Origin of the sequence: Ruania alkalisoli, from assembly GCF_014960965.1 — a bacterium.
GTDB lineage: Bacteria > Actinomycetota > Actinomycetes > Actinomycetales > Beutenbergiaceae > Ruania > Ruania alkalisoli.
Genome location: NZ_CP063169.1, coordinates 1608450 through 2531195 on the forward strand (window position 1 = coordinate 1608450; position 922746 = coordinate 2531195).

At 68.2% G+C, this 922746-nt stretch carries 838 protein-coding genes, 12 tRNA genes, 3 rRNA genes, 1 other RNA gene, 5 pseudogenes, 1 riboswitch and 1 other annotated feature (2 of these 861 running past the window's edge); of the genes and pseudogenes, 481 read left to right on the forward strand and 378 right to left on the reverse strand.

Translation table 11 applies throughout. The features are described 5' to 3' along the window. Nucleotides 1-256, reverse strand: a pseudogene (gene pepN / locus IM660_RS06955) (aminopeptidase N); it reaches 2325 nt to the left of the window's first position. 116 nt (nucleotides 257-372) lie between these two features. Between pepN and IM660_RS06960 the strand changes: the two are divergent. Continuing rightward, on the forward strand, nucleotides 373-705 hold the full coding sequence (locus tag IM660_RS06960; RefSeq protein ID WP_193498627.1) for a cupin domain-containing protein: 333 nt from the start codon (nucleotides 373-375) through the stop codon (nucleotides 703-705). A gap of 19 nt (nucleotides 706-724) precedes the next feature. Here the strand turns inward: IM660_RS06960 and IM660_RS06965 are convergent, their stop codons facing one another. Then, nucleotides 725-1267, reverse strand: a complete 543-nt coding sequence (locus IM660_RS06965; protein ID WP_193498628.1) for a GNAT family N-acetyltransferase — start codon at nucleotides 1265-1267, stop codon at nucleotides 725-727. Between the two features lie 97 nt (nucleotides 1268-1364). Between IM660_RS06965 and IM660_RS06970 the strand changes: the two genes are divergently transcribed. The 3 genes from IM660_RS06970 (at nucleotide 1365) to IM660_RS06980 (ending at nucleotide 3360) form a co-directional block, all read left to right on the forward strand. Next, on the forward strand, nucleotides 1365-2018 hold the full coding sequence (locus IM660_RS06970) for a mycothiol-dependent nitroreductase Rv2466c family protein (RefSeq protein WP_281389306.1): 654 nt from the start codon (nucleotides 1365-1367) through the stop codon (nucleotides 2016-2018). A gap of 99 nt (nucleotides 2019-2117) precedes the next feature. Further along, nucleotides 2118-2708, forward strand: a complete 591-nt coding sequence (locus IM660_RS06975) for a hypothetical protein (protein WP_193498629.1) — start codon at nucleotides 2118-2120, stop codon at nucleotides 2706-2708. 271 nt (nucleotides 2709-2979) lie between these two features. Further along, entirely contained in the window at nucleotides 2980-3360 is a 381-nt protein-coding gene (locus tag IM660_RS06980; RefSeq protein WP_193498630.1) for a hypothetical protein, read from the forward strand. Here the strand turns inward: IM660_RS06980 and IM660_RS06985 are convergent, their stop codons facing one another. After that, complete coding sequence (locus IM660_RS06985) at nucleotides 3361-5334, reverse strand: M13 family metallopeptidase (RefSeq protein WP_193498631.1); 1974 nt, start codon at nucleotides 5332-5334, stop codon at nucleotides 3361-3363. It abuts the gene before it with no gap. Between the two features lie 50 nt (nucleotides 5335-5384). Between IM660_RS06985 and IM660_RS06990 the strand changes: the two genes are divergently transcribed. Then, nucleotides 5385-5831, forward strand: a complete 447-nt coding sequence (locus IM660_RS06990; RefSeq protein WP_193498632.1) for a ribose-5-phosphate isomerase — start codon at nucleotides 5385-5387, stop codon at nucleotides 5829-5831. Between the two features lie 14 nt (nucleotides 5832-5845). Here the strand turns inward: IM660_RS06990 and IM660_RS06995 are convergent, their stop codons facing one another. Together IM660_RS06995 and IM660_RS07000 are read right to left on the reverse strand one after the other, a co-directional pair. Then, nucleotides 5846-6490, reverse strand: coding sequence for a DUF6226 family protein (locus IM660_RS06995; RefSeq protein ID WP_193498633.1), 645 nt, complete (start codon nucleotides 6488-6490; stop codon nucleotides 5846-5848). Nucleotides 6491-6518: 28 nt separating this feature from the next. Then, nucleotides 6519-7271 carry a hypothetical protein gene (locus IM660_RS07000; RefSeq protein WP_193498634.1) on the reverse strand — a complete coding sequence of 251 codons (753 nt, stop codon included), beginning with the start codon at nucleotides 7269-7271 and terminating at the stop codon, nucleotides 6519-6521. Nucleotides 7272-7293: 22 nt separating this feature from the next. Between IM660_RS07000 and IM660_RS07005 the strand changes: the two genes are divergently transcribed. Then, nucleotides 7294-7647, forward strand: a complete 354-nt coding sequence (locus tag IM660_RS07005; protein ID WP_246465192.1) for an MGMT family protein — start codon at nucleotides 7294-7296, stop codon at nucleotides 7645-7647. On the opposite strand, the gene cysE is transcribed toward IM660_RS07005, so the two are convergent. Further along, the gene (cysE, locus tag IM660_RS07010) at nucleotides 7638-8243 is read right to left on the reverse strand and encodes a serine O-acetyltransferase (RefSeq protein ID WP_193498636.1); all 606 of its coding nucleotides are present in this window, start codon (nucleotides 8241-8243) and stop codon (nucleotides 7638-7640) included. The genes IM660_RS07005 and cysE overlap by 10 nt on opposite strands. Nucleotides 8244-8262: 19 nt before the next feature. Next, nucleotides 8263-9198, reverse strand: a complete 936-nt coding sequence (gene cysK / locus IM660_RS07015; RefSeq protein ID WP_193498637.1) for a cysteine synthase A — start codon at nucleotides 9196-9198, stop codon at nucleotides 8263-8265. Between the two features lie 486 nt (nucleotides 9199-9684). Between cysK and IM660_RS07020 the strand changes: the two genes are divergently transcribed. From IM660_RS07020 to IM660_RS07030, 3 genes are all read left to right on the forward strand, one after another. Beyond that, nucleotides 9685-9942, forward strand: coding sequence for a type B 50S ribosomal protein L31 (locus IM660_RS07020; protein ID WP_159622220.1), 258 nt, complete (start codon nucleotides 9685-9687; stop codon nucleotides 9940-9942). A gap of 87 nt (nucleotides 9943-10029) precedes the next feature. After that, nucleotides 10030-10200 (forward strand): 50S ribosomal protein L32, encoded by a 171-nt coding sequence (gene rpmF, locus IM660_RS07025; RefSeq protein WP_159622221.1) that lies wholly within the window; start codon nucleotides 10030-10032, stop codon nucleotides 10198-10200. 205 nt (nucleotides 10201-10405) lie between these two features. Beyond that, nucleotides 10406-12913: an Ig domain-containing protein gene (locus tag IM660_RS07030; protein WP_193498638.1), complete on the forward strand. Its 2508-nt coding sequence runs from the start codon at nucleotides 10406-10408 to the stop codon at nucleotides 12911-12913. Nucleotides 12914-13204: 291 nt separating this feature from the next. Here IM660_RS07030 and IM660_RS07035 read toward each other — a convergent pair. Beyond that, nucleotides 13205-13281, reverse strand: a tRNA-Pro gene (locus IM660_RS07035). A gap of 95 nt (nucleotides 13282-13376) precedes the next feature. Between IM660_RS07035 and IM660_RS07040 the strand changes: the two genes are divergently transcribed. The 14 genes from IM660_RS07040 to IM660_RS07105 all read left to right on the forward strand — a co-directional run bounded on the left by IM660_RS07040 (nucleotide 13377) and on the right by IM660_RS07105 (nucleotide 30532). Continuing rightward, nucleotides 13377-13450, forward strand: a tRNA-Gly gene (locus tag IM660_RS07040). Between the two features lie 171 nt (nucleotides 13451-13621). After that, on the forward strand, nucleotides 13622-15052 hold the full coding sequence (gene tig, locus IM660_RS07045) for a trigger factor (RefSeq protein WP_193498639.1): 1431 nt from the start codon (nucleotides 13622-13624) through the stop codon (nucleotides 15050-15052). A 170-nt stretch (nucleotides 15053-15222) separates the two neighbouring features. Further along, nucleotides 15223-15837, forward strand: coding sequence for an ATP-dependent Clp protease proteolytic subunit (locus IM660_RS07050; RefSeq protein ID WP_193498640.1), 615 nt, complete (start codon nucleotides 15223-15225; stop codon nucleotides 15835-15837). 31 nt (nucleotides 15838-15868) lie between these two features. Then, nucleotides 15869-16540, forward strand: a complete 672-nt coding sequence (locus tag IM660_RS07055) for an ATP-dependent Clp protease proteolytic subunit (RefSeq protein ID WP_193498641.1) — start codon at nucleotides 15869-15871, stop codon at nucleotides 16538-16540. Nucleotides 16541-16734: 194 nt separating this feature from the next. Beyond that, on the forward strand, nucleotides 16735-18018 hold the full coding sequence (gene clpX / locus IM660_RS07060; RefSeq protein WP_193498642.1) for an ATP-dependent Clp protease ATP-binding subunit ClpX: 1284 nt from the start codon (nucleotides 16735-16737) through the stop codon (nucleotides 18016-18018). A gap of 88 nt (nucleotides 18019-18106) precedes the next feature. After that, nucleotides 18107-19336, forward strand: a complete 1230-nt coding sequence (locus tag IM660_RS07065; RefSeq protein WP_193498643.1) for a baeRF2 domain-containing protein — start codon at nucleotides 18107-18109, stop codon at nucleotides 19334-19336. Between the two features lie 11 nt (nucleotides 19337-19347). Next, nucleotides 19348-19686 carry a chorismate mutase gene (locus tag IM660_RS07070; RefSeq protein ID WP_193498644.1) on the forward strand — a complete coding sequence of 113 codons (339 nt, stop codon included), beginning with the start codon at nucleotides 19348-19350 and terminating at the stop codon, nucleotides 19684-19686. Between the two features lie 132 nt (nucleotides 19687-19818). Then, nucleotides 19819-21183 (forward strand): MFS transporter, encoded by a 1365-nt coding sequence (locus tag IM660_RS07075; RefSeq protein ID WP_193498645.1) that lies wholly within the window; start codon nucleotides 19819-19821, stop codon nucleotides 21181-21183. Continuing rightward, nucleotides 21183-23375, forward strand: a complete 2193-nt coding sequence (locus IM660_RS07080; protein WP_193498646.1) for a molybdopterin oxidoreductase family protein — start codon at nucleotides 21183-21185, stop codon at nucleotides 23373-23375. Before IM660_RS07075 ends, IM660_RS07080 begins: the two co-directional genes overlap by 1 nt. After that, on the forward strand, nucleotides 23372-25063 hold the full coding sequence (locus IM660_RS07085) for an FAD-dependent oxidoreductase (RefSeq protein ID WP_193498647.1): 1692 nt from the start codon (nucleotides 23372-23374) through the stop codon (nucleotides 25061-25063). The genes IM660_RS07080 and IM660_RS07085 overlap by 4 nt, the downstream gene beginning before the upstream one ends. A 48-nt stretch (nucleotides 25064-25111) precedes the next feature. Continuing rightward, entirely contained in the window at nucleotides 25112-27763 is a 2652-nt protein-coding gene (gene nirB, locus IM660_RS07090) for a nitrite reductase large subunit NirB (RefSeq protein ID WP_193498648.1), read from the forward strand. Next, nucleotides 27760-28179, forward strand: coding sequence for a nitrite reductase small subunit NirD (gene nirD, locus IM660_RS07095; RefSeq protein ID WP_193498649.1), 420 nt, complete (start codon nucleotides 27760-27762; stop codon nucleotides 28177-28179). Before nirB ends, nirD begins: the two co-directional genes overlap by 4 nt. After that, the gene (gene cobA, locus IM660_RS07100) at nucleotides 28176-29399 is read left to right on the forward strand and encodes a uroporphyrinogen-III C-methyltransferase (protein ID WP_193498650.1); all 1224 of its coding nucleotides are present in this window, start codon (nucleotides 28176-28178) and stop codon (nucleotides 29397-29399) included. The genes nirD and cobA overlap by 4 nt, the downstream gene beginning before the upstream one ends. After that, on the forward strand, nucleotides 29396-30532 hold the full coding sequence (locus tag IM660_RS07105) for a uroporphyrinogen-III synthase (protein WP_246465194.1): 1137 nt from the start codon (nucleotides 29396-29398) through the stop codon (nucleotides 30530-30532). The genes cobA and IM660_RS07105 overlap by 4 nt, the downstream gene beginning before the upstream one ends. Before the next feature lie 38 nt (nucleotides 30533-30570). On the opposite strand, the gene IM660_RS07110 is transcribed toward IM660_RS07105, so the two are convergent. Then, nucleotides 30571-30972 (reverse strand): hypothetical protein, encoded by a 402-nt coding sequence (locus tag IM660_RS07110; RefSeq protein ID WP_193498651.1) that lies wholly within the window; start codon nucleotides 30970-30972, stop codon nucleotides 30571-30573. A 69-nt stretch (nucleotides 30973-31041) separates the two neighbouring features. Further along, nucleotides 31042-32754, reverse strand: coding sequence for an HNH endonuclease signature motif containing protein (locus IM660_RS07115; protein WP_193498652.1), 1713 nt, complete (start codon nucleotides 32752-32754; stop codon nucleotides 31042-31044). 231 nt (nucleotides 32755-32985) lie between these two features. On the opposite strand from IM660_RS07115, the gene fgd reads away from it, so the two are divergent. Both fgd and IM660_RS07125 read left to right on the forward strand, forming a co-directional pair. Next, on the forward strand, nucleotides 32986-34008 hold the full coding sequence (fgd, locus tag IM660_RS07120) for a glucose-6-phosphate dehydrogenase (coenzyme-F420) (protein WP_193498653.1): 1023 nt from the start codon (nucleotides 32986-32988) through the stop codon (nucleotides 34006-34008). 87 nt (nucleotides 34009-34095) lie between these two features. Then, the gene (locus IM660_RS07125) at nucleotides 34096-34848 is read left to right on the forward strand and encodes a sirohydrochlorin chelatase (protein ID WP_343072080.1); all 753 of its coding nucleotides are present in this window, start codon (nucleotides 34096-34098) and stop codon (nucleotides 34846-34848) included. Between the two features lie 6 nt (nucleotides 34849-34854). Here the strand turns inward: IM660_RS07125 and IM660_RS07130 are convergent, their stop codons facing one another. Genes IM660_RS07130 through IM660_RS07140 form a run of 3 tightly spaced genes read right to left on the reverse strand, consistent with a single transcriptional unit; the run spans nucleotide 34855 to nucleotide 39648 of the window. Continuing rightward, a complete protein-coding gene (locus IM660_RS07130; RefSeq protein WP_193498654.1) occupies nucleotides 34855-35790 on the reverse strand; it encodes an NADP-dependent oxidoreductase in 936 nt (311 codons plus the stop codon). 17 nt (nucleotides 35791-35807) lie between these two features. Next, entirely contained in the window at nucleotides 35808-38471 is a 2664-nt protein-coding gene (gene valS / locus IM660_RS07135; RefSeq protein ID WP_193498655.1) for a valine--tRNA ligase, read from the reverse strand. Between the two features lie 52 nt (nucleotides 38472-38523). Then, complete coding sequence (locus IM660_RS07140; RefSeq protein ID WP_193498656.1) at nucleotides 38524-39648, reverse strand: PfkB family carbohydrate kinase; 1125 nt, start codon at nucleotides 39646-39648, stop codon at nucleotides 38524-38526. 64 nt (nucleotides 39649-39712) lie between these two features. Between IM660_RS07140 and IM660_RS07145 the strand changes: the two genes are divergently transcribed. The 3 genes from IM660_RS07145 to cofE all read left to right on the forward strand — a co-directional run bounded on the left by IM660_RS07145 (nucleotide 39713) and on the right by cofE (nucleotide 42920). Then, nucleotides 39713-41116, forward strand: a complete 1404-nt coding sequence (locus tag IM660_RS07145) for a family 4 glycosyl hydrolase (RefSeq protein ID WP_193498657.1) — start codon at nucleotides 39713-39715, stop codon at nucleotides 41114-41116. A 74-nt stretch (nucleotides 41117-41190) separates the two neighbouring features. Then, entirely contained in the window at nucleotides 41191-42186 is a 996-nt protein-coding gene (locus IM660_RS07150) for a TIGR03557 family F420-dependent LLM class oxidoreductase (protein WP_193498658.1), read from the forward strand. After that, nucleotides 42186-42920 (forward strand): coenzyme F420-0:L-glutamate ligase, encoded by a 735-nt coding sequence (cofE, locus tag IM660_RS07155; protein ID WP_193498659.1) that lies wholly within the window; start codon nucleotides 42186-42188, stop codon nucleotides 42918-42920. The genes IM660_RS07150 and cofE overlap by 1 nt, the downstream gene beginning before the upstream one ends. Nucleotides 42921-43005: 85 nt before the next feature. Here cofE and IM660_RS07160 read toward each other — a convergent pair whose 3' ends face one another. Beyond that, the gene (locus IM660_RS07160; RefSeq protein WP_193498660.1) at nucleotides 43006-45369 is read right to left on the reverse strand and encodes an MMPL family transporter; all 2364 of its coding nucleotides are present in this window, start codon (nucleotides 45367-45369) and stop codon (nucleotides 43006-43008) included. Between the two features lie 53 nt (nucleotides 45370-45422). Then, on the reverse strand, nucleotides 45423-46133 hold the full coding sequence (locus tag IM660_RS07165) for a TetR/AcrR family transcriptional regulator (RefSeq protein WP_193498661.1): 711 nt from the start codon (nucleotides 46131-46133) through the stop codon (nucleotides 45423-45425). Nucleotides 46134-46229: 96 nt separating this feature from the next. On the opposite strand from IM660_RS07165, the gene IM660_RS07170 reads away from it, so the two are divergent. Beyond that, nucleotides 46230-47060, forward strand: coding sequence for a hypothetical protein (locus IM660_RS07170; protein ID WP_193498662.1), 831 nt, complete (start codon nucleotides 46230-46232; stop codon nucleotides 47058-47060). On the opposite strand, the gene IM660_RS07175 is transcribed toward IM660_RS07170, so the two are convergent. The 5 genes from IM660_RS07175 to IM660_RS07195 form a co-directional block, all read right to left on the reverse strand. Beyond that, nucleotides 47061-48320, reverse strand: coding sequence for a phospholipase D-like domain-containing protein (locus tag IM660_RS07175; protein ID WP_210769091.1), 1260 nt, complete (start codon nucleotides 48318-48320; stop codon nucleotides 47061-47063). It lies immediately after the preceding gene. Nucleotides 48321-48369: 49 nt separating this feature from the next. Beyond that, a complete protein-coding gene (locus tag IM660_RS07180; protein WP_193498663.1) occupies nucleotides 48370-49164 on the reverse strand; it encodes an ABC transporter ATP-binding protein in 795 nt (264 codons plus the stop codon). Further along, nucleotides 49161-50261: a putative F420-0 ABC transporter permease subunit gene (locus IM660_RS07185; protein WP_425503881.1), complete on the reverse strand. Its 1101-nt coding sequence runs from the start codon at nucleotides 50259-50261 to the stop codon at nucleotides 49161-49163. Before IM660_RS07185 ends, IM660_RS07180 begins: the two co-directional genes overlap by 4 nt. 74 nt (nucleotides 50262-50335) lie before the next feature. Beyond that, nucleotides 50336-51361, reverse strand: coding sequence for a putative F420-0 ABC transporter substrate-binding protein (locus IM660_RS07190; RefSeq protein WP_193498664.1), 1026 nt, complete (start codon nucleotides 51359-51361; stop codon nucleotides 50336-50338). A 177-nt stretch (nucleotides 51362-51538) separates the two neighbouring features. Next, complete coding sequence (locus tag IM660_RS07195; RefSeq protein WP_193498665.1) at nucleotides 51539-52219, reverse strand: hypothetical protein; 681 nt, start codon at nucleotides 52217-52219, stop codon at nucleotides 51539-51541. A gap of 192 nt (nucleotides 52220-52411) precedes the next feature. Here IM660_RS07195 and IM660_RS07200 point away from each other — a divergent pair, with 192 nt between their 5' ends. From IM660_RS07200 to IM660_RS07210, 3 genes are all read left to right on the forward strand, one after another. Further along, nucleotides 52412-52918 (forward strand): RNA polymerase sigma factor, encoded by a 507-nt coding sequence (locus IM660_RS07200; protein ID WP_193498666.1) that lies wholly within the window; start codon nucleotides 52412-52414, stop codon nucleotides 52916-52918. Further along, nucleotides 52915-53727 (forward strand): hypothetical protein, encoded by an 813-nt coding sequence (locus IM660_RS07205; protein WP_193498667.1) that lies wholly within the window; start codon nucleotides 52915-52917, stop codon nucleotides 53725-53727. The genes IM660_RS07200 and IM660_RS07205 overlap by 4 nt, the downstream gene beginning before the upstream one ends. A gap of 154 nt (nucleotides 53728-53881) precedes the next feature. Beyond that, nucleotides 53882-54637 (forward strand): SDR family oxidoreductase, encoded by a 756-nt coding sequence (locus IM660_RS07210; RefSeq protein WP_193498668.1) that lies wholly within the window; start codon nucleotides 53882-53884, stop codon nucleotides 54635-54637. A 65-nt stretch (nucleotides 54638-54702) separates the two neighbouring features. Here the strand turns inward: IM660_RS07210 and IM660_RS07215 are convergent, their stop codons facing one another. Further along, complete coding sequence (locus tag IM660_RS07215; RefSeq protein WP_193498669.1) at nucleotides 54703-55479, reverse strand: glycerophosphodiester phosphodiesterase; 777 nt, start codon at nucleotides 55477-55479, stop codon at nucleotides 54703-54705. A gap of 168 nt (nucleotides 55480-55647) precedes the next feature. On the opposite strand from IM660_RS07215, the gene IM660_RS07220 reads away from it, so the two are divergent. From IM660_RS07220 to IM660_RS07280, 13 genes are all read left to right on the forward strand, one after another. Further along, nucleotides 55648-56337: a GNAT family N-acetyltransferase gene (locus tag IM660_RS07220; protein ID WP_193498670.1), complete on the forward strand. Its 690-nt coding sequence runs from the start codon at nucleotides 55648-55650 to the stop codon at nucleotides 56335-56337. An 82-nt stretch (nucleotides 56338-56419) separates the two neighbouring features. After that, the gene (locus tag IM660_RS07225) at nucleotides 56420-58036 is read left to right on the forward strand and encodes a carboxyl transferase domain-containing protein (protein WP_193498671.1); all 1617 of its coding nucleotides are present in this window, start codon (nucleotides 56420-56422) and stop codon (nucleotides 58034-58036) included. A gap of 11 nt (nucleotides 58037-58047) precedes the next feature. Next, nucleotides 58048-60042, forward strand: a complete 1995-nt coding sequence (locus tag IM660_RS07230) for an acetyl/propionyl/methylcrotonyl-CoA carboxylase subunit alpha (RefSeq protein WP_193498672.1) — start codon at nucleotides 58048-58050, stop codon at nucleotides 60040-60042. A gap of 16 nt (nucleotides 60043-60058) precedes the next feature. Beyond that, the gene (locus IM660_RS07235; protein ID WP_193498673.1) at nucleotides 60059-61243 is read left to right on the forward strand and encodes an acyl-CoA dehydrogenase family protein; all 1185 of its coding nucleotides are present in this window, start codon (nucleotides 60059-60061) and stop codon (nucleotides 61241-61243) included. Between the two features lie 37 nt (nucleotides 61244-61280). After that, nucleotides 61281-61817: a MaoC family dehydratase gene (locus IM660_RS07240; protein ID WP_193498674.1), complete on the forward strand. Its 537-nt coding sequence runs from the start codon at nucleotides 61281-61283 to the stop codon at nucleotides 61815-61817. Beyond that, nucleotides 61814-62674 carry an HpcH/HpaI aldolase/citrate lyase family protein gene (locus IM660_RS07245; RefSeq protein WP_193498675.1) on the forward strand — a complete coding sequence of 287 codons (861 nt, stop codon included), beginning with the start codon at nucleotides 61814-61816 and terminating at the stop codon, nucleotides 62672-62674. Before IM660_RS07240 ends, IM660_RS07245 begins: the two co-directional genes overlap by 4 nt. Before the next feature lie 128 nt (nucleotides 62675-62802). Beyond that, a complete protein-coding gene (locus IM660_RS07250) occupies nucleotides 62803-63939 on the forward strand; it encodes a PIN domain-containing protein (RefSeq protein ID WP_193498676.1) in 1137 nt (378 codons plus the stop codon). Nucleotides 63940-64039: 100 nt separating this feature from the next. Next, nucleotides 64040-64930 carry a polyphosphate kinase 2 gene (gene ppk2, locus IM660_RS07255; RefSeq protein ID WP_193498677.1) on the forward strand — a complete coding sequence of 297 codons (891 nt, stop codon included), beginning with the start codon at nucleotides 64040-64042 and terminating at the stop codon, nucleotides 64928-64930. Nucleotides 64931-65044: 114 nt separating this feature from the next. Next, nucleotides 65045-65992, forward strand: a complete 948-nt coding sequence (locus IM660_RS07260; RefSeq protein ID WP_193498678.1) for a hypothetical protein — start codon at nucleotides 65045-65047, stop codon at nucleotides 65990-65992. Between the two features lie 265 nt (nucleotides 65993-66257). Continuing rightward, a complete protein-coding gene (gene ileS / locus IM660_RS07265; RefSeq protein ID WP_193498679.1) occupies nucleotides 66258-69539 on the forward strand; it encodes an isoleucine--tRNA ligase in 3282 nt (1093 codons plus the stop codon). After that, nucleotides 69536-70948: a bifunctional folylpolyglutamate synthase/dihydrofolate synthase gene (locus IM660_RS07270; protein WP_193498680.1), complete on the forward strand. Its 1413-nt coding sequence runs from the start codon at nucleotides 69536-69538 to the stop codon at nucleotides 70946-70948. The genes ileS and IM660_RS07270 overlap by 4 nt, the downstream gene beginning before the upstream one ends. Before the next feature lie 85 nt (nucleotides 70949-71033). Next, nucleotides 71034-72053 carry a UDP-glucose 4-epimerase GalE gene (gene galE, locus IM660_RS07275; protein ID WP_193498681.1) on the forward strand — a complete coding sequence of 340 codons (1020 nt, stop codon included), beginning with the start codon at nucleotides 71034-71036 and terminating at the stop codon, nucleotides 72051-72053. Next, nucleotides 72050-72508 (forward strand): SRPBCC family protein, encoded by a 459-nt coding sequence (locus IM660_RS07280; RefSeq protein ID WP_193498682.1) that lies wholly within the window; start codon nucleotides 72050-72052, stop codon nucleotides 72506-72508. Before galE ends, IM660_RS07280 begins: the two co-directional genes overlap by 4 nt. 100 nt (nucleotides 72509-72608) lie before the next feature. Here the strand turns inward: IM660_RS07280 and IM660_RS07285 are convergent, their stop codons facing one another. Genes IM660_RS07285 through IM660_RS07300 form a run of 4 tightly spaced genes read right to left on the reverse strand, consistent with a single transcriptional unit; the run spans nucleotide 72609 to nucleotide 75797 of the window. Beyond that, nucleotides 72609-73562, reverse strand: coding sequence for an ABC transporter substrate-binding protein (locus IM660_RS07285; RefSeq protein WP_193498683.1), 954 nt, complete (start codon nucleotides 73560-73562; stop codon nucleotides 72609-72611). Next, nucleotides 73559-74287, reverse strand: coding sequence for an ABC transporter permease (locus IM660_RS07290; RefSeq protein WP_193498684.1), 729 nt, complete (start codon nucleotides 74285-74287; stop codon nucleotides 73559-73561). Before IM660_RS07290 ends, IM660_RS07285 begins: the two co-directional genes overlap by 4 nt. Further along, nucleotides 74284-74973: an ABC transporter permease gene (locus IM660_RS07295; protein ID WP_193498685.1), complete on the reverse strand. Its 690-nt coding sequence runs from the start codon at nucleotides 74971-74973 to the stop codon at nucleotides 74284-74286. The genes IM660_RS07290 and IM660_RS07295 overlap by 4 nt, the downstream gene beginning before the upstream one ends. After that, nucleotides 74970-75797, reverse strand: coding sequence for an ABC transporter ATP-binding protein (locus IM660_RS07300; RefSeq protein WP_193498686.1), 828 nt, complete (start codon nucleotides 75795-75797; stop codon nucleotides 74970-74972). The genes IM660_RS07295 and IM660_RS07300 overlap by 4 nt, the downstream gene beginning before the upstream one ends. A gap of 138 nt (nucleotides 75798-75935) precedes the next feature. Between IM660_RS07300 and IM660_RS07305 the strand changes: the two genes are divergently transcribed. Beyond that, nucleotides 75936-77363 carry a dihydrolipoyl dehydrogenase family protein gene (locus IM660_RS07305; protein ID WP_193498687.1) on the forward strand — a complete coding sequence of 476 codons (1428 nt, stop codon included), beginning with the start codon at nucleotides 75936-75938 and terminating at the stop codon, nucleotides 77361-77363. 33 nt (nucleotides 77364-77396) lie between these two features. Here the strand turns inward: IM660_RS07305 and IM660_RS07310 are convergent, their stop codons facing one another. Then, entirely contained in the window at nucleotides 77397-77945 is a 549-nt protein-coding gene (locus tag IM660_RS07310; RefSeq protein WP_193498688.1) for an LURP-one-related/scramblase family protein, read from the reverse strand. A gap of 211 nt (nucleotides 77946-78156) precedes the next feature. On the opposite strand from IM660_RS07310, the gene dhaK reads away from it, so the two are divergent. The 10 genes from dhaK to IM660_RS07360 all read left to right on the forward strand — a co-directional run bounded on the left by dhaK (nucleotide 78157) and on the right by IM660_RS07360 (nucleotide 87746). Then, nucleotides 78157-79164: a dihydroxyacetone kinase subunit DhaK gene (gene dhaK / locus IM660_RS07315; RefSeq protein WP_193498689.1), complete on the forward strand. Its 1008-nt coding sequence runs from the start codon at nucleotides 78157-78159 to the stop codon at nucleotides 79162-79164. 80 nt (nucleotides 79165-79244) lie between these two features. Next, nucleotides 79245-79829 (forward strand): dihydroxyacetone kinase subunit DhaL, encoded by a 585-nt coding sequence (gene dhaL / locus IM660_RS07320; RefSeq protein ID WP_246465276.1) that lies wholly within the window; start codon nucleotides 79245-79247, stop codon nucleotides 79827-79829. After that, a complete protein-coding gene (gene dhaM, locus IM660_RS07325; RefSeq protein WP_193498691.1) occupies nucleotides 79826-80545 on the forward strand; it encodes a dihydroxyacetone kinase phosphoryl donor subunit DhaM in 720 nt (239 codons plus the stop codon). The genes dhaL and dhaM overlap by 4 nt, the downstream gene beginning before the upstream one ends. A gap of 140 nt (nucleotides 80546-80685) precedes the next feature. Beyond that, entirely contained in the window at nucleotides 80686-81288 is a 603-nt protein-coding gene (locus IM660_RS07330; protein ID WP_193498692.1) for a TetR/AcrR family transcriptional regulator, read from the forward strand. 104 nt (nucleotides 81289-81392) lie between these two features. Continuing rightward, a complete protein-coding gene (locus tag IM660_RS07335; protein ID WP_193498693.1) occupies nucleotides 81393-83120 on the forward strand; it encodes an MDR family MFS transporter in 1728 nt (575 codons plus the stop codon). Then, a complete protein-coding gene (locus tag IM660_RS07340) occupies nucleotides 83117-83536 on the forward strand; it encodes a DUF4233 domain-containing protein (protein WP_193498694.1) in 420 nt (139 codons plus the stop codon). Before IM660_RS07335 ends, IM660_RS07340 begins: the two co-directional genes overlap by 4 nt. A 19-nt stretch (nucleotides 83537-83555) precedes the next feature. Next, nucleotides 83556-83984, forward strand: a complete 429-nt coding sequence (gene ndk, locus IM660_RS07345; RefSeq protein ID WP_193498695.1) for a nucleoside-diphosphate kinase — start codon at nucleotides 83556-83558, stop codon at nucleotides 83982-83984. Nucleotides 83985-84178: 194 nt separating this feature from the next. Then, the gene (locus IM660_RS07350) at nucleotides 84179-85690 is read left to right on the forward strand and encodes a CoA-acylating methylmalonate-semialdehyde dehydrogenase (protein ID WP_193498696.1); all 1512 of its coding nucleotides are present in this window, start codon (nucleotides 84179-84181) and stop codon (nucleotides 85688-85690) included. Beyond that, the gene (locus IM660_RS07355; RefSeq protein ID WP_193498697.1) at nucleotides 85687-86607 is read left to right on the forward strand and encodes a TIM barrel protein; all 921 of its coding nucleotides are present in this window, start codon (nucleotides 85687-85689) and stop codon (nucleotides 86605-86607) included. The genes IM660_RS07350 and IM660_RS07355 overlap by 4 nt, the downstream gene beginning before the upstream one ends. Further along, nucleotides 86604-87746, forward strand: a complete 1143-nt coding sequence (locus IM660_RS07360) for a Gfo/Idh/MocA family protein (RefSeq protein ID WP_193498698.1) — start codon at nucleotides 86604-86606, stop codon at nucleotides 87744-87746. The genes IM660_RS07355 and IM660_RS07360 overlap by 4 nt, the downstream gene beginning before the upstream one ends. Before the next feature lie 97 nt (nucleotides 87747-87843). Here IM660_RS07360 and IM660_RS07365 read toward each other — a convergent pair whose 3' ends face one another. After that, nucleotides 87844-88695, reverse strand: coding sequence for a formate/nitrite transporter family protein (locus IM660_RS07365; RefSeq protein ID WP_193498699.1), 852 nt, complete (start codon nucleotides 88693-88695; stop codon nucleotides 87844-87846). Nucleotides 88696-88893: 198 nt separating this feature from the next. Here IM660_RS07365 and IM660_RS07370 point away from each other — a divergent pair, with 198 nt between their 5' ends. The 27 genes from IM660_RS07370 to IM660_RS07500 all read left to right on the forward strand — a co-directional run bounded on the left by IM660_RS07370 (nucleotide 88894) and on the right by IM660_RS07500 (nucleotide 115163). Then, a complete protein-coding gene (locus tag IM660_RS07370; RefSeq protein ID WP_193498700.1) occupies nucleotides 88894-89757 on the forward strand; it encodes a prephenate dehydratase in 864 nt (287 codons plus the stop codon). Between the two features lie 113 nt (nucleotides 89758-89870). Beyond that, on the forward strand, nucleotides 89871-90128 hold the full coding sequence (locus IM660_RS07375; RefSeq protein ID WP_193498701.1) for a hypothetical protein: 258 nt from the start codon (nucleotides 89871-89873) through the stop codon (nucleotides 90126-90128). Nucleotides 90129-90164: 36 nt separating this feature from the next. Next, nucleotides 90165-93767, forward strand: a complete 3603-nt coding sequence (gene smc, locus IM660_RS07380; RefSeq protein ID WP_193498702.1) for a chromosome segregation protein SMC — start codon at nucleotides 90165-90167, stop codon at nucleotides 93765-93767. An 86-nt stretch (nucleotides 93768-93853) separates the two neighbouring features. Further along, complete coding sequence (locus IM660_RS07385) at nucleotides 93854-94129, forward strand: hypothetical protein (protein WP_193498703.1); 276 nt, start codon at nucleotides 93854-93856, stop codon at nucleotides 94127-94129. A 72-nt stretch (nucleotides 94130-94201) separates the two neighbouring features. Then, nucleotides 94202-95431 carry a signal recognition particle-docking protein FtsY gene (gene ftsY / locus IM660_RS07390; protein WP_193499280.1) on the forward strand — a complete coding sequence of 410 codons (1230 nt, stop codon included), beginning with the start codon at nucleotides 94202-94204 and terminating at the stop codon, nucleotides 95429-95431. A gap of 192 nt (nucleotides 95432-95623) precedes the next feature. Continuing rightward, nucleotides 95624-96877, forward strand: coding sequence for an ammonium transporter (locus IM660_RS07395; RefSeq protein WP_193498704.1), 1254 nt, complete (start codon nucleotides 95624-95626; stop codon nucleotides 96875-96877). Further along, a complete protein-coding gene (locus IM660_RS07400; RefSeq protein ID WP_159621781.1) occupies nucleotides 96874-97212 on the forward strand; it encodes a P-II family nitrogen regulator in 339 nt (112 codons plus the stop codon). The genes IM660_RS07395 and IM660_RS07400 overlap by 4 nt, the downstream gene beginning before the upstream one ends. 4 nt (nucleotides 97213-97216) lie before the next feature. After that, nucleotides 97217-98974: a [protein-PII] uridylyltransferase gene (locus tag IM660_RS07405; RefSeq protein ID WP_193498705.1), complete on the forward strand. Its 1758-nt coding sequence runs from the start codon at nucleotides 97217-97219 to the stop codon at nucleotides 98972-98974. 61 nt (nucleotides 98975-99035) lie between these two features. Continuing rightward, entirely contained in the window at nucleotides 99036-100628 is a 1593-nt protein-coding gene (ffh, locus tag IM660_RS07410; RefSeq protein WP_193498706.1) for a signal recognition particle protein, read from the forward strand. Nucleotides 100629-100631: 3 nt separating this feature from the next. Then, nucleotides 100632-101780, forward strand: a complete 1149-nt coding sequence (locus IM660_RS07415; protein ID WP_193498707.1) for an amidohydrolase family protein — start codon at nucleotides 100632-100634, stop codon at nucleotides 101778-101780. Nucleotides 101781-101846: 66 nt separating this feature from the next. Continuing rightward, nucleotides 101847-102227: a GntR family transcriptional regulator gene (locus IM660_RS07420; RefSeq protein ID WP_343072081.1), complete on the forward strand. Its 381-nt coding sequence runs from the start codon at nucleotides 101847-101849 to the stop codon at nucleotides 102225-102227. Beyond that, on the forward strand, nucleotides 102224-103138 hold the full coding sequence (locus IM660_RS07425; RefSeq protein WP_193498708.1) for an ATP-binding cassette domain-containing protein: 915 nt from the start codon (nucleotides 102224-102226) through the stop codon (nucleotides 103136-103138). Before IM660_RS07420 ends, IM660_RS07425 begins: the two co-directional genes overlap by 4 nt. Further along, nucleotides 103135-103929, forward strand: coding sequence for a hypothetical protein (locus IM660_RS07430; RefSeq protein ID WP_193498709.1), 795 nt, complete (start codon nucleotides 103135-103137; stop codon nucleotides 103927-103929). Before IM660_RS07425 ends, IM660_RS07430 begins: the two co-directional genes overlap by 4 nt. A gap of 1 nt (nucleotide 103930) precedes the next feature. Then, nucleotides 103931-104866: an ABC transporter ATP-binding protein gene (locus IM660_RS07435; RefSeq protein ID WP_193498710.1), complete on the forward strand. Its 936-nt coding sequence runs from the start codon at nucleotides 103931-103933 to the stop codon at nucleotides 104864-104866. After that, complete coding sequence (locus IM660_RS07440; protein WP_193498711.1) at nucleotides 104863-105648, forward strand: ABC transporter permease; 786 nt, start codon at nucleotides 104863-104865, stop codon at nucleotides 105646-105648. Before IM660_RS07435 ends, IM660_RS07440 begins: the two co-directional genes overlap by 4 nt. A 227-nt stretch (nucleotides 105649-105875) precedes the next feature. Further along, nucleotides 105876-106355 carry a 30S ribosomal protein S16 gene (gene rpsP, locus IM660_RS07445; protein ID WP_193499282.1) on the forward strand — a complete coding sequence of 160 codons (480 nt, stop codon included), beginning with the start codon at nucleotides 105876-105878 and terminating at the stop codon, nucleotides 106353-106355. Nucleotides 106356-106357: 2 nt separating this feature from the next. Further along, the gene (locus IM660_RS07450) at nucleotides 106358-106597 is read left to right on the forward strand and encodes an RNA-binding protein (protein ID WP_193498712.1); all 240 of its coding nucleotides are present in this window, start codon (nucleotides 106358-106360) and stop codon (nucleotides 106595-106597) included. Nucleotides 106598-106709: 112 nt separating this feature from the next. Then, the gene (gene rimM, locus IM660_RS07455) at nucleotides 106710-107246 is read left to right on the forward strand and encodes a ribosome maturation factor RimM (RefSeq protein ID WP_246465195.1); all 537 of its coding nucleotides are present in this window, start codon (nucleotides 106710-106712) and stop codon (nucleotides 107244-107246) included. Beyond that, complete coding sequence (gene trmD / locus IM660_RS19920) at nucleotides 107243-108496, forward strand: tRNA (guanosine(37)-N1)-methyltransferase TrmD (RefSeq protein ID WP_193498714.1); 1254 nt, start codon at nucleotides 107243-107245, stop codon at nucleotides 108494-108496. The genes rimM and trmD overlap by 4 nt, the downstream gene beginning before the upstream one ends. Before the next feature lie 193 nt (nucleotides 108497-108689). Beyond that, on the forward strand, nucleotides 108690-109046 hold the full coding sequence (rplS, locus tag IM660_RS07465; RefSeq protein ID WP_193498715.1) for a 50S ribosomal protein L19: 357 nt from the start codon (nucleotides 108690-108692) through the stop codon (nucleotides 109044-109046). Between the two features lie 73 nt (nucleotides 109047-109119). Continuing rightward, a complete protein-coding gene (gene lepB, locus IM660_RS07470) occupies nucleotides 109120-109893 on the forward strand; it encodes a signal peptidase I (protein WP_193498716.1) in 774 nt (257 codons plus the stop codon). Then, complete coding sequence (locus IM660_RS07475; RefSeq protein ID WP_343072085.1) at nucleotides 109890-110654, forward strand: ribonuclease HII; 765 nt, start codon at nucleotides 109890-109892, stop codon at nucleotides 110652-110654. Before lepB ends, IM660_RS07475 begins: the two co-directional genes overlap by 4 nt. Nucleotides 110655-110661: 7 nt before the next feature. Next, nucleotides 110662-110967 carry a DUF2469 domain-containing protein gene (locus tag IM660_RS07480; RefSeq protein ID WP_159621795.1) on the forward strand — a complete coding sequence of 102 codons (306 nt, stop codon included), beginning with the start codon at nucleotides 110662-110664 and terminating at the stop codon, nucleotides 110965-110967. Nucleotides 110968-111058: 91 nt separating this feature from the next. After that, the gene (locus IM660_RS07485; RefSeq protein ID WP_193498718.1) at nucleotides 111059-111415 is read left to right on the forward strand and encodes a YraN family protein; all 357 of its coding nucleotides are present in this window, start codon (nucleotides 111059-111061) and stop codon (nucleotides 111413-111415) included. Continuing rightward, nucleotides 111415-112953: a YifB family Mg chelatase-like AAA ATPase gene (locus IM660_RS07490; RefSeq protein WP_193498719.1), complete on the forward strand. Its 1539-nt coding sequence runs from the start codon at nucleotides 111415-111417 to the stop codon at nucleotides 112951-112953. The genes IM660_RS07485 and IM660_RS07490 overlap by 1 nt, the downstream gene beginning before the upstream one ends. Continuing rightward, nucleotides 112946-114124, forward strand: a complete 1179-nt coding sequence (dprA, locus tag IM660_RS07495) for a DNA-processing protein DprA (RefSeq protein ID WP_193498720.1) — start codon at nucleotides 112946-112948, stop codon at nucleotides 114122-114124. Before IM660_RS07490 ends, dprA begins: the two co-directional genes overlap by 8 nt. 70 nt (nucleotides 114125-114194) lie before the next feature. Next, nucleotides 114195-115163 carry a tyrosine-type recombinase/integrase gene (locus IM660_RS07500; protein WP_193498721.1) on the forward strand — a complete coding sequence of 323 codons (969 nt, stop codon included), beginning with the start codon at nucleotides 114195-114197 and terminating at the stop codon, nucleotides 115161-115163. A 6-nt stretch (nucleotides 115164-115169) separates the two neighbouring features. Here IM660_RS07500 and IM660_RS07505 read toward each other — a convergent pair whose 3' ends face one another. Then, on the reverse strand, nucleotides 115170-115664 hold the full coding sequence (locus IM660_RS07505; RefSeq protein ID WP_210769092.1) for a M23 family metallopeptidase: 495 nt from the start codon (nucleotides 115662-115664) through the stop codon (nucleotides 115170-115172). 525 nt (nucleotides 115665-116189) lie between these two features. On the opposite strand from IM660_RS07505, the gene rpsB reads away from it, so the two are divergent. The 11 genes from rpsB (at nucleotide 116190) to IM660_RS07560 (ending at nucleotide 127176) form a co-directional block, all read left to right on the forward strand. Continuing rightward, nucleotides 116190-117218, forward strand: a complete 1029-nt coding sequence (gene rpsB / locus IM660_RS07510) for a 30S ribosomal protein S2 (protein WP_193498722.1) — start codon at nucleotides 116190-116192, stop codon at nucleotides 117216-117218. Nucleotides 117219-117250: 32 nt separating this feature from the next. Beyond that, the gene (gene tsf / locus IM660_RS07515; protein ID WP_193498723.1) at nucleotides 117251-118090 is read left to right on the forward strand and encodes a translation elongation factor Ts; all 840 of its coding nucleotides are present in this window, start codon (nucleotides 117251-117253) and stop codon (nucleotides 118088-118090) included. A gap of 144 nt (nucleotides 118091-118234) precedes the next feature. Further along, complete coding sequence (pyrH, locus tag IM660_RS07520; protein ID WP_193498724.1) at nucleotides 118235-119005, forward strand: UMP kinase; 771 nt, start codon at nucleotides 118235-118237, stop codon at nucleotides 119003-119005. Next, the gene (frr, locus tag IM660_RS07525) at nucleotides 119002-119559 is read left to right on the forward strand and encodes a ribosome recycling factor (RefSeq protein WP_193498725.1); all 558 of its coding nucleotides are present in this window, start codon (nucleotides 119002-119004) and stop codon (nucleotides 119557-119559) included. The genes pyrH and frr overlap by 4 nt, the downstream gene beginning before the upstream one ends. Nucleotides 119560-119562: 3 nt before the next feature. Next, nucleotides 119563-120624 carry a phosphatidate cytidylyltransferase gene (locus tag IM660_RS07530; protein WP_343072088.1) on the forward strand — a complete coding sequence of 354 codons (1062 nt, stop codon included), beginning with the start codon at nucleotides 119563-119565 and terminating at the stop codon, nucleotides 120622-120624. Nucleotides 120625-120672: 48 nt separating this feature from the next. Further along, on the forward strand, nucleotides 120673-121842 hold the full coding sequence (rlmN, locus tag IM660_RS07535) for a dual-specificity RNA methyltransferase RlmN (RefSeq protein WP_193498726.1): 1170 nt from the start codon (nucleotides 120673-120675) through the stop codon (nucleotides 121840-121842). Nucleotides 121843-121867: 25 nt separating this feature from the next. After that, nucleotides 121868-122416, forward strand: coding sequence for a DivIVA domain-containing protein (locus IM660_RS07540; protein ID WP_193498727.1), 549 nt, complete (start codon nucleotides 121868-121870; stop codon nucleotides 122414-122416). Continuing rightward, nucleotides 122413-123591 carry a 1-deoxy-D-xylulose-5-phosphate reductoisomerase gene (gene dxr, locus IM660_RS07545; protein ID WP_193498728.1) on the forward strand — a complete coding sequence of 393 codons (1179 nt, stop codon included), beginning with the start codon at nucleotides 122413-122415 and terminating at the stop codon, nucleotides 123589-123591. Before IM660_RS07540 ends, dxr begins: the two co-directional genes overlap by 4 nt. Before the next feature lie 40 nt (nucleotides 123592-123631). Then, nucleotides 123632-124978, forward strand: a complete 1347-nt coding sequence (locus IM660_RS07550; RefSeq protein WP_193498729.1) for a M50 family metallopeptidase — start codon at nucleotides 123632-123634, stop codon at nucleotides 124976-124978. 144 nt (nucleotides 124979-125122) lie between these two features. Continuing rightward, nucleotides 125123-126262: a flavodoxin-dependent (E)-4-hydroxy-3-methylbut-2-enyl-diphosphate synthase gene (gene ispG / locus IM660_RS07555; RefSeq protein ID WP_193499285.1), complete on the forward strand. Its 1140-nt coding sequence runs from the start codon at nucleotides 125123-125125 to the stop codon at nucleotides 126260-126262. Nucleotides 126263-126267: 5 nt separating this feature from the next. Further along, a complete protein-coding gene (locus IM660_RS07560) occupies nucleotides 126268-127176 on the forward strand; it encodes a GNAT family N-acetyltransferase (RefSeq protein ID WP_246465197.1) in 909 nt (302 codons plus the stop codon). Between the two features lie 56 nt (nucleotides 127177-127232). Here the strand turns inward: IM660_RS07560 and IM660_RS07565 are convergent, their stop codons facing one another. Then, on the reverse strand, nucleotides 127233-128123 hold the full coding sequence (locus IM660_RS07565) for an Fpg/Nei family DNA glycosylase (protein ID WP_193498730.1): 891 nt from the start codon (nucleotides 128121-128123) through the stop codon (nucleotides 127233-127235). A gap of 88 nt (nucleotides 128124-128211) precedes the next feature. On the opposite strand from IM660_RS07565, the gene IM660_RS07570 reads away from it, so the two are divergent. Then, the gene (locus tag IM660_RS07570) at nucleotides 128212-130011 is read left to right on the forward strand and encodes a proline--tRNA ligase (RefSeq protein ID WP_193498731.1); all 1800 of its coding nucleotides are present in this window, start codon (nucleotides 128212-128214) and stop codon (nucleotides 130009-130011) included. A 12-nt stretch (nucleotides 130012-130023) separates the two neighbouring features. On the opposite strand, the gene IM660_RS07575 is transcribed toward IM660_RS07570, so the two are convergent. Continuing rightward, nucleotides 130024-130965, reverse strand: coding sequence for a hypothetical protein (locus tag IM660_RS07575; RefSeq protein WP_193498732.1), 942 nt, complete (start codon nucleotides 130963-130965; stop codon nucleotides 130024-130026). 79 nt (nucleotides 130966-131044) lie between these two features. On the opposite strand from IM660_RS07575, the gene IM660_RS07580 reads away from it, so the two are divergent. The 12 genes from IM660_RS07580 (at nucleotide 131045) to dapB (ending at nucleotide 144666) form a co-directional block, all read left to right on the forward strand. Continuing rightward, complete coding sequence (locus IM660_RS07580) at nucleotides 131045-131539, forward strand: ribosome maturation factor RimP (RefSeq protein ID WP_193498733.1); 495 nt, start codon at nucleotides 131045-131047, stop codon at nucleotides 131537-131539. A gap of 12 nt (nucleotides 131540-131551) precedes the next feature. After that, nucleotides 131552-132628, forward strand: coding sequence for a transcription termination factor NusA (gene nusA / locus IM660_RS07585; RefSeq protein ID WP_193498734.1), 1077 nt, complete (start codon nucleotides 131552-131554; stop codon nucleotides 132626-132628). 90 nt (nucleotides 132629-132718) lie between these two features. Then, nucleotides 132719-133066, forward strand: a complete 348-nt coding sequence (locus tag IM660_RS07590; RefSeq protein WP_193498735.1) for a YlxR family protein — start codon at nucleotides 132719-132721, stop codon at nucleotides 133064-133066. 59 nt (nucleotides 133067-133125) lie between these two features. Next, nucleotides 133126-136032 (forward strand): translation initiation factor IF-2, encoded by a 2907-nt coding sequence (infB, locus tag IM660_RS07595; protein WP_193498736.1) that lies wholly within the window; start codon nucleotides 133126-133128, stop codon nucleotides 136030-136032. Between the two features lie 108 nt (nucleotides 136033-136140). Continuing rightward, on the forward strand, nucleotides 136141-136638 hold the full coding sequence (gene rbfA, locus IM660_RS07600; RefSeq protein ID WP_193498737.1) for a 30S ribosome-binding factor RbfA: 498 nt from the start codon (nucleotides 136141-136143) through the stop codon (nucleotides 136636-136638). Next, entirely contained in the window at nucleotides 136635-137531 is an 897-nt protein-coding gene (truB, locus tag IM660_RS07605; protein WP_193498738.1) for a tRNA pseudouridine(55) synthase TruB, read from the forward strand. The genes rbfA and truB overlap by 4 nt, the downstream gene beginning before the upstream one ends. Nucleotides 137532-137567: 36 nt before the next feature. After that, nucleotides 137568-138521, forward strand: a complete 954-nt coding sequence (locus IM660_RS07610) for an aldo/keto reductase (protein WP_193498739.1) — start codon at nucleotides 137568-137570, stop codon at nucleotides 138519-138521. Nucleotides 138522-138653: 132 nt separating this feature from the next. Continuing rightward, entirely contained in the window at nucleotides 138654-139643 is a 990-nt protein-coding gene (locus tag IM660_RS07615; RefSeq protein WP_193498740.1) for a bifunctional riboflavin kinase/FAD synthetase, read from the forward strand. 96 nt (nucleotides 139644-139739) lie between these two features. Then, nucleotides 139740-140009, forward strand: a complete 270-nt coding sequence (gene rpsO, locus IM660_RS07620; RefSeq protein WP_193498741.1) for a 30S ribosomal protein S15 — start codon at nucleotides 139740-139742, stop codon at nucleotides 140007-140009. Nucleotides 140010-140196: 187 nt separating this feature from the next. After that, nucleotides 140197-142455, forward strand: coding sequence for a polyribonucleotide nucleotidyltransferase (locus IM660_RS07625; protein WP_193498742.1), 2259 nt, complete (start codon nucleotides 140197-140199; stop codon nucleotides 142453-142455). Between the two features lie 16 nt (nucleotides 142456-142471). Further along, a complete protein-coding gene (locus IM660_RS07630; RefSeq protein ID WP_193498743.1) occupies nucleotides 142472-143857 on the forward strand; it encodes a M16 family metallopeptidase in 1386 nt (461 codons plus the stop codon). Next, a complete protein-coding gene (dapB, locus tag IM660_RS07635; RefSeq protein ID WP_193498744.1) occupies nucleotides 143854-144666 on the forward strand; it encodes a 4-hydroxy-tetrahydrodipicolinate reductase in 813 nt (270 codons plus the stop codon). The genes IM660_RS07630 and dapB overlap by 4 nt, the downstream gene beginning before the upstream one ends. A 64-nt stretch (nucleotides 144667-144730) precedes the next feature. Here dapB and IM660_RS07640 read toward each other — a convergent pair whose 3' ends face one another. After that, nucleotides 144731-145294, reverse strand: coding sequence for a GNAT family N-acetyltransferase (locus tag IM660_RS07640; RefSeq protein WP_193498745.1), 564 nt, complete (start codon nucleotides 145292-145294; stop codon nucleotides 144731-144733). Nucleotides 145295-145414: 120 nt separating this feature from the next. Between IM660_RS07640 and dapA the strand changes: the two genes are divergently transcribed. From dapA to IM660_RS07655, 3 genes are all read left to right on the forward strand, one after another. Next, complete coding sequence (gene dapA / locus IM660_RS07645; protein ID WP_193498746.1) at nucleotides 145415-146332, forward strand: 4-hydroxy-tetrahydrodipicolinate synthase; 918 nt, start codon at nucleotides 145415-145417, stop codon at nucleotides 146330-146332. Next, complete coding sequence (locus tag IM660_RS07650) at nucleotides 146329-148014, forward strand: ribonuclease J (RefSeq protein WP_193498747.1); 1686 nt, start codon at nucleotides 146329-146331, stop codon at nucleotides 148012-148014. Before dapA ends, IM660_RS07650 begins: the two co-directional genes overlap by 4 nt. 104 nt (nucleotides 148015-148118) lie before the next feature. Continuing rightward, the gene (locus IM660_RS07655; RefSeq protein WP_193498748.1) at nucleotides 148119-148733 is read left to right on the forward strand and encodes a hypothetical protein; all 615 of its coding nucleotides are present in this window, start codon (nucleotides 148119-148121) and stop codon (nucleotides 148731-148733) included. Between the two features lie 19 nt (nucleotides 148734-148752). On the opposite strand, the gene IM660_RS07660 is transcribed toward IM660_RS07655, so the two are convergent. Beyond that, the gene (locus IM660_RS07660) at nucleotides 148753-149331 is read right to left on the reverse strand and encodes a TetR/AcrR family transcriptional regulator (RefSeq protein ID WP_193498749.1); all 579 of its coding nucleotides are present in this window, start codon (nucleotides 149329-149331) and stop codon (nucleotides 148753-148755) included. An 84-nt stretch (nucleotides 149332-149415) separates the two neighbouring features. Between IM660_RS07660 and IM660_RS07665 the strand changes: the two genes are divergently transcribed. After that, a complete protein-coding gene (locus IM660_RS07665; RefSeq protein WP_193498750.1) occupies nucleotides 149416-149820 on the forward strand; it encodes a hypothetical protein in 405 nt (134 codons plus the stop codon). Nucleotides 149821-149977: 157 nt separating this feature from the next. Then, the gene (locus IM660_RS07670; RefSeq protein WP_193498751.1) at nucleotides 149978-152650 is read left to right on the forward strand and encodes an FtsK/SpoIIIE family DNA translocase; all 2673 of its coding nucleotides are present in this window, start codon (nucleotides 149978-149980) and stop codon (nucleotides 152648-152650) included. A gap of 3 nt (nucleotides 152651-152653) precedes the next feature. On the opposite strand, the gene IM660_RS07675 is transcribed toward IM660_RS07670, so the two are convergent. Then, complete coding sequence (locus IM660_RS07675) at nucleotides 152654-153946, reverse strand: CapA family protein (RefSeq protein ID WP_193498752.1); 1293 nt, start codon at nucleotides 153944-153946, stop codon at nucleotides 152654-152656. 72 nt (nucleotides 153947-154018) lie between these two features. Between IM660_RS07675 and pgsA (IM660_RS07680) the strand changes: the two genes are divergently transcribed. The 3 genes from pgsA (IM660_RS07680) to IM660_RS07690 all read left to right on the forward strand — a co-directional run bounded on the left by pgsA (IM660_RS07680) (nucleotide 154019) and on the right by IM660_RS07690 (nucleotide 155675). Then, nucleotides 154019-154621 (forward strand): CDP-diacylglycerol--glycerol-3-phosphate 3-phosphatidyltransferase, encoded by a 603-nt coding sequence (pgsA, locus tag IM660_RS07680; RefSeq protein ID WP_210769093.1) that lies wholly within the window; start codon nucleotides 154019-154021, stop codon nucleotides 154619-154621. Beyond that, a complete protein-coding gene (locus IM660_RS07685) occupies nucleotides 154618-155187 on the forward strand; it encodes a CinA family protein (RefSeq protein WP_193498753.1) in 570 nt (189 codons plus the stop codon). Before pgsA (IM660_RS07680) ends, IM660_RS07685 begins: the two co-directional genes overlap by 4 nt. Before the next feature lie 170 nt (nucleotides 155188-155357). Continuing rightward, entirely contained in the window at nucleotides 155358-155675 is a 318-nt protein-coding gene (locus IM660_RS07690) for a helix-turn-helix domain-containing protein (protein WP_159621831.1), read from the forward strand. Between the two features lie 91 nt (nucleotides 155676-155766). Here the strand turns inward: IM660_RS07690 and IM660_RS07695 are convergent, their stop codons facing one another. The 3 genes from IM660_RS07695 to IM660_RS07705 form a co-directional block, all read right to left on the reverse strand. Beyond that, nucleotides 155767-156546: an Fpg/Nei family DNA glycosylase gene (locus tag IM660_RS07695; protein ID WP_193498754.1), complete on the reverse strand. Its 780-nt coding sequence runs from the start codon at nucleotides 156544-156546 to the stop codon at nucleotides 155767-155769. Nucleotides 156547-156549: 3 nt separating this feature from the next. Continuing rightward, the gene (locus IM660_RS07700) at nucleotides 156550-161406 is read right to left on the reverse strand and encodes an Lhr family ATP-dependent helicase (protein WP_193498755.1); all 4857 of its coding nucleotides are present in this window, start codon (nucleotides 161404-161406) and stop codon (nucleotides 156550-156552) included. A gap of 314 nt (nucleotides 161407-161720) precedes the next feature. After that, nucleotides 161721-163436, reverse strand: a complete 1716-nt coding sequence (locus IM660_RS07705; RefSeq protein WP_193498756.1) for an HNH endonuclease signature motif containing protein — start codon at nucleotides 163434-163436, stop codon at nucleotides 161721-161723. Between the two features lie 252 nt (nucleotides 163437-163688). Between IM660_RS07705 and IM660_RS07710 the strand changes: the two genes are divergently transcribed. Both IM660_RS07710 and IM660_RS07715 read left to right on the forward strand, forming a co-directional pair. After that, on the forward strand, nucleotides 163689-163910 hold the full coding sequence (locus IM660_RS07710) for a DUF3046 domain-containing protein (RefSeq protein WP_193498757.1): 222 nt from the start codon (nucleotides 163689-163691) through the stop codon (nucleotides 163908-163910). Between the two features lie 197 nt (nucleotides 163911-164107). Then, nucleotides 164108-164515, forward strand: a complete 408-nt coding sequence (locus IM660_RS07715; protein ID WP_425503882.1) for a GNAT family N-acetyltransferase — start codon at nucleotides 164108-164110, stop codon at nucleotides 164513-164515. A 192-nt stretch (nucleotides 164516-164707) separates the two neighbouring features. Here IM660_RS07715 and IM660_RS07720 read toward each other — a convergent pair whose 3' ends face one another. Together IM660_RS07720 and IM660_RS07725 are read right to left on the reverse strand one after the other, a co-directional pair. Beyond that, nucleotides 164708-165946: a hypothetical protein gene (locus IM660_RS07720; protein ID WP_193498758.1), complete on the reverse strand. Its 1239-nt coding sequence runs from the start codon at nucleotides 165944-165946 to the stop codon at nucleotides 164708-164710. After that, nucleotides 165946-166275, reverse strand: a complete 330-nt coding sequence (locus IM660_RS07725; RefSeq protein WP_193498759.1) for a PadR family transcriptional regulator — start codon at nucleotides 166273-166275, stop codon at nucleotides 165946-165948. Before IM660_RS07725 ends, IM660_RS07720 begins: the two co-directional genes overlap by 1 nt. A gap of 363 nt (nucleotides 166276-166638) precedes the next feature. Between IM660_RS07725 and recA the strand changes: the two genes are divergently transcribed. Continuing rightward, nucleotides 166639-167691, forward strand: coding sequence for a recombinase RecA (gene recA, locus IM660_RS07730; protein WP_193498760.1), 1053 nt, complete (start codon nucleotides 166639-166641; stop codon nucleotides 167689-167691). A gap of 164 nt (nucleotides 167692-167855) precedes the next feature. Beyond that, nucleotides 167856-168434 carry a regulatory protein RecX gene (locus IM660_RS07735; RefSeq protein WP_246465203.1) on the forward strand — a complete coding sequence of 193 codons (579 nt, stop codon included), beginning with the start codon at nucleotides 167856-167858 and terminating at the stop codon, nucleotides 168432-168434. Between the two features lie 108 nt (nucleotides 168435-168542). On the opposite strand, the gene IM660_RS07740 is transcribed toward IM660_RS07735, so the two are convergent. From IM660_RS07740 to IM660_RS07755, 4 genes are all read right to left on the reverse strand, one after another. After that, nucleotides 168543-169448, reverse strand: coding sequence for an amino acid ABC transporter permease (locus IM660_RS07740; RefSeq protein WP_193498761.1), 906 nt, complete (start codon nucleotides 169446-169448; stop codon nucleotides 168543-168545). Beyond that, entirely contained in the window at nucleotides 169445-170119 is a 675-nt protein-coding gene (locus IM660_RS07745) for an amino acid ABC transporter permease (protein WP_193498762.1), read from the reverse strand. The genes IM660_RS07740 and IM660_RS07745 overlap by 4 nt, the downstream gene beginning before the upstream one ends. Before the next feature lie 98 nt (nucleotides 170120-170217). Further along, on the reverse strand, nucleotides 170218-171123 hold the full coding sequence (locus IM660_RS07750) for a glutamate ABC transporter substrate-binding protein (RefSeq protein ID WP_193498763.1): 906 nt from the start codon (nucleotides 171121-171123) through the stop codon (nucleotides 170218-170220). Nucleotides 171124-171179: 56 nt separating this feature from the next. Beyond that, nucleotides 171180-171977, reverse strand: a complete 798-nt coding sequence (locus tag IM660_RS07755; protein WP_193498764.1) for an amino acid ABC transporter ATP-binding protein — start codon at nucleotides 171975-171977, stop codon at nucleotides 171180-171182. A 164-nt stretch (nucleotides 171978-172141) separates the two neighbouring features. Between IM660_RS07755 and miaB the strand changes: the two genes are divergently transcribed. The 5 genes from miaB to IM660_RS07780 are packed head-to-tail and all read left to right on the forward strand — an operon-like array spanning nucleotide 172142 to nucleotide 177010. Beyond that, nucleotides 172142-173698, forward strand: coding sequence for a tRNA (N6-isopentenyl adenosine(37)-C2)-methylthiotransferase MiaB (gene miaB, locus IM660_RS07760; protein WP_281389318.1), 1557 nt, complete (start codon nucleotides 172142-172144; stop codon nucleotides 173696-173698). A 30-nt stretch (nucleotides 173699-173728) separates the two neighbouring features. Then, the gene (locus tag IM660_RS07765; RefSeq protein WP_193498765.1) at nucleotides 173729-174586 is read left to right on the forward strand and encodes a helix-turn-helix domain-containing protein; all 858 of its coding nucleotides are present in this window, start codon (nucleotides 173729-173731) and stop codon (nucleotides 174584-174586) included. A 28-nt stretch (nucleotides 174587-174614) separates the two neighbouring features. Further along, nucleotides 174615-175112: a VOC family protein gene (locus IM660_RS07770; RefSeq protein ID WP_193498766.1), complete on the forward strand. Its 498-nt coding sequence runs from the start codon at nucleotides 174615-174617 to the stop codon at nucleotides 175110-175112. Nucleotides 175113-175157: 45 nt separating this feature from the next. Beyond that, nucleotides 175158-176078, forward strand: a complete 921-nt coding sequence (gene miaA / locus IM660_RS07775) for a tRNA (adenosine(37)-N6)-dimethylallyltransferase MiaA (RefSeq protein WP_193498767.1) — start codon at nucleotides 175158-175160, stop codon at nucleotides 176076-176078. Further along, nucleotides 176075-177010 carry a diaminopimelate epimerase gene (locus tag IM660_RS07780; protein ID WP_193498768.1) on the forward strand — a complete coding sequence of 312 codons (936 nt, stop codon included), beginning with the start codon at nucleotides 176075-176077 and terminating at the stop codon, nucleotides 177008-177010. The genes miaA and IM660_RS07780 overlap by 4 nt, the downstream gene beginning before the upstream one ends. A 48-nt stretch (nucleotides 177011-177058) precedes the next feature. Here IM660_RS07780 and IM660_RS07785 read toward each other — a convergent pair whose 3' ends face one another. Further along, nucleotides 177059-177655: a class I SAM-dependent methyltransferase gene (locus IM660_RS07785; RefSeq protein WP_246465204.1), complete on the reverse strand. Its 597-nt coding sequence runs from the start codon at nucleotides 177653-177655 to the stop codon at nucleotides 177059-177061. 123 nt (nucleotides 177656-177778) lie between these two features. Here IM660_RS07785 and hflX point away from each other — a divergent pair, with 123 nt between their 5' ends. From hflX to IM660_RS07800, 3 genes are all read left to right on the forward strand, one after another. After that, on the forward strand, nucleotides 177779-179287 hold the full coding sequence (gene hflX, locus IM660_RS07790; protein ID WP_193498769.1) for a GTPase HflX: 1509 nt from the start codon (nucleotides 177779-177781) through the stop codon (nucleotides 179285-179287). A gap of 163 nt (nucleotides 179288-179450) precedes the next feature. After that, nucleotides 179451-181379, forward strand: coding sequence for an ATP-dependent DNA helicase (locus IM660_RS07795; RefSeq protein ID WP_210769135.1), 1929 nt, complete (start codon nucleotides 179451-179453; stop codon nucleotides 181377-181379). A gap of 84 nt (nucleotides 181380-181463) precedes the next feature. Beyond that, the gene (locus IM660_RS07800) at nucleotides 181464-182420 is read left to right on the forward strand and encodes an L-lactate dehydrogenase (RefSeq protein WP_193498771.1); all 957 of its coding nucleotides are present in this window, start codon (nucleotides 181464-181466) and stop codon (nucleotides 182418-182420) included. 88 nt (nucleotides 182421-182508) lie between these two features. Here the strand turns inward: IM660_RS07800 and lexA are convergent, their stop codons facing one another. Further along, the gene (lexA, locus tag IM660_RS07805; protein ID WP_193498772.1) at nucleotides 182509-183276 is read right to left on the reverse strand and encodes a transcriptional repressor LexA; all 768 of its coding nucleotides are present in this window, start codon (nucleotides 183274-183276) and stop codon (nucleotides 182509-182511) included. Nucleotides 183277-183616: 340 nt separating this feature from the next. Between lexA and IM660_RS07810 the strand changes: the two genes are divergently transcribed. Beyond that, on the forward strand, nucleotides 183617-183940 hold the full coding sequence (locus IM660_RS07810; RefSeq protein ID WP_246465205.1) for a LysM peptidoglycan-binding domain-containing protein: 324 nt from the start codon (nucleotides 183617-183619) through the stop codon (nucleotides 183938-183940). Between the two features lie 170 nt (nucleotides 183941-184110). Beyond that, nucleotides 184111-184569, forward strand: coding sequence for a transcriptional regulator NrdR (gene nrdR / locus IM660_RS07815; protein ID WP_193498774.1), 459 nt, complete (start codon nucleotides 184111-184113; stop codon nucleotides 184567-184569). Nucleotides 184570-184646: 77 nt separating this feature from the next. Here nrdR and IM660_RS07820 read toward each other — a convergent pair whose 3' ends face one another. Beyond that, on the reverse strand, nucleotides 184647-185699 hold the full coding sequence (locus IM660_RS07820) for an aldo/keto reductase (RefSeq protein ID WP_193498775.1): 1053 nt from the start codon (nucleotides 185697-185699) through the stop codon (nucleotides 184647-184649). Between the two features lie 119 nt (nucleotides 185700-185818). Here IM660_RS07820 and IM660_RS07825 point away from each other — a divergent pair, with 119 nt between their 5' ends. Then, nucleotides 185819-186046: a DUF5302 domain-containing protein gene (locus tag IM660_RS07825; protein WP_246465206.1), complete on the forward strand. Its 228-nt coding sequence runs from the start codon at nucleotides 185819-185821 to the stop codon at nucleotides 186044-186046. Nucleotides 186047-186073: 27 nt separating this feature from the next. Here the strand turns inward: IM660_RS07825 and serA are convergent, their stop codons facing one another. Further along, complete coding sequence (serA, locus tag IM660_RS07830; RefSeq protein ID WP_246465207.1) at nucleotides 186074-187291, reverse strand: phosphoglycerate dehydrogenase; 1218 nt, start codon at nucleotides 187289-187291, stop codon at nucleotides 186074-186076. A gap of 4 nt (nucleotides 187292-187295) precedes the next feature. Continuing rightward, a complete protein-coding gene (locus IM660_RS07835; protein WP_193499292.1) occupies nucleotides 187296-189554 on the reverse strand; it encodes a HelD family protein in 2259 nt (752 codons plus the stop codon). 212 nt (nucleotides 189555-189766) lie between these two features. Here IM660_RS07835 and IM660_RS07840 point away from each other — a divergent pair, with 212 nt between their 5' ends. Further along, entirely contained in the window at nucleotides 189767-190696 is a 930-nt protein-coding gene (locus IM660_RS07840) for a proteasome assembly chaperone family protein (RefSeq protein ID WP_193498777.1), read from the forward strand. Nucleotides 190697-190975: 279 nt separating this feature from the next. Continuing rightward, nucleotides 190976-191179 (forward strand): cold-shock protein, encoded by a 204-nt coding sequence (locus tag IM660_RS07845; protein WP_089772977.1) that lies wholly within the window; start codon nucleotides 190976-190978, stop codon nucleotides 191177-191179. Nucleotides 191180-191288: 109 nt separating this feature from the next. On the opposite strand, the gene IM660_RS07850 is transcribed toward IM660_RS07845, so the two are convergent. After that, entirely contained in the window at nucleotides 191289-192140 is an 852-nt protein-coding gene (locus IM660_RS07850) for a spermidine synthase (protein WP_193498778.1), read from the reverse strand. A gap of 126 nt (nucleotides 192141-192266) precedes the next feature. On the opposite strand from IM660_RS07850, the gene IM660_RS07855 reads away from it, so the two are divergent. Genes IM660_RS07855 through IM660_RS07865 form a run of 3 tightly spaced genes read left to right on the forward strand, consistent with a single transcriptional unit; the run spans nucleotide 192267 to nucleotide 194370 of the window. Beyond that, entirely contained in the window at nucleotides 192267-192683 is a 417-nt protein-coding gene (locus IM660_RS07855; RefSeq protein ID WP_193498779.1) for an SAV_6107 family HEPN domain-containing protein, read from the forward strand. A gap of 13 nt (nucleotides 192684-192696) precedes the next feature. Continuing rightward, nucleotides 192697-193947, forward strand: a complete 1251-nt coding sequence (locus IM660_RS07860) for a DNA polymerase IV (RefSeq protein ID WP_193498780.1) — start codon at nucleotides 192697-192699, stop codon at nucleotides 193945-193947. 48 nt (nucleotides 193948-193995) lie between these two features. Continuing rightward, on the forward strand, nucleotides 193996-194370 hold the full coding sequence (locus tag IM660_RS07865) for a DUF3040 domain-containing protein (protein ID WP_193498781.1): 375 nt from the start codon (nucleotides 193996-193998) through the stop codon (nucleotides 194368-194370). A 199-nt stretch (nucleotides 194371-194569) separates the two neighbouring features. Here IM660_RS07865 and IM660_RS07870 read toward each other — a convergent pair whose 3' ends face one another. The 3 genes from IM660_RS07870 to IM660_RS07880 are packed head-to-tail and all read right to left on the reverse strand — an operon-like array spanning nucleotide 194570 to nucleotide 198798. Continuing rightward, complete coding sequence (locus IM660_RS07870) at nucleotides 194570-196714, reverse strand: transglutaminaseTgpA domain-containing protein (RefSeq protein WP_193498782.1); 2145 nt, start codon at nucleotides 196712-196714, stop codon at nucleotides 194570-194572. Beyond that, nucleotides 196711-197838, reverse strand: a complete 1128-nt coding sequence (locus IM660_RS07875) for a DUF58 domain-containing protein (RefSeq protein ID WP_193498783.1) — start codon at nucleotides 197836-197838, stop codon at nucleotides 196711-196713. Before IM660_RS07875 ends, IM660_RS07870 begins: the two co-directional genes overlap by 4 nt. A 6-nt stretch (nucleotides 197839-197844) precedes the next feature. Continuing rightward, nucleotides 197845-198798, reverse strand: coding sequence for an AAA family ATPase (locus IM660_RS07880; RefSeq protein WP_193498784.1), 954 nt, complete (start codon nucleotides 198796-198798; stop codon nucleotides 197845-197847). 241 nt (nucleotides 198799-199039) lie between these two features. On the opposite strand from IM660_RS07880, the gene mraZ reads away from it, so the two are divergent. From mraZ to IM660_RS07985, 21 genes are all read left to right on the forward strand, one after another. Then, the gene (gene mraZ / locus IM660_RS07885; protein WP_159621862.1) at nucleotides 199040-199468 is read left to right on the forward strand and encodes a division/cell wall cluster transcriptional repressor MraZ; all 429 of its coding nucleotides are present in this window, start codon (nucleotides 199040-199042) and stop codon (nucleotides 199466-199468) included. Nucleotides 199469-199709: 241 nt separating this feature from the next. Continuing rightward, nucleotides 199710-200678, forward strand: coding sequence for a 16S rRNA (cytosine(1402)-N(4))-methyltransferase RsmH (gene rsmH, locus IM660_RS07890; protein ID WP_246465209.1), 969 nt, complete (start codon nucleotides 199710-199712; stop codon nucleotides 200676-200678). Next, nucleotides 200675-201082 (forward strand): cell division protein FtsL, encoded by a 408-nt coding sequence (ftsL, locus tag IM660_RS07895; protein ID WP_193498785.1) that lies wholly within the window; start codon nucleotides 200675-200677, stop codon nucleotides 201080-201082. The genes rsmH and ftsL overlap by 4 nt, the downstream gene beginning before the upstream one ends. A gap of 33 nt (nucleotides 201083-201115) precedes the next feature. Further along, entirely contained in the window at nucleotides 201116-202900 is a 1785-nt protein-coding gene (locus IM660_RS07900) for a peptidoglycan D,D-transpeptidase FtsI family protein (RefSeq protein WP_193498786.1), read from the forward strand. Nucleotides 202901-202935: 35 nt separating this feature from the next. Continuing rightward, nucleotides 202936-204531, forward strand: coding sequence for a UDP-N-acetylmuramoyl-L-alanyl-D-glutamate--2,6-diaminopimelate ligase (locus IM660_RS07905; RefSeq protein WP_193498787.1), 1596 nt, complete (start codon nucleotides 202936-202938; stop codon nucleotides 204529-204531). Then, the gene (locus tag IM660_RS07910) at nucleotides 204528-205976 is read left to right on the forward strand and encodes a UDP-N-acetylmuramoyl-tripeptide--D-alanyl-D-alanine ligase (RefSeq protein WP_193498788.1); all 1449 of its coding nucleotides are present in this window, start codon (nucleotides 204528-204530) and stop codon (nucleotides 205974-205976) included. Before IM660_RS07905 ends, IM660_RS07910 begins: the two co-directional genes overlap by 4 nt. Further along, nucleotides 205973-207055, forward strand: coding sequence for a phospho-N-acetylmuramoyl-pentapeptide-transferase (gene mraY, locus IM660_RS07915; RefSeq protein ID WP_193498789.1), 1083 nt, complete (start codon nucleotides 205973-205975; stop codon nucleotides 207053-207055). The genes IM660_RS07910 and mraY overlap by 4 nt, the downstream gene beginning before the upstream one ends. Nucleotides 207056-207225: 170 nt before the next feature. After that, nucleotides 207226-208725 (forward strand): Mur ligase family protein, encoded by a 1500-nt coding sequence (locus IM660_RS07920; protein ID WP_193498790.1) that lies wholly within the window; start codon nucleotides 207226-207228, stop codon nucleotides 208723-208725. 215 nt (nucleotides 208726-208940) lie between these two features. Beyond that, nucleotides 208941-210113, forward strand: coding sequence for an FtsW/RodA/SpoVE family cell cycle protein (locus IM660_RS07925; RefSeq protein ID WP_246465210.1), 1173 nt, complete (start codon nucleotides 208941-208943; stop codon nucleotides 210111-210113). After that, nucleotides 210106-211233 carry an undecaprenyldiphospho-muramoylpentapeptide beta-N-acetylglucosaminyltransferase gene (gene murG, locus IM660_RS07930; RefSeq protein ID WP_246465211.1) on the forward strand — a complete coding sequence of 376 codons (1128 nt, stop codon included), beginning with the start codon at nucleotides 210106-210108 and terminating at the stop codon, nucleotides 211231-211233. Before IM660_RS07925 ends, murG begins: the two co-directional genes overlap by 8 nt. Beyond that, the gene (gene murC, locus IM660_RS07935) at nucleotides 211230-212585 is read left to right on the forward strand and encodes a UDP-N-acetylmuramate--L-alanine ligase (RefSeq protein ID WP_193498792.1); all 1356 of its coding nucleotides are present in this window, start codon (nucleotides 211230-211232) and stop codon (nucleotides 212583-212585) included. Before murG ends, murC begins: the two co-directional genes overlap by 4 nt. Before the next feature lie 284 nt (nucleotides 212586-212869). Continuing rightward, nucleotides 212870-213598, forward strand: a complete 729-nt coding sequence (locus IM660_RS07940; protein ID WP_193498793.1) for a cell division protein FtsQ/DivIB — start codon at nucleotides 212870-212872, stop codon at nucleotides 213596-213598. A gap of 182 nt (nucleotides 213599-213780) precedes the next feature. Further along, complete coding sequence (ftsZ, locus tag IM660_RS07945) at nucleotides 213781-214998, forward strand: cell division protein FtsZ (protein WP_193498794.1); 1218 nt, start codon at nucleotides 213781-213783, stop codon at nucleotides 214996-214998. Continuing rightward, nucleotides 214964-215758, forward strand: a complete 795-nt coding sequence (locus IM660_RS07950; RefSeq protein WP_193498795.1) for a purine nucleoside phosphorylase YfiH/LACC1 family protein — start codon at nucleotides 214964-214966, stop codon at nucleotides 215756-215758. The genes ftsZ and IM660_RS07950 overlap by 35 nt, the downstream gene beginning before the upstream one ends. Nucleotides 215759-215821: 63 nt before the next feature. Further along, nucleotides 215822-216301: a cell division protein SepF gene (locus IM660_RS07955; RefSeq protein WP_193498796.1), complete on the forward strand. Its 480-nt coding sequence runs from the start codon at nucleotides 215822-215824 to the stop codon at nucleotides 216299-216301. Nucleotide 216302: 1 nt separating this feature from the next. Beyond that, complete coding sequence (locus IM660_RS07960) at nucleotides 216303-216596, forward strand: YggT family protein (RefSeq protein ID WP_193498797.1); 294 nt, start codon at nucleotides 216303-216305, stop codon at nucleotides 216594-216596. 102 nt (nucleotides 216597-216698) lie between these two features. Then, a complete protein-coding gene (locus IM660_RS07965) occupies nucleotides 216699-217409 on the forward strand; it encodes a DivIVA domain-containing protein (protein ID WP_193498798.1) in 711 nt (236 codons plus the stop codon). Nucleotides 217410-217489: 80 nt separating this feature from the next. Beyond that, complete coding sequence (gene lspA, locus IM660_RS07970) at nucleotides 217490-218191, forward strand: signal peptidase II (protein ID WP_193498799.1); 702 nt, start codon at nucleotides 217490-217492, stop codon at nucleotides 218189-218191. Next, nucleotides 218184-219110 (forward strand): RluA family pseudouridine synthase, encoded by a 927-nt coding sequence (locus tag IM660_RS07975; protein WP_193498800.1) that lies wholly within the window; start codon nucleotides 218184-218186, stop codon nucleotides 219108-219110. The genes lspA and IM660_RS07975 overlap by 8 nt, the downstream gene beginning before the upstream one ends. After that, nucleotides 219103-219606, forward strand: a complete 504-nt coding sequence (locus IM660_RS07980) for a GNAT family N-acetyltransferase (RefSeq protein ID WP_193498801.1) — start codon at nucleotides 219103-219105, stop codon at nucleotides 219604-219606. The genes IM660_RS07975 and IM660_RS07980 overlap by 8 nt, the downstream gene beginning before the upstream one ends. Before the next feature lie 3 nt (nucleotides 219607-219609). Beyond that, a complete protein-coding gene (locus IM660_RS07985; RefSeq protein ID WP_193498802.1) occupies nucleotides 219610-220089 on the forward strand; it encodes a YqaA family protein in 480 nt (159 codons plus the stop codon). Here IM660_RS07985 and IM660_RS07990 read toward each other — a convergent pair whose 3' ends face one another. Then, nucleotides 220090-221355 (reverse strand): aminotransferase class I/II-fold pyridoxal phosphate-dependent enzyme, encoded by a 1266-nt coding sequence (locus IM660_RS07990; RefSeq protein ID WP_193498803.1) that lies wholly within the window; start codon nucleotides 221353-221355, stop codon nucleotides 220090-220092. A 111-nt stretch (nucleotides 221356-221466) separates the two neighbouring features. Between IM660_RS07990 and dnaE the strand changes: the two genes are divergently transcribed. Continuing rightward, the gene (dnaE, locus tag IM660_RS07995) at nucleotides 221467-225024 is read left to right on the forward strand and encodes a DNA polymerase III subunit alpha (protein ID WP_193498804.1); all 3558 of its coding nucleotides are present in this window, start codon (nucleotides 221467-221469) and stop codon (nucleotides 225022-225024) included. 3 nt (nucleotides 225025-225027) lie between these two features. On the opposite strand, the gene IM660_RS08000 is transcribed toward dnaE, so the two are convergent. Next, nucleotides 225028-225264: an RNA-binding S4 domain-containing protein gene (locus IM660_RS08000; protein WP_193498805.1), complete on the reverse strand. Its 237-nt coding sequence runs from the start codon at nucleotides 225262-225264 to the stop codon at nucleotides 225028-225030. Between the two features lie 34 nt (nucleotides 225265-225298). On the opposite strand from IM660_RS08000, the gene hisD reads away from it, so the two are divergent. The 11 genes from hisD to rplT all read left to right on the forward strand — a co-directional run bounded on the left by hisD (nucleotide 225299) and on the right by rplT (nucleotide 233454). Beyond that, on the forward strand, nucleotides 225299-226687 hold the full coding sequence (hisD, locus tag IM660_RS08005; protein ID WP_193498806.1) for a histidinol dehydrogenase: 1389 nt from the start codon (nucleotides 225299-225301) through the stop codon (nucleotides 226685-226687). A gap of 159 nt (nucleotides 226688-226846) precedes the next feature. Further along, nucleotides 226847-227107 (forward strand): PspC domain-containing protein, encoded by a 261-nt coding sequence (locus IM660_RS08010; protein ID WP_193498807.1) that lies wholly within the window; start codon nucleotides 226847-226849, stop codon nucleotides 227105-227107. Between the two features lie 190 nt (nucleotides 227108-227297). Continuing rightward, entirely contained in the window at nucleotides 227298-228422 is a 1125-nt protein-coding gene (locus IM660_RS08015; protein WP_193498808.1) for a histidinol-phosphate transaminase, read from the forward strand. Beyond that, nucleotides 228419-229039, forward strand: a complete 621-nt coding sequence (gene hisB / locus IM660_RS08020) for an imidazoleglycerol-phosphate dehydratase HisB (protein WP_193498809.1) — start codon at nucleotides 228419-228421, stop codon at nucleotides 229037-229039. Before IM660_RS08015 ends, hisB begins: the two co-directional genes overlap by 4 nt. After that, nucleotides 229036-229761: a hypothetical protein gene (locus IM660_RS08025; protein ID WP_193498810.1), complete on the forward strand. Its 726-nt coding sequence runs from the start codon at nucleotides 229036-229038 to the stop codon at nucleotides 229759-229761. Before hisB ends, IM660_RS08025 begins: the two co-directional genes overlap by 4 nt. Then, nucleotides 229758-230372: an imidazole glycerol phosphate synthase subunit HisH gene (gene hisH, locus IM660_RS08030; RefSeq protein ID WP_193498811.1), complete on the forward strand. Its 615-nt coding sequence runs from the start codon at nucleotides 229758-229760 to the stop codon at nucleotides 230370-230372. Before IM660_RS08025 ends, hisH begins: the two co-directional genes overlap by 4 nt. Nucleotides 230373-230436: 64 nt before the next feature. Further along, nucleotides 230437-231168 (forward strand): bifunctional 1-(5-phosphoribosyl)-5-((5-phosphoribosylamino)methylideneamino)imidazole-4-carboxamide isomerase/phosphoribosylanthranilate isomerase PriA, encoded by a 732-nt coding sequence (priA, locus tag IM660_RS08035; protein ID WP_193498812.1) that lies wholly within the window; start codon nucleotides 230437-230439, stop codon nucleotides 231166-231168. Nucleotides 231169-231260: 92 nt separating this feature from the next. After that, nucleotides 231261-231914 carry an SseB family protein gene (locus IM660_RS08040; RefSeq protein WP_246465213.1) on the forward strand — a complete coding sequence of 218 codons (654 nt, stop codon included), beginning with the start codon at nucleotides 231261-231263 and terminating at the stop codon, nucleotides 231912-231914. Nucleotides 231915-232273: 359 nt separating this feature from the next. Beyond that, nucleotides 232274-232810 (forward strand): translation initiation factor IF-3, encoded by a 537-nt coding sequence (infC, locus tag IM660_RS08045; RefSeq protein WP_246465214.1) that lies wholly within the window; start codon nucleotides 232274-232276, stop codon nucleotides 232808-232810. A 31-nt stretch (nucleotides 232811-232841) separates the two neighbouring features. Next, nucleotides 232842-233036 carry a 50S ribosomal protein L35 gene (gene rpmI, locus IM660_RS08050; RefSeq protein WP_193498813.1) on the forward strand — a complete coding sequence of 65 codons (195 nt, stop codon included), beginning with the start codon at nucleotides 232842-232844 and terminating at the stop codon, nucleotides 233034-233036. Nucleotides 233037-233064: 28 nt separating this feature from the next. Beyond that, nucleotides 233065-233454, forward strand: coding sequence for a 50S ribosomal protein L20 (rplT, locus tag IM660_RS08055; RefSeq protein ID WP_193498814.1), 390 nt, complete (start codon nucleotides 233065-233067; stop codon nucleotides 233452-233454). Nucleotides 233455-233549: 95 nt separating this feature from the next. Here the strand turns inward: rplT and IM660_RS08060 are convergent, their stop codons facing one another. Beyond that, the gene (locus tag IM660_RS08060) at nucleotides 233550-234209 is read right to left on the reverse strand and encodes a hypothetical protein (protein WP_193498815.1); all 660 of its coding nucleotides are present in this window, start codon (nucleotides 234207-234209) and stop codon (nucleotides 233550-233552) included. A gap of 248 nt (nucleotides 234210-234457) precedes the next feature. Continuing rightward, nucleotides 234458-234610, reverse strand: coding sequence for a hypothetical protein (locus tag IM660_RS08065; protein WP_193498816.1), 153 nt, complete (start codon nucleotides 234608-234610; stop codon nucleotides 234458-234460). A 208-nt stretch (nucleotides 234611-234818) separates the two neighbouring features. On the opposite strand from IM660_RS08065, the gene katG reads away from it, so the two are divergent. From katG to IM660_RS08085, 4 genes are all read left to right on the forward strand, one after another. Continuing rightward, nucleotides 234819-237014 (forward strand): catalase/peroxidase HPI, encoded by a 2196-nt coding sequence (gene katG / locus IM660_RS08070; RefSeq protein ID WP_193498817.1) that lies wholly within the window; start codon nucleotides 234819-234821, stop codon nucleotides 237012-237014. Between the two features lie 198 nt (nucleotides 237015-237212). Beyond that, on the forward strand, nucleotides 237213-238751 hold the full coding sequence (locus tag IM660_RS08075; protein WP_193498818.1) for an HNH endonuclease signature motif containing protein: 1539 nt from the start codon (nucleotides 237213-237215) through the stop codon (nucleotides 238749-238751). A gap of 58 nt (nucleotides 238752-238809) precedes the next feature. Continuing rightward, nucleotides 238810-239697 carry a TrmH family RNA methyltransferase gene (locus IM660_RS08080; RefSeq protein ID WP_425503870.1) on the forward strand — a complete coding sequence of 296 codons (888 nt, stop codon included), beginning with the start codon at nucleotides 238810-238812 and terminating at the stop codon, nucleotides 239695-239697. Between the two features lie 21 nt (nucleotides 239698-239718). After that, complete coding sequence (locus IM660_RS08085; protein WP_246465215.1) at nucleotides 239719-240387, forward strand: nucleoside/nucleotide kinase family protein; 669 nt, start codon at nucleotides 239719-239721, stop codon at nucleotides 240385-240387. 224 nt (nucleotides 240388-240611) lie between these two features. Here the strand turns inward: IM660_RS08085 and IM660_RS08090 are convergent, their stop codons facing one another. Next, on the reverse strand, nucleotides 240612-241118 hold the full coding sequence (locus tag IM660_RS08090; RefSeq protein WP_193498819.1) for a hypothetical protein: 507 nt from the start codon (nucleotides 241116-241118) through the stop codon (nucleotides 240612-240614). 36 nt (nucleotides 241119-241154) lie between these two features. Here IM660_RS08090 and IM660_RS08095 point away from each other — a divergent pair, with 36 nt between their 5' ends. The 6 genes from IM660_RS08095 (at nucleotide 241155) to IM660_RS08120 (ending at nucleotide 245263) form a co-directional block, all read left to right on the forward strand. Then, nucleotides 241155-242159, forward strand: coding sequence for a hypothetical protein (locus tag IM660_RS08095; protein WP_193498820.1), 1005 nt, complete (start codon nucleotides 241155-241157; stop codon nucleotides 242157-242159). Continuing rightward, nucleotides 242156-242776, forward strand: a complete 621-nt coding sequence (thpR, locus tag IM660_RS08100; RefSeq protein WP_193498821.1) for an RNA 2',3'-cyclic phosphodiesterase — start codon at nucleotides 242156-242158, stop codon at nucleotides 242774-242776. Before IM660_RS08095 ends, thpR begins: the two co-directional genes overlap by 4 nt. A 120-nt stretch (nucleotides 242777-242896) precedes the next feature. Further along, a complete protein-coding gene (locus tag IM660_RS08105) occupies nucleotides 242897-243232 on the forward strand; it encodes an ArsR/SmtB family transcription factor (protein WP_193498822.1) in 336 nt (111 codons plus the stop codon). Then, the gene (locus tag IM660_RS08110) at nucleotides 243225-243674 is read left to right on the forward strand and encodes an SRPBCC family protein (RefSeq protein WP_193498823.1); all 450 of its coding nucleotides are present in this window, start codon (nucleotides 243225-243227) and stop codon (nucleotides 243672-243674) included. Before IM660_RS08105 ends, IM660_RS08110 begins: the two co-directional genes overlap by 8 nt. A gap of 61 nt (nucleotides 243675-243735) precedes the next feature. After that, complete coding sequence (locus IM660_RS08115) at nucleotides 243736-244098, forward strand: nuclear transport factor 2 family protein (RefSeq protein ID WP_193498824.1); 363 nt, start codon at nucleotides 243736-243738, stop codon at nucleotides 244096-244098. Nucleotides 244099-244201: 103 nt separating this feature from the next. Then, nucleotides 244202-245263 carry an ATP-dependent DNA ligase gene (locus IM660_RS08120; protein ID WP_193499299.1) on the forward strand — a complete coding sequence of 354 codons (1062 nt, stop codon included), beginning with the start codon at nucleotides 244202-244204 and terminating at the stop codon, nucleotides 245261-245263. A gap of 6 nt (nucleotides 245264-245269) precedes the next feature. On the opposite strand, the gene ligD is transcribed toward IM660_RS08120, so the two are convergent. Together ligD and IM660_RS08130 are read right to left on the reverse strand one after the other, a co-directional pair. Further along, entirely contained in the window at nucleotides 245270-246316 is a 1047-nt protein-coding gene (gene ligD, locus IM660_RS08125; protein ID WP_193498825.1) for a non-homologous end-joining DNA ligase, read from the reverse strand. A gap of 102 nt (nucleotides 246317-246418) precedes the next feature. Next, complete coding sequence (locus tag IM660_RS08130) at nucleotides 246419-247507, reverse strand: aminotransferase-like domain-containing protein (protein ID WP_193498826.1); 1089 nt, start codon at nucleotides 247505-247507, stop codon at nucleotides 246419-246421. Nucleotides 247508-247634: 127 nt separating this feature from the next. Between IM660_RS08130 and IM660_RS08135 the strand changes: the two genes are divergently transcribed. After that, on the forward strand, nucleotides 247635-249656 hold the full coding sequence (locus IM660_RS08135) for a DUF5107 domain-containing protein (protein ID WP_193498827.1): 2022 nt from the start codon (nucleotides 247635-247637) through the stop codon (nucleotides 249654-249656). 9 nt (nucleotides 249657-249665) lie between these two features. Here the strand turns inward: IM660_RS08135 and IM660_RS08140 are convergent, their stop codons facing one another. Continuing rightward, a complete protein-coding gene (locus tag IM660_RS08140) occupies nucleotides 249666-250568 on the reverse strand; it encodes a PfkB family carbohydrate kinase (RefSeq protein WP_193498828.1) in 903 nt (300 codons plus the stop codon). 329 nt (nucleotides 250569-250897) lie between these two features. Here IM660_RS08140 and pheS point away from each other — a divergent pair, with 329 nt between their 5' ends. Together pheS and pheT are read left to right on the forward strand one after the other, a co-directional pair. Next, a complete protein-coding gene (gene pheS, locus IM660_RS08145; RefSeq protein ID WP_193498829.1) occupies nucleotides 250898-251980 on the forward strand; it encodes a phenylalanine--tRNA ligase subunit alpha in 1083 nt (360 codons plus the stop codon). After that, complete coding sequence (pheT, locus tag IM660_RS08150; protein WP_193498830.1) at nucleotides 251980-254643, forward strand: phenylalanine--tRNA ligase subunit beta; 2664 nt, start codon at nucleotides 251980-251982, stop codon at nucleotides 254641-254643. The genes pheS and pheT overlap by 1 nt, the downstream gene beginning before the upstream one ends. A 148-nt stretch (nucleotides 254644-254791) precedes the next feature. On the opposite strand, the gene IM660_RS08155 is transcribed toward pheT, so the two are convergent. Genes IM660_RS08155 through IM660_RS08175 form a run of 5 tightly spaced genes read right to left on the reverse strand, consistent with a single transcriptional unit; the run spans nucleotide 254792 to nucleotide 258467 of the window. Next, nucleotides 254792-255412, reverse strand: coding sequence for a dihydrofolate reductase family protein (locus tag IM660_RS08155; RefSeq protein ID WP_193498831.1), 621 nt, complete (start codon nucleotides 255410-255412; stop codon nucleotides 254792-254794). Next, nucleotides 255412-255915: an SRPBCC family protein gene (locus IM660_RS08160; protein ID WP_193498832.1), complete on the reverse strand. Its 504-nt coding sequence runs from the start codon at nucleotides 255913-255915 to the stop codon at nucleotides 255412-255414. The genes IM660_RS08155 and IM660_RS08160 overlap by 1 nt, the downstream gene beginning before the upstream one ends. A gap of 3 nt (nucleotides 255916-255918) precedes the next feature. After that, nucleotides 255919-256257, reverse strand: coding sequence for an ArsR/SmtB family transcription factor (locus tag IM660_RS08165; protein ID WP_193498833.1), 339 nt, complete (start codon nucleotides 256255-256257; stop codon nucleotides 255919-255921). Between the two features lie 31 nt (nucleotides 256258-256288). After that, nucleotides 256289-257473, reverse strand: coding sequence for an MFS transporter (locus tag IM660_RS08170; protein ID WP_193498834.1), 1185 nt, complete (start codon nucleotides 257471-257473; stop codon nucleotides 256289-256291). Nucleotides 257474-257480: 7 nt separating this feature from the next. Then, the gene (locus IM660_RS08175) at nucleotides 257481-258467 is read right to left on the reverse strand and encodes a quinone oxidoreductase family protein (protein ID WP_193498835.1); all 987 of its coding nucleotides are present in this window, start codon (nucleotides 258465-258467) and stop codon (nucleotides 257481-257483) included. Between the two features lie 100 nt (nucleotides 258468-258567). On the opposite strand from IM660_RS08175, the gene IM660_RS08180 reads away from it, so the two are divergent. The 3 genes from IM660_RS08180 to IM660_RS08190 all read left to right on the forward strand — a co-directional run bounded on the left by IM660_RS08180 (nucleotide 258568) and on the right by IM660_RS08190 (nucleotide 261975). Continuing rightward, nucleotides 258568-259896, forward strand: coding sequence for an acyltransferase family protein (locus IM660_RS08180; protein ID WP_193498836.1), 1329 nt, complete (start codon nucleotides 258568-258570; stop codon nucleotides 259894-259896). After that, entirely contained in the window at nucleotides 259893-261194 is a 1302-nt protein-coding gene (locus IM660_RS08185) for a sensor histidine kinase (protein ID WP_193498837.1), read from the forward strand. The genes IM660_RS08180 and IM660_RS08185 overlap by 4 nt, the downstream gene beginning before the upstream one ends. A 109-nt stretch (nucleotides 261195-261303) precedes the next feature. Further along, entirely contained in the window at nucleotides 261304-261975 is a 672-nt protein-coding gene (locus IM660_RS08190; RefSeq protein WP_193498838.1) for a response regulator transcription factor, read from the forward strand. On the opposite strand, the gene IM660_RS08195 is transcribed toward IM660_RS08190, so the two are convergent. Beyond that, a complete protein-coding gene (locus tag IM660_RS08195; RefSeq protein ID WP_193498839.1) occupies nucleotides 261962-262621 on the reverse strand; it encodes a DedA family protein in 660 nt (219 codons plus the stop codon). The two genes, IM660_RS08190 and IM660_RS08195, sit on opposite strands and share 14 nt — an antisense overlap. Nucleotides 262622-262729: 108 nt before the next feature. Further along, entirely contained in the window at nucleotides 262730-263503 is a 774-nt protein-coding gene (locus tag IM660_RS08200; protein ID WP_193498840.1) for an alpha/beta hydrolase, read from the reverse strand. Between the two features lie 87 nt (nucleotides 263504-263590). On the opposite strand from IM660_RS08200, the gene IM660_RS08205 reads away from it, so the two are divergent. The 5 genes from IM660_RS08205 (at nucleotide 263591) to IM660_RS08225 (ending at nucleotide 271708) form a co-directional block, all read left to right on the forward strand. Next, entirely contained in the window at nucleotides 263591-264883 is a 1293-nt protein-coding gene (locus IM660_RS08205; RefSeq protein WP_193498841.1) for a neutral/alkaline non-lysosomal ceramidase N-terminal domain-containing protein, read from the forward strand. A gap of 172 nt (nucleotides 264884-265055) precedes the next feature. Next, nucleotides 265056-268805 carry a lamin tail domain-containing metallophosphoesterase family protein gene (locus IM660_RS08210; protein ID WP_193498842.1) on the forward strand — a complete coding sequence of 1250 codons (3750 nt, stop codon included), beginning with the start codon at nucleotides 265056-265058 and terminating at the stop codon, nucleotides 268803-268805. 394 nt (nucleotides 268806-269199) lie between these two features. Next, complete coding sequence (locus tag IM660_RS08215) at nucleotides 269200-269850, forward strand: DUF2306 domain-containing protein (protein WP_246465216.1); 651 nt, start codon at nucleotides 269200-269202, stop codon at nucleotides 269848-269850. Nucleotides 269851-269870: 20 nt separating this feature from the next. Continuing rightward, the gene (locus IM660_RS08220) at nucleotides 269871-271013 is read left to right on the forward strand and encodes a sensor histidine kinase (RefSeq protein ID WP_193498843.1); all 1143 of its coding nucleotides are present in this window, start codon (nucleotides 269871-269873) and stop codon (nucleotides 271011-271013) included. Next, nucleotides 271010-271708, forward strand: coding sequence for a response regulator (locus IM660_RS08225; protein ID WP_193498844.1), 699 nt, complete (start codon nucleotides 271010-271012; stop codon nucleotides 271706-271708). The genes IM660_RS08220 and IM660_RS08225 overlap by 4 nt, the downstream gene beginning before the upstream one ends. A 51-nt stretch (nucleotides 271709-271759) precedes the next feature. Here IM660_RS08225 and def (IM660_RS08230) read toward each other — a convergent pair whose 3' ends face one another. Further along, nucleotides 271760-272404 carry a peptide deformylase gene (gene def, locus IM660_RS08230; protein WP_210769097.1) on the reverse strand — a complete coding sequence of 215 codons (645 nt, stop codon included), beginning with the start codon at nucleotides 272402-272404 and terminating at the stop codon, nucleotides 271760-271762. A 158-nt stretch (nucleotides 272405-272562) separates the two neighbouring features. Between def (IM660_RS08230) and argC the strand changes: the two genes are divergently transcribed. From argC to IM660_RS08365, 27 genes are all read left to right on the forward strand, one after another. Next, nucleotides 272563-273639, forward strand: coding sequence for an N-acetyl-gamma-glutamyl-phosphate reductase (argC, locus tag IM660_RS08235; protein ID WP_246465217.1), 1077 nt, complete (start codon nucleotides 272563-272565; stop codon nucleotides 273637-273639). Then, complete coding sequence (argJ, locus tag IM660_RS08240; RefSeq protein ID WP_193498847.1) at nucleotides 273636-274799, forward strand: bifunctional glutamate N-acetyltransferase/amino-acid acetyltransferase ArgJ; 1164 nt, start codon at nucleotides 273636-273638, stop codon at nucleotides 274797-274799. The genes argC and argJ overlap by 4 nt, the downstream gene beginning before the upstream one ends. After that, a complete protein-coding gene (gene argB / locus IM660_RS08245) occupies nucleotides 274796-275731 on the forward strand; it encodes an acetylglutamate kinase (protein WP_193498848.1) in 936 nt (311 codons plus the stop codon). The genes argJ and argB overlap by 4 nt, the downstream gene beginning before the upstream one ends. After that, nucleotides 275728-277002 carry an acetylornithine transaminase gene (locus IM660_RS08250; RefSeq protein ID WP_193498849.1) on the forward strand — a complete coding sequence of 425 codons (1275 nt, stop codon included), beginning with the start codon at nucleotides 275728-275730 and terminating at the stop codon, nucleotides 277000-277002. Before argB ends, IM660_RS08250 begins: the two co-directional genes overlap by 4 nt. Further along, nucleotides 276999-277976 (forward strand): ornithine carbamoyltransferase, encoded by a 978-nt coding sequence (gene argF / locus IM660_RS08255; RefSeq protein ID WP_193498850.1) that lies wholly within the window; start codon nucleotides 276999-277001, stop codon nucleotides 277974-277976. The genes IM660_RS08250 and argF overlap by 4 nt, the downstream gene beginning before the upstream one ends. Nucleotides 277977-277989: 13 nt before the next feature. Next, nucleotides 277990-278517, forward strand: coding sequence for an arginine repressor (locus tag IM660_RS08260; protein WP_193498851.1), 528 nt, complete (start codon nucleotides 277990-277992; stop codon nucleotides 278515-278517). Further along, a complete protein-coding gene (gene argG / locus IM660_RS08265; RefSeq protein ID WP_193498852.1) occupies nucleotides 278514-279944 on the forward strand; it encodes an argininosuccinate synthase in 1431 nt (476 codons plus the stop codon). Before IM660_RS08260 ends, argG begins: the two co-directional genes overlap by 4 nt. Beyond that, entirely contained in the window at nucleotides 279944-281395 is a 1452-nt protein-coding gene (argH, locus tag IM660_RS08270) for an argininosuccinate lyase (protein WP_193498853.1), read from the forward strand. Before argG ends, argH begins: the two co-directional genes overlap by 1 nt. 25 nt (nucleotides 281396-281420) lie before the next feature. Beyond that, a complete protein-coding gene (locus tag IM660_RS08275) occupies nucleotides 281421-282029 on the forward strand; it encodes a uridine kinase family protein (protein WP_193498854.1) in 609 nt (202 codons plus the stop codon). Further along, complete coding sequence (locus IM660_RS08280; RefSeq protein ID WP_193498855.1) at nucleotides 282026-282688, forward strand: DNA-3-methyladenine glycosylase; 663 nt, start codon at nucleotides 282026-282028, stop codon at nucleotides 282686-282688. Before IM660_RS08275 ends, IM660_RS08280 begins: the two co-directional genes overlap by 4 nt. A gap of 108 nt (nucleotides 282689-282796) precedes the next feature. Next, a complete protein-coding gene (tyrS, locus tag IM660_RS08285; protein ID WP_193498856.1) occupies nucleotides 282797-284065 on the forward strand; it encodes a tyrosine--tRNA ligase in 1269 nt (422 codons plus the stop codon). A 785-nt stretch (nucleotides 284066-284850) separates the two neighbouring features. Continuing rightward, nucleotides 284851-286375 (forward strand): 16S ribosomal RNA (locus tag IM660_RS08290). A 336-nt stretch (nucleotides 286376-286711) separates the two neighbouring features. Further along, nucleotides 286712-289826: ribosomal RNA gene (locus IM660_RS08295) — 23S ribosomal RNA — on the forward strand. A gap of 135 nt (nucleotides 289827-289961) precedes the next feature. Next, a 5S ribosomal RNA gene (gene rrf, locus IM660_RS08300) occupies nucleotides 289962-290079 on the forward strand. The 16S, 23S and 5S rRNA genes sit together here, the layout of an rRNA operon. A 93-nt stretch (nucleotides 290080-290172) precedes the next feature. Beyond that, the gene (locus tag IM660_RS08305) at nucleotides 290173-291114 is read left to right on the forward strand and encodes a hypothetical protein (RefSeq protein ID WP_193498857.1); all 942 of its coding nucleotides are present in this window, start codon (nucleotides 290173-290175) and stop codon (nucleotides 291112-291114) included. Further along, entirely contained in the window at nucleotides 291111-292160 is a 1050-nt protein-coding gene (locus IM660_RS08310; protein ID WP_193498858.1) for an HAD-IIA family hydrolase, read from the forward strand. The genes IM660_RS08305 and IM660_RS08310 overlap by 4 nt, the downstream gene beginning before the upstream one ends. A gap of 39 nt (nucleotides 292161-292199) precedes the next feature. Further along, a complete protein-coding gene (locus IM660_RS08315) occupies nucleotides 292200-292349 on the forward strand; it encodes a hypothetical protein (protein WP_193498859.1) in 150 nt (49 codons plus the stop codon). Further along, nucleotides 292349-293188: a TlyA family RNA methyltransferase gene (locus tag IM660_RS08320; RefSeq protein ID WP_193498860.1), complete on the forward strand. Its 840-nt coding sequence runs from the start codon at nucleotides 292349-292351 to the stop codon at nucleotides 293186-293188. Before IM660_RS08315 ends, IM660_RS08320 begins: the two co-directional genes overlap by 1 nt. Beyond that, nucleotides 293185-294030, forward strand: coding sequence for an NAD kinase (locus IM660_RS08325; RefSeq protein WP_193498861.1), 846 nt, complete (start codon nucleotides 293185-293187; stop codon nucleotides 294028-294030). Before IM660_RS08320 ends, IM660_RS08325 begins: the two co-directional genes overlap by 4 nt. Continuing rightward, a complete protein-coding gene (gene recN / locus IM660_RS08330) occupies nucleotides 294027-295751 on the forward strand; it encodes a DNA repair protein RecN (RefSeq protein WP_193498862.1) in 1725 nt (574 codons plus the stop codon). The genes IM660_RS08325 and recN overlap by 4 nt, the downstream gene beginning before the upstream one ends. Before the next feature lie 5 nt (nucleotides 295752-295756). After that, nucleotides 295757-296950, forward strand: coding sequence for a putative cytokinetic ring protein SteA (gene steA / locus IM660_RS08335; RefSeq protein WP_193498863.1), 1194 nt, complete (start codon nucleotides 295757-295759; stop codon nucleotides 296948-296950). 55 nt (nucleotides 296951-297005) lie between these two features. Further along, a complete protein-coding gene (locus IM660_RS08340) occupies nucleotides 297006-298121 on the forward strand; it encodes a copper transporter (RefSeq protein ID WP_193498864.1) in 1116 nt (371 codons plus the stop codon). A 65-nt stretch (nucleotides 298122-298186) separates the two neighbouring features. Continuing rightward, nucleotides 298187-298978 carry a hypothetical protein gene (locus IM660_RS08345; protein ID WP_246465218.1) on the forward strand — a complete coding sequence of 264 codons (792 nt, stop codon included), beginning with the start codon at nucleotides 298187-298189 and terminating at the stop codon, nucleotides 298976-298978. Then, the gene (murJ, locus tag IM660_RS08350) at nucleotides 298975-300603 is read left to right on the forward strand and encodes a murein biosynthesis integral membrane protein MurJ (RefSeq protein ID WP_193498866.1); all 1629 of its coding nucleotides are present in this window, start codon (nucleotides 298975-298977) and stop codon (nucleotides 300601-300603) included. The genes IM660_RS08345 and murJ overlap by 4 nt, the downstream gene beginning before the upstream one ends. Next, nucleotides 300596-301696 carry a glycosyltransferase family 4 protein gene (locus IM660_RS08355; RefSeq protein ID WP_210769098.1) on the forward strand — a complete coding sequence of 367 codons (1101 nt, stop codon included), beginning with the start codon at nucleotides 300596-300598 and terminating at the stop codon, nucleotides 301694-301696. The genes murJ and IM660_RS08355 overlap by 8 nt, the downstream gene beginning before the upstream one ends. 6 nt (nucleotides 301697-301702) lie before the next feature. Next, a complete protein-coding gene (gene pyrG, locus IM660_RS08360) occupies nucleotides 301703-303418 on the forward strand; it encodes a CTP synthase (protein ID WP_246465219.1) in 1716 nt (571 codons plus the stop codon). Next, complete coding sequence (locus IM660_RS08365; RefSeq protein ID WP_193498867.1) at nucleotides 303411-304061, forward strand: NUDIX domain-containing protein; 651 nt, start codon at nucleotides 303411-303413, stop codon at nucleotides 304059-304061. The genes pyrG and IM660_RS08365 overlap by 8 nt, the downstream gene beginning before the upstream one ends. A 96-nt stretch (nucleotides 304062-304157) precedes the next feature. Here IM660_RS08365 and IM660_RS08370 read toward each other — a convergent pair whose 3' ends face one another. The 3 genes from IM660_RS08370 to IM660_RS08380 all read right to left on the reverse strand — a co-directional run bounded on the left by IM660_RS08370 (nucleotide 304158) and on the right by IM660_RS08380 (nucleotide 306871). Continuing rightward, on the reverse strand, nucleotides 304158-305090 hold the full coding sequence (locus tag IM660_RS08370; protein WP_193498868.1) for a COX15/CtaA family protein: 933 nt from the start codon (nucleotides 305088-305090) through the stop codon (nucleotides 304158-304160). 90 nt (nucleotides 305091-305180) lie between these two features. Then, nucleotides 305181-305957, reverse strand: coding sequence for an ABC transporter permease (locus tag IM660_RS08375; protein ID WP_193498869.1), 777 nt, complete (start codon nucleotides 305955-305957; stop codon nucleotides 305181-305183). Then, nucleotides 305954-306871 (reverse strand): ABC transporter ATP-binding protein, encoded by a 918-nt coding sequence (locus tag IM660_RS08380; RefSeq protein ID WP_193498870.1) that lies wholly within the window; start codon nucleotides 306869-306871, stop codon nucleotides 305954-305956. Before IM660_RS08380 ends, IM660_RS08375 begins: the two co-directional genes overlap by 4 nt. 182 nt (nucleotides 306872-307053) lie before the next feature. Here IM660_RS08380 and IM660_RS08385 point away from each other — a divergent pair, with 182 nt between their 5' ends. The 8 genes from IM660_RS08385 to IM660_RS08420 are packed head-to-tail and all read left to right on the forward strand — an operon-like array spanning nucleotide 307054 to nucleotide 313838. Then, nucleotides 307054-307743 carry a helix-turn-helix transcriptional regulator gene (locus IM660_RS08385; RefSeq protein WP_193498871.1) on the forward strand — a complete coding sequence of 230 codons (690 nt, stop codon included), beginning with the start codon at nucleotides 307054-307056 and terminating at the stop codon, nucleotides 307741-307743. A gap of 11 nt (nucleotides 307744-307754) precedes the next feature. Next, complete coding sequence (gene sufB / locus IM660_RS08390) at nucleotides 307755-309206, forward strand: Fe-S cluster assembly protein SufB (RefSeq protein WP_193498872.1); 1452 nt, start codon at nucleotides 307755-307757, stop codon at nucleotides 309204-309206. Continuing rightward, on the forward strand, nucleotides 309206-310480 hold the full coding sequence (gene sufD / locus IM660_RS08395; protein ID WP_193498873.1) for a Fe-S cluster assembly protein SufD: 1275 nt from the start codon (nucleotides 309206-309208) through the stop codon (nucleotides 310478-310480). The genes sufB and sufD overlap by 1 nt, the downstream gene beginning before the upstream one ends. Further along, nucleotides 310477-310830, forward strand: a complete 354-nt coding sequence (locus tag IM660_RS08400) for a non-heme iron oxygenase ferredoxin subunit (RefSeq protein WP_159622407.1) — start codon at nucleotides 310477-310479, stop codon at nucleotides 310828-310830. Before sufD ends, IM660_RS08400 begins: the two co-directional genes overlap by 4 nt. Before the next feature lie 23 nt (nucleotides 310831-310853). Further along, complete coding sequence (sufC, locus tag IM660_RS08405; protein WP_193498874.1) at nucleotides 310854-311609, forward strand: Fe-S cluster assembly ATPase SufC; 756 nt, start codon at nucleotides 310854-310856, stop codon at nucleotides 311607-311609. A 5-nt stretch (nucleotides 311610-311614) separates the two neighbouring features. After that, on the forward strand, nucleotides 311615-312940 hold the full coding sequence (locus IM660_RS08410; RefSeq protein WP_193498875.1) for a cysteine desulfurase: 1326 nt from the start codon (nucleotides 311615-311617) through the stop codon (nucleotides 312938-312940). Between the two features lie 6 nt (nucleotides 312941-312946). Next, on the forward strand, nucleotides 312947-313441 hold the full coding sequence (sufU, locus tag IM660_RS08415) for a Fe-S cluster assembly sulfur transfer protein SufU (RefSeq protein WP_193498876.1): 495 nt from the start codon (nucleotides 312947-312949) through the stop codon (nucleotides 313439-313441). A 10-nt stretch (nucleotides 313442-313451) separates the two neighbouring features. Continuing rightward, nucleotides 313452-313838 (forward strand): metal-sulfur cluster assembly factor, encoded by a 387-nt coding sequence (locus IM660_RS08420; RefSeq protein WP_193498877.1) that lies wholly within the window; start codon nucleotides 313452-313454, stop codon nucleotides 313836-313838. Between the two features lie 33 nt (nucleotides 313839-313871). Here the strand turns inward: IM660_RS08420 and IM660_RS08425 are convergent, their stop codons facing one another. Then, nucleotides 313872-314822, reverse strand: a complete 951-nt coding sequence (locus IM660_RS08425) for a GNAT family N-acetyltransferase (protein ID WP_193498878.1) — start codon at nucleotides 314820-314822, stop codon at nucleotides 313872-313874. A 66-nt stretch (nucleotides 314823-314888) separates the two neighbouring features. Here IM660_RS08425 and IM660_RS08430 point away from each other — a divergent pair, with 66 nt between their 5' ends. Both IM660_RS08430 and IM660_RS08435 read left to right on the forward strand, forming a co-directional pair. Further along, nucleotides 314889-315839, forward strand: coding sequence for a DUF368 domain-containing protein (locus IM660_RS08430; protein WP_193498879.1), 951 nt, complete (start codon nucleotides 314889-314891; stop codon nucleotides 315837-315839). Then, entirely contained in the window at nucleotides 315836-317434 is a 1599-nt protein-coding gene (locus tag IM660_RS08435; RefSeq protein WP_193498880.1) for an ABC-F family ATP-binding cassette domain-containing protein, read from the forward strand. Before IM660_RS08430 ends, IM660_RS08435 begins: the two co-directional genes overlap by 4 nt. Here the strand turns inward: IM660_RS08435 and IM660_RS08440 are convergent. The 3 genes from IM660_RS08440 to IM660_RS08450 are packed head-to-tail and all read right to left on the reverse strand — an operon-like array spanning nucleotide 317407 to nucleotide 318879. Next, nucleotides 317407-318381 (reverse strand): SURF1 family protein, encoded by a 975-nt coding sequence (locus IM660_RS08440; protein WP_193498881.1) that lies wholly within the window; start codon nucleotides 318379-318381, stop codon nucleotides 317407-317409. The genes IM660_RS08435 and IM660_RS08440 overlap by 28 nt on opposite strands. Further along, nucleotides 318374-318580, reverse strand: coding sequence for a hypothetical protein (locus tag IM660_RS08445; RefSeq protein ID WP_193498882.1), 207 nt, complete (start codon nucleotides 318578-318580; stop codon nucleotides 318374-318376). Before IM660_RS08445 ends, IM660_RS08440 begins: the two co-directional genes overlap by 8 nt. Then, complete coding sequence (locus IM660_RS08450; protein WP_246465220.1) at nucleotides 318577-318879, reverse strand: DUF3099 domain-containing protein; 303 nt, start codon at nucleotides 318877-318879, stop codon at nucleotides 318577-318579. Before IM660_RS08450 ends, IM660_RS08445 begins: the two co-directional genes overlap by 4 nt. A 128-nt stretch (nucleotides 318880-319007) precedes the next feature. Between IM660_RS08450 and fabG the strand changes: the two genes are divergently transcribed. Both fabG and fabI read left to right on the forward strand, forming a co-directional pair. Next, nucleotides 319008-319724 carry a 3-oxoacyl-ACP reductase FabG gene (fabG, locus tag IM660_RS08455; protein ID WP_193498884.1) on the forward strand — a complete coding sequence of 239 codons (717 nt, stop codon included), beginning with the start codon at nucleotides 319008-319010 and terminating at the stop codon, nucleotides 319722-319724. A gap of 72 nt (nucleotides 319725-319796) precedes the next feature. Then, nucleotides 319797-320564 carry an enoyl-ACP reductase FabI gene (fabI, locus tag IM660_RS08460; protein ID WP_193498885.1) on the forward strand — a complete coding sequence of 256 codons (768 nt, stop codon included), beginning with the start codon at nucleotides 319797-319799 and terminating at the stop codon, nucleotides 320562-320564. A gap of 55 nt (nucleotides 320565-320619) precedes the next feature. Here the strand turns inward: fabI and IM660_RS08465 are convergent, their stop codons facing one another. Then, nucleotides 320620-321240: a GyrI-like domain-containing protein gene (locus IM660_RS08465; RefSeq protein ID WP_193498886.1), complete on the reverse strand. Its 621-nt coding sequence runs from the start codon at nucleotides 321238-321240 to the stop codon at nucleotides 320620-320622. A gap of 113 nt (nucleotides 321241-321353) precedes the next feature. Here IM660_RS08465 and IM660_RS08470 point away from each other — a divergent pair, with 113 nt between their 5' ends. Next, nucleotides 321354-321884, forward strand: a complete 531-nt coding sequence (locus tag IM660_RS08470; protein ID WP_193498887.1) for a SixA phosphatase family protein — start codon at nucleotides 321354-321356, stop codon at nucleotides 321882-321884. A 12-nt stretch (nucleotides 321885-321896) separates the two neighbouring features. Here the strand turns inward: IM660_RS08470 and serB are convergent, their stop codons facing one another. Then, complete coding sequence (gene serB / locus IM660_RS08475; RefSeq protein WP_193498888.1) at nucleotides 321897-322544, reverse strand: phosphoserine phosphatase SerB; 648 nt, start codon at nucleotides 322542-322544, stop codon at nucleotides 321897-321899. A gap of 24 nt (nucleotides 322545-322568) precedes the next feature. Continuing rightward, nucleotides 322569-323813, reverse strand: a complete 1245-nt coding sequence (glgC, locus tag IM660_RS08480; RefSeq protein ID WP_193498889.1) for a glucose-1-phosphate adenylyltransferase — start codon at nucleotides 323811-323813, stop codon at nucleotides 322569-322571. A 94-nt stretch (nucleotides 323814-323907) separates the two neighbouring features. On the opposite strand from glgC, the gene glgA reads away from it, so the two are divergent. Beyond that, a complete protein-coding gene (gene glgA, locus IM660_RS08485) occupies nucleotides 323908-325104 on the forward strand; it encodes a glycogen synthase (protein WP_193498890.1) in 1197 nt (398 codons plus the stop codon). On the opposite strand, the gene IM660_RS08490 is transcribed toward glgA, so the two are convergent. Continuing rightward, nucleotides 325080-325886 carry a hypothetical protein gene (locus IM660_RS08490; protein WP_193498891.1) on the reverse strand — a complete coding sequence of 269 codons (807 nt, stop codon included), beginning with the start codon at nucleotides 325884-325886 and terminating at the stop codon, nucleotides 325080-325082. The two genes, glgA and IM660_RS08490, sit on opposite strands and share 25 nt — an antisense overlap. A 103-nt stretch (nucleotides 325887-325989) precedes the next feature. Between IM660_RS08490 and IM660_RS08495 the strand changes: the two genes are divergently transcribed. From IM660_RS08495 to IM660_RS08530, 8 genes are all read left to right on the forward strand, one after another. Further along, nucleotides 325990-326811, forward strand: coding sequence for an ABC transporter ATP-binding protein (locus tag IM660_RS08495; protein WP_193498892.1), 822 nt, complete (start codon nucleotides 325990-325992; stop codon nucleotides 326809-326811). Nucleotides 326812-326919: 108 nt separating this feature from the next. Further along, entirely contained in the window at nucleotides 326920-327405 is a 486-nt protein-coding gene (locus IM660_RS08500; RefSeq protein ID WP_193498893.1) for an NfeD family protein, read from the forward strand. Between the two features lie 125 nt (nucleotides 327406-327530). Next, the gene (locus IM660_RS08505) at nucleotides 327531-328745 is read left to right on the forward strand and encodes an SPFH domain-containing protein (protein ID WP_193498894.1); all 1215 of its coding nucleotides are present in this window, start codon (nucleotides 327531-327533) and stop codon (nucleotides 328743-328745) included. A 171-nt stretch (nucleotides 328746-328916) separates the two neighbouring features. Further along, nucleotides 328917-330647 (forward strand): ABC transporter ATP-binding protein, encoded by a 1731-nt coding sequence (locus IM660_RS08510; protein WP_193498895.1) that lies wholly within the window; start codon nucleotides 328917-328919, stop codon nucleotides 330645-330647. Next, nucleotides 330644-332716 (forward strand): ABC transporter ATP-binding protein, encoded by a 2073-nt coding sequence (locus tag IM660_RS08515; RefSeq protein ID WP_425503873.1) that lies wholly within the window; start codon nucleotides 330644-330646, stop codon nucleotides 332714-332716. Before IM660_RS08510 ends, IM660_RS08515 begins: the two co-directional genes overlap by 4 nt. A 102-nt stretch (nucleotides 332717-332818) precedes the next feature. After that, the gene (locus IM660_RS08520) at nucleotides 332819-333991 is read left to right on the forward strand and encodes a glycosyltransferase family 4 protein (protein ID WP_193498896.1); all 1173 of its coding nucleotides are present in this window, start codon (nucleotides 332819-332821) and stop codon (nucleotides 333989-333991) included. 50 nt (nucleotides 333992-334041) lie between these two features. Next, entirely contained in the window at nucleotides 334042-334893 is an 852-nt protein-coding gene (locus tag IM660_RS08525) for a TrmH family RNA methyltransferase (protein WP_193499304.1), read from the forward strand. Nucleotides 334894-334954: 61 nt separating this feature from the next. Then, nucleotides 334955-336007, forward strand: coding sequence for a LacI family DNA-binding transcriptional regulator (locus tag IM660_RS08530; RefSeq protein WP_210769099.1), 1053 nt, complete (start codon nucleotides 334955-334957; stop codon nucleotides 336005-336007). On the opposite strand, the gene IM660_RS08535 is transcribed toward IM660_RS08530, so the two are convergent. Both IM660_RS08535 and IM660_RS08540 read right to left on the reverse strand, forming a co-directional pair. Beyond that, nucleotides 335973-337274: a glycoside hydrolase family 32 protein gene (locus tag IM660_RS08535; RefSeq protein ID WP_193498898.1), complete on the reverse strand. Its 1302-nt coding sequence runs from the start codon at nucleotides 337272-337274 to the stop codon at nucleotides 335973-335975. The genes IM660_RS08530 and IM660_RS08535 overlap by 35 nt on opposite strands. Before the next feature lie 91 nt (nucleotides 337275-337365). Further along, nucleotides 337366-338076, reverse strand: a complete 711-nt coding sequence (locus tag IM660_RS08540) for a TetR/AcrR family transcriptional regulator (RefSeq protein ID WP_193498899.1) — start codon at nucleotides 338074-338076, stop codon at nucleotides 337366-337368. Between the two features lie 128 nt (nucleotides 338077-338204). Between IM660_RS08540 and IM660_RS08545 the strand changes: the two genes are divergently transcribed. Together IM660_RS08545 and IM660_RS08550 are read left to right on the forward strand one after the other, a co-directional pair. Continuing rightward, the gene (locus tag IM660_RS08545; RefSeq protein WP_193498900.1) at nucleotides 338205-339125 is read left to right on the forward strand and encodes an NAD-dependent epimerase/dehydratase family protein; all 921 of its coding nucleotides are present in this window, start codon (nucleotides 338205-338207) and stop codon (nucleotides 339123-339125) included. A 45-nt stretch (nucleotides 339126-339170) separates the two neighbouring features. Beyond that, entirely contained in the window at nucleotides 339171-340151 is a 981-nt protein-coding gene (locus tag IM660_RS08550) for a 5'-3' exonuclease (RefSeq protein WP_193498901.1), read from the forward strand. Between the two features lie 62 nt (nucleotides 340152-340213). Here IM660_RS08550 and IM660_RS08555 read toward each other — a convergent pair whose 3' ends face one another. Next, complete coding sequence (locus IM660_RS08555) at nucleotides 340214-340993, reverse strand: DeoR/GlpR family DNA-binding transcription regulator (protein WP_193498902.1); 780 nt, start codon at nucleotides 340991-340993, stop codon at nucleotides 340214-340216. A 75-nt stretch (nucleotides 340994-341068) separates the two neighbouring features. Between IM660_RS08555 and IM660_RS08560 the strand changes: the two genes are divergently transcribed. From IM660_RS08560 to metH, 5 genes are all read left to right on the forward strand, one after another. Beyond that, a complete protein-coding gene (locus IM660_RS08560; protein WP_246465221.1) occupies nucleotides 341069-341956 on the forward strand; it encodes an SIS domain-containing protein in 888 nt (295 codons plus the stop codon). 4 nt (nucleotides 341957-341960) lie between these two features. Next, nucleotides 341961-342854: an ROK family protein gene (locus tag IM660_RS08565; RefSeq protein ID WP_193498904.1), complete on the forward strand. Its 894-nt coding sequence runs from the start codon at nucleotides 341961-341963 to the stop codon at nucleotides 342852-342854. Further along, on the forward strand, nucleotides 342851-343780 hold the full coding sequence (locus tag IM660_RS08570; RefSeq protein ID WP_193498905.1) for a 1-phosphofructokinase family hexose kinase: 930 nt from the start codon (nucleotides 342851-342853) through the stop codon (nucleotides 343778-343780). The genes IM660_RS08565 and IM660_RS08570 overlap by 4 nt, the downstream gene beginning before the upstream one ends. Continuing rightward, nucleotides 343767-344603 carry a class II fructose-bisphosphate aldolase gene (locus tag IM660_RS08575; protein WP_193498906.1) on the forward strand — a complete coding sequence of 279 codons (837 nt, stop codon included), beginning with the start codon at nucleotides 343767-343769 and terminating at the stop codon, nucleotides 344601-344603. Before IM660_RS08570 ends, IM660_RS08575 begins: the two co-directional genes overlap by 14 nt. A gap of 192 nt (nucleotides 344604-344795) precedes the next feature. Beyond that, nucleotides 344796-348326 (forward strand): methionine synthase, encoded by a 3531-nt coding sequence (metH, locus tag IM660_RS08580; protein ID WP_193498907.1) that lies wholly within the window; start codon nucleotides 344796-344798, stop codon nucleotides 348324-348326. A gap of 62 nt (nucleotides 348327-348388) precedes the next feature. On the opposite strand, the gene IM660_RS08585 is transcribed toward metH, so the two are convergent. Both IM660_RS08585 and IM660_RS08590 read right to left on the reverse strand, forming a co-directional pair. Next, a complete protein-coding gene (locus IM660_RS08585) occupies nucleotides 348389-348937 on the reverse strand; it encodes a YbaK/EbsC family protein (protein ID WP_193498908.1) in 549 nt (182 codons plus the stop codon). Next, nucleotides 348937-349464: a YbhB/YbcL family Raf kinase inhibitor-like protein gene (locus IM660_RS08590; protein ID WP_193498909.1), complete on the reverse strand. Its 528-nt coding sequence runs from the start codon at nucleotides 349462-349464 to the stop codon at nucleotides 348937-348939. Before IM660_RS08590 ends, IM660_RS08585 begins: the two co-directional genes overlap by 1 nt. Nucleotides 349465-349680: 216 nt before the next feature. Between IM660_RS08590 and IM660_RS08595 the strand changes: the two genes are divergently transcribed. From IM660_RS08595 to IM660_RS08610, 4 genes are all read left to right on the forward strand, one after another. After that, nucleotides 349681-350532 (forward strand): hypothetical protein, encoded by an 852-nt coding sequence (locus tag IM660_RS08595; protein ID WP_193498910.1) that lies wholly within the window; start codon nucleotides 349681-349683, stop codon nucleotides 350530-350532. A 5-nt stretch (nucleotides 350533-350537) separates the two neighbouring features. Beyond that, nucleotides 350538-352196: a DNA polymerase Y family protein gene (locus IM660_RS08600; protein ID WP_246465222.1), complete on the forward strand. Its 1659-nt coding sequence runs from the start codon at nucleotides 350538-350540 to the stop codon at nucleotides 352194-352196. 158 nt (nucleotides 352197-352354) lie between these two features. Further along, complete coding sequence (locus tag IM660_RS08605; protein WP_193498912.1) at nucleotides 352355-352957, forward strand: ClpP family protease; 603 nt, start codon at nucleotides 352355-352357, stop codon at nucleotides 352955-352957. Then, a complete protein-coding gene (locus IM660_RS08610) occupies nucleotides 352954-353562 on the forward strand; it encodes a ClpP family protease (protein ID WP_193498913.1) in 609 nt (202 codons plus the stop codon). The genes IM660_RS08605 and IM660_RS08610 overlap by 4 nt, the downstream gene beginning before the upstream one ends. Before the next feature lie 48 nt (nucleotides 353563-353610). Here IM660_RS08610 and IM660_RS08615 read toward each other — a convergent pair whose 3' ends face one another. Both IM660_RS08615 and IM660_RS08620 read right to left on the reverse strand, forming a co-directional pair. Further along, entirely contained in the window at nucleotides 353611-353979 is a 369-nt protein-coding gene (locus IM660_RS08615; RefSeq protein WP_193498914.1) for a helix-turn-helix domain-containing protein, read from the reverse strand. Nucleotides 353980-354060: 81 nt separating this feature from the next. After that, nucleotides 354061-354738 carry an HAD family hydrolase gene (locus IM660_RS08620; protein WP_193498915.1) on the reverse strand — a complete coding sequence of 226 codons (678 nt, stop codon included), beginning with the start codon at nucleotides 354736-354738 and terminating at the stop codon, nucleotides 354061-354063. A gap of 345 nt (nucleotides 354739-355083) precedes the next feature. On the opposite strand from IM660_RS08620, the gene IM660_RS08625 reads away from it, so the two are divergent. From IM660_RS08625 to IM660_RS08635, 3 genes are all read left to right on the forward strand, one after another. After that, nucleotides 355084-355545, forward strand: a complete 462-nt coding sequence (locus IM660_RS08625; protein WP_193498916.1) for a DUF6318 family protein — start codon at nucleotides 355084-355086, stop codon at nucleotides 355543-355545. A gap of 143 nt (nucleotides 355546-355688) precedes the next feature. Next, nucleotides 355689-356408: a hypothetical protein gene (locus IM660_RS08630; protein ID WP_193498917.1), complete on the forward strand. Its 720-nt coding sequence runs from the start codon at nucleotides 355689-355691 to the stop codon at nucleotides 356406-356408. A gap of 159 nt (nucleotides 356409-356567) precedes the next feature. Next, complete coding sequence (locus IM660_RS08635) at nucleotides 356568-359747, forward strand: error-prone DNA polymerase (protein WP_193498918.1); 3180 nt, start codon at nucleotides 356568-356570, stop codon at nucleotides 359745-359747. On the opposite strand, the gene IM660_RS08640 is transcribed toward IM660_RS08635, so the two are convergent. The 4 genes from IM660_RS08640 to IM660_RS08655 form a co-directional block, all read right to left on the reverse strand. Further along, nucleotides 359730-360401, reverse strand: coding sequence for a spermidine synthase (locus IM660_RS08640; protein ID WP_210769101.1), 672 nt, complete (start codon nucleotides 360399-360401; stop codon nucleotides 359730-359732). The two genes, IM660_RS08635 and IM660_RS08640, sit on opposite strands and share 18 nt — an antisense overlap. After that, nucleotides 360398-361615 carry an AI-2E family transporter gene (locus tag IM660_RS08645; protein WP_343072093.1) on the reverse strand — a complete coding sequence of 406 codons (1218 nt, stop codon included), beginning with the start codon at nucleotides 361613-361615 and terminating at the stop codon, nucleotides 360398-360400. Before IM660_RS08645 ends, IM660_RS08640 begins: the two co-directional genes overlap by 4 nt. 78 nt (nucleotides 361616-361693) lie before the next feature. After that, on the reverse strand, nucleotides 361694-362665 hold the full coding sequence (locus tag IM660_RS08650) for an aminoglycoside phosphotransferase family protein (RefSeq protein ID WP_193498919.1): 972 nt from the start codon (nucleotides 362663-362665) through the stop codon (nucleotides 361694-361696). Beyond that, nucleotides 362662-363327, reverse strand: a complete 666-nt coding sequence (locus tag IM660_RS08655) for an HAD hydrolase-like protein (protein WP_193498920.1) — start codon at nucleotides 363325-363327, stop codon at nucleotides 362662-362664. Before IM660_RS08655 ends, IM660_RS08650 begins: the two co-directional genes overlap by 4 nt. A 50-nt stretch (nucleotides 363328-363377) precedes the next feature. Between IM660_RS08655 and IM660_RS08660 the strand changes: the two genes are divergently transcribed. Further along, the gene (locus IM660_RS08660; protein ID WP_193498921.1) at nucleotides 363378-364205 is read left to right on the forward strand and encodes a pentapeptide repeat-containing protein; all 828 of its coding nucleotides are present in this window, start codon (nucleotides 363378-363380) and stop codon (nucleotides 364203-364205) included. An 87-nt stretch (nucleotides 364206-364292) separates the two neighbouring features. Here IM660_RS08660 and IM660_RS08665 read toward each other — a convergent pair whose 3' ends face one another. From IM660_RS08665 to IM660_RS08685, 5 genes are all read right to left on the reverse strand, one after another. Next, nucleotides 364293-364766, reverse strand: a complete 474-nt coding sequence (locus IM660_RS08665) for a tRNA (cytidine(34)-2'-O)-methyltransferase (RefSeq protein WP_193498922.1) — start codon at nucleotides 364764-364766, stop codon at nucleotides 364293-364295. A gap of 38 nt (nucleotides 364767-364804) precedes the next feature. Then, nucleotides 364805-365965 (reverse strand): AAA family ATPase, encoded by a 1161-nt coding sequence (locus IM660_RS08670; protein WP_193498923.1) that lies wholly within the window; start codon nucleotides 365963-365965, stop codon nucleotides 364805-364807. A gap of 29 nt (nucleotides 365966-365994) precedes the next feature. Beyond that, on the reverse strand, nucleotides 365995-367515 hold the full coding sequence (locus IM660_RS08675) for an ATP-dependent DNA ligase (RefSeq protein WP_193498924.1): 1521 nt from the start codon (nucleotides 367513-367515) through the stop codon (nucleotides 365995-365997). A 52-nt stretch (nucleotides 367516-367567) separates the two neighbouring features. Then, nucleotides 367568-370618, reverse strand: coding sequence for an alpha-mannosidase (locus tag IM660_RS08680; RefSeq protein WP_193498925.1), 3051 nt, complete (start codon nucleotides 370616-370618; stop codon nucleotides 367568-367570). Nucleotides 370619-370766: 148 nt separating this feature from the next. Next, nucleotides 370767-372032: an ROK family transcriptional regulator gene (locus IM660_RS08685; protein ID WP_193498926.1), complete on the reverse strand. Its 1266-nt coding sequence runs from the start codon at nucleotides 372030-372032 to the stop codon at nucleotides 370767-370769. Nucleotides 372033-372123: 91 nt separating this feature from the next. Here IM660_RS08685 and IM660_RS08690 point away from each other — a divergent pair, with 91 nt between their 5' ends. From IM660_RS08690 to IM660_RS08705, 4 genes are read left to right on the forward strand one after another with little or no spacing between them, the layout of a single operon-like run. Continuing rightward, a complete protein-coding gene (locus tag IM660_RS08690; RefSeq protein WP_193498927.1) occupies nucleotides 372124-373398 on the forward strand; it encodes an ABC transporter substrate-binding protein in 1275 nt (424 codons plus the stop codon). 10 nt (nucleotides 373399-373408) lie between these two features. Further along, nucleotides 373409-374305, forward strand: coding sequence for a carbohydrate ABC transporter permease (locus tag IM660_RS08695; RefSeq protein WP_246465290.1), 897 nt, complete (start codon nucleotides 373409-373411; stop codon nucleotides 374303-374305). After that, complete coding sequence (locus tag IM660_RS08700) at nucleotides 374305-375204, forward strand: carbohydrate ABC transporter permease (protein WP_193498929.1); 900 nt, start codon at nucleotides 374305-374307, stop codon at nucleotides 375202-375204. Before IM660_RS08695 ends, IM660_RS08700 begins: the two co-directional genes overlap by 1 nt. A gap of 3 nt (nucleotides 375205-375207) precedes the next feature. Beyond that, entirely contained in the window at nucleotides 375208-376593 is a 1386-nt protein-coding gene (locus IM660_RS08705; RefSeq protein ID WP_193498930.1) for a sulfatase-like hydrolase/transferase, read from the forward strand. A 17-nt stretch (nucleotides 376594-376610) separates the two neighbouring features. Here IM660_RS08705 and IM660_RS08710 read toward each other — a convergent pair whose 3' ends face one another. Beyond that, complete coding sequence (locus tag IM660_RS08710; protein WP_193498931.1) at nucleotides 376611-377573, reverse strand: DUF4862 family protein; 963 nt, start codon at nucleotides 377571-377573, stop codon at nucleotides 376611-376613. 80 nt (nucleotides 377574-377653) lie between these two features. On the opposite strand from IM660_RS08710, the gene IM660_RS08715 reads away from it, so the two are divergent. Next, on the forward strand, nucleotides 377654-378646 hold the full coding sequence (locus tag IM660_RS08715) for a Gfo/Idh/MocA family protein (RefSeq protein WP_210769102.1): 993 nt from the start codon (nucleotides 377654-377656) through the stop codon (nucleotides 378644-378646). Between the two features lie 3 nt (nucleotides 378647-378649). Here IM660_RS08715 and IM660_RS08720 read toward each other — a convergent pair whose 3' ends face one another. After that, a complete protein-coding gene (locus IM660_RS08720; protein WP_193498933.1) occupies nucleotides 378650-379531 on the reverse strand; it encodes a phosphotransferase family protein in 882 nt (293 codons plus the stop codon). 80 nt (nucleotides 379532-379611) lie between these two features. Between IM660_RS08720 and IM660_RS08725 the strand changes: the two genes are divergently transcribed. Next, entirely contained in the window at nucleotides 379612-380097 is a 486-nt protein-coding gene (locus tag IM660_RS08725) for a DUF6328 family protein (RefSeq protein ID WP_193498934.1), read from the forward strand. Between the two features lie 81 nt (nucleotides 380098-380178). On the opposite strand, the gene IM660_RS08730 is transcribed toward IM660_RS08725, so the two are convergent. From IM660_RS08730 to IM660_RS08745, 4 genes are all read right to left on the reverse strand, one after another. Beyond that, nucleotides 380179-380940 carry an ATP-binding cassette domain-containing protein gene (locus tag IM660_RS08730; RefSeq protein ID WP_425503883.1) on the reverse strand — a complete coding sequence of 254 codons (762 nt, stop codon included), beginning with the start codon at nucleotides 380938-380940 and terminating at the stop codon, nucleotides 380179-380181. Between the two features lie 53 nt (nucleotides 380941-380993). After that, entirely contained in the window at nucleotides 380994-382034 is a 1041-nt protein-coding gene (locus tag IM660_RS08735) for an ABC transporter permease (RefSeq protein WP_193498936.1), read from the reverse strand. Then, entirely contained in the window at nucleotides 382035-383027 is a 993-nt protein-coding gene (locus tag IM660_RS08740) for a substrate-binding domain-containing protein (protein ID WP_193498937.1), read from the reverse strand. Nucleotides 383028-383136: 109 nt separating this feature from the next. Further along, the gene (locus IM660_RS08745) at nucleotides 383137-384135 is read right to left on the reverse strand and encodes a Gfo/Idh/MocA family protein (RefSeq protein ID WP_193498938.1); all 999 of its coding nucleotides are present in this window, start codon (nucleotides 384133-384135) and stop codon (nucleotides 383137-383139) included. Nucleotides 384136-384529: 394 nt separating this feature from the next. On the opposite strand from IM660_RS08745, the pseudogene IM660_RS20050 reads away from it, so the two are divergent. The 3 genes and pseudogenes from IM660_RS20050 to IM660_RS20055 all read left to right on the forward strand — a co-directional run. Beyond that, nucleotides 384530-384685: pseudogene (locus IM660_RS20050) on the forward strand (variant leucine-rich repeat-containing protein); the annotation flags it as partial. 342 nt (nucleotides 384686-385027) lie between these two features. Next, complete coding sequence (locus IM660_RS08750) at nucleotides 385028-385687, forward strand: hypothetical protein (RefSeq protein WP_193498939.1); 660 nt, start codon at nucleotides 385028-385030, stop codon at nucleotides 385685-385687. 124 nt (nucleotides 385688-385811) lie between these two features. Further along, complete coding sequence (locus IM660_RS20055) at nucleotides 385812-386210, forward strand: variant leucine-rich repeat-containing protein (protein ID WP_484593314.1); 399 nt, start codon at nucleotides 385812-385814, stop codon at nucleotides 386208-386210. Here the strand turns inward: IM660_RS20055 and IM660_RS08755 are convergent. Together IM660_RS08755 and IM660_RS19925 are read right to left on the reverse strand one after the other, a co-directional pair. After that, nucleotides 386189-386276: transfer RNA gene (locus IM660_RS08755), tRNA-Leu, on the reverse strand. The genes IM660_RS20055 and IM660_RS08755 overlap by 22 nt on opposite strands. Before the next feature lie 219 nt (nucleotides 386277-386495). Next, nucleotides 386496-389309, reverse strand: coding sequence for a S8 family serine peptidase (locus IM660_RS19925; protein ID WP_193498940.1), 2814 nt, complete (start codon nucleotides 389307-389309; stop codon nucleotides 386496-386498). A 474-nt stretch (nucleotides 389310-389783) separates the two neighbouring features. Between IM660_RS19925 and IM660_RS08765 the strand changes: the two genes are divergently transcribed. Beyond that, nucleotides 389784-391856, forward strand: a complete 2073-nt coding sequence (locus tag IM660_RS08765; RefSeq protein ID WP_193498941.1) for a M3 family metallopeptidase — start codon at nucleotides 389784-389786, stop codon at nucleotides 391854-391856. Continuing rightward, complete coding sequence (locus tag IM660_RS08770; RefSeq protein ID WP_193498942.1) at nucleotides 391853-393181, forward strand: M20/M25/M40 family metallo-hydrolase; 1329 nt, start codon at nucleotides 391853-391855, stop codon at nucleotides 393179-393181. Before IM660_RS08765 ends, IM660_RS08770 begins: the two co-directional genes overlap by 4 nt. 18 nt (nucleotides 393182-393199) lie before the next feature. On the opposite strand, the gene IM660_RS08775 is transcribed toward IM660_RS08770, so the two are convergent. Then, a complete protein-coding gene (locus tag IM660_RS08775; RefSeq protein ID WP_193498943.1) occupies nucleotides 393200-393430 on the reverse strand; it encodes a DUF5703 family protein in 231 nt (76 codons plus the stop codon). Between the two features lie 124 nt (nucleotides 393431-393554). On the opposite strand from IM660_RS08775, the gene IM660_RS08780 reads away from it, so the two are divergent. Beyond that, nucleotides 393555-393866 (forward strand): DNA primase, encoded by a 312-nt coding sequence (locus IM660_RS08780; RefSeq protein ID WP_193498944.1) that lies wholly within the window; start codon nucleotides 393555-393557, stop codon nucleotides 393864-393866. Nucleotides 393867-393914: 48 nt separating this feature from the next. Here the strand turns inward: IM660_RS08780 and IM660_RS08785 are convergent, their stop codons facing one another. Then, on the reverse strand, nucleotides 393915-394889 hold the full coding sequence (locus IM660_RS08785; protein WP_193498945.1) for an aldo/keto reductase: 975 nt from the start codon (nucleotides 394887-394889) through the stop codon (nucleotides 393915-393917). A 51-nt stretch (nucleotides 394890-394940) separates the two neighbouring features. Here IM660_RS08785 and IM660_RS08790 point away from each other — a divergent pair, with 51 nt between their 5' ends. Then, on the forward strand, nucleotides 394941-395786 hold the full coding sequence (locus IM660_RS08790; RefSeq protein ID WP_193498946.1) for an undecaprenyl-diphosphate phosphatase: 846 nt from the start codon (nucleotides 394941-394943) through the stop codon (nucleotides 395784-395786). A 52-nt stretch (nucleotides 395787-395838) separates the two neighbouring features. Further along, on the forward strand, nucleotides 395839-397098 hold the full coding sequence (gene mshC, locus IM660_RS08795) for a cysteine--1-D-myo-inosityl 2-amino-2-deoxy-alpha-D-glucopyranoside ligase (RefSeq protein WP_193498947.1): 1260 nt from the start codon (nucleotides 395839-395841) through the stop codon (nucleotides 397096-397098). A 45-nt stretch (nucleotides 397099-397143) separates the two neighbouring features. Here the strand turns inward: mshC and IM660_RS08800 are convergent, their stop codons facing one another. Continuing rightward, entirely contained in the window at nucleotides 397144-397962 is an 819-nt protein-coding gene (locus tag IM660_RS08800) for a PAC2 family protein (RefSeq protein ID WP_193499307.1), read from the reverse strand. A 153-nt stretch (nucleotides 397963-398115) separates the two neighbouring features. Between IM660_RS08800 and IM660_RS08805 the strand changes: the two genes are divergently transcribed. The 11 genes from IM660_RS08805 to hisF all read left to right on the forward strand — a co-directional run bounded on the left by IM660_RS08805 (nucleotide 398116) and on the right by hisF (nucleotide 409302). Continuing rightward, entirely contained in the window at nucleotides 398116-398817 is a 702-nt protein-coding gene (locus tag IM660_RS08805; protein WP_246465224.1) for an HAD family hydrolase, read from the forward strand. Next, a complete protein-coding gene (locus tag IM660_RS08810; protein ID WP_193498948.1) occupies nucleotides 398795-399997 on the forward strand; it encodes a site-2 protease family protein in 1203 nt (400 codons plus the stop codon). Before IM660_RS08805 ends, IM660_RS08810 begins: the two co-directional genes overlap by 23 nt. A gap of 53 nt (nucleotides 399998-400050) precedes the next feature. Further along, nucleotides 400051-401085 carry a tRNA (adenine-N1)-methyltransferase gene (locus IM660_RS08815; RefSeq protein ID WP_193499309.1) on the forward strand — a complete coding sequence of 345 codons (1035 nt, stop codon included), beginning with the start codon at nucleotides 400051-400053 and terminating at the stop codon, nucleotides 401083-401085. Between the two features lie 26 nt (nucleotides 401086-401111). Further along, nucleotides 401112-402746 (forward strand): proteasome ATPase, encoded by a 1635-nt coding sequence (arc, locus tag IM660_RS08820; protein WP_193498949.1) that lies wholly within the window; start codon nucleotides 401112-401114, stop codon nucleotides 402744-402746. 18 nt (nucleotides 402747-402764) lie between these two features. Then, nucleotides 402765-404396, forward strand: a complete 1632-nt coding sequence (gene dop, locus IM660_RS08825; protein ID WP_281389321.1) for a depupylase/deamidase Dop — start codon at nucleotides 402765-402767, stop codon at nucleotides 404394-404396. A 48-nt stretch (nucleotides 404397-404444) separates the two neighbouring features. Beyond that, nucleotides 404445-404636 (forward strand): ubiquitin-like protein Pup, encoded by a 192-nt coding sequence (locus IM660_RS08830; RefSeq protein ID WP_193498950.1) that lies wholly within the window; start codon nucleotides 404445-404447, stop codon nucleotides 404634-404636. Then, nucleotides 404633-405469 (forward strand): proteasome subunit beta, encoded by an 837-nt coding sequence (prcB, locus tag IM660_RS08835; RefSeq protein WP_193498951.1) that lies wholly within the window; start codon nucleotides 404633-404635, stop codon nucleotides 405467-405469. The genes IM660_RS08830 and prcB overlap by 4 nt, the downstream gene beginning before the upstream one ends. Continuing rightward, nucleotides 405466-406194 (forward strand): proteasome subunit alpha, encoded by a 729-nt coding sequence (prcA, locus tag IM660_RS08840; RefSeq protein WP_193498952.1) that lies wholly within the window; start codon nucleotides 405466-405468, stop codon nucleotides 406192-406194. Before prcB ends, prcA begins: the two co-directional genes overlap by 4 nt. After that, on the forward strand, nucleotides 406191-407582 hold the full coding sequence (pafA, locus tag IM660_RS08845) for a Pup--protein ligase (protein WP_193498953.1): 1392 nt from the start codon (nucleotides 406191-406193) through the stop codon (nucleotides 407580-407582). Before prcA ends, pafA begins: the two co-directional genes overlap by 4 nt. Before the next feature lie 74 nt (nucleotides 407583-407656). Next, a complete protein-coding gene (locus IM660_RS08850) occupies nucleotides 407657-408535 on the forward strand; it encodes an FKBP-type peptidyl-prolyl cis-trans isomerase (protein WP_193498954.1) in 879 nt (292 codons plus the stop codon). Beyond that, complete coding sequence (hisF, locus tag IM660_RS08855; protein ID WP_193498955.1) at nucleotides 408532-409302, forward strand: imidazole glycerol phosphate synthase subunit HisF; 771 nt, start codon at nucleotides 408532-408534, stop codon at nucleotides 409300-409302. Before IM660_RS08850 ends, hisF begins: the two co-directional genes overlap by 4 nt. Nucleotides 409303-409317: 15 nt before the next feature. Here the strand turns inward: hisF and IM660_RS08860 are convergent, their stop codons facing one another. After that, on the reverse strand, nucleotides 409318-409947 hold the full coding sequence (locus IM660_RS08860) for a TIGR03085 family metal-binding protein (protein WP_193498956.1): 630 nt from the start codon (nucleotides 409945-409947) through the stop codon (nucleotides 409318-409320). A gap of 165 nt (nucleotides 409948-410112) precedes the next feature. On the opposite strand from IM660_RS08860, the gene IM660_RS08865 reads away from it, so the two are divergent. From IM660_RS08865 to IM660_RS08970, 22 genes are all read left to right on the forward strand, one after another. Next, on the forward strand, nucleotides 410113-411972 hold the full coding sequence (locus tag IM660_RS08865) for an ABC transporter ATP-binding protein (protein ID WP_193498957.1): 1860 nt from the start codon (nucleotides 410113-410115) through the stop codon (nucleotides 411970-411972). Then, nucleotides 411969-413759: an ABC transporter ATP-binding protein gene (locus IM660_RS08870; RefSeq protein ID WP_193498958.1), complete on the forward strand. Its 1791-nt coding sequence runs from the start codon at nucleotides 411969-411971 to the stop codon at nucleotides 413757-413759. The genes IM660_RS08865 and IM660_RS08870 overlap by 4 nt, the downstream gene beginning before the upstream one ends. A gap of 41 nt (nucleotides 413760-413800) precedes the next feature. Further along, nucleotides 413801-414160 carry a phosphoribosyl-AMP cyclohydrolase gene (hisI, locus tag IM660_RS08875; RefSeq protein WP_193499311.1) on the forward strand — a complete coding sequence of 120 codons (360 nt, stop codon included), beginning with the start codon at nucleotides 413801-413803 and terminating at the stop codon, nucleotides 414158-414160. Continuing rightward, complete coding sequence (locus IM660_RS08880) at nucleotides 414160-415755, forward strand: anthranilate synthase component I (protein ID WP_193498959.1); 1596 nt, start codon at nucleotides 414160-414162, stop codon at nucleotides 415753-415755. Before hisI ends, IM660_RS08880 begins: the two co-directional genes overlap by 1 nt. 3 nt (nucleotides 415756-415758) lie before the next feature. Continuing rightward, nucleotides 415759-416373, forward strand: coding sequence for a Trp biosynthesis-associated membrane protein (locus tag IM660_RS08885; protein WP_193498960.1), 615 nt, complete (start codon nucleotides 415759-415761; stop codon nucleotides 416371-416373). Between the two features lie 42 nt (nucleotides 416374-416415). Further along, nucleotides 416416-416700, forward strand: a complete 285-nt coding sequence (locus tag IM660_RS08890; protein WP_193498961.1) for an HGxxPAAW family protein — start codon at nucleotides 416416-416418, stop codon at nucleotides 416698-416700. Nucleotides 416701-416705: 5 nt separating this feature from the next. Beyond that, complete coding sequence (locus IM660_RS08895) at nucleotides 416706-417140, forward strand: DUF2752 domain-containing protein (protein ID WP_193498962.1); 435 nt, start codon at nucleotides 416706-416708, stop codon at nucleotides 417138-417140. Between the two features lie 20 nt (nucleotides 417141-417160). Further along, nucleotides 417161-417799 (forward strand): hypothetical protein, encoded by a 639-nt coding sequence (locus IM660_RS08900; protein WP_193498963.1) that lies wholly within the window; start codon nucleotides 417161-417163, stop codon nucleotides 417797-417799. A 125-nt stretch (nucleotides 417800-417924) separates the two neighbouring features. After that, a complete protein-coding gene (gene trpC, locus IM660_RS08905; protein WP_193498964.1) occupies nucleotides 417925-418740 on the forward strand; it encodes an indole-3-glycerol phosphate synthase TrpC in 816 nt (271 codons plus the stop codon). After that, nucleotides 418737-420098, forward strand: coding sequence for a tryptophan synthase subunit beta (gene trpB, locus IM660_RS08910; protein ID WP_193498965.1), 1362 nt, complete (start codon nucleotides 418737-418739; stop codon nucleotides 420096-420098). Before trpC ends, trpB begins: the two co-directional genes overlap by 4 nt. After that, nucleotides 420095-420964 carry a tryptophan synthase subunit alpha gene (gene trpA / locus IM660_RS08915; protein WP_193498966.1) on the forward strand — a complete coding sequence of 290 codons (870 nt, stop codon included), beginning with the start codon at nucleotides 420095-420097 and terminating at the stop codon, nucleotides 420962-420964. The genes trpB and trpA overlap by 4 nt, the downstream gene beginning before the upstream one ends. Continuing rightward, nucleotides 420961-422031 carry a prolipoprotein diacylglyceryl transferase gene (gene lgt, locus IM660_RS08920; protein WP_193498967.1) on the forward strand — a complete coding sequence of 357 codons (1071 nt, stop codon included), beginning with the start codon at nucleotides 420961-420963 and terminating at the stop codon, nucleotides 422029-422031. The genes trpA and lgt overlap by 4 nt, the downstream gene beginning before the upstream one ends. A 260-nt stretch (nucleotides 422032-422291) precedes the next feature. Beyond that, nucleotides 422292-426875: a glutamate synthase large subunit gene (gene gltB, locus IM660_RS08925; protein ID WP_193498968.1), complete on the forward strand. Its 4584-nt coding sequence runs from the start codon at nucleotides 422292-422294 to the stop codon at nucleotides 426873-426875. Continuing rightward, nucleotides 426868-428337 (forward strand): glutamate synthase subunit beta, encoded by a 1470-nt coding sequence (locus tag IM660_RS08930; protein WP_193498969.1) that lies wholly within the window; start codon nucleotides 426868-426870, stop codon nucleotides 428335-428337. Before gltB ends, IM660_RS08930 begins: the two co-directional genes overlap by 8 nt. Before the next feature lie 166 nt (nucleotides 428338-428503). Continuing rightward, nucleotides 428504-429925: a pyruvate kinase gene (pyk, locus tag IM660_RS08935; RefSeq protein WP_193498970.1), complete on the forward strand. Its 1422-nt coding sequence runs from the start codon at nucleotides 428504-428506 to the stop codon at nucleotides 429923-429925. Between the two features lie 222 nt (nucleotides 429926-430147). Further along, entirely contained in the window at nucleotides 430148-430876 is a 729-nt protein-coding gene (locus IM660_RS08940; RefSeq protein WP_193498971.1) for a hypothetical protein, read from the forward strand. A 2-nt stretch (nucleotides 430877-430878) separates the two neighbouring features. After that, nucleotides 430879-431586 (forward strand): hypothetical protein, encoded by a 708-nt coding sequence (locus IM660_RS08945; RefSeq protein WP_193498972.1) that lies wholly within the window; start codon nucleotides 430879-430881, stop codon nucleotides 431584-431586. 63 nt (nucleotides 431587-431649) lie between these two features. Then, nucleotides 431650-432219 carry a 5' nucleotidase, NT5C type gene (locus tag IM660_RS08950; protein ID WP_193498973.1) on the forward strand — a complete coding sequence of 190 codons (570 nt, stop codon included), beginning with the start codon at nucleotides 431650-431652 and terminating at the stop codon, nucleotides 432217-432219. Next, nucleotides 432216-433454 carry an arginine deiminase gene (locus IM660_RS08955; RefSeq protein ID WP_193498974.1) on the forward strand — a complete coding sequence of 413 codons (1239 nt, stop codon included), beginning with the start codon at nucleotides 432216-432218 and terminating at the stop codon, nucleotides 433452-433454. Before IM660_RS08950 ends, IM660_RS08955 begins: the two co-directional genes overlap by 4 nt. An 83-nt stretch (nucleotides 433455-433537) precedes the next feature. Further along, nucleotides 433538-433621: transfer RNA gene (locus tag IM660_RS08960), tRNA-Leu, on the forward strand. 104 nt (nucleotides 433622-433725) lie between these two features. Further along, a complete protein-coding gene (locus IM660_RS08965) occupies nucleotides 433726-434355 on the forward strand; it encodes an ANTAR domain-containing response regulator (protein ID WP_193499312.1) in 630 nt (209 codons plus the stop codon). A gap of 93 nt (nucleotides 434356-434448) precedes the next feature. Beyond that, the gene (locus tag IM660_RS08970) at nucleotides 434449-435153 is read left to right on the forward strand and encodes a GNAT family N-acetyltransferase (protein WP_193498975.1); all 705 of its coding nucleotides are present in this window, start codon (nucleotides 434449-434451) and stop codon (nucleotides 435151-435153) included. Here IM660_RS08970 and IM660_RS08975 read toward each other — a convergent pair. Continuing rightward, complete coding sequence (locus tag IM660_RS08975; protein ID WP_193498976.1) at nucleotides 435069-435500, reverse strand: hotdog fold thioesterase; 432 nt, start codon at nucleotides 435498-435500, stop codon at nucleotides 435069-435071. The genes IM660_RS08970 and IM660_RS08975 overlap by 85 nt on opposite strands. Here IM660_RS08975 and polA point away from each other — a divergent pair. Then, nucleotides 435499-438207, forward strand: coding sequence for a DNA polymerase I (gene polA, locus IM660_RS08980; protein ID WP_193498977.1), 2709 nt, complete (start codon nucleotides 435499-435501; stop codon nucleotides 438205-438207). The two genes, IM660_RS08975 and polA, sit on opposite strands and share 2 nt — an antisense overlap. Here polA and IM660_RS08985 read toward each other — a convergent pair. Beyond that, a complete protein-coding gene (locus tag IM660_RS08985) occupies nucleotides 438201-439034 on the reverse strand; it encodes a class I SAM-dependent methyltransferase (protein WP_193498978.1) in 834 nt (277 codons plus the stop codon). The two genes, polA and IM660_RS08985, sit on opposite strands and share 7 nt — an antisense overlap. A 254-nt stretch (nucleotides 439035-439288) precedes the next feature. Here IM660_RS08985 and rpsA point away from each other — a divergent pair, with 254 nt between their 5' ends. The 3 genes from rpsA (at nucleotide 439289) to coaE (ending at nucleotide 442776) form a co-directional block, all read left to right on the forward strand. After that, nucleotides 439289-440785, forward strand: coding sequence for a 30S ribosomal protein S1 (rpsA, locus tag IM660_RS08990; RefSeq protein ID WP_193498979.1), 1497 nt, complete (start codon nucleotides 439289-439291; stop codon nucleotides 440783-440785). A gap of 117 nt (nucleotides 440786-440902) precedes the next feature. Then, nucleotides 440903-441550, forward strand: coding sequence for a pyroglutamyl-peptidase I (locus IM660_RS08995; protein ID WP_246465226.1), 648 nt, complete (start codon nucleotides 440903-440905; stop codon nucleotides 441548-441550). Further along, on the forward strand, nucleotides 441547-442776 hold the full coding sequence (gene coaE, locus IM660_RS09000; protein WP_193498980.1) for a dephospho-CoA kinase: 1230 nt from the start codon (nucleotides 441547-441549) through the stop codon (nucleotides 442774-442776). The genes IM660_RS08995 and coaE overlap by 4 nt, the downstream gene beginning before the upstream one ends. 4 nt (nucleotides 442777-442780) lie before the next feature. Here coaE and IM660_RS09005 read toward each other — a convergent pair whose 3' ends face one another. After that, nucleotides 442781-443209, reverse strand: a complete 429-nt coding sequence (locus tag IM660_RS09005; RefSeq protein WP_193499314.1) for an OsmC family peroxiredoxin — start codon at nucleotides 443207-443209, stop codon at nucleotides 442781-442783. 105 nt (nucleotides 443210-443314) lie between these two features. Further along, on the reverse strand, nucleotides 443315-444061 hold the full coding sequence (locus tag IM660_RS09010; RefSeq protein WP_246465228.1) for an alpha/beta hydrolase: 747 nt from the start codon (nucleotides 444059-444061) through the stop codon (nucleotides 443315-443317). 38 nt (nucleotides 444062-444099) lie between these two features. Here IM660_RS09010 and uvrB point away from each other — a divergent pair, with 38 nt between their 5' ends. Beyond that, nucleotides 444100-446187: an excinuclease ABC subunit UvrB gene (gene uvrB, locus IM660_RS09015; protein ID WP_193498981.1), complete on the forward strand. Its 2088-nt coding sequence runs from the start codon at nucleotides 444100-444102 to the stop codon at nucleotides 446185-446187. 17 nt (nucleotides 446188-446204) lie between these two features. Here the strand turns inward: uvrB and IM660_RS09020 are convergent, their stop codons facing one another. Next, complete coding sequence (locus tag IM660_RS09020) at nucleotides 446205-447221, reverse strand: N-acetylglucosamine kinase (protein WP_193498982.1); 1017 nt, start codon at nucleotides 447219-447221, stop codon at nucleotides 446205-446207. A gap of 87 nt (nucleotides 447222-447308) precedes the next feature. Here IM660_RS09020 and IM660_RS09025 point away from each other — a divergent pair, with 87 nt between their 5' ends. The 6 genes from IM660_RS09025 (at nucleotide 447309) to IM660_RS09050 (ending at nucleotide 453705) form a co-directional block, all read left to right on the forward strand. Further along, nucleotides 447309-448172, forward strand: coding sequence for a MurR/RpiR family transcriptional regulator (locus tag IM660_RS09025; protein ID WP_246465229.1), 864 nt, complete (start codon nucleotides 447309-447311; stop codon nucleotides 448170-448172). A gap of 48 nt (nucleotides 448173-448220) precedes the next feature. After that, the gene (locus tag IM660_RS09030) at nucleotides 448221-448976 is read left to right on the forward strand and encodes a sugar isomerase domain-containing protein (RefSeq protein WP_193498983.1); all 756 of its coding nucleotides are present in this window, start codon (nucleotides 448221-448223) and stop codon (nucleotides 448974-448976) included. Nucleotides 448977-449063: 87 nt separating this feature from the next. After that, nucleotides 449064-450491 carry an N-acetylglucosamine/diacetylchitobiose ABC transporter substrate-binding protein gene (gene ngcE, locus IM660_RS09035; protein ID WP_193498984.1) on the forward strand — a complete coding sequence of 476 codons (1428 nt, stop codon included), beginning with the start codon at nucleotides 449064-449066 and terminating at the stop codon, nucleotides 450489-450491. Beyond that, nucleotides 450488-451510 carry a carbohydrate ABC transporter permease gene (locus IM660_RS09040; protein WP_193498985.1) on the forward strand — a complete coding sequence of 341 codons (1023 nt, stop codon included), beginning with the start codon at nucleotides 450488-450490 and terminating at the stop codon, nucleotides 451508-451510. The genes ngcE and IM660_RS09040 overlap by 4 nt, the downstream gene beginning before the upstream one ends. After that, on the forward strand, nucleotides 451507-452382 hold the full coding sequence (locus tag IM660_RS09045) for a carbohydrate ABC transporter permease (RefSeq protein ID WP_193498986.1): 876 nt from the start codon (nucleotides 451507-451509) through the stop codon (nucleotides 452380-452382). Before IM660_RS09040 ends, IM660_RS09045 begins: the two co-directional genes overlap by 4 nt. Before the next feature lie 258 nt (nucleotides 452383-452640). Next, nucleotides 452641-453705, forward strand: coding sequence for a TerC family protein (locus IM660_RS09050; RefSeq protein ID WP_193498987.1), 1065 nt, complete (start codon nucleotides 452641-452643; stop codon nucleotides 453703-453705). Nucleotides 453706-453822: 117 nt separating this feature from the next. On the opposite strand, the gene IM660_RS09055 is transcribed toward IM660_RS09050, so the two are convergent. From IM660_RS09055 to IM660_RS09065, 3 genes are read right to left on the reverse strand one after another with little or no spacing between them, the layout of a single operon-like run. Continuing rightward, nucleotides 453823-454119 carry a YciI family protein gene (locus IM660_RS09055; RefSeq protein ID WP_193498988.1) on the reverse strand — a complete coding sequence of 99 codons (297 nt, stop codon included), beginning with the start codon at nucleotides 454117-454119 and terminating at the stop codon, nucleotides 453823-453825. A 26-nt stretch (nucleotides 454120-454145) separates the two neighbouring features. After that, nucleotides 454146-454841 (reverse strand): MBL fold metallo-hydrolase, encoded by a 696-nt coding sequence (locus tag IM660_RS09060; RefSeq protein WP_193498989.1) that lies wholly within the window; start codon nucleotides 454839-454841, stop codon nucleotides 454146-454148. After that, nucleotides 454838-455248, reverse strand: a complete 411-nt coding sequence (locus IM660_RS09065) for a VOC family protein (RefSeq protein ID WP_193498990.1) — start codon at nucleotides 455246-455248, stop codon at nucleotides 454838-454840. The genes IM660_RS09060 and IM660_RS09065 overlap by 4 nt, the downstream gene beginning before the upstream one ends. Nucleotides 455249-455338: 90 nt before the next feature. On the opposite strand from IM660_RS09065, the gene uvrA reads away from it, so the two are divergent. Next, nucleotides 455339-458299 (forward strand): excinuclease ABC subunit UvrA, encoded by a 2961-nt coding sequence (gene uvrA / locus IM660_RS09070; RefSeq protein WP_193499317.1) that lies wholly within the window; start codon nucleotides 455339-455341, stop codon nucleotides 458297-458299. A gap of 98 nt (nucleotides 458300-458397) precedes the next feature. On the opposite strand, the gene IM660_RS09075 is transcribed toward uvrA, so the two are convergent. Next, nucleotides 458398-458880: an OsmC family protein gene (locus tag IM660_RS09075; protein WP_193498991.1), complete on the reverse strand. Its 483-nt coding sequence runs from the start codon at nucleotides 458878-458880 to the stop codon at nucleotides 458398-458400. A gap of 33 nt (nucleotides 458881-458913) precedes the next feature. Between IM660_RS09075 and uvrC the strand changes: the two genes are divergently transcribed. From uvrC to IM660_RS09120, 9 genes are all read left to right on the forward strand, one after another. Next, nucleotides 458914-460896 (forward strand): excinuclease ABC subunit UvrC, encoded by a 1983-nt coding sequence (gene uvrC / locus IM660_RS09080; RefSeq protein WP_193498992.1) that lies wholly within the window; start codon nucleotides 458914-458916, stop codon nucleotides 460894-460896. 101 nt (nucleotides 460897-460997) lie between these two features. After that, nucleotides 460998-461936, forward strand: coding sequence for an RNase adapter RapZ (gene rapZ, locus IM660_RS09085; RefSeq protein ID WP_193498993.1), 939 nt, complete (start codon nucleotides 460998-461000; stop codon nucleotides 461934-461936). Continuing rightward, entirely contained in the window at nucleotides 461933-462958 is a 1026-nt protein-coding gene (locus tag IM660_RS09090) for a gluconeogenesis factor YvcK family protein (protein ID WP_193498994.1), read from the forward strand. The genes rapZ and IM660_RS09090 overlap by 4 nt, the downstream gene beginning before the upstream one ends. Before the next feature lie 17 nt (nucleotides 462959-462975). Beyond that, on the forward strand, nucleotides 462976-463956 hold the full coding sequence (gene whiA, locus IM660_RS09095; RefSeq protein WP_193498995.1) for a DNA-binding protein WhiA: 981 nt from the start codon (nucleotides 462976-462978) through the stop codon (nucleotides 463954-463956). A gap of 191 nt (nucleotides 463957-464147) precedes the next feature. Further along, entirely contained in the window at nucleotides 464148-465155 is a 1008-nt protein-coding gene (gene gap / locus IM660_RS09100) for a type I glyceraldehyde-3-phosphate dehydrogenase (RefSeq protein WP_193498996.1), read from the forward strand. An 88-nt stretch (nucleotides 465156-465243) separates the two neighbouring features. After that, nucleotides 465244-466443, forward strand: a complete 1200-nt coding sequence (locus IM660_RS09105; protein ID WP_193498997.1) for a phosphoglycerate kinase — start codon at nucleotides 465244-465246, stop codon at nucleotides 466441-466443. Between the two features lie 34 nt (nucleotides 466444-466477). Beyond that, nucleotides 466478-467272, forward strand: coding sequence for a triose-phosphate isomerase (gene tpiA, locus IM660_RS09110; RefSeq protein ID WP_193498998.1), 795 nt, complete (start codon nucleotides 466478-466480; stop codon nucleotides 467270-467272). A 145-nt stretch (nucleotides 467273-467417) separates the two neighbouring features. Then, a complete protein-coding gene (gene secG, locus IM660_RS09115; protein WP_159622552.1) occupies nucleotides 467418-467663 on the forward strand; it encodes a preprotein translocase subunit SecG in 246 nt (81 codons plus the stop codon). Nucleotides 467664-467681: 18 nt separating this feature from the next. Then, complete coding sequence (locus IM660_RS09120) at nucleotides 467682-468032, forward strand: RNA polymerase-binding protein RbpA (RefSeq protein WP_159622551.1); 351 nt, start codon at nucleotides 467682-467684, stop codon at nucleotides 468030-468032. 84 nt (nucleotides 468033-468116) lie between these two features. On the opposite strand, the gene IM660_RS09125 is transcribed toward IM660_RS09120, so the two are convergent. From IM660_RS09125 to tkt, 6 genes are all read right to left on the reverse strand, one after another. Further along, nucleotides 468117-468548: an SRPBCC family protein gene (locus tag IM660_RS09125; RefSeq protein ID WP_210769103.1), complete on the reverse strand. Its 432-nt coding sequence runs from the start codon at nucleotides 468546-468548 to the stop codon at nucleotides 468117-468119. Nucleotides 468549-468556: 8 nt separating this feature from the next. Continuing rightward, on the reverse strand, nucleotides 468557-469324 hold the full coding sequence (gene pgl, locus IM660_RS09130) for a 6-phosphogluconolactonase (RefSeq protein ID WP_193499000.1): 768 nt from the start codon (nucleotides 469322-469324) through the stop codon (nucleotides 468557-468559). Further along, nucleotides 469321-470238, reverse strand: a complete 918-nt coding sequence (locus IM660_RS09135; RefSeq protein WP_246465232.1) for a glucose-6-phosphate dehydrogenase assembly protein OpcA — start codon at nucleotides 470236-470238, stop codon at nucleotides 469321-469323. The genes pgl and IM660_RS09135 overlap by 4 nt, the downstream gene beginning before the upstream one ends. Before the next feature lie 8 nt (nucleotides 470239-470246). Beyond that, entirely contained in the window at nucleotides 470247-471773 is a 1527-nt protein-coding gene (zwf, locus tag IM660_RS09140; RefSeq protein ID WP_193499002.1) for a glucose-6-phosphate dehydrogenase, read from the reverse strand. Between the two features lie 10 nt (nucleotides 471774-471783). Further along, a complete protein-coding gene (gene tal, locus IM660_RS09145; RefSeq protein WP_193499003.1) occupies nucleotides 471784-472926 on the reverse strand; it encodes a transaldolase in 1143 nt (380 codons plus the stop codon). Between the two features lie 87 nt (nucleotides 472927-473013). Beyond that, nucleotides 473014-475179, reverse strand: a complete 2166-nt coding sequence (gene tkt / locus IM660_RS09150; protein ID WP_193499004.1) for a transketolase — start codon at nucleotides 475177-475179, stop codon at nucleotides 473014-473016. A 222-nt stretch (nucleotides 475180-475401) separates the two neighbouring features. Here tkt and IM660_RS09155 point away from each other — a divergent pair, with 222 nt between their 5' ends. Both IM660_RS09155 and xerD read left to right on the forward strand, forming a co-directional pair. After that, entirely contained in the window at nucleotides 475402-476334 is a 933-nt protein-coding gene (locus IM660_RS09155) for a heme o synthase (RefSeq protein ID WP_281389334.1), read from the forward strand. Nucleotides 476335-476338: 4 nt separating this feature from the next. Then, nucleotides 476339-477298, forward strand: a complete 960-nt coding sequence (gene xerD, locus IM660_RS09160; protein ID WP_193499006.1) for a site-specific tyrosine recombinase XerD — start codon at nucleotides 476339-476341, stop codon at nucleotides 477296-477298. 92 nt (nucleotides 477299-477390) lie between these two features. On the opposite strand, the gene IM660_RS09165 is transcribed toward xerD, so the two are convergent. Continuing rightward, nucleotides 477391-478854, reverse strand: coding sequence for a flotillin family protein (locus IM660_RS09165; RefSeq protein ID WP_193499007.1), 1464 nt, complete (start codon nucleotides 478852-478854; stop codon nucleotides 477391-477393). Between the two features lie 79 nt (nucleotides 478855-478933). On the opposite strand from IM660_RS09165, the gene IM660_RS09170 reads away from it, so the two are divergent. The 11 genes from IM660_RS09170 to der all read left to right on the forward strand — a co-directional run bounded on the left by IM660_RS09170 (nucleotide 478934) and on the right by der (nucleotide 488765). After that, on the forward strand, nucleotides 478934-479218 hold the full coding sequence (locus tag IM660_RS09170; protein WP_193499008.1) for an Rdx family protein: 285 nt from the start codon (nucleotides 478934-478936) through the stop codon (nucleotides 479216-479218). Between the two features lie 47 nt (nucleotides 479219-479265). Then, a complete protein-coding gene (locus IM660_RS09175) occupies nucleotides 479266-480111 on the forward strand; it encodes a ParA family protein (RefSeq protein ID WP_246465234.1) in 846 nt (281 codons plus the stop codon). Then, nucleotides 480095-480997, forward strand: coding sequence for a segregation and condensation protein A (locus tag IM660_RS09180; protein ID WP_193499009.1), 903 nt, complete (start codon nucleotides 480095-480097; stop codon nucleotides 480995-480997). The genes IM660_RS09175 and IM660_RS09180 overlap by 17 nt, the downstream gene beginning before the upstream one ends. Then, nucleotides 480994-481614, forward strand: a complete 621-nt coding sequence (gene scpB, locus IM660_RS19840; protein ID WP_246465235.1) for an SMC-Scp complex subunit ScpB — start codon at nucleotides 480994-480996, stop codon at nucleotides 481612-481614. The genes IM660_RS09180 and scpB overlap by 4 nt, the downstream gene beginning before the upstream one ends. Beyond that, nucleotides 481611-482387, forward strand: coding sequence for a pseudouridine synthase (locus IM660_RS09185; RefSeq protein WP_246465236.1), 777 nt, complete (start codon nucleotides 481611-481613; stop codon nucleotides 482385-482387). The genes scpB and IM660_RS09185 overlap by 4 nt, the downstream gene beginning before the upstream one ends. 2 nt (nucleotides 482388-482389) lie before the next feature. Continuing rightward, complete coding sequence (locus tag IM660_RS09190) at nucleotides 482390-483409, forward strand: DUF2332 domain-containing protein (RefSeq protein ID WP_193499011.1); 1020 nt, start codon at nucleotides 482390-482392, stop codon at nucleotides 483407-483409. Nucleotides 483410-483553: 144 nt separating this feature from the next. Beyond that, complete coding sequence (locus IM660_RS09195; RefSeq protein ID WP_210769104.1) at nucleotides 483554-484465, forward strand: endonuclease/exonuclease/phosphatase family protein; 912 nt, start codon at nucleotides 483554-483556, stop codon at nucleotides 484463-484465. 135 nt (nucleotides 484466-484600) lie between these two features. Further along, nucleotides 484601-485725 (forward strand): prephenate dehydrogenase, encoded by a 1125-nt coding sequence (locus IM660_RS09200; protein WP_193499012.1) that lies wholly within the window; start codon nucleotides 484601-484603, stop codon nucleotides 485723-485725. After that, the gene (cmk, locus tag IM660_RS09205; protein WP_193499013.1) at nucleotides 485722-486456 is read left to right on the forward strand and encodes a (d)CMP kinase; all 735 of its coding nucleotides are present in this window, start codon (nucleotides 485722-485724) and stop codon (nucleotides 486454-486456) included. Before IM660_RS09200 ends, cmk begins: the two co-directional genes overlap by 4 nt. After that, nucleotides 486453-487157 carry a lysophospholipid acyltransferase family protein gene (locus IM660_RS09210; RefSeq protein WP_193499014.1) on the forward strand — a complete coding sequence of 235 codons (705 nt, stop codon included), beginning with the start codon at nucleotides 486453-486455 and terminating at the stop codon, nucleotides 487155-487157. The genes cmk and IM660_RS09210 overlap by 4 nt, the downstream gene beginning before the upstream one ends. 57 nt (nucleotides 487158-487214) lie before the next feature. Beyond that, nucleotides 487215-488765: a ribosome biogenesis GTPase Der gene (gene der, locus IM660_RS09215; protein ID WP_193499015.1), complete on the forward strand. Its 1551-nt coding sequence runs from the start codon at nucleotides 487215-487217 to the stop codon at nucleotides 488763-488765. 24 nt (nucleotides 488766-488789) lie between these two features. Here the strand turns inward: der and IM660_RS09220 are convergent, their stop codons facing one another. The 3 genes from IM660_RS09220 to IM660_RS09230 are packed head-to-tail and all read right to left on the reverse strand — an operon-like array spanning nucleotide 488790 to nucleotide 490830. Then, entirely contained in the window at nucleotides 488790-489173 is a 384-nt protein-coding gene (locus tag IM660_RS09220; RefSeq protein ID WP_193499016.1) for a hypothetical protein, read from the reverse strand. 35 nt (nucleotides 489174-489208) lie between these two features. Further along, a complete protein-coding gene (locus tag IM660_RS09225) occupies nucleotides 489209-489943 on the reverse strand; it encodes a PIG-L deacetylase family protein (RefSeq protein WP_193499017.1) in 735 nt (244 codons plus the stop codon). Then, nucleotides 489940-490830 (reverse strand): oxygenase MpaB family protein, encoded by an 891-nt coding sequence (locus IM660_RS09230; protein ID WP_246465237.1) that lies wholly within the window; start codon nucleotides 490828-490830, stop codon nucleotides 489940-489942. Before IM660_RS09230 ends, IM660_RS09225 begins: the two co-directional genes overlap by 4 nt. A gap of 99 nt (nucleotides 490831-490929) precedes the next feature. Here IM660_RS09230 and IM660_RS09235 point away from each other — a divergent pair. The 4 genes from IM660_RS09235 (at nucleotide 490930) to IM660_RS09250 (ending at nucleotide 494102) form a co-directional block, all read left to right on the forward strand. Next, a tRNA-Pro gene (locus IM660_RS09235) sits at nucleotides 490930-491003 on the forward strand. A gap of 251 nt (nucleotides 491004-491254) precedes the next feature. Further along, entirely contained in the window at nucleotides 491255-491458 is a 204-nt protein-coding gene (locus IM660_RS09240) for a thioredoxin domain-containing protein (protein WP_193499018.1), read from the forward strand. Further along, on the forward strand, nucleotides 491455-493143 hold the full coding sequence (locus IM660_RS09245; protein ID WP_193499019.1) for an FAD-dependent oxidoreductase: 1689 nt from the start codon (nucleotides 491455-491457) through the stop codon (nucleotides 493141-493143). The genes IM660_RS09240 and IM660_RS09245 overlap by 4 nt, the downstream gene beginning before the upstream one ends. A gap of 119 nt (nucleotides 493144-493262) precedes the next feature. Beyond that, entirely contained in the window at nucleotides 493263-494102 is an 840-nt protein-coding gene (locus IM660_RS09250; protein WP_193499020.1) for a universal stress protein, read from the forward strand. Here the strand turns inward: IM660_RS09250 and IM660_RS09255 are convergent. Further along, the gene (locus tag IM660_RS09255) at nucleotides 494083-496008 is read right to left on the reverse strand and encodes a heavy metal translocating P-type ATPase (protein ID WP_246465238.1); all 1926 of its coding nucleotides are present in this window, start codon (nucleotides 496006-496008) and stop codon (nucleotides 494083-494085) included. The genes IM660_RS09250 and IM660_RS09255 overlap by 20 nt on opposite strands. Nucleotides 496009-496170: 162 nt before the next feature. On the opposite strand from IM660_RS09255, the gene IM660_RS09260 reads away from it, so the two are divergent. Further along, the gene (locus IM660_RS09260; protein ID WP_193499021.1) at nucleotides 496171-496659 is read left to right on the forward strand and encodes a GyrI-like domain-containing protein; all 489 of its coding nucleotides are present in this window, start codon (nucleotides 496171-496173) and stop codon (nucleotides 496657-496659) included. Further along, complete coding sequence (locus IM660_RS09265) at nucleotides 496656-497159, forward strand: universal stress protein (protein WP_193499022.1); 504 nt, start codon at nucleotides 496656-496658, stop codon at nucleotides 497157-497159. The genes IM660_RS09260 and IM660_RS09265 overlap by 4 nt, the downstream gene beginning before the upstream one ends. A 52-nt stretch (nucleotides 497160-497211) precedes the next feature. Here the strand turns inward: IM660_RS09265 and IM660_RS09270 are convergent, their stop codons facing one another. Next, nucleotides 497212-498021 (reverse strand): universal stress protein, encoded by an 810-nt coding sequence (locus IM660_RS09270; protein ID WP_193499023.1) that lies wholly within the window; start codon nucleotides 498019-498021, stop codon nucleotides 497212-497214. A gap of 125 nt (nucleotides 498022-498146) precedes the next feature. Between IM660_RS09270 and IM660_RS09275 the strand changes: the two genes are divergently transcribed. Both IM660_RS09275 and IM660_RS09280 read left to right on the forward strand, forming a co-directional pair. Then, nucleotides 498147-499805 carry a GAF domain-containing sensor histidine kinase gene (locus IM660_RS09275; protein ID WP_193499024.1) on the forward strand — a complete coding sequence of 553 codons (1659 nt, stop codon included), beginning with the start codon at nucleotides 498147-498149 and terminating at the stop codon, nucleotides 499803-499805. Then, nucleotides 499802-500461, forward strand: a complete 660-nt coding sequence (locus tag IM660_RS09280) for a response regulator transcription factor (RefSeq protein ID WP_193499025.1) — start codon at nucleotides 499802-499804, stop codon at nucleotides 500459-500461. Before IM660_RS09275 ends, IM660_RS09280 begins: the two co-directional genes overlap by 4 nt. A 14-nt stretch (nucleotides 500462-500475) precedes the next feature. On the opposite strand, the gene IM660_RS09285 is transcribed toward IM660_RS09280, so the two are convergent. Next, the gene (locus IM660_RS09285) at nucleotides 500476-501645 is read right to left on the reverse strand and encodes an AI-2E family transporter (RefSeq protein WP_193499026.1); all 1170 of its coding nucleotides are present in this window, start codon (nucleotides 501643-501645) and stop codon (nucleotides 500476-500478) included. Between the two features lie 300 nt (nucleotides 501646-501945). On the opposite strand from IM660_RS09285, the gene IM660_RS09290 reads away from it, so the two are divergent. The 10 genes from IM660_RS09290 to IM660_RS09335 all read left to right on the forward strand — a co-directional run bounded on the left by IM660_RS09290 (nucleotide 501946) and on the right by IM660_RS09335 (nucleotide 510394). Next, the gene (locus IM660_RS09290) at nucleotides 501946-503019 is read left to right on the forward strand and encodes an extracellular solute-binding protein (protein ID WP_193499027.1); all 1074 of its coding nucleotides are present in this window, start codon (nucleotides 501946-501948) and stop codon (nucleotides 503017-503019) included. Beyond that, nucleotides 503016-504836, forward strand: a complete 1821-nt coding sequence (locus tag IM660_RS09295) for an ABC transporter permease (RefSeq protein ID WP_193499028.1) — start codon at nucleotides 503016-503018, stop codon at nucleotides 504834-504836. The genes IM660_RS09290 and IM660_RS09295 overlap by 4 nt, the downstream gene beginning before the upstream one ends. After that, on the forward strand, nucleotides 504833-506086 hold the full coding sequence (locus IM660_RS09300; protein WP_193499029.1) for an ABC transporter ATP-binding protein: 1254 nt from the start codon (nucleotides 504833-504835) through the stop codon (nucleotides 506084-506086). Before IM660_RS09295 ends, IM660_RS09300 begins: the two co-directional genes overlap by 4 nt. After that, nucleotides 506070-506546 carry a cob(I)yrinic acid a,c-diamide adenosyltransferase gene (locus IM660_RS09305; RefSeq protein ID WP_246465294.1) on the forward strand — a complete coding sequence of 159 codons (477 nt, stop codon included), beginning with the start codon at nucleotides 506070-506072 and terminating at the stop codon, nucleotides 506544-506546. Before IM660_RS09300 ends, IM660_RS09305 begins: the two co-directional genes overlap by 17 nt. Next, entirely contained in the window at nucleotides 506543-506956 is a 414-nt protein-coding gene (locus tag IM660_RS09310; protein ID WP_193499031.1) for an NUDIX hydrolase, read from the forward strand. Before IM660_RS09305 ends, IM660_RS09310 begins: the two co-directional genes overlap by 4 nt. Nucleotides 506957-507062: 106 nt before the next feature. Beyond that, nucleotides 507063-507395 (forward strand): PadR family transcriptional regulator, encoded by a 333-nt coding sequence (locus tag IM660_RS09315; protein WP_281389324.1) that lies wholly within the window; start codon nucleotides 507063-507065, stop codon nucleotides 507393-507395. Then, nucleotides 507392-507754, forward strand: a complete 363-nt coding sequence (locus IM660_RS09320) for a DUF1048 domain-containing protein (protein ID WP_193499032.1) — start codon at nucleotides 507392-507394, stop codon at nucleotides 507752-507754. Before IM660_RS09315 ends, IM660_RS09320 begins: the two co-directional genes overlap by 4 nt. Further along, complete coding sequence (locus IM660_RS09325) at nucleotides 507751-508569, forward strand: ABC transporter ATP-binding protein (RefSeq protein ID WP_193499033.1); 819 nt, start codon at nucleotides 507751-507753, stop codon at nucleotides 508567-508569. Before IM660_RS09320 ends, IM660_RS09325 begins: the two co-directional genes overlap by 4 nt. Beyond that, complete coding sequence (locus tag IM660_RS09330) at nucleotides 508566-509339, forward strand: ABC transporter permease (protein ID WP_193499034.1); 774 nt, start codon at nucleotides 508566-508568, stop codon at nucleotides 509337-509339. The genes IM660_RS09325 and IM660_RS09330 overlap by 4 nt, the downstream gene beginning before the upstream one ends. Nucleotides 509340-509401: 62 nt before the next feature. Further along, nucleotides 509402-510394, forward strand: a complete 993-nt coding sequence (locus IM660_RS09335) for an aldo/keto reductase (protein WP_193499035.1) — start codon at nucleotides 509402-509404, stop codon at nucleotides 510392-510394. A 6-nt stretch (nucleotides 510395-510400) separates the two neighbouring features. Here the strand turns inward: IM660_RS09335 and IM660_RS09340 are convergent, their stop codons facing one another. Beyond that, complete coding sequence (locus IM660_RS09340; protein ID WP_193499036.1) at nucleotides 510401-511333, reverse strand: Rossmann-fold NAD(P)-binding domain-containing protein; 933 nt, start codon at nucleotides 511331-511333, stop codon at nucleotides 510401-510403. Nucleotides 511334-511467: 134 nt separating this feature from the next. Here IM660_RS09340 and IM660_RS09345 point away from each other — a divergent pair, with 134 nt between their 5' ends. Next, on the forward strand, nucleotides 511468-512052 hold the full coding sequence (locus IM660_RS09345) for a TetR/AcrR family transcriptional regulator (RefSeq protein WP_193499037.1): 585 nt from the start codon (nucleotides 511468-511470) through the stop codon (nucleotides 512050-512052). 117 nt (nucleotides 512053-512169) lie between these two features. Then, nucleotides 512170-512991: a DUF427 domain-containing protein gene (locus IM660_RS09350; protein WP_193499038.1), complete on the forward strand. Its 822-nt coding sequence runs from the start codon at nucleotides 512170-512172 to the stop codon at nucleotides 512989-512991. Between the two features lie 37 nt (nucleotides 512992-513028). Here the strand turns inward: IM660_RS09350 and IM660_RS09355 are convergent, their stop codons facing one another. After that, on the reverse strand, nucleotides 513029-514471 hold the full coding sequence (locus IM660_RS09355) for a lipase maturation factor family protein (RefSeq protein WP_193499039.1): 1443 nt from the start codon (nucleotides 514469-514471) through the stop codon (nucleotides 513029-513031). 176 nt (nucleotides 514472-514647) lie between these two features. Here IM660_RS09355 and IM660_RS09360 point away from each other — a divergent pair, with 176 nt between their 5' ends. From IM660_RS09360 to IM660_RS09370, 3 genes are read left to right on the forward strand one after another with little or no spacing between them, the layout of a single operon-like run. Continuing rightward, a complete protein-coding gene (locus IM660_RS09360; protein ID WP_193499040.1) occupies nucleotides 514648-515307 on the forward strand; it encodes a hypothetical protein in 660 nt (219 codons plus the stop codon). Continuing rightward, nucleotides 515304-515780: a hypothetical protein gene (locus IM660_RS09365; protein WP_193499041.1), complete on the forward strand. Its 477-nt coding sequence runs from the start codon at nucleotides 515304-515306 to the stop codon at nucleotides 515778-515780. The genes IM660_RS09360 and IM660_RS09365 overlap by 4 nt, the downstream gene beginning before the upstream one ends. Beyond that, nucleotides 515777-516496, forward strand: a complete 720-nt coding sequence (locus IM660_RS09370) for a hypothetical protein (RefSeq protein WP_193499042.1) — start codon at nucleotides 515777-515779, stop codon at nucleotides 516494-516496. The genes IM660_RS09365 and IM660_RS09370 overlap by 4 nt, the downstream gene beginning before the upstream one ends. A gap of 11 nt (nucleotides 516497-516507) precedes the next feature. Here the strand turns inward: IM660_RS09370 and IM660_RS09375 are convergent, their stop codons facing one another. From IM660_RS09375 to gdhA, 7 genes are all read right to left on the reverse strand, one after another. Then, the gene (locus tag IM660_RS09375; RefSeq protein WP_193499043.1) at nucleotides 516508-517818 is read right to left on the reverse strand and encodes an alkaline phosphatase family protein; all 1311 of its coding nucleotides are present in this window, start codon (nucleotides 517816-517818) and stop codon (nucleotides 516508-516510) included. 30 nt (nucleotides 517819-517848) lie between these two features. Next, nucleotides 517849-518559 (reverse strand): glycerophosphodiester phosphodiesterase, encoded by a 711-nt coding sequence (locus tag IM660_RS09380; RefSeq protein ID WP_193499044.1) that lies wholly within the window; start codon nucleotides 518557-518559, stop codon nucleotides 517849-517851. Nucleotides 518560-518573: 14 nt separating this feature from the next. Then, on the reverse strand, nucleotides 518574-519956 hold the full coding sequence (locus tag IM660_RS09385) for an extracellular solute-binding protein (protein ID WP_193499045.1): 1383 nt from the start codon (nucleotides 519954-519956) through the stop codon (nucleotides 518574-518576). A gap of 121 nt (nucleotides 519957-520077) precedes the next feature. Continuing rightward, nucleotides 520078-521031 (reverse strand): carbohydrate ABC transporter permease, encoded by a 954-nt coding sequence (locus tag IM660_RS09390; RefSeq protein ID WP_193499046.1) that lies wholly within the window; start codon nucleotides 521029-521031, stop codon nucleotides 520078-520080. Beyond that, nucleotides 521028-521990 carry a carbohydrate ABC transporter permease gene (locus IM660_RS09395; protein ID WP_193499047.1) on the reverse strand — a complete coding sequence of 321 codons (963 nt, stop codon included), beginning with the start codon at nucleotides 521988-521990 and terminating at the stop codon, nucleotides 521028-521030. Before IM660_RS09395 ends, IM660_RS09390 begins: the two co-directional genes overlap by 4 nt. Before the next feature lie 233 nt (nucleotides 521991-522223). Further along, the gene (locus IM660_RS09400; protein WP_193499048.1) at nucleotides 522224-522844 is read right to left on the reverse strand and encodes an ASCH domain-containing protein; all 621 of its coding nucleotides are present in this window, start codon (nucleotides 522842-522844) and stop codon (nucleotides 522224-522226) included. Between the two features lies 1 nt (nucleotide 522845). After that, nucleotides 522846-524189 carry an NADP-specific glutamate dehydrogenase gene (gdhA, locus tag IM660_RS09405; RefSeq protein ID WP_193499049.1) on the reverse strand — a complete coding sequence of 448 codons (1344 nt, stop codon included), beginning with the start codon at nucleotides 524187-524189 and terminating at the stop codon, nucleotides 522846-522848. 159 nt (nucleotides 524190-524348) lie between these two features. On the opposite strand from gdhA, the pseudogene IM660_RS19930 reads away from it, so the two are divergent. Further along, nucleotides 524349-524444: pseudogene (locus IM660_RS19930) on the forward strand (DUF2510 domain-containing protein); the annotation flags it as partial. Between the two features lie 315 nt (nucleotides 524445-524759). Further along, nucleotides 524760-525554, forward strand: a complete 795-nt coding sequence (locus tag IM660_RS09410; protein WP_246465363.1) for a PT domain-containing protein — start codon at nucleotides 524760-524762, stop codon at nucleotides 525552-525554. A gap of 56 nt (nucleotides 525555-525610) precedes the next feature. Here IM660_RS09410 and IM660_RS09415 read toward each other — a convergent pair whose 3' ends face one another. The 4 genes from IM660_RS09415 to IM660_RS09430 form a co-directional block, all read right to left on the reverse strand. Continuing rightward, the gene (locus IM660_RS09415) at nucleotides 525611-526807 is read right to left on the reverse strand and encodes an ABC transporter permease (protein WP_193499051.1); all 1197 of its coding nucleotides are present in this window, start codon (nucleotides 526805-526807) and stop codon (nucleotides 525611-525613) included. Continuing rightward, the gene (locus IM660_RS09420) at nucleotides 526804-527688 is read right to left on the reverse strand and encodes an ABC transporter ATP-binding protein (RefSeq protein ID WP_193499052.1); all 885 of its coding nucleotides are present in this window, start codon (nucleotides 527686-527688) and stop codon (nucleotides 526804-526806) included. The genes IM660_RS09415 and IM660_RS09420 overlap by 4 nt, the downstream gene beginning before the upstream one ends. 123 nt (nucleotides 527689-527811) lie before the next feature. Then, nucleotides 527812-528441, reverse strand: coding sequence for a response regulator (locus IM660_RS09425; protein ID WP_193499323.1), 630 nt, complete (start codon nucleotides 528439-528441; stop codon nucleotides 527812-527814). 53 nt (nucleotides 528442-528494) lie between these two features. Further along, nucleotides 528495-529889, reverse strand: a complete 1395-nt coding sequence (locus IM660_RS09430) for a sensor histidine kinase (protein WP_193499053.1) — start codon at nucleotides 529887-529889, stop codon at nucleotides 528495-528497. Between the two features lie 145 nt (nucleotides 529890-530034). Between IM660_RS09430 and IM660_RS09435 the strand changes: the two genes are divergently transcribed. The 5 genes from IM660_RS09435 (at nucleotide 530035) to IM660_RS09455 (ending at nucleotide 533840) form a co-directional block, all read left to right on the forward strand. Then, nucleotides 530035-531021 carry a siderophore-interacting protein gene (locus IM660_RS09435; RefSeq protein WP_193499054.1) on the forward strand — a complete coding sequence of 329 codons (987 nt, stop codon included), beginning with the start codon at nucleotides 530035-530037 and terminating at the stop codon, nucleotides 531019-531021. A 194-nt stretch (nucleotides 531022-531215) separates the two neighbouring features. Then, nucleotides 531216-532037 (forward strand): hypothetical protein, encoded by an 822-nt coding sequence (locus IM660_RS09440; protein WP_193499055.1) that lies wholly within the window; start codon nucleotides 531216-531218, stop codon nucleotides 532035-532037. Further along, the gene (locus IM660_RS09445; protein WP_193499056.1) at nucleotides 532034-532918 is read left to right on the forward strand and encodes a hypothetical protein; all 885 of its coding nucleotides are present in this window, start codon (nucleotides 532034-532036) and stop codon (nucleotides 532916-532918) included. The genes IM660_RS09440 and IM660_RS09445 overlap by 4 nt, the downstream gene beginning before the upstream one ends. Before the next feature lie 56 nt (nucleotides 532919-532974). Beyond that, the gene (locus tag IM660_RS09450; RefSeq protein WP_193499057.1) at nucleotides 532975-533397 is read left to right on the forward strand and encodes a thioredoxin family protein; all 423 of its coding nucleotides are present in this window, start codon (nucleotides 532975-532977) and stop codon (nucleotides 533395-533397) included. Then, entirely contained in the window at nucleotides 533394-533840 is a 447-nt protein-coding gene (locus IM660_RS09455; protein WP_193499058.1) for a DUF4395 domain-containing protein, read from the forward strand. Before IM660_RS09450 ends, IM660_RS09455 begins: the two co-directional genes overlap by 4 nt. Nucleotides 533841-533843: 3 nt before the next feature. Here the strand turns inward: IM660_RS09455 and IM660_RS09460 are convergent, their stop codons facing one another. The 4 genes from IM660_RS09460 to IM660_RS09475 are packed head-to-tail and all read right to left on the reverse strand — an operon-like array spanning nucleotide 533844 to nucleotide 535937. Further along, nucleotides 533844-534056 (reverse strand): hypothetical protein, encoded by a 213-nt coding sequence (locus tag IM660_RS09460; RefSeq protein WP_193499059.1) that lies wholly within the window; start codon nucleotides 534054-534056, stop codon nucleotides 533844-533846. Next, nucleotides 534053-535042 (reverse strand): LLM class F420-dependent oxidoreductase, encoded by a 990-nt coding sequence (locus IM660_RS09465; protein ID WP_193499060.1) that lies wholly within the window; start codon nucleotides 535040-535042, stop codon nucleotides 534053-534055. The genes IM660_RS09460 and IM660_RS09465 overlap by 4 nt, the downstream gene beginning before the upstream one ends. Before the next feature lie 10 nt (nucleotides 535043-535052). Continuing rightward, nucleotides 535053-535628: a DUF4126 domain-containing protein gene (locus tag IM660_RS09470; protein WP_193499061.1), complete on the reverse strand. Its 576-nt coding sequence runs from the start codon at nucleotides 535626-535628 to the stop codon at nucleotides 535053-535055. Nucleotides 535629-535631: 3 nt separating this feature from the next. Then, nucleotides 535632-535937, reverse strand: coding sequence for an MTH1187 family thiamine-binding protein (locus tag IM660_RS09475; protein WP_193499062.1), 306 nt, complete (start codon nucleotides 535935-535937; stop codon nucleotides 535632-535634). A gap of 65 nt (nucleotides 535938-536002) precedes the next feature. Between IM660_RS09475 and IM660_RS09480 the strand changes: the two genes are divergently transcribed. The 8 genes from IM660_RS09480 (at nucleotide 536003) to IM660_RS09515 (ending at nucleotide 541403) form a co-directional block, all read left to right on the forward strand. Further along, complete coding sequence (locus IM660_RS09480; protein ID WP_246465239.1) at nucleotides 536003-536626, forward strand: CDP-alcohol phosphatidyltransferase family protein; 624 nt, start codon at nucleotides 536003-536005, stop codon at nucleotides 536624-536626. A 71-nt stretch (nucleotides 536627-536697) separates the two neighbouring features. Next, the gene (locus IM660_RS09485) at nucleotides 536698-537492 is read left to right on the forward strand and encodes a DUF881 domain-containing protein (protein WP_193499063.1); all 795 of its coding nucleotides are present in this window, start codon (nucleotides 536698-536700) and stop codon (nucleotides 537490-537492) included. Between the two features lie 64 nt (nucleotides 537493-537556). Next, nucleotides 537557-537889: a small basic family protein gene (locus tag IM660_RS09490; protein ID WP_159622486.1), complete on the forward strand. Its 333-nt coding sequence runs from the start codon at nucleotides 537557-537559 to the stop codon at nucleotides 537887-537889. Continuing rightward, on the forward strand, nucleotides 537886-538665 hold the full coding sequence (locus IM660_RS09495) for a DUF881 domain-containing protein (protein WP_193499064.1): 780 nt from the start codon (nucleotides 537886-537888) through the stop codon (nucleotides 538663-538665). The genes IM660_RS09490 and IM660_RS09495 overlap by 4 nt, the downstream gene beginning before the upstream one ends. 110 nt (nucleotides 538666-538775) lie before the next feature. After that, nucleotides 538776-539279 (forward strand): FHA domain-containing protein, encoded by a 504-nt coding sequence (locus IM660_RS09500; protein ID WP_193499065.1) that lies wholly within the window; start codon nucleotides 538776-538778, stop codon nucleotides 539277-539279. A gap of 47 nt (nucleotides 539280-539326) precedes the next feature. Then, nucleotides 539327-540028, forward strand: coding sequence for a transcriptional regulator FtsR (gene ftsR, locus IM660_RS09505; RefSeq protein ID WP_246465240.1), 702 nt, complete (start codon nucleotides 539327-539329; stop codon nucleotides 540026-540028). Between the two features lie 70 nt (nucleotides 540029-540098). Beyond that, entirely contained in the window at nucleotides 540099-540629 is a 531-nt protein-coding gene (locus tag IM660_RS09510; protein WP_218958798.1) for a bifunctional nuclease family protein, read from the forward strand. Nucleotides 540630-540881: 252 nt separating this feature from the next. After that, nucleotides 540882-541403, forward strand: a complete 522-nt coding sequence (locus tag IM660_RS09515; protein WP_246465295.1) for a MerR family transcriptional regulator — start codon at nucleotides 540882-540884, stop codon at nucleotides 541401-541403. Nucleotides 541404-541415: 12 nt separating this feature from the next. Here the strand turns inward: IM660_RS09515 and IM660_RS09520 are convergent, their stop codons facing one another. Further along, complete coding sequence (locus IM660_RS09520) at nucleotides 541416-542171, reverse strand: class I SAM-dependent methyltransferase (protein WP_193499068.1); 756 nt, start codon at nucleotides 542169-542171, stop codon at nucleotides 541416-541418. Nucleotides 542172-542239: 68 nt separating this feature from the next. Here IM660_RS09520 and IM660_RS09525 point away from each other — a divergent pair, with 68 nt between their 5' ends. Then, nucleotides 542240-542860: an L-threonylcarbamoyladenylate synthase gene (locus tag IM660_RS09525; RefSeq protein WP_193499069.1), complete on the forward strand. Its 621-nt coding sequence runs from the start codon at nucleotides 542240-542242 to the stop codon at nucleotides 542858-542860. Here the strand turns inward: IM660_RS09525 and IM660_RS09530 are convergent. From IM660_RS09530 to IM660_RS09580, 11 genes are all read right to left on the reverse strand, one after another. Beyond that, complete coding sequence (locus IM660_RS09530; RefSeq protein ID WP_193499070.1) at nucleotides 542827-543441, reverse strand: DinB family protein; 615 nt, start codon at nucleotides 543439-543441, stop codon at nucleotides 542827-542829. The two genes, IM660_RS09525 and IM660_RS09530, sit on opposite strands and share 34 nt — an antisense overlap. Nucleotides 543442-543450: 9 nt before the next feature. Next, nucleotides 543451-544629, reverse strand: a complete 1179-nt coding sequence (locus IM660_RS09535; RefSeq protein WP_193499071.1) for a sensor histidine kinase — start codon at nucleotides 544627-544629, stop codon at nucleotides 543451-543453. Beyond that, nucleotides 544626-545345, reverse strand: a complete 720-nt coding sequence (locus IM660_RS09540) for a response regulator transcription factor (protein ID WP_193499072.1) — start codon at nucleotides 545343-545345, stop codon at nucleotides 544626-544628. Before IM660_RS09540 ends, IM660_RS09535 begins: the two co-directional genes overlap by 4 nt. A gap of 132 nt (nucleotides 545346-545477) precedes the next feature. Then, nucleotides 545478-546110, reverse strand: coding sequence for a response regulator transcription factor (locus IM660_RS09545; RefSeq protein ID WP_193499073.1), 633 nt, complete (start codon nucleotides 546108-546110; stop codon nucleotides 545478-545480). Then, on the reverse strand, nucleotides 546107-547366 hold the full coding sequence (locus IM660_RS09550) for a sensor histidine kinase (RefSeq protein WP_193499074.1): 1260 nt from the start codon (nucleotides 547364-547366) through the stop codon (nucleotides 546107-546109). Before IM660_RS09550 ends, IM660_RS09545 begins: the two co-directional genes overlap by 4 nt. Continuing rightward, nucleotides 547363-548460: a hypothetical protein gene (locus IM660_RS09555; protein ID WP_193499075.1), complete on the reverse strand. Its 1098-nt coding sequence runs from the start codon at nucleotides 548458-548460 to the stop codon at nucleotides 547363-547365. Before IM660_RS09555 ends, IM660_RS09550 begins: the two co-directional genes overlap by 4 nt. Nucleotides 548461-548576: 116 nt before the next feature. Next, on the reverse strand, nucleotides 548577-549500 hold the full coding sequence (locus IM660_RS09560) for a LysR family transcriptional regulator (protein WP_193499076.1): 924 nt from the start codon (nucleotides 549498-549500) through the stop codon (nucleotides 548577-548579). Nucleotides 549501-549504: 4 nt separating this feature from the next. Further along, complete coding sequence (locus IM660_RS09565; RefSeq protein WP_193499077.1) at nucleotides 549505-550803, reverse strand: sulfatase family protein; 1299 nt, start codon at nucleotides 550801-550803, stop codon at nucleotides 549505-549507. A gap of 119 nt (nucleotides 550804-550922) precedes the next feature. Further along, a complete protein-coding gene (locus IM660_RS09570) occupies nucleotides 550923-552245 on the reverse strand; it encodes an ABC transporter substrate-binding protein (protein ID WP_193499078.1) in 1323 nt (440 codons plus the stop codon). 28 nt (nucleotides 552246-552273) lie between these two features. Continuing rightward, nucleotides 552274-553101, reverse strand: a complete 828-nt coding sequence (locus IM660_RS09575) for a carbohydrate ABC transporter permease (protein WP_193499079.1) — start codon at nucleotides 553099-553101, stop codon at nucleotides 552274-552276. Further along, on the reverse strand, nucleotides 553098-554036 hold the full coding sequence (locus tag IM660_RS09580; RefSeq protein ID WP_193499080.1) for a carbohydrate ABC transporter permease: 939 nt from the start codon (nucleotides 554034-554036) through the stop codon (nucleotides 553098-553100). Before IM660_RS09580 ends, IM660_RS09575 begins: the two co-directional genes overlap by 4 nt. A gap of 191 nt (nucleotides 554037-554227) precedes the next feature. On the opposite strand from IM660_RS09580, the gene IM660_RS09585 reads away from it, so the two are divergent. The 4 genes from IM660_RS09585 (at nucleotide 554228) to IM660_RS09600 (ending at nucleotide 558081) form a co-directional block, all read left to right on the forward strand. Further along, complete coding sequence (locus tag IM660_RS09585) at nucleotides 554228-555667, forward strand: HNH endonuclease signature motif containing protein (RefSeq protein WP_193499081.1); 1440 nt, start codon at nucleotides 554228-554230, stop codon at nucleotides 555665-555667. 187 nt (nucleotides 555668-555854) lie between these two features. Beyond that, nucleotides 555855-556835: a phosphotransferase enzyme family protein gene (locus tag IM660_RS09590; RefSeq protein ID WP_193499082.1), complete on the forward strand. Its 981-nt coding sequence runs from the start codon at nucleotides 555855-555857 to the stop codon at nucleotides 556833-556835. Between the two features lie 229 nt (nucleotides 556836-557064). Beyond that, a complete protein-coding gene (locus IM660_RS09595) occupies nucleotides 557065-557430 on the forward strand; it encodes a hypothetical protein (RefSeq protein ID WP_193499083.1) in 366 nt (121 codons plus the stop codon). Nucleotides 557431-557532: 102 nt separating this feature from the next. Beyond that, nucleotides 557533-558081 carry a hypothetical protein gene (locus IM660_RS09600; RefSeq protein ID WP_193499084.1) on the forward strand — a complete coding sequence of 183 codons (549 nt, stop codon included), beginning with the start codon at nucleotides 557533-557535 and terminating at the stop codon, nucleotides 558079-558081. Nucleotides 558082-558100: 19 nt separating this feature from the next. On the opposite strand, the gene IM660_RS09605 is transcribed toward IM660_RS09600, so the two are convergent. After that, nucleotides 558101-558502, reverse strand: coding sequence for a VOC family protein (locus IM660_RS09605; protein WP_193499085.1), 402 nt, complete (start codon nucleotides 558500-558502; stop codon nucleotides 558101-558103). Beyond that, nucleotides 558499-558780, reverse strand: coding sequence for an ArsR/SmtB family transcription factor (locus IM660_RS09610; protein ID WP_193499086.1), 282 nt, complete (start codon nucleotides 558778-558780; stop codon nucleotides 558499-558501). The genes IM660_RS09605 and IM660_RS09610 overlap by 4 nt, the downstream gene beginning before the upstream one ends. Before the next feature lie 105 nt (nucleotides 558781-558885). Here IM660_RS09610 and IM660_RS09615 point away from each other — a divergent pair, with 105 nt between their 5' ends. After that, nucleotides 558886-559377 (forward strand): DUF2087 domain-containing protein, encoded by a 492-nt coding sequence (locus IM660_RS09615; protein ID WP_193499087.1) that lies wholly within the window; start codon nucleotides 558886-558888, stop codon nucleotides 559375-559377. A 109-nt stretch (nucleotides 559378-559486) separates the two neighbouring features. On the opposite strand, the gene IM660_RS09620 is transcribed toward IM660_RS09615, so the two are convergent. Then, complete coding sequence (locus IM660_RS09620) at nucleotides 559487-560482, reverse strand: helix-turn-helix transcriptional regulator (RefSeq protein WP_193499088.1); 996 nt, start codon at nucleotides 560480-560482, stop codon at nucleotides 559487-559489. A gap of 61 nt (nucleotides 560483-560543) precedes the next feature. Here IM660_RS09620 and IM660_RS09625 point away from each other — a divergent pair, with 61 nt between their 5' ends. Both IM660_RS09625 and IM660_RS09630 read left to right on the forward strand, forming a co-directional pair. Then, nucleotides 560544-561119 (forward strand): DinB family protein, encoded by a 576-nt coding sequence (locus IM660_RS09625; RefSeq protein WP_193499089.1) that lies wholly within the window; start codon nucleotides 560544-560546, stop codon nucleotides 561117-561119. Beyond that, nucleotides 561116-561580 carry a VOC family protein gene (locus IM660_RS09630; RefSeq protein WP_193499090.1) on the forward strand — a complete coding sequence of 155 codons (465 nt, stop codon included), beginning with the start codon at nucleotides 561116-561118 and terminating at the stop codon, nucleotides 561578-561580. The genes IM660_RS09625 and IM660_RS09630 overlap by 4 nt, the downstream gene beginning before the upstream one ends. Nucleotides 561581-561589: 9 nt before the next feature. On the opposite strand, the gene IM660_RS09635 is transcribed toward IM660_RS09630, so the two are convergent. The 7 genes from IM660_RS09635 to IM660_RS09665 all read right to left on the reverse strand — a co-directional run bounded on the left by IM660_RS09635 (nucleotide 561590) and on the right by IM660_RS09665 (nucleotide 567647). After that, nucleotides 561590-562045, reverse strand: a complete 456-nt coding sequence (locus IM660_RS09635) for a hypothetical protein (protein WP_193499091.1) — start codon at nucleotides 562043-562045, stop codon at nucleotides 561590-561592. Nucleotides 562046-562095: 50 nt separating this feature from the next. Continuing rightward, a complete protein-coding gene (locus tag IM660_RS09640; RefSeq protein WP_193499092.1) occupies nucleotides 562096-564483 on the reverse strand; it encodes an ATP-binding cassette domain-containing protein in 2388 nt (795 codons plus the stop codon). Nucleotides 564484-564564: 81 nt separating this feature from the next. Further along, nucleotides 564565-565044, reverse strand: coding sequence for a pyridoxamine 5'-phosphate oxidase family protein (locus IM660_RS09645; protein ID WP_193499093.1), 480 nt, complete (start codon nucleotides 565042-565044; stop codon nucleotides 564565-564567). A 7-nt stretch (nucleotides 565045-565051) separates the two neighbouring features. Then, the gene (locus IM660_RS09650; RefSeq protein WP_193499094.1) at nucleotides 565052-565462 is read right to left on the reverse strand and encodes a VOC family protein; all 411 of its coding nucleotides are present in this window, start codon (nucleotides 565460-565462) and stop codon (nucleotides 565052-565054) included. A gap of 23 nt (nucleotides 565463-565485) precedes the next feature. Beyond that, on the reverse strand, nucleotides 565486-565929 hold the full coding sequence (locus tag IM660_RS09655) for a helix-turn-helix transcriptional regulator (RefSeq protein ID WP_193499095.1): 444 nt from the start codon (nucleotides 565927-565929) through the stop codon (nucleotides 565486-565488). A gap of 18 nt (nucleotides 565930-565947) precedes the next feature. Beyond that, nucleotides 565948-566715 carry a putative protein N(5)-glutamine methyltransferase gene (locus IM660_RS09660; protein WP_193499096.1) on the reverse strand — a complete coding sequence of 256 codons (768 nt, stop codon included), beginning with the start codon at nucleotides 566713-566715 and terminating at the stop codon, nucleotides 565948-565950. Further along, nucleotides 566712-567647, reverse strand: a complete 936-nt coding sequence (locus IM660_RS09665; protein WP_193499326.1) for an aldo/keto reductase — start codon at nucleotides 567645-567647, stop codon at nucleotides 566712-566714. Before IM660_RS09665 ends, IM660_RS09660 begins: the two co-directional genes overlap by 4 nt. A gap of 144 nt (nucleotides 567648-567791) precedes the next feature. Between IM660_RS09665 and IM660_RS09670 the strand changes: the two genes are divergently transcribed. Further along, nucleotides 567792-568139 (forward strand): RNA polymerase-binding protein RbpA, encoded by a 348-nt coding sequence (locus IM660_RS09670; protein WP_159622462.1) that lies wholly within the window; start codon nucleotides 567792-567794, stop codon nucleotides 568137-568139. Here the strand turns inward: IM660_RS09670 and IM660_RS09675 are convergent. Both IM660_RS09675 and lnt read right to left on the reverse strand, forming a co-directional pair. After that, a complete protein-coding gene (locus tag IM660_RS09675) occupies nucleotides 568115-568882 on the reverse strand; it encodes a polyprenol monophosphomannose synthase (RefSeq protein WP_193499097.1) in 768 nt (255 codons plus the stop codon). The two genes, IM660_RS09670 and IM660_RS09675, sit on opposite strands and share 25 nt — an antisense overlap. Next, nucleotides 568879-570507 (reverse strand): apolipoprotein N-acyltransferase, encoded by a 1629-nt coding sequence (gene lnt / locus IM660_RS09680; protein ID WP_246465242.1) that lies wholly within the window; start codon nucleotides 570505-570507, stop codon nucleotides 568879-568881. Before lnt ends, IM660_RS09675 begins: the two co-directional genes overlap by 4 nt. A gap of 382 nt (nucleotides 570508-570889) precedes the next feature. On the opposite strand from lnt, the gene IM660_RS09685 reads away from it, so the two are divergent. Next, entirely contained in the window at nucleotides 570890-571672 is a 783-nt protein-coding gene (locus IM660_RS09685; RefSeq protein WP_193499099.1) for a DeoR/GlpR family DNA-binding transcription regulator, read from the forward strand. A gap of 3 nt (nucleotides 571673-571675) precedes the next feature. Here the strand turns inward: IM660_RS09685 and IM660_RS09690 are convergent, their stop codons facing one another. Genes IM660_RS09690 through IM660_RS09720 form a run of 7 tightly spaced genes read right to left on the reverse strand, consistent with a single transcriptional unit; the run spans nucleotide 571676 to nucleotide 578861 of the window. After that, nucleotides 571676-574465, reverse strand: a complete 2790-nt coding sequence (locus IM660_RS09690) for a DEAD/DEAH box helicase (RefSeq protein WP_193499100.1) — start codon at nucleotides 574463-574465, stop codon at nucleotides 571676-571678. A 13-nt stretch (nucleotides 574466-574478) separates the two neighbouring features. After that, on the reverse strand, nucleotides 574479-575414 hold the full coding sequence (locus IM660_RS09695; protein WP_193499101.1) for a diacylglycerol/lipid kinase family protein: 936 nt from the start codon (nucleotides 575412-575414) through the stop codon (nucleotides 574479-574481). Between the two features lie 7 nt (nucleotides 575415-575421). Next, nucleotides 575422-576258: a twin-arginine translocase subunit TatC gene (tatC, locus tag IM660_RS09700; protein ID WP_246465244.1), complete on the reverse strand. Its 837-nt coding sequence runs from the start codon at nucleotides 576256-576258 to the stop codon at nucleotides 575422-575424. Between the two features lie 2 nt (nucleotides 576259-576260). Then, the gene (locus IM660_RS09705; protein ID WP_159622456.1) at nucleotides 576261-576521 is read right to left on the reverse strand and encodes a twin-arginine translocase TatA/TatE family subunit; all 261 of its coding nucleotides are present in this window, start codon (nucleotides 576519-576521) and stop codon (nucleotides 576261-576263) included. Nucleotides 576522-576567: 46 nt separating this feature from the next. Beyond that, nucleotides 576568-576897, reverse strand: a complete 330-nt coding sequence (locus IM660_RS09710) for a hypothetical protein (RefSeq protein ID WP_193499102.1) — start codon at nucleotides 576895-576897, stop codon at nucleotides 576568-576570. A gap of 9 nt (nucleotides 576898-576906) precedes the next feature. Continuing rightward, complete coding sequence (locus IM660_RS09715; protein WP_193499103.1) at nucleotides 576907-577911, reverse strand: helix-turn-helix transcriptional regulator; 1005 nt, start codon at nucleotides 577909-577911, stop codon at nucleotides 576907-576909. Continuing rightward, a complete protein-coding gene (locus IM660_RS09720) occupies nucleotides 577911-578861 on the reverse strand; it encodes a helix-turn-helix transcriptional regulator (protein WP_193499104.1) in 951 nt (316 codons plus the stop codon). Before IM660_RS09720 ends, IM660_RS09715 begins: the two co-directional genes overlap by 1 nt. Before the next feature lie 32 nt (nucleotides 578862-578893). Between IM660_RS09720 and IM660_RS09725 the strand changes: the two genes are divergently transcribed. After that, nucleotides 578894-580024 carry a DUF3866 family protein gene (locus IM660_RS09725; RefSeq protein WP_193499105.1) on the forward strand — a complete coding sequence of 377 codons (1131 nt, stop codon included), beginning with the start codon at nucleotides 578894-578896 and terminating at the stop codon, nucleotides 580022-580024. On the opposite strand, the gene IM660_RS09730 is transcribed toward IM660_RS09725, so the two are convergent. The 34 genes from IM660_RS09730 to IM660_RS09895 all read right to left on the reverse strand — a co-directional run bounded on the left by IM660_RS09730 (nucleotide 579953) and on the right by IM660_RS09895 (nucleotide 613765). Beyond that, nucleotides 579953-580426 (reverse strand): PH domain-containing protein, encoded by a 474-nt coding sequence (locus IM660_RS09730; RefSeq protein WP_193499106.1) that lies wholly within the window; start codon nucleotides 580424-580426, stop codon nucleotides 579953-579955. The genes IM660_RS09725 and IM660_RS09730 overlap by 72 nt on opposite strands. Before the next feature lie 5 nt (nucleotides 580427-580431). Further along, entirely contained in the window at nucleotides 580432-581280 is an 849-nt protein-coding gene (gene hisG, locus IM660_RS09735) for an ATP phosphoribosyltransferase (protein WP_193499107.1), read from the reverse strand. Nucleotides 581281-581333: 53 nt separating this feature from the next. After that, nucleotides 581334-581597 carry a phosphoribosyl-ATP diphosphatase gene (locus IM660_RS09740; protein ID WP_193499108.1) on the reverse strand — a complete coding sequence of 88 codons (264 nt, stop codon included), beginning with the start codon at nucleotides 581595-581597 and terminating at the stop codon, nucleotides 581334-581336. Between the two features lie 10 nt (nucleotides 581598-581607). Then, on the reverse strand, nucleotides 581608-582633 hold the full coding sequence (locus IM660_RS09745) for an ABC transporter substrate-binding protein (RefSeq protein WP_210769106.1): 1026 nt from the start codon (nucleotides 582631-582633) through the stop codon (nucleotides 581608-581610). Beyond that, nucleotides 582630-583409 (reverse strand): ABC transporter permease, encoded by a 780-nt coding sequence (locus tag IM660_RS09750; RefSeq protein WP_193499110.1) that lies wholly within the window; start codon nucleotides 583407-583409, stop codon nucleotides 582630-582632. Before IM660_RS09750 ends, IM660_RS09745 begins: the two co-directional genes overlap by 4 nt. Nucleotides 583410-583488: 79 nt before the next feature. Then, nucleotides 583489-583612, reverse strand: a riboswitch (FMN riboswitch). Between the two features lie 37 nt (nucleotides 583613-583649). Further along, nucleotides 583650-584321 (reverse strand): ribulose-phosphate 3-epimerase, encoded by a 672-nt coding sequence (rpe, locus tag IM660_RS09755; protein WP_193499111.1) that lies wholly within the window; start codon nucleotides 584319-584321, stop codon nucleotides 583650-583652. Between the two features lie 20 nt (nucleotides 584322-584341). Then, entirely contained in the window at nucleotides 584342-585928 is a 1587-nt protein-coding gene (locus tag IM660_RS09760; protein WP_193499112.1) for an RsmB/NOP family class I SAM-dependent RNA methyltransferase, read from the reverse strand. Next, nucleotides 585925-586899, reverse strand: a complete 975-nt coding sequence (gene fmt / locus IM660_RS09765) for a methionyl-tRNA formyltransferase (RefSeq protein WP_193499113.1) — start codon at nucleotides 586897-586899, stop codon at nucleotides 585925-585927. The genes IM660_RS09760 and fmt overlap by 4 nt, the downstream gene beginning before the upstream one ends. Before the next feature lie 27 nt (nucleotides 586900-586926). Further along, a complete protein-coding gene (locus IM660_RS09770; protein WP_193499328.1) occupies nucleotides 586927-587577 on the reverse strand; it encodes an HAD family hydrolase in 651 nt (216 codons plus the stop codon). A gap of 79 nt (nucleotides 587578-587656) precedes the next feature. After that, a complete protein-coding gene (locus IM660_RS09775; protein WP_210769107.1) occupies nucleotides 587657-589474 on the reverse strand; it encodes an HNH endonuclease in 1818 nt (605 codons plus the stop codon). A gap of 161 nt (nucleotides 589475-589635) precedes the next feature. Further along, nucleotides 589636-590244, reverse strand: coding sequence for an HAD family hydrolase (locus IM660_RS09780; RefSeq protein ID WP_193499114.1), 609 nt, complete (start codon nucleotides 590242-590244; stop codon nucleotides 589636-589638). Nucleotides 590245-590335: 91 nt separating this feature from the next. Continuing rightward, nucleotides 590336-592462, reverse strand: coding sequence for a primosomal protein N' (locus tag IM660_RS09785; RefSeq protein ID WP_193499115.1), 2127 nt, complete (start codon nucleotides 592460-592462; stop codon nucleotides 590336-590338). Nucleotides 592463-592483: 21 nt separating this feature from the next. Further along, nucleotides 592484-593704, reverse strand: a complete 1221-nt coding sequence (metK, locus tag IM660_RS09790) for a methionine adenosyltransferase (RefSeq protein ID WP_193499116.1) — start codon at nucleotides 593702-593704, stop codon at nucleotides 592484-592486. Further along, nucleotides 593701-594981 carry a bifunctional phosphopantothenoylcysteine decarboxylase/phosphopantothenate--cysteine ligase CoaBC gene (gene coaBC, locus IM660_RS09795; RefSeq protein WP_193499117.1) on the reverse strand — a complete coding sequence of 427 codons (1281 nt, stop codon included), beginning with the start codon at nucleotides 594979-594981 and terminating at the stop codon, nucleotides 593701-593703. The genes metK and coaBC overlap by 4 nt, the downstream gene beginning before the upstream one ends. Before the next feature lie 8 nt (nucleotides 594982-594989). Further along, a complete protein-coding gene (gene rpoZ, locus IM660_RS09800) occupies nucleotides 594990-595253 on the reverse strand; it encodes a DNA-directed RNA polymerase subunit omega (protein ID WP_159620853.1) in 264 nt (87 codons plus the stop codon). Between the two features lie 114 nt (nucleotides 595254-595367). Beyond that, entirely contained in the window at nucleotides 595368-595958 is a 591-nt protein-coding gene (gene gmk, locus IM660_RS09805; protein WP_193499118.1) for a guanylate kinase, read from the reverse strand. Next, on the reverse strand, nucleotides 595951-596262 hold the full coding sequence (gene mihF / locus IM660_RS09810) for an integration host factor, actinobacterial type (protein WP_193499119.1): 312 nt from the start codon (nucleotides 596260-596262) through the stop codon (nucleotides 595951-595953). The genes gmk and mihF overlap by 8 nt, the downstream gene beginning before the upstream one ends. A 71-nt stretch (nucleotides 596263-596333) precedes the next feature. After that, nucleotides 596334-597212, reverse strand: coding sequence for an orotidine-5'-phosphate decarboxylase (gene pyrF, locus IM660_RS09815; protein WP_193499330.1), 879 nt, complete (start codon nucleotides 597210-597212; stop codon nucleotides 596334-596336). A gap of 17 nt (nucleotides 597213-597229) precedes the next feature. After that, a complete protein-coding gene (gene carB / locus IM660_RS09820; RefSeq protein ID WP_193499120.1) occupies nucleotides 597230-600571 on the reverse strand; it encodes a carbamoyl-phosphate synthase large subunit in 3342 nt (1113 codons plus the stop codon). Further along, complete coding sequence (carA, locus tag IM660_RS09825) at nucleotides 600571-601791, reverse strand: glutamine-hydrolyzing carbamoyl-phosphate synthase small subunit (RefSeq protein WP_246465245.1); 1221 nt, start codon at nucleotides 601789-601791, stop codon at nucleotides 600571-600573. The genes carB and carA overlap by 1 nt, the downstream gene beginning before the upstream one ends. After that, on the reverse strand, nucleotides 601788-603116 hold the full coding sequence (locus IM660_RS09830; RefSeq protein ID WP_193499121.1) for a dihydroorotase: 1329 nt from the start codon (nucleotides 603114-603116) through the stop codon (nucleotides 601788-601790). The genes carA and IM660_RS09830 overlap by 4 nt, the downstream gene beginning before the upstream one ends. Then, nucleotides 603113-604078, reverse strand: coding sequence for an aspartate carbamoyltransferase catalytic subunit (locus tag IM660_RS09835; RefSeq protein WP_193499122.1), 966 nt, complete (start codon nucleotides 604076-604078; stop codon nucleotides 603113-603115). The genes IM660_RS09830 and IM660_RS09835 overlap by 4 nt, the downstream gene beginning before the upstream one ends. Next, nucleotides 604075-604626, reverse strand: a complete 552-nt coding sequence (gene pyrR / locus IM660_RS09840; protein WP_246465247.1) for a bifunctional pyr operon transcriptional regulator/uracil phosphoribosyltransferase PyrR — start codon at nucleotides 604624-604626, stop codon at nucleotides 604075-604077. The genes IM660_RS09835 and pyrR overlap by 4 nt, the downstream gene beginning before the upstream one ends. 85 nt (nucleotides 604627-604711) lie before the next feature. Continuing rightward, nucleotides 604712-606160, reverse strand: coding sequence for a pyridoxal phosphate-dependent decarboxylase family protein (locus IM660_RS09845; protein WP_193499124.1), 1449 nt, complete (start codon nucleotides 606158-606160; stop codon nucleotides 604712-604714). Continuing rightward, the gene (locus tag IM660_RS09850) at nucleotides 606157-607533 is read right to left on the reverse strand and encodes an MFS transporter (protein ID WP_246465248.1); all 1377 of its coding nucleotides are present in this window, start codon (nucleotides 607531-607533) and stop codon (nucleotides 606157-606159) included. Before IM660_RS09850 ends, IM660_RS09845 begins: the two co-directional genes overlap by 4 nt. Nucleotide 607534: 1 nt before the next feature. After that, nucleotides 607535-607993 carry a transcription antitermination factor NusB gene (nusB, locus tag IM660_RS09855; protein WP_193499125.1) on the reverse strand — a complete coding sequence of 153 codons (459 nt, stop codon included), beginning with the start codon at nucleotides 607991-607993 and terminating at the stop codon, nucleotides 607535-607537. A 3-nt stretch (nucleotides 607994-607996) separates the two neighbouring features. Beyond that, entirely contained in the window at nucleotides 607997-608560 is a 564-nt protein-coding gene (gene efp, locus IM660_RS09860; RefSeq protein WP_193499126.1) for an elongation factor P, read from the reverse strand. Between the two features lie 100 nt (nucleotides 608561-608660). After that, entirely contained in the window at nucleotides 608661-609089 is a 429-nt protein-coding gene (locus IM660_RS09865; RefSeq protein WP_193499127.1) for a hypothetical protein, read from the reverse strand. After that, the gene (locus tag IM660_RS09870; protein WP_193499128.1) at nucleotides 609086-609706 is read right to left on the reverse strand and encodes a SatD family protein; all 621 of its coding nucleotides are present in this window, start codon (nucleotides 609704-609706) and stop codon (nucleotides 609086-609088) included. The genes IM660_RS09865 and IM660_RS09870 overlap by 4 nt, the downstream gene beginning before the upstream one ends. A 67-nt stretch (nucleotides 609707-609773) precedes the next feature. After that, nucleotides 609774-610214, reverse strand: coding sequence for a type II 3-dehydroquinate dehydratase (locus tag IM660_RS09875; RefSeq protein ID WP_193499129.1), 441 nt, complete (start codon nucleotides 610212-610214; stop codon nucleotides 609774-609776). A gap of 3 nt (nucleotides 610215-610217) precedes the next feature. Continuing rightward, nucleotides 610218-611300, reverse strand: coding sequence for a 3-dehydroquinate synthase (gene aroB, locus IM660_RS09880; protein WP_193499130.1), 1083 nt, complete (start codon nucleotides 611298-611300; stop codon nucleotides 610218-610220). Next, nucleotides 611297-611809, reverse strand: a complete 513-nt coding sequence (locus tag IM660_RS09885) for a shikimate kinase (RefSeq protein WP_193499131.1) — start codon at nucleotides 611807-611809, stop codon at nucleotides 611297-611299. Before IM660_RS09885 ends, aroB begins: the two co-directional genes overlap by 4 nt. After that, a complete protein-coding gene (gene aroC / locus IM660_RS09890; protein ID WP_193499132.1) occupies nucleotides 611806-613023 on the reverse strand; it encodes a chorismate synthase in 1218 nt (405 codons plus the stop codon). The genes IM660_RS09885 and aroC overlap by 4 nt, the downstream gene beginning before the upstream one ends. Nucleotides 613024-613084: 61 nt before the next feature. Beyond that, nucleotides 613085-613765: a prepilin peptidase gene (locus IM660_RS09895; protein WP_193499133.1), complete on the reverse strand. Its 681-nt coding sequence runs from the start codon at nucleotides 613763-613765 to the stop codon at nucleotides 613085-613087. A gap of 126 nt (nucleotides 613766-613891) precedes the next feature. On the opposite strand from IM660_RS09895, the gene IM660_RS09900 reads away from it, so the two are divergent. Further along, nucleotides 613892-615673, forward strand: coding sequence for an HNH endonuclease signature motif containing protein (locus IM660_RS09900; protein ID WP_193499134.1), 1782 nt, complete (start codon nucleotides 613892-613894; stop codon nucleotides 615671-615673). On the opposite strand, the gene IM660_RS09905 is transcribed toward IM660_RS09900, so the two are convergent. From IM660_RS09905 to IM660_RS09940, 8 genes are all read right to left on the reverse strand, one after another. Beyond that, on the reverse strand, nucleotides 615648-616529 hold the full coding sequence (locus tag IM660_RS09905; protein WP_193499135.1) for a shikimate dehydrogenase: 882 nt from the start codon (nucleotides 616527-616529) through the stop codon (nucleotides 615648-615650). The genes IM660_RS09900 and IM660_RS09905 overlap by 26 nt on opposite strands. Next, nucleotides 616522-617667, reverse strand: coding sequence for an endolytic transglycosylase MltG (gene mltG, locus IM660_RS09910; protein ID WP_193495120.1), 1146 nt, complete (start codon nucleotides 617665-617667; stop codon nucleotides 616522-616524). Before mltG ends, IM660_RS09905 begins: the two co-directional genes overlap by 8 nt. Continuing rightward, nucleotides 617664-618197: a Holliday junction resolvase RuvX gene (gene ruvX, locus IM660_RS09915; protein ID WP_246464883.1), complete on the reverse strand. Its 534-nt coding sequence runs from the start codon at nucleotides 618195-618197 to the stop codon at nucleotides 617664-617666. The genes mltG and ruvX overlap by 4 nt, the downstream gene beginning before the upstream one ends. Beyond that, nucleotides 618194-620893 carry an alanine--tRNA ligase gene (gene alaS / locus IM660_RS09920; RefSeq protein WP_193495121.1) on the reverse strand — a complete coding sequence of 900 codons (2700 nt, stop codon included), beginning with the start codon at nucleotides 620891-620893 and terminating at the stop codon, nucleotides 618194-618196. Before alaS ends, ruvX begins: the two co-directional genes overlap by 4 nt. A gap of 79 nt (nucleotides 620894-620972) precedes the next feature. Continuing rightward, nucleotides 620973-621296 (reverse strand): hypothetical protein, encoded by a 324-nt coding sequence (locus IM660_RS09925; protein WP_193495123.1) that lies wholly within the window; start codon nucleotides 621294-621296, stop codon nucleotides 620973-620975. Continuing rightward, on the reverse strand, nucleotides 621293-621649 hold the full coding sequence (locus tag IM660_RS09930) for a DUF948 domain-containing protein (RefSeq protein ID WP_159620830.1): 357 nt from the start codon (nucleotides 621647-621649) through the stop codon (nucleotides 621293-621295). Before IM660_RS09930 ends, IM660_RS09925 begins: the two co-directional genes overlap by 4 nt. A gap of 134 nt (nucleotides 621650-621783) precedes the next feature. Further along, a complete protein-coding gene (gene rpsD / locus IM660_RS09935) occupies nucleotides 621784-622410 on the reverse strand; it encodes a 30S ribosomal protein S4 (protein WP_193495131.1) in 627 nt (208 codons plus the stop codon). A 210-nt stretch (nucleotides 622411-622620) separates the two neighbouring features. Beyond that, on the reverse strand, nucleotides 622621-623967 hold the full coding sequence (locus tag IM660_RS09940) for a replication-associated recombination protein A (RefSeq protein ID WP_193495133.1): 1347 nt from the start codon (nucleotides 623965-623967) through the stop codon (nucleotides 622621-622623). 53 nt (nucleotides 623968-624020) lie between these two features. On the opposite strand from IM660_RS09940, the gene IM660_RS09945 reads away from it, so the two are divergent. Beyond that, nucleotides 624021-626312 carry an MMPL family transporter gene (locus IM660_RS09945; RefSeq protein ID WP_246464884.1) on the forward strand — a complete coding sequence of 764 codons (2292 nt, stop codon included), beginning with the start codon at nucleotides 624021-624023 and terminating at the stop codon, nucleotides 626310-626312. An 11-nt stretch (nucleotides 626313-626323) separates the two neighbouring features. On the opposite strand, the gene IM660_RS09950 is transcribed toward IM660_RS09945, so the two are convergent. The 4 genes from IM660_RS09950 to IM660_RS09965 all read right to left on the reverse strand — a co-directional run bounded on the left by IM660_RS09950 (nucleotide 626324) and on the right by IM660_RS09965 (nucleotide 632385). Further along, entirely contained in the window at nucleotides 626324-627106 is a 783-nt protein-coding gene (locus tag IM660_RS09950) for a GNAT family N-acetyltransferase (RefSeq protein ID WP_193495137.1), read from the reverse strand. Nucleotides 627107-627110: 4 nt separating this feature from the next. Continuing rightward, nucleotides 627111-628907 (reverse strand): aspartate--tRNA ligase, encoded by a 1797-nt coding sequence (gene aspS, locus IM660_RS09955; protein WP_193495139.1) that lies wholly within the window; start codon nucleotides 628905-628907, stop codon nucleotides 627111-627113. 104 nt (nucleotides 628908-629011) lie between these two features. Further along, the gene (locus tag IM660_RS09960; protein WP_193495146.1) at nucleotides 629012-630694 is read right to left on the reverse strand and encodes a GTPase; all 1683 of its coding nucleotides are present in this window, start codon (nucleotides 630692-630694) and stop codon (nucleotides 629012-629014) included. Then, complete coding sequence (locus tag IM660_RS09965; protein WP_193495147.1) at nucleotides 630691-632385, reverse strand: dynamin family protein; 1695 nt, start codon at nucleotides 632383-632385, stop codon at nucleotides 630691-630693. Before IM660_RS09965 ends, IM660_RS09960 begins: the two co-directional genes overlap by 4 nt. A gap of 244 nt (nucleotides 632386-632629) precedes the next feature. On the opposite strand from IM660_RS09965, the gene IM660_RS09970 reads away from it, so the two are divergent. Beyond that, nucleotides 632630-634417 (forward strand): DEAD/DEAH box helicase, encoded by a 1788-nt coding sequence (locus IM660_RS09970; RefSeq protein ID WP_246464885.1) that lies wholly within the window; start codon nucleotides 632630-632632, stop codon nucleotides 634415-634417. A 3-nt stretch (nucleotides 634418-634420) separates the two neighbouring features. On the opposite strand, the gene hisS is transcribed toward IM660_RS09970, so the two are convergent. After that, the gene (hisS, locus tag IM660_RS09975; protein ID WP_193495149.1) at nucleotides 634421-635776 is read right to left on the reverse strand and encodes a histidine--tRNA ligase; all 1356 of its coding nucleotides are present in this window, start codon (nucleotides 635774-635776) and stop codon (nucleotides 634421-634423) included. A 182-nt stretch (nucleotides 635777-635958) separates the two neighbouring features. Here hisS and IM660_RS09980 point away from each other — a divergent pair, with 182 nt between their 5' ends. Both IM660_RS09980 and IM660_RS09985 read left to right on the forward strand, forming a co-directional pair. Continuing rightward, nucleotides 635959-636756, forward strand: a complete 798-nt coding sequence (locus tag IM660_RS09980) for a peptidylprolyl isomerase (RefSeq protein ID WP_193495151.1) — start codon at nucleotides 635959-635961, stop codon at nucleotides 636754-636756. Next, nucleotides 636753-638324, forward strand: coding sequence for a DUF349 domain-containing protein (locus IM660_RS09985; RefSeq protein WP_193495153.1), 1572 nt, complete (start codon nucleotides 636753-636755; stop codon nucleotides 638322-638324). Before IM660_RS09980 ends, IM660_RS09985 begins: the two co-directional genes overlap by 4 nt. On the opposite strand, the gene IM660_RS09990 is transcribed toward IM660_RS09985, so the two are convergent. The 22 genes from IM660_RS09990 to IM660_RS10095 all read right to left on the reverse strand — a co-directional run bounded on the left by IM660_RS09990 (nucleotide 638321) and on the right by IM660_RS10095 (nucleotide 657952). Next, nucleotides 638321-640636 carry a RelA/SpoT family protein gene (locus IM660_RS09990; RefSeq protein ID WP_193495155.1) on the reverse strand — a complete coding sequence of 772 codons (2316 nt, stop codon included), beginning with the start codon at nucleotides 640634-640636 and terminating at the stop codon, nucleotides 638321-638323. The genes IM660_RS09985 and IM660_RS09990 overlap by 4 nt on opposite strands. Before the next feature lie 77 nt (nucleotides 640637-640713). Continuing rightward, on the reverse strand, nucleotides 640714-641256 hold the full coding sequence (locus IM660_RS09995) for an adenine phosphoribosyltransferase (protein ID WP_193495157.1): 543 nt from the start codon (nucleotides 641254-641256) through the stop codon (nucleotides 640714-640716). Beyond that, on the reverse strand, nucleotides 641253-642353 hold the full coding sequence (secF, locus tag IM660_RS10000) for a protein translocase subunit SecF (protein ID WP_193495158.1): 1101 nt from the start codon (nucleotides 642351-642353) through the stop codon (nucleotides 641253-641255). Before secF ends, IM660_RS09995 begins: the two co-directional genes overlap by 4 nt. After that, nucleotides 642353-644233 carry a protein translocase subunit SecD gene (gene secD / locus IM660_RS10005; protein WP_193495160.1) on the reverse strand — a complete coding sequence of 627 codons (1881 nt, stop codon included), beginning with the start codon at nucleotides 644231-644233 and terminating at the stop codon, nucleotides 642353-642355. The genes secF and secD overlap by 1 nt, the downstream gene beginning before the upstream one ends. Nucleotides 644234-644286: 53 nt before the next feature. Next, nucleotides 644287-644718, reverse strand: coding sequence for a preprotein translocase subunit YajC (yajC, locus tag IM660_RS10010; protein WP_193495162.1), 432 nt, complete (start codon nucleotides 644716-644718; stop codon nucleotides 644287-644289). 116 nt (nucleotides 644719-644834) lie between these two features. After that, nucleotides 644835-645863, reverse strand: coding sequence for a Holliday junction branch migration DNA helicase RuvB (ruvB, locus tag IM660_RS10015; protein ID WP_193495164.1), 1029 nt, complete (start codon nucleotides 645861-645863; stop codon nucleotides 644835-644837). After that, nucleotides 645856-646467: a Holliday junction branch migration protein RuvA gene (ruvA, locus tag IM660_RS10020; protein ID WP_193499335.1), complete on the reverse strand. Its 612-nt coding sequence runs from the start codon at nucleotides 646465-646467 to the stop codon at nucleotides 645856-645858. The genes ruvB and ruvA overlap by 8 nt, the downstream gene beginning before the upstream one ends. A 69-nt stretch (nucleotides 646468-646536) precedes the next feature. Beyond that, the gene (gene ruvC / locus IM660_RS10025; protein ID WP_193495166.1) at nucleotides 646537-647136 is read right to left on the reverse strand and encodes a crossover junction endodeoxyribonuclease RuvC; all 600 of its coding nucleotides are present in this window, start codon (nucleotides 647134-647136) and stop codon (nucleotides 646537-646539) included. A gap of 58 nt (nucleotides 647137-647194) precedes the next feature. Further along, nucleotides 647195-647953: a YebC/PmpR family DNA-binding transcriptional regulator gene (locus IM660_RS10030; RefSeq protein ID WP_193495168.1), complete on the reverse strand. Its 759-nt coding sequence runs from the start codon at nucleotides 647951-647953 to the stop codon at nucleotides 647195-647197. A gap of 62 nt (nucleotides 647954-648015) precedes the next feature. Next, nucleotides 648016-648633, reverse strand: coding sequence for a pyridoxal 5'-phosphate synthase glutaminase subunit PdxT (gene pdxT / locus IM660_RS10035; protein WP_193495169.1), 618 nt, complete (start codon nucleotides 648631-648633; stop codon nucleotides 648016-648018). Next, nucleotides 648630-649235 carry an NUDIX hydrolase gene (locus tag IM660_RS10040; protein ID WP_193495171.1) on the reverse strand — a complete coding sequence of 202 codons (606 nt, stop codon included), beginning with the start codon at nucleotides 649233-649235 and terminating at the stop codon, nucleotides 648630-648632. The genes pdxT and IM660_RS10040 overlap by 4 nt, the downstream gene beginning before the upstream one ends. A gap of 12 nt (nucleotides 649236-649247) precedes the next feature. Then, nucleotides 649248-650174 (reverse strand): pyridoxal 5'-phosphate synthase lyase subunit PdxS, encoded by a 927-nt coding sequence (gene pdxS / locus IM660_RS10045; RefSeq protein WP_193495173.1) that lies wholly within the window; start codon nucleotides 650172-650174, stop codon nucleotides 649248-649250. A gap of 134 nt (nucleotides 650175-650308) precedes the next feature. Further along, a complete protein-coding gene (locus tag IM660_RS10050; RefSeq protein ID WP_193495174.1) occupies nucleotides 650309-651556 on the reverse strand; it encodes a PrsW family intramembrane metalloprotease in 1248 nt (415 codons plus the stop codon). 10 nt (nucleotides 651557-651566) lie between these two features. After that, complete coding sequence (locus IM660_RS10055) at nucleotides 651567-652175, reverse strand: hypothetical protein (RefSeq protein ID WP_193495176.1); 609 nt, start codon at nucleotides 652173-652175, stop codon at nucleotides 651567-651569. Next, nucleotides 652172-653338, reverse strand: a complete 1167-nt coding sequence (locus tag IM660_RS10060; protein WP_193495178.1) for a glycosyltransferase family 4 protein — start codon at nucleotides 653336-653338, stop codon at nucleotides 652172-652174. Before IM660_RS10060 ends, IM660_RS10055 begins: the two co-directional genes overlap by 4 nt. Next, nucleotides 653335-654300 carry a phosphatidylinositol mannoside acyltransferase gene (locus IM660_RS10065; RefSeq protein WP_193495180.1) on the reverse strand — a complete coding sequence of 322 codons (966 nt, stop codon included), beginning with the start codon at nucleotides 654298-654300 and terminating at the stop codon, nucleotides 653335-653337. Before IM660_RS10065 ends, IM660_RS10060 begins: the two co-directional genes overlap by 4 nt. Beyond that, complete coding sequence (gene pgsA, locus IM660_RS10070) at nucleotides 654287-654934, reverse strand: phosphatidylinositol phosphate synthase (protein WP_246464886.1); 648 nt, start codon at nucleotides 654932-654934, stop codon at nucleotides 654287-654289. The genes IM660_RS10065 and pgsA (IM660_RS10070) overlap by 14 nt, the downstream gene beginning before the upstream one ends. Then, on the reverse strand, nucleotides 654915-655448 hold the full coding sequence (locus tag IM660_RS10075) for an HIT family protein (RefSeq protein ID WP_193495183.1): 534 nt from the start codon (nucleotides 655446-655448) through the stop codon (nucleotides 654915-654917). Before IM660_RS10075 ends, pgsA (IM660_RS10070) begins: the two co-directional genes overlap by 20 nt. A 19-nt stretch (nucleotides 655449-655467) precedes the next feature. Then, a complete protein-coding gene (thrS, locus tag IM660_RS10080; protein WP_193495185.1) occupies nucleotides 655468-657477 on the reverse strand; it encodes a threonine--tRNA ligase in 2010 nt (669 codons plus the stop codon). A gap of 197 nt (nucleotides 657478-657674) precedes the next feature. Further along, a tRNA-Val gene (locus tag IM660_RS10085) sits at nucleotides 657675-657749 on the reverse strand. A gap of 11 nt (nucleotides 657750-657760) precedes the next feature. After that, nucleotides 657761-657831, reverse strand: a tRNA-Cys gene (locus tag IM660_RS10090). A 48-nt stretch (nucleotides 657832-657879) separates the two neighbouring features. Further along, a tRNA-Gly gene (locus IM660_RS10095) sits at nucleotides 657880-657952 on the reverse strand. 100 nt (nucleotides 657953-658052) lie between these two features. Between IM660_RS10095 and IM660_RS10100 the strand changes: the two genes are divergently transcribed. The 7 genes from IM660_RS10100 to treZ all read left to right on the forward strand — a co-directional run bounded on the left by IM660_RS10100 (nucleotide 658053) and on the right by treZ (nucleotide 669732). Beyond that, entirely contained in the window at nucleotides 658053-659150 is a 1098-nt protein-coding gene (locus tag IM660_RS10100) for a chorismate-binding protein (RefSeq protein ID WP_246464887.1), read from the forward strand. Between the two features lie 115 nt (nucleotides 659151-659265). Beyond that, nucleotides 659266-659337: transfer RNA gene (locus tag IM660_RS10105), tRNA-Val, on the forward strand. A 246-nt stretch (nucleotides 659338-659583) separates the two neighbouring features. After that, nucleotides 659584-661722 (forward strand): DEAD/DEAH box helicase, encoded by a 2139-nt coding sequence (locus IM660_RS10110; RefSeq protein ID WP_193495187.1) that lies wholly within the window; start codon nucleotides 659584-659586, stop codon nucleotides 661720-661722. A gap of 46 nt (nucleotides 661723-661768) precedes the next feature. Then, entirely contained in the window at nucleotides 661769-663310 is a 1542-nt protein-coding gene (locus IM660_RS10115; RefSeq protein WP_193495189.1) for a molybdopterin-dependent oxidoreductase, read from the forward strand. 64 nt (nucleotides 663311-663374) lie between these two features. Then, a complete protein-coding gene (glgX, locus tag IM660_RS10120; RefSeq protein ID WP_193495190.1) occupies nucleotides 663375-665510 on the forward strand; it encodes a glycogen debranching protein GlgX in 2136 nt (711 codons plus the stop codon). Then, a complete protein-coding gene (treY, locus tag IM660_RS10125) occupies nucleotides 665507-667996 on the forward strand; it encodes a malto-oligosyltrehalose synthase (protein ID WP_193495192.1) in 2490 nt (829 codons plus the stop codon). Before glgX ends, treY begins: the two co-directional genes overlap by 4 nt. Beyond that, nucleotides 667993-669732, forward strand: a complete 1740-nt coding sequence (gene treZ, locus IM660_RS10130) for a malto-oligosyltrehalose trehalohydrolase (protein WP_193499543.1) — start codon at nucleotides 667993-667995, stop codon at nucleotides 669730-669732. The genes treY and treZ overlap by 4 nt, the downstream gene beginning before the upstream one ends. A 16-nt stretch (nucleotides 669733-669748) precedes the next feature. Here treZ and IM660_RS10135 read toward each other — a convergent pair whose 3' ends face one another. Beyond that, nucleotides 669749-670624 (reverse strand): aminodeoxychorismate lyase, encoded by an 876-nt coding sequence (locus IM660_RS10135; protein WP_246464888.1) that lies wholly within the window; start codon nucleotides 670622-670624, stop codon nucleotides 669749-669751. Between the two features lie 103 nt (nucleotides 670625-670727). On the opposite strand from IM660_RS10135, the gene IM660_RS10140 reads away from it, so the two are divergent. Both IM660_RS10140 and IM660_RS10145 read left to right on the forward strand, forming a co-directional pair. Next, on the forward strand, nucleotides 670728-671153 hold the full coding sequence (locus IM660_RS10140) for an HIT family protein (protein WP_193495195.1): 426 nt from the start codon (nucleotides 670728-670730) through the stop codon (nucleotides 671151-671153). A 25-nt stretch (nucleotides 671154-671178) separates the two neighbouring features. Continuing rightward, nucleotides 671179-671658 carry a hypothetical protein gene (locus IM660_RS10145; RefSeq protein WP_193495197.1) on the forward strand — a complete coding sequence of 160 codons (480 nt, stop codon included), beginning with the start codon at nucleotides 671179-671181 and terminating at the stop codon, nucleotides 671656-671658. A gap of 24 nt (nucleotides 671659-671682) precedes the next feature. Here IM660_RS10145 and IM660_RS10150 read toward each other — a convergent pair whose 3' ends face one another. Then, a complete protein-coding gene (locus tag IM660_RS10150; RefSeq protein ID WP_193495198.1) occupies nucleotides 671683-672924 on the reverse strand; it encodes a carboxylate--amine ligase in 1242 nt (413 codons plus the stop codon). 139 nt (nucleotides 672925-673063) lie between these two features. Here IM660_RS10150 and IM660_RS10155 point away from each other — a divergent pair, with 139 nt between their 5' ends. The 4 genes from IM660_RS10155 to IM660_RS10170 all read left to right on the forward strand — a co-directional run bounded on the left by IM660_RS10155 (nucleotide 673064) and on the right by IM660_RS10170 (nucleotide 678245). After that, nucleotides 673064-673642, forward strand: coding sequence for a DUF3000 domain-containing protein (locus IM660_RS10155; RefSeq protein ID WP_246464889.1), 579 nt, complete (start codon nucleotides 673064-673066; stop codon nucleotides 673640-673642). Beyond that, a complete protein-coding gene (locus IM660_RS10160) occupies nucleotides 673639-674898 on the forward strand; it encodes an HRDC domain-containing protein (protein ID WP_193495200.1) in 1260 nt (419 codons plus the stop codon). Before IM660_RS10155 ends, IM660_RS10160 begins: the two co-directional genes overlap by 4 nt. Before the next feature lie 85 nt (nucleotides 674899-674983). Next, nucleotides 674984-676213, forward strand: a complete 1230-nt coding sequence (locus IM660_RS10165) for a thiolase family protein (protein WP_193495202.1) — start codon at nucleotides 674984-674986, stop codon at nucleotides 676211-676213. Then, on the forward strand, nucleotides 676206-678245 hold the full coding sequence (locus IM660_RS10170) for a 3-hydroxyacyl-CoA dehydrogenase NAD-binding domain-containing protein (RefSeq protein WP_193495204.1): 2040 nt from the start codon (nucleotides 676206-676208) through the stop codon (nucleotides 678243-678245). Before IM660_RS10165 ends, IM660_RS10170 begins: the two co-directional genes overlap by 8 nt. 10 nt (nucleotides 678246-678255) lie before the next feature. On the opposite strand, the gene IM660_RS10175 is transcribed toward IM660_RS10170, so the two are convergent. The 3 genes from IM660_RS10175 to IM660_RS10185 are packed head-to-tail and all read right to left on the reverse strand — an operon-like array spanning nucleotide 678256 to nucleotide 681921. Further along, a complete protein-coding gene (locus IM660_RS10175; RefSeq protein WP_193495206.1) occupies nucleotides 678256-679269 on the reverse strand; it encodes a ribose-phosphate diphosphokinase in 1014 nt (337 codons plus the stop codon). Nucleotides 679270-679305: 36 nt separating this feature from the next. Further along, entirely contained in the window at nucleotides 679306-681216 is a 1911-nt protein-coding gene (gene dxs, locus IM660_RS10180) for a 1-deoxy-D-xylulose-5-phosphate synthase (protein WP_193495208.1), read from the reverse strand. Nucleotides 681217-681231: 15 nt separating this feature from the next. Then, nucleotides 681232-681921, reverse strand: coding sequence for a YqaJ viral recombinase family protein (locus IM660_RS10185; protein WP_193495210.1), 690 nt, complete (start codon nucleotides 681919-681921; stop codon nucleotides 681232-681234). A 126-nt stretch (nucleotides 681922-682047) separates the two neighbouring features. Between IM660_RS10185 and IM660_RS10190 the strand changes: the two genes are divergently transcribed. After that, entirely contained in the window at nucleotides 682048-683502 is a 1455-nt protein-coding gene (locus tag IM660_RS10190) for a GuaB1 family IMP dehydrogenase-related protein (RefSeq protein ID WP_193495212.1), read from the forward strand. Nucleotides 683503-683504: 2 nt separating this feature from the next. Continuing rightward, on the forward strand, nucleotides 683505-685487 hold the full coding sequence (locus IM660_RS10195) for a S9 family peptidase (protein ID WP_210768958.1): 1983 nt from the start codon (nucleotides 683505-683507) through the stop codon (nucleotides 685485-685487). 101 nt (nucleotides 685488-685588) lie between these two features. Here IM660_RS10195 and acnA read toward each other — a convergent pair whose 3' ends face one another. The 3 genes from acnA to IM660_RS10210 form a co-directional block, all read right to left on the reverse strand. Next, nucleotides 685589-688345 (reverse strand): aconitate hydratase AcnA, encoded by a 2757-nt coding sequence (acnA, locus tag IM660_RS10200; RefSeq protein ID WP_193495213.1) that lies wholly within the window; start codon nucleotides 688343-688345, stop codon nucleotides 685589-685591. 136 nt (nucleotides 688346-688481) lie between these two features. Further along, nucleotides 688482-689711 (reverse strand): class I SAM-dependent RNA methyltransferase, encoded by a 1230-nt coding sequence (locus IM660_RS10205; protein WP_246464890.1) that lies wholly within the window; start codon nucleotides 689709-689711, stop codon nucleotides 688482-688484. Continuing rightward, nucleotides 689701-691716, reverse strand: coding sequence for an APC family permease (locus tag IM660_RS10210; protein ID WP_193495217.1), 2016 nt, complete (start codon nucleotides 691714-691716; stop codon nucleotides 689701-689703). Before IM660_RS10210 ends, IM660_RS10205 begins: the two co-directional genes overlap by 11 nt. 115 nt (nucleotides 691717-691831) lie before the next feature. On the opposite strand from IM660_RS10210, the gene IM660_RS10215 reads away from it, so the two are divergent. Both IM660_RS10215 and IM660_RS10220 read left to right on the forward strand, forming a co-directional pair. Next, complete coding sequence (locus IM660_RS10215) at nucleotides 691832-692485, forward strand: potassium channel family protein (protein WP_193499339.1); 654 nt, start codon at nucleotides 691832-691834, stop codon at nucleotides 692483-692485. Continuing rightward, on the forward strand, nucleotides 692485-693165 hold the full coding sequence (locus IM660_RS10220) for a potassium channel family protein (RefSeq protein WP_193495219.1): 681 nt from the start codon (nucleotides 692485-692487) through the stop codon (nucleotides 693163-693165). Before IM660_RS10215 ends, IM660_RS10220 begins: the two co-directional genes overlap by 1 nt. Here IM660_RS10220 and IM660_RS10225 read toward each other — a convergent pair. Genes IM660_RS10225 through dut form a run of 4 tightly spaced genes read right to left on the reverse strand, consistent with a single transcriptional unit; the run spans nucleotide 693119 to nucleotide 695476 of the window. Then, on the reverse strand, nucleotides 693119-693898 hold the full coding sequence (locus IM660_RS10225) for a DUF3159 domain-containing protein (protein WP_246464891.1): 780 nt from the start codon (nucleotides 693896-693898) through the stop codon (nucleotides 693119-693121). The genes IM660_RS10220 and IM660_RS10225 overlap by 47 nt on opposite strands. Continuing rightward, entirely contained in the window at nucleotides 693895-694272 is a 378-nt protein-coding gene (locus IM660_RS10230) for an OB-fold nucleic acid binding domain-containing protein (protein ID WP_193495221.1), read from the reverse strand. The genes IM660_RS10225 and IM660_RS10230 overlap by 4 nt, the downstream gene beginning before the upstream one ends. Beyond that, nucleotides 694269-695003: a DUF3710 domain-containing protein gene (locus tag IM660_RS10235; protein WP_193495223.1), complete on the reverse strand. Its 735-nt coding sequence runs from the start codon at nucleotides 695001-695003 to the stop codon at nucleotides 694269-694271. The genes IM660_RS10230 and IM660_RS10235 overlap by 4 nt, the downstream gene beginning before the upstream one ends. Then, entirely contained in the window at nucleotides 695003-695476 is a 474-nt protein-coding gene (gene dut, locus IM660_RS10240; RefSeq protein WP_193499341.1) for a dUTP diphosphatase, read from the reverse strand. Before dut ends, IM660_RS10235 begins: the two co-directional genes overlap by 1 nt. Nucleotides 695477-695536: 60 nt before the next feature. Here dut and IM660_RS10245 point away from each other — a divergent pair, with 60 nt between their 5' ends. Then, entirely contained in the window at nucleotides 695537-695983 is a 447-nt protein-coding gene (locus IM660_RS10245) for a DUF3093 domain-containing protein (RefSeq protein WP_193495224.1), read from the forward strand. Between the two features lie 112 nt (nucleotides 695984-696095). Here IM660_RS10245 and IM660_RS10250 read toward each other — a convergent pair whose 3' ends face one another. Beyond that, nucleotides 696096-696395: a DUF4193 domain-containing protein gene (locus tag IM660_RS10250; RefSeq protein ID WP_159620778.1), complete on the reverse strand. Its 300-nt coding sequence runs from the start codon at nucleotides 696393-696395 to the stop codon at nucleotides 696096-696098. 293 nt (nucleotides 696396-696688) lie between these two features. Between IM660_RS10250 and sepH the strand changes: the two genes are divergently transcribed. Then, nucleotides 696689-697771 carry a septation protein SepH gene (sepH, locus tag IM660_RS10255; RefSeq protein ID WP_193495226.1) on the forward strand — a complete coding sequence of 361 codons (1083 nt, stop codon included), beginning with the start codon at nucleotides 696689-696691 and terminating at the stop codon, nucleotides 697769-697771. Between the two features lie 26 nt (nucleotides 697772-697797). On the opposite strand, the gene IM660_RS10260 is transcribed toward sepH, so the two are convergent. Genes IM660_RS10260 through IM660_RS10270 form a run of 3 tightly spaced genes read right to left on the reverse strand, consistent with a single transcriptional unit; the run spans nucleotide 697798 to nucleotide 702231 of the window. Then, entirely contained in the window at nucleotides 697798-698931 is a 1134-nt protein-coding gene (locus IM660_RS10260) for an alkaline phosphatase family protein (protein WP_193495228.1), read from the reverse strand. After that, nucleotides 698928-699515, reverse strand: a complete 588-nt coding sequence (locus IM660_RS10265) for a DUF5998 family protein (protein WP_193495229.1) — start codon at nucleotides 699513-699515, stop codon at nucleotides 698928-698930. The genes IM660_RS10260 and IM660_RS10265 overlap by 4 nt, the downstream gene beginning before the upstream one ends. Nucleotides 699516-699540: 25 nt before the next feature. Further along, nucleotides 699541-702231 (reverse strand): GNAT family N-acetyltransferase, encoded by a 2691-nt coding sequence (locus IM660_RS10270; RefSeq protein ID WP_193495231.1) that lies wholly within the window; start codon nucleotides 702229-702231, stop codon nucleotides 699541-699543. A gap of 90 nt (nucleotides 702232-702321) precedes the next feature. Between IM660_RS10270 and IM660_RS10275 the strand changes: the two genes are divergently transcribed. Next, a complete protein-coding gene (locus IM660_RS10275; protein ID WP_193495233.1) occupies nucleotides 702322-704796 on the forward strand; it encodes a DNA gyrase/topoisomerase IV subunit A in 2475 nt (824 codons plus the stop codon). Here the strand turns inward: IM660_RS10275 and IM660_RS10280 are convergent. From IM660_RS10280 to IM660_RS10295, 4 genes are read right to left on the reverse strand one after another with little or no spacing between them, the layout of a single operon-like run. Next, on the reverse strand, nucleotides 704712-705458 hold the full coding sequence (locus IM660_RS10280) for a lysoplasmalogenase (protein ID WP_193495235.1): 747 nt from the start codon (nucleotides 705456-705458) through the stop codon (nucleotides 704712-704714). The genes IM660_RS10275 and IM660_RS10280 overlap by 85 nt on opposite strands. Nucleotides 705459-705462: 4 nt before the next feature. Next, on the reverse strand, nucleotides 705463-706440 hold the full coding sequence (locus tag IM660_RS10285) for a GNAT family N-acetyltransferase (protein ID WP_193495237.1): 978 nt from the start codon (nucleotides 706438-706440) through the stop codon (nucleotides 705463-705465). Beyond that, a complete protein-coding gene (locus tag IM660_RS10290; protein WP_193495238.1) occupies nucleotides 706440-707279 on the reverse strand; it encodes a GNAT family N-acetyltransferase in 840 nt (279 codons plus the stop codon). Before IM660_RS10290 ends, IM660_RS10285 begins: the two co-directional genes overlap by 1 nt. Beyond that, nucleotides 707276-709402, reverse strand: a complete 2127-nt coding sequence (locus IM660_RS10295; RefSeq protein WP_193495240.1) for a DNA gyrase/topoisomerase IV subunit B — start codon at nucleotides 709400-709402, stop codon at nucleotides 707276-707278. Before IM660_RS10295 ends, IM660_RS10290 begins: the two co-directional genes overlap by 4 nt. Nucleotides 709403-709568: 166 nt before the next feature. Between IM660_RS10295 and IM660_RS10300 the strand changes: the two genes are divergently transcribed. The 4 genes from IM660_RS10300 to IM660_RS10315 all read left to right on the forward strand — a co-directional run bounded on the left by IM660_RS10300 (nucleotide 709569) and on the right by IM660_RS10315 (nucleotide 711752). Beyond that, on the forward strand, nucleotides 709569-709793 hold the full coding sequence (locus IM660_RS10300) for a DUF7455 domain-containing protein (RefSeq protein ID WP_193495242.1): 225 nt from the start codon (nucleotides 709569-709571) through the stop codon (nucleotides 709791-709793). 146 nt (nucleotides 709794-709939) lie between these two features. After that, on the forward strand, nucleotides 709940-710488 hold the full coding sequence (locus IM660_RS10305) for a ferritin (protein WP_193495244.1): 549 nt from the start codon (nucleotides 709940-709942) through the stop codon (nucleotides 710486-710488). 263 nt (nucleotides 710489-710751) lie between these two features. Further along, on the forward strand, nucleotides 710752-711264 hold the full coding sequence (locus tag IM660_RS10310; RefSeq protein WP_193495246.1) for a helix-turn-helix domain-containing protein: 513 nt from the start codon (nucleotides 710752-710754) through the stop codon (nucleotides 711262-711264). After that, nucleotides 711261-711752, forward strand: coding sequence for a hypothetical protein (locus tag IM660_RS10315; protein ID WP_193495247.1), 492 nt, complete (start codon nucleotides 711261-711263; stop codon nucleotides 711750-711752). Before IM660_RS10310 ends, IM660_RS10315 begins: the two co-directional genes overlap by 4 nt. 68 nt (nucleotides 711753-711820) lie before the next feature. On the opposite strand, the gene IM660_RS10320 is transcribed toward IM660_RS10315, so the two are convergent. After that, entirely contained in the window at nucleotides 711821-712432 is a 612-nt protein-coding gene (locus tag IM660_RS10320; RefSeq protein ID WP_193495249.1) for an HIRAN domain-containing protein, read from the reverse strand. Nucleotides 712433-712515: 83 nt separating this feature from the next. On the opposite strand from IM660_RS10320, the gene IM660_RS10325 reads away from it, so the two are divergent. Continuing rightward, nucleotides 712516-712971: a hypothetical protein gene (locus tag IM660_RS10325; protein ID WP_193495251.1), complete on the forward strand. Its 456-nt coding sequence runs from the start codon at nucleotides 712516-712518 to the stop codon at nucleotides 712969-712971. Nucleotides 712972-713224: 253 nt separating this feature from the next. Here IM660_RS10325 and IM660_RS10330 read toward each other — a convergent pair whose 3' ends face one another. The 15 genes from IM660_RS10330 to IM660_RS10400 form a co-directional block, all read right to left on the reverse strand. Then, nucleotides 713225-713992 (reverse strand): hypothetical protein, encoded by a 768-nt coding sequence (locus tag IM660_RS10330; RefSeq protein WP_193495253.1) that lies wholly within the window; start codon nucleotides 713990-713992, stop codon nucleotides 713225-713227. After that, complete coding sequence (locus IM660_RS10335; RefSeq protein WP_193495255.1) at nucleotides 713992-714189, reverse strand: hypothetical protein; 198 nt, start codon at nucleotides 714187-714189, stop codon at nucleotides 713992-713994. Before IM660_RS10335 ends, IM660_RS10330 begins: the two co-directional genes overlap by 1 nt. Further along, nucleotides 714189-714404 carry a hypothetical protein gene (locus tag IM660_RS10340; RefSeq protein ID WP_193495257.1) on the reverse strand — a complete coding sequence of 72 codons (216 nt, stop codon included), beginning with the start codon at nucleotides 714402-714404 and terminating at the stop codon, nucleotides 714189-714191. Before IM660_RS10340 ends, IM660_RS10335 begins: the two co-directional genes overlap by 1 nt. Further along, nucleotides 714401-714580: a hypothetical protein gene (locus IM660_RS10345; RefSeq protein WP_193495259.1), complete on the reverse strand. Its 180-nt coding sequence runs from the start codon at nucleotides 714578-714580 to the stop codon at nucleotides 714401-714403. The genes IM660_RS10340 and IM660_RS10345 overlap by 4 nt, the downstream gene beginning before the upstream one ends. Continuing rightward, entirely contained in the window at nucleotides 714577-714918 is a 342-nt protein-coding gene (locus IM660_RS10350; protein WP_193495261.1) for a hypothetical protein, read from the reverse strand. Before IM660_RS10350 ends, IM660_RS10345 begins: the two co-directional genes overlap by 4 nt. Next, the gene (locus tag IM660_RS10355) at nucleotides 714908-715210 is read right to left on the reverse strand and encodes a WhiB family transcriptional regulator (protein WP_193495262.1); all 303 of its coding nucleotides are present in this window, start codon (nucleotides 715208-715210) and stop codon (nucleotides 714908-714910) included. The genes IM660_RS10350 and IM660_RS10355 overlap by 11 nt, the downstream gene beginning before the upstream one ends. Continuing rightward, nucleotides 715207-716562, reverse strand: coding sequence for an AAA family ATPase (locus IM660_RS10360; protein ID WP_193495264.1), 1356 nt, complete (start codon nucleotides 716560-716562; stop codon nucleotides 715207-715209). The genes IM660_RS10355 and IM660_RS10360 overlap by 4 nt, the downstream gene beginning before the upstream one ends. Next, on the reverse strand, nucleotides 716559-716831 hold the full coding sequence (locus tag IM660_RS10365) for a hypothetical protein (protein ID WP_193495266.1): 273 nt from the start codon (nucleotides 716829-716831) through the stop codon (nucleotides 716559-716561). The genes IM660_RS10360 and IM660_RS10365 overlap by 4 nt, the downstream gene beginning before the upstream one ends. Then, complete coding sequence (locus tag IM660_RS10370) at nucleotides 716824-717066, reverse strand: hypothetical protein (protein ID WP_193495267.1); 243 nt, start codon at nucleotides 717064-717066, stop codon at nucleotides 716824-716826. Before IM660_RS10370 ends, IM660_RS10365 begins: the two co-directional genes overlap by 8 nt. 55 nt (nucleotides 717067-717121) lie before the next feature. Continuing rightward, a complete protein-coding gene (locus IM660_RS10375) occupies nucleotides 717122-717409 on the reverse strand; it encodes a hypothetical protein (protein WP_210768959.1) in 288 nt (95 codons plus the stop codon). Nucleotides 717410-717497: 88 nt separating this feature from the next. Beyond that, nucleotides 717498-717803 (reverse strand): hypothetical protein, encoded by a 306-nt coding sequence (locus IM660_RS10380; protein ID WP_193495269.1) that lies wholly within the window; start codon nucleotides 717801-717803, stop codon nucleotides 717498-717500. Nucleotides 717804-717922: 119 nt separating this feature from the next. Next, complete coding sequence (locus tag IM660_RS10385) at nucleotides 717923-718825, reverse strand: tyrosine-type recombinase/integrase (RefSeq protein ID WP_193495270.1); 903 nt, start codon at nucleotides 718823-718825, stop codon at nucleotides 717923-717925. Between the two features lie 117 nt (nucleotides 718826-718942). Further along, nucleotides 718943-720487, reverse strand: coding sequence for an RNA polymerase sigma factor (locus IM660_RS10390; RefSeq protein ID WP_246464892.1), 1545 nt, complete (start codon nucleotides 720485-720487; stop codon nucleotides 718943-718945). 302 nt (nucleotides 720488-720789) lie between these two features. Continuing rightward, nucleotides 720790-721182, reverse strand: a complete 393-nt coding sequence (locus tag IM660_RS10395) for a universal stress protein (protein WP_193495272.1) — start codon at nucleotides 721180-721182, stop codon at nucleotides 720790-720792. Nucleotides 721183-721277: 95 nt separating this feature from the next. Beyond that, on the reverse strand, nucleotides 721278-722429 hold the full coding sequence (locus IM660_RS10400) for a DUF4192 domain-containing protein (protein ID WP_193495273.1): 1152 nt from the start codon (nucleotides 722427-722429) through the stop codon (nucleotides 721278-721280). Nucleotides 722430-722575: 146 nt separating this feature from the next. On the opposite strand from IM660_RS10400, the gene IM660_RS10405 reads away from it, so the two are divergent. Beyond that, nucleotides 722576-723688, forward strand: a complete 1113-nt coding sequence (locus IM660_RS10405) for a polyprenyl synthetase family protein (RefSeq protein WP_193495281.1) — start codon at nucleotides 722576-722578, stop codon at nucleotides 723686-723688. A gap of 22 nt (nucleotides 723689-723710) precedes the next feature. Here the strand turns inward: IM660_RS10405 and IM660_RS10410 are convergent, their stop codons facing one another. Continuing rightward, the gene (locus tag IM660_RS10410; protein ID WP_246464893.1) at nucleotides 723711-724079 is read right to left on the reverse strand and encodes an Rv2175c family DNA-binding protein; all 369 of its coding nucleotides are present in this window, start codon (nucleotides 724077-724079) and stop codon (nucleotides 723711-723713) included. Nucleotides 724080-724291: 212 nt separating this feature from the next. On the opposite strand from IM660_RS10410, the gene IM660_RS10415 reads away from it, so the two are divergent. Further along, a complete protein-coding gene (locus tag IM660_RS10415; protein ID WP_193495283.1) occupies nucleotides 724292-726100 on the forward strand; it encodes a lytic transglycosylase in 1809 nt (602 codons plus the stop codon). Between the two features lie 38 nt (nucleotides 726101-726138). Continuing rightward, entirely contained in the window at nucleotides 726139-728091 is a 1953-nt protein-coding gene (gene pknB / locus IM660_RS10420) for a Stk1 family PASTA domain-containing Ser/Thr kinase (RefSeq protein WP_193495285.1), read from the forward strand. Between the two features lie 25 nt (nucleotides 728092-728116). Here the strand turns inward: pknB and IM660_RS10425 are convergent, their stop codons facing one another. The 3 genes from IM660_RS10425 to IM660_RS10435 all read right to left on the reverse strand — a co-directional run bounded on the left by IM660_RS10425 (nucleotide 728117) and on the right by IM660_RS10435 (nucleotide 731485). Continuing rightward, entirely contained in the window at nucleotides 728117-728758 is a 642-nt protein-coding gene (locus IM660_RS10425) for a molybdopterin-dependent oxidoreductase (protein ID WP_246464894.1), read from the reverse strand. A 1-nt stretch (nucleotide 728759) separates the two neighbouring features. Continuing rightward, nucleotides 728760-730112 (reverse strand): class II 3-deoxy-7-phosphoheptulonate synthase, encoded by a 1353-nt coding sequence (locus tag IM660_RS10430; RefSeq protein WP_193495286.1) that lies wholly within the window; start codon nucleotides 730110-730112, stop codon nucleotides 728760-728762. 134 nt (nucleotides 730113-730246) lie between these two features. Beyond that, complete coding sequence (locus tag IM660_RS10435; RefSeq protein ID WP_193495288.1) at nucleotides 730247-731485, reverse strand: pyrophosphate--fructose-6-phosphate 1-phosphotransferase; 1239 nt, start codon at nucleotides 731483-731485, stop codon at nucleotides 730247-730249. A gap of 172 nt (nucleotides 731486-731657) precedes the next feature. Between IM660_RS10435 and IM660_RS10440 the strand changes: the two genes are divergently transcribed. From IM660_RS10440 to IM660_RS10455, 4 genes are all read left to right on the forward strand, one after another. Beyond that, nucleotides 731658-732116: a hypothetical protein gene (locus IM660_RS10440; RefSeq protein ID WP_193495290.1), complete on the forward strand. Its 459-nt coding sequence runs from the start codon at nucleotides 731658-731660 to the stop codon at nucleotides 732114-732116. A 67-nt stretch (nucleotides 732117-732183) separates the two neighbouring features. Beyond that, nucleotides 732184-733992 carry an AMP-dependent synthetase/ligase gene (locus tag IM660_RS10445; RefSeq protein WP_193495291.1) on the forward strand — a complete coding sequence of 603 codons (1809 nt, stop codon included), beginning with the start codon at nucleotides 732184-732186 and terminating at the stop codon, nucleotides 733990-733992. Nucleotides 733993-734056: 64 nt separating this feature from the next. Further along, a complete protein-coding gene (locus IM660_RS10450) occupies nucleotides 734057-735970 on the forward strand; it encodes a DEDD exonuclease domain-containing protein (protein WP_246464895.1) in 1914 nt (637 codons plus the stop codon). 39 nt (nucleotides 735971-736009) lie between these two features. Further along, nucleotides 736010-736291 (forward strand): Lrp/AsnC family transcriptional regulator, encoded by a 282-nt coding sequence (locus IM660_RS10455; RefSeq protein ID WP_193499346.1) that lies wholly within the window; start codon nucleotides 736010-736012, stop codon nucleotides 736289-736291. A 36-nt stretch (nucleotides 736292-736327) separates the two neighbouring features. Here IM660_RS10455 and trpD read toward each other — a convergent pair whose 3' ends face one another. Together trpD and IM660_RS10465 are read right to left on the reverse strand one after the other, a co-directional pair. Next, on the reverse strand, nucleotides 736328-737407 hold the full coding sequence (trpD, locus tag IM660_RS10460) for an anthranilate phosphoribosyltransferase (RefSeq protein WP_246464896.1): 1080 nt from the start codon (nucleotides 737405-737407) through the stop codon (nucleotides 736328-736330). After that, nucleotides 737404-737826: a response regulator gene (locus IM660_RS10465; RefSeq protein WP_193495294.1), complete on the reverse strand. Its 423-nt coding sequence runs from the start codon at nucleotides 737824-737826 to the stop codon at nucleotides 737404-737406. The genes trpD and IM660_RS10465 overlap by 4 nt, the downstream gene beginning before the upstream one ends. 275 nt (nucleotides 737827-738101) lie before the next feature. Between IM660_RS10465 and ctaE the strand changes: the two genes are divergently transcribed. The 6 genes and pseudogenes from ctaE to IM660_RS19850 all read left to right on the forward strand — a co-directional run. Next, nucleotides 738102-738737, forward strand: a complete 636-nt coding sequence (gene ctaE, locus IM660_RS10470; RefSeq protein ID WP_193495296.1) for an aa3-type cytochrome oxidase subunit III — start codon at nucleotides 738102-738104, stop codon at nucleotides 738735-738737. 52 nt (nucleotides 738738-738789) lie between these two features. Beyond that, nucleotides 738790-739569, forward strand: a complete 780-nt coding sequence (gene qcrC / locus IM660_RS10475; protein WP_193495298.1) for a cytochrome bc1 complex diheme cytochrome c subunit — start codon at nucleotides 738790-738792, stop codon at nucleotides 739567-739569. After that, nucleotides 739566-740594: a cytochrome bc1 complex Rieske iron-sulfur subunit gene (qcrA, locus tag IM660_RS10480; RefSeq protein ID WP_193495300.1), complete on the forward strand. Its 1029-nt coding sequence runs from the start codon at nucleotides 739566-739568 to the stop codon at nucleotides 740592-740594. Before qcrC ends, qcrA begins: the two co-directional genes overlap by 4 nt. Continuing rightward, complete coding sequence (gene qcrB / locus IM660_RS10485) at nucleotides 740591-742279, forward strand: cytochrome bc1 complex cytochrome b subunit (RefSeq protein ID WP_193495303.1); 1689 nt, start codon at nucleotides 740591-740593, stop codon at nucleotides 742277-742279. Before qcrA ends, qcrB begins: the two co-directional genes overlap by 4 nt. Nucleotides 742280-742411: 132 nt before the next feature. Further along, nucleotides 742412-743023 (forward strand): superoxide dismutase, encoded by a 612-nt coding sequence (locus IM660_RS10490; RefSeq protein WP_193495305.1) that lies wholly within the window; start codon nucleotides 742412-742414, stop codon nucleotides 743021-743023. Nucleotides 743024-743175: 152 nt separating this feature from the next. Then, nucleotides 743176-743604: pseudogene (locus IM660_RS19850) on the forward strand (transposase); the annotation flags it as partial. Between the two features lie 107 nt (nucleotides 743605-743711). On the opposite strand, the gene IM660_RS10495 reads toward IM660_RS19850, so the two are convergent. The 6 genes from IM660_RS10495 to IM660_RS10520 all read right to left on the reverse strand — a co-directional run bounded on the left by IM660_RS10495 (nucleotide 743712) and on the right by IM660_RS10520 (nucleotide 749684). Further along, on the reverse strand, nucleotides 743712-744155 hold the full coding sequence (locus tag IM660_RS10495; RefSeq protein WP_246464897.1) for a cytochrome c oxidase subunit 4: 444 nt from the start codon (nucleotides 744153-744155) through the stop codon (nucleotides 743712-743714). Then, complete coding sequence (ctaD, locus tag IM660_RS10500; protein WP_193495308.1) at nucleotides 744152-745942, reverse strand: aa3-type cytochrome oxidase subunit I; 1791 nt, start codon at nucleotides 745940-745942, stop codon at nucleotides 744152-744154. Before ctaD ends, IM660_RS10495 begins: the two co-directional genes overlap by 4 nt. Next, nucleotides 745942-746835, reverse strand: a complete 894-nt coding sequence (gene ctaC / locus IM660_RS10505; RefSeq protein ID WP_246464898.1) for an aa3-type cytochrome oxidase subunit II — start codon at nucleotides 746833-746835, stop codon at nucleotides 745942-745944. The genes ctaD and ctaC overlap by 1 nt, the downstream gene beginning before the upstream one ends. A gap of 172 nt (nucleotides 746836-747007) precedes the next feature. Continuing rightward, nucleotides 747008-747946: an FKBP-type peptidyl-prolyl cis-trans isomerase gene (locus tag IM660_RS10510; protein ID WP_193495311.1), complete on the reverse strand. Its 939-nt coding sequence runs from the start codon at nucleotides 747944-747946 to the stop codon at nucleotides 747008-747010. 132 nt (nucleotides 747947-748078) lie between these two features. Beyond that, a complete protein-coding gene (gene erpA, locus IM660_RS10515; RefSeq protein WP_193495314.1) occupies nucleotides 748079-748438 on the reverse strand; it encodes an iron-sulfur cluster insertion protein ErpA in 360 nt (119 codons plus the stop codon). A 115-nt stretch (nucleotides 748439-748553) separates the two neighbouring features. Then, nucleotides 748554-749684: a glycerate kinase gene (locus tag IM660_RS10520; RefSeq protein ID WP_193495316.1), complete on the reverse strand. Its 1131-nt coding sequence runs from the start codon at nucleotides 749682-749684 to the stop codon at nucleotides 748554-748556. Nucleotides 749685-749795: 111 nt separating this feature from the next. Between IM660_RS10520 and IM660_RS10525 the strand changes: the two genes are divergently transcribed. Both IM660_RS10525 and IM660_RS10530 read left to right on the forward strand, forming a co-directional pair. Further along, nucleotides 749796-750383, forward strand: coding sequence for a DUF3043 domain-containing protein (locus IM660_RS10525; protein ID WP_193495319.1), 588 nt, complete (start codon nucleotides 749796-749798; stop codon nucleotides 750381-750383). A 46-nt stretch (nucleotides 750384-750429) separates the two neighbouring features. After that, nucleotides 750430-751443 carry an aldo/keto reductase family protein gene (locus IM660_RS10530; RefSeq protein ID WP_193495322.1) on the forward strand — a complete coding sequence of 338 codons (1014 nt, stop codon included), beginning with the start codon at nucleotides 750430-750432 and terminating at the stop codon, nucleotides 751441-751443. Nucleotides 751444-751560: 117 nt separating this feature from the next. Here the strand turns inward: IM660_RS10530 and IM660_RS10535 are convergent, their stop codons facing one another. From IM660_RS10535 to IM660_RS10545, 3 genes are read right to left on the reverse strand one after another with little or no spacing between them, the layout of a single operon-like run. After that, the gene (locus IM660_RS10535) at nucleotides 751561-752583 is read right to left on the reverse strand and encodes a quinone-dependent dihydroorotate dehydrogenase (RefSeq protein ID WP_193495325.1); all 1023 of its coding nucleotides are present in this window, start codon (nucleotides 752581-752583) and stop codon (nucleotides 751561-751563) included. A 16-nt stretch (nucleotides 752584-752599) separates the two neighbouring features. Beyond that, nucleotides 752600-753040, reverse strand: a complete 441-nt coding sequence (locus IM660_RS10540; RefSeq protein WP_193495327.1) for a hypothetical protein — start codon at nucleotides 753038-753040, stop codon at nucleotides 752600-752602. Continuing rightward, nucleotides 753037-753399: a hypothetical protein gene (locus IM660_RS10545; protein ID WP_193495329.1), complete on the reverse strand. Its 363-nt coding sequence runs from the start codon at nucleotides 753397-753399 to the stop codon at nucleotides 753037-753039. The genes IM660_RS10540 and IM660_RS10545 overlap by 4 nt, the downstream gene beginning before the upstream one ends. Nucleotides 753400-753500: 101 nt before the next feature. Between IM660_RS10545 and IM660_RS10550 the strand changes: the two genes are divergently transcribed. The 4 genes from IM660_RS10550 (at nucleotide 753501) to IM660_RS10565 (ending at nucleotide 759320) form a co-directional block, all read left to right on the forward strand. After that, entirely contained in the window at nucleotides 753501-754973 is a 1473-nt protein-coding gene (locus IM660_RS10550) for a leucyl aminopeptidase (RefSeq protein ID WP_425503827.1), read from the forward strand. A 58-nt stretch (nucleotides 754974-755031) separates the two neighbouring features. Continuing rightward, nucleotides 755032-756486 (forward strand): dihydrolipoyl dehydrogenase, encoded by a 1455-nt coding sequence (gene lpdA, locus IM660_RS10555; RefSeq protein ID WP_193495334.1) that lies wholly within the window; start codon nucleotides 755032-755034, stop codon nucleotides 756484-756486. Nucleotides 756487-756518: 32 nt separating this feature from the next. After that, a complete protein-coding gene (gene sucB, locus IM660_RS10560; RefSeq protein ID WP_193495336.1) occupies nucleotides 756519-758312 on the forward strand; it encodes a 2-oxoglutarate dehydrogenase, E2 component, dihydrolipoamide succinyltransferase in 1794 nt (597 codons plus the stop codon). Nucleotides 758313-758405: 93 nt separating this feature from the next. Continuing rightward, complete coding sequence (locus IM660_RS10565) at nucleotides 758406-759320, forward strand: TIGR01777 family oxidoreductase (protein ID WP_193495338.1); 915 nt, start codon at nucleotides 758406-758408, stop codon at nucleotides 759318-759320. 68 nt (nucleotides 759321-759388) lie between these two features. Here the strand turns inward: IM660_RS10565 and IM660_RS10570 are convergent, their stop codons facing one another. Then, complete coding sequence (locus IM660_RS10570) at nucleotides 759389-760765, reverse strand: protein kinase domain-containing protein (protein ID WP_193495341.1); 1377 nt, start codon at nucleotides 760763-760765, stop codon at nucleotides 759389-759391. A gap of 116 nt (nucleotides 760766-760881) precedes the next feature. Between IM660_RS10570 and lipB the strand changes: the two genes are divergently transcribed. The 3 genes from lipB (at nucleotide 760882) to IM660_RS10585 (ending at nucleotide 763462) form a co-directional block, all read left to right on the forward strand. Beyond that, complete coding sequence (lipB, locus tag IM660_RS10575; protein WP_193495344.1) at nucleotides 760882-761586, forward strand: lipoyl(octanoyl) transferase LipB; 705 nt, start codon at nucleotides 760882-760884, stop codon at nucleotides 761584-761586. A gap of 33 nt (nucleotides 761587-761619) precedes the next feature. Continuing rightward, complete coding sequence (gene lipA, locus IM660_RS10580; protein WP_193495346.1) at nucleotides 761620-762621, forward strand: lipoyl synthase; 1002 nt, start codon at nucleotides 761620-761622, stop codon at nucleotides 762619-762621. Nucleotides 762622-762751: 130 nt separating this feature from the next. After that, the gene (locus IM660_RS10585; RefSeq protein WP_193495348.1) at nucleotides 762752-763462 is read left to right on the forward strand and encodes a DUF4191 domain-containing protein; all 711 of its coding nucleotides are present in this window, start codon (nucleotides 762752-762754) and stop codon (nucleotides 763460-763462) included. Nucleotides 763463-763529: 67 nt separating this feature from the next. Here the strand turns inward: IM660_RS10585 and IM660_RS10590 are convergent, their stop codons facing one another. Continuing rightward, nucleotides 763530-763883: an RDD family protein gene (locus IM660_RS10590; RefSeq protein WP_193495351.1), complete on the reverse strand. Its 354-nt coding sequence runs from the start codon at nucleotides 763881-763883 to the stop codon at nucleotides 763530-763532. Between the two features lie 176 nt (nucleotides 763884-764059). Between IM660_RS10590 and glnA (IM660_RS10595) the strand changes: the two genes are divergently transcribed. Continuing rightward, a complete protein-coding gene (gene glnA, locus IM660_RS10595) occupies nucleotides 764060-765484 on the forward strand; it encodes a type I glutamate--ammonia ligase (protein WP_193495354.1) in 1425 nt (474 codons plus the stop codon). Between the two features lie 166 nt (nucleotides 765485-765650). Continuing rightward, nucleotides 765651-766547, forward strand: a complete 897-nt coding sequence (locus IM660_RS10600) for a DUF4192 domain-containing protein (RefSeq protein ID WP_193495356.1) — start codon at nucleotides 765651-765653, stop codon at nucleotides 766545-766547. Nucleotides 766548-766854: 307 nt separating this feature from the next. Here IM660_RS10600 and IM660_RS10605 read toward each other — a convergent pair whose 3' ends face one another. Continuing rightward, nucleotides 766855-767202, reverse strand: coding sequence for a sulfate permease (locus tag IM660_RS10605; RefSeq protein ID WP_193495359.1), 348 nt, complete (start codon nucleotides 767200-767202; stop codon nucleotides 766855-766857). 213 nt (nucleotides 767203-767415) lie between these two features. Here IM660_RS10605 and IM660_RS10610 point away from each other — a divergent pair, with 213 nt between their 5' ends. Beyond that, the gene (locus tag IM660_RS10610; protein ID WP_193495361.1) at nucleotides 767416-768411 is read left to right on the forward strand and encodes a DNA-processing protein DprA; all 996 of its coding nucleotides are present in this window, start codon (nucleotides 767416-767418) and stop codon (nucleotides 768409-768411) included. 62 nt (nucleotides 768412-768473) lie between these two features. Here the strand turns inward: IM660_RS10610 and IM660_RS10615 are convergent. Next, nucleotides 768474-769745: pseudogene (locus IM660_RS10615) on the reverse strand (IS3 family transposase). Further along, nucleotides 769312-769446, reverse strand: a sequence feature (AL1L pseudoknot). It overlaps the preceding pseudogene by 135 nt. A 302-nt stretch (nucleotides 769746-770047) precedes the next feature. Here IM660_RS10615 and IM660_RS10620 point away from each other — a divergent pair. Further along, nucleotides 770048-771109, forward strand: a complete 1062-nt coding sequence (locus IM660_RS10620; protein WP_193495363.1) for an IS110 family RNA-guided transposase — start codon at nucleotides 770048-770050, stop codon at nucleotides 771107-771109. A 200-nt stretch (nucleotides 771110-771309) separates the two neighbouring features. Continuing rightward, on the forward strand, nucleotides 771310-772416 hold the full coding sequence (locus IM660_RS10625) for a hypothetical protein (protein ID WP_193495366.1): 1107 nt from the start codon (nucleotides 771310-771312) through the stop codon (nucleotides 772414-772416). Between the two features lie 234 nt (nucleotides 772417-772650). Here the strand turns inward: IM660_RS10625 and IM660_RS10630 are convergent, their stop codons facing one another. Genes IM660_RS10630 through IM660_RS10640 form a run of 3 tightly spaced genes read right to left on the reverse strand, consistent with a single transcriptional unit; the run spans nucleotide 772651 to nucleotide 777871 of the window. Then, entirely contained in the window at nucleotides 772651-775626 is a 2976-nt protein-coding gene (locus IM660_RS10630; RefSeq protein ID WP_343071972.1) for a TrlF family AAA-like ATPase, read from the reverse strand. Then, nucleotides 775623-775913: a hypothetical protein gene (locus IM660_RS10635; protein WP_193495370.1), complete on the reverse strand. Its 291-nt coding sequence runs from the start codon at nucleotides 775911-775913 to the stop codon at nucleotides 775623-775625. The genes IM660_RS10630 and IM660_RS10635 overlap by 4 nt, the downstream gene beginning before the upstream one ends. 17 nt (nucleotides 775914-775930) lie before the next feature. Further along, entirely contained in the window at nucleotides 775931-777871 is a 1941-nt protein-coding gene (locus IM660_RS10640; RefSeq protein WP_193495373.1) for an AAA family ATPase, read from the reverse strand. A 685-nt stretch (nucleotides 777872-778556) separates the two neighbouring features. Here IM660_RS10640 and IM660_RS10645 point away from each other — a divergent pair. From IM660_RS10645 to IM660_RS10670, 6 genes are all read left to right on the forward strand, one after another. Continuing rightward, complete coding sequence (locus IM660_RS10645; RefSeq protein ID WP_193495376.1) at nucleotides 778557-780008, forward strand: DUF3375 domain-containing protein; 1452 nt, start codon at nucleotides 778557-778559, stop codon at nucleotides 780006-780008. Then, entirely contained in the window at nucleotides 780005-780640 is a 636-nt protein-coding gene (locus tag IM660_RS10650) for a DUF4194 domain-containing protein (RefSeq protein WP_193495379.1), read from the forward strand. The genes IM660_RS10645 and IM660_RS10650 overlap by 4 nt, the downstream gene beginning before the upstream one ends. Further along, nucleotides 780637-783978 carry an ATP-binding protein gene (locus IM660_RS10655; protein WP_246464899.1) on the forward strand — a complete coding sequence of 1114 codons (3342 nt, stop codon included), beginning with the start codon at nucleotides 780637-780639 and terminating at the stop codon, nucleotides 783976-783978. The genes IM660_RS10650 and IM660_RS10655 overlap by 4 nt, the downstream gene beginning before the upstream one ends. After that, nucleotides 783975-785129, forward strand: coding sequence for a Wadjet anti-phage system protein JetD domain-containing protein (locus IM660_RS10660; RefSeq protein WP_246464900.1), 1155 nt, complete (start codon nucleotides 783975-783977; stop codon nucleotides 785127-785129). Before IM660_RS10655 ends, IM660_RS10660 begins: the two co-directional genes overlap by 4 nt. Nucleotides 785130-785851: 722 nt before the next feature. Beyond that, the gene (locus tag IM660_RS10665) at nucleotides 785852-787714 is read left to right on the forward strand and encodes a glycoside hydrolase family 3 protein (RefSeq protein ID WP_246464901.1); all 1863 of its coding nucleotides are present in this window, start codon (nucleotides 785852-785854) and stop codon (nucleotides 787712-787714) included. A 31-nt stretch (nucleotides 787715-787745) separates the two neighbouring features. Continuing rightward, nucleotides 787746-789077 (forward strand): exo-beta-N-acetylmuramidase NamZ family protein, encoded by a 1332-nt coding sequence (locus IM660_RS10670; protein ID WP_193495382.1) that lies wholly within the window; start codon nucleotides 787746-787748, stop codon nucleotides 789075-789077. A gap of 54 nt (nucleotides 789078-789131) precedes the next feature. On the opposite strand, the gene IM660_RS10675 is transcribed toward IM660_RS10670, so the two are convergent. The 4 genes from IM660_RS10675 to IM660_RS10690 all read right to left on the reverse strand — a co-directional run bounded on the left by IM660_RS10675 (nucleotide 789132) and on the right by IM660_RS10690 (nucleotide 798399). Next, the gene (locus IM660_RS10675) at nucleotides 789132-791654 is read right to left on the reverse strand and encodes a polysaccharide lyase family 8 super-sandwich domain-containing protein (RefSeq protein WP_193495385.1); all 2523 of its coding nucleotides are present in this window, start codon (nucleotides 791652-791654) and stop codon (nucleotides 789132-789134) included. Between the two features lie 86 nt (nucleotides 791655-791740). After that, nucleotides 791741-794785 (reverse strand): bifunctional [glutamine synthetase] adenylyltransferase/[glutamine synthetase]-adenylyl-L-tyrosine phosphorylase, encoded by a 3045-nt coding sequence (locus tag IM660_RS10680; RefSeq protein ID WP_193495388.1) that lies wholly within the window; start codon nucleotides 794783-794785, stop codon nucleotides 791741-791743. 52 nt (nucleotides 794786-794837) lie between these two features. After that, the gene (gene glnA, locus IM660_RS10685; RefSeq protein ID WP_193495391.1) at nucleotides 794838-796172 is read right to left on the reverse strand and encodes a type I glutamate--ammonia ligase; all 1335 of its coding nucleotides are present in this window, start codon (nucleotides 796170-796172) and stop codon (nucleotides 794838-794840) included. 145 nt (nucleotides 796173-796317) lie between these two features. Then, the gene (locus IM660_RS10690; RefSeq protein WP_193495394.1) at nucleotides 796318-798399 is read right to left on the reverse strand and encodes an NAD(+) synthase; all 2082 of its coding nucleotides are present in this window, start codon (nucleotides 798397-798399) and stop codon (nucleotides 796318-796320) included. Nucleotides 798400-798451: 52 nt separating this feature from the next. Between IM660_RS10690 and panB the strand changes: the two genes are divergently transcribed. Next, nucleotides 798452-799306, forward strand: coding sequence for a 3-methyl-2-oxobutanoate hydroxymethyltransferase (gene panB / locus IM660_RS10695; protein ID WP_193495397.1), 855 nt, complete (start codon nucleotides 798452-798454; stop codon nucleotides 799304-799306). An 8-nt stretch (nucleotides 799307-799314) separates the two neighbouring features. Here the strand turns inward: panB and IM660_RS10700 are convergent, their stop codons facing one another. Next, on the reverse strand, nucleotides 799315-800067 hold the full coding sequence (locus IM660_RS10700; RefSeq protein ID WP_193495400.1) for an N-acetylmuramoyl-L-alanine amidase family protein: 753 nt from the start codon (nucleotides 800065-800067) through the stop codon (nucleotides 799315-799317). A gap of 108 nt (nucleotides 800068-800175) precedes the next feature. Then, nucleotides 800176-800391, reverse strand: a complete 216-nt coding sequence (locus IM660_RS10705; RefSeq protein ID WP_193495403.1) for a hypothetical protein — start codon at nucleotides 800389-800391, stop codon at nucleotides 800176-800178. A gap of 123 nt (nucleotides 800392-800514) precedes the next feature. On the opposite strand from IM660_RS10705, the gene ppgK reads away from it, so the two are divergent. Further along, nucleotides 800515-801303: a polyphosphate--glucose phosphotransferase gene (ppgK, locus tag IM660_RS10710; protein ID WP_193495406.1), complete on the forward strand. Its 789-nt coding sequence runs from the start codon at nucleotides 800515-800517 to the stop codon at nucleotides 801301-801303. Nucleotides 801304-801455: 152 nt separating this feature from the next. Here ppgK and rnpB read toward each other — a convergent pair. After that, an RNA gene (gene rnpB / locus IM660_RS10715) (RNase P RNA component class A) lies at nucleotides 801456-801823 on the reverse strand. Nucleotides 801824-801992: 169 nt separating this feature from the next. Between rnpB and IM660_RS10720 the strand changes: the two genes are divergently transcribed. Next, the gene (locus IM660_RS10720) at nucleotides 801993-802775 is read left to right on the forward strand and encodes a YaaA family protein (RefSeq protein ID WP_193495407.1); all 783 of its coding nucleotides are present in this window, start codon (nucleotides 801993-801995) and stop codon (nucleotides 802773-802775) included. Between the two features lie 16 nt (nucleotides 802776-802791). Here IM660_RS10720 and IM660_RS10725 read toward each other — a convergent pair whose 3' ends face one another. Genes IM660_RS10725 through IM660_RS10740 form a run of 4 tightly spaced genes read right to left on the reverse strand, consistent with a single transcriptional unit; the run spans nucleotide 802792 to nucleotide 806085 of the window. Then, the gene (locus IM660_RS10725) at nucleotides 802792-803535 is read right to left on the reverse strand and encodes a DUF1353 domain-containing protein (protein WP_193495409.1); all 744 of its coding nucleotides are present in this window, start codon (nucleotides 803533-803535) and stop codon (nucleotides 802792-802794) included. A gap of 2 nt (nucleotides 803536-803537) precedes the next feature. Beyond that, a complete protein-coding gene (locus tag IM660_RS10730) occupies nucleotides 803538-804203 on the reverse strand; it encodes a histidine phosphatase family protein (protein WP_193495411.1) in 666 nt (221 codons plus the stop codon). Next, on the reverse strand, nucleotides 804200-804931 hold the full coding sequence (locus tag IM660_RS10735; RefSeq protein WP_193495412.1) for a zinc ribbon domain-containing protein: 732 nt from the start codon (nucleotides 804929-804931) through the stop codon (nucleotides 804200-804202). The genes IM660_RS10730 and IM660_RS10735 overlap by 4 nt, the downstream gene beginning before the upstream one ends. Continuing rightward, nucleotides 804928-806085 (reverse strand): Nif3-like dinuclear metal center hexameric protein, encoded by a 1158-nt coding sequence (locus IM660_RS10740; protein ID WP_193495419.1) that lies wholly within the window; start codon nucleotides 806083-806085, stop codon nucleotides 804928-804930. The genes IM660_RS10735 and IM660_RS10740 overlap by 4 nt, the downstream gene beginning before the upstream one ends. A 166-nt stretch (nucleotides 806086-806251) precedes the next feature. Between IM660_RS10740 and IM660_RS10745 the strand changes: the two genes are divergently transcribed. Then, a complete protein-coding gene (locus tag IM660_RS10745) occupies nucleotides 806252-807979 on the forward strand; it encodes a hypothetical protein (protein ID WP_193495421.1) in 1728 nt (575 codons plus the stop codon). Nucleotides 807980-808052: 73 nt separating this feature from the next. Here the strand turns inward: IM660_RS10745 and IM660_RS10750 are convergent. The 4 genes from IM660_RS10750 to IM660_RS10765 all read right to left on the reverse strand — a co-directional run bounded on the left by IM660_RS10750 (nucleotide 808053) and on the right by IM660_RS10765 (nucleotide 809867). Then, nucleotides 808053-808126 (reverse strand) — tRNA-Val (locus IM660_RS10750). Between the two features lie 48 nt (nucleotides 808127-808174). Further along, nucleotides 808175-808960 (reverse strand): glycerophosphodiester phosphodiesterase family protein, encoded by a 786-nt coding sequence (locus tag IM660_RS10755; RefSeq protein WP_193495423.1) that lies wholly within the window; start codon nucleotides 808958-808960, stop codon nucleotides 808175-808177. Further along, on the reverse strand, nucleotides 808957-809442 hold the full coding sequence (locus tag IM660_RS10760) for a redoxin domain-containing protein (protein WP_246464902.1): 486 nt from the start codon (nucleotides 809440-809442) through the stop codon (nucleotides 808957-808959). The genes IM660_RS10755 and IM660_RS10760 overlap by 4 nt, the downstream gene beginning before the upstream one ends. Continuing rightward, complete coding sequence (locus IM660_RS10765; RefSeq protein ID WP_246464903.1) at nucleotides 809439-809867, reverse strand: DUF3052 domain-containing protein; 429 nt, start codon at nucleotides 809865-809867, stop codon at nucleotides 809439-809441. Before IM660_RS10765 ends, IM660_RS10760 begins: the two co-directional genes overlap by 4 nt. 280 nt (nucleotides 809868-810147) lie before the next feature. Between IM660_RS10765 and aceE the strand changes: the two genes are divergently transcribed. Continuing rightward, nucleotides 810148-812895 (forward strand): pyruvate dehydrogenase (acetyl-transferring), homodimeric type, encoded by a 2748-nt coding sequence (aceE, locus tag IM660_RS10770; RefSeq protein ID WP_193495426.1) that lies wholly within the window; start codon nucleotides 810148-810150, stop codon nucleotides 812893-812895. Nucleotides 812896-812995: 100 nt separating this feature from the next. Here aceE and IM660_RS10775 read toward each other — a convergent pair whose 3' ends face one another. After that, nucleotides 812996-813679 carry a hypothetical protein gene (locus tag IM660_RS10775; protein WP_193495428.1) on the reverse strand — a complete coding sequence of 228 codons (684 nt, stop codon included), beginning with the start codon at nucleotides 813677-813679 and terminating at the stop codon, nucleotides 812996-812998. A 119-nt stretch (nucleotides 813680-813798) separates the two neighbouring features. Here IM660_RS10775 and IM660_RS10780 point away from each other — a divergent pair, with 119 nt between their 5' ends. The 5 genes from IM660_RS10780 to IM660_RS10800 all read left to right on the forward strand — a co-directional run bounded on the left by IM660_RS10780 (nucleotide 813799) and on the right by IM660_RS10800 (nucleotide 818801). After that, nucleotides 813799-814974, forward strand: a complete 1176-nt coding sequence (locus tag IM660_RS10780) for a PucR family transcriptional regulator (RefSeq protein ID WP_193495430.1) — start codon at nucleotides 813799-813801, stop codon at nucleotides 814972-814974. A gap of 97 nt (nucleotides 814975-815071) precedes the next feature. Further along, complete coding sequence (locus IM660_RS10785; RefSeq protein ID WP_193495432.1) at nucleotides 815072-816034, forward strand: ACP S-malonyltransferase; 963 nt, start codon at nucleotides 815072-815074, stop codon at nucleotides 816032-816034. Continuing rightward, entirely contained in the window at nucleotides 816034-817092 is a 1059-nt protein-coding gene (locus IM660_RS10790; RefSeq protein WP_193495434.1) for a beta-ketoacyl-ACP synthase III, read from the forward strand. The genes IM660_RS10785 and IM660_RS10790 overlap by 1 nt, the downstream gene beginning before the upstream one ends. 117 nt (nucleotides 817093-817209) lie before the next feature. After that, nucleotides 817210-817458: an acyl carrier protein gene (locus tag IM660_RS10795; RefSeq protein ID WP_159620681.1), complete on the forward strand. Its 249-nt coding sequence runs from the start codon at nucleotides 817210-817212 to the stop codon at nucleotides 817456-817458. 98 nt (nucleotides 817459-817556) lie between these two features. Then, nucleotides 817557-818801 (forward strand): beta-ketoacyl-[acyl-carrier-protein] synthase family protein, encoded by a 1245-nt coding sequence (locus IM660_RS10800; RefSeq protein ID WP_193495435.1) that lies wholly within the window; start codon nucleotides 817557-817559, stop codon nucleotides 818799-818801. A gap of 125 nt (nucleotides 818802-818926) precedes the next feature. On the opposite strand, the gene IM660_RS10805 is transcribed toward IM660_RS10800, so the two are convergent. The 5 genes from IM660_RS10805 to IM660_RS10825 form a co-directional block, all read right to left on the reverse strand. Then, the gene (locus IM660_RS10805; RefSeq protein WP_193495437.1) at nucleotides 818927-819427 is read right to left on the reverse strand and encodes a DUF3145 domain-containing protein; all 501 of its coding nucleotides are present in this window, start codon (nucleotides 819425-819427) and stop codon (nucleotides 818927-818929) included. Between the two features lie 140 nt (nucleotides 819428-819567). After that, complete coding sequence (gene def, locus IM660_RS10810) at nucleotides 819568-820053, reverse strand: peptide deformylase (protein WP_193495438.1); 486 nt, start codon at nucleotides 820051-820053, stop codon at nucleotides 819568-819570. Nucleotides 820054-820152: 99 nt separating this feature from the next. Then, nucleotides 820153-821730 carry a hypothetical protein gene (locus IM660_RS10815; protein ID WP_193495439.1) on the reverse strand — a complete coding sequence of 526 codons (1578 nt, stop codon included), beginning with the start codon at nucleotides 821728-821730 and terminating at the stop codon, nucleotides 820153-820155. Between the two features lie 138 nt (nucleotides 821731-821868). Then, nucleotides 821869-823407, reverse strand: a complete 1539-nt coding sequence (locus tag IM660_RS10820; RefSeq protein WP_193495441.1) for an alpha-N-arabinofuranosidase — start codon at nucleotides 823405-823407, stop codon at nucleotides 821869-821871. A 94-nt stretch (nucleotides 823408-823501) separates the two neighbouring features. Next, complete coding sequence (locus IM660_RS10825) at nucleotides 823502-827014, reverse strand: methylmalonyl-CoA mutase family protein (protein ID WP_210768960.1); 3513 nt, start codon at nucleotides 827012-827014, stop codon at nucleotides 823502-823504. Nucleotides 827015-827157: 143 nt separating this feature from the next. Between IM660_RS10825 and IM660_RS10830 the strand changes: the two genes are divergently transcribed. Next, nucleotides 827158-828189 (forward strand): 6-phosphofructokinase, encoded by a 1032-nt coding sequence (locus IM660_RS10830; protein WP_193495443.1) that lies wholly within the window; start codon nucleotides 827158-827160, stop codon nucleotides 828187-828189. A 300-nt stretch (nucleotides 828190-828489) separates the two neighbouring features. On the opposite strand, the gene IM660_RS10835 is transcribed toward IM660_RS10830, so the two are convergent. Together IM660_RS10835 and IM660_RS10840 are read right to left on the reverse strand one after the other, a co-directional pair. Beyond that, a tRNA-Asn gene (locus IM660_RS10835) sits at nucleotides 828490-828562 on the reverse strand. Between the two features lie 125 nt (nucleotides 828563-828687). Continuing rightward, the gene (locus tag IM660_RS10840) at nucleotides 828688-829185 is read right to left on the reverse strand and encodes a hypothetical protein (protein ID WP_193495445.1); all 498 of its coding nucleotides are present in this window, start codon (nucleotides 829183-829185) and stop codon (nucleotides 828688-828690) included. Nucleotides 829186-829230: 45 nt separating this feature from the next. Here IM660_RS10840 and IM660_RS10845 point away from each other — a divergent pair. Then, nucleotides 829231-829304, forward strand: a tRNA-Ile gene (locus tag IM660_RS10845). Here IM660_RS10845 and IM660_RS10850 read toward each other — a convergent pair. From IM660_RS10850 to IM660_RS10880, 7 genes are all read right to left on the reverse strand, one after another. After that, nucleotides 829286-830503: a glycosyltransferase gene (locus IM660_RS10850; protein WP_246464904.1), complete on the reverse strand. Its 1218-nt coding sequence runs from the start codon at nucleotides 830501-830503 to the stop codon at nucleotides 829286-829288. The two genes, IM660_RS10845 and IM660_RS10850, sit on opposite strands and share 19 nt — an antisense overlap. Before the next feature lie 85 nt (nucleotides 830504-830588). Continuing rightward, nucleotides 830589-831569 (reverse strand): DUF4352 domain-containing protein, encoded by a 981-nt coding sequence (locus tag IM660_RS10855; protein WP_193495446.1) that lies wholly within the window; start codon nucleotides 831567-831569, stop codon nucleotides 830589-830591. 108 nt (nucleotides 831570-831677) lie between these two features. Further along, a complete protein-coding gene (gene dnaG, locus IM660_RS10860; protein WP_193495448.1) occupies nucleotides 831678-833651 on the reverse strand; it encodes a DNA primase in 1974 nt (657 codons plus the stop codon). 139 nt (nucleotides 833652-833790) lie between these two features. Then, the gene (locus IM660_RS10865; RefSeq protein ID WP_193495450.1) at nucleotides 833791-835080 is read right to left on the reverse strand and encodes a deoxyguanosinetriphosphate triphosphohydrolase; all 1290 of its coding nucleotides are present in this window, start codon (nucleotides 835078-835080) and stop codon (nucleotides 833791-833793) included. Nucleotides 835081-835117: 37 nt separating this feature from the next. Then, a complete protein-coding gene (dusB, locus tag IM660_RS10870) occupies nucleotides 835118-836311 on the reverse strand; it encodes a tRNA dihydrouridine synthase DusB (protein WP_281389234.1) in 1194 nt (397 codons plus the stop codon). An 89-nt stretch (nucleotides 836312-836400) separates the two neighbouring features. Then, a complete protein-coding gene (locus tag IM660_RS10875) occupies nucleotides 836401-837624 on the reverse strand; it encodes a YibE/F family protein (RefSeq protein WP_193495451.1) in 1224 nt (407 codons plus the stop codon). A gap of 6 nt (nucleotides 837625-837630) precedes the next feature. Further along, nucleotides 837631-839019 carry a glycine--tRNA ligase gene (locus tag IM660_RS10880; protein WP_246464905.1) on the reverse strand — a complete coding sequence of 463 codons (1389 nt, stop codon included), beginning with the start codon at nucleotides 839017-839019 and terminating at the stop codon, nucleotides 837631-837633. Nucleotides 839020-839197: 178 nt separating this feature from the next. Here IM660_RS10880 and IM660_RS10885 point away from each other — a divergent pair, with 178 nt between their 5' ends. Genes IM660_RS10885 through IM660_RS10905 form a run of 5 tightly spaced genes read left to right on the forward strand, consistent with a single transcriptional unit; the run spans nucleotide 839198 to nucleotide 842935 of the window. Next, nucleotides 839198-840166 (forward strand): metal ABC transporter substrate-binding protein, encoded by a 969-nt coding sequence (locus IM660_RS10885; protein ID WP_193495453.1) that lies wholly within the window; start codon nucleotides 839198-839200, stop codon nucleotides 840164-840166. Further along, nucleotides 840163-840972 (forward strand): metal ABC transporter ATP-binding protein, encoded by an 810-nt coding sequence (locus IM660_RS10890; RefSeq protein ID WP_193495455.1) that lies wholly within the window; start codon nucleotides 840163-840165, stop codon nucleotides 840970-840972. The genes IM660_RS10885 and IM660_RS10890 overlap by 4 nt, the downstream gene beginning before the upstream one ends. After that, nucleotides 840969-841877 carry a metal ABC transporter permease gene (locus IM660_RS10895; RefSeq protein ID WP_193495456.1) on the forward strand — a complete coding sequence of 303 codons (909 nt, stop codon included), beginning with the start codon at nucleotides 840969-840971 and terminating at the stop codon, nucleotides 841875-841877. The genes IM660_RS10890 and IM660_RS10895 overlap by 4 nt, the downstream gene beginning before the upstream one ends. Nucleotides 841878-841892: 15 nt before the next feature. Further along, on the forward strand, nucleotides 841893-842297 hold the full coding sequence (locus IM660_RS10900) for a Fur family transcriptional regulator (RefSeq protein WP_193495458.1): 405 nt from the start codon (nucleotides 841893-841895) through the stop codon (nucleotides 842295-842297). A gap of 38 nt (nucleotides 842298-842335) precedes the next feature. After that, a complete protein-coding gene (locus IM660_RS10905; protein ID WP_193495460.1) occupies nucleotides 842336-842935 on the forward strand; it encodes a DedA family protein in 600 nt (199 codons plus the stop codon). Between the two features lie 34 nt (nucleotides 842936-842969). On the opposite strand, the gene IM660_RS10910 is transcribed toward IM660_RS10905, so the two are convergent. Then, entirely contained in the window at nucleotides 842970-843761 is a 792-nt protein-coding gene (locus IM660_RS10910) for an isoprenyl transferase (RefSeq protein WP_193495462.1), read from the reverse strand. Continuing rightward, the gene (recO, locus tag IM660_RS10915; RefSeq protein WP_193495463.1) at nucleotides 843761-844492 is read right to left on the reverse strand and encodes a DNA repair protein RecO; all 732 of its coding nucleotides are present in this window, start codon (nucleotides 844490-844492) and stop codon (nucleotides 843761-843763) included. Before recO ends, IM660_RS10910 begins: the two co-directional genes overlap by 1 nt. A gap of 208 nt (nucleotides 844493-844700) precedes the next feature. Here recO and IM660_RS10920 point away from each other — a divergent pair, with 208 nt between their 5' ends. After that, the gene (locus IM660_RS10920; RefSeq protein WP_193495465.1) at nucleotides 844701-846089 is read left to right on the forward strand and encodes an HNH endonuclease signature motif containing protein; all 1389 of its coding nucleotides are present in this window, start codon (nucleotides 844701-844703) and stop codon (nucleotides 846087-846089) included. Nucleotides 846090-846248: 159 nt separating this feature from the next. Here the strand turns inward: IM660_RS10920 and leuA are convergent, their stop codons facing one another. The 18 genes from leuA to hrcA all read right to left on the reverse strand — a co-directional run bounded on the left by leuA (nucleotide 846249) and on the right by hrcA (nucleotide 873782). Beyond that, nucleotides 846249-847976 carry a 2-isopropylmalate synthase gene (leuA, locus tag IM660_RS10925; protein WP_246464906.1) on the reverse strand — a complete coding sequence of 576 codons (1728 nt, stop codon included), beginning with the start codon at nucleotides 847974-847976 and terminating at the stop codon, nucleotides 846249-846251. Between the two features lie 175 nt (nucleotides 847977-848151). Further along, nucleotides 848152-849861, reverse strand: coding sequence for an FHA domain-containing protein (locus IM660_RS10930; RefSeq protein ID WP_193495467.1), 1710 nt, complete (start codon nucleotides 849859-849861; stop codon nucleotides 848152-848154). Between the two features lie 15 nt (nucleotides 849862-849876). Next, nucleotides 849877-851193: a nickel-dependent putative hexonate epimerase gene (locus IM660_RS10935; protein ID WP_193495468.1), complete on the reverse strand. Its 1317-nt coding sequence runs from the start codon at nucleotides 851191-851193 to the stop codon at nucleotides 849877-849879. A gap of 67 nt (nucleotides 851194-851260) precedes the next feature. Next, complete coding sequence (locus tag IM660_RS10940) at nucleotides 851261-853582, reverse strand: transglutaminase-like domain-containing protein (protein WP_193495470.1); 2322 nt, start codon at nucleotides 853580-853582, stop codon at nucleotides 851261-851263. Then, on the reverse strand, nucleotides 853579-854850 hold the full coding sequence (locus IM660_RS10945) for a DUF58 domain-containing protein (protein WP_246464907.1): 1272 nt from the start codon (nucleotides 854848-854850) through the stop codon (nucleotides 853579-853581). The genes IM660_RS10940 and IM660_RS10945 overlap by 4 nt, the downstream gene beginning before the upstream one ends. Continuing rightward, the gene (locus tag IM660_RS10950; protein WP_193495472.1) at nucleotides 854847-855848 is read right to left on the reverse strand and encodes an AAA family ATPase; all 1002 of its coding nucleotides are present in this window, start codon (nucleotides 855846-855848) and stop codon (nucleotides 854847-854849) included. Before IM660_RS10950 ends, IM660_RS10945 begins: the two co-directional genes overlap by 4 nt. Nucleotides 855849-855873: 25 nt before the next feature. Next, the gene (locus tag IM660_RS10955) at nucleotides 855874-862002 is read right to left on the reverse strand and encodes an Ig-like domain-containing protein (RefSeq protein ID WP_193495474.1); all 6129 of its coding nucleotides are present in this window, start codon (nucleotides 862000-862002) and stop codon (nucleotides 855874-855876) included. Nucleotides 862003-862111: 109 nt separating this feature from the next. Next, on the reverse strand, nucleotides 862112-862834 hold the full coding sequence (locus IM660_RS10960) for an FHA domain-containing protein (RefSeq protein WP_193495475.1): 723 nt from the start codon (nucleotides 862832-862834) through the stop codon (nucleotides 862112-862114). An 18-nt stretch (nucleotides 862835-862852) separates the two neighbouring features. Continuing rightward, nucleotides 862853-864355, reverse strand: a complete 1503-nt coding sequence (locus tag IM660_RS10965; protein WP_193495477.1) for a serine/threonine-protein kinase — start codon at nucleotides 864353-864355, stop codon at nucleotides 862853-862855. After that, nucleotides 864352-865773, reverse strand: coding sequence for an FHA domain-containing protein (locus IM660_RS10970; protein WP_193495479.1), 1422 nt, complete (start codon nucleotides 865771-865773; stop codon nucleotides 864352-864354). Before IM660_RS10970 ends, IM660_RS10965 begins: the two co-directional genes overlap by 4 nt. Then, nucleotides 865764-866570 carry a protein phosphatase 2C domain-containing protein gene (locus IM660_RS10975; protein WP_246464908.1) on the reverse strand — a complete coding sequence of 269 codons (807 nt, stop codon included), beginning with the start codon at nucleotides 866568-866570 and terminating at the stop codon, nucleotides 865764-865766. The genes IM660_RS10970 and IM660_RS10975 overlap by 10 nt, the downstream gene beginning before the upstream one ends. A gap of 165 nt (nucleotides 866571-866735) precedes the next feature. Continuing rightward, nucleotides 866736-868235 (reverse strand): alpha/beta hydrolase family protein, encoded by a 1500-nt coding sequence (locus IM660_RS10980; RefSeq protein WP_246464909.1) that lies wholly within the window; start codon nucleotides 868233-868235, stop codon nucleotides 866736-866738. A 23-nt stretch (nucleotides 868236-868258) separates the two neighbouring features. Then, nucleotides 868259-869203 (reverse strand): GTPase Era, encoded by a 945-nt coding sequence (era, locus tag IM660_RS10985; protein ID WP_246464910.1) that lies wholly within the window; start codon nucleotides 869201-869203, stop codon nucleotides 868259-868261. Further along, nucleotides 869196-869666 carry an rRNA maturation RNase YbeY gene (gene ybeY / locus IM660_RS10990; protein WP_193495482.1) on the reverse strand — a complete coding sequence of 157 codons (471 nt, stop codon included), beginning with the start codon at nucleotides 869664-869666 and terminating at the stop codon, nucleotides 869196-869198. The genes era and ybeY overlap by 8 nt, the downstream gene beginning before the upstream one ends. After that, nucleotides 869663-870718, reverse strand: coding sequence for a PhoH family protein (locus IM660_RS10995; protein WP_193495484.1), 1056 nt, complete (start codon nucleotides 870716-870718; stop codon nucleotides 869663-869665). The genes ybeY and IM660_RS10995 overlap by 4 nt, the downstream gene beginning before the upstream one ends. 91 nt (nucleotides 870719-870809) lie before the next feature. Then, complete coding sequence (locus IM660_RS11000) at nucleotides 870810-871580, reverse strand: 16S rRNA (uracil(1498)-N(3))-methyltransferase (RefSeq protein ID WP_193495486.1); 771 nt, start codon at nucleotides 871578-871580, stop codon at nucleotides 870810-870812. After that, nucleotides 871577-872701: a molecular chaperone DnaJ gene (dnaJ, locus tag IM660_RS11005; protein WP_193495487.1), complete on the reverse strand. Its 1125-nt coding sequence runs from the start codon at nucleotides 872699-872701 to the stop codon at nucleotides 871577-871579. The genes IM660_RS11000 and dnaJ overlap by 4 nt, the downstream gene beginning before the upstream one ends. A gap of 31 nt (nucleotides 872702-872732) precedes the next feature. Beyond that, nucleotides 872733-873782: a heat-inducible transcriptional repressor HrcA gene (gene hrcA, locus IM660_RS11010; protein ID WP_193495489.1), complete on the reverse strand. Its 1050-nt coding sequence runs from the start codon at nucleotides 873780-873782 to the stop codon at nucleotides 872733-872735. A 116-nt stretch (nucleotides 873783-873898) separates the two neighbouring features. Here hrcA and IM660_RS11015 point away from each other — a divergent pair, with 116 nt between their 5' ends. The 3 genes from IM660_RS11015 to IM660_RS11025 all read left to right on the forward strand — a co-directional run bounded on the left by IM660_RS11015 (nucleotide 873899) and on the right by IM660_RS11025 (nucleotide 875846). Next, on the forward strand, nucleotides 873899-874747 hold the full coding sequence (locus tag IM660_RS11015) for a DUF3097 domain-containing protein (protein ID WP_193499361.1): 849 nt from the start codon (nucleotides 873899-873901) through the stop codon (nucleotides 874745-874747). 124 nt (nucleotides 874748-874871) lie between these two features. After that, complete coding sequence (locus tag IM660_RS19745) at nucleotides 874872-875381, forward strand: DUF4190 domain-containing protein (protein ID WP_210768961.1); 510 nt, start codon at nucleotides 874872-874874, stop codon at nucleotides 875379-875381. A 141-nt stretch (nucleotides 875382-875522) separates the two neighbouring features. Then, complete coding sequence (locus tag IM660_RS11025) at nucleotides 875523-875846, forward strand: DUF4190 domain-containing protein (protein WP_193495491.1); 324 nt, start codon at nucleotides 875523-875525, stop codon at nucleotides 875844-875846. Between the two features lie 112 nt (nucleotides 875847-875958). Here the strand turns inward: IM660_RS11025 and IM660_RS11030 are convergent, their stop codons facing one another. The 4 genes from IM660_RS11030 to lepA form a co-directional block, all read right to left on the reverse strand. Continuing rightward, nucleotides 875959-876915, reverse strand: coding sequence for a hypothetical protein (locus tag IM660_RS11030; RefSeq protein ID WP_193495492.1), 957 nt, complete (start codon nucleotides 876913-876915; stop codon nucleotides 875959-875961). Nucleotides 876916-877014: 99 nt separating this feature from the next. Continuing rightward, nucleotides 877015-877989 (reverse strand): hypothetical protein, encoded by a 975-nt coding sequence (locus IM660_RS11035; RefSeq protein WP_193495494.1) that lies wholly within the window; start codon nucleotides 877987-877989, stop codon nucleotides 877015-877017. 193 nt (nucleotides 877990-878182) lie between these two features. Further along, nucleotides 878183-879469 (reverse strand): radical SAM family heme chaperone HemW, encoded by a 1287-nt coding sequence (gene hemW, locus IM660_RS11040; RefSeq protein WP_193495496.1) that lies wholly within the window; start codon nucleotides 879467-879469, stop codon nucleotides 878183-878185. A gap of 4 nt (nucleotides 879470-879473) precedes the next feature. Beyond that, complete coding sequence (gene lepA, locus IM660_RS11045) at nucleotides 879474-881339, reverse strand: translation elongation factor 4 (RefSeq protein ID WP_193495498.1); 1866 nt, start codon at nucleotides 881337-881339, stop codon at nucleotides 879474-879476. A gap of 82 nt (nucleotides 881340-881421) precedes the next feature. On the opposite strand from lepA, the gene IM660_RS11050 reads away from it, so the two are divergent. Continuing rightward, nucleotides 881422-882078, forward strand: coding sequence for a hypothetical protein (locus tag IM660_RS11050; protein WP_193495500.1), 657 nt, complete (start codon nucleotides 881422-881424; stop codon nucleotides 882076-882078). A 34-nt stretch (nucleotides 882079-882112) separates the two neighbouring features. Here the strand turns inward: IM660_RS11050 and IM660_RS11055 are convergent, their stop codons facing one another. From IM660_RS11055 to IM660_RS11065, 3 genes are read right to left on the reverse strand one after another with little or no spacing between them, the layout of a single operon-like run. Beyond that, entirely contained in the window at nucleotides 882113-882955 is an 843-nt protein-coding gene (locus IM660_RS11055; protein WP_193495502.1) for a transglutaminase family protein, read from the reverse strand. Continuing rightward, nucleotides 882952-883884 (reverse strand): alpha-E domain-containing protein, encoded by a 933-nt coding sequence (locus IM660_RS11060; protein WP_193495503.1) that lies wholly within the window; start codon nucleotides 883882-883884, stop codon nucleotides 882952-882954. The genes IM660_RS11055 and IM660_RS11060 overlap by 4 nt, the downstream gene beginning before the upstream one ends. After that, entirely contained in the window at nucleotides 883878-885521 is a 1644-nt protein-coding gene (locus IM660_RS11065) for a circularly permuted type 2 ATP-grasp protein (protein ID WP_193495505.1), read from the reverse strand. The genes IM660_RS11060 and IM660_RS11065 overlap by 7 nt, the downstream gene beginning before the upstream one ends. Nucleotides 885522-885611: 90 nt before the next feature. On the opposite strand from IM660_RS11065, the gene IM660_RS11070 reads away from it, so the two are divergent. Continuing rightward, nucleotides 885612-886181, forward strand: coding sequence for a type II toxin-antitoxin system PemK/MazF family toxin (locus IM660_RS11070; RefSeq protein WP_193495507.1), 570 nt, complete (start codon nucleotides 885612-885614; stop codon nucleotides 886179-886181). A 180-nt stretch (nucleotides 886182-886361) separates the two neighbouring features. Beyond that, nucleotides 886362-886622 carry a 30S ribosomal protein S20 gene (rpsT, locus tag IM660_RS11075; protein WP_193495508.1) on the forward strand — a complete coding sequence of 87 codons (261 nt, stop codon included), beginning with the start codon at nucleotides 886362-886364 and terminating at the stop codon, nucleotides 886620-886622. A gap of 170 nt (nucleotides 886623-886792) precedes the next feature. On the opposite strand, the gene IM660_RS11080 is transcribed toward rpsT, so the two are convergent. The 4 genes from IM660_RS11080 to IM660_RS11095 all read right to left on the reverse strand — a co-directional run bounded on the left by IM660_RS11080 (nucleotide 886793) and on the right by IM660_RS11095 (nucleotide 891461). Continuing rightward, nucleotides 886793-887911, reverse strand: a complete 1119-nt coding sequence (locus IM660_RS11080; protein ID WP_193495510.1) for a glycosyltransferase family 4 protein — start codon at nucleotides 887909-887911, stop codon at nucleotides 886793-886795. 224 nt (nucleotides 887912-888135) lie between these two features. Further along, nucleotides 888136-889140: a DNA polymerase III subunit delta gene (holA, locus tag IM660_RS11085; RefSeq protein WP_193495512.1), complete on the reverse strand. Its 1005-nt coding sequence runs from the start codon at nucleotides 889138-889140 to the stop codon at nucleotides 888136-888138. A 69-nt stretch (nucleotides 889141-889209) separates the two neighbouring features. Further along, nucleotides 889210-890637, reverse strand: coding sequence for a ComEC/Rec2 family competence protein (locus IM660_RS11090; RefSeq protein ID WP_193495513.1), 1428 nt, complete (start codon nucleotides 890635-890637; stop codon nucleotides 889210-889212). Beyond that, entirely contained in the window at nucleotides 890634-891461 is an 828-nt protein-coding gene (locus IM660_RS11095) for a ComEA family DNA-binding protein (protein WP_193495515.1), read from the reverse strand. The genes IM660_RS11090 and IM660_RS11095 overlap by 4 nt, the downstream gene beginning before the upstream one ends. Before the next feature lie 147 nt (nucleotides 891462-891608). Here IM660_RS11095 and IM660_RS11100 point away from each other — a divergent pair, with 147 nt between their 5' ends. Further along, nucleotides 891609-893387, forward strand: a complete 1779-nt coding sequence (locus IM660_RS11100) for a helicase HerA-like domain-containing protein (protein ID WP_193495517.1) — start codon at nucleotides 891609-891611, stop codon at nucleotides 893385-893387. A gap of 110 nt (nucleotides 893388-893497) precedes the next feature. Here IM660_RS11100 and leuS read toward each other — a convergent pair whose 3' ends face one another. Then, nucleotides 893498-895990, reverse strand: coding sequence for a leucine--tRNA ligase (gene leuS / locus IM660_RS11105; protein WP_193495519.1), 2493 nt, complete (start codon nucleotides 895988-895990; stop codon nucleotides 893498-893500). A gap of 327 nt (nucleotides 895991-896317) precedes the next feature. Between leuS and IM660_RS11110 the strand changes: the two genes are divergently transcribed. Continuing rightward, nucleotides 896318-896779, forward strand: a complete 462-nt coding sequence (locus IM660_RS11110; RefSeq protein ID WP_246464911.1) for a Dps family protein — start codon at nucleotides 896318-896320, stop codon at nucleotides 896777-896779. A 77-nt stretch (nucleotides 896780-896856) separates the two neighbouring features. On the opposite strand, the gene IM660_RS11115 is transcribed toward IM660_RS11110, so the two are convergent. The 5 genes from IM660_RS11115 to uxaC form a co-directional block, all read right to left on the reverse strand. Continuing rightward, nucleotides 896857-897420: a CE1759 family FMN reductase gene (locus IM660_RS11115; RefSeq protein WP_193495522.1), complete on the reverse strand. Its 564-nt coding sequence runs from the start codon at nucleotides 897418-897420 to the stop codon at nucleotides 896857-896859. After that, nucleotides 897417-897917 (reverse strand): MarR family winged helix-turn-helix transcriptional regulator, encoded by a 501-nt coding sequence (locus IM660_RS11120; protein ID WP_193495524.1) that lies wholly within the window; start codon nucleotides 897915-897917, stop codon nucleotides 897417-897419. The genes IM660_RS11115 and IM660_RS11120 overlap by 4 nt, the downstream gene beginning before the upstream one ends. 82 nt (nucleotides 897918-897999) lie before the next feature. Continuing rightward, entirely contained in the window at nucleotides 898000-899136 is a 1137-nt protein-coding gene (locus IM660_RS11125; protein WP_193499363.1) for an LLM class flavin-dependent oxidoreductase, read from the reverse strand. Between the two features lie 185 nt (nucleotides 899137-899321). Further along, entirely contained in the window at nucleotides 899322-900713 is a 1392-nt protein-coding gene (locus IM660_RS11130; RefSeq protein ID WP_193495525.1) for a mannitol dehydrogenase family protein, read from the reverse strand. Next, nucleotides 900710-902155 (reverse strand): glucuronate isomerase, encoded by a 1446-nt coding sequence (gene uxaC / locus IM660_RS11135; RefSeq protein WP_193495527.1) that lies wholly within the window; start codon nucleotides 902153-902155, stop codon nucleotides 900710-900712. The genes IM660_RS11130 and uxaC overlap by 4 nt, the downstream gene beginning before the upstream one ends. 80 nt (nucleotides 902156-902235) lie before the next feature. On the opposite strand from uxaC, the gene IM660_RS11140 reads away from it, so the two are divergent. After that, the gene (locus tag IM660_RS11140; protein WP_193495529.1) at nucleotides 902236-903063 is read left to right on the forward strand and encodes a helix-turn-helix domain-containing protein; all 828 of its coding nucleotides are present in this window, start codon (nucleotides 902236-902238) and stop codon (nucleotides 903061-903063) included. Nucleotides 903064-903068: 5 nt separating this feature from the next. Further along, nucleotides 903069-903464, forward strand: coding sequence for a VOC family protein (locus IM660_RS11145; protein WP_193495531.1), 396 nt, complete (start codon nucleotides 903069-903071; stop codon nucleotides 903462-903464). A gap of 187 nt (nucleotides 903465-903651) precedes the next feature. Here the strand turns inward: IM660_RS11145 and IM660_RS11150 are convergent, their stop codons facing one another. Then, nucleotides 903652-904656: a LacI family DNA-binding transcriptional regulator gene (locus tag IM660_RS11150; RefSeq protein WP_246464912.1), complete on the reverse strand. Its 1005-nt coding sequence runs from the start codon at nucleotides 904654-904656 to the stop codon at nucleotides 903652-903654. Nucleotides 904657-904736: 80 nt separating this feature from the next. On the opposite strand from IM660_RS11150, the gene IM660_RS11155 reads away from it, so the two are divergent. The 7 genes from IM660_RS11155 (at nucleotide 904737) to IM660_RS11185 (ending at nucleotide 912623) form a co-directional block, all read left to right on the forward strand. After that, nucleotides 904737-905561, forward strand: coding sequence for a sugar phosphate isomerase/epimerase family protein (locus tag IM660_RS11155; RefSeq protein WP_193495534.1), 825 nt, complete (start codon nucleotides 904737-904739; stop codon nucleotides 905559-905561). Nucleotides 905562-905590: 29 nt separating this feature from the next. Then, nucleotides 905591-906628, forward strand: coding sequence for a Gfo/Idh/MocA family protein (locus tag IM660_RS11160; protein WP_210768962.1), 1038 nt, complete (start codon nucleotides 905591-905593; stop codon nucleotides 906626-906628). Between the two features lie 76 nt (nucleotides 906629-906704). Continuing rightward, the gene (gene gndA / locus IM660_RS11165) at nucleotides 906705-908138 is read left to right on the forward strand and encodes an NADP-dependent phosphogluconate dehydrogenase (protein ID WP_193495535.1); all 1434 of its coding nucleotides are present in this window, start codon (nucleotides 906705-906707) and stop codon (nucleotides 908136-908138) included. Between the two features lie 3 nt (nucleotides 908139-908141). After that, complete coding sequence (gene larE / locus IM660_RS11170; RefSeq protein WP_193495537.1) at nucleotides 908142-909077, forward strand: ATP-dependent sacrificial sulfur transferase LarE; 936 nt, start codon at nucleotides 908142-908144, stop codon at nucleotides 909075-909077. Further along, nucleotides 909074-909847, forward strand: a complete 774-nt coding sequence (gene larB / locus IM660_RS11175) for a nickel pincer cofactor biosynthesis protein LarB (protein WP_425503828.1) — start codon at nucleotides 909074-909076, stop codon at nucleotides 909845-909847. Before larE ends, larB begins: the two co-directional genes overlap by 4 nt. A 242-nt stretch (nucleotides 909848-910089) precedes the next feature. After that, nucleotides 910090-911538 (forward strand): hemolysin family protein, encoded by a 1449-nt coding sequence (locus IM660_RS11180; RefSeq protein ID WP_246464913.1) that lies wholly within the window; start codon nucleotides 910090-910092, stop codon nucleotides 911536-911538. Then, nucleotides 911535-912623 carry a hemolysin family protein gene (locus tag IM660_RS11185; protein WP_193495539.1) on the forward strand — a complete coding sequence of 363 codons (1089 nt, stop codon included), beginning with the start codon at nucleotides 911535-911537 and terminating at the stop codon, nucleotides 912621-912623. The genes IM660_RS11180 and IM660_RS11185 overlap by 4 nt, the downstream gene beginning before the upstream one ends. A gap of 2 nt (nucleotides 912624-912625) precedes the next feature. Here the strand turns inward: IM660_RS11185 and IM660_RS11190 are convergent, their stop codons facing one another. From IM660_RS11190 to IM660_RS11220, 7 genes are all read right to left on the reverse strand, one after another. Next, nucleotides 912626-913333: a vitamin K epoxide reductase family protein gene (locus IM660_RS11190; RefSeq protein ID WP_193495540.1), complete on the reverse strand. Its 708-nt coding sequence runs from the start codon at nucleotides 913331-913333 to the stop codon at nucleotides 912626-912628. A gap of 23 nt (nucleotides 913334-913356) precedes the next feature. Next, a complete protein-coding gene (locus tag IM660_RS11195; protein WP_193495542.1) occupies nucleotides 913357-915102 on the reverse strand; it encodes a metallophosphoesterase family protein in 1746 nt (581 codons plus the stop codon). 44 nt (nucleotides 915103-915146) lie between these two features. Then, nucleotides 915147-916754, reverse strand: coding sequence for a hypothetical protein (locus tag IM660_RS11200; protein ID WP_193495544.1), 1608 nt, complete (start codon nucleotides 916752-916754; stop codon nucleotides 915147-915149). A gap of 233 nt (nucleotides 916755-916987) precedes the next feature. After that, nucleotides 916988-919591 (reverse strand): GH116 family glycosyl-hydrolase, encoded by a 2604-nt coding sequence (locus IM660_RS11205; protein ID WP_193495545.1) that lies wholly within the window; start codon nucleotides 919589-919591, stop codon nucleotides 916988-916990. Continuing rightward, complete coding sequence (locus IM660_RS11210) at nucleotides 919592-920515, reverse strand: carbohydrate ABC transporter permease (RefSeq protein ID WP_193495547.1); 924 nt, start codon at nucleotides 920513-920515, stop codon at nucleotides 919592-919594. Then, complete coding sequence (locus IM660_RS11215) at nucleotides 920515-921453, reverse strand: carbohydrate ABC transporter permease (RefSeq protein WP_193495549.1); 939 nt, start codon at nucleotides 921451-921453, stop codon at nucleotides 920515-920517. Before IM660_RS11215 ends, IM660_RS11210 begins: the two co-directional genes overlap by 1 nt. 58 nt (nucleotides 921454-921511) lie before the next feature. Further along, nucleotides 921512-922746, reverse strand: partial view of an ABC transporter substrate-binding protein gene (locus tag IM660_RS11220; protein WP_193495550.1) — the 3' portion only. It continues 109 nt past the right edge of the window; the window shows 1235 of its 1344 coding nt (coding positions 110-1344); the start codon falls outside the window, past its right edge — the gene reads right to left on this strand; its stop codon occupies nucleotides 921512-921514.

A 922746-nucleotide genomic window follows, 5' to 3' on the forward strand; every position in this document is an offset into this window, starting at 1 on the left:
CGTCCAGCTGGATCCGTGAATCGGCGAACACCAGCTCTGGGTCCAGCGAGACACCGTTGAGGACGATCTCGTGCACAGTCGGCGCGATCAGGTCGATGAACGTGCTCGCTCCGGGGGTGGCAGTGAACCGCACCCGCGTCCTCGAGCGGAAAGTTGGTTCGGATCCGGTGAGATCGAGCGCTACCTCGTAGGCGGTGGGTTGGACCGTCGCGGCCCGTTCAGCAGCTTCGATACGGGTGAGGTTCTCTCCAGGCACGAACGTTGCTCCTCATCGATGCGGGTAGACCGGGGTGTGCTACGGCCGGTAGCGCGGTGACACGATCCTGCCATCACGACCGCCACGGGAGCGGCGTCCGGCCATAGGGTGGGTCCATGATCGATCAGCGGTGGGTATTTCGCGACGACGTCGAGGCGACGGAGGCAGCCGACGGGGTCACGCGCCGGGTGCTCGCCTATGACCAGAAGATGATGTGCGTGGAGAACACGTTCGAGACCAGAGCAGTCGGCCCGCTCCACCACCATCCACACACCCAGATCACCTATGTCGTCAGCGGGGTGTTCGACTTCGAGATCGACGGAGTCGTCAGGACCGTCAGAGCTGGCGATTCGATGCTCAAGTCGAGCAACGTCGAGCACGGGTGTCTGTGCCGCGAGGCGGGAGTGCTGCTCGACCTGTTCACACCGATGCGAGAGGACTTCGTCTGAGCGCGCCCCGGCCGGTTGACTACCCGGGTCGGAGCGCGGCATAGAGCGTCATGTCGCGTCGCACACCGTCGATCTCCTGGTGCGAGCGGAGCACGCCTTCCCGCAGGTAGCCGGCCCGCTCGGCGGTGCGAAGGGAGGCGACGTTCCACGGTTCGATGTACAGCTCGATCCTGTGCAGAGCCTGGATGCTCCAGCCGAAGCCCGTCAGCGCGATCAGCGCGTCCTTGGCGTACCCACGTCCACGACATTGCGGTGAGATCGCGTAGCCGCCTACAGCCCGGCCGCTGTCGGATCGCAGGGAGAGGCCAGCGTGGCCGACAGCACGATCGGTTTGCTTGTCGGCCACGGCGAACGAATAGCCCGTCCCTTGCTCGGCCCGGGCGAGCTGGCGCGAGATCCACGCTGCGGCCCCGTCGTCGTCGACCCGCTCAGGCACGGACCCGATGGTGGGGATGTAGGAATCGGCGGCGAACTCCGCCACCAGGTGGGCATCGCTCGCTCTCCAGGGGCGCAGCAGGACCGATCCTGCTGAGGGTGCCTCGGACGGCCACGCAAGACGCATCCGGCCATCATCCCAGACAGCTCCTCCTCGCGGAATGTCGGACGGTCGTTCTCGGTTGGCGACAATGGACATGTCTTGACCTGACGAAGGAGATGTAGTGAGCACTGTCACCCAGACCGCCGCCGACACGATCGAGGCCACGCACACAGACGTCGCCGACTTCTGGTTCGACCCCGCCTGTCCGTGGGCGTGGATGACCTCCCGCTGGATCACCGAGGTGGAGAAGGTCCGTGATATCTCGGTCCGCTGGCACATCATGAGCCTGTCGGTCCTGAACGAGGGGCGGGACGAACTGCCCGAGGGGTACAAGGCGATGCTCGCGCAGGCCTGGGGTCCGGTGCGGGTGATCAATGCTGCCCGGGTGCTGCACGGCGAAGAGTGGGTCAAGCCGCTCTACGATGCGATCGGCACACGCTTCCACCCCGGAGGTCGTGGCGAGGACCGGCATGAGGTCCTGGTCGAGGCGCTTGCTGAGGTAGGTCTTCCCGCCGACCTGATCCGGTTCGAGGACTCCGACGAGCACGATGAGTCCCTGCGTGCCTCGCACGCCGCAGCCATCTCGCGCGTCGGTGAGGACGTCGGTACGCCGGTCGTCGCCTTCAACGGCACGGCGTTCTTCGGACCGGTCATCACCCCCGCACCCAAGGGTGAGGAAGCCGGCAAGCTGTGGGACGGCGTGGTGGCTGTGGCTGCCTATCCCGGCTTCTATGAGATCAAGCGCACCCGCTCCCAGGGGCCGATTTTCGACTGACACCCCTCTCCGCCTCCGGCGGGCGTTCCGGTCAGGTCGTCTGCATGGGCTCCGGCCGCTACCGTAGGTGAGCATTCGGAACCGGACGACGGAGGATCGATGGCCCAGCGCGGCGGCCTTGGACCATGGGGTGTCGCACTCGTGTGCGTGGACGCGCTGCTGATCGTGGCTCTGGTGATCATTCTGGTCACCTGGCCCGACAGCAGCGCTGCGCGGGAGGACCCCACCGGCGATGCCGGCACTGCGACGGGCGGGACTGCGGCGACCGACGGAGCGGGAGCCGGTGGCGATGGGACCGACAGTGGTGAGACCACCGACGCCCCGCAGGTCGACGTGCCCGAGGACGTGCTCGACCTGACTGGCTTCATGCTGCCCAGCGGCAACATCTGGTGCGAGCTCGGCAATGACGCAGCGACCTGCGTGATCGAGTCCTTCTCGTACTCGCCGCCGAGCATCGAGGACTGTGCCGCGGACGACTCCGGGTACCGGTGGGAAGTCTCCGCCGACGGTGCCACGCCTGTCTGCGGTGCGGCACCCGAGCAACCTGGTGGCCTCACCGAGCTCGACTACGGTCAGGCGACGCTGGTCGGCGACATTCTGTGTGAGAGCACCACGGATGGGCCGGTCTGCCGGTCCGTCACCACCGGGCACGGGTTCCAGATCGCGCGCGGAGGCACCCGAACCTTCTGACCCCGGCCCCGCCACTCAGCGAAGCTCGTCATCTCATATGGTGGGATCCATGCGGGGGTGGCTCGCCGCCGTCCGCGGATATGGTGGAGTACTTCTCATGTTCCTCGACCTCGCGGCCACCGGTGCCCGGGTCGAGCACGCCCTGATGGGGGCACCGGCGCGAATGCCGGGGCGAATGCGCTGTCGCTCGATGAGCAGCGCCGCGATGTGCGACTCCTGTCGCCGTCGCTGACTCGCCCCGCACCCGCCTACCCGTCAGGAGCACATGCACATGGCCGTCACCACCGGCACCACCTGGGATGCCGTCCTCTCCGCCCGCCCCGCCCCGCCTGAGCCGGGCAGCGCTGCGATTTCGGTCCGCGCCGCCTACCAGGCAGCCCTGTACGAGCGTGCGCTGCTGGTCGATCTGCGGGACCAGCACGCCAACGGTGAAGTGCCCCCAGACCTCGCGGCTGCCGTCCTCGCGCCGCAAGAGTTGCTCGGACACCTGCTCAACTCCACCGATCCGCGGCCGGTGATCCTTCTCAGCGACGACGGACAGCTGGCACAGGAGACAGCCGAGGCGCTTGCCGAACTCGAGCTCGCCCGGGTGAGCTACGCCGTCGGGGGATTCCTGGGGTGGTTGCGGGCCGGCTTGCCGGCCCGCAACTGATCACCAGATCCGGACGCGCTCGTCCGGATCGAGCCACAGCCCGTCGCCCGGCTGCACGTCGAACGCGTCGACGAACTCGTCGAGGTTGCGCACCGGGGCGTTGCAGCGGATCTCATCGGGGGAGTGGGGGTCGATCGAGAGCAGCCGCAGAGCCTCCTGCTCGCGGGCTTTCGTGCGCCAGCATCGGGCCCACGCGAGGAACAGGCGCTGCATCTCCTCCTGCGTTGTCTCCTCACCGCGACGTTCCTTGGCGATCCGGAAGGCCTTGATGCCGATACCGAGTCCGCCGAGGTCGCCGATGTTCTCGCCGACCGTCAGGGCGCCATTCACGGTATGGGAATCGTCCAGCCCGCTGGGGGAGAGGACGTCGTACTGCGCGATCAGGGCCTGGGTGCGGGCGTCGAACTCGGCCCGGTCCTCCTCAGTCCACCAGTCGTGCAGCCGACCGGAACCGTCGTACCGGCTGCCCTGATCGTCGAATCCGTGCCCGATCTCATGCCCGATCACCGCGCCGATTGCGCCGTAGTTCGTGGCGTCGTCGGCGTCGGCATCAAAGAACGGCGGCTGCAGGATCGCAACTGGGAAGACGATCTCGTTCATCGACGGGTTGTAGTAGGCGTTCACCGTCTGTGGGGACATGAACCACTCGTCGGTGTCGATCGGACCGCCGAGCTTGTTCAGCTCGTAGTCAGTCTCGAAGGCGTGCGCGGCACGGACATTGCCGAGCAGATCGTCGCCGGTGACCTGGAGGCCGGAGTAGTCGCGCCACTTATCCGGGTAGCCGACCTTCGGGGTGAACGCCTCAAGCTTGTCGAGGGCCTTCTCACGTGTGGCCGGGCTCATCCAGTCCAAGTCTGAGATGGAGCGACGATAGGCCTCCACCAGGTCGGCCACCAGCACCCGCATGGCTTCCTTGTGCTCCGGGGGGAAGTGCCGCGCCACGTACAGCTTGCCCACGGCTTCCCCGAGCACGCCCTGCACCAGGCTCACCCCCCGCTTCCACCGCTCCCGGATCTCCGGGGCGCCGGTGAGGGTGCGGCCCACGAAGTCGAAGTTCTCCTCCACGAGCTCGCTGTGCAGGTACGGGGCGCGCGAACGCACCACCCGCCAGGTCAGCCACAGCCGCCACAGGTCGGTCGGCTCGTCCGCCCATGCCGCCGAGAGGTCGGCGAGGAACTCCGGCTGCCGGACGACGACCTCCGCCAGTGCGGACTCCTCGCCTCCTAGGGCACTCACCCAGGTGGCCCAGTCGAACTCCGGGGCGAGTTCGCTCAGCTGGGCCAGCGTCATCCGGTTGTAGGTGGCCTGGGCGTCGCGGCACCGTACCCGGTCCCAGTGCGCGCCGGCCAGCCGGGTCTCCAGGGCCATCACCCGCTCGGCAGCGCCGTGTGCTTCAGCCTCGGTCACCACGCCCGCAGTGGCGAGCATCGCAGCCACGTGTGGGATGTAGGCGGCCCGGACCGCCGCATGCTCCTCCGCCCGGTAATACGCTTCGTCGGGCATCCCGAGACCCGATTGCTCGAGATAGACGATGTACCGGGTGGGGTCGTCGGAGTCGACGTCGATGAACGGTTCAACCGCGCCGCCGACGCCCGTGCGCTGCAGCGTCCCGAGTGCGCGGGTGAGCTGATCCTTCGTGTGCGCCGCCGTCACCAGTTCCAGGTCGGCCGCGAGGGGGAGGGTGCCGAGGGCGTCCACCCGTTCGGTCGCCATGAACGAGGCGTAGACGGCGGCGATCTTCGCTGCCTCTTCCCCGGCCGGATCATCGGCCGGGACGTCGGCAGCCTCAGTGATCAGGGTTCGCACCTGTTCCTCGGCCTGATCGTGCAACTGGTGGAATGTGCCGTCCCGTCCGCGGTCGGCCGGGATCTCGTGCGAGTCCAGCCACGCGCCGTTGACGTGGCGGAACAGGTCGTCCTGCGGCCGTGCGGAGTGGTCCATGGCAGCGGCGTCAGCTTCGGAGATGATGCTCATCCTCCGAACATACCCGTGAGGAGCGACCTCCTGTGCGGCACAATGACCGCATGCGCATTCACCTCGCCGCCGACCACGCCGGGTTCGAGCTCAAAGCCGTGCTCGCCGATCACTTACGGACCAGCGGGCACGACGTGACCGACCACGGGGCTCATGCCTACGACGCCCAGGACGACTACCCTGCCTTCTGTTTCGCAGCCGGTGAAGCCGTGGTCGCGGAGCCGGGTTCGCTCGGAGTGGTGATCGGCGGGAGCGGCAACGGGGAGCAGATTGCCGCCAACAAGGTCGCGGGAGTGCGAGCCGCCCTCGCATGGAACGTGGAGACTGCTCGCCTGGGGCGCCAGCACAACAACGCCAATGTCGTCGCGGTCGGGGCCCGCCAGCACAGCACCGCGGATGCCCTGGCGATCGTCGACGCCTTCGTTGCTGAGGCGTTCTCCGGCGACGAACGCCACCAGCGGCGTATTGACCAGTTGGCCGAGTACGAGGCGCGCTGAGCACTTCGTTGGGACTAGGCGGTAGTTTGCCGGGGCCAAGCAGCCCACCCGTCGGAGACAGTCCGCAGGAGTGGTTGAGCGGCTCGGAGACGCGCTACGGGGATGTCCTGCGCATTCGACCACCCTGAACTCGCGCCGCCAGGGTAGGTGACCGCGATATCGACCCAGGAGCTGTCCTGCCCTAGGCCCTCCCGGTACTGCCCGGCGGCGACTGCCAGCACGAGATGCTCAAGGGCGTCCGCTTCCTCGGACCACGTGGAATCGCACGCATCGCATCCGCAGACCGGGAGATGGAAGTCGTGCAGAAGGCCGGCGTGCAGGAAGATGCCGGGGAAGGCAGTGAACACGAACGTCAACGATGCGCAGGCCGGATCGTTCGGCCGGATCCGCACCGCACGCACCACCTCGGCTCGGGCTGACGTCAGCAGATCCAGCGCCGTCTGCTCACCCTCGTCGGTTTCGACGTCATAGTTCTCCTGGAGGTGGGCGATCAGTGCGTCGCCGATCGCGTGGAGCGGTGCGAATCGATCCGGGTGCGTGACCACGGAGTAGGTCTCCTCCGGGGGATGATCGAACCACCGGTTCCCGTAGTCGATGACCTGACCGTCGGTGTCGCGGAAGACCGGCGCGTCGATCGGCGGGCGTCGGTAGGTGCTCACGCACCTAGCCTCTCGTACTTGATCGGCTCTAGGGGAGTGGGAGCGGGCGGCGCTGCTGCGCCCGGCCGACCAGCGCCGCCACTGCCACGTGCAGGGGTATTAGCACGATCACCAGGATCGGCAGCCACAGGCAGACCAGGAGCTCGATCCCGACGACGATGGCAGTCGCGACCGCGGTACCCAGGCCGCGCCACTCATGGGTGTGTTCGCGCAGCCGCACTGCCGCTTCCCGGGCCACCTCCGCGGCACGAGTGTCCGCGACTAGCAGAGCGCGCAGTCTGAGGTTGCTGATCGTCTCGGCGGTCGCTGAACCGGCGAACCAGCCGGCCGCGGCAGCGCCTGCCACCGCGAGCGGATGCGCGTCGACGATTGCGCCGGCTGTGAGCGCGAGGCCGAGTGCGGCGAGCGGCGTGAGTGCGGCGCCGGTGAGTACCGAGACCAGCACGAACCTGCGCTCGTCGCGCTGCGCCGTTCCCATCCGCGTTCCAGAGTGTGGGCGGCGAGCGAGGTCGAGGACGGCCGCGCCCCATCCGGCGCCGGTGACGACTGCCCAGCTGAGGAGCCCGAGCCCCGCCAGTCCCAGCAGGCCGAGAGAGCCGAGCAACACGGCGGCGAGGGTGACCAGTATCACCGCCGTCCGGGCAGCGCTGACCCGGGCCAGAGTGCGGCGGTAGCCGTCGACCACCGCTCGCTCGTCGACGTGCTCGTGCTCGTGGGTGGCCTCGCAGTGCGGGCAGACGTAGGTCTCGCCCGGCGCGGTGGCGCTGTCGCTGTCCGTCATGTCATGGGAGATCATAGGGCGGGTGAACACTGCCGCTGAGCAAGGGCCTGGGGACTATGTGGAGACGGTGCTCGATCTGGTCGAGCAGATCCCGCCGGGCCGCGCCACCACCTACGGGGTGATCGCTGAAGCGGCGAGGGTGGCGACGGGCAAGGGCAGCGCGCGGACGGTCGGCACCGTCATGGCTCAGTACGGTGGCGGCGTGCCCTGGTGGCGCGTCGTCACGGCCAGCGGCGCCGTGGCCGAACGGGTGGCCGGGCGCGGATTGGAGCTGTTGCGGAACGAGGGGGTTCCACTGACGGCGCACGACCCACCCCGAGTCGACCTCGCCGAGGCAGGGTGGGAGCCGGGCGAGTCCAAACCTGATCAGATGTAGATCGCGGGATCCAGGTAGAGGGCCGGGTCGGCGGTGTCGTCCTTGCTGGACGGGGGAGCCTGGCGGGTCTGCCCCGGGACGCCGACGACCACCGATGCGGCCGGGACGTCCTTCACGACGACGGCGTTTGCCCCGATCTTGACGTCGTCCCCGACATCGATCGGGCCGAGGACCTTGGCTCCCGCACCGATCACCACCCGGTCACCGATGGTCGGGTGACGCTTGCCGGCACTCATCGACCGTCCGCCGAGTGTGGAGCCGTGGAACATCAGGACGTCGTCGCCGACCTCAGCGGTCTCGCCGATCACCACCCCCATGCCGTGATCGATGAAGAACCGACGCCCGAGTACCGCACCGGGGTGGATTTCCACCCCGGTGACGGCGCGCGCCACCTGCGAGATCAGCCGGGCAGGCAGCTTGAGCAGGGGATTGGTCACCCACAGTCGGTTCGCCAGCCGGTGCAACCACAGCGCGTGCACGCCGGGGTACAGGAGGGCGACCTCGAGACCGCTCCGGGCCGCAGGGTCGCGGCGCCGGGCGGTCTCGAGATCCTCTGCGACCAGCTCACGCAGTCGCAGGTGACGCGTGGGACTCATGAAAGCGACCTTGTCTCGATCACTCGGCGAGGTCGGCGTACAGGATGGTCGACAGGTAGCGCTCACCGAAGGAGGGGATGATCACCACGATGTTCTTGCCGGCGTTCTCCGGGCGCTGCGCCACCTGGATGGCGGCGTGCAGGGCGGCACCGGAGGAGATTCCCACGAGCAGTCCTTCCTCGCGTGCGGCGCGGCGGGCCACCTCGACGGCGGTCTCGGCGTTGACGTCGATGACCTCGTCGTAGATCGAGGTGTCGAGGATCTCCGGCACGAAGTTCGCGCCGATGCCCTGGATTTTGTGCGGACCGGGCTGCCCGCCGTTGAGGATCGGGGACTCCTCCGGCTCGACGGCGATGATCTTGACGTCGGGCTTGCGCTCCTTCAGTACCTGGCCCACACCGGTGATCGTGCCGCCGGTGCCGATACCCGCCACCACGATATCGACTTCACCGTCGGTGTCTGCCCAGATCTCCTCGGCCGTGGTCTTGCGGTGGATGGCAGGGTTTGCCTCGTTGGCGAACTGGCGTGCCAGGATCGCACCGGGGCGCTCTGAGGCGATCTGCTCGGCGCGGGTGACCGCACCCTTCATACCTTCCGCGCCCGGCGTGAGGACGAGCTCGGCACCGAAGGCGCGCAGCAGCATCTTGCGCTCGTTCGACATCGTCTCCGGCATGGTCAGCACGACCTTGTACCCGCGGGCCGCGCCGACGAACGCCAGCGCGATACCGGTGTTGCCGCTGGTGGCCTCCACGATGGTGCCGCCGGCGGGCAGCTCGCCCGCGGCCTCTGCGGCGTCGACGATGGCGACGCCGATCCGGTCCTTGACGCTGTTGGCCGGGTTGTAGAACTCGAGCTTCGCGAGCACGTTCGCGCCCGCGCCCTCGGTGAGCTTGTTGATGCGGACCAGCGGCGTGTTGCCGATCAGCGCAGTAGCGTTGTCGTAGATGCGGGCCATGGGGGTCTCGTCCTTCGTTGGCTGGTTGTTCGGTATGGACGCCGGCTGGACCCTCGGGAACGGCGGGGCCGGCGCAGCCGGCGTGCCGCTCAGGCTCGCGGGGAGCTGTGGGCGTCGCTCGTCCTCATCTTCGCAGTGCCTCAGCGCAGGGGAAGAGAGGTTGCCGACTGTCCCACGATACGGGCACGCAGGGCTGAGTTGTTCGTCACAGTCGCTGACCTACGGTCCTGACCTGCGTCGTCGTGGGCGTGCCTGCGCAGGGGTGAAGTAGGCGTGCAGCGCCAGATGTGGGTATCATTCCGTGGGCGCGCCGTGACCGATGCTCGCGTGGAACCAGCACTTCCGCGACGGGTGACCACTCGGTCGGCCGATCCGCCCGCCGTCATGAGGTGCCGTGACGAGGCGCGTGAACGGTGCTGCTCGCAGCGCAGACCACAGAGCACAGACCACTGAAGCAACCGCGTGAGAAGTAGGTAGGAAGTAGACATGAAGAAGGACATCCACCCGGAGTACGGGCCGGTCGTGTTCCGTGACATCTCCGCGAACTTCGCGATCCTGACGAAGTCGACGATCTCCTCCGAGACCACGGTCGAGTGGGAGGACGGCAACACCTACCCGGTGGTCGACGTCGACATCTCCTCTGCTTCGCACCCCTTCTACACGGGTAAGCAGAAGATCATGGACACCGCCGGTCGTGTCGAGAAGTTCCGCCAGCGGTACGCCAAGGCTGGCAACAAGGCCTGATTTCTCCGGCGCCCGTAGGCGCTGGCGGTACATACTGCGGCGGACCAGCCGCAGGAAGACAACGACGACGGAAGGGGAGGTAGAGCCATGGCAGTTCCCAAGCGCAAGATGTCGCGCAGCAACACCCGCGCGCGCCGTTCGCAGTGGAAGACCAAGGCGGCGGACCTCGTCCCGGTCCGCTCCGGTGGTCGTGAGGTCCGGGTGCCGCGGCGCCTGGCCCGCGCCGTCGAGCGCGGTCTGGTCGACGTCGAGAGCTGAGCCTCGCGCTCGCGACACGCGAACCGTGAAGCGGTCGCTCCCTGCCGGGGGCGGCCGCTTCCTTGTGTTCGGGGAAACCCGGCGATGTCTTATACGAGCGGCCAGGCCTGCGCTACGATCCGCTTGGTGCCGCGTGCTGAGCCGGGCCGTCGACGGGTATGTGGAGTACTGGTCGACTCACTCACTGCAGAGAGCAGACGTTCCGATGGTGTCTCGAGCTCGTTCCCTCGCCGGTGTGCGGCGGCTGATTGCAGCGATTGCCGCTGCGATCCTGGTCTGCCTCGGCGGCGTCGTCACCGCGCCGAGCGCATCGGCGGTCGGCACGGTCGTCATCGACGACTTCGCCGGGAACTCGCTCGGCATGAGGACGGTGACACTCTCGCCTGCGATGGGTGGTACTCAGGCCTCGACGTTCACGGAGTCCGGCGGCGTGGGCGTGTTCTCGATCGGCGGGCAGGGAAACACCCAGGGCAGTGTGCGATTCGACTACACGCTTCCCGGCCCGACCGACCTCACTGAGGGGTGGACGAACACCCGAATCAGTTTCGCCTTCGACTCGATTCAGCGGACGCCAGACGACGGCGGCACTGCGCTCAGCTACTCGCTGACACTGGTCGATTCAGAGGGCGGTACGGACAGCATCTCCTCCGGTATCGCATCCACGGACGACTTCGACGCGAGCTTCCCGCTGCTGTGCGAAGGCACATTGTGCTACGAGGACGTCGATGTGACCCGGGTTGTCAGCGCGACGCTGGAGTTGCGGGCACCCGGCACCTACGACGAGGGGCACTCGGTCACTGTCAGGATGGAGGGGGTGGAGGCGGCTCCACCCGTGGGAACGCCCACCGAGCCGCTTACCCCGACGGTCACAACTCCGACGACGACGATCGCCGCGAGTGCGCCGACCTCCGTGCAGTTCACTGTCTCGTTCGCCTCCGACGGGTTCCTCGAGGGGACGACCGCACTCGAAGCGTCCGATCTGACCGTCTCCGGCACCGCGGCCGGACGGGACAACGTCCAGGTCAGCGGTGGGCCATCGGTCTATCAGGTGCTGGTCGGCCCACTGACGTCTGATGGCACGGTCTCGGTGGGAGTGCCCGCCGACGTGGTGACCGGACTCGCGAGTCGCCCCAACATCGCCAGCAGCGATGAACCGGTCGTCACCTTTGACCTCGGTGCCGTACCGGCGATCACGAGTGGAGACACTGCGACCTTCATTGCCGGTGAGGCGGGCTCGTTCGAGGTCGTCGCGACCGGGGACCCCGTACCGGATGTCACGATCACGGGCGGGCTTCCGGCCGGTCTCACGCTCTCGGACCTTGGCAGCGGCACGGTGGCGATCACCGGAACACCGGAGGCCGCCACCGGCGGAACGTACCCCGTCACCGTGACGGCATCGAACGGCTACACACCGAACGCCGTGCAAGAGCTGTCGGTGACGGTGAACGAGGCGCCGGCTTTCACGAGTGCGGATGCGGTGACGTTTACTGCTGGTGAGGTGGGCGGTTTCACGGTGGAGGTCTCGGCCGGGTTCCCGGGGCCGGTGACGGTGGGGGCTGAGTCTGTGTTGCCGGAGGGTTTGTCGTTGGTGGATCACGGTGATGGTTCGGCGACGTTGTCGGGGACTCCGGTTGCTGGTGGGGTGAGTGTGCTGGAGTTGGTGGCGAGCAATGGTGCGGGTTTGTCGGCGCAGCAGTCGCTGTCGGTGACGGTGAACGAGGCGCCGGCTTTCACGAGTGCGGATGCGGTGACGTTTACTGCTGGTGAGGTGGGCGGTTTCACGGTGGAGGTCTCGGCCGGGTTCCCGGGGCCGGTGACGGTGGGGGCTGAGTCTGTGTTGCCGGAGGGTTTGTCGTTGGTGGATCACGGTGATGGTTCGGCGACGTTGTCGGGGACTCCGGTTGCTGGTGGGGTGAGTGTGCTGGAGTTGGTGGCGAGCAATGGTGCAGGTCTGTCGGCGCAGCAGCAACTCACCCTCACGATCCAGCAGTCGCCGGAACTCCTTACAGAACCTTCCCTCGTGCTGGTGGCCGGCGTGCAGGGCGCGCTCGTGCTCGAGTCAGTTCCCGGCTTCCCGCCCGAAACCACACTGACCCTGACCGGAGATCTCCCATTGGGGGTGACGTTCACCGATCACGGTGACGGTACGGCGACGCTAGCGGGGGTAGCCGGACCGGACGCCGTCGGGCAGTACCCGATCACGGTGACTGCCAGCAACGGCGCAGCGCCGGATGCCGTTCGCGTGGGCACGGTCACGGTCGAACTGGCCGCCGCTGTGACCCTTCCGGAGGACGAGCCCGTCGCAACCGGTCAGCTCAGCGGACTGCCGGCTCAGACCACGGTCGGCCAGGAGGTCACCGTCACCGGTACCGGGTTCGCTGCCGGTGCCCCAGTGAGCCTCGGCATGTACTCCGAGCCCACGGTGCTTGGCAGCGCGGCCGCGGATGCGGCTGGTGAGTTCACGGCCACCTTCGTGATCCCCGATCAGCTCGGTGACCACACGATCGTGGCGGCCGGGGTCAGTGCAGCCGGCGAGGTGCAGTACCTCACCGCACCCACCGAGATCGTCCTGGAGCCAGTGGAGGAACCCACCGACGACGGGCCCTCCTTGCCCAGCACCGGCGCCGCCGTGGGTGGAGTCCTGATCCTTGCGATCGCGGTGGTCGGACTGGGCGCCTTCCTGAGCCGGCAAGCACGCCACAGGCAGGTCTAGCCCCGCTTCTGGCGCCCACCGGCTCGGCCGGCCACCCCCGTTGCGGGTGGCCGGCCAGTGCTCGACGTCGACGCCGGACCGTCGCTCGCCAGGGTGAGCTCTTTGGCAGGAATCCTGCGAGCCAAGTACGAGTGTGGCCAGCCGCCCTCGTTGCTCGGGCGACCGGCCACACTCATTGGTCGGGATGACAGGAGCCGTCGCTCGCCAGGGCGAGCTCCTCGGCAAATCCTGCAAGCTAGATAATGAGTGTGGCCAGCCGCCCTCGTTCCTCGGGCGACCGGCCACACTCATTGGTCGGGATGACAGGATTTGAACCTGCGACCTTCCGCTCCCAAAGCGGACGCGCTACCAACCTGCGCCACATCCCGGTGCGACCCGCAGGTCGCCGGGACGAGTCTACGGCGTCTGAGGCAGTGTCTTGGACCGCGCACTACTGGAGAGCAGGTACGCTAGGACACGCCTTGCGGGTGTAGCTCAATGGTAGAGCCTCTGCCTTCCAAGCAGATGGTGCGGGTTCGATTCCCGTCACCCGCTCCAGATTTCCGTGGCGGCTGGTCCTCGGCCGTGCTGCAGGTGCCGTACGATAGGTGGCTGCGTCCGATTTAGCATGCCCGCTCCGGGTATTCGCGGACGCGACTGATCGTCGCCCGCGGATCTCTTCGTGCGGGCGTGTCCCTCATATGCCGACCCACGAGTGGAGAGCACGTAGTGAAGAGCGCCGTCGAGAACCTCGAGCCCACACGGGCGAAGCTGACCGTGGAGGTGCCTCTGGCCGAGCTGCAGCCGAGCGTGGACCACGCGTACTCCCACATCGCCTCTCAGGTGAACATCCCCGGTTTCCGCCGCGGGAAGGTCCCGCCGCGAATCATCGACCAGCGCGTCGGTAAGGGTGCGGTCATGGAGCATGCCATCAACGAGGCATTGCCGGGCCTGTACCGTCAGGCGGTAACCGAATCCGAGCTCAAGCCCCTCGGCCAGCCGGAGATCGAGGTGACGGCCGTCCCCGGCCTCACCGACGAAGCCGACGATCTGATCTTCACCGCAGAGTTGGACGTGCGGCCCGAGATCGAGCTGCCGGACCTGGAGAGCCTGACCATCACCGTCGAGTCCACTGAGGTCACCGATGAGGACATCGAGGAGCGCCTGACGTCCCTGCGCGAGCAGCACGCCACCCTTGCCGGTGTCGATCGCGCAGCCCAGGACGGCGACTTCGTCACCATCGACCTCAAGGCGACGATCGGCGACGACGAGATCGACTCGGTCTCCGGCGTCTCCTACCAGATCGGCTCGGGCAACATGCTCGACGGCATGGATGAGGCGTTGACTGGCCTCTCCGCGGACGAGACAACCACCTTCACCGCCCCGCTCGCCGGTGGAGACCGCGCCGGCCAGGATGCGCAGATCACGGTCACGCCCACCGCGATCAAGGTGCAGGAACTGCCGGAGGTTGATGACGAGTTCGCTCAGACTGCCTCCGAGTTCGACACCGTGGAGGAGCTGCGCGAGAACCTGCGTACGCAGGTGGCCGAGGCCAAGGAGAACAACCGCGCTGTCACCGCCCGGGACCAGCTGCTCGAGCAGCTCGTCGAGGCAACCGACTTCCCACTGCCGGCCAAGGTGATCGAGGCCGAGGTCCACCAGCACCTCGAGAACGAAAATCGCCTCGAGGACGATGAGCACCGTGCAGAGGTCACCGAGGAGACCACGTCGGTGCTCAAGCGCCAACTGCTGCTCGACACGCTCGCTGAGAAGGTGTCGGTCTCTGTCGGACAGAACGAGCTCCTGGAGTTCCTGCTCCGTACGGCTCAGCAGTACCAGCAGGACCCGAGCGAGTTCATCCGCCAAGCGGACGAGAACGGTCAGATTCCGCTCTTCGTCGCCGAGCTCACCCGCAATAAGTCCCTCGCCGTCGCACTGCGGCAGGTGAAGGTCGTCGACTCTGCCGGTGACGAGGTCGACCTGTCGGCCTACATCGGATCGGATGAGGAAGACGCGGCTGCTGCGGCCGCCGCGCAAGACGAGGCGCCCGAAACTGAGACTGTCGACGTGACGGACGCGGCGGAGAGCGAGGACACACCCGCCGAGGCCGCCTCCGACGAGGAGAACGAGTCTGAGAGCGACGAGACCGCTAAGGCCTGATCGTCGCTTGAACTGCCCCCGTTTGCTTCCAGGATTGCCCTGGCAGGAACGGGGGCAGTTCTCGTTCTACCGAGCAGGCGTGCGCCGACAGCGAAACAGGCGTGGCTGCGGGCAGGTCTGACCTCCCGACGGCGTTAGTGTCATCGCAGACATCACCACGATCGAGGAGCATGCACGTGAGCGACTTCCCGCAGGCCGCCGGTAGCGACACCCAGGGTCTGGCACTGGGCGACCACATCTACAACCGCCTCCTGAAGGAGCGGATCATCTGGCTCGGCTCCGAAGTCCGAGACGAGAACGCGAACCAGATCTGCGCTCAGATGCTGCTGCTGGCAGCGGAGGATCCGGAGAAGGACATCGCCCTCTACATCAACTCCCCGGGTGGTTCCGTCACCGCCGGGATGGCGATCTACGACACCATGCAGTACGTCAAGCCCGACGTGGCCACCGTCGCGATGGGCATGGCAGCCTCCATGGGGCAGTTCCTGCTTTCCTCAGGCGCGAAGGGTAAGCGCTATGCGACACCCCATGCCCGGGTGATGATGCATCAGCCCTCCGGTGGGATCGGCGGTACGGCCTCCGACATCAAGATCAATGCCGAGCTGATCTTGCACATGAAGAAGGTGATGGCGGAGCTGACCGCCGAGCAGACCGGCCGTACGGCCGAGGAGATCAACCGCGACGCCGACCGTGACCGCTGGTTCACCGCAGAGCAGGCGTTGGAGTACGGATTCATCGACCACGTGGTCTCCGACTCCGATGCCGTGACCGCGGCCCAGTCCTGACGCCGGCCCACCCATTCAAGGAGCGAGAACTGTGAACCTTTCCCCCCAGGCATTCGGTGGCCGGGCCCCGCAGCCGGCGACGGCGCGTTACGTGCTCCCGCAGTTCGAGGAGCGCACGGCCTACGGCTTCAAGCGCCAGGATCCGTACACGAAACTGTTCGAGGACCGCATCATCTTCCTCGGCGTGCAGGTGGACGACGCCTCGGCGGACGACATCATGGCCCAGCTGCTGGTGCTCGAGAGTCAGGACCCGGACCAGGACATCACGATCTATATCAACTCCCCGGGCGGCTCGTTCACGGCCATGACAGCCATCTACGACACCATGCAGTACATCCGCCCGCAGATCCAGACCGTGTGCCTGGGCCAGGCTGCCTCGGCCGCGGCCGTGCTGCTGGCCGCGGGGACCCCGGGCAAGCGTCTGGCGCTGCCGAACGCCCGCGTCCTCATCCACCAGCCCTCCCTCGAGGGTGGCTTCGGACAGGCTTCCGACATCGAGATCCACGCCAACGAGGTGATGCGGATGCGCGAGTGGCTCGAGACCACGCTCGCCCAGCACACCGGCACGGATCTGGAGAAGGTGCGCCACGATATCGAGCGCGACAAGATCCTCTCGGCCCAGCAGTCACTCGAGTACGGACTGGTCGACCAGGTGCTCGACAGCCGCAAGGCACCAGCACTGACGGCCGGCAAGGACTCCTGAGCCTCGTGCTCACGGGTCGGACGGGCCAGCGCACCCACGACACGCGGTGGCCCGTCCGACCTTCATGTGTCAGGCCACGTATCGTGGATGCAGGTTCGCCTGACGACAGGATTTCGGCTGGTCGCCCAGCCGTGCTTGGCGCACAATGATCACGACGAGTGCCTCGGCCCCCGACGGCAGGAAAGTGAGGAGACATGGCGCGAGTAGGTGAAGGCGCCGATCTGCTCAAGTGCTCCTTCTGCGGGAAGAGCCAGAAGCAGGTCGTCAAACTCATCGCCGGTCCCGGCGTATACATCTGCGACGAGTGCATCGACCTGTGCAACGAGATCATCGAGGAGGAACTCGCCGAGGCGAACGAGTTGGGTCTGGTCGACCTGCCGAAGCCGCGCGAGATCTTCGATTTTCTCGAGGAGTACATCATCGGCCAGGAGGATGCGAAGAAGTCCCTGGCCGTTGCGGTCTACAACCACTACAAGCGGGTACAGACCGGCGCCACGGGCGCCTCGACCACTGGCGAGAAGGACGACGTCGAACTGGCGAAGTCCAACATCCTCCTCATCGGCCCCACCGGCTGCGGGAAGACCTACCTCGCGCAGACCCTCGCCCGGATGCTCAACGTCCCGTTCGCGATCGCCGACGCCACTGCCCTCACTGAGGCCGGCTACGTCGGAGAGGACGTCGAGAATATCCTCCTCAAACTCATCCAGGCTGCGGACTTCGACGTCAAGAAGGCCGAGACCGGGATCATCTACATCGACGAGATCGACAAGATCGCACGCAAGAGCGAGAACCCGTCGATCACCCGGGACGTCTCCGGCGAGGGCGTCCAGCAGGCGCTGCTGAAGATCCTGGAAGGTACGCAAGCCTCCGTCCCCCCGCAGGGAGGTCGCAAGCACCCGCACCAGGAATTCATCACGATCGACACCTCGAACGTGCTTTTCATCGTGGCGGGGGCCTTCGCTGGGCTGGACGAGATCATCACCAGCCGCGCCGGTCGGCGCGGGATCGGGTTCGGAGCACCGCTGCGCGAGGCAGACCAGGCCGATGTCATCGGTGATGTCATGCCAGAAGACCTTCTGAAGTTCGGCCTCATTCCGGAGTTCATCGGCCGCCTTCCTGTGCTGACCACGGTCACGCCGCTGGACGCCCCTGCCCTGACTCGCATCCTCACCGAGCCGAAGAATGCGCTCATCAGGCAGTACGAGCGCATGTTCGAGATCGACGGCGTGGAGCTGGAATTCACCGACGACGCGATCGCGGCGGTGGCCGACCAGGCGATCTTGCGTGGAACCGGCGCCCGCGGGCTCCGCGCGATCATGGAGGAAGTGCTGCAGCCGGTCATGTTTGACGTACCGAGCCGTGAGGACATCGCTCGGGTAGTCATCACCCGCGAGGTGGTGCTGGAGAACGTCAACCCCACTCTCGTTCCTCGTGAAGCCCCTCGGTCGAAGCGAACCCCGCGGGAGAAGAGCGCCTGAGGCGCAGTACTTGCCGCTGAGGTCGCGAGCAACGCCGCGAGGAGGCACCCTAGAGGGGACCAGCATCCGATCAGGAAGCGAGGTCTTCATGGTGAACCTTCCTCAACTGACCCTCCCCGACCATGCGCCCGTCTTGAGCGTGGTCATCGATGCCACGCCCTCTGCTGACGGCCGCAACGCAGTGGTTCTCGACCGGTGGGCCGACCTGCAACGTTCGGTCATGCTCGATGGTGCCGAGGCTGTGCCGCGGGTCGATGCCGACGCGATCGCCGCCGCACTCGAGCGCCCCACCTGGGTCCACGGTCCGCACGGCCGGGTGCTGATCGCCGCGGACGGTGAGGTGCTGCTCGACCGGGTCATCCCGGATCCTCCGACCGCTGGCGAGGCCGTCCTCTCCGACCACCCTCACGCCCTTGCGCTCGCCTATGCGGCCGATGCCGCTGCGCGGTACCTCGTGGTCGAGTCGGATCGTGCGGGGGCGCACCTATCACTCCATGAGGCCTCGGCTGTCATGGGCAGTCAACTGCTGCACGACCGGGAGATCGACGGTGACCATGATGTGCTCACCAAGGTCCGGCCCAGCCGCGATCTTCCCCGGGACCGGGCCAACAATCGTGCCGAGGACTCCTGGGAGCGCAACGCTGAGACCGTCGCCGCGGAGGTCGACCGGGTGATGGCGCAGGAGGATCCTGATCTGGTACTCCTCACCGGCGACGTGCGCTCCACCGCCTATGTCGAAGAAGCCCTCGGCACTCATGCCCGTCAGGTGCTGGTGGACGTCCCCGGCGGCGCCCGGACCGAGGGCGTCAACTCGCGCGCCTTCGTCGCCGCGGTGGACGAGGCTGTCACCGGGTTCCGGATGCGCCGGAGGCAGGCGGTGCTCGACCACGTCGAGCAGGAGATCGGTCGCGCCGGTGCCGCGGTGAGCGGACTGGAGGACGTGGTCGACGTACTGCGACGCGGTCAGGTGGCTGAGCTGGTGTTGGACGCCGGTGCCGTCAGTTCCCCGCGTCAGCGGATCGCTGCGCACAGGCTCTGGATCGGTGAGGCCCCGCTCCAGCTGGGTATGTCGGCTCAACAACTCGCGGACCTGGGGGTCGGGGAGCCGAGGCAGGTTCGCGCTGACCTTGCACTCGGCCGGGCGGCCATGGACCAAGCGGCGGGCATCACGATCGCCGAGCAGCTCGACGTTGCGGACGGCATCGCCGCCGTGCTGCGTTGGACCGATGCCGCGACTCCCGCAGAGACCGCGTTCACCCAGAGCGGTGACAGCCAGCGTGCGCATGCCTCAGCCCACGCAGAGGAGCCGAGCCTCTAGGATGGGGGACCATGAGCGAGGCACCCCGCAGCCAGGGACCAGTGGTCGGAGTAGCGGTACCGGAGCGGCTGCGCGGACTGCGCGGGAGCATCGACAACATCGACGCCGCGCTCGTGCACCTGCTGGCGGAGCGCTTCAAGTGCACGCAGGCCGTCGGACGGCTGAAGGCCGAGCACGGCCTCCCGCCGTCGGATCCTGCACGGGAAGAGGAGCAGATCGCCCGCCTGCGCTCTCTCGCAGAGGCCGCAGGACTGGACCCGGTCTTCGCGGAGAAGTTCCTCGCGTTCATCATCGCCGAGGTGATCCGCCACCACGCCGACATCGCGGCTGAGCGCCCGCCCGCGTCCTGACTCTCATCTCACATCAGCGCCACGGTGCGGTGTGCGATCTTCCTTACGGCAGCGAAACTGCTCGCGACGTGCGCTGAAACACGGCCTCCCTAGCGTCGTACCCATTCGCCGGTACGACACCAGGAGCCAGATATGTCTGCACCGTCATCGCCGCAGGTTGCTGAACCCACGCCCGCTGAGTCCGATCTAGAACTCGTCCCTCGTCGTCGGACCGGCCGGTGGATCGAGCACTGGGATCCGGAAGACGCCACGTTCTGGGAGGGCGGTGGTCGCCTGGTCGCACGCCGGAATCTCTGGATCTCGATCTTTGCGGAGTTCCTCGGCTTCGGGGTGTGGGCGCTGTGGTCGATCGTGGTCCCGCAACTGCCGGCCGCAGGGTTCGCCCTCACCGTCGACCAGCAGTTCTGGCTGATCGCAGTGCCGAGTCTGGTCGGCGCCACCTTGCGGATTCCGTACACCTTCGCCGTGCCCCTGTTCGGTGGGCGGAACTGGACGATCATCTCGGCACTGTTGCTGCTGCTGCCGACCACCGCACTCGTCTTCGCGGTGCAGCGGCCCGAGCTCTCCTTCGGAGTGCTGCTGGCCGTGGCCGCCCTCGCTGGCGTCGGCGGCGGGAACTTCGCCTCCTCGATGGCCAACATCTCCTTCTTCTACCCGGAGCGGGAAAAGGGTCGAGCCCTCGGGATGAACGCCGCCGGCGGCAACGTGGGCACCGCTGCCGTGCAGCTCGCCGTCCCGCTGGTGATCGTGGCCGGGGCCGGGCTGGCCCTGGAACGTGCGGGACTGATGTTCATCCCGCTCGCGATCCTGGCCGCCTTCCTCGCGTGGCGATTCATGGACAACCTCGGTACTGCCAAGGCAGACCCGCGCTCGTTCGCCGTGGCCACCCGCCAGAAGCACACCTGGATCATCTCCTTCCTCTACATCGGCACCTTCGGGTCGTTCATCGGCTACTCCGGTGCCTTCCCGACGCTCATGCGCAATGAGTTCAGTGAGGTCACGCTCTCGATCGCCTTTCTCGGCGCCCTCGTCGGGTCGGTCTCACGCCCCCTGGGCGGCATCATCGCCGACAAGATCGGCGGAGCCTGGGTGACGATCGTCTCCTACGCCGTGATGGCAGCAGGAGCCGTCGGTGTGATCGTGGCGCTCGGCCAGCACCACTTCGTGCTCTTCTTCGCCTCCTTCATGATTCTGTTCATCGCCAGTGGTGTCGGCAACGGCTCCCTCTACCGGATGATCCCGGCGGTGTTCCGCAACGGTGCCCACAGCCCTGAGCAGGCGTCGGCCGCGCGCCGAGCCGCCGCCGGGTGCATCGGCATCGCCGGGGCGACCGGCGCCTTCGGCGGATTCCTCATCCCGCGAGGATTCGCCATCTCCACCGACCTGGCAGGCTCACTGGTTCCCGCGCTCTGGCTGTTCATCGGGTGCTACGCCGTGATGGCCATCGTGACGTGGGCGGTGTACGCACGCCGGAGCAGCGGTATGGCCGGCATCTGATGTCCACCACGACGGCGCAGGTCGCCCCGGTGGCCGACGTCACCTCGGCTGCCACGCACTGCCCGTACTGCGCCCTGCAGTGCGCGATGGTGCTGAATCCGGCCGATCCGGCAGCGACCGGCCCCGTCTCGGTCCAGCCTCGCCAGTTCCCGACGAATGCTGGTGGGCTGTGCCAGAAGGGCTGGACGAGCAGTGAGCTCCTGCGCACCCCGGACCGCATCACCACCCCGTTGCTCCGCGGCGCTGACGGGCAGCTGCACCCCGCGAGCTGGGACCAGGCGCTGGACACGATCGTCGTCCGACTGGCCCGTCTACAGGCCGAGAGCGGCCCGGAGACGGTGGCGGTCTTCGGGGGAGGTGGCCTGACGAATGAAAAGGCGTACACCCTCGGCAAGTTCGCCCGGACCGTGCTGCGCACCCCGAACATCGACTACAACGGCCGGTTCTGCATGTCGAGTGCTGCGGCAGCCACGAACCGCGCCCTCGGCCTGGACCGGGGCCTGCCGTTCCCGCTCACCGACCTCGCTGGGGCGGACGCCGTGATGCTGCTCGGCTCCAACCTGGCCGAGACGATGCCACCGTCGGTGCAGCATCTCGCCCCCGTCCGCGCCCGTGGCGGGCTGGTCGTGATGGACCCCCGCCGCAGTCGCACGGCAGCCCTCACCGAGGACAGACAGGGCATGCACCTGCAGCCGGTGCCGGGCACCGACCTGGCGGTGCTGCTTGCCCTGACGCACATCGTCATCGCCGAGAACCTCATCGACTCGGTCTACCTGGACGAGCGCACGTCTGGTTTCGAGACTGTTCGCCGGTCGGTGGCGGCCTGGTGGCCCGAGCGTGCCGAGACTGTCTGCGGGGTGCCCGCCGCCCAGTTGCGCCGGGTGGCTCGCCAGCTCGCGGCCGCATCTCCGGCCGGTGGTGGCCGCGGTGCCTATCTCCTGACCGGGCGCGGGGTGGAGCAGTCCAGTCAGGGCACCGCCACCGTCACCGCGACGATCAACCTCGCCCTCGTGCTCGGCCTGCCGGGACGAATCGGCAGCGGGTACGGCGCCATCACCGGGCAGGGCAACGGGCAAGGAGGACGTGAGCACGGCCAGAAGGCCGACCAACTGCCGGGCTACCGGTCGATCACCGACCCCGCAGCACGTGCGCATGTCGCGGCCGTGTGGGGCGTTGCGCCCGAGACGATCCCGGGGCCCGGGCGTCCCGCGGTCGAACTGCTCTCCTCGCTCGGCCGCCCGGCCACCGCGGACCAGCCGGCTGGTCCGCGTGCCCTGTTCGTCCACGGTGCGAATGTGCTCGTCAGCGCTCCCAACTCCGGTCGCGTCGCCGGCGCCCTCGACCGGCTGGATCTGCTCGTCGTGTGTGACTTCGTCCCCTCCGAGACCGCCTCTCGCGCCGATGTGGTGCTCCCGGTCACGCAGTGGGCCGAGGAGGAGGGCACCATGACCTCCCTCGAGGGGAGAGTGATCCGCCGCCGCCAGGCGCTCCCGGCGCCCGGCCAGGCACGCTCAGAACTGTGGATCCTTGCTGAGCTCGGCCGCCGCCTGGGCGCCCAGGTCGCTTTCGCCACCGAGCCCGCGGACGTCTTCGATGAGCTGGCCCGCGCCTCAGCCGGTGGGGTGGCCGACTACACCGGGCTGAGTCACGCTCGCCTGGACGACGATGAGGCCGCCAGCGGTCCAGGCTTCTACTGGCCGGTCCCCGCCGCTGACCACCCGGGCACTCCTCGCCCGTTCCAGGACCGGTTCGCCACCCCGGACGGCCGGGCGCGGATGGTGGCCGTCAACCACCACGCACCCGTCGACGACGTCCGCCCGGGTGCGCCGATCTACCTCGTCACCGGCCGGGTGCTGCAGCACTATCAGTCCGGTGCGCAGACCCGGCGAGTCGCAGACCTGAACAGGATCGTCCCCGAACCCGTGGTCGAGCTGCACCCACTGTTGGCCAGTCGGCTCGGTATCGAGAACGGCGCAGAAGTGCGGTTGCGCTCCGCGCGCGGCGAGGCGGTCGCCCGGGCCCGGTGGTCCGACGACATCCGACCCGACACTGTCTTCATGCCGTTCCACTTCGCGGGGACCGGCAGCGTCAATCTGCTCACCAGCGACGCTACCGACCCGATCTCCGGGATGCCGGAGTTCAAGGTGTGCGCTGTCGACTTGAGCCCAGTCACCGATGGAGGCCAGCCATGACCGCCCCGACCCGGATCGTCGTTGTCGGCCACGGGATGGTCGGCGCCCGGTTCGTCGACGACCTGCTCGCCCGGGCCGAACCCGGCACGCTGGAGATCGAGGTGCTCGGCGGGGAGGAGTACGAGCCCTACAACCGGGTGCTGCTCAGTGACGTGGTGGCCGGGCGCACGGATCTGAACTCGCTCACGCTGCCGGTCACCGCGTCTGAGCACGTCACCGTCACGCGGGGAGCCGTCGCGACCGCCATCGACCGTGCCGGACAGTGTGTGCACACCCCGCTCGGGCATTACTACTACGACCACCTCGTGCTGGCGACCGGAGCTCGGGCCCGCATCCCCGCCGTCGAGGGCCTGGATTGCGGCCTCCCGGCCGGGGTGCATGCCCTTCGCACCCTGGACGACGCCCGCGAGATCATCGCGGCCACGACCAACGCCCGCCATGCCACCGTCGTCGGGGCGGGAGTCCTCGGGCTGGAGGCAGCCTGTGGTTTGGTGCGGCGCGGACTGGACGTCACCGTGCTGCACACCGGCCATGGCCCGATGGACCGCCAGCTCGATCAGGGGGCCTCCGCCGTCGTGACCGCCGAGCTGGAACGTCTCGGTGCCCAGGTGCGCACCCAGGCCCGCACGACGGCGGTGCGGACCCGGGGCGGACGACTCACCGGAGTCGTCGCCACGGTGGGCGAGACGGAGCACGTCCTCGCGACGGACCTGCTCGTCCTGGCATGCGGTACGCAGCCGGAGGCCAGGCTCGCCCAGGAGGCGGGCTTGCCCGTCGGGCGGGGGATCCGTGTGGGAGGGGACCTGGCCAGCCCGGCGGACTCCCGCGTCCACGCCATCGGCGACTGTGCCGAGCCCACGGAGGGCGCCACAGGTCTCATCGCTCAGGGATGGGACCAGGCGCGTCGCCTGGCCGACCGGCTTGCAGGTGTGGTGGCCGCCAGGGCTAATCGGGCCACCAGAGTTGATCGGGCTTCCCCGCTGCTCGAGTCACGGCGACCGAGTATGGCGCTCCGCCTGGCGCTCGCGGCAGGTACCCGGCCGATCGCCTCGCACGAGGTCGATGCCGACAGTTCCAGCGGTGCTGCCGATCTCGCCGATCCAGCTGCAGGTCTCGCCGGGACGGATGTGGTGCGGCTGAAGGCGGCCGGTCTGGACGTGGTCACCATGGGTCGCACTGCCACAGGCGGGTGGGCGCGGACCGTCACGCTTTCCGATCCCTCGGCGGGCCGGCATCTGACGGCGACCGTGTCCGACGGACTGATCGTCGCCGCCACTTGTGTCGGGGCGCCGGACGTGGGTGCCGACCTGGTGGCCGCCTACACGCGGCGCCTGCCCGTTCCCAGCGATCCGGCGCACCTGCTGCTTCGCCCACTCACGCAGACGCCGGCTCCCGCGGCCGATCCGTCCCGGATGCCGGCCGGCACCACGGTATGCACCTGCAACGGCGTCACCAAAGCCGACATCACCGACTCCTGGGAGCGCGGCGCTCGAAGCACTGGGGAGATCGCTCGCGCTACCCGCGCCACCACCGGGTGCGGGGGCTGTACCGACGCTGTGTGCGGCCTGGCGCAGTGGCTGTCACAGACCGAGCGCCCCGCGGCCTCTCACGCGGGAGGCGTTGGCGGTGAGGAAACCGTGACGGAGGCGCAACGCGGGCAGCACACGTGCGAAATCGCCGCCTCCTAACGTCGGTGATCAGAACGAGAAGTCCCCTCTCGCCGCAAGGAGCACACCATGACCGCAGCCGACCAGCAGCGCCGGCACCTCGTTGTCATCGGCGGTGGGATGGCCGCTCAACGACTCGTCGAGGCACTCGTGGCCCGCGACAGCGACACTGATGGACAGTGGCGGGTCTCGGTCTTCGCCGAGGAGCCCCTCAAGCCCTACGACCGGGTAGCACTGACCTCCTACTTCTCCGCGCGTGACGCCGACGAGCTGACCCTCGGTGATCCGGGACTGTGGGACCAGCCGCACGTGCGCCTGTACCGCGACCGCAAGATCGAGAGCATCGACCGTCAGGCGCAGCAGATCACTGACCGGCTGGGGGAGACGTGGAGTTACGACGAGCTGGTGCTGGCCACCGGCTCCAGTGCAGCGATGCCGCCGATCCCCGGCAACGACCTGCCCGGTGTGTTCGTCTACCGCACGATCGACGACGTCGCTGCGCTGCGTGGGTGGGTCGAGGCCAAGCGTGAGGAGGGGAGAGGCTCGCGTTTCGACCGTCCGGTGAGGGGCGCCGTCATCGGTGGTGGTCTGCTGGGACTGGAGGCTGCCGGGGCGCTGAAGGCGCTCGATGCCCAGGCCACCGTGATCCAGTTCGGCACCCACCTGATGGACGCTCAGATCGACCTCGGCGGAGGTCAGGCGCTCAAGCGCCTCATCAACGACAAGTTCATCGCTGTTCGTACCGACACCGTCACCCAGGAGATGCGGCCCTCCCGGCGCACCGGCCACGTGGGCCGGCTCGACTTCGGCGATGGCGGCCGCCTGGACGTGGACGTGGTCGTGGTCGCGACCGGCGTGCGTCCACGGGATGAGCTCGCCCGGGATGCCGGTCTGGCAATCGGGGAGCGCGGCGGTGCGGTGGTCGATCTGAGCTGCCACACCGAGGACCCGCACATCTGGGCCATCGGCGAGGTCGCCTGTATCGAGGGCCGCTGCATCGGGCTGGTCGCCCCCGGCTACGCGATGGCCGAGGTGGTCGCCGATCGGCTCTTGGGCGGCCAGGCCACCTTCCCGGGAGCCGACACTGCGACGAAACTCAAGTTGCAGGGCGTGGATGTCGCGAGTTTCGGTGACGCCTTCGCCCGCACCGAGGATTCGATGGAGATCGTCTACGCCGACCCGGTGGCGGGGATCTACAAGAAACTCGTGATGTCGGACGACGGCAAGACTCTGCTCGGCGGTGTGTTCGTCGGCGATGTGGCTGCCTATGCAAGTCTGCGCCCGCTGCAGGGGTCCGAGTTGCCGGGGGATCCGTCGTCCTACATCACGCCTGCCGGCTCCGGTGACGGACTGGCCGGGTTGGAGCTGCCCGACGACGCCGGCGTCTGCTCGTGCAACAACGTCTCGGCCGGCACCATCCGATCGGCGGTGACCGAGCAGGGATGCACCGATCTGGCCGGCGTGAAGGCATGCACGAGGGCGGGCACCAGCTGTGGGTCGTGCCTGCCGCTGGTCAAGAAGATCACCACCACCGAGCTCGAGAAAGCCGGGGTTGAGGTCTCCAACGCGCTGTGCGAGCACTTCGAGCTCTCCCGCGCCCAGCTCTTCGACGCCGTCCGAGTGGCCGAGCTGCACACGTTCACCGAGATCATCGACCGCTTCGGGTACGTGCCTGAGGGCGCCGCCGATGCCGGACGTGGGTGCGACATCTGCAAGCCGGTCATCGCCTCGATCCTGGCCTCGCTCGGCAACGGGCACATCCTCGACGGTGAGCAGGAGACCCTGCAGGACACCAACGACCACGTGATGGCCAACATGCAGAAGGACGGCACCTACTCGGTGGTGCCGCGGGTCCCAGGCGGGGAGATCACCCCGGATGGGTTGCTGGTGATCGGGCAGGTGGCCAAGGACTTCGGCCTCTACACCAAGATCACCGGCGGCCAGCGCATCGATATGTTCGGGGCGCGGATCGAACAGCTGCCGCAGATCTGGCGGCGCCTGGTCGAGCACGGGTTCGAGTCCGGGCACGCCTACGGCAAGTCGCTGCGGACGGTGAAGTCGTGCGTCGGGTCCACCTGGTGCCGGTATGGCGTGCAGGACTCGGTGGCGATGGCCGTCGAGCTGGAGCTGCGCTACCGGGGGCTGCGTTCACCGCACAAACTCAAGCTCGGCGTCTCCGGCTGTGCACGGGAGTGCGCCGAGGCACGCGGTAAGGACGTCGGCGTCATCGCGACCGACAAGGGCTGGAACGTCTACGTCGGCGGCAATGGAGGATTCACGCCGCGCCACGCGCAGCTGCTCGCCGAGGACCTCACCTCGGAGGAGCTGCTGCGCACGATCGACCGATTCCTCATGTACTACATCCGCACCGCAGACCGCTTGCAGCGCACCGCCGCGTGGATCGAGGACGTCGAGGGCGGTCTGGAGGGGGTACGTGAGGTGATCATGGACGACAGCCTCGGCATCGCCGCCGACCTCGACGAGGCGATGAGCCGGCACGTGGGTGCCTACCGGGACGAGTGGCGCGCCGTGCTGGAGGACCCGGAGAAGCTGAGCCGGTTCTCCTCATTCGTGAACGCCCCCACGACACCTGACCCCGACCTCGCCTACGCCTCTGAGCGTGGGCAGATCCGGCCGGCCACGCCGCAGGAGCGGGACGCAGACGAGGACCTGATCCGGCCGGTGCTGATCGCCGGGACCACGCTGGAGGTACGCGCATGACCCGGAGTAGCACGAGCGAGCAGACGTCCGGACCGACGCCGTCGACGTGGGTGGCGGTGTGCCAGCGTGCCGAGCTAGGTGTGGAACGTGGGATCGCCGCCCTCGTCGACGGGCAGCAGATGGCTCTGTTCCGCCTCCGGGACGACTCGGTGCACGCGGTGCAACAGCGAGATCCCTTCAGTGGGGCGAATGTGATGTCCCGGGGCATCGTCGGCACCCGGCAGGGTGAGCCGACGGTCGCCGGCCCGATGTACAAGCAGGTGTTCTCGTTGCGAACCGGCGCATGCCTGGAGCGGGGGAGCTACGAACCGGTCGACGACAGTGCCGATCTGCGGACCTGGGACGTCCAGGTGCTGGACGGTGTCGTCCATGTCCGTGCACCTCACAACCGTTCGGTGGAGGATGTGAAGTCATGACGAGCTTGTTCGGCCTCGATCTGGCCGACCGCACCGTGCTGATCGCCGGTGGCGGTCCGGTCGCGGCTCGTCGCGCCCAGACGCTCGCGGACGAGGGGGCACTGCTGCGAGTCGTCGCACCGTACGTGTGCGAGGACTTGTCGGACCTGCTGCGTCTGATGCCCGACCGGGCGGAGTGGCTCGAGCGAGATGTCCAGGCATCCGACCTGGATGGGGTGTGGCTCGCGCTCGCCGCGACCGATTCGAAGGTCGCCAATGCCGATGTGGCGGTATGGGCCGAGCAGCACCGGGTGTTCTGCGTCAACGCCGGGGCCGCGCACGAGGGCACCGCCCGGACCCCGGCGACGACGCGCTCGGGAGACCTGCTGGTGGGGGTGGTCACCGACGTCTCACGCACCCCGGTGGGCGTTGGCGCGGATCCGCGCCGGGTGGCGTCGGTCCGGGATCAGATCGGGGACCTGCTGCGGGCGGGCGTCGATCAGCGCCGGCAGCGTCCTGCCACGGGGCAGGTGACGCTCGTGGGAGGGGGACCGGGCGCCGTCGACCTGCTGACCATCCGGGGCCGGCAGGCCCTCGCACAAGCGGATGTGGTGGTCACTGACCGGCTCGGACCTGTGGACGTGCTCGCCGATCTCGCGCCCGGTGTCGAGGTCATCAACGTCGGAAAGACCCCCGGGCATCACCCGGTGCCGCAGCACGAGATCAACACCATCCTGGTGGAGCAAGCCCAGCGCGGGCGCCAGGTGGTCCGGCTCAAGGGCGGAGACCCGTTCGTCTTCGGGCGTGGTGGCGAAGAGGCCATCGCGTGCCGTGAGGCGGGTGTTCCGGTGCACGTGGTGCCGGGGATCAGCAGTGCACTGTCGGTGCCCGCGCTGGCGGGGATCCCGCTGACACATCGGGGGACATCGGCCTCCTTCCACGTGACGACTGGTCACGCGGGCCTCGACCGCGCCGCGGCAGTCGCTGTCGCCGAGGGGGCGACGCTGGTGGTGCTGATGGGTGTCTCGAAGCTGGCGACGATCGCGGCGCAGGCGGTGGAGGCGGGCGCGCGGGCGGACTGCCCGGTCGCAGTGGTCGAGCGTGGGTCCACGCCGCACGAGCGGATCACTCGTAGCACTCTGGAGCGCGTGGCCGACGAGGCCGGGCGAGTGGGGGTACGGGCGCCGGCGATCATCGTGATCGGGGACGTGGCCGACGAGGACAGGCTTGGGCCTACATGAGCGAGGGTGAGTCCGTCCGCCCCAACCTGCACCAGGTGATGGCCGGGTGTACCGTGCTGCTCACCGCCGACCGGCGCAAAGGCGAGCTGGCGGCGGCCCTGGAACGCCGTGGAGCGAATGTGCGGCACGCGCCGGCGCTGAGCATCACCTCGCATGTCGATGACGAGTTGCTGGTCGCGGACACGCGGCGGTTGATCGACGAACCACCGGATGTGGTGGTGGTGACCACCGGTATCGGCTTTCGCGGGTGGGTGGAGGCGGCGGATGCGCACGGCATCGCCGAGCCTTTCCTGGCGGTGTTGGAGAAGTCGCGGATCGTCGCTCGCGGGCCGAAGGCGCGTGGTGCCATTCAGGCGGCGGGCCTGACCGCGGACTGGGTGGCCGAGTCGGAGACGTCGGCAGAGATCGCGGATGTGCTGCTGGGGGAGGGTGTCGCCGGTTTACGGGTGGCTGTGCAGCACCACGGTGCCGGTGCCGACGGGCTCGATGTGGTGTTCGCCGAGGCCGGGGCCGAGGTATGCAGCCTGGTCGTCTACCGTTGGGGACCGCCGCCAGACCCGGTCGCCTTGCGGGACTCGGTGCATGCGGCGGCCGACGGCGAGATCGATGCGGTGGTCTTCACCTCGGCTCCCGGGGCGGAGGCGTGGCTGAGCGCTGCCGAGGCCGAAAGCGTGGACGCCGGTGTGCTGGCACGCTTCAAGGACTGGTCGATGCTGCCGGCCGCGGTCGGGCCGGTGACGGCTAAGCCGTTGGAGCACCGCGGTGTCACGCCGCTGCAGCCGGAGCGGGGTCGCCTGGGTGCCCTGGTGCGTGCGTTGGTGGCGCACTACGAGCATGCGGAGACCGTGGCCCTGTGCACCCCTGTCGGCGCGTTGCAGATCCGCTCCCGGGTCGCAGTGCTGGACGGGCAGGTGCTGCCGCTCTCGCCGAGCGGTATCGCGGTGCTGCGGCTTCTCGCCGCGTCCGCGGGCGGAGTGGTCTCCCGAGCGGACGTGCTCGCTGCCCTTCCTGGCGAGTCGACAGATCCGCATGCGGCTGAGGTCGCGATCGCCCGGCTGCGGGAGGCGGCAGGCAAGGAACTCATCAAGACCGTGGTCAAGCGTGGCTACCGGCTGGAGCTGACGTCCGCGTGACCGTGTGGCACGACCGTGTGGCCCCGGTGATGGTCGCGTCAGCGGGGCGCTGGGGCTTTCGCGCGCGCCCGTGCTGTGAATGCGGCTGACCCGATGATGGCACCGACTCCGAACACCAGCAGTGCCCCGTTCACCAGGTCACCCCGCGGCGCGATGTAGGCATCCGTGAGCACCGGATCACCGTCGACCGACCACGTGCACGTCAGGCGGGTAGGCATCGCTGCGAGGCGGGCATCGGCGAGGGAGAGCGAGGGCTTGCCCTCGATCGCTACCGGGATGGCGTCGGCACGGTTCGCGCAGATCAGTTCGGGTCCGGTCTTCAGCCCGGACAGGTAGGTGAGCGTGCCACCGAGGATTCCCAGGATGATCAGCACGGCTCCCACGGTACGAACCAGGCGTGCCACAGGATGCGGCTGCTGGTTGGCGATCAGGTCTCCCATGGCGCCCAGGTTCACATACATGCCAGCGGCCCCGCAGAGCGTGGCTCGGCAGGGTCCGGGGCGGCACAGTCAGAATGGGGGAGGGTCGAGCCACTCATCGACCGCTGGCCGATTTGCTCTGGGCGCAGGGTCGACCTGCGTGTCGTAGATCTGCGTGCCGGAGGGCTGTGTGTTCGCTGCAGGTACCAAGCGTGCCGGATCCGAGATCGGTCGATCGGGTGGTTCCGCCCGGTCCCGGTGGGCGGCGTGTCCGCATGGGGTATCGGGTGCCGCATGGCTCGGGACACGGGTGGGGACCGCGAAGGTTCCGCGCCCGTCCACAAGCCACAACTCACCGCCGGGCGAGGTCCATAGGTACGTCCCGGGGGTGACCATCACGTAGGACCACGAGCCATGCGTCTTTGCTCGATGATGGCGACGACATAACGGCGCCAGATTGCACCCGCAGGTAGGCCCACCCTGCTCGAACGGGACGATGTGGTCGAGGTCGCAGGCCCGGGCGCGCCGAGTGCATGAAGGAAAGACACAGTGCGGGTCGCGCATGGCCACCTGGCGGCGCAGCCGGCCCGGAATCTCGTAGCACTCGGCCGGGTAGTGGCCGGCGAGATCGACCACGGGGCGTACCAACACCTTCGTTCCGGGTGAGCCGCACCAGGCCCTGATCTGCTCGGCCGAGACCGGCGAGCGCGTGTTCTCGCACCTGCCGACCGCACCTGAGCCGGGACCGGATTCGAGGGCGGGGTCGAGCGCCGGGTTGAGGGCGTCGACGCCCAGATGCAGGACGAGTTCGATCCTGCGCCCTGGGTCGCCCGGGACCGGGGCCCTCACGTCCAGGCTCCCGCCATTCGTGTCCGGTCGTTGGCCGTCAATGCCGGAGAGCTGCTCAACCACACCCTCGGGGCGGCTGACCGGTGGCGGACCGGCGGATTCCAGATCGCTCTCGGTGCGCTCGGCCGACGGCAGCGGCAGCATCAGATCCCTGCGCGCGATCTCACCCACAGCACGGGCACGGCGGGCGTCGAGGCTCTCAGTGCACCCGAGCGCCTGCAGCTGGGCGGCGCTCGCGGACACCGCGGCATCGAGGTCGAGCGCATCGGCCAGGTCGATCATGCCCTCGACGGCCGCGGTTCCTGCCGCGCCGATCAGGTCCGGTCCACCGGGTTCATCAAGGTGGATGTCGAAGTGCCGATGCTCGTCCGCCTCGCGCCGCCGTGCCTCGGCAGCCTCGGCGTCGAATCGGTCCAGTGCGGCAGCGACCGCGCGCTGCACCTGGGCTCCGGAGCAGGAACCGATGACCGGGGCGAGCTGGGCGTCGACCCAGGCTGCGCCGTCGGGAGGGAGGATCCGCGTGCTACGGGCGACTTCCCGTGCCCGCCACAGGCGCACCTGCCCGGACGAGACCCGGTCCCACAGGTGTGGCAACCGGAATGCGAGCTCGGTCACCTCCCCGACGTAGCCACGTGCCGCATCCGGCGACATGCACAACGTGGCCGCGACCTCGCAGAACTCCAGATCCGGGACCAACGGAGCGCCCGGGCCCGCTAGCTGCATCGGTGCCTCCAGCCCGGCCAGCGCTGGTCGCTCGATCGGCTCGTCCGGCCCGATCACGCGCTCGGTCGACTCCGGACCGGCGTCGGGGATGGCGTGCTCGGCGACCCAGGCCACCACCAGCCGTGCCGTCTCCACCTCCCACGCCGACGCCGCAGTCCGGGCGTACCGCAACGACGACAGCACGCTCCGCGGCGCGTCTACCGCGGGTGCCAAGGGAGGTGTCGTCGTCATGGTTCGACTCAACCATCGACCACTGACATTGAGCGTGGGTGGTGAGTCCGCGGGTGGGCCGAACTGCTACCCGGCGCTTTCGGGTGCCTGGTCCGCGCAGTCCAGAGGTGGTCCGACGACGAACCGTGGCCTCTAGCAATGCCGGGGGAGGCAATCCTCCAGCCGTCCTCGGGAAGGTGAGGGCCGCCGTCGGGGTTAGATTCGACATACCCCATCGAAAGGACGCACCCGATGCTGCCCCTCACCCTCGGCTACAAGGCCTCCGCCGAACAGTTCGGCCCCCGTGAACTCGTCGAACTGGGCGTTGCTGCCGAGGCGCATGGCATGGATTCTGTCGCGATCAGTGACCACTTCCAGCCGTGGCGGCATGAGGGAGGTCACGCCCCGTTCTCGCTCGCATGGATGGCGGCGGTCGGGGAGCGCACCGAGCGAATCACGATCGGCACCTCCGTCATGACGCCCACGTTCCGGTACAACCCGGCCGTACTCGCTCAGGCGTTCGCCACGATGGGCATGCTCTACCCCGGCCGGATCATGCTCGGCGTCGGCTCCGGGGAGGCCCTGAACGAGATTGCCACCGGCTTCCAGGGCCCAGGGGACCAGCAGTGGCCGGAGTTCAAGGAGCGCTTCGCCCGCCTGCGCGAGGCGGTCCGGCTGATGCGGGCGCTCTGGTCGGGGGAGCGGGTGGACTTCGACGGCGAGTACTACTCCACCCACGGCGCCAGCATCTACGACACCCCCGATGGCGGCATCCCGGTCTACATCGCCGCCGGTGGCCCGATGGTCGCCCGCTACGCCGGGCGAGCCGGGGATGGGTTCATCTGCACCTCCGGCAAGGGGATGGACCTCTACACCGAGAAGCTCCTGCCCGCGGTGGCCGAAGGTGCCGCAAAGGCCGAGCGCGACGCCGAGCAGATCGACAGGATGATCGAGATCAAGATCTCCTATGACACCGACCCCGAGCTCGCGCTGGAGAACACCCGGTTCTGGTCCCCGCTCTCCCTCAGCGCCGAGCAGAAGCACTCCATCAACGACCCGATCGAGATGGAGCGCGCCGCCGATGCCCTGCCGATCGAGCAGATCGCAAAGCGGTGGATCGTCGCCTCCGACCCCGACGACGCCGTGGAGCAGGCGCTCGCCTACCGTCGCATCGGGTTCAACCATCTCGTCTTCCACGCCCCGGGCCACGACCAGCGGCGCTTCCTCGAGCTGTTCGAGCGCGACCTGGCGCCGCGGTTGCACGCCGCTGAGTGAGCGCGCCGCCACACCGCGAGACGGATGTAACACGGCCGTCACTGCCTCGCCCGGATGTGGAAACCTGAGGGTCCTATCGTCACGTTCGTGACGACCACCGATGTGGCTCCACCCGAGGACCCGATGATCACCGACCAGCCGCTAGCGACCCCACCGGTGCTGCTCGCGTGCTCGCACGGGACGTCCTCTCCGGCCGGGCAGCGGGCGATCGAAGCGTTGGTGGAGGTCGTCGCCACCCGTGCGCCGGAGCTTCCCGTCTCCGCTGCATTCGTGGACGTGCAGGATCCGGACGTTCCCTCCACGCTCGACGCGCTCGGAGAGTCTCAGGTGCAGGTGGTGCCGCTGCTGCTCTCGGCCGGCTATCACGTGCACGTCGACCTCGCCGAGGCCGTGGAGGGCCGTGACCACGCTCGCGTCACCGGTGCGTTAGGCCCCGATTCCCGGCTGGTGCGTCTGCTCGCACGCCGCCTGCACGAGGCGGGGCTGCGCGAGGAGGATGCCGTGGTGCTCGCTGCTGCCGGATCGTCCAACACCAGCGCTGTGGCGGACTGCCGGCATGTGGGGGAGGAACTGGCCGCCACGCTGGGCCGCCGGGTCACCACGGCGTTTCTCTCCGCGGCACAGCCGCGCCTTCCCGACGCCGTAACCCAGGCCCGTAGCCGCCTCACCTCACCCAGTGCCCGGGTGGTGGTGGCCACCTACCTCCTCGCGCCGGGATACTTCGCCGATCTCGCAGCCGCCTCGGGAGCCGATGTGGTCACCCCGCCGCTGCTTACCGACGACGAACCCCCTGCCACCGAGCTGGTCGAGATCGTGCTTGACCGGTACCGGGGTCGCTGAGCAGTCTCACTCGACCCGCAGCACGACCTTTCCGGTCGTGGATCCGGATTCGACCGCCTCATGCGCGGCGGCCGCCTGATTCCACGGCAGCACCCGGTCGATGATCACCTCGAACCGGCCCTCGGTGAGGAGCCGGGCCACCTCCTCGAGCGCATACCAGGCACGCCCCTCCGACCCGTCGGAGACGATCGCATCCGTCTCGCCGGAGAAGTCGGCGATGGTCACCACCCGGCGCGCATCGCCGGTCAGCTCGATCAGCTCCGCAGCCGCGCCCTTCCCTGCCAGGTCTGCGCCCAGCAGCTGGTCCGCCGCGAGCCGAGCGTCGTCGAGTCCAGCCTCCTCGAGCACCGCCCGCACCCGGCCGGCCAGCCCCGGACCGTAGGTTGTCGGCAGCCCACCCAGGCGACGCACCAGCTCGTGTTTCCGCTCCGAGGCGGTGCCCACTACGTGCAGGCCACGGGCAGCGGCCAGCTGTACCAGCGCCGTCCCGACGCCGCCGGAGGCACCGTCGACCACCAGCACCTGGCCCTCCTGCGCGCTCAGTGCCTGCAGAATGCGCGCCGCTGTCTCGGCCACGGTCACCACAGCGGCCCCCTGCTCACTGGAGACGCCCTCCGGAGTGCGCCAGAACGCCGTCAGGGTGGCGTGCTCGGCCGTGACGGAGGTCCCGGCGCCGAACACGCGCTGGCCGATCTCATACCCCTGCACGCCCTCACCGATCTCGTCCACCACTCCGGCGGCGTCGAAGCCCGGGATGCGCGGGGCACGCAGCAGCCGCCCGGGCTTGGCCATCGCTCCCGAGCGCAGGGTGGCGTCGATGGGGTTCACTGCCGCCGCCTCGACGGCGATACGCACCTCACCGGGACCGGCGTGCGGCTCGTCCGCCTCACCCAGGGTCAAGACGTCAGGTCCACCGAAAGTGTCGTACTGAAGTGCGCGCACGAGAAGCTCCGATCTCGCTACTTGGGCTGCTTCGGTTCGGGAGGCAGCAGTTCACCGGTCACGCCGATCGCACCGGCGTCAGCCTCGGTCGACGTGGTGACTGTCAACGCCCCGGCCACACGCCCGGCTGACTTCAGGTCACCGGCCACCGCCGCGACCAGCGCCTGCTGGCCAGAAGGAACGGTCAGTTCGGCCGACACGAACGAGGTGCGCTGGGAGACCTTGGCTTCCGACTTCACCTTCCGCATCGCGGCCAGGGCGGCACCGGCGGCCGGCAGCAACGCCGGATCCCCGTCTGCGGCAGCCTGCCGGAGTGTGTCGGCCGTGGGCCAGGCGGCGCGGTGCACCGACCCCTCCCGCCACCAGGACCAGACCTCTTCGGTGGCGAACGGCAGGAACGGGGCGAACAGGCGCAACAGCGTGTCGAGGGACAACCACAGCGCCGCCCTGGCACTCGCGATCGCCTCCGGGCTCACCGCGGCGGCCTCACCACCGTAGGCACGATCCTTGACCAGCTCCAGGTAGTCGTCGGTGAAGGTCCAGAAGAACGACTCCGACAGCTCCAGCGCCCGCGCGTGGTCGAACGCTTCGAATGCTGCGCTCGCCTTATCCACCACGCCCGCCAGCTCGGCCAGCACAGCGCGGTCGATCGGCTCGGTCACCGCCGCCGGGTCCAGTGTCACCTGCGAATCACCGGCGAAGGACAGTGCGAACTTGCTGGCGTTCAGCAGCTTGATCGCCAGCCGGCGCCCGATCTTCATCTGGCCCTCGTCGAAGGCCGTATCCGCGCCCAGGCGCGCCGAGGCCGACCAGTAGCGGACAGCGTCGGAGCCGTGCTGCTCGAGTAGCCCGAGCGGTGTGACCACGTTCCCCTTCGACTTCGACATCTTCTTGCGGTCCGGGTCCAGGATCCAGCCCGAGATGGCGGCGCGACGCCAGGGCAGGCAGTCGTGCTCAGCGTTGGCGCGCACCACGGTGGAGAACAGCCAGGTGCGGATGATGTCGTGCCCCTGCGGGCGCACGTCGTAGGGGAAGACGGTCTCGAAGAACTCCGGGTCGCGCTCCCAGCGCCCCGCCAGCTGCGGTGTCAGTGACGAGGTGGCCCAGGTGTCGAGCACGTCCGGATCGCCCGCGAAGCCGCCCGGCTTCCCGCGCTGTTCGGCCGTGTAGCCCTCGGGCACATCGGTGGCCGGGTCGATCGGCAGCTGGTCCTCCGTGGGCACCAGCGGATCGTTGTAGAGCACCTCGCCCGCATCGTTCAAGCGGTACCAGACCGGGAACGGCACGCCGAAGAACCGCTGCCGGGAGAGCAGCCAGTCGCCGGTGAGACCGTCCACCCAGTTCTCATAGCGGGACTCCATGTGCCCCGGGTACCAGGTGATCTCCTTGCCGCGCTTGACCAGCGACTCGCGCAGATCGGCATCGCGGCCCCCGTTGCGCACGTACCACTGCCGGGAGGAGACGATCTCTAGCGGCTTGTCGCCCTTCTCGAAGAACTTCACCGGGTGGGAGATCTTCCGCGGCTCGCCGTGCAGATCCCCGGACTCGGTGAGCAGCTCCACCATCGTCTTCTGCGCGGAGAACACCGTCAGCCCCACCAGGCGCTCGTAGGCAGCCAGCCCCCCGGCGGAGGTGATCTCGGCGGGCGGCTCGGCCAGGATCCGGCCGTCGCGGCCGATGATGGTACGCGTAGGCAGGTTCAACTCCCGCCACCACGTGACGTCGGTCGTGTCACCGAAGGTGCAGATCATCGCGATCCCGGCGCCCTTCTCCGGGTCAGCCAGCTGGTGGGCGAGCACCGGCACCTCCACCCCAAACACCGGGGAGGTGGCCGTGGAGCCGAACAACGGCTGGTAGCGCTCGTCGTCGGGATGGGCCACTAGCGCCACACACGCGGCGAGAAGTTCCGGACGGGTGGTCTCGATGAACACGGGACCGTCAGCGCTGTGGAAGGAGATCCGGTGATACGCGCCCTCGCGCTCTCGGTCCTCCAACTCGGCCTGCGCCACCGCCGTCTGGAAGGTGACATCCCACAGGGTCGGCGCCTCGATCTGGTACGCCTCACCCCGCGCGAGCTGACGCAGGAAGGCGCGCTGCGACGTCTGCTGCGCCACGGGTGAGATGGTCTGGTACGTCTGCGCCCAGTCCACGCTCAGCCCCAGGTAGCGGAAGACCCGCTCGAAGCTCTTCTCGTCCTCGGCCGCCAGCGTCAGGCACAGCTCGACGAAGTTCTGCCGCGAGACGGGAGTGGGGCGGTGCTTCTTCGGCACGTCGCCTTCGTACGGCGGGGTGAAGTCCGGGTCGTAGGGCAGGGAGGTGTCCACCTGCACCCCGTAGTAGTTCTGCACCCGCCGTTCGGTGGGCAGGCCGTTGTCGTCCCAGCCCATCGGGTAGAACACCTCGCGGCCGCGCATCCGCTGGTAGCGGGCCATGCAGTCGGTGTGGGTGTAGGAGAACACGTGCCCGATGTGCAGCGAGCCTGACGCCGTCGGGGGCGGGGTGTCGATCGAGAACACCTGCTCGCGCGGGCGCGTGCGGTCGAAGGCGTAGGTGCCGTTCTCGCCCCACGCCTGCGACCAGCGGTCCTCAAGGCCGTCGAGCGAAGGCTTCTCCGGTACCTGAGCGACCGGGCGGAGGGGCTCGGTCACGGCGGTGGCAGGGTTCGGGATGTTCTCGCTCATGGTGCCTGATCATCCCAGATCCTCCCGGCGCCGTGGTAATCGCGGCGCCGTCTTATAGCCCTGAGGAGGGCGCCGTCGGAGGTTCCGCATCCGGTGAGGCGAGATCCGCGTCGGAGAAGCGGGCAATGGTGGCTTCCGCGCGCCGCACCCGCCGAGTGGTCATCCCCGCGAGGCAGTCGGTGAGGAAGGAGTACGCTCCGGCGGTCTCGCGGGCGCTGCTCTCGCCGGCGTCGGCCCGGGTGCGCACGTCCCGCCACCAGTCGGCGATGTCACCCCACCCGGGAGCGGCCAGCGATCCTCCGAACTGCTGGACCGCGAGGGAGGAGCACAACGTGGCGAACCGGAGCCGCTTGGTCAGCGGCCACCCGCGCACGGTGCCGAGCACCAGGGCGGCGGCGAACACATCGCCGGCGCCGGTCGGGTCGATCGCGGCCACATCCAGGGCCGGCACCTCGGCCTCCTCGCCGGTGGCCGAGTCGATCGCGATCACCCCCTCGTGGCCGCGGGTCACCACGGCCAGCGGCACATGATCGGCGAGCGCGCGTAGCGCAGCCTGGGGGGAGTCGGTGCGCGTGTAACCCATCGCCTCCTGTGCGTTGGGAGTGAACGCGTAGCAGTCGGCGAGGTCAGTCAGGATCCGCCGGTCCCACACCTGTTCGGGATCCCAGCCGGCGTCGGCGAACACCAGCGCGCCCTGCGCGGCGGCGGTGCGCCACCAGTCGGCTGACCTGACTTCAGGGTCCCCCAGGTCGGCGAGCACCGCCCGGGTCGGTGGCGGCGGATCGAGCAGGGCGGCCACCGACTCCGGCGGCGGGTGACCGTGGGTGACCATCGACCTGTCGTCGTCCATGGCCAAGGAGACGGTCACCGGCGTGTGCCAGGCGTGGAAGCGGCGCGACCGGCTCAGATCCACGTGCTCCTGGTCCCGCAGCACCTGCCACATCCAGTCCCCGTACAGGTCGTCACCGAACCCTGCCGCCAGGCCGGTGCACAGTCCCAGCCGCGAGGTGGCCACCGCAAGATTGGCGATTCCGCCAGGGGAGGAGCCCATCCCGGTGGTCCACACCTCGGTTCCTGGCGCCGGGGGATGCGGGAAGCCGGTGAAGACGATGTCGAAGAAGACGGTGCCGGCGAGCAGCACGTCGAAGGCCGGGGCGTCCTCGGAGCTGGTGGACATGATGGTCTGAGTCTGCCACGGCTATGCCCTCTGGGTGCCACGATCTGTGGGATACGTTGAGGCCATGAAGCTGGTGATTCTCGGTGGTGGCGGGTTCCGCGTGCCGTTGGTCTTCTCGGCGGTGCTGGCTGCACGCCACCGTGTAGCGATCACCGAGGTGGTGCTGCACGACGCCGATGCCGCCCGGTTGAGTGTGATGCACCGCGTGCTCACCGCGCAGGCGGAGCGGCCGGCTACCGACGGCGGGGCTCGCCCCGATGGTGCACGGGGATCTGGGCAGGCCCCCGGCCCGGGCTTGCGTGTCCACGCCACGACCGACCTGGACGAGGCGGTCGCCGGCGCCGACGTGATCTTCGCCGCGATCCGGGTGGGTGGCACCCACGGCCGAGTCCTGGATGAGCAGGTGGCACTCAAGCACGGGCTGCTAGGCCAGGAGACGATCGGGCCCGGTGGCCTGGCCTACGCCCTGCGGACGCTGCCCATGATGGACCACGTTGCGGCCCGGATCGCCGAGTTGGCACCGCGGGCGTGGACGATCAACTTCACCAACCCGGCCGGGCTGATCACCGAGGCCATGCGTACCCACCTGGGCGACCGGGTGGTCGGCATCTGCGACACCCCGATCGGCCTGGTGCGGCGCGTGGCCCGTGTGCTCGGTGTGGACCCGGCCGCCGAGTCCGTGCAGGTGGACTACCTGGGGCTGAACCACCTGGGGTTCCTGCACGGGCTGCACGTCGAGGGTGTGGACCGGCTGCCCGAGCTCCTCGCCGACGACGCCCTGCTGGGTCAGATCGAGGAGGCGCGCACGCTCGGTCTGGACTGGGTCCGTGCCCGCGGTGCGATTCCCAATGAGTACCTCTACTACTACGACTACGCGCGGGAGGCGACTGCCACGATCCGTGGCGCCGATCAGACCCGTGGTGAGTTTCTCGACGCCCAGCAGGCCGCGTTCTATCTCGAGGCGGCCCGCGCCGAGGATCCGCGAGCGCTGTGGGCCCACACGCTGGCTGAACGCGAGGCCACCTACATGGCCGAGGCACGCGATGCCGACGCGTCGAGGGACGACGACGACCTTCAGGGTGGCGGGTACCACGAGGTGGCGGTGGATCTGATGGCCGCGTTGCTGGCGGGGGAGCGGCACCGGATGATCCTGGACGTCGCCAATGACGGGATCGTGCCCACGCTCGTCGATGATGCGGTGATCGAGGTGCCATGCGTGGTGAGTGAGGGGACGATCCGTGCCGAGGTTCCTCCCACGCCGCTCGCACTCGACGAGCTGGCACTGGTCACGGCGGTCAAGTCAGCCGATCGCGGCATCATTTGCGCTGCGCGGTCCGGTTCCCGGCAGCGGGCTTGGCACGCCTTCGCCGTGCACCCGCTGGTCGACTCAGCCGCCGTGGCGCGTGATCTCGTGGATGCCTACATCCGCGCCCACCCGACCATCGCGGCGGTTCTCGTCGAACCGTGAGGACCTGATCTCCCGACAATCCCGGATACTGGATACAATCGTGGGGTGAGTCGAGGACGTCTAGGCTGACTGGCATGGCGACCATCGGCTACGCGGCGGCACTGGAGCAGCTGCACCCGAGAGACGCCGTCGGCCTCGCGCAGACGGCGGAACGCCACGGTCTCACCGGCGTCATGGCCACCGACGTGATGCAGCCGTGGGTGCCTGCACAAGGGCAGGCGAGTTTCGTGTGGAACGTGCTGACCGCCGTCGCGGAGCGAACGCAGGGTGATATCGGACCGGGCGTGGCCGTGCCGACGTTCCGTTGGCACCCGGCCGTGCTTGCGCAGGCAAGCGCCACCCTGGCTGCCATGTATCCGGGACGGCACTGGCTCGGTGTCGGCTCAGGTGAGGCGATCAACGAGCACGCGGTGGGCCGGTACTGGCCGGAGGCACCGGAGCGGATCAACCGGATGTTCGAGGCGATCGATATCATCACCAAGTTGCTTAGCAACTCCCTGGCGGGGAAGGACTACAAGCACTCGGGGGAATTCTTCCGGATGGAGTCCACGCGGCTGTGGACTATGCCCGAGACGGCGCCGGAGATCCTCGTGGCCACCGCGGGGCCCGTGACCGCACGACGCGCCGGACGCCTCGCCGACGGGCTGATCACCATGGGTGGACCGAGCGAGAAGGTGGCCAGGCTGTTCGACCGGTTCGCTGCCGGTGCCAGGGATGCGGGGAAGGACCCAGCCATGATGCCGAAGGTGATTCGGCTGCACCTGAGCTGGGCACGCACCCAGGGCGAGGCGATGCGCAATGCGGTGACCGAATGGCCCAATGGGGCGATGAAGTTCTCGAAGGCGGATCTGCGCTCACCGTTCGAGGTGGCTCAGATTGCCAAGCTGATCCGGCCCGAGGACTTCTCCGGGGCCATGGTCGTCTCGGCGGACCCGGCCGATCACCTGCGCGAGATCCAACGTTACGTCGATCTCGGTGCCAGCCGGATCTACCTGCACAATGTGGGTCGCAACCAGGACGAGTTCCTGCGTGTGTTCGGCTCCGACGTACTCCCCAAGGTGGTTCATTGATGTTGCTCGCCCAAGCCCCCGACGGCCTCCCCGAGGTGACGTCCTCGACCGATCTCGCCGCTGCACTGACCCCGGTGCTGGGCGGACTCACGTGGCCGGACGGGTCCACGGGGCTGGCCGAAGGCGACATCGTGGTGGTTGCCTCGAAGGTGATCGCGAAGGCGGAAGGACGGCTGCGCAAGGCCGCAGACCGGGAGGCCGCGATCGATGACGAGACGGTGCGCGTGGTGGCCACCCGCGACTACCCGGACGGGTCCACGCTCAAGATCGTCGAGAACCGGCAGGGGCTGGTGATGGCGGCCGCTGGGGTGGACACCTCCAACGTGCTTCCCGGGACGGTGCTGCTGCTGCCCGAGGATCCCGACGAATCCGCACGGGTGTTGCGTCGTGGCCTGAACGCACGCCTCGGGGTGCGACCGGGGGTGTTGGTGACCGACTCGGTGGGCCGGCCCTGGCGGCGTGGCATCGCCGACATCAGTATCGGGGCAGCGGGTATCGACGTCCTGCAGGATCTGCGCGGGCGGAAGGATGCTCAAGGGCGCGAACTGCGGGCCACCGTGATAGCGGTGGCCGACGAGATCGCGGCCGCCGCCGACCTGGTGCGCGGCAAGACCGGCGGGCAACCGGTAGCGGTGGTGCGCGGTCTGTCTCACCTAGTCACCCTCAAGGACGGCGAGGGCGCCCACGTGGCCATCCGCCCGCCCGAAGAGGACATGTTCCGCACGGGGACCTGAAACGCCGCGTCACGAACTGACGGCGCTCAGCGCACCTGTGCCAGATGAGGCACGGTATCGCCGAGGGCCGTCAGTTCGTGACCCGTCAGGCGCGGTGCCGGCCGCCCGTGGCGCTGATCTCCTTCTCCGCACCGGCCGACGTCTCGCGCGAGGCAGTCGCTGCCAGGGACTGCACGAGCTTGTCGCCCTCGACGTCCAGGTTCGGCAGGATCTTCTCGAGCCAGCGTGGCAGCCACCACGCCTTCTCCCCGGCGATGGCCATCACCGCAGGGATGAGCGTCATCCGCACCACGAAGGCGTCGAAGAGGATGCCGATGGCGAGGGCGAAGCCGATCTGCTTGATCATCGCGTCGTGGGCGAAGATGAAGCCCGCGAACACCGAGACCATGATCACCGCAGCGGCGAGCACCACTCGGGCGGCGAGCTGGTAGCCGTGCACCACCCCACGCACTCCCGGGTGGCCGTGCACGTGCGACTCGCGTATGGATGACACCAAGAACACCTGGTAGTCCATCGCCAGCCCGTAGAGGATCCCGGTGATGATGATCGGTAGGAAGCTCAGCAGCGGTCCGGGAGTGTCGAAGCCGAACAGCTCCTTCGCCCAGCCCCACTGAAACACCGCGGTGGTGGCCCCCAGGGTGGCGAGAATGCTGAGCACGAAGCCGAGCGTCGCCGTCACGGGCACAAAGATCGACCGGAACACCAGCAGCAGGATGATCAGCGAGAGCGCCACGATCACCGCGAGATAGGGGATCAGCGCGTCGGAGAGCACCTGTGACATGTCGATGTTGATGGCGGTCACGCCGGTCACGCCCAGCTCGGAGCTGCCCAGGTTGCTCATGCCGTCCAGATCGAGGTCGCGGATCTCGGTCACCAGGTCCGCGGTGGTCTCGTCGTTCGGGCCCGCGTCGGGCACGACCGTCAGCGTCAGCAGCGTGCCGTCCTCGGACTGCCCGGAGGGCATGACGGCGCTCGCACCGGCCAGATCGAGCAACTCCGCCTTGAGCGTCGCGACATCGTCCGGGGTGTAGGCCTCCCCGGACTCGGCAACGACGAGCAGCGGGGCGTTGAACCCCTCCCCGAAGCCTTCGGTGAGGGCGTCGTAGCTTTGCCGCTCCACCGTGTCCTGGTTCGCAGTTCCGGCCGAGGGGAGGTTGAGCTGCATACTGGCGAACGGCGCGGCGATCACGCCCAGGCCGAGTACGACGGCGACCGTCACCCATGCCTTGTGGCGCACCAGTCCGGTGGCCCAGCGGGTGGCCGGGCCGGGCCGGTCGATCTCGTCGGTGTCCGCCTCGGCGGCCCGACGTCGCTGCTTGGCGGTGACCAGGCGCTCTCCGACCAGTCCGAGGATGGCTGGCAGCAGCGTCAGGGCGACGGTCACCGCGATGGCCACGGTTCCGGCGGCGATGAGGGCCATGATGGTCAGGAACTCCACACCCACCACGGACAGGCCGCTCAGGGCGATGATCACCGTGAGGCCGGCGAAGAACACAGCACTCCCGGCCGTCCCGACCGCGCGCGCAGTCGCCTCCCGGGCGCTCAGGCCCTGATCGAGAACGAAGCGCCGGGCGCGGTTGACGAGGAAGAGCGCGTAGTCGATGCCGACGGCCAGCCCGATCATGAGTGCCAGTACCGGCGTGATCGAGGTCATCGGGATGAGGGTTGAGAGAGCGTAGGCGCTCCCAACTCCCACCCCGACGCCGATGATCGCGGTGATGAGCGGCAGCCCGGCGACGACGAGGGAACCGAGAGTCAGGATCAGCACGATCGCCGCGACCACGAGCCCGACGATCTCGTTGGACCCGATCGGAGACTCGAACGTCTGCGTCAGACTCTCCGAAGGCAGCACGGTCAGTCCGGCTGACTCGGCGGTCTCGGCGGCCGCGACGATCTCGTCCGCAGCACCCTCGGGCAGGTCGAGCACCTGGTCGGTCAGCTGCACCGTCAGCATGGCGATCGAGCCGTCCGCGGAGGTGATCACCCCGGCCACCGGTGCCTCGCCGTCCATCAGGGGCAGCAGCTCGAGGTCACCGGCGGGTGCGAAGGCGTCCGCTGCGGCCTGCGCTGCGGCGGCCTCGTCTTCGGTCATGGTGCTCGGGTCGGCCTGCTGTGACCCGGTCTCCGGCTGGACGACGATATCGCTGTCGTTGATCTCGGTCACGGCGCCGGCGATCGCGGCGACGGCCCCGGGATCATCGACGCGTTCTCCCTCGGGTGCGGTGAACACGATCGTCGCCTGGGCGCCGGCGGCGCTGGGCATCTCCTCGTCCAGCTGGTCGAGGACTTCCTGGGCCGGGGTCCCGTCGATGCGGAACTCGGTCGACATCTGGGGCGGGTTGAGAGCTAGGGCGCCGCCGACGATCGCGAGCAGCACGACCCAGACGGCGATCACCCGCCAGCGTGCGCGGTAGGCGAAGGCGCCGAGACGGTACAGGAGAGTGGACAACGCAGGTTCCCTTTCGGTGTGCGGGATGGACCGTGAGTGTGGTGCCAGGGATGTCAGCGCGAAGGTGCGGCGGGGCCCGTGTGCCGTGGCTCGCCAGGGCCGATCCCGGTAGTGATGAAGCGCAGCAGCTGGGCGACGAACTCGTCGGTACTGACCGCATGTGGGGCGGGCCCGTCGATCTCGGTGACGTGGCTCTCGCGCAGGATCACGGTGGACAGCGCGGAGATCACGACTCCCGGCACCAGCCGGGCGACGAACGGATCGAGGGCCCCGAAGGACGGATCTCCGAGCAGCTCGGCCGCCCGCTCCCGTGCCTGCGCCTCGACCTGGTGGACGTGCGGGAGCACGGAGGGATGAGACTCGGCGAGGGCGGCGAACTGCCGGAAGGTGGTCACCACATCGGGGCTGAGCAGGGCGCGGGTGACCCGGCCGATGGTCTCGAGCAGGTCCGAACGACCGAACGCCTCGATCACGGCGCAGTCGTCGACACCCGGGGTCGCGCCCGGATGCACGAGCTCGGCGAGTGACTCGTGCACGGCCATCGCCACCACGTGGCTGATGGCTTCTTCCTTCGAGGAGAAGTGGTTGAAGAACGTCCTCCGCGCCACCCCCGTCGCCTCAGCCACCTCGTCGATGGTGAAACCGTCGACACCGCGCTCGCGGGCCAGAGCGAAGGCGTCGCGTGCAAGCTGGGCGCGGGTCTGTACTCGCTTGCGTTCACGCAGACCAGGGGAGGAGTGCGCAGAGGTGGGGGCCGTCGTCACTCCTCGACTCTCACATGAAAGTGCACAGAGTGCAATCATGCACTGTGTGCACCTCGTCACAGGTGCGCTGCTCCGTGGACGCGGGACAATAGGCGCATGAGCATGATTCCTCCCGTCGCCGTGGGCGGCATGGCCGATCCGGACGAGCCCAGCAGATTGAGCTATGCGGGCCTGTACGTGGCGGCGGATCGTGAGCGCGTGCTGACCGCGCTCGGTGAGCTCGGGTTCACCGGCTGGGTAGGGCCGCAGGAAGACCGATGGGTCCTGGTGATCGCCGCCAACGCACGCGGCGCCGTCGCCTCGAGGAAGCGCACGATCGATGCCCTGGCGCGAGATGCGGCAGGGCAGTTGCAGGCAGTAGTGCTCGCTGCCGAGGTGGACCGGGAGAGGCGGCTGCGCCTGTTCGGCTACGACAGTGACGGTGAGCGCGTGCGCTACGACAGCAACCCGCCCGAGGGGGAGGTGCCGGAGGCCGAGATCACCCTGGACGAGTTCGGTGAACCCGTGATGTCCGGCGACGCCTTCGCCGAGCTCGACGGTGAGGAGATTGCAGCAGGGCTGCTGGCGCTGTGCCAGGTGGAAGGTCCCGCTGACGCTGACGCTGACGCTGACGCTGACGCTGACGCTGACGCTGACGCTGACGCTGACGCTGGCAAGGGCACGTCCGAGGCACTCGCCGAGCTGCTCGAGGAAGAGCTGGGCGAGTCCACGAACGAGTCCGAGCGGATCAAGGCCGTGGCGCGGGCGCTGCAGCTGCCCACCTGGATCGTCGCCTCCGCCTCGCTCCCCAAGCGTGTCCCCGGCGGACCGGAGAAGGACGAGGTCACCTATCTCGGGCGTGGAAAGCAGGGCGCCTCAGGCCGGTTGGCGGCAGCCTGGACCAACCGGGTCCGCAAGAAGGCGAAGGATCCCGAGGACCGTCGCTGACTACAGTAGCGGTCCGAAGGGTTTGATCAGCTGTTCCAGCGCGCGGGTGATCGTCCGCCGCTGGTTCCACTGCTCGAGCGTGAGGCGCTGGGCGTTCGTCAGATCCGTGGCGAAGACTTCCTCCATGTGCTCGGCGGTGCCGTCGTCGAAGATCTCGAGGTTGACCTCGAAGTTGCCCGTCATCGACATCCGGTCGATGTTGGCCGTGCCGATCGTGGACCAGCGCCCGTCCACCGTCATCGTCTTGGCGTGGACCATCGCGCCGCGGAAGAGCCACAGCTCCACACCCGCTTCCAGCAGCGTGGCGTAGTAGGTGCGGGCAGCCCAGTCGGCGATCACGTGGTTGGAGACCTTCGGAACGAGTACCCGCACCGTGACGCCGCGCTGGGCAGCGTTGACGAGGGCGTTGAGGATCTCCCGGTCCGGGATGAAGTAGGCCTGGGTGATGTAGATGTGGTGCTGGGCGCGGTCCATGGCCTGCAGGTAGAGCGCCCGGATGGGGAACAGCATCCGGCTCGGAGCGTTCTCCGCGCCGCGGATGCGAGCCTCCCAGGCGCGGGCGCCGCGATCGGGCAGCTTCGGGTGGCGCTTCTTGCGGTTCTCGTTCCAGAAGTCGACGAAGGAGTCCTCGAGTTCCCATACCGACGGACCCGCGAGGCGTGCATGGGTGTCGCGCCACTGCGTGGCGTACAGGGAGCCGATGTTGTAGCCGCCGACGTACCCGACGGAGCTGTCGACGATGAGCAGCTTGCGGTGATCGCGGCCCGTCTTGCGAATGTTCATCGTCAGCAGCCCTGGGCGGAAGAACGGGAACCAGAGCACGTGCAGTGTGGGCAGGTCCGGGAGTCTCTTGAACCGCGGGTCGACCACGAGGTTGCCCCAGGAGTCCACGACGACGTACACGTCGACTCCGCGGCGCGCGGCGGCGATGAGTTCGTCCTTGAACTCCTGACCGACCTCGTCCGCCTTCCAGATGAAGGTCTCGAAGTACACCGTCTGCTCAGCACCGCGGATCGACTCCAGCATCGCGTCATAGACATGCTGGCCGAAGGTGTAGACCGTGACTTCGTCATCGTTGGAGACCGGCATGGTCTTCGGTGGGGTGCGCGGGAACTCCCCGCCCGGGGGGTCCCTTCGCTTGCGCAACCGGTCCACCGTCATCACGACCGCGACGGCCGTCCCGTGCAGAATCGCTGCCGCTGCGAGCCACCAGGCCAGCATGCGCCGACCCCGACGGATCGTCTCACCCACCCTCGACATGGCCTCACCGTACCTGCCTGGGCGCGCCCGGTGTCAGGCGGGCTCGCGCTCAGAGCGCAGTGAAGAGCAACGTTCGGCCGGTGCGCCCGGTGACCCACTCTGCCCGCACCCCGTACACCTGGGCGATGAGGTCGGGGGTGAGCACGTCCGCCGGGGCGCCTGCTGCGGCGACCTCCCCCTGGTGCAGCACGAGCACCTGGTCGCAGGCGTGGGCCGCGTGGGCGAGATCGTGCAGGGCCATCAGCACCCCGGTGCCGGCGTCGGCCACCTCACGGACGAGCGCGAGCATCGCCAGCTGCGCGGCGACGTCGAGGTGGTTGGTCGGTTCGTCCAGCAGCAGCAGTCGCGGCTGCTGGGCGAGCGCCCGGGCGAGCTGGACGCGTTGGCGCTCACCCCCGGAGAGAGTGGCGAAGTCCCGATCGGCGAGCTGGGCTGCCCCCGCCCGGGTCAGACACTCCTGCGCCAGGTCGAGGTCCGCCGGGGAGTCGCCGCCGAACGGCCCGCGGTGGGGGATCCGGCCCAGCAGCACCACCTCGCGTGCGCTGAGGGTGATCTCGGCGTGGGCCTCCTGCTCCACGAATGCCATCGCCTGTGCCCGGGTGCGGCGGTTGAGCTCGCGGGCGTCGGTGCCGTCCAGGCGCAGCAGCCCGGCGCTCGGGGGGAGGGCACCGATCAGCACCCGCAGCAGCGTGGACTTCCCGGACCCGTTCGGACCGAGGATCCCGGTCACCTCGCCGGCGCGCAGGCTCAGCGAGACCTCCCGCAGCAGTTCGGCGGACTCGACCCGGTAGCCCAGACCCTCGGCCGTCAGGTCCGCGACCTCGATCTGTGGTGGGGCGCTCATGAGTTTCCCCGGTTGCGTAGCAGCAGCCAGGCGAACACCGGCGCCCCGATCGCGGCCGTGAGGATGCCCACGGGGACTTCAGACGGTTCGAAGATCGTTCGCGCCCCGGTATCGGCCCACACGAGGAAGACGGCTCCGCCCAGCGCGGCCAGCGGCAGCAACCGCACGTGCCGTGCGCCCACCAGCAGGCGCACCACGTGCGGCAGCACCAGGCCCACGAAGCCGATCGATCCGCTGACGCTCACCAGGGCACCGGTGAGCAACGCCGTCAGAGTCAGCAGCAGCCACCGGGTGCGCGGTACGTGCACGCCGAGGGAGGTGGCTGCCGTGTCGCCGAAGGCGAAGGCGTCCAGGCTGCGCCCGTGCGCGAGCACCAGCGCCCCGATGATCACGACGGCGGCCCCTGAGATGGCCACGGACGTCCAGGTGGCCGCTGCGAGGGAGCCCATCAGCCAGTTGATGATCTCCCGGTAGGAGTCACCCTGGGCGGTGGAGAAGATCACGAAGGAGACCAGCGCCGAGCAGGCCTGGGCCACGGCGATCCCGGCCAGGATGGTGCGTGCCGGTGTGAGCCGGCCACCGATCCCGGCCAGGGCGAGTGTGGCGCCGAGGGCGAGGAGGGCGCCGGCGAAGGCAGCGATGGGCAGGGCGATGGCGACGCCCAGCAGCAGTACCGCCACAGCACCGAGTGCGGCTCCGGAGGAGACCCCGAGCAGATACGGATCGGCCAGCGGGTTGCGGGTGATCGCCTGCATCACCGCACCGCACAGCGCCAGGCCCGCGCCGACGCAGGTCGCGGTGAGCAGCCGGGGGGCGCGCCCCTGCCACACGATCGCGTCGCGGATGGTGGTGAGCGGGTTCTCGGCCGGGGTGATCGGGACACCGCGCTCGGCGAGCCAGGTGAGGCTGTGGTGCCAGGCGCTGCCGAGCACGTCGGCCGGGGTGATCGCCGCCGGGCCGATGGTCAGCGCGATCAGCACCGACCCCAGCAACAGGCCGAGCCCGAGCAGGATCCATAGGCCTAGGCTTCCGCGTCCCGGGGTGGGCGTAGGCGGTCGGGGATCCGTGGGCGCCGGGGCAGCGATGGCCGGAGCCACCCCCTCCTCGCGCACCGGGGCGGACCGGCGATCCTCGGAGGTTCGCCGGTCCGTCCTGGTGGTGCCGGGGCTGGTCACGCGCCCGCCATCGCCTGTTCCAGCTCGGCCAGTTGAGCGGCGAGGTCTGCCGCGGCACCGACGCTGCGCATCCCGGCCTCACTGGCCGGGAACGGCACGATCAGGTAGCGCTCCTCCTGGACTGCTGGCAGCACGGCAGTGGTGGGGGTGGACTCGAGCACCTCGATCTTGTGGTCGGCGGTGTTCCAGGCGGAGTCCACGAGCACGATCACGTCGGGGTTCGCATCGGCGATCGCCTCCCACGAGGCGGAGGTCCAGGTCTCCTCGGTTCCGGCCATGATGTTGGTGAGCCCGGCGGTCTCCATCAGCAGCTGCGGGGCACCGATCCCGGCGCCGACGAAGGGAGTGTCCGAGCCGGAGGAGTACCACAGTGCCGTGAGCCCGGCGTCGGAGGCCTCGATCTGGTCGAGCTGGGTTTGCTGGCCGGCCACCAGATCGGCGGCCGCCTCGGGAGCGCCGAGCAGATCGCCGGCCTCCGTGATCGAGGCGAAGACGTCCTCGAAGGTGAGCGGGTTGGGCTGATACTCGGGCTCCTGGCAGGCGGCGGGGGAGACATAGGTGGCGATGCCGAGCTGCTGCAGGTCGGCTCGCTCACCGGCGCCGTCGGCGGAGAAGTTTGACTCCCAGCCGGCGAACACGAAGTCCGGCTCGGTCTCCAGCACCACCTCTTCGGACGGCGCCCGTTCGGCCAGGACCGGAACGTCGGCGCCCGCTTCAGACAGGTTCTCGGGGAGGGGGCCGTCGGAGAATGCGGTGCCGACGAGGCGGTCTCCCAGACCGAGGGCGATGACCATCTCCGTGGAGGTCGACTTGATCGTCACGATCCGCTCCGGCGCCTCAGTCACGGTGACTTCGGTGCCGCAGTTGTCGACCGTGACGGGGTAGGTGCTTACGTCAGCGGTGGTGGCGCTGGAACCGGTGGACTCGTCAGGCTCAGGGCCGTCGGCGGAGGCGTCCGGTGAGCAGGCGGCAAGGGCAAGGATGAGGGGGACGCACGCGAGTGCGGATCGGGTCGACGGCACGGCAGGGACTCCTGGGCAGGCAGAGGTCAGATGGTGCGCGGGACCCTCCGGCCAGATCGGGCCGGTCGACCCGGGACAAGTCAGTCCCGGGGTGTCCGTACCGGACAGTCTAGCGCTACTGATCTTCCGCGGGAGGTGGCGCCGTCGCGGGCGCACCCTCTCACGTGGGGTGCCTTGCTACAGCGTGTCGCAGACCGTGCCCCAGTTCGTGTGACCGAAGGTGGTCTTGCGCCAGAACGAGGCGGCATAGTGGTCATAGCCGGTGGGGGTCGACCAGGACCTGGTCTGCCCGGATCCGAATGTCCACGACACCGACGTGTCGACGGTGGTGCCCGTGCCACAACCGCTCGACGACGAACGCTCGTACAGCCGCAGGAATCCGGTCGGGCTGGAGGAGCCGTGGTAAGTGAACGAGTAGTTCACGTAGCTTCCGGATCGGCTCAGGCAGATCGTTCCCGGCCCGGAGGTGCCTGCACAGGCCGAGGCCATCGCCGAGTAGGTGGCGGTCGTGCGGTTCTGTGTCGACGGGGACTGAGAAATGCTTGTCGTCTCCGTACAGTCCTCGGTGCGTTCGACCACCGGAACGGTCAATCCGGCAGGACCCCCCCGCTCCTCTGGCACAGTGGTGTGCCTGATGTCCATCGAAACGAGCTCACACCCGCGTGCGGCCGAGTCGGCCGCCCAGTCCGTGGTGCGAACCTCCTCCTCGAGTGCGTCTGCCCATTCGTTCCACTCGGCATCCGTGGACTCTGCATCCGGAGCCTCGTGCACTTCCGTGTCGGGTGCGAGTTCCTCGGCACCGGCCGAGGAACTGCTGATGATGACCGAACTGGCGATCAGCGCGACGCCGGCGGCCATGACGGTGAGCGCACGCGTTCGGTGGGTGGTCGATGACTGCACGGGGATGCCTCCGGGTGATGGGTCGGGCGGAGGCGATCAGGTCACCAGTGCGGCCGCCTCCCAGCGTGATCTGATCGTGACACAAAACTCATGTGTAATCACCCCCTGGGTGCCGGACATGTATAGGTGTAAGGGACGGGGAGGAGGCGGATGAAGGCCGGCCCGGAGGGGCGGTTCGAGGCTCTCTACTGGGAGAATCACCGTGAGTTGCTGGCCTTCATCCGCCGCCGCACAGAGGCGGAGGCCGAGGACATCGTGGCCGAGACGTTTGTGGTGGCATGGCGCCGTATCGACGACGTGCCGGAGAACGCACGGCCATGGTTGTTCGGCGTGGCCCGCAACGTGCTGCGTAATCACCTACGAGCGCAGAACCGCCAGACGCTGCTGAAAGTACGGATCGATCGACAACCGGAGGACCCGCAGACCGACCTGGCTACAGCCATCGCCGCGCGACACGACCTGGCTGCGGCCTGGAACAGGCTCACCAGTGCCGAGCAGGAAGTCATCTCGCTCGTCGCGTGGGACGAGTTCAGCAACGACGAAGCCGCGACCGTGCTCGGATGCGCGAAGTCGACGTTCGCGGTGCGGCTGTTCCGCGCCAGGCGTCGGCTGCTGCACCTGCTCAACCGCACCACCGTCGAAGGGGGATCGACATGAGCGAGAAGTCGACGCTACTGCGCGCAGTCGGCGCCCTGAAGCCGTCAGAACGGGACGTGAGCGAGTCCGAGTCCCGCGCTCTGCTGGAACAGGTGAATCTCCGCATCTCCGAGGGGGCGACCTCTGCTGAGGAGGCGCGCCGACTGACGCCGTACCAGCCGCCGGTCGCGACTCGCCGTCTCCTTGCCGGTGCGGCGGCCACGGCTCTCGTCGCCGTGGGGGCGATCACTGTCAGCAACTACGACACCGCCCCCGCCTATGCCGGCTGGACTTCCACGCCAACTGAGATCGCCTCGTCGGATGTCGATGTCATGGCTCAGATCTGCCCGCCGGAGATTCCTGGGCCGGGTCCGGATGCGGAGATGATCCCGGTCAGTCCATTGCTTGCTGAGGAGCGAGGGCCGTACCGGATGATGCTCTCGCTCGGTGACGGCGATTCCTACCAGGTCTGCCTGACCTTGCCGGATGAGGACTCGAGCCAGGGGTACTACCCGGTGGCCATGGGATCCGTTCCCGGCCCAGGAAACGTGACGTGGCCGGCAGAGGACGATGGCGCGCTGCTGCTCGATGCGGGCACGTACACGCCGCCGATCAACAGTGATCCGGTCACCCTGGCTGTGGGCACTGCTGGATCTGATGTGGAAGCCCTGACGCTGCACACCTCCGAGGGGAGCTTCGTCGAGGCGACGGTGATGGATGGATGGTGGATCGTCTGGATCCCGGGCGAGGTATCGATCGGAGACTCGGCCTCGGTCGTCACGAGCGAGGGCACAGCGATGGACGTGATCCTCGAAAGTCCGCACACGTAAGAGGTCGTGCCCGAGAATGGGCTCCAGCATCTCCGGCCTGTCCGCCTCCTTCCGGTCGCATGCTCGGTAGTGAGGCGGCGCGGTATCGGGGGACTCGTCTCAGGGCGGTGCTCGGCCGCTACGCGAATGTCGGGCAACGTGTGAAGATCGGAGCATGAGCACACAGCCACGCGCCGTGGTGACCGGCGCCTCCACCGGGATCGGGGCCGCCACGGTGGCCGAGTTACGCAGTCGGGGCTACGCCGTCGTGGCGACTGCCCGGCGTGAGGATCGCCTGCGGGCGCTGGCCGCGGAGACCGGCTGCGAGTATGTGGCTGCCGATCTCACCGAGGCTGACGACGTTGCCCGCCTGGTCGCGACGGTGGCCGCAGGTGGTCCGCTGACAGCTTTGGTGAACAACGCCGGCGGAGCGAGGGGCGCCGACCCGGTCGAACGCGGCGACGTGGCCGACTGGGAGGAGATGTACCGGATCAACGTGCTCGCCACGTTGCGGGTGACGCAAGCGCTGCTGCCTGCGTTGCGGGCCGACGGCGGGGGAGACGTGCTCGTCCTGACCTCGACCGCTGCGCACGACACCTACCCGGGTGGTGGCGGGTACGTGGCCGCCAAGCACGCCGAACGGATCATCGCCAACACCCTCCGGCTCGAGCTTAACGGCGAACCGATCCGGGTGATCGAGATCGCGCCCGGCATGGTCAGGACCGAGGAGTTCTCCCTCAACCGCCTCGGTGACGCCGGTGCAGCCGACGCCGTCTACGAGGGTGTGGAGAACCCGCTCACCGCCGACGACATCGCCGATGCCATCGCCTGGACCCTCACCCGGCCGCGGCACGTGAACATCGACTCCATGACGATCCGCCCGGTGGCACAGGCCTCCAGCACGCAGGTCGCCCGGCACACCGGGCTCTGAGAACGCCCGCTCTGAACACGCCTGCTCTGAACACGCCTGCTCTGCGGTGTCAGTGCTCGGCCACCTCAGTGATCCCTGGCCAGCACCCGCAGTGCGGTCGCCGGGTCGTCGGTGCACAGCGAATCCGCCCCCAGGTCAGCGATCTCGCCCATCCGGTCCGGGTCGTTCACGGTCCATACCCACGCCTCGAGCCCGCGGGACCGGATCGCCTGCACATCGCTCGCCGTCAGGTTGCGCTCCCACACCGACACCCCACCTGAGCCTGCACGCAGCGCAAAGGCGACGGCGTCCTCCAACGTCCCGACCCGTTCCAGCATCTCGGCCACGGTGGCCTCCGCCTCCGGTCGGTGAGCACGGACCTGAGCGAGCAGTTCGGACTCGTTCCCCTCATGCCCAAGGCTCAGCGGGTACGCCGCCAGACCGGGCACCAGGTCGGTCAGGCGGGCGAGCGCCTGCCAGTGCCCTCCGGAGGCGAACCAGTGCACGTGCGGGTGGTGCGCCGTCACGGTGGCTACTGCATCGATCGCGGTCGGATCCTTGATCTCGACATTGACCACGGCCGCCGACCCGACGAGGTCCAGTACCTCGTCCAAGGTCGGCACATGCTCCCCGCCACCGGCGTCCACCCGTGCCAGCTCTGCCTCACTGCGAGCCCCCACGGGTCCGGTGGCTGAGGTGGTCCGGTCCAGCGTGTCGTCGTGAATCACCACCGGCACCCCGTCCGCGCTCAGGTGCACGTCCAGCTCGACGCCCTCCACCCCGAGCTCCAGCGCCCGGGAGAACGCGGCGAGGGTGTTCTCCGGCAGTTCTGCACTGGCACCCCGGTGGGCGTAGATCTTCACGCTGGATACCCTCCTCGTCGGCGACCGCGAGAGCGCGGCCCACCTCGACAGGGTAGATCGGCCGGGTGCCGACCGGGTGAACGTGGCGCGAACACTCGCGGACCGAAGTGACCAGGCCCGAACCGGAAATCCGGTGACCGGACGTGGTGAGGCCGATACGGTCTGCGGATGGACGCCGTCCCTCCACGCCCTGCGCAGAGTGTGCTCTGGCCACCCGCCGGTCTGCGGGTGCGTGCCGCCGACCTGGAGCTGCGCTACCTCGACGACGAGCTGCTGCACCAGTTGGCTGCGCTGGCGTCGCGCGGCGTCCATGCACCCGAGGCGATGCCGTTCATGGTGCCCTGGACCCGGGGCACGCCGGAGGAGGTCGCGCGCAGTGTGCTGCGTTACCAGTGGCAGGCACGGGCGCAGATGAGTCCGGATGCCTGGGGTCTGGAGCTGGCGGTCCTGCATCGAGGCACCCCGGTCGGGATCCAGGCGGTCGGGGGGAAGGATGTGCCGACGACCCGTGTGCTCGGCACCGGCTCCTGGCTGGGCCGAGAACTTCACGGGCAGGGGATCGGCACCCGGATGCGCGCGCTGGTGCTGCACCTGGCCTTCGACGGGTTCGGGGCGGACGTCGCGCGCACCGAGGCGTGGGTGGACAACGCCGCCTCGAACGGCGTCTCCCGGCGGCTCGGGTACCGCGAGAACGGGTGCAGCCGCGAGGTTCGGGAAGGAGCCGCCGTCGAGCACCGTGCCTACCGCCTCGACCGGGCGGACTGGGAAGCGCACCGGGTCGCCCACCCCGAACTCCACCCGGGTGAGGTGACGTACGAGGGACTGGACGCCGTCCGGGACTTCCTGCACCTCACCTGAGCTGCCGTTCTCACGCGGTGAACCCAAGGCGGCCGTGGCATCCTGAGGCTGCGGGTGACCCCCGCCGCACAAAGGAGAGTCGATGACGATTCTGACCAGCGCCGCAGACCCGGCGAGCTCGGAGTTCACCACCAACGACGCGACCCAGCGCGCCCTGGCAGCCGAGCTGACCGAACGGCTCGCCAGGGTAGCCCGCGGGGGGCCGGAGCGGTCTCGGCAGCGGCACACCGACCGGGGCAAGCTGCTGCCGCGGGATCGGATCACCACCCTGCTCGACCCCGGCAGCCCGTTCCTGGAGATCGCGCCACTGGCGGCCTGGGATCTCTACGACGGTGAATGCCCGGCTGCCGGAGTGGTCGCCGGCATCGGCATGGTCCACGGCAGGCAGGTGCTCGTGATCGCCAACGACGCCACCGTCAAGGGCGGCACGTACTACCCACTCACGGTCAAGAAGCACCTGCGCGCCCAGCAGATCGCCCTGGAGAACCAGCTCCCGTGCCTGTACCTCGTCGACTCAGGCGGCGCCTACCTGCCGATGCAGGACGAGGTCTTTCCCGATGAGCAGCACTTCGGGCGCATCTTCGCCAACCAGGCCCGCATGTCCGCCGCCGGGATCCCGCAGCTGGCCGCCGTGCTCGGGTCCTGTACTGCAGGCGGCGCCTATGTGCCCGCCATGAGCGACGAGACCGTGATCGTGGGCGGCCAGGGCACGATCTTCCTGGGCGGTCCGCCGCTGGTGAAGGCAGCCATCGGAGAAGAGGTCAGCGCCGAGGATCTCGGCGGCGGGGAACTGCATGCCCGTACGTCCGGGGTGGTGGACCACCTGGCTGACGACGACGCCCACGCCCTGCGGATCCTGCGCGACATCGTCGCCACCCTGCCGCCACCGCCGCCGCGGGTGTGGGACGTCGCTCCACCGCGAGAACCCGCAGTGCGGGCCGACGAGATCTACGGGGTGGCGCCCACCGACCTGCAGGCGGCCAGCGACCCGCGCGAGGTCATCGCCCGTCTCGTGGACAGTTCCGAACTGCAGGAGTTCAAGGCCGCCTACGGCACCACCCTCGTGACCGGATTCGCCCGCATCCACGGTCATCGGGTGGGCATCGTGGCCAATGACGGCGTGCTGCTGAGCGAGTCGGCACTCAAGGGCACCCACTTCATCGAGCTGTGCGACCAGCGCGGCATCCCGCTGCTGTTCCTGCAGAACATCTCCGGCTTCCTCGTGGGCCGCGAGGCCGAAGCGGGCGGTATCGCCAAACACGGCGCGAAGATGGTCACCGCCGTGGCCACCACCCGGGTCCCGAAACTGACCGTGATCACCGGCGGATCCTTCGGTGCCGGCAACTACTCTATGTGCGGACGTGCCTACGGGCCCCGGTTCCTGTGGATGTGGCCCGGAGCGCGGATCTCGGTGATGGGCGGACGTCAGGCCGCCGCCGTGCTCGGCACCGTCCGCGCCGACCAGGCCGCTTCCCGCGGCGAGGACTGGCCCGCCCACGAGCGGGAGGCGTTCGAGGCACCGATCCGTGAGCAGTACGAGCGCCAGGGCAACCCGTACTACGCCACCGCGCGGCTGTGGGACGACGGCATCATCGACCCCGCCCAGACTCGCACCGTGCTCGGGCTCGCGCTGGACGTGTGCTCTCGCGTGCCGCTGCCCGATCTGTCCGAATCTCGCTTCGGCATGTTCCGGATGTGAAGGGAGCCTCCGTGTTCACGTCCGTCCTCATCGCCAACCGCGGCGAGATCGCCATCCGCATCGCCCGCACGCTCCGGCGGATGGGAATCCGTTCCGTCGCCGTGTACTCCGACCCCGACGACGGCGCAGCGCACGTCCGGGCCGCCGACCTCGCCGTCCGGATCGGACCCGCTCCGGCGGCACAGTCGTACCTGGATGTGGCCGCGATCATCGAGGCTGCGCGCCGGACCGGAGCCCAGGCCGTGCACCCTGGGTACGGCTTCCTCAGCGAGAGCCCGGAGCTTGCGCGCGCCTGCGCCGACGCCGGGCTGGTGTTCATCGGGCCGGGCCCGGCGGCACTGGAACTGATGGGCAGCAAGATTCGGGCGAAGGCGCACGTCGCCGAGGCGGGTGTGCCGGTGATCGAGGGGGTCAGCGAACTGGACGAGGACCTCCTCACCGCAGCGGCGCACCTGGGCCCGCCCTTGCTCGTCAAACCCTCCGCTGGCGGCGGTGGGAAAGGGATGCAGGTTGTCCGCGACCTCACCGATCTACCGGAGGCGCTCGCGACTGCCCGTCGCATCGCCCGCGCGGCCTTCGGGGATGAGGCGCTGCTGGTGGAACGGTTCGTCGACGCCCCCCGCCACATCGAGATCCAGGTGCTGGCCGACGCCCACGGCCACGTCCTGAGCCTGGGCGAGCGGGAGTGCTCGCTGCAACGCCGCCATCAGAAGGTCATCGAGGAGGCTCCCTCACCGTTGCTGACCGAGACCACCCGGCAGCGGATGAGCGATGCCGCGGTCGCCGTGGCCGAGAGCGTGGGGTACCAAGGCGCCGGAACGGTGGAGTTCCTCGTGCCCGCCGCGAACCCGGACGCCTTCGCCTTCATGGAGATGAACACCCGCCTCCAGGTGGAGCACCCCGTCACCGAAGCGGTCACGGGTCTGGACCTGGTGGAGTGGCAGGTGCGCATCGCCGCCGGCGAACCGTTCGAGCCGGACCTGGACCGGGCGGTGGAGGGACATGCGATCGAGGCGCGGATCTACGCCGAACGTCCGGACTCCGGCTTCCTCCCGGCGACCGGAACCGCCGCAGTGGTGCGCTGGCCGGACGAGGTGCGCGTCGATCACGCACTGACGGAGGGCACGGTGGTCGCAACCGAGTACGACCCGATGCTGGCGAAGGTGATCGCCCACGCTGACACGCGTGCCGACGCCCTGGCGCGGCTGGACCGGGCGCTCGCGGACACCGTGATCTTCGGGGTCGAGACGAACGTGGACTACCTGCGGCGGCTGCTGGCCCACCGGGACGTACGCGCCGGCACCGCCGACACGACGTTGCTGGACGGGCTCACCATCACCCAGCAGCACACGCCGGACGAGGCACTGATCGCTGCAGCCCTGGCGCGGCATGCACACGCCTGGACGGACGAGCTCTGGCGCCGGCCGTCAGGATGGCGGCTCGGTGCCGACCAGCCCGTCATCTATGCCTTCGCTGCGGGCACCGTCTCAATATCCGGCCCTCCGGAGCGCGCGCTGGTCGCGGTCGGGGACACAACCGACGGCCTGCAGCGACTCTGTGCCATATCTGGCACGGTGTCGCTGCAGGCCGTCAGTTCGTGTGCGCTGGTCCTCGACGGCATGAGCACTGGTGTGGACGTGTTGCTCGCGCCGGCCGCCACCTGGGTGCGGTGGGATGGCCGGACGTGGGGTCTCGATCACCACGATCCGGACGCGAGCACCGCGATGTCGGCAGGGGTGAGCGACCCCCAGCTGCGCACCCCGATGCCGGGGACCGTGGTTGCCGTGCACGCCGCTGCTGGCGACTGGGTCGAGGCAGGAGACCGCATCGTCACGGTCGAGGCGATGAAGATGGAATTCCCGCTGCGCGCCGGCCGCGCCGGTACGATCACCATCGACGTCGTCGTCGGTGACCAGGTCACATCCGGCCAGGTGCTCGCCGCCGTCACCGGCCCTGAGGGTTCACAAGACCCGCGAGGGCCGAGCGCAACGATCCACAAGATCTGACGAAGGAGTCACGCTCATGCCGTACGGCTTCACCCCCGAGCACCTCGCGCTCGCCGAGAAGGTCCGCACGTTCGCCGACACCGTGGTGCGCCCCGCCGCCTACGACTGGGACACCCGGCGGGAACTGCCGCTGGATGTCATTGCCGAGATGGGCCGGATGGGCCTCTTCGGACTTCCCCTGCCGCCGGAGTACGGGGGCACCGGCGCCGACTACACCGCGTTCTGCCTCGCCGTGGAGCAGATCGCCCGTGTCGACCAGTCGCTCGCCGTCACCCTCGAGGCCGGGATCGGACTCGGTGCCATGCCGGTGCTGCGGTTCGGCACCGAGGAGCAGAAACGGCAGTGGTTGCCCAGTCTCGCCACCGGGCAGGCGCTCGCCGCTTTCGGACTCACCGAAGCCGGCTCCGGTTCGGACGCGAGCGGCACGCGCACCACGGCTGATCTCGCCAGTGGTGAGTGGGTGCTCAATGGCTCCAAGCAGTTCATCACCAACTCCGGCACGCCGATCACCACGCTCGTCACCATCACGGCTGTCACCGGTGAGCGCACTCGCGACGACGGCACCCGGGTACCGGAACTCTCAGCCTTCCTCGTGCCAGTCCCCAGTGAGGGACTGGTCGTCGGTCCCGCCTACGACAAGGTCGGCTGGCACACCTCCGACACTCATCCCCTCACGCTCACCGATGTCCACATTCCTGAGGAGAGTCTGCTCGGCGAACGCGGCCGCGGGTACGCCTATGCCGTCACCTGCCTCGACGAGGGCCGCATCGCTTTCGCCGCACTCTGTACCGGCGCTGCCCAAGGATGCCTGGAAGAGGCGATCCGGCACAGCCACGAACGGCAGGTGTTCGGACGAGCGCTGGAGGACAACCAGCACGTGGCTTTCATGATCGCCAGGATGCAGGCACGCGTGCACACCGCCCGGCTCGCGTGGGTGGAGGCGGCCCGGCTGATGGACGCGGGGGAGCGGTTCAAGATGGCCGCCTCGCTCGCCAAGCTCGTCGGTGCCGAGGCTGCCGTGGCCAATGCTCACGATGCCTCGCAGATCTTCGGCGGCTACGGTTTCCTCAACGAGAACCTCGTGGCCCGGCACTACCGGGACGCGAAGGTGCTGGAGGTCGGTGAAGGCACCACCGAGGTCCAGCTTGGAGTGATCGCCCGTGAGCTGGGCCTGACCGGCGCGGGCCTGACCCGCCGATAGCACCGGCCCGCTGGGCGACAGGGAGAGAGGGAGAACGATGGACACCCAGCCTGCGGAGCCGCTGCGCGAGGAGGTCCAGCGTGGCAAATACCTCGACGAGCTCGAGCTCGGGGTGCGCTACCGGCACGCCCCGGGCCGGACCATCACCGAGGCCGACGACGTGCTGTTCACCACCGCCACGATGAACCCACAGGCCCTGCACCTGGACGCCGCCTGGTGCGCGACGCAGCCGTTCGGCCGCCCGGTGGTGAACTCGATGTTCACCCTTGCCACAGTGGTGGGCCTCTCGGTCGGGCATCTCACCCAGGGCACGACCGTCGCCAATCTCGGCTTCGAGAACGTACGGTTCCCGGCCCCGATGTTCCACGGTGACACCCTCTATGCGCAGACGGTGGTGCTCGAGACCCGTGCTTCGGCGAGTAGGCCGGGGCAGGGCATCGCCCGGCTCGAGCACACCGGTCGCAATCAGGACGGCGTCATCACTGTCGTCGCGGTGCGGTCGGCGCTCATGTGGTACCGCCAGGCGCATGAGGCACGATCAGGCGGCGGGAATACCGGGGGTGAGCGCTCATGACGGCGCCAGGGCCCGCGAGGTCCGCAGCGGATCTGCCCGGACCTGCCCTGCTGTTCTGCCCCGCCGACCGACCCGACCGGTTCACCAAGGCGGCCGAGCGCGCGGACGGGGTGATCCTCGACTTAGAGGATGCTGTGGCTGCCGACGCTCGGGCGGCTGCGCGGCGTGCGCTCGAGGCGCACCCACTCGATCCCGACCGCACCATCGTCCGGGTGAACGCGGCGGACTCACCGGAGCATGTGGCCGACGTGGACGCGGTCCGCAGTGCCGGATACCAGCGGGTGATGCTCGCCAAGGCCTGCAGCCCTGCCGACCTCACCGGGCTCGAGGGCCTGCAGGTGATCGCACTGTGCGAGACGGCGCGCGGCGTGCTCGCGGCCCCCGAGATCGCCGCCGAGGACTCGGTGGTCGGCCTGATGTGGGGCGCCGAGGACCTGATGGCCTCCCTTGGGGGCACCTCCAGCCGATTCTCCGTCTCCACCTCCGGTGTGGCGGCCCCCTATCGGCCGGTCGCGCGTCACGCCCGGTCCCGGGTGCTGCTCGCCGCGGGCGCCTACGGCAAGGCTGCCATCGACGCCGTCCATCTCGACCTCGACGATCTCGTGGGACTGCGCGGCGAGGCGGAGGACGCCGCCGCCTCCGGATTCGCCGCCACCGCTTGCCTGCACCCGCAGCAGGTGCCCATCGTCCGCGAGGCGTACCGTCCCGATGCCGCACGGGTGAGGTGGGCACGGGAGGTGATGGCTGCCGTCGGGGAGCGTGGGGGCGTGCAACGCCATGGCAGTCAGATGGTGGACGAACCCCTGCTCGCCCAGGCGCGCGCAGTGCTGCGCCGCGCCGGAGAGCAACTCACGTGACCAGCCCATCCCTGACCGCCGTCACCATCTCCTCTCCGCCGCCCGGCCGGCACCCACGGGCGGAGGTGTGCGTGTGCCTTGATCTGCACGGACACCCGTTCGGCCTGTGGACCTGAGAGAGTGGGGTCATGGAATCCGAAGAACGCCTCGCCGTCTTCCTCGACTACGAGAACCTCGCGCTCGGCGCCCGCGAGCACCTGGGCGGGATGGCGTTCGACTTCGGGCCGATCGCCGACGCGCTCGCGATCCGGGGTCGCGTGGTCGTGCGCCGCGCCTATGCGGACTGGTCCTACTTCGACGAGGACCGGCGCTCACTCACCCGCCACCAGGTGGAGCTGATCGAGATGCCGCAACGGATGGGCGCCTCCCGCAAGAACGCCGCCGACATCAAGATGGTCGTCGACGCGATCGAGATGGCCTTCGAGCGCGACTACATCTCCACCTTCGTCATGTGCACCGGCGACAGCGACTTCTCCCCGCTCGTGCACAAGCTGCGTGAGTTGAACAAGCGCGTGATCGGCGTGGGCGTGGAACAGTCCACCTCGCGGCTGCTCCCGCCTGCGTGTGATGAGTTCCTCTTCTATGACCGCCTCGAGGGGGTCGAGGTACCGGAGGAGAGCGAGCCCACCGAACGGCGTGGTCGGGGGCGCCGCGCGGCCCAAGGGGCCACCAAGGGGTCTGTCGGGCCCGACCGGACCGCTGCCGCCCCGCCGGCAGCCACTGCCCCGGAGCAGCCCGCACCGCCCGCGCCCGCCGAGACGACTGGCGACGATGAGCCCGCCCCGGCGGAGGACGCCAGTTCGCTCGAGGTACTCGTGGCGCAAACCCTCGCCGGGTTGGAGTCCTCGACCGGGGGCAGCGTGACGGCCTCCGTACTGAAACGCACATTGCTGCGTAAGGACCCGACCTTCAGCGAGTCCGATCACGGGTTCCGCACGTTCTCAGACGTGCTGCGCCACCTTGCCGAACGTGGTCTGGTCGAGCTGGCCAGCGGCCCCTCCGCCGGTGATCCCGAAGTTTCCGTTCCCGCGCACGGCGAACGGGAAGACGCGTTCGCGCTACTGCGTACCGTCGTGACCGAGTCCGACGGACCGGTGGCCCTGTCCAGCCTGAAGAACCGTTTGCGCAAGCGGCGGCCCGACTTCTCCGAGAAGGCCCTCGGTTACCGCAACTTTCTGCAGTTCTGCAAGGACGCCGCCGAAGGCGCGGTGGACCTGCGCTGGGACGAGGAGTCCGAGGACTATCTGCTCAGCGCAGGAGCCTGACTGGCCTCGAGGAGTTGTACTCAACCCACTGTGGTGACCGTCGTCTTCTAGACATGTGACAGTCACGGCGTGTTCGCCGGGCCCCGGTACGGTCGCCGCCATGATCCAGGACGTGCGGGAGTACATCGACCGGCTCCAGACCGATGGTCACAGCCTCGGCGAGGACCACGACGACGACCCGGTGCTGATCGACCCCGCGGGCCGCGCGGTCGACACCTGGCGCGAGAACTATCCCTACGACGAGCGGATGGACCGCAGCGAGTACGACCAGACGAAGTACCTGCTGCAGGTGGAGCTGCTGAAGTTCCAGCGCTGGACCTCTGCTACCGGCGGCAGGCACGTGATCCTGTTCGAAGGGCGCGATGCCGCCGGCAAAGGGGGCACGATCAAACGGTTCATGGAGCACATGAACCCGCGATACGCCCGCACGGTGGCGCTGTCCAAGCCCAGTGACCGTGAGCTCGGCCAGTGGTACTTCCAGCGCTACGTGCAGCACCTGCCCACCTCCGGTGAGGTGGTCCTGTTCGACCGCTCCTGGTACAACCGCGCCGGAGTGGAACGGGTGATGGGCTTTTGTGATGACGACCAGTACCAGCAGTTCATGGGTGAGGCCCCGCTGCTGGAGAAGATGCTCGTGGAGTCCGGGATATCGGTGACCAAGTACTGGTTCTCGGTCACTCGGGCCGAGCAGCGGACCCGCTTCATCATCCGTCAGGTGGATCCGGTGCGGCAGTGGAAGCTCTCGCCGATGGACCTGGAGTCCCTGGACAAATGGGGCGCCTACACCGCGGCCAAAGAAGAGATGTTCCGCCGCACCGACACCGACTGGGCGCCGTGGACCACGATCAAGAGCAACGACAAGAAGCGGGCCCGGATCAACGCGATGCGGCACTTCCTCTCCCAGTTCGAGTACGACGGGAAGGATCACGAGGTCGTCGGACAGCCGGACCCGGCGATCGTGAATCGAGGGATCGACACCGTCGGCGACTGAGGACGCTAGGGTCCGGGGCATGGTGCAGGAGGATGTCGAGCCGAACCCGGGCGCACGTGGTCCCGTCCGCATGTGCTGCCCGAGCCTGCCGCAAGGGCGGAGGGTGCGGTGAGGATGGCGTTTCCCGACCTGGTGGACCGGCTGGTACGCGAGAAGCGCCCGAGCTGGCAGGTCTATGACGGGCGCCACGACCCGTATCGGCAGCGACTTGAGGCCACCTTTCCCCAGGTCGATCCCGAGGCGAGCTGCAACGACGCATGGCACCTGAACGCCGTCGGCGGATCCTGGGTGGTGGCCTACGGGGGCGCGCCCGCTCGCCAGCGCGAGTTCTACGACTCCGAGGCAGCGGCTTGCCAGGCCATGTACGAGCGCGTCGTCGCGGCGGGGGAGGCGCCCGTGACGGCCGTCGGGCCGGATGCTCTGCCGGAACCGGTGCGGGCGTTCATCGCCCAGCTCGGTGCCACCCCACGCGAGGTCCGCCTCGGGGACGTCCATGTGGCCGTCGAGTCAGATATGGCCCACCGGATCGTGCTCACCGGCGCCGGCTACGGACTGGACTATCCGTCGGTGCGACCACCCGCGGCCGGCCGGGTACGCCTGCGGGGCGCCGGGCTGGACGATGTGTGCCGGCTGCTGGTGGCCGACCTCGCGGCCCGCCTGCTGCCGTGGGAGCCCGGGGAGTCCAGGTGGGGCTTGCCACGGGGGCTCTCCGATGTGGAACGGATGGAGCGCCTGGCCGCCCACCCGGTGGAACGGGTCATCGCCGCCTACTGCGGCGAGCGCCCGGAGGAGGTGCTGGACGAGATTGGCCCACCCGCCGCTATCGACCTGCTGGATGAGACGCTGCTTGTCCTGGGGCGCGGGCCGCGCTGGATCCTCCTTCCGACCGATGGTCCGGACGGCGTCAGGTTCACGGACCGGGACGTGGACTACGTGCTCGCCCGGGACGGCGACGAGTACGTGATCTCCCATCGCCGTGAGCGCACGAACGCGGACCACGAGGTACTGCGCATCGCAGACCTCGACGAGGCGCGCACGCGGCTGGCCGAGTTGCTCACGTAGGCAGGTGGGAATCGACTGGTTCGGTACCGGGCACGTCAGGCTAGACTGGCGCCACAGGCTTCGACCCGGCCATCACCGGTGAGCCTCCGGAAGAACAGCCCCACCGCGGTGGAGCTCAGTAGAACCGGACGGGTAGGCCCGTCACAGCCGCAGATGAAGGGGTTCCGTCGTCCGCGGCGGGGCAACCGAGGTGGTACCGCGGGTCGCGCCCGGACGGGAGCGGATCGTCCTCGACACGGATCGAATCAGTCGAAGGACAGCGCAGATGACCAGCGAGCCCACCAGCACCGGCAGCGACCTGCACTTCCCGCGCCACACCCAGGCCGACGGCGTGCAGCCCTCCCCGAGGTTCCCGGACGTCGAGACCGACGTGCTGGCGTTCTGGAAGAGTGACGACACCTTCCGCGCCTCGATCGAGAACCGGTCGGCAGGGGAGAAGGGTGAGAACGAGTTCGTCTTCTACGACGGCCCCCCGTTCGCCAACGGCCTGCCGCACTACGGGCACCTGCTCACCGGGTACGTCAAGGACGTCGTGCCGCGGTTCCAGACCATGCTCGGCAAGCGGGTGGAGCGCCGGTTCGGCTGGGACACCCACGGTCTGCCCGCCGAGCTGGAGGCTGAGCGGATCCTCGGGATCACCGACAAGACCCAGATCGAGGAGATGGGGCTCGAGGCGTTCAACAAAGAATGCCGGGACTCGGTGCTGCGCTACACGAAGGAGTGGGAGGAGTACGTCACCCGGCAGGCCCGGTGGGTCGATTTCGAGAACGACTACAAGACGCTCGACCTGACCTACATGGAATCGGTGATCTGGGCATTCAAGCAGCTCTACGACAAGGGCCTCGCCTACGAGGGCTACCGCGTGCTGCCGTACTGCTGGCGGGACGAGACCCCGCTGTCCAACCACGAGCTGCGGATGGACGACGACACCTACCGGATGCGGCAGGACCCGGCCATCACGGTCGGGTTCCGGCTGGAGGCGATCGGTCCGGAGGTCCCCTCCGAGGCTGCCGAGGCACTCACCGGCGCCCACCTGCTCATCTGGACCACCACTCCCTGGACAGTGCCCTCCAACCTGGCCACCGCCGTCCACCCCGAGGTGACCTACGCCGTCGTGGCCGGCAGTGACGGCGGGCGGTACGTGCTCGCTGAGGCCCGCCTGGCTGCCTACGAACGTGAGCTGGGGACCGAGCCCGAGGTACTGGCCACGCTCACCGGTGCCCAGCTGGCAGGCAGCCGCTACACCCCGCCCTTCGGGTACTTCGCCGGCCGGGAGAACGCCCACCAGGTGCTCCTCGCCGACTACGTCACCACCGACGACGGCACGGGCATCGTGCACATCGCTCCCGCCTACGGTGAGGAGGACAAGGTCGTCACCGACGCCGCCGGCATCGAGCCGGCGACCCCGGTGGATGCCGCCGGCAAGTTCGATGCCACCGTGCCCGACTACGCCGGGATGAACGTCTTCGACGCCAACGCCGCCATCATCAAGGACCTGAAGGCCGGATCCGGCGGGGCGCAGGGGCAGAGTGCCGTACTGCTGCGCCACGAGACCTATGACCACTCCTACCCGCATTGCTGGCGCTGCAAGAACCCGCTCATCTACCGGGCGGTCTCCTCCTGGTTCGTCAAGGTCACCGAGTTCCGGGACCGGATGGTCGAACTGAACGACCAGATCACGTGGGTGCCCGAGCACATCAAGGACGGCCAGTTCGGCAAATGGCTCGCGAACGCGCGCGACTGGTCGATCTCCCGTAACCGGTACTGGGGCACGCCCATCCCGGTGTGGGTGAGCGACGATCCCGCCTACCCCAGGATCGACGTGTACGGCTCCCTAGCCGACCTCGAGGCCGACTTCGGCGTGCAGGTCACGGACTTGCACCGCCCATTCATCGACGAGCTCACCCGTGCGAACCCTGACGACCCCACCGGGAAGGCGACCATGCGCCGTATCCCGGACGTCTTCGACGTGTGGTTCGACTCCGGCTCGATGCCGTTCGCGCAGGTGCACTACCCGTTCGCGAACGCGGACTGGTTCGAGAACCACTATCCGGGTGACTTCATCGTGGAGTACATCGGGCAGACCCGCGGCTGGTTCTACACCCTGCACGTGCTCGCGACGGCACTGTTCGACCGGCCTGCGTTCCGCACCTGCGTCTCGCACGGCATCATCCTGGGCGACGACGGCCGCAAGGCCAGCAAGTCGCTGCGCAACTTCCCCGACCCGATGGAGATGTTCCACTCCTACGGCTCGGACGCGGTGCGCCTGTCACTCATGGGCTCGCCGGTGTTGCGCGGCGGCAACCTGGTGGTCGCGGAGGAGTCGATCCGCGACCAGGTGCGCCAGGTGCTGCTGCCGCTGTGGAACACCTGGTACTTCTTCGGCCTCTACGCCAACACCTGCAACGACGGCGCCGGGATCGACGTACGAGCCCCGCGGCCGGAGGAATTGGCCGAGCTGGAAGACATGGACCGCTATGTCCTCGCCCGCACCCGATCGCTGGTCGAGACCGTGCGAACGGAGATGGAGCGCTACGAGATCGCCGAGGCGGTGGCCAGGGTACGTGAGCACCTGGATCTGCTGACCAACTGGTACGTGCGCACCTCGCGGCAGCGGTTCTGGGATGAGGATGCCGGTGCCTACCAGACGCTGTACACGGCACTGGAGGTGCTGCTGCGGGTGATGGCCCCGCTGGCGCCGATGGTCACCGAGGAGGTGTGGCGCGGGCTGACGGGTGGGCGCAGTGTGCACCTGACCGACTGGCCGGTGCCCGGCAACCTGGACGACCCGACGGCGGCTGCCCTCGTGGCGGACGAGGACCTGGTGACGGCGATGGATGCCGTCCGGGACGTCGTCTCCGTCACGCATGGGTTGCGCAAGGCGAACCAGCTGCGTGTGCGCCAGCCGCTGCGCAGCGTCAAGGTCGTCGTGGATCGGCCGGATGCGCTCGCGCCGTTCACCGGCCTCGTGGCCGACGAGGTGAACGTCAAGGATGTCGAGATCCGTGACCTCGCCGACGGTGCCGCCAGCGAGTACGGCGTCTACACCAAGCTCACCGTGAACGCCCGCGCCGCCGGGCCGCGGCTCGGCAAGGACGTGCAGCGTGCGATCGCCGATGCGCGCAGCGGTGCCTGGCAAGCCCAGGGTGAGCGCGTGAGCGTGGACGGGATCCTCCTCGAGGAGGGCGAGTTCACACTCACTACCGAGATCGAGGACCGCTTCGGCGACACCGTGGCCGCAGGAGTGCTGCCCGGTGGTGGGTTCGTCGTGCTCGACCTGGAGCTGGACGATGAGCTGATCGGCGACGGATATGCTCGCGACGTCGTGCGCCAGGTGCAGGACGCGCGCAAGGCTGCCGACCTGCACGTCTCGGACCGCATCCGGCTCTCCCTGGCCGTACCCCGGCAATGGGCCCAGGCGGTGACTGACCGGAAGGACTTCATCGCCGGGGAAACCCTCGCGGTGAGCGTGCACGTCGATGTCGCTCCCGTTGTCGGTGACGATGAGCCACCCGTCGGTATCGACCTGGCGAAGGTCTCCTCATGAACGGGGCGGCTGACGTCGAGGCCGAGCAGCAGGCGAAGGAGATCTACGCCGAGATCCTCTCCCGCGCCCCCGAGCACAAGATCTCCCCGACGATCGACCGGGTGGCCGAGTTGGTGGACCTGCTCGGCCACCCGCAGCGTGCCTACCGGGCCATCCACCTGACCGGCACCAACGGCAAGACCTCGACCGCACGCATGGTGGAGCGGTTGCTGCGGGAGATGGGGCTGCGGACCGGGCGCTTCACCTCCCCGCACCTGCACACGGTGCGCGAACGGATCGCGATCGACGGCGAACCGATCTCAGCCGCGGCCTTCGTGGAGGTCTGGCGCGATATCGAGCCGTACGTGCAGATGGTGGACGCGAGCCTCGAAGGGCGTGGGCACCCGCAGCTGAATTTCTTCGAGGTGCTTGCTGCGTTTGCTTTCGCGGCCTTTGCGGATGCGCCGGTGGACGTGGCGATCATCGAGGTTGGGCTCGGTGGCGAGTGGGACTCGACCAACGTCATCGACGGCGAGGTGGCGGTGATGACGCCGATCGCCCGCGATCACGAGAAGTGGCTCGGGCACTCCCTGGAGGAGATTGCGCAGGTCAAGTCGGGCATCATCAAGCAGCTTGACCCGCCGGCGGTCGTGGTGACCGCCGAGCAGGACGACGAGGTGGCTGCCGTCATTGCCCGGCGCGCCGTCGAACGCGGTGCGCGGGTGGTGGCCCAGGGGTATGACATCGAGGTCGCTGAGCGGATGGTGGCCGTTGGAGGACAGCTGGTGAACCTGCGTGGTACCGGCGGGCTCTACACCGACATCTTCCTTCCGCTGCACGGCGCCCACCAGGCGCAGAACGCCCTGCTTGCCCTGACGGCGGTCGAACAGTTCCTGGGGGGAGGTGCCCTGGGTGCGGAGATCGTCGAGGCCGCCTTCGGCGACGCCACCTCACCCGGACGGATGGAGCTCGTGCGCTCCAGTCCGGCCGTGGTGGTGGACGCGGCCCACAACCCGGCTGGTGCGGGAGTCCTGGTGCAGGCACTGGAGGAGGCGTTCTCCTTCACCCGGCTGGTCGGCGTGATCGGGGTGATGGCCGACAAGGACGCCGAGGGGATCCTCTCAGTGCTCGAACCCGTCCTGGACGAGGTGGTCATCACCCAGTCCAGGTCGATGCGTTCGATGGACGTGGACGATCTGGCAGAGATCGCCCGCGATGTCTTCGACCCTGACCAGGTGCACGTGCAGGCGAGTCTTCCGAACGCCATCTCCCTCGCGGCCGACTTGGCCGAACAGGGTCAGCAGGACCAGATCGCCTCCGGCACGGGCGTGCTCGTCGCCGGTTCGGTGATTCTGGCAGCCGAGGCGCGCGCTGTGTTCGGCAAGGACAAGCCGCCTCGGCAGCCGAGGCGACCAGCCGACGCTCCCTGATCGCCGACACCCATGGTCACCGGATCCTCTCGCGCGAGGGCCGCGCAGCGGTCACAGGGTTTCTACGCACCAGTAGGGTGGCGCTGTGAAGGTTCTCGTCACCGGCGGCGCCGGGTACCTCGGGTCGGTGACGGCGACCGCCCTGGAACAGGCCGGGCATGAGCCCGTCATCCTCGACTCGCTGCTGACTGGCCCACGGGCGTTCACCACCAACCGGATCTTCTACGAGGGCGACATCGCCGACCGCCGCCTGGTGCGGCAGATTCTGGCCGAGCATCCAGAGATCGCCGTCACTGTGCACATGGCGGCCAGGGCGAGCGTGCCCGAATCGGTGGCACACCCGGCGGCGTACTACCGCGACAACGTGGCCAAGTCGCTCGATCTGTTCGAGGAGCTCAGCGACGCCGGGCACCCGCGGGTGCTGTTCTCCTCCTCGGCGGCCGTCTACGCTCACTCGCCCAGCTTCGAGGTTGACGAGGGTTCGCCGGTGGCACCAGGTTCGCCCTATGCGCGCACCAAGCTCATGGTGGAGCAGATCCTGACAGACCTGGCAGGTGCCGGGTTGCTGCGCGGGGTGATCCTGCGCTACTTCAACCCGATCGGCTCTGATCCGCAGTTGCGCAGCGGCATCCACGCCGCGGAGCCTCTGCATGTGCTCGGGCAGCTCATCCGGACCGCACGAGGGGAGCAGGACGAGTTCGTGCTGACGGGCACGGATCTGCCCACGCGCGACGGCACCGGCCTACGCGACTACGTGCACGCGTGGGATCTGGCCCGTGCGCACGTACGGGCGGTCGAACGTTTCGATGCGCTGCTCGCCTCCGTCGGGAACGAGGGCGCCGTGGTCAACATCGGCACCGGGACCGGCGTCACGGTGCGCGAGCTGCATGCCGCCGTCGAACGCGTCACCGGACGCCGAGTGCCGGTGCGTGAGGCTCCGGCCAGACCCGGGGACGCCATCGGCGCCTACGCCAACGTCGACCGGGCCCGGGCGCTGCTCGGCTGGCAGGCTGAGCTCAGCCTGGACGAGGCGATCGCCTCGGCTCTCGCCTGGGCGCAGCGTCGTATGGAACTGCTCGGCGGCGCCCCGGATGCTCGCCGGTGATCCGCTTCGTCACCGAAACCGACATCGGCGCCCCACCTTCGGTCGTCTGCGACGCCTCCCTCGACATCGGCGCGCACCTGGCCTCGATGGCTTCCTCACACGAGCAGGCCGTCGACGGAGTGAGGACGGGAACGATCGGGCTCGGTGAGACGGTGACGTGGCGGGCCCGTCACTTCGGCCTGTGGTGGACCATGACGAGCCGCATCACTGCCTACGAGGCACCTCACAGCTTCACCGACGAGCAGGTGCGTGGTCCGTTCGCCCAGTTTCGTCACGTGCACCGGTTTCAGCCTCGGCCCGACGGCGGCACCCAGATGAGCGACGAGGTCACCTTCGTCGCTCCGCTCGGCCCGCTCGGAAGGCTGGCCGAGCACCTCGTGCTGGCACGCTACGTCCGCCACCTGATCGACTCCCGCAACGACTGGCTGCGACGGCACCTGGAGTCGTGTGGATGAACACCGACGTGCCCGGTCCGCTACCCGCACTGGCGACCCTGCACGTCGGCTCCATCCCGTCCAGGCGCGCTGGAACTCGCTGACGGCCCGAAGCCGTCGATCAGTTCAGCCCGTTCTCGGCCAGCCACTCCGAGGCGATGGTGGCCGAGTCGAGCTGTTCGGAGACGCTGCGGGCATTCATCGCGATGAGGTCCTCGGTGGTCAGCACCGCACTGATGGGGTCCAGCACCGCGGCGACGTCCTCGGCGATCTCGGCATCTGCGAGCGGGACGACATTCTGCGCCAAGATCATGCTCTCCGGGTCCTCCAGGGTCACGAAGTCACCGGACGCGAGATCTGGGTCCGCGGTGTAGATGTCACCCATCGTGATGTCGCCGCTGCGGATCGCATCCTTGGTGAGCGGGCCACCGCTGTCACCGATGGCGACGAACTCCACGTCCACGCCGTAGAACTCGGAGAGTCCATCGGGTCCGTAGGGGCGTGACTCCAGCTCGATGTTGCCGCCGACAGTGATCTGACCGTCGTAGGAGGCCAGATCCGCGAGGCTGGTGATGCCGTTCTCCTGCGAGAACGCCGAGGTCACGTTGTAGGAGTCGGCGTCCTGCGCCTCGGCGCGGTTGAGTACTGTCAACCCCTCCGGGAGGGCTTCGGGCAGCGCGGCGGCGACATCCTCGGGGCTGCGCGCTTCAGTCTCGGCGTCATAGAACTGGAGCAGGTTGCCGGAGTACTCTGGGATCAGGTCGACCTCGCCGCCTTCCATGGCGGCGAGGTAGCTGTCCCGTTGCCCGATCTGGAACTGACGCTCCACCTCGAAGCCCTCGACCTCGAGCGCCTGAGCGTAGATCTCGGCGATGATCTCGTTCGAGTAGTAGGCCTGCGAACCGACGACGACGGTGGAGGCATCCGCGGGCTCCTCGCCCCCGCCCGTATCGAGCGGGTCGGACGAACCGCCGCATGCGGTGAGCAGCATCAGCGCGGTGGCAGTCGTAGCGACGCCGAGCGTGCGCACGCTGCCACGGTCGAGCGCCCGACGGTGCTGAGGAGGCAAGGTCATGAGGTTCCTTCCTGAGGGTGGGTCTGAGAAACACTGGCCGGCTTGGCCGCATTCCCCGGTCTGTGCCGTGTGGTGCTCTCCGCCAGCCACACCGTGAGCGAGAACGCTGCGTCCAGCACGAGCGCGAGCGCGACGATGACGAGCGCACCTCCGAGCATCTGGGTGTAGTCGTTGAGATTGATCCCGCGCAGGATGTAGGTGCCGAGCCCGCCCAGGCCGACGTAGGCGGCGAGCACAGCGGTGGACACGATCTGCAGGGTCGCGCTGCGGAGGCCGCCGATGAGCAACGGCAGCCCGATCGGGGCCTCGACGCGCCACAGGATCTGCCACTCGGTCATCCCCATCGCCCGGGCAGCATCCACCACGTGCTCGTCGACAGCCTCGATTCCGGCGTAGGCGCCTGCCAGCACGGAGGGAACGCCGAGTACGACGAACACGATCGTGGCAGCCATCGGGGCCTGGCCGATACCGACGAACAGAGTCAGCAGCGTCAATAGTCCGAGCGAGGGGAGTGCCCGAGCCGCCCCGGAGAACGCGACGGCGATCTGCTTGCCACGTCTCGTGTGGCCGATGAAATACCCGATCGGCACGGCGATCGCGGCGGAGATCAGTACCGCGATGGCCGAGTACAGCAGATGCTCTCCTAGCCGCACCGCGATGGCGTCGCTGCCGGTGTGGTGCTCCGGTGAGGCGAGCCAGGCGAAGGCGTCGGCGAACAGATTCATCGCGCCACCTCCGTTCTGCCGGGCCGGCGCCGACGCGCCGGCGCGCGACCGCGGCCGCTCCTCGACCAGGGCATCAGCCACCGGCCGAGCAGCACCAGCAGTGCGTCGAGTGCCAGGGCCGTCACCACAGTCATCACGATCCCTGTCAGGATCTCCACCGGGATGTTGCGCTGCAGGCCGTCCGTGAACAGGAAGCCCAGCGAACGGATCCCCACCAGGACTCCGACGGTCACAAGGCTGACCGTGCTCACCGCTACCACGCGCAGACCCGCCAGTAGTACGGGCCCTGCCAGCGGCAGATCGACTGCCCAGAACCGGCGCCAGCCGTCGTAGCCCATCGCCACGGCGGCCTGCCGCACGTGTGAATCCACGGAGGCGAAGGCGTCCGAGGCGAATCGCGTCATCAGGGCCACTGCGTAGATCGTCAGCGCCACGATGAGGTTCGCGCGGCTGAGATAGCCGATACCGAGGATCGGGGGCAAGAGCACGAACAGCGCCAGCGACGGGATCGTGTAGAGCAGGCCGACGAGCGAGAGCATCGGACCGCGTAGCCACTGCTGGCGCCACGCGAGCTGGCCGAGCGGTACGGCGATGATCAGGCCCGCCACGATCGGCAGCAGGCTCAACCACAGATGCTCGAGCGTCAGTTCCAGCACCAGATCGAGATTCCTCGCTAGCCAGGTCATGACGGAGCGGCGTCCTCGGTCAGGACACCGGCGGGTCGGCCGTTGCTGTCGACGACCACGGCGACGCCGTCCCGATGCTCCACCCGCAGTGCCCGTCGTCCGCGGTCTGCGCCGATGAAGTCGGCGACGAACTCGCTCGCAGGAGCGGCCAGGATGTCGGCGGGAGCACCACGCTGGGCGATCACGCCGCCGTCCGCCAGGATCACCACCTGGTCGCCGAGCAGAAATGCTTCTTCGATGTCATGGGTGACGAAGACGACCGTCTTGCCGAGTTCTCCCTGCAGTCGCAGCAGTTCGGCCTGCAGGTCCGCCCGTACGATCGGGTCCACCGCACCGAACGGCTCGTCCATCAGCAAGATGTTGGGGTCGACCGCCAACCCGCGGGCCACGCCCACCCGCTGCTGCTGACCACCTGAGAGCTGGTTCGGATAGCGCCCGGCCAGATCCCGGTCCAGGCCGACGGTGTCCATGAGTGTGAGCCCCAGCTCGGTCGCCTCGGATCGCCCCATCCCGTTTAGCCGCGGCACGGTCACGATGTTCTCCAGCACCCTGCGGTGCGGCAGCAGACCGGCGCTCTGCATCACATAGCCGATCCGCCGCCGCAGCGCGACCGGGTCGAGTGCGGCGACGTCCTCGCCATCGATGCTCACGACCCCCGAGGTCGGCTCGACCATCCGGTTGATCATCCGCAGCAGCGTCGTCTTACCCGAACCCGAGGAGCCGACGAACACCGTCACCTGGTGGGACGGGATGACCAGATCGACACCTCGCACCGCCAGCGTGCCGTCGTCGAACCGCTTGGTGACCCCCTCGAACTCGATCATGCCGACGTGGGACGGTCCGACGGCAGGTGCATTCCGATTGTCCGTGTTCCACTGAGTACAGCCATGGGTGCGAGCGTAATCTGCACCTGTGACATCGGCCTGACGAGACCGGGCGGTACCGCCCACGAGGAGGCACAGATGCAGACCTGGGACGTGATTGTGATCGGAGCGGGCCCCGTAGGCGAGAACGTCGCTGAGCGGGTCGTCGCCAGCGGCCTGAGTGCCGTGATCATCGAGGCCGAGCTCGTTGGTGGCGAGTGCTCCTACTGGGCGTGTATGCCGTCGAAGGCCCTGCTGCGTTCCGGGCACGCCCGCCGGGCAGCTGCGCATGTCCGCGGTACCGGAGTCCATGAGCCGACCGGACCCGGAGCCGGCCCCGACGTCGCCGAGGTCCTCGCCCGGCGGACGTCATTCACCAGCGGATGGGACGACTCCGGGCAGGTGGAGTGGTTGCAGGGCGTCGGTGTCGATTTGATACGCGGGCACGGCCGGCTCGCCGGAGATCGGGTGGTCGAGGTGAGCACAGCGAACGGCACCGACCGGTTGCAGGCGAGGTGCGCCGTCGTGGTCTGCACGGGGAGTGATGCTCACGTTCCGGACGCCCTCGCTGCGGTCAGCCCGTGGACCTCCCGCGAGGCCACCAGTGTCGAGGAGGTGCCCGGGCGCCTCGCCATCGTCGGGGGAGGAGTGGTGGGCACGGAGATGGCGACGGCGTACCGGGACCTGGGAGCCGACGTCACCATGCTCGTGCGCGGTCAGGTGCTGGCCGGGCAGGAGCCGTTCGCCGGCGAACTGGTCACCGCGAGCCTCACCGAGCGAGGGGTGGACGTGCGCGCCGGCGTCACCGTGGTCTCAGCCACCCGTGACGGCGGCCCTTCCACGCCCGTGCGCCTCACCTGTGATGACGGTCAGGTGGTGGAGGCCGACGAGGTGCTCGTGGCCACCGGCCGCCGCCCCCGGACCGACGATCTGGGCTTGAGTATCGTGGGACTGACCGACGGTCAGTGGCTGGACGTCGACGACACGCTGCGAGTGCAGGGCGCACAGTGGCTCTATGCCGTCGGAGACGTCAACCACCGGGCGCTGCTGACCCATCAGGGCAAGTACCAGGCGCGGGCTGCGGGTGACGTGATTGTGGCGCGCGCGCGTGGGACCGAGGTCCTCGCCGGTCAGTGGCAGCGGCACGCGGCCACCGCGGATCACCGCAGCGTGCCGCAAGTCGTGTTCACCGACCCTGAGGTCGCCAGTGTCGGGCTGACGGCCGCTGTGGCCAGGGAGGCGGGGCATGCGGTGCGGGTGGTCGACTACGACCTCGGCGCCGTGGCTGGTGCCGCGTTACACGCCGACGGGTACGGCGGTAGGGCCCGGATGGTGGTCGACACCGATCGCCAGGTGCTGCTCGGGGTCACCTTCGTAGGGCCCGACGTGGCCGAGTTGCTGCACGCGGCCACCGTGGCCGTGGTCGGGGAGGTCCCGATCGAACGTCTCTGGCACGCCGTGCCGGCGTATCCGACCATCAGCGAGGTGTGGCTGCGGCTGCTGGAGACCTTTGGTCGCGAGGGGTAGGCCCGCCGTGCGGATGCGGAGACGACGCCGGTCTCAGCCGTTGTCCTGCTTCTTGCGGATGAGGTCGAGCGCGATCACGGCACCGAGTACCGCCTGACGTTCGCGGGGTGCCAGGTCCGGGGAGAGGTCGACGATGTAGCGACTATGCCCCAGCAGCGCCCGGCCCATCCCGGCCCAATTGCGGGCCACGGTGGCCATGAGGCCCCTGGGGCCGGAGAGGGTGAAGTCGAAGCCCCACAGATTGCCAGTCAGTTCCAACGGTGCACCGTCGAGTTCGATCGTCACCCGGGTCCGGAAGAACGCGATCCGCTTGACCATGTGTGCCAGCGGCTGGCCGTGCCCGTCGAGGATCTCCATCCGGTCCCGGCCGAAGGTGACCGTATCCTTAAGGTGTAGCAGCGGCTTGCCCGGGCCGTCGAAGACGGTGAGTTCGCGGCTGCCCATGAAGAAGCGGCTGAGTGCACTGCCCCCGGTCTCGATGTGGCCGATCTGCTGTCCCTGGGCATCGGCGATCGCGAAGTCGTTGCTCATGAAGTTCGTGACCTGGTCGACGACCAGTCTCTGGTGTGCCAACAACGTCATGCCCCGATCCTCCCATGTGGGCTGACTGTGGCCGGATCCTGTGCGTTCACGAACTGCTTGTCACGATCACCCTGTGCACGGGGCCGTCGAAGGAGCAAGATGGACCCAGGGCTAGGCAACCGGACCCGGCACGGTCCACAGTGGACTCGTGGGATCCGAACCCGCCCGCACTGGTCACTCGCCGCCCCGGCGTCCATGCGAAGGAGCAGACATGAAAAAGCTGATCAACGATCCTCAGGCGGTCGTGGCCGAATCGGTCGAAGGATTCGTCGCGGCCCACGCCGACCTGGTCGTCTCCAGCGGTGACGAGGAGAAGCTGTTCGTCTCCCGCGCCGGCGGAGCGGTGTCCGGCAAGGTCGGTCTCGTCAGTGGCGGGGGTAGCGGGCACGAACCGCTCCATGCCGGGTTCGTCGGTCTCGGCATGCTCGATGCGGCCGTACCGGGTGCGGTGTTCACGTCTCCGACGCCCGACCCGATCGTCGCTGCGACGGTGGCGGCCGATGGCGGTGCCGGCGTCCTGCACATCGTGAAGAACTACACCGGTGACGTGCTGAACTTCGAGACCGCCGCCGAGCTCGCCGAGCTGGAGGACGTGACCGTGACGTCGGTGATCGTCGACGATGATGTGGCGGTCCAGGACTCGCTCTACACCGCAGGGCGCCGCGGCGTGGCCGGCACCGTGCTGGTGGAGAAGATCGCCGGTGCTGCCGCTGAGCGAGGGGACGATCTCGAGGCCGTCGCCGCCATCGCCACCCGGGTGAACGAGAACGTACGGTCGATGGGAGTGGCCCTGACCGCGTGCACGGTGCCCCATGCCGGCAAGCCGTCCTTCGACCTGGCCGAGGATGAGATCGAGATCGGGATCGGGATCCACGGTGAACCCGGCCGGGAGCGGATCCCCGCCGCTTCCGCGGACGAGATCACCGAACGGCTCCTGACGGCGGTCGCCGACGACCTGCAGGTGGCCTCCGGTGACCGGCTGGTGCTGCTGGTAAACGGGATGGGTGGCACACCCGCCTCCGAGTTGTACATCGTCTACCGGCAGGCGCGTGCGCTGCTCGAGCAGCGAGGCGCGAGCGTGGAGCGGTCACTGGTCGGCAACTACGTGACGTCGCTGGAGATGCAGGGCGCCTCGGTCACCGTGCTCCGCCTCGACGATGAGCTGCTCAGCCTCTATGACGCTCCGGTGCACACGGCCGCACTGCGATGGGGGGCGTGACGGTGGAGGACGGCGTGAGCACTCCCGGCTCACTCGGCGTCGCGTGGGCACGCGCCTGGGTGGAGGCCAGTGCCGATGTCATGCGGCAGAACCGCATGGCACTGATCGACCTCGATCGCGCGATCGGCGACGGCGATCACGGCGAGAACATGGACCGTGGATTCACCGCCGTGCTCGGTAAACTCCAGAGTACCGAGACCGAGACGATCGGCGATGTGCTCGCACTCGTCGCCAAGACGCTCATGTCAACAGTCGGCGGGGCGGCGGGACCGCTGTACGGCACTGCCTACCTGCGCGCCTCGAAGGCTGCGGGAACGACGCTCGACGCCGCCGGGGTGGCGGATGTGCTGGAGGCCGCCCTGGGTGGGATCGTCGCCCGTGGGAAAGCCGATCGCGAGGACAAGACGATGGTCGACGCCTGGGGGCCCGCGTCCGAGGCCGCCCGGGATGTCGCCCGGGCCGGCGGGAGTGGTGTCGAGGCTGTGCAGGCGGCGGCCGAGGCCGCCCAGGCCGGTGCGGTGGCCACCGAACCGCTGACCGCCCGCAAGGGGCGAGCGAGTTATCTCGGCGCACGATCGGTGGGGCACCGAGATCCAGGTGCGCAGTCCACCGCGCTGCTCCTCGACGCCGCAGCGGCCGCCGCGCGCGAGGGGGAGCGGGGATGAGTGAGCCCACGACCGCTCTCGTCCTCATCTCCCACTCCGCAGCGCTTGCGGCCGGTGCTGCCGAGGTTGCGGCCCAGATGGCGCCCGATGTGGCGATCCGTCCCGCCGGTGGCACCGAGGACGGGCGCATCGGGACCAGTTACGACCTGGTGGAACAGGCCGTGACGGCGTGCTTGGAGGATGACGCCGGTGCCGTGGTGATGGTGACCGACCTCGGGTCTGCGGCTCTCACAGCCGAGTCCGTTCTCGAGATGCTCGACGACGAGCGAGTGCTCCTGGCCGATGCTCCGTTCGTCGAGGGTGCCGTGGCCGCCGCTGTGGCCGCACAGGGAGGTGCGGCGGGGCCCGCGGTCCGCGCGGCGGCGGAAGAAGCCGCATCCTCATTCGGTCCAGTGGATCGTGACGACGCCGAGTCGTCGGCTGGTGCAGCTGCGCCAGGTACGGCTGAACCGACGACCGAGACGCTCACCCGCACGCTCGTGCTGCGCAACCGGCTCGGTCTGCATGCCCGCCCTGCTGCGATGCTCGCCCGCAAGGTGACCGAGTTCGATGCCGATGTTCGACTCAACGGCATCGATGCCGCGAGCATCCTGTCCATCATGGGTCTCGGGCTCACCGCTGGGGCCGAGCTTCAGATGGAGGCGACCGGCCCGCAGGCGGCCGAAGCACTCGATGCCATCGAGGCAGACGTCGAGGCGGGCTTCGGCGAGGAGTAGCTCGTCGCCACCACGACGGTGACTCAGTGTCGTCGTCGAGGCAGATCGCGACACTTGAGGCCACCCTCGTGTCTCCGTGACGCAGATCACCGATCATGAGATCGCTTTCCCCTGGATCAAAGATTGCACATCATGCAAAAATGCATGACATGCAGAACGAGCTCGGCCTCCGTGAACGCAAGAAGATCGCGCGCCGCGACGCGCTGATCGACGCCACCCATGAGCTCGTCCGTGAAGAGGGACTCGAGAACGTCACTGTTGAGGCGATCTGCGAGCGGGTGGGCGTCTCCGTGCGCACGTTCTTCAACTACTTCGAGTCCAAGCTCCATGCGGCCGTCGGCGCCACACCGCTCGCACTGGACGATGACGTCGCCGCGACCTATGCACAGGGCGGCCCCAACGGCGACTTTGCCGCCGATACTCGCACACTGCTGGAGCAGATCCTCGAGCTTCCCGCGCTCTCGAAGGATCGGATGGCAGCCGTGATCGAGATCGTGAAGGCTGAGCCGACGCTCCTGACGCGGCACATGTCGATCTTCGAGTCTGCGTTGCATCAGGTGCAGGACCTCATCCGGCAACGGCTCGGCGCCGACGAGGCCGACTCGCGGCCGGAACTGTACGCGATGACACTGTTCCACCTCGCCCGGTGGGCCACGTCGCGGTGGCACGAGGCCGGGGGATCGGGGCACCCGCGCGACCACGTGGACGCAGCCTACGGCGAACTCCGCGAGCTCATCACCTGAGCCCTGCCGACCTGGCCATGGCTGGGCCGACCATCGACACCACTCCACCGCCTCGCGGGTCGCGAACCCGTGTACTCGACCGACTCACGCAAAGGAATCCACTCATGGCAGCGACCGCACCCGTGGCCGACCAGCCCAAGGTCGTGCTCAACAAGCGAACAGTCTGGCTGATCTTCGCCGCACTCATGGCCGGGATGTTCATGGCATCGCTCGACCAGTCCATCCTCGGCACGGCGATGCCGACGATCGTCGGCGAGCTCAATGGCGTCGAGCACCAAGGCTGGCTCATCACCTCCTACATCCTCGCCGTCGCGATCGCGATGCCGTTGTACGGCAAGTTCGGTGACGTGTGGGGTCGCCGATGGCCCTTCCTGATCTCGATCGGGCTGTTCACCGTGGCTTCAATCGGTGCCGGCTTCTCTCCGAGCTTCGGTTGGCTCGTGTTCTGGCGCGGCGTCCAGGGCCTTGGCGGGGGCGGGCTGATGATCTTGTCCCAGGCGATCATCGCCGACATCGTCCCGGCCCGGGAGCGCGGCAAGTACATGGGCCCGATGGGTGCGTTGTTCGGTATCTCCGCTGTTCTCGGACCGCTCCTGGGTGGCCTGTTCACCGACCACGCCGACTGGCGCTGGTGCTTCTGGCTCAACATCCCGATCGGCATCGCTGCCTTGATCATCGGCTGGTTCACCATGCGCCTGCCCAGCCACCGCGCCACCAAGCGCATCGACGTTGCCGGGATCGTGCTGCTCAGCCTGGGAACATCCGGCATCGTGCTGGCCACCAGCTGGGACTCCTGGAGCGGCAGTGATGGTTACGACTGGTCCGACCCGGGCCTGCTCGCCCTCGTGCTCGGCACGTTGCTGGCCATTGGCCTGTTCATTGTCGCCGAGCAGCGCGCGCAGGACCCGCTACTCCCGTTGCACCTGTTCAAGAACCGCACCTTCGCGATCGCCAGTGGCGTCGGCCTGGTCATTGGGATGAGCATGTTCGCCGCCCTCGGCTTCCTGCCGACGTTCCTCCAGATGGCCACCGGCTCCGGGGTGACGCAGTCCGGTATGCAGATGCTTCCGATGATGGTGGGTGTGATGCTGACTTCCATCGCGTCCGGTCTGGCGATCGTTCGGCTCGGTAAGTACCGCATCTTCCCGATCGTCGGGATGGCGGTGGTCACACTCGGCGTGATGTGGCTGACACGCCTCACCGGGGACATCTCCATCGCCTTGTTCTCGCTGATGATCTTCGTGCTTGGCGCCGGTCTCGGCCTGGTGATGCAGACGATCGTGCTCGCCGTGCAGAACTCGGTGGACCCGCGCGAGATCGGCACCGCCACGAGTGCGAACAATTTCATCCGGGAGATCGGCGCCGCTGTCGGTACCGCACTGTTCAGCACGATCTTTACCTCCCGGTTGGTGGACAACCTGACCGAAGGTTTCGCCGGCGCTGGAATCGACCCGGCGGCCGAGGGGGCGGGCGTGGATTCGCTGACGCCCCAGGCCGTGGATGCGATGCCCGCCGGGATGAAGCAGATCGTCGTCGACTCCTACGCCGATGCCCTCGCCCCCTCCTTCTGGTATCTGGTGCCGCTGCTGGCGGTGGGATTCCTGCTCACGCTGCTGCTGCGGGAGGTCCGCCTCTCCGACACTGCCGGGATGGTCGCCCGTGGCGAGGCCGTGGTTGAGAGTCCCGACGGCGTCGCTTCGGTCGCGCACGAGGGCGCCGCCGGCCCGCGTGGAGAACAGGCCGCCGACGCGGCTTCCCAGTCGGCGGCCCCGGAGGCCGGGACCGCCACGGAGGTGGAGCCCGTTCAGGCGGGGACTACCCTGGAGCGGTGACTTCGACCTCGGCGACTGCGGGTGCGGCGGCTGCTAAGCCGCCGCGCCCGGCGCGTCCCTTGTTCTGCACCAGCGTCCTCTGGCTGGAGGTGCTGCTGGTCTTCTTCGCGGTACTCGCGGCGTATGGGCTGCGGGTGGCCGAGCCGTGGGCGATCGGTCTCGTCGGTGGGGTGCTCATCGTCTGGTGCGCCGTGGCCGCGCGAGTGCAGCGCACGCGATGGCTCGGACTGGTGCTCGGCTCGATCGTGCAGGTACTGATCCTCCTCGGCGGGTTGGTGATACCGGCGCTGTGGTTCATGGGCGGGGTGTTCGTGCTGGTGTGGATCACGGCGATCTGGCTCGGTGCGAAGATCGATCGTGAGCGTGCTGAGCGCCGGTCGACCGGGAGTGCGCAGACGTCCTCACCGGCCACCTGAGGCCGATACGCTCGCTGGTATGAGCGAGAACATCGAACGCACCCTGGTCCTCATCAAGCCCGACGGCGTCCGTCGTGGTCTGACCGGTGAAATCTTGCGGCGGATCGAGGCCAAGGGATACGCACTGGCGGCGCTGACCCTGCGCTCGGCCGACGACGAGCTGCTGGCCGCCCACTACGCCGAGCACGAGGGCAAGCCCTTCTACGCGCCACTGGTCGAGTTCATGAAGTCCGGACCGGTCGTGGCGGCCGTCGTGGAGGGTCACCGGGTGATCGAAGGCTTCCGGTCGCTGGCCGGCGCGACCGATCCGACCGGCGCGCTTCCGGGGACCATCCGCGGCGACCTGGGCCGCGACTGGGGGCTCAAGGTCCAGCAGAACCTGGTGCACGGCTCCGACTCCCCGGAGAGCGCGGTACGGGAGATCGGGCTCTGGTTCCCAGGGTCGTGACGTCCTAGCCGCGACGGGCGTCACAGGGCCGCCTTAGTTCCCACTTCCGCGAGATGTGTCCTAACCAATGATGTCAGATTGAGGGCGTTTGTCCTAACAAAGTTTGACAAGAACCCGTCATGCAGTGGGACGATAGGCGAGGGTCACCGGTCGTCCGGCCGGTTGCCGTCGTCGAGGTCGGTACGGGAGGCACCATGGGCACGCGCAGCGTGGAACACGTCATCAACGGGGAGCGTCGCAGCAGCGACGGACCTGCTATCGAGATCACCGATCCCGCGACCGGTGAGGTGATCGCGATCGCGAGCACTGCGGGTCAGGGTGAGCTTGACGAGACCGTCGCGGCCGCCACCGCTGCCTACGAGACCTGGTCTCAGATGTCGGTCTCGAAGCGGTCTGCCGTGCTGTTCGCGTTCCGTCATCTGGTGGCCACCCGCCGCGACGAGCTCGCACGGATCGTGGCTCTTGAGCACGGTAAGACCGTCGAGGACGCTCAGGGTGAGATCACGCGCGGGCTGGAGAACATCGACTTCGCGTGTGGTCTGCCGCAGCTGGCGCAGGGCTCCTACACCGATCAGCTCTCGACCGGGGTCGACGTCTACTCCTACCGGGAGGCACTCGGTGTGGTGGCCGGTATCACGCCGTTCAACTTCCCCGTGATGGTCCCGCTGTGGATGGCGCCGATCGCGATCGCTGCCGGCAACGCCTTCATCCTCAAGCCCTCCGAGCGCGACCCCTCCGCGGCACTGCTCATCGCCGACCTGTGGCACGAGGCCGGGCTGCCGGCCGGGGTGTTCAACGTGCTGCACGGCGGCCCGGACCTCGTCAACGGCATCCTCGACCACGATGGCATCGAGGCCGTGTCCTTCGTCGGATCCACCCCGATCGCCCAGCACGTCTACCAGCGGGCCAGTGCCGCTGGTAAGCGCGTGCAGGCGCTCGGCGGAGCCAAGAACCATGCGGTCGTCATGCCCGACGCCGACATCGCGGAGACCGCCGACCACCTCGTGGCTGCCGGGTTCGGATCGGCCGGCCAGCGCTGCATGGCGATCTCCGTCGTCGTCGCGGTCGGTACCAAGGACGAAACCTCTGCCCTCGTCGACGCCGTCGCCGAACGCGGCCGCTCTGTCATCGTGGGGCCCTCCTCTGACGAGAAGTCCGAGATGGGACCGGTCATCACCCCGCAGTCCCGCGAGCGCATCCGCTCGCTGGTCGGTAAGGCCGAGACAGAGGGTGCCCGGGTGGTGCTCGACGGCCGCGAGCTGACGGTCCCCGGCCACGAAGGCGGCTACTTCGTCGGCCCCACCCTGCTCGACGAGGTGCCGGTCACCTCCAGTGCCTACACCGAGGAGATCTTCGGCCCTGTGCTGGTGGTGGTCCACGCCGCCGACCTCGACGAGGCCCTCGCCATCGTCAACGCCAACCCCTACGGCAACGGTGCGGCCATCTTCACGTCCTCGGGTGCGGCCGCCCGGACGTTCCAGCGTGGTGTGCAGGCCGGGATGGTCGGGATCAACGTCCCGATCCCGGTGCCCGCCGGCTCGTTCTCCTTCGGCGGGCGTAAGGACTCCCTCTTCGGCGACACGCACATCTATGGCCGGGAGGGCCTGAACTTCTACACCCGCGCCAAGGCCATCACCAGCCGCTGGCCCCAGAGCGGGGTGCGCCACGCCGCCAGCTTCGCCTTCCCGTCGGAGTCTCACGCATGATCACCCTCGCCAACGCCCCCGTCTCCTATGGAGTCTTCGAACTCGCTGCCGAGGAGGGTGTCGATCTGCCCGGACCCGAGCAGATCGCCGCCATGATCTCGGCCGCGGGCTACGCCGGGATCGACTCCGGTCCGATCGGAATGCTCGGTCGCGGTGCCGAGCTCCGGGACCGGCTCGCCCGCCACGGCCTCGCTCTTGCCGGCGGCTGGGTGGACATGCCGTTCACCGACGACGACGCCTTCGCCGCCGCGTTGCCCGGCTACCGCGACGCGATGGCGTTCTTCGCCGAGGGTGCCGAGCTGCACCCGGATACCCCGCCGCGCCCCACCCTCGCCGACAGCGGCTCCGATGCCCGCCGCGCCAACCCGGGCGGCGGACCGGATCTGAGCCTGGACGCCAGCGGTTGGGACACCCTCGCCCGCAACGTGAGCTCCGCCGTCCGGATCGCGGGCGAGTACGGCCTGCGGCCGACCTTCCACCACCACGCGTGCACGCACGTGGAGACCCCGGAGGAGATCGACGAGCTGCTCGCCCGTACCGACGTCGGCCTGACGTTCGACACCGGGCACCTCATCATCGGCGGCGGTGACCCGCTGGAAGGCTTGCGCCGCTGGGAGAAGCGGATCGACCACCTGCACCTCAAGGACGTGCAGACGGCCGTGCTGCGGGACGTCGTCGCCCGGAAGGCGGGGATGCGCCAGGTCTGGACCGAGCGCGCCTTCGTGCCGCTCGGGGACGGCGACCTGGACCTGGACGCCACCATGGAGCAGATCTTCGGCAGCGGCTACTCCGGCTGGCTCGTGATCGAGCAGGACGTGATCCCCCAGCCTGGCGACGATCCCGGCCAGCCGCAGTCGCACCAGCGGCGCAACCGCGACGCTCTCACCCCCTGGTTCCCGAAGGGAGACCTCGCATGACTCGTGTCCGGATCGGCGTTCTCGGCCTCGGGGCCGTCACCCAGAGCGTGCATCTGCCGTTGCTCGCCCGGCGCTGGGACCTGTTCGAGATCGCCGCGGTAGCCGACCTCTCGGCCGAACGCACCACGACCGTCGCCGATCGGTACGGGGTGGCGGGCCGGTTCACCTCCCGTGCCGACCTGGTGGCCGCGCACACTGAGGGCACCTGCCCGCTGGACGCCGTCCTGGTGGCCACGACCGGCACCCATGGTGCCGACGTGATCGCTCTCACCGACGCCGGGCTTGCCGTGCTGGCGGAGAAGCCGCTCGCTCTTGCCGAGACCGAGATCGATGCCATCGATGCCGCTGTGGCAGGCGGCGGGCGCGTGCAGCTCGGCTACATGAAGGAGTACGACCCCGCCACTGCGGGAGCCGCGCGGGCGTTGGCCGGACGTCAGGTGCGGGCGGTGACCGTGGAGATTTTGCACCCCACCTCCGGCGCGCAGTTGCAGTTCGCCCGGCTCCTGCCCCCCGCCGGGGACGTCGATCCTGTTGCCCTGGCCACCGCCGTCGCCCCCACCACCACGGCTCTGGACCAGGCCCTCGGCGCCGACCTGGATCCGAGGTGGCGCGGCCTCTACGAGGGCGTGATCATCGGTTCGATCGTGCACGACATCTCGCTGCTGCGGCACCTCGGTCACCCGATCACCGGCGTGGAGTCGGCAGCGACCTGGGGCGCCTCGGACGCCGGTCCGGGGTCCGTGGAGGTGCTCGGTGAGCTGGCCTCCGGTGCCCGGCTGCACCTGGGCTGGCACTTCCTGCCGGACTATCCCGACTACCGCGAGACCGTCACCTTTCATCACGAGGGCGGCAGCGTGAGCCTGGTCTTCTCGGTTCCGTACCTGCTCAACGCGCCGACCGTACTGACTGTTGTCAGCCGGGGTGAGGACGGTGCGGAGATCCGCAGCGAGCACCGCTCCTCCCAGCAGGAGGCGTTCGAGAACGAACTGACGGCGTTCCATGCGCTGGTCACGAGCGGTGAACAGCCGTTCTCCGGGCCGGTACAGGGCCGGGCCGACCTCGTGGTGGCCCAGCGGATCCTCGCGCGGCTCGGTCAGCGGCACGGATTCACCCCGGGCGGGGAGTCAGCCGCCCACTGAACGCAGGTGTCAGGGCATGCCATCGGGGTGCCAGTCGTGGCCCATTCTCCGCACTCGCGGACGGGCCAGGACTGGCACCCCGATGGCGTGTGCCTCGTCAGGCCGGCTGGTCGACCTCGTCGCGTGTCGCGGTTGGCCGGATGGGCAGGGAGCGGCGCGCCGCCGTCCGGGCGTGGGTGGCGTACAGCGGCAGGGCGGTGAACACCAGCCCTCCCACCAGGTTGCCCAGCACGGTCGGGATCTCGTTCCAGACCAGGTAGTCCATGACCGTGAACTCACCCCCGAGCATGATGCCCGAGGGGAACAGGAACATGTTGACGATCGAGTGCTCGAAACCCATGAAGAAGAACAGCATGATCGGCATCCACATCGCGATGGCCTTGCCGGGCACATCCTTGGCGATCATCGCACCGGCCACACCGGTGGAGACCATCCAGTTGCACAGCATCCCTCGCACGAACAGCGTGAGCATCCCGGCCGCGCCGTGCTCGGCATACCCGAGGGTGCGGCCCTCACCGATGTGCCCGATCGCCTCGCCCACTTCATTCGGTGCAGTGTCGAAACCGAAGGTCACCACCACGGCCATCATCGCCGCCACGGTGAAGGCGCCGATGAAGTTGCCCACGAACACCAATCCCCAGTTGCGCAGCACACCGCGCACGGTCACGCCGGGCCGCTTGTCCAGCCACGCCAGGGGAGCGAGGACGAACACACCGGTCAGTAGGTCGTAGCCCAGCAGGTACAGCATGATGAACCCGACCGGGAACAGCACCGCACCGAGGAGGGCGATCCCGGTGGTGACGCTGACGGTGACGGCGAAAGCGGCGGCCAGGGCAAGCAGGGCACCCCCCATCGAGGCACGTACGAGCGTGTCCCTGGTGGACATGAAGATCTTCGACTCCCCGGCGTCGATCATCGTGGTGACCAGATCGTTCGGCTTGACGTACATGGCAGTCCCTTCCTCGAGGCTGCCTGACACGCTAGAGAGCGGGTGTTTCGCGCCGTGTCCGCGGCGGTGACGGCGATGTGACGATCTTCGCTCAGTCCGTGCACTGCCACTGTGAGAACCATCCGAGCGGCCTGAGCCTCGCTGCGGTGTGGTGCGGACGCCTGGCCCACACCCGGCACATGGCGCGATCGTGGGAGGATGTCGGCCGTGACTCAGCGACGTATCGCCTACCAGGGAGAACCCGGAGCCAACTCCGACATCCTGTGCCGTCAGTACTATCCGGACGCTCAGCCCGTGCCGTGCGCCTCTTTCGAGGACGTCTTCGCCGCGGTCGAGACGCGGGACGCTGATCTGGCACTCATCCCGATCGACAACTCCCTGGCAGGACGGGTAGCCGACATTCACCACTTCCTGCCGACCTCGGGGCTGCACATCGTCGCCGAGCACTTCCTGCGGATCCGGTTCATGCTGATGGCTGTGCCAGGTGCGACCCTGGAGACCATCCGGACGGTGCACTCGCACGTGCACGCGCTCGGCCAGTGCCGCGACATCATCCGTACCCACAGCCTCGAGCCGATTGTCTCCGGGGACACCGCCGGTGCGGCGCGTGAGGTCGCCGAGGCCGCCGACCTGACGCGGGCGGCGATCGCGCCGCCGCTCGCCGCCGAGATCTACGGGCTGGAGATCCTCGCCTCCGACGTCGAGGACGCCGAGCACAACACCACCCGGTTCATCGCGTTGGCGCCCGATCCCGCGCAGGTCGCGCCAGAGAACGGGCCCACGGTCACCACCTTCGTGTTCCGGGTGCGCAACCTGCCCGCCGCCCTGTACAAGGCCCTCGGTGGCTTCGCGACCAACGGCGTGAACATGACCAAGCTGGAGAGTTACATGGTGGGCGGGGAGTTCGTCGCCACCCAGTTCCTCGCCGAGATCGACGGCCACCCGGACGACCTGCCCGTACGTCGCGCTCTGGAGGAGTTGTCCTTCTTCACCCGCGAAGTCACGATCCTCGGGGTGTACCCGGCCGACCCCTATCGGCAGCAGGTCAGTGGCACGACCTGAGGCCCGGGCCGGTGGGTGCACGGTTCAGGTGGCGCCAGGGCACAGATCGGGGTCACGATAGGCAGGACCGGAAACTCGAGCGAGACGCCTCAGCGTCAGAGCAGGAGGAACCGATGAGCACTGCACCAGGAGACCACGCCTGGCGTGACGCCGGACTGATCGACCCGGATACGGGCGAGCGGAGCACCGACGAGCCGGTCAACCTCGTCCAAGAGGCCGACGAGGATGCGGCCGGGGCCGCAGCGGGTTCCGGTGAGGACTACCACCCGCACACCCCACGACCCGACCGAGACGGGCTCGCCGACGAGGCTGACGTGGCCGACCAGGCCGTGGTGGTGCCGGCGGAGGATCCGGACGAGGGCGAGTACTGACCGCCCTGCCGAGCCGCACCCTCTAGGCTGTCAGGCGTGCACCTGAAGACGCTGACGCTGCGGGGATTCAAGTCCTTCGCGTCTGCGACCACGCTCTCGTTGGAGCCGGGTATCACGTGCGTCGTGGGGCCGAACGGTTCCGGAAAGTCCAACGTGGTGGACGCTCTCTCGTGGGTGATGGGGGAGCAGGGTGCCAAATCGCTGCGCGGTGGAGCGATGGCAGATGTGATCTTCGCTGGCACCTCCTCCCGCCCACCGCTCGGCCGGGCCGAAGTCTCGTTGACGATCGACAATGCTGACGGCGCCCTGCCGATCGAGTACAGCGAGGTGACGATCTCCCGCACGCTCTTCCGCAACGGCGGTTCGGAGTACGCGATCAATGGCAGCTCGTGCCGGCTGCTCGACATCCAGGATCTGCTCTCCGACTCCGGGCTTGGCCGGGAGATGCACGTGATCGTCGGCCAAGGCCGGCTTGACGCCGTGCTACAGGCCACGCCGGAGGAGCGACGAGGATTCATCGAAGAGGCCGCCGGCGTGCTCAAGCACCGCAAGCGCAAGGAGAAGGCGCTGCGCAAGCTGGAGGCGATGGCTGCCAATCTCGCGCGGGTCAGCGACCTCACCGGTGAGATACGCCGTCAACTCGGCCCCCTGGCCAAACAGGCGGACGTGGCACGCCGGGCGCAGGTCGTCCAGATCGACCTGCGCGACGCCAAGGCCCGGTTACTTGCGGACGACTTGGTGCAGTTCACCTCCTCCCTCGCCCAGGAGATCGCCGACGAGACCGCGCTGCGGCAGGAACGGGACGCCGTCGAGAACGCGCAGCAGCAGGCGAGAGCGGAACTGACGCGCCTGGAGGGCGAAGCAGCGGCCGCTGCACCGGTCCTGAGCGAAGCCACCGAGATGTGGTACCGGCTGTCCTCGCTGCGGGAACGGCTCCGTGGCACCGAGACCCTCGCCGCCGAGCGGTGCCGCCTGCTCGGCACCCCAGCAACCGTCGAGGAGAATCGCCGCGACCCTGACGATCTGGACGCCCAGGCGGCCCGAGCGCGGGATGCAGAGGCCGAACTCGGGACCGAGGCGCAGAAGGCGCGCGACGATCTCGAAGGCGCTGTCACCGAACGTGCGCACGCCGAGCAGAAGAGCGCCGAAGCCGAGAAGGTGCTCGCCGCTGTTCACCGAGGCGTAGCCGACCGGCGCGAAGGTCTTGCTCGCCTCACCGGGCAGGTGGCCGCGACACGTGGCAAGGTCGAGGCGGCGGAAGCCGAACTGGAACGGTTGCGTCGCGACCTTGCCGCAGCAACCGACCGCGCGCAGCGGGCGAGCCGGGAGTTCACCGCCCTTGAGCAGCAGGCTGTTGGGCAGGCCGAGGGCGAAGAAGATCTCGACGATGCTCATGAGCAGGCGCGCGAGCAGCTCGAACGCGCACAGGAGCGGGTGCGCGAACTTGCCGAGGCCGAGCGGGAGGCAGACGGTGCCCGGGCCACCTGGACCGCGCGGCGGGACGCGCTCGAACTCTCCCTCACCCGCAAGGACGCCACCGGGACGGTGCTCGAGGCCGAGGACCTCCCAGGCGTGCTGGGTCCGGTCGCTGACCTTCTGACAGTCGAGCCCGGATACGAGACAGCTGTCACGGCCGCCCTCGGACCACTGGCCGATGCGGCCGCGCTGGAATCGGTCGACGTCGCCGTCGACGCGCTGCGCTACGTTCGCGAGAAGGACGCCGGACAAGCCCGGCTATTGCTCGCCCACGAGCAGGGCGCTCCACCTCCCGCCGGACCAGCACCCGGTGGCGGACGTTGGGCCCGGGACGTGGTCGAGGCGGCGGAGTCCGTGCGCGGAGCCGTCGACTGGCTGCTCGACGGTGTCGTCGTGGTGGAGGACCTTGCCACCGCCCGGCAGGTGCGGCTCGCGGATGCTGGGAGCGGCCGAGACCGGAGTGATGGTCCTCGCGGTCGTGCCCTGGTGGCCGTGACCCGTCACGGCGATGTGCTGGGGCCGGCACATGCTCGCGGAGGCAGTGTCGCCGGACCGAGTGTGCTGGAGTTGCACGCCGCGCGCGAGGAAGCGGCACAGCAGATCGCGGACGCAGCGGCGCGTGCCGAGCAGGCGCGGTTCGCACTGGGTCCGGCGCGCGAGGCGGTCGAGGCTGCGCAGGCGGAGGCCGACCGCACCCTGGCCGCGCTGCACGACTCCGATGCCCAGCTGGCCGCCGTCGCCGAGCGTCTCGGTCAGCATGGGGCAGCCATGCGGGCCGCGAACGCGGAGGCCGAGCGGATCCAACCGGCGATCGAGAAGGCCGAGCACGCACGTACCCAGCACGCTGAGGCGCTCGCCGAGATCGCCGAACGGCTCGAGGTGGCCGGGCAGGAACCAGTGGAGAGCGATACGGATCTGGAGGCGGCGACCGCAGACCGTGATCGCCTCGCCGAGGCGGCAACGCAGGCGCGCGGGCGGGAGACCGATGCGCGGCTGGTGCTGCGCACCGTCGAGGAACGGGTGCGTGCGCTCAGCGGGCGGGCCGAATCGCTGGAGCGGGCCGCCAAGGCCGAGCGAGAGGCGCGCGAGGCAGCCGCCCGGCGGGCCCGTCGCCGCGCCGAGCAGGCCGAAGTCGCCAACCTGGTCCGGGCAGGTGCCGCGCGAGCGCTCGCGGCGATCGAGCATTCCTTGCAGCTGGCCGCGACGCGCCGTGAGATCGCCGAGGACGAGCGTGCCCAGCGGGACGAGGCGCTGACGGCGGTGCGCGGGCGTCTGGACGAGCTCTCTGCCCGCCACTCTCAGCTGACCGACGTCGTCCACCGCGACGAGGTGGCGCGCGCGCAGCAGAAGCTACGGATCGAACAGCTGGAGCAGCGTGCGATCGACGAGCTCGGACTCGACCCCGAGGTGCTGGTGGCCGAGTACGGACCAGACCAGTTGGTCCCGCCGGTGCCGGCGCCTGGCTCCGAGGATGAACCCGAGCCGGCTCGCCCGTACGTGCGAACCGAGCAAGAGAAGCGCCTGCGGGCCGCTGAACGGGCCCTGAACCTGCTCGGCAAGGTGAATCCCCTCGCGCTGGAAGAGCATGCAGCGCTGGAGGAGCGGCACAAGTTCCTCACTGATCAGCTCGCTGACCTGAAGAAGTCCCGGGCCGACCTGCTCGACATCGTCGCCGAGATCGACCAACGGGTCGAGCAGGTCTTCACCTCCGCATTCGAGGACACGGCAGCCCAGTTCGAGCAGGTCTTCGCGCGGCTCTTCCCGGGAGGGGAGGGCAGGCTCGTCCTGACCGAACCCGACGACATGCTGACGACCGGTCTCGAGGTCGAGGCACGTCCGCCCGGTAAGAAGGTCAAGCGTCTCTCGCTGCTTTCAGGCGGTGAACGGTCCCTGACGGCCGTGGCGTTGCTGGTAGCGATCTTCAAGGCCCGGCCGAGCCCGTTCTACGTGATGGACGAGGTGGAGGCGGCGCTGGACGACGTCAACCTCGGCAGGCTGCTGGAGATCTTCCGTGAGCTGCGCAGCGACTCCCAGCTCATCGTGGTCACGCACCAGAAGCGGACCATGGAGATCGCCGACGCGCTCTACGGGGTGACGATGCGCGGAGACGGCGTCACCACCGTCATCAGTCAACGGATCGCCGACCGCGACGAGGTCGGCTGAGGCTGTGTGCGGCGTCACCAGATGGTGGGCGGGGCGTTGTCGGCGAGTCGCTGACGGACACCCGACCAGCGACGCATAATCGACGTGTGACCGCAGTCCTGCTCGCCTTCTTCGCCGCCGTCGCCGCGGCGTGCGCCGTGCTGTTCGTGCTGCTGCGCCGGCAAATTCCCGAGGAGGGTCTGCTGCCGTGGGTGCGCGAGTCGTTCGCTGTTCGCCACGAGTCGCGAGCGCCGGGTGAGGACGGTCCGGGTGCGCAACAGGACGTCGGAGTCTCGGAGCTGATGGGGCTGGCCGAGGATGGTCCGGCCTACCACCGCCCGGTCGACCTGGGATCGGTGGCGAAGCTGCGCTCGCGCACCTGAGGAAGTCGCAGGACTCACGCTCGCGAGATTCGCTCTGCGCGCGCTCAGTGAGCGAGACTGGGGCACGTGGAGATCTTCGCTGACATCTGGCTGTATCTGGTCCTCGGTGTTCTCGTTGTCGTCGGCGCGGGCCTCGCCCTGGTGCGCGGCCGGCACAGCCGGCATGAACGGCATGGCGAGACTGATGAGTCCGTTGAGACCGGTGAGACACCCACGACGGTTGGGACCAGTGGTGACGCCGACCCCGATACCGCAGCGGCACCGTCCGAGGCCGGCCTCGAGCCGGGTGCCGAACCGGAGCCGGGTGGTACTGACTCGGGTGGCCCGGCTACCGCTGCGGCGACCACGGTCGACGTGGAACGCCCCGAGTCGGTGGCAGGTCGCATGGTCCGGCTGCGGGCGCGCCTGGCTCGCGCCGGTGGACTGGGAAGCACGTTGCTTTCGCTCCTCTCGCGCGGTGACCTGGACGAGTCCGACTGGGAGGAGATCGAGGAGACTCTCCTGCTCGCCGACATCGGATCGGGGCCGACCGATGAGCTCATGACGGCGCTGCGCACCCGGGTGAAGGTGCTCGGCACCACCGATCCGGAGCAGGTGCGCGCACTCCTGCGGGAGGAGCTGCTCACGCTGGTGGACTCCGGGATGGACCGTCGCCTGGCGGTCAGCCCGGTCACCGGGGACGACGGTGAGCCGCACCCGGCGACCGTTCTCGTGGTCGGAGTCAATGGCACCGGGAAGACCACGACCGTCGGCAAGCTCGCCCGGGTATTGGTGGCCGAGGACAAGGACGTGCTGCTCGGCGCGGCCGATACCTTCCGCGCCGCCGCGGCCGACCAGCTGAGCACGTGGGGGGAGCGCGTCGGCGTCAGCGTCGTGCGTGCCGACCGGGAGGGGGCTGATCCTGCATCCGTCGCTTTCGACGCGGTCAAGGCGGGCCGGGAGAACGGGGTGGACACCGTCCTGGTGGATACCGCGGGCCGGCTGCAGAACAAGGCCGGGCTCATGGACGAGTTGGGGAAGATCCGCCGAGTGATCTCCCGCCACGCCCCCGTGAGCGAGGTACTCCTGGTGCTGGACGCCACCACGGGGCAGAACGGGATGCGGCAGGCGCAAGTGTTCTCCGAGGCCGTGGATGTCACCGGCATCGTGCTGACCAAGCTGGACGGCACCGCCAAGGGTGGGATCGTCGTCGCGGTCCAGCGCGAGCTGGGAGTGCCGGTGAAGTTCGTGGGCCTGGGAGAGGGGCCGGACGATCTGGCCCCGTTCGACGCCGCAGGCTTCGTGGACGCGCTGCTCGACTGACCAGCGGGCTTCGCGATCGCGTCGCGCCATGGCGTCCGGTCACTGAGACAGTACCCGGGGTGAAACACGGTGTTCACATGAACTCGCGATCGGTCACCGTGCCGTAACACATGCGGGTCATGAGGGAAACACGGACCAAGGAGAGTCATCTCCCGAGACCGGCCGCCCGAGCCGGTGCTGGGAGAGATCTGCATGGAACCCTTTATCGACACGGGTATCACCGCGTGGATGCTGGTATCGGCATCCCTCGTGCTGTTGATGACACCCGGTCTCGCCTTGTTCTACGGCGGGATGACACGAGCGAAGTCCGTTCTGAACATGATGATGATGTGCTTCGGGGCGATCGCCCTGATCGGCGTCATCTACCCCCTGTGGGGCTGGTCGATGTCCTACGGCGCCTCGATCGGTGGCATCTTCGGTAATCCGTTCGACCAGTTCGGCCTCGGCGGGTCCTTCGACCCGATCGCCGTCCTGAACGAGGAGACCGGCGCGTCGATGCCCACGATGGTCGACGTCGGCTTCCAGGCGACCTTCGCCATCATCACCGTGGCCCTGATCGCCGGTGCGATCGCTGACCGGGTGAAGTTCTCCACCTGGATGGTGTTCGCCGGCCTGTGGACCACGCTGGCCTTCTTCCCGATGGCACACATGGTCTGGAGCGGCGGTCTGCTCTCCGACGACGGTCCGTTTGCCGGCATCGCTTCCCCTGTCGACTTCGCCGGTGGCACCGTGGTGCACATCAACGCCGGTGTGGCGGGCCTGGTGCTTGCTCTGATCGTGGGCAAGCGCAAGGGCTTCGGCACCGAGCCGATGAAGCCTCACAACATGCCGCTGGTCATGCTCGGTGCCGCACTGCTGTGGTTCGGCTGGTTCGGATTCAACGCCGGCTCGGCGTACGGCGCGGACGAGGTCGCCGGTCTGGCGTGGGTGAACACCACCACGGCAGCTGCGGCCGCTGTGCTCGGCTGGTTGCTGGTCGAGAAGATCAAGTACGGCAAGGCCACCTCGCTTGGCGCAGCTTCCGGTATTGTCGCCGGCCTTGTGGCCATCACCCCGGCCGCAGGCGCTTTGACCCCCGTCACCTCGATCATCCTCGGGGCCGTGGCCGGTGTGCTGTGCGCCCTGGCCGTCAGTCTCAAGCACAAGCTCGGCTACGACGACTCACTCGATGTGGTCGGCGTCCACCTCGTCGGTGGCCTGGTCGGCACCGTCCTGATCGGCTTCCTGGCCACCGATGGCGGCCTGTTCTTCGGCGATGGTGTCAACCTGTTGATCGTCCAGATCCTGATCGCGTTGGTCGCCGTGGTGTTCTCTGGCATCGTCACCGTGGTGATCGGCCTGATTCTCAAGGCGGCCATGGGATGGCGTGTCGCCGAGGAGGACGAGGTACGCGGAATCGACCTGGCCGAGCACGCCGAGGGTGCCTACGAGGAGATCAACTCATGAAGCTCATCACCGCAGTGATCCAGCCACACAAGCTGGACGAGGTCAAGGCGGCGCTGTCCGCCGCCGGAGTTCGCGGCCTCACCGTCAGCGAGGCGTCCGGCTACGGCCGCCAGAAGGGCCACACCGAGGTCTACCGTGGCGCCGAGTACACGGTCGACCTGGTGCCCAAGGTTCGCGTGGAGGTGCTCGTCGACGACGCAGACGCCGCCAACCTGGCCGAAGTGGTCGTCGGTGCTGCCCAGTCGGGCAAGATCGGCGACGGGAAGGTCTGGATCTCACCGGTCGACGACGTCATCCGCGTCCGTACCGGTGCCAACGGTCCCGACGCGCTCTGACCCGATGTCCCTCACGCCCCAGACCGGGCGTGCGGAGGCCCCGCAGCCGCTGCTGCGGGGCCTCCGCTCCGCTCGCCTCGATGTTCGCGGCCACGGCCACGCGTACCGCGAACGCCTCGCTGTCCTCACCGACGCGGCACTGACTGAGCTCTGGCACGATGCGACAGCCTCCGCCGGGATCGACCCATCGACCGGGATCGCGCTCACGGCCGTCGGCTCACACGGACGCCGGGATGCCGGTCCTGCCAGCGACCTGGACCTGATGCTCGTCCATGACGGGCGCACCCACCCGGCCCAGGACGTCGCGGCGTTGGCCGAGAGCCTGTGGTACCCGATCTGGGACAGTGGGCTCGACCTCGACCACTCCGTGCGAACCCTCGCCGAGTGCCGTCACGTGGCCTCCGCCGACCTGCCGGCCGCCGTCGGGCTGCTGGACGTGAGGTGCGTGGCGGGGGACATGACCGTCCTGCACCACGCACGCTCCGCCGTCCTGGCAGACTGGCGCGCCTCCGCGCGCAGGCGACTGCCGGAGCTGACCGGCTCCACCACCGAACGAGCCGACCGCCACGGCGAACTCGCCTACCTGATCGAACCCGATCTGAAAGAAGCCCGTGGTGGACTGCGTGACGCCGTCGTGCTCAAGGCGCTGGCGGCTACCTGGCTGACCGACCGTCCGCACGGCGGGGTGGACCTCGCCTACGAGCACCTGCTGGACGTGCGCGACGCCCTCGCGCGGGTGACCGGCAGGCCGGTCAACCGGCTGCTGCGGGTCTACGCCGAGGAGGTGGCCGCACAGTTGGGCCACGACCACCCGGACGACTTGCTCGCGGCGCTCGCACAGTCCGGGCGGGTGATCTCCTACGCCCTGGACATCACGGTGCGGCATGCGCGGCAGGCGCTGCGCAAGCCCTCACTGAGTCTGCGGCCGACGCTAGTGCGTGGCCGGCGCCGTCCACCGCGTTTGCGACCCGTGGCGCACAATCTCGTCGAGCACGACGGCGAGCTCGTGCTGGGCATCGACGCACATCCCGAGCATGACCCGGAGCTGCCGTTGCGCGCGGCGGCGACCGCAGCGCGCAGCAAGCTGCCGCTCTCACCGGTCACGATCGCGTCCCTGCAGAAGGCGCCATCGCTCGAGACGCCCTGGACGGAGTCCGCTCGCGATCACATGCTGGCCCTGCTGGCCACCGGTGAGGCGCAGATCCCGCTGTGGGAGGCGCTCGACCTCGCCGGGGTGGTGACGCGGTGGTTCCCGGAGTGGGCGGCGGTACGCAACCGCCCCCAGCGCAGTCCGGTGCACGTGTACACGGTGGACCGGCATCTGGTGCAGACCGCCGCGAACGTCCGCGCCGGCGCCACCACCCCCGGTCGTGACGTGCTGCTGTGGGCGGCGATCTTCCACGACATCGGCAAGGTGGCAGGATCGCGCGACCACAGCGTGACCGGCGCGGAGCTCGTCGATGGCCTGCTCATCCGGATCGGCGTGCGAGATCCGGACCGGCGGGACGTGGTCACGCTGGTGCGCCACCACTTGCTGCTGGCCGAGACGGCCACCAGTGAAGACGTCGAGGATCCGGACGTGGTCGGCCGGGTCGCCAGGACGTTGGAACGACGCGTCGATCTGGTCCGGATCCTGCGGGCTCTCACCGAGGCCGACGCGCGCGCCGCCGGGCCGAAGGCGTGGACGGCATGGCGGGCGCAACTGGTCGATACTCTGACGGCGAACGTGCTCCGAGCCTGCGAGGAGGGCCACGGCGACTGAAGCCCGCCTCATGCGGGATATCCTCGATAGCCAGTACTGCCACCGCCAGAAGGAATCCCACGTGTTCGCCAGCCTCTCCGACCGGCTTTCCGCCACGTTCAAGTCGCTTCGCGGCAAGGGACGGCTCACCGAGGCGGACATCTCGACCACCGTCTCCGAGATCCGCCGCGCGCTGCTGGATGCCGATGTCGCCGTACCGGCCGTCCGCGCGTTCACGGCCGCCGTGCGTGAACGGGCAGGCTCCGCCGAGGTCTCCCAGGCGCTGAACCCGTCCCAGCAGATCGTCAAGATCGTCCACGAGCAGCTCGTCGAGATCCTGGGGGGCGACTCGCGCGAGCTCACCTTCGCCAAGCGGCCCCCGACGGTCATCATGCTCGCCGGTCTGCAAGGTGCCGGTAAGACGACCCTCGCCGGAAAGCTCGGCGCCTGGTTGAAAGAGCAGGGGCACACCCCCCTGCTGGTCGCCTCGGACCTGCAGCGGCCGAACGCCGTCAACCAGCTTGAGGTGGTCGGAGAGCGCGCCGGCGTGCACGTCTGGGCACCCGAGCGTGGCAACGGCGTCGGTGACCCGATCCAGGTCGCCCGTTCCGGTGTGGAGCATGCCCGGGAGAAGTTCTACGACGTGGTCGTCGTGGACACGGCCGGCCGCCTCGGTGTCGACGCCGAGATGATGCAACAGGCCGCCGACATTCGCGACGCTGTGAGCCCGGACGAGACCCTGTTCGTGCTCGACGCGATGATCGGTCAGGACGCGGTCACCACGGCCCAGGCATTCGCCGACGGGGTCGGATTCACCGGTGTGGTGCTCTCCAAGCTTGACGGCGACGCCCGCGGTGGTGCGGCGCTGTCGGTCCGGACCGTGACCGGCGCACCGGTGCTCTTCGCCTCCACGGGTGAGAAGCTCGGTGACTTCGAGCGCTTCCACCCCGACCGGATGGCTTCCCGCATTCTCGACATGGGTGATGTGCTCACCCTCATCGAGCAGGCTGAGAAGGCCTTCGACGCCGAGCAGGCCGAAGACCTCGCGAACAAGATCTCCGGTGACGGCGACTTCACGCTGCAGGACTTCCTGCAGCAGATGCAGCAGCTGAAGAAGCTCGGCCCGATGAAGAAGATGCTCGAGATGCTCCCCGGCATGGGGCAGATGCGCGAGCAGCTGGAGAACTTCGACGAGTCCGAGGTCACCCGCATCGAGGCCATGGTGCAGTCGATGACCCCGGCCGAGCGGGCCAACCCCAAGATCATCAACGGCTCTCGTCGCTCGCGGATCGCGAAGGGTTCGGGAACCACGGTGAGCGAGATCAACGGTCTGCTGGAGCGATTCGAGCAGGCGAAGACGATGATGCGCTCCATGGCCGCCAGCGGTGGGAAGGGGATGCCCGGAATGGGCGGGATGCCCGGTATGGGTGGTCTGCCCGGCAGCGGCAAGAAGTCCAAGGGCAAGATGGCGCCCCCACCCAAGCGGAAGAAGGGCAAGTCCGGCAACCCGGCCAAGCGCGCCCAGCAGGAGCGCGAGATGGCCCAGCGGGCGGCCCAGAAGCCGTCCGGGCCGAGCGGCTCGGCCTTCGGGGCCGGATCCGCCGACTCGTCGGACCAGGTGGACCCGTCCTCGCTCGACCTGCCGCCCGGATTCGACAAGTTCCTACGTCGCTGAACCATGACGGCGCAGCCTGAGCCCACCTGGCGCCTCACCGGGCCCGTGCTCGCCGGCCCAGGACCCTCGGGCACGGGTCCAGGGGGAACATCCGGCGCGGTGCCCGGGCCGATCTGGGCGCACCAGGGCAGGGTGACTTTCACCGAGCCCAGCCACTGCGGTCCTGGCACGGCCACGACGGTCGAGGGATGGGTTCTGCCGGGACTGGTGGATGTGCACTGCCATATCGGGCTCGGGCCGGACGGGCCCGTGGACTCCGAGACCTCCCGCGCCCAGGCCGTGGCCGACCTGCGCGCCGGGACGTTGCTGGTTCGTGATGCCGGCTCGCCGGCCGACACCCGCTGGCTGGACGGCGACCCTCTGGCTCCGCGGATCATCCGGGCCGGGCGTCATCTCGCTCGCCCGAAGCGGTACTTGCGTCACTACGCGCGGGAGCTGGACGCCGTCGAGGATTTGCCGGTTGCCATGGCGCAGGAGGCTGCCCGCGGGGATGGCTGGGTCAAACTTGTGGGGGACTGGATCGATCGTTCCGCGGGCCCCGAGGCCGATCTGACCCCGCTGTGGCCACGGAGCGAGTTGATCGCCGGGGTGGCGGCCGCACACGCAGCCGGGGCGCGCGTGACGGTGCACACCTTCGCCACGGAGACGGTCGACGATCTGCTCGCCGCCGGCGTCGACTGCATCGAGCACGGAACCGGGATGAGGGCCGACCAGATCGGGCGAGCGGCCGCCGCCGGCATCCCGGTGGTGCCGACGATGCTGCAGGTCGCGAACTTCGAGGCGATCGCTGCTCAGGGTGAGGCGAAGTTCCCGCGTTTCGCGGCGCGCATGCGCGCGATGTATGGACGGCGGAACCAGCAGGTGCGGGACTTCCACGACGCCGGAGTACGACTGCTGCTGGGCACCGACGCCGGCGGCACGATCGGGCATGGCCGGATCGCCGACGAAGCCGCAGCGCTCGTCGAGGCAGGCATTCCGGCTGCCGATGTGGTGGCCGCGGCCACCTGGTCCGCGCGGGAGTTTCTGGGGGCGCCCGGGCTGGTGGAGGGAGCTCCGGCCGACATGATCGTCTATCCGGCCGATCCCCGTGGCGACATCTCGGTGCTCGCGCACCCGCGCGCGGTGTTCCGCGCCGGGCACCGCATCGTCTGAGGCGCACCTCGGCAACAGCGGGCACGGCTTGACGCATCTCGAGTTCTCTGGTTCATTAGTCGAGTAATGAACCAGAGAACGGAGGCCGGCGTGTTCGACGGACGGGATCCGATCTACGTGCAGATCGCCGACCAGATCCGCAGCGACATCGTTGCCGGACGACTCCAGGACGGAGACCAGGTGATGTCCACCACCCAGTACGCCCAGACCTACCGCATCAACCCGGCCACAGCCGCGAAAGCGTTCACCGAGCTGGCCGGTGACGGTGTGCTCCACAAGCAACGGGGGATCGGCATGTTCGTTGCCGAGGGCGCCCGGGAGCGGCTCCGCAGTGCAAGGCGCGAGAGTTTCCTCGCCGACCGGCTCACCCCGGTGGTGCAGGAGGCCCGCGAGCTGGGTATGTCCACCGATGAGCTCCTCAACCACATCCGGAAGGTGGCACGATGAGCGGCCTGGACCAGTCTGGTCTGCCCGTCACGCTCGATGCGGTGCACCTGCGCTACGGCGCCACGACCGCTCTGGACGATCTCTCGCTGCAGATCCCGGCCGGCTCGATCACCGGTCTGCTCGGGCGGAATGGCTCGGGCAAGACGAGTGTGCTCTCCCTGCTCGGCTCCTACCGGCGCCCGACCGCCGGTTCGGTCCTGATCGGCGGCGCGGATCCGTTTGAGAACGAACGCGTGATGGAGCAGGTGTGTCTGGTGCGCGAGTCCGGCGACGTGCTGGCCGAGGAGCGCATCGGTGTCAACCTTCGCTACGCCGCCTCCGCGCGGCCCACCTGGAGCGAGGAGCTCGCGCAGTCATTGCTGGAGGTCTTCGAACTGCGACCCAAGGACCAGGTCAAGTCGCTCTCGCGCGGCAAGCGCTCGGCGCTGGGCATCGTGCTCGGCCTTGCCTCCCGTGCGCCGCTGACCATGTTGGACGAGGTTCACCTGGGGATGGACGCTCCGAGCCGGTATGCCTTCTATGAGGCACTTCTGACTGACTACGCCGAGCACCCCCGGACGTTCATCCTCTCCAGCCACCTGATCGGTGAGCTCGACAGCATGCTCGAGCACGCCGTCGTCCTCGATCGTGGGCGGCTGCTGGCCTCCACCTCGGCAGAGGAACTGCGCACTCGGGGAATGACCCTGGTCGGCCGGGCCACCGAGGTCGCCACGTTCTTGGCCGAAGCCGGGCTGCAGGTGCTCGGCGAGCGACGGCTGGGCCCGACGACCGAGGTGACCGTGGTCCGGGAGCCCGGGGCGGACCTGAGCGACCTCGAGGCGCGCGTGGCCGGGACCGGTATCGAGGTCGGGTCCATCAGCCTGCAGGACCTGTTCGTGCACATGACCGATCGATCGCAGGAGCGTCCATGAGTACCTCTCCAGGAGCCGACCTGACCGGGCTGACAGCCGGCGCCATGCGACTGGTCGGTCGCCCCGACCCATCCCTGCCGCAGTGGTGGCGAACCATGCGCTGGATGCTGGGAATGCAGGCCTACCTTGCCGCGTGGTTCTGGGGAATAATCCTCGCACTTGAGGTGCTCGTTCTGTTCGCCGTCTCCGCGGTCGGTGAGGTGTCGTTGTCCTTCCTGCAGTTCGCGGTGCACGGCGCGCTCTGGTTTCCGTTCGCGATCATGATCGGGATCGCGGGTGCGCAGATCACCACCCACGTGGCGGCGGGTATGACGCGCCGGTCCTTCAGCCGCGCCGCCCTCGGCACTGCCGCTGTTCTCGCCCTCGGCTACGGGCTGTTGCTGAGCGCCGGCATGGTGGGCGAGGGAGTCCTGTACGAGGCGATGGGATGGCCACATGTCCACGTGGCCAACGTGGCGAGCCCGGGAACCGGGGTCCTCGAGCCATGGACACACGGCTTCCTGCCCGCGTGGTTCATGTACGCCGTGCGCACCTTCTCCGGCGCCGTGGCCGGGTTGCTCGTCGGCATCGCCTACTACCGCTTCGGCGCATGGAAGGGCACCGCACTCCTCCCGCTGACAGCCCTGCCGGCACTGCTTGGGCAGGACTTCCTCGCCGATCTCATCGGGCAGGGAACGGGACTGCATCCTGTGGCCCTGGCCGCGATCAGCCTGGTGGTCCCGCTGTTGGGTGCGCTTGCCGTCGCCGCCCTCACCCGGGCAGTCCCCCTCACGACGACAGTGCGAGGCTGACATGAGCCAGACGATCATCGAGATCGAGAACCTGCACAAGCGCTACGGCGCCACCCAGGCCGTCGCCGACGTCAGCCTCGAGGTTCGGCGAGGGGAGATCTTCGGCATCCTCGGCCCCAATGGGGCCGGGAAGACAACCACTGTTGAACTGCTCGCGGGCTTGCGCCAGGCTGACGGCGGATCAATCCGGGTGCTGGGGGTCGACCCACAGCGTGATCCGGCTGCACTCCGGGAGCGGCTCGGCATCCAGCTCCAGGCGTCGAGGCTCCCTGCGAAGATCCGCGTGGTTGAGGCGCTCGAGCTCTACGCCTCCTTCTACGCTGATCCAGCAGACCCGGCTGAACTCCTCACCCAGCTCGGTCTGAGCGACAAGGCCCACACAGCCTTCGCTGCCCTGTCCGGGGGGCAGCAGCAGCGTCTGTCCATCGCACTGGCCCTGGTCGGGAACCCGGAGGTTGCCGTCCTGGACGAACTCACCACCGGCCTGGATCCGCAAGCCCGGCGCGATACATGGGCGCTGATCGAGCAGGTACGGGACCGGGGCGTGACGATCGTGCTCGTCACCCATTTCATGGATGAGGCCGAGCGGCTTGCCGACCGCCTCGCGATCATCGACAAGGGGCGCGTGGCCGTGTCGGGAACTCCGGCCGAGCTCGTCGCGGAGGGCGAGCAGGAGCGGCAGTTCCGGATGCGTCTGCCGCGGGAGGTGCCGGTGGAGCGGGCCATGGATGATCTCGCTCGACTTCCGCACGTGCACTCCGTGGCCTTGATCGCTGACGAGATCGAGATCACGGGCACCCGTCGCGCCCTACCGGCAGTCGTGCTCCATCTTGCCGAGCAGGATGTGGTGCCGGATGAGATCCGCACTATGACGCGCAGCCTGGAGGACGTGTTCGTTGAACTGACCCGCACCATGCCCGAAGGAGAGGTTGCATGACCACCACCGCAACGCGGGTTCGCCGCGTGCCGCGTGGGTTCGGGCGCCTGCTCGCCACCGAAACACGCCTGTTCGCCCGAGACCGCGGGTCGGTCTTCTTCGCCCTGGCCTTCCCGGCCCTGGTGCTGATCGGGGTCGGGCTCGTCATCCCCGGCATGGACACCGTGATCACTGAGCCTGGCCCGCTGCAGGGGTACCAGACCATCGTGGTGATGCTGCCCGCCGTGCTTGCCACCGCGATGGCCACGCCTGCCCTGACGACCCTCCCGGTGACGCTCGCGACGTACCGGGAACAGGGGATCCTGACCCGGCTCTCGACCACACCGATGCCTCCCGCCGGCGTGCTCGCGGTGCACCTGCTGATCGGTGTGGTCGCGTTCGTGGTGGCAGCGGCGGTGGCTGTGGCTCTGGCGGCTGTCGTCTTCGGTGTGCCCGCACCTGCCTCGCTCCTGGTGACCGTGCTCGGCCTGGTGCTGGGCGCCGTGGCGATCTTCGCCGTCGGCCTGGTTGTTGCCTCCCGCGCGGGCAAAGGGAGCACTGCCCAGGCGCTTGGGATGTTGCTGTACTTCCCGATGCTGTTCTTCGCCGGCTTGTGGACGCCACGGCCGATCATGCCCGACGGCGTGGCGGCTGTGGCAGCGTGGACCCCCTTGGGTGCGGCGAGCCAGGCGATCGAGGAGGGCTGGTTCACGACGGAGGTGCCGTGGCAGCAGCTCGCGGTCCTCGTGCTCTACGCGATCGTCGGACTGCTGCTCGCCCGTCGGCTGTTCCACTGGCGGTGAGTGGCTCGAGAACTGCTCCCAGCATGACGGCACCATTGCCGTGGCGCAGGGCACACTGCCTCCGAGTAGTGCTCGGGTCCTCGTATCTGGCAGAATGACCCGCTGTACTCGTAGGTGCCCGGCCCTCTCACCGGACAGCCCGCGCGTCCCGAGTCTCGCAGACCGCCTGCCCCCACGGGTTTGGTCGGCGTGCTCATCCTCACCACGAACCAGGAGTGACCACCACAGTGGCAGTCAAGATCCGACTCAAGCGCCTCGGCAAGGTCCGGGCGCCGTACTACCGCGTCGTCGTCGCTGACTCTCGTAAGAAGCGCGACGGGCGAGTCATCGAAGAGATCGGGAAGTACCACCCGACCGAGCACCCTTCCCTCATCGACATCGACGGTGAGCGGGCCCGCTACTGGCTCGGGGTCGGTGCCCAGCCGTCCGAGCAGGTGCTTGCCCTGCTCAAGGTCACCGGCGACTGGCAGACCTTCAAGGGCCTGCCGGGCGCCGAGGGCACCCTGCAGACCAAGGACGTCTCCGCAGCGGCCGCCGCCGAGGCGGTCAAGGCCGCTGAGGCCGACGCCGAGCTGCGCAAGGCCAAGGCTGCCGAGGCCAAGGCTGCCGAGGCCAAGAGTGCCGAGGCCGAGAAGTCGGCAGCGGCCGAGGAGGTCCCAGCGCAGGAGCCTGCCGCCGAAAGTGACGCCGAGCAGGCTGACGCCTGATCATGCTCGCTGACGCACTCGAACACCTGGTCCGCGGCATCGTGGACAACCCGGACGACGTGCGGGTCACCTCCAAGTCGCTCCGGCGGGGTGAGCTGCTCGAGGTTCGCGTCAACCCGAGCGACCTCGGCCGCGTGATCGGCCGGTCCGGGCGCACCGCTGGTGCCCTGCGGACGGTCGTCGGGGCACTGTCGACCGACGGGCCGGTCCGGGTGGACGTCGTGGACGTCGATCGCCGGTGACTGCGATCTCGGGCCCGCTCACGCACCAGTGCGTGGGCGGGCCCGAGGTATGTCCCGGGCCACGATTCCCGCCCGGATCCGAGGCGCACCAGATTGGAAGGTGACTGAACCCGTGAGTTCAGGTATCGACGACGCCCCCCGGCTGGTGCGAGTCGCCACAGTGGGAACCGCCCACGGCCTGCGTGGAGACGTCCGGGTCACCGTGCACACCGACGATCCGGAGGGCCGGTTCAGGGTCGGATCCTGCCTGATGACTGAACCCGAGGACCGGGGACCGTTGACGGTGGCGGCGATGCGTCATCAGCAGCAACACTGGTTCCTCCGGTTCGACGGAGTGAACGACCGGACCGCGGCCGAAGCGCTCCGGGGCCTCGAGCTGTACGCCGCGGCCGACGTGAGCGAGGACGAGGCCTGGTACCCCTTCCAGCTGGAGGGCCTGCGGGCAGAGCTGCCCGATGGCACCGCGCTGGGTGTCGTCGCCGGGGTCCAGCACCTGCCTGCTCACGATCTGATCGTCCTGGTCGAGACCAGCGGCGCCCGTACGCTCGTGCCGTTCGTCAGCGAGATCGTGCCGGAGGTTGATGTGCCCGGGGGGCGGATCGTCCTGGATCCGCCATCGGGGATGCTCGCTGACGAGGACGAGCGATGAACGGCCGGATCGACATCGTCACCATCTTCCCGGGCTATCTCGCACCGCTCGATCTCTCGCTCGTCGGCAAGGCCCGGTCCGAAGGTGTGCTCGATGTCGGTGTGCACGACCTGCGGGACTGGACGGCCGACCGTCACCGCACGGTCGATGACACCCCGTTCGGTGGCGGCGCCGGGATGGTGATGCGTCCGGACGTGTGGGGAACAGCGCTGGACGACGTCCTGCTGACCGAGGCCGACTCCCGCACGCTCGTCCTGCCCACCCCGGCGGGGGAGAGGTTCACTCAGGCGATGGCCGAGGAACTCGCACTGCTGGTGTGCGCGGGTGGGCAGATCGCATTCGCCTGCGGACGATACGAGGGTATCGATGCGCGGGTGGCCGAGCACTACGCCAACCGGGACGACGTCACCGTCCGTGAGGTCTCGATCGGCGACTACGTACTCAACGGCGGGGAAGTGGCTGCTCTCGTGATCACCGAGGCTGTGGCGCGGCTGCTGCCTGGAGTCATCGGCAACCCCCAGTCGCTGGTGGAGGAGTCCCACGGGTCGGCGGGCCTCCTGGAATACCCCGTCTACACGAAGCCGCCCACGTGGCGCGACCTCGACGTCCCGGAGGTCCTGCGTTCGGGCGACCATGGCCGGATCGGCACCTGGCGTCGTGCGCGAGCCGTCGAACGGACCGCCCGACGGCGTCCCGACCTGCTCGCCCGGCACGCCCCGCCCCGGGTGCGCGAGGCGAAGGCCATCGACGCCGAGGCAATCGCCGATGTGGCCGCCCGCACTTTCCCTCTGGCGTGCCCGCCGCACCTGAATGACGCGGATGCCGGGGCCTTCGTTGCCGAGCAGCTCGATGCGGCCGCCTTCCGCCGGTACCTTCGCTCCCGGGATCGAGACGTGCTCGTCGCCGAGGTCGCCGGGGCCGTGGTCGGCTATGCGATGCTCGTGCGCGCTCGCCCCACTGCACCGGACGTGTTGTCTGCAGTCTCGGCCGAGACCACGGCCGAGCTGAGTAAGTGCTATGTCCTGCCCGAGCATCACCGCACCCAGGTCGCTGCGGAGCTGATGGCAGGCACGCTGGAGCAGGCGAGGCAACGGGGCGTACGCGCCGTCTGGCTGGGCGTGAACCAGAGCAACGAGCGGGCTCAGCGCTTCTACCGTAAGCATGGCTTCACCCGCGTGGGCACCCGGCAGTTCACAGTCGGCAATAGCGTCGAGTCCGACTATGTGATGGAGCGCACCCTCGAGCCGTGAAGTGGGCCGTGAATTTCTCCTGCACCACTCGCTGTGGCAGACTAAGGCGGTCGCGCGTGGGTTTCGCGGCGCCTCTGCCACAGGGGAGGTGCTGATCCTCGGCCCATCAAGCGCGCCCCAGTCGATACTCGGCGGCTCCGTGCCGCCCGGACATGCGCGGGTGACCTGTGGCAGTCGCGGAAAGGCAATGATCATGAACACCCTGGACGCCGTCGACGCCACCTCGCTGCGCAGCGACATCCCCGAGTTCCGCGCCGGTGACACCCTCAAGGTGCACGTCAAGGTCGTGGAAGGCAACCGGTCCCGTATTCAGGTCTTCCAGGGCGTCGTGATCGCTCGTTCCGGAGCCGGCGTCCGTGAGACCTTCATCATCCGCAAGGTCTCCTTCGGTGTCGGCGTGGAGCGCACCTTCCCGCTGCACTCCCCGACGATCGACCACATCGAGGTCGCCAGCCGCGGTGTGGTGCGTCGTGCCAAGCTCTACTACCTGCGCGACCGCCACGGCAAGGCCGCCAAGATCCGCGAGCGTCGCGAGACTCCGTCCGCCTGACCCTTCGGTGATCGGGCGCCTGGACCGGTGCCCTTGATCGCGGGGTTCGCCCCCTCGAGGAGAACGGCGGAACATGGGCAGCGAGCACGACGCTGAGGACGCCCGGGAGGTGCGGGCGACCGAGGCAGCCGACGGCGACGACATACCGCCCCCGGAGCTGCGGGGGCGGCCGCGGAAGCGGCGTCGTCACCCGGTGGTGGCGTTCTTGCGCGAGACCGTGGTCGTGCTCGTCTCGGCACTCGTGCTGTCCGTGGTCATCAAGACCTTTCTCGCGCAGGCGTTCTACATCCCGAGCGAGTCGATGGAGCACACGCTCGAGGTGGGTGACCGGCTGGTCGTCAACAAGCTCACGCCCGGCCCGTTCGACCTGGAGCACGGCGATATCGTCGTGTTCCTCGATCCAGGTGGGTGGCTGAGTTCGGTTCCGCCGGACGATCCGAACGCGGTCGAGCAGGTACTGACGTGGATCGGGGTGTTGCCCGAGCACGCCGACGAGCACGTCATCAAGCGGGTCATCGGCTTGCCGGGAGATCACGTGGTGTGCTGCACCGATCAGGGGCAGATCACGGTCAACGGTCAGCCCATCGCCGAGCCGTACGTCGCCGACGGGGCCGCGCCGAGCGACGTCGAGTTCGACGTGGTCGTCCCGGAGGGTCACCTGTACGTGCTCGGCGACAACCGGCCGCACTCGAAGGACTCGCGCTACAACGGAGGGTCGGTGGGCGGCGGGTTCGTACCCGTGCGTAATGTGGTGGGAACCGCGTTCGTGATCACCTGGCCCCTGGACCGCATCACATGGCTGACCGACCCCGACGAGACCTTCGCCGACGTTCCCGACCCGTCGTGACTTCCCAGCCACCCGGGAGACAGTTGGAGCGTGAACTTCTCGCCACCACGGCTCTGGTGGCCGGGATGGACGAGGTCGGCCGTGGAGCCCTCGCGGGCCCGGTCTCGGTGGGCGTGGCCGTCGTGGACGCGACGACCGGACGAATTCCCGCCGGGCTACGCGACTCCAAGCTTCTGCGCCCGCACGTACGGGAGAAGTTGGTGGCCCCGATCCAGCGGTGGGCTGTGGCCAGTGCCATCGGCCACGCCGAGCCCGAGGAGATCGACCGGATCGGCATCATCGCCGCGTTGCGGCTGGCCGGGTCGCGGGCACTGGCCACGCTGGCCGAGCGCGGGATCGAGCCCGGAGTGGTGATCCTCGACGGCTCGCACGACTGGCTGACGACCCCGGCTCATCTACCTCTGCCGGAGCGTCCCGCACCGCCGGTGCGCACCCAGGTCAAGGCCGACCTTCGTTGTGCGGTCGTCGCGGCAGCGAGCGTGCTCGCGAAAGTGGAGCGCGACGCCTTGCTTGTGGAGGCGCACGAGCGTTACCCCGCCTACGGGTGGGCGGGCAACAAGGGGTACTCGGCCCCGGAGCACCTGGAGGCGCTGGCCACCCACGGAGCGTGTGCGTGGCACCGGCGCAGCTGGTCCCTTCCCACGGGGCAGCGCCCGGTAGCCCAGACGCTGCCGTTGGATGCCCTGGCGACGCCGTCTGCACGTCCGGGCGGGCTCTCAGACGTGCCGCCGGAAGCGTCCGGACCGGCGGAGAGTGCATGATGGTCTCGTGAGCAGTGAGGACCTGGAGAACTACGAGACCGACATGGAGCTCGCGCTCTATCGCGAGTACCGGGACGTCGTCGGGCTCTTCTCCTATGTGGTGGAGACCGAGCGGCGCTTCTACCTGGCCAACCACGTTGATCTGCAGGTGCGATCGGCCGGTGGTGAGGTCTTCTTCGAACTGACCCTGGGCGATGCCTGGGTCTGGGATGTCTATCGCTCGGCGCGGTTCGTGAAGTCGGTACGGGTCGTCACCTTCAAGGACGTCAACGTCGAGGAGCTCGCGAAGCCGGATCTGGAGTTGCCGGGCTGACGTCCCGGCGTCACGTCGTCCACAACCCCCTCCTGTGTCCCCGGCACCGGGGAACGCCGACCACCACTGTGTCCGGCAGGAGGTGGTTGCCATGGCGGCGAAGGATGACGTCGGACGAGCCGGCGAAGAGCTGGCAGCGGCATGGCTCGCACGTGCGGGCCTGGAGGTGCTGGACCGGAACTGGCGGTGCCGGCTGGGTGAGATCGATCTGGTGGCCCGGGACGGTGACGATCTCGTGATCGTCGAGGTCAAGGCCCGGCGCACGCTGGCCTTCGGCCATCCAGCCGAGGCGGTCACGACGGCGAAGCTGCAGCGGTTGCGGCGCCTCGCCGCCCATTGGGCCGCCGACCACGAGATCCGCGCCAGCGGACTGCGCATCGATGTCCTCGCGATCTGGTGTCCCGACGGGGCACGGGCGCGAGTGCAGCACCTGCGCGGGGTGGGCTGATGACGGTCGGGACTACGTTCTCCGTTGCTCTTGTCGGGCTCACCGGTCACCCGGTGGAGGTGGAGTCGATGCTCACTCCCGGCCTGCCGCATGTCCAGGTGATCGGACTGCCGGATGCCTCGGTGGGGGAGTCGCGCGAGCGGGTGCGAGCCGCCGTCGTGGCCTGCGGGCTGACCTGGCCGATGAGCCGACTGGTGATCAGCTTGCGCCCCGCGTCGCTGCCGAAGACCGGGTCCGTGCACGATCTTGCGATCGCTGTCGCCGCGCTGGTCTCGGCCGGTCAGGTGCCTGCAGGAGTCGTCCGGGGCCGTGTACACCTGGGTGAGCTCGGCCTCGACGGACGGGTGCACCCGGTCACTGGGATACTGCCGGCCGTGGCGACTGCCGTCGAGCACGGTCGTCATGAGGTGGTGGTGCCTGAGGGCAACGCCGCCGAGGCGCGGTTGGTCCCTGGGGCGCGCGTGACGTCGGTGGCGCATCTGGGTCAATTGGCCGAGCAGTACGGCGTCGGCGCCGTCGCCGCCCCCGCTCAGTTGCCGCGTGCACCACGTCCTCCGGCGCCAGCTCCGGCTCCGGAGCCCGATCTCGCCGACGTCATCGGTCAGCCGGAGGCGCGCCAAGCGCTCGAGGTCGCGGCCGCCGGTGGGCATCACCTGCTGATGGTCGGCCCGCCGGGAGCTGGTAAGACGATGCTCGCCTCCCGGCTCCCTGGCCTGCTGCCAGACCTGACCGAGCCGGAAGCCGTCGAGGTGACCTCGGTGCATTCGGTGGCGGGTACCTACGACCCGGCGACCGGGCTGATGCGTCGTCCGCCGTTCGAGGATCCGCACCACACGGCCACCCAGGTCGCACTGGTCGGCGGAGGCAGCGGGCTTCCTCGGCCCGGTGCGATCTCTCGTGCCCACCGGGGCGTGCTCTTCCTGGACGAGGCTCCCGAGTTTCGCAGCCAGGCCCTGGAGAGCCTGCGGCAGCCGCTGGAGAGCGGTCACCTGGTGGTCGCCCGGGCTCGAGGCACCGCACGGTTTCCGGCCAGGTTCCAGCTGGTGCTGGCGGCGAATCCCTGCCCGTGCGGCCGGGCCAGCGGACGCGGGCAGGAGTGCACGTGCAGCCCCATGGCGCAGCGCCGTTACGCCGCGCGGCTGTCCGGACCGCTGCTGGATCGGATCGACATCCAGCTCGGGGTCGGTGCTGTGACGCGTGCCGACCTGCTGGCTGCCGAGCCGGGGGAACCCAGCCGGGTGGTCGCCGAGCGGGTGCGCCGCGCCCGGCGTCGGCAGGCCCAGCGGTGGCGGCGGCAGGGCTGGCGCATCAACGCCGAGGTCCCGGGAAAGGAGTTGCGGGAACGTACCCGGGCAGCCGACCCGCGTGCACTGGCACCGTTGGAGCAGGCACTCGAACGGGGCGCCCTGACGCTGCGGGGGTTGGACCGGATCGTCAGGGTCGCGTGGACGCTGGCCGACCTGGCCGGGAGTGAACACCCTGGGCAGGACGAGATCGGAGCAGCCCTGGCGTTGCGGATGCGGGGTAGTCATGGGTGAGCAAAGGAGCACGGCGTCCAATGAGGAGGTTCTCGCGCGGATCGCGTGGAGCCGTCTCACCGAGCCGCGGGACAGGGCGGCGGGCCTTCTCCTGGCCACTCTCGGAGCCGTCGAGGCGCTGCACTGGCTCGATCGTGCCCGCCAGCCCATCGACCGGGCCGGGGCGCTGGCTGAGGTGTCCGGGATCGACCCCGAGGTCGATGCGAAGGCTTGGAGTCGAGCGGTCGCCCGCTGGGCTCCCCGCCTGCGCGACCTCGACCCGCGGCGGGAGCTTCAGGTCATCACCCGCCTCGGCGGATCAGTGCTGATTCCCGGCGATCCAGCGTGGCCGCCGGGTCTGGACGATCTTGGTCCAGAAGCACCACACTGCCTCTGGACCCGGGGAGATCCGGCGCTGCTGGCGATGCCCGCGGTCGCCGTCGTCGGCTCGCGTGCGAGCACGGCCTACGGAAACCACGTGTCCGCCGAGCTGGTCGCCGGCCTCGTCGACGGGGGCCGGGCAGTCGTCTCCGGCGGTGCCTTCGGCATCGACGCGACGGCGCACCGCGCCACCTTGGCTGTGCACGGCACTCCTGTCGCGGTGATGGCTGGTGGACTCGACCGGTTCTACCCTGCCGCCAACGCCGCGATGCTCACTCAGGTGGCACAGGAGGGCGTGGTGGTCAGCGAGGCTCCTCCCGGGACCGCTCCGATGCGCCAGCGATTCCTCTCGCGCAATCGCCTGATCGCGGCTCTCGCCGGCGCGACAGTCGTGGTTGAGGCCTCGTGGCGATCCGGTGCTCTGAGCACCGCGCATCACGCCCTGACCATCGGCCGGCCGCTTGCGGCCGTCCCGGGTCCGATCACCTCGGCTGCATCGGCCGGGTGTCACCGGCTGCTTCGGGAAGGGGCCGAGTGCGTCACCGCGGCCTCGGAGGTGCTCCAGCTACTCGCTCCACTGGGTAGCGTGGCGGAGCAGGTACGGGATGTACCCGCCGGGCTGCTCGACGATCTCGACCAGGGCCAGGCTCAGGTACTCGACGCCCTGCCCGTTCGGGCTGCGGTCGATGAGAGCGCGCTGGTGCGTGCTAGCGGCCTGTCGCAGGCGCAGGTTCGGTCGGCACTCGGCTACCTGGAACTGGCCGGCCGTGTGCGGCGCGACGGCCCGCGATGGCGGCGAGCCGGCTCATGAGTGGTGCTTCACCGGGAGCGGTCGCGAGCCGCTGCCGCTGCCGGGGTGGCCTCAGTGCAAGAGTGGGACCATGGCAGTTCACGAGCGTGACCGGATCCCGCAGCGCCCGGGTGACGCACGCCTGCTCGACGCGTTCGAGGCAGCGTTGGTGGCTCAGCGCGGACACTCCGAGCACACGGTGCGTGCCTACCTCGCGGACCTGCGGTCCCTGCTGACGGTCCTGCCACCGCGCACGGATGTCGAGCCGGAGACCACCGACCTGTCCGATCTGGACCTGAGTGCTTTGCGCGGATGGCTCGCCGGGCAGTCCTCTCGGGGCCTGGCACGGGCGACGCTGGCCCGTCGCGCGGCCGCGGCTCGCGCCTTCACCGCATGGGCTCGCCGGGCCGGCCATCTGGATGTCGACCCTGGTCTTCGCCTGCAGGCGCCACGGCCCGACTCGACGATCCCCGAAGTGCTCGAGATCGGCGAAGCTGCGGCCGTGCTCGATCTCGCCCGGTCCCGCACCTGCACCGAGGACGGGCAGACCGACCCGGTGGCGGTACGTGACTGGTGCGTGCTTGAGCTGCTGTATGCCACCGGGGTGCGAGTCGCGGAGCTGGTCGGTCTCGATATCGGCGATGTCAACCACCATGACCGTCTCGTCCGGGTGCTGGGCAAGGGTGGGAAGGAGCGGATGGTCCCGTTCGGCGTTCCTGCTGGCCGTGCGCTCGACGCCTGGTCCCAGGTGCGCCAGGAGTGGCCCGTCCAGGGGCCTGACGCCGGCGCCGCCCTGTTCCTGGGGCTGCGCGGGGCACGCCTGGGGTCGCGTCAGGTCCGCGACCTCGTGCACCGAACCACTGCTGCGGCGGGCGTACGAGACCTTGCTCCCCACGGCCTCCGACACTCCGCGGCGACCCATCTGCTGGCTGGGGGTTCCGACCTGCGTTCGGTACAGGAAGTACTTGGCCACGCCTCCTTGTCGACCACGCAGCGGTACACACACATCTCCGCTGAGCGGCTCCGGTCGGCCTTCAGCCAGGCGCACCCGCGTGCCTGATCCCGGTCATCGGACCGGGTACAGCCGGATCTGGACGGGCGTGAGCAGCTGCATCGGATCGAGGTAGACGCCAGCGGCGTTGCGTAAACCCCAGTGCAGGCAACCGGAGCAATGCCCGCCGGTGGCGAGTGATCCGATCGGCTCGCCCACCCCGACGAGGTCCCCAGCCTGGACTTCCGGACGGACCGGCTCGTAGGTGGTCCGCAGGCCGCCCGGATGCTCGATCACCACCAACGGCCGGTCGACCACGACACCGGCGAAGGTGACCTCCCCGGAACCGGCCGCATGCACTCTGGTGCCGGTTGCGGCGGCGATATCGACACCCCGGTGACCGGCCGCCCACGGGGCCGGGGGAGGTTCGAATCCGTTGACAATGGTGTCGGCACGGTCCGGTGGTGGTGGCACGAGCGGCCATGTCCAGGTTCCTGGTGGTGACAGCTCGCTGGTGACCCGATCAGTGGCCGGGACGGCGTAACCCGAGTCTGCGTTCACTGTCACCACACAGATGAGTGTCAGTACGCACGCCAGCATCAGCCGCAGGACCGGCCGGTGCCGCCCGGCGCGCTGCGGCAGCGCCCTCGGCGTAGTGGATGCGGACGAGGCGGTGGCTGCCGCTCGGGCCGGGAGGCCGGGAGTCGTCTGAACGTCAGGCGCCGGGGGGACGGAGCTGGTGAGCATGATGCCCAGCACATCGCCCTGGCGAGGTGTCGCTCAGGTTCCCGGGGGAGGGCTGTGGATCATCGATCATCCGGACAGCGGCGATGATCTGTGTTCGCGGGCGATCGGGTATCATCAGACCCGCAGGTGGTGCGCCCTCGGGCAAATCACCTGACATCGCGCGCTCACTCACCGGCCCGGCCGGGGTCCGCGGTGCGAGGTCCGGAGCGATCCGGTGCCCGCGGCCGTGAGCACCAGGAATACCAGCTCCCTCCATACGTGGCGGCTGCTGGAGAAGACAACCGAGATCGTGCCCGGTTCTCCGGGCACCCGACGCGTAGGCATGCCCTGCGTCAGGAAGGACGAGCCATGGCCGTCGTCACCATGCGCCAGCTCCTCGAGAGCGGCGTCCACTTCGGGCACCAGACCCGCCGGTGGAACCCCAAGATGAAGCGCTTCATCTTCACTGAGCGCAACGGCATCTACATCATCGACCTGCAGCAGTCATTGCAGGACATCGACCGGGCGTACGAGTTCGTGAAGGAAACGGTCGCGCACGGCGGCACGATCCTGTTCGTCGGGACGAAGAAGCAGGCCCAAGAGGCGGTTGCCGAGCAGGCCACCCGCGTGGGAATGCCCTATGTCAACCAGCGTTGGCTGGGCGGCATGCTGACCAACTTCGGAACCGTCAGCAAGCGGCTGTCCCGGCTGAAGGAGCTGGAGGAGGTCGACTTCGACGATGTCGCCTCGAGCGCCTTCACCAAGAAGGAACTGCTGATGCAGCGCCGCGAGCGTGACAAGCTCGCCCGCACCCTCGGTGGTATCCGCGACATGGCCAAGTTGCCCTCTGCCGTGTGGATCGTCGACACCAAGAAGGAGCACCTCGCCGTCGCCGAGGCGCGCAAGCTCAACATCCCGATCGTCGCCATCCTGGACACCAACTGTGATCCGGACGAGGTCGACTACCCGATCCCGGGCAACGACGACGCGATCCGCGCGGTCACCTTGCTCACCCGGGTGATCGCCGACGGTGCCGCCGAAGGCCTCGTGGCCCGCCATGGTGGGGGCAGTGCGAACGCCCCGGCCGATGCAGAGCCGCTCGCCGAGTGGGAGCGAGAGCTGCTCGCCGCTGACGAGTCCGCCAGCACCGGTGGTGAGTCAGGGACAGCAACGGCCGATTCCTCGGCTGCTGGCGCGGAAGCGCCGACCACCGAGGCACCGACCACCGAGGCCGACGTGGCTGACGCCGAGGCGGCATCCCCCGTAGCCGAGGCTGCTGAGGTTCCGGCTGCTGAGACTGCTGAGGTTCCGGCTGCTGAGGCCGCTGAGGTTCCCGCCGCCGACACCGCGGACGTGCCTGACACCGACGAGCCTGCCGGCGACAACGCCCAGGCCTGAGACGACCGAGAAGATCTCAGAGAGGATCATTCATGGCGAACTACACCGCCGCTGACATCAAGACCCTCCGTGAGCGCACCGGCGCCGGAATGCTCGACGTCAAGAAGGCCCTGGACGAGGCGGACGGCGACCTCGACAAGGCGCAGGAGATCATTCGCGTCAAGGGCCTCAAGGGCGTCAGTAAGCGTGAGGGCCGATCGGCCTCGGACGGCCTCGTCGCCGTCAAGATCGTCGACGACGCCCAGGGACAGGTCGGCGTGCTGGTCGAGGTGAACTCCGAGACCGACTTCGTCGCCAAGAACGACGTCTTCGTCAACCTCGCCGAGCGAGTGGTCTCCACGGCGCTCGAGTCCGGTGCAACCGACGCCGAGCAGGCGCTCGCCGCCGAGACCGATGGTCGTCCGCTGTCCGCCGCGGTGGACGACACGGCGGCGACCCTCGGCGAGAAGGTCGTCGTGCGCCGGGTCGCTCGCCTCAGCGGAGCGAAGGTGACCGAGTACCTGCACCGCACCAACAAGGACCTTCCCCCGCAGGTCGGTGTGCTGGTCGCCTCTGACGAGGCCGGTGCCGAGGTGGCGCGCGACGTTGCGATGCACATCGCCGCGTTCTCTCCCACCTTCCTCAGTCGCGACGACGTTCCGGCCGACAAGGTCGCGGACGAGCGGCGCATCGCGGAGGAGACTGCTCGCAACGAAGGTAAGCCGGAGCAGGCGCTGCCGAAGATCATCGAGGGCCGTCTGAATGGCTTCTTCAAGGAGGTCGCGCTGCTCGACCAGCCGTTTGCGAAGGACCCGAAGAAGACTGTGGGGCAGATCGTCTCGGAGGCCGGCGGCACCATCACCGGATTCGCACGCTTCCGCGTCGGTTCCTGATCGCAGCCGACCATGAGTTGTGGCCCCGCCCCGGCACGGGTCGGGGCCACACCCATGTCTGCCCGCGGGCAGGCTCGTCGTACCATCACCCCTGAGGCCGGTCTCACCCGGCTCCCGACCCGGACCTTCGGAGGAGACAATTCGATGAGTACCACCAGCCACCCCCGGCGCGTCCTGCTCAAACTCTCCGGCGAGGTATTCGGCGGGGGGTCGGTCGGACTCGACCCAGCGGTCGTGAGTACGGTCGCGACTGAGATCGCCGATGCCGCCCGTGCCGGAGTCCAGGTGGCAATCGTGGTAGGCGGAGGCAACTTCTTCCGGGGAGCCGAGCTTTCCCAGAGTGGCATGGACCGTGCCCGCGCTGACTACATGGGCATGCTCGGGACTGTCATGAACTGCCTCGCCTTGCAGGACTTCCTGGAGAAGGCCGGTGTCACCACCCGTGTGCAGACCGCGATCACGATGGGTCAGGTTGCTGAGCCCTACATTCCGCTGCGAGCCATCCGGCATCTGGAGAAGGGGCGGGTCGTGATCTTCGGTGCCGGTGCCGGAATGCCTTACTTCTCCACCGACACTGTCGCGATTCAGCGGGCCCTGGAGACCCACTGCGAGGAGGTCCTCGTCGGCAAGAACGGGGTCGACGGGGTCTACACCGCGGATCCGCGGCTCGACTCCGGTGCCGTCCGGATCGAGGAGTTGACATTCGACCAGGCCATCCAGCAGGACCTGCGGGTGGTCGACTCCACGGCTCTGGCTCTGTGCCGTGACAACCAGCTCACCATGCGCGTGTTCGGGATGAACGAACCCGGCAACGTCGCAGGCGCGCTCAAGGGTGAGAAGATCGGAACGATCGTGACGTCGCACCCGCGGCCCACTGAGCCAGCCCAGTCCCAGCACACCAAGGAGCAAGAGTGATCGACGAGACCCTCCTCGAGGCCGAGGAGAAGATGGAGAAGGCCGTGGATGTCGCCCGCGAGGATCTCGCAGGCATCCGCACCGGGCGGGCGAACGCCGGGATGTTCGCCAAGATCGAGGTCGACTACTACGGGGCGCCCACGCCGCTGCAGCAGCTCGCCTCCGTCACGATCCCCGAGGCGCGTACCGTTCTGATCGGCCCCTATGACAAGAGCGCGATGAGTGCTGTCGAGAAGGCACTGCGCGAGTCGGACCTGGGCGTCAACCCCAGCAACGACGGCAACGTCATCCGCGTGGTGCTGCCACAGCTGACCGAGGAGCGACGTCGCGACTACGTCAAGCTGGCGAAGACGAAGGGGGAGGAGGCGCGCGTCTCGGTGCGCAACATCCGGCGCCGCGCCAAGGAAGAGCTCGACCGCATCGCCAAGGACGGTGAGGCCGGCGAGGACGAGGTGAACCGTGCTCAGGGTGAACTCGATGCCCTCACGAAGAAGCACACTGAGCTGATCGATTCGCTCCTTGCCGGCAAGGAGAAGGAACTGCTCGAGGTCTGACGCGTGCCCCACTCTTCCACGCCCCAGGTGCCGGGGGATCACCCGCCGGTGCAGACGCGGCGTGCTGTGCGGCGTGCCGAACGTGCTGCCCAGCTCGAGGTCGAGCTCGCGGCGGCGACGTCGGTGCGGCGCGCGCGCCGCACGGCGCAGACCGGACAGGTACCGCTGGGCACTGTCGAGCTGCCCGCCGAGAGGGCCATTGATCCCGAACCGCGGGTCTTGCTCTCCGAGCCGGAACCGGAGGGCCAGCGGACCTCGCGGGCCGGGCGTAACCTGCCTGTCGCGATCGGGGTGGGGATCGGCCTGGGAGCCGTCCTCGTGCTCTCGCTCTTCCTGCGTAAGGAGGTCTTCCTCGGCCTGGCTGTGGTTGCCTGCGGGATGGCCCTGTGGGAGCTCGACCGGGCGCTGCGGATCCGGGACGTACGGCTGCCACTGCTGCCGTTGTTCGTCGGTACCGTCGGCATGCTCGTCACGGCCTATACCGCGGGCATCGAGGCGTTGCTGGTGGCATTCCTACTCACCTCCGGCGGCGTCTTCGTCTGGCGCGTGCTCGACGGTGGCGGAGTGGTGGCGCTGCGGGAGGCGACCACCGGTATCTTCGCCGCCGCCTATATCCCGTTCCTGGCTGGTTTCCTCACGATCATGCTCTCGGCCGAGGACGGACCGTGGCGGGTCCTGCTGGTGATCGCTCTGGTCGTGTCCAACGATGTCGGCGGCTACACCGCGGGCGTACTGTTCGGACGCCACCCGATGGCGCCCACGGTGAGCCCGAAGAAGTCCTGGGAAGGTGCCGCGGGCTCGCTCGTGCTGGCGGTCGCCGTCGGCGTGACGATGAGCGTGCTCGCACTGGATCTTGCCTGGTGGGCCGGAATGATCCTCGCGATCGGCGCCGTGGCGGGCGCCACGATGGGTGACCTGGCGGAGTCGCTGCTCAAGCGTGATCTCGGCGTCAAGGACATGGGTACCCTCCTGCCTGGTCACGGAGGTGTCCTGGATCGGGTGGACTCGATCTTGCTCGCCAGTCCGGTCGTGTTCGCAATCCTGCTCGTGCTCGCGCCCACCTGAGCGGCGGCGTGGCTGCCACCTGTTCGCACTCTGGGAGGATGGAACATCATGACGTCGCAACCCCCGTCTCAGACCCAGGTCCTCCCGCACCACGATCGTGGTGCCGGTGACCGCCCGCAACTGTCTTTCGCTGTCCCGCGGCGGGGTAAGCCACCCCGTCACCTGGCCGACCTCGGTCTCGCCGAACGCGCCGAGGTCCTGCGTGAAGCGGGGCAGCCTGCCTACCGCGCCAAGCAGTTGTCCACGCACTACTTCTCCCGCCTCACCCGCGACCCGGAGGCGATGACCGATATCCCCGCCGGCCAGCGCCATGAGCTGGCCGACCTGCTTCTCCCGGAGCTGCTCACCGAGCACCGCCGGCTGGAGGCTGACGGCGGATCGACCGTGAAGATGCTCTGGAGCCTCTTCGACGGGGTCAAGGTCGAGTCTGTTCTCATGGGGTACACCGGCCGTGCCCCCCGTGCCACCCTGTGCGTGTCCAGCCAGGCCGGGTGCGGGATGGCCTGCCCGTTCTGCGCCACCGGGCAGCAGGGCCTGACGCGCAATCTGTCCACTGCCGAGATCATCGAGCAGGTGCGCGCGGCCGCCGTCAGCTGTCGTGACGGCGAAGTTCCCGGGGTCGAGCGCCTCACCAACGTCGTCTTCATGGGGATGGGGGAGCCGCTGGCCAACTACAAGACGGTGATCGCCGCGGTGCAGCGGATGGTCGAGCCTGCGCCTGAAGGGATGGGGCTCTCCGCGCGGCACATCACTGTCTCCACGGTCGGTCTGGTCCCGGCGATCCGAAAGCTCACGGACGTCGGCATCCCGGTCACGCTCGCTCTGTCCCTACACGCACCCGACGACGAGTTGCGCTCCCAGCTCGTCCCGATCAACACTCGCTGGTCCGTCGGTGAAGCACTCGACGCTGCGAAGGCGTACTTCGACGCCACCGGCCGGCGGGTGAGTATCGAATATGCCCTGATCAAGGACATGAACGACCACGCTTGGCGTGCGGATCTGCTCGCCACCGAGCTGTTGCGTCGCGGTCGCGGATGGGTGCACGTCAACCCGATCCCGCTCAATCCCACCCCGGGTTCGATCTGGACGGCGAGCGAAAAGCACGTCGAGGACGAGTTCGTGGCACGCTTGCGCTCGGCGGGGATCCCGACAACTGTTCGGGACACTCGCGGCAGCGACATCGACGGCGCATGCGGTCAGCTCGCCGCCCAGGACTGACCGCGTTCGGCAGAGAGGACACGCGATGGAGGGGCTGTTCCCGAGCGTCAAGGGGTGGGCCAACGGCTACGACCAGGACGAGGTCGAGGAGTTCTTCGCCGATGCCCGGGCCGCCTACGAGGGCGCGGAGAGTGCAGCGATGTCGGCCGAGGACGTGCGCCGGGTGGCCTTCGACCTCGTGCGTGGAGGATACGAACCAGCCGCAGTCGATGCAGCCCTGGACCGGCTCGAGGGGGCGTTCGTGCAGCGGGCACGCGCCGACTTCATCGCCGTCCACGGTCAGGAAGCCTGGATGGAACAGGTAGCCGAACGTGCGACGACGCTCTACCCACGTCTCGTCCGGCCCGCGGGTGAACGATTCGCACCGCCAGAGCGGGGCCGAGGATACGCAGCGGCCGCTGTGGATGAGTTGATGGACCGGCTCGTCCGGTACTTCGACGCCGAGCACGCGCTCAGCGCGGCCGAGTTGCGTCATGCGAGCTTTCCACGGGCCGGTCGCTCACGCGCCTATGCCGAAGGCCCGGTGGATGCCTTCCTCGACCGCGCCGTCGACGTCCTCCTGGCTGTCGAATGAGCATGCGGACCGTCACCATCCTCGGCTCGACCGGCTCCATCGGGACCCAGGCCGTCGAGGTGATCCGCGCCCGCCCTGAACTCTTCCGCGTCCGTGGCATCGCGGCCGGCGGTCGGGATCTGCCGCTGCTCGCACGTCAGGCCGTCGAGCTGGACGTGGAGCACGTCGTCGTCGCCGACGAGAGCCGGTCCAAGGAGCTCCGGGACGAACTCGCAGCCGCAGCCACCGCGGCAGGACGGACCGGACGTCTCCCGCAGATCGCCGCCGGTGCGCAGGCTGTCACCGAGCTGGCAGGCGTTCGTGTGGATGTCGTGCTCAACGGGATCACCGGCAGTATCGGCCTGCGCCCCACGCTGGCCGCGCTTCGCGCCGGGTCGACGCTCGCGTTGGCCAACAAAGAGTCGCTGATCGTGGGCGGACCACTTGTGCAGGCGGAGGCGCGACCTGGCCAGATCGTCCCTGTCGATTCCGAGCACAGCGCCATCGCGCAATGTCTGCGCGGTGGGCGTGCCGCGGAGGTGCGACGGCTGGTCCTGACCGCCAGCGGCGGACCGTTCCGCGGCCGCAGCCGGTCCGAGTTGGAGCACGTGACGCCGCAGGAGGCACTGCGTCACCCCAACTTCGCGATGGGGACGGTGATCACCACCAACTCGGCCACGCTCGTGAACAAGGGCCTCGAGGTCATCGAGGCGCACCTGCTGTTCGGGGTGTCCTTCGATGCGATCGACGTCGTGGTCCACCCCCAGCAGCAGATTCACTCGATGGTCGAGTTCCACGACGGGTCGACCATCGCTCAGCTGGGGCCGCCGCGCATGCTGGTGCCGATCGCCCTGGGCCTGTCCTGGCCGGATCGACTCGTGGATGTGGACACCCCCTGTGACTGGATGACGGCGAGCACCTGGGAGTTCGGTCCGTTGGACGAGGAGGCCTTCCCGGCGGTGCGGCTGGCACAGCACGTGGGACGTGCTGGGGGGACGTATCCGGCGGTGTACAACGCGGCGAACGAGGAGGCGGTCGCCGCCTTCCATGGTGGCGCCCTCAGGTTTACCGGCATCGTCGAGCTGGTGGCGCGAGTCGTGGAGGAGCACCGCGGTGGTCCTGCCCGGCACGTCGAGGACGTCCTTGCCGCCGATGCTTGGGCGCGTGAGCGGGCACGGGTCGCCCTGAGCGCCTGATCCGTGCGGGGACACCAGGTCCGCAACGTACCCTGAGGGCATGGACTTCTGGTGGGGCGTGCTCATCATCGCGGTCGGGTTGATCGTCTCGATCGCCCTGCACGAGATCGGGCACCTGGTGCCGGCGAAGCTGTTCAAGGTCCGCGTGACCCAGTATTTCGTCGGTTTCGGCCGGACGCTGTGGTCGACCCGTCGCGGCGGAACCGAGTACGGCGTCAAGATGCTCCCGCTCGGCGGCTACGTGCGTATGGTGGGGATGTTCGCGCCGGCGCGCGAGCAGATCAGCGAGGACGCCCGCTACGAGGCGCGACAGCGCCGGACCGGGCTGCGGGGGGCGATCACGGGCATCGTGGAGGAGACTCGGGCCGCGAGCACCGACGAGATCGCCGCGGAGATCCGCCCCGGAGACGGCCGGCTCGCGTTCTACCAGCTCACGATGCCGCGCAAGCTTGTCGTCATGGCTGGCGGACCGCTGATGAACCTGCTCATCGCCGTGGTGCTCTTCGCCGTGGTCCTCAGTGGTTTCGGCGTCCCGACTGCGAGCAACCAGCTTGCCTCGGTCTCCTCATGCGTGCTGCCCGCAGGCGAGAATCGCGAGTGCACTGACGCCGACCCGGTGGCGCCCGCCGCGCAGGCAGGCCTTCGCCCGGGGGACCGGGTGATCTCCTGGGCAGGCACGCCGATCGCCGATTGGGAGGACCTGACGGCCGCGATCGACGCCACGGGTACCCGCACGGTCGAGGTCGTGATCGAACGCGAGGGGACACAGGTGCCGCTCACGCTGACGCCCACCCTGGCCGAACGCCCGGTGATCGAGGACGGGGCGTATGTCACCGATGCCGATGGTGAGCAGCTGTTCACCGAGCAGCCGTTCGTCGGCGTCGGAGCCGGGCGGGAACTGGTGCCGCAGCCGGTCACGGCCGTGCCTGGGCACGTGTGGCAGGTCTTCACCGGCACCGTGGAGATTGTTCTCACGTTGCCTCAGCGACTCGTCTCCATCGCCCAGTCCACGCTCGGTGGGGCCGAGCGTGACCCCGGTGTGGTCGGCATCGTCGGAGTGGGGCGTCTCGGCGGCGAGGTCACCTCCACCGACCTCCTGACGACGGCGGAACGCGGTGCCGTGCTGCTGGAGATCCTCGCCTCACTCAATATGGCGCTGTTCGTGTTCAACCTCGTGCCGCTGCTCCCGCTCGACGGCGGGCACATCGCGGGGGCGCTGTTCGAGTCGGCGCGGCGCCGTCTCGCCCAGCTCACCGGCCGAGCCGACCCTGGCCCGGCGGATACAGCGAAACTCATGCCGCTCACCTACGTCGTCGTGGTTCTCCTGGCGGGTATGAGCGTCATGCTGGCGATCGCCGACATCGTGAACCCCATCCAGTTCTTCTGAGTTCACCCACCGGCACAGAGTTCTGCACGAGCTCGACAGACCGCGTGTCGTACGCCCTGTCGTCCTCGCCTGGCAGCTCCGGGGGAGCGAACCACAGTCCGTCAGTGTGATACTGGGGGAGTGAGTGTTCCGATCAGCCTGGGCATGCCCGCCGTCAAGGAAACCCCTCCGGTGCTGGCACCGCGACGCAAGACCCGCAAGATCAATGTCGGCGCGGTGGAGGTCGGCGGTGACGCACCGATCTCGGTGCAGTCGATGACCACCACCCCGACCACCGACATCAATGCCACCCTGCAGCAGATCGCAGAGCTGACGGCCTCTGGATGCGACATCGTCCGGGTCGCCGTGCCCACCGCCGACGACGCTGCGGCATTGCCGATCATCGCCAAGAAGTCGCAGATCCCGGTGATCGCCGATATCCACTTCCAGCCGAAGTACGTCTTCGCCGCGATCGACGCCGGCTGCGCCGCGGTCCGGGTCAACCCGGGCAACATCCGCAAGTTCGATGACCAGGTCGCGGAGATCGCGAAGGCCGCCTCGGATGCGGGAGTCTCGTTGCGAATTGGCGTCAACGCCGGCTCGCTCGACAAGCGCCTACTCGCCAAGTACGGCAAGCCGACGCCCGAGGCGCTGGTCGAGTCCGCTGTCTGGGAAGCGTCGCTGTTTGAGGAGCACGACTTCCACGACTTCAAGATCTCCGTCAAGCACAACGATCCCGTCGTGATGGTGCGTGCGTACGAGCTGCTCGCCGAGCGTGGCGACTGGCCCCTGCACCTCGGGGTCACCGAGGCGGGTCCAGCGTTCCAGGGCACGATCAAGTCGGCGACTGCCTTCGGCGCGCTGCTCAGCCAGGGCATCGGGGACACGATCCGGGTCTCCCTGTCCGCCCCGCCCGTCGAGGAGGTCAAGGTCGGCCTGCAGATCTTGCAGTCGCTCAACCTGCGCGAGCGCAAGCTCGAGATCGTCTCCTGCCCCTCCTGCGGGCGGGCACAGGTAGACGTGTACACCCTCGCAGACGAGGTGACCGCAGGCCTGGAGGGTATGACGGTCCCGCTCCGCGTCGCCGTCATGGGTTGCGTGGTGAACGGGCCTGGAGAGGCACGCGAAGCCGACCTCGGCGTGGCCTCCGGAAACGGTAAGGGCCAGATCTTCGTCAAGGGTGAGGTCATCAAGACCGTGCCCGAGGACCAGATCGTGGAGACCCTCATCGCCGAGGCCACCCGGATTGCCGAGTCGATGGACAGTGCCGACTCAGACGGTAGCCCGGTCGTCACCGTCTCCTGATCGTCGTGCCCACCTGGCCCCGGCCCCGTGCAGCCCGGGGCGTCCGCGCGCGTGCCCTGCGGCCCGAGCCCGTCCCGGAACCGCTGGTCACCAGCGCGCGTAGTGCCGATGCCGGTGAGTTGCTCCGGTTCTGCCAGGCGGCCCCGGTCGATGCTGCACTGCTGGGTGAGCATGTGGAGGCGCTGCCGCGGTATGCGTTTACTCGTGACCAGTTGTTGTGCGTGCGCACGAGCGAAGGTCTGGACGGCCTGTGCTGGACTGGCGGGAATGTGGTCCCGTTCCGGGTCGCGCCTCGTGCTGCGCCCGCTCTGGCCGAGGCCGTCCGGTCAGGACGGCGCCGGTACTCCTCCATCGTCGGCCCGGCTGAGGACGTGCTCGCCTTGTGGGAGCAGTTGCGCCAGGACGGGCCCGTTCCTCGGGAGGTCCGCGAGGATCAGCCGTCGATGATGATCGATCATGACCCGCTGCTCCCGCCCGAACCGAAAGTCCGGGTGTGCACGAGTGCCGACCTGGATGTGCTCCTGCCTGCATGTGTGGCAATGTTCACCGAGGAGGTGGGGTATTCGCCGCTGCAGTCCGGGGGCAGCTATGAGCGCAGGATCCGGTCCCTCGTCGACGGTGGCCGGGCACTGGCATGGATCGAGACGACCGCGTCCGGGCCCCAGGTGATCTTCAAGGCCGAAATCGGTACCGTCGCGTTCGGTGTAGCTCAGGTACAGGGGGTGTGGGTGCACCCCGACTACCGGGGGCGCGGATTCGCCGCCACGGGCATGGCCGCCGTGGTTGCGCACACACGCGAGCGGATGGCGCCGGTGGTCTCCCTGTACGTCAACTCCTACAACACCAGGGCGCTGGCGGCGTACGACGCCGTGGGATTCCGGCGGGTGGGCACCTACGCGACCGTGCTCTTCTGAGTCTGGTCGTCATGGCAGCGGGCGCTGACGGGGCCGCCGGCGATGCGGCCGCCTCGTCAGCGCAGCAGGCGCGACATCCGCCGGTCGGCGAGTACTTTCCCCCCGGTCTGACAGGTCGCGCAGTACTGCAGCGAGGAGTCGGCGAACGAGACTTCGCGCACCACGTCGCCGCAGACCGGGCACTGGTGTCCGGTCCTGCCGTGCACGCGCATACCGGCCCGCTTGGCGTCCTTGAGCTCGGCGGCGGGTTTGCCTGCAGCCGCACCGAGGGCTTCGGCGAGCACGGACCGGATCGTCGCGTGCAGCTGCGTCACCTCCTCTGGTGTCAATGAGGTCGTCGGCGCGAACGGGCTCATCCCAGCGGCATGCAAGATCTCGTCTGAGTAGGCGTTTCCGATCCCGGCGATGATGCTCTGGTCGCGTATGACTCCTTTGAGCTGCGCGCGCCGCCGGCCCAGCAGCTCGCCGAGGACCGCCGGCGTGAACTCGTCGCTGAGCGGATCAGGGCCCAGGCTGGCCACCAGTGGTACCTCACGGGCCCGGCGGACCACATGCACAGCGAGGCGCTTGCGGGTCCCTGCTTCGGTCAGGTCGAATGCGGACCCGTCATCGAGAACGACGCGTACCGCGATCGGCGACTTGGGGGAGCGGGGCACCGTGGCGGGCGCCGTGTCCTGCCAGCGCAACCATCCTGCGCGGGCGAGATGGACGACGAGGGACAGCGGGCTCTCGTCACTGTCGGGATCAGGCCCGGCACGGGTGACGACGTCCAGCCACTTGCCGTGTCGGTCCACTCGGTCCACGGTGCGCCCTACCAGGGCCTGCGGCGGCGGATCGAAGGTTTTGAGGGCTTGGATCCCCGGGACGTGGACGGCCGCGATCGTGCGGCCGGTCAACCGTTCGGTGAGGAAGGCGGCCAGGCCGGCCACCTCAGGCATCTCAGGCATGATCCCAGTGTGGCTCGCAGCGCCCAGCCGAGCCAGGCCTACGGGCGTCCGGTACCGAACCCCTGGCGCGGGACACTAGACTCACGGCGTGCTGATGCGGATGTCGACCCTGTTCCTGCGGACCCTGCGAGAGGACCCGGCCGATGCCGAGGTCGCGAGCCACAAGCTGCTCGTGCGCGCCGGCTACATCCGGCGCGCGGCGCCGGGGATCTACTCCTGGCTGCCGCTGGGGTTGAAGGTGCTGGCGAAGATCGAGGCCGTGGTCCGCGAGGAGATGGACGCCATCGGTGCCCAGGAGGTGCATTTCCCGGCCCTGCTGCCGAAGGAACCGTATGAGGCGACGGGCCGGTGGACAGAGTATGGACCCAATCTGTTCCGCGTGAAGGACCGCAAGGACGCCGACTACCTGCTGGCCCCCACGCACGAAGAGATGTTCACCCTGCTGGTGCGGGATCTGTACTCCTCGTACAAGGATCTTCCGGCGGTGCTGTACCAGGTGCAGACTAAGTACCGGGATGAGGCCAGGCCGCGCGCGGGTCTGATCCGCGGCCGGGAGTTCATCATGAAGGACTCCTACAGCTTCGACATCGACGAGGCCGGTCTCGATGCCTCGTATGGCAAGCACCGCCGGGCCTATCAGCGCATCTTCGATCGGCTCGGCCTCGACTACGTGATCGTCGCCGCGCAGGCAGGGCCCATGGGCGGATCCCGCTCGGAGGAGTTCCTGCATCCGTGCGAGATCGGCGAGGACACCTTCGTGCGTTCGCCCGGCGGCTACGCCGCGAACGTCGAAGCCGTGGCCACCCCTGTGCCACCCGAGCAGGACGCCTCGGGTGTCCGCCCCGCGCACGTGGAGGACACGCCCGGTACCCCCACCATCGAGACCCTGGTCGCGGCGGCCAATCAGATCGCGCCCCGGCCGGAGCGCCCGTGGACGGCGGCTGACACGCTGAAGAACGTCGTGGTCGCCCTGGTCTCCCCGACGGGTCAGCGGGAGCTGCTTGTGGTGGGTCTGCCCGGAGACCGGCAGGTGGACGCCAAGCGGCTTGAGGCGGCCGTTTTCCCGGCTGAGGTGGACCAGACCACCGAGGCGGACTTCGCCGGGCACCCGGAGCTGGTACCTGGCTACATCGGCCCACAGGTGCTCGGTCCGAACGGCGCACCCCGCGACGAGGACGGCGCGGGTGCCGTGCGATACCTGCTCGACCCCCGGGTGGTGCCCGGTACGGCATGGATCACGGGGGCCAATGAGCCGGGTAAGCATGTCTTCGACCTGGTGGCTGGCCGGGACTTCACGGCTGACGGAGTGATCGACGTCGCAGAAGTCCGTGCCGGTGACGAGGCGCCCGACGGCTCCGGCCCGCTGGAACTGGCTCGCGGGATCGAGATCGGGCACATCTTCGCTCTCGGGCAGAAGTATGCCAAGGCGCTCGAGCTGTCGGTGCTCGATCAGAACGGCAAAGCGGTCACGGTGACGATGGGCTCCTACGGACTCGGGGTCACCCGGGTGCTCGCAGCGATCGCGGAATCGACCAGCGACCAGATGGGCCTGTCCTGGCCGGTCGCGGTGGCCCCGGCACACGTGCACGTGCTCGCGACCGGGAAGGACCCAGCCGTCTTCGACACCGCCGAGAGACTCGCGGACGGGCTCGACTCCATCGGGGTGGAGGTTCTCTACGACGACCGCCCCAAGGTATCCGCCGGGGTGAAGTTCGCCGACTCCGAGCTGCTCGGCCTGCCCTATGCGCTCGTGGTGGGGCGCGGACTGGCCGACGGTGTGGTCGAGGTGCGCCATCGGGCCAGCGGGGATCGCGAGGAACTCCCGCCCGAGCAGGCGGTGGCGAGGTTGCGTGAGCTGCTGACCGAGGCCGGTCTCTCGCTGCGCTGACCTGGGCTGGCCCTATCCCTGCCCTGGGAAGGCCTGAGAGGGATCCGGGGGAGCCACACGTGCTGCGGCTCGGGCGTGGTCCAGCAGGCCCATCCGGTCCGCCGGATCAGCGGCGGGGATCTGCGCCAGCCATCCGGGCACCAGGTCCGCACGCCAGGACGTCATGTCGGCCTGCAGATCTCCGACGGCGTAGCTCACCTCCCGTGGATCGTCCGAGGTGCCGTCGAGTCCGGCAGCAACCGCTATCTGCTCGGCCAGGTCCCTGTCGGAGATCGCCTGAGCGGCGGCTCGTGCCCGCGCGTCCCCCGTGCTGCGTGCCGCGATCGTCTCACCGGCGTATGCCAGCGCGTCCAACGTGCGGCACAGTCCGGCCGCAGCCTCGGTGAGGGTGGTAGGAAGTCGCGGTTCAGGGTCAGCCAGCCCGGGGTCGACATCGAGCATCTCGGCGAGTGCCGACGCCGCGGCCTCCCGCTGGAGGACGATCCCGCTCAGCAGCGCGGCGAGATCCTCGTCCACGGCCGGTAGGGCGACAGCGTCGCGGGCGGCCGCTGCCGAGTCGACGAGCGCGCTGAGCACGTCGGCCGGCCGGGTATCGCCGGGGACATCGAGACCAGGGACGGACGGGCTGGGATCGTCAGGGCGTGCAGGAGCGCGCCAGACCCCGCCGAGGGCATCGAGCTGAGCCTGAGCCGTGGTGCCGATTCCGGCCAGGAGCGCAGCGATCTCCTCGCCGGGAGCTGAGGTGGCGTCGGCCAGCTCCGCCAGCTGCGCACTGGCGATCGCGGCGTGCTGGCGTACCTGCTCAGCTGCGTCGGGGCTTGGTACTGGATCCGGAGGACCGTCGAGCCGGATCGCACAGCCACTCAGGAGGACCAGGACCGCCGTCAGCCAGAGCGTCAGCCGGCTCGTCCGTCGTCGTCGCCCGCTCGCCGGGCCAGGGATGTGTCGGTCCACGCGTTGATCGTGCCATGCCAGGCGCCTACCCTGGTCGAATCACATGACCAGAAGAACAACTGCACAAGGAGAACAGCTGATGAGCCCCTCACCCGGACCGCACGCACTCGGCGCACAGGTGCACGAGGTGCTAGCCCCGGTCGTCTCCGGCGCTGGCCTCTACCTTGAGGGCGTCAGCGTCTCCGGTGCTGCCCGGCGCCGTGTGGTGCGCGTCACGGTGGACCTGCCGGACGGACCTGGCGGTGTGACGTCGGACTCGCTCGCGGACGTCTCCCGGGCTGTCTCGCAACGGCTGGACGAGGCTGAGGACCTGCTTGCCGGGTCGTATCTGCTGGAGGTCACGACCCCCGGTGTGACGCGGCCATTGACGGAGGCGAGGCACTTCCGCCGGGCCGAGGGCCGGCTCGTGACGGTCGCCACCGAAGGACGCGAAGTGAGCGGGCGGGTGCTCGGGGCTGATGAGCACGAGCTCACGCTGGCGACTGCATCGGGTACCGTCAGCCTGCCGCTGTCGGATGTCGTCCGTGGACGCATCGACGTCGAGTTGAACCGCGCCGGCGACGGCCAGGACTGAGAGGACCGGGGCATGGATATCGACATGGCGACGCTACGGATGATCGAGCGTGAGCGCGACATCTCGCTGGACACGCTGGTGGCGGCGATCGAGCAAGCACTGCTTTCCGCCTATCACCGCACCGACGGCGCATGGACGAACGCTCGCGTAGAACTGGACCGCCGGTCCGGTCACGTCACCGTCTACGCGCGCGAAGTTCTCGAGGAGGCTCCTGCGGAGGAGGTGCAGGTCGAGGGGGAGGCGGACCATGTGACCGCGACCCCGGGACCGCGGCTGGGCCCCGAGTTCGACGACACGCCGGAGAACTTCGGGCGGATCGCGACCTCGACCGCCAGGCAGGTGATCATGCAGCGGCTTCGTGATGCCGAGGACGACCAGGTCCTGGGCCAGTTCCGCGGCAAGGAAGGCGACGTCGTCGCGGGGACCATCCAGCAGGGCCGGGACCCACGGACCGTGCTGATCGATCTGGGCGGCGTGGAGGCTGTGCTCCCGGCGCATGAGCAGGTCCCGACCGAGACGTACCGTCACGGAGAGCGGATCCGGGCGTACGTGCTGGAAGTCACGCGCGGCTTCAAGGGGCCGTCGATCACAGTCTCGCGCACCCATCCGAACCTGGTCCGCCGACTCTTTGCTCTCGAAGTCCCAGAGGTGGCCGACGGTAGCGTGGAGATCACGGCTCTCGCGCGCGAGAGCGGGCACCGCACCAAGATGGCGGTCCGCTCCACCGTGGCGGGCCTTGGCGCGAAGGGCGCATGCATCGGCCCGATGGGTCAGCGTGTGCGGGCCGTGATGGCTGAGCTGCGCGGAGAGAAGATCGACATCGTCGACCATAGCGAGGACCCGGCGACGTTCGTGGCTCATGCGCTTTCGCCGGCACGGGTCAGCAGCGTCGAGGTCGTCGACGCGGCGGCACGTTCGGCGCGCGTGGTGGTACCGGATTATCAGCTCTCGCTGGCGATCGGTAAGGAGGGCCAGAACGCGCGCCTGGCCGCCCGATTGACCGGATGGAAGATCGACATCCGGCCCGACACGCTCCCCGACGGTGCCGATGCCGGGCCCGCCGCGACCGCCGTACCGGAAACGCAGTAGTATAGTTGGCTGGTGGGTCACGGCCCCGTCCATTCGTCCGCTTGCCAGCGGCGAGGTGCGGTCCAGGCACCGGTAAGGGTTTGCGAACGTATGAATCACTCCCGAGGTCCTGTCCGCACGTGTGTCGGATGCCGAGGACGTGACTCCCGGTCTACCTTGGTTCGCCTGGTCGCAGACTCCTCCACCTCGGATCCGTCCGTTGTGGTGGATCCGAAAGCCAGTTCTCCAGGGCGGGGAGCCTGGGTGCATCCGCACCCCGACTGCCTGGACCGCGCCATCACCCGACGAGCGATCGTCCGTGCCCTCCGGATCCCGGTCCTGGCTGAGCATGGGAAAGTGGTGGAGTGGTTCGACCGATTTGTCCGCCGTGAACCGTTGATCATCGAACAAGAGAGCGGGTCAGAAGCCGATGGGCACCCGATGAGCACCCTGCGATGAGCACGCACCGCTAACGACGGTCCGACCCCTGCCTCGGGACGGACCGAGACAGGAGAGTTGTGGCAAAAGTCCGCGTTCACGAGCTCGCGAAAGAGCTCGGCGTCGACAGTAAGACCGTCCTGGCGAAGCTGAACGAGCTCGGTGAGTTCGTGAAGTCAGCATCGTCCACTATCGAACCGCCCGTTCAGCGTCGGCTGCGCGAGGCGTTCCCGGACACCGACTCCGCAGCACCCGCCAAGAAGGATGCTGCGGCTCAGCCCAAGTCGGCCGCTCCGAAGCCTCCGGCCAAGCCCGCACCGAAGGCCGAATCTGCACCGCAGGCTGAGTCTGCACCGCAGGATGAGCCGGCACCGAAGCCCGAGCCCGCGCCGGAGCCAGCCTCCGAATCGGGACCGCCGCCCGAGGCTCCGCAGAGTCCGAAGACCGCGGCGCCGACACCGGCCGAAGCGGCGGCCAAGAAGCCGGCCGCACCGAAGCCCGGGGCGCGTCCGGCTCCCAAGCCCGGTGGCACACGCCCCGGGAACAACCCGTTTGCGTCCTCGCAGGGTATGCCCCGCCCGGGTGGCCAGCGAGGCGATCGCAGCGATCGTGGTGAACGCAGCGATCGTCCCGGCCCACGCCCAGGTGGTCAGCGCTCCGGTGGCCCCGGTGCGCCTCGCCCCGGGAACAACCCGTTCGCGCCGTCGCAGGGCATGCCCCGACCCGGCGGGAGCGGTGGCCCTCGCGGTGACCGTCCTGGTGGTAGCGCCGGCCCACGTGGTGAGCGCCCAGCCCCCCGTCCGGGTGGGTCGGGTGGCCGCTCCGCTGCTCCAGCAGGACCGGGTGGGGCACGTCCGACGCCCGGGATGATGCCCGGCCGCAGTTCAGTCGGCCGTCCCGGTGCGCCCGCACGCGGTGGCGGCGGCGGCGGTGGCCGCGGTGGCCGAGGCGGACCCGGGGGTCCCGGTGGTGGCGGCGGTTTCGGTGGTCGTCCCGGTGGCGGCCCCGGATTCGGCGGACGTCCCGGTGGCGGTGGCCGCGGAGGTCGTGGCGGCACGCAGGGCGCGTTCGGTCGCGCAGGCGGGCGCCCGGTCCGGGGGCGCAAGTCCAAGCGGGCGAAGCGTCAAGAGTTCGAGCAGCAGTCGGCACCGTCCATTGGCGGTGTGCAGGTTCCTCGCGGTGATGGCCGGACGGTCATCCGGATCCGCGCCGGTGCCTCGTTGTCCGACTTCGCCGATCGAATCGACGCCAACCCGGCGAGCCTGGTGACGGTGCTCTTCCACCTCGGTGAGATGGCGACCGCCACCCAGTCCCTCGACGAGGACACGTTCAAGTCACTGGGAGCCGAGCTCGGGTACGTCATCGAGATCGTCTCGCCCGAGGACGAGGACCGCGAGCTGCTCGAGTCCTTCGACATCGACCTCGCGGCCGAAGAGGCGGCGGAGTCCGACGAGGACCTGCAGGCACGACCCCCGGTCGTCACCGTCATGGGTCACGTCGACCACGGTAAGACCCGCCTGCTGGACGCGATCCGTCGTACGGATGTCGTGGCCGGTGAGGCAGGTGGCATCACCCAGCACATCGGTGCCTACCAGGTCCACGCCGAGCACGAGGGCGACGAGCGTGCCATCACCTTCATCGACACACCCGGTCACGAGGCGTTCACCGCCATGCGTGCCCGTGGTGCCGATGTCACCGACATCGCCATCTTGGTGGTGGCGGCCGACGACGGTGTGATGCCCCAGACGATCGAGGCGCTCAACCACGCTCAGGCGGCGAACGTGCCGATCGTGGTGGCGGTCAACAAGGTGGACAAGCCGGATGCCAATCCCGCGAAGATCCGCCAGCAGTTGACCGAGTACGAGCTGATCGCCGAGGAGTACGGCGGCGAGACCATGTTCGTCGATGTCTCGGCTACCCAGGGCAACGGGATCGACAGCCTGCTCGAGGCGGTCCTGCTGACCGCGGACGCTGCGCTGGAGCTCACAGCGAACCCTGATAAGGACGCGCGCGGTGTGGCGATCGAGGCCAACCTCGACAAGGGACGAGGCGCCGTCGCCACGGTGCTGGTCCAGTCCGGCACCCTGCGTGTCGGGGATGCGATCGTTGCAGGCACCGCCCATGGGCGCGTGCGAGCGATGTTCGACGAGCACGGCAACACGGTGAAGGAGGCAGGTCCGGCCAACCCGGTGCAGGTTCTGGGTCTTACGTCCGTGCCACGCGCCGGCGACACCTTCCTCGTAGCGCCCGACGACCGCACTGCCCGGCAGATCGCGGACAAGCGGGAGGCCGCGGAGCGCGCCGCCACCCTGGCCAAGCGCCGCAAGCGGATCTCACTCGAAGAGTTCACCCAGGCGCTCGAGCAGGGCAAGGTCGACCACCTCAACCTCGTCATCAAGGGTGACGTCTCCGGTGCCGTTGAGGCACTCGAGGACGCACTTCTCAAGGTTGACGTGGGCGACGAGGTCGCGCTGCGGATCATCCACCGCGGGGTGGGTGCGATCACGCAGAACGACGTCAACCTCGCCACGGTGGACAACGCCGTCATCATCGGCTTCAACGTGCGGCCCGCTGAACGGGTCGCACAGATGGCCGATCGTGAAGGTGTCGAGATCAAGTACTACTCGGTCATCTACCAGGCGATCGACGACGTCGAGGCCGCCCTCAAGGGCATGCTCAAGCCCGAGTACGAGGAGGTCCAGCTGGGCACCGCGGAGGTCCGTCAGGTGTTCCGCTCCTCCAAGGCGGGCAACATTGCCGGTTCGATCGTGCGCTCGGGCCTGATCCGACGCAACGCGAAGGCCCGGTTGCTGCGTGACGGTGTGGTCATCTCCGACGACCTGTCCATCCAGTCCCTGCGGCGTGAGAAGGACGACGTCACCGAGGTCCGGGAAGGCTACGAGTGCGGTATCGGGCTCGGGGCCAAGGACATCCGCGAGGGTGACATCATCGAGACCTTCGAGATGCAGGAGAAGCCCCGCTCCTGACGGGTACCGGCGAGGGCCGGGGGCGGCCGGACAACGGCTGCGCCCGGCCCTCGCACTGTGCCGCGACGTGGCATGCTGGGGGAACAGACGAGAAGACGAGGACACATCATGGCGGACAGAGCACGGGCCCGGAAGTTGGCCGATGCGATCCAGCAGATCGTCGCGACCATGCTCGACACCCGTATCAAGGATCCTCGCCTGGGGTTCGTGACCGTCACCGATGTGCGCGTGACCGGTGATCTGCAGCACGCGACGATCTTCTACACGGTGCTCGGCAGCGACGAGGAACGGGCTGGCAGCGCCGCGGCGCTCGCGTCCGCCAAGGGCGTGATCCGTTCCGAGGTCGGGCGCCGCACCGGAGTTCGCTTGACCCCCACCCTGGAGTTCGTCCCGGACGCCGTGCCTGAGACGGCCGCACACCTGGAGGAGGCGTTGCGCAGCGCCGCCGCCAGGGATGCCGAGCTGGCGCAGCTGCGCGAGAACGCACAGTACGCCGGGGAGGCGGATCCGTACCGCACCCATGACGACCCTGACGGGGCGGACGAGATCAGCGCAGCCACAGACCCCGGCGGCACAGCCGGCGAGGAGCCCGGAAGCAGCCGATGAGCGACGGTCTCGTCCTGGTCGACAAGCCGGCCGGCTGGACCAGCCACGATGTCGTGGCACGTGCGCGGCGACTGCTGCACACCCGCAAGATCGGTCACGCGGGAACGCTGGACCCGATGGCCACCGGTCTGCTCGTGCTCGGCGTGAACCGGGCAACACGGCTACTCACCTATCTGGTGGGCGCCGAGAAGGAGTACCTCACGACCATCCGTCTCGGCCAGGAAACGGTCACCGATGACGCCGAGGGCGAGGTCATCGGCGCTTCGGGCATCGGCGCTGACGCAGGCTCCGCCGTCAGAGGTGGCCTGGACGAGGCGGTGGCGGCACTCACCGGTGCGATCGAGCAGGTCCCGAGCTCTGTCAGCGCCATCAAGGTGAACGGTCAGCGGTCCTACGCCCGGGTACGCAGCGGGGAGGACGTGAAGCTGGCACCGCGAGCGGTGACCGTGCACACCTTCGATGTGACCGCGGTCCACCCGGCCCGTGCCGATGACGGCACCCCGGTGCTCGACGTCGACGCGCGGGTGTCCTGCTCGTCGGGGACCTACGTTCGCGCCCTCGCGCGCGATCTCGGGTATGCGCTCGGTACCGGTGGGCACTTGACCGCACTGCGACGGACGAGGGTCGGCCCCTTCGATGTGGCCTCGGCCGAACGCCTCGAGGCGACGACCACGACCTTGAGCGTCCTCGACGTGAGCACGGTGCTCCGGGTTGCGTTCCCGGTCCGGCGCCTCGACGTGGAGGAGGCCCGTGAGATCCGGTTCGGGCGCCGCATCCCACCGACCGGGACGGATGAGGTGACGGCGGCGCTCGGGCCGGACGGCCGAGGGCTCGCTCTGCTGCAGGACGAGGCAGGGCGGGCGCGGCCGGTGCTCGTTCTCGACCCGGCGTGACCGGTTCTGGTCGGCGCGGGCCAGTACGCTGGTTCCATGCCCATACCTTCCGACCTCGTCAGCGATCTGCGTCCCCTCGGGCGGACCGGGATCTCCGTCAGCCCGCTCACGCTCGGTACCTCAGGCATGGGTTCGGGGGTCGAACCGGGTAGCCAGGCTGAACGGGACGCGGTCGAACTCGCGACAGCGATGCTGCATGGTCCTGCGGCCGTGGTCGACACCTCGAATGTCTACGGTGGCGGCAACAGTGAGCGCATCCTCGGGCTCGCGCTCCGCGAGTCCGGGATCGCGCCGGGCCGGCAGATCGTGACCAAGGTCGATGCCGACCCCGAGACCGGGGTATTCGACCGTGACCGCGTGCTGCGGTCCTATGACGAGAGCCTGGCACGACTGGGTGTGGACCGGGTGAGCCTGCTGCACCTGCACGACCCCTACCGGATCGACTTCGCCGAGGCGATGGGCCCTCAGGGTGCCGTTGCCGGTCTGCTGGAGCTGCGGGCGTCCGGTGCCGTGGATGCGATCGGTATCGCTGCCGGGAAGGTCTCGGTGGTGGGACGTTACGTCGAGAGCGACTGCTTCGACGTGCTCCTGACCCATAACCGCTTCACTCTCGTCGAACGGCGTGCCACGGTCCTGCTCGAGGCCGCCCGGCAGCGGGAGATGGGCGTCTTCAATGCGGCGCCCTTCGGCGGCTCGTTGCTGGCTCGAGGTTCGGCCAGCGGCGGGACGTACGCCTACCGCCCCGCCCCGCCCGAGCTTGTCGAGCGGGTGCGGCAGCTGGAGCGGATCTGTGCGTCCCACGGGATCGACCTGGCGACGGCGGCACTGCAGTTCTCGCTGCGCTCACCGCTGGTGGACTCGACCGTCGTGGGCATCTCACGGCCGGAGCGGATCGCAGACCTGGAGCAACGGCGGGCTGTCCAGGTCCCGGACGAGTTCTGGGATGCCATCGACGACCTGGGTGTTCCGCCGTCGGTGGTCGAGGACTGACCCTCCGCGCCGCGGGGTGGAGCTCGCTCAACTCGCGGGCAGGTGGCACGCTGGGAGGCGCTGCGGGAGAGCCTTCCAGCACATTCATGACGTCGACGGCGTCGCGCACGGCATCGAAGAGATGGGACTCGAGTGGAGCGGTGGTACGGGATCGACCAGGTCCCCGCTGATCTGACTGCGAGTGTGGTCACGATCGGGAACTTCGACGGAGTTCATCTCGGCCACCGGGCCGTGCTCGCCGACGTCGTCGACACCGCTCACGCCCTCGGGTGCCAGTCGGTAGCGGTCACCTTCGATCCGCACCCGGCGGCCGTGCACCGGCCGCACGAGGCGCCTGAGTTGCTCACCGGTCTCGCGGACCGGCTGGATCTGCTTGCTGAGACCGGGTTGGATGCCACCCTGGTGATCGCCTACACCGCCGGCTTCGCCGCGCAGACTCCGGAGGAGTTCGCGCGGCGTACCCTCGTCGACACGCTCCGGGTCCGCCGAGTGGTGGTGGGCGAGGACGTCCGCTTCGGACGCGACAACAGCGGTGACCGGACGACGATGGTTCGGCTGGGGGAGCGGCTCGGCTTCTCGGTCCAGCTCGTCAAGGACGTCTCTGCTGCGGGCGATCGTCGCTGGTCCTCCACCTGGGTTCGTGAACTGCTGGCGGCCGGCGACTGCGCCGGAGCGTCGGCGGTCCTCGGCCGCCCTCACCGCATGCGTGGCAGTGTCGTCCACGGAGAGGCGCGCGGGCGCCAGCTCGGGTTCCCGACGGCGAACCTCGCTGCCGATGCGACCGGTACCGTCCCCGCCGACGGCGTCTATGCGGGCTGGCTGCTGCGTGATCCCGGGCATGTGCAAGCGGCTCAGCCCCATCGGCTTCCCGCCGCGATCTCCATCGGGACCAACCCGACGTTTGACGGCACAGTGCGCCAGGTGGAGGCGCACGTCCTGGGCCGGCGCGACCTGGATCTCTACGACGAGGAGGTCGTCGTCGAGTTCGTGCGACGTCTGCGTCCCACGGTCCGGTTCGATGGATTCGAAGCGCTAGTGGAGCAGATGCGCCGGGATGTGGTCGAGGCGGCTGATGTGCTCGACGTCCCACGCCCGGAACTCCTTCCGGCACTGCCGGGGTGATACCCTGACCTAGCCGTCAGATCGGCCGCGGATGTGTCATGCCCGGGTGGATATGCCCCGGTGCTCCGCGCAACGAGTGAATATGAAGGAGATCCTGTGGCCCTGGAGCCGGACGTCAAGAAGCAGATCATCACCGAGTACGCCACGCACGAGGGCGACACAGGTTCCCCCGAGGTCCAGATTGCGCTGCTGACGCGGCGCATCAGCGACCTCACTGAACACTTCAAGGAGCACAAGCACGACCACCACTCCCGTCGTGGTCTGTTGCTACTGGTCGGTCAGCGCCGCCGGCTCCTCGGGTACCTGCGCAGCGTCGACATCGAGCGGTATCGCTCGCTGATCGAACGTCTCGGCATCCGCCGCTGATTCCTGGACCGGCTCGGGCCCCTAGGGTCCGGGCCGGTCGCACGTCCGGGCCGGTGGTCCGGACCCACAACTGCATCACCGAAGTACACACCCGGGTTCGCTGGTCCTCGGTAGTGGCTTCCGGACTGACAGTCCGTGAGCCTCGATCGATGACCGCCGGGCCCTTCACCACAGAAGGAGGGCACCCATGGAGGGTCCCGAGATCCAGTTCGCCGAAGCCGTGATCGACAACGGCTCGTTCGGCACCCGCACGGTCCGGTTCGAGACCGGACGCATCGCCAAGCAGGCCTCCGGCTCCGCCGTTGCCTATCTCGACGAGGACACGATGGTCCTGTCGACCACGACGGCCGGCAAGCACCCGAAGGACCATTTCGACTTCTTCCCGCTCACGGTGGACGTGGAGGAGCGCCAGTACGCCGCAGGGAAGATTCCCGGCTCGTTCTTCCGCCGCGAGGGACGTCCCTCGACCGAGGCCATCCTCGCCTGCCGCCTCATCGACCGGCCTCTGCGTCCGCTGTTCGTCAAGGGACTGCGCAACGAGGTCCAGGTTGTCGAGACCGTGCTGGCCATCCACCCTGACGACGCGTACGACGTCCTGGCGATCAACGGTGCCTCGATGTCCACGCAGTTGTCCGGCCTGCCGTTCTCCGGCCCGGTCGGTGCCACCCGGATCGCTCTCGTGGACGGTCAGTGGGTCGCGTTCCCGCGCTACAGCGAGCTCGAGCGCGCCGTGTTCTCGATGGTCGTCGCCGGTCGCATCGTGACCGCTGAGGACGGTTCGCAGGATGTTGCCATCGCCATGATCGAGGCTGAGGCGACCGACAACGCCTGGACGCTCATCACCGAGCAGGGCGTGGGCGCCCCGACCGAGGACGTCGTGGCCGAGGGGCTGGAGGCGTCCAAGGCCTCCATCCGCGCGCTCGCCGAGGCGCAGATCGCCCTTGCGGGCCAGGCGGCCAAGGAGGTCCAGGAGTTCCCGCTGTTCCCGGACTACGCCGACGATGCATTCGAGGCCGTCGAGGCCCAGGTGGGTGCCAAGCTCTCCGAGGCTCTGGCCATCGCAGGCAAGGCCGAGCGCGAGGCTCGCATCGACGAGATCAAGGACGCCATGCTCGGCGCCCTGCAGGACGGTTTCGACGGTCGGGAGAAGGAACTGTCGGCCGCCTTCCGCCAGGTGACCAAGACGCTGATCCGCAAGCGGATCATCACCGACGGTTTCCGCATCGACGGTCGCGGGCTGCGCGACATCCGGCCCCTCTCGGCCGAGGTGGAGGTGTTGCCCCGGGTGCACGGCTCGGCCATCTTCGAGCGTGGCGAGACCCAGATCATGGGCGTCACCACGCTGAACATGCTCAAGATGGAGCAGCAGCTTGACACGCTGTCGCCGCAGACCCGCAAGCGGTACATGCACAACTACAACTTCCCGCCCTACTCCACCGGTGAGACCGGGCGGGTGGGAAGCCCGAAGCGTCGGGAGATCGGCCACGGCGCGCTCGCCGAGCGGGCGATCGTGCCGGTGCTGCCCACGCGCGAGGAGTTCCCGTACGCAATCCGGCAGGTTTCCGAGGCACTCGGTTCCAACGGGTCCACCTCGATGGGTTCGGTCTGCGCCTCCACACTCGCGCTGCTGAATGCCGGTGTGCCGCTGCGCGCGCCGGTGGCAGGAATCGCCATGGGCTTGGTCTCGGACACGATCGAGGGTGAGACCCGCTACGCGGCGCTCACCGACATCCTCGGGGCCGAGGACGCCTTCGGTGACATGGACTTCAAGGTTGCCGGAACGCGGGAGTTCATCACCGCGATCCAGCTCGACACCAAGCTCGACGGGATCCCGGCGCACGTCCTGACTGGTGCCCTGACGCAGGCCAAGGAAGCGCGTCTGCACATCCTGGACGTCATGGCTGAGGCGATCGATACACCGGACGAGATGGCTGCTACGGCCCCGCGTGTGATCACCGTGCAGGTTCCGGTTTCCAAGATCGGCGAGGTCATCGGCCCGAAGGGCAAGATGATCAACCAGATCCAGGAGGACACCGGCGCCGACATCTCGATCGAGGATGACGGCACGGTGTTCATCGGGGCCACCGATGGGCCCTCGGCTGAGGCGGCACGGCAGGCGATCAACGCGATCGCGAACCCGCAGATGCCCGAGGTCGGTGAGCGGTTCATCGGTACAGTCGTCAAGATCATGTCCTTCGGCGCGTTCGTCTCGCTCGCTCCGGGCAAGGACGGCCTGCTGCACATCACCCAGATCCGACGCCTGGTCGGCGGTAAGCGGGTGGAGTCGGTTGAGGACGTGCTCTCGGTCGGTCAGAAGATCGATGTGGAGCTGGCCGAGATCGACGACCGCGGCAAGCTCTCCCTGCACGCGGTCATCGAGGATGACAAGGCAGCCGAGGAAGCCGAGTCGGCTGAGTCGGATGAGGCCGCCGAGGCGACGAACTGATCGTGCCTGGTCCGGTATGGCAGAGCTGATCCTGGGTCCGGCGGGTACGCCGGGCACCGAGCTCACCGTGGAGACCGAAGCGGGCGCCCTCGTGCGCCGATCGGTGCTCCCGGGCGGTATCCGGGTGCTGACCGAGGCGATGCCCGGTCAGCGCTCGGTGGCCGTGGGCGCCTGGGTGGCCGTCGGTTCGCGTGACGAGACCGACGGTCACCACGGTTCCACCCACTTCCTGGAGCACCTGCTGTTCAAGGGCACACCGCGCAGGGACGCGATGGCGATCGCTTCGGCGTTCGATGCCGTCGGCGGTGAGGCCAACGCAGCCACCGGCAAGGAGCACACGTGCTACTTCGCACGTGTGCTGGACGCCGACCAACCGATGGCCGTGGACGTCATCCTCGACATGGTGACCTCCGCCGTCCTGGACCCGTCCGAGTTCACCAGCGAGCGCGAGGTGATCCTCGAAGAACTCGCCATGAACGAGGACGATCCCGGTGATGTCGCACATGAGCGATTCTCCGCCCAGGTGTTCGGTACACATCCGCTCGGGCGGCCGATCGGCGGCACGCCGGAGACGATCCGTGACGTGCCCAGGAACGCGGTCTTCGAGCACTATCGCCGCACCTATGTCCCCTCGGAGCTGGTGGTGACGGCGGCCGGCGGCGTCGACCATGACGAACTGTGCTCGCAGGTCCTCTCGGCGGTGCGGTCCGGTGGTTGGGATCTGCCCGAGGGGGTACGCCCGGCAGCACGGCGCCGTGCCGGCGTCGATCTGCATGTCGGGGCTTCGGGGGATTTCCCGACCGATCCGAGCGTCTTGACCGTGCACCGTGCCACTGAGCAGGCGAATGTTCTGCTCGGCGGGCTCGGTCTGCCCGCCGGGGACGAGCGCCGGTTTGAGCTATCCGTGCTCAACGCCGTGCTCGGCGGGTCCATGAGTTCGCGACTGTTCCAGGAAGTGCGTGAGAAGCGTGGCCTGGCCTATGCGGTCTATTCGTTCTCGGGTGGGTTCGCCGATGCTGGCATGTTCGGTCTCTACGCAGGATGCGCTCCTGGCAAGGTCGAGCAGGTCGTCGATCTGCTCGAGGAGCAGTGGCAGCTCCTGGCCAGTGACCTTGTACCCGTGCAGGAGCTGGAACGGGGAATCGGTCAGGTGTGCGGGCAGATGGTGCTGGGGCTGGAGGACAACGGTTCCCGGATGTCACGACTGGGGCGCACGGAGATCAGCACTGGTGAGCTCCTGACCGTGACCGAGACGCTCGATCGCGTACGCGCGGTGCGGGCAGATGACGTCAGGGCGTTGGCGGCGGATCTGCTGGCTCAGCCTCGGCACCTGACTGTCGTCGGCCCGTTCGACACTGCCTACCGAGGTCAGGGCCGGCTTGAGAAGGGACGTGAGGCATGACCGGGGAGAGCAGGCAGGACACGCGTGCGGAATCCGCTCGGGATGCAGTGCCGGCCGGGGGTAGCCCTCTGAGGGTCGCCGTGCTGGGAGCTGCCGGACGGATGGGCAGCACCGTATGCGAGGCCGTCGAATCCGCCCCGGATATGAGCGTGATAGCGCGGCTCGATGTGGGCGACGACATCGCGGCTCTCGCAGGTGTCGCGGATGTCGCCGTGGATTTCACGGTGCCGTCGGCCACGGAGGCCAACGTCCATGCACTCATCGATGCCGGTGTTCATCCGGTGGTGGGAACCACCGGATGGGACGAGCCGGCCCTGGATCGGGTGCGCGAGCATCTCGAACGCGATGGTCGGGGGCTGGGTGCCCTGATCGCCCCGAACTTCGCTCTCTCGGCTGTTCTCGCCATGCAGTTCGCTGCCCAGGCCGCCCGCTACTTCGAGTCGGTCGAGATCATTGAACTTCATCACCCGAACAAGGTCGATGCCCCCTCTGGTACGGCGGTGCACACGGCACAGGCGGTGGCCCGAGCTCGGGAGGGCATGCCTGTGGCTCCGGACGCCACGCAGACCTGCCTCGACGGAGCCCGTGGCGCGCGCGTCCAGGGCATCCCGGTGCACGCGGTCAGGTTGCAGGGGCTGGTCGCGCACGAGGAGATCTTGTTCGGCAACCCGGGGGAGCAGCTGACGATACGCACCGACAGCTTCGAACGCTCCTCGTTCATGCCCGGGGTGCTGCTCGCCGCACGGACCGTGGGTTCTCGACCCGGACTGGCCGTGGGACTAGATGCCTACCTGGAGCTGGGTCGCTGAGATGAGCCGCCGCAGCTGAGCGCGCACCCGCACCGGGTGCACTGCCGCTCGCGCGTGAAGGCAGTCACAGCAGCGCCGACCAGGCCTCTTCGCGCACCTGGGCCCCGGCCACGTCCAGCACCCGGCGTACGCCGATGGGCTCCAACCCGGCTGTGGCGAGGAAGGCCGAACGCGCGTCGTCTCCCTCGACGACCCACGCCCGCACGTGGGTAGCGCCCGTCTTGCGCAGGATGTCGGTGCAGGCGGCGAGGAGACGTGACCCGTGCCCAGCACGTGCATGGTCGGGGTCGACCTCCAGCGCCACGATCTCCCCCGTCTCCTCAGTCCGGGGTGCCGGCGCGAGCGCCGCGAATCCGACAACCTGTGGACCATCGCACGCGGTCAGCATCCGGTGCTTTGCCGAGGGTGGGGACGTGATCGCGGACCGCCAGGCCTGTGCGAACCCGTCGGCATCGAGTGCATCGAGGGCTGTCCCCGGCAGCGTGGTGGCGTGGGCCGCACGCCATGCTCTGGCCTGGATGAGACCGAGCGCAGGGGCGTCTCCGGCGACGGATGGCCGGACGGAGACATCGGCGTGCAGGTCCCCGTGATGATCGGCGGGTCCGGATGACGGGGGAGGCAGGTCCATCCGTCCACCCTAGAGGCTCCGCAGGAACCTCTGAGGCGGTGGCGATACTCACACGCTCCCGCCCGTTTCGGAGCGTGTGAGGGCAGCAGCGGCACCGGTGGACGCGGTAACGTCGTCCCCATGTCCAGCTCGTCGCGCCCGTCGCGCTCCTTCGGTTCCGTCAGTGTCGCCATGGTGACGCCGATGAAACCGGACGGCACGATCGATATCGCCACCTCGCGACGACTGGCGCGCCATCTGATTGATTCCGGTGCCGACGGTCTGGTGCTCAATGGCACCACCGGTGAGTCGCCGACCACGCACCAGCCGGAGAAGGACGAGTTCGTGGCGGCCGTCGTGGACGAGGTCGGTGCAGAGGCGATGATCATCGCCGGCGCCGGCTCGAACGACACCGCTCACGCCGTCCGGATCGCCGAGGCCGCCGAACGCACCGGTGTGCACGGACTGCTCGTGGTCTCGCCCTACTACAACCGGCCCTCTCAGGAAGGCGTCTACCGGCATCTACGGGCCATCGTGGAGTCCACCAGCCTTCCGGCGATGCTCTACGACATCCCCGGGCGCACCGGGGTGGCGATCGGCGACGAGATCCTCGACCGCCTGGCCGAGCACCCGCAGATCAGGGCGGTCAAAGATGCCACGGGCAACGTTGCCCAAGGGTTCGACCGGATGCGGCGTACTGGGCTGGAGTACTACTCCGGGGACGACAATCTCAATCTCGCCTGGCTGGTGCACGGCGCCTCCGGGCTCGTCTCGGTGGTTGGCCACGTGGAGGCTGGTCGCTATGCCGAGATGGTGGGTGCGGTCGACTCCGGAGACCTGTACAGCGCCCGGGATCTGTCAGCGCAGCTGGCGCCGGTGGTCGAGGCGATCATGGGCGGGGGTCAAGGAGCCGTCATGGCGAAGGCAGCGTTGCAGCTGCAGGGGCACCTCCCGCACCGATCGGTCCGCTCACCGCTCGTCGAGGCGAACGCTGCTGAGATGGCAGACTTGCGCACCGCACTGACCTTGCACGGACTACTTGAGGACTCCGATCGATGAGCCACCCCCACCCTGACCTCAAGCCCCCGGGTCCGCTGGCACCGGGCGCGCTTCGGATCGTCCCGCTCGGCGGTCTCGGCGAGGTCGGGCGCAATATGGCCGTGCTGGAGTTCGAGGGCCGTCTGCTCGTCATCGACTGTGGCGTGCTGTTCCCCGAGGATCACCAGCCGGGCGTCGATCTCATCCTGCCCGACTTCGGGTACCTCGAGGATCGGATGGACCAGGTCGAGGCGATCGTGCTCACTCACGGGCACGAGGACCACATCGGTGCCGTGCCGTATCTGCTGCGACTGCGCAAGGACATCCCGCTCATCGGCTCGAAGTTGTCGCTGGCGTTCGTGGCCGCCAAGCTCAAGGAGCACCGGATCAAGCCGGTACTTCGTGAGGTTTCGGAGGGGCAGCGCCGGACTTTCGGGGTGTTCGATCTCGAGTTCGTGGCCGTGAACCACTCGATCCCCGATGCGCTGGCCGTCGCGGTGCGCACGCCGGCGGGTATGGTGCTCCACACCGGTGACTTCAAGATGGACCAGCTCCCGCTGGACTCACGGATCACGGACCTGAGGGCCTTCGCCCGCCTCGGCGAAGAGGGTGTCGATCTGTTCATGACCGACTCGACGAATGCCGAGGTGCCGGGTTTCACGACCTCCGAGCGCGACATCGGCCCGGTGCTGGACTCCGTGTTCGCACAGGCGGAGGGCCGGATCGTGGTTGCTTCCTTCTCCTCGCACGTCCATCGCGTTCAGCAGGTGCTGGACGCGGCAGACGCTCACGGCAGGCGTGTGGCCCTGGTCGGCCGGTCGATGGTACGGAACATGACGATCGCCTCCGAGCTCGGATATCTGAACGTGCCTGACGGAGTGCTGATCGACGTCAAGAAGATCGACGACCTGCCCGAGGACCGAATGGTGCTCATGTGCACCGGGTCTCAGGGTGAGCCGATGGCGGCGCTGTCACGGATCGCGAACCGGGACCACCGAGTCTCGGTCGGCCCGGGGGATACCGTGATCCTGGCCTCCTCCCTCATCCCCGGGAACGAGAACGCCGTCTTCCGGATCATCAACGGGTTGATCCGCCTCGGTGCCAAGGTCGTGCACCAGGCCAACGCCCGTGTCCACGTCTCCGGACACGCCTCAGCAGGCGAGCTGCTCTACTGCTACAACATCGTGCGCCCCAAGAACGTGATGCCGGTGCACGGTGAGGTGCGTCATCTCGTGGCGAACGGCGCGCTCGCCGTCAAGACCGGAGTGCCGCCTGAGCGGGTCGTGCTCGCCGAGGACGGCGTTGTCGTCGACCTGGTGGACGGTAAGGCGAAGATCGCCGGCGCCGTCCCGTGCGGGTACATCTACGTCGACGGTTCGTCGGTCGGAGGTGTGACCGAAGCCGAGTTGAAAGATCGCCGGATCCTCGGCGAAGAAGGTTTCATCTCCATCTTCGTCGTCGTCGACTCCTCGTCCGGAGAGGTCGTCGCCGGCCCGGAGCTGCACGTTCGTGGTGTCGCCGAGGGTGAGGACAAGCTGGCTGCGATCGTGCCTGAGATCACCAAGGCGCTCACCGAGGCTGCCGCGGGTGGGAATGCCGATACGCACCAGTTGCAGCAGGTGGTGCGCCGCGTCGTCGGCCGCTTCGCCTCGAGCAAGCTGAAGCGGCGCCCGATGATCATTCCGGTGGTCGTGGAGTCCTGACCTTGTCGGTCACAGTTCGGTGACCGTTGGGTGCCTGGTCAACCACGGGCGCATCTGTCATGACAGGATCGTGCCTATCTGGTCACGACCCCTGGGAGATGCCGATGCGACGCCCTGCCCTGCTGGTCGCCTGTGCCGTCCTGGTCGTGCCTGTCCTGGCCGGGTGCACCGCGGACACCGGGCTCGGATCCGGTGCCGAGACCAGCGCGGCTGCCGAGGCGAGCCCGACTCCGACAGCGTCGGCCGAGTCCACCGAGCCCGCGCCGCAGGAGTCGGAGCCGGTCGAGCAGGCGGAGACCGCCGTACCTGCCGGGCCCCAGGAGTGTGGTCAGGTGATCTCGACAGTCGGGGAGACAGTGACGGTGGAGATCATCGCCGGGGACGTGGACTGCGTCTTCGCCGAGGAACTGCTCGACACCTACTACAACGATCCTCCATCGATCCCGGAGGGTAGTGGCGCCTATCTCGCCATCGGGGACTGGGAGTGCAACTCATCGTCCAGCCAGGAGCCGGGTCGCGCTTCCACCTGTCGCACGCAGGACGGTGGCGAGATCGTCACCTGGCCGGCCGATCGTGCACCTTCGACGCCGGTGTCCGGTGGCTACTGCGAGCAGATCGATCAGCCCACGCTCGACCAGCTCTTCGGTAACGATCCCTACGATGAGCAGGTGTGCGAGACCTACATCGGCGCGGAGACGGCGATCGACCAGCAGGAGTAGCCGTCGGCCCGACGTGGTGTTAACGGCCGGACCGGGCGGCATCGGCCAGCAGGGTCTCACGGAAGACCTGAGCGCCGTTCTCACTGGTGTCGCCCTCGGGCAGGAGGCCGTAGAGCTCCAGGCTCACCAGACCGTGGACGAGCGCCCACAGGCGCAGTGCCTCGGCCCTGAGGGGAGCCGGTGCGAGGCCCGGGTGGGCTCGGGCGACGGCGTCGAGAAGGATGCCGAAGGTGGGTTCACTGATGTTGTCGCTGCCCGCGCGCAGGTCCGAACTGAACATCACCCGGTAGAAGTGCGGATCCGCCAGTGCGCTGGCCCGGTAGGCAAGCCCGAGGGCGAGCAGATCGGCCCGTGCATCGGCCGTGCGGGCAACGACGTCGAGATGGCCCTGGAAGCGAGCGAATCCCTCGGCGACGACGGCATCGAGCAGCTGGTCACGACTGCCGAACAAGGTGTAGATCGCCGCGGTCGTGGTCTCACATGCCGCGGCGAGAGTGCGCAGTGAGAGTCCAGGGGGGCCAGCGGCGGACAACTGCTCCGAGGCGTGGTTCAGCAGGCGACGGCGAAGCGCGTCGTCATACTGGCGTGGTCGGGCCATAGGGCCACGATACGGCCTTGACAGATGTTTCCACACACTGTTTGCTAACAGTGTTAGATAACAGTCGTCGACTCTGGAGCCCCGATGATCCTCTCGCCCGACGCCCAGGTAACAGCCGGGATCGTTCTCCTCGCCGCCGTCACGGTGAGCTCTGGTGGTGCGTTCCTGGCGCGCATGGCCTCCGGCGGCGTCCCCGCCACCGATTTTCAGCGCTCGTTCTACCGCGCCGGTCACGGCCACGCGGGAGTGCTGATTGTGTTCGGCCTCGTCTGCCTGATGCTCGCCGAAGCCACCACGCTGACCGGGGCGGCGCTCTGGCTGGCCCGGACCGGGGTGCTGATATCCGCCATCGTGATGCCGGCGGGGTTCTTCTTCGCTGCCATGGGGCAAGGGCGCACCCGCCCCAATCGCTGGATCGTGCTCCTGGTTGCCGGTGGTGTGCTGCTGGCAGCAGGGCTGGTGACCCTCGCCGTCGGGCTCCTCATGTAGCGAGAGGCCGCAGTGCGGGCCTCTGGGGTACGGTCCGATCGGGGTGCGATCTGGGTGCTTGGGCGTGTCAGACGGTGCGCCTGCAGGCCTCGCCTGGTTGAGTGGGTTGCGACAGGCCTGTCTCGGCATGCCTGATTGAGGAGGGACGAGACATATCATGGCGACCCGGACGACTTCCCCCGGACGGTCAGCCGCACCAGGACGGAAGAAGAGCGCGACCGCGGGCAGCAGTAAGTCCCGGTCGAGTTCATCGACCTCCCGCGGTCGCGGCCAGCAGCCGTCGAAGCCTGCCCTGCCGATCCGGATCGTGCGGGGCCTGTGGATGGGCACGGCACACGTGATCGGCGGTACGGCACGTTCGATCGGCTCTGGCGCGAAGGGCCTCGACCCGGCCCACCGCCGTGACGGCCTGGCGTTCCTGCTCCTGGCGCTCGCCGTGATCGTCGCCGTCCGTGAGTGGTTCGGCCTCTCCGGGACCGCGGGGGAGTGGGTCCATGCGGCCGCCGCCGGGGGTGTGGGCGTCCTTGCCGTGGCGATCCCGGTGATCCTGGTCTTCCTCGCCGTCCGGTTGATGCGTCACCCGGACCGACCCGAGGTCAACGGCCGGATCACGATCGGGCTGAGCGCGATCGTGGTTGCCGTGTGCGGCCTCGTGCACGTGGCCTCCGGGCGCCCGGCCCCCCCTGACTGGTTCGACGTGTTCGCTGCGGGCGGCCTCATCGGATGGGTCGCGGCGAACCCCATCTCGACAGCTCTGACGATCTGGGTCGCTATCCCGCTGCTGTCACTGCTGGGCCTTTTCGGCCTGCTCGTGGTGACCGCCACACCGGTGGCTTCGATCCCGCGCCGCTTCCGGCAGGGATTCGACTGGATCTCCGGACGTGATATCGACGCTGATGATGACGCCGACGATGACCTCGCCCGTGACGATGGTGCCATCGGGGCTCTCGAGTCCGGGGATGAGAAGAACGACGCTGCCGCCCGCGCAGCGGTCAGACGACGCAGGAAGGCGGAGGCGAAGGAGAAGGCGAGCTCCGCCGTCGAGCCTGGCGCCTACCAGGGGGACGAGGCGTTCGAGCAGGCCGCACAGATCGCGGCGGACAACGAAGCCGCGGCGGCATCTGCGGCCCCGCAGGGCCCTCAGACGACGGCTCAGCCGGAGGCGGACGAGGACCTCACGCCACCGCCGACTGAAGCGCTCCCTGCCCGGGCCGAGCAACTGGTCCTCGACCCTGGCCTGACCTACACACTCCCCGGTGACGACGTGTTGCTCCAGGGGCCTCCGCACAAGACTCGTTCTGCGGCCAACGATCGCGTGGTTGAGGCGCTGACCACCGTCCTGACGGACTTCGGCGTCAACGCCGAGGTCACCGGATTCACCCGCGGCCCGACCGTCACGCGCTATGAGGTGGAGCTCGGATCCGGCGTCAAGGTGGAGCGTGTCACGGCGCTGAGCAAGAACATCGCCTACGCCGTAGCGTCCGCCGATGTACGGATTCTCTCCCCGATCCCGGGCAAGAAGGCGATCGGTATCGAGATTCCGAATGCCGACCGCGAGACGGTGGCACTCGGTGACGTGCTCCGCTCCGGCCCCGCCCGCCGCACTGAGCATCCGATGGTGATGGGCGTGGGCAAGGACGTCGAGGGCGGCTACGTGGTGGCCAACCTCGCGAAGATGCCGCACATGCTGGTGGCCGGTGCCACCGGCGCAGGTAAGTCCTCGTTCGTGAACTCCATGATCACCTCGATCATGATGCGGGCCACCCCCGAAGAGGTCCGGATGGTGCTGGTGGACCCCAAGCGGGTGGAGCTGACCATCTACGAGGGCATTCCGCACTTGATCACCCCGATCATCACCAGTCCCAAGAAAGCTGCCGAGGCACTGGAGTGGGTGGTGCGCGAGATGGACACCCGCTACGACGATCTCGCCACATTCGGCTACAAGCACCTCGATGACTTCAACGCCGGCGTGCGCAGCGGAAAGGTCCAGCCGCTGCCTGGCAGCGAACGCAAGATCACGCCGTACCCGTATCTGCTGGTCATCGTCGACGAGCTCGCCGACCTGATGATGGTCGCTCCGCGGGATGTCGAAGCCTCCATCCAGCGCATCACCCAGCTCGCCCGTGCCGCCGGTATCCACCTGGTGCTTGCCACCCAGCGGCCGAGCGTGGATGTGGTCACCGGGCTCATCAAGGCGAACGTGCCCTCGCGGCTGGCATTCGCGACCTCCTCCCTCGCCGATTCCCGCGTGGTGCTCGATCAGCCGGGTGCCGAGAAGCTCATCGGGCAGGGTGACGCCCTGTTCCTGCCGATGGGTGCGGCCAAGCCGATGCGTGTGCAGGGTGCGTGGGTCACCGAGTCGGAGATCCATGAGGTTGTCGAGCACGTCAAGAGCCAGCTGAAGCCGAACTACCGTGAGGACGTCGTCGTCCCGCAGGCGAAGAAGCAGGTCGACGAGGACATCGGAGACGACCTCGACCTGCTGCTGCAAGCCGCGGAGCTGGTGGTGACCACGCAGTTCGGTTCCACCTCGATGCTGCAGCGCAAGCTCCGCGTCGGGTTCGCCAAGGCCGGACGTCTCATGGACCTGCTGGAGTCGCGCGAGATCGTCGGCCCGTCGGAAGGATCGAAGGCGCGCGATGTGCTCGTCCAGCCTGACGACCTGCCAGCCACGCTGGCCACGCTGCGCGGGGAAACCCCACCGTCGGCCTCCGGTGAGGAGATCTACGACAACAGTGCCGCCGAAGCCGTCACCGACTATGCCGACGGTGCTGACGACACGGGCGAAGACGAGTCCGAGGATGCGTGGTCCCTCACCGATCGGGCGTGAGAGTCAGGAGCGGGGCACGATCTCCGGCTCGGGACCGGTCGGGTCAGGGGGCTCGGATCGCTCGGTGAAGTCGGCACCGGTGGACTGCTCCATGACCTCCCGAACGCCCGCCTCACGCGAGGCCAGGACCGATTCGGAGAGTGTGAGTTCCGCCGGTCGTTCGCCGGCCAGCAGATCCTCGAGAGGGTAGACGTGCTGGCCACCCTCACGATCGACCGTCATCGCCGACCATTCCATCCCGGTCACCCGCACGGGGCCGGCGGCTGGTGCCTCGACGGTGGCCGTCATGAACAGGCCGGTCGCGGTCTGAGGGACGCAGCAGGCGTCGTCCTGGTTGGAGATGAAGTTCCCCAACGACCAGGCGACCCAGAGGCCCGAACCGTCAGGGCCGCCGTCGAGGAGCTCGAACGGCTGCGGGACGTGCGGGTGGTTTCCGATGATCAGGTCGATCTCGCCGGAGGCGGCGAGCGCCTCGGCGAGGGCTCGCTGTTCCTCGTTCGGGGCGGACTGGTACTCCAGCCCCCAGTGCAGTGTCGCCACCACGAGATCGGCACCCGCCGCCCGAGCCGACCGTGCCTGCTGGGTCAGTGTCTCGGCATCCAGCAGACTCACCGACCACGGGGCGTCGTCCGGTATGGGTAGTCCGTTGGTGCCGTAGGTGCCGCCCAGCTGGGCGACGGTGATGGTGCGCCCACCGCGCTCGAGCCGGTACAGCTGCGGTGCGGCGGCCTCGTCCTGGCTCCGGGCGGTACCGGCGTGCCCCAAGCCGACGTCGTCGAAGACGTCGAGGGTGTAGGCGAGGTTGTCGTAGCCGCGATCGAGAGAGTGATTGGTTCCGGTGGAGCAGCCGTCCCAGCCGAGGTCGGCGAGATTTCCCGGCAGCTGGTCGGGGGCTCCGAACAGTGGGTATCCCGTGGGTTCCTCGTCCGGCAGCGAGAGCGGCACCTCCATGTTGCACAGCGCCAGGTCGACCCCCGAGCTCCAGGTGCGGGTGGCCTCAAGCATCGGGGTGAAGTCGTACCCGTCCGTGGTCCGCGCCTCCCGGATGGGGGTGTCGTGCGGGAGGACATCGCCGGTGGCACCGATCGTGAAGACCACGTCCTCGACCGGATCCTCCTCGGGTGGAGGGGAGGACGAGGGCTCGGATGGCGCAGAGGTGGGAACGGTCGTCGCGGTGGGGACCGGATCGTCTTCACTGAGCGGGACGGACAGCGCCAGTGCGATGGCACCTCCTACGATCACAATGAGGGTGAGAATCGCCGGGATGAGCCAGCCGCGGCGCGGGTTCGTAGGCACTGACACAGGGTACGACGGGATCTGAACGCCCGTGCACCTGCCGCCGGCTGGTCCGTCCCCTACGCTGGGTGGGTGACGAGCACGCCAGAATCCGCCGCCCACCCGATCTCACCGGTGTGGAACCTGCCGAACGTCCTGACGATGCTGCGGATCGTGTTGGTTCCGCTGTTCGTGGCGCTGCTGTGGCAGGACACGCCCGGGATGCGGCTGGGTGCGCTGGCAGTCTTCATCGTTGCCGCCATCACCGACAAGCTCGACGGATCGATTGCGCGCGCCCGCGGCATCGTCACGAACTTCGGTAAGATCGCCGACCCGTTCGCGGACAAGCTTCTCACCGGGTCGGCATTCGTGGTGCTGTCGTTCCTCGGTGACATCCCGTGGTGGGTGACCGTCGTGATACTGGTGCGGGAGATCGGTATCACCGTTTTGCGGTTCGTCATGGTGCGCCGGTCGGTGATGGCAGCCTCCAACGGGGGCAAGCTCAAGACGGTGCTCCAGGTGGTGGCGATCTGCCTGCTGATTATCCCGGCCCAGGCGCTGCTGGGTGATCCGTTCGGCACAATCGTTGTCGTCAGTGGTCTGGTCGTGCTGTACGCGGCTGCTGCTGTCACGGTGGTGACCGGGCTGGACTACTGCTGGCGGGCGTGGCGGATCGCGGCAGACCAACGCCCGTGAACGTTCCATCGGCCCCCTCGGCACAGTGGCGCGTGATCGACCACGCACGTGAGGCCGGTGTCAGTATCGCGGTCGCAGAGTCCTTGACCGCCGGTGCACTGACCTCCCGGCTCGCGGATGTGCCGGGAGCGTCGGCTGTGATGCGCGGTGGCGTGGTCGCATACGCGACCGATCTCAAGGCGTCACTGTTGCAGGTGGATGCGGAGCTGCTGGATCGCTCCGGTCCCGTTGACCCACGCGTTGCGGTGCAGATGGCCGACGGCGTCCGTCGCGTTCTCGGGGCGCGGCTCGGCCTGGCCACGACGGGTGTCGCCGGACCTGGGCCCGCCGATGGGCACCCTGCTGGCACGCTCTACGTGGCCGCTGTTCTCGGCGTGAGACGGGGCGGGACGGAAGGTGAGACGCGGATCGTGCAGGTTCGCGGGCACCGCCTGGCGGGGACACGTCCAGCGGTGCGGACCGCTGCGGTTGATCTCGCGCTCGCGGTTGCTGTGACGGTGCTCTCAGACGCGTATGTGCGCGCCGGCGGGGAACAGAACGAGACGACCTTGCGTTGGACAGGGTGATGATGCAGACCAGGAAGCCGAATCCGACCGTCCGGCCCACCCGGCGCGGTGGGACGCACCCGCCGGTGCACAGTACGCGTCCACGTCGTGGCGCACGTAACGCATCTGTGACCCCAGCGGGGTACGGTAAGACACCAACAAGCAGCGCTGAGCGAGAGGAGGGACACACCATGGTGGTTCTACGACGAGAGATCGGTGATGTCCTTCGGGGCGCCCGGCAGGGTCAGGGCAGGACGCTACGTGAGGTTTCCTCCGCCGCGCGAGTATCGCTCGGCTACCTCTCCGAGGTGGAGCGTGGTCAGAAGGAAGCGTCCTCCGAGTTGCTGTCCTCGATCTGCTCAGCACTGAACATTCCGCTCGCGGTGGTGCTGCGTGAGGTCTCCGACCGCGTGGCGATCGCCGAGGGCGTCGCGATCCCAGACACCATCCCGCCGGACTTCGTCTACCAGGTCGGCCGCGACCGCGACGAGGACCTCGCCGTCGTCTGAGCGGTTTCAGTCTGAGCGGCTCCGGTCTGAGCGGTCATGTCACCCGCGCGACTCTTCGCCGAGCGCTCTGTCAGGTCGTCTCGCCGGTCCGTTAGGACGCCTGGCACGCCGGGCAGTGGTACGCGGGCCGGTCGAACGGCGGCTCCCCGACCGAGGCGACCGCGATCACGCCCCCGCACCGAGGGCACGCCAGTCCGGCGCGGTCGTGGACGAACGTCGGCCGCTCGCGCAGACCGGTGGCCGTGAGCGTCGGTGCGTCCGCGGAGCGCCGCATCAGGGCCGCAGCCGTGGTGAAGACGGACTCTGGGTCTTCCACCTCGTTCGACGGGCGCCACGGGCTGATGCGGTGGCGCCAGAGCGTCTCCGCCAGGTAGATCGTCCCGATTCCGGCTGCCACGCGCTGGTCCAGCAGGACGGCGCCGATGCTGCGCCCTCCTTGGGTGCGCAGATTCGCCGCGGCGCGTGAGACGTCAGGTTCCTCGGCCATCAGGTTCGGACCCAGGTGGCCCAGGAGGGTCGGCTCGTCGCGGGTGCGCAGCACGTCCATCATGCCGAGCTCCTCGCCGACGCACGTCCACCGCTGGGTAGCCAGCACGGCCCGCACGAGCGGCCGCCCGAGCCGTTCCGGCGGCGTCGTGGTGTGCCGGATACGCCAGCGTCCTTCCATGCGCAGATGCGTGTGCAGTGTGTGTCCGTCGTCCAGACGCGTCAGCAGGTGCTTGCCGTAGCAGGCGGTGCCGAGGCTGGTGCGACCAGTCAGTTCAGCGTCGGACACTCCCGGCCAGCGCAACTCGACCCGCACCAGCGGCAGATCGGCCAGCGCGGCGGTCAAGCGCCGCGCCACCCGCAGCAGGACATCTCCCTCGGGCACCGCCTACCTCCGCCGGATCCTGAGCCCGCCTGGGGTGGCGAGGAAGCCGGCGTCGAGCAATGCTGCCGCGGTGGGCGTGGATGAGCCGAGGGCAGACGCGCCGTCGATCTTCGTGACGGTGAACCTGCCGAGCGCTCCCGACTCTGCCATGCGCACCAGTTCTGCTGCCGCAGCCTCCAGCCGTGCCGGATCGGTGGTGAAACTCAGCACCGACCGTGCCCCGCGTTCAAGGTAGAGGACCGCCTCTCCATGGCACAGAATGATGCTGGCCCCGACCTTCCGGCCCGGCCGGTGGGCCGTGCCGTCGCTCGAGAGCGCTACTGGATCCGGCCACGCCAGCGCCGAACCGTAGGGGTTCGCCGGATCGGTGGCTGCCAACAGCAAGGCTTCGCCGGAGCTTTCGCTGGTGCCGCGGAGTCGTTCCACCGCTTCCGGTAGCGCGAACTGGGCGGCTCCCAACCCTTCGACGAAGTAGCCACGCCGTACCTGACCGTTCTCCTCGAGCGCTGCCAGCGCACGGTAGGCCGTACCGAATCCACCGGGAACCGCTAGTGACGCACTGCCCCGGGTAACGATTCCGTCCCGGTCCAGCAGTGCCACGGCGGCGATCGTCGCGCGGCGTGAAGTGTCGGCACGGTCGGTGAGCGACGACCAGCGGCCCACGGCCGTCTCGGGAACCGGTGGCCCCGAGCGCATTCCGCGTAGCGGCCGGCCACGTGGTCTGGCCCGGCGAGCCGTCGCCGATCCTGGGCGAGGGCGTGCACCCAGCCGCGCCCGCAAGGGGGCGAGGCTGTCGTTGGTGACCGTGCCGGCCCAGACGCAGTCCCACAGGGCGGACAGGATCTCGTCGCTGGACGGCGGGTCCTGTGACCACGAGTCGCGTACGGCCACCACCAGGTCGCGGAAGAACAGCCCGCCTCCGCGTCCGAGAACGTGCAGCACTGCGTCGTGTACAGGAGTTGCCAGGGCGAGTTCCGCCGTCGGCGCCAGATCGGGGGCGGAGTCAGCCGGCACCAGCGCCACCTGCCCGTCGTTGCCGGGACCGGAGCCTGAGCCCACCCACACCACCTCACCGGATGTCGTCAGCTCGTCGAGCATCTCCGGTGCATAGTCGCGTACGCGTGCGGGCAGCACGAGTGACTCCCATGCGGAGGCAGCGACCGGGGTGCCTGCGAGCTGATCGATGGCGGTGAGCACACCATCGACGCCGCGTAGCGAGCGCACCTGGTGCCACCGGGGCAGGAACAGGCCCAGACGTGCAGGAGGCACGGCCTCCACCTCGGCACGCAGGGCCGCCAGCGACCGGCGCCGGATCCGCCGGAGGACGTCGGCATCGCAGTAGTCCGGTCCGGGCATGGCCCGGGTCGCTGACGTGTGGGACTCCGGGGGTCGGAGCGTGCCGCTGGTGAGCGCACCGTCGCGCACCAGGGCAGCGAGGGTGGCGATCAGTGCCCCCGGCCCGAGTCCGAGCCATGCCGCGAGCTCGCCGGTCCGGAACGGCCCGTGGTACCGCGCGAACCGGCGCACCAGATCCTCCAGTGCTTGCGGGACGGGGGCGGTCAGCGCCTCGGGTAGCCCGGCCGGGAGGGCGACACCGAGGGCGTCGCGCACCCGGCCGGCATCTTCGACCACGATCCATCGGGTCTCACTCGCCACCCGGACCGGCAGGACCCGGCGATCGCCCTGCAGTGTTGCCAGCCAGCTCGTCAGCTCGTGTGGCTGTGCAGATCGCGCGCGCAGATCGGTCTCGGTCACCGGGCCGAGCCGGCGGATCAGATCGAGCAGCGCCTCGGCGTCACGCGCACGAGTGCTCTCGGTCCGCCAGCCGACCTCCTCCTCCACTGACCGCAATGCGGCCGGATCGAGGAGATCGGCGATCTCAGCGCCGTCACCGAGCAGATCTGACAGCAACGACGCATCGAGAGTGAGGGCCGCGGCCCGTCGTTCGGCCAGCGGCGTGTCCTCGCCGTAGAGGAACTGTGCGACATAGCCGAACAGCAGCGACTGCGCGAACGGTGACGGTGTGGGGGTGCTGACCTCCACCACCTGAACGTCGCGGCCACGGATACTGCGCATCAGGTCCGTCAGAGCCGCCACGTCGTAGTCGTCCTGGAGGCATTCGCGTACGGCTTCCAGCACGACCGGGAAGTCCGGGTGGTCAACGGCCACGGACAGCAGCTGGGCACTGCGCTGGCGCTGCTGCCACAGCGGCTGGCGCCGATCGGGGCGTCGTGCGGGCAACAGTAGCGATCGGGCGGCTGCTTCCCGGAACCGGGCCGCGAAGTGGGCGCTCCCCGAGAGTGCAGCCAGTGCATCGGAGGCAATCTGGTCGGGGTCCAGCAGTAGGTCGTCGAGGCTGACATCGGCGGGAGAGTTACCCCCGGGTGGGTGAAGGCCGTCGGCGATGCGCGTGCCTGCGGTGCCCGTGACCGGGCCGAACGGATCGCTGGTCGTGCTGGGGGCTTCGCCACTCAGCGACCATGTCGCATCGGTGTCGGGCAGGCGCAACACGATCCCGTCGTCGGCGTGCATGGCAGCCACATCCATTCCGAACCGCTCCCGCAGGCGGGCGGTCAGGATCAACGCCCAGGGAGCGTGTACTTCGGCGCCGTAGGGGGAGTGGATGACCACGCGCCAATCACCGAGTTCATCCCGGAACTTCTCCACGACGATCGACCGGTCACTGCTCAACCGCCCGGTGGCCTGCTCCTGGTCGCGTAGGTAGGCGAGGAGGTTCTCCTGTGCCCAGTCGTCCAGGCCCCAACCCTCGACGGCGGTCGCTGCCATCCCGCTCTCAGCCACCTCGCGCATCATGGCACCGATGGCACGACCGAGTTCGGCGGGCCTGCCGGGCCGGTCTCCCTTCCAGAAGGGGAGACGTCCGGGCAGGCCGGGCGCAGGGGAGACCAGCACGCGGTCCGGTGTGATGTCCTCGATTCGCCACGTGCTGGAGCCGAGGGTGAACGTGTCACCCACACGTGACTCGTAGACCATCTCCTCGTCGAGCTCACCGACCCGCTTGCCGCCTCGCGCGGTGGCCTCCTCGCCCACGACGTACACGCCGTAGAGCCCGCGGTCCGGGATCGTGCCACCGCTCGTGGCGGCCAGCAGCAGTGTTCCGGGACGTCCGGTGAGGGTGCCGGCCACCCGGTCCCACGTCAGGCGTGGGCGTAGATCAGCGAACTCCTCACTCGGGTAGCGGCCGGCGAGCATGTCGAGCACCGCTGTGAGGACGCGATCGGTGAGATGGGAGAACGGCGCCGAGCGGCGGACGACGGCAGCGAGCTCGTCGACGGTCCAGGTCTCCTGGGCGCACATTGCGACGATCTGCTGGGCGAGGACGTCCAACGGGTTGGCTGGTGGGTGCACCGCCTCGATGGCCCCAGCGGTTGCCCTGACGGCGGTCGTGGCCGCCGCGAGCAGATCGCCGCGGTGGGTGGGTAGCACCACGCCGTGTGAGAGAGCACCGACCTGGTGACCTGCACGTCCGATCCGCTGCAGTGCGCTGGCGACCGATGGCGGAGCACCGACCTGGACGACAAGGTCGACGGCTCCCATGTCGATACCCAGTTCGAGCGAGCTGGTGGCGATGACCGCAGGCAGGGTGCCGTTCTTGAGGGCTGTCTCGGTAGCCGTGCGTTCGTCGCGGCTCATCGAACCGTGGTGCGGGCGGGCGATGATGGCCTCTGCGGGAAGGTTCTCGGGCCGGGGGAGAGCCGTGCCCGACTGGGCCGGCACCTCGGCCGCCCATGCTGATCCTTCGTCGAGGTCCGAGCCCAGACCGAGACGCTCGGCGTAGTGCTCGTTGATGCGTGCTGCGAGCCGCTCGGCCCCTCGCCGGGAGTTGGTGAACACGATGGTCGACGAGTGTGAGGTGATGAGGTCGAGGACCCGCTCGGTCACGTGCGGCCAGATCGAGCTGCCCCTGGCGGTTTTGCCTTCTGGCACCATGCCCGCGGCGTCGCCGCTGAGGTCCGGGCCATTCGCCTGCTCGTGCGCCTGCTCGTTCGCTTGGCGGGGCGCTTGCCCGGTCGCTTGGTTGGCCGTTGGTCCTGTCGTGCTGAGGTCGGCGAGGTCCGGCACCGGGACGACGACGTCGATCCGCAGCTCCTTGTCGACATGCGGCTGGACGATACGAACGGAGCGGCCGCCGTCGTCGGTCTGGCGCGTGCCGGCCAGGTAGGACGCCACGGTCTCGGCTGGACGCACGGTCGCCGAGAGACCGATCCGCTGGGCTGGTCTGTCCAGGAGAGCGTCGAGCCGCTCCAACGACAGTGCCAGGTGCGCGCCGCGCTTGTTCCCCGCGAGTGCGTGCACCTCATCGATGATGACGGCTTCAACTCCGCGCAGTCCCTCACGGGCGGAGGAGGTCAGCATCAGGAACAGCGACTCGGGGGTCGTGATGCAGATGTCCGGCGGGCGGCTCGCGAAGGCTCGGCGCTCGGCGGCAGGTGTGTCCCCGGTGCGCAGCCCTACCTGCACATCGTTGACCGGTACCCCTTGCGCCGTCGCTGCCTGTGTGATCCCGACCAACGGAGAGCGCAGGTTCCGTTCGACGTCTGTGGCCAGAGCCTTCAGCGGGGAGACATAGAGGACGCGGCATCGTCGTGCCCGATCCGGCGGCTGAGTGCCGGTCAGGAGCTGGTCCAGCGCCCACAGGAATGCAGCCAACGTCTTGCCTGAACCGGTCGGTGCGATCACGAGGGCGTGCTCTCCGGAGGCGATGGCGTCCCAGGCTCCGGCCTGAGCCTGCGTCGGCCGCTCGAACGCACCCGCGAACCACGTGCGGGTCGGCTCGCTGAACTCGGCGAGCGGACTGCCCGCCTCAGTGGCGTCGGAGCTGTGGGGCACGGTCCTCATTGTGCCGCCCCGCACCGACACCGATCGGTGGAGCCCTCCGGGGCTACGTTCACGGGCAGCGACTCCCTGGGTGATCTGTCGTCGGTTCTGTGTCGGCCGGCTCCTGTGATTCGCCCTCCTGTGTGGTTTCGCGTCCTCGGTCGTTCATCTCCTCGCCGGAACCATTCAGTCCTGGTTGGTGTCAGGACATCGTGGTCCAGCCGGCCAGGGCACTCCTGGCGGTGCACTCCTGGCGGTCGACGGTGGGCGGCCGGCGGCACGGCACGGTGCGGTGCGGCGTGCTCGTGGTGCGGCGTGCTAGTGCGAGGTTCCGCTTAGAAGGGTGGGTCCTCGTCATCCCCGGGTTGGGCTGGTGTGGGTCCTGGGGTGCGTGGCCCGCCGGGTGTGAGGTCGGTGGTGGTGCCGTCGCGTTCTCGTCGGTAGCGGTGGCCGGTGGGGGTGGTCCATTCGAAGATGCCGGGTTCGGGTTGGGTGAGGGTGAAGTCGCCGTGGGTTTTGATCAGGTGGTCGCGGGTGCACAACGCGCCGAGGTTGGCGTCGCTGGTGTGGCCGCCGTCGTTGTAAGCGGTGGTGTGGTCGAGTTGGGCCTCGCTGGCAGGGTGGGTGCAGCCGGGGCGCACGCAGGTACGGTCACGGGCGCGGATCCGGTCAGCCATGGCCGCGGGTGGTGTGTAGCGGGTGGTGCCGATATCGACCGGGGAACCGGTCAAGGGGTCGGTGACCAGGCGTCGCCAGATCCCACCGGCCGCCAGGGCGCGGGCGGTAGCCGGGTTGATCGGACCGTACCCCTCGATCACGGGTACCTGACCGATCGGGATCGGCGCCCCGGGATCGGTGGCACCCTCGAGCGTGCGTCCGGTGGCGTCCTCGGGTGGGCGTCCGGTGGTGTGCTCGGGCCGGTGGCTGGCGCTGCTACGGCCCTGGTGGCCGGTAGCACCCTCGAGAGGTTCGGGCAGGAGCTGTTCCAGGCTCATCGTGACGTGAACACTGGGCCGGTGCCCGTTACGGGTCGCGACCGGCCACCCTGCATTCGACCCGCTCTGCCCGCTCTGCTCGGTGGGTGGTGTGGGTGCGGTGGGTGTATCGAGGACACCGGTGTCGAGGGTGCTGATGGCGAGGGTGCTGGTGGCGAGGGTGCTGGTGGCGAGGGCGTGGTGGCCGAGGCTGGTCAGGGCGTCGAAGCGTAGTTGGTCCAGGGTGCGGGTATCCCCGCTGGCCTTCGCAGCTCGGGCGGCGCCGTCCAGGGCAAGGTCGAGGGCGAGCACGTCCCCAACGGGGCCTTCCACCCGCAGCGAGGCGACGCCGTCGGGGTGGGCACGGGGGCGAGTGACGCGCCGCTCGTGGCGGCGCCGCTGGGCACGCGCGTGAGCCTCGTCCGGGTCGACCGCGATCAACGCGGCTGCGACGTCGGCACGTAGCTGCGCCGGGGTGCGGCCCGGGGCACGCTCGATCACCTCGTCCTCGACCGCGATAGCGACCTGCCAGGGCACGTGCTCCACCCCGTCGGCGATCACGACTGCCCGGGCCTGATCGATCACCCCGGCCGCGAGCGCCTCCTCGGTCCGGGTCAGGTAGGTCGACAACTGGTGCCCACGCCGGACCAGGTCATGCCCCTGACGCTTGCTGCACCGCAACCGCAGTGCCAGGCAGTCACCGGCCACCCCAGCCGGGCCCGTGGTGTGCTCGGCCAGCACCTGTGGATTCATCGGCTCACGGCTGGTGAGTGTCGCTGCAGCCCGCAGCTGGATCTGCTGGGCACGGGATGCCACCCGTTGCGCGGCAGCGGCGACCTCCACCAGGCCTGCTTCGTCCAGCTGTTCCAGGTCCAGGCCCTCCAGATCGGCCAGCAACCCCGCGCTACCAGCCTGGGCATGTAACCGGTCCTGCCACGGGGTCTCGTGAGCAACCAGGGTCGCCAGCATGCCCGCCTCGATACCCGAGAGCTCAGCCTCGGACCGTCCCAGCTCGCGCAGCAGGCGTTCCCGGGTCTCCTGCGACCCGGGAACTTCCTCCCACCATGCGTCGAACATGTGTTTCACTCTAGGTGATGTGCCCACACCATGCAAGACCACTCACAGCGCACCAACGACAGCACGACGCCAACGGTCCCCACCGCCCTCAGCACGCCACCCGTGCCCACCCGCACACCCGATCTCAGCCATACCCGCACCCTCCCACCGGGGTCTGACATCGCTCGTGCTCACGGCGTCGAGCTGTGGAGGTGTGGGGCGGCGTGGGTTCGCGTGGACATGTGTCGTCGGGTCGCGACGTAGGCTGGAGAGGTGAAGCACTCCGAGTTTCAGGTCGCGATGCGGGACACCTTCGGTGCCTATGCCTCATCGCTCGCTGAGGATCTGGTCCTTGCGCCCCTGGGGAGCCGAACGGCCAACCAGGCACTGGCCGAGGGGGTCCAGCCCCGGGCGGTGTGGGCGGCCATCTGCGAGGTCAACGAGCTGCCGGAGTCCGTGCGGTGGCACCATCGTCGGGCTGAACACACCCGCTGAGGCCTGTTCCGGCCCTGGATAAGTGCTGGGCTCACGGGTGCCTGCGTGCCACGATCGGCCGGTGATGTCCGATCAGGTGACTATCCGAGGCGAGTGCGAGAAAGACACCGACGAGGTCTTCGAAGTGGTGCGAGCGGCGTTCACGGGCTGCGGCGGTGAGCCCGTGAACGCGGCTTGAGGCCGCACTGGCCGCCAGGATCGGCCATGCGCTCGCGGCAGAGACCGAGGGGGCACTCATCGGACAAGTGCGACTGACCGAGGCCTGGGTCGACGCCGCGACTGCGCTGGTGCCGGCCTGGGTGCTCAGCCCGCTCTCCGTGCTGCCTGAGCACCAAGGGAACGGGATCGGTTCCGCGTTGGTGCGTGCAGTTCTCGACCTTGCCGCCGACACGACCCGACCGCTGGTGTTCTTGGAGGGGCACCCGGACTTCTACCCGCGCTTCGGGTTCGGGCGTGCATCGGCTCTGGGCTTCCTCTCGCCGTCACTACGGATACCGGATTCGGAATTTCAGGTGGCGCGGCTACCTGGCCATGAACCATGGATGATAGGCACGCTCATCTACCCGGACACGTTCTGGCAGTACGACAGCGTGGGCCTGCGCTGAACCAGCCGTACTACCTGGGTGACGTCACCGACTGCCTGCGGACTATCGGGGGAGCGTCGAGCCGCTCGCTCCGGCATGAGTGATTCGATGCGGACGCCGGACGTGCGTGAAGACCGGCGGCGATGGCCCCTCCTGCCATCGCCGCCGGCGATATGGAGCCGACGCGAGAGATGGCTCGCACGGCACGTGTGGCTACTCGCTCTCCGCAGGCGAGGAATCCTCGGGTGAAGAGTCGTCCGAGGACGGATCCTCGGACGAGGTCTCATCTGAGCGCGACTCCCCGGATGCCTCCGGCTCAGCCGTGTCGGCATCGGCCGACTCTTCGGGATCGGCCGACCCATCAGGATCGGCAACGGTCTCGGGCAGTGGGAACAGTGACGGCGCCGGCCACCGAGGTTCTCGTACCGCCTCAGGGTCCCAGGTCCAGCCGCCGTCCGGCTCGGGGATCAGGTCTGCGGGAGAGATAGTGGGGTAGGGGAATGCGTTGAGCGGAGCGGCACCCTCCAGCGCCGCGAGCGGCACACCCGATCCCGGAATGCCGACGCCATCGCTCTCCCACATCATCCAGTCACCGCCCTCAGGCTGCAGGATGAGTGGGTTGCCGTCCTGGTCGACAATCTGCGCCCCTTCGATGGGCTGGCCATCGGGGCCGTAGACGAAGAGGTTGCCGGCGCGCGCGCCGTCAACGAAGACTCCATCTGTTGGAGTTCCGTCCACGATGGTCGTGGGGCTTCCGTCCGCATGGCCTTGCCGATAGGCGTTATCTACGGCGCGAGAGGCCGCATTGTTTGCAAGGACCAGGATGGGCAGCGCGAGGGTGACAGCGAGCGCGCTTGCTGCGACCCCCAGTGCTCGCCTGCGGCGCGTGTCGTCGATGGCGCCCCGGCCCCACTGAACGCTCAGGATGACGAGAACGACCAGCACGAGAAGGACAAGGGGGCGATCTGGAAGCGGGCGGAAGTTCTCCCCTACGAAGATGCCGAAAACTTGATAGAGGACCCAGGCTCGAAAGATCCACCAGATCGGCCGAAGGTCGCGCACGACGGGTGCAACCGCCGTCAGCACCCTGTGCCGAGCAACGAAAGCGGACCACCGCTCGGCGATGCCGCGCCCGGTCTCGGAAAGTACGTGCCGGAGTGTGCGACGACCTGATGTGCCGCCGACCGCAGGTGCGATCCCCGCGGCGTCGCGCATCTCGGCGGCGTAGTCCCCGGGGTCGCCGAAGCGCCGCGCGAGGTCGGTGAGCGTGAGCCGGTCGAGCTCGTCCTGCGGCAGCCGGTCTGCGAGGGAATCGTTCAGATCCGCCTCGAGGCCACCGGTGAGTTCGTCGAGCGTCTCAGGCTGGAGATCGTTCAGATGGTGCCGGACGGCGCCGGCGTAGGCGGCGACGGCGTGCGCGGCGCCGGTGGTTGTGTCGGTGGTGGTGGACATCAGGACGCCTCCGCCAGGTCGAGCAGTTCGGTCATGGTGCGTTCGAACTCTCGCCACTGCTTGGCTTGGAGCTCGAGCGAGGCCCGCCCTTGGGCCGTGATCCCGTAGTACTTGCGGTGCGGCCCCTCCTCCGAGGGGACCACGTAGCTGGTGAGGGCACCAGCGGCGTAGAGCCGGCGGAGCGTGCCGTAGACGGAGGCGTCGCCGACGTCAGTGAGTCCGCTGGCCCGCAGGCGTCGCAGGACGTCGTAGCCGTAGCCGTCTTCGCGAGAGACGACGGCAAGGACTGCGACATCGAGCACCCCCCGGAGTAGTTGAGTCGTGTCCATCCCTTCCCCTTTCGCGGTGGTACCCATGACGCCCGGGTGGGCCGGTACGTACCACGCACACTACCGCGGTTCACGTAGTACCGCACGTAGCGCAGATGGCGTGTCGACCATCCGGGCGAGGGGGATCTCCGGCGTGTCGGATGCGCCGTCCCATGATCGAACAGCCGTTCGTATACTCTTGTTCACAGACGCATGGACGATGGTGCGCCGTCCACAACCAGTGGCCGGCCGGTATCGGATGTCAGTGGTCGGACATAGCCTGCGTCCAGGTAGCCGTCCGGAGAGGGCGGGCCCTGACGAGACCAGTCCTAGCCGTAGACGAGGCGGGTTGCCCCGCCACCAGAGACACAAGAAGGTGAAGAGATGGCTGCACCAGTCGCAGACCGCACTAAGGCTCTTGAAGCCGCCCTCGGACAGATCGACCGTGCCTTCGGTAAGGGCTCGGTGATGCGCCTCGGCGATGACTCACGTCCGCCGGTCGAGGTGATCCCCACCGGCTCGATCGCGCTCGACGTCGCCCTCGGTGTCGGCGGGCTGCCGCGCGGGCGGATCATCGAGATCTATGGCCCGGAGTCCTCCGGTAAGACGACCGTGGCCCTGCACGCGGTGGCGAACGCGCAGAAGAACGGCGGGATCGCTGCCTTCATCGATGCTGAGCACGCACTTGACCCCGAGTACGCCAAGAAGCTCGGCGTGGACACTGACGCGCTGCTCGTCTCCCAGCCGGATACGGGAGAGCAGGCGCTGGAGATCATGGACATGCTGATCCGCTCCGGTGCGCTGGACATCGTCGTGATCGACTCCGTCGCGGCGCTCGTGCCGAAGGCGGAGATCGAGGGCGAGATGGGCGACAGTCACGTCGGCCTGCAGGCCCGGCTGATGTCGCAGGCCCTGCGCAAGATCACCGGTGCGTTGAGCGCCTCCGGCACCACGGCGATCTTCATCAATCAGCTCCGAGAGAAGATCGGCGTCTTCTTCGGATCGCCGGAAACCACCACCGGCGGTAAGGCGCTCAAGTTCTACTCCTCGGTGCGCATCGACGTGCGCCGGATCGAGACCCTCAAGGAGGGCACCGACTCGGTCGGCAACCGTACCCGCGCCAAGGTCGTGAAGAACAAGATGGCGCCGCCGTTCAAGCAGGCTGAGTTCGACATCATCTATGGCGTGGGGATCTCCCGCGAGGGCAGCCTCATCGACCTCGGTGTGGAGCACGGCATCGTTCGCAAGTCCGGCGCCTGGTACACCTACGAGGGCGATCAGCTCGGGCAGGGCAAGGAGAACTCTCGCCGCTTCCTCAAGGACAACCCCGAGCTCGCAGTCGAGATCGAGCAGAAGATCAAGACCAAGCTCGGGATCGGGGTCAAGCTGGAGGCCGTCACGGAAGACGCAGACGCAGCTGAGGCCGTCGACTTCTGATCGAGGCACATGCTGACCGCATCAGGTCGCCGTCGGGATTCTGGTCGTGAACCCCGACGGCGGCCGGCGCCCTTCCCGGTTGTCCCGGTCGCGTGGGGTGTGGCAGTACGTAGGTCCGTCGTAGCAGCGTGGTCTGCGAGTTGAACCAGGGGAGTGGTCCCGAAGTGAGAGCCGCCCGACGGCGTCCGGTGCGCGGGCAGGAACCGCCCGACCAAGGCGCCGCCGCCCAGGATGCAGAACCGGATCCCGAGGGTGTGGCGCGCACGATCGCGCTGCGCAAGTTGAACGCCGCACCTCAGTCGCGTGCGCAGCTGGCTGAGGCGATGGCAGCCAAGGACGTCCCCGACGCCGTCGCCGAGAAAGTGCTCGACCGCTTCACCGAGGTGGGCCTGATCGATGACGCAGCCTACGCCGAGATGCTGGTTCGCAGCCGCCACGGGGACCGCGGACTCGCCCGGCGGGCTCTCGCCCAGGAGCTCGAGCGCAAGGGCATCGACCGTGAGACTGCCCAGACGGCGCTGGAAGCGATCCAGCCCGAGGACGAGCGCGATCGCGCTCGCGAACTGGTGCGGCGGAAGGCTCGCAGCACCGCCGGACTCGACCCGCAGAAGCGTCGGCGCCGGCTGGTCAGCATGCTGGCTCGGAAGGGGTATGGGCCTGGCGTTGCACTCGGGGTTGTGGACGAGGTGCTATGCCGTGACGATGAGCAATTCGGCGCACACCCGTTCCCGGAGACGCCCTGAACGACGATCCGCTGCCGCGTCGACGGTGCACGTCCGTCCTGACTGCTGCTGTTGCGAGCCGATGTAGCCGTGCGTAGCCATGTGTGTACGTGGCGCGCCTCGTTGGTGTTAGTTTCCTCCGGTCTCGTCCCGCGTGTCCGCGGTACCGGCCAAGCCGGTCGTGATCCCGACCCGAGGTGCTGGCTTCCCGGAGTCACTAGAGCGGCCTCCGAACCGTCGAGCCAGCCGGCCCGCCGCCCACGAGAGCAGGAAATTGATCACGATGAACAGCACCGCCGCCACGGCCATGGCCTGCAGGATGGGGAACGGTGCGTCCGAACCGACCAGGCGCGCAGATCGCAGCAGTTCGGGATAGGTAATGATGTAGCCGAGCGCTGTGTCCTTGAGAATCACCACGAACTGGCTGATCAGCGAGGGCAACATGGCGATGAGCGCCTGGGGGAGCTCGACCGATCGCAATGATTGGCCTCGCGTCATCCCGATGGCGAGCGACGCCTCTCGCTGCCCCTTCGGCAGTCCATGGACGCCCGAACGCACGAGTTCGGCGATGACTGAGCCGTTGTAGAGAGTCAAACCCGCAACAACCCCGAACAGGGGTGCGTCCTCTGGCGGGATGTTCAATAGGAGAGCCGCGGAGAACCAGCCTGCGATCATCATGATGAGCACCGGCACGGCACGGAAGAACTCCACGACGAGTCCGCAGAATCCCCGGATTACGGAGTTGGACGCCAGTCGGCCCACACCGAAGAGGAGCCCGAACACCATAGCCAGCACGATCGCGTACGCTGCGGCTGTCAGGGTGTTCTGCAGCCCAGGGAGGAAGTAGAACTGCCACGTCTCCGGGTCGACCATCACTGCCCACTTGGCGGGGTCGAATTGCCCCTTCGAGCCCATCTGAACCAGGGCCCAGGCGAGCACACCGAGCACGATGACCGTGCCCACGACGTTGCCGATGGCAATGTTCCGGCGGCCTTTCGGCCCTGGGGTGTCGAAGAGAACTGCCTGGGCGCTCATCGGGAGACCGCCAATCGTCGAGAGAGATAGGTCGTCAGCACGCCGACCGGCACGACGATGATCACGAACCCGACTGCGATGGTCAGGAAGATGGGAACCACGAAGTTGGCGTCGTTCTCGACCATCTCGCGCATGAGCACCGAGATCTCCGGAACCGAGGCTGCCGCTGCGACCGTGCTGTTCTTGATCAACGCAATCAACGTGTTCCCGAGCGGTGCGATCGCCCCGCGGAAGGCTTGTGGAAGGATCACCAGGCGTGCGGCGGGAAGAAATGCCAGGCCTATCGCCCGGGCTGCTTCCGCCTGTCCGACCGGCACGGTGTTCACTCCGGAGCGAATCGACTCACACACGAACGACGCGTGATACACGGCCAGCGCGATCACGGCCAGCCGAAAGAAGTTTGTGGCGAAGTCGTCTGCCAAAGTGAGGCCCAGTTGCGGCCAGAGCACCAGGATCATCGATGCCATGATGATGGTCAACGGCATGTTCCGGACGACATTGACATAGGTCGTGCCGGCCCAGCGCAGCGACGTCACCGGTGAGATGCGCATCATCGCCAGTGTCGTCCCAAGCACCAGGGCAAGGACCGCCGCGAACGCGGTGAGCTTCAGATTCACCCAGTACGCACCGGCGATGTCATAGCCGCTCAACGTGTCGAGAAACTCACTCACGAGCACCACCTCTCCTCTTGACCGGGCCGCGTGCTGTGCGCGGCAGAACAGGACCGGGGGTGGGGCCTGTCGTAGGTCCCACCCCCGGCTCACTCACGTCAGGATGCGCAGCCGCGCATCTCCGGTGGGTTCAGGTCGGCGTTCGGCGTGTAGCCGGTGCCATCGGTGTTCGCCGTCACCGCTGCCTCCCAGGCACCATCGTCGATCATGGCCTGAATGGCGGTGTTGATGTCCTCACAGAGGTCCGAGCCCTCGGGGAGCCCGACGCCGTAGTTCTCCTCCGAGAATGGCGCGCCGACGACCTGAAGGCTTCCGCTGCCCTCAGCAGCCGCCAGTCCCGCCAGGATGATGTCGTCGGTTGTCACGGCATCGACCTGGCCTCCGGTGAGGAACTGGATGCACTCGGAGTACCCCGGCTGCTCGATGAGGTTCGCGCCGGCCGCGTACTCGTCCTTGACGCGCTGGGCCGAGGTGGAGCCCGAGACAGAGCACAGGTTCAGGTCGTCCAACGCTTCCGGGCCGGTGATGGTCCCAGCGTCTTCGGACCGGATCAGCAGATCCTGCCCCGCGACGAAGTAGGGGCCGGCGAAGTCGACGGCTTCGTCCCGCTCATCGGTGATCGAGTACGTGGCGAAGATCATGTCCACCTGGCCGTTCTGCAGCATCGTCTCGCGTTGGGCTGACGGCGCCTCGACGAATTCGATCTGATCGGCACTGTAGCCGAGCTGCTCGGTGACGTAGAGGGCGACATCGACGTCGAAGCCCGTGTAGTCGCCACCGTCTTGAAAGCCCAGGCCCGGCTGGTCGAACTTGATGCCGATCCTCAGGGTCTCCATGTCACCGGAGTCGCCACCCTCGTCGCCTGAGTCCTCGCCGTCGTCGGTCATCTCCTCACCGGCCTCGGTGTCGGTCTCCTCTGCGCCGGGCTCGGCTGTGCTACAGGCGGCGAGCGTCAATGCCCCTACGGCGGCGAATGCCGCCAGCGCTACGCGCGTGCTCTTCATCATGTCTCCTTCTGGTTGTGCGAGTTCTGCTCGGTCGAATAGTCCGGCGGGTCTGTTTAGTGGGAGAGGATCTTCCCGAGGAAGTCCTGGGCACGATGGCTCTGTGGATCGGTGAAGAACTTCTCGGGTTCGGCCTCCTCGACGATCTGGCCGTCCGCCATGAACACCACGCGGTCGGCAGCCTTGCGGGCGAAGCCCATCTCATGCGTGACGACCACCATCGTCATGCCTTCCTTGGCGAGGGCGACCATGGTGTCGAGCACCTCGTTCACCATCTCCGGGTCGAGCGCCGAAGTCGGCTCGTCGAACAGGAGCACCTTCGGCTGCATCGCCAGTGCCCGGGCGATCGCCACCCGCTGCTGCTGACCGCCGGAGAGCTGCGCCGGGAGCTTGTCGGCCTGGTTGGCCACCCCCACGCGCTCCAGCAACTCCATCGCCCGCTGTTTCGCCGCAGCCGTCTTCATCCGCTTGACCTTGATCGGCCCGAGCGTCACGTTCTCCAGGATCGTCTTGTGCGCGAACAGGTTGAATGCCTGGAACACCATTCCCACGTCCGCCCGCAGGCGCGCCAGTGCCTTCCCCTCAGCGGGCAGCGGCTGTCCGTCGAGGGTGATCGTGCCCGAGTCGATCGGTTCCAGCCGGTTGATCGCCCGGCACAGGGTCGACTTTCCGGAGCCGGACGGCCCGATCACCACCACCACCTCGCCGCGATGCACGGTCAGGTTGATGTCCTGCAGCACGTGCAGTTCCCCGAAGTGTTTGTTGACGTCGGAGAGCACCACGAGCGGTTCGCCGGAGTGGCTCGGCACGCGTTCGCCGTCGGGTGTGACGGAGTTCACGAAACTGTCAGTCATAGACGCAACCTAACCCGTAAGTGTGACGCGGGCGAGGCACATCGGTCACAGAACGGAAACGATCCGCGCGGCGGCGGTCAGCCTCGGCTGGGTTCCGGTCCGCTTCGTCTCGCTGCTGCGGGTAGCCGCGAACTCCTGAGGGCGAACCCGTAGAATCAGTACGCGTGAGTACCCTCGACCGCCCCCGCACCTACCTGGTGCGCACGCTCGGCTGCCAGATGAATGTGCACGACTCCGAGCGCATGGCCGGGCTGCTTGAGGATTCGGGTTACACCCCGGCGACCACGCGCGGCGCCGGTTCGCTGATGGCGGAGGCGGAAGGCGCCGACGTCGTCGTCATCAACACCTGCGCCGTCCGTGAGAACGCCTCCGACCGCCTGTACGGCAACCTGGGCCAGCTGGCGAGCCTGAAGAAGACCAACCCCGACCTGCAGATCGCCGTCGGTGGATGCCTCGCTCAGCAGGACCAAGGGGGCATCGTCGATCGCGCTCCGTGGGTGGACGTCGTCTTCGGGACCCACAACATCGACGTGCTGCCCGCCATGCTCGAACGTGCCCGGCACAATCAGACGGCGCAGGTCGAGCTGGAGGAGTCGCTGAAGACGTTTCCCTCCACCTTGCCCACCAAACGGGAGAGTTCGTACGCCGCCTGGGTGTCGATCTCCGTCGGCTGCAACAACACCTGCACCTTCTGCATCGTGCCGCACCTGCGGGGTAAGGAACGCGACCGCCGGCCCGGGGAGGTGCTCGCCGAAGTCGAGGCGGTCGTGGCACAGGGTGCCATCGAGGTCACCCTGCTGGGCCAGAACGTCAATTCCTACGGGGTGGGTTTCGGCGATCGGGGGGCGTTCGCCAAGTTGCTGCGAGCCACCGGCCGGATCGAGGGGCTGGAGCGGGTGCGGTTCACGTCTCCGCACCCTGCTGCGTTCACCGAGGATGTGATCGATGCCATGGCCGAGACGCCCTCGGTCATGCCGCAGTTGCACATGCCGCTGCAGTCCGGCTCGGACCGGGTGCTGCGTGCGATGCGCCGCTCTTACCGCAGTGCGAAATTCCTCGGCATCCTCGACCGGGTCCGCGAGCAGATCCCGCACGCCGCGATCACCACTGACATCATCGTCGGCTTCCCCGGGGAGACTGAGGAGGACTTCCAGGCCACGCTCGACGTCGTCGAGGCATCCCGTTTCTCCAGCGCTTTCACCTTCCAGTACTCCCCGCGCCCGGGTACCCCCGCCGCCGACCTGCCCGATCAGGTTCCCCCGGATGTCGTGGCCGAGCGGTACGCCCGCCTGGCAGCCCTGCAGGAACGCATCTCCGAGGAGGAGAACGCGGCCCAGATCGGCCGCACGCTCGACGTGCTCATCGCCGAGAGCGAGGGCCGTAAGGACTCCGCCACACAGCGCCTGAGCGGCCGAGCCGAAGACAACCGGCTTGTGCATGTCGGTCTCCCCGAGCACATGGCCAACCTCCCCGAGATGGAGCGGCCGCGCCCCGGCGACATGGTCACCGCCACCATCACCCGCTCCGCGCCTCACCACCTGATCGCCGACTCCGGGCTGGCCGGGGGCACCTTCGAGGTTCGCCGCACCCGCGCCGGGGATGCGTGGCAGGCGCGGAAGGAAGGCGGGCACTCCCACGCCGCGCCCGGAACCCCCGACGGCGGAGCGCCGGCCGGCGGGCCCGTCACCCTGGGTATGCCCTCGCTGCGGCCCACCCAGTAGCGCCGTCGAACCGAACCTCCTGGGCTCGCCATGGCTGATCTTTCCCCACCGCTGACCCGCGGGGTCCTGCCGGACTCGGCCCGTCGCCCTGGCGTGCACGTCACGCGCTATGCCGCCGCCGACGACGTCACGGACCTGGTCCGGCACGTCTGGGTGCCGCGGTGGGCGCTGCCACCGGGGGAGCGGGTGCGGCAGGAGATCCTGCAGTACCCCGGGGGAAACGTGGCCGTCCTGGCCGACGAGGCAGCCTTCTACGGCGTGGACGCAGGCCTTGGCACCCGCGAACTCACCGGCACCGGCTGGGCGGTCGGGGTGCTGTTGCGCCCAGCCGCAGCCTTCCTGATCCTGCGCCGGCCGCTGAACGAGATCGCCGACGCGACCGTCACCGACCTCCCGGGCGAGTTCGCCACCCTCTGCGCCCGGGTGCGTGCGCACATGAGCCGCCCGACGCCGGAGGAGACCTCCGCAGCCCGGCATCTGCAGGAGTGGGTGCGGCAGGTGTGCGGGCCGGTCGATGACGAGGGGATTCTGGCGAACGCGATTGTCGACACCGTGGACCCACCAGATGACCCCGTGCCCGGTGGTCACAGGTTCGAGGTGCACACCGTCCGGGAGCTGGCGGACGCCGTCGGGATCTCCGAACGGCACCTGCAGCGCGTTTGCCGCATCCGCATCGGCCTGACCCCGAAGTGGCTGCTGCAGCGCCGCCGCCTGCAGGAGGCGGCGGATCAGCTCTCCGGCGGGCAGGAGGAGCACGTCGAGCTGGCCGCCTTGGCCATCGAGCTCGGCTACGGCGATCAGGCGCACTTCACCCGGGACTTCACGCGCGTGGTCGGTCGACCACCCGGACGGTTCCGCGCGGACGTGGCGGATTCCGACAAGACCTGACACGCCGTTGCCAGGGATCGTGGCAACTATGACGCATGTGAATCCCATCCCCGCCGGCTACACCTCCCTCACTCCGTTCATCGTCGTTTCCGACGGTGCCGGAGCGATCTCCTTCTACACCTCCGTCTTCGGTGCCGAGCTGGTCTCGCGCACGGACGCTCCCGACGGGAGCGTCGCGCACGCCGAGCTTGACTTTGGTCACGGGCGCCTGCAGCTCGGCGATGCCAATCCCGCGTTCGGGCTGGTGGCGCCGGGGACAGCCGACACAGCCGACACAGCCGACACGGCCGACACTGTGACCCACTCGATCTGCCTGTACTGCCCCAACGTGGACGACATCGTGGACAGGGCCGTGGCTGCGGGTGCCACCCTGCGCGAGCCGGTGAGCACGTTCGTGACCGGGGACCGGTATGGCTCGGTGCTGGACCCATTCGGCCAGCGGTGGGCGATCATGACGCGCGTCGAGGACGTCTCCGACGAGGAAGCACAGCGCCGGGTGGCCGAATGGATGGCAACGCAGGGGTGAGGAGCACTCGGGTCCCCGTGCCCGGTATCGGTAGGCTCGTGCCCCATGGTCGAACGCGTATATCCCCCGGTGATCGCCGTGATCGGGCCCACCGCCACCGGCAAGTCGGATCTCGCGCTCGATCTCGCCGAGTGGCTTGGCGGCACATCCGGGGCAGAGATCGTGAACGCCGACGCGATGCAGCTCTACCGCGGGATGGATATCGGTACCGCCAAACTGGGTCCGCACGAGCGCCGCGGTATCACTCACCACCAGCTCGACGTGCTGGAGGTGACCGAGGAGGCCAGTGTCGCCCGCTACCAACAGCAGGCACGGGCCGATGTGGCAGCCATCCATGGACGCGGCCGGGCAGCGATCGTGGTGGGCGGATCCGGGCTCTACGTGCGAGCGCTGCTGGATCGGATCGAGTTCCCCGGCACCGATCCGGCCGTCCGCGCCGCCTGGGAGCGTCGCGCAGCTGAGGAGGGCCCTGGGGTGCTGCACGGCGAGCTCACCCGGCAGGACCCGGAGGCCGGACGCAGGATCGACCGCGCCAACACCCGCCGCATCGTGCGCGCCCTGGAGGTCATCGAGATCACCGGCCGCCCATTCTCGGCGAACCTGCCCGATCACACCTACGAGATCCCCGCCGTCCAGATCGGCATCGACCTGCCCACCGGCGAGCTCGACCGGCGCATCGATACCCGCGCCCGGCGGATGTTCGCCGAGGGGCTCGCGGCCGAGACCGAGCTGCTGCTCGCCGAGGGGCTCGAGGACGGCCGCACCGCCTCCCGTGCCGTCGGCTATGCCCAGGCGATCGCGTGGATCCGGGGGGAGTGCGACGAGGCCGAGGCGATCGAAAGCACGGCGCTGACCACCCGGCAGCTCGCCCGCCGGCAGCGCAAGTGGTTCCGCCGTGACCCACGGGTGACCTGGCTCACCCCAGGGGACGATCTGCTGGACCGGGCACGTACGCTGATCGGGTGAACGCAGCGGATCTGCCCACTTTCGTCAAGGGCCACGGTACGGGCAACGACTTCCTCCTCTACGCCGATCCCGACGGCGTGGCGGAGCTGACCGCCGAGACCATCGCCGCCGTGGCCGACCGGCACACCGGCTTCGGCGCCGATGGTGTCATCCGCGCCGTGCGCACCAGCGCCCCCGGCGTCCCGGCGGGAGTGGTGGGCGCCGACAGTGTTGACAGTGAGTGGTTCATGGACTACCGCAACGCCGACGGCTCCGTCGCGGAGATGTGCGGCAACGGCATCCGCGTGTTCACCGCCTTCCTGCGCCACGAGAACCTGCTCGACCTGCCCGACGGCGGATCCACCGCGATCGCGACCCGTGCGGGCGTGCTGCAGGTTCGGCGAGAAGGTGAGGAATACGCCGTCGACATGGGGGTCTGGTCGGCCCCCGGCGGACCGGATGCACTCGCCGAGGGTTTCGACGTCAGTGTGGTGGTCCCGGGCCTGACCGAGCAACGCCCTGGCCTTCGGCTCGACCTGCCCAACCCTCACACGGTCGTGGCGGTGGAATCGGCGGACGAGCTCGACGAACTGGACCTGCACCGGGCGCCGGGCGTGGACCCCTCGCCCGAGCACGGCACGAATGTGGAGTTCGTCCTCCCGCTGGGGGAGCAGGAGGTCGACGAGGTGGATCGTGACGGTCAGGTGACCGGCACGGTCACCATGGGCGTGGTCCGGATGCGGGTGCACGAACGTGGCGTAGGGGAGACGCTTTCGTGTGGCACCGGCGCCTGCGCTGCGGCGCTCGCGGTGCGCACCTGGTTCGGGGACGGCGCACCTGATGAGTGGCAGGTACAGGTTCCTGGTGGCACGCTGCGAGTGCGAGCCTTGGCAGAGCAGCATGTCGAGCTCGCCGGGCCGGCGCAGCTGGTGGGCCGCGTCACGCCGCTGTAGTCGATCCCGGGAGCAGTCTGGCGCGCAGGTACACAGACGTGCGCGGGCTCAGGCGCCCTGCACCTGCAGCACCCGGAATCCCTTGGAGCTGGCGACCCGTTCGACCGGCAGCCCCAGCTCGGCACCGATCCACCGCTGCAGCGAGTCCGAGCCGAGGTTCTTGGCCACCACCAGGTGCGCCAGCGCTCCCGGCCGCAACCGGGGCAGCCAGGTGCGTAGCAGCTGGTGGAGGGCCGGCTTTCCGATCCGGATCGGTGGATTCGACCACAACGCATCCAGCCGAAGGTCGGGCTCGACCGCCAGCAGCTCCTCCGGCCGCCAGGCCTCGATGTGGTGGCCGGCCCCGTTGAGTCGGGTGAGCTCCAGGGCCCGGTCGTTGACGTCGACGGCGAGCACGCGGGCGGCCGGGCTGGCCCGGGCCAGCGCGAGCGCGATCGGTCCCCAGCCGCATCCCAGGTCCAGCAGTGTCCCCGACGGCGGAGGGTCGCCGACCGTCTCCAGCAGCACCGTGGTACCGGGGTCGAGCCGGTCGGCCGAGAACACGCCGGAGTCCACCTGTACCTGCACCTGGGTGCCTCGGAGCGTGATGGTGAGTGTGCGCCGTCGGCCCGGGCCCTCGGGTGAGGTGAAGTAGTGGCTGTTCACGAGCGTCCACCCTACCCATCGGCCCGCGGCTGGGTGGCGTGCGTGTGCTCTGGGTGAAATCCCTTGGATCAGGCGGCAGCAGGTGGGATCGTAGAGCATCACATTGCCGCTCGAGAGGACACCATGACCGCACCTTCCGCCCGTACGACGCCGCACCCGGACGCCTCCACCGAGGACCGCGCGCAGGATGTCGTCGCCCGGATCCTGGCGAGGGCGGGAACGGCCATCCAGGCCTCCGGCGATCAGCACAGCGCCCACGACGGTGACCAGCTCGACCTCGACGAGCGTGCTGCGCTGCGACGTGTTGCCGGGCTCTCCACCGAACTCGAGGACGTCACCGAGGTCGAGTACCGGCAACTGCGTCTGGAGCGGGTCGTGCTCGTGGGCCTGTGGACGCGCGGGAGCGCCGAGAATGCGGAAGTCTCGCTCCGGGAGTTGGCAGCACTGGCCGAGACCGCCGGTTCGGAGGTCCTCGACGGTCTGCTGCAGCGCCGCTCCGCGCCCGATCCCGGGACCTACATCGGCTCCGGTAAGGCAGCCGAACTGGCCGACGTGGTCAAGAGTACGGGTGCCGATACCGTGATCGTCGACTCCGAGCTCGCGCCTTCGCAGCGCCGCGCACTCGAGGACGTGATCAAGGTCAAGGTGATCGACCGGACGGCTCTGATCCTCGACATCTTCGCCCAGCACGCCAAGTCCCGCGAAGGTAAAGCGCAGGTGGAGCTCGCCCAGCTCGAGTACCTGCTGCCCCGCCTGCGTGGCTGGGGTGAGTCGATGTCACGGCAAGCCGGTGGCCGGGCTGCCGGTGGTGAGGGCATCGGCTCGCGCGGACCCGGTGAGACCAAGATCGAGCTGGACCGGCGTCGCATCCGGACCCGGATGGCGAAGCTGCGACGGCAGATCGCGGGGATGGCACCAGGGCGAGCCGCACGCCGCAGTTCGCGCCGCACCGGCGCGGTGCCGTCGGTGGCGATCGCCGGGTACACCAACGCCGGGAAGTCGTCGCTGCTGAACCGGCTCACAGGGGCCGGAGTGCTGGTGCAGAACGCGCTCTTCGCGACCCTGGACCCCACGGTCCGTCGCGCCGAGACTGCCGACGGACGCCTCTACACGCTGGCCGATACGGTCGGATTCGTCCGCAATCTGCCGACGCAGCTGGTCGAGGCATTCCGTTCCACCCTGGAGGAGGTGGGGGAGTCCGACGTCATCCTGCACGTCGTGGACGCCTCTCACCCCGGTCCGGAGGGGCAGCTCACCGCAGTCCGGGACGTGCTCCGCGACATCGAGGGCGTCAAGGACATCCCCGAGATCATCGCCCTGAACAAGGCCGATCTCGCCGAACCGGAGACCCTCGCGCGCTTGCGCACCCGCGAGCCCGGTGCCATCGCTGTCTCAGCCAAGACCGGCGCGGGAGTGGCCGAGCTGCAGGCGAAGATCGCCGAACTGCTTCCTCGCCCGGCCGCGGAGGTCGACCTCGTGGTGCCCTACTCCCGAGGTGACTTGCTCCACCGCGCCCACACCGCGGGCGAAGTGATCTCCACCGAGCACCTCGCCGAGGGAACACGCCTCGTTGCCCGTGTGGACCAGGCGCTGGCGGTCGAGCTCGATGCGGCCGCCCGCGCCGCCTCCTGAGGCGTTTCCATACCTCGGCCCGTCGTTGTCGGCGGACCGCGGCGGTCCACGCTACCGTCGTCTGGTGCCCGCTGACGCTCGTCCCACCACCACGGCCGATAGGCCGACCGGCACCGCCGACGAGCACCCGATCGATCCGGTGCTCGATGCGGTCGTGGCGGCGATGGGCGGCGCCCGCCGGGAGGGCCAGCACGCCATGGCCCGGGCCGTGGCGGACACGCTCGACGACGGCAGCCACCTGCTCGTGCAGGCCGGAACCGGGACGGGGAAGTCGCTCGCGTACCTGGTCCCCACCCTCATGCACGCCGTCACGTCTGGTCAGCGCGCGATCGTCTCCACCGCCACCCTGGCGCTGCAGCGCCAGGTCATCGGGCACGACCTCCCCCTGGTGGCCGACGCGCTCGCCGACCGTCTGCCGCGGCAACCCGAGGTCGCCCTGCTCAAGGGATGGCACAACTACGTGTGCAAGCACAAGCTTGCCGGCGGCTACCCGGACGACGACGAAGGTGCGCTCTTCTCCGCGAGCGAGGCTGCGCCGTCGGCGGCCGAGGAGCACCCGGGAGAGGAGGCCGCAGAGGACAGCCTGGGCGGCCAGGTGGTGCGGCTGCGTGAGTGGGCGACCGAGACCGAGACCGGCGACCGGGACGACCTCGTCCCCGGAGTGAGTGAGCGAGCCTGGCGTCAGGTCTCGATCACCTCGATGGAGTGCCTGGGACAGAAGTGCCCATTGCTGGAGGAGTGCTTCCCTGAGCGGGCTCGTGCAGCCGCGCGGGAAGCCGATCTGGTCGTGACCAATCACGCCATGCTCGGAATCGCCGCCTCCGGATCCCCCAAGGTGCTGCCCGAGCACGAGATCCTCCTCGTGGATGAGGCACACGAACTCTCCGACCGGGTGACCGCTCAGGCCACGGTTGAGCTCTCGGCCGCGGTCGTCGAACGCACCGCCCGGACTGCCCGGCGTCATGGCGGGGTGGCTCTGCCGGAGATGGACGCTGCCGCGGCCGAGCTGCGCACACTGCTGATGCAGGTACCCGAAGGCAGACTGCAGACGGGCCTGCCCACCGAGCTGACCGCCGTCGTTCGTTCCATCGCCGACGCCGCACGTGAGGGCATGGCGACCATGAAGGGGGAGGGCAAGGGCGACGCGGCCGGCGGGATGAGCATGGCCAAGAGCGCACTGCTGGTGCTCTTCGAGGTTGCTGACCGATTGCTCTCGGACCGGGTGGCCGACAAGGTCGACGTGCTCTGGTGCGAGCGTGGGCGGCGCCCAGGTGAAGGATCGCGACTCATGGTCGCCCCGCTGAATGTGGCCGGTCCTATCGCCGGGGAACTCCTGTCGGGCCGGTCCGCCGTCCTCACCTCAGCCACGCTGAGCCTCGGCGGAAGCTTCGATGCCACCGGCGGTGCACTCGGACTGGCGCCCGGCACCTATCGCGGTGAAGTGGTCGAGTCTCCCTTCGACTACGGCAAGCAGGGCATTCTCTATATTGCCAAGCACCTGCCGCCGCCGGGCCGCGACGGCACGGACGAGAAGGTGCTGGACGAGATCGCGGAGCTGATCACGGCCGCAGGAGGCGGCACGCTCGGGCTGTTCTCGTCCCGCCGCGGCGCCCAGCTCGCCGCCGAGGCCATGCGCGAGCGGCTCGACACTCCCGTACTGCTGCAGGGCGATGACGTGCTGCCGACCCTGGTGCGGGAGTTCGCTGCCGATCCGGCAGCCTCGTTGTTCGGCACCCTGTCGCTGTGGCAGGGCGTGGACGTCCCGGGTTCGTCCAACCGTCTCGTCCTCATCGATCGCATTCCCTTCCCTCGCCCGGACGATCCGGTCAAGGCCGCGCGCACTGAGGTTGTGGCAGCAGGTGGTGGTAACGGGTTCATGGCGGTCTCGGCCACGCACGCCGCACTGCTCCTCGCGCAGGGGGCAGGACGATTGATCCGGTCAACGAGCGACAGGGGTGTCGTGGCCGTGCTCGACCCTCGACTTCGGACCGCGCGATACGGCAGCTTCCTGGCGGCGAGCCTGCCGCCCCTGTGGCCGACCACCGATCCTGCGGTGGTGCGAGCCGCGCTTCGCCGGCTCGCGGCGTCGTAACGGTCGAGATGTCGTGACGGTAGTGATCCGCGGCTGCCGCTGCAACGGCGTCACTCGCTATTCTCACGGTGTGGAGGTGCGCAGATGAACAACGCAACCGCGTCGGCAGGCACCGGGTTGAGCACGATCGCCGTCGTCGGGGCCGGGTCGGTCGGCGCCACATACGCTTACGCGGCCCTGATCAATGGTGTGGCGCGCCGGGTGGTGCTCTACGACGTCAACGGCGCCAAGGTCCGTGCGGAGGCGCTTGATCTGGCCCATGGGATCGAGTACATGCCCATGGGCAGTGTCGATGGCTCTGACGAGGTCGGCATCTGCGCAGGAGCGGATCTGGTCGTGGTGACCGCTGGGGCGAAGCAACGACCGGGGCAGAGCCGGATGGAGCTTGCCGAACGGACCGTGGGGCTGATGCGGACGTTGCTGCCGGATCTGGTCGAGGTCGCCCCGGATGCCATCTATCTCATGGTCACCAACCCCGTGGACGTCGTGACCTATGCCGCCCAGCAGATCTCCGGACTGCCGGCTCGGCGGGTGCTCGGCTCCGGGACCGTGCTGGACTCGTCTAGGCTGCGCTATCTGGTTGCCGGTGCGTGTGGTGTCGCCGTGCGCAACGTCCATGCCTATGTGCTCGGCGAGCACGGGGACTCAGAGGTGCCGATCTGGAGCTCGGCGACGATCGGGGGAGTGCCGGTGCGGGAGTTCAGCGAACTCGGCGCAACGGTGCGCGATGGGATTGCGCGTGAGGTCGTCGAGTCGGCATACCGGATCATCGAGGGCAAGGGCGCGACGAACTATGCCATCGGGCTGGCGGCGACGAGGATCAGCCAAGCCATTCTCCGAGGTGAGGGTGCCGTGCTCCCGGTCTCGAGCAGGCTCCGGGACTACCGCGGAATCTCTGACGTGTGCCTGTCCGTACCGTCGGTCGTCGATCGTACGGGCGTCGCCCGCCAGCTGGAGATCCCGCTGGACGCGGCCGAGGTGGCGGCGTTGCAAGCAAGCGCTGCCTCTGTGCGTGCCACTGCCCGGCGATGCGGATTCTGATGGGTCCTGATCTGCCCAGGTCATGTCCGGTCGGAGCGGCCTGGGGCAGATCAGAGTGACATCTGTCGGCTCAGAGAGCTGTGTCGGCTCAGAGAGAACGGAGCACGCTCACCACACGACCGAGGATCTCGGCGTCGGTGCCGTCGATCGGGTGGTAGGCCTCGTTCGCGGGTAGCAGCCACAGAGCGTCCGGAGTACGCTTCAGCGTCTTCACGGTGGCCTCCCCATCGATCATTGCTGCGACGATCTCACCGTTCTCGGCTACCTTCTGTTGTCGGACGACCACCCAGTCGCCGTCGCAGATGGCGGCATCGATCATCGAGTCGCCGACCACCTTCAGCAGGAATAGTTCTCCCTCGCCCACGAGTTGCCGAGGAAGCGGGAAGACGTCCTCGACGGCCTGCTCGGCCAGGATCGGGCCACCCGCGGCGATCCGCCCGACGACCGGGACGTAGGTGGCGCGCACGCCGGACTCCTCGCCGTCGTGCATGGCGAAGGTGGCTGGATCCGCACTGACCTCCTGAGCATCGTCAGGGTGAATGATCTCGATGGCCCGCGTGGAGACGGGGTCGCGTCGTAGATACCCCTTCTTCTCCAGCAGATGGAGCTGGTACTTCACCGACGACGGGCTCGCCAGGCCGACGGCCTGGCCGATCTCGCGCATCGTGGGTGGGTACCCCTTCTTCTCCAGGCTGATGCGGATCGAGTCCATGATCTTCCGCTGACGCGGGCTGAGCCCGTCCGGTCCGGGACGGTCCTTCGGGTCGGCTGGCTTCGCGGGGCTCACGGCTTCCTCCAAGGTGCCTCGGGCGTCGACGGTGGCGTCGATGTCAGTGGTCGGTGGTGTGCTCTGCATGTGTCGGTATTCACCCTACGGCGAGCACCGACACTTCGGAAACATCTGTTCGATTGGCGTGTCGACAACTCTCGCACATGCGTGCTACTGTCGCAACAGATGTTCGACGAACGAGTGTTCGAGTCGCTAGATGTGAACACTCGCCGAGAGCACTAGTGAGAGGAGAGCGCAGATGAGCGCCCTGGCCCTTCCCGTCCCGGAGATCGCCCCCGTATCGGCCCGACGTCGTCATCTCGTGGCCGTGCCCGCTTTCGCTCCCGGAGCGCCGTCCATACCCTCTGTACTGCCAGCGGAGCGACCGCGCTCGGTGCCGGCTGTGTCACCGGACAGTGATCGCCAGGTGAGTTCGCATCCGGCCCGGTCGGCCGAGGGGCGCCTGCGGCTCACGGTTCGTGGGCAGATCGTTCTCAGCGTCCTGGCGCTCGTGGTCGCTGCCGGGATCGGCTCTCTGCTCGGTCTCGCGCTGCCCGCGGATGAGGCTCTGCCGTCCGAGGTGGCCACGGTCACGGTCGGCCCGGGGGAGAGCCTGTGGGGAATCGCCCAGCAGGCGGCGGGTCCGGGCGAGGACGTGCGTGTGGTGATCGATCAGATCATGACGTTGAACAGTCTGGCGGACTCCACGGTGCATGCCGGGCAGCAGTTGAGCATTCCAGTGGAGGGCTGAGCGGCCGCGATCGCCCGTGCCTCGGCAGTCTTGGCATCGCCCTCGTGACGACTACTTGCGTTGGGGCCTGCTTGATGTCTACGGTTTCCCTACATCTAGTAGTTACACTGATGTGATTGCCGCAGATATGGTAGGTGCGGCCACTCGTTCGAGGAGAGGGATCCCGACCGGTGCATTGTCCGTTCTGTCGTCACAGCGACTCCCGTGTGGTGGATTCACGCACGGCTGACGACGGAGCCTCCATCCGTCGACGTAGGCAGTGTCCCGAGTGCGGGCGGCGTTTCACGACCGTCGAGAGCACCAGCTTGAGCGTGGCCAAGCGGTCAGGCGCTGTGGAACCGTTCAGCCGCGACAAGATCATCGCGGGCGTACGTAAGGCCTGTCAGGGTCGTCCTGTCTCCGATGATGACCTGGCGCTGCTGGCTCAGCAGGTCGAAGAGGCCGTCCGCTCCACGGGTGTGGCGGAGGTCGATGCACATGAGGTCGGTCTGACGATCCTGGGACCTCTGCGGGCCCTGGACGAGGTCGCCTACCTTCGCTTCGCTAGCGTCTATCAGTCCTTCTGCTCGTTGGAGGATTTCGAGGCGGCGATCACCGCCCTCCGAGTGGATCGCGACGCCGCGCGGTAGCTCCCCTAGACAGTCGGTGGTGGCCTGGGAGGGGAAGCCTGGGCCATCACCGGCGAGGACCGACGCATGTGGGCCTGTCAGAGGTTGCTCGACCGGTGTGCCCAGATGTTGATATCGCCGTCCTGGGCGTGCCGGTCGATGGCACGCAACTCATCGCGAGTGAAGTGCAGGTTCTCCAGCGCTCCGAGGGTGTCGTCGAGCTGAGCCACGCTGGAGGCGCCGACGAGGGCGGTGGTGATCCGGGGGTCGCGGAGTACCCAGGCAATCGCCAGTTGTGCCAGCGTCTGGTGGCGACGGCCCGCGATCGCGTTCAGGGCTTGGATACGCGAGAGGTTCTCCTGGCTGAGGAAGGACGTGTGGAGCGGTCCCCCTGCCGCGGCTCGGGAACCTTCAGGCACTCCGTGCAGGTACTTGCGCGTGAGCATCCCCTGTGCAAGCGGTGAGAAGACAGCGGCTCCCAGGCCTGTCTCGCCCAGGACGTCAAGTACGCTCTCGCCGGATGAGTCCGGTCGCTCGATCCAGCGGTTGATCATCGAGTACGAGGGCTGATGCACGAGGAGATCCAGGCCGATCCGGTCGGCGACAGCCATCGCCTCTCGCGTTCGCGTGGCTGAGTATGAGGAGATCCCCGCGTAGAGAGCCTTACCGGAATCGACTGCGGTCTTCAGCGCTCCGAGCGTCTCGTGCAGTGGAGTGGTCGGATCGAACCGGTGGCTGTAGAAGATGTCGACGTAGTCGACACCGAGACGTCGCAGCGACGCCTCCAGCGAGGCGAGCAGGTACTTGCGTGAGCCGCCCTCCCCATAGGGGCCCGGCCACATCCGGTACCCGGCCTTGGTCGCGATCACCAGCTCGTGTCGGTAGGGCGCGAGATCGGTGGCGAGGATCCGCCCGAACATCTCCTCGGCAGCGCCGCGGGGCGGACCATAGTTGTTCGCGAGGTCGAACTGGGTGATGCCGCGGTCGAAGGCGTGCAGCACGATCTCCCGTTGCGTCTCCGGCGAGCGATCGGTCCCGAAGTTCTGCCAGAGGCCGAGGGAGATGGCTGGCAGGTCGAGTCCGGAGCGTCCGCACCGGCGCATGGGCATCGAGTCGTAACGGGTCGGGGCGGCGTGAAACGGCGTGCTCATGCCTCGATGCTATTTCTCTGGTGCTCGTGCGGCATCCGGGGCACTCTTGGGGGTGGGCCGAGTAGTGCCGCCCGGGCCCGGACCGCCAGGTCATCCAGGACGGCACCTGAGGAGGCACTGTGGCACAGCAGTCGGAAGTACCGAGTCCAGCGGTGGACGTCGCAGCATCACCGTCTGAGCAACCGGACCCCATGGCGTCGGCGAAGGCAAGGATGCGCGAAGCGCTGGAACGCAAGGCCGAGCGCGATCATCCGAGTGCGCGTGGTGCCCGGAACACGGGAGCCGTGCACGGACCGGAGGTCGAAGGTGCGGGAGGCCGACGCGTCTTCCGCCGCAAGTCGGGCTGAGCGTCGGATGTGGACCGGCGCCGGGTGCTAGTCGTCGGTGCCGGGCCGCAGGGCGCGTACGCGAATAGTGGCCTCCATGGCCTCGATCTGCGCGATCGTGTCCTCCGGAAGGTCACCACCGACGTCAGTCACCACATAGCCCACCGAGCCGGAGGTACTCAGAACCTGGCTCTCGATGTTGGCGCCGGCGTTCGAGAGAGTCTGGTTCACGGCGGCGAGCACCCCGGGCACGTTGTGATGAAGATGCGCGATCCGATGAGTCTCCTGCGCAGGGCGGTCCAGGATCAGGGAGGGGAGGTTGACACTCAGGGCGGTCGCCCCGTTCTCCAGGTAGTCACGCAACTTGGCTGCCACGAACACCCCGATGTCCTGCTGTGCCTCTTCGGTGGAGCCGCCGACGTGCGGGGTGAGGATCACGTTCGGCAAGTCGCGTAGTTCGGAGTCGAACGGGTCCCCCTGCCGCTTCGGCTCGTGGGGGAACACATCGACAGCTGCTCCGGCGATCCGTCCGTCGAGCACTTCCTGCCGGAGCCTCGCGTAGTCGACCAGGAACCCCCGGGAGAGGTTCAGGAAGATCGCGCCGTCCTTCATGCGCGCGAACTGACGTGCTCCGAACATCCCGGCGTTGCCGGATCGGCCGTCCACGTGCAGCGTCACGATGTCGGCCTCGTCCAGGAGCGCGTCCAGACTGGGCATCCGGCGCGCGTTGCCGAGGGCGAGCTTTTCCGCAGTGTCGTAAAAGATGACCCGCATTCCCAGGGCCTCGGCAACGACCGAGAGCTGGGTTCCGATATTGCCGTAGCCGACGATTCCGAGCGTGCGCCCGCGGACCTCGTGCGCTCCGCTCGCCGACTTGTCCCACACGCCGGAGTGCAGGGACTTGTCCTTCTCGGTCAGTCGCCGCGTGAGGGCGATGATCTCCGCCAGCGCGAGCTCGACCACAGAGCGAGTGTTGGAGAACGGGGCGTTGAAGGCGGCGACACCGGAATGCGCTGCAGCGCGCAGATCGATCTGGTTGGTTCCGATGCAGAACGCCCCGACGGCCAGCAGGTCAGGAGCATTGTCGATCACCCGCTGAGTGAGGTTCGTCTTGGAACGCAGCCCGAGCACCTGCACTCCCTGCAGAGCCTCGATGAGCTCGTCCTCGTCGAGAGCCCCGGTGCGGGTGCTCACGTCGATGCCGGCCCCGTGCAGCAGCTCGCTGCCGAGATGATGGATGTTCTCGAGGAGAAGTGCCTTGACCACGGGCCTATCGTGCTCCTGACGCTGCCGAAGTCCCAATCGTTCTCAGGTGCTGGACGTCCTCCAGGCCCGCAGGCAGCGGTTCGGTGTGTACCAGGTGCAGTCGGCGGGTCGGCCGCGTCATCGCAACATACAGGTCACCGGGGCGGCCGGCCTCGGCGAGCATGCGCGCGGGCTCGACCAGCACGACCACGTCGAACTCGAGCCCCTTGCTGCCCGTCGGGTCCAGCACCACCACCTCCCGGGTGAGGTCCACACGGCCCTCGCTGCCGAGGGCCTGGGCGATCTGCGCTCGCAGGCTCGGCGGGACCAGGACGGCCATCCGGCCACCGTCGAGATGTGCGCGTTCGCGGTCCACCACACCGGCGACACCTTGCAGCAGTTCGGGCACGGCCGACGTCACGACGGCGTCCGGTACGTCCCGGGCCGAGGTCACCGGGGTCGGGGGGTGCTCAGGGTCCGCCGCGATCATCATGGCGCGTGCAGCGTCCATCACGCGTGCCGGAGTGCGGTAGTTCACTGTGAGCGTCGACGTCCGGTACCGGCCGCGGAGTGGACGCTCGAGCATCTGCGACCAGCTCCGAGCACCCGACCGGCTCGACGTCTGCGAGACATCGCCGACGACGGTCATCGACCGGGTCGGGTTCCGCCGCAGCAGGGCGTGCCACGCCATCGGCGAGAGCTCTTGCGCCTCATCGACGACGACGTGCCCGTACGTCCAGGAGCGGTCGGCCATGGCACGTTCTGCCGTGGTCATCCGAGGACCGGTGGCGGCGAACCGGCCGGCGACCGTCTCGGCGTCGACGAGGCCGTCGCCAGCCCCCGACTGCTGCAGCATCTCGCGGGCGTAGGCAATCTCGGCCTCACGCTGGGTCTGGTCTGCGCGCGTACGGGCCTGGTCGGCCTCGTCGTCCTCGCCGATCCGTTCGGCGGCCTCGTCCAGCAGCGGTACGTCGGCAGGGGTCCACGGTGTGCCACGGTCACGGTAGAGCGCACGCCGTTCACGGGCCGAGAGCCGGGGAGCGGCCTCGGCGAGCCGGTGCGGCTTGGCGTACAGATCCTCCAGCAGTCCGGTGGCCGAGAGCGGCATCCAGCAGAGGTTCAGTGCGACCCGCACGTCTCGGGAGCTGCGCAACTCATCGATGATGTCCGCACGGTCGTCCTCACCCACGCCGGGTACCTTCTCGGCGTACTGCTCCGCGAGCGAATTGAGCATGTGGCGTACGAATGTCACCCGTGCCACGTTGTGCGGGGCGCGGCTGCGCCGTGCACGCTCCTGGGCCTGCCGTACGTCTCGCTCGAGCAGGCGCAACCGGACCGACCCGACCACGAGGTCCTGTTCGGGAAGGACACGCTGGCGTGCGCGGACCGCGGCGGCGAGGATCGTCGTCCATTGCCGACGGCCCTTGATCTCGGCGACCTCGTCGTTCTCAGTACCGGTGGCCTCGACGCCCGGGAGTAGATCAGCGATGGTGGTGGCCACCACGCCGGTCTCACCCAGGGCGGGAAGCACCTTCTCGATGTAGCGCAGGAACACCCGGCTCGGCCCCACCAGGAGCACACCGGAGCGTTCAATCCGCTCCCGGTGCGCATACAGCAGAAATGCGGCGCGGTGCAGTGCCACTGCGGTCTTGCCCGTACCGGGCCCTCCCTCGACGATCAGCACGCCGTCCAGTTCGGACCGAATCACCGCATCCTGCTCAGCCTGGATCGTGGCGACGATGTCTCCCATCCGACCCGTACGCTGGGCGTTGAGCGCAGCCAGTAGCGCACCCTCACCGGAGAGGTTGACGTCGGCCTCCTGCACCGCGTCCAGATCGAGCACATCGTCCTCGATGCCGACGACGCTGCGGTGCCTGGTCTGCAGGTGCCGCCGCAGGACCACATCACCCGGCTGGGCGGCAGTCGCCTGATAGAACGCGCGCGCCGCTGGAGCGCGCCAGTCGGTCAGCATCGGGACCTGCTCGGCATCCGAGAGCCCGATCCGGCCCACATAGCGACGTTCGCCATCGGTCAAGTCGAGGCGTCCGAAGACGAGGCGCTCCTCGACGGCATCCAGCTGGGCGAGCCGGTCCTCGTACAACGTGGCGAAGGCGTCTCGCTCCGAGCGATTCTGATGGCTGCCCGTGGCCCCGCTCCTGCGCACGGCCGTCAACCGGCTACGGGTGTGCTCGCGTAGGTCGTCGAGCCGCTCGTAGACGCGATCCAGGTGATCCTGTTCGACCCGGTGGGCCACCGACGAGCCCGACGAGGACTGGTCGGGCATCGCATCGTGAGAGGCCACGTATCGGCGCTCCTTTTCGTGCTCGGCGTCGTGAGACGAACATCCATTATCCACGACCATCTATGATCCAAGGCGCACCCTGCTCCTCGCCGCCGACGCCGGCTTTCGCTGCTGGTGAACGCTGGAATGGTGGCTCCACTGCCCATGTTGGCGCAGGCGGTAGGAAGTAACGTGGTCCGACGCGAAGGATGAGGATGAACGATCCCCGGGAGCTGTACCGCGTGGTCGACGACCCGCCGGAGTTGTACGAGGACGAAGCACCGGTCCTGCTGCATGCGATGCAGGGCTCGATCGACGCCGGGCACGCCGGCAGCCTGGTCGCCAGGCATCTGGTCGACAAGTTGCCCTCGCGTCGACTCCTCGAGTTCGACGTCGATGCGCTGATCGACTACCGGGCGCGTCGCCCGGCCATGACCTTCGACGAGGGAACGTGGACCGAGTACGACCAGCCCGCGCTCGTGGTGGATCTGGTCCGCGACGATGACGGTGCGCCGCTGCTCCTGCTCCACGGACTGGAGCCCGACGTGCAGTGGGAGAGGTTCGTACGCGCAGTCCGGACAGTGGTGGAGGACTATCGGGTGGGCCTGACGATCGGCGTTCACGGGATCCCCATGGGAGTGCCCCACACGCGGCCGCTGACGGTGACGGCACATGCGACGCGGGGTGAGCTGATCGAGGCGTACCCGAACTACTTCTCCCGGGTCCAGGTGCCGGGGAGCGCTGCAGCGCTGCTCGAGTTGCGGCTCGGTCAGGAGGGGCGCGACGCGATGGGGTTCGCGGTGAACGTGCCGCACTACCTCGCTCAGTCGGAGTATCCGCAGGCTGCCGCCGAACTCGTCCGCCACATCACCCGAGTTTCCGGTAGGAGTCTTCCCGTCGGTGACCTGGAGGCGAGCGGGGCGCAGGTGCGCTCCGAGGTCGACCGCCAGGTGGCCGAATCCGAGGAGGTGACGGCCGTCGTCCATGCGCTGGAAGGCCAGTACGACTCCTTCGTCGAGGCCTCCGACGATGAGACACGGCAGGCGTTGGGGCCGGCGATGGAGGAACTGCCGAGTGCCGATGAGCTGGCAGCCCAGTTCGAGGCGTTCCTTGCCGGACGTGAGGAACCCGACGGCGGTCCGTGAGGTCACCGAGGGAGGCGGACACCGGCGTCCGCCGGTGTCCGCTGCTCAAGACGATCGTGCGCAGATGGTGGCGGCCGAGCGAGGTCGCATGCCAGAATTGTCGCCGTTGCAGGCGTTTCACTGACGTACGACCCGGGGCACGCACCTCGTGGTGCAGGTCTCACGGACGGCTGGCGGCTTCCGTCGGCCGACCGCACTGACGTGGGGCGAAGCATTGCGGCACCACCAGCGACGGGCACAGGGCTCGTCGACCCAAGTCCCCGGAAGGACATGCACGACATGGCACAAGGAACCGTCAAGTGGTTCAACGCGGAGAAGGGCTACGGCTTCATCGCCCAGGACGGCGGCGGCGACGACGTCTTCGTTCACTACTCCGCCATCCAGTCGGACGGCTACCGCACCCTCGACGAGGCGCAGCGGGTGGAGTTCGAGATCACGCAGGGTCCCAAGGGCCCGCAGGCGGAGAGCGTCCGCGCGGTCTGAGTGGATCGACGCTGGTGGCCCGTATCTCCTGTGGGTGCGGGCCACCGGTGTGTTTCAGGGCCTGATGTGTTCAGGACCTCCTGGAGACGGAGGCGGCTGCTCGCAGTGGTCAGTCCCGCAGCGCCGGGAACGTCCCCACGAACTCGGCGACCTGCCTGCCGCTGAGAAATGAGGCGGGGACCGGGAGAGTGCGCATCCGGCGATCGAGTGCGGAGACGGGAAGTGGCCGCGCGGAGCCGAGTGCGACGACATTCCCGTACCGTCTGCCTTTGAGCACCGCCGGCTCGGCGATGACGCCGACGTGCTCGAACACCTCGCGCACCGTGGCTACCTCGCGACGGGCCCGGTCCAGCGGTGGGCGGTCGGCCGTATTGAGCAGGTAGATGCCTCCTGGGTCCAGGGCGGCAGCGACGGCCTGGGTGAACTCCACCGTGCAGACGTGAGGCGGCGGACGGCGATCGGCGAACACGTCCCGTACCACCACGTCTTTGCTGCCCGGGTGCAGGCCCTCGACAGCCTCGCGCGCATCGGCCACACGGATGCGCAGTGCCGGTGAACGGGGCAGATCAAACCATTGCCGGACGTACTCGGCAAGACGTGCATCGATCTCGACCGCGATCTGCCGGGAACCGGGCCACGTGGCATCGACGGCCCTCGGGAGCGCGCAGCCCGCCGCACCCAGATGTACGGCGCGCGGCCGAGCCTCGTCGTCGAGCACCTCCTCCAGGACGGCCAGCATCTGCTGCATGTACTCGAACAGCAGCCGACGCGGATCGACGAGGTCCAGGTGCGAACTCTCCGCACCATCGAGGAGCACCATCACACCGTGGGGATCGGCAGTGTCGGTGGTCAGTTCTACTGTGGCGTATGTGGTTGAGAGAGGCCCGGTCGGCAGTATCCGTCCGGCCGGCGAACGTCCCGAGGTCGCAGGGCCCCGGCGGCGAGAGGAGCGGCTCGGCATGAGCACGACGGTACCGCCCGCATCATCAGGACGAGCGGCACTCTTGACGACATAGAACTGATGTTCGATACTGGGATGGACGGAATCGGTCGACGCCCGCAGGCGAGCGGCAGGAGGTCACACGTGATGGTCGGAACGACAGCAGCGCAACTACTGCGCCGGGCGCAGCGCGAGCTCGGGCAGATCCAGTCCGATGGCGATCTGCACACCACGTTCCTGCACGCCCACATGGCGGCCCTTCGCGCGGGCGCGGCGGTGCTCGCGCTCCATCCTGCGGGGAGTGCGCCCAGGTCCCGGCGGCGTCAGGTGCGCAGCGTGTGGGAGCAACTCGGCGAATGCGGACCGGAATGGATGCCGTGGGCTGCGTACTTCGCGCAAGGGGCCGCGGTGCGGGCAGCGATCGAGACCGGCCGTCAGGTGGAACTCACCCGGCAGCAGGCCGATGAGGTGGTGGCCACGGCGACGGATTTCCTGGCGCGGGTGAGTGAGGCTGTCCGTGAGAGCCAGCCCGCGATGCCCGTGATGCCGGCGCTGGCGTCGTGACAGGCGAGCGACCGTGAGTCGAGCACCGCGTAGCGCTGGGGCGCGACGCGACTGGGGTAGTGACGACTCCCAGACGCCGATCCTGCATGTCGACATGGATGCCTTCTTCGCGTCGGTAGAATTGTTGAGCCGGCCTGAACTACGCGGACGTCCGGTGATTGTCGGAGGCAGGCATCGCGGGGTGGTGCTCGCAGCTACGTACGAGGCACGAGCCAGCGGTGTGCATTCGGCGATGCCGATGACCAGGGCGCGGGTGCTTTGCCCGCAAGCGATCGTCATCGCCCCGGATCACAGCAGATACCGGGAGATGTCACGGGGTGTGATGCGCATCCTCGGTGACATCACCCCGGTGATCGAACCGCTGAGCATTGACGAGGCCTTCTTGGATGTCTCCGGTGCGCGGCGTCGTCTCGGGCCGCCCGCGATGATTGCGGGGCGACTGCGAACTCGCATCGCCGAGGAACTCGGCCTTCCTGCCTCCGTGGGTATCGCCTCGACGAAGTTCGTGGCGAAGCTCGCCTCGAGCCATGCCAAACCGGACGGGATGCTGCTCGTCCCGCGAGACGCCACGGTGGCGTTCCTGCACTCGCTGCCCGTCGGTGCCCTGTGGGGCGTGGGCGAGCGCACGGAAGCGACACTCGCCCGGCTGGCGATCCGCACGGTGGCCGACCTTGCGCACACTCCGCCCGACACGCTGCGGGCTGCGCTTGGAGAGTCCGGTGGGCGCCGTCTGCTCGACCTGGCGTGGGGGCGAGATCCTCGCGCCGTTGAACCAGTGCGACGCGAGAAGTCGATCGGTCACGAGCAGACGTTTGCCGAGAATCTCCGGGATCGGGCCGATCTCGCGGCAGTCCTGCTCGACCAGGCTCATCGATGCGCCGCCCGGCTGCGCTCAGGCGGGTTGTTCGCTGCCGGCGTTGCGATCAAGGTGCGCGGTGCGGACTTCACGACGCTCACGCGGTCGCGGGCGCTAGAGGCGCCGACGGATGTCGCGCACGACCTGTACCAGGTGGCGCGTGAGCTGCTCGCCGCTGTTGCGGTCCCGCCCGGCGGGGTGCGCCTTCTCGGCCTGCGGTGCGAGTCCTTGAGCGAGGCAGCGAGCACTGCGGTGCAGGTGAGGCTCGACGACTCTGGCCCCGAACGACGTGATGCGGAGCTCGCGATGGACCAGATTCGCAGGCGGTATGGTAGGTCATCGTTGACGGCCGGATCTCTTCTACCGGTCCCAACTACCGAGAACGCCCGCGGCGACTTATCCTGTTAGGAAGAAGCCCCCGCAGGTGGGGGTACCTGGAACCGATCGGGAGGTGCGATGCCTCTCTCCGAGTACGAGCAGCGCGTGCTGGAGCAGATGGAGCAGCAGTTGCGCTCCGACGACCCCAAATTGGCGAACGCGATCTCTGGTGGGGCCGTGCGACGTCCTCGCAACGTCGTGCTCGGCACCCTTCTCGGTCTAGCGGGCGTCGGACTGCTGGTCGCGGGCGTGGCCACGTCCTATGTCGTGTTGGGCATCGTCGGATTCTTGGCGATGTTCGCCGGTGTGATGCTCGCCATCTCGCGGCCACGAGCGGCAGTGGCGAACGAGGCTCACGAGAGCAACGTACGCCCGTTGAAGCAGAAGTCGAACGGCTCGTTCATGTCGCGGCTCGAGGAGCGCTGGGATCGGCGTCGCGACGAGAACCGGTAGGGGTTCATGGCCGATGGCGCCGACTGGCGCCATCTGCGCGCATCTGACCACCGAACGATCGGGTGGCTTGGAGGTGTAGTCCTTCCGAACGCACCGTGCCGTGCCGATCACACCGTGCCGTCCCGATCACACCCGTCCCGATCAGACCGTGCCGTCGGTTGGTATCGACACCACGCGTGTCCGATCCGCTGGTATCGGATCACCTCCTTTCGGCGAGGCTCGTGTTGATCGTCCGTACCCACCTGCTGATGGCACCCGTGTCGGCGGCAGTTGGGCGCGGGCCGTAGCGTTCGTCCTGCACCGCCGCAGCGAACTCCTCGAGCGCCCGCGCCCCGTCCTCGTCCAGTACTTCGCGACCAGTCTCAGCGATGGTGCGCGGGGTACTGTGCGCTGTCACCTCGACACCCGCGCGTTCCAGTCGATCCACCGTTCGGTTCCATGCTGGTTCGATCCCCGTGCGTCCGAGCGCCGCACGTCGCCGTAGCCAGAGGCTGGCCAGACCGGCTCCGGCACCGAGTACGAGCGCAAGCACCAGCGCCCACCATTGCCTCTCGCCCGCCGACCTCGCGGCACTGTCGGGAGTGTCGGCGCCGGTCGCGGCCTCGGCGTCCTCGGTCGGCTCCTCCGACGCCACCTCCGGGGACGGTTCGTCGGCCTGGGACTCGCTCTCGGTCGGTGCCGGTGTCGCTGCGGCATCATCCGGCTCCGGTGCCCACACGGGTGCGGACCCGGTCTGCTGCGACGGTGTCGGTTCAAACCGTACCCAACCTTCGCCAGGGAAGTAGACCTGGGGCCAGGCGTGGGCGGAGTGTGATCCGATCGTGCCACCGTCACCGGTCTCGGCTCCGGGCAGGTAGCCGATGGCCAGCCTGCTCGGCAGTCCAAGACTGCGCGCCAGCATCACCATCGTGGTGGCGAACTGTACGCAGTATCCTCGCCGGTCGTTGAGGAAGTCCCAGACGGCATCGGTGGTCCGGACTCCGGTCACAGACTCGGTATAGGTGAACTCACCCGGGTCGCGGAGGTAGTTCTGCAACGCCAGCGCCTCGTCGTAGGCGGTCTCGGCTCCGGCATCCTCGACGATCTGCCGTGCCACGCCCTCGATGTCGTCGGCGTAGCCGGTGTTCGGTAGCTCGAGGAGTACGGGATCCGTCTCAGCTTCCCGGGGGTCGGACTCGCGCAACGTCTGCGGATCGAGGTCACGGCGAAAGACTGTCACCTCGTACGTGAGGGCGTTGCCTGGTCGGGCCCGATCTACCTGCAGCTCATCGGAGACCGGGTCATAGCTTGTACCGTCCGGTACCGCGACGCTACGTGGCTCACCAGGAAGGAGAAGCCGGTCCTGGCGCAGGTCGTGCACAGTGATCGTGACGGTGCTGCGTGTGGTCCGGCTGGCGGCCTCCGGCCAAAGCAGCTGGTCCTCGGAAGTGACTGCTACCGCATCGCTCGTGCCTTCGCGGCGGCGATCCCAGGTGGACCCGTCGAACTCGGTCATCGTGTAGGCGTGCAGCGGTCCCAGATCCTGAGGGGGTGCGCCCGTGTAGCTGACGACCTCCTCCTCAGAGCGCCGTACCAGATCGTCGCGGAGGTCGAGGCCGAGCTCGAGACGGGTGAACCGAGCCTGACCGATCTCGGCCGGTGTGTGGATCCGCACCGGGTTGGGCAGGGCCACCACCGACGGGGCCACCACCATGGCGAGCACCAGGCTGACTGCGACGCTCGCTGCGAGGGCGAGGGCCGGTTCGCGACGAGATCGCTGTGACCTCGACTCAGGTGCGGCACGCGGCTCCGGCGCCGCAGCCGTGGCGAGCACGGCCAGGAAAGCCACCCCGCACCACACCAGGACAGCGGGTGTCACCGGTGCGTCCAGCAGCACGGGTACGCACCACAGTGCCAGCACCGGCACCATCGACCAGACCGGTGCCCGGCACCCGACCGCGACGAGCTCGGCGAGCAGGAACGACAGGAGGGCACCCGCAACGACGAGCAGGCCTACACCGGCCTGGTCCGTGATCGGGGGAAGGACGACTTGCGTGTGTGCCACCGCCGAGGTGATCAGGTGCTCGAGGTAAAGGATGCTCTCCCGGTCCGGAAGGCCAGGGATTGCCGCGACCCCCCGGGTGTACCAGCCGTGGACGATCAGTGCGCCGATCGCGGTCGTGATGAGCGTGGGCACCAGCACCGGCCGGATCTTGCGGCGCAGGAGCACGAGCAGCGCGCCGCACAGAGCCAGCGTGAGCGTCAGTTCGGGAAGCCATAGCGAAGCCGCCACGAGGCCGGCCATCGCTCCGGTACTCGCCAGGACGAGGGCAGCCACGGCGGCGGTGCGCGCGGCGGCGATCACCCCTGGCTCCCCAGCAGCTCGGCCCAGACATCGTCGACCGGAGTGTCGGGTCCACCGACCCGCACGGCCCACCCTGCGTCGGCGAGCGTCCCAGCTGTGCCGTGCCGGTCGTCGGTCAGCAGCGCCACGCGCCGGCCCGGCCACGCGGAGAGGGCGGAGGCGGTCTGCGCCGTAGGGGCGCGGAGTGCGACCAAGCAGAAGGCCGCGCCGGGCTCGGCAGGCACGACAGGGGAGGTCGAGTGACGGGCGCGCGCGTACAGGTCCAATGCCGTCGCGGTGTCCGCGAGAGTGGTCGATCCCATGCCATGAGAGCGCTCCGTGCGGGACCAGGTCGCGCTGATGTGTACCCGGAAGCCGTAGTCGATCAACGCCACCGTGATCGAGGCCGTGGCCGCGACGAGCCACTCGGTGCTGGTTCCCGGATGGGCGGGTTCGGGCGGACCGAGGTCCAGCAGCAGGTGGGCCAGGTGGTCCTGAGTGGGCTCGTCCTGCCGCGTGAGAAGCTCACCGTGGCGAGCCGAGGCACGCCAGTGGACGCGGCGAAGGTCATCACCAGGCCGGTACTCGCGCAGGGTGAGGTCGTCCGGCGTGCGGTCGGGGCGTCCAGCTCGCGCGTGCGTGGACACACGGTCGGCCCACGCCCGCACGAGCGGTCCGAGGTCGGTCAGCGGGGGCCAGACGATCAGATCGTCCTGCCCATGAGCTGAGTAACGGCTCCGTGCCAGGCGCAGGGGATCGGTCTGCACCACGACTGCTGGCCCGACTCGATATATCCCACGCAGTGTCGGGCGCACCATGTACCCGGTGGAGTCGGTCTGCTCGCGGTTCAGCCCCGTCGGGATGCGCTCGCGCAGCGAGGTCCACGCATCCGTACCGGCACCGCCAGTGCTCAGCCGCACTTGTACTGGCTCACCGGCGTGCGGACGGCGTGGCTCGAACGTGCGGGTGAGGCCGGGGACATGTCCGATGATTCTGAGCACCATCAGCCACAGCAGGCTCACCACGGGGGCCGCGAGGGCCAGCGCGGCGAGCGTGGCGATCTCCGGTGATCTCATGGCGGAGGCGAGGAACGCCAGACCGGCGCCTGCGAGCAGCAGGCCCGCGCCCCGTGCCGTCGGTCGCATGGAGCCTTACCGGTGGACCGGGACGGATGCGGTGATCTCAGCCAGGACTGCGTCGACTCCCGTGTGCGCAAGCCGTGCCGACCGGGTGAGCATCACCCGGTGTCCCAGGACGGGGTGGATGAGCGCCTGGACATCGTCGGGGATCACATAGTCGCGCCCGGCCATGAGGGCCACCGCGCGAGCAAGCGCAACCAGGTGGAGTCCGGCCCGCGGAGATGCCCCCAGTGACAGGTCGGCGTGCTCGCGGGTGGCGTGGACGAGGTCCAGGACGTAGCGCAGCACGTTCTCCGACGCATGCACCTGCCGGACGGCGAGCGCCATGTCCCGGACGTCGTCGAGAGAGATCACGGGCCGGAGCGTTGCCAGCGGATCGTGCTCCCCACCGGCACTGAGCAGTCCGAGCTCATCGGCGGCAGGCGGGTAGCCGATCGAGATCTGGGCCATGAACCGGTCTCGCTGTGCCTCCGGCAACGCGTACGTGCCCTCCATTTCCACCGGGTTCTGGGTGGCGATCACCATGAAGGGGCGGGGCAGATCGTGCGTGGCACCGTCGATGGTGACCTGTCGCTCGGCCATGCACTCCAGCAGGGCCGATTGCGTCTTCGGGGAGGCCCGGTTGATCTCGTCACCGATTACCACGGTGGCGAAGACAGGCCCGGGATGGAAGTCGAAGGAGGCCGTCTCCTGGCGGTACACCGTCACGCCCGTCAGGTCGCCAGGGAGCAGGTCGGGAGTGAACTGGATCCGGCCCACGGTCCCGGCCACCGATGCGGCCAGTGCCTTGGCGAGTGTCGTCTTGCCGACCCCGGGCACGTCCTCGAGCAGCAGGTGCCCTTCGGCCAGGAAGGTCGCGATCGCTGTGCGGACAGCCTCTGGTCGCCCCCGCACCACGGTCTCCAGATTGTCCTGGAGGCGGGCGATCGAGAGGGCAGTTGGCGTCATCGTTCCCTGCTCGGTCATGTCCCGAGCCTACGTCGATGGTGGCGGATGCGATGCACAACCTCTCTCGCGTCAAGACCGTCGACGCGGGATCACCCACCGGGTCGACTATCGCAGCGGGATATACCTCCACTTTCCTCCACCTGCGCTGGCCTGCGGTTTCACGCTGTCGACACGCTAATTGGGTGGCAAAGATCCTTGCTTGTGGAGGGAAGTGGAGTAATGTGGGGGTCACCGGAGAGGAGTGGGAAGGAGGTGGACCTTGTTCCTGGGGACGTACGAACCGCGACTGGACGACAAGGGCCGCCTGATCCTGCCCTCGAAGTTCCGGGAGCCGATGTCGGCGGGGATCGTGATCACCCGCGGGCAGGACCGGTGTCTGTACGCCTATCCGCGTGTGGAGTTCGAGCGGATCCTGGCCCGGATGCAGGACGCGTCCACCACGTCCAAGCGCAATCGCGACTACATGCGGGTCTTCCTCTCCGGGGCGTCGGACGAGATCCCCGACAAGCAGGGCCGCGTGACGATCACGTCGAATCTGCGCAACTACGCCGGACTGGGCCGCGACCTGGCCGTGATCGGCGCCGGCACCAAGGTCGAGATCTGGGACCTGCAGGCCTGGACCACCTATCTCGAAGAGAACGAACAGGCATTCGCCGACATCAGTGAGGAGGTGCTCCCGGGACTGTGACGTGCTGCACGCAACGGCCCCGGCGTTCATCCCGCTTGGTCTCTCACCGCGACTCTGACGCACTTCCCCGGCGCCAGAGCAGGCGGGGGGAGTCCTGGCCGGGTGAGCGGAGGGCCACCCGGCCACCTCTGTCAGATCCCCGCACCACACGTCCCTCCATTTCCCTCCACCCCAGACGGCGGAGCGCAACCCACTCCGTGTATCCATCCGCTCCTATCCACCACCAACGAGAGGTCAGATCGTGACGACATCGCCCGACCGGCACATCCCCGTGCTGGCGCAGCGGTGCCTCGACCTGCTTGAGCCCGCGGTGGGCGACCCTGGTGCGGTACTCATCGATGCGACCCTCGGCCTCGGCGGACACGCCGAGGCCGCGTTGCGTCGCTTCCCGCACCTGCGGGTGGTCGGGATCGATCGGGACCCGGAGGCGATCACCTCGGCGAGCGAACGGCTCGCAGACTTCGCCGACCGGTTCATCGCGGTGCATGCGGTCTACGACGAGATCGGTGCGATCGCCGCTGAGCATGGACCGGGCGGCCGGGTGCGGGGCATCCTGTTCGACCTCGGTGTCTCCTCGATGCAGCTGGACGAGGCCGAGCGCGGCTTCTCCTATGCCAAGGACGCGCCGCTGGACATGCGGATGGATCAGAGCACCGGACGGACAGCCGCAGATCTCCTGGCTGAGGCGCCCGAGGCGGAGCTGCGACGGATCCTCTTCACCTACGGAGAAGAGAAATTCGCCCCGAGGATCGCCCGTGCGCTGGTGCGGGCGCGCGCTGAGCAGCCGCTGTCCCGGTCCGGTGAACTGGTGGAGCTGGTGCGGGCCAACATCCCGCATGCGGCGCGCCGCACCGGCGGCAATCCGGCCAAGCGCACGTTCCAGGCGCTGCGGATCGCTGTCAATGCGGAGCTCGAGGTATTGGAACGAGCGCTACCGGCGGCGATCGATGCGCTCGCCGTCCGCGGGCGGATCGTCGTCGAGTCGTATCAGTCGCTCGAGGACCGGATCGTCAAGCGTGCACTTGCCGCTGGCGCCCGATCGAGTGCCCCCGACGATCTTCCGGTACCGCTGCCCGAGCACGCACCGTCTCTGCGGTTGCTCACGCGCGGTGCGGAGCAGGCCGATGAGGACGAGCGAGAGCGCAACCCGCGCTCGGCGTCGGTGCGGGTCCGGGCCGCTGAACGGATCCGGGAAGGGAGTCCACGATGAGTGCAGTGCCCATCCGGCCGCTTCGCGGGCGCCCGGCACCGGCCACAGGCGCCGGCTGGCGGCCACGGCTGCGCATCGTGCGGGCTCCCCAGCCCGGCCGCAGCCGTGTGCCGTTCATCCTGCTCTGCCTGAGCATCCTCGGAACTGCGCTGCTGAGCGTGCTGCTCCTCAACACCTCCATGGCGGCCACGTCGTATGAAATCCACGAGCAGCGGATCGCGCTGGCCCGATTGTCGGAGCAGCAGCAGGCGTTGTCACAGGAGGCGGACCGCCTCGCCTCTCCGGCCGAGCTGGAGCGGGCGGCACTGGCGATCGGAATGGAGCCGGCGGGCCAGATCCGGTACCTGGTGCTCTCCGAGGGGACGATCCTCGGTGAGGACGAGGCTCTGGTCGGCGAGGGCTGACGGAAAGATCGCAGGAGAACGAAAGGACGCGCGATGGCACAGTCAAGACGGGTGAACCCGGTCACGGCCGTCGGTACGCCGGAACGCCGCCAGGCGGTGCTGCTGGCGATGCTGCTGGTCGTTCTGCTCGCGTTCGCTGCCCGCTTGGTGTGGGTGCAGATCATCGCGGGTCCTGCGTTGGCGGACGACGCCCTCGACGCGCGCAGCTACACCTACACCGATCACGCGGCTCGCGGTTCGATCGTGGACAGCAACGGCACGGTGCTCGCCACCTCGGTACAGACCTACCGGGTGGTCGCCGACCTGATGTCGATCCCCGCCTATGCGCCCCAGGACTCCGAGGGTGAGGTCACGGGCTACGGTGCGGCAGCCGCGGCTCGTGACCTGGCCCCGATCCTTGGCCTCGACCGCAACCGCTTGGGTGCCGAACTCGTGGGGGAAGATCGCTACCACATCCTCGCGCGCGAGGTAACTCCGGAGGTCTGGCAGGAGGTTGCCGCGCTCAACGTCCCGGGAATCTCCGCCGAGGAGACCGCCGAACGGGCCTATCCGAACGGCAGCACGGCGGGGCAGATCGTCGGCTGGGTCAACGATGAGGGTGACGGTGCGGCGGGTCTGGAGTCCAGCCTGAACTCGCGGCTGCTCGGCACGGACGGCGAGTTCACCGTCGAGATCGGCGCCACGGGTCAGGTCATCCCCACCGGACAGAACGTCTCCACGCCCGCCGTGCCTGGCTGTGATGTGCACCTGACGATCGACGCCGATCTGAACTGGTACGCCCAGCGCACCATCGACGAGACCGTCGACACCTACGGAGCCGACTGGGGCGCCGTCGTGGTGATCGACACCCGGACCGGACAGATCCTCGCGTTGGCGGACTCCGACGCGGTCGACCCCAACGACCCGGGGGCCTCGCGCTACGCCGGCTCCCACGCCGTGCAGGATGTGTATGACCCCGGGTCGACCGGCAAGGTGCTCACTGTTCTCTCCGCCTTGGAGGAGGGTGTGGTCACCCCGACAACGCCGATCGAGGACCCGTACCGCCTCACCACCGCGAACGGCCAGACCTTCCACGACCACACCGAGCACCCGGACCAGATGCTCACCGTGACCGGAGTGCTGGCCGAGTCGGCGAACACGGGCACCGTCAACATCGGCTCCCGGATGAGCGATGAGACCCGGTACGAGTACATGCAGCGCCTCGGGTGGGGGACCCAGACCGGAGTCGGACTTCCTGGCGAGACCGCCGGCTTGCTGCACCACTACGAGGACTGGGACGGCGCGATGCGCTACACCACGATGTTCGGACAGGGTGTTTCGGTCAACCTGCTGCAGAACACCGGCGTCTTCTCCACCATCGCCAATGACGGGGTGCGGATGCCGCTGAGCATCGTCGACGGATACGACTGCGCCGACGGGTACGAGGAGGTCGATCCCGGCGAGCCGGTCCAGGTTGTCTCGGCCGAGTCGAGTGAGCAGATGATCCGGATGCTGGAGAGCGTCATCAGTGACGCCGGCACCGGTGAGCGGGCCGCGATCGATGGCTACCGCATCGCCGGCAAGACCGGGACGGCGCAGATCCCTGACGGCAACGGTGGCATCAGTGACGTCGCGGCCTCCTTCGTGGGGATCGCCCCGGCGGAGGATCCGCAGATCGCCGTCGGTGTGGTCGTCTACCGCCCGGACAGTGGCTTCTTCGGTGGCAGGATCGCGGCACCCGTCTTCCATGACGTCGCCTCCTTCGCGCTGCAGTCCCTCGGCGTCCCGCCGAGCAGCGAGCCCGCCGACCCGTATCCGCTCCGGCCCGACGGTCAGTGACCGATCAGAGACGACGGGCGGTAGATTTCTCACCCATGAACACCATTCCCGCGGCCCGGACGACGGCGGACCTCGCCGCCGCTTTTGGGCTCGATCTGCGAGCCGGTGGCGGTGCTGCCGGCGCCCCCGGTGCCGCTGCTGCCGAGAGCGTCGTCGTCACCGGTGTCAGCCTGGACAACCGCCAGACGGCACACGGCGACCTGTTCGCAGCGCTTCCCGGTGCGCACACCCACGGGGCCGAGCATGCACGCGCCGCCGTCGATGCCGGTGCGGTCGCGATCCTCACCGATCCCGACGGCGCAGCTCGCCTCGAGCGTGCCGGCGTGGCTGGCGTGCCGGTTCTGGTGGCCGGGGACGTGCGCGGGGTGCTCGGGGCCGTCAGCGCGGAGGTGTACCACCGCCCGGCCGAGCAGATGCGAACCTTCGGGGTCACCGGGACGAACGGTAAGACCACGACGACCTATCTGCTCGAGGAGATCCTCCATGGTCTGGGGCGCAGCACCGGACTGATCGGGACCGTGGAGATCAAGGTCGGCGAGGAACGTACACCTGCCAGGCTGACCACGCCGGAGTCGCCGCAGGTCCAGGCTCTGCTCGCCCGGATGGTCGACGCCGGGGTGGAGGATCTGGTGATGGAGGTCTCCTCCCACGCCCTCGCGCTGCACCGCGTCGACGCCGTCGTCTACGACATGGTCTCGTTCACGAACCTGACTGCCGACCACCTCGACTTCCACGGCGATATGGAGTCCTACTTCCGCACCAAGGCCGAGTTGTTCACACCCGCGCGGGCGCGTCGCGGTGTGGTGCTCGCCGACGATGAGTGGGGCGCCCGGCTGGCAGCTGAGGCGACGATCCCGGTAGTGACGGTGGGATCGCAGACCCCGCCCACGCAACCGGATCCGGACACCGACTGGCTGATCACGCTCACGCACGGCCGGCCTGACCACACCGAGTTCACCCTCACCCACCGGGACGGGCGCAGCCTGTCCACCGCCGTCTGGATGCCCGGTCGGTTCAACGTGCTCAACGCTGCCGTGGCCCTGGTGATGGTGATCGAGGCCGGCGTATCCATCTCGGAGTTGCACGACCACCTGCGTACTGGGCTGCGACCGGCCGTGCCGGGCCGAATGGAGCGTGTGGCGGACCACCCGCGCTGCATCGTTGACTTCGCACACAACGCCGATGCGCTCGAACTGGTCCTGCGCGCCTTGCGTCCGACGACGAAGGGTCGTCTGTTCGTGGTGTTCGGCGCCACCGGTGAGCGGGACACTGCCAAACGTCCCCGGATGGGTGAGGTGGCAGTGCGCGGGGCCGATGTGGTGGTCGTCACCGACGACGACCCGCACGACGAGGACCCGGCGACGATCCGCTCGGACGTCATGGCCGGGGCACTGCGCGCGGTTGCGGCGCACCAGCGTGGCGGCCGCACGGTCGATCTGTTCGAGGTCGCGCCCCGTGCCACGGCGATCCGCCGCGCCGTAAACTTCGCCGGCCCTGCGGACACGGTGCTGATTGCGGGCAGGGGCCACGAGACGATCCAGGAGATCGCCGGGGTCGAGCACCAGCTGGATGATCGCGACGAAGTGCGTGCCGCACTCGCCGATCGTCCGCTTCATCCCGGAGCCTCATGATCACCCTCACCCTGGCCGAGATCGCGGCCGCCACCTCTGGCCGTGTCCATGACCCGGGGCCGTCCACTGGCCGGCCTGCTGAACCGTCGGAGCTCGTGCAGGTCACCGCCGAGGTGGTGATCGACTCCCGGCTCGCGGCCCCCGGTGGTCTGTTCGTGGCCGTCGCGGGTGAGCGGGTGGATGGTCATGACTACCTGACTACGGCGGCCGAGCGAGGAGCCGTTGCAGCCCTGGTCTCTCGACCGGTGCCGGACAGTCCCATCCCGTACGTCCTCGTGCCCGACGTCCCGCTCGCACTCGGCGCCCTGGCCCGGGAAGCGCTGGTACGCCTCCGCGCCGCCGGCCAGATCACGGTCGTGGCGATCACCGGATCGGTGGGCAAGACCAGCACCAAGGACCTCCTCGCACAGGTGCTGGCGCCGGTGGGTGACCTGATCGCCCCGGCGGGATCGTTCAACAATGAGTTCGGCCTGCCGTTGACCGTGCTGCGGGCCAACGAGAGAACCCGGGTGCTGGTGCTCGAGATGGGAGCGGACCGGGTCGGCAACCTCACCTACCTGACAGCGATCGCCCCGCCGGACATCGCCGTGGTGCTCGCGGTCGGAACGGCCCACCTCGGCGGCTTCGGCAGCGTCGAGGCCATCGCGCTGGCAAAGTCGGAGCTGGTGCAGGGCCTGCGCCCGGACGGGATCGCGGTGCTGAACGCCGATGACCCGCGGGTGGTCACGATGGCCGAGGTATCGGCCGGCTCTGAGGTGCGCAGTTTCGCCCAGATCGCCGATGCGCACGTGCGCGCCACTGACGTCTCGGTGGACGCTGACGGGCACGCCACATTCACGTTGAGTGCCGGGCCGGTTCACGTCCCCGCCCGGCTCGCTCTGGTGGGCCGCCACCACGTCACAAACGCATTGGCCGCCGCCACCGTTGCCCTCGCGCTCGGGCTGACCCTTGAGCAGGTGGCGGACGGGCTCGGAACGGCCACAGCGCTGAGCCCGCACCGGATGCATGTCCGGTCCTGGGGTCGGCGTACGCTCATCGACGATGCCTACAACGCGAACCCGGACTCGATGAGGGCGGCGCTGGATGCTCTCGGGTCCATCGCCGGCACCCGGCGCCGGGTCGCGGTGCTGGGCGAGATGCGTGAGCTCGGTGAGATCGCTGTTCAGGCGCACGAGGAGATCGGCCGGTATGCCGCTGACCGGGGCGCCGACCTGGTCGTGACCGTGGGCGATGGCGCCGAGCCGATCGCTGGCGGTGCGAGAGTCGCCGGGGTGCCGGTGGTGAGGTCGGTGGCCGACGTGGACGAGGCGGAGGAACTGCTGGTGAGTGAGCTCGGCGACGACGACGTGGTGCTGGTCAAGTCCTCGAACTCGGCCGGTCTGGCAGTGCTCGCCGACCGGCTGGCGGCCGCGGCAGGACCGACCGGGGCGGGGGAGTCCGCATGATCGCCATTCTCGTCGCCGGAGCGGTGGCGCTCGTCGTCTCCTTGCTCGGCACCCCCCTCTTCATCCGGTTCCTGGTGCACCGCAACTATGGGCAGTTCATCCGCCAGGACGGCCCGACCGCTCACTTCACCAAGCGTGGGACCCCCACCATGGGCGGCGTGGTCATCATCGTGGCCACGCTGGTGGCCTACGCCTTCTCGAATGTGGTGACCGGCAACCTGCCCAGCGCTTCCGGTCTGCTGCTGCTGTTCCTCATGGTCGGGCTCGGCATCGTCGGTTTCCTGGACGATTTCATCAAGATCAGCCGACAGCGCTCCCTGGGGCTGAGCCCCGCCTGGAAGATCGTCGGCCAGGGTGTGATCGGCGTGGTCTTCTCTGTCTTGGTGCTGCAGTTCCCGAATGAACGGTTCCGCACACCGGCGAGCACGGAGATCTCCTTCTCCCGAGATCTCGGGATCGATCTGGCGTTCGCCGGCGCGACTGTGGGGCTGCTGCTGTTCGTCATCTGGGCGAACTTCCTGATCACCGCCTGGTCGAATGCGGTCAACCTGACCGACGGGCTCGACGGCCTCGCGACCGGGGCGTCGATGTTCGTCTTCGGTGCCTACACCTTGGTGACGATCTGGCAGATGAACCAGAACTGTCAGTTGCTCTCCAGCGTGGGCCCGAGCTGCTATGAGGTCCGGGACCCACGCGACCTGTCGATCGTGGCCGCCGCGATCGTCGGAGCCTGCTTCGGGTTCCTGTGGTGGAATGCCTCCCCAGCGAAGATCTTCATGGGTGACACGGGGGCGCTCGCGCTTGGCGGTGCGCTCGCCGGGATGACGATCCTGACCCGCACCGAGATCCTGGGGGCGATCATCGGGGGTCTGTTCGTGCTGATCATCCTCTCGGACGTCATCCAGATCGGCTTCTTCAAGGCGACCGGCCGTCGGGTGTTCAAGATGGCCCCGTTGCATCATCATTTCGAGCTGATGGGCTGGGGCGAGGTGACGATCGTCATCCGGTTCTGGATCATCGCGGCACTGTGCGCGAGCCTCGGGTTGGGCATCTTCTACGCCGAGTGGATCGCTGGATGATCCCGAGGAGCCCCGGCGGAGGTGGCCCGACGGAGGAGGGGCGGTGGAGCCAGGCACCGCAGGGATCAGACCAACAGAACTGGATGATCCCGAGGAGCCCCGGCGGAGGTGGCCCGACGGAGGAGGGGCGGTGGAGCCAGGCACCGCAGGGATCAAACCAAGGGCACAGGATGATCGACGCCCTCCGCGGCCGCGAGGTGCTCGTCGCCGGACTTGGGATCTCGGGACGCGCGTGCGTAGAGGCACTTGTCGAGGTGGGTGCGCGGGTCTGCGCTGTGGATTCGCGGCCGGAACAAGCCGAGGGGCTGCCTTCCAGTGTGCGTGTGTTCACGGGGGAGGAGCCGACGGCGCTGGCTCGGCATGCGTGGGAGCGTCCGCCGAGCCTGGTGGTCGCCTCGCCGGGGTGGCGACCAGCGTCTCCGGTGCTGCAGCGTGCGGCAGAACGTGGCGTACCGGTCTGGAGCGAGGTCGAGCTGGCCTGGCAGGTCTGCTCACCGCAGGTGCGTTGGCTGACCCTCACCGGCACGAACGGGAAGACGACCACCGTCGGCATGCTCGAGAAGATGCTCACCGCGCACGGGTGGCGGGCACCGGCCGTGGGCAACGTCGGCACCCCGATCGTGACCACGGTGCTGCAGGCTCGGGCCGGCGGGGAGAGACTCGACGCTCTCGCGGTGGAGCTGTCCTCATTCCAGCTGCACTACACCCATTCGGTCTCCCCGGTGGCCTCCGCCTGCCTGAACGTCGATGCCGACCACCTCGACTGGCATGGGTCCATGGACGCCTACGCGGCTGCGAAGGCCCGGGTCTATGAACGCACGCAGGCGGCTTGCGTCTACAACGTGGCCGATCCGCGAACGCGGCGCATGGTGGAGGAGGCCGACGTGATCGATGGTGCTCGCGCCGTCGGTTTCACTCTGGGAATGCCAGGACTGGGCCAGGTCGGTGTGGTCGAAGACGTCCTCGCAGACCGGGCGTTCATACCCAACCGGCACACGCACGCGGCCGAGCTGGGAACCCTCGCTGACTTGCGCCATCTCGGCGGTAGCGCAGCTTCCGCGACGTCGTCCTCCGATGATGCGTCGCCCGATGATGCGGACGGGCTGTCCATTGCGCCGCATGTGGTGGCGAACGCCCTCGCGGCTGCGGCGCTCGCACGCGCCGCTGGGGTGGAACCCGGCGACATCGCGTCGGGCCTGCGTTCCTATCGCCCGGGGGCGCACCGCATGCAGGTCGTCGCCGACGTGGACGGTGTGCGCTTCATCGACGATTCGAAAGCCACGAACGCCCATGCAGCATCGGCTGCATTGGCGGCGATGGAGCCTGGGGCGACGGTGTGGATCGCCGGCGGATTGGCCAAGGGCGCCCGGTTTGACGATCTGGTGGAGCGGCATGCGGGGAAGCTGCGCGCCGTGGTGGTGATCGGCGTCGATCCGGAGCCGATCGTCAGCGCGCTACAGCGACACGCGCCCGACATCCCACGCCTGGTGGTACCCGCTGGCGACACTGAGGTCATGAGACAGGCCGTGGCTGCAGCCCGCGCGCAGGCGCGCCCGGGTGATGCGGTGCTGCTCGCTCCGGCGTGCGCCTCGATGGATCAGTTCGAATCCTACGCAGCCCGCGGTGAGGCGTTCACGGCATCGGTCCGTTCGCTCATGGAGCGCTCATGACGACCACCACGCCGGCCCGCCGGCGATCCGCCACGCGGACCGCATCGGCGAAGAAGTCGCCTTCGACGCGCACGACAGCGAAGAAGACAGCCAAGACGACACAGCCTCAGCGTTCGCCTGCTCGGAAACCTCCACAGGCGCGTCAGCCGCGGTCCGCACAGCCCTCACGCACACGCCGGGCGCCATGGGCTCAGAGCGCGGCCTGGCAGTCCCCGGTGACCAGCTACTACCTGATCGGTGGCGCGACGCTCCTGCTGCTGGCTCTCGGCCTCATCATGGTGCTCTCGGCGTCCTCGATCCCCTCCCTGCACGATGGTGACTCCATCACCGGTGGCTTCCGTAATCAGGCGATCTACGCCGCAGTCGCGGTGGTCGGTGCCGTGATCATCACCCGGCTCCCAGTGCGGTGGATCCGCCTGCTCGCGTGGCCGGCGATGCTCGGCACCCTGGCGCTGCAGGCCCTACTCTTCACACCGTTCGCTGTGGCCGCCGGAGGCAACGCTGCGTGGGTGTACTTCGCTCCTGGCGTGGGGCTCCAACCCTCGGAGTTCGGCAAGTTCGGCCTCGCGATCTGGTTGGGTGCGGTCCTGGCGACCAAAGGGCGGCTCTTGCAGCACTGGGGGCACGTGCTCTTCCCAGCGGTGCTGGTCGCCGGCATGTTCCTCGGTACCGTGATCTACAGCCATGATGTGGGTACGGGCCTGATCCTGATCATGCTCGTCGCCGGCGCCCTCTGGGTCGCAGGTGTACCCATCTCGAAGTTCGTGGTAGCGGGATCGGCCGTGGTGGCGGGCTTGGCGTTCCTCGTCATCTCCTCCGGCAACCGCACGAGGCGTGTGATGCAGTTCCTCGGCATGGGCGGTGACGACGACCCGCTGGGCGCGAGCATGCAGCCCCTACGCGCCCTCGAGGGCCTGGGCACCGGTGGAATCTCCGGCGTGGGCCTGGGGGCATCACGCGAGAAGTGGCTCTGGCTGCCGGCAGCCGAGGACGATTACATCTTCGCCATCATCGGTGAGGAGCTCGGCCTGCTGGGGTGCCTGCTGGTGCTCGCGCTCTTCGCGGCCCTCGCCGTGGGTTTCTCTCGCGTGATCCGGCGCCATCGGGACCCGTTCGTGAAGATCACCACGGCCGCTATCGGGTGCTGGATCCTCGGGCAGGCGATGGTGAACATCGCTGTGGTCATTGGTCTGCTCCCGGTGATCGGTGTACCGCTGCCGCTGCTGTCCAAGGGAGGGTCGGCGCTGGTGACGACGATCGCGGCGCTGGCCGTGGTGCTGGCCTTCGCGCGCGACGAGCCCGGCGCGAAGGAGGCGATGGCCGCCCGCCGCGGCTCGATGCGACGTTCCCTGGCCGTGATCGCAGCCGGGGGCAGCGGGCGTGGCTGATCACATCGTGCTGGCCGGCGGCGGATCGGCCGGCCATGTCAACCCGCTGCTGGCTACCGCCGCCGAACTGCAGGCTCGTGAACCCGGCGTGGCTCTGACTGTGCTCGGTACGGCCGAAGGGCTGGAGGCGGACCTGGTTCCGGCCGCCGGTCTCGAGCTGACAGTGATCGAGAAAGTGCCGATGCCCCGGCGGCCCAACCTCGACGCGCTCCGGTTCCCCAGACGATGGCGACGGGCGATACGGACGGCGAGGGACGCCGTCGGCGGGGCCCGTGCGGTGGTGGGCTTCGGCGGCTACGTGGCCACCCCGGCCTACCTGGCGGCTCGTCGGCTGGGCGTACCGATCGTGATCCATGAGCAGAATGCGCTCCCAGGCCTCGCGAACCGTCTCGGAGCGAGGTGGGCTGAGGCCGTGGGGGTGACCTTCGCCGGTACCCCACTGCCGAAGGCGCGCTGGGTGGGTCTGCCGCTGCGGCGCCCGATCGCGGATCTGGTGGCCGCGCGTGCGACCGACGCGTGGGGACGGGCCAGGGACGGTGCACGCGCATGTGGACTCGACCCTGATCGTAGGACCGTCCTAGTGACAGGCGGCTCACTCGGGGCCCTGCGGTTGAACGAGCAGATCCCGACGATCGCAGCTGAGCTCGTGGCCGCCGGTGCGCAAGTGCTGCACGCGACCGGCCGTGGCAAGCTCGAGCCGGTGCTCGCTGCACGCTCGGCGATGCCCCCGGACGTCGCAGCTCACTACCACGCCGTGGAGTACCTCACCGAGATGCACGAGGCATTGGCGTGTGCCGATCTGATGATCGGCCGTGCCGGGGCCGGGACGGTCAGTGAGCTCGCCGCGCTCGGGATCGCTGCTGTGTACGTGCCGTTGCCGGTCGGAAACGGCGAGCAACGCCGCAACGCCACCGGCGTCGTCGAGGCCGGCGGGGGACTGCTGGTCGAGGACCAGGAACTCACCACCGACTGGCTGCGGGAGCGCGTCCTGCCGTTGATCGCCGACAGTGAGCGATTGCGAGCGATGGGTCAGGCGGCCTCGTCCGCCGGTGTCCGTGACGGCGCTGCGCGCTTGGCCGACCTGGTCCGTGAGGCGGCGGAGGGAAGGAGGACGCGATGAAGGTCCATCTCATCGCGATCGGTGGTGCCGGTATGTCGGTGATCGCCGAGCTCCTGCTCGCAGGCGGGGCCCAGGTCTCGGGATCGGACCGGCAGGACTCGGCCGTGCTGCGACGCCTGGCGGAACTCGGTGCGACGGTCCATGTGGGCCACGCCGCCGAGCACGTGCTGGGTGCCGATCTGGTGGTCGTCTCGTCGGCGATCGGCTCCGACAACGTCGAGCTACGCGCCGCACGAGAGGCCGGGATCGAGATCGTGCACCGGTCGGTCGCCCTCGCGCAGGCCTCCGCCGGGAAGGACTTCGTGGCCGTCGCCGGGGCCCACGGCAAGACCACGACCTCGGCGATGCTGGCGGTCGCGTTGCGGGACGCGGGAGGCGATCCCTCGTTCGCGATCGGCGGAGCGGTGCTTGCGCTGGGCTCCGGAGCCCGTGCCGGGCAGGGCCAGGTCTTCGTGGCCGAGGCGGACGAGTCCGACGGGTCCTTCCTCAACTACACCCCACGGGTCGCGATCGTGACGAACATCGAACCCGACCATCTCGACCACTATGGCACTCCCGCAGCGTTCGAGGCCGCTTTCGACGACTTCGCCCGGCGCGTGGTGCCCGGCGGACTGGTGATCACCTGTGCCGACGACCAGGGCGCCGCACGGTTAGCCGACCGGGTGCGGGCCAGTGGAACGCGTGTGCGCACCTACGGCTCGCACCCTGCGGCCGACGTGCGGCTGGACCGCATTGCTCTCGAACCGTCGTCGGCGAGCGCGCGGCTGCTGGCGCCGGAGGGTGAGGTCGGGCTCAGACTCGCGGTCCCGGGTGAGCACAACCTGCGCAACGCCGCGGCGGCGTGGAGCGCCGGGGTCGAGTTGGGCGTGGACGCCGAGACGATGGCGGTGGGACTCGGCACGTTCACCGGCACTGCCCGGCGGTTCGAAGACCGGGGCACGGTCGCGGGTGTGCGGGTGGTCGACGACTACGCCCACAACCCGACGAAGGTGGCAGCGGCCGTTCGGACCGGACGAGGGGCGGTCGGTGCAGGTCGCCTGCTCGTCCTCTTCCAGCCCCATCTGTTCTCACGCACCCAGACCTTCGCAGCGGAGTTCGCCGATGCTCTGGCGGGCGCAGACGAGGTCATCCTCACGGCGATCTATCCCGCGCGGGAGGAACCGCGGCCCGGAGTGACCTCGGCGCTCATCACCGACCGGTTGCCTGGGGCCCGGTACGTGCCCGACCATCGCCAGGCCGCGCACACGGTCGCCGACCTCGCCCAGGAGGGTGACCTCGTGATGACCATCGGTGCCGGCGACGTGACCGTCCTCGGCGAGGTGGTCCTCGACCGGCTCCGGGAGCGCGGATGAGGGCCCCGGCACAACCGCGTCCGCGCGCGACGGGCCCGGGCGAGGACCGCGGACCGGTGTCCACGCGTGCCGAGCGCTCCCGCCCGGCCGCGCAGAGTGCGGACCGTAGAGTTGCCACGAAGTCAGACCGGAAAGCGACCGACCAGACGACAACAGACCGGAAAGCCGATCGGTCGAAACAGAGCCCCGCGCAGCGACGGTCCCGGTCCGGAGCCGACCGGCCGGCGACCACTGGTCGATCCCGGGGCGAGTTGCAGCGTGCCGCTGACCCAGGCGCTGCTGGAGTGGGCCAGCTGGCGGAGCGGCTTCGCGAGCGCCGGGCGGTGGTGCGCCGGCTGCGGTGGCGGATGGTGCTCGCGGTGGTGGGTTCGGTGCTGACTGTGGGGGTGCTCGGCTGGGTCGTGCTCGCCTCACCGGTGCTGACCGTTCACCCGGAGGACGTGCAGGTGAGCGGGACCTCGTCGTTCGTGTCGGAGGAAGAGGTACTCGAGCTGGCACAGGTCGCGCATGGTGAGCCCCTCGCCCGCGTGGATACCGGGGCGCTCGCGGAGCAGATCACCGCTCTGACTGCCGTCCGGGATGTTCAGGTGCGGCGCGCGTGGCCCAACGGCCTGACCATCGCGATCGAGCCGCGCGTACCCGTCGCCGTGGTCGCTGACGGTGACCGATACGCCGTGCTGGACGCCGACGCCGTCGTGGTGGCGCGCCGCGACGAACCGGTCGAAGGCCTCGCCGCGGTCACCGTCCCACTGGGGGAGGAGGCGGCGGCCGACTCCCTCGACGCTGTCTTGACGGTCCTGGCGGCACTTCCGGGCGAGTTGCGTACGGATGTGATCAGCGCCGGTGCCCAGACGCCGTACCAGGTGGTGCTCACGCTGGCCGGCGGTGCGGAGGTGATGTGGGGCAGTGCGGCGGAGAACGACCTCAAGGTCGAGGTGCTACGCACGTTGCTTCAGGTGGAGGCCGGCCGGTACGACGTTTCCGCGCCCCGTTCACCGATCACCTCCGGATGAGCCCTGGGCACAAGGCACATGCTTGTGCGACACACCCGCCGATGTCGTTGCCCTGCAGGGGCGGGAGACCTAGCGTCATAGGTGCCAGAGAATGACATAACTCTTACTCTCAAGTTGAGGGTTAGGGTTTGAAACGTGGGTCAGCAGAACCCGAGCACGAGCACCGGACGAGAGGGATCGACGTGGCGGCACCGCAGAACTATTTGGCGGTCATCAAGGTGGTCGGGATCGGTGGCGGCGGCGTCAACGCCGTCAACCGCATGATCGAGGTCGGGTTGAAGGGCGTGGAGTTCATCGCCGTCAACACGGACGCCCAGGCCTTGCTGATGAGCGACGCCGACGTCAAGCTCGACGTCGGACGAGAACTGACCCGCGGATTGGGCGCTGGCGCCGATCCTGAGGTCGGCAAGAAGGCGGCCGAAGACCACACCGAGGAGATCGAAGAGGTCCTGCGCGGCGCCGACATGGTGTTCGTCACCGCCGGCGAGGGGGGCGGGACCGGCACCGGTGGTGCGCCGGTCGTTGCCAAGATCGCCCGGTCGCTCGGCGCTCTGACGATCGGGGTGGTCACACGCCCGTTCACCTTCGAGGGGCGCCGTCGGGGGGTTCAGGCCGATTCCGGGATCGAATCCCTCCGCTCGGAGGTCGACACCCTCATCGTCATCCCGAACGATCGTCTGCTCTCGATCAGTGACCGGAACGTCTCCGTGCTGGATGCGTTCAAGTCGGCCGACCAGGTGCTGCTCTCCGGTGTGCAGGGCATCACCGACCTGATCACCACCCCGGGTCTGATCAACCTCGACTTCGCCGACGTCAAATCCGTGATGCAGGGTGCCGGGACCGCGTTGATGGGCATCGGCTCGGCCCGCGGTGAGGACCGTGCCGTCCAAGCTTCGGAACTGGCGATCTCGTCGCCGCTGCTGGAGGCGAGCATTGACGGCGCCCATGGGGTGCTCCTCTCGATCCAGGGTGGCAGCGACCTGGGTCTGTTCGAGATCCATGAGGCGGCCCGCCTGGTGCAGGAGGCCGCTCACCCGGAAGCCAACATCATCTTCGGGGCGGTCATCGACGACGCGCTCGGAGACGAGGTGCGGGTGACGGTGATCGCTGCCGGATTCGACAGCGGTGCTCCCGGCCGGGCCGGTGTGGCACCCGCCGCACGTGCCGCTGCCGCACCTGCGGCCGCGCCGGCCAACGAGGTGCGTGAGGCGCCGGCTGTCCCCGCCCGGGCGGAGGAGCCCGAGGACGAGGCGGAGACGACTCCTGTCGTCCCGGCCCCCGCCCCCGAGCGAGCCGCCGAACCGCAGCCTGTGGCGAACCCGCTCGAGGTGCCGCGCGTCTTCGACGAGGACTCCCGCCGACGAGATGACGACCTCGACGTGCCTGACTTCCTCAAGTGAGGTGCTGACCGCCGATCTGGGCCCCGGCGTGTGGGCTGCGTTCACCACCCGGGCCGGCGGTCGCAGCAGCGCCCCCTACGACACGTTCAACCTGGGTGCGGCGGTGGGAGACGATCCAGTAGCCGTCGAAGCGAACCGCCAGCTGCTGAGCGATCGTGCTGGGGCTCCTGTCGTCTTCCTGACCCAGGTCCACGCCTGCGACGTCGTGCTCGATCCGCGGCCCGGGCAGCCCGTGGGCGAGGAGTCTGTGGCCGACGCCGTCGTGCTGACCGATCCCTGCGCTGCGGCCGCAGTTCTCGTGGCCGACTGCCTCCCGGTGCTGCTGGCCGGTGTGAACGACCGAGGAGTGCCGGGGGCGGTGGCTGCGGTGCATGCTGGGCGCCGCGGGGTCCTTGCCGGGATCGTTGGGCAGGCAGTCGCGCGGATGCGCGGCGCCGGGTTCGAGGTGCGGCGTGCGGCAGTCGGGCCGGCCATCTGCGGGCGCTGCTACGAGGTTCCCGAGCAGATGCAGCGCGAGTGCCTCGATCTGCTCCCGTCACTGGCCGCGCGCACCTGGCAGGGGAGCCCGGCGCTGGACCTGCGTGCCGGAGTCCAGACTCAGTTGCGCGCGGCAGGAGTGACCGAGGTGGACGACCATGCCGTGTGCACACGCGAGGACCCGCGGTTCTACTCCTACCGGCGCGATGGCCAGACCGGGAGGTTCGCCGGCGTCGTGCGTCTCGAACGACACGCCGAGGCTCTTGGCGCTGGTGGGCCGTGACCCTGGTCTAGCGTCTAGACAGACGCCGATCGTCCGGTTGGCCCGATCAGAAGAGGAGCAGGCATGGGAGCGCTGCGCAAGACGATGCTGTACCTCGGCCTCTCCGAGGCTGAGGCCGAGCGTGAGGAACGATACGCCGAGGAGTCCTACGTCGACGGGTACGAGCAGGTCGACCACGACCACGAGGACGACGACTACGTCGGCGCGGTACAGGAGGCTCAGGTGACCCCGATCAGTCAGGCCGCCTCCCACAGCGGCCGCAACCTGCGTCGGATCACCACGGTGCATCCGCGCACCTACACGGATGCGAAGTCCATCGGTGAGGCGTTCCGCGCGGGGACTCCCGTGATCATGAACTTGACGGACATGACCGACGCCGAGGCCAAACGTCTCGTCGACTTCTCCGCCGGCCTGATCTTCGGCCTGCATGGAAGCATCGAGCGGGTCACCAACAAGGTGTTCCTGCTCTCACCGGCCACGGTCGAGGTCGCCAGCGAGCGTCACGAGCCCGAGACCACGACCCGATTCTTCAACCAGAGCTGACGTGGGCTGGCTCTTCGGGATCCTTTATCTCCTGGTCCTGCTCTTCCTGGTTGCCATGCTGGTCCGGATGGGCTTCGACTGGGTGAGCCACTTCGCCAGGGACTGGAAGCCGCGGGGCCTTGCCCTCATCGTCGCAGAGATCGTCTACACTCCGACCGACCCGCCGTTGCGCGCCCTGCGTCGCTTGATCCCGCCGCTGCGGATCGGTGGCATCGCGCTCGACGTCGGCTTTCTGATCCTGCTCTTCGCATGCTGGATCCTGCTTGCGCTCCTGGCAGGCCTGGCGTCAATGTGACGCGTACGATGTCATCATCCGCTACGGTGATCTCGCCGAACCCCCCAAAACTTCGTGTCAGCACCATCGCTGAACCGACCGACACAGACCGAGGTGACGAGAATGGCTCTGCTCACGGCAGACGACGTCCTCAACAAGAAGTTCCAACCCACCAAGTTCCGTGAGGGGTACGACCAGGACGAGGTGGACGACTTCCTCGACGAGGTCGTCAACACCCTCCGGGTCGTGGGTGGCGAGAACGAGGAGTTGAAGGCCAAGCTCGAGGCTGCCGAGCGGCGTATCGCCGAGTTGTCGAGCGGCGCTCCGGCTCCGGCCGAGGCCGCTGCCGAGCAGACCACGCAGTTCTCTCCGGTGGCCGCCGAGGAGCCCGCCGAGCAGGCCGCACCGGCTGAACAGCCCGCGCATGACGCACCGGCGGAGCCGGCAGCGCCCGATGCCGAGGCAGCCGCTGCCGAGATGGCTGCCAGTGGTACGGAACCGGAGTCGGCGACGGGCATGCTGCAACTCGCCCAGCGCCTGCACGATGAGTACGTCAACAACGGCAAGGCCGAGGCGGAGCGTCTGCTGTCCGAAGCCCGCCTGGAGGGTGAGCGACTCACCCGGGAGGCCGACGAGCAGCGCAACCGCACGCTCAGCCAGCTCGAGAGCGAGCGTTCGCTCCTGGAGCGCAAGATCGACGAGTTGCGCGTCTTCGAGCGCGACTACCGGACTCGTCTCAAGAGTTACCTGGAAGGCCTGCTGAGCGACGTCGAGGGTCGTGGCAGTATCGCCGCCCAGTACAGCGGCGACGAGAGCGAGTCGCGTCGCCCGTAGGCGAAGCCAGAGCATTGTTGAGACGGCGGGTCCCCGCAGCCGGGGGCCCGCCGTCGTCATGACCGAGGAGACCGACCGCCATGGCTGGCGCATCACGCACGCACGACGACGGGCCCGACGACCGCGCTGCGGACCTGGCTGCCGATACCTCCCCCGTGCGCCATCGCGCCCGCGGCCTTCTGATGGCGCTCGCTCTGGTGATCCTCGTTGTGGACCAGGTGTCCAAGCAGTTGGTCCTGGGTCGGTTGGAGGAGGGCGGCTACCAACCGCTTCTCGGTGATCTCCTGGGCCTCAGCCTGGTTTTCAATCCTGGCGCGGCATTCTCTTTCGCCGAGGGCTCCACATGGATCTTCACCATCGCGGCCGTTGTGGTGACCGTGGTGATTCTCGTTCTCGCCCGACGGCTCGGCTCCCGATCCTGGGCGCTGGTGCTGGGTGGACTGCTCGGCGGCAACCTCGGCAACCTGGTCGACCGCCTGTTCCGCGAGCCCGGCTTCGGAGTGGGGCACGTCGTCGACTTCATCAACTACGCGGGCTTCTTCGTCGGCAACATTGCCGATATCGCGATCGTGGTCTGTGCCATCGGCATCGCGCTGCTGAGCTTCCGGGGGGTTCCGGTCAGCGGACGTCCGGCCAACGCGCCGGAGCAACCCGGTCAGGACGTGGGCCGTGACGAGGCGGACGTTGCGACCCATGATGCCTCCGAGGATGCATCGCCGGCACCGTCCGAGGACGATTCGCAGGACGCATCGACGCATCGCGATGGGGACCGCGATGACTGACGTGCGGTCGATGCCGGTCCCGGATGGCCTGGCCGGTGAGCGCGTCGACGCGGCGCTGGCCCGCCTCCTCGGACTGAGCCGGACCAAAGCCGCCGAGCTGGCCGCTACCGGTGCAGTGGTGCTCGACGGGCGCGAGCTCGGCAAGTCCGACCGCCTGATCGCCGGTGGGTGGCTGGAAATAACGATCCCGGACCTCTCACCCGAGCCGGCCACGCCACCCGAGCCGGTGCCCGGAATGGCCATCCGTCTCGATGACGACGACATCGTGGTCGTCGACAAGCCGGTCGGCGTGGCGGCCCACCCCAGCCCGGGATGGAACGGACCCACGGTCGTCGGGGGACTGGCGGCCGCTGGATACCGCATCGCGACCTCAGGGGCAGCCGAGCGGCAGGGAGTCGTGCACCGGCTCGACGTCGGTACGTCCGGGCTCATGGTCGTGGCCAAGAGCGAGCGCGCCTACAGCACGCTGAAGCGCGCCTTCAAGGAACGCACCGTCGAGAAGGTCTACCACGCCCTCGTGCAGGGACACCCGGACCCGACGGCCGGCACTGTCGATGCACCGATCGGACGCCATCCCAAGCATGACTACAAGTGGGCCGTGGTCGCCGACGGACGCCCCAGCATCACCCACTACGACACCCTCGAGGCGATGGCACGAGCGACGTTGCTCGAGATCCATCTCGAGACCGGGCGCACCCACCAGATCCGGGTGCACATGTCCGCGATCGGCCACCCCTGCGCTGGAGACCTGACGTATGGCGCCGACCCGGTGCTCGCCCGGCGCCTGGGGCTGCAGCGGCAGTGGTTGCACGCGATGCGGCTGGGTTTCACCCATCCCGGATCCGGCAGCTGGGTCGAGGTGAGCAGCACCTATCCCGAGGACCTGCAGCACGCCCTCGACGGTCTGCGCGATGCCTGACGTGCACGTCGTGACCGTCGATGCCGCCGACCCGCAGGCAGTGGCACGCGTCCACGCCATCCGGTTCGAGGTGTTCGTCGATGAGCAGGGCGTGGCACCCTCGGACGAGCTCGATGATCGAGACTATGAGCCTGGCACCAGGCACCTGCTGGCGGTCCGGGAGACGGGATCGAGCAATGGTGTGCAGGATCTCGGCACGGCCAGGCTGCTCGATGACGGCCCGGGTATGGCACACGCCTCCCGCGTCGCCGTGCGCTCGCTCGCACGCGGGCTCGGCGTCGGACGGGTGCTGATGACCGCGCTGGAGCGGGAGGCGCTCGCCGCACATGCTGATCGCTGCGATCCTGCTGACGAGATCCGGATGGTGCTCTCCGCGCAGGAGTCCGCCCTGGGCTTCTACGCCGCACTCGGCTACGCGGTCAGTACCAAGCGCTACCAGGAGGCCGGGATCTGGCACCGCGACGCTGTGAAGATGCTTCGGCCCGGTGGGTCCTGAGGAGTGGGCGCCGACTGGTGGTCGCTGGCCGCTGCCTTCGGCTACTGCTTCTTGTCGGCGGTCCTCATGGTGCTACCGGCCGAGGCCTATCTCGTGGGGGCGGTCCTGGTCACCGACGTCCCGCCGCTCTGGTTGGCCCTCGCGGGTGCGATCGGTCAGGTTGCCGGGAAGATGCTCTCCTACCTGGTCGGCCGCGGCGTCCTGGATGTGGCACGGTGGCGCTCCCGCCCGAATGAACGCTGGCGGGAGCGGATGCGCAGGATCGAGGAGTGGTGCACCACCCATGCCTGGGGACCGCTGGCCGTCACCGGTGTCAGTGCCTTCGCCGGTGTTCCGCCCTACGCACTGGTGGCAGTGCTTGCCGGGTCGGTGAGGATGAGGTGGTGGTCCTTCGCTGCGATCTCGATCGTGGGTCGGTTCGGTCGATTCTGGGCAGTCGTGAGCATCCCGCACCTGCTCCCGGACGCGCTCTTCGGTCTGTGATCAGGGTGCTGCGTTCTTGAGTCTCGTCAGCCGCTGCATCGCCTCAGCGATCGTTGCCTCGGACTTGACGAAGGTGAATCGCACCCATCGGCGCAGAGACTCTGTCACCGGGGAGCCGGCGGTCGTGAAGGCGGTCGCCGGGACGGCCACTACCCCGCACAGTTCCGGCAGCCGGCGACACAGCTCGGCACCGGTGCTGATGCCGGTGCCGGCAAGGGGTCCGGTGAGGAGTGCGGTGGCGTCGGCCATCACGAAGTAGGTCCCCGCCGCGGGAACGGGAGGCAGGCCGGCCGCGCGCAACCCCTCGCTCAACTGGTCGCGGCGGCGTGCCAGAGAGGCGCGCAGCCCGCGCAGCCAGTGGGCGTCCGGGCCGTCGGTGGTCTCCAGGTCGAGAGCGAGAGCCACCGCGGGCTGGAACGGGGCACCGCTGGTGTACGTGAGGAACTGCTTGACGGCGCGCACCGCATCCACCAGCGGTGCCGGCCCGCTGACCCAGCCGATCTTCCATCCGGTCACCGAGAACGACTTCCCGGCCGAGGAAATCGTCAGGGTGCGATCGGCCATCCCGGCTCGTGTGGCGATCGGGATGTGAGTGACGCCGTCGTAGGTCAGATGCTCGTACACCTCGTCGGTCACCACGATCGCATCGTGGGCCCGCGCCAGCCGGGCCACCTCCGACAGCTCGGCCGCAGTGAGCACCGCTCCGGTCGGGTTGTGGGGGCTGTTCAGCAGGATCACGCGGGTGCGATCGCCGACGGCGGAGCGCAGGCTCTCGAGGTCGAGCCGCCATCCGTCGGGGCCGGGTCGAAGCGCTGCCCGCGTGTGGCGCGCACCGGCGAGGGCGATCGTGGCCGCATAGGAGTCGTAGTAGGGCTCCAGCGTGAGGACCTCGTCCCCGGGGCCGGCCAGGGCGAGCACGGCGGCGGCGATCGCCTCGGTTGCCCCGGTGGTGACCAGCACCTCGCGGTCAGGGTCCGGTCGCAGTCCGTAGTGTCGCAGCTGGTGGTCGGCGATCGCCTGCCGGAGCCGGGGAGTTCCGGGGCCGGGCGGATACTGGTTGACGCCGTCGAGGATGGCCTTGCTTGCCTCGGCGGTCACAGCTGGGGGACCGGGTTCATCCGGGAAGCCCTGACCGAGGTTCACGGCCCCGGAACGGGTGGCCAGCGCCGTCATCTCGGCGAAGATCGTCGGCCGGGTGGCGCCGTCTGAGGTGAGCAGGCCGGCGGCTGCGGCCACCTGCTGCCACGGGCGGGAGGGGAAGCTCATGGGGCCTCTCTGGGGGCGGGACAGTTCCTGCGATGGTAGGTCCACCTCAGGTCTGGACCGACCCGTGCGGGCACCGGCTGATCGTGGGTGGCACCTCGTAGACTGGCACGCATGGCAGCCGATTTCGTCCACCTGCACGTGCACACCGAGTATTCGATGCTGGACGGAGCGGCCCGCCTGGACGATCTGTTCTCCGAAGCCCAGCGCCTGGGGCAGAGCGCGGTGGCGATCACCGACCACGGCTACCTGTTCGGGGCCTACGACTTCTGGTCCAAGGCACGCAAGTACGGAATCAAGCCGATCATCGGCGTCGAGGCCTACGTGACCCCGGGGACGAGCCGGTTCGACAAGACCCGCGTGCGATGGGGTGAGGCCGATCAGGCCGGCGACGACGTGTCCGCCCGGGGTGCGTACACGCACATGACGATCCTCGCCAAGGACACCCCGGGGATGCACAACCTGTTCCGGATGAGCTCTCTGGCTTCGCTGGAGGGGCAGCTGGGCAAGTGGCCGCGGATGGACCGCGAGCTGCTGGAGACCTACAGCAAGGGGCTGATTGCCACCACAGGATGTCCCTCGGGTGAGGTGCAGGTCCGCCTGCGCCTGGGCCAGTACGAGGAAGCGGTCCGGGCGGCGGGCGAGCTGCAGGACATCTTCGGCAAGGAGAACTACTACGTCGAGCTGATGGATCACGGGCTCGACATCGAGCGCCGGGTCACTCAGGATTTGCTGCGGCTGGCCAAAGAGATCAACGCCCCACTGCTGGCCACGAACGACCTGCACTACACCAAGCACGAGGACGCCCACGCCCACGAGGCCCTGCTGTGCGTGCAGTCAGGGTCGACGCTGGAGGAGCCGACCTACGATCAGGGCGGGAAGCGGTTCGCTTTCGGCGGCAGCGGCTACTACCTGAAGTCCGCCGAGGAGATGCGCGAGCTGTTCGCCGAGTTCCCCGAGGCCTGCGACAACACCCTGCGGGTGGCCGAGCAGTGTGAGGTGGCCTTCACGGAGGAGGTGGGCCGGTACATGCCCCACTACCCGGTGCCGGAGGGGGAGGATGAGGTCTCCACCTTCGTCAAGGCAGTCGAGGTGGGGCTGCAGGAGCGGTACGGCGGCGTCGTGCCGGAGGCCTCGCGCAAGCAGGCCGAGTACGAGATCGAGGTGATCACCGGTAAGGGATACGCCGGGTACTACCTCGTGGTCGCCGACTTCATCAACTGGGCCAAGGAGAACGGTATCCGGGTGGGTCCGGGCCGTGGGTCCGGGGCCGGGTCGATCGCCGCCTACGCGATGAGCATCACCGAGCTGGACCCGCTCGAGCACGGCCTGATCTTCGAGCGCTTCCTCAACCCCGAACGCGAGTCGATGCCGGACTTCGATATCGACTTCGACGAGCGCCGGCGCGGTGAGGTGATCAAGTACGTCAGCGACAAGTACGGCGAGGACAAGGTCACCTACATCGTCACCTACGGCACGATCAAGGCCAAGCAGGCCCTCAAGGATGCCTCCCGTGTGCTGGGGTACCCGTTCGCGATGGGAGAGAAGCTCACCAAGGCGATGCCGGCTGCGGTGATGGGCAAGGACGTCTCCCTGGCAGGCATGTTCGATCCGGAGGACAAGCGATATGCCGAGGCGGATGAGTTCCGATCGGTGGTCAACTCCGACCCTGAGGCACAGCGGGTGCTGGAGACGGCGCGCGGCCTGGAGAACCTCAAGCGCCAGTGGGGCGTCCACGCGGCGGGTGTGGTGATCGCGAGCGAACCGCTCCTGGACATCATCCCGATCATGCGCCGCGAACAGGACGGCGCCGTGATCACCCAGGTGGACTTCCCCGCCGGCGAGGATCTCGGCCTGGTGAAGATGGACTTCCTCGGGCTGCGCAACCTCACCATCCTCGATGACGCCCTCGACAACATCGTGGTCAACGGCAAGGAACCGGTGCGGGTGGAGGAGCTCACCCTGGACGACCGGGCCACCTATGAGCTGCTCGGACGGGGGGAGACGCTCGGTCTCTTCCAGCTCGACGGCGGAGGCATGCGCTCGCTGCTGCGGATGATGAAGCCGGACAACTTCGAGGACATCTCCGCCGTCGGTGCCCTGTACCGGCCAGGTCCGATGGGTGCGAACTCCCACACCAACTACGCGTTGCGCAAGAACGGCCAGCAGCCGATCACCCCGATTCACCCTGAGCTTGCCGAACCTCTGGAGTCGATCCTTGGCACCACCTACGGCCTGATCGTCTATCAGGAGCAGGTGATGGAGATCGCGCAGAAGCTGGCTGGCTACTCGCTCGGCCAAGCCGACCTGCTCCGGCGCGCGATGGGCAAGAAGAAGAAGTCGGTGCTCGATGCCGAGTACACCAACTTCGAGGCCGGGATGAAGGCGAACGGCTACTCCGCCAAGGCGGTGAAGACGTTGTGGGAGATCCTGCTGCCGTTCTCCGACTATGCCTTCAACAAGGCCCACTCGGCTGCCTATGGTGTCGTCTCCTACTGGACCGCCTTCCTCAAGGCGCACTACCCGGCCGAGTACATGGCCGCCCTGCTGACATCCACGCGCGATGACAAGGACAAGTCCGCTCTCTACCTGGGTGAGTGCCGGCGGATGCGGATCACGGTGCTGCCGCCGGACGTGAACGATTCGGCCGCGCAGTTCACCCCGGTCGGGGCGGACATCCGCTTCGGGCTCGCTGCCGTGCGCAACGTGGGTCAGAACGTGGTGGCAGCGATCGCCAAGGCGCGGGAGGAGAAGGGAGCGTTCACCTCCTTCACCGATTTCCTCGACAAAGTTCCAGCGGTGGTGTGCAACAAGCGCACCATCGAGTCCCTCATCAAGGCAGGAGCGTTCGACTCGCTCGGGCACACCCGCCGTTCACTGCTGATGATCCACGAGCAGGCGGTCGACGCCGTCATCGGGGTCAAGCGCAAGGAGGCCGAGGGGCAGTTCGATCTGTTCGCCGGGCTCGGTGGTGACGACGACGGCGACGGGGCGGGTTCCTCAGGTTTCGCCGTGGAGGTACCGGACCTGCCGGAGTGGGACAAGAAGCAGAAGCTTGCCTTCGAGCGGGAGATGCTCGGCCTGTACGTCTCCGATCACCCCCTCTCGGGTATCGAACACGTGCTCACTCAGGCGGCCGACGTCTCCCTCGCCACCCTCACCACCGATGAGACCAGGGCGGACGGGTCGACGGTCACGATCGCCGGTCTCATCACCTCCCTCCAGCGGAAGATGTCCAAACAGGGCAACCCCTGGGCCGCCGTCACGATCGAGGACATGGAGGGCTCGGTCGAGGTGATGTTCTTCGGTGAGACCTACCTGGCCTACTCCACGGCGCTCGCTCAGGATCAGGTGGTGGTGGTCAAGGGCCGGATCCGGCGCAGGGACGAGACGCTCTCGCTCCAGGCGATGGAGGTGACCCTGCCGGACGTGACTGCGGGGGAGTCGGCCCCGGTGACGGTGCGGATCCCCGAGGCTCGATGCAGCGAACCCGTGCTCCTGCAGTTGCGGGACGTGCTCTCCACCCACCCCGGGGTCACCGAGGTGCACGTGCGGCTCACATCGCCTGGCCGGGCGACGGTGATGCGGCTCGAGGACGCGCTCCGCGTGGAACGCACCCCAGCGCTGTTCGGAGATCTGAAGGCGCTTCTGGGGCCGAACTGCCTGGTGTGAGCTTCAGGCAGTGACCCGCAGCCTCCGGACGCCGGTGGGAAGGTCGATCTCGATCTCGTCACCGGACACGAGCTGACGGCCCCGGCGGGTCTCCACCTGCCCGTTGACCTGGACCGCGTCGTCGGCAAGCAGCAGCCGGGCCGAGGCCCCGTCCTCCACGAGCCCGGCGAGCTTGAGCAGCTGGCCGAGGCGGATCATCTCGTCAGTGATGGGCACGGGTTCAGCGGCTGGGCGAGTCATCGCACCATTATCGCCCCGCCGTAGACTCGAGCCCATGCTGCGCACCATCGATCTGCGAGGACGGACCCTCACCCCGGTCGAGCTCCGGGAGGCACTGCCTCGAGCCGAGGTCAATATCGACGTCGCCACCGAGCGGGTGCGTCCGATCCTGCACCGGGTGCGCCACGAGGGCGCCCGAGCCCTGGCCGACCTTGCCGAGAACTTCGACGGCGTCCGGCCGCCCAGTCTGCGCGTCCCCGTCGAGGCGCTCACGCAGGCGTTGCAGGCACTGGACCCCACCGTCCGTTCTGCGCTCGAGGAGGCGATCCGGCGGGCCCGGCTGGGCCACGAGGCACAGGTGCCGAAGGAGGCGACGACGTCACTCGGCCCCGGCGCGCAGGTACGTCAGCGCTGGGTTCCGGTGCAGCGGGTCGGCCTGTACGTCCCGGGTGGCTTGGCAGCCCTCGTCTCGTCGGTGGTCATGAACGTCGTGCCCGCACAGGTGGCCGGCGTGGGCTCGCTCGCCGTGGCCAGCCCGCCGCAGAAGGACAACGACGGATTGCCCGACGCCACGATCCTCGCCGCATGCGCCCTGCTCGGAGTGGACGAGGTATACGCCGCCGGGGGAGCGCAGGCGATCGGCATGTTCGCCTACGGCGTGACCACCGAGATGAACGGCTCGAACGGCAGCAACGGCTCGAACGGCACCGCAGGTGCTGCCGGAACACCCCGTGCGGTGGATCCGGCGAACAGCTGCCCACCGGTGGACGTGGTCACCGGGCCGGGGAACATCTACGTCGCCGCGGCCAAGCGTGCGGTGCTCGGTGTGGTGGGGATCGACTCCGAGGCAGGGACCACGGAGATCGCGGTGCTGGCCGATGAGAGTGCCGACCCGGCCTATGTCGCCGCCGATCTGATCTCCCAGGCCGAGCACGACCCAGCCGCGGGATCGGTGCTGGTGACCGACTCACCGGCGCTTGCCGAGGCTGTGGCCGCCCAGATCGGTGCTCAGGCCGACGGGGCGAAGCACGCACAGCGGATCCGGACCGCATTGACCGGTGCCCAGTCCGGCATCGTGCTGGCGGATGACCTCGACCACGCCATCGAGGTGGTGGATGCCTACGCAGCCGAGCACCTGGAGATCCACACCGCCGATGCTGCGGCCGTTGCGGAGCGGATCCACAACGCCGGTGCCATCTTCGTCGGCCCGCACTCCCCGGTGCCGTTGGGGGACTACATCGCCGGCTCCAACCACGTACTCCCCACCGGCGGGACCGCCCGGTACGCGAGTGGACTGGGTGTGCAGGCTTACCTGAAGTCGGTGCAGGTGATCTGCTACGACGCTCAAGGACTCGACGACGTCACCGATCACCTGGTGACTCTCGCCGAGTCGGAAGACCTGCCGGCACACGGACGGGCCGCCACGCTCCGGCGCGAGCGCTGAACCAGGGCTCCAGCGGGCACGTCCCGGATCTGGACTCAGACCTGTGTCAGGGCCCGCTCTCGGTGCTGGTCTCGGGGCCGGATTCAGGGCCGGTTTCAGGGCCGGTTTCAGGGCGATCCCTGATGTGGGATCGGCCGCGCCGGACCTAGCGTAGGTGGCATGACTCGTTTCTTCGATGCGATCCGCAACTTTGGCTACCGACGGGGACCCGACCGCCTGGTCGGTGGGCTCTGCGGTGGTCTCGCCGCCCAGGCCAATGTCAGCGTGGTCCTGGTGCGTGTGCTGATGGTGATCGCGTTCCTGCTGCCCGGCGTGGGGCTGATCGCCTACCTGATCGCCTGGATCCTCACTCCCTGGCAGAGCGGGAGTATCCCGCTGGAGCGGTTCCTGGACCGGCTCAGCGGGCGCGACTCCGTCTGAGCTGCGTACGGGAACCGGTGGCCCGGCGCTCGCACCGGCCGGTGACGCCCCGGTCCGATGGCCGCCGCACTGGTGACGCCGCAGTCCTGAGGACCGCACCACCAGGGCCGGCAGCACAGTCGGAGCACGTTCCCGTCCGCCACCCGGTCATCGGGCGGAACAGGGCGCGGGCACGCCTAGACTGGCGTGCGTGCCCGATTCTCTCGCCCCCGAGCTTCCCCTGCGTCCCGACCTCGTCGGTGAGCAGCCCTACGGCGCACCTCAGCTTGACGTCCCGCATCTGCTCAATGTCAATGAGAACCCCTACGCCCCGCCGGCGGAGGTGATCGAGGACATCGCAACCTCCGTCGCGGCGGCCGCGGCTGGGCTGAACCGGTACCCCGATCGTGATTTCCGTGACCTGCGGGCCGAGCTGGCCGCGTACTTGGAGCGGGAGTCCGGCGCCTCTGGCCTGACCGCTGACCACCTCTGGGCAGCGAACGGGTCCAACGAGGTGATGCTCCACCTGCTGCAGGCCTTCGGTGGCCCCGGCCGTGCCGTCATGTCGTTCGGCCCGACGTATTCGATGTACCCCGAGTACGCGCGCGACAGCCACACTCACTGGGTGGAGGGCAGCCGCCGTCCGGACTACTCGCTGGACCCCGACGCAACCATCGCCCACATCGCACAGGTGCGCCCCGCCGTCGTGCTGCTGGCCAGCCCCAACAACCCGACCGGAACGGCCCTGCCCCTGGCGGATGTGCGCGCCATCGCGGATGCGTGCGCCACCACCGGACCTGACGGCGCCGCGACGATTCTCGTGGTCGATGAGGCGTATGCGGAGTTCCGTCGTAAGGGAACCCCCTCAGCCCTGTCGGTCCTGGCCGACTACCCGCACATGGCAGTGGCCCGGACGATGTCCAAGGCCTTCGCACTCGCTGGGGCACGTGTGGGCTACCTCGCGGCGGCGCCGCGGCTGGTGGACTGCCTGCGCATCGTGCGCCTGCCCTATCACCTCTCGGCCGTGACGCAGGCGGTGGCCCGAGCGGCGCTGCGGCACACCGATGCGCTGCAGGCGCAGGTGACGCAGTTGCGGGCCGAGCGCGACGCGTGCGTGACCTGGCTGCGCGACCAGGGCTTCACGGTGGCCGACACCGATGCGAACTTCGTGCTGTTCGGCCCGTTCGAGGACCGTCACGCCGTGTGGCAGGGGCTCCTCGACCGGGGCGTACTCATCCGGGAGACTGGACCGAAGCAGTACCTGCGTGTCTCGATCGGGACCGTTGACCAGATGGCCGCCTTCCGGGGCGCACTGAAGGAGGTGACCGGCCGATGAGCCAGTCCGAGGAGCAGACGAGGCGGGTGGCGCGGATCGAGCGCACCACCTCCGAGTCGAGCGTGATGGTGGAGCTGGACCTGGACGGCACCGGTGCGGTGGATGTGGCCACGACCGTTCCCTTCTACGACCACATGCTGACCGCGCTCGGCAAGCACTCCCTCATCGACCTGACCGTGCGCGCCAGCGGTGACACCGACATCGATGTCCACCACACCGTGGAGGACACGGCGATCTGCCTGGGGCAGGCGCTGCGACAGGCCCTGGGTGACAAGTCCCAGATCGCACGTTTCGGTGACGCGCTCGTTCCGCTGGATGAGGCACTCGCGCAGGCTGTCGTCGACGTCTCCGGGCGCCCGTTCCTGGTGCACTCCGGTGAACCGGCCGGGCAGGAGTACCACCTCATCGGCGGTCACTTCACCGGCTCGCTCACCAGGCACGTGCTCGAGGCGATCGCCTTCCACGCCGGCATCTGCCTGCACGTGCGGGTGCTGGCCGGTCGCGATCCGCACCACATCGTCGAGGCGCAGTTCAAGGCACTGGCGCGGGCGTTGCGGGCCGCGGTGGCACCCGACGTCCGCGTCTCGGGGGTGCCGTCGACGAAGGGGCTGCTGTGACCGGGAGAGAGGACACTCCGCCTCCCGAAGAGCCGGAGTTCGACGCTGACGCCTTCGAGGCAGCCTTCGCGCAGGAGTTCGGTGACGCCGTCGAGCCGGACCGGACGATCGGTCCGGCAGATCCCGGCGGCGACGGCCACGGGCAGGATCGCCCGGGCGTGGCCGCCGGTGCGCAGTCTCAGCCCTCGGCGGAGGATTCTCAGCCCTCGGCAGAGGGTCCGGGTGGGTCTGCGCCCCGCCGGGTGGTTGCCGTGGTGCTCACCCCGATCGCATCCGCGCCGGCGCTCGCGGGACTGTGCGCGATGGCGAAGATCGACGCCGATATCGTGCCCACCCGACGGGGCGCCGTCGCGGTGCGGGTGATCGAAACGACCGGGGACGATCCGAGCGAGCTGCTCGGCGGTCCGCCGGCCGAGGCTGATGAGCTCGCAGCCACGCTCTCGCGCACCTCCAAGGCCGGGGTGGTGCTGCTCACGGCGCGCCTCGGAACCGGCGACGAGGGCCTGACCGGCACCATCACGGGCCGCCAGTACGACGCAGGAGAGGCAGGCGAGGAGGTCGCCGCCGGGTTGATGCTCGCGCACGCGGACGACGTCGTCGAACAGATGCTGCTCGGCCTCCTTCCGCCGGCGCAGGCACCCGGTCGGCTGGCACCGAAGGAGCTGAGCCGGTGGCAGGCTGCCCGGCTCCTCTCGAAGGCGACCAAGAGGAAGCGCCCATGACCACCTCGCGCGTCGTCGTCCTCGACTACGGGTCGGGCAACGTCCGCTCCGCCGTCCGCGCTCTCGAACGTGTGGGCGCAGCGGTCGAGCTCACCGCCGATCCCGCCAGCGTCCTGGCCGCCGATGGGCTCCTCGTCCCCGGTGTGGGGGCGTTCGCCTCCGTGATGGAGGGATTGCGGAACGTCGGTGCCCCGCGACTGATCGACCTCCGGCTCGCCGGAGGCCGGCCGGTGCTCGGCATCTGCGTCGGGCTGCAGGTGATGTTCACCCGCGGGCAGGAGCACGGTGACCCGGCCGACGGACTCGACCAGTGGGCGGGCGTCGTCGAACGGCTGGACGCCCCCGTCGTGCCACACATGGGCTGGTCCACCGTCGAGCCCCCCGAGAACAGCGCGCTCTTCGCGGGGATCGAGCGCGAACGCTTCTATTTCGTCCACTCCTACGCCGCCCGCAGCGCGCCCGACTTCGTCGACGTCACCTGGTCCCAGCACGGACCGACGCGATTCGTCGCTGCTGCCGAGAACGGCCCACTGCGGGCCACCCAGTTCCACCCGGAGAAGTCCGGGGACGCTGGCGCCGAACTGCTGCGCAACTGGCTCGGCACCCTCTGAACCTCGCCGATCCCACGTCACCCTCCGCACTCGAGACCGAACTCGCTGAGAAAGGCCACCACTCGTGACCACCCGTTTGCAGCTGCTTCCCGCCGTTGACGTCGCCGACGGCCAGGCCGTGCGCCTGGTCCAGGGCGAGGCCGGGTCCGAGACCCACTACGGCGCCCCGATGGACGCCGCGATGGCGTGGCAGTCCGATGGTGCGGAGTGGATCCACCTGGTCGACCTGGATGCGGCATTCGGGCGCGGGTCCAATGCCGAGTTGCTGGCCGAGGTGGTGGGAGCGCTGGATGTGGACGTCGAGCTCTCCGGCGGCATCCGCGATGACGACTCCCTCGAACGCGCACTGGCGACGGGATGCCGCCGCGTGAACCTCGGGACCGCGGCGCTGGAGAACCCGGAGTGGACAGCGGGCGCGATCGCCAGGCACGGCGACCGGATCGCCGTGGGTCTGGACGTGCGCGGTTCGACATTGGCCGCACGTGGCTGGACCCGCGAGGGCGGTGACCTGTGGGAGGTACTCGCGCGCCTGGATGCCGATGGCTGTTCGCGTTATGTGGTCACCGACGTGACCAAGGACGGCACCCTCAAGGGCCCGAACCTCGACCTGCTGCGGCAGGTCTGCGAGACCACTGACGCGCCCGTGGTCGCCTCCGGAGGCGTGTCGAGCCTCGCGGATCTGGAGGCACTGCGCACGCTTACCGACGCCGGAGTCGAAGGTGCGATCGTGGGCAAGGCGCTCTACGCCGGAGCTTTCACCCTCCCGCAGGCACTGGACGTGGCCGGGAGGCCGTGATCGACTCCCACGATTGCGACGGCGCACCGGCGCCTCAGCCGCCCGGGCGTGCGTTGCCACCCACCTCGCCGTACGCCGGTGACGATGGCAGCGTGCCCGGACCACTGGCAGCAGCACTCGGGGCCGACGCGGCGCACCGGCTGCCGGCCGTGGTCGCGGCGCTGGCTCAGGTCCGGGTGCTGGTGCCCGTGGTCGCCCAGGTGGAGGAGATGGCCGAACCCGGTGCCGACGGGATCGCGGGGGAGAAGTCGGCCTCGGCCGCGATGGTGACCGTGGCCGCTCCCGACGGTCGTTCGGCCATCCCGGTGTTCTCCAGCATGGCCGCGCTGGCGCGGTGGCGTCAGGACGCCCGGCCCATCCCGGTGGAAGCGCCACGGGCGGCGCTCGCGGCGGCCTCCGACGCCGACGGTTTGCTGGTGCTGGACCCGGGCGGACCGGACACGGTGCTGATCCCGCGGCCGGCGGTGTGGGCGCTGGCGCAACAGCGACCATGGACCCCGGCGAGCGAGGACCCCGAGGTGAGGGCCGCCGTCGAGAGGGTCGTGGAGGCCCTCCCTGAGGTGGCCGCGGTACGGGTCGAGCCCGGGCGTCAGGCCGAGATCCGGGTGGTGCTCGGCCTGCCCGCCGGGCTTGACCGGGGGCAGGTGGACCAGATCGTCGCGGCTGCCGGGCAGGTGCTCGCCGCGGACGAGACCGCCACCGACCGGGTGGACTCCTTCGAACTGCAGGTCCGGGCGTATCCGTGAGCGAGATCGCAGTCCCTGGCACTTCCGGCTGGTGCCGGAGTGCGTGCTATCCTGGACGCTGACCGATCGGTCTGGTGTGTTCCGCCTGAATGTGTAGGTGTGACAGAGCAGATCGATGTGCAAGCGGAGACACTCCCACCCTTGCTCGACTGGACCGGCTCAGGCCGGGACGACAGAGCCCGGGTTCAGGTCGAGGAACATCGTTCCTCCGTCGTACCCCCGGGTACGGCGTCACCTGTAGCCTCCGTGCGCACGTCGCCCGGAGGCTTTTTCATGGCGACGGTGAACTGACGTCCATCTCAGGTGAGGAGCACCACATCAGCGAGCCCCGTATCAACGATCGGATCCGCGTATCCGAGGTGCGTCTGGTCGGACCGGGCGGCGAGCAGGTCGGCGTCGTGCGGGTCGAGGACGCCCTCCGACTTGCGCAAGAGGCTGATCTCGACCTGGTCGAGGTCGCCCCGAACGCTCGTCCGCCCGTGTGCAAGCTCATGGATTTCGGCAAGTACAAGTACGAGGCCGACATGAAGGCGCGCGACGCGCGACGGAACCAGGCCAACACGGTCCTCAAGGAGATCCGGTTCCGGCTCAAGATCGACCCGCACGACTACGGCACCAAGAAGGGCCACGTCGAGCGGTTCCTCAAGGGCGGGGACAAGGTCAAGGTGATGATTATGTTCCGCGGCCGTGAGCAGTCTCGCCCGGAGATGGGCATGCGGCTGCTGCAGCGCCTGGCCGACGACGTGGCCGAGCTCGGTCACGTGGAGAGTGTGCCCCGCCAGGACGGGCGCAACATGACGATGGTGCTTGGTCCGAACAAGAAGAAGTCCGAGGCCCGTAACGAACAGCGTCGCCGTAAGGATCAGGACGCCGAGGACGCTGCCAGCGCAGGCTGACGCAGCCGTCCACAGAGAAGAAGAGGGAACGATGCCGAAGAACAAGACGAACTCCGGTGCCAAGAAGCGCTTCCGGCTCACCGGATCCGGGAAGGTCATGCGCCAGCGGGCCCGCCACGTCCACAAGTTCCAGGAGCGTCCGAAGCGTCAGTCGCGGCGGCTCGTGAACGACGTCGTGGTCGCCCCGGCCGACGCGAAGAACATCAAGAAGCTGCTCGGCAAGTAACGCCGACCCCCGACACAAGGAGTACGACGTGGCACGCGTCAAGCGGGCGGTCAACGCCCAGAAGAAGCGCCGGACAACCCTGGAGCGCGCGAGCGGCTACCGCGGGCAGCGCTCCCGGCTCTACCGCAAGGCCAAGGAGCAGGTCACTCACTCGCTGACCTATTCCTACCGGGACCGCCGGGCCAAGAAGGGCGACTTCCGTCGCCTGTGGATCCAGCGGATCAACGCTGCAGCGAGGGCTGAGGGCCTGACGTACAACCGCCTCATCCAGGGCCTCAAGGCCGCGGGTGTCGAGGTTGACCGTCGCGTGCTCGCCGACCTCGCCGTGAACGACTCCGTGGCGTTCAACGCCCTGGTCGCGCAGGCCAAGGCCGCGCTGCCGGAGGACGTCAACGCGCCGAAGACCCCGGCTGCCTGAAGCAGCTGATCAGCTCCGCTGATCACACTCACGACGGCGCCCCTTCCGTTCTGCGGAAGGGGCGCCGTCGTGCTGTGGTTCGGTGGACCCGATCGTCAGCCGGCGGTTCCTGCCCACGGATCGTCCGGGTCGACCTGACCGTGCATCACGGGCCGGATGACAGAGGCGACCGTCTCCCATTCCGCCTCGTCGATCTCCTCGCCTGGGCAGGAGAAGCGCAGGGCGAGCGTCTGGCTGGACTGCGAGCCGTCGTAGTGCTGGACGTTCGTCACCCGGGCCAGGCCGCGGACGGCCTGGTCATCTGTGGTCCAGTCGGAGCTGACGAACATCAGGGTGTGCGCCGGGTCGTTGCCCTCACCGGCACCGCTGGTGACCATCTCCAGGTCGGTCGCTTCCGGGGTGCCGGCGCCGTCGGTGCTGGCCACCGCCTGGACCTGCTCGATGGAGGCGGCACGCAGGTCGGGTGTGACGCCGTCGGCGGTCACACCGCGTGCGGCGAGGGTGCACCCGTCGTCGGCGATCAGAACGTTGCTCCAGTCGCTGGACAGATCCTGCACTACGCCGTCGCGCTCGTACCCGGGAGGCGCGTCCAAGACATGGAGCGAGAGGGTCTGCGGGTCGGCCCCGGTAGTACTGGACTCGTCCGAGTTCGGCAGCGGTGCGTCGTGACCAGATCCGGTCCCCGTGCACGCGACGAGCGTGAGCAGCACGACGGGTGTGAGCAGCCGGCTACGACTCACTGATCGTCTATGCATCTGAATGCTCCGCTCGCTTGGTGAAAGGGGCCAGGATCGCCCGCTGCCAGGGCGCCGACGGCACGATGGAACCTCATCATTTCTCCTGTGTTCGATGGTGCGCTGACACATATACATGTCCGGCACCGCACATCGAATGACAGGCGACCCACAATACGAGACTGCATGTCTACGTAGTGGACCGTGGTTAGCCTCCCGTCGGGACGCTGACGCACGCCGCGAGGTGGCGGGTGAATGCCTCCGGGCGGCTAGGGGCGCTGCCCTCGCGGCGGTTCGTGTCGCTGCGGTTCCGGGGTGCTCCGATTGCGCGCGAGCAGGATCACCGTCACCACTGTCACGCTGACGAGGACGACAGCACCCAGGGCGAGCAGGGCGATCCATAGGACCGAGCTGGCGACCATTGAGGTGCTCCTTCCGTCGCTCGCGGACTACGGTGACATCGCCATAGCGCGCCGTCAACGAACGGCAGATGACGGCTGGGTGGCCAGTTTGCCCAGGGGGCGTTGAGCGAGCCGAATGGACATGACGGGCTGTCGGGGGAAGCGCATAGGGTTGATCTGTCCGGCGGCTCCAGCCCGCCAGCCTGTGTCCCTGCCACGAGAGGTATCCATGCCCGAGAACGACACGATCACCGCCTGCCCCGTCGCACATGACGGTCTGCCGCACCCGACCGGGGGTGACCAGAACCGGCACTGGTGGCCGAATCGGCTCAACGTCAAGCTGCTCGCCAAGCACGCCGATGTCATCGACCCGATGGACGAGGGCTTCGACTACGCGACCGAGTTCTCCAGCCTCGACCTGGCGTCGGTCAAGGCGGACATCGCCGAGGTTCTCACCGACTCCAAGAGTTTCTGGCCGGCGGACTTCGGCCACTACGGCCCGCTGATGATCCGGATGGCCTGGCACTCGGCGGGTACCTACCGGGTGAGCGATGGCCGCGGTGGCGCGAGCCAGGGGCAGCAGCGGTTCGCGCCGCTGAATTCGTGGCCTGACAACGGCAACCTGGACAAGGCGCGCCGGGTGCTGTGGCCGGTGAAGAAGAAGTACGGCAAGAAGCTCTCCTGGGCGGATCTGATGATCCTCGCGGGGAACGTGGCGCTGGAGTCCATGGGGTTCAAGACGCTCGGGTTCGCGGGCGGTCGTGAGGACGTCTGGGAGCCCGAGGATGAGGCCTACTGGGGCACCGAGGTCGAGTGGCTGGGCAGCGACACGCGCATCACCACCGACACCGGTGAGCGGGTGCTGGACCGTTCGCTCGGTGCCACGCACATGGGCCTGATCTACGTGAACCCGGAGGGGCCGGAAGGGAAGCCGGACCCGGTGGCGGCCGCGCACGACATTCGCCTGACCTTCCGGCGGATGGCGATGACGGACGAGGAGACGGCCGCATTGATCGTCGGCGGCCACACCTTCGGCAAGACCCACGGTGCGCACCCCGACGACAAGCAGGGTCCAGAGCCGGAGGGTGCGCCGCTGGAGGCGCAGGGCCTGGGCTGGGCCAACGGGCACGGTACCGGGAAGGGTGCGGACAGCCTGACCTCCGGTATCGAGGTGACCTGGACCTCCACCCCGACCCGGTGGGGCCATGAGTTCCTGCAGAACCTCTACGGCTTCGAGTGGGAACTGACGCAGAGCCCCGCGGGCGCTTACCAATGGGTGGCCAAGGACGCTCCGGAGACGATCCCTGACGCTCACCGTGAGGGTGTCACGCACCGGCCCACGATGCTGACGACGGACCTGACCATGCGTATGGACCCGGGCTTCGAGCAGATCACCCGCCGGTGGCTGGACCACCCGGAGGAGCTCGCCGACGCTTTCGCCCGCGCCTGGTACAAGCTCACCCACCGCGACATGGGACCGATCCAGCGCTATCTCGGCCCTGAGGTACCGGAGGAGGTCTTCTCCTGGCAGGACCCGCTGCCCGAGCGCGGTGACTACACCCTCAGTGAGGCCGACGTCGCCACGCTGAAGGAGCAGATCCTGGCCACCGGTCAGCCGGCGTCGGCTCTGATCAAGGCCGCGTGGGCCTCGGCATCCACGCACCGCGTCAGCGACAAGCGCGGCGGGGCGAACGGCGCGCGTATCGCGCTGGAGCCGCAGAACGGCTGGGCCGTCAACGATCCGGCCGAGCTTGCTGGCGTGCTCGACGCCCTGCGCGGGGTGCAGGCGGGCTTCGGCTCGCACGTGTCGCTGGCGGACCTGGTGGTGCTCGGTGGCGTGGCAGCGATCGAGAAGGCGGCTGCAGACGCCGGTACTCCCGTGGCGGTGCCCTTCACCCCGGGCCGGGTGGATGCCACTCAGGAGCAGACCGACCTCGAGCAGTTCGGCTACCTCGAGCCGGTCACGGACGGCTTCCGTAACTGGGTCGGGCCCGACGCGGAGCTGCCGGCGGAGTATCACCTCATCGACCGCGCGAATCTGCTCTCACTCACTGCACCGGAGATGACAGTACTGGTGGGCGGACTGCGGGTGCTCGGCGCCACCACCGGTGGTACGTCCACCGGCGTGCTCACCGATCGCCCCGGTCAGCTCACCAACGACTTCTTCGTGAATCTGCTCGATCTGGACCGCAGCTGGAGGCCGGTCGACGGGGAGGGGCACACCGCCACCACGTTCCAGTGCTACGACGACGTCTCGGGCGCGTCGTTGTGGACTGGCAGCCGCGTGGATCTCGTGTTTGGTTCCAACTCGGAGCTGCGCGCCCTGGCCGAGGTCTATGCGGCTGACGATGCGCAGGAGAAGTTCGTCCGTGACTTCGTCGCAGCATGGTCCAAGGTCATGGACCTGGACCGCTACGACGTCTGACCTTCGCGGGTCCTCACGGCGCTCCACGACGGCGTCCCATCCGCACGGCGGGTGGGGCGCCGTTCTCGTGTGGATCCGCGGGTGTGCCTTTCGCCGCCTGGAGGGCCCGAGGTCACGCACCGCGGGGGCCAGGCGACCCAGGTACGGCTTGACCAAGTCGAACAGACGTTCCATACTGGTCTCCACGGAGGGAGCCTCATGACGCAGACGATGGAGCCGCAGCGAACGGCCCTGTCGGCCCTGTCGCGCCTGGAGGCTCTCGTCAGTGAGGCGCGAGAACTTGCTCAGGCGGACCTGCTGGATGAGGTGGATTCGTTCGACCTGCCGCGGATGGTGAACCTGGTGGAGGAACTCGGCCGGGTGCAGGAGGCGCTGTCGGTGAACGCTGCGCGGACGATGGAGGCCGACGGCGGATGGGCGCTCAGTGGCGCGCGCACCTTCTCCTCGTGGTGGGCGATGCGGACGGGACGCCACCAGGTCAGCGCCCGCCAGGAGGTGAAGGTCGCACGGGACGTGCGTGATGACCTGCCCGCATCGGGCCGGGCGTTGGCGGCGGGAGAGATCAGTGGTGATCACCTGCAGGCGTTGTCACGTCACGCCACGCGGACGCAGCAGCTGCGCGACCAATTGCGGGATGCCGAGCTGGGAGAGGAGTTCTTGCTCACCCACGCCCGGAAGATGGATGCGACGGCGTTCGTGAAGGTCGTCAAGGCCTGGGCCGTGGCTGCTGATCCCGAGGCGGCGGACCGGGAATGGGTGGAGGACTCAGCGACCGAGCACATGTTTCTCTCGCGCACCATGGGTGGTTGGGCGTACCGAGGCTGGCTGGGAGACGTCAGCGGCGCGGTGCTTGATGAGATGCTCACTGCTCGGATGGGTGTACCGGCGGCCGGGGATGAGCGCAGGCCGTCGCAACGACGAGCGGCCGCGCTGGTCGACGTAGCGCGGGAGATGCTGGACTCAGGGCAGCTGGCACCAGGGGCTCGGGTGCGTCCGCAGATCGCAGTGACCGTGCCGATCGACACGCTGGAACGGCTGATCGAAGCAACCAATCCTGCACGGGCCGCTACGTCGCCCGTGCCGGGCCTGGACCCAGGACCCCGTGCCTCGGTCGGCGGTGCGGTGAGCAGCGGCTCGGGCATCAGCACGTGGCGCGGGTCGGACACCTCCCACGTGGGCTCAGTGGGGACAGGCAACGCAGACGCCGGCACCGATGGCGTCGGAGTACGAGTCGGAGCGGTCCACGGGGGAACGCGAGGGGACAGCGGCGACCCGTTGGAGGGTGTCGTGATCCGCACGATCCTCGATCCGGAGGTGATGCGTGGTGCTGAGCCGGCTTCGCTGGCCGATCAGACTCCGATCCCGCCGGCGTTGCTGGCGAGGCTGGTCTGTGAGAGTGAGTTCCACCGGGTGATCTTCGGTCCGGAGTCGGAAGTGCTCGATGCGGGCCGGGCGAGGCGGCTGTTCTCGCGAGGTCAGACGCGGGCGGTGATCGCACGAGATCGGAAGTGTCAGTATCCCGGGTGTCATGCACCGCCAGGGCGGGGAGAGATCCACCATTCGATCTGGTGGTACGAGCAGAACGGGCCGACCGACACCAAGCATGGTGTGTTGTTGTGCTGGCATCATCATGACTGGGTCCATCAGATGAGCATCACGATCGAGCGTCGTGAGGGTCGATGGCGCTTCTACCGGCCGAGCGGGGCCGAAGTCACAGTGCGCCCGATCGCTGCGTGACGTGGCTGGCGCTGTGCGGATTGGCCACGGCTTCCATCCCCACGGGATACTGGCGCGTGTGACCGCCGACGTGACCAACCCCAAGTCTGACCGGGTGCGTGCCGTACGGGCGCTGGCGCAGGCGTCCGTTCGCGCGCGGCGCGGACAGTTCCTGGTCGAGGGGCCGCAAGGGGTACGTGAGGCTGTGCGCTTCGCGCCCGAGCAGGTGCGTGACCTCTACTTGACCGTCGATGCTGCTCAGCGGTACCCGGAGATCACCGATGCCGCTGAGTCGGTGAGTTTGCACACTCATCTCGCCGCGCCCGAGGTGCTCGCCGCTATGAGCGACGACGCCCAAGGCGTCGTGGCCGTCCTCCGCCACCGCGCCGTCGGCACCGACGAGGTCATCGCAGCGCGCCCGCAGCTCGTGGCACTGCTGCACCACGTGCGCGACCCAGGCAACGCGGGCACCGTGATCCGGGCCGCCGACGCCGCCGGTGCCGACGCCTGCGTACTCACTCACGGCAGTGTCGATGTGCACAACCCGAAGGTCGTGCGATCCACCGTGGGATCACTCTTCCACCTGCCCACAGCCACGGGCGCCGACCTCGCAGAGACGATCGCTCTCGCTCGGGAGGCAGGTCTGCAGGTTCTCGCCGCTGACGGTTCCGGTGACCACGACCTGGACCAGCTCGCTGATGCTGCGGAGGTCACCGTGGCCGGCGGCGCTGCCCAGGCCGGCGATGCCACTGGTGCTGCCGACTCCACTGAAGGTCCCCATCTCGCCCGGCCGACACTGTGGATCTTCGGCAACGAGGCGCACGGTCTGGCAGGCCATGAGCGCGACCTGGCCGATGCCGTCGTCCGTATCCCGATCCACGGGCACGCCGAGTCCCTCAACCTCGCCATGGCAGCCACCCTGTGCCTGTATGCCTCCGCTCGCGCTCAGCGGCACGCCCACCGTTGAATCCACCCCACAGGAACTCGTGTGTCCCTTCAGCTCGCCGCGGCCCCGAGCCGAGTGTCCAGCCTCACCGAACGGCTCCTGGAACGGGCGCTCGCCCGGGATACGCGAATCATCGTTGGGATCGTCGGCGCCCCCGGTTCCGGGAAGTCCACCCTCACCGATGCCCTCCAACGTGAGCTTGATGTGCATGGGATGAGCTCCGCCGTCGTTGGCATGGACGGCTTCCACCTCGCCCAGGCTGAGCTCGAACGCCTCGGACGGGCCGACCGCAAAGGCGCCATCGACACCTTTGACGCCCACGGCTACGTAGCGCTGCTGCGCCGGCTGCGGGACCAGGGGCCCGGTGATGGGGTGATCTACGCCCCGCGCTACGTACGGGGCTCGATCGAGGAGCCGATCGGCAGCGCCGTCCCCGTGGCGCCGGATGTGCGGGTGGTGCTCACCGAGGGCAACTACCTGCTCGCAGACACCGTGCCTTGGGACGAGGTGAGCCGGATCGTGGACGAGACATGGTTCCTGGCCGCCGATCCAGCGAGCCGGCGTGTACGGTTGCTCGCACGCCACCTGGCCAACGGCAAGACCATGGAGCGAGCGCTCGCCTTCACCGACGGTTCCGACGCCCGCAACGCCGAGCTCATCGAGTCCACCGCCGCGCGCGCGGACGTGCAGGTGGCCTGGCAGGAGGAATGATCTCGTAGCGGCGAGCGCGCTGCGGGGAAGACTTCTCGTCAGATCCCCAGGATCAGCTTCGCGATCGAGAAGTACGGCACCTACCCGGTGTCGACGAAGGTGGAGATGAACGGGGCCGAGACGATCGCCGGGTCGATCCGGCTACCCACCCGGCCTGCGCTATCCCCACCCCGCGAGCCTGCGCCGCCGGCGCTGCAGCCCGTCGGGGCTAGGCCGTGGCTCGCTCATCGCTGCCCCTCCGAACGATCCGGTTCACGGCCTTCACGGACGTCGTTCATCAACTGTGGGGTGCGGCGCTGACCCACACCAGACAGCCACTGCGACGCCGGGTAGGCCAACCGGATGACGTAGTAGTTCAGGTGCTCGATCACCGCGAACAGCCACAGGCCGGCACCCAGCACCGCGGTGCCGATTGTCGATGCGTGCCAGACCAGCACCCCGAGACTGACAGCCAGCACGATTGGATTGATCCACCGCAACGCGGAGTAGGCACCGGCCAGCGCCGGCGGCATCACCCTGACCCCCATCCAGTGGCGTGCGAGCAACCAATAGAACCCTGCCTGCACCAGGATCAGCAGCAGCGGGGTCAACGCCGCACCGAGAGCGAGTTGCTCGTCCCCGGTGAACCGGTCCCGTAGGAGCAGGTAGGCGACGGCGAACGCCGCCGACGCGGCCAGCTCACCCGTGCCCAGGCGCAGGTAGGTGGCGCGGCGGTCGTCGAGGGAACGCACCCGATCAGCCTACGGCCGCCGGGTAGGCTCGGATGGATGAAACGATCCCGGTCTCGTGCGCGATCCCGGGCGTGGGTCGCGACGGCGATCCTCACGGTCGGAGGCATGCTTGCCAGCGGGGCTCCGCCGGCGCACGCGAGCACCGGCGGCTTGGCGCACGCCCTTGCTGTGGACGCCGTCGTGGCAGACCTCGAGTGGGACGTCAGGGTCGACGGGGCGGCTGGCGCCCTGTCCGGGCTCGTCGACATACTCACCGGTGAGGCCGCTGTCGACGGGGTCGAGGTGCGCGGGGTGGAGGCGCAGACCCCGACGAGCCCCGAGGGTACCGACGGTGAGGCGGTCGGACCCTACGCGATCGGCAGTGTCCTCACGTTCAGGCAGGTCAACTCCCACACGGCGCGAGTGGAGGATGCCGAGCTCAGCGCACGCTCCGCCGTCGAGGGCGGAAGCGTGGACGTACTCGGGACGCGGGTACTGGACATCGGCACAATCTCGGCCGCCGTGGCGCTCGCACCTGAGGGCGAGGCGCATATCGATCGGCAGGTGAGCGGCCTGGAGGTGTTCGGGGAGCGGGTGGGAGCCGATCCGCAGGTCGACACGACGCGAGAACTGACCAGCTCCGACGTCCTGGACGCACTCACCGCGCAGTTTCCCGGGCTGGCCGCTGCCGCGGACCTGGTGGGAGCCGCCGTGAGCGGCGGCGGAGCGATCGAGGTGGTGGCCACCGGTCGTGACGACCAGAGCGCCGACGGTGCGAGTGCGGTCGGCCTGCATCTGGCGGTGAGCACGAATGCGAGCCTGACCCTGTGCCTGCCGGACGGTTCCGGCGGCTGCACCGGGAGCGTGACCGTGACCGCCGCCGCCACCGTGCTGGACGCCACCTTCGCTCAGGTCCGGGTGGAACGCCCGGAGGCACTGCCCGGCGTCCCCGTCTGGCAGATCGTGGTCGGCGCCGCGGCCACACTCGTCCTGGTGGGCCTGGTCGTGTGGGCGATCAGGGAGAGCGTGCGGATTCGGCGGCGGGAGGAGGAGGAACGATGAGGCTCTTCGCGGCGCTGTGGCCACCTGAGCACGTCCTCGACCATCTCGAGGCGGCGCTCTCCGGTGTGATGGGGCCCGCACACTCGGGCCCGCCCGCCCTGCGACGCGTCCCGCGAGAGAACCTGCACATCACTCTTGCGTTCTACGGCGAGATTCCCGACGGCGCAGCCTCCGACGTCCGCGAGGCCCTCGCCGAGGAGGCCACCACGACGGCGCCCCTGCACCTGCGGCTGTCCGGTTCCGGTTCGTTCAGCGAGCGGTCGTTGTGGATCGGGCTGGCGGGGGAGGTGCCCGCACTGACCGAGCTCATGGGCGCATGTGCCCGGGCTCCCTACCTGACCGAGGAGGGAGGCTCCCGGCGCCCGCGGCCGCACCTGACCGTCGCACGGTCTTCCAGGCGGGCTGCTCCTGGAGGACCTGCGGGGCGATCTCGGCGCCGAGGCGACCGGGAGGCCCTGGGGCCCTCGGCGATGGCAACCGCTGCCCGGGCGCTCGCGGTGTACCGCGGACCGGACTGGGTGGCCGAGGAGATCGCGCTCGTCGCCTCGTACCTCGGAGGGGGTCCGGGAGGCGCACCCCGGTACGAGGTGCTCGACTCGCTCGAGCTGGGTCGGTAGCGCGCGGCGATGGTGCCATTGCGGTAGTGGGTATGACGCGTGCGATCACACCGAGATACTCATGATCTTGAGTACAAGCGATGATTTGTATTATCGTGACGGTACACACAGGAGGTCGCGATGGGTGCAGCACCAGATCCTCGGCTCGACGGCGCGCTTCGTGCCCTGGCCGACGCCAATCGCCGCACCATTCTGGACTCGATCCGCGCTCATCCCCGAGCGGTCGGCGCTATCGCCGATGCCGTCGGACTCTCGCAGCAGACGACATCGCATCATCTCGGCGTGCTCCGTGAGGCCGGCCTGGCGTCGGTTCAGAGGGAGGGCACCAGGCATCTGTACGTGGTGAGCACCGACGGATTGGCCGCGGTGAAGTCGTACCTGGACGACTTCTGGCCGCAGCAGCTGTCTGCGCTCAAGGCAGCCGTCGAGGGGCGTGGGGAGGCTCCGCGTGGCTGAGTACCAGACGTCCATCGATATCGCGGCTCCGCCCGATGTCGTGTACGACTACCTGACCACGGCCGATGGGGTGACGGCGTGGATGGGGGAGCATGCCGAACTCGATCCGCGCCCCGATGGAATGTTCGCGGTCGACATCGCCGGCTATCCGATCCGTGGTCGCTACCTGCACGTCGAACGACCCACCCGGGTGATGGTCTCCTGGGGCGTCGCCGGTAGTGAGGATCTTCCCTCCGGGGCGTCCACAGTCGACTTCCGGCTCACCCGGATCGATGGCGGAACCAGAGTGGATCTGACACATTCCGATCTTCCCGATGCGCAACTGCCCGGACACGCTGATGGGTGGCAGCACTTCCTGACGCGGCTGGCGATCGTCGTCCCTGGCGGTGATCCCGGTCCGGACTTGTGGCGTCCGCTGCCCGAGCGAACCTCACATGGGTGACCGAAGAGCCACCCGTGCCACCTGTGCATCACCAACCGAACGTCGAACGAGGGAGGATCTCATGACCCGCACCGATGCTGAGCTCATCGTGGATGAGTACCACCGCGCCTGGACCAGTGGCGATGTCGAGCGCGCGATGACGTACGTGGCAGACGACATCGTCTGCCGTGCGCCGGGCGCCGACCTCACGGGCAAGGAAGCGTACGGTGATTTCATCGCCGGATTCGCGCCCTCGCTCGTGGGAATCGCCGACATCGCAACGTTCGCCGACGGCGACCGGGTCGCGCTGTTCTACTACCCTCAGACTGCGACAACCACGACTGCCCCGGCGGCGGAGTGCTTCACCATCCGCGCAGGGAAGATCGCCGAGAGCGTGCTGCTGTTCGATCGGCTCTCGTTCGGCCCACCGGAGGGCCGGCGATGACGAGCTGACCGCCCGGCTCTCTGGCCAGACGGTGGCTGGACGGACGACAGCGCCACGACCCGAGCGCGATGCGCTCGAACACGGCAGACTGACTCAGGTGCCGATCTCGTTGCCCATCCAGTTGCCCATCACGCCGATGCTCGCCAAAGCGGCTCAGGCCGTACCCGCCGCCGATGCCGTGGAGGGGGGCTACACCTACGAACCCAAGTGGGACGGGTTCCGCGGGATCCTCCTGCGCGACGGCGGCGACATCGAGATCGCCTCGCGGGGGTCGAAGCCACTGACCAGGTACTTTCCGGAACTGGTCGAGGCGATCCGTGAGCATCTGCCGCCTCGGTGCGCTATCGACGGGGAGATCGTGGTGCGTTCCGGGGAGCCGGGCTCACAACGCCTGGACTGGGAGGCGCTGTCACAGCGCATTCATCCGGCCGAGTCCCGGGTGAAGCGGCTCGCGGCCGAGACCCCGGCGGAGTTCGTCGCCTTCGACCTGCTCGCGGTCGACGACGAGGACCTGATGGGAACGACGTTCGCGCAGCGGCGTGCCCGGCTGGAAGACGTGCTGGCCGATCTTGCCGAGGACGCCCCGATCCACCTGACCCGCGTCACCGACGACGACGCCGTGGCCCAGGACTGGTTCGAACGGTTCGAGGGTGCTGGCCTGGACGGGGTGATCGCCAAGCCGAACCGGTCCGTCTACGAACCCGGCAAGCGGACCATGATCAAGGTCAAGCACTCCCGCACCGCTGAGGCTGTTGTCGTCGGATACCGGGTGCACAAGTCCGGTCGGGGTGTGGGTTCGCTGCTCCTCGGGCTCTACACCGAGGACGGTCAGCTGATCAATGTCGGTGGCATCGCGGCGTTCACCAACGCACGCCGGCTGGAGCTGGTGGACGAACTCGAACCCTTCGTCGAGCGAGACGACGCCGGTGACGCCGTGCGGGCAGAGACGGACCGTTCCCGATTCAGCGCGAGCAAGGACGTCAGTTTCGTACGTCTGCGACCGGAGCGGGTGGTGGAGGTCAAATTCGACCAGCTCGAAGGCCACCGGTTCCGGCACGCCGTGACCTTCCTACGGTGGCGCCCGGACCGGGAATCCACGTCCTGCACGCTGGATCAAGTGGACCGGGCTGTGGCCTACGACCTGGGAGACGTGCTCACCCGGTAGGGGCGGCTACTCCTCGACCCTGTTCCCGCGCTCGTCCCAGTGCTCGGCGACCTTCTTGCTCGGCTGCACTCGTGGCGGCTCGCCCGGCATCTTCGGATACTCCGGAGGGAACGGCATCTCGCCCAACCCGCTGGCGACGTCCTGCTCCCACATCCGCAGGGCCGGGCCAAGATCCCCGACGGCGTCGTCCAGTCCCGCCCAGGCGTCGCCCTGGTCGTCCAGCAGCCCGGGTACCGTGCGCACCGTGAAGTCCTCGATGGCGATGCTCTCCAGGTCCTCCCAGCGCACCGGCATCGAGACCGGCGCGCCCTCCAGTGGGCGGGGGGAGTAGGCGGAAGCGATCGTGCGGTCGCGGTTCGCTTGGTTGAAGTCGACGAAGATCTTCTCGCCGCGCTCTTCCTTCCACCAGGCGGTGGTCACCAGTTCCGGGAGCCGGCGCTCCAGCTCGCGCGCGATGGCGATCACGCCGTGGCGCACGTCGAGGAACTCGTGTTCGGGGGCGATCCGGGCGTACACGTGCAATCCGCGACTGCCGGAGGTCTTCACCCACGGGGTGATGCCGATCTCGCGCAACAGGTCGCCGAGCGCCTGCGCTGCCGTGACGATGTCAGCGAAGGTCCGTCCAGGCTGGGGGTCAAGGTCGATACGTAGCTCGTCCGGGTTGTCCGTGTTGGCCGTGCGCACCGGCCACGGGTGGAACGTGATGGTGTTCATCTGCACCGCCCACACGGCCGTGGCGATCTCGTCCACCACCAGTTGGGGGTGCTTGCGGCCCGACGGATAGGTGCACATCACGGTGCGGGTGTAGTCCGGCACACCACGCGGCGGGTTCTTGGAGAAGAACTCCTCACCGCCCACCCCCTGCGGGAACCGCTGCAGGGTGACCGGGCGATCGCCGAGGGCGCGCAGCATCGGTTCGCCCACCGCGGCCACGTACGAGGCGAGGTCCCACTTGGTGATCCCGGGCCAGATCTCGCGATCGGGACTGGAGATGCGAACGTCGCGGTCGCCGTCGGGGGAGGGGACGGTCAGCATCTGCGCACTGCTTGCCATGGTTCGACCCTAGCCAGTGCCCGTGCCGTGACATAGGTGCCACGCAACGACGGCGGCCGCCCACCGAGGCGAGGTGAGCGGCCGCCGTCGTAAACGACTGGGTCAGAGCGAGCGGTAGGCCTCACCGAGGCGCTTGACGCCCTCGTCGATCTCGTCCGGGGTCACGCCGGAGTAGGCGAGCCGGATCGCGTTCTTGGAGTCGTCGAGGAGGAAGTCGCTGCCCTTGACGATCTGCACGCCACGGGCGGCAGCAGCGTCGAAGAGTGCATCCCCGTCCACGCCCTCGGGGAGGTTCACCCAGAGGAAGTAGCCGCCCTCCGGCTCGACGAACTGAGCGTCCGGGACGTGCTCGCGCAGGCCCGCGCACAGGCGCTGGGAGCGCTCGGCCAACGCGGTCTTCACCGTCTCGATCGAGGTGTCGAAGGATCCACCGCGCGCGAACTCGTTCACGATGGACTGGGCCACCATGTTCGGCGAGATGTAGGTGCCGGTGGCGAGCTTGGCGATCTGGGCAATGATGTCGGCCTGGCCCACGAGGTAACCCACCCGGATCCCCGGGCACACCGTCTTGGAGAACGAGGAGGCGTACACGACCTCGCCACCGGTGGCGAGCGAGAGCATGGTCGGCTGCGGCTCACCGGAGAACCGGAGCTCGACGTACGGGTCGTCTTCGAAGATCGTGAAGCCCTGCTCGCGGGCGAGCTCCACCAGTGCGCGCCGCTTGTCACCGCTGAGGGAGTAGCCGGCCGGGTTCTGGAAGTTCGGGATCAGGTGCGCCAGCGCGACCGGGTTGGCACGCACGAGTTCGGTCAGCGCGGTCACGTCCACGCCGTCCTCTTCGAGCGGGACGGCGCGCAGGTCGGCTCCGCGGCCCTTGAGGGAGAGCAGCGTGCGGTCGTAGGAGGGGCGCTCCACCACCACGGTGTCACCGGTAGAGACGAGCGTCTCGAACAGGAACGCGTCGGCCTGCATGGAACCGTTCGTGACGAGGACCTGATCCTCGGCGACGCCATGCCGCTCCGCGATCCAGGCGCGCAGCGGCTTGTAGCCGACCGACGTGCCGTACGCGAAGGAGCCGGCCGGGTCGTTCGTGAAGGCACGATCGGCGGCAGCGCGTAGACCCTCGACGTCGATGATGTCGAGCGAGGGAGCGCCACGGGCAAAGGAAATCGGGGCAGGTTCGGTTGCCATGTGCCCAGCGTAGTTGGACCGTCGACCTCGCCGCGCGAGCGTCTCGTCACTCGGCCTGCCCGACCGGCACCACCCACCAGCCGGCACCGCCTACCCGACCGGCGTCGGCCTGACCTACCCTGCTGGTGTGAGCGAACCCTCCCGGCTGTCCCAGGATCGAATCAGTCTTCCCGGCGTGCTCCCGGGCGAGGCGCCACTGCCGCAGCCCGGCACGGTGATCGAGTCCGGCTTCACACTCGCCGACGACCTCCCGCCGGACCTTCACGAACGGTCCCGTCAGGGGTGGCCACGTTCCATGCACCCCTACCTGCAGCAGGACAGTTATGGGCGCGACCGGACCGACCTCTCCCTCGCGACGGTCGTGCTGGAGAACGAGCATCTGCGTGCCACCTTCATACCCGCGCTCGGCGGCCGGCTCTGGTCGTTGGTCTCCCTCCCGGACGAGCGGGACCTGCTCTATGCCAACCGCGTGCTGCAGCCGGCGAATCTGGCGCTGCGCAATGCCTGGTTTGCCGGAGGGGTCGAATGGAATATCGGCACCAAGGGGCACGCAGCGCACACGATGGCGCCGCTGCATGCTGCTCGTCTGAGAACCGGTGACGGTGCCCCGCTGCTGCGGATGTGGGAGCTGGACCGCCTGCGCGGCACCATCTTCCAGGTGGATGCCTGGATCCCTGTCGGAGCTCGCGCCCTGCACGTGTATGTCCGGATCCAGAACCCCACCGCGATAGCCGCTCCGATGTACTGGTGGTCGAACGCCGCCGTGCCAGAGGCCGATGACGTCCGGGTGCTGGCCCCCGCCACCACCGCGTTCTCCACGGCGACGGACGGCCCGGTCCGCCGGGTCCCGGTTCCGGTCCGTGGTGACCTCGACGTCTCCTACCCCACGCGTTCGAGCCACGCCGCTGACTACTTCTACGACATCCCTGACGAGACTGATCCCTGGATCGCGGCGGTCGCCGGCGATGGCCACGGCTTGATGCAGGCATCCACCGGCCGGCTTCGTGGCCGGAAGATGTTCTGCTGGGGCACCTCCACCGGTGGGGCGCACTGGCAGGACTGGCTCAGCCCCGCCCGCGGGCAGTACCTGGAGATCCAAGCGGGCCTCCTGCCCACCCAGTTCGAGCACACGATGCTGCCGGCCGGGCAGGCGTGGGACTGGCTCGAGGTCTACGGTGACGCCGCGCTCGACCCACAGATCGCGCACGGCGGTGATTGGCCGACTGCTCTCGAGATCGGCGGCCGGGCGGCACGCGGGCTGCTGCTCGACCCTGACGGCACGCTCAGCCGAGCCCGTGCCCTCGCCGACGAGTCACCGGTGGAGATCCTCGCCACCGGTTCGCCGTGGGGAGCGATCGAGGCGCTGCTCGCCGGAGAGGACCGAGCGGCGGTCTCGGCCGGGACGCCCTTCCCGGACCTGGCGAACAGAGCACCCGCGGGCAGGGGCGGCGCACCCGCCGCGAGCGAGGGAGCACACCCAGCCGGCGATGTCGCCACCGACCTGTGGTGGGCCCTGGTGGCCGATCCCGATCAGGCCGGCAGCATGCTGGCCGCGGCCGACCCGGCAGTCCCACCCGCCTCCTACGCCGCGGGAGAACGATGGCTCGCGCTCCTGGCCGGCCACGAACCGGGGTGGGCTCGCGACTACCACCTCGGCGTTCTGACCCACGCCGCGGGCGATCTCGACGACGCCGAGCGCCACTACCGCAACTCCCTGGCTCAGCACGAGAGCGCGTGGGCCCGACGCGGACTGGCACAGCTGGCCGCCGAACGCGGAGAGCCTGCCGAGGCCCTCGCAGAGCTTCAGCGCGCCCTCACCGCACCCGGGGTGGCCGGTTCGGAGGCAGAACGCACCCTCGTGATGGAGGCGATGACCGAGGCTCTACGTGCCAGATTGCCGCAGGAGGCGCTGACGATCGCCGCGCGGGCGAGTGAGCCGGTGCAGCGGCTGGGCCGGGTGCGGTTGCTGCGCGCCCGGGCGGCCTGGTCCACCGGAACCGCAGCCGGAGTCTCGTTGGCGCGGGAGCTGCTGCTGGCGGGGATCGAGGTCGCCGATCTGCGCGAGGGCGAACGTGAACTCAGCGACCTGTGGTCGGCTGCGTTCCCCGGTGAACCCGTCCCGAGCCGGTACGACTACCGCATGTCCTGACGGCGTCGCTCACCCAAGCCGTCCAGTCACCCGAGGCAGGCTCTGCTTCTCGCGCGCCCACCCCAGGGCACCTGGATAGCGCACCGAGAGGCTGGCCACCTCGGCAGCGCTGCGCAACACGTCGGTCCCGGTGACGTCACCGCCGGTCGCGATCGCGTGGGCCCAAGCCCCGTGCAGCACATCACCGGCGCCGAGCGTGTCGACCACCTCCACGGTGGGCACCGCGGGCACCAGAACCTCGCCACATCCACGCGGTCCGAGCACCCGGATGGGTCCGGCGCCCGAGCTCTGCCCGACGAGCTCTGGACCGTGGGCGGCGACGGCAGCGATCGCATCACTGGCTCCCGGCCACGTGAAGTGCTCCGAGAGCAGGACCGCATCAAGCTCGGCGAGCAGGTCCACCGCGGCCGGCTTGTAGGAGCCACCGTCCATCACGGTGGGTACGAGGCGTGCTCGGGCGGCTGCGCACAGGGCGAGGGACGCTTCCGGGAGGTGACCGTCAACGAGGACGCACCCGGCGCCGTCGGGAATCTGTTCCAGCTCGGCCGAGGCCGGCAACGGCCGTGCCACTGAGTAATTTGTGGACACCACGGCCCGTTCGCCGGTCGAGGCGGTCACGAGCACGGTGGAGACCGGCAGGGCGTCGATGGTGCCGATGTCGAGTACCTGGACACCGCACCCGGTGAGCTCGGATCGGGCGAGGTCGGCCAGCGGGCCGGTCCCGAGCGCGGTGACGAGGACGGTATGCGATCCCAGGGCGGCAGCGGTGAGCGCAGCATTCGCTGCCGGGCCGCCCACGGCCACGCGGACGTCGCTGGCGACGATCTTCTCGTTCGCGGTGGGCGGGCTCGTCACCACCTGGGTGATGTCGAGGGTGGTCAACCCACAGCAGACCACCGTGCGTGTCGTCATCGGCTCGTCATCACTGGGTCGTGGCGGGAGCGTCGTTCTTGCCGCACAACACCATGATCTCCTCCCGAGGGCGATGAGGGGCCCAGCGTCTCACGATCGTCGCGGGTCCGTGGTTCAGGTCGGGTCCGTGGTTCACCTCGGGCGGGCGACGGTGTGGCAGACTCCTCCCATGCCTTCGCGCCGATTTATCCAGCCCGTCTCGGGCTGACGCGCGCTACCGGTCCTTTCGACCGCGCCGATGCGCCCCGGGACGGGCAGCACGGGCACTCAGGCTTCCCTGTGTGCCCTCTAGACTCCACTGTGGTCCCACACGTCGGTGAAAGGTTGGCATGTCCACCCCTGAAGTTCCCTCCCCGCTCGATCCCGACGGCGTCGGCGCAGCACTCGAAGCCGCCCTCGCCGCCCTCGCCGCCGCGAGCGATCTGGACGAGCTCAAGGCTGCTCGTATCGCCCACACCGGCGACAAGAGCCCGCTCGCCCTGGCCAACCGTGAGATCGGCAGCCTCGCTCCGGCGGACAAGGCAACGGCAGGCAAGCTCGTCGGCCAGAGCCGCGGGCGTCTGAACAAGGCCATTGCCGCGCGCCAGGTGGAGCTCGAGGCCGAGCGCGACGCCCAGGTGCTGCGCACCGAGGCGGTCGATGTGACCGTGCCTCCGCAGCGGATCTCGCGCGGCGCCCGGCACCCACTCGATGTGGTCATGGACGAGGTCGCGGACTTCTTCGTCGGGATGGGATGGGAGATCGCCGAGGGCCCCGAGCTCGAGCACGAATGGTTCAACTTCGATGCGCTCAACTTCGGCCCCGATCACCCGGCACGGCAGATGCAGGACACGTTCTTCGTCGCCCCCTCAGACGGGTCCACGCTCGACGGCGTGCTCGACCCGGGCTCGGCGGAGCACCTCGTGCTGCGCACGCACACCTCCCCGGTGCAGGCGCGCACGTTGCTCGAGCGGGACCTGCCCGTCTACATCGCCTGCCCGGGCAAGGTGTTCCGCACCGACGAGCTGGACGCCACACACACCCCCGTCTTCCACCAGGTGGAGGGCCTGGCCGTGGACAAGGGCCTGACGATGGCGAACTTGACCGGTGTGCTGGACCACTTCGCTCGCGCCATGTTCGGCCCTGAGGCGAAGACCCGGCTGCGCCCGTCGTTCTTCCCGTTCACCGAGCCCAGCGCCGAGATGGACCTGTGGTTCCCGGCGAAGAAGGGCGGCCCGGGATGGATCGAGTGGGGTGGCTGCGGCATGGTCAACCCGAACGTGCTGCGCGCCTGCGGGGTGGATCCCGAGGTCTACTCCGGCTTCGCCTTCGGGATGGGGATCGAACGCACACTGATGCTCCGGCACGGGATCGAGGACATGCACGACATCATCGAAGGCGATATCCGCTTCTCCCGAGAGGGGGCCCGCTGATGCCGCTCATCCCGCTGCCGTGGCTGCGCGAGCACGTCGACGTCCCCGCCGGCACCACCGCCGAGCAGCTCGCCGCCGACCTGGTCCGGGTGGGCTTGGAGGAGGAGACGATCCACACCTCCGGCGTGACCGGACCGCTCGTGGTCGGCCGCGTGCTCGCGGTCGTACCCGAGGAGCAGAAGAACGGCAAGACCATCAATTGGTGCCTGGTCGACGTGGGCGCCGAACACGCCCCGGATACCGCGCCCGAGGGCGCCGACGAGGCTGCGACCGGTCTGGCCTACCATCCCCGCGGCATCGTCTGCGGCGCCCACAACTTCGGCGCCGGGGACAGCGTGGTCGTGGCACTCTCCGGTGCCGTGCTTCCCGGCGACTTCGCCATCGCCTCTCGCAAGACCTACGGGCACATCTCCGACGGCATGATCTGCTCGGCCAAGGAACTCGGCCTGGGGGAGGACCATGACGGCATCATCGTCCTGGACGATCCGCCCGCCCCCGGCGCTGACGCCCTTACCCTGCTCGGCCTCGCCGAGGAGGTGCTGGAGATCAACGTCACCCCGGACCGGGGCTACTGCTTCTCCATGCGCGGGGTGGCACGCGAGTACGCCCACTCCACGGGTGCGTCGTTCACCGATCCCGGCCTGGTGGCGCCTGCCGGCTCCGCGTCCCGGCCGCCGGAGGCCACCGTGGACGGTTTCGCCGTCGAGGTCTCTGACGAGGCACCCATCCACGGGACGCCCGGCTGCGACCGGTTCGTCGCGCGGATCGTGCGCGGGATCGACCCTGCAGCCCCGACCCCGGACTGGATGGCCACCCGGCTGCGCCAGGCAGGGATGCGACCGATCTCGCTGACGGTCGACGTCACCAACTACGTGATGCTCGACCTCGGGCAGCCGCTGCACGCCTATGATCTGGCCACGTTGGCCGCACCGATCGTGGTGCGCCGCGCCCAGGCAGGGGAGAAGCTCACCACCCTCGACGATGCCACCCGCACCCTGGACGCCGGCGACCTGCTGATCACCGACTCGCCCGAGGGCAACGGCTCGCGGATCCTCGGTCTGGCCGGCGTGATGGGCGGTGCGGACACAGAGGTGTCGGCCTCCACCACCGACGTGCTGATCGAGGCCGCGCACTTCGACCCGATCACCGTCGCCCGTACTGCCCGGCGCCACAAGCTACCCAGTGAGGCCGCCAAGCGGTTCGAGCGCGGCGTCGACCCGGCCCTGCCCGCTGTGGCCGCGCAGCGGGTCGTGGACCTCTTGATCGAGCTCGCCGGTGGCACGGCGGATGCGGCCGTGACCGACCTCGACCGCACCACAGCCCCGGGGCCGATTGCCCTGGACGCCTCCCTCCCCGGACGCACTGCGGGGGTGGACTACACGTCCGAGGCTGTGGCCGAGACGTTGCGTAGCCTCGGTGCCGAGGTCGTGACGGAGGACAGTGAACAGATCGGTGAGCAGACCAGTGAGGCGGAGGCCTCGGGCCGCCGGGCGCGCCGTGCCCCCAGGCTGAAGGTCACCCCACCGAGCTGGCGCTCCGACCTGCGCGTTCCCGCGGACCTGACCGAGGAGGTCATCCGTCTCCAGGGCTATGACCAGGTGCCCTCCGTCCTGCCGTCGGCACCTGCTGGCCGGGGCCTCACGCTGCGCCAGCGCTCGAGGCGCCGCGTGGCCGACCTGCTTGCCGATGTCGGCCTGGTGCAGGTGCTCACCTACCCGTTCGTGGCACCCGGCCGCCGGGACGAGCTCGGCCTGCCCGCCGGGGATCCCCGACGGCGGTCGGTGCGCCTGGCCAACCCGCTCAGCGAGGCACAGCCCCTGTTGCGTACCTCCGTGCTGGAGACGCTGGTGGATGCTGCCGTGCGCAACATCGGGCGTGGCCTGACCGACCTGGCGGTCTACGAGATCGGGTCCGTCACCCACCCCGCCGGTGGCGGTGACGGTCACTTGCCCCGTTCCCCGCTGCCTGCGCTCGGGGAGCGGCCCAGTGACAGCGACCTGGATGCGGTGCGCGGCGCCGTCCCGGATCAGCCGTTGCACCTGGCCGCGGTGCTGACCGGGAACCTCGTCCCGGCATCGGTGCACACCAGCGCCCGGGCAGCCGACCACGCCGATGCCATCGATCTGGTGCACCGGGTGGCCGAGATGCTGCGCGTGCCGCTCACGGTGACCGCGGATGCCGAGCGCGCCCCCTGGCACCCTGGCCGCTGCGCCCGGTTCGCCCTCACCGACGGTACTGTCGCCGGCTGGGCCGGTGAACTCGCCCCGAAGGTGACCCAGGTGCTCGACCTGCCGGCCCGCACCGTGGCGATGGAAGTCGATCTCGGTCTCCTCCTTGATGCGGCACCGACCGAGCCGACCCAGTTCCGGGCCATCTCCACGTTCCCGGCCGCCAAGGAGGACATCGCCCTGGTGGTCTCCGACGACGTCGCCGCTGCCGATCTGCTCGCAACTGTCCGCGAAGGCGCCGGTGAGCTGGCCGAGGAGGTGCGGCTGTTCGACTCCTACCGTGGCGAGTCTCTCGGTGAGGGACGGGTCTCCCTGGCGTTCTCACTCCGGTTGCGCGCAGCCGACCGCACGCTCACGGCGGAGGACTCGGTGAAGGTGAGGGACGCCGTCGTGGCGCTTGCGGGCCAGCGGTACGGTGCCGAGCTGCGCTCCTGAACGCACCTGCCCGCTTGCCATGCGGCAGGCGGGCAGGGCGGCCATCTGAGGACGGATGGTGCGGCACGATGGACACGCAGCCGGTGGCACACCGACGACGTGTCCATGATCCGATGGTCGGTGAACTCCAACTGCGGTGGTCGAGCCGTTAGCGCTCCCGGACGGCGTAGGTCAGGTGTGTCACCGTCGGAGCGGGGTCCGTGCGTACCTGCTCCAGGGCAATGCGGCCCGCGTCAATGCCCTCGAAGAGGCGGATTCCGGCACCGAACAGTACCGGTGCGAGTGCGATCGAGAACTCGTCGATCAGGCCGGCGTTGAGATGCTGCAGGATCGTGGCGCCACCACCCGCGATGCGGACGTCGCGCTCGCCGGCGGCAGCACGGGCCTGGTCGAGCGCGGTCTCGATGCCGTCGTTGACGAAGTGAAAGGTCGTCCCACCTGGCCGTTCCCACGGGTCGCGCCTCTCGTGCGTCACCACGAAGACCGGCACGTGGAACGGTGCCTCCTCGGGCCACGCGTGCTCGCCGGCATCGAACATTCGCTTGCCCATCACGCTCGCGCCGGTCCGTTCGGACGTCTCTCGCAGAATGTCGTTCTCACGCCCCTCCTCGCCACCGCTGCCGAGCTTGAGGTTCTCGCGGAAGTGCCGCTGCCGGAAGACCCATCGCTGCAGTTCCATCCACTGCCTGCCCATGAGGTCTTCGGGGGATTCGGGTGCGATATAGCCGTCGAGCGACATCGACACGCTGAAGAACACCTTCTGGGCCATCAGTTCGCCTGCTCGTTCAGAACCATCTCGGCGACGTAGCCGGCCAGGTTGCTCAGCGTCTGGCCTCCTGCTTCGATCGCGTGATACTTCTCCGCCGCCTCGTCGCGCTGTTCCTTGCTGGGGAACACGGTGCGCATCTCGATCCGGGTCGCCGTGGCGTTCGGTGTGAACGTCAGGATGGTCTCGAAGCTGTTCGGGTCGTCGCTGGACTCACCGTGGCGCAGCGCGATGCGCTCCGGTGGGGTGATCTCGATCCAGGTGATCCACTCGGCGTAATCGGTTCCGTCCGGTCCGTGCATCACGAAGTCCCACTCGCCGCCGACGCGGAACTCGAACGCCCGTGTGGTGGTGGTGAACCCTTCGGGGCCCCACCACCGGGAGAGGTGCCGCACCGCGGTGAACGCCTCGAACACTAGCTCTGGCGGGGCGTCGATCACCCGGTCGATCACGATCTCGCGGTCGGCTGCCGGCGGAGTCGGCGCTGTTCGTTCTGTCCTGCTCATCTGCTACTCCTGCCTCTGCTGTTTCAGGTCTTGTACGTACGCGTCCAGGCGATCGAAGCTCTCGTTCCAGAACTGCTCGAACCCGCCGGTCCACTCGTGGACCGGTCGCAATCCGCGGGCATCGAGACCATAGAGCCGTTGTTTACCGGCTTTGCGGTCCTGCACGAGCCCAACCTCCCGAAGCACCCGTAGGTGCTTGGACGCCCCGGGCTGAGTCATCCCCAGCTCCTCGGCCAGTGCGGTCACCGGCCGTTCACCGCTGCGCAGCAGGGTCAAGATCTCCCGGCGCTGCGGTTCGGCGATCGCGTTGAAGACGTCCGAGGTCGTCGCTGCACGTGCCATAGCCCCGATCATATTCCCATATGGGTATGTGTCAAGAGGGCGGGGACCGGTCGTCGGAGTGGGCGGGCTGGGGGACCAGTACGATCGCCACGATCGCCAGTGCCGCCAATGCCACGAGCACCGGGGTGCGGGTGCCGGTGATATCGACGGTCCAGCCTGCGAGTGTCGGCCCGATGGCGGAGCCGACTCCGCGTGCCAGGGCGAAGGCTCCGAGGATCAGGCCCACCGAGCGGGCATCGGTGAACTCCACCGTGTAGACGCTCTCCATCGTCGAGTAGGCGCCCACACCGATGCCGGCCAGCACCACGAATGCCACAGCGGCCGGCACCCAGCCTGCGACCGGGAGCAGCAGTGCCGGGAGCCCGAACAGCAGCAGGCACACTCGCACCACAGTGCGGTGGCGTACCCGGTCCAGCACCCACGGCAGCGGCAGTCGCCCGACCAGCTGGAAGGCGCCGCGGGCACCGGCCAAGGCCGACGCCAGCGCCAGGGTGAGCCCGGCGTCGACCATCGCGGGCACCTGGAACAGCAGCAGGACCGACATCATCGCCCCGCCGACGACACCCAATGTGAGAAGACGACGGAGGCTCCGGTCGCGGATGGCGAACGCCAGGCTGCCCAGCAACGTGCCCGACGCCCCGTCCGTCGGCGCCACCCGACCCGTCAGTACCGCCACCCAGGCCATCACCAGCGCGACGAGCGCACCAGCCCCGGCCATGCTTGCCCGCCAGCCCCACGCCGTGACCGCCCACGCCATCACCGGCAGGAAGATCGGGCTCGCCATCGCCCCGAAGAGAGTATTGCGCGTGATCGCTCGCGTCCGGCTCCCCGGGGCTACCCGCGAGATGATCGCGTGCGCGATCGCGTAGTACCCCACCGCCCCGACGCACGCCTGAGCCACCACGGCCGCGACGATGAAGACCAGCGGATGCTGCGCCGTCGCCGCTCCTGCCGTTCCAGCGCAGGTGCCGAGAATCGCCACCACGAAGACCGGCCGGGGGCCGGCCCTGTCCATGGCGCGGCCAGCCAGCACCGAGCCGATGCCCACGAGCAGGAGGGCCACCCCGTAGGCACTCGTGAGCGTGGTCTGGCTCCAGCCGGTCTCCTGGGCGATCGGCTCGATGAGCACGCCGTAGCCGTAGTACCAGGTGCCGAAGGCGCACAGCACGAGGAGGCCGAGCGACCACGTCAGCCCGGTGCCGAGCCTGTCATTCACGCACGCATCACGGGAGCAGTAGCACCTTCCCCGTGGTCTGGCGCCCCTCCAGGGCAGCATGGGCGCGAGCCGCGTCGGCGAGTGGGAACCGCGCTCCGATCCGGACGTCCAGTGAGCCGTCGGCGACGGCTGCGAAGATCTCCCGCGCACGCCAGGCCCGCTCGTCCGCATCTGCGATGTAGTGGAACAGCGTCGGCCTGGTCACGAACAGCGAGCCGGCCCGGTTGAGGCGCTGCAGATCGAACGGTGGCACCTGTCCGCTGGCACCTCCGAACAGCACGAGCAGTCCCCGACGGCGCACGCTCGCCAGGGAGGCGTCGAACGTGTCCTTGCCCACGCCGTCGTAGGCGACGTGCACGCCCTCACCCTGGGTGAGGTCGCGGACCAGGGCCGGCAGTTCGGCTGTGAGGTCGTCCAGCTGGTCATAGCGAATGACGTCCGAGGCCCCTGCCGACCGGGAGAGGGTGTCCTTCTCGTCGGTGGAGACGGTGGTGATCACCCGGGCGCCCCGCGCCACGGCCAACTGGGTCAGCAGCAGTCCCACACCGCCGGCGCCGGCGTGCACCAGAATGGTCTGGCCGGACTCGAGGTGAGAGACACCGTCGACGAGCATGTGCGCGGTCATGCCCTGCAGGGGTGTTGCGGCAGCGAGCTGCGCACTGACGCCCTCCGGGACGGGCAGCGCCTGAGCTGCGTCGAGGAGCACCTGCTGGGCATAGCTCCCGGTGGCGCTCGCGGCCCATGCCACCCGGTCTCCGACGATCGGGAAGTCGACACCGTCGCCCACTGCACTCACCACCCCGGCGCCCTCGCCACCGGGAGTGAGCGGGAAGTCCACCGGGTACACCCCCGACCGGTGGTACGTGTCGATGAAGTTCACCCCGACGGCCTCGGTGCGTACGAGGACCTGACCGGGGCCGGGTCGCGGCGCCGCGACCTCCTGCACGGCGAGGGCCTCGGGTCCACCCGGCTGATTCGCGACGACTGCCTGCATGTGGTCCAACCTACGCCCATCCACAGTGGGGCTACCCCTACCTGCAAGAGACCGGGAGGCACCCGTGTGCTGCGGATCCGGGGCCAGCAGGCTGGAGGGCATGACCACACCCTTGACTGCGGCGAGGCCGCCCGGGCCCTCGGAACGCTCCACCCCACGCGACGGCTTCGTCGACATACTCCGAGTCTTCGCGATCTCGCTCGTCGTGCTCCAGCACTGGCTGATGCCCGTGATCGCTTACCAGGACGGACATCTGTCCACAGGCAATGCCCTCGCCACCGAGCATGGCTGGACGATCACCTGGATCAGTCAGGTGATGCCACTGATCTTCTTCACCGGCGGAGCCGCGACTGCGATCAGTCTGCGGAGACGCCACGCCCGGGGCGTCGGGCGTGACACCGACTGGGTGGCCGGCCGGGTTCGCCGGCTCGCGGTCCCGGTGCTCGCCCTCGCCGCGGTGTGGCTACCTGTCCCGCAGGTGCTGCTCACCCTTGGTGTGCCGGCCGAGCCGGTGATCACCGGCGCCCGGTTGGTGGGCGCACTGTTGTGGTTCCTGGTGATCTACGTACTCCTCACCGTCATCAGCCCGGTGATGGTCCGTCTCGCCGGCCGCTGGCGCGGCCGCGAGGTTGCCGCGCTGGCGCTGGGCGCGGTGCTGGTGGACATGCTCCGGTTCGGCACCGACATCACGGCTCTCGGCTATCTCAACGTGATCCTCGTCTGGGCGGCGGTGTACCAGGTCGGGGTGCACTACACGGCCGGGCGGCTCGCTCGGGTGAGCGGGCGGTGGGCCCTCGCGATGGCAGTCGCAGGCTTCGCCGGCGTCGCTCTCGCCGTGGCATGGGGTCCGTACCCGGCGTCCATGATCGGGATGCCTGGTGAGGCGATCTCCGCAATGAACCCTCCAACGGCGGTCCTGCTCGCCCTGGCAGCTGGGCAGCTGGGGCTCGTCCTGTGGGCGCGGGCGCCGATCATGCGCTGGGCGTCCCAGCCCGCTGTGTCCCGGGCGCTGGACCGGGTCTGTGGTGCGTCGATGACGATCTACCTCTGGCACACCCCCGCGTTGGTGATCGTGGCCGGGGCAGCGGTGCTCGGTCTCGGGCAGGGCACGCCGCAGCCCGGTAGCCTGCCGTGGTTTGGCCAGCTTCCGATGTGGCTGGCCGCGCTGACCGTGGCGTTGACCCTCCTGGTGCGGCTGGCGGGACGGGTAGAGCGAACCCGGTTGCCCGCCGCCCCAATCGCTCCCGCGCAGGTCGCCGGTGCCTCACTGCTGGTGTCGCTCGGTCTGCTCGGACTGACCGTGTACGGGTTCCGGCCCGACTCCGCCTGGCCGGTCGTGGCAACGATGGCCGTGGTGGTCGGCGTGATCCTGCTTGGCTCCCGGGTGACTTGGCCTTCACAGGCCGAGACGGGCAGGCTGAGCGCATGACCGCCGTCGAGGAGCCCGCCGAGGGTGGGGCCCGGAGAACCGGACCCGGCGGCGGCGCGTGGGTCACGTTGCTGGGGCGCGCATCCCGTGAGACCGGTTACCTGCTGCTGAGTCTGCCGCTCGCGATCGCCGGGTTCGTGGTCTTCGTGGCCGGAGTCTCTGTCGGCTCCGGGCTGTTGGTGACACTCCTCGGACTGCCCGTCCTGGCCGTGACGCTGGCGGCGAGTCATGGTCTGGGGAACCTCGACCGGCGCCGGCTCGCCGCGATCGGCTACCCAGTACCCCGCACGCGCCCGTACCGCACATCCGAACGGGGGGTGCGCCGCATCCTGGCGCGGCTCGCCCATGGTCAAAGCTGGTTGGACCTGCTGTACGGTCTGCTGCGCTTCCCGGTCTCGATCGCGACTTTCGTGATCGCGGTGGTCTGGTGGGTTGCCGGTGCTGGGGCGGTGCTCTACATCGTCTGGGAGCGCTTCCTGCCCGAGAACGACGGCGGCCTGGCCGACCTGCTCGGATACCCCGGCCGTGCGGCCGACATCGCGCTGACCACGGTGCTGGGTGCGCTGCTGCTCGTCAGCGCGCCCTGGGTGGTCCGCGGCCTGGTGGCCGTACACCGGGGCCTGGCCCGGATCACCCTCGGTGGAACCTCCACGACGGCGCTGCGTGAGCAGGTCGAGTCCCTCACCCAGTCTCGTGCAGCCGCCGTGGATGCCGAGGCGGACACCCTGCGACGGATCGAGCGAGACATCCATGACGGACCGCAGCAGCGGTTGGTACGGATGAGTATGGACCTGCGGGCGGCCCAACGGCGCCTCGCACAGGATGACGCCGACGCCGCGGGCACCCTGATCGGTGAGGCGATCGAACAGGTTCAGTCCAGTCTGGAGGAGTTGCGAGCCCTTTCCCGCGGGATCGCACCGCCGGTGCTCGCCGACCGTGGGCTACGAGCTGCGATCGCGGCCGTTGCGGGCCGCTCACCTATTCCCGTGGAGTTGGATGTGTCTCTCACCGCGGACCAGCGGCTCGCGGCCGCCCGGGAGTCAGCCGCCTACTTCGTCGTGACCGAGGCGCTCGCGAACGCCGCCAAACATTCCGGTGCCGGGCTCGTCCGCGTGTCCGTTTCCCTCACCGACGACGACACGCTCGTCGTGCGCGTCAGCGACGACGGTGTGGGCGGTGCTCACGTGGGCAAGGGGCACGGGCTGGCTGGGCTCACTGACCGGCTCGCTGGGATCGATGGGACCTTGCAGGTGATCAGTCCTGAGGATGGCGGCACCCAGGTGGTAGCCACCCTATGACCGGGTGATTGCAGGCACTCGGCCACCCGGGGCCTGTGCCCGTCCTCCATGCCTCCATGCCTCCATGCCTCCATGCCTCCATGGACCGGGCGCGGACTACGATCACAGGATGCGTGTCGCCCTGGCCGAGGATTCGGTGCTGCTGCGGGAAGGGCTGGTCCGGTTGCTGCGAGAGGCCGGCTGCGAAGTCGTCGCCGCGGTCGGAGACGGTGATCAACTCGTGCAGGCCGTCCGCGAGCTCCAGCCGGATGTGGCGATCCTCGACGTCCGCATGCCTCCTTCGTTCACCGATGAGGGCCTGCGCGCCGCCCTTGTCGTCCGCGCTGAGAATCCGGGGAGCGCGGTGCTGGTCCTGTCCCAATACGTGGAGGAGTCCTACGCCGACGATCTGCTGGCGACCGGTGGCGGTGTGGGGTACCTGCTCAAGGACCGCGTCGCCGATCTCGCGGAGCTGACCGATGCGCTCCAGCGGGTGGCCGCCGGTGGCACGGTGCTCGATCCGACGGTGGTCGCACAACTCTTCGCCTCTCGCCGAGCGATCGGAGTGCATCGGCTCTCACCACGAGAGCGGGACGTCCTCGCGCTGATGGCCGAAGGGCGGACCAACACGGCCATTGCGCGCGCGCTGGTGGTCACTGCGAAAGCCGTGGAAAAGCACGTCTCCTCGATCTTTGACAAGCTCGCCCTCCCACCCTCCACGGACGACCACCGCCGGGTGCTGGCGGTGCTGGCCTGGCTGCGGGATCCGAGCCCGGATCATTCGTCGGTCACAGGCGCGTGACGGTAGCGCTCCTGCGCCTGCGCCGGAACACGATCGTGACCACCACGGCCGCCAGTGCCACCACAGTCACTGCGATCCATCCAGCGGTGCCCAAGGTGCGTGCCATCTCCGGCAACGCGGTGCGGGCGGATGCGCCGGCTCCCACCCAGAGCGTGGACCAACTCGCTGCTCCGAGTGCCGAGCCGGTGACGAAGCCGCGGTAGCCCAGGCCTGCTGCGCCCGCGACCGCAGGGACCACGGTGCGCACCCCCGGCAACAACCGGGACCCCGCCACCGCCCACAGGCCGTGGCGACCGATCATCCGCGCCCCAGCGTCCCAGCGGTGCACGCCCACTCGGCGCACCAGGGAGCTCTCCCGTAGCCCCGGGCCGAGCCGACGGCCGATCAGGTAGCCGACATGGTCGCCCAGACTTGCCCCGACGGCCACCACGCCCAGCGCCCAGGCCACGTCGGCCGGTGTGGTCGTCGCCGCGCCCAGGGTGAGCACTGCCGTCTCCCCGGGGAAGGCGAGCCCGACGCCGAGGGCGGACTCGACGAATGCGAACACCCCGCCCATCAGCAGCAGCAGCGGGCCGAACTGATCGGCGAGTCCGGCGAGAAAGGCGTCCATGTCTCCAGCCAACCCGTCGCCGGGGTACCGGTACATCGGGGACCACCCCGATCCGACCCGGAACCTCGAGGGCCGAGGCGTCAGGGTGTCGAGGTGTCAGGGTGCCGAGGACTGGGTTCAGCTGCCAGACGAACCAGGAGGGCCTCAGGTCGCTGGACGCACCCCATGTCGCAGCAGCCACGCCAACCAGTGCCCGGGCCAGTCGGCCACGGCCCCGGACTCGCCCAGCGCGAGGCCGACCCCGTGCTTGCCGCTGGGATAGACATGTCCTTCGACCTCGACCCGCGCCGCACGCCAGGCGGAGATGGCCGCCAGTGTGTTCTCCACCGGGACGGATGCATCGTCGGCGGTGTGCCACACGAAGGCTGGGGGAGTGCTGGCATCCACCCGGTTCTCGATGCTGAGTGCGAACGCCAGCTCTTCCGCGTGATCCTCGCCCAGCAGGTTGCGTCGCGATCCCACGTGGGCTCGGTTGACCAGCGAGAAAACCGGGTAGGACAGCGTCACGAGGTCGGGGCGAGCCAGCCCAGTGGCCGGTATGCTCTCCTGCGCGGCCAAGGTCGCGAGCTCGTTCACCGTCGCGGTGGCGGCCGTGCCGGCCAGATGCCCGCCGGCAGAGGACCCCGCGAGCACGAGGGGTCCGGCAACCTCTCCGTGCACTCCTGCGCGCAGGTCGGCCAGGGCGAGGAGGGTCTGCTCCAGAGCCTCCGGGTAGCGGGCCGGGGCCACCGGGTAGTCAAGGTGGCCGGCGGCGATGCCCTGCTCGGTCAGCCACGTCGCGGTCCCTGGGCCCTCGTGGTCGGAACGGTGCGCGTAGCCGCCGCCGGCGAGCATCAGCACGAAGCCTCGTGCTCCGGCCTTGAGCAGGCGGGGGGTGTCGGGTGCGAGCAACAGTGGTGCTCGTGACGTCGTCGGCATGCGCGGCAGCGTATCCTCACCTCACCCGCGCCCGCCGCGGGTTCCGACAGGTGGGAGACACTGGGAGCTGGTGGCACATTGATGACGATGGCCGTGGGTGCAGCCCGGAGCCACGTGGACGTCCCCGCCGGGACGGCGATGTCAGGCTATGCAGGGCGGGCCGGACCGAGCACCGGGGTGCTGCAGCCGACGTCCGTGCGCGCCCTGGTCGCGGGTGACGTGGCCGTGCTCTCGCTGGACGTGTGTGCTGTGCACCCGCGCACCACCGCGGCGATCGAGGCAGCGGTACGAACGAGGGTGGCAGGCATGCGCGCTTGCGTCGTGACCGCCACCCACACCCATGCCGGCCCGTGCGTCGCGTTCGACCGGGTCGGCAGTCATGATGCCGCTGTGCACGAGGCGCTCGTGACCGCGGCGGCCGAGACGGTCCGGGAGGCCGTCTCCTCGCGGACGCCGTGTGAGGTGGTCGTGGCCCGTGCTCACGGGGCCGGGGTGGCACGCAACCGGCGCCACGCCGACCGCGCGATCGACCCACCCGTGACCCGCCTGACCTTCCGGGCTCACGACCGGGTGGTCGCCGATGTGGTGAGCTACCCGTGCCATCCCGTGGTGCTGGATGCCTCGAACCGGCTCATCGCTGCCGACTACCCCGGAGCGCTGCGGGACGCGGTCGAGCAGGCGCATCCGGGCAGCGTGTGCCTCTTCCTCACCGGCGCGGCCGGCGACGTCAACACCGGGGACCCGGCCGAGGCCTCCTACGCCGAATCCGGTCCGGGGGTCCGCACGCCCGCTGAGGCCGACCGGATCGGCCGCCACCTGGCCTCCCTGGCGTTGGCGGCCGTGGAGCAACCGCTGACCACCGACGGCGTCCGGTGCGTGCGCAGATCGGTGCGAGTTCCGTTCGCCCGCCCTGACCACGGTGAGCGGGAGGGACAGGTGCGCAACTGGCGCTCCCGCCAGCGCACGGCCGACGCCGGTCTGGTCCGGGTGCTGCAGGCGTGGATCGACTGGGCCGGAACCAGTATCCCCGACGATCCGGCACCCTGGGAGGGGCATGTCACCGCCGTCGACCTGGGGGTGACCGTGGTGTTCCTCCCGGGTGAGCCGTTCCTGCAGACGGCTGAGGAGATCGAGCAAACCGTCACAGAGGCCGTGGGGCGGCCAGTGCTCGTGGTCGGGTACGCCGACGACGTCCCAGGCTACCTGCCGCCGTCACACGAGTACGCCTACGGCGGCTACGAGGTCCTCGATGCCCACCGCTACTACGGCATGCCGGCTCCGTTCGCGCCCGGGTGCGCCGAACGTGTGGCCGAGGCGGCGATCGAGGCTGTGGCTGCGCTCGCGGCGCCACCGACCTCCGCGCTTGACGCGCCCCACTGACCCGGGAGGTGTCAGAGGGTCGCGCAGCCGAGCGCGATCGGGATCGATGTGTTGACCTCGTGCTCACCAGGACGTCACCCGCTCGCTCCCTACTCGCTCCCTGGCGTTTGCCTGTGCCCGTGAGGATGCTCGGATGCCGACACCGCGTCGGACTGAGTGACGAAGGGATACCATGCTCCGCCCACCTGGGAGATTCCTCCGAGCAGCGCTCGCCACATCAGCGCTCACGGCGCTTGTGATGGCCCCGGCGCTCGCCGCCGCGGCCGGTCCTGTACCCACGCGGTTCGACATCGAACCGGGCTCCGACGTGCTGATCAGCGAAGTGGCCAACGGTGGTGCTGGAGCGTCGTCGCAGTCGAACCGCGACTCCGCGAAGAACTTCATCGAGATCACCAACTACGGAGCTGCTCCGGTGGACATCTCCGGGTGGCGGATCTTCAGGTGCGGACAGACCGGAGGCGGGTACGGACCCCAGGCGGTGGTCGACGCCGACACGGTGCTGCAGCCGGGCGAGCAGTACACCGCAGCGCGTCAGGGCTCGGGATACCCTGCGGACGCGTACTACGGCACCAGCCTGCACTCCTTCGGGTTCGGTGCCTTCATCGAGGACGCCGACGGACAGCGGCGTGACGCGATCGGGTTCTACCACGAGGATGTCGCCACCGACTGCGACAACCAGGGCCAGTGGCTCCAGCGCGGTCTCCAGCACCGTTTGGACGAGTCTCACCAGCGGGTCGCCAACACGGGCGACATCGAGGCTGATTGGGTGATCGCTCCCCGGACGGTGGGGGCTGCGAACGTCCCCGCCCACGACGTCGCACGGGTGGACAACGGCCTGCGGTTCTCGGAGTTCACCAACGGCTCGGTCGGCGGCAGCGCGGACCAGTACATCGAGATCACGAACTATGGGCAGGCCGCGGTCGACATGAGCGGCTACCAGCTCTTCCGTTGTGGCGGGAACGGGACGCAATACCTGCAAGTCGGTGCGCTGCCGACCGGTTCAGTACTGGACCCGGGGGAGAGCTACCTCGCGGCACGCTCCGGCGGGGCGTACGCGGCCGAGGCCGACGTCACCTACGGCACGTCGATGCACTGGCTCGACTTCGGCGTCATGCTCCTCACGGGTGGCGACGAGATCGTCGACAGCGTGGGCGTCTATGACAACCGCAACAGCCCGTGCACCAGCGGTGAGCCGATTCGCGAGAAGCTCAACCACTTCGACTCGACGTCGTATCAGCGGGTGCAAGACACCGGCAACAACGTCGACGACTTCGTCGTCACCCCTACCCGCACGCCCGGTTCGCACGACCCGGCCGCTGACTACGCCCCGGCTCCGGAGTTCACCGGCTTCCAGTCCATGCGGATCAGCGAGGTCGTCGGGGCAGGGCCGGCCGGTGGCGACGACGAGTTCTTCGAGCTCGGCAACTACGGCGATGAGCCGGTGAACCTGGCGGGATGGTCGGCCTACCGGTGCTACGGGACGGGCCAGCCTGGAACCGGCAGTTCTGTCCAGATCGCCGACCTGGGCGACGTCACCGTCGCTCCCGGGCAGACCTACCTTGGTGTGCCCGCCGCGGCGCCGGACACCTTGCTGGCGCTCGCGGACGGGACCTACGCCACCGGCCTGAACGGGGGCGACGGTTACGGGATCTACATCACCGATGCCGACGGACAACTCGTCGATGCCTTCGCCAGCTACGACGTCAACGTGAATGCCTACACTCCCTGTCCGCTCGGCGAGGAGGCTCGCAACTGGACGAAGTTCGACGAGGGTGAGAGCTACACCCGAGCCCAGTTCACCGGCGACAACGAGCGGGACTTCGTGGTGACTGCCGAGCGTACCCCTGGCGTGCTCGCTGACGCCGAGTACGTCGACCCGACGGTCCCACTGCCCGGCGAGCTTGACCCGGTGACGGTCGAGACCACCCGGATGCCCGGCACTCCGCAGGTCGCCGCCGTGGACGAGCGCACCTTCAGCCTGACCACCGAGCACCAGAACGCCACCGGTCTCGAGTTCGAGGCACGCTCGGCGGTGGTACTCGACTCGGACGTCGTGGTTCGCGAGGGTGTGAGCGCCGAGGCAGTCCCCGGTTCGCTCGCACTGCCAGGGGAGAACGTCGTCGAGGCGGCCGGCCAGGTGGCCGGATCGGTCGAGGGCTACCCGTTCCAGCGCTTCGAGATCACCACCGACGAGCCCGTGGAGTTCGTCTGGACCGGTACCGCCTCGCCGCGCAACGAGCTGCAGTTGCTGCACTGGACCGGTAGCGCCTGGGAGCAGATCGATGCCGCCGTGCCGTCGGCGGATGGCGATATCGCCCTGATGGCGCAGGTCTCCGCCCGTGAGGGTGAGGCCGTCGCCGACGTGATGGTCATCGACGGGCCACGAACGTCCGGCGGGCTGCACGAGGAGGTGGGTGTGCACGACCAGGCGTTCGTCGATCCCGGCAACTATGACCTGGCCATCAACCACATGACCGATACCCAGTTTCTCGCCGAGGGTTTCCAGGACGTCTTCCGCCAGATGACCAGCTGGGTGGTGGCCAACGCCGACGGCCGCAAGATCGGTTACAACACCCTCACCGGTGACATCATCGAGAACTGGATGAATGGCAACCATTCCCCCGAACGCGCCGACCGGGAGTTCCAGGCTGCGCAGGACATCATGAGCCTGCTGAACGACGCGCAGGTCCCCAACGGCGTGCTGCCCGGCAACCACGACAACATGTGGGGTCACAACAACGACCGGTACAACGAGTACTTCCCGGTCGAGATGTACCAAGACCAGCCGTGGTATGGGCAGGCGTGGGCACCCGGGGACAACTCCGCGCACACCGATTACTTCTCCGCCGACGGCGTCGACTTCCTCGCCATCAGCCTGCCCTACCGCCCCTCCGACGAGCAGCTCGCCTGGGCGTCCGAACAGGCGCAGGCTCACCCGGCGCACAACGTGGTCCTCGCCGTGCACTCCTACCTGCACACCTCCGGCGAGCGCGACGATATCGACCGCCGCTACACCGCGACCGGTGCGGACGTGTGGGAGCAGGTCCTGGCGCCGAACGAGAACATCTTCCTGGTGCTCGGGGGGCATTACCACGGGGTTTCCACCATGTACGCCGACCCGGCGACGGGTGAGCAGACAGATGCGACGGTCGTGGGCCAGGACACCGTGGCGGTGAGCAACGTCGGTGAGTCAGGGCGCACGGTGATCGAGATGCTGGCCGACTACCAGGGCTACCGCTCCACCAGGGTGGACGATCCGACCGTCACCCGCGACGACCTTCTGGACCGGGACACGGGCTTCCAGCGGCTCCTCCAGCTCGATCTGGACGCGGGGCTGATGGCGGTCAACGCCTACTCGCCGACACTGGACACGTTCGAGGCCTGGGCCTACGACGAGCCCGCGTTCCGCGGCAGCGATGCTCGCTACGACGCCACGGACGAGGAGTTCGTCGTGGCGGTCGACCTGATCCGCAGCACCACGCTAGCCTCCGCCGGATGGGCCGTCACCGAGCCGTCAACTCAGATCACCACAGCCGACGTGGCTCCGAGTGAGGCGGTCGAAGTCTCGTTCGAGAGCAGTTCCAAGGACATGCTGTGGTACGGCCGCGTCGTGGACGGGTACGGCCAGAGCGTCTCCTCGGCGCCGCAGCTGCTCGCAGCGGACATCACTGACCCGACTGACCCGACTGACCCATCGGACCCATCGGACCCATCGGACCCGGCGGACCCGGCGGACCCGACGGGTGACCCCGGTGATGGCTCCGACCCCGGCAACCCGGACCAGGGCTCCGGCGGGGTGGATGCAGACCGTCCCGGCCTGCCGATTACCGGAGCGGGGGTCGCCGGTGCGGCCCTGATCGCGGCGGTGCTCCTGACGGTCGGCTTGGTGCTCCGGCGCCGGTCGGCGACGACCCGCCTGTAGCGCTATGAGCGGGGCGTCCTGGAGCTCACTCCAGGACGCCCCGTCCGGCATGGTCGCTCGGTGCCGCCGCTGAGAGGGCTTGAGCACCACCTCCACCTGCTGAGCGGGCCGGTTCCCCAGCCGTCGCCCACCCAGTACCGCCCGGGGGCGAATGTGAGCGGTTCGTCGTGGAGCTTCCAGCCACAGCTAGTTCTCGGCGGGTGGCACGATCGTGACCGGCGGGGCTCTGCCGCCGGTGGAGAAGGGCGGCGGCGAGGCGCTCGTGTCCGCCGAAGACATGCGTGTTCTGACGTCGGACCTGGATCCGCCCGAGCTACGGACTCGGCCATACGGCCGAGTCCTTCCAGCCTGGTGGCCGATGTGGGCGACCCGGCCGCTCCGACAGGGTCGAGGTATGACCACTCCTACGCTTGACGCCCCCGCTCGGTCCCGTTCGCTTCGCCGCTCGTGGCCGGTGCCCGTCGGTCTGATCCTTCTCGCGTTCGTTCCCGTGATCGCCGGCTCGATGCGCGTTGCCGAGATCGCCTCGGGCGCCGCGATCACCGCTGAGAACGCCCGCTTCTTCGATTCCCCGGTGCCTGTTGTTGCGCACATCGTCTGCTCCGCTCTGTACCTGGTGCTGGGTGCGTTGCAATTCATCCCGTCGCTGCGTCGGCGGCGCTGGCACCGCTTCGCCGGGCGGGTGCTCGTCCCCGCCGGGCTGGTGTCGGCGTTCTCCGGGATCTGGATGGCGGTGGCCTACGACTTGCCCGCCGTCAACGGACCCGCGCTCACCGTGATCCGGGTGGGCCTTGGGGCCCTGATGGCGGCCGGTCTCGTGATCGCCGTGGTCGCGATCGGGCGCCGGAACGTCCGCGTACACCGTGCGTGGATGATCCGCTCCTACGCGATCGGCCTCGGCGCCGGGACTCAGGTGTTCACCCTGATGCCCATGATGCTTGATCTCGGCATCCCCGAGACTGCGAAGTACACCATCCTCATGGCTGCAGGCTGGGGCATCAACATGGTCGTCGCCGAGCTCGCCATCCGCCGCGGCCCACGATGAGGCGACCGTATCCTGACGCTATGGGGCTTGCTGCGCGTACCTGGCTGACGCCGCCCGTCGACCCGCCGGCCCGCGGGTGGCGTGACTGGGTTCTGCTCCTCGGTGTTGCCATCGTGGTCGCCGCCGAAACAGTCCTGCGCACCGATGTTCCACCGCAGTGGCCGTGGGCTGTGGTGCTGGTGGCCGTCGCCGTCACCACGCTGTGGCGGCGCCGATTCCCGACGGCGATGCTCGCCATCGCACTCGGTGTCGCCGCGGTCGCGGGGCAGGTGATCGCGACCGATCTCGCCCTGATCTCCTCGATCTACGTGCTCACCCTGGTGTACGCGGTACCACGGTGGGGGAGCCGCCGGTCGATGCTCGCCGGTGGGGTACTGATGCTCCTCGCCGTGATGGTCCCGAGTCTCGTGGGCTCGGCACCCTGGGCCGACGCCGGGGGATCAGCGGCAGTAGTCCTCGCCACCGGTGCCCTCGGTCTCGCGTTCCGCTGGCGCGCGGCCGCACGCGCGCGCGAGATGGAACAGGTGCGGTTGCTCGAGGCGGAGCGGCTGGCCCGCGACCTGCACGACACCGTCGCCCACCACGTCTCCGCGATCGCGGTCCGGGCCCAGGCCGCGCGTGCCGTCGCAGCATCGCAGAGCCCCGCCGGCGGTCTCACCCCCACTGCTGCCGCTAGTGACGCCCTCCGGGTGATCGAAGATGAAGCGACCCGTGCGCTGGAGGACATGCGCTCGATCGTGCGCATCCTGCGCCGTGACGAACCCGAGCTCGCCCCGGCCCGCGGAATTGCCGACCTGAAGACTCTCGCGGGCTCCGACCCTGCGGTGCCGATGCACGTCGAGGTCACCGGGGATCCCTCGGCTGTTCCCGCGCCGGTCGGTGCGGCTGTCTACCGCATCGCCCAGGAGGCACTGACCAATGTGCGCCGGCACGCACGCGGTGCCACGCGTGCAATTCTCCTGGTCCACATCGATACAGATCAGGTGACCCTGGAGATCCGTGACGACGGTAGTCCGACGCACGCCCCGCCGTCGGGAGGCTACGGGATCGCCGGTATGACCGAGCGGGCGGACATGCTCGGCGGGTACTGCAGCGCCGGCCCTGGCCCCGACGGCGGCTGGGTCGTCGCGGCCACCCTTCCCCTGGCAGGATCCCACTGGTGAGCATCCGCGTGCTGGTGGCCGACGATCAGGAGATCGTCCGCACGGGGCTGCGGATGATCCTGGACGCCCAGCCCGGAATCGAGGTGATCGCCGAGGCGGCCGACGGGGAGGAGGCGATCCGGCTTGCCCGTCAGGAACGTCCGGACGTGTGCCTGGTCGACATCCGGATGCCTGCGACGGACGGGCTGGAGGTCACCCAGCGGCTCGCCGGCCCGGGGGTGCCTGACCCGATCCCGGTGGTGGTGATCACCACCTTCGATCTCGACGAGTATGTCTACACCGCGCTGCGACATGGTGCGCGCGGGTTCCTGCTCAAGAACGCCGGGCCCGTCCTGCTGGCCGAAGCCGTTCATGCAGCCGCTCGTGGCGATGCGATGATCGACCCGAGCGTCACCGTGCGCTTGATCGAGGCCTTCGCCGGCTCGTCTCCGCTCGCCGGGCGCTCGGCGGCGGTCTCGGACCTGAAGTCCCCGAGGGTGCCGTTGACGGCGCGTGAGGAGGACGTGCTCGAAGCGGTGGCTCGAGGGCAGGCGAACACCGAGATCGCCCGGGACCTCCACATCTCCCTCAGTACGGTCAAGACCCACATCGCGAGCCTGATGACCAAGCTCGACGTCCGGAACCGGGTGGAGCTCGCCATCTGGGCGGCCGAACGGGCCCGCACTCAGTCCTCGCGCGGACAGGGCGGCGCGTAGCCGGCACGGGTGGCATCGCCATCAACCCGTCCGCTCAGCGTTCCGGATCGTTCAGCGCTCCGGATAGGTCACCGGCTCCTTCTCGTGCATGCGGCTGACCGACTCCCGACGCTCGAGCACCTCCTCGCGCAGATGCTCCATGTCACGCAGCACCCGCTTGCGGATCCGCTTGCTCAGCAGGTCCACGTAGAGCCGGCCGTTGGTGTGGTCGGTTTCGTGCTGGAAGCAGCGTGCGAGGTACCCGTGGGCTGTCATCTCCACCGGCGCCCCGGTGATGTCCACCCCGCGCAGTCGCACATCGAGCGGACGGAAGAGGTCGGCGCCCGGGCCGGGGACCGAGAGGCAGCCTTCCTCGGTCTCTTCTGTCTCGCTGCTCGTCACCTCCACCTCGGGGTTGGCCACGTGGCCCACATACCGGGTGCCGTCGGTGTCGGTGAGGTCATAGACGAACAGCCGCAGGTTGACATCCACCTGGTTCGCGGCCAGGCCCACTCCCTCGGCCACCAGCATGGTGGCGAACATGTCGTCCACGAGCGTGCGCAGTTCGTCGGTGCCGAACGCTGTGACGTCGGCGCAGCGCTCGTGCAGGACGGCCTCACCGATCTCGGTGACCCGCATTGCCCGGCCGCGCCGAGCCTCTGGTGGGATCTCGGGGTAGTCCTCGACCTCGGCGCCCTGGACGATGGTGGTGCTCATACTGTGCCCTTCTTGCACGCTCGCTGCGGTGCCTTGCTCCGGCACACCTCGCTCCTCGGCGTCCCTGTGGCGGGGCTGCTCACGTTCATGCCGGCCATTCTTCCGTATCTCACTGCATGGTTGCGCTCTCCCGCACCACGCCATGTATAGTTATTCATATGACTGTATCGGTCGCGATCGCGGGTGCCAGTGGCTATGCCGGTGGAGAGACCCTGCGCCTGCTCCTTGCACACCCAGAGGTGGAGGTCGGTGCACTCACTGCGCACTCCAACGCCGGCGAACTTGTTGGCCGCCATCACCCGCATCTGCGCAGCGTGGCTGATCGCACCTTCGCTGCCACCACAGCCGAGAATCTGCTCGGGCACGACGTCGTCGTCCTCGGCCTGCCGCACGGAGCCTCCGGCACCATCGCCGCGGAGTTGGACCTGGTCGGCACCGGCGGTGCTACCCCGCTGATCCTGGACCTCGGGGCCGACCACCGGCTCACCGACGCCACCGACTGGGCAGCCTTCTATGGCAGCGAGCACGCGGGCAGTTGGCCCTACGGCATGCCCGAACTGCTGCACAGCGGTGAGTCCGTGGCCTCGGCGCAGCGTGGCGTGCTCAACGACGCTCGCCGCATCGCGGTGCCCGGCTGCAACGTCACCGCGGTCACGCTGGGTATCCAGCCCGGCGTCGCCGCCGGCGTGGTCGATCCCAGCGACGTGGTCGCCGTCCTCTCGGTTGGCTACTCCGGTGCCGGCAAGGCCATGAAACCCCACCTCACGGCCGCGGAAGGGATCGGCTCGGCCGCACCCTACGCCGTCGGCGGGACGCACCGGCACGTTCCCGAGATCGAGCAGAACCTCCGTGTCGCGGCGGGGGTAGCGGACCTTCACGTCTCTTTTACCCCAGTGCTGGTGCCCATGTCTCGCGGCATCCTCGCCACCACGACGGCGCCGCTCACCCCCGGTGTCACGCCCGCTCAGGTGCGCCTCGCCTGGGAAGAGGCCTACGCCGGTGAGCAGTTCGTTCGCCTCCTCCCGGAGGGGCAGTGGCCGACGACGGCCGCCACCGTGGGTGCGAACACCGCCCTGGTGCAGGTCGCCATCGACCAGAGAGCCGGCAGAGTGGTCACCATCTGCGCGATCGACAATCTGGTCAAAGGCACCGCCGGTGCCGCGGTGCAGTCCATGAACCTCGCCCTCGGCCTGCCCGAGGGGCTCGGCCTGACCACCGAAGGAGTCGCCCCGTGACAACGACAAGCCCCGCCGGCTTCCGGGCGTCCGGCATCACCGCCGGCCTCAAGGCCTCCGGCTCCCCGGACGTCGCACTCGTCGTCAACGACGGCCCCCACAAGGTCGGCGCTGCCGTGTTCACCACCAACCGCGTGGTCGGTGCCCCCGTGATGTGGTCCCGCCAGGTCGTCTCCGACGGCGTGGTCGAGGCGGTCCTGCTCAACTCCGGCGGCGCGAACGTGTGCACCGGGCCGGAGGGCTTCGCCGACACTCACCACAGTGCCGAACGGGCCGCCGACGCTCTCGGCGTCTCGGCCGCCGACGTGGTCGTCTGTTCCACTGGGCTCATCGGGGAGCGGCTTCCGATGGACAAGCTTCTGCCCGGGATCGGTGCCGCGGCTGAGGCTCTGGCCACCGACGGTGGCACGGACGCCGCGCGGGCGATCATGACCACCGACACTGTCCCGAAGACCACCCACGTGGTGCGCGACGGGTGGAGCGTGGGCGGGATGGCCAAGGGTGCCGGCATGCTCGCCCCCGCCATGGCCACGATGCTGAGCGTCCTCACCACGGATGCGGTTGTCGATCCGGCGCTCGCCCGGCGTGTACTGCACACCGCCACCTCGGTCACCTTCGACCGGGTCGACTCCGATGGCTGCATGTCCACCTCCGACACCGTCGTATTGATGGCCTCGGGGGCCTCCGGCATCCAACCGAGCGAGGCGGAACTGACCGAGGCACTGACCGGAGCGGCGGCCGACCTGTCCCGCCAGCTGGTCTCCGACGCCGAGGGAGCCTCCCACGACATCGCAGTCCACGTGACCGGCGCGACCAGCACCGACGCGGCGCTCGCGGTGGCCCGTGCCGTCACTCGCTCCAATCTCGTCAAGGCCGCGGTCTTCGGCAACGACCCGAACTGGGGCCGCATCCTGGCCCAAGTGGGAACTGTCCCGGTGGAGGTGGCTCCGTTCGAGGCCGACCAGGTGGACGTGAGCGTCAACGGCGTCATGATCTGCCGCTCGGGTGCTGCACATGAGGACCGCACCCTGGTGGACCTTGCTGCCGACCGCGAGGTCCGGATCCTCATCGACCTGCACGCGGGCGAGGCATCCGCCACCGTGTGGACCAATGACCTCACCCACGACTACGTTCACGAGAACAGCGCCTACTCCACATGAGCAACCATTCCGACGAGTCATTCGTGTTCAACACCAAGACCGACCTTCGCCCGGACCAGAAGGCCGAGGTCCTCATCCAGGCGCTGCCGTGGCTCGAACGGTTCGCTGGGGCCGTCGTCGTCATCAAGTTCGGCGGCAACGCGATGGTCGACGCCGACCTGGAGCGCGCTTTCGCCGAGGACGTGCGCTTCTTCCGCTACGCCGGGCTCAAGCCTGTCGTCGTACACGGGGGAGGACCGCAGATCTCGGCCATGCTGGAGCGTCTCGAGATCACCTCGGAGTTCCGCGGCGGTCTGCGGGTCACGACCCCCGAGACCATGGACGTGGTCCGGATGGTGCTGACCGGAAAGGTGCAGCGCGATCTGGTGAGCCGTCTGAACGAACGCCAGCCCCTCGCCGTCGGGATCTCCGGCGAGGACGGCGGTTTGTTCACCGGTCGCAAGCGGCAGGCCACGGTGGACGGTGAGCTCGTGGACGTCGGTCTGGTCGGCGACGTGATCGACGTCGATCCCCACGCCGTCATGGACCTCCTGGATGCCGGACGCATTCCCGTGATCTCGACGATCGCACCGGACGTGGACAGCCCCGGTGACGTGCTCAACGTCAACGCCGACACGGCAGCTGCCGCTCTGGCCACGGCGCTGGGTGCCACGAAGCTCATCGTGCTCACCGATGTCGAGGGCCTGTATGCGAACTGGCCGGATAAGGACTCGCTGATCCGGCAGATCGAGGCCGATGCCCTCGCTGAGATGCTCCCCACCCTCGCCTCCGGGATGGTGCCGAAGATGGAGGCGTGCCTGCGCGCCGTCACCGGCGGCGTCCCGCAGGCACACGTGATCGACGGACGGCAGCCGCACTCGCTGCTGCTGGAGATCTTCACCGACGAGGGTGTGGGCACCATGGTCCTGCCCAGCCCGAAGGAGCAGTCATGACTGAGACCACCGCGCTGCACGAGCTCACCGGCACCACGCCCGCAGCTACCCAGGCCGAGTGGACGGGTCGCTACACCGGCGCGCTCATGAACACCTTCGGCGCTCCGCAGCGGGTACTGGTGCGCGGTGAGGGTTGCTACGTCTGGGACGCCGACGGCCAGCGCTACCTGGATCTGCTGGCGGGTATCGCCGTCAATAGCCTGGGGCACGCCCATCCCACGCTCACCGGCGCCATCTCTGCGCAGCTGGGCACGCTGGGCCACATCTCGAACTTCTTCGCGTCCCCGCTGCAGATCACCCTGGCCGAGCGGCTCGCGACGCTCACTGCCGGTGGTTCGCGGCCGACGGCGGCGCGCACGTTCTTCACCAACTCCGGCACCGAAGCGCTCGAGGGGGCATTCAAACTCGCCCGCCGGCACGGTGGGCAGGACCGGCCGCGCATCCTGGCGCTGGAGGGCGCCTTCCACGGCCGCACGATGGGGGCCCTCGCACTGACGGCCAAACCGGCCTACCGGGAACCCTTCGAACCGTTGCCGGGGGGCGTTGAGCACCTACCGTTCGGAGACGTTGAGGCGCTTGAGCAGGCCTTCGCCACCGACGGCGACCGCGTGGCCGCCCTGGTGGTCGAACCATTGCAAGGCGAGGCGGGCGTCCGGCATCTGCCCACCGGATACCTGACCGCCGCACGGCGCCTGACGTCCGAGCACGGCTCCCTGTTGATCCTGGACGAGGTGCAGACCGGAGTCGGGCGAACAGGGGAGTGGATGGCGTTCCACCACGATCACATCGGTGGTGGTCTCACGCCGGATGTCGTCACACTCGCCAAGGGCCTCGGCGGCGGCTTCCCGATCGGCGCGGTCCTCACGCTCACCGAGCAGGCGGCCGGCCTCTTCAGCCCGGGGCAGCACGGCACCACCTTCGGCGGCAACCCGGTGGCCGCGGCTGCCGCTCTGGCGACGCTGCATGTCATCGAGCGGGACGACCTGCTCGAGCGGGTCCGTACCACCGGAGCCGCGCTGCGCGAGCAGATCTCCGCCATCGGCCACCCCCTCGTGGCCGGCGTGCGTGGCGAGGGCCTCCTGCTTGCCATCACGCTCACCGAGGAGATCGCTCCGGCCGTGGCACGGCAAGCCCTGGAGGCTGGATTCATCGTCAATCCGGTGGCCCCGGACGCGATCCGGCTGGCACCACCGCTCATCCTGACCAGCGAGCAGGCGCAGACGTTCACCGACGCCCTGCCCCAGATTCTGCAGAAGGCAGCCAACTCATGACCACTGACAGCGCCCACGACCCGACACATTCTCGGCTGCGGCACTTTCTCGCTGATGACGACCTCACCTGGTCCGAGCAGCGGGAGGTGCTCGAGCTGGCCGCCGTGCTCAAAGCCGATCCGTACAGCCGCCAGCCACTCGCCGGCCCACAGTCGGTGGCGATCATCTTCGACAAGCCGACCTTGCGCACCCAGGCCTCCTTCACCGCCGGCGTCGCGGCCCTCGGCGGCTACCCGATGCTGGTGGACGGCCGGCTCGCCCAGGTCGGGGTGCGCGAGTCGGTGCCGGACACCGCCCGTGTGCTCGGCCGGATGACCACGGCGATCGTCTGGCGCACCTACGCGCAGTCGGCGCTGGAGGAAATGGCTGCTCACGCCGGCGTGCCGGTGGTGAACGCCCTCACCGACGCCTACCACCCGTGCCAGATCCTCGCCGACCTGCTCACCATCGCAGAGCACACCGGCGGTTTCACTGCGGACGGCCCCGCACTCTCGGGCCGCACCCTCGCCTACGTCGGTGACGGCGCCAACAACATGGCGCACTCCTACCTGCTCGGCGGGGCTCTGGCTGGTCTGCACGTGCGCATCGGGGCGCCGGAGGATTATCAGCCAGATCCGGCGGTGGTGAAGCGGGCGGCTGCCCTCGCGGCCGGCACCGGAGGCTCGGTGACCGTGCTGGAGGAGGCGACGGCCGCCGTCACCGGGGCTGATGTGGTGGCCACGGATACCTGGGTATCCATGGGGCAGGAGGACGAGAAGGACGAACGCGAAGCGCCATTCCGGCCGTTCCAGGTCAACGCCGAACTGCTCGACTCGGCTGAGGAGGGGGCCGTGGTGCTGCACTGCCTGCCCGCCTACCGCGGCAAGGAGATCACCGACGAGGTGATCGAAGGGCCTGCCTCCCGGGTGTGGGACGAGGCCGAGAACCGGCTACACGCCCAGAAAGCGATCCTGACCTGGCTGGTGGACCGATGACGGCGAGCAGCCGATGAGCGTTCCTGCCACCAAGACCGCCCGGCACGCACTGATCCGCCAGGTCATCGCTACCGGTAGCGTGCGCTCGCAGGCCGAGCTCCAGCAGCTGCTCGCCGACCGTGGACTCTCGGCCACGCAGGCCACCCTCTCCCGGGACCTGGAGGAGTTGCGCGCCCAGAAGGTGCGTGGCGCTGAAGGCGGCCAGCAGTACACCGTGCCACCCGAGGGGCCCCTCGGGTACCCGAACACCTCCGACGGCGAACAGCTCGCCGCGCGCCTGGCGCGCCTGTGCACCGAGCTGCTCGTCTCCGCGCAAGCCTCGGGCAACCTCGTGGTTCTGCGCACGCCGCCGGGCGCGGCACAATTCTTGGCATCGGCGATCGACCAGTCGGTGCTGCCGCCGGTGATCGGATCGATCGCCGGTGACGACACTGTGCTGGTGATCGCAGCAGACCCAGACGGCGGAACCGCCGTCGCCCAGCTGTTCCTGGACCTGGCCGACGGCCGCGAACCAGAGCGCGACGAGAAGGAGAACGAGTGAGCAAGGTACTGACACAGCTGCCGGCCGGCGAGCGGGTAGGCATCGCCTTCTCGGGCGGGTTGGACACCTCTGTCGCCGTGGCATGGATGCGTGAGCGCGGTGCTGTCCCGTGCACCTACACCGCCGACCTCGGCCAGTACGACGAGCCGGAGATCGACAAGGTTCCCGGCCGAGCGCTGAAGTACGGAGCCGAGATCTCCCGGTCCGTGGACTGCAAGTCCGCACTCGTGGAGGAGGGCCTTGCCGCCATCGCGTGCGGCGCCTTCCACCTGCGCAGCGCCGGGCGTGCTTACTACAACACCACTCCGCTCGGGCGAGCCGTCACCGGCACCCTGCTCGTGCGGGCCATGCAGGCCGATGATGTGGAGATCTGGGGCGACGGGTCCACGTTCAAGGGCAACGACATCGAGCGGTTCTACCGCTACGGCCTACTCGCCAATCCGAACCTGCGCATCTACAAGCCGTGGCTGGATCCGGAGTTCGTGAGTCAACTGGGCGGTCGGTCGGAGATGAGCGAGTGGCTCACCGAGCGCAATCTGCCCTACCGCGACAGCGCCGAGAAGGCCTACTCCACCGACGCCAACATCTGGGGCGCCACCCACGAGGCGAAGACGCTCGAGCACCTGGACGTCTCGCTCGAGACGGTCACGCCGATCATGGGCGTGAAGTTCTGGGACCCGAATGTTGCGATCGAGACCGAGGACATCACCATTGCCTTCGAGCAGGGCCGTCCGGTCTCCATCAACGGCCGCCGGTATGAGGACCCGGTCGCGCTGGTGCAAGAGGCCAACACCATCGGCGGCCGGCACGGGCTGGGGATGTCGGACCAGATCGAGAACCGCATCATCGAGGCCAAGTCCCGCGGCATCTACGAGGCTCCCGGGATCGCACTGTTGCACATCGTGTACGAGCGCCTGGTAGCAGCGATCCACAACGAGGACACGATCGCCAATTACCACGCTGAGGGTCGGCGGTTGGGTCGCCTGTTGTATGAGGGGCGCTGGCTCGACCCGCAGGCGCTCATGATCCGCGAATCGATCCAGCGGTGGATCGCGTCCGTCGTCACCGGTGAGGTGACGCTGCGGCTGCGGCGCGGTGAGGACTACACGATCGTGCGCACCGACGGCCCGGCGTTCTCCTACGCCGCAGAGAAGCTCTCCATGGAGCGCACCGAGGACGCCGCGTTCGGCCCGACCGACCGCATCGGCCAGCTCACGATGCGCAACCTCGACATCGCCGACTCCCGCGCGAAGCTGGAGATGTACGCCCAGCAGCCGGTCGACCAGGGGCAGGTGCTGGTCGAGAACGGCACGCTGTTCGGTGAACTGCCCACCGGCGGTGCGCACGTCATCTCCGCGAACCCGCAGGCCGGGTCCGGAGACCAGAGCGCGTTGGACCACGTGGCCATGGAAGAAGGAGCCGACTGATGGGTGGCCAGTCCGCGCCGTCGGAGCGTGAGCCATCTGCAGGCACTGCGTCAGGAGCGCTATGGGGTGGCCGGTTCTCCGGCGGACCCGCTGACGCCCTGGCTGCCCTGAGCAAGTCGACGCACTTCGACTGGCGTCTCGCACGCCTCGACATCGCCGGCTCACGGGCCCACGCACGCGTGCTGCACCGAGCCGGGCTGCTGGACGAGGCCGAGCTGGAGGGCATGCTGACGGCGTTGGACCAGTTGGATGCCGACGTCACGGCCGGGGTGTTCACCCCGGCGGTCGAGGACGAGGATGTGCACTCGGCGCTCGAGCGGGGGCTGATCGAGCGTGCCGGCCCAGTGCTCGGTGGCAAGTTGCGGGCGGGGCGTTCGCGCAACGACCAGATCGCCACGCAGGTGCGGATGTACCTGCGGGAGCAGGCCACGATGATCGGGGCCGGTGTGCTGGACGTGGTCGACTCCCTGTGCGAGCAAGCCGCTGCGCATCCAGGTGCCGCGATGCCGGGCCGCACGCATCTGCAGCACGCGCAGCCGGTGCTCCTGGCCCATCACCTGCTTGCCCACGCGTGGCCGCTGTTGCGCGATGTCGAGCGTCTGCAGGACTTCGATCGCCGTGCGGCGTACTCCCCGTACGGGTCGGGTGCCTTGGCGGGGTCCTCGCTCGGCCTCGACCCGGCGGCCGTGGCCGCCGAGCTCGGGTTCGACGGACCGGTCGAGAACTCCATCGATGGCACCGCCTCCCGCGACCTGGTGGCCGAGTTCGCGTTCGTCTCAGCCATGATCGGGGTCAACCTCTCCCGGATTTCGGAGGAGGTGATCGTATGGGCCACGAAGGAGTTCGCCTTCGTGACGCTGCACGACTCCTTCTCTACGGGCTCCTCGATCATGCCCCAGAAGAAGAACCCCGATGTGGCTGAGCTCGCCCGTGGGAAGTCCGGCCGGTTGATCGGCGACCTTACCGGGCTGCTCGCGACGCTCAAGGGCCTGCCATTGGCCTACAACCGGGATCTGCAGGAGGACAAGGAGCCGGTGTTCGACGCCGTCGACACCCTCGGACTGCTCCTGCCGGCAGTGGCCGGCATGGTGGCCACGTTGACGTTCCACACCGATCGGCTCGCCGAGCTTGCTCCGCAGGGGTTCGCCTTGGCCACCGATATCGCCGAATGGCTGGTGCGCCAAGGGGTGCCGTTCCGGGACGCCCACGAGCTGGCTGGCGCATGCGTGCGGGTGTGCGAGGAGCGCGACATCGAGCTGTGGGACCTCACCGACGAACAGTTGGCGCAGATCGACCCGGCCCTGACCCCAGCGGTGCGCGAGGTTCTTTCCGTGGAGGGTGCACTCGCCTCACGAGACGCCGTTGGCGGCACCGCCCCGGTGCGGGTTGCCGAACAGCTGGAGGCAGCGCGGGGACGGGCGAGGTCGTTGCGCGAGGCACTGCGCGCGTGAGCGGACACTGCGCAGCCGGATCGCCATGACCGAGGCGTCGCCACCGGCACAGACCGTGCGGGCCATCACCGAGGCGGCCCGCACGGCCGGTCCTCGCTGCGGTGAGACGACCGTCGTGGCGATCGACGGCCCCGCTGGTTCTGGCAAGACCACCCTGGCCTCGGCTGTGGTCGCAGACCTGCAGGCCGGGGGCGCCGCAGTGACAACGGTCCACATGGACGACCTCTATCTGGGATGGTCCGGTCTGCGGGACTCCGCGAACCGGCTTCGCAAAGAGATCCTCGCGCGGCTGTGGCTGGGACGGGTGGGCCGGTACCGCCGCTACGACTGGCACCTCGAGGAGCTCGCAGAGGAGCAGGAGGTTCCCACCGGCGGTTACCTCGTCGTGGAAGGAGTGGGTTGTGTGCGTGCGGTCACCCGCGCGTTCCTGAGCGTGATCGTCTGGGTGGAGGCTGCTGACGATGTGCGTCTCGCGCGCGGGCTGGTGCGCGACGGGGCCGGGGCTGAGCCGTACTGGCGGCAGTGGATGGCCGAGGAGGCCGAGCTGTTCGCCGAATCCGGCGCGCGCGAGGTGGCAGATCTGCACGTGGACGCGTTCGGGCGGTTGCGCACACAGCGCCGGAGCGGGACGTGAGACAGATCGACCTGTCCGCCGTCGCGACCGACGTCGCACCCCTGCTGCTGGGCAGCGTGCTGGTCGGCACCGATGGCGTCGCGGTCCGCCTCGTCGAGGTCGAGGCATACCGCGGCGCCGAAGATCCAGGGTCGCACGCCTACCGAGGCCGGACCGCGCGAAACGCCACCATGTTCGGGCCACCAGGACGCGTCTACGTCTACCGGCACCTCGGTCTGCACCACTGTGTCAACGTGGTCTGTTCTCCCGCGGGGACGGCGACGGCGGTGCTGCTGCGGGCAGGCGAGGTGGTAGCGGGCCAGGAGGTGGCGTGGCAGCGTCGACGGGCCGCGGGCGTGTGCCGTGCCGAGCGCGATCTCGCCCGTGGACCGGCGCGGCTCGCGGTGGTGCTCGGCCTCACGTTGGCGCACGACGGCGCTCCTATGACGATCCAGCACTCGCCGCGGGACCGACCGGCGCCGGAAGCGTCGCGTATGCGCGCACCGGAAGCCGGAGCGAGGCCACTGGAACTGGTACCGGCGGACCAACCGGTCACCATGCGGACGGGCCCACGGGTGGGCGTCTCCGGTCGTGCAGGTACCGATGCCTACCCGTGGCGGTACTGGATCGACGGCGACCCGCACGTCTCGGCGTTCCGGGCCGGCCCAGGAACGTCGTGACAATGCAGCGGTCGTGACGATGCAGCGACGGCCTCTAGGCTGGGGCGCGGACAGGGGAACAGGCCCCAGTCCCGTCACGCAGACGGAGCGTAGACAAGGTAGGTCACAGTGAACGACATCCTCGACGAGTTGCGCTGGCGCGGTCTGATCGCCCAGTCCACCGACCTCTCGGCCCTGGCCGAGGCGCTCTCGACGGGACCGGTCACCTACTACGCGGGCTTCGACCCCACGGGTCCGAGCCTGCACCACGGGCACCTTGTCCAGCTGATGCTGCTGCGCCACCTGCAGAATGCCGGGCACCGCGCCATCGCGCTCGTCGGTGGTGCCACCGGGATGATCGGCGACCCGCGGATGTCGGGGGAACGCACCCTGAACACCAAGGAGGTGGTGGCCGCATGGACGGAGCGGCTGCACGCGCAGATCTCACGGTTCCTTGACTTCGAGGGTGATAACCCGGCGCAGATGGTGAACAACCTGGACTGGACGGCGCCGCTGTCGGCGATCGACTTCTTGCGTGACGTCGGCAAGCACTACCGGCTCGGCACGATGCTCGCCAAGGACACCGTGGCGCGCCGGTTGAACAGCGACGAGGGCATCAGCTTCACCGAGTTCAGCTACCAGATCCTGCAGGGGATGGACTTCCTCGAGCTGCACCGGCGGTACGGGTGCACGCTGCAGACTGGGGGCAACGACCAGTGGGGCAACCTGCTCTCGGGAGTCGACCTGGTGCACAAGGCCGATGGTGCCTCGGTGCACGCGCTGACCACGCCGCTGATCACGAAGGCTGACGGCACCAAGTTCGGCAAGACTGAGGGCGGCGCGGTGTGGCTGGCGCCGGACATGATGAGCCCGTACGCGTTCTTCCAGTTCTGGCTGAACACTGCCGATGCCGACGTGGTGGACTACCTCAAGGTGTTCACCTTCCTCGATCGCGACCGGATCACCGAACTCGCTGACATGGTGGAGGCGAACCCGAAGGCGAGGACGGCGCAGCGCACGCTCGCGCGGGAAGTGACGACGATCGTGCACGGTTCGGGGGCCACCGAACGGGTCGAGGCGGCCTCCGCCGCGTTGTTCGGGGGTGGGGATGCCGACGCGCTGCGCCGACTGGATGCGGGCACTCTGGCCGACGCCGTTTCCGAGGTACCGCGGGGTCAGATCATCATTGGTGAGACGACCATCGTGGACGCCTTGGTGGCTGCCGGGCTCGAGAAGGGGCGCAACGCCGCCCGACGTGTGGTCGCCGACGGTGGTGCCTACCTCAACAACGAGAAGGTCACGGATGCGGACCGCATCATCACCGGTGATGATCTGCTGGCCGGTGACGTGGCGCTCGTGCGCCGCGGTCGGCGTTCCCTGGCCGTCGTTTCTGGATGACCATCAAGGATCGCTCGTCCTCGTGACTGGGGCCGCACTGACACGGTGCGGCCCCAGTGTCGTGATGCAGCGGGGCGTCTTTGTACATCGCGATGTCGCTGTGCATCGCGCTCACGGGTGCTGAGCGGGAAGGCTGGCCCGCGACCGAACGGTGGTCGGGTGGTGGCCGGGTACCGGCACCGCAATGCACGTGCCGTCACGGGAAGGCGGGAGCGCGCGGGTGACCCGCATCACGTTGTCCCTGGGCTGTGAGGCGGGCAGCCCGCTCAGGACGTCGCTGGAAACGTATCTGTGCAGGTCAGAGGGCATCGAGCGGCACGTCAGGCACGATCGAGTGAGCAGGACCCCGCGATTTGACCCAGGGTTCACCGGCCCGTAATGTTTCATCCCGTCGCCCCGTGAAGGAGCAACGGACACCGATCAGGTGGCCGGTCCACACACGGAGCAGATCAGCCAAGCAGAACCGAGCTGATCATCCGACCGAGTCGCGGTAGCGCGAGTCAGGTTTGGTGGGGTAGGATCACGATCCGGCCCAACCAGCCACGTTGACTCGAAGAGCAGCGAGCGGTAGGGTAGAGCGGTTGCCCCGAGCGGATCCCAGATCTGGGACTCCTGAAGGTGCGCGTTCGTTGTTTGAGAACTCAACAGTGTGTTTGTAGTGATTGATGCCAGTTTTTTATGGTTGGTGTGCGCTCTTTTTGGGTGCGCATCTGCTGGGATTGTTTGTTTCGTATGGTTTGTTGGCGCCTTGTGCTCTTTTGGGGTGTGGGGTGTTGATAGATTCTTTTACGGAGAGTTTGATCCTGGCTCAGGACGAACGCTGGCGGCGTGCTTAACACATGCAAGTCGAACGATGAAGCGGTGCTTGCACCGTGGATTAGTGGCGAACGGGTGAGTAACACGTGAGTAACCTGCCCCTTTCTCTGGGATAAGCGCTGGAAACGGCGTCTAATACTGGATATTCAGGCATGCTCGCATGGGTGTGTTTGGAAAGATTTTTTGGTGAGGGATGGGCTCGCGGCCTATCAGCTTGTTGGTGGGGTGATGGCCTACCAAGGCGGTGACGGGTAGCCGGCCTGAGAGGGTGACCGGCCACACTGGGACTGAGACACGGCCCAGACTCCTACGGGAGGCAGCAGTGGGGAATATTGCACAATGGGCGAAAGCCTGATGCAGCGACGCCGCGTGAGGGATGACGGCCTTCGGGTTGTAAACCTCTTTCAGTAGGGAAGAAGGCTTCGGCTGACGGTACCTGCAGAAGAAGCGCCGGCTAACTACGTGCCAGCAGCCGCGGTAATACGTAGGGCGCAAGCGTTGTCCGGAATTATTGGGCGTAAAGAGCTCGTAGGCGGTTTGTCGCGTCTGCTGTGAAAACGCGGGGCTCAACTCCGCGCCTGCAGTGGGTACGGGCAGACTAGAGTGTGGTAGGGGAGACTGGAATTCCTGGTGTAGCGGTGGAATGCGCAGATATCAGGAGGAACACCGATGGCGAAGGCAGGTCTCTGGGCCACTACTGACGCTGAGGAGCGAAAGCATGGGGAGCGAACAGGATTAGATACCCTGGTAGTCCATGCCGTAAACGTTGGGCACTAGGTGTGGGATCCATTCCACGGATTCTGTGCCGCAGCTAACGCATTAAGTGCCCCGCCTGGGGAGTACGGCCGCAAGGCTAAAACTCAAAGGAATTGACGGGGGCCCGCACAAGCGGCGGAGCATGCGGATTAATTCGATGCAACGCGAAGAACCTTACCAAGGCTTGACATACACCGGAAGCCTGCAGAGATGTGGGTCTCTTTGGACACTGGTGTACAGGTGGTGCATGGTTGTCGTCAGCTCGTGTCGTGAGATGTTGGGTTAAGTCCCGCAACGAGCGCAACCCTCGTCCTATGTTGCCAGCACGTAATGGTGGGGACTCATAGGAGACTGCCGGGGTCAACTCGGAGGAAGGTGGGGATGACGTCAAATCATCATGCCCCTTATGTCTTGGGCTTCACGCATGCTACAATGGCCGGTACAAAGGGCTGCGATACCGCGAGGTGGAGCGAATCCCAGAAAGCCGGTCTCAGTTCGGATTGGGGTCTGCAACTCGACCCCATGAAGTCGGAGTCGCTAGTAATCGCAGATCAGCAACGCTGCGGTGAATACGTTCTCGGGCCTTGTACACACCGCCCGTCACGTCATGAAAGTCGGTAACACCCGAAGCCGGTGGCCCAACCCTTGTGGGGGGAGCTGTCGAAGGTGGGATTGGCGATTGGGACGAAGTCGTAACAAGGTAGCCGTACCGGAAGGTGCGGCTGGATCACCTCCTTTCTAAGGAGTTTCACGTTGTGAAGCTCGCTGCTGCTGTTGTGGTGCCTGTTGTGGGTGTCATGTGGTGGTGGTGTGCCATGCCCTGGGCGAGTGTTCTGGGGGTGGTGCTTCTATTGGGTGGAACATTAATCACGGTCTCTGGTGCTTGCCTTCCTGTGTGGGGGTGGGTGTTGGGGCGGACACACTGTTGGGTGTCCCAGGCAATGAGCCCGCTTTGGTGGGGTTGTTGGTTGGTTGTACACCGTCTGGTCTGGTGCTGGCTGTTGCTGGTATGCGGGTTGGGTGAGTGTCGGTAGCTTGAGAACTGCACAGTGGACGCGAGCATCTTTGATTTTGTGGCAAGTTTTTAAGAGCATTCGGTGGATGCCTTTGGCACCAGAGCCGAAGAAGGACGTAGTAGCTTGCGATAAGCCTCGGGAGTTGGCAAACGAACTTTGATCCGAGGATTTCCGAATGGGGAAACCCAGCCGGGGTCATGCCCGGTTACCTGCACCTGAACACATAGGGTGTGTGGGGAACGTGGGGAAGTGAAACATCTCAGTACCCACAGGAAAAGATATTCCGAGAGTAGTGGCGAGCGAAATCGATGAGGCCAAACCATGGTGTGTGATAGCCGGCAGGCGTTGCACTTGTGGGGTTGTGGGACTCGTTGGCTGATCCTCCGGTTGGCGAAGAGTGATCAAGTCGCGTGATAGTCGAAGGGCATTGAAAGGCCCAGCATAGAGGGTGTTACTCCCGTAGACGAAATTGCGTGGCCTCTTGATGAGTATCCCAAGTAGCACGGGGCCCGAGAAATCCCGTGTGAATCTGCCAAGACCACTTGGTAAGCCTAAATACTACCTGGTGACCGATAGCGGACAAGTACCGTGAGGGAAAGGTGAAAAGTACCCCGGGAGGGGAGTGAAATAGTACCTGAAACCGAATGCTTACAATCCGTTGGAGCCTCCTTAGCAGGGTGACAGCGTGCCTTTTGAAGAATGAGCCTGCGAGTTAGTGGTACGTGGCGAGGTTAACCCGTGTGGGGAAGCCGTAGCGAAAGCGAGTCCGAATAGGGCGACCGTAGTCGCGTGCTCTAGACCCGAAGCGAAGTGATCTATCCATGGCCAGGTTGAAGCGCGGGTAAGACCGCGTGGAGGACCGAACCCACCTAGGTTGAAAACTGGGGGGATGAGCTGTGGATAGGGTGAAAGGCCAATCAAACTTCGTGATAGCTGGTTCTCCCCGAAATGCATTTAGGTGCAGCGTCACGTGTTTCTTACCGGAGGTAGAGCTACTGGATGGCTGATGGGCCTCACCAGGTTACTGACGTCAACCAAACTCCGAATGCCGGTAAGTGAGAGCGTGGCAGTGAGACTGCGGGGGATAAGCTTCGTAGTCGAGAGGGAAACAGCCCAGACCACCAGCTAAGGCCCCTAAGCGTATGCTAAGTGGGAAAGGATGTGGAGTTGCACAGACAACCAGGAGGTTGGCTTAGAAGCAGCCACCCTTGAAAGAGTGCGTAATAGCTCACTGGTCAAGTGATTCTGCGCCGACAATGTAGCGGGGCTCAAGCATACCGCCGAAGCTGTGGCATTCACGCATTTACTTGGCTTACCTCTTCGGGGGTGGGTCCAGGTGTGTGGATGGGTAGGGGAGCGTCGTGTGGGGAGTGAAGCGGCGGAGTGATCCAGCCGTGGACGCCACACGAGTGAGAATGCAGGCATGAGTAGCGAAAGACGGGTGAGAAACCCGTCCGCCGAATGACCAAGGGTTCCAGGGCCAGGTTAATCCGCCCTGGGTAAGTCGGGACCTAAGGCGAGGCCGACAGGCGTAGTCGATGGACAAGCAGTTGATATTCTGCTACCGGCGAAGAACCGCCCATACCGAATCCGGTGATGCTAAACGCCCAACGTCTGCTAGATCCCCTTCGGGGGACGTGCAGTCCGAGCGCGTGACCCGAACCGGTAGTAGGTAAGCGTAGTAACAGGGGTGACGCAGGAAGGTAGCCCAGCGTGTCTTATGGCTTGGCACGTCCAAGGCTGTAGGGCGAGGTATAGGTAAATCCGTGCCTCATGTGCCTGAGAGCTGATGGTGACAGCGTATGCTGGATGATTGGGTGATCCTATGCTGCCTAGAAAAACCTCGGCGCGAGGTTCTAGCCGCCCGTACCCTAAACCGACTCAGGTGGTCAGGTAGAGAATACTAAGGCGATCGAGTGAATCGTGGTTAAGGAACTCGGCAAAATGCCCCCGTAACTTCGGGAGAAGGGGGCCGGACGCGTGACCTGCCCATTGCGGTGGTGAGCGTTGAAGGCCGCAGAGACCAGGGAGAAGCGACTGTTTATCAAAAACACAGGTCCGTGCGAAGTCGCAAGACGATGTATACGGACTGACGCCTGCCCAGTGCTGGAAGGTTAAGAGGACGGGTTAGTCACCTTTGGTGGCGAAGCTCAGAATTTAAGCCCCAGTAAACGGCGGTGGTAACTATAACCATCCTAAGGTAGCGAAATTCCTTGTCGGGTAAGTTCCGACCTGCACGAATGGCGTAACGACTTCTCCGCTGTCTCAACCGCGAACTCGGCGAAATTGCACTACGAGTAAAGATGCTCGTTACGCGCAGCAGGACGGAAAGACCCCGGGACCTTTACTATAGCTTGGTATTGGTGTTCGGTACGGCTTGTGTAGGATAGGTGGGAGACTGTGAAGCGCCCGCGCCAGCGGGTGTGGAGTCAACGTTGAAATACCACTCTGGTCGTTCTGGACATCTAACCTCGGTCCGTGATCCGGATCAGGGACAGTGCCTGGTGGGTAGTTTAACTGGGGCGGTTGCCTCCTAAAAAGTAACGGAGGCGCTCAAAGGTTCCCTCAGCCTGGTTGGCAATCAGGTGGCGAGTGTAAGTACACAAGGGAGCTTGACTGTGAGACGTACATGTCGAGCAGGGACGAAAGTCGGAACTAGTGACCCGACGGTGGCTCGTGGAAGCGCCGTCGCTCAACGGATAAAAGGTACCCCGGGGATAACAGGCTGATCCTGCCCAAGAGTCCATATCGACGGCATGGTTTGGCACCTCGATGTCGGCTCGTCGCATCCTGGGGCTGGAGTAGGTCCCAAGGGTTGGGCTGTTCGCCCATTAAAGCGGTACGCGAGCTGGGTTCAGAACGTCGTGAGACAGTTCGGTCCCTATCCGCTGCGCGCGTTGGAAATTTGAGAAGGGCTGTCCCTAGTACGAGAGGACCGGGACGGACTAACCTCTGGTGTGCCAGTTGTTCCGCCAGGAGCACGGCTGGTTAGCTACGTTGGGAAGGGATAACCGCTGAAAGCATCTAAGTGGGAAGCCTGCTTCAAGATGAGATTTCCATACACCCTCGAGGTGTGAGAGGCTCCCAGCTAGACCACTGGGTTGATAGGCCGGATGTGGAAGCACCGAAAGGTGTGAAGCTGACCGGTACTAATATGCCGATGACTTACCACAACACACAATCATTGCGTGTACGCGTCCACTGTGCGGTTCCCGAGAGACCGCCACCACCACCCACCCCGCCCAGGGTTTGTTCAACAAGCCCGGGTAGGAACAGGGCAGAGTGTGCAGTAGTCATCTCCATAGAGTTACGGCGGCCATAGCGAGGCGGGAAACGCCCGGTCCCATTCCGAACCCGGAAGCTAAGCCCCTCAGCGCCGATGGTACTGCGACCGCGAGGTCGTGGGAGAGTAGGACACCGCCGGACACCCATTCCAACAAGGGCCACCCCACCACGGGGTGGCCCTTGTTGCGTTAACCCCGGTAGTGTGTCGGCGGAATCTGAACAGTGAGGAGCACGATGGGCGAGGGTCGTAGCGGCGACGGGTGGCGTGCACGGGACGATCGGCGAGGTTCCGGTGAGCGGCCGGGCCGTAGTTCGGGGCAACACCGCAGCCGTGATCGGGATGGCGCACGGGGCTCTTCCGCGGGAAGCGACCTGCGCCGTCGGCGTCCGCCTGTAGGCCGTGAGGAGGAGCGTCCCCGGCAGGAGGACCGTCCCCAGGATCCGCCGCTGGCGGAATCGGTCACGCCGGATCAGCTCGACCGTTCCGCGCGTTCGCGACTGCGTACGCTGTCGAAGGACAACGCCGACCGCGTCGCACGTCACCTGGTCACGGCCGGGCTGTTGCTCGATGAGGACCCGGAGAGGGCGTATCAGCATGCGCATGCGGCCTTGCGGCGTGCGGGCCGGGTCGATGTTGTCCGCGAGGCCGTGGCGCTGGCGGCGTACGCGACTGGCCGCTACGCCGAAGCGCTGCGCGAGGTGCGCACTGTCCGGCGACTGAGCGGGGTTGACGGTTTGCGTGCCATTGAAGCCGACTGTGAACGGGGTCTCGGCCGTCCTGAGCGGGCGCTGAACCTGGCATCGGCGCCTCCCAGTCCCGCGATGAGCGCAGAAGACCGGGTGGAACTGGCGATCGTGGCCAGCGGAGCGAGGCTCGATCTCGGCCAACCTGAGGCTGCGCTCCTCCTGCTTGAGCAGGCGGAGGCGGCGTCCGCCACCGGCCCACTGGGAGAACGAGTATCCGAAGCGCGCGTCGTTGTGCTGCGTGCGCTGGGTCGCGTTGCCGAGGCCGATGAGCTCGAGGGTTTGCTTCCCGTACGGGAGGAGTCCGACGGGGATGTGGCTTTCGGCGAGGTTGAACTGTCTGCTGCGGAGATCGAGGCACTGGCAGCCAGCAGTTCAGCTTCTCGCGACGAGGATGAGAGCACGGCGAGCGAGAAGGACGCCAACTCATGAGCGCTGCCACCCTGATCGGATGCGACCGTCCCCTCCAAGAGGAGTACGACGTCGCGCTGCTCGACCTCGACGGCGTGGTGTATCGCGGAGCTGACGGCGTGCCGCACGCCGCGAGCGCTATCGACCAGGCGCGTGCAGCGGGCTTGCGCTCGATGTTCGTGACCAACAACGCCGCCCGCTCCCCGCAGACGGTCGCCCGGCATCTGACCGACCTGGGAATCCCGACCGGTCCGGAGGAGGTGACCACAGCAGCACAGGCGGCGGCTGCTCTGGTGGCGAGCGAGGCCGATGAGGACACGCGCGTGCTCGCTATCGGCGGCGACGGACTGCGGGAGGCTCTGCTAGACCTAGGACTGACGGTCGTCGATACAGCTGCCGATGCCCCGACGGTCGTCGTCCAGGGTTTCGCACCCACCCTCGGCTGGCCCGACCTGGCGGAGGCTGTCTACGCCATCGGCGCGGGTGCCACCCATATCGCGTCGAACGTCGACGCCACACTCCCCACCGAACGGGGCATGGCGCCCGGCAACGGATCCCTGGTTGCGGCCGTGGTGCATGCGACGGGAGTGCAGCCACGGTCTACCGGGAAGCCGCAGCCGGAGATCTTTCAGCAGGCAGCCTCGCGTGCAGGCGGACGGCACCCCATCGTGGTGGGGGACCGTTTGAACACCGATCTCGCCGGAGCCCGTGCCGCGTGCTACCCCGGATTGCATGTACTGACCGGGGTCGACGGGATGGCTGAGGTTCTCAAAGCCCGTCCCGAGTATCGTCCCAGCTACCTCGCTGCTGATCTGCGTGGTCTCGCTCAGGCACATCCCGAACCCCGCGCCGAGGATGATGTCTGGGTGTGCGGGCAGGCACGTGCCAGCGTCCGGGACGGCACTGTCGTCTTCGACCGTCCAGACGGTCCGGTGTCACTGGGCGTGACACCGATCTCCATCGACGAGTTCCGTGCCGCCGCCGCGGCAGCCTGGGCCGCCAGTGACGCCGCCGGAGTCGCGACCGTGCTCAGCGACGTGCCCGCCCTCACGCTCACCGCAGACTGACGTCGCGCCGGGTAGCGTGGGAGTCAGAAGGGAGCAGCAGTGACGATCATCGAGCCCGCCGGCGACGACCTCGAGGCTGCCCTGGCGTTCGCTGAGGGACTGAAGGACGAGCCGCTGCCGGCACACGTGGAGGCATTCGAACGCGTGCACACGATCCTCCAGGACCGGCTCGCGCGAGCCGACGCCTGATGGCCCGCCGTGCGCGCCTCGACGCCGAACTGGTTCGCCGCGGACTGGCCCGGTCGCGCCAGCACGCCGCCGAGCTGATCGCCGAGGGCCGAGTGCTGCTCGACGGCACTCGGGCGAACAAGGCCGCCACTCAACTGGATCCAGCCCGAGCGGTGCGGGTTCTGGAGCCGGCCGACGGGGCGAAGGAGTACGCCTCGCGGGGCGGGCACAAGCTCGCCGGAGCACTCGACGCTCTCGGCAGCAAGGCCCCACGGGTAGCTGGTCGTCATGCGCTCGACGCTGGTGCCTCGACCGGCGGGTTCACCGATGTGCTGCTGCGTCGCGGTGCTCGTTCGGTGGTCGCTGTCGATGTTGGCTATGGCCAACTGGTGTGGGCGTTGCGCAATGACGACCGAGTCTTGGTCATGGACCGAACCAACGTCCGCTCGCTCCGGCCCGAGGACGTCCAGCCGCCGGTCGACCTGGTGGTCGGGGACCTGTCCTTCATTTCCCTCACGCTGGTGTTGCCGGCCTTGTGGAGTGTGGCCACACCCGAGGCTGACCTGCTGCTCATGGTCAAGCCGCAGTTCGAAGTGGGCAAGGAACGACTCGGCTCCGGGGGAGTCGTGCGGGACACAGCACTGCACGCGGATGCTGTCCACACCGTCGTGGCCGCCGCGGCCGAGCTGGGCCTCGGCCTGCGTGCCGCGGTCGCCAGCCCGCTGCCCGGACCGAGCGGCAATGTGGAGTACTTCGTGCACCTGCACGCCGGACCCGGCACTGACCCCGAGAGCATGATCGCTCATGCCATCGCCACCGGGCCTGCGGGTGCGGCCGCTGCGACAGGAGAAACCTCATGAGCCGTCACGTGCTCGTCCTGACCCACCCCACCCGACCGGCGGCACAACGGTCCGCAGAGCAGGTCGCGACCGAGCTGCGCCGGCACGGAATGACACCGGTCACCGAAGACGAGATCGCCGCTACCGAGATCGAGCTCGTGATCGTTCTCGGAGGCGACGGCACGATCCTGCGCGCCGCCGAACTGATCCGCGGCCGGGACGCGCCGCTGATCGGTGTGAACCTGGGGCACGTCGGATTCTTGGCTGAGTCCGAGGTTGACCGGATCTCGCACGTCGTCTCCCGGGCAGCCGCGCGCGACTACGCGGTCGAGGAACGCATGACCCTTGACGTCACCGTCACCCGGCCCGACGCCCCGCCCGTGCGCAGCTGGGCGATCAACGACGTCAGCGTTGAGAAGGCCGAACGCGAACGCATGGTCGAGGTAGCGATCGGCATCGACGACCGCGGACTGTCAACCTTCGGATGCGATGGGGTCGTGATGTCCACGCCGACCGGGTCGACGGCCTACGCCTTCTCTGCCGGCGGGCCGGTCGTCTGGCCGGACGTCGAAGCGATGCTGCTCGTGCCTATCAGTGCCCACACCTTGTTCGCCCGTCCGCTCGTGGTCGGCCCGGACTCGCGAATGAGTGTGGAGATCCTCAGCCGCAGCTACACCTCGGCCGTCGTCTGGTGCGACGGCCGGCGACGGATCGAGGCACCGCCCGGGGCACGGATCGACGTGGTGCGAGGTGAGGAACGAGTCCGCCTCGCCCGATTCAACCTGGCACCGTTCACCGACCGCCTCGTGGGCAAGTTCAACCTTCCGGTGGCCGGCTGGCGAGGGGAGCACGACAACCCGTGATCGAGGAGATCCAGATCCGTGACCTCGGTGTCATCGAGTCCGCCCGCATCGAACTCGACCGAGGACTGACGGTCATCACCGGCGAGACCGGAGCTGGCAAGACCATGGTGCTCACCGGTCTCGGGCTCCTGCTCGGCGGGAAGGCGGACCTCGGGGCCGTCCGCCCCGGAGCGGACAGTGCCGTCGTCGAGGGCCGGCTCGTGCCACCACCGGGCCACCGGGCCCTTGATGTGGCCGTCGACGCCGGCGCGCTGCTCGACGACGACGCGCTGCTGGTGGCCCGGACGGTCTCGACGAGCCGGTCACGTGCGCACGTCGGTGGCCGGTCCGTCCCCCAGGGCTTGCTCGGTGAGATCGGTGCCGAGCTCGTGACCGTGCACGGCCAGAGTGAACAGCTCCGGCTCCGTGCGCCGGCTCAACAGCGGCAAGCTCTCGATTCCTTCGCCGGCGCCGCCCATCTCGCCGCGGTTGCCGAGTACGGTGCAGCGCACGCGGCGCGGCAAGACGCTGCGCGTGCGCTGGCCCGGTGGGACGAGGACACGCAGGCCCGGGAGGCAGAGCTGGAGCGGCTGCAGCGCGCGCTCGAACGTATCGACGCCCTCGAACCCCGAGCGGGCGAGGACGTGGAACTGCGTGCGGAAGCTGAGCGCCTGGGCAACGTCGAGGATCTTCGCACGGCCGCCCAGCATGCCCACGATGCGATCGGGGGAGCAGAGGATCTGGACGCACCCGAAGGAGCGGTCGCTCTCGTCGACCAAGCGCGCCGGTCTCTGGCGGGTGCGGCCGCCTACGATGCCACACTGCAGGAGTGGAGCAGCCGGCTCGACGCCGTCAGTTATCAGCTGTCCGACACGCTCACCGAGATCGGAAGCTATGTCACCGGTCTGGAGGCCGATCCGCAGCGACTGGACCAGGTGCACCAGCGCCGTGCCGATCTCAGTGACCTTGCACGCGCATACACCGACGGTGGCACGCTCGCCGAACTCCTCGACTTCGCGGCTGCTGCGCGCGAGCGGGTGGGTGCGCTCACGGCGCCAGGGGCCGGCCGGGAAGCCCTCGCGGCCGAGCTCGACCGGCACACCGCGGCCGAGCGAGAAGCGGCCGCTGCCCTCACCGCCAGCCGGATCCGTGCGGCGGAGATGATGGCAGCCGCAGTCGACGCCGAACTGGCCGGCCTCGCCATGTCCGGCGCGCAGATGACGGTCGAGCTCACCCCACGGGACGACTTGGGTCCGTGGGGTGCCGAAGACGTCGAGCTCCTGCTGACGGCGCACCCCGGTGCCCCGGCACGCCCGCTCGGCAAGGGAGCCTCCGGTGGTGAGCTCTCTCGTGTCATGCTTGCCATCGAAGTAGCGATGGCGCGAGCACAGGCCGAGGCAGGCGAGAGGACCCTGCCGACTTTCGTCTTCGATGAGGTCGACGCCGGGGTCGGGGGCCAGGCCGCCGTCGAAGTCGGACGTCGCCTCGCCGAGCTCGCCCGGCACACGCAGGTGATCGTCGTCACGCACCTGGCGCAGGTCGCCGCGTTCGCCGACCGGCACCTCGTCGTCATGAAGACCTCGGGCACGGGCCAAGATGCCGTGACCAACAGTGACATCCGAGTGGTCGAGGGCACCGACCGGGAGGCCGAACTGGCCCGCATGCTCTCCGGAGACGCCACCTCTGCCGCGGCGCTCCAGCATGCCGCTGAGCTTCTCGAACGCCCCGTCATGGGACCATAGCGGTGATGATCTCCCTGCTACGTCGCCGAGCCAGGGACGAGGATGACGCCGATGAGACCCTCGCCCCCGTTCGAGTCGACCCTCGGACGAAGTCGCTGACCAAGCGTCTCCGGCCAGAGGAGGTCGCCGTCATCGACCACCTCGACCTGGACCGTGTCTCGGCTGAGGCCCTCGTGGCGTGCCGACCCGCTGCGGTGCTGAATGCCGCACCCTCCATCTCCGGCCGCTACCCCAACCTGGGGCCGCAGATCGTCATCGACGCCGGTATCCCGCTCATCGACGATCTCGGGCCCGACATCATGACCCTGCGCGAGGGGGCACGGGTGCGGATCGTCGAGGGCGCGGTCGTCGCCGCCGACGGCACGATCATCGCCGAAGGCACTGTCCAGACTGGCGAGTCCGTCGAGACGGCCATGGAAGAGGCCAAGGCCGGCCTGTCAGTGCAGCTCGAAGCCTTCGCCGCCAACACGATGGACTACATGCGGCGCGAACGCGAGCTGCTGCTCGACGGCGTCGGTGTGCCGACGGTACGAACCGACTTCGATGGCCGGCATGTGTTGATCGTCGTGCGTGGCTACTCCTACCGGGAGGACCTCGCGATGCTGCGTTCCTACGTCCGTGAGTACCGTCCGCTCCTGGTCGGCGTCGACGGTGGAGCGGACGCGATCCTGGAGGAGGGACTGCGTCCAGACATGATCGTCGGGGACATGGACTCCGTATCCGACAAAGCGCTGCGCAGCGGAGCCGAGATCGTAGTTCACGCGTACCGGGACGGACGCGCCCCCGGGCTGGAACGTGTGAAGGACCTCGGAGTGCGGCACGTGACCTTCCCGGCCACCGGTACGAGCGAGGACGTCGCCATGTTGCTCGCGGACGAGAAGGGGGCCTCTCTGATCGTCGCAGTCGGCACGCACGAGACGTTGGTGGAGTTCCTCGATAAGGGCCGCGCCGGCATGGCGAGTACCTTTCTGACCCGGCTGCGGGTGGGGGGCAAGCTCATCGACGCCAAGGGTGTTTCCCGCCTGTACCGGCACCGGATCTCCAACTGGCAGGTCACCGCGCTGATCCTTGCCGGCCTCGCGGCCCTCACGGCGGCTGCGGCCGCGACACCGGCGGGCCAGGCGTTCTTCGGGATCCTGCTTGCCCGCTTCGACGACTTCTGGTCCTGGATACGGGACCTGTTCACGGGGCTCTTCTAGCGGTGCGTGGCTTCCGACACGCACCGCTAGGGCCCGCAACGAGAAAGACAACCCAGTGATCGACTTCCGCTACCACATCGTGTCACTCATCTCGGTGTTCCTCGCGCTCGCCGTGGGCATCGTGCTGGGCGCTGGACCGCTCCGCGACTACATCGCTGACGAGCTCTCCGGGCAGGTCGAGCAGTTGCGCGCCGAGAAGGACGCGCTGCGGGAGGATCTCGACGTCGCCGAGGCGGCACTTCAGGGCCGGAGCACCTTCCTCACCGAGGCTGCACCGCAACTCTACGACGGCGTCCTGGAGGGACGTACGGTTGCGATCGTGACACTGCCGGAGACCGATTCGGCCGTCGCCGAGGCCGTTGAGGCCCGCCTGGTGCAGGCCGGCGCCGCCATCTCCGGCAGGGTAGCGGTGGCACCCGGATGGACCGATCCCGCCGAGACGGCGTTCCGAGCCGGGATCGCAGAGAATCTGGTCGCTCAGCTCAATCCGGCCCCCGACGCTTCCACCCCTGCTGATCACGTGCTCGCGCAAGCGCTCGGGCAGTCGTTGACGTTGCGAGACCCCGGCGCCCCCCAGCGGCGTTCAGCCGAGGCGGACGACATCCTGGAGATCCTGCGCACCTCCGAGTTGGTCACAGAGTCCAGCACCGTCGAGGGTCCTGCCTATGCCACCGTGGTGGTCGGCCCCAACGACCACCACGACGAACCGCTCACCGACGCCGAGCTCACCGAGGCAGAGACGACCAACGAGGCTTACCTCGTCCTCGCCGCAGGGATCGCTGAGACCGGTGAGGGTTCGGTACTGGCCGGCGTCGACGGTGGCGCGGGGACGCTGCTGGCCGCCTTGCGCTCCGGTTCGGACACCGACGATGTCGCCATCACCAGCGTCGACTCCGTCGGTACCATCACCGGGCAGGTCACCGTCCCGCTGGCGCTGGCCGCCACGATCGCCGGGGAGGGTGCTCAGTTCGGCCTCGAGGAATCGGCTGATCTGGTCCTGCCCGAGCCCGTGACGCTTGACCTGCCCGATCCGGCAGCCTTCGCGCCCGGTCCCGTGGGGGCCGATGACCAGAGCACCGACGACGCTGATGACGACCAGACCGACGACACCGATGACGACCAGAGCGCGGATGCTGAGCAGTCGGCGGATGCGGACCAGGCCGACGGATGAAGCTGACCAGGCGCGGGGTCGCGACGACCGCGGGTGCGGCGACGGTTGCGGCGGCAGCTGTGCTGATGCAACGCACCACTGAGCTGGGCGGCCGCTGGGAGCGGACGAACTTCCGCGGTCGTCGGGTCCATCTACGTGGTGGTCTGGCCGCCGGGCTCGGGAGCGTCGTGGCCGCCGCTGTCGCCACCGTCCCGGGCCGGCCCGGCGAGACTGCCGGAGCTGTGCTGGCCACGACAGCCGGAGGCGTCTTCGGCTTGCTGGACGATCTCGACCCGACCCCTGCCGCGACTCGTGGCCTGCGTGGCCATCTCCGGGCGCTCGCAGGAGGCCGGGTGACCACAGGGGCGGCCAAGCTGCTCGGGATCTCCAGCTGCGCCGTCGGGGCTGCCGCCCTGCTCACTGACGGCGGACGGCGGGGAGCGACGCGGTCCGTTCCCCTGCCTGTCCGGATGGCTGACGTGCTCGCCTCGGGCGCGCTGATCGCCGGTACCGCCAACCTGATCAACCTGTTCGACCTGCGGCCTGGGCGAGCACTGAAGGTAGCGACGCTCCTGACAGCTTCGATGCTCACTCAGCCGGGCACCACCGGAGACCTGGCTGCCGCAGCCGGTGGCGTCGCGGCAGCGTCTCTGCCCAGCGATCTCGGTGAGCGGACGATGCTTGGCGACACCGGTGCGAACGCTCTCGGTGCACTGCTCGGAAGCGCGGCCGCGGCCCATCCACGACCGGAGGTCCGGTTCGCGGCCCTGGGGGCCGTCGTCATGCTCATCCTGGCGAGCGAGAAGGTCAGCTTCTCGGCCGCGATCGCGAAGACACCGGTGCTGCGCGCTATCGACGGCTGGGGTCGCCAGCCGTGACGACGCGCCGCCTGCTCGGCTCGGTGGCCGGGGCGGCGACCATGATCGCTGCGCTGACCATCGCCTCCCGGCTGCTCGGCTTCGGACGTTGGCTGGTCCAGGCAGAGACCGTGCGCTCGGGCGCCGTTGGTGACGCATACGCCGCCGCGAACATGGTGCCGAACGTCCTCTACGAGGTGGTCGCCGGTGGGGCCCTGGCCGGTGCCGTGATCCCGTTGCTGGCCGGCCCCATCGCCCGCCAGGTGCGCCAGGATGTCGACCGGACCTCCTCAGCGCTCCTGACGTGGGCGGTGGCAGCACTGCTGCCGGTCGCGGTGGCGCTCACTGTGCTGGCGCGCCCCATCGCCGGCCTGCTGCCCGATGCGGCCGGAACGGATCCAGCGGTCCAGGTGGAGGCGACGACTCGTTTCCTCCAGGTGTTCGCACCGCAGGTTGTGCTCTACGGCATCGGCGTGGTGCTCACCGGCGTCCTACAGGCACACCGGCGGTTCCTGGCTCCGGTTCTGGCCCCCATCGCCTCCACCGGCGTGGTGATCGTGAGTTATCTGGTGTTCGGCCTGCTCGCCGACGGGCTGCAAGATTCTCCCGGAGCGCTCCCGGACGCGGCCTTCGCGTGGCTCGCCTGGGGAACGACGGCCGGGGTCGCCGCGCTCTCGCTCCCGCTGCTGATCCCTGTGCGCCGGTGCGGTGTGCGGCTGCGCCCCACCTTCCGCTTCCCGCCCGGTGTCGCCGGGCGGGCAAGGTCACTCGCGCTGGCCGGCCTGGGCTCGCTCCTCGCCCAGCAGCTGTCGGTGCTGGCCGTGCTGTGGGTCGCCCGTACCGGTGGTGACGCGGGCACGATCTTGGTGTTCCAGTGGACGCAGGCGGTCTATCTGCTGCCCTACGCCGTCCTGGCGGTACCCCTGGCCACGGCCGCCTTCCCACGGCTGGCGGAGCTGGCGGCCGTCGAGGACGACAGCCTGCACCAGACCGTCTGGACTGCTCTACGAGCGGTGCTCGCCGTGGCAGTACTCGGGGCGGGAGCGCTCGTGGCCGTGGCGCCAGCAGTGGAGCAGCTGTTCGCTGGATGTGATCCCTCGGGCGAGTGTGCCAACGACACCACCGGGATGGCGACGGCGCTGTCGGTGATGGCACCGGGCGTGATCGGCCTGTCGACGATCTTCCTCGTCGCACGTGTTCTCTACACGATGGATCGCAACCGCGCGGCGGTCTCGGCCACGGCGTTGGGCTGGCTCACGGTCACCGTCACGGCCGTCCTCGGGGTGCTCACGCTCGCTCCCGAGGGTGGCGATGGGCCGAGGACGCTGCTGGTGCTGGGTGGAGCGCATGCGGCCGGGATGACCGTTGCCGGCCTTGCCCTGGTGGTGCTGCTGGCGCTCGCTCTCCGTGAACGGATCCCGGGACCGGTGGTGCGCACGACCCTCGTGGTGGGCGTCGGAGCGCTCTTGGGGGCCGCCGGGGGGCGGTGGGCCACCGCGCAAGGGCTGGACCGCCTGGGTGAGGGTGCGGTGGCCGCCGTGATCGCCGGCGGCAGCGGTACAGCCCTGGCTCTCGCCGTCGTCGCCGGCTGTGTGCTCATCGGGGATCGTGGGATCCTGAGCATCGTGAGGAGACGCCGTGCCTGATCGCAGAATCGTCCAGCTGACCGGTTCCACCGATGGTGGGATCGGCCGGCACGTGCGCGAGATGGCCTCGGCGCTCGCCCGAGACAACCGGGTGATCCTGGCCGGGCCGCGCGAAGCGCTCACCGATATCGCGTCCCCGGTGCACACGAGCGTGATCGACGTGCGCGACCGCCCGCGGGCCGGGGACGCCGCTGCCGTTGCACGCATCCGCCGTATCGCCCGCGGAGCCGATGTGCTGCATGCCCACGGACTGCGCGCCGGTGCCCTGGCCGCACTCGCTCTGAGCACGCCCACCCCCGAACGGACGGCTCTCGTGGTGACCTTGCACAACGCCGCCGTCGGTGGGCACGGGGTGCGTTCGGTGGGGGCCGGTCTGCTGCGCATGATCACCGCCAGGGCCGATGTGGTCCTCGGTGTCAGTGGTGATCTGGTGGCCGATGCCCTGGCGCACGGCGCCCGTCGGGCCGAGCGCGGGCTCGTTCCCGCGCCGACACATGCTCCGGGTGCTGACAGCTGGCACGAGACGGCGCGCCGGGCCGCGGGCGTGGGACCAGACGACCAGATCGTGCTCACGCTCGCCCGGCTCGCCCCGCAGAAGGGCCTGGGCCTGCTGGCCGACTCGGCTGCCCTGCTCGCCGACCGGATGCCTACCGCTCGCTGGTTGGTGGCGGGCAGTGGCCCGCTCATGGATGAGCTCGCCGACCAGGTGCTGGGCGAGGCTCTCCCGGTGACACTCCTCGGACGCCGGCGCGATGTACCTGCGATGCTCGCGTCGGCTGATGTGCTGGTGAGCACGAGTGCCTGGGAAGGGCAGCCGTTGAACGTGCAGGAGGCTCTAGCCGCCGGGGTCCCGGTGGTGGCGACCGACGTCGGCGGCACGCGGGAGGTCACCGGTGACGCCGCGTTGCTGGTGCCCTACGGCGATCCGGACGCCCTGACCTCGGCGATCACCCGTGTGCTCACTGACCATGACCTCGCTGCGGACCTGCGTGCCCGTGCTCTCGCGAGGGCCGCCGAGCTGCCGACGGTGGACGACGCGCATGCCCAGCTTGAGCGGATCTACGCCGAGGTGACCGATCCGGTGATAGCGTAGAAGCCCGTGGTGATCACTTCGAACTCCGGGCAGGCGGGCGGCGTCCCGCGGCACATCTTCGTCACAGGAGGGGTGGCTTCCTCCCTCGGGAAGGGCCTGACGGCGTCCAGCCTCGGGCACTTGCTGCGTGGCCGTGGCCTTCGGGTCACGATGCAGAAGCTCGACCCGTACCTCAATGTCGATCCTGGCACGATGAACCCCTTCCAGCATGGTGAGGTGTTCGTCACCGAGGATGGCGCTGAGACCGACCTGGACATCGGGCACTACGAGCGGTTCCTCGATGTCAACCTCGACGCCGGGGCGAATGTGACCACCGGCGTGGTCTATTCGCATGTCATCGCCAAGGAGCGGCGCGGGGAGTACCTGGGCGACACGGTCCAGGTCATCCCGCACATCACCGATGAGATCAAGCGCCGCATGCGGGCCCAGGCCAGTCCAGCGACCGGTCAGGCGCCGGACGTGATCATCACCGAGGTCGGCGGCACGGTCGGGGACATCGAATCCCAGCCGTTCCTCGAGGCAGCCCGGCAGGTACGCCAGGACATCGGCCGCGACAACGTCTTCTTCGTGCACGTCTCACTCGTGCCCTATCTCGGCCCCAGCGGTGAGCTGAAGACCAAACCCACTCAGCACTCGGTGGCCGCCCTGCGCAGTATCGGCATCCAGCCGGATGCGATCGTGTGCCGGGCGGACCGCGACATTCCCGAGGGTGTCAAGGCGAAGATCGCCTCGATGTGCGACGTCGACCGTGAGGCCGTCATCACGTGCGTGGACGCCCCCAGCATCTACGACATCCCGAAGGTCATCCACTCCGAGGGCCTCGACGCCTACGTGATCCGCCGGCTGAACATTCCCTTCCGGGACGTCGACTGGGACACGTGGAACGTGCTCCTGCAGCGTGTGCACCACCCAGCTGACGAGGTGGAGATCGCACTGGTCGGCAAGTACGTGGATCTTCCCGATGCCTACCTCTCTGTCACCGAGGCATTGCGGGCGGGCGGTTTCCACACCAACACCCGGGTCCGTATCCGCTGGGTCCCCTCGGACGACTGCCGTACACCGGAGGCCGCGCAGAAGGCGCTCAGCGGGGTCGATGGCGTCCTGGTGCCCGGTGGTTTCGGCGTGCGCGGCATCGAGGGCAAGCTCGGTGCGCTGCGATGGGCCCGCGAGCACCAGGTGCCGACCCTGGGCATCTGCCTGGGTCTTCAGTGCATGGTGATCGAGTACGCCCGCAACGTGCTGGGACTGGCCGATGCGTCCTCCTCCGAGTTTGATCCGAGCACACCGGACCCGGTGGTGGCCACCATGGCCGAGCAACTGGCGATCATCGACGGCGAGGGAGACCTGGGCGGCACGATGCGGCTGGGTGCCTATGACGCCGTGCTCACACCGGGCTCGGTCGTGGCCGAGACCTATGGCAGCGAGCGGGTGAGTGAACGGCACCGGCATCGATACGAGGTCAACAACTCCTATCGTGATGCGCTCGCTGAGGCGGGCCTGCAGATCAGCGGCAGGTCTCCGGACTCCTCGCTCGTGGAGTTTGTCGAGCTCGACCGGGACAAGCATCCGTACTACGTGGCCACTCAGGCCCACCCGGAGTTCAAGTCCCGCCCCACGCGGGCGCACCCGCTCTTCATCGGTTTGGTCCGCGCCGGCCTCGAGCGCCAGCGGGAGACCCGACTGCTCGAGGTGGAGCCGGCACAGTCGGCCGAGCATGCCTGACGATCGGCGCCCGGCCCGCCAGGTACACGACGAGCGCGTCGACCTGCCGACCTCGTCCACCGAGGAACTGCACACCGGCTATGTGATGGACCTGGTGGCGGAGTCCGTGTCCCTCGGCGCTGGTGGCACTGTGCGGCGCGAGTTTGTCCGTCATCCCGGGGCAGTTGCCGTGGTGGCACTGGACGATGCGGAGCGTGTGGCCCTGCTCCGTCAGTACCGCCACCCTGTGCGTGCCCACCTGTGGGAGGTACCCGCGGGTCTGCTCGACGTGCCGGGGGAGCCGTTGCAGCACGCGGCCGCCCGCGAGCTGACCGAGGAGGCGGACCTGCGAGCGGCCACCTGGCATACGCTCGTCGACTTCTTCACGACCCCCGGCGGCAGCGACGAACGTATCCGGATCTTCCTCGCCCGCGACCTGTCTGTCGTTCCCGAGGCCGACCGGTATCAGCGGGAGGCGGAGGAGATCGGGATGGAACTGGCCTGGGTGCCGCTCGCCGACGCCGTCGCCGCCGCGCTCGCCGGCCGGATCCACAACCCGAGCACGGTCACCGGTGTGCTGGCAGCGCAAGCGGCCCGCGACGGCGGATGGTCGGCCCTGCGCCCCGCCGACACTCCGTGGCAGCCGGCCTGGCACCGCGACTGAGGCTCACCCTCCCGCGAGGGCACCGTCGTTAGCGCCGCTGGTGGACGTTCGGCCGGCCGTTCACCTGCGGGGGTCAGGGAACTGCTGGCTCGTGCCTCAGTTCGTCAGAGCTGCCCGCGGGCTGCGTTCATACATGCTCGCGAGCGTGAACGCGGTCGCGGCCACCAGGAGGGCTGCACCGACCATGTGCATTCCGACCAAGAGCTCGGGTAGCCCGGTGAAGTACTGCACGTACCCGATCGCTCCCTGAACGAGCGTGACCACCACCAGCACCCATGTGTGGCGTCGCATCCTCGATGCCGGTGCGCCGCCGTCGGCGCGATGCGTCACGACGGTGAAGGCCACCAGCAGGGCGGAGAACACCCACACCGAGGCACTGTGCAGGCGTGCTACGGCCACCGGGTCCACAGCGAACCGGTAGCCGACGTCGGCGTCCCCGGAATGCGGACCCGAGCCGGTGACGATCATCCCCAGGATCACCACCACACCAGCCACCGTGGCCATCGCCCAGCCCAGCCGGCGGGCGCCGGCCCCCAGCACGGGCCGGCTGCGCATCGGCCGGAACCACCCGGTCACCAGCCACGCGGAGATCCACACCAGCACCGCCGAGATGAGGAAGTGCGAGCCCACCAGCGCCGGATGCAGTTCGAAGCGAACCGTCAGCCCGCCGAGGACAGCCTGCAGCACGGACAGCACCAGCGGGAGGACAGCCAGCCGCTGGTAGGCAATCGTCGGAGCCGGGCGCACCCCGGATACCCGCGACGCCTGCACCAGGGCCACCACAAGCAGGGCCACCAGCACGACCACGGCGCCCAGCACCCGATTGCCGAACTCGACATAGGGATGAATCGAGGTGGCGTCATGGAATGACGGCGTGAACTGACCGGGCTCGCAGTTCGGCCACGTGGAGCACCCGAGCCCGGAACCGGTCAAGCGCACGGCCCCGCCGGTGCCGATGATGAGGATCTGCACGACGACGTTGCTCACCACGGCGATCGTGGTCAACCTGGCGATGGTCTGAGGCTGCACGTCCCTACGGTAATCCGCGCCGACTGCCCTACCGGACTTCACCGTGTGACGGGGAACACCCGATCAACGGGTGCGCCCAGGTTCATCACGTCACTGCCAGCGGAACCAGCGCGCAGTCGCCGCGGTGAAGATCACCGTCCACCCTGACAGCACCCCGAGTGACAGCGCGGTCTCGGCCACCGGCCCGCCGGTGAGAGAGGTCCGCAGCGCCTCGCCGAGCGCGCCCGAGGGCAGGAACCGGGTCAGCCCCGTGGCCGGCAGCAGGACGCCGCCACCAACCACCAGCAACAGCCACAGCAGGTTCGCACCGGCCAGCACTGCCTCGGCACGCAAGGTCCCAGCCAGCAGCAGGGCCAATGCGGTGAAGCATGCCGTCCCCAGGAGCACTGCCGCCACGGCGAGTCCGATCCCGCTCGGCTCTGGTGCCCACCCCAGCGCCAGGGCCAGGGACCCCAGCACGAGAACCTGCAGCACCTCCATGACCAGCACGCCCAGCGCCTTGCCACCGAGGAGACCGGTGCGGCCCAGGGGAGTGGTGGCGAGCAGGCGCAGTGCCCCGGCGCGCCGGTCGAAACCTGTCGCGATCGCTTGCGAGGTGAAGGCCGTCGACATCACGGCCAGCGCCAGCACGCCCGGTGCAGCCACGTCGATCGCCGGCATCCCGTTCGTCTCCAGGCGCACCAGGGACGTGCGCGAGAGCACGACGAGCACCAGAGCCGGCAGGATCAGGGTCAGCAGCAGCTGCTCGCCGTTGCGCAGCAGATTCCGGACCTCGAACCCGGCGTGCGAGACCACCCGCACCAGCCATGGGCTCGCGCCACCGGGGCGGGGGCCGGTGAGTGCCACCTGGTCTGCGGGCACCCTCATCGAAGACTCCGTCCGGTCAAGTCGAGGAAGACATCTTCGAGTGTGCGGTGTGCACCCAGGCCGCCCACGGCCTCCGAGCCGTGCACCTGAAGCTCGTATCGCTGCGCAAGCTCCTCGACGGCGGCCCTCGCCTCGGGTGTGAAGCGGCCCGTCAGCTGAAGGGACCCCACGGCTGGGTCGGGCTGATCGGTGGGGCGAGGGGCGCCGTCGTGGGCTGGGGGGACAGCTGCCGTGGCGACGCGGGGCGGGGTGACGGGCGTGGTCAACTCGGTGACCGTACCCTCGGCGATCACGGCTCCGTGGTCGATGATGACCACGCGGTCGGCCAGCTGGGCGGCCTCGTCCATCAGGTGGGTGCTCAGGACGACGCTCACGCCGTCCGCACGCAGGGACCGCACCAGCTCCCAGACGGCCAACCGGGCCTGCGGATCCAGGCCCGCGCTCGGCTCGTCCAGGAAGACCAGCTCCGGTCGACCCACCAGGGCGATCGCCAAAGCCAGGCGCTGACGTTGCCCGCCTGAGAGTCGCCGGACCGAGGTGCGGGCGAAGGGTGCGAGGCCGAGTGCGTCCACGAGGTCGTTCACCTCACGTGGGTGCGCATAGAGCCGTGCCACATGCCGCAGCAGCTCCTCCGCGCGGGCCATCACGGGCAACCCGCCGTCCTGCACCATCACGCCGACGCGGGGACGCAGCACCTGAGGGGCCGTGCGGGGGTCGTGACCCAGGACCCGCACCGTTCCGGAGTCCGGTCGCTGCAGGCCTTCGCATATCTCCATCGCGGTGGTCTTGCCTGCACCATTGGGGCCGAGGACGGCGGTGATCTCGCCCGCGCCGGCCCGAAGGGACAGGCCGGCCAGGGCGCGGGTGGTGCCGAACGAACGATGGACGTCCGTCAGCTCGACTGGGCAGGTCACGGCGTCCAAGCGTACGCGCTGCCCTGCCGATCCCCGACGACGGCACGTGCGTCTGCCTGACGCGAGGCCGCAGCGGGTGTGTGCGGTCTCTCACTAAGGATCGCCTTGCTTGCGTCCACCCATTTGAGAAAGGAGAATGTTCACTAATTGACAGCCGCTGTGAGCGGTGAGGAGGTGAGCGGATGAGTGTGGAGCATCTGGAAGAGAGTGAGGCCACCACGCGTGACCGCGTGCGTGATCTCATCATCGAACTCGGCCCGATCACCGCTGCAGACATGGCCGACCGGTTGGATCTGACATCCGCCGCGATCCGCCGCCACCTCGGGGCCCTCGAGCGGGCAGGCCAGATCACCGTGCGGGAAGACACCACGTCCACGCCACGTGGACGGGGTCGGCCCGCCAAGCGCTACATTGCCACCCCCGCAGCTCACAGCCCCGCAGGTGAGGCCTATGCCGAGTTGGCCGTTCAAGCCCTGCAACAGCTCGGTGACGAGATCGGCCCCGAAGCGGTGGAGGCCTTCGCCCGGCACCGATCGGCCGATCTGACGACGCGTTACCGCGACGCCGTCGAGGCCGCCGGGGAGGATCTGCACGCCCGGGCCGCGGCGCTCGCACACGCCCTGAGCCAGGACGGGTACGCGGCGACCTCCAGGCCGATCGGGGCCACCGACACGATCGCCGTCCAGCTCTGCCAGGGGCACTGCCCCGTGCAGCAGATCGCGGCGAAGTTCCCGCAACTGTGCGAGGCCGAGACGGAGGCGTTCGCCGACCTGCTCGGCGTGCACGTACAACGACTGGCCACGCTCGCCGGCGGCGAGCACGTCTGCACCACTCACATACCCGTGACGATCCCCACCCGCGCGAAGGAATGAGAGCGCCTGAGATGACCACCGAGACCACACCGGCTCAGCCCCCGGCAACGGGCCAGCTGACGCAGGACGAGACGATCGCCTCGATCGGTACCTACAACTACGGCTGGCACGACTCCGACGACGCCGGCGCCAACGCCGAGCGCGGGCTCTCCGAGGCCGTGGTGCGCAACATCTCCGACATGAAGGACGAGTCGGAGTGGATGCGCAAGAACAGGCTCAAGGGCCTGCGGCTGTTCGAGAAGAAGCCGATGCCGAACTGGGGTGCCGACCTCACCGGGATCGACTTCGACAACATCAAGTACTTCGTGCGCTCCACCGAGAAGCAGGCGCAGTCCTGGGAGGACCTGCCTGAGGAGATCAAGGAGACCTACGACAAGCTCGGCATCCCCGAGGCGGAGAAGCAGCGTCTCGTGGCGGGCGTCGCCGCGCAGTACGAGTCCGAGGTGGTCTACCACCAGATCAACGAAGAACTCGAGCGCCAGGGTGTGCAGTTCCTCGACACCGACACCGCACTGCGCGAGCACCCGGAGATCTTCGAGGAGTACTTCGGCACGGTCATTCCCGCCGGCGACAACAAGTTCGCCGCGCTGAACACCGCCGTGTGGTCCGGCGGATCCTTCGTCTACGTTCCGCCGGGCGTGCACGTGGAGATCCCGCTGCAGGCCTACTTCCGGATCAACACCGAGAACATGGGCCAGTTCGAGCGGACCCTGATCATCGCCGACGAAGGCTCCTACGTGCACTACGTCGAGGGCTGCACGGCTCCGATCTACTCGTCGGACTCGTTGCACTCCGCGGTCGTGGAGATCATCGTGAAGAAGGACGCCCGCGTGCGGTACACGACGATCCAGAACTGGTCGAACAACGTCTACAACCTGGTCACCAAGCGCGCCACGGTCGAGGCCGGCGGCACCATGGAGTGGATCGACGGCAATATCGGCTCCAAGGTCACCATGAAGTACCCGGCCGTGTACCTGATGGGCGAGCACGCCCGAGGTGAGACCCTCTCGATCGCCTTCGCCGGCGAAGGACAGCACCAGGACACCGGATCCAAGATGGTGCACATGGCCCCGCACACGTCCTCCTCGATCGTCTCCAAGTCGGTCGCCCGCGGGGGAGGCCGCGCCTCCTACCGGGGTCTCGTGCAGGTGATGGACGGTGCCGCCGCATCGAAGTCCAACGTGCTGTGCGACGCGCTGCTGGTGGACACGGTCTCCCGCTCCGACACCTATCCGTACGTCGACGTCCGTGAGGACGATGTGGAGATGGGGCACGAGGCCACCGTCTCCAAGGTGAGCGAGGACCAGCTGTTCTACCTCATGTCCCGCGGGATGGAGGAGACCGAGGCGATGGCGATGATCGTGCGCGGCTTCGTCGAGCCGATCGCCCGCGAGCTGCCCATGGAGTACGCCCTCGAGCTCAACCGGCTCATCGAACTGCAGATGGAAGGGGCCGTCGGCTGATGTCGACCACCACGACGCAAGACACCGGTCTGACGACCGACCACACTCGGGCCACTGCCGAGGACGCGCACAGCCACGGCCTCGCGCCGGAAGGCTCGCGCGCCGATCGCGCCACCTCGTTCGCCTTGGCCGACTTCGACGTGCCGAACGGCCGGGAAGAGGTGTGGCGGTTCTCGCCCATGAACCGGCTCCAGGGCCTGATGGCAGGCGTGCTCACCGGTACACCCCCCCAGGTCGAGGTCACGGCCGACGAGGGCGTGCGGGTCGAGCATGTCGACCGTAGCGACGACCGGCTCGGCAAGGCGGGCGCTCCGGGAGACCGGATCTCCGCCGTCGCGTGGGAGTCCTTCGCCGAAGGCCTGCTGGTGACGATCCCGGCCGAGCACGTGGCCGGGCGCGAGACGACGCTGACCGTGCGCGGCAGCGGCGAGGAGCCGGCCGCCCAGCACATCACCATCGTCGCCGAGCACCACAGCGAGGCCGTGGTCGTGCTGGACCACCGCGGCAGCGCTGAGCTCGCGCAGACCGTGGAGATCCATGTCGCGGACGGCGCCTCGCTGCGGGTGGTCTCCGTGCAGGACTGGGACTCCGGGGCCGTTCACGCTGCCTCCCACCGCGCCGTGATCGGCCGTGATGCCACGCTCAAGCACGTCGTGGTCACTCTCGGCGGCGATGTCGTTCGATTGACCCCCGAGGCCGCGTTCGCTGCGACCGGCGGTGAGGTCGAGATGAACGGCCTCTACTTCGCCGATGCCGGCCAGCACCAGGAGCACCGTCTCTTCGTCGACCATGCCGTACCCAACTGCACCTCCCGGGTCACCTACAAGGGTGCCCTGCAGGGGGACGACGCGCGCAGCGTCTGGGTCGGGGACGTGCTGATTCGCAAGGCCGCCGAAGGTACCGACACCTATGAGCTGAACCGCAACCTGGTGCTCACTGATGGTGCCCGTGCCGACTCGGTACCGAACCTGGAGATCGAGACCGGAGAGATCGAAGGTGCGGGGCACGCCTCGGCCACCGGGCGCTTCGACGACGACCAGCTGTTCTACCTGCGTTCACGCGGTATCCCCGAGGCGGCTGCCCGTCGGCTCGTGGTGCGCGGCTTCTTCGCCGAGATGATCACCAAGATCGGCGTGCCGGCGGTCGAGGAACGGCTGCTGGCCGCGATCGACGCCGAGCTGGACGCCGTACTCGGAGACCTGGCCGGCACTGAGGACGTCTCGCAGGAACGCCGGGTGATCGAAGCGATCGAGTCCGGCGAGGCACAGGGATGACGGCTCAGGTCGTCGCCTCGAAGGAGGACCTCGAGCCCGGCGAGGCGATGCGTCTCGAGCTCGACGGCGTGGACGGCTCGCCCGTCGAGATCGCCTTGGCCCGGTCCGAGGATGGCGACTACTACGCGCTGTCGGACATCTGCTCCCACGGGCAGGTGTCCCTCTCCGAGGGAGAGGTCGAGGGCGCCACGATCGAGTGCTGGCTGCACGGGTCCACCTTCGACCTCAGCACCGGCCGCCCCCTGTCGCTGCCGGCCACCCGGCCGGTCCCGACCTACCCGGTGAGTTATGACGGCGACCGTGTCCTCGTCGACATCGACGTCGCCGCCACCACCGAATCCACCACCTGAAGACCACGAGAGAAGAAGACGAAATGTCGACCCTTGAGATCCGTGACCTGCACGTCGACGTCGAGACCCCCGACGGCCCGAAGAAGATCCTGCGTGGTGTGGACCTGACCGTCAAGAGCGGTGAGACCCACGCGCTGATGGGCCCGAACGGTTCCGGCAAGTCCACTCTGGCGTACGCCATCGCCGGCCACCCGAAGTACGCGGTGACCAGCGGTGAGGTGCTGCTCGACGGCGATAACCTGCTCGAGATGAGCGTGGACGAGCGCGCCCGCGCCGGGATGTTCCTCGCCATGCAGTACCCCGTCGAGGTGCCCGGCGTGACCGTGTCGAACTTCCTCCGCACCGCCAAGACCGCGATCGACGGTAAGGCGCCGGCCCTGCGCCAGTGGGTCTCCGACGTGCGCGGCACGATGGAGAACCTGCGGATGGATCCCACGTTCGCCGAGCGCAACGTCAACGAAGGCTTCTCCGGTGGTGAGAAGAAGCGCCACGAGATCCTCCAGATGGAGCTGCTGCAGCCCAAGTTCGCGGTGCTGGACGAGACCGACTCCGGCCTGGACGTCGACGCACTGCGCGTCGTCTCCGAGGGCGTCAACCGCGTCAAGGACAACACCGACGTCGGTGTGCTCCTCATCACCCACTACACCCGGATCCTGCGCTACATCACCCCCGACTACGTGCACGTCTTCGTCAACGGGCAGGTGGCGGAGCAGGGTGGCCCCGAGCTCGCCGAGCGGCTCGAAGCCGAGGGCTACGACCGCTTCCTCGCCCCGGCCTGAGCGATATGAGTCTCGAGCAGCGGGAGAGTCCGGCCGGTCTGGCTGGCCAGACTCATCGTGCCCTGACGGCGACCGAGCTGGCCGCCGTCAGGGCCGACTTCCCGCTGCTCACCCGCACCGTGCGCGACGGCAAACCGCTGATCTACCTCGACTCGGCGGCCACCAGCCAGAAGCCTGAGTGCGTGATTGACGCCGAGCAGGACTTCTACCTGCGACGCAACGCCGCTGTGCACCGCGGTGCGCACGCCCTCGCCGAGGAGGCCACTGAGGCCTATGAGCAGGCGCGTGCCGCCGTCGCGACCCTGGTAGGCGCCGACACCGACGAGATCGTCTGGACCAAGAACGCCACCGAGGGCATCAACCTGCTCGCGTACGCGTTCTCCAACGCCTCCCTGGGGCGTGGTCAGGCCGCGGCAGAGCGGTACCGGCTCGGTCCTGGTGACGAGATCGTGGTGACAGAGGCCGAGCACCACGCCAATCTGGTGCCGTGGCAGGAGCTGTGCGCCCGCACCGGTGCCACCTTGCGCTGGCTCGGGGTGACCGATGAGGGCCGGATCGACCTCGACACGCTCGACGTGATCACTGAGCGCACCCGCGTGGTCGCGTTCACTCACGTCTCGAATGTGACGGGAGCGATCAGCCCGGTCCGGGACATCGTGGCAGCCGCCCGCGCGTACGGTGCCCTGGTGGTGCTCGATGCCTGCCAGAGTGTTCCGCACCTGCCGGTGGACCTCCATGGGTTGGGCGTGGACTTCGCGGTGTTCTCCGGGCACAAGATGCTCGGACCGACCGGGATCGGGGCACTCTACGGTCGCCGCGAGCTGCTGGAAGCCCTCCCGCCGTTCGGGACCGGCGGCTCGATGGTGGAGGTGGTGACCATGACCGAGACCACCTTCGCGGCACCACCGCAGCGGTTCGAGGCCGGCACCCAGATGGTGGCCCAGACCGTCGGGCTGCACGCCGCGGCCGACTACCTCTCCGAGCTGGGGATGGATGCGGTGGCTGCCCACGAGGCCGAGTTGACCGCCCACCTGCTCTCCGGGATCGCGCAGGTCGACGGCGTGCAGGTGCTGGGTCCGACCGATCCGGTCGAGCGCGTGGGCGTGGTGGCATTCACCGTGGAGGGGGTGCACCCACACGATGTGGGCCAGCTGCTCGATGACGCCGGTGTGGCGGTGCGGGTGGGGCACCACTGTGCGCAGCCGTTGCATCGCCGGCTCGGGGCGCCATCGTCAGCACGTGCCTCGGTGGGGGTGCACACCACGACCGGCGACCTCGACACGTTCTGCGATGCGCTCGGCCGGGTGCGAGACTTCTTCGTGGGGAGGTGAGTGGTGATGACCGGCTCGATGGAGCAGCTCTACCAGCAGGTGATCCTGGACCACTCCCGGGAGCGGCACGGCGCAGGCAGTGGCGGCCCGGACGCCCCACCGCCGTCGGCAGAGTCCTTCCAGGTGAATCCAACCTGTGGGGATGAGGTACGGCTCCGGGTGCACCTCCGGGAAGGCGCCGCAGCGCCGATCATTGATCGCGTGACCTGGGACGGGACCGGGTGCTCGATCTCCCAGGCCTCGGTCTCGGTGCTGACCGATCTGGTGGCCGGCGCCGATGTGGCCACGGTGGACCGGGTGACCGAGACCTTCCGGGCGCTGATGAACAACCGTGGTCAGCCACTGGAGGACGACCGTGAGGAAATACTCGGCGACGCCGCGGCGTTTGTCGGGGTAGCGCGCTACCCGGCGCGAATCAAGTGTGCGCTGCTGGGCTGGATGGCCCTGCGAGATGCGCTCGCACAGGCTGTGACCGCCCCGCCACAGGCGGGGGAGAGGTGAGGAAGACCCGATGACCGACACCCAGACAGAGACGCCGTCCGAAAGCGCGGAGACCCCCCAGACACCGACTCCCGCGACCTCCGCCGCGGCACCCACCGCCGCAGACGTGGAGGAGGCCTTGCGCGACGTGATCGACCCTGAGCTGGGGATCAACGTCGTCGACCTCGGTCTCGTCTACGGGGTGACGGTGGATCAGAACAACCACGCCGTGATTGACATGACCCTGACGTCCGCGGCCTGCCCGCTGACCGATGTGATCGAGGACCAGGCCGCCCAGTCCCTGGAAGGTCTCGTGGCCGGGCAGCGCATCAACTGGGTGTGGATGCCGCCGTGGGGCCCGGAGAAGATCACCGACGACGGCCGTGAGCAGTTGCGGGCATTGGGCTTCAACGTCTGAAGCGACCCAGCCGAGCGTTCAGTCCCCGAGCGTTCAGTCGGAGGCGACGAACCGGGTCTCGGTGACGATCGTGGCCGAGCCGATGACGAGTAGATCGTCGATCACGGCGGCCAGTGGGGTCATCGCGTCGTCCACCTCGACCTGCACCGGGTACCGGGCGGCGAGCATCGCCAGCACCTGGCGCACCGCTGCCCGGGAGCGCTCCTCCGCGAGCCCGGTGTCATAGCCGAGCAGAACCTGCGTGGGTGCCTCGTCCGAGGTGGGAACGGCCGGAACAGTGCCGGGATCGTCAGGGTCCAGCACCGGCGGGTCGTAGGAAACCGCGAACGCGAGGATCGTGCCGCCGCTCGACTTCGCTCGATCCCGCAGAACGATGGCACCCCTCGCCCCGGTCTGCGGTGCGAGCAACAGATCCTGGGCACGCCCGAGCGTCATCTCCGAGCGGTCCCAGGAAGCGTGCGTGGCGTCATAGAACGCCACGACCAGCTTCGTCAACTCCACCGACCCGGTCGCAAGATCCTCCAGCGCGGGGCCGGTGGGACCGAAGACCGGGACGTCAAGAGCTCCCGGCTGCACCATCACCTGCCGGCTGCGGTGGACCTGCGTGAGCCCCAGCGCGGCCGCGAACCCCTCAGCAGCCGTATTCCCAGCCGTGTACCGCGCCCGGATGGCGCCCACTCCCGACGGCGACGCGACTTCGCGTAGGCGCTGCACCAGTTCCGAGCCGATCCCGCGGCGCCGGTGGTCGGAGGCGACCTCCACGTAGACCCACAGCCGGTCCGGATGCAGGCGCGCCTCACTGACCGCCGCGGCGCCGATGACCTGACCATCGATCTCGGCTACCAGGCAACGACGCCAGGGGTCCTCTGCATCCGGTCCGAGCAGGGGACGGTCCAGATTCGCCTGCGGAGTGTCCGGTGCGCCGAATGCTGTCGCGGCGGCGACTTCGTCGCCTTCGCGCCAGGGTCGGAAGGTGACGCTCACGGTTGCGTTCCTCCAGGGTGTGATGGTGGGGGCTTGCGGCCACGGTCTCACGGTAGCGTCTGTGCGGTGACCTCCGAGACCCCCGCGGTTCCCGCCCGCCGTCGTCCCTGGGCAACACTGCTGAATCTTGCTAGAGGATTCCTGATCGGGTCCGCCGAACTCGTGCCGGGTGTCTCCGGTGGCACGGTGGCGCTTGTCACTGGTGTGTATGACCGGCTGATCGATGCAGCCGCTCACGTGCTCGCCGCAGGCCGGCGTGTGGTCGTCGGCCCCGATCGTCGTGCCTTCACCCTAGAGTTGCGGCGCACTGACTGGTGGCTGGTGTTACCGGTACTCCTCGGTATGGCTGCCGCGGTGCTGATGGCCGCAGGAACGATGGAAGCGTTCGTTACGTCCCACCCGGAGCACGCCCGGGGACTGTTCTTCGGCCTGGTGGCCACGAGCATCCTGGTGCCGATGCGGATGCTGCCGCCCGCTGGGGCGCGCCGCGTGCGGGATGTGCTCGTGGTGGTGGTGGCCGCCGTCGTCGCGTTCGTGATGATCGGGTTCGCGGGCGGGCAGACGCAGTCGAACCCGTCGATGATCGTGGTGTTCCTTGCTGCGGCGGTGGCGATCTGCGCGCTCGTGGTACCGGGGGTCTCCGGGTCCTTCTTCCTGTTGGCGATCGGTCTGTACTCGACGACCTTGGGCGCTGTTCACGACCGTGACCTCGGCTACATCGGCGTGTTCGCGGCCGGTGCCGCGGTCGGGCTGGCGACGTTTGTGCAGGTCCTGCGATGGCTGCTCCACACCCACCGCCGTCTCACCCTGCTCGCCATGATCGGCCTGATGATCGGCTCCCTGCGTGCGCTCTGGCCGTGGCAGGAGGGTGCGGGCGGTGCTGAATCAGGTGTGGGCCAGCTGATCGCTCCGCATGCACCCGTCGCCGGGCCGGTCGGTTTGGCGCTGCTGGGGTGTGCCGCGGTCGGAGTATTGATTCTTCTTGAGTCGCGACGGGCGGTACAGTCGGGCCAGTGATTATCGCGCAGGGTGTCGGGCTCAGAATCGGGGCTCGGCAATTGCTCAGTGCCTCCAGCTTTCGGATCGACTCCGGTGACCGGATCGGTCTCGTCGGACGCAACGGTGCCGGCAAGACCACTCTCACCAAGACGCTCGCTGGTGAAGGCGAGCCGACCGAAGGCACCATCACCCGCACCGGGACGGTCGGCTATCTGCCGCAGGACCCACGGACCGGCGACCTTGACCAGCTGGCCATGGACCGCGTGCTCTCCGCCCGGAACCTGCACGAGCTGCTCCGGCGGGTGCGCAAGGCCGAAGACGAGATGGCCAGCGAGAACGACGCCGTCCGCGAACGGGCCATGACCCGGTACACCCGGCTCGATGCCGAGTTCGAGGCGCAGGGAGGATGGGCGGCCGAAAGCGAGGCTGCCCGCATCACCTCCAACCTCGGCCTGCCACCGAAGGTGCTCGCCCAGCCGTTGCGCACCCTCTCCGGGGGGCAGCGCCGCCGCGTCGAGCTCGCCCGTATCCTCTTCTCCGACTCCGAGACGCTGCTGCTCGACGAACCGACCAACCACCTCGACGCCGACTCGATCGTCTGGCTGCGGGAGTACCTGGCCACCTACCCCGGCGGTTTCGTCGTCATCAGCCACGACACCGGGCTGCTCGAGGCCACGGTCAACAAGGTCTTCCACCTGGACGCCAACCGGTCCGAGCTCGACATCTACAACCTGCGCTGGCACGCCTATCTCGAACAGCGTGAGACCGATGAACGTCGGCGCAAGCGCGAACGAGCCAATGCCGAGAAGAAGGCATCGGCGCTGATGGCGCAGGCCGACAAGATGCGCGCCAAGGCAACCAAGGCGGTCGCCGCTCAGAACATGGCACGCCGCGCGGAACGGATGCTCGCCGGCCTGGACGAGGTGCGCGCTGCTGACAAGGTCGCCAAGCTCAGGTTCCCCGACCCGGCACCATGCGGGAAGACGCCATTGCGAGCCCAGGGACTGTCGAAGTCCTACGGATCCCTCGAGGTGTTCACCGACGTCGATCTGGCGATCGACCGCGGCTCGAAGGTCGTCGTTCTGGGCCTCAACGGTGCCGGGAAGACCACCCTGCTGCGGCTGCTCGCCGGGACCGAACCCTCCGACACCGGTGAGGTGCTCCCCGGGCACGGCCTGAAGGTGGGCTACTACGCCCAGGAGCATGAGACCCTCGACACCGAACGCACCGTGGTGGAGAACCTGCGTACAGCCGCACCGGATCTCACCGACACCCAGGTGCGCAGCGTGCTCGGGTCATTCCTGTTCTCCGGGGACGACGCGGAGAAGCCGGCGAAGGTACTCTCCGGCGGCGAGAAGACCCGGTTGGCCCTCGCTGTGCTGGTCGTGTCTCAGGCGAATGTGCTGTTGCTGGATGAGCCGACCAACAACCTCGACCCGGCCAGCCGCGAGGAGATTCTCGCCGCGTTGCGCAGCTTCACCGGAGCCGTGGTGCTGGTCACGCACGACGAGGGAGCCGTCCAGGCTCTCGAGCCGGAGCGCGTGCTACTGCTTCCCGATGGTGACGAGGACCTCTGGAACTCCAACTACCTTGAGCTGGTCTCACTCGCCTGATCGTCGCCGGTGCGACCCGGCTCGACCTCGACACGTGCGCGTCGCGCGGCCTCGAGCTGAGCGTCGATGATCGCGTCCTCCTCGTCGGCCTCGGTGCGGCGCCGCGGCCGTCGCGTGCCGGGGTAGCTGGCGGTTGCCCCGGCCTGTGATGGCGCGACGGCGGCCACTTCGGGCCCCGCCAAGGCGATCGCCTCGCGGCGGGCCAGGACCACGATCCCGACGAGCGCACCGAGGGCGAATACCCACCACTGGAACGCATAGGAGAGGTGGTTGCCGAGGTCGGCGCTCGGTCGCGGCAGCGGTGCAGGCGGTGTGGCTGTGGTCGGGGATTCCTCGACCAGCACTCCGTAGGCGCCGGTGACCACCGTGCCTGCGAGGTCGGCGCCCGGAGCGGCCACATCCAGGACCTGCGAGGGGTTGATCGCGTAGACCTGGCGGCCGCTGAGGTCCCGTTCGCTCGGGGGTTCGGCAGCCCGCAGGTGGATCGTCACCGTCACTTCACCCTCGGGGAGCTCCTGTTCGGCCGTGTGGTCGCCGAACGCGTCGGAGCGGTACCAGCCGCGGTCGACCAGCAGCCACCACGGTTCCTCCTCATCCTCGACCTGCACGGCGAGGGCCGCCAGCACGTGGTCTGCGGGCGAGCCACCGATCGGCCGCTGAGGGAGGACCACAGCGGGGACCAGGTACTCCCCGGTCACGGTGACCTGACGCCAGGTGAGGTTCTCAGGCCAGGTGGCGTGCGCCGTCGGGAGCAGTTCGGTCAGGGCAACCGGTCGGCTGTCGTAGTTTGCCTCCACGAGCGCGGCTGCCTCCGCCTTGCCCTGGTAGCGGGTGAGCTGCCAGTAGCCCAGCATGGCGCAGGTGAGGCTGACGATGACCGCGACCGCCATGATGCCGGCCCACCGGCGGGACCGGAGGAAGGCGTAGCGGGTGCTGGCGTCAGTCATCGGCGGTGAGATCGGCCACCGGAATCGTCTCGCGGAGGAAGGAGCGCGCACCGAGGAAGTGCTCCAGGTGCTGGCGGTGGGAGTCGCAGGCGAGCCAGGTCTTGCGCCGGTCCGGGGTGTGCAAGCGGGGATTGTTCCACCGCAGTGCCCAGTCCGCCGCGCTCCGGCAGCCTTTCGCGCTGCAGATCAGCTCGGTCATGGACGCTCCTCGCCACGGGTGGGGTTGGCCAGTTGACGATCCGGTTCGGCCGGGACGGTTGCGATCAGGGTGTCCGGTCGATGGCGCCGCTCCACACCCGCGTTGGCGAGTACCACGGCGATCAACGGCAGCAGACCGGCCGCTGCGATGCAGGCCCACCGCACCCAGCCATCGGTGAACAACGCCGCGACGAAGCACCCCGTCCGGATGCCCATGGTGATCAGGTAGCGCACGATCCGATCGTGGGACTGCTCGCTCTGCGGGCGTCCGGCGGCGGTAATTGCATGAACCTCGGACACCACTCCAGGGTACGCCCCGCCTCCCGCCGAGGCAGACGGGCGACGGTGACCGGTCGCCGATCTGCCTCCACCTGTCCAGACGCGCTAGCGTGGGCCCGGCGACGCAGCGAGATCGAGAGGAACAAGCGGTGAGCGAAGAGCAGAAGCAGGGCCGGACCGTGGTGGTCACGGGTGCCAACCGGGGGATCGGACGGGCCATCGCCGAGCGGTTCGTGGCCGACGGCTTTCGGGTGGCGGGGATCGCCCGCTCCGATGACCTTCCCGAGGGAGTGTTCTTCGCCCACGCCGATATGACGGACACCACCTCCGTGGACGCCGCATTCACCGCGATCGAGGAGCACCAGGGTCCGACGGAGGTGCTCGTGGCTAACGCAGGTATCACCAAGGACACATTGCTGATGCGGATGACCGACGAGGAGTTCACCGACGTGGTGGACGTCAACCTCACCGGGGTGTTCCGCTGCGTGCGCCGGGCGACCAAGGGAATGATCCGCAAGCGGACCGGGCGGATCATCATGATCTCCTCGGTGGTGGGGCTGTACGGCTCACCGGGGCAGGTCAACTACGCGGCCACCAAGTCGGGGCTGGTGGGGATGGCGCGATCCATCACCCGTGAGCTCGGCGCGCGGGGTATCACCGCCAACGTCGTGGCTCCTGGGTTCATCGACACCGCCATGACCGCCGAGTTGCCCGAGGCCACCCAGGAGAAGTACCTGGCCTCCATCCCGGCCGGGCGCTTCGGTGCGACGGACGAGATCGCCGACGCCGTCGCCTTCCTCGCCGATGCTGGATACGTCAGTGGGGCAGTGATCCCGGTGGACGGCGGTCTCGGGATGGGGCACTGAGCAAGCGATTCCTCGACGGTGCCGGCGGCCGCTAGGCTCGGTGCCGGAACACGCCACGACGAGAGGGACACGATGGGACTGCTGGACGGGAAGACGCTGCTGGTGACGGGTGTGCTCATGGAGAGCTCGATCGCCTTCTCCGTGGCGCGCCTGGCGCAGGAGCAGGGTGCGACTGTGGTGCTCTCCTCGTTCGGTCGGCAGCTCAAGCTGACCCAGGCGATCTCGCGCAGGCTCCCGCAGCCTGCACCCGTGGTCGAACTCGACGTCACCAACGATGAGGATCTGGCGGCGCTGGCTGATCGTGTGCGCGAGCACGTCGATCACCTCGACGGCGTCGTCCACTCGATCGGATTTGCTCCGCAATCGGTGATGGGTGGCAACTTCCTCGCCGGGGAATGGAAGGACGTCTCCACCGCGGTGGAGATCTCCGCGTTCTCCCTCAAGTCGCTCGCCGTCGCCGCGCAGCCCTTGTTGACGCGCGGGTCCTCCGTGGTGGGCCTGACCTTCGACGCCCAGTATGCCTGGCCGGTCTACGACTGGATGGGCGTGGCCAAGGCGGCCTTCGAGGCGACCGCCCGGTACCTCGCCCGTGACCTCGGCCCGGAGGGCATCCGGGTCAACCTCGTCTCCGCCGGGCCCCTGCGTACCACCGCGGCCAAGTCCATTCCCGGTTTCGAGGCGATGGAGGGCGGCTGGCCCGACCGGGCGCCGCTGGGATGGGACGTGTCGGACGCCGAGCCGACAGCCCGGACGATCGTCGCGCTACTCTCGGACTGGTTCCCAGCGACCACGGCGGAAATCGTGCACGTGGACGGTGGCGTGCACGCGATGGGGCTGTAGGGCCTCGTTTTCAATTCGCGCACGTCCGAACGGAATGGATGGATCGGCTGCCGGTTCAGGCTGAGTCCCGCTCCACCGGCTGGCGCAGGATCGTCCGCAACCGCTCGGCCGGCACCCGCCGGGGGTCGTTGAGGTAGATCTCATGGTGGCGACCGGTCATCCGTAGCCCCTGGTTGGGGATGAACTCGGTGTGCATGGCGGCGAGCACGGGCGCCTCATCGTCGTAGGACCCGACGTGCAAGGTCTGCACACTGAGCCCCTCGTCCAGGGCCTCGAAGCGGACGTGGTCCAGTGCGTGGGCGCCACCTTTGCGACGTACCGTGTCCCGCGCTGCCTCGACCTGCTCGGTTGCGAGCCAGTCCGGGACGACGATCATCACCGTCCAGGACCACCGTGACTTGTCCCGGGCGGTGGTGAACGCCGCCATGTCCTCGGCCCACCAGAGCGCCTCCAGCGGCGGCACCACGTAGTCCCGGTCGAGCTCACGCTTGCTGAAGAACTTCAGGGTGTACGCGAATGGATACAGCGATCCCACAGCGTCGGCGTAGGCCTGTGAGGTGTTCGGGTCGCCCTGGCCGTCGACCATGAGGTACTGCAACGACGGGACCTCGACGATCGAGAAGGTGCCCCGCCGGGCGGTGTACGAGGGAATCTGCTTCTTCAGGTCAACCTTCACCTGTCCCAGTCTTCCTCATTCGAGCCCCGCTCCTGCGGAGGAAACCCCGCTCCGCGTAGCTGCGCCAGACTCGAAGGCGCCAACGGATTCGATTGCGCCCTTAGGCTGAAGGCATGAACTCCGCCTCCCAGCGCCTGGTGCTGCTGCGGCACGCGCAAGCCGAGCACGGCGCCCTGCGGGACGTCGACCGTGCCCTGAGCCTGGACGGTCGCGCCCACGCTCGTCTCGTGGGCGAGCGCCTGGCGGCCGCCGACCTCGTGCCGGATCTGGTGCTGTGCTCGGTCGCCGTGCGCACCCGGCAGACATGGCAGCTGGTGGCCGGGGGTATGGCCGAGCGGACTGAGGGCGTGGAGGTGCGTTACCTCGACGACCTCTACGAGGCGGATCTGAGCGACGTCCTGGACGCGATACGAGGCGTTCCGGAACACACGCCGACGGTCCTGGTGGTGGGGCACGAACCGGTGACCTCCGCCGTCGCGCACCTGCTCGCGGCACCCGGCTCGCAGGAGGCCGCCCTCCACCGCGTACGCACCGGTATCTCGACGTCGATGGCCGCCGTGCTCACCCCGAATGTTGCGTGGCCTGATATCGGCCGCCGCACGTGCGTGTTGACAGAGCTGATCAGCGGACGTCAGAGCGGCTGAGCCTGCGCTGTGTCACAGCCAGGTGAGCACCTGGTCCAGACCACCGTCGGTGATGGCGCGATCCGCCTGTGCGGCCACCACCGGCTTGGCATGGAAGGCGATCCCCAGACCAGCGGCCGCCAGCATGTCCAGATCGTTCGCGCCATCGCCGATCGCGACCGTATCGATCAGGTCGATCCCCTCCTCGGCGGCGAAGGCGCGCAACCAGGTCGCCTTCGCGGCACGGTCCACGATCGGTCCCGCGACGCGGCCGGTCAGCACCCCCTCGCGTGCCTGGAGCCGGTTCGCGCGCACCCGGGTGATCCCCACGTCATCAGCGATCGGATCGACGATCTCGTGAAAGCCGCCCGAGACCAGTGCGAGCGGCCAGTCCCGGGCCTGGGCCGCCGTCACCAGCTCGGCCGCCCCCGGGCTCAGGGAGATCTCGGCACGGACTTCGGCGAGCACCTGCACCGGGAGGCCGGCCAGAGTCGCTACCCGCTCGGTCAACGAAGCGGCGAAGTCCAGCTCGCCGGCCATGGCCCGTTCGGTGATGGCCGCCACCTGCTCGCCGGTGCCGGCCCGAGTGGCGAGCAGGTCGATCTGTTCTGCGGTGATGAACGTGGAATCCACGTCCATCACGATGAGCCGACGACGTCCCTCACCCATGCTGTGACCCATGCGGGAGATCCTGCCAGGGCAGGCTCAGTCCGTGGCGACCCGCCCGTTCTTCGGGACGACAGTGATCCCGCCGTCGGTGACCGTGAAGCCACGTGCGGCATCCTGCTCGTGGTCCACGCCGACGGTTGCACCGGCCTCGACGATCACACCTTTGTCGAGGATGGCACGGCGAACTGTCGCGTGCCGGTGCACCGACACCCCGTCCATCAGGACGGCGTCGGTCACCTGCGACCAGGAGTTCACCCGGACGCCAGGGGAGAGAACGGATCCGGAGACCTCACCACCAGAGACGACCACACCGGGGGAGATGATGGAGTCGGTCGCGTGCCCCACCCGATCCTCGACGGCGTGCACGAACTTGGCCGGTGGTAGTCCGGTGTACCCCGTGTGCAGCGGCCAGGAATTGTTGTAGAGGTTGAAGACCGGCTCAACGGCGATCAGATCTCGGTTCGCCTCGTAGTAGGCGTCCAGCGTCCCGACATCGCGCCAGTAGTCGCGATCACGATCCTTCGAGCCGGGAACGTCGTTGTCGATGAAGTCGTACAGGCCGCACTGACCCTTGGAGACGAAGTGGGGCACGATGTCGCCGCCCATATCGTGCTTGGAGTCGGCGCGGGCAGCGTCTGAGGTGACCGCGTCCACCAGGGCATCGGCGTTCATCACGTAGTTTCCCATCGACGCGAGCACCTCATCGGGTGAATCCGCCAGGCCGGGTGGATCGGCCGGCTTCTCCAGGAATGCGGCGATCTTGCGGGGGTCGGAGGAGTCGGCGTCGATCACTCCGAACTGGTCGGCCAGCGACTTCGGTTGCCTGATGCCGGCCACCGTCATATCCGCGCCGGACTCGATGTGCGAGGCGACCATCTGGGAGAAGTCCATGCGGTAGACGTGATCGGCCCCGACCACCACCACGATGTCCGGCTTCTCGTCGTCGATGAGGTTCAGCGACTGGTAGATCGCATCGGCGCTGCCGAGGAACCAGTTCTTCCCGACCCGCTGCTGGGCCGGGACCGGAGCCACGTAATTGCCCAGCAGTGCGGACATCCGCCAGGTTGTGGCGATGTGCCGGTCCAGAGAGTGGGACTTGTACTGCGTGAGCACCACGATCTTCAGGTAGCCGGAGTTCACCACGTTCGAGAGCGCGAAGTCGATCAGGCGGTAGATCCCGCCAAAGGGAACCGCGGGTTTTGCCCGGTCCTGCGTCAGCGGCATCAGCCGCTTCCCTTCGCCGCCAGCCAGAACGATTGCGAGAACCCGTGGTGCTGCCATGCTCAGAACCCTAGAGTCATCAGGCGGCTTGCACCATCCCAACCCGCCACCAGTTTTTTGAGTTCACCTGGGTACCAGGACGAAGGAGTAAGCGATGCGTGTCGACATCCTCACCCGTGAATATCCACCCCATGTTTACGGCGGTGCCGGCGTGCACGTCGACGAGCTCTCACGGGTGCTGCGCCAGCACCTCGACGTGCGGGTGCGGTGCTTCGACGGGCCGCGCACGGATGAGGCCGTGACCGGATACGACGTCCCGACCGCCCTCTCGGGGGCCAATGCGGCGCTAGCCACCCTCGGTGTCGACCTGCAGATGGCCAACGACCTCGCCGGTGCCGATCTCGTCCACTCCCACACCTGGTACGCCAACATGGGCGGTCATCTCGGTGGTCTCCTGCACGGCATCCCGCACGTTGTCTCGGCGCACAGCCTTGAACCGTTGCGCCCCTGGAAGGCCGAGCAGCTCGGCGGCGGTTACGCCCTTTCCAGCTGGGCCGAGCGGACGGCATACGAGGGAGCCGCCCGCATCATCGCCGTCAGCGCCGGGATGCGTGCGGACATCCTGCGTTGCTACCCGCAGCTCGACCCCGAGAAGGTCGTGGTGGTGCACAACGGCATCGATCTGAACGCCTGGCAGCGACCGGGGGAGGCGGAGAGCGCGCAGATCGCCCGTCAGCACGGGGTGGACCCGGACAGGCCGGCGGTGATCTTCGTCGGTCGTATCACCCGCCAGAAGGGACTGCCGCACCTGCTCGCCGCGGCCCATCAGCTACCGCCCGAGGTCCAACTGGTCCTCTGTGCCGGTGCGCCTGACACCCCCGAGCTCGCCGCGGAGGTCACCGAAGCGGTCGCTGAACTTCAGCGCACCCGGACGGGGGTGGTCTGGATCGACCAGATGCTGCCGCGTGCGGAGGTCGTCGGGCTCCTCGCCGCTTCGACGGTGTTCGTGTGCCCCTCGGTGTACGAACCGCTCGGGATCGTCAACCTCGAGGCCATGGCGGTCGGGGTTCCGGTGGTGGCCTCGGCTACCGGCGGGATCCCGGAGGTCGTGGTGGACGGTGAGACCGGGCGGCTGGTTGCGCTCGAGCAGCGTCAGGACGGGACCGGGACCCCGCTGGATCCGGAGAAGTTCGAGGCCGATCTCGCGCGGGCCCTGACCGACGTCTCCACCGGTACTGAGCAGGCGCGGAGGATGGGGCAGGCAGGGCGACGGCGCGCCGAGGAGCTGTTCTCCTGGGGCGCCATCGCCGGGCGCACACTCGAGGTCTATCGCGGTGTGCTGGGCGGCTGAGGAGCCGGGGCGCTGATCGTGGCCGCGACCATGGCGCGACGTGCGGCCGTGGCCACGTGGCGCATGGCGGCACTTCGCTGATCGACCTGCCAGGCGTTGACGGCAGCCCCATGGTCCTGGGAGGCCAGCCGCACGATCGCGTCCAACCGGGCCGCGCGTACCAGCAGGTCCAGCCGGCGCCGGTCCACCCGTTCCGGAAGCCGGCGGGCCAGATCACTCGGCACCACGCCGGAGGCGAGATCAGCGATCTGCTCGGCTGCCTCGGGGCGCCATCGCGCCACGTCCATACGTGTCAATGCGTCGATCGCGATCTCGAGAGCCTCCGTCAGGCTCCGACGGGCGTCCGCGGCCGAGTCCGGCACGGGCACCCGGCCGGCGTCGTGACGTAGGTGCCAGGTCACCATGGCGCCCGGCTCCCACGCCGAACCGAACTCCAGCACGTGGGGGAGGGCCACCACGGTAGGCTCCGCAGCGGTCCCGACGGCGACGATCGCCTCTCCCACCACGCTCGTCTCGTCAGCGAGCGCGGCGGGCACCCCGATCTCCCCAGGGACCGGCAGCGCGGTGTGCACCACCGACGTCGAGCCGCTGAGATCGAGCAGCAACCCCGCGAGGGGAGCCTCGCGTCCGTCCGGTTCGACCACGGTGTGTGGCTCGTCCTCACCCTGGACGGCGCGGACGGCGGTTTCCGCTGCGGCCGGCAACCCGGCCGGGTCGGGGACGGTGCGCAGCTCGTCCACCCAAAGGGCGGCGAGCACGCTGCGCGGCAGATCGATCGGCACGGCAGGCAGGCTAGATGAGGGTGCGGGCCCGTGTCACACCAGCGGGCGGCGAGTGCCAGTGGCTGTGCTCAAGGGAGGGCGGGCGGACCGATAGGCTCACAGCATGGGTGATGTGCTCCAGTTCGACGATGTGACGGTCCGCCGAGGAGACAAGGCCATCCTCGACTCGATGACATGGTCGGTGGAGGAAGGCGAGCGTTGGGTCGTGCTCGGCCCCAATGGCGCCGGGAAGACCACGGTCGCGGCCCTGGCCGCAGCGCGGATGCACCCCACAGGCGGGCGTGTCGTCGTCCTGGGCGAGGAGCTCGGCAAGGTTGACGTCTTCGAGTTGCGGCCACGGATCGGTTTGTCCAGCGCTTCGCTCGCTGACCGGATCCCGAGATCGGAGCGGGTGATCGACGTGGTCCTCACCGCGTCGTATGGCATGACCGGCAGGTGGCGGGAGTCCTACGAGCAGCTTGATATCGGTCGCGCTCGTGACCTACTTGCCGCTTTCGGGATGGCCGGATTCTCCGAACGGCTCTTTGGCACGCTTTCGGAAGGTGAACGCAAGCGGGTGCAGATCGCACGGGCGTTGATGACTGATCCCGAGTTGCTGATCCTCGATGAACCCGGTGCCGGGCTGGACCTGGGCGGCCGCGAGGAACTGGTGGCCGCTCTCGGTGAGCTTGCTGCCGATGTGACGTCACCGGTGCTGGTGTTGGTGACCCATCACGTGGAGGAGATCCCGCCTGGCTTCACCGACGGCCTTCTCTTGCGTGAGGGGCAGGTGGTGGCGGCTGGAGAGCTGGAGTCGGTGATGACGCCGCAGCACCTGTCGGCCACGTTCGGGCTCGATCTGGTGGTCGAGCGCCACGGTTCCCGTTTCGCGGCACGTGCCCTTGCGGGCGAGCCCGGTGTGCACGAGGCGAGGGCTGCCCACTAGGACTCGCCCTCGATCCTGGGCAGTTCTGCCCACCCGGGGCCGGATGTCGACCCGTGCACTTCGGGTCGGCATGGATAGGATGAGCAGAACGAGACGGGGAGGAGACCCATGGACCTGGGCTGGCTGTGGTGGCTCGGTGCCGCGTTGATTCTCGGCGTGGTGGAGATGCTGACCGTCGATCTGCTGTTCCTGATGCTCGCTGGTGGCGCTGTTGCGGCCGCTGTCGCTGGACTGCTGGGTGCCCCCTTCCTGGTGCAGCTGCTTGTTGCCGCTGTCGTGGCCGTCCTGCTGTTGTTCGGGGTGCGGCCATGGGCGCTCGCCAAGTTGAAGTCGACGACCCCGGACGCCAAGACCGGGATCGACGCACAGATCGGGCGCACTGCCACCGTCGTGGCAGACGTGACCGATCGCGCCGGGCGGGTCAAGCTTTCGGGCGAGGTGTGGACCGCCCGCAACGAGCAGCGCGGAACGGTGCTGCCAGCTGGGACGGACGTGGTCGTGGTCCGGATCGAAGGCGCCACCGCCTATGTCACGGCGCCCGAGACACCGGTCGATCCGAGTCAGCCCTACGGACCACCCGCGCCGGGCTACTAGTGCCGGCTGATGTGGCGGCAGCAGCCCGTTGCCGGTGCACGGCCATCCAGACACAACCACACATCGTGACAGAGGCGGAGTTGCACGCGTAGCGCCGCCACCAACCACCACATAGAGGGGTCATCGTGGGAGACGCAGGAGCCGTCGTCGGCTTCATCATCATCATCCTCGTGGCGCTGTTCGTCATCGTCGCCATTGCGCGCGCGATCCGGATCGTGCCGCAGGCCGGAGCACTGATCATCGAGCGGCTGGGGCGTTACCAGTCCACGATGTACGCCGGCCTTCATTTCCTTATCCCGTTCGTGGACCGGATCCGCGCCGGTGTTGACCTGCGTGAGCGCGTGGTGCCGTTCCGGCCGCAGCCGGTGATCACCTCCGACAACCTGGTCGTGAGCATCGACACGGTCGTCTACTACCAGGTGACTGACCCCAAGGCCGCGACATATGAGATCGCTGACTACATCCAGGCGATCGAGCAGCTCACCGTCACCACGCTGCGTAACATCATCGGTTCGATGGACCTGGAGCAGACGCTCACCAGCCGTGACCAGATCAACGGCCAGCTCCGCGGGGTGCTGGACGAGGCCACCGGCCGCTGGGGTATCCGGGTGAACCGGGTCGAGCTCAAGGCGATCGACCCGCCGCCGAGCGTGCAGGGAGCGATGGAGCAGCAGATGCGCGCCGAGCGCGACCGTCGCGCTGCGATCCTGACCGCCGAGGGTGTCAAGCAGTCCGCGATCTTGACTGCCGAGGGTGAGAAGCAGTCAGCCATCCTCAAGGCCGAAGGTCAGGCACAGGCTGCCATCCTCAAGGCGCAGGGTGAGTCCCGCGCCATTCTGCAGGTGTTCGACGCCATCCACCGCGGGGATGCCGACCCGAAGCTGCTGGCCTACCAGTACCTCCAGATGCTGCCGGAGATCGCCAACGGTTCCTCCTCCAAGCTGTGGGTGGTGCCGGCGGAGTTCACCGCTGCGCTGGGTTCGATCACCTCAGCGTTCGGCGGCGGCTCCGAGGGCCCTGGTGGTGCACCGGCCGGCGGAGGCGAGAGCCCGTCCGAGGGTGGCGGCGGTCAGACCCGTCGCGAACGCCGTCGCGAGGAGTTCGAGCACATCGAGGGTTTGGACGTCGAGCTGCCGGAGACCTCGCTGCAAGACCCGGCTGAAGCGCTGCGCGAGGCGCGCGGCCAGGCGAGTGAGGCCACAGCGGAGGCCACCCAGGCTGGGGAGTCCAGCGGACGCCCCTTCGACCCGTCCAGCTCTGCGGGGCAGAAGCCGCCTGCTGATGGTGACGTGCCACCGCCGGACGAGCCTCAGCCGTGGCAGCAACGGCCGGAACAGTGAGCGGTCGCCAGCAGTAGGCGGTCGTGCACGTGACGGTCGGCGTGGGGCCTTGTCCCTGCGCCGACCGTGGCGTTTCATCACATGTGCTCGGCAGGCAAGGATCGTCGTCGAGGTGTCCGCCGACCGAGAAATTCTGACGACGAGTTTCCTGACGAGGTGTAAGTTCACGGGGTGCCGAGTCTTCTGCGCGCCTCGCTCGCCCCGTACCGCTGGTCGCTCGTGCTCGTGTGCGCGCTGCAGCTGGTCCAGACCCTTGCGGCGCTCTACCTGCCAAGCCTGAACGCCCGGATCATCGATGACGGCGTGGTCGCAGGTGACACTGCCCTGATCTGGCAGATCGGTGGAGCCATGCTCGCTGTCAGCGCGGTGCAGGTCCTGACGAGCGTGGCGGCGGTCTATATCGGAGCACGGACCGCGATGTCACTAGGGCGTGACCTGCGCGAGGCGCTCTTCATCCGCGTGATGCGGTTCTCCGCACAGGAGATGTCCACACTCGGGACCCCGTCGCTGATCACGCGATCGACGAACGACGTGCAGCAGGTTCAGATGTTCGTCTTCATGGCCCTGACCGCGATCATCATGGCCCCCATGATGCTGGTCGGGGGTGTAGTGATGGCTGTGCGGCAAGATGCCGGCCTGTCGCTGCTGCTCGTGGTGGTGGTGCCCGTGCTGGGCGGCACGATGAGCCTGGTCGCGATGCGGATGGTGCCGTACTTCCGCTCCATGCAGAAGCGGATCGATTCGGTCAATGGCATCCTGCGGGAACAGATCACGGGGATCCGTGTCGTGCGTGCCTTCGTCAAGGAGGCCGACGAGGCCGTGCGATTCGGCGTGGCCAACGCCGATCTGAGGTATGTCGCGGTCAAGGTCGGACGGTTGATGGCCTTCGCGATGCCCATGGTGATGCTGATCGTGAATGTCGCCTCCGTGGCGGTGATCTGGTTCGGGGGTCAGCGGGTCGACGCCGGGATCGCCGAGATCGGCTCGTTGGTGGCGTTCCTGTCCTACCTGATGTTCATCCTGTTCTCGGTCATGATCGCGACGATGATGTTCATGTTCGCCCCACGTGCTGCTGTCTCCTCCGAACGCATCCAGGAGGTGCTGCGTTCACAACCCACCGTGCACCCGCCACTGCGACCCCAGCGGCCGGAGGCGATACGTGGGCTGGTCGAGCTGGACGAAGTGGGCTTTCGGTATCCGGGGGCAGAGAAGGATGTGCTGCACGAGATCGACCTCGTCGCGACCCCCGGGACGACCACGGCGATCATCGGGTCGACCGGTGCGGGCAAGACGACGCTGCTGAACCTGGTGCCGCGGCTGTTCGACGCCACCGCCGGGTCGGTGCAGATCGATGGGGTCGACGTACGTGATCTCGATCCGGAACTGCTCTCGCAGATCATCGGTCTGGTTCCACAGAAGCCGTATCTGTTCACCGGCACCGTTGCCTCGAACCTGCGCTACGGGCGCTCCGATGCCACCGATGCCGAGCTGTGGGAGGCGCTACGAGTGGCTCAGGCGGCCAATTTCGTGCGCTCCATGGACGGCGGGCTCGAGGCCCGGATCGCTCAGGGAGGCACCAACGTCTCGGGTGGTCAGCGTCAGCGCCTGGCCATCGCGCGAGCGCTGGTGCGCCGGCCGGCGGTCTACCTCTTCGATGACTCCTTCTCCGCGCTGGACTATGCCACCGACGCCGCTCTCCGAGCCGCGCTGCAGCCGATGACCCGTGAGGCGAGCGTGATCGTGGTGGCCCAGCGGGTGGCGACGATCCGTGACGCGGACCAGATCCTGGTTCTCGAGCACGGCCGATTGGTGGGCCGGGGCACACATCCGGAGCTGCTCGCCGAGAATGAGACCTATCAGGAGATTGTGGCCTCGCAGCTGAGCGCGGAGGAAGCCGCGTGAGCGCGAGGAGTCCCCGACCGCACGAGGAGGCCCAGACCGGCGGATCGTCGGGGCCGGAGCCCGACGTGACCGCCGGGGAGCGCGCCGATGACTCCGAGTTGAAGGCGCAGGTGAAGATCGAGCAGCGCCCCCGGCCCGGTCCTGGGCCCGGGGGTGGCTTCGGTGTGCCCGCCGAAAAGCCCCGCGATCTGCTCGGTGCTGCTCGCAGAGTGCTCACCGAGCTGCGTACCGACCGCACGTGGGTACTGATTGCGGTGCTGCTCGGAACGGTGGGTACGTTCTTGACCGTCATCGGACCGAAGATGCTGGGGAACGCGACCAACGTCATCTTTGACGGTCTGGTCGGCCGCATGCTCGACCCGTCGATGTCTCGCGAGGAGACGATCGAGGCGCTGCGAGCGGCGGGTGAGGATTCGCAGGCGGACATGCTCGCCGGGATGCCGCAGGTCGTCCCTGGACAAGGCGTCGACTTCGACCGGTTGGCTGCCGTGCTGGCGGTCGTGCTCGCCGTGTACGCCGGCGCCTTCCTGTTCACCTGGCTCCAGGGCCGCCTCATTACCACGGTGGTGCAGCAGGTCGTCTACCGGCTGCGCGAGCGTGTGGAGACCAAGCTCGCCCACCTGCCACTGCGCTACTTCGACAGGCAGGCCAGGGGAGAGGTGCTCTCCCGGGTGACCAACGACATCGACAACATCGCCCAGTCGCTTCAGCAGACGCTCTCGCAACTGATCACCTCCGTACTCACCGTTGTCGGAGTGGTGACGATGATGGTGTGGATCTCCTGGCAGCTGGCATTGGTCGCCCTCGTGACCATCCCGTTGTCTGCCATCGTCGTCGGCCAGATCGCGAAGCGTTCGCAGCCGGAGTTCGTGGAGCAGTGGAAGCGCACGGGCACGGTGAACGCCCATGTCGAGGAGATGTACACCGGACACGACCTGGTGCATGTGTTCGGGCACCAGCAGGCGGCGCAGGCGACGTTCCGGGAGGAGAACGACAAGCTGTTTCGCGCCTCATTCAGGGCCCAGTTCATTACCGGGACGATTCAGCCGGTGATGGGGTGGGTGGCCAACCTCGGCTATGTGGTGATCGCCGTTCTCGGAGGACTGCGGGTGGCGTCGGGAACGATGTCGCTGGGGGACGTCCAAGCGTTCGTGCAGTACTCACGGCAGTTCTCGCAGCCCATCACGCAGATCGCCTCACTGATGAACCTCATGCAATCCGGTGCGGCGTCGGCCGAACGCGTCTTCGACCTACTCGATGAGGAGGAGGAGAGCGGTGACCCGCCGGAACCGGCCGTTCTCGGGACAGTCGCCGGGCGCGTGGCGTTCGAGGACGTCGACTTCTCCTACCGGCCCGATCAGCCGCTGATCGAGGGCCTGACGTTCGTGGCCGAACCAGGCGAGACGATCGCGATCGTCGGACCCACCGGCGCAGGCAAGACGACCCTGGTGAACCTCATCATGCGCTTCTACGAGGTGCAGAGCGGTCGGATCACCATCGACGGCGTCGACACCCGGGAGCTCAGCCGGGGAGACTTGCGATCCCACATCGGCATGGTGCTGCAGGATACGTGGTTGTTCAACGGCTCGATCGAGGACAACATCCGGTACGGAAGCCACAGGCCCGTCACCGACGCGGAGATGCTCGCTGCGGCTGAGGCCACCGGTGTGGACCCGTTCGTGCGCACACTGGCGGAGGGATATCAGACCGCACTGGACGAGGAGGGCACCGCTGGCGTCGCGGTGAGCGCAGGGGAGAAGCAGCTGCTGACCATCGCCCGGGCGTTCATCGCCGATCCGGCGATCCTGATCTTGGATGAGGCCACCAGCTCGGTCGACACCCGGACCGAAGTGCTCGTCCAGCATGCGATGAACGCACTGCGCCGCGGCCGCACCAGCTTCGTCATCGCGCACCGGCTCTCGACCATCCGCGACGCCGACGTCATCCTTGTGATGGAGGACGGGGCGATCGTGGAACAGGGCAGTCATGACGAGTTGCTCGCTGCCGGCGGCGCGTATGCGCGGCTCTACCGGTCTCAGTTCGCGGCGGCAGCAGCCGAGGTGGACTGAAGTACCCGGACCGGGCGAGCTACGCCGTCGGAGTGAGACGACTGTGCAACATCAGCCCATAGGTTGACTCGCTTCCACGTGCCCATCTGCCACGATGCTCGTGTGCGCATCGCTGTGGTCGCAGAATCGTTCCTGCCGCAGGCGAACGGAGTGACCGTTACGCTGCTGCGGTTGTTGGAGTACCTCGCGGCTCGTGGGGACGAGGTGCTCGTTCTGGCCCCCGCGGCCGGGCGTGGCCAGGACGAAGTGACCTGCTACGCCGGCGCCTCAGTGCGCCGGTTCCGGGCCGTCCCCCTTCCCGGGTACGGAGAGTTGCGACTGTCCACCCCGCGCGTGCGCACCCTCGAGGACCACCTACGCTCTTTCGACGCTGACGTCATCCACCTGGCTGCACCGTTTCTGCTCGGCTGGCAAGCCATCGGCGCGGCACGTGCGCTCGACCTGCCCTCCGTCGCGGTCTACCAGACCGAGGTTCCCTCGTACGCGAAGCGGTACCGGATGCGCCAGATCGAACCACTGCTGTGGCGGCGTATCGAGGACATCCACAAGAGCGCCACCCTGTCGCTGGCGCCGTCGAGCTATGCCTGCGGGCAGTTGATCGACCGGGGCGTCCACCGGGTGGCGGTGTGGCCGCACGGTGTCGACCGCGACCGGTTCTCACCGGTGCACCGCGACGACGCGCTTCGTTCGCAGTTGGCGCCCAGTGGTGAGGTGCTCGTCGGCTACGTGGGACGGCTCGCCCGGGAGAAGCAGGTCGAGGACCTCGCCACGGTGCAGGACCTGCCGGGCGTCCGGGTGGTGATCGTCGGTGACGGGCCGCGGGATGCATGGCTGCGGCGGGTGCTCCCGAGGGCGACCTTCACTGGTCGCCTTGACGGCTGCGACCTTCCCCGGATGATGGCCAGCCTCGACGTTTTCGTGCATACCGGGGAGATGGACACCTTCGCTCAGACAATTCAGGAGGCCCAGGCGTGCGGGGTGCCGACGATCGCGCCGGCTCGCGGTGGACCGATCGACCTCATCCAACACGGCGAAAACGGCTTCTTGTATGCGCCGGGCGACCTCGAGGCCATGCGTGCGCAGGTGGCATGGCTGGTTCAGCACCCGGTCAGTCGTGCGGAGATGGGGATGACGGCGAGGGAGTCGACCGACGGCCGCAGCTGGGATGCCGTCAACGAGCAGGTGACGGTCCACTACCGCAACGCTATCCGCTTCGCCGAACGCGACCGGGAGGCCGGCCACCGGCCCGCGCGGCGGTGGTTGCTGACCCGCTAGAGCGTCTCAGTACCCGAGCGCGGAGTCGGTAGGCTCATCCGGTGCCTGTGATGACACTGACCGCTGCCGACTTGGGCGAGGACCGGCTGGCCGACTACACCCGGCTGACTGACGTGGCCCTTCGCCGTCTGCTCGAGCCCGAGCGAGGGCTGTTCATGGCGGAGTCCTCCACAGTGATCCGGCGAGCCGTGGCGGCCGGTTACCGGCCGCGGTCGTTCCTCATGGCGCCGCGCTGGTTGGCCGACCTTGAGGACCTGCTGGCGCAGGTGGGTGCCGGTGAGCACGGAGAGGTGCCCGTCTACCTCGCCGAGGAGGATGTGCTGCACACCATCACCGGTTTCCATCTGCACCGCGGGGCGCTCGCGGCGATGCACCGGCCGGAACTACCGGCCGTCGCAGATCTCCTCGCGGACGCTCGCCGGGCGGCGAGGCACAGCGAGGGTCCACGCCGTTCGAGGATCGCAATCTTCGAGAACTTCGTCGATCACACGAATCTCGGGGCGGCATTCCGCAGTGCCGCTGCACTTGGGGTCGACGCTGTGCTCGTGACGCCTAGCTGTGCTGACCCTCTATACCGCCGTTCGATCCGCGTGTCGATGGGCACGGTCTTCCAGGTGCCGTGGACCCGCCTAGGCAGATGGCCGGCAGACATGGATCTGCTGAAGGAGGCTGGCTACGTCGTGGCAGGTATGACACTGGGTGAAGGTGCGATCTCGCTCGACGCGTTGGTCGCGGAGGACCACCAGCACCTGGCATTGGTCTTCGGCACCGAGGGGCATGGTCTGACGCCAGCGGTCGACCAACGCCTTGATCGACGAGTGACGATCCCCATGATGCACGGCGTCGATTCACTCAACGTGGCGGCTTCGTCGGCTATTGCCTTCTACGCGACCCGGTCGTGACGCTCGGCACCGGTCGCGCCGATAGCATGGGCGCCCCGTAGCTGACATGAGGGAGGGGCCGGTGCCGGACCGCCGACCGACCAGTGCGCCTCGGCCGACCAGTGCCGACGTCGCACGGCTCGCGGGCGTCTCGCGCACCGCCGTCTCGTTCGTGCTGAACGGCCGCGGGACCGGCAACATCTCGGCCGAGAACGCCGATCGCATCCGTGCCGCGGCCGCCCAGCTCGGATATGTGGCGAACTCGGCCGCGGTGAACCTGCGGCGGCGGTCCACGGCGACGCTGGGGGTGATCACCGACGAGATCACCCAGAGCCCGTTCGCCGGCAGACTGTTGCAGGGAGCCCGGGAGGCCGCATACGCACGCGGCTACGTGACGATCGTGGCCGACTACGGACGTGACCCGGCGCGAGAGCGGGAGATGGTCGCGGCGTTGCGGGCCCGCCAGGTCGACGGTTTCGTGCACGCGGCGATGTCGATGCGCGAGTACGAGCCCGCTGCCGGGATGCTCGAGGTTCCGGCGCTGCTGGCCAACTGCGTCAGCCGCAAAGGACCTGCGGGGGTGATCGCCGATGAAGAGCAGGGAGGGGCTCTCGCGGTGGAAGCGGTGCTCTCGCGCGGGCACACCCGCGTGGCGATGCTGGCGGGGGTCGAGGGAGCACGACGGGAGAGCGCGACCGAACGCCGCATTGCGGGCGTGCAGCGCGCCGCTGCGGCTGCTGGTGCGCGCGTCCGGGTCGTCGACGCCGGGTGGCAGATCGCAGACGGTGTGCGGTGGGGGACGGCGCTCCTCGATGCCCCGGCTGGTGAACGCCCGACGGCGCTCCTCGCTGCCCGCGACCGTGTGGCCCTCGGCGTCCTCCTGGCCGCCGCTCACCTCGGGTTACGGGTTCCCGAGGACGTCTGCGTCGTCGGCTATGACGACGAGGATCAGATCGCCGCCGAGGCCGTCCCGGCACTGACCACGGTGGCTCTGCCGCATCAGCAGATCGGCGAGCGGACCGTCGATCTGCTGCTGGCGCACCTGCTCGATGGCGATCCACTGCCGGATTCCGATGTCCGCGTGCCGTGCCGTCTCGTGCTCAGGGAGTCGGTGGGCCCAGCTCCCAACCGGTGACGGCGCAGCTCGCTTCCACCTGCCAGGTCTCCCCGGCGCGGGGGTAGGCACGGACGGTGCTGGCCCGGCCGTCGACGAAGGCCTCCAGCACCGAGCCGTCGACCAGTACGGTCGCGGAGGTGGCCGCAGCGGCTGACCACACCTCACGGATGCCGTTGGGGCCGACCAGGCGCACGTGCACCTCGCCCGCTTCGGCGGTCGTGATCTCCCAGGCGGGCATAGCGAAGGTGCCGTTCTCGGTCACGGTGAGGGGCCGCCGTCGCAGGCCGGTGAGCTCGGCGGCGGGTGCGCTGTGGACCTGTGGATGGTCCGCCGTCTGGGCCAGGAACAGCTCACGGGGGAACGTGAGTGCACCCGCCCACCCGGCCGCCTCGACCTCGGCGTCGGTGCGGTCGCTGCGGGACTCCCACGTCCATCCCCACAGCAGCACCCGCCCCTGGTGCACGATCGCCTGCGGGGCATAGAAGTCGGGGCCGTCGTCGAGCCGGTGCCCGGCGTCAGGAAGGAACCGGGGGTGAGTGCCGGTGAGATCGAGCTCGCCGAGCAGCACAGTGACGCCGTCGAGCTGGGGGACTCCCGGCTCGTCGTGCCACAGCGAGACGATCAGTGCCCATCTGTGGCGTTCCTCGTCCGCACTCGGGAGCCGCACCAGCTGCGGACACTCCCAGATCTGGGCGTGGGCGAGCTGCCGCAGGTCCGGTGCGAGGTCGGGACCGGTGAGCAGGTCGCCGAGGAGCTCCCAGCGCTCCAGATCGGTGGCGTCGTAGATCAAGACGACAGGAGTGCCGTCCGTCCGGCCGCCGCCGAGAAGTGCATATCGCCGGCCATCGACGCTCACGAGGAACGGGTCGCGCATCTCCCGCAGGCCGGGCGCCGGGGGAGCAGCGAACTGGTCGGACTGCTGCCACGTGCCGTCCTGGCGACGCCTGGCCACTGCCGCACCCGCCTGTGCCGGGTCGCCGGGCATCGCGGTGTAGACGAGCACAGGCTCATCGTCGGCCATCGCGGCGACGCCGCTCCACACCCCGCCGGCGTCGATCGTCTGCCGGCGCGGGCGTAGGGCGATCGGCTCGTCGGTCCAGGTGAGCAGGTCGTCCGAGGTGGCGTGACCCCAGCAGATGTTCCCGTGCACCGGAGCGTCCGGATTGTGTTGGTAGAAGACGTGCCAGGTGCCGTCGATGCAGGCGATGCCGTTCGGGTCGTTCACCCAGCCCGAGGGCGGTCGCACATGCAGACGAGGGAAAGGGTCGAGGCGAGGATGGGGCACGGGTACTCCCACGAGAATCAGAGATCAGCGACCTAACACGTGACAGGTACGATCCTGTGCATCGCCGTGTCCTGTCAAGCCGATCGCTACCTCACGCAGGCGTGGCCGCCTCCGGGAGGCCCAGTGTGTCCGCGAGGAGAGACAGCTGCTGCGCGAACAGGGCGTCGGGGTCGCTGAAGGTCTCCGGGCCGTACTGGCCGAACAACTCGGCGGTTATCGCGCCGATGAGTGCGTGCCAGACCAGAAACGTGCGGCCTATGGTGACATCGTCGCCAGTGAGTGCGAGCTCGCGGCGCAGCACCTCGTAGTCCGCGGTCGGGGCGGGGGCGGGCCCGCTCGGCACTGGAGTCAGGCGGCCGGTGCGGTAGGCCCGTTCGACCAGGTCGGCGAGGGCGAGGATGACGCGGGTTCCAGGGTCAGTGGTCCGTTCCCCAGGTGCGTCGTAGCCGGGGACCGGAGTTCCGTAGAGCAGGGCGTACATCGCCGGTTCGCTCGTGGCCCAGCTTCGCAAGGCATTCCCGAGCGCGTAGAAGCGGGTGCGTTCGCCCTCTGTTGCCGCGGAGGTGAGGGCTGCGTCGACGGCGTCCCCGAGTTCGTTGTACCCCTCCACCACGAGCAGGGTCAGCAAATCGTCCCGGCTGCGCACGTAGCGGTACACGGCAGAGGAGACGACACCGAGGTCACGGGCGACCGCGCGTAGCGACAGGCTCGCAGCGCCGCCGGTCGCCAGGTGGGTGCGGGCGATCCGGATGATGTCGCGTTCGGTCTGGGCGCGGGCGCGCTCGCGGGGGGTGGGGCTCATCGGTTGATCGTGGCGCATCGAGAGAGCGCATGCAACTGAAGAGAGCGGTGCTCTTGATTTCGCGCCCCAACCCTGTCATCGTGAACGAGAGCGGTGCTCTCACTTTGTCCAGATCCTCAGGAGTTGTCATGTCTTCGATCCACATCGTCACCGGAGCCGGACCCGTCGGTTCCACCCTTGCACTGCAACTGGCTGAGGCGGGTGAGCGGGTGCGGGTACTCACGCGTTCCGGCTCAGGGCCGGAGCACCCATTGGTGGAGCGTCGTCGCGTCGACGCTTCAGACCGCTCCGCGCTCCGGGAGGCGTGCGAGGGGGCCGTCAGCATCTACCACTGCATTCATGGTTCCCGGTACGAGGCGGCCACGTGGCGGGCTGAGCTCCCCGCCGCCGAGCAGGTGGTCCTGGACGTCGCGGGAGAGGTCGGCGCCGTCGTGGTCTTCCCGGAGAGCCTCTACTCTTACGGCGTGGTCGAGGCTCCGATGACCGAGTCCGGATACGGGCGGGCGAGCGGAGGCAAGCTCGGCGTGCGCAGCGATCTGCTCGCTGCGCGCGGGGCTCATACCACGCCCACCGTGAGTGTGGCGGCGTCGGACTTCTACGGCCCGCGGGTGCGCACCGCACATGCGGGGGAGCGCTTGGTGCCGGCGGTGTTGGCCGGTAAGAGGCTCTGGCTCGTCGGAAGCCTCGACCAGCCGCACTCGTTCACCTACGTACCCGATCTGGCGCGGGCCATGATCACGGTGGCAGGCCGGGAAGAACTGTGGAACACCTTCCTGCTCGCCCCGACCGCGCCGCCGGTCACGCAGCGCGAGCTGGTGACGCAGGTGGCCCGGACCGGTGGAATCGCAGTACCGCGCATGGGTGCGATCCCTGTCGGTCTGATGCGCGCACTCGGCATCGTCTCCTCCGCGATGCGCGAGTTGGCCGAAACCGGCTACATGTTCGACCGCCCGTTCGTTGTCGACTCATCCCGCAGCGAGGCGCTCCTTGACCAGGAGCCGACACCGTTGGCCGAGGGACTGAAGGAAACCGTGCGGTGGTGGCAGTGACGATCGCGTGGGCTTGTCGCCCCGCGATAGGGCAGGCTAGGCAGTATGACCGATCGCCAGTCGCTGATGCTGCTCGACACCGCCTCGCTGTACTTCCGCGCCTTCTTCGGCGTCCCTGATTCGATCACCGCCCCGGACGGAACGCCGGTGAACGCGGTGCGCGGGCTGCTGGACTTCCTCACCCGGCTGATCGACCAGTATCAGCCTACGCACGTGGCGTGCTGCTGGGACAACGACTGGCGCCCGCAGTGGCGGGTGGACCTGGTGCCCAGCTACAAGGCGCACCGGGTGGTCGAGGAGGTTCCCGAGGGCAGTGACGTGGAAGAAGTGCCGGATCCGCTGGCGGTCCAGGTTCCGGTCATCGCCGAGACGCTCGCGGCACTCGGAATCGCGGTGGTCGGAGCCGATGGCTACGAGGCGGACGACGTGATCGGCACGCTCGCCACCGACGCCGGAATGGCCGTGGACGTGGTGACGGGGGACCGGGATCTGTTCCAATTGGTCAGCGACGGCGGTGACAACGATCCTGGTGGTCCAGGCCACCGGGTGCGCGTCCTCTACACCGCGCGCGGGGTCGGGCGGCATGAAGTGCTCACCGATGCCGTCGTGCAGGAGAAGTACGGGGTCGCGGCCGCTCGCTATGCCGATTTCGCCACGCTGCGCGGGGACAGTTCCGACGGTCTGCCCGGGGTGAAGGGTGTCGGGGAGAAGACAGCCGCCTCCCTGTTGGCCAGCTACGGCGACATCGCCGGAGTGAGGGCCGCTGCGGCCGATCCCGGCACCCCGCTCGCTGCCGGGATGCGCGCGAAGATCAACGCCGCCGCGGACTACCTCGACGTCGCGCCACGCGTGGTGGCCGTAGCGCGTGACATCGAGGCTATCGACCGCAGTGCACTCGACCTGCGCCGCCCGGGGAGCGTGCCCGAGCGTCCCGCGCCCGCCGACCCCGAGGTGTTGGCCGCCCTGGTCTCCCGGTGGGGACTGGACTCGTCGGTCGAGCGACTGCTCGCGGTACTGCGCGGCTGAACGGATCGCCCGGCTGACGGGTTCGGCCGGCGGGATGGGCCCGCTATGTCGGCGGACGCCTGCTACACGAGCGTGACCTCGATCCCGGCCCCCCGGAGTGAGGCCACCACCGACTGGTCGGCCCTGTCGTCGGTGATCACCGCGTCGATCTGCGCTGCCGGGACGATGCGCGCGAACGCGCGGTGGCCCAGCTTGGAGGAGTCGGCAACCACCACCACCCGGGCCGAGCGCGCGGCGAGAGAGGCTGCGATGGAGGCTTCGCCGTCATCATGAGCACACGCTCCCGCGTCGGCATCGAGACCGTTCACACCGAGGAACAGTGTGTCGATCTCGACCTGCCCGAGCAGGAGGTCAGCGAGCGGGCCGGTGAGCTCATAGCTCTGCGCCCGCACCACGCCCCCGGTCACCACGACGCGTAGGTGTGCACGGACGGCGAGCTCGCCGGCGATGTTGACGGCGTTGGTCACCACGGTGACGGGCTGGCCACTGTCGCGCAGGCCGGTGTGGACCGCGAGTTCACGGGCGACCTCGGTCGTGGTGGTGCCGCCGTTGATCGCCACCACCTGACCCGGCTGGACGAGGTGAGCGGCGGCCACGGCGATCCTCGCCTTCTGGGCACTGTGGCGCGCCGCCTTGTACCGCAACGGAAGATCCCCGGAGGAGGGTTGCATCCGAGCGCCGCCTCGGGTGCGCACCACGAGCTGCTGGGCGGCAAGGGAATCCAGGTAGCGCCGAGCCGTCGCGGGCGAGACACTGAGTTCGGAGACGACATCTTCGACTTGCACGTGGTCGCGCGCGACCACCATGTCCAGCAGCGAGGCCAAACGGTCGTCGCGATTCATCGCCCCTCCTTGATGTTTTCTGATTGATAACAGGGTACTATGATCAGAAACGTTCAACCAGTGAAGGGGTTATCCGTGTCAGACGCAGCACCGCAGTCGCAGACCAGCGTCGAGGTCGCCTCCCAGCCCGAGGTGTGGGAATGGGCGGTCGCGCACACCCGTGACTCGGCTGGCCTGCCCGCCAAGGGTGAACGCGTCGCCGTGGTCGGATGCGGCACCTCCTGGTTCATGGCGCAGTCCTACGCCGCGCTGCGCGAGGCCGCTGGACACGGAGTCACGGACGCCTTCACCGCATCGGAGTTTCCTGCCGGACGCTCCTATGACCGGCTCGTGACCATCTCCCGTTCGGGCACCACCACCGAGATCGTCCAGCTCCTGTCCGCCACGGCTATTCCCAGCGTGCTGCTCACCGCTGTGGGTGAAGGTCCTGCCGCCGCGCATGCAGATCACGAGATCGTGCTCGACCGCGCGGACGAGTCTTCCGTCGTGCAGACGCGATTTGCGAGCACCGTGCTGCTGGTCCTGCGCGCCAGCCTGGGTGAGGACCTCGCGGCCGCAGTGGCCGACGCGCGCACGGCCCTGGCCGCCCCGATCGAAGCGGACTGGGTGGCGGCCGACCAGATCAGCTTCCTCGGCACCGGCTGGACCATCGGCCTGGCCCACGAGGCGGCGCTGAAGCTGCGTGAATCCTCGCAATCCTGGACAGAGTCCTATCCCGCGATGGAGTACAGGCACGGACCGATCTCGATCGCTCAGCCCGGCCGGGTGGTGTGGGTGTTCGGCCAGCCACCCACCGGGCTTGCCGAGGACGTGCGCGCCACGGGGGCCGACCTGGCCACTAGCGATCTCGACCCGCTCGCTCATCTCGTGCTGCTGCATCGTCTCGCCGTCGCCCGGGCCGAGGAGCGGAACCTGAACCCGGATACCCCACGGCACCTCGCGCGCGCCGTGATCCTCGACTGAGGCGATGAGCATGGCAGTGAGCCCCGCGACGGCGCTGGGCGTGGACATCGGTGGTACGACGATCAAGGTGGGCCGGGTCGCCAGTGATGGAAGCCTGACCGACACTCGCACCGTGCCGACTCCTCGCGATCCGCACGTGCTGGCCGAGGTGATCGCAACCGAGGTGGACCGCACCCCGGAGCCGGTGATCGGTGTCGTCAACCCGGGCATCATCGACGAACGCACCGGTGTGGTCACCTTCGCGGCGAACCTCGGATGGCGGGACCTGCCGCTGCAGGCGATTCTCGAACGCAGACTCGGGCGGCGGGTGGTGCTCGGCCACGACGTCCGGGCCGGGGCCCTAGCCGAATCGCTGTGGGGCGCCGGCGCGGCCGGGGACATGCTGTTCATGCCGCTCGGCACCGGGATCGCCTCGGCGCTCGTGCTCGACGGGGTCGTGCGGGGTACCGGCTGGGCCGGGGAGGTGGGACAAGTGCTCGTCGCCGACCCTGACCACCCCGGCACCCGTGTCCCGTTCGAACAAATCGCCTCGGCTTCGGCGCTCGCTGCCCGCTATGCCGCTGCCACCGGGTCGAGTGATGTCAGCGCCGGCGCTCGCGGCGTGCTGGAGCGGCTGGCCGACGGCGACCCCGTGGCCGCCGAGATCGTGCGTACCGCGATCGACACCCTCGCCGACCTGCTCGCGGACACCGCCGGACTCCTCGGACCCGTGCCGATCGTCCTGGGAGGCGGACTGGCCGAGGCAGGGGACGCCGTCCTGGAACCTCTGCGAGCTGCGCTTGTGCAGCGCCTGCCCGGCGAGCTGCGCGCACCGCTACGTGCTGCTGTGCTGGGGTCGTGGGCGGGATGCCTGGGCGCGGGTGCGTTGGCCCTCGAGTTGCGACAGGAGCGCCGATGATTCACACCGTCACCCCCAACCCAGCACTGGACCTCACCTACCGCCTTGCCCACCTGCAGGTCGGGGAGGTACACCGTGCCGACGACGTCACCGAGACACCCGGGGGCAAGGGGATCAATGTCGCGCGGGTGCTGGCCGCCCTCGGCCACGAGGTGGACTGTGGCGGCTTCCTCGGCGGCAGTACCGGTGAGCACCTGGAGCACCTGCTCAGCCACTCGTCCGTGCACCAGGATTGGACCCTCGTCGCGGGGGAGACGCGCCGCACCGTGACTATCGTGGACGAGGCCGGGGCGACTCTGATCAACGAACCCGGCCCGCCGGTAGCCCACCGGGACTGGGAACGACTTTCACGCGCGGTGCAGGCCCGCACCCGGGCGGGGGACGTCGTCGTGATCTCCGGCTCCACCCCGCCAGGCACCGGCGAGACGGACCTGCCTGACCTCGTGCGTGCCCTCGTCGATGCGGGGGCACAGGTGATCGTCGATACCTCCGGGCCGGCGCTGCTCACCGTCGCGGCCGCTGGGCCGGCGGTGCTCAAACCGAACCACCTCGAGCTGCAGGCTGCAACGGGTCTCGACGATCCTGTCGCCGGGGCGCGCGAGCTCCTGCGCCGCGGCGCCGGTGCCGTGCTCGTCTCTCGTGGCTCGGACGGGGTGTTGCTCGTGACTGCCGACGGTGCGTGGCTGGCGCGTCCCGAGCCGATCAGTGGTGGTAACCCGACGGGCGCCGGGGATGCCGCAGTGGCTGCGCTTGCGGCGGCGGTCGCCTCCGGCGCCGAGGGTGCCGCGCTGGCCGGCCATCTGCCCGATGTTGTCGCCCTCTCGGCCGCCGCGGTGCTCATGCCGACGGCCGGTGCGGTCGATACCGATGCCTACGCGCGTTTGCGCACCTCGATCCGGACGGAGCCTCTCGATGCCGCTTGCTGACCTCACGACCGTTGCTGCCCCCCTACGTGCAGCGCGCACCGGACTTGGTGCGTTCAACGTGGTTCACCTCGAACATGGCGCCGCCTTCGTGGCCGCTGCCGAACGCGCGGACCGCCCGGTGGTGCTGCAGGTCAGCCAGAATGCGGTGAAGTTCCACGGGGCGCTGGCGCCGATCGGGACGGCGACCCTCGCCCTGGCCAGAGCAGCGTCGGTGGACGTGGTGGTGCACCTGGACCACGCCGACGACGTCGCCCTGGTGCGCGAGGCGCTCGACCTGGGATTCACCTCGGTCATGTACGACGGGTCCAAGCTGCCGACCGAGCAGAACGTCGCCACCACGGCCGAGGTGGTGCGGCTTGCGCATGAGCGCGGGGTCAGCGTGGAGGCGGAACTTGGCGAGGTGGGCGGCAAGAACGGCGTGCACGACCCCTCCGCGCGCACCGATCCCGGCGAGGCCGCCTGGTTCGTGGCCGAGACCGGGGTGGACCTGCTGGCCGTGGCTGTCGGTTCCTCGCACGCGATGACCACGCGTGGTGCTGTGCTGGACACGGAGCTGATCGCCCAGATCGCGGCGGCGGTGGATGTGCCGCTGGTGCTGCACGGCTCGTCCGGGGTGAGTGACGAGGGGATGCGTGCGGCAATCGAGGCGGGCATGACCAAGATCAACGTCTCGACGCACCTGAACAAGATCTTCACCGGCGAGGTCCGGGCAGCGCTCGAGGAGAACCCCGACCTGGTGGACTCCCGGAAGTGGTTCCGCCCGGGGCTGGACGCCATCAGCGCCGAGGTGGAGCGACTGTTGCGGTGGTACGCGGACCAGTAGGCGCTGCGCATCATTGCTTGCGATGCGATGCGATGCGATGCGATGCGATGCGATGCGATGCGATGCGATGGCGATGTACCTGATACGTCGGAATCACACCGCAAGGGCCGATCAGCGCCAGTAAGTGCCGGGTGAGATCCCGCATCCCAGACTCGGTGCCGGGGTGGGGGTATCGATCTCTACACTTTTCCCATGCGTCCACCCCGTTCTGCCGCCCTGCTCGAGACCATGCGCACCCGGGTGGTGGTCGCTGACGGCGCGATGGGGACGATGATCCAGGACGCGGGGCTCACCCTCGAGGACTTCCAGGGCCTGGAGGGCTGCAACGAGATCCTCAACGTCACCCGGCCCGAGGTGATCGAGTCCCTGCACGCGGAGTTCTTCGCCGTCGGGGTCGACTGCGTGGAGACGAACACCTTCGGCGCCAATGCCTCCAACCTGGGCGACTACGACATCATCGAGCGCATCGGTGAGCTCGCCGAGGCCGGGGCCGTGATCGCGAGGCGCAGCGCCGAGAAGCACTCCACGCCCGACCATCCGCGCTGGGTCCTCGGCTCCATGGGCCCGGGCACCAAGCTGCCCAGCCTCGGGCACGTCACCTATGCCTCCCTGAAGGCCTCCTTCGCGCAGCAGGCCGCCGGCCTCATCCGCGGAGGCGCTGATGCGCTGCTGGTGGAGACCAGCCAGGACCTGCTGCAGACCAAGGCTGCGATCAACGCCTGCAAGCAGGCCCAGGTCGAAACCGGGCTCGAGGTGCCGATCTTCGCCCAGGTCACGGTGGAGACCACCGGCACGATGCTGATGGGCTCCGAGATCGGTGCCGCTCTCACCACGCTCGCAGCCCTGGGCATCGACGCCATCGGCCTCAACTGTGCCACCGGCCCGGCGGAGATGAGCGAGCACCTGCGCCACCTGTCCAAGCATTCCCCGGTGCCGATCACCTGTATGCCCAACGCGGGGCTGCCGGTGCTCGGCAAGCACGGCGCCGAGTACCCGCTTACCCCGGACGAGCTCGCCGCTGCCCACGAGCAGTTCGTCGGCGAGTTTGGCCTCAACCTCGTGGGTGGCTGCTGCGGTACGACACCTGAGCACCTGCGGGCGGTGGTGGAGAAGGTCCGGGGCAGGGCCGTCGTCGAACGGGCCCCCCAGCCCACCCACGGGGTGGCGAGCTTGTACGCCCACACCGACTTCGACCAGGACGCCGCCTTCTTGGCCATCGGCGAGCGGACCAACGCCAACGGATCCAAGGCGTTCCGGGAGGCGATGCTGGCCGAGAACTGGGACGAGTGCGTCCAGATCGCCCGGGCGCAGACCCGCGATGGCGCGCACCTGCTGGACGTGTGCGTGGACTATGTGGGTCGTGATGGTGTGGCCGACATCCGCGACGTGGTCTCTCGGTTGGCGAGTGCCTCCACGCTGCCGCTGGTGATCGACTCCACCGAGCCCGCGGTGATCGGTGCCGGGCTGGCGCTCGTGGGCGGGCGCGCCGTGGTGAACTCGGTGAACTTCGAGGACGGCGACGGCCCGGACTCCCGCTACGCGAAGATCATGCCGCACGTGATCGAGCACGGTGCCGCGGTGGTGGCCCTGACGATCGATGAGGAAGGGCAGGCGCGCACCGCCGAGCACAAGGTGGCGATCGCCTCCCGCCTCATCGAGGACCTCACCGGCCGTTGGGGGATGGCGGTGGAGGACATCATCGTCGACACCCTCACTTTCCCGATCGCGACCGGGCAGGAGGAGACCCGCAGGGACGCGATCGAGACGATCGAGGCCATCCGTGAGCTCAAGCGTCGCTACCCGGCCGTGCACACCACCCTGGGAGTTTCGAACATCTCCTTCGGGCTCAACCCGGCCGCCCGGGTGGTGCTGAACTCGGTGTTCCTGCACGCCGCCGTCGAGGCCGGGCTGGACTCGGCGATCGTGCACGCCGCGAAGATCCTGCCGCTGGCGCAGATCCCCGAGGAGCAGCGTCAGGCCGCCGAGGACCTGGTCTGGGACCGGCGGGCCTACGACGGTGACCAGCTCACCCATGACCCGCTCGCGCACCTGCTGGATGTCTTCTCCGGGGTGGACTCGGCAGCACTGAAGGACGCCCGCGCTGCCGAGCTCGCGGCGCTGCCGCTGGACGAACGTCTCGCCCGCCGCATCATCGACGGTGAGATGAAGGGGTTGCACGACGATCTCGACGCCGCGCTGGCCGAGGGCTGGAAGGCGCTCGACATCGTCAACGATCAGTTGCTCGCGGGGATGAAGGTGGTGGGGGAGCGGTTCGGCGCCGGGGAGATGCAGTTGCCGTTCGTGCTGACCTCCGCCGAGACGATGAAGACCGCGGTGGCGCACCTCGAACCCCATATGGAGAAGGTCGAAGAGGGCGGGGGGAAGGGCACCATCGTGCTCGGCACGGTCCGCGGGGACGTGCATGACATCGGAAAGAATCTCGTCGACATCATCCTCACCAACAACGGCTACACGGTCATCAACATCGGCATCAAGCAGCCGGTGTCGGCGTTCATCGAGGCCGCGCAGGAGCACCGGGCCGACGTGATCGGCATGAGTGGGCTGCTGGTGAAATCCACCGTGGTGATGAAGGAGAACCTGGAGGAGCTCAACACCCGGGGGCTCGCCGAGAAGTACCCGGTGCTGCTCGGGGGTGCCGCCCTGACCCGCGTGTACGTCGAGGACGACCTGGACGAGGTCTACGACGGGCAGGTGCGCTACGCCCGCGACGCCTTCGAAGGGCTGCGCCTGATGGAGCCCCTGGTGCGGGTGGCCCGGGGAGAGGCAGCGGACGCCGTCGGGCTGCCGGCGCTGAAGAAGCGCCGCCACGCGCAGGTGACCGTGGATGAAACCCCGGCCGAGGACCTGCCTGAGCGCTCGGACGTGGCCACGGACAACCCGGTGCCCACACCGCCGTTCTGGGGCACCCGCATCGTCAAGGGCATTGCCTTGGCCGAGTACTCCGCGTTCCTGGACGAGCGGGCGACCTTCATGGGCCAGTGGGGTCTCAAGCCCGGGCGTGGCGAGGGCGGTTCCTCTTATGAGGAACTGGTCGAGACCGAGGGGCGTCCGCGGCTGCGGGAGTGGATGGCCAGGATCGCCACCGAGGACATGCTCACCCCGTCGGTGGTGTACGGCTACTTCCCGGTGGTCGCTGAGGGCGACGATGTGGTGCTGCTGCACCACGAGGGTCCCGACGGCGGCAGCGGCGGGGAGCCGGGCACCGAACGGATGCGCTTCACCTTCCCCCGGCAACGACGCGACCGGCACCTGTGCCTGGCCGACTTCGTACGGCCGCGTTCCTCGGGCGAGACGGACGTGCTCGGGGTGCAGCTGGTCACCGTGGGCTCGGGGGTGGCCGAGCACACCGCACGGCTGTTCGAGCAGAATGCCTACCGCGAGTACCTGGAGTTGCACGGACTCTCAGTCCAGTTGACCGAGGCGCTTGCGGAGTACTGGCACGCGCGGGTACGTGCCGAGCTCGGGTTCGCCGGGGAGGACCCGGCCGATCTGGAGGGCATGTTCAAGGTGGACTACCGGGGCGCGCGGTACTCCTTCGGCTACCCGGCCTGCCCGGACCTGGAAGACCGGGCGAAGATCATCGAACTGCTGCGCCCGGAACGGATCGGGGTGACGCTGAGCGAGGAGCTGCAGCTGCACCCGGAGCAGTCCACCGACGCGGTGGTGTTCCACCACCCGGAGGCGAAGTACTTCTCAGTGTGAGCGTGAGAGGTTCCGCCAGGAGGGCGATGCCTGCTGCGCGGCGCCCCGACCGGCGGAACCTCTCACTCCTTCGCGAGCCCCTCCACGATCTCAGACCCCGGCAGTTCGGCGAGCACCTCACCGGGCAGCAGGATCTTCGAGCCGCGGATACCGCTGCCGATGATCGCAGGGCTCGCCGTGGTGCGGGTGTCGAGCAGCACCCGGTACTGGCCGGGTAGCCCGATGGGCGTGATGCCGCCGTACTCCATCCCGGCGTCGGTCACCGCCCGGTCGGTGGGCAGGAACGAGGCCTTGCGCACGTCCAGCAGCTTCTTGATGGTGGAGTTCACGTCCGCCCGGGTGGTGGCACGCACGATGGCTGCGGCGAGGCGCTCCTCGCCGTTGCGTTTGCCGGCCACCAGCACGCAGTTGGCCGAGGCCTCCAGCGGCAGTTCGTAGGTGGCCGTCATGTCGGCGGTGTCTGCCTGGTCCGGATCGATCGGCGCCACCAGCACCTGCCCGACGGCGTCCGGCGAGTTTTTCGCCCAGGCCTCCAGCGCCTGGCGCACCGGCGCCGCCAGCAGGTGCGGGTGGTCCAGAGCGGGGGACCAGTCGAGGGTGCCGAACCGCATCAGCGCTGGTAGGTCGCGGTCAGCGTGCCACGGCCGAGGGTGTGGAACAGGGCCAGGAACGAGGCCTTGGTGGCGCTGTCCTCACTGGTGAGCTCGAGTGTGGGGACGTCGAGGGCGTGGACGGCGAAGACGTACCGGTGCGCGCGGTCGCCCGGGGGAGGCGCGGCTCCCTCGTAGGCGAAAGCTCCGCCGTCGGTGCGCAGGTGGAATGCGGCACCGGGCAGGCTGAGGTCGCTCTCCCCGGCGCCCTGCTCCAGGGTGGAGACTGAGGAGTCCAGGTCGGTCACGGTCCAGTGCCAGTAGCCGGCGGGTGTGGGGGCGTCGGGGTCGAAGCAGGTGACCAGCAGTCCCTCGGTGCCCTCGGGCAGGTCGCTCCAGATCAGGGTGGGGGACGTGTTCTGCCCGTCGGCTGCGAACTGGGAGTCCATCGGTTCGCCCTCGCTGATGTCCGGGCTGGTCAGAGGGAACGAGGGGACGGTGGGCAGGATCTCGTAGGGGTGCGGGGCCACGGGGCGCTGCAGGTCCATGACACGTCCTTTCCGATCGACGGCGTCGGTCCCAACCTACGACGCTTCGCGCCTGCATGGGTTCTCTGCCGGGACATCGGCGGTGGTGTGTCGCACACGATCTCTCTGGCTCGGGAGGTCTTGACATGAGCCGGCAGGCGACGTGTACTTGTTCGAACCGATGTTCGATGTCGGTGGTCGCTCCTACCGTGCAGCGCAGAGAGAAGGGAGGGACTGATGAGCCTCACAGTGAGACCGGTGATGGAGCCCATGCCGTCCTCGCCTGCGCCTGTGCAGTCGCGGCCGCCGCTGGATCAGCTCTCTGAAGCGGCGACACGACTGGACGCAGCGCGGAGGGCGCTCGCCACCGCCGAGTCGGCGGTGGGGGTGCGCGCCCGGCTGGGATCAGCCGAGAAAGTCGTGCCGTTGACACCGCCGGCGGAAAGCGACCCGGGCGGTCGCGACAGCGGCCAGCGAGTGGATCTGGAGCGAGCCGTCGACATCCCCGGTGGCCTTGCTCCACTTTTCCCGGCAGGCATGTGCCGGGGCAGTGCGGTGCAAGTTCTCGGCAGTACCTCGGTGCTGCTCTCCCTGGCGGCTGCGGCGGCCAGGGAGGGGGCATGGTGCGCGATGGTGGGGCTCCCGGACCTGGGCCTCGCGGCTGCGGCCGAGCTGGGGCTACCGCTGGAGCGTACGGTCGTGGTCCCACGCCCGGGGCCGGATCTGGCTGCGGTGCTCGGTGCCCTGGTGGACGGGGTGGACGTGCTGGTGGTTGGTTCCACAACCGCATTGCTCGACAGGGAGCGTCGCACACTCGGCTCACGGGTCCGGGTCCGGGAGGCGGTGCTGCTCACCGCTGGTCCCTGGCCGGGTGCCGACGTCGTGCTCAAGGTGGATCCGGGTGCCTGGTATGGCATCGGGCGAGGCAGCGGCATGCTGCACTCCGGTGAGGTGACCATCGCTGCACGGCACCGGCGGGGCGATGCGTCGCTGGTCGTTCGCGCACGCCGCAGTGGGAACGGATGGGAGTCGGCGCAGACCCCGGCGCTCGACATGCAACGACCGGGCGAACTGGTGCGAGCGGGGTGAGTGCAGTGAGTGCTGCAGTGTCAGAGCACGTCCCAGCTGGGCGGGAGGAGCCAGCGACCCGGCTGGCCGTCCTCTGGGTGCCGGACTGGCCGGTGGTCGCTGCCGTGCTGGAGGGATTGGTGCAGGCCCATCAGCCCATCGCAGTGCACGATGCGCGGGGCGTTGTGGCGGCATCTGCTCGAGCCCGGGCGAGCGGGGTTCGCCGGGGGCAGCGCCGCAGGGCCGCGCAGTCCTTGTGCCCCGATCTCGTGCTCGCCCCGATGGACGAAGGCCGGGACGTGTCTGCTTTCGAGGCGGTGGTTCAGGCGGTCGAAGGGGACGTGCCGCAGGTGCAGGTGATGCGCCCCGGGGTGGTCGTCCTCGCAGCCCAGGGGCCTCGCCGTTATTTCGGTTCGGAGGAGGCGGTCGCGGACACTCTGATCGGGGCAGCGGCCAGCGCGGGGGTCGAGGCGCAGGTGGGGGTGGCGGACGGGCAACTCGCTGCGTTGATCGCCGCGCGCGAGTCAGTGCTGGTTCCTCCCGGGGCCTCGGCTGCTTTCCTCGCCGGCAGGGATGTGCGCGATCTCGTGCACGTGACCACCACCCGGCAGGCACGGGCGGAGATGACTGAGTTCACGGGTGTGCTGCGCCGACTGGGAATCACCACCCTGGGCGCGTTGGCGCAGATGCGCTCGGGGCAGGTCGCCGCCCGATTCGGTGCCTTGGGATCTCAGGCTCGGCGACTGGCGGCCGGGCTGGACGGTCAACCCCCTTCTGGACGGCGGGGCGAGCCGGATCTGACGAGTGCGGCCGAACTCGACCCACCCGCGCAGCGGATGGACACGGCCGCCTTCGCGGCCAGGCGGCTCGCCGAAGATCTGCATGCGCGGATGATGCGACGCGGTGTGCTCTGCGGTCGGCTTCGGGTGCGGGCGCGAACAGAGGACGGGGCTGAGTTGGAACGCACCTGGCGGATCGAGGGGGTGCTCGCGACCACTGAACTGACTGACCGGGTGCGGTGGCAACTTGACGGGTGGCTTAGCGGCCGCAGCGGTCGTCCGCCCAGTGCGGCGCTGACCCGCCTGACTCTCACTGCGGAGGAAGTGTCTCCCGCGAACACGGTTGCCGAGGGCCTATGGGGGAGAGTCGGTCGTGGGGAGCGGCAGGCTGGCCGGGCAGCGCTGCGGGTGCAGGGGATGCTCGGCGCCGATGGTGTGCTCGCTCCGGTCACCGAAGGTGGTCGCTCCCCACGGGACCGGGTGCGGCTGGTGGCCTGGGGCGACGACGTAACCCCGGTCCGCGATCCTGCCCAGCCGTGGCCGGGGCAGATCCCGCAGCCGCTGCCGGCCACGGTTCCTGCAGAGCCGGTACCGGTCAGGGTGCTGGACCAAGCAGGGGATTCGGTGGGTGTCGATGATCGTGGTGCGCTCTCCGGGATGCCGGCCCGGGTGGAGATGGCGCCTGTGCGCCAAGGGCACCCCGCGCGGCAGGCAGCGCATCCCAGCGGGAAGGCGATGCCGCGCCGTCTGGCGGTGTCCCGGTGGGCGGGTCCATGGCCGGTGCACGAGCGATGGTGGGCAGGTCAAGGTGCGCGGTACTACCTGCAGGTGGCGGGAGAGGAGGGAGTCGCGCTGCTGCTCTCCGGGGACGGAGAGCAGTGGTGGGCTGAGGGGATCTACGACTGATCGGTGCTGATGAACCTGCCGTGAGTCCAGAGCGGTGCCGGGGGAGGTTCAGCGGTGTCGCTGGATCTGCCCACAGCAGATCTGCCCGCAGACGCATGGGCACCGCAGGGCCGGGTGAGGTGCGCATGGTGGTGATCCACCACGAAAGGGAGACTGCCATGACCGAGACACCACCGATGACCGAGCAGCTGGCCGAGGCTTTGATGCAGCAACGCGTGATCGTCATCTCCGAAGAGGTCGAAGACTCCCTCGCTGCCCGGGTGTGCAGCCAGCTCATCCTGCTCTCCGCTCAGGATCCGACGGCGGATATCGCCCTGCTCATCCACTCACCCGGAGGGTCGGTGCCGGCCGGGCTGGCTATGTACGACACGATGCGGCTCATCCCCAACGATGTGATCACGCTCGGGATGGGGCTGGCCGCGAGTATGGGGCAGGTTCTCCTGTGCGCTGGCGCCCCGGGGAAGCGGTACGCCCTGCCGCATGCCCGCATCCTCATGCACCAGGGATCGGCCGGACTGCAGGGCACCGCTGTGGACATCGCCATCCAGGCCGAGAACCTCGAGCACACCAAGGCCACGATGCTGGCGCTCATCGCCGAGCACACCGGGCAACCGGTCGAACGGATCGAGGCCGACTCCGACCGGGACCGGTGGTTCACCGCCGAGCAGGCGCGCGAGTACGGCTTCGTGGACGAGATCGTCACGTCGATGGCTCAGGTGATTCCGGGGCGCCGGCGGGCGGGACTGGGGGCGCAGCGATGACCGGCCAGTACACGATCCCCAGCGTGATCGAACGGACCAGCAGCGGTGAACGCGCTGCCGACGTCTACTCCCGGCTGCTCGGAGACCGCATCGTCTTCCTCGGCACCGAGATCGATGACGGGGTCGCCAACGCCGTCATCGCTCAGCTCATCCATCTCGAATCGGCCGACCCTGGTGGTGAGATCAACCTCTACATCAATTCTCCTGGCGGGTCGGTGACGGCGATGCTTGCCATCTACGACACGATGCGGTTTGTCCGTGCCCCGATCGCCACCATCTGCGTGGGGCAGGCAGCCTCCAGTGCCGCCGTACTGCTCGCAGCAGGGGAGCCCGGACGCCGAGGAGTGCTCCCGCACGCCCGGGTACTGCTGCACCCGCCGTCGATGGGTGGGCGCGGGGCACTCCCGGACCTGCAGATCCAGGCCGCCGAGATCGCCCGGCTGCGCCATGCCGTCGACGAGGTACTCTCAGCCCACACGGGCCAGCCGCTGGACGTGCTGCAGGCGGATACGTCCAGGGACAGGATCTTCACCAGCGAGCAGGCGGTGGCCTACGGGTTAGCCGACGAGGTGGTGGCGAGCAGGAAGGAACTGTCAGCGGCGTGAGGCAGAAGTGACCAGGAAGGCCTGGCGCGGGGCGGTCGTGGAGACTTCTCAGACAGCTGCAGCCAGCAACTGAGGTGCCGCGCCGTCGAGCGTGTGCGAAGCGCGCGTGGTGAGGGTGGCGAGATCGAGGTCGAGCGCTCCGGCGATGGCAGCGAGAATCTCCGAGGACGCTTCCTTGCGGCCGCGTTCCACCTCGGAGAGGTACTGCGGGGAGATCCCCGCCTGACCGGCGACATCGGTGAGATGTCGTTCCTGGTCGCGGCGCTCGCGGCGAAGCTCATGTCCCAGCGCTTCCCGCCACAGCAGCGGACGTAGCGGCTCCGGCCGGGATCGCCCAAGGGGCGGACGCTGGACTCGTAGGTTGTCGGTGACCTGGGAGGTGCGCCGAGGGCCGGGGAACTGCAGGACTTCACCCATGACGTGATCGTAGGCCGCCGGTGCCTGGTGCGCTGCCGCGTTCGTCCGGGGCGAACGACCGGGTGGGTATGGTCTGCCGGTTTACGCGTGCTGTGGTGTGCCCTCGGCGCGTGCAAGCCCAGCCTGGACGTCCGCGGTTGTCACTGAGTCCAGCGACGGGAGGAGCCGGGCCGGGACGCCCGGGTCCGAGGTGTGGCCGGTGAGGAACCAGACGGCAAGGCCCGCACGGTGGGCGCTGGTGGCGCCGGCGGCAGAGTCCTCGAATGCGATGCTGCGCGCCGGGTCGATCCCCAAGCGAGTTGCTGCTGTGAGGTACGGCTCCGGGTCGGGTTTGGGTGCGCTGACGTCGTCCGAGCTGACAGCCAGGCGGAGCGCACCGTGGGGTGCTACCTCCAGCAGCAACTCGGCGTTGGTGCGCGTGTTGTTGGTGACCAAGGCGCACGGCACTCCGGCTGCGGCCAGCTCTGTCAGCAGTTCCCGCGCCCCGGGCAGCCAGGGCATCTCGGCCCGCATCTGTGCGGAGACGTGAGCGACCGCCTGGTTGATGATCTCCTCGATACTCCCGGGGACCCCGCGGTCGCGGAGAATCGTGGCCCAGCGCTCCATCGGGCGACCGATCGAGGCTTCGAAGTCCTCCTGGGACCAGACAGTGCCGGCGCCCGCTGCGAGGGACTCTTGAGCTGACTGCCAGTGAGGTTCGGTGTCGACGAGCGTGCCGTCCATGTCGAACAGGACGCCGGCGGGCAGGGGAGAGGTCACCTGCTCACGGTACTGGTGGTGCGGCGGGTGGATGAGTGACGTCGCGCCGATCTGGGTGGTGCAGTTGGTCACATTGCGGCGACCGGTGGCTGCAGCGCCCGATCCTGTGTCGCACGAGGTTGCGGTATGAGATTTCCACAGGGGGCCTGCGGTGCTGCGGTGAGCTATGGCAGTCTCGTGCGCATGATTTCTCGGGGGATGGTGTGGGTCGGGTGGCGTGGTGCCGTGCTCGCGTTGGGTGTGGGGGTGGTGCTGGGGGCGTGTACGCCTTCTGATACTGAGCCAACTCCGACGGCGGAGCCCACCTCGAGGAGTGCGTCGCCTTCGGAGTCGGGTGAGCCGACGGTGGAGCCGACGGATGAGCGGCCGGAGGTGGATCCGCCGGAGCGGCCGGTGGCGATGGGGGAGGAGTCGGTTGAGGGGGCGATTGCGGCGGCGGAGTATTTCATCGAACTCCAGGAGTATGTCTTCGCGACAGGGAGTCTGGAGCAGTGGGAGCAGCTCAGCGATGACGGGTGCGGCTTCTGTGTGAACGTGAGCGAGCAGATTGAGTCGCACTTCGCCGATGGTGGACACATCGAAGGCGGTGAAGTCGAGGTCTACTCACGTGACGGGGGAGGCCCGTACGAGAACGGGACCTATATCGCGGAGCTCGGCGTCCGCATCGCTAGTTCGGAGTTCGTTGCGAGTGATGGTACGAGCATGAGCTATCCAGGTGACGATGAGCCGGAGTTCGTCTTCTCGATGTTGTGGCGAGACGACGCTTGGATTGTGCTCGGTGCCGTTGCCGGGCAGGAGCCCGAGTAATGCGTCCTGCGCTGGGATCGTTGGCCCTGCTGTCCACAGTTGCGTTGATCGGGGTGGGAGCGTCCTCTTCGTTAGCGGACGAACCCGCCGACGACACATGGTTCGACACGACGTGGAGCGAGGACGGTGCTGATGTAGAGGGGATGAGCAACTGGACTTCTGAGAAGGCGGCCGAGCATGCTGCCAACGAGGCTGATAGCTCCGGTGGAGTTGTTGGTATTGGCATCATCGCGTCTCCGGATCCGGCGTTGTTTGAGTTCGATGGTCCGGATGGGATGTGTGTGGTGACTGATGGTGTGGCGCCGGTGGCGGGGTTGGTGCCGTGTGATGATCGGCCGTCTGATGAGGAGCCGGTTGATGAGGGTGATGGTGAGGAGGCGGATGATCCGGAGCCGGTGATCATCTCGGTGTCGGCATCTGATTTTGCTGAGTTGCCGTTGGTGCCTGGGCGGGTGCGGGTGCAGCCGGAGGGGCAGTCGTGGACGGTGGTGAATCTGGACACGATTGCGTACACGGCTGGTGATCCGCAGGTGCTGTCGGTGCAGGTGTTGGGGTTTGAGGTGGCGGTGCGGGCGACTCCGGTGGAGTTCTCGTGGGATTTTGGGGATGGGTCGGTTCCGGTGGTGACTACTGATCCGGGGTTGCCGTTTCCGGATCACACGGTCGCTCATGCCTACAGTGCGGTGGCCGAGGAGCGTCGGGTGTCGTTGACGACGACATGGGTGGGGGAGTTCCAGGTCGCTGGTCAGGGTCCGTGGATCCCGATTGCGGGGACGGCGCAGACGGTGAGCGTGTCTGACCCGTTCGAGGTGGTGGAAGTCAGGACCCGGTTGGTGCCGGGCCCGCAAGCCGACCGCAACTGAACGGGATCTGACCAGGATCGCACTCAGGCGACCGGCTGGGTGCGACCGGCTCGAGGTTCGCCCTGGTGGAGCAGTCCCCGCCCAGGTGTCCGGCCCAGAGCACGAGCTCTGCTCCCGGTCCGGGCCTGGCCGCAGATCGCATCGCCTACACTGGAACGTATGTTCGAAGGGTATGCCGAGCTGCACGCCCACTCCGCGTTCAGCTTCCTCGATGGCGCCAGCCAGCCCGAGGAACTGGTGGCCGAGGCCGCCAGGCTCGGGCTGAGCGCGATCGCGCTCACCGATCACAACGGCCTGTACGGGGTGGTCCGCTTCTCCGAGGCCGCCCGCGCCGCGAAACTGCCCGCGCTGTACGGCGCGGAGCTGAGTCTGGATGCCCCGGTCCGCCCCACCGGGATGCCCGACCCGCCCGGCACCCACCTGCTCGTGCTCGCCCGCGGCGCCGAAGGGTACCGGCGGCTCTCACGGTCCATCGCCACCGCTCACCTGGCCAGCGGCACGAAGGGGGAGGCGGTCTACCACCTACCCGAGCTCGCCGACCTCGCCGCAGGCAACTGGCTGGTGCTCACCGGGTGCCGCAAGGGTGCCGTCCGCCGGGCCCTCGAACCCGAACCCGGCCGGTTCGACCTCGATGCCGCCCGCACCGAGCTCGACCTCCTCACCGACTACTTCGGCGCCGAGAACGTGGCCATCGAGATCACCGACACCGGCGCCCCGCTCGACTCCGTGCGCAATGACGCACTCGCGGAGCTCGCGGCTCGCACCCGGTTGCCGCTGGTGGCCACCGGCGGTGTGCACTGCGCCACCCCCGCAGACCAACGCCTTGCCCACGTGCTGGCCGCGGTGCGCGCCCGGTCCAGTCTCGACGAACTCGACGGCTATCTCCCGGCCGCCGGCTCCCACCTGCGCGGCCCTGCCGAGATGTACGCTCGCCACCACCGCCACCCCCACGCCGTCTCCACGGCCGCCGCGCTGGCAGCTGAGTGCACCTTCGACCTTCGCCTGGTCGCCCCCAACCTGCCGCCATGCCCCGTGCCAGCCGGTCACACCGAAGCCACCTGGCTGCGTGAACTCACCTACCGCGGCGCCCGGGAACGCTACGGCCCACCCGAGTCGGCCCGCGCGGCCTACGCCAAACTCACCTACGAGCTCGACATCATCACCGCTCTGGAATTCCCCGGCTACTTCCTCATCATTCACGAGATCGTCGACTTCTGCCGCCGCGAGGGCATCCTCTGCCAAGGCCGCGGCTCGGCCGCCAATTCCGCCGTCTGCTACGCCCTCGGCATCACCGCCGTGGACGCCGTGCAGCATCAGCTGCTGTTCGAACGCTTCCTCTCCCCAGGCCGCACCGGACCACCCGACATCGACCTCGACATCGAGTCGGGCCGCCGGGAGGAGGTCATCCAGCACGTCTACGCCAGCTACGGGCGCACCCACGCCGCGCAGGTGGCGAACGTCATCTCTTACCGGCCCCGCTCCGCCGTCCGGGACGCCGCCCGTGCCTTCGGCTACGAGACCGGGCAGCAGGACGCCTGGTCGAAGTCCATCGAGCACTGGGGCCCCTTGCGTGGCTCCCAGCGCGACAACGACCTCGAGACCATCCCAGCCCACGTCGTCGACACCGCCGAGAAGATGCTTCGCCTGCCCCGCCACCTGGGCATCCACTCCGGTGGCATGGTGCTGTGCGACCGGCCCGTGATCGACGTCTGCCCGGTCGAGTGGGCCACGATGCCCGGGCGCACTGTGCTGCAGTGGGACAAGGACGACTGCGCCGACGCCGGTCTGGTGAAGTTCGACCTGCTCGGCCTCGGGATGCTCACCGCGCTGCGGCTGGCGTTCACCACGATCCGCGAGATGGAAGGGATCGAGCTCGGTCTGCACTCCCTCCCGCAGGAAGACCCGGCGGTGTACGACCTGCTCTGTGCCGCCGACACCGTCGGGGTGTTCCAGGTGGAGTCCCGCGCCCAGATGGCCACCCTGCCGCGGCTGAAGCCCCGCACCTTCTACGACATCGTCGTCGAGGTCGCCCTCATCCGCCCCGGACCCATCCAGGGCGATGCGGTGCATCCCTACATCGAACGCCGCAACAAACGCCAGCAGGTCACTTACCTTCACCCCCTGCTCGAACCAGCCTTGAAGAAGACCCTCGGCGTGCCGCTGTTTCAGGAGCAGCTCATGCAGATCGCCATCGACGTCGCCTCCTTCACCCCCGACGAGGCCGACCAACTGCGCCGGGCGATGGGATCCAAACGCTCCGCGGAACGGATGGAGGCCCTGCATCAGCGGCTGCTGGACGGGATGGCGGCCAACGGTGTGAGCCTCGAGATCGGTGAGCAGATCTTCGACAAGCTCAAGGCGTTCGCTGACTTCGGCTTCCCCGAGTCGCACGCTTTCTCCTTCGCCTACCTCGTCTACGCCAGTGCCTGGCTCAAGGTGCACCACCCGGAGGCCTTTTACGCGGGCCTGCTCGCCGCCCAGCCGATGGGGTTCTACTCCCCGCAGTCGCTGGTGGCCGACGCCCGCCGACGGGGGGTCCGCGTGGAGCGAGCGAGCGTGGTCCGTTCGCAGGTCCAGGCCAGTGTGGAGCAAGTCTCATCCCCCGACGGCGGAGCGTTAGCCCTGCGCCTCGGCCTCGCCCCGGTCCGGGGCGTGGGGGAGGAGACCGCTGAGCGGATCGTCACCGCCCGGGAGCGGGCACCGTTCACCGATGTCGCTGATCTCGCCCGCCGGGTGCGGTTGAGCACCGCCCAACTCGAGGCGCTCGCCACAGCCGGTGCCCTGGCAGACCTGGGGCACGAGCGCCGCCAGGGGTTGTGGGTGGCGGGGGCGCTCGCCGGGGAGAGTGGGAAGACGCGCGGCGGCTGGATCGCCGAACCCTTGCCGTTCACCTCGGTCGGGTTGGATGTGCCAGACCTGCCCGCGATGGACGAGGTGACCACTGCGGTGGCGGACGTGTGGGCCACGGGGGTCTCGCCGTCCTCGTTCCCCACGCAGTTCCGCCGCGACGACCTGGACAAAGCCGGGGTGCTGCGGGTCACTGACGTGCCCGGCGCTGGATCCGGTGCCCGGGTCCGGGCAGCTGGGGTGGTCACCCACCGGCAACGCCCCGGCACTGCCAAGGGCGTCACCTTCCTCTCCCTGGAGGATGAGACCGGACTGCTGAACGTGATCTGCTCGGCCGGGCTGTGGCAGCGCTACCGCAGAGTCGCGCTCGGCAGTGCCGCGCTGGTGGTGCGTGGGGTGGTCGAGTATGCCGACGGTGTCACGAACCTCATGGCCGACCGGATCGAGGCGCTCAGCCTGCGGGTGCCGAGCCGGTCACGGGACTTCCGGTAGCGGTGCCGAGTACAGCCAGTAATGTTCCTCGCGCCCCTGCAGCCGCACCGGCAGTGGTGTCTCCTGGGCCTGGCCGAAGACGCTCGTGAGAGCCTGGCGCAGTTCGGCGGCACGGTTGGCTGCCCACACCACGACCACGCCCCCCGGGCGCAGCACCCGGCGCACCTGGGCCAGGAAACTCTCGCGGTACAGCGTGGCGTTGCGCTCATGCACGAGGTAGCCGGGACCGTTATCGACATCGAGCAGCGCCACATCGACCGTGTGCGAGGGTGTGTGAGTCACCACGTCCGCCAGGTCGGCCACGGCGACCTCGACCCGGTCGTCGGCCAGCAGTTGCGGGCCGTGCGGTACGTACCCCTGCGCCATCCAGTCGACCACCGCCGGCTCCAGCTCGGCCACTCGCACATGCTCGACCCGCGGGTCCGTGAGCACCTCGGCTGTGGTAAATCCCAGGCCCAGCCCGCCCACCAACACCGAGGACGCCCGGGGAGCCTGGGCCAGCGCCGCATCGGCGAGGGCGCGTTCGGTGGAGGTCTCGGCAGTGTCCATCACGAACACCCCGTTCACACGCAGTTCGAGCGTCTGACCGCGGCGCAGCAGTGCGACCTCACCTCGCGGGGAGTGCCGTGCGGCGACCAGCTCGCTGGCTGTCACGATCGGGGGAGAACGTCCGGTTCTTCGACGTCCTCCATTGGTGGGTCCACGGTACGCAGCCGGGCGTACACAGCCCAGATCACTGCGACGATCGGGATGACGATGATGGCCCCCAGGATCCCAGCCACCAGCGTGCCGGAGGTGACCGCCAGCGCCACTGCCACCGGGTGCAGGGAGACCTGCTTACCCATCACCAACGGCTGCAGCACGTGCCCTTCGAACTGCCCGATCAAGGCGATCGCAATGCCGACGATCACCGCGTTCCAGAAGCCGTTCACGGCGAGCGCCACGATCATTGCCACGATCATCGCTGCAGGAGCACCGACCAGCGGGATGAACGCACCGATGAACACCAGCACGGCCAGGGGGGCGGCGAGCGGCACCCCGGCGATCAGCAGCACGATCAGGGCGAGTACGCCGTCGACCAGGGCGATGATGACGGTGCCACGCGCGTAGCCGGAGAAGGTGTACCAGCCCACGCCGCCGGCGATCAGCCACTTCTCGCGCAGCCGTGAGGGCAGTTGGTTGATGAACCAGCGCCACATCTCGTTCCCGCGCGCCAGGAAGAATACGGTCGTGAAGGTTGCCAGCGCCAGGATGGCGAAGGTCTCGAATACCGACCCCGCACCTTCGGCGGCCCGGTCGAGCAGCTCGGACTGGTTCTCCTGGATCCACTGCAGGCCGGTGTCGGACCACTCGCGCAACTGCTCGGCGGTGATGGAGATCCCGAACGGCAGATTCGCCGCCAGGTTGAAGAGCTCGTCGATGCCGTCGGCGAACTGAGTGGACAACCGCTCCCACTGCCCGGTCACCGACCGGACGACATAGGTGACCATGCCACCGAATACCAGCACTGCCGACAGCATCGACAGGGCAGTGGCAAGCCCGCGCGGCATCACCTTGTCCATCACGTTCACGAACGGGCGCAGCACGGCGGAGAACACCAAAGCGATGAAGACGGCGATGAACACGAGCTGGATCTTCGCCGTCGCCCACACCAGCAGGGCCACCACGGCCACAACCACGAGCAGGCGCCACGACCAGCCGCCGGCCTTGACCATCCAGCGAGGCACGCCGTCGCCGGCCGTCTCGGACCGCAGGTGCCGCTCGGGGAGCCGGTGCGGGTGCAGCCGGGCGCCTCGGGCGGGGGACCGCGTCAGCTTCGGCAAGACCGGAGTCTTGACCGTTGCGACCCGGCGGGTGGTGATCTTCACCCTGTCAGTCTGCCTCAGCGTCGGCCGTTCGTGCGATGGATCGAGTGCGAATCGCCGCGTGATGTTCTGGGCCAGGCGTTAGGGACGTCGTGGCCAGCGGGTGGCGAGTGCCGCCCACAGGCGGACGTGCTCCAGCTCCTCCCGGGTGCGGGCCTGGCGCCGCGGGTCGCGCCAGGTGTCCCATTGCCACAGCACCGACTCCACGCTGCGTGCCAGGGCCCACTCGCAGATCCGCTGGCCCGGGATGCCGAGCGTCTTCTCAGCCAGCCGCACCCGCGCGGCGATCTCGTCGGCCGGGTCGGCGTAGCGAAAAGGCTGGTCGAGCTGGGTGAGCAGCGGCCATAGGTCGTAGGCGGGGTCGCCCACCATCGGTTTCGGGTCGATCGCCAGCCAGTGGCCCGTACCGCCTTGCGGTGCATCCAGGAGCACATTGCCCGGATTGAGGTCCCCGTGCAGCAGCACGCGCGGGCCAGGCATCGCGCCGCGAGTCCCAAATGCTTGCAGCAGCTCCAGGCCGTGCTGCATCGGGTGGTGCGTCTCGGGATAGAGGTGAGACCACCGTGCCGCACGCTCGGCGGCCACGCGTGCCCACGCGGCGCTGACCTCCACCTGATCCGGCACGGGAGCGTCGATCCGGGCGGTGTGCAGGTTCGCCAGCACGTCCAGCCCGGCGCGCAGTCGCACGGGGGCCGGACTTGACTCGTTCAGCATCGGCGTGCCCGGGTGCGCTCGCCGCAGCAGCAACGCCCAGTCGTCGGCGTCGTGATCGAGCAGTTCGACGGCAGCCAGCCCATGCCACATCCGGAGCGCGGTCGCCTCATAGCGGGCCTCGTCGTGCGGGAACGTGATTTTCAGGACCACGGGGGTGCCGTCGGCACGAGCGCCCGGAGCGGTCCAGGCGGCCGTCCCGAGTCCGAACGGCGCGCCGAGCTGCAGGCCCCAGCGGTGCACCGCACGGTCCACGAGTGAGGGAAGCCGGTCCAACCAGGCCCGGCCAGCAGGTGTGGAGCCTGCCCCGGTGGTCAGGGAGGCGGGGAGGTGGATCGTCACCGGTCCACCGGGAGGATGTTCACCTCGAGCAGTTCCCTCACTTGCGCTGCGTGAGCGACGGTCGCGGCGGCGTGGGAGAGGTCGTCGCCTGCGCCGTAACCCCAGCCGGCCACGATGCATGGCACCCCGTGCACGGCTGCCCCCTCGACATCGTGTATACGATCACCGAGCAGAACGGCGCCGGCGGTGTCGGCGCCTTTCTCGCGCAACGTGGTGAGGGCCCGGTCGACCACCACGGCTTTGGTGGAGGAGGGCCCGTCGTCGAGGGCGCCACAGACGGCTGTGAAGTAGCCGGTCAGCTGGGCGTGGTCGAGGATCTGGCGTGCATAGCGCTCGGGTTTCGACGTCGCCAGCGCGATGGGGAGACCCGCACCGTGGAGTGAGACCACCAGGTCCCGCATCCCGTCGAAGACGGGAGCCGCGAGCATCGCGGCGGCCGCGTAGCGGTGGCGGTAGAGCGTGACGGCCTGTTCGAGCTGTGTGGCAGGAACTCCGGCCACGTGCTGCAGGCCCCAGGGGAGCGGGGGGCCGACCACAGACTGGAGCCTCGTGGGGGAAACGGCGGGTAGGCCGAGTTCGCTCAGCGTGTCCGCCACGGTCGCCACGATTCCTGGTGCAGAGTCGATGATCGTGCCGTCCAGGTCGAGCAGGACCGCGGTCACAGGAGAAGGCAACATCACGGCGCCAGCCTATCGAGGGCTAGGCTGATCCGATGGGGCCAGCAGTAGAACTCGTGGCGGACTGCTCAGCATGCGTCGGACTGTGCTGTGTCGGGCTGGGGTTCCGCACCTCGGCGGAGTTCGCTTTCGACAAGGAGCCCGGGCAAGCATGCCAACACCTGGCTGAAGACTTCCGGTGCGGGATCCATGACCGGTTGCGCGGGCGGGGAATGGCCGGCTGTACGACGTTCGACTGCTTCGGTGCGGGCCAGGTGACCACAGCGCGTTTCGCTGAGGCGGCGCAGGATGGCCGGCTCGACGGACCGGACTGGCGCACACCAGCCGTGGCGGGGGAGATGTTCGCTGCCTTCGCGGTCCTACGACGGCTGCACGAGGCACTGTGGCACCTCGATCATGCTGCGGCCCGGGAGGTCGACGATGAGATCCGGCAGGAGGTGGCGCGCGTCAGGGACAGCGTGGCTGCCCAGGCGGCGGGGGAGGCAGACGAACTGCTGCGGATCGATGTCGATGTCAGTTGGCGCAACGTCGCCCCGGTGCTGGCGGCGGTGAGCGAGCAGGTCCGCACAGAGATCAGAGAGGACCCCGCAGATCTGCGCGGGACGGACCACGCCGGTGCAGATCTGCGCCGGCGGGATCTGTGGGCCGCGAACCTGAGGGGTGCAGTCCTCGTCGGCAGCGATCTGCGTGGTGCCGACCTGCGTGCTGCTGACCTGGCCGGAGCCGACCTGCGGGGTGCGCGGCTCGACGAGGCCGATCTGCGCGGCGCGCTCTACTGCACCCAGGCCCAACTCGAAGCCGCTCGCGGCAGCGCCCGCACGCAGCTGCCGGAAGGTGTGCACACGCCCGGCCACTGGGCGTGAGGATGCCGGACCACCGTCGCTAGCGGGCCGGTCTCGTGCGGTACGTGAAGGACACCGGGCGGAGGCGAACCTCGCCATCGGACTGCCTCAGACGCCGTCGACATATCCGTGCTGGCGCCAGGCTTCATACGTGGCGATCGCCGCCGAGTTCGACAGGTTCAGAGAACGCACTCCCGGCCGCATCGGGATCCGCACCAGCGCCGTCATCCGGTCGTCGGTCAGCACATGGGTGGGCAGGCCCTTGGGTTCGGGGCCGAACAGCAGTGCGTCGCCGGGTTCGTAGGCGACATCCGCGAACGATTCCTCGGCGTGCCCGGTGAACGCGAACACCCGGCCGTTGCCGTGGGAGCCCACGTACTGCAGCGCGGCATCGAGATCCGCGTGCACATGCACCCGCGCCAGGTCGTGGTAGTCGAGCCCGGCCCGCCGCAGCTTGGCGTCAGAGAGGTCGAACCCGAGCGGCTCCACCAAGTGCAGCGTGGCGCCGGTGGCGGCGACCATCCGGATCGCGTTGCCCGTGTTCGGGGGGATCCGGGGTTCGTAGAAGACGATGTGGAACACAGCAGACCACGCTAGCGTTCCCACCCGCTGGTGGGTTCTCAGCGCGACGGCCACACCCAGGCGGGACGGTCCAGCGGACCCTCCTGACTCTCGATCTGGGTCTCACCCAGTTCCTTGACCAGGTGCACATGCTCGACGCCGGTGCCCAGTGCCTCCTGCAACGCTGCGGCATGGGTCACCACCACCAGCTGCGTCTCCTGCGCCGCGCGCTGCATCAGGTGCGCCAGTGGTGTCAGCAGCTCCGGGTGCAGGCTCGTCTCGGGTTCGTTGAGCACCAACAGCTGAGGCGGGCGGGGTGAGAGCAGCGCCGCGGCGAGCATGAGGTAGCGCAACGTACCGTCCGAGAGTTCGGGCGCCCGCAGCGCTCGCAGCATCCCGGGCTGGTGCAGCTGCACGGAGAACCGGCCCCCTGTCACCTCGATCTCGAGCCGGCTCCCGCCGAACGCCTCGGCGATCGCGTGCTGGAGCAGGTCTGCCCGGCCGACCTCTTCGATCGTGGCCAACGCGCTGGGTAGGTCGGACCCGTCCGCAGCCAACGCCGGGGTTCGGGTCCCGACGGCGGCCGCTCGCGCAGGTGCACCGGCGTCGGTGCGCAGATGGTCGTAGAAGCGCCACCCCCGCAACGACTCCCGCAGCGTCACCAGTTCCGGTGCCCGAGTAGGGTCCGCAAGCGACGTCACACACGAGTCTGCCGGCGTGAGGGCACGGGTCAGTTCGTCCCAGCCCTCATCGCCTCGCGCCTTCACCAGCGGGCCATGGCGGCGCACCAGCTGAGCCCCCGGCCGGGCCAGCGGTCCGGCCCATACGGTCTCAGCCTTGATCTCCGGATCCAGTGCGAATCGCGAACCGGCATCCGGGCGGGGCAGGCCCAGATCCATCGCATAGCTGAGCTCCTCGGAGGCGAAGCCCACCTGCAGCCGCACCGGGCCGGTGCGGCGGGTGCCCTGCACCGGCACGTCGCCGCGTCGCATCGCGCCACTGAGATGCTCCGGCCCTGCCCACATGGTCGACCCCAACCCGCCCTCGGCGGCGAGGGCACCGATGGCGGTCCCGCGAGCGGTGTCGGCCAGCAGGCGCAGCGCCCGGTACAGGCTCGACTTGCCGCTCCCATTGGCACCGGTCACGACCGTCAGCTGCCCGAGCGGCACCACCACGTCCCGGAGCGAACGGTATCCCTGGACGGCGAGCGTGGTCAGCATGAGGCCACGTTATGCGCTCGCTGTGACAGTCAGCGCAGCATCGACCGGACCGTGTCGATGGTGTCGGCGTCGGTGACCGGCTTGTCCTGGCGGTACTGCTTCACCCGGGCGAACCGCAGTGCCACACCGCCCGGGTAGCGGGTGGAGCGCTGTACCCCGTCGACGGCGATCTCGACCACCACGTCCGGGCGGATGCGCACGAGGGCCTCGTCCTGCTCAGTGGCGATCGCGGGGAAGTGCTCGGTCTGCCACCGCAGCAGTGCATCGCTGAGCCCCTTGAAAGTCTTGCCCACCATCACCAGCCCGTCCGGCTCCCCGAACCGCCCGGCGGGGTCGCGTGCGGCCAGGTGCAGGTTCGAGAGCCATCCGGTGCGTCGCCCGTACCCCCACTCGGCGGCCAGCACCACCAGATCGAGTGTGTGCACGGGCTTGACCTTCAGCCAGTTCGCCCCTCGCCGTCCGGCGGCATAGGCACCATCCAGAGCCTTGACCACCACGCCCTCATGGCCGGCGGCCAGAGCCTCGCGCATCACTCGCTCGGCTGTCTCCGGTTCATCGGTGACGGCGCCCGGCACCACGAACTCTCCCGCCACTCGGGTGAGCTCCGCGAGGCGGTGCTGCAAGGGCTCATCGATGAGGTCCTGCCCGTCCACGTGCAGCAGATCGAAGAACCACGGCCGCAGCACCACCTCCCCGGCCTCGCTGCCGAAGCGGGCCATCGAGTCCTGGAACGCCCGGGGCAGGCCGTCCTCGGTGAGCGCGAGGGTCTCACCGTCGAGGATCAGCTCCTGCGCGGGCAGGGCGCGCACGACCTCGACGATCTCCGGGACCCGGTCGGAGATCTCGGCGAGGCTGCGGGTGAACACCTGCACCTGCTCTCCGCGGCGGTGCACCTGGATCCGGGCGCCGTCGAGCTTCGCCTGCACACTGCACTGCCCCAGCGTCTCGATCGCCTTCCCGGCAGAGGTAGCGGTTCCGGCGAGCATCGGCAGCACCGGGGTCCCCACCCGCAGGCCCACCTGCGTCAGGTCGTCGCCGGTGCGGGCCAGTCGCGCCGTCTCACGCAGGTCCCCGGTCAGCATCGCTGCCCGGCGCACCACCTCCAGGGGCAGATCCCAGGCCTTGGCGACGGCGTCCGTCAGCACCCCCTCCAACGCACCCGTGCGCATGTCACCGAGCATCACCCGGGCGAGGAAGTCCTGCTCGGTGATGGTGGCACACCCGAGTAGGGCGTGCAGCAACTCGCTACGTTGCGCCTGGGAGCCGGTTCCGGTCGTGGCCGCGATCGCGGTCAGTGCTTCGTCCACGTCCAGCACGGTCAGTGATGCCGCGCCAGCGGGCTCGGGTCGTACGGCTTGCAGGCGGCGCCACCCGATACCGATGCGCCCCTGGCGTACCTTACCCAGGAGCATCCCGACGGCGGGGCTCACCTCCTCCGGTCCCAGCAGCTTCAGGACGCTCGCCAGGGCGTCGATCTTGGCCAGGCGGGAACGTGTCGCAGCCACAGCGGCGGTGGCATGGTCCAGTTCGGCGACGAGAGTGCTGGTCACCGGTCCAGTGTGTCACCGGCCCGTGACACTGGAGCGGAAGGGTCGATCCCGGTCAGGACCGGGGGCGTCCTCGCAGCGTGACGATCTGGAAGGCTCGCAGGTCGAGCTCAAGCTCGCGTTCGCGTGTGAGGGCAACCGGTCCGGCCGGTCGTTCGAGGATGTCGACCTCGTGCAGGCCGTCGGCGTTGATCACGAACCGGGCACGCGCAGGCCGCCCCAGCGACTCGTAGGCGCGGACGATCAGGTCCCCTGACCCGTCTTCAGCCAACTTCACCGTGTGCAGCACCACGCCATCGCCGAACACCTGCGCGACCGGAGGCACGGACAGCCGTCCGCCCGTGACCGTCCGTATGGGCGTGTCCAGGTCATACGCCTCTTCGACCGCACCGGCGACGTCGGGCGTGATCACCAGGCGCGAACGGAAGGTGTGCTGACCCTGGTCGCTCTCCGGGTCCGGATAGAGCGGCCCCCGGACCAGCGTCTGACGCACCTGAGTCCGATAGCCCGGTGACGACTCATCGCCCGGGAACCGGGTGACATCGTGGCCATAGGTGGAATCGTTCACGACAGCTGCCCCGACGACACCGTCGCTGACATGCACCCAGCGGTGAGCGACCACCTCGAATCGTGCTTCGTCCCAGGACGTGTTCACGTGCGTGGGACGGTGCACGTGACCGAACTGGGTCTCGGCGCTGGAGGTAGGGGCGTCAATGCGGAACGGCTGCGCCAGTTTCAGCAGTCGTTGCTGTTCGTGCCAGTGCACGGTGGTGACGATGTCGACGACCGGCCGGTCAGGCATCAGCGTGACACTCTGATCCACCCGGGAGGACCCGAACTCGCGTGAGATGAGCACCTGCGCCGACCCGTCGTCGGCGATCGAGACATCAACTGGACCCGAGACCGGGATCTCCAGGTCGCGGTAGTGCGCGTCCACGTCCCATGCGTCCCAGTCCGTGGGGATGTCCTGATAGAGCGCCAGCACGTTGCCGGGGTGCTCCGCACTGAAGAGCTGCCGGTCGGAGTCGCGGTCATGCAGTGAGACGAACGTCCCGTCGGCCGCGATGTGCAACGTCAGGTGCGGGCTGCGCAGCACGTGGTGGTCGCCGACCCGGTCGAGTGCGATTTCGGCTCGCTCTGGAGCCGGTTCGCCTGCACCGAGGGCGAGGATGTCGCGGCGGGGAAACGGCGACCCGTTCACAGTGATCGTCCGGTCCCCGGGACCGGCGAGTGCCGCAAGCGAGAACTCGATGATCTGCTCGAGCACTGCAGCGTCCTCAGCGTGCATCCGTTCGGCGTCGGCGTGCACCCAGGAGATCGAGCTTCCGGGCAGGATGTCGTGGAACTGCAGCAACAGGGTGCGTTCCCAGATCCGGCGGAGCTGATCAGCCGGATACGGCGCACCCGTCCGGACTGCCGCGGTGGCGGCCCACAGCTCCGCTTCCCGCAGGAGCGATTCCGCACGCCGGTTGCCGCGTTTGGTCCGGACCTGGGCGGAGTAGGTGCCGCGGTGCAACTCCAGGTACATCTCACCGGCCCAGGTGGCAGGGTCTGCATCCGCCACTTCGGCTTCTGCCTGGGCAAAGAACTCCGACGGCGCACCAAACCGCACGCGCGGAAGACCCTCCACATCCGCGGCGCGCCGGCCGGCCTCGAGCATCTCCCGGGTGGGCCCGCCGCCGCCGTCGCCGTACCCGAACGGAACGATGCCGCCGGAGAACTGGCCATGGTCGGCGAAGTTGCCGTGCGCGTAGCCGAGCTCGAACGGGGAGAGGTCGGAGTTGTAGGTGTCGACCGGCGTGAAGTGGGTCAGGATGCGGGAGCCGTCGATCCCTTCCCAGGTAAAGGTGTGGTGCGGCATCCGGTTGGTCCGGTTCCAGGACATCTTCTGCCCGAAGAACCACCGTGCGCCGGCCGATCGAGCAATCTGCGGCAGTGCGCCGGTGTAGCCGAAACTGTCTGGAAGCCAGACCTCCGGGCACTCGATCCCGAACTCACGCATGAAGAAGCCCTGGCCGGCCACGAACTGGCGCACCAAGGATTCACCGCTGGGCATGTTCGTGTCGGACTCCACCCACATTCCGCCAACCGGTACGAACTGACCTCGCGCGACGGCGTCGGAGATCCGCGCGTACAGATCCGGGTAGTGCTCCTTCATCCACGCGAACTGCTGGGCGGAGGAGCAGGCGAACACGAAGTCCGGGTTGTCCTCCATCAGGGTGACCACGTTGGAGAAGGTGCGTGCGCACTTACGAATCGTCTCCCGCAGCGGCCACAGCCACGCCGAGTCGATGTGTGCATGTCCGACGGCGGTCAACGTCATCGCACTGGCATGCGCCGGGGAAGTCAGCACATCGGTGAGCTGATGCCGTGCCGCGGCAGCTGTTCCGGCCACGTCGGTGGGGTCGAGCACGGCGAGCATCCGCTCGATCGCTGTGAGGATGAGGTCGCGGCGGCGCACGTCGGTGCCGTCGTTCGTCGCAATCCCGCGCAGCAGGTCCACGTCATGGGCGAGGGCGACGACCTCGGCCTCGGGCACCACGAGGTGCGCACCGGCGAATCGGTAGATCTCCTCCTCGCCGGCGCTCTCCCAGCTGCCCAGGTGGGCGAGCGGGATCAGGTTCGTGCCGTGGGCGTTGTTCAATGTGGGGTTGGCGGCGGCCTCGACCCAGTACTCGATGGCCGCGCCGGGTCCCGCCTGGAGCGGCAGGCGGTGATTCAGCGGGGAGAGCGCGCGGACCACTGACCCGTCCGTGGTGTAGACGAGCCCTTCGGCCTGGAACCCGGACTGCGCCGTGGTGAAGCCGAGGTCGATCTCGAGCTCGACAGCCGCTGCGGTGCGCGCGTCCCATTCGCCGGGGACGGAGCCACTGACGTGCATCCACACGGTGTCCCAGGCCCGACCCCATGCGTCGCCGACGGCGAGCGGAGCGACGTCGCCGCGGGTGCCTTCAGCGAACGAGACGGGTTCGCCACCGACCCGTCGAGCGGAGACCGAGAGCGGACTGCGCTGGCGGACCCGTGCGGGCCGGATCACCTCGCGGACCACACGGTCCAGGCGCCGGACGATCTGGGTGGCAGCGTCCTGCTGGCGGATCTCGGTCATCTGTCTTGTCCCTTCGGACCGCGGCGGCGCGGCATCAGTTCTGCGGTCGCTGATTAGTCAAGCATATGGAATAAGGGGAGCGGTGTCACGGCGGGCTGTTGGGCGCACGGAGGTCGACCCGGGCTCGTGCGGTCGGTGGCGCCGGGTCTCAGCGCGGAAGGAATAGCTGTGTCGGCGCATTGAACGTGCTGGACCACATCGCTAGCGACGCTGCACCGACCGCGCCCACATGGTCGCCGATCGAGGTCCCGCGGACGATGACCTGGTGCACCGCCCGCCCGATGAACATCCGCGTCACGACATCCGGCACGATCCGCAGGATCGTGGGCGCGAACGGCTCCCACTGGGGTCCGCCGAAGACAATCGTGTCCAAGTCGAGCAGGTTGGCGAGCTGACCGGTGATCCGGCCCAGGCCACGAGCGGCCCGCTCGAGGATCTCCACCGCCTCGGCCTGGCCGGAATCGGCGAGACGACACAACTCGGTGAGAGCGGCGCCCAGGGCGCGGGCGTCGCCGATGTCGACCGCGGGTAGCACGCCGCGCACCGTGGCCTCGCCGACGAGAGTACGCGGCAGGATCGTGCTCTCCAGGCAGCCGCGGCCACCGCAGAAGCAGATCGGACCGTTCGGATCGGCGTTCATGTGGCCGATGTTGCCGCTCGAGCCACGCATGACCTCGCCGTCGAGCACGAGCCCGGCAGCGATGCCGGTGCCGATGTAGACGAAGGCCATGTTGCGCGGGCCGTCCTCGGCGTTCCACATCTCGCCGACGGCGACCGCCGTCGAGTCCTTGTCGATCGTGACGGGGAGGTCGAGCCGCCGTTCCAGGTCGGTCTTCAGTGGTACGCGTTCCCAGCCGACCAGGTAGGGGGCGCCGACCACGGCACCGGTGCGGACATCGATCGGACCGGGCGTTCCGACGCCGAGCCCGGCCAGCCGATCAGCCGGGATGCCGGAGTCGGTGATGAGCGAGCGAATCATCGTCTCGATCGCGTCGAGGACCGAAGTCGGGTCCGGGGAGGCCGGCGTCGGGATGCGGACGGTGCCGACCACCTCGCCGGCAAGGTTGAGCACCACCGACGTCAACCACGCCGGATCGATGTGCAGACCGAGCGCGTACAGGCCGCCCGGTTCCACCTCGAAGATCGTGCGAGGGGCGCCGGCGCCGGCGTAGATCCGGCCGGACTCCTTGATGAGGCCGTCGTCGCTCAGCCGGCGGCAGATGTTCGACATGGTTTGCGCAGTCAGGCCGGTGTGCTGCACTAGCTCGACCCGGCTGATCCCGGCCGACCGGCGGATCAGATCTAGGACCAACATCTTGTTGTAGTCGGCCACTCGGGGCAGGTTGGTGCCGCGCCGGCCCGGTGCTGCAGAGGCAGCACTGTCCTCGGCTGGTGTCGGCGTCCGGCTCGGCATGGGCCGATGCTACGCAGCAACTCACCACGTTGACAAACTCAAATTGGTGGAATTAACTGTGGCCCACTCGCATCAACGGAGAGGCAGTCACGTGAAGACATCCAGGTTCATCGCCGCCGCAGCAGTCGGCGCTCTCGCAGCGACCCTTGCCGCATGTGGTGGGGAAGGCTCAGAGCCGGACGACGGCGTCGTCCACCTCACCTTCCGGCAGTTCGATCCTGCCGACCAGATCCAGGGACTGGTGGAGGCCGTCGACGCCTGGAACGCGGATAACCCCGACATCCAGATCGAGCTCGAGACGCTCACCCCCAACAACCCGCAGCAGTTCGCCCGTGAGGCGAACTCCGGATCCGGGCCGGACATCGCGCACCTCGCGCTCGCGGATGTGGCGTTCCTGGCGGAGCCGAACATCTTGTTGCCACTCGAGGACCTGATGGCCGAGCAGCCGCTGGATGATGCCGACAGCCTGCTTGCCACCGAGATGACCGTCCTGGACGAGACAACCTGGGCCATTCCGTGGACGGCAGACACCATGGCCATGGTCTACCGGGATGACGTGCTTGCCGATGCAGGGGTGACCGAGACTCCGAGCGACTGGCCCGAGCTGCTCGACGTGGCGGGTCGGATCACCGACGCCTCGGGCGGTGAGGTGAGCGGATTCTGCTTCGCCGCGGGCGCCCAGCAGCAGGCGGCGCAGTGGTTCGCGATCAACTACTACATGTGGAACAACGACTTCCAACTGATCGAGAACAACGGCGGCGACTGGTCCGTCGGTGCCACCCAGGACCAGTTGGCCGGCGCCATCGACTACTTCAACTCCTACTTCACCGAGGGCATCACCCCGACGTCGATGCAGGCGATCACCGACTACGCCGATCCTTCCGTCGCGGCGGGTCTAGGTGATGGCACCTGCGCGATGACGTTCATGCCACCCGCCGCCTTCCGCGCGGTCCAGGAACAGGTCGACGCCGAGCTTCTCACCGCTCCCATGCCGGGAGGACTGGACGACGGCTCGACCCACCTGGGTGGCCGTGCACTGGGTATCAACGCCAACACCGAGCACCCGGACGAGGCGTGGCAGGTCGTGCAGTACCTGCTCAGTGCCGAGACGTTCGAGACCTACGACCAGTACCCGGCATCGGCGAGCACGCTGACCCAGCTGGATGTCGATCCGGCCGAGCAGGGATTCGTCGACCAGCTTCCGCACTCGGTGCCGTTCGTCAGGTATATCGGTGCCCCGATCACGATCGCGTCCTTGCAGGAGCTGGTGAACCAGCAGTTCTCGGCGGTGTACTCCGGCCAGGCGGACTCCGCCACCGCAGCGCAGGCGATTATCGACGCCATCGAGCGCGAGCTGCAGGGCTGAGGCGGTGACGATGACGACGCGCCGGACCTCCCTGCAGGCGTACCTGTTGAGCGCTCCGGCGCTCGTCATCGTCGCCCTGCTGTTCCTCTTTCCCTCGATCTACAACGTCATCCTGTCCCTGCAGGAGATCTCACCCTTCCAGGGCCCGGGTGACGGTGAGTGGACCGGGCTGGGCAACTTCGAGTACGTCTTCGGCAACCCGGAGTTCTGGTCGATCGCCCGGAACACGGTCTTCTGGCTCACCGCACTGACCGTGCTCCTGCGGATCGTGTTCGGACTCGCTCTCGCCGTTGCACTCCACTCGCCTGTGCTGCGCCGATGGAAGGTCCGCGGGCTGGCGCGCACACTCGTACTCATCCCGTGGATGGTGCCGCAGGTGGTGGCGATCGCCTCATGGCGCTGGCTGCTGGACGGCAGCTCCGGCGTGCTCAACCAGGTGCTCGTCGGATCCGGGCTCACCGACTCCGGAGTGGCGTTCCTCGCCCAGACGAGCACCGTGTGGTGGAGCATCGTGGCGATCATCGTCTGGCGTGAGCTGCCCTTCGTGGTGATGGTGCTCCTCGCCGGTCTGCAATCGATCCCGGACGAGCAATACGAGGCCGCATCGCTCGACGGCGCCGGTGGGATCCGTGCGTTCCGCAGCATCACGCTGCCGAATTTACGGCCGGTGCTCACCGTGGTGGTCCTGGTCACCGTGATCCAGACCTTCAACAACTTCGTCTACGTCTGGCTCACCACCGGTGGTGGACCAGGGACCTATACGGCGGTGCTCGCGACCGAGCTCTACTCGATGGCGTTCTTCGCCAACAAGCTGGGCGCTGGTGCGGCCATCGGTCTGGTGATGACCATGATCATGGCGGTGTTTGCCGTCCTCTACATGCGCGCGACCCGAACGGAGGACCAGTGATGAGCACCGTGACCCAGCAGGAGGGTGCACCCGCGCCCAGCCGGCTCCGCGCTCGACGCCGCGACAGTTCAGCACGCCGCGCGAGTGATCTGGTGCTCCTCGTCCCGCTCGCCGTGGTGCTACTGGCCATCATCTTCCCGGTGTTATGGATGGTCTATAGCGCCCTCCGCCCCGTGCAGGACATTGCCGCCGGCGTGAGTTGGTCGACTCTCCTGGACAACATCAGCCTGGACGCCTTCGCCCGGCTGTTCGAGGCGACGAACTTCGAGCAGTACATCGTGAACTCGCTGCTGGTGTGCCTTGTCGGCACCCTCTGCACGGTGATCGTCGCCAGCCTGGCCGGCTTCGCCCTCTCGCGCTACTCCTTCCGTGGCCGGGGAGCGATGTTCCTGCTGCTCGTGGCCACCCAGCTCCTCCCGTTCGTCGTGCTGATCACACCGGTGTACCTGTTCTTCTCACAGCTCGGCCTGCTCAACAGCTACCCGGGCATCGTGCTGGTGTACGTCGCGATGACCCTGCCACTTGCCGTGCTTCTGATGAGCGGGTTCTTCAACGGCGTCCCGCGCACCTTGGACGAGGCGGCGCGCATGGACGGCGCCTCCACCCTCACCGTGATTGCGCGAGTCATCGCTCCGTTGGTCTGGCCGGGAATCGTGACCGTTTCGGTGACGGCGTTCATCGCGATGTGGGAGGAGTTCCTCTTCGCCCAGGTCTTCCTCACCGACGACTCGTTGAAGACCGCGCAGGTCGGCCTCGCGGGCCTGTTCGGTGAGTACGGCACCGACTGGGGCGTCGTGATGGCGGCCTCCACCATCGCTGCGGCACCGACGATCATTCTGTTCTCTTTCCTGCAGCGCCGGCTGGTCGCCGGTGTCGCTGCCGGCGCAATCAAGGGGTGAGGTATGCAGACCGACAGCACGCGCAGCACTGACCAGACCGACCAGACCGACCAGACCGTGGGCCGGGATCGATCGGACCGTCCCAATATCGTCGTCCTGTACGCCGACGACCTCGGCTGGGGTGACCTCGGCTGCTTCGGTGCCGAGTACGAGACCCCGGCCCTGGACGGCCTGTGCGCCTCCGGCGTGAAGCTGTCGCAGTGGTACTCCAACTCCCCGGTGTGCTCGCCCTCGCGGGCATCACTGTTGACCGGGAAGTACCCCGCACACGCGGGAGTTGAGGCCATCCTGGGCGGAACGCGACGTACCCCCGGGCTGCCGCAGCAGGCCACCCTCGCCAGCGAGCTCCGCCGTCGGGGATATCGGACCGGCCTGTTCGGCAAGTGGCACCTGGGAGCCTCGGACGAGTACAGCCCGAGCCAGTATGGCTTCGAGGAGACCTTCGGCATCCGCGCCGGGTGCGTGGACTACTACTCGCACATCTTCTACTGGGGCAACCACAACCCGATCCACGACCTGTGGGACGACGACGAAGAGGTCTGGCTGAACGGTGAGTACCTCACCACGGTGATAGGGGACCGGGCCGCTGACTTCATCGGACGGCACGCCGGCGAACCGTTCTTCTGCTTCGTGCCGTTCAACGCCCCGCACTATCCGATGCACGCGCCGGCCGAGTACATGGACCGGTTCGCCCACCTGCCCGAGGGGCGCCAAGAGATGGCTGCGATGGTGGGCGCCATGGATGACGCTGTCGCCACGATCCTGGCAGCGCTGGCCGAGCACGGCCTGGCCGAGAACACGCTGGTGTTCTTCTCCTCCGACAACGGGCCCTCCGCGGAGAGCCGCAACTGGCTCGACGGGGAGGAGATCTCCTACGACGGCGGCTGGGCCGGTGGCCTTCGCGGCACCAAGGGATCAGTCTTCGAGGGAGGCGTTCGTGAGCCGAGCATCATCTCCTGGCCCGCTCGGCTGCCTGCTGGCACCGAGTTCGACTCGGTCGGGATGATGATGGACGTGCTCCCCACCGTGCTGCACGCCGTGGACGGCACGCCCGCCGACACGGACGCGATCGATGGCGCCTCCCTCATGGAGCCCTTGACGGCGGCCGGTGCGCCGGGTGCAGGTGGCCCGGATCGTTCGGTGTACTGGACCTATGAGGGCCAGTGGGCGGTGCGGCGCGGCGACCTCAAGTTGGTCCGCGATGCGCGTGAGGGCATGGACCCACCGGCCGCCGTGGTGCAGGCGCTCTACGACCTGGCGACAGACCCGGCAGAGACCACCGACATATCGGCGCAGCGAAGCGATCAGCTCGCTGCCCTCACCGAGGAACTGAGCATCTTCCAGGCCAAGAACCGTGCGTGGGTGGACGCCGAGACCCCCGCTCGCTGACCGCCCGATCGTCCGGCTCAGGTGCGGGCAGCGAGCACTCGCTCCACGCCGCTGCGGATCAGGGACACCCGCTGCTCGAGCGGAGCATTCCGCGGGCGGCACCCGATCTTGAGTCCGCACCACACGTGCGGGCCGGCCGCTGCGAGAGTGGCGGCAGCCCGGGCGTCCGTGAGCAGTGAGCCGTCGGCTCCGATGCCGGCGCGGCCCGGGGCGAACGAGGGGTGCGCATCGGCCCAGGCCGGCCCGTAGTCGGTGGCCACATCCGCCACACCGGAGAGGACCACGCCGGCCAGCACACCGGCCTCGCGGATCGCGCGGACGTGCTCGGGCACCAGGTCCGGATCGCCGAGCTCGATGGCTGAACGGCCCCAGTTCACCACCATGCCGGCGCCCGTGGCGGCGTCGGTGATCGCCTGAAGCTCCTCCGCCACGGAGAGGAACCCCTTGGCGGTCGGGCGCTCCGGCTGACGCTCGTCACAGTGCTCGATCAGAATCTGCGTGCCGCCGAAGTCCCAGGCCGCGATCTCCCGCAGGGATTCGGTCAGTGCAGCGGTGGTGCCGTGGGCAGCCGTGGAGGCCGGGGCGCTGTGCAGCTCGATCGCGATGACCACCTGACGGCCGAGTGCATCGTGCAGGCGCGCGACGTCGTCACGGATGGACGCCACATCGGCCACGGCGCGAGCCCGCCCGCCCGGGTCCGCCGAGGCCAACCCGTAGGCGGGATCGTCGGCGAGCCGGTGCACCACCCCTCCGATCTGGGTGATCACCATCTCCCACCCAGCGGGGAGCTGCCTGGCGTACCAGCTCTGGTCGTGGGCATGCAGGGACGTGATCCACGGCACTTCCAGCCCACGCACACCGGGGATCTCGGCGATCCGGCTCAGGTACGCCCGTTCCAGGTGCGGATCCCAGGATTGCGTGGTGGGGGAGGAGGCGTACGCGCCGACGAACACGCCGGACTGAGAGGACGGTGCGGGCATCGACCTGCCGATCTATGGATGAGGAGAGTCATGCCAGGCTATCCAGCCGACCGCCGCCCTTCGGCAGCTACGCTCAACCCGTGGACACTGTGCGATGGGGAATCATCGGCGTCGGGGACGTCACCGAGGCCAAGAGCGGGCCAGGTTTCCAGCACGCGCAGCGGTCCGAGTTGGTCGCGGTGATGCGCCGGGACGGTGCGAAGGCGGCCGACTACGCGCGGCGCCACGACGTGCCGCGCTGGTACGACGACGCCGAGGCGCTCCTCGGGGATCCGGACGTGGACGCCGTGTACATCGCCACACCGCCGGACTCGCACCGTGACTATGCGGTCCGCGCACTCGAGGCCGGCAAACCGGTCTACGTGGAGAAGCCGATGGCGCGCACCACGCGCGAGTGCGAGGAGATGCTCGCCGCTGCTGAGCGTGCCCGTCTGCCGCTGTTCGTGGCCTACTACCGGCGGTCGATGCCGCGCTTTGCCACGGTGAAGGAACTGCTCGACGGCGGTGCCATCGGCCAGGTGCATGCGTTCCGGGTGGAGAACTTCCGCCCGACGCCGGCAGTGGGCGAACAGGTTCCTTGGCGGCTGCGCCCGGGGATCTCCGGCGGCGGTCACTTCGTGGATCTCGCCTCGCACACGCTGGACCTGCTCGACCACCTGCTCGGGCCGGTGACGCAGGTGCACGGGCATGCCCTGAACATCTCCGGCATCTCCCAGGCCGAAGACACGGTGAGCGGGACCTTCCAGGTGGGCTCCGCCGTCGTGGGGACGGGTTTGTGGTGCTATGCGGCAGATGAGGACCGTGACCTGGTGGAGATCATCGGCACCGAAGGATCCTTGCGGTTCTCCAGCTTCGGTCAGGAACCGTTGCGGCTGCGGACCGGTGCCGGGGTGCGCGAGATCGAGGCGCCGTACCCGGCCACCGTGCAGCAGCCGCTGATCCAGGCGGTCGTGGACGAGCTCACCGGTGTCGGAGCCTCGCCGAGCACAGGAGCGAGTGCGATCCGTACCGCGCGGGTGGTTGACGCGCTCCTCGCCGAGTACCGGACCGAGTACGGCCTCACGTTCCGATAGGGCTCACAGGTAGTGGGCGAGCCGGTTCATCGTGCCGAGGAGCGACTGCGTGGTGCCGTGCAGGATGTTGTAGATGATGTGGTCCAGGCCGATGTGCAGCAGGCATGCGCGTCGCCTGTCAGGGTCGGCCAGTGGTGCGATCCCGACGGAGTGCCACCGGCTCTCCAGCTCTCGCACCAGGAGCGGCAGGTCCAGGTTGCGGTGCCAGGGTGCCCAGAACTCCAGCCACGCCAGGTCGTAGAGGTGATCGCCGAAGCGGTAGCAGCCCCAGTCGAAGATCCCGGTGATCCGCCCGTCCTCCACGTGCACATTCCGGTTGATCCAATCCGCATGCACCAGGGAGACCGGTACGGTGACCGGGCATGTCGTGCGTAGCCGGTCCAGACCGTGATCGAAGAGCTGCACGGCTGCAGGCACGGCGCGTTCGCGCCAACCCTCCTGCCATGGGTAGGAGCCAACCTGGAGCAGATGGTCGCGCCAGTCCTGAGCGCGGTGACCGGCGGGTGCCGGAGTGTGCCGGAGCGACTCCAGGATGTCGGCCAGCTGGGGGACCAGGACTGACCACTGGGGACGAGAGACGCGCTCGAGCGCAGTCCCGGGAACCCGTGCGGAGATCGCGTACGTCGTGCCGGTGAGAGGGCCGCTGTCGATCGTGCCATGCGCGAGCACATCGGGAATGGGTACTCCGTCGGGACGCAGGCGCGCGATGAAGGCATCCGCCTCGTAGTCCTCGGTGGAGCCCCCGAGCCGCAGGATCAGGGCGTCCTGACCGCTGTCGAACGCGAACGCCGTCGACCAGGCACCGCCCTCGAGCGGCTGGACCGATGATGTCGGGAATCCCCGGCGCTCCAGCAACGCTCGGACCTGGGCGAGATTGGGGCTCACGAGGCGAGCGTAGCGGCGGCAGGAGTCAAGCCCTGGCCGTTCACCGGGCGACGAGCGATGGTGGTGCCGATACTGGGCGTATGAGCACCGAACCGCAGTCGGAAGGTGGGCGGCACGAGTCCGCTGAGCAGCGTGCCGACCGGAACTGGGATGAGCTCATGCAAGAACTCCGCGTCACTCAGACGGGCACCCAGATCCTCACCGGGTTCCTACTCACCCTTCCGTTCCAGCAGCGCTTCACCGAGCTGCGCAGTGATCAGGTGACGGTGTACCTGTGCCTGGTCGTGCTCGGGCTCGCGACGACAGCGTTGGCCGTAGCCCCGGTGAGCATCCACCGGATGCTCTTCCAGCGACGACGCAAACCGCAGATCGTGCGGCTTGCGAACCGACTCGCGAAAGTCGCGCTGGCGACGCTCGCGGCTCTGGTGGTCGGGATCGCTCTGTTCGTCTTCGACGTGGTGATCGGCCGCTCAGCTGGGGTGATCGCCGCGCTCGTTGCGCTGGTTCTCGCCGGTGTGCTCTGGGCAGCGCTGCCGCTGTGGGTACGAGGGCGGCCATCGCGATAGCGCCTGCACGGCCAGCCCCGGCCGCGGGGGAGACGACCAGGACCGGCCATGACGGTTGAACGAGCCACCTGCTCGTGCCGCTCAGCTGCTCGCGCGTTCCAGTTCATGAGCGAGGCTCGCCAGCTCCGCCCCGCCCGACATCAGCGCTGTCAGCTCGGCAATGCTGATGTCTGCCTTCTCGTGCAGTCCGAGGCTCTTGCCCCTGTTGAGGATCAGGAAGCGGTCACCGACGGGATAGGCGTGGTGTGGGTTGTGGGTGATGAAGATGACGCCGAGTCCGGCGTCCCGAGCCTGAGCGATGTAGCGCAGTACGACGCCGGCCTGCTTGACTCCCAGAGCGGACGTCGGCTCGTCGAGGATCACGAGCTTGGCTCCGAAGTAGACGGACCGCGCGATAGCTACCGACTGTCGCTCACCTCCCGACAGCGTCCCGATCGGCTGGTCCACATCACGCAGGTCGATTCCCATCCTCTTCAGCTCGTCCTTGGCGATCTGTTTCATCGCGGCGACGTCGAGGCGCCGGAACGGTCCCCAGCCACGGGTGATCTCGGACCCCAGGAAGAAGTTCCGCCACACCGACATCAGCGGTACGACGGCGAGATCCTGGTAGACGGTCGCGATCCCGGCGTCGAGGGCATCCCTGGGGCTTGCGAACCTGCGGCTGTGGCCGTAGACGGCCAGCGTGCCCTCGGTCTGCTGGTGCGCTCCTGCGATGATCTTGATGAACGTCGACTTACCGGCGCCGTTGTCACCCAGTACGCACAGGACCTCGCCGGCGTGGATGTGGGCGTCGACATCCTGCAGCGCGATACTCGATCCGTAGTGCTTGGCGATCTGCGTCATCGCCAGGATCGGCACGCCGGGGTCGGGTTCGGTGGCCCGCGCGGTGTCCTCACTCATGACCTGACTCCTGCCTGTCGGCGGACGTAGAGGTTGACCAGTACGGCCAGCAGCAGCATCGCTCCGAGGAACGCCTTCAACCAGTTGTTATCCCACTGCGCGAAGACGATGCCCTGGAGTGCCATGCCGTAGATCAGGGCACCGATCGCTGCGCCGATGGCCGAGCCGTAACCACCCGTGAGGAGGCAACCGCCGACGACGGCGCAGATGATGTAGATGAACTCCTGCCCGATACCGGTGGTCGCCTGGACCGTGCCGACGTCGAACAGCGAAAGCATCCCCACCAGCCAACCGGCACCGGCCGTTCCCATGAACAGGAAGATCTTGGTGCGAACCACCGGGACACCGACCTGGCGGGCGGAGTGAGACTGGCCCCCGACGGCGAACACCCAGTTGCCTGCGCGAGTGCGCAGCAGCACCCAGGTGGCCGCGGCAGTCAATGCGATCCACCACAGAACCGAGGCACGCAGACTGAAATCACCGAACCTGATGACTGATCCGAAGATCACCTTCACTTGCTCGAAACCGGGCACGTCGGACATGCCCTGGATCGCCACTGTTCCGGTGATCAACTTCGTGACCGCGAGGTTGATGCCCTGCAGGATGAAGAAGGTCGCCAGGGTCACGATGAAGCTCGGGAGCCCGGTCTTCATCGTGATCCACCCGTTCCATGCGCCGATTCCGAGCGAGGCGACCAGCGCGATGATCACAGCCAGCCACACGTTGATCTCGTAGTGGGTGGCCATCACACCAACCATCAGGCCGGAGGTGCCCGTCATGGCGCCCGTCGAGAGGTCGAACTCACCACCGATCATCAGCATCGACACGGCGACCGCCATGATCCCGTAGAGCGAGGCCGAGTAGAGCCACGTCGAAACTCCTGCCGGCGTCAGGAACGCCTGGGTCAGGCTGGAGAAGAGGATGAAGATCGCCAGGGCCGCGACGGCGGCGCCGACTTCCGGTCGTTGGAGCAGCACGACGAGCGGGTGTGTTCTCACCACCCGCTCGTCGGTGGCTGTCAGGGTTGCGGCGCTCATCTAGCGGGTTCCGTTCTCAGCGAACTCGGCCACCTGAGCGGCGTTCTCCTGGGTGATGAATCCGGGACCGGAGTAGATGGGGTGACCGCCACCGACGACGTCGCCGTTGCGGGCCTGCAGGGTGAGCAGGCTCACCGGGACGTAGCCCTGCGCGTAGGGCTGCTGGTCGACAGCAAAGATGATGCTGCCGTCCTGGACGAGCTCGAGCACATCCTCGCTGACGTCGAAGGTAGCCAGCTGTGCGGCTGAGCCGGAGGACTCGATGGCCTGAGCGGCAGCCACGGCGATGCCCGGGTTCAGGGTGAGAACACCGTCGATGCTCTCGTCGGAGAGCAGCTGGGACTCGATGGTGTTCTGGGCGTCGGCGACGTTGGCGACGTCGACCTGCACGTTGGAGACCGTGCCTCCTAAGGTATCGGCCGCACCAGCACACCGATCCTCCAGCCCGGTGTTCCCGGCTTCGTGAACGATGCACACCAGGTTGGTGACGCCGGCCTCGCCCAACTGCTCGCCGGCACCCTGCCCGGCGATGAACTCGCTCTGACCAACGTGCGTCTGGGCGCCGAACTCCTGGGACTGTTCCAACCCGGAGTTGATGGTGATGACCGGGACCCCTGCGGCCACTGCTGCCTCCACGGCGCCGCGAACGCCATCCGGGTTCGACATGGAGACGATGAGACCATCGATGTCGGAGGCCACGGCAGCCTGGATCAGTTGCGACTGCTCCACAGGGTCGCCGTCGCCCTGATAGGTCACGGTGACTCCGAGGTCGTCACCAGCCTGCTCGGCACCGCTCTTGACAACGTCCCAGAAGGCATCGCCCGGGGTTCCGTGAGTGACGACCGCGATCGTCTCCCCTCCTGAGTTGCCCGACCCGCCCTCGCCGGTACCCCCGGCTGCGGTGGGGTCCTCCGACGCCGTTGAGCAGCCAACCAGGGCCAGGGGTGCAGCGATGAGGGCCGCCAGGCCCACCTTCACCATCTTCTTCGTCATGGCTTCCTCCTTTGGAATCCACAGGGGCGATGGGTCGCCCCTGTTGGGTGGTTGTACTTCATGGTGGTGATTGTCCTTGAGGACCGCCCTACTCGCGGTCCACGTTCCTTCACAGATTCAGTTCAGCCATATCGACGGTGCGCCCCTCGTGCTGGGACGTCTGTGCCGCCTCGGCGATCAGCTGCGCGGAGAGGGCATCCCGCGGCGTACACGGGTTCGCGACCTCGCCGCGGACGACGCGCACGAACTCCTGGAGCTCGGTGGCATACGCAGTCGCAAACCGGTGCTGGAAATCCGAGTGTGGCGCACCAGTCGGAAAGGGGACGTCTGCCTCAGCACTTCGCAGGGGTGACTGCTCGTCCAGTCCCACGAGCAGTGTCGCTACCGTGCCTGCCAGCTCCATCCTGACGTCGTATCCGGCCCCGTTGTACCGCGATCCCGACAGCGTCACGAGGGTACCGTCGGTCATGGTGAGCAGAGCAGCCGACTCGTCCACGTCGTGCGCATCGCGGAAGTAATCGGCTCCGCGGTTGGCTCCGACGGCGTGGACCGTGGCTACCTCGGACCCGGTGACCCACCGCAAGACGTCGAAGTCGTGGACGTGGCAGTCGCGAAAGATCCCTCCGCTGCTGGCGATGTACTCCGCCGGCGGTGGTGCCGGGTCGCACGTCATGAGGTGGACCCGGCGCAGCTCTCCGAGATCGCCTCGACTCAGCGCCTCGCGCGCGGCGCGATAGCCAGCGTCGAACCGGCGCTGAAACCCAATCTGCACCGGCACCTCGCTACGCTCGCAGTCCTCGACGAGCGTGCGTGAGCTGGTGACGTCCTGCGCGAGAGGTTTCTCGCAGAAGACGGGTATCCCGGCCGCGATCCCGGCGCGGATCAAGTCAGGGTGTGCTGGCGTGGGTGCCGTGATGACGATGCCATCGGGTGAGTTAGCCAGGGCCTCGTCGATCGACATCGACGTCGCCCCGACCGCGCGTGCAGCGGATGCAGACCGCTCACCGTCGGGGTCCGCAACGATCAGCTCGTCGACATCGGGCGCGGCGGCCAAGGTCGAGAGGTGGGCGATACCGATCCGCCCCGCTCCGAGTACTGCGATGCGCATGTGAACCTCCTGCCAGTCTCGGTTGCGTCAGTTGTGATTGCGTTGGTGGTCGCTCGGCCCGGGTCGAGTGTGGGTCGCGGGCGGACGGTGGAGGTTCGGTGCCATGGACGCTCCTTCGCATTTGTTAGGACATACGGACCGTAGCGTGGTGACAAGCATCACACAAGCGGATTGGGTATCGAGTTTTCGTTGCATCGCAGGTCATCGACACTGATCGATTGTTCGAACAAAGTCGCTCATGGTCGAGTTTTGGTGAGGAGTTGGCACAGCGACGGACCACGCACCTGTCCGCGGGCGGGCCTGGCCATGGTGACGGATCGGGACGTTGTAACGAGAGTGCTGAGACGTGCCAAGGCTCCGCTGGAGCAGTGCGACTCTGCGATACTCTCTCCTTGTGGTTGGTGGTCAGGGGGATGGTGAGTGGTTCATTGCGAGGGATCCGAGGACTCCTCCTGAGCACTTAGCCGACATCGCTGCCCGGCGCTGGGATCTGCACCCGGTGATCGCGGCCAATCCGCGTGCCTATCCCGCGCTGCGCCACTGGATGGCTTCGGTGAACCCAGGCGGCACGCGGCCGCAGCCAGGGCATGCTGCCCCCTCTGCGGGCCCGCAGCCCATCGGTCAGTACCCGCAGCGGCCCGCCGGACCGTACCCACAGCCGCCGCGCCGTGGCTCCGCGTGGGGGCTCGCGGCCGGAGGCTGCCTCACCGCTCTCGTCCTCGTGGTCGCACTCTTCTCGTGCTCCGGCGCGCTTTTGGCATCGGACGATCCAAATCCCACCGGCGCTGGAAGGGACCCGTCCGCGTCCCCGTCCCGGTCCCCCTCCGCGTTCCAGTCCTCGACGCCGTCCGCTCCTGCAGGCGGCAGCGCAGACGCGGAGGCGGACGAGCATATGGCGGTCTACGAGGCGGAGCGAGAGCGGTATTACGAGCTCGCCGCCCAACTCGAGGGCAACCCCGTCGCACCGCTGGTCACCCGCCCTGTCTGGTTCGAACTGCTCGAGGAGCGAGCGGCATCGGCCGATTCGCCTTACCTGGCCGAGGGCCTGGCGCGGGACGCGCAGCGGTACCGAGAGGAACTGGAAGGGCACATCGCTGATGCTGAAGACCGACGCATCAATGACACAGGCACCCTCAGTGAGGGCTTCGTCGACAACGCCGGACACGGCTTCATCACCATCCTCTGGGACGCTGCGACCGTATGCGATGACGACGCGATTGGATGCGTTACCGGCGATTCACTCACTGTCCACATGCTCGCCGAAAGCGAGTACGACAGTGAGTACGAATTGCGGACGACCCTCGTGCACGAGCTGGCCCACGTTTATCAGAGAGCGGATTCCGCGAGATTCAGGGATGGATCTAGTGACTACGAACGGCTCCTGGACCAGGGGCTGTTCGAGGGTAGCAGCGAGAAGATGGCCGACTGCTATGCGCTCACCTACTACGACGAGTGGACTGACGCTGGGGCTGGCTACGGGTACGTGTGCGACGAGTCGGAGCGCGAGGCGATCCGCACGTGGGCGGCAGACCTCAACGCTCCGGTGCCCTGATCGGGTGCCCCGGAGGATGTGGCGGTGGAGGTTGTGATCGTCCTGGATCAGCGCGCTGCCGCTGTGGAGGCGGCGGGGGACCGGCCGACCGTGAGTCCGGGGCGGCGTGGGATCACGTGTCGGCGTGGTTGGTGGCCAGGGGGATCGTGAGTGGTTCATTGCCAGGGACCCGAGGACTCCTCCTCCTGAACACTGGGCCGAGATCGCTGCCCGGCGCTGGGATCTGCACCCGGTGATCGCGGCCAATTCGCGCGCCTATCCCGCGCTGCGCCATGGGATGGCCTCGGTGAATCCAGGCGGCATGCCTGCGAAGCGAAATCCGGCCGCCGCACCGTCTTCCGGCCCGCAGCCAGTCGGTCCGTCCCCGCAGCGCCGGACCGTACCCACAGGTGGCAGCACAGACCCGGAGGTGGACGAGCATTTGCGCTGGGTCCGGACGGGTGGAGGACCGCTCCCTTGTGGTCCTGGTTCCTGCTGGTGTGTAAACCTGCAGGCCACACATGGTGTCCGAGGGGGGACTTGAACCCCCACGCCCTATACGGGCACTAGCACCTCAAGCTAGCGCGTCTGCCATTTCCGCCACCCGGACAAGGGTGAGGCGAACACTCCCACAGGGGCGTTCGCGACGCCGGTAAACATACCATGACCGGCTTCTAGATCCGTAACCGGCGACCCACGGGCCGAGTGCTCAGGCTCACACGTGAGCGGCTGACGGCGGCAGGTCCCGAGCCGTTCAGTTCGGGACCTGCCGCCCGTGGACCGACCACTGCAGGTGCGGTGAGGGTCAGCCGGTCAGCCGGTCAGCCGGTCAGCACTGACCCAGCATGATGCAGCGCAACTCGCCCTTCATCTTCGGAGGCACATCCCGCAGCTGCTCGCGGAACTCGCTCGGTGGGTTGCCGTCACCGTCCCGGTCGATGGTGAACACCGCGGTATCGGCGCTCTCCACGTGATCGGGGTTCTCCGGGTCGCCGAGGGCGTTCACCACGGTCAGGCCGATGATGTAGTCACCATCCGGCACCGACCACTCGGTGTTGTGTCGCCCGGCCCGGTAGACCGAGGCGAGCACCCCGTCCCACGTGTACGGCGTGAACGCTTCCGCACCTCCCGAACGTCCCACATACTCCGACGCCAGGAACGTCGCTGTCGGACCGATGGCTGCGCCACGCTCACCGTCGACGGCGGCGTAGACAGTCATCTCCAGCGACTGAGCCGGGTGCTCCAGGTGCACCAGGAACGTCGGCACATCGCCATCGGCCATCGAGTAGGTGGCGCCGTCCGGCATTAGATCCCACTCGCCGTTCATCGTGCAGTCCGCTCCGATCAGGCGGTCGCACGCGGTGAGCTGGCCGAGTACCGGTAGCCCGTACCCGATGTCGGTGAGCAGCGGCACCTCCTGATAGTCACCGGCGTACCCGACGTAGGGCACCCGGATCGGTTCACCGTCCTCGGGCATCAGGGTCAGGTACCCGCCGTACTGCGCCTGCTCCAGATCGGCGCTCGGAGCGATCGTCACATCGACCGACACACTGGAACCCGCGGGAACCGTGATCTGCGCAGGGACATCTACGCTGCTGACGCCGTACAGGAACGTCGGGTCGTCCGGATCCCCGCCCGTGGCGATCGCATCCTCGGCCGAGACCGTGTACGTGACGTCAGTGCCGCCGTCGTTGTGCAGCGTCACCGTGCGCGAGACCGGGCCGTGCTCGCTCTCGCCGAGCTCGATCGCGCCGGGGGAGACCCGCGTGGTGGACAGGATCGCCGCATCGATGTCGAGCATCCCGGCCCCTTGGCGGAACACCGGCTCCAGCAGACCGAAGTCGGTATTGAGTGACCACAGCGTGGGATCGGCTGAATTCTGCAGCACATCCTTGATCTCACCGGGGTCGAGGTCGTCTCGCGCCTGCAGCAGGAGTGCGATCGCGCCCGCCACATGCGGCGATGCCATCGACGTGCCCGACTTCGATCCGTATCCGCCCTGCTCGAGCGGCATCGTCGACCAGATCTGCCCACCCGGTGCGCCCAGATCGGGCTTGAGCTGCAGGTCTGCCGTCATGCCGTAGGAGCTGAAGTCGGAGATGAGCCCACCAGTCGGGTTCGGTGCAGAAATCGTCTCATCGCTCCACACCAGCTCGGCCGCCTGCCCTTCCTCGATGGCAGCCACGAGTGCCAAACCGTCATCGAGGGAGAGTGACGGAACGGCAATCGTGATCGGGGTCTCGCCCTCCACCGTGGGGGAGACGAGACCTGGCGCGTTGTTGTACAGCACCATCGCGGCAGCGCCAGCATCCTGGGCGTTGACGGCCTTGATGTGGAACGAGCACCCGCCTCGCTGCACGACAACCGCCTGGCCCGAATAGTCACCGGCCAGCGGCTCGCACGCGAGCGGGAGGTCCGCGATCGCCAGGGGGAGCTCGCCCGAGGTCGGTGCGTCGGCTGCACCGGCAGCTGAGATGTACGGGTAGACGGCGCCGTCCGGCTGGGTACCGAACGAGTTCGCCATGAACTCGACATTGTCGTAGGACGCCACGCCGATGACGTCGTCGCCCACGCCGGGCGCTCCAGCCGCCCACAGCCCGAGGTCACCCTCGTTGCCGATCGAGGCGACCACGACCACTCCGGCGTCCACCAGAGCGGCGCTGGCCACCGCCGTCGGGTACTCAGGCCAGGAGGCAAAGGCGGCCCCGATGGACATGTTGACCACGTCCATCCCGTCGTCCAACGCCCGCTCCATCGCCTCGATCATGATGTCGGAGGTGGTGGAGCCGTCGCAGCCGAACACCCGGTAGGCACCGAAAGTCACACCGGGCGCTACACCGCGTACCCCACCGTCTGCAGGGTCACCGTCCGCTCCGACGATCCCGGCCACGTGCGTGCCGTGGCTCTGGCAGTCGTCTGGGTCGGGGTCCGGCGCCGGCACCGGCTGGTAGTCCACGCTGCTGTCGTCGGCGTTGTAGTCATCGCCCACGAAGTCATACCCCACGGGCACCCGTTCGGTGGGGAAGGTGGTCTCCGCGCCGGAGCCTCCGAGGTCCGGGTGGTGGTAGTCCACGCCGGTGTCGATGATCCCGACGGCGATCCCCTCACCGTCGTAGCCGAGCTCGCTCTGGGCGATGTCCGCTCCGGTCATGGTGATGGCGCTGACCATCTCCGGCATCACATCCGATGTCGGTGTCGGCGGCAGCTCCAGCGGAAGCACCGGGAAGACCGCCTGAACGCCGTCGGCGCCGGCGAGCAGGGCGGCGTCGGCGTCCGACATTGTCACCGACAGGCCCGTCCATAGAGAGCTGAGCTCGCTGCGGACGCTCAGGTCAACACCGAGCTCCTGCGCCTCAGCAATCACCTCACGTGCATGCCGGGAGTTCACCGACGGGCTGCCACCGCGACTGGTCGGTGTGCCCTCGGTCTCCACGAGCCAGGCTCCGGTCGGCGATGACTCGGCCTGCAGTCCGGCCGGTTCCGCTGCGACGCCGTGGTCGGACGCTGTTCCGAGATCGGTGATCTCGTCCGCGGATGCGGCACTCAACGGGATGATGGCGGTCAGTGCGAGGGCGGCAGCGCTGCCCATCGCAACGGCCCCCCGTCGTGTCCGGTCCGCCCCGGATCGATCGGATCGACGCATGAAGGGTCTCCTCATCGTGTTCGACGTACGTCCCGTGATGGGGACGTCCGTCGAACATAGCCGTCTGATCCCGATCTGTGAACCGAATCACATCGAAATCTGGGTCCGGCCGATCACCCAGGCGGTGGCAGTCTGCCGCTCGTCGAGAGGCTGGAGGAACTGAACCGCGGGGTCGCAGGACCGATCGGGCTGTGATCACTGACCTGTGGCCCGCAATCACGGTGATGGTGAGGTACGGGAGCGGGCCGTGCAGACATGAAAGCGGCCCCGACGCGTCGAGCGCAATCGGGGCCGCCGCGCGACCGGCCGTTCAGAGGGGGGCCGTTCGGCGGTCGCGGCTGACCGGAACTTCTACGCCTCCGAGGGGGACGGGGACTGATTCCGGCTTGCGCACGACTATACGACATCATCCGAGCGTGCGCGACCATCGATGGAGGCGCGATTCGTGTCCGCACGATCAGGTATGAATGAGGCATGGCCACCCCCGTCCTCACGCCCGACAACCCGTTTGCCGCGCCGTGGTCCTTGCCCTACGGACTCCCTGATTTCGCAGCGGTCCATACCGAGCATCTGCGTCCAGCGCTCGAGGCAGGCATGGCGCAGCAGCGTCAGGAGTGGGACCGGATCGCCACCCGGCCCGAGCTTGCGACCGTCGCGAACACCCTCGACGCACTGGAGTCCTCAGGAGCCTTGCTCACGCGAGTCGAGCACGTCTTCCACACCCTCGTCAGCTCCGTCGGCACCGATGAGCTTCGCGACATCGAAGCCGAGTACGCCCCGCGGCTGGCCGAGCACGCCGACGCGCTCTGGCTCGACGATCGCATCCACGACCGGCTCCGTGAACTGGCCGGTGCCACGCACGACGACGAGACCGCCTGGGTGCTGAACCGGTACCTCACCAGGTACGAACGTTCCGGCATCGGGCTCGACGCGGCCGGCCGTAGCCGGCTCCGGCACCTCAATGCCCAGATCACCGCCCTGCAGACCCAGTTCGCCCAGCGCGTGGTCAGCGGTCTCGAGGCGGCGGCCGTTCCCGTCGCCGATGCCGAGTTGTCCGGACTGGCCGAGAGCACCATCTCCGGTCTCCAGCAGGCGGCAGCCGACCGTGGCCAGGGCGGTGCGCTGGTCACCCTCGGTCTGCCCACCGCGCAGCCGATCGTCGGTCAGGCGCCCGACCGCGGTCTGCGCCAGCGGGTGCACATTGCCTCCGTCTCCCGCGGCACGGGGCCGGATACAGCCTCTGACACCCGCCAAATCGTGCTGGAGCTCGCCCGCATCCGCGCCGAACGTGCCGAGTTGCTCGGATTCGCTCACCACGCCGACTACGTCGCCCAGGGCGCCACAGCCAAGACGGCGGACGCCGTCACCGGCATGCTCGGCCAGCTGGCTGGGCCGGCCGTCCGCAACGCCCGGCAGGAGGCGGACGAGCTCGAGCAGGCGTTGCAGCGCGACGAGCCCGGCGCGAGCCTGCAAGCCTGGGACTGGGCGTTCTACGCCGACCGCGTGCGCCAGGATCGCTACTCCTTCGACGAGGGTGCTCTGCGCCCGTATCTCGAGCTGGACCGTGTGATCCACGACGGTGTCTTCTACGCCGCAGAGCAGTTGTACGGCATCACCTTCACCCGCCGTGAGGACCTGCAGGGGTATGCGGACAGGGTGCGCGTCTACGAGGTGTTCGAGGCCGACGGAACCGGCCTGGGCCTGTTCGTGGCCGATTACTACGCGCGGGAGGGCAAGCGCGGCGGTGCATGGATGCACCATCTCGTCGATGGCTCCGGACTGCTCGATCGTCGCCCCGTGGTGGTCAACAACCTCAATATCAACCGGCCCGGGCCAGGTGAGCCGACGCTGCTGACCTGGGATGAGGTGATCACCGCCTTCCACGAATTCGGTCACGCCCTGCACGGCCTGTTCGCCGACTCTCGCTACCCGTCCGTCTCGGGCACCTCGGTGCCGCGGGACTTCGTGGAGTTCCCCTCACAGGTGAACGAGATGTGGGCCTGGCACCCGCAGGTGCTGGCCCGGTTCGCTCGGCACCACGCCACCGGCGAGTCGATGCCGGCCGAGCTCCTGGATCGGCTGCGGCAGTCCCAGTCATTCGGGGAGGGCTTCGCGACCACCGAGTATCTTGCCGCCGCCCTGCTCGACCAAGCCTGGCACCGCCTTACCCCCGATGAGGTCCCGACCCAGGCAAACGAGGTGGAAGCCTTCGAGGCACGTGCCCTGGACGAGCACGGTCTCGCCTATCCGCTGGTGCCGCCGCGGTACCGGACCACCTACTTCAACCACACTTTCGGCGGCGGCTATGACGCCGGCTACTACTCCTACATCTGGAGCGAGGTGCTAGACGCCGATACCGTGGACTGGTTCCGCCAGGAGGCCAGCGAGAATGAGGACGGCGGGCTGAACCGGGCTGCCGGGCAGCGCTTTCGCGATGCTCTCCTTTCCCGTGGCCACAGCCAGGACCCGCTCGACTCCTATCGCGACCTGCGAGGCCGCGACCCGATCATCGACCCGTTGCTGCGACGCCGAGGACTGCACTCATGAGCACCCAGACCCCTACGCCCACTGCTGCTGAGCTGGATGCGGTCCGCATCTGCCGCGAACTGATCCGGATCGACTCCTCCAACTATGGGGACGGCTCCGGGCCCGGAGAGCGCGAAGCCGCCGAGTATGTGATGGGACTGCTCACCGAGGTCGGCTATGAGCCCGAGTATTTCGAGTCCGCCGACCGGCGCGCCAACGTGGTGCTGCGCATTCCAGGCGCGGACTCCTTCCGGCCCGCCCTGGTGGTGCACGGCCACCTCGATGTGGTGCCGGCACAGGCCCGGGACTGGAAGATGGACCCCTTCGGCGGCGACGAGATGGACGGCATGATCTGGGGCCGGGGTGCCGTGGACATGAAGGACATGGACGCGATGATCCTCGCGGTGGTGCGGGACATGAAGCGCAACGGCTGGCAGCCGCCTCGCGATCTGATCATCGCCTTCTTCGCCGACGAGGAACACGGCGGTACCTACGGCGCCCGGTGGGCGGTGGAGAACCGTCCAGAGCTGTTCGCCGGTGCGACTGAGGCGATCAGCGAAGTCGGCGGCTACTCCGTGGAGCTGGGCGGTCAGCGCGCCTACTTGCTGCAGACGGCGGAGAAGGGCATCGCGTGGCTGCGGATGATTGCCGAAGGCACGGCAGGGCACGGCTCTCAGATCAACACTGACAACGCCGTCACCCGGCTCGCCGGAGCAGTTGCGCGGATCGGCGCTCACTCGTGGGGCACCGAGCTGGCGCCGACCGTGCGCGCCCTGCTGGACGGCGTCTCAGACGTGACCGGGATCGCCTACGACCCGCAGGACCGCGCGTCAATCGATGCGCTGGTCACCTCACTCGGATCGGCGAGCAAGTTCGTCGGGGCGACGCTCTCGACCTGGGCCAACCCCACGCAGTTGGACGCCGGCTACAAGGCGAATGTCGTGCCGGGAGGAGCCGAGGCGGTCATCGACGTGCGCTTCCTGCCGGGCCAGGAAGAGCAGACGATGGCGACGCTGCGTAAACTGGCAGGGGAGGGCATTCGGTTCGAGGACGTGCAGCGTTCGATCGCTCTGGAAGTGCCGTTCAGCGGCGACCTGGTGGACCGGATGGTCGACGCGCTGGACGCGGAGGACCCGGGCGCCGTCGTGCTTCCGTACATGCTCTCGGGCGGCACGGACAACAAGCACCTCGCCGATCTGGGGATCACCGGATACGGTTTCGCCCCACTGCAGCTGCCACCTGAGCTAGATTTCGCCGGCATGTTCCACGGCGTGGATGAGCGTGTGCCGGTGGCGGCGGTGGAGTTCGGCGTCCGCGTGCTGGAGCGGTTCCTGCGGACCTGCTGAGGCTGCGACCGCTCTGGCTCACAGGGTGCTGACCACCCGGATGATCTTGCGGCGCAACCACACCTTCCGCACCCCGCCCAGGTAGATGCGGTGGCGCGAGAGCTCCCAGCGGCCGTACTCGGCCTGCTCGGTGAGCAGCTGGCGCACATCGGTGCGGCTCGCGCTCGGCGGGATGGAGACCACGCGGAACTCGTACTGAGCGGCCGACCGTGTCGATCGTGTCGATCGTGTTGCGGGAGTTCCTGCCATGGCGACACCATAGTCGCCCCCGGCCCGAGTGTGGGTCAGCAGCGGGGCCGGGTGTGCCAGAGCGCACTGGACCGGGCCGAAAATGGCTCTCCACCCAGCCGGTTGAAGGTGCTACGGTCAGGCCATGGCCAAGGATCTGCGCGCTGCGCTGGACGATCTCCTCACCGCTTTTGAGGCTCACCTCGACGCTGCCGAGGGTGCTCCGGAGGATGACGACCCGACCGTGCTGAACGCGGCCGCGGCACTCGCTGACGCCTTCGAGAACTACGACGAGATGCTCTACGACGAGCTCGGGGTGGACACTCCGTTCGTCGTCTATGACGGCGATGAGGACGATCTCGAGGATGATGACCTCGACGAGTTCGACACCGATGACAGTGATGACTCCGACGCCTACGACGACGATCTTGAGGTCGAGGTGGACGACCAGCGCTGAGCGCTGATCGCTGCGCACTCATCGCTGAGTCGCTGAGTCGGACGGGCCTCAGCGACGCTCGGGATACCCGAGGACTGGTGCGGTGATCTCGTCGAGCGCATCCCGGATCTGCTCGGGAAGTTCCAGGTCCACCGCTGCCAGTGAGCCCCGTAGTTGGGCTGGGGTCCGTGCTCCCACGACGGCGGAGCTCACCCCGGGCGTGTCCCGCACCCAGGCCAGGGCCACCTCGACCGGTGCACGGCCCAGTCCGTCCGCAGCCGTAACCACGGCCTCGACCACGCTGCGCGAGCCGTCGGTCAGATAGGGCTCGACGAACCCGCGCAGGTGCGGAGATGCCGCCCGGGAGTCGGCGGGTACCGAGCGCCGGTACTTGCCGCTGAGCACTCCGCGTCCCAGGGGAGACCAGGCGAGCACGCCCGCACCGAGAGCCCTGGCACCTGGGAGGAGTTCACGTTCGATCCCGCGCTGCAGCAGAGAGAACTCCATCTGCACTGCTGCCAGGCCAGGGGAGAGACCCGGCGACAGACCCGGTCCGCACTCCAGCAAGGTGGCCGCGCGTGCGGTCTGCCAGGCGGGATGGTTCGCGAGCCCGACATACCGGGTGCGGCCGCTGTCGACAGCGTGGCGCAGCGCCGAGACGGTTTCCTCGAGCGGGGTGCCTGGATCAGGGGCCTGGACGAGCCACACGTCGAGGTGATCGGTCCCCAACCGCTTCAAGGTGGCGTCGAGCCCGTCGAGCAACGCGCCCCGAGAGGCGTCCACACGGCCGTCTCGCACGCCGGCCTTCGAGCACAGCAACAACTCGTCGCGTTCGGCGACCGTGCCCAGCAGACCACCGATGACCTCTTCTGCCATGCCTCCGGAGTAGGTGGCTGCCGTGTCCAGCAGCGTTCCTCCGGCATCCAGGAAGACCTTGAGCTGTTCGGCAGCCTCGTGCTCGTCGGTGTCGCGCCCCCAGGTCATCGTTCCCAGTGCCACCGAGGAGACACGCAGTCCGCTCGCGCCCAGTCGCCGTGTCTGCATGGCAGCGAGGTTACCCGTCATGACCGGGTCGGCCGGTTATCGTTGGGCCTCGTGACATGGTGGGAAGCCCTCGTGCTGGGGGTCATACAAGGACTGACCGAGTTCCTCCCGATCTCCTCGAGTGCGCACCTGCGCATCGTTGGTGATCTGATGGGACAGGACCCGGGGGCGGCGTTCACCGCCATCACCCAGATCGGAACCGAGGCCGCGGTGGTGCTCTACTTCCGACGTGACATCGCCCGGATCATCAGCCGATGGGCCCAGGCGCTCCCGGTGGGGCCCTGGAAGAACCAGGTGCCCCGCAATGATCCGGACGCCCGCATGGGATGGTTCGTCATCTGCGGCTCCATCCCCATCGTGGTGCTCGGGCTGCTGTTCCAGGATGCGATCGAGCATGCGTTGCGTAACCTCTATCTCACCGCGCTCGTTCTCTCCGTGTTCGCGGTGATCCTCGGGATCGCCGACGTCCGTGGCCGGAAGGAGCGCGTGCTGACCCAGTTGACCTGGAAGCACGCCTGGTTGTACGGCTTCGCGCAGTCGCTCGCGTTGGTGCCCGGCGTGTCCCGCTCCGGCGGAACCATCACCGCCGGCCTCCTCATGGGCTACACCCGGGAGGCGGCGGCGCGGTACTCCTTCCTGCTCGCGATCCCGGCCGTCTTGGGTTCTGGCTTCTACCAGCTCGTCAAGAGCGGAGGTACCGGTGGCGCCGCGGGCTTCGGCCCCACCCTGCTCGCCACGATCGTGGCATTCGGCGTCGGCTACGTGGTGATCATCGCGTTCTTGAAGATCGTCTCGACCTACTCCTACCTCCCCTTCGTCTACTACCGCATCGTGCTGTCGGTGATCGTCGTGGCGCTGCTGCTGGCCGGAGTCGTTGCCCCGCTGCCGAGCACGTGACCCAGGGCACGCTGTGGTCAGAGCCGCCCGAGCCACTCGTTAGGCTGAGATCGTGCAATCTTGGACGAGCCCTGCGATCCCTGCGCTGCCCGGTCGGGGTCAGCGTCCCCAGTTGCATGACACAGCCACCGGAGAACGTGTCGATCCTGTCAGCGAGGGCGTGGGAACCCTGTACGTATGTGGGATCACTCCCTACGACTCCACTCACCTCGGCCATGCGTTCACCTATGTGGCCTTCGACACCCTGAATCGCGTCTGGCGCGACGCCGGGGTTGACGTCCGCTACGCACAGAACATCACCGACATCGACGACCCGCTGCTCGAGCGGGCGGAGGCGACCGGGGTTGACTGGCGAGATCTGGCCAACGACCAGATCGACCTGTTCCGCTCGGACATGTCCACACTGCGGGTGCTGCCGCCTGACCACTACATCGGCGTGGTGGAGGCGATGGACCTGCTGGTGACCGCCGTCGAGGCGATGCTCGCCGCCGGTGCCGCCTACCGGGTCGAGCAGGACATCTACGCCGACCTCTCCGCCGACGACCGGTTCGGCTCGCTCAGCCACCTCGACCCGGAAGCGATGGCCACGCTGTTCGCCGAACGCGGCGGGGACCCGGACCGGCCAGGCAAGCGCGCCCCGTTGGACCCGCTGCTGTGGCGCGGCCAGCGTCCGGGCGAGCCCCACTGGGACGGGCATAGTCTCGGACCCGGGCGGCCGGGATGGCACATCGAGTGCGGTGCGATCGCCGCCGATTACCTGGGTCTGCCCGTGAGCGTGCAAGGGGGCGGTCAAGACCTGATCTTCCCGCATCACGAGATGGGCACCAGTCATCTGCGGTTCCTGCCCGATCCGGGCACGCACGGCGATCAGAGCACCCAGGGCAGGTCACGGGAACCGATCCGGTGCTTCGTCCACACGGGACTGGTGGCCTACCAGGGCCACAAGATGAGCAAGTCGCTGGGGAACCTGGTGTTCATCTCGCGCCTGGTCGCCCACGGGGTGGACCCGCGCGCGATCCGGCTGGCGCTGCTCGACCACACCTACCGCGATTCCTGGGAGTTCACACACCCCCAACTGGAGATCGCCGGCACCCGGCTCGCGCGCTGGCGTCAGGTTGCCGCCGAGCCCGTCCGGGAAGAATCCACAGCGGCGAAATTCCTGGAGCGGTTGCGAACTGCCCTGGCCGACGATCTCGACACCCCGGAGGCGTTGCGAGTTCTCGACTCCTGGGCCCGTGAGCGTGGTGCGGGGGACCCTGGGCTGTTCGCCGACGCCGTCGACGCGCTCCTCGGTGTGGACTTGCGAGACTGATCCCCCCAGCACACTGATCACCCCAGCACTGAGCCCAGAAGGTGATCAGCCCGGCCCGTGCCCAGGATCGCGGCGGCGCAGGAACTTCTCGAACTCCCGCGCGATCGCCTCGCCCGAAGCCTCCGGGAGCTCGGCGGTGTCCTTGGCCTCTTCCAGCTGCTGCACGTACTCGGCCACCTCCGGATCGTCCGAGGCGAGCTCGTCGACGCCGTCCTGCCACGCCTTCGCGTCTTCCGGCAGGTCTCCCACCGGGGTGGGCTCGCCGAGCAGTTCATCCAGAGCCGTGAGGATGGCCAGTGTGGCCTTGGGCGACGGCGGTTGTGCCACATAGTGCGGGACGGCTGCCCACACGTTCAGCGCGTGCATGTTGCGGTCGGCAGCCAGGTGAGTCAGCACCCCGGTGATCCCGGTCGGGCCGTCGTAGTCGCTCTCCTCAACGTCCAGCAACGCCTGCACCCGCCGGTCGTCCGAACTCGTCTGCACCGGAATCGGCCGGGTGTGTGGCACATCGGCGAGCAATGCCCCGAGGCACACCACGGTTCCGACATCCAGCTCCTCGGCGATGTCGAGCAGCTGGCCACAGAAATCGCGCCACCGCATCGACGGCTCCACGCCCTGGACGAGCACGAGCCGCCGCCCTCGCTGCGGTGTGGCCGTCACTGAGACCGTCGTACTCGGCCAGGTGAGTACTCGGTGGCCCCGTTCGTCACGGCTGATCGTCGGGCGGTTGACCTGGAAGTCGTGGAACAGGTCAGGATCGAGGCGACTCACCTCCCGCACGTCCCAGGATTCGGCGATGTGCGCCAACGCCGAGCTCGCCGCCGAACCGGCGTCGTTCCACCCCTCGAACGCAGCGATGAGCATCGCCGGAGGCACCTCGGTGCCGGTGTCTGCGGTGTCGTCGGGGTCCGAGCCGCGGTGGCGTGGCGGAGTGGTCACCAGTCCAGCCTACGACGCCGTCGCCTCCTGTCCGCTCGTGGCGCCAGCCCCAGGCCTGGTACGCCGTAGACTCGGCGAGTGCCTCGAACCACCACTGAGACCGATCTCGCCGCCGTCCTGTGGGATATGGACGGCACCCTGGTCGACACCGAGCCCTACTGGATCGCCGTCGAGATGGAGTTGGCGGCCGCACATGGCGGCTCCTGGGACGAATCACTCGGTACCGATCTGGTCGGAATGCCGTTGCAGGTCTCGGCTGCCGCGCTGCGCGACCGGGCCGGGGTACGCGGCAGCGTCGAGGAGATCATCGAGTTGATGATCGCGGGCGTCATCGACCGGATCGCCACGCGCGGGCTGCCGTGGCGGCCCGGGGCCCGGGAACTGCTCGAGGAGCTTCGCGCCGCTGGAGTCCCGCTCGCGCTGGTCACCATGTCCTGGCGGCGGCTGACGGATGTGGTGCTGGCCGCCTTGGAACCGAACCCGTTCACCGTGATCGTCACCGGCGATGAGGTCACCCGCGGCAAACCCCATCCGGAGCCCTACCTGCGAGCCGCCGCAGAGCTCGGGGTCGACCCGGCGTCCTGCGTCGCGATCGAGGATTCGCTGCCGGGTCTTGCCTCGGCGGAAGCATCGGGCGCTGCTGTCATCGGCGTGCAGGCCAAGGTCCCCATCCCGGCAGCCAAGGGCCGCAGCAGGTTTCCCAGTCTTGCCGGAATCACCGTCGCCGATCTGCGTCGCATCGTCGCCGGAGATATGGATGACCGGCTACCAGATGACTGATCGGCCCGTACCGCGTCCGCGACCAGCCGGCCAGACCACCCGCGGTTGGCGGATCGGCAGCGTCGGTGGAGCGCCGGTGGTGGTCACTGCCGGGTGGCTCCTCATCGCCGGCGTCCTCGTCGCCCTGGTCGGACCACAGCTGCAGTCCCTCACGGGTGCGGGCCCGATCGCCTACCTGTGGGCCCTCGCCGTCCCGGCTCTCCTGTTCGTCTCAGTGCTCGCTCACGAGCTCGCGCATGGCTGGGCCGCCCGCGCCCGCAAGGTACCGGTCCGCGAGTACGTCGTCACGCTGTGGGGCGGGCACACCTCCTTCAGCGGCGGACTGCGCAGCCCTGGCGACTCGGCTTTGATCTCCGTGGCCGGCCCGGCGGCGAACCTGGCGCTCGCCGCACTCGCCTGGTTCCTCGGGGACGGCCTTCCTGGACTCCCGGGCCTGGCCCTGGACGCCTTCACGTACACCAACGCCTTCGTCGGCATCTTCAACCTGCTGCCCGCGCTCCCGCTTGACGGTGGCAAGCTGCTCGAGGCCGCCGTCTGGTCGATCAGCAAGGACCGCTCGCTGGGCACCATCGTCGCCGCCCGTGCCGGGCAGGTGCTCGCCGTCGTCGTGCTCGGCGGTAGCCTGCTCGTGCCGCTGCTGCGCGGGGAACGGCCGAGCGTGGTCACCGCCGTCTGGGCGGCCCTGGTAGCCGGGGTGCTGTGGACCGGGGCCCAGGCATCGTTGCGGCAAGCCAAGGCCCAGCGCAGCGCCCAGGCGATCGACCTGGCGGCGATCGCCTCCGGCGCTCACGTGCTGCACGCCCGCGGCACGGTCGCCGATGCCGATCAGGTGCTGGCCCGCACGCCCTCGGTCGGCATCGTGCTGGTCGATGACCGCGGCAAGCCGGTCGCCCTGGTCGACCGGCAGGCGCTGACCGCCGTGCCTGCCACCGGCCGCCAGGAGGTGCCGCTCAGCGCGGTCGCGCACGCCGTCCCGCCGGCCGCGCTCGTGACCCGCACCCGTGGCCCGGAAGCCGTGGCCCAGGTGGCCCGAGCGGCACAGGCAGGGGCCGCCGTCGTGATCCTCGTCGGGCCGACCGATCCCTCCGGTGACCCGAACCGGGGACTGATCCCGGCGCAGGTGCTCGGACTGGTGCCGGTCTCGCAGGTGGTGGGGCTGCTGGGCGGGCGGCGCGCGTAGACTGCCCACCCGTGACTTCCGATGCCTCCACCGACCAGCCCACCGGGTCCGCGATGCGCCGGGGCCCCTTCCGCTCCGGTGACAAGGTCCAGCTGACCGATCCCAAGGGACGACTGACCACGATCACCCTGACCGAGGACGGCGTCTACCACACGCATCGCGGTTCATTCGGCCATGACGAGCTCATCGGTGCACCGGAGGGCACGGTCGTGAGCACCACCGCCGGTATCGAGTACCTTGCCCTGCGGCCGCTGCTCGCGGACTTCGTGCTCTCGATGCCACGCGGGGCAGCGGTGATCTACCCCAAGGACGCCGGACAGATCGTGACTCAGGCCGACATCTTCCCCGGTGCACGAGTGGTCGAGGCAGGTGTCGGCTCGGGTGCGCTCTCGCTGTCTCTGCTGCGCGCGGTGGGCGACTCCGGTTCCCTGCTCTCGGTGGAACGACGCGAGGACTTCGCCGAGATCGCCCGCGGCAACATCGAGGACTTCTTCGGCAGGTCCCACCCAGCCTGGACACTGCGCATCGGTGATCTCGCCGAGGTCCTTCCGGAGGCTGTGGAACCAGGGTCGGTGGACCGGATCATCCTGGACATGCTCGCCCCCTGGGAAAACCTGGACGCCGTGGCGCACGCACTGACGCCCGGTGGCGTGCTGCTCGCCTACGTCGCCACCGCCACCCAGCTGTCGCGCTTCGCCGAGGACGCCAAGGCAGACGGGCGCTTCACCGAGCCCGTCGCATGGGAGTCGATGGTGCGTGGCTGGCATCTCGAGGGCCTGGCCGTGCGACCCGAGCACCGGATGATCGGGCATACAGGCTTCCTCGTGACCACCCGTCGGATGGCGCCGGGCGTGAGTGCACCGCTGCGGCGTCGTCGGCCGGCCCCCGGTGCCTACGCCGAGGAAGGTGTGGCCGTGGACGAAGGCGCGCTCGCGGCAGACCTGGGCGAGCGGGACGTCTCACCGAAGAAGCTGCGCAAGCTGCGCCGTTCCTTCGATGCTCATCGCCGGGCGCGTGAGGGCACTGCCACACCCGCGGACCAGCAGGCGGACCCCGGGACGGACCGCACGGAGGCTGACCTAGAGTAGGAGTCCGGGCGCAGGAGGGAGCAGCGATGGCCGAGAACACCACCGCACGCGAGCGGGAGTTGCAGGAGCAGGCGGTCTCGCTCGCGGCGAAGAACGAACGTCTCGTCACAGCGCTCACCACGGCGCGTTCGCAGTTGGTCGAGATGCGCTCCCAGCTGGAGGAGATGAGCAGACCGCCGGCGAGCTACGGCGTCTTCGTACGCTCGCACTCCGATCGCACGGTCGACGTCATCTCCTCCGGTCGCAAGTTGCGGGTGGGTATCTCCCCGCACGTGGCCGTGGAGTCCCTGCACCCCGGGCAGGAGGTGCAGCTCAACGAGGCCATGATCCTCGTCGCTGCCGGCGGCTATGAGCCTGTCGGTGAGCTCGTCACCGTCAAGGAGATGCTCGGCGACGGCCGCGCCCTCGTGCTGGGACGGGCCGAGGAAGAACGTGTGGTACGGCTTGCCGGGCCGCTGGTCGGCACCGGTATCCGGGTGGGGGATGCCCTCACCGTGGACACGCGGACCGGCTTCGCATTCGAGAAGATCCCGCGCTCGGAGGTCGAGGACCTCATGCTCGAGGAGGTCCCCGATGTCGCCTATACCGACATCGGTGGCCTGGCGCGGCAGATCGAACAGATCCGGGACGCCGTCGAGCTACCGTTCGGGCACCCCGACCTGTTCCGCGAGCACGGGCTCAAGCCGCCCAAGGGCCTGCTGTTGTACGGCCCGCCCGGGTGCGGGAAGACCCTCATCGCCAAGGCTGTGGCCACCTCCCTCGCCCACACCGCCGGCCAGGGCGTCGCCGAGGGCGAGCCGGTGCGCAGCTATTTCCTCAACATCAAGGGACCGGAGCTCCTCAACAAGTTCGTCGGGGAGACCGAGCGCCACATCCGGCTGATCTTCTCCCGGGCACGGGAGAAGGCCTCCCAGGGCGTGCCGGTGGTGGTCTTCTTCGATGAGATGGAGTCGCTGTTCCGCACCCGCGGCACGGGGGTCTCCTCGGACGTGGAGACCACGATTGTGCCGCAGTTGCTCGCCGAGATCGATGGCGTGGAGCGGCTCGAGAACGTGATCGTGATCGGTGCCTCCAACCGGGAGGACATGATCGATCCGGCGATCCTGCGACCCGGCCGGCTGGACGTGAAGATCAAGATCGAACGCCCTGACGCCGAGTCCGCGCAGGACATCTTCAGCAAGTACCTCACGCCTGACCTGCCGATTCACCCGGACGATCTCGCCGAGCACGGGGGCGACGCCTCGGCCGCGGTGGCCGCGATGATCGAACGAGCGGTGGGAAGGATGTACGCCGAGGATCCGGAGAACGAGTTCCTCGAGGTCACCTACGCCAGCGGCGACAAGGAAATCTTGTACTTCAAGGACTTCAACTCGGGCGCGATGGTCGCCAACATCGTGGACCGCGCGAAGAAGGCCGCCATCAAGGATCTGCTCGCCACGGGTGTGCGCGGGATCCGCGTGGAGCACCTGCTCAGCGGTCTCGTCGATGAGTTTCAGGAGAACGAGGACCTGCCCAACACCACCAACCCAGACGACTGGGCCCGGGTGTCCGGGAAGAAGGGGGAGCGGATCGTGTTCATCCGCACGATCGTGCAGCACAAGGACGCCCCGCGGACCAGTCGCACCATCGAGAACATCAGCCCCACCGGCCAGTATCTGTAGGCACATAGGGTGGGCGTCGTGACTGTGCGGCGTGTGATGGGCATCGAGACCGAGTACGGCCTGCTCGGGGTCGGCAACCCGGCAGCCAACCCGATGGTGATGTCCGCCCAGCTCGTCACCGCCTATGCGAACGAGGGCATGCCCGGATCGGCGCGCGCACGGTGGGACTACCAGGACGAGGACCCGCTGCGCGATGCGCGCGGCTTCCGGCTCGACCGCGCCGAGGCGGACCCGAGCCTGCTCACCGACGACCCGCAGCGACCGGCCCCCGAGGGTGATCTGCACCGGGTCACCTTGCGGCGACGCCCCGGTCCGCAGCCCGAGCCGGCCACCGTTGCCAACGTGATCCTGCCCAACGGCGCGCGGTACTACGTCGACCATGCCCACCCCGAGTACTCCAGCCCGGAGGTCACCACCCCTCGGGACGCCGTCCTGTGGGACCGTGCCGGAGAGCAGGTGCTGCTGCGGTCGAGCCGCCTCCTCGCCCAGATCGCGGGCATGCCCGAGATCGCCCTCTACAAGAACAACACCGACGGCAAGGGCGCCAGTTACGGAACACACGAGAACTACCTCGTCGAGCGCGCCGTCCCGTTCGAGGATATCGTCGCTGCCTTGACGCCGTTCTTGGTGACCAGGCCGGTGATCTGTGGCGCAGGACGGGTCGGACGCGGACAGCGCAGCGACGAGGGCGGCTACCAGCTCAGCCAGCGTGCCGACTTCATCGAGGCAGAGGTCGGGTTGGAGACGACGCTACGGCGCCCGATCATCAACACCCGCGATGAGCCGCATGCCGAGTCCAGCCGGTACCGGCGGCTGCACGTCATCGTGGGTGATGCGAACCAGTTCGAGGTCTCCACCTACCTGAAGGTTGGCACCACGGCGCTGCTGCTGTGGTTGCTGGAGCGGCGTGGATTGCCCATGGAGCTGGCAGCGTTGAGGCTGGCTGACCCAGTGCGCGCCGCCCAGGAGGTCAGCCACGATCTCACGCTCACCCGCAGGCTCGATCTCGAGGACGGCAGGCGAATGACGGCGCTGGAGATCCAGCGCACGTACTGCGACGTGCTCACCGAGGCGATCCGGGACGCCAGCGCAGCTGAGGCAGCGGCACCAGACCCGGCAGCCGCACAGACCGCCGATGTGCTGACGCGCTGGGCCCACGTGCTGACCAGGCTGGGTGACGATCCGGCGTCCTGCGCGCGGGAGGTGGAGTGGGTCGCCAAGCTCCGGGTGCTGGAAGCCATGCGCCGCCGCGACGGTCTCGGCTGGGACGCTCCCCGGTTGGCTGCCCTCGACCTGCAGTGGTCCGATCTGCGCCCCGAACGCAGCATCTACTCCCGGCTGGTCGCTGCCGACGCGGTGGAACGGCTCGTCAGCGAGGAGGAGGTCGACGCCGCCGTCCTGCACCCGCCGCAGGACACCCGTGCCTACTTCCGCGGGGAGGCGGTACGCCGCTACCCCGGTGCGGTCGCCGCCGCCAGCTGGGACGCGATCATCTTCGATATCGACGGCGCGCCGGCGCTGCAGCGGGTTCCGATGACCGACCCGCTGCGCGGCACCCGTGCGCATGTGGGAGATCTCCTCGACGCCCACCCCGACCCAGGCACCCTGCTGGCCACCCTCACCGCACGTCCGCCTGACCCGCAGACGTAGGATCAGCCTCACGAAGACCCGTCCGCGCCAACCAGCTACGGAGCCTCGATGTCGCCACGACAGTTCGACCAACGTCACCCAGACCCCCGTCCCGATGACGATCAGGCACCACCCCCGGCCAGCAGTGGGGCTCAGTCACGCGACACCGAGGTCGACTCCCTGCTGGAGGAGATCGACGACGTACTCGAGACCAACGCGGAGTCGTTCGTCCGCGGATTCGTGCAGAAGGGCGGGCAATGACCGCCGGTGCCCGGGAGCAGTACCCCGATCGGCTGCCAGCCGCCTTCACCCGCCCTGGAAGCGCCTCGTTCGTGGAGTTTCTCGCCTCCCACGCGCCCGAACTTCTCCCTGGCGGTACCCACGGCGGGGATGGGAGCCAGGTGGTGACCGACTCCCCGCACGCCACGACGATCGTCGCGGTCGCGGTCGAGGACGGGATTGTGATGGCCGGTGATCGGCGCGCGACCATGGGGTCGGCCATCGCCCACCGGCACATGGAGAAGGTTTTCGCCGCGGACGAGTTCTCCGCTATCGGGATCGCCGGTACCGCCGGGGTCGCGGTCGATCTCGTGCGGCTGTTCCAGCTGGAACTGGAGCACTACGAGAAGATCGAGGGAACACTGCTCTCGCTCGAGGGAAAGGCGAACAGACTGGGCGCGATGGTGCGCGGGAACCTCGCGTTGGCGCTGCGCGGCCTCGTCGCCCTGCCGCTGTTCGGCGGATACGACCCCGGCAGCCGGGTGGGCCGGATCTTCTCCTACGACGTCGTCGGCGGCCGCTACGAGGAGATCGAGTACCACAGCATCGGCTCCGGCTCGGTCCACGCCAAGGGATCACTGAAGAAGCTCTGGCGTCCGGGAATGAGCGTCGAGGACGGGGTTGAGGCGGTCGTGCACGCGCTGATGGACGCCGCCGAGGAGGATTCGGCCACCGGCGGCCCTGACGTCGAACGCGGCATCTACCCGATCGTGGCGCGTGTCGACGACGAAGGCTACCAACGCGTGTCCGACGCGGAGCTGGCGGAGGTGGTCGCGCGGCTCCTCGAGCTGCCCGAACGGAGGAGGCAGGCATGACGCAACCCTTCTACGTCTCGCCCGAGCAGCTGATGAAAGACCGGGCGGACTTCGCACGTAAGGGCATCGCCCGCGGCCGTTCCGTCGTCGTGATCGGTTACGAGGGCGGTATCGCGTTCATCACCGAGAACCCCTCGCGGGCATTGCACAAGATCAGCGAGATCTACGACCGGATCGCCTTCGCGGCGGTCGGCAAGTACAACGAGTTCGAGAACTTGCGGGTGGCCGGTGTCCGGTACGCCGATCTGCGCGGCTACTCCTACGACCGCAGCGACGTCAATGCGCGGGGGCTGGCGAACGCCTACGCCCAGACGCTGGGATCGGTGTTCACCACCGAGTCCAAGCCGCTCGAGGTGGAGATCGCCGTCGCCGAGGTCGGTTCGGACCAGTCGCGGGACCAGATCTACCGGCTCGGCTATGACGGATCGGTCGCGGATGAGTCCGGATACGTCGTCATGGGGGGAGCGGCCGACCAGCTCGGTCACCGCATCGGTGAGTCGTGGCGCCCGGGCATGAGCCTGGCAGAGGTGCTGGTGCTGGCCGTCGGCACGTTGGGGACTGACTCATCCGGGAAGCAGCGCCGGATTCCCGCTCCGGAGCTGGAGGCTGCCGTGCTCGACCGTGCCCGCCGTCGCCGGACCTTTCGCCGGCTGGACGCCGGCGCTCTTGCCGAGTTGCTGGACAGCGATGCACCAGGTGGCCCCGCAGGTGGCACGGGCGCATGAGCCGGCGTATCTTCGGCCTGGAGACCGAGTTCGGTGTCACCTGCGCGGCACCGGAGGGCCGGGGACTGTCCGCGGAGGAGGTGGCACGGTACCTGTTCCGCAAGGTCGTGGCCTGGGGGCGGTCGTCCAACGTCTTCCTCGGAAACGGGGCGCGGCTCTACCTGGATGTCGGATCTCATCCGGAGTATGCGACTGCCGAGTGTGACGACCTGACCCAGCTGGTCGCTCACGACAAGGCAGGTGAGCGCATCCTCGAAGGGCTCGTCGCGGACGCCCAGCAGCGCCTCGACGCCGATGGCATCGATGGACGGGTGCACCTGTTCAAGAACAACGTGGACTCCGCCGGGAACTCTTTCGGCTGCCACGAGAACTACCTGATCCGCCGCCGTGGGGACTTCGCCCGGCTGGCGGAGGTGCTGGTGCCGTTTCTCATCACCCGCCAGGTGCTCACCGGTGCCGGGCACATCCAGGTCACCTCCCGCGGCCCGCTCTACTGCTTCTCCCAGCGGGCCGATCACCTGTGGGAAGCGACAAGCTCGGCGACGACCCGCTCCCGACCGATCATCAACACCCGGGACGAACCCCACGCCGACGCCGACCGGTACCGGCGCCTGCATGTGATCTCCGGAGATTCGTCGATGTCGGAGACGACTACGCTGCTCAAGGTCGGCATGACGGATCTGCTGCTGCGCATGCTGGAGGCCGGGCAGCAGTTCCCGGACCTCAGTCTGGAGAACGCTGTTCGGGCGCTGCGGGAGATCTCCCACGACATCACCGCCACCACATCGGTGACTCTGGCCAGCGGGGCACGCTACACCGCTGTGGAGGTTCAGCAGGTGTATCTGGACCGGGTGCGAGACTACCTGTCCACGACCGATAAGCGACCTCACGACGACCAGGTGGTCGAGCTCTGGTCGCGCGGTCTGAAGGCGCTGCGTCAGCAGGACACCACGCTCGTGGACCGGGACCTCGACTGGGCCATCAAGAAACGGCTCCTTGACCGCTACTCCCAGGCGCACGGCGTCCCGCTCTCGGACCCGAGGGTGCTGCGTCTGGACCTGGCCTACCACGACATCTCACGCACCGACGGCCTCTTCGCCAAGCTGACCGACCGGGACATGGTCACGAGGGTGGTCACCGACGAGCAGATCAGGACGGCGTCCGAGCAGCCCCCGCAGACCACGCGGGCCAAGCTCCGGGGCGAGTTCGTGCAGGCGGCCACAGCCCGCCGACGTGACTACACGGTCGACTGGGTGCACCTCAAGCTCAACGACGGCGCCGGCCGGACCGTGTTGTGCAAGGATCCGTTCCGTTCCGAGGACGAGCGTGTCGCCCGGCTGATCGCGAGCCTCGAGCCTGGCGGTGGTACTCCCACCGCGGGAGCGTAGGATCTGCCCTCGTGTTCCGCTCAAGCCTGCCCGGAGGTCGCTTGCCCGCCCCTCGCGCGCCCCGCCTCGTTCTCGTGACAGCCGTCTTGGCGCTCCTTCTGGCCGGGTGCACTCAGCCCGATGCCGAACCCGAGCCCCCCGCGGTGGAACAGGTGGAGGTTGCCGGCGATTTCGGCGCGCGACCGCACGTCCAATTCGATACGCCGCTGGCGGTGACCGAGTCCGGCACGCGCACCGTCATCGAGGGCGACGGACCCGCGCTGGCCGAGGGCGACCTGGCGCTGGTCTCCTACTTGGCGGTCAGCGCCGAGACCGGCGAGGTCGAGGTGAGCAATTTCGGGTCACAGCCGCAGACGCTGCGCGTGACCGAAGATGAGGCAGGCCCTCTCTACGAGGACCTCCTGGGCACCCCGGAGGGCTCTCGGCTGCTCCGGGTCGAACTCGGGACGGCCGATCGCCCGGAGCCGTCGGTGCTCGTGTATGACGTCCGGCACACACGCGCGTGGGGCGAGGAGGTCGATCCGCCCGAGGGAGCACCGACCGTCACATTCGACGAGTCCGGAGCACCGTCGGTGCAGATCCCCGGCTCCGAGCCACCCTCGGAGCTGGAGGTGGTCACGCTCAGACGCGGTGACGGGCCGCAGGTCCAGGAGGAGATGGCGGTCACGGTGCGCTACACCGCAGTCTCCTGGGAGAGCGGGGAGGTGGTCGACGGCACCTGGTCCAGCGGGGAAGGACCGACCACGATCGCGTTCACGGGGTTGATCGAGGGGTGGCAGAACGGTCTCGTTGACGCCCCGGTTGGATCTCAGGTGATGCTGATCGTGCCCCCCTCGCAGGCGTTCGGGGACGATACGCTCGTCTATGTGATCGATGTGCTTGCCGTGTCCGCGCTGGACGGCACCGAGGGCTCGGCCGGGTCCGACGCCGGCGACGGGGCGGAGGAGTCATGACGGTCGCGATCCGCGTGGTGCCGTGTCTGGACGTCGACGCCGGGCGTGTGGTCAAGGGCGTCAACTTCGAGAACCTCCGCGATGCCGGCGACCCGGTTGAGCTCGCTCGCCGCTACGACGCGGAGACCGCCGACGAGGTGACCTTCCTCGACGTCAGTGCCTCCACCGACGGGCGTGCCACCACCCTGGAGATGGTCTCGCGGACGGCTGAACAGGTGTTCGTGCCGCTCACTGTCGGCGGGGGAGTGCGCAGCACCCAGGATGTCGATGCGCTGCTGCGCGCAGGCGCGGACAAGGTGGGAGTGAACACTGCGGCGATCGCCAGGCCCGAGCTCATCGCGGAGATCGCAGCCCGGTACGGCTCGCAGGTGCTTGTGCTCTCCGTGGATGCCCGGCGCACTCGCGAGGGTGTCACGACGCCCTCAGGATTCGAGGTCACCACGCACGGAGGCCGTCGCGGGACGGGGCTCGACGCGATCGAGTGGGTGCGCCGAGCCGAGGAACTCGGCGTGGGCGAGGTGCTCCTGAACTCGATCGACGCGGACGGCACCACCTCGGGATTCGACCTGGAGATGATCACCCGCGTGCGTTCGGAGGTGAGCGTCCCGCTGATCGCCAGTGGCGGCGCCGGGACCGTCGAGCATTTCGTCGACGCTGCCCGGGCAGGTGCGGACGCTCTGCTTGCGGCGAGCGTCTTCCACTTCGGTGCGCTGAGCGTCGGTCAGGTCAAGGCAGCGCTGCGCGAGGCAGGCTTCCCGGTCCGGTAGGGCCGGCGCCACGAGTCAGGCGGCCCAGTCCCGCATCCTGGCGACGGCGTCCGGTGCGCCACGCAGGGTGAGGTCGGCGTGGTCACGGCGCCCGAAGGCGTAGAGCGCCTGCTCGACCGGTTCCCCTACGAGGGCGACGCTGTCGCTGTCCTTCCGGACCTGAGCACGCGGACCACCCGGCCACACGAGGACCACGCCAGTCGGTGCCGAGCGGTAGGCCAGGCGCGCCATCGCCACCGTGGCGTTCCAGATGGCCAGCTCCTGCTCCGCCGGGAGAGCGCGGGGATCGGTCGGTCGTTCTCCGGCGCGGCGCACGTCCTCGTGGTGCACGAGGTATTCGAGGTGGTTGGCGGTTTCATCGGCACGGTCGCCCAGGAGCGGCAGGGATACGAGGCCCGACATTCCGGGTCCACTCCCGGAGAACTCAGCCAGCAGGTCCTCGTAGGAGTGCGGCTCGGTCAGCGTGGTGGACAACTCGTCGATGGCGGCATCGGCGCCGCGCAGCAGCGCCCATGGGCGATGACCGCGCAGGTACAGGTGGGCCGCCAGGTGGCGGGTCTGCCAGCCTTCGCACAGAGTCGGTGCGTCGGGGCCTGCTGCCCGCATCGTCTCGAGAAGTGCGTGCTGCTCACGTTGTGCCCACATGAGCACAGCCTGGCATACGTGGATGGCATGCGGGACGGCCCGGCGGTCGACGTGCGGGCCACGGTGCCGGGTCGGTGTGCCAGGATAGGAAAGTTCGTTCCGTCCTGGTGCCGTGCCGTCTGCCCGGCCGTTCGCTTTACACCTCCTCGAGGGAGTCATCTCCGCATGCCCACCGTGCCATCCGGCCCGGATCGTTCAGACCCTGACAGACCTCATGCCTTGGCCGGCAGCGCCATACGCCGTTCCTTGCTCCTACTGGGCCGTGGCCTGAGATCTCAGCCGCGTGCGTTCACGATCGCGATCGGTGCGAGCGTCGGCTACGGCGTGGCACTCGTGGCCTCGGGGTGGGCCCTCGGTCAGGTGACCGACCAGATTGTCGTTCCCGCGCTGACCGGCGGCGTCAGTCCGGGCACCCCATGGTTGGCCGGCGTCGCCCTGCTGGTCATCGCTGTCGCCACTGCTGTCGGAGTTGCGCTGCGGCGTACCTTCGCCGGGGTGGGTGCGCTCGGGGTCCAGGCCGGGCATCGCCGGGCTGTGACGCGTCAGTATCTGCGGTTGCCGATGACCTGGCATCGCAAGCACCCGGCCGGGCAGCTGCTCTCCAACGCGAATGCTGATGCGGAGACCGCCGGGTTCGTGTTCGGGCCGTTGCCGTTCGCTCTCGGGGTGATCGCCATGATCCTCGTGGCCAGTGGTGCGATGCTCGCCGCCGATCCTGTCCTCGGTGCCATCGGGATCAGCATGCTGCCGCTGATCTTGGTGGCGAATGCGGTGTACCGCCGGAAGATGGCACCGGCGGTCACTGAGGTGCAGCATGAACGCGCTGTTGTCTCTGATGTGGCCCACGAGAGTTTTGAGGCTGCGGCTGTCGTGAAGTCGCTGGGAACCGTTGACGTCGAGGAGGAGCGTTTCGCGGCGGCTGCGGACCGGCTGAGGCGGGCGAACGTCCGCGTGGGCCGGATCCGGTCGGTCTTTGACCCGGTCATCGATCTGCTCCCCGCGTTGGCGACCCTGGTGGTCCTGGCGCTCGGAGCCATTCGGGTCTCGTCGGGCCACATCGGGACGGGAGATGTGGTCACTGCCTCCTACCTGCTGACCGTGCTCGCGATCCCGGTACGCGCCATCGGGTTCGTCCTGGGTGACCTGCCGCGGTCGCTGGTGGGTCACGACCGGATCTCCCGGGTGATCGACGCTCGCGGGTACCTCCCGGAGGGCCAGCGTGTGCTCTCGGGTGGCGGTGGTATGCGCCTGGACGCGGAGTCGGTGACGCTGCGCGTACCCGATACCGACTCACCACACGGCGAGCGGACGATTGTGCGCGAGGTGGGATTCGCCGTGCCGGCCGGTCACACGCTCGCCATCGTCGGCCGCACCGGTGCTGGCAAGTCCTCGCTGGTCGACCTGCTTGCCAGGCTCCGTGACCCGTCCGAGGGAGTGGTGCGCTACGACGGTGTGGACGTGCGCGACCTGTGCAGCGCTCACCGCACCGCCACCGTCGCGTTGGTGGCCCAGCAAGCGTTCGTGTTCGAGGACACCGTCCGCGACAACGTCACCCTCGGCGACGGCCCTGCTGATCGCCCATTCACCGACGAGGAGGTCTGGAAGGCGCTGCGGATCGCCTGCGCGGACGCCTTCGTCGATGCACTCCCCGATGGGCTCGACACCGTGATCGGGGAGCGGGGTGCCAGTCTCTCGGGCGGACAGCGGCAGCGCTTGGCGATCGCCCGGGCACTGATCCGGCGCCCCCGCTTGCTCCTGCTCGATGACGCCACGTCGGCGCTGGACCCCGTGGTGGAGCAGTCGATCCTCACCGGGCTGCGCGAGATCGCCGGTGATGTGACGGTGGTGATGGTGGCCTACCGCAACGCCACCATCGCTCTCGCCGACACGGTGCTGCACCTGGACCGTGGGCAGGTGACGGGTATGGGTTCGCATGACGATCTGCTGGCCGCCGATGCCGGGTACCGGCGCCTCGTGACCGCCTACCAGCGGGATCGTGACGAGCGTACCGAGGCCAGTCGATGAGTCAGCCGAGCGCTCAGATCGAGCAGACCTCCTCCCTCGGAGTGCTGGCGACCCTCCGCGAGGGCATCCGGATCTCACCGGCGATCAAAGACGGCATCGTGGTCTCCGCATTGCTGGCCATCGTCGCCACGGCCGGCAAGGTCATCGTGCCGATGGCGGTCCAGCTCACCACCGACCGGGGCCTGTTTGCCGACGGCGGTGTGAATGTGCCGTTGGTGCTGCAGTTGTGCGCCGTGGCCGCTGTCGGTCTCCTGCTCACCTCGGCGTGCACCACTTGGGTGAACATCCGCCTCTTCCGGGCGGCGGAAGCTGGGCTGGCCCAGCTGCGAGTCAAGGCGTTCCGGCACGTGCACGACCTGTCGGTCCTGACCCAGAACACCGAACGGCGAGGAGCGCTGGTGTCGCGCGTCACCTCCGACGTCGACACGATCTCGATGTTCGTGCAGTGGGGCGGGATGATGCTGCTGCTGTCTTCCCTGCAGATCGCGGCTGCCACGGTGGCGATGCTGGTGTACTCGTGGCAGCTGACGCTCGTGGTGTGGCTCGCCGTCGCGCCGATGCTCATCCTGGCACCACGAGCGCAGCGGGCACTCAGCCGCGCCTACGGCGAGGTGCGTGAGCGGGTCGGCATCATGCTGGGCCGGATCTCGGAGTCGGTTGTCGGCGCGCAGACGATCCGCGCGTACGGAGCCGATGAACGTACACAGCGCCGGGTGGATACCGCGATCGATGATCACCGCCGTTCGGCCGTCCGGGCCCAAACCCTCGCGGCCGTCGCGTTCTCCGCCGGGGTGCTGCTGTCCGGACTGGCCTTGGCAGCGGTCGTGGTGGTGGGCACGATGCTCGGCATCGGGGGCGAGATCACGGTCGGGGGGCTGCTCGCGTTCCTGTTCCTCGTCCAGCTCTTCGTCGGGCCGGTGCAGTCTGCCACCGAGGTCCTCAACGAGATGCAGAACGCGGTGGCCGGGTGGCGCAGGGTCATCACGGTGCTGCACACGCCGTTGGACGTGACCGATCCGGAGCATCCTGCACCAGCCGGGCCACGTGGGCCGGCCGAGCTCCGCTTCCAGGACGTCTCGTTTGCGTACCCGGGCGGTGAACGTGTCTTGAAGGACGTCACTCTGACCATCGAATCCGGAGCGCGGGTGGCGATCGTCGGCGAGACCGGGTCCGGGAAGACCACACTGGCCAAGTTGCTGACCCGGATGATGGATCCGGCCGCCGGATCGGTCCAGCTGAACGGTACCGATCTGCGTCAGCTCGCCCTGTCCGATCTACGGGACCGGGTGGTGATGGTGCCGCAGGAAGGGTTCCTGTTCGAGGGCACGATCGAAGAGAACATCGCCTATGGGAACAAGGACCGGACCCGCTCGGTGGACGTCACCGAGGTGCTGCGTACGCTCGGTCTGGATGACTGGGTTGCGTCCCTTCCAGGTGGGGTGGGGACCGAAGTAGGGCAGCGCGGTGAGGCGCTCTCGGCAGGTGAGCGCCAGCTCGTGGCCATCGCACGCGCCTACCTGGCCGACGCGGACGTGCTTGTCCTGGACGAGGCGACCTCCGCCGTCGACCCGGCCACGGAGCAGCGGATCAGCACTGCACTGGCGCGTCTCACGCAGGGCCGGACCTCGGTGGCGATCGCGCACCGGCTCTCCACGGCCGAGTCCGCCGACATGGTCGTGGTGGTGGATGCCGGCCGGGTGGTCGAGGTAGGTCGCCATGACGAGCTCGCGGCCAATGACGGTGTCTACGCGCGGATGCACGCTTCGTGGATCGTGGCCAGCGCGTGAGGGTAGCCACGCAGACGTGGCAGGATCGGGGGGTGTCCGATGTGAGCCTCACCCTGGATCCGGAAGTCGCCGGGCGACTCTCCCGCAATGATCAGGGCCTCGTGTGCGTCGTCGTGCAGGACGACGACTCCGGCGAGGTGCTGATGGTGGCGTGGATGAACGACGAAGCGCTGCGGCGCACCCTCACCGAGGGCCGGGTGACGTACTGGTCCCGGTCCCGGCAGGAGTACTGGCGCAAGGGCGACACCTCCGGCCACGTCCAGTACGTCCGGTCGGTGGCGATCGACTGCGATGGTGATGCCCTGCTGCTGCGCGTGGAGCAGATAGGCCCCGCCTGCCACACGGGGACGCGCAGCTGCTTCCAGGCCGGTGGCCTGCTGCCGTTGAGCCGGGAGGCATGATGACTGAGTCCACGGAATCAACCGCACCGGCTGATCCCGCAACCGACTCTCCCGCTGGCGCATTGCCCGCTCCTCCGCCCTGGGGGGCGACCTGGCCCACCCTCCCGGAGTTCCGTGAGATGGCCACCCATCGCCGCGTGATCCCGGTGGTACGTCGCCTGCTCGCCGACGACGTCACGCCTGTCGGGTTGTACCGTCAGCTCTCCTCGGGGCGTCCGGGCACGTTCGTGCTCGAGTCCGCCTCCGACGGCGCGTGGTCGCGGTGGTCCTTCATCGGTGTGACGGCCCGGGCGATCCTCACCGAACGGGACGGGCAGGCGCACTGGACCGGTGATGTGCCGGTGTCGGTTCCCACCGAGGGGAACGTGCTCAGTGTTCTGCGCGGGGCGCTGGCGGCGCTACACACCCCGAGCCTGCCGCACCTGCCACCGTTGACCGGTGGATTGGTCGGTTCACTCGGTTGGGACGTGGTGCACCACTGGGAGCCGACGTTGCCGGCGGTTCCACCCGACGAGCTCGACGTCCCGGACGTCGCGCTGTGCCTGGTGGGCGACATGGCCGCGATCGACCACCACACCGGTGACGTGTGGTTGATCGCCAATGCGATCAATACCGACGACTCCGATGCACGCGTCGACGAGGCGCACGCCGACGCTGTCGCCCGCCTGGACTCGATGCAGGAGCAGCTGGTGGCGCCGACTCGATCCCACGCACTGCGCGCGACCGATGTTGAGCAGCCCGAACTGCAGTTCCGGACCGCTCGGGAGGACTACGCCGCCGGCGTCCAGGCAGCGAAGCAGGCGATTCGCGACGGCGAGGTGTTCCAGGTGGTGCTGTCCCAGCGCCTCGACCTCGACTGCCCGGCCGACCCGCTCGATGTCTACCGCGTGCTGCGCACCATCAACCCGAGCCCGTACATGTACTTCCTGCACCTGGCCGATGCCGATGGCGGGGAGTTCCACGTGGTCGGATCCAGCCCGGAGACGCTGGTGAAGGTGACGGGCCGGGAAGCGCAGAGTTTTCCGATCGCGGGATCGCGGCCACGCGGTCGCAACCCCGGGGAGGATCGGCGGCACGCCGAAGAACTGCTGGCCGACCCGAAGGAGCGGGCTGAGCACCTGATGCTGGTGGATCTGGCCCGCAACGACCTCGGTCGCGTCTGCGAGGCGGGCTCGGTCGCCGTCGTGGAGTTCATGGAGATCAAGCGGTTCAGCCACATCATGCACATGAGCTCCACCGTGGTGGGCACCGTGCGTGAGGATGCCTCGGCCGTTGACGTGCTGACAGCGACGTTCCCGGCCGGCACCCTCTCCGGTGCACCGAAGCCACGGGCGATCGCCCTCATCGACGAGCTGGAACCTGCCCGGCGGGGTATCTACGGGGGCACCGTGGGCTACTTCGACCTCGCAGGTGACCTCGACATGGCGATTGCGATCCGGACCGCACTGATCTGCGGCGGCAGGGCCAGTGTGCAGGCCGGCGGCGGGCTGGTGGCCGACTCCGATCCTGAGGACGAGTACTGGGAGACCCGGAACAAGGCCGCCGCAGCCGTCCGAGCGGTCCAGATCGCGTCCGCAGTGGCGGAGGTGGAATAAGGCGTGATCGCGTCCAGGAGTACCTCCGAGCCGCATCGCCGCAGTGTCGGACGCCGGACCGCGGTGCTGGTGCTGCTGGCGGTGGGAGCGCTGCTGCTCGTGCTCAGCCTGCCGACGTGGGCCCACGCCCCGGTACGCACCACGATCGGCGCCGGCGGGACGGCATCAGTGTCCGGAGCTGATGGCGCCCCGCTGGTCCCTAGCCTGGCGCTGGTGGTGATCGTGGCTGGTCTGGTGATCGGCTTGGCCGGCCGGGTCGCGCGTGTCGTGGCAGCTGTGGCCGCAGCACTCGGTGGACTCGGCGCGATCGTCGCGGTCGTGGCTTTCCTGCGGGATCCGCAGACGCCGGTACAGTCCGTGGCCGCGGACATGACCGGAGTGCGTGAGCTCGGTGGGGCCGTGACGACCACGGTCTGGCCCTGGCTGGCGCTCGTGGCCGGTGCGACCGTCGCACTCGTCGGCACGCTCCTGCCCTGGCGGATGGGCAGCTGGCGCGCAGCCGCTCGGCGCTACGAGCGCGCACCTGACCCGGATGAGGAATCCGGGCAGCTTGGGCGCGCTACCAGGATGGCGGACTGGGACGCGTTGAGCCGCGGTGAGGACCCCTCCGACCGGTAGGCTGGTACCAGAACACCATCTGGCGGACGAAGGGCACGACTCATGACCACCTCAGCACGCTCCGGTGCGGCACAGTCCGTGGCAGTCACCGGCTCGGCCGAGCAGATCCGTCCGCCTGCATCGCCCCCGCAGAATCACGGCCGTACGGTTGCTGCCTGGGTCTTCTTCCTGGCCGGGGTCGTCGCGACCACTGTGGCCGGGGTTGGCTTCGTCCTTCCGTCGATGCCGCTGATCGCCGTCGGTGCCGGGCTGTTTGTGCTCGGCGGGATCGTCAGTCTGTCCCTGCGGGCCGCCGGACTGGGACAGGTACGCCGCTCGCGGCGATGATGGGCGTGGCGACCGGCGGAACGCACGCGGGGGCATCCGTGGGCGAGCGGGTGCGTCGAGACCGCGTGGCCCCGACGGCGATCGGCGGCGTTCTCGCCGCTGGTACCGGTCTGGTTGTGCTCATGCAACCGCAGGCAGGAGGGCCGGTACTGTGCCCACTGCTCGCGCTGACGGGTCTCTACTGCCCGATGTGCGGTGGGTTGCGCACGACCGCCGCGCTGGCCCACGCCGATGTCGCGGCCGCGTGGTCGGTGAACCCGATGCTCACGGTGCTTCTCCCACTGGCCGCCGTGGCCTGGGCGGTGTGGATGGTCCGTTCCTGGCGCGGGCAGTCGCCGCTGCGGATCCCCGATGCCGTGTACCCGGCACTCGCCGTCGCTGTGGTCGTCTTCGGAGTGCTGCGCAACATTCCTTTTCTCGCCCCCTTTCTGTCACCGTAAGACCCGATGCAGGAGCACATGTGAATCACCCCACCAATCCCTACGGGTCGTACTTCTCGGATTCAGACCCCGACGGCACCGGCAGTCACACCGGAGGGCAGCAGTCCTCTCCGTCCGGATCCTCCTCCCAGTACGGGCCCTACGGGACTGGGCAGGGCGGCAGCGAGGCACAGCCACCGTGGAACAGCGCGCCGGGACCGGGAGCAGGCCAGGGTATGCCGCCCGGACCCCCCGCCCCACCGGGACCGCCCGGACCGCCCGGTCCGCCCGCACCCCCTGGGCCTTACGGCCAGCCGGCAGGCGGGTACGCCCAGCCCGGCGTGTACGGGGGCGCAGGAAGCTACGGGGCGCCTGGACCCTACGGGGCTGCAGGCAACCAGGCCGGGTACGGCGGCTACCCGCCGGTGAGCTCGTCCAACAACTCCCTCGGTGGCTGGGCCCTAGGACTGGGGATCGGTGGAGTGGTCCTGAGCTGTCTATGGATGATCGGAGGCCTGCTGGGCCTCGCTGCGGTGCTCCTCGGGGTCAGGGCTCGCAATGCCGTCGCCGCTGGTCAGGCATCCAACGGTGGTATGGCGATGGCGGGAATGATCCTTGGATTCGCCGCGATCCTGTTCAGCATTGTGGTCGCGGGCCTGAGCCTGCTCGGCGCCTTGTAGACCACTCCCTGGGCGACGCCTGACCTGGGTGGCGAAGTCTGGAGGGATGAGGGCGCTCGTGAGACGAGTGATCGGCACCCCCAGTCACGTCCTACGATGGTCATCGAACCGAGGAGAGGCGGATCGTGACCGTTCTGGAAGACATCGTCGCCGGCGTCCGGGAAGACCTGGCCGCGCGGGAGGACGCCGTCCCGCTCGAGGACGTCAAGCGCCAGGCGGAGGCGAGGACCTCGGCGCTGAACGCCGTCGACGCGCTGCGACGCGAGGACGCAGTGACAGTGATCGCCGAGGTCAAGCGGTCGAGCCCCTCCAAGGGTGCGCTTGCTGAGATCGCCGATCCGGCCGGTCTGGCTGCCGACTACGAGGCCGGAGGGGCGAGCGCCATCAGCGTGCTGACCGAACGACGTCGGTTCGGCGGATCGCTTGAGGATCTCGCCGGTGTGCGTGCCCGGGTCGACATCCCGGTGCTGCGCAAGGATTTCGTCGTCGCTCCGTATCAGGTGTGGGAAGCGCGGGCGCATGGTGCCGACATGGTCCTGCTGATCGTCGCCGCGCTGGAGCAGACGGTGCTCACCTCACTGGTCGAGCGGATCCACTCCCTCGGGATGACAGCCCTGGTCGAGGCACACACGGCCGACGAGGTGGCGCGGGCGGCAGATGCCGGAGCAGAGGTGATCGGGGTCAACGCCCGCGACCTCCACACACTCGAGGTGCACCGCGGGGTCTTCGCCGAGTTGGCCCCGCTGGTCCCGTCCGGTGTCGTGACCGTGGCCGAGTCGGGAGTGCGCGGACCGCACGATGTGCTGGAGTACGCCCGCTCCGGCGCCGATGCGGTGCTGGTCGGCGAGGCGTTGGTCACTCAGCGCGACCCGAAGGTCGCGGTCGCCGACATGGTGGCCGCGGGAGCTCATCCCGCTCTGCGCGCGGTGCGTTCCCGATGAGTACGAGGAGCGGTCGGGACGATGGGCAGGCAGGCGACGTGAGGGATGAGGGCCGCCGGAGCGAGACGTCGGTCGGATCCCAGACACCGGGGGAGAGGAGTGAGGACAACCGAGCGCTGCGGGATGCACTCGGCCCCTACTTCGGGGAGTTCGGTGGGAGGTTCGTGCCAGAGGCGCTGATTGCTGCGCTGGACGATCTGACGGCCGCCTGGGAGAAGGCTCGCACGGATCCGGAGTTCACCGACAAGCTGGCGGCACTCCACCGTGACTACACAGGGCGGCCGAGCCCGATCACCGAGGTACCGCGTTTCGCCGCGCACGCCGGTGGCGTGCGGGTACTGCTCAAACGCGAGGATCTCAACCACACGGGGTCTCACAAGATCAACAACGTGCTCGGGCAGGCGTTGCTGACGCAGCTCGTCGGCAAGCGCCGGGTGATCGCGGAGACGGGTGCCGGCCAGCACGGCGTCGCGACCGCCACGGCCGCTGCGCTCTTCGGGCTTGAGTGCACGATCTACATGGGCGCTGAAGACACTCGCCGCCAGGCGCTGAACGTCGCTCGCATGCGCCTCCTCGGCGCCGAGGTCGTCCCGGTGGAGACTGGTTCGCGGACTCTCAAGGACGCGATCAACGAGGCATTCCGCGATTGGGTCGCCAACGTCGAGACGACCAACTACGTGTTCGGCACGGTCGCCGGTCCCCACCCCTTCCCCACACTGGTGCGCGATCTGCAGAAGATCATCGGCGAGGAAGCGCGCGGGCAGGTGCTGGAGCGGATCGGGCGGTTGCCTGACGTCGCGATCGCCTGCGTCGGTGGCGGATCGAACGCGATGGGACTCTTCCACGCCTTCCTGGACGACCCGGTCCGGCTCATCGGATGTGAGGCCGCCGGAGACGGTGTGGAGACCGGCCGTCACGCGGCCACCGTCACGGCCGGCGCGCCTGGGGTGCTGCACGGGGCTCGTTCATACCTGCTGCAGGATGCCGACGGTCAGACGATTGAGTCCCACTCGATCTCGGCCGGCCTCGACTACCCGGGTGTCGGCCCCGAGCATTCCTGGCTGTCGAGCATCGGGCGTGCGGAGTATCGCCCCGTGAGCGATGCCGAGGCCATGGACGCCTTCCGTCTGCTCTGCCGTACCGAGGGGATCATCCCCGCGATCGAGAGCGCGCACGCGCTCGCCGGGGCGCTGCGTGTGGGCAACGAGATCGCCGATGGGGCTCCGGCGGGGACGGATCCCGCCGAGACGGTGCTGCTGGTCTCCCTCTCGGGCCGTGGCGACAAGGACGTGGCGACCGCGGCATCGTGGTTTGACCTGGTGGACGAGAACGACCTGATCGAGAAGGGCACATCATGACCGCGGCGATCGCCTCCCGGACGGCGCGTGCCATCGATGCCGCGCGGGCCGAAGGACGTGCCGCACTCGTGGTCTACCTCCCGGTCGGATATCCGGACGTCGACACCTCCATCGCTGCGGCGAAGGCAGCAGTTGACGCCGGCGCCGACATCGTCGAGCTCGGCCTGCCGTACTCCGATCCAGGGATGGATGGGCCGGTCATCCAGGCTGCCGTGGAGGCGGCCCTCGACGCCGGCACCCGGACCGCAGACGTCCTGAGAGCGGTGCGGGAGGTGGCCGCCACCGGAGCCCCAACGCTGGTCATGACGTACTACAACCCCGTGCATCGCTATGGCGTGGAGGCGTTCGCTGCCGACCTCGCCGCTGCTGGCGGCGCCGGATTGATCACCCCCGACCTCATCCCGGACGAGGCAGGGGAGTGGATCGCCGCGGCTGACCGGTACGGCCTCGACAAGGTGTTCCTCGTGGCTCCCAGTTCCACCACGGAACGGCTCCACCTGACCGCGGCCGCCTCGCGGGGCTTCGTCTACGCAGCCTCCACGATGGGGGTCACGGGCGCCCGGGCCAGCGTCGGTGAACGTGCTGAAGCCTTGGTGGCCGCCACCCGGTCGGCCGGGGCCGAGCGCGTGTGTGTCGGACTCGGAGTCTCCACGGGCGAGCACGCACGCGAAGTGGCCGGATACGCCGACGGTGTGATTGTGGGATCGGCTCTGGTGCGTACGCTGCAGCGCTCCGACGGCGACATCGAGGCAGCGCTGGCCGATCTGCAGGGACTGACACGCGATCTGGCGGCTGGGGTCCGGGCAGCGCGGGTCGCACCGGTTTCGCAGGATCTGGACCAGGCGGGTTCGGTGGGGTCGGCATGAGCCCGCTCATGGCAGCAGCGGACCCGTCCGCCTGGGGTGCTGTCGCGGCGGGGATCCCCAGTCCCTCTCAGGGAACGTGGGAGTTCGGCCCGATTCCGGTGCGCGCCTATGCGATCGCCATCCTCGCCGGTATCGCGCTGGCCACCTGGATCTCGGTGCGACGCTACCGGGAGCGGGGCGGGCCGACCGGCGTCATCATGGACGCGATCTTCCTCGCGGTGCCGCTGGGCATCATCGGCGCACGGATCTATCACGTCTTCTCCTCTCCGGATGCCTACTTCGGCCCGGAGGGCAACCCCTGGAACGCGTTCGCGATCTGGAACGGCGGTCTGGGCATTTGGGGAGCCATCCCCGCCGGCGCTCTCGGGGTGTGGATCGTGCTGCGCCGTGCCGGGCTCCGCCTGTCGACGGTCGCAGATGCGATGGCACCGGCCGTCCTCGTCGCTCAAGCGGTCGGACGCCTCGGCAACTACTTCAACCAGGAGCTCTTCGGTGCCCCCACCACGTTGCCGTGGGGACTGCAGATCGATCCCTCCGTCCTCATGGCCCAGGGAATGGACTACCCGCAGGGAACGCTGTTCCATCCGACGTTCCTGTACGAGCTGCTCTGGAACCTGGCGCTAGCCGGGCTGCTGGTGTGGGTCGACCGACGGTACCGGCTCGGTCACGGGCGGGTGTTCTGGCTGTATGTCTTCGGATACACCGCCGGCCGCGTGTGGATCGAGATGCTGCGCATCGACGAGGCCGAGACGGTCCTGGGTCTGCGGCTGAACGTCTGGACCTCGATTCTGGTCGGGCTGGTGGCGCTGCTGGTGTTCGTGGTGCTCTCCAAGCGCTATCCCGAGCGAGAGGATTCACCGTGGCTGCCAGGCCGGGAACCGGTGAGTGGAGATGCCGACGACCCCGATGCGGGCGCATCCGGCGGCGAGGTCGCCAATGAGACGACTGCCGCTGAAGGCAATGAGGACAGTGACGAGGCAGGTTCCACCGGGCAGCAGGACGCCGGGTCTGGTGGGTCGACGTTGGCACCGGTGGAGCAGGAGAAAGCCGAAGGCGACGAACGCTAGCGACATGTCCGGCCCGTTCGACAGGTGAGATCGACCGCCTGGATGAGCGTGGGATCGGACGAGAGCTCACACAGTGCGATATCGTCCCGGATGCACCGGCGCCGTGCACCGCCGTCACCCTCATGGCCCCGGGCGCCTTTTCGTGCCTGGGTCGTGACACGGTAAAGTTGAGGTAGAACGTGGGTCGACGGCGTCCCAGCAGAACGCAATCGATGCCGCAGGATCTCCCCCGAAGTCCTTGCGGTGGTGAGGATGGTCGGATGAACGGCAGCCCCCAGGGCGGGAGCCCCTACCAGCGCTTCAGTGCAGCCCCTGCTAAGCATGGGCTGTACGACCCTGCGCGGGACAAGGACGCGTGCGGTGTCGCCTTCGTCGCCACGATGCGAGGAACGCCGGGCCGGGACATCGTCGACGCCGCGCTGACCGCGCTGGAGAACCTGGACCACCGCGGCGCGGTGGGTGCGGAGGAGAACTCCGGCGACGGCGCAGGGATCCTGACGCAGATCCCCGACGCATTCCTGCGTGATGTGGTCGATGCGGAGCTTCCCGCACCCGGGTACTACGCCATCGGCTTGACGTTCCTGCCGCAGGACAGCGAGGAAGCGGCCGAGGCGGCCCGGCTCGTCGGCGAGATCGCCACCGACGAGGGATTGGAAGTACTCGCCTGGCGGGACGTCCCGGTCACCACTGAGCTGGTGGGGCAGATGGCACGCGACTGCATGCCCACGTTCCGTCAGCTGGTTGTGGCAGCACCGGGCCGCGACGTCGCCGAGGTGGACCTGGACCGCCGCGCGTACCGGCTGCGCAAGCGTGCCGAGCACACCGCGGGTGTCTACTTCGCCTCGCTGTCGAGCAGGACGCTCGTCTACAAGGGCATGCTGACCACCGGGCAGCTCGAGCCGTTCTTCCCCGACCTGTCCGACCCGCGCTTCGCGACCGAGCTGGCGCTCGTGCACTCGCGCTTCTCGACGAACACTTTCCCGTCCTGGCCGTTGGCGCACCCGTTCCGGATGGTTGCGCACAACGGTGAGATCAACACTGTCCGCGGCAATCGGAACTGGATGGCAGCCCGGCAGGGCACGATCTCCTCTGACGTGCTCGGGGATGTAGCTCCGTTGCTGCCGATCTGCGACGAGGAGCAGAGCGACTCGGCCAGTTTCGACGAGGTACTCGAGCTGCTGCACCTCGGCGGACGGTCCCTGCCGCACGCGGTCCTGATGATGATCCCCGAGGCGTGGGAGAACCACGGCTCGATGGACGCCAAGCGGCGTTCCTTCTACGAGTACAACTCCACCATCATGGAACCCTGGGACGGCCCAGCCGCCATGTGTTTCACCGACGGCCGCTACATCGGTGCTGTCCTGGACCGCAACGGACTGCGACCGGGGCGGTACTGGATCACCGACGACGGTCTCGTCGTCCTGGCCAGCGAAGCGGGCGTGCTCGACATCGAGCCCTCACGTATCGCACGTAAGGGCCGGCTGGCGCCGGGCAAGATGTTCCTCGTCGACACCGGTTCAGGTCGGGTTGTCGAAGACGCGCAGATCAAGAGCCAGCTCTCCGATGCCTACCCGTACTCGCAGTGGCTCGAGGACAATCTCGTGCGATTGGAGGACCTGCCCGCACGAGAGCACGTCGACCACTCCCGCAGCTCGGTCGCCCGTCGGCAGCAGACGTTCGGATACACGGAGGAAGAGCTGCGGATCCTGCTGCGGCCGATCGCGGCCACCGGAGCTGAAGCGCTGGGGTCGATGGGCACCGACACGCCGATCGCCGTGCTGTCTTCGCGGCCACGGATGCTGTTCGACTACTTCATCCAGATGTTCGCCCAGGTGACCAATCCGCCGCTGGACGCGATCCGCGAGGAGCTCGTGACGTCTCTGGGCGGCGCGATCGGGCCGGAGCCGAATCTGCTCTCGGACACTCCGGATCACGCCCGCAAGCTGATCGTGCCGTTCCCGACGATCGACAACGACGAGCTGGCGAAGATCAAGCACATCCACCGCACACGTGGACCGGGCAAGGACTTCAAGGCCGTCACCATCAGCGGTCTCTACCGTGTGGCCGGCGGGGCGCAGGCCCTGGAGGCCAGGCTGGAGGAGATCTTCGCCGAGGTCGACGCTGCTATCGCTGACGGTGCGAGCTTCATCGTGCTCTCGGACCGGGAGTCCAATTCCGAGCTTGCTCCGATCCCGTCGCTGCTGCTCACCGCAGCCGTGCATCACCACACCATCCGTCAGCAGACCCGGACCCGGATCTCGCTACTGGTGGAGGCCGGCGACGTGCGCGAGGTTCACCATGTGGCGCTCCTCATCGGCTACGGGGCGGCTGCGGTCAACCCATACCTGGCGATGGAGAGCGTCGAGGAGCTCGTGCGCTCCGGCGTCGTGGAGGGTGTCACCCCCGAGCAGGCAGTGAAGAACCTCATCAAGGGCCTGGGCAAGGGTGTGCTCAAGGTGATGAGCAAGATGGGGATCTCCACGGTGCACTCCTACAGGGGCGCGCAGGTGTTCCAGGCCATCGGACTCTCGCAGCGCCTCGTTGACCGTTACTTCACCGCGACGGCCAGCCCGCTCGGAGGCGTGGACCTGGACGTTATCGCGGCCGAGGCTGCGGCCCGGCATGCGACCGCCTATCCGCGCAGCGGTATCTCCCCGGCGCACCGTCGGCTCGAGGTCGGCGGTGAGTACCAGTGGCGGCGTGAAGGCGACCCGCACCTGTTCGACCCGGAGACTGTCTTCCGCCTCCAGCACTCCACCCGCAACCGTCGCTTCGACATCTTCCGTGACTACACCTCCCGGGTGGACGAGCAGGCCAAGCGCCTGATGACGCTGCGCGGTCTGTTCGAGTTCAAGGAAGGGGCGCGCCCGCCGATTCCGGTGGACGAGGTGGAACCGGTCAGCGAGATCGTCAAGCGGTTCTCCACCGGCGCCATGAGCTACGGCTCGATCTCGGTGGAGGCTCACGAGACCCTCGCGATCGCGATGAACCAGCTCGGCGCCAAGTCGAACACCGGTGAGGGCGGCGAGGACGAAGACCGCCTGTACGACCCGCAACGCCGGAGCGCGATCAAGCAGGTCGCCTCCGGTCGGTTCGGCGTGACCTCCGACTATCTGGTCAATGCCGACGACATCCAGATCAAGATGGCTCAGGGAGCCAAGCCGGGTGAAGGCGGTCAGCTGCCGGGGGCGAAGGTCTACCCCTGGGTAGCCAAGACGCGGCACGCGACGCCCGGGGTCGGGCTGATCTCTCCGCCGCCTCACCACGACATCTACTCCATCGAGGACATCGCTCAGCTGATCCACGACCTGAAGAACGCCAATCCACAGGCACGGGTGCACGTGAAGCTGGTCTCCGAGGTCGGGGTGGGTACCGTTGCCACGGGTGTGTCCAAGGCGCACGCGGACGTGGTGCTGATCTCCGGCCACGATGGCGGTACCGGAGCCAGCCCGCTCACCTCGCTCAAGCACGCAGGCGGGCCGTGGGAGATCGGCCTGGCCGAGACCCAGCAGACACTGGTCGCCAATAACCTGCGCGACCGGATCGTGGTGCAGACCGACGGTCAGCTCAAGACCGGACGAGATGTCATCATTGCGGCGCTGCTGGGAGCCGAGGAGTACGGCTTCGCAACTGCACCGCTGGTGGTCTCGGGCTGCGTGATGATGCGGGTGTGCCACATGGACACCTGCCCCGTGGGTGTCGCAACACAGAACCCGGAGTTGCGCGCGCGGTTCTCGGGCAAGCCAGAGTTCGTGGTGACCTTCTTCGAGTACATCGCAGAAGAGGTCCGTGAGTACCTCGCGCAGCTGGGCTTCCGATCGCTGGACGAGGCGATCGGTGCCGTGGACGCCCTCGACACCCGCGCCGCGGTCGAGCACTGGAAGGCCTCCGGACTCGACCTGTCTCCGATCTTGGTGCAGCCCACGCTGCCGCAAGGATCTCAGCCGCGGCAGGTGAAGGGCCAGGACCATGGCCTGGACCGCGCACTCGACAATGTGCTCATCGCACAGGCCGAGCCCGCGATCGAACGCGGTGAACCGGTCCGGATCACCGAGAACGTGCGCAACGTCAACCGGACGGTCGGCACGATGCTGGGCAACGCCGTCACCCGCAAGCGCGGGGCCGCAGGCCTGCCCGAGGGCACGATCGACGTGACCCTGCGCGGATCGGCCGGTCAGTCGTTCGGCGCCTTCGTCCCGCACGGCGTCACGCTGCGATTGCTCGGCGACGCCAACGACTATGTCGGGAAGGGCCTCTCGGGTGGTCGGGTGATCGTCCGACCCGACGAGGTGGCAACCTTCGAGGCGAGCGAGAACGTCATCGCCGGGAACGTCATCGCCTATGGAGCGACAGCCGGCGAGATCTTCCTGCGTGGCGTGGTCGGTGAGCGGTTCTGTGTGCGCAACTCCGGCGCGACCGCGGTCGTCGAGGGTGTGGGCGATCACGGGTGCGAGTACATGACCGGCGGGACGGTGCTCGTGCTCGGACACACCGGCCGGAACTTCGGGGCGGGGATGTCCGGCGGTACCGCCTATGTCCTCGACCTGGACCCCGATCTGGTCAACGCAGCGGCGCTCGCCTCCGGTGAGCTCTCGCTCGGTCAGCTGGACGAGGAGGATCTGAACATCGTCATGGACCTGCTGGCCCGGCACCACGAGCACACCGGCTCGCGTGTGGCCGAGACGCTGCTGGCCGATCGGGACGAGGTGCGGCGCCGCATGACGCGCGTGCTGCCTCCGGCCTATGCCCGTGTCAACGCGGTGCTCGCCCAGGCGCGTGCCGACGGCGTGGATGTGGCCGAACCCGATGTATGGAACCGAGTGATGGAGGCGACCCGTGGCTGACCCCAAGGGATTCCTGAAGGTCCGGGAGCGGGAGCTGCCCACCCGGCGGCCCGTCCCGGTGCGGATCATGGACTGGAACGAGGTCTACGAGACGCGCGAGGAGGACGCGGCAGCGCTGAAGAGGCAGGCGGGGCGCTGCATGGATTGCGGCATCCCCTTCTGTCACAACGGCTGCCCACTGGGGAACCTGATTCCCGAGTGGAACGACCTGACGCGCACCGGCCGCTGGGACGAAGCGATCGAGCGGTTGCATGCGACCAACAACTTCCCGGACTTCACCGGGCGACTGTGCCCCGCACCGTGCGAGACGTCCTGCGTGCTGGGCATCAACCAGCCTGCGGTGACCATCAAGAACATCGAGCTGTCGATCATCGACGAAGCCTTCGAACGTGGCCTCGTCACCCCCCAGGTCCCGGAGCGACTCACGGGGCAGACCGTCGCTGTCATCGGATCCGGTCCGGCGGGCCTTGCGACGGCTCAGCAACTCACGCGCGCTGGCCACACGGTCGCCGTCTTCGAGCGTGACGACCGCATCGGCGGGCTGCTGCGGTACGGCATCCCCGAGTTCAAGATGGAGAAGCGTCACCTCGATGCGCGGCTCGATCAGATGGAGTCCGAGGGCACGCGATTCCGGCCCGGCGTCGAGATCGGGGCCGATGGCGAGCTCACCGGGCCCCAGTTGCTGGAGCGGTACGACGCTGTCGTTCTCGCCACCGGTGCCACGATCAGGCGTGATCTTCCGGTGCCTGGACGGGAGCTGGACGGCATCCACCAGGCCATGGACTACCTGCCCCAGGGCAACCGTGCGGCCCTGGGCGAGCACGTGGCGGATCAGATCACCGCCGAGGGCAAGGATGTCGTGGTCATCGGTGGCGGTGACACCGGCGCCGACTGCCTCGGTACGGCACTGCGCCAGGGTGCGAAGAACGTCATCCAGCTCGAGATCATGCCGCGGCCCACTGAAGAGCGGCCAGCTGGCCAGCCCTGGCCGACCTATCCGATGATCTACCGGGTCTCCTCGGCGCACGAAGAGGGTGGCGAGCGTGTGTACGCGACCTCCACCGTCGAGTTCGTCGGCGACGAGAACGGTGTCGTCAAGGAGCTGCGGGTTGTCGAGGTCGACATGTCTGGCGGACGCCCGGAGCCGGTCGAAGGCACCGAGCGCACGATCCCGGCACAGCTGGTGCTGCTCGCGATGGGATTCACCAGCGTGCAGACCGACGGGTTGGTCGAGCAGCTCGGCCTCGAGGTGGACCAGCGCGGCCGGCTAGTGCGAAGCAGCGAGTTCCAGACGTCGAACGAGCAGGTGTTCGTGGCTGGAGACGCGGGGCGCGGGCAGTCGCTGATCGTCTGGGCGATCGCCGAGGGCCGGTCGGCGGCTGCGGCCGTGGACGAGTACCTACGTGGGCACACCGAGTTGCCTGCGCCGATCGAACCGACCACGGTGTCGATCACGGTCTGATGAGTTGTCCGCTGTCACAGCAGCGGTTGTCGAGGTCGTAGAACCGGCCATCCGTGCTAACGGATGGGTAATTCAGGACGAACATCTAGCGAGCTGTCGTGGGCGCGGACTACTCCGGTGGCCGCCATGTGCCTGTGGGACGGTCGGAAGGCATAAGGTTTGAGGTATGCGTAGAGCCAAGATTGTGTGCACGTTGGGTCCGGCCACGGAGTCTCCGGAAATGGTCCAGGCGTTGGTCGACGCCGGAATGGACGTGGCGCGGATCAACCGCAGCCACGGTGACGCGGACGCGCATGCTGCGGTGATCCGGCGGGTCCGGGAGGCTGCAGAGGCCGCCGGCCGCGCGGTCGCCGTCCTGGTGGACCTCCAAGGGCCGAAGATCCGGCTGGGTCGCTTCGTGGAGGGCAAGCACTATCTGGCCGAGGGTGACACCTTCACCATCACGACCGAGGATGTGCCGGGCACCAAGGAACTCGTCTCGACGACGTTCAAGGGTCTGCCCCAGGACGTCAACCCTGGCGACGCCATCCTGATCGATGACGGCCGGGTGAGTGTCCGGGTGACTGCGGTCGAGGGACCTCGCGTGGTCACTCGCGTCGAGGTCCCCGGGCCGGTGTCGAACAACAAGGGACTGAACCTCCCAGGTGTTGCCGTGAACGTGCCGGCTCTGTCCGAGAAGGATGCCGAGGACCTGCGCTGGGGCCTGAAGCAGGGAGCGGACTTCATCGCCTTGTCGTTCGTGCGCAGCGCCGAGGACTATGAGGACGTCGCCCGGATCATGGACGAGGAGGGGCGTCGCGTTCCGGTCGTGGCCAAGATCGAGAAGCCGCAGGCCGTGGACAATCTGCCGGAGATCGTCGACGCCTTCGACGGGATCATGGTGGCCCGCGGAGACCTCGGTGTGGAGCTGCCGCTGGAACAGGTGCCGCTCGTGCAGAAGCGTGCCACCGAGCTGGGCCTGCGCAACGCCAAGCCGGTGATTGTCGCCACCCAGGTCCTGGAGTCGATGATCAGCGCACCGCGACCCACCCGCGCGGAGGCTTCCGACTGCGCCAACGCCGTACTCGACGGCGCCGATGCAGTCATGCTCTCAGGCGAGACCAGTGTGGGTGAGTACCCGATCGAGTGCGTGCGCACGATGGCCCGGATCATCGAGAACACCGAGGAGCACGGACTGGACCGGATCGCCAGGCTCCGCCACACTCCGCACACCCGGGGTGGGGTCATCACGAAGGCGGCAGCCCAGATCGGAGAGACCCTGGGAGTGAAGTACCTCGCGTGCTTCACCCAGTCGGGCGACTCGGCTCGACGGATGTCGCGACTGCGCTCGGCCATCCCGCTGCTTGCCTTCACCCCGATTCCGGAGGTTCGCAACCAGCTGGCGCTCAGTTGGGGTGTGCAGACGTACACGGTGCCTCGCGTGCAGCACACCGACGACATGATCAATCAGGTCGACGTCGTGCTGAAGGGCGCCGACCAGGTTGAGGAGGGCGACTCGCTGGTCGTCGTGGCCGGTATGCCTCCAGGTGTGTCAGGTTCCACCAATTCCATCCGTGTCCACGCCGTCGGGGAAGAGCTCGGCGGCTGATCGTCCGCGGCGCATCCGAGGGCGCCCGTTCTCGCGCGTGGCCGCCCTCGGCGCCCTCGATCCGTCCCTGAGCAGTTGCGCAGGTGGCGGTCGTGCTGACTCCCCGTGGTTCGGAGTGACGGGCAGATCTGCCCGCCATCGGAAGCGTATGCGCCGGGCGGTCGCGGTACCGTTCGGTGAATCGGGTATCGGACAGGAGTGATCGCAGTGCGCAGGAATCGGATGTGGGCCGTGGCCATCGCCGTGCTCGCACTGGTGGTTCCCACCGGCTGCCAGCTCCTCGGCGGGTCAGAGGACGACCAGCTGGGTGGGTCCGATTCGTCTGCGGGCGACAGTAGTGACGGGCACGGGGCCTCGGACGGACCCGCCACGATCCCGCCGCAGTTGCTCGAGTGCGGTGACCCGTCTGCACAAGACAAGGATGACCAGGACAAGGGAACTGACCCGGAATCCGGCGACGAAGGTGGGCTGCTCCTGACCGACACCGACTTGACCGCCGCCAGCTGGTCGATGCCTGACGGTTTCCAGGAGGCTTTCGGCTACGTCGAGGACAACCCAGTTGAGGCTCTCGATCAGATCTGGGTCGCAGAACCGACCGACTCGACGGTCCCGTCGCTCAATGTCGTCAACGTCGTGGTGTACACGGGCCTGGACTGGGGACCACTGGCCAGTGAGTGCGCCCAGGTGCCGCTGGACGCCGTCGAGGAGCGTCTGGCCGGATACCGTGACCAGATCGACGCCGAGCCCCTCACCGACGCGCAGATGACGGAGGTGGCAGGGCTGCCGGCGATCACACAGGAGGTCGGTCTCGACTCCTACGACTACGTCGGGTACTGGCTGTTCTCACGCACGGATCTGGTGCACGTGTACTGCCAGTGGACCGACGCGCAGTACCGGACGGTCGTCGAGGACGGCTGCGCTGACCTGGTGGCGAGCGTACGGGTGGGCTGACGGTGAACCGGAAGGAGATCTGGCGCGTCGCCGTCGGGCTGCTGCTCACCGGCGCTCTCGCGGGATGCCAGGTGCCTGGAACCGGAAGCGAGGGGGAGCCTGAGCCGGGTCCTCCGGGTGAGAGTTCTGACGGCGGCCCGGGTGAGCCGCGCCGCACGATCCCGCCGCAGCTGCTCGAGTGCGGAGCTCCCGATTCCGGTGACAAAGGGGCCGGCGAGGAGCAGATCGACCTAACCGACGCGCGCGTCGCTGCCGACGCGCGGTGGATGATCCCGGCCGGGTATACGGAGGCAGACGGGTACTACGACGATCTCGCCTACGAACAGCAGACCTTCCTGGTCACGCTCGTGCCCGACGAGCCCGGGTACGACACCCTCGATCTGCTCGGCATCGTCGGATATGAGGGGCTCGACTGGGGGAACTTGGCACGCGAATGCGGTCAGGTGCCCGTGGTAGCCATGCTGGAGCGGGTCCAGCAGTACCAGGACGCGCTCGGCTCAGAGGCGTTGAACGAGCCACAGGTGACCGAGGTGGCGGGGCTGCCTGCCGTGACGCAAGACATGCGTATTCCGAACTACGACTTCCGCGGATACTGGCTCTTTTCCCAGACCGAGCTGCTGTTCCTTGGCTGCCAGTGGACGTCTGGGTCCGCCCAGCCCGAGATCGAGAGGTCCTGCCGTGAGCTCGTGGCGAGCGTCGTGGTCGGCTGACCACTGTGAGCGGGCACGTGGCACAGTAGATTCTCCGGTGATCGGTTCGACGAAGGAGACGATGTGGACAGTTCGGCCCTCGTGGTGGGAGTGGACATCGATGATGTCCTCTATGACTGGTCCGGCCGGGCACATCAGCTGTCAGTCCAGGCGGGGCTGGCCGGCCAGGTACAGACGATCACCTCCTGGACGCCTCACCGCGAGTACGGATGTACCGCCGAGCAGTGGTGGGAGGTCATCGAGGGCGGGATCCACGACGGCAGCCTCTTCGGCGCACCGCCGATCGACGGTGCGATCGCCGCCTTGCAGCAGTTGCGGACAGCCGGCCACCAGATCCATCTCGTCACCGCGCGGGGCAGCGGAGGGTTCAGTCCCTATGCCGCAACGGTGCAGCAGCAGACTGTTGATTGGGCGGCCCGTCACGGCATCCCGCACGACGATCTGACCTTCACTGCCGACAAGGCGCGCGTACGAACCGACTACTTCGTTGACGACAGCGCTGACAACGTAGTGGCGATCCGGCAGACGGGTTCGCGCGTGTACGTGATGGACCGGCCCTGGAACAGCCATCTCGACCATCCACACCGCGTCCATCACATCACTGAGTTCGCGGCCGCGGTGCTCTCAGCATGACCCTCGGTGTCCACTCCGAGGTCGGACGCTTGCGCAAGGTGCTGGTCTGTGCGCCCGGCCGTGCGCACGAACGGCTGACCCCGTCGACGGCGGATGAGCTTCTCTTCGACGACGTGCTGTGGGTGCAGGCTGCTCAGCGCGACCACGCCGACTTCGTCGATCAGCTCACCGACCGTGGCGTCGAGGTTGTCGACCTGAGGGATCTACTCACCGAGACGATGCAGTTGCCGCAGGCCCGTCGCTGGTTGCTCGAACGTACGATCGTGCCCAACCGGGTCGGACTGGGCCTGGTCGCCGACACGCTCGCCTACCTGGACACGGTGCCCGCGCGTGAACTCGCGGACGACCTGATCGGTGGCCTGGCCACGACGGACCTTCCGCGTGAGTTCCGGCCCGCCTATGTGGCGCTTGCGGAAGTGAGCGGAACACCGCGGTCGGAGTATCTGCTGCCGCCGTTGCCGAACATGCTCTACACCCGCGACACCACCAGCTGGCTGTATGGCGGACTGACCCTGAACCCGTTGTACTGGCCGGCGCGACGTGAGGAGACCTTGCTGATGAAGGCCATCTACACGTTTCATCCGGAGTACGCCGACAGCCGAGTCTGGTGGGGGGACCCCGAGCTGGACTGGGGCCACGCCACCCTCGAGGGCGGTGACGTGATGCCCGTCGGCCATGGTGTGGTGCTGCTGGGCATGGGGGAGCGGACCTCGCGACAGGCGATCACCCAGCTCGCGGCTGTGCTCTTCGAGGCCGGTGCCGCCGCACAGGTGGTGGTGGCGGGAATGCCGAAACTGCGTTCGGCCATGCATCTCGACACTGTGTTCACCTTCGCTGACCGTGACGTGGCCACTGTGTACCCGGCGATCGTGGACGGCATCCATGCGTTCTCCCTCTACCCGGCTGACCAGCCGCCAGGCATCGAGGTCGTCGACGAGGGAGTCGGCACCTTCACCGACGTGGTGGCCCGGGCTATGGGCCTGCCCTCCCTGCGGGTGATCGAGACCGGCGGCGACGCCTACGCCTCTGAACGCCAGCAGTGGGACAGTGGCAACAATGCCGTCGCTGTCGAGCCCGGTGTGGTGTTCACCTATGACCGGAACACGGTGACGAACGCCTTGTTGCGCGAAGCGGGCATCGAGGTGATCGAGATCCGCGGTGGTGAGCTCGGTCGGGGCCGTGGAGGGGGCCATTGCATGACCTGCCCGCTCATACGGGACCCGGTTGAGCAATGATGCCAGCGACGGAGCGGCCGGCGTGAAGAAGGCCGTGCAGATCGCGCTAGGATGTCTGCTCGCGGCCCGTGAACGGGCCAGATGCCCCGTTGGCGGAATTGGCAGACGCGGTCGGCTCAAACCCGGCTGCCCTCACGGGCGTCCCGGTTCGAGTCCGGGACGGGGCACGAGGGGATTGCACGTGCAGCGAGGCCCGGCCCACGCGCGTTAGGATCGCCACGTGAGCACGGACGAGACCACCGGCGGGACGCCGGAGAAGCCTGACGCCAACCTGCTGGACCTCGACATCCCCGAGGCGGTGCCTGAGGAGAAGCCTGCCCCAGGGCGTACCCGCCGAGCGGTGGTAGCCGAGGACGAAGCGCTCATCCGTCTCGACGTGGTCGAGACCCTCGCTGAGGCAGGCTACGAGGTGGTCGGAGAAGCCGGAGACGGTGAGACTGCCATCCAGCTCGCGACCGATCTGAAGCCCGATGTCGTCGTGATGGACGTCAAGATGCCCGTTCTGGACGGAATCTCGGCCGCCGAGAAGATCACCAAGGCCCGCATCGCCCCCGTGGTGCTCCTGACAGCGTTCTCACAGACGGAACTGGTGGAACGCGCACGGGACGCGGGAGCGATGGCGTACGTCGTCAAGCCATTCACCCCCGGTGACCTCCTGCCTGCGCTGGAGATCGCGATCTCCCGTCACCAGGAGATCTCGGCGCTTGAGTCCGAGGTGGCAGATCTCACCGACCGCTTCGAGACCCGCAAGCGCGTCGACCGTGCCAAGGGCTTGCTGATGACGAAGATGGGCCTGTCCGAGCCGGAGGCCTTCCGGTGGATTCAGAAGACCTCTATGGACCGGCGCCTGACCATGCGCGAGGTGGCCGATGCGGTGATCGATCAGGTCGGCGCGAAGTAGTCACTTCCGAGGGGCAGCCGGCGCGCCCCGCAGTCAGCGAGTGGGCGTAGTGTGTGACAGCATCCGGACGAGGTCGTAGGAGGTGGCATGGCGGTGAGCATCGGAGCCGTGCGCGCCCGTCTCGCTGATGCCGGTGACCTGGACTCGGTGCTGCCCGTCCTGTGTTCGGCACGTGCGGACTCCCCGCTCGGACCGCAGTTCATCGCGCCCGAGGTCGCCGCGCTCGACAGTCAGCTCGCCGCCTGGTTCGAGATGCCGGAGAGCCGCCTGGTGATCGCGGAATGCGACGGAGCGACTGTGGGGATGGCTCTCGTCCAGCTTGTGCAGCCAGGGCTGCTCTGTGACGTCCCGTACGCGCAGATCGAAGCGCTGTATGTCGACGCTGAGCATCGACGTCGCGGGGTCGGCCGCGCGCTGCTGTACCAGTCTGCAGTCGAAGCCGCCCGCCACGGGGCTGAGCGCATGATCACCGCTCCACTGACGGGTGCCCGCAGTGAGCAACGATTCCTCGCCGGGCTGGGGTTCCTGCCTGCCGGTGCACGCCGGGTGGTCGAGACTGCATCCGTGCTGCGTCGCCTCGAACTGAGCGGGACCCCGTCGCGGGAGCGCCGGCCCCGGGGTCTCGAGGAGCTCATCGCCCGGCGCCGTCGTAGTCGTGGGCTCCCGGAGACTCCAGCGCGTGGGATGGAATTGACAGCGCTACTCGAGCGCAGTCAGGCGGAGTCCAGGAGCAGGCAGGTCAAGCGGGCGGTGCAGACCCGCCGTCCCGACTCCTCCTCCACGACGGCGATCTCGTAGGCGGCCGTCGAGCGGCCCAGATGAATCGCCCGCGCTTCCCCGCGGACCCAACCGTGACGAACTCCACGATGATGCGTCGCATTCAGATCGAGTCCCACAGCGGCGCGCCCTGTGCCGGCGTGGACGGTCGCCGCGATGGAGGCGAGCGTCTCGGCCAGAGCCGCGGAGGCGCCGCCGTGCAGCAGCCCTGCCGGCTGGGTGTTGCCTGCGACCGGCATTCGCCCCGTCGTGCGGTCGGAGCCGATCTCGAGCACCTCGATTCCGAGACGTTCCACCAGCGTTCCACGGAGGTCGACGTCCTGGGCCGGGTCTGTCGATCGCGAGTCAGGACCTGCAGTGTCGGTCATGCGTCCTAGGCTGTCAGGTGTGAGTGACACTGCGCGACCCCGACTCCTGCTCATCGACGGACATTCGATGGCCTACCGTGCGTTCTTCGCCCTCCCCGTGGAGAACTTCTCCACGACGACGGGCCAGACCACGAACGCCGTGTACGGGTTCACGTCGATGTTGATCAACCTGCTCCGGGACGAGGAACCCACCCACGTGGCGGTGGCCTTCGACGTCTCCAGCCAGACCTTCCGCAAGGACACCTACGCCGACTACAAGGGGACGCGAGAGGAGACACCCCAGGAGTTCCGCGGCCAGATCCCGCTGATCGAAGAAGTCCTGGCCGCACTGAGCATCACGACACTCGGCCGCGAGGGTTTCGAGGCCGATGACATCATCGCCACCCTCGCCAGCCAAGCGGGCTCGGCCGGCTACGAGGTGCTCATCTGCTCCGGCGACAGGGACACCTACCAGCTGGTGACCGACGGCGTCACCGTGCTCTACCCCCGCAAGGGCGTCTCCGACTTGGTGCGGATGACACCTTCTGCGGTCGAGGAGAAGTACGGGGTGCGCCCCGAGCAGTACAGCGACCTGGCCGCGCTGGTGGGGGAGACCAGCGACAACCTGCCCGGCGTTCCCGGGGTGGGCCCCAAGACGGCAGCGAAGTGGATCCTGGCACATGGGGGTCTCGAAGGCATCGTTGCGAACGCTCCCTCGATCACCGGCAAGGCGGGCCAGTCGCTGCGGGACCATCTCGACCAGGTGCTCCTCAACCGTCAGTTGAACGAGCTGCTGCGGGATATGGAGCTTCCGGTCGGACTGGACGAGATCGCACGCCAGCCGTTCGAACGGGAGCGTGTGCATCAGGTCTTCGACGCGCTGGAGTTCCGGGTGTTGCGGGATCGCTTGTTCGAGATGGATCCTCAGGACACCGAGTCCGCCACGGCCGAGTCCTTCGCCCTCGACGTCACCGCGTTGCAGCCCGGCGCCCTCGCCACCTGGATCCATGAGCACGGCGACACCCGGCTCGGTGTCGATGTGAGGGGCAGCGCAGCTGCCGGTACCGGTGACGCGTGGGGACTGGCGATCGCGGCACCCGGTGGCGCGGTGCTGACCATCGACCTCATCGAGATCGGTCCGGAGGACGAGAAGGCACTGGCCACATGGCTCGCGGACGAGACCGCGGAGAAGGTGCTGCACGACGCTAAGACCGCGTGGCACTGCCTGGATGGTCGGGACATGAGGTTGTCCGGCGTGACCTTCGACACTGCGACCGCCGCCTACTTGTGCCACCCGGACCAGCGTTCGTACGCGCTGGCCGACCTCACGCTGCGCTTCCTCGGACGAGAGCTCAAGGCCGGCGACGGGAACGAGTCGGAGGCATCCGGACAGCAAATGCTCGTGCTCGACGGCCCGGATGAGATCGAGCTGTCGGCCGTCCGGGCGGCCGCGGTGGCCGAGCTCGCCGAGGTGCTGACCGAACAGCTCGACCAGCGCTCATCCGTCCCGCTGCTCACCAGCCTTGAGTTGCCGGTGGCACACGTACTCGCCGAGATGGAGAAGGCCGGTATCGCCGCTGACGTCGACTACCTGCGCGATCTTGAGCACCAGTTCGACGACCATGTGCGCTCGGCTGCCAGTCAGGCGTATGAGGTGATCGGGCGCGAGGTCAATCTCAGTTCGCCCAAGCAGCTGCAGGAGGTGCTCTTCGGCGATCTGGAGATGCCCAAGACCCGCAAGACCAAGACCGGGTACACCACGGATGCGGACGCCCTGGCGGACCTCTACACCAAGACCGAGCACCCGTTCCTGGAGCACCTGCTGACCCACAGGGACCAGATCCGGTTGCGGCAGACCGTCGAAGGGCTGCTGCGTACGGTGGCCGCGGACGGACGGATCCACACCACGTACTCCCAGACGATCGCGGCCACGGGCCGGCTCTCGTCCGCCGACCCGAACCTGCAGAACATCCCGATCCGCACCGATGAGGGCCACCGGATCCGGGCTGCGTTCGTGGTCGGCAGCGGCTACGAGTCACTGCTGACGGCCGACTATTCGCAGATCGAGATGCGGATCATGGCCCACCTCTCCGAGGACGAAGGTCTCATCGAGGCGTTCCGCTCCGGGGAAGATCTGCACTCATTCGTCGGTTCGCGCGTCTTCGACGTTGCGCCCGAGGAAGTGACGGCCCCGATGCGGTCGAAGATCAAGGCGATGTCCTATGGGCTGGCGTACGGCCTGAGTGCTTTCGGACTGTCCCGGCAGCTGAAGATCCCCACCTCTGAGGCACGCGAGCTCATGGAGGAGTACTTCCAGCGGTTCGGTGGCGTGCGCGACTACCTCGCCTCCGTCGTCGACCAGGCGCGTGTGAACGGATACACGCAGACCATCCTGGGTCGCCGGCGCTACCTGCCGGACCTGACCAGCGACAACCGCCAGCGCCGCGAGATGGCTGAGCGAATGGCGTTGAACGCACCGATCCAGGGCAGTGCGGCGGACATCATCAAGGTGGCGATGATCGGTGTTCACCGAGCGATGTCCGAGCAGAAGCTTGCCTCCCGGCTGCTGCTGCAGGTCCACGACGAGCTCGTGGTCGAGGTTGCGGCGGGGGAGCGGCAGCAGGCCGAGAGCATCCTGCGCGAGCACATGGGCGCGGCTGCCGATCTAGCCGTCCCGCTCGAGGTGAGCGTCGGTTCCGGGGCCACCTGGCGCGACGCAGGTCACTGACGCTCGGCCACCATGATCAACGTGCCCGGTAGCAGTGCACCACGTTCGGGTCCCCATCCACCCCACACGTGGGTGTTGCCCGGTTGCCACTCCGGCTCGACGAGGTCGACCAGCGTGAACCCCGCCGCGATCACGTCTCGGATGTGATCGCTGAGCGTGCGGTGGAACTCGGCGTACAGGGGTTTCCCCTGCGCATCCCGTTCGACGTAGGGTGCCCGGTCGAAGTAGGACCGTACGAGGGTCAACCCCGCATCGGTCGGGTCGTCAGGGAAGGCCCAGCGCACCGGGTGAGTGACCGAGCAGACCCACCGGCCGCCCGGACGCAGCACACGGGCTGCTTCGGCGTGTACCCGGACGGCGTCCGGGACGAACGGGATGGCGCCGAAGGCCGTGAACACGACGTCGAACGACTGGTCCGGGAAGGGCAGGTCGCGTGCGTCAGCGACGACGAACGGCACCTGCACACCGGTGGCCGTGTCGAGCTGGGCACTGGCACGCGCCATCCCGTCAGCGACGTCGCTCGCGGTGGCGTGCACGTGCCGGGCGCGCAGCCATCGGGAGCACTGTGCGGCTCCGGCGCCGATCTCAAGCACCTCCGCTGCGCGAAGGGCCGCGAGATCACCCAGCAGCCCGGCGTCGGATTCACGAAGCCCCTCCGGGCACCAGCGAAAGTCGGCCGCCCCCAGGAAGTCTCCGTGCTCGGCCAGGTAGCCGGGGGCCTCGTCCGACCACCAGTCACCATTCGCAGACGCTGCCGCCACCGGATCGACCGGCTCGTAGCCCGCGCTGGCGATGGGCTCTCGCGCCTCCGGCGCCCTCTCGTTCATGAGGCCATCATCACCTTTGCCAGGCCTTCGGTCGTCGGGGTAGGATTGCCGAGGTCATTCGTGCGTTCCTGCCTCCTGACATGGCGGTCGCTGTGGTCCAGCCCTTCGAGAGTCTCGATCGGCGGCCCGGCAGCCACCACGAGTCGCGGGTGGAGATCGTCCGAGTGCCATCGCGAGCGGCTCGCGGGACGAACTGCTCGCTGTTGTCCTGTGTCCGACCCACTATCCCTGTCCGCATCGGAGTCCAACACTCAATGACTATCACCAGCCCGGCCTCGACGAACGCACCGCAGGTCGCGGTCAACGACATCGGCTCGGAAGAGGATTTCCTCGCAGCCGTCGACGCGACCATCAAGTACTTCAATGACGGTGACATCGTCGAGGGCACGGTCGTCAAGGTCGACCGAGACGAGGTTCTCCTCGACATCGGTTACAAGACCGAAGGCGTCATTCTCTCGCGCGAGCTCTCCATCAAGCACGACGTCGACCCCGATGAGGTCGTCGCCGTCGGAGACGCCGTCGAGGCTCTCGTCCTCCAGAAGGAGGACAAGGAGGGCCGTCTGCTGCTGTCCAAGAAGCGCGCACAGTACGAGCGCGCCTGGGGCACCATCGAGAAGATCAAGGAAGAGGACGGCGTCGTCACCGGCACCGTCATCGAGGTCGTCAAGGGCGGCCTCATCCTCGACATCGGCCTGCGCGGCTTCCTGCCCGCGTCGCTGGTGGAGATGCGCCGCGTGCGCGACCTGCAGCCGTACATCGGCCAGGAGATCGAAGCCAAGATCATCGAGCTCGACAAGAACCGCAACAACGTCGTGCTCTCCCGCCGTGCCTGGCTCGAGCAGACCCAGTCCGAGGTGCGTTCCACCTTCCTGCAGACGCTGCAGAAGGGGCAGGTGCGCCCCGGTGTGGTCTCATCGATCGTCAACTTCGGTGCGTTCGTGGACCTGGGTGGGGTGGACGGCCTGGTGCACGTCTCCGAGCTCTCCTGGAAGCACATCGATCACCCGAACGAGATCGTGGAGGTCGGCCAGGAGGTCACCGTCGAGGTGCTCGACGTCGACTTCGACCGGGAGCGCGTCTCGCTGTCGCTGAAGGCCACCCAGGAGGACCCGTGGCAGGCATTCGCCCGCACGCACGCCATCGGGCAGGTCGTGCCGGGTAAGGTCACCAAGCTCGTGCCGTTCGGTGCGTTTGTGCGCGTCGAAGACGGCATCGAGGGTCTGGTGCACATCTCCGAGCTGGCCCAGCGCCACGTCGAGCTGCCCGAGCAGGTGGCGAAGGTTGATGACGAGGTGTTCGTCAAGGTCATCGACATCGACCTGGAGCGCCGCCGCATCTCGCTCTCGCTGAAGCAGGCGAACGAGGGCGTGGACCCCAACAGCGACGAGTTCGACCCGTCGCTGTACGGTATGGCCGCCGAGTACGACGACCAGGGCAACTACAAGTACCCCGAGGGCTTCGACCCGGAGACCAACGAGTGGCTCGAGGGGTACGAGACGCAGCGGGAGGCCTGGGAGGCGCAGTACGCTTCCGCCCACGAGCGCTGGGAGGCGCACAAGGCTCAGGTCCTGCGTGCGATCGAGGCCGACGCGGAGTCTGCATCCTCCGGAGGCGGTAGCAGCAGTAGCAGCAGCAGTCCTGCCGTCGAGGCGCCTGAGTCCTCTTACACCTCGGCACCGGTTGACGCGGGCGGCACGCTTGCCTCCGACGAGGCGCTTGCCGCGCTGCGTGAGAAGCTCACCGGCAACTGATCGCAGGCTCTCCAGCCGCTGATCTGCGAAGGCCCGGACTGTCACCGACACGGTGACGCTCCGGGCCTTCGTCGTCGCCGCACGCGAGCGTCCGTCCGTCCGTCATAGGCTGGCCTCGTGCCTCAACGACCGCCGACCGTGTTGCTGACCGGATTCGAACCCTTCGACGACGCTTCTTCCAATCCCTCCATCGATGCGGTGCGCCTGGTCGCCACGGCATGGGACAGGGAGGAGGAACTCGTCGTAGCGGAGCTGCCCGTGGCCTACGGCCGGGCCGGCGAGCAACTCGAGGAGCTGCTACGCGTGCACCGGCCCGCCGTGGCTGTCGGTGTGGGTCTGGCGGGTGGACGCCGCACGGTGAGCCTGGAACGTCTCGCCGTGAACTTGCGCGATGCCCGGATCCCTGACAATGACGGCGCACAGCCGGTCGACGAACCGGTCCTGGAGGATGGCCCCGCTGCCCGCTGGATGAGTCTGCCCGTCAAGCGCATCGCAAGCGCGCTGGCCGGTGCGGGCATCCCCGCCGAGCTGTCGATGACCGCCGGGACCTATGTGTGCAACACAGTGGCGTATCACCTGGGCACGTGGGCCGCGTCGGTCTCCTCTGTCAGTCTCGGTGGTCGCCCCCCGTGTGCAGGCTTCGTTCACGTCCCACCCGCTGACGTCCTCGGTGTCTCGGTCCTCGCCAGCGGCCTGCGTCTCGTGCTCGACGTCGCCCTGGCAGGTGAGCCCGAACTGGCGATCCCTGCCGGGAGCACCTCATGAGTGCAGAGAGTGCGACGCGGGCGCCAGCGTTGAGTGTGGGTCTCACCGGCGGCATCGGTGCCGGTAAATCCACGGTGACCCGGATGCTGGAGGCGAGGGGCGCCGTCGTGATCGATGCGGACGTGCTCGCACGGGAGGCGGTCGCTCCCGGTACGAGGGGCCTCGCCGAGGTGGTGGCGGCGTTCGGTGAGCAGGTGCTGGACGCGGACGGAGCGTTGGACCGGCCGGCATTGGCGCGCCAGATTTTCGGGGACGACCGCGCCCGTCAGCGGTTGAACGCCATCGTGCACCCGCGCGTGCGGCGGGCCGCTACCGAACGTGCCGCCGCCGTGAGTCCCGGGCGGGTGGCGCTGCACGACATCCCGCTGCTGGTGGAGAACGGGCTGGCGGCCGACCACCATCTGGTGCTGGTGGTCGGCGCATCCGAGCCAGTGCGGCTGGAACGGCTGGCGGCACGGGGGATGCAGGCTGCGGACGCACGCTCTCGCATGGCGGCCCAAGCCACGGACGACGAGCGTCGGCGCGTGGCTGACATCTGGATCGACAACGGTGGCTCGCTGGCGGTGACGCACGCGCAGGTCGACCGGGTCTGGGAGCGCCGGATCGCCCCGTACGCGCAGAACCTGCGAACCGGATCACGGGCGGAGCGTCCCCTGGCTGCGGCCCTGGTGCCCGATTCGGGCCTGCCACGTACCTGGACGATGCAGGCCGAGGACCTCCTGGCCCGGATCCGGCGGGCTATGGGTGAGTCTGCGCTCTCGGCGCATCACATCGGGTCCACCTCCGTTCCGGGCCTGGTGGCCAAGGACGTGCTGGACCTGCAGATCGGGGTTCAGGATCTGGCCACCGCCGATGCGCTGGCGGATCGCCTCGCAGCGGCGGGCTTCCCGGCCATGCCGGGCCAGTGGACCGACAGTCCGAAGGACTCCCTGGCCGATGGTGGGTGGGAGAAGCGCTTGCACGTCAATGCCGATCCTGGCCGTCACGTCAACCTGCACGTACGGGTCGCAGGTGGGCCGGCCTGGCGGTTCGCGCTGATGTTCCGGGACTGGCTGCGAGATGTTGCCGCTGAGCGGGAGGACTACGCCCGGATAAAGCAGCGCCTAGCGGCTCAGACCACCAGCACCCGGGACTACGCCGAGGCGAAGGCGCCCTGGTTCGACCAGGCGTGGCCCCGGATCCAGGCCTGGGCGACGGCGACGGGCTGGTACCCGCCGCCGTCGTGACACCTCAGGCTGCGAGCGTGGCCGAGAGCGTGATCGGCGTGGCCCTGAGAGCACCGGAGACCGGGCAACCGTCCTTCGCTGCGGCGGCGATCCGCTGGAAGTCCTCCTCGCTGATCCCCGCCACGACTGCCGAGACGGTCAGTGCGATGCCGGTGATGCCTGTGCCGGGCTCAAATGTCACCTCGGCGGCGGTGTTGACCGACTCCGGCGGCGTCCCGTTGCTCGCGAGCTCGTTCGAGAACGCCATCGAGAAGCAGGAGGCGTGCGCGGCGGCGATCAGCTCCTCCGGCGTCGTGGTACCGGCACCGGGCTCAGTGCGGGCCTTCCAGGACACGTCGAACGTGCCCAGACCTGACGTGTCGAAGGTGGTGCGGCCGGATCCGTTGAACAGATCCCCGGTCCATGCGGTACTGGCGTTGCTGACGACGGCCATGGGTGTCCTCCCGTAGGTGGCAGTGGTGGTGGTCACCACCCATCCTGCCTTCCCGGCGGCTGTGCGTGCACGATCACCCGCCCGTAGCTGCGAGAGAATCACCGCTCAGGACGTCAGATGCGTCCGGAGGAAGCTCGCGACGGCGGCCACTTCTGCTGTCGAGACACCGTGTCCGAGCCCGGGGTACTCCGTGACGGTGAGCGCCGTGTGCGAGGTGAGGAACGCCGTCGTGGCCGCGAAGACCTCGGGCGGCAGCAACGGGTCTGCGGAGCCGTAGCCGGAGAAGACAGGCGGGCGGATCTGCGCGAGCGCCTCGTCACCGGCCACCGGCCCGGGGACGTGGAACCCGGAGAGCACGACACCGCACCGGAACAGTTCCGGGCGGTTCCGGAGCAGGTGCGTCACCATCGCACCGCCCTGCGAGAAGCCGAGCACCCCGATGGGCCCTGGTGTGCCGGCCATGGCCAGGACGCGCTCCAGCCACCCCAGCACCCCGGCCGTGGCGGCCGTGGCGATCGCCGGATCCGGTGATCCTGCCGATGCCGCGTCCTCGATGGGGAACCAGGCGTAGCCACGCTGCGCCGGGAGCGGGGCCCGCAAGCTGGCCACGACGGCGTCGCTCACCAGCTCTGGAGCTAGGCCGGTGAGGTCGCCCTCGTCCGCACCGTACCCGTGCAGCAGGACCAGCAGCGGGCGGGACTCGAGTGCGGCCGCGAGATCATCAGGGCCGAATCGGGCGGGAAGCGTCCACACGATGGCACCATCGTCGATGGGCAGCAGGGCCGGCTGCCGACCGGTGTGGTGGGGGAGCGCAGAGGACGTCGAGGAGGCAGAGGAGCCAGAGGTGTTCACGCAGGCACGATGTCACACCCGGCGCGTACCGTAGTCCCATGCGTCCCGTGACCGATCTGCAGCGCACCGTCGCTCCCTTCGAGGTGATCTCCGAGTACTCGCCGGCGGGAGATCAGCCCAGCGCCATCGCCGACCTGACTCAGCGATTGCAGGCGGGGGAGAAGGATGTCGTCCTCCTCGGCGCGACGGGGACGGGGAAGTCGGCGACGACGGCGTGGCTGATCGAGCAAGTGCAGCGGCCCACGCTGGTGATGGCGCCGAACAAGACCCTCGCGGCCCAGTTGGCCACCGAGTTCCGCGAACTGCTGCCCAACAACGCCGTCGAGTACTTCGTCTCCTACTACGACTACTACCAGCCCGAGGCCTACGTCCCGCAGACGGACACCTACATCGAGAAGGATTCCTCGATCAACGATGAGGTCGAGCGACTGCGGCACTCGGCCACCAACAACCTCCTGACGCGCCGCGATGTCGTGGTGGTGGCGTCGGTCTCGTGCATCTACGGCCTGGGCACACCGCAGGAGTACGTGGACCGGATGGTGCCGCTGCGGGTGGGGGACCAGGTGGAGCGCGATGACCTGCTGCGCCAGTTCGTCACGATGCAGTACACGCGCAACGACATGGCCTTCACCCGCGGTACGTTCCGAGTGCGTGGCGACACCATCGAGATCATCCCGGTGTACGAGGAGATGGCGGTCCGGATCGAGATGTTCGGTGACGAGATCGAGACCCTGGCCACGCTCCACCCGGTCACCGGCGAGGTCGTACGCACCGAGTCCGAGCTCTACCTGTTCCCGGCCACGCACTATGTGGCGGGGCCGGAACGCATGGAGCGGGCGATCACGTCTATCGAAGCCGAGTTGGAGGAGCGCCTGGCCGAGCTGGAGCGCCAGAACAAGCTGCTGGAAGCTCAACGGCTGCGCATGCGCACCACGTACGACATCGAGATGATGCGCGAGATCGGTTCGTGCTCAGGCATCGAGAACTACTCCCGCCACATCGACGGCCGCGAGGGCGGGACTGCCCCGAACACTCTGCTGGACTACTTCCCTGAGGACTTCCTCCTCGTGATCGACGAGTCGCACGTGACCGTGCCGCAGATCGGTGCCATGTATGAGGGCGACATGTCCCGCAAGCGGACGCTCGTGGATCACGGATTCCGGCTTCCCAGCGCCATGGACAACCGGCCGCTGCGCTGGGAGGAGTTCCTGGAACGGATCGGGCAGACCGTGTATCTGTCGGCGACACCCGGAAACTACGAGCTCAGCCAGTCCGACGGGGTCGTCGAGCAGATCATCCGGCCGACCGGGCTGATCGACCCCGAGGTCGTGGTCAAGCCCACCCAGGGCCAGATCGATGATCTACTCGCTGAGATCACCGAGCGCACCCAGCGTGACGAACGGGTGCTGGTGACCACGCTGACGAAGAAGATGGCTGAGGACCTCACCGACTACCTGCTCGAACGCGGAGTTCAGGTGCGCTATTTGCACTCCGAGGTCGACACGCTCAGGCGGGTGGAGCTGCTCCGCGAACTGCGGATGGGCAGCTTCGACGTGCTCGTCGGGATCAACCTGCTGCGCGAAGGGCTGGACCTGCCCGAGGTCTCGCTCGTCAGCATCCTCGATGCCGACAAGGAGGGCTTCCTACGATCTGGCACCTCCCTCATCCAGACGATCGGGCGCGCTGCGCGCAACGTCTCGGGCCAGGTGCACATGTACGCCGACTCGATCACGCCCTCGATGCAGCACGCGATCGAGGAGACCAACCGGCGCCGGGAGAAGCAACTCGCATACAACGCCGAGATGGGGATCGACCCGACCCCGCTGCGCAAGCGGATCGGTGACATCACCGACATGCTCAGCCGTGAGGACATCGACACCAAGGAACTGCTCGAGGGCGGCTACCGGAAGAGCAAGGCGGGTACGAGCCGCTCGGCGGGTGCGGGCGGTTCACGGGAGAAGCTTGCCGGTGCCGCGGCAAGCGACCTGGCCGACCTCATCCAGCAGCTCAACGACCAGATGCTCGCTGCCGCAGACGAGCTCCAGTTCGAGCTCGCCGCCCGGTTGCGGGATGAGATCTCCGACCTGAAGAAGGAGCTGCGGCAGATGACGCAGGCGACCGCCTGAGCGAGTCCGCTGAACCGCTACCGGCGGGCTGCGATCGTCTCGGTCAACCGGTCGAACACTGCTTCGGTGACGGTGATTCCGCCTCGGCGGAGCGCGAGGTTCGCTGCACCGACCAGCCCGTCGGTGGTGAGGATCGGTTCCTGCTCCGGCAGTTGCGCACCGACGATCTCGGCGACGGTGGGCTGCTGCGTGAGCACGCTTCCGCCGAAGACCACCGGGCCACTGATGTCCGGGGCGAGCATCGCTGCGAGGGCGGCGCGCAGGGCGAGTGCGGCCTCGTGGACGATGGCGCGAGCGGTGGCGTCGCCTTCACGTGCGGCCTCGAAAGCGATCGGTGCCAGTTGAGCGAGCTCGACCGGACGCCACGTATAGAGCAGATCGACTGCATGCTGGATGGCACCGGGACGTCCCTCGACCTCCGCCGGTGCGTCCGGATCGAGGTCGAGCGCCGTCAGCAGCGCATCGGTCAGCGCTGTGGGATCGGCTCGACCATCGAGGGCCGCCAGGCCGTGCCGGACGACCTGGTGGCCGACCCAGAATCCGGAGCCGGCATCACCGAGGAGCCATCCGAGTCCGTCGGTCACCCGTTCCAGCTCGAAGTTCCGCACCCGGACGGCTACCGCGCCGGTGCCGGCGACGACGGCGTACCCGTCGGGCTGAGGGGTGGCAGAGAGGAACGCGGCGAGCAGGTCGGGCTCGAGTGTGAGTGAGATCGGGAGGCCGGCCGCGTGCAGCGGGTCGTTGAGCCAGTCCGCCTCGCGCGCGACGCGACTGCCCGCCATGGCCGCGATACCGTCAGCGAGCAGCGACGGCTCGGCGCCGGCGTTCGCCAGCGCAGCCTGACTCGCGGTCAGCACATTCTGTGCGGCGAGCTCCGGCCCTGCACTGATCGGATTGCCGGATCCGGCCCGTCCGGTTCCGAGGCAGGTGCCGTCGGGCAGTACGAGTGCAGCACGTGTGGACGTGCCGCCGGCGTCGATGCCGAGATAACAGTTGGTCACGATTCCTCCGAGACGCTTGACGAACGTCGACACTGAGAATACCTTTCACGTACTTCGGCGAACAAGCGAGAGGGATTTTCAGTGGCGAGCACGGTGACGGAGGTCGACCGGAACCTCCGGGTGACTGAGCGTATCCACGCCAACCGGGCATTGATGTCCGCGGCGATGCGCAAGATCGCCGATGTCGTGCTGGACGACCCGAGCGCGCCGCTGGAGCTGTCGATCACTGAGCTGGCCGACCGCGCCGGTACCTCGCCCGCGACGGTCACGAGGTTCTGCCGCCAGCTGGGGTACCCGGGCTACGTGCAGTTCCGCGTCGGTGTGGCCACTGACTCGGGCCGCGGTGATGATTCCGACGCCGAGGGATGGCGGATCGAGATGGGGCGCACGCTCGATCCGGACGACTCCCCGGACGACGTCCTGCGGGCCCTGCTCAACGCCCATGTGCGTTCCTTGCGGGCCACCGCGGACGTGCTCGACCTCGACGCGGTCACACAGGTGGCCCTGCGAATCGCCGCAGCCGACCATCTCGACATCTACGGCACTGGCGGCAGTTTCGCAATGGCCGACGAGATGCGTACGCGCCTCTACCGGATCGGCGTGAACGCCCACTCCTGGGGTGACGTTCACGCCGGCTTGGCGAGCGCCTCCATCCAAGGCCCCCAGACCACCGCCATCGGAATCTCCAACAGTGGCCGCACGCGCGAGACCATCGACATGCTCGCCCGCGCCCAGCGATCCGGGGCATTCACGGTCGCCATCACGAGCTTTCCTTCCTCGCCGCTCGCGCAGCTCGCTGATCTCAGCCTGCTCGCCTCGGTCCCGGAGCAGTACCTGCATCCGGCCGACCTTTCCGCCAAGCACTCACAGCTGTTCGTGCTCGACGTCCTCTACCTGATCGTCGCGCAGCAGGACTACAGCGGTGCTGCCGCCAAGATTGCCGCATCCGCCGACGCGGTGGCGGCTCGACGTCGTCCGGACTGACCCGGTCGTGATGTCTCGCCCTTCACCCGAAAGAACGAGAGGAACCCGATGATCTCTACCGTTGCCGACTTCCACCGCGAGGTGGCTGGTCGACTGGACACGCTCGCGCAGCGGGCAGCCGACGGGACGTTCGACCCAGCGGTCGATCTGCTCGTGAACGCTCTCGAAGCTGGTGGCGTCATTCAGGCGTTCGGTACCGGCCACTCCGAGGCTTTCGCGATGGAGATCGCCGGACGGGCCGGTGGGCTGATCCCCACCACTCGCATCGCGCTGCGCGATGTCGTCCTGCACGGCGAGCGTTCGGTAGCCGACCTCGAGGGCGCGACGATGGAGCGTGACCCGGACATCGTTGCGGAGCTGCTGGCGGCCTCGCCGCTGCACCCGGAGGACGTGTTCGTGATTGCCTCCAACTCGGGCGTCAACGGATCCATCGTCGGACTCGCCCTGGCGGTGAAGGAGCGTGGCCACAAGGTCATCGCGGTCACGAGTATGGAACACACGATGGCGGTGCCGCCCAAGCACCCGAGCGGTCAGCGCCTCGCGGACGTGGCTGACGTGGTCCTCGACAATCTCGCGCCGTTTGGTGACGCGACGCTCACCCTCGGTGAGAAGTACGGTGCCGGCGCCGTCTCGTCGCTGACCGCCGCGTTCATCGCCCAGGCACTCACGCTCGGTGTGACCGAGCGCATGCTTGCCGCGGGATCCGTCCCGCCGCTGTACATCTCAGCCAACTCACCAGGAGGTGACGAGCACAACCATGCACTCGAAGAGCGTTACCGCGGCCGGATCCGGCGATCCGGCTGAGCGGGCCGCACGCGGGATGCGCGTGGCCGCTCGTCCTGTTATCACTGCACCATCCAGTACCCCCACCACAGAAAGGTCGACGACGACATGAATGCCAAGCTCACCACCACCCCCGACCGCCGGACCGTACTCCGCGGTGGAATCATCACCGCGGCCAGCCTGCCCCTCGGTGTCACCCTTGCCTCCTGCGCCACCGGAGGTGGCGGCGACGAAGAGACCACTGACGGCGGCGAGGAGCCGGGCGGCGAGACTTCGGCCGACAACCCCTTCGGCATGGCCGAGAACACCACCGTCGACGCCGTCATCTTTGATGGTGGCTACGGCGTCGACTACGTCGAGTTCGCCGCTGACATCCTCGCCGAGACCCACGAGGGATCCTCGGTCGAGGTGTCCCCGTCCACCCAGATCGCCACCGAGCTGCAGCCGCGGTTCGTGGGCGGCAACCCGCCCGACCTCGTGGACAACTCCGGAGCCGGCTCGATCGGCTTCAACGCGATCCTCGACCAGCTCGAGGACCTCAACGATGTGATCGATGCCCCCAACCTCGAGGGCACCACGATCCGCGACACGCTGTACGACGGTGTGCTGGCCCCGAGCACCTACGGGGACAAGCTCGCCGCCATCAACTACGTCCTGACGGTCTATGGCGTGTGGTACTCATCCAGCCTGTTCGAGGAGAACGGCTGGACCCCGCCCACCACGTGGGACGAGGCCCTGGAACTCGGAGCCGCGGCGAAGGAGCAGGACCTGTACCTGTTCGGCTGGGGCACCGAGGCTGCCACCTACTACCAGACGCTGGCGATCGAGTCCGCGATCAAGGAAGGGGGCGACGAGGTCCGGCTGGCGCTGGAGAACCTGGAGGCCGACTGCTGGTCGCAGGACGCGATCCAGGGCGTCTTCGCAGCGATGAAGGAGGCCGTCGACGCCGGCTACTTCAAGCCCGGCGGCTCCGGCACCCAGTTCACGGCTGCTCAGGCGCAGTGGTCCAACACGCAGGAGTTCCTGCTCTACCCCTCGGGATCCTGGATCGAGAACGAGATGCGTGACCAGACCACCGAGGGCTTCGAGATGAAGGGCATCTCCTCGATGAGCCTGACCTCGAGCCCGGCGCTGGGGGCGGACGCGCTGCACTCCACGGCGGGTGAGCCGTTCATCGTTCCCTCCGACGGCAACACCGCCGCGGGCAAGGAGCTGCTGAGGATCATGCTCTCGAAGGAGTCGGCCGAGAACTTCGCCGCGACGAAGCTCGCTCCCACCATCGTGCGCGACACGGTGCCGGCTGACGGGTTCGGCTCCACGGCCCTGGTCTCCCAGACCGACCTGCTCTCGGCAGCCGGGGAGAGCATCTTCACCTTCAACTTCGTCAACACCTACGGAATGAACCCCGAGCAGCTGCCGATCTGGAACTCCTTCCTTGACGGCAGCAAGTCGGTGGCCGACCTCACGAGCGAGCTCCAGGCGATCACCGATCGGATCCGGGAGGATGACACGATCGACAAGGTCGAGGTCTCATGACCCTCTCCGGCTCGGTCATCGACGGGCAGCCGCCGAACCAGACCACTCCTACGGGGCCCGTTCCCGGGCCCCGTAGGGGGCGGCGCCGGAAGTGGACGCTGGACCGGATCACCTTCTTCATCGTCTTCCTCGGGCTGCCGCTCGCCCTGTTCCTGATCTTCGTCATCAACCCGTTCATCCAGGCCGGGTACTACTCGCTGACGAACTGGTCGGGGTTCTCCCCGGAGCAGGAATTCGTCGGGCTGCAGAACTTCATCACCCTCGCCCAGGACCCACGGTTCACCAACGCGGTGGGCAACAGCGTGGTGCTGGGGCTGGTGGTGCCGTTCGTCACGCTGACGATCGCGCTCATCTTCGCGATCCTGATCACGATCGGTGGCGCTGGCCGCGGGCAGATCCGTGGCGTCAAGGGTGCCGGGTTCTACCGGGTGGTCTCGCTCTTCCCGTACGTCATCCCCGGGATCGCGATCGGCCTGATCTGGCGGTTGATCCTGGACCCGAGCAGTGGTCTGGTCAACGGTGTGCTGACCGGTCTGGGACTCGACCAGTTCGAGTCCTTCGCCTGGCTCGGCAACGTGACCACCGCGATGCCTGCCTCGATCTTCGTGATCGTGTGGGGCTTTGTCGGCTTCTACATGCTGCTGTTCATTGCCGCAATCAAGGGCATCCCCGCCGAGACCTACGAGGCTGCCCGTCTGGACGGTGCTGGGCGAGCTCGGATGAGCTGGTCGATCACGTTGCCGCTCATCCGCGACAACGTGCAGACCGCCTACATCTACATCGGCATCATGGCGCTCGATGCCTATGTCTACATGCAGGCTCTCAACCCCCAGGGTGGGCCAGACAGCTCCACCCTGGTCATGTCGCAGCAGCTGTTCCGCACGGCGTTCACCGAGAGCAAGTTCGGCTATGCCAGCGCCATGGGTGTGGTGATCGCACTGGTCACACTGGTGTTCGCCGCCTTGGTGTTCACGGTGAACCGTCTGACCGGCGGCAAGGACGATGGAGGTGCCTCATGAGTACCGCTACGACGCAGCGGACAGTCCGCAAGACCGTACCGGCGAAGGGCGATCGTCCTGTCGCAGTCGTCTCGCATGGCGCCCTGGTGTTCTGGTGCGTGCTGGTGATCGCACCGATGCTGTGGACGTTGCTCAGCTCGTTCAAGACCTCGAGCGAGATCTTCGCCTCGCCGTTCGGGCTTCCGGCCGAGTGGAGCTTCACGAACTACGCCAACGCCTGGGTGGATTCGGGGTTGGGCGACGCGTTCATCAACACGATCATCGTCGTCGGCACTGCCTTGGTGCTGGTGATGCTGCTCGGGTCGATGTGCGCCTACATACTGGGACGGTTCGAGTTCTTCGGGCGCCGGGCGATCTACTACCTGATGCTCGCAGGGCTGACCTTCCCGGTCTTCCTCGCGATCGTGCCGCTGTTCTTCGTGCTGCAGAACCTCGGCCTCCTCGGGACGCTTCCGGGGCTGATCGTCACCTACGTCTCCTTCGCCCTTCCGTTCACCGTCTTCTTTCTCTACTCATTCTTCCGCGGCCTGCCGGGGGAGATCAGTGAAGCGGCGGCGATCGACGGAGCGGGGGAGTGGCGCACCTTCTTCCAGGTGATGCTGCCGATGGCCCGTCCGGGCATGGCCTCGGTCGCGATCTTCAATTTCCTCGGACTGTGGAACCAGTTCCTGCTTCCGGTGGCGCTGAACACTGACCGCGACAACTGGGTCCTGGCCCAGGTGCTGGCCAGCTTCATCTCCTCGGCAGGTTACGCCGTCGACTTCGGAGCGATGTTCGCTGCGGCCGTCGTGACGATCGTGCCGGTGCTGATCGCCTACATCGTCTTCCAGCGTCAGCTGCAAGGCTCGGTCAGTCAGGGCACGATGAAGTAGGCCTCTGAGGTGCCGGGCCCGCCGTCCGACCGCGCGACAATGCGCGGAGGGCGGCGGAATGGCACTCCGCGAGGATCGACATGTGGCCGGGTGCGCTCTCTGTACCCGGCCACATGCTGCTACCCTTTGTCGAAGGAGGGGAGTACCCCTTAAGCGGTGACGTCGTCAGTACAGGCGAGCCAGTTCGTCTCGGCGTCATCGGCCCACCAGCGGTGGGGGAGACCTCCGGTGCACACCCAACTCACCGGAGGTTTTCGTATGGATGTCCCACTCTGGGCATGGCTGGCCACCGTTGGTCTCATCGTCGCAATGCTCGTCGTCGACTTCATGGGCCATGTGCGCAAAGCGCACGCACCGTCGCTGAAGGAGGCGGGCCTGTGGTCGGCCGGCTACGTGCTGATCGCGCTCGTATTCGGTGGATTCGTCCTGCTCGAGTGGGGATCGGACTACGGGCTCCAGTATTTCTCCGGCTACATCACGGAGAAGTCGCTCTCGGTGGACAACCTGTTCGTGTTCGTGCTGATCATGGCGAGCTTCCGCGTACCGCGGAAGTATCAGCAGAAGGTGCTGCTGATCGGGATCGTGATCGCGCTTGTGCTGCGCACCCTGTTCATCGTGCTCGGCGCCGCGATCGTCAATGAGTTTGCCTGGGTGTTCTACATCTTTGGGGCCTTCCTCATCTACACGGCCATCACGCAGGTGAGAAAGTCGGAGGAAGACGAGGAGTTCAAGGAGAACGCCGCATTGCGGCTGGTGCGCCGCGTCTTCCCGACGACGGAGGGCTACGTCGACGACAAGATGTTCACCCGCTCCTCCGGCCGGATGCACGTGACGCCGATGTTCATCGTGATCCTCGCCATCGGCAGCGCCGACATCCTGTTCGCCGTCGACTCCATCCCGGCGATCTTCGGCCTCACCCAGGAGGTCTTCCTGATCTTCGCGGCCAACGCCTTCTCGCTGCTCGGCCTGCGGCAGCTGTACTTCCTCATCGACGGCCTGCTCGACCGCCTCGTTTACCTCAACTACGGACTGGCCGCGATCCTCGCTTTCATCGGGGCCAAGCTGGTGATCCACGCCCTGCACGAGAACGAGGTGCCGTTCATCAACGGTGGGCAGGAGTGGCACGTGATCCCGGAGGTCAACACCTACGTCTCCCTGATCGTGATCGTCGGCATCCTGACAGTGACCACCGTGACCTCACTGCTGGCCGGTCGCAGGTCCGCTACGGCGGTCGAGGTCACGGCAGCAGCGGAAGAAGCGTCGACGGCGGTCGGCGAGGACGATGGCGAGCCCCGCTCGTCGTTGGGTGACCTGTACCGCTGAATCTCTCAGCGTTCTGCCTGAGGGAGCGGCGTGCACGGTGGGGCCTTGTGACAGTGGCCGACTGCTCTGTGCAGGACTGGCTCTGTGCGGGACGGTGCGCGGGCGACGTGTTCGCCGTCAGGTCCGGGCTGCGAGGACTCCGATCACGGGGTTCCATGCCCGGACCTTGCGGTGGGAGATCAGGTGGGCGCGGTGGAAGGGGTCGGCGTCCAGGATCTGCTTGACCTGGGCGTCGTCCTCGGCCGAGACCAGCAGCAGAGCGCCCGGTGCGGCATTGTCCAGCCACGGCCCGGACGCGAGCACCGTACCCTCCGCGGCAAGTCCGTTCAGGAACTCGCGATGCTCGGGCCGGAGTGCATCGATGTCGGCGGTCCGCGTGGTGTCGTAGACGTACTCGACGGCGAATGTCCTCATGCGTGCAGCGTACCTGTGGCGCTCGATCACCACCCTCGTGCCCGCCAGGCGGGAAGGTGAGGGCGCTCGGCACCGAGCGTGGTGCTATCCCCGTGCCCCGGGTGGACCAGTGTGGAGTCGTCGAAGACGTCGAAGACGCGACTGGAGACGTCGGTGAACAACGTCTGGAAATCCTCAGCGGAGCGGGTTCTTCCGAGACCACCGGGGAAAAGGCTGTCGCCGCTGAAGAGCCATGTCACGCCGTCGGGATCCTGCCACGCCAGAGCGACAGAACCGGGCGTGTGACCGCGTAGCCCGATCACCGTCAGGTGGAACTTGCCGATTTCGATCAGCTCGCCGTGGCGCAGTCGGCGCGTGACGGGCACAGGGAGGTGGTCGGCATCGGGAGCGCCGGCGAGGACAGCGGCGCCCGTGGCCGCGATCACCTGCGGTAGCGCGCGATGGTGGTCCCAGTGGCGATGCGTGGTGACCACGCTCGTGAGGCGACCGCCGGGACGGGCTGCCTCGACAAGGCTGAGCACGCGCTCGGAATCGTCGGCGGCGTCGATCAGGAGCTGTTCACCGAGTTCGCGATCGGTGAACAGGTAGGTGTTGTTGTCCTGCGGGGAAACGCTGGCCTTACGGATCTCGACGTCACCGCGCCGCCAGCACAGACCGGCGCCGCCTTGCTCGACGTGTGCCGGGATCACCGGATCGGGGCCCTCGGCGAGACCAGCCGTCATGGCAGCAGGCTCTCACCCAACTCGGTGGGGTTGACCGCAACCTCCCACCGGAACCCGTCCGGGTCGATGACGTAGCCGGAATACCCGCCCCAGCTACGCCACGCCGCCTGACCGATCCGGGCGCCGGCACCTTCAGCGAGTTCGAGAATGCTGTCGACCTCTGTAGGTTCGGCCACATTGTGGGCGAGCGTGATCGGGGGAGTGCCCGTACGGGAGACGGGGCCGATCTCGGCCTCGGCGTGATCACGGTGCCATAGCGACAACAGCAGGTGGTCCCCGATGCGGATCATCAGCACCTCTCCGGGGACATCGACCTCGGCCTGCCAGCCGAGCCCATCGATGTAGAAGGCGCGGGAGACGTCGAGATCGGCGACGACGAGAGTGATGAGGCTCAGGCGTTGGTCCATGACAGAGAGTCTGGCACCAGCCACCGACATGCGTGTGATCGCACACGAAGAGTGTCGAACGCTTGTACGATGTCGGTAGTGCGGCTTACCATGGCGGGCGTGAGTGACACCCTCCTCGTGCGCGGCGCCCGCGAGCACAACCTCAAGAACGTCAGCATCGACCTGCCCCGTGACGGCCTCATCGTGTTCACCGGACTCTCGGGGTCCGGGAAGTCATCGCTTGCCTTCGACACGATATTCGCCGAGGGGCAGCGGCGATACGTCGAGTCCTTGTCCGCCTACGCGCGCCAGTTCCTCGGCCAGATGGACAAGCCCGACGTGGACTTCATCGAGGGCCTGTCGCCTGCGGTGTCGATCGACCAGAAGTCGACCAACCGGAACCCGCGATCGACCGTCGGAACGATCACCGAGGTGTACGACTACCTGCGCTTGCTGTTCGCGCGCGCAGGTACCCAGCATTGTCCCCAGTGCGGCGAACAGATCGTGGCCCAGACCCCGCAGCAGATCGTCGACCGGTTGCGAGCCAAGCCGGAGGGCACACGCTTCCAGGTGCTAGCTCCGGTGGTGCGCGGGCGCAAGGGGGAGTACGCCGATCTGTTCAAGGATCTGCAGTCGCGAGGATTCGCACGCGCCATCGTCGATGGTGAGCTCGTGCAACTCAGTGAGCCGCCCGTGCTGGAGAAGAAGCTCAAGCACACCATCAACGTGGTGGTCGACCGACTCGTCGTGCGGGAGAACATCCGCCAGCGACTCACGGACTCGGTGGAGACCGCGCTCGGCCTGGCGGAGGGACTGGTCGTGGCCGATTTCGTCGACCTCGACCCCGAGGATCCGGAGCGCACACGTCGCTTCTCCGAAAAACGGGCCTGCCCGAACGATCACCCGCTCGCCTTGGAGGAGATGGAGCCACGGACGTTCTCCTTCAACGCCCCCTACGGAGCATGCCCGGACTGCACCGGGATCGGGACGCGCCTGGAGGTAGACCCGGAACTGGTGATCCCCGATGACGACCTCACGCTCGCCGAGGGAGCGGTGGCACCGTGGGCGGGTGCGAACGCGCAGTACTTCGACCGGGTGCTGGTGGCGCTGGGGGAGGATCTCGGCTTTTCCGTCGACACCCCGTGGCGGGCGCTACCGGCGCGTGCCAAGGAAGCCGTGCTGCACGGTAAGGACCACAAGGTGCACGTCCGGTACAAGAACCGGTGGGGTCGGGAGCGGTCGTACTCGACCGGCTTCGAGGGCGTGATCTCCTTCCTGCAGAGGCGCCACTCCGAGACAGAGTCGGAGTGGTCGCGGGAGAAGTACGAGGAGTACATGCGCGAGGTGCCGTGCCCGACCTGCCAGGGCGCACGGCTCAAGCCCGAGGTGCTCGCCGTCACGGTGGGCGGCAAGTCGATCGCTGATGTCTGCTTCCTGGCCATCGACGAGGCGAAGCGCTTCCTCGACGGGCTGGAACTGGGGGAGCGGGAGGCCGCGATCGCAGGCCAGGTACTCAAGGAGATCCACGCTCGCCTCGGGTTCCTGCTCGACGTGGGCCTCGACTACCTCTCGCTGGCACGCCCGGCCGGAACGCTCTCCGGCGGCGAAGCGCAACGCATCCGCCTCGCCACCCAGATCGGCTCCGGCCTCGTCGGTGTGCTCTACGTGCTGGACGAACCGAGTATCGGCCTGCACCAGCGTGACAACCGCCGTCTCATCGAGACGCTCACCCGCCTGCGTGACCTCGGCAACACGCTCATCGTGGTCGAACACGACGAGGACACGATCCGGTCGGCCGACTGGATCGTGGACATCGGCCCCGGTGCCGGAGAGCACGGTGGCCACATCGTCCACTCCGGGGACTACGCGGGACTGCTCGCATCCGAGGCGTCGCTCACTGGTGCGTATCTGGCAGGACGGCGCAGCATCGCCATCCCCAGCCACCGTCGTCAGCCGGAGAAGGGCCGCTGGGTCACGGTCCACCGCGCACGGGAGAACAACCTGCAAGGCGTGGACGTCTCCTTCCCGCTGGGAACCCTCACGGCAGTGACCGGCGTGTCAGGTTCAGGGAAGTCGACGCTCGTGAACGGCATCCTCTACAACGTGCTTGCCAACGAGCTCAACGGCGCCAAGCACGTGCCCGGCCGGCACAAGCGCGTCACCGGCCTGGAACAACTCGACAAGGTCGTCCACGTCGATCAGAGCCCGATCGGCCGCACACCACGGTCGAATCCAGCAACCTACACCGGCGTATGGGACCACATGCGCAAGCTCTTCGCTCAGACACAGGAGGCGAAGGTCCGTGGGTACACCCCAGGCAGGTTCTCCTTCAACGTCAAGGGAGGACGCTGCGAGGCCTGCTCGGGCGATGGCACGCTGAAGATCGAGATGAACTTCCTCCCGGACGTGTACGTTCCCTGTGAGGTGTGCCACGGTGCCCGGTACAACCGGGAGACACTCGAAGTGCACTACAAGGGCAAGACCGTGGCCGAGGTGCTGGACATGCCCATCTCGGAGGCAGCCGAGTTCTTCTCTGCCGTCCCGGCCATCGCCCGGCACCTGCACACACTGGTCGACGTCGGTCTGGGTTACGTCCGCCTGGGCCAGCCTGCGCCGACTCTCTCCGGCGGCGAGGCCCAGCGCGTCAAACTCGCCTCGGAGCTTCAGAAGCGTTCGACCGGCCGCACGGTCTACGTCCTCGACGAGCCCACCACAGGACTGCACTTCGAGGACATCAGCCGCCTGATGGCCGTGTTGCAGGGGCTGGTGGAGAAGGGCAACACCGTGATCGTGATCGAGCACAACCTCGACGTGATCAAGAATGCCGACTGGGTCATCGACATGGGTCCCGAAGGTGGCTCTGGCGGCGGAATGGTCGTGGCCGAGGGAACCCCTGAGGAGGTTGCGCGTGTCGATGCCTCGCACACGGGGCGCTTCCTCGCCGAGATCCTGGGTACCGATGCGGTTCCGGCGCTACGTCCAGTCACTGCGGTGGCTCCGCTGGGCAAGCCCAAGGCGCGTTCGGCGCGACGGTCGGCGAAGGCCGCCCGGGCCAAGCGTGAGAGCGCCTAGGCGCACACGCGCACATCACAGCCGCAGTCGACAGTCGCGAGCCGCATTCGACGGTCGGGCGGGGGTGTGGCGGTCGGGCGGGGGTGTAGCGGTCGGCGCTACGCGGGTGCGGCGATCCGGGTGGTCGCCGGGACATGCCGCACCGGGAAGTTCACCGACCGGGCGATGAAACAGTGGTCGTGGGCCTGCTGGTGCAAGTCGGCGATGACCTCCTCACCGACGTCGTGGGCGACCGTCACGCGTGGGTGCAACGTCACCTCCGTGAACTGCCCCGCGCCGGCAGTCTCCACCCGCATCGTGCCGGTGGCACGGTCGGTATACCCCGTCACGACCACTCCGGCCACGGCGGCGCGGTGAAGAAACCACAACAGATGACACTGGGAGAGTGCCGCGACGAACAACTCCTCCGGTGAGTAGCGGGTGTTGTCGCCACGGAAGGCCGGATCGGCCGAGCCGGGAAGGTCCGGCTTTCCCTCGATCGTGACGATGTGGTCACGGCCGTAGGAGGTGTAGGACTCGGTGCCCGTCTCACCGGCTCCGGTCCAGTCGACGTTGACTTGATACGTGTGCAGGGGTCCCATGGAGCAACGCTAGCGCGAACTACCCTGGTCGGCATGGCCGACCCTTCCACGTACCGCCCGAGCCCGGGTGAAATCCCTACCTCGCCGGGGGTCTACCGGTTCCGGGACGCCCACCGTAGGGTGATCTACGTCGGCAAGGCGAAGAATCTGCGGGCGCGCCTGAGCAACTACTTCCAAAACGTCGCAGCGCTCCACCCTCGCACCGCCCAGATGGTGACCACAGCGGCATCCGTGGAGTGGACGGTCGTCGCGACCGAAGTGGAATCGCTCGCACTCGAGTACTCCTGGATCAAGGAGTACGACCCCCGGTTCAACGTCAAGTACCGCGACGACAAGTCCTACCCCTATCTCGCCGTCACCATGGGTGAGGAGATCCCGCGGGTGCAGGTGATGCGCGGTAAGAAGCGTCGAGGCACCCGGTACTTCGGCCCCTACTCGCACGCCTGGGCGATCAGGGAGACCGTGGACCTGCTGCTGCGCGTCTTCCCCATCAGGTCCTGTTCCAAGGGCGTCTACAAACGAGCCGAGCAGACCGGGCGCCCGTGCCTGCTGGGCTACATCGACAAGTGCTCGGCCCCGTGCGTCGGGCGGATCAGTCCGGAGGAGCATCGCGATCTCGCGGAGGACTTCTGCTCCTTCATGGCGGGGGAGACCGGCCGTGCCGTGACCCACATCGAGCAGGAGATGAAGCAGGCGTCGGCCGAGCTCGACTTCGAGCGCGCGGCCCGGCTACGGGACGATCTCGCCGCGTTGCGGCGAGTGGTGGAGAAGAACGCCGTCGTGCTGCCCGACGGCACGAACGCCGACGTCTTCGCGATGGCCGCCGACGAGCTCGAGGCCTCCGTGCAGGTCTTTCACGTCCGGGGCGGACGCATCCGCGGCCAGCGCGGTTGGGTGACCGAACGTGTGGAAGACATCAGCGATGCCGAACTGGTCGAACGTCTGCTGGAACAGGTTTACGGTGACCTGGCCGAGACTGCCGGCACAGCAGAGGAAGCCGGCACCGATGTCGCCGTCGGGACCGAAGCCGTCCCGAAAGAGGTCGTCGTCCCGGTGCTGCCGGAGAACCACACCGAGATCGAGGCGTGGCTGCGGGGGATCCGCGGTGCCGCCGTTCGCGTGTACGTGGCCCAGCGCGGGGACAAGAGAGCCCTGGCCGAGACCGTGCACCAGAATGCGACGCAGGCTCTGGCTTTGCATAAGACCCGGCGTGCGGGAGATCTGACGGCCCGGTCGGCGGCCTTGTCCGAGCTCACCGAGCATCTGGGGCTGCCGGAGTCACCGTTGCGGATCGAGTGCTATGACATCTCCCACACCGCCGGCACCGAGCAGGTCGGCTCGATGGTGGTCTTCGAGGACGGCGTCCCTCGAAAGAGCGAGTACCGCCACTTCGTGGTGCGTGGACCCGAGGGCCACGGTGCACGAGACGACACCGAGGCCATGAACGAGGTGCTGACCCGACGTTTCCGCCGCTATCTTGCCGAACGAGACGGGATGAGCGCCGATGAGCTCGACGCCGTCGAGGACGGTGAGCAGGTCGAGGCAGGTTCTGCCGGACGCCGCGAGAAGCGCCGGTTCGCCTACCCTCCGCAGCTTGTGGTCGTCGACGGCGGAGCTCCCCAGGTCGCAGCGGCGCACCAGGCGCTGGCGGACCTCGGCATCACCGACGTCTCCGTCGTCGGCCTCGCGAAGCGGCTTGAAGAGGTCTGGCTACCCGGGGAGGACTACCCTGCGGTACTCCCGCGCACGAGCGACGGACTGTTCCTCCTGCAACGGCTGCGAGATGAGGCGCACCGGTTCGCCATCACACACCATCGCAAGCGGCGCGGCCAAGGGATGACCCGGTCGGCACTGGATGCTGTTCCGGGTCTGGGACCGAGTCGGCAGTCGGCCCTGCTGAAGGAGTTCGGCTCGGTCCGGGCGCTACGCGAGGCGGAGCCGGAGGAGATCGCACGTGTGCGCGGCATCGGACCGGCGCTCGCGCAGGCGATCGCTGCTCACCTGCAGCAGTCGTGACGCGGGTCGACGTCCGTGGGGCCGGACCCCTCGGCGCAACCAGCGCCCACGTGCCATCCTTGGACCATGAGTGAGCGAGGCGGGGAGATGAGGACCACGACGTGACCGACCCGGATCAGCCCACGACGGTGCCCTACGGCATTCCACTGCTGGAGGAGAGCGCACCGCCCCCGGTCGACGACCGGCCGGAGATCTTGCTGATCACCGGCATGTCCGGTGCCGGACGAAGCCGCACCGCGGCAGTACTGGAGGACCTCGACTGGTACGTCGTGGACAACTTGCCACCCAAGATGCTCATGGCTCTGGCCGGGATGATGACCCAGGCCGACGGTGGCGTGCGCCGGCTGGCGGCCGTGGTGGACGTGCGCTCACGGGAGTTCTTCTCCGACCTGGTCCAGGTGCTCGACGATCTGCGCAGTGCCCAGATCAGCTATCGCATCGTCTTTCTCGACGCAACGGACGAGGTGCTGGTGCGGCGTTTCGAGCAGGTGCGACGGCCTCATCCCCTCCAAGGCGACGGACGGATGCTGGACGGCATCGCCGAAGAACGCCGGCTGCTGGCGCACCTGCGATCTCGTGCTGACGTGACCCTGGACTCCAGCGACCTCTCCGTGCATGACCTCGCCCGTGCCGTCCGCGATCTGGTGGCCACTGACGTCCAGGCCGACCTGCGCATCACGACTGTCTCCTTCGGGTTCAAGTACGGCCTCCCGCTCGATGCCGATCACGTCGTGGATGTGCGATTCCTGAGAAACCCGTACTGGGTGAGCGAGCTGCGGCACCTGACCGGCAAGGACGAACCGGTACGCGACTACGTCCTCGGTTTGCCGGGCGCCGAGGAGTTCGTGCGCCGGTGGGTGGCGGCGATCGAACCGGTGCTCGACGGGTACGTCCAGGAGCAGAAGCCCTATGTGACGATCGCGGTCGGATGCACAGGAGGCAAGCATCGGTCAGTCGCCATCTCCGAGGCCATCGCGACAGCATTGCGCGGCCAGGGCCGCGTTGTACGGACGGTGCACCGGGATCTGGGCCGCGAATGAGTCTGCTCACACCTCCCACCGGATGGCACCCCACAGCGGGATACAGCGGCCGGGAACGGCGCCCTCGCGTGGTGGCGCTCGGCGGCGGCCACGGCCTGGCTGCCACGCTCGGCGCCCTGAGGCACGTCACGACGGCGCTCACCGCCGTCGTGACGGTCGCTGACGATGGTGGCTCGTCCGGGCGGCTGCGCCAGGAGCTCGGCGTGCTACCCCCCGGCGATCTGCGGATGGCACTGTCCGCCTTGTGCGACGAGACCGACTGGGGTCACACGTGGCGGGATGTCCTGCAACACCGCTTCAGCTCAGCGGGTTCCCTCGACGGTCATGCTGTCGGTAACCTGCTCATCGCGACCGTGTGGGAGCTGCTCGGCGACCAAGTCGCCGGCTTGGATCTCATCGGCCAGCTCCTCGGCGCGAAGGGCCGGGTGCTACCCATGGCGGCGGTACCACTGAATATTGAGGCGGACGTCGTGCATGGTAGCGGCGAGTACGCCCACCGTGCTCTGGTCCGCGGTCAGAGCCGGGTAGCGGTGACGGCCGGCCGGGTGGAGCGGGTCCGCCTGATCCCGAGTGAACCGCCAGCGCATCCGGAGGCGGTGGCCGCTGTCATGGATGCCGACTGGGTGATCCTGGGTCCAGGATCCTGGTACACATCCGTGATGCCGCACCTACTGGTGCCTGAGCTTGCCGAGGCGTTGCACACCACGTCGGCGCGCATCGGTCTCACCCTCAATCTTTCGGCCCAACTGGGTGAGACCTCCGGGTTCAGCGCCGCGGATCATCTGCGATCGCTGCACGATCTGGCCCCTGACCTTCGTCTGGACGTGGTGGTCGCAGACCCGACGGCCGTGGAGGATATCGACGATCTCGCGACGTGTGCCGCCACGGCCGGCGCGCAGCTGCTGCTCCGGCAAGTCAGTGAGGGCGATGGCACTGCGCGTCACGACACGCTCCGGCTCGCGGGGGCCTATCGTGACGCGTTCGAACAGTTCCTTGGCGACGTAGGGGAGAGGTCAGGATGAATGGCAGGATGGCGCTCATGTCTCTGACCGCCGACGTGAAAGACGAGCTGGCCCGTCTGAAGATCGACAAGCTCTCCGCCAGGAAGGCTGAGGTCGCTGCAACCCTTCGCTTCGCGGGTGGGCTGCACATCATCGCCGGACGGCCGGTGGTGGAGGCGGAGGTCGATGCAGGCATCACAGCCCGTCGCCTGCGGCAGGCGATCCAGGAGGTTTACGGGCACGCCAGTGAAGTGATCGTCGTCTCCGGTGGTGGCCTGCGCCGCGGCAACAGGTATGTGGTGCGGGTCGTGGCCGGGGGGGAGCAGCTTGCCCGGCAGACGGGTCTGCTGGACGCTCGTGGGCGGCCCGTGCGTGGACTGCCGCCGCACGTGGTGAACTCCAGCATCGGCGACGCCGTCGCGGCCTGGCGAGGGGCGTTCCTTGCCCATGGCTCGCTGACAGAGCCGGGCCGGTCCTCGGCCCTGGAGGTTACTTGCCCGGGCCCGGAGGCGGCCCTGGCGCTCGTCGGCGCGGCCCGGCGGCTCGGCATCCAGGCCAAGGCCCGTGAAGTACGGGGCGTCGACCGGGTGGTGATCCGCGATGGTGATGCGATCAGTGCCATGCTCACGCGTATGGGAGCTCACGATGCGGTCCTGGCGTGGGAGGAGCGCCGGATGCGGCGTGAGGTCCGCGGTACCGCGAACCGGCTCGCGAACTTCGACGACGCCAATCTGCGTCGTTCCGCGCAGGCAGCCGTCGCGGCAGGGGCGCGTGTGGAGCGCGCGTTTGAGATCCTCGGGGACGAGATGCCGGATCATCTACGCCAGGCCGGAACACTGCGTCTCGAGCACAAACAAGCCAGCCTGGAGGAACTTGGGCAGCTCTCTGAGCCGCCGCTGACCAAGGATGCGGTCGCCGGAAGGATCCGGCGTCTACTGGCCATGGCTGACAAGCGCGCCAGCGAGCTCGGGGTCCCGGACACCGAGAGCAACCTCACCCAGGACATGCTCGATATGTGAACGTCACTCATCGGTAGACCAAGTGGGCGCCCCTTTGCCCGTGGCGGGTGTACCGTTGACTACTGGCGAGGTACGCGCCCGCACGTCGGGACCGGACCTCCCCGGTCGCCCTCGGTGCGGCCGACCTCGCGACACGCGAATCCCCGAAACCCCAGACGCTATGCGCGCAGCGAGCGCGCCAGGAGGAAAACGTGACCATCCGCGTCGGTATCAACGGCTTCGGCCGCATCGGACGAAACTTCTTCCGCGCCGTCCTGGCCAGCGGAGCTGACATCGAGATCGTCGGTGTCAACGACCTCACCAGCAACGAGGCACTCGCCAACCTGCTGAAGTTCGACTCGATTCTCGGCAAGCTCGACCAGTCGGTGTCCTTCGACGAGACGTCCATCACGGTCGGCAACAAGACCTTCAAGGCGCTCGCCGAGCGCGACCCGTCCGCGCTGCCGTGGGGCGAGCTCGGCGCGGACATCGTTATCGAGTCCACCGGGATCTTCACCGATGCCACGAAGGCCAAGGCCCACCTGGACGCCGGTGCGAAGAAGGTCATCATCTCCGCTCCGGCGAAGAACGAGGACGCCACCTTCGTCATCGGTGTGAACCACACCGATTACGACCCGGCCAACCACCACATCATCTCGAACGCCTCCTGCACCACCAACTGCCTGGCACCGCTGGCCAAGGTGCTGGACGAGAAGTTCGGGATCGTGCGTGGCCTGATGACGACGGTGCACGCCTACACCGCCGACCAGAACCTGCAGGACGGCCCGCACAAGGACCCACGCCGCGCACGCGCCGCCGCCCTCAACATCGTGCCCACCTCCACGGGTGCAGCGAAGGCCGTCTCGCTCGTGCTGCCGCACCTGGCCGGCAAGCTGGACGGGTACGCATTGCGCGTGCCGACGCCGACCGGTTCGGCCACCGACCTCACCTTCACCGCCTCCCGTGAGGTGACCGTGGACGAGGTCAACGCTGCGATCAAGGAAGCCGCTGCCACCGAGGCACTCAAGGGCATCCTGGTCTACTCGGACGACCCGCTGGTCTCCACCGACATCGTCACGGATCCTGCGTCGAGCATCTTCGATTCCGGTCTGACCAAGGTGATCGGTGACCAGGTGAAGGTCGTGTCCTGGTACGACAACGAGTGGGGCTACTCCAACCGTCTCGTGGACCTGACCGTCTACGTCGGCGAGAAGCTCTGACCAAGCGCTCATGATCCGCGCCCGCGTGCTCAGCGAGTACGCGGGCGCGGTCGTGCGCCGAGTCCTGCCCGGTTGACGAGGGAGACCCATGAAGACCATCGATGACCTCGGCGAGCTGCGCGGCAAACGCGTCCTCGTCCGTTCCGACTTCAACGTGCCACTCGATGGCACCACCATTACCGACGACGGCCGCATCCGCGCTGCGCTGCCCACCATCCGTCGCCTCGCCGCGGCGGGAGGCAAGGTGGTCGTCACCGCTCACCTCGGGCGGCCCAAGGGCTCCCCGGACCCCGCCTTCTCGCTGGCGCCCGTGGCCCAGCGACTGGGCGAGCTGCTCGGCTCCCACGTCACGCTCGCCTCCGACACCGTCGGTGAGGGTGCTCGGTCCGCGGTCGCTGCGATGGAGCCCGGGGACGTCGTCTTGCTGGAGAACATCCGCTTCGACGCCCGCGAGACCTCGAAGGACGACGCCGAGCGCGCGTCCTTGGCTGACGACCTGGCGGCTCTCGCCGATGCCTACGTCTCCGACGGCTTCGGTGTCGTCCACCGCAAGCAGGCCAGCGTCTACGACGTCGCGCTGGAGCTGCCGCACGCGGTCGGCGGACTGGTACAGACCGAGATCGAGGCATTGAGTCGGGCTACCGAGAGTCCCGAGCGCCCCTACGCTGTCGTGCTCGGAGGCTCGAAGGTCTCCGACAAGCTGGGTGTGATCGAGAACCTGCTGACCAAGGCTGACCGGCTCCTCATCGGTGGCGGGATGGTCTTCACCTTCCTCGCCGCACAGGGCTACTCCGTCGGCTCCTCGCTGCTCGAGGCGGACCAGATCGAGACCGTGAAGGGCTACCTCGCCGCCGCTGCCGACCGGGGCGTCGAGATCGTGCTCCCCACCGACATCGTCGTGGCCCCGGCGTTCGCTGCCGACTCCCCGGCAACCGTGGTGGCGGTGGATGCGATCCCCGCCGATCAGATGGGCCTGGACATCGGACCGGACGCCGCTGCAGCCTTTGCTGCCTCGATCGCCGATGCCAAGACCGTCGTATGGAACGGCCCCATGGGTGTGTTCGAGTTCCCCGCCTTCGCGGGCGGCACCAAGGCCGTCGCGCAGGCGATGATCGAGGCGACCGCAGGCGGTGCGTTCACGATCGTCGGTGGCGGTGACTCTGCGGCAGCAGTGCGCCAGCTCGGCTTCGACGAGGCCGGCTTCAGCCACATCTCGACCGGCGGCGGTGCGTCGCTGGAGTACCTCGAGGGCAAGACACTCCCCGGCATCGACGTTCTCGCCGACTGACCGGCCGACGACAGATCACGGAAAGGCCAGACATATGGCAGCACGCACCCCGCTGATGGCGGGTAACTGGAAGATGAATCTCGACCACCACGAGGCCACGCACCTGGTGCAGAAGCTGGCGTGGACGCTCAAGGACGCCAAGCATGACTTCGCTGGTGTCGAGGTGGTCGTCTGCCCGCCATTCACGGACCTGCGTTCGGTCCAGACTCTCGTGGATGCCGACAAGCTGGAGATCGGCTACGCCTCGCAGGACATCTCGGCCCACGAGAAGGGCGCCTACACCGGTGAGGTGTCGGCCACCATGCTCAGCAAACTCGGGGTGAGCTACGCCGTCGTAGGCCACTCGGAGCGGCGGGAGCACCACGCCGAGGACGATGCACTCGTGGGCGCGAAGACGAAGGCCGCCCTCGGTGCCGGCATCGTGCCGATCGTCTGCGTGGGTGAGGGACTGGACGTGCGGCAGGCCGGTGAACAGGTGTCCTACACCCTCGCCCAGGTCGACGGCGCTCTCGCCGGCATCTCCGCCGAGGACGCTGCGAAGGTCGTCATCGCCTACGAGCCCGTCTGGGCGATCGGTACCGGCGAGGTGGCCACCCCGGAGGACGCGCAGGAAGTGTGCGCTGCTATCCGGGCCCGGCTGGCGGAGCTCTACTCCGCCGATGTGGCCGGTGCGGTGCGCGTGCTCTACGGCGGATCGGTCAAGTCCACCAACGTGGCCTCGATCATGGCCCAGACGGACGTCGACGGTGCTCTGGTGGGCGGTGCGAGCCTGCAGGCCGAGGAGTTCGCCGCCATCGTGCGCTTCCAGTCGCACTCGGTCGGTCTCTGACCATTCGGCGGGCCGGAAAGGCTCGCCACAGGCGTGGTCGGTGCGCGGTGACGATCGCCGCGCACCGATCACGTAGACTCGGCCCTGCCGGTCCCGGCGCAGTGGACCGGTGCTGACCCGCCCGACGAGGAAAGAACTCTCACACGTGACCGCACTGACGATCATCCTGCAGGTGCTGCTGGTGCTGACCAGTTTCATGCTGGTGCTCTCCATCCTCATGCACAAGGGAAAGGGAGGCGGGCTCTCCGACATGTTCGGCGGCGGCATCTCCTCGAGCCTGGGGTCCTCAGGCGTGGCCGAGCGCAACCTCAACCGCATCACGATCGGATCGGCGATCGTCTGGGGAATCGTGATCGTTCTCCTCGGTCTCATCCAGCGATTCACGTTCTGAGCAAGGAGTACGTTCTCGATGGCAGGTGGCGGTAGTGCAATCCGGGGTTCGCGCGTAGGCGCGGGCCCGATGGGCGAGGCAGAACGAGGCGAGTCCGCACCACGCGTGTGGGTCTCCTACTGGTGTGCGACGGGGCACGAGACTCGTCCGAGTTTTGCGCAGGAGCAGGGCCTGGCCGTCCCTGAGACGTGGGACTGCCCTCGGTGTGGGCTCCCTGCCGGGCAGGACCGGGAGAACCCTCCCGAGGCACCGAAGAACGAGCCGTACAAGACGCACCTGGCCTATGTGAAGGAGCGACGCACCGAGGCTGACGGCGCCGCTCTGCTGGACGAGGCGCTGGCCGCTCTACGTGCTCGCCGCGGCGGCTGATCAGGGACGGGGCCGCATGCGCCTGGGGAGGCCTGCGGAGTGCAGGGTAGTCGCGCTCGCAGGTGCCCTGAGTCCTCGGTGCCCTTAGTCCTCGGCCAGGCGCGCCAGCCTGGCGACTGATCTGGCAAGCGCCTCGCTCGTCGTTGCACGAGCCCTCACCAGCCGGGCAGGGTCGGTGAGTTCCGACCAGTCGTAGGTGTGCCGGACCAGCGTGTGATCATCCGCTATCGGCATCAGCTCCCACCGCCAGAGGTGCCCTGGCCGCGGCTTGCCGATCTCCGCAGGCTGCCACGCGATCACGCGGCCCTCATCGAACTCGACCACATGGTTCTCGCGGACGGCGCCGTTGGTGAGGAGAGTCCGGAAAACGTCCCCGACGCCGTGCACTCGTTGCCCCGGCTCGGCACGGTCGAGGTTGTCGTTGCCGTCCCACTCCGGCTGGCGAGCGGGATCGGCGATCAGTTCGAAGATCATGTCCGCAGCTGCGCGCACCTCGCGCTCTGCTGTCACGACCATGACGCTGCTCATCGACCCGCCGCCTCGGCGTCCAGCAGCCACAGTGTGACATCGCGACCCGCGGCTGCAGCGGCCGGAACCTCGTCCGGTTCGGCACCGCCCAATGCGCGCGCGACCGCATCGGCCTTGGCGGCGCCAGCGGCGACCACCCACACCTGCCGTGCATGCGTGAGGGCCGGTACCGTCAGCGAGATGCGCCGCGGTGGTGGCTTGGGGGAGTCCGATACCCCGATGACACTGCGATCGGTGATGCGTACCGTCCCGTGGCCCGGGAACAGGGAGGCGATATGCCCATCCGGGCCCATCCCGAGGAGAACGACATCGAACTCGGGCGTCCCGACGGAAGCAGGCAGCTCAGCCCGGTCAGGTGAAGCGGCAGCGAACGCAGTCAGCTCGGTGGCATAGTCGGCAGCAGCGGCGTCCGGATCGCTGGCATGGTCGCTGGTGGGCATCCTGTGGACATTCTCGGCCGGGATGTCGAGACCGCCGAACAGCACCTCTGTTGCCTGTCCCTCGTTGCGATCGGGGTCGCCGCAAGGGACGAACCGCTCATCGACCCACCACACGTGCAGCCCGCTGAGGTCGACGTTCTCCAGCAGTGGCGACGTGGCCACCTCGGCGAGCACCTGGGTGCCGACGCTCCCGCCAGCGATGGCCAGGTGGATCGGACTCCGAAGTGCCTGGGCATCAGCGAGGGCGAGCAGCAACCGTGCAGCCGTCGCGCGCGCCAGCGCCTGCGCTGTGGGATGGACCAGGACAGCCCGTTGCCCGGTCACGAGGCCACCTGCACACGCGGCAGGCCGTGCAGCACCGTACGTTGATAGGTCGCGTCGGGGTCCATACGCCGCAAGTCCTCCATCAGACAGTCCTGCAAGGGGCGTTTCGGCATGGCGAGCTGGTGATCGGGCTGGCCGGGCTGAGTGATGGACACCACGACCTCTCCCTCGGGGCGGCGCATCGAGATGGTGCCGTCCGCGAGTTCGATGTCCAGGCCCGTGATCACCGTGGCGTCCGGCTCCTCCACCAGGGTGACGTCCAGATCGAACGCTGCCGCCAGCCAGGCGGCGAACAGGTGCGTGGAGGGACGGTGCCCGGCCCCGCGGACCGTCACGGCGCGCACCGGCGAGCTGACGTCGTCCATCGCCGCCGCCGTGATTCCGCGCCACAGGGTGGTTCGAGCCCAGGACAGGTCGGTGTCGCCCGGGGTGTACTTCTCACCGAGACGCGCCAGCTGGGCAATCGCGTCGCTCGACTCGCCCACGTCGCTGATCCGCCGCTGGGCCATCCGTCCGAGCGGATCCTCGCCGGGGTGCTCGGGCGGCTGCGCCGGCCACCACACCACGATCGGAGCATCTGGCAGCAGCAGAGGGATGACGAGCGTGTCGAGCTCGGCACGGGCGTCCCCGGTGGGGTGCAGCAGCACCACCTCGGACGCACCGGCATCACCACCGATCCGGATCTCGGCGTCGAGCCCGGCGTCACCGTGCTCGCCAGAGGCGTCAACCACGATCACCCGGCAGGGGTGCTCCTTGCTAGCCTGGTTGGCCGCGTCGATGAGAGCGTCGGTCCCGACCGGCGAGCCGGTGGCGACGATCACGAGTGTGAGAACTCTGCCCAGGGCGACAGCCCCGCCCTCTTCTCGCAGTGCTACCAGCCGCGCACCGATCTCGGCCGTGGTCGTCTCGGACATGGTGATGATCAAGGTCGCCTCCAGGTGCGTCCGTCCTGGGCGAGCATCTCATCTGCCGACGCCGGTCCCCAGGTACCGGCGCGGTACTGGTCCGGCTGCCCGAACGTCGACCACGCATCGATGATGGGATCGAGAATCTCCCAGGAGAGCTCGACCTCCCGCTGGTGCGGGAAGAGCGGCGGATCGCCCAGCAGGACGTCCAGCAGCAGTCGCTCGTAGGCCTCGGGGGAGGACTCGGTGAAGGAGTGCCCGTAGCCGAAGTCCATCGTGACGTCGCGGACTTCCATGGCTGTGCCCGGCACCTTGGAGCCGAACCGGATCGTGACGCCCTCGTCCGGCTGGACGCGGATCACCAGAGCGTTCTGGCCCAGCTCCTGGGTCTCGTTCAGGTCGAACGGCAGGTGCGGCGCACGCTTGAAGACCACGGCGATCTCGGTGACACGACGCCCGAGCCGTTTACCCGCCCGCAGGTAGAACGGCACGCCGGCCCACCGGCGCGTGTCCAGGTCGAGGCGGATAGCGGCGTAGGTCTCAGTGATCGAGTCGGCCGGCACGCCGTCCTCGGAGAGGTAGCCGCGCACCTGCTCCCCGCCCTGCCATCCGGCCGAGTACTGGCCACGGGCGGTGTGGCGGCGCAGGTCGCTCGGAAGCCGCACCGAGGACAACACCTTCTCCTTCTCAGTGCGCAACGCATCGGCGTGGAAAGAGACAGGCTCCTCCATCGCGGTCAGCGCCAGCAGCTGCAGCAGGTGGTTCTGGATCACGTCCCGGGCCGCGCCGATGCCGTCGTAATAGCCTGCACGCGAGCCGATACCGATGTCCTCGGCCATCGTGATCTGCACATGGTCGACGTAGTTGGCGTTCCAGATCGGCTCGAACAACTGATTGGCGAAGCGCATCGCCAGCAGGTTCTGCACCGTCTCCTTGCCGAGATAGTGGTCGATCCGGAAGACGGCGTCGGGCGGGAACACCTTCTCGACGACGTCGTTGAGCTCGCGGGCCGATTCCAGGTCGGAGCCGAACGGCTTCTCGATCACCACCCGGCGCCACGTCCCTGGCTGCGGTGTGGACAGGCCGGACTCGGACAGCTGCTGGCACACCACCGGGAACTGGCCCGGTGGGATTGACAGGTAGAACGCGTGGTTGCCCCCGGTTCCCCGTTCGGCGTCGAGCTCATTGACGGTGCGCGCCAGATTCGCAAAGCCCTCCGGATCGTCGAAGGTGCCCTGGACGAAGCGGAAGCCCTTGGCCAGTTGCTCCCAGACGTGCTCGTCGAAGGGAGTCCGGCAGTGGGCCTCGACGGCTTCCCGTGCGACGCCACGGAAGTGGTCGTGGTCCCAGTCGCGCCGGCCGTAGCCGGTCAGGCCGAAGCCGGGGGGCAGGAGGCCACGGTTGGCGAGGTCGTAGACAGCGGGAAGGAGCTTCTTGCGGGCAAGGTCACCGGTGACTCCGAAGAGCACCAGGCCACCGGGGCCCGCGATACGCGGGAGCCGGCGATCGGCTGGATCCCGCAGCGGGTTCGTTGAGTTCGGCATCCCTGTCCGTTCAGTTCGCGTTGCCGAGGCCGGTACGCACGCTGTCCAGCAACTCCGCCCAGCTCTTCTCGAAGGAGGCGACCCCAGCCGTCTCGAGGTCGGTGAGGATCGTCTCGTACGGCACGCCCTGGCCCGCGATGGCGTCGAGCACGTGGCGGGAGTCGTCGTAGGTTCCGTGAACGGTGTCAGCACCGGTGGAGCGCGAGTGGTCGTGCACGGCCTCGAGTGTCTTGCGCGGGAGAGTGTTGACCACGTCGGCCACGACCAGGTCGTCGACGTACATCGTGTCCGGATAGTCCGGATCCTTGGTGCTGGTCGAGGCCCACAGTGGCCGCTGCCGGTGCGCCCCCTCATCGGCGAGGGCTGCGAACCGCGGGGTCGCGAAGATTTCCTCGAACACCTCGTAGCACAGGCGCGCTCCTGCGATGGCCGCTCGGCCGCGCAGCGCCAGCGCGTCCTCGGTGCCGATCTGCTCGAGCGCGGCGTCGACCTTGGAATCGATCCGGGAGAGGAAGACCGAAGCGACCGATCGGATCGTCGTCAGGTCGATTCCGGCGCGGTGAGCGCGTTCGAGCCCGTCGACATAGGCCTGCGCGACCGCCCGATAGCGGTCCACGCTGAAGATGAGGGTGACATTGATGCTGATGCCGGCGGCGATCGCAGCCGTGATGGCCGGCAAGCCCTCGTTGGTGGCGGGGATCTTCACGCAGAGGTTGGGACGATCGACGGTATTCCACAACCGGTGCGCGGCCTCCACGGTGCCTTCGGTGTCATGAGCCAGCCGTGGGTCGACCTCGATCGATACTCGCCCGTCCTGACCGCCGGTCGCGTCGTAGACCGGGCGGAACAGGTCACAGGCCGCCCGGACGTCGTCGGTGGTGAGGGTGAGTACGGCCTCGTCGGCGGAGGCTCCCGCGTCGGCGAGGTCACGTAGTTGGACGTCGTAGGCGGAGCCGCTGGTCAGCGCGGCGGCGAAGATCGTGGGGTTCGTCGTCACGCCTACCACATGACGTGTGGCGATCAGGGACGCCAGGTCCCCTGTGGAGATCGCCTCTCGCGAGAGGTCGTCCAGCCAGATGGATACGCCCGCCTGGCTGATCGCCGCCAGTGGGGACGGGGCTGTGGACGTGTGCTCGGGTCGTGCGTCGGTCATCATGAACTCCCGGTCGGTGCGGGTGGTGACAGGGTGGTTGCGGTGGGGTCAGGAGGGTGGGCCCCCGCCCGACCCCACCGGAGGGCGTCAGGACGTCGCCGGTGCCAGTGACTGCCGTACAGCTGCCAGCGACTCCTTGGCCGCCGCGACCGTGGCTTCGGCGGTGATCCCGAATTCGGTGAACAGCGTCTTGTAGTCCGCGGAGGCGCCGTAGTGCTCGAGTGAAACCGCACGGCCGGCGTCGCCGAGGTAGCGATACCACGGCATGGCGATCCCGGCTTCGACACTGACCCGGGCGCGTACCGCAGCGGGAAGCACCGACTCGCGATACTCGGCATCCTGAGCGTCGAACCACTCCAGGCACGGTGCCGAGACAACCCTGGTGCCGATGCCCTCAGCCTCGAGTGCTTCGCGGGCCTCGACAGCCAGCTGGACCTCCGAGCCAGTGCCGATCAGGATCACCTCAGGCACCGCCGTCGAGGACTCCAGGAGCACGTAGGCGCCCTTCGCGACCCCTGCGGTGTCGGAGAATCCGTCCTCACCGCGCGGGAACGTCGGCACCCCCTGTCGGGTGAGGACCAGCCCCGCTGGGCCCTCACGACGTTCCAGTACGGCCTGCCACGCCGCCGCCGTCTCGTTGGCATCGGCGGGGCGGACCACAGCCAGACCAGGGATCGCACGGCAAGCCGCGAGGTGTTCGACGGGTTGGTGGGTCGGCCCGTCCTCACCCAGGCCGATCGAATCGTGCGTCCAGACGAAGATGGACGGGGCCTGCATGACCGCCGAGAGCCGGACGGCGCCGCGCATGTAGTCGCTGAAGGTGAAGAAGGTGCCGCCGTAGGGACGGGTGAGGCCGTCCAGGGCGATCCCGTTCACGATCGCACCCATGGCGTGCTCACGGATGCCGAAGTGCAGCGTCCGGCCATACGGGTTGCCCTCGAACTCCTCGGTGGAGCGATGGGCCGGGATGAAGGAGGGCTCGCCCTTCATGGTGGTGTTGTTCGAGCCAGCCAGGTCGGCCGAACCACCCCAGAGCTCCGGCAGCACCGGTGCCAGTGCGCCGAGCACCTTGCCCGAGGCGGCGCGGGTGGCGAGCGCCTCGCCCGCCTCGAAGGTGGGCAGCCCCTGTGCCCAGCCCTCGGGAAGTGTGTGGGTTCGCAGACGTTCGAGCAGCTGCGCGCGCTCGGGGTTCGCTGCCGCCCAGGTAGCGACCTGCTCGTCCCACCGAGCGTGTGCGGCCGCCCCACGCTCGCCGACCTTGCGCGTGTGGGCGAGCACCTCAGGGTCGACGGCGAAGTCCTGACCGGGGTCGAAACCAAGGACCTCCTTGAGCGCTCGCACCTCGTCGGTGCCCAGCTTGGAGCCGTGCGAGTCGTGGCTTCCCTGCTTGCCGGGAGAGGGCCAGGCGATGATCGTGCGAAGGGCGATGAACGACGGACGATCGGTGACCTGCTTGGCTTCCTCGATCGCTGCCGCGAGAGCGTCGACGTCCTCGACGTAGCCGTCCTCACCGGTCCAGTCCACTCGCTGGGTGTGCCAGCCGTAGGCGTCGTAGCGCTTGACGACGTCCTCGGTGAACGCCACGTCGGTGTCGCCCTCGATGGAGATGTGATTGTCGTCCCAGATGAGGACCAGGTTGCCCAGTTCCTGGGTGCCGGCCAGGGACGAGGCCTCGCCGCTGACGCCCTCCTGCAGGTCCCCGTCAGAGGCGATCACATAGACGTGGTGGTCGAACGGAGACGTCCCGGCGGGAGCGTCCGGGTCGAGCAGGCCCCGGACCCGGCGCTGCGCCATGGCCATCCCGACCGCTGTCGCCACGCCCTGCCCGAGTGGGCCGGTCGTGGTCTCCACGCCCTTGGTGTGCCCCACCTCGGGATGACCCGGAGTGAGGGAGTTCCACGTGCGCAGCGCGGCGATGTCCTCGATCTCGAGTCCGTACCCAGCCAGATACAGCTGGATGTACTGAGTGAGCGAGGAGTGACCGGCCGAGAGGACGAAGCGATCGCGTCCGAGCCAGTCCGGGTCTGTGGGGTCGAGCTTCATGACGTTCTGGTACAGCAGGTAGGCGGCGGGGGCCAGCGAGATCGCTGTCCCGGGGTGGCCGCTGCCGCACTTCTCGACCGCGTCGGCGGCGAGGACGCGGACGGTGTCGACCGCCTTCGCGTCCAGCTCGTTCCAACCGACAGTTCCTGACTGGGGGGCGGGGGCGTTCAACTGGACCTCATCTCTCTCGTCCGCAGTCGGTGCGAACATGCTGGGGCGTGGTCTTGCGTCGGTCCGCACGGGGCCGGCTCCATGTCCGAGCGTACTCAATCCACACCCTGCCCGGGCCGCTCATCCGCCCTCTGGACCACCTGAGGAGACCAAGCGCCTAGACTGAGAGCAGGGCAGTGACCTGCCCGAACCGTGCGCGCCTCGCCCAACTCCGACCGAAAGACCCGCTGCCTCGTGCCCGATGCCCCGTCTCCTGCCGACCTGAGCGCCCCTGACCGAGCAAGCACCGGGCGGGCCGCTCACGGCCGCCGTGTCCGTGATCGCGTGCGCGCCTACGTCGCGTTGACGAAACCTCGGGTGATCGAGCTGCTGCTCATCACCACCGTCCCGACCATGATCCTCGCCCAGGGCGGCTTCCCCTCCTGGTGGCTGATCGTCGCGACGTTGGTCGGTGGGAGCACGGCCGCCGGTTCGGCGAACACGCTGAACATGGTCTACGACCGGGATATCGACGCCGTCATGAACCGGACCAGGAACCGGCCCCTGGTGACCGGCGAGATCACCCCACGTGCCGGTCTGGTCTTCGGCCTCGCGCTCGGTGCGTTCTCGGTGGTGTGGCTATGGCTGACCGTCAACTGGGTCGCCGCACTACTCGCGTTGGCAGCCAACCTCATGTACACGGTCGGCTACACCATGCTGCTCAAGCGGCACACCTCCCAGAACATCGTCTGGGGTGGCGCGGCTGGCTGCATGCCGGTACTGATCGGCTGGGCCGCCGTCACCGGAAGTCTTGACTGGGCGCCGCTGCTGCTGTTCGGGATCATCTTCTTCTGGACTCCGCCGCACTACTGGCCGCTGTCGATGAAGTTCCGGCAGGACTATGCGAGCGCCGGAGTCCCGATGCTGCCCGTGGTGGTGGCCGACACGCGCGTGGCACGGCAGATGATCGGCTATTGCGTGGCGATGGTCACGTGCTCGCTCGCCCTGATCCCCGTGGCAGGCATGGGGTGGCTCTACTCGATCGCTGCCGTCGCCTCCGGCGCATGGTTCGGGGGGGCGTGCGTGGCGCTGTACCGGCGTGCGGTGACTGGCAATGCCCGCAAGCTCGGTGCGATGAAGGTCTTCCACGCATCGATCACCTACCTGACACTGGTGTTCGTCGCCATCTCGATCGATCCGTTCCTGCCGTTCTGAGCCGATGTCCTCACCCCAGCCGTCACGAACTGAGCCAGCTCCGTTCCAGGCTGAGTTGCGGGAGTATCTGGCTCACCTAGGTGTGGAGCGCGGGCTGTCCGAGCACACGCTCGCGGCCTACCGTCGGGACCTGACCCGGTACGCGGCGTTCCTCACGGCGCGACAGCGTCGGCACGTCGCCGAAGTGACCGAGACCGACGTGACCGACTACGTCGAGGCTCTGCGCACCGGATCCGATGGCGGTCACCCGTTGTCGGCGGCATCGACGTCCCGAGCGGTGGTGGCGGTCCGCGGCTGGCACCGGTTCGCCACGCTGGAGGGTAGGACCGACCATGACCCAGCCGCGACCGTCCGCCCGCCGTCGAGTGTGAAGCGCCTGCCGAAAGCGATCTCGGTGGACGAGGTGGACAAGCTGCTGGCCGGTGCGTCGATGGCGGAAGGAGTGCTGGGACTGCGGGACCGGGCGCTGGTCGAGGTGCTCTACGGCACCGGCGCCCGTATTTCCGAGGCTGTCGGCCTCGACGTCGACGATGTTGACTTGGATCGCTCCACGCCCTCGTTACGGTTGTTCGGCAAGGGACGCAAGGAACGCGTCGTACCGATGGGGCGCTATGCAGTGGAAGCTCTCGAGGCCCACCTCGTCCGGGCGAGGCCAGCACTGGCCCAGTCTGGTCGCGGGTCGGCGAAGGTGTTCCTGAATCAGCGCGGGAACCCCCTCAGCCGGCAGAGTGCGTGGGCGGTCCTGCAGGCGGCTGCCGAACGTGGGGGAGTGCAGGCGCACATCTCCCCGCATACCCTGCGTCACTCTTACGCCACACATCTGCTGAATGGTGGAGCGGACGTGCGCGTCGTGCAGGAATTGCTGGGCCACGCTTCGGTGACCACCACCCAGATATACACGCTGGTGACGCCTGACACGCTGCGCGAGGTCTACACCGCCAGTCACCCACGCGCGCGGGATTGAGCTCACCCACGCGCGCGGGAGTGAGCTGCGGGTCCGAAAGTCAGGGTCACGGGGGAGAAGGGGTCGAATGTTCGGCCCCTGCGGGCAGGGGCTCAGCGTCCCTGATCGCTCGGCCCGTCATCGGCCGGCGTGCTGGGGGAGCCCGGGCCACGAGTCCCAGGGCTCTCGTCGCGCGCGGACTCCTCGGTGTGCGCCGAATCCCCGGAGTGAGCGCCGTCGGCAAACGCGCGGCCCACCGCCCGGCCCTGGATCACCTCGCCGAGATCGACTCCGGTCGCGGCACGTACGGAGTCGAAGACACCTCGCATCGCCACCGCGCTCTCGTTCGCGAGTACCCCGCTGGCTCCGGAGTCCGATCCGCCGTTGCTGACCACCGTCACCTCGCCGATCGTGGCGTAGCCCTTGGCGAACTCCGCCATCAGACCGGGGAGAGCATCCACGATGCGCTGCATCAGCAGCGCCTCCTGGTGCGTGGCCAGTGCCTCCGCCTCGGCCCGGATCGACTGCCCGCGAGCCTCACCCTCGAGCCGGGTGGCTTCGGCATCAGCTTCGGCGCGCACCCGTGTCGCCTCCGCCTCACGCGCTGCGATCGTGGCCTGTGCTTCGGCCTGCTTGGTGACGCGGTAGGCGTCTGCGTCGGCGTCCTTGGAGGCACGGTAGAGATCGGCGTCGGCGACCCGCTTCACCTCGGAGTCCAGCCGTGCCTGGGTGTTCTCGGCCTCCTGCTTCAGCACCTGTTGCTCTGCCTCCGCCTTGGCGAGGGCTTCGGCCTGGAGCGCCTGGGCGTTCGCGCGGCCCACCTCCGACTTGGAGGCAGCGAGGTTCTTGTCGTACTCGGTCTGCTCGACGAGGTTGGCTTCCTCGTTCGTGATCTGTTGCTGCCGGACGGCGCGCTCGGCGTTGGTCTTCGCGATCTCGGCAGCCTGACGTTTCGACTGGATCTCCGGTGCGCCCAGGGACTCGATGTAGCCGACATCGTCGGTGATCCCCTTGATCTGGAAGGAGTCGAGGATGAGCCCCTGCTCCTCCAGCTCGATCGAGACGTCGGTGGCGATCTGCTCGGAGAAGCGCTTACGGTCTCGCATCAGATCGATCACCGGCAGCTTCGCCACCACGCCGCGCAGCGCACCCTCGAGCTGCTCAGTGGTGAAGACCTCGATGGCGGAGTCCTGTGAGGCGAATCGTTCGGCGGCCCGCTTCACGTAGGCAGGGTCCGATCCGATCTTCACGATCGCCACGGCCTCCACATCGAGAGTCACGCCGTCCTCCGACTGCGCCTCAGCGTTCATGGTGACCTGCCGCGAGCGCAACGAGATCACCTCGTGGCGTTGTGTCATCGGGTTGACGACGGCTCGTCCGTTGACGACCACGCGCACCGAGCTCGCCGGCTCGCCGTCGACGCCCTTCTGCTTCACACCGGAGACGACGAGCGCCTCGTCCGCACGTGCGACCTTGACCCATGAGCGGAAGACCAGGAGCCCGATCACGAACGCGACAACGACGATGGCGACGATGAAGCCGAGAGTCACGGCTCCGATTCCAGCGATGATCTCCATCGAGATCCCCCTTCTAGTAGAACGCACCAGCGACGCTAGCAGCGTGGTGGTCGCGTGCGGCCTCTGCAACCATGGGCACATGTCCCCACGCATCGTGATCACGTACTGCACCCGGTGCCAGTGGTTGCTGCGCGCGCAGTGGTACGCCGGGGAGTTGCTGACCACGTTCGCCGACGAGATCGGTGAGATGGTGCTGGTGCCGACCACCGGCGGTGTGTTCCGGATCGACGTCGACGGTGAGCACGTCTGGAACCGCAAGCGTGACGGCGGCTTCCCGGACATCGCCGAGCTGAAACGGGCCGTCCGGGACCGGATCGCACCCGGACGGGAGTTGGGGCACCTGGACCGCGGGTCCGGTTCCTGACGGCGCGCACAGTTGGTTCTTGCCTGAGCCGGCAGTAGTTTGGCGGGGTGAGTACCGAAGCACCAGAGCTGCGCACCGACCGCGACTTCCCCGTGCCGGAGCCGCTGAACGGACACGGCCCGGCGCGCATCATCGCGATGTGCAACCAGAAAGGCGGGGTCGGCAAGACGACCACGACCATCAATCTGGGTGCGGCGCTGGCCGAATACGGCCGCAAGGTGCTCATCGTCGACTTCGATCCCCAGGGTGCGGCCTCGGCCGGCCTGGGATTCTCCGCGCACGAGCTCGACCAGACGATCTACACCGAGATCATGGCGGACAAACCGGACATCCGCGAGGTCATTCAGGAGACTGCTGTTCCCGGGCTGGACCTGGTTCCGGCGAACATCGACCTCTCCGCCGCCGAGGTGCAGCTCGTCAACGAGGTAGCCCGTGAGCAGGCGCTGGGGCGAGTGCTGCGACCGGTGACCGATGACTACGACGTGATCCTCATCGACTGCCAACCCTCGCTCGGCCTGCTGACAGTGAATGCACTGACAGCGGCGCACGGCGTGATCATCCCGCTCGAGACTGAGTTCTTCGCGTTGCGCGGTGTGGCGCTGCTCGTGGAGACGATCGACAAGGTTCGTGACCGGCTCAACCCACGGCTGCACACCGACGGCATCCTGGCAACGATGGTGGATGCACGCACGCTGCACTCGCGGGAGGTGCTCGCCCGGGTCCGGGAAGCGTTCGGCGACACCGTCTTCGACACTGTCATCACCCGGACGGTGAAGTTCCCCGACGCTTCGGTGGCGACCGAACCCATCACCACCTACGCCCCGAACCACTCCGGCGCGTACAACTACCGCAAGCTCGCGCGCGAGCTCATCGCACGTGGCGACGTGGCCTGAGGGGGCTCAGACGCTCCCCGACGCCGAGGCGCCACCCCCTGATGGCGTCGCCGCTGCGAGCACCTCTGCCGGTGGCACCTTCGAGGTGCACCTGACGAACTTCACCGGCCCCTTCGACCTGCTGCTTTCGCTCATTGCCAAGCACAAGATGGACGTGACCGAGGTGGCACTGGCGGTGGTCACCGACGATTTCATCGCCCATATCCGGGCCCAGGAGGAGTGGGACCTCTCGCAGGCGAGCGAGTTCCTGGTGATCGCCTCCACCTTGCTCGACCTGAAGGCAGCCCGGCTGCTGCCCCGCGGCACTGTCGAGGACGCCGAGGATCTCGAGCTTTTGGAGGCAAGGGATCTGCTGTTCGCCCGGTTGCTGCAGTACCGCGCCTTCAAGGAGGTTGCAGCTTTCCTGGGGAGCGCATGGGAACGGGCCGGGCGGTCCCACCCGCGTGAAGCAGTGCTGGAACCACGGTTCGCGGCACTACTCCCCGAGCTCATCATGCAGATCGGTCCGACTGACCTCGCCGTGCTCGCTGCGAGGGCGCTCGCACCCAAACCGGCTCCGGCAGGTGTGGACATTGCGCACTTGCACAACCCCGCGGTAAGCGTGCGTGAGCAGGCCGCGCATATTGTGGATCGGCTACGCCGGTCGCGGAGTCTGAGTTTCCGCGCTCTCACCGATGACGCCGATGGCACTGCGGTGGTCGTCGCTCGCTTCCTGGCGCTGCTGGAACTCTTCCGGGAAGGAGCAGTCGGCTTCGATCAGGCCGGGCCGCTCGGGGACCTGACGGTCCGCTGGACCGGATCCGACGATGGCGAGGTCGACGTCGACGACGACTATGAGGATCCCGAGATCACTGAGGAACCGAACATCGATAAGGACCGCGGATGACTTCTCTTGAGCACGAGGGCCACGCTGACGCGCTGCCGCCTGCCCCCTCGGTCCTGGACGCTCCGGGTGGGCTGCCCGCGGCAGTCGAGGCCATCCTGATGGTGGCGGAGGCCCCCGTGCCCGCCGACCGTATCGCCAGCGTCCTGAACGTCCCGACGGCGCAGGTCACCCAGACCCTTGAGGCTCTCGTTGCCGAGTACGGGGGAGGACCCAGGCCGTACGGGTTCGAGCTCCGCGAGGTCGCCGGCGGATGGCGGTTCTACTCCCATCCCGCCTTCAGCGCAGCGGTCGATGCCTTCGTGCTGGACGGGCAGACGGCACGGCTCACACAAGCCGCGCTGGAGACCCTGGCGGTCATCGCCTACCGCCAGCCTGTCTCCCGCGGCCGGGTCTCGGCGATCCGCGGCGTGAACGTCGATTCCGTCGTGCGGACACTGTTGACCCGCGGGCTGGTCGAGGAGGCCGGCCGGGACGAGGAGGGCGGGGCGACGTTGTACCGGACGACGTCGTATTTCCTGGAACGCCTCGGCCTGCGTACGCTGGACGATCTGCCCCCGCTGGCGCCCTACCTGCCGGACATCGACGCATTCGACGACATCGACGGAGCCACTTCATGACCGACCGCCGCCGCGACCGATCCCAGGCGCGACACGACGTCCACGACCCCGGCGGCGTCCGCTTGCAGAAGGTGCTGGCTGGTGCGGGATTCGGTTCGCGCCGGGCGTGCGAGGAGCTGATCTCCGCCGGGCGTGTGAGCGTGGACGGTGTGCAGGTCCGCGAGCTCGGTATCCGGGTCGACCCGCAGCGTGCGGTGATCCACGTGAACGGCCTACGGGTGCAACTGGACGACGCGGTCGTCACCCTCGCGCTGCACAAGCCGGCGGGCGTGTACTCCTCGATGGCCGACGAACAGGGGCGCCCGGACCTGTCCCAGTTCGTGGCTGACCGTACCGAACGGCTCTTCCACGTCGGACGCCTGGACGCGGAGACGACCGGCCTGATCCTGCTCACCAACGATGGTGAGCTCGCGCACCGGCTGACGCACCCCTCGTACGAGGTCCCGAAGACCTATGTGGCCGAGATCGAGGGCCGGGTGGCACGAGGACTGGGGCGTGAGCTCAAGGACGGTATCGAGCTCGACGACGGGCCGGTACAGGTCGACGAGTTCACCGTGCTGGAGACGACGCCACAGGCCAGCGTGGTGGAGGTGGTGCTGCATGAGGGGCGCAACCACATTGTCCGCAGACTGCTCGCCCAGGTGGGCCACCCGGTCACCCGGCTCAGCCGCACCGCCATCGGCCCGATCCGCCTCGGTCACCTGAAGGTCGGCCGCACGCGCGTGATCGAAGGTCGTGAGCTGGGCCGGTTGATGAGCTCGGTCGGACTGTAGCGGTGCAGACCCAGGCGGCGGACACGGCGGAGTTCTACCGGCGATGGGCGCAGGTGGAGGCCGATGGGTCCTCACCGCAGTACGCCGCCCTTGCCCGGGCGGTCGCCAAATCGGCCCGGGCCGTCGCGTTCCTGGAGACGCTGCCGCCCACCAAGCGCCAGCCTAATCTGCTCTTCGGGGCGCTGCGCTGGTTCGAGGCACCCGTCCACGACCCCGCCGCGACCCTGGCGCTGCTCCACGAGCGGGCCACCGACATCGCTGCCCTCATGCACAGGCGCGCGACCCAGACGAACGAGGCCGCGCGTTGCGCCGTCATGCTGCCTGCACTCGGACTGCTCGATGGACCACTGGCGCTCCTCGAGCTCGGTGCCAGCGCAGGGCTGTGCCTACTGCCGGACGTGTGGTCGTATGCGTGGACCGACGAGCAGGGACGCACGACGCGCCTCCACGACCGCGACATGACGGCGGGAGACACGGTGCTGCTGGAGGCGGGCGTTCGTGGGGCGCCACCCTTGCCCAGCGAACATCCCGACGTCGTCGCCCGGCTCGGTCTGGACGCCCACCCCGTGGACGTGAGCGATCCGGACGAGCGCCGCTGGTTGCGGTGCCTGGTATGGCCAGAGCACACCGACCGCGCCGACCGGCTCGCGGCCGCGCTGGAGGTGGCCCCGCGGCACGAGGTGCCGATGCGCGAAGGTGTGTTTCCCGAGGACGTTCCCGACGCCGTGGCCGCGCTGCGGGCGGTCGCGGGCCCGGCGCGCATCGTGGTGACCCACAGCGCAGCCGCCGCGTATCTCGATCGGGAAGGACGCCGTCGGTTCGCCGCGGTGCTCGATGAGCTGGGGGTGCACCGGATCGGGCTGGAGGGGCTGCAGGTGAGCCGCGACCTCGGTGTCGACGGTCTCGAGACCTTCGGTGCGGACGATCTCGCGCATCGATTCGTGCTCAGCCTGGACGGGCGTGCACTCGGGACGGCTCACCCGCACGGACGCGATCTGGAGTGGTGGGCAACGTCCGCCTGAGCCGGGCGGAACCGGGAGGCGCCGGACCCCTTGCTGCGTACTCACCGGCTCCAATAGCCTTGATCGGGTTCGCAGGCTCGCTCGGGTGAGACGGGTGAACCGTCAGGACCCACACCCCCAACGTCGCAACCGAACGAGGAGTGCATGATGGTTCTGAAGCGCAACGACAAGCCCCGCGCACGGGCGAGCGCAGTCGCCGCTGTCGCAGGTGGTCTGCTACTCGCAGGATCGCTCGCTCCGGCGTCAGCGGAGCCTCCGACCGCTCCGCCTCCCGTCGAGCTCCGTGCGGTCTCCTACAACATCGCAGCGGGTCGCGACGCGGATGGCGAGTTCAACCTCGACAGCACCATCGCGATCCTGGACGAGCTCGATGCCGATGTGATTGCGCTGCAGGAGGTCGATGTCCACTGGGGCGCGAGAAGCCTCGACCTCGATCTCGCTGCCGAGCTCGCCGATGCGCTGGACATGAATGTCGGCTTCGCACCGATCTACTCCTTCGCCCCGGGCGAGGAGGGTGGCCCCCGTGCCGAGTTTGGTGTGGCCGTCCTCTCGGAGTATCCGATCATCGAGTTCACCAACCACGATCTGACCCGGCTGTCCACGCAGTCAGACACCCCCGAGCCGGCTCCGGCGCCAGGCTTCGCCGAGGCAGTCGTGCAGGCCGAAGGAGCACGCGTGCACGTGTACTCCACGCATCTCGACTACCGCGGTGATCCTACGGTGCGCGAGATGCAGGTCGCCGACACGCTGGACATCCTCGCCGACGACGGGCCCGGCGCCACCCAGATCCTGATGGGTGACTTCAATGCCCGTCCGGAGGCGCCTGAGCTCGCACCCCTGTGGACCGTGGTCACCGATGCCTGGGACGAGGCCGGGGACGGTTCCGGCTTCAGCTTCCCGGCGGATGCACCGGACCGGCGTATCGACTACGTCACGGTCTCCGACGGAGTAACCGTGCTCGACGCGGTGGTCCCGGACACCGCACTCGCCGCCCAGGCCTCCGATCACCGACCCGTGGTGATCGACCTCGCCGTGCCACGCGGCGTGCAGGAGTAGACGGGCCGCGCCGGGGAGTACTGAGCGACGCCCAGCAGCATTGCCCCCGTGTCACCCTCGATCTCGTGCTCCCCGGGTGTCTGCCCGGGGAGCACGGCGCCAGGTCGCGGCGTGTTGCCGGTAGGGTGTGACGTCGTGACCGCCGACGACCCGACCGCGACCCGTGGCCCGGTGCACATCGTCGGGACCGGGCTCCTGGGGACCAGCATCGGGCTGGCGCTGACCGCTCGTGGCGTCCCCGTCACGCTCGCCGACACCTCACCATCCATGCTCGCCCTCGCGCGGGATCTGGGCGCCGGCACAATCGAATCCGCACCAGCGCCGGAGCTGGTCGTGGTCGCTGTCCCGCCCGACGTGACTTCGGACGAAGTGGCGGCCGCCCTCCAGAGGTTCCCGGACGCCGTCGTGACGGACGTGGCGAGCGTGAAGTCGGTTCTCTTAGCCGAACTGCGCATCGAGGCACGGACGGACCCGACGCTGGATCTGAGCCGCTACGTGGGATCTCACCCGATGGCGGGCCGCGAGAAGTCCGGGGCAGCGGCTGCCTCCGCCGACATGTTCACCGGCCGCCCTTGGGTCATCGCCGCCCACTCCGGCAGCGCCGAGCGTGCCGTCCTGGCCGTGCGGGCACTCGCAGCGGACGCCGGGGCAGCCGTGGTCTCCATGGACGCGGGCGAGCACGACGAGGCCGTCGCTCTGATCTCACACGTGCCGCAGTTGATGGCGTCACTGATGGCGGCGCAGCTGGTGGAGGCGCCCGACCGAGCCCTCGCGCTTGCCGGGCAAGGGGTCCGCGACGTCACCCGGATCGCTGCCTCCGACCCGCGGTTGTGGTCGGCCATCCTCACTGGGAATGCTCCGGCAGTCAGCGCGCTGCTGCGCACCATCCGCGCGGAGCTCGACACCCTCCTCGACGCGGTGGAGCGGGCCGCCTCCGACGGGCCGCTGGCACCCGGGGCCGTCTCCGGGATCTCACGGCTTATCTCCGCTGGCAACGACGGCGTGGCCAGGGTTCCGGGCAAGCACGGCGGAGCACGACGGCGCTACACCGAGGTGATCGTGCTCGTGCCTGATGAACCCGGTGAGCTCGGCCGGCTCTTCTCCGAGGTGGGGGAGATCGGCGTGAACATCGAGGACTTCCAGATGGAGCACTCCCCGAAGCAGAAGGTGGGTATGGCGATCGTGTCGGTGACCCCGGAGGCGGCGCAGCCCCTGGAGCAGGCGCTGGAGCAGCGCGGCTGGCGGGTGGTGGCCCCATGACCGGCAGTTCGACCGGGATCGTCGTGGCGATCGACGGCCCCAGCGGGTCCGGTAAGTCGACCATCAGCCGCCGTGTCGCGGCGAGCGAAGGATTGGCCTACCTGGACACCGGTGCGATGTATCGCGCCGCGACCTGGTGGTGCATCCGGCAAGGCGTCGACCTCGGTGACACTGAGGCAGTGGCGGCACTCGTGCGAGAGATGCCGTTGGAGATCGGCACCGATCCGAGGCAACCGGCGTTCGTCGTCGGCGGTGAGGACGTCGGTGTGGTGATCCGCAGCACCGAGATCTCCACCCGGGTGAGCGCCGTGGCCACCAATCTGGAGGTCCGTCCAGAGCTGCAGCGGCGGCAGCGTGAGGTGATCGCGGTCGAGAGCGGACGTGGCACTGGTGGGCACGAAGCCCGCAGCGGTGGGCGCGGGGTGATCGCCGAGGGCCGGGACATCACCACGGTGGTCGCACCGGACGCTGACGTGCGGATACTGCTGCTTGCGTCCGAGGAAGCCCGGCTCGCCAGGCGGGCGCAAGAGCTCCATGGGACCGCTGACGAGGCTGCCGTGGCCGCGACACGGGATCAGGTGATCCGGCGCGATGCTGACGACTCGACAGTGTCCAACTTCACCACGGCCGCTGACGGAGTGATCACCGTCGACACCTCCGCGCTGACGTTGGAGGAAGCGGTGGCCGCCGTGCATCAGATCGTCTCGACCGCGCAGAGGAGCTTGTCATGAGCGAGGACCGACCGGCCTCCCCAGGGCAGACCATCACCGCCGACCAGATCAAGCGCTGGGGCCCCGCCTGGTCGCGCCGCGTCGGCTGGTTCCTGGCGCGGGGGGTGTGGAACACCCGCGTGGTCGGTGCCGACAGGATGCCCCGATCCGGACGGTTGCTGGTGGCGGCCAACCACACCGGCATCATCGACGGTCCGTTGCTGCATGGTGTGATCCCGCGCGAATCCCACATGATCATCAAAGAGGAGATGTTCTCCGGTGTGATCGGCTTCCTCATGCGCGGTGCGGGCCAGATCCCGGTGGACCGCCGCAACGGCCGGGCAGCGTTGCAGACGGCGCTGACATTGCTGAACGAAGATCGGCTCGTAGGTGTCTTCCCGGAGGGTACGCGCGGCGGCGGTGACGTGAAGCAGACCAAGGCCGGGATCGCGTGGCTCGCGGTCCGCTCCGGCGCCCCGGTGTTGCCGGTGGCGATCCTGGGGACCAGGCCCGCAGGCAAGAAGCCCGGGCACATTCCCGGCTTCCGCAGCCGGCTCGTGGTCGAGTTCGGAGAGCCGTTCCGGGCGGTGGACCCGGAGGTGGGCGTGGGCCGGAGCGCCATCACCGAGGCGATGGGGGAGATCCAGCAGCAGCTGAGCACGCACGTGCACGCTGCCTCCGAACGCCACGGTGTGGCGCTACCCAAGACCACGGAGATCTGAGGCGATCTGCCGTCAGGACCCGGGGCGAGTTGGGCAGAACCCGCCCTGGCGGGGAGAATGGCTGACGTGACCGATCTGCCGAACTCCTCCACGCCCCGCGCCAGCGACTCCGGCGAGCCCAGTGACCTCGATTGGGTCGAGCGCGTCGTCCCCGATCTCGCAGAGACCGAAGAGGACTCCCGCCGCGCCGAGGCTTTGCGCGCTGGTCTGAGCGACTACGACCTCGGGGATGAGGACCTGACGTTGCTCGAGGCCTCCGAGGAGGAGCGCGAGGGCGAGACTGCTGCTGGGCCGCCTCCGGTGCTGGCCGTCGTCGGACGGCCGAACGTGGGAAAGTCGACTCTGGTCAACCGGATCCTCGGCCGCCGCGAGGCAGTGGTCCAGGACACCCCGGGCGTCACCAGGGACCGCGTCAGCTATCCCGCCGAGTGGGCGGGTCGCAACTTCACCGTGGTCGACACCGGTGGCTGGGAGCGCGACGCCAAGGGGCTGGGCAGCCGTGTGGCCGACCAGGCAGAGATCGCCATCGCACTGGCCGATGCGGTGCTCTTCGTCGTCGACGCGGTGGTCGGCCCGACAGACGAGGACGAGTACGTGGTGCGGATGCTGCGCCGGGCAGGCAAGCAGACGCTGCTGGTGGCCAACAAGGTCGACGACCAACGGGGCGAGGCGGACGCGGCGCTGTTGTGGTCCCTCGGTCTAGGCGAGCCGTACGCCGTCTCGGCGCTGCACGGACGGGGCTCGGGCGACCTACTGGACGCCGCACTCGACCTGATGCCGGCGACCTCCGCCGTCGCGGGCCAGATCCCCGAGGGGGGGCCGCGGCGGGTGGCCCTCGTGGGCCGGCCGAACGTGGGCAAGTCCTCGTTGCTGAACGCGATCTCCGGTGGGGAGCGAGTCGTCGTCGACGACGTCGCGGGCACCACACGCGACCCGGTGGATGAGCTGGTGATGCTGGGAGATCGCCCCTGGTGGTTCATCGACACTGCCGGCATCCGCCGTCGCGTGCACCAGACCTCGGGCGCCGACTTCTACGCCTCACTACGGACGCAGGGGGCGCTGGAGAAAGCGGAAGTGGGTGTGGTCCTCATCGACGCGAGCGTGCCCATGACCGAACAGGACGTCAGGGTGGTGCAGCAGGTGATCGATGCCGGGCGTGCCTTGGTGATCGCCTACAACAAGTGGGACATGGTGGACGAGGACCGTCGATCGTTCCTCGAGCGCGAGATCGAGCAGCAGCTCGTCCAGGTGCCGTGGGCGCCGCGCGTGAACATCGCGGCACGCACCGGATGGCACACCAACCGATTGGTGCGTGCGCTCGACGTGGCCCTGTCGTCGTGGGACACCCGCGTCCCCACCGGTCGCCTGAACGCCTTCCTGGGTGAGCTCACTGCCGCCAACCCGCACCCCGTGCGCAGTGGAAAGCAACCGCGGATCCTATTCGCGACCCAGGCAAGCACCCGGCCGCCTCGGTTCGTGCTGTTCACCACCGCGTTCCTGGATCCGGCCTACCGGCGGTTCGTCGAGCGACGGTTGCGGGAGACGTTCGGCTTCGAGGGCACACCGATCTCGATCGGCGTCCGGGTGCGGGAGAAGCGGCGGCGCTGAGGCAGTGGACGTCTCGCTCGTGAGTCAGCGGATGAGCCAGCCGATCAGGCCGATCATCAGCAGCACGAGTCCTGGCACGAGGCCCACGACGCTGAGCAGGAAGGTGCCACGGCGCCAGCCCGTCGGCGGTTGGAGCCCCGGCCCGGACGTGGGTTGATCCATCGAACCACCGAGTGCGACGGCGCCGAACACGAAGGCAGCGATCCGTAGATCGGTCACCTCGGTGATGAAGGCACGAAATCCAGCGGGGTCGGCGATCGTGAACGCCGTAGCGCTGACTCCTGCGGCGGCGCTGACGATCGCGAGAGTTGTGACCAGCCAACGGGCACGGATGATGCCGAGCCGGTCTCGCCGACGCGGCGGGCCGGGACGGTTCCCGCTTCCCGACGTGGAACGCTCGTTGGTCATCGGCACGACAGTACCCGGCACCGTGGCCGCCCGTTTCACCCGTTCAGGTCGAGAATCTCGAAGGTCGTGGCGTACTTCACCCCGAGTGCCGGCCCGGCGGCGGAGCACAGCTCATCCAGGAAGGCGACGGGGTCGAACTCCCAGCTGAGTCCGTCGATGTAGGCGGCGTGCTCCTTCAGGGAGGCGACTCCATCATCGAAGGTCGCGGTGACGTCGACGGCATGGGTCGACTGCGGCGAGATGGCGAGCCAGACCTGCCGGACGCCGTTCCACGGCTCGAGGCCGTCCCCGAGCTGCTCGTGGAACACCCAGCGGTTCCCGGCGTCGCGGACGGCGTCAAGCGTGGCACGCCCGGCCGCCATGTGGTCGGCCTGATTGAGGAAGCCCCCTGGCCAGGTGTCTCGGAAGTTGCCGGTGATGACGATCTCGGGCTGGTGCTTGCGCACCTGGGCTGCGATGGCCCGCCGCAGCGGCAGACCGTACTCGAGGACGCCGTCGGGCAATCGGAGGAACTCGACCTCCTCCACACCCACGACGCGGGCGGAGGCGATCTGCTCCTGCTCACGCAGCGGGCCCGCCTCGTCCGGATGAATGGCGTCGATACCGGCCTCACCGGAGGTCACCATGCAGTAGATGATGCGCTTGCCCTGTGCAGTCCAGCGTGCGATTGCGGCGGCGGTTCCGAACTCCAGGTCGTCCGGGTGAGCGACAACGGCGAGAGCAGTCGTCCAGTTCTCGTCGATCTCGGGAAGGCGGGGTTGATCGGTCATCGGATCTCCTCGGCGGTGGTGTGGTTGGTGGGGTCGGGGGTTTTCCTGGGTGCTGCGGTGGTGATCCAGCGAACGGCGGCGGTACCGGCTCGGCCCGCCAGTAGGGAGGGGTGCCGGACCGGCCGGGGTAGCTGCAGTTGCACGCGGGCCCAGTCGGGCAAGCTGACGACGGCGCCACGCGCGAGCAGCGCGTATCCGGGCCGTGCCACGGCCGGTACGGGTGGGCGGTGCAGGAGGAACGCAGCGACCTCCCTGGCCTCCGGCGTGACGGCGAGCTCGGGCCGGTAGCGGTCCAGGGCGCGTGTCAGCTCAGCGACATTACTGGGCACCTCAGTCGCGCCGAGGCGGGTGGTCACAGTGCCGGCCTGCCGGACGTAGATATCCTGCTGGGCGGGGGAGAGGCGGCGGGCGCCGAACAGTCGATGAGCGGTGAGGAAGGAGTCGATCTCGGCGATGTGCACCCACGTAAGCAGGTGCGGATCGTCGGCGTGGTAGGGCCGCCCGTCCGGTGCGATGCCGCGGATGCGGGCATGGACCGCCTGCACGATAGCGATCGCCTGCTCGGCGTGCTCGATCGTGGCGTAGGTGGTGGTGGCGATGTAGGTGGCAGTGCGGGCCAGGCGGCCCCACACGTCCTCGCGGTAACGCGAATGCTGGGCCACGCCCGCCATCGCCAGCGGATGCAGTGCTTGCAGGAGCAGCGCGCGGATGCCCCCGATATACATCGAGGCATCTGCGTGCACGATCCCGATCGGGGAGTCCGGTTCGAACCAGCGCGGCCCCGGCGTGGCATGGATACGGTGCTGCGCCGCGGCAGGGTCGGGACCCGCGACACGCTGCATCAGCGCCGTATTCAGCCGGCGCCGGGCAGCGTGGAGCGGGTGCACGAGACCAGTGTGACCTATGGCGCACCCCCGATGCGTCACCGATTGGGAGGAACAGGTGGGGCTGCGGTAGTGTCATCTCCGGCTCGCTTAGCGGGCCCTCGGGCTGTGGCGCAGCTTGGTAGCGCACTTGACTGGGGGTCAAGGGGTCGCAGGTTCAAATCCTGTCAGCCCGACCGAGAGGTCCCGGAAACTCAACAGTTTCCGGGACTTTTTAGTTGGCGGATGTGGGGATGTAGGGGCCATAGGTCAGATGCTGATCCGGGCAGCGCTGCCCCACCCACGGTGACCTCGTAGTGCGCTCTAGCGTCGCAGCCGCCCAGTACCGGTGAGCGGGCGGCGACCGGCTGGACGTGATCGCGCGCGGTGATCGCGTCATGTAACCAACACTGCGAATCCGCAATACCCCGGGGGGTATAGTGGTGACATGATGACGAGAGAGATCACGAAGGACAAGGTGGAAGAGGTGCCCTCCAGTGAGGGCGCAGTGTTGTCGGAATTCTGGGCAGACTGGTGCGGACCATGCCGGATGTTCGGGTGGGTGTTCGACGAGGCGCCGCATGAATATCCGGACATGGTGAGCGCGATGCTTGCGGAGCAGAACCGCACTGCGGGAGGTGATCCGCGGTGAGGATCGTCGTCGTCGGTGGGGTCGCCGGGGGAATGAGTTGCGCGGCTCGTGCGAGGCGCCTGGATGAGCGAGCGGAGATCGTCGTGCTCGAGCGCGGACCGTACGTGTCATATGCCAACTGCGGGCTGCCCTACTACCTCGGTGGAGAGATCGCCGACCAGGACGCGCTGCTGGTCCAGACGCCTGAGAGGTTGAAGGCCGCTCTGAACCTGGATGTCCGCACTGCGCACGACGTGATTGACCTGAACGCGGAGGCCCGCGAGTTGACGGTGCGTACGCCGGCGGGGGAGGAGCGGTTGTCGTACGACGCCCTGGTGCTCTCCCCGGGCGCCCAGCCGTTGACGCCGCCGATTCCAGGACTCGGGTCATCTCGTGTGCATCCCCTGCGCACGGTTCCGGATGCCGTCGCCTTGCGTGAGTTGCTTGAGGGCAACGTGCGCCGGGCGGTGGTGCTGGGAGCCGGCTTCATCGGCATCGAGACTGCCGAAGCACTGGCGCGGCAGGGGGTCGAAACGACGGTGGTCGAGCGCGCGGATCACATCCTCCCGTCCTTGGACCCTGAGCAGGCGTGGCTGGTGGCGGAGGAACTGCTCCGCCTCGGTATCGCGGTGCGTGCCGACAGCGCGGCCGCGGAGATAGTGCCGGGTGCGGACGCCGATACGGTCGTGCTTTCCGATGGGACCCGGCTGCCGGCGGAGATGATTGTGCTCGCGGTCGGGGTTCGACCGGACACGGCGGTCTTCGAACGAGCCGGGGTGGCATGCGAGCGCGGGGGGATTGTCGTTGACGAGCACGGCCGCACCTCGTTGCCGGGTGTGTGGGCAGTCGGGGATGCGACGGTGAGCACCGATGCGGTGACCGGCATCCGTCGTCCGGTTGCCCTGGCGGGTCCGGCGAACCGTGCCGGGCGTCTGGTGGCCGACGACATTCTCCGCCCCGGGATGGCCCGGGCGATTCCGCAACCACTGGGCACCGCGATTGTCCGCGTGGGAGAGTTGACGGTGGCGATGACCGGCGCGAACCGCGCTGCACTGGACGTCGCAGGACTGGAGTACCGGACGCTGCACGTGCATCCGAACCAGCACGCCGGGTACTTCCCAGGCGCCACGCAGGTCCATCTGAGTCTGCACATCCGCGCTGCCGATGGGCTGCTGCTGGGTGCGCAGGCAGTCGGACTGGATGGAGTTGACAAGCGGATCGATGTGCTGGCCACGGCGATCCGTGCAGGCCTGGGGGTGGCGGATCTGATCGATCTGGACCTGGCGTACTCACCTCCGTACGGGCAGGCGAAGGACGCGATCAACCTGGCCGGGATGCTCGGGGCGAACGTGCTTGACGGGACCATGACGCTGTGGGACGCCCACGACCTCGACATCGTGCAGGCGCAGGCTTTGGTGCTGGATGTGCGCACGGATGCGGAGGTTGCCATGGGCATGCTGCCGGATGCTCTGCACATCCCGCACACCGAACTGCGCGGACGCCTCGATGAGGTCCGTGCTGCCGCGAAGGGCCGGCCGGTTCGGGTGATGTGTGCCTCTGGGGTTCGCTCGGCGATGGCGCACCGGGTCCTAGCCCAGGCGGGGTACGACTCGGCGTCGCTGTCAGGCGGGATGCTCACCCTCCGTGCTGTGCTCGCCGGCCGTGCCGACGAGGTCCTCACGGTGAGGGAGGTAGAACGTGTCTGAGGGATGTGCCGAATTGCGTGCGGGCGGTGCGCGCACACGACGTGCACCAGGTACGGCCAGTCCGATCAACGGGAGTGGAAGCCGGTAGTCTCGGATACGCGCAGGAGGAGGGACGCGACATGGGCGAGCGGATACTGGTCGGGCTGACGGACGGTTCGGCCGCACGCAGGGCGTCGGAGTGGGCGGTCGAACGTGCCATCCGCCGCGGCGGCAGCATCGAACTGATCTCGATCGTCGGTTCCGCGTCCGGTGCGCTCAGTGAGGCGCCCGTGCTCGAACACGCCCTCGAACTCACGGAGGAGTTACTCGCTCAGCAGGCAGAGCGGATCGGGGCCGGAGGTGTGCCTGTCACGACCCGCCTCGAGCGCGGAGGCTTCGTCGACTGTCTCGTCGACGCCTCTAAGAGTGTCGATCTGCTCGTGATCGGGAGCGACTACCGCGGCCCAGGGGCGCAGTCGCCGCGCGGGCCGTACGGCATTCGTGTGGCAGGTGGCGCCCACTGCCCGGTGGTGGTGGTGCCGGACATCGAGATCGCGGGCCGGACTGGCGTCGTCGTGGGCGTCGACGGCTCCGAGCATTCAGCTAACGCACTCCGCTTCGCTGCGGCAGAGGCACACGCTAGCGGTGACCCGCTCACGGCCGTGAGCACCTGGACGACGGTGCCGCTCCCGTTGCACGTACGCTCCTATCCCACCGAGTACCTCGCCGGAATGCAGGAGGCGACTGAAGAGCTTCTCACCGAGTCACTGGCACCGGTGCTCGTCGACTATCCGGATCTGGAGGTTCGCCGTCTCGTGCAGCGTGAATCGGCGGGACAGGCCATCAACCGCCTCGCCCAGGAGGCGAGGTTGACCGTCGTCGGATCCCATGGTCGGGGGAGGGTCGCACGGTTCTTGCTCGGATCGACAAGCGAGGAGGTGCTCGCCGGCATGGGGACGGTCACGGTCGTCGTGCGCTAGCTTTGCGCGGAGTCGACGGGTGGGCCAGACCCGCGCGCAAGGCCCAGAGGATGGCGACCACGTCGACACCCTCCTGCAACCATGCGCCGACCAGGGCCGGTAGTGCACCGAACGCCGCGATCACCATCAACGCGGCGCTGAGCGTCATGCCGACCCAGATGCTCTGCAACGCAATCGTGACCGTCTCGCGTGCGATCGTGTGAGCGTCCGCGACGGTGGAAATGTCGTCGCGCAGCAGGACCACATGCGCCGAGTCACCGGCTGCGGTCGATCCGCGCGCTCCCATCGCGATGCCGATGTCCGCGGCAGCGAGGGCGGGCGCGTCGTTCACACCGTCGCCTACCATCGCGACCGGACGGTGCGGGAGGCTGGTCACCGCGTCCACCTTGTCTGCCGGCAGGCAGTTCGCCCGGACGTCGTCGATCCTCAATGCCTGGCCTACGTGGTCAGCAGTGAGACGATCATCTCCCGTCAGCATCACGATGTGCTCGACTCCGTGTTCATGAAGTCGTTCGAGCGTCTGCGGGGTCTCGCCCCGTACTTCGTCGCTGAACACGAGCGCTCCCGCGTACGAGCTGTCGATCGCGACATAGACAGCCATCTCGCCTGGCCCGATCGTGGTGCCCGCAAGGGACACCCCCACCGCATCAGCGACGTAGGTGCGCTTGCCGACGACCACCGAGCGCCCGTCCACGAGCGCGGTGACACCATGCGCGGGTACCTCCTGCGCGGTCTCGGCCCCCGAGAGGGGGAGGTCACGCGAGCGTGCCGCGCCGATCACGGCTGCCGCGAGCACATGACTGGAGTACTGCTCTGCCGAGGCAGCCAATCGCAGCACCTGATCGTCGGTGAGTCCTCCAGCTGCGCGGACCTCGACCAGCGAGGGCGCACCGCGCGTCAACGTGCCTGTCTTGTCGAAGGCAACGGTTCGCACTCGCCGTAGGCTCTCGAGCGTCGCGCTGCTCTTGACGATGATTCCCCTCCGTGCTGCGCGTCCTGTGCCCGCGAGGAATGCGACCGGAGCCGCGATGATGAGAGGGCATGGTGTCGCGACCACGAGCACCTCGGCGAGTCGCGCAGGGTCACCCGACAGAGCCCACGCGCCGATGGCGATCGCGAGCGCCACCACCGTGAATGGGATCGCTACGCGGTCGGCGAGGTGGACGATCGGAGCCCTGCTCGCGGAGGCACCTTCGACCAACGTGATGATCTGCTGGTACTGGCTGTCCCGCGCAGCGTGCGTGGTAGAGAGCACAACCGCCGTCGAGCCGTTCACCCCGCCACTGAGTACTTCCTGGCCCGCTGTCCGTTCGACTGGAAGGCTTTCGCCCGTGAGAGAGGATTCGTCGAACGTGGCTGATCCGGTCACAAGAGAGCCGTCGACGGGCACGATCTCGAAGGGCCGCACCAGCACCTGATCACCTGGAGCGATCGCGTCAACCGGGACGTCGGTGGTGGTGCCGTCGCTAGTCACCTTGTGAGCCACGCGCGGTACGTGGGACAGGAGCGCGGTCAGATCGCGCCGAGCTCGCGCGGACGCGTAGTCCTCCAATGCCTCGCCTCCGGTGAGCATGAGCACGATGACGAGGGCTGCCCATGCCTCTGCCACCGCGACGGAGGCTACGATCGCCGTGAATGCGAGGATGTCGATCCCGTACGTTCCCCGTCGCAGCTCTCGTGTCATTCGCCACGCGGATCGCCCGGCCACGACAAGGGCGTAGCCGGCGGGAAGTACCCAGGTGTACGCATGCCAGGTCGTCAGCTGAGCGATTCCGCCGAGCGCCGCGACTGCGAGCGTGGCAAGGACCCACGGATACCGAACCAGCATCGCCCACCTTGATGGGGTGGAAGCCGACATCTGCCGCGCCGTCGGCCTTGCGTCGACGGCGTTCTCGGTCATGGTCATGTTCCCATCGTGGTGGCTGCCGAATCCGTGAAGTAGGGGCGAAAGTCCCGCTGTGACGTCAAGGAGGTACGCCGCGGGTGTCTACTTCGTCACGGGACCAATGGCCCTTTCGCTGCCCTTGCTGTGGGCGTTGCCTGGTCATGACGGCGAAAGGAGCCACTCGTGGATGAGATCCGTCTGATGGAGGTAGTTGAGCAACCTGTCGCGGCGGTGCGTGCAAGAGTGCCTGTCGAAGACTTGTCTCGCTGTATCGAGCAATCGCTGCGGACAGTACTGGCCAGCGTTTCCGCTCGCGGAGCGCGCACAGCGGGACCGCCCTTCGCTCGGTATCGAGCGGTGGCCGCCGACGCCGTGGATGTCGAGATCGGGTTCCCCGTCGATCCCGTGGTGGAGGACTCAGGGGAAGTCATTTCGTCTACGCTTCCCGCCGCGCGCGTCGTCGAGGCGATACACCGAGGCCCCTATGACCACCTTGCTGGTGCGTACGCCGAGATAGAGCGCTGGATGTTTGACCACCACCTGACTCCCTCTGAGGAGATGTGGGAGGTCTATGAAGCGGGCCCTGAGTCGGATCCCGACCCGAACACCTGGCGTACCCGCATCGTCTGGCCGACAGTGGCGCTGATGCTGACAGAGAGGAATCCATCATGACCAGTCATGTTCCCGAGGCTACTGACGAGGACCGGACTACCGGTGAGGAGACCGAGTCCGGTCACACCCGACCCGGCCGGGTCGTCGTTGGAATCGACGGTTCGAACGCCTCTCACGAGGCGCTCCGCCAGAGTGCCCATCTCGCGCGCGAGCTCGGTTACGACGTCGAAGCGATCGCCGTCTGGACCTCCACCCCCGTGACCCTGGGGGGTGTGTACCTCGATCTTCAGTGGGACCCAGCTGAGGATGCCAACCGTGCTCTGGACACTGCGGTGGGAGCGGTCTTCCCTGCGGGCCGCCCAGCCTGGTGCAAACTCACCTTGCGCGAGGGGAGGCCGGCAGAGGAACTGGTCGAGGCAGCGCGTGGTGCCGCCATGTTGGTCGTTGGACGACGCGGGCATGGCGGCGGCCTCGCTGCGCTGCTGCTGGGATCGGTCAGTTCGGCGTGTGTCTCGCACGCTCACTGCCCAGTGTTGGTCGTACCGGCTGAGGGGCAGTAGCGACCACGAAGAGAGGCACGGCGGCCCGCGCAGAGGCACTGCGCGGGCCGTCTCACGCTCCGGGTACGATAATCACCGGTCCAGCGAGGTTCATGAGCACCTCAATCGCGATCCGTCCAAGCCTCGCCTCTGACCCCGATCTTTTCCCGATCACTGTCGTGACGGTGCTACTCGAGAGCGCGATCAGTAGTTCGGCCGGGTCCTGCTCGGTCCACCGCGTCCCGACCTCGACCTCCGGGGCAACGGCAAGCGCCTGACGGCGCGCGTGCTCGAGCACCCGGTCGCGATCGGCCAGGGGACTCGAACACACCACGATCAAAGGCTCGCCGCGCCGGGCGCTCTCGCGAGCAGCGAACGCGATCGCTGAGCCAGCGCCGCCACCCGCGCCCGCGACGACGACGCCGGAGCGGCTCCGCTCTCCGAGTCGGGGTATCACGGCCACCGGAGTCGTGGTTCGCAGGGCAAGCTGCACGCTGCGCGCACCGAGTGCCTTGCCGCGGATATAGCCGGACTTGTGGGTGCCGACGACCAGCAGCTGCGTACCTGCCGCCGCATCGGCGAGTTGCGGCATCGGCGCTCCGACCTGAACCCGGGCCGTGATCGCGACCGTGGGTTCGGTCAGGCGAGCCCAGTGCAGCTCGCTCTCCACGCGTGCTGAGACAGTCGAGTGCAGTTGAGTGAACAACTCCTCACCCACCGCCGCCCACTCGGCGTCCACGATGGCGACGAGCGTCAATGCCGCACCCGAGCTGCGTGCTCGTTGCAGCGCCCAGCTCAGCGCGCCACGACTCGAGGCGCTGCCATCGATGCCGACGACGTACATGGCCGGTCCCGCTGCTGTCGCCCCGATGTCGTTCTGCATCACACCATCGTCAGTCGCAGCGGCGCCGGCGAACGGGGCCTAGGTCCCGTGGTGACGTGTCGCGGGCGGTGGTACCGTGCAAACTCCGGAGCCTGAAGATCGGGACGAACGTGCAGGTGCCACCGTTGGACGAACCGTACGGCCAGATCGACCGCTCGAGCACAGACTCGGAGGCGCGCCTACGCGCGCTGATCCGTGGGACCGACGCCGTGGTCTCCCATCTCGAGCTGCCGGAGGTTCTGCGCCGTTTGACCGAAGTCGCCGTCGAGTTGGTGGACGCTCGTTACGGTGCGCTGGGAGTCCTTGCGCCGGACGGGTGGCTGGAGGAGTTCGTGCATGTGGGCATGGATCCGGGCACAGTGGAGCGGATCGGTCGGCTGCCCGAGGGTCGCGGTGTGCTCGGTGCCTTGATCACCAACCCGGAGCCGATCCGTCTGCAACACATCGCCGATGATCCTCGTTCGGTGGGGTTTCCGGACGGGCATCCGCCGATGTCGAGCTTCCTTGGTGTACCGATCCGCATCCGCGAAGAGGTCTTCGGCAACCTCTATCTGACGCAGAAGCGCGGGGGTGACTTCACTGACGAGGACGAGAGGCTGGTCAGGACCCTGGCGGCAACGGCTGCGATCGCGGTGGAGAACGCCCGGCTGTACTCCGCCGCCCGCGATCGAGAACGGTGGGCAGCGATCGGGGCCCACGTCTCTGCCGTGCTGACTGAGACCGGTACGGACGGCGTGCCTGCACTACTCGCCGATGCAGTGTTCGAGGAACTGGGCGCTGCTCGCGTCGCAGTACTCGAGCCAGGGGAAGAACCGCTGACAGCACGCATCATCGCCGCCAGGGGCACCGATGCAGCTCAATACAACGGCAGACTCCTCACGACCGAGGAGACCTCCGCCGTCCTTGTGCTCGAGAGCGGCGAGCCGGTGGCTCGTAGCGGTGCGACCACCGCGCTCAGCGATGCAGACGCCCTCGCGGTCCGGGACAGCACCGGTACAGGTCCGGTGCTCTTCGTCCGGTTCGCGCCCGCTGGGATCGAGCCGCTCGTACTCGCGGTGGGCAGGCAGCCGCGGGGCCGGGCGTTCGGGCGTTCGGAGATCGAGGCGGTCACCGATGCTGCCGGTCGGATCGTTCTGTCCATGGAACTGGCCCAGGCGCGCGAGCAGCACCAGCGCATGCTCCTGAGCCAGGATCGGGCCAGGATCGCACGAGACCTGCACGATCGGGTGATCCAGCAGTTGTTCGGAGCAGGCCTTGAGCTGCACTCACTCGAAGGCTCAGTGCCGACGGCTGAGGCTGAGAGGCTGCGGACTGCCGTCGATGCGATCGACGACGCCATCTCGCAGATCCGCACGATCATCTTCGCGCTCAGGGCGGTTGCGTCGGATCGACAGACACTGCGCCATCGGGTGCTGGACCTGGCGATCGAAGTCTCTCGTCACCTGCCTCGGAACGTCGATGTCGAGTTTGCCGGACCGGTGGACACTCTCGCTGGCAGTGAGATGGCTGGTGAGGTCATGGCTGTTGCGCGCGAGCTACTCAGCAATGTGGTTCGTCATGCCTGCGCAGAACACGTGCGCGTCGAGGTGCGAGCAGGAGGCCACCTGCTCGAGCTCGTCGTCGAGGACGACGGGGGCGGGATGGGCCTTGCGGGGCACAGGAGCGGACTGGCGAACATCTCGGAGCGAGCGCAGCGGCGCGGTGGCGACCTTGAGCTTCGTTCTGGCCCCGATGGCACGACCGCTGCGTGGCGGGTGCCACTGACGTCGGATGGTGCACGATGATCCGCGTGTTCTTGGTGGATGACCACGAGGTCGTCCGGCGCGGGATCGCCGACCTACTAGGGCGCGAGCACGACATCGAGGTAGTCGGCGAAGCGGCGAAGGTCGCCGACACACTGCCGCGCGTGCGCGCCGTTCGTCCTGATGTCGCGGTGCTCGACCTGCGCCTGCCTGATGGCGACGGGGTGGATCTGTGCCGTGACATCCGGTCGGAGTTCCCTGAGACGAAATGCCTCATCCTGACTGCCTACGACGACGACGAAGCGGCCGTTGCTGCGGTGCTGGCGGGGGCCTCGGCCTACGTCGGCAAGAGCGTCGTCGGCTCCACTTTGGTGCGCGATGTCCGCCTCGTTGCGGGAGGCCGCTCGCTGCTGGACGGACGCGTCGCCCGGCACGTCGCCGAGCACGCCAGGCCGGTCGCACGGGAGGATCCGCGCTATGACGCGCTCAGCCTCCGCGAACGTCAGGTGCTCGCACTCATCACCGAAGGGTTGACGAACCGGCAGATCGGCTCCCGGCTCGGGCTCGCCGAGAAGACGGTGAAGAACTACGCGACGAGTCTCTTCCTCAAGCTCGGGTTCGAGCGCCGTACCCAGGCGGCCGCGTTCGGCGTTCAGCAGAGTGAGGGCCTGAGGAGGCTGGGTCCGCGAGCCCCGTAGGCGCCCGGCGAACTCTAGGCGGGGTCGCGGTCCTTCTTCCGCGCGAACCGTGCTGGTAGATCCGGGCCGTCCCACACCTGGATAGCGCCCCAGATCGAGGCAGCGATCGGTACCGCCAGTACCGCCCCGGTCAGCCCGACAAGGACAGTGCCCGCAGTCAGCGCGACGAGGATCACCAGCGGGTGCAGGCTCAATGTCCTCGCCATCACGACTGGCTGGAGGAAGTTGCCCTCGAGCTGGTTGACCAGAACGACGATCCCGACCACCACGAGCGCCTGGACCGGTCCGACCGCCACGAGAGCCACCAGCGCGGCGAGTGCCCCGGCCAGCGTGGCACCCACGAGCGGGATGAAGGCCAGGAGGAACACCAGCACCGCGAGCGGAATCACCAGAGGGACACCCACGATCGCCAGCCCGATCCCGATGAAGATCGCATCCACAGCGGCGACGATCGCCGTACCCCGGACGTACCCACCGAGAGTGCGCACCGTTGACTCGCCGATCCGCTGGCCCCGCTCATATCGTGCACCTTCGAGCGGCCGCAACATGAACTGCCAGATCTGCGGTCCGTCCTTGAGGAAGAAGAACAACACCACCACGAAGATGGCCAGACCAGCCACGAAGTCGAACGTCTGCGAGGCCCCGGCGATAGCACCGGATCCGACCGCGTCGGACTGAAGCAGTTCGAGCGCGGAGTCCTGCAGCGACTGGATGTGCTCGTCGGTGATCTCGAACGGCAGCCCCTGGACGTACTCCTGCAACTGAGAGAAACCGTCGAGCGCCTGGTCGCGCAGGGTGGGCCATTGGTTGGCGACTGCGACCGTGACCAGCCACACCACTCCCGCCAGCACCGCCACCACGGTGAGCAAGGAGATCACGGTCGCCACCACGGACGGCATGCCGCGCCGGCGCATCAGTCCCACCAGCGGGGAGATGGCGGCCGCGAGCACCAGCGCGATGAGCACGGGGATGACCACCAGAGTCAGCCGCGTCAGGGCGAATACCGCCACCGACACCAGCGCCAGGATGGCCAGCACCTGCAGTGAACGCGTCCCTACGCGGCCGACGCCGTCAGCCCATAGGGCAGAGGCACCGGCCCGGTGGTCGTCGGTGCGTGCCGGTCCTGGCTCCTCGATCTGCGCCAGACGCGATCCCTCGCCGCGCCGACGTGTGAACAGCCCCATGATGCCCCTCCCGTCCGGTGGCCGGTGGTTGAGATCCCCGGTCCATACGGGTGCCAGCCTACCCACGATGGCGATGCCGGGCCGGTGGTGTCGGCCCGTGGATCGCGCCGGGGTGTCGCGCGGGTGACGAGAGCATGAACGGTCGGGTGGCGAGCCTGTCCACAGTTCTCAGGAGTTCATGTTCCCGGAGAGTGACTGTTACGTGAATGGCGGGTGGCGTTCGGATCCAGGCGCGATCGTCGAGTCACACGCACACGGATCGTGTGCGCCGCTCCAGCCCGCTCGAACCGGAGGATCACAGTGACACGGAAGACTCGATACAGCGCCATCGCTCTCGGGAGCGCGGCGGTCCTCACCCTCGGTGCCTGTGGAGCCGAACCGACCCAGTCTGCCGAAGCAGCGGACGCGGCGCACGAGCCGGGCTGCGCAGCCGAGGACGGTGCGTTACGCGTGTACCTCAATCCGTGGGGTCCGGTACTCAGCGACCAATTCACTGCGGACACCGGTATTGCCACCGAGATCGCCGACCTCGGTGGCGGCGAGATCCTGGCTCGCATCGCGGCTGAGGCGAACAACCCCCAGTGGGACGTCGTCGTCCTGGACGGGCACGGCAGCCTGCAGGGGCTCGCCGACCGCGGAGAGCTGCTCACCGGCTGGAGCTCCCAGAGCCGCGACAACCTTGACGACCGCGGTCAGAGCATCGCGCCAGAGGACAACGCATGGCTTCCGATCAGCGAACATGCTGCCGCCGTGATCGCCTACAACACCGACGTGATCGACGCCGCCGATGCCCCCCGGACCTGGGACGACCTGACCGACCCCCGCTACGCGCCGGTCGGCATCGCTGACCCGGCAGTGGCAGCGCCCGCCTATCCGATCGTGTCCTGGTTCTTCCAGGACCGCGGCACCGAGGGGGCCGAGCAGTACTTCGGTGCGCTCATGGAGAACGGACTCAACACCTATCCCAAGAACGGACCCGTCGGCCAGGCCCTGGCCTCCGGGGAGGTGCCCGTCGCAGCCGTGCAGGAGCAGAACGTCTACGAGCTGATCGATGCGGGCGATCCGGTCGACTTCGTCTGGCCCGACGACGGGGCGCCCGGCGTCGTCCGGGGAGTGGCGATCAGTGCTGACACCCCGCGCCCATGTGCTGCCGCTGCGCTCGTCGACTGGCTGCTGACCCCCGAGACCATGGGCTACCTCATGGAACATGGCGAGAACGACGGCATCCTCACCCCGTACGTGACCGGAACGGACACGTCCTCCCTGCCGCAGCAACGCCCGCAGGACGCGCCGCTGCTGATCACTGACGGGCAGTTCGCCGCCGATCAGGAGGCTGAGATCAAGGACTGGTTCGCGAACCAGTCGGTCCGGTGACGTCGTCGGCCGGGCCGGCAACTGGGGCGGCTGCCAGTCGCCCCAGACTGAGCCTTCCACGCGCGGAGAACGGGCTCGGCTCGGTCCTGGTCGGGGTGCTCGTCGTCCTGGTCGGCCTGCCCCTCTTGTTCGTGCTCGCACAAGGGGTCTTCCCGGGGATCGGCCTCACACCGGACTGGTCGTTCCAGCCAGGGCTGCTCACCGAGATCGGGGAGAGACCGCTGTGGCAGGCGAGCCTGGTGAACTCGCTCACCCTGGCCTTCGGGGCGATGGTCCTCGGCGGAGGCTTCGGTTCCGCGCTTGCGATCCTGCGTCACAGCGTCGCCTACCCAGGGGTAGGGATTCTCGACGGCGCCGCCTGGGTGTTGCTCGTGAGTCCCTCCTTCATCCTCGCGCAGGGCTGGGTGTTGTTCGCCTCACCGAGTGGCGTGGCGGCCAACTCCTTCGGCGCAGACTGGATCGGCCCCCTGGTGTTCTCGCCCGGTGGGCTGATCGTCATCATGAGCCTGACCCAGTACCCGCTCGCCTACCTGGCGACCTCGGCCGCACTCCGCTGGGATGACAGTTCCTACCGCCAGGCCGCTGCGCTGAGCGGAGCGGGCCCACTGACCGTCTTGCGGACAGTCCGGCTCCCGCTGCTGGCGCCCGCCCTGATCTCTGGTGCGATCCTCGTATTCGTCGACGTCCTCGGCGACTTCGGGCTGCCCGCTGCCCTGTCCACGTCATACAGCTATCCCACGTTGCCGTACTCGATCTACGCTTCCGTACGGCAGAGCCCGGTCCGGTTCGAGCTCGGAGGGGTGCTGTCCTTCTACCTCATCGTGATCCTTGCGCTCGCCATCATCGTCTACATGCGGATCCTGCGCCGATCCCGCTTTGATTTCCTCACCAACCGCGCCTCGCGGGTCATCGTCCCACGCGCACGCAGGCCACGGGCATGGACCGCGGTGACGGTCCTGGTCGTGCTGCTCGTGCTGGGGATCCCGCTCGGCTCGTCACTGCAGGTCTCGCTCTCACGTTCGGCCGCCGGTGGTCTGGCTCCCGGGAACTTCACGCTCGAACACTACGGTGAGATCTTCGCCCGCGGCAGCGCGATGCTCACCGGTGCCACCAACTCGCTGGCGATCGCTGCGACAGTTGCCATCCTGACCACCGTCCTCGGATTCCTCATCGCAGTCGTGCTCACGTTCACCGGGTTCCGCGGGAAGGTCTTCATCGACCTGTCCGGCACGGTCGCCCTCGCCGTGCCGGGCATCGTGCTGGCGGTCGGCTACATCTTCCTCTGGAACCAGCCTGTGCTCGCGGATCTCGGGCTGTCCCTGTACGGCTCACCCGTTCTGTTGGTCTTCGCCGGAGTGGCCACCGCCCTGCCGGTGGCCGTCCGGCTACAGCTCGGTGCCCTCGCGCAGGTTCCTCCGGCCTTCCTGCATGCCGCGGCACTCAGCGGTGCGGGCCTGTTCGTCCGCCTGCGCACGGTGCTGCTGCCGGTCGTGGCCGCCGCGGTCGTCTCGGCGTTGGCGGCCGTGTTCGCCTCGAGTGTGTTCGACCTTGCCGCGACCACCATGCTCGCACCACCGTCCTTCACCACACTTCCGGTGGAGATCCTCATGGAGTTCGATCGCGGCCACTACGGATACGCCACCGCCGGGGCGCTTTTCACGGCCGTGCTGGTGGTGCTCTGCGCTCTGGTCGCTTCCCGCCTCGGGATGGTGCTGCTGGCCCCCGGGGCCCCCACCGGACCTACCCGGGGAAGCGCCGCCGCTCCCACCGATCACGCATCGCCATCGAGCCGCACGACGAGAGGCCCGCTGCCATGACCACGTTCAGTGAACCCACGACCGCACTCACCGCTCCAGGCGTGTCTCTGGAGATCACCAGCGTGTCCAAGGAGTACGAACGCGGAAGGCGAGCGATCGACGATCTGAGTGTCACGATCGAGGCGGGCGAGACGCTGTGCGTGCTCGGACCGTCCGGATGCGGCAAATCGACGCTGCTCCGGCTCGTGGCGGGGCTCGAGAGCCCGGATGCGGGCGAGATCCGGGTCGGCGATCGCCTGCTTTCCCGACCAGGTCTGCTCGTCCCACCGGACAGACGTGGGATCAACATGGTGTTCCAGGACTACGCACTCTGGCCGCACATGCCGGTACGCGACATCATCGGCTATGGATTGCGGTATGGCGCCCACCGGGTGAACTCGGCCGAACGGGCCGCGCGCGTGGAGGAGCTGATGCGGTTCCTGCAGCTGGACGGGCTGGCGGATCGCCGTCCGGCCGAGATCTCCGGCGGCCAGCAGCAGCGGGTCGCCATCGCGCGGGCACTCGCCACGTCGCCTGAGCTCCTGCTCTTCGACGAACCGTTGTCCAATCTCGACGTGCAACTGCGTGCCGCCATGCGCGAAGAGCTCGCCACCCTGCTGGCTTCGCTCGGTACCACCACGATCTACGTCACGCACGATGTCAGTGAGGCTCTCGCACTCGCTGATCGCATCCTGGTGCTGCATCAGGGCCGGATCGTGCAGCTCGACTCGCCGCAGGGGCTCTTCACCCGGCCACGGTCGACGTGGGTGGCCAGTCTCGCCGGGTTCTCCTCGACGCTGACCCCCGACGCCGCGTACCGGGACGTACCTGAGACAGCCAGAGCCGTGATCGGGTCGTTCTCGCTGCACGGACGAGACTGCGGCGGCGATGCGTCGGCCCACGACGGGACGGCGGCACCGACAGTCCACGTACACGCTGACGCCATCCGTGTGGTGAGCGCGCACGAGAGCGGCCCGAACATCGTCAGCGGCCTGGTGCAGTCCTCGGTCTTCGAAGGCAGTGCTTATCGCACCCGGCTCAGTGTGGCCCATTCGCCGGGCGAGCACGCGGTCGGCGGCTCACTCGTGTTCCCTAGCGAACACAGGCTCGATCGAGACCAGCCGGTGCACGTGCGGATCGACCCCGCCGGGGTGCTGATCTTCGGCGCGCAGGATCGACTCGCCGAGCCGGCGCTGAGAGGATCGAGCCGTGAGCGCGAGGAAGGCAGCCCCGCCTGGTCAGGGTGGGATCGTGATGCTGTTCACCGGTGAGGGCTGGGGCAAGAGCGCGGCGGCGATCGGCTATGCCGTGCGCGCCCGGGGTCGCGGCTGGCCAACGACGGTCGTCCAGTTCCTCAAGGGAGGGTCCTGGAACGCCGCGGAGATCTCACAGGCCGGCCCACTCGGCATTCACTGGCCAGTGCTCTCGCCCGAACTCACCTGGGGCTCCCGCGATCCGACGGCGCTGGCCCAGGTGGCCCTGGGCCATGCCCGCGAGGCACTCGCCGAGCCGGAGCCGAGCCTCGTCGTACTCGACGAGCTGACGCACGCGATTCACAGCGGCTGGCTCGAGGTGACCGAGGTCGTCGAGACGATCCAGCACCGTCATCCCGGGGTGAGTGTGATCATCACCGGACGGCACAGCGTGGCCGAGTTCTGCGAGCTGGCCGACACGGTCACCCGGTTCGACATGGTCGAGCACGACGGCAAGAAGGGCATCCTCAGCACATGAGTCCGTCGATGGTCATCGCAGCCGGTGGCATCGTGGTGCGTGTGAGGGCGCATGGTCCCGAACTCGTGCTCATCCATCGCCCGAAGTACGACGACTGGTCCCTGCCCAAGGGGAAGGTCGACCCGGGGGAGGGCATCGCGGACGCAGCGCTGCGTGAAGTTGAGGAGGAGACGGCACTCCGGTGCGAGCTGGGGGACTACGTCGGCACCATCGTCTACACCGATGAGACCGACAGTCCGAAGCGCACGCACTATTGGTTGATGAGTGTCGTCGGCGAACGCGACTTCGTGCCGAACCGCGAGATCGACGGCCGCAGGTGGGTCTCGATCGATGACGCCACGGCGCTGCTGCGACGCGCGGAGGACCGCTCCCTGCTCGATGTCATCACCCCTGCTGTCGCATTGCCCTGAGCCGTCGACCGGAGCCGCCGGGCACCCACTACTCAGTGTTGCTATCTACTGGTACTTAGTGTTACTTTCTACCAGTAGTCAGTGACGCCGAGTAGTGAGGTCATTCGTGGGCAAGCAGATCACCGAGATGCTCAAGGGCACGTTGGACGGCATCGTGCTCGCACTCCTTGCCGAGAGCCCCGCCTATGGCTACGAGATCACCGCCCGTCTGCGAGATCAGGGCTTTGCCGAGATCGTCGAAGGCACTGTCTACGCGCTGCTCGTGCGACTTGAGCAGAAGGGCTTGGTCGACGTGGAGAAGGCGCCTTCCGAGAAGGGGCCCCCGCGCAAGGTGTACTCCCTCAATACCCGGGGCAGTGCACACCTGGAAGAGTTCTGGACCACTTGGAGCTTCCTGGTCGAGAGGCTGGAGCGGCTCCGCGAAGGAGAGACACGATGAACAAGATCATTGAGAAAGTCGTCGGCGACCTGGGAGACAAGCGCCGCTGGCGGCAGTACAAGGCGCGTGTGAAGGAGTTGCCGGAGCCCTATCGCGCTACATGCAGCGCTGTCGAACGGTACGCCATGTACTTCTCGGGCATCACCAACGGCAACACCATGATGACGATGCTGGACAACCTGATCGATCTGTTCGAGGAGCACGCCGCCGACGGAACGCCGATCCGGCAGATCGTAGGGGAGGACCCGGTCGAGTTCGCCGAGACATTCCTGGCCAATTACTCCCAGGATCACTGGATCGCCAAGGAGCGCCGCCGCCTCCAGGAGTCGATCCGCAAGGCAGCGGGGGAGACCTCATGAGCGCGCTCGCCCGAGAACTCGCCGCCGATCCCGCCATCGGTATCCAGGGCCTACGCAAGTCCTATGGGGACCTGCAGGTGCTGCGCGGTGTGGACCTGAATGTAGCCCGGGGAAGTATCGTCGCCCTGCTCGGATCCAACGGAGCCGGCAAGACCACCACCGTGAAGATCCTCGCCACCCTCCTGCGGGCGGACGGCGGAACCGCCACGGTCGCCGGAGCCGACGTCACCACCGACGCTGCGACGGTTCGTGAGCGGATCAGCCTCACCGGGCAGTTCGCAGCAGTCGACGAGATCCTCACCGGCCGGGAGAACCTCGCCCTGATCTCCCGTCTGCGCCACCTGCCCAACCCCCGCGAGATTGCCGACGACCTGCTCGCCCGCTTCTCGCTCACCGAGGCAGGCGCACGCCGCGTGGCCACCTACTCCGGTGGGATGCGCCGACGACTGGACATCGCGATGAGCCTGGTCGGCGACCCCGAGGTCATCGTCCTCGACGAACCGACCACCGGCCTGGACCCCCAGGGGCGCCGGGAGGTGTGGGACGCCGTCAGGAAACTCGCCGCGGGCGGAACCACGGTGCTGCTCACCACGCAGTATCTGGAGGAGGCCGAGCAGCTCGCCGACCGAATCGCGATCCTGCACGAGGGGCGGATCATCGTCGACGGCACGCTCGCCGAGCTCAAGAACCTCCTACCCCCGGCCGAGGTGGAGTACGTCGAGAAGCAGCCCTCGCTCGAAGACGTCTTCCTCGCCGTGATCGGCCGCGCGTACCAGACTGACACTGACCAGACTGACCAGAAGGAACCACGATGACCAGCCACGCCGTCAGTGACACGCTCACCCTCACTGGACGCTCGTTACGTCACGTCCTGCGTAGCCCCGACACGATCATCACCACCGCGCTGATGCCGATCGCCTTCATGCTGTTGTTCGTCTACGTCTTCGGCGGGGCCATCGACACCGGCCAGGGGGCGGGTGCCGGGTCCTACGTGAACTATCTGCTCCCCGGAATCCTGCTCATCACGATCGCGTCCGGGATCTCCTACACCGCCTACCGGCTGTTCCTGGACGTCAAGGGCGGGATCGTCGAACGGTTCAGCTCGATGCCCATCGGCCGGTCCGCGGTGCCGTGGGCCCACGTGCTGACGTCCGTCGTCGCGAACGTGGTCTCCCTCGCGATCGTGGTGGGGGTGGCGTTCCTGCTGGGCTTTCGAACCGGTGCGGGCGCGCTCGCCTGGCTCGCAGTGGCCGGAATCCTCGTCTTGTTCACGCTGGCGCTCACCTGGGTGGCGGTGATCCCGGGACTCACGGCGAGTTCGGTGGACGGAGCGAGCGCGTTCTCCTACCCGCTGATCTTCCTGCCCTTCCTCAGCTCGGCGTTCGTTCCGACCGAGAGTATGCCCGGACCTTTGCGGTGGTTCGCCGAGCATCAGCCGGTGACGGCGATCGTGGATACGATCCGTGCCCTGTTCACTGAGCAGGCTGTCGGGTCCCAGATCTGGGTCGCCCTCGGGTGGACGGTCGCCATCCTGCTGGTGGCGTTCGTGACGGCGAACCTCATCTATCGTCGACGGCTCGCCTGAGTGAGCGGGACCTGTGCGAGGCTGTGGGGTATCACGCCGTGCCTCGAACTCCCGGAGGAATGATGCAGCACCGTCCACTCGGCCGGTCCGGCCGCGAGATCTCGGCGATCGGTCTCGGCACCTGGCAGCTCGGTGGCAACTGGGGCGAGGTCAGTGAGGCCGATGCGCGGGCCGTGCTGTCTGTCTCGGCCGATGCGGGGGTGAACCTCTTCGACACGGCCGATGTGTACGGCGACGGCCGCAGTGAGGAGATCATCGGCCGGTTCCTCGCCGAGCGCCCCGGTCATGGCATCACGGTCGCCACCAAGATGGGTCGGCGCGGTGAGCAGGTCCCGGAGAACTACATCCCGGAGAACTTCCGCACCTGGACCGAGCGTTCCCGCGCCAATCTCGGTGTCGACACGCTCGACCTGGTGCAGCTGCACTGCCCGCCGTCGCCGGTGATCGAGGCCGACGCCACCTACGATGCCCTCGACGCACTGGTTGCTGAGGGATCGATCGCCGCGTACGGCGTGTCGGTGGAGACCTGCCAGCAGGCCCTCGACGCGATCGCCCGCCCGAACGTGACCAACGTGCAGATCATCCTCAACCCGTTCCGGCTCAAGCCGCTCGAGGAGGTGCTGCCCGCGGCAGCGGCCGCCGGCGTCGCGGTCTTCGCACGAGTCCCGCTCGCGTCCGGACTGCTCTCCGGCACGTACACCGCGGACACCACGTTCGCCGAGGACGACCATCGCAGCTTCAACCGGAACGGGGAAGCCTTCGACAAGGGCGAGACCTTCTCCGGCGTCGACTTCGGCCAAGGCCTGGCCGCTGCTCAGGAGCTCGCCAGCGCCCTCCCTGACGGCGTCCTGCTTCCGGCCGCGACCCTTGCCTGGATCGCCACTCGCCCGGGCGTCACGAGCGTGATCCCGGGGGCGCGCAACATCGCTCAGGCCACCTCGAACGCGCAGGCCGACACCCTCATCGAGGGTGGATTCGACATCGACGCATTCGATGCGGCAGTGCAGGACGTCTACGACCGCCGGATCCGGGCGGCGGTCCATCCCCACTGGTGAGGACCCTCACGGCAGCTCGGCCAGCTCGATGCCGGGGACTGTTCCCAGATCGGTGAGGGTCACGACGTCCGCCATCGTCAACACCCCCTGAGCGTTCGAGAGTACGACCTGCTCCGCCGCGCGCGCCGCCAGTACGCCGGTGGCCCGGGATTGACCGGCCCCTCGCGCAGACAGCACCCGGCCCGAGGCGCGATCGAATACCGCCACGCTCCACGAGTCTGTGCCCAGGTGGGGTGCGTGCCGCAGTAGCCTTCGCAGCCCCGGGAAGCGGCCTACGAGAGCGAGGAACACCGTCGCGGCACGCGAGTCCAGCGCCAGATACTCGCGGACGGCGGCTCGCTCGGGCGGAACGAGGACCTGATCGCCGAAGTCGGCCCGGAGATAGGTGCGTACAGCGCCGTGCGCGCTGAATCGCCGACGTTCACGGAGGTTGCGCACATGCACGCGTTCGGGTGGTGCGTGGATCGCGCTGCCCGCGAGGCCCACCGTCCACTCCACGGCCGCCGCGCCATGCTGCTCACCGGCACCCAAGACGATCGCGACATCGACCGCGCCTGCGGGGGACGGCTGGAGCGCCGCCACGAGGACTGTGCTCAGGCCGGGGACGAGACCGACGCCACGCACCACTGTCGCTTCCGGCGGGGCGGTATCGGCGAGCTGGGCGAGGTATGCGCCCGACGCCGAGAGGTCGGCGAGGGCGGTGGTTCCGACGGCTCCGACGAGCGCGGGATCCTCGATCCCCGAGGCGTTGACCACGACGTCGTGCTCAGCGCAGATCCGGCGAAGGGTTCGCCACCCGTCCTCGGTGGTGAGGTCAATCGCCACGCCGTCAGGTGGTGATGTTCGCCCGGCAGGGGTCACGTGGTGGCCGCGTCGCCGCAGTTCCTTGGCCACGACGCCTCCGGTCGCGCCGCGGGCCCCCAGGACCAGTGCCCTCATCGGGCGACCGCGCGGCACGTGTACAGCTGAGACATCGACGACCTCCAGAGTCCAAACAGGTGTTTGGTAGTGACTCTATGGCTTGCCGAGGATTTTTAGCAAACATACGTTTGGAGATGGGTAGGCTAGAGGCCATGGCATGGGATACCGAGGCAACTCAGCGCAAACTTCTCGACGCCGGGGCACGACAGTTCGCGGCACACGGCTTCGCGGGCGCCCGGATGGAGACCATCGGTCGCGATGCCGGTGTCAACAAGGAGCGCGTCTACTCCTACTTCGGAGACAAACGCGGCTTCTTCGCGGCGGTTCTCTCCGACCAGCTCGACAGCCTGCTCGAGGACGTGCCCGTGCGTGGGACAGGGCCGGATGCCGTGGGTGACTTCGCTGGCAGGCTGTTCGACTACTACCAGGCCCACCCGCTGATGGCCCGCCTGCTCGCGTGGGAAAGCCTGGAACTGGGCGAACCTGTCACTAGGGGACGCCGCGCCGCGCTCTGCCAGGACCGAGCTGCCGCGATCGATGCGGCGCTCCACGGTACTGATGCTGAACACGGGTCGGACGTGCTGCTGTCGGTGCTGACCTTGGTGACCGGCTGGTGGACACTCTCCGGGCTGACCGCCGTAGTGCTGGACGCTCACCCCGGCGACGCGAGCCGGCGAGCAACGATCGTCGCCCAGGCGAGGCGCCTCGCGACACTCAGTGCAAGCGCGCCTGGCTGAGGTCGATCGGGGTGACCAGGACGCCTCGTTCCTGAGGCACCCACCAGCAGTGCTGGCACCTGGCCGGGCCAGGCATACCGCGGGGCGAACTGCGCGGGTCAGTGGCACCATCGATTCATGGCCGTTCGATTCTCCGAGTTCGCCCCACCGATCAGCGACGAGACGCGCTACGAGCCGCGGCCACAACGGGTCCGCGTGAGTCTAGATGCGCAGCCGGTGGCCGACACCGATAGCGCCTGGCTGGTGTGGGAGCCGCGGCGGGTCGTGCCGCGGTATGCGTTGCCTGCGCGCGACTTCGCCGTACCGCTTGAGGCGGGCGGACACATTGCGCCCGATATGGCGCAACTACCGCCGGTAGTACCGCCGGACCTCGCGATGTACACGCTGCCTGGCACCGAGGTGACCATCGTCGTCGATGGGCGCCCGGTGCCGGGCGCGGCGTATCAGCCGGACGACCCCGACCTTGCCGAGCGCGTCGTGCTCGACTTCCCGCCCTTCACCTGGCACGAGGAGGACCAGGAGGTCTTCGGGCACCCACACGATCCGTTCAAGCGGATTGACACCTTGCAGTCATCGCGCCACATCCGGATCGCCCTCGACGGCGTTACGCTGGCCGACTCCACTCGGCCCGTGCTCCTACTCGAGACCTATCTGCCACAACGGTGGTACCTCCCGCGCGAGGACGTCCGGCTCGACCTGCTCACTCCTAGCGACACTCGCACCACCTGCGCCTACAAGGGCGAAGCGTCCTACCTCAGTCACGAGCCGAGCGGCGAGGCCGGCGCCGCGATCGCCTGGACCTACCCCCACCCGCTGCAGGACGCGGTGCCGGTCAAGGACATGGTCTGCTTCTTCTCCGAGCGCTGCGACGTGAGCGTCGACGGCATCGAGCGGCCGCGCCCGCAGACCCAGTGGTCCACGTCACCCACCGGGACCTGACGCCCCGCTACGCCCGCGATCGCGCCCATGACCGCGCTCACTCGCCGGTTGCTGTGAGGGTGAGCGGCGCGGCCAGGTCGCCGCTCACAGTGCGCACCCACCAGTGGCCACTGGCCCGCCACTCGTGCCAGGTGCTGTACCGGTACCGGAACACCCGAGCGCGGACCCAGCATGGCCGCCGCCCCTCGAACGGGTCGAGGGCGAGCAGTCGCAGCGTCCGCGGGTCGGCCTCGAGCAGTCGCCGGAGCAACACCGTGAACCACCGGTGCTGCGCGCCGGAGCCGAGTGCGAGGAACCACATTCCCCAATCCAGGCGCAGGTGGTAGGGCGCCACCTGCCGCAGCCAGCGATCCACGGGGCCAGGCTTGCCGCGAAAGACGTACTCCTGCCATCCGGTTCGTCCATCAGGGTCGCTCGTTCCCTCCACCACGACCTCCTCGCGTCGGCGCGTGATCGACCCGAACGCGCCGTAGGCACCACCCAGGTGCCAGCGGTTGTAGGAGGCGTTCATGGCCTGGTTCGCCGACATCAGATTGAGCGCCGGCCTCACGGCCAGCACCACGGTGACGGCGGCCATCACCCCCACGAGAATCACCCACCACAGGTCCCCGGTCGCCTGTGAGCCGTCGTCCAGGACCGGTCCCAGTGCGGGTACGAGCGCGACAAGCTGGTCGTCCCCGACCGCCGAGAACGCCAGCACGATGGTGAGCCAGTTCAACCATGCGAAGTTGCCGGAGGCCACGAGCCAAAGTTGGGTGAGGATCATCAGTCCGGCCGCGATCGACGCGATCGGCTGCGGGAGGAACAGTGCGAACGGCACCACCAGCTGCACTGCGTGGTTGGCTGCTACTTCTGCTCGGTGGAATGGGCGGGGCAGATGATGGAAGAACCAGCTCAACGGCCCCGGCATGGGCTGGGTCTCGTGGTGGTAGTACAGCGCGGTCAGATCCCGCCACGCACGGTCGCCTCGCATCTTGATCATCCCGGCGCCGAACTCCACCCGGAACAGCAACCATCGGAAGGCGAGCAGCACCAGGAGCGGGGGAGCGACGTCGTTCGACCCCAGGAACGCTGCCAGGAAGCCGGCCTCCAGCAGCAGCGACTCCCACCCGAACCCGTAGAACACCTGCCCCACGTTCACTACCGACAGGTACAACAGGTAGAGCAGAGCGAACGTCACCAGCGGGACCCATGGTGGCCCCTGCTGCGGCAGGCCCACGACCAGGGCGAAAGAGCCCGCGATCCCGGCCCACGCCGTCGCCACCACCATCCGGTCGCTATAGCGCCACCGGAACAGGGTGGGCCCCGCACGTGAGCCGGCACGCTCCAGGAAGTCCGGTACCGGCAGCAGCCCATACGAGCCGAGCAGCGGAACGAACTGACGCAGCACCGCGACGAACGCGATCAAGTACAGGGCGGCGATCCCGCGCTGCAGCACGAAGCGTGCCGCGTCATAGTTGCCGGCTGCGAACCACTCCACCAGCACCTCCCCGGGTACACGCCCATCCCGCTCGCCGTCTCGTGGCCAGTCTGCCGCTCTCTCTGCGCTCGCGCACGCACAAGACAGGGTGTTGCACTGGTGATCAGCGCGTCGCTATGTTCCTTGCGACGGTGCTGCACGTCCCGGTGCGCGCCACCGACCGAGGGAGGACGCCGATGGCCGATCCCAGTGCGGCGCCTCAGCCGCTCCCACGTGGGTGGCGCACCCGGACCGGTCCACGGCGCCGGGCATATCTGGGGCCATTCGCGGGATACGTCCTGATCCTCGTGGCCGTGTTCGGGTGGGCCTACGAGGTGCAGGCAGGCCGTGATGCTGCCGCTGCCGACTTGCAGCGTTCCACCACTGAGGCTCTGACACTCAATGTCGCCGAGTCCGGTGAGTGGTCGGTCTACCTCGACACTTACGCCGGCGTCGAGCAGTCCGACGCACTCGCGCAGGCGCTGGCCGGCGACGGTGGGTTCGGCGTCGAGATCGTGCCGGGTGACGGGGCCGAGACCATCGCGCTACAGCGGCCGACGGGTGGCACGTACCGGCTCGACGCGGAGACGGACCTGATCGGCCATGGGATCGCCGATGTCGAACTGACGCCAGGGGAGTACCGCCTGAGTGTGGCCACTGCCGCCGATCCCCCGGAGAGCGCGATCGCGGGCTTCTCCGCCGGCCTTGCGCCCGATGCGCCGCCGGTGCTGGTGCTGCTGGCGGCGATCGGTGGCGCGGCGGCCATGCTGGTCTGGGCGCTGATCATCCGGTCAGGGAGGCGGCGGGCTGCACGCCGCCTGCTCCGCCCTGTACTGGGACACGGGAGGTCAGCATGAGTTATGACTTCATGGACGACAGCGAGGTCAAGAAGCTCTCCCAGCGCGGTGACGCTGGCGCATTCGACTACCTGCACAACAAGTCGATCAACGAGTCCCTGGCGCGTCAGGACTCCGCACCGCGCGCCGCGAGCACACCCTTCCCGATCTGGCCGCTGCTCCTGGCGCTGCCGTTGTGGGTCGTTTCACAGCTCGCGGCCGGACTTGTCAACGGCGTCGAGTGGCTGGGTACCGACTCCTGGTTGGCGCCGCTTTTTCCCGCACCGGATGAGGGTGTGCTGCGCTACCTGGTCGGGACGGGAATCCTCATGCTGATGCTTCCGGGCGGACTGGTGGTGCTCGCCGGACTCCTGCGCGATACCCGGGCACGGATCCTCTCCTACCCGCTGGTCGCGCTCGCGGTGATCATGGTGCCGTTGCTGCTGTGGACCACGCAGGTGACCACCACCGCGTCGGTGGCGAGGATCTGGTGAGCGCGCTGATCCGCACGCCGGCGGTGCTGATTGCGGCTGCGGGGAGTGTGTTGCTCGGGGCCGGGTCGCTCCTGCCGTGGGTCGACGCCGAGGGCGCCGTCTTCGGTCGGCACACGGCTGACGGGGTGGACGCGCTCGGCCTGAGACAGGGTCTCGCTGGTGGTGACGCGTGGGTCACCGTCGTCCTCGCGTGCCTCTCGCTTCTCGTGACCGGGCTGTTCGCCTGGCGTCGTGGGTCACGCGCTCGGCTGCTGCTCGCGGTGAGCGGCACGGTGGGCTTGCTCTGGCCGATCGCCTCGGCCTCCAGCATTCCCGACGGCGTAGGCGTGGGTGTGGGCGTATGGGTCACCGGTGCCGGTGGTCTGCTCGTGCTGGCCGGATCGGCCATGCTCCGGATCGACCCTGATGCCCGCTATGACGCTCGGCTGGCACGAGCCCACCGGTTGTGGGAGCGCGGGCGGTTGCCCGACGCGATCGCCGAGCAGCAGCGAGTGGTGGAACAGGACCTGCGGGAGAACGGCTGGTCACGGGAGGCAGGCCTGAACGGGATGATCCTGGCCTCGATGTACGCCGAGGCAGGGGATCGGCCCCGCTGCCTGGAGATCATGAATGACGTCGTGGCTCGGTGCACGCCCGTGTTCACTGACGAGGACAAGTCCATGGTCGACCAGCTCTGGGTGGAATCGCACCAGCAGCTGGCCGACCGTGGTGCCTGACGGTCAGGTGATCAGGCGGGCGCCGCGACGGGTACGAGCATCTCGGTGACGACCTCGCCTTCGCAGTCGGGCAGCTCCAGCCCGAGCAGGTGCGCGAAGGTAGCCGCTTCGTCCAGCATGTTGCGCCTCCCGGCGTCTGCACCGGGCGTGAAGGCGGGGCCCGAGCCGATGAACACCGGCTGGCCCCCGTGGCGCGGTGCGTGGCCATGGCTGCCCTTGAGCGCCGGGAAGTCCTCGTCCCCAGCGCGCACGACCGTGCGCCGATCCCACAGCATGCCCACGATCACACCGGGCTCGGACTCGACCACCCACTCGAACGGGCCGTCCAGACCGTAGTCACGCAGGCTCTCCTGCGCCGTCCAGATCTTCTCGATCCGGTACTGCGGCTCCGACTCGATCTCGACCAACAGCGCTTCGATGTCCCGACGGCGTTCCACGGGTAGTGCGTCGGCGAGGAAAAGCTGGCCCGACAAGCCCGCCCCGAGACAGAACACATCCCAGTCGGCCAAGTTCCCTTCGGCATCGAGGCGGATGAAGCCCCGCTCGACGAACAGTGTGTTGAGATTGGTGTGCTGTTCAACGTCCACATGGCCATGGTCGGAGACCAGGACGATGTTGGTCGACTGCAGATCCCCGGTGGCCTCGAGAACGTCCAGATAGGCACCGAGGGTCGCGTCCACCTGGCGCAGCGCCTCCTCCACATGCGGACCGTAGGAGCCGCCAGCGTGCCGGGCCGTGTCGACCTCTACCAGGTGCACGAACATCACATCCGGCCGTTCGGCACGCAGTACCTCGGCCGAGACATGGTTGACGAAGTCGAAGTACTTGCCCTTGCGCTTATCGGTGTGGATCAGTGACAGGTTCGGGAGGATATACCTCTCGTACGAGTGCGCGTCGGTCGTGCGCAGGTACTGGTCCTCTAGCCCGTCGAACACCTGCGGGCAGGCGATCTCCGGAACCAGGTGGTCGACTCCGCGGGCGTTCCCGGTGACAGGCCACTGCACCGCAGCGGTGCTCAGCCCCGCCTGCTGTGCCGCCTCCAGGATGGTGGGCACGCGGATCATCGCAGCGTCCCAGAACCACTCGGAGGCATCGCCCTGCCCGGGCTGGAACTGCAGGTTGTTGAAGACTCCACTGCGGGCCGGTGGGCAGCCGGTCAGCTGGGCGGTGTGGTTGGGATAGGTCACCGATGGGTAGATGCCCTCGATCTCCGCGACGGCGGCCCGCTCGAGAATGCGTGAGAAGGCGGGCAGGGTGCGAGCGAAGGGGATGTCGTCGGTGTGCATGGCGTCGACGGAGACGACGAGTAGCTTGTTGGGCACGGTCGGATCCTTCTTCTGGCGGGCGGTCGGTCAGTGGCGAAGGGCGGCGAGCGCGGCGCGGCACCAGGCCGGGTCGTCGGCGGTGACGAGGTCGACGCCAGCAGCGAGCGCGGCGCGTAGATCGTCGGAGGTGAGCACCGGCCAGCCGCATACCAGCGCTCCCTCGGTGTGGACCTCCTCGACCATCCGGTCGTCGAGTTGACGTACCTGCAGGGCGAGCGAGGCGGCGCCGAGTTCGCGTACGGCGTCGCGCGCCTGCGGTGTCGGAGCAGCCGAGATGACGCCGACCCTCACGTCCGGAGCGACCGCGCGCACGTCACGGAGCGCGTCGATGTCGAAACTGGTCATGACTACCCGGTCGAACAGGCCCGCTGCACGCACGAGTTCAGTGGCCGGCACAGCGGCGGCAGGTGCCTTGATCTCGACGTGGATCTCCACCCCGATCGCCGCTAGTGCCTGAGCGAGCGAGGGGATGCGTTCGCCGTCGGCGAGTTCGACGTCCTGCAGCTGTGCCCAGGTGAGCGCGCTGACCGCTCCGGTGGTGCGGCCCGCAACGGCTGTCCGATCCACGGTGGCGTCATGGATCACCGCCAACTCACCGTTTGCAGTGAGGTGAACGTCGAGCTCGATCGCGTCGGCACCGTCCGCCTCGCCGCGGGCGAAGGCGGTGAGCGTGTTCTCCGCGCTCACCGCCGCCGCGCCGCGGTGCCCGACGATGCCTGGATACCCCGGCTGGGACATGACAGGCGTTGTCATCACACGCCCAGGGCCTCAAGGTCATCGCGGTTGTCCTCGAGCAGGGACTCGTACTCGCCCCGGAGCGTGTCGATCGACTCCTGGACGTCACCGTTGTCACCGGTCACCCGGGCGAATGCCTCGCTGAGGGAGGCGGTGCCGGAGTTGAACCAGTTGACCGGTGCTACAGTCTGCGCGTTCTCCAGCTGCTGGATCGCGACCGTGAAGTTCGGATCGGTCGCGTGCAGCTCGACGACCTCCGGTTCGTCTTGAGCGGCCTGGACGATCGGGACGTAGCCGGAGTCGATGTGCCACTTGCCGGACATCTCTGGGCGTGCGAGGAATCGGAGCAGTTCGGCGGTCGCGTCCTGACGCTCCTGCGACTCCGTGCGCACCATCGAGAATCCCGAACCACCCGTGGGAACGGTGGGCGGCTGGTTCACCTCGCCGGGCATGAAGGCAGCACCCAGTTCGAAGTCGACCGCCTCGGTCAGGCCGCGCATCGATGCCGTGGACCCGTGCACGGCGGCCACCACACCGGTCTGGAAATCTGTGTGCGAGGCCTGCGCCATGTAGGCGTTGCCATCCACGTGCACCCACTCGTTCGCGAAGGTCATCAGCTCACGCACCTTGCCTTCGTCGGGCATCACGTCGAAGCCCTCGGACCAGACACCGTCGAAGGCCCACAGCCAGGAGTTGGCGAACCAGGCATCACCGGCGGAGTAGGCAAAGGTCTTGATCGGCTGGCCAGCGTTGGAGACGGAGGCGATCTCAGATCCGAACTCGCGCAGCTGGGACCAGGTGTACTGGGTGTCGACAGGCAGACCCAAGTCGTTGAACAGCGACTTGTTGTAGTAGAACAACGGCGTCGAGCGAGCGAACGGCACCACGAAGGTCTCCTCGCCCGCCTTGCTCTCGCCGATGAAGTTCTGGAGGTAGATGTCCAGGTTCCACTGGTCGTCGAAGTGCGGGTCGAGCGGGGCGAGCGCACCGGCGAAATAGAACTGCAGCCACTGCATCTCCGGGAAGCAGACCATGTCCGGTACGGCCTTGGCCTGTAGCGCCGCGGTGAAGGCGGTGTTGAGGTCGGCGTAACCGCCGACGGACTCGATGGCAGCGTAGATGTCGCTCTGGGACTCGTTGAACATCGCGAACTGCTCGGTCATCGCATCGAACAGTCCACCGGTCCAGGGGGCCCAGAAGAGGATGTTGGTGCGGCCGGAGTACTCGGAGGGGATCTCACCGAGCGCTGCCTGGCTGAAGTCGCTGCGCAGGTTGCTCGCGGACTCCGATCCGCCGTCCGAGGCCGAGACCGGACCGGTGCAGGCGGCGAGCGCGGCAGCACCGGTGCCCAGGCCCAGGGCGGAGAGCAGGTGGCGGCGGGAGAGTGTCAGGTTGTGCACGAAATGCTCCTTCGGTGGGACGAGTGACGCCGAGACCTCGGCGCACGGACTTGCTGCTCGTGGGCACGAGCGCAAAGGCGGCGCCCCCTGGGAGGGGTGAGGGACGCCGTCGGTCGGAGGTTCAGCCCTTCAGGGCTCCGGCAGTGATCCCGCCGATGATGCGGCGCTGGGCGAGGAAGAAGACGATGAGCATCGGTGCGGCGACGATGACGGTCCCGGCCATCACCGGCCCCCAGGCGTCGTAGCCTTCCTGACTACGCAGGAACATCAGGCCGATCGGCAGGGTCCGCATATCGGAGGTGGAGGTGACGATCAGCGGCCAGACGAAGTCGTTCCACTTGGTGATCAGCACGATGAGGGTTGCGGTCAGAATCATCGGGCGGCAGATCGGGATGACCACGGCACGCATCCGACGCATGTGGCTCGCGCCGTCCACACGGGCGGCGTCCACGAGCTCCTCCGGGACCTGCCGCATCTGCTGATAGATGAGGAACATGGCGAACGCTGAGCCAATACCCGGCAGGATCAGACCCTGATAGGTGTTCAGCCAGCCCAGGTTGGAGATCGTGATGTAGTTGACCAGGAGGGTGATGTGGCCCGGCAGCATCAGCGAACCCACCATCAGCGCGAAGATCAGCATCTTGCCGCGAAAGTAGACGAACGCGAAGGCATAGGCCGACAGCAGCGCCACACCGATCTCCAGGGCGGTGCCCACCACCGTGGTGATGATCGAGTTCCTCAGGAAGGCCCCGAACGGAGCCGAGGTCCAGGCCTGAGCGAAGTTGCTCCACTCCAGCGTGCTCGGGATCCAGGTGAGCGGGTACGTGTAGATCTCGTGCTCGGGCTTGAGGGCGGAGCTGAACAACCAGTACAGCGGGATCGCGAACAATGCGAACGTCGCTGCGATCAGTACGTACAACGCCATCGTGGCCGGGAGCGGGCGTCGCGGGCCCTGACGACGGCCCTTGCGTTCGCCATGTCCGGAGCCCAGGTCCCGGGATCGGGGCGGCTGGTGTGGTGGACTCGTGCGCGCCGACGTCGCCGGGTCGTCCTTGCGGTCGAGAGTGAGGCTCATGAGTAGTGCACCTGTTTGCTCGCGTACTTGGTCTGAACGAGGGTGACCACCAGCAGCAGCACGAACATCACCGTGGCAGTCGCGGCCGAGGTGCCGATGTTGAAGTCCACGAACGCCTGGTCGTAGATCATCCACGGCAGTGTGGTGCTCGAGGTGCCGGGCCCGCCCATCGTGAGGGTGGCGATGATGTCGAAGGTCTGCGCGGCGGCGATGATGCCGGTCACCGTGAGGAAGAAGGTGACCGGGCTCAGCAGCGGCAGCGTGATGTAGCGGAAGAGCGGCCAACCGCGGGCGCCGTCGAGGGCGGCGGCCTCGTAGATGTCCTTCGGCAGGTCGAGGATGGCGGTGTAGTAGATGATCGCCACGAAGCCCAGGCGCTGCCATGCGTAGGCGATCGTGATCGACCACAGCGAGAAGTCCGAGGTGGTCGTCCAGTGGGGCGACTCCATCCCGAACATCGAGAACAGCCAGCGGCTCAGGCCGTAGTTGGGGTCGAACATGAACAGCCACAGCACTCCCACGGCCGCGCCGGGAAGCATGTGGGGTGCGAAAGCGAGGGTACGGACCAGACCCGAGAACCGCAGACGTTGCGCCAGCAGGGCACCGATCGCCATACCACCGAACAGCGTTCCCACGACCGCGACCAGCACGAAGATCGCGGTATTGCGCAAGGCATCCATGAGCATCGAACCGGATTGGAACAATTCGATGTAGTTGTCCAGTCCCACGACCACTGGCGCCGGCTGCACGAAGTCCCAGTCGGTGAAACTGAGGACGAAGTTGTACAGGGTCGGGTAGTACCCGAACACCACGATCGCGAGGAGATTGGGCAGGATCAGTGCCCAGAACAGCGCGGCTTCGGTGAGGCGACGCCGCCGCAGCTGCGGGGAACTGCGACGGGGTGGGGCAGAGGTGCGCGCCCGGGAGGGTCGGCGCACCGGTTGTAGGAGCGTGGTCATCGAACTCGTCTCGTGTGTGGGAGTGCGTGGAGACGGAGCGCCAGGCGCGAGCCGTCCCAGGTGCAACCACAGTCAATCGAGCAAAGATGAGCGAATACGAAGCACACGGTGACGTGCGCTGGACGAACGTGCGAACGCGCCCACGCGAGAACGAGTGACCGTGATCGCTGTGATCACTCAGCTTCATGCAGGGCCAGGTATCCGACAGGTGAACGGTCGGTGGTGAGTGCCGGCTAGTGCCGGTTGGCAGCTTCCAGCCAGTCCAGGTAGGCGCGCCCACGTGGAGAGATCTCGTAACCGACCTCGTGGCTGATCGTGAGCCCGAGGGACTTGAGCTTGCGGATGTCCGCTTTCATCGGCAGCACCTCTACCTGGCGCTGCGCGGCAAGCACGGTCGAGACCACGTGCGGATTCGCCCGGATCCACTCGAGGATCTCTCGCGTCCACGCACCTGTGCGGCGAGCGTCGAGACGGGCGAGGCGCCGTGCGATCTCGACCAGGCCCGCCTCGTCCGGGATCTGCTCTCGCAGCGCGATCCGGGGATCCTCGCCGACCCATCGCAGGTGCACGCGGTAGACGTGAGCGCCCCCGCGCGAGCCCCGCTCACCTCGGGGCCGGTCCCGAGGAGCCAGCGCGCGGCGCAACGCGGCGGCGTCCCGCATCCCCGCCGCACGTGCGGCCGTGTCCGTCAGGCGCGCGAGGTCATTGACCCGCGTGACACGTGTGAACTCGACGATCCCGGCCGGGGTGAGCTGCTGTCCGCCGACCCGCACCCGGGGCTCGTCCCATCGGCGGTACTGGGTGCGGATCCGGCCCGTGCGGATCCCCTCAGCCACGGCGCGGGAGATGAGCACGTCACACCACGCCGAGGTCCAGCATCGCATCTGCCACACGACGGAATCCGGCCACGTTCGCCCCGATGACGTAGTCGCCGGGGCGCTCGCACTCCTCGGCCGTCTCCAGGCACCGGCGGTGGATGGACTGCATGATCTCGTCGAGCCGTGTCTCGGTATGGGCGAACGACCATGACTCGCGCGCAGCGTTCTGCTGCATCTCCAGTGCGCTCGTGGCCACACCGCCGGCGTTGGCGGCCTTTCCGGGACCAAATGCGACCCCGGCGTCAGCGAAGGCGTCGACCGCCTCCGGCGTGCACGGCATGTTGGCACCCTCGGCCACCGCGATGACGCCGGCTCGGATCAGACGGCGCGCATCGGCCCCGTCGAGCTCGTTCTGGGTGGCACACGGCAGGGCCACCTCGCACGGAACGTCCCAGATCGTGCCGTCCTCCACGAACCGGGCGCTGCCCGACCGGGCCTCGGCATACTCGTGGATCCGACCGCGCTGGACCTCCTTGATCTCACGCAGCAGGTCCAGGTCGATCCCGTCCTGGTCGACGATGTAGCCGGAGGAGTCCGAGCAGGCGATCGCGGTCCCGCCGAGGGCGTGAACCTTCTCGATCGCGTGGAGGGCAACGTTACCGCTACCGGAGATCACCACCCGGCGTCCGTCGAGGTCGGTCCCTGCGGCGTCCAGCATCTCACGCAGGAAGAACACCAGTCCGTATCCAGTTGCCTCGGTGCGTGCTTGGGAACCGCCCCACGTCAGGCCCTTGCCAGTGAGTACACCGGCCTCGAAGCGGTTCGTCATCCGCTTGTACTGGCCGAACAGGTAGCCGATCTCCCGGCCACCGACGCCGATGTCACCGGCCGGCACATCTGTGTTTTCACCGATGTGCCGCGCGAGCTCGGTCATGAACGACTGGCAGAATCGCATCACCTCGGCGTCCGAGCGTCCCTTCGGGTCGAAATCGGACCCTCCCTTGCCACCGCCGATCGGGAGGCCGGTCAGTGCGTTCTTGAAGATCTGCTCGAAGCCCAGGAACTTCACGATGCCCAGGTTGACGCTGGGGTGGAAGCGAAGACCGCCCTTGTACGGGCCGAGCGCCGAGCTGAACTCCACCCGGAAGCCGCGGTTGACATGTACGCGGCCGCGGTCGTCGGTCCAGGGGACCCGGAAGATGATCTGACGCTCAGGTTCGCACAGCCGCGGGAGAATGGCGGCGTCGAGGTACTCGGGGTGCCGACGTACCGCCGGACCGATGGACTCCAGGACTTCCCGTGCCGCCTGATGGAACTCTGGCTCGTGCTGGCTGCGCGCGATGACGTCGTCCAGTACGGACTGCAGGGAAGGGTCGAGCATGGGGAGCCTCTCGTCAGGTGGTGTGGCCACGAGCGTCGGACGCTGTGGCGGCCACGCTCCGGTGGGGAGTTCTCCACCCGGAGCGGTTCTAGGACGAGGGTACGATCGCCCGTGAATGAACGTCGAATCGTTGTAGCTCGTCACAGAACGGGGGTAGAGATGTCGGTGCCGGCTGGATGGTATCCAGATCCACAGGACCAGACACAGATGCGGTACTGGGATGGTGCGACCTGGACGGAGCAGCGCGCACCTGTGCAGTCAAGCCCAGGCAGTCCCGTGAGCCCTCAGAGCGGAGCGTATGGTGCTCCGGCCGGTGCTTATGGTGCTGCGCCCGCACCAGGCGCTGGTGAGTACACGTCGCCCTACGGAGCTACGGATGTGCCTGGTGTGGCGGCACCTGGCACGAGCCCGCAGTGGAGTGGCCAGCAAGCGGGGTCTCCCGGCTACGGTGCTGGCGCAGGATGGTCCACCCCAGGTGGAGCGGCTCCGGGAAGTGCCGGGGCTTACGGTTCACCGACGCCGCCTCCCTCCTCACATGGAGGGAAGGGGGCCCTCATCGTCGTGCTCGGCGTGGCAGCGCTGGCCGTCATCGTGGTGGTCGTGCTTGCTGTGCGGTTGATCAGCGGGTTGGGGGCCGCCGATCCGGAGCCGACCGGAGCTCCGACACAGCCCAGCCCCACGGCAGAACCGACCGATCAGCCGACACAGGAGCCGACCGACAACCCGGCAAGCGACGGCGGCACCATCGTTTCCGGCGACGTCGTCGATGTGCGGGTACCGGACGAGGGCACAGTCACATTCACCCTTGTCGTGGACGAGCCCGGGGTGTACTGGGTGGACACCTTTTCGGAGGAAGACGTCGATCCCGTGGTCGAGGTCACGGCGGCGAACGGTACGCGCTGGAGGGACGACGACGGGACGGTCGAGTCTTCGAACTCCTACGACGCGAGCCTGACGATGGTGCTCGCCGCCGGTGAGCATGAAGTGGTCGTCAACGATCTTCGCGACAGCGGGACCACGTTCGAGCTGCACGCCGGGGGAGAGCCAGCACCGGCGATTGAGGCCGGCGAGCAGGAGTTCTCGGTCGACGACGGCGGAACGTGGGCCGGACAGTTGGACGTCGGCGCTGGTCAGACGCTCACCGTCGATGTCTACGACACCGACGGCGATGCCATCGCGGGCATCGGTCTGGTCGACGGGGCCTATGAGGAGAACGACGACCGGGACAGCGATGCGCCCGACACCGGCGGGAACCTCGATCCTTACGTGAGCGTGGAGTCCACCGAGGATGGGGCCGCGATCGTCCTCATCTGGGGCTATGACGACGAAGCCGTCAGCGGCACGGTCTCGGTCACTGTCGAGTAGTACCTGTGGTGCCCACGCGCTGGAAGGGCGCGTGGGCACCACAGGAGGTGAGCCGTTCAGGCCTCGAGGCGCAGTGCCTGGCGCCAGGTGAGTGCGGTGCCTCCCTGCATCACTGCGCGCTGATAGATCCGCTCACCTCCGCGGACCATCAGGTACGCGGCAAGCGCGGTCAGTCCCAGCGACACCGCGGGCTGCCAGAGCGCGACGCCGCCCTCGAGGAGTCGCACCGGCATGGCCACCGAGGACATGATGGGGACGAAGCTAGCGATGCTGAGCAGGGGCCCACTGGCGAACAGTCCGACGAACAACACTGCCATGATCACCACCACGATCGGACCGGTGCTGGACTGGAGATCCTCGGTCCGGCTGGCGAGCGCGCCGAGAACGGCCCACACGGCTGCCAGCGCTAGGAACCCGACGGCGAAGAACGCAATGAACCATCCGGAGGCGGACACGATCCATCCGATGTTCTCAGCCAGGCCGGCAGCGTTCACAGCGATGAGGCCCACCACCCCGTAGAGCGCGATCTGGGCGAAGGCGAGAATGGAGTTCCCGAGGACCTTCCCGTAGAGGAGCTGGCGGACCGGGATCGCGGTGGCCAGGATCTCCACCACCCGATTCTGCTTCTCCTCCAGCACGGAGTTCGCGATCGTCATGCCAAACATCAGAGCCGCCATGTAGAACAGGAATGCGAAGACGAATCCGAGGATCTGGGCAGCGACGCTGCGGCCGGCGTTCTCGTCGAGCAACTCGATACTCACCTCGCTTCCTGCTTCCAGTTCGGCGAGCGTCGAACCGGCCTCGGCGGCGTTCTCCGCGAGGACGGCATCACGCACCGCTGCTGCGATGGCGCCCTGCAGCGGCCCGGGCACGTCATCCGGACCGAGTAGCACGTATCCGTCTCCGGTGCGGATCAGGCCCGCGTCCGCCTCACCGGAGGTGACCTGCTCGCGCACCTGTTGCTCCGTCTGCAGCGTGCTCACCTGCAGCTGGTCGCCCGACGCCTCCACCGCGGAGCTCGCGGACTCCGCGACGGTACTCACCTGCTCGGTGACGGTCGCGACCGTGTAGGTGGTGGTGCGAGCGGAGAAGAAGGCGGAGATGGCGACCGCGCCGATGAGCAACGCCATGGTCAGCACGGTCGAGAGCAGGAAACTGCGATCGGTGACCTTGACGAGGATCTCGCGAGCGGTCACCGTGCGCCAGGGTGCGTGCACCAGAACCCGATCTGCGGTGGTCTTGGTTGCAGTCATCGGGTCACCTCGCGGTAGATGTCGGCCAGGGTGGGCACCAGGGGCGTCAGTTCCATCAGCCCTCGAGCGGCGGCTCGGGTGACGAGGTCGGCGGTGAGATCACTTCGCGGTTCCACGATCGCGGTAGCGCCGTCGACGTCGAGCACGGTCAGGCCCGGCTCCTCCCGTAGCCAGCCGGCGTCTGGAGTGGTGGTGATTCGATAGCGCCTCGGCCCGCGGTTGCGGAGATCGCTGGCCGTGCCAGAGGCCATCACGGCTCCGTCGGAGAGGACCACGAGCGAGTCGCACAGGCGATCGACCAGGTCCAGCTGGTGGCTGGAGAACAGGACCGGAACGCCCTCGCGGAGCTTGTCGGTGAGGAGATCGACCATGGAGTCCACCGCCACCGGGTCGAGACCGGAGAACGGCTCGTCCAGGATCAGCGCAGTAGGGCCGTGGAGTAGCGCGGCAGCCACCTGGACGCGTTGCTGATTGCCCAGCGAGAGCGCTTCCAGCTTGTCCTTGCCACGGTCGGCGAGCTCGAAGCGGTCGAGTAGCCGTTGAGCCTCCCGGGCTGCGTCACCGCGGGACATCCCACGTAGCTGCCCGAGATAGCACAGCTGGTCCAGAATCTGCTGCTTGGGGTACAGGCCCCGCTCCTCAGGCATGTAGCCGAAAGCAGCGCGGTCTGCTCGGGTGATGGGGCGGTCGTCCCACAGCACCTCACCGGCATGGCGGGCGAGAACGCCCATGATCATGCGCATGGTCGAGGTCTTGCCGGCGCCGTTCGCGCCGACAAAACCTGTCATCGTGCCTGGCTCGACAGTGAACGAGACACCGTCGACGGCGACCTTCTCACCGAATCTTCGGGTGAGGTCGCGGACCTCCAAGGCTGCGGGCATCGGTACTCCTTCGCATGAGGTGGCGTTCCTCGCAGCCTAGGGAGCATGGGCTTCGGAGTCGTCCGCCGCGCGGCGGATATGCGGTGCTCCCTCCTGCGGAGGAGGCTCCACGCTCTGGCGCGCTCAGGGAGCGGTCAGTCCGGTGCGATGGGCATAGACGACGGCCTGCACGCGGTCCCGCGCACCGATCTTGGCCAGGACGTGCGAGACGTGCGTCTTCACCGTGGATTCGCCCACGAAGAGGCGGGTGGCGATCTCGGCATTCGACATACCCTCGGCGACGAGTGCCAATACGTCACGCTCTCGTGCGGTCAGCGGCTCGATCGGAGGAGCGGGGACGGGGTGTCTCGTTGCGCCCTCGCCGCCGCCATCTGCGACAGTGACCTCGGGACGCTGTACCAGGCGCTGGATGACACGGACCGTCAGTTCCGGTGCGAGCAGCGCGTGCCCATCCGCAACTGCGTGGATGGCTCCGACGAGGTCGTCCGGGTCGGCGTTCTTGAGCAGGAACCCGCTCGCTCCGGCCTCCAGCGCGGCGAACAGGTAGTCGTCGCGGTCGAAGGTCGTCAGGATGATGACCTTGGCCAGGTCCTCGCCGACGACCTGTCGGGTGGCTTCGATGCCGTCCATCGCCGGCATCTGCACATCCATCAGGACGACGTCGACAGCTGTGCGCCGGAGTAGGTCGAGTGCGGCGTTTCCGTCGGCCGCCTGACCGACGACGTCGATGTCGGGCTCGACAGAGAGCACCATCGCGAAGCCGGAGCGCACGAGTGCTTGATCGTCGACGAGTGCGACGCGAATGCTCACGCGGACTCTCCCTCGCTAGCAGTGACGGTTCCGGCCCCGCTTGGCCCGTTTCCGGCAGCCTCTCGGTAGGGGAACCGTACCCGAACGCGCCAGCCCGGCCCGGGCTCGCGCGGGCCGGCGTCAACCTCGCCGTGATGTAACGCTGCTCGCTCCCGGATGCCGCGTAAACCGTAGCCAGTCCCGGACGTCGCGCCCCGGGGCCGGCCGTCGTCGAGCACCTCCACCTCCAACCACGACGGCGCAGGCTCGCCTCCGGTGCGTAGCGTCACCGAGGCGCGACGAGCCGTGGAGTGGGAGCGCACATTGGTGAGCGATTCCTGCACGCACCGGTACGCGGACAACGACAGCGGTGCAGCGGCCCGATTCAGATCCCCCGGTTCGGCCTCGACGCGCTCGACGGTCACGATCAGGCCGGCTTCGCGGTGGGTTCGGGCGAGAGCGTCAATGTCCCCCAGCCCGGGCTCGGGTGCCCGGGAATCGGAGGGCGTCTCGTCGTTGCGCAGGATGTGCAGCAGAGACCGCATCTCTTCGACCGCCTCGCGGCTGGTCGATTCGATGGTCCGCAGTGCCTGCGCGCTGCGTTCGGGATCGACTGGCAGCATGCGACGGGAGGCAGCAGCTTGCACTCCGATCACTGAGACGTGGTGAGCGATGACGTCGTGCAGCTCACGTGCGATCCGTACCCGCTCCTCGAGCACGGCACGGCGTGCGAGCTCGGCAGCCTGCTCGGCAATCTGCTCAGCCTGCGCGCGGACCCGGACCCGGTCCAGGGCCGTACGCCAGGCCGTGCGACCGATCAGGACGGCGCCGCCGAAATAGGCGGCGTTGAGCAGGGCCGTGTACAGGGCGTAGGCCACCAGCGGCGGCAGCGGTCCGGCACCATGCTCGAACAGGCCGCTCATCTGACCGGCGGCGTTGGTGATCGTCAAGGCGATCGTGATCCACAAGGCCATCGCCACGACCACCCCTGCCGTGAGAATCCACAGCAGGCGGCGGTCGGGCGCCCACGCGACCGCTGAGTACAGCGCGGCGAAGTAGGCCACCTGGAACGGCACGGAGATCGCGACCTCTGGGCTGAGATAGGCCAGCGCCACGAACAGACCAGACGCGAGCACGAGCACCGGTAGCGGCCACCGCCGCCGCACACTGAGCGGGAACACCATCAACGCCACAGCGAGATAGGCGCGCCAGCCGGCCTCGTCCTCGAGACGCATCCCGTAGGACTTCGACAAGGCGACGACACCGAGCGCCACCGCGAGGTAGACGAGGGCACCGATGACGTCACGGCGCTGTTGCGCGGTTGTCGGCCCCGGCCGCTCCCACCACGGTTCGTCCGGATCGTTCAACCAGCCGAACAGGCGCCGGCCGCGGGGCGTGGGTGTCTCGGACATCGTCGGTGAGCGTATCCGCGATGCGCCTCTGGCGCCTCCGTCGTGAGATGGAGTCGCGTGTACGTGCCGACACATGCACCACCGGGTGGGTGGATTACGGCACCCGATGGTCACAAAACTAGCCGGACCATGATTGACTAAGGCAATGCTCACCTCACCCGTCGTCGTTGCTGACCTCGTGAAGGACGATCGTCCCGCCTACCGGCCCTACGCCGTCCAGGTGCGTGCGCTGCAGTGGCTGACGCCGCATTTCGTGCGCGTGACCTTTACTGGACCGCAGCTGCACTGGTTCGGAACTGATGGCGATGATCAGCGCATCAAGCTGATGTTCCCGCGGGCTGACGGGACGTTGTGCGACGTCGGAGCCGACGATGAACAGACGTGCCGGGCGGGGACTTGGTACGAGCGGTGGCGTGGTCTGTCCGCTGAGGAGCGCGGTCCCATCCGCACCTACACCGTCCGGGCGGTACGCCCGGAGCGGGCCGAGATTGACGTCGACATGGTCTCCCACGGGGACGCCGGGCCCGCCTCGCGCTGGATCGCACGCGCCGCCGTCGGGGATGAACTGGTCATCAGCGGACCCGACGGACGTTCGACAGGTTCGGGCGGGGGGCGTGACTGGGCGCCTGGGGACGCACGGGACCTGCTGCTCGCCGGAGATGAGACCGCGGCGCCAGCTATCTGCGCGATCCTGGAGCGGCTCGAGCCGGGCAGACGGGCGCGGGCATTCATCGAGGTACCGACCGCTGCCGACGCACTCAAGCCGAATCTGCCGGAGGGGGTGTCGATCACGTGGCTGGGCCGGGAGAACCGCTCGCACGGCGACTTGCTGTTGCCAGCGGTCACGGAATGGGTGCGTCAGCATGCCGACCTCGTCGGGCCCGGCAACGGCACCGATGTCGAGGACGTCGACATCGATTCCGCCATCCTGTGGGACTCGCCGGTGATGCGAGCAGCACCTGACACCTGCGGGAGGCGGGAGCGGTGTGGCGCGGCGTTCTACGCCTGGTTCGCCGGAGAGGCCGCCGTGATCAAGACGCTACGGAGGGTGCTGGTCACCGAGATCGGCGTGTGCCGCCGTCGGGTGGCCTTCATGGGGTACTGGCGCGACGGGCGTGCCGAAGGGCAATGAGCAGCGCCGCGCAGATCCGGGCGCCGGAGTGCAGGGCGCCGGTAGCATCGGCGTGGACGGTGGACCATGGTGAGGCCGCCTCGCACGTGTCCTGACGCGTCGGCGGAGAGCAGGTCCCGGCCGTTCGGGGGAGCGGCCGGGACCTGTGTCTGTCACCATCTCCCCGACGACGATGCCCGCAACCTGGAGGCCCGATGTTCCCGCTCGGATCCGCTGCACCCCCGACGACGGCCCCCGAGCTGGACGACCGGCTCGCCGACGGCATCAACGAGAGGCTGCACCCGGCCTCTGGTCGTGTCACTGTTGCCTCCGCGGTTGACCCTGACGGGCGGATCGGCAGGCTCGATCTGGACCTGACCGGAGTGGAACTGAGCCGACCGGGGCGTCAGGACCTGCCACCGCCAGATGGAGAGGCCACCCGTCGTGAGGTCCAGGCGCTGGTGATTCACGCCGAGCCGGTCATCATCGAGGGTGTGCCGGTTCATGCTCACGCCAGCATCCGCGGCCTCGCGATCACGTACCAGCCGCGCTCTGATGGGCGGTGGTGGCTTGCCCCCACAGATGAGGCCGGGAATGGGCTGCGCGGGAAGGCCCGTGTCAGTGCGAGCCTGGATGCTATCGAGCCGGTCCTGGTCTCGACCCTTTCCGAGCGCGTCGCGGCGACCGGATTCTCGCTGGTAGGTGCCCACCTGGACGCGACATCCCTGAGCCCCCGGGCGATTCGGCTCGAGGTGGAGGCCACCATTCGACGGGGACCATTGCGCGCGGTGGTCGTGGGCACGGCCACGGCCGAGGTCGGCACGGATATGGTCCTCGCGCTGCGAGATCTGGGAGTGCGCAGTGCCAGCCCCCTGGTCGGGATCGCGCTGGCGGCAGTCCGCGGGCGCCTGACGCAGTGGGAGGGTCACACGGTCGACCTCAGCGCGTTGACGTTCGGTGGTGCCACTGTCCGAGATGTCGGACTCACGGTCACCGGACGCACTGTGACCCTTGAGGCGGAGATCGGCCAGCGGTGACCGATCTGCTGGTGGACGCTGCAGCCGTGGTGTACCGCGCGAGGCCGGCCGCGTTCGTCCAGGTCCGCCGGGAACAGGCTGATGCGCTAGCCCGCGACGCGCCGGATGCGGCCGCTCGCCTGCGCGAACTGCCGAAACCAGTGCGCGCCGCATGGGCCGTCAACATGCTTGTCTGGCAGATGCCAGAACGTCTCGCCCAGCTTCTGGAACTCGGACGCGCACTGCGGGCGGCGCACGCGCGCGCCGACGCTGACGAGCTCCGGACCTTGTCGGGGGAGAGACGCGTTCTTCTGGCCACGATCGCTGGCGAGCTAGCCGCGATCTGCGCCGAGCTCGACGCACCGTTGAGCACGAGCACTCGCGATCAGGTGAACGAGACACTCGTGGCGGCGCTAAGCGAGGAGGCTGCGGAGCAGGCGATCGTCACGGGCAGGCTGGTGCGCCCATTGAGCCCTGGAATCGATCCGCGTTCGGTGACCGCACTGGCAGAGGTGCCGGGCAGGCCGCCAGAGCCACTGCGGCCAGGGTCGCCGCTGGTTCCGGTCCCGTCGGGGCGTGCGGACCAGAGCGGGACCGCGCGGTCGTCGCGAGGGCGCGCCGAGCGTGCCGCGGAGATCCGCGCGGCCGAGCGACGCGTGGCACGTCTGGAGAGCGCGCTCGAGCGAGCGACCGGGAAGGTGGCCGAGTACGACACCGCCATGACCTCGCTACGTACCCGGGTCGATGAGACGCGCAAACAGTGGGAAGAGCTGGAACGAGAGCTCGAGCAGACGGCCCGCGAGCACCAACGCGCCGCGCGTACCCGGGATCAGGCGCGGAGCGCGCTGGCCCAAGCCGTCGACCTGCTCACGGCAGCAGAGCGTAATACCACATCTCACTGACCGAGACGTCAGTGGCGTCCGCCTTGCCGGCAGGCAGGCGCGCCTATCGTGAACGGATGACCGAACTCTGGATCCGCCTTGCGGTGGTCGTGGTGCTTCTTGGTGCCGCCACGCTGGGCTGGCTCCTGCTGCAGCACAGGCGGCGTCCACGTCGGGTGGAGCACGGAAGCGGGCTGGAGGTCATCGCGGCCAGAGTGCCCGTTCCGGCCGGTGCTGGGCAGGTCGTTGTGCAGTTCTCCGGGCCACACTGCTCCGCTTGCGGTCCCACCGCCCGGGCCTGGCGCAGCGTCACGTCGGCGCCGGACGCATTCGTCGAGGTGGACGTGACTGAGCATCTGGAGTTGGCGACCGCGTTCGGCGTCCTCAGCACACCCACCAGCCTGGTTTTCGACAATGTCGGCCGATTGCGTGCCCGTGTGGGTGGCGCCGCCTCGCCGACCCGTGCGCGCGAGGCGCTGTCGTTGGTGGCAGCTCAATGACCGGGACCAGTGGAACAGGGATCGACCCACGTGGGCCGCGAGTCGGAGCCGGCATCACGAGTGTGCTACTCATCGCCGTGATCCTGCTGAGCGGCGCCGCGGGACTGGTCGTTCTCGCGGTGGTGGTCGCATCGTTTGCGCTCGGTACGGCCGCAGGAGTCGGGCGCACCTGGCAGGGGGCGCTCTACCGGCGCGTGATCCAGCCCCGTCTCGGACCTCCGGCCGAGCTGGAAGATCCGGCACCACCGCGATTCGCACAGGCAGTCGGTCTGCTCATCACTGCTGCCGGACTGGTGCTTGGCTTGCTCGGGGTGACCTGGGCGCCGCCGGTGTTCGCCGGTGTGGCTCTGGTGGCCGCATTCCTGAACGCTGTGTTCGGTTTCTGCCTCGGATGTGAGATGTACGTGCTGCTCCGGCGCTTGCGCCGTCCCACCGTGGCCTGAGCGCTACCGGCGCCGCCGGTGCCACCAGGTGGCGACGAATGGCCACGAGAACGCGATCAGCGCGCAGAGCACGAGCGTCCCTCCCCATCCGAGGCCTAGCCGATAGGCGACCAGGTTGATCAGCAGGATCACAGCCAACGTGATCAGCATCTGCTTCGTGCCGAGCCGCCACAGTCGGCGGTCGCGGTGGATGCGCGGACGCTGGGGGCTGCTCATCGGATGAGCTCCGGGAGGACCTGCCGCTCGAACAGCTCGATACCTGAGCGGTCGTAGGCAGCCTCTGGGAAATAGAGGATCGCGTACGTCATCCCGGCCTCCTGCATCCCGCTCAGCCGTTCTACGACCTGCTCCGGAGTTCCCGTCGTCAGGGACGCACGGTAGCCGGCGACGATCTGTGCGGCCCGGTCCGCGCCCACAGCAGCGGTCATCCGATCCTCCAGCTGCCACAGCCGATCGGCGACCTCGGCCTCGCTCGACCCGATCGCCGTGTTGTAGTTGGAGGATCGAACGATGGTGTCGAAGTCGGTGCCGACCTGGTCGCAGTGCTCACGCAGGACCTGACTCTTGTGGGCGAAGCCGTCTGGCGATCCGTCGAAATTCGTGTGGGTGGCGTAGCGTGCGGCGATCTTCAGCGTCACCTTCTCACCACCGCCGGCGATCCACAGCGGTAGTCCGCCGTCCTGCAATGGGCGGGGCTGCACGATCGCACCGTCGACCTGATAGTGCGTCCCATTGAGCGTCGCCACGCCGTCGGTCCAGGCCTGGCGCATGATCTGCACGCCTTCGTCGAGCATGCCGAGGCGCTGCCCGGCGCGCGGAAAGCCGTAGCCATATGCCCGCCATTCGTGCTCGTACCATCCGCCGCCGATCCCCATCTGCGCGCGTCCACCGGAGATGATGTCGACCGTTGCGGCGACCTTCGCCAGATAGGCCGGGTTGCGATACGCCATACACGTGCACATCTGGCCCAGCTTGACGCTGGAGGTGGAGGCGGCAAAGGCGGACATCAGTGTCCATGCCTCGTGAGTTGCCTCCTTACTCGGAACCGGGGTCGTGTGGAAGTGGTCGTAGACCCAGATCGAGTCCCAGGCGCCTGCGTCGGCCACCTGGGCGAGTCCGTTCATCACGTTCCAGTGGTCGACCGGGTCGATGCCCACCAGATCGAAGCGCCAGCCCTGCGGGATGAAGAAGCCGAATTCCATAGTGCTCAACCTACGCTGCTCTGGTACGTCGTCGCTGCAATCGCCACACGACGACAGCCGCCGCCGTGACGAGGACGAGTACCAGCACCGGGAGAAGGAGCGCGACGATCGTGAGCGCGACGGCCGTGATGTCCTCGACTGTGGAGGCCACCGGCGCGCCGACACCTGCCGTGGAGAGATTGACCCCGGCGCGCACACCCGCCTTGCCGATGTGGGTGATCAGGGCGAGCACCACGCCGCAGGCGAAGGGAAGCACTGCGGCGCTGGTGAGGAATTCACCCGGGTCAGTCGTCGCTGGAGTGACGGCACCCGAACCTGCCGCGAACACGATTCCACCCGCCGTCGGTCGTACCACCGTCTGCAGGATGTCGTTGACATGGTCCACGGCCGGGACTTTGTCCGCGACCACCTCGACGGCAAGCAGCACTCCGAGTACCACGAGCACCCACCCGTTGGTGATCCATGCCCATTCCGGCGGAAGGGACACCAGCGTGGTGTATCGGCTGAGGAGACCGATCATCAGCATCGGGACATAGGCGTTCAGTCCGGATGCGAGGGCAAGGCCGCTGCCGGTCAGCAGCTCCACCGGTCAGCCGTCCTGCCGCTCGGCAAGGGCGCTCTCGACCCGTGCGACCTTCGCGTCCAGCTCACCGGTATGACCGGGTCGGATGTCGGCCTTCATCACCAAGGTGATCCGATGACCGTGGGCGGCGACCGCATCGGTCGCTTCGCGGACAACGGCGAAGACCTCGTCCCATTCACCTTCGATAGTCGTGAACATGGCATCGGTACGGTGCGGCAGCCCGCTCGCACGCACGATGGCGACCGCATCGGCGACGGCGGCTGTCACCGAGTCGCCGGCACCGAGAGGCGCCACGGAGAACGCTAGGAGCATGGCACCAGTGTGGCAGAACGCCCGTGTCGATCGATGGGGGAGCGACGATCGCATAGCATCGTGGCGTGAGCGCGTCAGAGGGTCCCCGCCGGTCTGAGCACCGGCCTGACGACAGCCCGGCAATGAGCGACCGGATCCTCACCGTCCCGAATGCCATCAGCCTTCTGCGGTTGCTGATGGTGCCAGTGGTCGGCGTGCTGATCTTCAGCGGCCACATGGTGGCGGCATTCTTCGTGCTGGTGCTAGCCGGGGTCAGCGATTGGCTGGACGGCGTGATCGCCCGCCGGTTCGATCAGACATCGCGCCTGGGCAAGTTCCTCGATCCATCGGCCGATCGCCTCTTCATCCTGGTGACAATCACCGGGCTCGCCTATCAGGGAACGATTCCGTGGTGGCTGGTTGTGGCGATCGTGGCGCGGGAAGCCGCCGTGGGTCTCTGCCTGCCGGCGATGGCCCGGCGTGGGTATGCGGGCTTCCCGGTGCACATGGCAGGAAAAGCAGGAACGTTCGCGCTCATGTACGCATTCCCGCTACTGCTGCTTGCGCATGTGGAGGGAACGGTCGGTGAGGTGGCCTGGGTCGTCGGGTGGGCTGCCGCGCTCTGGGGAGTGTTCTTGTACTGGGTCGCCGGGCTTCTTTACGTGAAGCAGTTCCGTGACGTGCTGACCGGCCGGGCGGTGCCGGCGTGACGCGGTACCCGGCTCCGCGGCAATCTGGGTATGCGCCCGGAGGACCGAACGCCCGACGGCCGGACGCCTCGATGACGCTGCTCAACGAGGTGCTCGAACGTCCGCTGGACCTCGGCTATGCGGCCGCAAGCGAAGCACGTAGGCAGGGCACTGCGCGGCCTGCCACTCCCGTGCGTCGCGGCCTGACCTTCCTTCTGGCGCTCGTTCTGGGCCTGACCGCTGTCTGGGCCGCGCGCGAGCTGCGTACCCCGGCCGGCGTCGAGACAGCCTCGGACGTCCTGGTTGCGCAGATCCGGGAGCGATCGGCTACCGGGGAGGAGCTGATGGCGCAGAACACTGCGCTGCGCGGCGAGATCGCCGAGTTGCAGGAGCAGGCCCTGGGAACCGAGGCCGAGGAACTGCTCGAGCTGACCGAGCGGATCGGGAGTGCAGTCGGCACGACCGCCGTCGAAGGGCCCGGGATGGTCGTCACGCTGAGCGACTCAGCGTCCGCGAACAGCGGCGAACCAGATGCTGAGTACGGTCGCGTGCGCGACGTGGATCTTCAGCTCGTCGTCAACGGGCTGTGGGCATCCGGGGCCGAGGCGATCGCCGTCAACGGGCATCGTTTGACCGCGCAGACGGCCATCCGGACGGCCGGGGATGCCATCCTCGTGGACCTGCAGCCGATGATCTCCCCATATCGGATCGAGGCGATCGGTGACCCGGACGGCATGCGTACCCAGTTCGCGCGGACCCAGGCCGCAGGATTCCTGAACTTCCTGGCGGCCCAGGCGTCCATTAGTTCGTCGGTCGAGCGCGCAGACGAACTGCGCCTTGCCGCCGGCACGTCTCTGGCGCCGAGCCTCGTGACCGAATCGTCATGAGGCGCGACCACGGGCACCGCGGTTGGCGTGTCAGACTGTTGCGCGACGGCGAAGGGAGGTTGCGATGATCGCCGTTGCCGGCCTCATCGTCGGAGTCGTGTTCGGGCTCATCCTGCAGCCGTCTGTCCCTGCTGAGTTGCAGCCGTACCTGCCCATTGCCGTCGTAGCGGCGTTGGACGCCCTCTTCGGTGCCGTACGGGCGCGGCTGGAGGAAGTGTTCGACGAACGAGTCTTCGTCACCTCCTTCCTGTTCAACGTGCTCATCGCGGCCTTCTTGGTCTTCCTCGGCGATCAGCTGGGCGTGGGCTCCCAGCTCAGTACCGCAGTGGTGGTGGTGCTCGGAATCCGGATCTTCTCCAACGCCGCTTCGATCCGGCGGCATGTCTTCAAGGCATGACCCACCACAGCGGCGCTCACCGCGCAGAGGACGGCGACGGTCCCGAGAACGGGCCGGAGGGGGTGCCCCCTTCGGCGAGGGCGCCACAGTCGGACGGACGTGGTCGCTCCCTTCGATCCCAGCTGCTCATCGGTGCGATGTGCGTGCTGCTCGGCTTCGCGATCGTGGCTCAGGTACGTCAGACGCAGGGCGACGAGTTCTCGGCCCTGCGAGAGGACGACCTCGTCCGGTTGCTGGATGAGGTGACCCAGCGAAACGAGGAGCTCGCCGACCAGAGCGCGCAGCTGACGAGGCAGCGCGACAGCCTGCTCTCCGGCTCGGACGGGCGGGCTCTGCAAGAGGATCAGCTCGATCTGCTGAACATCCTCGCTGGGACGGTCCCCGTGGAGGGCCCCGGCGTGGTGGTGACGGTGGAGGACCCGGACGACGACGTCAACGCGCAGCAGATGGTGCACATGCTCGAGGAGATGCGAAACGCGGGTGCGGAGGCGATTGCGGTTTCCGGGCAACGGCTGACCGCCTCATCAGCGTTCGTGGACACTGCCGACGGTGGGATGACAGTCAACGGCAACGTGATCGAGTCGCCTTACGAGTGGCGTGTGATCGGTAATGCCGACACCATCGCCGTGGCACTGGACATCCCCGGTGGCGCGTTCGCGATCATGCGTACTGCTGGAGCGAGCGTCGAGATGTCCGAACGCGAACTCGTCCAGATCACTGCGGTACGTGACATTCCCGACCCGGAGTTCGCCGAACCGGTCGAGAACGGATCCTGACGTTCCCGCCCGATGCGCTCGCGAACTAGAGTGGTGCGGGTAGAGTCTGCGACCACGCGCACCCGCCCACCCCGGCGGGAGCGAATGTCAGGTACCGGGGAGGCACGAGGATGACCGAGCAGCAGAACGGGCAGGGCGGCGAGGAAGCCGACCGGGGCCCTGCGCCGCACACCACGGCGGCGCTCGGCCGAATCGTGCCGGCCGATGCCGGCGAACAGGTCCCAGGAACGATTGACGCCTCGGATCGCGCGGCAGTGGAGGCGCTCCCGCCCTCCTCGGCACTCCTCATCGTGCAGCACGGCCCCAACGCCGGCGCGCGGTTTCTCCTCGACGCCGAGCGAGTGACCGCCGGTCGTGACACCTCGGCCGACATCTTCCTGGATGATGTGACGGTCTCGCGCAAGCATGCCGAGTTCCTCGGCCATGCCGGTGAATTCACAGTCCGGGACGTGGGCAGCCTGAACGGCACCTACGTGAACCGCACTCGCATCGATGAGGCCGTGCTCCAGGCAGGAGACGAGGTCCAGATCGGCAAGTACCGTTTGACCTTTCATCCGAGCCCGCGACGCCCAGTGGCGGGACAGGGCGAGCACACGGGCGACCCGGGCCAGTGAGCTCAGCTGCCGCCCGCGAGGAGGACGCCCCGAGCTGGCCGTTCGGCGTGTCACGCACACCGACGATGAACATCAGCGGCGCACTGTCGGTACTCAAGCGTGAGTTCCCGGCGATCTCGGTATCCAAGGTCCGCTTCCTCGAAGATCAAGGTCTGGTCAGCCCGCACCGGACCCCGTCCGGCTACCGGCGCTACTCGCTGGCCGACGTGGAACGGTTGCGGTTCGCCCTCGCGGCGCAGCGAGACTCCTTCCTGCCGTGGAAGGTGATCCGGGAGCGACTGGCCGATCTCGACGCCGGGGGAGCAGACGTCCCAGCGCCAGGTGCACGGGTGGTGACCGAGGACGGAGATCTCATCGCCGACCCGGCACCGCACGGACGGCTCACGCCCGAGCAGGTTGCCGAGCAGGCCGGGTGCAGCGTGGACCGGATTGCCGCGCTCACCGCGACCGGTCTCCTGGTGGCCGACGCGGCGGGGAAGTATCCCGGCGGCTCGGTCGAGATCGTGCGGCTCGCCGACGAACTCGCCTCTCATGGCATCGACGATCGTCATCTGCGGACGCTACGAAGCGCGGCAGAACGCCAGCTTGACCTGGTCGAGCAGATCGTGGCCCCCGTACGTTCCCAGCGCACCGGACCCTCGGCCAGTGGTTCGCGGGCCAAGTCGCATGCGATGGCGACTGAGCTTGCCCGCACGATGACCTCGCTACACACGGCGCTCCTGGGCGCCGGTGTGGATCGGATGGAGTGACAACCGGTCACCCGCCGGCCCGAGGTTCGCACGTGAGGCATGTGCGGCGTAGCGTGGTGGCGTGCGACAGATGGAGGTTCTCGGAGTGCGGGTGCGGTTGAACGCACCTGAGCACGAGGTTCTCGTGTTGCTCAATGAGCGTGAGGGATCGCGCTCGCTGCCCATCGTCATCGGGCCGCACGAAGCGGTCGCCATCGCGACGGTGCAGGCTGGCATGCCGATGCCGCGGCCGGGAACGCATGACCTGCTGCTTGCGTGCGTTGAGGCCACAGGGATGAAGGTTCAACGGGTGGCGATCACCGAGCTGCGCGAGGGTACTTTCATCGCCGAGATTGTGCTGAGCAACGGTAGCCGGGTGGATTCACGTGCCTCGGATGCGATCGCTGTCGGGTTGCGGGCCGGAGTTGAGGTGTGGTGCGCCGATGCCGTACTTGAAGAGGCGGCTGTGGTGCTCGACGTCGACGAGGATGACCGTGAGCACGTCCACCTCACGGGAACCCTGGGTACCGATGAAGCGGAGGAGCGGGTCGCGGAGTTCCGATCGTTCCTCGACTCGGTTGATCCCGAGGATTTCTCCGATGGCAACGACGACCGATCGTGACCAACTCTTAACCTGAACTCGAGGGTAAGACTCGCCGCGAGCGACACGCCGACACGCTTCCGTGCGCATGTCGTTGACCCGGCCCCTCCGGACCAATAGCGTCGTGTTCGGAAGGTCGATCTGACCCCAGACCACCGTCGTCGGACGCCACGGAGTACAGTGGTGTAAGTCCGGTATGAGAATGGAGAAGGCGTGAGCGGCAGCGACGCACAGGCGGACGCCACCCCAGGCATCCCGCAGCGGGCCCAGGGGATGCTGTTCGGTGACACCCTGCCGGACCTGGACACCACGACCGGCTACCGTGGTCCGACCGCGTGCCGTGCCGCGGGCATCACCTACCGACAGTTGGACTACTGGGCACGGACGGGTCTGGTTGAGCCCAGCATCCGGCCGGCTACGGGCTCGGGAACCCACCGGTTGTACAGCTTCCGGGACATCCTTGTCATCAAGGTCATCAAGCGATTGCTGGACACCGGCGTCTCGCTGCAGCAGATTCGCTCAGCCGTCGAGCACCTGCGTGAACGTGGCGTAGACGACCTCGCGCAGATCACGCTGATGAGTGATGGTGCCTCGGTCTATGAGTGCACATCCGCCGATGAGGTGTTCGACCTCGTCCAGGGTGGTCAGGGTGTCTTCGGCATCGCCGTCGGCCGGGTGTGGCGCGAAGTTGAGGGAAGCCTCGCCGAGTTGCCCACAGAGAAGGCCGAGGACGAGGCTCAGGCCTCGGTTGACGATGAGCTTGCGAAGCGTCGCGCCGCCCGGCGCATCGGCTGACGTTGATCCTGGCTACAGCACCTGTTTGCGTGCCTCGATCAGGAACCGGGTGGAATGCGAGAGGAACAGACCGTCGCGTTGAATGATCTCGTGCACGGTGCGTAGTTGCCGCCGGTACCCGACTGAGGTGAATCCGGGAACTGTCCAGACCACCTTCCGCAGGAAGTGCACGACAGCCGCGACGTCGTAGAACTCGACGCGGCATGTCGCTCGACGTAGATCGACCACCTGCAGTCCGTGCGCTCGTGCCGTCTCTGCCTCGTGCTCCGGGCAGCGGCCCGCTGGCTGGATGTGTTCACCCATCATGGCTCGCGTGAGTTCGATGTTTGTCGCATGCCCGACCTGGTGGGAGAGAAACGTGCCACCAGGGGTGAGCACGCGGGCAATCTCCGACCACGGGTTGACCACCGGAAGCCTGGCCGATACTAGGTCGAAGGCGCTGTCGGTGAAGGGGAGTGGGCCTTCGTCGGGAGCCTGCACCACCCGGGCGCCGAGGGAGCTGAGACGTGCGCGCGCTACCGGCAGATTCGGTTCCCACGATTCGGTGGCCGCCAAGATCGCGGGCGGGTGAGCAATCTCTGCCAGCACCTCACCGCCGCCGGTCTGCAGATCGAGCGCGGCCTGCGCCCGCGCCATCCGGTCGCTGAGCATCTCGGAGTAGCGCCACGGCGGTCGTTCCTCGTGGGCACGCCCGTCAAACCAGGAGAAGTCCCAGCCCTCCAGGCTGACAGCGTCACCTTCTGCGACCAGTGCATCGAAGTCGGGCATGGACCCACTGTGCCGCTCCCAACGTTGTCGGTCGAGCGAATACCTCCCGGGGATGCTTAAGGTGGAGTATGGCGCGATACTTTGATGTTCACCCGGTCAACCCGCAGCCCCGGTCGATCCGTCAGGTGGCGGAGATCATCCGAGACGGCGGTCTCGTTGCCTATCCGACCGACTCGGGCTACGCCGTCGGTGCTCAGCTCGGGAACCTCCAGGCGAAGCAGCGAATCCTGGATCTACGGCGGCTCGACGAACGGCACCATTTCACGCTCGTGTGCGCCGACTTCGCTCAGCTCGGCAAGTTCGTGCATGTGGACAATGCCGTGTTTCGGGCGGTGAAGGCCGCCACACCAGGCCCCTACACGTTCATCCTGCCGGCAACCAGAGATGTGCCGCGACGATTGCTGCATCCGAAGAAGAAGACCGTGGGCGTCCGGATACCGGATCACACGGTGGTGCAGGCGTTGCTGGCCGAGATTGGTGAGCCGCTTCTGTCCAGCACCCTCCTGCTGCCGGACCAGGAGCGCCCGTTGACTGACGGCTGGCAGATCAAGGAGGACCTCGACAACACTCTGGACGCCGTGATCGATGCAGGGGAGTGTGACGACGAGCCGACCACCGTGGTCGACCTGTCCGACGGCGTCGCGGAGGTGCTCCGTTACGGGGCGGGGGATCCGGCACCCTTCGAGTAGTGCGTCGGGTGCCCGGCGGCTTCGGCGACCGTGCGCAGCTTCTCCCGGTAGTCGATCCACCACGTGTCGCCGGCGTCAGGCAGATTGAGCGCCTGTGGGCGGAGACCGGCGGTGCCATCGAGAAGTTCCCGGACGATATCGGCGTGGCCGGTATGACGCGCGAGCTCGCAACTCACATGCACCAGGATCTGCGCGAGTGTCACGTCTGCGCGGTCGCCCCACCAGGGCACACGGCCTGGTGCGTCGAGGGGCAGGGACCCGATCGTGTCATCCGCGAAGGTCCACACGCTCCGGTACAACGTGACGATCGACTCGCGGGACTCCGCTGATGTGGCCCACATGTCTGCGTTGGGTTCGGCGTCATCATCCAGCCACGGCGTCGGGATCGGATGCTCGCGCCCGAAGACTGTGCCGAAGTACGTCTGCTCCACGCCGGCCATGTGCTTGACGAGGCCGAGCAGGTTCGTGCCGGTTGGTGTCATGGGCCATCGCACCTGGCGTTCGTCGAGGCCGTCGAGCTTCCATAGCAGCGCTTCCCGGTGGCTCTGGAGATACCGGTGTAGTGCCGCGTGCGGGGTCATGCTGCGAGCCTACGCCTGTTCGGGTTCGCTTCCGAGGTGTCTGTGACGGGGCAGTGGCGGTAGCCGGACCTCGAATCGGGCACCTCGCGTGGTGTTGGTGACGCGAACCTGACCGTGGTGTGCTTCCACGATCCCGCGTACGATCGCCAGCCCGAGTCCGGCTCCGGCGGTGTGACCCCAGCTGTGCTGGGGCGTTCGTGACTCGTTGCCTTTCCAGCCGGTGCGGAACACCTGCTCCAGATCTGTCTCCGGGATGCCGGCTCCGGCATCGGTGACGCTCAGGACGGCGTGGGCGCCGCCGTCGAGAGTGGTTTCGACGCGCACCTGAGACCCTGCAGGGGAGTGCTGAATGGCGTTCATCAGCAGGTTCTTCACCACTCGGGTGAGTTCTCGAGGGTCGGCGAGCACCACCGGACCGGCTCCACCGTGGGCGTGAAGGGTGACCGCGTGCGCGTCAGCGACGGGCCTGAGGTCTGCGACGGCGTCAGAGGCGAGGTCGTACAGGTCCACCTGCTCGGTATGCAGGCGGAGGGTGCCGGATTCGATCGTGGCCAGCTCGAACAGATCGTCCACCATGCCGGAGAGTTGGTCGACCTGCGACCGGATCTGCCGGTGGTACCTGCTGGGATCTGCGACCATCCCGTCCTCGAGCGCCTCAGCCATCGCCCGCAGCCCGGCCAACGGGGTGCGCAGATCGTGGGAGATCCAGGCAAACAGCTCTCGTCGCGAGGCGTCGACGGCGACTAACTCGGCCTTCGCCTCATCAAGTCTGCGGCTGGTCTCGGTGAGATCGTCGGCGAGGCGAGCGAGCTCGGAGTGATCGCCTGGGCGGCCGGCCCGTTCAACGCGTTCGCCTGAGCCGATCGCTCGTGCCATACGGCGCAGGTCGGCTGCCTCGCTTGCGAAGAGCTTGCTGAGCGCAAAGGCGACCCCGAAGGAACTGAGCGCTGCCGTGACCGCGACCCAGAGCAGCACGGTGAGATCGTGCTCGGAGATGTACATACCTTGCGCGATCGCCACCATCCCGGCCACGACCGAGAGCACGCCGGTGGCGGCTACGATCATCAGCCGCACGCCCATCGGGGCGCGGCGGGCGAGGCGCAGGGCGACCAGACCCAGGAGGCCGACGCCGACCGAGCAGGCGAGGCAGACGGCAACGATGACCGCGAGCTCGGGCAACGGGATCATGGCGTCGCGTCCCCTGGGACGTCGAGACGGTAGCCCACACCCCAGACGGTGACGAGGATGGCGGGGGAGGCGGGGTTGGTCTCGATCTTCTCCCGCAGGCGGCGCACGGTCACCGTGATCGTAGACAGGTCACCGAACTCCCAGCCCCAGACGGCGCGGAGCAGCTGATCGCGCCCGAATGCCTGGCGGGGGTGTTTGAGGAGATAGGCGAGCAGGTCGAACTCGCGCGTGGACAGGGCCAGGTCTGTTCCGTTCTTGCTCACCGTGCGGGCGGCGACATCCAGGTGGAACGGTCCGGCGTCGAACGGCACCTCGGGAGTGTCCTCGTCGATCGTGCGACGCAGGATGGATCGCACCCGCAGCACGAGTTCGCGCGGGGAGAACGGTTTGGCGAGATAGTCGTCGGCCCCTGCTTCGAGGCCGTCGATCCGGTCGTCGGTAGTGCCGAGGGCAGTGAGCATGAGTACGGGCGTTCGGGAGATTGACCGAATGCGCCGGCTGACCTCGAGCCCGTCGATCCCGGGGAGCATGCGGTCGAGGACGATCAGATCGGGGTGGCACTCTTTGGCGCGTTGAACGGCGGCGATGCCGTCGGTCGCCTGGTCAACGAGGAATCCCGCCGCTTCAAGGTAGGTGGTGACGATCTCCAGCACTGTGGGGTCGTCCTCGACCACCAGGACGCGGCGGTCGGTCAGGGGGTCATCCGGCTCGGGCACCTTTGCAGGATAGGCGCCCGCACGATCCGGGGCCGCTCCGGTCTGCCGCTCGAGCCGACCTGTCCCCGGTTTGTCATGATCTCGGCCGATCGACGAGGCGGTGGTTCGTGGCAGGGCTGTTCGCGACAGTGCTCAGGTGCGAGGCAGCAGTCCGTGTGTCCACGCGATTACGACGGCGTTGGTGCGGTCGCGTGCGGAGAGCTTGCCGATCAGATGGGACACGTGGGTGCGCACGGTCTCGACACCGAGCACCAGGCGGGCGGCGATCTCCGCGTTGGTGAACCCCTCGGCGACGAGCGCGAGCACCTCGAGCTCCCGGTCGGTGAGCCGGGGGCCGTGCCAGCTGGAGCCTGGACGCGCCGTGAGCAGCGCACGCACTTGGTCCGGGAACACCAGGCTCTGAGCATCAGCCACCGTGCGGACGGCGTTGACCACCTGTTCGGCGGTGCTGCGTTTGAGGAGGAACCCGGATGCGCCGGCCTGCAACGCCGCGTGGACGTAATCGTCGTGGCCGAAGGTGGTCAGCACCAGGACCCGCGGCGGATCGTCCTTGCGCAGCAGCAGCTCGGTGGCGCGCAGACCGTCCACCCGGGGCATCCGGACGTCCATCACCACGACGTCTGGCTGGGTGCGCCCGGCCAGCTCCACCGCCTCCGCACCGTCAGCGGCCTCGCCCACGACGTCCAGGTCCGGCTCGGCCTCCAGGATCATGCGGATCCCTTGCCGGATCAGTGGCTCGTCGTCGACGAGCAGGATGGTGATCATGACTGCCCGGTTCGGGGTGGCCGGGCTCGCGGCACCGGAATGGAGGCAACGATCTGCCACTCGCGCTTGGTTCGAGTGGTGTTCGGATCTGCTGGGCCGGCGGTCACGGTGCCCTCCAGCAGCGCGGCACGTTCCTGCATCCCGGTGATCCCTCGTCCGGCCGGAGTGGTGCGGCGAGTGCGCTGGTGCGGTGGGAGCGGGTTGGTGACGTGCAGCTCGAGCGTGTCGGCGGTCTGTGCCACGGTGACCGTGACGGTGTCAGCACCGCCGTGCCGCCGGGCGTTGGTGAGGGCCTCGGCGAGGATGTCGAGCATGGTGCTCCAGACCACGTGCGGCACCTCGCGATGGGTGTCGTGCACATCGATCGTCAGCCCGGTCTCGCGGTACCGGGCGAGGAGTTCGGAAAGGCCGTGATCAGTGGTCGCGCGCGCGGGTAGGGCATGCGGATCGCGGAGGAGCCCGAGCAGGTGGTCCAACTCGTTCTGAGCGCCGCGGGAGGTCTGCTCGATCACAGTCAGCGCCGCCGCGGCCCGGTCCGGGCGGGTGCCGGCGACGCGCTGTGCCGCCGCGGCTTGGATACTGATGATGGAGAGCGCGTGACCGATGCCGTCGTGCAGTTCCCGGGCGAGTGCAGTGTGCCGCTGCTCCTGTGCGAGCCGCGCCTCGGCCAGGGCCAACCTGTCCGCGGGGCTCGGACCGAGCAGCACGGGAGCGAGCCGGACGGCGGACCACCCGCAACCGAGCACGCCCACGACCGCCCCGAGCAGCAGAACGAAGCCGATGAGCAGCAGCGATCCCGTGGGGTAGTCCCAGCCGAGACCCTCGAGCCGGTCCCGTTGGCCCCCGACGGTCCACAGTAGGGTGAGGACCGCGCCGGGCAGCAGTCCAAACACGGAGAATCCGGCCACTAGACCGGCAACTGTCTGGAAGACCGTCCACGCCGCGGTGCGCATCCGGTGCCGCGCCAGCATCGGATCCGGGACCACGAGTGTGGCGCGCGTCCGGAGCAGGGTGCGGGCCGCCGTCACCTGGATCTCCCGGACCCCCGGGAGAAGACCGACCAGGGCGGCCACGACCAGGGCCCCGATCACCCCACCGGGTAGGGCGGGTGCTGCACCGAACACGGTGGAGCGTTCGAGATCCCCGGCTGGCCCCTGCACGATCGCGATGATCGTCCCAGTGAGCAGGACGGCAGCCACGCCGATCGCGGCGCCCAGCATCAGCCAGGCGCCGCGCAGCACGGCGGTGCGGATCACTGGACCATTGTGGCGGTCGTGGCGCCACCCTCGTGACTCTCGGTGGGGGTGGTGGTCGCACGGTGGCCGGCGTACGCCCAGACGGCGAGAGCCAGCATCGGGCCCCAGAACCAGACCGGCAGGATCCAGAAGTAGGCCTGGAGGGGCCCGGCGAGGGCGATCCACCCGGCAGCCGCCAGGCACACCAGCCCCGCGACGATCCCACCGGGAACAATCGCGACCAGTGGCGGAACGGCGCGTCCTCCGATCCAGGGTAGCCACCGCGGGAACCGCTCGCCCCAAGGGCGGATCAGACCGATCGTGAGGACCACTCCCATCCAGGCACCGAGGGAGAGCAGCATCCCCCAGGCGGTGATGGACGCTTCGCCGCTGGGGTGGGCACCGATCGGCCACGGAGTGAGCCAGCTGATCCGGATGAGCGCGTAGGGCAGGGGACCGACGGCCGCCAGCACCGTGATCGGGACGCGGAAGCGCACGAGCCACGCGGTGGCGACCCGGCCGAAGGAACTGGTTCTCACCACGTGTGCAGCGCACGCGATCCACAGCCCGGTGGCAGTCAGGGTCATGGCCACGATCCACAGCATCACCCCGTTGTCGACCATGGCGCCGGCCGCACTCGCGAATCCGGCGGTCAGGGAGTCACGGAAGGCCACGAAGGTGGCTGCCGCCGCGGTCAGCACCAGGCCGAGCGGGATCCGGGTGCGGGGGAGGCGGATCATGGCCACGATCGCCACGACCACGGCCACGAACGGTAGCGCCATGGCCACCAGGTAGCCCGCCAGGGAGAGACCGCTCAGGCCGGCAGTGGCTGTGGCGAGACCGACGGCGACCACCGGCGCGGCGGGGCGAACTGCGCCGTCACGATGCGGGGCCAGCGTTGCGATCATGGCCGAGACCGTGCCGGCCAGGGCGAGTGCGGCGACCAGGATCGTGAACGTACTCAGCGGCATCGCGCGGCTGAGGAGGGAGAGCTGGCCGTCGGAGTACGGGTTCAGCCCTGGCCTGAGCAGCCAGACGATGGTATGTGCGAGCAGGATGAGGGAGACGACGGCGGTCGCGCCGACGAGACGGCGGGCGAGAGGTGATGTGCTCATGCCCGCAAGGCTCGCCTCTCAGGCGCCGTGTCCAGATCCCCCACCTGGGGGATCTGCTGGAGGATCTCACGCCGTCCGGGGGAGCGAACCGGCGACGGCGGTACTCGCCACCGGCTTCAGCTGGGTTCCGGAGGGCCGAAGATGCGATCGCAGGAGGCTCGCACCTCGTCGAGGAAGATGGCACCGGCAGGGGAGAGACGCCGGGTGGTGGCCCAGTGTGCGGCGATGTCGCGGTAGGCGTCCGGGTGCCTGACGAGACGGGTGACCAGGCCAGGGACGTTGAGCATGCGGCCGGGCAGGTCGCCGATGAGGCCCAGTCCGAGGCCGTGACTGACGAAGGAGAACACGGTGGTCGGCTGGGTGACGGCCATGCTTCGTGCCTCGTCCACGTCGAAGGGCGCCAGCAGGGTGCGGAACTCGGCACCGATGCGCGCGTCCAGGCCGGCCTCGCCGGTGGTGATGACCGCCTCACCTGCCAACTCGGCCAGGTCGACCTGCTCGTGCTGTGCGAGCGGGTGCTCCTCGGGCAGGACGAGTACGAACGGGTCACGGACCAGCACGACTCGCTGAACCGTGGCGTCGTGCCGTTGCTCGATCACAGGTCGCAGCGCGATCTCGATCGTGCGGCGCGCGAGTGCCTCGTCCAACCAGGAGTTCGGACCCTCATGCACCTCGAACCGCACGTGCGGGTGCGTCGTGGCGAACCCGGCCAGGACCGGAGCGAGGATCTGGGTACTCGCGCTCGGGACGCTCCCGACGGCAACCGTGCCATGGACCTCCTCCCGAAGCATCCCTACGGAGGCGACGGCCGCCGTCCACTCATCGACCATCCCCCGAGCGTGCGGGAGGAACGCCGCCCCGGCCGCGGTCAGCGTGGGCGGGTGCACATCCCGGTGGAACAGCCGGTCCCCGACGTACTTCTCCAACCCGGCCACGTGGGCACTGATCCGCGACTGGGATCGATGCAGCGACCGGGCAGCGGTGGAGAACCCGCCCGTCTCGTGGACGGCGATGAATGACTGGCACCAGGTCAGTTCCATGGCTCTACTGTGCCGTGCGCACCGCCTGCGCGTCGCGCGCGCGTGACGGCGCGGCCGGTTCGGGGACCTCGCCGGTGAGCACCGGATCGTTGGTGCGGGCGAGGTGTGCCTCCAAGCGACCGGCGAGATCGCGGCGCAGGTCGTCGTGACGGCGGTCCTCGGCCACGTTGTGCAGTTCGTCCGGATCCTCACCGAGAAGGTAGAGCTCCTCGGCGACGGTGGCATCGAGCTCCAGGGAGCGTCGCGTGGGGCTCTCCTCGAGGTCGATCGCGAGTGGGTGCCGCGGGCCCGGTGCGTAGTTGCGGATGTACTTCGCGTCGCGGGTGCGCAGCCCACGGATCGGGTCGTAGCGGTCGTGGTATGTCTTCTCCAGGACCAGCTCCCGGTCGGCGGTGTTCTCCTCGCCGTGCAGATCCTGGACCAAGCTGCGCCCTTCGAGGCTATCCGGGATGGTGCCACCCGCGAGGTCGATGCAGGTGGGCACCAGGTCGAGGTGGCTCACCAGGGCCTCGGACCGGCGGGGCGTGCATCCCCAGGCGCGAGGTGGACGCATCAGGAGCGCCACCTGCACGCCGGAGTCGTACAGCGTGCTCTTCGCGCGGGGGAACGCCGCACCATGGTCGGTGGTGAAAATGACCAGGGTGTTGTCGGCAAGCGGTGAGTCGTCGACGGCGGTGAGGATCCGGCCGACCGCCTCGTCCAGCTGACGGATGGCCCCGTGGAAGCCGGCGATGTCCTCCCGCGTGTCGGGAGTGTCCGGCAGGTAGCCAGGGACGTCGACGGCGTCCGGATCAGCATGCTCGTAGTCCTCCTTGGGCCAAGGACGATGGGCCTCCCACATGCCGACGGTCAGCAGGTGGGGCTGCTCGCTCTGTGCTCGCTCAGGCTGCTCCAGCCACCACTCCACGCGATGCGCTACTTCCAGTGCCCGGGGGAGGAAGCCGAGCCCGTGCACCTCGTCATAGCCAAGAGCGCGCGCGTCGAAATCCTCATGCTGCAATCCGATCAGCGTGGAGTGGTACCCGGTCGTGCGCAGGTGCTCCGGCAGCGTAGTCACATCGTCGCGGTACGACCAGCCGGCGTGGGTGAGCCCCATCAGGCCGTTTTGGTGGGGGAGTAGCCCGGTGAAAATGCTCGATCGTGCCGGCGTGCACAGCGGTGCGGCGGCGAAGGCGGACTCGAAGGTGACGCTCTCGGCCGCGAGCCGGTCCAGGTTCGGGCTCGGCACCGACGGCATGCCGTAGCAGGAGAGCCAGACGCCGAGGTCGTGACCGTGGATGAGGACGATGTTCGGGGCAGTCATGGTGGTTTCCTCCCGTGGTGGGCGCGGCGCAGGGACGGACCAGGTCCGTGGATGGGTCGACGGGCAAGCGGGGAGACTGCTGCGGGAACAGTGGGGTCTGCTCCCGCAGCACGCGAGGGCTATTCGGTGACGTACCCGCCCTCGGTGACGATCGCCGTCAGCTCCTCCTGCAGTGCGGCAAGTCCTTCTTCGGGGGTGACCTCACCGGCGGCGATGTTGGCCAGCGCCGGCTCGGTCACGGAAAGGAACTCACCGATGAAGGGCAGGCGCAGGGTGCCGCGTGCGGTCTCGGCCGACGCGCTCACGGCGTCCAGATAGGCCAGGGCGGACTCATCAAGTCCCTCGGCATCCAGCACATCGGAGCGGGTCGGGATGCCGCCGTTGGTCACGAAGACCTCTTGACCCTCTTCGGACGTGACCCAGGTGATGAAGTCGAGCGCGGCCTGCTGCCGTTCCTCGGGCAGGTCCGCGGGAATCGTGAGGTTCCACGTGCCGGTGGGGGAGGCGCCACCGGGCAACGGTGCGAAACCCACCGTGTCGATGACGTTCGAGTTGTTCTCGTTCAGGATGCCGCTGGCGGCGGCGCCGACCACGTTGAGCTGGGCTGCTTCGCCGGACTGCATCAGCGCGATCGCTTCTGCCTGGCCCACACTCTGCGGATCCGCCGGCCCGAGCGCGGCGAGGTCCCGGAGCATGGTGGCCGCCTCGAGTGCCTCCGGCGTGTCCAGGGCCGGAGTCCAGTCGGTACCCGGGTCGGTGAAGAAGGAGCCGCCCATTCCGAAGAGGATCCCGGAGAAGTCGTAGGTGACGCCGGGCGCGCCGGGGATGCCCTGGGTACGCATCGTGTGCCCGTATCGGGTGGTCTCGGCGTCGACGATGGTCTCGGCATTGCTGAGCGTGTCGGGCCAGTCCTGTGGCGCGTCCAGGCCGAGCTCGTCATAGACATCGGTGCGGTAGACAAGGATCTGCAGGTTGCCGAGCAGCGGGATGCTGGTGAGGGCGCCCCCTTCGGCGAACGTCTCGGTCTCAGCGTCCCAGTACGGCAGGTTGTCGTAGGTGTGCATCGCCTCGTCCAGGGCGAATCCGGAGTCGATGTCGGTGAGCGGCATGAGCAGTTCGTTGCCGTTGAAGTACGCGAGGTCGACCTCGTTCACCTGGTACACGTCGAACGTGTGGTTGCCGGTCTGGGCGTCGTTGAGCATCTGCGACTTCACATCGTCGTTCGGGAAGGAACGCAGGTCCACATCGACGCCGGTGGCGTCCTCATAGGCGGCGACGACGGCGTCGTACGCCGGGTTCCACGGAGCCTGGGACGTGATCACGGTGAGGGACTCACCCGACCCCAGCGCTCCGCCGTCGGTGCCCCCGCCGCCGCAGGCGACCAGCGTGAGGGAGAGCGAGGCGGTGATGGCGACGGTGCATGTGGCACGGCGGCGATTCATGGGTACTCCTCGGATGTGGGGATGAGGGTCAGTTCTTGACGGCGCCGGCGGTCAGGCCGGCGACGATGTGCCGGTTGGCGACGGCAGCCATCAGGATGAGAGGAATGGCGGCGATGGTGCCTGCGGCCGCGAGCTCGCCCCAGGTGACGGCGTACGGCTGGAGCAGTTCGGCGATCCCGACCGTGACCGGAGAGGTGGAGCCGCCGGTGGTGAGCGTCAGGCCCATCATGAACTCGTTCCAGGCGAGGATCCCGACGAAGATCGCGGTAGCAGCGAGGCCAGGGCGGACAACCGGGAGCATGATCGACACGAAGGTGCGTAGCTCGGTGGCGCCGTCCATCAGTCCCGCCTCACGCAGTTCCTCGGGCACTCCGGAGAAGTAGCTGGAGAGCATCAGTGCCGCGAACGGCAGGTTGAGGAAGGCGTTCACCAGGATCAGGCCGGTGATCGAGCCGAGCAGACCCAGTTGGGAGAGCAGCACGTACAGGCCGGGGATGAGGGTCATCGGAGGGATCAGCGGGATGAATCCGGCGATCACGAGAGACGGGATGGTGATCCACCGTGGCGGGTGCAGCCGGCTCAGGGCGTATCCGGTGACCGCGCCGATCCCGATGCACAGTAGGACGGCACCGGCCACGATCTGCACACTGTTCGCGACCTGGGTGATGAACGCATTGTCGTCGAAGAGGGTGGTGAAGTTGCCGATCCAGAAGTCGAGCTGCCAGTCGGGGGAGACGATGGCCCGGTTCGGCAGGAACGCCAGCACCAGGGTCCAGGCGACCGGGATCAGGGTCACGACGAGGATCACGGCGAGCGCGATCTCCACCCAGACGTTGCGGGGTCGGGTGGTGGTCATCGTTGCACCGCCTTCCGGACGAGGAGAACCAGGGCGAGCACCAGGGCGGTGACGGCGACGGTGAAGAGGCTGAACGCGGCTGCCTCGCCCAGGTCGAGGTTGTCGAAGAACAGGGTCTTGATGTGCTGGGAGACGAGCGTGGTGGCGCCGTCGGGCCCGCCTCGCGTCATCAGGTACATCTCGTCAAAGGCTTTGACGCCCATGATGATCCGGACCAGGATCACTGCGCCGATCGCCGCGCTCATCGACGGGATGACGATGTGGCGGACGACTTGGAACTCGCGGGCGCCGTCCACCCGGGCGGCCTCGAGCACGCTGGCATCGATGCCCTTCAGCGCCGTGTAGAGGAATAGGAACACCACTGGTGTCCAGTGCCAGATGTCTACCACCATGACGGCGGCCATGGCTGTGGGCCCGTCGCCGAGCCACCCTTGTTCGGAGAGCCCGATCGTGCGCAGGAGCTTGTTCAGTCCACCGGCGGTCGGGCTGAGGATGAGCAGCCACATGAGGCTCACGACCACCGGTGCGATGACAGCGGGCCAGATGAGGACATTGCGGGCCAGCGGCAGGAGGGTGACGGCGCGATCGACGAGCAGGGCGAGGACGAAACCCACGACCAGTGTGCCGATCACCGTCGCCGCCACGAACACGACCGTGTTGGTCAGGGCCTGGATGGAGGCAGCGTCGGCGAGGACATCGCGCAGGTTCGTCAGACCGGTCCATTCCCATTCGAAGCGGCCGCTGCGGATCTGCACGTCGGACCCTGCCATGCGTGCGACCTGCAGCAGTGGGTAGACGGCGAAGACGAGGCCGAAGAGGAGGAACGGAACGAGGGCGAGGAGACGGAACAGGCTCCGGTTTGTCTGTGGACGGCGCCGTCTCGGCGCGGATGTCCCCACCCGATCCCGGGCGGGTGCTGCGGTCGTGGTGCTCACTACCCAACCTCTCTGTTGTGGGGGAGTGCGTCCTCGATCGACCGTAGAGAGACTGAAGTGATCTGTCCAACGCGTAGTGCGGGATCGTCAGATCCGCGAAACGGATCGTGACGTGGGCAACCGCTGCCCATATATCTGCTCTGGACGGCGTCGAACGGATGTGCTATTGTCGGCTGTGAAGGAGGTTCTCTATGACGCAGACGACGATGTCGCGGGGGAGCGTGTTGTCGCGCGTCGAGGGCCTGGTGGCGGAGGTCCGGGAGCTCGCCGAGGCTGATCTGCTGGATGAAGTGGATTCGATGGAGCTGCCGCGGTACATCAACGCCGTGGAGGAGCTGGGCCGGGTGCAGCATGCACTGTCGGTCAACGCTGCCCGGGCGATGGAGGCCGACGGCGGGTGGGCGCTGTCGGGTGCACGTTCGTTTGCCTCCTGGTGGGCGATGCGAACCGGGCATCACGAGGTGGCCGCGAGGCGCGAGGTGAAGACTGCGCGGGATGTACGCGACTACCTACCGGCTTCGGGTACGGCACTCGCCGCGGGGGAAATCAGCGGCGATCACCTGGTGGCACTGTCGCGGCACGCGACGCGCACCGAGGTGCTGCGTGAACGTCTGCGGGATGAGGAGATGGGGGAGGGCTTCCTGCTGACTCATGCGCGGGCGATGGATGCGACGGCGTTCGCGAAGGTGGTCAAGGCGTGGGCGGTAGCGGCAGATCCCGAGGCGGCCGATCGCAGCTGGGTCGAGGATTCAGCAGCCGAGCACATGTACTTGTCGAAGACGATGGGTGGCTGGGCCTTCCGCGGTTGGATGGGCGATTCCAACGGGGCGGCGCTGGATGGAATGCTGACCGCTCGGATGGGATTACCCGCCGCAGGGGACGAGCGGTTGCCGTCACAGCGACGCGCGGCGGCATTGATGGATGTGACTCGTCAGATGCTCGACTCGGGGGAGTTGTCACCGGGGGCGAGGGTCCGTCCGCACCTGGCGGTGACCGTGCCCTACGACACGTTGGAGCGGTTGATCGAGGCCAGTGATCCCACCCGGCACGACCACGTTGCGGTGCCGAGCCTGTCGCCGGGACCGTGCACCGGCAGCGGGCGCGTGAGGGGTTCGGGCGGTGTGCAGGACATGCTGGACGCTGTTTGCGAAACCGACGTTGACGATCCGCTCGACGGGGTCGTCATCAGTACAGTGATCGATCCAGAGGCGATGCGCGGCGCGGAGCCGGCCACGTTGGCCGATCAGACGCCGAACGCGCCGGCGCTGTTGGCGCGGCTGGCGTGCGAGGGTGAGTTCCACCGGGTGATCTTCGGCCCGGAGTCCGAAGTCCTCGATGCCGGGAGAACCAGAAGGCTCTTCTCCTCTGGGCAGGCGCGCGCGGTCATCGCCAGGGACCGACATTGTCAGTATCCGGGTTGCCATGCGCCACCCGGTCGAGGGGAGGTGCACCACTCGATCTGGTGGTACGAGCAGCAGGGGAACACGGACGTCAAGGACGGGGTGTTGTTGTGCTGGCATCATCACGATTGGGTGCATCAGATGACGATCACCATCCGACGATCAGGTGGGCGGTGGCGGTTCTTCAAACCGAGCGGGCTCGAGGTCACGGCGCACCAACTCGCCGCATAGACAGCTGCTGGGGGCTGCGGTGCGGGCTCGTGGGCGGCACGTGCCTACAGCACGTGAATCCCGTGCGCAGCGAGCAGTTCACGGGGAGCTGGGTGATTCGGGTGATGCAATACACAGACTAGAGAATGACATAATGTACATTATCGGCTAGTCGGACACGGTCCTGGTTGTGTGTTGAGATGGCGCCATGGAATGCGACCGTGGGCCCCGGCTAGAGATGCTGTGGGAGTCCTGTGACCCTCAGCAGACGTTGGCGCAGCGATTCGGATTCGCAGATGCCGACGCGGTCGAAGGTTGGCTGCGCGTCACGCTGGCGACGTACTGGGACGTGACCGTTGAGTCGTGCGAACGCATCGTGATCAGCGACCACAACGCGCTGGCCTGGCTGACGACTGCCTCAGGGTCGCTGATCGCCAAGTGGTCGGCAGCACCGGAGCTTTTCCCGCGCTTGTCCCGGGTCGCGCGTCTCACCCAGTGGCTCGATGGCCAAGGTCTGCCGGTCTCCGCACCGCTGCCGTCGCTCGACGGCGCGGTACAGGTCGAGGTCGATGGCGCGTCGATGGCCCTGCAGCACGTCATCGACGGCGACATGCTCGATGTTGGTGATCCTCAGCAGGTCCGGGCTGCGGGGGTCGCACTGGGTGAACTCCACCAGGCTCTCGGTCGCTCCCCCGCAGCCGAAGAGCCGGTATCGCAGCGTGAAACGTTCGTGCCGATGATGTCACGAATAGCGCGCTGGCTGGAGTCGGAGCAACCGCATGTGCCCAAGCCTGCCCAGCAGGCGCTGCGCAGGCTCGTCGGCTCCGCACCCGTACTCGACGACGTCCCTCAGCTCCTCCATGGAGACTTCCGTTCCGCGAACGTCTTGTGCTCAGGCTCGTCCGTCGTCGGCGTGCTCGATTTCGAAGAGGTGCGCTTCGACCACTGCGTGGATGAGCTGGCGCGGTCGGCGGTCTTGCTGGGAACACGATTTCACGACTGGGGACCTGTGTCGCCGGAGGTGCACGCACAGTTCCTCGCGGGCTACGAAACGGTGCGCTACCTGAGCCCGTCCGAGCAGCATTGGTGGGATGTGCTCGTGCTCTGGTACACGCTGGCGTTCGTGCCGGTCGGTCACGACCCCACGGGGTGGGCGGAGTCGGCTCGGAACCTCACGGTTGGGCGCTGAGGAGAAGCATCGCTCGAAGGTACCTGTCCGGATGCGCAGCAGATGAACGCCCAGTAACGTCGAGAGCCCATCTCGACACTGGAGTCAGATCATGGCGCTACACGCACGGGCATGGACGCCCGTTGCCTCGCAACGCAGATCTTCGGAGTCCGCCCGGGTTGTTGCGCCCAGTCTGCGACGTGCAGGGGCGGCGACGTTCACCTGTGCTATCGCGGTTGCTGTCGACGCCATGACGCGGGCGGATGCGGCATTGGAACCTGCTCTTCTCGCTGGCTACTCGGTGACGATCTGGGTCATCCTGCCCGCCACGCTCGCCCTCTGTGTGGTGGCGGGCGTGGCCGCTAGTCGGCGTGCAGTGCTCTCGTTCTGGAGCGCATCCCTGGTGGTGTCGTTCGCGACGGCCGGATGGATCGCGTGGGGTGTGGGCAACGTCGAAGGGACCTTGTACGGGGCGTTCCTGGGTGGGGGCGCTTTCGTCGCCGGCCTGGCCTCAGGTCGGCCGTGGCCGCTGCACCTGCGGATCACCATCGTGCTGCTGGTCGCATCGGCTACCGCGGTTGTGCTGGCCCGCGGCGTACCCGCCCTGGCCGGGTGAACCTGCGAGTCATATCCGTCACTTCTCGGCGTGGGCGGGTGACCGGCAGGTGAACGCGGGGTAACGTCTTCGGTCCTGGGGAGGCGACAAAGGAGCCTGATCATGACCATGTACGACCACGCGCTGGCGTTGCGGCCGGTAGCGTCGCAACGTCCTGCCCACGGCGACGCGGTCGTTCCCACGAGTCTGCGCGGCATGCTTCCGGCAGTTCTCGCCGGTGCTGCCATCATCGGCATCGACTCCCTGTTCAGTTCGAGCGCCGCTGTGCACCAGTGGATTCTGGTTGCCTACTCCGTCGCGTTGTGGGTGCTGGTGCCTGCCATCGCTACGGCCGGTGTGGTGGTCGGCGTGTCAGCGCACCGCCGCACCTCGATGACTGCCCTGCACTCTGCCCTGATCTTCGGCATCGCAGCGGCGCTGTGGATGATGCTCGGTGTGAGCAACGTCGAGGGGTCGCTCTACGGCATCGTGCTCGGGGCTGGCGCCATCACTGCCGGTACGGTGTTCGGACGACGCGACCACCGACGCCAGGCGACGGCGGCTGCGGCCGTGGTGGTCGCCGTCGGGGCCATGCTGCTCAACGTGGCGGTTCCGCTGCTCTCGCCGCCGGTTGAGAGTCTCCTCCTCGGTCTGGGGTTGCCGGTCGCGTGATCGGCTGAAAATTGAGGCGTCACTCCCCCGCCAACTCCTTGGTTGCTACCAACTGAATCAGGTTGCCGCAGGTGTCGTCGAAGACGGCGATCACGGCCGTCCCGATATCCGTGGGGCCCTCGGTGAACTGGACGTTCAGCCCGGTCAGCCGCTCGTGCTCGGCGGCGACATCCTCGACCTGAAACTGAGCCAGTGGGATACCGTCCTCCATCAGCGCATCACGGTAGGGCTTGACCGCTGGGTGCCCGGAAGGTTCGAGGAGCAACTCAGTTCCCTCGGGATCCTCCGGTGAGACGACGGTCAGCCACGACGCCTCCCCCAGCGGGATGTCGTGCTTGATCTGAAAGCCAAGCACCTCGGTGTAGAACTGGCGGGCGTGCGCCTGGTCGTCGACGAAGACGCTGGTGAGTCCGATCTTCATGGTGAGGTCCTTTCGTGCGGCCACCGCCGCTGAATCTCGGCGAGCGGCTCCGGTGTGAAGTAGTGGAACTTGGAGCGGCCGCGCCGCTCGGTCGTGACCAGGCCCGCCGCCTCCAGTACCGCGAGATGCTGAGAGACGGCCTGCCGGCTCATGCTGAGCCCGTGCTGCATCGTGAGTGCACCGCACAGCTCGAACAAGGTCTTGCCCTCCCCCGCCGCGAGCTCGTCGAGCAGCACCCGGCGGGTCGCGTCGGCGAGTGCGCGGTAGATGTCGGCCATGGCGACCACAATAGGCAAGTGGTGTCTTGCATGTCAATTGGATGCGTGTCCCACTCCCCCGAAATCCTCGTGCACGTGATTCGTCATCAGTGCGACAGTGACCGCATGTCCGAACCTCGACTGGCGCCGAACCTGCTCTCGGCGTTGAGTACACCCGACCGTGTGAAGGCGTTCGCCGAACTCGTCGTCGGCGGTGACGACCCTGCGCTCTGGAAGGCACGTGATCGACTTCGCGCTGCCGGTATCGACCCCACTGGACCTCCTGAGGAAATCGCTGCAACGTTCGCAGCGGCTCTCGAGGAAGTCCGGACCGAGATGGCACACCGCCACCACCTGGTGGGCCAAGCGCGAGCCCCGCACGACCTACCCTTTCGGCACGGTCGCCTCGTGGAAGTGCCCGTCAACAGCGAGCAGCTCAGGACCTTGATGGATTGGATCGCCGGCGAGTATCTGCGTTCGAGTACCTACAAAGAGGCGGACCTGAACACGCAGCTCGGGCAGGTCGCGGACGACTATGCACTCCTGCGACGCATCTTGGTGGACTTCGGCTACTTCACCCGCGATCCGCATACAGCCCTCTATGTGCGAACGGTCTGACAGCTATCACTCGCCGGCACGTCCTGAGCGACACCCTCGCGCCATGGGTCCCGCTGGTGCACGGCGACTTCGGACTGCACAACCATGCTGTGACATGGTGACGACCTCTCTACGACCCGGGAGGCCTCGCACCACCCGCCGCGCGTCTCATCCGCTGAGCGAGCTCGGCAGCGCGGTCGGCCAGATCCGGCGGTTCCAGCACCTCGAACTCGTGCCCCAGTAGCGCCACGTGCAGCAGCACGAAGTCCAGGTCGTCCGACCCGGCCCTCACTTCAGACCGTTGCCCCCGTTCGAGCACGACGGCGGCGCTCGCCGGGATCTGCTGGCGCACCACGGCCATGGGTGCGTCCACCAGGAACCTCGCCTGGCGCCGGTACACCCGATTCGTGACGCCCTCCTGTACATGGCCCGCCGCGTCCGGTGCCGGCCGTGGGGTGAACTGCCACGTCCGGGCCGTGACCTCGGTCATCCGGTCCACTCGGAAAGTGCGCCAGTCGTCCCGGTCGAGATCGTAGGCGAACAGGTACCAGCGCCGGTCCGAGGTCACCAGCCGGTATGGCTCCACCCGGCGCTGCGCCGAATCGTCAACCGACCCGGACCGGCTCGGATATATGAAGCCCACCTGCACCGCATCCCGGCACGCCCGGGCCAGGACCATGAGCACGGCTGCATCGATCGGGTCTCGTCCACTGGTGAAGGACTCCACCGATCGGCTCAACGCCTGCAGTTCCTGCCGGAGCCGTGCCGGCAACACCCGATCGAGCTTGGTCAACGCGCCGAGGGCGGCATCATCGGACCCGCGAACCCCCGCACCGGCCCCCGCGAGTAACGAGACCGCGATCGCGATCGCCTCCGAGTCATCGAGCATCAAGGGTGGCAGTTCCTGGCCCGGCAGCAGCCGGTAGCCGCCACCGATCCCCTGGGCGGCGTCCACCCGGTATCCGAGCTCGCGCAGTCGCTCCACATCCCGCCGCACCGTCCGGGTGGTCACGGCCAGGCGCTCCGCCAGCTCCGGACCGGTCCAGACCTGACGCCGCTGCAGCAGCCCGAGCAGGCTGAGCACCCGCTCGGTGGTCCCCCGCTCCTCAGCGCTTGCATCGGCCATAGAGTCACTCTGCCAGATCTAGCGGACCTATCCTGTCCGCTATAGCGGCCACGCTGGTCTCATGACAACCAACGACCTCGACTGGAACCACCACCTCCGAGAGCAGATCGAATGGCATTGGGCACATCACGTGGTCCCTCGCTTCGCCACTCTCACCGACCACGAGTACTTCTGGTCCCCTGTTCCGAACGCCTGGAGTGTCCGAGAACGCGGCACCTCCTCGGCCCCTATCCAGGGCGGTTCGGGTGCGTTCACCATCGACTTCGCCTTCCCCGAGCCCGCACCATCGCCGTTCACCACGATCGCCTGGCGTCTTGGACACGTGATCGTGGGCGTCCTGGCGATGCGCAATGCGGCGCATTTCGGCGCACCGCCGGCCACCTACGAATCGTGGGAGTACGCCGGAACCGCCGCCGAGGCACTCGAGCAACTGCAGACCCAGCTCGATACCTGGCTCACCGGCGTGCGCAGTCTCAGCGCGCACGACCTCACGGTTCCCGTGGGTGAGAAAGAGCCCTTCCCTGAGCTCCCCATGGCAGATCTGATCCTGCACATCCACCGGGAACTGATCCATCATCTATCCGAGGTCTGCCTGCTACGCGACCTGTACCGCCACACCGAAGGAGCATCCCGATGAGCCGCGAGTTCCAAGTCACCTTCGACGCCCACGACCCGGTCGCCCTCTCCTACTTCTGGCGTGAGGCGCTCCCCGGGTACGTCCACCCCGCTCCCCCGGGTCGGGAGATCCCGGATGGTGTGGACCCATTCAGCGTCTGGGAGCAGTTTCTGGCCGAGATCGGCGTCCCCGAGTCCGAGCGCCGCGCCAGCTCCGCCCTTGAGGATGCCGAAGGCACCGGGCCGCGCATCTTCTTCCAGCAGGTCCCTGAGGACAAGGTCGCCAAGAACCGGATCCATCTCGATCTGCGGGCCGCTCCCGGCCTCGAGGGCGACGACCGCATGGCCGCGCTCGAGACCGAGTGCGAACGGCTCGTCGCTGCTGGCGCCATGCGGGTACAGCGCTTCGAACCGGACCCGCCCATGAGCGGCGGCTTCATCGTGATGACGGACCCGGAGGGCAACGAGTTCTGCCTCGACTGACCGCCGCGCTCACGGCGTCCAGCGCACCGGGTCCTCGCAGTGCGACGTTCCGGCGGCGTCCCCTTCCAGGCAGGCTCCGTCCACCAGGTCTCGTTCTCCCAGCGATTCGTCGAGCATCACCGTGGCGGGCTCCACCGGATTGCTCTGGCAGGTGTGCGCGTCGCCCGTGAGCGGCTCCACGTCGATGGTCACCACTACCCGGTCGTCCTCGTAAACTACCTGCGGCGGCAACGGCTCCCCGGTGAATCCGGACGCACAGTCCAACCGCGTGACACCCACGACGAGGACCCGATCCTCGGACTCCACACCAGCGGAGTGCGTCAGATCCCATACAGCGATGTCGCCGTCACCGTTGGATCCGGAGGCGCTACTCAGGGTGGCGCACCCGCCTAGAAGCAACGCGCCGCCGAGCGCGAGAACTAGACCAGTACGTGGGGCCGGCCGGAACTCGTCTGCTGCGTCCATATCCGGAATGTGTCGGGCTCGCGGCGGGTGTTGCAGGGCCGTCGTGAATCTCAGGCACCCACATACTCGGCCAGGTGCTGACCGGTGAGTGTCTCCTTCCCTGCCACCAGCTCGGCCGGTGTGCCTTCGAAGACCACGCGGCCGCCGTCATGCCCTGCTCCCGGGCCCATGTCGATGATCCAGTCGGCATGGGCCATGACGGCCTGGTGGTGCTCGATCACAATCACCGACTTGCCGGAGTCCACCAGCCGGTCCAGCAGCCCCAAGAGTTGTTCCACATCAGCCAGGTGTAGACCGGTGGTCGGTTCGTCGAGGATGTATGTGCCACCTTTGGCGCCCATGTGCGTGGCGAGTTTGAGGCGCTGCCGCTCTCCCCCGCTCAGCGTGGTCAACGGCTGCCCCACCTTGAGGTACCCCAACCCCACGTCGTCCATTCGCTCCAGGATCGTGTGTGCCGCCGCCACTTTGGCTTCGCCGGCGGAGAAGAAGTCCTTCGCCTCGGCCACCGACATCTCCAGCACCTCACTGATGTCCTTGCCACCATCGCCGCGCTCGCCGCCGAGGGTGTACTCGAGCACCGCCGCCTGAAACCGCTTGCCCTCACACTCCTCGCACGGGGACTCCACGGTGTCCATGAAACCCAGCTCGGTGTAGATCACGCCGGCGCCCTTGCAGGCCGGGCACGCCCCCTCGGAGTTGGCGCTGAACAGGGCCGGCTTCACGCCGTTCGCCTTCGCGAACGCCTTCCGGATCGGGTCCAGCAGGCCGGTGTAGGTAGCCGGGTTGGACCGGCGCGAACCCTTGATAGCGCCCTGGTCGATGGCCACCACACCATCTCGTGGTGCCACTGAGCCGTGGATCAGCGAGCTCTTTCCGGAACCGGCCACACCGGTCACCACCACCAACACACCGGCCGGGATGTCGACGTCCACATCCTGCAGGTTGTGCGAGTTCGCCCCCCGTACCTCAATCATCCCCGACGGCGCCCTCACCTCCTCCTTCAGGCTCACCTTGTCGTCCAGGTGCGTGCCGGTGAGGGATCCACTGGACCGCAGCCCGTCCAGGGAACCCTCGAACACGATCTGGCCGCCTGCGGAACCGGCACGGGGACCGAGGTCGACGACATGGTCGGCGATGGCGATCGCCTCGGGCTTGTGCTCGACCACCAGCACAGTGTTGCCCTTGTCCCGCAACCGCAGTAGCAACTCGTTCATCCGCGCGATGTCGTGCGGATGCAGGCCGATCGTGGGTTCGTCGAAGACGTACGTGACGTCCGTCAAGGAGGAACCCAGGTGCCGGATCATCTTCGTACGCTGGGCCTCACCGCCAGAGAGGGTGCCGGCCGGGCGATCCAAGGACAGGTATCCCAACCCGATCTGCACGAACGAGTCCAGGAGGTGCCGCAGCCCCGCCAGCAACGGCGCGGCCGAGGGCTTGTCGAGGCTGCTGATCCACTCGGCGAGGTCACTGATCTGCATCGCGCACGCCTCGGCGATGCTGACACCGTCGATCCGCGAGGAGCGCGCTGTCTCGTTCAACCGGGTGCCATCACAGTCAGGGCAGGTCTGGAACACGATCGTGCGTTCCACGAACGCCCGGATGTGCGGCTGCATCGCCTCCACGTCCTTGCTCAGCATGGACTTCTGGATCTTCGGGATCAGGCCCTCGTAGGTGACGTTGATCCCGTCCACCTTGATCTTGGTCGGTGGCTTGTGCAGCAGAGCGTCGCGTTCCTTCGTGGTGAAGTCCTTGATCGGCTTGTCCGGGTCGAAGAACCCGCAGCCACGGAAGATGCGCCCGTACCAGCCCTCCATCGTGTAACCGGGGATAGTCAATGCGCCCTCGTTCAGGGACTTCGTCTCGTCGTAGAGCTGGCTCAGGTCGAAGTCGCTCACCGAACCGCGGCCCTCGCACCGAGCGCACATCCCACCCTGAATCGCGAAGTCACGGCGCTCCTTGATCTTCTCCCCGCCCCGCTCGATCTCCACCGCTCCTGCCCCACTGATCGAGGCGACGTTGAAGCTGAACGCCTGCGGGGAGCCGATGTGAGGATCGCCCAGCCGGGAGAACAGGATCCGCAGCATGGCATTCGCATCCGTGGCCGTGCCCACGGTCGAGCGCGGATTGGCTCCCATCCGCTCCTGGTCCACGATGATCGCCGTCGTCAATCCGTCGAGGACGTCTACCTCGGGGCGGTTCAACGTCGGCATGAAACCCTGCACAAACGCGCTGTAGGTCTCGTTGATCATCCGCTGGGACTCGGCCGCGATGGTGCCGAACACCAGCGAACTCTTCCCGGACCCGGACACACCCGTGAACACGGTGAGCCGGCGCTTAGGGATCTCGACGTGGACGTCCTTGAGGTTGTTCACCCGGGCGCCCTGCACCCGGATCAGGTCGTGGGTGTCGGCGGTGTGCGGCTCGGTGGAGGTGACCATCGCTTGCTTTGTGCTCCTCGGGATGCGGTGGCCGCGATGTGCGGCCGAGTCATGTCTACCTGATGGCGGGGACATTCGGGGTCATACCGTCCAGGTGCCGTCCCGCATGAGGGTGCGGCCAACCGCTTCATCGACCTCCCGCCACGCCTGAATACGCTCCGGACGCAGCACGAGATAGACGTACCCCTCGGCCCCGCGCGGGTCCCAGTCCGCCTGGCCGGCGTAGACCTGGGCCAGCTCCCCATCAGCGCCGACATCGACCACTCGATCCACGACCATATCGATCATCACCACGTCCCGGGTGGGGCCGAGCCCCACCCGGGCGCGCGGCGTCGTGGCCAGGTTGCGGGCGGTGCGGGAGGCACCGTCGATGGCGATGACTACGCACCCATCCGCCCAGACGATCGACAACGGCACCAGGTACGGGACGCCGTCGGGCGAGGCCGTGGCCACCCAGCCGTCCAGGGCGGGCGTGCGCAGTAGGGCGAGAGTGTCCTCCCGCCGTTGCCGCGGCGGCCGGGGTGTCACGGCGCCGTGGCCGGTGAAGCGGGAGCTGCACATGCCGTGCTCACTCGGACTGCTGCATGCGGACCATGTTCCCGGCTGGGTCGCGGAACGCGCAGTCCCGCTTGCCCCACGGCTGGTCGGTAGGCTCGGCCACCACCTCGACGTTGTGGGACTGGATGCGTTCGAACGCGGCGTCCACATCCGGCGTGGCCAGCATGATCGAGGCGAATGTGCCCTTGGCGATCATCTCGGTGATGACCCGGCCCTCGTCCTCGGTGATGCCGGGGTCGGCCGTGGGCGGGTACAGCACGATGTTGACGTCCGGCTGGCTCGGCGGACCCACGGTGATCCACCGCATGTCCTGATAGCCGACATCTTGACGAACCTCGAAGCCGAAGACGTCGCGATAGAAGGCAACACTCGCCTCGGCGTCGGTGTGCGGAAGGAAACTGGTGTGAATGGTGATATCCATGCCGCTGACACTACGGAGGACGTTCATTGCCGCGCTTCTTGATTCCTGATCGATTGCCGGATCGGCCTCGCGACCTGCTTCACGATGCACGTGGGCAGGTCGAGGTCACCATCGGTAGCCCGGTGGCGGTACTCACTCGGCGGGACACCCACCAGCTCGGTGAACCTCGTGCTGAACGTGCCCAGAGAGGAACTCCCGACGGCGAAGCACACCTCGGTCACGGAGAGGTCACCTCGGCGTAGCAGTGCCATGGCACGCTCCACCCGGCGCGTCATCAGATACGAGTAGGGCGACTCCCCGAACGCACGCTTGAACTCCCGGCTCAGGTGCCCCGCCGACATTCCCACGCCGGCCGCCAGGGCAGGCACGTCCAGCGGTTCGGCGAAGTCACGGTCGATCCGGTCCCGCACGCGGCGCAGCAGGCGCAGGTCGCGCAGGTGCTGGGCGAACGCCGGATCGGTAGCCATGTACTCGATCCTGCCACGTCAGGCGGTGGCGACAACCACGGCACTCCCCCAGTGCTCCGAGGGCCGCCACCGGACGACCCAGCCCGCCGCCTGGAAAAGATCCCGAGCAGCAGGCCACTGGTCTGCGGCGATCTCGGTGAGCAGTGCCGCCCCGGGCGCCATCCAGGTCCGAGCCTGCACGGCCAGCCGACGCTGCACATCCAGCCCGTCGCTGCCGCCGTCCAGGGCGAGAGCGGGTTCGTGCTCGCGTGCCTCCCGGGGCATGGTGTGCAACTCATCCGTGGGCACATAGGGGGTGTTCGCCACCACCATGTCGAGGCGTCCACGCTCGGTGACAGGCAGAGCCTCGAGCAGGTCACCGGTCACGACGTCGATTCCTGGCAGATTGTGCCGGGCTGCGCACGTCGCGGCCGGGTCCACGTCGCAGGCGATGAGTCGCAGATCCGGCCGGCGGCGCCCGAGCGCCGCGGCGACGGCGCCGATCCCACAACACACATCTGCCACCACCCCGCCTGTGGGTGCCAGCGCCGCAGCGACCTCCACCAGGTGCTGTGTACGTGCGCGTGGGACGAAGACGCCGGCCGCAGTACCCAGGCGTATCCCGTCGAAATCGACCCACCCGAGTACGAGCTCGAGCGGTTCCCCTGCGGTGCGCCGGGCAACCAGCCGCTCCAGCTGCACCGGATCGCTCGCGGCGGCCTCCAGCAGAGCCGCCTCCTCCTCGGCGAAGACACACCCGGCTGCGCGCAGCTGCCGGACGAGCTCGGGACGTCGCTCGCGTCTCATGCAGGGGCGATCTCGTCCAGTTCGACGAGGTCGGCCGCCGTCGGCTCCCACGCTCCAGCGCGTACGTTGGCCTGGACTTGCTCGGGGCGGGAGGCACCGGCGATGACCGAGGCGACCGCGGGCTGGGCAGCCAACCAGCCGATGGCCACTGTCAGCAACGGCAGGTCGCGGGCCTGGGCGAATGCTTCGAGCGCCTCGATCCGGTCGAAGTCGGCTGCTTCGATTCGTTCGGGTCTCCGCTCCAGCCGGCTGCCCGCCGGCGCCGCCTGGCCGCGACGGTACTTGCCCGACAGCAGCCCGGAGGCGATCGGGTAGTACGGCAGGATCCCGGCGCCGACGTGCTCAACGGCAGGGACCAGCTCGGCTTCGATCCCCCGGTCGAGCAGGTTGTACGGGTTCTGCGCCGAGATCATGGGCGTGTAGCTGCCCCCACGGGCCGTCCAGTCCGCGTCCACGACCTGCCACGCCGCGAAGTTCGACGACCCGATGTAGCGCACCTTGCCCTCGACGACGAGCTCATGCAGCGCGGCGAGTGTCTCCTCGATCGGTGTCCGAGGATCCGGAGCGTGCATCTGGTACAGGTCGATGTAGTCGGTCCCGAGCTGGCGCAGTGAACTCTCGACGGCCTTGCGGATGTACCGGCGTGACCCACGCACTCCCCAGTCCGGGCCGTTGAGGCCACCGGCGTCCATCCCGAACTTCGTCGCGATCACCACGTCCTCACGCACGCCGCGCAGAGCGGCACCGAGCAGCTCCTCGCTGCGGCCCCGCGTGTAGACGTCCGCGGTATCGAAGAGTGTGATTCCCGCCTCAAGCGCGGACCTGACCAGCACCGGGACCTCCGCGTCCGGTACGGTCGCGCCGAGCGTGTTACAGCCCAGGCCGATGGTCGAGACGGTGAGCCCGGACGAGCCGAGCTGGCGGAATGTCATCTCTGGTGTGCTCACGGAGCCACTCAATCACGTGATGGGTACGTGAGTTTCACATCACCTTCACACCTGGTCTGGAACATCGCGAGTATCTCACCCGTTGGAATGGGTGGAGACGACCACAAGTCATGGACAGGAGGAGTCGCGATGGCTGAACGAGCACTGCGCGGCACGAGGATCGGTGCCAACAGCATGGAGACCGAAGAGGGCGTCGAGTTCGCCCCCCGGGTGGAGGCCGTCTACGACTGCCCCGACGGCAGGGTCATCGTCATTCCGTTCTCAGCTGAGGCCGAGATCCCCCCGGTGTGGGAGGCTCCTGGCGGCGGTGAGGCGCTCCTGCGGAATGCGACCCGGCCCGAGCCGAAGTCCGGCAAGCCAGTGCGTACTCACTGGGACATGCTGCTCGAGCGACGGACGGTCGCCGAGCTGGAGGATCTCCTCAACGAACGGTTGCAGCTCCTACGAAGCGGTCAGTTGCGTCGCCGTAGCGCCTGAGCACCCGTTCGTACGAACTGACGCCACTGCCTGGTGCGCCGCTCGGCGCCCCAGGCAGTGGTGCGCCAGAGGGCCTCGAACACGATGGCCCTACTCATCTTTGAGACCCCTTCGACGCGTTCGGTGAAGGTGATGGGGATCTCGACGATCGCCCCACCGGCCTCTCGGACGCGCCTGGTCATGTCGACCTGGAAGCAGTAACCCTGCGACGTGATCTCTGCCAGCGGCAACCGCCGGAGCATCTCGGACCTGAACACGCGGAATCCGGCCGTGGCATCACGTACGCCCAACCCGATCATCACGTTCGCGTAGGCATTCGCCGAACGGCTCAGCAGTTCCCGGTACCACGGCCAGTTGGCTGTGCGTCCACCCGGCACCCACCGGGACCCGATCGCCAGATCCGCACCGGACTCCAGGGCCCCGAGCAAGCGCGGCAGATCCTCGGGATGATGCGAGCCATCGGCGTCCATCTCCACGACGAGGTCGTACCCACGCGCCAGCGCCCACTCGAAGCCGGCCACGTAGGCACGGCCCAGGCCGGCCTTGCCGGGACGGTGCAGCACATGCACCCCAGGATCCTGGGTGGCACGATCCTGCACCCACTGACCAGTCCCATCCGGGCTGGCGTCGTCTACGACCAGCACGTCCACCTCGGGGGCAGCGGCGCGTGCACGCGCGAGCGTCTCGGGCAGGGCATCCCTCTCGTTGTAGGTCGGGATGATGACCAGCGCGCGCTGCCTCATGCGCCTGTCCGCGGCTTGCGGCCCGTGACCACACCGACGGCGAACGCCAGCATGACGAGAACGGTCGCCACCCCGATGGGCCAGTCGCCGAGCCGATCCGCGACCGTCAGCGACGTACGCAGCGGAAGCTCCGCCGTCATGGTGGCCGGGGTGAACAGCTCCGTGCGTTCGAGCACGGTGCCATCGGCGGCGATCACCCCGCTGACGCCGACGGTCGAGATCTGCACCGTAGCGCGCCCATGTTCGACGGCGCGCAGCCGTGACATGGCCAGTTGCTGCTCGCTCTCCGCGGTGTAGCCGAACGAGGCGTTGTTCGTGGGCACCACCAACAGCTCGGCGCCACCGAGCGCGGCTTCGCGGATCAAGGCGTCGTAGGCGACCTCGAAGCAGATGACGGTGCCCAGAGGCACCGGACGACCCAACCGTTCGACCGGGACCGGGACCACGGCGATCTCCTGTCCCGGCGCCATATCGGTGCGGACGAGGTCCACAGCCGGGGAGAACATGCGCGCCACCTCCCGGATCGGGATGTACTCGGCGAACGCGGCTGGGATCTGCTTGGAGTAGGAGAACGTCGCGCCCTCCCCCTCGATCCACAGGACCATGTCGTTGAAGCGCGCGTCCTCACCGTCGGTGTCCTGCCCGTAGGAGTCGGTCCCGAAGAGGATGGGCGCACCGGCCGCGGACGCGGCCTCGTCCAGCAGGGCGGCGGCGTCAGCATCAGCCCGCGGGTTGATATCGGAGGAGTTCTCCGGCCACAGCACGACATCGAGGGCGTCGCTGCCTTCCTGCTCGGCGAGAGCGATGGTGCCGTCGACGTGGTTGTTCAGCACCTCCCGGGCATTGGCGAACGCTCCCAGACCCGGTTCGGAGACGTTTCCCTGGACGGCCGCCACCCGCAGGTTCCCCGACTCGGCTGCGGTCGGCGTCGGTACCAGCAATCCGCCGGCGAGCACGGCCACGATCATGACCGCGGACGGCGCTGCAGTGCGCGTGCGCGTGCGCGTGCTGGCCGTGCCGGAGCCGGCGAGTGCCGTGACCATATGGGCGAGCAGGAAGGCGCAGAGCGCCGTGACGAAGGAGACGGCGGGGGCACCGGCGACGGCTGCGAACGGCAGCAGCGGGCCGTCCGTCTGGGAGAACGCCAGACGTCCCCACGGGAAGCCGCCGAACGGCCACACCTGCCGGACCTGCTCGGTGACCACCCACACGAGCGAGAACCCGAGGCCGAGCAGTATCGGCCGGCGGCGCCACCAGCGCGCCCGGCGAGACCACGTCCACACCGCGGCGCCCGCTGCGATGATGCCCGCCTCGGCCACGCTCAGGGCCAGCCAGGGGATGACGCCGACGGCCGCGTTCGCCCACCAGATGTGAGGCAGGAAGAACGCCAGCCCCCACAACCACGCCACGAGGGCGTTCCACCGCGCCGAGTCACGCCCGAGAGCGAGCACCAGCAACCCGACACCGACGAACGCGAGCGGCCACCAGGATCGCTGCGGGAACGCCGTATCGGTCACCAGACCACCGACCACGGCGAGGATGAGCGTCAGGCTCCGGGTTGGCCGGAGCAATCCCGCACTCCTCGAGGGAGCCACGGGGGTACGGGCAGCGAGTGCAGCAGACACCACTGCAGAATACGGCCCGTACGCCCGCGTCCGGCACTCGGACCCACCGACCGGCTCGCGCGTCCTTCGGTCCGGAACCCCTGCGCGGTCAGCCCCGTTTTCTATGGAACGCGCGAGCCCGGTCGGTGACTGCTTCCTGAAATAAGGAGCAGTACGAGAAGTGAACATACCTGCCAGCGAGGCTCCCGCCAAGGTCGTGTTTGCCCAGGTCACAGACGTACGCGCAGGTCAGAGCAACCATGATCGAGGGCAAGAATCTTGGCCTTCACGGCGTGTCGCGGCGCCGCCCACCGGACTGTCGTGCTGGTGGCTGTACCCGTTCGTCACACCAGTCCCTCTACTATCGTGGTCGGATGCTCGGGGACGAGGTTATGGAGACGCAGTGCTGGTAGCCGAACGGCGAGCCCGGGTGCTGGAGTCGGTGCTCGCACAGGGCGCGGTGAGCGTCACCCAGCTGGCCAGCGACCTGCAGGTCAGTGCGATGACGATCCGCCGGGACCTGGAGGCGCTGGCACGGGACGGTCTGCTGGACAAGGTGCACGGTGGCGCCACGGCTCGGCGTAGCCCGAGTGCCGAGGAGGTCGGATTCGAGGCCAAGGCGAGTCGTGAGCAGGCCGAGAAGGAGGCCATCGCGGATGTGGCCGCGGATCTGGTGGAGCCCGGTATGTCCGTCGGGCTTTCGGCCGGTACGACCACGTGGGCCGTCGCCCGTCAGCTCCGGCGAGTCCCGCGGCTGACCGTGGTGACCAATTCCCTCCCCATCGCCGATCTCCTGCACACAACGCCTCTGCCTGGGGAGTGTGAACCCGCCGGCGTCGTTCTCACCGGTGGTGTGCGGACCGCCTCGGACGCCCTGGTCGGGCCGGTCGCCGTCGCTGCCCTCGCCCAGCTGCACTGCGACCTGGTGTTCCTCGGTGTGCACGGGATGGACCCTGACGCCGGGCTGACCACGCCGAACCTGCTGGAGGCCGAGACCGACCGCGCTCTGATCGCTTCGGGGCGTTCCGCCGTCGTGGTGGCCGACCACACGAAGTGGGGCACGATCGGCCTGACCACGATCGTGCCGCTCGAGCAGGTCGATCACGTCGTCACCGATCGTGGCATGACCGGGGAGGCACTGCAGATCTTGCGTGAGCGTGTTCCCGAGGTGCACGTCGCGCCGTGAGTGTCACCAGGTTCCGTGTGCGACGATGCCACGCCGGACGGCGGAGATCGCCTCACGAGCCGTCTCACGTAGCCGCGGGGTCGGCGCCGCGATAGCCACCTGGTCCAGCAGGTCGAGCACCTGCCGGCTCCAGCGGACGAAGTCTCCGGCCGCGATCGGTGCGGTATCCAGCACCGCGGCGAGGGAACCACCGCAGGCCCAGGTGTACATCGGACGGACCAGTCCGAGGTCCACGGCACCGGAGGGCGACAAGCGATGCTCTCGTTCGAGGTTCTCCAGTCGGCGGGAGGTGCGCACGGTCTCCCGGACGGCCACCGCGAGCGGACCGTCAGGCGCCCCCGGTGGCGTCGGTGGCACGGCTGGTTCCTCACCGCGGGACTGGTAGAGCACGATGGAGGCCACAGCTGCCAGGCCCGCTGCGTCGACCTTGGCCCAGGCCCCTGAGCGCAGGCACTCGGCCAGCACCAGGTCTCGCTCGCAGTACAACCTGCGCAGCCAGCGTCCCTGATCGGTCACGGCGGACTCGGGCCCCTCCCCCTCCAGGTACCCCAGGGCCGTGAGCACCTGACAGACCTTGTCGAAGTCACGGGCGATGGAGGCCGTCCGGCCCTCGATCCGTCGCAGCAGCGCCTGGTGCTCACCCTCCAGGGTGGAGCGTCGCTTCGCCCAGCGGGCGTGCTCCTCCCGGTCGGCGCACCCGTGGCACGGGTGGTGGCGCAGCTTCTCGCGCAGCTGGTTGAGCGTGCTGTCGGTAGCGGCTGCCGAGGGCGGCCTCGCGCGTGCCGGGGTCTCGTGGGCGAGGGCGCCGAGCGCGTTGCGCATGGTCGAGGCCAGGTCGCGCCGCTGGTCGGGACGGCGGCCGTTGAAGTGCTTCGGGATCGTGATACGGGTGATGGCCTCGGTTCCGTACGGCACCTCGGAGACGGGCATCCGGACCAGTCGCGGCTCGGCGGTGAGCAAGCTCAGCGGTGGTGCGTCGAGGCCGCCAGGTGCAGGCTTCTCGAGCACCACGGCGAAGCCGGCTCGGCGTCCGGCCGGGATCTGCAGCACGTCGCCGCGGCGCAGACTACCGACGAGGGACTCGGTCGCTTCGCGGGCGCTGCGGGACCGGCTCCGGGAAAGTTCACGCTCGCGGTCGCTGATCGCCCGGCGCAGGCCCAGGTACTCCTCGACATCGCCGAGGTGACACGACATCGCCTCGGAATAGCCCTCCAGTGCCTCGCTCATCGACCGTGCCTGCCGCGCCAGCCCCACCACGCCACGATCGGCTTGGAACTGAGCGAAGGACGTCTCCAACGTCTCACGCGCCCGCGTCCAGCCCGTGGCAGAGATCAGGTTGACGGCCATGTTGTAGGTCGGACGGAAGCTCGAGCGCAGCGGGTAGGTGCGCCGCCCTGCCAATCCGGCCACCGCGACCGGGTCGACGCCGGAGGCGTAGAGCACGACCGCGTGGCCCTCCACGTCGATCCCGCGGCGCCCCGCCCTCCCGGTGAGCTGGGTGTACTCCCCCGCTGTGATGTCGGCGTGCGCGGTCCCATCCCACTTGCTCAGCTTCTCCAGCACGACCGAGCGGGCGGGCATGTTGATCCCGAGAGCCAGCGTCTCGGTGGCGAAGACGACCTTGACGAGGCCGGCGGCGAAGAGTGCCTCGACGGTCTCCTTGAACACCGGAAGCAGTCCGGCGTGGTGGGCCGCCACGCCGGCGAGCAGCGCCTGCCGCCACGCCCAGTAGTCCAGTACCTGCAGGTCATCGGATGGGAGGTTGCCGCAGTGGCGTTCGATCTCGGCGTCGATCAACTCTCGCTCGGCAGGTGTAGTGAGCGCGATGCCCGACGCGGCGACCTGGTGCACGGCTGCCTCGCAACCGGCGCGGGAGAAGATGAAGACGATCGCCGGCAGCAAACCGGCACGGTCGAGCTGGTCGACCACGAGGAAGCGTGGCGGTACCCGCACGGTCCGTGGACGCTCCCAGTTGTTCCTACCGCCGCGGCCGCGTCCGCGACCTTTGCGGCGACCGCTGCCCCGCGAGGGCCCGGATCGTTCGACGGCCCGGATGGCCTCTGTCAGGTCCGGGCTGATCGGCGGGTCCACTCCCGGGTTGGTCGGGTCGACATGGGAACTGTAGAGGTCGTGGATGTCCTTGCCGACCATCACGTGCTGCCATAACGGCACCGGTCGGACCTCGGAGACAACCACGTCGGTGTGTCCGCGGACCTCGGTGAGCCACTGCCCGAATTCCTCGGCGTTGGACACGGTGGCTGAGAGAGATGCGATCTGCACCGAGGTCGGCAGGTGCAGGATCACTTCTTCCCAGACGGGCCCCCGGAACCGGTCGGCGAGGTAGTGCACCTCGTCCATGACGACGAAGCCGAGCCCGGCGAGGGTCGGAGAGTCGTTGTAGAGCATGTTGCGCAGCACCTCGGTGGTCATCACCACCACCGGAGCGCCGGAGTTGATCGAGGTGTCACCGGTGAGCAGCCCGACGGCGTCGTCACCGTGGCGGGCGCGCAGGTCCTGGAACTTCTGGTTGCTGAGCGCCTTGATCGGCGTGGTGTAGAAGGTCTTGCGGCCCTGCTCCAGTCCCAGTGCGACCGCGAACTCGCCGACGACGGTCTTACCCGCTCCCGTGGGTGCCGCGACGAGAACGCCTCGACCCTCCTGGAGTGCCTGACAGCCCTCGATCTGGAAGTCGTCGAGCTCGAAGTCCACAGTGCGTCGGAACTGCGCCAGTGGGGTCTCGTCCTCGGCCTGTCGCTGCCGGAATGCCGCGTAACGCTCGGCAGGGCTCGTCATGCAGCCAGGCTACCTATGGCGAGAGCAGGTGGAGACCCGCCGGGCGGATGCGTGCGCGGATCGGCAGCGAGCCCAGCAGTTCGCCATCGGCGTACACCGGTGGCGGTGCGGGGTGCCCGGGCAACGCCTCCAGGACGACTTCCCGGGCACGGACGATCTCCACCTTGTCCGAGGTGACGTGACGGCCCGAGTACACCCGCGGGAACAGGCGCAGCAGCGCCGCGCGTCCCATGGCATGGCCGATGACCACGTCGATCAGCCCGTCATCGGGCCGGGCATCCGGCGCGATCCGCATCCCGCCGCCGAAGGAGGTGGCGTTGGCGAGGGCCACGAGAGTGGCGGGCAGCTCCCGGGTGGTGCCGTCGATCGTGATCCGGTATCCGTAGGGGCGGAACGAGGCGAGCTCTCCGAGCACTCCGCGGACGTACCGGCCGCCACCACGTGGCCACCGGAAGCTGTTCGCGCGGTGGTTGACGGCGGCGTCGAAGCCGGCAGAGAGCACGCAGGCTGTCCACTCCAGCGCTGTTTCGTCCGTCTCGGTCTCCCCGCCGGGCACGTGTACCTGAGTGCCGATCACGTCCAGCAACCGGGGCGGGTGGTCGAGTGCGGTCAGGACGTCGGCGACGGCGCGGGAGACATCGTGCACGGCCAGGCCCAGGTTCCTCGCGAGGTCATTCCCGCTACCGACCGGAACCAGCCCGAGTGGCGTGGTGGTGCTGGCGACCGCGTTCACGCCGAGGTGAGCCATCCCGTCACCGCCGACTGCGATGACGGCGTCCAGTTCCCACAGTGCGCCACGTACGCGACCGAGTGCATCGGCAGCGTCGTGTCCGGACAGATCGAGAATCTCGTGACCACTGCGGCCCAGCAAACCCAGCACTTCGGGTCCACTACTCGCTCCTCGGCCGTGACCCGCCGTCGGGTTGACCAGGACCCCCAACCTGCTCACGGCCGGCCTACTCCTCGGTGTCGGACGAGGAACCGCTGGTGGACCGTCCGTCGGCGAGTGCCGCGTCCAGCTCCGCGTCCTCCTTGGCGGCCCGCTTGGCCCGGCGCCGGTCGTTGAGCATGCAGATGCCCACGGCGAGGAAGTAGAGGGCGATGATGGGCAGGGCCATCATGATGAATGTCACCGCATCCGCAGTCGGCGTGGCGAGTGCGGCGAGAACGAAGATGACGATGACCGCCCACCGCCAGCCCTTCAGCCAGGTGATGCCCTTGACCATCCCCAGGAAGTTGAGCACCACGAGGATCAGTGGCAACAGGAACGCAATCCCGAAGATCAGCAGGAACTGCATCACGAACTTCAGGTACGTGGGAACGTCGATGAAGGCCGAGATTTCGTCGCCAGGCGGGATGAACTGTGTCAGGAGCAAGAAGGTGTTGGGGAGAGCGATCCACGCCATGAAGACGCCGCCGGTGAAGAGAGGGACCCCTGCGGCGATCACACCGATTGCCCATCGCCGTTCGTTCTTCTTCAGCCCGGGCGACAGAAATGCCCAGAGCTGGTAGATCCACCATGGGCTCGAGACCAGGACGCCGAGAAAGGCTGCAACACGCAGGGCCATGTCGAAGCTGGATGCGACACCGGAGAAGTTCAGGCTGGTGTTGACACCTTCTGCCTGCAACTCGGTCACTGGCTGCTTCAGCAAGTCCAGTACTGGCAAATAGAGGAACCAACCGCCGACGGCACCCAGCAGGATGCCAATCGCGGCCAAGATGATCCGCTTGCGCAGTTCACGCAGATGGTCCCCGAGGGGCATCCGCCCCTCGGGGTTTTCCCGAGCGACCACCGTCAGGTGGTGGTGTTCTCGTCGGTTCGCCGCTGCTCGGTGCTCTGCGGGGAGCCGGTCGTGTCGGTCGAGCCCGTGGAACCGGAGTCGGAGGACTTGTCATCGATGGAGATGTCGGTGTCGTCCTGCAGCTCCTTGATCTCCTTCTTGAAGACCTTGAGCGACTTGCCGACGTTGCCCGCGATGTCCGGCAGCCGGCTGGCGCCGAACAGCAGCAGCACCAGGGCGATGATCGCGATCCAGAAGACGGGGTTCTTCAGCATGTGCGGTTCCTTCGTCGGAATGTTCGAGGCGGTCGGTGGTCAGTGGTCATAACGGCATCCCGATCGCCCGCCATCTGTCCAGGGTACGCCTTCGGCGGGCCCGCAGCCGCTCGGCACGGGCGGCGACGTTCTCGGCGCGGGTGGAGCGCCAGTGTTCGCGCTGTTCCTCGGTAGCAGCGAGGTGCGGCCCGAAGCCGTGCCTCGCCTGCTGCTCGTCGAGGTCGGCGACCAGCTGGTTGAGCCGCCCCATGACCTCGGCGCTGCGCCCGGCCTCAGCGGTGAGGGCCTTGAAGGAACGCCACAGGCGACGCCCGATCAGGAACAGCACGACGAACGCTCCGAGCACGAGCGTTGTCCATACGGCCGACCAGATCACACCGACAGCCTAGAGCACCGTGCCCGGCATATCCTCCACCAGTCCCGCCTGAGCGTAGGCCTCCAGCGCACTGCGGGCACGCAAGCGCAGCCCTTCGGCCACATCCGCCGGTTCGACGGCGAGGACGTCGGGGCCCAGCCCGAGCACCAGGTTGTGTAGCCAGGCCAGATCGACCACGTCCAGCTCGACGGCGAAGCGCCCGTCCTCCAGGTCCGTGACCACGGCCACGGGGTACTGCTCGGCGACCCACCGCGCGCGCGGTGCGAGGACGAGCCGCACATGCCACGGTGCCGACTCCAACTCCGGCTGGGCCGAGCCGGGCAGCGCGACGTCCGGGTGCTCGTCGATCTTCGCTTCCAGCATCGTCACCTCCAGCATCCGGTCCAGGCGGAACTGCCGCAGGCCCGCGGCACGGTGGCACCAGGCCAGCAGGAACCACCGATGGGAGTCGGTCAGCAGCTGCAGCGGATCCACGACACGCTCGCTGGTCGTGTCGGACGCCGACACATACGTGAGGGCGAGTTGGCGGCCCTTCTTCACGGCACGACGAACGACGGGCAGGTGGGTGGGTGTATCGGCCCCAGAACTGCTGGGCGCCTCGACGTCGACAGCTTCGGCAGCCTGGGCCGCCTGCCCAGCAGCGCGGGCGAGCTTCTTGGTGGTGGACGCCAGCACGGCATCGTCGGTCAGACCGGGATTGGCCTGCAACGAACGCAACGCCGTCAGCAGAGCGAGCGCTTCGTGCGGGCCCAGCCGGAGGGGGCGGTCCATCCCGCGCGCATCGGTCAGCGTGAGGATGTGGTGCTCGCGATCGTCGGCGGCGAAGTCGATCAGGTCACCGTGCAGGTACCCCGGCGTACCGGAGACCCAGAGCGTGTCCACATCCTGAAGTACCTGCCCGGTGCTGACACCGAAGTGCTCGGCCACCTGCTCCACCGGAACGCCGCGATTCTTCTCCAGGTAGGCGATCAGGGCGAGCATGCGCACCATCCGGTCGCCGGCGGTCTCGGCCATCAGTTCTCCCCCCACGTGGTGGCCGCCCGGAGCCGCGCCAGCACCGCAGAGCGCAGTTCGGACGGCTCCAGCACCAGCACGCTGTCCGCGTAGCCGGCGACCTGCTCCGCGAACCTGTCGATGTCGGTGACCGTCAACCGAACCACGTCTCGGTCGCTCGGTGCGGAGGGATGCTCGCAGGGTTCGGCCCGAGCGCGCAGCGCCGAGGCGCGTTCGGGGACGAGGGCTAGCACCACCTCGGTGGTGGTTACTGGCGGCACCTCGATCCGCGACGGAATGTGCACTGCACCTCGTTCGCCGACCCGCCGCACCTTGGTCGTGATCCGGGAAAGGCGGAAGGAACGCTGCGCCTGGCGGTCGCGATCGAACCCGATCAGGTACCAGCCCCGGTCCTTGGCGACCAGGCGCCACGGCTCGACCGTGCGCTGTGCACTCGTGCCGGTCCTGGCGGTGCGGTAGGTGAACTGCACGGCGATCCGGTCGGTGATGGCCTCCAGCAGCTCGGCGAAGGCTGCATCCGGCCCCCGTACTCGAAGAGCCAGCCCAGCGTGCTCACCCGGGTCGCTGAGGTCACTGACGGCGCGCAGCTTCGTCAGCCCACGCCGGGACTCCGCGGCGAAGGAGGAGTCCTGCCACACCTGTGCGGCGAGCGAGAGCACTCCGACCTCGGCCGGTGTGAAGTCGACGGGAGGCAAGGTGTACTCGGTGGTGTCGATCCGGTAGCCGACATCGTCCTCGTGTGCGGAGTCGGTGAGCGTGACGATCGGGATTCCGAGCGACCGCAGCTGGTCCTTGTCACGCTCGAACATGCGGTCGAACGACTCATTGGACGCAGCATCGGCATAGCCGTTCACATGACGCCGGATCTCACCCTTGGTCATCCGGTGACGGGTGTGACTGAGCGCGATCACCAGGTCGAGGAGGCGTTCGGCGGCCGGGACACGGTCCATGTATCCCAGGCTAGCCGCGATACCTTGCGTTGGTGATGACATGGCGAGACGGCGTGGTGCGACGGGTGGGAGCGCGATGGTCCGGGGCGCTCGAGCTCGATGTCGAGATCGATGAACCTAGCGGAACCAGCCTCGTGCGGGCACTGGCCTACCCCGATCTCGTCGGTGAACCCTGGGTGGGCACGCGGGTGCTGCTGTCGATATCCGCACTGAGCAGGGGCTTGGGAACGGGCGGCTACGCCTTCGTTGTGGCGTGCCCCGACGACCTGCCGCCGGACCCGCCCGCCCGTGCCGGGCACCTCGTCAAGGCCCGTTACACGCCCCTGCAGACGATGGTGCTCGGCGCGGACGAGCAGGAGGCTGACAGCCACGCCCTGCTTGCCGACGCTGACGACCTCGACGGCCTGCCGGTCGTGGTCGCTGACCTGCATTCGGCGCTGCCCGCGATCGTGGCCGGCGTACGCCACGAGACCGAGCGTGCAGGACGTCCGGCCCCGCGTGTGGTCTACGTGATGACTGATGGTGGCGCGCTGCCCGCCTGGTTCTCCCGCACTGTAGCGACGCTGCGCGAACGGGAGTGGCTCACGGCTACCGTCACAGTCGGTCAGGCCTTCGGCGGCGACCTGGAGGCTGTCACCGTGCACTCCGGGTTGCTGGCCGCCAGGCTCGTGGCTCGCGCAGACCTGGTGGTTCTGGCACAGGGCCCAGGCAACCTCGGGACCGGCACCCGCTGGGGCTTCTCGGGCGTCAGCGCCGGGGAGGCGATCAACGCCACCGGTGTGCTCGGTGGACGCCCGGTAGCGAGCCTGCGGGTCTCCGGAGCCGATCCGCGGCAGCGTCATCAGGGTGTCTCCCACCACAGCCTCACGGCCTATGGGCGCGTGGCGATGCACCCCTGTGATGTCGTCGTCCCCGAGTTGACCGGGTCCCTCACTGAGCTCAGTGAGACGGTTCGCGCACAGGCGCAGCCGCTTGCCGCCCGGCATCGACTGGTCACCGTGGCCACCGACGGGTTGGACGACGCCCTGGCCGCCTGCCCGGTCCGGTTGTCGACCATGGGCCGTGGCCTGGCCGAGGACCCCGGTGCGTTCCTAGCCGCCGCCGCCGCGGGCGTCCATGCCGCCCGGCTCGTGCCGCGCGACGAGGGCCGCCAGCCGGCGTGAGTCGGCGCGGGCGCGTTCGCCGTCGACCCGTTGGATGGCCATCACCGCCCACACGGACCCGTCGTCCAGATCGAGTTGCACCCAGTCCCGCTCACCGAATCGCACGGTGACGATCTGCTCCCAGGCGAGGTAGCGTCGTCGGAAGACGTTCCGGACCAGCAAGCCCCGCTGGTCCGGAACAGCGGCCACGCTGGCCTGCAGCCACAGGAACAGCGCCACGGCGGTGGCCAGTGCCCCGGCAGCAAGGTGGAGCCCGAGGTGTGATCCCGGGAGTCGAGCCGTCAGGATCACGAAGAGCACATAGCCGCCGACGATCCAGCCGATGATCGACAGGCTCACCCAGCGGGTGGCACGCGGGCGGAACCGAGCGTAGAGATCTGGCGCGCCCGCGTGCTCGGTCATGAGCCCTACAGTCGGCTCGCGTGGATCCCGGTGACGATGATCGCTCGGGCCCCGAGCTCGTACAGCTCGTCCATGATCTGGTTCGTCTGCTTCCGGGGCACCATCGCGCGGACGGCCTTCCAGCGGTCGTCGTGCAGCGGCGAGACTGTCGGCGACTCCAGGCCGGGGGTGACGGCCACGCAGGCCTCCACTCGATCCACCGGGCAGTCGTAGTCCATGAGGACATACTGACGTGCGACGAGCACGCCATGGAGACGGCGGTCGAGGGTGGCGAGCCCTGCCTTGGGCTCCTCCCCCGCGTTCGGGCGGATCAGCACCGCCTCCGAGTGCAGGATCGGCTCGCCGAAGACGTGCAGGCCCGCCGCACGTAGTGTGCCACCGGTCTCGACGACGTCCGCGACCACGTCAGCAACCCCGAGCCGGATGGTTGACTCGATCGCGCCGTCCAGACGGACCACATGCGCATCGATACCCCGTTCAGACAGGTACGTGCCGACCAGGTGGGCGTAGCTGGTGGCGACTCGCTTGCCGTGGATGTCCGCCAGTGAGGTGACCTGGTCGGGTGGCCCGGCGAAGTGGAACGTCGAGCCTGCGAAGCCGAGCGCGCGATGCTCGATGGCGTCCACACCGGAGTCCAGTAGCAGGTCGCGGCCGGTGATTCCGGCGTCGACGACGCCTTCACCGACGTAGACGGCGATGTCACGCGGTCGCAGGAAGAAGAACTCGACGTCGTTCGCGGTGTCGGGCAGTACCAGTTCGCGGCCGTCGCGGCGCTGCCGGTAGCCGGCTTCCCGCAGCATCTGGCTGGCGGGCTCGGAGAGTGAGCCCTTGTTGGGCACGGCAATTCTGAGCACGGGGGTCCTTCGGTTCACAGATGGGTGGGTGTCATATCACGTGGGCCGGGTGCTCACAGATGCTTGTAGACGTCCTCGAGTGTGAGACCGCGGGCGAGCATCATCACCTGCAGGTGGTAAAGCAGCTGCGAGATCTCTTCGGCGGCCTCGTCCTCGCTCTGGTACTCGGCCGCCATCCACACCTCGGCGGCCTCCTCGACGATCTTCTTGCCGATGGCATGGACGCCGGAGTCCAGCTCGGCGACGGTCCCGGAACCGTCCGGGCGGGTCTGGGCCTTGTGCTGGAGCTCGGCGAAGAGGTCGTCGAAGGTTTTCACGCCGCAGAGCCTACTGGTCTTCAGCGAAGGCGTCGGTATACGCCTCCTGGGGTGGGACGGGCGAGGAGGTCAACTCAACCGAGTCGAGGAACGTCGACATCTCCTGCCACGGGCCGCGGTGCACGCCCCACCCGGGACCGGTGGTGCCGTACAACGGCACTGTCGACTCCATCGTGGCGGTCATGATCGCCTCCTGCTCGGCATCGACGGTGCCCGGGATCGCCTCGATCGCGGCGTCCACCCCGGAACGGGGGTCTGCGGCGATGTCGGCGAGGGCACGCCCGACTGCGCCGATCACCGCCCGCAACGCCTCGGGTTGGGTCTGGGTGAGCTCGTCGGTGGTGCCGAGTCCGATGCCCACGAGCGGCACCTCACCCAGGGGTACGGCCCGCACGTCGAGCCCGGTGGCGGCGAACTGAGGTACGTCGTTGTTCTGATAGCCCATGACGGCGTCCACGTGTCCCTCGGAGAGTGCGCTCTGCTGCGTGAAGCCGATGTGTTCGATCTGCACGTCCTCGTCGGTGAGCCCGGCCTGGTCGAGCATGGCGAGCAGCCCGAACCACGTCTCCCCGAACGGACCGGGCACCCCGACGGTGCGGCCGACCAGGTCGGCCGGCGTGGCGATGTCGGAGTCGGCCGGAACGATGAGCGCCACCGGATAGGACTCATACAGGGTGGCGATGCTGCGGACCGGAACGCCCGCGTCCCGCGCCACCATGATCTCGTCGCCACCGGCCACGACCACCTGCTCGGTGCCGGCGGCCAGGGCTCCGAACAGGTCCTCGGACTCGCCGTGGTGACGCAGGGTGACATCGACGCCGGCCTCATCGAAGTAGCCCTGCTGTTCGGCGAGGTAGAACGGCGCGAACTGGACGTTCGGAACGTACGTGAGGCCGATCGTCAGTGAGTGCTGCGGATCGGTGCCCGAACTCGGCGAGGAAGAGTCGCCGTCATCGGTGGTGGGCGCGCACCCCGCGGCTGCGGCAAGAGTGAGTGTGAGGGCAGCCAGCAGGCTGCGGCGGCGAACGGTAGTCACCAACGGACCTTTCTTTCCCAGGCTCTGACGAGCACGTAGAATCCGACCGCTCCGGCGGCCAGGACGATGAGAGTGGCGAACATGCCGGTCGTGTCGGAGCGGTCGCGGTAGACCGACAGCAGCAGTCCCAGGCCCTGCCCGCCCATGACGAACTCGCCGACCACGGCGCCCGTGATGGACAGGACGAAACCGTTGCGGACACCCGCGAGGACGGCGGGAAGGGCCAGGGGCGCTTCGATGTGGAGCAGCAGACGCCAGCGCCCGGCGCCGTCGAGCCGCGCGGCACCGAGCACCTCCTCGTCGAGCGTGGTCAGGCCGAGGGTGGTGTTCACCACGATCGGGAAGAAGACCAGCAGCGCGCACAGCATCGCGATCGGCAGCAGGCCATAGCCGAACCAGAGGACGATCAGCGGGGCGAGGGCGACGGCGGGGATGGCCTGGGTGGCGGCCAGGTAGGGCCCCAGCGCGGCCGACGCGAGGCGGGACCGGGCCAGCAGGTAGCCGAGTGGGAGGGCGACCGCCAGGCCGATGAGACCGCCGAGGAGGCTCTCGCTGGCCGTGGTGGCGGCGTAGCGCAGGATGTCGCCCTCGGAGATCTCGGTCGCGAGCCGCGTGGCCAGTGCACTAGGGGCAGGAAGGAGGCGCGAGGGCGTCAGGCCGGCGACGATCTCCCACAGGAGCAGCCCGGCCGCTCCGGCCGCGAGCGGTGCCAGAACGGACGAGCCGACAAGATCGGCGGCGTCAGCCGGTCCTGGCTGCGTCGACCTGCGCGACATGCTCTTTCGTCCTCTCCCCAAGCGATACCCGGGGTGGACGACGGCGCGGCGCACGTCGACCGACGACGTCACTTGACGTCGCGTGCTTCCTCCCATCCGGACTTTCACCGTCGGTCCTGGAGTTCCACCAGGTCAACCGATCTTGCGATCGGGTCGCGGACTGTCACCGCCGGCTCGGACTTTCACCGACCCCGGAGCACGTTGATCGCGGCCATTCTCTCACACCTGAGACGGTGGGCCTCAGGGCCGGAACGCGTCCGTGGCCTTGCCCCGCAGGACGGCGATCTCCTCGGCCGGGTCGGCGGCAGAGTAGACCGCTGAGCCTGCGACGAAGACGTTCGCGCCTGCGGCTGCGGCGTCGGCGATGGTCTCGCGGGAGACGCCACCGTCGACCTGGATCCACACGTCACCGCCCGAGCGGGTGATGGCATCGCGGGTACGACGGATCTTCGGCAACGTCCCGGTGATGAAGGACTGGCCACCGAAGCCGGGTTCAACGGTCATCACCAGGACCATGTCGAACTCCGGTAGCAGGTCCAGATAGTTCTCGATCCCGGTCGCCGGGCGGAGCGCGAGACTTGCCCTGGCACCTTTCGCGCGGAGTTCCCGCGCGAGCCTCACTGGCGCCCGGGCCGCTTCGGCGTGGAAGGTGACGGACGCAGCCCCGGCCTCGGCGTAGGCGGGGGCCCAGGTGTCCGGGTCGTCGATCATCAGGTGCACATCGGCGGGAACGGCCGTGGTGGCGAGGATACGTTCGACCACCGGGAGGCCGAAGGTCATGTTGGGCACGAAATGGTTGTCCATGACGTCCAAGTGCACGTAGTCGGCACTGGCGATGCGCCCGATCTCCCCGGTGAGGTTCGCCAGGTCCGCGTTCAGCACGCTCGGTGAGATGAGTATCGGTGCCGTCATGGTGGTCAGGGTATCGGTGGTCACCGGCGAATGAGGGCGAGGAACATCGCGTCGGTCCCGTGCCGGTGGGGCCACAGTTGCACATAGGGGCCCTGCTGGCTGGGCAGCGGGGCGCCGATCACACGCTCGGCGATCTCGACGGCGTCCAGTACCTCCGCATGCTCGGCTCGCTTCAGCACGTCGGTCACCACGGCGTGAGTCTCGGCCAGGTGCGGAGAGCAGGTCACATAGGCCACCACTCCCCCGGGACGGGTGGCGTTCAGAGCGGAGGTCAGCAACTGGCGCTGCAGCGGGCCGAGGGTGGCCAGGTCGGACAGCGACCGACGCCAGCGGGACTCGGGGCGGCGGCGGAGCGCGCCCAGGCCCGTGCACGGGGCGTCCACCAGGACTCGATCGAAGGCACCGGGCTGTTCGTGTCCGACTTCTCGGCCGTCTCCGATCCGGACGCTCAAGCCGGGCAGCACCGTCCGGACGGCTGCGGTGGACTGATCCACAAGTCTGGCCCGGTGGGTAGAGATCTCGTTGGCCACCAGAACTCCGTCCGGAGACCGTTCGGCGAGGAGGGCGCCGAACAGGGCGGCCTTGCCGCCGGGGCCGGCGCACAGGTCGAGCCATGTGGCATCGGGGCCATCGACGGGCGCGGCGGCGGCAATCAGCGTGACGAGCTGGCTTCCTTCATCTTGGACCCCGGCGCGGGCGGAGCGGACCGCCTCCAGCGCCCCTGGATCGCCATGAGAGAGCGTACGAGCGGTCGAGGCCCATCGGGTGGGCTGGCCATTGGGTGCATCCTCGTCCGTCGCGAGCCCTGGGCGGAGAACGAGTGTGACCGCGGGCGGGGTGTTGTCCGCCTCCAGCAGCGCGGGCAGGTCGTCCGCACCGTCGGCGGTGGTGGACAGGCTCTGCCGCATCGAGCGAACGATCCACGCCGGGTGCGAACTGGACACAGCCAGCCGGTCGGTTTCCTCGGGCACTTCGGCGGTGATGATGTCCAACCATTCCGGAAGCTCACGCTCGGCGATGCGTCGCAGGATCGCGTTGACGAACTGAGCCGACCCGGCTCCGACGGCACTGCGGGCCAGCCCCACTGTCGCGGAGACGGCTGCGTGATCGGGTACCCGCATGGCGAGTAGCTGGTGGGCACCGAGCCGCAGGACGTCGAGCACCGGTGGGTCGAGCTGCTCGAGGCGGCGGTCTGCGACAGTGGCGATGATCGCGTCATAGCGGCCCTGGTAGCGCAGCGTGCCGTATGCGAGCTCGGTCGCGAACGCGGCATCACGGCCGATGATGCGGCGTTCGCGCAGCATCGGCGGCAGGGTCAGGTTCGCGTAGGAGTCGGAGTCGGCGACTGTGCGGAGGGTGTCGTAGGCGGCGCGGCGCGCCGGATCGGCGTCCTTGGCTCGCTCGCGTGGTGCCCGGTTCGTGCGGGAACGGTCGTCGGTCCTGTCGCGACGATTGGCGCCACGCTGGGCGCCTTGTCGGCCGTGCTCCCGCCCACCCGGTTGATCACCTCCACGACTCGATCGCGGTCCGCGCGCTGGCCGGCCGTCCCGATCGTGCCGGCCGCGGCGTTCCCGGTCATTGCCGTTGTTGCGGTGATCTTCGTTCATATCTGCGTGTCCTGCCTGGAGTGGTGGCCGGCTGCCACATCAGCGATATCGAATCTGTCGGCTTCACCCAGCCGCGCGCCCCGTGCCCAGTCGGCCGCTGCCATCCAGGACTTCCCTGGTGGCGCGATCCGGTCGAGACGCACCGGCACGGTCCCGGTGCCGACAAAGACGCCGTCCGCTGTGGCGGCGAGCTGGCCCGGCACGAGCGCGGTGGCGTTCTGGACGGGGCGTACCGGTCCGAGCTTGACGCGGTGGCCCTCCCGGGTGGTCCACGCCCCCGGGGCCGGGGTGCAGCCACGGATCTGCCTGTCGATGGCGGCCGCGGGCCGTCGCCAGTCGACGTGCCCGTGTTCGGCTGTCAGGCGGGGGGCGTGACTGACACCGTCGGGAGGCTGTGGTTGCGGCTGCGCGCTGCCGTCAGCCAGTGCGTCCAGGGATGAGACGAGAAGGGCGGGCCCTGACTCCGCCAGCCGGTCCAGCAGGTCGCCGCTCGTATCCCACGGGCGCACCGTCTCAGTCATCGTGCCGATCACAGGGCCGGTGTCGAGACCTGCTTCGATGCGGAACGTGCTCGCCCCGGTCACGTCGTCGCCGGCCATGATCGCGTGCTGCACAGGTGCCGCACCTCGCCATGCGGGCAGGAGTGAGAAGTGCAGGTTGATCCAGCCGTGCGTCGGCAGCGAGAGGGCGGGTTCACGCAGCAGCGCACCGTAGGCGACGACGGCGCACGCGTCCGGGGCGAGTGCGCGCAGGCGCTCGTAGGTGCCGGGTTCGTGCGGCTTGTCGGAGGTGATCACCGGGATTCCTGCCGCGTCCGCCGCCTCGTGAACCGGACTCGGAGTCAGGACGCGTTTGCGCCCGACAGGGGCCGGAGGTCGCGTGAGAACGGCGACAACCTCGTGGTCTGAGGCGAGGATCGCGTGGAGGGAGGGCACAGCAACGGCGGGCGTGCCCGCAAACACAACACGCATGCGTGCCAGTCTAGGTCTAGTCGCCGGTCAGTTGGATGACCTGGTGCGCTGCAGCCAGTCGGCCAGCTCGGGCAGCGAACTGATCCGGATGTCGGCGCGGCGTGCGTCGGGCAGTCTTGCGTGGTGGACTCCCCATGGCCCCCGGCGCAGGTGCGCCGTCCTCATTCCCGAGGCGTGCGCGGGCAGGATGTCGTTGTCGAGCCGATCGCCAACGTACAGGATCCGCTCTGGGGCAAGTGAGAGCTCAGCGCAGACGCGGTCGAAGAACGCGGCCGCTGGTTTGGCCACAGCCCACTCGGTAGACGAGGCGATCAGGTCCGCGTGTACGCCAGCCTGCCGAAGTTCACGGACCGCTGCGCTCGGTTGGTTTCCGGCAATGCCGAGCCGGAGGCCGCACTTCTGAGTGACTGCCAAGCAATGGAGTGCGTCAGAGTAGAGGTCGCCGCGTTCAATCGATGCTGGATTGGTCGGCGGGGCAACGTCCAACCGGCTCCACAGGTGCCGATGATCGACACCCTCCGCGATGAGGGCTCCCAACGTTGCCATGACCGTGAATGGACTGAGGTTCACCGCGTGCGCATGCTGAGTCCAGGCGCGAGATTCGTCGACAAGCGTCTCACCGACGTCGAACACGACAGCATCCAGATCAACTGCTCTCAGGGGAGCTTCTAGCGCCATGGAAATGGTGCAGCAGGAGAACTCCGGGCACGCCAAGGCCCCCGTCGACGGGCTGTCGGCGGGGTTCGGGGCGGGGTGGTCAGAAGGGTGGTGGGTCGGTGTTGCCTGGCCGGGGCGTCGTCGTGCCGGGGCTTGCGGGCGGCTCAACGTCGTGGACGGGCGGGCGCCCGCCGTGCTCGTGGTGCAGGCGCCGGTCACGGTCGAGACCAGCGTCGGGCCCTGGATCGGTGCCGAAACCGGTGCTGGGACTGGTGCCGGGAGGCGGCTGTCCTGCTGCTGGTCGCACCTGGTGGCGGCGGGTGGGCATGGCCCGGGCATTGGCTCTCATCGAGGCGATCGCGACGCGGCGGGTCTTGATCACCGGCTGACCCGGGGTACTGATGACACCGGGGAGTACGAACGTGCCCGCCGGGCTCACCAGATACGCCACCCGATCGGGCCCGGTCCAGTAATACATCCCCGGACTCAACAGCTCATACGACCAGTCGGTGTGGGTCTTCACCCGATGGTGCCTGCGGCACAACACGGCCAGGTTCCGTGAGGTCGTGGGACCACCCTGTTCGTGCGGGGTGATGTGATCCAGATCCGCTGTGCGGGCACTGCGGGAGCAGAACGGGAACCGGCACGCGGTATCGCGCAGGATGACTTGTTCACGCAGCCTGGGGCTGGCCTCATACGTGGTGGCTGAGTAGTGGTCGTTCAGATCGATCACCGGCCGCACCAGCACCCGCCCCGCAGTGCCACACCAGGAACGCACCTGCTCGACCGTGACCGGCGAACGGGTGTTCTCACACCGGCCCACCACCCCGGCCCCGAACACACCCGCACCGCTGTGCTCGTCGAAGGCGTGTTGATCGAGGGCATGCGGGTTGAGGGCATCAACCGGTAGATGCAGGTACAGCATCACCGTGCGCCCGGTGGCCTGCGTGCCGCCGGTGTCGGTGGCGGCCGGGTCATCGTCGGTCATGCCGGCCGGGCCGATAGGGGCACCAGCCCCGGTGGTGCATCCGCAGGTGGCGTCCTCCGTAGCCCCGGTGCCGTCCAGTGGGGCCGCGCCGTCATGTGCGTGGCTATCGGGCGCAGGCAACGTCGTGGTGTTCCCGCGGGCGAGGTCACCCAACGCGATCGAGCGGCGTACGTCCTCACTCGCATCCGGCATGAGGGTCTTCAATGCGGCGGCGCGGGCTGTCACGGCTGCTTCCAGGTCGAGTGCGTCGGCCACATCCAACCCGCCATCGAAACCGACCACAGCGCCCGCGCTGGGGTCAGCGGCCGTGGCGAGATCACCCAGGTGGATGTTCACCCGCCGCTGTTCGAGGGCGGCCTGCTGGTCGCGTTCAGCCTGCTCGGGGTCGAAGGTCTCCATCGCCGCGGCAACGGTGCGTTCGATCTGGCCCAGCGAGCAGGACCCGATCGTCCACGCCACCTGCCCATCCACCCAGGCTGCGCCATCGGTAGGGAGTCGCTTCGTCAACCGGGTCACCGCCCGGGCCCGGGTGATGCTGACCTGCCCGGCCCGCACCCTCGACCACAGGGTCGGTAACCGGTAGGCGAGTTCGACCACCGCGCCGACGTACCCCAACGCTGCTTCGTTCGACATCCCCAACGCCGCCGCCAACGACACAAACCCCAGATCCGAGACCAACGGCGCCCCCGGGCCAGCCAACCGCATCGGCTCCTGCGTGCCCGGTAAACCTGGCTGCTCGTCCGGGTCGAACACGCCGTTCCTGGCCGCCGGGTCATCGGGGTCGATCGCGGCCTGACGCACCCACGCCACCACCAGTTCGGCCCGTTCGACCTCCACCGCGCGAGCTGCCACCCCATTGGCCCGCACAGCAGCCAACAACCCCGTCCCGGCCGGAACCGAGAAGGAGTCGTGAGCTGCTGTCGAGGTCATGACTTCACCCTCCCACCCACCACCGACATTGAGCGGGTACGGAGGTCAGGATGGCGTCATCTGCGTGGATGATCGACAGGAGCCGGGAGGCGCAAGCACCAATTCTCCCGGGGCCGACATGGCAGGCCAGCCACGGTCACAGAGGCGGCGGTCGAGCCACGTCACACCGCCACACCCCACCCCCGCAGCGCTGCCCGCCACTCGTCGGCACCGGTGAACACCTCGGCCCGGATGCCCAGCGCGCGGGCCGCGTCGACGTTCGGCGGCGAGTCGTCCACGAAGGCGGTCTGTGCAGGATCCAGGCCGAACCGATCCAGCATCAAGGTGTAGATGGCCGGATCCGGCTTCGCCAACTTCACCTGTCCGGACACCACCACGTCCTCCATGAGAGCGATCGCGGGCACCGTCTCCGGGGCGTGATGGAACGTCTCCGCGGACCAGTTCGTGAGTCCGAGCGTCCGGATCCCGGCGTGCTGGAGGTCCCGCACGAGTGCCTCCATTCCCTCCATCGGCCGCACCAGTGACCGTGGGAAGTCCTGCAGGTAGCGGTCCACCACCTGCACCCGCTCCCCCACTCTCGCTTCGTGCTCCCCACGCACGTCCGCCCACCGTGCGCCGGCGTCCAGCCTCCGATTCACAGCGAAGAAGTCCGCCTCCTCGAGCGCAGTGAGGGCCTCCTGCCGAGAGAGTTCGCCCTCCCACACTGCGGTCGGGTCCCAGTGCACCAGCACCTGCCCGAAGTCGAAGACCACGGCGCTGATCCTGCTCACGTCTCGTCCTCCATCTGCCGCACCAGTCGTTGCGATGTCTCTCACTCCCGCTCCGTTCCCTGGATCGCCTGTGGCCGCCCCCAGAGGTTCCTCAGACCACCCGTTCCGGGTCCACCCGCACCCGCAGCGAACCTGGTTCCTTGCGGGCGCTGCGGATCGCGACCGCCTCCGCCAACGCCTGGCCCAACTCGTCCCGCTGATCCCGTGGACAGCGCACCAGGAGGCGCACCCAGGGCTCCCCGTCCGGGCCCGTCTCCTCCACCGGCACCGGCCCCAGCGTCACTGCGCCTTCCGGAAGCCGCAGCCGCGCACTGAACAGCCGCATCGCTGTCGCATCGCCGGTCACGGCAGCCCACTGCGTGATCGGAGGGAACTCCAGCTCGCCACGTTCGCTCAGCTCGCGCTGCGCGTGACCGACCGGATCCCACCGCACCAGCGCCTGCACCGGCACGGGGGCTCCTTGACCCAGCAGCATCACCTGACCATCCGGGCGAACCAGCGCCGCCGCCCGCAACCACCGCCGCAGCGCTTCCACTGCGGCACCCAGTTCAGGGCGCCCGGTCAGCACCGCAGCATCGAGCAGGAGCCCTGCTCGATACCCGCCCTGCGCCTCCGGTTCCGCCCCCGGGGTCGCGACGACCAGGCGTGGCCGCGCATCCACCTCAGCGGTGACTCCGGAGTCCCGGTCCGAGACCAGCACCGGAGTGCCGGGAAACGCGCGACCGAGCTCCTCCGCCGTCCGATCCGACCCCACACGCGCTGCCCGCACCCGCGTCCCCTCACACGTACCGCACTGCCAGCGCGTCTGCCACCGCCCGCACCAGCGGCACCGCGGTGTCGCATCCGGACGGTCCAGCGCCAACGGACCATGGCACTCTCCGCAGCGTGCCGGTGTCCGGCACGTCTGGCAGGCCACCACCGGCAGATACCCCGATCGCGGAACCTGCACAAGCACCGGCCCCTCGCTCAAACCGCGCCGGACGACCTGCACGGCCGCACCCGGGATACGAGCCCGTCCGGCGGCACCCTCTCGCGCGAGATCGGCATCAGTGGGTGCACTCACCCGCGGTGTGCTCGCCCGTACCAGTCCCCGCGCCGCCTGCACCGACCGCGCCCAGCCCTCCGAGACCAGGATCTCCGCGTGAGGGGTGCGCCCGAACCCGCCGATCAGTGCCGCCGCGGACTCCTCCTCCGCCCGTAGGCACAGGACCTCCCGGATGTGGGGATACGGTGCTCGTGGCTCGGCATGCAGATCGTCGCCGTCGTCCCAGCACACCACCAGCCCCAGGTTGCGTACCGGTGCGAACGCCGCCGACCGGGTGCCGATCACCACGTGCGCCTGCCCGGTGAGTGCGAGCAGAAAGCGGCGGTACCGCGCCGAGGCGCCCTGGTCGGCGCTCAGCACCACATGATCCACCCCGGCTGCCGTCAGTGCCCCGCCCAGGCTCGCGATGTCTCGCTGATCGGGCAGACACACGACGACGTCACGTCCGCCCGCGCGCACGGCCTGGATAGCGGCCACGATCGCACGGGCCCAGTGCGGCGGCTCCTCAGCGCCGGCGTCCGACCATGGCAGTGCGCACCAGACCGCGCGCGGTGACTGCCCGGCTGCGAGCCGGCGCAGGAATGCCTCACCCCCTGCGTAGGGGTGCCACACGCGCGGCGTCGCCGCGTCGAGATCGGTGTGCTCGACCTGCGGATCGGGCAACGTCTCCTGACCGAGGTGAGCTCCGCCGTCGCCGGCTTGTTCTTCCCACGGGATCCGCACGTCGGCCTGCTCGGCGAGACCCTCGAGTACGGCCCGCTCCGCGGTGGCGTGGCGAGGCGGCACGGCGAGGCGCAGGACATCGGTGGTGGTCCCGGCGTACCGACGCGCCACGCGCCGGGCGAGCGAGAGGATCTCCGGGGCGAGCACAGCCACAGAGGACGGCACTTTCCGCACCGGAGAGAGCGACCCGCCGTGATCGGAGGTACGAGTACGGCCGACGACGTAGGCGTCGCGCTCGAGCCCGGCGAAGCGGACCTTCACGCGCACACCTGGGTGCACGTCGGCGTCCAGCTCGGGTGGGATTCCGTAGTCGAAGGTCCGGTCCAGATGCGGCAGCGGGACGTCGACGATCACCTGGGCCACACCGATGTAGGCAGCCGGCTGCGGCTGCGCCACGGCACCTGGGTCGAGCAGGCTCGGTTGTTCGACGTCCACAGCACCCGATCCCATCACGAGCCGCTGACGCCGCGGTCAGGCGACCGCGGCGCGCAGGGCGTCGGCGCGGTCGGTGCGCTCCCAGGTGAACTCTGGCAGCTCGCGCCCGAAATGCCCATAGGTCGAGGTCAGCGCATAGATCGGACGCAACAGGTCCAATGCGTCGATGATGGCTGCCGGCCGCAGATCGAACACCTGCGAGATGGCCGCCGTGATCTCCTCCACCGGAACCGTCTCAGTACCGAACGTCTCCACGTATACCGCGATCGGGTGAGCACGCCCGATCGCGTAGGAGACCTGGACCTCGCAGCGGCGCGCCAAGCCGGCCGCCACGACGTTCTTGGCCACCCAGCGCATCGCGTAACTGGCGGAGCGGTCCACCTTCGAGGGGTCCTTCCCGCTGAATGCGCCCCCACCGTGGCGGGCCATCCCGCCGTAGGTGTCGACGATGATCTTGCGGCCGGTCAGTCCGGCATCGCCCATCGGGCCGCCGATCACGAAGGTACCGGTGGGGTTCACGAGCAGCTCGTAGCTACTGACGTCGATGTCCAGGTCGGCTCCGAGACGCGCGAGCTCGTGCTCGACCACGTGCTCCCGGACGGCGGGCTCCAGGTCCTCGACCAGACGCACCTGCGCCTCATGCTGAGTGGAGACGACCACCGTGCGCACGGCCACAGGACGATCTCCGTCATAGGCGATCGTGACCTGCGTCTTGCCATCGGGCCGTAGCCCCGGCACGATCCCCTCCTTGCGCACCTGTGTCAGCCGGGCACTCAGACGATGCGCCAGCAGGATGGGCAACGGCATCAACTCGGGGGTCTCGTCCGTGGCGTACCCGAACATCAGCCCCTGGTCACCGGCGCCCTGCTCATCGAACCGGGCATCGAAACCGGTCGCCTCGTGCTCGGCCGAACTCCGCAGCTCGAGGGACTTGTCCACCCCTGCCGCGATATCGGGCGACTGCTGCCCGATCGAGAGGGAGATCCCGCAGGAGTGACCGTCGAAGCCGATGTCGGAGGAGGTGTAGCCGATCGCGTTGACCACACTGCGAACCAGCCGCGGGATCTCGACGTAGCTCTCCGTGGTGACTTCACCGGCCACATGCACCAGGCCGGTGGTCACCAACGTCTCGACGGCCACCCGGGACGCCGGGTCAGCCTCAAGCATCGCGTCGAGGATCGAATCAGAGATACGGTCCGCAACCTTGTCAGGGTGCCCTTCGGTGACGGACTCGGAAGTGAAGAGGCGGATGGTCACCCGGAGAGCCTACCTGCGGCAGGCGTGCCCACCGTCGGTGTCTCGCTGCCCGACCGGCTGTTGAGAAGTCTCACGACGGCGTCCCACACCACGTGCGCAACGTCATCCTTGGAGCCACCACCAGCGCCGAGATCGCTTCCGGAAGCGTCGAGTAGATGGACCTCGTTCGGCACGTCCCCGAACCCGACGTCGGCACCGACCGCATTCACGGCCAGCAGGTCAGCGCCCTTGCGGCGGGCCTTGGCGCGACCATGATCGAGCACCGAGCCGTCGGCGTCTCCGGTCTCGGCCGCGAACCCCACGATGATCTGACCCTCCCGCCGACCTGCGACGAGGCCGGCAAGAATGTCGGGGTTCTGGACCAGCTCAAGGCTCTCGACGCTGCCGTCGGCGTGCTTCTTGGTCTTCTCGGTACGTGTGCGTGCCGGACGGAAGTCCGCGACCGCGGCAGCCATGACGACCACGTGCGAAGCCGCCGACGCCTCGAGCATGGCGTCCTGCAGCTCGGCAGTGGTCTCGACCGACGTGATCTGGACGTTGCCCGGAACAGCCGCGAGCACCGAGGAATCGACGTTCGCAGCCACCAGGTGCACCTGGGCGCCGCGCGCTGCTGCCTTCGCAGCGAGGGCCACTCCCTGGCGCCCGCTGGAGCGATTCCCCAGGAAGCGGACCGGGTCAAGGGGTTCTCGCGTGCCACCGGCACTGATCACGACGCGGAGGCCATGCAGGTCCGAGCCGTCGTGATCGTCGCCACCGGCCGCGGCAGCCAGGGCGACGTCGACGATCTCGTGCGGTTCGGGCATACGCCCGGGCCCGGAGTCAGCGCCGGTGAGTCGGCCGACCGCCGGATCGATCACGTGGACCCCACGCTCTCGCAGTGTCTCCACATTGCGCTGCGTGGCCGGGTGCAGCCACATCTCAGTGTGCATCGCTGGAGCGAGCACCACCGGGCACGTCACCGTCAGGAGCGTCGCTGTCAGCAGGTCGTCAGCAATACCGGCCGCGGCCCGCGCGAGCAGGTCAGCGGTCGCGGGCGCCACGACCATCAATTCCGCCTCGCGTCCCAGGCGCACGTGGTCCACCGACTCGGCGCCTTCGAAGACGGACGTGGTCACCGGCTCACCGCTGAGCGCCTCCCAGGTGGCGCGCCCCACGAAGTCGAGCGCCGCCCGGGTAGGAATCACCCGGACGGCGTGACCGTCCTCCCGCAGCGAACGCAGGACGGAGGGCACCTTGTAGGCGGCGATCCCCCCGCTCACGCCGAGCAGGATGCGCATCGAGGGTGTCAGCCCTCGGTCTTCTCAGCCGTCAGCAGGCCCTCGTTGATCTCGCGCATCGCAATGGAGAGCGGCTTCTCCTGCGGCTTGGTCTCCACGAGCGGGCCGACGTACTCCAGCAGGCCCTCGTTCAGCTGCGCGTAGTAGGCGTTGATCTGCCGGGCCCGCTTGGCGGAGTAGATCACCAGCGCGTACTTCGAGTCCGCGGCCTTGAGCAGGTCGTCGATGGGCGGGTCGGTGATGCCCTCGGGTGCGGCAACAGTTCCTGACATGTGGATCCCTCGCGATAGTCGGTGCGTAGCAGCGGGAACATCTCGTGCGCCGTGAGGGCGTACGAGGACCCACCGCCAACGTTCCATGCTACCCGCTCCCGCGGCAAACGCGGGTCAGGCGGTTCGTTCCGGTGTGGTGACGCCCATCAGCGCCACGAGCTCGTCCGTGGCGCGGGTGACGTCATCATTGATGATCGTATGGTCGAACTCGGCGGCCGCTGCCATCTCCACCTCCGCCGTCGCGAGGCGGCGCTGACGTTCTTCGGCGTCCTCCGTGCCCCGGCCCTCGAGCCGCCGTACCAGCTCCTCCCAGCTCGGTGGCGCCAGGAACACGAAGTGCGCTTCGGGCATGGTCTGACGCACCTGGCGTGCACCCTGCAAGTCGATCTCGAGCAGGGCTGGGCGCCCCGCAGCGAGCCGTTCCTCCACCGGACCACGCGGCGTGCCGTAGGAGTTGCGGCCGTGCACGACAGCCCACTCCAGGAACTCGCCATCGCTGACCATCCGGGCGAACTCCTCCGGTGGCAGGAAGTGATAGTGGACCCCGTCCACTTCGCCAGGCCGGGGCGGTCGCGTCGTCGCCGACACGGACAGCCAGACATCCGGGTAGCGGGAGCGCACGTCAGCCGACACAGTTCCCTTGCCAACGGCGGTCGGACCGGCAAGGACCGTCAGGCGGGCACGGTCGGTGGTCGCCTCAGCCAAACCGCTCGACCAGCTTGGCGATCTGCTGCGGACCCAGGCCGCGGACCCGGCGTGACTCCGAGATGCCGACCTCGGTCATCACCGTGCGTGCTGTCACCTTCCCGACGCCAGGCAGGGACTCCAGCAGGGCGAGCACCTTGAGCTTGCCGATGGCATCGTCCTCCTGCCCCTCGGCGATCACCTCGGAGAGCTTGCCGCCGGAGTATTTCAGGCGATTCTTCACCTCAGCACGCGTCACGCGGGCTTGTGCCGCCTTCTCAAGCGCCTTGGCGCGCTGTTCGGGCGTGAGTGGAGGAAGGGCCACGGTGTGTCACCTCGCCGGTCGGGGACGGATAGGACGTATGCCTGGCAACGTAGCGAGCAGGCTGATGCAAATCAATCGGAGGTTCCGCCGTCGGAACGCCGCAGATCCCTCAGGCCATCTTGCACCCGCTGCGCGACAACAGCCAGACCGGTTGGTCCCGCTGAGAGGATCTCACGCGAACTCGACGGCAGCACGGCGTGCTCGGCTCCGGCGAAGACACGGCGGATCTCATCCGTCCCGGCGCCTTGGGCGCCCAGGCCCGGGGCGAGCAGTGCGCCACCGACGGCGGCCAGATCCATCCCGAGGTCGCGAGGCGCCGATCCCACGGTCGCCCCGACCACGAGGCCGACGCTGCCGAGGGGCTCACCTGCCTCGAGCTCGGCGGCGTTGCGATGCCCTGCCTCGGCTGCGATCCGTGCGGCAACGCTCGTGCCATTTGCCTCGCGGGCATGCTGCACCTGAGCGCCCTCCGGGTTGGAGGTCAGCGCCAGCACGAACACGCCGCGTCCCGTGGCGCGAGCCTGCTCGATGAGTGGGTCGAGCGAACCGAAACCCAGATACGGCGACACGGTGACGGCGTCGCCGGCCAGAGGTGAATCCTCACCGACGTAGGCGCTGGCATATCCGCCCATCGTGCTGCCGATGTCGCCACGCTTGGCATCGACAATGCACAGCAGACCCGCTGCTCGGCACGCTGCGATCGTCTCCTCCAGCGCCGCCACACCAGGGCTGCCGAAGCGTTCGAAGAAGGCAGCCTGGGGCTTGACCACGCCGACCACGTCACGAAGTGCCTCCACCGTGCGCAGAGCGAACTCCCGCACCCCATCGGCGGCGCTGGGTAGCCCCCAAGCGGCCAGTAGCTCCTCGTGCGGGTCGATGCCCACGCACAGCGGCCCGTAGGTGTCGATCGCGGCCGCGAGCCGACGCCCGAAAGGCGCACGTGGGGGCATCGTGGCCCCGGCAGCGTTCACTCGCCCACCCCGGCCACGGTCGCCTCCACCTCACGTAGTCGCTCGGCCCGGTCGGCGTCATGGGTCTGGAGCGACTTCACCGCGAAGGGACCCCGCCGGATCGCCTCGATCGCCTGTACCGCGGCCGTGAACTGCTGCATGGTCGTCACGATCGCCCTGTCAGCGGCGGTGGTGGCGGCCCGGATGTCGTATCCGTCGGCACGTGCTCCCTTGCTACCTGGGGTGTTCAGGACCATGTCGACCTCTCCCGCGGTGATGAGGTCGATGATCGTCCCCTCCCCGTCGGGCCCGGGCCCCTGCGAAGCCTTGCGCACCACCTGCGCGGCGATCCCGTTGCGCCGCAGCACCGATGCGGTGCCCGCCGTTGCCAGGATCCGGAAACCGAGCTCGACGAGCCGGCTCACCGGCAGCGTCAGGGAGCGCTTGTCCCGGTCGGCCACCGAGACGAACACGGTGCCCGTCGTCGGCAGACCGCCGAACGCGGCCGCCTGTGACTTGGCGAAGGCGAGGGGGAAGTCCACGTCGTAGCCCATGACCTCACCGGTGGAGCGCATCTCTGGGCCGAGCACCGTGTCGACGACCTGACCGGCCGCCGTCCGGAAACGCTTGAAGGGAAGCACGGCCTCTTTGACCGCCAGCGGTGCGCCGTGGTCGGTCACCGAGGCGTCGGTGTCGGGCAGCACTCCCGAGGCGGTCAGGTCGGCGATCGACTGCCCGCTCATCAGCAACGCCGCGGCCTTTGCCAGCGGCACGCCCGTGGCCTTGGCCACGAACGGGACGGTCCGGGACGCGCGGGGGTTGGCCTCCAGCACGTACAGCACGTCGGCAGCCAGAGCGAACTGGATGTTCAGCAAGCCGCGAACGCCGACCCCGGCCGCGATGGCCTCGGTGGAGGTGCGGATCCGGGCGATCATCGAGTCCGAGAGCGTGACCGGCGGGAGCACACATGCGGAGTCACCGGAGTGAATCCCGGCCTCCTCGATGTGCTCCATCACGCCACCGAGGAACAACTGCTCGCCGTCGTAGAGGGCGTCGACGTCGATCTCGATCGCCTGGTCGAGGAAGCGGTCCACCAGCACGGGAGCCGGGAGCCTGCTCCCCTCGCTGCTGGTGCCGGTGGCACGGGAGACGTAGTCCACCAGCTGCGCCTCGTCGTAGACGATCTCCATCCCGCGCCCGCCGAGCACGTAGGAGGGCCGTACCAGCACGGGGTATCCGATCCGGTCGGCGATCTCCTTCGCCTCCACCAGGGTGCTGGCGGTGCCGAATGCCGGTGCGGGCAGGCCGGCCTGGACAAGCACCTCACCGAACTGACCGCGGTCCTCCGCTGCGTCGATCGCTGACGGCGGAGTCCCCCAGATCGGCAGGCCCGCCTCGGCCAGCCGGTCGGCCAAGCCCAGCGGGGTCTGGCCACCCAGTTGGACGATCACGCCCGCCACTGGGCCGGCGGCCAGCTCGGCCTCGTAGATCTCGAGCACGTCCTCGAACGTGAGCGGCTCGAAGTACAGCCGGTCCGCGGTGTCGTAGTCGGTGGAGACGGTCTCCGGGTTGCAGTTGATCATGACCGTCTCGTAGGAGTCCTTCAGTGCCAGCGCCGCATGCACGCAGGAGTAGTCGAACTCGATCCCTTGACCGATTCGGTTCGGCCCGGAGCCCAGGATGAGAACCGCCGGGCGTTCCCGTGGCTGCACCTCGGTCTCGGAGTCATAGCTGGAGTAGTGATACGGCGTACGGGCGGCGAACTCGGCTGCGCACGTGTCCACGGTCTTGAATACCGGACGCAGGCCATAGGCGTGCCGCATCTCCCGGACGGTCGCCTCACCCAGCCGGCGGATGCCGGCGATCTGCTCGTCGGAGAAACCGTGCCGTTTGGCCCGGGCCAGCACCTCGGTGGTCAGCGCCGGAGCGGCGCGTACCTCCTCGGCCACCTCGTGCAGCAGCTGCAGCTGATCCAGGAACCACGGGTCGATCCAGGTGGCATCGAACAGCTCCGACAGGTCCGCCCCTCCGCGGATCGCGCGCATCAGGTCCAGCATCCGGTGATCGGTCGGCGTACGGATCGACTCCAGCAGCGCCGCAGTCTCCTCGGCGTCGGGCGCCGGCGAGGAGAAGTCGAAGCTGGAGCCGGTGTAATCGATCGAGCGCATCGCCTTCTGCAGCGCCTCGGTGAAGTTGCGGCCGAGAGCCATCGCCTCACCGACGCTCTTCATCGTGGTGGTCAGCGTCGGATCGGCGGCGGGGAACTTCTCGAATGCGAACCGCGGCACCTTGACCACGATGTAGTCCAGGGTGGGTTCGAAGGAGGCCGGTGTGGATCCGGTGATGTCGTTCGGGATCTCGTCCAGCGTGTACCCCACGGCGAGCCTCGCCGCGATCTTGGCGATCGGGAAGCCGGTGGCCTTCGAGGCCAGCGCCGAGGACCGCGAGACCCGCGGGTTCATCTCGATGACGACCACACGGCCGGTGTCGGGATGGACGGCGAACTGGATGTTGCACCCCCCGGTGTCCACGCCCACCTCGCGGATCACGGCGATGCCAACATCGCGCAGCTTCTGGTACTCGCGGTCGGTGAGGGTGAGCGCAGGCGCAACTGTGGTCGAATCGCCGGTGTGGACCCCGACCGGGTCGACGTTCTCGATCGAGCAGACGACCACCACGTTGTCGTTGCGGTCGCGCATCAACTCGAGCTCGTACTCCTTCCAGCCGAGGATCGACTCCTCCAGGAGCACCTCGGTCGTGGGTGAGTAGTGCAGGCCGGCTCCCGCGATCTGCCGCAGCTCGGCCTCGTCGAAGGCGATACCGGATCCGAGGCCGCCCATGGTGAAGGAGGGGCGCACCACCAGCGGATAGCCCAGATCCTCGACGGCCGCGAGCACCTCGTCCATCGAGTGGCAGATGGAACTGCGGGCGGATTCAGCACCGCAGCGTTCGACCACACCCTTGAACTTCTCCCGGTCCTCGGCCAGGTGAATGGCCTCGATGTTGGCCCCGATCAGCTCGACCCCATGCTCGGCGAGCACCCCGGCCTCGTCCAGTGCGATCGCGGCGTTGAGTGCGGTCTGGCCGCCCAGGGTGGGCAGCAGCGCGTCGGGCTTCTCCTTGGCGATGATCGCGGCTACCGCCTCCGGTGTGATCGGCTCGACATAGGTGGCATCGGCGAACTCGGGGTCGGTCATGATCGTCGCCGGATTGGAGTTGACGAGGATGACCCGCAGTCCCTCCTCCCGGAGCACGCGGCACGCCTGGGTGCCGGAATAGTCGAACTCGGCGGCCTGGCCGATGACGATCGGCCCGGAGCCGATGACCAGGACGCTGGAGATGTCGGTGCGGCGGGGCATCAGGCGTGGTCCTTCGTGGTCGAGGTGAGCAGGTCGACGAAGCGGTCGAACAGGTAGGCGGCGTCGTGGGGTCCGGCAGCAGCCTCCGGGTGGTACTGCACGGAGAAGGCAGGCAGGTCGAGGCACTGCAAGCCCTCCACGACGTTGTCGTTGAGGCCGACGTGGGAGACGAGCACCCGGCCGTAGCGGCCGTCGTCGTAGGGGGCTGTGGTCGCGTCACCGATCGGTGCGTCGACGGCGAACCCGTGGTTGTGCGCGGTGACCTCCACCTTGCCGGTGGTCACGTCCTGCACCGGCTGGTTGATCCCGCGGTGCCCGTAGGCGAGCTTGTAGGTGCCGAACCCGAGTGCGCGGCCCAGCAGCTGGTTGCCGAAGCAGATCCCGAAGAACGGGATTCTCGCGTCCAGGACACCGCGAAGCAGGTCGACCGCATGCTCAGCCGTCTGCGGGTCACCGGGCCCGTTGGAGAAGAACACCCCGTCCGGCGCCAGCTCCTGCACCTCCTCGAGGGTGGTGGCCGCAGGCAGTACGTGGACACGCAGACCGCGTTCGGCCATCCGCTGCGGTGTCATGGCCTTGATGCCGAGATCGAGGGCGGCGATGGTGCCGATCGGTTCCTTCCCGGCGAAGTCCCCGGTGGGTTCGACCACATACGCCTCGGTGGTGGTGACGGCACCGGACAGGTCGGCGCCGGCCATCTCCGGTGAGGCGAGCACCTGCTCGCGCAACTCGGACTCGGTGCGCGCGTCGACGACGTCCGGCAGCGCCTCTCCGGAGAAGATGCCGGCACGCAGCACCCCGCCCTCGCGCAGGCGACGGGTCAGCGCCCGGGTATCGACATCGCTGATGGCGACGACTCCCTGTGCCTGGAGCTCCTCGTCCAGGCTGCGCTGGGAGCGCCAGTTCGACGGGCGCCGTGCCGGGTCACGCATCACGTACCCGGAGACCCAGATGCGACTGGACTCCCGGTCCTCGTCGTTGACACCGGTGTTGCCGACGTGCGGGGCGGTCATCACCACGATCTGCTGGTGGTAGGAGGGGTCGGTCAGGGTCTCCTGGTAGCCGGTCATCCCGGTCGAGAACACGATCTCTCCGAAGGTCACGCCGCGCGCACCGTAAGCCCGGCCACGCACGATCGTTCCGTCCTCGAGCACAAGAAGGGCGAGGTCTGAGGTTCCGGTCACGGCATGGTCCTTCGGCATCAGTGTGGTCGTGGTCATCGGGTGCTCCCGTCCTGCGGCTGGCCGTCGAGCACGGTCGCCACGCCGCGGTAGAAGGTGGCCATCACGCGAGCCGGCAGCTCTCGGGCGGCGAACGGGGTGTTCTCGCTTGCGGTACGCAGCCCGGCGGGGTCCACGGTCCAACGGGCGGACGGATCGACGAGGGTGAGATGTGCGGGCTCACCGGCAGCGAGCGGCCGTCCCTGCCCGGTCACCCGGCCGATGCGGGCCGGGGTGGCCGACATCGTGCGCGCGAGGTCCTGCCAGCCGAAGTCGCGGGAGTCGTCCGCCACCATCGCCTCGGTCACGACCGACAGGGCGGTCTCCAGCCCGGTCATCCCCATCGCGGCAGCGGCGAACTCGCAGTCCTTGTCCTCGCTGGGGTGCGGGGCGTGGTCGGTGGCCACGATGTCGATCGTGCCGTCCTCCAAGCCGTCCCGCACGGCCTGGACGTCCTCGGCGGTGCGCAGCGGCGGATTGACCTTGAACTGCGGGTCGTAGCCACGGATCGCCTCATCGGTCAGCATCAGGTGGTGCGGGGTGACCTCGGCGGTCACCTGGATCCCGCGTGCCTTGGCCCAACGCACGATGTCGACCGAGCCGGCCGTGGACAGGTGGCAGATGTGCACTCGCGAGCCGACATGCTCGGCGAGCAGGACGTCCCGGGCGATGATCGCCTCCTCCGCGACCGCCGGCCATCCGGTCAGGCCTAGCTCGGCGGAGACGATGCCCTCGTGCATGAGAGCACCTGCGGTCAGGCGCGGCTCCTGTGCATGCTGGGCCACCACGCCGTCGAAGGCTTTGACGTACTCCAGTGCCCGGCGCATCAGCACCGGGTCGTGCACGCACAGACCGTCATCGGAGAACACACGAACACGCGCCGCTGAGGAGGCCATCGCACCCAGCTCGGCGAGCTGCTCCCCCGCCAGGCCGACCGTGACGGCCCCCACCGGCCGCACCTGCGCCCACCCGGCATCCTCGCCCAAGCGCCATACCTGCTCAACGACTCCGGCGGTATCGGCCACCGGGGTGGTGTTCGCCATGGCGTGCACGCAGGTGTAGCCGCCCACGGCCGCCGCCCGGGTGCCGGAGGCGACGGTCTCGGCGTCTTCACGGCCGGGCTCGCGCAGGTGCGTGTGCAGATCGACCAGGCCGGGCAGGGCCACCAGGCCGTGGGCGTCGATGCGGTGGACCTGAGCACCGGCTCGAGCACCGGCCATGTCGGCGGCGTCCGCTCCGGTCGCGGCGATGCGGCCATCGGCGAGCAGCAGATCGGTGATCGAGCCCTCAGGCAGCTGGGCACCGGTGATGAGGTAGTCGGTCATGAGGGCGTCCCTTCGTTGCCGGCGAGCACCAGGTAGAGCACGGCCATACGTACGGCCACGCCATTGCCGACCTGTTCGACGATGGTGGAGCGGTCCGAGTCAGCCGCCCGGGCAGAGATCTCCAGGCCGCGGTTCATCGGACCGGGGTGCATGATCAGGGCGTGGCCAGGCAGCGCCTCGAAGCGTGCGGCGTCGAGGCCGTACCGGCGGGAGTACTCGGCGGCCGAGGGGAAGAACCCGCCGCCCGCGCTCGACATCCGTTCGCGCTGTACCCGCAGCATCATGATGGCGTCCGGCGCCTGCTCGGCGATGGTGGTGTCGAGGTCGTAGGAAATCCGGCACGGCCATGTCGAGGCACCGATCGGCAGCAGCGTGGGTGGTGCCACCAGCGTCACCTCGGCGCCGAGGGTGTGCAGCAGGTCCACGTTCGAACGTGCCACCCGGGAGTGCAGCACGTCCCCCACGATCACCACGCGCTTGCCGTCCAGACCGGCACCGGTACCGGCCTCGGGCATCAGGTGACGGCGCATGGTGAAGGCGTCGAGCAGTGCCTGGGTCGGATGCTGGTGCATCCCGTCACCGGCGTTGACCACGGGGGCATCGATCCAGCCCGAGGTGGCGAGCCGGTGCGGAGCGCCGGACGCCGAGTGACGGATCACCACGGCGTCGGCGCCCATCGCCTGCAACGTCTGCGCCGTGTCCTTCAGCGACTCCCCCTTGGAGACCGAGGACCCCTTGGCGGCGAAGTTGATGACATCAGCCGACAGGCGCTTGGCGGCGGCTTCGAACGAGATGCGAGTGCGGGTGGAGTCCTCGAAGAACAGGTTCACGACGGTCAGCCCCCGCAGTGCCGGGAGCTTCTTGATCGCCCGGGACTGGGTGGCCGCCATTGTCGCGGCCGTGTCGAGGATGGTGATGGCCTCCTCGCGGCTGAGATCGGCGGCCGAGAGCAGGTGCCTCATGAGAGCACCACCTCGTCAGCGTCATCGAGCTCCCTCAGATGGACGCTCACACGTTCGTGCCGGGCGGTCGGCAGGTTCTTGCCGATGTAATCGGCACGGATCGGCAGCTCCCGGTGCCCGCGGTCGACGAGCACTGCGAGCTGCACCGCGCGGGGACGGCCCACGTCCGAGAGGGCGTCGAGTGCGGCACGCACGGTGCGGCCCGAATAGAGCACGTCATCGACGAGAACCACGACCTTGTCGGTCAGTCCCGCCGGTGGGATGCGGGTGGGTTCCAGACCGCGGGTGGGCTGGCGGCGCAGATCGTCGCGGTACATCGTCGGATCGATCGTGCCGACGAGTTCAGCGGCACTCACGCGCCCGGATTCGGCCTCGACGATCCGGGCGCCGATCCTGGTGGCGAGCGGGACGCCGCGCGTGGGGATGCCGAGTAGCAGGACCTCCTCGGCGCCCTTGTTGCGTTCGACGATCTCGTGCGCGATCCGGGTCAGAGCCCGGGAGATGTCGTGCTCGGAGAGAACGACTCGTGCTGGGGCGCCAGAAGTCACCGGCGTTTGCCTCCTTCCCCGCCTCACGGGACGGGCTTAAAGGGTTGCGTGCCGAGGCACTACTCTACCCGGGTCGCGGGCACGATCAGGCGTCTGCAGCGCCGTCTGTGTCGTGGCCCACGTCTGGGTCGATCACCGATGCGAGCAGCGACGTCAGGGCGGCAGGTGCAGCGTCACCGTCCATTGCCTCCAGGGTGGACAGGACCGGGGCCATCTCCTCCGGCAGACCACCGGTGATCACCCGCTCCACCAGATCGGGTTGTGGCCCAGGCGCCGCACGACCGCGGACCTCATCGGCACCGTCACGCAGTGCGGCAACCAGCTCACGGGTCACGGACTCGGTGACCGGGGTGAAGGTCAGGTGTGCCGTGCGCGGCAGTACGGACCCATCGCCTTGAGCGAAGGCGGGTTGGGCCTGCAGCAGGAATCCGCGCCGGCGCACGGCATCGACCCAGGCGAATGGATCGACCTGGTGAGCTGGAGCCCGGTCCGGATCCGCGGCCACCGCTAGCAGGGCAGCGGCGGGGTCTCCGACCACGCTGAGGCCGCTGAGGCCGTCGATCGCCCGGCGCACAGCACCGGTAGCCGCAGCGGTCTGCGCCACCAGGTCGGCGTACCCCTGAGTGCCGAGCGCCTGGGTAACTGCCCATGCTGCCGCCATCGCGGTCGCCGAGCGCGAGCCGAGCATCGTGGGATTGACCACGGGGTACCCGGGCCAGCCTGTGGTGGCGAAGTACTGCCCGCGGTGGCGTTGGCGCCCCCGGTACAGCACGACCGAGGCTCCTTTCGGGGCGTAGCCGTACTTGTGCAAGTCGGTCGAGATGGAGGTGACGCCGTCGACAGCGAAGTCCCACGGCTCGCCGGCCGCGCCCTCGGGCCACCAGGGCAGCAGCCACCCTCCGATACAGGCGTCGACGTGCACGGCGACGCCGAGCCGCGCCGCCCCATCAGCAACCCGCGCGATCGGATCGATGGTGCCGAACGGATAGTTCGGTGCACTGACCACGACGAGAGCAGTGGCGGCCGTGACCGCGGAGAGCAGGGCGTCGGCGTCGACCATCCCCGTGGCGGGATCGACCGGGACCTCCACGGGAACGAGGCCGAGATAGTGAGCCGCCTTACGGAAGGCGGGGTGCGCCGTCGTGGGCATGACCACCTCGGGCCGTGGGCCGCCGGGGTCACCGGCACGACGGCCTTGCTGGGCCAGCCAGCCCTCTCGCGCGGACTTCACGGCCAGCAGGCAGGACTCGGTGCCTCCGGACGTGACCGAACCGACCACGTCCTCATCGCCGTGGAGTACCGATCGGGTGAAACGCACCAGATCTCGCTCCAGGCGTGCCACGGAGGAGAACGTCGTCGGGTCGAGGCCGTTCACGGGGAGGAACATCGCGGCCGCCTCCGCCGCGATCCGATCGAGCTCGGGACGGCCGTGATCGTAGACGTAGGACAACACCCGGCCGCCGTGGGTGGGCGGGTCTGCTCGCCGGATCTGTGCCAGTTCGGCAAGGATGCGGGTCGTATCGTCGTCGGTCATCGAGCCTCCGTGAACGGCTGGTGGTCGCGGTAACGGGCCAACGGGAACAACGAGACTCCCGCCAGCAGGGCCGGGAGCGCGCTGAAGATCACCACGACGGCGGTCAGGGCCGAGCCAGGCTGAACCGCGGGCCCCTCACCTGCGCTGGAGACGAATCCGCTGACGGCGAGCACAGCGAGCGCGAGCGTCGGGCCGAGCGCCAGACCGGCGGTCTCCCCCGCCGTCCAGACACCGGCGATCACGCCGGCGCGGTCGTGACCGGCGGGGCGGGCATGGGTGTCGTGGGCGATCACGTCCGGCAGCATGGCCAGCGGGTACAGCTGCATCCCGGCGTAGGCAACCCCGGCCACGGCGACGGCGAGGTACACCCACCAGCCCACGGCCGCCGTCATGAACATCAAGGACGCCGTAGCGAGCGCGAACAGCAGACTGCTCGCCACGAACGCGCGTTTCTTGCCTACGCGGTCGGCGAGACGACGGGCGGGGGCCATCACCAGCAGCGCCGGTGCCACGAGGGCGATGAAGAGTCCGGTGACGGCGCTCTCCTGGCCGAGCACATAGGTGGCGACGTACTGAGCCGCTGCCAGCATCGCACCGGCAGCGAGTGCCTGCAGCACGAATGCCGCCAGGAGCGCCCGCAACGGGGCGCTGTCCCGCAGCACATCGATGGCGCTGCGATAGGCGGCCAGGATGCTCCCCTGCCGCTGTGAAGACGGTCCACGTGCGGGGGTGCTGGTTGTGCCACGTCTCCTGGCGCCGAGGGCCGCGACCACCATGCCTGCAGCCATGACCACGCCGGTCACGACGGCCATCACCAGGTAGCCGGTACGACCCGATCCGGCAGCGTCGCGCACGATCGGACCTCCTCCACCGAAGGCCAGGATGGCCAGGGCCAGGACGGCGATGCGCGGGGCGAGCAGCCGGGTGCGGGCTGCGGGAGTCGGTGCGAGCTCGGCCGGAAGGGCGATGTAGGGCACTTGGAACAGGGAGAAGGCGGTGGTGGCCAGCAAGAAGGCCCCGACGACCCAGACTGCAGCCGCGCCACCGGTCCAGGGTGCGGCGAACAGCAACGTGAAGGCGACCGGGAGGCTGATCGCGCCGACCAGCATGATCGGTGCCCGTGACCCGGTGCGACGGGCACTGGCGTCGCTCAACCGGCCGACCAGCGGATCGACGACTACGTCCCAGATCTTGGGGACCGTGACCACCAGTGAGGCAAGACCGGCGGCGACTCCGAGGGTGTCGGTGAGGTAGTAGCTGAGCACCAGGCCGGGCAACGTGCCGAATCCCCCGGTGCCCACCGACCCGGCGGCGTAGGCGGCCCGGAGCCGGTTGGGCATCTCGGGCTGTGGGTCGGGGGCTGGGGTCGGCACGTCAGTCCACCAGGTTCGGCCCCAGCTCGGCTATCCGGCCGAGAAGGCCGTTGACGAACCCGGGTGAGTCGTCGGTGCTGAGCTCTCGCGCCAGCCCCACCGCCTCGTCGATCGCGACCGCGGCGTCCACTTCGTCGTTGTAGAGCACTTCCCAGGTGCCCACCCGCAGAATCGCGCGGTCGACACTCGGCATCCGCTCCAGCGTCCATCCCTGGGAGAAGGTGGCAAGAACCTCGTCGATGCGCTCCGCGTGTGCTGCGAACCCTTCGACGATCTCGACCGAGTACTGCGGCAGGGCGGTCTGGGTGCCAGGTTCGATCAGGCGTTCAGCGAGGACCGAAACCGGGGTCGGGCGGCCAGGATCGGATGCGGCTGGATCCGACTGGGCTGCGACGGCGCGCTGGTCGGCCTCGTACAGGACGTCCACGGCTCGTTTGCGCGCCTTCGTGCGTGCGGCCATCTGCTAGTCGTTCACACGGCCGAGGTAGTCACCCGTACGAGTGTCGACCTTGACCTTCGTGCCGGCCTCCAGGAAGAGCGGGACCTGGATCTGGTAGCCGGTCTCGATCGTGGCCGGCTTGGTGCCGCCGGTGGAACGGTCGCCCTGGAGTCCGGGCTCGGTGTAGGTGATCTCCATGACCACCGAGGCGGGCAGGTCGATGTACAGCGGCAGTGCTTCGTGCAGGGCCACGATCACCTCAGCACCTTCGAGGAGGAAGTTCTTGGCGTCACCGACGACGTCCTCGGGCACGGTGATCTGCTCGTAGTCGCTGGTGTCCATGAAGACGTAGCCGGTGCCGTCGACGTAGAGATACTGCATGTCCCGGCGGTCGACGTTCGCGGTCTCCACCTTGACGCCGGCGTTGAAGGTCTTGGCGACGACCTTGCCGGAGGTCACGCCCTTGAGCTTGGTCCGGACGAACGCGGGCCCCTTGCCCGGCTTGACGTGCTGGAACTCCACGACGGACCACAGCTGCCCGTCGATGTTGAGCACGGTGCCGTTCTTCAGGTCGTTGGTCGTTGCCACGCGATCTTCCTCACTACAGGGTTGGTCGGGACGGGCTGGCGGCAAGAAGCCGGGCCCGGTGCGGCACTCAGGGTAACGTGCCCGGGCGTTCGAGCGCGCCTCAGCCGATCAGATGGAACAAAGCCAGGCCCCCGAGACCGATGAGGGCGGCCCACAGGTACGAGGCGAGCGTTCCGACGAGGAACCGCTCGGCGACGTTGGCATGGCCGTCCAGAGAGCGGAACCGTCCCAGGCCCTTGATCGCGACGATGACGGCTATCCCGGCGGGGTAGCCGACGAGGATGCACCCGGTGATGGCGAACCGTTCGAGAATCCCGATCCACAGTCCGCCGCGAAGAACCTCCGCGGCTGTCGGCTCCGGCTCGAGCGCCTGCGCATCCTCTGGCTGATCTCCTGGCTCATTCTCCGGCTCGGTGCGCCGGGCGATACGGCCGAGCAGCCATCCCGTCAGGGGCGCGCCGACACCGGCGGAGACACCCAGGGCAAGGCAGGCGACGGCCACGGTGAGGAGAATCTCGCCGACGTTCATGATGCCTGCTTAGCAGGCTTGTCCAACGACGCCAGGAGGCGCTCCGCGAGGGGGTGGACTGCGCGCTCTTCATCCCACATCGCGGTCCGCAGCCGGTCGCTGACGGCCTGGGGAGAGATGCGCAGCTCGGCAGCGATCTCGCGCCCGGTGCCACCGGTGGCCATCAGCAGGTCGATCGCCTCCCACCCGGCTGTGGTGCGTCGTCGCACCACAGAGGCGAGGAGCTGGAGCAGGGCCTCGACCTCACCGGCACTGTCGTCATCGTCGGCGGTGACAGCCATCGGGACCGGGACCGTGCGACCGCGCGCGCGTTCGACAGCCTCACGAGCGTGGAGGAACGCCGGACCCGACGACGCCCGGGAGCTCTCGGCGAGGGGACGGTCCACCTCCCCCACGCCGATGCCCACGCTCCAGTCCTGGCGGCGATGCAGTGCAAGGACGATCCGGAGAGTACTGGCAGCCGATGCCAGGACGCCTTGGATCTCGTCGCCCACCGTGCGCTCGAACGGCAGCGTGAACTCGAGGTCGGTACCGATGTGCTGCAGGTGTTCCAGCGTCTCGGGAACGAGATCCCCTCGACGCCGGGAGGCGTTCTGGTCGGCGGTCACGACGAACATGAATCAAGGTTAAGGCACTGATCTCCTTCTATCAAGGCCTATACCTTGATGCCGGACAATCAAGGCTCTACGCCTGATGTACCAAAGCCTGGAGGGCCAGGCGATAGGAATCGACACCGAAACCCGCAATCGTTCCCGTGGCGACGCCCGCGATCACGCTGGTGTGCCGGAATCGCTCTCGTGAGGCTGGGTTGCTCAGATGCACCTCGATCAGGCGCAACCCGCCGGTGGTCACCTGGGCGGCCGCATCCCGCAGCGCATACGAGTAGTGGGTGAACGCCGCCGGGTTCAGCACCACATCCCGGCGCGTATCGACTGCTTCGTGCAGCCATGCCATCAGCTCAGCCTCGTCGTCGGTCTGACGCACCTCGGCCTCACAACCCAACTCGGCGGCCCACCCGAGCACCCGCTGGGCCAGGCCGGGGTGATCCAGGTGGCCGTACACGTCCGGCTCCCGGCTCCCCAGACGGCCCAGGTTGGGACCGTTCAACACCAGCACGTCAGTCATCTCTCACTCCCCGGTGATCGCAGCATAGGCGGCGTCGAGCAGGGCGGGGTCGGGTCCCACCAGGCGGGTCGGACGTGCCAGTGCCTCCAGCACGACGAAGCGCAGCGTGGCCCCGCGGGTCTTCTTATCCCGCCCCATCGCTGTCCGCAGCTCCTCCCACACGCCGGGCCGGTAGCGCGTCGGAAGTCCCAGCGCGGTCAGGACGTCCCGGTGGCGCTGGAGCAGCGCGAGGTCGATCAAGCCCGCCCCGTGGGCCAGCTCGGCCACGAACACCATTCCGACGGCGACCGCCTCCCCGTGCCGCCACCGGTACTTCTCGTAGTGCTCGACCGCGTGAGCGAAGGTGTGCCCGTAATTGAGCACCTCCCGCAGCGACGACTCCTTCAGGTCCGCCGAGACCACATCGGCCTTGACCTGGACAGCTCGACGGATCAGTTCTGCCAGTACCGGGCCGGCCGGATCCATCGCGGCGGCAGGATCGGCTTCCACCAGCTCCAGGATCCGCGGGTCGGCGATGAAGCCGCACTTGACCACCTCGGCCATGCCCGCCCGCAGGTCCGCCTCGGGCAATGTACGCAACCAGTCCAGATCGCACACCACAGCACCCGGTGAGTGGAAGGCACCGACGAGGTTCTTGCCCTCGTCGGTGTTGATGCCCGTCTTGCCACCCACCGCAGCGTCAACCATGGCAAGGACGGTCGTCGGGATCTGGATCACGCGTACGCCCCGCAACCACGTAGCGGCGACGAAGCCGGCGAGGTCGGTGGTGGCTCCTCCACCGAGCCCGATCACCACATCGGTCCGGGTGAAGGCATTCTGTCCCAACGCTGCCCAGCAGCCTGCCGCCGTCTCGACCGTCTTGGCTTGCTCGGCGTCGGGGAGCTGGTGCGTCCGGACCCCGTAGCCGGCCGCCGTCAGCCGTCCCGCGACTGCGGCCGCCTGCTCGGCCAGGGCTGGTGGGTGCATCAGGAAGACCCGGGCTACGCCGTCACCGACTAGTGCGGGCAGCCGGTCCAGCAGTCCGGAGCCGATGAGCACGTCATAGTCGTGCTCGGCGCGCACCTGCACGGTGACCGGCTCGCTCACGCTCCCACCTCCGCGAGGATGAGGTCACGGACCTCCTCCGGGCTGAGCCCGTCAGTGCGCACGATGACGGTCGCGAGCCCTTCGTAGATCGCTCGCCGGGCCTCCATCAGCTCTTGCCACTGACGGCGGGGGCTGCCCAGCAGCAGGGGGCGGCTGGTGGTCAGCCCGACCCGCCCGGCGGCGTCGGCCAGACCGACCGAGAGGAACACCACGGAGTGTCCGGTGAGGTCGGCCTGCGTATCCGGATCGAGGATCGCTCCCCCACCCAGGGCGAGGATGCCGTCGTGCTCGCCCAGGGCACGCTGGACGGCAGCTCGCTCGACGCGGCGGAAGTACGGTTCGCCGTCATCGACGAAGATGTCGGAGATGGCGCGACCCTCCGTCGCCTCGACGTCGGCGTCGGTATCGCGGAAGGTGACGCCGAGGGATTCGGCCAGCAGATGACCGACCGTCGACTTCCCGGCACCGGGCGGGCCGATGAGCACGAGGCGGGGGGTACGGGGGCTCATCGCATGTGCTCCGGGATGGACTCCAGGTAGGTGCGCACATTGCGCGCCGTCTCCGAGATCGAGTCGCCGCCGAACTTCTCCAGCAACGACTCCGCCACCACCAGGGCCACCATGGCCTCGGCGACCACGGCGGCGGGGGCGATAGCGCACACATCCGAACGCTGGTGCAGTGCCGTCGCTGCCTCACCGGTGGCCACGTCCACGGTGGCGAGCGCCCGCGGGACAGTCGAGATCGGCTTGAGAGCAGCCCGGACCCGTAGGACCTGACCGTTCGCCATTCCCCCTTCGACACCGCCGGCACGATTGGTCTGGCGGGTGAGGTGCCCGTCGGCGTCCCGCACGATCTCGTCGTGAGCGACGGAGCCACGCCGGCCGGCGGTGCGGAAACCGTCGCCGACCTCGACTCCCTTGATGGCCTGGATGCTCATGAGTGCACCCGCGAGCCGGGCGTCCAGGCGACGGTCGGAGTGCACGTAACTGCCCACCCCGGGCGGCACGTCGTAGGCCAACACCTCCACCACGCCACCGAGGGTGTCGCCGGACTTCTTGGCATCGTCGATCTCGGCGACCATCCGGGCCGAGCTCTCGGGGTCAAAGCAGCGCACGGGGTCGGCGTCGAGCGCGCCGACGTCGTCCGGTCCAGGCAGTGCAGCATCCTCGGGCACGCTGATCGGACCCGTCTGGACCACGTGTGAGACGAGCCGAACGCCGGCCGCTTGCTCCAGGAGGGCGGCCGCTACCCGGCCGAGAGCCACGCGGGTGGCCGTTTCCCGGGCCGAGGCGCGTTCGAGCACGGGACGAGCGTCATCGAGGTGGTACTTCGCCATCCCCACCAGATCGGCATGGCCGGGCCGGGGGCGGGTCAGCGGCTTGTTGCGGGCCTGCTCGCGGGCGTCACCGGTGCCGGCGTCGATGTCCAGCACGGAGGTGTCCACCGGATCGGCGGACATCACCTGTTCCCACTTGGGCCACTCGGAGTTGCCGATCTCGATGGCCACCGGGCCACCCATGGTGCGCCCGTGCCGGACACCTCCGAGTAGCCGGACGGCGTCCTGCTCGAACTTCATCCGGGCGCCGCGTCCGTAGCCCAGCCGTCGCCTGGCCAGCGCCCCGGCCACGTCGTCGGTGGTGATCTCCACACCAGCCGGGACCCCTTCGAGGATCCCCAGAACTGCGGGGCCATGCGACTCGCCTGCGGTCAACCATCGGAGCATGGCGACATCCTCCCACGGTTGCGGGTTGGTCTTGAGGGCGTGTCCAGGACGCGAGTCACCCTCACGCCGGGGCCGTCGTAGCGACCGCCACGGCCAGTGCGGCCCCGAGGCTGAGGAACGGTCCGAATGCGATCGGGGTGCGGCGCCCGGCTCGCCGGGCCACCAGCAGTGCGAGAGCCACGAGGCCGCCGGTGACGAAGGCAAGCACGATACCGGCGAGTACTGCCGACCAGGAGAACCAGCCGAGCAGCGTGGCGAGGACCGCTGCGAGCTTGGCGTCGCCGAGTCCCAGGCCGGCGGGCGTCAGCAGGCACAGCACGAGGAAGCCTGCACCCACGGCGATGCCGGCGACGGCGGCACGTCCCAGATCCGTCCAGCTCCCCTCTCCGAGGAGGACTGATGCCAGCAGACCGGTCAGTACCACGACAGCGACGGCGCCGACCAGCCGGTCCGGGAGCCGGTGCACCGCGAGGTCGACAGTGACCAGGAGTGCGAGCCCGAGACCGGCGGCAGCGAGGGTCGCCTGGACGACCGGCCCGACGGGGAGTGCCATGACCCCGGCACCTGTCAGCGCCGCCAGCAGGATGTGGATCCGCCAGCGCATCCAGCGGTTGCCCGCGTGGCGGGAGGTACTCGCTGTGGTCGAGTTGACTGGCATCACGGACGTGCAACGGCGCACCAGTCCTGTGCTCGCCCACGCCGTCATTCCCAGCAGCAGCGCCCCGGCAACCGATCCCCACATCCGCCCATCATGGCAGCGTCGGTCGCGTCGTCGCTGAAACGGAAACCCGACCTGTGGACAGCGGCCTGCTGGCGCCCAGATCCGCACCAGCACGCCAGTGTCAGTGGTCGGTGGTGAACTAAGGACATGTTCGAAGACCACTCGTCCACCCGCTCTGGTGAGGGGCCCGACGGCGTCCCCTCCCCAGGTGGTGGCCTCGCCACACTGCGTGGCCGGGTGGATGCGGCGAGGGACGTGGACCGCGGCACACCGGGGTGGTCGTTCGACGCCTCCTGCTCGCAAGCAGCAGAAGTGGTGGCTGAGGCTCCGGCCGGAGCGGAACTGCTAGGCCTACTGGAGGCCGAGGTCGACGGGATGAGGACTCCGGACGAGGGGTTGCTGATCGAGTTGATCGCCGCCGCGGACCGGATCGTGAACCGAGCCGGCGCGTTGCAGGCAGCATTCGTCGCCGAGCTGATGGAACGGCGGCAGGGTTCACGCGGGATTTCGCACACACGCGATGAGATCGCGCTTCGGCTGGCGACCACGGGCCACGCGACCGAGACCCTGGTCGGACGCGCAGCCGCGTTGGCCGAGGCGCCCGCCGTGGCCGATGCACTGGGGCGCGGGCTCATCACGACCCGCAAGGCGGACCTGATCACCGACGCGACCGAAGGGATGGAGCTGGCCGCCGCACTCACCCTTCAGGAGCACGGAGCCGCCTACGGGCAGGAACACACGCCCCCGCAGCTGCGGCGCGAGCTGGAGGCGGCCGTACTCGCCGCCGACCCGGCCGGAGCCCAGCGTGAGCGTGAGAAGGCCCACGCCCGGCGGCGGGTCATGTTGGAACCGACGCGGCACGAGATGGCCTGGGTCGGTGCCTACGTGCCGGCTGCGGAAGCCGTCGCTGCCTACACCTGCGTCGACACCCTCGCCGCGGACACCACCGCGGACGACGACCGCACCCTGGACCAGCGCCGCGCCGACGTGTTCACCCAGATCTTCCAGGAAATCCTCGCCACCGGGCATACCCCCGGCGGGCGCACACTCCCCGAACGCCACGGCCGCCGCGCGGCCGTCCACGTCACGGCGACCGTCCCCGTGCTCGCTGGCGATGACGAGACGCCCGCGGTACTGCATGGATATGGGCCGATCTCGGCTGCCTCGGCGCGCCGACTGGCTGGGCGCGCACCGGCAGGCGACGGCGCCATCGGGGCTGCGCCTGGGACAGGAGCGGCTCCGGTGTCCGCGCCGACGCTCCGGGAGCTCCTTGATCCGATGCGGGAGTTCCTCCCGCGGCGCCGGTCGCCGGACCTCCCGGACGGGAGCGATCCGAGGGCGACGGTGGCGTGGATGCGCCTGCACCGACTGGGCAACCCGGGACAGTCACGGGTCAGCCACTCCTCAGTCACCACTCGTCCGATCACCACGGCTGCGGACCCTCGGGCAGGGCCGAGCCCTCCGCGTCGCGAGAGTGGTGTCACCGATCCGGTGACCGTGATGCGGACAGAACTCGGGCTTGTCTGCACTGACGGCTACGCGCCCTCACGTCGCTTACGCGGCGTTGTGGTCGACCGTGACCGGACGTGTTGCTTCCCGGGATGCCTCGTGCCGGCGTGGCGGTGCCAGATCGACCACATCGTCCCGTTCGACCCAGCCCTGCCTGCGTGGGCGCAGACCGTCGAGACGAATCTGCAGGCGTTGTGCCGCCACCACCATCAGGGCAAGACCGAACGCGCATTCTCGGTCGAGCGCGACGCGTGGACCGGGATCACCACCTGGCGTACTCGCACGGGGCATGTGTACGTGCGGCTACCTGAGCGCAGCGACTACACGGCGCTCAGTGAGCAACTCCGCGACGATGTCGCGGCTACCTGGACCGGTGAGGAGGACGCTGGCGACGTCAGGCACGCGCCAAGGAGTCGGTGAGGGCTTGGCGCATGGCATCGACGGGCGCCTCGTGGCCGGTCATGAGGCGCACCTGTTCGCAGGCCTGGTGCAGCAGCATCAGGAAGCCGCTCGCGATTGTCCCTCCCGCCTGCTCCCAGGCGGCCGCGGCAGCTGTCGGCCAGTCGGCGTAGACGGCATCGAGCAGCACCTGCGACGGTGAGAGGTTGGCGCCGGTGAACCACTCCGCGAGGGGGTCGGCCGCGTGCTGCGGCAGCGTCAGGATCACGATGTCCGCCGAACGCAACAGCTCAGGCGCTCCGGGCCGGTCGAGTGCGACGTACTCCGGATCGAGGCCAGTCTTGGCCGCCGCTCGGCGCACGGCGCCGACTCGCGCAAGAGACCGCGCCAGCACTACCGGATGATGGACACCCAGTTCGCCGACCGCAGCCAGTGCCGACGAGGCCGTCGCCCCACCGCCGACGATCACGGCCGAACGCGGCTGCCACCCAGCAGGCGCTACCTCACGCAGCGAGGCCACCAGCCCGTGGACATCGGTGTTGGCCGCCACCAGCAACCCGCCCGGCTGTCGCAGCAGCGTATTCGCCGCCCCCACCACCTTGGCCAAGCCGTCCACATGGTCCGCGAGTCGTAGCGCCTCGTGCTTGAGAGGCATCGTCAGCGACAGGCCCGCCCAGGAATCGTCGAGGCGCTCCAGGAACCCGGCCAGCTCGTGCTCGTCGACGTCGTGAAGCTGATACTCCCAGTCGGTCAGCCCGAGCGCCTCGTAGGCGGCCGCGTGGAGGACGGGAGAGCGTGAGTGGGCCACCGGGTGGCCGAGGACGGCGGCGCGGCGAGTCACTCCAGCCACAAGATAGTGCCGTTCATGGTCAGTCATCACCATTGCTGCGTTCGTTGATGATCGCTCGGTTGTCGTTGTGCTCATCGAGGGTCTCTGCGAAGAGTGACTCACCAGTTTCGAGGTCACTGACGAAGTAGCACAGTTGCCCCTCAGCTGGGTCAAGAACCGCTTCGATCGACAGCTGTCCGGGAGAATCGATCGGACCAGGTGGAAGCCCCGGGTTGATACGGGTGTTGTACGACGTATCCGCCTCTAGACGTTCCTGCGTCAATGCCTCACCAAGCGTGATGCCCAGCCCGTAGGCAACCGTCGAGTCCATCCCGAGTCGACCGTCGCCACTACACCCGTCGAGGCGGTTCTCAATGACTAGCGCAACACGAGCCCGCTCATCCTCACGGATGACCTCAGCCTCGATGATCGATGCCTTGATCAGTACGTCCTGACGATCGTCAGCGGGCACCTCGAGACTGTCCAGCATCTCCCCCGTACGGTCAATCATCGACTGGAGAACATCCTCAGCCGTGTCCTCCGGATGGATGTTGTAGGTGCTCGCCGCGAGCCATCCCTCCATATCGCCACCGGCGACGTCAGGCAGGTAGTCGGCAGCGACTTCATCCGCAGCTGCCTCGACCTCGCTGACCTCGATCTCTAGACGCTGCGCGATCCGCTCGTAGATCTGACTGGCCCGCCAGCCTTCGGGAACGGTGATCCGATTTCCGGTCAGGGAGGCCGGATCGAGCATCGTCGCGACGGCGTCCTCAGCGCTCATCTGCTGCATGAGCGTGTAGGTGCCCGGTTGGATGCCAGCGGCGTCAGGATTGGCGTTGTACGCATTGATGAACGCGGTCCGCGTCGCCACCACATCGGCTTCGACCAGTGCCGTGGCCATATCGCTGCCGCTGGAGCCCTCCTCGATCACGACCTCGACCTCGCCGGACCCCGGGCCCGGGTAGTCGGTGACCTCCACGGTGGGGTCGGAGTCGGGGTTGAGCAAGGGGCGCACCAGCACCCAGCCACCGCCGACCAGCAGGCCGAGGGCGACGATCATCACGATGAAGGAGATGATGTTGCGACGCCGCTGTGCTCGCTTCCGGGCACGGCGGCGTCTCTCGGCCGTGCGCCGCTCACGCGCGTCGACGGCACTGACGGAGTCCTGGTTGAACAGGTCGGTCACATGCCCTCCTGAGTCGAAGCGTCCACGTTAGCGTCCGGATGAGCGCCCTGCTGCTTCTCACTATCCGGGTCCGGGACGATCTCACCCGGGGGCCGTCCCTGACGTCGTTCGGCGTCGAGGGCTGCCTCCAGGATGGTCACCGCCGCCACCTGGTCCACGACCTCGCGGTGCCGCTTCGACTTGCGACCGGCCTGATGCAGCACCTGGTGGGCTGTCACCGTGGTCAGTCGTTCGTCGACGAGACGCACCGGGATCGGACGGACCGCCCGGACCAGGGGCCCACAATACGCCCGCACGCTGAGTGCTGCGGGGCCCTCACCGCCGTCGAGGCTCCGTGGCAGACCCACGAGCACCTCGATCGGCTCGTACTCGGCGACGATCTCGGCAAGCTCACGCAGCCCCTCTTGGTCCCCCGACCGCGACACCGTGCGGACCGGGGAGGCAAGGATTCCGTGCAGATCACACCGAGCCACGCCGATCCGTACCGAACCGACGTCGACGGCGATGCGCACGCCTGTGCGGAAAGTCACGCCAGCGCGTCCAGGTCAGCGGCCACAGCCCGCAGCGCCTCCTCCAGCGCCCCAGCATCGGTGCCGCCCCCCTGGGCGATGTCATCCTTCCCCCCGCCGCCGCCACCAAGCCGGGTGGCTGCGGTCCGCACGAGCGCCCCAGCCTTCGCACCGGCCGCACGTGCGCCGTCGTTCGTGGCCACCACGACCACAGGACGTTCCTTGACCACCGCACCGAGGGCAACCACAGTCGGTGCAGAGGAGCCCAACCGGTCGCGCACGTCCAGAACCAGCGAGCGAACGTCGTCGGCGGAGGTGAGCTGCCCCAGCGTGGCGGTGACCGCGCGCACTCCCCCGTGCTCGGTGGCCGAAGCGGCCAGCTCACCCGCGCGGGCCAAAAGCTGCCCCTGCCGGAGCGTGGCCAACTCCTTCTCCGCATCCTTGAGGCGACCCAGGATCGTCTCAATACGCTCCGGGAGTTCCTCCCCTCGTGCACCCACGAGCTGAGAGATCTGCCCGACGAGGGCATGCGCCTTCGCCTGGTTGTCGTAGGCACCCTGCCCGACGAGGGCGTCGATCCGGCGCACACCAGAGCCGATCGAGGACTCTCCCAGCACCGTCACGAGCCCGAGATCGCCCGAACGCTGCACGTGAGTACCCGCACACAGCTCCTTCGACCAGTCACCGCCGATGGAGACCACCCGCACGCGCTCGCCGTACTTCTCACCGAACAGGGCCATTGCACCCTGGGCCCGCGCCTCGTCCAGGCTCATCGTGGCGTCTGTGACGTCCAGGTTGTCGGCCAGGCGTTCATTCACCCGCTGATCGATCTCGGAGATCACCGAGTGCGGCACCGACGAACCGTGCCGGAAGTCGAATCGCAGCCGCGAGGGCGCGTTCTCGGACCCGGCCTGCGTGGCCTGCTCACCGAGGAACTCGTGTAGGGCCTTGTGCACCATGTGGGTGGCCGTGTGCGCCCGGGCGATCGCCCGGCGGCGGTCACTGTCGATGGTGGCCACGGCCTGCTCGTCCACCGCAACCGTTCCCTCGGTGAGCGTTCCGCGGTGCACGTGCAACCCCTTCACCGGGGACTGCACGTCCGCCACGTCCACGACGCCACCGCCGGCGAGGGTGATGGTGCCCTGGTCGGCGAGCTGGCCACCGGCCTCGGCGTAGAACGGGGTCTGGTCGAGGATGACCTCAACATCGGCCGGAGCCGTGGCCACAGGTGAGGCAATCCCATCCACCACGAGACCGATGACGCGCGCCTGGGCGGCGTGATCGGTGTAGCCGAGGAACGTGTCGGGGCCACCGAGTGCCGTCAGGAAGGACTGATAGACGGCCGAGTCCACGTGACCGGTCTTCTTGGCCAGCGCATCGGCACGCGCACGCTGGCGCTGCTCCGACATCAGGGACCGGAATCCGGCCTCGTCGACCTCGACACCCTGCTCGGCCGCCATCTCCAGGGTCAGGTCGATCGGGAAGCCGTACGTGTCGTGCAGCGCGAACGCTTCCTTACCGGGCAGTTGGACACGGGTGCCCGCTCCGGCGGACTTCGCCCGCTGCACGGCGGTATCCAGGATCGTCGTTCCTGCCGCGAGGGTGCGGCGGAACGCCTCCTCCTCCTCGTAGGCCACCTGACTGATGGTGGGGAACTGCGTCTCGAGCTCCGGGTAGGACTCCGCCATGGCGTCCTTGGCCACCGGCATCAGTGCCGGAAGGGCGGGCTCGTCCACGCCGAGCAGCTTCACGGAACGGACGGCCCTGCGGATGAGGCGACGCAGCACGTATCCGCGACCATCGTTGCCGGGCCGGACGCCGTCACCGATCAGCATCAGGGCCGAGCGCACGTGATCGGCCACGATCCGCATCCGCACCTGGTCGGGGGCGGGTGAGTTCTGACCGAGCAGGTACCGCGCTCCGGAGAGTTCCTCTGTGGTCTGAATCAGCGGGTAGGTCTGGTCGATTTCGTACAGGTTCTCGCGCCCCTGCAGCAGTGACGCGAGGCGCTCCAGGCCGAGACCGGTGTCGATCGACTTGCTCTCCAGCTCACCCAGCAGCTCATAGTCCTTGCCAGTGCCGGGGCCGCGGACGAACTGGTCGAAGACGTTGTTGTAGATCTCCAGGTACCGGTCACCACCCGGGTCGACTGTGCCGCCCTCGGCCTCCGGCCCGTACTCAGGGCCGCGATCGTAGTGGAACTCTGCACAGGGACCGGCCGGACCGGGCTGCCCGGTATCCCAGAAGTTCTCCTCGCGGGCAAGCTTGACGATGTGCCGCGGATCCACGCCGACATCGAGCAGCGCGCGCTCCGCCTCGGCGTCCTCGTTCCAGATGGTGACCCAGATCCGGTCGCCGTCCAGCCCGAACCCGCCCGCGTCCGCACCCGAGGTGAGCAGGTCCCAGGAGAACCCGATCGACTCGGTCTTGAAGTAGTCGCCGAACGAGAAGTTGCCGCACATCTGGAAGAACGTGCCATGCCGGGTGGTGACGCCCACGTTCTCGATGTCGTTGGTGCGGATGCACTTCTGGACGCTGACCGCCCGCGCGTACGGCGCCTTCTCCGTGCCGACGATGTACGGGATGAACGGCACCATCCCGGCGATCGTGAACAGGATCGAGGGGTCCGGGGAGACGAGCGGGGCGCTCGGCACCACGGTGTGACCGCGGTCGGCGAAGTAGGTCAGCCAGCGGTTGCGGATCTCGGCGGTACGCATGGGTTCTCGTTCGGTCGCTTCGTCAGGGGCTGGGCACCCAGGGGGCGCCGGGTGCGGCGCCACCCGTGGGTGAGGGGTGCTAGAGCGTGTCGTCGATCTCGTCGATGTCGTCCGGCCACAGGGCAGGAGCGTTCCGGGCCGCGCGGTTCTGGCGAGCGCGCGCCTGCTCCTCCTCGCTCGGCAGCAGTGCCGCCGTCAATCTGTCCTCGTGCTCGGCCATGGAGCTGCGCAGCTGGTCGGTCAGATCACGGGCGGCCTCAGCGAGCGTTGTGACGGACTCGGCCAGTCCCGCCGGGCTCACCGCGCGCGCGATCGCGCCGACGCGTTCGTTCGCCTTCCCCACCTGGCGCAGGACCACCACCGTGACGGCGACGCCGACACCGACCCACAGGAGTCGCTTCACTTGGACTTCTCCCCCTTGCCGAACATGCCACGTACGGCGAGTGAGAAGGCGGCCACCTTGATCAGCGGTGCGCCGACCGTCGCAGCCACCAGGGACGTCAGCGCCGAGACATTCGTCGACACCTCCGCCGCCGCCGTGGTCACGGTGTCGACCTTGCTGATCTGGCTGTTGGTCGAACTGATCGTGACCGCGGCCTCGTCGATCACGGGCAGCGTGTGCTCGGTGACGTCCGCAAGGCTCTTGCGAGCCTCGTCCATCACCCTGCCCAGCTTCAGCAACGGCACCGCGAGGGCGCCGACCAGCAGCACGAATGCGATCGCGGCGATGAGGCCGGCGATGTCACCTACAGACATGGGGTGTGGTTCTCCTACCGAGACGTGCGAACAGGCTCTGGGGTGACCCTACCGGGCGTGCGGGTCGTCGAGTGAGACGACAACGCCCCGGGCGTGGCCGGTGAAGACCTCGCCCGGGGCGTCGCACGTGAAGATCAGCGCGAGTAGTGCTCGACGACCAGCTGCACGTCGCAGGTGATCGGCACCTCGGCACGCTTCGGGCGGCGGGTGAGCTCGAAGCGCAGCTTCTCGATCTGCACCTCGAGGTACTCCGGCACCGCGGGCAAGACGTCCCGGTGGGCGCCGGCCGCGGCGACCTGGAACGGCACCATCGTCTGGCTGCGGGGCTTGACCTGCACGACCTGGCCGGGCTTGACCCGGAAGGAAGGACGGTCAACCAGCTTGCCGTCGACGAGGATGTGGCGGTGCACGACCGCCTGGCGAGCCTGGGCGATGGTGCGGCCGAAACCGGCGCGCAGCACCAGCGCGTCCAGACGCATCTCGAGCAACTCGACCAGCGACTCACCCGTCAGGCCCTGCTCGTGGCGGGCCTCGACGAAGGCGCGGCGCAGCTGAGCCTCACGGAGCCCGTACTGGGCGCGCAGACGCTGCTTCTCCTTCAGACGGACGGCGTAGTCGGAGTCGGTCCGGCGACGGGCGCGGCCGTGCTCACCCGGCGGGTAGGGGCGCTTCTCGAAGTACTTGACGGCCTTCGGCGTGAGGGCTAGTCCGAGTGAACGGGAAAGCCGGACCTGCCGGCGCGTGCGGTTCTGCGATGCCATGCGGCGAATCTTCCTGTCGTGTCGATGATGACGTCACACCACACTCCGCGAGACGAACTCGCGGGGAGCGGGGTGTGGGGCCAACTCCGGGAGGCGTCCCGAATGGAACGTTCCGTCGGCTAAGACCCCAGGCGTGCCCGTGCGGACAACCCCCACACTCTACCCCATCGTGACCACCGATGGATCTCACGAAGGCACGTGCACGGCAGATCAGCGCCCCAGCATCGACCGGATCCGATCGAGCCGCTCCGTCAGCGCGCGTTCGAAACCCCGGTCGGTGGGCTGGTAGTAGCGCGCTCCCGCGAGATCCTCCGGCAGGTACTCCTGCCGGGCCACACCGTGCGGTTCGTCGTGGGAGTACACATAACCGGCCCCGTGGCCGATCCGCTGAGCGCCGGCGTAGTGCGAGTCGCGCAGGTGCGCCGGGACGAGCCCGATCTTTCCGGCCTGCACGTCAGCGATGGCGGCGTTGATCCCCGCATAGGACGCGTTCGACTTCGGAGCACTCGCGACGTGCACCACCGCCTGCGCCAAGATGATGCGCGCTTCGGGCATCCCGATCAGTGCGACCGCCTGCGCCGCGGCCACGGCCGTCTGCAGCGCCGTGGGGTCGGCCATCCCGACGTCCTCCGAGGCAGCGATCACCACCCGGCGGGCGATGAACCGGGGGTCCTCCCCCGCCACCACCATCCGGGCCAGGTAGTGCAATGCCGCGTCCACATCGCTGCCGCGCATCGACTTGATGAAGGCGCTGATCACGTCGTAGTGCTGATCGCCGGCACGGTCGTACCTCACTGCGGCCACGTCGATCGCGCGCTCCATCGCGTCCAGGCTGATACTGGCGGCCCCTGCCCCGACCGCGGTGCCCGCCGCCGCCTCGAGGATCGTCAATGCCTTACGTGCATCGCCGCCGGCGAGCCGCAGCAGGTACTCCCGGGCCTCCTCGTCCAATTCCACCTGACCGGACAGCCCGCGCTCATCGGTCAACGCACGCGCGATCAACGCATCGAGGTCGGCGGTCTCCAGCGAACGCAATGTCAACATGATCGACCGTGACAGCAGCGGCGAGATCACCGAAAAGGACGGATTCTCGGTGGTGGCCGCCATCAACGTCACCCACCGGTTCTCCACTGCGGGCAGCAGTGCATCCTGCTGCGTCTTGGAGAACCGGTGCACCTCGTCGATGAAGAGCACCGTCTCCTCACCCGATCCGGCCAGGCGCCGCCGCGCATCGGCAATCACCGTGCGCACGTCCTTCACACCCGCGGTGACGGCGGACAACTCCACGAAACGCCGCCCGGAGACATGCGCCACCAGGTATGCCAACGTGGTCTTTCCCGTGCCGGGAGGCCCCCACAGCACCACCGATGACGGCGGCAGCGCACCAGCGGTGTGCGGGTCGATGAGGCGCCGTAATGGCGAACCGGACTCCAGCAGGTGGGCTTGACCGAGCACCTCCTCCGGACGTGCCGGCCGCATCCGCACGGCGAGCGGCGCCGTCGACGATGCCTGCGGGACCCCGGAGTCGTCGGTCCCGGCTGCCTCGAACAGATCCACACGCCAGAGCCTACGCGCCTGTACCGGGCCCTCCTGCCTGCGATGATGTGCACGTGTTCGATCGTCTCGGAGCCCTCACCGCGCACGCGCCTCGTCGCATCGTCGCCGTCTGGGTTGTCCTCGTAGCCCTGGCCGCCACGCTCGCCCTGACCGGATTCGGCGCCGGTGGACTGTTCGAGCGCCTGCACAGCGGCGAGCCTCGGGTACCCGGCTCCGAGAGCCAGGAGGCTCGCACCATCATCGAGGACGCCAGTGACCAGGGCGCGAGCGTCACGGCTGTGATGGACGGGGTCGATCTGGACTCCCCGGAGACGCTCGCGGAGGCGTCACGCGCTGCTGCCCGGTTGCACTCAGTCCTACTCGCCGATGACCGCGTCGACGCCGTCATCGATCCGTTCATCGTCCCCGGAGGGCCGCAGTCGGAGGCCGCAGCCGCGCTCAGGGCCGAGGACGGCGCGGGCTTCATCGTCACCGTCGAGCTCGCCCCCACCCTCGACGCCGACGCCGAGGCTACGGCCCATGACGACGTCCTCGCCGAGTTGCGCACCTTCGCCGAGGACATCGATGCCGAGGCGCAGCTGACCAGCGGCACGCTCATCACCGACGCGATCATTCACCAGATGGAGGAGGACCTCACCACCGGCGAGATGGTCGCCCTGCCGATCTCCCTGCTGATCATGGTCGTCGTCTTCGGCGGCTTCCTCGCAGCCGGCATGCCACTGGCCGGTGCGCTCGCCTCGATCGCCGGCGGACTTGCTGTGCTGTGGGGCTTCTCAGCACTCATCGATCTGGAATCGGTGGTGGTCAACGTCGTCACCGTGCTGGGGCTGGGCCTATCGATCGACTACGGGCTGCTGATCGTCTCCCGCTTCCGGGAGGAGATCCGCCGAGCCGTCGATGAGGAGGAGGCGCAGCTCGCCGCCACCGGGCCGATCCCGACGGGTCGTGTGCGCCGGGAGCGCCGCAAGGGCCGGGGTGATGCGGCCGTGATCCGCGCCACGCGGCGCACTCTGACCACGGCCGGCCGGACCGTCACCTTCTCGGCGATCACCGTCGCGGTCGCGGTCGCCGGTCTGCTGCTGCTGCGCCCCGACATTCTCCGCTCGCTCGGTGCGGCCGGGGTGTCTGTGGTGGCGCTGGCCGTGCTCTCCGCGCTGACTCTGGTCCCCGCCCTGCTGGCCTGGCGCGGCCGCCGGATGCTGCGTCCGAGTGCCCTCTCCCGCATCCCGGGCGTGCGGTCCGTGCTGGGCAGGTTCGGCGAGACCGCACCCACGAGCGGGCTGTTCTCTGCCCTGGCAGGTCGCGTCCAGCGCCATCCGTGGTGGGTGATGCTCGGCACGGCCGCGGTCCTGATGCTGCTCGCCTCCCCGTTGCTGGGACTGCAGCTGCGCAACTCGACGGTCGAGATGCTGCCACCCGGAACGGAGCAGCGGGGGGTGATCGACACCCTCGACGAGCAGTACCCAGCCCTGGCCGACGCCCCTGTGCAGGTGCTCGCGGAGTCCGGCGGTGCGCAGACACTCTCCGATGAGATCGCCGACGTAGCCGGTGTCGAGCGGCTCGATCCCCCGCAGAGTCTCGACGAGGACTACGAGGTGCTCGGAGTGCACCTGGCCGACTCGGTCGACCCCGGAGGCAGCGCCGCCGAGGGCGTCGTGGATGAGATTCGCCAGTTGCGTGAGTCCTCCGAGGCGACCTACTGGGTGTTCGGACAGGCGGCCAACCAGATCGACTTCACCGAGGCGCTCATCGCCGGAATCCCCCTCGCGGCGGGTGTGGTGGTGCTTGCCACCTTCATCCTGCTGTTCGCGATGACCGGATCAGTGCTGGTGCCCGCGAAGGCCCTGGTGGTGAACCTTCTCTCCCTGGCCGCCTCGGTGGGGGTGACCACCTGGGTCTTCCAGGAGGGCAACCTCAGCGGTCTGCTGGGGTTCGAACCGGTCGGCGGCCTGGAGTCCTACGTCGTGGCCGTGGTCGTCGCCTTCGGGTTCGGGCTCGCGATGGACTACGAGGTCTTCCTCATCGCCCGGATCAAGGAGTTCTACGACGCCGGACCGGGGGGCCGGGAAGGCAACGACGCCGCCGTCCGGGACGGTCTGCAGCAGTCGGGCCGCATCATCACCTCGGCCGCCGCCGTCATCGTCGTGGTCTTCGCCGGATTCGTCAGCGGCGAACTGGTCGTCATCAAGCAGGCCGGTTTCGCCCTGGCCGTCACCGTGATCATCGACGCCACCCTCGTGCGGATGCTGCTGGTGCCGGCCACCATGACGCTGCTGGGGCACCGCAACTGGTGGGCCCCGCGGCCATTGCGCGCCCTGCACCGCCGGATCGCCATCACGCACTGACCGGCACCACGTCAGGGGCGCCGGCTCTCCCACTCCTGCGCGAGCGTGAACCCGAGCCGCTCGTACACCCGTCTCGCCACCACATTGCTGGCATACAGCCCGAGGCTCACCTGCCCTGTGGCCGCCAGGCCGGCGCGGGTCACCGCGGCCGTGACCGCCGATGCCAGCCCCCGACGGCGCAGGTCGGGGTGGGTGAGGATCGAACCCAGGTGCACCTCGTCGGTCCACCCGCTCGCCGCCGCCATCGCACCGAGCCGACCGCCGCGATCGCGCCAGCCGAACCACCGCGTACCCGGCTTGTCGAGACGGGTGTAGGTGTCCGGGAGAACCCGTTCCTGCAGCGCGGTCATCTCCGGCAGATCCCGGGACAGATCGAGTTCGATCACGTCATCCTCGCCCGTCTGATGCACCGGCGCCCGGGTGCAGACCATCCAGTCCCAGTGGCTGACGCTGGTCGTGCCCAAGGATGCACGCACCGGCCCCGGAACCAGATCCCAGGTGCCCCGGGTGAGACTGACCACCGCCATCTGCCCGGTGGACACGCCACTGCCGGGGTGAGGGACGCCGTCGGGAGTGAACGCCTCGGCGACCACACGAGCAAGTCCCGCGGGCGCACCTACTCCGACGAGGGAGCGCGTGGATTCGCCCGCGTCAACACTCAGGGCAAGCGCCTCGGGGGTCGCCCACCAGATCGCCTGCCGGTACCGCGGGACGTCCGCTCGCAGCACCGGCAGGCTCGACCAGGAGTCACCAAGATCGGCGAGCGATCCCAGGCGGCGGAAGGTCGCCGTCACGGGCCTACTGCGCAGGTGCGGGAGCCTGTACCTCGCCCTTCGGCTCCGGCGTGGCGTCCACCCCGGCCTCCTTGCGCTGCTGCGGCGAGATCGGGGCCGGCGCACCGGTCAACGGGTCGTACCCGCCGCCGGACTTCGGGAAGGCGATGACATCGCGAATGGAGTCCGCACGCGAGAGCAGGGCCACGATGCGGTCCCAGCCGAACGCGATCCCGCCATGGGGCGGGGCGCCGTAGGAGAACGCCTCCAGCAGGAAGCCGAACTTCTCCTCGGCCTCCTCCTGGCCGATGCCCATCAGCTCGAACACCCGCTGCTGGACGTCCTTGCGGTGGATACGGATCGAACCGCCGCCGATCTCGTTGCCGTTGCAGACAATGTCGTAGGCGTAGGCGAGCGCGTTGCCCGGGTCCGACTCGAAGGTGTCGATCCACTCCGGCGTCGGGGACGTGAACGCGTGATGCACCGCCGTCCAGGCACCGCCGCCGACCGCGACGTCGTCATCCTCACCCGTGGGCTTGAACAGGGGCGCGTCCACCACCCACACGAACGACCACGCCGACTCATCGATCAGCTCCTGCCGCCGGCCGATCTCGAGCCGGGCGGCGCCCAGCAGGGCCCGCGACTCGGACTGCTTGCCCGCGGCGAAGAACACGCAGTCACCCGGCTGAGCGCCCACGGCCTCCACCAGGCCGGCACGCTCGGCCTCGGAGAGGTTCTTCGCCACCGGTCCGCCCAGCTCGCCGTCGTCGGCCACGGTGACATACGCCAGCCCCTTGGCGCCGCGCTGCTTGGCCCACTCCTGCCACGCGTCGAACTGACGGCGAGGCTGTGAGCCGCCACCGGGCATGACCACCGCGCCCACGTAGGGGGCCTGGAAGACCCGGAACGGGGTGTCGGCGAAGTAGTCGGTCAGCTCGACCAGCTCCAGGCCGAACCGCAGGTCCGGCTTGTCCGTGCCGTAACGGCGCATCGCGTCCGCATAGGTCATCCGCGGGATCGGAGCGGTGATCTCGTATCCGATCAACTTCCACAGCGAGATGAGGATCTGCTCGGCGAGAGCGATCACGTCGTCCTGGTCGACGAAGCTCATCTCCACATCGAGCTGGGTGAACTCCGGCTGCCGGTCCGCACGGAAGTCCTCATCGCGATAGCAGCGGGCGATCTGGTAGTAGCGCTCCATCCCGGCCACCATCAGCAGCTGCTTGAACAACTGGGGCGACTGCGGTAGCGCGTACCAGGATCCGGGTGCCAGCCGCGCAGGCACGACGAAGTCACGCGCCCCTTCCGGGGTGGAACGGGTCAGGGTGGGGGTCTCGATCTCGACGAAACCCGCGTCGTCAAGGACAGTGCGAGCGGCTCGGTTCACCTGCGACCGCAGCCGGATCGCCGACGCCGGCCCGGGACGGCGAAGGTCCAGGTAGCGGTGCGCCAGGCGCACCTCCTCCCCCACGGTGACCTGGGCGTCGATCGCGGTCGATACCTGGAACGGCAGCGGCGCGCTCTCGTTCAGCACGAGGACCTCGCTCGCGATCACCTCGATCTCACCGGTACCGAGGTTCGGGTTGGCGTTGCCGTCGGGCCGCGCGCTGATCTCACCGGTCACCTGCAGCACGAACTCCGACCGCAGCGGGTGGGCGACCTCCTCGTCCCGCACGACCACCTGCACGATCCCTGAGGAATCCCGCAGGTCGAGGAATGCCACCCCACCATGATCCCGGCGACGATCCACCCACCCGGTCAGGGTGACGGTGGTGCCGATGTCGCCGGCACGCAGAGTGCCGGCCTGGTGGGTGCGAAGCACGAGGGTCCTCCGGATCGTTCGAGTGGTGGCGCCGGAGCGGCGCCCCACGATCCTAATGCCCAGCGATCCCTCGCGAAGCCCCGCGTGCGACGTGCCCGGTGGCGTCAGGCACGGGCGAGCTCGACCGCGCGGGCGTACCGCTCGGCCGTGTCGATCCGGGCACGCACCTCGGCCAACACCAGGCGCTCGGCCACCTGCTCCACCGCGCGCCCCAGCTCTGCCCGGGTTTTGCGCCGCCGACGGGCAGCCCCGATCCGCGCCGCGGCCCACACGAGGAGGGACGTGATCACACCGAGCAGCAGACCTGCCACCAGCAGCACCGTGGGCCAGGGCAGCGCCGGCAGGGCGGGCCACGGTTCCTGTGCCGGGACCGGCCCCAGCTGCGGCGTCCACGGCATCGGGAGGCCGAGATAGCGCACGCCCGCGATCACGCCCAGCCACAACGCACCCGTCACGGCGGCAGCGAACCACAGCCACTGCAGCACCGACGGCACCGCGAACCAACGAGGATCACGTTCATGCACCGATCGGCGTGAGCTGATCGCGGCGTCGAGGGCGTCCGGGAGATCGTCGATCCGCGTCATCGCGCCCTCTCTCAGGTGGTCACGCCAGACCCCGGTCGTCTCACCCGCGCTCGCCTCGGCAAGGCGTCTGAGGGCGGTCGCAGCCTGCGAACGTACGGCCGGAGTGGCCGGTGGGGACGAGGAGACCGCCACGACCGGCTGCTGCTCGCTGCCCGGCTCCTTGCTTTGCATCTCGCGGGCCGGGCGTCCCAGATGCAAGCGGCGCAACGGATCGGGTCGGAACCGTCCCAGCCATCGAGTCACCGGCCATCCCGCCCGTCTGCGCGCGCGGTACCGGTAGGAACCGGCGACGGCGGCCGCAACCATCTCGACACCACCGGCCTCACTGAGCCGGTCCACCAGATGGCGCTGATCCGCACGAGTGATCCGGCCCGGAGCCGCGGCCGGGCATGCCTGCACCAGCCGGTCCGCTGCGGTGGCGACGTCGGCGGTCAGGCGTGCCTGTACGGCTGCGCGCCGAGCGACGACGTCACCCAGCCGGCGGCGCAGGTCCGGCAGCCCCGCACCGGTGAGCGCGGAGACCCCGAGGACGTTCACGCCGGAGAGGCCATCGTCGGCGAGCTTGGCACCGAGGTCGGCGATGACCTGGCGGGCGTCCGCCGGAGCGAGCGTATCCACCTGGTTCAGGACGGCGAGGGTGACCTCGGCGTGACGTGCCATGGGCCGCAGGTACTGCTGGTGGACCACCGCGTCGGCGTACTTCTGCGGATCGAGCACCCACACGAGCATGTCCACGCGTTCGGCCAGGCGTGCCGCGCGATCGTGGTGGTCGGTCTTGACCGAGTCGATGTCAGGCAGGTCCACCAGCACCAATCCGTCGAGGCGCACATCGCTCGCCGGAACGGCGTCGATCCGGCGGGTGATGCCAAGCCAGTCCAGCAGCGCCCCGGAGGGTTCGGTTCCCCAGACCACCGCGACCGGGTGCCCGGTCGTGGGCCGGCGTGCTCCGACAGCGGTCACCTCCTGACCGGCGAGTGCGTTGGTGAGGGAGGACTTCCCGCTGCCGGTGGCACCCGCGAGAGCAACCACCGTGTGCGCGGCCGAGAGGCCACCGCGTTCGGCGGCCCGGTGCAGCACTCCTTCGGCGCCGGTGAGCGCCGCGCTGATCGCGGGGTCACCTGGACCGGCTACCGGCTTCAGGGCCTCGACCGCCTCGCCCAGTGCCCCGATCCGGTCGGCCAGCGCCGGTGCGCGGCGTCTCATGAGCGCTCCGCTGCGTCGATCACTCCCTGTGCGGCGGCAGCGGCCTTGCGCAGAGCTGCCGACGAGCCGGCCATGGCGCCGGCCTCGGGCAGGAGTGCCTCGTAGCGATCACGTTCCTCGGCGAAGAGCGTGTGGACCCGATCGTCGAGGTCAGCGCGCGCCTGCTCCGCGAGCCGGCGGACCGCCTGGTCGCCGAAGATCGCCTCCAGCAGCTTCTGGGCGACGACGGCCGCACCACCGGCGATAGCGACCTCGGACCCGAGCAACGCGCCCCCGGTGGTGGCGAAGGCCACGATCATCAGCACCACCGCCGCACCGTTGACCCCGAAGGCCAGCATCCTGGCTGAGGTGCGCTTGTCCTGCCCCTCGGTGCGCACCAGCTCCAGCAGGTAGTGCTGCCAGCCACGGATCTCTTCACCGGCACGCTCAGCAAACCCAGGCGAGGCGGCATCCAGGTCGGTACCAACCACAAGTTCCCGGCCCGCGGGCTCCTGCGAGAGGCCGCGATAGGTGCGTTCTGCGGCCGTGTTGGCCTGGTCCACCAGCACCGCGAGCACCCCGTTCCCGATCGCGTCCTCCACCTGACGCGCCGGTTGCGGCTTACCCGTCACGAACGCGGTGATCCGGTCCCGCGCCCGGCCGACCGTGGACTCCACCGAACGGATGAACTCACCGGTGCCCACGAAGTCCTGCCAGCGGGAGAGCACCTCGCTGCGCAGCAGGGCACCGTCGGCGAGCGTGCTGAGCAGGTCTGACGTGTCATAGGCGGCCTTGACCCGGGCCCGGAGGCCTTCGCTCAGGCGTTGCTGGCTCTCGACGGCGTCGGCGAGGTCGAGTGCGCCACGCGCCACGTCCCGGACAGCACCGTGCAGCGTCTGACGCGCCACCTGCGCCCGGGCCGCGGTGTCTGCTGACAGCCGCTCCAACCAGAGCGCGAGGCCGGAGAGCGCGGATTCGGGCAGCATCCCGCCGGCGAGCTCGGACTCTGCCACCAGGAACAGCGGTGCCTGCCCCAGACCCTCGGCCTCGAGCATCGCGGCCAAGTCATCGCTGACCTCGTCCCGGACCGTGAGTGGAACCCGGTCGAGCACGACCGCGATGGCCACGTCACGCCGCGCGGCCTCCCGCAGCAGCTCCCATGGCACCGCGTCCGCGTACCGATGCGCAGTCGTCACGAAGATCCAGAGATCGGCGGCTGCCAGCAGCTGCCCGGCGAGTTCCCGGTTCGCATCGACGACCGAATCGATGTCGGGGGCGTCCAGCAGCGCAATCCCGGGCCCCACGGCCGAAGTCTCGACGAGCCGCACCACGCCGCCGGTGCCACGGTCCTGCGGCGTCCCGTCCCCTCGCTGGCGGGCCAGATGAGGCAGGATCCTCGCCGGGACGAACCAGCCGGCATCGCTGGGGTGATGGATCAGCAGCGGGTCCCTGGTGGTCGGGCGCAACGCCCCTGTGGTGGCCACCGGTTCGCCGACGAGAGCGTTGACCAGCGTCGACTTCCCGGCGCCGGTGGATCCGCCGACCACCACCAGGAGCGGAGCGTCGAGAGCAGCCGCCCTCGGCAGCACGTAGTCATCGAGTTGGGCCAGCAGGTGGTCCCGATGCGCGCTCGCCACCGCGGCGTGCGGCGTCTGCAGGGGAAGGCGGGCCCCGGCGACGGCGTCACGCACCTCCCGCAGCTCGGTCTCCATGCCTCGATCATGCCAGGCGCTGTCGTGACGTTGCGCACAGCTCCCCCATCTCAGGCTGTCGAGCCCGTAGGATGGTGCTCGTATCCCTGGAGCGCATATCCCGCACTGGGCCCCTGGCGGACAGCCGCCGTGGAGACGCCGACATTGGCGCATGGAGTGAGGGCCGACGCGGAGCAGGACCGACCGGTCCGAGGCCTCCCACCGAGTCCCCCTTCTCTTGCCCCTGCTGCCCGATTGGCTTCTTGTGTCCTCTTCTGCTGCTTCTTCCGCGCCCGCTGCCGTCCGTTCGTTTGCCGAGCTCGGGCTTCCCGACTCCTCCCTGCGAGCGATCGAAGCTCTGGGCTTCACCACTCCCACCGACATCCAGGTCGCCGCGATCCCGCCGCTGCTGGAAGGACGCGATCTCGTCGGGGTCGCTCAGACCGGTACCGGCAAGACCGCCGCCTTCGCACTGCCGATGCTCGCCCGGGTGGATACCTCGGCCCGCCATGTCCAGGCACTGGTGCTGACACCGACGCGTGAACTGGCACTCCAGGTGGCCGAGGCCACAGCCTCGTTCACCGGTGACGCCGGTGTGCAGGTCCTCTCGATCTACGGCGGTGCGCCCTACGGTCCCCAGCTGCGGGGACTCGCGCAGGGTGCACAGGTCGTCGTCGGGACGCCAGGCCGCGTGATCGACATGCTCGACAAGGGCGCACTGAACCTCTCAGCCGTGCAGATGCTGGTGCTCGACGAAGCGGACGAGATGCTCCGGATGGGGTTCGCCGAGGATGTCGACCGGATCCTGTCGGCCGCCGCCCCCGATCGGCAGACGGCGCTGTTCTCGGCGACGATGCCGGCGGCGATCCGGTCGGTGGCGCGTCGTCACATGAGCTCTCCCACGGAGGTCGCGACGTCACGTCCGTCCTCGACCACGGACACGATCACCCAGACGTACGCCGTCGTCCCGTTCCGGCACAAGGTCGGTGCGCTGGCCCGCGTGCTCGCGACGACCGACGCCGAGGCGGCTGTCGTCTTCGTGCGCACCCGCCAGACCGCCGAGGAGGTCGGCAGCGCGCTCCTGGAGCGGGGCGTCAGCGCCGCCACCATCAGTGGTGACGTCGCTCAGCGTGAACGCGAGCGGATCGTGGAGCGACTGCGATCGGGCAGTGTCCGCGTGCTCGTGGCCACGGATGTTGCCGCCCGCGGGCTGGACGTGGAGAAGCTGGGACTCGTCGTCAACTTCGACGTCCCTCGCGAGGCCGAGGCGTACGTGCACCGCATCGGACGCACCGGTCGCGCCGGGCGGTCCGGAACGGCGCTGACGTTCTTCACCCCGCGTGAACGCGGCCGCCTGACCCAGATCGAACGGCTCACCCGCACGAGCCTCACCGAGGTCCCCATCCCGACCCCCGCGCAGGTCAGCGCCCATCGTGCCGCGACGGTCCTCGACTCGGTCTCCGAGCGCATCAGTGCGGGTCGGTTGCACATGTATCGCGACCAGCTCGCTGAGCGCATCGGCTCCGAGGGTGATCCGATGGAGATCGCCGCCGCTCTGCTCGCACTCGCCGTGGGTGATGCGGGTCCGCGCGCGAACGACCAGGACGAGGTTGCCTCTCCAGCCGAGCAGACCTTCGATCGCGAGAGCAACTCCGATCGTGGCCGTTCAGCCAGTGGTCGTCCGCGACGTTCCGCCAGCGGATCGGTCTACCGGGTCGCGGTGGGCCACAGCCACGGGGTGCGGCCGCAGGACATCGTCGGCGCCATCACCGGTGAAGGCGGCCTGCGGGGCTCCGATCTGGGCAAGATCGACATCTTCTCCCGCTTCTCGCTGGTGGAGATCGGGCCGGACCTGAGCCCCGATGTCACCCGCAGGATCGCCCAGGCCCGGGTCGCGGGGCAGTCCCTGCACATTCGCCCGGACACCGGACCGCGGGGCAATGCGGGCGCGCGCCCGGCAGCCTCGACGAAGCGCGGCGGCCGGCCCGAGGGCCGACGCCCCGGCGCTCAGCACCGGGGCCGTCGCCCCGTGGGGAGCACCGGAAGCCGCTGAGGTTTACACCGTGGGAGCCACCGTGGGCCAGAGGTCGGCCGCCGGTGGCTCCCACGTCTGTGCGTCGGCGTCGACCTGCTCTCCGTTGCGGATGTCTTTGACCTGGTGACCCTCCGGCGAGGGAAACCAGACGAAGGGGATACCGCGCCGATCGGCGAAACGGATCTGCTTACCGAACTTCGCCGCTGATGGGGCGACGTCGGTCGGGATACCGCGACGCCGCAGCGCTGCGGCGATGGCGACGCTGTCGGCACGGGTCTGTTCGTCGGTGACGGCCACCAGCACCGCTGTCGGAACGGATCGGCTCGCGCGCACCAGGTCCGCGCTGAGGAGGCGGGAGACCAGCCGTGTGACACCGATCGACATCCCCACACCGGGATAGGTCGCGGAACCATCAGAAGCGAGCGAGTCGTACCGGCCGCCAGAGCTGATCGAGCCGAGCTGCTCATGCCCGACGAGGGTGGTTTCGTACACGCTGCCGGTGTAGTAGTCGAGGCCGCGGGCGATCTTCAGGTCGGCGACCACGGTGCCCGGCACACGTTGCTGTGCCGCCTCCACGAGGGTGACCAGTTCCTCGAGCCCCTCCTGCAGCAGCTCACTGCGCGCACCGAGGGCGAGCACCCGATCGGCGATAGAGCCATCCGTACCGGAGATCGACGCCAGATCCAGGCATGACTGCGCCTGCTCCGGTGAGGCGCCGTTCTCCTGCTGCAGCGTGGCGAGTACTCGCTCGGGTCCGATCTTGTCGAGCTTGTCGATGGTCCGCAGCACGCCCTCGACGTCAGCGAGGCCGATGGCCTCGTAGAAGCCCTGTGCGACTTTGCGATTGTTGACCTGGATCCGCACCGGGGGTACGCCGAACTGCTGCAGCCGGGCGAACACCTCCGCCATCACGAGTGGAACCTCGACCTCGAAGTGGAACGGCAGTGCCCCGGACCCGACCACGTCGATATCGGCCTGAGTGAACTCCCGGAAGCGGCCTTCCTGCGGGCGTTCGCCCCGCCATACCGACTGCACCTGATACCGCTTGAACGGGAACTGCAGCCGACCCGAGTTCTCCAGCACGTACCTCGCAAACGGGACCGTGAGATCGAAGTGCAGACCCAGCGCCTTGTGATCGAGATCGTCCTCGCCCGCATCGACGGACTCCTCCGCCTGCAACCGGCGCAGCACATACACCTCTTTCGAGGTCTCTCCCTTGCGTAGGAGCTGTTCGAGCGGCTCCACCGCGCGCGTCTGGATCCCGGCGAAACCGTGCAGTTCGAAGGTGCGTCGCACCGTCTCCAGGACTGCATGCTCGACGGCACGGCCTTCGGGGAGCCATTCAGGGAATCCGGACAGGGGTGAGATGCGAGCCATGGACCGCATTCTCCCATCGGCTGAGCATGGAGATGCAGTTGTGACCATCCCGTGACCGTTCTAGGCACGTCTCATGCACGGGCCCTGCGGGCCCTCCCCTAGAATCGCCACCGTGTGCCCGCGCTCCGAGCGCGGGTCGGAGCGTGCGCGCCCCACACCAGGGCCACGAAGAGGAGACCGGATTGTCCCCGAGCAAGCGGGAGCGGGAGTACGCCCGCCGACGGTACGAGAAGCGTGCAGCACGTCAGGAGCGAGCAGCGCAGGTTGCCCGTGAGCGCCGGATCGTGGCCGCCGTGGTCGTGGTCGTCCTCGCCGTGGTCGCCGTTGCCCTCATCGTGCTCAACCGTCAGCAGGGCGATGTGCCCGAGGCCGGGTCCACTCCGAGCGCCACGGCCAGTACGCCGGCGGACTCGGCCGATCCGCTGGATCCGTTGCCCACGACGCAGCCACGCAGCTACGACGCACCCCCGCCGGCCGGCGACTCCCTCGACACCAGCTGGAACGCCGTGATCAGGACCAACATGGGCGAGATCGCCGTGACGCTGGACGGACTCGCCGCACCGCAGGCGGTAGCCTCGTTCCTCATGCTTGCGGGAGACGACTACTTCGACGGGACGGCGTGTCACCGGCTGCTGCCGGACTCGCTGTTGCAGTGCGGCGATCCGACCGCCACCGGAACCGGTGGGCCCGGCTATTCCTTCGGCCCGGTTGAGAACGCTCCCGACGACGACGTGTATCCGGCCGGCACGCTGGCCATGGCCCGGCAGGGCAATAACGGCGAGAGCATGGGATCGCAGTTCTTCCTCGTCTTCGGCGACGTGACTCTTCCCAGCGACAGCGCCGGGGGTTACACCGTGTTCGGCGAGGTGACCGAAGGGCTCGACATCCTGGAGCAGATCGGCGCCGCCGGGACGGCCGACGGAGGCGTCGACGGCCGGCCGGCACAGAACGTGATTATCGAGAGTGTGGACATCCAGTGACCGAGCAGCAGGCCGACCCCCAGGACGAGGCGAACTCCGTGAGCAGCGACCAGGTAGAGACGACTCCGAGCGCGGACCAGGCCGACGTGGCCGAGAACGCTCCGGCCGCCCCGGAGACACCGGCACCGGCACCCTCACCGGCGCCCAAGCCGTCGGCGATCCCCACACCTGCCGCCCTCGCGCCGAAGGTGCGGTCACACCCGCCGGCCGGGGCGCCGGGAGTGGCGGCATCACCGGCCGCACCTCCCACACCGGCAGTGCCTGGTGTGCCTGCGGTGCCGACGACGGATCCCACGGCACCACCGATGGATCCTGCGGACGTCGCGGCCGCGACCGAGTTCGGTCGTGTCGACCCCGATGGCACCGTGTACGTGCGGGAGGCAGGCGAGGAACGGACGGTAGGGCAGTTCCCCGACGTTTCGGAGGCTGAAGCACTGTCGCTGTATATCCGCCGCTTCCTCGACCTCAAGGCGCAGGTGGAGCTTTTCGCAGCACGGATCAGCCAGCTCAGCGTCAAGGATCTGGACACCACGCAGCACAACCTGGCCGAGGCTCTGGCCGAACCGGCTGCCGTCGGCGACCTGGACGGATTGCGCGCGCGCTTCGACGAGCTCAAGGAAGCCGCCAAGGAGCGGCGCCAGCAGGTACAGGCCGAACGGGAGGAGGCCAAGGCGCAGGCCTTGGCCGAGCGGACGGCGATCGTCGAGCAGGCGGAGCAGATCGCTGCCATGGATCCCTCCCGAGTGCAGTGGAAGACACAGGGCCAGGCCCTGCGCGACCTGCTCGATACCTGGAAGGTGGCCCAGAAGACCGGGCCCCGTCTCGACCGACCGACCGAAGACTCCTTGTGGAAGCGATTCGCTGCCGCTCGCTCAGCGTTCGACAAGCAACGACGGCAGTTCTTCTCCGAGCTCGACAAGCAACATGCCGAGGCGAAGGAGATCAAGGCGAAACTGATCGAGCGTGCCGAGGCGCTCTCTGCCTCCACCGACTGGGGTCCGACCACCCTCGCCTACCGTGACCTGATGGCCGAATGGAAGGCCGCGGGCCGGGCCGCACGCAAGGAGGACGACGCCCTCTGGGAGCGGTTCCGTGCCGCACAGGACCGCTTCTTCGAGGCGCGGAACGCTCAGAATGCACAGATCGACGCCGAGTACGGCGAGAATCTCGACGTGAAGCTGGCCCTGCTGGAGGAGGCGGAGGCGCTCGTCCCCGTCACCGACCTCAAGGACGCCAAGGCCCGCCTGCGCGACATCCAGGAGCGCTGGGAGGCCGCGGGTAAGGTGCCGCGCGGGGACGTTCAGCGCGTCGAAGGCCGGATGCGCGCCGTCGAGCAGTCGGTCCGTGATGCCGACCAGGCGGAGTGGCGCCGCAAGAACCCCCGCGTGCGTGCTCGAGCCGAGGGTGCCGCGGCCCAGCTCGAGGAGTCGATCGCTGGGCTCGAGGACGACCTCGCCAAGGCCGAAGCGTCCGGCGACCAGAAGGCGGTGCGGACCGCCACGGAGGCCCTGAACGCTCGCCGCGCCTGGCTGGAACAGGTGCTGCGCGCAGCCGACGACGCTCGCTAGGGAGTGCTGACCGGGCCGTCCGAACGGGAGCCGGTGGTGCGGAAGACGTCGAACACCCCGTTGATGCCGCGTACAGCGCGCAGCACGTGTCCCAGATGAGAAGGCTCCGCCATCTCGAAGACGAACTTCGAGATCGCCACCCTGTCTCGGGAGGTGGCCACATTCGCGGACAGGATGTTCACGTGGTTGTCGGAGAGCACCTTCGTCACGTCCGAAAGCAGACCATTGCGGTCAAGCGCCTCCACCTGGATCTGTACGAGGAACACGCTCTGGGTGCCGGGGGCCCACTCGACGTCGATCATCCGCTCCGGCTGCCGGCGTAGGCTCTCCACGTTCGCGCAGTCCACCAGGTGCACCGAGATCCCTGCGCCGCGGGTCACGAACCCCACGATCGGATCGCCCGGGACAGGGGTACAGCACTTCGCGAGCTTCGTCCACGTCTCCCCCGCGTCCATCCCCTTGACGATGATGCCGGGGTCACCGCCGCGACCGTGCCGCATCGGCGCTCCCGGGCGCGTGATCTCCGCCAGGTCCTCTTCGTGCCCATCCTCACCGCCGAGATTGGCCACCAGCTTCGAGACGACGTTCGCGGCCGAGACGTGTCCCTCACCGACGGCGGCGTACAACGCCGTCACGTCCGGATAGTGCATCTCATCGGCGACCGTCAGCAGGGTGTCGTGGTTCAACAGACGCTGCATCGGCAGGTTCTGCTTGCGCATCGCCTTCGCAATGAGCGTCTTGCCGGTATCGACAGCCTCCTCGCGGCGCTCCTTGCTGAACCAGGAACGGATCTTGTTCCGTGCCCGAGGCGACTTCACGAACGTGAGCCAGTCCTGGCTCGGGCCGGCGCCCTCGGCCCGGGAGGTAAACACCTCGACCGTGTCACCGTTCTCGAGCGTCGACTCCAGCGGTACCAATCGGCCGTTCACCCGGGCGCCGACGGTGCGGTGGCCCACCTCGGTGTGCACGGCGTAGGCGAAGTCGACCGGGGTCGAACCGCCAGGCAACGAGAGCACGTCGCCCTTGGGGGTGAAGACGTAGACCTCCGCACCGGACATCTCGAAGCGGAGCGAATCGAGAAACTCCCCGGGATCGGCCGTCTCGCGCTGCCAGTCCACGAGCTGGCGCAACCATGGCATCGCATCCACCTCGGCCGAGGTCTTCGACCCGGTGCGGCTGCTCTCCTTGTACTTCCAGTGCGCTGCTACCCCATACTCGGCCCGGCGGTGCATGTCATGACTGCGAATCTGGATCTCGACCGGCTTGCCGGTCGGGCCGATCACCGTCGTGTGCAGCGACTGATACATGTTGAACTTCGGCATCGCGATGTAGTCCTTGAACCGGCCCGGTACCGGGTTCCATCGCGCGTGCAGCGCACCGAGGGCGCCGTAGCAGTCCCGCACCGAGTCGACCAGCACCCGCACCCCGACCAGGTCGTAGATGTCGGCGAAGTCGCGTCCGCGCACGATCATCTTCTGGTAGATCGAGTAGTAGTGCTTGGGACGGCCCGTGACCGTCGCCTTGATCTTCGCTGCCTTCAGATCCTCGGCCACCTGGGTGCGTACCGTGGTCAAGAACTCTTCTCGCGCCGGTGCACGTTCAGCGACAAGGTGCACGATCTCATCGAACACCTTCGGGTAGAGGGTGGCGAAGGAGAGATCCTCCAACTCCCACTTGATCGTGTTCATCCCCAGGCGATGCGCCAACGGGGCGTAGATCTCGAGGGTCTCACGAGCCTTCTTCGACGCCGAGGACGCATTGACGTAGCGCCACGTGCGGGCGTTGTGAAGTCGGTCGGCCAGTTTGATCACCAGGACGCGGATGTCTCGCGCCATCGCGATCACCATCTTGCGCACGGTCTCGGCCTGGGCAGCCTCGCCGTACTGCACCTTGTCCAGTTTCGTGACGCCGTCAACCAGCAGTGCGATCTCGTCCCCGAACTCCTGCCTGAGGTCCTCCAGCGAATAGCTGGTGTCCTCGACGGTGTCGTGCAGCAGGGCGGCGGCGAGCGTCGGCGGTGTCATTCCGAGTTCGGCGAGAATCGTCGCAACCGCGACCGGGTGAGTGATGTAGGGGTCGCCACTCTTGCGCAGCTGGCCCGCGTGCGCTCGTTCGGCCACACGGTAGGCACGCTCGATGAGCGTGATGTCACCCTTGGGGTGATTGCTCCGGACGACGGAGATGAGCGGGTCGAGGGCGGCGGGTGTGCTCGAGGTGCGGCCGCCGAAGCGCAGGAGGCCGGAGCGTGGCCGCACCGGAGGAACGCGGCTGTCGCCGGCCGTTTCCTGCTCCTGGGCCACGTCCTCGCTCATCTATCCATCCTACGCGCGGCCCTGGCGCCGTCGTGGACCGTTAGCGACGCGGACGGGCCCACGCCCACGGATCGATATCAGTACGTGACCAAGGTGTGCAGCTCCCGCCCGGGAAGCCGGTCGCGACCGCCAAGCTCTCCCAGCTCGAGCAGGAATCCCAGCCCGGTGATCGTGGCGCCCGCCCGTTCCAGCAGCGCGCAGGCCGCAGCCGCCGTACCTCCGGTCGCGAGCACATCGTCCAGCACCGCGACGCGCGCTCCCGGACGCAAGGCATCCGCGGGGATCTCGATGCTCGCCGAACCGTACTCCAGCTGGTAATCGGCCGAGAGAACCGGTGGCGGAAGTTTGCCGGCCTTGCGGACCGTCAGCAACGAGCAGCCCAGGACCGAGGCCAGCGGGGCCGCCAGCAAGAAGCCACGTGCCTCGATTCCGGCGACCGCATCCACCGCCCCGCTGAAGACATCGGCGAGATGACCGATCACCGCCGAGAACGCGGTACCGTCCGCAAGCAGCGGGGTGATGTCACGGAAGGTCACACCCTCCTGCGGAAACCCGGGGACATCACGCACCCGAGCCCGGATCAGATCGCTCAGCCCATCGGAGACGGGCGTCGGGGTCATCCGCGCGACCGCCGCTTACGGCGCGGTTGCGCGGCCTGCCCCCGGTGCCCGCCGGCGATCAGTCCGCCCGTGCCGACCGGTTCCGCCGCGCCGACCACGTCACCGGACGAAGCCGCGGCGAGCACCGCCTCCCGGCGCTCCTGCACCTTCTCGGTGTGCTCGGTGACCGCAGGCCGTCTCGACTCCAGCAACACGTGCAGCGGGGTCGCGATGAAGATCGAGGAAGCCGTCGAGGCGATCATGCCGATGAACAGCGCCAGGGAGATGTCCCGCAACGTCCCCGCACCGAGCAGGAATGCACCGATGAAGAGGATCGCTGCCACGGGCAGCACCCCGACCACGGACGTGTTGATCGAGCGAACCAGCGTCTGGTTGACCGCCAGATTCGCGCCCTCGGCATAGCTGTAGCGCGTCTGCTCGGTGAGCCCGGCGGTGTTCTCGCGTACCTTGTCGAAGACCACCACGGTGTCGTAGAGCGAGTACCCGAGGATCGTCAGGAAGCCGATCACCGTCGCCGGGGTCACCTCGAAACCGATCGCGGCGTAGATCCCGACGGTCAGTACCACGTCGTGGAGCAGCGCGACCAGCGCTGCGACCGCCATGGTCCAGCGCCGGAAGTACAGGACCATGACCGCACTGACGAGGACGAGGAAGATCACCAGGCTCTGCAGTGCCTTGGTCGTGACATCCTGCCCCCAGAACGGACCCACGAAAGACGAGGTGACATCCGTGGCGGGCACCCCGTAGGCGTCGGCGAGCTCGGCTGCGACGTCAGTGGTCTCCAGGTCGCTCAGTTGCTCGGTCTGCACCTGCACGGTGTCGTCCCCGACGATCGTCACGCGTGCCACATGGTCGGTGCCGACGTCGTCGAGCACCTCGTGTGCCGGGCCTTCCTCAGCGGTGGCCGTACCGGAGATCGTGAACTGTGAACCACCCGTGAACTCGATCCCGAGGTTCAAGCCCCGCACCCCGAGAACCAGTGCCGACAGGATGACCAGCATGGCAGCAGCGGTGAACCACCGGCGCCGGTGGCCGACGATGTCGAACGAACGCCGGCCCGTGTACAGGTCGTTGCCGAACCTTGCGAAGCTGGGCATCAGCGCTCCCCCTCCTTGCTACCAGTTCCGGCAGAGGCATCGGCCGTGACCCCGCTGCGCTCGTCGGCGTCCGCTGAGTCCCCGCCCTCGGTGCTCGCCGACGTGTGCTGTCCGTCGCGGGCTGCGAGTTCGGCAGCCCGGCGCCGCTCGGCGATCGTTTGCCCGGCCCCGGACTCTGCGCCGCTGCGGATCCGTCCCCGCCCACGGTAGAGCGGTACCTCCGAGCCGAGGTGCCGTGGGTCGAGCCCGGAGAGCCGGTGCCCCTGGCCGAAGAACTTCGTCCGCACCAGCAGCTGCATCATCGGGTGAGTGAACAGGAACACCACGATCACGTCGATGAAGGTCGTCAACCCCAGCGTGAACGCGAAACCGCGCACGCCTCCCACGGCCAGCGTGTACAACACGACCGCGGCCAGCAGGTTGACCGCATCCGAGGCCAGGATCGTACGCCGCGCCCGGGCCCAGCCGAGTTCGATCGCGTCCTCCAGCCGACGGCCCTCGCGCACCTCGTCGCGGATACGTTCGAAGTACACAATGAACGAGTCGGCCGTGATCCCGATCGCGACGATCAGACCGGCGACGCCTGCGAGGGAGAGCCGGTACCCGATGAGCTGCGACATCGCCGTGATCGCACCGTAGGTGATCGCACCGGCGATCAGCAGGCTGGCCATCGTGACCAGGCCCAGGCCCCGGTACTGCACCAGGCAGTACAGCACGATCAGAACCAATCCGATCAGACCGGCGAGGATGCCGCGCTCGAGTTGTTCGGCACCGAGGGTCGCCGAGATCTGGTCCTGGCTCTGCACCTCGAAGGTGATCGGGAGCGCGCCGAAGTTCAGCTGGTTCGCCAGTGACTGGGTCTCTTCCTGCGTGAACGGACTCGCCGAGCTGCCGCGAATCTGCGCCTCACCGTCGGGAATCTGCTCGGTGACGTTTGGCGCGGAGATCACCAGCCGGTCCAGCACCATCGCGAATCGGTTCTGGCCGCTGGTGGCGAGTCCGGCGAGCCGCTCGGTGATGTCCGAGAACGTCTCACCGCCGGCATTCGTGAAGGTGATGTTGACGACGTACTCGTTGGTGACGATCCCCTGTTGGTTCACGTACAGACCAGAGTTGGCGGTCTCGATCTCGGTCCCCGCCAGCTCGGACGGACCGAGGATGTACTTGGCCGTGCCGTCCTCGGCACAGGCCACCAGTGGGGCGTCCGGATCGTCCCCGCCGGTTCCGACCAGGTTCGCACTGTCGAGACAGTTGAGGGTGTAGAAGTCGTAGAGCACCTGCTCGGTGATCCAGGCGGTGTCCGAGGCGCTCGTCGGCTCGGTGGCCGGCTCGGTGGAGAGCTCGCCGTCGCCGTCCTGGTCAGCCGCCGTCCTGGCAGCCTCGGCAATCTCCTCGTCGGTGTACTGCGGCTGCGTATCGGGCTCGTCGGTGGACTCGTCCACGGCTTCGGGGTCCTCCGCCGCTTCCAGTGCGGAGGGGTCGATCGGACCCGGCCCCGCCTCGGTGAGCAGCACCCGGAAACGCATCTGCGCGCTGCGGCGGACCAGGTCGAGCGTCTCCTGGCTCGGGTTGCCCGGGAGGCCGACCACGATGTTCTCGCCACCCTGGCTGGTGATCTCCGCCTCGGCGACGCCACTGGCGTCGACGCGCTGACGCATGATGCGGATCGCCTCGTCGATCTGCGCCTCGGTCACCTCGGCACCCTCGGCGGTGGGCTGCAGGATGAGCTGGGTCCCGCCCTCAAGGTCGAGGGCGAGGCTTGGGCTCATCTCACCGTCGCCCCACCGTGCGGAGGCGAACAGCCCTCCGAAGGTCAGGCCGAGGATGATCAGCAGATAGATCAGCGTGCGCACGGGATGGACCCGGCTGCGTGTAGCCACTCGTACTTCTTCCTACCAGGCGCCGGCGCTCAGTCCGACGGCGATGAGAGGTCTCAGATCCGGTCGTCTCGGCGGATGTCGTCGAGCTCGTTGCGACTCGTGAATCCGGACGGCCGCGTCGGATCCTCGGACGCGCCCGAGGCATCGTCAGCCCCCGTGGAAGTCTCCGCATCCTCGGCAGTCTCCCCGTCCTCGACGTCACCGGCCTCATCAGCCTCGCCCACGGGCTGTTCGGCGTCTCGCAATTTTGCCAGCGCGGCTTTGATGAACCGCACCTGGGTGCCGGGGCTGGTCTCGAGCGTGATGACATCCCCGTCGACGTCGACCACCGTGCCGATCAGACCACCGATGGTCTGCACCTCCTGCCCCTCCTCGAGGTGGTCGCGGAAGGACAACTGGTCCTGCTGCTTGCGGCGCATGCGCCAGTTCATGAACAGCAGGGCACCGAGCCCCACCACGACGATGGCGAGAAATGCGGGGTCCATGAGTGGGCACGCTCCAGTGCTGGGTCGAGAAGACGGACGTCTCAGCGATTGTAGGTGACCGGCGACGGGCCACCAACCACAGGTCGACTACGACCGGTCGGGACAATCCCGGGACATCACTCCCAGAGCGCTCCGGTCCGGGTCGGCGCACTCATGCCCAGGTGCTCGAATGCCGCGGCCGTGGCCACCCGGCCCCGTGGCGTCCGGGCCATGAATCCCTCGCGTACGAGGAACGGTTCGGCCACCGTCTCCACCGTCTCAGGTTCCTCCCCGATGGCGACGGCGAGTGTGGTCAGCCCGGTCGGCCCACCGCCGAACTGACGGCATAGCGCGCGCAGCACCGCACGGTCCAGCCGGTCCAGACCGCGCGGGTCGACCTCGAAGACATCGAGTGCAGCCATCGCGGCACCCAGATCCAGCACACCCGTGCCGCGCACCTGCGCCCAGTCCTGCACGCGGCGCAGGAGCCGGTTGGCGATCCGCGGCGTCCCGCGTGCGCGAGAGGCGATCTGGGAGGCCGCGTCAGCGTGCAGATCGGCCCCGAGCAGCCGAGCCGACCGCGTCAGCACCAGCTCGAGCTCGTCCTCGGAGTAGAAGTCCATGTGGGCGGTGAAGCCGAACCGGTCCCGCAATGGCGCGGGCAGCAGACCTGACCGGGTCGTGGCTCCCACCACGGTGAACGGAGGCAGAGACAGCGGGATGGCGGTGGCGCCGGGTCCTTTGCCGACCACGACGTCGACCCGGAAGTCCTCCATCGCCAGGTAGAGCATCTCCTCGGCGGGCCGGGCCAGCCGATGGATCTCGTCGATGAAGAGGACGTCTCCCTCCTGCACGGCGGAGAGGATAGCGGCCAGGTCGCCTGCATGCTGGACCGCCGGACCGGAGGTGATGCGCAGCGCCCCACCCACCTCCGAGGCCACGATCATCGCCAGGGTGGTCTTCCCGAGCCCGGGTGGGCCGGCCAGGAGGACGTGGTCGGGGGACTTCGACCGGGCGTTGGCAGCGTCGAGCACCAACGAGAGCTGGTCGCGTACGACCGGTTGTCCGATGAACTCCTCCAACCGCCGTGGCCGCAGCGCCGCCTCGGCCGCACGGTCCAGCTCGTCCGCCTCGGCGGCCAGCAGGTGGTCCTCGTGCTCAGCCACGAACGCCTCCTCCCAGGCGCAGCAATGAGGCACGGAGGACGGCGCCGGTGTCGCCGGTCACCGACGTATCCTCCTCGGCGAGGACCGCATCGACGGCGCTCTCGGCCTGCTTGGCAGCCCATCCCAGGCCGATGAGGGCTGCGACGACGTCAGTGCGCCCACCCTCGGCAGCCGCAGGGACGGCAGCGGTGGTCCCGTCTGCGGCGGGTCCGAGCCGGTCACCCAGCTCCAGCACGATCCGTCGCGCCCCCTTCTGCCCGATCCCCGGCACGCGTGTGAGGGCTTTGAGGTCTTCGATCGCGACGGCGCTGCGCAGCTCGTCTGGCGAGTGGACGGCAAGCATCGCCAGGGCCAGCCGCGGACCGACCCCGCTGACGGTGAGCAGTGTGTCGAAGACGTCGCGTTCCTCAGCGTTCGCGAACCCGAACAGGGTCATGGAGTCCTCACGGACGACGAGTGTGGTCGCGAGGCTGGCCTCCGCTCCCGCTCGCAGTCCGGCCAACGTGCCGGGGGTGGCCTGCACCCGGTACCCGATCCCTCCGGTGGACAGGACGCAGGCGTCGAGTCCGACGTGGTCCACTCGACCGGTGACCGAGGCGATCATCTGCTGCTCCTCCCACTGACGGTCCGGTACGACACGGATCGTCACGCGAACATCTGTACTAGCGCCAGGTTAACGGCCAGGGAAGCGGGCGCGGGTGCGACCCGCCGTCCGGGATTGCGCTTCTGCCGCCGCCCAGGCCTGCTGCGCGGGTGTCTGCCGCGATCCGGCTGCCTGGTGTACCGATCCGACGGCGTGCGCTCGCCATGCGTGCGTGATCGCCAGTGCCAGGGCATCCGCCGCATCAGCGGGCCGCGGGATCTCAGGCAGCTCAAGCAGACGCCGCACCATTTCTTGCACCTGGGCCTTCTCGGCACGACCGCTCCCGGTCACCGCAGCCTTCACTTCGCTCGGCGTGTGCAGCGCGACCGGTACCCGGGCTCGACTCGCCGCGACCATCGCCAGCCCGGCCACCTGTGCGGTCCCGGTCACTGTGCGCACGTTGTGCTGGGCGAACACTTGCTCGACGGCGACGGCATCGGGCTCCAGCCGCGCGATCCAGGCCTCGATCTCGTCGGCGATCGCCCGGAGGCGTTCACTGAGGGGATCTTCCGGTGCGGTCCGCGCCACACCGACGTCGACGAGCCGCAGGCCGCGGCCACGTCCCGAGTCGACAACACCCAGTCCGCACCTGGTCAGGCCAGGATCGACACCGAGGATGCGAAAGCTCATGAATGCCACTCTCCCAGCCGGTGGGAGGCTGGTGTGGAACCGACACGAGAGCGGGCCGTCAGGACTCCTCGACCGCGGCCAGTACCTCGTCCGAGGCGTCGAAGTTGGCGAACACGTTCTGCACGTCGTCACTGTCATCGAGAGCGTCCAGTAGGCGAAGCACCTTGCGGGCACCCTCGACGTCGACCTCGATCTGGGTGGCGGGGACGAACTGCGCGTCGGCGGAGTCGTAGTCGATTCCGGCCTCCTGCAGCGCCGTGCGCACTGCCACCAGATCTGTCGCCTCGCTCAGCACTTCGAACGACTCCCCGAGGTCGTTGACCTCCTCGGCACCGGCATCCAGGACCGCGACGAGGATGTCGTCCTCGGTGAGACCGTCCGTCTTGGAGACCAGCACGACACCCTTGCGGGTGAACAGGTAGGAGACGCTGCCCGGGTCGGCGAGGTTGCCGCCGTTACGGGTGAACGCGACACGCACATCGGAGGCGGCGCGGTTCTTGTTGTCGGTCAGGCACTCCACGAGCACGGCCACACCGCCGGGCGCATACCCCTCGTACATGATCGTCTCGTAGTCGGCCGCACCGGCTTCCTCACCGGAGCCACGCTTGAGTGCCCGGTCGATGTTGTCATTAGGTACCGAGGACTTCTTGGCCTTCTGGATGGCATCGAAGAGGGTCGGGTTGGCGGCCGGGTCGCCACCGCCGGTACGGGCGGCGACCTCGATGTTCTTGATCAGCTTGGCGAACAGCTTGCCTCGCTTGGCATCGATCGCTGCCTTCTTGTGCTTCGTCGTTGCCCATTTGGAGTGACCCGACATGTGTTCACCTCTCGCATCTGATCCTGTGCTCCGCAACTCGGCCGCCCTGCGGAGCGAATGACTCAGCGGTGCGCCCGGACCAGATCGACGAATGCGCGGTGGATGCGCACGTCCCCACTGATCTCCGGGTGGAAGGCAGTCGCCATCAGCGCACCCTGACGTACTGCGACGATCCTACCCGCCGCCGGACCGGTGCTCACTGTAGCGAGCACGTCCACACCGGCCGCTGCTTGCTCGACCCACGGAGCTCGGATGAAGACCGCGCGCATCGGCTCCTCATCGTCGCCGGCTCCGAGCTGCGGAGCGTGCAGATCCTCCTCGAAGGAGTCGACCTGACGTCCGAAGGCGTTGCGGCGCACGGTCACGTCGAGCCCGCCCACCGTCTGCTGCCCGTCGATCCCGTCCAGGATCCGATCGGCGAGCAGGATCATGCCCGCGCACGAACCGTAGACAGGCATGCCACCGGCGATGCGAGCGCGCAGCGGCTCCATCAGGCCGAACCTGCGTAGCAGCTTGTCGATCGTCGAGGATTCGCCGCCGGGGAGGACGAGTGCATCCACCGAGCTGAGCTCCTCGCTGCGGCGCACACGCCTGGACCGGGCACCCGCTCGCTCCAGCGCACGCGAGTGCTCCAGCACGTCACCTTGGAGAGCGAGCACGCCGATGATGGGGTTGCTCACCGGTGATGTCCTTCCTCGCTCGCGCTGCTGGCTTGTCGCGTCGTCGCAGGGGACGCGATCGTCGTGCGCTCGTCCTGCAGACCGAGGTGGATGACCGTGCCGTCCCAGCCACTGCGCCACTGCCGGACCAGGGCCGGCAGCTGTGCGGGGAAGATCTCCCGCGTGACCTGGGCGAGGTCGCCGGCCTCCCACCAGCACACTTCGTCCATGAACCCCCGCTCGACCGCGGTCCATCCGTCCGTGCTGACGGCCGACCCTGCTGGGACGTGGGCGAGGAAGAAGACCTCGTCCTGACGTACGGTCTCGGCGAAGAAGTCGAATCTCGCCTGCCTGGTGAGGACGGGACCCACCAGCACCTGAGGGTCGACCCACAGGCCGGCCTCCTCGGCCAGCTCGCGCACCGCTGCCTGCCGCGGGCTCTCCCCTGGTTCGATACCGCCGCCGATCGTGAAGTACCACGAGCGTTCCGGCTGGTCGGCATCGTGCCCGCGCGCGAGCAGCACACGGCCGTCGTCACCGAAGACGACCACGCGTGCCGCCTGCCGGTAGGCGGTGCCGTCCGGGAGGCGCTCCCAGTCCGGCCCGAGATTGGCTCCGCTCACCCGCCCGGCGCCTCACCAACCCCGCTCGGCGAGCCGGTGCGGGACGGGTACGTCATCGACGTTGATCCCGACCATCGCCTCGCCCAGCCCGCGCGAGGCGTCGGCCACCTGATCCGGGTCGTCATAGAACGTGGTCGCACGAACGATGGCCGCTGCGCGCTGCGCGGGATTCCCGGACTTGAAGATCCCGGACCCGACGAACACGCCCTCGGCCCCGAGCTGCATCATCATCGCTGCGTCGGCCGGGGTGGCGATGCCGCCAGCAGTGAAGAGAACCACGGGGAGCTTGCCGGCTTGGGCAACCTCACGCACGAGCTCGTAGGGGGCCTGCAGCTCCTTCGCGGCGACATACAGCTCGTCCTGCGGCAGATTCTGCAGCCGGCGGATCTCCTGCCGGATCTGACGCATGTGGGTGGTCGCGTTGGAGACGTCACCCGTACCCGCCTCCCCCTTCGAGCGGATCATGGCGGCACCCTCGGTGATACGCCGCAACGCCTCTCCGAGGTTGGTCGCCCCGCACACGAACGGCACGGTGAAGTCCCATTTGTCGATGTGATTGGCATAGTCGGCGGGGGTCAGGACTTCGGACTCGTCGATGTAATCGACCCCGAGGCTCTGCAGCACCTGGGCCTCGACGAAGTGACCGATGCGCGCCTTGGCCATCACCGGGATCGAGACCGTCGAGACGATGCCGTCGATCATGTCAGGGTCGCTCATCCGCGAGACCCCGCCCTGGGCGCGGATATCGGCCGGGACCCGCTCGAGAGCCATGACTGCCACGGCACCGGCGTCCTCGGCGATCTTGGCCTGCTCCGGTGTGACGACGTCCATGATGACGCCGCCCTTGAGCATCTCGGCCATACCGCGCTTGACCCGGGCGGTCCCGCGGATGGTGCCCTGCTCGGACTCGGTGGGCGGGGGTGTCGGAGTGTCGGACACGATGACCTTTCGGGCGTTGGGCAGGCGGCGGCGCCGCCGGGACTACCGCCATTCTAGTGCCCGCAGGCTCGCGCCGACGTGACCTGCCAGCGCCGTCTCATCCCCACCCCGGCGGCCTTCACGCGGCACTCAGCTCAGTAGCCGCGAGCGGCAGCAGCCCGGGCGATGGTGCCGCGCAGCTCGACCAGGTGCTCGAGGAGCTCGGTCTCACTGCGGTCGGCTCGCACGGGCCGCCCGAGCAGCACCTTCTGCCGGCGCAGCGCCAAGGTCGTCGCATCCCGCTGGAACTCGACCATCGCACGCTTGGAGCGCTCCCCCAGACGCGTGGCCCAGGTCTTGGCCTCGCTGCGCAACCGCAACGACGCAAGCATGTCCACCTCATGTGGTGCGAACCATCCCACCTGGGCGTATTCGCCGAGCCGGCCGCGGATGATCCGCGCCTCATGACGGCGCAGCCACCACAGCAACAGCACCATGGCGGCGAAGACCGGCACCTGCACGAGTGCGTAGACCACGAAGAAGTTCGCCGCGAACAGCGCGCTGCCGTTCCACAGGGCGTGCAGGGCCATCGCCCCGAGCAGCCCGAGAGGAAAGGCCAGCAGAACTGTGCGCCGCCGCGCGGACCGGGCAGCGAGCCCGATGGCCAGGCCCGTGCACGCGCAGAACAGCGCATGGGCGAAAGGCGACATCAGCCCGCGCAGCACGAAGACCTCCAGCACCACCTGCGCATTGCTGGAGAAGTACAGGATGTTCTCCGTGAAGGCGAACCCGGCTCCCACCGTGGCCGCATAAACCACACCGTCGACCGGGCTGTCGAGATGCTGGCGGCGCACAAGGAAGATCAGCAGCACTCCCGCCCCCTTCACCAGCTCCTCGACCACCGGTGCCACCACCACAGCGCCCAGGGCATCTGCGGTTGACGGATCGCCGGTGCGCACCTGGATCAGGACGATCGCCGTGGTGTTGAGCACCAAGGCGCTCAGCACGGCTACGCCGGCTCCCCACAGAAGGGCCACGAGCAGCATCGGTACCGGCTCCGGCTCCCACCGGTCCAGCCAGCGCACCCCGGCAAGGACGATCGCCAGGGGCACGAGCGCAAGCACGAATCCCATCGAGGTGCTGCCCAGTCCTGTCACCAAAGCGATATAGCCGAGCGCGATCAGCAGTGCGAGACCACCGATGATCGACGTCACGAGCTGGAAGACAAACCGGTTCCGGGTGCGCTGCCCGGGAGCCCACACCTGGGGTACGGGGCCACTGCGCAGGGGCGGTGCTGACCCCGCCGGTCCAGCCGGCCACCCGCTCGCACCGGGTGCGCCAGCCGAGGCAGGCGCTTGACCGGGTCGTCGTGGCCGGTACGCCGGCGGATACTCGAGCGGCATGGGCCTCACCTCAGGGCGTGACATCCGGACCGGGGTCGAGCACGTCGACCTCGTCGTCCATCTCAAACGGTCGTGGCATCGGGGCGAGGCCCGCCAACCGGAACAACCGCACCGCCCAGGTACTGCGGACGTGCCGGATCTGGACGACGGCGTCATTGTGGAACCGGCGCGCCAACTGCACCCGGTAGACGTGGTGAGCCAGGGTGCGCAGGTGAGTTGCGCCGTCGGGGGTGGCGGCCAGCGGACGCTGATCCTCCGGTGTGCCCAGAGCTGTGCGCAGCGCCCGGCTCAGTTCGCTCTCCGCGAGGCCACGCGCTTGACCGACGGCTCGGCCCGGGCCGGTGGCACTGTGATCGTCCTCGCCGACCAAGCGCTCAGACTCCACCGCCGCGCGCCACCCGGCGTCAGCCACCACCATGGCGCCGGCAGGATCGAGCAATCCCGACTCCGCGAGTGCGATCGCGGACTCCGCGCGGTGCACGAGCTGGGCCTCGAGCGTTGCCCGGGAACTGTTCTCACGACGGTGCAGCCGATCGAGCCGTCGTGCCGCCGTCACCAGCACGACGGCGATCAGGATGAGCCCGGCGACCACGATCAGGGCGATCTCGGCAGCGTTCATGCCTCTCCCCTCCTGAAGAGCCGGCCCAACAAGGGCCGTACCCCGCTCACCGGGCCCGGCGTGGGCGTCACCATCGCGTAGACGTCGAGGATCCGCGCCGCCACCTCGTCCCAATCGAAACGCACGACGGCGGAGCGTGCGTGCGCCCGGCGCGCCCGGCTTTCCGCCGGATCGTCCAGGGCTCGGCAGATCGTCTGCGCCAGCGAGGCAGAGTCTCCCGTGGCGAACAGGAATCCGGAGCCGCCGTCGTCGAGCACGCGCCGAAAGGCGTTGAGATCGCTGGCCACGACCGTGGTCCCGGCGCTCATCGCCTCCACCAGCACGATGCCGAAGCTCTCCCCGCCGGTCTGGGGAGCGACATACACGTCGGCCGAGGCGAGCAGTGAGGCCTTCTCGGCATCGCTGATGCCGCCGAGTCCCTCAACCGCTGCAGCATGGTCACCCATGCCTCGCACTGCCGCCTCCAGATGGCCTCGTCCTGCCACCAGGAAACGTGCTCCCGGATACCGGGCGCGGACGGCCGCGACCGCGCCGAGCAGAACGGGCAGGCCCTTGCGCGATTCGTCCAGTCGCCCGAGGAAGGCGATCGTGGGTGCCTGGGCCGTGCCCTGCCATGCCGGCTGCACCGGCGCTTCGGCGAAGGTGCGGGTGTTGACCCCGTTGGGAATGATCACCGCGTCACCGCCGAGGTGCTCGACAACGGTGCGACGGGCATCTTCCGAGACGGCGATCCGCGCACTGATCCGTTCCAGACCGGGGCGTACGAGTGGGTAAGCGAGCTGCATCGCCCGGGAACGCTCCTGCGCGGAGTGGAACGTGGCCACGACGGGCACATCCGCGAGCCGCAGGGAGATCAGGCCGACCGAGGGTGCGAACGGTTCGTGGATGTGGACCACGTCGAACTCGCCGGCGGCCAGCCACCGGCTCGCCCGAGCTGCGACCACCGGCCCGAACGCCAGCCGGGCGACTGACCCGTTGTAGCGCACCGGTACGGCGCCGCCCACCGACTCCACATAGGACGGAAGCTCGGTGTCGTCTTCAGCCGGCGCGAGCACCGAGGTCGGGTGTCCGAGGTCAAGGAGACGCTCGGCCAGATCGCGGATATGGAACTGGACACCGCCCGGGGCGTCGAAGGAGTACGGGCTGACCAGGCCGACCCTCATGGTCCCTCCCCCGTCCCACGTCGTCGGGCTGGGTCGAGATCGTCGACAAAGACCTTCTGCAGCATGTGCCAGTCCTCGGGCACCTGGGCGAGGCGCGCGGCGTAGGCCGCGAACCAGGTGCGCGTGAGCGTGGCGCTGAGCGCTTGCACAGATGCTCCGGCGCGATCTGGCACCGGGGTCTCCTCAAGGAACTCGATATGAACTCCCCAGCGGCTACGGGCGGCCCGGCGCCGCGCACCACGCAACCGCTCGTAGGAGACGAGGACGGGGACGAGTCGGTGCCCTCGGGCGAGAGCGAGAGCCGCCGGACCGGGAGCCACGCGCAGTGCCGGACGGCCGGGACCATCGAGCTCGGTCTCGACGCCAGTGGAGGACAAGTCGCGATCGGCCAGCAGCGGCACCACGCCGGGACGACGCGAGGCCCTGAGCAAGTGGCGGAACACTCCACCACCGCGCTCGTGCGGGACGATCACCATCCCGAGCGACTCGCGGAACGCCAAGAACTCCTCGAACAGCTCCTCGGGTTCCAGGCGCTCAGCCACCGTGATCACGGTACCCAGGTGCCGGTTCGCCCATGCGCCGGCGAGGTCCCAGTTGCCCGCGTGCCCGAGCGCCAGCACGACGGTGCCGCCAGCACGAACCTCATCAGCCACCCACTCGTGCCCCGACGCCCGTACGCGGGCGTCGACCTCGGTCTCCGTCATCCCCGGGAGCTGGAAGGCCTCGCAGTAGTACCGCATGTACGAGCGCATGCCGCGGCGGGAGAGCCGGCGCAGGGCGCGGCGGGAGAGGCCAGGAACGAGCCGGTCGAGGTTGCGTTCCAGCTGCCGCACCCCAGGGATGCGCAGAGTGTGCACAGCCACGGCGATGACGTCGAAGAGGGCGCTGGCCAGCCCCCTCGGCATCCGGGGGACCCACCGCCAAGCGAGTGCGAACAGCCGGGCCGGATCAGTTGCCCTCATCGCCGGCCTCCATCTGCCTGGCCTGACCGCGAACGGTCAGCACCCGCTGCACGACGGTCACCGCACTAGCCGCGGCCAGGACTCCGAGCGCGAGGACCAGCACGCCATCCGGGGCACCGAGACCGACCGCAAGAGCCGCCACCAGCGCCACGACGAGGCGATCGGCGCGTTCGGCGATCCCGACCGATGCGCGCATCCCCAGCCCTTCGGCCCGCGCCCGCACATAGGAGACGAGCATGCCCGTCACCAGGCAGGCCAGCCCCACCCCCAGCCCTGGCAACTGCCACGCAGCCGGAGCGGACGTCGTCATGTACCACGTGAGGCCGCCGAAGACCGCGGCGTCCGAGAGGCGGTCCAGCGTGGAGTCCAAGAATGCCCCGAACGCCGACGATCCCCCACGCTCACGAGCCATCAGCCCGTCGACGGAGTCGGTGAAGGCGAGCACACCGATGATCAAGGCTCCGGCTGCCAGGTGCCCGGTGGGGAAGAGCCACAGTGCGGCCACCGAGACCAGCAGCGTCCCGGTCAGGGTGACGGCGTCCGGGTGAACACCCGCACGCACGAGCGTGCGCGCCAGCGGGCCGAAGATCGTCGACGTGACCGAGCGGCCACGGTTACCGAGAACCACTGTCACTCCCCCACTGCTGGGCCAGTTCACGCCTGGTGTCGGCGAGGAGTTCCGGAACGGCCTTCGCCCGGCCCACGATCGGCAGGAAGTTCGCATCCCCGCGCCACCGGGGCACGATGTGCTGATGGGCGTGCGCCGCAACACCTGCCCCGGCGACCTCGCCGGCGTTCATGCCGAGGTTGAAGCCGTCCGGCGCCTTCGCGGCGCGCAGGTGCACCATCGCGGCCTCCGTCAGCTCGATCAGCTCGGCCCGCTCTTGCCGGTTCATCGCCACCAGGTCCGGCACGTGGCGATACGGGCACACCAGCAGGTGCCCGGGGTTGTACGGGTACAGGTTCAGCACCACGTAGCAGGTGTGTCCCCGGTGCACGATCAGAGCGGTCTCGTCATCACCCTCGGGTGCCGCACAGAACGGGCAACCGGGCCCCGGACGGTCGTCCACGGGTTTGGACTCGCCACCGATGTAGGCCATCCGGTGGGGAGTCCACAGTCGGTCGTACCCGTCCGGGACGCCCGCCATCGATCCGGCTGCCTCCACCTCAGACCTGCACGCGGGTGGCGATCGCGTCCTGGATCAGTTCGATCGCCTCAGCTACCGGGACGCCGTTGCGTTGCGTGCCGTCGCGATAACGGAAGGAGACGGCGCCGGCTTCGGCGTCCTCACCACCGGCGATGAGCACGAATGGCACCTTCTCCTTCGTGGCGTTGCGGATCTTTTTATTGAATCGGTCGTCGCTGCTGTCCAGCTCGGCGCGCACGCCTGCGGTCCGCAACTGGTCGACGACGCCCCGCAGATAGTCGTCGAACACCTCGGCCACGGGAACCGCGACCACCTGGACGGGAGCGAGCCACGGGGGGAAGGCCCCCGCATAGTGCTCGGTCAGCACCCCGAAGAAGCGCTCGATCGAGCCAAACAGAGCACGGTGGATCATGACGGGCCGTTCCCGGCTGCCGTCGCTGGAGGTGTACTCGAGTTCGAACAGATCCGGCTCGAAGAAGTCCAGCTGGATGGTCGACAACTGCCAGGTACGGCCGATGGCGTCCTTGGCTTGCACCGAGATCTTCGGCCCGTAGAACGCGGCGCCACCGGGATCTGGCACGAGGTCGAGTCCGGACGCCTCGGCGACCTCAGCCAGCGTGCGGGTGGCCTCCTCCCAGGTCTCCTCGTCACCGACAGACTTCTCCGGGTTCCGGGTGGACAGCTCGAGATAGAAGTCGTCCAGACCGTAGTCCTTCAGCAAGTCCAGCACGAAGGTCAGCAGCGACCCGAGCTCCTCGCGCATCTGCTCACGGGAGCAGTAGATGTGGGCATCGTCCTGGGTGAAGCCCCGCGCCCGGGTCAGGCCGTGCACCACACCGGACTTCTCGTACCTGTAGACATGCCCGAACTCGAACAGCCGGAGCGGCAGTTCGCGGTAGGAGCGGCCGCGGGAGCGATAAACGAGATTGTGCATCGGGCAATTCATCGGCTTGAGGTAGTAGTCGTGGCCGGCCTTGATGATCTGCCCCTCGGCGTCGCGTTCTTCGTCCACGCGCATCGGCGGGTACATCCCGTCGGCATACCACTCGAGGTGCTTGGAGGTCTCGAACAGGTGGCCCTTGGTGACGTGCGGAGTCGAGACGAAGGAGTACCCGGCCTCCACGTGCCGACGACGGGAGTAGTTCTCCATCTCCATCCGCACCATCGCACCCTTGGGGTGGAAGACCGGGAGTCCGGAGCCGATCTCTTCCGGGAAGGAGAACAGGTCCAGCTCGGAGCCCAGCTTGCGGTGGTCACGCCGCTCGGCCTCGGCGAGACGTTCCAGGTGGCTGCGCAGGGCCTCTTTGGTGGGCCAGGCCGTGCCATAGATCCGCTGCAGCTGCGGGTTCTTCTCACTGCCGCGCCAGTAGGCCGCGGCGCTGCGCATGAGCTGGAACCCGTTGCCGATGATGCGGGTGCTGGGAAGGTGCGGGCCCCGGCAGAGATCCTTCCACGCGACTGACCCGTCGCGGCGGAGGTTGTCGTACATCGTCAGCTCGCCACTGCCGACCTCCGCGCCGGCTCCTTCGGCTGCCGAGGTGGCATCACCTCCAGCTCCCTTGATCCCGATCAGCTCGAGCTTGTAGGGCTCCTCGGCGAGCTCCGCCCGGGCCTCGTCCTCGGTGACGACCCGGCGGCGGAAGGTCTGTCCCTCTTTGACGATGCGGGCCATCGCCTTCTGCAACGCCTTTAGATCCTCCGGGGTGAAGGGGGTCTCGACGTCGAAGTCGTAGTAGAAGCCGTCGGTGATGGGCGGGCCGATACCCAGGCGCGCGTCCTCATGCACCTGCTGGACCGCTTGCGCGAGGACATGGGCGCAGGAGTGCCGCAGGATGTCCAGACCGTCGCTGGAGTCCAGACGGACGGCCTCGACGATCTGGCCGTCGCTCACGTCGCGGTCCAGATCACGCAGCCGCCCGTCCACCCGGACGGCCACGACGTCGCGCTCCTGGCCGAACAGGTCCGTACCCGTCGTGCCCACCGGGACAGTTCGCGGTGAGTCATCGACGTGGAGGGTGATCTCGGGCACGGGCACTCCTGGCTGTACGAATGCGGACGGGTGACAACGGTCAGCACCGATCGTATCGACTACCGGACGCGCAGAAGCACCCGCGCGGCCCCAGGCGCGTCACGAGCGTGAGCGAGGCACGCACGTACCGATCCGCCGGACAGGCACACGTGCACGAAGAGCCCCGGCTGTGTAGCCGGGGCTCTTCGGTGGAGATCTGGTGGGCGATACTGGGTTCGAACCAGTGACCTCTTCCGTGTCAGGGAAGCGCGCTACCGCTGCGCCAATCGCCCCTATGAATGCGAGGTGGGTACGGGATTCGAACCCGTGTATACGGCTTTGCAGGCCGCTGCCTCGCCTCTCGGCCAACCCACCGGGTGACGACGTGAGACCCGTCGTCTCCTTCGTGGGCCGCCGTCTCCGAGCGGATGACGGGACTCGAACCCGCGACCCTCACCTTGGCAAGGTGATGCTCTACCAACTGAGCCACATCCGCATGCTGCCTCCCGCATCTGGTGCGGTTTGGCGTGCGACAGAGACTTTAACCCACTCGGTCCGTGAGGTCCAAATCGGCCCCGGTGAGTAGCGTGTGCCGGGTGCCACATGACCCCTATCACCCACCCCTGGCCCCATCCCCGGCTGCCGCTGCGGACCGCCCGGGGCGGGCATGGTTCCGAGGTGCGCACGCGAGGGGGGTCATCGACCAGGCTGACCTGCGAACCGACCCCGACGCGCTGAGCCGGGGCGGATGGTGGGCCGTGGTCGCCGAGTTCGACGGCCCCATCCACGCCTGGCGCTTCCGCCACGTCGACACCAGCGACCGGGTGGTCCGTGATGCCGGACGGTGGCGGGGACCGGCACCGTCCGACTGGGCATCCTCGCTCGATCAACTCGGCTATATCAGCGCGGTCCAGGATGTACGGGATGCGGTGCGCGAGGGTCTGGTCTATCAGGTGAACGTCTGCCGCGTGCTGTCGGCGGCGATGCCCCAGCGTGCGGACCCGGCAGCACTGGCCGTGCGGCTCGCCCGTGGCAACCCGGCGCCGTACGCCGCCATGATCGACGTGCCGCCGCTGGCCGCCGCCGGCGATCCCGGATGCTGGATCGTCAGCGCCTCACCGGAGTTGTCGATCGAGATCTCCGGTGGGCAGATCAGCTCCGGACCGATCAAGGGCACGGCGGCCGAAGAATCCGGCCTGCTGGACAAGGACCGGGCCGAGAACGTCATGATCACCGATCTCGTCCGCAACGACCTGCAACGAGTCTGCGCGCCCGGAACGGTCGCCGTCACCGACCTGCTCCGCGTCGAACGCCACCCTGGCCTGGTGCACCTCGTCTCCCGCGTCCAGGGCCGGTTACGCGGCGACCCCGCGACCGATCCTCGCGTGTGGACCGAGATCCTTGGCGCCACCCATCCCCCCGGAAGCGTGTCCGGCGCACCCAAGTCCACGGCCCTGCAGCTGATCGACTCCCTGGAGCCGGTCGCCCGGGGGCCGTATTGCGGCCAGATCGGCTGGATCGACGCCGACCGGGGGACGGCCCGCCTGGCCGTGGGCATCCGCACGTTCTGGTGGTCGCAGGAACGGTTGCGGTTCGGCACCGGTGCCGGCATCACGTGGGGTAGCGAGCCGGAGCGCGAGTGGGAGGAGACCGAGCTCAAGGCGTCCCGGCTGATCGGACTGACGAGCACCTGAGGAGGCCGCCCTCGACAACCATCCCGGACCATCACCTCGACGTGAATGGGGTGCAGAGCACCGTTGCGGGCCTGCTAGGATCGTCACTCGTCACGCCGACCACCGGCGGACGCCCGGGCGATTGGCTCAGTGGTAGAGCGCCTCGTTCACACCGAGGAGGTCACTGGTTCGAACCCAGTATCGCCCACAGGATCCGGGATGCAGCTCGAGGCCATGCGTGGCCACGAGATGATCCGGAACCACACGGGCGGGGACCTGGTCAGCGCAGCGGCGTCAGACTGTGGTTTCCGCTCATGCGCTATCGAGCAGGAGACCGGCCAGCTGTGCCGTCCCCGGGGCGTACCAGCCCGGCTCCGTTCGGCATCGGTGCGCAACGCAGTGCGTAGGAAGACTCTCACCGTCCTACGAAGTCGTGCCTGCTCAGGAGGACCACGTGCCGTCAGCCGGCTCCCGGACGTCCAACCGCTCTGGACGCCGGACTCCGCGCGCCCAGGACCCCGCACCGATCCTGCCCATTCTCGCCCGTCGCGTGCGAGAGGTGGAGGCCAAGTCGGTCAAGGGGAAGGTGGGGCCCACCAATCGGATCAAGTTCCAGGTGATCGCCCTGCTCGTGCGGGAAGAACGCGCGCGCATCAAGGGCGACGCTTCGATCACGAACGGTGCCCGGGCAGAGGTGCTGAAACGTCTCGACGGCGTTGCGACGATTCTGGCGCGGACCGCGGCGCAGGACACCTCGCTGCTCAGCCTGCTCGATCCACAGGGCGCCCCGTCGGCCGCCGCGCAGCGGATGCGCAACGAGTGGCTCCTGGAGTCCGGGGCAGAGCTCTCCGAGGAAGAGCTCGTCATCAAGGAACCCCAGCAGCGCAAGACAACCGTCGTTCCCGCCGAGCTGGCCGACCGCCAGGTGGTGCCTACGCAGGTCCGCGCCCGGGTGCGGGCGAATCCGTTCCTCGAACCTGATCTCAGCACGCGCATTCCCGCGGCCGAGAACGGGTACCTCTCCGGCTGGGACCTCATGGACCCGCTCTACCGCGCCTTCGAGCAGGGTGCTGGTGGCGGTGCAGCCACCATGAACCTCCCTGCCGCCCCCCGGCGTGACATCTTCTCCCCCGCTGGACTGCAGCTGATGCCCCACCAGGCTCAGCTGCTGGAAGCCGTCCGGCGTGGGCACCGCACCTTCCTGCTCGCCGATGAACCGGGGCTGGGAAAGACAGCGCAGTCGGTGCTGGCCGCATCCGTCGCGCAGGCGTATCCGATGCTGGCAGTCGTCCCGAACGTGGTGAAGATCAACTGGGCTCGTGAGGTGCAGCGCTGGACGCCACAACGCCGAGTCACAGTCATTCACGGTGACGGACGCGATGTCGATGCCTTCGCGGACGTGTTCGTCGTGAACTACGCCGTGCTCGACCGGCACCTGGCGTGGCTGTCCACGCTCGGGTTCGGCTCGATGGTCGTCGACGAAGCTCACTTCATCAAGAACCTCACCTCGCAGCGGTCCCAGCATGTGCTTGCCCTGTCGCGCCAGATCCGTGAGCGCACGCCGGGCAACGAGCCCTTGCTGATGGCGTTGACCGGGACGCCCCTGATCAACGATGTCGAGGACTTCAACGCGATCTGGCAGTTCCTCGGCTGGACGGACGGGCGCCACCCTTCCCCGGGCCTGCGACGCCGGCTTGAGCAGAGCGGGCTGACCCCAGCGGACCGGGGCTTCTATCCGGAGGCTCGCTCCGCCGTCATCGATCTGGGGATCGTGCGACGCACCAAGCACGACGTGGCCAAGGACCTGCCTGCCAAGCGTGTGGCCGACCTGCCGGTCGAACTCGACAACGAGGTGGGCCGCTCGATCCGTGCCGCTGAGCGCGAACTCGCACAGCGACTCCTCACCCGCTACCGGCGGATGCTGGAAAGTCGCGAGGGCGGATACGACGCCAGTGCCGGACCCGACCTCGAACTCATGCGCCGGGTGGCCCGAGCAGAGCTGGAGTCCAGTTCACCCAAGGCGGACGGCGAGAACGTCTTCACCATGGTGCGCCGCATCGGGCAGGCCAAGGCGGCGGTTGCGGCCGACTACACCGCACAGCTCGTCCACTCTGTCGGCAAGGTGGTGTTCTTCGCCAAGCACATCGACGTCATGGACGCAGCCGAGCAGGTTCTCGCCGATGCCGGGTTGCGGACGGTCTCCATCCGTGGCGACCAGTCGAGCAAGGTCCGTCAGTCCGCGATCGATTCCTTCCAGAAGGATCCCGAGGTCTCCGTTGCCGTGTGCTCCCTGTTGGCTGCGGGTGTCGGGCTGAACCTGCACGCTGCCTCCAATGTGGTGCTCGCCGAGCTCTCCTGGACCGCGGCCGAGCAGGAGCAGGCGATCGACCGCGTGCACCGTATCGGCCAGGAGGAGTCGGTGACGGCCTGGCGGATCCTGGCCGCGCACACCATCGACACCAAGATCGCCGAGTTGATCGACTCCAAGCAGTCGCTGGCGGCGCGGGCGCTCGATGGCACCGACACCGAGATCACCTCCAGCGAGACGGTGCAGGTGGACGCACTCGTGCACCTGATGCTCACCGCTCTGTAACATCTCACGGCCCTCTGATTGGGCCGGGCTGCGTACGGTGGCCACCATGACCACCGACCGCCCCCGATCCCGACGACACCTGGCCACCGCGGGTGTGCTCTCCGGTGCCGTGTTCTTCGCCTCCGGATGGCTGACGGCCGTCCTGCTCGACCCACCAGCAGCACCGCACGCCGCGCTCGGCGCCACCGTCGTGGACCTCACTCCCCCGTGGTTGAAGGACTTCGCCGTCGAGGCGTTCGGTACGGGCGACAAGGCCGCGTTGTTCGTGGTGATGGGGCTGGTCTCGATCGTGCTCGCCGGGTTCGCCGGGATACTGGCCGGCCGTAGCAGACGCGCTGCCGTGGTGGCAGTCCTTGCGCTTGCGACGGTATGCGCCCTCGCCGCCGGCACACGGCCCGACACCTCCGCGATGTCGTTCGTTCCAGCCCTGGTGGCCGCGGCGAGCGGGGTGGCGACGCTGCTGCTGCTCGTCCACGTCGCCCGATCGTCACAGCTGGACGAGCATGGCCCGGGACGGCGCCGGTTCCTCTCAGCCGCAGCGGGCGCCGGTGCTCTCGCGGTGGCGCTGGCGGCGGCCGGCTCCGTGCTCGCCCGCGCCCGGAGCTCGGTGATGGGAGCGCGCGAGACCATCGTCCTGCCCGAGCCTGCGCACACCCCGGACGAGGCCACAGCTGCCCGGATCGACGCGAGCCAAGTCGAGCTGTCCGGCATGCCCGACTACGTCACCGCGAATGAGGACTTCTATCGCATCGACACCGCGTTGCGGGTGCCGCAGCTCGATCCGGCCCAATGGGAGCTGCGGGTGCACGGCATGGTCGATGAGGAGGTGCGGATCGACTATGCCGAGCTGCTCGACTCCGGTCTCACCGAGGCGATGGTGACGTTGACGTGCGTGTCCAACCGGATCGGCGGCACTCTCGTGGGCAACGCCAGTTGGCTCGGACTGCCGGTACGGAGCCTGCTCTCCCGCGCCGGTGTACGCGCGGGGGCAGACATGGTCCTGTCGACCAGCGCGGACGGCTGGAAGGCAGGGACTCCCCTGGAGGCGCTCACCGACGAGCGCAACGCGCTGCTCGCCGTCGGGATGAACGGGCAGCCGCTTCCTCTCGAACATGGGTTCCCCGTACGCATGGTCGTCCCAGGGCTCTACGGCTATGTCTCCGCCACCAAGTGGGTCACAGACCTGAAGGTCACGACCTTCGCCGACGACGAGGGTTACTGGACACCCCGCGGCTGGTCCGCACGCGGTCCCGTCCGGACCGCCTCCAGGATCGACGTCCCTCGCTCCGGCGCCACGGTCCCACCCGGTGAGGTCCGCCTGGGAGGCACGGCCTGGGCGCAGCAGCGCGGCATCACCCGGGTGCAGGTCCAAATCGACGACGACGACTGGCGTGACGCCGAGCTGGTCTCCACCGTGAGCATCGACACCTGGCGGCAGTGGGCGTTCACCTGGCCCGACGCCACACCGGGCAGGCATGAGATCCGGTGCCGGGCGTGGGACGACAACGAGGTGCAGACCGCCGAGGTCATGCCACCGGCTCCGAGCGGCGCCACCGGCCATCACGTGATCTCCCTCGTCGTCGAGTAGCTCCTGAGCGCCAGAGACCTCGAGGCGCTCCCCTCGCGCACCACGGCTCTGGCAGGCTGTGACCATGCAGACCTGGCCCGGACACTCCTACCCGCTGGGTGCCACCTTCAACGGCACCGGCACCAACTTCGCCCTGTACTCCTCGATCGCGGACCGGGTCGAGCTCTGCCTCATCGACGACGACGGTGCCGAAGAACGCATCGAGGTCACCGAGGTCGATGCGTTCGTGTGGCACGCCTACGTGCCCGGGATACGACCCGGACAACGCTATGGCTACCGTCTCCACGGCCCCCACGACCCGTCCTCCGGGCACCGGTGCAACCCGGCCAAACTCCTGCTCGACCCATACGCCAAAGCGATCGATGGCCAGATCGACGGCCATGAGGCGTTGTACTCGTATTACTTCGATGACCCGAGCGGCCCTGTCAACACGATGGACTCGGCGGGGCACACCATGACCTCCGTGGTGACCAACCCGTTCTTCGACTGGGGGCACGACCACCCGCCGGAGACCGAGTATCACGAGAGCGTCATCTACGAGGCGCATGTACGCGGCATGACCATGCAGCACCCGGAGGTCCCGGAGGACATTCGGGGCACCTATGCCGGGATGGCGCACCCGGCCGTCGTCGGCCACCTCGTCGAGCTGGGCGTGACCGCCCTTGAGCTGATGCCGGTGCACCAGTTCATCCAGGACCCCCACCTCATGGAGAAGGGCCTGACCAACTACTGGGGCTACAACACGATCGGCTTCTTCGCCCCGCACAACGGGTACTCCGCATGGGGTTCACGCGGGGAGCAGGTGCTGGAGTTCAAGAGTCTGGTCAAGGCGATGCACGCGGCGGGCATCGAGGTGATCCTGGACGTGGTGTACAACCACACCGCCGAAGGCAACCACCTCGGCCCGACCCTGTCCCTGCGGGGTCTGGACAATGCCTCCTACTACCGCCTCGTCGACGAGGACAAGGCGCACTATTTCGACACCACCGGTACCGGGAACTCGCTGTTGATGCGTTCCCCGCACGTGCTGCAGCTCATCATGGACTCGCTGCGCTACTGGATCACCGAGATGCACGTGGATGGCTTCCGATTCGACCTCGCGGCCACACTGGCCCGACAGTTCCATGAGGTCGACCGGCTCTCATCCTTCTTCGACATCATCCAGCAGGATCCGGTGATCTCGCAGGTCAAACTCATTGCCGAACCGTGGGACCTGGGATCAGGTGGATATCAGGTGGGCGGGTTCCCCCCACTGTGGACCGAGTGGAACGGTCAATACCGGGACACCGTCCGCGACTTCTGGCGTGGTGAGCCGTCCACCCTCGGCGAGTTCGCGAGCCGGTTGACGGGATCCTCGGATCTGTACGAGCACACCGGCCGTACCCCGATCGCCTCCATCAACTTCGTCACGGCGCACGACGGCTTCACTCTCCGTGACCTGGTCTCCTACAACGACAAGCACAACGAGGCCAACGGCGAGGACGGGCGGGACGGTGAGAGCCACAACCGGTCCTGGAACTGCGGGGTCGAGGGGCCCACGGACGATCCGGCGATCGAACGTCTGCGCTCGCGGCAGCAGCGCAACTTCCTCACCACGCTGCTGCTCTCCCAGGGGGTGCCGATGATCTCCCACGGAGACGAGCTCAGCCGGTCCCAGGAGGGCAACAACAACACCTACGCTCAGGACAACCCCCTCAGCTGGGTGGACTGGAATCTGGACGCGCAGGCCCAGTCCCTCCTGGAGTTCACCCGCACGGTGATCGCCTTCCGGCGAGATCATCCGGTCCTGCGCCGTCGCCGGTTCTTCAACGGCTCCACCTCCGCGCCCGGCGGCCTGCCCGAGCTGCCCGACATCGCCTGGTTCGAGCCCAGCGGTGCGCTCATGGACGCCGAGTCCTGGAACACCGCCTACGCCCGGTCACTGGCCATCTTCCTGAACGGGCAGGCGATCGAGGAACCGGACTCCCGGGGCCGTCCCATCGAGGACGACTCGTTGATGGTGCTGATCAACGCCAGCGCCGACGATCTCGACTTCACCTTGCCCGATGCCTCCTACGGCGAGCCGTGGAGCCCCGTGCTCACCACCGACACCGACCAGGACCTGGACGCCGAGCTGCCTGCGGAGGCGACTGTGACCGTGACTGGTCGCAGCATCGTGGTCTTCGCTCGCCCGGCGCCGGAAGAGCCGGAGAGCACATGAGGTCCCACACCCCGGTCTCGACGTACCGCCTCCAGCTCGGCACCGACCTGACCTTCGACCACGTCGCGGCCCTGACCGGACCGCTCGCCGAACGGGGTGTCACCGACCTGTACCTCTCCCCCATCCTCGCCGCCTCACCGGGGTCGACCCATGGATATGACGTGGTCGATCACTCGCGCATCAGTGAGGTACTGGGTGGTCGGGACGGTTTCGCACGCATGGTGGCTGCCGCACGATCCCGGGACCTGGGCATCGTCGTCGACGTCGTCCCCAACCACATGGCCGTCCCGACTCCCGCCAGCCACAACCGGCAGCTGTGGTCGCTGCTGGAACTCGGGCCGGCCTCCCCCTACGCCAACTGGTTCGACGTCGACTTCTCCGACGAAGCACAGGTCCTGATGCCGGTGCTCGGACGCCGGGTCGGTGCAGCCATGGCCGCGGGTGAGATCGCCGTACAGACTCTCGACGAGCCCGAGAACCAGATCACACCCGACCGCCCGGTGCTGTGCTACTACGACCACCGGTTCCCGATCCGGGCCGGTACCGAGCACCTTCCGCTCGCGGACCTACTGGAACGCCAGCACTACCGGCTGGCGTACTGGCGAGTAGCCGATGAAGAGCTGAACTACCGCCGGTTCTTCGATGTCGGATCGCTCGTGGCGGTCAGGGTCGAGCATCCGGACGTGTTCGACGCCACGCACAGCCTGCTGCTCGAGCTCGTCGAGGCCGGCATGGTGGACGGGCTGCGCATCGACCATCCTGACGGCCTCGCCGACCCGGGCGGCTACTTGCGCCGTCTGGATCGTGCCACGGATGGCCGGTGGATCGTGGCTGAGAAGATCCTCGAACCGGACGAAGATATCCCCGGCGACTGGCCGGTCGCCGGCACCACCGGCTATGACGCCGCGTGGCGGGTGAACCAGGTGCTCACCGACCCTGCCGGGGCTCTGCCGCTGGGTGCGGTGCTGAGCGAGCTCACCGGCGATGTGGTCGGCACCCTCGATCGTGTGGTGGAGGCGTCCAAGCGGGAGATCGCCACCGGCTCCCTGTACGCCGAGGTCCACCGCCTCGCGAGTCTGATCGCCGAGCTGTGCCACGATGACGTGCGTCTGCGCGACCACACAATGCGCGCCATCACCGATGCCGTCACCGAACTGGTCGTCGCCTGCGATCGCTACCGGGCCTACGTCATTCCGGGCCACCCGCTGGCCGCAGCCGACGCCGCCCTCGTCGAAGGGTGGGCGGCGCAGGCCGCTGAGCATCTGGAACCGGAGCGGCTGGAGACGCTGCAGGTCGTGACCGATCTCGTGCTCGGGCGCGAGGTGGGCTCCGCGGGCAGGCAGCACGAGTCCCGCCGGAACGAGGTCATCGTGCGCTTTCAACAGGTCTGCGGGGCGGTGATGGCCAAGGGCGTGGAGGACACGGCGTTCTACCGCTGGACGCATCTCACCTCGTTGTGCGAGGTGGGCGGCGCACCCGGGAGGTTCGCCGTCAGTCCCGACGTCCTGCATGCCTGGGCGGCTCGCACGCAGGCCCACCATCCCAGCACGATGACGGCTGGGAGCACGCATGACGCAAAACGCGGCGAGGACGTGCGCACGCGCATCGGCGTCATCTCCGAACTCGGTGAACCGTGGGCTGCGCTGGTGCGCCGGCTGCGCGAGCAGACCGAGGACATCAGACCGCCGGATCTCGACGGCCGTACCGAGAACCTGCTTTGGCAGACCCTCGCCGGAGTGTGGACCGAGGACGGTCCTATCTCGGCGGATCGACTGGCGTCCTACCTGGTGAAGGCGGCACGGGAGGCCAAGCAGTGGACCACCTGGACCGATCAGGACGGCGATGCTGAGCGGGCGCTGACGCAGTTCGTGACCGCACTGCTCACCCATCCGGGTGTAGTCGAGCTGATGACCCAGTGGGAGGAGCGCACGCGCGAACCCGTGCGGATTGCCACGCTCGCCGCGAAGGCACTGCAGCTGACCCTTCCCGGTGTCGCGGACGTGTATCAAGGCACAGAGACGACTTCCGTCAGCCTGGTGGACCCGGACAACCGGCGACCGGTCGACCACGAGTCGATCCGTACGGCCCTGGAGCGGCTCGACGGCGGTGCCTGTCCGCAGGACCTGTCGACGGAGAAGCTACGCCTCACGGTCGCGTTGCTGCGGTTGCGCCGGCGCCGGGCCGACGTCTTCGTCGGCGACCGCTCGGGCTATCAGCCACTGCCGACCTCGACCACCCACGCGCTGGCGTTCGCCCGTGGGCGTGTGGTCGAACCACAGGTGCTCACGGTGGTCACCCGGCTCCCGGTCCTGCTGCGCTCGGCCGGCGGCTGGGGCGAGCACACGGTGGTGCTTCCCGAGGGTCGATGGCGCTGCGTTCTGACCGGCGGCGAGGTTCACGGCGGTGCCGTCCCGCTCGCCGGCCTGCTCTCGGCCTCTCCGGTGGCCGTGCTGGAACGATTGCCCGACGGCGGGGGTCCAGCGTGAGGGTCTGGGCACCCTATGCGGCGGAGTCGGTTGAGATCGAGGTGGACGGTGCCAGGCATTCCCTGACAGCTCAGCGTGAGGGGTGGTGGGCGCTGGGGCATGAGCTGCCCACCGGAACCGACTACGCCTTCGTGGTCGACGGGTCGGGTCCGTTCCCGGACCCGCGCAGCCCGTGGCAGCCCTCCGGTGTGCACGGCCCGTCCCGGACGTTCGACCCGGCGTCTCACCGATGGCAGGACGCTGCCTGGACCGGGCGGGACGTACGCGGGGCTCTGCTGTATGAACTGCATGTGGGGACGTTCACGGAGGCGGGAACGTTCGACGCCGCCGGGGAACGGCTCGGGTATCTGCGCGATCTCGGCGTGGAGATGATCCAGCTGATGCCGGTGGCAGCGTTCCCGGGGCAGCGCGGCTGGGGTTACGACGGCGTCGCGCTCTACGCCGTCCACGACACCTACGGTGGACCGGCCGCCCTGCAGCGGTTCGTGGACGCGGCCCACGCTCGCGGTATCGCCGTGAGCCTCGACGTGGTCTACAACCACCTCGGCCCGTCCGGGAACTATCTGGCTCGCTACGGACCGTACTTCACCTCGGGACACACCACTCCCTGGGGCGATGCGGTGAACCTCGACGGTACGGGTTCATCCGAGGTGCGCCGGTTCATCGTCGACAACGCCCTGCGGTGGCTGCGCGACTTCCACCTCGACGCCCTCCGTCTCGATGCGGTCCATGCGCTCGTCGACGACTCACCGACGCACCTGCTCGCCGAACTGGCGGACGCGGTCGCGGACCTCTCCTGCGCACTGGGACGCCCGTTGTCGTTGATCGCCGAGTCTGATCTCAACGATGTCCGGATGGTCACACCCACCCGGGCCGGTGGCCTCGGCATGACGGCGCAGTGGGCTGACGACGTCCATCATGCTGTGCACGCCTATCTCACCGGTGAACGCCATGGGTACTACCTCGACTTCGGCTCACCCGACACGCTCGCCAAGGCACTGGAACGAGTGTTCGTGCACGACGGCGGGCATTCCACCTTCCGTGGCCGCGACTGGGGGGCTCCGGTGCCCGAGGACGTCGACGGGCACCGTTTCGTCGTCTTCACCAGCAATCACGATCAGGTGGGCAACCGTGGCCTCGGAGATCGTCCTGCGGCCCGACTGACCGACTCCCAGCTCGCTGCCTCCGCGGCGTTGCTGCTCGGCGCCCCCGCTACTCCGATGCTGTTCATGGGCGAGGAATGGGCCGCGTCCACGCCCTGGCTGTACATGACCGACCACGGCGAACCGGAGCTGGCGGAGTCGGTACGCGAGGGCCGGGCGCGCGAGTTCGCCGAGCATGGATGGGATGAGATCTACGGTTCTGGCACTCACGCCCCGGACCCGCAGGATCTTCAGACGGCTGCCGCGAGCGTGCTGCGCTGGCAGGAGCGCGGCACCGGCCGGCACGCGCGGATCGAGGACTTCACGCGCGCACTGATCGAACTACGGGCCAGGACGCCGGACCTGCGCAGCGGCGACCGGGCACGCACCCGGGTGACCGCGACCGAGGAGTGGGCGCTAGTGCGGCGCGGTGCCGTGACGGTAGCGGTCAATGTGGGCAGCCGGGTACACCGGATCCCGTTCGCCGGCGCCAGCCACCTGCGTGTGCTGCTCACATGGGAGCAGGGCGTGCGCATCGAGGGCGACCAGCTCGTGCTTCCGCCGGGAGCGGCCGTGCTTGGTCCCCACGGCTGACCTGGCCTGGCGACTCTCAGTCGTGGGTCGTGCGCAACCAGGAGAGCAGGTCGGCCGTCAGCCTCCGGTCCCAGGTCAGCTCACGACCATCGAGTTCACGCACGGCCGCGCACAAGCGGACGCTGGAGCACAGCCAGAGATGCTCAGCCGTCGCGAGCTCGGCCGCCTCGACCCGGCGTGCCTGTGTCGCCAGGCCCGCATTCTCGGCATAGCGGAAGGCCCGGTCCTGCGTGGTCCCGGGCAGGATGCTCTGGTCGGTACCGGGAGTGACCAGAGTGTTCCCGATGCGTAGCAGCACGGATGCGGTGGGCCCCTCCAGCACAGCACCGTCGGAACTGATGAAGATGACGTCGTCAGCGCCGTGGCGCCGTGCGTAGCGCAGTGCCGCCATGTTCACGGCATACGAGGTGTACTTCGCCCCTTGCAGCAGCCAGGGTGCGGTCTCGGCCACGTCCGAGCGGTACCCGCGGTCCAGGGTCAGTACCCGGACACCGTCGGCTCGTGCCCGCGACATGTCCGGCGCTGGGGCAACCCGCACCCACCCGGTGCAGCGTCTGCTTCCCTCCTCCCCTCGCGAGAGGACCAGCTTCGCGGACAGTTCCGGGGCCGGATCCGCACGATCAAGGGCGTGCTCGACCGCGGCTCGCCACACGTCCAGACGCGGCCCGGGCAGGTCCAGGATGGCGGCGGAGGCAGCGAGGCGGTGCAGATGGGACGTCAGCGATTGCACATGACAGTCCATCACCCCGATCGTCTCGAAGACGCCGTCACCACGAGTGGCGCTGAGATCGGTCACCCTGAGCTGGGGCTGGTTCGGGTCAGCCGCCTCGTAGCCGGATCCGGTCAGGGTCTCAGCACTGGTCGGCGCCGTCACCATCACCAGACTCGTCACGGCCACGACTCCTCCAGATCTCGTACTCGGGCACCAACCGACCCCCTCAGCCTAGGTCCTGACTGCCCACACCGCTGGGCACGCCACGAGTAGGGTGAAGTTCATGGCCAGCCTCTTCACCCGCATCCTCGATCGCGAGATCCCGGGCCGGTTCGTCTGGGAGGACGAGTGGTGCGCCGCCTTCCTGACGATCGAGCCACTGCAACCCGGCCACGTCCTCGTGGTCCCCCGGCGAGAGAGCGACCACTGGGCGGACCTTCCGGCCGCGGAGTGGACGCACGTGATGACAGTCGCCCAGCACATCGCCCGGGCACAGCGCGAGGTGTTCGTGCACGAACGCATCGGTCTGCTCGTGCAGGGATACGAGATCCCGCACGCCCATGTGCACGTGTGGCCGTCCCAGTCGTCGGCGGACTTCGATCTGGCCGGCGCCGCACGGGATGTGCCCGCTGCCGAGCTCGATGATGCGGCCGATCGCCTGCGTACTGCGCTCCGTGGTGACGGCCACGACACCGCGATACCGGACTGAGCTCGCCATCTCCTATGCTCGGGCCATGGCCCTCATCATCGTCCTCACCGAGGAAGCCCTGCAGGAGTCCGACGTCGCAGCGATCGGCGAACTTCACGACGCGCCTGGAACCCGCTTCCATGTGCTCGTACCGCAGGACACCGAGCGCAATCTCGTCACCGACTTCATCGATCATCTGAGCCTCTTTGAGCTGAAGGAGGCCTGGGATGAGCTCACCCACCGCCCGGATCCGCAGCAGGCGCGGGCGGAGGCCGACGACGCTCTCGCCACGTCGTTGCAGCGATTCGAGGCGGCCGGAACGGACGCGGAGGGTGCGGTCATCGCAGACGACCCGATCCCGGCGCTGCGTCAGGCGGTCAACGGGCTCCGGGCCGACGAGGTGGTGGTCGTGACGCGACCACATGCGGTCGAGGACACGTTCCACCGCGACTGGGCGTCGCGGGCGCGGGAGTCTCTCGGCCTGCCCGTACTGCACCTGTACTCGGGTACGAACAGGCTGGGCTGACGGGCTGAAGCGGCCGGCTGCCGGTCAGAAGCCGGTATCGGTGGGCCGGGGGTAGTACCGGCGGAGCGCTCGAAGCTGATTCACCTGCGCCAGCACGCGATAGAGCCACCGTCGCGGGCTGCGGTCGGCGGCGTAGCCGAGCGGGTGGACCGCCCGCCGACGACGCAAGACCGCACGGACGCGGGCGAGCAACTCGGCATCCTGGATGTACCGGGGCAGCACGAACGTGGGGATATAGGCATAGACGCCGTCCTCCTGCGCCTGTTCAGGCGGCAGCGCCTGGTCGAGCACGAAGTCCGCAACCAGCGCCCGGGCCGTGCTCGCCCCGCCGACGTTCGCATAATAGTGCGACCGCCCCAGGCGCGGATTGATGTCGAGCAGGCGCGCGACGCCGTCCCGAGGGTCCACCTTGAAGTCCACGCTGGCGAATCCGCGGAAGCCCACCGCGTCCAGCACCCGACGGACCGCATCGACAAGGGTCGCGTCGTAGTCGACCATGATGATCGCCGAGTTCCCGATGAAGGTCGGCTGATGCATCGCCAGCAGGACGTGTCCAGAGGCTGCCATCGTCAGCTCGCCCCGGGAGTCCCGGTAGCAGTTGACCACCCGGTTGGCGGTGTCATCACCAGGAATCAGCTCCTGCACCAGCATCGTTCCGCCATAGCCGGCAGCGCCGATACGGTCGAGTTCGAGGACGAGCTCATCGGCGTGCTCGAGGACATACACTTTCCGCCGCCCGATGAACGTCAGCTCCTCGAACTCGGCGCCGGCAAAGGGCTTCATCACCACCGGGAACGTGAGTTCACGCACGCTCGCGCGCCATTGCTCTTCCTGCCGCGGCAGCGGCTTCACCTCGACCGTCCGGGGCGCCGGGATACCCAGTTCGGCAAGCACGCTGTTCATGGCCCGCTTGTCCGCCAGCTGCTCGATGGTGCCGGCGGCGGCGAACGGGATCACATACTCACGCTCGAGCTGCTCACGGTGCCGCAACACGAAGGCGAGCTGGTGATCGGAGTTGACCACGAGGATGCGCCTGGCCTGGGGATACCTCTGCGCGACGTCGGACAACGCCGCGAGCGTCTGTTCGTCTGCGGCGCCAGCGCCGGTGAACACGTTCTCGAGGATCGCCGAGTCGTTGATCGGCCCTCGCGGCTGCTCGCTGATCACCACCGATCGCACGCCGTACGCCTCGTGGAAGGATCGTGCCATCGCGTAGATGCCGAGGTCCGTGCCGAGGAGGACGGGGCACAGGGCTGGTACGGGCACGGTGAGGTCCTCCGGAGCAGTGCGGACTGATAAGGGTGCGAACTGATAGCGGGCCGAGATGGTGAGCCCGCGCGAGTCTACCGACTTCCCCTCGGCGCGCCCTGGACGCCCGGAGGCGGTGTACGCCTAGCCTGGACGCGTGAACGTGCAGCGGACCCCGGTAGCACCACCGGACTTCGAGGCCGCACTGTTGAGCCTGCGCGGCCACCGGATGCGCCCGGAATTCCACCTCGAGGAGGTGCCCGCTCCCACCCGCATCGCCCCCTATGCGCTCGCTCTCACCGGCGAGGTGAATCCTACCCGGGACCCGGAGGACATGGTGGGAAACGGCCGGTTCGTTGTGCTCTACGACCCGGAGGGCCAGGAGGCGTGGAACGGCGAGTTCCGGGTGATCGTCATGGCGCGGGCGAACCTTGAGCAAGAGTTCGCGGCCGATCCGATGCTCGGTGAGGTCGGATGGTCCTGGCTGACCGAGGCGCTGGTCGCCGAGGAGGCCGGCTACCACTCGCTGTCCGGGACGGTCACGCGAGTACTGTCGGAGACATTCGGTGGTCTCGAACTGCGCGCCGGCGAGGTGGAGATCGAGATCCGCGCCTCGTGGACGCCCGAAGGTACGGATATGTCGTCCCATCTGCGTGCCTGGGCGCTCCTGACCTGTCAGGCTGCAGGTCTGCCTCCTGTCCCCGACAACGTGAGCGCCCTGAGACCCAAACGATGACCACGTCCCCCCCATCCGGAACCTCGGCCGATCCCGAGCACGAGCCCCCTCCCGAGCTCGTCCCCTTGACCGAGCCCGCAGACGGTGTTCCCGACGTCGTGGAGACGCCGGCGGACCTCGACCGCGTGGTCGATGCGCTGAGGAGGGGCACGGGCCCTGTCGCGGTCGACGCCGAACGTGCCTCGGGCTATCGGTACGGACAGAGCGCCTATCTCGTCCAGCTGCGACGTGAAGGTGCCGGCACCGCCCTGCTTGATCCTCGAACGCTGCCGGATCTGGAAGCCGTGGGGCAGGCGCTCGCCGGCACCGAATGGGTGCTGCACGCTGCGAGCCAGGATCTGCCGTGCCTGGCCGAGGTGAACCTCGTCCCGAGCCGCATCTTCGACACCGAGCTCGCCGGGCGGTTGCTCGGGCGCGAACGGGTGGGTCTGGGGCCGATGGTCGCCGCCGAGCTCGGACTCGAGCTCGCGAAGGAGCACTCGGCCGCCGACTGGTCCACCCGCCCGTTGCCCGAGGCGTGGCTGCGCTACGCCGCGTTGGACGTGGAGGTCCTGGTGGACCTGCGGGACCGGTTGGCCGCAGCCCTGGAACGCACCGGCAAGCTGGAGTGGGCGCTGCAGGAGTTCGAAGCCGTGCGGACGGCACCTGCGCCACCACCACGACAGCAACCGTGGCGCCGGACCTCCGGCTCACATCAGGTGCGAGACGGGCTGGGCCTAGCGATCGTGCGGGAACTGTGGCAGGTCCGTGACGCCGAAGCGCGCCGCATCGACCTCTCCCCCGGCCGACTCCTCCCAGATGCAGCGATCGTCGCCGCCGCCACCACGCGGCCGGCGACGGTCGCCGAGCTGGCGGCGTTACGCCCGTTCAAACACAAGGCGGCCGCACGGCGCACCCGCCTGTGGTTCGAGGCCGTCGCCCGCGCCATGGCATTGCCCACATCGGCCTATCCAGCCCGGCGCGGTCCCGTCTCGGACACGTTGCCACCGCCACGGGCGTGGAAGGACCGCAACCCCGAGGCGGCGGCGCGGCTGGACGCGGTGAAGCTGGTGGTCCGGGCACGGGCAGCCGAGCTCGATCTCCCGCAGGAGAACCTGCTCACCCCCGAGTACCAGCGCCGCATCGCGTGGGATCCGCCCTCCGACCTGAGCCTCGTCGGTGTCACCTCTGAACTCGAGCAGCTGGGTGCCCGGCCATGGCAGATCGAGCAGGTGGGCGTACTCCTCGCCGGCGCGCTGCGTTCCGCACGCGACTGATCCCCCACCGCAGGTCCGGGCAGGTTAGGGTAGGACCACCAGTACCTAGTACTCCCAGTCCCAGTGACGTGACCTGGAGGTCCCGATGCCCCTGCTCGGCCGTGATGTCGTCCTCGTCGATGCCGTCCGCTCCCCGTTCGGACGCGCCCGCCCCGACGGACTGTATGCGCACACCCGCGCCGACGATATCGCCGTGGCCGTCATCCGTGAGCTGCTCCGTCGCAACCCCGCCCTCGTGCCGGACCGTATCGGCGACCTCGCACTGGCTGCGACCACGCAACAAGGCGACCAGGGTCTGACCCTGGGCCGGACGGTCGGCCTGCTTGCCGGCCTCCCCCGGACCGTCCCCGGCTACGCGATCGACCGGATGTGTGCCGGAGCGATGACCGCCGTCACGAACGTTGCCGCGCAGATCGCCATCGGGGCGATCGACGCTGCGGTGGCCGGTGGCGTCGAGCACATGGGGCGTCACCCACTCGGCGCCTCCGCTGACATCAACCCGCGGTTCGTCGCCGAGCGGCTCGTTTCCACCGACGCGCTGGTGATGGGCGCCACGGCCGAGAACCTCCACGACCGGTACCCACGCCTGACCCGCCCACGTGCCGACGCCTACGCAGCAGCGTCACAGCGCAAGTACGCCCGTGCACTCGCCGAGGGTCACATCGACGCCGATCTCGTCCCCGTCGGCGTCCCAGACCCCGAACGAGGTTGGGGACTGGCCACCGCCGACGAGCCGCCGCGGCCGGGCACCACCGTCGCCGGGATGGAGGGACTTGCCACCCCATTCCGCGCCGGTGGCCGGGTAACCGCGGCGAGCTCCTCACCGTTGACAGACGGCGCCACCGCCGCACTCCTGATGGATGCTGCCACCGCCGCAGATCTGCAGCTCGAACCACGCCTGCGACTCGTCTCCTATGCCTACACGGGAGTCGAGCCGGAGGTGATGGGAGTCGGCCCCGTCCCGGCCACCCACCGTGCCCTGGAACTGGCCGGCCTGACCATGGAGGACATCGGCCTGATCGAGATCAACGAGGCCTTCGCCGTCCAGGTGCTCGCATTCCTGGACGCCTTCGAGATCGCCGACGACGATCCTCGGGTCAACCCCTACGGCGGCGCGATCGCCGTCGGGCATCCCCTGGCCGCATCCGGTGTACGCCTGATGAGCCAGCTCTCACGGCAGTTCGCCACCCACCCAGAGGTGCGCTATGGCATCACCACCATGTGCGTGGGGCTCGGGCAAGGGGGCACCGTCGTGTGGGAGAACCCGCACCACGCCTCACCCCGCAGCGCCGACAGGAGGAACACCGATGACTGAACGCATCACCCACGCCCTGGTCCGGGACGTCCAGTTGGAAGATCTCGGCGTCCTCGCACTGATCACCCTGGACAACGGGGCAGGTCCGCGCAAACCGAACACGCTCGGCCCCCAAGGAATGGACGAGCTCCGGGCGGTGCTGACCGAGCTCACGCAGCGAGCCCACGACGGGGAGATCGTGGCGGTCGCCGTCACCGGCAAGCAGTTCCACTTCGCCGCCGGGGCCGATCTGCACGGTGCCGCCGAGGTCACCGATCGAGCCTCAGCACGTGCCATCGCCGAAGCCGGGCACGAGACCTTCGCCCTCCTGCTCGACATGCCCGTACCCACCTTCGCCTTCATCGGTGGCGTGGCGCTCGGCGGTGGACTGGAACTGGCGCTCTCCTGCCACTACCGGACCACCAGCGCAGCGGTGCGCGGCATCGGTCTTCCAGAGGTGTTCCTCGGACTCGTGCCGGGCTGGGGCGGGACGTTCCTGCTGCCACGGTTGATCGGGATGGAGCGCGCCCTGCGGGTGATCGTGGAGAACCCGCTGCGTCAGAACGCCCAGCTCACGGGCCCGGACGCGGAGCGGCTCGGCATCGTCGACGCCGTCCTGGAGCCTGCGGACTTCCTCGCCGAGTCGTTGCGATGGGCCGCGCACGTGGTTCGAGGTGACATCGTTCCCGAGCGCTACCCGGGCGACGAGCCCGAGACCGCCCGCGCTCTCGTATCCTCGGCGCGTATCGACGTGGACGCGCGCCTGCACGGCGCCGCACCCTCGCCCGGTCGGGCGCTCGACCTGCTGAGCCTCGCGGCAGACGGCGACCGGCACGCCAGTGTCGAGGCGGAGAACGAGGCACTCACCGATCTGATCACCTCCCCGGAGTTCGAGGCGTCCGTCTACGCATTCGACCTGACAACCCGTCGCGCCAAGAACCCCGTCGGGGCACCGGACCCCGACGTGGCACGTCCCGTGCGCAGGATCGGCATCGCGGGCGCGGGGCTGATGGCGTCCCAGCTCGCACTGCTGTTCGCGCGCCGGATGCAGGTTCCGGTCGTGATGCGCGACCTCGATGACGTGCGGGCCGATCGCGGCCTGCAGTTCGTCGCCGACGAGGTGCAGAAGCTCGTCACCAAGGGCCGGCTGGCCGCGGCCGAGGGCAACCGGATCCGTTCCCTGGTCACGTCCACGACTGAGCTCGCTGATCTCTCGGGTGCCGATCTCGTCATCGAGGCGGTGTTCGAGGAGCTGGAGGTCAAGCGGCACGTGTTCGCGGAGCTGGAGACGGTCCTCTCACCCGAGACGATTCTCGCCACCAACACCTCCGCTCTGTCAGTCTCGGCGATGGCCGCCGGTCTGCAACACCCTGAGCGGGTGGTCGGGCTGCACTTCTTCAATCCGGTCGCGCAGATGCCGCTGGTGGAGGTCGTCCGAGCCGCCCACACCGACGACGGCGCCTACGCCACCGCTTTCGCGGTCACAGCTGCGTGCCGGAAGTCGGCCGTCGCGGTAGCCGATGCCCCTGGCTTCGTCGTGAACCGGCTGCTGGTGCGGCTGCTCGGAGAGGTGCTCGGATCGCTCGAGGACGGTACCGATATCGCGACAGCGGACCGCGCGCTGTGGCCTCTCGGCCTTCCGATGGGCCCCTTCCAGCTGCTGCAGCTGGTGGGCCCCGCTGTCGCCGGGCACGTATTGGACACGCTCCGCGAGAATCTTGGGTCGCGCTACCCCACCTCACCCGGCCTGCAGGCGATGATCACCGACGGCGCCCGGTTCGTCGAGTTCGAGTCCCGCCCGAGCGCGGCCTCACCGGTCGACACCTCGATCGCGCGATACTTCGGTTCGCGCGGCGAGCGGGGTGGTCAGGATGAGGCGGGCCTGTTGCGTCGCGTCCGGGATGCTCTGGCGGAGGAAGTCGACCTCATGCTTGCCGAAGGCGTGGTGGCCGAATCGAAGGACATCGACCTGGCGATGCTACTCGGTGCCGGATGGCCCTTCCACCTGGGAGGTATCACGCCGTACCTGCGGCGGACCGCAGCCAGCACCTGACGACGGTTCGTCAGGCCCGGACGGCCTCGAACAGAGTCCGCTGTGGTGGGGCGTGCGCCGGATCCACCCCGTCGAACAGACTCGAGACCGACTCGCCGAGGTGGATCCGGCGGATCGCTTCGGCGAACAGCTGTGAGGTGGAGCGTACCGTGAGGTCGAGCCAGTCGGCCGGGGCAGGCACCGTATCGGTGGTCACCACCTCGGAGATCATCGGGTGCTCACGCAGGCGCTGCTGCGCTGGACCGGTGAACAGACCGTGCGTGCAGACCACGGACGCCCCGACACATCCGGCGTCAGCCAGGCGTTCCATCAGTTCCACGATCGAGCCGCCGGTGGCGATCTCATCATCGAGGACGATGGCACGCTTGCCCTCGACGTCGCCGACGATGGCGTCGATCACCACCCGGTCGTCCGCGAGGCGCTGCTTGTTCCCGGCCGCGACGGGCAGCCCCAGCAGGCGGGCGAACTGCGTGGCGGACTTGGCGTTGCCCAGGTCCGGTGACACCACGATCGCCTCGCCCAGCTCCTGCCCGCGGAAGTGGTCGGCGAGCACCCCGAGCGCCGTGAGGTGGTCCACCGGCACGGAGAAGAAGCCGTGCACCTGAGGGGCGTGCAACGTCATCGTCAACACCCGGTCGGTTCCGGCCGTCACGAGCATATCGGCGACCAGCCGGCCTCCCAGGGAGATGCGGGAGGCATCCTTCTTGTCCGAGCGCGCGTACGCGAAGTGCGGCATCACAGCGGTGATCTGGGCAGCTGAAGCCCCGCGCGCCGCATCGATCATCAGCAGCAGCTCCATCAAGTGCTCCTGCGTCGGCGGCACCAACGGCTGGACGATGTAGACGTCCCGTTGACGGCAGTTCTCGAGCAACTGTGCCTGCAGGCAGTCGTTGCTGAACCGGCTGATGCGGGAGGGGCTCAGCTCCAGTCCGAGCTCACCGCAGATCCGTTCGGCCAGTGCCGGGTGGGCGCTGCCGCTGAAGACGACAATGTCCTGGGAGGCGATTCCGCTCGCATTGCGCATGCCGGTTCCTTCGCGCTCGGGTGCTTGGACCACATGCTACGAGACGCCGGGCGTTGAGGCGTTCTCGTTCCGTCGTGCCACGGCTGCCGCCGTCTCGCGGGCGATGTCCTGCGGACGGAGCCCCATCTCCTCCTCCAGCTGTGCACGCGAGGCGTGCGAGAGGAACTGGTGCGCGATCCCGTGGACCTGCACCTGAACCTCGGGGCTGGATTCGGCCAGCCGGTCCCGCAGTGCACTGCCGAAGCCGCCCGTGACGATGCCGTCTTCGATGGTCACGACCCGGTCGAAGCCGGCCGCCATATCCACCAAGGCGTCCGGTACCGGGATCACCCAGCACGGGTCCACCGCCGTCGCACCGATCCCCTGGTCCCCCAACCGGTGCGCGACCTCGGCGGCAGTAGCCGCGAATGGTCCCACTCCCACCACGAGAACCCGGGCACCGCCGTCGCCGGCCTCCCGGGCGAGGACATCCAGACCGGACGTGCGGCTCAGAGCCGGCGTCGGCTCCGGCAACGCTCCCTTCGGGTAGCGCACCACCGTGGGAGCGTCCGAGACGGACACTGCCTCGCGCAACGCGCTGCGCAGGGTCGCCTCATCGCGGGGCGCTGCCAGCCGCAGCCCGGGCACCAAGCGAAGCAGTGCCAGATCCCACATGCCATTGTGGCTGGCTCCGTCGTCACCGGTCAGGCCGGCTCGGTCCAACGTGATGGTCACGCCGGCGCGGTGCAGCGCCACGTCCATCAGCAGCTGATCGAAGGCGCGGTTGAGGAACGTGGCGTACAGCGAGACCACCGGGTGCAGTCCGGCGAACGCCATCCCGGCCGCGGAGGTGAGTGCGTGCTCCTCCGCGATGCCGACATCGATCACCCGGCCCGGGAACTCACGCGCCATCGGCGCCAGCCCGACAGGTTCGGGCATCGCCGCAGTGATACCGACCACATCCGAACGCGTCCTGGCGATCTGCACGATCTCGTCGGCGAACACCGACGTCCACCCGAAGCGGGAGGGCACCACGGGCAGTCCCGTCTCCGGGTGGATCTTGCCGACGGTGTGGAAACGGTCGACGGCATCACTCTCGGCAGGGACGTAACCGCGCCCCTTCTCAGTGACAGCGTGCACGATCACCGGCCCGCCATAGCCCCGCGCACTGCGCAGCGCCGCGTCGAGGGCATCCAGATCGTGCCCGTCGACGGGTCCGATCGACTTCAGTCCGAGCTCCTCGAACAGGCCGTGCTGGGGGCGCAGCACATCCTTGAGCCCCTTCTTCATCCCGTGCAGAGCGTCATAGGTCAACCTGCCCGGGCGCCCCCCGCCTTGAAGCGTCCGCTTGCCCCAGCCGAGCACCCGCTCATAGTTGCGGTCGGTGCGTACAGCGTCCAGGTAGCGGGCGAGGCCGCCGACGGTCGGCGAGTACGACCAGCCGTTGTCGTTGACCACGATGACCAGACGCTGGTCCGGTGAGTCGGCGAGGTTGTTCAGGGCCTCCCAGGCCATACCCCCGGTCAGGGCGCCGTCGCCGATCACGGCGACCGTGTGCCGGTCGGTGTCCCCCGCCAGCAGCCGGGCCCGGGAGATGCCGTCCGCCCACGACAGCGCCGTCGACGCGTGGGAGTTCTCGACCACGTCATGATCGGACTCGGTGCGGCTCGGATACCCGGACAGCCCACCCCGGCGCCGCAGGTCGGCGAAGTCCTGCCGGCCGGTCAGGAGCTTGTGTACATAGGCCTGGTGCCCGGTGTCGAAGACCACAGAGTCCCGTGGTGAGGAGAACACCCGGTGGATCGCCAGCGTCAGCTCGACCACCCCCAGATTGGGGCCGAGGTGTCCGCCGGTGCGAGAGACCGAGTCGACGAGGAACGCCCGGATCTCCTCGGCGAGCACCCTCAGGCGTCGTGGGCTCAGTGCGCGCAGATCCTCGGGACCGCGCAGCCGTTCCAGCTCGGTCACCTCATGCTCCCGTCATCAGCCTGCAGCTGCACCCATGCTACGTGCCTGTGCGTTCTCCGGCGGCCCGGAGAGGTCGAGGTCACGTAGTTCACGGCGATCGACGGGCCGATCTCCAGCCGCGACGAGCAGCGCGCGGGCCCGGTCCAGCTCGTTGAGGAACGCGTTCGCGTGGGTACGCAGGAGCTCGATGCGTTCCTCGTCACGTTCCACCCACCGGAAGTCACGCCGGAGGGTGTCGCGGTGCTCGACCACGAACAGCACCCGATCGCACCCGGTCACGTGCAACTGCCACTGGAGTTGGTCGGCGTAGGTGCGCGCGGCGCCATCCAGATCCTCGACCGACGTCTTGATCTCGGCGATCGAGTGCTCCCCGATCCCGTCCGGTGTTGCCAGGTGGCGCGGATCGCGACCGGCACACAGCAGCGAACTGGGTGCGATCCCGAATCGTTGGTGCACCCAGGCCGCGATCACCGCTTCACGGCGAATCCCGTGCTCGAACTGCGGCAGCCGTGGGCCCTCCCAGCCTGTCAGCTTGGCTTCCAGGAGACGACGGCGCTGCTTCGACACTCGCCCGCTGGTGGTGACCAGGCGGCGCGCATCGGTTGCGGTCACGCCCCACAATCGTGCTCGCAGCCAGGCCACCCGGTTGCGGGAGGAGACGACGTCACCGGCTGGTGTGCGCACATACCGGTAGCCCTCGATCACGCCTGGCACCTTACGGCAGGCCCGGTGCGGCCGCGCGGAGCACGCGCCGGACGCTGCGGAGCGTCACCAGCCACGCGAGCGCTGCTCACTGCCTGCGCCCCCACCTCACCATCTAGGCTGGCAGGTATGCGACTGCTCCCTGGGCACACCATCAGTCACGACCTGACCTACGACGATGTCTTCCTCGCACCGTCCTACTCGGACGTCTCCTCGCGTTTCGATGTCGACCTGGCAACGGCGGATGGGACCGGGACGACGATCCCGATCGTGGTGGCGAACATGACGGCGGTCAGTGGGCGTCGGATGGCGGAGACGGTGGCACGTCGAGGCGGGATCGCGATCCTCCCCCAGGATCTGCCACTGGCAGAAGTGCGTCGAACGATCGCCTCGGTCAAGGGCCGCCACACGCTGCTCGAGACCCCGGTGACAGTCGCACCCACCGACACCGTGCACACGGTCCTGACCCTGGTCGACAAGCGAGCCCACGGCGCCGCCGTGGTCCTCGATGAGGGGCGTCCGGTCGGTGTGGTCGCCCGGTCGGACTGCCATGGCGTGGACCAGTTCACGCAGGCGCAGGCGGTCATGAGCGCCGACCCGGCGGTGCTCGAGCTCGACACGCTGGAGGGCCCCGGCGCCCTGGAGGCAGCGTTCGAAGCGCAGCACGCCGCCCGACGGCGCTTTTCTCCGGTGGTGGACTCCTCGGGCAGGTTGTGTGGTGTCCTGACCCGGCTCGGGGCGCTGCGGTCCTCGATCTATGCGCCGGCGCTCGACGATGCCGGGCGATTGCGGATCGGTGCTGCCGTGGGCGTCAACGGCGATGTCGCCGCGCGGGCCCGCGGCCTGCTCGAGGCGGGGGCCGACGTTCTGGTGGTCGATACGGCGCACGGACACCAGGCGAAGATGATCGAGGCGCTGCGTGCCGTTCGTGCCCTCGATCCGGAAGTTCCGGTGGTGGCAGGAAACGTGGTCACCGCCGACGGCGTCACCGACCTCGTCGAGGCCGGTGCCGACATCGTGAAGGTGGGAGTGGGCCCTGGGGCGATGTGCACCACCCGCATGATGACGGCGGTGGGCCGCCCGCAGTTCTCGGCCGTGGCCGAGTGCGCCCAGCGGGCACGAGAGCTGGGCCGGCATGTGTGGGCCGACGGCGGTATCCGGCATCCACGCGATGTCGCCCTGGCCCTGGCTGCCGGTGCCAGCCAGGTCATGGTGGGCTCATGGTTCGCCGGGACTTATGAGTCCACCGGCGATCTGCATATCGACCCCGACGGACGCCGGTACAAGGAGAGTTTCGGGATGGCGTCCGCACGAGCGGTAGCGGCACGGACGGCCAGCGATGCCAGCCCGTTCGCACGAGCACGCAAGAGTCTCTATGAGGAGGGCATCTCGGCTTCCAGGATCTACCTGGATCCGGACCGGCCCGGCGTCGAGGATCTCCTGGACCACATCACGGCCGGGCTGCGTAGCTCGTGCACCTACGCGGGCGCTCGGACCCTGGCCGAGTTCAGTGACCGTGTACTGGTCGGGCTGCAGTCCCGGGCAGGGTACGACGAAGGCCGTCCACTCCCGGGAGGTTGGTGACGATGGGAATGCAACGACCCGATCACCGTCGCGTTCGTCCGTACGGCGCGTGGCCCTCGCCCATCTCCGCGCACTCGCTGGCCGCGGGGACCGTGCGCCTGTCCGAGCTCACTCTCGTCGGAGCCGACACGTACTGGGTGGAGTCACGCCCGTGGGAGGAGGGGCGCAGCGTCCTCGTGCGGCGTGACAGCAATGGCCACGTCTGCGACGTCCCGATGCCTTCCCCCGACGGCGGCACGTTCGATGTCCGGACCCGCGCACATGAATACGGTGGCGCGTCCTATGCGGCAACCGATTCGGTGATCGTGACATCACGGCGTGAAGACGACCGGGTCTACCGCATCGACCTGGATCCGGACGGCGGCACGGCTGCGCCCGTTCCGCTCGTGGCAGCCAGTGGGCGCCGGTACGCCGACTTCGAGCTCGACACTGCACGTGGTCTCGTATACGCGATCGCCGAGGACCATGGCGAACCAGGTGCCGCACGGACCGATCCCGCCGCGACACTCGTATCGATTCCGCTCGACGGCTCCGCGGCGCATGACCCGGACCTGGTCACCGTGCTGATCCGAGACAGCGACTTCGTGACGTCACCACGTCTGAGCCCGGACGGCGCCCTGCTCACGTGGCTCAGCTGGAACCACCCTGCGATGCCGTGGGACTCCTCTGAGCTGCACGTGGCCACAGTCGCTGACGGCGGGACACGTCTGCTGCATCACCGGACCGTGGCGGGTGGTCCACAGGTATCGGTCGCCGAGCCGATGTGGACCCCGGCCGGGGATCTGGTGCATGTCGACGACCGCACGGGCTGGTGGAATCTCTATCGGACCGAGCTGGACGGGGCACACCGGCGGACCAGACCGCTCCATCCCAGCGACGCCGAGTTCACGGTCCCGCAGTGGGGCTTCGGCCCCCGGACGATCGACATGCTCGGCGAAGACCACCTGATCGCGGCATACACGGTTCAGGGTCGGCGCCGGCTGGCCGCGATACGCATCGACAACGGTGCTCTCGAGCCGTGGGAGGGTGACTGGGCTCCGGTTCGTGACGTACGTGCTGCGCCGGGCCGCGTCGTCTTCATTGGAGCAGGGCCGTACCGGGCCGAAGCTGTGGTCGAACTCGATCTCGCTGCCGGCACGGCCACCGTGCTGCGCTCGACCACTGATCGCGAGCTGGACGAGCAGTCGATCTCGGTGGCCGAGGACGTCTCCTGGCCGTCGGCAGATGGGGTCGCTCACGGCTTCCTCTACCGCCCGACCAGCGCCGAGTGGATGGCCAGCGACGCGGAGCGGCCGCCGCTGCTGGTCCTCTCTCACGGGGGGCCAACGGGTGCCACATCAGCTGGGCTCGATCCGGCGGTGCAGTTCTGGACCACGCGCGGATTCGCCGTCCTCGACGTCAACTACGGCGGCAGCACCGGCTATGGACGTGCTTACCGGGAACGTCTTCGTGGCCGGTGGGGCATCGTCGATGTGGCCGACTGCAGCTCCGGTGCCCGGTGGCTCGCGCAGCAGGGTCTCGTGGACCCAGACCGTGCGGCGGTCCGCGGTGGCTCGGCGGGCGGCTACACGACCCTGGCGGCGTTGACGTTCACGCAGACGTTCGCCGCCGGGGCCAGCCATTACGGCATCGGCGACTTGGAGGCGCTGGCAGCGCACACACACAAGTTCGAGAGCCGGTACCTGGACTCCCTCGTGGGGCCTTACCCGGAGAAAGCCTCCACCTATCGAGACCGCTCGCCGGTGCATCACGTGAACCAGCTCAGTGCCCCGATGATCCTCTTCCAGGGGACCCAAGACCGGGTCGTGCCCCCGGAGCAGGCCCGCCTGATGGCCGACGCGGTGCGTGCCGCCGGCATGGAGGTCGAGCTGGTGATGTTCGACGGCGAGGGGCACGGGTTCCGGCGCGCGGACAACCGCCGGTCCGCACTTGAAGCCGAGCTCGCCTTCTACGGTCGGGTGTTCGGCTTCTCCCCCACCTCATAGCGCAGCCGAGCCGCCGAGGGCGAGACATCCCTCGCATATGACGGCGGCCGGGCAGAGGGGAAACGCCCTCCTGCCCGGCCGTCGTCTGCGGCTGTCTGCGCTCAGCCGTTCACGAGGGAACGCAGCACGTACTGCAGAATGCCGCCGTTGCGGTAGTAGTCCGCCTCGCCCGGGGTGTCGATGCGCACCACGGCATCGAACTCGACGGTGACTCCCTCGGACTTCGTGGCCGTGACGTGCACGGACGACGGTGCAGGACCATCGGTGATGGCGCTCACGCCCGAGATGTCGAAGGTCTCGGTGCCATCGAGACCGAGCGACTCGGCACTCTCACCCGCTGGGAACTGCAGCGGGAGGACGCCCATCCCGATGAGATTGGACCGGTGGATGCGCTCGAAGCTCTCGGTGATGACGGCCTTGACGCCCAGCAGGGCGGTTCCCTTGGCCGCCCAGTCACGCGACGAACCGGAGCCGTACTCCTTGCCACCCAGGATCACCAACGGGATGTCCGCCTCGGCATAGGCCTGCGCGGCATCGTAGATGGTGCTCTGCTCGCCGGTGAGGTGGTTCAGCGTGAACCCGCCCTCGACGCCGTCCAGCAGCTCGTTGCGCAGCCGGATGTTAGCGAAGGTGCCGCGGATCATCACCTCGTGGTTACCGCGGCGCGAGCCGTAGGAGTTGAAGTCCTTGCGCGCCACACCGTTCTCGGCCAGGTAGGTCCCGGCCGGTGAGTCCGGCTTGATCGACCCGGCTGGGGAGATGTGGTCAGTGGTGACCGAGTCACCGAGCTTGGCGAGCACCCGCGCACCAGCGATGTCCTCGACCGGAGCAGGCTCGGCCGTCATGCCCTCGAAGTACGGGGGCTTGCGGACGTAGGTGGACTCGGCATCCCAGGCAAAGGTGTCGCCTTCGGGGGTGTCGAGCGAGCGCCACTGCTCATCCCCGGAGAACACATCCGCGTAGTCGGCGGTGAACATCTCCCGGTTGATCGAGGAGTCGATCGTGGACTGAACCTCCTCCGGGGAGGGCCAGATGTCGGCGAGAAACACCGGCTTACCGTCCTCGCCGTGGCCCAGCGGCTCGTGGGCGAAGTCGAACTCCATCGTGCCGGCCAGCGCGTAGGCGATCACCAACGGCGGGGAGGCCAGGTAGTTCATCTTGATGTCGGGGTTGATCCGGCCCTCGAAGTTCCGGTTCCCGGACAGGACCGAGACGACCGCCAGGTCGTGGGCATTCACAGCCTCGGAAACTTCCGGGTCGAGCGGGCCGGAGTTGCCGATGCAGGTGGTGCATCCGTAGCCCACGAGGTGGTAGCCCAGCTTCTCCAGGTACGGCCACAGGCCGGCCTTATCGTAGTAGTTCGTGACCACCTGAGAACCTGGCGCCATCGAGGTCTTCACCCACGGCTTCACGGTCAGGCCCGCATCGACGGCCTTCTTGGCGAGCAGCCCAGCGGCAAGCATCACCGACGGGTTGGAGGTGTTCGTGCAGGAGGTGATCGATGCGATCGCCACAGCGCCGTGGAACAGCTCGTATGCCGCGCCGTCCGGGGTAGTGACCGGCACGGTCTTGCGTGCCTGGTTGCCGATAGCCGGCGAGTCGGAGGCGGGGAAGGACTCCTTCTCCGCCTCGTCCACGCCGTTGCGCACCTCGGGCGCGTAGGCCGGAAGGTCGCGCTGGAAGGCCGCCTTGGCGTGCGAGATCGCGATCCGGTCCTGCGGGCGCTTTGGTCCGGCGATAGATGGAACCACCGTGCCCAGGTCGAGCTCGAGGTACTCCGAGAACACCGGCTCCGTGGCCGGGTCATGCCACATCCCCTGTTCCTTCGCGTACGCCTCCACGAGGGCGACCTCGTCGTCGGAGCGTCCGGTCAAGCGCAGGTAGTCCAGCGTGACGTCGTCGATCGGGAAGATCGCCGCGGTGGAACCGAACTCCGGGCTCATGTTCCCGATGGTGGCCCGGTTCGCCAACGGCACGGCGGCAACGCCGTCGCCGTAGAACTCCACGAACTTGCCGACCACTCCGTGCTCACGCAGCATCTCGGTGATGGTCAGGACCACGTCCGTGGCGGTCACGCCGGCTGGGATCTGGCCGTTCAGCTTGAACCCGACCACGCGCGGTATAAGCATCGACACCGGCTGGCCGAGCATGGCCGCCTCGGCCTCGATACCGCCGACGCCCCAGCCGAGCACGCCGAGGCCGTTGACCATCGTGGTGTGGGAGTCGGTGCCGACGCAGGTATCGGGGTACGCGCGAAGCACCTTCTGCCCACCGGACTCCACCTCACGGGTCATCACGGTACGGGCCAGGTACTCGATGTTGACCTGGTGCACGATCCCGGTGCCCGGGGGGACGACCTTGAAGTCGTCGAAGGCGGTCTGACCCCAGCGCAGGAACTGGTAGCGCTCATGGTTGCGCTCATACTCGATCGCCACATTGCGCTCGAACGCGTCAGAGCGGCCGAACACGTCGATCTGCACCGAGTGGTCGATCACCAGTTCGGCCGGAGAGAGCGGATTGATCGACGCAGGGTCGCCGCCGAGATCGGCCACCGCCTCACGCATGGTCGCCAGGTCCACGACGCACGGAACGCCAGTGAAGTCCTGCATCACCACGCGAGCCGGAGTGAACTGGATCTCGGTGCTCGGCTGCGCACTGGGGTCCCAGTCGGCCAGTGCCCGGACGTGATCGGAGGTGATGTTGGCACCGTCCTCGGTGCGCAACAGGTTCTCGGCGAGAACCTTCAGACTGTAGGGCAGCCGCTCCAGCCCGGGGACGGCGCCGAGCCGGTAGATCTCGTAGTCGGTCTCACCCACCCGCAGGGTGCTCTTGGCGGAAAAGCTGTCCACGGTGCTCACTGGCCACTCCTGTCATGCGGAACGTCGTCGGCGCAGGACCATCCTCGCACTTACGTGACGAGTATGTCCCGATATTTATCTCGATATCGAGATAAATACTACCGCAGCGCTCCCCGGCTCGCGAGCGACGCGCGCATCACTCACCCGTGCCAGGTGTGAGGACCGCCACGGTCTCCACGTGGTGGGTGTGCGGGAACAGATCGATCGGATCCAGCGCGGTCAGCGTGTACCCGTGCTCGCGCGCATAGGCCACATCACGGGCGAGCGCCGCGGGGTCGCAGGCGACGTACACCACCCGCCGAGGCCTGGTCCGCAGCAACTGCTCGACGACCGCCTCGCCGGCTCCGGCGCGTGGCGGGTCGAGGACCACGACATCGGTGTCGGCGAGCTGTTCCGACTGCATGATTCGGTGTACCGGGCCATGGTGAAGGCGGACCTGGGGACGGTCGTGGACGTTGCGGCGCGCATCCTTGACCGCCCGCTCGTCCGACTCGACCGCGTCGACCGTACCCTCGCCGCCCACCGCATCCGCGAGTGGAACCGTCAGCAGACCGGACCCGCTGTAGAGGTCCAGGACGCGTTCACCGGGCTGCAGCTGGGCCGCTTCCAGCACGGCACCCACGAGTGTGGCGGGAGCCTGCTGGTGTACCTGCCAGAAGCCCTCAGCGGCTACGCGATACCGCCAACTGCGTCCATCGACCTCGACACGCTCACGCGCCGTTCGTCGTCCGCCACGCAGCGGGACGCCGTCGATGAGCACAAGGCGGTCGCTCTCACTGGGCGCGACCGCATCAATCCGTGCGCCGGGGCGCCACGTGCGAGTGAGCAGCTCCGGTACCCCGAGCACCTCCGCAGCCAGGGGCATCGCGCGTAGCGGTGCGATCGTGTGGGTGCGGTGCTGGAACATCCCTGCCCGGCCGTGATCGTCGACCACCAGCTCGATCCGGGTGCGGTACCCCAGCCCGTTCCGCTCCCGATCCTCGGCAACACCACGCACCCGCAGCCCCGTCATCAGCGGATCCTGCGTGTCCAGCCCGCCGATGCGCTGCAGCGCGTCGACCAGGACGTCCCGCTTCCAGCTCAGCTGACCATCGAGGCTCACATGTGCCAGTTCTCCTCCGCCGACGCCGCCCGGTCCTGCCTCAGGCCAGACCGAGTCCACCCGCTCGGGTGCGCCGTCAAGGATCTCCACTGCATCGGCGCGCCAGTGCCCCCGGCGCCGGCTGTCGGTGACTCGTGCACGGATCCGTTCCCCGGGGAGCGCATGACGAACGAAGACCACCCGCCCGTCCACCCGAGACAGGCAATGCCCGCCGTGGACCGCGGGCCCGACAGTCATCTCGATCAGTTCGTCGCTATCGGGCATCGTCACCGCTCCGTTGGGTCTCGTCATGAACGGCCGTTCCCGCCCATGGGCCGATCAGCTCAGCCGACTTCAGCTGCCAGGGCACCGAAGCCATCACCACACCCGGCATGTGCAGCAGCCGAGCCTTGAGCCGAGCTGAGCTGCGGTTATGCAAGATCCGTTCCCACCAGGAACCCACCACGTACTCAGGAACGTAGACCACCACCAGGTCGCGAGGGGACTCACGCCGGATCGATTTCACGAACTCCAGCACGGGCCGTGTCACCTCCCGATACGGAGAGTCGAGGACCGTCAGCGGCAATGGCACACCGAGAGCGTCCCACTCATCGCGTACCCGCGCCGTATCTGCCGGGTCAACCGCGACCGAGATCGCCTGCAGCGTGGACGGACGCGTGGCGCGGGCGTAAGCCAGCGCCCGCAATGCGGGCTTGTGTACCTGCGAGACCAGCACGACAGCATGGACGCGCGAGGGCAGTGCCTTCGCCTTCCCCTCATCGCTCAACGCGAGCTCGGCTGCCACCGCGTCGTAGTGGCGGCGGATCAGCCCCATCAGCACGAACAGCGCCGCCATCAGCCCGACTGCGATCCACGCACCGTGCGTCGCCTTGGTGACCACGACCACTGTCAGCACCACCGCCGTCAAGAGGAAGCCGAACGCGTTGACCGCGCGGGCCCGGAGCATCTGCGTGCGCTCCTGTGCGGCGATCACGGTGCGCAACCGGCGGTTCCAGTGCTTGACCATGCCGAGCTGGGCGACGGTGAATGAGACGAAGACACCCACGATGTAGAGCTGGATGAGCTGGGTGACCTGCGCGTCGAAGATCCAGATGAGCGCGATCGCGGCGACAGAGAGGCTGACGATCCCGTTCGTCAGAGCAAGCCGGTCGCCACGGGTGTGCAGCTGCCGGGGCAGGAAGCCGTCCTTGCCGAGCACCGAGGCCAGTTGCGGAAAGCCGTTGAACGCGGTGTTGGCCGCCAGCACGAGGATCGCAGCCGTCGCGGCGACAACGACGACGATCAGCCACGGCACCGCGACGAAGACGACTTCGGCAATCTGCCCGATGACGGGCGTCTGCACGAAGTCCTCCGGGACTGGGCTGCCCTCGATCCGCAGATCACGGGCTGGGACCTCGACGACCCGAACCCCTGTCGCCTGTGCCAGTCCCAGAACCGCGAACAGCATCGTGGCGCCGATGAGTCCCAGCAGGGCGAGGGTGATCGCGGCGTTGCGCGCCTTCGGACGGCGGAACAACGGCACTCCGGTGCTGATGGCCTCGACGCCCGTGAGCGCCACCGCCCCGGAAGAGAAAGCGCGCAACACCAGGAAGGCGCCCGCGATACCCATCAGCCCCTGATCCAGGCCCTCCATCGGGACGACTTCGTAGTCGGCGCTGGCGGCGCGACCGATCGTTCCGCTCGCCCATTGCAAGCCCCCGACGACGGCCATCACGCCCATCGCAGCCAGGAACAGGTAGACAGGCACCGCGAAGCTGCGCCGGGACCGCTGCCCGCCTCGCACGTTCGCGAGTGCGACCAGCACCACCATGGCGGTCGCTACCCATTCCTCGTTCGTGCGCAGTTGCGGCCAGATCGTCGTCAGGTACTGGGCGCTCGAGGACAGCGAGACCGCAACGGTCAGCACATAGTCGACCAAGACCGCGGCTGCGACGGACAGACCTGCTTTCTTGCCGAGGTTCTCGGTGGCCACCTGGTAGTCACCGCGACCCGCGGGGTAGGCCCGCACCAGATGGCGATAGGACGCCACGACTGTCAGCATCACCGCGATGACGGCGAGCCCGACCCACGGGGAGACCACGACGGCAGCCGCACCGGCCAGTGACAGCGTGAGGATGATCTCGTCGGGCGCGTACGCCACCGACGACAACGCGTCCGAGGCGAACACGGGTAGTGCTTGCCGCTTACGGAGCTGCACGTGTCCGATCCGGTCGCTACGCACCGGGCGGCCCACGAGCAGCCGCTTGGCGGCTTCCACGATGTCTGGCACGCCGCCATGCTACGCGCGCGCCGCCGGGCCTCGACGCCGAGGCGGCGGTCCACCGGCTCGTGGGCTCGCGCAGTCGCGGTCCGGGTGTAGCGTCTGCATCGTGCACTTCGTCATCATGGGCGCCGGGCGCGTCGGCACCACTCTCGCCGAGACCCTGGAGGGACGCGGGCATTCGGTGTCGATCATCGACCAGAACCCCGACGCTTTCCGACGGCTACCTGAGTCCTTCGAAGGGCGACGGGTGACCGGGATGGGCTTCGACCGGGAGGCCCTCGCGCAGGCCGGTATCGAGGACGCCTACGCGTTCGCTGCAGTCTCCAGCGGCGACAACTCCAATATCATCGCAGCCCGTGTGGTCCGTGAAACCTTCGGGGTGGAGAACGTGGTTGCCCGGATCTACGACCCTGCCCGAGCCGAGATCTACCAGCGACTGGGCATCACCACCGTTGCCACCGTCCGCTGGACCTCCGATCAGGTACTGCGGCGGATGATGCCGGTGGGCGCGGCCAGTGAGTTCCGCGACGCCTCCGGTTCGGTGACCATGTGCGAACTGGATCTGCATGCGGGGTGGCTGGGGCAGCCCGTCCGTCAGGTTCAGGCAGCCACCGGGGCACGGATCGCGTTCCTGTCCCGGCTGGGCGATGGCTACATCCCCTCGCCGGACGACGTACTCCAGGAGCACGACGTCCTTCACGCGCTGGTCTACACCGACCGCCTGGATGAGACGCAGCGGACGCTGAACCGCCCGCCGCGGGCGGAGGAGGAGTAATGCGGGTCATTATCGCCGGAGCGGGAAGCGTCGGCCGGTCGATCGCACGTGAACTCATCGGGCACGATCACCAGGTCACACTCATCGACAAGAACCCGGCCGCGATGAAGGTGTCCTCGGTGAGTGCGGCCGAATGGCTCCTCGGTGATGCGTGCGAGATTGCTAGCTTCGCCACCGCCCACCCCGAGGAGAGCGATGTCGTCGTCGCCGCGACCGGGGACGACAAGGTCAACCTCGTGGTTTCACTGCTTGCCAAGACCGAGTTTGGCGTCCCGCGCGTGGTCGCTCGCGTGAACAACCCCAAGAATGAATGGATGTTTGACGAGGCCTGGGGTGTCGACGTCCTTGTCTCGACCCCTCGGATCATGACGGCGCTGGTCGAGGAAGCAGTCTCGATCGGCGACCTGGTCCGGATCTTCACGTTCCATCAGTCCGGTGCCAGCATGTACGAGATCACGCTCGCACCGGGTGCGACCGTCGTCGGACAACGCGTGGCTGACATCGCGTGGCCGGCCGGATCCGTGCTCGCCGCCATCATCCGTGGCGATGAACCCATCCCGCCGAGCCCTGACGACACGCTTGAGGCAGGCGACGAGTTGCTGATCATCGCCACCTCTGCCGACGAGGACGACCTCAGCGCGCTACAGCAGCTCCTCGGGGACGCACCCACAACCACGTGATCCACAGCACGAGCGCCCACAACGGCAAACCCATGACCAGGCGTGCAGTACCGAGCCATCCTGCTTCGGCCTGCAGGTAGAGCGGGACCTGGACGGCAAGGCGGGCCGCAAATGCCCCAAACCACAGCCAGGACGCCCGCGTATAGCGCCGCCGCAGCGTGTGGTCGGTGCGCCAACGCTGGTCCTGACCGGTCAAGAGCGCGACCAGCACACCGACCACCGGCCAGCGCAGCAGGATCGAGGCGAGCACGCCGACAGCGAATCCGGCGTTGACAAGCAAGCCCCACGCGAAGAAGTCGGATGCCTCCCCCGATCGCCACGCCCACACCGCACCGATCGCCACACCGGCGAGTCCACCGACCGCCTGAGTGACGGGTGTACGCCCGATCAGACGAGCGATGGTGGCCACGACTGCCACGGCCACGGATGCGATCAGCGCAGGGGTCAGCTCGCGTGTGAGCACGAACAGGACGACGAACACCAGTCCCGGCGCCACCGACTCGACCAGACCGCGCACACCGCCAATCGAGTCGGCAATACTGAACCGGTCGGCCGTGAGCTGGCGGACGCCACGTGCAGCTGCCTCACCGTGGTCACGATCCACGGGTGCGGCACGGGGATCATTCTCGGATCCCGGGTCTGGACCATCCGAGTCGATCGGCCCAGCAGAACTGTTCGGGCTGTCCGGGCCCACCGGGCTGTTCGAGCCCAGGGGGTGTTCAGTGGCACTCACGAGGCCGCTCGCTGCGGCAGGATCTGGTAGCTCGGGTTGTAGATGGCCGGGCGCGGCTGGCCGGCGGCGGTGCGGCACAGCATGCCCTCAACCTTGAGGCGGCACCCGGGGACGATGCCAGGGATCTCCCGCCGTCCGAGCCAGACCAGGTCGACGCTGCCCGAACCGTCATAGAGTTCCGCTAGGAGTTCGGGCGCCTGCCCCGCCGGCGAGTACGTGACCGACCGGATCACCCCGGACAGACAGACCCGTTGACGCGCCTTGCACTGCGCCACAGGCACAGTCCCTTGCCGCTCCGCCTCGACCTTCTCCTCGCCGGCGTCGAACTCGGATTGGGAGGCGACGACCCGGCGGAGCCGTTCGCGCCAGGTCATCGGGTCTCCGTCGTCTCGGGTCCGCGTGCGGGCAATTCGATACTGGCCGGCGGTACTTCATCCGCAGTCGTCCGCTGCCCAGGAAGGTGCAGCGGCAGCAGGTCACGTGGAGGCCGCGGGTCGGTTCCCCGGACCACGACCACGTCTCCGAAGAGCGTCTCCATGGTGACTGCTGCCGAGGGGTCGATCGCTGCCTTGCCCGTCAGCACACCACGGAGGAACCAGCGCGGGCCATCCACACCGATGAACCGCGCGGGCCGGTGACCGCTGCGGCCGTCCGGTAGCCGAACCGGAAGACGTGCGAGCAGCTCGGTACCGAAGGGACCCGGGCGTTCGTCCACCGAGCCACCCTGTTTGTCGACCTGTGTCTGGAGCTCGGCTCGCAGGGTTTCCCACAGCCCCGCGGTCCGCGGGGCTGCGAACGGCTGAATCTGAAGTGCGGAGCCCTCGTAGGCGAGATTCACCCCGACCACTCGCCGGGTCTTGCGATCGAGCTCCATGCGGATCTGCATCCCGGCACGCTTCGGCACCCACAACGACCCCAGGTCCATCCGCAATCCACGGGATCGAACCTCCTCGGAGTCCCAGGGACCGATCAACCCGTCCCCACTACCTTCCGCATCCTCGGCCGGAGCACCCGCTGAGGATGCCGGATCGGCCCGCTCTTCCGGCCCGACCGGCTCATCGGTCCCGGCCCGCTCGACGGCCCGTCCTCGACGGAACCATCCCATCAGCTCTGTCCTTCCATCGCGGCCACGCCCCCGGTCGAGCCGAATCCGCCCGCGCCTCGCTCACTCGCGGGCAACGTCGTCACCTCGACCAGGTCGGCCACGGCCACTCGCTGGATCACCAACTGGGCGACTCGGTCGCCACGGTCCAGGCGGACGCTGCGGGCCGGATCGGTGTTGTGCAGGATCACGGTGACCTCTCCACGGTACCCCGCGTCAACCGTCCCTGGCGCGTTGAGCACAGTGAGTCCGTGCCTGGCGGCAAGTCCGGACCGCGGATGTACGAACGCCGCATATCCCGCCGGCAGGGCGATGGCGAGCCCGGTCGGAACTGACTGCCGCGCTCCTGGCGCGATCTCGCATGCCGTGCGCGCCAGCAGGTCGAGGCCCGCATCGCCTGCGCGCGCATAACTCGGGATCGGAAGGTCGGGGTCCAGGCGCTGAACCAGGACCTCGACAGGCATCTCGTCACTCATCGTCACGGTCCCAGGCTACTGGCCGACCAGGGTGCCTCGGGACCGTGGCACCCTGGGTCCATGCCTGCCATCTCCTCGTACCGCGAGCGTGTCCTTCCGTCCTCGGCCGCGTGGCTGCTGGCACCCGCCGCCGGCCTGCTCGTCGGGCTCGCACTACTGCCACTCGACACAGTGCTCGCACTCGCCGCTGGAACGCTCATCGCGGCACTCGCCGCCGTCATGCTGATCGTGGTCTCACCGGTCGTAGAAGTTGCGGGCGATACGCTCCGGGTCGATCGGGCCCGGCTGCCGGTGGAACTCGTCTCGCAGGTGATCGAGCTGGAGGGCGACGAACTCAAGCACGCCATGAGGCGAGGACTGGACGCCCGGGCCCACGTACGCTTCCGCGCTTGGTCTCCTACCGCCGTCAGAATCGTCTTTGACGACCCGGACGACCCGACATCGTACTGGCTTGTCTCCACGCGGCGCCCGGCTGAACTGAGCCAGGCGCTCGGCCACGGGTCCTGAGACCCACGGTGCCGCCCGGGCCGCGTGCTGCGGGCCAGCGACGCGCACAGCCACTGGCCGCGCTGTCGCTGGCCTCGTGGGCACTGCCCACGTGCCGTGCTGCTCCTGGTTGTCAGGCTGCGCACTCCGAGCACACCGGCTGGCCGCCCTTCTCATAGGCCAGCTGGCTGCGGTGGTGCACGAGGAAGCACTGTGAACAGGTGAACTCGTCGGCCTGGCGGGGCAGGACGCGGACGGACAGTTCCTCACCACTCAGGTCGGCTCCGGGAAGTTCGAATCCCTCTGCGGCTTCAGTCTCGTCCTCGTCTACCGCAGGCGAGTTCTTCTCCGAGCGCCGGGCCTTCAGCTCCTCGAGCGAGTCCTCGCTCAGGTCCTCTTCGGTCTTGCGCGGTGCATCGTAGTCGGTCGCCATGATGGGCAAGCGCTCCGGTTTCTCTCGATTGGACTTCTGGCACGTACAACGTTCGGCGCGCCGACATGTTCCCGTGGCGGGTGAATTGTGCACCATCAGCCGCTCAATTGCATACTCACCGTCCCGGACTAGAGTGTCCGGACGCGGTTCTGCGCCGGAGATCGTGTCGTATCGACGGGATCTGAGGTCGGATCGACCGCCACTCCGCAGTCAATACGCCGAAGAAGCGCGACCACCTGGCAGGCTCGCTATCGAGCTGGGATCGGCTCGTCGGAGCCGAGCACGGAGGCGACATGATCGAGTTGGAACTTGTAGGCATTCACAACGACGCCGAGCATCTCGTGCTGATGGGTCCGGACGGGGAACGCTACCGTCTGGAGATCGATGAGGCGCTGCGCGCGGCCGTCCGACGCGACCGTCCCCAGCTCGAGCAGGTCCGCACTGAAGGCGTGGTCCGGCCACGCGAGATTCAGGTGATGATCCGCTCCGGGTCCAGCGCCGAGGACATCGCTGCCGAGTTCGCTGTCCCGCTCGAGACCGTCCGGCGCTACGAGGGCCCGGTGATCGCTGAACGTCAGCACGTCAGTCAGCAGGCACGTGCACTGACGATCACCCGGCAGCCAGGCGCGCCCGTGCTTGCGGACGTGGTGGTCGACAGGCTCGCTTCGCGAGGAGTCCGCACCGACTCCCTCGAGTGGGATGCGCGCCGTGTCGCTCACGAACCATGGGAGCTGGTGCTTCGATTCGTCGCCGGTGACCGAGAGAGAGCAGCCACCTGGCAGGTCGATCTGTCTGCCCGGACGGTCCTGGCCCTCGACGACGAGAGCCGCTGGCTCTCGGAGACGGAATGGTCGCCCGCGGCGGGAGCCCGGCGCCACCTGTCGGCGGTCCGTGGCGGCAGGGTCTACGACGTCGAGAACGACGATCCGATCGACCTCGCTGGCCCGCTCGCCGCAGTGGACGCCGGTCTCGCCTCCTCCACCGACGAGGGGCGTCCCACCGACGACACCAGCGGTACCGGCGATGCCGACCGCACCGAAGCACTGCTGGACCAGCTCGCTGTCGATCGCGGTGTCCGGCAGCCTGTGATCGACGAGGCAGACGAGACAGACGAGGCCGTGCGCGAACCGATGCTCTGGGAGGATCCCCCGCCCGCACATCCTCCGGCCTCTCACCCCGACGAACGTCCCGACGCGACGATCCTGCCCGTCCCTGCGGCCGCGACGACCTCCGGTGCGAACGACGAGCCGCCAGAGAACGCCGGTGCTGACGCCACCCGGGACGAGGAGACCGAGCACGCACCCCGGCCACGTCGGCGTCGCCGCACCAGCGTGCCCTCCTGGGACGAGATCGTGTTCGGCGCCAAGAACGACTGAACGCCATCACTGTGGCCGTCGTGGCCTCAGCCTTGCACCACCACCAGCGGCACCTGCATCTCAGCGTCTGTGGTGGCCCCATGCATGCCGACCAGTTGCAGAGAGGCGCGGCTCTGGCTGCGCGAGTCCAGCACGGCGTGGCTTCCGCGAGCGATCACGACGACATCGCCGACCACCTGCTGGGCCGCGTCGGTTACCGGGCCGATCATTCCGGAACTGACCACATCCTCCCGCAGCAGGACATCCGCACGCTCCCCCAGCACCTCCCGGTATCGTCCGGCGATGTGGTCCGCGCGCCCCGGCCGACAATAGAGATGGACCGCTCGCGGTTCCCCTGCCACCAACTCGACATCACGCATCAGCCTGTCGTCGTCGGCGATGTCGGTCCGTTCCGTCATGGGCACATCGACCATGCCGTGGTCGGCCGTCACCAGCAGCAACACGCCGGGAGGCAGAAGGCGGGCCAGACGGTCCAGCTCGGCATCGGTCTGGGCAAGAAGCTGGCTCCATTCGGGCGCACGGGATCCACTGCGGTGCCCGAGGGCATCCATCTCACCCCAGTAGAGGTAGACAACGTCCACAGCGGGATCGCGCAGTTCCGCCAGGGCAGTGTCCACGCGCTCGCGCAGAGAGTCTGCCGCGGCGTACTCCCCTCCTCGCCATGCCGCCCGGGTCAATCCTGAGTCCGCGAACTGCCAAGGACCCACGCTGACACCTGTGTGCCCTGCAGCGTTGAGGTGCTCGAAGATGGTCGGCTCGATCTGCCACTGTTCCGGTTCCACGGGCCCGTTCCACGAGACCAGGTTGACCGCCATTCGTCCCCACGCCCGCACCGAGTACCCCAGCATCCGGGTGCGTCCACCCTCCCATCCGGTACCGAGGTAGGTGATGTTCGTGGCAGTCGTCGAGGGAAACGCCGTGCGCACCGAACCCAGCCGGTCGGCCGCGGTGAGGAACGGAGCCGATTGCGAGCGATCAAGGAGGTTGTGCCAGCCGAGACCGTCGACCAGGACCACGCACGCCTTGGTCGATCGAGGCAGCGCCAGGCGGTCCCTGGCAGATGCGGCACGCTGCTTCTCCTCCTCGGGAAGATCGAGTGCCAGGGCGCCCACTGCCCCGAGCAGCACGTCACCGACGCGTCCTTGCTGGCTGACGCTCACGCGCCGGCGGCGACCGTCGCGGCGGAGAGCTCGGTCGCGAAGGCGATCGCTGCTTCCATGGCGTGCGGACCTTCGGCCTCGGCGCTGATTCGCACGACCAGGTCGTCCGGCATAGACGTTCCGGTGAACCCGTGGTCCGCCTCGCACTCCGGGTCGGGACAGGTCGCAGGCTCCAGATCGATGCGGGAGACCGCCCCCCAGCTCAGCGCGATCGTGAGCTCGGAGCCCCCTGCCCCCTGAGTGTAGGCCGCCGGATCGCTGACGCCATGCGTCAAGCCGACCGAACGCACCTGGCGCAGCGGGATCGCCTCGGTGGTCGCCGCAGCGTTGACGCTTCCCTGCGGATGGTCGCCGGGGAGATCGTCCACATGCGCGACCAGCAGCCGGGTGGAGGTGAGCACCAGCGTGGTGATGTGGCGTCGTACCTCGGTCCGGTCGAACATGGTTTCGGGGTGCACGAGGAAGGCGCGCACCTCCTCCCCGGCGAGGGCCACCTCCAGCACATCCGTCACCAGCGCGGGGTAATACCCCGCACGCTGGATCTCTCGCCGCAGCTCTCGAAGTCGTTCAGTACGCAGTGTCACGCTCCCAGTCTCCCACTTTCGGATCTCACGGCAGGACCCGGCGTGCGATATCGCCGCGTCGGGGTTGGGCGACGTCCACGTCCATGCCCAGCACGGCGGCACCGGAAGCGGAGACCAGCACGGGGTACAACTCGATGGCGGAGACCTCCGCCAGCTCGTCCTTCAGGACCGCCACACGCGCGATGATGTCCTCCAGGGCCGGCACATCGACGGCAGGCAGACCGCGGTGCCCGAGAAGCCGCGGAGCCGCTCTCAGCGAGCCGATCATCTCAGCGATGTCGGTGTCTGTCAGCGGGGGCACCCGGTAGCTGACGTCGTCGAGCAACTCCACGGCGTCCCCGGCCAGGCCCAGGCTGACGATCGGCCCGTAGAGCGGGTCCTCGGCTGCCCGGACCACACAGGCGACGCCGGGAGGAGCCATCGCTTGGACATCGAACGACGCGGAGCGTCCCAACAGCGCTCGCACCTGAGCTTCCATCGTGCGGTAGGCCTCGGCAAGCTCCTCCTGCGTCGACAGATCCAGGCGCACGGTGCCCAGATCCGATCGATGCCGTAGGACGTCGTCGGTCGCTTTCAGCGCGACCGGCCACCCGATCTGCGCAGCCGCCTCGACCGCGTCAGAGACGCTCTCGACCCGCATCTCCGGCCAAGAGCTCACGCCGTGCGTCGCGAGCAGCTCACGAGCTCTGGGGGGTGGTAGCCGCTTCGTCGTCCCGGCCGGCAGCCCACTCAGCTCCGCTTGTACAAGCCTCTTGGCGACCCGGCGGTCGATCCTGTCCGGATCCACCCGCGTGCCCCGGCCACGTTCACTCCAGCGCCGATAGCCACGTGCTGCTGCCACCGCTGCCACCGCAGCCTCCGTCGACGGAAACGTCGGGACACGGACGTCACTCGAGACACGGCCACCGTCCGATCGAGCGGTGGACACCCCGCCTTCACGGTCACGTCCCAGCAGTCCGGTACTCCGGTACAGGGTCGCCGCCACGGTTCGTTCCGATTGCCCGGAAAGCCGGCGGATCTCGCCGGCGACGCGGGAGCCGTCGTCATCGAGCAGAGCGACGTAGCCGACGATCGCCATGTCCCAGTCCTGGCGTGAGAGAGCGTCGTCGACACAGGTCTTGTACGCGGCTGCGTCCGCACCCGAGCTCAGCGCAACAGATCCTGGTGCCTCGAGGAGGCCGTGGGCACGGATGAGTTCCGACATCGCTGCCGCCTGAGCACCACTGTTGGTGATCACCAAGACGCGTTCCCCGGTCGGCAGCGGCTGTTCGCTGAGCAGGGCGGCGAGATCGAGCATCTCGGCGTCTGAGGCGGTCAGCAGCACACCGGCCTGCCGCACCAACTCATCGAGCGCCCGCCGAGGTGTGGTGGTGGTCCGCACAGCGTGGCCCGGGGGGCGCAGCTGCCCGGTCGCACCGGCGATCATGGCCACCACCGGACCCTGCTCCGAGAGCCGTCGCGCCACCCGGGAGAACTTGCGCGGATTTCCGATCGATTCCAGACGCAGGCACGCCACCCTCGTGGCCGGTGACGTGGTCCAGAACTGCATGGCGTCATTGCCCGAAACGTCGACGCGGTGCCCTGCCGAGAGGAAGGAGGAGAGGCCGAGATCGCGATCGGCGGCACCGTCGAGCAGTTGCAGCCCCGCAGCGGCGGACTGGCAGAAGATCCCCACTGCGCCGCTACGCAGAGCGCCTCGCCGGAGCGTGGCGTTCATCGCCCCGGCATCGTCGACGGTCCGAACGCCGAACGACCGCGGCCCGACCAACCTCATCCCGCGCTCGCGCAGCCGGCGCACCAGCGTCCGTTGCGGTACCTTGCCGCTGGCGTGCCCGGCTTCGTAACCCCCCGTGTAGAGCACGACAGCACGCACCCCTCGGCCGGCGAGCTGAGGTACCAGGTCCAGGACGTACGGTGCCGGGGCTGCGACCAAGGCGAGATCCGCACTCACGTCCGTGGCCAAGTCCTCCACCCGCGATGGGTAACCGGGCAGGCCGACGACTGCCACGCGGTCCTCACCGACAGCAGCGACCCCCTCGTGGAGGCGACGCGCCATCGCCGTGCCCTCCTCGCCCGCGCCGATTAGGAGAACACGTTCCGGCCCGAGTACTGCCGCCATGCTGAGCGCTTCGGCACGCCGCTCACGCTCGGCGAGCACTGCCAACGACCGGTCGGTGGGCCTGATCGTGAAGGAGACGCTGACGAGACCGTCGTCGAGATGCTGGTCGACGTCGTAGCCGGCATCGGTGAACACACGCAGCATCCGGGTGTTCTGGGGCAGGACGTCGGCCACGAACCGGCGGACCCCCAACTCTCGGCCAGCCGCCGCCAGGTGCTCGAGCAGGACCGACCCTAGCCCTTTGCCCTGGACGGCGTCGGAGACGTTGAACGCGACCTCGGCCGCATCCTCATCGATGCGGTCGAAGCGTCCGATCGCGACGATCTCACCTGCTGACTCCAGCACCAGTGCCACCCGGTCGTGGTGGTCGACGTGGGTGAACCGGTGCAGGTCCCGTGCCGGGATCCGTTCCAGGGGAGCGAAGAAGCGCAGGTACACCGACTCCGGTGACTGGCGTTCGTGGAACCGTTCGACGGCGCCGGAGTCGGCGGGCATGATCGGCCGGATCCGCATGGTGGTGCCGTCCCGCAGCACCACGTCGGCCTCCCAGTGCTCCGGGTAGGGCGCCCCCAGTGCCATGTCCTCGCCGCCTGCCATGCTCACGATCCTATTGCCCCGGACTGCTGTTGCCCGGTCGCCGGTGTGTGCTGGACGCTCAAAGCCGCTGAACACGAGATGATGATGGGTATGGCACGTTCTTCCGCGCCCGGGTCGCAGCAGGACCCGGTCGATTCCATGATCATCGACACCGACGTCTCCACCGAGATGCGCGGGTCGTTCCTCGAGTACGCCTACTCGGTCATCTATTCGAGGGCACTGCCGGACGCCCGGGACGGTCTGAAGCCGGTCCAACGGCGCATCCTGTTCCAGATGGCGGAGATGGGACTACGTCCCGACCGTGGACATGTGAAGTCTGCTCGCGTCGTCGGGGACGTGATGGGCAAGCTGCACCCCCACGGTGATGGCGCGATCTACGACGCGCTCGTGCGAATGGCGCAGTCCTTCTCGCTGCGTCTGCCGTTGGTCGACGGTCACGGCAACTTCGGGTCCTTGGACGACGGGCCCGCCGCACCGCGCTACACCGAGGCTCGCCTGGCACCCGCGGCCATGGTGATGACCGCAGGGCTCGGCGAGAACGTCGTGGACTTCGTGCCGAACTACGACAACCAACTCACCCAGCCCGAGGTGCTTCCCGCAGCGCTGCCGAACCTGCTTGTCAATGGCGGGTCCGGCATCGCCGTCGGGATGGCGACCAACATGCCCCCCCATAATCTGGTCGAGGTGATCGCCGCGACACGGCACCTGATCGCCCATCCGGATGCTGATCTTGAGGCGCTCATGCGCTTCGTCCCCGGACCGGATCTGCCCGGCGGCGGCAAGATCGTCGGACTGGACGGGATCCGCGAGGCCTACGCTGGTGGTCGAGGTACGTTCCGCACGCGCGCCACGGCGCGGGTGGAGAACGTCACTGCCCGCAAGAAGGCGATCGTCGTCACCGAGCTGCCGTATCAGGTCGGTCCAGAGCGAGTGATCGAGAAGATCAAGGATGCGGTGCAGTCGAAGAAACTGCAAGGGATCTCCGCGGTCAACGATCTCACCGACCGCGCACACGGACTCCGGCTCGTCATCGAGATCAAGAATGCCTTCAATCCCGAGGCCGTGCTCACCCAGCTCTACCGGCTCACGCCATTGGAGGAGTCTTTCGGCATCAACAACGTTGCGCTCGTGGAGGGCCAGCCCCGGACGTTGGGGCTGCGTGAGTTGCTCCAGGTGTATGTTGCGCATCGGCTCGAGGTGGTGCGCCGTCGTACCGAGCATCGCTTGGCGAAGCGGACCGAGCGCGCTCATCTGGTGGAGGGCCTGCTGATCGCCATCGCGGACATCGACGAGGTGATCGCCGTGATCCGCACCAGCGATGATGCCGAATCTGCGCGCACCAGGCTGATGACAGTCTTCGATCTCTCCGAACAGCAGGCCGAGTACATCCTGGAACTCCGGCTGCGGCGATTGACCAAGTTCTCCCGCATCGAGCTCGAGGCTGAGAGGGACGACCTGGCGCGGGAGATCGCCGAGCTCCGCGCCATCCTGGCCGACGAGGGGTTGCTGCGGGAGGTCGTCTCCGACGAGCTCGCGCAGGTCGCTGCCGAACACGGCACCCCGCGCCGGACAGTGCTGTTGGAGTCATCCGGGCAGGCCGCCGCGGCCGAGTCGGCCGCCCCGGCTCGCCGGGGACGTGGTGGTGCTGAGGTCCCGCTGGAGGTCGCCGACACACCCTGCCGGGTGCTGCTCTCCTCAACCGGACTGCTCGCCCGCACCGCGGATGACACTGAACCGGCACGCACGGGAGCCCGGAGCGCGCACGACGCTCTGCATGCCTCAGTCCGAGGCACTGCCCGGGGAGAGGTGGGCGCGATCACCAATCGCGGGCGGATGCTGCGCCTGTCCGTGATCGAGGTCCCGGCGCTTCCGCCCACCGACTCCGCCCCCAGTCTCTCCGGTGGGGTCCCTGTCAGTGAGGTACTCATGCTGGAGCCCGGCGAGAGGGTCATCGGCCTGGCGAGCCTCGCCGACGACGCACCTCCACTCGTGCTCGGGACTCGCCTCGGTCAGGTCAAGCGTGTCGTGAACGACTATCCCCGCAAGGACAGCTGGGAGGTGATCGGTCTCAAGGACGACGACGAGGTGGTCGGTGCAGCGACCGCGTCCGAGGAGGATGAACTGGTCTTCGTCTCGGCACAGGCGCAGCTGCTGCACTTCCCCGCGGCGTTGGTCCGCCCACAGGGCCGAGGTGCCGGGGGTATGGCCGGGATCCGGCTGGCAGACGGAGATACCGTCCTCTCCTTCAGCGTGGTTCCCGCCGGCCGGGCGGAGAGCGCCGCCGTGGTCACGCTCGCGGGAAGCACCGGGGCGCTTCCCGGAACGGTGCCTGGTTCAGCCAAGGTGACGCCCTTCGCGCTCTACCCGGGCAAAGGCCGCGGAACGGGTGGGGTGCGGGCGCACCGGTTCGTCCGCGGGGAGGACTCGCTGCTGCTGGCAGCAGTCGGCCCTGATCCGGTGCGGGCAGTCGGTTCCGCCGGTCAGCCCGTCGAGCTTCCCGAACTGGACGAGCGGCGCGATGGGTCCGGACGTGTGCTCGACGCCCCGGTGGCCGGGCTCGGCTGACTGCTGGCGGCGCGCTGGTCGGCGCGCCACCGGCCCAGCAGGCCGGTCGCGAACAAGATCTGCGCGGCGATGTAGGTCGTCATCACCAGAACGTCGTGCAGCGGGGTCTCGTACCAGCTCGAGAACGACTCCAACGCGATCAGCGAGTCCGAGAAGAAGAACAGCACGCCGCCCAGCCCGACCCTCCGGCTGACAGTCGTGGCGGTCGAGGCGACAGCGACCAGCACGATGCCGTAGACCGCCACCAGCGGCAGAAGGGTCCCGGCCCCGCTCGCGCATGCAGCGAACAGTGCGACGAAGCCTGCCAGATACCCCACGATGACGCCGAGCGACGGACGTCGGCGGCTCAGCAGCAGGAAGGTGGCGAGGAAGCACACCTGGGCCACCAGGAAGGCCGAGACCATGGCGACGAAACCAGCGTCCCCTTCCAGCACCCGGGGAGCGGCATCACCGATCCACGAGAACACCAATCCCCCCGCATAGGCCCGTAGCGCGGCGCTGCGGTGAGGAAGGCCAGATCTGCTCCACACGGCGCCGGCGAGAGCGGGGACCAGCAGCACCTGGGTCCCGTCCGCGAGCACGCGGGAATCGACCGCCTGGGCAGCAAGATGAACGGCTACCACGACTGCGAACGCCACGTCCCATGCACGAAGAGCACGCACGCTTCTATACCTCGATCGTGTAGGTGGTCGAACCGCGGGTCGGTTCGAAACCGAGCCGGTCGAACAGACCGTGGGCGTGCTCTCGGGTGGCGTGATCGACACCAAGCGCCGCGTACTGCATCCCTGAGTCCGCGAAAGCCTGCATCGCACGGCAAAGCAACGACGTCGCGACGCGTTGCCCTCGCCAGGGTGCCCGCACGCCGAGCATGTCGATGTAGCCCTCGCTCCACCCGAGAGTGGGCCAGTCCTGCTCGTACCGGCTCGACAGCAGGTAGCCCGCGACCTGTGCACGGTCGCTACGGCGGTCAAGGACGAGAAAACTCCAGGAGGGGACGAAGTACGTGCGCCCCTCGGTCCACAGTGCCGAACTTTGAGTCGTCGCGAGGCCACCAAAGGCGTCGTTGTGGGCGATCCGCACCTGATCGTCGAGCTCAGCGGACCACGGCTCCAGCATCAGCGGGTGCTCAAGCCTGATCTCAGGAATCTCGATCCGCAGATCCCGGCGCATCTCGGTGTGATAGCCCGCCTCGGTGAAGCCGTGACGACGCACCAGGTCTGCGGAGTGATCCATACCGTCCTCGACGTGCACCACGATGCTGCCCGAATCGTGCCCAGAGTCCGCGAGGACGGTTCTTCCTCGCTCGATCTGCCAGTCGAGGATTGCCGACCCGACACCACGGTGCCGGTGGACTGGATCGACACCGCCGTCGAGGAAGACGCGAGCCGGTCCGTCCGCGCCGGGAGGAATGCCGACGAGGCCGTATCCGCGCAAATGACCCGACTCGTCGAATCCGGCCACCGAGTTGCGTTCGACGTCAGACCACTGAGTGGCGAAGGTGTCGGCCACTTCCTCTCGCGTACTGCGGTAAGGCGGGTCGTCATGTTCTTCGATGCGCTGCCAGAGTGCGAACAGTTCCTCGAGGTCCGCCGGGGAGAGGGCGCGCCAGAGCAGGTCGTGTGCCCGGCTACCAAGGGTGAGCATCAGTCACTCACCCCCGGCTCCGACCGGTACCGGACAGCGTCCGCGACCACGACCATGCCCACCTGTGCGAACTCGTCCAGCAACGCTGTTCGGTCCGCGTCGACGTCCATCCGGGCAGCACTCATGTCACCGGCAGCGTAGGCGTCGCGCAGGGTCCTGAGCAACGCGACGAGTTCGCCAGGGCCGGCGACGGCACTTTCGACGGTCTCGATCGACACCAGGTCGGGTTCGCTACCGAGGCCGCGAACCCGTACCGCCCGGGCGGTGAGGATGCCACGGCGGGTCACGCCCCACATCCCCGGGGCCAGCATCGTGACCGTTATCGCGGAGGTATCCACCCCGCTCTCGCGAGCGCGCTCCAGCACCTCATTCATCGGCGCCGCGAGGGAGTGCACGCGGCCGGCGGGCGCGAATCCAGCGGCAGCGCAGAGCCTGCGCCGGTCGATTCGTGCCTCGTCGACGACGATCTCGGTCACGGCCGGCCCGAGACGCTGCGCACACGCATCCTGCCACCGGAGGAGGGCACGGCCGATCCCACGCCCCCGCCAGCTCGGCTCCAGTTCGGCGGCAAGCGTCACCGTCGACGTTCCACGCCGCACCATGGCCACGGCCCGGACATGACCTGAAGCATCGATCCCGGCGAGTGTGTCGGACTGGAGGTCGCCGCAGGTCGCTGTGTGCCACTGCGGGCTCAGATCGAGAGCAGTGGGGTGATACCCCTGATCAACGGCCCTCACCCTGGTCAACAGCAGCCGGACATGATCCTCGTCCGTCAGCTGCAGCGGCCGCCACGCAAGGCCGAGGTGCCGTCCGGGCACCGGCAGGTGCCCGACACTCACGCGTCGATCCGATTCCGGTCCAACTCTCCAGCGCCGGCGATGATGAAGTCCTTGCGCGGGGCGACGTCGTTGCCCATGAGCAGGTCGAAGACCATCTCAGCATCCTCAACATCGGTCATCGTGATCTTACGAAGCGTGCGATGCGCCGGATCCATCGTAGTCTCGGCGAGCTGGTCAGCATCCATCTCCCCCAGCCCCTTGTAGCGCTGGATGGGCTCCTTGTAGCGGCGTCCCGAACGCTCCAACTTGCTCAGCAGCCGCGTCAGCTCGACTTCGGAGTACGTGTAGGAGACTTCCCCCTTGCGCTTGCCCTGGGCGACGACTTCCACACGATGCAGCGGCGGGACCGCGGCGAAAACCCGACCGGCCTCGACGAGCGGGCGCATGTAGCGGAAGAACAGCGTCAACAGCAGTGTCCGGATGTGCGCACCGTCAACGTCCGCATCTGTCATGAGCACGACTTTCCCGTATCGCACCGAGTCGAGGTCGAACGACCGACCCGAACCTGCGCCGATCACCTGGATGATCGACGCGCACTCAGCGTTCTTCAGCATGTCTGCCAGGGACGCCTTCTGGACGTTCAGGATCTTGCCGCGGATAGGCAGCAACGCCTGGAAATCGGACTGCCGCGCGAGCTTGGCCGTCCCGAGCGCACTGTCTCCTTCGACGATGAACAACTCGGATCGGTCGACGTCGTCGCTGCGACAGTCGGCCAGCTTGGCAGGCAGGGTGGACGTCTCGAGCGCGTTCTTGCGTCGAGAGATCTCCTTGTGGGTGCGGGCCGCGATCCGGGCCCGCATCTCCCCCACGACCTTCTCGAGCACCATCGCGCTCTGCGCCTTCTCCGCCCGCTTCGAGGATGTCAGCAGGTTGGTCAACTCGGTATCGACGACGCGCGTGACGATGCTGCGCACAGGTGCTGTTCCGAGCACCTCCTTCGTCTGCCCCTCGAACTGCGGCTCCGGCAGGCGAACAGTCACGACGGCGGTCAGCCCCGCCATGACATCGTCCTTCTCGATGCGCTCCTTCCCGTTCTTCCCGGTCATTTTCAGTCGCCGGGCGTTGGCATCGATCTGCTTGCGGACGGACTTCAGCAGTCCCGCCTCGAACCCGGCGAGGTGCGTCCCGCCCTTGGGTGTGGCGATGATGTTGACGAAGCTCCGCACCTCGGTCTCATATCCGATTCCCCACCGCAGCGCTACCTCGACCTGGCAGGTGCGCTCAACGTCGACCGGTCGCAGGTGGCCTTGGCCGTCCAGCTGCTGCACAGTCTCGCTGAAGGTGCCCTGACCACTGAGACGCCAGGTATCGGTGACAGCACCGTCGGCGGCGACGAAGTCCACGAAGTCGACGATTCCTCCGTCGTGCCGGAAGACTTCCTCGACCGGGCCGTGCTCGCCAGGGGTCCCGGGCATCCGGCGCTCGTCACGTACCGTCAGCTGCAGTCCGGGCACCAGGAACGAGGTCTGCCGGGCTCGAGTGATCAGCTCGTCATACGAGAAGACCGCGGAGGCCGGGAAGATCTGGCGATCGGCCCAGTAGCGCACCCGCGTGCCGGTCACCCCACGCTTGACCTTGCCCACCTTGCGAAGCTCGGAGTGGTTGGTGAACGGAGCGAACGCGGACTCAGGGTCCGCGCTCCCGGAATCGTCGAAGACCCCGGGCTCGCCACGGTGGAACGACATGGCGTACGTCTGGCCGCCGCGGTCGACTTCGACATCCAACCGTGCGGAGAGAGCATTCACGACCGATGCACCGACGCCGTGCAGCCCGCCGGAGGAAGCGTAGGAGCCGCCGCCGAACTTGCCGCCCGCGTGCAGCTTGGTGAAGACGACCTCCACACCGCTCAGACCCAGCGCCGTCACCTCGTCAACAGGGATACCGCGCCCGTTGTCGCGCACCTCGACCGACCCGTCCGGGTGCAGGACGACCTCGATCGCGTCGCCGTGCCCCTCCAGGGACTCATCAACCGCGTTGTCGATGATCTCCCACAGGCAGTGCATCAGACCACGCGAGTCGGTAGATCCGATGTACATGCCGGGACGCTTGCGCACTGCCTCGAGCCCCTCGAGCACCGACAGGTGGCGCGCGGTATAACTGGATTCCGTCGATGTCTTGGCCACGTACACATGCTAGGCGCCGATCGCACGTCCGTGCGGCAGCGCCACCCACTTCGGTCTGGATCGCGGTTCGAGTCAATCGATCCGGTGCGACGCATCACGTTCTGCGATGAGCGAACTCCCCGCCCAGGGGGAACGTCAAGCAGGGCATAGATGGTTACATAGCGATGTGAGCACACTGACTGCCGACAACGCCCAAGACGCCCTGACCGCAGCCGACCGCTGCGACGCATGCGGTGCGCAGGCCTACGTGCGCGTGCTGCTCCCCGCCGGAGAGCTGCTCTTCTGCGCTCATCACGCGCGCAAGCACTCCGAGAAGCTCGCGACGGTCGCGACGCACATCCAGGACGAGTCCGATCGTCTGCACGAGACCCTTGGCACAGTCGAGGACTGATCCACGAGCGCGTACGCGCGGGAGCGCACAGCGCGAAGCGCACCTCGGCGAGGTGCGCCTCGCGCGCGCGATGAGGCAAGCCGTGCCTCAATGAGGCCAGCCTCGGCTTCGATGCGCCGCTCCAGTGCGCGGATTACGCTCGTGTCATGACTACGACACAGAGCACCGACTCCACCTACTACCAGTTGCTGCGCGAGCAGATCGGCCACGAGTTCGACGCGCACATGCAGTACGTCGCGATCGCCGTGTGGTTCGACAGTCAGGACCTTCCCCGCCTCGCTGCCCACTACTATCGGCAGTCCCTCGAGGAGCGCAACCACGCGATGATGATCGTGCAGTACATGCTTGATCGTGATCTACCGGTGGCGATCCCTGCCGGGTCAGCTGTCAAGAACGAGTTCGGCGATGTGCGTGAGCCGATCGCGCTCGCCCTTGCACAAGAGCGGCAGGTGACGGAGCAGATCGAGGCGATCTTCCAAGCCGCCCGTGCCGAGAACGACGTCATCGGCGAGCAGTTCATGCTGTGGTTCCTCAAGGAGCAGGTTGAAGAGGTTGCCTCGGCAAGCACCCTGCTGACGGTCGCAGAGCGGGCCGGCGACAATCTGTTCGACCTTGAGAACTTCGTCGCACGAGAAACGATCGGCGACGGCGGCGAGTCCACCGATGCGCCGCAGACGGCCGGCGGAGCGCTCTGACGACGACCTCTGTCGCACGTCACCCGCTCGGACTTGCCTGCGGGTCATCGAGCACCCGGTCGAGAACGACGGAGCCCGGCACCTCCTGAGAGGGTGCCGGGCTCCGTCGTTGTCCAGGTCGTTGTACAGCGGACCTCGCTCGAGCGAGCCTCAGTCCAGGTAGTCGCGCACTCTGGAAGCCTGAACGCTGTACGAATCCGCATAATCCCAGGACGAGCCACAGCACTGTGGCCCGAAATATCCTGGATTGAGAGGGCGGATCGATGGACACGATCGAGAACAAGCTGACAGGCACCCCGTGCCTGGCACGCGACCCGCACGACGATGGTGGAGGGGTCGAGCTGCACTACCTGTGCACCCTCGACAAGGGTCACGACGGTGACCACGAAGCGATGGACACCCACGACGGCACGCTCGGGCACGCGTGGTCAGAGCCGGTGAGCGAGCGCCGCGCCGTCGCGGGCATCCTTCGGGAGGTGTTGACCGAGGCAGGTCTGAGTCAGGCGGATTACGCGCGCCAGGCGGGGATCTCGGCACGGACGGCCTCACGACGGCTCAGTGGGCTGTCGCGGGTGTTCGTCACAGATCTGCTCGCGGTGGCTCAGCTCGTCGGCCTGGGGCGGATGAGCGAACTGGTAGAGCGGATCGAGTGCGGGCTGGCGGTGGCTTTGTCGGTAGGGCCTGGCCGCCCTTCCCCTGCCATCTGCGCAGAGTGCGCGATCGCCCACAACGCGCTTCGGTCGGAGCAGATGGCATCCGTCGGAGGTGCGCGATGAGCCAGATCGTGACCGACACCGAGCTGCGCCATCAGGTGGTCCAGGCGCTGGAGGGTCGCGGCGCTGAGTTCGACGTTGACGCCATCGTGGCGGCCCTGATCGAGAACTTCGGGCGCGTGGACGTGGACAGCACCCCGCCGGTGGCGTTCTGGGCCATCGCGCGGTCACAGCGGAAGCTGCCGGCGGTCCGGTGCTTCGAGTTCTGCGTCTACGGCGACGGCCACGCACGCGAGCACCTAGAAGAGGACCAGTGGTGCACCACGCCACTACGGAAGATCCACGCCTCCTGCTACCCGCCGCCGCAGCAGCGCGGCGACGATCGCGAGGTCTTCGAGATCTCCGGGCAGGCGTGGCACCACGGGCGCGCCCCGGTGATCGAGATGGCGATGAGCGGCCGTCCCGGCTACCGCATGACGGCCGATGAGGCTCGGCGCATGGCTCACGCGCTGCTCAGCACCGCTGACGAACTGGAGGGTCGCGGAGCCTGACTCTGGATCACCGGGATGAGATCTCGGTGATCCGGGGTGAGGTTCCGACCTCCTGCTGATAGGTCCGTCTATCGTTGCAGGTGGGCCAGTATCTCCGGTGAGGTCACCAGCACCACCGGGGCACTGCCATCCCTACCAGCGGCGCTGCCCCGCGTTGAGATGGCGACCAGCTCGTCGCCGGCGTCGAGTAGGCGTGCGAGACGTTTCGCGTTCTGTTTGTTCACGTATCCCGCGGGGCGCCGGGCCTTCTCCGCGTAGACTGCGACGGCGCTCGGGTCGTGCTCGTTGTCGGGTTCACGTACCAGGCGCACCGGGCTGCCGGGAGTGAAGCGGCCAGTACGTACCGCGGCCTCGTGGTGGGAGACGCCGCGCACGCGGAACACGGTGATCCCGATGCGGCGCAGGTTCGGTGACGACGGATTGACCCATCGTCGGCCAGGAGCTTCCAGCACGAGCCGGTCACGAGCACGGACGAGCCGCAGGTTCGGTAGCCCGTTCGCGTCGAGCCGGAGCAGCGTCTCCTCCTCCTCGCGCGGGACGTACTCGGAGGAGTGCACTGTCGCGCGTCGCGCCGGCGGTGGAGCGGAGCGTCGGGTCGGTGCCCTCCGCTCCACTCGTGCGGTGATCACAGGATTCTGCCGCTCATCGCGCCGGAACAGCCGCTGCCAGAATCCCGCCATGGTGTGAACCCTAGCGGTTGCCAGTAAGGGGGTAGATGGTGTCGCGATGCTCGTTGTCAGACCTCGCTGCCAGAATCGTGCTCATGACACAGAACGAGGATGTAAAGGGCCGACTTTGGTTTGAGCGCGACTATCCCGTACTGCGAGCAACCGCGGAACTGATCGAGGAGTCTGGCCGCGGCGTGACCAGCGACCGGATCGCCGAACGCGCGACGATGCAACAAGCGGATGTTGTCAGGGCACTGCGGGACCTTTCCACGCGCTTCCTCGACGTCCAGGACGTCACCACGTACGACGGTGAGGACTACTACGCGCTGGCGCTAACAGCCGATGGCCTCGTTGCCGCTGACCTGTGGCCGTCCTCGGACACCGTCGCAGAGCGGCTGATTGATGCGCTTGAGCGTGCCCTCGATGAGGCGCCCAGCGATTCGCCGAAGGCAACGCGGATCCGAGCAGCGTTGGACTCTATGAAGGATCTCGGCGTCGGCGGCGCCGGGAACGTGCTGGGGCAGGCGATCTCGTCGGCCCTGGGGCTATAGCGGTCCCACGGGTTCTCGATACCCCCAGGGGAGGTCCCCCCTCTCCCGCTCGCCCCCGCACCTCCTTGGCATAGCGGAATCTCTCTCTAGCATTTTTCCACACACCCCCCCCGGGGGGGCTCGGGGGGATCTCGCTATGCCAGGAAGGTGCGGGACGGCCGGGGGTCGGGGTGGCCCTCCCCCACCCTGATACACCGACGACCCCGGCCACCTTTGACTGTGGGTGACCGGGGTCGTGGTCCGGGGGTGCTGGCTACCGAGGCGCGAGCGAGTGCTGTCGCGACCAGGCGCGCTCGGCTGATTCGTTCTCGGCATCCCGTTCACGCTGGCGCTGCACGCCCTCGACTCGCCGATAGAAGCCGTCGCGGTCGGTCAGCACCACGGGTGCGAGGGTCGCGGCCCGCCACACTTCGGGCTTCCCGCCATGGGAGTAGGCAAGCTCCGTGACCTCTTCGGCGTCGAGGTCGGCGAAGGCCAGCGGTCCGAGTTCGCGGTTGAGCTGCTGGGGCCCGAAGAGCAGTCCCCACATCTTGCGGATCGTGCGGAGGGTGCCGACGGCATCGATCGCTTCTCGCCAGGCTGGCACGTGCGCGGTCGCCAGTGCGGTCGGCGGCGTCTTGCTGGCCAGGTCGATGGCGGGGTGCGCCTGAGAGAACGGCAGGATGCGTTCACCGGCCTCTGCTGCGGCAGTGCTCCATACCTTAAGTAGTGCTGGGGTGTGGCGACGCAGGACCTCTCCACGTTCCCGGTCGGCCTCAGTGTGGATCAGGTCAGCAATGCCGAGCCGCTCCAGTGCCCAGCGGGTGACGTGGGCTTGCACGTCCGGGTCGGTGGCGGGGTCGCGCCCGTCGGCCACCGCGGCCTTCCATGTGCGGGCGAGGGCTTCCCGGTCGACCTCGGCGGCGCTCACGTTGGCGCCGTTGTCGATGCGCTGCAGATCGGTCTCGAGCGCCTTGGGGACGTTCAGGCCGGCCTTCTTGGACAGGGTGCGGATCAACGAAATGGTGGTAGCGGTACTCATCAGTTGTCATCCTCCTGGTTGTTATTGGGGAACAGTCGGCGCACGAGGTCGCGGCCGGGGTCTCCAGTGAGTTGGGGTGTGGTTGGGCGGTTGAACAGGCGACGGGTGAAGCTGCGCATCTGGTTCGCGGCGTCGGGGTCGCGTCCCATGTCGCGCAACATCTCGGGGCGTTCGTGGTCGTGCTCACTGCTGGTCATCAGCTCGTTTCCTTTCCGGTGGTGAAGACGTAGCCGCGGGCGCGGTCGTCGGGGTTGAGGTGCATCCCGCACGCGGGTGCGAAACGTTGGGCGCCGGGTGCGAGTACGACGTGCTTGTGCTCGCGGGAGCAGTAGGGGCATCGCACGTGAGTGAACCTGCGGCTCACACGCAGCACCTCGGCCTCGGGCGCGTCGGTGGCGAGTGTGTGGTTCATCGGATCGCCCCGGCTCGGATCGCCAGGCGCACTGCACCGCACTCGGTGCACCGCAGCAGTTGGTGGGAGCGGGTACCGCGACCCTCGGCCTCCCACGTGCCCGTCGGGCAGCCGTGCCGGTGCTCGATACCGTGCTCGTCCACCACGGGCGGACGGGACTTCTTCGCGTTGCTCATCCCAGCTCCTTCCGAGCGTTCGCGGCAGCCTCGGCCAGCCCGGCCCGCAGGTCGTGAGCCAGGTGCCCGGTCTCGTGCAGCCTGTCGGTGACGTCCAGCACCGGATCAAGGACCTGCTCGGTCATGTTCCGCAGCGCGGCCGCGGCGACGTATCCGAACGCACCGGTCCCGGCCTCGGCGAGGTGCTGCTCGCTGACCCGCTCCAGCTCGGCACGGTCACCGCACGCGGCAGCCATGTCGTAGGCGAAGCGCACGGCCTGGGACTGGATCTGATCCATGTCCACGAACGCTGCCGGGGTGCCGTCCTCGTCGGTCACGAGGTAGTTGTCAGTGGTCATCGGTGGTCTCCTTCGGTGGACGACCGCGCCGCGGGGCACGATCAGATTCGGTGAGCCCGGCCCACACACCGGCCGGCTCGGGATAGTTGGTGTTGTACTCGTGGCACGCGGTCCGGGCGAAGCACGCCAGACACAATCGGGCGACGTACTCCTGATCCCCGGGATCGTCCGAGGTCCACTCCGCGACGGGTGTCTTCACACAAGGTGCTGGGCGGCCGGAGTCGGCCAGATCAGCGAGGATCGAGACCAGCCTGTTGTGTGCAGCCAGCTGCTCGGCGTCGGGGCGGATCACTGGTGACCACCGCCTCCGAGGGCGCAGTCCACACACTTGGACAACGTGGCCTTGATCGGATTGCCGCACCCCGGGCACTGCCCAGTCTCGGCAGTCTTCGCAGTCTTGGCAGTCTCAGTGATCACCGGATCTGGTGCCGAGACTGGCAGCGGAGACTGCGCCGGGGCAGTGTCGGTTGCAGTCTCCGTCGGGATTCCCTTGTTCACGGAGACTGCGGAATCTGCCGAGACTGCCGAGACTGGCACCCGATACACCCACGGGGCACCCGGCCCAGCGGGCCGGGCCACTCCCCCGAGGTCGGTCACCACGCCGGCGATCCGCTCCGGGTTGTGCCCCGCAGCGCGGGCTGCGGATTTCGCTGCCGACGCTGCAGTCTCGATGAACCCTTCGTTGACGGTGCCGTGCTCGCTCAGGTACTCCACCAGGAACGACTTCACCCGATCCGCTGCCGAAGGTGGACGGGCCTCCTCGGTGGCTTGCGCGGCCCACATCTTCACCAGCTGCTGAATCGTGCTCGCAGCATCGACCGGACGAGCCAGGCGCGCGACCGTACCCGGATCGGTGGCCGTGGCCTCCCGAGCCTGGGAGACCTCCAGGTCGTACCGGATCGCGTTCACCAGCGCGGTGGTGTTCGCCTTGTCCGGCCCGACATACAGCGTCTGTCCACGCTCGTCGTCCTTGGTCGCAGCCACCAGCGTCAGGCGGGCCTTCTGCCGCAACGCGACCGTCCCGCCCATGCGGTCCCGCGTGCTCGTGGTCTGCAACCTGTTGGTATGCGTCAACAGCAACGCGGTGGCGCCGGTGCGCTTGCAGATCTCCGACCACGGAGCCAGCGCCTGCCTGGCCTGCTGGGTGTCGGCCACTCGGATGCCCGAGGGCACCACATCCAGCCACGCATCGACCACGATCAACGCGGCCTCGTGCTCGAGAGCGGCCTCGTAGACCAGCTGGTGATCACCAGGCACCGTCGGCACCCCGGATCCATCAGCGGCCGTGCACAGCACCTTCACGTGCCGCAGGTCAGCACCGGCAGCTTCCAACCCGGCACGTACCTCGCCCCACAGATCCTCGGTGAGGATCAGCAGCACGTTGCGCGACTCACCAGGCGGTAGCCCGATCGCGGGCATCGCCCGGCCCGTCGTGAGATGAGCAGCCACAGCCACCCACCACAACGACTTCCCGATGCCCTCCTCGCCGACCAGCACCGCAGTCGCAGCCCTGGGAAGCGTGCCCACTGCCAGCCACTCCATCGGACGGTCGTCGAGCTCATGGGCATCCCACACCCGCAATCGCTCCCGGATCTCCTCATTGATCGTCTCGTCACCCTCGAACGGATCGACCAGCTCACTCACGCGACCACCCCGTTTCGCCGCAGCCGGTCACGGACCCGCTCAGCGTGAGCGTGTTCACCACGACGCTCGGCCAGTACGTCCAGCGGCACCCCGTCAGCAGCCACAGCCACCACGGCAGCAGCACGACGGTCCAACTCGGCCTGCTCATCCTCAGCGTGGCCGCGACCGATCTCGATACCGCGCAGCACGCCGGCGGAGTAGTACGCCAACGCGATCGTCTGGGCCCTCGGCGTCATCGAGGCCAGCGTCGGGATCTCGACCTCAGTCACGACGACCACCGCCGTCCACCGGCACCAACTGCACGAGGATCAGCTCGGCGTCGTCACCACGAGCATGAGCACGCTTCACAGCACGCTCGGCCGCCGGCAAGTTGAAGTACAAGTGACGACGCACCGTCTTGCCCCGCACCAGCACCGCGAACGAGGTGCGGAAGAACTCCGCGGCGTCAATCTCTGAGCGAGAGTCTGCGGGGGTCGGTAGAATCGGTGTTGATCGGCCAGCCACCTGATCATCTCGCCCGCCCTCGGTTCCGCAGCCGGGGGCGCTGGCATGTCGGGGATCAAGCAACCGAACCACCACCCGAGGTCAGCTCGGCTTCGGCCTCAGTGGCCTCGTCGGTCAGTTCACGTGCGCGGCGACGGGCACGTGCTGACTTGAGCGCAAGACGCTGGAAGTACGCCTTGCGCAGATGCTCGGCACGACGGGGATCTCCGTCAGCTTGAGCAAGAAACTTGTCGTAGAGCGCTCGACGCGCCGGTGCGGTGCGAGCGGCACGATCAGCGGTTGCGGCCCAACTCTGGTGGGCGGCGATGGAGGCTGCGAGACGACGCTCTGCGTCTGTGGCCATGGGGCGGACCTTTCGGTGCCCGGAGTCACCAGACTCCGGTTCGCCAGTCCATGGCGGGCCGCGTTACCGGCCGTGCGTTGTGCCTCGACTATACGGCATAGCGTGTGCGATCCGAGCGGATGCGAACCTCGGTGTGTTGCGCATTCAGGTCCGCCTGAAACTCCTCGGCGGTGAGCAGGTAGTCGAGGACGTGATCGCACGAGACACCCAACTGCATGCGCGGATCATCCGGGTAACTCAGCGCCGAACTGCTGCGCAGGTAGGTGCGCTCGCGCCAGTGGTTCTCGCCGTCGTAGGTGTTGGCAAGCCGGCCCGCTTCGCTGCTCCGCTGCTCGTTCTCCTCGGGAGAGTACTTGTAGCGCAGCTGGTGTAAGACGGCATCACCGTCTGGCATTGGGATGACATCGAGCAGGAGGCATCGCTTCGGCGCACACCGGTATTGAAGCCGTGGGAGACCGGAGGGGTTGCTCACTGCTGCTACATAAATCTGCTCAGCCATGCTGTCGGAAGATGTCACAGGTCCCCCAGGTTCAGATCTCGAGCTTCGGCAGCTGCACGTTCGGCCGCTCGGGCTTTCGTGTACCGCTGGAGCATGTCCGGCCGGGTCCAGCCGGCTACGGCCATGAGTCCTCCCTCGGATCCACCGGCAGCGAGCCAACGGTGGGCAGCGGTGTGGCGCAGCTGGTGGGGATGGAATCCTTCGAGCCCGGCGAGGCGGGCGCGGTAGGTCAGGCTCCGGTAGAGCCCGTCGTAGCTGAAGCCCTTGCCCCGGTCCCCCAGCCACAGAGCATCGGTTCCGGCGAGCCGGTGCTCGCGCCGCACCCGCATGTAGCGGTCGATCGCCTGTCCAGTCTGCGGACCGAATGGCACCGAGCGGCCCTTGCCACCCTTCCCGCGGCGCACGACGGCGACACCGGCCTTCAGGTCCACGTCGGAGACCAGCAGCCCGACGATCTCGCCGGCGCGGGTGCCGGTCTCGACCATGAAACGGATCAGGGCCGTGTCGCGGCGTTCCCGCAGTTCCCTGCCGGCGCACGCTTTGAGCAGATCACGCAGCTGATCGTCGGTGAGCGGGTGCACCACCTTGTCGTCGAGCTTCGGCGACTTGATCCCGGTCAACGGATCGGTGGGGATCTCGTCCTCGTCGGCGAGCCACTCGGAGAAGCGCCGGACGCCAAGCTGGCGCGATCGCACTGTGGTGGCTTCCCTGCCCGCGTCGAGCAGGTGGGCCGTGAACGCGTTGACGTTCGACTTGTCGATGATCAGCGGGCGGTCGTGCTCGCGGCAGAAGTCGAGGTACTGCTCCACGCCGGTGCGGTAGGTCTTGACCGTCTCCGGGCTCTTGCGCTGAGCACGCAGCGACAACTCCCAGGAGTCCACGAGGGCGTGGAGATCGGGGGCACGGCGTTTCACCATGCCCCCGACTCTACTCTGATATCTGCACTAGAAGCGCTGTGCTCTGCTAGAGTCACAGCATCCAACTACAGAAATCGTTGGAATCCTGCGGATAATCGCAGATTCGGACGGCGAGCCTCAGTCCAGGTAGTCGCGCAACACCTGTGACCGGCTCGGGTGGCGCAACTTCGACATCGTCTTGGACTCAATCTGACGAATTCGTTCACGGGTCACCCCGTAGACCTTGCCAATCTCGTCCAGCGTCTTGGGCTGACCATCCGTGAGGCCGAATCGCATCGACACCACACCAGCCTCCCGCTCGGAGAGTGTGTCCAGCACCGAGTGCAACTGTTCCTGGAGCAGGGTGAAACTCACCGCGTCCGCCGGCACAACGGCCTCGGAGTCCTCGATCAGGTCACCGAATTCGGAGTCGCCGTCTTCTCCCAGTGGAGTGTGCAGGGAGATCGGCTCTCGTCCGTACTTCTGGACCTCAACCACCTTCTCAGGCGTCATGTCGAGTTCCTTGGCGAGTTCCTCCGGGGTGGGTTCACGCCCCAGGTCCTGCAGCATCTGCCGCTGTACCCGCGCAAGCTTGTTGATGACCTCGACCATGTGCACTGGGATGCGGATCGTGCGAGCCTGGTCCGCCATCGCGCGAGTGATCGCCTGCCGGATCCACCACGTCGCATAGGTGGAGAATTTGTACCCCTTGGTGTAGTCGAACTTCTCCACAGCGCGGATCAGTCCGAGGTTCCCCTCCTGAATCAGGTCGAGGAACAACATGCCACGCCCGGTGTAGCGCTTGGCCAGTGACACCACCAGCCGCAGGTTGGCCTCCAGCAGATGATTCTTGGCCCGGCGCCCATCCTGGGCGATCCACTGCATCTCGCGCCGCAGCTTCGGCGCCATCGACTGGGACTCGCTGCCGAGCTTTTCCTCGGCGAACAGACCTGCCTCGATCCGTTTCGCGAGTTCGACTTCCTGCTCGGCGTTCAGCAGTGCGACCTTGCCGATCTGCTTCAGGTAGTCCTTGACCGGATCAGCAGTCGCACCGGCGGTCACCACCTGCTGCGCAGGAGCGTCGTCATCATCGGAGTCGGAGTAGACGAATCCGCCCGCTTCCTCAGTCTCCGCGTTTGCTGCCGCAGCCTCAGCGGTGGCAGCAGCGTTCTCCTCGGTGGCCGGCGCCTCGGTTTGAATGCCATCAGTATCGGCCTCGACCGGCTGCGGCCCGGAGGATTTCGCGCCAGCAGCCGGTCGCTTCGCCGCGGCCTTCTTGCTCGATGCCTTGGTGGCGGGCTTCTTCGCCGACGCCTTCTTACCGGTCCCGCTGGAGCCGCTCGTCGCCTTCCCGCGCGAGCCCGAGGAGGCATTGGCCGAGGCCGCCTCATCCCGGCCATCACCGGCTGAAGCACCTGGCTCGTCCACCGTGGCGGTGGTCTGGCGACGCGAGGCCGCGTTGGCGACGGCACGTGCCGGGACATCGGTGACGACGATCTTGGCATTCTGCATAGCGCCCAGAACCTCCTTGAGACGGCGGGGTTTGACGTCGGCCTGCTCACACGCCTCGCGGAACTCGGTCGCGCTGAGCGATCCTCGCTCCAGACCCGTTCGGAACGCCTTCTGCAGAGCAGCATGCTCAAACTCGCGGGGCAGCACGACAGACGAACGAGGCGACGGCACAGAGAACCTTTCGGCGGGGAGAATGGGCGCAGGACGGCGAACTGAACGTCGCGGCGTCCTACAATTATAACTGCCTCACACCGATGTGCCCGCGCAAGCGAGCAGGAACATCGGACGCTGCGTCCAACCACGCACAATGCCGAGATTGACCGGCCGCTGAGTGAAGCCTGATCTGGTCAACAGCATCGTGGACGCCATTGTTCCCACGGGCGATGCCGCCGACGGCGATCAGGAACAGTCGTTCCCTGGTTCCAGCCTTGTCACCCACCGATCATGGCCGCTGCAACCGGGCGACAGGTGCTTCATCTTCCGCTGTCGACTCGCTCTGGCTTGACGGCCAGCACCGGGCACGGGGAGTCCAGCAGGATGCGCTGCGCGTTGGACCCCAGGATGAGTTTGCCCAGCGGGGACCTGCGGCGGAGTCCGATCACGATCACGCTCGCGTCGACCTCCTCTGCGGTACTCATGAGCACCTCAGCCACATCATCGCCGAGAGCCACGGTCCGTACGTCGGCGGTCATGCCTTCCACTGCCGATCGCGCCTCCTGGACGGCTCCGTCCAGATCCGAGGGTTCTGCTCCACGAGGGGCATGCACGAGGACTGTCAGGTCCTCCTGCCGACGCCCGGCCTCGGCGACTCCGGCCTCGAGCGCTGCGCGCCCTTCGGCAGTTGCGATGAATCCGGCCACGATCACGTCGCGCTCCTCCCGTTGCCCACGCGCCGACCCTAGCGTGTCCGGAGGGGTGCAGCAGAAGTTGCACCATGTGACTGAGCCGCGCGCGAGTCTCCTCACGCCGACGCGTCAGTCACAGTGCGGGCCCAGCCTGGTGCGATTCCGGCCGCAAGCACCGATGTCATCACCTCCCCGAGACTGTGATCGAGGTCGAGCGATCGCACACGTTCAAGCAGAACAGCAGCCTGTGCGCCGTCACCGGACCACCACGCGACCCACGATGCCGCCGCCAAAGGCGCCACACGCCAGCGGCGCGTGGCATGTGAGGCAAGGAGAGTCATCGCCTGCAGTGCGACGTCAACTCGAGGAACTGAGGGGCGAAGCACGCCCGAGAACACGTCCGCCAGGGCATCGGTCCGTTCCTCGTCCTCGAGCATCCGTCCGGTCACGACCCAGAGGAGCACACCGTCTCGCACCCAGGGATCGGTCAGTCCTGCCAGGACCTTCCCCACCAGGGCAGGTTCGGGGCACTGACCATGCGGCTGCGCGGCTTCGGCGACCGGGCCGGCGACCATGTCGACCAGTTCCAGCCAGCGTGCTGACGACTCTGGCCGCCAGCACTGCGCACCGAGCCCGTTGCGCCGGAGATGTCGTGCCGCCGCCGCACTCGCCGACCTGCGCCCAGGGGCGGCGACATCGACCTGCGCCGCCAGATCCTCTCGACATGAGACGTAGGAGCGCCCCTGGTAGACGAACGCTGCGGTCACTGCGGAGTGGTCCAGCACGGATGCTGGTCGTCCACCCACGGGGCAACACGGAGTCCGGCCACACTCGACGCACCGGAATGCCCGAGTCGCGAGCAGCCACGTGCTGCGCGCATCAGCTACTGAACTCTGCAGCCACCAGCGCAGCGCTCTCCCGCTCCGTCCACCGAACCGGAGAGTCTCGTCCCACGGCTCTTCGGTCACGATGACGCAGAGCACGTGATCCGCCCCGTCCCGGGCCAGGTGCTGCATCACGTCAGCTTGTACGTGCGGGTCGTCCAGATCGGCCAGGTCGAACCGGACGACGAGCCCCGTTCCAGATCCTTCCGACCCCGTGTGCACGCCGATCAGGACGATCGACTCGTGCGGCCTGAAGCCAAGCAGGTAGGGCACCCAGGAGAGCACATCGACCGGATCATGCACGTCAATGCCGATCGTGGTCAGTTGCGCTGCTAGCTCAGGTGATTGAACGGCGGATTCGTGTGTGTGGTCCTCGAAGTACATGGAGTCATCACACGCCTTTCGCAAGAAGGCCCGGCCGCGCCCACTAGGGGGCTGTGGACGAGCCGTCATCCGTCACCCCGGTCGCTACCAACGGTCGCCGGGTGAGCGGCGCCAGCCACGTCACCAAGCGCCCGTACGCTAGAGAGGTGACCACCGACTCCGTGAACCTCAACTCGGCGTATGAACGTCTGGAATCGATACGCACCGCCGTGTCCGCGCGAGTACTCGCCAGCTTCGAGGAGACTGTCGCGGCGCACGAGGTCATCGGGCCAGAGATCCAGCCGCTCATAGCGGTCGCACGGTCGCTGCTACCGGGAGGAAAGCGTCTGCGGGCGGGATTCACCGCAGCGGGCTGGTGCGCCTTCGGCGGGCAGTTCGATGCCGAAGAGGTCGTGGCCGCCGGCGCCGGTGTTGAACTGTTCCAGGCTGCGGCTCTCGTCCACGACGACATCATCGACGATTCACATACCCGCCGCGGAATCGAGGCCGCTCATCTCCAGCTTGCCCGGCTGCACCAGCACCACCACCTGACCGGAGACGGCCCCAGATTCGGTCGTGCCGGAGCAATCCTCTTGGGTGACCTCCTGCTCGTAGCGGCTGTTCGCGAGTTCGACCGTGCCCTCGACGGCCTGGGCGGGAACGCTCGCGGAAGCGCCTCGCGGATCGTCACCGAGATGATGGCAGGTGTCACATTGGGCCAGTATCTGGACATCTACGCGCAGTCAGCGCAGGAGGTCGAGGACCCCGCCGTCGTCCTCGACCGGGCAGAGCGAGTCCTTCGTGCCAAGTCAGCTCGTTACAGCGTGGAGCAGCCTCTATGCCTGGGTGCGGCGATGGCGGGCGGCGAGGCGGAGGACATTCGCCGATGCGCCGCGATAGGCGTTCCGATCGGCGAGGCGTTCCAGCTCAGGGACGACCTCCTGGGAGTCTTCGGTGATCCGGACGTGACCGGAAAGCCTGCCGCGGACGACCTGCGTGAAGGCAAGCGAACGGTTCTCGTCGCCATCGCCCTCGAGCGGGCCGTACCCGAGGATGCAACCAGGCTGCGCGCGGCCCTGGGCGATGCGGCACTGTCCGGCCAACAGGTTCACGCGCTCCGTTCGATCATCACCGGTACCGGCGCGCCTGCCGTGGTGGAGTCCATGATCCGGACTCGTACCGACGTCGGCTTGGGCGCGCTCGAGGACGCTCAGCTCGCGCCTGAGGCCGTCGCCATGGTGCGCACACTCGCCGCCGCGGCAGTGGCGAGGTCGTCGTAGGCACGTACCAGCGGTGCCTACATCAGAAGGCCAACGGCTGCGCGGCGCGGCGCACCGCGTGCGTGCGCCCGGAGCGCAAAGCGTCGATCGGTCGCTCACCGAGCTCAGCATCCTCGGAGAAGAGCCAGATCACGCACTCCACATCAGTCAGCCCGGCATCACCGAGCTGGATCAGCGTCCCGCGGAGTGACGCCAGTACCCGTCCCGCGTCCCCCTCCCCCACCGTCAGAAGGTCAGCCGGGACCGACCACGCATCGTTCGGACCCTGACGCACAGCGACGAGGCGTCGCTCGGCCAGCATCGTCCGGACATCACGCAACCGGACATCAAGGGCGTCGGCCACCTCGGGCAGGCTGAGCCATCTCGTGTCGAGGGCCTCTACATCGTTCACAGACGCAGCCTAACCGCCGACGGCGCCGGGAAGCGATGCACGCCGCGGTCGTCGTGGACGGGCTCGAGGGCACATCCAGGGTTGTCGCCCTTCGCCATAACCACTACTGTCACATTTGTCCCATCATCCTCATACACCTCAAACAGCCCATGCGTCACGAGAGACACGCCGTCGCTCGCCCGATGACGCCGGAGACCACCGGGGAGCAACCCATGACCCGCACCACCCGCCGCACATCCGGGCGCCGCACGTCCAGGTTCACCACCCTCGGGGCTCTCGGCGCAGCCACAGCGGTCGGCCTCGGCGCGACCACGGTGCCCGCAGCTGCAGCGTCGGAGCCGTCCTCGCCGATGCCCGTGCGCGGTGAGGTCCTGCGCTCATCAACCCCGCATCTGGCGCCCGTCGTCTCGCACACTCCCACCCGGCGCTCGGAGGTGCTCTACACGGTTCGCGCGGGTGACACAGTCAGCCACCTCGCACTGCGCTACGACACCACCGTCCGCGCGATCATCGAGGCCAATGACCTCGGAAGCCGGGCCATCATCCGCATCGGCCAGACGCTGCGCATCCCAGGCACCTCCAGCTCGGGCTCCTCCAGCGGATCCGGTTCCTCCTCCAGCGGTTCGAACAGCTCGAGCAGCTCAAGCTCGGCTTCCTCGCACCGGGTGGTCGCCGGTGACACGGTCTCCGCCATCGCCGTCCGCTACGGCAGCACCGTCCGGGCGATCATCCAGGCCAATGACCTCGGCTCCAACGCCCTCATCCGCATCGGCCAGACGCTGCGCATCCCAGGCACCTCCAGTTCTGGCTCCAGTTCCTCAGGCTCGGGCTCAAGCTCCTCCAGCGGATCCGGTTCCTCCTCCAGCGGTTCGAACAGCTCGAGCAGCTCAAGCTCGGCTTCCTCGCACCGGGTGGTCGCCGGTGACACGGTCTCCGCCATCGCCGTCCGCTACGGCAGCACCGTCCGGGCGATCATCCAGGCCAATGACCTCGGCTCCAACGCCCTCATCCGCATCGGCCAGACGCTGCGCATCCCAGGCACCTCCAGTTCTGGCTCCAGTTCCTCAGGCTCGGGCTCAAGCTCCTCCAGCGGATCCGGTTCCTCCTCCAGCGGTTCGAACAGCTCGAGCAGCTCAAGCTCGGCTTCCTCGCACCGGGTGGTCGCCGGTGACACGGTCTCCGCCATCGCCGTCCGCTACGGCAGCACCGTCCGGGCGATCATCCAGGCCAATGACCTCGGCTCCAACGCCCTCATCCGCATCGGCCAGACGCTGCGCATCCCAGGCACCTCCAGTTCTGGCTCCAGTTCCTCAGGCTCGGGCTCAAGCTCCTCCAGCGGATCGGGCTCAAGCTCCAGCGGTGGTTCCAGTTCCTCGGGTGACTCCGATGGCGTCGTCCATCGGGTCATCGCCGGTGACACCGTCTCCAGCATCGCGACGCAGTACGGCTCGACCGTCAGTGCGATCGTCGAGGCGAACAGCCTCGCCTCCGCCGCACTCATCCGTGTCGGTCAGCAGCTACGCGTTCCGTCCGGGCTCGTGTCCAACACCTTCCTGCACTACACCTACGGTGCAGACATCACGGCCGCTGCGAACGCGAACAAGCGTGCGCTGCTGGCGACCTCGGTCCCCAGCCGCGCCGAGATGCAGCAGATGATCCGCACCACGGCGGAGCAGATGGGTGTGGACCCAGCACTCGCACTGGCGATCGCGTACCAGGAGTCCGGCTTCAACATGCGCGCGGTCTCGCCGGCGAACGCCATCGGCGTCATGCAGGTCATCCCGTCCTCCGGTGAGTGGGCATCCAATCTCGTCGGGCGCCAGCTCAACCTGCTCAACCCGCAGGACAACGTCACCGCAGGCATCGCCATTCTCCGCGCTCTCCACCGCGCCACCGATGACGATCGCGAAGCGATCGGCGGCTACTACCAGGGGCTGGGCTCGGTCCAGCGCAACGGTCTCTACGATGACACCCGGCGCTATGTGGCGAACGTGCAGACGCTCATGACACGCTACGCCTGAGCGACAGCGAATCGGTCTGCCGAGAATACACTCGGCGCATGGCTACCACTGTCGCCGACCCGCTGATCGGCCGCCTGGTCGACAGCAGGTACGAGATCACCGCGCGCGTCGCACGCGGTGGCATGGCGACCGTCTACCAAGCGCTCGACCGTCGCCTCGACCGAGTCGTCGCGCTCAAGGTCATGCACGCCCACCTCGCGGAGGGAACCGACGTCGCGGCACGGTTCCGGAGGGAAGCGCGAGCTGCTGCCCGGTTGGCCCATCCCGGTGTTGTCGGGGTCTATGACCAGGGCAGCGCCGACGAACTGAACTACCTCACCATGGAGTTCGTTGACGGCACCAACCTGCGTGCGGTGCTACGTCGTCGTGGGGCACTACCGGTCGGGGACGCGCTGCGCTACACCGAGCACGTCCTGAGCGCACTCGCCGCCGCCCACCATGCCGGCCTGGTGCATCGCGACGTCAAGCCCGAGAACATCCTCGTGGCACGCAGCGGTGAAGTGAAGGTGGCTGACTTCGGGCTCGCGCGTGCAGTCACTGAGGCGACGGCGGCCTCGACCGGCAGCCTGCTCGGTACCGTCGCCTACCTCTCTCCTGAGATCGTGACCTCGGGTGCGGCTGATGCCAGGGCGGACGTGTACGCCGTCGGAGCCATGCTCTACGAGATGCTGACGGGTCGGCAGCCGTTCCTTGGTGAAACCCCGATCCAGGTCGCCTATCAGCACGTCCATGATGACGTCCCCGACCCCTCCGAATCGGTCCGATGGCTCCCGCTCGACATCGATGATCTCGTCCACGCGTTCACGGCACGGGATCCACAAGACCGGCCGGCTGACGCCGGAGCCGCGCTCACCCTCCTACGCAGGACCAGAGAGGGGATGGACGTCCACCAGCTCGAGCTCCGCGCGGATGTGGACGGAGTAGATACCTCGGTCGAGGACCCGGTCGTGACGGCGACTGTTCCTGCAACGGACTCCGTCGTCAGCGATCACGCCGGAGATCAGTCGACCACAGGACTGGAGCAGACCGGCACCGTCGCCCTCCCGATCGGCGCAGTGACGGTTGCCGAACCCGGTCGGCCCGCCCGCCGCCGGGTCCGTCGCCGGCGCGGTCTCGGCCTCGCTCTCATCCTGATCCTCCTGCTGGGCGCCGCAGGTGCGGGCGTCTGGTGGTATCAGACCATCGGACCGGGCGCCTACGCGGCTGTCCCCCCGGTGTCGGGTATGACCGAGTCCGATGCACTGGGCCTGCTGGAAACCGCCGGGTTCGCCCCACGCACGACCGCAGCGTTCTCTGACGACGTCCCTCAGGGGCGCGTGATCGCCACCGATCCGCAGGCCGGCACCGACCTCATCCGCGACGGCGAGGTCGTCGTGGTGGTCTCGCGGGGGGTGGAGATGCTCATCGTGCCCGAGGTGGTCGGCGGGACCGAGCAGGAGGCTGTCCGCGCGATCACCGACGCGGGTTTCACCGTCGATGATCCGGTCGAGCGTGTCTATTCCCAGGATGCCGAGGCCGGCACGGTCATCGCGTCATCTCCTGAGGAGGGCGAGGAGGTGGCGCATGACACCCCGGTTGTGCTCACCGTCTCCGACGGGCCCGAACCCATCGTGATCCCCAACGTCGTCGGGGCGGCCGAGGAGACCGCTGTCTCTGAGCTAGATGCCGCAGGCGCCGCCGTACAGATCGACGGGCGCGTGCACGATGACGAGGTGGCAGAGGGTCACGTTCTCACGCAGGATCCTGTGGCCGGAGACGGACATCGCGGGGATCTGGTCATGCTCACCGTCTCGCTCGGCCCTGAGCTCGTCGAAGTGCCCGACGTCTACGCAGAGCAGTACGACGTGGCCGCAGCCGCACTCGAGGAGCTGGGCTTCGTCGTCGAGCGGGAGAACGTCCTCGGTGGCGTCTTCGGCACGGTCAGGTCGCAGTCGGTTGAGGCAGGCGCGATGCAGCCGCGAGGAACTGTGATCGTACTCAGCGTGGTGTGACCAGGTTCAGCAGGTTGCCAGGTGGTCAACCGAGGGGCTCGCCCGGCCGCGGCCCGTCCTCTTGGTAGGCGTAGCGTTCCTGACGCCACGCGTCACCGCGTCGATGGTAGCCACGCTGCTCCCAGAACCCGAGCTCGGCTGAACCGTCCGTCAGATAGTTCCAGCCGCGTACCCACTTCGGTCCCTTCCACGTGTACAGGTGAGGGACGATCAACCGCATCGGTGCACCGCGTTCGTGAGGTAGCGGTTCTCCGTTCATGTGCGTAGCGAGCAGCGTCCGCGCAGAAAGCAGGTCGTCCACCTGCAGATTGGCGGCGTAGCCGAACTCCGCGAACACCAGGACATAGCGCACGTCCACGGCCGGCGGCGCCAGCTCGAGTACGTCCGCCGCTCGCGGACCCGCCCAACGCTGATCGAGTGCCGACCAGCGAGTGGCGCAGTGCATGTCCGCCACGATCTCGTGCACCGGAAGGCGCGCGAGATCGGACCAGTCGAAGACGTGCTCGTGGCCGGTCGCCGTCGATCCACCCACGGTGAACGCCCAGCGGTCGGGCCGGGGTCGAGGGACGGGCCCGTAGTGCATCAGCTCCGGCTCGGACCGCCAGCGCTGCCCTGGCGGAAGCACTCGGTCGAGCGGAGCATCCCGCCCTTCACCACGCCCCACCACCTCAGGCTCCTCGGAGCATCTCCGCGACCAGGAAAGCCATCTCGAGGGACTGCTGGTGGTTCAGTCGCGGATCCACCAGCGTCTCGTACCGCCTGGTCAGGGCATGGTCGTCGATCTCTTCGCTGCCGCCGAGCACCTCCGTCACGTCGGAACCGGTGAGCTCCACGTGCAGACCACCTGGGACAGTGCCGAGAGAGCGGTGCACCTCGAAGAATCCCCGCACCTCCTCGATGACGTCACCGAACCGGCGCGTCTTGTAGCCGGTCGCGGAGGTGATGCCGTTGCCGTGCATGGGATCGCACACCCATGTGACCGGGCGCCCATCGGCGGTGACGCCTTCCACCAGTGCTGGTAGCACATCCCGAATCTTCGAAGCGCCCATTCGTGTGATAAAGGTGAGACGACCGGGTTCACCATCAGGGTTGAGGCGGTCGATCAACGAGAGCGCGTCCTCGACGGTACTGGTGGGGCCCAGCTTGACCCCGATCGGATTGCGCACCCGGGCGAAGAAGTCGACGTGGGCACCGTCCAGTTGACGCGTCCGCTCGCCGATCCAGAGGAAGTGTGCCGAGCAGTCGTATGGCTGCCCAGTGCGCGAGTCGATCCGCGTCAGAGGGCGCTCGTAGTCCAGCAGCAGACCTTCGTGGCTGGAGAAGAACTCCACTGTCCGCAACGCGTCGAAGTCAGCACCAGCGGCAGCCATGAACCGGATCGCCCGATCGATCTCGCCGGCGAAGGCGTCGTACTGAGCGTACGCCGGGTTCTCCATGAATCCCCGGTTCCACTCGTGCACCCGCCGCAGGTCGGCAAAGCCGCCCTGGGTGAATGCCCGGATCAGATTCAGCGTGGTCGCGGAGTTGTGATACGCATCCAGCAATCGCTGTGGATCCGGTACGCGCGCCTTCTCGGTGAAGTCGTAGCCGTTGATGATGTCACCACGATAGGCGGGCAACGTCACGCCGTCGCGGGACTCGGTATCCGAACTCCGAGGCTTGGCGTACTGTCCCGCCATCCGGCCCATCTTGACGATCGGCATGCTGGCGCCGTACGTCAGGACGACCGCCATCTGCAGAATCGTCTTGACCTTGTCGCGGATATTGTCGGCGGTGAGCTCGCTGAAGGTCTCCGCGCAATCCCCGCCTTGGAGCAAGAACGCCTCCCCGCGAGAAGCGGATGCAAGCAGTTCACGCAACCGGTCCGCCTCTCCGGCGAACACCAACGGCGGTGACGTCTCCAGGCGGTCAGTGGCCGCATGCAGGGCCTCCGGGTCCGGCCAGTGTGGCTGCTGGCGAGCCGGAAGCTCGCGCCACTGCTCGAGACCGGACAGGACGGCTGGATCATGAAGGACGCTCACGCGCCCCAGGATACGTGCGACGGCGGCCGGACCCGAATCACAGAAGTCTCCCCTGTCCACCGGCCGCCACGTGCGGTGCCCGGATCGTACGTCCGGGCACCCGGACATCGCACGTGATCACGGTTGGGCAGCCCTCAGTGGCCAGTGGTTTCCGCGGGCACGAGCGGCTGGCCGATCTGAGCGAGCAGGTCGACGAACCAGCCGGCGGAGACGTCGAAAGCCTTCCCTCCACCGATCCTCGGGAACGCGATCGCGGTCAGCTGGTCACCGTTCTCCTCGTCGTGCCCGATCACGCCCGACTCCCCCGCCATCGCCGTGTCGACGGCAAGGTCTGTCATGGAACGGATCAGCGCGAGATCCTCCTCGTTCGCGGGCGCGGATCGCGAGAAGTAGCCGGACTTCTGCACCATCACCTTCTCGGCACCGATCAGCTCGGCGAACTGCTTGGCGAACCACGCACCCGGATTGATGGTGTCGAGCATGACGTGACCGAAAGGATCCCGCTTGACCTCCTCGCCCGCAGCTTCCAGCTCAGCCACGATCTCCGGCACACCAGCACCCTCGGAGAGGAAGATGTTGACGTTGCCGACCTCATCCATGATCGCGCGCAAGCGGGTGGCCTCTGCCTGCAGGTCGATCTTCAACTCGGGTAGCAGGACCGCGTGGATATCCCACCGCTCCTGGGTCAGGCCCAGCGCCGGGTTCCACGTCTGCTCCTGCCACCAGCTGCGGTAATCCCGCGCAGCCGCCGCCGTCAGCCACCCGCAGTGACGACCCATCACCTCGTGCACGATCAGCATGCGGGGGTTGGACCGGTGCTCGCCAATGATGTTCTGGGCAAAACGGGACGCCTGCTGAGCCGCCGTGGTCGCACCCAGCGACTGCCGGATCGGCACGATGTCGTTGTCGATCGTCTTGGGCAGGCCGACAACGGTCAGGTGGTAGTCGTTCTGCTCCAGATACGCGGCCAGGTCAGCAGCGGTGGTGTTGGTGTCGTCACCACCGATCGTGTGGAGCACGTCCACGCCGTCGGAGCGCAGTCGCTCTGCAGCCACCTGCAGCGGATCCTCGCCCTCGTTGACCAAACCTCGCTTGACGAGATCCTTGGCGTTGGTGAGTTTCACCCGGCTGTTCCCGATCGGTGAACCTCCGAATCTGTCCAGCACGTCGATCGCCTCACGCGCGGCCTCGTCGACGACGACGTAATTCCCTGTCAGCAACCCGTGGTAGCCGTATTGGTAGGCGATGATCTCCGCATCCGGGAGAACGTCTCCGTAGCGACGCACCAACCCCGCAACGGCAGCGGACAGGCAGGGCGCGAATCCGCCCGCGGTAAGCAGTGCGATCCGGCGGATCGGAGCGTTCTGTGACATTCTCGACCTTTCGATGAGGGTGGGGCGGCACATGGACCGTGCTTCGCTCGGTTCCGTCTCTCATGCTACTGATCGCCGCGTCGCCCTCAGGTTCGCTACCGGCACCGACACCACCCGGCTCCGCCACCCGTGGGCGCTCGTCGCCACGGCAGCCGCGCCGTACAGTGGAGACATGCCCGAGCCCGATCCCGACGAGCGTGAGCCAGGGCGCTCGTCACCGCAACCGTCCGACCGCGAGGTCGAGCGGCGATGGGCCGAGTTGACCGCCCAACTGGGCGACCTCGGCACTCAGGAGAATGCCAAGGACGACCACGAGCCCGTCGCCGGTGCGGACGAGACCGGTGCTGCGCCGTCGGGGCCCCGGGACTACGAGGTGGCCGAGGACGGTGAGGAGACGGGCTTCGTCCCCCCGGACCCGCCCCCGCTGCGCGGGAGCGACCCGCTGCCGACTCTGGCGTGGCTGGCCGCCCTCGGCGGCCCGGTGGCAACGGTGATTTTCCTGATCGTCTGGCCTTCAGCACCCTCATGGGTGTACCTGGCGGCTATCATGGGATCTGTCGTCGGTTGGTTGGTCCTGCTGTGGCGGATGCCCCGCTCGCGCGACGACTCCGACGACGGTGCCGTCGTCTGACCGCACATCTGTGTGCTCACGGTTTACAGTGTGGGCACTCGTCACGTCTCTGCCGAAGGAGCCAGCCATGAATGAGGTCGACGTCCCGCTGATGGTCACCACGCCCGATGAGCTGGCGATTCCTGATCTCTTGGTCGACTGGGCCTCGCAGGATCCGCAGCGCGTGCTGCTCGAGCTGCCTGACAGTGGGAGCTGGACACCCGTCACTGCGAAGGAGCTGCACGAGCAGGTGCTCGGCGTGGCGCGGGGCCTGATCGCCGGAGGGATGCAGGCAGGTGACAGGGTAGCGATCCTGTCACGCACCCGTGCCGAGTGGACGATCGCCGATTTCGCGATCTGGTACGCCGGGGGCGTGACCGTCCCGATCTACGAGACGTCCTCGGTCGAGCAGGCCGCGTGGATCCTGTCCGACTCCAAGGCGCGACGGGTCTTCGCCGAGACCGCTGAGCTCGCCGCACTCGCCCGGGAGGCCGCCGGAGAGTCCGGCCTCGACGACGTCTGGGTATTCGACGACGGCGCCCTCGACCAGCTCACCGCCAACGGTTCCGATGTCACATCCGATGCCGTGCGCGAGCGGTACGACGCCCTCCGGCTCGCCGATCTGGCGACGATCATCTACACGTCGGGCACCACGGGGCTGCCCAAGGGGGTCGCGCTCAGCCACGGCAACTTCGTCGAGCTCGCGCGCAACGCGTGCGCCGCGCTGGGCAAGGAGATCCTGCACGACAATGCGCGCACGTTGTTGTTCATGCCACTGGCTCACGTCTTCGCGAGGTTCGTCTCGGTCCTGACGATCTGCGCTGGTGTACCCATCGGTCACGTAGGAGATCCGACGACGCTCCTGACGCACATCGGCGCGTTCCGGCCGACCTTCATCCTCTCCGTCCCCCGGGTCTTCGAGAAGGTCTACAACTCCTCTGAGCAGAAGGCTGCCGCCGGCGGAAAGCTCAAGATCTTCCAGTGGGCGGCTGGGGTGTCCACGGCCTACTCGCGCTCGCTGGACGCCGGCGGTCCCGGGTTCGCCCTGCGCACCAAGTACGCACTCGCGGACAAACTCGTGCTGCACAAGATCCGGGCAGCCCTTGGTGGCCAGGTCGAGTTCGCGATCTCCGGCGGCGCACCGCTCGGCGAGCGGCTGGGCCACTTCTTCCGTGGAGTCGGCGTCACGGTGCTCGAGGGCTACGGTCTTACAGAGACCACAGCCCCGGTCTCTGTGAACGTCCCCGCCCGTTCGAAGATCGGGACTGTCGGTCCCCCACTACCGGGGATCAGCCTGCGGATCGCGGACGACGACGAGATCCTGGCGAAGGGCATCGCCGTCTTCGGTCGCTACCACGACAACGCCGAGGCCACTGCCGAGGCGTTCACCGACGGCTGGTTCCGTACCGGTGACCTAGGTGCGATCGACGAGGACGGCTACCTGCGCATCACCGGCCGGAAGAAGGAGATCATCGTCACCGCCGGAGGGAAGAACGTCATTCCCTCACAGTTGGAGGACAAGATTCGGGCGCATGCTCTCGTCAGCCAGTGCGTCGTGATCGGTGATCAGCAGCCGTTCGTCGCGGCGCTGCTCACCCTCGACGCCGAGATGCTGCCGACGTGGCTGTCGAACCAGGGCCTGCCAGAGATGCCGGTCCACGAGGCCGCCCAGCACCCACAGGTCAACGAAGCACTTCAGTCCGCGATCGACCACGCCAACGCCTCGGTCTCGCGGGCAGAATCGGTACGAAAGTTCGAGATTCTCACCGATGACTTCACCGTGGCCGACTATCTGACCCCGAAAATGAGTGTGAAGCGGTCACTCGTGCTGGCCGACTACGCCGAGACGATCGAGGCGCTCTACGCCAAGGCCGCAGCGGAGCGCACGGGCAACTGAGCTGGCCTCGGCGGCGGGGTGTCGCCAGCGGTGATGTCACCGGTGGCGCGTAGCGTGCCCGGTGATGATCGAGAACCTGCTTCGTCCCGCCGTCGGCGGGCGGTTGCTGCAGCCTGAGGACCCCCGTGCGGCCATGGCCGCCGGCGCCCGTCCGGTGCAGCTGGGCCTCGACGAGATCGGGACGCCGTTGGTGGAGGCGACCTTCGTCGTCGTCGACCTGGAGACCACGGGCGGCTCACCGAGGGAGAGCGCCATCACCGAGATCGGTGCGGTCAAGGTGCGCGGCGGTGAAACGGTCGGCGAGTTCCAGACCCTGGTCAACCCCGGAACGGGTATCCCTCCCACGATCACGGTGCTGACCGGAATCACGAATGCGATGGTGACGTCGGCGCCGCGGATTGCCGAGGTGCTTCCAGCCTTCCTGGAGTTCTCCCGCGGCGCGATCCTGGTGGCCCACAATGCGAGGTTCGACGTCGGCTTCCTCCGTGCTGCGTGCGAACAGATGGACCTGCCCTGGCCCCGACCGCAGATTGTCGACACCGTGGCCTTGGCGCGCAGGGTGGTCACCAGGGACGAGTCCCCCAACCACAAGCTGGCGAGTCTGGCGCGTCTATTCGGATCTGTGACGGCCCCGGACCACCGTGCCCTGACGGACGCACGCGCCACGGTCGATGTCCTGCACGGGCTCCTGAGCCGGATGGCGGGGCTCGGCGTCACACATGTGGAGGACCTGACCACCGCTGCCGATCCCGTACCTGCGACACGCCGTCGCAAAGCCAGTCTCGCAGACGGTCTCCCGACCGGACCGGGCGTCTATCAGTTTCTCGGCCCTTCTGGCGATGTGCTCTACGTCGGTACCGCCGTCAACCTGCGCCGGCGTGTCCGTAGCTACTTCACAGCGGCTGAGAAGCGACGACGGATCGCCGAGATGATCGATCTGGCCACCGCGGTCAGACCGGTGCCGTGCGCGACAGAGCTCGAGGCCGCCGTGCGGGAGCTGCGGGCGATAGCGACCTACCGGCCGCCGTACAACAGGCGTTCCCGTTCCCCCGAGAAGCAGCCCTGGGTGCGTCTGACCGATGAACCACACCCTCGGCTGTCCATCGTCCGGCATGTCCCGGCCGAGGCGGCCAGCCGCGCGATCGGCCCGTTCAGCTCCCGTAGCCAGGCCGAGCTGGCAGTCGCCGCGATCGTGGCCGCTACCGGACTGCGTACCTGTAGCCAGCGGCTACCCGCCACGCCACGTCCGTCCGCATCAGCGTGCGTGCTCGCCGAGATGGGCTCGTGCGTGGCGCCGTGCGTGCGCGAGACGTCCGAGTACGCCGCACGAGCGAAACGGGCAGAGGCTGCCCTGAGCGGCGATGCGTCCGGCGTTGTCGCGGCCGCCAGAGCAACCATCGTGCGACTGTCCCGGCATCAACGGTACGAGGAGGCCGCGCGGCGGCGAGACGAGCTGGTTGCCTACCTCCGGGCCGCATCCCGCACCGAACGGCACGACGGGATACGCGCAGCGCGCCAGCTGATCGCGGCCCGGCGCCATTCCGGCGGCGGCTGGGAACTGCTGCTCCTGCGGTATGGACGATTTGCCGGTACAGCCGTCAGCGGCCGCGGTGCTCCCGTCATGGGTGTGGTGCGGACGCTCGCCGCGAGCGGTGAGGATGTCAGCCCACCCGCAGGCCGTCCGGGTGCTGCCACCGCCGAGGAGACCGAACTGGTCCTGCGCTGGCTGGAACGCCCCGGAACACGACTGGTCGAGCTCGACTGCGGTGAGACCGGCACAGCCACAGGAATGGGCTGGGCGCTTCCGTTGCGCGGCGCCTCGGCGCTCCTGCCGCGGCTTCAGGAGCTCATCGTCAGTCAGACTGAGCAGGGTGTACTGGAACCGGGAAGCGACGGCGTCGCCTCCGGTCCCGCCGGCGGTTCCCCGTCCGCTGTGGTGGCCCGGCCTGCCACCAGGGGTGCCTCAGGCGCGGCATGATGGGTGAACCGATCCACTCAACCCATGAAGGAGTCGCACATGATCACGGCGATCGTCCACATCGACGTTGAAGCCGACCGAATCCCGGAAGTCGCCGCACAGGTGGCCGAACTTCCGGGCGTCACCGAGGCCTACTCGACTACAGGCGACGTCGACATCATCGCTGTCGTGCGGGTCGCCCAGCACGACATGCTGGCGGACGTCATCGCGGATCGGGTCTCCAAGGTCAGCGGTGTGGTGCGCACCCGGACTTACATCGCATTCCAGGCATACTCACAGCACGATCTGGAAGCGGCATTCGCCCTCGGTCTGGACGACTAGCACGATGCGCGTGCCTGGAACCGCCGCTCAGCACGCCTAGTCCTGGGACGAGTTGCCAGCCGCACTGGCGCGCACCCAACGTGCCAGTGCCTCGCTCGCCGCACCGTCATCGATCGCGCGCTGCGCGACCTCCACACCGGCAGCGAGCCGATCGACGAGCGAACCCTCGGCCGTACCGGGGGCTCCGCCGTGGGCCACCAGCCCAGCAGCGGCGTTCAGCACGACGGCATCACGTACCGGCCCCAGCGCACCGGCGAGCAGCTCACGGGCCACCCGCGCGTTCACCTGCGCGTCCCCGCCACGGATGTCGTCCAGGGAAGCCCGTGGCATACCGAAGGCGCTCGTGGCATCCAGCTCGTGCTCGCGTACCTGCCCGTCGACGGCCTCCCAGATGCGGACGGGGGCAGTCGTGGCGAGCTCGTCGAGTCCGTCCTCACTGCGGAACACCAGTGCGCGGGTTCCCCGTTCGGCGAGCACACCGGCCATGATCGGAGCCATCCGGAGATCACCGACTCCGATCGCTCCGGACCGGGGCCGGGCGGGGTTGGTGAGTGGACCGAGCACGTTGAACGCTGTAGGGACCCCGAGGCCGCTCCGTGTCGTCGCGGCGTACCGGAAGCTCGGATGGAAGACCCGTGCGAACAGGAAGGTGATCCCGGCCTGGTCAGCGACTCGCTCCACGTCCTCCGGGGTGAGATCGAGCCGGACACCGAGTTCTTCCAGGACGTCCGCTGAACCGGAGGCCGACGACGCCGCCCGATTACCGTGCTTGACCACCCGTACCCCTGCACCGGCTACGACAAGAGCCGCCATCGTCGAGATGTTGACGCTGCGGTGGCGATCTCCCCCGGTGCCCACGATGTCCACGGCATCCTGGTCGATCGTGACGGGCAGCGCATGCCGGAGCATCGCCTCCGCGAGTCCCGTGACCTCGGCGACAGTCTCTCCCTTGGCTCGCAACGCCACGAGGAATCCGCCGAGTGCAATCGGTTCGCTGTTTCCGGACATGACTTGATCCATGACCCAAGCGGTATCGACAGCGCTCAGATCCTCCCCCGCCACCAGCCGGGTGATCAGATCCGGCCAACTTGGACCGGACAGCGTGGCCGCCGTCACCGGCGACGCACGAGATCGGCGACGGTCTCCTGCAAGGTGATCGGATCCAGCGGCATGGACACCACCGCGTCGGCCTCGGACCAGGACGCCAACCATGCATCCTGCGGCCGGGCGATCAGTAGCAGGACGGGTGGGCACTGATAGATCTCGGTCTTGAGAGATCGGCACAAGCCCATTCCACCGAACTTCGCTGACTCCCCGTCGAGGATCACCAGGTCGTAACGGCCGTTCTCCACGTAATCCACGACCGCCGCCGGCGTGGCTGTCTCCTGCCACAGGATCCGTGGACTGTCGATCGAAGCCCGCCGTCCCACGCCGGTCAGCACCAGCTCGCGGGTGGTGGAGTCGTCGCTGTACAGCAGCACCGACACCGTCTCTTCAGCCTCGGGAGCCCTTGCTTCGTGCTGCACGGCGGTCATGCTGATCCTTCCGTCCCGGGCGCTGGGCCCGCACCATCGTGGTCCACCATCATCCTAGCCTCCGACGCGCCGAGCCGATCCCGGCTGCGCCGATCACGGGACGTCGTCACGCGCCTGACTCGGCGGGTCCGGATACGACGTTCGCCAGGTATCCGTCATCTCGTCCGACCGGACGACGCGCCGACAGATCACGTTTCGCCTACGATTCCGCCAGTCCAGCAGATGAAGCCGTTCTCCGGTGTCCATCACGCCTCCAGAACCGCCATAATGTCTGCGTGTCGTCTGCAACCTCCACCCCGCACCTGGCGGTGAACCGACCCAACCTCACACAGGTGGGCACCATCGTGTGGCTCTCGTCTGAGCTCATGTTCTTCGCCGGGCTGTTCGCGATGTACTTCACCCACCGATCGGTCGCCGGACCGGAGGTGTGGAACGAGGGCTACGAGTTCCTCAACATCACGTTCTCCGGGATCAACACGGTGATCCTGGTGCTCAGTTCGGTCACCTGTCAGTTGGGCGTGTGGGCGGCCGAGCGATTCCAGCCCGTGCGGACGGGCTCACTGTTCCAAGTGTCCAAGTGGGGCATGCAGGAGTGGTACATCCTGACGTACCTCATGGGCGCCACCTTCATCGCCGGCCAGGTGTATGAGTACGCCGAGCTCGCTCACATGGGTCTCACCCTGCAGAACTCCACATACGGCTCCGTCTTCTATCTCGCCACCGGTTTCCACGGCCTGCACGTGATCGGCGGACTCATCGCGTTCCTGTTCGTGCTGCTGCGCTCGTTCTCTGCACACCGATTCGGTGAGCATGAAGCGACGACTGCCTTGGTCGTCTCCTACTACTGGCACTTCGTGGACGCTGTGTGGATCGTCCTCTTCGGCGTCATCTACTTGCTCCCCATGCTCTGACGCAGACCTGCGCAACCCACCGTTCCCCCATCTGATTCGAGGATTCGTAGAAGTGAAGGCTTTAGCGGCCAGGCGACGGCACCGGCTAGCGCCCGTCATCCTGATGACGCTGGCACTCCTGTTCACCGGAGTTGTGTACGCGGCCATCGCCCCGAGCGCGGCACAGGCCGATACCGCCAGCGCGGACGACCTGACCGAGGGTGAGCGGCTGTTCATCACCAACTGCTCGACCTGTCACGGGCTCGACGCCGAGGGAACGCCCGAGGCGCCATCCTTGATCGGTGTGGGTGCCGCCTCCGTGCACTTCCAGATCGTGACCGGTCGGATGCCGATGGACGCCAACTCACCCCAGGCGGAGGCAAAGCCCCCGCAGTTGGACGAACAGCAGGCGCAGCAGGTCGCTGCCTACATTGCCTCCCTCGGTCCTGGGCCATCGATCCCGTCCGCAGAGCAGGTCGATCCCACCCTCGGTGACGCTGCCGCCGGTGGCGCCCTGTTCCGGACGAACTGCGCCATGTGCCACAACGCTGTCGGTGCAGGAGGGGCGCTGACCGAGGGCAAGTACGCGCCAGCGCTCTATGAGTCCACCCCGACCGAGATCTACGAGGCGATGCTGACCGGTCCGCAGTCGATGCCGGTGTTCAACGACGCCACGCTGACCGAAGAAGACAAGCGCGACGTCATCGCCTACCTCATCGAGCAGCGCGAGCCCAATCCCGGCGGTCTCAGCCTCGGCTCTCTCGGACCGGTATCCGAGGGACTCTGGGTGTTCGTGGTCGGAATGGGTGTGCTGATCTGCGCCGCCGTGTGGATCGGATCGAGGTCGTCATGAGTGAAGAACACAACGAACTGGCAGAACCGAGCACGGCGGATTCGTTCGAGAACCCTGGACTTGGCCACCATCGGCCCCGCCTGGGTGACGAAGATCCCCGGGCGGCAAAGCGGTCCGAGCGGCAGGTCGTCGCTCTGTTCACCGTCTCGATCCTGGCCACCATCGGCGGCATCGTGGGCTACTTCGCGTTCCCCGTCGCCGAGGCGGACGCCGGTAACGTCCGCATGTCCACCCTGGTCCTCGGCCTGGGGCTGGGCCTGGGGATGCTGGGCATCGGCGCCGCGGCGGTCCACTGGGCGAAGAGCCTGATGAACGACCACGAGAAGGTCGAGGAGCGTCACGAGCAGCGCGGCGACGACGCCACCCGCGAGCGTGCGGTCGAAATGTTGCAGGAGGGAGTGGCTGATTCCGGCATCGCCCGGCGCCCGGTCCTCAAGGGAGCACTCGGTACGGCACTGGCGCTCGCCCCTCTGAGTTTCGTCGTGCCGCTGGTCGGCAACCTTGGTGCGGACTGGAACGTGTCGAAGTTCCGCCACACCGCGTGGGCCGGAACACCAGACGGCGGACCTCGGTATCTCGCGACCGACCCGACCGATCGCCGCATCAAGGCATCGGACATCACCCGAGGCAGCATGGTGCACGTGATGCCGTACCGCCTCCCCGAGGAGGAGCACTACCTCGAGGAGAAGGCCAAGGCCGTTGTCATCGTCATCCGCGTCGATCCTTCGATCCTGAAGGAGCCCGAGGAGCGGCGCGGCTGGTCCTATGACGGGATCGTGGCGTATTCGAAGGTCTGTACTCACGTCGGGTGCCCCGTCGCACTCTACGAACAGCAGACACATCACGTCCTGTGCCCGTGCCACCAGTCCACCTTCGACATCACCGATCAGGCGAAGGTCGTCTTCGGTCCAGCGAAGCGGCCCCTGCCGCAGTTGCCGATCGCAGTCGACGACGAGGGGTACCTGTACGCCCAGCAGGACTTCGACGAGCCAGTCGGCCCGAGCTACTGGGAGCGTGAACGATGAGCGCCCGCACCGAGGTTGCGCAGCAGCGGAAGACATCCCCGACCGCGGCGGCGGGGGCGGACTTCCTGGACACCCGGGTCGGGGCGTCCAAGATGGTCAAGGAGTTCGCGCGCAAGATCTTCCCGGACCACTGGTCGTTCCTGCTGGGCGAGATCGCGCTCTTCAGTTTCGTCGTCCTGATCCTGTCAGGCATCTTCCTCACGATGTTCTTCGTGCCGAGCATGACCGAGGTGCATTACCCCGAGGATGCGCTGCCGGTCACGATGCAGGGACTGGAGATGTCCGAGGCGTTCGCCTCGACCGTGTACATGTCCTACCACGTGCCGGGGGGTCTGCTCATGCGCCAGATCCACCACTGGGCCGCCCTGATGTTCGTGGGCGCGATGACCGTGCACATGATGCGGGTGTTCTTCACCGGCGCGTTCCGTCGTCCGCGCGAGCTCAACTGGCTGGTTGGCTTCACGCTGCTGATCCTCGGCTTGGCCGCTGGGTTCTCCGGCTACTCCCTCCCGGACGACGTCCTCTCAGGGAACGGGCTACGCATCGCTGACGGCGTACTGCGGGCGATCCCGCTGATCGGCAGCTACGGCAGTTACATGCTCTTCGGTGGCGAGTTTCCCGGCACCGACATCATCCCGCGCCTGTTCACGGTCCACATCCTGCTGGTTCCCGGCTTGATCCTGGCTCTGATCGCCGTCCACCTCTTCCTGATCGTGTGGCACAAGCACACGCAGTTCCCAGGGCCTGGGCGCACCGACCGGAACGTCGTGGGTTATCCGCTCTTCCCCGTGTACACCGCCAAGGCCGGTGGCTTCTTCTTCATCGTGTTCGGCGTCCTCGCCGTGATGGGTGCCACGATGAGCATCAACAACGTCTGGAACTACGGACCGTATGACCCGTCGATCGTCGGGGCAGGTGCCCAGCCGGACTGGTACATGCTGTTCCTCGAGGGCGCGCTCCGGCTCATGCCGGGGCAGACCGAGTACGTCATCGCTGGCTACACCCTGTCGCTGAACATCCTGGTCCCCGGTGTGGTCATCCCGGGAATCCTGTTCACCTTGCTGGCCCTCTTTCCCTTCATCGAGGGCTTCGCGACCAAGGACACCGGCGAGCACCATGTGCTGGACCGCCCGCGGAACGCACCGGTGCGCACTGCCTCTGGTGTGGCGATCCTGACCGTCTTCTTCGTGCTGGTGGCAGCAGGTTCGAACGACCTCATCGCAACCCACTTCCACCTGTCCTTGAATGCGATCACCTGGGCCTTCCGGGTGCTGTTCTTCCTCCTCCCGGTCGTGACGTTCATCGTGACCAAGCGGATCTGCCTGAGCCTGCAGCGCAAGGACCGTGAACTCGTGCTGCACGGTCACGAGACAGGTCGAGTGGTTCGTTTCGCTTCCGGTGAGTACATCGAGGTCCACCGTCCTCTGGACGAGCACGAGCGCTGGGTTCTGGTGGCACATGGACCGCGTCGCCCTCTCGAGATCGCTGCCGAAGAGGATGCCGCTGGGGTTCGCCGGCCGGGCCACCGCCGGGATCGTCTCCGGCAGGCGCTCTCCCGCTTCTTCTACGAAGATCGGGTCGAACCGGTGACTCCGTCGGAGTTGGCGGCTGCGCACGTTCATGATGAGCACGATGAGGTTGAGGCCAGTCCTGCTCGCGAGACGATCGGCACACAGTCTCACTGATCGCGTTACGGTGGGACTGTGGGGCCGTCATCACGGCGGTCGCCACGTGATCGTGGGGGGTGGCTCCCACGATCACGGTGGCAGAGTTCTGCCACCGCTTCGGATTGCCACGTCTCTACAGGAGGACACCCGATGGCTCAGTACACGCTTCCTGACCTGCCGTATGACTACGCGGCGCTTGAACCGCACATTTCCGGCAAGATCATGGAGCTGCACCACGACAAGCACCACGCGGCCTATGTCGCGGGTGCGAACACGGCGCTGGAGAAGCTCGAGGGGGCTCGCGCCTCAGATGATCTTGGTGCGGTGAACCTGCTCGAGAAGAATCTTGCGTTCAACCTGGGCGGCCACATCAACCACACGATCTTCTGGAACAACCTCTCGCCGGATGGCGGTGGAGAGCCGGAGGGTGAACTCGGCGCTGCGATCACCGAGTTCTTCGGCTCGTTCTCGGCGTTCCAGAGTCACTTCGCGGCGAACGCCGCCGGTATCCAGGGATCGGGCTGGTCTGTTCTAGGCTGGGACAGCCTCGGTGAGCGGCTGGCCATCTTCCAGCTCTTCGACCAGCAGGCCAACGTCCCCGTCTCCATCACTCCGCTTCTGATGCTGGACATGTGGGAGCACGCCTTCTACCTGGACTACCTCAACGTCAAGGCTGAGTACATCAAGGCATTCTGGAACATCGCCAACTGGCAGGATGTCGCAGCGCGTCTTGAGAAGGCACGTTCCAGCTCGACCGTCTGAGCCCGCTGAACGCAAGCCCTGCAGCCCGCGTATCGCCGCCCGCATCTGCCTCTGAGCAGGTGCGGGCGGCGCTGTGTGCTGTAGATCGGAGCGAAACACTCCAGGAGCGTGCATGCCCTCGGCATGATTGGTCCCACCTGTCGTTGATGATCCACCCTCGTCAGCCCATCCTGACGAGCATGCCCGGAGTCGGCGTCAGGACCGCAGCCCTGTTCCTCACCGAAGTCGCCGGCACGCACTTCCCCAACGTCGGCACCTCGCTGCCTACGCCGGCCTCGCCTCGTCACCCGGAGATCCGGCTCCGCCATCCGCGGCGAGTGTTCGTCACGCCGCGGGATCAAGTTCCGGTAGAACGCGATGTTCCTCTCCGCCTTCGCAGCCCTTCGCGACCCCGGCTCCGCGCCTACTACGGTCACCAGACCGCTGGAGGGAAACGTCACAACCAGGCGCAGCTCGCTCTCGCGAGATGCCGGTCCGACGTCCTCGACGCATTGCTCTACAGGGCACCAACTCATCAGCGATGCTCAGCACCCTGCCACGCCGATACCGGAATCACTCATTCGACTCGACGCACGACATAGGGGCACCCCAGGCACCCCAATGGAGACGCTTCGCACCGGCATCCACCATGCACGACGCCCGTGGGCCCTGCGTGAGGGCCCACGGGCGTGGTCGCGCGGCAGGTAGGTCAGTGGGCGTGGTGGTTGCGGCTGAACTCCAGCACGTGCCCCACCAGGCCCACAAGGGCGATACCAGCACCGATGCCCAGCAGCCACCAACCGACGGCAGCCCCCAGGAACACGAAGGAGACGGCGATACCAAGCACCAGCGGCCACCAACTCCACGGTGAGAACGTGCCGTACTCACCGGCTGCGTCAGCCACGTCGGCCATGGGGTCGTCCTCAGGGCGCGGATCGATACGACGACTGAGGATCATCAGGTAGAAGCCGACCATCCCCCAGAGTCCGACCACCAGCGCCAGCGCAGTCGACCCGACGGGCTCCCAGCCGGACCAGAGCCCGTACAGCACGAACATCGGAACGAAGAATCCGATCAGCCCGAGGAAGAAGATCGCTTCCACCCGCATCGGCTTGTACGGTTCGGTCCGCGGGCCATGCGACGTCGCGTTCATCGTGCGTCTCCGTCCTGTGTGCTCGCGCGATCCTGTCCCAACTCGGCCTCACCCCGGCGATCAGCGTCACCGTAGACCTTGTCCAGCAAGTCCGGTTCTGGTTCCGCGTGGTCCATCGCGGCCACCTCCGGGTGGTGCAGGTCGAAGGCCGGGCGTTCTGACCGGATCCGAGGCAGAGTGGTGAAGTTGTGGCGTGGTGGCGGGCAGGAGGTGGCCCACTCGAGTGAGTTGCTGTAACCCCACGGATCGTCAACCTCGACATCTGGCGCAGTACGCCACGTCTTGTAGACATTCCACAGGAACGGCAGTGTCGACAGCGCGAGCACGACCGCCGAAATCGTGGAGAGCTGATTCATCCACACGAAATCCGGCTCCGGCAGGTAGTCCGGAACACGACGCTGCATGCCCATGACACCCAACCAGTGCTGGATGAGGAAGGTGCCGTGGAATCCGAAGAACAACAGCCAGAAGTGGATCTTCCCCCACCGATCGTCGAGCATCTTTCCCGTGAACTTCGGCCACCAGAAGTAGAAGCCCGCGAACATCGCGAACACGACCGTTCCGAAGACCACGTAGTGGAAGTGCGCGACCACGAAGTACGTGTCCGTGACGTGGAAGTCAAGCGGCGGGCTTGCGAGGATGATGCCGGTGAGACCACCGAAGAGGAAGGTCACGAGGAATCCGATGCACCAGAGCATCGGAGATTCGAACGTGAGTTTGCCGCGCCACATCGTGCCGATCCAGTTGAAGAACTTCACCCCGGTCGGTACTGCGATGAGCATGGTCATCACGGAGAAGAACGGCAGGAGCACCTGTCCCGTGGAATACATGTGGTGTGCCCACACGGTCACCGAGAGCCCGGCGATCGCGATCGTGGCGAACACGAGACCCATGTACCCGAAGATCGGTTTGCGAGAGAACACCGGGAGAATCTCGGAGACGATACCGAAGAACGGCAGCGCGATGATGTAGACCTCAGGGTGGCCGAAGAACCAGAAAAGGTGCTGCCACAGCATCGCTCCGCCGTTCTCGGCAGCGAAGATCTGGGAACCGAGGATACGGTCAGCGCCGAGTCCGAAGAGTGCGGCGGCCAGGATCGGGAACGCCATCAGCGCCAGGATCGAGGTGAGGAGGATGTTCCAGGTGAAGATCGGCATCCGGAACATCGTCATTCCCGGCATTCGCATGCACAGGATCGTGGTGATGAAGTTGACCGACCCGAAGATCGTGCCGAAGCCGGTCATCGCCAGGCCCATCACCCACAGGTCACCGCCGAGCCCAGCGGTGTACGTAGCGTTCGACAGTGGTGTATAGGCGAACCAGCCGAAACTCGCGGCCCCACGCGGGGTGAGGAAACCCGCACTGGCGATGATCCCCCCGAACAGGAAAAGCCAGTAGGCGAACATGTTCAGCCGCGGGAAGGCGACGTCGGGTGCTCCGATTTGCAGCGGCACCAGGATGTTGCCGAAACCGACGAACAACGGCGTCGCGAACAGCAACAGCATGATCGTGCCGTGCATGGTGAACAACTGGTTGTACTGCTCGCCGCTGGCGACAACCTGGATGCCGGGTTCGAAGAGTTCGGCCCGGATCAGCAGGGCGAGCAGACCACCGAAGCAGAAGAACACGAAGGACGTGATCAGGTAGAGATAGCCGATCGTCTTGTGATCGGTCGTGGTCATCCACGCCACGACAGTCTTGCCTAGGTGCTGGCGCTCTTTCGCCAGCCCGGGCACGACCTCACCGGCGTCGGTGACCGTGTTGTGCACGTCGTCCTGGACGGCCATCAGTGCTCAGCTCCCTCATCCTCGTCGCCGCCGATGGGGCTGGAGACGTCCGCAGCGTTCTGCCGGTCGTACTCGGTACCGAGATCGCCGGTCTGATCCGCGGCACGGAGCTCCTCCATCTGTGCCGCGTACTCGGCCTCAGAGACCACTGCGACGTTGAAGTACATGTAGCCGTGGTACTCACCGCACAGCTCGGCGCACTTGCCGAGGTAGGTTCCCTCTTCATTCGGAGTCAGGATGAAGGAGTTCACCTCATTCGGAATGGTGTCTTCCTTGTAGAGGAAGGCAGGAACCCAGAATGAGTGCGCGACGTCCCTGCTGCGCAACGTGAACTCCACCGTCTGTCCGACAGGCAGGTAGAGGGTGGGGAACTCCTCGGTCGCCGCCATGGTGCCGTCGAGTTGCACCTGCGTGCCGGTATCCCAGACGCCCTCATCGGTGTAGACGAAATCCCACGTCCACTGGCGTCCGTAGACGTCGATGTGGACGTCGGCCTCGACGTCAGGGTTGGTGATCTCTTCCTGGAGAGTGGCGGTGTAGTAGAACAGCACCCCCACCATCACCAGCGGGACGAACGTATAGAGCAGTTCTAGTGGGAGGTGGTACCGCAGCTGCACGGGAAGGCGGTCGTCACCCTTGCGCTTGCGATAGACGATCACGCACCAGATGATCAGGCCCCAGGTGATGACGCCCACGATCAACGCGGCGATCCAGGATCCGTTCCACAATGTGACGACGTCGTCGCTGTGCTCGGTGATGCCTGGGCTACCGGGCAACCACCCCCGCGAGACCTGTTCCGCAGAGCACCCGGCGAGAGCCAGTGCTGAGACGAGCCCGAGCGTCCCGAGGCCGACCGCGCGGCGCCTCGTGGTGCGGGGAGAGGGCGTTGGCACGATCCTCAAGCCTTCCGACGTCACGATCCTGATATACCGGGCCGCCGCTGCGTGCACACAGCGCTGACACAGCGCTATCGCTCCAACGACCGGCCGACTAGAGCCACCCTATCGTCAAATCTCTCCAGCGAGCGCATGAACCACGCCTCGACGAGGATCGGGTGACGTGGGCTCAGTGTGCCGCGAGCACGTCCACGACGTGGGCGTAGGCAGGGCTCTCCTCAGATGGCGGTGTCAGGACCACCACCCGCGATCCGACCGGGACATCGACAAGCATGTCGACGATTGATCCGGTGCCCACGAATCCCGCATAGGGGCCGGCTCCCCGGCCTGCGTCACTAGCCCAGCTACTGCCCGCGGGCGATCCGTCCCAGGCCGTCGTCGCATACCCGATCGCGACCGACTGCCCCATCGCCACCGGTTCCCCGTCACCCTCGGCGATGACGATCGTCTCGACCTCAGAAGGCTCCTCTGCCCCGTCTGGTACGGCTACCGACGCCGGCTCGCCAAGTCCACCGGTCACGGCGACCGGTAGGGCGTCCGCCCCGCTCACCTCGGTGGCGTCGCTCTGGCCTGTTGCGTCCGGGCCGTAGGCCTCGACGAGATCGACGACGAAGACGATCGTGTCGTCCGGGCCGATCCCGGCGTCTGCGTTGCCGCCGGATGGACCGTAGCCGAGCTCGCTCGGGATGCTCAGCAGAAGCCGTGAGCCGACGGCGTGCCCAGGGATTCCCTGCGTCCACCCCTGGACCACGCTGTTCAGTGAGAACATCGACGGCGTCTCGCGGCTGTAGGAGTCGTCGAACGTCTCCTGGTCACCCCACACAATGCCTGCGTAGTGGGCCACGACGACAGCCTGCTCCTGGACTTGCGGACCATCACCTTCGCTGAGCACCTCGACCTGGAGCCCCTCGGGCGCCTGCTCGCTCGGGAACTCGAACGTCGGCGCCTCACCGAAGTCACCGCTCGCATCGGGCATGGCGGTCGATTGCTCCGTGGTGGTCTCCTCAGGAGGCGCGTTCCCCTCTTCTGCCTGGCCAGCGGCGCAGGCCGTCAGCAGGAGTCCAGCAGTCGTCAGGAGCGCCAAGGCGCGGGCGGTGCGTCGGTTCACGGGGTGTGCTTTCGTCTCGGGTCAGGGGCGGGCAGCCAGGCTCGACCGGGCGCGGGTCGTGCGCTCTCACGCGAAACGGCCGCGCTGCCCTCGGGAGGGTTGCGCGGCCGTCACTCGTGCTCGGCGGATGGTTCAGTGGAACGAGTCACCGCAGGCACATGAGCCGCCGGCGTTGGGGTTGTCGATCGTGAAACCTTGCTTCTCGATAGTGTCAGCGAAGTCGATCGTGGCTCCCGCGAGGTACGGAACGCTCATCTTGTCCACGATCACCTCGACGCCCTCGAACTCGCGCACCGCATCGCCGTCAAGGTAGCGCTCGTCGAAGTAGAGCTGATAGATCAGCCCGGAACATCCGCCTGGCTGGACGGCCACCCGCAGGCGCAGGTCGTCTCGTCCTTCCTGCTCAAGCAAGGTCTTCACCTTGGTCGCGGCGACGTCGGTCAGGACGACCTCGTGCTCGAGCGCTTCCGTGGTGGGGGTGGTCTGCGTCATGTGTCTCTCCGAAAGTCGTGCGCGCCGGTCGCCCGGCCTGCTGCCGGAGCAACGCCTGCCGTGCCTGCGGTATTCCTCCGGCACGACGAGCAGGTCACTCCCTCTCCAGAGTACGTCACAGTGCCCAGGTGCGTCGGATCCGTTCCCCACGTCTCACGATGTCGTCCCACGGGTCACCCGGAGGTGGTCCCGGCTGGCCACCGAGGCCTCGCGTGGGAGCGTCTCGGATCGGATAGGTCGCGCTCACTCCCACGCGCGCGCCATCGCGCCGGCTCACCTGCACCTGCTCCCCCACGGCGACGACCGGAACACCGTAGGCCATCGCGGCCTGCCCGGCAGCAGCGACCACGCCGGTGTGCATCGCGGTGCCGTCGAGTGTGGTGCAGCCCGTCACCACCAGGTCGACCCCTCCGGCGAGCTCGGGCAAGGCGGTCTCCGCTGCCACCACCTCCGCACCGGGCAGAATCCGTCCGCCGAGCATGGCAAGGACGTATGCGGAGCCCCCTCCGGCCCCGGTACCCGGGTCGCGGGTGGGCCGCACCACCGGCCGGGGGCGGCTGGCAAGGCTAGGTGCAGGCCCTCCATCCGGCCCGGGGCGGCTGCCTACCTGGTCGACGAGTGCGCCGACACGACGTTCGGCTTCCTGGGCGACGGCCGGCCCGACTCCGGGGAGCTGCGCCAGCGCTGCGCCGGCGCCGTGCAGACCCAGCAGCGGCCGGTCGGTGGCCGCCGCGACGTCGATCTGCACGTGCCTGAGCCGGTGCCGCAACTCCTCGACCGCGGCGAGGCCCCCAGCCTCCCCGAGCAGCACCCCCAACCGCTGCAGCAGCCCAATGCCCCCATCGTGCACTGCGGACTCGCCTAGGCCCACGACCACACGAGCCGCGCCCGTCTCCACGGCTGCCACCAACAGGTCCGCCACCGGCTCAGTCGTTCCCTCGCGCACGAGCCGCGCAGCCGTTCGGGTTCCCACCTCGTCCCAGCCCAGCACAGCACTGGTCTCGACATATGCCGTACCTCCCGCACGACCGGGCACATGTAGCAATGCGGCCGGCACCTGCTCGTCCGGGTCCCACACGCCTGCCCGCACCACCACCGGCACGAGCTCACCGCCACGAGCATGGCGCACGGACTCGACGAGCTCGGCTGCACCATCGCTCATCGGACGTTCCACGACGTCGTGGCCGGCTTCAACCCAGCCGTACGCCAGCCCCCGTGTCGCGTCGACGGCGGAAACCGGGCCCATGCGGCCAGGGCAGATAAGTACGCGCACTCGCCCAGTCTCTCAGGCGCCGCACGGAGCCGAGCAACGCCCGCACCGTCCGGAAGACCTGACGACCTCGACTAGGCTGCGATTGTGTTCGGACGCAAGAAGAATGAGGACCTCACGCCCACGGTCGAGGACGAGACCCCTTCCGGAAAGGGGCGCCCCACACCGCGCAGACGTGACGCTGAGGCACGGAACAAGCGTCCCCTCGTCCCGACCGATCGCAAGGCCGCTCGGCGAGAGCAGCGCGCGAAGTACGCCGAGGCACGTGAACGGATGAACCAGGCGATGGTCACCGGCGATGACCAGCACATGCCCGCCCAGCATCGGGGACCTGTGCGCCGGTACTTGCGAGACTACGTCGACGCGCGCTGGAACCTGGGCGAGCTGTTCCTCCCGATCGCGGCTCTGATCGTGCTCATCATGCTCGGTGCCAGCTTCATCCCCGCGCTCGGGAACGTGGCTCTGCTCGCGTTCTACTCGCTCTACATCATCGTCTTCATCGCCCTGGCCGACGCGATCATCCTCGCCGTCCGGCTGCGTCGGAAGGTCCGCGCCAAGTTCGGACAGGACCGAGTGGGCCGCGGCGTGATCCTCTACGTGATCATGCGCGCCTTCCAACTGCGCCGTACGCGCCTTCCGAAGCCGCAGATCAAACGGGGCGAGTTCCCGGCCTGAGGCCGCACCCGCGGGCTGGCACGTTCGGGAAGCATAGGATCGATCCATGCACTTCCGACACCTCGGCCGCTCCGGCCTGAAGATCAGCGAGATCACCTACGGCAACTGGATCACGCACGGCTCGCAGGTTGAAAATGACACAGCCACTGCCTGTGTGAGAGCCGCGCTCGACGCCGGGATCACCTCCTTCGACACCGCCGACGTCTACGCCAATACCAAGGCGGAGGAGGTCCTGGGCGCGGCACTCGCGCACGAGCGCCGAGAGAGCCTGGAGATCTTCACGAAGGTCTATTTCCCCACCGGTCCGATGGGTCCGAATGACACCGGCTTGTCCCGCAAGCACATCATGGAGTCGATCAACGGCTCACTGCGGCGCCTGGACACAGACTACGTCGACCTGTATCAAGCGCACCGGTATGACTACGCCACACCGCTCGAGGAGACGATGCAGGCGTTCGCCGACGTCGTGCGCGCTGGGAAGGCGCTCTACATCGGAGTCAGTGAGTGGACGGCCGAGCAGCTGCGCGCCGGACACGCCTTGGCGAAGGAGCTCGGGATCAGCCTGATCTCCAGTCAGCCGCAGTACTCCATGGTCTGGCGTGTGATCGAGGACGAGGTGGTCCCCACCTCGTCCGAGCTGGGCATCTCCCAGATCGTATGGTCACCGGTGGCGCAGGGTGTCCTGACCGGGAAGTATCTTCCCGGCCAAGCCGCTCCCGACGGTTCACGCGCGGCCGATACCAAGGGCGGCGCGAAGATGATCGAGGGGCTGCTCGGACGCGAGGACCTCCTGCGCCGGGTCCAGGATTTGCGCCCTGTCGCGCAGGAACTAGACCTGACCATGGCTCAGCTCGCTGTGGCCTGGGTGCTGCAGAACGACAATGTCGCCGCCGCCCTCATCGGTGCCTCCCGGCCCGAGCAGGTGGCTGAGAACGTCGCGGCCGCCGGCATTCGGATTCCAGGGGAGCTGATGAAGAGGATCGATGAGATCCTCGCCGACAGCGTGGTGCGCGATCCCCGGCAGACGGAGAAGTCCTCGCCGACCGAGCGTCTCTGCTAGGCGGTCACTCGCTTCCGCGCGTTGCTCGCTTCCGGGCAGGTCCGCACCGCACATGGTGTAGACCTGCCCCAGCGTCCTCCCACGGCCTCGCGCTCGGGGCCGTGCTGCGGCTCCGTGTTATACGAGGGTCCGCCGGTTGATGCGGCCAGGCCAGGCAGGGCCGGAGTAGATGAAGCTGGTATACGCCTGCACGAGGGTCGCCCCCGCGTGCAGGTAGTCGCACACATCGGCTGGGGTCGAGATGCCCCCGACACCGATCACCACGGCATCTGGGCCAAGTACGGCCCGCACACGGCCGACCACATCGAGCCCGCGAGCACGCAATGGCGGTCCGGACAGCCCGCCGGCACCGTGGTCGTGGTCGATCGTGGTGTTCACGGCGACGACCCCGGCCAGCTCCAGCTCGACCGCCAGCCGAGCGATCGCATCCACGTCAGCGTCTGCCAGGTCCGGTGCGATCTTGACAAGGACGGGAACCTCCCGCGCTGCGGCCGCGACAGCCGCGTCACGGACCGACGCGAGGATGGGACGCAGGGCCTCGGTCTGCTGTAGATCGCGCAGCCCAGGGGTGTTGGGTGAGGACACGTTCACCACCATGTAATCGACGTACGGCGCCAGCGCCCGCGCGCTGGTGACGTAGTCAGCGACTGCATCCCGGGCCGGCGTCACCTTCGACTTGCCGATATTGGCACCGATGATCATGCGACGACCGTGGGCGGTCCGTCGCACACGCGCCAGCCGCCGGGCCGCCGCGTGGGCACCCGCGTTGTTGAAACCCATCCGGTTCACCAACGCTCGCTCACTCACCAACCGGAACAGTCGCGGCGGTGGGTTGCCGGGCTGCGCGTGCGCGGTGACGGTCCCGACCTCAACGAACGCGAACCCGAGAGCGTCGAGCCCGGCGGCCATGGTGGCGTTCTTGTCGAAGCCTGCCGCCGCTCCGAGGACGCCACCGATCTCTCGCCCGAACACCTCCCGCGACGGCACCCGTCCAGGTCTGCCGATCGTGGCACGCAACGTCTCCCGTAGCGGTCCGGCGGCGCCGGCACACCGGATGAGGACGCTGGCCACTCGATGAGCGACCTCGGGCTCGATCCGGGTGAACACGTGGGAGAAGAACACGCTGTAAGGACTGGCCACAGCCTCAGCCTAATGGTCAGCCGTGAGCGATCCGCGCCGGTGAGGACCGCCACATCCAGAACAGTCCGAGAAGGGGCAGCGCGGCAGGGATGTACCCGTACCCGGCTCCGAAGTGGGACCAGACACTGGCATGCGGAAACAGGTCTGGGCGGATCAGGCTCAACGTCCCGACGGCCAGAACTCCGGCAAGCTCGAATGACACCGTCACCCACGCGAGGCGGCGCATCCGGCGGCCGTTGTGCGCCATGGCGACGGTCGCCCCGAGGTACACCACGGCCGCAACTGCCGAGAGTGTGTAGGCCAGGGGCGCCTCGGCGGCATCACGGATCAGCTGCACAGCAGCCCGAGCAGTGGCGGAGATCGCGAAGATCCCATAGACGAAGATCAGCACCCGCCCCGCACCGTAGGCCGGACGGCGAGTGTCCTCGGCGCCAGTGGTCTCGGACTGCTGGCTCACCCTGTCCCTCCTGTCGCCCAGATCTGATTCACCCGCAGTTGCAGGGCGATCAGTGTCAGACAGGCCGCGATGAGCACCACCGAGCTCCACCGCGACCGCTCCGCGACGGCGACGACGGCCGCCGCCGGGAGCAGCAGCGCCGTCGTAATCAGGTACCCCCACAACAAGACTCCATCCACGGTATGGCCGCGCGCGGTCAGCACGCCGGCGATCACCATCTGCACCACGATCGCGAACTCGATCCCGGCACCGGCAACGAGCTGACGCAGGATCACCGCCTCGTTGCGGACGGTTCGCACTGCGGCCCACAGTCCGAGCAGCACAGCTGCACCGACAAGTACGGCGATGACGATGGACACGGGTGCAGGGTAGTCCGTCTGTGCTGGTGAACGCCGATTCCGACCGATGGCCGGACCGGTCAGCGCTCCCACCGGTCCTGGCCTCGCATACGATGCATGGCGTGACGGATCTGACACTCACCAGCAAGAGCCCGGAACGACTGAGCACCGACGTCCTCGTCGTGGGCGTTGCCGACGAGGACGGCAAGCCCCGGATCGAGGGGGCACAGGCCCTGAGCCGAACGACCCGTAGTTCGCTCGAACGGGCAATCACGCTTCTCGGCGTGACAGGACGCGCGGGTGAGGTGACGAAGATCCCGGCCGGCGGCGACGTGAGGGCCGACCTGCTCCTGCTGACAGGGACCGGAGCGCCGGCGCAGGACGATCAGGTCGCGCGCGAGCGCCTGCGCCGCGCTGCCGGTGCAGCTCTGGCCGGACTCGCCGGATCGCCCCGGGTGAGCATCGCTCTCCCGGTCGCTGACACTGCCGACCTGCAGGCGGTCGCCGAGGGCGCGCTGCTCGGCTGCTATCGCATGGCGAGCGCACGCGAGGCTCATGCCGCTGCGCGCGAGATCCAGCTCGTCGCCTCACCCAGCGGCAAGGCTGCACGCGCCGCCCTCGACCGCGCTCGCACCGTCGCCGAGGCCGTGCACGGCACCCGGGACCTGGTCAATCTCTCCCCCAACGTTCTCTACCCGGAGTCCTTCGCCACCCGTGCGCGCGACCTTGCCAAGGGTACGAAGGTGAAGGTCAGCGTGCTCGACGAGAGGGCCCTCGCCGATGGTGGCTATGGCGGCCTGCTCGGGGTGGGCAAGGGCTCAGCCCGCGGCCCCCGGCTGGTGCGCCTGGAGTACCGCCCGTCACGTGCGCGCCGGCATGTCGCGCTTGTGGGCAAGGGCATCACCTTTGACTCCGGAGGTCTCTCGCTCAAGCCAGCCAAGGGCATGGAGACGATGAAGAACGACATGGCGGGTGCGGCTGCTGTCCTGCATACGGTGCTCGCTGCAGCCAGGTTGGGGCTTCCCATCGCCGTCACCGGATGGTTGGCACTGGCTGAGAACATGCCCTCGGGGTCGGCGCAGCGCCCCTCCGACGTCATCACGATCCGTGGCGGGAAGACTGTCGAAGTCCTCAATACCGACGCCGAAGGCCGCTTGGTCATGGCCGATGCGCTCGTCGCAGCGACCGAGGAAGGGCCCGACGCTGTCATCGACATCGCCACCCTGACCGGAGCGCAGATGGTTGCTCTCGGCAACCAGGTCAGCGCCGTCATGGGCAATGACGACGTGCGCGAGCAGGTCCTCAGCGCCGCTGACCGGGCCGGCGAGCAGTTCTGGCCTATGCCGCTGCCGGAGGAACTGCGCGCGTCGATGAACACTCCGATGGCCGACATCGCGAATATGGGCGAGCGCTACGGCGGCATGCTGGTCGCCGGCCTGTTCCTGCAGGAGTTCGTGGGCGAGACCCCTTGGGCGCATCTCGACATCGCCGGACCGGCCTTCAACGACTCCTCGCCACGTCACTACGTCCCCAAGGGCGGAACGGGCGTGGGTGTGCGCACGCTCGTGGAGCTCCTCAGCGCCGCCAGCGCGTGAGCATCCCCACATCCGCCTGCGCACGCTCGGGTTGGGGGGAGAGGCCGTCAGTGCCAAGATGGACGTGCCCACCGCCCCCGGTCCCGGTGGGGTCGTCGGCGACGAGGAGGTGGACGTGACCACAGCGCAGAAGCCGTGGGATGTCGTCGTCCTGGGTGCCGGCAGCGGTGGTTATGCCGCAGCGCTGCGCTCGGCCCAGCTCGGCCAGACAGTGGCGCTGGTGGAGAGGGACGAGCTGGGTGGTACCTGCCTGCACCGCGGGTGCATCCCGACCAAGGCGATGTTGCACGCGGCCGAAGTCGCCGATCAGGTGCGTGAGGCTGCCAGGATCGGCCTGCGGCTCACGTTCGACGGGGTCGACGGCGGCACACTGCTCGAGCATGCCGATCGCATCGTGGGCCGCCTGCACCGGGGTCTGCAGGGACTGATCCGGGCCAGCGGCATCGAGGTGGTGCGGGGCCACGGGCGCCTGAGCGCACCGGATACGGTCCGCGTCACGGCTCCCGACGGCGGCACGAGCGACATCATCGGCCGCCACCTCGTGCTCGCCACCGGTTCCCGTAGCCGCCTCCCCGCGGCTTTTGAACGCAGTGAGCGGATCATTACCTCCGATGAGGCTCTACGTCGCACCCAGATCCCCCGCCGGGTCATCGTGCTCGGTGGTGGCGTGATCGGCGTGGAGTTCGCCAGTCTGTGGCGTTCCCTCGGTGCGGAGGTGACCATCGTGGAGGCGCTAGACCGGCTGCTGCCCGGAGAGGACCCGACGATCTCGGCAGGTCTGATGCGGGCGTTGCGCAACCGGGGCATCGACGTGCGAACCGGTACCCAGGTGCGCTCCGCCGACGACTCCGGCGACGGAGTCACAGTTCGTCTGGCCGACGGTGAGGTCATTGCTGCCGACGTCATGCTCGTCGCGGTGGGTCGGCAGCCCGTGACCGAGGATCTGGGTCTGACCGAGGTCGGAGTCGAACTCGACGAGGGCTGGGTCAGGACGGACCCGCAGTTGCACACCGGCATCGGGTCGATCTACGCCGTCGGCGATCTTGTCCGGGGACCGCAACTCGCGCATCGTGGCTTCGGACACGGGATCGCTGTCGCCGAACGCATCGCCGGCCAGAATCCGCTACCCCTACCGGATGAGCAGATCCCGCGGGTGACCTACAGCGACCCGGAGGTCGCGTCGGTCGGCCTGACCGAACCCGCCGCCAGGGAGCGGTTCGGCGCGGACGGCGTCGAGACTGTCGAGTATCCCCTCACCGGGAACGGGAAGAGCCAGATCCTGGGCACGTCCGGAATGGTGAAACTGGTACGGCAGACTGGAGGACCGATCGTCGGTGTGCACCTGCTCGGAAGCCGCGTGGGCGAGCAGATCGGCGAGGCACAACTCTGGGTTGGCTGGGAGGCATACCCTCAAGACATCACCCCGTTCATTCATGCACACCCCACACAGAACGAGGCACTGGGCGAGGCCGCACTGGCCCTGGCCGGTCAGCCGTTGCACGCTCACTCGTGAGAAGACCCTTCGAGAAGGAGACTGAAGAGGCCATGTCCCAATCCGTACAGATGCCCGCCCTCGGTGAGAGTGTCACCGAAGGCACAGTCACCCAGTGGCTGAAGTCCGTGGGTGACACGGTGGAGGTGGACGAGCCGCTGCTCGAGGTCTCCACCGACAAGGTCGACACCGAGGTCCCCTCCCCCGTCGCCGGTGTACTTGAGAAGATCCTGGTCGATGAGGACGAGACGGTCGAGGTGGGTGCCGACCTCGCTGTGATCGGTTCCGGTGAGGGAGGCGGTGGGTCCACCGAAGCCGCTGAGGAGTCATCGGCGCAGGAGACTGGCGACGAACCCGCACAGAGCGCTCCGGACGAGCAGGCACCGGCACAGCAGGAAGCCGCTGAGGCGAGCCCGGCCGAGGAGTCCGCACCCGAACCCCAGTCAACGCCGGCTGCAACGCCCAGTGGCGGCTCCGGTGACCGGACTGCAGTCACACTGCCCGCCCTCGGTGAGAGCGTCACCGAAGGCACAGTCACCCAGTGGCTGAAGTCCGTGGGTGAGACGGTCGAGGTGGACGAGCCGCTGCTCGAAGTCTCCACCGACAAGGTCGACACCGAGGTCCCCTCCCCCGTCGCGGGCACGTTGCTCGAGGTGCTCGTCTCCGAGGACGAGACCGTCGAGGTAGGTGGAACACTGGCCTATGTGGGTTCGGGTTCCGCTCCCGCCGCCTCCGCTGAAGAGGCGGAGTCCACCGAGAAGGAGGAGAAGCCGGAACCGGCGGCTCAACCTGCATCGGAGGAGAAGCCTGCCCCCGAGAAGCCGTCAGCAACGGAATCAGCACCGGCGCCCGCCCCTCAGCCCCAGGAGAAGCCGCAGCAGACGCCCGCCTCGGCAGCCAGCGAGTCCGGCGACTCATCCTCGACGCTTCCTTACGTCACGCCGCTGGTGCGCAAGCTGGCGGCCGACAAGGGTGTCGACCTGAGTGATGTCCCGGGAACCGGCGTCGGTGGTCGCGTGCGCAAGCAGGACGTCCTCGACGCCGCAGAGAAGGCGGCTGCTCCGGCGCCCGCCGAAGCGGCGCCTGCTGCACGTTCGGCGTCGTCGGCTCCGTCCGTCGAGGTCTCCCCCTTGCGGGGGACGACCGAGAAGATGTCCCGGCTGCGTAAGATCGTCGCCCAGCGCATGGTGGAGTCACTGCAGACGTCGGCGCAACTCACCACGGTCGTCGAGGTGGATGTCACCAAGGTCGCGCGACTGCGTGCGCGCGCCAAGGAGGAGTTCGCGTCCCGCGAGGGTGTGAAGCTGACCTTCCTGCCGTTCTTCACCCTCGCCGCGACCGAGGCACTCAAGCAGTTCCCGAAGCTCAACGCGAGCATCGACGGTGACGAGGTCGTCTATCACGGCAGCGAGAACGTCGGGATCGCGGTGGACACCGAGCGAGGCTTGGTGGTGCCCGTCATTAAGGACGCCGGGGATCTCAACATCGCCGGTATCGCTCGCAAGATCTCTGACCTGGCGTCCCGCACGCGGGCCAACAAGGCCACACCCGACGAGCTGGGCGGTGGCACGTTCACCATCACCAACACCGGATCGGGCGGAGCGCTGTTCGACACCCCGATCCTCCTGCAGCCGCAGGTGGGCATCCTGGGTGTGGGCACCATTGTCAAGCGTCCGGTCGTGGTGACCGACGCCGACGGCGCCGAGGTGATCGCGGTCCGCTCGATGGTGTATCTGGCGCTCTCCTACGACCACCGGCTGGTCGACGGTGCCGACGCCGCACGGTTCCTCACGGCGATGAAGACTCGCATCGAAGAGGGCAAGTTCGAGGCGGCGCTCGGGTTGTGACCGGTGCATCTGCACCACTGCTGAACCACTGATCAGGGTGCCCGCGGCGACGGCCGCGGGTACCCTGCATCTATCTCGGCACAGGGAGGCAACGTGGCAGTCGTTCTCATCGCCGGATCCTCAGGATTCCTTGGCTCGTCGCTGACCGAGCGGCTCCGCTCGCAGGGCCACGAGGTACGCCGACTGGTTCGCCGGTCGAGCCTCGCACCGGACGAGCTCAGCTGGGATCCAGCGGCCGGCCGGCTGGAGTTGTCCGCCCTTGACGACGTCACCCACGTCGTCAATCTCGCTGGCGCCGGAGTGGGCGACAAGCGCTGGACACGAGCTCGCAAGCAAGCGATCCTCAGTTCCCGGGTAGCATCCACGGCACTACTCGCGTCGCGGATCGCCGCTGTGGAGGATGGTCGCATCACGCTGGTCAACGCGTCTGCCGTCGGCTACTACGGTGATCGTGGCGACGAGGAGCTCACAGAACAGGTACCGGCTGGTGACGGGTTTCTCGCCGGCGTGTGCCGCGCCTGGGAGCGTGCTGCCGATCCAGCACGCGAGGCCGGCCACCGGGTGGTGCACCTGCGCACGGGAATCGTGCTCGATCCGGCCGGTGGCGCACTGGCGCGGATGCTGCCGCTGATCCGCCTCGGCCTGGCCGGTCCGCTCGGCTCGGGTCGGCAGTGGTGGCCGTGGATCACCCAGGAGGATGTGCTCGGCGCGACGACGCATCTGTTGTTCAGGACGGACGTGGCCGGGCCGGTGAACATCGTCGGGCCACAGCCCCAGCGCAACCGTGACGTCATCGCCGCCCTAGCCACGGCAGCACATCGGCCGTCTCTGCTTCCGGTGCCGACGTTTGCCCTACGGATCGCCCTCGGCGAGTTCGCCACCGAACTCACTGCCTCGCAGCGCGCGCTCCCCCAGGCCCTAGTGGACTCCGGCTACACCTTTACCTGGCCCGACCTCGCGACGGCAGCCGAACACCTGATCTCAGCCCCTGGTCGGGACAGCGCCTGACCTCATCGACATCGCTGGACGGCGGAGGGCGGGACTGCGCAGCCCGGTGGCTGTCCAGGCAGCCCGTCCTACGTCGCGCACGGCTGGACTGTCGACACCCGCCAGGCGTGCTCGACCAGCCCCATCTCGATCGCGGTGCAGCGGCCCTCCACCGGCTCGATGAAGGAGAGCGTGCCATCAGGCCCGTGACGCTCATAGGCAGTCTGCGACAGCATCATCTGCGCCCGCGCCTCGTCCGGTCCCACGTCGAGGATCTCGATTCCACTCGCTGTGCTCGTCAGGCCTTCGATCTCCACGTCTGCCTCGTGCAGAGCCGCCAGCAGCGCCGCATCTGCCGCGGCGGCGTCGGATCCTGGCACGGTCAGGGCCGCCAACAGGTCATGGTCTCGCGCCTGGAGTGCCTCGTCCCGCAGCGCGGTCAGTTCCGCCACTCGAGCAACCAGATCCTGCTCGCGGAAGATCGCCGTCCGGAGCCCTGTGCGAGGCAGTGGTCCGGGACCGGTGTGTAGTTCGGACATCACCACAGCAGTCAGGAGCACGATCGCCGCAGCGATCGTCAGACCTGGCCGCCATCTGCGTCGGCGATGACGAGCGACCCGCCTGCGATGGGTGGGAGCAAGCGCCGTCGCCGTACGGGCTGCGTGGTTGCGCAGCGTCGCGGCTGCGAGGATCCTCGGCTCGGCTGGCCGGATCGGCGTGTCGTAGCTCCGCAATTGGTCCGCTGCGTCCTGTGCGACGGGTCGCCGTGCCGCATCGTCGGCGAGCAGGTCAGTCAGTGCATCCAGGACCCGCGACCGCTCACCATCGCTTGCCGCGTGCACGGCGACGGCTGCTACTCCGTACACATCGGCCGGGGCGCCAGGACGTGCCCCACCGCTGACCTCGGGTGCCTGGAAGCCCGGAGTGCCGCACTCCCGTTCTGGCAGCGCAGAGACGTCGACGAGGACCGGGCGCACCCCGGCAACGGAAAGGGACCGGTCGCCGTCCAGCTCGGGGCGAACGGATTCGTTCTGGCTTCCACGTGCGGGCGCCAGCAGCACGTTGGACGGCGCGATGTCCCCGTGCACGATTCCCGCTGCGTGCAGGCTGGCCAGAGTACGCAGGAGCCGGGCCGCCAGGCTGAGGCACTCCGGCGCCGTCAGGCCATCACGGGCGGTCCGCAGCGTCCCCACCGTGGGGCCGTCGACATACTCCGAGGCGACGGCGACATCACCGTTAGGCATGTCAATGGACGCCACCGCCCGTGCCACACCGCCCTCGGGAAGTTCGCGCAATGCCTCCCATCGCCTCCGGAGCCGACTGCCTTCTTCGGCGCAGGAGACCCTGATCACCCGGAGCACGACCGTCCGGCCGGAGGCGTCCTGCGCCTTCCAGAGCGCATCGCGACCGCCAGCACCCGCCAGCCCTGTCACGTTGTACCCGGGCACCCTTACGTGCTTGACCATGACTGGCAGCACATCATGACGGCACCCGATCGTGCAGGGGCTATCCACAGGCCACATGCCGGACGTCCGCCCACCCGCGACGCGGCCGGGCGGACGGCACGCTTACAGTGGTCTCCATGCGCACCTATCGGTGGGATCTGGGAGCCCGGCTCATCCCCTACCGTGAGGCGTGGCAGTACCAGCGCGATGTGCACGCCAGCGTGGTGGCCGGAGGCGAGGACGAACTGATCCTGGTCGAGCACGAGCCGGTCTACACGGCCGGACGCCGGACCGCTTCCTGGGACCGTCCTGGACCCGGCGTCGACGTCGTGGACGTCGATCGCGGTGGCCGGATCACCTGGCATGGGCCGGGACAGCTCGTCGTCTATCCGATCGCGCGACTTGCCGCACCGATCGATGTCGTGGCCTACGTGCGGGCCCTGGAGCAGGCGGTCATCGACGCGCTCCTGCAGTGGGGGGTTCATGGCGACCGCGTCGAGGGCCGGTCGGGAGTGTGGGTCCTGGGCGATGACGGGGAGCAGGATCGCAAGGTCGCTGCTATCGGGGTGCGGGTGGCCCGGGGCGTCACGATGCACGGCCTCGCACTCAACGTCTGCCCCGATCTGAGCGCGTTCGGCTCGATCGTCCCCTGTGGGATCAATGATGCGGGGGTGACGTCCGTCACCGAGCTCACCGGGTCGCCGTTGAGGGTCGCCGCATGCGCCGGCGTGCTCGAGCCGCATCTACGGCGCCGGCTGGCGCCGCTGCTGGATCGTCCCAGCGTCGGCCCAGGTGAGGGTGACCGACATGAGCCGGACCGAAGCGAGCCGGTGCACGCGTAGGCTGACAGATCACAGGCGAGGAAGGGAGAACCGGTGGCGATCGCCCCGGAAGGACGACGAATGCTCCGCGTGGAGGCACGCAACGCCGCCGTCCCTATCGAGAAGAAGCCGTCCTGGATCAAGACCCGCGCGATCATGGGTCCCGAGTACACAGAGCTGCAGTCACTCGTGAAGCGCGAGGGCCTGCACACGGTGTGCCAGGAGGCCGGCTGCCCGAACATCTTCGAGTGCTGGGAGGATCGTGAGGCGACGTTCCTCATCGGGGGTGACCAGTGCACTCGGCGCTGCGACTTCTGCCAGATCGATACCGGCAAGCCGGCCGCCTTCGACGCCGACGAACCTCGCCGCGTGGCGGCGTCTGTCCAGGCCATGGGTCTGCGCTATTCGACGGTCACCGGTGTGGCGCGCGACGATCTCGCCGACGGCGGAGCCTGGCTCTATGCCGAGACTGTCCGCCAGATCCACCAGGTCAATCCGGGTACGGGCGTCGAGCTGCTCATCCCGGACTTCAACGCCGAACCTGAGCAGCTGGCAGAGGTGTTCTCTTCTCGGCCCGAGGTGCTGGCCCACAATCTGGAGACGGTGCCACGCATCTTCAAGCGGATCCGCCCCGGATTCCGCTACGAACGCTCGCTGAGCGTGCTCACGGCCGCCCGCCAGGACGGCCTGGTCACCAAGTCCAATCTCATCCTCGGCATGGGCGAGACCCTGGACGAGGCTGCCGACGCCCTGCAGGACCTGCACGACGCTGGTTGCGATCTGGTCACCATCACCCAGTACCTGCGCCCGAGCCCGCGGCACCACCCGGTGGACCGGTGGGTCCGCCCGGAAGAGTTCGTCCAGTTGTCCGAGGAGGCTGAACGGATCGGATTCGCCGGCGTCATGGCCGGTCCGCTGGTGCGCTCGTCCTACCGCGCCGGCCGGCTGTGGGCGCAAGCCAAGGCGCGTCGGGGTGAGCAGGTGCCGCCGGAGTTGGCTCATCTGACCGAACCAGGCAGCGCCCGCCAGGAGGCCGCCTCGTTACTCGGCCGCTGAGTCCGTTCTGCCTGCCGACGGCGGACCCTCCCCTGCCGAGTCCAGGTCCGGTCAGCGACGGGCGTGGGCGAGGGACGCCGTCGTGGTCCGGCCGGGAGAAGGCGCCACGGCCGGTAGGCTGTGAGCCATCATGGCGAAGAACACCACAGACTCGGCCACGCCGAAGCCCAAGAAGAAGCGTTGGTATCACCAGATCTGGGAAGTCTTCCAGATGGTGCGGCGGGAGCAGCCGTCGATCGTGCTCTGGCTGCTGCTGGTGTTCGCCGGCGTGGTGGCCGTGGGTGTGGTCGCCGGAGTGCTCTTCGACCAGGTGCTCTACTTCTCGTTGTTGTCGGTACCGTTCGGTGTGCTGGCGGCGATGTTCGTACTGGCCCGCCGCGCCGAGACGGTGGCCTACGCGCGTATCGATGGTGAGCCTGGGGCCGTCTCGGCGGCGCTGGGCACCATCCGACGAGGCTGGAATGTCCAGGAGGAGCCGGTGGCGGTCGACCCGCGCACGCAAGACATGGTGTTCCGCGCCGTCGGACGACCCGGGGTGGTACTGATCTCCGAGGGCCCGGCGCATCGCGTGCCGAAACTGCTCGAGGGTGAGCGCAAGCGGGTCGCCCGGGTGATCCCGAACGTGCCGATCGTCCTGTTGCAGTGCGGCAACGAGGAGGGTCAGATTCCGCTGACCAAGATCGCGAACAAGGTGCGGCGCCAGAAGGCGACACTGACGCGCAACGAGGTCGCTGAGGTCTCCAAGCGCCTCCGAGCGCTGCGTTCCAACGCCCTGCCCATCCCTAAGGGTGTCGATCCACGCCGCGCGCGGCCAGACCGCAAGGGCATGCGCGGGCGCTGACGCCTCGTCATCAACGACTCGATCCCGGCCACGAGTGCAGAGGTAGCCGTGCATCGGTGCCGCGTGATCAGCTCCTGCTGATGATGGTTCCGGCCGCCCTGTCGTGCACTGCCCGGCCGTCCGGTCCGGTGACGACGGCCGGGATCACCAGGCACAGCAGCACTGTACGCACCAACGCCCGCAATGGGCCCGCCGGGTCGCTATTGTCTGCCCGCACGCGCAGGCCGAGGAGTCGGTGGCCGATGGAGGATCCCAGCGTTCCCACGAGGAGGAACGTCATGGCGGCGAAGACCCCGACTGTCGCCAACGGGTGGTAGTCGAAGAAGCCTGCACTGATCGCTGAGGCGATGAGCCAGTCGATCGCGAGGGCACCGACTCTCCGTCCCCAGAGGGTTTCGCGTGGTTGGTCCTCAGTGGTCACTGGCTCAGCGTACGTGGGCTGCGTCGGCCACATGGACGTCCAGATGCAGGACTGCCCCGCGGCACCGACGTCACACCGTTTAACATGGCCGACACATTGCGGTCATGGTGGAGAAACGCCCGCCGCCTACCGTGATGGCGTCGACCGACGAGTGTCCCACCATCAAGGAGCAATGGATGTTCAGTAGTGCCGAGGAGGCCATCGCCTTCACCAAGGAGCAGGACGTCAAGTTCGTTGACGTCCGCTTTTGCGACCTGCCGGGGGTGATGCAGCACTTCAACATCCCGGTGGAAGCGTTCAATGAGGACGCTTTCAAGGACGGCCTGATGTTCGACGGCTCGTCGATCCGCGGTTTCCAGGCGATCCACGAATCCGACATGAAGCTCGTGCCGGACGTGACGAGCGCATTCATCGACCCGTTCCGTAAGCAGAAGACGCTGGTGGTGAACTTCTCCATCGTCGACCCGTTCACGGACGAGCCGTACTCGCGCGACCCGCGCAACATTGCCGCCAAGGCTGAGGCCTACCTCGCCTCCACCGGAATCGCCGACACCGTGTTCTTCGGACCGGAGGCTGAGTTCTACGTCTTCGACGACGTGCGATTCCAGACCACGCAGCACTCCTCCTTCTACTACATCGACTCTAACGAGGCGGCCTGGAACACCGGCCGCGAGGAAGAGGGCGGCAACCTCGGGTACAAGACCCGGTACAAGGGCGGCTACTTCCCCGTCTCCCCCAACGACCAATTCGCCGATCTGCGCGACACGATGGTGACCCAGCTGCAGGAGGTCGGGCTCGAGGTCGAGCGGGCGCACCACGAGGTGGGCACCGCCGGTCAGCAGGAGATCAACTACAAGTTCAGCACGCTTCGCGCCGCGGCCGACGATCTGATGAAGTTCAAGTACATCATCAAGAACGTGGCCTGGGAGGCCGGTAAGTCGGCCACCTTCATGCCGAAGCCGCTCTTCGGCGACAACGGTTCGGGTATGCACTCCCACCAGTCGCTGTGGAAGAACGGCGAGCCGTTGTTCTACGACGAGCGCGGGTACGGCGGACTCTCGGACCTCGCTCGCTGGTACATCGGCGGTCTGCTGGCGCACGCTCCCTCGCTGCTGGCGTTCACGAACCCGTCGCTGAACTCTTTCCACCGTCTGGTGCCGGGCTTCGAGGCTCCGGTCAACCTGGTCTACTCGGCCCGGAACCGTTCTGCCTGCATCCGTATTCCGGTCACCGGAACCTCGCCGAAGGCCAAGCGCGTGGAGTTCCGCGTGCCGGACCCGTCCTCGAACCCGTACCTGGCATTCTCCGCGATGCTGATGGCCGGGATCGACGGCATCAAGAACCGTATCGAGCCGCCGGAGCCGGTCGACAAGGACCTCTACGAGCTGCCGCCGGAGGAGCACGCACAGATCGCGCAGGTCCCGGACTCCCTCACAGGAGTGCTCGACGCTCTCGAAGCCGACCACGACTACCTCACCGAGGGCGATGTCTTCACGCCGGACCTCATCGAGACGTGGATCGACTACAAGCGCACCAACGAGGTGGACGCGGTCCGTCTGCGGCCGCACCCGCACGAGTTCGAGCTGTACTACGACCTCTGATCTGAGGGTTCTCTCCCTCTGTCAGTAGTTGCCGAAAACGGCGGCTGACCTGCGGAAACGTCTTTCGACGTCTTCCAGCGTCAGTCGCCGTTTTTCGTTGGTGTGTGTCACCAGTGTGTCTACGGAACCGGCGGACATCGCCAGACCGGGCGGCTCACCTAGGGGTATGAAGCTCTCCGTTCACTCCCCCGACGAGCTGGCTGCGGCACTCCCCCACCTGCTCGGGTTCAAGCCCGAGGAGTCGGTCGTGTTCGTGCCGATGAGCGCCGCCCTACCCATCGCTCGCATCGACCTTCCGACCACTCCGAAAGGCCGCGACGCGGCCTGGGAGGCCATCCGCTCCCCTCTCGGCCGCTACGCCCGGCCAGGAGCCAGCCTGGGCATCGTCTGCGTCACAGCGGACCGCGAAGAAGCGGATCGAGTCGTCCAGGACTTCGCCGCTCGACTCGACACGATCGGCATCGACACCGCGCTCATGCTGTGGGCGAACGACTCCGAGTGGCATGACTACTACCTGGGCGAGTCCGGCCATCAGACCGAAGCGGCGCGCGAGTATGTCGCTGCCGAGATGGCCCCGACAGACCGCCCGCGGCCTGCGGCCAGCCGTGCGTCGTTGGCGTCATCGTTAGTCGGCGACCGGGAACCCGTCGCGGAGCTCTTGCCCGAGGCTCGGGAAGCCGCCGAGACGACGACGCCACGCGCCGAGGCCAAGTGGGCTGTCGGGCGGCTCAAGAAGTTCCACGCCGACAGTCGACCGCTGTCTGATCGTGACGCGGCTCGGCTGCTCGTCGCCGTCGAGACGATCCCGATTCGTGACCGACTGTGGGACGACATGACAACCGACAACGCGGGCTCACACGTCTCCCTGTGGACCAACCTGACTCGGAGGGCTCCCGACGAGGTGCGCTCCGCTCCCGCCTCCCTGTTGGGTCTCGCCTCATGGCTGAGTGGAGACGGTGCCAAGGCTCTGTGCGCGGTGGAGCAGGTGCCGCGAGATAGCCGCTACCCGCTCGCCGGGTTGGTGGCCGCCGTGGTCGAGTCGGCTATGCACCCGCGCGAGTAGGAGTCGGTCAAGAGGATCGGCCAAGATGCCGACGTTGCTGCACCGCGGCCGGGACCACGGAACAATCCCATCCGACCCGCGCCCGCACTCTGAGAAGGCAGCTCCGATGGAGACTCCGCGCCGTCGACAGCCCCCAAGCCGCTTGGAGCGCCGACTCGCCCGGCGGGTGAGGCTCCGAGCGCGACCAACGAAGGGTTCCCCTGTGCCTGTCGATGTGATGCGCCGTGACGAGATTGTGTGGCTCGACAAAGGGCGGCAGAGCGGCGACGAGCGGTCATTCTGACGTAGCGCCCGTTACGTGTCGGGCCTACGCGGTGACCATCGGGGCGTAGCGAGAGGCAGCGCGACGCTCCTTGAACTCGTGCAGACGAACGCGCACCAGCAACACGAGACTGACCGGCCCCATGATGGCGAACTTCATCGCGTTCCAGATGAATAGCAGCACGAGGACGTTGAGCCAACCCGGCCCACCTTCACGGATGATCGTTGTGCAGACGCTCGCGGCGTACAAGTACGGCACGGCCAGGAGCATCGCGGGGACGCCCCACTTCAAACCCCGGCGGGTGCGGATCAGATCGAGCGCGATGTTGGTGGGCATGTAGAAGCGCAGGTAGTACCGGGCGTGTTCGCTGGCGGTCCAGATGAGTCGAAGCATGACGGCAGTCCTCTCTCGGGTCTGGCGACAGAGAACCTTGAAGGACTGCCCAGCGAGCCGGACGGTCGTGCCACCACGTCGGGCGCGGTGGCGAACCTTAGAAGAAGTCGCCTTGCTTTCACCATACGCCTGAGCACGGACAGCTGGAACCCTCGTAGACGGCTGACCTGAGCGCACCTGATCGGTGAATCTTCCGAGCGAGAGGAATCGATCATGGCGACGATGGCCGAGCAGGTGGCAGGCGAGCGGATGGCTCGCATGGTGTTGTCGATGATCGCGGAGCCGGACGACTCGGTGACCGGACACGTTCTGGCTCGGTTCGGTGGCGTGGAAACGCTGCGGCTGGTCGAGTCTGACGACCCGATCCCCGATCTGGAGCGTGCGGACGCGATGCTGTGGCGCGAGCACTTGCGGGTGAACCTGACCGCAGACCTGTTCGAGAGGGTCGCCGCGCCCGCCCAGCGCGGCATCGGCACCTTGATTCCCTCCGACGACCATTGGCCCACCGGCCTCAACGACCTTGGCGTCCTCGCCCCGTACGTCTTGTGGACACGCGGCGCGACCTCTCTGCTGCGCTCACCCCTGCGTGAGCGGGTCACCATCACCGGAGCACGCTCGGCCACCGCCTACGGCCTGGAGATCACCAGTGACCTGGCCGCGAATCTGGCCGACGATGAGCGTGTGATCATCTCCGGTGGCGGTTTCGGGATTGACGGTGCCGCTCACCGCGGCACGCTGCCCCAAGGCGGGCACACGGTCGCGGTGCTCGCGTGTGGCGTCGACCGGGCCTACCCATCGGCCCACCGTGACATGTTGGAGCAGATCGGTGATGTCGGACTGCTGGTGAGCGAGCTGCCTCCGGGCACGGTGCCGGCCCGTCAGCGGTTCCTCGCTCGCGGACGCCTTCTCGCCGCGACCTCGGGTGCGACCGTAGTGCCCGAAGCCGCTCCGCGGTCCGGCGCTCTGTACGTCGCCTCCCGCGCCCACCTGCTCGGCCGCGCGGTGGCGGCAGTGCCCGGCCCCGTCACCAGCATTGTCAGTCAAGGACCGCACGAGCTCATCAAACAGGGTCAAGCCTCCCTCGCCACCGAGACCAGTGACATCACCCGGCTCCTCGATAGCGGGCCTGCGCGACGCCAGAGAGCTGGCACTTTGGAACTCGGGTATCGGCCAGACCGTGAGCCACCGTCGAGCGGGCGGCTGCTCTAGACGGAGACTGCCGCGCTGGACCGAGGTCGTGTGAACCGCACTGGGTCTGATGGAGACTCGGCCTATTGGATTCCGACCAGTTGTTGGTCGGTCCGTTGGGCAGCATAGTGTGCCTGTTCGTACTCGGCCGGGGGCAGGTCGCCGAGGTAGCCGTGGAGGCGTTCGGTGTTGTGCCAGTGCACCCAGCCCAGGGTCGCGAGTTCGACGTCCTCGACTGCTCTTCCACGGGCCACGCTCATCACGTGCGGGCCCGCGGATGAGCTCGGCCTTGTAGTAGCCGTTCACGGTCTCAGCGAGGGCATTGTCGTAACTGTCGCCGACGGTCCCGATCGAGGGGACCGCGCCGATCTCGGCGAGCCGCTCGCCGTAGCGCAGACTGGTGAATTGACTGCCCGCGTCACTGTGACAACGTAGGCCGGTCAGCTGGGTGCCGCGAGACCAGCGGGCCATCTCGATCGCATCCAGAACCATCTGGGTACGCATGTGGGCTGCGACCCGCCAACCCACGATCATCCGGCTGAATGCGTCGATGATGAAGCACACGTAGGCGACACCTGCCCAGGTGGGCACGAACGTCAGATCCGTCACCCACAACTGGTTCGGCGCGCTCGCTGTGAAGTCGCGTTTGACCAGGTCCGGATGCCTCGGCGCGACCGGGCCCGGGCGGGTGGTGCGCACCCGTTTGGTCCGCACCACCCCAGCGATGCCCTCGACGCGCATCAGCCGCGCCACCTGGTCCCGGCCGACGTCGTAGCCGGCCCGGCGGGCTGCCTTCCACAGCTTCCGGGCCCCGTAGACGCGGTAGTTCTCCTCCCACAGCTGGCGTAGCGCCGGCCCCAGATCCGCGTCCCGGAGGGCGCGGGCCGAGGGCGGGCGGTTCCGGGCGGCGTAATACGTGCTCGGAGCCATCTGCAGTACCTTGCAGATGGGCTCGACTCCGAGCCGGCGACCAGCGACGACGTCGTCCTTGTTCGCCTCGACAAAAGCGACTATCTCTTCGAGGGGCGGTCGAGCTCCGCCGCGAAGAAACTGGCCGCCCTCCGAAGGATTTCGTTGGTCCGGCGCAGCTCGCGGTTCTCCTGCTCCAACGCCTTCATCCGCTCGGACTCCTGGCTGCTCACGCCCGGCGCCTGGCCCTCGTCGATGTCAGCCTGCTTGACCCAGGTGCACACCGACTCCGCCCCATACCCGAGCTGGTCCGCGACCCGCTTGACCGTCCCCTGAAACGTTCCCAACTCGGCCCGAAGGGTGCGCACCATCCTCACCGCCGCGGCCTTCTCCTCCTCGCTGTACCGACGCGACGTCGGCCCACCAGCAACCTGCTTGCTCGCCATGACTCCATCCTCGCTTCCAAGCTCAGGAGTCTCCACCGAACAGTGAAGATGTGGGTGAGCGATCCGGTGTAGGTGCCTGACCTGCCATCAAACTGACCCGCCCGAGCGGTGGTGTCCTGCCTAGGATGCGTCGGCTCCCTTCGCCGGATCGCTCACCAGTGCGGAAGGGGTCCGGACCGGGCGGGGATGTGACTTCATAGGACCCTGTCGAGCAGCGGTGTCCCGTCACTGTTGTGTCCGCCCGGCCCGGTGCGGTCATCCTCCCGGCTGGCAAACGACCCTCAGGGAGGAGACGCCCCAGCATGACCGCGATCATTGAATCACCGCAATCGGCAGGACTGGTCGCCGGCGTGGATGCGCACAAGGATGCCCACCACGTCGTCGCACTCGATACCCAAGGTCGCAGGATCGCCGACCGCGCATTCGTGGCAACCGAGCATGGATACCGAGAGTTGCTCGAGTGGCTGACCTCTCTCGGTGAGATCGCTCGGGTCGGTGTGGAATCGACTGGCTCCTACGCTGCGGGCCTGACCAGGTACCTGCTCGCCCACGGTGTGCAGGTCATCGAGGTCAACCAACCTCGCCCCCACACTCGCGCCCGGCTGGGCAAGGACGATTCGATCGACGCCGAGGCTGCAGCACGCAAAGTCCTCGCAGGCCAAGCCAGCGCTCGTCCGAAAATGACCACAGGTCTGGTGGAGTCCATCCGGGTCTTGCGTCTGACGCGCGAGTCGGCCATCAAGACTCGCACCCAGGCGCTGGTACAGCTCCAAGACGTCCTGATCACCGCCCCGGCGGTCCTGCGCGAGCAGATCACCGCACGCAGCGGACGCGGCAAGGCAACCGTGTGCGCGCGTCTTCGCCCGGACCTGGCACAGCTGGATGACCCACTCCACGCCGCCAAGTTCGCGCTGCGCGCCCTTGCACGCCGGGCGCTGGAACTGGAGGCAGAGATCGGCGAGATCGACACCCAGCTCGACGCCTTGGTCGCGCGCGCGGTGCCAACGCTGACGAGCAAGATCGCGATCGGTACCCAGCACGCCGCTCAACTGCTCATCACTGCCGGTCAGAACATCGACCGACTCAAGTCCGAAGCCGCCTTTGCCAGGCTCTGCGGAGTCGCTCCCATCCCAGTGTCCTCGGGCAGGACCCACCGAATGCGCCTACACCGAGGTGGGGACCGACAGGCGAACCGAGCGCTGCACATGATCGCCGTCTGCCGGCTCCGATACGATCAACGCACCCGGTCCTACGCCGCCCGCCGAGCCGCTGAAGGCCTGTCAAAAAAGGACATCCTGCGCTGCCTCAAACGCTTCATCGCTCGCGAGGTCTTCCACGACCTCATAGCACTTGACGGTCTATAGGACCATCCCAGTGCGGTTCACTCAGCCCGAGAATGCTATCTCCCCTTCTCGCTTCTCGCTTAAGTCGCAAGGCGCCGGCTCGCAGATCCAAGGTCAAGATTTCCGGGTTGATCTGCAGATTCCTGCGGCGAACTGATTCCGTCAGACTGTGGAGGTATAGAAGCATTCGGGCGCCCGCCCAAGATCTGGAGACACGAATGATGAGCACCGCAACCCTAACCATCACGTCGGCCGAAGAGCCACGCCTGCGCCAGGTCATGAAGGACATCCAGAAGGACGTCGCCGCGTACTACGCCGAAACCGCCCGAGGCGGTGACCTCGGCGTGCACGCCCGCAACTGGCTCAGCCGGGTCCAGAACCTCAACGACCTACTCACCGAACGGCTCGGCGACAAGGTCACCTATCTGGCGCTGTTCAAGCCCACGCCGACACCCGGAGCCGAGCTCATCAACGCGGTCAAGTACGCCCGCAACGTGGACCAACACCTGATGTTCGAGGTCTCACCGAGCGAGGACGGCCTTATCGGTGGCGCCCACGGCATGCGGACCTACGGCTGCTGGCGCCCCATCCCTGCCGCCACCCACACTGAGCTGCGTCCGGGAACGCAGGCTCTTCTGCCCGCGTACCAGGCGAACATGGAGGGCAAGGAGCTGACGGGCACGATGCTGGCCGTACTCCGTTTCTTCGCCGACATCGCGCCGCAGATCGTGCACCGCGACCACCGCGGTGAGTGGACCGGCTTCCCACTCAAGAGCCAGCCCGCGGTCGGTGATCCCTTGCATCCCGAGGAGCCTGTCGGCGACATCGCGGCCGCGAACGTCTGGCTCAATGGGCGCCGCCCAAATGGGGACCTACGAGTCGTCATTGGCCAGTTCACAATGGAGGAGTCGCCCTACCTTGTCGGGTTCACTTTCGCCGACCAACTCTCCTTCTCCCCGTTCGTCGAAACACCTGAGCAGGTCACCTACGACATGGCCACAGGGTTCGCCTACCTCCAGGGCGACGTAGCCGCCAACGTCGAGAACGTCACCGACAAGTTCCCCATGCCCCCAGACGGTGCCGTCCTCCGCAGCCCCAAGGACGTGACGACCTGGGCAACCCCACTCACCCAGACCAGCTACGGAACGGACTGGATGACCGGCTTGACCCCGACAGTTGGCGGCACATCGTCTCTGTCGAGCACCCGGGTTGGCTCCCGGACTATGTTGCGTACGAGCAACGCCGGGCGTTCCGGCTGTACGCCCAGGTGCCGCCGCGCTAGCCCGTGCCCGGAGCAGCAACCGCGTGGCAGCGGTTGGTCGAGGTGAGTTCAACGAGTCTGCTGTGCTGCATGAACCGATGACTTCGGTTTGACCAATCCGTGCAGCAGCTCCATGCATCATCTCGGTGGGGACCATCCCGGCCGCGCGTACCGCTCCCCGCCGACTGTTGTCGCCATCAGGCGGGAATAAAATCCTTGACTCATGCGAACGCCTCATTCATAGCGTTCGCATACGAACAGAACCGATCCGTGTCGTCCGGCTTCGGGCACGCCCTCCCGATCACGCCAAGCGGATCCGCAGTCGACGGGCCCGTTCCTCGAACGCGTGCTGGCCACCTTCGAGGATCTCGCAAACTTCGTTCCGAATTGTCGGATTCTCGAGTCCCCCAGTGGTGTAGGTAATCTCCGGTAGCGCTCCAGGTCTGTGGGCGCTGGCGTTGGCAACAATCACCTGATCGGCATCCGTGTTGACCACTAGGTTCGCGTTGTGGGTCACGATGATGATCTGCCGACGCCGTCTTGTCTCGACGAACCGGCCGACGAGCTCGTCGAAGATCGACTTCGGATCCAAGTTCTCTTCGGGCTGGTCAACGATCAGGGGGCGATCGTCCGACCGGTCGACAGCAAGGTAGAGCAGCAGTAAGACGATGCCTCGCGTGCCCGGTGATAGCTGCTCGATCTCCACGCCGTCGTACTGAACGCCGTACTTGATCGAGATGTGCGCGGTGTCGTTGAGCCACGACGCAATCCCGTCCGCCCACTTACGGAAGGCCTGCTTGTCGGCTCGCGGTGCCTTGGCTTGCTGGATGAAGTGCTGGTCGTGCTCGTCCCTGAAACGCGCCATCGCCTCGGCTACCTCGGCACTGGCGCCCGACTCCCAGGCAGGCAACAGCTTCTCGCGCACCTGGTTGAGCAGCTCACCATGACCGCGGAACTCTCCCGTCCGCAGGTCTAGCAAGGCTTCGCCCTGCTTCGCCCACGCCTCGATGTCGACCACTCGCTTGACGCTGAAAGTGAGCTTGCCGAGCGTCCCCGACTCTTCACCGAGCATCTGCCTGAGAGGCGAATACATCGCCTCCAGCTGCTCCTGTTCCTGGGCAAAGCCGTCGAAGAGTGACGCGTAGGCGTGCTTGCGCTTGAGCATCAGTGCCTTCACCCGATCGGAAGCGCCTTCCGCCTGCTTGATACTCGCGTTGAGGGAGACCAGGGCCGCCTCCGTCTTGGCGATCTTGTCGTTGAGTGTTTGCAGCTGTCGCTGCTTGTTGGCGTCTAGCCCGATCAGCTCGCTGAGTCGCCACGCCTCGGCGCGGAGAACATTCAGGGTCCCGGTCGCTAGATCGACATCGTCGGCGACGTACGGTGGCAGTTCGTGAGCTGGTTTTGTGGGCTTGGGAAGCGCGGGGCCGACCAGTTCACCGGTTGCCTGACGTAGCGCAGTCAGGCGCTGCTCAACGATCGACGCAGGATCGCCGGTGAAGCGAAGGTTGAAATTCTGCCATTCGGTTGTGGTCAGACCTGCACTTGCATAGTCACGTTCCAGCTCTACGCGGATCGCGGGTAGCCGCCGATCGGTGACGTCCTTGATGGCGTCAGCCAGGTCCGAGAGCGACTTGTCGCGTCGCTTGAGGGCATCGACCTCTGCCTGTTTTGCCACTACTGCGCCGTTAACGGCTTCGAGGCGCTGGGCTCGGGCCTCGCCACCGACGACGACCAAACCTCCACGCGCTCGCTTGTCCTCCGCTAGCAAGGCAGTGAGTCGCACCTGCTCCTTCTTAAGACCTGGCAGTTCGTCACCCGCGACGCGTTCGGTCTCGATCTGCTCCGCGAGGTCCTCCATCTCGTTCTGGGCGAACCGCCGAAGGTCGCGTCCGTGGCTCGCCCGCAGATCGAGAAGCTCGCGGAAGCTCGATGCCCCGAGCCGGTCCTCGTAGAGATGCGCCTCGAAGATGACCCGCTCGATTTCGGCCAGCAGCTCATCGGTGATTCCTTCGGACGAGCAGAGGCGTTCAACGAATTGCTGCGATAGATACTGGACACGCGGCACGTCGTGATCGAAGGAGAAGTTGGGCGGAAGCTCGGTGTCAGAGGTCTCGCCGTCAGCCCACGTCAGCTCGACCTTACTCCCGGCGAGATGCCTTCGAGCACGCTGCAAGAAAGTCTGGTCGGACTCGTTGGTGCTCGCGGCTCCGGCGCCGGCAGCGATGAGATCTGCCAGCGCGGTCTTGCCAGATCCCCTGGCCCCGATGATCGCGACCAGTCCGGGAGCAAGCTCAATTTCAGGCGTCGCCATCCAGTCCGCATCGGACACCACGATGCGTTCGATGACCCGGTAGTCGAGTGCGCCCTTCTGCGGCTGCTCACCAACGATCGCCCGCTCCTTCGGTTCGAGGCAGGCTTGTCGAAGGCTCTCGAAAGTCGCGTCCCCCTTGATCCACGTGTAGCGATCACCATCCGGTTTCCCCACGCGGTCGAGCTTGTGGGCGTCGCTGCCATGCAGGCACACCTTGCGCCCGTCATACCTCGTGGTCAGCTCGTCGGCACTCAACACGCCCTCGCCCAACCAGAACGTGCGCTGCGCCGGTGAACTCGCAAAGATCACGCGGGCCAGACGCTCGATTTCAACACGAACGGCTTCGAGCGAACCGCCGTCATCACGAACACCGGAGGTGCCGTCGGTACTACCGGCTGCCGCCCCGATGATGATGTTCTGTTGTGCCCAGGCGCTCTCGTCGAGCGAGTGCTTGAGGTTGTCGAGCGACACCTTGAAGAGGTTGGTACCGGCCGCCAGTGCGGCATCATCATCCTTGATCGACGAGTCGTGAGCTTTGCCAAGGCGGATCAAGTCAGCCGGGTCACATACGTACGACTCCCGTCCCGCCGAAAACTTGAGCGTTCGCAGGAATCGTCGTGCCTCTTCGACGTGATTGGGGTCCTCTGGTGAAACGAGCAGGTGGATGTTGACGGGGTGGTCGTTCTTCGTAGCAGTCGGTAGACGCAGCTCGATGTTCGGGAAGATAAGGCCCACATCGGGAAGACGGCCCGCCGTGTGGAACTCGTGCACCTTCTCGTACTCGTCGATACTGCAGTAGTCCGTTACGCCGAGGGCCTCGATCTTCGGCTCTGCCTGTTCTATGCGTGTGAGGTAGGCCTCCCAAGCATCCTGCCCGAACTGGTTGTTCATTGCGGTACCTGGCGTGTGGATGTGTGGGTCCCATCGACGCCACACCGCCCCTCGTGGATCTGCTTGCGACCTCACTGGATACCCAGCTCTCTGACTGAGCGGCTCGCCGGATGCTTGAACTGCCGCGCGTTGGGGTGTCGGCCTGCTCCGTCCAGGCTCAGCGGTCGCTGGCTCGCGACGCAAACCGGGTCGCCTTTCGTGGCCGACAAGTCCTCGGTTCGAGCGGCGACGCCTTGGCGGACAAAACGGGCATACCCGGTCCCACTGCTGACGTTGTCGGCGTCGATGAACATCAGGCCGATGCCGGGGAAGGTCAGTCGCCTGCCGGTGGCTAGCGCGGTCTCTTCAGTTACCCAGGTCATCGAGTCATTTGTGTGTGTCACGATGAGATCCCCAATGCGGCGAGTAGCGCAGCATGCGCTTGCTTCAGCGCGAGGACGCCCTGCGAGCTCAGCAGCACCTCGTCGAGTTCGATGATGTGGTTCGCGATCTCCTGCTTGGTCGGTACCCGCCACCCCTGGCTCGTGGCCCAGGTCTCCAACGCAGTGGCCCACGGTGCGGCCGTCGCATCAGGCAGGGTTGGTGGTTCGCCGATGGTGACGTTGGCGTTGAGATCGCGAAGCAGCGTGGTGAACGCGTCTCGGTAGAAGTCTGGTTCCAGGGTGTTCTCGATGCCATGGACGCCGATCGCCACGATCCGGTCCTCCGGTATGGCACGACCGATCGCCTCCGCGAGTCTCTCTCCCCCGCCGTCACCGTCGGCGAGGAACGCAACCTTGGCCGCTTGAAAGTCAAGCTCCGGGTAGGAGTCCTTGGGCATCTCAGACAGTCCGGGCGCCACCTGATACGGCAGGCTGTCTACCCCGATCGCCGCGCGCATCAAGGTCGGGAGCACGATCATGTCGGTCGCGCCTTCGGCGATGACCGCACAGCGCGCGGGCGTAAACGCTGCGGCCGAGGCGCCCATAGCGAACATCAGCGAGGTAAATCCCCCGACCCCTTGCCGCCAGAAGCTGTTCTCCACATGGCTCGTCTCGTCAGAGTCGGGCACGACCGCGCGGATACCGGCACCAAGATCGGCGGGCAGACAGCCCGGCGAGTGCGTGGTGTAGATGATCTTGTCGGCTTTGTCCTGTTTGGCGAACATCTGCACGAGGTCGGCCTGAGCGTCGATGTGCAGGCGGGTCTCGGCCTCATCGATCAGGAGGATTGTCGCGCGTCCACTGTCTCGTGCAGCGAGAAAGGAGGTCAGAGCAACGAACATCCGAAGCCCGGCGCTTCGCTCGTCGAACACCGATGCATGTACGCCATCTTCGACAAGACCGATCCGGAGGATGCTGTTCTCGACGTTGAGTTCGACCTTCAGGTCCGACTGCTGCCATGCATTCTTGAAGTAGTTGGCGAGCGTGATGTTCGCCTTGTTCTTGATGGTGTCCCTACGGGACACCTGGCCGGTCTGCACGGCCTGGACGAGTGCGTTCAAGTCGAGTCCGGCTAACCGCGTCAGGTTTGCGAGCGCTGCCGGCACGTCGCCGAGCAGACCGTCATCGAGGGTGTAGGTAGAAGCCAGCGTTCGATCTGCCTCGGTGAACATCGCCACGTCTGGGGTGCGGTTCCAGAGTTCTTCCTTAGTCGTCTCCGTGGGGTCGTCACGATCGACCCACGCTCCGAGTGAAGGGAGCAGCCGCTGCAGAGAGTCGGTATCGGCGAATGCCTTCAGAGCTTCGACGTCCTCGTCGGCTCGTTGGCGCAACGCCTCGATCGGTTCTCGTTCATCGACCGGGGCGGCGAGGTACGTGTCAAGGTCTTGCTGGAGCAACCGAAGCTCATCGAGCAACGGTCCGCCGTCAAGCGGTTCGGGTGCTTCCGCGTCCTCGGCCGCGTCAATGGGAAGTGGTTCTAGGACGGTGGTCGCTGCCAGAGAGTCACTCAAGTCGACTGCCAGTTGCTTCAGCGCTACCTCGGATTTGCGAGGTGCAGGCCTAACCGTAAAGCTAGGCCCTTCACCGTCGGCGCGACGGCTGACGAAGAACTCGGTTGGTGCCTCCTCGAGTTCGAGGTCCGCAAGATCCTTGCGGACCTCGTCGCTGACCAGGTAGCGCAAGCTGACGACTGGAGTGGAGTCGGCGATGCCCGTCGATGCGCGCGACCGCTGTGCTGGAGCCAGAGCGTCGGAGGCGTCCACGTAGGCAAGTGCCTTGAGGAGCGTCGTCTTACCTGCCTCGTTTGGTCCAACAATGGCAACGAGCTTCTGGTCGAGCTTGATCGTTGTATCGAGGAGTCGGCCGGCGCCCCGGAGTCGTGCGGAGATGAGTCTCATACAACGTCCTCCGGTCCGTTGGGCTGGTCGGTCACATCCTCCCGATTTGGCGTGGACGTTCAGCTCGCGATTGGGGCAGCGTCGGAGCGTCCGGCTGTGGAACCCTCCTGGCTCGCTGACAACTCTACCGACGAGATCCGACGCAGCGAGGGAGTTCGGAGCAGCCGATTCAGACGTGGCGTCGAACTGACCCGGAAGGTCGACTCTTGCTCCGTAGCCCGGTGTCCACCAAACGATGTCAAGGCCGCCCGAGCTTCTATCTGAGGGATAGCTGGGCCGGAAGGAACTCCGCAGCCGTGGAGGTGACGTCCCCGCGTCTTTACGAGTGTCTGCGCGAATCCCGATTCGTGCCGTCACCCAGCGAAGACGTCCCTGTCAATTGCACCGCGCCCACGACAAGCCGGTCAGGCTCCACCGGCGCCCTTATGCACCTCCGCCTCCCACTGTCTTGCAGCGCCCGCCTTGAGACCCCAGTGTCTCGAAGGAAGACCCCAGTGTCTCGAAGGACGAACGTTGAACGGGCCGTCCATCCGTGGATGCAATCCGCCGCGTGAGGACGATCGACTCTGACAGTGGGGGCATGCGACCGGCGGGCCAAAGCACCGAGCTGCGCTCGCATTGCGGTCTCGGCCCGATCCAGTGTGTTAGTCCATAAGTGTCGGACTCCGATGCCAAGATTGAAGACATGTCCGCTTTGGCGTCGGCTCTCGCGTATCAGCGCTTGGTCTCTGAGCATGCATCGTTGCGCTTGCTCCGGGCGGATCATGCTGCCGTTGCCGCAGCTCTGCTGGCGGCTCATCTCGGCAAGCCGGGCGCACGTCTGGCGGCGGACGATCTGTACGAGTTGATCGATGCCGATCTTGAAGTCCTTCGTGATCACTTCGAACTGCCGCAAACGGCGCGCGCCTACTGCGACGCCTGGCGAAGGGACGGCTTCATCGTCCGACGTCCGTCGGTCGGTATTCGCGGGGAGACTCTGGAGCTCTCCTCCGAAGGGCACGTCGCTCTGCGGGTCTTCGCCCAACTCGATGAGCCACGGTCCACGGTCACTCAGTCCCGCCTGTTGAGTCTTGCCCAGGCGGTTCGACAACTCGCGATCGACACCGATCCCGAGGCGGACCGACGGCTGGCAGCACTGCACGCTGAGCGCGACCGCATCGACGAGGAAATCGCCCGCATCAGGACCGGGGACTTCGAGGTCCTCGACAACCGGTCGTCGCTAGAGCGGGTCAACGAGGTCCTCCTCCAGGCTCAGGATCTACCAGCCGACTTCGCTGGTGTCCGGTCACGCTTCGAACGGCTTAATCACGAGCTTCGAGCTCGCATCCTCGAAGTCGACGACGCTCAGAGCAGCGTCCTTGACGATGTGTTCCGGGGCGTTGACCTGATCGAGTCGTCGGATGAGGGACAGACCTTCAGCGCGTTCTCGATGCTCATCCGAGATCCCGAGCGCTCATCGGCGCTGGATAGCGATCTGTCAGCCGTGCTGGACCGGGACTTCGTTCGCACGCTGTCTCCAGAAGCGAGGCGAACGCTTCGTTCGCTGGTGCACGATCTAAAGCACAACAGCCGCGAAGTGCACGCCGTACTCACCGAGTTCGCCCGAGGGCTGCGACGCTACGTGTACTCACAAGAGTTTCAGCGCGACCGGGCGCTCCGTGACGCGCTTCAGGAAGCACTGGCGGCGGCGGTCCTCGCCAGTCGTCAGGTGCGACCGACATCCGCATTCGGTCAGGACATCGAGTTGTCCTCGCTTCGCCTGTCCAGCGTGGGCGAGATCAACGTGCACGATCCGACCGAGTACGACACCGGCACCGCCCTTGGAGACGCCGAAGCCGGCACCGTGGACCTGATCGCCCTGGCCGCCATCGCACGGGAGAGCGAGATCGACTTCACCGAGTTGATCGACAACGTGAATCTCGTGGTCGCGCAACGAAGCCCAGTGTCCGTCGGTGAGGTGCTTGGCCTTCGTCCCGCCACCCAGGGGCTCGCCAGCATCGTCGGGCTGCTGTCACTCGCGACCACGTACGGCAAGGTAGATCCCCTGCATACCGAGCACCTTGACTGGCTGGGCGCCGACGGCGTGGCTCGCGAAGCCGACGTAGCGGTTCACACCTTCTCTGGGGTGATCGCATGACCGAGGGCACCGTGGATTTGGTCGCCCCAGAAGGCCGACTGTGGTCGGAGGATCTTGGCACCCTTGCTGAGCAGTCGCGCCGTGCGCTTCTTGAGATCGTCCGAGGTCCGTACCTCTCTGGTCAACGCCGACCGGTTCTGTGGGCAGCGCTGATCGCGGATGAGCATGCGATTCGCTCTCGGCTTCACGACCTGTTCCTCGACCTGGTGATCGATCGAGTTGATGAGTTCGCGTTCGCCCGTAAGGTGCGGACGACCGAGATCGATGTCCCCAGCCCGATGCGAACTGAGAGCCTCAACTTCCTCGATACGGCGATGCTTCTGGTCCTCCGCCAGTTGTTGCTCGCCTCGCCCGGAGAGAGTCGGGTCATCGTCGGCCAAGACGAGGTCTACGAGCGGCTGATGGTCTACCGGACTGGTGACGAGAAGACATTCCGGGGCAATCTCAACGGGGCGTGGGGACGCATGGCGAACCGCTTCCGCGTGATCCATGTAGTCGAGGAGGACAGGGCCGAGATCTCCCCGGTCCTCAAGTTCATCCTCGACCATGACCGCGTCCGTGCTCTCACCGAGCAGTTCCAGAACATCGCGGCGGGTGCCACATCGGCCGCCACATCTGAAGGTGAGCAGTGAGCGGCACCGGGACCCTCCTTGATGCCGCCGGGGCCCCGATGGGGCAGTGGCGGCTGGTCGAGGTGCAGCTGGCGAACTGGGGCACCTTCGATGGCGCGATCTATCGTGTTCCCGTGGCGCGCCGGGGCCACCTGATCACCGGGCCGTCGGGGTCGGGCAAGTCGTCCCTGCTCGACGCGATCGCAGCGGTGCTCACCCCTGACAAGTGGTTGCGGCTCAATCAAGCCGCGCAGGGGCCGGGAAGCCGTGACAGCCAGCGGACGCTGCTGACGTACATCCGGGGTGCCTGGAGCCGCACTGTCGATGAGACCGAGGACCGCATCGTCAGCGCCTACCTGCGGCCACGTGCCACTTGGAGCGGCATTGTGTTGAGGTTCGATGACGGTGCCGGTCAGGTCTTTTCACTGTGCCGTCTGTTCTTCCTCCGCTCCACCGCAACCGCTGCCGCCGACATCAACGATCTGTGCATGCTTGAGCGGTCCGCGGTGGATCTGCGTGACCTTGAGCCCTTCGCGAGTTCCGGTCTGGAGACACGCAAGGCGCAGCAGAACTGGCCAGACGCGGTCGTCACGAGCAACCACGGTCACGGTCGGTTCTATGCGCGTCTGCGATCCACCTTCGGCATTGCAAACGAGACTGCTCTTCAACTACTACACAAGACCCAGTCAGCGAAGAGCCTCGACAGCTTGGACCAGCTCTTCCGCGATTACATGCTGGAGCGTCCCGCGACCTTCGATCTCGCTCAGACGGCCGTGGATCAGTTCGGGGAGCTCAGGGACGCTCACGATCGGGTGGTCCAGCTGAGGCAACAACGAGACCATCTCTTGAAGCTGCGGATCCATACCGAGAGGTATAACGCCGCGCGTGCCGCGGCCGCCGAGGCGCGACTGCTGATCGACGCGGTGGAGCCCTACCAGCGGCGTCGGAGTCTCGACCTCGCAACAGCTGAACTTGATGAGTTGAATGAGCGTCTGGTGGTTCTGCGGATCGAGACGGAGAAGGCCGAACAGGCCTACCTCGATGCCGACACAGCCTGGGACGCGGCGAACAAGCAGGCGCTGCAGCTCGGCGGCGACCAGGCAAATCACCTCCGCGACCGCATTCGCGCAGCCGAGCAAAACGTCGAGGACGTGCGCAACCGCTGGAAGAGGTTTGCCACCGATCTTGAGAACGCAGGGATCGAGAGCGCACCGGAGGACGCGACGACGTTCGCGGAGCTGATGTGCGCCATCGAGGAGATGCTGGGAGACGGCGCGACCGTCGCCGGACCGTCGCACGAGCAACTGGAACGTCTCTCGAAAGCTCGGCGGGAACACCGACGTCTCGAACGCGCGGTGACATCGCTACGGTCAACGGGCAGCACGGTCCCCGATCACTTGCTATCCATCCGTACCATGCTCGCCGAAGAATTGTCCGTCCCCTCGACGGCGCTCCCCTTCGCAGCCGAGCTGATTGAGGTCGACCCCTTCTACTCGGCATGGACCGGTGCCATCGAACGGGTGCTTCGGCCCCTCGCGCTGACCTTGCTCGTTCGTTCCGAACACCTCCGGCAGGTTCGGCGCTGGGTTGACGCCCACCGCATCCCAGGGCGATTGGTATTCGAAGAGGTGGCGGCAGAGTCTCCCCCGCCGCGTCCCGCCCGCAGTGACAACTCGCTCGTCAACCGGGTGCGGGTCAGTCCGGGACCTTTCGCTGCGTGGCTCTCCGGGCAACTTTCCGAGCGCTATGACTTCGCCTGCGTCGACTCACCCGACCTGCTTGACAGCCACGTCCGGGCCGTAACCATCAACGGACAGGTCAAAGCCTCGCGGACCCGCTACGAGAAGGACGACCGCCAGGCGATCGACGACCGCGGCCATTGGGTGCTCGGAGACCGTGAGGCGAAGCTGGAAGCTCTTGTCCGACAACTCACCGCGGCGGCGAGCGAGCTCGCTGACGCGGCTGGTGTCGTCGAGCGAATCGCCGAGGCGCAGGGAGAAGCCCAGAAGCGCCGAGGCATCCTTGAGACGCTCCGTGGTCGTCATTGGCACGATCTCGACAACCAGTCAGCAACCCAGGCAGTCCGCACCCTGCAGGAACAGCTCAGTGACCTCACCCGAGACGACAGCGATCTGATCGCAGCCATCCAGGCTGAGGAACGTGCCCGGGCCGCTCGCAAAGCTGCTGGTGACGATCGGGTCCAAACTCAAGTCAGCCTGTCGAGCTCGGAGAGCACTGCAGAGGAACTGGCAGGACTCATCGGAAGAATCAAGGCCGACCTGGCCTCAGGGACTGTCCCAGCGTTGAACGAGACTACTACTGCGGCACTGAACGAGCGGTTCCGTTCCGTGCGCCGCAACGTGACGCGCGATGTCATCGGCGAGATCGGGCAACAGGTCACACGTCGCCTAGGCCAGGAGCGGGATGATGCCTTGCGGGATGAGAGGAAGGCGGGCGAGGAATTGGTCTCGCTGGCCACGCAGTTCAACGGGCGCTGGCCCGCAGCGGCTATGTCCGCGGAGCTCACCCCGGGGGTCGATGATCGCGACAACTACCTGGAGTTGCTTGACACGATCATCGCTCACGGCCTGCCCGAGCATGAGGCGAACTTCCTGCGACTGCTGCGGGAGCGGTCACGCGACATGATCGGCGAGCTCGTCAGCGACATCCTCTCCGCACCGCGGGAGATCGAAGAGCGCGTCAGGCCGGTCAACACCTCGCTGCGCCGTTCTCCATTCGACGAGGGTCGATTCCTCAACCTGCGGATCAAGACCCGACGCTCCGACACCGTCACACGGTTCATCGGCGATCTGCGTGCCATCTCGGAAGGAAGCTGGACCGACGACGACTTGGAGTCGGCTGAGCGTCGTTTCGCTACCCTCGCCGAGATCATGAGGAAGCTGGGGTCCAGTGAGCATTCTGACCGCGTGTGGCGCCAGCACTGCCTCGACACCCGCCAGCATGTGACCTTCCTCGCCGAAGAGGTCGACGACAGCGGCCGTGTCGAGGCCACCTACGACTCGGGTGCTGCCATGTCAGGTGGTCAGCAGCAGAAGTTGGTCATCTTCTGTCTGGCGGCCGCACTCCGCTATCAGCTGGCCGACGCAGATGACGACTACCCCCTGTACGGCACGATCGTGCTCGATGAGGCCTTCGATAAGGCAGACACCCGATACACCAGGATGGCCTTGGACATCTTTGTTGAGTTCGGCTTCCAGATGGTTCTGGCAACCCCGCAGAAACTGCTGCAGACGATCGAGCCCTACGTAGGAGCCGCGACATCGATCGAGAACCCGACCAGACGGAAGTCCGAAGTCTCCGAGATTCGCTGGGACCAACCCGGGTCGGAGCCATCGTGATCGGAGTTGATGAGGCGCGCGGCATCGCGAGCGCAAAACTCGCCTCCAAGCTCGCACAGTGGGCAACTCAGCCCACCAACACTCCTGTCCTTTCCGTCTCGCTCAAACCGCCGCTGGAGCGAGAGGTTCGCTCCGACGAACTGGCAGCCGAGACGTGGGTCCGCAAGTGGTCGGAAACTTCGCTTCCAGACGGTGCCGACCTCGATTGGGAGCCACGGACGTGGCGCAGCATTGGGCAACAGCAGGTGCCCGTCCGCTTGCGCTTCCGGGACGTAAACTCGGTTGCGAGCTTCGCAGGAGGCACCGCTGCCCGGGATTGGAAGGTTCTGCGCTCGCGTGTAGCAAGGCTGCGTGAAACTCTTGGATTCTCCGAAGCGCTTGACGCCGCGATCCGGCGCCATGCGGTCGAGATTCTTCGCTGGGCGCCCCCACGGTTCGAGCAAGTCGTACAAGCGGTCGATTGGCTAGCCGCCAACTCCGTTCGAGGCCTTCGCCCTCGCCAGATACCGATCCGCGGTGTCGACACCAAGTGGTTCAACTCGCATCGGTCCGTCATGACGGACCTTCACCGCGCGGCTACCGGCTCAGCAGGGCTGGGCATCGTCGACGCTGACCGCATGGTGCGCGTCAGGATCCTTGACCCCACCCTTGCGCCTTCAGGAATCTCCGACTTTTCCGCCCCGCCAGCACAGCTTGCCTCGCTCGATCTGCGGCCCGACGTCGTGTTCATCTTCGAGAATCTTGAATCCGTGTTGGCGATGCCCGAGTGGCCCGGAGCCATTGTTCTCCATGGCGACGGATACGCCGTCGACGTGGTTGGGAACCTTCCCTGGGTCCAAGGTGGGTGCGTCATCTACTGGGGCGACCTCGATTCACACGGCTTCGCCATCCTTCACCGGTTGCGCACCCACCTACCCACGGTCATCAGCGCCCTTATGGACGAGCAAACTCTGCTGAGCCACCGCGATCTCTGGGTTTCTGATCCCAAGCCGACCCGCGCCAAACTGGAGCTTCAGCCAACCGAGCTCAACGCGTTGGACCGCCTCCGCGAGGAGGGCGATGCGAAGCTTGAGCAGGAGCGGATTCCCTGGGAGCAGGCACTACGCGAGCTCCACAGCGCCGCTCGCGCGGCAGAGAGTCCGAGTGAGTAAAACAGGGACTGCCCCCGCGTGCGCACCTAGTTCGTGAAGGGGCGGAAGGCCCAAGGGGGAACCTCCTCCACCGACCTTGAGTCTCCGTTGGTGCTGCATCGTGGCACGACGTGACCGAGGAATCCGTGAACCGTTCGTGTCACCGATGTGTCACCAGCACAGCGAGACACAGTGTTTCCGCAGGTCAGGTTGGGTGAGCCAGTCAGACCTACGACCTCTGATCTGAGGGTTGTGACCCTCCGTCAGTCGTGATCGAGAACGGCCCCTGACCTGGGAAGACGCACTTTAGCGTCGTCCAGCGTCAGGGGTCGTTTCTCGTTGCACTGCCTCAGCGCTCCCTCCAGGTCGATCGCACCGTCGCCGTCGCGATCCTGAACTCAGCAACCATTGGTTGCCTTTCACCCAACGAGGTGCCGCGGCCTTGCCCAACCCTGAGTCGCGCGAAGGCTGTTCTCTCGACCGCTTGACGGCGCACCACAGCGCCCGCGGCTCCAGTGAGACGCATCCAAGCTTCAGATGTGCTCGGGCTCTCCCGGAGCCCCCGGACATCCGAGCTCCACTCGGTCCTTCACGTGCACCTGAGAGGGATTTTCATGACCTGGCCGCAGATGCAAGAACTCTTGACAGTGACGTGAACCACTCCTAGCGTCCATGGAGGGCGCACCGGGCATCGATGCCCGACGGTGACAGCACCGTCGCGCCGTCCGACACTGGAGGTTCTCGTGAAGGAATCAAGCAGCGTGCACCGCGCGCGCCCAGCGGCCCTGGCGCTTGCCGCAGGACTGCTTCTCGGCGGGGTCGCCCCCGCCGTTGCCGACACCCACGACGCACCGGCGCACGACATCGCCGTGATGGTGGAGTCGATGACCTTGGAGGAGAAGATCGGCCAGATGACGTGGACCCACGTCTATGGCTCGTCCGCTCATGACACGTCGATGGCCGCCAGCAACCAGGCGCGATACGGCGTCGACACACCCGCCGAAGTGGTGCAGAAGTACAACCTCGGCGGGGTGCTGTACTTCGCCTGGTCGGGAAACACGAACAACCCCGAGCAGATTGCCGGGCTCTCGAACAGCCTGCAGGATGCGGCGCTGGCCGAGGAAGGCCCCGGGATTCCGCTTGCTGTGACGATCGATCAGGAAGGCGGGCTCGTCGCCCGGGTCGGGCCACCCGCCACGCAGTTGCCGGGCAATATGGCGCTGGGCGCCACCTTCGACACTGATCTCGCACAGGCGCAGGGTGAGATCCTCGGCGCTGAACTGCAGGCGATGGGTGTCAACGTGAACTTCGCACCGGTCGTCGATCTCAACTCCAACCCAGACAATCCGGTCATCGGCATCCGCTCCATGGGCGAGGACACCGACGCCGTCAGCGAGCTCGGCGCCGCCCAGATCAACGGGATGCAGCAGTACATCGGTGCCACCGCAAAGCACTTCCCCGGTCACGGGGACACCGAAACCGACTCGCACTACGGGCTGCCCGTGGTCACCTACGACCGCGCCACCCTCGACGATCACCTGCAACCATTCCAGGCAGCGATCGACGCGGGCGTCGACATGATCATGACTGCCCACATCATCGTCGAGGCGATCGACCCGAACCTGCCGGGAACCTTGTCCCCCGACGTACTCACGGGGCTGCTGCGTCAGGAGATGGGCTTCGACGGGATCATCACCACCGACGCCTTGGACATGGCCGCGATGACCGACCACTGGTCGCAGTCCGAGATGTCCGTGATGGCGATCCAGGCAGGCTCGGACATCTTGCTCAACTCTCCCGACGTGGACGCCTCGATCGCCGGGGTGCAGGAGGCGGTCGCGAACGGCGCCATCTCCGAAGAGCGGATTGACGAGTCGGTCACGCGCATTCTGGAGTGGAAAGCCGAACGGGGCGTGCTGGAGGATCCGTACACCGATCCTGGCGCGGTTGACTCCATCGTCGGGAATGCCGACCACCTGAACACGGCCGCCACGATCGCCAACCGGTCGATCACGCTGCTGCGCAATGAGGACCGTGCCCTCCCCCTCGATGTCGACTCCGACACTGTTCTCGTCGTCGGTGCCGGTTCTGCATGGCCGGAGCGGTTGGGCCCGATGCTCGCTGATCGCGGCTTCGACGTCATCGAAGAGTACGACAACGGGAGTTCGCCGTCACCGGCGTACCGGGAGCGCGCCGTGGCCGCAGCATCCGGCGCCGATGCCGTGGTGTTCACCTCCTACAACGCGAGCAGCAACGCAGCACAGCAACAGATGGTGGCCGCACTCGCCGCCACCGGTACCCCAGTGATCGTCGTCGCGGCACGCAACCCTTACGACATCAACGTGTTCGCCGACGCCGACGCAGTCCTGAACAGTTACGGCTACAACGTCGTGAACTACGGCGCAGTCGTGCGAGCCATCGCTGGTGACATCAACCCCTCCGGCGCGCTCCCGGTGGACGTCCCCACCGTGGACGGCAGCCAGACGCTGCTCCCGATCGGGTACGGCCGCCACTACCCCGGGCCGCCCGACCACGCCGGTCCACCTGAACATTCCGGCGCACCCGACCACGCGGGACCACCCGACCACGCGGGACCAGACAACTGACACCGTCCACCTCAGCGGAGAGGGAACCACGATGAGTAGACACAACTGGAGAGGAATAGCCGCCGGCGCTGCGTTGGCCCTGGGACTCACGGGCGCTCTTGCCACGGCAAGCCCAACTGAGCGACCTGATACCCCGCCCGGTCTTGACGACCCCCTCGAGCTCGGGGTCGAGATCCTCCTCGAGGATCTCGACCGCTTGGAGGGGCAGCGTGTGGGGATCATCACCAACCCCACGGGGGTGACGTCCGACCTCACTCACATCGTCGATGCCCTGATCGCCGGTGAAGATGAGGGCGGTTATGACGTCACCGCCTTGTATGGTCCCGAACACGGCGTCCGCGGCGGTGTCCCGGCGGGCGCTTACGTGGAGAGCTACGTCGACGAGCGGACCGGACTGCCCGTGTACTCGTTGTACGGACCCACGCGGAAGCCGTCACCGGAGATGCTGGCGGACGTTGATGTGCTCCTCTTCGACATCCAGGACATCGGCGCGCGGTTCTACACCTACATCTGGACGATGTTCTACGCGATGGAAGCGGCGGCTGAGAACGACAAGCAGTTCATCGTCCTGGACCGCCCCAACCCGCTCGGCGACCGGATGGATGGCCCCGTCCTGGACTATCCCGAACTCAGCTCGTTCGTCGGCCTGCGGGAGATCCCCCTGCAGCACGGCATGACGGTCGGCGAACTCGCTCAGTTCTTCAACGGCGAGTTGCTGCAGACACCTGCGGACCTGGAGGTCGTACAGATGTCGGGCTACGACCCGGGCGAGATCGTCGCCGACTGGGACATGCCGTGGGTGCTGCCCTCGCCCAACATCCCCACCCGGGAGACGGCGCTGGTCTATCCCGGCATCGGATTGATCGAATCGATCAACGTCTCTGAGGGGCGCGGCACGACCAAGCCGTTTCTCTGGTTCGGTGCTCCGTTCATCGACGAGACGGAGTCGTGGGCGCTGGCAGAGGATCTCAACGCACGGGGTCTGGAGGGCGTCACCTTCCGGCCGGCGTCCGCGACGCCATCGTCGAGCAAGCATGCTGGGCAGTTCTCAGGTGGTCTCGAGGTGCACGTGACGGATCCAGCGGCGTATGAACCACTGCGGGTGGGCGTGCACGTCCTCGACGCCCTGTTCACCCACATCGACGAGGTCGACTGGCGTGAGGGCGAGGGCTGCCGGACCCCGGAGGACCGGTGCTGGATCGACCTGCTCTCCGGAACCAAGGACGTGCGTGCGCAGCTCGAAGCAGGTGTCGCTCCGGACGAGATCGTCGCCGGCTGGGACTCCGAACTTGAGGCCTTCGCTGCACTAGCCGAGCCCTACCGGCTCTACGACGACCAGCACCCCGGCCGCGGTCGCCACTGACCGGCCACCTCCTGAGCCGAGGGGGCGACTGCCCTCTCGGCTCAGGTCACGGTGTCAGGCCAGCGTGACGGTGAAACTCTTCCCGTAGGCGTGATGCGTCTCTGCCGTGACCAAGGTCCCGCCCGGTACGCGGCGCACCGTTACACCGTCGTCGGCCGACTCCAGGGTCATCGGGCGACCCCGGACCGTGACGGAGACCGTGTCGCGACGCATCGTCGGGTCAGCGACGGCGAGCTCCACGACTCCGCCGTGACGTCGTGCGAGCACTGACGAGGGACCATCGATCGCCAATCGCTCCACCTGCTGGGTGCCATCGCTGAACACGTTCGCGGCCACCACGCCGAGACGGGCGTGTTTGACCGCCTGGACATCCGGACTGTTCCGCAGCACGGAGAGCGGTCCCGGGTACGCTGCCATCGCCGCGTCGTCGGCGTTCGGCACCAGGGCATAGGCGAGGGATGCCGGTCCGGCACCGGCCGGGTGCGCCACGCTGAGGCCGAACACCTGCTTGGTCACCTGGGTGTTCGGGTTGGAGAGCCGGATAGCCCGCCTGCTACGCGTGACATGATCGAGCGTGACGTCCACGTCCTGATCATCCAGGAGGACGTACCCCACGGCGGCGCCGTGGGTGGCGTTCAGGTAACGCACCCAGGCCAGGGGTGCTTCTCCCGTGCCGGACCATGCGGTGCCGTCACGATGAGCGCCAGTGATCTGGATATCGTCGCCGGTTCCGGCGATCCGGGAGTCGAGGGTTGTCACCGCATCGCGCCCGGAGAGACCGTCGATCCCGGCCGCGAGGACGATGATCTCGTCGTCCAGCATGAACCAGGACTTAGTGGCGCTCGCGTTCTGGTAGACGACGAAATCCTCCGGGAGGATGCCCGTCTGCTTGTCCCGGTAGCCGACGTCGTCGGAGAGCACCATAGCGACCGCGCCGAACGTGCCCAGCGTGGCGCCGCCGGAGTGCGTGTTCGTCCCGCGTGGGAAGTATACGTAGGTGTTCTGGGACTCCGAGGAGGAGTAGAACTCGAGCGGGTGGTCCGGGTTCTCGTACCAGCGCTCCCCGTAGAGCTCGGGGATGCTGCGGCGCTCCTGCACCGGAGCGGTCACGCCCGCGAGGCGATACGGCGAGACAGTCGTGTAGTAGTCGACGCCATAGCACTCGGACTGGTCCTGGCCGGCAAGATAGAGGTAGTAGGCGCCATCCCCCTGGAACCAGGGCAGCAGGTTCTCCCCGTTCATGTACTCGTACTTGCTGATCCGGTCCGAGCTGCGCGCCAGGGCGAAGGCGTACCCGGGGCGGCGGTGCACCGTCCGGTCCATCGCATCGAAGGCGACGTTGCGTTCATCCGAGTTCAGGTCGGCAGCCACGATCTCGGCATCGCCGACGATGTCCGCGAAACGCGCGATACTGACTGGGGAAGCAAATCGGCTCGAGTCGATCATTTCCGCCGAGGCGGCGTCGAGATGCTTGACGTAGGCCCCCAGTTCGCGAGCATCACCGCTGGGTGCGTACCCGGACAGGTCGACGATCGCCTCGGCGATCACCCGGACGTCGGTGTACCCGCTTGTGGTCCGGGACACCGCGCGCCCCTTGACCACCTCCATCATCCACCCCTCGTAGATCAGCGGGGCGAACCCGTTGCGCACCCAGCCGGTGACGACCTCCACCAGGTCGGCGGTGCTGGCCTGTGACGCTCCGTCGAGGATCTTGACGGTCTGCACCACCCGGGTGAGCAGGCCCTTGCCGTAGGAGCCGGTATAGGCGACGGAGTGATGCTGGATGAAGGATCCGTCCGCATAGTAGCCGTCGGTCACGCCGTGCTGCAGGTTGTACGGGTCGATCGTGGCGAAGACCGTGGCCTGGTCCGTGATGGCCTTGGTGATCCGCGCCTCGTCACCGGTCAGCGCACCTTGGAGGATCCGGTTCGTGGTGATGTCGGCGAGGTTCGCGCCGGTGTGGAAGCGGGAGTCGAGGTCCACGTCCCCGTCGGCGCCAGCACGCAGATAGGCATCCATCGTGGCCACGTAGGCTTCCACCAAGCCGGGCCGGTAGGTGGCGACCGCCTCGGCGAGCAGCACGAAGGCGCGGGTCACATCTGTCGGGAAGCCGATCTCCCAGTTGAACCAGTTGCCGTAGTAGCCCGCGTCCTGATCGGCGAGGTAGTTCTCGTGCAGCCAGGCGAGTCCGTCGATCACCTGTCGCTGGGTGTCGACGTCATCCAGCAGGTCGGAGCCGGGGGTCCGGGTAGCCAGGGCGATCTCGTAGAGGGAGGTGGTGGTGCGGCGCAGGTTGGTGTCGTTCGAACCGAGCGGGCGGCCGACGAAGAGTTCATCGGCGCCGGCGTCGGTCATGTCCGCCAGCCGGCTGCGGGCGGTGGAATCGATCGCTGCCACTCTGGGTGAGACCTCAGGGCGCGCGTTCGAGGCGGTCGTGCCGGCCAGCATGGCTACCGTGTTAGCGATCAGGCGGGTTCGGTCGGTTGGGGTCTCGGCGTGTGCGAGCAGCGGCGCGCCGACGGTGAACAGGCCTGCAGCGGGAATCATGGACAGGACGTGACGGCGGGTGAGCTGCATCGTTGCGGATCCCTGGGTAGGTCGAGCGGCGCGGTGGACCCTTCGCATTCAATCAGGTCCCGCCCGAAAACCCAAGGGTCGATTGCTCACCCGTAGAACACGCGCTCCATGACCGTCCGCGCACGACGTGCGGCACGCAGCCAGTCCTGCTCCAGGTCGACCGCGTGGCCCGGTTCGTAGCCGAGCAGCCGCGAGACCGACGACAGTGCCTGACGCTCTTCGGGCAGCACGTCCACCCGCTGGCCGCGTACTCGACCGGTGGCGAGCACGATGGCGTTGCGCACCCGGGTCGCCAGCTCCCACGCCACGATGAGGCGGTCCGCATCCGCACCCGCGAGCAGGCCGACGTCCCGTGCGGCGAGCAACGACTCACGCGTGCCGGTCACGCGTAGCTCCTCGTGCTGACCAGCGTGCTGAAGCTGCAGCAGCTGAGCGGTCCACTCCACGTCCGAGAGTCCCCCGCGGCCGAGCTTGAGGTGATGGGTTGCCGGAACACCACGCGGGAGCCTCTCGGACTCCACTCGCGCCTTGATGCGCCGAAGCTCGCGCAACTCGGTGGCTTCAATGCCGCCATCGGGATATCGGTGGCGGTCGATGAGTGCGGTGAACCGCTCGGCGAGCCCCTCATCGCCGCAGGAGGGCCGGGCCCGCAGCAGCGCCTGCCGCTCCCAGCCGAGCGCCCAACGTTGGTAGTACTCGGCATAGGAGTCGAGGGTGCGCACCATCGGGCCCTGTTTGCCCTCCGGTCGCAGGGTCGCATCGACCTGCAACTGCGGTTCCGTGCTCATGGTGCCCAGCAGCGAGGCGATGGAACCGGCCACCTCGAGGGCCCATTCGTTCGCGAGCTGCGGATCGGCGCCCGGATGAGGATCGTGGACGAACATGACGTCGGCATCGCTCGCGTAGCCGATTTCCTCGCCGCCCAAGCGACCCATCGCAACCACGAGGAACGCCGACGGCGGAGCCTGTAGTCCACGTGTGGCGTTCGCTTCGGAGATGGCCACCCGCAGCGCCCCGTGCAGGGCCATGTCGGCCGCAGGCGCGATCACCTCGCGACAGGTGGTCACCGGTACGCTGTCCAGCACGTCCCGGATGGCGCCGCGGGTGAGTTCGCGGCGCCGCAGGTACCGGATCGCCGCCGCCGCCGACTTCGGATCGTGCCGGCGGACGAGCATCGCGTCCATGTGCGTGGCGAGCACCGCGGGCGATCGAGGGGCCAGGTCCTCGTCCTCGTCGAGCCACGCGATCGCGTCGGTGAGCTGCGCGAGGTTGTCGGCCACGTAGGTCGACGCCGAGAGTAGGTGCGCCAGCCGGTCGGCTGCCGCACCGGAGTCACGCAGCAGCTTCAGGTACCAGTAGGTGCTCCCCAGGGTGTCCGAGAGTTTGCGGAACGCGAGCAGGGCGCCGTCGGGATCGCTGCCTTCGGCGAACCAGCCGAGCATCACGGGGAGCAGTTGGCGCTGGATGGCCGCTCGCCGGGACACGCCCTCGGTAAGCGCCTTGATGTGCCGGGTGGCGCCGTCAGGGTCGCGGTAGCCGATCGCGCGCAGACGGGCGCTGGCCGCTTCGGCGGTGAGGGAGACGTCGTCGGCGGACAGTCGCGCGGTGGCCGGAAGGAGAGGCCGGTAGAACAGCTCCTCGTGCAGCCGGCGCACGTTCCGCCTGGTTGCCCGCCACCGGCTCTCCAGTCCGTCGTTGCCGTCCACCGGGATCCGGGCCGCGCGCGCCAACCGCCGTAGCTCTTCGCTGCCGGTGGGCATCAGATGGGTGCGGCGCAGCCGGCCCAGCTGCACCCGGTGCTCGAGCACCCGCAGGAATCGGTAGCAGCTCGCCAGCTCAGCAGCGTGGTCCCGGCCGACGTATCCGGCCGCCGAGAGTGCCGCCAGAGCTTCGAGCGTGTTCGCGGACCGGATTGTCTCGTCAACACGGCCGTGGACGAGCTGCAGCAGCTGCACGGTGAACTCGACGTCCCGCAACCCGCCGCGCCCGAGCTTGATCTGCCGCTCGGCCTCGGCGATCGGGACGTGTGCCTCCACCCGCCGCCGCATCGCCTGCGCATCCTCAACGAAGTTGTCCCGCGCGACGGCGTCCCACACCATGGGCCGGGTCGCCGCCAGGTAGGCGGTGCTCAGGTTCGCGTCCCCGGCCACGTGCCTGGCTTTGAGGAGCGCTTGGAACTCCCAGGTCTTGGCCCAGCGCTCGTAGTAGGTCAGGTGCGATTCGAGGGTACGCACGAGCGGCCCGTTCTTCCCCTCTGGCCGCAGCGCGGCGTCGACCTCCCACAGGGCAGGTTCGCGAGAGGGCATCGAGCACATCCGTGCCATCGCCGCAGCGAGCTTCGCACCGCTGCGCAGGGCATCGCTCTCGTCTGCTCCCCCAGCAGGCTCGGCGACGTAGATGACGTCCACGTCGGAGATGTAGTTGAGTTCCTTGCCGCCGGTCTTGCCCATACCCAGCACGGCGAGGCGCACCTCGCGCGCCTGATCGGCCATCTCGGCCCGTCCCAGGGCCAGCGCGGCCTCAAGCGCCGCGGAGGCCAGGTGCGCCAGTGTGGCCGAGACGGCGGGCAGCAGCGTCTCCGGGGCGTCCGCGGTGAGGTCCTCGGTGGCCACCGCGAGCAGGATCCGGCGATATGTCCGCCGCATCTCGTCGAGGGCGCCCTCGGAAGCGCTGACGCTCGCCACCGGAACCTCGGCCGCGGGGTCGGCCGAGACCGCCTCCAGCATCAGGCGCCGCACCTGCTCGCCGGCCGCGCCGACACCGATATCGCGGTAGCGGGCGGAGGTGACGATAGCGACGTCCTCGGGGTGGGAGACCAGCCAGTCTCCCAGCGCCTGAGATGCCCCGAGTACGGCGATCACACGGTCCCGCTCGGGGCCGTCGGCGGCGAAGACGCGACGCAGGAACGCTCCGTCAACTCCGTCGGCCTCCCCGAGCCGCACCAACGTCAGGAGCCCACGGTCAGGGTCCGCAGCACGGCCGAGCGCTCCGGTCAATGCCGCCTGGCCCGCGGCATCACAACCCTCGAACACCTCGGCGAGGAACGACGATCGGAACAGCTCGGCGTCCCGGTCCGCCTCATCAAAACCGGCGCGGGCGAGTAACCCGGTCAACGACACCGGCCGGCTCATCGTGACTGCCTCTCTGATCGTGACGAAACCTGCTGCGTGGCGATCACGAGCCTCAGATCAGGCCGATGCGGGCCAACTCGTACGGGGTCACCTGCGCACGGTAGTCGGTCCATTCCTGACGCTTGTTCGCGAGGAAGTGAGTGAACACCTGCTCCCCCAGCGTCTCGGCAACCAGCTCCGAACGCTCCATCACGGCGACCGCTTCGTTCAGGCTGCCCGGTAGAGGGTCGATCCCGAGGGCGCGGCGCTCGGTGTCAGAGAGCTCCCAGACGTTGTCCTCGGCCTCTTCCGGGAGCTGGTAGGCCTCCTGAACGCCCTTCAACCCGGCCCGGAGCATCACGGCGAACGCGAGGTACGGGTTGGCGGCGGCGTCGAGACCGCGGTACTCCACCCGGGCAGACTGCCCCTTGTTCGGCTTGTACATCGGCACCCGCACCAGCGCGGACCGGTTGTTGTGGCCCCAGCAACGGTAGCTCGGTGCTTCCTGCCCGCCCCAGAGCCGCTTGTAGGAGTTGACGAACTGGTTCGTCACCGCGGTGATCTCGGCGGCGTGGTGCAGAAGTCCGGCGATGAAGGCACGGCCCGTGGTGGACAGCTGGTACTCGCCCCCCGGTTCGTAGAACGCGTTCGTGTCGCCTTCGAACAATGACAGGTGAGTGTGCATCCCCGAACCGGGCTGCCCGGCGAGGGGCTTGGGCATGAAGGAGGCCGTAAAGCCCTGCTCGATAGAGACCTCCTTCACCACGGAGCGGAAGGTCATGATGTTGTCAGCCGTGCTGAGGGCATCGGCATAGCGCAGGTCGATTTCGTTCTGGCCGGGGCCGGTCTCGTGGTGGGAGAACTCGACCGAGATTCCCATCGACTCCAGCAGCGTGATCGCAGCGCGACGAAAATCGTGCCCTTGCCCTCGTGCGACATGGTCGAAGTAGCCGGCATTGTCGATGGGAATGAGGGGATCTGTCTCGTTCTCCAGCGCCTTGAAGAGGTAGAACTCGATCTCGGGGTGGGTGTAGAACGTGAAACCGGCATCCGCGGCCTCGGCGAGCGCACGCTTGAGCACGTTGCGGGGGTCGGCCGGGGAGGATTCGCCGTCAGGGGTGAGAATGTCGCAGAACATCCGCGCCGTGCCGTGCTTTCCGCCCCGCCAGGGAAGGATCTGGAACGTGCTCGGATCTGGCCGCAGGATCAGGTCCGACTCCGAGACCCGGGATAGTCCCTCGATGGAGGATCCGTCGAAACCGATCCCTTCGATGAACGCCCCCTCGAGCTCGGCCGGGGCGATCGCCACCGACTTGAGCACACCGAGCACATCGGTGAACCAGAGCCGGATGAACCGGACGTCCCGCTCCTCGATGGCGCGGAGCACGTACTCCTGCTGCTTGTCCATGCGACTGCTCCCGATCGTCTGGCTTTCGGACCGCCCCGACGCCGTCGCGTCCAGGTAGGCCCCATCATGTCAGGTTCGTGCGATCGATCCGACCGCCGACACCACTGGCCTCATCCGCGCTGTCCTCCCGGATGCCGGTGTCTGGTCATTCCTTGCGGCCGTCCACGAACTCGGGGACGTGCTCGAGCTCGGCGAGCCACGCGACGGCGTTGCCGTCGGAGGGTGCCCGCCATTCCCCGCGCGGAGACAGGGCGCCCCCGGCCATCACCTTCGGGCCGTTCGGCACGGCGCTTCGTTTGAACTGACTGAAACCGAAGAACCGCCGGACGAACACCGCCAGCCACCGCCGGATCTCAGCGAGGTCATAGCCGTATCGCTCCTCAGCGGGGAAGCCCGGAGGCCATGCCCCCGTGTCCGGGTCAGACCACGCATGGTGCGCAAGGAACGCGATCTTGCGAGGGCCGAATCCGTGCCTGAGCACGTAGTAGAGGCTGAAGTCATGCAAGGCGTAGGGCCCGATGGTGTCCTCGGTGCTCTGCACGTCACCGTCTTCTCCGGTGGGTACCAGCTCGGGCGTGATGCGCGTGTCCAGTACCGACTGCAGCACTCGCGCGGTCGCGGCGGGGAACTCCTCGGAGGCGATCACCCAGCGGATGAGGTGCTGGATCAGCGTCTTCGGCACCCCGATGTTCACTGCGTAGTGGGACATCTGGTCGCCAACCCCGTAGGTACACCATCCGAGTGCCATCTCCGAAAGATCGCCGGTACCGATGACGATCCCGCCCTCGGCATTGGCGATCCGGAACAGGTAGTCGGTGCGCAGACCGGCCTGGACGTTCTCGAAGGTGACGTCGTAGACCGGCTCTCCGCCGGCGAACGGGTGACCGATCTTTTCCAGCATCTCGCGGGCTGCCGGGTGGATGTCGATCTCCTCAAACGTCACTCCGAGCGCCTCCCCCAGCGCCCATGCGTTGGAGCGGGTGTGGTCGCTGGTAGCGAAGCCGGGCAACGTATACCCGAGGATGTCCCTGCGCGGACGTCCGAGCCGGTCCATAGCTTGAGCGGCGACAAGGAGAGCGTGGGTGGAATCCAGTCCTCCGGACACCCCGATCACGAGCTTCGGGTCGCCGATCGACCGCATGCGTTGCTCGAGCGCGGCAACCTGGATGTTGAACGCCTCGTAGCAGTCCTGAGCGAGCCGGTCTGCGTCATCGGGGACGAACGGGAACCGGTCGACAGATCGCCGTAGCCCGATGTCCCCCTCAGGCGGGTTGAGACGGAACCGAACCGTACGCAACACTCCGGTGCGTACGGCGTGCGTGCGCCGGTTATCGTCGAAGGAACCCTGACGCAGTCGTTCCTGCCGGAGCAGATCCAGATCGATGTCGGCGACAGCGCGCTGTGCCGTCTCACTGAACCGAGGCGACTTGGTCAGCAGACGTCCGGCCTCGTAGATCATGGTCTGCCCGTCCCAGGCCAGGTCGTTGCTGGACTCTCCGCGCCCTGCCGCGGCGTACAGGTAGGCGGCCAGGTACCGCGCCGAGGCGGACTGGGTCATCAGGTGCCGGTCGGCTGCACGCCCCACGGTGATCGGGCTGCCAGAGAGATTCGCCAGCACTGTCGCCCCCGCCAGCGCGGCCTCGGCGCTCGGTGGAACGGGCACCCACACGTCTTCACAGACCTCCACGTGCAGCACCAGCCCGGGCAGATCCTCCGCCTCGAAGAGCAGGTCAGGCCCGAACGGCACCCGGTGGCCGTCCACCAGGCACTCCTGCCCGCGTTGATCATCCCCTGGGGCGAAGTGTCGTCGCTCGTAGAACTCCCGGTAGTTTGGCAACAGCGACTTGGGGGCCACCCCGAGCACTCGCCCACGGTGGATCACCACGGCAGCGTTGTAGAGCCGGTTGCCATGACGGACCGGAGCACCGACCACGAGAACCGGCAACAGCCCGGCACTGGCGGTCACCAACCTGCCCAGCGCCGCGTCGGTGGCATGCAGCACGGGGTCGGCCAGGAAGAGGTCCTCGATGCTGTAGCCGGTGAGGCAGAGCTCGGGAAAGACCGCGACCGCCACACCGTCCTCATGGCAGGCCCGCGCCTGAGTCAGGATCGCATCCACGTTGCGGTCAGGATCGCCAAGGCTGACCTCGATCGTGCAGGTGGCCACACGGGCGAAACCGTGACCGTAGGACGAGCCGAACGACGGGGCGAGGGTGCCAGCACTCATGGGGTCAGTCTGTCAGGCTCGGGCGATCCCATCCGGCCGATACGCTGGGACTATGGATGAGTCCACCGGTGCCCCGCTCCCGTCAGCGCTTCCCGCGGTGGGAGAGAACAAGCGAGTACGGGTCCACCACCTGGCGGCCGCGAAGGCCGCAGGTGAGCGGCTGACCATGCTCACCGCCTACGACGCCCCGACCGCGCGGATCTTCGATGCCGCCGGGATCGACATGCTGCTGGTCGGTGACTCGATCGGCGACAACATGCTCGCCCTGGACAGCACGATCCCGGTGACGGTGGACGAGCTCGTCCCGGCTGTCCGAGCCGTGGCCCGGTCCACCCGTCGTGCCATGGTGGTGGCCGATCTGCCGTTCGGCTCCTACGAGGCTGGCCCCGAGCAGGCCCTCGCCAGTGCGGTGCGCATGCTGAAGGAAGGCGGAGCGCACGCGGTGAAGTTCGAGGGTGGGGTGCGGGTGGCCGAGCACGTCCGCTTGCTCGCCGGTGCTGGGATCCCCGTGGTGGGGCACATCGGTTTCACCCCGCAGTCGGAGAACATGCTGGGCGGCAAACGGGTGCAGGGGCGCGGTGATGACGGTGCCGAACGGCTCTGTGAGGACGCAGTTGCGCTGCAGGACGCCGGCGCCGTGGCAGTGGTACTGGAGATGGTTCCGGCGCCCGTGGCAGCACGCGTCTCCGAGATCCTGCACATCCCGACGATTGGCATCGGCGCGGGCCCTCACTGCGACGGGCAGGTGCTGGTCTGGCTCGATATGGCTGGTATGGGCGACTGGTCCCCGCGCTTTGCCAAGCAGTTCGCTCAACTGGGGGCGGCGTTGCAGCAGGCGGCCTCCGGCTACGCCTCAGAAGTGCGCTCCGGAACTTTCCCGGCGCCGCAGCACTCCTACGAGTCCTAGAGGGCCGGTCAGTCCCGAGCGTCCAGCCAGGTGGTGACTCCGTCGACGAGAGCGTCGGCGTAGGCCTGGCGACCCTCCTCGCTCTCCATCCGGGCGGCGTCCTCGGCGTTGCGCATCTCCCCGAGCTCGAGCAGCACTGCCGGTCGCCGGGCGAAGTTCAACGTGGCGAGATCGTCGCGCTCGACCACGCCATCGGGCTGGGCCTCGCTCGGAGTGAATCCGCCATCCACGAGAGCCTGCACCATGGTGTCCGCGAGCGTCCGGCTCGGCTCGGCTTGAGAATCCGACAGCGGCGGGTCGGCGACCACAGCGTAGAAGCCTGCGTCGTCGGGGTTGGTCGAGGAGTTGGCGTGCAGCGAAAGCAGCAGTTCGACGTCGTTGTCCTCTGCGAACGTGCCGCGACGGTCCACGCACGGTCCGACGCCCTCGTTATCGCTGCGGGTGAGAAGCACGATCGCACCCTGGCGGCGAAGTTCAGCGGCCATCGCGGTGGCAACGTCCAGCGCGAACTCATGTTCGCTGTAGCCCGAGGTCGTCGCATTGCCCACGGTGTCGCAAGCGCTGCGTCCGCCGCGGCCGTCCGGCACCCGCTGCGTCAGCTCGCTGCGGTCCTCGGGCTGTGCGTCACTGTGACCGGGATCGATGGCGATCCGGACGCCGACCAGCGGCCGCTCCCCCAGTCCGCCTCCGACGGGCTTACCGGCAGCGGAGTCTGTGTGATCGGCTACGGCGGCTGGTGCGATGGCGAAAGTGCCGGCCATGGCCAGCACACAAGCTCCGACGACTCGGCGTATCGAGTGCGGCACTTTTTCTCCGTTCGCTCTCCGGTATCGACCCATCATGTCAGGCTGTGGTGACCGACCGCCAGGTCAGTCATCGTCGGGGTCGTCCTCCCACTCGCGTTCGGCCTCCTCCCAGGCCTCGTTCCGGGCGCGTACCCGTTCGAGTGCCTGGGCGGCTTCCGCAGCGCTCGCATACGGACCGATCCGACTGGTCCAGTCGCTCACCTTCCCGTGCTCGACCTCACCTGTTTCAAGATTGTAGTAGTAGGCCTCATCCGATTCACCACGTGCTCCATTGGGCATGTCGGGCACCTCCTTCCACGATGCGAGTCTCCCACGCCGGGCGGCGCGTACGCCTCTACACTTCACGCGTGGACCGGAGCTGATCCGGCCGACTGTCTGCCCAGCTCCGGACGAAAGCGCACCATGACCAAAGAATCGCACCCCGCCCTGACCGAGACACCGGACGAACGGATCGGCTTCGGCATCGATATCGGCGGATCAGGCATCAAGGGTGCACCGGTGGATCTGGAGACCGGCAAGCTGCTCGCGAAGAAGTACCGCTTGCCCACACCGGAGGAGTCCAGCCCCGAGGCGGTGGCGGACGTCCTTGCCGCGGTGGCGGCGCACTTCGACCTGCCGGCGGGTGCCCATATCGGTGTCACGTTCCCCGGAGTCATCAAGAACGGCATCGCGCAGACCGCCGCAAACGTGGACAAGCGCTGGATCGGAACCGACGTGGCCGAGGTCACGCGCACGGCAACCGGACACTCGGCCTTCGTGGTCAACGACGCCGATGCCGCCGGTTACGCCGAGGCCGTATACGGCGCCGCAGCGGGGCAGCAGGGCAGCGTGCTCGTGTTGACGCTGGGCACCGGCATCGGCAGTGCGCTGATCCACAACGGCGTGCTCGTGCCCAACTTCGAGCTGGGTCACCTCGAGCTGGACGGCTACGACGCGGAGAAGCGGGCCGCATCCTCGGTCAAGGACCGCGAGGGGCTGACGTACCCGCAGTGGGCCGAGCGGTTGCAGCGCTACTTTTCCCATGTGGAGTTCCTCTTCTCCCCCGACTTGATCGTCGTCGGCGGCGGCGTGTCGAAGGACCACGAGGAGTTCCTCCCGCTGCTGAGCCTGAACACGCCGATCATCCCGGCAAAGCTGCGCAACAAGGCGGGCATCGTCGGCGCAGCAGCGCTGGCCGCCGAGAACGACTGACCGGGCACCAACTGCCCGCAGGAGGGTGCCCGGCTCTCGCGCCTCCAACCGGCGCCCCGAACGCTGAGTTCTTCGGCGTCTGAACAAAACACTCGCCGAACAACTCAGCGTTCGCGATGGTCCTGAGCGTGCAGGATCGCCGCCGCGAGTGAGGGATGAGCCGGCCGGTACGCCGGGTTCTGTCCCGAGGACTTGCCTCGGTGGCGGCCATCCATCTACGACGTACGTTGCCGTACGCCTCCAGCGACCTACCCGGGAGCTCGGGCGGGCCGCCCTCGAACACTCCCTGTCTGGTCTTGCTCCGGGTGGGGTTTACCGAGCCGCACCGGTCACCCGGCACGCTGGTGGTCTCTTACACCACCGTTTCACCCTTACCGCCCGGCGAACCGGACGGCGGTCTGATTTCTGTGGCACTTTCCCGCGGGTTACCCCGGGTGGGTGTTACCCACCACCCTGCCCTGTGGAGCCCGGACGTTCCTCGGCGCGAGTTTCCCCGCGACGCGACCGCCTGGCCGACTCATCCATGCCCCAGCCTACCCGCCAAGCGTGCTCCGTCAGGTCTCAGTCCTGGTCGAGGCCCGATCCCTCCTGACGCCGACCTTCCGCTGGATGCGCATCCGGGCCCGGTCACGTCTCACCACGCAGGCGTGGTGTCAGTCGACAGCTCCACACGTCATAGGCTGCCGGGCGTGCTGATCCTGCTCCCGCCCTCCGAGGGCAAGACGCCCCCTGCTCGTGGACGACCGGTCGACCTCGACACGTTGACCCGACCAGACCTCAGGGATTCGCGCACGCGAGCGCTTCGGGAGCTGGCTGCGCTCAGCAGCGCACCGGACGCCGTCGAGAGATTGGGCGTGGGCACCTCCCTCGCAGCGGAGGTGGCGCGGAACGTGGACCTGGCAACCGCGCCCGCCGCACAGGCGGCCACGGTCTACACCGGTGTGCTCTACGAAGCGGCCGGGCTCGCCGACATGACCGGAACCGGCCGCCGTCGGGCGAACACGTCGGTCCGGATCATCTCGGCGCTGTGGGGTGTGCTCTCCCCCGCCGACCGGATCCCGGCCTACCGGTTGTCGATGTCGGTCGGGCTGCCCGGAATCGGGTCGCTCGCGCCGTACTGGGCGCGCGCACTGGGAGAGCAGCTGACCCAAACTCATCCGGGTGTGGTGATCGACTGCCGGTCGAGTGCGTATGTTCCGGCGTGGCGCCCGCCGTCCGGGACTGCGTGGCTGACCGTCCGGGTGGTGGCCGACCGGGACGGCAAGCGGACCGTGGTCTCCCATCACGCCAAGCACACCCGCGGGATGCTCACGCGTCACCTGCTCACCCGCCCCGGCGCTCCCCCACGGACGGTGGCCGAGGTGCGCCGCGCCAGCCAGGAGCTGGTGGGCACGAGTCTTCAAGAAGTCTCGCTTCACCCTGCGACGGGCGCGGGACCGGACACGCTGGAGCTCGTCGTGGCTCAGGAATAACGTCAGCCGTGATCCCCTATGCCGACTGGGACCCGGTGCTGGCACCAGGACCGGTGACGACTCGCTCGACGAGACGGTAGAGGCCGAACAGCGCTGCGATCGCCAGCGTCACGTGCACCAAGAACGCCAGCGCCACGCCGGTGATGATCCCGGCGCGGGCGAACCTGCCCCAGGTCAGGGCCAGGACCGAGGGCACGACGACCGCGGCTGCGCCACCACCGAGCAGCTCGGCACCGAGGCTGCGCTGGCCCATCCACGGCAGGACCGACCAGAGGTCCAGCAGGTCACCGGTGGCGATGAGCCCGACCAGGGTGACGACACCGATCAGTGCCAGGACCGCGCCACGCCAGCGCCAGCGTCGCTGCGGCATCGTCCACATGGTCGCGATGCTCACCGCCGCCCACATCAGCCAGCTGCGCACCACGGGTGTGCCCAGTTCGCGCAGCGCCACCCGGAAGATCCGGTCCGCTTCGACCCTGTCGATCGGCGGGCCCTCGTAATCTCCCTCGATGACGATCGCGTCGTGCAGGACAGCAGCGGCCGCGTAGCGCCCACTGCGCGGAACCAGCCAGGTGAACATCCAGGGCACAGACGCGAAATCGGTCCGGAACTGTTCCAGGTCGGAAGGAACAACGAACGGCTCGTCGTAGTCATCGCTGCGGTAACCGATCCGCCGCAGCAAGGTGAAGTCACGCCCGTCGACGCTGCGGACCTCAAGCCGGAGCGGCCCCCCGTCGCCGACGTCGAAGAAACGCCCCATCCTCACTCCTCGCCAGGGAGTCCGACGCCGAGAAGTTGCGTGAACGTGTCCTCCTGGCGGCGCAACACGGTCGTCGAGGCCGGCAGCAGCCGGAAGCGCCACCACGCACCGGGCGGGGCGAGCAGAGCCCGGCCCACCATCGCTCGGATGCTGACGGCGTGCGCCACGACCACCACGGTGCTGCCTGCGTACTGCTGATAGAGGTCAGAGAGCATCTCCTCGGTGCGGACACCGACTGCTGCCGTGGACTCCCCGCCCCCGGGCGCCGGTATGGTGCCGTCGGTATGCCACAGGGCCCGTTCGCCGGGCCACCTGGCATCGATGTCTGCGGGCCGCAGACCCTCCCAGTCGCCGAAGTCGCACTCCCGGGCACGGGCCTCGATCGTCGGCGCCAGGCCGAGCCGCTCGCCGACGACGGCCGCAGTCTCCTGGGTGCGGACCATCGGGGAGGTGAGTAACGCGGACGGCGAGGGCACGTCATCGAAAAGGCTCCGGCCGATGCGGTACGTCAGACGTGCGGCGGCATGCGCCTGCCGCCGCCCGATGTCGGTGAGCGAGGGCCCCGGCACCCCTGAACCGGAGTAGGCCCCGTGCGGTGTGAGTGGTGTCTCCCCGTGGCGCACGAGAACGACGGTGACGGCGTCACTACCGGCGGCGGCACCACTCATGCGAGCCGAACGAGGATGTAGCCGTAGTCCTCACTGCGGATCACTTCATCCGGCCCGGCGGCTGTGATCGCGGCCCGCTCGGTGAGGCTGAGCGTCAGCTGGACGCCGACGGTCGATTCGCCCTGGATGGCAACAACGCCGAGCCCTCCGGTCTGGGACCGCACTCGGTCGTAGAGCGACATCAGCCCGGCATCGATACCGGCTGCAGCGACCTCACGGCGCCGGGTAACGTCGGCGATCTCACTGTCGAGCCGTTCGAACTCGCGGTCGCGCTCGGCCTCGGCCTTCTCGACCTGTGCGCTGATGGCGGCGAGCTGCTCATCGATTGCGGCCGCGTCCTTCTCAGCCGCTTCGAGCCGCTCCATCACTTCCAGCTCGACTTCCTCCAGTGCACCCTGGCGTCTGGCGAGGGACTCGATCTCGCTGCTGAGTGCCTGCAGATCCTTCGGCGAGCCCGCTCCGGATTCGAGCCGCTTCCGGTCGCGTGCCGCGCGGATCTCCACCTGCTCCACATCGGCCTCGGCCTTGCGCAGCTCGCGGCGCACGTCCGAGACGAGCGTGTCAGTGGCGGTCTTGGCCCGCCCGAGGTCCTCGGCACGTCCCTCCAGTTCGGCGAGCGTGGCCAGGGTGGGGTGAGACTTGCGCTGGTGGGCGAGCTTGGCGAGTTGGGTGTCGAGCGCTTGGACGTCCAGCAGGCGTCGCTGGTCGGCAGCAGGGGCAGTGGTCACAGGGTTCCTCCGGTCTCGGCTCCGCCCAGCCTAGTGGTCCACGGGTCGCTCACGCGGGTGCTGACGATGGTCTCCACCCTCCCCCCGGAGTCACCGGCGAGGGCGCGGGCAGCCACGGGCAGCCACGGCCACTCGGTGGCCCAGTGCGCTGCGTCGATCAGGGCGGGTGCTCCGTCCTCCTCGCGCGCTTCGCCGGCCCGGTGGTGGCGGAGGTCGGCGGTCAGGTACACATCCGCCCCGGCCGCGCGGGCCGCCTCGAGGTAGGAGTCCCCGGCGCCGCCGCACACGGCAACAGTGGTGATGATCGCGTCGAGGTCGCCACTGACCCGGATACCCCCCGCTGTGGCTGGTAGGCGTTCAGCCACGACCGCCGCGAGCTCGCGCAGCGTGGTCGGTTCCTCCAGGCGCCCCACCCGTCCTGCGCCCACGTCTGACGACGGAGCATGCGTGGCGAGAAAGGAGTACGCCGGCTCTTCGTACGGGTGAGCGTCGCGCAGCGCAGCCGTGACGGCATCCCGCCGGCCGGATGGCACCACCATCTCCAGGCGACGCTCGGTGACACGTTCGTGGGTCCCAACCGCGCCGATGGCCGGCTCTGCGCCGTCCTGCGGGGTGAATTCGCCGGTGCCGGTGACCGACCACGCGCAGCCGGTGTAGTCCCCGACCGCGCCGGCGCCGGCCGCCGCCAGTGCTTCTCGGAGAGCTTCGGCCTCGGGCTCCGGTACGTACACCACGAGCACGTCCAGCGCCCGCCCCGGGGCCGGCACCAGCGGCCGGGTCTCCGCCAGGTCGAGTAAACCGGCGAGAGCGTCGTTGACACCACCGGCGGCGATATCGGCGTTGGTATGGGCGACATACAGGCCGATGCCTTCGGAGATGAGCCGGTGGATGACCCGACCCTTCGGGGTGGTGGCGGCCACCGAGTTCACCGGTCGCAGGAGCAACGGATGATGGGTGACCAGCAGATCGGCACCGGCCGCAGCGGCCTCGGCGACGACCTCTTCAGTGGGATCGACGGCGAACAGCACACGCTCGACGGGCGCCTGTGGTTCCCCAACCACGAGCCCGACGGCGTCCCACGCCTCCGCCGTAGCGGGCGGGTATCGGCGCTCCAGCAGATCGATGATCTCACGCAGGTGCAGCGGTGCGTCCATGTCGCGACCCTAACCTCTCCCACAGACAGGTGTGGCCCCCCGTCCTAGCCCGGCACGCTCGGGTGCATGCCGGTTCTGAGGGCGGATGCTGTTCGTTCACACGTCGACAGGGAGGCGCCGAATGGGTGCGCTGCACGCCTTGGGGCACTCTGGCAGGATCCTGGGGATGAGCGAGCCGCCGGATGACGAGGGTGACCAGATCGTCGACGCCTCCCCCAAGACGATCCTCGACGTCGTCGCGAAGGCCCTCGAGCTCCCTTTCTCCGACGAGGGCAGCAAGTGGCGCATCGACGGCATCGACGGTCAGACCATGTCGACGGGGCATGTGCTCCCGCTGGGTGCTACCACCGACCGGGCTGCGCTCGCCGCGCTGACCGTTCCCCTCGCCGAGGCCGCTGATCGCCGGTGGGGCCCGGGTCGCGACTTCGACGCGGCCCGCTATCCCCCAGAGCTGCTCGAGGAGGACCGCTACGATCCGCGAGCGATGCCTGCGAAGGTGGTGCGCGCCGTGGGTGCCGCACACGCCCGGTGGTGGCGCACCGGCGAGTTCGCGGTACTCCTCGTCGACACCAGCGCGAACGCCCCGGACAGCACGGACAGTGTGGCCGCGCTGGTGATGCTGCCGTGGCTGCGGATGGACGGGCCGCCTGCGGACTTCGTGCACTGGCGTCGGCTGCAGCACGGCGGTGAGCCGACTCCCTGGCCGGTGGACCTGCGATTCCTCAGCGACGACGAGGATCCCGCACTGCTCGGCGGCGACCTGCTGGTGGGTTCCGACGTCGTGGCTGCGATGGTTCGCCGTGAGGCTCTCCTCCAGGTGTCGGGCATGATCGCCTGGGCCGCCGAGCAGGGCGGTCGCGCATTCGGGTACTGGCTGGGACCCGAGCGGTCGCTGCGGGAGGAGGCTCCCATCGTCACCTTCGCCGGGGACCGTGGTTTCGACGTGCTCCTGGGACGCACCCTCTCCGAGGCGTTGTGCGCCTGGTATGCCGAAGAGCCCAGTCCCGACGCCGGCTACGCGAGGCTGGCACGGGCCTGCCGCGACCTGGGGGTGCCCGTTCCCGATGGCATGCCCCGCCCACCGGTGAAGGCTGCGGGCCCGACCCCGCAAGATCTGCTCGAGAAGGGCGAGGCGGCGATCGGTACCGAGGACGTCTGGGAACGTGCGGCCGCGTCACCGCTGCTCGCGGACCTCATCTCGCGCGAACGCGCCCGAGTACTGCACGCGGTATGGGAGATCGTCGCCACCCGCGATCCGGCGGTGCTCGAACCGCTGGCCGCCAGCCTGCCTGCGATCGGCCGTGCGACCTCAGGTCTCGACCTCGGCGGCGCGCTGCACGCGAACGCCGGCTCGCTCGAGCACGCCGTGGAGCGGCTGCGGCTGTTCCGGGACGGTACCTGCCTGTGCGCCGCCTACACGCACCGGCTGCCATTCTACGATCCGGCCAAGGAGGCCGGTCGCGGGCACATCCGCATCGAAGGAGAGGCGCCACGCAAGGACTGGGTGCCCGACCGGATCTGCGCATGCACGGCCTGCGGTCGCCGATTCAGAGTGGAGCAGGGCGAGTACCACTACACGTGGTGGAAGTGGACATCGCTGCCGGATCGCGATGAGGCGGCCGCCCTGGAGGAACTCCATCGGGTGATCCACCGCGAGGGTCTGCCCACCCCGCTCATCCACAACCGCGAGGGCCGGCTGCTCAACCAGGACTGGGTGAGGTACCAGAACGCGGACATGGTCGTCCTCCACTGGGCCGAGAATGGATGGGAGGTCTACCTCCAGGGCGAACGGGGCACCGCCTACGAGACCACCCGGCGTTCTGTTGCCACCATGGCCGACGGCGTCACCCAGGTTCTCCATGAGCTGCGTTTCCTTGCCAGGCTAGGCACGTAGTGCGCCTTCCTGTGCGCAGCGGTCGCCACTGGGAGCACGCCGACGACGTTGCCTGAGTCCGCAAACCGATCGGTGGGCCCAGAGGGACTCGAACCCCCGACATCCGCGGTGTAAACGCGACGCTCTAACCAACTGAGCTATAGGCCCTGGCAAGGGGCAAGAATAGCAAGCGACCTGACGCCCTCGACACCGCGCTCAGGTCGTCGATGCCTCGTCACCGTCCGGCCCGCCAGGCGCAGGCCACTGGCCACGTTCACGGAGCACCTCGCGCAGCACGTCGATGCGGTCCGAGACGATGCCGTCCACCCCGCGATCCAGCAGCGTCCTGATCGTCGCGGGGTCATCGATCGTCCACACGTGCACCTGCATGTGCTGGTGGTGTGCGCGGCGCACGAACGCCTCCGTGGCGATCTCGATGCCCCGCCAGCGCTTGGGTACCTGCAGCGCCACCGCACCGGCACGCGCGGCGGCCCGCGACCGCCCGAGCAGCATCGCCACCACCTCGCGCGGTGACGCCGACGTGGCCACCTCCGGTGCCAGCCGCCGCACCCGCCGCATCCGGGCATCGTTGAACGAGGCGACGACCACCCGGTTCTCCACGCCGTGTCGGCGCACGGCCTCGATCGCCGGCTCGACCACGTCATCGGACTTCACGTCGAGATTGACCCACAGGTGCCCGAACTCCTCCAGCAGCTCAGCCAGGGTGGGGATCGACTCACCACCGCTCAGGGTCGCCGCGCGCAAGTCGGTCGCCGACAGCTCGGCCACCGCTCGTGTCTCTCCCGTGATCCGTCCCAGGTCCGGATCATGCACCACGAAAGGCACCCCGTCCCGACTGGCACGCACATCGGTCTCGATGTAGGTGTACCCCAGCTCGACAGCATTGCGCACCGCCGTCAGGGTGTTCTCGATACCGGCGTTCGCAGGCAGACCCGCCCCGCCCCGGTGGGCCAGGGCCAGCGGTCCTCCTGGGAGTCTCATGCCGCCGCCCACAGGGCTTGGACCGCACTCAGATAGTCCTCGACGCGGCGCGCCTGCCCACGCGGACTCGTGATGGTCCAGGCCAGGGTGCCCTCGCCGTCGATCAGCACGCTCACCCGATCCGCGGCTCCGTCGGTCTCGTTGAACGCGCCGTACGCCCTGGCGATCGATCCGTGCGGCCAGAAGTCCGAGATCAGGGTGAACGGCAGCTCCTCCACCTCAGCCCACGCCCGCAGCACCATCATCGAGTCACAGGTCACCACCAGCAGCCGCGCACCATCTGCGGTGAGGTCCAGGTATGCATCCCGCAGCGCGGCCACCTCGCTGCCGCACACTCGTGTGAAGGCGAACGGGATGAAAACCAGCAGCACCGGCGCACCGCGCAGCGCCTCCAGTGACACCGGGGTGCCGTGGGTGTCCGGGGCCGTGAATGCCGGTGCCGGGCAGCCCACGTGCAGACTGCTCCCGAGGGAGGTGGTCACCGACCCCGCCCACGGGTGGTGAGCCGGAAACCTGACCAGTTCTCCCCTGCCGAGATCGTGCTCGTCGAGTGCAAACCAGCAGTCCGCGCTGCCTCGTCGACCTCCGGTGGACGCACGTGCCCTGGACGTCCGGGCTTGGGAGTGAAGACCCAGATCAACCCGCCATCTTCAAGGGTCGTCATGGAGTCGGTCATCAGATCGGTGAGGTCGTGGACGTCACCGTCCTCCTCCCGCCACCACAAGATCGCGGCGTCGGTGACGTCATCGAAGTCCTCGTCCACGAGCTCCTGCCCGGTGACCTGCTCCAGCTCCGCGCGCAGTTCCTCGTCGACATCCGCGTCGTACCCGAACTCCTGGATGACCTGTCCTTGCTTCACCCCGAACCGGGAACCCTGCTGGTCCTCGGTGCTCGCGGTCCCTGCCACGTTCGCCTCTCCTTCGCCGACCCCGCCCGGATGGCGGAGATATGAGACAACCGAACCGCACATGCACACCTGAGCGCAACCGAACGCTCCGCCACGGGGGATATCCGGTCCTGAGCCGACGCCCTCAGTACGGTGTCGGGGATGTCACACCTGCCGACGATGGCGTGCCCATGCCAAGGCATGACAATAGGATCGTCAGCGCAGTCCCTTGTGGTGTCCACACACCACGCAAGGATGATCGCCGAGCGCCGTGACCCGGTGCGGAGAGAAGAGAAGAGTCGTGACCTCACGCAACGAAGCCGGACCTCTGATCAATGGCCTGCTCAGCCAGGTTCCGGACATCGACCCGGACGAGACCGGCGAGTGGCTCGAGTCCCTCGACGGCCTGATCGAGGCCCGGGGCGGCCCGCGGGCCCGGTACATCCTGCTGAACATGCTCAAGCATGCGCGCGAGCGTGACGTCGCCGTTCCCTCGGCGATCACCACGCCCTACGTCAACACCATTGGTGTGCACGACGAGCCGTACTTCCCCGGCGATGAGGCCGTCGAGCGTCGCTACCGCTCCTACCTGCGCTGGAACTCCGCGGTCATGGTGACGCGAGCACAGCGACCCGGGATCGCCGTCGGTGGCCACATCTCCTCCTACGCCTCGGTCTCCACGCTCTACGAGGTCGGGCTGAATCACTTCTTCCGTGGCAAGGACCACCCAGGCGGCGGCGACCAGATCTACTTCCAGGGCCATGCCGCGCCCGGGATGTACGCCCGCGCCTATCTCGAGGGACGTCTCACCGAGGATCAGCTCGATTCCTTCCGCCAGGAGCTCTCCCGGCCCGGTGGTGGTTTGCCCTCCTACCCGCACCCGCGGAACATGCCCGACTTCTGGGAGTTCCCCACGGTGTCGATGGGTCTGGGACCGGCGAGTGCCATCTACCAGGCCTGGGTCAACCGCTACATGCACTTCCGCGGCATCAAGGACACCTCCGAGCAGCGGGTGTGGGCCTTCCTCGGCGACGGCGAGATGGACGAGCCGGAGTCGCGCGGCATGCTGCAGCTGGCCGCGCAGCAGAACCTGGACAACCTGACCTTCGTGGTCAATTGCAACCTGCAGCGGCTCGACGGTCCGGTGCGCGGCAACGGCAAGATCATCCAGGAGCTCGAGGGCTTCTTCCGCGGCGCCGGCTGGAACGTCATCAAGGTCGTCTGGGGTCGCGAGTGGGACGCCCTGCTCGAAGCCGACAAGGACCGCGCGCTTGTCAACCTCATGAACAACACCCCGGACGGTGACTTCCAGACCTACCGGGCCGAGGACGGTGCGTTCATCCGTGAGCACTTCTTCGGGCGTGATCCGCGCACCAAGGCGCTCGTGGCGAATATGAGCGATGACGACATCTGGGCGATGAAGCGCGGTGGGCATGACTACCGCAAGCTGTTCGCCGCCTACAACGCCGCCGTCAACCACACCGGCGCTCCCACCGTGATCCTCGCGCACACGGTCAAGGGCTACGGCCTGGGCTCCTCCTTCGCGGGCCGCAACGCCACGCACCAGATGAAGAAGCTCAAGGAGAACGACCTGAAGGGCCTGCGGGACTCGCTGCGCCTGCCGATCTCCGATGAGGCCATCGAGGCCGACCCGTACCTGCCGCCCTATTACCACCCCGGCATGGACGCCCCGGAGATCGAGTACATGATGGACCGGCGCAAGAAGCTGGGCGGATTCCTGCCCGAGCGTCGCTCCAAGTACACCGAGGTCACCCTCCCGGCAGACAAGGCCTACCAGCGCCTGGCCAAGGGCTCCGGACAGCAGGAGGCAGCCACGACGATGGCGCTCGTGCAGCTGTTCAAGGAGCTGTTGCGGGACAAGGAGTTCGGCCATCGGATCGTGCCGATCATCCCGGATGAGGCGCGTACCTTCGGTCTGGACGCGATCTTCCCGAGCCTGAAGATCTTCAACACCAACGGCCAGAACTACCTCTCGGTCGACCGCGAGCTGCTCCTGAGCTACAAGGAGGACGAGACTGGCGGTCTGCTGCACACCGGTATCAACGAAGCCGGTTCGGCGGCTGCCTTCCAGGCCGTCGGCACCTCCTACGCCACGCACGGCGAGCCGATGGTGCCGTTCTACTTCTACTACTCGATGTTCGGGTTCCAGCGCACCGGCGACCAGTTCTGGGCCGCCGGTGACCAGCTCACCCGTGGCTTCCTGATCGGTGCCACGGCCGGCCGGACCACGCTGACCGGTGAGGGCCTGCAGCACGCTGACGGGCACTCCCCCGTGCTGGCCGCCACGAACACCGCGGTCGTCCAGTACGACCCGGCGTACGGATACGAGATCCGGCACATCGTCAAGGACGGCCTGCAGCGGATGTACGGCACAGAGGATCCCCGCGATCCGAACGTCATCTACTACCTCACGGTGTACAACGAGCCGATGATCCAGCCCGCCGAGCCGGAGGACGTGGACGTCGAGGGCATCCTCAAGGGCATCCACCGCCTCGAGGCTCCCACCGACGGCGACGGTCCCGTCGTCCAGCTGCTCGCCTCGGGCGTCGCTGTGCCGTGGGCACTTGAGGCGCGCCGGATCCTCGCTGAGGACTGGGGCGTGCGCGCAGCCGTGTGGTCGGTGACCAGCTGGGGCGAGCTGCGCAAGGACGGCTTGGCGGCCGACCGCGAGGCGTTCGTCAACCCCTCAGGCGAGCAGCGCGAGGCGTACGTGACGGCGAAGCTCAAGGATGCCGGCGGCCCGTTCGTGGGCACCTCCGACTACGACTTCCAGGTGCCGGACCTCATCCGCACCTGGGTGCCCGGTGACTACTGGACGCTCGGTGCGGACGGCTTCGGCTTCTCCGACACCCGTCCGGCCGTCCGCCGTCACTTCCTCATCGACACTCAGTCGATCGTCACCCGCGCCCTACAGGCGCTCGCACAGCGCGGTGAGGTGGACGCCGCTGCCCCGGCGCAGGCGGTGGAGAAGTACCAGCTGCTCGACGTCAACGCCGGCACCACCGGCACCGCAGGCGGAGACTCCTGAGGTCGCCTTTCCACAGCGCACCACCACGACGGCGGAGCTCACCTGCATCATGGTGGGCTCCGCCGCCGTGTATGGAGCCTTGGCCGCAGACGGTGCGGGCTCAGTCCACCGTGCTCGCGTCGGATTCTGCCCGCGCCACGAAAGGCTCCAGCTCGGCAACGATGCGTGGCGTGTCGTGGTGAGTACTCAGCTCGGCCAGGTCCCGCAGGTGCCGGCGGGCATCGGTGACCCGAGCCGCTTCCAGCGCTGCTTCGACAATCTGGCGCCCCGCCTCGGGTGACTGCTCAGCCGGGGACCAGTGCCCGACACCCAGCCCGAGCGCCTCGGCGGGCAGATGGGCAGCGCGGAGCATCTTGATTCCCTCGATGAGCGCCAGTCCGGACGTCTCCCGCTCGCAGGCTGCACCGAGCCGTCGCATGGCGCCCTCCTTGTCGTCCTCGAGGGACAGGCGCGCCAGTTCGATCAACGGGTACCAGCCCCGTGGGCGCCCCGCCAGTTCCTCCGCCAGGGCCCAGTGCGCCGTATCCGCCTCCCGGGAACTGGTCACCGGAGCGACATCAGCAGTCAGCGGGTCCGGATGCTCGACCTCGGCAGCACGCCGTCGCACGATCTCCGCGAGGGTGGAGAATGCCTCGACGTCGTTCGGGTCCTCCTCGAGCCGCGCCCGCAGTCCCGCCTCGGCCTCCGCATCCGGTGGCGGCGGCGCCGATGTGACCCGCGCCTGCGCCTGGGGACGGCTCGGAGCAGGGCGGAAGACGTCTCGCAGGCGCTTGATCAAGGACATGCGTCCAGCGTATCCGAGCACCTCGTGGCCCACCCGCGCTCCCGTGACGGCTGTATCCGCCGCGTGGGCGGCATAGAGTTTTGTGGGATTCCCACAATCGCAGGGGGTACCCTCGGCGCATGACGAGTGCGCGGGGTGACTCCTCGACCCCGGAGATGGTCCGCAGGCTGCGCGGCGGGACGGATCTGCTCACCGCTGCCGCCATGCGGCGTCTGGACGCCGAACTGCCCTGGTACCGGGCTCTACCTGCCGAGGATCGCTCGTGGATCGGGCTGGTCGCCCAATCCGGTATCGCCAGTTTCATCACCTGGTACGAGAATCCGGGCCGCGGTTCCTACAACGCCGCCGAGATCTTCCGCGCCGCACCGCCCGAGCTGACTCGCTCCATCTCACTGCAGCACACCCTGCAGCTGGTCCGGATCGTCGTCGAGATCGTGGAAGGGCACACCGAGGAGCTGGCCGCCCCCGGTCAGCAGGCCGCGTTGCGGGAGGCGGTGCTGCTGTACTCGCGCGAGGTCGCCTTCTCCGCCGCCGAGGTCTACGCCCGCGCGGCCGAGAGCCGTGGCGCGTGGGACGCACGCCTGGAAGCGCTCGTCGTCGATTCGCTGCTGCGGGGCGATCCCGACGATTCGCTGCACTCGCGCGTGGCCGCGCTCGGCTGGGCCGGCCGTGGCAGCACACTGGTGATGGCGGGTACGGCGGAGGAGACGCTGGACGAGGTCGGTGCCGCCGAACTGCGCCGCGCCGCCCGGCGAACCGCTCAGGATGCGCTGGTGGGCATCCAAGGCAATCGCCTGGTGGTCGTGCTCGGCGGCGAGGGAAACCTGCGTGAGCAGGCGCACGCCCTGCTGGACAGGTTCGGGCCGGGACCGGTCGTGATCGGCCCGGAGGTGCCCGAGCTTGCGGATGCGGGGCGTTCCGCACGCGCTGCCCTCTCGGCGCTGGACGCCGTCCGTGCCTGGCCGAGCGCCCCGCGCCCGGTACTCGCCGACGAGCTGTTGCCCGAGCGTGTCCTCACCGGCGACCGGGATGCCCGCCGCACATTGTTGGCCGAGGTGTACACGCCGTTGCAGGCCGTGGGCGGACCGTTGCTGCAGACCCTGAGCGTGTACCTGAACGAGGGGCGTTCACTGGAGGCGACCGCCCGTCAGCTGTACGTGCACCCGAACACCGTGCGCTACCGGTTGCGGCGGATCGCGACGGTCACCGGGTGGGACCCCGTCGATGCGCGGGAGGGATTCGTCCTGCAGATCGCGATCGCCGTCGGCAAGCTCGCCGAGGGTGTGGCGCTATGACCAGCACCCGATTTGTAGGATGTGCACAAACGCCCCGAAACAACCTGGTGCAATCCGTCGTGCCCGGATCACCACCGACGACGGAAAGGTGAGAACGGTGATCGCACTACTCAGTCCAGGACAAGGAGCGCAGGCTCCCGGCATGCTCGGCCCATGGCTCGAGGTGCCCGGCACGGACGACCTGCTCAGCGCCTGTGCCGAGGCCGCCGGGCTCGATCTGCGCACACTCGGCACCACCGCCGATGCGGAGACGATCAAGGACACGGCCGTGGCACAGCCGCTGATCGTGGCCGCCTCGCTGCTGAGCCTGCACGCCCTGCAGGCGGCGTTGGTCACCCGCGAGGCCTCGCTGGCCGGCACGTCCGACTGGGTGGACATCGCCGCCGGGCATTCAGTCGGCGAGTTCGCCGCTGCGGCCTCGGCCGGGGTCCTGACCCCCACCGACGCACTCCACCTCGTCGGCGTGCGCGGAGCAGCCATGGCCGAGGCGGCCGGACGCGCGGAGACCGGGATGAGCGCCGTCGTCGGTGGGCAGCCGGCGGAGGTGGAGGCGGCCCTGGCCGCCCACGATCTCGTCGGAGCGAACGTCAACGCCGGCGGGCAGGTGGTGGCAGCCGGACTGCTGACGGACCTGCGAGCACTCGAGGCCGACCCGCCGGCGCGAGCCCGGGTGATCCCGCTCGCGGTTGCCGGCGCCTTCCACACCTCCTACATGTCCCCCGCCGTCCAAGCGGTGCAGGCCGTCGCCGATGGCCTCTCCCCTGCCGACCCGGCCGTGCGACTGCTCAGCAACGCGGCCGGCAATACGATCACCTCGGGTGGGGAGGCGCTCGCCGGGCTCGTGGCGCAGATCTCTTCACCTGTGCGGTGGGACCTGTGCCAGGAGGCCATGCTGACGGCGGAGGTCACCGCCGCTGTCGAGCTCGCCCCGGCGGGAGTCCTCACCGGCCTGGCGCGCCGCAGCATGCGTGGGGTGGAGACCGTCGCGTTGAAGTCCCCCGACGACCTCGATGCCGCAGTCGACCTGATCATCCGCACCCGCTCCACGAGGGAGTCCTGATGTCCAAGCCCGCACTCGCCCAGCGCCCGACGGTCGCCGGCAGCCGCCTGCTCTCCGTCGGTGGGGTCCGCGGCGAGAACCTCGTCCCGAACGACGACATCGTCGGCCCGATCAACTCCTCGGACGAGTGGATCCGCCAGCGCACGGGAATCCGCAGCCGGGCACGCGCGAACAGTGACACGACCGTCAAGGATCTGGCCGTCGGCGCCGCGCAGGACGTCCTGGCCAAGGCATCGCTGACCGGTAGCGATATCGGCGCGGTACTCGTCTCGACGGTGACACACTTCGAGCAGACACCCTCGCTCGCGGCAATGGTGGCGGACGCGATCGGCGCCACCCCCGCGGCGGCGTACGACATCTCCGCCGCCTGCGCCGGCTACTGCTACGGCATCGCCCAGGCGGACGCGATGGTCCGATCCGGTGCCGCCGAGCATGTGCTCGTCATCGGCGTGGAGAAGATGAGCGACTTCATCGACCCCACCGACCGGTCCATCTCCTTCCTGCTCGGCGACGGTGCCGGTGCGGCGGTCGTCGGACCGTCGGACACTCCCGGGATCGCCCCCACCGTCTGGGGCAGTGACGGTGGACAGGCCGGCGCGATCTACCAGACGCATTCGTGGCTGGACTACCGGCGGGCCGAGCTCGGTGAGCCTGTCCCGACCGACACTCCGGAGCTAGCCGAGGAGGTCAGCCAGATCACCTCCCCCACGCTGCGCCAGCAGGGCCCGACGGTGTTCAAATGGGTGATCTCGTCGATGCCGGAGATCGCCCGGCGCGCGGTCGCTGCGGCCGGGCTGGAGCTCTCCGACATCGATGTCTTCATCCCGCACCAGGCCAATATGCGTATCACCGACCAGCTGTTGAAGCTGATCGACTTCCGCGAGGACGTCGTGGTCGGCCGTGACATTGCCGACACCGGCAACACCTCTGCAGCGTCGGTACCGCTCGCCACCGAACGCCTCCTCCGCGAGGGGCAGGCCCACAGCGGCGACATCGCGCTCCAGATCGGCTTCGGGGCCGGCCTGGTCTACGCCGGGCAAGTCGTCATCCTCCCCTGAACGCGCCTCACACCTGGCCCTGACCGACGAGGGCCCCCGCGCGCCGAATGGCGATGCGGGCTCACTGTCGGCAACACTGGACCCGACTCACGTCGAACACCAAGAAACGGAGAACCCATGGCGAACAGCAACGAGGAGATCCTCGCCGGTCTGGCGGAGATCGTGAACGAGGAAACCGGACTGGCTACGGACGCCGTCCAGGCGGACAAGTCGTTCACCGACGACCTCGACATCGACTCGCTGTCGATGATGACGATCGTCACCCTGGCCGAGGAGAAGTTCGAGGTCCGCATCCCGGACGAAGAGGTCAAGAACCTCACCACCGTGGGTGACGCGGTCGCGTTCATCGCCCAGGCCCAGGCCTGACGTTACGCGCCGCCCATCCGGCGCGGCCGGGCGCGTCACCTCACCGGTGACGCGCCCGGCCCGAACACTCACCCCAACTTTCCTGACGGAGACTAGCCATGACCGACCAGCCGAATGTCGTCGTCACCGGACTCGGCACCACTAATCCCCTTGGTGGCGACGTCGAGAGCACGTGGGCCGGAGCCCTCGCGGGCCGGTCCGGGGTCCGCACCCTCACCTACGACTGGGTCAGTCGGTACGACCTGCCCGTGACCTTCGCCGGACAGCTGGCTGTTCCGGCCGAGGACGTGCTGGCTCGCCCCGAGATGCGGCGGATGGACCCCAGCGCGCAGTTCGCGATGATCGCGGCCCGTGAGGCTTGGGCCGACGCAGGCGCTCCGGAGATCGACGGCGAACGCCTTGGCACCGTAGTGGCCTCCGGTATTGGCGGCGTCACGACCCTCGTCAACGCATGGGACACCATCAAGGAGAAGGGTGTCCGGCGCGTCCTTCCGCTGACCGTGCCGATGCTCATGCCCAACTCCCCGGCGGCCTACGTCTCCATCGAGGTCGGCGCGAAGGCCGGTTCCCACACCCCTGTCTCGGCCTGCGCCTCCGGCGCGGAGGCCATCGGCTATGCCTTGGAGATGATCCGCACCGGGCGTGCCGACATGGTCGTCGCCGGTGGCACCGAGGCCGCCACCCATCCACTCCCGATCGCCTCGTTCGCGAAGATGCAGGCGCTGTCCACCCGCAACGACGATCCGGCGGGTGCCTCACGGCCCTACGACGTGGATCGCGACGGTTTCGTCCTCGGTGAGGGCGCCGCCGTCCTGGTGCTCGAGCGGGAAGACCACGCGCTCGCCCGCGGAGCGACCATCTACGCTCGCATCGCCGGTGTCGGGATGAGTGCCGACGCCTACGACGTCGCCCCTCCCGACCCCTCCGGTGCCGGTCAGTCGCGTGCGCTGCGCCTGGCGTTGGAGAACGCCGGGATCACCCCGGCTGACCTGGTGCATGTGAACGCCCACGCCACGTCCACGCCTGCCGGCGATGGCGTCGAGGCTGCGGCGATCCGCGCCACGCTGGGCGATGACGCCGACCACATCGCGGTCTCGGCGACGAAGTCGATGACCGGCCACCTCCTCGGTGGTGCCGGCGCACTGGAGTCCTTGTTCACGATCCTCGCCGTGCGCGACCGCAAGGCGCCGCCGACGATCAACGTGGCCAACCCCGAACCCGGCCTGCCGATCGACCTCGTTCGCGATGCCCCGCGTGACTTGCCGTCCGGGCAGATCGCCGCGGTGAACAACGCCTTCGGATTCGGCGGGCACAACGTCGCCCTGGTGGTGACGAACGCCTGAGTCTGACCGCACGACCATGACGGCGGCCGGTCACCCTGGGTGACCGGCCGCCGTCATGCGTGACGAGTGTTCAGCGACCGGTCAGCTGGCAGCGAGTCACCAGCGATCTCACAGTCAGCCCATAGTCAGCCCACACGGTGCAACCAGCGCACCGGTACGCCCGCGCCCGCGTAGCGGAACGGCTCCAGCTCATCGTCCCAAGCCTGTCCGAGGGCGAGCTCCAGCTCACGTGACATCCGCGACGGATCACCGACATGCTCCATCGCCGCACGTACCCGGTCCTCGGGGATGACGTTGTTGCCGTGCGCATCGACCTGCGTGTGGAAGATCCCCAGCTCGGGCGTGTGCGACCACCGGCCACCGTCGACGCCCCGGCTCGGCTCCTCGGTGACCTCATATCGCAGGTGAGTCCACCCACGCAGGGCCGAGGCCAGACGAGCGGCAGTGCCAGCAGGTCCCATCCAGGACGTCTCGGCCCGGTACATCCCGGGTGCTGCGGGTTGTGCGGCCCAATCGAAGGACGTCTGGCCCTCCAGCACCGAGCCTGCCGCCCATTCGACATGCGGGCAGAGTGCACGGGGCGCCGAGTGCACGAAAAATACGCCGCGGGTGATCACACCTGACATGCCGTTCCCTCCTGTGTGTGGTCGAGATGCGTCTTCCCCAACGTCCTCGGCCCTGCACAGTCCTGAACGACTCACGGCTTGCGTGCCCCATCATGCCTCATCACCAGCCATTCGTGCACCCCTGAACCGCTTCCGGGGTGTCAGAAGCGGAGACGGACCTCCCGCATCGCCTCCCGCCGCACCTCGGCATCGAGCCGGGAGAGGTAGAGCCGTCCGTCCAGATGGTCGCATTCGTGCTGCAGGCAGCGGGCCATCAGACCCTCCCCCTCGACCCGGACGGGCCGGCCCTCCAGATCGGTACCTTCGACACGTGCGTAGGTGGCTCGCTGGGTCGGGTAGTACAGCCCGGGTACTGAGAGGCAACCCTCGTCACCACCCTGGATCTCGTCGGAGATCTCGACCAGCTGCGGGTTCAGCACGTAGCCCAGTTCGCCCTCGACATTCCAGGAGAAGGCGCGCAGGTCGACTCCGATCTGGTTCGCCGCCAGCCCCGCCCGACCGTCCCGGTCCACGGTCTCCAGCAGATCGGTCACGAGCCCGCGGATCCGGTCGTCGATGCGCTCGATCGGGGCACAGCGAGTGCGCAGCACGGGATCCCCGACCACGCGGATGTCACGAATGGCCATGGCGCACCATCCTGCCACGAGCGGGCCGCCACCTCATCGATCACGCGGGCGAGCTGATCCGCGTGGGCGCGTCACCAAGGTCGCGCCCACGCGTGCGCGTCAGAAGTCAGCTAGGTCCCAGGCATAGGTGGGGACCTCGCCGGTGAAATCAAGCCACGGTTCCCACAAGATGCCGCCCGGCTCGCGCGGGGCATCCATCAGAGCCCAGCCCGTGTAGGTCTCCCCCGGGCTCATGTCCGAGGGTGCCTGCTGTGACTCGTCCAGACAGAACAGCCCCGCGAAAGCGCTGATATCGGCCATCTTGTTGCCTCCGGTGTCGAGGAGGCCGAGCTCGAAGGTGCTGAAACTCCAGGTGCCCTCCGAGTAGTCCGCAAGCTCGGGCAGTGTGGTGAACTCGAACTCCATCGCCACGTACTCACCCTCGGCCTCGGCGCAGATGAAGGAATTCGGATCCGGCTGCCAGTTGCGTTCCACCTGCAGCAGCCGGACCTCCACGATCGGCGTGCCATCGTCAGTGACGATCGCGGGGTCGGACGGGCTCAGTACCTCGTAGTCACCGGTCAGAGCGCCGGATCCACCGCCATCGTCGGTGGGCTCCTGTGTCGGCTCTTCGGTCGGCTCATCGGTGGTGGGCTCGTCCGTGGGCTCGCTGGTGGTCGGATCATCGGTCGGTTCGCTCGTACTGGTCGGTTCGACCACAGGCTCCGGCTCGTCCTCGCCCCCGAAGATCAGGCTCAGTGCCAGCGCGATTCCGCCGATCACGACGACGGCGATCAGCACGACGACACCGATGATCAGACCCGTACGGCTCTTCTTCTGGCCAGGTCCGCCGGGCGGCGGCCCGCCAGGCCCCGGTGCTGCACTACCAGCGGGCCCCTGACCCCACGGCCCACTACTGCCGGGAGCGGGCGCAGCGGCGTAGGACGCGGTGTACGGCCGGGCCGCGCCATCGGCCGGTGCGTACTGCCCGGGCACCGGCGCCTGAGGCTGACTCGGGTCGAATCCGCTCGGACCTGGCTGGGAGGAACTGCTGAACTGACCGGAACTGTGCGCGTGCGCCTGCTGCCCGAACTGCCCCTGCGGGTATGGCTGCGCAGCGCCACCCTGGCCCGGAGCGAATCCCTCGTGACCGGCACCAGTGACTGAGTCGGGCGCGCCCGTGCTGCCGGCCTGGCCTGGCGTGCCGGCGCCACCGAGGTAGCCCGGCACGCCGGACTGGGGTGCCGACGCCGGGAACTGTTCCGTCGGCTGGGCCAGTTGTTCGGTCGGCTGGGCCAACTGCTCGGTGTGCTGCTCAGCGGGCGGTCCGGCGACGGGATCAGTTTCCGAGGTGAGCCCCGCATCGGCTTCCGCTCGACCGTCCTCCTCGGGCACCGATGCGCTGTCGCCCTCCACCGGCTGCGGCTCGGCCGGCTGGGTCTGTGTCGGCTGCGGCTCGGCCGGCGCAAAGGGCGACGGGGCGGAAGCCTGCGGCACCGGCGGGTGCTGCGCTCCCCCGGGCGCAGGTGCTTCGGTGCCACCAGCGTCAACGGGAGCGGAAGGGACGCCGTCGGGAACCCAGAACTGCCAGCCCTGCGGAGCAGGCGGCCAGGTCGGGTCGGGTTGCCAACCCTCGGGCGGCTCCCATCCCGGCGGCGGCGTCGGCCACCCGGGTGGCGGGTTGAATCGGTGTCCCATTGCGGCTCCCTGGTCAGTTCCCTCGGACAGCGATCATCGTAGAGAACAACCGGCCCGGGCGCTGCCCCCGCCCATGGACAGGACTGCCCACCCGGCCCGGTGACCGGGCGGGCCATCCCACGACAGCCCGCCTGCCCGTCAGTCGACGGTGACGCTCACGGTCACGAAGGAATGCGCCGGCAACTCCACGTGCAGACCGCCCTCGTCGACTCGCAGTCCCTCGTGCACCTGCGGCGCGACCGCGGCAGGCGCCTCGGGCGTGTTGTGCTCGGCCAGGTTCGGTGCGGTCAAGATTCGGCTCTCGACGCCGCTCACCGTGCACCCGCGCAGATCGAGGTGAACCGCAGCAGGCTCGACAGCGTCCAAGTTCGACAGTGAGACGAGCACCTTCCCGTCCTTCCGGCTGGCCGAGACCGAGACCGTCGCCAGGGTCTCCTCGTTCACCGCACGCTGCGGCAGACCGCCCGGAACGTCGACGCGGAGGCTCTGAGCATCCTGATGACCGGCGTTCATCTCGAACACGTGATAGGTCGGCGTGAGGACCAGAGCCCCCGAATCCGGATCGGTGAGGATCATCGCCTGGAGCACGTTCACCGTCTGGGCGATGTTCGCCATGACGAGGCGGTCGGCGTGCCGGTGGAAGATGTCGAAGTGGGTGCTCGCCACCAGCGCGTCACGCATGGTGTTCTGCTGGTACAGGAATCCCGGATTGGTGCCCGGTTCCACGTTCCACCACGTGCCCCACTCGTCGAGGACGAGACCGACCTTCTTCTCCGGGTCGTAGTTGTCCATCACCGTGGAGTGCCCGCGCAGCAGGCGATCGGTGTGGGCTGCCTTGACCATGGTGGCGTAGTAGTCGTCCTCGGTGAACTCGGTGGAGCTGCCCTTGTCCGCCCAGGTCCCGGCGATCGTGTAGTAGTGCACCGAGATCGCCTGGTAGATCCCGCGCGGGTCACGTCCGCATCCACCGAGCTCGTTGAGCGCCTTCATGAGGGTCTCGGTCCAGACGTAGTCGTCTGAGTTCGCCCCGGCCGCGATCCGGTAGAGGGTGTTCTCACCGTGGTCGCGGCAGTAGGTCGCGTACCGTCGCGCCTCCTCCGCATAGTGCTGGGCGGACATATTGCCACCGCACCCCCAGGCCTCGTTCCCGATACCCCAGAACGGCACCCTCCACGGCTCCTGGCGCCCGTTCTGCTTGCGCAGCCGCACCATGGGTGAATCGCCCTCCCGTGTGAGGTACTCCACCCAGTCGGCCATCTCGCGCACCGTGCCCGAGCCGACGTTGCCGTTGATATATGGCTCAGCGCCCAGCATCTCGCACAGGTCCATGAACTCGTGGGTGCCGAAGTGGTTGTTCTCCTCGACGTTGCCCCAGTGAGTGTTGACCATGGCTGGGCGTTCGACCTTCGGGCCGATCCCGTCCATCCAGTGGTACTCGTCGGCGAAGCACCCCCCGGGCCAGCGCAAGTTCGGGATCTTCAGCGCCCGAAGGGCCTCGACGACGTCCGTACGGATACCGCGTTCGTTCGGGATGTCGCTGTCTGGACCGACGTAGAAGCCGCCGTAGATGCAGCGGCCCAGGTGTTCAGCAAAGTGCCCGTACACGTGGCGGCTGATCACCGGGCCTGGGACGTCGGCGTTGATGATGGCGCGCGTGGCAGCGACCTCGGTGGTCATGGGAGGACTCCAGTGTGCTCGAGGATGGCGACGTTGTAACGTTATTACAGCGTAGTCGCGAGACCGCCACCTCACCAGCACCACACGCCTGCGCCTACATCGCGCGGCGGTACTGCCCTCCGACCTCGTACAGGGCATGGGTGATCTGACCGAGTGTGTGTGACCCGACGGCACGGAGCAGTTCAGCGAATACGTTCCCGTCGGTGCGTGCGACCTGCTGCAGACGGAGCAGCGCGTCCGGATCGGTGGGGTTGCGCGCCTCCTGCCAGCGTCGCACGGACTCCACCTGCGCATCCTTCTCTGGCTCACCGGCACGCACCAGCATCGCCTCGCCACCGCGTTGCGTCTCGCCCGGGGGCCGGAAGGTGTTGACCCCCACGATGGGGAGCGAGCCATCATGTTTGCCCTGCTCGTAGCGCATCGACTCGTCCTGGATGCGCCCACGCTGATACCCGGTCTCCATCGCGGCCAGCACTCCCCCGCGCCTGCTGATGGCGTCGAACTCCTCGTACACGGCCGCCTCGACGAGGTCGGTCAGCTCAGTCATCACGAAACTCCCCTGCCACGGATTCTCGCACCGGCTCAACCCCAGTTCCTGCTGCAGGATCAGCTGGATCGCCACCGCGCGTCGCACGCTCTCCTCGGTTGGCGTCGTCACAGCCTCGTCGTAGGCATTGGTGTGCAGACTGTTGCAGGCATCGAACTGCGCGTACAACGCCTGCAACGTGGTCCGGATGTCGTTGAACTCCACCTCCTGGGCGTGCAGCGAACGTCCGGAGGTCTGGATGTGGTACTTCAGCAGCTGCGAACGCGGCGAAGCCCCGTACCGGTCCCGCAAGGCACGCGCCCAAATCCGGCGGGCCACCCGCCCGATCACCGCGTACTCGGGGTCCATGCCGTTGGAGAAGAAGAACGACAGGTGCGGGGCGACGTCGTCGACCTTCAAGCCCCGGGCGAGGTAGTACTCCAGCAGGGTGAATCCGTTGGCTAGCGTGAACGCGAGCTGGGTCACCGGGTTCGCCCCCGCCTCGGCGATGTGATACCCGGACACCGACACCGTGTAGAAGTTGCGCACCCCCTCGGTCACCGCGAACTCCTGCACATCGCCCATCATCCGCAGCGCGAAGTCGATACCGAAGATGCAGGTGTTCTGCGCCTGGTCCTCCTTCAGGATGTCCGCCTGCACCGTGCCACGGACGGTCGCCAGCGTCTCGGACCGGATCCTGCGATACGTCTCGGCTTCGACCAGGTCGGCTCCGTCCACCCCCAGCAACCCGAGGCCGAGTCCATCGTGCCCGGCCGGCAGCTCGTCCCGGTAGCGCGGCGCCTGCGCGCCGAGCATGGCAGCGATCCGGGCCTGGGCTGCCTCCCATCGCCCGGGATCGGCGCGCAGGTACTTCTCCACCTGCTGATCGATCGCGGTGCGGAAGAACATCGCGAGGATGGTCGGAGCCGGTCCGTTGATCGTCATCGACACCGACGTCCCCGGCGCGCACAGATCGAATCCGGAGTACAGCCGTTTCATGTCGTCCAGCGTCGGCACGCTCACTCCGGAGTTGCCCACCTTGCCGTAGATGTCCGGCCGCGTCGCCGGATCCTCGCCGTAGAGGGTGACCGAGTCGAACGCCGTCGACAGCCGTGCGACCTCCTCACCGCGACGGAGGTAGTGGAACCTGCGGTTGGTCTGCTCCGGGGTTCCCTCCCCGGCGAACATGCGCGTCGGATGCTCCTCGGTGCGCCGGTATGGATAGACCCCCGCGGTGTAGGGGAACGCTCCGGGGGTGTTCTCCGTGTGCAGGAAACGCAGCAGGTCACCGGCGCTGTCGAAGTGCGGTGCAGCCACCCGCGGCACCGGCGTGCCGCTGAGGGTGGCCGTCCGATTCTCGACGGCGATCTCCCGTCCGCGCACGCGGTAGCGCCCCGTAGCAGCCGTCAGGGAGCTTGCCCGTTCGGGCCATCGCCGTAGCAGGTCCAGTGAATCATCGCTCAGCTCGTCGAGTGCCTGCTGGTACGCCGCGCGCAGTTGCTCGTGAGTGCTGTCGGCACCGGGATCGGCAGTTCCGGCGAAGGGGTACCAGAGCTCGGGGAGTTCGCTGTCCTCCACGGCCGCGAGGGCCCGGTGCAGTGCCTGCACCCGGTCCGCACTCCGGCATTCGTCGTCGATGCGGGATCGGGTGTCGAGCGCGTGCTCAGCGATCTCGGCCAGGTACCGGCTCCGGTCTGCTGGGATGATCCCGTCAGCCCCGACCACCAAAGCATCGGCTGCGGGCCCACCAGCCGCGTGGGGATCTGCGCGAGGCTGGGCGGGCGGTTGTGCCGCCCAGCGCCCGCCGAGTCGTGCACACAGAGCCTCGAAGGCGGCGTCCACACCCGGGTCCCGGAATCGGCTGGCGACCGTGGGGTACACCGGGATCTCGGCGTCCGTCAGGTCGAAGGCGAGCCGGTTGCGCCGCCACTGCTTGCGCACGTCCCGCAGCGCATCCTCTGCTCCTCGCCGGTCGGCCTTGTTGAGGATCACCAGGTCCGCGAGGTCGAGCATCTCGATCTTCTCGAGCTGGCTGGCCGCGCCGTAGTCGCTGGTCATGACGTAGACCGGAACGTCCACCAGGCCGGCCACCGAACCATCCGATTGGCCGATTCCAGCGGTCTCCACCAGCACCAGATCGAAGCCGATGGCTTGCAGTGCCCGGATGCTGCTCCCGACGACGGCGCTGAGAGAGGCGTCACGGCGCCGGGTGGCGAGCGAGCGGACGAAGACGCGCTCCGAGCCCGCACTGTTCAGCCGGATCCTGTCACCCAGGAGCGCTCCTCCGGTTCGGCGGCGGGTCGGATCGACGGCGAGGACGGCGATCCGATGCTGAACGTCGCGGTCGAGGAAACGGAGCAGGAACTCATCGATCACCGAGGACTTCCCAGCGCCGCCGGTGCCGGTCACCCCGACCACCGGAGCCAGCCCTGCGCTCCGGTCAGCGGACTGGAGAAGGTGAGAGACGCCGTCATCGGCTGCACTGCCGTTCCCGGGCGCAGGGCCGTTCTGGACTGCAGGGCCGTTCTCGATCGCGCTGAGCAGGCGGGCTACGGCCTGCTCATCCTCGGGCGCCGGCAGACGGGTCGGTATGGCTGGGTCCTGCCGCCTCGCCTTCGCGCGCTCGAGTAGGTCCTCGATCATGCCGTCGAGGCCGAGTTCGAGGGCGTCGTCGGGGTGATAGATCCGTTCGACCCCCGCGCGTTGCAGGGTCGCCATCTCCTCGGTGGTGATGGTGCCACCACCACCCCCGAAGATGCTGATATGCCCGGCCCCGTGGCTGGCCAGGCTCTGCACGAGGTAGGTGAAGTACTCCATGTGGCCGCCCTGGTAGGACGAGACAGCCACGCCGTCCGCCCTTTCCTGCACCGCCGCGCGCACGACTTCCACCACGGAACGGTTGTGCCCGAGGTGGATGACCTCGGCGCCACGATCCTGCAGAAGGCGTCGGATAAGGGTGATCGCGGCGTCGTGCCCGTCGAAGATGCTGGCGGCTGTGACGAAGCGCAGCGGCCGCTCGGCAACCGAATCCTGCGACGTGGCCATCGCCCGGGAGTCGTCCATCACCTGGGGTTCTGACATGGCACCCTCCTTCGCCCGGGCGCCCTCGCACCGGACTCCTCGATCGTAGGCCGCGGTTGCGCCATCTGCCCGACATACCGGCGACACTCTCCCGTCACCGACATGCCCCTACGCTGACAGGGACATCCAGCCAGGAGGTGGACATGAAGATCGGCATCCTGACCAGCGGCGGTGACTGCCCGGGCCTGAACGCGGTGATCCGCGGCGCGGTGCTGCATGGGGTCAAGACCCATCACGACACCTTTGTCGGATTCCGGCACGGATGGAAAGGCGTCCTGACCAACGACGCCATCGCGCTGGATCGCACCGATGTGCGCGGCTTGGCTGGAGAGGGTGGCACGATCCTCGGCTCGTCCCGGACCAATCCGCTCGACGGCCCAGACGCGGGGGTGGCGACCGTGGCGACCACGCTGCAACGCCGCGAGCTCGACGCATTGGTGGTGATCGGCGGCGAAGGCAGCCTGGCTGGTGCCAAGCGCCTCGCCGATGAAGGACTGCCGATCGTCGGCGTCCCGAAAACGATCGACAACGATCTGCGGGGCACCGACTACACCTTCGGTTTCGACACCGCGGTCTCGATCGCTACGGACGCGATGGATCGGCTGCGCACCACTGGCGAGTCCCATCACCGCTGCATGGTCGCCGAGGTGATGGGGCGGCACGTCGGCTGGATCGCCTTGCACTCCGGTGTGGCCGTCGGGGCCCACGCCGTCCTCATACCCGAGCAGCGTGTCGGCATGCCGGAGGTCTGCGCATGGGTGCAGGACGTGCACGAGCGCGGCCGGTCCCCGCTGGTGGTCGTCGCCGAAGGATTCATCCCGGCCGAACGAGAAGACGTCCTCGCGGAGAACGGGACCGACGCCGCTGGACGGCCCCGGCTCGGCGGCGTGGGTGCCCTCGTGACCGCCGAGATCGAGCAGCGCACCGGGATCGAGACCCGGAACACGATCCTCGGGCACGTGCAACGCGGTGGAAATCCCACCGGCTTCGACCGCGTGCTCGCCACCCGGTTCGGGATGGCCGCGGTGGATCTCGTGCACGAGAGCCGCTGGGGTCAGATGGTCTCGATCCGCGGAACAGAGATCGAACGCGTCGATCTGAGCGAGGCCCTCGCCGGACTCAAGACCGTGCCGCAGCACCGATGGGACGAGGCCCGGGCGCTGTTCGGGCGGTGATGGGCGTCTGGTGACGCGCCCCGGCCGCGCCACCCGTCCAGGGCCGTCCAGGGCGGTCCAGGGCCGTCCAGGGCGGTCCAGGGCCGTCCAGGGCGGTCCAGGGCGGTCCAGGGCCGTCCATGGCGGTCCACGGGCCGATCTTTCGGCCCCTGAGCACCTCAAGGGCCGAACTTTCGACCCTTGAAGGGGCGAGGCAGCGCGCAACAGCAACTCCGGGGGCCGTCGGCACCACAGGAGAGCACACCCGTGGGCGAGGAGACGACAAGGGCCCCGCGACCTGGTGGTCGCGGGGCCCTGCTGCTCCCTCAGTTGGACTCGAACCAACAACCGTCCGATTAACAGTCGGATGCTCTGCCAATTGAGCTATGAGGGATCGCGCAGACAATACTAACCCACGGGGGCCGGTGCTCTGACCGTGTCACGGCCAGCACCGGCCATAACCTACGCCGCATGCTGCGGTCGGGTCGAGCAACCGCTGCGGCGGTCAGTCACTCGACCTCAGTCGAGCCCCACAGCGGTACGTACCCGCGCCTCGAGCGCCTCGGCGCGTTCCTGCACATCCGCCGGAGGACGGCGCACCCCGGAGATGGTCACCTGGGAGAACAGGCTGCCGTCGGCGTTGCGCCGGATCGCTCCACGCAGATGACCTCCTCCGGGCAGTGACACTGTCTCGAGCAGGACCAGCGAGTGGTCCACGCGCTCCTTGATCGCGTAGACCAGCTCACGTGTACGTGGTCCGTCACCGACATCCAGGTCGGTGGCAGCAGCACCGTCCACCCAGGTGACGGTGACTGTCCCTGTCTCGCTGTCCCATCCGGCCGCGTCCACGTCCGACCACAGCCGGTCCAGGTGGATCTCCTCGTTCTCCCATGTGATCAATCCCACGGTCGTCACGACCAGGAGCCCACCCCCGGTCAGATCCCCGGTCCCGAGGACACGGGTGCCCGTACCGATCCGGCGGCGAACGGGGTCCGGCAGCTGGCGACGTCGGCTCATACCTACGACGGTAACTCCTCCAGGAACCACTAGGCTTGCTGAGCCGCCCCAGTAGCTCAGCCGGTCAGAGCAGCGGACTCATAATCCGTCGGTCGTGGGTTCAAGCCCCACCTGGGGCACTCCTGTGACCAACGACGGACTCATACACGGCGAGCGATCCCTCGGCCATCCGGCCCCACGTGTGCTGTTCAGCATGGGCACGGCCGGCCGCACTCATCCGTTCCCTGGCGGCCGGGTCGGCGAGCAGTCCACCGACGACGTCCGCCCAGTCGCGCGGGTCGCGAGAGTCGAGGATCCGCCCGGTCACGTGGTCACGGACGGCTTCCACGAGGCCGCCGGAGGCAGCCACCACGACGGGCACCCCGCTCGCAGCCGCTTCCAGAGCTGTCAGCCCGTACGTCTCGGAGTGGGACGGGTTGAGCACGAGTGTTGCTTCCCGCATGAGCGCGGCGAGCTCGGACCGGTCCTGCGGCTCCAGGAACCGCACCCGATCCTCCAGCCCGCGTTCGGCAACAAGGGTGTGCAAGGAGGCCACGTAGTCGTCGTAGCCGGCCGTCGCGCCGCCACAGATGACCAGATCGGGACCACTGTCGCCATCGAGCAGGCCGAGGGTCTCGATCGCCAGATCGACACCCTTGAGCGGTTCGAGTCGCGCCGCGACCAGCAGATAGCCCCGGCCACCGACCCGTGATCGCCCCTCACGGCGAGGCGCTGCGGGATGGAACTGCTCGGTATCGACTCCAGGGGGCACCACGTGCACCCGGTCGGCAGCCGCGCCGAGTCGCTCGATGATCGTGCGCCGCTCCGCTGCACTGACCGCGAGCAGCGCGTCAGCCCGCTCTGCCAGGTGAGCCTCCGCGGTCAATCGCCCGGGCGACTCCGGCCGCTCCCCCTCGGTCAGGTCGGTATGCGCCGGGGCCGCGATGCTGTGGAAGGACTGCACGAGCGGCACGCCCCACCGTGCGACCGCGGGCTCGGCCGCCAGGCCCGAGTACCAGTGATGGGCATGCACCACGTCATACCGCGGGCCTGCGGCTAGAGCGGCAGCGAAAGCCGGCACGAAAGCCTCGTGCTCGCGCTTGGGCCGGACTTCACAAGGGCCAGCCGTGACCACCCGCAACTGCACACCAGGATCGAGTTCGCGCGCCTCCGGCTCGTGCGGATCGGTCCGGCGAGTGATGACGTCGACGGTGCAGCCGTGCCGGGCCAACTCCTTGGCTAGCTCACGGATCACCACGTTCATCCCCCCGACGTCGCCAGCACCCGGCCGTGCACCCGGGGAGGTGTGCAGGCTGAGCAACGCGATCCGAGGCAACACTGGGGCAGCGTACTGAATCACGCGTGGTCTACCCCGCGCCGCCCGCCGAATGGGACCACGCCGGGCGGCGCAGGTACTGGATCGGTCAGTTCAGGGCGTAGTAGGCGACTTCGTTCGCGTCATTCGGGACGCCGATGGCGAAGACACCGTCCTGCCCGTCCGAGGTAGGCACCTCGAAGATGTACGTCCCTGAGACCTGCTCACCTGGATCAACGGGATCGAGGAAGAAGGCATCGTCGGGTGCGACCGCCTGGGAACCGTCGTACTGCTGCTGGTCGATGTCGAAGTACGCCATCTGCAACTCGTCGAACACCTCGAGGGTCTCGTCGCTGTTGTTCGTCACCGTGGCGTACACGTAGACGTACTGCATGCCGGCCGGCGGTTCGTCGTTGTTGTCGGCCACGATCTCGTCAGTCTCGTCCCACACCGGGTCGTGCACCGTCACGGTCCAGACACCCACCGTTGCCTCGTCACCGAGCGCGAGCAGGTCGCCCGAGGACGTGGGCTCCGGATCTGTCGTGGGTTCCTGCGTCGGCTCCTGCGTCGGCTCGGCGGTCGTGGGTGCCGCGGTCGTCGGCTCGGCTGTAGGAGTCGGGTCCGGGTCGTCCCCGCCCATGATCTGGCTGATACCGAAGATCAGACCACCGATCACCACGATGCCGATCACCACCGCCACGATCGCGATCACAGTCTTGTTCGAGGATCCCGAGGGCGGCGGCCCTCCGGGCCCGCCGTAGCCGGCCTGACCATAGGGACCCTGACCCGGAGGTGCCCCGAATCCAGGCTGCTGCGGGGGCTGGCCGTAGGCAGGCTGCGCAGGCTGGCCGTACGCAGGCTGCGGTGGCTGGCCATGCTGCGGCGGCTGGCCAGGCTGCGGGGGCTGCTGACCGTATCCGCCTCCGGTCTGGCCTGGGCCCGGTTGCCACGGACCTGGACCACCCGCAGGCGGATTCGCCCCGCCCTGACCATAGGGCTGAGCGGGAGGCTGGGTCGGAGCACCGTCGGGACCTGGCTGCGAGCCGCCGGAGTACTGGCCGTAGGGACCGGGAGGGTTCTGGTCACTCATACGGCCAGGCTATCGCCCGCGCAGCAAACGACGCACGCTCGCCCTCCGGGCAGTCCTGCCCATGCTCGGGCAACGTTCTGAGCCCACGGCGATCAAAGCCAGTCAGTTTCAGCTGACGTCCTGCAACCGACGCCGGCGCTCCTCGACCGCGAGCAACTCGCTGAAGGCCTCGGCATAGGCCGCATCCGCCGGATCCATGCGCTGCAGCCGCCCTTTAGCATCTGCGATCTGCCGGGTGAGCCCCATCCGCAACAGCGCCACGAGCACGCCGCGCGCGTACTGTCCCAACGCCTCGGGGCGGTCCTCCGGCAGCGCGGCCACGGCGAGTTCGGTCACCAGCATGCTCACCGGACCGCCGGCCGCCTCCCGCACCTCCTCGGCCCAGCGTGCCGCCGCATGCTCACTGCCCTGAGCACCGGCACCGTCGGCGGCCAATCCGCCTGCGAGTTCACCGAACCGCCGAACCCCGCCGACCGACCGGATGGCGTCGTGCACCGCCCGATGTGCCGGGGCAACGAAGGTGTCGGCTCCGAGATCGTCGAAGCCCGCCTCCAGGGCGTGCTGCGGCAGCTGGATCACCACCTCCAGCACCTGCCGCTCAAGCCTGGCCACCGGATCGGAACGGTCCACAGGAGGGTGGCCCGCGCCCTCGGATGTGGACCTGCCGCCATCGTGAGCGGGCGGATGCTGCTGACCCCCACCGCCCTGGGCGGGGGCTCGTGATGCCTGCTGGACGGCGTACCGGACGGTCGGTTCGTCCAGGCCCAGCCACCCAGCGAGTTCACGCACATAGCCCGCACGGAGCACACGGTCACGGATCCGTGCCACGACGGGAGCCCCGACCCGCAGACCCGTCGATCGCCCTTCCACCGTGTCCAGATCCACCTGGCGCAGCACCGAGCGGATCGCGAACTCGAACAGCGGCTCACGAGCGCTCACGAGCCCCCGCACCGCCTCATCGCCGCGCTGTTGGCGCAGCTCGCACGGGTCCACACCGCTGGGTTCGACGGCCACGAACGTCTGTGTGGCGAACTGCTGGTCCTGGTCGAACGCCCGCAGTGCTGCCTTCTGGCCAGCCTCGTCACCGTCGAAGGTGAAGATGACCTCACCTCCCAGGGCCGCCCCGGAGGCGAGCATCAGGCCGGCCGTGGAGCCCGCAGTATCGCCAAGCATGCGCCGCACGACCTTGATGTGCTCGGTGCCGAAGGCCGTACCGCAGGTCGCGACGGCGGTCGGCACCCCGGCCAGGTGCATCGCCATCACGTCGGTGTACCCCTCGACGACGACCACCTGCTTACGTTTCCCGATTTCCCGCTTCGCCAGGTCGATCCCGTAGAGCACCTGAGACTTCTTGTAGATCGTGGTTTCAGGGGTGTTGAGATACTTCGGCCCCTGGTCGTCCTCGTAGAGCTTGCGCGCACCGAACCCGACGACGTCGCCCGCCAGGTCCCGGATCGGCCACACCAGCCGGCCACGGAAGCGGTCATAGCTGCCGCGGTTGCCCTGAGAGAGCAGCCCTGACGCCGTCAGCTCGGCCTCGGTGAAGTGCTTGCCCCGCAGGTGGCGGGCCAGGTTGTCCCACCCGCGCGGGGCGTAGCCCACACCGAAGTGCTCAGCCGCGGCCCGATCGAAACCCCGCTCGGCGAGGAACTCTCGTCCCGTCTTCGCCTCCTCCGACAGCAGCTGGGTCGCGTAGAACTCGGCCGCCACCCGGTGCGCTTCGATCAACCGTTGACGGCGACCCGGTTCTTCCCGAGGACGTCTTGGTCCGCCATCGTCCTCGTAGCGCAGTTGCACGCCCACCCGCGCAGCCAGGTGCTCGACAGCGTCGGTGAAGGGCAGGTGATCGATCTTCTGCACGAACGAGATGACGTCGCCACCCTCGTCACATCCGAAGCAGTGCCACAGACCGAGCTGGGGCCGCACATGGAAGGAGGGTGTGCGCTCGTCGTGGAACGGGCACAGCCCTTTCATCGAACCCACGCCGGCGCTGCGGAGCGTGACGTGCTGGCCGACGATCTCCTCGATCTTTGCGCGCTCACGCACGGCCGCGATGTCCTCGCGGCGGATCAGACCAGCCATGAGGTGAGTGTAAGTCGTCCCCGGAAGCCGGCGCGCACGGGCGCAACCTGGCTGGGGACACAGGTACCGTTCGCACCCGTCACCGGGCCGGTTGATGGGCCGGTTGATGGGCCGATCGCAGCGTCAACCACAGGACACGTCACAAGGCAGTGCCCACGTCCGGTCCGCACATGCGCGCGTGCCACTCGATCGCCGAGAGATCGGTGAGCGAGGCCACCTGGTCAACGACGACGCGCAACCGGATGTCATCATCATCGGCATCGGCGAAGTCCTCGGCGAACATCTCCGCCAGTGCGATCTCGGCCCGGTCGTAAAGCACGGCGACCAGGTCGGTGAGGATCAGCCGCTGCCGCTGATACAGCATGTCCTCCTCGCGCGGGGCCATGACATAGGTCGCCGCGATGCCCTTGAGGATACTGATCTCGGCGAGCACCGCGTCGGGGATCACCACATCGGCGTCATAGCGCACCAGCGGCCCATGGCCGAACTGAGCCCGGGTGGCACGCCCGGCGCCGTCACAGAAGCGGCCGATGAGCTGACTCGTCATGTCCTTCAACCGGGCCTGCCCGCGGCGGGTGCCGTCATAGCGGGTCACCCAGTAGTCCAGCGCAGAGAGCGTATCGATAGCGGCGTCGAGATCGGCATCGCTCACGGGCGGGTCGTACCAGTCGCGCACCTGGGTGAGCACCCGGTCACGTTCGACCTCATGCGTGAGGGTGCTCAGGTCCACCCGGCCGGAGAACACGGCGTCCTCGACGTCATGGACGGAATAGGAGACATCGTCGGCGAGGTCCATCACCTGGGCCTCGATGCAACGCCGCAGCGGCGGCGCTCCCTGACGTAGCCAGTCGAAGACCGGCTGGTCGTCCTCGTAGACCCCGAACTTGCGAGTGGTGCTGCCGTCGGCGCGTACTGGCCCCCTGCCTGCCCGCCACGGATACTTGGTGGCGGCGTCGAGGCTGGCGCGGGTCAGGTTCAGGCCCACACCGACGCCGTCGGGGGTGAACGTCTTGGGTTCGAGTCGCGTGAGCAGGCGGAGGGTCTGGGCGTTGCCCTCGAATCCGCCGATGGCCGAGGCCACCTGGTCAAGCGCGGTCTCGCCGTTGTGCCCGAACGGGGGGTGGCCGAGATCGTGCGCCAGGCACGCGGTGTCGACGACATCCGGGTCGCACCCCAGGGACTTGCCCAACTCCCGGCCGACCTGTGCGACTTCGAGAGAGTGAGTCAGGCGCGTCCGCGCGAAGTCGTCGGTCCCGGGTCCCAGCACCTGCGTCTTCGCCCCCAGACGGCGCAATGCGGACGAGTGCACGATCCGTGCCCGGTCCCGCTCGAAGGGGGTGCGGTGCGCGGACTTCGGCGGTTCGGCATACCACCGTTCGACGTCGTCCGGCCCGTATTCTCCGGGCGCGGCAATGTTCTCGTGGCGCACAGGCTCCACCCTAGTCAGTTCACCATCAACGGTTCGCTCAGCCGCCCGAGACCGAGGACTCGGCCTGCGCGATCATCTCCCGCAACGCCGCGTCCATCTCGCGGCTGGTCAGCCATCCCTCCGGTACGTGCGGCGTCTTCGGGGTGCCGGCTCGGCCGCGTGGCCCTTCGGCGCCTTCTCCTGGGTAGGGCTGATCGAGATCGAGTTCCGCAAGCCGCTCATCCAGCTCGCCCAACGTGCTCACCAGACCAAGTGCGGCCCTCGCCTGGCCCCCGACGACGTAGCCCTTCAGGTACCAGGACATGTGCTTGCGCAGCTCGCGCAGGGCCTTGAGCTCGTCCCCGAAGTGCTCAACCATCAGTTCCGCATGGCGGCGGATCACCCCGGCCACGTCGGCCAGACCCGGCCGGACCCGCAGATCGGAACCGCTGAAGGCGGCCACCAGGTCAGTGAAAAGCCAGGGACGTCCCTGGCACCCACGCCCGACGACCACCCCGTCGCAGCCGGTCTGCTCCACCATCGTCAGTGCGTCCTCGGCTGACCAGATGTCACCGTTGCCGAGGACGGGGATGTCGGTGACCGTCTCCTTCAGACGGGCGATCGCCTCCCAATGCGCGGTCCCGGAATAGTAGTCCGCAGCGGTTCGCGCATGCAGGGCCACGGAGGCGGCGCCAGCGTCCTGCGCGCGCAGTCCGGCGTCGAGGTAGGTCAGATGGTCAGCGTCGATACCCATCCGCATCTTCACCGTGACCGGGATTGCTGTGCCGGCCGCTTCGTCGCAGGCGGCAGTGACGATCGCGGAGAACAGTTCGCTCTTCCACGGCAGCACCGCTCCCCCGCCTTTACGGGTGACCTTCGGCACCGGGCACCCGAAGTTGAGGTCGATGTGGTCGGCACGTTCCTCGGTGACGAGCATCCGGACGGCGAGGCGCACCGTGGCCGGATCCACGCCGTACAGCTGGACGCTGTGCACTCGCTCGCCGGCATCACGGGAGATGATCCGCATCGACTCCGGCGTACGTTCCACCAGAGCCCGGGAGGTGACCATCTCCGCGACGTACAGTCCCGCAGGCGCCGGGCTGGCCGCCGTCTCGGGTGCGAGCACCTCCGGCAGGCCGGCGGCGCCCGCCTCGCGGCACAGCTGGCGGAAGGGCGCGTTCGTCACCCCCGCCATGGGGGCCAGCACCACGGGGGTCCCGACGGCGATCGGTCCGATCTGCAGAGCACTCACCTGAGCATTCTCTCAGGTGACCTGCCCGTGGACGCTGAGTGGTGCGGCGGCGTTCTCTGCAGACACCGCATTACTCAGCGTTCGTCGGATCAGGAGCCGGGAATCGAGTCTGGTCCCGGACCAGGCGCAGGGGACTGATCGGGCCGTGGGGAGTCAGCGGCCGCGCCGGTCTCGGTGCTCGGTGCCGTCCGGACCAGTGCCGCGGCAAGGGCGGTAGTGGCGGGGATCGCGAGCACCAGCCCGATCGAGGAGACCAAGGTGCGTACGACCTCCTCGGCGATCTCGCCCGCCGTCAGGGTGCTGCCCAGCGGGCGGTCGTAGAGCATGACGATCAGCAGCGTCGGCAATGCCGTGCCAACATAGGCGAAGGCCAGCGTGTACACGGTCGAGGCGATGTGGTCCCTGCCGATACGCATGGCACGCCGGAACACCCGCAGCCGGGAGTCCTTGGGCGAGGCCGCATGGAGCTCCCACACCGCAGAGGCCTGGGTGATGGTGACATCGTTGAGCGCGCCGAGACCGGCGATCACGATCCCGCACAGCAGGAGATCGCGCAGGCCGACTCCGGGCAGCATCGCGTTCAGCATGATCGACGTCTCCGAACCCACACCGCTGAGCTCGGCTGCCGCCGTGGCCCAGCCGGCGAGCCCAGTCGTGATCGCGAGACCAGCGAAGGTACCCAGGAGAGCAGTCGTGGTACGGATCGAGACGCCGTGCGCGAGGTAGACCGCCACGAACATCATGGCGCTCGCCCCGACCAGGGTGACCAGCAACGGCGATTCACCGCTCATCAGCGCAGGTACCAGGAAGACGACGACCACCGCCATGGATAGCAGCAGACCCAGGATCGCCATGAGCCCCCGCACCCGCGCGACGGCGAGCACGAGCAGTCCATAGACGACGGCGAGGAGGATCAGTGGCGTCCCACGCACGAAGTCGACGAAGACGTAGGGACTGCCCGAACCCAGCGCACTCGCCGTGAAGAAGACCCGGATGTGGTCGCCGGTGTCGATGCCGGCAGCGTAGATCTCAGGAGCGACCTGCACTGGCACCACGTCACCACTGCCGTCGTGCAGCTCCGCCCGGATCTCCTGGCCGACCTCTCCGGTCACCTCCACCACGGTGGCATCGGCGAAGTTCGGGCCATCGACCGGGTTGGGCTGCGACCCGACAGGTGACTGACCGCTGGGCCAGAGCAGCACCAGGCCGACCAGCGTGCCGATCAGTAGCGGAAGCGTGATCGCCAGCAGGATGCGCCGCGCACGCCGGGCTTCCCGCCCGCCGAGCGCGACCGACCCGTGGTGGTGGCCCACGGGAAGTCAGGCCCCGATGAGGCGAGCCGCCAGATAGGACTCGACCTGGTCCAACGCCACCCGTTCCTGCGCCATCGTGTCGCGCTCACGCACGGTGACGGCCTGGTCGTCCGCAGTGTCGAAGTCGACAGTGATGCACAGCGGAGTCCCGATCTCGTCGTGACGGCGGTAGCGGCGCCCGATCGCACCAGCGTCGTCGAAGTCGATGTTCCAGTTCTTGCGCAATTGCGCGGCGAGGTTGCGTGCCGTGGGAGTGAGTTGCTCATTGCGCGAGAGCGGCAGCACCGCGGCCTTGACGGGAGCGAGGCGATGATCCAGGCGCAGCACCGTGCGCTTGTCCACCCCACCCTTGGCGTTGGGCGCCTCGTCCTCCGCGTAGGCCTCGACGAGGAAAGCCATCAGCGACCGCGTCAGGCCCGCGGCCGGCTCGATCACGTACGGCGTGTACCGCTCGTTCGTCGCCGGGTCGAGGTAGCTCAGATCCTTGCCGGAGTGCTTGCTGTGTGTGGACAGGTCGAAGTCGGTGCGGTTGGCGATGCCCTCGAGCTCACCCCACTCGCTGCCGGTGAACCCGAAGCGGTACTCGATGTCGACCGTGCGCTTGGAGTAGTGCGACAACTTCTCGGACGGGTGCTCAAAGTGACGAAGATTGTCCCGGCCGATCCCGAGCTCGGTGTACCAGTCGGTGCGAGCGTCGATCCAGTACTGGTGCCACTCCTCGTCGCTGCCCGGCGCGACGAAGAACTCCATCTCCATCTGCTCGAACTCCCGGGTGCGGAAGATGAAGTTGCCGGGCGTGATCTCGTTCCGGAACGACTTACCGATCTGGCCGATACCGAAGGGCACCTTCATGCGGGACGTGCGCTGGACGTTGTCGAAGTTCACGAAGATGCCCTGCGCCGTCTCTGGTCGCAGGTAGTGCAGCCCCGACTCGTCCTCGGTGACACCGAGATAGGTCTTGAGCAGGCCGTTGAACATCTTCGGTTCGGTCCACTGGCCGCGGGTTCCGCAGTTGGCACAGGCGACTTCGTCCAACCCGCCCTGAGGGGCCCGGCCCTTCTTCTCCTCGAACTCCTCGAGCAGGTGGTCCTCGCGGTAGCGCTTGTGGCAGCTCAGGCACTCCACCAGTGGGTCCACGAAAGCCTGGATGTGACCCGATGCCTCCCACACCTTCGACGGCAGGATCACCGAGGAGTCCAGTCCGACGATGTCGTCGCGGCTGGAGACCATCGCCCGCCACCACTGTCGCTTGATGTTCTCCTTCAGCTCCACGCCCAATGGCCCGTAGTCCCACGCCGACCGCGTACCGCCGTAGATCTCCCCGGAGGGGAAGACGAAACCTCGGCGCTTGGCGAGGTTGACGACGGCATCGAGACGAGAGGGCTCTTTGGCCACGGTTTCACTCCTGGGTCGGCGGGCCTCACGCCGCAGGTGGTGCTGGGCGTGACTCCAGCACAGGCTACCGGCCCGGGGCACGCCGGCGTCGACACCTCCCCTGCCCACGGGTGGTGAAGACTGTGGTCCTCGCCACGGTGCTTTGACACCCCACATCGGCAGAGTGAGAATCGTTTGCATGAGACGTCGCACCCTCCCCGTCGTGGCCGCCGTCGGCGTGCTCGCACTCACCGCCTGCACAGCCGCGGGCGAGGATGCCTCCCGCGACGAACCCGGGGAGGAATTGGTGCGCGTCGTCGCGTCGTTCTACCCACTCCAGTTCGTCGCTGAGCAGGTCGCGGGTGAGCGTGCGGCGGTCCAGAACCTCACCCCGGCCGGCGCTGAGCCGCACGACCTGGAACTGAGCCCGGTCGACGTCCTGGATCTGGAGGACGCCGATCTCGTTCTCACCCTCTCGGGTTTCCAGCCTGCGCTGGACGATGCACTCGCCGAGGTGAGCGGACCGGTTGTCCTCAACACTGCCGAGGAAGCCGAGCACGAGCACCCCGAGCCTGACGACAGTGCCGATGATGGGCACACCGACGAGGAGCACAGCGAGGACGAGCACAGCGACGACGAGCACGATCATGCCGGTGGCGACCCGCACTTCTGGCTCGACCCGACCCGCCTGGCGCATGTGGCCGACGAGGTCGCCGAGGCGCTCACCGAGCTCGACCCGGACAGCGCCGACACGTACCGCACCAACGCGGATGCGCTCACAACACAGCTGTCAACTCTCGACACCGAGTTCACCACAAGTCTGACCGGGTGCGAGCAGGACGTCATCGTCGTCAGCCATGAGGCCTTCGGCTACTTGGCGGACCGCTATGGGCTGACCCAGGTCGGGCTGGCAGGTATCGACCCCGATGCCGAGCCCTCCCCCGCGCGCCTGCAGGAGATCCGCGACGTCGTCGAAGACGAGGACGTCGGAACGATCTTCACCGAGTCACTCGTGAACCCGGACGTCGCCGAGGCGCTTGCCGCCGAACTCGGTATCGACGTGGCCATGCTCGACCCTCTCGAAGGGCTCAGTGATCCCTCCGGGGACTACCTGAGCGTGATGCGCCAGAACCTTCAGACGCTGCGCGAGTCGCTGGGGTGCGCATGACAGGGGACGCGCCGGCGCCGGACAGTGACCCGGACAGTGACACCGTGATCGCCGCCACGGGCCTCGAGGTCGACTACGGCCGCGGTCGCGTCCTGCGTGGCGTCGACCTGCACGTCAGCGCCGGGGAGAGCCTGGCACTGTTGGGCGCGAACGGGTCCGGCAAATCGACGACGATGCGTGCGCTCCTCGGAATGGCGCCACTGACCGCCGGTGAGGTCCGGCTGTTCGGCGCCACCGTACGAGACTCCGGAGCAGTGCCGTGGCACCGCATCGGTTACGTTCCGCAACACCGGCCAGCCCCCACGGGACTGCCGGCCACCGCCCTGGAGGTCGTCCTTACGGGACTGTTGCAACGCCGTCGGCTCTGGTTGCCCCGCGGAGCCCGCGGCCACGCGCTGGAGGCGCTGGACGCCGTCGGGATGGCAGAACGGGCCGACAGGGCGATGCACGAGCTGTCCGGTGGCCAGCAACAGCGCGTGAGCATCGCCCGCGCCCTGGTGCGCACCCCTGACCTGTTGGTGCTGGATGAACCGGTCGCCGGTGTCGACACCCCCACCCAGCAGGCCTTCGCGCGGGTGCTGACCGAACTGCACGCGAACGGCACCACGGTGGTGGTGGTGCTGCACGAGATCGGAGAGCTACGCACCCTGCTCCAGCGCGCGGTCGTTCTCCGGCACGGCCGGGTGGTACACGACGGAGCACTACCCGAACCCGCGCCCGGTCACGCCGGACCCGAGCACGAGCACGTCCATGCCGACCACGGCGAACCGCCCACCGAACCCACGCTGCAACGGAGCCTGCCATGATCGACTGGTTCGCCCAGATCGGCGACGCGCTCACAAGCCCGTTACTGCAGCGCGCCCTCATCGCCGCCCTGATCGTCGGTGCGACTGCCCCGGTCGTTGGCACCTACCTCGTGCAACGCCGCCTGTCCCTGCTCGGGGACGGTGTCGGGCACGTGGCCCTGACCGGTGTGGCGATGGGATGGCTCGTCGGTAGCTGGACCCACGCCGAACCGAACGACGCCTACGCGGTGGTGGGGGCCGTCGTCGCCGCCATCATCGGCGCGGTGCTGATCGAGGCGGTCTCCGCACGAGGTCGCACCAGTGGAGACGTGGCACTCGCCCTGTTGTTCTACGGGGGCATCGCCGGCGGTGTGGTCATCATCAGCCTGGCAGGGGGAACGAACGCCAACCTGATGGCCTACCTGTTCGGTTCCCTCTCCACGGTCTCGACCGGTGACCTGGTGACGACGGCCGTCATGTCGGGACTGATCCTCGTCGTCGGGATCGGGCTGCGGACGGCACTGTTCGCCGTCAGCCACGACCCGGAATTCGCTCGCTCGTCCGGTCTTCCGGTGCGTGTGCTGACCATCCTGATCGCCATCGTCGCAGCGTTGACCGTAACGGTCTCGATGCGGGTGGTGGGGCTGTTGCTGGTCAGTGCGCTGATGATCGTCCCGGTCGCGATCGCCCAGCAGCTGACGTCGTCCTTCCGCCGAACCATGTCGGCGGCCATGGTCATCGGCGCCCTCGTGTGCGTGGGTGGACTGCTGATCACTTTCACCGAACCTCTCGCCCCGGGCGCCACGATCGTGGTTCTCGCCGTGACCGTTTACGCTGGGGTGGCTACGGTACGAGCGGTCGTGCGACCGCGGCGGGTGCGTGCCGCCGATCCGCACCCGGACGTGGCCGATGACGTACATCTGTGACAGGAGGAACTTGCGATGCAGCGCATGACACGCCAGCGTGCGGCCGTGAGTGACCTTCTCGCGGGGACCGACGACTTCCGCAGCGCCCAGCAGCTGCACGAGATGCTGAGGGACCGCGGCGAGGGCATCGGCCTGGCCACCGTGTACCGGACGGTGCAGGTGATGGCGGATAACGGCGACCTGGATGTGCTGCGCAACGCCGACGGCGAGTCGCTCTACCGGCAGTGCGCCTCTCGCGGTCACCATCACCACCTCGTGTGCCGGCGCTGCGGGGCCACCGTCGAGCTGGACGCGGCCAGTGTGGAGAAGTGGGCCGCGACCGTCGGCGCCCAGCACGGGTTCACCGCGGTCGAGCACACCGCAGAGCTGTTCGGGTTGTGCGCCGCGTGCACGGCGAGGCAGCAGAGCGAGGACTCATGATCGCGGTGGCATGCGCCATCGGCCGGTGGTGAGAACGCGTGCCTGAGTTCCTGACCGGGTTTCCGTTCGCGCTGGTGCTGGCGTCCTTGTCGGCCGGAGCATGGTTGCGTGGCCAGTTGCTCTACTGGATCGGACGGATTCCGACCGACCAGGCGCTGCGTCGCACCCACCCCGACCACGGCTGGCGCAAGCGGATCCACGACTGGCTCGCGGCCGGCGGCGCTGACGCGGGGATCGTCGCCATCCGGCGCTGGGGGTTGGTCGCGGTTCCGCTGTGCTACGTCACGGTCGGATTCCAGTCGATGGTGCAGGCGGCAGCCGGAGTGCTGCGGATCACCTGGTGGAAGTACGCCCTCGCGCAGATCCCGGGAGCCCTGGCCTGGGGGACGATCTACTCCACGATCGGATTCGCCGTGTGGGAGGCGGCGCTGGCCGCCGCCGCAGGGTCGCCCGTGGGGATCGGGGTCATCGTGGTGCTCGTGGCCGCAGGCGTGACAGCCCTCGTCATGCTCCGACGGCGGCGGGACCGGGTGGCTGCCATCCCAGCATCTGGATCTGTGGCCGGCACCCAGGAGGCCGTCGGCGACGACGTCCCCGCTGCGGACGCTGCACTCGCGCCACGGCATGAGCACTCGTAGCCTGCCGACCAGAGCATGCTCGCGAGCACGCGAATCAGTGGGACGCGGTGGGAGTGTCGACCGCTCCGCCGTACCGCCGGTCGCGGCTGGCGTAGATCTGGGCCGCCTCCCACAGATCCCGGCGGTCGCAGTCCGGCCACGGCTTGTCGATGAAGACCATCTCGGCATAGGCGGACTGCCACAGCAGGAAGTTCGAGGTGCGCTGCTCGCCGGAGGTGCGCATCAGGAGGTCCACGTCCGGCATATCGGGTTCATCGAGGTAACGCGCGACGGTCTTCTCGGTGATGCGCTCGGGATCGAGCCGTCCGGCGGCGACCTCCCGGCCGATGGCGCGGGCCGCGTCGGCAATCTCGGCACGGCCACCGTAGTTCACGCACATCGTCAGGGTGCAGGTGGTGTTGCCTGCCGTCAGCCATTCGGCCTCCTCAAGCTCGTTGATCACCGAGCGCCACAGCTTCGGACGGCGGCCAGCCCACCGGACGCGCACTCCCCAGGCGTTCATCTGGTCGCGCCGACGGCGCAGGACATCCCGGTTGAATCCCATCAGGAAGCGCACCTCGGCCGGGGAGCGCTTCCAGTTCTCGGTAGAGAAGGCGTAGGCGCTGATGTGACCGATACCCAGCTCGATCGCACCAGCGACCACATCCAGCAGCACGGCTTCGCCGGCGGCGTGGCCCTCGTTCCGGGAGAGCCCGCGGGCGTTGGCCCAGCGGCCGTTGCCGTCCATCACGATGGCGACATGCTGTGGCACGAGCTGAGCGGGCAGCTGCGGTGGGCGCGCACCCGAGGGATGCTCCGGTGGGGGTATAGGAGGGCCGGACGCCATCAGGCGCGCTCCACGTGCCGCAACGAACGCAACTGCCGCTCCAAGTGCCACTGTGTATATACCGCCACCAGGCCCGACGCCTCCCGTCTGTGCTTCTCCTCGCTCGCCTCGGCGCTCGCCCACTCCCCTGCCAGCAACGCGCCCAGCAGCGCGAAAGTCTCGGGCGCGGGGGAAGCGGCTCCGGGTGGCCGGCACCCCATGCAGACCGCGCCACCCACGGGAGCCGAGAAGGCGCGGTGCGGCCCGGATTCGCCACACCGGGCACACTCAGTGAACGAGGGCGCCCATCCCCCGACGGCGAGGGCACGCAACAGGTAGGAGTCCAGGACCAGCGTGGCCGGGTGCCGACGATCGGCCAGTGCGCGCAGCGCCCCCGCCAGGAGCAGGTACTGCTGCGTCGCCGGCTCACCGGGCACCTCGGTCAGCCGATCGGCGGTCTCCGCCATCGCGGTGGCCGTGGTGAACAGACTGTAGTCGGAGCCGAGGGCGCGCCCGTGCGGAGCGAGGGTGTCCACCTGGGTGATCACGTCGAGCGAGCGACCGGCGTACAGCTGCACGTCGATCACCGCGAAGGGTTCGAGCCGGGCACCGAACTTGGAGGACGTACGCCGCACCCCCTTGGCCACTGCCCGCACCTGCCCGTAGTTGCGCGTGAGCAGCGTGACGATCCGGTCGGCTTCACCCAGCTTGTGGGTGCGCAGCACGATCGCCTCGTCCCGGTAGAGCTTCACCGAGCCATTGTCTCCCACGACGGCGCGGAGAAGGATCTCCCGCGCCGCGAGATGCCTTCCCGATGCACCTCTATCCACAACCCCCACCACGAAAAATCATTGCTATTCTGCCGAAGACTCTTGCTCTTATCGAACTTTTGTTCTAGATTCGAGTGAGGTCAAAGCGAACGGAAACCGAGCCTGAACGAGTCGTCGCAGGGGGGTGAGCATGACAGTCATCGACGGTACGCAGCGGACCACAGACCAGTCCGGTGTGGAGACGGTGCTCGCCCAGATCAGCACCGAGTTGGACCGGCTGCTGGAGGCAGACCTCCACCAGCTGGACTCCTCGAGGTTGCGGGGGGTCGTCGAGCACGTCGAACAGGTCCAGCGCCGGGTAGAGGCCGTCACCAACCGGGTGATGAGGACCGTCGAGGCCGACGGCGTCTGGTCGCTGCATGGCCATCGCAGCCTGACGACGTGGTGGGCCGACGCGACCGGACGACGCAAGGCACCGACCGCCGCACGGCTGCGGACCGCGCAGCGACTCGCCGCCCACCTCCCCCTCACCGAGGCCGCAGCATCATCCGGGGAGATCAGCATCGACCACGCGACACTCCTGGCCCGGGAGGCGACGAAGAACCCCGTTCTCCTCGAGCACCTCGCGGACTCCCACACGGGTGAGGCGTTCCTGGTGCAGCAGGCCAGACTTCTGCCACCGGACTCCTTCGCGCGGGTGCTGGCGGCGTGGACGATCCGGGCCGACCCAGAAGGGGCAGACCGCAACTGGCGTGAACAGAGCGCTACCGAGCACGTGCATCTGTCCTCCACCCTCGACGGATACCAGCTGGACGGATGGCTGACGACGCAGAGCGGCCAGACCCTCGCCCACGCGCTGGATGCGATCATCGGCACGCCAGCCGAGGACGATGACCGGACCCGCTCCCAGCACCAGGGCGCCGCGATAGTCGCGATGGCCCGCCACGCCCTCGACTCCGGTTCGTTCCAGCCGCACGCCCGCGTACGTCCCACACTGTTGGTGCATGTACCTGGCGAGACGCTTCACCTCCTGACCAAGACCCCGCCCGCGCGCCCGGGCGATCCTGACCAGATAGATCCTCGGCTTCCCTACGGTGTACTCCGTGGTGCTGAGCCCGCGACACTCGGGGACGGCTCACCGATCGCCTTCGCCCAGCTCGCCACACACGCGTGCGGTGGTGAGTTCACCCGCGTGGTGCTCGACCCGGCGGGTCAGCCGCTCGATGTGGGCCGCAGCCGCCGCCTGCACACACCCGCACAAACCCGGGCGATCTGGGCACGAGACAGGCACTGTCAGTTCCCGGGATGCGACGCACCACCAGGATGGGGCGAGATCCACCACAGCACCTGGTGGTCACGCGGAGGCACCACCGATGTCAAGCACGGCATCTTGCTGTGCTGGCACCATCATGCCTACGTCCATCAGCGCGACATCACGATCCGTCGACATGCCGATCACTGGCACTTCACGCGACCGGGAGGGCACCCCCTCGGGTATCAACACCTGCCCGCCTGCGAGCTCCCGGCACGCCTGCACGCCGGTCACGACGATGACACGATCGCCGGTCCCGACGGATAGCGCACGAGGGCGCCACCAGAACCGGGTGGGTCCAGGTGGCGCCCTCGGCCGGGAGAGGTGACGCAGACCGGGTCACGGTCGGTCGGCACCTCTCTCAGGCCTGACCGCATCCGCTTGGTGACAGGCGGTCAGGAGCGTTGTTGCGCCAGTCTCGGGAACTCAGCGCACCGCGCGATTGACGGCGGAGACGATCGCCTTGAGCGACGCCGTCGTGATCGACGGATCGATGCCGACGCCCCAGATCACCTGGTCGGCCACGTCGCACTCGACGTAGGCGACCGCTGATGCGTCGCCCCCCTCAGAGAGCGCATGCTCGGCATAGTCCAGCACCGACACCTCGACACCGAGCTGCGCCAGAGCTGCTGTGAAAGCCGCTACCGGGCCGTTCCCACGCGCCTGGACGGTGCTCTCCTCGTCGCCGTCGACGATGGTGGCAGTGAGCACATCGTCGCTCCCGTCCCCGGCAGACGAGACCTGGGTGGCACGCAGCGTGAAGCGGCCCCACGGCGTCAGTCCCCCGTGCTCGCCTGCCGGCAGGTACTCGTCGGAGAAGATCTCCCACAGCCGCTCCGCACTCATCTCCCCACCGAAGGAGTCGGTGTGCTTCTGCACGCTCTGGGAGAACTCGATCTGCAACCGGCGCGGCAGGTCGAGGTTCCGGGTGCTCTGCAGCAGGTAGGCCACCCCGCCCTTGCCGGACTGGGAGTTCACCCGGATGACGGCCTCGTAGTTGCGGCCCACATCCTCCGGGTCGACAGGCAGGTACGGCACGTCCCACGGCACCTCGGTGTCGTCACCAGCTGCGGCGACGCGCTCGTTGCGGACGGTGAAGCCCTTCTTGATCGCGTCCTGGTGCGATCCCGAGAAGGCCGTGTACACCAGATCACCGCCGTAGGGGTGCCGCGGGTGCACGTCCATCTGGGTGCAATACTCGACCGTCCGGCGGATCCCGTCGATGTCGGAGAAGTCAATACCAGGGTCGATGCCCTGGCTGTAGAGGTTCATTCCCAGCGTCACCAGGTCGACGTTCCCGGTGCGCTCACCCTGCCCGAACAGGCACCCTTCGATCCTGTCGGCCCCGGCCATCACCGCCAGCTCCGCCGCGGCGACGGCCGTCCCACGGTCATTGTGCGGGTGCACCGAGAGTGCGACGTGCTCTCGCCTGCTCAGGTGGCGGCTCATCCACTCGATCTGATCGGCGTAGACGTTCGGCGTCGCCCGCTCCACCGTCGCCGGCAGGTTGAGGATGATCTCCCGGCCTGCTTCGGGTGCCCACACGTCCATGACTCCCTCGCAGACCTCCAGCGCGAAGTCCATCTCGGTGTCGATGAAGATCTCGGGCGAATACTCGTATCCCAGCTCCGTGTCCGGGCCGAGGATCTTCTCGCCGTAGTCGATCACGTGCTGGGTGCCGGCGGTCGCCAACTCCTTGGTCGCTGCGCGGTCGTTGCGGAAGACGATCTCCCGGAACACCGGCGCTGTGGCGTTGTACATGTGCACCGTCGCCCGCGGAGCACCCTCGAGCGACTGCACAGTCCTCTCGATGAGCTCGCGTCGCGCCTGCGTCAGCACGGAGATGGTGACGTCCTCAGGGATCGCTTCGTCGGTAATGATGCTGCGGACGAAGTCGAAATCGGTCTGTGACGCCGAGGGGAAGCCGACCTCGATCTCCTTGTAACCCATCGCGACGAGCAGATCGAACATCCGCCGCTTCCGGGTGGCGTCCATGGGTTCGATGAGGGCCTGGTTGCCGTCCCGCAGGTCGGTAGACAGCCACCGGGGTGGTGCGGTGATGGTGCGGCTGGGCCACGTACGATCTGGCAGGTCGACGCCGACGAACGGGTGGTACTTGCCGACCGGCATGCCATAGGTAGTGCGTTGCGTCATGGATTCATCCTTCGTCGCTGTACTTCTCAGTGCTGTGGTTCGGGTGGGGCCGGGCACCACTGCACTCCGCGACGAGGATCCGGCCTAGTGGGCCTCGCCGCGGCAGCGAAGGAGGAGGCTGACGCTGATGCGCATGTCAGGACAGTACCACGCCAGGCAGAGCACCCCGTGCGCCTCAACTACTCGTCTCTGTGCGAGCACCTGGTGCGCGATCCTCAGCGACGTGCAGTTCGGTGGCGCCGATCCGCACCATCTCACCGGGAGCGACCGGCGCCTCCTCCCAGGCCGTCAGGCGGCGCTCCTGTCCGGTCGCAGTGACGAGCATGGTGCCGTTCGTCGACGCCCGGTCGGTCACCCACGCGCGCGGACCGGAGATCCGGATCTGGAGGTGAGTCTTCGAGACCGCTCCATCGTCCAGTGTGACGAGGGCAGCCACCTGCTCCTGGTCCCGAGGCGCCGGTGCCCGGCCGACGAGGCTCACACCCTCACTGCCGATGACACGACCGTCGTTGGTGTGGAACCGCATCCGACCCGGCTGTTGCCGGGCCATCGCGAGACGGGTCTCCTCGTTGTCCGGTTCCCCGGCTTCTCCCGGCACGGTATGGCTAGGTTCTCCCGGCGCGGCATGGCCAGGCTGTGCCGTTGTCGACCACGGGTTGCCCGGCGCAGCCACAGCCGCAGCATGAGGCGGTCGCTCCGGATCGTGGTGGTTGGGCATTGAGTGCAGATGATCGGGCTCCGACCACGTCTGGGTGTGCGGGTCCGGCTGAAGGGTCATCTCAGGCAGAGCAGGCGTCGCAGGTGTCTCATGCGGCGCGGGCGGCGCGGGCGGCGCCCACGGTTCCAGGTTCGAGACCGGCAACGATCCGGCGTCGGAGCCTCCACCCGGCGATCCGGGTTGCGGCGTGGCATCGCGCCGCGGCGCTCCCAGCACTGTCTCGTCGTGGGCAGAACCACCAGCCGATGGGTCACCAGCCACCGGTGCTGCACTCGCGAGGCCCGAGGGTGCAGCATGGTCAGGGACAGCCGGAGCCGCACTTCCCGGTCGAGGTGGTACGGGAGCATGCACCGTCGGCCGTGCATACGGGCTCTGACCACCGGGAGCAGCCGAGGCGCCAGCAGCGTGAGCCCCGGCAGCCTGAGCTCCACCACCGTGAGGACCAGCAGCGGGAACGACGCTGCCCGCCATCGGCGTCGCCACGCCATGCTCCACACCCGGTGGGCGCGGTGGAACCTCCGGCACCCCTCCCGGAGCGGCAGAAGTACCGCCCCTGCCTGCCGGCTCAGTACCCTGCGACCGAACCGCTGCGCTCGCGAGCAGGCCGCCGGCCAGCACGAACACGGCCGAGAGTGCGCACACCAACGTCACTGCCCCGCGCACGAGTGCCGCCTCAGCGGGGACGAGCGGAACGTCCTCGATGATGCCGATCAGCACGAGAACGGTGAACGCCGTGGCGGCGACCGCCAGCACCAGCCGGAGCAGGAACGGGAGAGCCCACACACGCCCGGACCCGGGTCCGCCGTCTTGGGGTCGCAGCGCGGACCATGCGCGGATCGCCCCGACGAGAGCCCACCCTGTCACCGTCACATACGCGGACGTGATCAGACCCGCGAGTGCGGCCACGCCTCCCCCAGCCATCATGGCCAGGCTCGCTGCGCCGTCACCGGATATGCCCATTCCCACCAGAACGAGCGCACCGCACGCGAGGAGGACAGCGAGCAGACCCGCGATCGTCCTGCGCCAGCCGGCATAGGCACGCGTCAACTGCTCAAGTGCCTCTCCCCGGGTCCGGCGCAGCGTCCACGTATCCGGCCACCGCGGACGGTCGGCCGGGGGATCCATGAACCCCTTGGCGTCAGCGTTCAGAGAGAAGAGCCCAGGCACGTACTTCCTCGCCTTCTAGGGATGCAGCTCGTGGGTGGCACGTGCGGCGAGGCGGTCAGCCGTGGACCACAGGCCGGCCGAGGGCGTGGAGATGAAGAAGACCCGCTCCCCGTCGTCCATCGTGTTCCACCCGTCCCGCATCATCTCCGGATCGTACCGGCGCAACGCCTCCTCCATGTCGAGATAGCCGTAGCCGACCGATTCCACCTCCTCGCGGCTCAACCCGCCGGGGGCGTAGGTGATGCGAAAGCGCCCTTCGGCGCTGCCATGCACCAGGTGTGCCGTGGCGTGCGGGATCTCCTGCATGTCGGCCTCGGTGGCGTACTTCTCCAGGACCTCCGCCTTGCTGAGGTAGCCGTACTTGCGGATGAGGGCGTCCACCTCGGGCTGCTCTCCGAAGCGCTCCACACCGGGGGCGATGATGAGCAGCTCGCCGCCGTCGGCCATCGCCATCCTCGTGCGGTAGACCGCCTTGTTCGCCACCCAGGTGGCATGGAACTCGTCCGCCTGCATCACGGCCACGATCTTGTGCACCGGCTCATCGAAGGTGGTGATGTTCTGCGCCATGCTCGCGCGTGCGGCCGCGTAGTAGGTGTCGAGATCGTCGCCGACGAAGACGCCGGTGTGCACCAGGTGGCCGGCGTCGTCGTAGTTCATCACCACCTGCAGGTAGACATCGGGCAGATGACCGAGGAACTCTTCCTCGGCCCAGTTGAAGCAGGCGCGCACAGGCGTCAGCAAGTTGCCGAGGTTGTTCTCGATGCCGTAGACGGCCGAGGCCATGTGAGCGGCGCCGAGAGTGCGCTTGCCACCTAGGCCGATGAAGTAGTTCTTGTTGTGGTTGGCGAAGCCGAGCACCTCGTGCGGGACCACGTGCCCGATATGGACGATCAGGTCCCACTCCTCGCTGACCGTCATCGTGTTGAGGTCGATCGGCATCTCCCAGTCGACGGCACCCCCCGTCTTCTCGGCCACCACCTCGGCGGGGACGGTCCCGACGTGCGTCACCCCGCCCTTCCAGTCATGGGCGTGGATGCGCTCGTGCGGGATCGAGCCGAACATCCACCGGTTCACCTCCTCGGTGTGCGGCACGTGCTGCCCCAGAGTGGGGATCACGTGCACCTCCACGCCCCGGGCATCCAGATGGCGGTACAGGTGCTCGGTCATCCACCCCACTCCGGCGTGGGCCCGGGTGATGTCCGGTGGCAGCAGTAGCACGCGCCGATAGGTCCCGATGCCGAGCCGCTGCGCTGCCTCCTCCACAAGCCGGTCGCACAACTGCTCGACAGTCTTCCGGTCGATCGCTTGATCCTCATGCTGGAACCACACCATGGCCGACAGGCTAGCCGGGCCAGGGAACCCCGATGGCACTGATGCCGTCAGTTGCCGTGGAGGCGCGTCATCCCCGACGGCGCAGCGACCGCCACGAGAACGCTGCCCGTAGCCGCGCCTTCCAGCCGACGCTGTGGCGCACCTGCTGCACGGTGCGGCGCACGTTGCCCCAGTAGTGGTGCACGTGCTCCTCAGCGGGGTCCGACGGGGCGAACACGGCCTCATCTGCCCGGTCAGCGAGCAGCAGCACACCTGACTCCCCGAACTCCCCCGCCATCGCCTGAGCCGATTCGCGCCGGGTGCGCCCGGAGGGCACCACGACGCCCAGGTCGAGGACCTGATCCTGCAGCTCATCCCACCCTCCGGCAACACGCTGATGGGCTGTGCCGTTGCTGCGCCGTCGGGACCGCCGAACGGCCTTGATCACGGCGAGCAGCAGCAACGGCACCCCGAACACGAGGACCGGGATCGCCGAGGCTCCGGCCACCCAGACCCAGGGGTTGGGCACACTGCCCTTGTCCATTCCCTCCGAGTCGACGTCGGCGTCGTCACGGTCCTGCGGCGGCACGTCGGGACGATCCTGCGGCGGCGGCGGGGGCTGCAGCACCTGCGGCTGCGGCTTGTCGACCGGGTCCGGCTCCTCCACCTGCGGAATCTGATCCTCGGGGGGTGTGGGGAAGAACGGAACCCAGCCCACGCCCTCGAAAGGCACCTCGACCCATGCGACCACATCGTCTCCGGTCAGGGTGACCGTGCCCGCGTCCTCGATGTCGAAGCCGACGACGACGCGCGCTGGATACCCGAGTGAGCGCACCATCAACGCCATCACGGCCGCGTACTGCTCCTCGTCCCCCACGAGTTCCTCGGCCTCCAGCATCTGCGCCAGACGCGCCGCACCATGACCGGCGCGGGAGGGCACCTCACCCTCGAGACCGTGTGAGAAGAATCCGCCGTTGCGCAGTGCCGCGGCGACGGCCTCGATCTGAGCGTAGGGCGAGTCTGCGCCGTCGGAGTAGCCCCCAGCGAGACTTCCGACCATATCGGGCACACCACGCGGTTCCGGAAGCTGCAGCGAGGTGACGCGCAGCTCGGTCACATCGGCCGGCTCCTGTTGGGCCGCCGGGTCGGCGACCACCTCGAAGACGGCCCCTTCGGTGAGGCCCGCCGTCACCAGGCCGGTGTCGGTGACGGTGTTGTAGTAGAAGCTCTCCGTCAGGTCCGGCGCACCGGGACCAGCGAACGTGACGTCAGCGGTCCCGCCCGCGTTCAGCACCCACACGTCCTGGTAGGCGCCGACGCTGACGTCGAGCGTGTACGCCTCGGACGGTATCTCCACCTCGATCCGATCCCCGATGCGGCGGAAGACCCCCGTTCCGGGAGTGGCGGCACCCGTCACGTTCCAGACGGTGCCGTCGTAGGTGTCGAGCGCCGCCAGGCGCAGCTGGGCACCGCCCTCGGGAAGGCCGGTGACGGTGAAGAGGTCATCCGAGCTGAGGTCGTCAGCATAGGTACGGAATCCGGCCAACGGGCTGGGAAGGTCCTGCGGGTCCGGAGGCGGTTCGACATAGTCCCGCAGGACCACGCGAGGGTTCTGCGGCGCGACGGCCATCGACGCGCCGGTTCCCCCGAGTGCTGCCACGGCGAGCACGATGACGATCGCGAGCACACGGTGCAGCTCCAGGCGCCCGGACCGCCAGGACACCCAGGTCAGTGCCGCCACGACAGCGACCACGCCGATCACACCCGCCAGCACCGGTACGTGGGTGCCGAACAGGATGGCCGCTACGAGCACCAGCGCGGGCACCAGCAGGGCGAGCCAGAACCAGCGCGCCCGCAGCGAGAGCGTCACGGCGAGGAGTGACCCGAGGAAGGCCAGCAGGTAGGGCAGCAGCAACACGGCCCCGTAGCTGCCCAGTGGTGGGGTGACCGTCAGGACTTGCTTCCACACGGTCACGATGCCCACGCCCATGAGCTGCCAGGTGGTAGGGGTCGGCAACACGCCAGCCACGGCCGTTCCCGGGGCAGCCGCGGCTCCGCAGACGAAGAACACCACGACCGCGACCGAGGTGACCGTCAGGACCCCGTGCCGGTAGACGGCACCGACCACCGCAACGGCAGACCCGAGCAGCAGGCCGGCCGTCACCGTGATGTAGAAACCGCCGGTGAGGTAGACCGAGTGCAGTGGGAGCAGCGCGAGCAACAGCAGCAGGACCGGTACGAAGGTGTTGACGATCCGGGCCGGACTCCACCACGAGACGAACCGGCGGGTCAGGGTGCCCGAACCACTCCCACCTCTCGCTCGGGATCCAGCATCGCGGACTGCACGACGTTCTCGTCGGGGAGAACGCATATGCGTGGATTCCTGGGCGGGGCCGCCGTTCGCCGTCATCGTTGCAGCCTCCGGAAGCCCCGCGGCAGGTCCTCGAGCCTGCCGAGCTCGAGTGCTGTCACCGCGCCGAGCCGGTGCGCGGAGACCTCCGCACCGGTTCGGCACTGCACGGCCAGCGCCCGCACACCAACGGGGAGGACGGCTCCTGCGGCGCGGATCTGGTCCGGCCCCACGGCCGAACCGCAGACCAATACGGCGACCGTGGCACCGGCAACCTCACGCGTGACCAGCCGCGCGAGATCGGACAGGCGCCCGGGGCTGCGCACAGTGTCCAGGCGCGTGAGCGTGTCGAGCAGGTCACGCGCACTCGTGTGGCTGAGGGTTCCCAGCTGGGTCATCGACGTCAGTTCGGATTCGGAGCGGATGGTGTGCAGACCCAGCGATCCGACCACGCTGACAGCGAGCTCGAACTCGTCCGCGTCCGCGTAGTCGTGGCCGTGGACCGAGAGCGCCGTCACCAGGTGCGTGCGGCGGGACTCCTCGAACTGGCGCACCATGAGCGTGCCCACGCGGGCGGAGGACCGCCAGTGCACATACCGGCGGTCGTCACCGGGTACGTACTCCCGCAAGGCGTGGAACTGCAGGTCTGAGCTGGTGATCTCGCGAGAGGCGTGCCCGTCGAGGTCGTGCAATGCACCGGCAGAGGCCGGACCCAGCGGCACGGTGCGCGGGTGCACGTACAGCTCCTCCGGCTGCGTCCACTGGACCGAACGTTTGATGAGTCCGAATGGATCGCCGCGCACCGATCGCACCGGCCCTACCACGAGCACGGCGCGCCGCTCAGTCGGGATCGCGAACAGTTCGTCGTGCTCGCCGCCCGCCCGCAACGCCGGCAGCGCGAACCGGGCGAGGTTAGGGCCGACGGGGAGTTCCAGCCGTGCCGGCATCACCGGACCAGAACTGGTGTTGCGCACCTCGATGCCACCCATCGCGCGTTCGCCGGCAACCACGCGTCCGTCACGCAGGCGCAACGTGATGGCATACGGGTGCCGGCCGATGGCGAAGAAGCCGCAGACGACGAAGGTGGCCACCAGCGCCGCACCGAGCACCACCAGCTCGAGCCATCCCAGCACGGCACCGGCAATCCAGGCACCGATGCCGAGTAGCACGCACATCCATGCAGGAAGCGTGACCCAGGTGAAGATCGAGCTGGTGCGGCGCATCGAGCCTCGCAGGCTCTCGACGGCGCGCGTGATCGAACGGGTGCTCCAGCCGCGCCGGGTGCCCGGTGCCGCGACGCGCCGGGAGTCCGTAGCGGGCGATGTCATGAGGCTCCGGCTGCCCCTCGCTGGGTGGGGGGCGCGACCTCGGAGACGATCCGGGCGATGACGGCCCCCGGGTCGGCACCCTCGAACTCGGCCTCGGCGTCCAGGATGATCCGGTGGGCGAGGACGGGCTCGGCCAGGGTTTTGATGTCGTCCGGGATCACGTAGTGGCGCCCGTGAGCGGCTGCCCAGACCTTGGAGCAGCGCACCAGCGCCAGGGCACCACGCACGGACGAACCGAGGGCAACCTCCGGGGCGTTGCGGGTCGCCTCCACAATGGTGGTGACGTAGGCGAGGATCGCCGGGTCCACGTGGACGGCGGAGGCCAGGTTCGCCATCTCTGTCACGGCTGCCGCGGCGATCACTGGGCTCAGCGTGCTCGCACGGTCCTTGACGGCGGAGCCCGCCAGGATCCGGACCGTGGCGTCCGAGTCGGGGTACCCGAGCGAGGTCCGCATGAGGAACCGGTCGAGCTGAGCTTCCGGCAGCTTGTACGTGCCGGCCTGCTCCACGGGGTTCTGGGTAGCGATCACGACGAACGGCTGCGGGACGGAGTGAGGCTCACCGTCCACAGTCACGCGGCCCTCTTCCATGACCTCCAACAGAGCGGACTGCGTCTTCGGCGAGGCGCGGTTGATCTCGTCCGCGAGGACCACCGAGGCGAAGATCGGACCGGGGTGGAAGGCGAATTTCTGGGTGGCCTGGTCGTAGATCGTCACGCCGGTCACGTCCGAGGGCAGCAGGTCCGGGGTGAACTGGATCCGGCTGTGGCTGGCCTGCACCGTGGCCGCGAGGGCCCGCGCCAGTGACGTCTTGCCGGTCCCCGGGTAGTCCTCCAGCAGCATGTGCCCGCCGGAGAGCAGGCAGGTGAACGTCAATCGCACCACGTGCGACTTGCCGAGCACAGCGGCCGAGACGTTGGCGACCAACCGCTCGAAGGTGTCCGAGAACCAGGCGGCCTGGTCGGCCGTCATGGGGGCGGCGGTTGCTGTGGCGGTCATGTGTGCCTTTCCTTCACGAATGGCGTCACCAGGACGAATTCTGGGCGTAACTGCCATTGGGGCTGATGGTGAGCTGGACGGTGCCGCCGCAGTTGGCACCGTAGTGCGGTGGGGTGTACCCCGGGTAGCCGATCTCGGTGCTTCCGTTGGCCGAGCCGATGTGTTCGGTGTAGGGGCCGCGGGAGAAGTTCCCGCAGTTGCCGCCACCCACGGCGAACGACACGTTGTAGTTGCCACGGTCACTGCTGGTCATGTTCGCCCAGTTGAGCTGGAAGGTCCGGCAGCCCGAGCCTCCGCTGTCACAGTTGATCTGGCGACCCTGAGTGACCCAGACTCGTGGTGGATCCGGCGGCGGCGGCGGTGGTGTCGGGTCCGCCTCGGCCCGCTGGCTGTCGCGGGCGTACGGTCCGCCCCCCTGTGTCCCGCTCCACTGACCGTGCTCGTTCAGCACCTGGACGCGGATGTTGTGGTTCTCCTCCCACGCTCCGCCGACGGTGGTCGTGCCGGACCGGCCGTCGACGCGGGTCCAGCCACCGCCGTCGACCGAATAGCGAGTCGCAACGAGTGCTGCACCGTTCGTGCTCGCAGGAATGTCCCACGCGAAAGTCACTTGCCGCAGGTTTGCTGAGGACGTGATGGAGATGACCCCGTTCCCCGGCGCTCCGTAGGTAGAGAACTGCGCCGACGGGTCGCTCCACTGCCCGCAGTAGGTGTTGCAGGCGCGCACCTCGATCCGGTAGTTCGTCCCGTCCTGCGGAACGGTGATCTGGTTGCCGCTCGGCAGTGACTGCACCGAGCCCCCGTTCAGCCGGTACTGGTAGCCCGAGATCTGCTGGCCATTGTTGTTCGGTGCCGTGTAGCTCACGGTCGCCGTGTTGTCGTCACCCGTCGGTGACGCACTCACTCCGCCGGTCTTGCCCGGCGCACCGAAGGAACGCACCTCCTGCGAGCCCGGGGAGACCTCCGACTCACCGGACCGGTTGATCGCCACGAGCGTGAAGTAGTAGTAGTGCGCGTTCTCGACCTGCACCTCGCGCGAGGTCTCGTTCGCTCCCGGGGTGAAGGTCTGCGCCAGGGCATCGTCCTGGTACATCCGCAGCTCGTAGGACGAGATCGGATCGCCGTTCGCATCCGGGGCAGTCCACGAGACCTGCAGCCGGCCACCGGCGGAGTCGTCGATGCGCGACGCGTTCGGCGCCTGTGGCCGCAGCGGCGGGCCCGAGGGGTGCTCGGGAACCGACCACGCGCTCCACAACCCGGGCTCCGGGGCATCGTTGATCGCGCGCACCCGGAAGGTGTAGTTCTGCCCGTTCGTCAGGCCCGTCCAGGTCATCTCCGTGCCCGAGACCGACTGCTGACCGGCACCGTCAGAGGGAGAGATCTGCACGTCATAGGTCGAGATCGGCGTGCCCTCGTTCACCGGCTCGGACCAGTCCAGGGTCAGCTCGCCGTCGCCGAACTCCACCGAGGGCGCCGCCGGCGCCTCGGGTCGCACGTCCGGTGTGGCCTCGGCGGAGGCGGCACTCTCCGGGGAGTCGCCCACCTCGTTGGTGGCCAGCACCGTGAAGGTGTACGTGGTGCCGTTCGTCAGACCCGTGATCGTGCACGTGGTCGTCGGGCACGCCTGCGATCCGCCGCTGTGGCCCACTGTGTACCCGCTGATGGGCGCGCCGTTGTCCTGCGGTGCCGTCCAGCTCAGCGTCACCTGCCGGTTCGCGACCTCCTCCACCAGTGGAATCGTCGGAGCCTCCGGTACACCCAGCACGGCCGCCGTGATCTGCCCTTCGACGGCGCGGCTGGTCTCCCCGGTGGCGTCCACCACCGTGTATGTCACGCTCATCCGGCCCACGAAGTCCGCACCCGGGGTGATGGTCACCTGGTTGCCGCTGACCGAGGCCGACCCGTCACCGTCGGTCACAACCGTCCCGATGATCTCCCTGGCCTCCCCGGGGAACGGGTTGGAATCGTTCGCGAGTACATCCACCGCGACCGACTCACCCTGATGCACTTCACCCAGGTCGTCCGGATTGGTGGAGATGAGCGGGCGGTTGCTGGCTGTCGAGCGCAGCTCGATCGTCGCCTGCACCGGCTCGGAGTCGCCATCGGTCACCTCGATCACGAGGTCCTGAGTCGATCCCGCGGGTGTGTCCTGGTCTGCGGAGACCGTCAGGATGTACCCGTCCAGCGACGACTGGAATCCCGGCGCTTCTTCAGCGATCCGGTACTGAAGGTCGGTGGAGCGCCCATCCGGGTCCTCAGCCAGGCGCGCGATATCGAGCGAGACCTCCTCGCCGCCCTGCTCGGCGGCGAGGGACCCGTTACGCATCCGCGGCGGCTGGTTGTCGGTCGAGATCACCAGGATGTCGAGCGTGACCACTGAAGTGAGGATGTCGTCGTCATTGATGTCGAGGGCATCGGTCACCTCGAACGTGAGCGTGGCCGGACCGGCGTAGGTGTCGTCGGAGGTGTACTGGAGGGTGTCGCCGTCCACCACCGGGTTCGAACCGTCGGAATTGGTGGCCCGCACGGAACTGGTATCGGAGAGTTGGACCGGCTGACCGCTGAACGCCACCACGTACTCATTGATCTCGATCGTCTCTGTGACGCCGGTCTCGACCTCGATCACCTCCGTGTCGGGTCGAAGCACCGGGCCGGTGTCCTCGGTACCGGGCACGTCGATGAAGGCGTAGGAAACCAGTCCGTCGGAGTCGGTGACCCGGTAGGTGACCACCTGCCGCGTCGGAGTGAGGGTGATCTGCACGCCCTTGCCATCCGGGGAGGTCGCCGTTTCCTGGTCATCCGGGATGTCGACCGTGAGTGCCTCGACGTTGCCGTCAGGGTCGGAGTCGTTCTCGAGAACGTCGACTGTCACCACCTCCCGGTCCAGGATGGCGGACGGAGGGACGACGTCGTCCACGGCCACGGGGGGCTGCAGTGGGCTGTCAGGATCGACTGTCACCGTCAGCAACCCGCTCGCCGTGCCGCCGTGCAGGTCGCTCACGTGGTAGGTGAGGAGGTAGTCCCCCGCAGCCTCCGGCGACGTGAGTGTGACCTCACCGTCGCGCACCTGCGGCTCCGTCCCCGCATGATCACTGAACGCCGGGTCATCGAACGTGAGCTGGTCGCCGTCGGGGTCGGTGTCGTTCGCCAGTACGTCCACCGAGATCGGCCGGCCCGGGGGCACGGTGATCTCATCGTTGACCACGACTGGGTCGCGATTGACCCCGGGTGGCGGGATCACGCCGATGGTCACCTCAGCGGAAGCGATCGCACCCAGACGATCACGAACCGAATAGGTGAACTCGTCGGTGCCGGCCGAGTCCGTGAACGCCTGGTAGTCGATGTAGGTGGCACCGACTTCCACCACCCGCCCCAGCGCCGGCGGAGTGTCGACGCCGAGTAGTTGAACGGAGTCACCGTCGGGGTCGATGCCGTAGGTCTCGATCGGGATGCGGATGCGTTCCCCGGAGAAGGCGCGCGTCTCCACGTCCCGTGGTTCCGGCGCTCCGTTGGCGTCGTCCGCGCGCGCCTGAACGTAGAGGCGGATCGTGGCCGAATCCTCCCGGCCGAACTCGTCGACGATCCGGTAGACCGCCGTCAGCGTGCCAGCTTCGTCCGGGGCCTGGAAACGCACCACATCGCCCGCGGTGAACATCACCCCTGCCTCCGGTGCCTCCGCGATCTCGGGGTCCAGTGAGAACTCGAACCCGTTCGGATGGGAGTCGTTGCCGAGCACCGGGATGGTGACATGGTCACCGGCGCGCACGCGGACCTCGTCGGGCACGGCGATCGGTGCCCGGGTGCCCGTCTCGGCATCCAGCGGCAGCACGAGCACCTCACCCTGCGCCGAACGAGTGCCGTTGGAGACGGTGTAGTCGATGGTCACTGGTGATTGGAGGGTGCGGTCGGAGGTGATTCGCAGCACCCGGTGCTCGAGGATCGAGACGCGCAACCCATAGCCCTCGGGCACGTCGATCTGCTGGATCGCCAGTACTCCCCCTGCCGGGTCCTCGTCATTGGCGAGAGCGTCCACCAGCACCGTGCCTGCAGGAGGAAGGTACGCAGTGTCGGTCGCGGCCACCGGGTCGAGATTCTCGGGTGCGCGCACCGACACGCGCACCAGGCCCGTGGCGGACAGTCCGTCATCGTCGGCCACCACGTAGACGACGTAGTAGTCCCCCGGCGAAGCGGCCGTGAAACTGAAAGTGTTCGAGCTGGCGTTCTGCCGCACCTCGGCACCGTCCGCGGACTGGACATTCGCCAGCCGCAGCGGCCGGTTGTTGGGATCGAGGTCGTTCGCGATCGGGTCAATCTCGATGGTCTGATCCACGAAGGCCGTCTCGTAGTCGAAGACTGCCGTCGGCGGCTGGGCCGCCGCGGGAAGGATGTCGACATCGATCACCACCTCAGCGGTGGCGAATCCGTCGCTGACCTCCATTCGGACCTGCCGCTGCCCCGTCGAGACACCGGGGTCGACGATCGAGACGAGACCGTTCGGGTTGGACTGCACCTGCAGGCCGGCATCGTCGAGGGTGCGCGTGACGTAGACGGCGTCCCCGTCCGGGTCCAGCACATCGTTGAGCACGTTCACCTCGACCGACTGACCTGAGGCGATCTCGGCCGTGATCTCAGTCAGTTGCTCCGGCGGGTTGTTCTCCGATGCCGGTATCACCTCCAGGTCGACCGTCGCGGTGTCCGTCCCGCCGCGACCGTCACTCGCGGTGTACTGGAAACTGGTGATCCCACTGGCCCCAGGAGCGACCCGCACCTGCAGGGCGCGGCCGCCGAGCACGGTCTCCACCTGACCGAACGCCTCCGGGATCTGGTCCTCCGGAGATGCGGTGAGCAGATCACCGTCGGCATCAGAGTCGTTGTGCAGCACCGGGAGCACGGCGATCCGGCCGGCGCGCACGCCGAAGGAGTCCGGAATCGCCACCGGTGGCCGGTTCTCGGCCTCCCGGTCGAGCTCCACCTCGCGCTGCTCGAGATCCTGAGACTCCTCTTCTTCCGTCTCGTCCTGCTCCGTCGGAGGGATCGAGGTCTCCCAGTTGTCGACCAGGATCAGGGCGTCCTCGACCATCCAGGAGTTGCCCGAGGCCAGCTCGTTGAGCACCACGTAGGACCGGTTCACGCGGAACACGAGTTCCCCGCCGGTGGCAGAGGGAACCTCGAGGGACTCCGGTGGTTGATCGCCACACTGTCGTAGGTACCCGGCCGGGAGCGCGGCCCAGGCGCTGTGGACGCAGCCGGCCACCTGTACCGGTTGCGCCGGCTGGCCGGCCGAGGGCGAGCGGGTCACCTGGGGCTCGCTCCCGTCCAGCGGCACGGTGACGAGAGCATCGCTGGTCGCGATCGCCACGACGTCCCCGTCGCGGCTGGGAGCCTGCAGCCGCGCCGAGGCGCCGTCGACCTCCAACCCGGTCAGATCCACTGGATCCTCGCCCGGCCGCACCATCGTCAGGGCCTGAGTCTGCGTATCGAATGCCAAGGCAACCGGTTCGGAACCGACGACGGTCAGCTGCGTGGTCGCATCGTCGAAGAGCGCAGCGTCGACCTCGGTGATCTCAGGCTCGAGACGGTCCTGCGGGCTGAACGTCAGCAATTCCCCATCGGCGGTGTCGAGGCCGTAGGCGGTGCCGTCGTCGGCAATCGCGTGCGCGGCGCCCTCCCCGAGGACTGCTTGCGGCTCTTCGGTCGACTCCGTGAGCACGTCGAGCTGGTCGAGCCCGAGCACGCGCCACTCGCCGGTCTCCTCCACGAGCACGCCGACGGCGCCAGCCCCCAGTTGCACGTCCGAGCCGGTCGGCAGCGGTACCGCACTGCCCCGCACGGCTACCGACACCGGATCCACCCGTTGCAACGTCTGGCCCGCCCGGTCGCGGATCAGCACGACATCCTCGCGCTGCAGCAGGTCCACGTCCTGACTCAGCGCAGCCAGAGAGGCATCGATCTCCCCCACGGGGTAGTTCAGCCGGCCCACCAGGATCGACTCGTTGTTCGAGACCCACACACCGCCGTCGTTGAGATCGACGTCGGCCGTGGCGACCCCCTCGTAGTTCAGGCTCAGCGCCACCACGGTACCCAGGACCAGCGACAGGACAGTCGCACTGGCGACACTGCGCCTACTCGGGCGCGTCCGAGTCCTCAGCTTCACGCGATTGCCTGCCCCTCGATTACCTGTCCTGTGCCACCGCACAGTCTAGGTCGACGATCGCGGTCCGGTGAGGGGTACAAGTCCCCATGCACACTCTGCCCTACGCTGGTCAGTTCTCAGCCTCTCCACCGGCCCCGGCGGCGGCCTTCTCGGCGTTCGCCTCGAGCAGCTCCAGATCTGCCGCGACCACGAGGCGCGAGGCGACAGCGTGTTCGACCAGCCGTGCCCGCCTGTTCACGGCGAGTTGTCCCGGTGCCCCCCGCAAACCCCGCACGCCGAACCTGGCCAGCTTCTCGCACACATTGTCGAGCTTGCGGTTGAAGCGGGTGATCGCCCATCCGAGGCGCGCGGCCGCTTGGGCGGACGTCGGAATCGATGCAGTCGAGCCACGCCCGCGGAGCACAGGCTCGGCCAGCGAGATGATGAGCAACTTCTGCGAGTCTGTCATGCTCACCGGTCCGATCGTGGTCTCACCGACCTGGGTGGACCCGGGCGAGGCGGCCTCGAAGCTCGGCGAGTCGCCCACGATGCCCAGCTCGTAGGTCGTCGGGCCGGCGGTGAACAGCACCGAGGTGTGCGCGAACACCAGCGGCAATCGTGCCCCGGGGGCGAGCCATGCCTGCATGTTCCCGTCCGAGTCAGCCACCGTGGCCGAGATGCGGCTACCGACGTTCTCCAGCCACCACAGGTCTTCATGCTGGGAGATGGTCAGGAACCGGCGGTGCAGGTACGGGTTGTCGTCGATCTCCAGATCGCCCTCACGCCCGATCTGGAAGGTCTGCCCGTCCGATACGTCGAACCACTCCCCGCAGAACTCCACCTGGATGTTCATCCCCTGGTTCCTTCCGACTCACACACACTCTTCCGGATTGTCCGCCTCCGGCGATACCGCCCGGGACTCCGAATCGATGCTGATCACCATCACGCACACCCGGTCCCCGTCGTCACTGAAGGTCACCTCAGTCGCGTTCCCGACCGTACGGTACTCCCCTTCGGTGACGCCCTCGGTCACCTGGTAGGCGAAGTCCAAGCCGCCCTCGTACACCGGAGCCGTCCACGAGACCCGGATCTCCTCACCGTCGCGCTCCAGCACCAGCTCCTCGGGAGCGGGCGGTTCCTGGGCCACAGTGACGGTCGGCGGCACATAGGTCGGTCCCGACGGGTCGTCCGGCCCGGGGTCGTCTGCGCGCAGCGCGCTGTAGGTGACCACTGTCACAGTGCCGGCAACTACGATCGCCGCCGCACCCGCCACCAGGGCCGTCCGCCAGCCTCGGCGCGCCGGCTCGTCCTCCTGGTGTGGTGAGGGGGGTGAGCCCCAGGCATCCGGCGACGGCGGAGCGTCCGTCGGGACTGCAGGCTGCACCCCACGTAGCCGTGTGGCCGCGTCGTCCTGCGCTCGCGCGGGCACCGTACTGATCGACCGCACGCGGGTGCGGTCGCCGTCGTCAAGTTCGGACGGCGTCTCCATCCAGGATGTGTCCGGCACGTCGAGGGCCGTCGGCGTCAGGTGCAGTTCCTGCTCGACCTGGTGGATCGCTCGTGCCAGCTCGGCGGCGGACCCGAACCTCCGGGCGGGATCCTTCGCCATTCCCCGGGCGAGCACTGCCTCGAGCGAGGGTGGAACGTCATCACGCCCGATCGGCGGCACTTGGTCACGCTCGATCCGGGTGATCAGGTCCAGCGCCGTGTTGGGGCGACCCGGAAGCTCGAACGGCGAGCGCCCGGCGAGCAGGGTGTAGACAGTGGCAGCTAGGGCGTAGACATCCGCCGGAACCCCGCGGGGGGCGTTCTCGGCGAAGAACTCCGGCGCCGCCCACGGGATCGACATACCAGCCTGGTCGCCGTCGGCCGCTGCCGGAGTACCAGTCGCGACGGAGATGCCGAAGTCGGTCAGCGCGGGCCACCCGTAAGCCGTCGTCAGGACGTTGGCTGGCTTGATGTCACGGTGCAAGATGCCCGCCCGGTGAGCGGTCTCCACCGCACCGGCGAGCCGGACCGCGATCCGCAGGCACTCGGCCACACCCAGACGCTCGTTGCGATAGCGCACGGAGAGGTTGGGGCGTGGGCAATACTCCATCACCAGGTAAGGACGACCGTCGGCTGTGGTGTCGGCGTGGAAGATCGTCACGATGGACGGATGGGTGGATAGCTGGGCCATCAGGTTGGCCTCGGCGGTGAACTGCTCCCGCCCCTCCGCCGTCACGGCACTGGCGAGCAGAGCCTTGACCGCCACTTCGCGCGCCGGCATGAGCTGGCGGTAGAGGAATACGTCGGCGAATCCACCGCTGCCCAGGAGCCGTTCATAGGTGTAGCCGGGGATCTGCGGGGGTGCGGAGGGTGGCCGGCGGGTCACGGTGCCGGCGTCTCGATGGTGCCTGTCACGCCGTCACCCAGGTCGACGGTGGTCCCCGCCCGCACCGGTACGGCCTCGCCGGCGTGCAACCTCCGCGGGGCGCTGCCGGGGAGCACGACGATCGTGCCGTTGGTGGAGTTCAGGTCGGTCACCAGCAGGTGGTCGCCCTCGCGGCGCAGCTCCACATGGGTGCGGGAGATGTCCTGCTGCGGACTGGGGACCGTCACCAGTCGCGGCTCCACCCCGGCTGCGAACCGGCTCGACTCCGGCGCCCTTCCGATCAGCACCGGACGATCGAGCGGGACACGGATCCCCGTCGAGAGCAGCAGCACCGTCTCAGGCTCCAGCGACGTTGCCGGCTCACCCGAGCGCACGTCCGATTCGCCAGGCACTCCGGTCAACGTCGCGTCCCGCATGGCCGCGACGTCGGAGACCAGGATGGTCGACCCGTCATGATCGCCCTCCCAGGCTCCATCGGCCTCGAGCGTCGAGGCATGGGCCGGTGGGGCGGCGGGGCCGGTCTCCGCCCGACGGCGCGGGACCCTGATCGTGTGCTCGTCGACATCGTCGCCGGCGCTGTCGGTGGCGCTGGATTCACCGGGTGCGGCGAAGGGCGCCGGTGGCGGGCTCGGCTGGGATGAGCGCACCGACCACGGCAAGGAATCGATGATGCCCGACTCGGCCGGAAGGTCCGGCGGGGGCTCGATCCCAGGGTGCATGGTCGCCTCGGACACCGGTCCGGGCTCGGGCGGGTTGGCATCGGCCGCACTGGAATCAGCGACCGCGTGCTCTGCGCCCTGCGGCTCAGCCAGTTCTTCGGGATCCGGCCCTGCCTGCGAAGCCGACACCGATTCGGAGGCAGTCGCGGGTTCGGCCGGCGGATCGGTGGGCGGCTCGGGCTCGCCAAGGACCGGTGGGACCGCTTCCGATGATGCGGACTGCGATTGCGGGGTGGACAGCTCTCCGGCGGACTCGCCAGGCGCTCCCCACGTGAGAGCGTCCGCCCGCACGACTCCCGCGACCAACGGCAGGGCGTGCGCATCGGCCGCTGCGTCGTCGCCGGCCAAGATGGTCACCGAGGACGACGCGGCCGGAACCACGGCCTCTCGCCACGTACTCATCCCCTCGGCGCGCAGGGCCTGGTCCCCGACGATGACGACCGTGCCGCCACGCACCAGCACGCGCAGCTCGGGCCCGGCGCGCTGCACCAGCGCGAAGTCCGCCAGCCCGGTGATTCCCCCACCGGCCAAGGTCTCCAGCCACTCACCGATCCCCGTGCCGTCGGCCATGGACTGCCACAGCGCGATGACGTCCTCCTCGGCATAGGACGGATGCAGCAACGCACTGCCGGAGACCGTCACGACCGCCGTCCAGGTACCGGGGCGATAGCGCGCCGCCCGCTCATCGGTCATTGCCATCGTGATTCGTCCCTCCCACCGGTGCGTCGTTCTCCTCTGGGCACCGTATCGGCGACGTCACCCTCGTCGCCCACAGAGGTGGGCCGGGGCGCAGTCGCCCTTACGTCCGATCCTGCCGTGTCGACCACGATCACCGAGACATTGTCGCGCGCACCGCCGGTGGTCGCCTCCGCGATCAGGCGGTCGACAGCCTCCTGGGCCGAATCCACCTCCCGCAGGACGGCTCCGATCTCGACTTCGCTGAGCTCGTCCGTCAGGCCATCACTGCACAGCAGGAGCCGGTCGCGCGAGCCGGCGCGCAGCCGCCAGAAGTCGGCATCGACATCCGGTCCGGTGTCGACGGCACGCGTGATGACATTCCGCTGCGGATGGCGTCGGGCGTCCTCCGGCCCCAGAGCACCGGCGTCCACCATCTCCTGGACGACGGAGTGGTCGACGCTCACCTGAGCCAGCGTGCCCTCACTGAGCCGGTAGATGCGCGAGTCCCCGACGTTGAACACAAGCCAGAACGGCTGCGACTCGTGCACGGTCAGCACCGCCCCTGCCGCCGTGCTTCCTGCCGTGACGGGACGTCCCTGCGGATCGTGCTCACCGACCCCCCGGATCGTGCGCTGGGCCGTGCGAATCGCTTCCTGGATCTCTTCGGGCAGCACCTCGCGGTCGGGTTCGCATCGGCCCGCCAGCTCCTCGAACGCCGTCACCACGGCTCGCGACGCGAGCTCACCATGGACGTGCCCGCCCATGCCATCAGCAACGACGAACACCGGCGGCTTGGCCAGCACGGCGTCCTCGTTCACCGCACGCCGACCACCCGTGTCCGTCCCGACACCCCACGCGACCTGCACCCGAACGCCTCATCCCTTCCGCCACCTGGACGCCGGGTCCAGGTCGTGGAGACGATCCTAAAGGCTCCACAGCCGGTCACCGGCACGCCGAGACCCGCCCCGGACCCCGAGGCAGCCTCAGAACAGGGTGGGAAACACGCCCCAGTAGGCACAGATCAGCAGCAGCGACATCGCGCCCACGTGCGTGGTCCACCAGACCGTCGCGTGCCCCAGCGCCAGCTTGCGCCCGCCGAGCGTGCGCCAGGCGTTGACCGCGGCATCGACGGAGCGGACCCCGACGGCGACCGCGAGGATGCCGAGGGCGTGCAATGCCACCCAGCCACCGTTGACGACGAGGTCGTCCGTCCGGTAGTTCAGGGCGAGGTCGGCAACGTAGGCGACGTAGGCGACGAAGACGACGAGCACGGCGACCGCACTCATCCCGGTGGCCGCGGTGTATCTCGCCAGCGGAGGTGGTAACCGCCGCGGTTCGCGACGGCGCAGGAGGGTCACGACCCGGCCACCGAACCAGACCAGCGGACCGGCAGCCAGCAGCACCACACTCGCGAACAACGTCCACACGAGCATGTCCCCGTTCGCGTACCAGCGCGGATGATCCACCGGGGCCGCCCGGAACTGCTGCTCCGGCTGGGCTCCGGCCACGTGCGGGGCAGCCTCGGCAGTCTCCGGCAGGCCGAGAACCCACCGCGCCAGCACGTCGAGGAATCCGTCCGCGAGCTCACCGTCCACACGCAGACCGTGGTTGGCGCCCTCGAAATAGCGCACCGTGAGCGCGTCGTTGCCGACCTCGGCGATCGCGTCCTGGAGCACCAGCGGTCCCTGCACGATCGGCATCGAGACGTCGGCGGTGCCATAGACCATCAGGACCGGCTGATGGAGCTGACGCAGCCACGGGACCGCGTCGAAGTCGGCGTACTCGAACCCGCCACCGGGCGGCTGCGCCCCGATCCCGCGAGGAATCGCGCGCAGCAACGCATCCGGAACCCCGACGTTGCGCAGGTACTGGTCGGCGGCGAAGGCGATTTGCTCACGCGGTGGGACGACCGGAGCAGAGACGAGGGCGACGAACGCCACGCGAGGCTCGATGACGGCCGCCACGGGAGCGATCCAGGCACCCTCACTCTCCCCGTACACCCCGACGCGGCTGGGGTCGACCCCGTCACGGTCCCGCAGGAACCGCCACGAGACGAGGTAGTCCTGCGCCATGGCGGGATAGTTCCGGCTGGCGGTGGTGTAGGTATCGAGCCGCTTGGCTGGAACAAGCACATAGACGCCGGCACTGGCCATAGCGACGGCCTGCTCGGTGAAGTTCGTGTGTGATCCCGTCCCCGCACCGTGCATGAACACCACTCCGGGTCGCAGCTCGGGTGCGCCGACCGGAGACGTGAGGGTCGCGAGTACCTCGGCACCATCGAGCGTGATCTCGACGACCTCGCTGGAGACCTCGTAGGTCCCGACCGGATCGGTGACGACGTCGGAGCCGATCTCCACCTCGTCCGCCTCGGGCACGATCATCTGGTCGAGGGGTTGCGGTGTCCACCGTGGCCCGGTGAGGGAACCGATGAGCCCGAAGCCGATGACGATGACGAGCACCACCACCAGCTTTCGGTACTTCACCCTCCCACTCTAGACAGCACGGCTCAGAACCCCAGACGCTGCAGCTTCTTCGGGTCGCGCTGCCAGTCCTTGGCGACCTTGACATGCAGATCAAGGTAGACGGCGGCACCGAGCAGCGCTTCGATACCACTGCGGGCCCGGGTTCCCACGTCCCGCAACCGTGCGCCCTTGGTGCCGATCACGATGCCCTTCTGCGACTCTCGCTCGACGAACAGATTCACCCGCACATCCAGGAACGGGCGTCCGTCCTTGGACCGGTGCTCACGTTCGACGATCTCCTCGACCACGACCGCCAGCGAGTGTGGCAACTCGTCCCGCACACCTTCAAGGGCGGCCTCGCGGACCAGTTCGGCCACCATCACCTGCTCGGGCTCGTCGGTCAGCTCCCCGCCCGGGTACAGCGGGGGCGAGACGGGCATATGGGCACCGAGCACGTCGATCAACTCAGTCACCTGGTAGCCAGTCATCGCTGCGACCGGGATCACGTCCGCCCACTGACCGAGCTCGGAGACCGCGAGCAGGTGCTCGGCCAACCTCCCCTTCGACACCAGGTCGGCTTTCGTGACGACCGCCACGATCGGCGTGCGGGTCTCGGCAAGCTTCGCTGCGATGAACCGGTCCCCTGGGCCCACCTTCTGGTCAGCGGGCAGGCAGAACGCGATCGCGTCCACCTCCGCGAGCGTTCCGGTCACGAGTTCGTTGAGGCGCTCCCCGAGAAGCGTGCGAGGACGATGAAGCCCGGGGGTGTCGACGAGGATCAGCTGAAGGTCCTCCCGGTGCACGATGCCGCGGATCGCGTGCCGGGTGGTCTGCGGCCGCCCCGAGGTGATCGCCACCTTGTGACCCACGAGCGCGTTCGTCAGGGTCGACTTTCCAGCGTTCGGGCGGCCCACCACACAGACGAATCCGGCACGGTGATCGGGTGGGACGCCGTCGGGCATCGCTATCACCGGAGTGTTCTCAGACATCGCTGCCACCTGATTCCCGTGTGGCCAGGAAGGTGAGCAGAAGCTGACGCTGCAGACCGAACATCTCCTTCTCCTCCTCCGGCTCGGCATGGTCGAAGCCGAGCAGGTGCAGGATGCCGTGCGTGGTCAGCAGGAGCATCTCCTCCTCGGCCGAGTGCCCCGCTGTGACGGCCTGCGCGCGCGCGACCTCCGGGCAGACGACGATCGAGCCGAGGATGCCCTCGCTGAGGTCCCCCTCGGCTCCGGGCCGCAACTCGTCCATCGGGAACGAGAGCACATCCGTGGGGCCCTCCTCGTCCATCCATTGCACGTGCAGCTCACTCATCACCTGGGCATCCACGAAACGGATCTCCAGCTCGGCCTGAGGGTGCACGTGCATCGCATCGAGCACGTGCCGCGCGAGGGCCGCGAACTCCCGCTCATCCAGGCGGTCACCGGATTCGTTGGTGATCTCGACACTCATCGGTGCTCCTTGTCTGAGCGCTGCTGTCCTCGCAGATGCTCGGGTCGGGCCGACCGCGCGCTCGGGCGGGTCTCGAACCGTGAGTACGCGTCGATGATGTCGGCGACGAGCCGGTGGCGCACCACATCCGCACTGGTCAGACGGCAGAACGTGACGTCGTCGATCTCGGTCAGGATGTCCTGCACCACCCGCAGTCCCGACTCCGCACCGCCGGGCAGGTCCACCTGCGTGACGTCACCGGTGACCACGATCCTCGACCCGAAACCCAGCCGGGTCAGGAACATCTTCATCTGCTCGGCCGAGGTGTTCTGAGCCTCGTCCAGGATGATGAAGGCATCGTTGAGCGTCCTGCCGCGCATGTACGCCAGCGGCGCCACCTCGATCGTTCCCGCGGCCATCAGGCGCGGGATGGACTCCGGATCCACCATGTCGTGCAAGGCGTCGTACAGCGGCCGCAGGTAGGGGTCGATCTTGTCGTTCAGGGACCCCGGCAGGAACCCCAACCGCTCCCCGGCCTCAACGGCCGGACGGGTGAGGACGATGCGGTTGACCTGCTTGGCCTGCAGTGCCTGCACCGCCTTCGCCATGGCCAGGTAGGTCTTGCCCGTCCCGGCTGGTCCGATACCGAAGACGAGGGTGTTCCGGTCGATCGCCTCGACGTACTCCTTCTGCCCCATCGTCTTGGGCCGGATCGTGCGCCCCCGGCTGGAGAGGATGTTCATGGTGAGCACCTGCGCAGGGCGCTCGGCCGCGGGATTGGTCAGGATGGTGATCGCTCGTTCGACGGCATCGGCGGTCAGCGGCTGCGACGAGGAGGCGATCTCGCTCAACTCGTCGACGAGACGTTCGGCCAGCGCGACGTCGCCGGGCCGGCCGGTCAGCGTGACCACATTGCCGCGCACATGCACGTCGACCGTCGGGAAGCCTGATTCGATGGCTTTGAGCACCTCATCGCGCTGACCCAGCAGCGCCACCATCGGCACGTGGTCAGGAATAGTCACCTGGTGCTGGACGCTGCCGTCGGCAGCGGCGGAAGAACTGGTCTCGGTCATGGGCGGGGCGCAGTGCCCGGACTTCCCCTCGTGGATCGGATGGAGCAGAACACGATGGTACCCAGTGCCGTCATCGGCGGCGCAGCGGATATTACGCCCACCGGCCCAACCGCTCGGCCAGCAGGGCGAGCGCGACCGGCCCGGCCGTCGAGGTGCGGAGCACATGCGGGCCCAGCCGCACACTCTGCGCACCCGCGGCGACGAGAGAATCGACCTCGGACTCGGTCAGGCCACCCTCAGGTCCGACGATGACGAGCACCTCAGGTGCCTCGGTACCGACCTCCGCACTGGTGATCGGCACGCCGGCTTCCTCGTGCAGCACCAGCACAGCGCTTCCCGAGGCCACCTTCTCGGCGACCTCATCGATCAGCTGCGCCCCGACGATCAATCCCCGGACCTGCGGAACCCAGGATCGGCGCGCCTGCTTCGCCGCTGCCAGCGCCACCTGCTGCCAGCGCGCCTCACCCTTGGCCGCCTTCGGTCCTCGCCATTGCGAGACGGACCGCTCCGCCTGCCACGGCTGGACCGCGTCGACGCCCACCTCCGTACCGGCCTCTACCGCCAGCTCGTCGCGGCCGCCCTTGGCGAGCGCCTGCACCAGCACCAGCACCGGGCGGGACGCCGCCTCCACCGTGACCTCGTCGGCGACGACATCCACCCCGGCCCCGTGACCCGTGGTGACGTCCGTCACCGTGGCGCGCACTCGGCGCCCAGCCCCATCGACGACGTCGATCACCTCACCGGCGCGGACGCGCCGGACGGTGGCGGCGTGCCGGCCCTCCGCACCGGTGACGGCGACGGCCTCACCCGGTGAGACGCCGTCGAGATCTCCCTCCGGGACGACGAAGACGGGACGGCTCACCGGCCGTGCAGCTTCTCTCGCAGCCGGGAGAAGACCCCGTTGCCCGCCGGCGACAGACGCGCCTCGGGACGTTCCTCACCGCGTAAGCCTGCCAGCTCGCGCAGCAGCGTTTCCTGGGAGTCGTCCAGCTTGGTCGGTACGGTCACCTGGACGTGTACGTGCAGGTCCCCGCGGCCGCCTCCGTTGAGGTGACCGATGCCCAGGCCCTTGAGCGTGACGATCTCGTCCGGCTGTGTGCCGGGTCGGATATCCAGCTCGCGGACGCCGTCGAGCGTCTCCAGCTCCAGGACGGTCCCCAGTGCGGCCGCGGTCATCGGCAGCTCGGTGGTGCAGTGCAGATCATCGCCACGGCGGGTGAAGAGCGGGTGCCGCTTCTCCCGGACCTCGACGTACAGATCCCCGGGAGGGCCACCGGCCGGGCCGACCTCGCCCTGGCCGGTCAGCTTGATCCGGGTGCCGTCGTCGACACCGGCGGGCACGTTCACACGCACGGTGCGGCGCGTGCGCACCCGCCCTTCCCCGGCGCACTCGGTACACGGGTCGGTGATGATGGTGCCGAAACCTGAGCAATTGGCACACGCTGAGGTGGTCATGACCTGACCGAGGAACGAGCGAGCCATGCGCTGCACCGATCCGCGTCCGTGACAGACCTCACAGGTGGTCGGACTCGTCCCGGGGCGGCAGCACGAACCCTGACAGGTGGTGCAGATGACCGCGGTCTCGACCTCGATGTCCTTGCTGACGCCGAAGGCCGCCTCGGACAGCTCCAGCGAGATGCGCAGCAGCGCATCCTGACCCCGTCGCGTCCGCGAGGCGGGGCCACGACCGCCACCGCCACCCGAAGCGGCCTGGAAGAAGGTCTCGAAGATGTCCGAGAATCCGAACCCGGCTCCTGCGCCGCCACCACCGCCGGCACCCGGGTACTGGCCCATGTCGTACATCTGCCGCTTCTCGGCGTTCGAGAGCACCTCGTGCGCGGCAGCGATCTCCTTGAACTTATCCGCATTGTCCGCACCGGCGACGTCCGGGTGGTGCTGCCGGGCCAGCTTGCGGTAGGCGCGCTTGATCTCCTCGGTGGTGGCGTCGCGGGAGACTCCGAGGGTCGCGTAGTAGTCGGTCACGTGTTGCCTTCTTGGGTCGCGGGTGTGGGCGTCAGCCGCCGAGGAAACGGGAGAGGTAGCGTGCGACCGCCCGGACGGCGGCCATGGTGGTCGGGTAGTCCATACGCGTCGGACCGAGGATTCCGAGCTGACCGACCGACGCAGCGCCCTCGCCACCGTAACCGCTGGCGACGATGGATGCTTCCTGCAGGTTCTCATAGTGGGTCTCGCGGCCGATCCGCACCGCGAGCGGGTGATCACTGCCCTGAGACTGCTCGGCGTCCTCGGCGGCCATCTCGCTGAGCAGACGCAGCAGCACCACGTGCTCTTCGAGAGCCTCCAGGACCGGTCCGATTGTGCGGGTGAAGTCCAGATCGGAGCGCGCGAGGTTGGCCGTACCGGCCATCACGATCCGCTCCTCGGCATCTTCGGAGAGCGTGTCGGTAATCGTGGCGAGCACCGCGGTCACCAACGCACGGTCCGCGGGTGGGAACGCCTCTTCGACGTCGGTCAGCACCGAACGGAGCCTGGCGGCGTTACGCCCTGCCACCTCGGCGTTCAGCCGGGCACGCAGCTCGGCGACCATCGTCTCGTCAAGGTCCTGCGCGGCCTCCACCGTGCGCTGCTCGACACGTCCGTTCGCGGTGATGATCACCACGAGCAGATGCCGTGCGTCGGTGGGGATCAGCTCGACGTGCCGCAGCGCCGAACGCCGCAGCGACGGGTACTGCACGACTGCGACCTGCTGGGTGAGGTGCGCGAGCAGCCGCACGGTGCGCTCCAGCACGTCGTCCAGGTCGACCGCACCCTCGAGCAGCTCGGCGATGGCGCGCCGCTCCACCCCCGACAACGGTTTGATGACCGAGATCTGGTCGACGAACAGCCGGTACCCCTTGTCGGTGGGGATACGGCCGGCCGAGGTGTGCGGCTGGGCGATGTACCCGTGCTCCTCCAGGGCGGCCATGTCGTTGCGGATCGTGGCCGGGGAGACGTCGAGGTTGTGGCGGTCCACGAGGTTGCGCGACCCGACGGGTTCCCGGCTGCGCACGTAGTCCTGCACGATCGCCCGCAGCACCTGCAGCTGTCGCTCCGAGCTCGACATTCCACCTCCCTGGATCAGCACTCGACGTCGATGAGTGCCAATTCTACGTGCTGCGGCTCCCGGCCCGCGTGCCGCTCGGTCTGCCACGCCAGCGCACGCCGTAGGCTCGCCGGGTGATGAACGACCGTTACGGCACCGACGTCCTCAGCAGCGACCCGCACCAGCGGACCCGTCCGACCGCCATCGAGACTCCGGCCACACCCGGGCTTGTCGTCGAGGACGTCGAGACCGGCTGGGTCGGCGCCGTGACGGGAGTGGAGAAGAGTGGTGGGCAACATGTGGTCGTGCTGGAGGACCGGCGCGGCCGCACCCGGACCTTCCCTCTCGGCGCGGGCTTCTGGGTTGACGGCTCACCCGTGCGCCTCGTGCCCGACCGTCCGGCACCGGCGAAGGCCGCTCCGGCCAGGACAGCCTCCGGCTCCCTGGCCGTGGCCGGGGCGAGGGCGCGTGTGGCACGCGGCTCACGCATCTGGGTGGAAGGTCGTCACGACGCCGAGCTCGTGGAGAAGGTCTGGGGGGACGACCTGCGGATCGAGGGTGTCGTGGTCGAGCTCCTGGACGGCGTGGACAACCTGGACGAACGTCTCACCGAGTTCGGGCCCGAGCCCGGCCGGCGGGTGGGGGTGCTGGTCGACCACCTCGTGGCGGGAAGCAAGGAGTCCCGGGTGGCCACCGAGGTGACGCGACGATTCGGTGCACAGAATGTCCTGATCGTCGGTCACCCCTATGTGGACGTCTGGCAGGCTGTCAAACCGGCACTGCTCGGGTTGGACGCGTGGCCGCATGTTCCCCGGGGCACCGATATCAAAGTCGGCACGCTGACGGCGCTGGGCTGGCCCGCCGCGAACCAGGCCGATATCGCCCGCGGGTGGAAACGGATCCTCGGGACTGTCCGCGACTACCGTGATCTCGAGCCGAGCCTGCTCGGACGGGTCGAGGAACTTGTCGACTTCGTGACGGCATAGCCGCCTGCCGCCGCATCTGGACCGCTAGGGTGCTGTTCCAGGACGCACGACCGGCGGCACCGGGACAGTCCCGCTCCGATCGACATCGTCGTGCGCCTGTGCGAGATGCTGGAGGGGGACGTGCATGAGTTACTACGACAACCCACCCGGTGGCAGCCCACCCGGCGGCACGGGCGGATACGGTCCGCCACCGGGCGGTGGCTACGGCGATGACTACGGCGGCGGTTACGGGAGCGGCCAGGGATACCCACCGGGCAGTGGTTCTGGGTACGCTCCCGGCTCCCCGTACGGTCCTGGCATTCCCGGCCCATCTGGCCCAGGCCCCGGCGGGCCGGGAATGCCGCCCGGTGCGGGCGGACCCGCGTGGAACTACCAACCACCGGCCGAGCATCCGCAGGGCGTGATGATCCTGGTCTTCGGGCTCATCGGGCTGCTGGCCTGCTTCCCACTCGGGATCGCAGCCTGGGTGATGGGCCAGCGCGCCATCAATGAGATCGACGCCTCCGGCGTCTACTACTCCAACCGCGGCACCATCCAGGCCGGGCGGGTGTGCGGGATCATCGGCTCGGTTCTCGGGGTCCTCTACATCGCGTACATCGTGTTCATCGTGGTGATGATCCCGATGGGCCTGTGAGACCGCGCGCGACCCCGGTGCTGCCGAACCGGGGGCTACACGGGAGTGCACACCACCGCTAGAGTCCGGCGTGAACCGGGCCAGACGCCTGGCCACGGGCACCGGATCGATCCGGTGCCGTCCAACAACCGAGGGAGACCTATGAGTTACACCCCACCCACCCCCGGAGCTCCCGGCGGGTACGGAGGCTACGGCGGCGTGCAGGAGCACCCCCAGGGCACCATGATCCTGGTCTTCGGGATCGTCGGAATCTTCTTCACCCCGCTGGCGATCGCCGCGTGGGTCATGGGCAGCAAGGCCCTCAAGGAAATCGACGCCTCCGGCGTCCAATACAGCAACCGCTCGAACGTCTCGACCGGCAAGATCATCGGCATGATCGTGACGATCCTGGCGATCATCGGTCTGGTGATCGGAATCATCGCGTTCATCGCGAGCATGGCCGCGCTGGGTTCCGCCAGCTACTGATCACCGGCGACAGCGGTCGGTCAGAGCGGGGCACAGCAGGACAGATCACAGCAGAAAGAGCGACGGCGGTTGGTGCTGAGCACCAACCGCCGTCGTTCATCTGCATGGCAGATCAGCTGGTCTGCACCCTGCCGACGTTCTGGTGGTACAGCCACGAGACAGCCAGCACCACCACGGGAGCGGAGACCAGCGTACCGACACCGCACAGTGCCGAGCCGATCGCGTTCGCGACCATGCCCAGCAGCAGCACGAGGATCGTCTGCGCCGGCGTGGCCAGGGCCATCTTGACCGAAGAGGTGATCGCGTCGACCACGCCCTGCTTCTTGTCCAGGGCGAAGTACACGGCGTACACACCGAAGAACAGCACGGCGAGCGGCAGGACGAAGGTCCAGGACAGCAGCGACGACGCCAGACCCAGCGCGACGGCGACCAGGCCCACCTGCACCGGGTTCGGGATCTTGAAGAAGTCCGCCACGCTCACGCTCTCACCGCGGACGGTCCGCAGGGACGCATTCGCCACACCGGCCGCCGCGAAGATCCCGACGATGAACGCGACCAGGACCATCAGGATCGTGCCGAAGACGCCAGCCGAAGCAAACGCCATCGCCTGCGCCTCGCCGCCGACCCCACTGCCGAAGACACCGATGGCCGAGAGCAGCGCAACCCAGATGACCGTAACCACGACAACGATCGCCGCCCAGGCGAGCTGACCGAGGACGAACGTGCTCCAGTTGGCCTTGAACGCCTCCCAACCCCACTTGAAACCGTCAGTGGCCTGCGGCTCGGTCGGCACCGGGGCATACTGCCCCTGCGGTGCGCCACCAGGATGGGCCTGACCGGCCGGCTGAGCGTAGCCGGGCTGTTGCGGCGGCGGGGGCGTCGCACCTCCCGGCTGCTGACCGTACCCGGGCTGCTGCGGCGGCGGAGGCGTCCCAGTTCCGGGTGGGGGCGGGGGCGGTGCCTGAGGCGGTTGCCCCGGTGCGCCGCCGAACTGATCCGGCTGGCCGTACGTCGGCTGCTCCGGCTGATGGGGCTCGCCGGGAGTCCCCGGCTGTTGTTGGTCACTCATCGTTCACTCTCGCTTCTGATTCGCGATCGGATCTGACACGGTCACAGAGTCACCGAGTCGGTGGTTTCGTACATGGACAAGGCAGGTACGCAGTCGCGGTCAGGACCTCGGCGCGATCGGCTGGCCGCTGAAGGAGCGGTAGGCGAAGGCAGTCGCCACCACGATCATCGGCAGCGCGATCAGCAGACCCAGCAGACACGCCAGGGCGCCCAAGATCGAAATACCGATGAACGCCAGGACCAGCAGGATCGTCGATCCGGCGTTCTGCTGCACCAGCTGCACCGAGGTCTTCACACCCTCAATCCACGGCAGGCCGCGGTCGATGATCGCGGGCATCGTGAAGATCACGAGGACCGATGCCACCAGCACGAGCAAGGGGCCGATGCCCGGGATCAGGTTGATGATCGTGGAACCCACGCCCCAGATCACCGCCCAGATGAGCGCGTTCTGCATGTTCGGCACCTGGAAGATGTCGCCGAAGGTCGGCTTGTTGCCGGCGGTCTCCCGCAGCGCCGCGTTCTGCGCCACGGCCTGGACGAATCCGACCACCAGCATGGTCAGCAGGCTGGCGATGATGCCCATAGCCGTGAACGACTGACTGGTCGCGACGTTGAAGCTGCCGTTGGCAGCGTCAAACGCCGCCAAGGTGCTCGGGTTCAGCAGACTCACCAGCGCATACACGATGGCCACCAGCAGCGCCCCGACAATCCACACCACAGGGTTACCGAAGACGGTCTTCCAGGCATAGCCCAGCGCCGCACCGACGCCGAACGGTTGCGATCCACCCGGGTACCCGCCCTGCCCGTACTGGCCGGCGTTCACCCCTGGTGCCTGCGGCGGGCCGCCATAGCCAGGGCCAGGTGCACCGTACTGACCGGCCGGGCCGGGGCCGGGCGGTGGCGGCGTCTGGAAGCCGCCCTGCTCCGGTGAGGGGTAGCCGCTCGGCGGCGGGGCGGCGGCGCCGTAAGACGGCTGACCTGGCGGAGGCGGCGGGGTCCCTGGCTGCTGTGGCTGACCGCTATTCGGCTCCTGCGCGGGATCCTGCGGCCCCTGCTCCGGTGGTTGCTGGCTCATCTCTCCCCAAGTCCTTCAGGTACAGCCGCCACGGTGACGGCGACCACACGCTATCGGTTCCCGCCCGGTCGTGACCATCATCAGTCCATGGTCGTGTCGTATCGCCGAGCGGCGGCACCACCACCCAGAGCGCAACGACGCGGCGCACCAGGGCATCTCTGGCCGCCCCAGCGATCCACTGACCACAGCAACCTCAGGTCAGGCGCCGCACCACCGTGTCTGCCAGCAGACGCCCCCGCAGTGTCAGCACGGCTCGGCCCTGTTGTGCCGGCTCAGCCTCCAGCAGCCCCTCGTCGACCAGCTGCGGCAACCGGTCTGCGAGCGTTGCTCCGACGTCGAGTCCCTCCGCGAGCCGGATGCCCAGCAGGATCCGCTCGGTCTCCCGGTCCTCTCCGCTGAGCACCTCGGACCCGTCGACGGGTAGGTTCCCGGCGGCGACGGCCGCGGCGTAGGGGCGCGGATGCTTGACGTTCCACCAGCGCTGGCCGGCCACATGCGAATGCGCCCCGGGTCCGATGCCCCACCAATCATCTGAGCGCCAGTACGCGATGTTGTGCCGGCAACGGTCGGCCGCCGTCCGGGCGAAGTTGGAGATCTCGTACCAGTCGTAGCCGGCCTCGGCGAGCATCGTCGCAGCGAGCTCGTACTTGTCGGCCTCATCGTCCGGATCCGGCATCGGCAGCTCACCCCGGCGCACCTGGGCCGCCATCTTCGTCCCCTGCTCGACCACCAGCGCATACGCCGAGACGTGGTCGGGTGCGAGTGCGAGCACCGCCTCCAGGGACCGCTGCCACTGCGCCAACGTCTCCCCCGGCGCGCCATAGATGAGGTCGAGACTGACCGACAACCCCGCATCCCGCGCCCAGCCCACCACGGCAGGAATGCGCTCTGGATCGTGCGTGCGCTCCAGCGTGGCCAGCACCTCCGGTACAGCGGACTGCATCCCGAAGGACACCCGGGTGAAGCCGGCCGCCGCCAGCGCCGCCAGGTCCGCGGCATCCACCGAGTCCGGATTCGCCTCCGTCGTCACCTCGGCATCGGCGGCCAGGCCCCAGGCGTCATCGACAGCGTCCAGCATGGCCGCCAGGTCACCCGGGGGCAGCAGCGTCGGCGTGCCGCCACCGACGAACACCGTGCGCACCTCACGCCGCGCGATCCCGGCAGACCGGAGCGCCTCCTGCGCCAGGGCGATCTCCCCGACGGCGGTCGCGGCATAGTCCGACCGGTTCGCACCGGTGCCGAGCTCGGCCGCGGTGTAGGTGTTGAAGTCGCAGTAGCCGCACCGCACCGTGCAGAACGGCACGTGCAGATACACCCCGAAGTCCGGACCGCACTCAGTACCGGCGCCCGCCTCCTCCCGCGCCAAGCGTTGCGGGAGGAATCCGTTCACGGCCACGCCGGGGGCCGCCGTCGGCGGCTCGCCCAGGGTGAGCGGCACGCCACCCGGAGCCGGAACGCTCGGGCGAGAGGACGCCGTCATCGGCTCACTTCTTCGATTCCTTGCCCCCCGCACCATCAGAGGACAGCGCGGCGATGAAGGCCTCCTGCGGAACATCCACCCGGCCGATGGACTTCATCCGCTTCTTGCCCTCCTTCTGCTTCTCGAGCAGCTTGCGCTTACGGGAGATGTCACCGCCGTAGCACTTGGCGAGCACGTCCTTGCGAATCGCACGCACGGTCTCGCGGGCGATGATGCGGGATCCGACAGCTGCCTGGATCGGAACCTCGAACTGCTGCCGGGGGATGAGCTCCTTGAGCTTGGCGGTCATCATGACGCCGTAGGAGTAGGCCTTGTCGCGGTGCACGATCGCGGAGAACGCATCCACCTGCTCACCTTGCAGGAGGATGTCCACCTTCACCAGATTCGCCTCCTGATCGCCGGCGACGTCGTAGTCGAAGGAGGCATACCCGCGGGTGCGGGACTTCAACTGGTCGAAGAAGTCGAAGATGATCTCGGCCAGCGGCAGCGTGTAGCGCAACTCCACGCGGGACTCGGACAGGTAGTCCATACCGTCCATCTGCCCGCGGCGGTTTTGTGCGAGCTCCATGACGGCGCCCACGAATTCGCTCGGCGTGAGGATCGTGGCCTTGACGATCGGTTCGCGCACCGAGGAGATCTTCCCTGCCGGGAACTCGCTCGGGTTGGTGACCACATGCTCGGTGCCATCCTCCATCGTGACGTCGTAGATCACGCTGGGTGCCGTGGAGATCAGGTCGAGGTTGTACTCGCGTTCGAGCCGTTCGCGCACGATCTCCACGTGCAGCAGACCCAGGTAGCCCACCCGGAAGCCGAATCCGAGCGCGACCGAGGTCTCCGGCTCGTACACCAGAGCGGCGTCGTTGAGCTTGAACTTGTCCAGGGCATCCCGCAGCACCGGGTAGTCGGAGCCGTCGATCGGGTACAGCCCGGAGTAGACCATCGGCTGCGGCTCCTGGTAGCCACCGAGCGCGTGCTCCGCCGGCTTGGCCGCATTGGTGACGGTGTCGCCCACCTTGGACTGGCGCACATCCTTCACACCGGTGATGAGGTAACCCACCTCACCCACCCCGAGGCCGTCGGTGGCCTGCGGCTCCGGCACGGAGGCGCCGATCTCGAGCAGCTCGTGGGTGGCGCGGGTGCTCATCATGACGATCTTCTCGCGCGGGGAGAGAGAGCCGTCGATCACCCGCACGTACGTGACCACACCGCGGTAGGTGTCATAGACCGAGTCGAAGATCATCGCCCGTGCCGGCGCATCCGCGTCACCGACCGGAGCCGGGATCTGCTCCACGATGGTGTCCAAGAGCTCGGTCACGCCTTCGCCCGTCTTACCCGAGACTCTCAGGCAGTCCTCCGGCTCACCACCGATCAGTGACGCGAGCTCCTCGGCGAACCGCTCCGGTTGCGCAGCGGGCAGGTCGATCTTGTTGAGTACCGGGATGATCGCGAGGTCGTTCTCCAGGGCCAGGTACAAATTCGCCAGGGTCTGGGCCTCGATTCCCTGTGCCGCGTCGACCAGCAGGATCGCACCCTCGCAGGCGGCCAGAGAGCGGGAGACCTCGTAGGAGAAGTCCACGTGACCGGGGGTGTCGATCATGTTGAGCGCGTACGCCTGCTCACCGACCTGCCACGGCATCCGCACCGCCTGGGACTTGATGGTGATCCCGCGCTCGCGCTCGATGTCCATCCGGTCCAGGTACTGCGCGCGCATGGCACGGTCGGTCACCACACCAGTCAGCTGCAGCATCCGGTCGGCGAGCGTGGACTTGCCGTGATCGATGTGCGCGATGATGCAGAAGTTGCGCAGCAGCTCCGGCGCGGTGGCGCTGGGCCTGATCTGTGCGGCGGCAGCCGGCGTCACAATGGGCACGGGTGGTTCTACCTCGATCGGGTCGGGGATGGGAGACTCTGCCGTTCATCGTCCCACATGCCGCATGCGCGATGATGGTGGGGTGAGCGCAGTCCCGGAGTCCATCGATGCCCTTGCACGCGGTGTGGGGCGGGTGATGCGGCTGCCCACGCTGGTGCTGGTCACGCTCGCCTCACTCGCATCCACAGTCGCCCTGGTGCTGGCCGTGGTGAATGTCCTGACCTCACCCTCCCTCGGTGCTGGAGAGTTCGTTGTCCTGGCCCTGGCTGTGCTGCTCGCGGCGCCCGTGGTCGCGTTCGCGATCCGCCGACGGCGGTGGTTGCGCCTGAGCGCATCGTCCACCGGCCCTGTGGTCACCACGGAGCTCCTCAGCCCGGACGATCTGGCCGACCGGGTGGAAGAAGAGATGCGCGGGCAGCCCGGAGCCGAGGACGTGCGCGTGGTGCTCGACGCGTTCACCGAGAGTCAGCTTCCCGCCGGATACGGCCAGCGGCGTGGGGCGGGCCGGTTCGTCGGCCGTGTCCTGGGCTCGGGCCGGCTGGGTGTGGCCGGATACGCGCTCACGCGTGTGGAGAAGGCCCAACGTGCGCTCCTGGTCGCAGCCGGCGGTCCGGTCCGCGCGCCCTACCTGAAGGATGACCTACGGCTGAGTGCACTGGCGCTCGTGGGGACGGTGCTGGCCGTGCCGCTGGCCTCCCTGCTGGCGATCATCCTGGCGCTGGTGCTGCTGACCGCCTGAGGCGGAACCTGCGACCTGAGAGGTGACACCGGCTTCAGGCCTCCTGGATGATCGTCACCTGCACCTCCTGGGTGGACCTGCCACCGCCCGCATACACGCCACGGATCGGGGTCACGTCCGGGTACTCCCGGCCGCGCCCGACCATCACGTGGTGCTCGGCCACACCGATGAGGTTCGTCGGGTCGAAGCCCACCCACTCCCCGCACCAGTATTCCACCCAGGCGTGTGACTCACCCGTGACCGGCTCCCCGATCTGGGCGGTCGAGGTCTGCGGGTGCAGATATCCGGAGACGTACCGGGTCGGGATACCCAGGCGACGCAACGCCCCCGCCACCAGGTGCGCCAGATCCTGACAGACGCCCTTGCGCGCCGCCCACGCCTCGGCCGCCCGGGTGTGCACACCGGTGACGCCGGGGACGTACTCCACCGCCTCCCGCACCGCCGTGGCGACGGCGATGGCGGCGTCGGCGGGCTCGTGGTCACCGGCAGCAGAGCGTGCCAGCTGCACGAGATCGCGGGCCGGTTCGGTCGTGGGGGTGACGGCGAGATACTCGCTCATCCGGTCCTGCACCTCCGGCGAGCGCAGAGTGCTCCATCCAGCAGGGCTGGACGAACGTACCGGGGCCGAAAGCTCCACACGGGACTCGGCCACCACCTCCAGCCGGTCGTGCGCGCCGAGCATCTCGAACGCCGTCACCGACGAGCCCCAGTAGTCGCGATACTCGGAGGAGTAGGTCGACGGGGAGGCATGCACACTCGCTTCGAGCACGACCTGACCGGGTAAGGTCGCCGGGCGCATCCGCACCTCGTTGTAGGAGGCGGTGACGGTCCGCACGTACTCGAAGGTGGTCCGGTGGACGATGTGCAGACGGCTCACAGTCGATCTCCGATCCAGTCATCGGCCACACCGGAGGGGAAGTAGCGCAACCGAATCGCATCGCTGGCATCCGAGCACCCCTCCTGCACGGCCGCCATCTCCTCGGTGAGCGAACTCAGCAGGCTCAGCAACGGCTGGTACTCCAGGCGGGAACGCACCCGGCCGAGCACCTTGCGCGCATCCTCCTCGCGCAAGCCGCGCCCGTCGATGGGCGCGAGGCGGGTCAGGCATCGTTCGGCCTGTTCGAGGGAGAACAGCACCGAACGCGGGAACAGCCGGTCGAGCAGCAGGAACTCGGCGGCGAGCGTCTCCGAGTCGCGGCCCCGGTAGGTACGCAGGAAAGCCTCGTGAGCACCGCATGAACGCAGCAGTGTCATCCAGCCGGGACCGGCGCCGCCGGCGAGGGTACGGCTGGTGACGAGCCGGGCGGTCATGTCGGCGCGCTCGATGCTGCGCCCCAGCAGGAAGAACTGCAGCGTCTCGTCCCGGCGGGTGGCGGCGTCGGTGATGCCGCCAACGATCGCAGCGCGCTCACGTACCCAGGCGAAGTACTCGTGCGGGCCGGAGGCCCCGATCCGGGAGGGCAGCGCGTTCCAGGTGGTGTTGAGGCACTCCCACAGCTCCGAGGAGAGCACCTCCCGTGCACGACGGGCGTTCTCCCGGGAGGCTGCGAGCGCTCCCGCGATCGAGCCAGGGGCGTTGCGGTCGTAGGCGAGGACGTCCAGCACCGTGGCGCGCGTCGCCTCGGTCTCCTCCGACGGTGGCGTGGCCCCCATGACCGCGAGCAGTGCCCGGCACGCCGCCTCCTCCTCCAGGTAGGGATCTTCAAGGAGGTACTGCAGGTGGGCGTCGAGGATGCGCGCAGTGTCATCGGCCCGCTCGACGTAGCGCCCGATCCAGAACAGCGACTCAGCGATCCGGCTCAGCATGACGACCTCCAGGCGGCAAAACGCCGGGTGGGTGGTTCGGGCGGCTCACCCGAGCTCGGAGTCTGCTGCTGTTGCTGGTTCTGCTCGCGCATCTCGGTGTCCGTGGGGTTGGCATCCTGCTGCACCCCAGTCGGCGTGGCACCCTCAGCCGACGAGGGCGCGGTCACGCCACCCTCGGTGGTGATGGGCGGCCTGGCACCGCGGCGCATCTCACCGAGCACCCAGGTGTCCTTGGACCCGCCGCCCTGCGAGGAGTTGACCACCAGCTGTCCCTCGGCGAGCGCCACCCGGGTGAGTCCGCCGGGCAGCACCCAGACGTCGTCACCGTCGTTGACGGCGAACGGACGCAGGTCCACATGGCGGGGCCGGAGCGCATTCCCGGCGAGGGTCGGCACCGTGGAGAGCTGGACGACGGGCTGGGCGATCCACCCACGCGGATCGGCCCGCAGGTGCGCACGAGCGAGGTCGAGTTCCTCGCGGGAAGCGGCCGGGCCGATGATGATTCCCTTGCCGCCGGAGCCGTCCACCGGTTTGACCACGAGCTCGTCGAGCCGGTCCAGCACCTCGTTCAGCGACTCCGGCTCCTCGAGGCGCCACGTGTCCACGTTGTTCAGCAGCGGCTCCTCCCCCAGGTAATAGCGGATGAGGTCGGGCAGGTAGGTATAGGTGAGTTTGTCGTCAGCCACCCCGTTGCCCACGGCGTTGGCGATGGTCACCGAGCCGGCTCGCGCGACGCCGAGCAGCCCGGGACAGCCGAGCAGGGAGTCCGGCCGGAAAACCACGGGGTCGATGAAGTCATCGTCGACGCGGCGGTAGATCACGTCCACCCGGCGGCGACCCTCGGTGGTGCGCATGTAGACCTTGCCACCAGCACAGAACAGGTCACGCCCCTCAACCAGTTCCACACCCATCAGCCGCGCGAGCAGGGAGTGCTCGAAGTAGGCGGAGTTGTACACCCCGGGGGTGAGCACCACCACGACCGGCTCGTCCACGCCGCTGGGCGCGGCCGCGTGCAGCGCCTGGAGCAGCCGCCGCGGGTAGTCGGCCACGGGACGGATACGCATCCTGGCGAAGAGCTCAGGAAATGACTGGGCCATGGCACGGCGGTTGGACAGCACATAGCTCACGCCGCTGGGGACGCGCACATTGTCCTCGAGCACCCGCCATCCTCCGGCACTGTCACGGATGACGTCGATCCCACCGACGTGCACCCGGACGCCGTTCGGGGGTTCGATCCCGCGGGCGGCCCGGGCGAAATGGGCAGAGGAGACGATCAAGGAGCGGGGAAGCACGCCGTCGGCGATCGCCTGCTGCGGACCGTAGGCGTCGGCGAGCAGCGCCTCGAGCGCACGCACCCGCTGGGCGATTCCCGGTGCCAGGACGTCCCACTCGCCGGCGTCGATAACGCGGGGGACGGAGTCGAGCGGAAACGGGCGTTCCTCTCCCCCCACGTCGAAGGTCACCCCTTGGGCCAGGTAGGAGCGCGCGAGGGCATCTGCTCTCACCCGCAGCTCGTCGGCGTTGAGGTGACCCATGGTCCGGTGCACATGCTGGTAGGGCGCCCGCACGGTGTGTCCGGGCTCGATCATCTCGTCCCAGGCCACGCCCTCGGGGTAGCCGTCGAAGAGGTCCGCCATGGCCTCGACGCTACTGCCACGATGTGTCGGGCGCGTGTCGAAGCCGTACCCGGGCGTGCCGCGAGCGAGTAGCGGCTACGGTGGTCGGTCATGAGTGTGCTGAGCCGGTTTGTCCGCGCCGCGGCCGGGGTTGCCGTCGACGTCCTGCGTACCCAGTCCCGCAAGGGGCGGTCCTCGTCGTCTCGGCGTGGCCGGCCCGTGCCGCCGGCGCCCGCAGACGTCACACCCGAGCAGGTCGCCCGCCAGGACGGCGTGCGGGAGTATTCCGGTCGCCTACCCGAGCTGATCTACGAGCCTCGCGCCGACGGTGAAGCGGATCCGGGTGAGGTGGTCTGGGCGTGGGTGCCCTACGAGGACGACCCGAACCAGGGAAAGGACCGCCCGGTGTTGATCCTCGCCGAGCACGACGGCGGTCTGATCGGCCTGCAGCTGACGTCGAAGGACCACGACCGCGATGCCGAGCAGGAAGCTCGGTGGGGCCGGTACTGGGTCGACGTGGGAAGCGGCGGCTGGGACTCCCAGCGTCGCCCGTCCGAGGCCCGGCTCGATCGTGTGCTGTGGCTGGCCGAGGACGCGGTGCGGCGCGAGGGCGCCGCCCTCGATCGCTCCCGCTTCACCGACGTGCTCGCGGCGTTACGGGCGTACCGGCGCGGCGCTTGATGGGTCCACGGGCTGCTAGACTGGGCGGCTGGCGCCACCGCTAGGCCAACCTGGTCTGCGTGCGGCAGCCGCCCATCGACCACGCACAGGGCATCCCCACGCCCCGGTCCCAGGTCATGGGACGCCCTCTACGACGTCAATGAGAGTTTCGCGCCAGCGAACACACGAGAGAGTCAAAACGTGGCAAACATCAAGTCCCAGATCAAGCGGATCCGCACCAACGAGAAGGCCCGCTTGCGCAACAAGGCCTACAAGTCCGAGCTGAAGACGCAGGTGCGCAAGGTGCGCGAGGCGATCGCCTCCGGTGACAAGGAGTCGGCCGAGACCGCTCTGCGCGCCGCCACCCGCAAGCTCGACAAGGCCGTCAGCAAGGGCGTCATCCACAAGAACCAGGCCTCGAACCGCAAGTCGGCCCTGGCTCAGCAGGTGGCATCCCTCTGAGGTACAGCCTCTGAACGACGGGTTCAGAACGACCGCCTGGGCACGAGTGCCTGAGCGAGATCGTTCACCCACAGCCCAGCACGACGGCGCCGCTCCCCTACCCGGGGTGCGGCGCCGTCGTCGTGAGAGCAGGTCGTGAGAGGTCCGGCCGGCCGGCTGGCCTTGACCGGTCAGCGAATCGTGACCGGCTCGGCCACGTGCTCATAGTGCTCGACCAGCTGAGCACACAGTGCGCGCCAGCTGCGGGGCAGGATCGCCCGACGGCCAGCCTCACCCATGCGGGCCCGCATCCCTGGATCGCGGACCAACGCACCCACGGCACCGACGAGTGCTGCCCGATCGTGCGGCGGCACCAGGAAGCCGGACTCGCCCGCGGCAACCAGATCGATGGGGCCGCCGGCGGCCGGTGCCACCACTGGTAGCCCGGAAGCCATCGCCTCTTGCAGGGTCTGCCCGAAGGTCTCCGAGGTGCCGGTGTGCGTGAAGACGTCGAGAGCGGCATACGCGGTCGCCAGCTCCTCGCCCTCCAGGCGTCCGAGCATCACGGCATCAGTACCGGAGAGCTCTCGTTCGAGCGCCCCGCGATCGGGTCCGTCACCGACCACGACGAGTCGCGCACCGCGCATGCGTGCCAGCGGTGCCAGCTCGGTGACGTTCTTCTCCGGGGCGAGCCGGCCGACGTAGCCGACCAGAGCCTGCCCCTGTGGCGCCAACCGCTCGCGCAGCGCCCGCCCTGCCGTGCTCGTGCGGCGGTTCGGGTGGTAGAGCACCGAGTCCACGCCGCGGCCCCACCAGGCCGTGCGCTCGACTCCCACGGCCGCGAGATCATCCAGGGAGGCCCGGGACGGCGCGAGGGTGAGGTCGGCGGAGGAGTGCACGCGGCGAATCCACCGCCACGCGGCATGGTGGGTCAGGGACAGGCCGTAGGAGCGGGTGTAGCGGGCTACATCGGTCTGAAAGATCGCGACCGAGGCGATGCCGTGCCGCCGGGCCAGCGCCAGCGCCTGAGCGCCGATACCGAACGGTGCCGCGGCGTGCAGCACGTCCGGGCCGAACTCGAGGACGGCGCGGGTCAGGCGCCTGCTGGGCACCCCGGCGCGGAACCCGCGATAGTCGAGGGCCGGCACCGGGAACACCGGGAAGCCGGCGTACTCCCGCGGTGCAGGTCCCGGACAGACCACGATGGCCTCGTGCCCCTGCTCGGCCAGATGGTCGAGTACCCGGAGCACTGAGGTGGTCACGCCATTGAGACTGGGAAGGAAGGACTCGGTCACTACAGCGACTCGCACGGCCTTCAGCCTGTCGTGAGCGTGTGAACACAGCGCAGCGGGGATCCGACGCCCGGGTGAACCTTGATGGTTGTCGCGGGCAGGTGGCGTGAAGGCATGCCATCCAGTTCAGCGGGCTGGCCGGCCGTGAGGTATCGGGGATGCCCCTTGGCTGACCCGGAACATGCGATCGGGGAGTTCCCGGGTTCGCGGCTGCGCCGTTGGCGGCCCTCTCGTGCGCAGCCTCAGCCCTCCCGGGCTGAGGAGACGACGAGCACGGCACGCTCGACGGCGTAGCGAGCGTCCCGCGACTCCCCCTTCACCTGCGCGTCCGCGTCCGCGACGGCGGTGATCGCACGGGCCAGCCCTTCTGGAGTCCACCCGCGCAGCTCCCGGCGAGCACGGTCAACCTGCCATGGCGGCAAGCCGAGATCGGCGGCCGACCCGCGGCCGCGCGTGGCGGCCACCTTCGCGAGGGTCCGCAGCTTCATCGCGAGCACGGCCACCAGCGGGACAGGGTCCACCCCGGTTTCGAGGGCATGACGAAGGAGCGTGATCGCCTGCGTCTGCTCGCCGGCCACCGCGGCGTCGGCCACCCGGAATCCGGTCGCCTCCACGCGTCCGCCGTAGTAGCGCTCGACCACATCCGGGGTGATCGTGCCCGTGGTGTCGGAGATCAGCTGGGAGCACCCGGCGGCCAGCTCTCGCAGATCGGAACCGAGGGCCTCCACCAGGGACTGGACTGCGGCGGAGGTAGCCCGGCGGCCTGCGGCACTGAACTCGGCGGCGGCGAAGTCGGCCTTCTCCCCGTCTCGCTTGATCTGGTCACAGGTCACGACGGGATATCCCGCCTTGCCGATCGTGTCCAGGAGCTTCTTTCCGCGGGTGCCCTTCTCGTGCCGGATCACCACGGTGACGTCCTCGATCGTGGAGCCGGCCGCTCCGACGTGGGCCAGTGCGTCCTCGATGAAGGCGTCCGAGGCAGACTCGGCGCCTTGGACGATCAGGTGCCGGTGCTCGCCGAACAGCGACGGGCTGGTCAGCACCTCGAGCTGGCCACGTTCGTAGGCGCCGGCTTCCAGCACCGTCACCTCGGCCTCCGGGTCGTGTTCTCGCACCAGAGCAGTCAGGCGGGCGACGGTGCGGTCGACGAGGAGCCCCTCGCCGCCCCGGACGAGTACCACCGGGGCGAGCGGGACGTCCCGCCAGGAGGGTCCGGCGGCAGGGCGGGAGCGACGGGCTGGAGGCACAGGTACAGCCTGCCACCACGCGGTGACAACGCCGAATCGAGCTGGGCGCCTGGGTGCGACGGTCGCGGCCTACGGGGGCAGCACGGGCACCGACGCACCCGGCAGACCTGCCCAGCCGAGAGCGACCGCAGCGATCCAGGCGGTGCACCACGAGGCGGCGTGAACGAGCAGGTCAGCAGCTCCGGGTGCGACTGGCCCGAGCAGCGCCGCCGCCAGACCGAGGATCGTCGCCGGGGCCACCACCGGTGCCGCCATGAGGTTCGCGGGGACCGCATAGAGCGGGATGGCCGGTTCCAGCAGCAGCAGCACCGGGGTGCAGGCGATCTGCGCGGCGACAGGAACTGCCAGACCCATCGCGAGCGGGGCCGGCAGCCAGCGGCCCAGCCACGCAGCCAGCGGCCGGCTACCGACGAGCAGCCCGCCGGTCGCGAGGACGGACAGGGCGAAACCGTACGAACGTGCCATCCACGGGTCGACACCGAGGAGCAGGACCACAGCGCTCGCCAACGCCGGTAGTGCGGCGCGCGGCCGCCGAAGCCACAGACCCAGCAACAGCACTCCACCCATCACCGCCGACCGCAGCACGCTGCCGTCCGGGTGCACGAGCGCGACGAACGCGACCAGGACCAAACCGCCGACCACCGCCTGGAGATTCCTCGGTGACCACCACAGGAGTGTGAGCACGAGTCCCAGAACGAGTGCGACATGAGCCCCCGACACTGCGGTCAGATGGGTCAGGCTCGTGCGGCGCATCGCCTCCTCCAGGGCCGGCGGCATGGCCCGGTCGTCTCCGACCGCGATCCCCGGGACGAGCCCACGGGAGGCCGGCGGCAGTGGAGCGCTGGCGCTGACCAGCCCGGCACGAAGGTCAGCCACGACCGCACGCCACCCCCGGGGCGGGTCCCGGGAGCCAGACCCCTCGGGCATGACCAGCATCGCCCGGCTGTCTCCCGGGTCGGTCGCGGACAGCCGAGCGTTCACCCGCACCATGGCACCGGTGGCCGCCTCGCTCCAACGGTCGTCGGCGAGAACCAGCACAGGCAGCGCAGTCCCGGGATGCGCCCCGACCCGGAGCAACGTCGCCTCGATCCGCACGCCCGGCCCCTCAGTCAGCTCCACCGGGTCACCGGTCAGTCGTAACCGGATGGTCTCGGTCACACCGTCCAGCGCCCGGACCTGCTCCGCCCGCTGCTCGACCCGTGGGGCCACCGTCGCCAGGACGGCGGCGGCGAGCAACACACTCAGCACGGCTGTCGCCTGCACCGAGCGCACCGGCACGAGGCGGTGGCGCCCCCGGAAATGCCGACGATCATGGTGCCGGTGGAGATCCCGGCTCAGGCGCCGCAACAAGCCCAGCGCCGCGACCAGGAGCGAGAGCACGACCAGCCACACCACGGTGCCGGGTAGACCCACGCCGACACCGCATCCTGCCCACACCAGGCACGCACCGGGAACGAGTCGCCAATCTCGGCGCGTCCCCACCGGTTGCGGCGTCATAGGACCGCCTCGTCCCGTAGCCGCTCCAGCGTGGCCGGGCCGATCCCGGACACCTGGAGCAGGTCCTCGACGCTCTCAAAGGGGCCGTGCTCGGTACGCCACGCGACGATCTCAGCTGCGAGCGCTGGGCCGATACCCGTCAACCGCTCCAGCGTCGGCGCATCGGCGCTGTTCAGGTTGACCAGCGGCTCCGAATTCTCCGCTGCACCGGCTCCGGGGAACGGCCGGGCGGCCTCGCCTTCGTGGGGCAGAAACACCTGCTGCCCGTCCTCGACCGGGGCGGCGAGGTTGATGGCATCCAGATCCGCGTCCGGGACCGCCCCTCCGGCGGCGTCGATCACGTCGGCCACTCGTGTGCCCTCCGATACTGTCACGACACCCGGCTCCACCACGGCGCCAGCGACATGCACGACCACCACCGCTGCAGGGCTCCTGGCGCTGTCATCTCCGGTGTCGGCAGTGGGCTCAACCGTTGCGGGCTCTGGGGCGGGAAGCGGCACGGCAACAGGTTCTGGGCCCATCGCACGTGCCATCAGCACCACCACCACGACCAGCGCCACGACGAGGACGATGATCGCCACGCGTACCGCCATGGTGACGGGCATCTCCGTGGCGGCACCTGCGGCCCATCTTTGTCGCCGGTCGCTGCGCCCGTCACGTCGCCGGTCACTTCGCCGGTCACTGCGCCGGTCACTGCGCCGCCCCTCGACGGCGTCGCCGGGAACGTCCTCGAACTCGATTCCACCCTGCAGCTCCGCCGGCGCCGCGCCGTAGGCAGCCACCACCGCACGCCGCAGGCGCTCACGGGGCTCACGTGCTTCCACGGCGGCGACGCTAGACCGAGGAGACCCACGCAGGCTGGCCGCCACGAGGGGGTTGTGGAAGCCACCTCCGAGCTGCAGGGCCTGTGGATACGTGAGCTCCGCCGTCGCGGGCACGCAGGGTGACCGGCTTCTTCTAGGCTGACCGTCATGAGCGAGAACACCACGGACCTGGCAGCCTTGCGAGCCGCCGCAGCGCAGGCCGAGGCGGAGGCGGCCCAGGCACGGGCCGAGGCCGCCCGGGCGGCACTCGAAGCAGCCGAGGCGGCCGCTCGGGATCAGGCGAGGACTCCCGCCGATCGCACGGCGGCACCGCCAGAGCCTTCCGAACCAGCGGAGCTGTCCGAGCACGCGGCGAGCATCGCCGCCGGCTACCGCCCGGAGGGCCCGTGGCTGCCGCTGGGAGCACTCGTCGAGAACGACGAAGCCCTGGGCGGGGTTCCGATCGGGATCCCTCTGCGTTCGCTCAACAGGCACGGCCTGGTCGCCGGCGCCACCGGTACGGGCAAGACCCGCACCCTGCAGCTGATGGCCGAGGGTCTCAGCGAGGCCGGTGTCCCGGTCTTCGTCACCGACATCAAGGGTGACCTGACCGGGCTGGCCGTCCCCGGCGAAGCCAGCGACCGGCTCCTCGAACGCACCACCAGCATCGGACAGGACTGGGCGCCCACCGGCTACCCGGTGGAGTTCTACAACCTCGGCGGCATCGGCCACGGGGTCCCGATCCGGACCACCATCACCGACTTCGGTCCGCTGCTGCTGGCGAAAGTGCTGGACCTGAACGAGACGCAGGAATCCGCCCTGACCCTGATCGTGCACTGGGCAGACAGCCAAGGCCTGGCACTGCTCGACCTCAAGGACCTGCGTTCGGTGGTCTCCTACCTCACCAGCGACGAAGGCAAGGACGAACTCAAGGACATCGGCGGGATCGCCACCTCCACGGCCGGGGTGATCCTGCGAGAGCTCTCCGCCCTGGAAGCCCAGGGCGGAGACGTGTTCTTCGGTGAGCCCGCCTTCGACACCGCCGATCTGCTGCGCTCGGCTACGGACGGTCGCGGCACCATCTCCGCCTTGGAGCTGCCCGACCTCCAGGATCGCCCGGCGATCTTCTCCACCTTCCTGATGTGGTTGCTCGCCGATCTGTTCGGCGGGCTACCCGAAGTCGGCGACCCTGAGAAGCCGAAGCTCGTGTTCTTCTTCGACGAGGCGCATCTGCTGTTCAAGGGCGCCTCGGACGCGTTCACCGACCAAGTGATCCAGACGGTGCGGCTGATCCGATCCAAGGGGGTCGGCATCTTCTTCGTCACCCAGACCCCCACCGATGTGCCCGACGAGGTGCTCGCCGAGCTCGGCAGCCGGGTCCAGCATGCATTGCGGGCGCACACCCCGAATGACGCCAAGGACCTACGAGCCTCCGTGCGCACCTATCCCACGAGCGACTACGACCTGGAGGCGCTGCTCACGAGCCTGGGCACGGGCGAGGCGGTGGTCACCGCGCTCGGTGAGGACGGCGCACCGACCCCAGTGGCGTGGACGCGCCTGCGGGCGCCGCGGGCTGCGATGGATCCGGCCCCCGAGACGCACATCGAGCAGATCGTCACCGCCTCCGCGGGTTCGGCGCGCTATGGCACCCCGCTCGACCGGGAGTCGGCCTTCGAGATGCTGGCCGCCCGGATTGTGGCTGAGGAAGTGGCCGCCCAGGAGGCAGCGGAGAAGGCGGCCGACGCCGCCGCACAGGCTGAGGAACTCGAGGAGATGGAGGCCCGGCTCCGCAAGGAGGCCGAGGCTGCCCGCAAGGCCGAGGAACGTCGGGCCCAGGAGACGGCCCGGGCAGGACGGTCGGTGCTGACCTCCGTGCTGCGCACCGCGGGCACCACGTTGGCGCGCGAGGTCACCCGGTCGCTGTTCGGCACGCGGCGGCGCCGCTGAGAGACACTGCTCGCTGCCCCAGCAGGGACGAGCGCTGAGTTGTTCGGCGTGCGGTCGCCAGATGCCGAACAGCTCAGCGTTCGCGGCGCCCTCGGGGCACGGGCCTCAGATCAGGCCGGGACGATGTTGACGAGCTTGGGTGCGCGCACGATCACCTTGCGCACCTCGGCGCCGTCCAAGGCGCGCTGCACGCCAGGGTCGGCAAGCGCGGCGGCCTCCAGGTCTGCCTCGGAGATGTCCGGGGAGACCTCCAACCGCCCGCGCACTTTGCCCTTGACCTGGACCACGCACGTGACGACATCCTCCACGAGCAGCGACTCGTCCACCTCGGGCCACCCGGCGCGCGCCACGGTCGGGGTGTGGCCCAGCCGCTCCCACATGTCCTCGGCGGTGTACGGAGCCACCAGCGAGAGCAGGATGGCCACGGCCTCCACGGCTTCCCGCACGGCCGGATCGGCCCCGCCGCAACCGGAGTCGATGGCCTTACGGGTGGCGTTGACCAGTTCCATCGTGCGAGCCACGACCACGTTGAACCGGTGCGCCTCGATCAGGGAGGCCGCCTCATGCAGGGTCCTGTGCGTCACCTTCCGCAGAGCGGAATCCCCCTGATCTGCCGAGATCCCGACGGCGGAGGTCACGTCTCCCGCCAGGCGCCACGCCCGCTGCAGGAACCGTAGCGACCCGGCCGGGGACATGTCCGCCCAATCGATGTCGTCCTCCGGCGGGCCGGCGAACACCAGCGTCAGGCGTACCGCGTCGACGCCGAATTCCGCCAGCTGCTCCCCCAGGCTCACGCCGTTGCCCAGGGATTTGCTCATCTTCTTGCCCTCGTTGATCACCACGCCCTGGTTCAGCTGCGCGGCGAAGGGCTCGCGCACCTCCAGCAGGCCCATATCGGCCAGCACCTTGGTGAAGAACCGGGCATACAGCAGGTGCAGCACCGCGTGCTCGACCCCACCCACGTAGATGTCTGCAGGCATCCAGGCATTGGTCAGTTCGGGATCGAACGCCTGGGTGTCCTCATTCGGTGAGCAGTACCGCAGGAAGTACCAGGACGAGTCGACGAAGGTGTCCATGGTGTCGGTGTCCCGCTTCGCGGCAGCGCCGCAGCGCGGGCAGTCGACGTTCACCCAGTCGGTGGCCGTCGCCAGCGGGGAGACGCCCTTCGGCTTGAGGTCGGCACCACGCATGTCCGGCAGCGTCACTGGGAGCTGGTCCTCCGGCACCGGAACGGCACCGCACGACTCACAGTGGATGATCGGGATCGGGCAGCCCCAGTAGCGTTGCCGGCTGAGCAGCCAGTCGCGCAGCCGGAAGTTCACGGCGCGCGTGCCAGTGCCCTCGGCCTCCAGCCCATCGACGATCGTGGCGATCCCGGCCTTCTTGTCGGTCAGCCCGTCCAGCACTCCGGAGCTGACGTAGGTGCCGTCACCGGTGGTGGCCACGCCGGAGGACTCCGGGTTCTCCTCACCGGTGTCGATCACCCGGCGCACCGGCAGTCCCATGGCGCGGGCGAAGTCGAGGTCACGCTGGTCGTGAGCAGGCACCGCCATGATTGCCCCGGTGCCATAGTCGGCCAGCACGTAGTCGGAAGCCCACACCGGCACCCGCTCCCCGCTGACTGGGTTCGTCGCGGTCACGCCCAGGTCCACACCGGTCTTGGGCCGCTCGGTGGACATGCGGTCGATGTCGGAGGCTTTGCGGGTCTGCGCCAGGTACGCCTCGAAGGCCTCACGGCGCTCGGGAGCGACGATATCGGCGGCCAGCGCAGCGTCGGCGGCGACAACCATGAAGGTGGCGCCGTAGAGAGTGTCAGGGCGGGTCGTGTAGACCGTCACCACCCGGTCCGAGCCGTCGGCCAGGTGCAGCGTGAAGTCGACGTGGGCGCCCTCGGAGCGGCCGATCCAGTTCCGCTGTGCGGTGACCACGCGATCCGGCCAGGTCGATGCCAGACCATCGAGGTCGTCGAGCAGCTCCTGGGCGTAGTCGGTGATCTTGAAGTACCACTGGTTCAGCTCACGCTTGGTCACCTCGGCACCGCACCGCTCGCACCGCCCGTCCACGACCTGTTCGTTGGCCAGGACGGTCTGGTCGTTCGGGCACCAGTTCACCGGAGAGTACTTCTGATACGCCAGCCCACGCTCGGCGAACTTCAGAAACAGCCACTGCGTCCACCGGTAGTACTCCGGGTCGGAGGTGTGCAGCCGTCGGGACCAGTCGAAACTGATGCCGAACTTCTTGAACGAGGCCGCCTGGGTGTCGATATTGCCGTAGGTGTAGGTGGCTGGGTGCTCGTCATTGCGGATCGCGGCATTCTCGGCCGGCAGACCGAAGGAGTCCCATCCCATCGGGTTCATCACCTCGAACCCGCGCAGCCACCAGTACCGGGCGATGACGTCGTGCAGGGCCGTCACCTCGGCGTGCCCCATGTGCAGGTCCCCGCTCGGGTACGGGAACATCGTGAGGGCGTACCGCTTCTCCTTCCCGCCGGTGCGCACCGCCTCGTCGTCGGCGCGGAAGGGCTGGAGCTCTTCCCACACCGGCAACCACTTCGCCTCCATGGCGTGTGCGTCGTAGGTGGTCTCGATCTGCTCGGTACTCATTCGCCTCGTCTCCCGGGTGAGTCCTGCCCACTGCATCGGCACAAAAAAGCCCCTCTCACGGAGGGGCGGCCGCGACGGTGTGATCTACCGACGCGGCTCGATAAGGAGCAGGACCTGCTGCATATGCCCATCGTAGCGCCCCTGCGCCGGTGGACGGCTGAGGGTCCCACGGGCCAGGTGTCAGTACAGCCAACGCTCGCGGAGTCATCACTGCCAGTCGCGCGGCTCCCCGCGCGGTCTCCCGCCAGCCGACCTAGCATGAAGACGAGGGGGACCTCTCGTCGCGGCGAGACCGCGATGAGTTCCGAGAGAAGGGAAGGACACCACGTGAGCACGCATGCCACCCGCCCGAAGGCACCGGACGTCGTCATCGATCGGCTGCAGGCCACGCTCGTTGACCTGATCGACCTTGCCCTGCAGGGCAAGCAGGCGCACTGGAATCTGCATGGCCCTCATTTCCGGTCCATCCACCTCCAACTCGACGAGGTGATCGCGGACCTGCGGGGATGGTCCGACGAGGTCGCCGAGCGCCTGGCCACCCTCGGCACTGCACCGGACGGCCGTGCCGCGACCGTCGCTGAGTCCTCGCACGTACCTGCCGTGGATGCAGGGCAGATCGGCACCGACAAGGTGATCAGGATCTTCGATGACCGGCTCCAGCGCGCCAGTGAGCGGATCACGTCCGGGCTGGCGGACCTGGAGGTGGACCTCCTCAGTCAGGACCTGCTGATCGGAGTGGCCACAGGCCTGGAGAAGCACGCCTGGATGTTCCGTTCGGCTGAGGGCTGAGGCCGCACGGGTCAGCCTTCGCAGTACCGGCCGGGCCGCAGTATGCGGTCCGGGCGGTCTGCCTCAGCCGCCGGGGACTACGCCCGCTGGCCGACCGCGACTGCCTGGGCAAGTCGTGCGGCCTCACGCCCCGCCCGCTCGATTCGCTGCGCCAACTCGGCACCGGGCGCGCCCGCAACGCCGAAATCCTCGGCCGCGGCGTACACGGCGGTCGGGGTGATCAGCGATCCGAAGTACGCGAACAGCGGCCGCATCGCCTGGTCGATCATCAGCTGATGGCGGGTGCTGCCCCCGGTCGCGGCGAGCACCACCGGCTTACCACGCATCGACGTCGGCTCCACCAGATCCCAGAACCCCTTGAACAGGCCGGCGTAGGTGCCGCGGAACACCGGAGTGCCGGCGATCACCAGGTCCGCCTGCTCCACGGCGCGCAACGCCTCATCGAGTGCGGTTGAAGGTAGACCGAAAACGGTGGCGTCCGCGATATCGGTGGCCACATCCCGCACGTCGACGGTCCGTGTGGTCACGCTTGCAGTGGCGGCAACCTCCCGCACCAGCGCGTCCGTCAGCGCACGGGTGCTGGAGGGGAACCCCACCCCGCCGTTGACCGCGACCACAGCGAGGGTCTCGGTCTCACTCATCGTTCCTCCTCGGTCTCAGAATCTTCGTGTGGCCTCTGGTCATGCTTCTCGGGCAGGCCACCCCCACCCGGCACGCTGCCCTGCAGCCTGTGGCACAGTCGCTGCAGGTCTGCCTGTTCGGTCTCGGTGAGAGCCGCATCAAGGCGCGCACTGATCGAGCGTACGTGCCGCCGTCCGACGCGGCGCTGCAGCGCGGATCCGCGATCTGTGAGCGCGACGATCACGCCCCGGCCGTCGCCATCGGCTGCACGCCGTTCCAGCAAACCGTCCGCAGCCAGCCGGTCCACCATGCGCGACAGACTCGGCTGGCTGAGCAGCAGGTTCGGGACCATATCGCGCATCCGGGCCGCTCCCCCGCAGCGGGCGAGCGTGAACAGCACGTCGTACTCGCGGGAGGTGAGCGGCTCGAAGTCCTTGGCCTCCTCGAAGTGGCGCATCAGGCGCACCTGAGCACGGAACAGCGCCTCCCAGGCCGGTGCCGCTGTCGTGGCGCTCATCGTGCCCTCCTCGCTGACCGCTCCGGTGCCTCGCTCCGGTGCACCTCGTCCCTCGGCCCGCCTACGCGGGGGCTCCTCGCACTCATCGCGGGACCGCACTCCCGGACATGGGGTCCACGGCAAACTGCGGTGTGAGGTCGACCGGTCCTCCGTTGGCCTCCACGCGGGCCGCATGGGTGGGCCCGTCCGGCACATGTGCGGGGCGGTTCTTCGCGAGCTCCTTGCGCAGCACCGGTACCACTTCGCCGCCGAGCAGGTCGAGCTGCTCCAACACTGTCTTCAGCGGCAGGCCCGCGTGGTCCATCAGGAACAGTTGACGCTGGTAGTGGCCGAAGCTCTCGGTGAAGGTGAGCGTGTTGTCGATCACTTCCTGCGGGCTGCCCACGGTCAGCGGCGTCGCCTCGGTGAACTCCTCCAGACTCGGCCCGTGCCCGTACACCGGCGCGTTGTCGAAGTACGGCCGGAACTCGTTGACGGCGTCCTGAGAGTTCTTGCGCATGAACACCTGGCCGCCGAGTCCCACGATCGCCTGGTCGGCACTGCCGTGGCCGTGGTGCTCGAAGCGCTGCCGGTACAGCCCGATCAACTGCTGGAAGTGCTCCTTCGGCCAGAAGATGTGGTTGGCGAAGAAGCCGTCGCCGTAGAAGGCAGCCAGTTCGGCCACCTGCGGCGTACGGATCGATCCGTGCCAGACGAAGGGGGCGACGCCGTCCAGCGGGCGCGGGGTCGCTGTGAATCCCTGCAGCGGCGTGCGGAAGCGGCCCTCCCAGTCCACGACCTCCTCGTCCCACAGCTTGCGCAGCAGCTGGTAGTTCTCGATCGTCAGCGGCAGGCCCTGACGCGGGTCCTGTCCGAACCAGGGGTAGACGGGACCGTGGTTGCCACGCCCGAGCATGAGGTCCACCCGGCCCTGCGCCACGTGCTGGAGGAATGCGTAGTCCTCGGCGATCTTGACCGGGTCGTTCGTGGTGATGAGTGTGGTCGAGGTGGACAGGATGATGCGCTCGGTCTGCGCGGCCACGTAACCGAGCAGCGTGGTCGGGGAGCTGGGGATGAACGGCGGGTTGTGGTGCTCACCGGTGGCGAAGACGTCGAGGCCGACGTCCTCGGCATGCTTGGCAATCGTCAGGATCGCCTTGATGCGCTCGTGCTCGGTGGGTGTGCGACCTGTCGTGGGGTCCGTGGTGACGTCCCCGACGGTGAAGATGCCGAACTGCATGGTCTGCCTCTCGTCTGCTCCCGTGGTTCTCACGGCCTGTGTTTCATGCATTTGCATGAAATTCTGAGAGGGTCAACACCGTGGGTGCGCAGGTATTCCCAGACGACGAGAACGAGGGTGACCGCGATGTCATCGATCTCGTGGATCGCGACCGGCACGGTCACCCTCGTCAGGTGCGCACCGGGTCAGGCAGTGATCGCCTCGGCCTGCTCGACGACGGCGCTCACGAGCTCAGCGTCCTGCCCCAGTCCGGGCTGCAGAGTTTCCAGCACCGCAGGCACGACCTCGCCGACCGGCCCAGCACTCGCGGCTTCCTGAGCCGGTCCGGCACCTGGATCGTGCACGGGAGCCCCGATACCGCGCAGGTGTAGCACCCAGCCCGCGAGCGTCGTAGCGCAGCCGACGGGGACCCGGCCGGCGGCACGTTCGGCGTTCAGCGTCGGCAGGGTGCGCACCGGCAGTTTCTGGGAGCCGTCGTGGGCGATCTGGGCGGTGAGGTGGCGCACGCGTGGGTTCTCGTAGCGTGCGATGAGCGCGTCGCGGTAGGCCTGCACCTCCTCGCCCGGCAGGCCCAGGTTGCGTTCTGCCTCGTCCCAGTACTGCTCCACCCAGGCCCGGCATTGCTGGTCCGCGATGGCGGCGTCGATGGTCTCGTGGCCCCGGGCACTGCCCACATAGGCGAGCTGGGAGTGGGAACCGTTCAGCAACCACAGCTTGCGGCGCTCGTGCGGGGCGACGTCGTCGACGATCTGCGCGCCGGCGTCCTCCCATCGCGGGCGCCCGGCAACGAACGTGCCGGAGATGACCCACTCGGAGAACGGCTCGGTCGGAACCGGGGAGGCGTCGGTGTAGCCGAGCCGGTCACCCGCCAGGTCCCGGTCGTCGTCGGTGGTGGCCGGGGTGATCCGGTCCACCATCGAGGTGGCGAAGTCCACGTGCTGCTCGATCCACGGCACGAGCGACTCGTCGATCGCTGCCGCGCCGTCGATCACGAGCGTGCGGGCGACATCCCCATTGTCGGGCAGGTTGTCGCACGGGAGGATCGTGATCGCCTCCGCGCCGGCGGCGCGGCGAGCCTGCAGCCCGGCCACCAACCGCATCGGCGCCGAGGTCACCGGTGCCTTCAGGTCCTCCCGCAGGGCAGCCACATCGGCCGCCACGTCCTCGGCAGCCAGGTCCAGGTTCCCGACGGCGTCCCTGCGGTACCCGTGTTCGGTCACCGTGAGCGTCACGATCGCCACGGCCGGGTCGCGCAGGTAGCCGAGGTAGGCCTCGTGGTCGGTGGCCGGGTGCACGGCCACGATCGAGGAGATGACCTCGACCTCATCGCCGTCGGGACCCTTGGTGATGAGTGTGTAGAGCCCGTCCTGCGGGGCCAGTGCCTCGGCCTGGTCGGGCCGGCGCCCGGTGAAGGCGGCAATCCCCCACTGGCCGGCGTCAGGCGCGTGGTGGGTGTACCAGGCCTGGTGGGCCCGGTGGAAGTTGCCGACGCCGAGGTGCACGATCCGCACGGGAGCACTGGCGGCGGGCAGGCCGTCGAGGCCTCGGGCGAGACGACGTGTCGTCGGAACTGTCATCGGGACTCCCCTCCGAGCTTGAACACCGTGCGCGGGTTGGCGACCACGAGATCGTGGATAGCTTCGAGGGCCTCGTCCTCGGGCAGCCGGTGCTCGACCACCAATTCAGAGAGGTACCCGGCGTCCAGTCGGCGACTCATGTCGTGCCGGGCCGGGATGGAGCAGAACGCCCGGGTGTCGTCGATGAAGCCGGACGTGCGGGAGAACCCGGCGGTCTCGGTCACGGTGGAGCGGAACCGGCGGATCGCCTCCGGGGCGTCGATGAACCACCACGGCACACCCACGTAGACCGAGGGGTAGAAGCCCGCCAGTGGAGCGAGTTCTCGGGAGTAGACGGTCTCATCGATGGTGAAGAGCACCAGCGTGAAGTTCGGGTGCGTGCCGTAGGCGTTCAGCAGAGGACGCAGCGCGTCGGTGTACTCCACCGCGATCGGGATGTCGCAGCCGACGTCGGGCCCGTACTCCTCCCAGGTGGGGGTGTGGTGGTTGCGGCGCACCCCCGGGTGAATGGTCATCACCAGACCGTCCGCGCAGGACATCCTGGCCATCTCGGTGAGCATGTGGCGCCGCAAGGCGGTCGTCTCGTCCTCGGTGGCGGTGCCGGCGCGAGCGGCATCGAAGATCCGGCTCGCTTCGGCGGTCTCCAGGATCACGGTCACTGCATCGATCACGCCGTGGTCGGCCGAGACAGCCCCACGAGAGACGAAGTAGCGTCGACGGTTCTCCAGCGCCGCGATGTAGCCGGCGTAGGTGCCCGTGTCGATCCCCGAGACCTCACCGAGGCGGTCCACGTCGGCCGACCATGTCGGAAGAGCCGGGTCAAGGTACTTGTCCGGGCGGAAGGTCGGGACGACGCGAGACGCGAAGGTCGTATCGGCGGCGAGCGTGGCGTGCTCGTCGAGGGTGTCGCACGGGTCGTCCGTGGTGGCGAGAACCTCGATCCCGAAAGCGTCCATGAGGGCGCGCGGCCGGAAGTCCGGTTCGGACAGCTTCGCGCTGATCTGGTCGTAGATGGCGTCCGCGGTCTCAGCGCTGGGCCGCACAGTCACTCCGAAGATCCCGGCCAGCTCCTCCTCGAGCCAGTACCGCACCGGGGTACCGCGGTAGGCGGACCAGTGCGTGCACAGTGCACCGAAGGCCGAGCGAGCGGCAGCGTCATCGAAGCCGTCGCCCGGCTCACGGCCCACACCCAGGTCGCTGAGAGGGACCCCGTGGGCGTGCAGCATCCGGGTGATGTAGTGGTCCGGGCTGATCAGCAGTGAGGTGGGGTCCCGGAACGGCGTGTCCTCGCTGATCCAGCTCGGCGGCACATGCCCGTGCGGGGAGATGATCGGCAGCTCCCGCACCGACTCGTACAAGCGCCGGGATATCTCCCGGCGGCTGGGGTCGGCGGGTAGCAGGCGGTCTGGGTGCAGCTCAAGTGGTGGCGTTGTGGTGGACACGCCGCTACGAAACCGGTTCCCGGCGGTGTACAGCAACCCGTTGCCACGAGTTGCCCGGCGGCGACGACTATCGTCGGAGCATGGGTGAGCGGGACTCAGCGGCCGGCGCGGCGCACTCGCTCGGCGTCGCGCGAACCGCGTGGTTCGACCTGGATCTTCCCCCTGATGCAGTGCATTTCGGCGTACCCAGCCTCACTGCCACGATTGTCCTCGCCTTCGATCGACCGACGGATGTCGGGTGGGCTGACGAGGCCAGTCACGCCGGATACCGCGTTCTGGTGGCTGGGCTGCACACACGCCCATCGCTCGTGCGGACCCACGGCCGCCAGCACGGGATGCAACTGGCTCTCTCGCCGTGGGGGGTCAGAACGCTGCTCGGTGTGCCTCTGTCCGCGATCACCCGGCACATCCTCGAGCTCGGCGATCTTCCCACCGCCCCTTTGCACCGCCTCCTCACTCCCGTGCTGGACGCGCCCGAGCAGGCGCGTCCCGCCATGCTGCGCCGTGAACTGGTGGGGCTCGCGGGCAGCCTCGACCACACCCGAGCACACCGCCCTCGCCCGGAGGTGGTCGAGGCGTGGCGGCTGATCCGGACGAGTCGCGGCAACGAGTCCATCGACGCGATCGCCCGGGCCGTCGGCTGGTCACGGCGCCACCTGACCACGCAGTTCGCCGGCGAGTTCGGCCTGCGCCCGAAGGAAGCAGCCCGGATCGCCCGGTTCGAGACCGCCCGTGCACTCGCTCGCGAGGGCCTGGACCTCGCCACCGTCGCTGCCACCGCCGGATACGCCGACCAATCTCACCTCACACGCGACTGGACGGCCATCACCGGCCGGCCCCCGGCGCGCTCGCTGCGCACCGAGTTCCCGAATGTTCAAGACCTCACCGGCGCCGGGGGCGCAGAGTGACAGCCATGTACACGCTTCACGCTTGCTTTCGTGCCCGAGATGCCCACGCCCTGATCGCCTTCCTCGAGGCGATCGGATTCGAACGCGCCCTCGTCGTCGACGGGCCGGACCAGACGGTCGAACATGCTGAGCTCACCTGGCGGGGAGCCGGCGGCGTCATGCTCGGCAGCATCCGCGGGGATGGCAGCGTCCTCGACGAGACTGCCGGACACGCGGCCGCCTACCTGGTTACTGAACACGACCATGACGTCGATGGCTGGTTCACACGTGCCGTGGCCGCCGGCGGACGGCCCGAGCAGGAGCCGGCCGACCAGGACTTCGGCGGCCGCAGCGCCTCTGTGCTCGACCCCGAAGGGAACTTCTGGAGCTGCGGGTCCTACGCAGGCGAAAGACCTCACTGAAGCAAGAGCGCCACGTAGACCGCCGGCCCGCGCACCACTCGCGGTGAGCCGTGCTCGTCGACGGCAGCCGGCTCCCCCGCCGGTGGTGAGCCGGTGGTGGGGATGCGACGGCGAGCCCGGATGGAGCAGGCAGCGCGCGCGGCGCGGTGAGGTGCGGCGCGGTGAGGTGCGGCGCGGGGACCGGGAGTCAGCCGCGCACCGGACCCGTCGATGCGCGCGCGATCAGCCGCGTGGGCAGCCGGATGGGATCGGTCGCCCGGGACCGGGCACCCGCGGCGAGTGCGATCGCGTTCGACGCCCCGGTCTCCCCCAGTGCCCGCAGCGGCGCCGCCACGGTCGTCAGCGCCGGAGTCACCAGCTCCCCGACCGGAGTGTTGTCGAACCCGACGACGCTGACATCCTCCGGTACCCGCACCCCGGACGCAGCGAGCCGCCGGACGATACCGATCGCGACCATGTCGTTGTAGGCGACCACAGCGCTGGTGCGATGGTCGTCCCAGTCCACGACCGCCGTCTGACCACCTGCGACCGTCGGTGCGACGGGCCCGACCCGGCGTAACCGGATTCCCAGGTGCTCGGTCGCCAACCGCAGCCCGCGCCAGCGCATCCCGTCCGCCCACGATGCCTCCGGGCCGGCCACATAGGTGATCTGCCGGTGACCGAGCTCGGCGAGGTGCTCGGTGATCCGCCGCATCGCCGGTTCGAAGTCCACGAGCACCGACGGGACCCCCGGCACCTCCCGGTTGAGTACCACGAGCGGTTCAACCTTGGCGATCTGCCGGATGGCGGCATCGGACATCCTCGAGCTCGTCAGCACGATCGCGTCGACCGATCCCTGCGCGCGATCGACCATCGCACGTTCCTTCTCGGCCGACTCCTCCGTCTCAGCCAGCAGCATGGTGTAGCCGTCACGTTCGCACGCCCGGCCCGCGCCCCGCACCACCTCCGCGAACACCGGGTTGGTCACATCGGCCAGTACCAGCGCGAGCATGCCCGTACGGGTCGTGGTGAGCGCCCGAGCCTGGGGATTGGCGCGGTACCCCAGCTCCGCCGCGACCGCCCGGATGCGTTCTGCGGTCTCGGCCCGCACCCGCCCCGGACGGGAGAACGCTCGGGAGACCGTCGAGGGCGCCACCCCGGCTGCGGCAGCGACGTCGTAGATGGTCGTCTGCCGTCGCTCGCCCTCGCTCACCACCGGCCCACCGTAGGCGGCGGCAACAACAAGTGGCAACCGCTTGCCGCTACCGTCTCACCCCCAGTTGCCTGGATGGCATGTGGACACTCTCCGGATTCGTCGACGAGATCGATCCCGACTTCGACACCCAGGTGGAGGTCGCCACCGCGCTCGGGCTTACGCACATCGAGTTCCGCAGCGCCTGGGGCACCAACGTCCTGGCCCTGAGCGACACCCAGCTGGCGCGGGTGGCCGACACGTTGGCCGACGCCGGCCTGAAGGTCTCCGCCATCGGCTCCCCGATCGGCAAGATCGGCATCGGCGACGACTTCGGCCCGCACCTGGACGCCATGAAGCACGCCGCCGACGTCGCCCACCGCCTCAAGGCGCCCTACATCCGTCTGTTCTCCTTCTTCCTCAACGGTGCCGAGCCGGCAAAGGTTCGTACTGAGGTGCTGCGCCGCATGGATGCGCTCGCCGCCGTCGGTGCCGCCGAGGGTCTGGTGCTGTTGCACGAGAACGAGAAGGAGATCTACGGCGACATCCCCTCCCGCTGTCACGACATCGTCACGACCGTCGACAACGACCACCTGCGTCTGGCCTGGGATGCGGCGAACTTCGTCCAGTGCGGCGTGCGCCCGTTCACCGACGGCTATGCGTTGCTGCGCCCGCACACCGCCTACGTCCAGATCAAGGACGCGCTGCTCGCCGACGGCACGGTCGTCCCCGCCGGTCAGGGAGACGGTGAGGTGGCCGAGACCATGCGCGCCCTGGCGGCCGATGGCTTCGACGGCTTCTTCTCCCTCGAACCGCACCTGAGCGCAGTGGGAACGTTCGGCGGTTTCTCCGGGCCGGAGCTGTTCACCGAGGCGCACCGCGCGTTCAGGTCCTTGTTGGACGCCGAGGGCATCGCCTACGCGTGAGCACACGAGCACACCCGACAATGGGCACCGTGACGCCTTCCGGTACTCCTCAGCCCACGGCCGCCATCGTCGGCTGCGGCGACATCTCCTCCCTGCACGCCGAGGCCCTGACCGCCCTGCAGATCCCCGTGGTCGGGGTGTGTGACGTCTCCCCCGACCGGGCGCAGGCGCTCGCGCAACGTCTGGGCACCCGGGCATACACCTCAGCGCAGGACCTGCTCGCACAAGCCTGCCCGAGTGTGGTGCACGTCTGCACCCCGCACGCCGAGCATGTGCCTGTGGCCCTGGAGGCCCTCGACGGCGGAGCGCACCTGTTGCTGGAGAAGCCCGTTGCCGAGTCGGTCCCCCAGGCGCAACGCCTGGTCGAGGCCGCCGATGCGGCCCAGCGCCGTGGCGTGCGCTCGGGCGTGGTGTACCAGAACCGGTACAACCCGCCGAACCGGCGCCTGTACGAACTGATCTCCTCCGGAGCGCTCGGCGCAGTGCACGGGGCGAGAGCCGCCGTCAGCTGGCATCGCACACCCGAGTACTACGCAGCCAGGCCATGGCGGGGAATCTGGTCCCAGGCCGGCGGCGGGGTGCTGATGAACCAGGCGATCCACACTCTGGACCTGTTGCTGTGGCTGCTCGGCCCAGCCACGTCTGTCACCGGCCACGCAGCCACGCACCTGCTGGGTGAGGCGATCGAGGTGGAGGACACCGCCGAGATGCTGCTCACCCACGCCGGTGGCGTGCGGTCGGTCCTTCACGCCACGAATGCCTACCCGCTGAACGCCCCGGTCACGCTGGAGGTACATGCCGAGTTGGGCTCCGCCGTCATGGCCGGAGATCTGACCGTGCAGTGGAACGACGGACGCAGCGAGAGCGTCTCGGCCCAGGGCGCCGGTACTGGACGCAGCTACTGGGGAGACTCCCACCGGCTGCTCATCGAGGACTTCTACGCCCGGCTGGGCGATCCTGACCCGTTCTGGATCGGGATCGAGGACGGCGCCGCGACCGTGGCCGCCATCGCGCAGGTGTACGACGCGTCCCCTGATCTGCGGGGCCGGGGAACGATCTCAGGGTGAGACGGGCCAGCACCCTCGCCGGCGACCTGGCACGATCGGCACCGAGCCCGCAACCATCGACAAAGGATCGCAACAGATGACCTCTTCCGCTCACGTCGGCGTCGTCGGCCTGGCCGTCATGGGACGCAACCTCGCCCGGAACTTCGCCAACAACGGCTACACGGTGGCGGTGTACAACCGCACCCAGGCACGTACTGACGACATGATCGCCGCGCATGGCAGCGAGGGCGCCTTCGTGCCTGCGACCTCCGTGGAGGAGTTCGTCGCCAGCCTGGAGCGGCCTCGCCGGATCGTCATCATGGTGCAGGCCGGTGCCGGCACCGACGCCACCATCGAGTCACTGCTCCCCCACTTGGAGGAGGGCGACATCGTGGTTGACGGCGGCAACGCGCACTACGAGGACACCCGCCGCCGGGAGGAGGCGCTGCGCGAGAAGGGGCTGCACTTCTTCGGCGTCGGGATCTCCGGTGGTGAGGAGGGTGCCCTGAACGGGCCCTCGATCATGCCCGGTGGCTCGAAGGAGGGCTACGAGGCGATCGGCCCGCTGCTGGAGACCATCGCCGCCGACTACGACGGCACCCCGTGTTGCACCTACATCGGCCCCGATGGCGCCGGTCACTTCGTGAAGATGGTGCACAACGGCATCGAGTACGCCGATATGGAGTTCATCGCCGAGGCCTACGACGTGCTGCGTTCGGCCGGTCTGACGGTGCCCGAGATCTCTGACGCCTTCCGCGAGTGGAACACCGGGGATCTGGACTCCTACCTGATCGAGATCACCTCCGAGGTGCTCGACCAGACTGACGCCGCCACCGGCAAGGCGCTGGTGGACGTGATCGCCGACTCCGCTGGCCAGAAGGGCACCGGGCGGTGGACGGTGCAGATCGCCCTTGAGCTGGGCGTGCCGGTGAACACGATCGCCGAGTCGGTCTTCGCCCGCTCGGTCTCCGGTCACCTGGACTTGCGTGCCGCCGGCCGTGAGCACCTGAGCGGCCCTGCCCACTCGTTCACCCCGGAGGACAAGGCCGCGCTGATCGAGGACGTGCGGCAGGCGCTGTGGAGCGCGAAGGTGGTGGCCTACGCGCAGGGGCTGCACTTGATCCGGTCTGCGAGCGAGCAGTACGGCTGGGACATTGATGTCGCGGGTGTGGCCACCATCTGGCGGGCCGGCTGCATCATCCGCGCCCGCCTGCTGGAGCGGATCCGCTCCGAGTACGCTGCCGGTCAGCTGCCGACACTGCTCGCCGCCCCGAGCATTGCCGCCGGACTCGCGGACGCCTCCGACGGTACCCGCCGCGTACTGGCCACGGCCTTCGGGGCCGGCGTACCGGTGCCAGGGTTCGCGGCCGCGGTCTCCTACTACGACGCCGTCCGCGCCGAGCGCTTGCCGGCGGCCCTGATCCAGGGGCAGCGGGACTTCTTCGGTGCCCACACCTATCAGCGGGTGGACACCGAGGGCACCTTCCACACCGAGTGGTCCGCCGACCGCTCCGAGACCAAGCTGGACTGAGGCATGACCGCTCCAGGAACCACCCCGACGGCGGAAGGCACGAGCGGCGCCTCGGCGGCGTCAGCGGCGTTCGCCGACGCCGTCGCGGGTGGGCACCTGGATGCGGATGCACTCGAGGTGGCCGACCACGTCCGTGCCGGCGTCCGGGGTCAAGGCCCCCTCGGGGTGGCCTACTCCGGCGGCGTCGACTCGGCGACGTTGCTGGCCCTGGCCGTGCACGAGCTGGGGCCGGGGCAGGTGGTGGCGGTGCTCGGGGTCTCCCCCAGCCTGGCCGCCGAGGAACGGCTCGCGGCGCACGACGTCGCCGGGCACATCGGCGCCCGGGTGATTGAGGTCCATACCCGCGAGGGCGAGAATCCCGCGTACCAACGCAATGGCCTGGACCGCTGTTTCCACTGCAAGGACGAGCTGTTCAGCAAGATCTCCGACGAGGTGGTCACCGCACACGGGCTCGGCGCCGTGGCCTACGGGGAGAACGCCGACGACGCCACTCGCCCCGACCGGCCGGGCTCGCAGGCCGCGACGAATCACCGGATCCTGCGCCCGCTCGCCGACGCGGGCGCCACGAAGGCGCAGGTGCGAGCAATCGCGCGGGCCTTCGCCTTGCCCTGTGCGGACAAGCCCGCTGCCCCGTGCCTGGCTTCCCGCATCCCGCATCATCAGAGTGTCACGCCCGAGAAGTTGCGCCAGGTGGAGCAGTTCGAGGCCGGTCTTCGTGCGCTCGGATTCAGCGACTCGCGGGTGCGTCACCATGGCGAGGTCGCACGGATCGAACTCGTGGAGGCCGAGCTCGAACGAGCCTGGGCCCCTGACATGCGCAACGAGGTCCACCGGCTGGCGCGGGAGTGCGGATTCGCATTCGCGGCCGTGGACGTGCGCGGCCTGCAATCCGGTGCGTTCTCGCTCACCCTGCTCGGCGCGGAGCACGCGGCATCGTGAGTACGGACCCTTCGCAACCACCGTCACCAGCAGTCCCCGCCTCACTGGCCGCCGTCTCCGCGTTCGCGGACCTGGACGAGGACCGGATGACGCGCCGCGGCTACCCCGAGGCCGTGTACTGCGCCGGGAAGACCCCGGACCAGGTGCACGCCATCGCTGCCCGCATCGGAGCCGGCGCGAGGGCCGCCAGCGATATTCAGGGGGGAGCCACCACACTCTTCACCCGGGCGGACCGCGACCACGCTGCGTCCGTGCTGGCCGCGCTTCCCGATGCCGCCGACCACTGCGATGCCGGCCTGCTGGCATGGCCACCGCACCCACCCGACCCGACCGGTGGCACGGTGCTGGTGGTCACGGCCGGAACGTCCGATCTGGCGGTCGCACGCGAAGCAGAGCTCAGTGCGGCCTACCTGGGACGACGCACTCACCTCATCGCCGACGTCGGGGTCGCGGGTCTGCACCGGATCCTGGCGAGACTGCCCGAGCTCCGGGCCGCCGACGTGATCGTCGTGGCAGCCGGCATGGACGGCGCCCTGCCCAGCGTCGTGGCCGGGCTCGTGGAGGTGCCCGTGGTGGCTCTGCCGACATCAGTAGGCTACGGGGCCGCCTTCGACGGCCTTGCACCGCTGCTGACCATGCTCAACGCATGCGCTCCTGGCGTGGCAGTCGTCAATATCGACAACGGTTACGGGGCCGGCCATCTGGCCGCACAGATCGCCCGTCACCCGCGACCCGGAGCCACCGACTCTTCGGCGATCCACAGCCCGTGACGAGCGAGGGCTCGCACCACGTGCACAACCCGCTAGAATCTCCCGCATCCCTGCACCGTGCAGGGCTCAGACAGGATGGAGACCATGGCCGCCACCGGCGACTATGACAGTACCGGCTCTTCCACGACGGACTCAGCAGCGGAGTCCGACTCATTGGAGGGTCATAGACCCTGGCCCAGCGGCGTTCTGACGCCCGGGCATCCCGCTTCCTCTCGCACGAACCACCTTGAGCAGGTGCACCCGTGACCGAGATCCTCTTCCTCATCCTGGCAATGGCGCTGGTGGCGGCATGCGGCGCATTCGTCGCGGCCGAATTCGCCTTCGTCACCGTCAACCGGGCCCAGGTGGAGGCCGACGCCGCCGCCGGTGATCGCGGCGCCACCCGGGTGCTGGGTGCCCTGCGCACCCTCTCCACCCAGCTGTCCGGCGCTCAGCTGGGAATCACCGTCACCAATCTGGGGATCGGCTACCTGGCGGAACCGTCCATCGCACGGCTCCTGCAGGGACCGCTGGCCGCCGCCGGCCTCAGTGACACGGCGACCCGGTCGGTCTCGCTGACCATTGCGATGCTGCTCGCGACCGCGGTGACCATGATCGTCGGGGAGTTGATCCCGAAGAACCTCGCGATTGCGCAACCACTGCGCACCGCCAAGGCGGTCGTGCGTTTCCAGCACGGATTCACCTGGGTCAACACCTGGCCGATCCGATTCTTCAATGGCACCGCCAACCGGATCCTGCGCCTGATGGGTATCGAACCTCAAGAGGAACTGGCTTCGGCCCGGTCTGCCGAGGAACTCTCGGCACTCGTGCGGCACTCCGCTCGCGAAGGAGTGCTGCCCGAGGACACCGCCGAGCTGGTCGAGCGCTCGCTCGCCTTCGGCGACCGGCGCGCGCGCGATGCGATGACCCCCCTCTCGCAGGTCGTCAGTCTGCGCCCGGACGACTCGCTGACCGATCTGATCTCCGCTGCCAAGGCGTCGGGGCACTCCCGCTTCCCGGTGATCGAGATGCTCCAGGACAACGGGCACACCGATTCCCGCGTGGTCGGCTTGGCTCACGTGCGCGGCGCCCTCTCCGTGCCGTTCGAGCGTCGTGACGACGTTCCTGTCTCCCAGGTCCTGACCGAAGCGACCCTCGTGCCTGACTCCCTCGAACTTGACACGCTGATGGACGATCTCCGCGACGGAGGGCTGCAGATGGCCGTCCTGATCGACGAGTTCGGCTCCCCCGCCGGCCTGGTCACTCTGGAGGACCTCGTCGAGGAGATCGTCGGCGAGGTCCGCGACGAGCACGACGAGGACGAACCTGAGCCCGTGGCTGAGGACGATGGGTCCTGGACCATCCCGGGGCTCATGCGGGTCGACGAGGTCAGCGAGCTGATCGACGCCGTCCTGCCCGAGGACGAGGCCTATGACACGGTCGGTGGCCTGCTCGCTGATGAGCTGGAACGCTTGCCCGAACCCGGTGACCAGATCGAGCTGACGGTCGACCGTGACGAAGATCCCGGCCGGGTGCAGGTGCACTTCGAAGTGGTCAGCCTGGACGGGCATCGGGTGGAGCGGGTGCGCGTCACCCTGACGCCGATCGATCCGGACGCGGAGGACGCCGATCCCGGCACCGAAGAATCGGTGTCGGCCGAGGGAGGCCGACATGCGGATCAGCGGTCCGAGCAGTCAGGAGTGGACCGATGAGCGACGGCGCGACAATCGTTCTGACGGTGGTGTTGCTGGCCCTCAACGCATTCTTCGTGGGCTCCGAGTTCGCCCTCGTCTCCGCACGCCGGACCAAAATCGAACCGGCGGCGAAGGAGGGTAAGCGGGTTGCCCGCATCACCCTGTGGGCGATGGAGCGGGTCTCGCTGATGATGGCCGGCGCCCAGCTGGGCATCACCATCTGCTCGCTGCTGCTGCTGCAGGTCAGCGAACCTGTCATCGCCCATGCCATCGAAGGGCCGCTGCTGGGGATCGGTGTGGGCGAGGCGCTCGTGCACCCGATCGCGTTCGCGGTGGCCTTCGCACTCATCACCTTCCTGCACGTGGTGCTGGGCGAGATGGTGCCGAAGAACATCGCCCTCGCCGGGCCCGAACGCACCGCGATGGTGCTGGGTCCGATGCTGGCCGGGCTGGTGCGGGTGCTCTATCCGATGCTCTGGCTGCTGAACCAGATCGCCAATCTCGCGCTGCGACTGATGCGGGTCGAACCCAAGGACGAGGTGGCGAGCGCGTTCACCCGGGACGAGGTGGCCGGCCTGGTCGCGGAATCGCGCAGCGGCGGCCTGCTCGAGCTCAACGACGAACGCCTCCTGATGGGGGCATTACAGTTCGCCGATCGTCAGGTCTCCAGCGTGCTGCTGCCGGTGCACACCGTGCGCACGATGCCCGAGGGCATCACCCCGGCTGGCGCCGAGGCCGTCTCCGCCGAGGGCTTCTCCCGCTTCCCGGTCAAGCGCGCCGACGGCAGCCTCGCCGGGTACGTCCACATCAAGGATCTGCTGGAGACCGACCCGCTACGCCGGGACCGGCCGATCGAACCAGCCTCGATCCGGACGATGCCCGTGGTGGCCGCCTCCGACTCGCTGCGCACCGCGCTGGTGACCATGCAGTCCGGCGGTGCGCATCTGGCTGAGGTACGGGACGGGCAGACCACTCTCGGTGTCGTCGCTCTGGAGGATGTGCTCGAAGAACTGGTGGGTGTGATCCGGGACGACTCCCGGCGCCCGGCGGTCGTTCGACATCAAGGCGCACGACCTGGAATGCGCCAGCCGCGTCAGGCCTGACGTCAGAACACCACCAGCCAGGCCTCTCCGAGGCCGAAAGCGGCAGCCGCGATCACGGCCAGGTACCAAATCACCGTCAGCAGCCAGCGATTCGGCACCACGAAGTCGCGGACTCCGTCCGGGACGGGCAGCGCCCCGTTCTGCATGGAGCGCGCCACGGTGTGCACGAAGAACGGGATCACCACGAGCCAGACCACCAGGCAGTAGGGGCACAGAGCCCCGATCTGGGTGATGGCCTGGTACTGCAGCCAGGTGACGAAGCCGATCCCGAAGGTAGCGCCGGCAAGGAGACCGCGCCAGTACCACCGCGGAAGACGGGCGCGGCCGAGCAGCATCATGCCCGTGGCCAGCACAACGGGGAAGGCAGCCATCCCGATGATGGTGTTGGGGATCCCGAACGCGCTCGACTGCCAGCTGCCGAGGAACATCCCGCAGCCGATCAACGGGTTCAGGTCGCAGGCCGGCACGTAGTTCGGGTCAGCGGTGATGCGCAGGTAGTCGAGCATGAGCTCGATCGCGGCCAGCAGACCCAGCACCCCGGTGATCACCGCGAGAACCGCATACTCACGTCCCGAACCACCCGCGGCCACGTGCGGATCCACAGCTTCGGCCGCCTGACCGTCCTCCATCGGTGACTCGTCCTCCACCGACGAGTCGTGCTGGTCCTGCTCGTCGTCTGCGCTCCGCTCGGCGGAGTTCTGCGTGCTCACTCCCCCAGTATGTGCCATCACCCTCACTCCTGGTCGACGGTGACGTCCGCATACTCCGGCGGTAGCTCGGGCCACGCACGCCACTCGGAAATCTCGGCACTGGTGTCGGTCCCGATCGTCAGCAGCCGGTAATGGGTCACCAGCCCGGTGTCGGTGTCGAATCGCAGCACCGTCATCACCGCGGGGTTGTTGAGCGGGCCGATCGTGGGCGTTCCGTGCCCGGCACCGGCCGAGCTGGCGGAGAGGTACTGCACCCCCCAGCCGAGTGGGCGCGGACCGACCTGGCGATGCAGATGGCCGGCGATCGTTGCTGCCGCACATCCCGCCTCGGCCGCCTGCCGGCCCGCATACGGGCTGTGCACGAGCAGCACATCGATGCCCTGGCCCTGCTCAGCGAGGTCGCAGGCGGTCCGAGCGAGCCGGTTCCCCATCGCATTGATGGTCTCCTCGCGTTGCGGCCTGGTCGGGGCGCCGAGGGAGGTCAGTGTGGGGTCGGTGTCGCCGAGGATCCGCAGGCCCGCGACCTCGACGGCGTCACCCTGCAGTGCGATCCAGCCGTTCGCCTCCTCCTGCGCCGTGGTGGTGCGGGAGTCGTGGTTGCCATCGGCCACCACAACCGGGACTCCTTCCGGTATCCCGGCTGCGAAGGCGTTGACGCAGTACGACTCCACGGACGTGCCACCCATGACGGTGTCGCCGGCATTGAGCACCACGTCCGATTCCGAGGCGGTCACCGCTGCACCGATGACGTCGGCCATCCCGATGTTGCAGTGCAGGTCGCTCACCAGCAGCGCCGTGGTCACGGCGGACTCGTCCGCGGGTTCCGGGGTGGCTGCCTCAGACTCGGCGCTCGAGGGCTCACCGTCGCCAGGATCGGCGATCTCGGGCGTGGGCTCTCCTGGGTCGTCCTGGCCGTCCGTGTCGTCGGAACTGTCAGAACTGTCTGTGCTGTCTGTGCTTTCTGTGCTTTCTGTGCTTTCTGTGCTTTCTGTGCTGTCTGGGCTCGCCACGTCGACCGGGTCGGGTGCCAGCGGGTGCGGGTCGGCTGCATAGGCCGCGAGCAGATTCTCCCGCGCCGCGGCGTAGAAGCTGGTGTTGTCATCGATCGCCTCGACGACGTACGTACCGTAGTGGTCCACCAGCGTGGCGAGCCGACCGGTGATGCGCGCGTCTTCGAGCGGCGTCCCGGCGAGGATCGTCGAGGTGCGGCCCACTCCGCCGGAGGTACGCGTCAGCTCGATCACTGGTACGGACACCAGGACCGCGGTGAGAGTCACGCTCAGCGCCGGCACTCCCGTCCGTGACCAGGCGCTGCGCACGGCCTCGCGCAGCACTCCGTGCGCAGCGAGCCGGCCCAGCGCCACCGTCACCAGCAGCACGCTCAAGAACAACACCGAGCGTCCGACGGCGTCCGTCACCAGGCCTTGGACGGCGTCATCGATCGCGGCCTCAGGATTGGCGAGGAACTGGGTATAGCTCTCGAGGTCGGCTGTCAGTCCCGCCACCGGGCTCGTACCCGGGGCTGTCAGTTCAGCAGGGATCTCCTTGACGATGACGTCCGCACCGAGGTTCAGCGGCAGGGGTGAGTCGATGATCAGCGCGCCGAGCGGCCCCATGTCCACCCGGACCTCGCCGTTGAGGCGCACCGAGTACTGCGCGGCGTGAGGGCCGAGTGAACCGGTGTAGGTCGCGGTGAGTACTCCGAGGAGCACGCTGACCAAGCCAGCGACGAGGACGGCTATCGAGGCGCGGATGGTGCGGCGGGTCATAGGACGCAGCCGGTGCCACCATCCGGTGCGCTGGTCGGGCTCGGTCACTGGTAGCTCACGAACTCCGGCATGGGTTCCACGGCCATCACCTCGGCCGAGTTCATGCGCGGGTCGTCTTCGTCATAGAACACCTTCCACCCCCAGTGGATCCCAGCAGGTGCACCGGCGCGCACACTCTGCCAGGTGTCCTGCTTCTGCTCCGGCGTGCCGAATCCGTCAGCATGGATGACGATCTCCACCTCCGGCCGGGACGTGACCAGCTCGGACCGGTCGGTCACCATGCTGGTGCGGAACTGATGGATCATCACGATCTTCTGCGGCAGGCGCTGCTCACGGACGTAGTCGGCCACGTAGCTGATCACGTCGTTCACCTCGGCCGCGGAGACCGACCCGATACGCTCCCCCGGCAGTTCATCATCGGTGATGCGCCACTCCGGATCGAGTGCGATACCCACGTGCGGGTAGGCAAGCAGCTCCGCATACTGCTGGACCTGCTCCAGGAAGGTCGCCCGTCCCGGCTGGAAGTCCAGCACCACGTACTGACCGGACTCGGCGGCTGCCTCGACCAGCGGCACGAATCCCTCAGCGGGCCACTCCTGCGAGTAGTTCCCGTCGCCTCCCGCGGCCACAGTCGCCACGGTGACGATGATCTCCAACGTCGGGACCACGACGTCCTCGGTGTGCGCCTGGTAGGCGGTGGCGAGCTGCGCCGCCCGGTCAATCGTCTCCGAGGTTCCCTGCTCCCCGAGAGCGCCGAGCACCTCGGTGTGCGGACTCCCGTACAGCCCCACGTACCGGGCGCTCTCGAAGGCGAGTTGGCCGCCACCGGGCAGCTGTGTGCCCGAGAGCGCCGTCTCGGCCTGCCACTGGAACGTCTCCGGATCCCCGAAGCTGGTACCCAGTCCGACGATGGCCTCTGTCTCACCGACGTCGGCCAGCTCCGCCGCCGAGGCCCGCGGATCACCTTCGAGGACGGTGACCGTGGCACCGGCCGCTCGTGCGGTGCCTACGGCCGCTAGCTGTTCGGGTGCGCCGTCGGCAAGCAGTTGAATCCCCTCGACGGGCTCACCCGTGAGCAGCGCGGGCATGTGCCCCGACGGATCGGCAACCCCGGCGGGACCTGACACCACGGCACCTCGCGCCAGATCGGCGAGTGAGTGGACATCAGCGCCGCTCCCCGCGGGAGCGTCGGTGACATCGATACCGAGCAGGTCGCCGGCCGCGCTCGTCTCGGCAGGAACTGGTTGGACGTTCATGCTCGTCAGGTCGAGGCCGGTGAGGTCGACCTCGCCGACGGGCAGCAGTGTCGTGGCGGACAGCCGGAGCAGTTCCTCGCCGACACCGGGGTTGTCTTCGCCCGTGAGGAGGACCGGCGCTCCCAGCGCGACCGCAAGCGAGGCGGCCCGCGCGATCGCGGGCTCGTCACCGGCCGGGGCGAGCAGCACTGCCTGTGCGACGGTGAACAGCTCTCGACTGGCGGTCAGGGCCAGCGGAACGGCTTCATCGCCGGTGACCAGTGTGCTCGCGCTCCCGGGCAGCTGGGCAACGGCAGCGGGCTGTGGATCCGGCGGAGGTGAACTGGGACCGGAGTCGATCTCCATCGAGCCGGTACACCCGGCCAGAGCGGCAGCGAGAGCCGTGCTCGCGACCACGGCGGCAAGTCTGCGCAACAGTTCCCCCCGGCATGGGTCAAGGTCCGCCCGTGGCGGCGCGAACCACAGACAGTCTACGTCGTCGCGACTGTAGCTCAGGTGCCGGCGGCCGAGCGGCGCGGCAGCCGGGCGGTCAGGACGGGTGGAAGCGACATCTCGTGGCTATCGTTCGGTCCATCCGGTCGACGTCCTGACCACCGCCCGTTTCCCGCAGATGACACGGGCCCGGGCTGTCATCCAGACGTCCCGGCGCGCAGACGGCGTTCCTCTCCTGCCTGCAGCCGCACCGGTCCGTAGGTGCTCACGCCGTCCGGGGTGGTCAGCTCGAGCCCGGCCACCTCCACCGAGCCGTGACGGCACTCCAGGTACGGGCCGTCGTCGGTGTTCAGCAGGCTGCCCCATCCGGTGTCGAGCAGCACCGGCCAGGCGCCTCCTGGTGGTGGGAGGCTGATTCGCAGGACTCCCGTGGCAGCGTTCCACCGCTGCCCGGTACGGGCCTCGAGCACGCTCCAGCCTGACAGGGCGCGCACATAGTGGTCGCCGCACTCCACCTGGTTGTACGGGTTGCGCCGGCGTCCGTCGTAGCGGGACCACAGGCCGGTCAGGATCTGCTCGGCCTCGTCCTGCATCCCCTCCATCAGGCAGTGCGCTGCCACCTGTTGCTCCACTCCGGTCCACACCTCGTCGGCGTACCGGGTGGGGACCTCCGGGCGCCCGCCGTGGGGCCAGGTGCACACCACCAGACCGGTTTCGTCACCGTCGGCGAACACGCGATACGGGTGAGTGAATCCGGTGAAGTCGGTGCGCAGGTTGTGGCGGACCACGGCCTGCAGCGCTGTGCGCACGTGCTCCGCCGGCAGCAGGTAGCCCAGCTCGAGCGTGTGCGCCCACCACTGTCCGAAGAGCTGATCCGCCAGACATCCCTCGCCCCACTGGAACTCGCGTGGGTCACCATCCTCGAGCACCTGCCGGTAGTACTCGCCGGTGAACAGCATCTCGTCGTAGGCGGCCGAAGAATGCTCGAAAGTACTCCGCCAGTGCGCGGCCGCGTCCGTGTCACGCTCCAATCGCGCCAGTTCCTCCGCGGCGCGCAACGCCGCGAGCCACAGGCTCCCCATGAAGGGGTTCAGTCCTGCCAGATCGATGTCATGGGTCGAGGGCTGGATGCCGTGCAGCACGCCGGTGCCCTCAGGGTCCCACCGGCCCGCGACATAGCGCATCACCTGTTCCACGTTGGGGCGGTACCGGGCCAGCCACGCCGCACCCGCACCCGTGCGAACCTCCCGGTAGGTCTTCAGCACCGTGCCCAGCATCCCGTCCAAGGCCGGCTCGTCCGGGCCGCCGATCGAGCGATCCCAGAGCTGACCGAGCGAAGTCGGCAGGATCAACCGGTGCGGGATCGACCCGTCCGGTGCCTGCAGCACGTCGAAATCGGTCTCGCGCATGTCCCGCTCCAGCTCCGGGAACAGCTTCGCCAGGCCTTGTTCGTAGGTGAACACGTGCGTGCAGTTCAGCGGGCAGGAGCCACCCACATCCCCGGACCACATCGTGGTCGACTCCCCCTGCACGCCCTCGAAGCCATAGAGCCGCCCGTCGGCGGTGCGGAAGAAGCTCGGGCTACGAATCACTGCCGACAGCGCGGCAAGGTGCTCGATCGCCTGCTCACCGAGCGAGCTCTCAGTGAGCGTCCGGATCCAGGTGGCCGTGTCCCGGTGCAGCGGTTCCCACTGCTCGGCGACCGTGTCGAGCACGTCCAGGGCGTCGGCGAACTGATTCGTGTAGTGGTTGCCGATGAAGTACCGGCTGGCGCCCCACTCCGGCCGGATGCCGCCGAACTGGGTGAAGTTGACGTAGCGGTTCGGCAGGTGCCAGGTGAGCGCGAGCCGCAGCTGCGTGCTCTGCCCGGGCTCGAGATGGAAAGGAACGGCGAGTCCCCCGTTCCAGGTGCTTCCCTCCGGGCTCAGGCCCGCGGCCGACCAGGTGCCCGTGGGCTGCGGGTCCGCCATCGAGGCCGGCATGTGCGCCCAGTCACGGGGACCGAACGGCTGCCTGCTGCCGAGGAAGGCGAGGAACTGGTCCGCACTGGTGAAGGCAGGCAGGGCCGTGGTGCCGGGGGTGTCCGCAGCAAGCACCACCTGCCCGGCGCCGTGGTGGTCAGGGGCCAGGGTGTGGTTGTCCATCACCAGGGCCGTCCAGTCCCGACGGCGGTCGGTACGGTTGGTATTGCCGCCGTACCCGGGCGCTCGGACGCCGTCGGGAGGGAGGGCGCCATCGGCGCCCAGCAGATTCTGCATGGCTGCCCCGAACCACCCGTGGCTGGACACCTCGGAGCGGTTCGTGATCCGCACGGTGAACAGCGCAGCCGGCAGCGAGCTACGGGCGGTGTCCAACGGCACCAGCGGGGTCATCGCCTCCAGGCTCACCGTCACCGGCAGGGCGTCATCGTGATAGTCGATCCTCCCCGCCGGGTAGATGCCACGGAAGGTGGTGCCCTGCACGCCGCGGTGCCGGGTGAGCAGCTCACGCTGCCAGGTGGGCACGTGATCGTCGTTGACCATCGGGGTGCGGGTCTGCTCCGGCGGGGCCGGAGGTGCCTGCAGCACCCGGATCTCGTTCGACGGCGGTTCCCACTGGGCCACCCGGAGCGCGAACATCGCCCCGGGGAGCTCGCCCCGGTGGTTGCCGAGGTGGTGCAGCTGCCACTGCTTCAGCGCCCCGTCGGCACCGAGCGCCAGATTCCCTGTGCCGATGCCACCGAGCGGGAGGGCCACGTGGCGGCCGGCAGCGTGGGCGATCGATCGGGCGGACTCAGGAACGAGCGGGATGTCGGTACCCATCTACTTGATCCCCGAGATCCGGATCCCGGAGATGATGTAACGCTGGAAGATCAGGAACAGCACGATCACCGGGGTGGCGGCCAAGGTGGATCCTGCGAGCAGCAACCCGTACTCGACCCGCCGTTCGGAGCGGAAGGTGGCCAGGTACTGCTGGATCTGGGTGAGTGGCGAGTCCGGTTCGGTGATCGTCAGGATCGGCCACACGTAGGCATTCCAGAACACCAGGAACGAGGTGATGCCCACCACCACGAACACGGGTTTGGACATCGGCAGGAAGATGTGGGTGAAGATCTTCCACCGCCCGGCGCCGTCGATCAGTGCTGCCTCCTCCAACGAGGTGGGGATGCCGAGATAGAACTGGCGGATGAAGAACACGTGCACCGCCGAGGCCGCTCCCGGTACGAGCAGCACCCAGAACGTGTTCAGCATCCCCATCCGGGTCACCACGATGTAGGAGGTGATCAGGATCGCCATCTGCGGGATGAACATGGTCATCAGCACGACCGGCCACAGCACGTTCTTGAAGGCGAAGTCCAGGCGCGCGAAGGCGTACGCGGCCATCGAGTTCACCGCGAGGGTGAGCGTGGAGAACGCGACTGCCCCGGCGAAGGAGACCGCGAGCGCCCGGGTGAAACCGGGATCGGCGAGGATCTGCGCGTAGTTCTCCGGCATCCACACGTCCGGGAAGAACTGGAACGGTGAGGTGACCACCTCGTTGCGGGCCTTGAACCCGGAGATCGCCATCCAGGCCAGCGGGAACAGTGCCGTCAGGATGACGGCAGCCGAGAGCAGGTACCGCAGCACGAAAGAGGCAGGCCCTCCGGAACGGGACGAGGGGCGGTACCAGCTGCGCTGGGCGAGTGGTGCACCTGTGGCAGGGCCGCCGTCGGGAGCTGGTGCTGTCTGGGTGGGGAGCGCGGCCATCAGCCGTCCACCGCCTTCTCGGAGTTGATGAGCTTGAAGATCACCAGGCTGATCCCGCCGAGCACGAGGAAGAGCAGCAGTGCGGCGGCGATCGGGTAGCCCAGGTACAGGTCGTTGGTGAACTTCTGGAAGATGAGCAGGTTCGGCAGCAGGGTGGACTGGGTGGGTCCGCCCTGGGTCATCACCAGGGGCAGCTCATACTGCTGGATGGTGGCCACGAAGGTGGTGACCAGCACGTACAGCAGGATGTTCTTCATCAGCGGGATGGTGATGAAGAAGGTGCGTTGGAACCAGTTGGCGCCCTCCATCTCGGCGGCCTCGTAGTAACTCTCGGGGATGTCGAGGAGACCGGCGAGCATGATCAGCGATGCCAGTCCCAGGCCGATCCAGATCGCGGGGATCGAGATCGCCAGCAGGGCGGTCTGGGCACTGCCGATCCACGGGATGTCCGAGCCGCCGAGGGAGCTGATGACGAAATTCACCAGCCCTTGCCGGTACTCGAAGATGAGGACGAATACGATGGAGGCGATCACGAACGAGATGACCGCGGGGATGTAGATGCTCACCTTGAGCACGGTCGCCATTCGGGCGCTCATCGTCTTCACCAGGTTGGCGAAGATGAACGCGATGAGCATGATCGCCGGCACGGTGATGGCCGAGAACAGCAGGCCGCGGCCGATGGAGTCCCAGAACACCGGGTCGGCGAGCACGATGCGGAAGTTGCGCAGCCCTACGAAGATCGAGTCCTCGTAGAAGCTCCATTGGTAGAAGCTGACCACCCAGGCGTAGACCAACGGCCAGATCACGAAGATGCTGAGCAGGATCACCGCCGGGGCGAGCATCGCGAACGCGATCTTGTTGTCCTTGTGCTTGGGCCGTCGCCGGTTCGCCGTGGTCGGCGCCCGTCGCGGGACGGGTGTCTCGGTCGTCAGTGTCATGCCACCGCCTCCTCGCGATGGTGGTCGGGTGCCGCCGCGACGGCACCCGACCAGGGAGTCAGGATCCGGTGCCCGCCAGCTCGGAGTTGGCGATCTCGGTGGCGATCTTGTCGTTCGCTGTGGCCAGCGCCTCATCGACCGGGGTGCCCTGCATCGCCGCCTCGATTGCTTCGCCCATCGCCAGGGAGACGTTCCACGGGTAGGCAGGCTCCTGCTGAGCGAACGGAACGATGTCCGCTTGGATCGTGGCGTTCCATGGGTTCACCGAGTCCACGTCGGGGAGCTCGTTGATCGCGTCCGCCACTGACTGGCGCGGCGAGACCTTCGAGAACACCGTGGCCTCGAAGAACGGCACCACGTTCGCGGTGTCACCGCCGAGGGACCACTCGATGAAGTCGGCTGCCTCCTCGGACACCTCGCTGTTGCCGTCGACCACCCAGGTCCAGCCGCCGAGGGTGGCGGTGGTCTCCCCCGGTTCGCCGCTGAAGCTGGGCATCGCTGCCACCTCGGTGACCTCGGCAATTTCGGGGTAGTCGGCCAGTAGCTGACTGGCCGCCCACGAACCGTTCGCCATCATCGCGAACTCGCCCTCGCCGTAGGGTGTGGCGTCGGCGTACCCGATGCCATCACCTGGAGGCAGCGCACCGGAGTCGAACAGATCCTGGTACGCCTGCAACAGCGGGGCGAAGTCCTCGTTCGCAGCCGGCTCGGACCAGTCTTCGCTGATCGGCAGGTGGCCGGCGACGTTCCACTGGTAACCCCAGGTGGACCAGGACATGTCCACCGAGGTCTGTGCGAGCCGCATGCCGAACACCTGGTCGTCGGTGAGCTGCTCGGCGTAGTCGATGAGCTCCTCCCACGAGGTCGGGGGGCCGTCCAGACCGGCTTCGTCGAAGAGGTCGGTGCGGTAGTACAGCACCGCCGAGGGCTCCACCAGCATCGGATAGGCGTAGCGTTCGCCGTCGGAGGAGACCGATTCCAGCACGTTCTCCTGCACGTCACCCCAGGCGTCCTCACTGATCAGGTCCGTCAGCGGGACGATCTGGCTGGTGCGTGCGGCGTCGCGGATGTCGCCGTAGTTCATCGTGCGCACGTCAGGTGCGTTCCCGGCTGCCTGCGCGGCGGTCATCCGCTGCTCCCAGGCGTCGCCGGGAACCACAGTGAGGGCAACGTGCACTTCGTCCTGGGAGGCGTTGTAGGCATCGACGACGCCCTCGTACCACTCGTTCTCCTCGTCGGTGAACTGGGTCTGCCAGAACGTCACTTCGGTGGCGCCCTCGGGCACGTCCTCGC

Coding starts and splice junctions, on each gene's coding strand:
- IM660_RS10730 (WP_193495411.1), bottom strand. CDS start 804,203: ATGAGTGGTGCCGCCGCCGGTAGTGACGCCGTCACCGTCGTTCTCGTG.
- IM660_RS08165 (WP_193498833.1), bottom strand. CDS start 256,257: ATGGCACGTGCAGCGACGACCTCGGACGTCTTCAACGCGATCGCCGAA.
- IM660_RS10780 (WP_193495430.1), top strand. CDS start 813,799: ATGACGAGTGCGCGGGGTGACTCCTCGACCCCGGAGATGGTCCGCAGG.
- IM660_RS10725 (WP_193495409.1), bottom strand. CDS start 803,535: ATGGGGCGTTTCTTCGACGTCGGCGACGGGGGGCCGCTCCGGCTTGAG.
- rpsB (WP_193498722.1), top strand. CDS start 116,190: ATGGCCGTCGTCACCATGCGCCAGCTCCTCGAGAGCGGCGTCCACTTC.
- IM660_RS09350 (WP_193499038.1), top strand. CDS start 512,170: ATGGCCGTTCGATTCTCCGAGTTCGCCCCACCGATCAGCGACGAGACG.
- IM660_RS07175 (WP_210769091.1), bottom strand. CDS start 48,320: ATGTCGAGGGTGGGTGAGACGATCCGTCGGGGTCGGCGCATGCTGGCC.
- IM660_RS09995 (WP_193495157.1), bottom strand. CDS start 641,256: ATGACCCCGACGCCCGTCTCCGATGGGCTGAGCGATCTGATCCGGGCT.
- IM660_RS07845 (WP_089772977.1), top strand. CDS start 190,976: ATGGCACAAGGAACCGTCAAGTGGTTCAACGCGGAGAAGGGCTACGGC.
- IM660_RS09285 (WP_193499026.1), bottom strand. CDS start 501,645: ATGGGGCTGTTCACACGTCGGCGCGGCGAGGGATCGCGTCTGGCGCAG.
- IM660_RS09440 (WP_193499055.1), top strand. CDS start 531,216: ATGTTCCCGCTCGGATCCGCTGCACCCCCGACGACGGCCCCCGAGCTG.
- IM660_RS09775 (WP_210769107.1), bottom strand. CDS start 589,474: ATGACCTCGACAGCAGCTCACGACTCCTTCTCGGTTCCGGCCGGGACG.
- coaBC (WP_193499117.1), bottom strand. CDS start 594,981: ATGCGCATCCTGCTCGGCGTGAGCGGGGGGATCGCCGCCTACAAGGTG.
- IM660_RS10885 (WP_193495453.1), top strand. CDS start 839,198: ATGAGACGTCGCACCCTCCCCGTCGTGGCCGCCGTCGGCGTGCTCGCA.
- IM660_RS10275 (WP_193495233.1), top strand. CDS start 702,322: ATGGCACGTTCTTCCGCGCCCGGGTCGCAGCAGGACCCGGTCGATTCC.
- IM660_RS10690 (WP_193495394.1), bottom strand. CDS start 798,399: ATGAGTGCTGGCACCCTCGCCCCGTCGTTCGGCTCGTCCTACGGTCAC.
- IM660_RS09430 (WP_193499053.1), bottom strand. CDS start 529,889: ATGTCCGAGACACCCACGCCCCGCGGCCGGCGCCTGTTCGGCTGGTTG.
- IM660_RS08445 (WP_193498882.1), bottom strand. CDS start 318,580: ATGACCGAGCTGATCTGCAGCGCGAAAGGCTGCCGGAGCGCGGCGGAC.
- IM660_RS10945 (WP_246464907.1), bottom strand. CDS start 854,850: ATGACATCGCCCGCTACGGACTCCCGGCGCGTCGCGGCACCGGGCACC.
- IM660_RS09670 (WP_159622462.1), top strand. CDS start 567,792: ATGGCTGAACGAGCACTGCGCGGCACGAGGATCGGTGCCAACAGCATG.
- IM660_RS10435 (WP_193495288.1), bottom strand. CDS start 731,485: ATGTCACAGAACGCTCCGATCCGCCGGATCGCACTGCTTACCGCGGGC.
- IM660_RS10825 (WP_210768960.1), bottom strand. CDS start 827,014: ATGTCAGAACCCCAGGTGATGGACGACTCCCGGGCGATGGCCACGTCG.
- IM660_RS10940 (WP_193495470.1), bottom strand. CDS start 853,582: ATGACGGCGAACGGCGGCCCCGCCCAGGAATCCACGCATATGCGTTCT.
- IM660_RS11125 (WP_193499363.1), bottom strand. CDS start 899,136: ATGCAGTTCGGCATCTTCACCGTCGGGGACGTCACCACGGACCCCACG.
- IM660_RS09120 (WP_159622551.1), top strand. CDS start 467,682: ATGGCAGGTGGCGGTAGTGCAATCCGGGGTTCGCGCGTAGGCGCGGGC.
- IM660_RS07910 (WP_193498788.1), top strand. CDS start 204,528: ATGATCACCCTCACCCTGGCCGAGATCGCGGCCGCCACCTCTGGCCGT.
- argB (WP_193498848.1), top strand. CDS start 274,796: ATGAGCAACCATTCCGACGAGTCATTCGTGTTCAACACCAAGACCGAC.
- IM660_RS07750 (WP_193498763.1), bottom strand. CDS start 171,123: ATGAAGAGCACGCGCGTAGCGCTGGCGGCATTCGCCGCCGTAGGGGCA.
- IM660_RS07655 (WP_193498748.1), top strand. CDS start 148,119: ATGCGACGCCCTGCCCTGCTGGTCGCCTGTGCCGTCCTGGTCGTGCCT.
- serB (WP_193498888.1), bottom strand. CDS start 322,544: ATGGGTCACAGCATGGGTGAGGGACGTCGTCGGCTCATCGTGATGGAC.
- IM660_RS10815 (WP_193495439.1), bottom strand. CDS start 821,730: ATGGGACACCGATTCAACCCGCCACCCGGGTGGCCGACGCCGCCGCCG.
- IM660_RS08635 (WP_193498918.1), top strand. CDS start 356,568: ATGTTCGAAGGGTATGCCGAGCTGCACGCCCACTCCGCGTTCAGCTTC.
- def (WP_193495438.1), bottom strand. CDS start 820,053: ATGGCCATTCGTGACATCCGCGTGGTCGGGGATCCCGTGCTGCGCACT.
- aroC (WP_193499132.1), bottom strand. CDS start 613,023: ATGCTCCGATGGTTGACCGCAGGCGAGTCGCATGGCCCCGCAGTTCTG.
- IM660_RS08400 (WP_159622407.1), top strand. CDS start 310,477: ATGACGGCTCAGGTCGTCGCCTCGAAGGAGGACCTCGAGCCCGGCGAG.
- rplS (WP_193498715.1), top strand. CDS start 108,690: ATGAACACCCTGGACGCCGTCGACGCCACCTCGCTGCGCAGCGACATC.
- IM660_RS11065 (WP_193495505.1), bottom strand. CDS start 885,521: ATGGCGGACCTCTTCGACGGCTACCCCGAGGGCGTGGCCTGGGACGAG.
- IM660_RS11145 (WP_193495531.1), top strand. CDS start 903,069: ATGTACACGCTTCACGCTTGCTTTCGTGCCCGAGATGCCCACGCCCTG.
- IM660_RS07705 (WP_193498756.1), bottom strand. CDS start 163,436: ATGTTCGACGCATGGTGGGAGGAAGTTCCCGGGTCGCAGGAGACCCGG.
- IM660_RS11210 (WP_193495547.1), bottom strand. CDS start 920,515: ATGGCCGCGCTCCCCACCCAGACAGCACCAGCTCCCGACGGCGGCCCT.
- gndA (WP_193495535.1), top strand. CDS start 906,705: ATGACCTCTTCCGCTCACGTCGGCGTCGTCGGCCTGGCCGTCATGGGA.
- def (WP_210769097.1), bottom strand. CDS start 272,404: ATGAGCACCACCATCGTCCAGGGCGCCGAGGTCGAGGACTACCCCGAG.
- IM660_RS09065 (WP_193498990.1), bottom strand. CDS start 455,248: ATGGACCAACGCCTGAGCCTCATCACTCTCGTCGTCGCCGATCTCGAC.
- IM660_RS10910 (WP_193495462.1), bottom strand. CDS start 843,761: ATGGCGTCCGGCCCTCCTATACCCCCACCGGAGCATCCCTCGGGTGCG.
- IM660_RS09465 (WP_193499060.1), bottom strand. CDS start 535,042: ATGGAATTCGGCTTCTTCATCCCGCAGGGCTGGCGCTTCGATCTGGTG.
- IM660_RS08700 (WP_193498929.1), top strand. CDS start 374,305: ATGAGCACCGTGACCCAGCAGGAGGGTGCACCCGCGCCCAGCCGGCTC.
- IM660_RS07335 (WP_193498693.1), top strand. CDS start 81,393: ATGGCAGCGACCGCACCCGTGGCCGACCAGCCCAAGGTCGTGCTCAAC.
- IM660_RS07220 (WP_193498670.1), top strand. CDS start 55,648: ATGGACGCCGTCCCTCCACGCCCTGCGCAGAGTGTGCTCTGGCCACCC.
- IM660_RS07355 (WP_193498697.1), top strand. CDS start 85,687: ATGATCACCCTCGCCAACGCCCCCGTCTCCTATGGAGTCTTCGAACTC.
- rpsD (WP_193495131.1), bottom strand. CDS start 622,410: ATGGCATCGCAGAACCGCACGCGCCGGCAGGTCCGGCTTTCCCGTTCA.
- IM660_RS09585 (WP_193499081.1), top strand. CDS start 554,228: ATGACGCAGACGACGATGTCGCGGGGGAGCGTGTTGTCGCGCGTCGAG.
- IM660_RS10345 (WP_193495259.1), bottom strand. CDS start 714,580: ATGAGCAACGCGAAGAAGTCCCGTCCGCCCGTGGTGGACGAGCACGGT.
- IM660_RS08610 (WP_193498913.1), top strand. CDS start 352,954: ATGACCGGCCAGTACACGATCCCCAGCGTGATCGAACGGACCAGCAGC.
- pknB (WP_193495285.1), top strand. CDS start 726,139: ATGGCTACCACTGTCGCCGACCCGCTGATCGGCCGCCTGGTCGACAGC.
- era (WP_246464910.1), bottom strand. CDS start 869,203: ATGTCTGAGAACACTCCGGTGATAGCGATGCCCGACGGCGTCCCACCC.
- IM660_RS08685 (WP_193498926.1), bottom strand. CDS start 372,032: ATGCCGAGCCGGACGCCGACACCAGCCGAGGACAGTGCTGCCTCTGCA.
- IM660_RS07140 (WP_193498656.1), bottom strand. CDS start 39,648: ATGTCCACCAGCTCCGAGGACGCCCCGGCCTTCGACGTGCTGCTCGCC.
- IM660_RS09135 (WP_246465232.1), bottom strand. CDS start 470,238: ATGTCCGAGACGACCACGGCCGAGATCGGTGCGCGGCTGGTAGCACTG.
- rpmF (WP_159622221.1), top strand. CDS start 10,030: ATGGCAGTTCCCAAGCGCAAGATGTCGCGCAGCAACACCCGCGCGCGC.
- IM660_RS11120 (WP_193495524.1), bottom strand. CDS start 897,917: ATGAGCGCCACGACAGCGGCACCGGCCTGGGAGGCGCTGTTCCGTGCT.
- IM660_RS10495 (WP_246464897.1), bottom strand. CDS start 744,155: ATGAACGCGACGTCGCATGGCCCGCGGACCGAACCGTACAAGCCGATG.
- erpA (WP_193495314.1), bottom strand. CDS start 748,438: ATGACGCAGACCACCCCCACCACGGAAGCGCTCGAGCACGAGGTCGTC.
- dapB (WP_193498744.1), top strand. CDS start 143,854: ATGACCGGGGAGAGCAGGCAGGACACGCGTGCGGAATCCGCTCGGGAT.
- IM660_RS08745 (WP_193498938.1), bottom strand. CDS start 384,135: ATGCGCATCGCAGTACTCGGAGCGGGGCGGATCGGTATCGCCCACCTC.
- IM660_RS06980 (WP_193498630.1), top strand. CDS start 2,980: ATGGCCGTCACCACCGGCACCACCTGGGATGCCGTCCTCTCCGCCCGC.
- IM660_RS07295 (WP_193498685.1), bottom strand. CDS start 74,973: ATGACCTGGCTAGCGAGGAATCTCGATCTGGTGCTGGAACTGACGCTC.
- IM660_RS07720 (WP_193498758.1), bottom strand. CDS start 165,946: ATGTCCACCACCACCGACACAACCACCGGCGCCGCGCACGCCGTCGCC.
- IM660_RS10775 (WP_193495428.1), bottom strand. CDS start 813,679: ATGTCCTTGATCAAGCGCCTGCGAGACGTCTTCCGCCCTGCTCCGAGC.
- IM660_RS09965 (WP_193495147.1), bottom strand. CDS start 632,385: ATGGAGACCGAGCTGCGGGAGGTGCGTGACGCCGTCGCCGGGGCCCGC.
- IM660_RS10650 (WP_193495379.1), top strand. CDS start 780,005: ATGACCGAGGGCACCGTGGATTTGGTCGCCCCAGAAGGCCGACTGTGG.
- IM660_RS09720 (WP_193499104.1), bottom strand. CDS start 578,861: ATGGACCGTGTCCCGGCCGCCGAACGCCTCCTCGACCTGGTGATCGCG.
- IM660_RS11195 (WP_193495542.1), bottom strand. CDS start 915,102: ATGACCCGCCGCACCATCCGCGCCTCGATAGCCGTCCTCGTCGCTGGC.
- IM660_RS07490 (WP_193498719.1), top strand. CDS start 111,415: ATGACGGTCGGGACTACGTTCTCCGTTGCTCTTGTCGGGCTCACCGGT.
- carB (WP_193499120.1), bottom strand. CDS start 600,571: ATGCCCCGCCGCACCGACATCTCCAGCGTCCTGGTCATCGGCTCCGGG.
- hisH (WP_193498811.1), top strand. CDS start 229,758: ATGACCACCTCGCGCGTCGTCGTCCTCGACTACGGGTCGGGCAACGTC.
- IM660_RS11140 (WP_193495529.1), top strand. CDS start 902,236: ATGGGTGAGCGGGACTCAGCGGCCGGCGCGGCGCACTCGCTCGGCGTC.
- IM660_RS07270 (WP_193498680.1), top strand. CDS start 69,536: ATGAACGGGGCGGCTGACGTCGAGGCCGAGCAGCAGGCGAAGGAGATC.
- sufC (WP_193498874.1), top strand. CDS start 310,854: ATGTCGACCCTTGAGATCCGTGACCTGCACGTCGACGTCGAGACCCCC.
- IM660_RS09615 (WP_193499087.1), top strand. CDS start 558,886: ATGTCCGAACCTCGACTGGCGCCGAACCTGCTCTCGGCGTTGAGTACA.
- IM660_RS07440 (WP_193498711.1), top strand. CDS start 104,863: ATGACCACCACCGCAACGCGGGTTCGCCGCGTGCCGCGTGGGTTCGGG.
- IM660_RS07990 (WP_193498803.1), bottom strand. CDS start 221,355: ATGAGCTTCCCCTCCCGCCCGTGGCAGCAGGTGGCCGCAGCCGCCGGC.
- IM660_RS10610 (WP_193495361.1), top strand. CDS start 767,416: ATGGCGACGATGGCCGAGCAGGTGGCAGGCGAGCGGATGGCTCGCATG.
- IM660_RS10440 (WP_193495290.1), top strand. CDS start 731,658: ATGCCCGAGCCCGATCCCGACGAGCGTGAGCCAGGGCGCTCGTCACCG.
- IM660_RS08750 (WP_193498939.1), top strand. CDS start 385,028: ATGGCGGTCTACGAGGCGGAGCGAGAGCGGTATTACGAGCTCGCCGCC.
- IM660_RS09770 (WP_193499328.1), bottom strand. CDS start 587,577: ATGGCGCTAGAAGCTCCCCTGAGAGCAGTTGATCTGGATGCTGTCGTG.
- IM660_RS10920 (WP_193495465.1), top strand. CDS start 844,701: ATGACAGTCATCGACGGTACGCAGCGGACCACAGACCAGTCCGGTGTG.
- IM660_RS10705 (WP_193495403.1), bottom strand. CDS start 800,391: ATGCCCAATGGAGCACGTGGTGAATCGGATGAGGCCTACTACTACAAT.
- sepH (WP_193495226.1), top strand. CDS start 696,689: ATGATCGAGTTGGAACTTGTAGGCATTCACAACGACGCCGAGCATCTC.
- IM660_RS07305 (WP_193498687.1), top strand. CDS start 75,936: ATGCAGACCTGGGACGTGATTGTGATCGGAGCGGGCCCCGTAGGCGAG.
- IM660_RS09210 (WP_193499014.1), top strand. CDS start 486,453: ATGAGCGAGGACCGACCGGCCTCCCCAGGGCAGACCATCACCGCCGAC.
- IM660_RS10895 (WP_193495456.1), top strand. CDS start 840,969: ATGATCGACTGGTTCGCCCAGATCGGCGACGCGCTCACAAGCCCGTTA.
- IM660_RS08375 (WP_193498869.1), bottom strand. CDS start 305,957: ATGAGGGTGCCCGCAGACCAGGTGGCACTCACCGGCCCCCGCCCCGGT.
- IM660_RS07580 (WP_193498733.1), top strand. CDS start 131,045: ATGAGCCCCTCACCCGGACCGCACGCACTCGGCGCACAGGTGCACGAG.
- IM660_RS09360 (WP_193499040.1), top strand. CDS start 514,648: ATGGCCGATCCCAGTGCGGCGCCTCAGCCGCTCCCACGTGGGTGGCGC.
- IM660_RS11215 (WP_193495549.1), bottom strand. CDS start 921,453: ATGACACTGACGACCGAGACACCCGTCCCGCGACGGGCGCCGACCACG.
- dapA (WP_193498746.1), top strand. CDS start 145,415: ATGTCCAGCTCGTCGCGCCCGTCGCGCTCCTTCGGTTCCGTCAGTGTC.
- IM660_RS09040 (WP_193498985.1), top strand. CDS start 450,488: ATGACCCTCTCCGGCTCGGTCATCGACGGGCAGCCGCCGAACCAGACC.
- IM660_RS07395 (WP_193498704.1), top strand. CDS start 95,624: ATGGAACCCTTTATCGACACGGGTATCACCGCGTGGATGCTGGTATCG.
- IM660_RS07375 (WP_193498701.1), top strand. CDS start 89,871: ATGAGCACTGCACCAGGAGACCACGCCTGGCGTGACGCCGGACTGATC.
- IM660_RS10350 (WP_193495261.1), bottom strand. CDS start 714,918: ATGACCACTGACAACTACCTCGTGACCGACGAGGACGGCACCCCGGCA.
- IM660_RS09905 (WP_193499135.1), bottom strand. CDS start 616,529: ATGACTGACCATGAACGGCACTATCTTGTGGCTGGAGTGACTCGCCGC.
- IM660_RS08275 (WP_193498854.1), top strand. CDS start 281,421: ATGACCGAGGCGTCGCCACCGGCACAGACCGTGCGGGCCATCACCGAG.
- IM660_RS07065 (WP_193498643.1), top strand. CDS start 18,107: ATGGTGAACCTTCCTCAACTGACCCTCCCCGACCATGCGCCCGTCTTG.
- IM660_RS07640 (WP_193498745.1), bottom strand. CDS start 145,294: ATGGACCTGCCTCCCCCGTCATCCGGACCCGCCGATCATCACGGGGAC.
- IM660_RS11030 (WP_193495492.1), bottom strand. CDS start 876,915: ATGAGTGACCAACAACAGCCGGGGACTCCCGGCGAGCCCCATCAGCCG.
- thpR (WP_193498821.1), top strand. CDS start 242,156: ATGAGGCTCTTCGCGGCGCTGTGGCCACCTGAGCACGTCCTCGACCAT.
- valS (WP_193498655.1), bottom strand. CDS start 38,471: ATGAGCGAGAACATCCCGAACCCTGCCACCGCCGTGACCGAGCCCCTC.
- IM660_RS08570 (WP_193498905.1), top strand. CDS start 342,851: ATGATTCACACCGTCACCCCCAACCCAGCACTGGACCTCACCTACCGC.
- IM660_RS07105 (WP_246465194.1), top strand. CDS start 29,396: ATGAGCGAGGGTGAGTCCGTCCGCCCCAACCTGCACCAGGTGATGGCC.
- IM660_RS08890 (WP_193498961.1), top strand. CDS start 416,416: ATGACCACCTCAGCACGCTCCGGTGCGGCACAGTCCGTGGCAGTCACC.
- IM660_RS11185 (WP_193495539.1), top strand. CDS start 911,535: ATGAGCGACGGCGCGACAATCGTTCTGACGGTGGTGTTGCTGGCCCTC.
- IM660_RS06985 (WP_193498631.1), bottom strand. CDS start 5,334: ATGAGCATCATCTCCGAAGCTGACGCCGCTGCCATGGACCACTCCGCA.
- sufD (WP_193498873.1), top strand. CDS start 309,206: ATGTCGACCACCACGACGCAAGACACCGGTCTGACGACCGACCACACT.
- IM660_RS08010 (WP_193498807.1), top strand. CDS start 226,847: ATGACTCGTTTCTTCGATGCGATCCGCAACTTTGGCTACCGACGGGGA.
- IM660_RS09165 (WP_193499007.1), bottom strand. CDS start 478,854: ATGGAGATCATCGCTGGAATCGGAGCCGTGACTCTCGGCTTCATCGTC.
- steA (WP_193498863.1), top strand. CDS start 295,757: ATGATCTCCCTGCTACGTCGCCGAGCCAGGGACGAGGATGACGCCGAT.
- IM660_RS08215 (WP_246465216.1), top strand. CDS start 269,200: ATGACCACTCCTACGCTTGACGCCCCCGCTCGGTCCCGTTCGCTTCGC.
- IM660_RS09620 (WP_193499088.1), bottom strand. CDS start 560,482: ATGGCCGATGCAAGCGCTGAGGAGCGGGGGACCACCGAGCGGGTGCTC.
- IM660_RS09395 (WP_193499047.1), bottom strand. CDS start 521,990: ATGACCACGCTCCTACAACCGGTGCGCCGACCCTCCCGGGCGCGCACC.
- tkt (WP_193499004.1), bottom strand. CDS start 475,179: ATGTTCGCACCGACTGCGGACGAGAGAGATGAGGTCCAGTTGAACGCC.
- IM660_RS08325 (WP_193498861.1), top strand. CDS start 293,185: ATGAGCCGTCACGTGCTCGTCCTGACCCACCCCACCCGACCGGCGGCA.
- IM660_RS07075 (WP_193498645.1), top strand. CDS start 19,819: ATGTCTGCACCGTCATCGCCGCAGGTTGCTGAACCCACGCCCGCTGAG.
- IM660_RS07200 (WP_193498666.1), top strand. CDS start 52,412: ATGAAGGCCGGCCCGGAGGGGCGGTTCGAGGCTCTCTACTGGGAGAAT.
- IM660_RS07240 (WP_193498674.1), top strand. CDS start 61,281: ATGGACACCCAGCCTGCGGAGCCGCTGCGCGAGGAGGTCCAGCGTGGC.
- IM660_RS09050 (WP_193498987.1), top strand. CDS start 452,641: ATGGATGTCCCACTCTGGGCATGGCTGGCCACCGTTGGTCTCATCGTC.
- IM660_RS07435 (WP_193498710.1), top strand. CDS start 103,931: ATGAGCCAGACGATCATCGAGATCGAGAACCTGCACAAGCGCTACGGC.
- IM660_RS07030 (WP_193498638.1), top strand. CDS start 10,406: ATGGTGTCTCGAGCTCGTTCCCTCGCCGGTGTGCGGCGGCTGATTGCA.
- IM660_RS10315 (WP_193495247.1), top strand. CDS start 711,261: ATGAGCCAGATCGTGACCGACACCGAGCTGCGCCATCAGGTGGTCCAG.
- fabI (WP_193498885.1), top strand. CDS start 319,797: ATGGGACTGCTGGACGGGAAGACGCTGCTGGTGACGGGTGTGCTCATG.
- IM660_RS07180 (WP_193498663.1), bottom strand. CDS start 49,164: ATGAGCGCCCCACCACAGATCGAGGTCGCGGACCTGACGGCCGAGGGT.
- IM660_RS09545 (WP_193499073.1), bottom strand. CDS start 546,110: ATGATCACCATCCTGCTCGTCGACGACGAGCCACTGATCCGGCAAGGG.
- IM660_RS07840 (WP_193498777.1), top strand. CDS start 189,767: ATGAACGATCCCCGGGAGCTGTACCGCGTGGTCGACGACCCGCCGGAG.
- IM660_RS09900 (WP_193499134.1), top strand. CDS start 613,892: ATGTTCGAAGACCACTCGTCCACCCGCTCTGGTGAGGGGCCCGACGGC.
- IM660_RS08540 (WP_193498899.1), bottom strand. CDS start 338,076: ATGAGCCCCACCCCCCGCGAGCGCGCCCGCGCCCAGACCGAACGCGAC.
- IM660_RS09365 (WP_193499041.1), top strand. CDS start 515,304: ATGAGTTATGACTTCATGGACGACAGCGAGGTCAAGAAGCTCTCCCAG.
- IM660_RS10490 (WP_193495305.1), top strand. CDS start 742,412: ATGGCTCAGTACACGCTTCCTGACCTGCCGTATGACTACGCGGCGCTT.
- trpA (WP_193498966.1), top strand. CDS start 420,095: ATGACCGCGGCGATCGCCTCCCGGACGGCGCGTGCCATCGATGCCGCG.
- IM660_RS06975 (WP_193498629.1), top strand. CDS start 2,118: ATGGCCCAGCGCGGCGGCCTTGGACCATGGGGTGTCGCACTCGTGTGC.
- IM660_RS10625 (WP_193495366.1), top strand. CDS start 771,310: ATGAGCACCGCAACCCTAACCATCACGTCGGCCGAAGAGCCACGCCTG.
- IM660_RS11060 (WP_193495503.1), bottom strand. CDS start 883,884: ATGCTGAGCCGGATCGCTGAGTCGCTGTTCTGGATCGGGCGCTACGTC.
- cmk (WP_193499013.1), top strand. CDS start 485,722: ATGACCGGCAGTTCGACCGGGATCGTCGTGGCGATCGACGGCCCCAGC.
- IM660_RS07110 (WP_193498651.1), bottom strand. CDS start 30,972: ATGGGAGACCTGATCGCCAACCAGCAGCCGCATCCTGTGGCACGCCTG.
- IM660_RS10165 (WP_193495202.1), top strand. CDS start 674,984: ATGCCCCTGCTCGGCCGTGATGTCGTCCTCGTCGATGCCGTCCGCTCC.
- IM660_RS07145 (WP_193498657.1), top strand. CDS start 39,713: ATGAAGCTGGTGATTCTCGGTGGTGGCGGGTTCCGCGTGCCGTTGGTC.
- IM660_RS07370 (WP_193498700.1), top strand. CDS start 88,894: ATGTCGGCCGTGACTCAGCGACGTATCGCCTACCAGGGAGAACCCGGA.
- cysK (WP_193498637.1), bottom strand. CDS start 9,198: ATGGCCCGCATCTACGACAACGCTACTGCGCTGATCGGCAACACGCCG.
- gltB (WP_193498968.1), top strand. CDS start 422,292: ATGAACGGCAGCCCCCAGGGCGGGAGCCCCTACCAGCGCTTCAGTGCA.
- IM660_RS08985 (WP_193498978.1), bottom strand. CDS start 439,034: ATGAACGAGAGGGCGCCGGAGGCGCGAGAGCCCATCGCCAGCGCGGGC.
- IM660_RS07820 (WP_193498775.1), bottom strand. CDS start 185,699: ATGAGCACGCCGTTTCACGCCGCCCCGACCCGTTACGACTCGATGCCC.
- secF (WP_193495158.1), bottom strand. CDS start 642,353: ATGCCCAGCTTCGCAAGGTTCGGCAACGACCTGTACACGGGCCGGCGT.
- IM660_RS09785 (WP_193499115.1), bottom strand. CDS start 592,462: ATGGGATCGGGTGCTGTGGACGTCGAACAACCGAGCCTGCTCGACCCA.
- IM660_RS09990 (WP_193495155.1), bottom strand. CDS start 640,636: ATGAGCGAGGACGTGGCCCAGGAGCAGGAAACGGCCGGCGACAGCCGC.
- IM660_RS09345 (WP_193499037.1), top strand. CDS start 511,468: ATGGCATGGGATACCGAGGCAACTCAGCGCAAACTTCTCGACGCCGGG.
- whiA (WP_193498995.1), top strand. CDS start 462,976: ATGTCTCTGACCGCCGACGTGAAAGACGAGCTGGCCCGTCTGAAGATC.
- IM660_RS07260 (WP_193498678.1), top strand. CDS start 65,045: ATGGCGTTTCCCGACCTGGTGGACCGGCTGGTACGCGAGAAGCGCCCG.
- IM660_RS06965 (WP_193498628.1), bottom strand. CDS start 1,267: ATGCGTCTTGCGTGGCCGTCCGAGGCACCCTCAGCAGGATCGGTCCTG.
- IM660_RS10620 (WP_193495363.1), top strand. CDS start 770,048: ATGACCGCGATCATTGAATCACCGCAATCGGCAGGACTGGTCGCCGGC.
- IM660_RS08260 (WP_193498851.1), top strand. CDS start 277,990: ATGAGCGTTCCTGCCACCAAGACCGCCCGGCACGCACTGATCCGCCAG.
- IM660_RS08410 (WP_193498875.1), top strand. CDS start 311,615: ATGAGTCTCGAGCAGCGGGAGAGTCCGGCCGGTCTGGCTGGCCAGACT.
- IM660_RS06960 (WP_193498627.1), top strand. CDS start 373: ATGATCGATCAGCGGTGGGTATTTCGCGACGACGTCGAGGCGACGGAG.
- IM660_RS11070 (WP_193495507.1), top strand. CDS start 885,612: ATGAGTGTGCTGAGCCGGTTTGTCCGCGCCGCGGCCGGGGTTGCCGTC.
- IM660_RS07170 (WP_193498662.1), top strand. CDS start 46,230: ATGAGCATGATTCCTCCCGTCGCCGTGGGCGGCATGGCCGATCCGGAC.
- IM660_RS08440 (WP_193498881.1), bottom strand. CDS start 318,381: ATGACTGACGCCAGCACCCGCTACGCCTTCCTCCGGTCCCGCCGGTGG.
- IM660_RS07310 (WP_193498688.1), bottom strand. CDS start 77,945: ATGACGTTGTTGGCACACCAGAGACTGGTCGTCGACCAGGTCACGAAC.
- ligD (WP_193498825.1), bottom strand. CDS start 246,316: ATGGCAAGCAGTGCGCAGATGCTGACCGTCCCCTCCCCCGACGGCGAC.
- IM660_RS08590 (WP_193498909.1), bottom strand. CDS start 349,464: ATGGACCTGCAGCGCCCCGTGGCCCCGCACCCCTACGAGATCCTGCCC.
- IM660_RS07115 (WP_193498652.1), bottom strand. CDS start 32,754: ATGACGACGACACCTCCCTTGGCACCCGCGGTAGACGCGCCGCGGAGC.
- IM660_RS09690 (WP_193499100.1), bottom strand. CDS start 574,465: ATGACGAGCCCTGCCGAGCGTTACGCGGCATTCCGGCAGCGACAGGCC.
- dhaL (WP_246465276.1), top strand. CDS start 79,245: ATGCGGCAGAACCGCATGGCACTGATCGACCTCGATCGCGCGATCGGC.
- prcA (WP_193498952.1), top strand. CDS start 405,466: ATGACGCAACCCTTCTACGTCTCGCCCGAGCAGCTGATGAAAGACCGG.
- IM660_RS09865 (WP_193499127.1), bottom strand. CDS start 609,089: ATGAACGTCGGCGAGATTCTCCTCACCGTGGCCGTCGCCTGCCTTGCC.
- IM660_RS10115 (WP_193495189.1), top strand. CDS start 661,769: ATGACCACCGACCGCCCCCGATCCCGACGACACCTGGCCACCGCGGGT.
- IM660_RS10335 (WP_193495255.1), bottom strand. CDS start 714,189: ATGACCAGCAGTGAGCACGACCACGAACGCCCCGAGATGTTGCGCGAC.
- IM660_RS07905 (WP_193498787.1), top strand. CDS start 202,936: ATGAACACCATTCCCGCGGCCCGGACGACGGCGGACCTCGCCGCCGCT.
- IM660_RS08385 (WP_193498871.1), top strand. CDS start 307,054: ATGAGTGTGGAGCATCTGGAAGAGAGTGAGGCCACCACGCGTGACCGC.
- IM660_RS11035 (WP_193495494.1), bottom strand. CDS start 877,989: ATGAGCCAGCAACCACCGGAGCAGGGGCCGCAGGATCCCGCGCAGGAG.
- IM660_RS08670 (WP_193498923.1), bottom strand. CDS start 365,965: ATGCTGACCACGCTCGCCGTCCAGGGATACCGTTCGCTCCGGGACGTG.
- IM660_RS10190 (WP_193495212.1), top strand. CDS start 682,048: ATGCGACTGCTCCCTGGGCACACCATCAGTCACGACCTGACCTACGAC.
- fmt (WP_193499113.1), bottom strand. CDS start 586,899: ATGCGTGTTGTGTTTGCGGGCACGCCCGCCGTTGCTGTGCCCTCCCTC.
- dhaM (WP_193498691.1), top strand. CDS start 79,826: ATGAGTGAGCCCACGACCGCTCTCGTCCTCATCTCCCACTCCGCAGCG.
- IM660_RS07755 (WP_193498764.1), bottom strand. CDS start 171,977: ATGACTGACAGTTTCGTGAACTCCGTCACACCCGACGGCGAACGCGTG.
- IM660_RS09530 (WP_193499070.1), bottom strand. CDS start 543,441: ATGACCCCGCACGCGGCACTACACCGGTATCTCCAGAGCCACCGGGAA.
- IM660_RS08880 (WP_193498959.1), top strand. CDS start 414,160: ATGACTGAGTCCACGGAATCAACCGCACCGGCTGATCCCGCAACCGAC.
- IM660_RS08705 (WP_193498930.1), top strand. CDS start 375,208: ATGCAGACCGACAGCACGCGCAGCACTGACCAGACCGACCAGACCGAC.
- IM660_RS07965 (WP_193498798.1), top strand. CDS start 216,699: ATGGCTCTGCTCACGGCAGACGACGTCCTCAACAAGAAGTTCCAACCC.
- argH (WP_193498853.1), top strand. CDS start 279,944: ATGGGTGGCCAGTCCGCGCCGTCGGAGCGTGAGCCATCTGCAGGCACT.
- IM660_RS08305 (WP_193498857.1), top strand. CDS start 290,173: ATGGGCGAGGGTCGTAGCGGCGACGGGTGGCGTGCACGGGACGATCGG.
- IM660_RS09075 (WP_193498991.1), bottom strand. CDS start 458,880: ATGGGACCCCTGCACACGTATCAAGTCAACGTCGACTGGACCGGAGCC.
- IM660_RS10450 (WP_246464895.1), top strand. CDS start 734,057: ATGATCGAGAACCTGCTTCGTCCCGCCGTCGGCGGGCGGTTGCTGCAG.
- ruvA (WP_193499335.1), bottom strand. CDS start 646,467: ATGATCGCCTCGGTCACCGGTCGAGTGGACCACGTCGGACTCGACGCC.
- IM660_RS10245 (WP_193495224.1), top strand. CDS start 695,537: ATGCCTGCCATCTCCTCGTACCGCGAGCGTGTCCTTCCGTCCTCGGCC.
- IM660_RS08205 (WP_193498841.1), top strand. CDS start 263,591: ATGGCCGTGGGTGCAGCCCGGAGCCACGTGGACGTCCCCGCCGGGACG.
- uvrC (WP_193498992.1), top strand. CDS start 458,914: ATGGCCGACCCTTCCACGTACCGCCCGAGCCCGGGTGAAATCCCTACC.
- IM660_RS08545 (WP_193498900.1), top strand. CDS start 338,205: ATGTCTTCGATCCACATCGTCACCGGAGCCGGACCCGTCGGTTCCACC.
- IM660_RS09610 (WP_193499086.1), bottom strand. CDS start 558,780: ATGGCCGACATCTACCGCGCACTCGCCGACGCGACCCGCCGGGTGCTG.
- IM660_RS07550 (WP_193498729.1), top strand. CDS start 123,632: ATGGACTTCTGGTGGGGCGTGCTCATCATCGCGGTCGGGTTGATCGTC.
- IM660_RS11115 (WP_193495522.1), bottom strand. CDS start 897,420: ATGAGTGAGACCGAGACCCTCGCTGTGGTCGCGGTCAACGGCGGGGTG.
- IM660_RS07740 (WP_193498761.1), bottom strand. CDS start 169,448: ATGAGCGCCCAGGCAGTTCTCTTCGACACCCCAGGGCCGAAAGGCCGC.
- IM660_RS08470 (WP_193498887.1), top strand. CDS start 321,354: ATGAACTCCGCCTCCCAGCGCCTGGTGCTGCTGCGGCACGCGCAAGCC.
- IM660_RS10140 (WP_193495195.1), top strand. CDS start 670,728: ATGGCCAGCCTCTTCACCCGCATCCTCGATCGCGAGATCCCGGGCCGG.
- IM660_RS07485 (WP_193498718.1), top strand. CDS start 111,059: ATGGCGGCGAAGGATGACGTCGGACGAGCCGGCGAAGAGCTGGCAGCG.
- hisF (WP_193498955.1), top strand. CDS start 408,532: ATGACGGTCGCGATCCGCGTGGTGCCGTGTCTGGACGTCGACGCCGGG.
- IM660_RS09715 (WP_193499103.1), bottom strand. CDS start 577,911: ATGGCCGAGACCGCCGGCGACCGGATGGTGCGCATGCTCGCCCTGATC.
- IM660_RS07085 (WP_193498647.1), top strand. CDS start 23,372: ATGACCGCCCCGACCCGGATCGTCGTTGTCGGCCACGGGATGGTCGGC.
- IM660_RS09750 (WP_193499110.1), bottom strand. CDS start 583,409: ATGTCGCGCAGGTCGACGCAGCCAGGACCGGCTGACGCCGCCGATCTT.
- IM660_RS07850 (WP_193498778.1), bottom strand. CDS start 192,140: ATGCCGAGCCGCTCCTCTCGCCGCCGGGGCCCTGCGACCTCGGGACGT.
- IM660_RS08175 (WP_193498835.1), bottom strand. CDS start 258,467: ATGCAGGCAGTCGTCGCGAATCAGCCGGGTGGACCCGAGGCCCTCGCC.
- IM660_RS11015 (WP_193499361.1), top strand. CDS start 873,899: ATGAACGACCGTTACGGCACCGACGTCCTCAGCAGCGACCCGCACCAG.
- IM660_RS09600 (WP_193499084.1), top strand. CDS start 557,533: ATGACCATGTACGACCACGCGCTGGCGTTGCGGCCGGTAGCGTCGCAA.
- dnaE (WP_193498804.1), top strand. CDS start 221,467: ATGGCAGCCGATTTCGTCCACCTGCACGTGCACACCGAGTATTCGATG.
- IM660_RS08725 (WP_193498934.1), top strand. CDS start 379,612: ATGAGCACCGAACCGCAGTCGGAAGGTGGGCGGCACGAGTCCGCTGAG.
- ndk (WP_193498695.1), top strand. CDS start 83,556: ATGAGCGAGAACATCGAACGCACCCTGGTCCTCATCAAGCCCGACGGC.
- IM660_RS07700 (WP_193498755.1), bottom strand. CDS start 161,406: ATGAGGACCGTGCCCCACAGCTCCGACGCCACTGAGGCGGGCAGTCCG.
- IM660_RS07770 (WP_193498766.1), top strand. CDS start 174,615: ATGACGCATGTGAATCCCATCCCCGCCGGCTACACCTCCCTCACTCCG.
- IM660_RS08105 (WP_193498822.1), top strand. CDS start 242,897: ATGGGTGCAGCACCAGATCCTCGGCTCGACGGCGCGCTTCGTGCCCTG.
- IM660_RS07195 (WP_193498665.1), bottom strand. CDS start 52,219: ATGGCCGCCGGCGTCGCGCTGATCGCCAGTTCGGTCATCATCAGCAGT.
- IM660_RS08740 (WP_193498937.1), bottom strand. CDS start 383,027: ATGACGAAGAAGATGGTGAAGGTGGGCCTGGCGGCCCTCATCGCTGCA.
- IM660_RS09300 (WP_193499029.1), top strand. CDS start 504,833: ATGACCACGTTCAGTGAACCCACGACCGCACTCACCGCTCCAGGCGTG.
- IM660_RS10795 (WP_159620681.1), top strand. CDS start 817,210: ATGGCGAACAGCAACGAGGAGATCCTCGCCGGTCTGGCGGAGATCGTG.
- IM660_RS10170 (WP_193495204.1), top strand. CDS start 676,206: ATGACTGAACGCATCACCCACGCCCTGGTCCGGGACGTCCAGTTGGAA.
- IM660_RS09625 (WP_193499089.1), top strand. CDS start 560,544: ATGACAACCAACGACCTCGACTGGAACCACCACCTCCGAGAGCAGATC.
- IM660_RS09515 (WP_246465295.1), top strand. CDS start 540,882: ATGCTGTTCGGTGACACCCTGCCGGACCTGGACACCACGACCGGCTAC.
- IM660_RS08730 (WP_425503883.1), bottom strand. CDS start 380,940: ATGACGCAGATCGCCAAGCACTACGGATCGAGTATCGCGCTGCAGGAT.
- rpoZ (WP_159620853.1), bottom strand. CDS start 595,253: ATGTCAGGAACTGTTGCCGCACCCGAGGGCATCACCGACCCGCCCATC.
- IM660_RS09870 (WP_193499128.1), bottom strand. CDS start 609,706: ATGTTCGTCGTGACCGCCGACCAGAACGCCTCCCGGCGTCGAGGGGAT.
- IM660_RS09225 (WP_193499017.1), bottom strand. CDS start 489,943: ATGACCGATCAACCCCGCCTTCCCGAGATCGACGAGAACTGGACGACT.
- IM660_RS09645 (WP_193499093.1), bottom strand. CDS start 565,044: ATGTGCAGCTCCCGCTTCACCGGCCACGGCGCCGTGACACCCCGGCCG.
- IM660_RS10530 (WP_193495322.1), top strand. CDS start 750,430: ATGCACTTCCGACACCTCGGCCGCTCCGGCCTGAAGATCAGCGAGATC.
- argC (WP_246465217.1), top strand. CDS start 272,563: ATGACTGTATCGGTCGCGATCGCGGGTGCCAGTGGCTATGCCGGTGGA.
- IM660_RS10800 (WP_193495435.1), top strand. CDS start 817,557: ATGACCGACCAGCCGAATGTCGTCGTCACCGGACTCGGCACCACTAAT.
- IM660_RS09575 (WP_193499079.1), bottom strand. CDS start 553,101: ATGACCACCACCCGACCCCGCAACGTCTGGGTGGAGATCGCGCTCGCC.
- IM660_RS07235 (WP_193498673.1), top strand. CDS start 60,059: ATGCCGTACGGCTTCACCCCCGAGCACCTCGCGCTCGCCGAGAAGGTC.
- IM660_RS10935 (WP_193495468.1), bottom strand. CDS start 851,193: ATGGTGTGGTTCCAGCATGAGGATCAAGCGATCGACCGGAAGACTGTC.
- IM660_RS09650 (WP_193499094.1), bottom strand. CDS start 565,462: ATGGATATCACCATTCACACCAGTTTCCTTCCGCACACCGACGCCGAG.
- IM660_RS08815 (WP_193499309.1), top strand. CDS start 400,051: ATGCGCCGGGGCCCCTTCCGCTCCGGTGACAAGGTCCAGCTGACCGAT.
- IM660_RS07365 (WP_193498699.1), bottom strand. CDS start 88,695: ATGTACGTCAAGCCGAACGATCTGGTCACCACGATGATCGACGCCGGG.
- glgC (WP_193498889.1), bottom strand. CDS start 323,813: ATGGCAGCACCACGGGTTCTCGCAATCGTTCTGGCTGGCGGCGAAGGG.
- IM660_RS07210 (WP_193498668.1), top strand. CDS start 53,882: ATGAGCACACAGCCACGCGCCGTGGTGACCGGCGCCTCCACCGGGATC.
- pyrH (WP_193498724.1), top strand. CDS start 118,235: ATGAGTACCACCAGCCACCCCCGGCGCGTCCTGCTCAAACTCTCCGGC.
- IM660_RS10050 (WP_193495174.1), bottom strand. CDS start 651,556: ATGCCGCTCGAGTATCCGCCGGCGTACCGGCCACGACGACCCGGTCAA.
- miaA (WP_193498767.1), top strand. CDS start 175,158: ATGGTCGAACGCGTATATCCCCCGGTGATCGCCGTGATCGGGCCCACC.
- IM660_RS07415 (WP_193498707.1), top strand. CDS start 100,632: ATGACGGCGCAGCCTGAGCCCACCTGGCGCCTCACCGGGCCCGTGCTC.
- IM660_RS07205 (WP_193498667.1), top strand. CDS start 52,915: ATGAGCGAGAAGTCGACGCTACTGCGCGCAGTCGGCGCCCTGAAGCCG.
- IM660_RS10455 (WP_193499346.1), top strand. CDS start 736,010: ATGATCACGGCGATCGTCCACATCGACGTTGAAGCCGACCGAATCCCG.
- IM660_RS10645 (WP_193495376.1), top strand. CDS start 778,557: ATGTCCGCTTTGGCGTCGGCTCTCGCGTATCAGCGCTTGGTCTCTGAG.
- hisD (WP_193498806.1), top strand. CDS start 225,299: ATGCTGCGCACCATCGATCTGCGAGGACGGACCCTCACCCCGGTCGAG.
- zwf (WP_193499002.1), bottom strand. CDS start 471,773: ATGCCGAACTCAACGAACCCGCTGCGGGATCCAGCCGATCGCCGGCTC.
- IM660_RS07765 (WP_193498765.1), top strand. CDS start 173,729: ATGGCTGATCTTTCCCCACCGCTGACCCGCGGGGTCCTGCCGGACTCG.
- IM660_RS09520 (WP_193499068.1), bottom strand. CDS start 542,171: ATGCCCGACTTCGATGCACTGGTCGCAGAAGGTGACGCTGTCAGCCTG.
- IM660_RS08575 (WP_193498906.1), top strand. CDS start 343,767: ATGCCGCTTGCTGACCTCACGACCGTTGCTGCCCCCCTACGTGCAGCG.
- IM660_RS08115 (WP_193498824.1), top strand. CDS start 243,736: ATGACCCGCACCGATGCTGAGCTCATCGTGGATGAGTACCACCGCGCC.
- cofE (WP_193498659.1), top strand. CDS start 42,186: ATGTTGCTCGCCCAAGCCCCCGACGGCCTCCCCGAGGTGACGTCCTCG.
- ileS (WP_193498679.1), top strand. CDS start 66,258: ATGACCAGCGAGCCCACCAGCACCGGCAGCGACCTGCACTTCCCGCGC.
- IM660_RS08155 (WP_193498831.1), bottom strand. CDS start 255,412: ATGGCCCAGAAGGTGTTCTTCAGCGTGTCGATGTCGCTCGACGGCTAT.
- IM660_RS07000 (WP_193498634.1), bottom strand. CDS start 7,271: ATGACGGACAGCGACAGCGCCACCGCGCCGGGCGAGACCTACGTCTGC.
- IM660_RS08210 (WP_193498842.1), top strand. CDS start 265,056: ATGCTCCGCCCACCTGGGAGATTCCTCCGAGCAGCGCTCGCCACATCA.
- IM660_RS10820 (WP_193495441.1), bottom strand. CDS start 823,407: ATGACCACCGAGGTCGCTGCCACGCGCGCCATCATCAACGCCGACGTC.
- IM660_RS08710 (WP_193498931.1), bottom strand. CDS start 377,573: ATGCCCGCACCGTCCTCTCAGTCCGGCGTGTTCGTCGGCGCGTACGCC.
- tpiA (WP_193498998.1), top strand. CDS start 466,478: ATGGCAGCACGCACCCCGCTGATGGCGGGTAACTGGAAGATGAATCTC.
- IM660_RS10270 (WP_193495231.1), bottom strand. CDS start 702,231: ATGGCAGGCGGCGAGGACATGGCACTGGGGGCGCCCTACCCGGAGCAC.
- IM660_RS07350 (WP_193498696.1), top strand. CDS start 84,179: ATGGGCACGCGCAGCGTGGAACACGTCATCAACGGGGAGCGTCGCAGC.
- IM660_RS10230 (WP_193495221.1), bottom strand. CDS start 694,272: ATGACCTGGCGCGAACGGCTCCGCCGGGTCGTCGCCTCCCAATCCGAG.
- pafA (WP_193498953.1), top strand. CDS start 406,191: ATGAGCCGGCGTATCTTCGGCCTGGAGACCGAGTTCGGTGTCACCTGC.
- IM660_RS10160 (WP_193495200.1), top strand. CDS start 673,639: ATGACCACGTCCCCCCCATCCGGAACCTCGGCCGATCCCGAGCACGAG.
- leuA (WP_246464906.1), bottom strand. CDS start 847,976: ATGACGCAACGCACTACCTATGGCATGCCGGTCGGCAAGTACCACCCG.
- IM660_RS07225 (WP_193498671.1), top strand. CDS start 56,420: ATGACGATTCTGACCAGCGCCGCAGACCCGGCGAGCTCGGAGTTCACC.
- IM660_RS10310 (WP_193495246.1), top strand. CDS start 710,752: ATGGACACGATCGAGAACAAGCTGACAGGCACCCCGTGCCTGGCACGC.
- arc (WP_193498949.1), top strand. CDS start 401,112: ATGGCCGAGAACACCACCGCACGCGAGCGGGAGTTGCAGGAGCAGGCG.
- IM660_RS09630 (WP_193499090.1), top strand. CDS start 561,116: ATGAGCCGCGAGTTCCAAGTCACCTTCGACGCCCACGACCCGGTCGCC.
- treY (WP_193495192.1), top strand. CDS start 665,507: ATGAGGTCCCACACCCCGGTCTCGACGTACCGCCTCCAGCTCGGCACC.
- IM660_RS08780 (WP_193498944.1), top strand. CDS start 393,555: ATGGCCAAGGATCTGCGCGCTGCGCTGGACGATCTCCTCACCGCTTTT.
- IM660_RS10305 (WP_193495244.1), top strand. CDS start 709,940: ATGACTACGACACAGAGCACCGACTCCACCTACTACCAGTTGCTGCGC.
- IM660_RS09590 (WP_193499082.1), top strand. CDS start 555,855: ATGGAATGCGACCGTGGGCCCCGGCTAGAGATGCTGTGGGAGTCCTGT.
- lpdA (WP_193495334.1), top strand. CDS start 755,032: ATGGACGTGCCCACCGCCCCCGGTCCCGGTGGGGTCGTCGGCGACGAG.
- IM660_RS08130 (WP_193498826.1), bottom strand. CDS start 247,507: ATGGCAACCGAACCTGCCCCGATTTCCTTTGCCCGTGGCGCTCCCTCG.
- ppgK (WP_193495406.1), top strand. CDS start 800,515: ATGACCAAAGAATCGCACCCCGCCCTGACCGAGACACCGGACGAACGG.
- IM660_RS08555 (WP_193498902.1), bottom strand. CDS start 340,993: ATGAATCGCGACGACCGTTTGGCCTCGCTGCTGGACATGGTGGTCGCG.
- IM660_RS07690 (WP_159621831.1), top strand. CDS start 155,358: ATGGTGGTTCTACGACGAGAGATCGGTGATGTCCTTCGGGGCGCCCGG.
- ctaD (WP_193495308.1), bottom strand. CDS start 745,942: ATGGCCGTCCAGGACGACGTGCACAACACGGTCACCGACGCCGGTGAG.
- rpsA (WP_193498979.1), top strand. CDS start 439,289: ATGACTATCACCAGCCCGGCCTCGACGAACGCACCGCAGGTCGCGGTC.
- IM660_RS09525 (WP_193499069.1), top strand. CDS start 542,240: ATGGCGCGATACTTTGATGTTCACCCGGTCAACCCGCAGCCCCGGTCG.
- IM660_RS08775 (WP_193498943.1), bottom strand. CDS start 393,430: ATGGCAGGAACTCCCGCAACACGATCGACACGATCGACACGGTCGGCC.
- prcB (WP_193498951.1), top strand. CDS start 404,633: ATGACCGCCGGTGCCCGGGAGCAGTACCCCGATCGGCTGCCAGCCGCC.
- IM660_RS10320 (WP_193495249.1), bottom strand. CDS start 712,432: ATGGCGGGATTCTGGCAGCGGCTGTTCCGGCGCGATGAGCGGCAGAAT.
- uvrB (WP_193498981.1), top strand. CDS start 444,100: ATGCGTCCCGTGACCGATCTGCAGCGCACCGTCGCTCCCTTCGAGGTG.
- IM660_RS10330 (WP_193495253.1), bottom strand. CDS start 713,992: ATGAGTACCGCTACCACCATTTCGTTGATCCGCACCCTGTCCAAGAAG.
- pheS (WP_193498829.1), top strand. CDS start 250,898: ATGTCCACCCCTGAAGTTCCCTCCCCGCTCGATCCCGACGGCGTCGGC.
- IM660_RS09830 (WP_193499121.1), bottom strand. CDS start 603,116: ATGACCGACTACCTCATCACCGGTGCCCAGCTGCCTGAGGGCTCGATC.
- IM660_RS08975 (WP_193498976.1), bottom strand. CDS start 435,500: ATGACCGACACTGCAGGTCCTGACTCGCGATCGACAGACCCGGCCCAG.
- IM660_RS08595 (WP_193498910.1), top strand. CDS start 349,681: ATGAGCCTCACAGTGAGACCGGTGATGGAGCCCATGCCGTCCTCGCCT.
- dprA (WP_193498720.1), top strand. CDS start 112,946: ATGGGTGAGCAAAGGAGCACGGCGTCCAATGAGGAGGTTCTCGCGCGG.
- IM660_RS09660 (WP_193499096.1), bottom strand. CDS start 566,715: ATGAGACGCGAGCGACGTCCCGAGCTCGTCCGGCAGCTGCGCGCAGCC.
- IM660_RS08695 (WP_246465290.1), top strand. CDS start 373,409: ATGACGACGCGCCGGACCTCCCTGCAGGCGTACCTGTTGAGCGCTCCG.
- IM660_RS10145 (WP_193495197.1), top strand. CDS start 671,179: ATGGCCCTCATCATCGTCCTCACCGAGGAAGCCCTGCAGGAGTCCGAC.
- IM660_RS09250 (WP_193499020.1), top strand. CDS start 493,263: ATGGGCGAGCGGATACTGGTCGGGCTGACGGACGGTTCGGCCGCACGC.
- IM660_RS10680 (WP_193495388.1), bottom strand. CDS start 794,785: ATGAGCCGGCCGGTGTCGTTGACCGGGTTACTCGCCCGCGCCGGTTTT.
- IM660_RS09325 (WP_193499033.1), top strand. CDS start 507,751: ATGAGCGCGCTCGCCCGAGAACTCGCCGCCGATCCCGCCATCGGTATC.
- IM660_RS09605 (WP_193499085.1), bottom strand. CDS start 558,502: ATGAAGATCGGACTCACCAGCGTCTTCGTCGACGACCAGGCGCACGCC.
- hisB (WP_193498809.1), top strand. CDS start 228,419: ATGAGCCAGTCCGAGGAGCAGACGAGGCGGGTGGCGCGGATCGAGCGC.
- IM660_RS10745 (WP_193495421.1), top strand. CDS start 806,252: ATGAGCGAGCCGCCGGATGACGAGGGTGACCAGATCGTCGACGCCTCC.
- IM660_RS07540 (WP_193498727.1), top strand. CDS start 121,868: ATGGAGGGGCTGTTCCCGAGCGTCAAGGGGTGGGCCAACGGCTACGAC.
- IM660_RS10400 (WP_193495273.1), bottom strand. CDS start 722,429: ATGTACTTCGAGGACCACACACACGAATCCGCCGTTCAATCACCTGAG.
- lipB (WP_193495344.1), top strand. CDS start 760,882: ATGCGCACCTATCGGTGGGATCTGGGAGCCCGGCTCATCCCCTACCGT.
- tsf (WP_193498723.1), top strand. CDS start 117,251: ATGGCGAACTACACCGCCGCTGACATCAAGACCCTCCGTGAGCGCACC.
- gdhA (WP_193499049.1), bottom strand. CDS start 524,189: ATGCTCGACCCTTCCCTGCAGTCCGTACTGGACGACGTCATCGCGCGC.
- IM660_RS08660 (WP_193498921.1), top strand. CDS start 363,378: ATGGGGCCAGCAGTAGAACTCGTGGCGGACTGCTCAGCATGCGTCGGA.
- IM660_RS10250 (WP_159620778.1), bottom strand. CDS start 696,395: ATGGCGACCGACTACGATGCACCGCGCAAGACCGAAGAGGACCTGAGC.
- nusB (WP_193499125.1), bottom strand. CDS start 607,993: ATGGCCGCACGCACGAAGGCGCGCAAACGAGCCGTGGACGTCCTGTAC.
- nirB (WP_193498648.1), top strand. CDS start 25,112: ATGACCGCAGCCGACCAGCAGCGCCGGCACCTCGTTGTCATCGGCGGT.
- IM660_RS10585 (WP_193495348.1), top strand. CDS start 762,752: ATGGCGAAGAACACCACAGACTCGGCCACGCCGAAGCCCAAGAAGAAG.
- IM660_RS08605 (WP_193498912.1), top strand. CDS start 352,355: ATGACCGAGACACCACCGATGACCGAGCAGCTGGCCGAGGCTTTGATG.
- IM660_RS09390 (WP_193499046.1), bottom strand. CDS start 521,031: ATGAGCCTCACTCTCGACCGCAAGGACGACCCGGCGACGTCGGCGCGC.
- IM660_RS07150 (WP_193498658.1), top strand. CDS start 41,191: ATGGCGACCATCGGCTACGCGGCGGCACTGGAGCAGCTGCACCCGAGA.
- IM660_RS09595 (WP_193499083.1), top strand. CDS start 557,065: ATGACGCGGGCGGATGCGGCATTGGAACCTGCTCTTCTCGCTGGCTAC.
- IM660_RS09665 (WP_193499326.1), bottom strand. CDS start 567,647: ATGACATTCCGCCAGCTCGGCTCGTCCGGGCTCACCGTCTCGACCATC.
- glgX (WP_193495190.1), top strand. CDS start 663,375: ATGCAGACCTGGCCCGGACACTCCTACCCGCTGGGTGCCACCTTCAAC.
- IM660_RS08735 (WP_193498936.1), bottom strand. CDS start 382,034: ATGAGCGCCGCAACCCTGACAGCCACCGACGAGCGGGTGGTGAGAACA.
- IM660_RS07975 (WP_193498800.1), top strand. CDS start 218,184: ATGACTGACGTGCGGTCGATGCCGGTCCCGGATGGCCTGGCCGGTGAG.
- ngcE (WP_193498984.1), top strand. CDS start 449,064: ATGAATGCCAAGCTCACCACCACCCCCGACCGCCGGACCGTACTCCGC.
- IM660_RS07050 (WP_193498640.1), top strand. CDS start 15,223: ATGCACGTGAGCGACTTCCCGCAGGCCGCCGGTAGCGACACCCAGGGT.
- IM660_RS10175 (WP_193495206.1), bottom strand. CDS start 679,269: ATGCGCAATGCGAGCGGAATCGCCTCCCAGGACATTGTCGTCTTCAGC.
- IM660_RS09535 (WP_193499071.1), bottom strand. CDS start 544,629: ATGATCCCGTTGCCCGAGCTCGCGGTCATCGTTGCCGTCTGCCTCGCC.
- IM660_RS09265 (WP_193499022.1), top strand. CDS start 496,656: ATGACCAGTCATGTTCCCGAGGCTACTGACGAGGACCGGACTACCGGT.
- IM660_RS08365 (WP_193498867.1), top strand. CDS start 303,411: ATGCCTGACGATCGGCGCCCGGCCCGCCAGGTACACGACGAGCGCGTC.
- IM660_RS09045 (WP_193498986.1), top strand. CDS start 451,507: ATGAGTACCGCTACGACGCAGCGGACAGTCCGCAAGACCGTACCGGCG.
- IM660_RS09675 (WP_193499097.1), bottom strand. CDS start 568,882: ATGAGGCAGCGCGCGCTGGTCATCATCCCGACCTACAACGAGAGGGAT.
- IM660_RS10060 (WP_193495178.1), bottom strand. CDS start 653,338: ATGAGGGTCGGCCTGGTCAGCCCGTACTCCTTCGACGCCCCGGGCGGT.
- IM660_RS09885 (WP_193499131.1), bottom strand. CDS start 611,809: ATGAGCCCCCGTACCCCCCGCCTCGTGCTCATCGGCCCGCCCGGTGCC.
- sufU (WP_193498876.1), top strand. CDS start 312,947: ATGACCGGCTCGATGGAGCAGCTCTACCAGCAGGTGATCCTGGACCAC.
- IM660_RS07070 (WP_193498644.1), top strand. CDS start 19,348: ATGAGCGAGGCACCCCGCAGCCAGGGACCAGTGGTCGGAGTAGCGGTA.
- pheT (WP_193498830.1), top strand. CDS start 251,980: ATGCCGCTCATCCCGCTGCCGTGGCTGCGCGAGCACGTCGACGTCCCC.
- larE (WP_193495537.1), top strand. CDS start 908,142: ATGACCGCTCCAGGAACCACCCCGACGGCGGAAGGCACGAGCGGCGCC.
- IM660_RS08785 (WP_193498945.1), bottom strand. CDS start 394,889: ATGCAGACACGGCGACTGGGCGCGAGCGGACTGCGTGTCTCCTCGGTG.
- IM660_RS10380 (WP_193495269.1), bottom strand. CDS start 717,803: ATGCCAGACGGTGATGCCGTCTTACACCAGCTGCGCTACAAGTACTCT.
- IM660_RS07865 (WP_193498781.1), top strand. CDS start 193,996: ATGCCTCTCTCCGAGTACGAGCAGCGCGTGCTGGAGCAGATGGAGCAG.
- rbfA (WP_193498737.1), top strand. CDS start 136,141: ATGGCGGACAGAGCACGGGCCCGGAAGTTGGCCGATGCGATCCAGCAG.
- IM660_RS09565 (WP_193499077.1), bottom strand. CDS start 550,803: ATGACTGCCCCGAACATCGTCCTCATCCACGGTCACGACCTCGGCGTC.
- ispG (WP_193499285.1), top strand. CDS start 125,123: ATGCCCGCCGTCAAGGAAACCCCTCCGGTGCTGGCACCGCGACGCAAG.
- IM660_RS09435 (WP_193499054.1), top strand. CDS start 530,035: ATGCTCACCTCACCCGTCGTCGTTGCTGACCTCGTGAAGGACGATCGT.
- IM660_RS07800 (WP_193498771.1), top strand. CDS start 181,464: ATGAACAACGCAACCGCGTCGGCAGGCACCGGGTTGAGCACGATCGCC.
- IM660_RS07670 (WP_193498751.1), top strand. CDS start 149,978: ATGGCGACCCGGACGACTTCCCCCGGACGGTCAGCCGCACCAGGACGG.
- glnA (WP_193495391.1), bottom strand. CDS start 796,172: ATGGACAAGCAGCAGGAGTACGTGCTCCGCGCCATCGAGGAGCGGGAC.
- IM660_RS10445 (WP_193495291.1), top strand. CDS start 732,184: ATGAATGAGGTCGACGTCCCGCTGATGGTCACCACGCCCGATGAGCTG.
- IM660_RS09185 (WP_246465236.1), top strand. CDS start 481,611: ATGACCGACCGCCGCCGCGACCGATCCCAGGCGCGACACGACGTCCAC.
- IM660_RS08680 (WP_193498925.1), bottom strand. CDS start 370,618: ATGACCGAGATCCGCCAGCAGGACGCTGCCACCCAGATCGTCCGGCGC.
- dnaG (WP_193495448.1), bottom strand. CDS start 833,651: ATGGCTGGTCTGATCCGCCGCGAGGACATCGCGGCCGTGCGTGAGCGC.
- IM660_RS09635 (WP_193499091.1), bottom strand. CDS start 562,045: ATGGACGCAGCAGACGAGTTCCGGCCGGCCCCACGTACTGGTCTAGTT.
- IM660_RS09485 (WP_193499063.1), top strand. CDS start 536,698: ATGACGCTGCTCAACGAGGTGCTCGAACGTCCGCTGGACCTCGGCTAT.
- IM660_RS07630 (WP_193498743.1), top strand. CDS start 142,472: ATGGCAGAGCTGATCCTGGGTCCGGCGGGTACGCCGGGCACCGAGCTC.
- IM660_RS09055 (WP_193498988.1), bottom strand. CDS start 454,119: ATGAGGACATTCGCCGTCGAGTACGTCTACGACACCACGCGGACCGCC.
- dut (WP_193499341.1), bottom strand. CDS start 695,476: ATGAGTGACGAGATGCCTGTCGAGGTCCTGGTTCAGCGCCTGGACCCC.
- der (WP_193499015.1), top strand. CDS start 487,215: ATGGCTGACGTGACCGATCTGCCGAACTCCTCCACGCCCCGCGCCAGC.
- truB (WP_193498738.1), top strand. CDS start 136,635: ATGAGCGACGGTCTCGTCCTGGTCGACAAGCCGGCCGGCTGGACCAGC.
- IM660_RS10375 (WP_210768959.1), bottom strand. CDS start 717,409: ATGGCCACAGACGCAGAGCGTCGTCTCGCAGCCTCCATCGCCGCCCAC.
- hemW (WP_193495496.1), bottom strand. CDS start 879,469: ATGACGGCGTCCTCTCGCCCGAGCGTTCCGGCTCCGGGTGGCGTGCCG.
- IM660_RS08830 (WP_193498950.1), top strand. CDS start 404,445: ATGTCGCCACGACAGTTCGACCAACGTCACCCAGACCCCCGTCCCGAT.
- IM660_RS06990 (WP_193498632.1), top strand. CDS start 5,385: ATGCGCATTCACCTCGCCGCCGACCACGCCGGGTTCGAGCTCAAAGCC.
- IM660_RS08095 (WP_193498820.1), top strand. CDS start 241,155: ATGAAACGATCCCGGTCTCGTGCGCGATCCCGGGCGTGGGTCGCGACG.
- IM660_RS09060 (WP_193498989.1), bottom strand. CDS start 454,841: ATGACGGCTGGTCTCGCCGAGGGCCCCGATCCGGTGATCCCGGCACAC.
- IM660_RS10855 (WP_193495446.1), bottom strand. CDS start 831,569: ATGAGTGACCAGAACCCTCCCGGTCCCTACGGCCAGTACTCCGGCGGC.
- IM660_RS08940 (WP_193498971.1), top strand. CDS start 430,148: ATGTGGGCCGTGGCCATCGCCGTGCTCGCACTGGTGGTTCCCACCGGC.
- IM660_RS07980 (WP_193498801.1), top strand. CDS start 219,103: ATGCCTGACGTGCACGTCGTGACCGTCGATGCCGCCGACCCGCAGGCA.
- IM660_RS10385 (WP_193495270.1), bottom strand. CDS start 718,825: ATGGTGAAACGCCGTGCCCCCGATCTCCACGCCCTCGTGGACTCCTGG.
- ppk2 (WP_193498677.1), top strand. CDS start 64,040: ATGATCCAGGACGTGCGGGAGTACATCGACCGGCTCCAGACCGATGGT.
- IM660_RS10065 (WP_193495180.1), bottom strand. CDS start 654,300: ATGAGGGCAACTGATCCGGCCCGGCTGTTCGCACTCGCTTGGCGGTGG.
- IM660_RS07955 (WP_193498796.1), top strand. CDS start 215,822: ATGGGAGCGCTGCGCAAGACGATGCTGTACCTCGGCCTCTCCGAGGCT.
- IM660_RS08765 (WP_193498941.1), top strand. CDS start 389,784: ATGGCCACCCCCGTCCTCACGCCCGACAACCCGTTTGCCGCGCCGTGG.
- IM660_RS08200 (WP_193498840.1), bottom strand. CDS start 263,503: ATGCCGACGACGTCACGAGCACCACTGTTGCTCGCACCCGACACCCCC.
- IM660_RS09730 (WP_193499106.1), bottom strand. CDS start 580,426: ATGACCGAGCACGCGGGCGCGCCAGATCTCTACGCTCGGTTCCGCCCG.
- IM660_RS10465 (WP_193495294.1), bottom strand. CDS start 737,826: ATGACCGCCGTGCAGCACGAAGCAAGGGCTCCCGAGGCTGAAGAGACG.
- IM660_RS09460 (WP_193499059.1), bottom strand. CDS start 534,056: ATGAGCAGCCCCCAGCGTCCGCGCATCCACCGCGACCGCCGACTGTGG.
- IM660_RS08810 (WP_193498948.1), top strand. CDS start 398,795: ATGACCGGCTACCAGATGACTGATCGGCCCGTACCGCGTCCGCGACCA.
- IM660_RS10830 (WP_193495443.1), top strand. CDS start 827,158: ATGAAGATCGGCATCCTGACCAGCGGCGGTGACTGCCCGGGCCTGAAC.
- recA (WP_193498760.1), top strand. CDS start 166,639: ATGGCTGCACCAGTCGCAGACCGCACTAAGGCTCTTGAAGCCGCCCTC.
- IM660_RS09340 (WP_193499036.1), bottom strand. CDS start 511,333: ATGAGGGCACTGGTCCTGGGGGCCCGCGGCGCGACCGGAGGCGTCGTG.
- ruvC (WP_193495166.1), bottom strand. CDS start 647,136: ATGAGCTTTCGCATCCTCGGTGTCGATCCTGGCCTGACCAGGTGCGGA.
- IM660_RS10215 (WP_193499339.1), top strand. CDS start 691,832: ATGGGCGCCGGGCGCGTCGGCACCACTCTCGCCGAGACCCTGGAGGGA.
- rpmI (WP_193498813.1), top strand. CDS start 232,842: ATGCCGAAGAACAAGACGAACTCCGGTGCCAAGAAGCGCTTCCGGCTC.
- sufB (WP_193498872.1), top strand. CDS start 307,755: ATGACCACCGAGACCACACCGGCTCAGCCCCCGGCAACGGGCCAGCTG.
- glgA (WP_193498890.1), top strand. CDS start 323,908: ATGCGTGTCGACATCCTCACCCGTGAATATCCACCCCATGTTTACGGC.
- IM660_RS07245 (WP_193498675.1), top strand. CDS start 61,814: ATGACGGCGCCAGGGCCCGCGAGGTCCGCAGCGGATCTGCCCGGACCT.
- argF (WP_193498850.1), top strand. CDS start 276,999: ATGACCACTGACAGCGCCCACGACCCGACACATTCTCGGCTGCGGCAC.
- IM660_RS09875 (WP_193499129.1), bottom strand. CDS start 610,214: ATGACTGACGTGCTGGTGTTGAACGGTCCCAACCTGGGCCGTCTGGGG.
- IM660_RS08065 (WP_193498816.1), bottom strand. CDS start 234,610: ATGGTCGCCAGCTCGGTCCTATGGATCGCCCTGCTCGCCCTGGGTGCT.
- yajC (WP_193495162.1), bottom strand. CDS start 644,718: ATGGACCCCGCATTTCTCGCCATCGTCGTGGTGGGGCTCGGTGCCCTG.
- IM660_RS09170 (WP_193499008.1), top strand. CDS start 478,934: ATGTCCCCACGCATCGTGATCACGTACTGCACCCGGTGCCAGTGGTTG.
- IM660_RS09495 (WP_193499064.1), top strand. CDS start 537,886: ATGACCCACCACAGCGGCGCTCACCGCGCAGAGGACGGCGACGGTCCC.
- IM660_RS09655 (WP_193499095.1), bottom strand. CDS start 565,929: ATGGCTACCGATCCGGCGTTCGCCCAGCACCTGCGCGACCTGCGCCTG.
- IM660_RS08500 (WP_193498893.1), top strand. CDS start 326,920: ATGGACCTGGGCTGGCTGTGGTGGCTCGGTGCCGCGTTGATTCTCGGC.
- IM660_RS09760 (WP_193499112.1), bottom strand. CDS start 585,928: ATGAACGAAGATCACCGCAACAACGGCAATGACCGGGAACGCCGCGGC.
- IM660_RS08615 (WP_193498914.1), bottom strand. CDS start 353,979: ATGGGTGAAGTCCTGCAGTTCCCCGGCCCTCGGCGCACCTCCCAGGTC.
- IM660_RS10340 (WP_193495257.1), bottom strand. CDS start 714,404: ATGAACCACACACTCGCCACCGACGCGCCCGAGGCCGAGGTGCTGCGT.
- IM660_RS11130 (WP_193495525.1), bottom strand. CDS start 900,713: ATGACAGTTCCGACGACACGTCGTCTCGCCCGAGGCCTCGACGGCCTG.
- IM660_RS07660 (WP_193498749.1), bottom strand. CDS start 149,331: ATGGCCCGACCACGCCAGTATGACGACGCGCTTCGCCGTCGCCTGCTG.
- IM660_RS09195 (WP_210769104.1), top strand. CDS start 483,554: ATGATGGTTCTGAAGCGCAACGACAAGCCCCGCGCACGGGCGAGCGCA.
- IM660_RS11205 (WP_193495545.1), bottom strand. CDS start 919,591: ATGGGTACCGACATCCCGCTCGTTCCTGAGTCCGCCCGATCGATCGCC.
- IM660_RS08565 (WP_193498904.1), top strand. CDS start 341,961: ATGAGCATGGCAGTGAGCCCCGCGACGGCGCTGGGCGTGGACATCGGT.
- murC (WP_193498792.1), top strand. CDS start 211,230: ATGAAGGTCCATCTCATCGCGATCGGTGGTGCCGGTATGTCGGTGATC.
- IM660_RS10605 (WP_193495359.1), bottom strand. CDS start 767,202: ATGCTTCGACTCATCTGGACCGCCAGCGAACACGCCCGGTACTACCTG.
- IM660_RS09705 (WP_159622456.1), bottom strand. CDS start 576,521: ATGCTGAAGAACCCCGTCTTCTGGATCGCGATCATCGCCCTGGTGCTG.
- IM660_RS08860 (WP_193498956.1), bottom strand. CDS start 409,947: ATGTGGGCACAACGTGAGCAGCACGCACTTCTCGAGACGATGCGGGCA.
- IM660_RS10995 (WP_193495484.1), bottom strand. CDS start 870,718: ATGACCGAGACCAGTTCTTCCGCCGCTGCCGACGGCAGCGTCCAGCAC.
- IM660_RS07950 (WP_193498795.1), top strand. CDS start 214,964: ATGACGACCTCGACGTGCCTGACTTCCTCAAGTGAGGTGCTGACCGCC.
- IM660_RS10235 (WP_193495223.1), bottom strand. CDS start 695,003: ATGGGATGGTTCCGTCGAGGACGGGCCGTCGAGCGGGCCGGGACCGAT.
- cobA (WP_193498650.1), top strand. CDS start 28,176: ATGACGAGCTTGTTCGGCCTCGATCTGGCCGACCGCACCGTGCTGATC.
- cysE (WP_193498636.1), bottom strand. CDS start 8,243: ATGAGTCCCACGCGTCACCTGCGACTGCGTGAGCTGGTCGCAGAGGAT.
- carA (WP_246465245.1), bottom strand. CDS start 601,791: ATGACCACGACCACACTGATGCCGAAGGACCATGCCGTGACCGGAACC.
- IM660_RS09475 (WP_193499062.1), bottom strand. CDS start 535,937: ATGCTCCTAGCGTTCTCCGTGGCGCCTCTCGGTGCCGGCGACTCGGTG.
- IM660_RS09305 (WP_246465294.1), top strand. CDS start 506,070: ATGCTGTTCACCGGTGAGGGCTGGGGCAAGAGCGCGGCGGCGATCGGC.
- IM660_RS09030 (WP_193498983.1), top strand. CDS start 448,221: ATGATCTCTACCGTTGCCGACTTCCACCGCGAGGTGGCTGGTCGACTG.
- IM660_RS19925 (WP_193498940.1), bottom strand. CDS start 389,309: ATGCGTCGATCCGATCGATCCGGGGCGGACCGGACACGACGGGGGGCC.
- IM660_RS07590 (WP_193498735.1), top strand. CDS start 132,719: ATGAATCACTCCCGAGGTCCTGTCCGCACGTGTGTCGGATGCCGAGGA.
- IM660_RS10960 (WP_193495475.1), bottom strand. CDS start 862,834: ATGAACATCCAGGTGGAGTTCTGCGGGGAGTGGTTCGACGTATCGGAC.
- IM660_RS09005 (WP_193499314.1), bottom strand. CDS start 443,209: ATGGCCGTCGTCAGCAACGCCAGTACCGCATGGACCGGGGATCTGTTC.
- hisS (WP_193495149.1), bottom strand. CDS start 635,776: ATGGCTCGCATCTCACCCCTGTCCGGATTCCCTGAATGGCTCCCCGAA.
- mraY (WP_193498789.1), top strand. CDS start 205,973: ATGATCGCCATTCTCGTCGCCGGAGCGGTGGCGCTCGTCGTCTCCTTG.
- IM660_RS09555 (WP_193499075.1), bottom strand. CDS start 548,460: ATGAGCACATCACCTCTCGCCCGCCGTCTCGTCGGCGCGACCGCCGTC.
- IM660_RS09835 (WP_193499122.1), bottom strand. CDS start 604,078: ATGAGGCACCTGCTCTCGGCCGCCGATCTCAGCCGCGAGGAGGCCATC.
- IM660_RS08420 (WP_193498877.1), top strand. CDS start 313,452: ATGACCGACACCCAGACAGAGACGCCGTCCGAAAGCGCGGAGACCCCC.
- IM660_RS08160 (WP_193498832.1), bottom strand. CDS start 255,915: ATGAGCAGGACAGAACGAACAGCGCCGACTCCGCCGGCAGCCGACCGC.
- IM660_RS07080 (WP_193498646.1), top strand. CDS start 21,183: ATGTCCACCACGACGGCGCAGGTCGCCCCGGTGGCCGACGTCACCTCG.
- trmD (WP_193498714.1), top strand. CDS start 107,243: ATGAACGGCCGGATCGACATCGTCACCATCTTCCCGGGCTATCTCGCA.
- IM660_RS09960 (WP_193495146.1), bottom strand. CDS start 630,694: ATGAGACGCCGCGCACCGGCGCTGGCCGACCGGATCGGGGCACTGGGC.
- IM660_RS08310 (WP_193498858.1), top strand. CDS start 291,111: ATGAGCGCTGCCACCCTGATCGGATGCGACCGTCCCCTCCAAGAGGAG.
- IM660_RS08190 (WP_193498838.1), top strand. CDS start 261,304: ATGCGTGTCGCCCTGGCCGAGGATTCGGTGCTGCTGCGGGAAGGGCTG.
- IM660_RS10755 (WP_193495423.1), bottom strand. CDS start 808,960: ATGAGACTCCCAGGAGGACCGCTGGCCCTGGCCCACCGGGGCGGGGCG.
- nusA (WP_193498734.1), top strand. CDS start 131,552: ATGGATATCGACATGGCGACGCTACGGATGATCGAGCGTGAGCGCGAC.
- lspA (WP_193498799.1), top strand. CDS start 217,490: ATGGCTGGCGCATCACGCACGCACGACGACGGGCCCGACGACCGCGCT.
- IM660_RS08220 (WP_193498843.1), top strand. CDS start 269,871: ATGGGGCTTGCTGCGCGTACCTGGCTGACGCCGCCCGTCGACCCGCCG.
- IM660_RS10900 (WP_193495458.1), top strand. CDS start 841,893: ATGCAGCGCATGACACGCCAGCGTGCGGCCGTGAGTGACCTTCTCGCG.
- IM660_RS10030 (WP_193495168.1), bottom strand. CDS start 647,953: ATGTCGGGTCACTCCAAATGGGCAACGACGAAGCACAAGAAGGCAGCG.
- IM660_RS07650 (WP_193498747.1), top strand. CDS start 146,329: ATGAGCCACCCCCACCCTGACCTCAAGCCCCCGGGTCCGCTGGCACCG.
- IM660_RS08870 (WP_193498958.1), top strand. CDS start 411,969: ATGAGTCAGCCGAGCGCTCAGATCGAGCAGACCTCCTCCCTCGGAGTG.
- IM660_RS09330 (WP_193499034.1), top strand. CDS start 508,566: ATGACCAGCCACGCCGTCAGTGACACGCTCACCCTCACTGGACGCTCG.
- ftsL (WP_193498785.1), top strand. CDS start 200,675: ATGAGTGCAGTGCCCATCCGGCCGCTTCGCGGGCGCCCGGCACCGGCC.
- IM660_RS09125 (WP_210769103.1), bottom strand. CDS start 468,548: ATGGTCGTGACAGCAGAGCGCGAGGTGCGCGCAGCTGCGGACATGATC.
- IM660_RS07500 (WP_193498721.1), top strand. CDS start 114,195: ATGGCAGTTCACGAGCGTGACCGGATCCCGCAGCGCCCGGGTGACGCA.
- IM660_RS10520 (WP_193495316.1), bottom strand. CDS start 749,684: ATGGGCCCGGTTTCCGCCGTCGACGCGACACGGGGGCTGGCGTACGGC.
- IM660_RS07020 (WP_159622220.1), top strand. CDS start 9,685: ATGAAGAAGGACATCCACCCGGAGTACGGGCCGGTCGTGTTCCGTGAC.
- dxr (WP_193498728.1), top strand. CDS start 122,413: ATGAGCATGCGGACCGTCACCATCCTCGGCTCGACCGGCTCCATCGGG.
- IM660_RS08195 (WP_193498839.1), bottom strand. CDS start 262,621: ATGTACCGGTACCCCGGCGACGGGTTGGCTGGAGACATGGACGCCTTT.
- IM660_RS08525 (WP_193499304.1), top strand. CDS start 334,042: ATGACACTGACCGCTGCCGACTTGGGCGAGGACCGGCTGGCCGACTAC.
- IM660_RS07855 (WP_193498779.1), top strand. CDS start 192,267: ATGGTCGGAACGACAGCAGCGCAACTACTGCGCCGGGCGCAGCGCGAG.
- IM660_RS10570 (WP_193495341.1), bottom strand. CDS start 760,765: ATGGTCAAGCACGTAAGGGTGCCCGGGTACAACGTGACAGGGCTGGCG.
- IM660_RS09845 (WP_193499124.1), bottom strand. CDS start 606,160: ATGACCGACGACGATACGACCCGCATCCTTGCCGAACTGGCACAGATC.
- IM660_RS07330 (WP_193498692.1), top strand. CDS start 80,686: ATGCATGACATGCAGAACGAGCTCGGCCTCCGTGAACGCAAGAAGATC.
- IM660_RS10950 (WP_193495472.1), bottom strand. CDS start 855,848: ATGACCGCCACAGCAACCGCCGCCCCCATGACGGCCGACCAGGCCGCC.
- IM660_RS09455 (WP_193499058.1), top strand. CDS start 533,394: ATGACCGGGACCAGTGGAACAGGGATCGACCCACGTGGGCCGCGAGTC.
- IM660_RS08495 (WP_193498892.1), top strand. CDS start 325,990: ATGGGTGATGTGCTCCAGTTCGACGATGTGACGGTCCGCCGAGGAGAC.
- IM660_RS10640 (WP_193495373.1), bottom strand. CDS start 777,871: ATGAGACTCATCTCCGCACGACTCCGGGGCGCCGGCCGACTCCTCGAT.
- qcrB (WP_193495303.1), top strand. CDS start 740,591: ATGAGCGCCCGCACCGAGGTTGCGCAGCAGCGGAAGACATCCCCGACC.
- IM660_RS09415 (WP_193499051.1), bottom strand. CDS start 526,807: ATGACTGCAACCAAGACCACCGCAGATCGGGTTCTGGTGCACGCACCC.
- IM660_RS10970 (WP_193495479.1), bottom strand. CDS start 865,773: ATGGCAATGACCGATGAGCGGGCGGCGCGCTATCGCCCCGGTACCTGG.
- IM660_RS07920 (WP_193498790.1), top strand. CDS start 207,226: ATGATCGACGCCCTCCGCGGCCGCGAGGTGCTCGTCGCCGGACTTGGG.
- IM660_RS11025 (WP_193495491.1), top strand. CDS start 875,523: ATGAGTTACACCCCACCCACCCCCGGAGCTCCCGGCGGGTACGGAGGC.
- IM660_RS10285 (WP_193495237.1), bottom strand. CDS start 706,440: ATGCTCACCCTTGGTAGCCGGGCACACGACCTGCTCTGGCGCGCCCTC.
- IM660_RS07430 (WP_193498709.1), top strand. CDS start 103,135: ATGAGTACCTCTCCAGGAGCCGACCTGACCGGGCTGACAGCCGGCGCC.
- IM660_RS10075 (WP_193495183.1), bottom strand. CDS start 655,448: ATGGCGGGCGTCCCGGACGGGTACGACCGACTGTGGACTCCCCACCGG.
- IM660_RS10220 (WP_193495219.1), top strand. CDS start 692,485: ATGCGGGTCATTATCGCCGGAGCGGGAAGCGTCGGCCGGTCGATCGCA.
- IM660_RS08250 (WP_193498849.1), top strand. CDS start 275,728: ATGACTGAGACCACCGCGCTGCACGAGCTCACCGGCACCACGCCCGCA.
- IM660_RS09570 (WP_193499078.1), bottom strand. CDS start 552,245: ATGAATCGCCGCCGTGCCACATGCACCGTCGCCATCACCGCCTCGCTC.
- IM660_RS07450 (WP_193498712.1), top strand. CDS start 106,358: ATGCTCGCTGACGCACTCGAACACCTGGTCCGCGGCATCGTGGACAAC.
- IM660_RS09425 (WP_193499323.1), bottom strand. CDS start 528,441: ATGGTGCTCTCTGTCGAGCCCGACATCGACGTCGTCGGTCAGGCGGCC.
- IM660_RS07290 (WP_193498684.1), bottom strand. CDS start 74,287: ATGAATCTGTTCGCCGACGCCTTCGCCTGGCTCGCCTCACCGGAGCAC.
- IM660_RS07285 (WP_193498683.1), bottom strand. CDS start 73,562: ATGACCTTGCCTCCTCAGCACCGTCGGGCGCTCGACCGTGGCAGCGTG.
- fgd (WP_193498653.1), top strand. CDS start 32,986: ATGCTGCCCCTCACCCTCGGCTACAAGGCCTCCGCCGAACAGTTCGGC.
- IM660_RS08185 (WP_193498837.1), top strand. CDS start 259,893: ATGACCGCCGTCGAGGAGCCCGCCGAGGGTGGGGCCCGGAGAACCGGA.
- IM660_RS07900 (WP_193498786.1), top strand. CDS start 201,116: ATGGCACAGTCAAGACGGGTGAACCCGGTCACGGCCGTCGGTACGCCG.
- IM660_RS08140 (WP_193498828.1), bottom strand. CDS start 250,568: ATGACGACACGCACGGTGGTCTGCTGTGGGTTGACCACCCTCGACATC.
- IM660_RS09090 (WP_193498994.1), top strand. CDS start 461,933: ATGAGTCTGCTCACACCTCCCACCGGATGGCACCCCACAGCGGGATAC.
- IM660_RS08585 (WP_193498908.1), bottom strand. CDS start 348,937: ATGCGGTTCGGCACCCTCGACTGGTCCCCCGCTCTGGACCACCCGCAC.
- IM660_RS09280 (WP_193499025.1), top strand. CDS start 499,802: ATGATCCGCGTGTTCTTGGTGGATGACCACGAGGTCGTCCGGCGCGGG.
- IM660_RS08000 (WP_193498805.1), bottom strand. CDS start 225,264: ATGACTCGCCCAGCCGCTGAACCCGTGCCCATCACTGACGAGATGATC.
- IM660_RS09420 (WP_193499052.1), bottom strand. CDS start 527,688: ATGCCCGCAGCCTTGGAGGTCCGCGACCTCACCCGAAGATTCGGTGAG.
- nirD (WP_193498649.1), top strand. CDS start 27,760: ATGACCCGGAGTAGCACGAGCGAGCAGACGTCCGGACCGACGCCGTCG.
- IM660_RS19745 (WP_210768961.1), top strand. CDS start 874,872: ATGAGTTACTACGACAACCCACCCGGTGGCAGCCCACCCGGCGGCACG.
- lepB (WP_193498716.1), top strand. CDS start 109,120: ATGGGCAGCGAGCACGACGCTGAGGACGCCCGGGAGGTGCGGGCGACC.
- IM660_RS07880 (WP_193498784.1), bottom strand. CDS start 198,798: ATGACCGAGCAGGGAACGATGACGCCAACTGCCCTCTCGATCGCCCGC.
- IM660_RS09930 (WP_159620830.1), bottom strand. CDS start 621,649: ATGTCTGTAGGTGACATCGCCGGCCTCATCGCCGCGATCGCATTCGTG.
- IM660_RS09270 (WP_193499023.1), bottom strand. CDS start 498,021: ATGCAGAACGACATCGGGGCGACAGCAGCGGGACCGGCCATGTACGTC.
- sucB (WP_193495336.1), top strand. CDS start 756,519: ATGTCCCAATCCGTACAGATGCCCGCCCTCGGTGAGAGTGTCACCGAA.
- IM660_RS11100 (WP_193495517.1), top strand. CDS start 891,609: ATGAGCGAGAACACCACGGACCTGGCAGCCTTGCGAGCCGCCGCAGCG.
- leuS (WP_193495519.1), bottom strand. CDS start 895,990: ATGAGTACCGAGCAGATCGAGACCACCTACGACGCACACGCCATGGAG.
- tal (WP_193499003.1), bottom strand. CDS start 472,926: ATGACCGACGCACGACCCGAGCACACGTCCACAGCCCCGTCCCCACTG.
- IM660_RS08770 (WP_193498942.1), top strand. CDS start 391,853: ATGAGCACCCAGACCCCTACGCCCACTGCTGCTGAGCTGGATGCGGTC.
- IM660_RS09640 (WP_193499092.1), bottom strand. CDS start 564,483: ATGGTCACCTCCACCGAGCCGCACACCGCCGACACCCACGACCTGATC.
- IM660_RS08180 (WP_193498836.1), top strand. CDS start 258,568: ATGACCACACCCTTGACTGCGGCGAGGCCGCCCGGGCCCTCGGAACGC.
- IM660_RS09380 (WP_193499044.1), bottom strand. CDS start 518,559: ATGTCCCAGCCGGGGTATCCAGGCATCGTCGGGCACCGCGGCGCGGCG.
- IM660_RS10600 (WP_193495356.1), top strand. CDS start 765,651: ATGAAGCTCTCCGTTCACTCCCCCGACGAGCTGGCTGCGGCACTCCCC.
- IM660_RS10205 (WP_246464890.1), bottom strand. CDS start 689,711: ATGCCCGATAGCGACGAACTGATCGAGATGACTGTCGGGCCCGCGGTC.
- IM660_RS08865 (WP_193498957.1), top strand. CDS start 410,113: ATGCCCACCGTGCCATCCGGCCCGGATCGTTCAGACCCTGACAGACCT.
- lexA (WP_193498772.1), bottom strand. CDS start 183,276: ATGCAGAGCACACCACCGACCACTGACATCGACGCCACCGTCGACGCC.
- IM660_RS07835 (WP_193499292.1), bottom strand. CDS start 189,554: ATGCCCGACCAGTCCTCGTCGGGCTCGTCGGTGGCCCACCGGGTCGAA.
- metH (WP_193498907.1), top strand. CDS start 344,796: ATGCGTCCACCCCGTTCTGCCGCCCTGCTCGAGACCATGCGCACCCGG.
- IM660_RS09895 (WP_193499133.1), bottom strand. CDS start 613,765: ATGTGGGGATCGGTTGCCGGGGCGCTGCTGCTGGGAATGACGGCGTGG.
- IM660_RS08955 (WP_193498974.1), top strand. CDS start 432,216: ATGACCCTCGGTGTCCACTCCGAGGTCGGACGCTTGCGCAAGGTGCTG.
- IM660_RS10840 (WP_193495445.1), bottom strand. CDS start 829,185: ATGAGCCGACGTCGCCAGCTGCCGGACCCCGTTCGCCGCCGGATCGGT.
- IM660_RS07420 (WP_343072081.1), top strand. CDS start 101,847: ATGAACCAGAGAACGGAGGCCGGCGTGTTCGACGGACGGGATCCGATC.
- IM660_RS10415 (WP_193495283.1), top strand. CDS start 724,292: ATGACCCGCACCACCCGCCGCACATCCGGGCGCCGCACGTCCAGGTTC.
- ybeY (WP_193495482.1), bottom strand. CDS start 869,666: ATGAGTGTCGAGATCACCAACGAATCCGGTGACCGCCTGGATGAGCGG.
- IM660_RS10740 (WP_193495419.1), bottom strand. CDS start 806,085: ATGGACGCACCGCTGCACCTGCGTGAGATCATCGATCTGCTGGAGCGC.
- IM660_RS10890 (WP_193495455.1), top strand. CDS start 840,163: ATGACAGGGGACGCGCCGGCGCCGGACAGTGACCCGGACAGTGACACC.
- panB (WP_193495397.1), top strand. CDS start 798,452: ATGGATGAGTCCACCGGTGCCCCGCTCCCGTCAGCGCTTCCCGCGGTG.
- polA (WP_193498977.1), top strand. CDS start 435,499: ATGCGTCCTAGGCTGTCAGGTGTGAGTGACACTGCGCGACCCCGACTC.
- IM660_RS08630 (WP_193498917.1), top strand. CDS start 355,689: ATGAGCAACTGGACTTCTGAGAAGGCGGCCGAGCATGCTGCCAACGAG.
- qcrA (WP_193495300.1), top strand. CDS start 739,566: ATGAGTGAAGAACACAACGAACTGGCAGAACCGAGCACGGCGGATTCG.
- IM660_RS10790 (WP_193495434.1), top strand. CDS start 816,034: ATGTCCAAGCCCGCACTCGCCCAGCGCCCGACGGTCGCCGGCAGCCGC.
- IM660_RS07425 (WP_193498708.1), top strand. CDS start 102,224: ATGAGCGGCCTGGACCAGTCTGGTCTGCCCGTCACGCTCGATGCGGTG.
- scpB (WP_246465235.1), top strand. CDS start 480,994: ATGACTTCTCTTGAGCACGAGGGCCACGCTGACGCGCTGCCGCCTGCC.
- IM660_RS07610 (WP_193498739.1), top strand. CDS start 137,568: ATGCCCATACCTTCCGACCTCGTCAGCGATCTGCGTCCCCTCGGGCGG.
- IM660_RS07665 (WP_193498750.1), top strand. CDS start 149,416: ATGATCCTCTCGCCCGACGCCCAGGTAACAGCCGGGATCGTTCTCCTC.
- IM660_RS09500 (WP_193499065.1), top strand. CDS start 538,776: ATGACCGAGCAGCAGAACGGGCAGGGCGGCGAGGAAGCCGACCGGGGC.
- pyrF (WP_193499330.1), bottom strand. CDS start 597,212: ATGCCCCCACGTGCGCCTTTCGGGCGTCGGCTCGCGGCCGCGATCGAC.
- IM660_RS10325 (WP_193495251.1), top strand. CDS start 712,516: ATGACACAGAACGAGGATGTAAAGGGCCGACTTTGGTTTGAGCGCGAC.
- IM660_RS09560 (WP_193499076.1), bottom strand. CDS start 549,500: ATGGAACTGACCTGGTGCCAGTCATTCATCGCCGTCCACGAGACGGGC.
- IM660_RS09335 (WP_193499035.1), top strand. CDS start 509,402: ATGCAGCACCGTCCACTCGGCCGGTCCGGCCGCGAGATCTCGGCGATC.
- IM660_RS07875 (WP_193498783.1), bottom strand. CDS start 197,838: ATGCGACCGACGGCACGGGGCGCGGGCCTGCTGCTCGCAGGCGCCGGT.
- IM660_RS07300 (WP_193498686.1), bottom strand. CDS start 75,797: ATGATCGAGTTCGAGGGGGTCACCAAGCGGTTCGACGACGGCACGCTG.
- IM660_RS08345 (WP_246465218.1), top strand. CDS start 298,187: ATGCAACGCACCACTGAGCTGGGCGGCCGCTGGGAGCGGACGAACTTC.
- IM660_RS07360 (WP_193498698.1), top strand. CDS start 86,604: ATGACTCGTGTCCGGATCGGCGTTCTCGGCCTCGGGGCCGTCACCCAG.
- IM660_RS08060 (WP_193498815.1), bottom strand. CDS start 234,209: ATGCATAGACGATCAGTGAGTCGTAGCCGGCTGCTCACACCCGTCGTG.
- IM660_RS08320 (WP_193498860.1), top strand. CDS start 292,349: ATGGCCCGCCGTGCGCGCCTCGACGCCGAACTGGTTCGCCGCGGACTG.
- IM660_RS09510 (WP_218958798.1), top strand. CDS start 540,099: ATGGAGGTTCTCGGAGTGCGGGTGCGGTTGAACGCACCTGAGCACGAG.
- pyk (WP_193498970.1), top strand. CDS start 428,504: ATGCGTAGAGCCAAGATTGTGTGCACGTTGGGTCCGGCCACGGAGTCT.
- IM660_RS10055 (WP_193495176.1), bottom strand. CDS start 652,175: ATGAACGCTGCCGAGATCGCCCTGATCGTGGTCGCCGGGCTCATCCTG.
- IM660_RS09240 (WP_193499018.1), top strand. CDS start 491,255: ATGATGACGAGAGAGATCACGAAGGACAAGGTGGAAGAGGTGCCCTCC.
- hflX (WP_193498769.1), top strand. CDS start 177,779: ATGACCGCACCTTCCGCCCGTACGACGCCGCACCCGGACGCCTCCACC.
- IM660_RS08075 (WP_193498818.1), top strand. CDS start 237,213: ATGACGCAGACGATGGAGCCGCAGCGAACGGCCCTGTCGGCCCTGTCG.
- IM660_RS07565 (WP_193498730.1), bottom strand. CDS start 128,123: ATGCCTGAGATGCCTGAGGTGGCCGGCCTGGCCGCCTTCCTCACCGAA.
- rpe (WP_193499111.1), bottom strand. CDS start 584,321: ATGACGGCACCGATACTCATCTCACCGAGCGTGCTGAACGCGGACCTG.
- trpB (WP_193498965.1), top strand. CDS start 418,737: ATGAGTACGAGGAGCGGTCGGGACGATGGGCAGGCAGGCGACGTGAGG.
- IM660_RS09320 (WP_193499032.1), top strand. CDS start 507,392: ATGAACAAGATCATTGAGAAAGTCGTCGGCGACCTGGGAGACAAGCGC.
- IM660_RS08550 (WP_193498901.1), top strand. CDS start 339,171: ATGACCGATCGCCAGTCGCTGATGCTGCTCGACACCGCCTCGCTGTAC.
- coaE (WP_193498980.1), top strand. CDS start 441,547: ATGAGTGCAGAGAGTGCGACGCGGGCGCCAGCGTTGAGTGTGGGTCTC.
- IM660_RS10805 (WP_193495437.1), bottom strand. CDS start 819,427: ATGTCAGGTGTGATCACCCGCGGCGTATTTTTCGTGCACTCGGCGCCC.
- IM660_RS09490 (WP_159622486.1), top strand. CDS start 537,557: ATGATCGCCGTTGCCGGCCTCATCGTCGGAGTCGTGTTCGGGCTCATC.
- IM660_RS08800 (WP_193499307.1), bottom strand. CDS start 397,962: ATGCTCATCGCTGCGTTCGAGGGGTGGAACGACGCCGGTTCGGCGGCG.
- IM660_RS11090 (WP_193495513.1), bottom strand. CDS start 890,637: ATGACGCCGCAACCGGTGGGGACGCGCCGAGATTGGCGACTCGTTCCC.
- clpX (WP_193498642.1), top strand. CDS start 16,735: ATGGCGCGAGTAGGTGAAGGCGCCGATCTGCTCAAGTGCTCCTTCTGC.
- rlmN (WP_193498726.1), top strand. CDS start 120,673: ATGACGTCGCAACCCCCGTCTCAGACCCAGGTCCTCCCGCACCACGAT.
- IM660_RS07400 (WP_159621781.1), top strand. CDS start 96,874: ATGAAGCTCATCACCGCAGTGATCCAGCCACACAAGCTGGACGAGGTC.
- IM660_RS09255 (WP_246465238.1), bottom strand. CDS start 496,008: ATGACCATGACCGAGAACGCCGTCGACGCAAGGCCGACGGCGCGGCAG.
- IM660_RS10195 (WP_210768958.1), top strand. CDS start 683,505: ATGGGAATGCAACGACCCGATCACCGTCGCGTTCGTCCGTACGGCGCG.
- IM660_RS10700 (WP_193495400.1), bottom strand. CDS start 800,067: ATGGCCGGCACTTTCGCCATCGCACCAGCCGCCGTAGCCGATCACACA.
- IM660_RS09220 (WP_193499016.1), bottom strand. CDS start 489,173: ATGACCAACGAGCGTTCCACGTCGGGAAGCGGGAACCGTCCCGGCCCG.
- IM660_RS07795 (WP_210769135.1), top strand. CDS start 179,451: ATGGGCGGCGCCCGCCGGGAGGGCCAGCACGCCATGGCCCGGGCCGTG.
- IM660_RS09105 (WP_193498997.1), top strand. CDS start 465,244: ATGAAGACCATCGATGACCTCGGCGAGCTGCGCGGCAAACGCGTCCTC.
- IM660_RS07250 (WP_193498676.1), top strand. CDS start 62,803: ATGGAATCCGAAGAACGCCTCGCCGTCTTCCTCGACTACGAGAACCTC.
- IM660_RS11155 (WP_193495534.1), top strand. CDS start 904,737: ATGTGGACACTCTCCGGATTCGTCGACGAGATCGATCCCGACTTCGAC.
- glnA (WP_193495354.1), top strand. CDS start 764,060: ATGTTCAGTAGTGCCGAGGAGGCCATCGCCTTCACCAAGGAGCAGGAC.
- IM660_RS09450 (WP_193499057.1), top strand. CDS start 532,975: ATGACCGAACTCTGGATCCGCCTTGCGGTGGTCGTGGTGCTTCTTGGT.
- katG (WP_193498817.1), top strand. CDS start 234,819: ATGCCCGAGAACGACACGATCACCGCCTGCCCCGTCGCACATGACGGT.
- IM660_RS07725 (WP_193498759.1), bottom strand. CDS start 166,275: ATGGACACGACTCAACTACTCCGGGGGGTGCTCGATGTCGCAGTCCTT.
- IM660_RS10670 (WP_193495382.1), top strand. CDS start 787,746: ATGAGTAGACACAACTGGAGAGGAATAGCCGCCGGCGCTGCGTTGGCC.
- xerD (WP_193499006.1), top strand. CDS start 476,339: ATGTCCTCACCCCAGCCGTCACGAACTGAGCCAGCTCCGTTCCAGGCT.
- IM660_RS07625 (WP_193498742.1), top strand. CDS start 140,197: ATGGAGGGTCCCGAGATCCAGTTCGCCGAAGCCGTGATCGACAACGGC.
- IM660_RS07405 (WP_193498705.1), top strand. CDS start 97,217: ATGTCCCTCACGCCCCAGACCGGGCGTGCGGAGGCCCCGCAGCCGCTG.
- IM660_RS09310 (WP_193499031.1), top strand. CDS start 506,543: ATGAGTCCGTCGATGGTCATCGCAGCCGGTGGCATCGTGGTGCGTGTG.
- alaS (WP_193495121.1), bottom strand. CDS start 620,893: ATGCGTACCGCCGAGATCCGCAACCGCTGGCTGACCTACTTCGCCGAC.
- uvrA (WP_193499317.1), top strand. CDS start 455,339: ATGGCGGGCGTGAGTGACACCCTCCTCGTGCGCGGCGCCCGCGAGCAC.
- dhaK (WP_193498689.1), top strand. CDS start 78,157: ATGAAAAAGCTGATCAACGATCCTCAGGCGGTCGTGGCCGAATCGGTC.
- IM660_RS10635 (WP_193495370.1), bottom strand. CDS start 775,913: ATGACCTGGGTAACTGAAGAGACCGCGCTAGCCACCGGCAGGCGACTG.
- hrcA (WP_193495489.1), bottom strand. CDS start 873,782: ATGTCGAGCTCGGAGCGACAGCTGCAGGTGCTGCGGGCGATCGTGCAG.
- lgt (WP_193498967.1), top strand. CDS start 420,961: ATGAGCCCGCTCATGGCAGCAGCGGACCCGTCCGCCTGGGGTGCTGTC.
- IM660_RS10675 (WP_193495385.1), bottom strand. CDS start 791,654: ATGCAGCTCACCCGCCGTCACGTCCTGTCCATGATTCCCGCTGCAGGC.